This window comes from Citrobacter sp. RHBSTW-00029 (assembly GCF_014104295.1).
Classification (GTDB): Bacteria; Pseudomonadota; Gammaproteobacteria; order Enterobacterales; family Enterobacteriaceae; genus Citrobacter; species Citrobacter youngae.
This window is the reverse complement of record NZ_JABXRT010000001.1, coordinates 3,559,125-4,481,870: the sequence shown is the minus strand read 5'-3', so window position 1 is coordinate 4,481,870 and position 922,746 is coordinate 3,559,125. Positions and strand designations below refer to the sequence as shown.

The 922,746-nt window shown below is 52.5% G+C and carries 828 protein-coding genes, 25 tRNA genes, 15 rRNA genes, 2 other RNA genes, 8 pseudogenes, 2 riboswitches and 1 other annotated feature (2 of these 881 running past the window's edge); of the genes and pseudogenes, 472 read left to right on the top strand and 406 right to left on the bottom strand.

Going from position 1 to position 922,746, the window contains the following annotated elements; translation table 11 throughout:
* Positions 1-1,363, top strand: partial view of a Zn(II)/Cd(II)/Pb(II) translocating P-type ATPase ZntA gene (gene zntA, locus HV041_RS21625; RefSeq protein WP_121585162.1) — the 3' portion only. It extends 836 nt beyond the left edge of the window; only the last 1,363 of its 2,199 coding nucleotides appear in the window; its start codon lies off the left edge, out of view; the stop codon is at positions 1,361-1,363.
* A gap of 93 nt (positions 1,364-1,456) precedes the next feature.
* Here the strand turns inward: zntA and tusA are convergent, their stop codons facing one another.
* Positions 1,457-1,702, bottom strand: a complete 246-nt coding sequence (tusA, locus tag HV041_RS21620) for a sulfurtransferase TusA (protein ID WP_003023404.1) — start codon at positions 1,700-1,702, stop codon at positions 1,457-1,459.
* A 168-nt stretch (positions 1,703-1,870) separates the two neighbouring features.
* Between tusA and HV041_RS21615 the strand changes: the two genes are divergently transcribed.
* Complete coding sequence (locus HV041_RS21615; RefSeq protein ID WP_003837818.1) at positions 1,871-2,536, top strand: 7-cyano-7-deazaguanine/7-aminomethyl-7-deazaguanine transporter; 666 nt, start codon at positions 1,871-1,873, stop codon at positions 2,534-2,536.
* A 72-nt stretch (positions 2,537-2,608) separates the two neighbouring features.
* Positions 2,609-3,166: a DcrB family lipoprotein gene (locus HV041_RS21610; protein ID WP_101742578.1), complete on the top strand. Its 558-nt coding sequence runs from the start codon at positions 2,609-2,611 to the stop codon at positions 3,164-3,166.
* 3 nt (positions 3,167-3,169) lie between these two features.
* Here HV041_RS21610 and HV041_RS21605 read toward each other — a convergent pair whose 3' ends face one another.
* On the bottom strand, positions 3,170-4,387 hold the full coding sequence (locus HV041_RS21605) for an MFS transporter (protein WP_003827545.1): 1,218 nt from the start codon (positions 4,385-4,387) through the stop codon (positions 3,170-3,172).
* 133 nt (positions 4,388-4,520) lie between these two features.
* Here HV041_RS21605 and HV041_RS21600 point away from each other — a divergent pair, with 133 nt between their 5' ends.
* The 21 genes from HV041_RS21600 to nikR all read left to right on the top strand — a co-directional run bounded on the left by HV041_RS21600 (position 4,521) and on the right by nikR (position 22,143).
* Complete coding sequence (locus tag HV041_RS21600) at positions 4,521-5,567, top strand: AI-2E family transporter (RefSeq protein WP_048213592.1); 1,047 nt, start codon at positions 4,521-4,523, stop codon at positions 5,565-5,567.
* 471 nt (positions 5,568-6,038) lie between these two features.
* Positions 6,039-6,416, top strand: a complete 378-nt coding sequence (locus HV041_RS21595; protein ID WP_122973906.1) for a hypothetical protein — start codon at positions 6,039-6,041, stop codon at positions 6,414-6,416.
* 68 nt (positions 6,417-6,484) lie between these two features.
* Entirely contained in the window at positions 6,485-7,546 is a 1,062-nt protein-coding gene (locus HV041_RS21590; RefSeq protein WP_040231691.1) for a class I SAM-dependent methyltransferase, read from the top strand.
* A gap of 40 nt (positions 7,547-7,586) precedes the next feature.
* Positions 7,587-8,309, top strand: a complete 723-nt coding sequence (locus tag HV041_RS21585) for a beta-ketoacyl synthase chain length factor (protein WP_048213594.1) — start codon at positions 7,587-7,589, stop codon at positions 8,307-8,309.
* A complete protein-coding gene (locus tag HV041_RS21580; RefSeq protein WP_061068760.1) occupies positions 8,306-9,121 on the top strand; it encodes a lysophospholipid acyltransferase family protein in 816 nt (271 codons plus the stop codon). Before HV041_RS21585 ends, HV041_RS21580 begins: the two co-directional genes overlap by 4 nt.
* On the top strand, positions 9,102-9,359 hold the full coding sequence (locus HV041_RS21575) for a phosphopantetheine-binding protein (protein WP_048213596.1): 258 nt from the start codon (positions 9,102-9,104) through the stop codon (positions 9,357-9,359). The genes HV041_RS21580 and HV041_RS21575 overlap by 20 nt, the downstream gene beginning before the upstream one ends.
* 12 nt (positions 9,360-9,371) lie before the next feature.
* Positions 9,372-9,623: an acyl carrier protein gene (locus tag HV041_RS21570; RefSeq protein WP_121585164.1), complete on the top strand. Its 252-nt coding sequence runs from the start codon at positions 9,372-9,374 to the stop codon at positions 9,621-9,623.
* A gap of 6 nt (positions 9,624-9,629) precedes the next feature.
* The gene (locus tag HV041_RS21565; protein WP_115601349.1) at positions 9,630-10,211 is read left to right on the top strand and encodes a hypothetical protein; all 582 of its coding nucleotides are present in this window, start codon (positions 9,630-9,632) and stop codon (positions 10,209-10,211) included.
* Positions 10,208-11,569, top strand: coding sequence for an AMP-binding protein (locus HV041_RS21560; protein WP_121585165.1), 1,362 nt, complete (start codon positions 10,208-10,210; stop codon positions 11,567-11,569). Before HV041_RS21565 ends, HV041_RS21560 begins: the two co-directional genes overlap by 4 nt.
* Entirely contained in the window at positions 11,556-11,909 is a 354-nt protein-coding gene (locus tag HV041_RS21555) for a beta-hydroxyacyl-ACP dehydratase (RefSeq protein ID WP_121585166.1), read from the top strand. The genes HV041_RS21560 and HV041_RS21555 overlap by 14 nt, the downstream gene beginning before the upstream one ends.
* The gene (locus HV041_RS21550; protein ID WP_115601347.1) at positions 11,900-13,591 is read left to right on the top strand and encodes a glycosyltransferase; all 1,692 of its coding nucleotides are present in this window, start codon (positions 11,900-11,902) and stop codon (positions 13,589-13,591) included. Before HV041_RS21555 ends, HV041_RS21550 begins: the two co-directional genes overlap by 10 nt.
* Positions 13,592-13,594: 3 nt before the next feature.
* Complete coding sequence (locus HV041_RS21545; protein ID WP_048213601.1) at positions 13,595-14,017, top strand: thioesterase family protein; 423 nt, start codon at positions 13,595-13,597, stop codon at positions 14,015-14,017.
* A complete protein-coding gene (locus tag HV041_RS21540) occupies positions 14,014-14,619 on the top strand; it encodes an outer membrane lipoprotein carrier protein LolA (RefSeq protein WP_048213602.1) in 606 nt (201 codons plus the stop codon). The genes HV041_RS21545 and HV041_RS21540 overlap by 4 nt, the downstream gene beginning before the upstream one ends.
* Positions 14,588-16,906, top strand: a complete 2,319-nt coding sequence (locus HV041_RS21535; protein ID WP_182294266.1) for an MMPL family transporter — start codon at positions 14,588-14,590, stop codon at positions 16,904-16,906. The genes HV041_RS21540 and HV041_RS21535 overlap by 32 nt, the downstream gene beginning before the upstream one ends.
* A 50-nt stretch (positions 16,907-16,956) precedes the next feature.
* Positions 16,957-17,514 (top strand): DUF3261 domain-containing protein, encoded by a 558-nt coding sequence (locus HV041_RS21530; protein WP_121585510.1) that lies wholly within the window; start codon positions 16,957-16,959, stop codon positions 17,512-17,514.
* A gap of 1 nt (position 17,515) precedes the next feature.
* Positions 17,516-18,685, top strand: coding sequence for a beta-ketoacyl-[acyl-carrier-protein] synthase family protein (locus tag HV041_RS21525; RefSeq protein WP_061068765.1), 1,170 nt, complete (start codon positions 17,516-17,518; stop codon positions 18,683-18,685).
* Complete coding sequence (locus HV041_RS21520) at positions 18,682-19,158, top strand: 3-hydroxy-fatty acyl-ACP dehydratase (protein WP_121585168.1); 477 nt, start codon at positions 18,682-18,684, stop codon at positions 19,156-19,158. Before HV041_RS21525 ends, HV041_RS21520 begins: the two co-directional genes overlap by 4 nt.
* The gene (locus HV041_RS21515) at positions 19,155-19,886 is read left to right on the top strand and encodes a 3-ketoacyl-ACP reductase FabG2 (protein WP_040231673.1); all 732 of its coding nucleotides are present in this window, start codon (positions 19,155-19,157) and stop codon (positions 19,884-19,886) included. The genes HV041_RS21520 and HV041_RS21515 overlap by 4 nt, the downstream gene beginning before the upstream one ends.
* A complete protein-coding gene (locus tag HV041_RS21510) occupies positions 19,883-21,112 on the top strand; it encodes a beta-ketoacyl-ACP synthase (protein WP_048213607.1) in 1,230 nt (409 codons plus the stop codon). Before HV041_RS21515 ends, HV041_RS21510 begins: the two co-directional genes overlap by 4 nt.
* Position 21,113: 1 nt before the next feature.
* Positions 21,114-21,692 (top strand): 4'-phosphopantetheinyl transferase AcpT, encoded by a 579-nt coding sequence (gene acpT / locus HV041_RS21505; RefSeq protein WP_048213608.1) that lies wholly within the window; start codon positions 21,114-21,116, stop codon positions 21,690-21,692.
* Positions 21,693-21,741: 49 nt separating this feature from the next.
* Positions 21,742-22,143: a nickel-responsive transcriptional regulator NikR gene (gene nikR / locus HV041_RS21500; RefSeq protein ID WP_005121550.1), complete on the top strand. Its 402-nt coding sequence runs from the start codon at positions 21,742-21,744 to the stop codon at positions 22,141-22,143.
* A gap of 97 nt (positions 22,144-22,240) precedes the next feature.
* Here the strand turns inward: nikR and HV041_RS21495 are convergent, their stop codons facing one another.
* The 10 genes from HV041_RS21495 to HV041_RS21450 all read right to left on the bottom strand — a co-directional run bounded on the left by HV041_RS21495 (position 22,241) and on the right by HV041_RS21450 (position 35,892).
* Positions 22,241-23,365: an ABC transporter permease gene (locus HV041_RS21495; RefSeq protein WP_048213609.1), complete on the bottom strand. Its 1,125-nt coding sequence runs from the start codon at positions 23,363-23,365 to the stop codon at positions 22,241-22,243.
* On the bottom strand, positions 23,365-26,112 hold the full coding sequence (gene rbbA, locus HV041_RS21490; protein WP_121585169.1) for a ribosome-associated ATPase/putative transporter RbbA: 2,748 nt from the start codon (positions 26,110-26,112) through the stop codon (positions 23,365-23,367). The genes HV041_RS21495 and rbbA overlap by 1 nt, the downstream gene beginning before the upstream one ends.
* Positions 26,109-27,176: an HlyD family efflux transporter periplasmic adaptor subunit gene (locus HV041_RS21485; RefSeq protein WP_048213611.1), complete on the bottom strand. Its 1,068-nt coding sequence runs from the start codon at positions 27,174-27,176 to the stop codon at positions 26,109-26,111. Before HV041_RS21485 ends, rbbA begins: the two co-directional genes overlap by 4 nt.
* 362 nt (positions 27,177-27,538) lie before the next feature.
* The gene (locus HV041_RS21480) at positions 27,539-28,705 is read right to left on the bottom strand and encodes an iron-containing alcohol dehydrogenase (RefSeq protein WP_121585170.1); all 1,167 of its coding nucleotides are present in this window, start codon (positions 28,703-28,705) and stop codon (positions 27,539-27,541) included.
* Positions 28,706-28,738: 33 nt separating this feature from the next.
* The gene (locus HV041_RS21475; protein ID WP_048213613.1) at positions 28,739-29,053 is read right to left on the bottom strand and encodes a putative quinol monooxygenase; all 315 of its coding nucleotides are present in this window, start codon (positions 29,051-29,053) and stop codon (positions 28,739-28,741) included.
* 18 nt (positions 29,054-29,071) lie between these two features.
* Positions 29,072-29,647 (bottom strand): glycerol-3-phosphate responsive antiterminator, encoded by a 576-nt coding sequence (locus HV041_RS21470; protein WP_048213614.1) that lies wholly within the window; start codon positions 29,645-29,647, stop codon positions 29,072-29,074.
* A complete protein-coding gene (locus HV041_RS21465; protein WP_121585172.1) occupies positions 29,647-31,203 on the bottom strand; it encodes an FAD-binding oxidoreductase in 1,557 nt (518 codons plus the stop codon). Before HV041_RS21465 ends, HV041_RS21470 begins: the two co-directional genes overlap by 1 nt.
* Entirely contained in the window at positions 31,200-32,879 is a 1,680-nt protein-coding gene (locus tag HV041_RS21460; protein WP_048213616.1) for a glycerol-3-phosphate dehydrogenase/oxidase, read from the bottom strand. The genes HV041_RS21465 and HV041_RS21460 overlap by 4 nt, the downstream gene beginning before the upstream one ends.
* Complete coding sequence (locus HV041_RS21455) at positions 32,876-34,420, bottom strand: FGGY family carbohydrate kinase (protein ID WP_048213617.1); 1,545 nt, start codon at positions 34,418-34,420, stop codon at positions 32,876-32,878. The genes HV041_RS21460 and HV041_RS21455 overlap by 4 nt, the downstream gene beginning before the upstream one ends.
* On the bottom strand, positions 34,417-35,892 hold the full coding sequence (locus HV041_RS21450) for an MFS transporter (protein WP_101743158.1): 1,476 nt from the start codon (positions 35,890-35,892) through the stop codon (positions 34,417-34,419). The genes HV041_RS21455 and HV041_RS21450 overlap by 4 nt, the downstream gene beginning before the upstream one ends.
* 551 nt (positions 35,893-36,443) lie before the next feature.
* Here HV041_RS21450 and HV041_RS21445 point away from each other — a divergent pair.
* From HV041_RS21445 to HV041_RS21430, 4 genes are all read left to right on the top strand, one after another.
* Positions 36,444-37,733 carry an MFS transporter gene (locus tag HV041_RS21445; protein WP_048213619.1) on the top strand — a complete coding sequence of 430 codons (1,290 nt, stop codon included), beginning with the start codon at positions 36,444-36,446 and terminating at the stop codon, positions 37,731-37,733.
* Positions 37,705-38,730, top strand: coding sequence for an alcohol dehydrogenase catalytic domain-containing protein (locus HV041_RS21440; RefSeq protein WP_101742790.1), 1,026 nt, complete (start codon positions 37,705-37,707; stop codon positions 38,728-38,730). Before HV041_RS21445 ends, HV041_RS21440 begins: the two co-directional genes overlap by 29 nt.
* Before the next feature lie 20 nt (positions 38,731-38,750).
* The gene (uxuA, locus tag HV041_RS21435) at positions 38,751-39,935 is read left to right on the top strand and encodes a mannonate dehydratase (protein ID WP_048213621.1); all 1,185 of its coding nucleotides are present in this window, start codon (positions 38,751-38,753) and stop codon (positions 39,933-39,935) included.
* A gap of 105 nt (positions 39,936-40,040) precedes the next feature.
* A complete protein-coding gene (locus HV041_RS21430) occupies positions 40,041-41,513 on the top strand; it encodes a fructuronate reductase (protein WP_048213622.1) in 1,473 nt (490 codons plus the stop codon).
* Positions 41,514-41,523: 10 nt separating this feature from the next.
* Here the strand turns inward: HV041_RS21430 and HV041_RS21425 are convergent, their stop codons facing one another.
* A complete protein-coding gene (locus tag HV041_RS21425; protein ID WP_048213623.1) occupies positions 41,524-42,195 on the bottom strand; it encodes a FadR/GntR family transcriptional regulator in 672 nt (223 codons plus the stop codon).
* Positions 42,196-42,338: 143 nt separating this feature from the next.
* Entirely contained in the window at positions 42,339-43,532 is a 1,194-nt protein-coding gene (locus tag HV041_RS21420; protein ID WP_115601338.1) for an NAD(P)/FAD-dependent oxidoreductase, read from the bottom strand.
* Between the two features lie 229 nt (positions 43,533-43,761).
* Here HV041_RS21420 and pitA point away from each other — a divergent pair, with 229 nt between their 5' ends.
* The gene (gene pitA, locus HV041_RS21415) at positions 43,762-45,261 is read left to right on the top strand and encodes an inorganic phosphate transporter PitA (RefSeq protein WP_182294265.1); all 1,500 of its coding nucleotides are present in this window, start codon (positions 43,762-43,764) and stop codon (positions 45,259-45,261) included.
* A gap of 64 nt (positions 45,262-45,325) precedes the next feature.
* Here pitA and uspB read toward each other — a convergent pair whose 3' ends face one another.
* Positions 45,326-45,661 carry a universal stress protein UspB gene (gene uspB, locus HV041_RS21410; protein ID WP_003023371.1) on the bottom strand — a complete coding sequence of 112 codons (336 nt, stop codon included), beginning with the start codon at positions 45,659-45,661 and terminating at the stop codon, positions 45,326-45,328.
* A gap of 393 nt (positions 45,662-46,054) precedes the next feature.
* On the opposite strand from uspB, the gene uspA reads away from it, so the two are divergent.
* Together uspA and dtpB are read left to right on the top strand one after the other, a co-directional pair.
* The gene (gene uspA / locus HV041_RS21405) at positions 46,055-46,492 is read left to right on the top strand and encodes a universal stress protein UspA (protein WP_003023368.1); all 438 of its coding nucleotides are present in this window, start codon (positions 46,055-46,057) and stop codon (positions 46,490-46,492) included.
* 281 nt (positions 46,493-46,773) lie between these two features.
* Positions 46,774-48,246 (top strand): dipeptide/tripeptide permease DtpB, encoded by a 1,473-nt coding sequence (gene dtpB, locus HV041_RS21400; protein WP_182294264.1) that lies wholly within the window; start codon positions 46,774-46,776, stop codon positions 48,244-48,246.
* 86 nt (positions 48,247-48,332) lie between these two features.
* Here the strand turns inward: dtpB and HV041_RS21395 are convergent, their stop codons facing one another.
* The gene (locus tag HV041_RS21395) at positions 48,333-48,836 is read right to left on the bottom strand and encodes an Rrf2 family transcriptional regulator (RefSeq protein ID WP_048213629.1); all 504 of its coding nucleotides are present in this window, start codon (positions 48,834-48,836) and stop codon (positions 48,333-48,335) included.
* A gap of 231 nt (positions 48,837-49,067) precedes the next feature.
* Here HV041_RS21395 and HV041_RS21390 point away from each other — a divergent pair, with 231 nt between their 5' ends.
* A complete protein-coding gene (locus HV041_RS21390) occupies positions 49,068-50,267 on the top strand; it encodes an NAD(P)/FAD-dependent oxidoreductase (RefSeq protein WP_121585176.1) in 1,200 nt (399 codons plus the stop codon).
* A gap of 118 nt (positions 50,268-50,385) precedes the next feature.
* On the opposite strand, the gene rsmJ is transcribed toward HV041_RS21390, so the two are convergent.
* Together rsmJ and prlC are read right to left on the bottom strand one after the other, a co-directional pair.
* On the bottom strand, positions 50,386-51,135 hold the full coding sequence (gene rsmJ / locus HV041_RS21385) for a 16S rRNA (guanine(1516)-N(2))-methyltransferase RsmJ (RefSeq protein WP_121585177.1): 750 nt from the start codon (positions 51,133-51,135) through the stop codon (positions 50,386-50,388).
* Between the two features lie 133 nt (positions 51,136-51,268).
* Positions 51,269-53,311 carry an oligopeptidase A gene (gene prlC / locus HV041_RS21380; protein WP_182294263.1) on the bottom strand — a complete coding sequence of 681 codons (2,043 nt, stop codon included), beginning with the start codon at positions 53,309-53,311 and terminating at the stop codon, positions 51,269-51,271.
* Between the two features lie 207 nt (positions 53,312-53,518).
* Here prlC and HV041_RS21375 point away from each other — a divergent pair, with 207 nt between their 5' ends.
* Both HV041_RS21375 and gorA read left to right on the top strand, forming a co-directional pair.
* Positions 53,519-54,361, top strand: coding sequence for a 23S rRNA (adenine(2030)-N(6))-methyltransferase RlmJ (locus tag HV041_RS21375; RefSeq protein WP_121585179.1), 843 nt, complete (start codon positions 53,519-53,521; stop codon positions 54,359-54,361).
* A gap of 104 nt (positions 54,362-54,465) precedes the next feature.
* Positions 54,466-55,818: a glutathione-disulfide reductase gene (gene gorA, locus HV041_RS21370; RefSeq protein ID WP_121585180.1), complete on the top strand. Its 1,353-nt coding sequence runs from the start codon at positions 54,466-54,468 to the stop codon at positions 55,816-55,818.
* Between the two features lie 66 nt (positions 55,819-55,884).
* Here gorA and dinQ read toward each other — a convergent pair whose 3' ends face one another.
* On the bottom strand, positions 55,885-55,968 hold the full coding sequence (dinQ, locus tag HV041_RS21365) for a damage-inducible type I toxin DinQ (RefSeq protein ID WP_003837776.1): 84 nt from the start codon (positions 55,966-55,968) through the stop codon (positions 55,885-55,887).
* A gap of 27 nt (positions 55,969-55,995) precedes the next feature.
* On the opposite strand from dinQ, the gene HV041_RS25200 reads away from it, so the two are divergent.
* The gene (locus HV041_RS25200; RefSeq protein WP_005122496.1) at positions 55,996-56,127 is read left to right on the top strand and encodes a hypothetical protein; all 132 of its coding nucleotides are present in this window, start codon (positions 55,996-55,998) and stop codon (positions 56,125-56,127) included.
* Between the two features lie 223 nt (positions 56,128-56,350).
* Here HV041_RS25200 and HV041_RS21360 read toward each other — a convergent pair whose 3' ends face one another.
* Entirely contained in the window at positions 56,351-57,745 is a 1,395-nt protein-coding gene (locus tag HV041_RS21360; protein WP_040231653.1) for a cytochrome-c peroxidase, read from the bottom strand.
* Between the two features lie 426 nt (positions 57,746-58,171).
* Here HV041_RS21360 and HV041_RS21355 point away from each other — a divergent pair, with 426 nt between their 5' ends.
* On the top strand, positions 58,172-59,821 hold the full coding sequence (locus tag HV041_RS21355) for an alpha,alpha-trehalase (RefSeq protein WP_121585181.1): 1,650 nt from the start codon (positions 58,172-58,174) through the stop codon (positions 59,819-59,821).
* A 38-nt stretch (positions 59,822-59,859) separates the two neighbouring features.
* On the opposite strand, the gene HV041_RS21350 is transcribed toward HV041_RS21355, so the two are convergent.
* Positions 59,860-61,449, bottom strand: coding sequence for an STY4199 family HEPN domain-containing protein (locus HV041_RS21350; protein WP_101742795.1), 1,590 nt, complete (start codon positions 61,447-61,449; stop codon positions 59,860-59,862).
* Positions 61,450-61,861: 412 nt separating this feature from the next.
* Between HV041_RS21350 and HV041_RS21345 the strand changes: the two genes are divergently transcribed.
* Positions 61,862-62,212 (top strand): lysozyme, encoded by a 351-nt coding sequence (locus tag HV041_RS21345; RefSeq protein WP_101742808.1) that lies wholly within the window; start codon positions 61,862-61,864, stop codon positions 62,210-62,212.
* Positions 62,213-62,230: 18 nt separating this feature from the next.
* On the opposite strand, the gene HV041_RS21340 is transcribed toward HV041_RS21345, so the two are convergent.
* Positions 62,231-62,833: a response regulator transcription factor gene (locus HV041_RS21340; RefSeq protein WP_061066778.1), complete on the bottom strand. Its 603-nt coding sequence runs from the start codon at positions 62,831-62,833 to the stop codon at positions 62,231-62,233.
* A gap of 366 nt (positions 62,834-63,199) precedes the next feature.
* Positions 63,200-63,958: an SDR family oxidoreductase gene (locus HV041_RS21335; RefSeq protein ID WP_048213637.1), complete on the bottom strand. Its 759-nt coding sequence runs from the start codon at positions 63,956-63,958 to the stop codon at positions 63,200-63,202.
* Between the two features lie 119 nt (positions 63,959-64,077).
* On the opposite strand from HV041_RS21335, the gene HV041_RS21330 reads away from it, so the two are divergent.
* From HV041_RS21330 to HV041_RS21320, 3 genes are all read left to right on the top strand, one after another.
* Positions 64,078-64,977 carry a LysR family transcriptional regulator gene (locus tag HV041_RS21330; protein ID WP_061068776.1) on the top strand — a complete coding sequence of 300 codons (900 nt, stop codon included), beginning with the start codon at positions 64,078-64,080 and terminating at the stop codon, positions 64,975-64,977.
* 70 nt (positions 64,978-65,047) lie between these two features.
* The gene (yhjD, locus tag HV041_RS21325) at positions 65,048-66,046 is read left to right on the top strand and encodes an inner membrane protein YhjD (protein ID WP_061066779.1); all 999 of its coding nucleotides are present in this window, start codon (positions 65,048-65,050) and stop codon (positions 66,044-66,046) included.
* A gap of 300 nt (positions 66,047-66,346) precedes the next feature.
* On the top strand, positions 66,347-67,669 hold the full coding sequence (locus tag HV041_RS21320; RefSeq protein ID WP_048213639.1) for an MFS transporter: 1,323 nt from the start codon (positions 66,347-66,349) through the stop codon (positions 67,667-67,669).
* A 93-nt stretch (positions 67,670-67,762) separates the two neighbouring features.
* Here the strand turns inward: HV041_RS21320 and HV041_RS21315 are convergent, their stop codons facing one another.
* Positions 67,763-69,823: an AsmA family protein gene (locus tag HV041_RS21315; protein ID WP_121585182.1), complete on the bottom strand. Its 2,061-nt coding sequence runs from the start codon at positions 69,821-69,823 to the stop codon at positions 67,763-67,765.
* Positions 69,824-69,900: 77 nt separating this feature from the next.
* On the bottom strand, positions 69,901-70,668 hold the full coding sequence (gene pdeH, locus HV041_RS21310; RefSeq protein WP_005133851.1) for a cyclic-guanylate-specific phosphodiesterase: 768 nt from the start codon (positions 70,666-70,668) through the stop codon (positions 69,901-69,903).
* Positions 70,669-70,895: 227 nt separating this feature from the next.
* On the opposite strand from pdeH, the gene HV041_RS21305 reads away from it, so the two are divergent.
* Positions 70,896-71,825 (top strand): sugar kinase, encoded by a 930-nt coding sequence (locus HV041_RS21305; protein WP_121585183.1) that lies wholly within the window; start codon positions 70,896-70,898, stop codon positions 71,823-71,825.
* A gap of 100 nt (positions 71,826-71,925) precedes the next feature.
* Here the strand turns inward: HV041_RS21305 and HV041_RS21300 are convergent, their stop codons facing one another.
* The 4 genes from HV041_RS21300 to HV041_RS21285 form a co-directional block, all read right to left on the bottom strand.
* Positions 71,926-73,419: a pitrilysin family protein gene (locus tag HV041_RS21300; protein ID WP_048213642.1), complete on the bottom strand. Its 1,494-nt coding sequence runs from the start codon at positions 73,417-73,419 to the stop codon at positions 71,926-71,928.
* Between the two features lie 222 nt (positions 73,420-73,641).
* The gene (gene dctA / locus HV041_RS21295) at positions 73,642-74,928 is read right to left on the bottom strand and encodes a C4-dicarboxylate transporter DctC (RefSeq protein WP_048213643.1); all 1,287 of its coding nucleotides are present in this window, start codon (positions 74,926-74,928) and stop codon (positions 73,642-73,644) included.
* A gap of 157 nt (positions 74,929-75,085) precedes the next feature.
* Entirely contained in the window at positions 75,086-77,092 is a 2,007-nt protein-coding gene (hmsP, locus tag HV041_RS21290) for a biofilm formation regulator HmsP (RefSeq protein WP_121585511.1), read from the bottom strand.
* Between the two features lie 227 nt (positions 77,093-77,319).
* A complete protein-coding gene (locus tag HV041_RS21285; protein ID WP_048213645.1) occupies positions 77,320-77,427 on the bottom strand; it encodes a type I toxin-antitoxin system toxin Ldr family protein in 108 nt (35 codons plus the stop codon).
* A gap of 425 nt (positions 77,428-77,852) precedes the next feature.
* On the opposite strand from HV041_RS21285, the gene megL reads away from it, so the two are divergent.
* Positions 77,853-79,049, top strand: coding sequence for a methionine gamma-lyase (megL, locus tag HV041_RS21280; RefSeq protein WP_121585184.1), 1,197 nt, complete (start codon positions 77,853-77,855; stop codon positions 79,047-79,049).
* A gap of 116 nt (positions 79,050-79,165) precedes the next feature.
* Positions 79,166-80,464, top strand: a complete 1,299-nt coding sequence (locus HV041_RS21275; protein WP_048213647.1) for an aromatic amino acid transport family protein — start codon at positions 79,166-79,168, stop codon at positions 80,462-80,464.
* A gap of 35 nt (positions 80,465-80,499) precedes the next feature.
* Here the strand turns inward: HV041_RS21275 and HV041_RS21270 are convergent, their stop codons facing one another.
* From HV041_RS21270 to HV041_RS21210, 13 genes are all read right to left on the bottom strand, one after another.
* Positions 80,500-81,702, bottom strand: a complete 1,203-nt coding sequence (locus HV041_RS21270; RefSeq protein WP_048213648.1) for a sigma 54-interacting transcriptional regulator — start codon at positions 81,700-81,702, stop codon at positions 80,500-80,502.
* Between the two features lie 176 nt (positions 81,703-81,878).
* Positions 81,879-82,883, bottom strand: a complete 1,005-nt coding sequence (gene dppF / locus HV041_RS21265) for a dipeptide ABC transporter ATP-binding subunit DppF (RefSeq protein WP_048213649.1) — start codon at positions 82,881-82,883, stop codon at positions 81,879-81,881.
* Positions 82,880-83,863: a dipeptide ABC transporter ATP-binding protein gene (gene dppD / locus HV041_RS21260; RefSeq protein ID WP_005133837.1), complete on the bottom strand. Its 984-nt coding sequence runs from the start codon at positions 83,861-83,863 to the stop codon at positions 82,880-82,882. Before dppD ends, dppF begins: the two co-directional genes overlap by 4 nt.
* A 10-nt stretch (positions 83,864-83,873) precedes the next feature.
* Entirely contained in the window at positions 83,874-84,776 is a 903-nt protein-coding gene (gene dppC, locus HV041_RS21255) for a dipeptide ABC transporter permease DppC (protein ID WP_003024315.1), read from the bottom strand.
* Between the two features lie 9 nt (positions 84,777-84,785).
* Positions 84,786-85,805: a dipeptide ABC transporter permease DppB gene (gene dppB, locus HV041_RS21250; RefSeq protein WP_003837733.1), complete on the bottom strand. Its 1,020-nt coding sequence runs from the start codon at positions 85,803-85,805 to the stop codon at positions 84,786-84,788.
* Positions 85,806-85,971: 166 nt separating this feature from the next.
* Positions 85,972-87,579: a dipeptide ABC transporter periplasmic-binding protein DppA gene (gene dppA / locus HV041_RS21245; RefSeq protein WP_048213650.1), complete on the bottom strand. Its 1,608-nt coding sequence runs from the start codon at positions 87,577-87,579 to the stop codon at positions 85,972-85,974.
* Complete coding sequence (locus HV041_RS21240; RefSeq protein WP_162873164.1) at positions 87,494-87,730, bottom strand: hypothetical protein; 237 nt, start codon at positions 87,728-87,730, stop codon at positions 87,494-87,496. The genes dppA and HV041_RS21240 overlap by 86 nt, the downstream gene beginning before the upstream one ends.
* Before the next feature lie 592 nt (positions 87,731-88,322).
* A non-coding RNA gene (locus tag HV041_RS21235) (RtT sRNA) lies at positions 88,323-88,455 on the bottom strand.
* A gap of 34 nt (positions 88,456-88,489) precedes the next feature.
* Positions 88,490-88,622, bottom strand: a non-coding RNA gene (locus HV041_RS21230) — RtT sRNA.
* Between the two features lie 34 nt (positions 88,623-88,656).
* Positions 88,657-88,733 (bottom strand) — tRNA-Pro (locus HV041_RS21225).
* A 90-nt stretch (positions 88,734-88,823) separates the two neighbouring features.
* Positions 88,824-90,515: a kdo(2)-lipid A phosphoethanolamine 7''-transferase gene (gene eptB / locus HV041_RS21220; protein WP_048213652.1), complete on the bottom strand. Its 1,692-nt coding sequence runs from the start codon at positions 90,513-90,515 to the stop codon at positions 88,824-88,826.
* Between the two features lie 209 nt (positions 90,516-90,724).
* Positions 90,725-91,927: an MFS transporter gene (locus HV041_RS21215; protein WP_048213653.1), complete on the bottom strand. Its 1,203-nt coding sequence runs from the start codon at positions 91,925-91,927 to the stop codon at positions 90,725-90,727.
* Between the two features lie 251 nt (positions 91,928-92,178).
* On the bottom strand, positions 92,179-92,880 hold the full coding sequence (locus tag HV041_RS21210) for an autotransporter outer membrane beta-barrel domain-containing protein (RefSeq protein WP_048213654.1): 702 nt from the start codon (positions 92,878-92,880) through the stop codon (positions 92,179-92,181).
* 159 nt (positions 92,881-93,039) lie between these two features.
* Here HV041_RS21210 and tag point away from each other — a divergent pair, with 159 nt between their 5' ends.
* Positions 93,040-93,621, top strand: a complete 582-nt coding sequence (tag, locus tag HV041_RS21205; RefSeq protein WP_121585186.1) for a DNA-3-methyladenine glycosylase I — start codon at positions 93,040-93,042, stop codon at positions 93,619-93,621.
* The gene (locus HV041_RS21200) at positions 93,599-94,039 is read left to right on the top strand and encodes an N-acetyltransferase (RefSeq protein ID WP_121585187.1); all 441 of its coding nucleotides are present in this window, start codon (positions 93,599-93,601) and stop codon (positions 94,037-94,039) included. Before tag ends, HV041_RS21200 begins: the two co-directional genes overlap by 23 nt.
* Here HV041_RS21200 and HV041_RS21195 read toward each other — a convergent pair.
* Positions 94,008-96,341: a molybdopterin guanine dinucleotide-containing S/N-oxide reductase gene (locus HV041_RS21195; protein WP_121585188.1), complete on the bottom strand. Its 2,334-nt coding sequence runs from the start codon at positions 96,339-96,341 to the stop codon at positions 94,008-94,010. The genes HV041_RS21200 and HV041_RS21195 overlap by 32 nt on opposite strands.
* A gap of 159 nt (positions 96,342-96,500) precedes the next feature.
* Between HV041_RS21195 and HV041_RS21190 the strand changes: the two genes are divergently transcribed.
* The 6 genes from HV041_RS21190 to ghrB all read left to right on the top strand — a co-directional run bounded on the left by HV041_RS21190 (position 96,501) and on the right by ghrB (position 102,461).
* Positions 96,501-97,163: an OmpA family lipoprotein gene (locus tag HV041_RS21190; protein WP_003024287.1), complete on the top strand. Its 663-nt coding sequence runs from the start codon at positions 96,501-96,503 to the stop codon at positions 97,161-97,163.
* Between the two features lie 141 nt (positions 97,164-97,304).
* Entirely contained in the window at positions 97,305-98,321 is a 1,017-nt protein-coding gene (locus tag HV041_RS21185; protein ID WP_005133828.1) for a LacI family DNA-binding transcriptional regulator, read from the top strand.
* 100 nt (positions 98,322-98,421) lie between these two features.
* A complete protein-coding gene (locus tag HV041_RS21180) occupies positions 98,422-99,171 on the top strand; it encodes a xylose isomerase domain-containing protein (protein WP_048213659.1) in 750 nt (249 codons plus the stop codon).
* A gap of 3 nt (positions 99,172-99,174) precedes the next feature.
* Positions 99,175-100,113, top strand: coding sequence for a sugar kinase (locus HV041_RS21175; RefSeq protein ID WP_048213660.1), 939 nt, complete (start codon positions 99,175-99,177; stop codon positions 100,111-100,113).
* A 70-nt stretch (positions 100,114-100,183) separates the two neighbouring features.
* Positions 100,184-101,464 carry an MFS transporter gene (locus HV041_RS21170; RefSeq protein WP_048213661.1) on the top strand — a complete coding sequence of 427 codons (1,281 nt, stop codon included), beginning with the start codon at positions 100,184-100,186 and terminating at the stop codon, positions 101,462-101,464.
* A gap of 22 nt (positions 101,465-101,486) precedes the next feature.
* Entirely contained in the window at positions 101,487-102,461 is a 975-nt protein-coding gene (gene ghrB, locus HV041_RS21165) for a glyoxylate/hydroxypyruvate reductase GhrB (protein ID WP_048213662.1), read from the top strand.
* Positions 102,462-102,522: 61 nt separating this feature from the next.
* Here the strand turns inward: ghrB and HV041_RS21160 are convergent, their stop codons facing one another.
* Positions 102,523-103,233 carry a DUF3053 domain-containing protein gene (locus HV041_RS21160; protein WP_048213663.1) on the bottom strand — a complete coding sequence of 237 codons (711 nt, stop codon included), beginning with the start codon at positions 103,231-103,233 and terminating at the stop codon, positions 102,523-102,525.
* 380 nt (positions 103,234-103,613) lie between these two features.
* Between HV041_RS21160 and HV041_RS21155 the strand changes: the two genes are divergently transcribed.
* From HV041_RS21155 to cueP, 3 genes are all read left to right on the top strand, one after another.
* A complete protein-coding gene (locus tag HV041_RS21155; RefSeq protein WP_048213664.1) occupies positions 103,614-103,904 on the top strand; it encodes an HTH-type transcriptional regulator in 291 nt (96 codons plus the stop codon).
* Positions 103,905-104,182: 278 nt separating this feature from the next.
* Positions 104,183-104,395: an RNA chaperone/antiterminator CspA gene (gene cspA / locus HV041_RS21150; protein ID WP_000014594.1), complete on the top strand. Its 213-nt coding sequence runs from the start codon at positions 104,183-104,185 to the stop codon at positions 104,393-104,395.
* Between the two features lie 187 nt (positions 104,396-104,582).
* Positions 104,583-105,122, top strand: a complete 540-nt coding sequence (gene cueP / locus HV041_RS21145) for a copper-binding periplasmic metallochaperone CueP (protein WP_121585189.1) — start codon at positions 104,583-104,585, stop codon at positions 105,120-105,122.
* A 66-nt stretch (positions 105,123-105,188) separates the two neighbouring features.
* Here the strand turns inward: cueP and glyS are convergent, their stop codons facing one another.
* The 3 genes from glyS to HV041_RS21130 form a co-directional block, all read right to left on the bottom strand.
* A complete protein-coding gene (gene glyS, locus HV041_RS21140; protein ID WP_121585190.1) occupies positions 105,189-107,258 on the bottom strand; it encodes a glycine--tRNA ligase subunit beta in 2,070 nt (689 codons plus the stop codon).
* A gap of 9 nt (positions 107,259-107,267) precedes the next feature.
* On the bottom strand, positions 107,268-108,179 hold the full coding sequence (gene glyQ / locus HV041_RS21135; RefSeq protein WP_001168551.1) for a glycine--tRNA ligase subunit alpha: 912 nt from the start codon (positions 108,177-108,179) through the stop codon (positions 107,268-107,270).
* Positions 108,180-108,274: 95 nt separating this feature from the next.
* Positions 108,275-108,583, bottom strand: coding sequence for a YsaB family lipoprotein (locus HV041_RS21130; RefSeq protein WP_121585191.1), 309 nt, complete (start codon positions 108,581-108,583; stop codon positions 108,275-108,277).
* Positions 108,584-108,759: 176 nt separating this feature from the next.
* Here HV041_RS21130 and HV041_RS21125 point away from each other — a divergent pair, with 176 nt between their 5' ends.
* The gene (locus HV041_RS21125; protein WP_121585512.1) at positions 108,760-109,755 is read left to right on the top strand and encodes an acyltransferase; all 996 of its coding nucleotides are present in this window, start codon (positions 108,760-108,762) and stop codon (positions 109,753-109,755) included.
* A gap of 13 nt (positions 109,756-109,768) precedes the next feature.
* Here HV041_RS21125 and yiaB read toward each other — a convergent pair whose 3' ends face one another.
* The 3 genes from yiaB to xylA form a co-directional block, all read right to left on the bottom strand.
* A complete protein-coding gene (gene yiaB, locus HV041_RS21120; protein ID WP_121585192.1) occupies positions 109,769-110,116 on the bottom strand; it encodes an inner membrane protein YiaB in 348 nt (115 codons plus the stop codon).
* A 169-nt stretch (positions 110,117-110,285) separates the two neighbouring features.
* Positions 110,286-111,740 carry a xylulokinase gene (gene xylB, locus HV041_RS21115; RefSeq protein ID WP_121585193.1) on the bottom strand — a complete coding sequence of 485 codons (1,455 nt, stop codon included), beginning with the start codon at positions 111,738-111,740 and terminating at the stop codon, positions 110,286-110,288.
* 72 nt (positions 111,741-111,812) lie between these two features.
* Positions 111,813-113,135, bottom strand: coding sequence for a xylose isomerase (xylA, locus tag HV041_RS21110; RefSeq protein ID WP_048213670.1), 1,323 nt, complete (start codon positions 113,133-113,135; stop codon positions 111,813-111,815).
* A gap of 359 nt (positions 113,136-113,494) precedes the next feature.
* Here xylA and xylR point away from each other — a divergent pair, with 359 nt between their 5' ends.
* The gene (gene xylR / locus HV041_RS21105) at positions 113,495-114,673 is read left to right on the top strand and encodes a D-xylose utilization transcriptional activator XylR (protein ID WP_048213671.1); all 1,179 of its coding nucleotides are present in this window, start codon (positions 113,495-113,497) and stop codon (positions 114,671-114,673) included.
* Positions 114,674-114,763: 90 nt separating this feature from the next.
* On the opposite strand, the gene HV041_RS21100 is transcribed toward xylR, so the two are convergent.
* Positions 114,764-115,588 (bottom strand): protein bax, encoded by an 825-nt coding sequence (locus HV041_RS21100; RefSeq protein ID WP_086523491.1) that lies wholly within the window; start codon positions 115,586-115,588, stop codon positions 114,764-114,766.
* A 316-nt stretch (positions 115,589-115,904) separates the two neighbouring features.
* Here HV041_RS21100 and malS point away from each other — a divergent pair, with 316 nt between their 5' ends.
* Entirely contained in the window at positions 115,905-117,935 is a 2,031-nt protein-coding gene (gene malS / locus HV041_RS21095; protein ID WP_048213673.1) for an alpha-amylase, read from the top strand.
* Positions 117,936-118,111: 176 nt separating this feature from the next.
* Positions 118,112-119,362 carry a valine--pyruvate transaminase gene (gene avtA, locus HV041_RS21090; RefSeq protein WP_121585194.1) on the top strand — a complete coding sequence of 417 codons (1,251 nt, stop codon included), beginning with the start codon at positions 118,112-118,114 and terminating at the stop codon, positions 119,360-119,362.
* 35 nt (positions 119,363-119,397) lie between these two features.
* On the opposite strand, the gene HV041_RS21085 is transcribed toward avtA, so the two are convergent.
* The gene (locus HV041_RS21085; RefSeq protein ID WP_121585195.1) at positions 119,398-119,871 is read right to left on the bottom strand and encodes a 4Fe-4S dicluster domain-containing protein; all 474 of its coding nucleotides are present in this window, start codon (positions 119,869-119,871) and stop codon (positions 119,398-119,400) included.
* A 117-nt stretch (positions 119,872-119,988) separates the two neighbouring features.
* The gene (gene yiaJ, locus HV041_RS21080) at positions 119,989-120,804 is read right to left on the bottom strand and encodes an IclR family transcriptional regulator YiaJ (protein ID WP_048213806.1); all 816 of its coding nucleotides are present in this window, start codon (positions 120,802-120,804) and stop codon (positions 119,989-119,991) included.
* A 217-nt stretch (positions 120,805-121,021) separates the two neighbouring features.
* Here yiaJ and yiaK point away from each other — a divergent pair, with 217 nt between their 5' ends.
* The 8 genes from yiaK (at position 121,022) to araD (ending at position 128,598) form a co-directional block, all read left to right on the top strand.
* On the top strand, positions 121,022-122,020 hold the full coding sequence (gene yiaK / locus HV041_RS21075; protein ID WP_121585196.1) for a 3-dehydro-L-gulonate 2-dehydrogenase: 999 nt from the start codon (positions 121,022-121,024) through the stop codon (positions 122,018-122,020).
* Between the two features lie 11 nt (positions 122,021-122,031).
* The gene (locus tag HV041_RS21070; RefSeq protein ID WP_121585197.1) at positions 122,032-122,496 is read left to right on the top strand and encodes a YhcH/YjgK/YiaL family protein; all 465 of its coding nucleotides are present in this window, start codon (positions 122,032-122,034) and stop codon (positions 122,494-122,496) included.
* Positions 122,497-122,510: 14 nt separating this feature from the next.
* Complete coding sequence (locus HV041_RS21065) at positions 122,511-123,443, top strand: DUF4862 family protein (RefSeq protein WP_121585198.1); 933 nt, start codon at positions 122,511-122,513, stop codon at positions 123,441-123,443.
* 31 nt (positions 123,444-123,474) lie between these two features.
* The gene (locus tag HV041_RS21060) at positions 123,475-124,794 is read left to right on the top strand and encodes an MFS transporter (protein ID WP_003837687.1); all 1,320 of its coding nucleotides are present in this window, start codon (positions 123,475-123,477) and stop codon (positions 124,792-124,794) included.
* Positions 124,795-124,891: 97 nt separating this feature from the next.
* Positions 124,892-126,394 (top strand): FGGY-family carbohydrate kinase, encoded by a 1,503-nt coding sequence (locus HV041_RS21055; protein ID WP_121585199.1) that lies wholly within the window; start codon positions 124,892-124,894, stop codon positions 126,392-126,394.
* Positions 126,394-127,056: a 3-keto-L-gulonate-6-phosphate decarboxylase UlaD gene (gene ulaD, locus HV041_RS21050; protein ID WP_121585513.1), complete on the top strand. Its 663-nt coding sequence runs from the start codon at positions 126,394-126,396 to the stop codon at positions 127,054-127,056. The genes HV041_RS21055 and ulaD (HV041_RS21050) overlap by 1 nt, the downstream gene beginning before the upstream one ends.
* Complete coding sequence (locus HV041_RS21045; RefSeq protein ID WP_121585200.1) at positions 127,049-127,909, top strand: L-ribulose-5-phosphate 3-epimerase; 861 nt, start codon at positions 127,049-127,051, stop codon at positions 127,907-127,909. Before ulaD (HV041_RS21050) ends, HV041_RS21045 begins: the two co-directional genes overlap by 8 nt.
* Positions 127,903-128,598, top strand: coding sequence for an L-ribulose-5-phosphate 4-epimerase (gene araD, locus HV041_RS21040; protein ID WP_003024215.1), 696 nt, complete (start codon positions 127,903-127,905; stop codon positions 128,596-128,598). The genes HV041_RS21045 and araD overlap by 7 nt, the downstream gene beginning before the upstream one ends.
* Positions 128,599-128,602: 4 nt before the next feature.
* Here araD and HV041_RS21035 read toward each other — a convergent pair.
* Positions 128,603-129,417 (bottom strand): annotated as a pseudogene (locus HV041_RS21035) (helix-turn-helix domain-containing protein).
* A 251-nt stretch (positions 129,418-129,668) separates the two neighbouring features.
* On the opposite strand from HV041_RS21035, the gene HV041_RS21030 reads away from it, so the two are divergent.
* Together HV041_RS21030 and HV041_RS21025 are read left to right on the top strand one after the other, a co-directional pair.
* Positions 129,669-131,069, top strand: a complete 1,401-nt coding sequence (locus tag HV041_RS21030; protein WP_121585201.1) for an MFS transporter — start codon at positions 129,669-129,671, stop codon at positions 131,067-131,069.
* A gap of 10 nt (positions 131,070-131,079) precedes the next feature.
* Positions 131,080-133,035 (top strand): glycoside hydrolase family 127 protein, encoded by a 1,956-nt coding sequence (locus HV041_RS21025; RefSeq protein WP_121585202.1) that lies wholly within the window; start codon positions 131,080-131,082, stop codon positions 133,033-133,035.
* 87 nt (positions 133,036-133,122) lie between these two features.
* Here HV041_RS21025 and HV041_RS21020 read toward each other — a convergent pair whose 3' ends face one another.
* Entirely contained in the window at positions 133,123-133,863 is a 741-nt protein-coding gene (locus tag HV041_RS21020) for a MipA/OmpV family protein (RefSeq protein ID WP_003024206.1), read from the bottom strand.
* Positions 133,864-133,984: 121 nt separating this feature from the next.
* Here HV041_RS21020 and HV041_RS21015 point away from each other — a divergent pair, with 121 nt between their 5' ends.
* Positions 133,985-134,947, top strand: coding sequence for a LysR family transcriptional regulator (locus HV041_RS21015; protein WP_003024204.1), 963 nt, complete (start codon positions 133,985-133,987; stop codon positions 134,945-134,947).
* Between the two features lie 7 nt (positions 134,948-134,954).
* On the opposite strand, the gene HV041_RS21010 is transcribed toward HV041_RS21015, so the two are convergent.
* The 9 genes from HV041_RS21010 to HV041_RS20970 all read right to left on the bottom strand — a co-directional run bounded on the left by HV041_RS21010 (position 134,955) and on the right by HV041_RS20970 (position 145,115).
* Positions 134,955-136,091: an HlyD family secretion protein gene (locus HV041_RS21010; protein ID WP_121585203.1), complete on the bottom strand. Its 1,137-nt coding sequence runs from the start codon at positions 136,089-136,091 to the stop codon at positions 134,955-134,957.
* A gap of 5 nt (positions 136,092-136,096) precedes the next feature.
* Positions 136,097-136,420: a DUF3302 domain-containing protein gene (locus HV041_RS21005; RefSeq protein ID WP_101742495.1), complete on the bottom strand. Its 324-nt coding sequence runs from the start codon at positions 136,418-136,420 to the stop codon at positions 136,097-136,099.
* A 184-nt stretch (positions 136,421-136,604) separates the two neighbouring features.
* A complete protein-coding gene (gene aldB, locus HV041_RS21000) occupies positions 136,605-138,143 on the bottom strand; it encodes an aldehyde dehydrogenase AldB (protein WP_048213689.1) in 1,539 nt (512 codons plus the stop codon).
* A 92-nt stretch (positions 138,144-138,235) separates the two neighbouring features.
* Positions 138,236-139,387: an L-threonine dehydrogenase gene (gene yiaY / locus HV041_RS20995; RefSeq protein WP_048213690.1), complete on the bottom strand. Its 1,152-nt coding sequence runs from the start codon at positions 139,385-139,387 to the stop codon at positions 138,236-138,238.
* 188 nt (positions 139,388-139,575) lie between these two features.
* Positions 139,576-141,420 (bottom strand): selenocysteine-specific translation elongation factor, encoded by a 1,845-nt coding sequence (gene selB, locus HV041_RS20990; protein ID WP_116360374.1) that lies wholly within the window; start codon positions 141,418-141,420, stop codon positions 139,576-139,578.
* Positions 141,417-142,808 carry an L-seryl-tRNA(Sec) selenium transferase gene (gene selA / locus HV041_RS20985; protein ID WP_121585204.1) on the bottom strand — a complete coding sequence of 464 codons (1,392 nt, stop codon included), beginning with the start codon at positions 142,806-142,808 and terminating at the stop codon, positions 141,417-141,419. Before selA ends, selB begins: the two co-directional genes overlap by 4 nt.
* Before the next feature lie 98 nt (positions 142,809-142,906).
* Complete coding sequence (locus HV041_RS20980) at positions 142,907-143,515, bottom strand: glutathione S-transferase (RefSeq protein ID WP_048213693.1); 609 nt, start codon at positions 143,513-143,515, stop codon at positions 142,907-142,909.
* Positions 143,516-143,613: 98 nt separating this feature from the next.
* Positions 143,614-144,750 carry an HlyD family secretion protein gene (locus tag HV041_RS20975; protein WP_048213694.1) on the bottom strand — a complete coding sequence of 379 codons (1,137 nt, stop codon included), beginning with the start codon at positions 144,748-144,750 and terminating at the stop codon, positions 143,614-143,616.
* A gap of 2 nt (positions 144,751-144,752) precedes the next feature.
* Positions 144,753-145,115 (bottom strand): DUF3302 domain-containing protein, encoded by a 363-nt coding sequence (locus HV041_RS20970; protein WP_061066819.1) that lies wholly within the window; start codon positions 145,113-145,115, stop codon positions 144,753-144,755.
* Between the two features lie 533 nt (positions 145,116-145,648).
* On the opposite strand from HV041_RS20970, the gene mtlA reads away from it, so the two are divergent.
* The 3 genes from mtlA to mtlR all read left to right on the top strand — a co-directional run bounded on the left by mtlA (position 145,649) and on the right by mtlR (position 149,436).
* Positions 145,649-147,562, top strand: coding sequence for a PTS mannitol transporter subunit IICBA (mtlA, locus tag HV041_RS20965; protein ID WP_121585205.1), 1,914 nt, complete (start codon positions 145,649-145,651; stop codon positions 147,560-147,562).
* Positions 147,563-147,700: 138 nt separating this feature from the next.
* Positions 147,701-148,849 carry a mannitol-1-phosphate 5-dehydrogenase gene (gene mtlD / locus HV041_RS20960; protein WP_121585206.1) on the top strand — a complete coding sequence of 383 codons (1,149 nt, stop codon included), beginning with the start codon at positions 147,701-147,703 and terminating at the stop codon, positions 148,847-148,849.
* Positions 148,846-149,436, top strand: coding sequence for a mannitol operon repressor MtlR (gene mtlR, locus HV041_RS20955; protein ID WP_048213698.1), 591 nt, complete (start codon positions 148,846-148,848; stop codon positions 149,434-149,436). Before mtlD ends, mtlR begins: the two co-directional genes overlap by 4 nt.
* Positions 149,437-149,448: 12 nt before the next feature.
* Here the strand turns inward: mtlR and HV041_RS20950 are convergent, their stop codons facing one another.
* Positions 149,449-149,655 carry a hypothetical protein gene (locus tag HV041_RS20950; RefSeq protein WP_048213699.1) on the bottom strand — a complete coding sequence of 69 codons (207 nt, stop codon included), beginning with the start codon at positions 149,653-149,655 and terminating at the stop codon, positions 149,449-149,451.
* A 292-nt stretch (positions 149,656-149,947) separates the two neighbouring features.
* Here HV041_RS20950 and HV041_RS20945 point away from each other — a divergent pair, with 292 nt between their 5' ends.
* The 6 genes from HV041_RS20945 (at position 149,948) to trmL (ending at position 156,244) form a co-directional block, all read left to right on the top strand.
* Complete coding sequence (locus HV041_RS20945) at positions 149,948-150,310, top strand: YibL family ribosome-associated protein (RefSeq protein WP_048213700.1); 363 nt, start codon at positions 149,948-149,950, stop codon at positions 150,308-150,310.
* A gap of 262 nt (positions 150,311-150,572) precedes the next feature.
* Entirely contained in the window at positions 150,573-152,228 is a 1,656-nt protein-coding gene (lldP, locus tag HV041_RS20940; protein ID WP_121585207.1) for an L-lactate permease, read from the top strand.
* Positions 152,225-153,001, top strand: a complete 777-nt coding sequence (gene lldR / locus HV041_RS20935; RefSeq protein WP_048213701.1) for a transcriptional regulator LldR — start codon at positions 152,225-152,227, stop codon at positions 152,999-153,001. The genes lldP and lldR overlap by 4 nt, the downstream gene beginning before the upstream one ends.
* Positions 152,998-154,188 (top strand): FMN-dependent L-lactate dehydrogenase LldD, encoded by a 1,191-nt coding sequence (gene lldD, locus HV041_RS20930; RefSeq protein ID WP_121585208.1) that lies wholly within the window; start codon positions 152,998-153,000, stop codon positions 154,186-154,188. The genes lldR and lldD overlap by 4 nt, the downstream gene beginning before the upstream one ends.
* Positions 154,189-154,383: 195 nt before the next feature.
* Complete coding sequence (locus HV041_RS20925) at positions 154,384-155,724, top strand: aromatic acid/H+ symport family MFS transporter (protein WP_121585209.1); 1,341 nt, start codon at positions 154,384-154,386, stop codon at positions 155,722-155,724.
* Positions 155,725-155,770: 46 nt separating this feature from the next.
* On the top strand, positions 155,771-156,244 hold the full coding sequence (gene trmL, locus HV041_RS20920) for a tRNA (uridine(34)/cytosine(34)/5-carboxymethylaminomethyluridine(34)-2'-O)-methyltransferase TrmL (RefSeq protein WP_016151165.1): 474 nt from the start codon (positions 155,771-155,773) through the stop codon (positions 156,242-156,244).
* A gap of 85 nt (positions 156,245-156,329) precedes the next feature.
* On the opposite strand, the gene cysE is transcribed toward trmL, so the two are convergent.
* The 5 genes from cysE to HV041_RS20895 all read right to left on the bottom strand — a co-directional run bounded on the left by cysE (position 156,330) and on the right by HV041_RS20895 (position 159,498).
* The gene (gene cysE / locus HV041_RS20915; protein ID WP_003024160.1) at positions 156,330-157,151 is read right to left on the bottom strand and encodes a serine O-acetyltransferase; all 822 of its coding nucleotides are present in this window, start codon (positions 157,149-157,151) and stop codon (positions 156,330-156,332) included.
* Between the two features lie 78 nt (positions 157,152-157,229).
* Positions 157,230-158,249, bottom strand: coding sequence for an NAD(P)H-dependent glycerol-3-phosphate dehydrogenase (gene gpsA / locus HV041_RS20910; RefSeq protein WP_003024157.1), 1,020 nt, complete (start codon positions 158,247-158,249; stop codon positions 157,230-157,232).
* Positions 158,249-158,716, bottom strand: a complete 468-nt coding sequence (gene secB / locus HV041_RS20905; protein WP_003024155.1) for a protein-export chaperone SecB — start codon at positions 158,714-158,716, stop codon at positions 158,249-158,251. The genes gpsA and secB overlap by 1 nt, the downstream gene beginning before the upstream one ends.
* A gap of 47 nt (positions 158,717-158,763) precedes the next feature.
* Positions 158,764-159,015, bottom strand: a complete 252-nt coding sequence (gene grxC, locus HV041_RS20900) for a glutaredoxin 3 (RefSeq protein WP_003024152.1) — start codon at positions 159,013-159,015, stop codon at positions 158,764-158,766.
* Positions 159,016-159,066: 51 nt separating this feature from the next.
* Entirely contained in the window at positions 159,067-159,498 is a 432-nt protein-coding gene (locus HV041_RS20895; protein ID WP_005120473.1) for a rhodanese-like domain-containing protein, read from the bottom strand.
* A gap of 248 nt (positions 159,499-159,746) precedes the next feature.
* Between HV041_RS20895 and gpmM the strand changes: the two genes are divergently transcribed.
* Genes gpmM through HV041_RS20880 form a run of 3 tightly spaced genes read left to right on the top strand, consistent with a single transcriptional unit; the run spans position 159,747 to position 163,559 of the window.
* Positions 159,747-161,291: a 2,3-bisphosphoglycerate-independent phosphoglycerate mutase gene (gene gpmM / locus HV041_RS20890; RefSeq protein ID WP_121585514.1), complete on the top strand. Its 1,545-nt coding sequence runs from the start codon at positions 159,747-159,749 to the stop codon at positions 161,289-161,291.
* 33 nt (positions 161,292-161,324) lie between these two features.
* Complete coding sequence (gene envC, locus HV041_RS20885) at positions 161,325-162,584, top strand: murein hydrolase activator EnvC (protein ID WP_231591591.1); 1,260 nt, start codon at positions 161,325-161,327, stop codon at positions 162,582-162,584.
* A 3-nt stretch (positions 162,585-162,587) separates the two neighbouring features.
* On the top strand, positions 162,588-163,559 hold the full coding sequence (locus tag HV041_RS20880) for a divergent polysaccharide deacetylase family protein (RefSeq protein WP_048213706.1): 972 nt from the start codon (positions 162,588-162,590) through the stop codon (positions 163,557-163,559).
* Here HV041_RS20880 and HV041_RS20875 read toward each other — a convergent pair.
* Entirely contained in the window at positions 163,546-164,580 is a 1,035-nt protein-coding gene (locus tag HV041_RS20875; RefSeq protein WP_048213707.1) for a glycosyltransferase, read from the bottom strand. The two genes, HV041_RS20880 and HV041_RS20875, sit on opposite strands and share 14 nt — an antisense overlap.
* Before the next feature lie 251 nt (positions 164,581-164,831).
* Between HV041_RS20875 and rfaY the strand changes: the two genes are divergently transcribed.
* Complete coding sequence (gene rfaY, locus HV041_RS20870) at positions 164,832-165,518, top strand: lipopolysaccharide core heptose(II) kinase RfaY (RefSeq protein WP_061066826.1); 687 nt, start codon at positions 164,832-164,834, stop codon at positions 165,516-165,518.
* 67 nt (positions 165,519-165,585) lie between these two features.
* Here rfaY and tdh read toward each other — a convergent pair whose 3' ends face one another.
* From tdh to HV041_RS20855, 3 genes are all read right to left on the bottom strand, one after another.
* Positions 165,586-166,611: an L-threonine 3-dehydrogenase gene (gene tdh, locus HV041_RS20865; protein ID WP_005120462.1), complete on the bottom strand. Its 1,026-nt coding sequence runs from the start codon at positions 166,609-166,611 to the stop codon at positions 165,586-165,588.
* Positions 166,612-166,620: 9 nt separating this feature from the next.
* Positions 166,621-167,817, bottom strand: a complete 1,197-nt coding sequence (gene kbl / locus HV041_RS20860) for a glycine C-acetyltransferase (protein ID WP_061066827.1) — start codon at positions 167,815-167,817, stop codon at positions 166,621-166,623.
* A gap of 153 nt (positions 167,818-167,970) precedes the next feature.
* Positions 167,971-169,122, bottom strand: coding sequence for a glycosyltransferase (locus tag HV041_RS20855; RefSeq protein WP_182294262.1), 1,152 nt, complete (start codon positions 169,120-169,122; stop codon positions 167,971-167,973).
* Between the two features lie 297 nt (positions 169,123-169,419).
* Here HV041_RS20855 and rfaD point away from each other — a divergent pair, with 297 nt between their 5' ends.
* Genes rfaD through rfaC form a run of 3 tightly spaced genes read left to right on the top strand, consistent with a single transcriptional unit; the run spans position 169,420 to position 172,374 of the window.
* Positions 169,420-170,352, top strand: a complete 933-nt coding sequence (gene rfaD / locus HV041_RS20850) for an ADP-glyceromanno-heptose 6-epimerase (RefSeq protein ID WP_003827312.1) — start codon at positions 169,420-169,422, stop codon at positions 170,350-170,352.
* Positions 170,353-170,364: 12 nt separating this feature from the next.
* Positions 170,365-171,411 (top strand): ADP-heptose--LPS heptosyltransferase RfaF, encoded by a 1,047-nt coding sequence (rfaF, locus tag HV041_RS20845; protein ID WP_048213711.1) that lies wholly within the window; start codon positions 170,365-170,367, stop codon positions 171,409-171,411.
* Between the two features lie 3 nt (positions 171,412-171,414).
* Positions 171,415-172,374, top strand: a complete 960-nt coding sequence (gene rfaC, locus HV041_RS20840) for a lipopolysaccharide heptosyltransferase RfaC (protein ID WP_048213712.1) — start codon at positions 171,415-171,417, stop codon at positions 172,372-172,374.
* Positions 172,375-172,502: 128 nt separating this feature from the next.
* Here the strand turns inward: rfaC and HV041_RS20835 are convergent, their stop codons facing one another.
* The 5 genes from HV041_RS20835 to HV041_RS20815 all read right to left on the bottom strand — a co-directional run bounded on the left by HV041_RS20835 (position 172,503) and on the right by HV041_RS20815 (position 177,872).
* Positions 172,503-173,273: a glycosyltransferase family 25 protein gene (locus tag HV041_RS20835; protein WP_048213713.1), complete on the bottom strand. Its 771-nt coding sequence runs from the start codon at positions 173,271-173,273 to the stop codon at positions 172,503-172,505.
* A gap of 127 nt (positions 173,274-173,400) precedes the next feature.
* Positions 173,401-174,198, bottom strand: a complete 798-nt coding sequence (gene rfaP / locus HV041_RS20830; RefSeq protein ID WP_048213714.1) for a lipopolysaccharide core heptose(I) kinase RfaP — start codon at positions 174,196-174,198, stop codon at positions 173,401-173,403.
* Positions 174,191-175,315 carry a glycosyltransferase family 4 protein gene (locus tag HV041_RS20825; RefSeq protein WP_061066830.1) on the bottom strand — a complete coding sequence of 375 codons (1,125 nt, stop codon included), beginning with the start codon at positions 175,313-175,315 and terminating at the stop codon, positions 174,191-174,193. The genes rfaP and HV041_RS20825 overlap by 8 nt, the downstream gene beginning before the upstream one ends.
* 21 nt (positions 175,316-175,336) lie before the next feature.
* Positions 175,337-176,365: a lipopolysaccharide core heptosyltransferase RfaQ gene (rfaQ, locus tag HV041_RS20820; RefSeq protein WP_075551442.1), complete on the bottom strand. Its 1,029-nt coding sequence runs from the start codon at positions 176,363-176,365 to the stop codon at positions 175,337-175,339.
* Positions 176,366-176,621: 256 nt separating this feature from the next.
* A complete protein-coding gene (locus HV041_RS20815; protein WP_048213716.1) occupies positions 176,622-177,872 on the bottom strand; it encodes an O-antigen ligase family protein in 1,251 nt (416 codons plus the stop codon).
* 310 nt (positions 177,873-178,182) lie between these two features.
* On the opposite strand from HV041_RS20815, the gene HV041_RS20810 reads away from it, so the two are divergent.
* The 3 genes from HV041_RS20810 (at position 178,183) to coaD (ending at position 181,183) form a co-directional block, all read left to right on the top strand.
* Entirely contained in the window at positions 178,183-179,172 is a 990-nt protein-coding gene (locus tag HV041_RS20810) for a glycosyltransferase (protein ID WP_053065239.1), read from the top strand.
* Positions 179,173-179,417: 245 nt separating this feature from the next.
* Positions 179,418-180,695 (top strand): lipid IV(A) 3-deoxy-D-manno-octulosonic acid transferase, encoded by a 1,278-nt coding sequence (waaA, locus tag HV041_RS20805; protein WP_048213717.1) that lies wholly within the window; start codon positions 179,418-179,420, stop codon positions 180,693-180,695.
* An 8-nt stretch (positions 180,696-180,703) separates the two neighbouring features.
* Positions 180,704-181,183 (top strand): pantetheine-phosphate adenylyltransferase, encoded by a 480-nt coding sequence (gene coaD / locus HV041_RS20800; RefSeq protein WP_048213718.1) that lies wholly within the window; start codon positions 180,704-180,706, stop codon positions 181,181-181,183.
* Positions 181,184-181,232: 49 nt separating this feature from the next.
* Here coaD and mutM read toward each other — a convergent pair whose 3' ends face one another.
* The 4 genes from mutM to radC form a co-directional block, all read right to left on the bottom strand.
* Positions 181,233-182,042, bottom strand: a complete 810-nt coding sequence (mutM, locus tag HV041_RS20795; RefSeq protein ID WP_061066832.1) for a bifunctional DNA-formamidopyrimidine glycosylase/DNA-(apurinic or apyrimidinic site) lyase — start codon at positions 182,040-182,042, stop codon at positions 181,233-181,235.
* A gap of 98 nt (positions 182,043-182,140) precedes the next feature.
* A complete protein-coding gene (rpmG, locus tag HV041_RS20790; RefSeq protein ID WP_003024094.1) occupies positions 182,141-182,308 on the bottom strand; it encodes a 50S ribosomal protein L33 in 168 nt (55 codons plus the stop codon).
* A gap of 22 nt (positions 182,309-182,330) precedes the next feature.
* Positions 182,331-182,567: a 50S ribosomal protein L28 gene (gene rpmB, locus HV041_RS20785; RefSeq protein WP_002436699.1), complete on the bottom strand. Its 237-nt coding sequence runs from the start codon at positions 182,565-182,567 to the stop codon at positions 182,331-182,333.
* 218 nt (positions 182,568-182,785) lie between these two features.
* Positions 182,786-183,451, bottom strand: a complete 666-nt coding sequence (gene radC / locus HV041_RS20780; RefSeq protein WP_086523495.1) for a DNA repair protein RadC — start codon at positions 183,449-183,451, stop codon at positions 182,786-182,788.
* Between the two features lie 171 nt (positions 183,452-183,622).
* On the opposite strand from radC, the gene coaBC reads away from it, so the two are divergent.
* From coaBC to slmA, 3 genes are all read left to right on the top strand, one after another.
* Positions 183,623-184,843 carry a bifunctional phosphopantothenoylcysteine decarboxylase/phosphopantothenate--cysteine ligase CoaBC gene (gene coaBC / locus HV041_RS20775; RefSeq protein ID WP_121585515.1) on the top strand — a complete coding sequence of 407 codons (1,221 nt, stop codon included), beginning with the start codon at positions 183,623-183,625 and terminating at the stop codon, positions 184,841-184,843.
* Complete coding sequence (dut, locus tag HV041_RS20770; protein WP_006687626.1) at positions 184,821-185,279, top strand: dUTP diphosphatase; 459 nt, start codon at positions 184,821-184,823, stop codon at positions 185,277-185,279. The genes coaBC and dut overlap by 23 nt, the downstream gene beginning before the upstream one ends.
* A gap of 116 nt (positions 185,280-185,395) precedes the next feature.
* Complete coding sequence (slmA, locus tag HV041_RS20765; protein WP_048213722.1) at positions 185,396-185,992, top strand: nucleoid occlusion factor SlmA; 597 nt, start codon at positions 185,396-185,398, stop codon at positions 185,990-185,992.
* Positions 185,993-186,081: 89 nt separating this feature from the next.
* Here the strand turns inward: slmA and pyrE are convergent, their stop codons facing one another.
* Both pyrE and rph read right to left on the bottom strand, forming a co-directional pair.
* Positions 186,082-186,723: an orotate phosphoribosyltransferase gene (pyrE, locus tag HV041_RS20760; RefSeq protein WP_048213723.1), complete on the bottom strand. Its 642-nt coding sequence runs from the start codon at positions 186,721-186,723 to the stop codon at positions 186,082-186,084.
* Positions 186,724-186,788: 65 nt separating this feature from the next.
* On the bottom strand, positions 186,789-187,505 hold the full coding sequence (gene rph, locus HV041_RS20755) for a ribonuclease PH (RefSeq protein WP_003024054.1): 717 nt from the start codon (positions 187,503-187,505) through the stop codon (positions 186,789-186,791).
* A 125-nt stretch (positions 187,506-187,630) separates the two neighbouring features.
* On the opposite strand from rph, the gene HV041_RS20750 reads away from it, so the two are divergent.
* Together HV041_RS20750 and HV041_RS20745 are read left to right on the top strand one after the other, a co-directional pair.
* A complete protein-coding gene (locus HV041_RS20750) occupies positions 187,631-188,494 on the top strand; it encodes a YicC/YloC family endoribonuclease (RefSeq protein ID WP_003024052.1) in 864 nt (287 codons plus the stop codon).
* 259 nt (positions 188,495-188,753) lie between these two features.
* On the top strand, positions 188,754-189,371 hold the full coding sequence (locus HV041_RS20745; RefSeq protein WP_003024049.1) for a trimeric intracellular cation channel family protein: 618 nt from the start codon (positions 188,754-188,756) through the stop codon (positions 189,369-189,371).
* On the opposite strand, the gene ligB is transcribed toward HV041_RS20745, so the two are convergent.
* Positions 189,368-191,047 carry an NAD-dependent DNA ligase LigB gene (gene ligB, locus HV041_RS20740; protein ID WP_121585211.1) on the bottom strand — a complete coding sequence of 560 codons (1,680 nt, stop codon included), beginning with the start codon at positions 191,045-191,047 and terminating at the stop codon, positions 189,368-189,370. The genes HV041_RS20745 and ligB overlap by 4 nt on opposite strands.
* A gap of 261 nt (positions 191,048-191,308) precedes the next feature.
* Here ligB and gmk point away from each other — a divergent pair, with 261 nt between their 5' ends.
* Genes gmk through recG form a run of 5 tightly spaced genes read left to right on the top strand, consistent with a single transcriptional unit; the run spans position 191,309 to position 197,182 of the window.
* Positions 191,309-191,932, top strand: a complete 624-nt coding sequence (gene gmk, locus HV041_RS20735; protein ID WP_003024042.1) for a guanylate kinase — start codon at positions 191,309-191,311, stop codon at positions 191,930-191,932.
* Positions 191,933-191,986: 54 nt separating this feature from the next.
* Positions 191,987-192,262, top strand: a complete 276-nt coding sequence (gene rpoZ, locus HV041_RS20730; protein WP_000135058.1) for a DNA-directed RNA polymerase subunit omega — start codon at positions 191,987-191,989, stop codon at positions 192,260-192,262.
* A gap of 18 nt (positions 192,263-192,280) precedes the next feature.
* Entirely contained in the window at positions 192,281-194,395 is a 2,115-nt protein-coding gene (gene spoT, locus HV041_RS20725; RefSeq protein ID WP_003024038.1) for a bifunctional GTP diphosphokinase/guanosine-3',5'-bis pyrophosphate 3'-pyrophosphohydrolase, read from the top strand.
* A 10-nt stretch (positions 194,396-194,405) separates the two neighbouring features.
* On the top strand, positions 194,406-195,095 hold the full coding sequence (gene trmH, locus HV041_RS20720) for a tRNA (guanosine(18)-2'-O)-methyltransferase TrmH (RefSeq protein WP_121585212.1): 690 nt from the start codon (positions 194,406-194,408) through the stop codon (positions 195,093-195,095).
* A gap of 5 nt (positions 195,096-195,100) precedes the next feature.
* Positions 195,101-197,182 (top strand): ATP-dependent DNA helicase RecG, encoded by a 2,082-nt coding sequence (gene recG / locus HV041_RS20715; protein ID WP_121585213.1) that lies wholly within the window; start codon positions 195,101-195,103, stop codon positions 197,180-197,182.
* A 42-nt stretch (positions 197,183-197,224) separates the two neighbouring features.
* Here the strand turns inward: recG and gltS are convergent, their stop codons facing one another.
* Positions 197,225-198,430 carry a sodium/glutamate symporter gene (gene gltS, locus HV041_RS20710; protein WP_003024029.1) on the bottom strand — a complete coding sequence of 402 codons (1,206 nt, stop codon included), beginning with the start codon at positions 198,428-198,430 and terminating at the stop codon, positions 197,225-197,227.
* Between the two features lie 225 nt (positions 198,431-198,655).
* Between gltS and xanP the strand changes: the two genes are divergently transcribed.
* Positions 198,656-200,047, top strand: a complete 1,392-nt coding sequence (gene xanP / locus HV041_RS20705) for a xanthine/proton symporter XanP (protein WP_003024026.1) — start codon at positions 198,656-198,658, stop codon at positions 200,045-200,047.
* A 121-nt stretch (positions 200,048-200,168) separates the two neighbouring features.
* Entirely contained in the window at positions 200,169-201,878 is a 1,710-nt protein-coding gene (locus tag HV041_RS20700; protein ID WP_121585214.1) for an AsmA family protein, read from the top strand.
* 42 nt (positions 201,879-201,920) lie between these two features.
* On the opposite strand, the gene HV041_RS20695 is transcribed toward HV041_RS20700, so the two are convergent.
* The 9 genes from HV041_RS20695 to HV041_RS20655 form a co-directional block, all read right to left on the bottom strand.
* The gene (locus HV041_RS20695; protein ID WP_121585215.1) at positions 201,921-202,598 is read right to left on the bottom strand and encodes a D-lyxose/D-mannose family sugar isomerase; all 678 of its coding nucleotides are present in this window, start codon (positions 202,596-202,598) and stop codon (positions 201,921-201,923) included.
* 49 nt (positions 202,599-202,647) lie between these two features.
* Positions 202,648-203,508 carry a ketose-bisphosphate aldolase gene (locus HV041_RS20690; protein ID WP_003827236.1) on the bottom strand — a complete coding sequence of 287 codons (861 nt, stop codon included), beginning with the start codon at positions 203,506-203,508 and terminating at the stop codon, positions 202,648-202,650.
* 80 nt (positions 203,509-203,588) lie between these two features.
* Positions 203,589-204,440, bottom strand: a complete 852-nt coding sequence (locus tag HV041_RS20685; protein WP_048213731.1) for a class II fructose-bisphosphate aldolase — start codon at positions 204,438-204,440, stop codon at positions 203,589-203,591.
* An 11-nt stretch (positions 204,441-204,451) separates the two neighbouring features.
* Positions 204,452-205,543 (bottom strand): PTS fructose transporter subunit IIC, encoded by a 1,092-nt coding sequence (locus HV041_RS20680; protein WP_003837581.1) that lies wholly within the window; start codon positions 205,541-205,543, stop codon positions 204,452-204,454.
* Between the two features lie 26 nt (positions 205,544-205,569).
* Entirely contained in the window at positions 205,570-205,890 is a 321-nt protein-coding gene (locus HV041_RS20675; protein WP_048213732.1) for a PTS fructose transporter subunit IIB, read from the bottom strand.
* Between the two features lie 19 nt (positions 205,891-205,909).
* A complete protein-coding gene (locus tag HV041_RS20670; protein WP_003024008.1) occupies positions 205,910-206,380 on the bottom strand; it encodes a fructose PTS transporter subunit IIA in 471 nt (156 codons plus the stop codon).
* A gap of 26 nt (positions 206,381-206,406) precedes the next feature.
* The gene (locus HV041_RS20665; RefSeq protein WP_165712714.1) at positions 206,407-207,960 is read right to left on the bottom strand and encodes a PRD domain-containing protein; all 1,554 of its coding nucleotides are present in this window, start codon (positions 207,958-207,960) and stop codon (positions 206,407-206,409) included.
* Positions 207,961-208,406: 446 nt separating this feature from the next.
* Positions 208,407-210,725 (bottom strand): alpha-xylosidase, encoded by a 2,319-nt coding sequence (gene yicI / locus HV041_RS20660; protein WP_121585217.1) that lies wholly within the window; start codon positions 210,723-210,725, stop codon positions 208,407-208,409.
* 10 nt (positions 210,726-210,735) lie between these two features.
* Positions 210,736-212,118 carry a glycoside-pentoside-hexuronide family transporter gene (locus HV041_RS20655; RefSeq protein ID WP_121585218.1) on the bottom strand — a complete coding sequence of 461 codons (1,383 nt, stop codon included), beginning with the start codon at positions 212,116-212,118 and terminating at the stop codon, positions 210,736-210,738.
* A gap of 289 nt (positions 212,119-212,407) precedes the next feature.
* Between HV041_RS20655 and HV041_RS20650 the strand changes: the two genes are divergently transcribed.
* Together HV041_RS20650 and HV041_RS20645 are read left to right on the top strand one after the other, a co-directional pair.
* A tRNA-Sec gene (locus HV041_RS20650) sits at positions 212,408-212,502 on the top strand.
* Positions 212,503-212,650: 148 nt separating this feature from the next.
* Positions 212,651-213,418 carry a hypothetical protein gene (locus HV041_RS20645; RefSeq protein ID WP_121585219.1) on the top strand — a complete coding sequence of 256 codons (768 nt, stop codon included), beginning with the start codon at positions 212,651-212,653 and terminating at the stop codon, positions 213,416-213,418.
* Positions 213,419-213,447: 29 nt separating this feature from the next.
* On the opposite strand, the gene HV041_RS20640 is transcribed toward HV041_RS20645, so the two are convergent.
* Positions 213,448-213,648 (bottom strand): toxin-antitoxin system HicB family antitoxin, encoded by a 201-nt coding sequence (locus HV041_RS20640; RefSeq protein WP_121585220.1) that lies wholly within the window; start codon positions 213,646-213,648, stop codon positions 213,448-213,450.
* A gap of 137 nt (positions 213,649-213,785) precedes the next feature.
* On the opposite strand from HV041_RS20640, the gene HV041_RS20635 reads away from it, so the two are divergent.
* A complete protein-coding gene (locus HV041_RS20635; protein ID WP_121585221.1) occupies positions 213,786-214,076 on the top strand; it encodes a SymE family type I addiction module toxin in 291 nt (96 codons plus the stop codon).
* Positions 214,077-214,293: 217 nt separating this feature from the next.
* On the opposite strand, the gene HV041_RS20630 is transcribed toward HV041_RS20635, so the two are convergent.
* Together HV041_RS20630 and HV041_RS20625 are read right to left on the bottom strand one after the other, a co-directional pair.
* Positions 214,294-217,026, bottom strand: a complete 2,733-nt coding sequence (locus HV041_RS20630) for an autotransporter outer membrane beta-barrel domain-containing protein (protein WP_121585222.1) — start codon at positions 217,024-217,026, stop codon at positions 214,294-214,296.
* Positions 217,027-217,100: 74 nt separating this feature from the next.
* Complete coding sequence (locus HV041_RS20625; protein WP_121585223.1) at positions 217,101-217,718, bottom strand: helix-turn-helix transcriptional regulator; 618 nt, start codon at positions 217,716-217,718, stop codon at positions 217,101-217,103.
* A gap of 576 nt (positions 217,719-218,294) precedes the next feature.
* Here HV041_RS20625 and HV041_RS20620 point away from each other — a divergent pair.
* The 3 genes from HV041_RS20620 (at position 218,295) to HV041_RS20610 (ending at position 221,368) form a co-directional block, all read left to right on the top strand.
* Complete coding sequence (locus tag HV041_RS20620; protein ID WP_165712719.1) at positions 218,295-219,065, top strand: winged helix-turn-helix domain-containing protein; 771 nt, start codon at positions 218,295-218,297, stop codon at positions 219,063-219,065.
* Positions 219,065-219,529, top strand: a complete 465-nt coding sequence (locus tag HV041_RS20615) for a hypothetical protein (protein ID WP_032950552.1) — start codon at positions 219,065-219,067, stop codon at positions 219,527-219,529. Before HV041_RS20620 ends, HV041_RS20615 begins: the two co-directional genes overlap by 1 nt.
* Before the next feature lie 342 nt (positions 219,530-219,871).
* Positions 219,872-221,368, top strand: coding sequence for a C69 family dipeptidase (locus tag HV041_RS20610; protein WP_121585516.1), 1,497 nt, complete (start codon positions 219,872-219,874; stop codon positions 221,366-221,368).
* A 36-nt stretch (positions 221,369-221,404) separates the two neighbouring features.
* On the opposite strand, the gene HV041_RS20605 is transcribed toward HV041_RS20610, so the two are convergent.
* Positions 221,405-222,307: a LysR family transcriptional regulator gene (locus tag HV041_RS20605; protein WP_048218852.1), complete on the bottom strand. Its 903-nt coding sequence runs from the start codon at positions 222,305-222,307 to the stop codon at positions 221,405-221,407.
* Between the two features lie 104 nt (positions 222,308-222,411).
* On the opposite strand from HV041_RS20605, the gene HV041_RS20600 reads away from it, so the two are divergent.
* The 3 genes from HV041_RS20600 (at position 222,412) to HV041_RS20590 (ending at position 224,747) form a co-directional block, all read left to right on the top strand.
* Positions 222,412-223,419: a zinc-binding alcohol dehydrogenase family protein gene (locus tag HV041_RS20600; protein WP_121585225.1), complete on the top strand. Its 1,008-nt coding sequence runs from the start codon at positions 222,412-222,414 to the stop codon at positions 223,417-223,419.
* A 1-nt stretch (position 223,420) separates the two neighbouring features.
* Complete coding sequence (locus HV041_RS20595) at positions 223,421-223,726, top strand: putative quinol monooxygenase (RefSeq protein ID WP_121585226.1); 306 nt, start codon at positions 223,421-223,423, stop codon at positions 223,724-223,726.
* Between the two features lie 118 nt (positions 223,727-223,844).
* On the top strand, positions 223,845-224,747 hold the full coding sequence (locus HV041_RS20590; protein ID WP_003827166.1) for a carboxylate/amino acid/amine transporter: 903 nt from the start codon (positions 223,845-223,847) through the stop codon (positions 224,745-224,747).
* Between the two features lie 28 nt (positions 224,748-224,775).
* On the opposite strand, the gene nlpA is transcribed toward HV041_RS20590, so the two are convergent.
* The 10 genes from nlpA to HV041_RS20540 all read right to left on the bottom strand — a co-directional run bounded on the left by nlpA (position 224,776) and on the right by HV041_RS20540 (position 234,463).
* On the bottom strand, positions 224,776-225,594 hold the full coding sequence (gene nlpA, locus HV041_RS20585) for a lipoprotein NlpA (RefSeq protein ID WP_121585227.1): 819 nt from the start codon (positions 225,592-225,594) through the stop codon (positions 224,776-224,778).
* 123 nt (positions 225,595-225,717) lie between these two features.
* On the bottom strand, positions 225,718-226,428 hold the full coding sequence (locus tag HV041_RS20580; protein WP_121585228.1) for an Rpn family recombination-promoting nuclease/putative transposase: 711 nt from the start codon (positions 226,426-226,428) through the stop codon (positions 225,718-225,720).
* 210 nt (positions 226,429-226,638) lie between these two features.
* The gene (locus tag HV041_RS20575; protein ID WP_121585229.1) at positions 226,639-227,382 is read right to left on the bottom strand and encodes a 2-dehydro-3-deoxy-phosphogluconate aldolase; all 744 of its coding nucleotides are present in this window, start codon (positions 227,380-227,382) and stop codon (positions 226,639-226,641) included.
* A complete protein-coding gene (gene dgaE, locus HV041_RS20570) occupies positions 227,369-228,478 on the bottom strand; it encodes a D-glucosaminate-6-phosphate ammonia lyase (RefSeq protein ID WP_121585230.1) in 1,110 nt (369 codons plus the stop codon). Before dgaE ends, HV041_RS20575 begins: the two co-directional genes overlap by 14 nt.
* A 3-nt stretch (positions 228,479-228,481) precedes the next feature.
* Positions 228,482-229,342, bottom strand: coding sequence for a PTS system mannose/fructose/sorbose family transporter subunit IID (locus tag HV041_RS20565; RefSeq protein WP_005121522.1), 861 nt, complete (start codon positions 229,340-229,342; stop codon positions 228,482-228,484).
* Positions 229,339-230,088 carry a PTS sugar transporter subunit IIC gene (locus HV041_RS20560; RefSeq protein ID WP_003023960.1) on the bottom strand — a complete coding sequence of 250 codons (750 nt, stop codon included), beginning with the start codon at positions 230,086-230,088 and terminating at the stop codon, positions 229,339-229,341. The genes HV041_RS20565 and HV041_RS20560 overlap by 4 nt, the downstream gene beginning before the upstream one ends.
* A 25-nt stretch (positions 230,089-230,113) precedes the next feature.
* Positions 230,114-230,599 (bottom strand): PTS system mannose/fructose/N-acetylgalactosamine-transporter subunit IIB, encoded by a 486-nt coding sequence (locus HV041_RS20555; protein WP_003023959.1) that lies wholly within the window; start codon positions 230,597-230,599, stop codon positions 230,114-230,116.
* A 12-nt stretch (positions 230,600-230,611) separates the two neighbouring features.
* Positions 230,612-231,037, bottom strand: coding sequence for a PTS sugar transporter subunit IIA (locus HV041_RS20550; protein ID WP_040231533.1), 426 nt, complete (start codon positions 231,035-231,037; stop codon positions 230,612-230,614).
* Between the two features lie 120 nt (positions 231,038-231,157).
* Positions 231,158-233,956, bottom strand: a complete 2,799-nt coding sequence (dagR, locus tag HV041_RS20545; protein WP_121585231.1) for a transcriptional regulator DagR — start codon at positions 233,954-233,956, stop codon at positions 231,158-231,160.
* Between the two features lie 90 nt (positions 233,957-234,046).
* Positions 234,047-234,463 carry a GNAT family N-acetyltransferase gene (locus tag HV041_RS20540; RefSeq protein ID WP_003844473.1) on the bottom strand — a complete coding sequence of 139 codons (417 nt, stop codon included), beginning with the start codon at positions 234,461-234,463 and terminating at the stop codon, positions 234,047-234,049.
* A gap of 130 nt (positions 234,464-234,593) precedes the next feature.
* Here HV041_RS20540 and HV041_RS20535 point away from each other — a divergent pair, with 130 nt between their 5' ends.
* Together HV041_RS20535 and HV041_RS20530 are read left to right on the top strand one after the other, a co-directional pair.
* Entirely contained in the window at positions 234,594-234,887 is a 294-nt protein-coding gene (locus tag HV041_RS20535) for a YicS family protein (protein ID WP_003840665.1), read from the top strand.
* 92 nt (positions 234,888-234,979) lie between these two features.
* Entirely contained in the window at positions 234,980-236,362 is a 1,383-nt protein-coding gene (locus HV041_RS20530; RefSeq protein ID WP_121585232.1) for a glycoside hydrolase family 1 protein, read from the top strand.
* 46 nt (positions 236,363-236,408) lie between these two features.
* Here the strand turns inward: HV041_RS20530 and nepI are convergent, their stop codons facing one another.
* From nepI to HV041_RS20515, 3 genes are all read right to left on the bottom strand, one after another.
* A complete protein-coding gene (nepI, locus tag HV041_RS20525) occupies positions 236,409-237,602 on the bottom strand; it encodes a purine ribonucleoside efflux pump NepI (RefSeq protein ID WP_048213750.1) in 1,194 nt (397 codons plus the stop codon).
* A gap of 129 nt (positions 237,603-237,731) precedes the next feature.
* The gene (locus tag HV041_RS20520; protein ID WP_048213751.1) at positions 237,732-238,268 is read right to left on the bottom strand and encodes an SRPBCC domain-containing protein; all 537 of its coding nucleotides are present in this window, start codon (positions 238,266-238,268) and stop codon (positions 237,732-237,734) included.
* Positions 238,269-238,367: 99 nt separating this feature from the next.
* A complete protein-coding gene (locus HV041_RS20515; RefSeq protein WP_003827141.1) occupies positions 238,368-238,820 on the bottom strand; it encodes a DUF1198 family protein in 453 nt (150 codons plus the stop codon).
* Between the two features lie 105 nt (positions 238,821-238,925).
* Here HV041_RS20515 and HV041_RS20510 point away from each other — a divergent pair, with 105 nt between their 5' ends.
* Positions 238,926-239,831 carry a LysR family transcriptional regulator gene (locus tag HV041_RS20510; RefSeq protein ID WP_121585233.1) on the top strand — a complete coding sequence of 302 codons (906 nt, stop codon included), beginning with the start codon at positions 238,926-238,928 and terminating at the stop codon, positions 239,829-239,831.
* Between the two features lie 47 nt (positions 239,832-239,878).
* Here HV041_RS20510 and uhpT read toward each other — a convergent pair whose 3' ends face one another.
* The 7 genes from uhpT to ivbL all read right to left on the bottom strand — a co-directional run bounded on the left by uhpT (position 239,879) and on the right by ivbL (position 247,187).
* Positions 239,879-241,270 (bottom strand): hexose-6-phosphate:phosphate antiporter, encoded by a 1,392-nt coding sequence (gene uhpT, locus HV041_RS20505; RefSeq protein ID WP_003023929.1) that lies wholly within the window; start codon positions 241,268-241,270, stop codon positions 239,879-239,881.
* 142 nt (positions 241,271-241,412) lie between these two features.
* Positions 241,413-242,741, bottom strand: coding sequence for an MFS transporter (locus HV041_RS20500; protein WP_003023927.1), 1,329 nt, complete (start codon positions 242,739-242,741; stop codon positions 241,413-241,415).
* Between the two features lie 9 nt (positions 242,742-242,750).
* Positions 242,751-244,253 carry a signal transduction histidine-protein kinase/phosphatase UhpB gene (uhpB, locus tag HV041_RS20495; protein WP_121585234.1) on the bottom strand — a complete coding sequence of 501 codons (1,503 nt, stop codon included), beginning with the start codon at positions 244,251-244,253 and terminating at the stop codon, positions 242,751-242,753.
* Positions 244,250-244,843 carry a transcriptional regulator UhpA gene (uhpA, locus tag HV041_RS20490; RefSeq protein WP_048213756.1) on the bottom strand — a complete coding sequence of 198 codons (594 nt, stop codon included), beginning with the start codon at positions 244,841-244,843 and terminating at the stop codon, positions 244,250-244,252. Before uhpA ends, uhpB begins: the two co-directional genes overlap by 4 nt.
* A gap of 155 nt (positions 244,844-244,998) precedes the next feature.
* Positions 244,999-245,289, bottom strand: a complete 291-nt coding sequence (gene ilvN, locus HV041_RS20485) for an acetolactate synthase small subunit (protein ID WP_003023914.1) — start codon at positions 245,287-245,289, stop codon at positions 244,999-245,001.
* Positions 245,290-245,292: 3 nt separating this feature from the next.
* Complete coding sequence (gene ilvB, locus HV041_RS20480; protein WP_121585235.1) at positions 245,293-246,981, bottom strand: acetolactate synthase large subunit; 1,689 nt, start codon at positions 246,979-246,981, stop codon at positions 245,293-245,295.
* Between the two features lie 107 nt (positions 246,982-247,088).
* Entirely contained in the window at positions 247,089-247,187 is a 99-nt protein-coding gene (gene ivbL / locus HV041_RS20475) for an ilvB operon leader peptide IvbL (protein WP_003827118.1), read from the bottom strand.
* Between the two features lie 520 nt (positions 247,188-247,707).
* Between ivbL and tisB the strand changes: the two genes are divergently transcribed.
* The 3 genes from tisB to emrD all read left to right on the top strand — a co-directional run bounded on the left by tisB (position 247,708) and on the right by emrD (position 250,132).
* Positions 247,708-247,797 (top strand): type I toxin-antitoxin system toxin TisB, encoded by a 90-nt coding sequence (gene tisB, locus HV041_RS20470; RefSeq protein ID WP_003023909.1) that lies wholly within the window; start codon positions 247,708-247,710, stop codon positions 247,795-247,797.
* Positions 247,798-247,920: 123 nt separating this feature from the next.
* Entirely contained in the window at positions 247,921-248,754 is an 834-nt protein-coding gene (locus tag HV041_RS20465; RefSeq protein ID WP_121585237.1) for a DMT family transporter, read from the top strand.
* Between the two features lie 193 nt (positions 248,755-248,947).
* Entirely contained in the window at positions 248,948-250,132 is a 1,185-nt protein-coding gene (gene emrD, locus HV041_RS20460; RefSeq protein WP_121585238.1) for a multidrug efflux MFS transporter EmrD, read from the top strand.
* On the opposite strand, the gene HV041_RS20455 is transcribed toward emrD, so the two are convergent.
* On the bottom strand, positions 250,059-251,141 hold the full coding sequence (locus HV041_RS20455) for a cellulase family glycosylhydrolase (RefSeq protein WP_165712722.1): 1,083 nt from the start codon (positions 251,139-251,141) through the stop codon (positions 250,059-250,061). The two genes, emrD and HV041_RS20455, sit on opposite strands and share 74 nt — an antisense overlap.
* A gap of 78 nt (positions 251,142-251,219) precedes the next feature.
* The gene (gene dsdC / locus HV041_RS20450) at positions 251,220-252,146 is read right to left on the bottom strand and encodes a DNA-binding transcriptional regulator DsdC (protein ID WP_121585517.1); all 927 of its coding nucleotides are present in this window, start codon (positions 252,144-252,146) and stop codon (positions 251,220-251,222) included.
* 229 nt (positions 252,147-252,375) lie between these two features.
* Between dsdC and dsdX the strand changes: the two genes are divergently transcribed.
* Together dsdX and dsdA are read left to right on the top strand one after the other, a co-directional pair.
* Positions 252,376-253,713 carry a D-serine transporter DsdX gene (gene dsdX / locus HV041_RS20445; protein ID WP_121585240.1) on the top strand — a complete coding sequence of 446 codons (1,338 nt, stop codon included), beginning with the start codon at positions 252,376-252,378 and terminating at the stop codon, positions 253,711-253,713.
* 17 nt (positions 253,714-253,730) lie between these two features.
* Complete coding sequence (dsdA, locus tag HV041_RS20440; protein ID WP_121585241.1) at positions 253,731-255,053, top strand: D-serine ammonia-lyase; 1,323 nt, start codon at positions 253,731-253,733, stop codon at positions 255,051-255,053.
* A 12-nt stretch (positions 255,054-255,065) separates the two neighbouring features.
* Here dsdA and HV041_RS20435 read toward each other — a convergent pair whose 3' ends face one another.
* The 6 genes from HV041_RS20435 to ibpA form a co-directional block, all read right to left on the bottom strand.
* The gene (locus tag HV041_RS20435; RefSeq protein ID WP_048213763.1) at positions 255,066-255,596 is read right to left on the bottom strand and encodes a radical SAM protein; all 531 of its coding nucleotides are present in this window, start codon (positions 255,594-255,596) and stop codon (positions 255,066-255,068) included.
* Complete coding sequence (locus tag HV041_RS20430) at positions 255,593-255,955, bottom strand: DUF202 domain-containing protein (protein ID WP_048213764.1); 363 nt, start codon at positions 255,953-255,955, stop codon at positions 255,593-255,595. The genes HV041_RS20435 and HV041_RS20430 overlap by 4 nt, the downstream gene beginning before the upstream one ends.
* On the bottom strand, positions 255,945-256,292 hold the full coding sequence (locus HV041_RS20425) for a YidH family protein (protein ID WP_005121491.1): 348 nt from the start codon (positions 256,290-256,292) through the stop codon (positions 255,945-255,947). The genes HV041_RS20430 and HV041_RS20425 overlap by 11 nt, the downstream gene beginning before the upstream one ends.
* 229 nt (positions 256,293-256,521) lie before the next feature.
* Entirely contained in the window at positions 256,522-258,183 is a 1,662-nt protein-coding gene (locus HV041_RS20420) for a putative transporter (RefSeq protein ID WP_121585242.1), read from the bottom strand.
* 124 nt (positions 258,184-258,307) lie between these two features.
* Positions 258,308-258,736, bottom strand: a complete 429-nt coding sequence (ibpB, locus tag HV041_RS20415; protein WP_005121488.1) for a small heat shock chaperone IbpB — start codon at positions 258,734-258,736, stop codon at positions 258,308-258,310.
* Positions 258,737-258,830: 94 nt separating this feature from the next.
* The gene (ibpA, locus tag HV041_RS20410; protein WP_040231504.1) at positions 258,831-259,244 is read right to left on the bottom strand and encodes a small heat shock chaperone IbpA; all 414 of its coding nucleotides are present in this window, start codon (positions 259,242-259,244) and stop codon (positions 258,831-258,833) included.
* Positions 259,238-259,310: a sequence feature (ROSE (Repression Of Heat Shock gene Expression) occurs in the 5'-region of heat shock genes and acts as an RNA thermometer to modulate expression.), on the bottom strand. It overlaps the preceding gene by 7 nt.
* A 239-nt stretch (positions 259,311-259,549) precedes the next feature.
* Here ibpA and HV041_RS20405 point away from each other — a divergent pair.
* Entirely contained in the window at positions 259,550-259,882 is a 333-nt protein-coding gene (locus tag HV041_RS20405) for a YceK/YidQ family lipoprotein (RefSeq protein ID WP_162873168.1), read from the top strand.
* A 1-nt stretch (position 259,883) separates the two neighbouring features.
* On the opposite strand, the gene HV041_RS20400 is transcribed toward HV041_RS20405, so the two are convergent.
* The 9 genes from HV041_RS20400 to dnaA all read right to left on the bottom strand — a co-directional run bounded on the left by HV041_RS20400 (position 259,884) and on the right by dnaA (position 271,656).
* Complete coding sequence (locus tag HV041_RS20400; RefSeq protein ID WP_101742125.1) at positions 259,884-261,110, bottom strand: DUF3748 domain-containing protein; 1,227 nt, start codon at positions 261,108-261,110, stop codon at positions 259,884-259,886.
* A gap of 64 nt (positions 261,111-261,174) precedes the next feature.
* Positions 261,175-262,278, bottom strand: coding sequence for a DUF4056 domain-containing protein (locus tag HV041_RS20395; RefSeq protein WP_121585243.1), 1,104 nt, complete (start codon positions 262,276-262,278; stop codon positions 261,175-261,177).
* Between the two features lie 17 nt (positions 262,279-262,295).
* A complete protein-coding gene (locus HV041_RS20390; protein WP_237558120.1) occupies positions 262,296-263,417 on the bottom strand; it encodes a BamA/TamA family outer membrane protein in 1,122 nt (373 codons plus the stop codon).
* A gap of 5 nt (positions 263,418-263,422) precedes the next feature.
* The gene (locus tag HV041_RS20385; protein WP_182294261.1) at positions 263,423-264,433 is read right to left on the bottom strand and encodes a hypothetical protein; all 1,011 of its coding nucleotides are present in this window, start codon (positions 264,431-264,433) and stop codon (positions 263,423-263,425) included.
* A gap of 172 nt (positions 264,434-264,605) precedes the next feature.
* Positions 264,606-265,418, bottom strand: coding sequence for a sugar-phosphatase (gene yidA / locus HV041_RS20380; RefSeq protein ID WP_048213770.1), 813 nt, complete (start codon positions 265,416-265,418; stop codon positions 264,606-264,608).
* 213 nt (positions 265,419-265,631) lie between these two features.
* Complete coding sequence (gene gyrB, locus HV041_RS20375; RefSeq protein WP_048213771.1) at positions 265,632-268,046, bottom strand: DNA topoisomerase (ATP-hydrolyzing) subunit B; 2,415 nt, start codon at positions 268,044-268,046, stop codon at positions 265,632-265,634.
* Between the two features lie 28 nt (positions 268,047-268,074).
* Entirely contained in the window at positions 268,075-269,148 is a 1,074-nt protein-coding gene (recF, locus tag HV041_RS20370; RefSeq protein ID WP_048213772.1) for a DNA replication/repair protein RecF, read from the bottom strand.
* Entirely contained in the window at positions 269,148-270,248 is a 1,101-nt protein-coding gene (gene dnaN, locus HV041_RS20365; RefSeq protein ID WP_005121477.1) for a DNA polymerase III subunit beta, read from the bottom strand. Before dnaN ends, recF begins: the two co-directional genes overlap by 1 nt.
* 4 nt (positions 270,249-270,252) lie before the next feature.
* A complete protein-coding gene (dnaA, locus tag HV041_RS20360; protein ID WP_061066893.1) occupies positions 270,253-271,656 on the bottom strand; it encodes a chromosomal replication initiator protein DnaA in 1,404 nt (467 codons plus the stop codon).
* Between the two features lie 606 nt (positions 271,657-272,262).
* On the opposite strand from dnaA, the gene rpmH reads away from it, so the two are divergent.
* The 9 genes from rpmH to HV041_RS20315 all read left to right on the top strand — a co-directional run bounded on the left by rpmH (position 272,263) and on the right by HV041_RS20315 (position 279,922).
* Entirely contained in the window at positions 272,263-272,403 is a 141-nt protein-coding gene (gene rpmH / locus HV041_RS20355) for a 50S ribosomal protein L34 (RefSeq protein ID WP_003023858.1), read from the top strand.
* 17 nt (positions 272,404-272,420) lie between these two features.
* Entirely contained in the window at positions 272,421-272,780 is a 360-nt protein-coding gene (rnpA, locus tag HV041_RS20350) for a ribonuclease P protein component (RefSeq protein WP_003844432.1), read from the top strand.
* A complete protein-coding gene (gene yidD / locus HV041_RS20345) occupies positions 272,744-273,001 on the top strand; it encodes a membrane protein insertion efficiency factor YidD (protein ID WP_003023846.1) in 258 nt (85 codons plus the stop codon). Before rnpA ends, yidD begins: the two co-directional genes overlap by 37 nt.
* Positions 273,002-273,003: 2 nt before the next feature.
* The gene (gene yidC / locus HV041_RS20340) at positions 273,004-274,650 is read left to right on the top strand and encodes a membrane protein insertase YidC (protein WP_003023844.1); all 1,647 of its coding nucleotides are present in this window, start codon (positions 273,004-273,006) and stop codon (positions 274,648-274,650) included.
* Between the two features lie 105 nt (positions 274,651-274,755).
* Positions 274,756-276,120 carry a tRNA uridine-5-carboxymethylaminomethyl(34) synthesis GTPase MnmE gene (gene mnmE, locus HV041_RS20335; protein ID WP_032945460.1) on the top strand — a complete coding sequence of 455 codons (1,365 nt, stop codon included), beginning with the start codon at positions 274,756-274,758 and terminating at the stop codon, positions 276,118-276,120.
* A gap of 182 nt (positions 276,121-276,302) precedes the next feature.
* The gene (locus HV041_RS20330) at positions 276,303-277,484 is read left to right on the top strand and encodes an MFS transporter (protein ID WP_116360307.1); all 1,182 of its coding nucleotides are present in this window, start codon (positions 276,303-276,305) and stop codon (positions 277,482-277,484) included.
* Complete coding sequence (yidZ, locus tag HV041_RS20325) at positions 277,453-278,412, top strand: HTH-type transcriptional regulator YidZ (protein ID WP_048213776.1); 960 nt, start codon at positions 277,453-277,455, stop codon at positions 278,410-278,412. Before HV041_RS20330 ends, yidZ begins: the two co-directional genes overlap by 32 nt.
* Before the next feature lie 166 nt (positions 278,413-278,578).
* Positions 278,579-279,325, top strand: a complete 747-nt coding sequence (locus HV041_RS20320) for a 4'-phosphopantetheinyl transferase superfamily protein (RefSeq protein WP_048213777.1) — start codon at positions 278,579-278,581, stop codon at positions 279,323-279,325.
* A 30-nt stretch (positions 279,326-279,355) separates the two neighbouring features.
* Positions 279,356-279,922: an NADPH-dependent FMN reductase gene (locus HV041_RS20315; RefSeq protein WP_003827046.1), complete on the top strand. Its 567-nt coding sequence runs from the start codon at positions 279,356-279,358 to the stop codon at positions 279,920-279,922.
* Positions 279,923-279,975: 53 nt separating this feature from the next.
* Here the strand turns inward: HV041_RS20315 and HV041_RS20310 are convergent, their stop codons facing one another.
* On the bottom strand, positions 279,976-281,313 hold the full coding sequence (locus HV041_RS20310) for an NCS2 family permease (protein ID WP_124021882.1): 1,338 nt from the start codon (positions 281,311-281,313) through the stop codon (positions 279,976-279,978).
* Between the two features lie 166 nt (positions 281,314-281,479).
* On the opposite strand from HV041_RS20310, the gene yieH reads away from it, so the two are divergent.
* Positions 281,480-282,145: a 6-phosphogluconate phosphatase gene (yieH, locus tag HV041_RS20305; protein WP_121585246.1), complete on the top strand. Its 666-nt coding sequence runs from the start codon at positions 281,480-281,482 to the stop codon at positions 282,143-282,145.
* Positions 282,146-282,228: 83 nt separating this feature from the next.
* Here the strand turns inward: yieH and phoU are convergent, their stop codons facing one another.
* The 20 genes from phoU to asnC form a co-directional block, all read right to left on the bottom strand.
* Complete coding sequence (gene phoU, locus HV041_RS20300) at positions 282,229-282,954, bottom strand: phosphate signaling complex protein PhoU (protein WP_003023824.1); 726 nt, start codon at positions 282,952-282,954, stop codon at positions 282,229-282,231.
* 14 nt (positions 282,955-282,968) lie between these two features.
* Positions 282,969-283,742, bottom strand: coding sequence for a phosphate ABC transporter ATP-binding protein PstB (gene pstB / locus HV041_RS20295; RefSeq protein ID WP_003023821.1), 774 nt, complete (start codon positions 283,740-283,742; stop codon positions 282,969-282,971).
* A 109-nt stretch (positions 283,743-283,851) separates the two neighbouring features.
* The gene (gene pstA, locus HV041_RS20290) at positions 283,852-284,742 is read right to left on the bottom strand and encodes a phosphate ABC transporter permease PstA (protein WP_048213781.1); all 891 of its coding nucleotides are present in this window, start codon (positions 284,740-284,742) and stop codon (positions 283,852-283,854) included.
* Positions 284,742-285,701 (bottom strand): phosphate ABC transporter permease PstC, encoded by a 960-nt coding sequence (gene pstC, locus HV041_RS20285; RefSeq protein WP_048213782.1) that lies wholly within the window; start codon positions 285,699-285,701, stop codon positions 284,742-284,744. Before pstC ends, pstA begins: the two co-directional genes overlap by 1 nt.
* Before the next feature lie 262 nt (positions 285,702-285,963).
* Complete coding sequence (gene pstS / locus HV041_RS20280) at positions 285,964-287,004, bottom strand: phosphate ABC transporter substrate-binding protein PstS (protein WP_048213783.1); 1,041 nt, start codon at positions 287,002-287,004, stop codon at positions 285,964-285,966.
* Positions 287,005-287,338: 334 nt separating this feature from the next.
* Positions 287,339-289,168 (bottom strand): glutamine--fructose-6-phosphate transaminase (isomerizing), encoded by a 1,830-nt coding sequence (glmS, locus tag HV041_RS20275; protein WP_061066898.1) that lies wholly within the window; start codon positions 289,166-289,168, stop codon positions 287,339-287,341.
* Between the two features lie 225 nt (positions 289,169-289,393).
* Positions 289,394-290,764, bottom strand: a complete 1,371-nt coding sequence (gene glmU / locus HV041_RS20270; protein WP_121585247.1) for a bifunctional UDP-N-acetylglucosamine diphosphorylase/glucosamine-1-phosphate N-acetyltransferase GlmU — start codon at positions 290,762-290,764, stop codon at positions 289,394-289,396.
* Positions 290,765-291,411: 647 nt separating this feature from the next.
* Positions 291,412-291,831 (bottom strand): F0F1 ATP synthase subunit epsilon, encoded by a 420-nt coding sequence (locus tag HV041_RS20265; RefSeq protein WP_005121460.1) that lies wholly within the window; start codon positions 291,829-291,831, stop codon positions 291,412-291,414.
* 20 nt (positions 291,832-291,851) lie between these two features.
* Positions 291,852-293,234 carry a F0F1 ATP synthase subunit beta gene (gene atpD / locus HV041_RS20260; protein WP_003023806.1) on the bottom strand — a complete coding sequence of 461 codons (1,383 nt, stop codon included), beginning with the start codon at positions 293,232-293,234 and terminating at the stop codon, positions 291,852-291,854.
* Positions 293,235-293,260: 26 nt separating this feature from the next.
* Positions 293,261-294,124 (bottom strand): F0F1 ATP synthase subunit gamma, encoded by an 864-nt coding sequence (gene atpG, locus HV041_RS20255; RefSeq protein WP_005121458.1) that lies wholly within the window; start codon positions 294,122-294,124, stop codon positions 293,261-293,263.
* A gap of 50 nt (positions 294,125-294,174) precedes the next feature.
* Positions 294,175-295,716 carry a F0F1 ATP synthase subunit alpha gene (atpA, locus tag HV041_RS20250; RefSeq protein ID WP_003827026.1) on the bottom strand — a complete coding sequence of 514 codons (1,542 nt, stop codon included), beginning with the start codon at positions 295,714-295,716 and terminating at the stop codon, positions 294,175-294,177.
* A gap of 12 nt (positions 295,717-295,728) precedes the next feature.
* On the bottom strand, positions 295,729-296,262 hold the full coding sequence (gene atpH / locus HV041_RS20245; protein ID WP_182294260.1) for a F0F1 ATP synthase subunit delta: 534 nt from the start codon (positions 296,260-296,262) through the stop codon (positions 295,729-295,731).
* A gap of 14 nt (positions 296,263-296,276) precedes the next feature.
* Complete coding sequence (gene atpF, locus HV041_RS20240; protein ID WP_040232304.1) at positions 296,277-296,747, bottom strand: F0F1 ATP synthase subunit B; 471 nt, start codon at positions 296,745-296,747, stop codon at positions 296,277-296,279.
* 59 nt (positions 296,748-296,806) lie between these two features.
* Positions 296,807-297,046, bottom strand: a complete 240-nt coding sequence (gene atpE / locus HV041_RS20235; protein WP_000429386.1) for a F0F1 ATP synthase subunit C — start codon at positions 297,044-297,046, stop codon at positions 296,807-296,809.
* Positions 297,047-297,092: 46 nt separating this feature from the next.
* A complete protein-coding gene (gene atpB, locus HV041_RS20230) occupies positions 297,093-297,908 on the bottom strand; it encodes a F0F1 ATP synthase subunit A (protein WP_005121454.1) in 816 nt (271 codons plus the stop codon).
* 8 nt (positions 297,909-297,916) lie between these two features.
* The gene (gene atpI, locus HV041_RS20225) at positions 297,917-298,297 is read right to left on the bottom strand and encodes a F0F1 ATP synthase subunit I (RefSeq protein WP_048213787.1); all 381 of its coding nucleotides are present in this window, start codon (positions 298,295-298,297) and stop codon (positions 297,917-297,919) included.
* Between the two features lie 614 nt (positions 298,298-298,911).
* A complete protein-coding gene (gene rsmG / locus HV041_RS20220; protein ID WP_048213788.1) occupies positions 298,912-299,535 on the bottom strand; it encodes a 16S rRNA (guanine(527)-N(7))-methyltransferase RsmG in 624 nt (207 codons plus the stop codon).
* Between the two features lie 102 nt (positions 299,536-299,637).
* The gene (gene mnmG, locus HV041_RS20215; protein ID WP_061066899.1) at positions 299,638-301,527 is read right to left on the bottom strand and encodes a tRNA uridine-5-carboxymethylaminomethyl(34) synthesis enzyme MnmG; all 1,890 of its coding nucleotides are present in this window, start codon (positions 301,525-301,527) and stop codon (positions 299,638-299,640) included.
* A gap of 372 nt (positions 301,528-301,899) precedes the next feature.
* Positions 301,900-302,349 carry an FMN-binding protein MioC gene (gene mioC, locus HV041_RS20210; protein WP_048213790.1) on the bottom strand — a complete coding sequence of 150 codons (450 nt, stop codon included), beginning with the start codon at positions 302,347-302,349 and terminating at the stop codon, positions 301,900-301,902.
* 88 nt (positions 302,350-302,437) lie between these two features.
* The gene (asnC, locus tag HV041_RS20205; RefSeq protein WP_003023780.1) at positions 302,438-302,896 is read right to left on the bottom strand and encodes a transcriptional regulator AsnC; all 459 of its coding nucleotides are present in this window, start codon (positions 302,894-302,896) and stop codon (positions 302,438-302,440) included.
* Between the two features lie 151 nt (positions 302,897-303,047).
* Between asnC and asnA the strand changes: the two genes are divergently transcribed.
* Positions 303,048-304,040 carry an aspartate--ammonia ligase gene (gene asnA / locus HV041_RS20200; protein WP_005121446.1) on the top strand — a complete coding sequence of 331 codons (993 nt, stop codon included), beginning with the start codon at positions 303,048-303,050 and terminating at the stop codon, positions 304,038-304,040.
* Between the two features lie 3 nt (positions 304,041-304,043).
* Here asnA and viaA read toward each other — a convergent pair whose 3' ends face one another.
* Positions 304,044-305,495 carry an ATPase RavA stimulator ViaA gene (viaA, locus tag HV041_RS20195; protein ID WP_048213791.1) on the bottom strand — a complete coding sequence of 484 codons (1,452 nt, stop codon included), beginning with the start codon at positions 305,493-305,495 and terminating at the stop codon, positions 304,044-304,046.
* On the bottom strand, positions 305,489-306,985 hold the full coding sequence (gene ravA, locus HV041_RS20190; protein ID WP_048213792.1) for an ATPase RavA: 1,497 nt from the start codon (positions 306,983-306,985) through the stop codon (positions 305,489-305,491). The genes viaA and ravA overlap by 7 nt, the downstream gene beginning before the upstream one ends.
* A 331-nt stretch (positions 306,986-307,316) precedes the next feature.
* Between ravA and kup the strand changes: the two genes are divergently transcribed.
* The 7 genes from kup (at position 307,317) to rbsR (ending at position 315,263) form a co-directional block, all read left to right on the top strand.
* Positions 307,317-309,185 carry a low affinity potassium transporter Kup gene (gene kup, locus HV041_RS20185; RefSeq protein WP_048213793.1) on the top strand — a complete coding sequence of 623 codons (1,869 nt, stop codon included), beginning with the start codon at positions 307,317-307,319 and terminating at the stop codon, positions 309,183-309,185.
* Positions 309,186-309,377: 192 nt separating this feature from the next.
* On the top strand, positions 309,378-309,797 hold the full coding sequence (rbsD, locus tag HV041_RS20180) for a D-ribose pyranase (protein WP_003023766.1): 420 nt from the start codon (positions 309,378-309,380) through the stop codon (positions 309,795-309,797).
* Between the two features lie 7 nt (positions 309,798-309,804).
* Entirely contained in the window at positions 309,805-311,310 is a 1,506-nt protein-coding gene (gene rbsA / locus HV041_RS20175; protein WP_003023764.1) for a ribose ABC transporter ATP-binding protein RbsA, read from the top strand.
* Positions 311,311-311,315: 5 nt separating this feature from the next.
* Positions 311,316-312,281, top strand: a complete 966-nt coding sequence (gene rbsC / locus HV041_RS20170; protein WP_003023762.1) for a ribose ABC transporter permease — start codon at positions 311,316-311,318, stop codon at positions 312,279-312,281.
* 24 nt (positions 312,282-312,305) lie between these two features.
* Positions 312,306-313,196: a ribose ABC transporter substrate-binding protein RbsB gene (gene rbsB, locus HV041_RS20165; protein WP_003023760.1), complete on the top strand. Its 891-nt coding sequence runs from the start codon at positions 312,306-312,308 to the stop codon at positions 313,194-313,196.
* Between the two features lie 141 nt (positions 313,197-313,337).
* The gene (gene rbsK, locus HV041_RS20160; RefSeq protein WP_048213794.1) at positions 313,338-314,267 is read left to right on the top strand and encodes a ribokinase; all 930 of its coding nucleotides are present in this window, start codon (positions 313,338-313,340) and stop codon (positions 314,265-314,267) included.
* 3 nt (positions 314,268-314,270) lie between these two features.
* Positions 314,271-315,263 (top strand): ribose operon transcriptional repressor RbsR, encoded by a 993-nt coding sequence (gene rbsR / locus HV041_RS20155; protein ID WP_086523518.1) that lies wholly within the window; start codon positions 314,271-314,273, stop codon positions 315,261-315,263.
* On the opposite strand, the gene mdtD is transcribed toward rbsR, so the two are convergent.
* Entirely contained in the window at positions 315,229-316,656 is a 1,428-nt protein-coding gene (gene mdtD / locus HV041_RS20150; protein WP_061066903.1) for a multidrug transporter subunit MdtD, read from the bottom strand. The two genes, rbsR and mdtD, sit on opposite strands and share 35 nt — an antisense overlap.
* Before the next feature lie 3 nt (positions 316,657-316,659).
* Entirely contained in the window at positions 316,660-317,364 is a 705-nt protein-coding gene (locus tag HV041_RS20145) for a FadR/GntR family transcriptional regulator (RefSeq protein WP_115601251.1), read from the bottom strand.
* A 478-nt stretch (positions 317,365-317,842) separates the two neighbouring features.
* Between HV041_RS20145 and HV041_RS20140 the strand changes: the two genes are divergently transcribed.
* The 6 genes from HV041_RS20140 to HV041_RS20115 all read left to right on the top strand — a co-directional run bounded on the left by HV041_RS20140 (position 317,843) and on the right by HV041_RS20115 (position 323,146).
* A 16S ribosomal RNA gene (locus HV041_RS20140) occupies positions 317,843-319,384 on the top strand.
* An 85-nt stretch (positions 319,385-319,469) separates the two neighbouring features.
* Positions 319,470-319,545 (top strand) — tRNA-Glu (locus HV041_RS20135).
* A 219-nt stretch (positions 319,546-319,764) separates the two neighbouring features.
* A 23S ribosomal RNA gene (locus tag HV041_RS20130) occupies positions 319,765-322,671 on the top strand.
* A gap of 99 nt (positions 322,672-322,770) precedes the next feature.
* Positions 322,771-322,886: ribosomal RNA gene (gene rrf / locus HV041_RS20125) — 5S ribosomal RNA — on the top strand.
* The 16S, 23S and 5S rRNA genes sit together here with 3 tRNA genes alongside, the layout of an rRNA operon.
* 55 nt (positions 322,887-322,941) lie before the next feature.
* Positions 322,942-323,018, top strand: a tRNA-Asp gene (locus HV041_RS20120).
* A 52-nt stretch (positions 323,019-323,070) separates the two neighbouring features.
* A tRNA-Trp gene (locus HV041_RS20115) sits at positions 323,071-323,146 on the top strand.
* A 103-nt stretch (positions 323,147-323,249) separates the two neighbouring features.
* Here HV041_RS20115 and hdfR read toward each other — a convergent pair.
* A complete protein-coding gene (hdfR, locus tag HV041_RS20110; RefSeq protein ID WP_086523519.1) occupies positions 323,250-324,095 on the bottom strand; it encodes an HTH-type transcriptional regulator HdfR in 846 nt (281 codons plus the stop codon).
* 106 nt (positions 324,096-324,201) lie between these two features.
* On the opposite strand from hdfR, the gene maoP reads away from it, so the two are divergent.
* On the top strand, positions 324,202-324,540 hold the full coding sequence (gene maoP / locus HV041_RS20105; protein ID WP_003018025.1) for a macrodomain Ori organization protein MaoP: 339 nt from the start codon (positions 324,202-324,204) through the stop codon (positions 324,538-324,540).
* Between the two features lie 24 nt (positions 324,541-324,564).
* On the opposite strand, the gene HV041_RS20100 is transcribed toward maoP, so the two are convergent.
* On the bottom strand, positions 324,565-326,085 hold the full coding sequence (locus HV041_RS20100) for a YifB family Mg chelatase-like AAA ATPase (protein WP_115601249.1): 1,521 nt from the start codon (positions 326,083-326,085) through the stop codon (positions 324,565-324,567).
* Positions 326,086-326,437: 352 nt separating this feature from the next.
* On the opposite strand from HV041_RS20100, the gene ilvL reads away from it, so the two are divergent.
* From ilvL to ilvA, 6 genes are all read left to right on the top strand, one after another.
* Complete coding sequence (ilvL, locus tag HV041_RS20095; RefSeq protein WP_001311244.1) at positions 326,438-326,536, top strand: ilv operon leader peptide; 99 nt, start codon at positions 326,438-326,440, stop codon at positions 326,534-326,536.
* Between the two features lie 139 nt (positions 326,537-326,675).
* Positions 326,676-328,322: an acetolactate synthase 2 catalytic subunit gene (gene ilvG, locus HV041_RS20090; RefSeq protein WP_048214053.1), complete on the top strand. Its 1,647-nt coding sequence runs from the start codon at positions 326,676-326,678 to the stop codon at positions 328,320-328,322.
* Positions 328,319-328,582, top strand: coding sequence for an acetolactate synthase 2 small subunit (gene ilvM / locus HV041_RS20085; RefSeq protein ID WP_003018017.1), 264 nt, complete (start codon positions 328,319-328,321; stop codon positions 328,580-328,582). The genes ilvG and ilvM overlap by 4 nt, the downstream gene beginning before the upstream one ends.
* A gap of 17 nt (positions 328,583-328,599) precedes the next feature.
* Positions 328,600-329,529 (top strand): branched-chain amino acid transaminase, encoded by a 930-nt coding sequence (locus tag HV041_RS20080; protein WP_003829030.1) that lies wholly within the window; start codon positions 328,600-328,602, stop codon positions 329,527-329,529.
* A 158-nt stretch (positions 329,530-329,687) separates the two neighbouring features.
* Positions 329,688-331,538 carry a dihydroxy-acid dehydratase gene (gene ilvD / locus HV041_RS20075; protein WP_121585248.1) on the top strand — a complete coding sequence of 617 codons (1,851 nt, stop codon included), beginning with the start codon at positions 329,688-329,690 and terminating at the stop codon, positions 331,536-331,538.
* A 5-nt stretch (positions 331,539-331,543) separates the two neighbouring features.
* Complete coding sequence (ilvA, locus tag HV041_RS20070; RefSeq protein WP_048214102.1) at positions 331,544-333,088, top strand: threonine ammonia-lyase, biosynthetic; 1,545 nt, start codon at positions 331,544-331,546, stop codon at positions 333,086-333,088.
* Positions 333,089-333,174: 86 nt separating this feature from the next.
* On the opposite strand, the gene ilvY is transcribed toward ilvA, so the two are convergent.
* Complete coding sequence (ilvY, locus tag HV041_RS20065; RefSeq protein WP_048214055.1) at positions 333,175-334,065, bottom strand: HTH-type transcriptional activator IlvY; 891 nt, start codon at positions 334,063-334,065, stop codon at positions 333,175-333,177.
* Between the two features lie 156 nt (positions 334,066-334,221).
* Here ilvY and ilvC point away from each other — a divergent pair, with 156 nt between their 5' ends.
* Entirely contained in the window at positions 334,222-335,697 is a 1,476-nt protein-coding gene (gene ilvC, locus HV041_RS20060) for a ketol-acid reductoisomerase (RefSeq protein WP_048214056.1), read from the top strand.
* Between the two features lie 93 nt (positions 335,698-335,790).
* Here ilvC and ppiC read toward each other — a convergent pair whose 3' ends face one another.
* Positions 335,791-336,072, bottom strand: a complete 282-nt coding sequence (ppiC, locus tag HV041_RS20055; RefSeq protein ID WP_003017999.1) for a peptidylprolyl isomerase PpiC — start codon at positions 336,070-336,072, stop codon at positions 335,791-335,793.
* Between the two features lie 84 nt (positions 336,073-336,156).
* Here ppiC and rep point away from each other — a divergent pair, with 84 nt between their 5' ends.
* Positions 336,157-338,178, top strand: coding sequence for a DNA helicase Rep (rep, locus tag HV041_RS20050; protein ID WP_048214057.1), 2,022 nt, complete (start codon positions 336,157-336,159; stop codon positions 338,176-338,178).
* A 50-nt stretch (positions 338,179-338,228) separates the two neighbouring features.
* Here the strand turns inward: rep and gppA are convergent, their stop codons facing one another.
* Entirely contained in the window at positions 338,229-339,713 is a 1,485-nt protein-coding gene (gene gppA, locus HV041_RS20045; RefSeq protein ID WP_121585249.1) for a guanosine-5'-triphosphate,3'-diphosphate diphosphatase, read from the bottom strand.
* A gap of 8 nt (positions 339,714-339,721) precedes the next feature.
* A complete protein-coding gene (rhlB, locus tag HV041_RS20040) occupies positions 339,722-340,990 on the bottom strand; it encodes an ATP-dependent RNA helicase RhlB (RefSeq protein ID WP_048214059.1) in 1,269 nt (422 codons plus the stop codon).
* 239 nt (positions 340,991-341,229) lie between these two features.
* Between rhlB and trxA the strand changes: the two genes are divergently transcribed.
* The 20 genes from trxA to HV041_RS19940 all read left to right on the top strand — a co-directional run bounded on the left by trxA (position 341,230) and on the right by HV041_RS19940 (position 358,396).
* The gene (gene trxA, locus HV041_RS20035; RefSeq protein WP_001280776.1) at positions 341,230-341,559 is read left to right on the top strand and encodes a thioredoxin TrxA; all 330 of its coding nucleotides are present in this window, start codon (positions 341,230-341,232) and stop codon (positions 341,557-341,559) included.
* A 176-nt stretch (positions 341,560-341,735) separates the two neighbouring features.
* Positions 341,736-341,819, top strand: a complete 84-nt coding sequence (locus HV041_RS20030; protein WP_101743114.1) for a rho operon leader peptide — start codon at positions 341,736-341,738, stop codon at positions 341,817-341,819.
* A 78-nt stretch (positions 341,820-341,897) separates the two neighbouring features.
* Complete coding sequence (gene rho / locus HV041_RS20025; protein ID WP_002437993.1) at positions 341,898-343,157, top strand: transcription termination factor Rho; 1,260 nt, start codon at positions 341,898-341,900, stop codon at positions 343,155-343,157.
* A gap of 239 nt (positions 343,158-343,396) precedes the next feature.
* Positions 343,397-344,500 carry a UDP-N-acetylglucosamine--undecaprenyl-phosphate N-acetylglucosaminephosphotransferase gene (wecA, locus tag HV041_RS20020; RefSeq protein WP_005133353.1) on the top strand — a complete coding sequence of 368 codons (1,104 nt, stop codon included), beginning with the start codon at positions 343,397-343,399 and terminating at the stop codon, positions 344,498-344,500.
* A 12-nt stretch (positions 344,501-344,512) separates the two neighbouring features.
* Positions 344,513-345,559: an ECA polysaccharide chain length modulation protein gene (wzzE, locus tag HV041_RS20015; protein WP_048214060.1), complete on the top strand. Its 1,047-nt coding sequence runs from the start codon at positions 344,513-344,515 to the stop codon at positions 345,557-345,559.
* A gap of 55 nt (positions 345,560-345,614) precedes the next feature.
* Positions 345,615-346,745: a UDP-N-acetylglucosamine 2-epimerase (non-hydrolyzing) gene (gene wecB, locus HV041_RS20010; protein ID WP_048214061.1), complete on the top strand. Its 1,131-nt coding sequence runs from the start codon at positions 345,615-345,617 to the stop codon at positions 346,743-346,745.
* A complete protein-coding gene (gene wecC / locus HV041_RS20005) occupies positions 346,742-348,004 on the top strand; it encodes a UDP-N-acetyl-D-mannosamine dehydrogenase (RefSeq protein ID WP_048214062.1) in 1,263 nt (420 codons plus the stop codon). The genes wecB and wecC overlap by 4 nt, the downstream gene beginning before the upstream one ends.
* Complete coding sequence (gene rffG, locus HV041_RS20000) at positions 348,004-349,071, top strand: dTDP-glucose 4,6-dehydratase (protein ID WP_121585250.1); 1,068 nt, start codon at positions 348,004-348,006, stop codon at positions 349,069-349,071. Before wecC ends, rffG begins: the two co-directional genes overlap by 1 nt.
* 33 nt (positions 349,072-349,104) lie before the next feature.
* The gene (rfbA, locus tag HV041_RS19995; protein WP_048214064.1) at positions 349,105-349,986 is read left to right on the top strand and encodes a glucose-1-phosphate thymidylyltransferase RfbA; all 882 of its coding nucleotides are present in this window, start codon (positions 349,105-349,107) and stop codon (positions 349,984-349,986) included.
* Positions 349,964-350,641 carry a dTDP-4-amino-4,6-dideoxy-D-galactose acyltransferase gene (gene rffC / locus HV041_RS19990; RefSeq protein ID WP_048214065.1) on the top strand — a complete coding sequence of 226 codons (678 nt, stop codon included), beginning with the start codon at positions 349,964-349,966 and terminating at the stop codon, positions 350,639-350,641. Before rfbA ends, rffC begins: the two co-directional genes overlap by 23 nt.
* A 4-nt stretch (positions 350,642-350,645) precedes the next feature.
* Positions 350,646-351,776, top strand: coding sequence for a dTDP-4-amino-4,6-dideoxygalactose transaminase (gene rffA / locus HV041_RS19985; RefSeq protein ID WP_048214066.1), 1,131 nt, complete (start codon positions 350,646-350,648; stop codon positions 351,774-351,776).
* A 1-nt stretch (position 351,777) separates the two neighbouring features.
* On the top strand, positions 351,778-353,028 hold the full coding sequence (gene wzxE / locus HV041_RS19980) for a lipid III flippase WzxE (RefSeq protein ID WP_048214067.1): 1,251 nt from the start codon (positions 351,778-351,780) through the stop codon (positions 353,026-353,028).
* Positions 353,025-354,104, top strand: coding sequence for a TDP-N-acetylfucosamine:lipid II N-acetylfucosaminyltransferase (locus tag HV041_RS19975; protein WP_048214068.1), 1,080 nt, complete (start codon positions 353,025-353,027; stop codon positions 354,102-354,104). Before wzxE ends, HV041_RS19975 begins: the two co-directional genes overlap by 4 nt.
* Positions 354,101-355,456 carry an ECA oligosaccharide polymerase gene (wzyE, locus tag HV041_RS19970; RefSeq protein WP_048214069.1) on the top strand — a complete coding sequence of 452 codons (1,356 nt, stop codon included), beginning with the start codon at positions 354,101-354,103 and terminating at the stop codon, positions 355,454-355,456. Before HV041_RS19975 ends, wzyE begins: the two co-directional genes overlap by 4 nt.
* Positions 355,456-356,196: a lipopolysaccharide N-acetylmannosaminouronosyltransferase gene (wecG, locus tag HV041_RS19965; RefSeq protein ID WP_048214070.1), complete on the top strand. Its 741-nt coding sequence runs from the start codon at positions 355,456-355,458 to the stop codon at positions 356,194-356,196. The genes wzyE and wecG overlap by 1 nt, the downstream gene beginning before the upstream one ends.
* 278 nt (positions 356,197-356,474) lie before the next feature.
* Positions 356,475-357,860, top strand: coding sequence for an amino acid permease (locus HV041_RS19960; protein ID WP_048214071.1), 1,386 nt, complete (start codon positions 356,475-356,477; stop codon positions 357,858-357,860).
* 102 nt (positions 357,861-357,962) lie between these two features.
* A tRNA-Arg gene (locus HV041_RS19955) sits at positions 357,963-358,039 on the top strand.
* 57 nt (positions 358,040-358,096) lie between these two features.
* Positions 358,097-358,172 (top strand) — tRNA-His (locus tag HV041_RS19950).
* Between the two features lie 20 nt (positions 358,173-358,192).
* A tRNA-Leu gene (locus HV041_RS19945) sits at positions 358,193-358,278 on the top strand.
* Between the two features lie 41 nt (positions 358,279-358,319).
* Positions 358,320-358,396, top strand: a tRNA-Pro gene (locus HV041_RS19940).
* Positions 358,397-358,851: 455 nt separating this feature from the next.
* Here the strand turns inward: HV041_RS19940 and hemY are convergent.
* The 4 genes from hemY to hemC are packed head-to-tail and all read right to left on the bottom strand — an operon-like array spanning position 358,852 to position 362,935.
* Complete coding sequence (hemY, locus tag HV041_RS19935; protein WP_048214072.1) at positions 358,852-360,051, bottom strand: protoheme IX biogenesis protein HemY; 1,200 nt, start codon at positions 360,049-360,051, stop codon at positions 358,852-358,854.
* A gap of 2 nt (positions 360,052-360,053) precedes the next feature.
* Positions 360,054-361,235, bottom strand: coding sequence for a uroporphyrinogen-III C-methyltransferase (gene hemX / locus HV041_RS19930; RefSeq protein WP_048214073.1), 1,182 nt, complete (start codon positions 361,233-361,235; stop codon positions 360,054-360,056).
* 21 nt (positions 361,236-361,256) lie between these two features.
* Positions 361,257-361,997, bottom strand: coding sequence for a uroporphyrinogen-III synthase (gene hemD, locus HV041_RS19925; RefSeq protein ID WP_048214074.1), 741 nt, complete (start codon positions 361,995-361,997; stop codon positions 361,257-361,259).
* Positions 361,994-362,935, bottom strand: coding sequence for a hydroxymethylbilane synthase (gene hemC, locus HV041_RS19920; RefSeq protein WP_153070218.1), 942 nt, complete (start codon positions 362,933-362,935; stop codon positions 361,994-361,996). Before hemC ends, hemD begins: the two co-directional genes overlap by 4 nt.
* Before the next feature lie 389 nt (positions 362,936-363,324).
* On the opposite strand from hemC, the gene cyaA reads away from it, so the two are divergent.
* Positions 363,325-365,871: a class I adenylate cyclase gene (gene cyaA, locus HV041_RS19915; RefSeq protein ID WP_121585252.1), complete on the top strand. Its 2,547-nt coding sequence runs from the start codon at positions 363,325-363,327 to the stop codon at positions 365,869-365,871.
* Between the two features lie 40 nt (positions 365,872-365,911).
* Here cyaA and cyaY read toward each other — a convergent pair whose 3' ends face one another.
* Entirely contained in the window at positions 365,912-366,232 is a 321-nt protein-coding gene (gene cyaY / locus HV041_RS19910; RefSeq protein WP_003828967.1) for an iron donor protein CyaY, read from the bottom strand.
* Between the two features lie 137 nt (positions 366,233-366,369).
* Between cyaY and HV041_RS19905 the strand changes: the two genes are divergently transcribed.
* The 8 genes from HV041_RS19905 (at position 366,370) to corA (ending at position 373,414) form a co-directional block, all read left to right on the top strand.
* Positions 366,370-366,573: a lipoprotein gene (locus tag HV041_RS19905; RefSeq protein WP_005133315.1), complete on the top strand. Its 204-nt coding sequence runs from the start codon at positions 366,370-366,372 to the stop codon at positions 366,571-366,573.
* A 36-nt stretch (positions 366,574-366,609) separates the two neighbouring features.
* Positions 366,610-367,434: a diaminopimelate epimerase gene (gene dapF, locus HV041_RS19900; RefSeq protein ID WP_005133314.1), complete on the top strand. Its 825-nt coding sequence runs from the start codon at positions 366,610-366,612 to the stop codon at positions 367,432-367,434.
* On the top strand, positions 367,431-368,138 hold the full coding sequence (locus HV041_RS19895; protein WP_061066917.1) for a DUF484 domain-containing protein: 708 nt from the start codon (positions 367,431-367,433) through the stop codon (positions 368,136-368,138). Before dapF ends, HV041_RS19895 begins: the two co-directional genes overlap by 4 nt.
* Positions 368,135-369,037: a tyrosine recombinase XerC gene (gene xerC, locus HV041_RS19890; protein ID WP_061066918.1), complete on the top strand. Its 903-nt coding sequence runs from the start codon at positions 368,135-368,137 to the stop codon at positions 369,035-369,037. Before HV041_RS19895 ends, xerC begins: the two co-directional genes overlap by 4 nt.
* Positions 369,037-369,753 (top strand): 5-amino-6-(5-phospho-D-ribitylamino)uracil phosphatase YigB, encoded by a 717-nt coding sequence (gene yigB / locus HV041_RS19885; RefSeq protein ID WP_048214079.1) that lies wholly within the window; start codon positions 369,037-369,039, stop codon positions 369,751-369,753. The genes xerC and yigB overlap by 1 nt, the downstream gene beginning before the upstream one ends.
* Before the next feature lie 188 nt (positions 369,754-369,941).
* Complete coding sequence (gene uvrD / locus HV041_RS19880) at positions 369,942-372,104, top strand: DNA helicase II (RefSeq protein ID WP_121585254.1); 2,163 nt, start codon at positions 369,942-369,944, stop codon at positions 372,102-372,104.
* Between the two features lie 148 nt (positions 372,105-372,252).
* Positions 372,253-372,309 (top strand): YsgD/CorL family protein, encoded by a 57-nt coding sequence (gene ysgD, locus HV041_RS24915; protein ID WP_212723238.1) that lies wholly within the window; start codon positions 372,253-372,255, stop codon positions 372,307-372,309.
* A 154-nt stretch (positions 372,310-372,463) separates the two neighbouring features.
* Positions 372,464-373,414: a magnesium/cobalt transporter CorA gene (corA, locus tag HV041_RS19875; protein WP_003017920.1), complete on the top strand. Its 951-nt coding sequence runs from the start codon at positions 372,464-372,466 to the stop codon at positions 373,412-373,414.
* A gap of 73 nt (positions 373,415-373,487) precedes the next feature.
* Here corA and rarD read toward each other — a convergent pair whose 3' ends face one another.
* The gene (rarD, locus tag HV041_RS19870) at positions 373,488-374,381 is read right to left on the bottom strand and encodes an EamA family transporter RarD (RefSeq protein ID WP_121585255.1); all 894 of its coding nucleotides are present in this window, start codon (positions 374,379-374,381) and stop codon (positions 373,488-373,490) included.
* Between the two features lie 51 nt (positions 374,382-374,432).
* A complete protein-coding gene (gene yigI, locus HV041_RS19865; RefSeq protein ID WP_003017917.1) occupies positions 374,433-374,900 on the bottom strand; it encodes an acyl-CoA thioesterase YigI in 468 nt (155 codons plus the stop codon).
* 289 nt (positions 374,901-375,189) lie between these two features.
* Here yigI and pldA point away from each other — a divergent pair, with 289 nt between their 5' ends.
* From pldA to rhtC, 3 genes are all read left to right on the top strand, one after another.
* Positions 375,190-376,059, top strand: coding sequence for a phospholipase A (pldA, locus tag HV041_RS19860; RefSeq protein WP_079939623.1), 870 nt, complete (start codon positions 375,190-375,192; stop codon positions 376,057-376,059).
* A gap of 88 nt (positions 376,060-376,147) precedes the next feature.
* On the top strand, positions 376,148-377,977 hold the full coding sequence (recQ, locus tag HV041_RS19855) for an ATP-dependent DNA helicase RecQ (RefSeq protein WP_121585256.1): 1,830 nt from the start codon (positions 376,148-376,150) through the stop codon (positions 377,975-377,977).
* Positions 377,978-378,040: 63 nt separating this feature from the next.
* Positions 378,041-378,661: a threonine export protein RhtC gene (rhtC, locus tag HV041_RS19850; RefSeq protein ID WP_048214082.1), complete on the top strand. Its 621-nt coding sequence runs from the start codon at positions 378,041-378,043 to the stop codon at positions 378,659-378,661.
* A gap of 45 nt (positions 378,662-378,706) precedes the next feature.
* Here rhtC and rhtB read toward each other — a convergent pair whose 3' ends face one another.
* Positions 378,707-379,327: a homoserine/homoserine lactone efflux protein gene (rhtB, locus tag HV041_RS19845; protein WP_121585257.1), complete on the bottom strand. Its 621-nt coding sequence runs from the start codon at positions 379,325-379,327 to the stop codon at positions 378,707-378,709.
* Between the two features lie 110 nt (positions 379,328-379,437).
* On the opposite strand from rhtB, the gene pldB reads away from it, so the two are divergent.
* The 3 genes from pldB to HV041_RS19830 all read left to right on the top strand — a co-directional run bounded on the left by pldB (position 379,438) and on the right by HV041_RS19830 (position 382,245).
* Entirely contained in the window at positions 379,438-380,454 is a 1,017-nt protein-coding gene (gene pldB, locus HV041_RS19840; protein ID WP_115601237.1) for a lysophospholipase L2, read from the top strand.
* 15 nt (positions 380,455-380,469) lie between these two features.
* Positions 380,470-381,270 (top strand): sugar/pyridoxal phosphate phosphatase YigL, encoded by an 801-nt coding sequence (yigL, locus tag HV041_RS19835; RefSeq protein ID WP_048214085.1) that lies wholly within the window; start codon positions 380,470-380,472, stop codon positions 381,268-381,270.
* 75 nt (positions 381,271-381,345) lie between these two features.
* The gene (locus tag HV041_RS19830) at positions 381,346-382,245 is read left to right on the top strand and encodes a carboxylate/amino acid/amine transporter (protein ID WP_003017909.1); all 900 of its coding nucleotides are present in this window, start codon (positions 381,346-381,348) and stop codon (positions 382,243-382,245) included.
* Here the strand turns inward: HV041_RS19830 and metR are convergent.
* Positions 382,133-383,086 carry an HTH-type transcriptional regulator MetR gene (metR, locus tag HV041_RS19825; RefSeq protein WP_040230083.1) on the bottom strand — a complete coding sequence of 318 codons (954 nt, stop codon included), beginning with the start codon at positions 383,084-383,086 and terminating at the stop codon, positions 382,133-382,135. The two genes, HV041_RS19830 and metR, sit on opposite strands and share 113 nt — an antisense overlap.
* 235 nt (positions 383,087-383,321) lie before the next feature.
* Between metR and metE the strand changes: the two genes are divergently transcribed.
* Positions 383,322-385,583 carry a 5-methyltetrahydropteroyltriglutamate--homocysteine S-methyltransferase gene (metE, locus tag HV041_RS19820; RefSeq protein ID WP_048214086.1) on the top strand — a complete coding sequence of 754 codons (2,262 nt, stop codon included), beginning with the start codon at positions 383,322-383,324 and terminating at the stop codon, positions 385,581-385,583.
* 54 nt (positions 385,584-385,637) lie between these two features.
* Here the strand turns inward: metE and HV041_RS19815 are convergent, their stop codons facing one another.
* Complete coding sequence (locus HV041_RS19815; RefSeq protein ID WP_048214087.1) at positions 385,638-386,444, bottom strand: dienelactone hydrolase family protein; 807 nt, start codon at positions 386,442-386,444, stop codon at positions 385,638-385,640.
* A 265-nt stretch (positions 386,445-386,709) separates the two neighbouring features.
* On the opposite strand from HV041_RS19815, the gene udp reads away from it, so the two are divergent.
* The 9 genes from udp to tatD all read left to right on the top strand — a co-directional run bounded on the left by udp (position 386,710) and on the right by tatD (position 394,651).
* Positions 386,710-387,471, top strand: coding sequence for a uridine phosphorylase (gene udp, locus HV041_RS19810; protein ID WP_003017903.1), 762 nt, complete (start codon positions 386,710-386,712; stop codon positions 387,469-387,471).
* A gap of 140 nt (positions 387,472-387,611) precedes the next feature.
* On the top strand, positions 387,612-389,042 hold the full coding sequence (gene rmuC / locus HV041_RS19805; RefSeq protein ID WP_061066928.1) for a DNA recombination protein RmuC: 1,431 nt from the start codon (positions 387,612-387,614) through the stop codon (positions 389,040-389,042).
* 94 nt (positions 389,043-389,136) lie between these two features.
* Complete coding sequence (ubiE, locus tag HV041_RS19800) at positions 389,137-389,892, top strand: bifunctional demethylmenaquinone methyltransferase/2-methoxy-6-polyprenyl-1,4-benzoquinol methylase UbiE (protein ID WP_003017897.1); 756 nt, start codon at positions 389,137-389,139, stop codon at positions 389,890-389,892.
* Between the two features lie 13 nt (positions 389,893-389,905).
* Positions 389,906-390,511, top strand: coding sequence for a ubiquinone biosynthesis protein UbiJ (gene ubiJ, locus HV041_RS19795; RefSeq protein ID WP_048214089.1), 606 nt, complete (start codon positions 389,906-389,908; stop codon positions 390,509-390,511).
* On the top strand, positions 390,508-392,148 hold the full coding sequence (gene ubiB, locus HV041_RS19790) for a ubiquinone biosynthesis regulatory protein kinase UbiB (RefSeq protein WP_116361205.1): 1,641 nt from the start codon (positions 390,508-390,510) through the stop codon (positions 392,146-392,148). The genes ubiJ and ubiB overlap by 4 nt, the downstream gene beginning before the upstream one ends.
* A gap of 78 nt (positions 392,149-392,226) precedes the next feature.
* Positions 392,227-392,481 (top strand): Sec-independent protein translocase subunit TatA, encoded by a 255-nt coding sequence (gene tatA, locus HV041_RS19785; protein ID WP_003017888.1) that lies wholly within the window; start codon positions 392,227-392,229, stop codon positions 392,479-392,481.
* Positions 392,482-392,484: 3 nt separating this feature from the next.
* On the top strand, positions 392,485-393,033 hold the full coding sequence (gene tatB, locus HV041_RS19780; RefSeq protein WP_121585259.1) for a Sec-independent protein translocase protein TatB: 549 nt from the start codon (positions 392,485-392,487) through the stop codon (positions 393,031-393,033).
* 2 nt (positions 393,034-393,035) lie between these two features.
* Positions 393,036-393,827: a Sec-independent protein translocase subunit TatC gene (tatC, locus tag HV041_RS19775; protein ID WP_048214092.1), complete on the top strand. Its 792-nt coding sequence runs from the start codon at positions 393,036-393,038 to the stop codon at positions 393,825-393,827.
* 41 nt (positions 393,828-393,868) lie between these two features.
* Complete coding sequence (gene tatD, locus HV041_RS19770; RefSeq protein WP_121585260.1) at positions 393,869-394,651, top strand: 3'-5' ssDNA/RNA exonuclease TatD; 783 nt, start codon at positions 393,869-393,871, stop codon at positions 394,649-394,651.
* A gap of 6 nt (positions 394,652-394,657) precedes the next feature.
* Here the strand turns inward: tatD and rfaH are convergent, their stop codons facing one another.
* Positions 394,658-395,146 (bottom strand): transcription/translation regulatory transformer protein RfaH, encoded by a 489-nt coding sequence (gene rfaH, locus HV041_RS19765; protein WP_005133248.1) that lies wholly within the window; start codon positions 395,144-395,146, stop codon positions 394,658-394,660.
* A 166-nt stretch (positions 395,147-395,312) separates the two neighbouring features.
* On the opposite strand from rfaH, the gene ubiD reads away from it, so the two are divergent.
* The 4 genes from ubiD (at position 395,313) to HV041_RS19745 (ending at position 399,680) form a co-directional block, all read left to right on the top strand.
* Complete coding sequence (ubiD, locus tag HV041_RS19760) at positions 395,313-396,806, top strand: 4-hydroxy-3-polyprenylbenzoate decarboxylase (RefSeq protein WP_048214094.1); 1,494 nt, start codon at positions 395,313-395,315, stop codon at positions 396,804-396,806.
* Between the two features lie 40 nt (positions 396,807-396,846).
* Positions 396,847-397,548 carry an NAD(P)H-flavin reductase gene (gene fre, locus HV041_RS19755; RefSeq protein ID WP_048214095.1) on the top strand — a complete coding sequence of 234 codons (702 nt, stop codon included), beginning with the start codon at positions 396,847-396,849 and terminating at the stop codon, positions 397,546-397,548.
* Between the two features lie 229 nt (positions 397,549-397,777).
* Positions 397,778-398,692, top strand: a complete 915-nt coding sequence (locus tag HV041_RS19750; RefSeq protein WP_124022106.1) for an ROK family protein — start codon at positions 397,778-397,780, stop codon at positions 398,690-398,692.
* A 7-nt stretch (positions 398,693-398,699) separates the two neighbouring features.
* Positions 398,700-399,680, top strand: a complete 981-nt coding sequence (locus tag HV041_RS19745; protein ID WP_048214097.1) for a LacI family DNA-binding transcriptional regulator — start codon at positions 398,700-398,702, stop codon at positions 399,678-399,680.
* 178 nt (positions 399,681-399,858) lie between these two features.
* Here the strand turns inward: HV041_RS19745 and fadA are convergent, their stop codons facing one another.
* On the bottom strand, positions 399,859-401,022 hold the full coding sequence (fadA, locus tag HV041_RS19740) for an acetyl-CoA C-acyltransferase FadA (protein ID WP_121585261.1): 1,164 nt from the start codon (positions 401,020-401,022) through the stop codon (positions 399,859-399,861).
* Between the two features lie 9 nt (positions 401,023-401,031).
* Positions 401,032-403,221, bottom strand: a complete 2,190-nt coding sequence (gene fadB / locus HV041_RS19735; RefSeq protein ID WP_121585262.1) for a fatty acid oxidation complex subunit alpha FadB — start codon at positions 403,219-403,221, stop codon at positions 401,032-401,034.
* A 189-nt stretch (positions 403,222-403,410) separates the two neighbouring features.
* Here fadB and pepQ point away from each other — a divergent pair, with 189 nt between their 5' ends.
* From pepQ to rrf (HV041_RS19690), 9 genes are all read left to right on the top strand, one after another.
* Positions 403,411-404,742, top strand: coding sequence for a Xaa-Pro dipeptidase (gene pepQ / locus HV041_RS19730; RefSeq protein WP_048214100.1), 1,332 nt, complete (start codon positions 403,411-403,413; stop codon positions 404,740-404,742).
* A complete protein-coding gene (locus HV041_RS19725) occupies positions 404,742-405,356 on the top strand; it encodes an IMPACT family protein (protein WP_048214101.1) in 615 nt (204 codons plus the stop codon). Before pepQ ends, HV041_RS19725 begins: the two co-directional genes overlap by 1 nt.
* Positions 405,357-405,394: 38 nt before the next feature.
* On the top strand, positions 405,395-406,846 hold the full coding sequence (trkH, locus tag HV041_RS19720) for a Trk system potassium transporter TrkH (RefSeq protein WP_003017848.1): 1,452 nt from the start codon (positions 405,395-405,397) through the stop codon (positions 406,844-406,846).
* An 11-nt stretch (positions 406,847-406,857) separates the two neighbouring features.
* Complete coding sequence (hemG, locus tag HV041_RS19715) at positions 406,858-407,403, top strand: menaquinone-dependent protoporphyrinogen IX dehydrogenase (protein WP_005133225.1); 546 nt, start codon at positions 406,858-406,860, stop codon at positions 407,401-407,403.
* A 375-nt stretch (positions 407,404-407,778) separates the two neighbouring features.
* A 16S ribosomal RNA gene (locus tag HV041_RS19710) occupies positions 407,779-409,320 on the top strand.
* A gap of 71 nt (positions 409,321-409,391) precedes the next feature.
* Positions 409,392-409,468: transfer RNA gene (locus HV041_RS19705), tRNA-Ile, on the top strand.
* A gap of 111 nt (positions 409,469-409,579) precedes the next feature.
* Positions 409,580-409,655: transfer RNA gene (locus HV041_RS19700), tRNA-Ala, on the top strand.
* Positions 409,656-409,863: 208 nt separating this feature from the next.
* A 23S ribosomal RNA gene (locus HV041_RS19695) occupies positions 409,864-412,770 on the top strand.
* A gap of 99 nt (positions 412,771-412,869) precedes the next feature.
* A 5S ribosomal RNA gene (gene rrf / locus HV041_RS19690) occupies positions 412,870-412,985 on the top strand.
* Positions 412,986-413,080: 95 nt separating this feature from the next.
* Here rrf (HV041_RS19690) and mobB read toward each other — a convergent pair.
* Both mobB and mobA read right to left on the bottom strand, forming a co-directional pair.
* Positions 413,081-413,590: a molybdopterin-guanine dinucleotide biosynthesis protein MobB gene (gene mobB, locus HV041_RS19685; RefSeq protein WP_182294259.1), complete on the bottom strand. Its 510-nt coding sequence runs from the start codon at positions 413,588-413,590 to the stop codon at positions 413,081-413,083.
* The gene (mobA, locus tag HV041_RS19680) at positions 413,587-414,171 is read right to left on the bottom strand and encodes a molybdenum cofactor guanylyltransferase MobA (protein ID WP_121585264.1); all 585 of its coding nucleotides are present in this window, start codon (positions 414,169-414,171) and stop codon (positions 413,587-413,589) included. The genes mobB and mobA overlap by 4 nt, the downstream gene beginning before the upstream one ends.
* Positions 414,172-414,240: 69 nt before the next feature.
* Here mobA and HV041_RS19675 point away from each other — a divergent pair, with 69 nt between their 5' ends.
* From HV041_RS19675 to dsbA, 3 genes are all read left to right on the top strand, one after another.
* Positions 414,241-414,510, top strand: a complete 270-nt coding sequence (locus HV041_RS19675) for a YihD family protein (RefSeq protein WP_003028616.1) — start codon at positions 414,241-414,243, stop codon at positions 414,508-414,510.
* Positions 414,511-414,586: 76 nt separating this feature from the next.
* A complete protein-coding gene (locus HV041_RS19670; protein WP_121585265.1) occupies positions 414,587-415,573 on the top strand; it encodes a serine/threonine protein kinase in 987 nt (328 codons plus the stop codon).
* A gap of 16 nt (positions 415,574-415,589) precedes the next feature.
* On the top strand, positions 415,590-416,213 hold the full coding sequence (dsbA, locus tag HV041_RS19665) for a thiol:disulfide interchange protein DsbA (RefSeq protein ID WP_003028621.1): 624 nt from the start codon (positions 415,590-415,592) through the stop codon (positions 416,211-416,213).
* A 12-nt stretch (positions 416,214-416,225) separates the two neighbouring features.
* On the opposite strand, the gene HV041_RS19660 is transcribed toward dsbA, so the two are convergent.
* Positions 416,226-417,080, bottom strand: coding sequence for an acyltransferase (locus tag HV041_RS19660; RefSeq protein ID WP_233610891.1), 855 nt, complete (start codon positions 417,078-417,080; stop codon positions 416,226-416,228).
* Between HV041_RS19660 and HV041_RS25145 the strand changes: the two genes are divergently transcribed.
* Both HV041_RS25145 and polA read left to right on the top strand, forming a co-directional pair.
* Positions 416,974-417,219, top strand: a complete 246-nt coding sequence (locus tag HV041_RS25145; protein WP_225807950.1) for a hypothetical protein — start codon at positions 416,974-416,976, stop codon at positions 417,217-417,219. The two genes, HV041_RS19660 and HV041_RS25145, sit on opposite strands and share 107 nt — an antisense overlap.
* Before the next feature lie 306 nt (positions 417,220-417,525).
* Positions 417,526-420,312 carry a DNA polymerase I gene (polA, locus tag HV041_RS19655; RefSeq protein WP_121585266.1) on the top strand — a complete coding sequence of 929 codons (2,787 nt, stop codon included), beginning with the start codon at positions 417,526-417,528 and terminating at the stop codon, positions 420,310-420,312.
* A gap of 332 nt (positions 420,313-420,644) precedes the next feature.
* On the opposite strand, the gene yihA is transcribed toward polA, so the two are convergent.
* Positions 420,645-421,277 carry a ribosome biogenesis GTP-binding protein YihA/YsxC gene (gene yihA, locus HV041_RS19650; RefSeq protein ID WP_003840416.1) on the bottom strand — a complete coding sequence of 211 codons (633 nt, stop codon included), beginning with the start codon at positions 421,275-421,277 and terminating at the stop codon, positions 420,645-420,647.
* 260 nt (positions 421,278-421,537) lie between these two features.
* Here yihA and HV041_RS25140 point away from each other — a divergent pair.
* The 3 genes and pseudogenes from HV041_RS25140 (at position 421,538) to hemN (ending at position 423,913) form a co-directional block, all read left to right on the top strand.
* Positions 421,538-421,672: pseudogene (locus HV041_RS25140) on the top strand (hypothetical protein).
* A 169-nt stretch (positions 421,673-421,841) separates the two neighbouring features.
* Positions 421,842-422,351, top strand: a complete 510-nt coding sequence (gene yihI, locus HV041_RS19645; protein WP_249424109.1) for a Der GTPase-activating protein YihI — start codon at positions 421,842-421,844, stop codon at positions 422,349-422,351.
* A gap of 188 nt (positions 422,352-422,539) precedes the next feature.
* Positions 422,540-423,913: an oxygen-independent coproporphyrinogen III oxidase gene (gene hemN, locus HV041_RS19640; protein WP_121585267.1), complete on the top strand. Its 1,374-nt coding sequence runs from the start codon at positions 422,540-422,542 to the stop codon at positions 423,911-423,913.
* Positions 423,914-423,952: 39 nt separating this feature from the next.
* Here the strand turns inward: hemN and HV041_RS19635 are convergent, their stop codons facing one another.
* From HV041_RS19635 to glnA, 4 genes are all read right to left on the bottom strand, one after another.
* Positions 423,953-424,063 (bottom strand): YshB family small membrane protein, encoded by a 111-nt coding sequence (locus HV041_RS19635; protein ID WP_086523820.1) that lies wholly within the window; start codon positions 424,061-424,063, stop codon positions 423,953-423,955.
* Positions 424,064-424,175: 112 nt separating this feature from the next.
* Entirely contained in the window at positions 424,176-425,585 is a 1,410-nt protein-coding gene (glnG, locus tag HV041_RS19630; RefSeq protein ID WP_101741990.1) for a nitrogen regulation protein NR(I), read from the bottom strand.
* 11 nt (positions 425,586-425,596) lie between these two features.
* Positions 425,597-426,646: a nitrogen regulation protein NR(II) gene (gene glnL, locus HV041_RS19625; RefSeq protein WP_003028636.1), complete on the bottom strand. Its 1,050-nt coding sequence runs from the start codon at positions 426,644-426,646 to the stop codon at positions 425,597-425,599.
* Positions 426,647-426,945: 299 nt separating this feature from the next.
* Entirely contained in the window at positions 426,946-428,355 is a 1,410-nt protein-coding gene (gene glnA / locus HV041_RS19620; RefSeq protein ID WP_003028638.1) for a glutamate--ammonia ligase, read from the bottom strand.
* 379 nt (positions 428,356-428,734) lie between these two features.
* Between glnA and typA the strand changes: the two genes are divergently transcribed.
* On the top strand, positions 428,735-430,558 hold the full coding sequence (typA, locus tag HV041_RS19615) for a ribosome-dependent GTPase TypA (protein ID WP_003028641.1): 1,824 nt from the start codon (positions 428,735-428,737) through the stop codon (positions 430,556-430,558).
* Between the two features lie 70 nt (positions 430,559-430,628).
* Here typA and ompL read toward each other — a convergent pair whose 3' ends face one another.
* From ompL to yihU, 8 genes are all read right to left on the bottom strand, one after another.
* The gene (gene ompL / locus HV041_RS19610; RefSeq protein ID WP_048214041.1) at positions 430,629-431,321 is read right to left on the bottom strand and encodes a porin OmpL; all 693 of its coding nucleotides are present in this window, start codon (positions 431,319-431,321) and stop codon (positions 430,629-430,631) included.
* A gap of 66 nt (positions 431,322-431,387) precedes the next feature.
* The gene (locus HV041_RS19605) at positions 431,388-432,809 is read right to left on the bottom strand and encodes an MFS transporter (RefSeq protein WP_115644178.1); all 1,422 of its coding nucleotides are present in this window, start codon (positions 432,807-432,809) and stop codon (positions 431,388-431,390) included.
* Positions 432,810-432,855: 46 nt separating this feature from the next.
* Entirely contained in the window at positions 432,856-434,238 is a 1,383-nt protein-coding gene (locus HV041_RS19600) for an MFS transporter (RefSeq protein ID WP_003028647.1), read from the bottom strand.
* Between the two features lie 45 nt (positions 434,239-434,283).
* Positions 434,284-436,320, bottom strand: a complete 2,037-nt coding sequence (locus HV041_RS19595; protein ID WP_121585269.1) for an alpha-glucosidase — start codon at positions 436,318-436,320, stop codon at positions 434,284-434,286.
* A 48-nt stretch (positions 436,321-436,368) separates the two neighbouring features.
* Positions 436,369-437,211, bottom strand: a complete 843-nt coding sequence (locus tag HV041_RS19590) for an aldose-1-epimerase (protein ID WP_121585270.1) — start codon at positions 437,209-437,211, stop codon at positions 436,369-436,371.
* Between the two features lie 18 nt (positions 437,212-437,229).
* Positions 437,230-438,471 (bottom strand): sulfoquinovose isomerase, encoded by a 1,242-nt coding sequence (gene yihS / locus HV041_RS19585; RefSeq protein ID WP_121585271.1) that lies wholly within the window; start codon positions 438,469-438,471, stop codon positions 437,230-437,232.
* Positions 438,472-438,485: 14 nt separating this feature from the next.
* The gene (yihT, locus tag HV041_RS19580) at positions 438,486-439,361 is read right to left on the bottom strand and encodes a sulfofructosephosphate aldolase (protein ID WP_003028656.1); all 876 of its coding nucleotides are present in this window, start codon (positions 439,359-439,361) and stop codon (positions 438,486-438,488) included.
* A gap of 10 nt (positions 439,362-439,371) precedes the next feature.
* Positions 439,372-440,268, bottom strand: coding sequence for a sulfolactaldehyde 3-reductase (gene yihU / locus HV041_RS19575; protein ID WP_048214035.1), 897 nt, complete (start codon positions 440,266-440,268; stop codon positions 439,372-439,374).
* Positions 440,269-440,434: 166 nt separating this feature from the next.
* On the opposite strand from yihU, the gene HV041_RS19570 reads away from it, so the two are divergent.
* From HV041_RS19570 to fabY, 6 genes are all read left to right on the top strand, one after another.
* A complete protein-coding gene (locus HV041_RS19570) occupies positions 440,435-441,331 on the top strand; it encodes a sugar kinase (protein ID WP_121585272.1) in 897 nt (298 codons plus the stop codon).
* 33 nt (positions 441,332-441,364) lie between these two features.
* A complete protein-coding gene (locus HV041_RS19565; protein ID WP_182294258.1) occupies positions 441,365-442,168 on the top strand; it encodes a DeoR/GlpR family DNA-binding transcription regulator in 804 nt (267 codons plus the stop codon).
* Between the two features lie 105 nt (positions 442,169-442,273).
* Entirely contained in the window at positions 442,274-442,873 is a 600-nt protein-coding gene (gene yihX, locus HV041_RS19560; RefSeq protein ID WP_048214033.1) for a glucose-1-phosphatase, read from the top strand.
* Positions 442,867-443,739 carry a virulence factor BrkB family protein gene (locus tag HV041_RS19555; protein ID WP_121585273.1) on the top strand — a complete coding sequence of 291 codons (873 nt, stop codon included), beginning with the start codon at positions 442,867-442,869 and terminating at the stop codon, positions 443,737-443,739. Before yihX ends, HV041_RS19555 begins: the two co-directional genes overlap by 7 nt.
* Complete coding sequence (gene dtd / locus HV041_RS19550) at positions 443,736-444,173, top strand: D-aminoacyl-tRNA deacylase (protein ID WP_003028671.1); 438 nt, start codon at positions 443,736-443,738, stop codon at positions 444,171-444,173. Before HV041_RS19555 ends, dtd begins: the two co-directional genes overlap by 4 nt.
* A 44-nt stretch (positions 444,174-444,217) precedes the next feature.
* Entirely contained in the window at positions 444,218-445,159 is a 942-nt protein-coding gene (gene fabY, locus HV041_RS19545) for a fatty acid biosynthesis protein FabY (RefSeq protein WP_003825286.1), read from the top strand.
* A gap of 11 nt (positions 445,160-445,170) precedes the next feature.
* Here the strand turns inward: fabY and HV041_RS19540 are convergent, their stop codons facing one another.
* From HV041_RS19540 to HV041_RS19530, 3 genes are all read right to left on the bottom strand, one after another.
* Entirely contained in the window at positions 445,171-445,617 is a 447-nt protein-coding gene (locus HV041_RS19540; RefSeq protein ID WP_040233078.1) for a helix-turn-helix domain-containing protein, read from the bottom strand.
* Positions 445,614-445,925 (bottom strand): type II toxin-antitoxin system HigB family toxin, encoded by a 312-nt coding sequence (locus HV041_RS19535; RefSeq protein WP_121585274.1) that lies wholly within the window; start codon positions 445,923-445,925, stop codon positions 445,614-445,616. The genes HV041_RS19540 and HV041_RS19535 overlap by 4 nt, the downstream gene beginning before the upstream one ends.
* Positions 445,926-446,010: 85 nt before the next feature.
* Complete coding sequence (locus HV041_RS19530) at positions 446,011-446,940, bottom strand: alpha/beta hydrolase (protein WP_121585275.1); 930 nt, start codon at positions 446,938-446,940, stop codon at positions 446,011-446,013.
* Positions 446,941-447,144: 204 nt separating this feature from the next.
* Here HV041_RS19530 and HV041_RS19525 point away from each other — a divergent pair, with 204 nt between their 5' ends.
* Both HV041_RS19525 and HV041_RS19520 read left to right on the top strand, forming a co-directional pair.
* Entirely contained in the window at positions 447,145-447,387 is a 243-nt protein-coding gene (locus HV041_RS19525) for a CopG family transcriptional regulator (RefSeq protein ID WP_005121822.1), read from the top strand.
* Positions 447,387-447,761, top strand: coding sequence for a type II toxin-antitoxin system VapC family toxin (locus HV041_RS19520; RefSeq protein ID WP_005121821.1), 375 nt, complete (start codon positions 447,387-447,389; stop codon positions 447,759-447,761). Before HV041_RS19525 ends, HV041_RS19520 begins: the two co-directional genes overlap by 1 nt.
* Positions 447,762-447,797: 36 nt before the next feature.
* Here HV041_RS19520 and fdhE read toward each other — a convergent pair whose 3' ends face one another.
* From fdhE to fdnG, 4 genes are read right to left on the bottom strand one after another with little or no spacing between them, the layout of a single operon-like run.
* Entirely contained in the window at positions 447,798-448,727 is a 930-nt protein-coding gene (fdhE, locus tag HV041_RS19515; RefSeq protein WP_061066954.1) for a formate dehydrogenase accessory protein FdhE, read from the bottom strand.
* Entirely contained in the window at positions 448,724-449,359 is a 636-nt protein-coding gene (gene fdoI / locus HV041_RS19510; RefSeq protein ID WP_043018888.1) for a formate dehydrogenase cytochrome b556 subunit, read from the bottom strand. The genes fdhE and fdoI overlap by 4 nt, the downstream gene beginning before the upstream one ends.
* Positions 449,356-450,258 carry a formate dehydrogenase O subunit beta gene (gene fdoH / locus HV041_RS19505; RefSeq protein WP_003028691.1) on the bottom strand — a complete coding sequence of 301 codons (903 nt, stop codon included), beginning with the start codon at positions 450,256-450,258 and terminating at the stop codon, positions 449,356-449,358. Before fdoH ends, fdoI begins: the two co-directional genes overlap by 4 nt.
* A 12-nt stretch (positions 450,259-450,270) precedes the next feature.
* On the bottom strand, positions 450,271-453,321 hold the full coding sequence (gene fdnG / locus HV041_RS19500) for a formate dehydrogenase-N subunit alpha (protein WP_086523526.1): 3,051 nt from the start codon (positions 453,319-453,321) through the stop codon (positions 450,271-450,273).
* Positions 453,322-453,515: 194 nt separating this feature from the next.
* On the opposite strand from fdnG, the gene fdhD reads away from it, so the two are divergent.
* Entirely contained in the window at positions 453,516-454,352 is an 837-nt protein-coding gene (fdhD, locus tag HV041_RS19495) for a formate dehydrogenase accessory sulfurtransferase FdhD (RefSeq protein ID WP_121585276.1), read from the top strand.
* Between the two features lie 128 nt (positions 454,353-454,480).
* Positions 454,481-454,693, top strand: a complete 213-nt coding sequence (locus HV041_RS19490) for a DUF1471 domain-containing protein (protein ID WP_121585277.1) — start codon at positions 454,481-454,483, stop codon at positions 454,691-454,693.
* A 42-nt stretch (positions 454,694-454,735) separates the two neighbouring features.
* On the opposite strand, the gene HV041_RS19485 is transcribed toward HV041_RS19490, so the two are convergent.
* Positions 454,736-455,059, bottom strand: a complete 324-nt coding sequence (locus HV041_RS19485) for an AzlD domain-containing protein (protein ID WP_061066958.1) — start codon at positions 455,057-455,059, stop codon at positions 454,736-454,738.
* Positions 455,059-455,718: an AzlC family ABC transporter permease gene (locus HV041_RS19480; protein ID WP_048214023.1), complete on the bottom strand. Its 660-nt coding sequence runs from the start codon at positions 455,716-455,718 to the stop codon at positions 455,059-455,061. Before HV041_RS19480 ends, HV041_RS19485 begins: the two co-directional genes overlap by 1 nt.
* A gap of 101 nt (positions 455,719-455,819) precedes the next feature.
* Between HV041_RS19480 and HV041_RS19475 the strand changes: the two genes are divergently transcribed.
* Positions 455,820-456,368, top strand: coding sequence for an XRE family transcriptional regulator (locus tag HV041_RS19475; RefSeq protein ID WP_003028726.1), 549 nt, complete (start codon positions 455,820-455,822; stop codon positions 456,366-456,368).
* An 84-nt stretch (positions 456,369-456,452) separates the two neighbouring features.
* On the opposite strand, the gene rhaM is transcribed toward HV041_RS19475, so the two are convergent.
* The 5 genes from rhaM to rhaB all read right to left on the bottom strand — a co-directional run bounded on the left by rhaM (position 456,453) and on the right by rhaB (position 461,617).
* A complete protein-coding gene (gene rhaM, locus HV041_RS19470; protein ID WP_048214021.1) occupies positions 456,453-456,767 on the bottom strand; it encodes an L-rhamnose mutarotase in 315 nt (104 codons plus the stop codon).
* Positions 456,764-457,912, bottom strand: coding sequence for a lactaldehyde reductase (gene fucO / locus HV041_RS19465; RefSeq protein WP_121585278.1), 1,149 nt, complete (start codon positions 457,910-457,912; stop codon positions 456,764-456,766). The genes rhaM and fucO overlap by 4 nt, the downstream gene beginning before the upstream one ends.
* Before the next feature lie 11 nt (positions 457,913-457,923).
* Positions 457,924-458,748 (bottom strand): rhamnulose-1-phosphate aldolase, encoded by an 825-nt coding sequence (rhaD, locus tag HV041_RS19460; RefSeq protein WP_121585279.1) that lies wholly within the window; start codon positions 458,746-458,748, stop codon positions 457,924-457,926.
* Positions 458,749-458,891: 143 nt separating this feature from the next.
* Positions 458,892-460,151, bottom strand: coding sequence for an L-rhamnose isomerase (gene rhaA, locus HV041_RS19455; protein WP_061066962.1), 1,260 nt, complete (start codon positions 460,149-460,151; stop codon positions 458,892-458,894).
* Complete coding sequence (gene rhaB, locus HV041_RS19450; RefSeq protein ID WP_101741967.1) at positions 460,148-461,617, bottom strand: rhamnulokinase; 1,470 nt, start codon at positions 461,615-461,617, stop codon at positions 460,148-460,150. Before rhaB ends, rhaA begins: the two co-directional genes overlap by 4 nt.
* Positions 461,618-461,920: 303 nt before the next feature.
* On the opposite strand from rhaB, the gene rhaS reads away from it, so the two are divergent.
* The 4 genes from rhaS to tssD (HV041_RS19430) all read left to right on the top strand — a co-directional run bounded on the left by rhaS (position 461,921) and on the right by tssD (HV041_RS19430) (position 465,366).
* On the top strand, positions 461,921-462,769 hold the full coding sequence (rhaS, locus tag HV041_RS19445; RefSeq protein ID WP_048214016.1) for an HTH-type transcriptional activator RhaS: 849 nt from the start codon (positions 461,921-461,923) through the stop codon (positions 462,767-462,769).
* A gap of 152 nt (positions 462,770-462,921) precedes the next feature.
* The gene (gene rhaR, locus HV041_RS19440) at positions 462,922-463,788 is read left to right on the top strand and encodes an HTH-type transcriptional activator RhaR (protein WP_101741966.1); all 867 of its coding nucleotides are present in this window, start codon (positions 462,922-462,924) and stop codon (positions 463,786-463,788) included.
* Between the two features lie 198 nt (positions 463,789-463,986).
* Positions 463,987-464,700 carry a hypothetical protein gene (locus tag HV041_RS19435; RefSeq protein WP_121585280.1) on the top strand — a complete coding sequence of 238 codons (714 nt, stop codon included), beginning with the start codon at positions 463,987-463,989 and terminating at the stop codon, positions 464,698-464,700.
* A 186-nt stretch (positions 464,701-464,886) separates the two neighbouring features.
* Positions 464,887-465,366: a type VI secretion system tube protein TssD gene (tssD, locus tag HV041_RS19430; protein ID WP_101741964.1), complete on the top strand. Its 480-nt coding sequence runs from the start codon at positions 464,887-464,889 to the stop codon at positions 465,364-465,366.
* Between the two features lie 89 nt (positions 465,367-465,455).
* Here the strand turns inward: tssD (HV041_RS19430) and rhaT are convergent, their stop codons facing one another.
* Positions 465,456-466,490: an L-rhamnose/proton symporter RhaT gene (gene rhaT, locus HV041_RS19425; RefSeq protein WP_061066964.1), complete on the bottom strand. Its 1,035-nt coding sequence runs from the start codon at positions 466,488-466,490 to the stop codon at positions 465,456-465,458.
* A gap of 289 nt (positions 466,491-466,779) precedes the next feature.
* Between rhaT and sodA the strand changes: the two genes are divergently transcribed.
* Positions 466,780-467,400 carry a superoxide dismutase [Mn] gene (gene sodA / locus HV041_RS19420; protein ID WP_005121766.1) on the top strand — a complete coding sequence of 207 codons (621 nt, stop codon included), beginning with the start codon at positions 466,780-466,782 and terminating at the stop codon, positions 467,398-467,400.
* A gap of 236 nt (positions 467,401-467,636) precedes the next feature.
* On the top strand, positions 467,637-468,620 hold the full coding sequence (gene kdgT / locus HV041_RS19415; protein WP_048214013.1) for a 2-keto-3-deoxygluconate transporter: 984 nt from the start codon (positions 467,637-467,639) through the stop codon (positions 468,618-468,620).
* A gap of 42 nt (positions 468,621-468,662) precedes the next feature.
* Here the strand turns inward: kdgT (HV041_RS19415) and HV041_RS19410 are convergent, their stop codons facing one another.
* Entirely contained in the window at positions 468,663-469,559 is an 897-nt protein-coding gene (locus HV041_RS19410; protein ID WP_048214012.1) for a dihydrodipicolinate synthase family protein, read from the bottom strand.
* Positions 469,560-469,711: 152 nt separating this feature from the next.
* Between HV041_RS19410 and yiiM the strand changes: the two genes are divergently transcribed.
* Positions 469,712-470,386, top strand: a complete 675-nt coding sequence (gene yiiM, locus HV041_RS19405; RefSeq protein WP_121585281.1) for a 6-hydroxyaminopurine reductase — start codon at positions 469,712-469,714, stop codon at positions 470,384-470,386.
* Between the two features lie 61 nt (positions 470,387-470,447).
* On the opposite strand, the gene cpxA is transcribed toward yiiM, so the two are convergent.
* Positions 470,448-471,821, bottom strand: coding sequence for an envelope stress sensor histidine kinase CpxA (cpxA, locus tag HV041_RS19400; protein WP_165712708.1), 1,374 nt, complete (start codon positions 471,819-471,821; stop codon positions 470,448-470,450).
* Complete coding sequence (gene cpxR / locus HV041_RS19395) at positions 471,818-472,516, bottom strand: envelope stress response regulator transcription factor CpxR (protein WP_048214010.1); 699 nt, start codon at positions 472,514-472,516, stop codon at positions 471,818-471,820. The genes cpxA and cpxR overlap by 4 nt, the downstream gene beginning before the upstream one ends.
* Before the next feature lie 150 nt (positions 472,517-472,666).
* Here cpxR and cpxP point away from each other — a divergent pair, with 150 nt between their 5' ends.
* Positions 472,667-473,167 (top strand): cell-envelope stress modulator CpxP, encoded by a 501-nt coding sequence (cpxP, locus tag HV041_RS19390; protein WP_005121753.1) that lies wholly within the window; start codon positions 472,667-472,669, stop codon positions 473,165-473,167.
* 192 nt (positions 473,168-473,359) lie between these two features.
* On the opposite strand, the gene HV041_RS19385 is transcribed toward cpxP, so the two are convergent.
* Both HV041_RS19385 and HV041_RS19380 read right to left on the bottom strand, forming a co-directional pair.
* The gene (locus HV041_RS19385) at positions 473,360-473,719 is read right to left on the bottom strand and encodes a putative T6SS immunity periplasmic lipoprotein (protein WP_048214009.1); all 360 of its coding nucleotides are present in this window, start codon (positions 473,717-473,719) and stop codon (positions 473,360-473,362) included.
* Positions 473,716-474,279 (bottom strand): type IV secretion protein Rhs, encoded by a 564-nt coding sequence (locus HV041_RS19380; protein WP_121585282.1) that lies wholly within the window; start codon positions 474,277-474,279, stop codon positions 473,716-473,718. The genes HV041_RS19385 and HV041_RS19380 overlap by 4 nt, the downstream gene beginning before the upstream one ends.
* Positions 474,280-474,605: 326 nt before the next feature.
* Between HV041_RS19380 and fieF the strand changes: the two genes are divergently transcribed.
* The 6 genes from fieF to HV041_RS19350 all read left to right on the top strand — a co-directional run bounded on the left by fieF (position 474,606) and on the right by HV041_RS19350 (position 481,666).
* Entirely contained in the window at positions 474,606-475,508 is a 903-nt protein-coding gene (gene fieF / locus HV041_RS19375; RefSeq protein WP_048214007.1) for a CDF family cation-efflux transporter FieF, read from the top strand.
* 184 nt (positions 475,509-475,692) lie between these two features.
* The gene (gene pfkA / locus HV041_RS19370; protein WP_003028778.1) at positions 475,693-476,655 is read left to right on the top strand and encodes a 6-phosphofructokinase; all 963 of its coding nucleotides are present in this window, start codon (positions 475,693-475,695) and stop codon (positions 476,653-476,655) included.
* Positions 476,656-476,858: 203 nt separating this feature from the next.
* A complete protein-coding gene (gene sbp, locus HV041_RS19365; protein ID WP_048214006.1) occupies positions 476,859-477,848 on the top strand; it encodes a sulfate/thiosulfate ABC transporter substrate-binding protein Sbp in 990 nt (329 codons plus the stop codon).
* Positions 477,849-477,952: 104 nt separating this feature from the next.
* Complete coding sequence (locus tag HV041_RS19360) at positions 477,953-478,702, top strand: CDP-diacylglycerol diphosphatase (RefSeq protein ID WP_115601202.1); 750 nt, start codon at positions 477,953-477,955, stop codon at positions 478,700-478,702.
* A gap of 73 nt (positions 478,703-478,775) precedes the next feature.
* Entirely contained in the window at positions 478,776-480,080 is a 1,305-nt protein-coding gene (locus tag HV041_RS19355) for an SLC13 family permease (protein ID WP_121585283.1), read from the top strand.
* A gap of 113 nt (positions 480,081-480,193) precedes the next feature.
* A complete protein-coding gene (locus HV041_RS19350) occupies positions 480,194-481,666 on the top strand; it encodes a DASS family sodium-coupled anion symporter (protein WP_061066967.1) in 1,473 nt (490 codons plus the stop codon).
* Between the two features lie 41 nt (positions 481,667-481,707).
* Here HV041_RS19350 and tpiA read toward each other — a convergent pair whose 3' ends face one another.
* Both tpiA and HV041_RS19340 read right to left on the bottom strand, forming a co-directional pair.
* A complete protein-coding gene (gene tpiA / locus HV041_RS19345; protein ID WP_003028783.1) occupies positions 481,708-482,475 on the bottom strand; it encodes a triose-phosphate isomerase in 768 nt (255 codons plus the stop codon).
* Positions 482,476-482,586: 111 nt separating this feature from the next.
* Positions 482,587-483,183, bottom strand: coding sequence for a YiiQ family protein (locus HV041_RS19340; protein ID WP_061066968.1), 597 nt, complete (start codon positions 483,181-483,183; stop codon positions 482,587-482,589).
* 100 nt (positions 483,184-483,283) lie between these two features.
* Here HV041_RS19340 and HV041_RS19335 point away from each other — a divergent pair, with 100 nt between their 5' ends.
* Positions 483,284-483,712 carry a DUF805 domain-containing protein gene (locus tag HV041_RS19335; RefSeq protein ID WP_005121733.1) on the top strand — a complete coding sequence of 143 codons (429 nt, stop codon included), beginning with the start codon at positions 483,284-483,286 and terminating at the stop codon, positions 483,710-483,712.
* Between the two features lie 33 nt (positions 483,713-483,745).
* Here the strand turns inward: HV041_RS19335 and fpr are convergent, their stop codons facing one another.
* From fpr to HV041_RS19315, 4 genes are all read right to left on the bottom strand, one after another.
* The gene (gene fpr / locus HV041_RS19330) at positions 483,746-484,492 is read right to left on the bottom strand and encodes a ferredoxin--NADP(+) reductase (RefSeq protein WP_121585284.1); all 747 of its coding nucleotides are present in this window, start codon (positions 484,490-484,492) and stop codon (positions 483,746-483,748) included.
* Between the two features lie 95 nt (positions 484,493-484,587).
* Complete coding sequence (gene glpX / locus HV041_RS19325) at positions 484,588-485,598, bottom strand: class II fructose-bisphosphatase (protein WP_061066970.1); 1,011 nt, start codon at positions 485,596-485,598, stop codon at positions 484,588-484,590.
* Between the two features lie 135 nt (positions 485,599-485,733).
* Entirely contained in the window at positions 485,734-487,242 is a 1,509-nt protein-coding gene (gene glpK, locus HV041_RS19320) for a glycerol kinase GlpK (RefSeq protein WP_048213999.1), read from the bottom strand.
* A 21-nt stretch (positions 487,243-487,263) separates the two neighbouring features.
* The gene (locus HV041_RS19315; protein ID WP_048213998.1) at positions 487,264-488,109 is read right to left on the bottom strand and encodes an MIP/aquaporin family protein; all 846 of its coding nucleotides are present in this window, start codon (positions 488,107-488,109) and stop codon (positions 487,264-487,266) included.
* Positions 488,110-488,535: 426 nt separating this feature from the next.
* Between HV041_RS19315 and zapB the strand changes: the two genes are divergently transcribed.
* From zapB to HV041_RS19300, 3 genes are all read left to right on the top strand, one after another.
* Positions 488,536-488,781 carry a septal ring assembly protein ZapB gene (zapB, locus tag HV041_RS19310; protein WP_019077914.1) on the top strand — a complete coding sequence of 82 codons (246 nt, stop codon included), beginning with the start codon at positions 488,536-488,538 and terminating at the stop codon, positions 488,779-488,781.
* 92 nt (positions 488,782-488,873) lie between these two features.
* Positions 488,874-489,542 (top strand): hypothetical protein, encoded by a 669-nt coding sequence (locus HV041_RS19305; protein ID WP_121585285.1) that lies wholly within the window; start codon positions 488,874-488,876, stop codon positions 489,540-489,542.
* A complete protein-coding gene (locus tag HV041_RS19300; RefSeq protein WP_048213996.1) occupies positions 489,539-489,928 on the top strand; it encodes a hypothetical protein in 390 nt (129 codons plus the stop codon). Before HV041_RS19305 ends, HV041_RS19300 begins: the two co-directional genes overlap by 4 nt.
* A gap of 37 nt (positions 489,929-489,965) precedes the next feature.
* Here HV041_RS19300 and rraA read toward each other — a convergent pair whose 3' ends face one another.
* From rraA to HV041_RS19285, 4 genes are all read right to left on the bottom strand, one after another.
* Positions 489,966-490,451 carry a ribonuclease E activity regulator RraA gene (gene rraA / locus HV041_RS19295; protein WP_121585286.1) on the bottom strand — a complete coding sequence of 162 codons (486 nt, stop codon included), beginning with the start codon at positions 490,449-490,451 and terminating at the stop codon, positions 489,966-489,968.
* A 685-nt stretch (positions 490,452-491,136) separates the two neighbouring features.
* Positions 491,137-491,637 (bottom strand): type VI secretion system tube protein TssD, encoded by a 501-nt coding sequence (tssD, locus tag HV041_RS19290; protein ID WP_121585287.1) that lies wholly within the window; start codon positions 491,635-491,637, stop codon positions 491,137-491,139.
* A gap of 12 nt (positions 491,638-491,649) precedes the next feature.
* Positions 491,650-491,991 (bottom strand): putative T6SS immunity periplasmic lipoprotein, encoded by a 342-nt coding sequence (locus HV041_RS25225; protein ID WP_180963306.1) that lies wholly within the window; start codon positions 491,989-491,991, stop codon positions 491,650-491,652.
* Positions 491,988-492,539: a hypothetical protein gene (locus HV041_RS19285; RefSeq protein ID WP_048213994.1), complete on the bottom strand. Its 552-nt coding sequence runs from the start codon at positions 492,537-492,539 to the stop codon at positions 491,988-491,990. Before HV041_RS19285 ends, HV041_RS25225 begins: the two co-directional genes overlap by 4 nt.
* A gap of 175 nt (positions 492,540-492,714) precedes the next feature.
* Here HV041_RS19285 and HV041_RS25195 point away from each other — a divergent pair, with 175 nt between their 5' ends.
* Positions 492,715-492,840, top strand: coding sequence for a hypothetical protein (locus tag HV041_RS25195; RefSeq protein WP_255562811.1), 126 nt, complete (start codon positions 492,715-492,717; stop codon positions 492,838-492,840).
* A gap of 272 nt (positions 492,841-493,112) precedes the next feature.
* On the opposite strand, the gene menA is transcribed toward HV041_RS25195, so the two are convergent.
* The 6 genes from menA to priA all read right to left on the bottom strand — a co-directional run bounded on the left by menA (position 493,113) and on the right by priA (position 500,522).
* Positions 493,113-494,042 (bottom strand): 1,4-dihydroxy-2-naphthoate polyprenyltransferase, encoded by a 930-nt coding sequence (gene menA, locus HV041_RS19280; RefSeq protein ID WP_121585288.1) that lies wholly within the window; start codon positions 494,040-494,042, stop codon positions 493,113-493,115.
* Positions 494,043-494,109: 67 nt separating this feature from the next.
* Entirely contained in the window at positions 494,110-495,441 is a 1,332-nt protein-coding gene (hslU, locus tag HV041_RS19275) for an HslU--HslV peptidase ATPase subunit (RefSeq protein ID WP_003028803.1), read from the bottom strand.
* Positions 495,442-495,450: 9 nt separating this feature from the next.
* Positions 495,451-495,981 (bottom strand): ATP-dependent protease subunit HslV, encoded by a 531-nt coding sequence (gene hslV, locus HV041_RS19270; RefSeq protein ID WP_003028805.1) that lies wholly within the window; start codon positions 495,979-495,981, stop codon positions 495,451-495,453.
* A 92-nt stretch (positions 495,982-496,073) separates the two neighbouring features.
* A complete protein-coding gene (gene ftsN, locus HV041_RS19265) occupies positions 496,074-497,048 on the bottom strand; it encodes a cell division protein FtsN (RefSeq protein WP_075551463.1) in 975 nt (324 codons plus the stop codon).
* A 93-nt stretch (positions 497,049-497,141) separates the two neighbouring features.
* A complete protein-coding gene (gene cytR, locus HV041_RS19260; protein ID WP_003825179.1) occupies positions 497,142-498,167 on the bottom strand; it encodes a DNA-binding transcriptional regulator CytR in 1,026 nt (341 codons plus the stop codon).
* A gap of 156 nt (positions 498,168-498,323) precedes the next feature.
* Positions 498,324-500,522, bottom strand: a complete 2,199-nt coding sequence (gene priA, locus HV041_RS19255; RefSeq protein WP_121585289.1) for a primosomal protein N' — start codon at positions 500,520-500,522, stop codon at positions 498,324-498,326.
* 204 nt (positions 500,523-500,726) lie between these two features.
* Between priA and rpmE the strand changes: the two genes are divergently transcribed.
* From rpmE to HV041_RS19240, 3 genes are all read left to right on the top strand, one after another.
* A complete protein-coding gene (gene rpmE, locus HV041_RS19250; protein ID WP_003028810.1) occupies positions 500,727-500,939 on the top strand; it encodes a 50S ribosomal protein L31 in 213 nt (70 codons plus the stop codon).
* A 340-nt stretch (positions 500,940-501,279) separates the two neighbouring features.
* Entirely contained in the window at positions 501,280-501,960 is a 681-nt protein-coding gene (locus HV041_RS19245) for an oligogalacturonate-specific porin KdgM family protein (protein ID WP_121585290.1), read from the top strand.
* An 89-nt stretch (positions 501,961-502,049) separates the two neighbouring features.
* The gene (locus tag HV041_RS19240) at positions 502,050-503,474 is read left to right on the top strand and encodes an MFS transporter (protein WP_048213989.1); all 1,425 of its coding nucleotides are present in this window, start codon (positions 502,050-502,052) and stop codon (positions 503,472-503,474) included.
* 59 nt (positions 503,475-503,533) lie between these two features.
* Here HV041_RS19240 and metJ read toward each other — a convergent pair whose 3' ends face one another.
* Positions 503,534-503,851, bottom strand: a complete 318-nt coding sequence (gene metJ, locus HV041_RS19235; RefSeq protein WP_048213988.1) for a met regulon transcriptional regulator MetJ — start codon at positions 503,849-503,851, stop codon at positions 503,534-503,536.
* A gap of 265 nt (positions 503,852-504,116) precedes the next feature.
* Here metJ and metB point away from each other — a divergent pair, with 265 nt between their 5' ends.
* Complete coding sequence (metB, locus tag HV041_RS19230; protein ID WP_005121701.1) at positions 504,117-505,277, top strand: cystathionine gamma-synthase; 1,161 nt, start codon at positions 504,117-504,119, stop codon at positions 505,275-505,277.
* 2 nt (positions 505,278-505,279) lie between these two features.
* A complete protein-coding gene (gene metL, locus HV041_RS19225) occupies positions 505,280-507,712 on the top strand; it encodes a bifunctional aspartate kinase/homoserine dehydrogenase II (protein ID WP_048213987.1) in 2,433 nt (810 codons plus the stop codon).
* 26 nt (positions 507,713-507,738) lie between these two features.
* On the opposite strand, the gene HV041_RS19220 is transcribed toward metL, so the two are convergent.
* A complete protein-coding gene (locus HV041_RS19220) occupies positions 507,739-508,911 on the bottom strand; it encodes a cytoplasmic protein (RefSeq protein ID WP_121585291.1) in 1,173 nt (390 codons plus the stop codon).
* Positions 508,912-509,044: 133 nt separating this feature from the next.
* Between HV041_RS19220 and HV041_RS19215 the strand changes: the two genes are divergently transcribed.
* Positions 509,045-510,601 carry a bifunctional UDP-sugar hydrolase/5'-nucleotidase gene (locus HV041_RS19215; RefSeq protein WP_048213985.1) on the top strand — a complete coding sequence of 519 codons (1,557 nt, stop codon included), beginning with the start codon at positions 509,045-509,047 and terminating at the stop codon, positions 510,599-510,601.
* A gap of 38 nt (positions 510,602-510,639) precedes the next feature.
* On the opposite strand, the gene HV041_RS19210 is transcribed toward HV041_RS19215, so the two are convergent.
* Positions 510,640-511,017, bottom strand: a complete 378-nt coding sequence (locus HV041_RS19210; protein ID WP_048213984.1) for a carboxymuconolactone decarboxylase family protein — start codon at positions 511,015-511,017, stop codon at positions 510,640-510,642.
* 89 nt (positions 511,018-511,106) lie between these two features.
* On the opposite strand from HV041_RS19210, the gene HV041_RS19205 reads away from it, so the two are divergent.
* The 3 genes from HV041_RS19205 (at position 511,107) to katG (ending at position 515,409) form a co-directional block, all read left to right on the top strand.
* On the top strand, positions 511,107-512,015 hold the full coding sequence (locus HV041_RS19205; protein WP_048213983.1) for a LysR family transcriptional regulator: 909 nt from the start codon (positions 511,107-511,109) through the stop codon (positions 512,013-512,015).
* A gap of 157 nt (positions 512,016-512,172) precedes the next feature.
* Entirely contained in the window at positions 512,173-513,060 is an 888-nt protein-coding gene (gene metF, locus HV041_RS19200) for a methylenetetrahydrofolate reductase (RefSeq protein WP_005121692.1), read from the top strand.
* Between the two features lie 168 nt (positions 513,061-513,228).
* On the top strand, positions 513,229-515,409 hold the full coding sequence (gene katG / locus HV041_RS19195) for a catalase/peroxidase HPI (protein ID WP_121585293.1): 2,181 nt from the start codon (positions 513,229-513,231) through the stop codon (positions 515,407-515,409).
* Positions 515,410-515,494: 85 nt separating this feature from the next.
* Here the strand turns inward: katG and HV041_RS19190 are convergent, their stop codons facing one another.
* The 6 genes from HV041_RS19190 to argE form a co-directional block, all read right to left on the bottom strand.
* A complete protein-coding gene (locus HV041_RS19190; RefSeq protein WP_048213981.1) occupies positions 515,495-516,598 on the bottom strand; it encodes a glycerol dehydrogenase in 1,104 nt (367 codons plus the stop codon).
* 12 nt (positions 516,599-516,610) lie between these two features.
* Positions 516,611-517,273: a fructose-6-phosphate aldolase gene (gene fsa / locus HV041_RS19185; protein ID WP_003028839.1), complete on the bottom strand. Its 663-nt coding sequence runs from the start codon at positions 517,271-517,273 to the stop codon at positions 516,611-516,613.
* Between the two features lie 247 nt (positions 517,274-517,520).
* Complete coding sequence (locus HV041_RS19180; RefSeq protein ID WP_121585294.1) at positions 517,521-518,369, bottom strand: AraC family transcriptional regulator; 849 nt, start codon at positions 518,367-518,369, stop codon at positions 517,521-517,523.
* A gap of 85 nt (positions 518,370-518,454) precedes the next feature.
* Complete coding sequence (locus HV041_RS19175; RefSeq protein ID WP_061066983.1) at positions 518,455-520,188, bottom strand: phosphoethanolamine transferase CptA; 1,734 nt, start codon at positions 520,186-520,188, stop codon at positions 518,455-518,457.
* Between the two features lie 209 nt (positions 520,189-520,397).
* Positions 520,398-523,049 (bottom strand): phosphoenolpyruvate carboxylase, encoded by a 2,652-nt coding sequence (ppc, locus tag HV041_RS19170; protein ID WP_121585295.1) that lies wholly within the window; start codon positions 523,047-523,049, stop codon positions 520,398-520,400.
* A gap of 242 nt (positions 523,050-523,291) precedes the next feature.
* Positions 523,292-524,443, bottom strand: a complete 1,152-nt coding sequence (gene argE / locus HV041_RS19165; RefSeq protein WP_121585296.1) for an acetylornithine deacetylase — start codon at positions 524,441-524,443, stop codon at positions 523,292-523,294.
* A 155-nt stretch (positions 524,444-524,598) separates the two neighbouring features.
* On the opposite strand from argE, the gene argC reads away from it, so the two are divergent.
* From argC to oxyR, 4 genes are all read left to right on the top strand, one after another.
* Complete coding sequence (gene argC / locus HV041_RS19160; protein ID WP_048213975.1) at positions 524,599-525,603, top strand: N-acetyl-gamma-glutamyl-phosphate reductase; 1,005 nt, start codon at positions 524,599-524,601, stop codon at positions 525,601-525,603.
* 7 nt (positions 525,604-525,610) lie between these two features.
* Positions 525,611-526,387, top strand: coding sequence for an acetylglutamate kinase (argB, locus tag HV041_RS19155; protein ID WP_086523529.1), 777 nt, complete (start codon positions 525,611-525,613; stop codon positions 526,385-526,387).
* A gap of 108 nt (positions 526,388-526,495) precedes the next feature.
* On the top strand, positions 526,496-527,869 hold the full coding sequence (gene argH / locus HV041_RS19150; protein WP_121585297.1) for an argininosuccinate lyase: 1,374 nt from the start codon (positions 526,496-526,498) through the stop codon (positions 527,867-527,869).
* A gap of 285 nt (positions 527,870-528,154) precedes the next feature.
* Positions 528,155-529,072, top strand: coding sequence for a DNA-binding transcriptional regulator OxyR (gene oxyR, locus HV041_RS19145; protein WP_003028858.1), 918 nt, complete (start codon positions 528,155-528,157; stop codon positions 529,070-529,072).
* On the opposite strand, the gene sthA is transcribed toward oxyR, so the two are convergent.
* Positions 529,055-530,455, bottom strand: a complete 1,401-nt coding sequence (gene sthA / locus HV041_RS19140; protein ID WP_040233022.1) for a Si-specific NAD(P)(+) transhydrogenase — start codon at positions 530,453-530,455, stop codon at positions 529,055-529,057. The genes oxyR and sthA overlap by 18 nt on opposite strands.
* Positions 530,456-530,646: 191 nt before the next feature.
* Here sthA and fabR point away from each other — a divergent pair, with 191 nt between their 5' ends.
* Both fabR and HV041_RS19130 read left to right on the top strand, forming a co-directional pair.
* Positions 530,647-531,282 carry an HTH-type transcriptional repressor FabR gene (gene fabR, locus HV041_RS19135; protein ID WP_003028862.1) on the top strand — a complete coding sequence of 212 codons (636 nt, stop codon included), beginning with the start codon at positions 530,647-530,649 and terminating at the stop codon, positions 531,280-531,282.
* 15 nt (positions 531,283-531,297) lie between these two features.
* The gene (locus HV041_RS19130) at positions 531,298-531,657 is read left to right on the top strand and encodes a YijD family membrane protein (protein ID WP_003028863.1); all 360 of its coding nucleotides are present in this window, start codon (positions 531,298-531,300) and stop codon (positions 531,655-531,657) included.
* Positions 531,658-531,739: 82 nt separating this feature from the next.
* Here HV041_RS19130 and trmA read toward each other — a convergent pair whose 3' ends face one another.
* On the bottom strand, positions 531,740-532,840 hold the full coding sequence (trmA, locus tag HV041_RS19125) for a tRNA (uridine(54)-C5)-methyltransferase TrmA (RefSeq protein WP_048213972.1): 1,101 nt from the start codon (positions 532,838-532,840) through the stop codon (positions 531,740-531,742).
* A 115-nt stretch (positions 532,841-532,955) separates the two neighbouring features.
* Positions 532,956-533,153: riboswitch (cobalamin riboswitch) on the top strand.
* A gap of 63 nt (positions 533,154-533,216) precedes the next feature.
* Here trmA and btuB point away from each other — a divergent pair.
* The 9 genes from btuB (at position 533,217) to birA (ending at position 543,571) form a co-directional block, all read left to right on the top strand.
* Positions 533,217-535,055, top strand: coding sequence for a TonB-dependent vitamin B12 receptor BtuB (gene btuB / locus HV041_RS19120; RefSeq protein WP_121585298.1), 1,839 nt, complete (start codon positions 533,217-533,219; stop codon positions 535,053-535,055).
* On the top strand, positions 535,000-535,851 hold the full coding sequence (murI, locus tag HV041_RS19115; RefSeq protein ID WP_048213970.1) for a glutamate racemase: 852 nt from the start codon (positions 535,000-535,002) through the stop codon (positions 535,849-535,851). Before btuB ends, murI begins: the two co-directional genes overlap by 56 nt.
* A gap of 355 nt (positions 535,852-536,206) precedes the next feature.
* Positions 536,207-537,748 (top strand): 16S ribosomal RNA (locus HV041_RS19110).
* Between the two features lie 71 nt (positions 537,749-537,819).
* Positions 537,820-537,896, top strand: a tRNA-Ile gene (locus HV041_RS19105).
* Positions 537,897-538,001: 105 nt separating this feature from the next.
* A tRNA-Ala gene (locus tag HV041_RS19100) sits at positions 538,002-538,077 on the top strand.
* Between the two features lie 206 nt (positions 538,078-538,283).
* Positions 538,284-541,190: ribosomal RNA gene (locus HV041_RS19095) — 23S ribosomal RNA — on the top strand.
* Between the two features lie 92 nt (positions 541,191-541,282).
* Positions 541,283-541,398 (top strand): 5S ribosomal RNA (gene rrf, locus HV041_RS19090).
* 185 nt (positions 541,399-541,583) lie between these two features.
* Entirely contained in the window at positions 541,584-542,612 is a 1,029-nt protein-coding gene (murB, locus tag HV041_RS19085; RefSeq protein ID WP_121585299.1) for a UDP-N-acetylmuramate dehydrogenase, read from the top strand.
* The gene (gene birA / locus HV041_RS19080; RefSeq protein ID WP_048214125.1) at positions 542,609-543,571 is read left to right on the top strand and encodes a bifunctional biotin--[acetyl-CoA-carboxylase] ligase/biotin operon repressor BirA; all 963 of its coding nucleotides are present in this window, start codon (positions 542,609-542,611) and stop codon (positions 543,569-543,571) included. Before murB ends, birA begins: the two co-directional genes overlap by 4 nt.
* A 35-nt stretch (positions 543,572-543,606) precedes the next feature.
* On the opposite strand, the gene coaA is transcribed toward birA, so the two are convergent.
* Together coaA and HV041_RS25135 are read right to left on the bottom strand one after the other, a co-directional pair.
* Positions 543,607-544,557, bottom strand: a complete 951-nt coding sequence (gene coaA, locus HV041_RS19075; protein WP_043018507.1) for a type I pantothenate kinase — start codon at positions 544,555-544,557, stop codon at positions 543,607-543,609.
* 302 nt (positions 544,558-544,859) lie between these two features.
* Positions 544,860-544,928, bottom strand: a pseudogene (locus HV041_RS25135) (hypothetical protein); the annotation flags it as partial.
* A 19-nt stretch (positions 544,929-544,947) separates the two neighbouring features.
* Between HV041_RS25135 and HV041_RS19070 the strand changes: the two are divergent.
* From HV041_RS19070 to rpoC, 13 genes are all read left to right on the top strand, one after another.
* A tRNA-Thr gene (locus HV041_RS19070) sits at positions 544,948-545,023 on the top strand.
* Positions 545,024-545,031: 8 nt separating this feature from the next.
* Positions 545,032-545,116, top strand: a tRNA-Tyr gene (locus HV041_RS19065).
* 115 nt (positions 545,117-545,231) lie between these two features.
* A tRNA-Gly gene (locus tag HV041_RS19060) sits at positions 545,232-545,306 on the top strand.
* Positions 545,307-545,311: 5 nt separating this feature from the next.
* Positions 545,312-545,387 (top strand) — tRNA-Thr (locus HV041_RS19055).
* Between the two features lie 118 nt (positions 545,388-545,505).
* Entirely contained in the window at positions 545,506-546,690 is a 1,185-nt protein-coding gene (gene tuf, locus HV041_RS19050) for an elongation factor Tu (RefSeq protein WP_003031109.1), read from the top strand.
* A 230-nt stretch (positions 546,691-546,920) separates the two neighbouring features.
* Positions 546,921-547,304, top strand: coding sequence for a preprotein translocase subunit SecE (secE, locus tag HV041_RS19045; RefSeq protein ID WP_003033128.1), 384 nt, complete (start codon positions 546,921-546,923; stop codon positions 547,302-547,304).
* 1 nt (position 547,305) lies between these two features.
* Complete coding sequence (gene nusG, locus HV041_RS19040) at positions 547,306-547,851, top strand: transcription termination/antitermination protein NusG (protein ID WP_003033125.1); 546 nt, start codon at positions 547,306-547,308, stop codon at positions 547,849-547,851.
* 155 nt (positions 547,852-548,006) lie between these two features.
* Positions 548,007-548,435, top strand: a complete 429-nt coding sequence (gene rplK / locus HV041_RS19035; protein WP_003033122.1) for a 50S ribosomal protein L11 — start codon at positions 548,007-548,009, stop codon at positions 548,433-548,435.
* A gap of 3 nt (positions 548,436-548,438) precedes the next feature.
* Entirely contained in the window at positions 548,439-549,146 is a 708-nt protein-coding gene (rplA, locus tag HV041_RS19030; protein ID WP_005132897.1) for a 50S ribosomal protein L1, read from the top strand.
* 418 nt (positions 549,147-549,564) lie between these two features.
* The gene (rplJ, locus tag HV041_RS19025) at positions 549,565-550,062 is read left to right on the top strand and encodes a 50S ribosomal protein L10 (RefSeq protein ID WP_005132895.1); all 498 of its coding nucleotides are present in this window, start codon (positions 549,565-549,567) and stop codon (positions 550,060-550,062) included.
* Positions 550,063-550,128: 66 nt separating this feature from the next.
* Entirely contained in the window at positions 550,129-550,494 is a 366-nt protein-coding gene (gene rplL, locus HV041_RS19020; RefSeq protein ID WP_000028882.1) for a 50S ribosomal protein L7/L12, read from the top strand.
* 320 nt (positions 550,495-550,814) lie between these two features.
* Positions 550,815-554,843, top strand: coding sequence for a DNA-directed RNA polymerase subunit beta (gene rpoB, locus HV041_RS19015; protein WP_003033111.1), 4,029 nt, complete (start codon positions 550,815-550,817; stop codon positions 554,841-554,843).
* 76 nt (positions 554,844-554,919) lie between these two features.
* Entirely contained in the window at positions 554,920-559,143 is a 4,224-nt protein-coding gene (gene rpoC / locus HV041_RS19010) for a DNA-directed RNA polymerase subunit beta' (protein ID WP_003033107.1), read from the top strand.
* 116 nt (positions 559,144-559,259) lie between these two features.
* Here rpoC and HV041_RS19005 read toward each other — a convergent pair whose 3' ends face one another.
* Both HV041_RS19005 and HV041_RS19000 read right to left on the bottom strand, forming a co-directional pair.
* On the bottom strand, positions 559,260-559,577 hold the full coding sequence (locus HV041_RS19005) for a PTS lactose/cellobiose transporter subunit IIA (RefSeq protein ID WP_043018018.1): 318 nt from the start codon (positions 559,575-559,577) through the stop codon (positions 559,260-559,262).
* Between the two features lie 4 nt (positions 559,578-559,581).
* Positions 559,582-559,887, bottom strand: coding sequence for a PTS sugar transporter subunit IIB (locus tag HV041_RS19000; RefSeq protein WP_048214121.1), 306 nt, complete (start codon positions 559,885-559,887; stop codon positions 559,582-559,584).
* A gap of 1,093 nt (positions 559,888-560,980) precedes the next feature.
* Between HV041_RS19000 and HV041_RS18995 the strand changes: the two genes are divergently transcribed.
* Entirely contained in the window at positions 560,981-561,193 is a 213-nt protein-coding gene (locus HV041_RS18995; RefSeq protein ID WP_048214120.1) for a cold-shock protein, read from the top strand.
* Positions 561,194-561,312: 119 nt separating this feature from the next.
* On the opposite strand, the gene thiH is transcribed toward HV041_RS18995, so the two are convergent.
* The 7 genes from thiH to rsd form a co-directional block, all read right to left on the bottom strand.
* Complete coding sequence (gene thiH, locus HV041_RS18990; RefSeq protein ID WP_121585300.1) at positions 561,313-562,446, bottom strand: 2-iminoacetate synthase ThiH; 1,134 nt, start codon at positions 562,444-562,446, stop codon at positions 561,313-561,315.
* Positions 562,443-563,213, bottom strand: coding sequence for a thiazole synthase (gene thiG, locus HV041_RS18985; RefSeq protein WP_121585301.1), 771 nt, complete (start codon positions 563,211-563,213; stop codon positions 562,443-562,445). Before thiG ends, thiH begins: the two co-directional genes overlap by 4 nt.
* 1 nt (position 563,214) lies before the next feature.
* Complete coding sequence (gene thiS, locus HV041_RS18980; RefSeq protein ID WP_003033088.1) at positions 563,215-563,415, bottom strand: sulfur carrier protein ThiS; 201 nt, start codon at positions 563,413-563,415, stop codon at positions 563,215-563,217.
* A complete protein-coding gene (locus HV041_RS18975) occupies positions 563,396-564,154 on the bottom strand; it encodes a HesA/MoeB/ThiF family protein (protein ID WP_003842023.1) in 759 nt (252 codons plus the stop codon). Before HV041_RS18975 ends, thiS begins: the two co-directional genes overlap by 20 nt.
* On the bottom strand, positions 564,147-564,782 hold the full coding sequence (gene thiE / locus HV041_RS18970; RefSeq protein WP_182294257.1) for a thiamine phosphate synthase: 636 nt from the start codon (positions 564,780-564,782) through the stop codon (positions 564,147-564,149). Before thiE ends, HV041_RS18975 begins: the two co-directional genes overlap by 8 nt.
* On the bottom strand, positions 564,782-566,680 hold the full coding sequence (thiC, locus tag HV041_RS18965; protein ID WP_003842020.1) for a phosphomethylpyrimidine synthase ThiC: 1,899 nt from the start codon (positions 566,678-566,680) through the stop codon (positions 564,782-564,784). The genes thiE and thiC overlap by 1 nt, the downstream gene beginning before the upstream one ends.
* A gap of 82 nt (positions 566,681-566,762) precedes the next feature.
* A riboswitch (TPP riboswitch) is annotated at positions 566,763-566,885 on the bottom strand.
* Between the two features lie 51 nt (positions 566,886-566,936).
* Positions 566,937-567,425 (bottom strand): sigma D regulator, encoded by a 489-nt coding sequence (gene rsd, locus HV041_RS18960; protein WP_121585303.1) that lies wholly within the window; start codon positions 567,423-567,425, stop codon positions 566,937-566,939.
* A gap of 96 nt (positions 567,426-567,521) precedes the next feature.
* Here rsd and nudC point away from each other — a divergent pair, with 96 nt between their 5' ends.
* The 6 genes from nudC to HV041_RS18930 all read left to right on the top strand — a co-directional run bounded on the left by nudC (position 567,522) and on the right by HV041_RS18930 (position 571,887).
* Positions 567,522-568,295, top strand: a complete 774-nt coding sequence (gene nudC, locus HV041_RS18955) for an NAD(+) diphosphatase (protein ID WP_048214113.1) — start codon at positions 567,522-567,524, stop codon at positions 568,293-568,295.
* 50 nt (positions 568,296-568,345) lie between these two features.
* On the top strand, positions 568,346-569,410 hold the full coding sequence (gene hemE / locus HV041_RS18950; RefSeq protein WP_057064651.1) for a uroporphyrinogen decarboxylase: 1,065 nt from the start codon (positions 568,346-568,348) through the stop codon (positions 569,408-569,410).
* Between the two features lie 9 nt (positions 569,411-569,419).
* Positions 569,420-570,100, top strand: a complete 681-nt coding sequence (gene nfi / locus HV041_RS18945) for a deoxyribonuclease V (protein ID WP_048214111.1) — start codon at positions 569,420-569,422, stop codon at positions 570,098-570,100.
* 33 nt (positions 570,101-570,133) lie between these two features.
* Positions 570,134-570,724, top strand: a complete 591-nt coding sequence (locus HV041_RS18940) for a YjaG family protein (RefSeq protein ID WP_003842015.1) — start codon at positions 570,134-570,136, stop codon at positions 570,722-570,724.
* A 186-nt stretch (positions 570,725-570,910) separates the two neighbouring features.
* Positions 570,911-571,183 (top strand): nucleoid-associated protein HU-alpha, encoded by a 273-nt coding sequence (gene hupA, locus HV041_RS18935; RefSeq protein WP_001044509.1) that lies wholly within the window; start codon positions 570,911-570,913, stop codon positions 571,181-571,183.
* Between the two features lie 11 nt (positions 571,184-571,194).
* Positions 571,195-571,887 carry a DUF1481 domain-containing protein gene (locus HV041_RS18930; protein ID WP_061068788.1) on the top strand — a complete coding sequence of 231 codons (693 nt, stop codon included), beginning with the start codon at positions 571,195-571,197 and terminating at the stop codon, positions 571,885-571,887.
* 61 nt (positions 571,888-571,948) lie between these two features.
* Here the strand turns inward: HV041_RS18930 and zraP are convergent, their stop codons facing one another.
* Positions 571,949-572,392, bottom strand: a complete 444-nt coding sequence (zraP, locus tag HV041_RS18925) for a zinc resistance sensor/chaperone ZraP (RefSeq protein ID WP_032945657.1) — start codon at positions 572,390-572,392, stop codon at positions 571,949-571,951.
* An 18-nt stretch (positions 572,393-572,410) separates the two neighbouring features.
* Positions 572,411-572,599: a hypothetical protein gene (locus HV041_RS18920; RefSeq protein WP_121585304.1), complete on the bottom strand. Its 189-nt coding sequence runs from the start codon at positions 572,597-572,599 to the stop codon at positions 572,411-572,413.
* Between the two features lie 57 nt (positions 572,600-572,656).
* Here HV041_RS18920 and zraS point away from each other — a divergent pair, with 57 nt between their 5' ends.
* Positions 572,657-574,042: a two-component system sensor histidine kinase ZraS gene (gene zraS / locus HV041_RS18915; protein WP_121585305.1), complete on the top strand. Its 1,386-nt coding sequence runs from the start codon at positions 572,657-572,659 to the stop codon at positions 574,040-574,042.
* Between the two features lie 5 nt (positions 574,043-574,047).
* Positions 574,048-575,373, top strand: a complete 1,326-nt coding sequence (zraR, locus tag HV041_RS18910; RefSeq protein ID WP_121585306.1) for a sigma-54-dependent response regulator transcription factor ZraR — start codon at positions 574,048-574,050, stop codon at positions 575,371-575,373.
* Here the strand turns inward: zraR and purD are convergent.
* On the bottom strand, positions 575,370-576,659 hold the full coding sequence (gene purD / locus HV041_RS18905) for a phosphoribosylamine--glycine ligase (protein WP_121585307.1): 1,290 nt from the start codon (positions 576,657-576,659) through the stop codon (positions 575,370-575,372). The two genes, zraR and purD, sit on opposite strands and share 4 nt — an antisense overlap.
* Positions 576,660-576,674: 15 nt before the next feature.
* Positions 576,675-578,264: a bifunctional phosphoribosylaminoimidazolecarboxamide formyltransferase/IMP cyclohydrolase gene (gene purH, locus HV041_RS18900; protein ID WP_121585308.1), complete on the bottom strand. Its 1,590-nt coding sequence runs from the start codon at positions 578,262-578,264 to the stop codon at positions 576,675-576,677.
* 619 nt (positions 578,265-578,883) lie between these two features.
* On the opposite strand from purH, the gene HV041_RS18895 reads away from it, so the two are divergent.
* The 4 genes from HV041_RS18895 (at position 578,884) to rrf (HV041_RS18880) (ending at position 583,921) form a co-directional block, all read left to right on the top strand.
* Positions 578,884-580,423: ribosomal RNA gene (locus HV041_RS18895) — 16S ribosomal RNA — on the top strand.
* Positions 580,424-580,508: 85 nt separating this feature from the next.
* Positions 580,509-580,584: transfer RNA gene (locus HV041_RS18890), tRNA-Glu, on the top strand.
* 219 nt (positions 580,585-580,803) lie between these two features.
* A 23S ribosomal RNA gene (locus HV041_RS18885) occupies positions 580,804-583,710 on the top strand.
* A gap of 95 nt (positions 583,711-583,805) precedes the next feature.
* Positions 583,806-583,921: ribosomal RNA gene (gene rrf / locus HV041_RS18880) — 5S ribosomal RNA — on the top strand.
* Between the two features lie 113 nt (positions 583,922-584,034).
* Here rrf (HV041_RS18880) and HV041_RS18875 read toward each other — a convergent pair.
* A complete protein-coding gene (locus tag HV041_RS18875; protein ID WP_121585309.1) occupies positions 584,035-584,472 on the bottom strand; it encodes an acetyltransferase in 438 nt (145 codons plus the stop codon).
* A 157-nt stretch (positions 584,473-584,629) separates the two neighbouring features.
* Between HV041_RS18875 and metA the strand changes: the two genes are divergently transcribed.
* The 4 genes from metA (at position 584,630) to aceK (ending at position 590,620) form a co-directional block, all read left to right on the top strand.
* Positions 584,630-585,559 (top strand): homoserine O-succinyltransferase, encoded by a 930-nt coding sequence (gene metA, locus HV041_RS18870; protein WP_003841431.1) that lies wholly within the window; start codon positions 584,630-584,632, stop codon positions 585,557-585,559.
* A gap of 268 nt (positions 585,560-585,827) precedes the next feature.
* Positions 585,828-587,429 (top strand): malate synthase A, encoded by a 1,602-nt coding sequence (gene aceB / locus HV041_RS18865; RefSeq protein WP_121585310.1) that lies wholly within the window; start codon positions 585,828-585,830, stop codon positions 587,427-587,429.
* A gap of 35 nt (positions 587,430-587,464) precedes the next feature.
* Positions 587,465-588,769, top strand: coding sequence for an isocitrate lyase (gene aceA, locus HV041_RS18860; RefSeq protein ID WP_115601170.1), 1,305 nt, complete (start codon positions 587,465-587,467; stop codon positions 588,767-588,769).
* Positions 588,770-588,871: 102 nt separating this feature from the next.
* Positions 588,872-590,620 carry a bifunctional isocitrate dehydrogenase kinase/phosphatase gene (aceK, locus tag HV041_RS18855; protein ID WP_121585311.1) on the top strand — a complete coding sequence of 583 codons (1,749 nt, stop codon included), beginning with the start codon at positions 588,872-588,874 and terminating at the stop codon, positions 590,618-590,620.
* Positions 590,621-590,641: 21 nt separating this feature from the next.
* Here aceK and iclR read toward each other — a convergent pair whose 3' ends face one another.
* A complete protein-coding gene (gene iclR, locus HV041_RS18850) occupies positions 590,642-591,466 on the bottom strand; it encodes a glyoxylate bypass operon transcriptional repressor IclR (protein WP_003844677.1) in 825 nt (274 codons plus the stop codon).
* 195 nt (positions 591,467-591,661) lie between these two features.
* On the opposite strand from iclR, the gene metH reads away from it, so the two are divergent.
* Positions 591,662-595,345: a methionine synthase gene (gene metH / locus HV041_RS18845; RefSeq protein WP_121585312.1), complete on the top strand. Its 3,684-nt coding sequence runs from the start codon at positions 591,662-591,664 to the stop codon at positions 595,343-595,345.
* 136 nt (positions 595,346-595,481) lie between these two features.
* The gene (locus tag HV041_RS18840; RefSeq protein WP_121585313.1) at positions 595,482-597,113 is read left to right on the top strand and encodes a Na/Pi cotransporter family protein; all 1,632 of its coding nucleotides are present in this window, start codon (positions 595,482-595,484) and stop codon (positions 597,111-597,113) included.
* A 61-nt stretch (positions 597,114-597,174) separates the two neighbouring features.
* Here HV041_RS18840 and pepE read toward each other — a convergent pair whose 3' ends face one another.
* From pepE to HV041_RS18825, 3 genes are all read right to left on the bottom strand, one after another.
* Entirely contained in the window at positions 597,175-597,864 is a 690-nt protein-coding gene (pepE, locus tag HV041_RS18835; protein WP_032942056.1) for a dipeptidase PepE, read from the bottom strand.
* A gap of 110 nt (positions 597,865-597,974) precedes the next feature.
* Positions 597,975-598,253 carry an addiction module antidote protein gene (locus HV041_RS18830; protein WP_121585314.1) on the bottom strand — a complete coding sequence of 93 codons (279 nt, stop codon included), beginning with the start codon at positions 598,251-598,253 and terminating at the stop codon, positions 597,975-597,977.
* The gene (locus HV041_RS18825) at positions 598,246-598,563 is read right to left on the bottom strand and encodes a type II toxin-antitoxin system RelE/ParE family toxin (protein ID WP_048213960.1); all 318 of its coding nucleotides are present in this window, start codon (positions 598,561-598,563) and stop codon (positions 598,246-598,248) included. The genes HV041_RS18830 and HV041_RS18825 overlap by 8 nt, the downstream gene beginning before the upstream one ends.
* A 192-nt stretch (positions 598,564-598,755) precedes the next feature.
* Between HV041_RS18825 and HV041_RS18820 the strand changes: the two genes are divergently transcribed.
* A complete protein-coding gene (locus HV041_RS18820) occupies positions 598,756-599,049 on the top strand; it encodes a type II toxin-antitoxin system CcdA family antitoxin (protein ID WP_003844689.1) in 294 nt (97 codons plus the stop codon).
* A complete protein-coding gene (locus HV041_RS18815) occupies positions 599,049-599,366 on the top strand; it encodes a CcdB family protein (RefSeq protein ID WP_003841409.1) in 318 nt (105 codons plus the stop codon). Before HV041_RS18820 ends, HV041_RS18815 begins: the two co-directional genes overlap by 1 nt.
* Before the next feature lie 33 nt (positions 599,367-599,399).
* Here HV041_RS18815 and HV041_RS18810 read toward each other — a convergent pair whose 3' ends face one another.
* The 8 genes from HV041_RS18810 to HV041_RS18775 all read right to left on the bottom strand — a co-directional run bounded on the left by HV041_RS18810 (position 599,400) and on the right by HV041_RS18775 (position 605,946).
* Positions 599,400-600,212, bottom strand: a complete 813-nt coding sequence (locus HV041_RS18810) for a shikimate 5-dehydrogenase (protein WP_121585315.1) — start codon at positions 600,210-600,212, stop codon at positions 599,400-599,402.
* 1 nt (position 600,213) lies between these two features.
* A complete protein-coding gene (sorE, locus tag HV041_RS18805; RefSeq protein WP_121585316.1) occupies positions 600,214-601,437 on the bottom strand; it encodes an L-sorbose 1-phosphate reductase in 1,224 nt (407 codons plus the stop codon).
* 68 nt (positions 601,438-601,505) lie between these two features.
* The gene (locus HV041_RS18800; protein ID WP_003031641.1) at positions 601,506-602,330 is read right to left on the bottom strand and encodes a PTS system mannose/fructose/sorbose family transporter subunit IID; all 825 of its coding nucleotides are present in this window, start codon (positions 602,328-602,330) and stop codon (positions 601,506-601,508) included.
* An 11-nt stretch (positions 602,331-602,341) separates the two neighbouring features.
* Entirely contained in the window at positions 602,342-603,139 is a 798-nt protein-coding gene (locus HV041_RS18795; protein ID WP_044715019.1) for a PTS mannose/fructose/sorbose transporter subunit IIC, read from the bottom strand.
* Between the two features lie 65 nt (positions 603,140-603,204).
* Positions 603,205-603,699 (bottom strand): mannose/fructose/sorbose PTS transporter subunit IIB, encoded by a 495-nt coding sequence (locus HV041_RS18790; protein ID WP_121585317.1) that lies wholly within the window; start codon positions 603,697-603,699, stop codon positions 603,205-603,207.
* Positions 603,699-604,106 (bottom strand): mannose/fructose/sorbose PTS transporter subunit IIA, encoded by a 408-nt coding sequence (locus HV041_RS18785; protein ID WP_121585318.1) that lies wholly within the window; start codon positions 604,104-604,106, stop codon positions 603,699-603,701. Before HV041_RS18785 ends, HV041_RS18790 begins: the two co-directional genes overlap by 1 nt.
* Positions 604,107-604,115: 9 nt before the next feature.
* Complete coding sequence (locus tag HV041_RS18780) at positions 604,116-604,922, bottom strand: SDR family oxidoreductase (RefSeq protein ID WP_121585319.1); 807 nt, start codon at positions 604,920-604,922, stop codon at positions 604,116-604,118.
* Between the two features lie 70 nt (positions 604,923-604,992).
* Entirely contained in the window at positions 604,993-605,946 is a 954-nt protein-coding gene (locus HV041_RS18775) for a sugar-binding transcriptional regulator (RefSeq protein WP_048213950.1), read from the bottom strand.
* 469 nt (positions 605,947-606,415) lie between these two features.
* Here HV041_RS18775 and rluF point away from each other — a divergent pair, with 469 nt between their 5' ends.
* Positions 606,416-607,297 carry a 23S rRNA pseudouridine(2604) synthase RluF gene (rluF, locus tag HV041_RS18770; protein ID WP_032948298.1) on the top strand — a complete coding sequence of 294 codons (882 nt, stop codon included), beginning with the start codon at positions 606,416-606,418 and terminating at the stop codon, positions 607,295-607,297.
* On the opposite strand, the gene HV041_RS18765 is transcribed toward rluF, so the two are convergent.
* The 7 genes from HV041_RS18765 to lysC form a co-directional block, all read right to left on the bottom strand.
* Positions 607,294-607,566: a DUF3811 domain-containing protein gene (locus HV041_RS18765; protein ID WP_003031655.1), complete on the bottom strand. Its 273-nt coding sequence runs from the start codon at positions 607,564-607,566 to the stop codon at positions 607,294-607,296. The genes rluF and HV041_RS18765 overlap by 4 nt on opposite strands.
* 62 nt (positions 607,567-607,628) lie before the next feature.
* Positions 607,629-608,387 carry a DeoR/GlpR family DNA-binding transcription regulator gene (locus HV041_RS18760; RefSeq protein WP_121585320.1) on the bottom strand — a complete coding sequence of 253 codons (759 nt, stop codon included), beginning with the start codon at positions 608,385-608,387 and terminating at the stop codon, positions 607,629-607,631.
* Positions 608,374-609,237 (bottom strand): Cof-type HAD-IIB family hydrolase, encoded by an 864-nt coding sequence (locus tag HV041_RS18755; RefSeq protein WP_121585321.1) that lies wholly within the window; start codon positions 609,235-609,237, stop codon positions 608,374-608,376. Before HV041_RS18755 ends, HV041_RS18760 begins: the two co-directional genes overlap by 14 nt.
* 17 nt (positions 609,238-609,254) lie before the next feature.
* On the bottom strand, positions 609,255-610,094 hold the full coding sequence (locus HV041_RS18750) for a histidine biosynthesis protein (protein WP_044702272.1): 840 nt from the start codon (positions 610,092-610,094) through the stop codon (positions 609,255-609,257).
* A gap of 27 nt (positions 610,095-610,121) precedes the next feature.
* A complete protein-coding gene (locus tag HV041_RS18745) occupies positions 610,122-611,708 on the bottom strand; it encodes a PTS sugar transporter (protein WP_161958614.1) in 1,587 nt (528 codons plus the stop codon).
* 244 nt (positions 611,709-611,952) lie between these two features.
* Positions 611,953-612,891, bottom strand: a complete 939-nt coding sequence (gene panS, locus HV041_RS18740; protein WP_115644073.1) for a ketopantoate/pantoate/pantothenate transporter PanS — start codon at positions 612,889-612,891, stop codon at positions 611,953-611,955.
* 92 nt (positions 612,892-612,983) lie between these two features.
* The gene (gene lysC, locus HV041_RS18735) at positions 612,984-614,333 is read right to left on the bottom strand and encodes a lysine-sensitive aspartokinase 3 (RefSeq protein ID WP_003031667.1); all 1,350 of its coding nucleotides are present in this window, start codon (positions 614,331-614,333) and stop codon (positions 612,984-612,986) included.
* Positions 614,334-614,638: 305 nt separating this feature from the next.
* Here lysC and pgi point away from each other — a divergent pair, with 305 nt between their 5' ends.
* The 6 genes from pgi (at position 614,639) to psiE (ending at position 621,086) form a co-directional block, all read left to right on the top strand.
* Positions 614,639-616,285, top strand: a complete 1,647-nt coding sequence (pgi, locus tag HV041_RS18730; protein WP_101742882.1) for a glucose-6-phosphate isomerase — start codon at positions 614,639-614,641, stop codon at positions 616,283-616,285.
* A gap of 470 nt (positions 616,286-616,755) precedes the next feature.
* A complete protein-coding gene (yjbE, locus tag HV041_RS18725; protein WP_040229828.1) occupies positions 616,756-616,998 on the top strand; it encodes an exopolysaccharide production protein YjbE in 243 nt (80 codons plus the stop codon).
* Between the two features lie 63 nt (positions 616,999-617,061).
* Positions 617,062-617,700, top strand: coding sequence for a YjbF family lipoprotein (locus tag HV041_RS18720; RefSeq protein WP_202617555.1), 639 nt, complete (start codon positions 617,062-617,064; stop codon positions 617,698-617,700).
* Positions 617,697-618,434, top strand: coding sequence for a capsule biosynthesis GfcC family protein (locus tag HV041_RS18715; RefSeq protein ID WP_121585323.1), 738 nt, complete (start codon positions 617,697-617,699; stop codon positions 618,432-618,434). Before HV041_RS18720 ends, HV041_RS18715 begins: the two co-directional genes overlap by 4 nt.
* Positions 618,434-620,530, top strand: a complete 2,097-nt coding sequence (locus tag HV041_RS18710; RefSeq protein WP_121585324.1) for a YjbH domain-containing protein — start codon at positions 618,434-618,436, stop codon at positions 620,528-620,530. The genes HV041_RS18715 and HV041_RS18710 overlap by 1 nt, the downstream gene beginning before the upstream one ends.
* A 145-nt stretch (positions 620,531-620,675) precedes the next feature.
* A complete protein-coding gene (gene psiE / locus HV041_RS18705) occupies positions 620,676-621,086 on the top strand; it encodes a phosphate-starvation-inducible protein PsiE (protein ID WP_048213940.1) in 411 nt (136 codons plus the stop codon).
* Positions 621,087-621,127: 41 nt separating this feature from the next.
* Here the strand turns inward: psiE and xylE are convergent, their stop codons facing one another.
* The 4 genes from xylE to malE all read right to left on the bottom strand — a co-directional run bounded on the left by xylE (position 621,128) and on the right by malE (position 626,709).
* Entirely contained in the window at positions 621,128-622,603 is a 1,476-nt protein-coding gene (gene xylE, locus HV041_RS18700; protein WP_048213939.1) for a D-xylose transporter XylE, read from the bottom strand.
* Positions 622,604-622,937: 334 nt separating this feature from the next.
* On the bottom strand, positions 622,938-623,828 hold the full coding sequence (gene malG / locus HV041_RS18695) for a maltose ABC transporter permease MalG (RefSeq protein ID WP_016155340.1): 891 nt from the start codon (positions 623,826-623,828) through the stop codon (positions 622,938-622,940).
* Positions 623,829-623,842: 14 nt separating this feature from the next.
* Positions 623,843-625,387, bottom strand: a complete 1,545-nt coding sequence (malF, locus tag HV041_RS18690; protein WP_121585325.1) for a maltose ABC transporter permease MalF — start codon at positions 625,385-625,387, stop codon at positions 623,843-623,845.
* A 131-nt stretch (positions 625,388-625,518) separates the two neighbouring features.
* Positions 625,519-626,709 (bottom strand): maltose/maltodextrin ABC transporter substrate-binding protein MalE, encoded by a 1,191-nt coding sequence (malE, locus tag HV041_RS18685; RefSeq protein ID WP_048213937.1) that lies wholly within the window; start codon positions 626,707-626,709, stop codon positions 625,519-625,521.
* 361 nt (positions 626,710-627,070) lie between these two features.
* Here malE and malK point away from each other — a divergent pair, with 361 nt between their 5' ends.
* From malK to ubiA, 5 genes are all read left to right on the top strand, one after another.
* Positions 627,071-628,180 carry a maltose/maltodextrin ABC transporter ATP-binding protein MalK gene (gene malK / locus HV041_RS18680; protein ID WP_005132674.1) on the top strand — a complete coding sequence of 370 codons (1,110 nt, stop codon included), beginning with the start codon at positions 627,071-627,073 and terminating at the stop codon, positions 628,178-628,180.
* Positions 628,181-628,258: 78 nt separating this feature from the next.
* Positions 628,259-629,614: a maltoporin gene (locus tag HV041_RS18675; protein ID WP_048213936.1), complete on the top strand. Its 1,356-nt coding sequence runs from the start codon at positions 628,259-628,261 to the stop codon at positions 629,612-629,614.
* Positions 629,615-629,727: 113 nt separating this feature from the next.
* Entirely contained in the window at positions 629,728-630,675 is a 948-nt protein-coding gene (gene malM, locus HV041_RS18670) for a maltose operon protein MalM (RefSeq protein ID WP_061067019.1), read from the top strand.
* A 179-nt stretch (positions 630,676-630,854) separates the two neighbouring features.
* On the top strand, positions 630,855-631,352 hold the full coding sequence (gene ubiC / locus HV041_RS18665; RefSeq protein ID WP_003031688.1) for a chorismate lyase: 498 nt from the start codon (positions 630,855-630,857) through the stop codon (positions 631,350-631,352).
* 13 nt (positions 631,353-631,365) lie between these two features.
* The gene (ubiA, locus tag HV041_RS18660) at positions 631,366-632,238 is read left to right on the top strand and encodes a 4-hydroxybenzoate octaprenyltransferase (RefSeq protein ID WP_005132667.1); all 873 of its coding nucleotides are present in this window, start codon (positions 631,366-631,368) and stop codon (positions 632,236-632,238) included.
* 54 nt (positions 632,239-632,292) lie between these two features.
* Here the strand turns inward: ubiA and plsB are convergent, their stop codons facing one another.
* Positions 632,293-634,713: a glycerol-3-phosphate 1-O-acyltransferase PlsB gene (gene plsB, locus HV041_RS18655; protein WP_048213932.1), complete on the bottom strand. Its 2,421-nt coding sequence runs from the start codon at positions 634,711-634,713 to the stop codon at positions 632,293-632,295.
* Between the two features lie 171 nt (positions 634,714-634,884).
* Here plsB and HV041_RS18650 point away from each other — a divergent pair, with 171 nt between their 5' ends.
* The 4 genes from HV041_RS18650 (at position 634,885) to HV041_RS18635 (ending at position 637,758) form a co-directional block, all read left to right on the top strand.
* Positions 634,885-635,253 (top strand): diacylglycerol kinase, encoded by a 369-nt coding sequence (locus tag HV041_RS18650; protein WP_048213931.1) that lies wholly within the window; start codon positions 634,885-634,887, stop codon positions 635,251-635,253.
* 109 nt (positions 635,254-635,362) lie between these two features.
* Positions 635,363-635,971, top strand: a complete 609-nt coding sequence (lexA, locus tag HV041_RS18645; protein WP_003826596.1) for a transcriptional repressor LexA — start codon at positions 635,363-635,365, stop codon at positions 635,969-635,971.
* A 121-nt stretch (positions 635,972-636,092) separates the two neighbouring features.
* Positions 636,093-637,412, top strand: a complete 1,320-nt coding sequence (dinF, locus tag HV041_RS18640; RefSeq protein WP_121585326.1) for an MATE family efflux transporter DinF — start codon at positions 636,093-636,095, stop codon at positions 637,410-637,412.
* A 136-nt stretch (positions 637,413-637,548) separates the two neighbouring features.
* Positions 637,549-637,758: a CsbD family protein gene (locus HV041_RS18635; RefSeq protein ID WP_005132658.1), complete on the top strand. Its 210-nt coding sequence runs from the start codon at positions 637,549-637,551 to the stop codon at positions 637,756-637,758.
* Positions 637,759-637,802: 44 nt separating this feature from the next.
* Here the strand turns inward: HV041_RS18635 and zur are convergent, their stop codons facing one another.
* The gene (gene zur / locus HV041_RS18630; RefSeq protein ID WP_048213929.1) at positions 637,803-638,321 is read right to left on the bottom strand and encodes a zinc uptake transcriptional repressor Zur; all 519 of its coding nucleotides are present in this window, start codon (positions 638,319-638,321) and stop codon (positions 637,803-637,805) included.
* Between the two features lie 115 nt (positions 638,322-638,436).
* Between zur and HV041_RS18625 the strand changes: the two genes are divergently transcribed.
* The 3 genes from HV041_RS18625 to pspG all read left to right on the top strand — a co-directional run bounded on the left by HV041_RS18625 (position 638,437) and on the right by pspG (position 640,407).
* On the top strand, positions 638,437-638,925 hold the full coding sequence (locus HV041_RS18625) for a cupin domain-containing protein (RefSeq protein ID WP_003031710.1): 489 nt from the start codon (positions 638,437-638,439) through the stop codon (positions 638,923-638,925).
* Between the two features lie 107 nt (positions 638,926-639,032).
* A complete protein-coding gene (dusA, locus tag HV041_RS18620) occupies positions 639,033-640,031 on the top strand; it encodes a tRNA dihydrouridine(20/20a) synthase DusA (RefSeq protein ID WP_121585327.1) in 999 nt (332 codons plus the stop codon).
* A 133-nt stretch (positions 640,032-640,164) separates the two neighbouring features.
* The gene (pspG, locus tag HV041_RS18615) at positions 640,165-640,407 is read left to right on the top strand and encodes an envelope stress response protein PspG (protein WP_048236348.1); all 243 of its coding nucleotides are present in this window, start codon (positions 640,165-640,167) and stop codon (positions 640,405-640,407) included.
* Positions 640,408-640,586: 179 nt separating this feature from the next.
* On the opposite strand, the gene HV041_RS18610 is transcribed toward pspG, so the two are convergent.
* A complete protein-coding gene (locus HV041_RS18610; protein ID WP_121585520.1) occupies positions 640,587-641,570 on the bottom strand; it encodes a quinone oxidoreductase in 984 nt (327 codons plus the stop codon).
* Between the two features lie 64 nt (positions 641,571-641,634).
* On the opposite strand from HV041_RS18610, the gene dnaB reads away from it, so the two are divergent.
* The 5 genes from dnaB to HV041_RS18585 all read left to right on the top strand — a co-directional run bounded on the left by dnaB (position 641,635) and on the right by HV041_RS18585 (position 647,036).
* Positions 641,635-643,050, top strand: a complete 1,416-nt coding sequence (gene dnaB, locus HV041_RS18605) for a replicative DNA helicase (protein ID WP_005132645.1) — start codon at positions 641,635-641,637, stop codon at positions 643,048-643,050.
* Between the two features lie 145 nt (positions 643,051-643,195).
* On the top strand, positions 643,196-644,275 hold the full coding sequence (gene alr / locus HV041_RS18600; RefSeq protein WP_003844721.1) for an alanine racemase: 1,080 nt from the start codon (positions 643,196-643,198) through the stop codon (positions 644,273-644,275).
* A 129-nt stretch (positions 644,276-644,404) separates the two neighbouring features.
* Positions 644,405-645,598, top strand: a complete 1,194-nt coding sequence (gene tyrB, locus HV041_RS18595) for an aromatic amino acid transaminase (RefSeq protein WP_182294256.1) — start codon at positions 644,405-644,407, stop codon at positions 645,596-645,598.
* A gap of 247 nt (positions 645,599-645,845) precedes the next feature.
* Positions 645,846-646,559, top strand: coding sequence for an acid phosphatase AphA (aphA, locus tag HV041_RS18590; RefSeq protein WP_048213924.1), 714 nt, complete (start codon positions 645,846-645,848; stop codon positions 646,557-646,559).
* A gap of 120 nt (positions 646,560-646,679) precedes the next feature.
* Complete coding sequence (locus HV041_RS18585) at positions 646,680-647,036, top strand: MmcQ/YjbR family DNA-binding protein (protein WP_048213923.1); 357 nt, start codon at positions 646,680-646,682, stop codon at positions 647,034-647,036.
* A 77-nt stretch (positions 647,037-647,113) separates the two neighbouring features.
* On the opposite strand, the gene uvrA is transcribed toward HV041_RS18585, so the two are convergent.
* Positions 647,114-649,936 (bottom strand): excinuclease ABC subunit UvrA, encoded by a 2,823-nt coding sequence (uvrA, locus tag HV041_RS18580; protein WP_061067023.1) that lies wholly within the window; start codon positions 649,934-649,936, stop codon positions 647,114-647,116.
* 251 nt (positions 649,937-650,187) lie between these two features.
* Between uvrA and ssb1 the strand changes: the two genes are divergently transcribed.
* Positions 650,188-650,712, top strand: coding sequence for a single-stranded DNA-binding protein SSB1 (gene ssb1 / locus HV041_RS18575; protein ID WP_003826621.1), 525 nt, complete (start codon positions 650,188-650,190; stop codon positions 650,710-650,712).
* 66 nt (positions 650,713-650,778) lie between these two features.
* Here the strand turns inward: ssb1 and HV041_RS18570 are convergent, their stop codons facing one another.
* Entirely contained in the window at positions 650,779-651,060 is a 282-nt protein-coding gene (locus HV041_RS18570; protein WP_048213921.1) for a YjcB family protein, read from the bottom strand.
* Between the two features lie 551 nt (positions 651,061-651,611).
* On the opposite strand from HV041_RS18570, the gene HV041_RS18565 reads away from it, so the two are divergent.
* Positions 651,612-653,198 carry an EAL domain-containing protein gene (locus HV041_RS18565; protein WP_182294255.1) on the top strand — a complete coding sequence of 529 codons (1,587 nt, stop codon included), beginning with the start codon at positions 651,612-651,614 and terminating at the stop codon, positions 653,196-653,198.
* 2 nt (positions 653,199-653,200) lie between these two features.
* Here the strand turns inward: HV041_RS18565 and soxS are convergent, their stop codons facing one another.
* Positions 653,201-653,524, bottom strand: a complete 324-nt coding sequence (gene soxS, locus HV041_RS18560) for a superoxide response transcriptional regulator SoxS (RefSeq protein ID WP_005132611.1) — start codon at positions 653,522-653,524, stop codon at positions 653,201-653,203.
* An 86-nt stretch (positions 653,525-653,610) separates the two neighbouring features.
* Here soxS and soxR point away from each other — a divergent pair, with 86 nt between their 5' ends.
* The 3 genes from soxR (at position 653,611) to HV041_RS18545 (ending at position 657,815) form a co-directional block, all read left to right on the top strand.
* A complete protein-coding gene (gene soxR, locus HV041_RS18555) occupies positions 653,611-654,069 on the top strand; it encodes a redox-sensitive transcriptional activator SoxR (protein ID WP_003826630.1) in 459 nt (152 codons plus the stop codon).
* 592 nt (positions 654,070-654,661) lie between these two features.
* A complete protein-coding gene (ghxP, locus tag HV041_RS18550) occupies positions 654,662-656,011 on the top strand; it encodes a guanine/hypoxanthine transporter GhxP (protein ID WP_005132609.1) in 1,350 nt (449 codons plus the stop codon).
* A gap of 157 nt (positions 656,012-656,168) precedes the next feature.
* A complete protein-coding gene (locus tag HV041_RS18545) occupies positions 656,169-657,815 on the top strand; it encodes a Na+/H+ antiporter (protein WP_040229801.1) in 1,647 nt (548 codons plus the stop codon).
* 84 nt (positions 657,816-657,899) lie between these two features.
* Here HV041_RS18545 and HV041_RS18540 read toward each other — a convergent pair whose 3' ends face one another.
* Positions 657,900-658,790, bottom strand: coding sequence for a LysR family transcriptional regulator (locus tag HV041_RS18540; protein ID WP_040229800.1), 891 nt, complete (start codon positions 658,788-658,790; stop codon positions 657,900-657,902).
* A 101-nt stretch (positions 658,791-658,891) separates the two neighbouring features.
* Between HV041_RS18540 and HV041_RS18535 the strand changes: the two genes are divergently transcribed.
* Both HV041_RS18535 and HV041_RS18530 read left to right on the top strand, forming a co-directional pair.
* A complete protein-coding gene (locus HV041_RS18535) occupies positions 658,892-659,302 on the top strand; it encodes a CidA/LrgA family protein (protein WP_121585330.1) in 411 nt (136 codons plus the stop codon).
* Entirely contained in the window at positions 659,295-659,984 is a 690-nt protein-coding gene (locus HV041_RS18530; protein ID WP_003031745.1) for an LrgB family protein, read from the top strand. The genes HV041_RS18535 and HV041_RS18530 overlap by 8 nt, the downstream gene beginning before the upstream one ends.
* A 45-nt stretch (positions 659,985-660,029) precedes the next feature.
* On the opposite strand, the gene actP is transcribed toward HV041_RS18530, so the two are convergent.
* The 3 genes from actP to acs all read right to left on the bottom strand — a co-directional run bounded on the left by actP (position 660,030) and on the right by acs (position 664,184).
* Positions 660,030-661,679 (bottom strand): cation/acetate symporter ActP, encoded by a 1,650-nt coding sequence (actP, locus tag HV041_RS18525; RefSeq protein ID WP_048213916.1) that lies wholly within the window; start codon positions 661,677-661,679, stop codon positions 660,030-660,032.
* On the bottom strand, positions 661,676-661,990 hold the full coding sequence (locus tag HV041_RS18520; protein WP_006688274.1) for a DUF485 domain-containing protein: 315 nt from the start codon (positions 661,988-661,990) through the stop codon (positions 661,676-661,678). The genes actP and HV041_RS18520 overlap by 4 nt, the downstream gene beginning before the upstream one ends.
* 235 nt (positions 661,991-662,225) lie before the next feature.
* Positions 662,226-664,184: an acetate--CoA ligase gene (gene acs, locus HV041_RS18515; protein ID WP_121585331.1), complete on the bottom strand. Its 1,959-nt coding sequence runs from the start codon at positions 664,182-664,184 to the stop codon at positions 662,226-662,228.
* 433 nt (positions 664,185-664,617) lie between these two features.
* Here acs and nrfA point away from each other — a divergent pair.
* The 7 genes and pseudogenes from nrfA (at position 664,618) to gltP (ending at position 672,695) form a co-directional block, all read left to right on the top strand.
* Positions 664,618-666,054: pseudogene (gene nrfA / locus HV041_RS18510) on the top strand (ammonia-forming nitrite reductase cytochrome c552 subunit).
* A gap of 44 nt (positions 666,055-666,098) precedes the next feature.
* Positions 666,099-666,665 carry a cytochrome c nitrite reductase pentaheme subunit gene (gene nrfB / locus HV041_RS18505; RefSeq protein ID WP_005132587.1) on the top strand — a complete coding sequence of 189 codons (567 nt, stop codon included), beginning with the start codon at positions 666,099-666,101 and terminating at the stop codon, positions 666,663-666,665.
* Entirely contained in the window at positions 666,662-667,333 is a 672-nt protein-coding gene (gene nrfC / locus HV041_RS18500) for a cytochrome c nitrite reductase Fe-S protein (RefSeq protein WP_005132585.1), read from the top strand. Before nrfB ends, nrfC begins: the two co-directional genes overlap by 4 nt.
* On the top strand, positions 667,330-668,286 hold the full coding sequence (gene nrfD / locus HV041_RS18495; RefSeq protein WP_061067029.1) for a cytochrome c nitrite reductase subunit NrfD: 957 nt from the start codon (positions 667,330-667,332) through the stop codon (positions 668,284-668,286). The genes nrfC and nrfD overlap by 4 nt, the downstream gene beginning before the upstream one ends.
* Before the next feature lie 8 nt (positions 668,287-668,294).
* A pseudogene (nrfF, locus tag HV041_RS18490) lies at positions 668,295-670,422 on the top strand (heme lyase NrfEFG subunit NrfF).
* The gene (nrfG, locus tag HV041_RS18480; RefSeq protein WP_061067032.1) at positions 670,419-671,039 is read left to right on the top strand and encodes a heme lyase NrfEFG subunit NrfG; all 621 of its coding nucleotides are present in this window, start codon (positions 670,419-670,421) and stop codon (positions 671,037-671,039) included. Before nrfF ends, nrfG begins: the two are co-directional and overlap by 4 nt.
* Before the next feature lie 345 nt (positions 671,040-671,384).
* Positions 671,385-672,695, top strand: a complete 1,311-nt coding sequence (gene gltP, locus HV041_RS18475; protein WP_048213908.1) for a glutamate/aspartate:proton symporter GltP — start codon at positions 671,385-671,387, stop codon at positions 672,693-672,695.
* A gap of 96 nt (positions 672,696-672,791) precedes the next feature.
* Here the strand turns inward: gltP and yjcO are convergent, their stop codons facing one another.
* The 7 genes from yjcO to HV041_RS18440 all read right to left on the bottom strand — a co-directional run bounded on the left by yjcO (position 672,792) and on the right by HV041_RS18440 (position 682,940).
* Positions 672,792-673,475, bottom strand: a complete 684-nt coding sequence (yjcO, locus tag HV041_RS18470; RefSeq protein ID WP_121585332.1) for a Sel1 family TPR-like repeat protein YjcO — start codon at positions 673,473-673,475, stop codon at positions 672,792-672,794.
* 91 nt (positions 673,476-673,566) lie between these two features.
* Positions 673,567-675,714, bottom strand: a complete 2,148-nt coding sequence (gene fdhF, locus HV041_RS18465; RefSeq protein WP_121585333.1) for a formate dehydrogenase subunit alpha — start codon at positions 675,712-675,714, stop codon at positions 673,567-673,569.
* Between the two features lie 205 nt (positions 675,715-675,919).
* Positions 675,920-677,377 (bottom strand): MdtP family multidrug efflux transporter outer membrane subunit, encoded by a 1,458-nt coding sequence (locus tag HV041_RS18460; protein ID WP_121585334.1) that lies wholly within the window; start codon positions 677,375-677,377, stop codon positions 675,920-675,922.
* Positions 677,374-679,413 carry a multidrug efflux transporter permease subunit MdtO gene (mdtO, locus tag HV041_RS18455; protein WP_121585335.1) on the bottom strand — a complete coding sequence of 680 codons (2,040 nt, stop codon included), beginning with the start codon at positions 679,411-679,413 and terminating at the stop codon, positions 677,374-677,376. The genes HV041_RS18460 and mdtO overlap by 4 nt, the downstream gene beginning before the upstream one ends.
* Positions 679,410-680,444 carry a multidrug transporter subunit MdtN gene (mdtN, locus tag HV041_RS18450; RefSeq protein ID WP_121585336.1) on the bottom strand — a complete coding sequence of 345 codons (1,035 nt, stop codon included), beginning with the start codon at positions 680,442-680,444 and terminating at the stop codon, positions 679,410-679,412. Before mdtN ends, mdtO begins: the two co-directional genes overlap by 4 nt.
* 19 nt (positions 680,445-680,463) lie before the next feature.
* Positions 680,464-680,739, bottom strand: a complete 276-nt coding sequence (locus HV041_RS18445) for a YtcA family lipoprotein (RefSeq protein ID WP_121585337.1) — start codon at positions 680,737-680,739, stop codon at positions 680,464-680,466.
* A gap of 215 nt (positions 680,740-680,954) precedes the next feature.
* Positions 680,955-682,940, bottom strand: coding sequence for an alkyl sulfatase dimerization domain-containing protein (locus HV041_RS18440; RefSeq protein WP_121585338.1), 1,986 nt, complete (start codon positions 682,938-682,940; stop codon positions 680,955-680,957).
* Between the two features lie 292 nt (positions 682,941-683,232).
* On the opposite strand from HV041_RS18440, the gene HV041_RS18435 reads away from it, so the two are divergent.
* Positions 683,233-683,964, top strand: a complete 732-nt coding sequence (locus HV041_RS18435) for a response regulator transcription factor (protein WP_121585339.1) — start codon at positions 683,233-683,235, stop codon at positions 683,962-683,964.
* Between the two features lie 87 nt (positions 683,965-684,051).
* On the opposite strand, the gene HV041_RS18430 is transcribed toward HV041_RS18435, so the two are convergent.
* Genes HV041_RS18430 through HV041_RS18420 form a run of 3 tightly spaced genes read right to left on the bottom strand, consistent with a single transcriptional unit; the run spans position 684,052 to position 686,611 of the window.
* Positions 684,052-685,056 carry a carbohydrate kinase family protein gene (locus HV041_RS18430; RefSeq protein WP_121585340.1) on the bottom strand — a complete coding sequence of 335 codons (1,005 nt, stop codon included), beginning with the start codon at positions 685,054-685,056 and terminating at the stop codon, positions 684,052-684,054.
* Complete coding sequence (locus HV041_RS18425) at positions 685,053-685,913, bottom strand: ketose 1,6-bisphosphate aldolase (RefSeq protein ID WP_182294254.1); 861 nt, start codon at positions 685,911-685,913, stop codon at positions 685,053-685,055. Before HV041_RS18425 ends, HV041_RS18430 begins: the two co-directional genes overlap by 4 nt.
* Before the next feature lie 14 nt (positions 685,914-685,927).
* The gene (locus HV041_RS18420) at positions 685,928-686,611 is read right to left on the bottom strand and encodes a D-lyxose/D-mannose family sugar isomerase (RefSeq protein WP_101742848.1); all 684 of its coding nucleotides are present in this window, start codon (positions 686,609-686,611) and stop codon (positions 685,928-685,930) included.
* A 549-nt stretch (positions 686,612-687,160) separates the two neighbouring features.
* Here HV041_RS18420 and vgrG point away from each other — a divergent pair.
* From vgrG to HV041_RS18395, 5 genes are read left to right on the top strand one after another with little or no spacing between them, the layout of a single operon-like run.
* Positions 687,161-689,701: a type VI secretion system Vgr family protein gene (gene vgrG, locus HV041_RS18415; protein ID WP_121585341.1), complete on the top strand. Its 2,541-nt coding sequence runs from the start codon at positions 687,161-687,163 to the stop codon at positions 689,699-689,701.
* Positions 689,694-691,790: an alpha/beta hydrolase gene (locus HV041_RS18410; RefSeq protein ID WP_121585342.1), complete on the top strand. Its 2,097-nt coding sequence runs from the start codon at positions 689,694-689,696 to the stop codon at positions 691,788-691,790. The genes vgrG and HV041_RS18410 overlap by 8 nt, the downstream gene beginning before the upstream one ends.
* A 9-nt stretch (positions 691,791-691,799) precedes the next feature.
* The gene (locus HV041_RS18405; RefSeq protein WP_121585343.1) at positions 691,800-692,579 is read left to right on the top strand and encodes a hypothetical protein; all 780 of its coding nucleotides are present in this window, start codon (positions 691,800-691,802) and stop codon (positions 692,577-692,579) included.
* A gap of 1 nt (position 692,580) precedes the next feature.
* Complete coding sequence (locus HV041_RS18400) at positions 692,581-692,841, top strand: PAAR domain-containing protein (RefSeq protein ID WP_048213898.1); 261 nt, start codon at positions 692,581-692,583, stop codon at positions 692,839-692,841.
* Positions 692,838-694,244 (top strand): hypothetical protein, encoded by a 1,407-nt coding sequence (locus tag HV041_RS18395; protein ID WP_121585344.1) that lies wholly within the window; start codon positions 692,838-692,840, stop codon positions 694,242-694,244. Before HV041_RS18400 ends, HV041_RS18395 begins: the two co-directional genes overlap by 4 nt.
* Positions 694,245-694,325: 81 nt before the next feature.
* Here the strand turns inward: HV041_RS18395 and HV041_RS18390 are convergent, their stop codons facing one another.
* From HV041_RS18390 to HV041_RS18380, 3 genes are all read right to left on the bottom strand, one after another.
* Complete coding sequence (locus HV041_RS18390) at positions 694,326-695,267, bottom strand: ABC transporter substrate-binding protein (protein ID WP_003031801.1); 942 nt, start codon at positions 695,265-695,267, stop codon at positions 694,326-694,328.
* Between the two features lie 88 nt (positions 695,268-695,355).
* On the bottom strand, positions 695,356-696,351 hold the full coding sequence (locus HV041_RS18385) for a ribose ABC transporter permease (protein ID WP_003031803.1): 996 nt from the start codon (positions 696,349-696,351) through the stop codon (positions 695,356-695,358).
* Entirely contained in the window at positions 696,344-697,867 is a 1,524-nt protein-coding gene (locus HV041_RS18380) for a sugar ABC transporter ATP-binding protein (protein ID WP_121585345.1), read from the bottom strand. The genes HV041_RS18385 and HV041_RS18380 overlap by 8 nt, the downstream gene beginning before the upstream one ends.
* Positions 697,868-697,981: 114 nt before the next feature.
* Here HV041_RS18380 and HV041_RS18375 point away from each other — a divergent pair, with 114 nt between their 5' ends.
* The 4 genes from HV041_RS18375 to HV041_RS18360 all read left to right on the top strand — a co-directional run bounded on the left by HV041_RS18375 (position 697,982) and on the right by HV041_RS18360 (position 701,471).
* On the top strand, positions 697,982-700,246 hold the full coding sequence (locus HV041_RS18375; RefSeq protein WP_121585346.1) for a hybrid sensor histidine kinase/response regulator: 2,265 nt from the start codon (positions 697,982-697,984) through the stop codon (positions 700,244-700,246).
* 69 nt (positions 700,247-700,315) lie between these two features.
* Entirely contained in the window at positions 700,316-700,645 is a 330-nt protein-coding gene (yjdP, locus tag HV041_RS18370) for a DDRRRQL repeat protein YjdP (RefSeq protein WP_048213892.1), read from the top strand.
* 155 nt (positions 700,646-700,800) lie between these two features.
* Positions 700,801-701,103, top strand: a complete 303-nt coding sequence (locus HV041_RS18365) for a type II toxin-antitoxin system RelE/ParE family toxin (protein WP_046671374.1) — start codon at positions 700,801-700,803, stop codon at positions 701,101-701,103.
* A gap of 26 nt (positions 701,104-701,129) precedes the next feature.
* Positions 701,130-701,471: a HigA family addiction module antitoxin gene (locus tag HV041_RS18360; protein WP_048213890.1), complete on the top strand. Its 342-nt coding sequence runs from the start codon at positions 701,130-701,132 to the stop codon at positions 701,469-701,471.
* A gap of 52 nt (positions 701,472-701,523) precedes the next feature.
* Here the strand turns inward: HV041_RS18360 and phnP are convergent, their stop codons facing one another.
* From phnP to HV041_RS18280, 16 genes are all read right to left on the bottom strand, one after another.
* Positions 701,524-702,282: a phosphonate metabolism protein PhnP gene (phnP, locus tag HV041_RS18355; protein WP_121585347.1), complete on the bottom strand. Its 759-nt coding sequence runs from the start codon at positions 702,280-702,282 to the stop codon at positions 701,524-701,526.
* 8 nt (positions 702,283-702,290) lie between these two features.
* Positions 702,291-702,725 (bottom strand): aminoalkylphosphonate N-acetyltransferase, encoded by a 435-nt coding sequence (phnO, locus tag HV041_RS18350; protein WP_048213888.1) that lies wholly within the window; start codon positions 702,723-702,725, stop codon positions 702,291-702,293.
* Positions 702,712-703,266, bottom strand: a complete 555-nt coding sequence (phnN, locus tag HV041_RS18345) for a ribose 1,5-bisphosphokinase (protein ID WP_003841102.1) — start codon at positions 703,264-703,266, stop codon at positions 702,712-702,714. The genes phnO and phnN overlap by 14 nt, the downstream gene beginning before the upstream one ends.
* A 2-nt stretch (positions 703,267-703,268) precedes the next feature.
* The gene (gene phnM, locus HV041_RS18340; protein WP_121585348.1) at positions 703,269-704,405 is read right to left on the bottom strand and encodes an alpha-D-ribose 1-methylphosphonate 5-triphosphate diphosphatase; all 1,137 of its coding nucleotides are present in this window, start codon (positions 704,403-704,405) and stop codon (positions 703,269-703,271) included.
* Positions 704,402-705,082, bottom strand: a complete 681-nt coding sequence (gene phnL, locus HV041_RS18335; RefSeq protein WP_121585349.1) for a phosphonate C-P lyase system protein PhnL — start codon at positions 705,080-705,082, stop codon at positions 704,402-704,404. The genes phnM and phnL overlap by 4 nt, the downstream gene beginning before the upstream one ends.
* Positions 705,083-705,091: 9 nt before the next feature.
* Positions 705,092-705,850 carry a phosphonate C-P lyase system protein PhnK gene (gene phnK / locus HV041_RS18330; protein WP_048213884.1) on the bottom strand — a complete coding sequence of 253 codons (759 nt, stop codon included), beginning with the start codon at positions 705,848-705,850 and terminating at the stop codon, positions 705,092-705,094.
* Positions 705,847-706,638: an alpha-D-ribose 1-methylphosphonate 5-phosphate C-P-lyase PhnJ gene (gene phnJ, locus HV041_RS18325; RefSeq protein WP_237558121.1), complete on the bottom strand. Its 792-nt coding sequence runs from the start codon at positions 706,636-706,638 to the stop codon at positions 705,847-705,849. Before phnJ ends, phnK begins: the two co-directional genes overlap by 4 nt.
* Before the next feature lie 46 nt (positions 706,639-706,684).
* Positions 706,685-707,752, bottom strand: a complete 1,068-nt coding sequence (locus HV041_RS18320) for a carbon-phosphorus lyase complex subunit PhnI (protein WP_003031821.1) — start codon at positions 707,750-707,752, stop codon at positions 706,685-706,687.
* Positions 707,752-708,336, bottom strand: coding sequence for a phosphonate C-P lyase system protein PhnH (gene phnH / locus HV041_RS18315; RefSeq protein WP_003031824.1), 585 nt, complete (start codon positions 708,334-708,336; stop codon positions 707,752-707,754). Before phnH ends, HV041_RS18320 begins: the two co-directional genes overlap by 1 nt.
* Complete coding sequence (gene phnG / locus HV041_RS18310) at positions 708,333-708,785, bottom strand: phosphonate C-P lyase system protein PhnG (protein ID WP_121585351.1); 453 nt, start codon at positions 708,783-708,785, stop codon at positions 708,333-708,335. Before phnG ends, phnH begins: the two co-directional genes overlap by 4 nt.
* Positions 708,786-709,511 carry a phosphonate metabolism transcriptional regulator PhnF gene (gene phnF / locus HV041_RS18305; RefSeq protein WP_101742861.1) on the bottom strand — a complete coding sequence of 242 codons (726 nt, stop codon included), beginning with the start codon at positions 709,509-709,511 and terminating at the stop codon, positions 708,786-708,788.
* A 20-nt stretch (positions 709,512-709,531) separates the two neighbouring features.
* Positions 709,532-710,311 (bottom strand): phosphonate ABC transporter, permease protein PhnE, encoded by a 780-nt coding sequence (phnE, locus tag HV041_RS18300; protein WP_016155398.1) that lies wholly within the window; start codon positions 710,309-710,311, stop codon positions 709,532-709,534.
* A gap of 104 nt (positions 710,312-710,415) precedes the next feature.
* Positions 710,416-711,432 (bottom strand): phosphonate ABC transporter substrate-binding protein, encoded by a 1,017-nt coding sequence (gene phnD, locus HV041_RS18295; protein WP_048213878.1) that lies wholly within the window; start codon positions 711,430-711,432, stop codon positions 710,416-710,418.
* A 155-nt stretch (positions 711,433-711,587) separates the two neighbouring features.
* Positions 711,588-712,376, bottom strand: coding sequence for a phosphonate ABC transporter ATP-binding protein (gene phnC, locus HV041_RS18290; RefSeq protein WP_048213877.1), 789 nt, complete (start codon positions 712,374-712,376; stop codon positions 711,588-711,590).
* Between the two features lie 132 nt (positions 712,377-712,508).
* Positions 712,509-712,958 carry a VOC family metalloprotein YjdN gene (yjdN, locus tag HV041_RS18285; protein WP_048213876.1) on the bottom strand — a complete coding sequence of 150 codons (450 nt, stop codon included), beginning with the start codon at positions 712,956-712,958 and terminating at the stop codon, positions 712,509-712,511.
* 140 nt (positions 712,959-713,098) lie between these two features.
* Positions 713,099-713,434, bottom strand: a complete 336-nt coding sequence (locus HV041_RS18280; RefSeq protein WP_003031835.1) for a zinc ribbon domain-containing protein YjdM — start codon at positions 713,432-713,434, stop codon at positions 713,099-713,101.
* Between the two features lie 542 nt (positions 713,435-713,976).
* Here HV041_RS18280 and crfC point away from each other — a divergent pair.
* Together crfC and HV041_RS18270 are read left to right on the top strand one after the other, a co-directional pair.
* The gene (gene crfC / locus HV041_RS18275; RefSeq protein WP_121585352.1) at positions 713,977-716,334 is read left to right on the top strand and encodes a clamp-binding protein CrfC; all 2,358 of its coding nucleotides are present in this window, start codon (positions 713,977-713,979) and stop codon (positions 716,332-716,334) included.
* Complete coding sequence (locus HV041_RS18270; RefSeq protein WP_048213874.1) at positions 716,331-717,224, top strand: diguanylate cyclase regulator RdcB family protein; 894 nt, start codon at positions 716,331-716,333, stop codon at positions 717,222-717,224. The genes crfC and HV041_RS18270 overlap by 4 nt, the downstream gene beginning before the upstream one ends.
* 27 nt (positions 717,225-717,251) lie before the next feature.
* Here the strand turns inward: HV041_RS18270 and kdgT (HV041_RS18265) are convergent, their stop codons facing one another.
* Positions 717,252-718,250 (bottom strand): 2-keto-3-deoxygluconate transporter, encoded by a 999-nt coding sequence (kdgT, locus tag HV041_RS18265; protein ID WP_048213873.1) that lies wholly within the window; start codon positions 718,248-718,250, stop codon positions 717,252-717,254.
* Between the two features lie 702 nt (positions 718,251-718,952).
* Here kdgT (HV041_RS18265) and proP point away from each other — a divergent pair.
* Positions 718,953-720,455 (top strand): glycine betaine/L-proline transporter ProP, encoded by a 1,503-nt coding sequence (proP, locus tag HV041_RS18260; protein WP_048213872.1) that lies wholly within the window; start codon positions 718,953-718,955, stop codon positions 720,453-720,455.
* A gap of 239 nt (positions 720,456-720,694) precedes the next feature.
* On the opposite strand, the gene pmrB is transcribed toward proP, so the two are convergent.
* The 6 genes from pmrB to adiA form a co-directional block, all read right to left on the bottom strand.
* Positions 720,695-721,768 carry a two-component system sensor histidine kinase PmrB gene (gene pmrB, locus HV041_RS18250; protein WP_121585521.1) on the bottom strand — a complete coding sequence of 358 codons (1,074 nt, stop codon included), beginning with the start codon at positions 721,766-721,768 and terminating at the stop codon, positions 720,695-720,697.
* 9 nt (positions 721,769-721,777) lie between these two features.
* Positions 721,778-722,446: a two-component system response regulator PmrA gene (pmrA, locus tag HV041_RS18245; protein ID WP_048213870.1), complete on the bottom strand. Its 669-nt coding sequence runs from the start codon at positions 722,444-722,446 to the stop codon at positions 721,778-721,780.
* 4 nt (positions 722,447-722,450) lie between these two features.
* Positions 722,451-724,088 (bottom strand): phosphoethanolamine transferase EptA, encoded by a 1,638-nt coding sequence (eptA, locus tag HV041_RS18240; RefSeq protein WP_115601122.1) that lies wholly within the window; start codon positions 724,086-724,088, stop codon positions 722,451-722,453.
* A gap of 147 nt (positions 724,089-724,235) precedes the next feature.
* On the bottom strand, positions 724,236-725,573 hold the full coding sequence (gene adiC, locus HV041_RS18235; RefSeq protein ID WP_048213868.1) for an arginine/agmatine antiporter: 1,338 nt from the start codon (positions 725,571-725,573) through the stop codon (positions 724,236-724,238).
* A gap of 127 nt (positions 725,574-725,700) precedes the next feature.
* On the bottom strand, positions 725,701-726,462 hold the full coding sequence (locus HV041_RS18230) for an AraC family transcriptional regulator (RefSeq protein ID WP_048213867.1): 762 nt from the start codon (positions 726,460-726,462) through the stop codon (positions 725,701-725,703).
* A gap of 316 nt (positions 726,463-726,778) precedes the next feature.
* A complete protein-coding gene (gene adiA, locus HV041_RS18225; RefSeq protein WP_101742870.1) occupies positions 726,779-729,046 on the bottom strand; it encodes an arginine decarboxylase in 2,268 nt (755 codons plus the stop codon).
* A gap of 458 nt (positions 729,047-729,504) precedes the next feature.
* On the opposite strand from adiA, the pseudogene HV041_RS18220 reads away from it, so the two are divergent.
* Positions 729,505-729,812: pseudogene (locus tag HV041_RS18220) on the top strand (alpha-glucosidase/alpha-galactosidase); the annotation flags it as partial.
* A gap of 93 nt (positions 729,813-729,905) precedes the next feature.
* Here the strand turns inward: HV041_RS18220 and HV041_RS18215 are convergent.
* From HV041_RS18215 to HV041_RS18195, 5 genes are all read right to left on the bottom strand, one after another.
* Positions 729,906-730,538: a DUF2238 domain-containing protein gene (locus tag HV041_RS18215; RefSeq protein ID WP_121585353.1), complete on the bottom strand. Its 633-nt coding sequence runs from the start codon at positions 730,536-730,538 to the stop codon at positions 729,906-729,908.
* A gap of 147 nt (positions 730,539-730,685) precedes the next feature.
* Positions 730,686-732,332: a class I fumarate hydratase FumA gene (gene fumA / locus HV041_RS18210; protein ID WP_121585354.1), complete on the bottom strand. Its 1,647-nt coding sequence runs from the start codon at positions 732,330-732,332 to the stop codon at positions 730,686-730,688.
* 96 nt (positions 732,333-732,428) lie between these two features.
* On the bottom strand, positions 732,429-733,769 hold the full coding sequence (dcuB, locus tag HV041_RS18205; RefSeq protein WP_048213861.1) for an anaerobic C4-dicarboxylate transporter DcuB: 1,341 nt from the start codon (positions 733,767-733,769) through the stop codon (positions 732,429-732,431).
* 753 nt (positions 733,770-734,522) lie between these two features.
* Positions 734,523-735,242, bottom strand: a complete 720-nt coding sequence (gene dcuR, locus HV041_RS18200; protein WP_048213860.1) for a two-component system response regulator DcuR — start codon at positions 735,240-735,242, stop codon at positions 734,523-734,525.
* Positions 735,239-736,870 (bottom strand): sensor histidine kinase, encoded by a 1,632-nt coding sequence (locus HV041_RS18195; RefSeq protein WP_048213859.1) that lies wholly within the window; start codon positions 736,868-736,870, stop codon positions 735,239-735,241. The genes dcuR and HV041_RS18195 overlap by 4 nt, the downstream gene beginning before the upstream one ends.
* A 614-nt stretch (positions 736,871-737,484) precedes the next feature.
* Between HV041_RS18195 and HV041_RS18190 the strand changes: the two genes are divergently transcribed.
* The 5 genes from HV041_RS18190 (at position 737,485) to rrf (HV041_RS18170) (ending at position 742,683) form a co-directional block, all read left to right on the top strand.
* A 16S ribosomal RNA gene (locus HV041_RS18190) occupies positions 737,485-739,026 on the top strand.
* A 71-nt stretch (positions 739,027-739,097) separates the two neighbouring features.
* Positions 739,098-739,174 (top strand) — tRNA-Ile (locus HV041_RS18185).
* A 105-nt stretch (positions 739,175-739,279) separates the two neighbouring features.
* Positions 739,280-739,355: transfer RNA gene (locus HV041_RS18180), tRNA-Ala, on the top strand.
* Positions 739,356-739,561: 206 nt separating this feature from the next.
* Positions 739,562-742,468, top strand: a 23S ribosomal RNA gene (locus HV041_RS18175).
* Between the two features lie 99 nt (positions 742,469-742,567).
* Positions 742,568-742,683 (top strand): 5S ribosomal RNA (rrf, locus tag HV041_RS18170).
* A gap of 161 nt (positions 742,684-742,844) precedes the next feature.
* On the opposite strand, the pseudogene HV041_RS18165 reads toward rrf (HV041_RS18170), so the two are convergent.
* Positions 742,845-743,018 (bottom strand): annotated as a pseudogene (locus HV041_RS18165) (molybdopterin-guanine dinucleotide biosynthesis protein B); the annotation flags it as partial.
* 570 nt (positions 743,019-743,588) lie between these two features.
* Here HV041_RS18165 and HV041_RS18160 point away from each other — a divergent pair.
* The 3 genes from HV041_RS18160 to HV041_RS18150 all read left to right on the top strand — a co-directional run bounded on the left by HV041_RS18160 (position 743,589) and on the right by HV041_RS18150 (position 745,133).
* The gene (locus tag HV041_RS18160; RefSeq protein WP_121585355.1) at positions 743,589-743,882 is read left to right on the top strand and encodes a DUF1778 domain-containing protein; all 294 of its coding nucleotides are present in this window, start codon (positions 743,589-743,591) and stop codon (positions 743,880-743,882) included.
* Positions 743,879-744,373: a GNAT family N-acetyltransferase gene (locus HV041_RS18155; RefSeq protein WP_121585356.1), complete on the top strand. Its 495-nt coding sequence runs from the start codon at positions 743,879-743,881 to the stop codon at positions 744,371-744,373. Before HV041_RS18160 ends, HV041_RS18155 begins: the two co-directional genes overlap by 4 nt.
* Before the next feature lie 61 nt (positions 744,374-744,434).
* Positions 744,435-745,133, top strand: coding sequence for a hypothetical protein (locus HV041_RS18150; protein WP_121585357.1), 699 nt, complete (start codon positions 744,435-744,437; stop codon positions 745,131-745,133).
* Here HV041_RS18150 and HV041_RS18145 read toward each other — a convergent pair.
* Together HV041_RS18145 and HV041_RS18140 are read right to left on the bottom strand one after the other, a co-directional pair.
* The gene (locus HV041_RS18145; RefSeq protein WP_121585358.1) at positions 745,120-746,961 is read right to left on the bottom strand and encodes a hypothetical protein; all 1,842 of its coding nucleotides are present in this window, start codon (positions 746,959-746,961) and stop codon (positions 745,120-745,122) included. The genes HV041_RS18150 and HV041_RS18145 overlap by 14 nt on opposite strands.
* Entirely contained in the window at positions 746,958-748,868 is a 1,911-nt protein-coding gene (locus HV041_RS18140; protein ID WP_121585359.1) for a hypothetical protein, read from the bottom strand. Before HV041_RS18140 ends, HV041_RS18145 begins: the two co-directional genes overlap by 4 nt.
* Before the next feature lie 518 nt (positions 748,869-749,386).
* Here HV041_RS18140 and HV041_RS18135 point away from each other — a divergent pair.
* Both HV041_RS18135 and HV041_RS18130 read left to right on the top strand, forming a co-directional pair.
* The gene (locus HV041_RS18135; RefSeq protein WP_220471087.1) at positions 749,387-749,848 is read left to right on the top strand and encodes a hypothetical protein; all 462 of its coding nucleotides are present in this window, start codon (positions 749,387-749,389) and stop codon (positions 749,846-749,848) included.
* Positions 749,849-749,850: 2 nt separating this feature from the next.
* Positions 749,851-750,078 (top strand): helix-turn-helix transcriptional regulator, encoded by a 228-nt coding sequence (locus HV041_RS18130; protein ID WP_121585522.1) that lies wholly within the window; start codon positions 749,851-749,853, stop codon positions 750,076-750,078.
* 225 nt (positions 750,079-750,303) lie between these two features.
* Here HV041_RS18130 and HV041_RS18125 read toward each other — a convergent pair whose 3' ends face one another.
* Positions 750,304-750,537: a hypothetical protein gene (locus tag HV041_RS18125; RefSeq protein ID WP_153070219.1), complete on the bottom strand. Its 234-nt coding sequence runs from the start codon at positions 750,535-750,537 to the stop codon at positions 750,304-750,306.
* 330 nt (positions 750,538-750,867) lie between these two features.
* Here HV041_RS18125 and HV041_RS18120 point away from each other — a divergent pair, with 330 nt between their 5' ends.
* The gene (locus HV041_RS18120) at positions 750,868-751,749 is read left to right on the top strand and encodes an integrase domain-containing protein (RefSeq protein ID WP_121585360.1); all 882 of its coding nucleotides are present in this window, start codon (positions 750,868-750,870) and stop codon (positions 751,747-751,749) included.
* 281 nt (positions 751,750-752,030) lie between these two features.
* On the opposite strand, the gene HV041_RS18115 is transcribed toward HV041_RS18120, so the two are convergent.
* From HV041_RS18115 to aspA, 7 genes are all read right to left on the bottom strand, one after another.
* Positions 752,031-753,293 (bottom strand): integrase arm-type DNA-binding domain-containing protein, encoded by a 1,263-nt coding sequence (locus HV041_RS18115; RefSeq protein ID WP_121585361.1) that lies wholly within the window; start codon positions 753,291-753,293, stop codon positions 752,031-752,033.
* Between the two features lie 159 nt (positions 753,294-753,452).
* Positions 753,453-753,528 (bottom strand) — tRNA-Phe (locus HV041_RS18110).
* Between the two features lie 160 nt (positions 753,529-753,688).
* The gene (locus HV041_RS18105) at positions 753,689-754,264 is read right to left on the bottom strand and encodes a transcriptional regulator (protein WP_101743244.1); all 576 of its coding nucleotides are present in this window, start codon (positions 754,262-754,264) and stop codon (positions 753,689-753,691) included.
* A 36-nt stretch (positions 754,265-754,300) separates the two neighbouring features.
* Positions 754,301-756,010, bottom strand: a complete 1,710-nt coding sequence (locus HV041_RS18100; protein ID WP_121585362.1) for a protein-disulfide reductase DsbD — start codon at positions 756,008-756,010, stop codon at positions 754,301-754,303.
* Entirely contained in the window at positions 755,986-756,333 is a 348-nt protein-coding gene (cutA, locus tag HV041_RS18095; protein ID WP_003025447.1) for a divalent cation tolerance protein CutA, read from the bottom strand. Before cutA ends, HV041_RS18100 begins: the two co-directional genes overlap by 25 nt.
* Positions 756,334-756,458: 125 nt before the next feature.
* Entirely contained in the window at positions 756,459-757,760 is a 1,302-nt protein-coding gene (dcuA, locus tag HV041_RS18090) for an anaerobic C4-dicarboxylate transporter DcuA (protein WP_003830670.1), read from the bottom strand.
* Between the two features lie 115 nt (positions 757,761-757,875).
* Positions 757,876-759,312, bottom strand: coding sequence for an aspartate ammonia-lyase (gene aspA, locus HV041_RS18085; protein WP_048212919.1), 1,437 nt, complete (start codon positions 759,310-759,312; stop codon positions 757,876-757,878).
* A gap of 337 nt (positions 759,313-759,649) precedes the next feature.
* Here aspA and HV041_RS18080 point away from each other — a divergent pair, with 337 nt between their 5' ends.
* Positions 759,650-760,129, top strand: coding sequence for an FxsA family protein (locus HV041_RS18080; RefSeq protein WP_048212918.1), 480 nt, complete (start codon positions 759,650-759,652; stop codon positions 760,127-760,129).
* A gap of 40 nt (positions 760,130-760,169) precedes the next feature.
* On the opposite strand, the gene yjeH is transcribed toward HV041_RS18080, so the two are convergent.
* A complete protein-coding gene (gene yjeH, locus HV041_RS18075) occupies positions 760,170-761,417 on the bottom strand; it encodes an L-methionine/branched-chain amino acid transporter (RefSeq protein WP_121585363.1) in 1,248 nt (415 codons plus the stop codon).
* A 275-nt stretch (positions 761,418-761,692) separates the two neighbouring features.
* On the opposite strand from yjeH, the gene HV041_RS18070 reads away from it, so the two are divergent.
* The 3 genes from HV041_RS18070 to HV041_RS18060 all read left to right on the top strand — a co-directional run bounded on the left by HV041_RS18070 (position 761,693) and on the right by HV041_RS18060 (position 764,282).
* A complete protein-coding gene (locus HV041_RS18070) occupies positions 761,693-761,986 on the top strand; it encodes a co-chaperone GroES (protein WP_000027827.1) in 294 nt (97 codons plus the stop codon).
* A gap of 43 nt (positions 761,987-762,029) precedes the next feature.
* Positions 762,030-763,676, top strand: a complete 1,647-nt coding sequence (gene groL, locus HV041_RS18065) for a chaperonin GroEL (protein ID WP_121585364.1) — start codon at positions 762,030-762,032, stop codon at positions 763,674-763,676.
* 252 nt (positions 763,677-763,928) lie between these two features.
* On the top strand, positions 763,929-764,282 hold the full coding sequence (locus tag HV041_RS18060) for a DUF4156 domain-containing protein (protein WP_121585365.1): 354 nt from the start codon (positions 763,929-763,931) through the stop codon (positions 764,280-764,282).
* Positions 764,283-764,461: 179 nt separating this feature from the next.
* On the opposite strand, the gene yjeJ is transcribed toward HV041_RS18060, so the two are convergent.
* Both yjeJ and epmB read right to left on the bottom strand, forming a co-directional pair.
* Positions 764,462-765,325 (bottom strand): YjeJ family protein, encoded by an 864-nt coding sequence (yjeJ, locus tag HV041_RS18055; RefSeq protein ID WP_121585366.1) that lies wholly within the window; start codon positions 765,323-765,325, stop codon positions 764,462-764,464.
* Between the two features lie 183 nt (positions 765,326-765,508).
* Positions 765,509-766,537 carry an EF-P beta-lysylation protein EpmB gene (gene epmB, locus HV041_RS18050; protein ID WP_182294253.1) on the bottom strand — a complete coding sequence of 343 codons (1,029 nt, stop codon included), beginning with the start codon at positions 766,535-766,537 and terminating at the stop codon, positions 765,509-765,511.
* Between the two features lie 41 nt (positions 766,538-766,578).
* On the opposite strand from epmB, the gene efp reads away from it, so the two are divergent.
* The 3 genes from efp (at position 766,579) to ecnB (ending at position 767,633) form a co-directional block, all read left to right on the top strand.
* Entirely contained in the window at positions 766,579-767,145 is a 567-nt protein-coding gene (gene efp / locus HV041_RS18045; protein WP_003025478.1) for an elongation factor P, read from the top strand.
* A 99-nt stretch (positions 767,146-767,244) separates the two neighbouring features.
* Positions 767,245-767,379, top strand: coding sequence for a lipoprotein antitoxin entericidin A (gene ecnA, locus HV041_RS18040; RefSeq protein WP_040232999.1), 135 nt, complete (start codon positions 767,245-767,247; stop codon positions 767,377-767,379).
* Between the two features lie 107 nt (positions 767,380-767,486).
* Positions 767,487-767,633: a lipoprotein toxin entericidin B gene (gene ecnB, locus HV041_RS18035; protein ID WP_003025482.1), complete on the top strand. Its 147-nt coding sequence runs from the start codon at positions 767,487-767,489 to the stop codon at positions 767,631-767,633.
* A gap of 30 nt (positions 767,634-767,663) precedes the next feature.
* Here the strand turns inward: ecnB and HV041_RS18030 are convergent, their stop codons facing one another.
* Positions 767,664-768,263 carry a LuxR C-terminal-related transcriptional regulator gene (locus HV041_RS18030; protein ID WP_048212914.1) on the bottom strand — a complete coding sequence of 200 codons (600 nt, stop codon included), beginning with the start codon at positions 768,261-768,263 and terminating at the stop codon, positions 767,664-767,666.
* 259 nt (positions 768,264-768,522) lie between these two features.
* Between HV041_RS18030 and sugE the strand changes: the two genes are divergently transcribed.
* A complete protein-coding gene (sugE, locus tag HV041_RS18025; protein WP_048212913.1) occupies positions 768,523-768,840 on the top strand; it encodes a quaternary ammonium compound efflux SMR transporter SugE in 318 nt (105 codons plus the stop codon).
* Here sugE and HV041_RS18020 read toward each other — a convergent pair.
* Positions 768,837-769,370: a lipocalin family protein gene (locus HV041_RS18020; RefSeq protein ID WP_005122149.1), complete on the bottom strand. Its 534-nt coding sequence runs from the start codon at positions 769,368-769,370 to the stop codon at positions 768,837-768,839. The two genes, sugE and HV041_RS18020, sit on opposite strands and share 4 nt — an antisense overlap.
* Positions 769,371-769,462: 92 nt before the next feature.
* Positions 769,463-770,608, bottom strand: a complete 1,146-nt coding sequence (gene blaCMY, locus HV041_RS18015) for a CMY-2 family class C beta-lactamase (RefSeq protein ID WP_121585367.1) — start codon at positions 770,606-770,608, stop codon at positions 769,463-769,465.
* 131 nt (positions 770,609-770,739) lie between these two features.
* Here blaCMY and ampR point away from each other — a divergent pair, with 131 nt between their 5' ends.
* On the top strand, positions 770,740-771,615 hold the full coding sequence (ampR, locus tag HV041_RS18010) for a LysR family transcriptional regulator AmpR (RefSeq protein ID WP_101743239.1): 876 nt from the start codon (positions 770,740-770,742) through the stop codon (positions 771,613-771,615).
* Positions 771,616-771,656: 41 nt separating this feature from the next.
* Here the strand turns inward: ampR and frdD are convergent, their stop codons facing one another.
* The 4 genes from frdD to frdA are packed head-to-tail and all read right to left on the bottom strand — an operon-like array spanning position 771,657 to position 774,950.
* Complete coding sequence (gene frdD, locus HV041_RS18005; RefSeq protein WP_048212909.1) at positions 771,657-772,016, bottom strand: fumarate reductase subunit FrdD; 360 nt, start codon at positions 772,014-772,016, stop codon at positions 771,657-771,659.
* A gap of 10 nt (positions 772,017-772,026) precedes the next feature.
* Complete coding sequence (frdC, locus tag HV041_RS18000) at positions 772,027-772,422, bottom strand: fumarate reductase subunit FrdC (protein WP_048212908.1); 396 nt, start codon at positions 772,420-772,422, stop codon at positions 772,027-772,029.
* A 10-nt stretch (positions 772,423-772,432) separates the two neighbouring features.
* Entirely contained in the window at positions 772,433-773,167 is a 735-nt protein-coding gene (frdB, locus tag HV041_RS17995) for a fumarate reductase iron-sulfur protein (RefSeq protein WP_048212907.1), read from the bottom strand.
* The gene (frdA, locus tag HV041_RS17990; protein WP_048212906.1) at positions 773,160-774,950 is read right to left on the bottom strand and encodes a fumarate reductase (quinol) flavoprotein subunit; all 1,791 of its coding nucleotides are present in this window, start codon (positions 774,948-774,950) and stop codon (positions 773,160-773,162) included. The genes frdB and frdA overlap by 8 nt, the downstream gene beginning before the upstream one ends.
* Before the next feature lie 324 nt (positions 774,951-775,274).
* Here frdA and epmA point away from each other — a divergent pair, with 324 nt between their 5' ends.
* The 4 genes from epmA to HV041_RS17970 all read left to right on the top strand — a co-directional run bounded on the left by epmA (position 775,275) and on the right by HV041_RS17970 (position 779,358).
* Positions 775,275-776,252, top strand: coding sequence for an elongation factor P--(R)-beta-lysine ligase (gene epmA / locus HV041_RS17985; protein WP_048212905.1), 978 nt, complete (start codon positions 775,275-775,277; stop codon positions 776,250-776,252).
* Positions 776,253-776,468: 216 nt separating this feature from the next.
* A complete protein-coding gene (gene yjeM, locus HV041_RS17980; RefSeq protein WP_048212904.1) occupies positions 776,469-777,971 on the top strand; it encodes a glutamate/gamma-aminobutyrate family transporter YjeM in 1,503 nt (500 codons plus the stop codon).
* A gap of 358 nt (positions 777,972-778,329) precedes the next feature.
* Positions 778,330-779,043 carry a hypothetical protein gene (locus tag HV041_RS17975; protein WP_182294252.1) on the top strand — a complete coding sequence of 238 codons (714 nt, stop codon included), beginning with the start codon at positions 778,330-778,332 and terminating at the stop codon, positions 779,041-779,043.
* Positions 779,044-779,358 carry a YjeO family protein gene (locus HV041_RS17970; protein WP_003025555.1) on the top strand — a complete coding sequence of 105 codons (315 nt, stop codon included), beginning with the start codon at positions 779,044-779,046 and terminating at the stop codon, positions 779,356-779,358.
* An 89-nt stretch (positions 779,359-779,447) separates the two neighbouring features.
* Here the strand turns inward: HV041_RS17970 and mscM are convergent, their stop codons facing one another.
* The 3 genes from mscM to rsgA form a co-directional block, all read right to left on the bottom strand.
* Positions 779,448-782,762, bottom strand: a complete 3,315-nt coding sequence (mscM, locus tag HV041_RS17965) for a miniconductance mechanosensitive channel MscM (RefSeq protein ID WP_121585369.1) — start codon at positions 782,760-782,762, stop codon at positions 779,448-779,450.
* 17 nt (positions 782,763-782,779) lie between these two features.
* The gene (asd, locus tag HV041_RS17960) at positions 782,780-783,748 is read right to left on the bottom strand and encodes an archaetidylserine decarboxylase (protein WP_116361263.1); all 969 of its coding nucleotides are present in this window, start codon (positions 783,746-783,748) and stop codon (positions 782,780-782,782) included.
* A gap of 92 nt (positions 783,749-783,840) precedes the next feature.
* Positions 783,841-784,893 (bottom strand): small ribosomal subunit biogenesis GTPase RsgA, encoded by a 1,053-nt coding sequence (gene rsgA, locus HV041_RS17955; protein WP_168216518.1) that lies wholly within the window; start codon positions 784,891-784,893, stop codon positions 783,841-783,843.
* Positions 784,894-784,999: 106 nt separating this feature from the next.
* On the opposite strand from rsgA, the gene orn reads away from it, so the two are divergent.
* From orn to HV041_RS17935, 4 genes are all read left to right on the top strand, one after another.
* Complete coding sequence (gene orn / locus HV041_RS17950; protein ID WP_003839477.1) at positions 785,000-785,545, top strand: oligoribonuclease; 546 nt, start codon at positions 785,000-785,002, stop codon at positions 785,543-785,545.
* A gap of 241 nt (positions 785,546-785,786) precedes the next feature.
* A tRNA-Gly gene (locus HV041_RS17945) sits at positions 785,787-785,862 on the top strand.
* Positions 785,863-785,899: 37 nt separating this feature from the next.
* Positions 785,900-785,975 (top strand) — tRNA-Gly (locus HV041_RS17940).
* A 156-nt stretch (positions 785,976-786,131) separates the two neighbouring features.
* Positions 786,132-786,207, top strand: a tRNA-Gly gene (locus tag HV041_RS17935).
* 269 nt (positions 786,208-786,476) lie between these two features.
* Here the strand turns inward: HV041_RS17935 and queG are convergent.
* Complete coding sequence (gene queG / locus HV041_RS17930) at positions 786,477-787,616, bottom strand: tRNA epoxyqueuosine(34) reductase QueG (protein ID WP_121585371.1); 1,140 nt, start codon at positions 787,614-787,616, stop codon at positions 786,477-786,479.
* Here queG and nnr point away from each other — a divergent pair.
* The 15 genes from nnr to HV041_RS17855 all read left to right on the top strand — a co-directional run bounded on the left by nnr (position 787,615) and on the right by HV041_RS17855 (position 805,571).
* Complete coding sequence (gene nnr, locus HV041_RS17925) at positions 787,615-789,162, top strand: bifunctional ADP-dependent NAD(P)H-hydrate dehydratase/NAD(P)H-hydrate epimerase (RefSeq protein WP_121585372.1); 1,548 nt, start codon at positions 787,615-787,617, stop codon at positions 789,160-789,162. The two genes, queG and nnr, sit on opposite strands and share 2 nt — an antisense overlap.
* Positions 789,134-789,595, top strand: coding sequence for a tRNA (adenosine(37)-N6)-threonylcarbamoyltransferase complex ATPase subunit type 1 TsaE (gene tsaE, locus HV041_RS17920; RefSeq protein WP_048212897.1), 462 nt, complete (start codon positions 789,134-789,136; stop codon positions 789,593-789,595). The genes nnr and tsaE overlap by 29 nt, the downstream gene beginning before the upstream one ends.
* A 16-nt stretch (positions 789,596-789,611) precedes the next feature.
* On the top strand, positions 789,612-790,940 hold the full coding sequence (amiB, locus tag HV041_RS17915) for an N-acetylmuramoyl-L-alanine amidase AmiB (RefSeq protein WP_121585373.1): 1,329 nt from the start codon (positions 789,612-789,614) through the stop codon (positions 790,938-790,940).
* A gap of 9 nt (positions 790,941-790,949) precedes the next feature.
* A complete protein-coding gene (gene mutL, locus HV041_RS17910) occupies positions 790,950-792,818 on the top strand; it encodes a DNA mismatch repair endonuclease MutL (RefSeq protein ID WP_121585374.1) in 1,869 nt (622 codons plus the stop codon).
* A complete protein-coding gene (miaA, locus tag HV041_RS17905) occupies positions 792,811-793,761 on the top strand; it encodes a tRNA (adenosine(37)-N6)-dimethylallyltransferase MiaA (RefSeq protein ID WP_121585375.1) in 951 nt (316 codons plus the stop codon). The genes mutL and miaA overlap by 8 nt, the downstream gene beginning before the upstream one ends.
* 210 nt (positions 793,762-793,971) lie before the next feature.
* Entirely contained in the window at positions 793,972-794,280 is a 309-nt protein-coding gene (hfq, locus tag HV041_RS17900; RefSeq protein WP_003025584.1) for an RNA chaperone Hfq, read from the top strand.
* Positions 794,281-794,354: 74 nt separating this feature from the next.
* Positions 794,355-795,635, top strand: a complete 1,281-nt coding sequence (hflX, locus tag HV041_RS17895) for a ribosome rescue GTPase HflX (RefSeq protein ID WP_003025589.1) — start codon at positions 794,355-794,357, stop codon at positions 795,633-795,635.
* A gap of 189 nt (positions 795,636-795,824) precedes the next feature.
* Entirely contained in the window at positions 795,825-797,078 is a 1,254-nt protein-coding gene (hflK, locus tag HV041_RS17890; RefSeq protein ID WP_121585376.1) for an FtsH protease activity modulator HflK, read from the top strand.
* A 2-nt stretch (positions 797,079-797,080) separates the two neighbouring features.
* On the top strand, positions 797,081-798,085 hold the full coding sequence (gene hflC / locus HV041_RS17885; RefSeq protein ID WP_005122169.1) for a protease modulator HflC: 1,005 nt from the start codon (positions 797,081-797,083) through the stop codon (positions 798,083-798,085).
* Positions 798,086-798,167: 82 nt separating this feature from the next.
* Complete coding sequence (locus HV041_RS17880) at positions 798,168-798,365, top strand: DUF2065 family protein (protein ID WP_005122170.1); 198 nt, start codon at positions 798,168-798,170, stop codon at positions 798,363-798,365.
* 102 nt (positions 798,366-798,467) lie between these two features.
* Entirely contained in the window at positions 798,468-799,766 is a 1,299-nt protein-coding gene (gene purA / locus HV041_RS17875) for an adenylosuccinate synthase (protein ID WP_048212891.1), read from the top strand.
* Positions 799,767-799,982: 216 nt separating this feature from the next.
* Positions 799,983-800,408, top strand: a complete 426-nt coding sequence (gene nsrR / locus HV041_RS17870) for a nitric oxide-sensing transcriptional repressor NsrR (RefSeq protein ID WP_005134424.1) — start codon at positions 799,983-799,985, stop codon at positions 800,406-800,408.
* A gap of 156 nt (positions 800,409-800,564) precedes the next feature.
* Positions 800,565-803,027 (top strand): ribonuclease R, encoded by a 2,463-nt coding sequence (gene rnr / locus HV041_RS17865; RefSeq protein WP_115601104.1) that lies wholly within the window; start codon positions 800,565-800,567, stop codon positions 803,025-803,027.
* A gap of 70 nt (positions 803,028-803,097) precedes the next feature.
* Positions 803,098-803,829 (top strand): 23S rRNA (guanosine(2251)-2'-O)-methyltransferase RlmB, encoded by a 732-nt coding sequence (rlmB, locus tag HV041_RS17860; protein WP_003830482.1) that lies wholly within the window; start codon positions 803,098-803,100, stop codon positions 803,827-803,829.
* A gap of 119 nt (positions 803,830-803,948) precedes the next feature.
* Positions 803,949-805,571, top strand: a complete 1,623-nt coding sequence (locus tag HV041_RS17855; protein ID WP_121585377.1) for an isovaleryl-CoA dehydrogenase — start codon at positions 803,949-803,951, stop codon at positions 805,569-805,571.
* 85 nt (positions 805,572-805,656) lie between these two features.
* Here HV041_RS17855 and yjfN read toward each other — a convergent pair whose 3' ends face one another.
* Both yjfN and bsmA read right to left on the bottom strand, forming a co-directional pair.
* Positions 805,657-805,932, bottom strand: coding sequence for a DUF1471 family protease activator YjfN (gene yjfN, locus HV041_RS17850; protein ID WP_082193776.1), 276 nt, complete (start codon positions 805,930-805,932; stop codon positions 805,657-805,659).
* Between the two features lie 147 nt (positions 805,933-806,079).
* Positions 806,080-806,409 carry a biofilm peroxide resistance protein BsmA gene (bsmA, locus tag HV041_RS17845; RefSeq protein ID WP_121585378.1) on the bottom strand — a complete coding sequence of 110 codons (330 nt, stop codon included), beginning with the start codon at positions 806,407-806,409 and terminating at the stop codon, positions 806,080-806,082.
* Between the two features lie 181 nt (positions 806,410-806,590).
* On the opposite strand from bsmA, the gene yjfP reads away from it, so the two are divergent.
* Positions 806,591-807,340: an esterase gene (gene yjfP / locus HV041_RS17840; RefSeq protein WP_121585379.1), complete on the top strand. Its 750-nt coding sequence runs from the start codon at positions 806,591-806,593 to the stop codon at positions 807,338-807,340.
* Here the strand turns inward: yjfP and ulaR are convergent.
* Together ulaR and ulaG are read right to left on the bottom strand one after the other, a co-directional pair.
* Positions 807,337-808,092, bottom strand: coding sequence for an HTH-type transcriptional regulator UlaR (ulaR, locus tag HV041_RS17835; RefSeq protein WP_061067103.1), 756 nt, complete (start codon positions 808,090-808,092; stop codon positions 807,337-807,339). The genes yjfP and ulaR overlap by 4 nt on opposite strands.
* A gap of 106 nt (positions 808,093-808,198) precedes the next feature.
* A complete protein-coding gene (gene ulaG / locus HV041_RS17830; RefSeq protein WP_048212879.1) occupies positions 808,199-809,263 on the bottom strand; it encodes an L-ascorbate 6-phosphate lactonase in 1,065 nt (354 codons plus the stop codon).
* A gap of 363 nt (positions 809,264-809,626) precedes the next feature.
* On the opposite strand from ulaG, the gene ulaA reads away from it, so the two are divergent.
* From ulaA to HV041_RS17800, 6 genes are read left to right on the top strand one after another with little or no spacing between them, the layout of a single operon-like run.
* Positions 809,627-811,024, top strand: coding sequence for a PTS ascorbate transporter subunit IIC (gene ulaA / locus HV041_RS17825; protein WP_040232971.1), 1,398 nt, complete (start codon positions 809,627-809,629; stop codon positions 811,022-811,024).
* A 15-nt stretch (positions 811,025-811,039) separates the two neighbouring features.
* A complete protein-coding gene (gene ulaB / locus HV041_RS17820) occupies positions 811,040-811,345 on the top strand; it encodes a PTS ascorbate transporter subunit IIB (RefSeq protein WP_115601100.1) in 306 nt (101 codons plus the stop codon).
* A gap of 9 nt (positions 811,346-811,354) precedes the next feature.
* Entirely contained in the window at positions 811,355-811,822 is a 468-nt protein-coding gene (gene ulaC / locus HV041_RS17815) for a PTS ascorbate transporter subunit IIA (protein ID WP_048212878.1), read from the top strand.
* 12 nt (positions 811,823-811,834) lie between these two features.
* Positions 811,835-812,485, top strand: a complete 651-nt coding sequence (ulaD, locus tag HV041_RS17810; RefSeq protein ID WP_048212877.1) for a 3-keto-L-gulonate-6-phosphate decarboxylase UlaD — start codon at positions 811,835-811,837, stop codon at positions 812,483-812,485.
* 9 nt (positions 812,486-812,494) lie between these two features.
* Positions 812,495-813,349 carry an L-ribulose-5-phosphate 3-epimerase gene (locus HV041_RS17805; RefSeq protein WP_048212876.1) on the top strand — a complete coding sequence of 285 codons (855 nt, stop codon included), beginning with the start codon at positions 812,495-812,497 and terminating at the stop codon, positions 813,347-813,349.
* Entirely contained in the window at positions 813,349-814,035 is a 687-nt protein-coding gene (locus HV041_RS17800) for an L-ribulose-5-phosphate 4-epimerase (RefSeq protein ID WP_048212875.1), read from the top strand. Before HV041_RS17805 ends, HV041_RS17800 begins: the two co-directional genes overlap by 1 nt.
* A 133-nt stretch (positions 814,036-814,168) precedes the next feature.
* Here HV041_RS17800 and yjfY read toward each other — a convergent pair whose 3' ends face one another.
* Positions 814,169-814,444 carry a DUF1471 family protein YjfY gene (yjfY, locus tag HV041_RS17795; protein ID WP_003025668.1) on the bottom strand — a complete coding sequence of 92 codons (276 nt, stop codon included), beginning with the start codon at positions 814,442-814,444 and terminating at the stop codon, positions 814,169-814,171.
* A 298-nt stretch (positions 814,445-814,742) separates the two neighbouring features.
* Here yjfY and HV041_RS17790 point away from each other — a divergent pair, with 298 nt between their 5' ends.
* The 7 genes and pseudogenes from HV041_RS17790 (at position 814,743) to HV041_RS17765 (ending at position 818,171) form a co-directional block, all read left to right on the top strand.
* Entirely contained in the window at positions 814,743-815,507 is a 765-nt protein-coding gene (locus tag HV041_RS17790) for a TSUP family transporter (protein ID WP_121585380.1), read from the top strand.
* Between the two features lie 10 nt (positions 815,508-815,517).
* A pseudogene (locus HV041_RS25130) lies at positions 815,518-815,595 on the top strand (hypothetical protein); the annotation flags it as partial.
* Positions 815,596-815,665: 70 nt separating this feature from the next.
* Positions 815,666-816,061: a 30S ribosomal protein S6 gene (gene rpsF / locus HV041_RS17785; RefSeq protein WP_003025672.1), complete on the top strand. Its 396-nt coding sequence runs from the start codon at positions 815,666-815,668 to the stop codon at positions 816,059-816,061.
* 6 nt (positions 816,062-816,067) lie between these two features.
* The gene (gene priB / locus HV041_RS17780) at positions 816,068-816,382 is read left to right on the top strand and encodes a primosomal replication protein N (protein WP_003025674.1); all 315 of its coding nucleotides are present in this window, start codon (positions 816,068-816,070) and stop codon (positions 816,380-816,382) included.
* A gap of 4 nt (positions 816,383-816,386) precedes the next feature.
* Entirely contained in the window at positions 816,387-816,614 is a 228-nt protein-coding gene (gene rpsR / locus HV041_RS17775) for a 30S ribosomal protein S18 (RefSeq protein WP_000135199.1), read from the top strand.
* Positions 816,615-816,655: 41 nt separating this feature from the next.
* Positions 816,656-817,105 (top strand): 50S ribosomal protein L9, encoded by a 450-nt coding sequence (gene rplI / locus HV041_RS17770; protein WP_003025676.1) that lies wholly within the window; start codon positions 816,656-816,658, stop codon positions 817,103-817,105.
* A gap of 142 nt (positions 817,106-817,247) precedes the next feature.
* Positions 817,248-818,171, top strand: a complete 924-nt coding sequence (locus HV041_RS17765; protein WP_115643998.1) for a DMT family transporter — start codon at positions 817,248-817,250, stop codon at positions 818,169-818,171.
* A 58-nt stretch (positions 818,172-818,229) separates the two neighbouring features.
* Here HV041_RS17765 and HV041_RS17760 read toward each other — a convergent pair whose 3' ends face one another.
* The gene (locus HV041_RS17760) at positions 818,230-818,880 is read right to left on the bottom strand and encodes an OapA family protein (protein WP_116361050.1); all 651 of its coding nucleotides are present in this window, start codon (positions 818,878-818,880) and stop codon (positions 818,230-818,232) included.
* Positions 818,881-819,098: 218 nt separating this feature from the next.
* On the opposite strand from HV041_RS17760, the gene fklB reads away from it, so the two are divergent.
* Together fklB and cycA are read left to right on the top strand one after the other, a co-directional pair.
* Positions 819,099-819,719, top strand: coding sequence for an FKBP-type peptidyl-prolyl cis-trans isomerase (fklB, locus tag HV041_RS17755; RefSeq protein ID WP_048213487.1), 621 nt, complete (start codon positions 819,099-819,101; stop codon positions 819,717-819,719).
* Positions 819,720-820,027: 308 nt separating this feature from the next.
* Positions 820,028-821,437 carry a D-serine/D-alanine/glycine transporter gene (gene cycA, locus HV041_RS17750; protein ID WP_048212871.1) on the top strand — a complete coding sequence of 470 codons (1,410 nt, stop codon included), beginning with the start codon at positions 820,028-820,030 and terminating at the stop codon, positions 821,435-821,437.
* Between the two features lie 83 nt (positions 821,438-821,520).
* On the opposite strand, the gene ytfE is transcribed toward cycA, so the two are convergent.
* On the bottom strand, positions 821,521-822,183 hold the full coding sequence (ytfE, locus tag HV041_RS17745) for an iron-sulfur cluster repair protein YtfE (protein ID WP_048212870.1): 663 nt from the start codon (positions 822,181-822,183) through the stop codon (positions 821,521-821,523).
* A gap of 245 nt (positions 822,184-822,428) precedes the next feature.
* On the opposite strand from ytfE, the gene HV041_RS17740 reads away from it, so the two are divergent.
* The gene (locus HV041_RS17740) at positions 822,429-824,000 is read left to right on the top strand and encodes a methyl-accepting chemotaxis protein (RefSeq protein WP_121585381.1); all 1,572 of its coding nucleotides are present in this window, start codon (positions 822,429-822,431) and stop codon (positions 823,998-824,000) included.
* 61 nt (positions 824,001-824,061) lie between these two features.
* On the opposite strand, the gene HV041_RS17735 is transcribed toward HV041_RS17740, so the two are convergent.
* From HV041_RS17735 to HV041_RS17725, 3 genes are all read right to left on the bottom strand, one after another.
* Positions 824,062-825,030 carry a DMT family transporter gene (locus HV041_RS17735; RefSeq protein ID WP_121585382.1) on the bottom strand — a complete coding sequence of 323 codons (969 nt, stop codon included), beginning with the start codon at positions 825,028-825,030 and terminating at the stop codon, positions 824,062-824,064.
* Positions 825,031-825,106: 76 nt separating this feature from the next.
* The gene (locus tag HV041_RS17730) at positions 825,107-825,931 is read right to left on the bottom strand and encodes an AraC family transcriptional regulator (RefSeq protein WP_048213486.1); all 825 of its coding nucleotides are present in this window, start codon (positions 825,929-825,931) and stop codon (positions 825,107-825,109) included.
* A gap of 81 nt (positions 825,932-826,012) precedes the next feature.
* Positions 826,013-826,861 carry an SDR family oxidoreductase gene (locus HV041_RS17725; RefSeq protein ID WP_121585383.1) on the bottom strand — a complete coding sequence of 283 codons (849 nt, stop codon included), beginning with the start codon at positions 826,859-826,861 and terminating at the stop codon, positions 826,013-826,015.
* A gap of 90 nt (positions 826,862-826,951) precedes the next feature.
* Between HV041_RS17725 and HV041_RS17720 the strand changes: the two genes are divergently transcribed.
* Positions 826,952-827,332, top strand: a complete 381-nt coding sequence (locus HV041_RS17720; RefSeq protein WP_048213485.1) for a helix-turn-helix domain-containing protein — start codon at positions 826,952-826,954, stop codon at positions 827,330-827,332.
* Positions 827,333-827,374: 42 nt separating this feature from the next.
* On the opposite strand, the gene cpdB is transcribed toward HV041_RS17720, so the two are convergent.
* Positions 827,375-829,318 (bottom strand): 2',3'-cyclic-nucleotide 2'-phosphodiesterase, encoded by a 1,944-nt coding sequence (cpdB, locus tag HV041_RS17715; RefSeq protein WP_182294251.1) that lies wholly within the window; start codon positions 829,316-829,318, stop codon positions 827,375-827,377.
* Between the two features lie 187 nt (positions 829,319-829,505).
* Here cpdB and cysQ point away from each other — a divergent pair, with 187 nt between their 5' ends.
* Entirely contained in the window at positions 829,506-830,246 is a 741-nt protein-coding gene (cysQ, locus tag HV041_RS17710; protein ID WP_115601090.1) for a 3'(2'),5'-bisphosphate nucleotidase CysQ, read from the top strand.
* On the opposite strand, the gene HV041_RS17705 is transcribed toward cysQ, so the two are convergent.
* A complete protein-coding gene (locus tag HV041_RS17705; protein ID WP_048212864.1) occupies positions 830,236-830,793 on the bottom strand; it encodes a YtfJ family protein in 558 nt (185 codons plus the stop codon). The two genes, cysQ and HV041_RS17705, sit on opposite strands and share 11 nt — an antisense overlap.
* A gap of 326 nt (positions 830,794-831,119) precedes the next feature.
* Here HV041_RS17705 and HV041_RS17700 point away from each other — a divergent pair, with 326 nt between their 5' ends.
* A complete protein-coding gene (locus HV041_RS17700) occupies positions 831,120-831,326 on the top strand; it encodes a DUF1107 domain-containing protein (RefSeq protein WP_003025710.1) in 207 nt (68 codons plus the stop codon).
* Positions 831,327-831,391: 65 nt separating this feature from the next.
* Here HV041_RS17700 and HV041_RS17695 read toward each other — a convergent pair whose 3' ends face one another.
* Positions 831,392-832,729 carry a hemolysin family protein gene (locus HV041_RS17695; RefSeq protein ID WP_061067115.1) on the bottom strand — a complete coding sequence of 446 codons (1,338 nt, stop codon included), beginning with the start codon at positions 832,727-832,729 and terminating at the stop codon, positions 831,392-831,394.
* A 152-nt stretch (positions 832,730-832,881) separates the two neighbouring features.
* Positions 832,882-833,520, bottom strand: coding sequence for a peptide-methionine (S)-S-oxide reductase MsrA (gene msrA, locus HV041_RS17690; protein ID WP_121585385.1), 639 nt, complete (start codon positions 833,518-833,520; stop codon positions 832,882-832,884).
* A gap of 211 nt (positions 833,521-833,731) precedes the next feature.
* Here msrA and tamA point away from each other — a divergent pair, with 211 nt between their 5' ends.
* Genes tamA through HV041_RS17675 form a run of 3 tightly spaced genes read left to right on the top strand, consistent with a single transcriptional unit; the run spans position 833,732 to position 839,585 of the window.
* Complete coding sequence (tamA, locus tag HV041_RS17685; RefSeq protein WP_048212861.1) at positions 833,732-835,465, top strand: autotransporter assembly complex protein TamA; 1,734 nt, start codon at positions 833,732-833,734, stop codon at positions 835,463-835,465.
* Positions 835,462-839,238, top strand: a complete 3,777-nt coding sequence (gene tamB, locus HV041_RS17680; RefSeq protein ID WP_121585386.1) for an autotransporter assembly complex protein TamB — start codon at positions 835,462-835,464, stop codon at positions 839,236-839,238. The genes tamA and tamB overlap by 4 nt, the downstream gene beginning before the upstream one ends.
* A 2-nt stretch (positions 839,239-839,240) precedes the next feature.
* Positions 839,241-839,585, top strand: a complete 345-nt coding sequence (locus tag HV041_RS17675) for a gamma-glutamylcyclotransferase (RefSeq protein WP_048212859.1) — start codon at positions 839,241-839,243, stop codon at positions 839,583-839,585.
* 56 nt (positions 839,586-839,641) lie between these two features.
* On the opposite strand, the gene HV041_RS17670 is transcribed toward HV041_RS17675, so the two are convergent.
* The 3 genes from HV041_RS17670 to ppa form a co-directional block, all read right to left on the bottom strand.
* Complete coding sequence (locus HV041_RS17670; RefSeq protein ID WP_121585387.1) at positions 839,642-841,651, bottom strand: TonB-dependent receptor; 2,010 nt, start codon at positions 841,649-841,651, stop codon at positions 839,642-839,644.
* A gap of 85 nt (positions 841,652-841,736) precedes the next feature.
* Complete coding sequence (locus tag HV041_RS17665; RefSeq protein WP_121585388.1) at positions 841,737-842,807, bottom strand: YncE family protein; 1,071 nt, start codon at positions 842,805-842,807, stop codon at positions 841,737-841,739.
* A 209-nt stretch (positions 842,808-843,016) separates the two neighbouring features.
* Complete coding sequence (gene ppa / locus HV041_RS17660) at positions 843,017-843,544, bottom strand: inorganic diphosphatase (protein WP_048212857.1); 528 nt, start codon at positions 843,542-843,544, stop codon at positions 843,017-843,019.
* Between the two features lie 309 nt (positions 843,545-843,853).
* On the opposite strand from ppa, the gene ytfQ reads away from it, so the two are divergent.
* From ytfQ to HV041_RS17635, 5 genes are all read left to right on the top strand, one after another.
* Positions 843,854-844,810 (top strand): galactofuranose ABC transporter substrate-binding protein YtfQ, encoded by a 957-nt coding sequence (gene ytfQ, locus HV041_RS17655; protein ID WP_048212856.1) that lies wholly within the window; start codon positions 843,854-843,856, stop codon positions 844,808-844,810.
* 121 nt (positions 844,811-844,931) lie between these two features.
* Positions 844,932-846,434 (top strand): galactofuranose ABC transporter, ATP-binding protein YtfR, encoded by a 1,503-nt coding sequence (gene ytfR / locus HV041_RS17650; RefSeq protein ID WP_048212855.1) that lies wholly within the window; start codon positions 844,932-844,934, stop codon positions 846,432-846,434.
* Between the two features lie 13 nt (positions 846,435-846,447).
* A complete protein-coding gene (gene ytfT, locus HV041_RS17645; RefSeq protein WP_153070221.1) occupies positions 846,448-847,470 on the top strand; it encodes a galactofuranose ABC transporter, ATP-binding protein YtfT in 1,023 nt (340 codons plus the stop codon).
* A complete protein-coding gene (gene yjfF, locus HV041_RS17640) occupies positions 847,457-848,458 on the top strand; it encodes a galactofuranose ABC transporter, permease protein YjfF (RefSeq protein ID WP_101742929.1) in 1,002 nt (333 codons plus the stop codon). The genes ytfT and yjfF overlap by 14 nt, the downstream gene beginning before the upstream one ends.
* 103 nt (positions 848,459-848,561) lie before the next feature.
* Positions 848,562-849,674 carry a methyl-accepting chemotaxis protein gene (locus HV041_RS17635; RefSeq protein ID WP_116361057.1) on the top strand — a complete coding sequence of 371 codons (1,113 nt, stop codon included), beginning with the start codon at positions 848,562-848,564 and terminating at the stop codon, positions 849,672-849,674.
* 110 nt (positions 849,675-849,784) lie between these two features.
* Here HV041_RS17635 and fbp read toward each other — a convergent pair whose 3' ends face one another.
* The gene (gene fbp, locus HV041_RS17630; RefSeq protein WP_048212854.1) at positions 849,785-850,783 is read right to left on the bottom strand and encodes a class 1 fructose-bisphosphatase; all 999 of its coding nucleotides are present in this window, start codon (positions 850,781-850,783) and stop codon (positions 849,785-849,787) included.
* A 175-nt stretch (positions 850,784-850,958) separates the two neighbouring features.
* On the opposite strand from fbp, the gene mpl reads away from it, so the two are divergent.
* A complete protein-coding gene (gene mpl / locus HV041_RS17625) occupies positions 850,959-852,344 on the top strand; it encodes a UDP-N-acetylmuramate:L-alanyl-gamma-D-glutamyl-meso-diaminopimelate ligase (protein WP_121585389.1) in 1,386 nt (461 codons plus the stop codon).
* 99 nt (positions 852,345-852,443) lie between these two features.
* On the opposite strand, the gene yjgA is transcribed toward mpl, so the two are convergent.
* The gene (gene yjgA / locus HV041_RS17620; protein WP_008786039.1) at positions 852,444-852,995 is read right to left on the bottom strand and encodes a ribosome biogenesis factor YjgA; all 552 of its coding nucleotides are present in this window, start codon (positions 852,993-852,995) and stop codon (positions 852,444-852,446) included.
* Between the two features lie 95 nt (positions 852,996-853,090).
* On the opposite strand from yjgA, the gene pmbA reads away from it, so the two are divergent.
* From pmbA to HV041_RS17555, 13 genes are all read left to right on the top strand, one after another.
* Positions 853,091-854,443, top strand: a complete 1,353-nt coding sequence (gene pmbA, locus HV041_RS17615; RefSeq protein WP_003830385.1) for a metalloprotease PmbA — start codon at positions 853,091-853,093, stop codon at positions 854,441-854,443.
* Between the two features lie 46 nt (positions 854,444-854,489).
* Positions 854,490-854,876 (top strand): cytochrome b562, encoded by a 387-nt coding sequence (cybC, locus tag HV041_RS17610; RefSeq protein ID WP_121585390.1) that lies wholly within the window; start codon positions 854,490-854,492, stop codon positions 854,874-854,876.
* A gap of 330 nt (positions 854,877-855,206) precedes the next feature.
* Complete coding sequence (locus HV041_RS17605) at positions 855,207-855,515, top strand: glycine dehydrogenase (protein WP_048212850.1); 309 nt, start codon at positions 855,207-855,209, stop codon at positions 855,513-855,515.
* 10 nt (positions 855,516-855,525) lie between these two features.
* Positions 855,526-855,888, top strand: a complete 363-nt coding sequence (locus HV041_RS17600) for an SFCGS family glycine-rich protein (RefSeq protein ID WP_003830384.1) — start codon at positions 855,526-855,528, stop codon at positions 855,886-855,888.
* A 2-nt stretch (positions 855,889-855,890) separates the two neighbouring features.
* Positions 855,891-856,190 (top strand): DUF4312 family protein, encoded by a 300-nt coding sequence (locus HV041_RS17595; protein WP_038636649.1) that lies wholly within the window; start codon positions 855,891-855,893, stop codon positions 856,188-856,190.
* 22 nt (positions 856,191-856,212) lie between these two features.
* Positions 856,213-856,989, top strand: coding sequence for a DUF4311 domain-containing protein (locus HV041_RS17590; protein ID WP_005134210.1), 777 nt, complete (start codon positions 856,213-856,215; stop codon positions 856,987-856,989).
* A gap of 11 nt (positions 856,990-857,000) precedes the next feature.
* Positions 857,001-857,645 (top strand): DUF4310 family protein, encoded by a 645-nt coding sequence (locus HV041_RS17585; protein ID WP_003830379.1) that lies wholly within the window; start codon positions 857,001-857,003, stop codon positions 857,643-857,645.
* A 58-nt stretch (positions 857,646-857,703) separates the two neighbouring features.
* Complete coding sequence (locus HV041_RS17580; protein ID WP_121585391.1) at positions 857,704-858,837, top strand: amidohydrolase/deacetylase family metallohydrolase; 1,134 nt, start codon at positions 857,704-857,706, stop codon at positions 858,835-858,837.
* Positions 858,821-859,939: a DgaE family pyridoxal phosphate-dependent ammonia lyase gene (locus tag HV041_RS17575; protein ID WP_061067122.1), complete on the top strand. Its 1,119-nt coding sequence runs from the start codon at positions 858,821-858,823 to the stop codon at positions 859,937-859,939. The genes HV041_RS17580 and HV041_RS17575 overlap by 17 nt, the downstream gene beginning before the upstream one ends.
* Positions 859,936-860,676 (top strand): KDGP aldolase family protein, encoded by a 741-nt coding sequence (locus HV041_RS17570; RefSeq protein ID WP_121585392.1) that lies wholly within the window; start codon positions 859,936-859,938, stop codon positions 860,674-860,676. The genes HV041_RS17575 and HV041_RS17570 overlap by 4 nt, the downstream gene beginning before the upstream one ends.
* 21 nt (positions 860,677-860,697) lie before the next feature.
* Positions 860,698-862,611: a BglG family transcription antiterminator gene (locus tag HV041_RS17565; protein WP_121585393.1), complete on the top strand. Its 1,914-nt coding sequence runs from the start codon at positions 860,698-860,700 to the stop codon at positions 862,609-862,611.
* Between the two features lie 77 nt (positions 862,612-862,688).
* Positions 862,689-862,931 carry a type II toxin-antitoxin system RelB/DinJ family antitoxin gene (locus HV041_RS17560; protein ID WP_003839576.1) on the top strand — a complete coding sequence of 81 codons (243 nt, stop codon included), beginning with the start codon at positions 862,689-862,691 and terminating at the stop codon, positions 862,929-862,931.
* Positions 862,921-863,205 carry a type II toxin-antitoxin system RelE/ParE family toxin gene (locus tag HV041_RS17555; RefSeq protein ID WP_003839578.1) on the top strand — a complete coding sequence of 95 codons (285 nt, stop codon included), beginning with the start codon at positions 862,921-862,923 and terminating at the stop codon, positions 863,203-863,205. The genes HV041_RS17560 and HV041_RS17555 overlap by 11 nt, the downstream gene beginning before the upstream one ends.
* Before the next feature lie 3 nt (positions 863,206-863,208).
* Here HV041_RS17555 and nrdG read toward each other — a convergent pair whose 3' ends face one another.
* The 5 genes from nrdG to treR form a co-directional block, all read right to left on the bottom strand.
* Positions 863,209-863,673, bottom strand: a complete 465-nt coding sequence (gene nrdG, locus HV041_RS17550) for an anaerobic ribonucleoside-triphosphate reductase-activating protein (RefSeq protein WP_003839580.1) — start codon at positions 863,671-863,673, stop codon at positions 863,209-863,211.
* Positions 863,674-863,857: 184 nt separating this feature from the next.
* Complete coding sequence (gene nrdD / locus HV041_RS17545) at positions 863,858-865,996, bottom strand: anaerobic ribonucleoside-triphosphate reductase (RefSeq protein WP_003844922.1); 2,139 nt, start codon at positions 865,994-865,996, stop codon at positions 863,858-863,860.
* 408 nt (positions 865,997-866,404) lie between these two features.
* Entirely contained in the window at positions 866,405-868,057 is a 1,653-nt protein-coding gene (treC, locus tag HV041_RS17540) for an alpha,alpha-phosphotrehalase (protein WP_121585394.1), read from the bottom strand.
* 49 nt (positions 868,058-868,106) lie between these two features.
* Entirely contained in the window at positions 868,107-869,525 is a 1,419-nt protein-coding gene (gene treB / locus HV041_RS17535; RefSeq protein ID WP_048212842.1) for a PTS trehalose transporter subunit IIBC, read from the bottom strand.
* Between the two features lie 157 nt (positions 869,526-869,682).
* Complete coding sequence (treR, locus tag HV041_RS17530; RefSeq protein WP_061067126.1) at positions 869,683-870,630, bottom strand: trehalose operon repressor TreR; 948 nt, start codon at positions 870,628-870,630, stop codon at positions 869,683-869,685.
* Between the two features lie 417 nt (positions 870,631-871,047).
* On the opposite strand from treR, the gene mgtA reads away from it, so the two are divergent.
* The 4 genes from mgtA (at position 871,048) to HV041_RS17510 (ending at position 877,000) form a co-directional block, all read left to right on the top strand.
* Complete coding sequence (gene mgtA / locus HV041_RS17525) at positions 871,048-873,756, top strand: magnesium-translocating P-type ATPase (RefSeq protein ID WP_121585395.1); 2,709 nt, start codon at positions 871,048-871,050, stop codon at positions 873,754-873,756.
* A gap of 377 nt (positions 873,757-874,133) precedes the next feature.
* Positions 874,134-875,111 carry a TRAP transporter substrate-binding protein gene (locus HV041_RS17520; RefSeq protein ID WP_048212839.1) on the top strand — a complete coding sequence of 326 codons (978 nt, stop codon included), beginning with the start codon at positions 874,134-874,136 and terminating at the stop codon, positions 875,109-875,111.
* 62 nt (positions 875,112-875,173) lie between these two features.
* The gene (locus tag HV041_RS17515; protein ID WP_116361066.1) at positions 875,174-875,683 is read left to right on the top strand and encodes a TRAP transporter small permease; all 510 of its coding nucleotides are present in this window, start codon (positions 875,174-875,176) and stop codon (positions 875,681-875,683) included.
* A 30-nt stretch (positions 875,684-875,713) separates the two neighbouring features.
* Complete coding sequence (locus tag HV041_RS17510; RefSeq protein WP_003839607.1) at positions 875,714-877,000, top strand: TRAP transporter large permease; 1,287 nt, start codon at positions 875,714-875,716, stop codon at positions 876,998-877,000.
* A gap of 91 nt (positions 877,001-877,091) precedes the next feature.
* Here HV041_RS17510 and ridA read toward each other — a convergent pair whose 3' ends face one another.
* The 4 genes from ridA to pyrL all read right to left on the bottom strand — a co-directional run bounded on the left by ridA (position 877,092) and on the right by pyrL (position 879,103).
* Positions 877,092-877,478 carry a 2-iminobutanoate/2-iminopropanoate deaminase gene (gene ridA / locus HV041_RS17505; RefSeq protein WP_121585396.1) on the bottom strand — a complete coding sequence of 129 codons (387 nt, stop codon included), beginning with the start codon at positions 877,476-877,478 and terminating at the stop codon, positions 877,092-877,094.
* Positions 877,479-877,554: 76 nt separating this feature from the next.
* Positions 877,555-878,016 carry an aspartate carbamoyltransferase regulatory subunit gene (gene pyrI, locus HV041_RS17500; protein WP_003025816.1) on the bottom strand — a complete coding sequence of 154 codons (462 nt, stop codon included), beginning with the start codon at positions 878,014-878,016 and terminating at the stop codon, positions 877,555-877,557.
* Between the two features lie 13 nt (positions 878,017-878,029).
* A complete protein-coding gene (gene pyrB, locus HV041_RS17495) occupies positions 878,030-878,965 on the bottom strand; it encodes an aspartate carbamoyltransferase (protein ID WP_061067131.1) in 936 nt (311 codons plus the stop codon).
* Between the two features lie 36 nt (positions 878,966-879,001).
* Entirely contained in the window at positions 879,002-879,103 is a 102-nt protein-coding gene (gene pyrL, locus HV041_RS17485) for a pyr operon leader peptide (protein WP_016155570.1), read from the bottom strand.
* Between pyrL and HV041_RS17480 the strand changes: the two genes are divergently transcribed.
* Complete coding sequence (locus HV041_RS17480; RefSeq protein WP_086523826.1) at positions 879,083-879,205, top strand: hypothetical protein; 123 nt, start codon at positions 879,083-879,085, stop codon at positions 879,203-879,205. The two genes, pyrL and HV041_RS17480, sit on opposite strands and share 21 nt — an antisense overlap.
* On the opposite strand, the gene HV041_RS17475 is transcribed toward HV041_RS17480, so the two are convergent.
* From HV041_RS17475 to arcA, 5 genes are all read right to left on the bottom strand, one after another.
* On the bottom strand, positions 879,202-879,681 hold the full coding sequence (locus tag HV041_RS17475) for an arginine repressor (protein WP_043018242.1): 480 nt from the start codon (positions 879,679-879,681) through the stop codon (positions 879,202-879,204). The two genes, HV041_RS17480 and HV041_RS17475, sit on opposite strands and share 4 nt — an antisense overlap.
* Positions 879,682-879,825: 144 nt before the next feature.
* Complete coding sequence (locus HV041_RS17470; protein ID WP_048212835.1) at positions 879,826-881,229, bottom strand: YfcC family protein; 1,404 nt, start codon at positions 881,227-881,229, stop codon at positions 879,826-879,828.
* A gap of 55 nt (positions 881,230-881,284) precedes the next feature.
* A complete protein-coding gene (argF, locus tag HV041_RS17465; RefSeq protein WP_048212834.1) occupies positions 881,285-882,289 on the bottom strand; it encodes an ornithine carbamoyltransferase in 1,005 nt (334 codons plus the stop codon).
* Between the two features lie 56 nt (positions 882,290-882,345).
* Positions 882,346-883,278 carry a carbamate kinase gene (gene arcC / locus HV041_RS17460; protein ID WP_061067132.1) on the bottom strand — a complete coding sequence of 311 codons (933 nt, stop codon included), beginning with the start codon at positions 883,276-883,278 and terminating at the stop codon, positions 882,346-882,348.
* Between the two features lie 9 nt (positions 883,279-883,287).
* Positions 883,288-884,508: an arginine deiminase gene (gene arcA, locus HV041_RS17455; RefSeq protein WP_048212832.1), complete on the bottom strand. Its 1,221-nt coding sequence runs from the start codon at positions 884,506-884,508 to the stop codon at positions 883,288-883,290.
* Positions 884,509-885,181: 673 nt separating this feature from the next.
* Between arcA and HV041_RS17450 the strand changes: the two genes are divergently transcribed.
* Positions 885,182-885,634 carry a YhcH/YjgK/YiaL family protein gene (locus tag HV041_RS17450; protein WP_121585397.1) on the top strand — a complete coding sequence of 151 codons (453 nt, stop codon included), beginning with the start codon at positions 885,182-885,184 and terminating at the stop codon, positions 885,632-885,634.
* A 106-nt stretch (positions 885,635-885,740) separates the two neighbouring features.
* Here HV041_RS17450 and argF (HV041_RS17445) read toward each other — a convergent pair whose 3' ends face one another.
* Positions 885,741-886,745, bottom strand: coding sequence for an ornithine carbamoyltransferase (argF, locus tag HV041_RS17445; RefSeq protein ID WP_048212831.1), 1,005 nt, complete (start codon positions 886,743-886,745; stop codon positions 885,741-885,743).
* Between the two features lie 163 nt (positions 886,746-886,908).
* Here argF (HV041_RS17445) and rraB point away from each other — a divergent pair, with 163 nt between their 5' ends.
* The 3 genes from rraB to HV041_RS17430 all read left to right on the top strand — a co-directional run bounded on the left by rraB (position 886,909) and on the right by HV041_RS17430 (position 889,141).
* Positions 886,909-887,334 carry a ribonuclease E inhibitor RraB gene (gene rraB, locus HV041_RS17440; RefSeq protein ID WP_003025845.1) on the top strand — a complete coding sequence of 142 codons (426 nt, stop codon included), beginning with the start codon at positions 886,909-886,911 and terminating at the stop codon, positions 887,332-887,334.
* Between the two features lie 51 nt (positions 887,335-887,385).
* A complete protein-coding gene (miaE, locus tag HV041_RS17435) occupies positions 887,386-888,144 on the top strand; it encodes a tRNA isopentenyl-2-thiomethyl-A-37 hydroxylase MiaE (protein ID WP_061067134.1) in 759 nt (252 codons plus the stop codon).
* 166 nt (positions 888,145-888,310) lie between these two features.
* On the top strand, positions 888,311-889,141 hold the full coding sequence (locus HV041_RS17430; protein ID WP_142879581.1) for a topoisomerase II: 831 nt from the start codon (positions 888,311-888,313) through the stop codon (positions 889,139-889,141).
* Between the two features lie 25 nt (positions 889,142-889,166).
* On the opposite strand, the gene HV041_RS17425 is transcribed toward HV041_RS17430, so the two are convergent.
* From HV041_RS17425 to pepA, 4 genes are all read right to left on the bottom strand, one after another.
* Positions 889,167-889,670 (bottom strand): GNAT family N-acetyltransferase, encoded by a 504-nt coding sequence (locus HV041_RS17425; protein WP_061067135.1) that lies wholly within the window; start codon positions 889,668-889,670, stop codon positions 889,167-889,169.
* Between the two features lie 215 nt (positions 889,671-889,885).
* Complete coding sequence (locus tag HV041_RS17420; RefSeq protein ID WP_115643976.1) at positions 889,886-892,741, bottom strand: valine--tRNA ligase; 2,856 nt, start codon at positions 892,739-892,741, stop codon at positions 889,886-889,888.
* On the bottom strand, positions 892,741-893,184 hold the full coding sequence (holC, locus tag HV041_RS17415) for a DNA polymerase III subunit chi (protein ID WP_048212826.1): 444 nt from the start codon (positions 893,182-893,184) through the stop codon (positions 892,741-892,743). Before holC ends, HV041_RS17420 begins: the two co-directional genes overlap by 1 nt.
* Positions 893,185-893,302: 118 nt before the next feature.
* Positions 893,303-894,814, bottom strand: coding sequence for a leucyl aminopeptidase (gene pepA / locus HV041_RS17410; protein ID WP_003025870.1), 1,512 nt, complete (start codon positions 894,812-894,814; stop codon positions 893,303-893,305).
* Positions 894,815-894,967: 153 nt separating this feature from the next.
* Here pepA and HV041_RS24910 point away from each other — a divergent pair, with 153 nt between their 5' ends.
* The 3 genes from HV041_RS24910 (at position 894,968) to lptG (ending at position 897,263) form a co-directional block, all read left to right on the top strand.
* Positions 894,968-895,018, top strand: coding sequence for a hypothetical protein (locus tag HV041_RS24910; RefSeq protein WP_212723231.1), 51 nt, complete (start codon positions 894,968-894,970; stop codon positions 895,016-895,018).
* 62 nt (positions 895,019-895,080) lie between these two features.
* Complete coding sequence (gene lptF, locus HV041_RS17405) at positions 895,081-896,181, top strand: LPS export ABC transporter permease LptF (RefSeq protein WP_048212825.1); 1,101 nt, start codon at positions 895,081-895,083, stop codon at positions 896,179-896,181.
* Positions 896,181-897,263, top strand: a complete 1,083-nt coding sequence (gene lptG, locus HV041_RS17400; RefSeq protein WP_048212824.1) for an LPS export ABC transporter permease LptG — start codon at positions 896,181-896,183, stop codon at positions 897,261-897,263. The genes lptF and lptG overlap by 1 nt, the downstream gene beginning before the upstream one ends.
* A gap of 105 nt (positions 897,264-897,368) precedes the next feature.
* Here lptG and HV041_RS17395 read toward each other — a convergent pair whose 3' ends face one another.
* The 5 genes from HV041_RS17395 to idnD form a co-directional block, all read right to left on the bottom strand.
* Positions 897,369-898,871: a helicase HerA-like C-terminal domain-containing protein gene (locus HV041_RS17395; RefSeq protein ID WP_121585399.1), complete on the bottom strand. Its 1,503-nt coding sequence runs from the start codon at positions 898,869-898,871 to the stop codon at positions 897,369-897,371.
* Between the two features lie 79 nt (positions 898,872-898,950).
* Positions 898,951-899,949 (bottom strand): LacI family DNA-binding transcriptional regulator, encoded by a 999-nt coding sequence (locus HV041_RS17390; RefSeq protein WP_048212823.1) that lies wholly within the window; start codon positions 899,947-899,949, stop codon positions 898,951-898,953.
* Positions 899,950-900,001: 52 nt separating this feature from the next.
* Positions 900,002-901,321, bottom strand: coding sequence for a gnt-II system L-idonate transporter (idnT, locus tag HV041_RS17385; RefSeq protein WP_016155581.1), 1,320 nt, complete (start codon positions 901,319-901,321; stop codon positions 900,002-900,004).
* 123 nt (positions 901,322-901,444) lie between these two features.
* On the bottom strand, positions 901,445-902,209 hold the full coding sequence (idnO, locus tag HV041_RS17380) for a gluconate 5-dehydrogenase (RefSeq protein ID WP_048212822.1): 765 nt from the start codon (positions 902,207-902,209) through the stop codon (positions 901,445-901,447).
* Positions 902,210-902,220: 11 nt separating this feature from the next.
* Positions 902,221-903,264, bottom strand: coding sequence for an L-idonate 5-dehydrogenase (idnD, locus tag HV041_RS17375; protein WP_121585400.1), 1,044 nt, complete (start codon positions 903,262-903,264; stop codon positions 902,221-902,223).
* A 217-nt stretch (positions 903,265-903,481) separates the two neighbouring features.
* On the opposite strand from idnD, the gene idnK reads away from it, so the two are divergent.
* On the top strand, positions 903,482-904,003 hold the full coding sequence (gene idnK / locus HV041_RS17370; protein ID WP_048212820.1) for a gluconokinase: 522 nt from the start codon (positions 903,482-903,484) through the stop codon (positions 904,001-904,003).
* 30 nt (positions 904,004-904,033) lie between these two features.
* Here the strand turns inward: idnK and HV041_RS17365 are convergent, their stop codons facing one another.
* Positions 904,034-905,053 carry an NAD(P)-dependent alcohol dehydrogenase gene (locus HV041_RS17365; protein ID WP_003839634.1) on the bottom strand — a complete coding sequence of 340 codons (1,020 nt, stop codon included), beginning with the start codon at positions 905,051-905,053 and terminating at the stop codon, positions 904,034-904,036.
* A 220-nt stretch (positions 905,054-905,273) separates the two neighbouring features.
* On the opposite strand from HV041_RS17365, the gene HV041_RS17360 reads away from it, so the two are divergent.
* The 4 genes from HV041_RS17360 (at position 905,274) to HV041_RS17345 (ending at position 908,054) form a co-directional block, all read left to right on the top strand.
* Positions 905,274-905,358 (top strand) — tRNA-Leu (locus tag HV041_RS17360).
* A gap of 164 nt (positions 905,359-905,522) precedes the next feature.
* Positions 905,523-906,785, top strand: a complete 1,263-nt coding sequence (locus tag HV041_RS17355) for an integrase arm-type DNA-binding domain-containing protein (protein ID WP_032166295.1) — start codon at positions 905,523-905,525, stop codon at positions 906,783-906,785.
* A 30-nt stretch (positions 906,786-906,815) separates the two neighbouring features.
* The gene (locus HV041_RS17350; protein ID WP_001066527.1) at positions 906,816-907,454 is read left to right on the top strand and encodes a hypothetical protein; all 639 of its coding nucleotides are present in this window, start codon (positions 906,816-906,818) and stop codon (positions 907,452-907,454) included.
* Between the two features lie 369 nt (positions 907,455-907,823).
* A complete protein-coding gene (locus tag HV041_RS17345) occupies positions 907,824-908,054 on the top strand; it encodes an AlpA family phage regulatory protein (RefSeq protein WP_001670042.1) in 231 nt (76 codons plus the stop codon).
* A gap of 96 nt (positions 908,055-908,150) precedes the next feature.
* On the opposite strand, the gene HV041_RS25125 is transcribed toward HV041_RS17345, so the two are convergent.
* Positions 908,151-908,336 carry a YlcI/YnfO family protein gene (locus HV041_RS25125; RefSeq protein ID WP_000190569.1) on the bottom strand — a complete coding sequence of 62 codons (186 nt, stop codon included), beginning with the start codon at positions 908,334-908,336 and terminating at the stop codon, positions 908,151-908,153.
* Between the two features lie 190 nt (positions 908,337-908,526).
* Here HV041_RS25125 and HV041_RS25220 point away from each other — a divergent pair, with 190 nt between their 5' ends.
* The 9 genes from HV041_RS25220 to HV041_RS17300 all read left to right on the top strand — a co-directional run bounded on the left by HV041_RS25220 (position 908,527) and on the right by HV041_RS17300 (position 916,648).
* Positions 908,527-908,703: a host cell division inhibitor Icd-like protein gene (locus HV041_RS25220; RefSeq protein ID WP_023248598.1), complete on the top strand. Its 177-nt coding sequence runs from the start codon at positions 908,527-908,529 to the stop codon at positions 908,701-908,703.
* Positions 908,696-909,049 (top strand): hypothetical protein, encoded by a 354-nt coding sequence (locus HV041_RS17335; RefSeq protein WP_182294250.1) that lies wholly within the window; start codon positions 908,696-908,698, stop codon positions 909,047-909,049. The genes HV041_RS25220 and HV041_RS17335 overlap by 8 nt, the downstream gene beginning before the upstream one ends.
* Before the next feature lie 31 nt (positions 909,050-909,080).
* Positions 909,081-909,365, top strand: a complete 285-nt coding sequence (locus HV041_RS17330) for a hypothetical protein (RefSeq protein WP_023248596.1) — start codon at positions 909,081-909,083, stop codon at positions 909,363-909,365.
* Positions 909,362-909,745 (top strand): DUF5375 family protein, encoded by a 384-nt coding sequence (locus tag HV041_RS17325; RefSeq protein ID WP_001075577.1) that lies wholly within the window; start codon positions 909,362-909,364, stop codon positions 909,743-909,745. The genes HV041_RS17330 and HV041_RS17325 overlap by 4 nt, the downstream gene beginning before the upstream one ends.
* The gene (locus HV041_RS17320; protein WP_126656137.1) at positions 909,742-912,414 is read left to right on the top strand and encodes a TOPRIM and DUF927 domain-containing protein; all 2,673 of its coding nucleotides are present in this window, start codon (positions 909,742-909,744) and stop codon (positions 912,412-912,414) included. Before HV041_RS17325 ends, HV041_RS17320 begins: the two co-directional genes overlap by 4 nt.
* A gap of 400 nt (positions 912,415-912,814) precedes the next feature.
* The gene (locus HV041_RS17315) at positions 912,815-913,576 is read left to right on the top strand and encodes a phage capsid morphogenesis protein (protein WP_023247641.1); all 762 of its coding nucleotides are present in this window, start codon (positions 912,815-912,817) and stop codon (positions 913,574-913,576) included.
* Positions 913,576-913,848, top strand: a complete 273-nt coding sequence (locus HV041_RS17310; RefSeq protein WP_001185337.1) for an ogr/Delta-like zinc finger family protein — start codon at positions 913,576-913,578, stop codon at positions 913,846-913,848. The genes HV041_RS17315 and HV041_RS17310 overlap by 1 nt, the downstream gene beginning before the upstream one ends.
* A 580-nt stretch (positions 913,849-914,428) precedes the next feature.
* On the top strand, positions 914,429-915,409 hold the full coding sequence (locus HV041_RS17305) for a DNA-processing protein DprA (RefSeq protein WP_000389560.1): 981 nt from the start codon (positions 914,429-914,431) through the stop codon (positions 915,407-915,409).
* A gap of 9 nt (positions 915,410-915,418) precedes the next feature.
* Positions 915,419-916,648, top strand: a complete 1,230-nt coding sequence (locus tag HV041_RS17300) for a hypothetical protein (protein WP_010836067.1) — start codon at positions 915,419-915,421, stop codon at positions 916,646-916,648.
* 587 nt (positions 916,649-917,235) lie between these two features.
* Here the strand turns inward: HV041_RS17300 and HV041_RS17295 are convergent.
* Positions 917,236-918,108 carry a phosphorothioated DNA-binding restriction endonuclease gene (locus HV041_RS17295; protein WP_121585420.1) on the bottom strand — a complete coding sequence of 291 codons (873 nt, stop codon included), beginning with the start codon at positions 918,106-918,108 and terminating at the stop codon, positions 917,236-917,238.
* Positions 918,109-918,248: 140 nt separating this feature from the next.
* On the opposite strand from HV041_RS17295, the gene HV041_RS17290 reads away from it, so the two are divergent.
* On the top strand, positions 918,249-918,884 hold the full coding sequence (locus HV041_RS17290; protein ID WP_121585421.1) for an HNH endonuclease: 636 nt from the start codon (positions 918,249-918,251) through the stop codon (positions 918,882-918,884).
* 46 nt (positions 918,885-918,930) lie between these two features.
* Here HV041_RS17290 and symE read toward each other — a convergent pair whose 3' ends face one another.
* A complete protein-coding gene (symE, locus tag HV041_RS17285) occupies positions 918,931-919,293 on the bottom strand; it encodes an endoribonuclease SymE (RefSeq protein ID WP_121585422.1) in 363 nt (120 codons plus the stop codon).
* A 778-nt stretch (positions 919,294-920,071) separates the two neighbouring features.
* On the opposite strand from symE, the gene HV041_RS17280 reads away from it, so the two are divergent.
* Both HV041_RS17280 and HV041_RS17275 read left to right on the top strand, forming a co-directional pair.
* On the top strand, positions 920,072-921,442 hold the full coding sequence (locus HV041_RS17280; RefSeq protein ID WP_003837154.1) for a tyrosine phenol-lyase: 1,371 nt from the start codon (positions 920,072-920,074) through the stop codon (positions 921,440-921,442).
* 189 nt (positions 921,443-921,631) lie between these two features.
* A protein-coding gene (locus HV041_RS17275) for an aromatic amino acid transporter (RefSeq protein WP_061067148.1) crosses the window boundary here: on the top strand, positions 921,632-922,746 show its 5' portion. Its footprint extends 151 nt past the window's final position; only the first 1,115 of its 1,266 coding nucleotides appear in the window; its start codon is at positions 921,632-921,634; the stop codon falls past the right edge of the window.

Below are 922,746 nucleotides of genomic sequence, written 5' to 3'. Positions count from 1 at the left end.
TGCCAGCTTTGACGAAAGTGCCCTGACCGGCGAATCGATCCCGGTTGAACGCGCCACCGGCGAGAAAGTCCCGGCGGGTGCCACCAGCGTGGACCGTCTGGTTACGCTGGAAGTGCTCTCCGAACCGGGCGCCAGCGCCATTGACCGTATTCTGAAGCTGATTGAAGAAGCGGATGAACGTCGCGCCCCCATTGAGCGTTTTATTGACCGTTTCAGCCGGATTTACACCCCAGCCATTATGGCGGTTGCGCTGCTGGTTACCCTTGTACCACCGCTACTGTTTGCCGCATCCTGGCAGGAGTGGATTTATAAAGGGCTGACGCTGCTGCTGATTGGCTGCCCATGTGCACTGGTAATTTCAACCCCCGCAGCCATTACCTCTGGTCTTGCCGCCGCGGCGCGTCGTGGCGCGCTAATCAAAGGCGGGGCCGCGCTGGAACAGTTGGGAAGAGTCACGCAGGTCGCGTTTGATAAAACGGGTACACTGACCGTGGGTAAACCGCGCGTCACAGCGATTCATCCGGCGAGCGGTATTGGCGAGGCTGAACTGCTGGCGCTGGCGGCAGCGGTAGAGCAAGGCGCGACACACCCGCTGGCGCAGGCGATTGTTCGGGAAGCACAAACGCGCGAGCTGACTATACCTGCCGCGAAAGAACAGCGCGCATTAGTCGGATCTGGCATTGAAGCGCGGGTCGACGGCGAGCGCGTGCTGATTTGCGCCGCCGGGAAGCAACCTGCCGACGCTTTTGCCGGGCAGATAAGCGAGCTGGAAAGCGCGGGTCAAACGGTGGTGCTGGTGTTGCGTAACGATACTGTACTCGGCGTGCTGGCCTTACAGGACACGCTGCGCGACGATGCCCGCACCGCCATCAGCGAACTTAATCAGATTGGCGTGAAAGGGGTGATCCTGACTGGTGATAACCCACGTGCAGCGGCCGCCATTGCCGGTGAACTGGGCCTTGAATTCAAAGCGGGGCTATTGCCGGAAGATAAAGTGCAGGCAGTTTCCCATCTTAACCAACAGTCGCCGCTGGCGATGGTTGGCGACGGCATCAACGACGCTCCGGCGATGAAAGCAGCCACCATCGGCATTGCCATGGGGAGCGGAACCGACGTCGCGCTGGAAACCGCCGATGCCGCCCTGACCCACAACCGCCTGCGCGGTCTGGTACAAATGATTCAACTGGCGCGGGCCACCCACGCCAATATTCGCCAGAACATTGCGATTGCGCTTGGCCTGAAGGGGATTTTCCTCGTCACCACGCTGCTCGGGATAACCGGATTGTGGCTGGCGGTACTGGCAGATACGGGGGCGACGGTACTGGTGACTGCTAACGCGCTGCGGTTGTTACGTAAAGGATAGTTTTTTGCCGGATGACGGCGTTGCCTTATCCGGCCTACGGGTTACACGTTCTTTGTTTGCCGGATAAGCGTTAGCGCCATCCGGCAAACAAAACTAGTGACCTTTACGCAGCAGATAGCGGTACGGCAGCGAGTCGGTCTCTTTAGCCACCAGCTCATGCTCCATAAAGGTACAGAAGCCAGGAATATCGCGGGTTGTTGCCGGATCGTCGGCGACAATCAGCAGTGTTTCACCGGCCTGCATGCCACGTACGGTTTTACGCACCATCATCACCGGTTCCGGGCAGCGCAGTCCCTGGGCATCAAGAGTATGGTCGGGAGAGGTAAACAGATCGCTCATCGTAGTCTCGTTCATTCAAAAACGGCGTTATTTTACGCTCTGTTGTGGCGTAAGCCAATCAGGTTAACGATTGCGTGAAAAACAACCATTGCAATGTGCTCTTAAAGCAGTATCATGCGACGGTTTTTTATTGGGTTCCCTCACCCCATCCAACAAAAAGGTCACAATATGACTCCGTTTACACAAACTCAGCGCGTAAAAGCGTTGTTCTGGCTATCGTTATTTCATCTGCTGGTGATCACCTCCAGCAACTATCTGGTGCAGCTTCCAATCTCCATTTTTGGTTTCCATACCACATGGGGCGCGTTTAGCTTTCCGTTTATTTTCCTCGCCACCGACCTGACCGTGCGTATTTTTGGCGCGCCGTTGGCACGACGCATCATCTTTGCGGTGATGATCCCCGCGCTGCTGATCTCCTATGTCGTTTCATCCCTGTTTTATATGGGATCATGGCAGGGATTTGGCGCACTGCTGCACTTTAACCTGTTTGTCGCCCGTATCGCCGCCGCCAGCTTTATGGCTTACGCGCTGGGACAAATTCTGGATGTGCATGTCTTTAACCGCCTGCGTCAGAACCGTCGCTGGTGGCTGGCGCCAACGGCTTCCACGCTGTTTGGCAACATCAGCGATACGTTAGCCTTCTTCTTTATCGCCTTCTGGCGCAGCCCGGATGCCTTTATGGCCGAGCACTGGATGGAAATCGCGCTGGTCGATTACTGTTTCAAGGTGCTGATCAGCATTATTTTCTTCCTGCCGATGTACGGCGTGCTGCTGAATATGTTGCTGAAAAGGCTGGCAGATAAATCCGAAATCGCTGCATTGCAGACGAGTTAAAGGTTCATTTTCCGAGTTGTGATAAGATGGACGAATGAGCCGTTATGGCCGTTTATCGAAAGGAAGAAGTCAATGCGCAATCTGGTTAAATATGTCGGTATTGGCCTGCTGGTTATGGGGCTTGCGGCCTGTGATAATAGCGATACAAAAGCGCCAGCAGAGAAAGCTGCCGCAGAAAGTAGCGCCAGCGGACAACCGGTCAGCCTGCTCGACGGCAAACTCAGTTTTTCCCTGCCAGCGGATATGACCGATCAGAGCGGCAAGCTGGGCACTCAGGCGAACAATATGCACGTCTATTCTGACGCAACCGGCCAGAAAGCGGTGATTGTGATTGTTGGCGACAACACCAACGAAGACCTGGCTGTGCTGGCAAAACGTCTGGAAGATCAGCAGCGTAGCCGTGACCCGCAGTTGCAGGTCGTCACCAATAAATCCATTGAGCTGAAAGGCCACACGCTGCAGCAGTTAGACAGCATCATCTCGGCTAAAGGCCAGACCGCTTACTCTTCTGTGGTGTTGGGCAAAGTGGATAACCAACTGCTGACCCTGCAAATCACGCTGCCTGCTGACGATCAGCAAAAGGCGCAGACTACCGCAGAAAACATCATTAACACGCTGGTTATCCAGTAACGGTTAAGACGATGACGCGGCCTCCGGTGACACCACCTGAGGCCGTTTTTTTAACCGCCAGGTCAGCAATAACGCCACCGCCACCAGCCCTGCTGCCGCCAGATAGATAACCGGCACGCCCGCCCACGTCATTACCAGCCCAGCCAGCGGCCCGGTAACACCCAGCGATAAATCCATAAATACCGTGTAGGTCGCCAGCGCAGCGCCCTGGTTTTGCTGTGGGACCGCTTTTACCGCCACCACGCCCAGCGCCGGGAAAACCAGCGAGAACCCGGCCCCAGCCAGCAGAACGCCGATTTTCGCCATCCACGGCATGGAAGCCATCCCGACCAGTAGCAGCCCGACAATCTCGACGCTAAAGCAAATCATCGCGACATTCAGCCCGCCTAACCGGTTGATGCCATTTGGGAATAGCAGACGAGTACCGACAAACGTGCAGCTAAATAGCGTCAGCGCGAAAGCCGCGCCGTCCCAGCCTTTAGCGTCGTAAAACAGGGTAATAAACGTGGCGATCACCCCAAAGCCGGCCGAGGCCAGCGCCAGCGCCATGCCGTACAACCAGACGCGTCCGAGCACCGCGCGAAACGGCAACGGTTTGCCTTTGCTGGCCTTCACCGCAGGACGAGGGAGCGCCAACAGTATCGCCAACAGCGCCACGCCCATCACGGTCAGCGCCAGCCCCTGTAAGCCCCCCCAGGCATAAAACAGAACGCCCAGCGGCGCACCTATCGCCATCGCGCCATAGGTCACGATGCCATTCCAGGAAATCACCCGTCCGATGTGCATTGAGCCAACTACCCCCACGCCCCACAGCGTAGAGCCAGTTCCGGCAAAGCTTTGCCCGATCCCGAGAATCACCCGCCCCAGACACAGCAGCAGCAGACTAGCCAACGGCCAGCCGTTCGTTGATCCAGCCAGCAAATAGCCCAGACCACTTAAAAAGCAGCCACACAGCCCGAATACCACAATCTTCTTTGGCCCCAGCAGATCGGCATAGCGACCGGCATGCGGACGGCTCAGCAGCGTAGCGAAATATTGCAGGCTGATGACCAGTCCAGCCCAAAAGGCGCTGAATCCCATCACATCATGGACGTAGCCCGGCAATACCGCGAGCGGCAGGCCGATGGTCAGATAGCTGGCGAAGTTAAACATCACCACGGAGACAATGCGCAGATTAAGGCGTAAACCGCTCAGCGTCGGTTCAGCGACGGGTTCGGGCATGGAGGGTCACCACATATTCACAACAGTGTTTCATTTCTACCATGTTGCAGCCCAGAAATCAGTAACCAGATTAGGAATATCGGCAGCAAGCCAGCCGCTACACTTAATGCAAAAATGCACACAGGAAGAAGACATGACAACCATTCAGCCTGACAAAACAGGTTTGCACATTTTACTTAAACTGGCCGCGCTGGTGGTGATCCTCGCCGGTATTCATGCCGCGGCGGATATCATTGTGCAACTGCTGCTGGCTCTCTTTTTTGCCATTGTGTTGAATCCGCTGGTCACCTGGTTTATTCGCCGGGGAGTACGTCGCCCGGTAGCCATTACGCTCGTAGTGGTGGTCATGCTGTTCGTCCTCACGGCACTGATCGGCGTTCTGGCGTCTTCGATCACGGAATTCATGGCTATGCTACCCAAATACAATAAGGAGCTGACGCGCAAAGTCCTGTATCTGCAAGAGATGGTGCCCTTTCTGAATTTGCATATGTCGCCAGAGCGCATCCTGCAACGTATCGATTCCGATAAACTCATGACCTTCACCACCACACTGATGACCAGCCTCTCTGGCGCCATGGCCAGCGTCGTTCTGCTGGTGATGACGGTCGTCTTTATGCTGTTTGAGGTGCGCCATGTTCCTTATAAGCTGCGCTTTGCGCTGAACAACCCACAAATCCATATTGCAGGGCTGCATCGGGCGCTCAAGGGCGTATCTCACTATCTGGCACTGAAAACGTTGCTCAGCCTATGGACTGGCGCTATCGTCTGGCTGGGACTGGCGCTGATGGGGATTCAGTTTGCTCTGATGTGGGGCGTGTTGGCCTTCCTGCTCAATTATGTGCCCAATATAGGCTCGGTTATTTCCGCCGTGCCGCCCATGATTCAGGCGCTGCTGTTCAACGGCATTTACGAATGCGTACTGGTTGGCGCGCTGTTTCTGGTGGTGCATATGGTGATTGGCAATATCCTCGAGCCGCGCATGATGGGGCATCGCCTGGGATTATCGACGCTAATCGTCTTCCTCTCTCTGTTGGTATGGGGATGGCTGCTCGGCCCGGTAGGCATGCTGCTCTCTGTGCCGTTAACCAGCGTGTGTAAAATCTGGATGGAAACCACCACTGGTGGCAGCAAACTGGCCATTTTGCTGGGTCCCGGCAGACCCAAAAGTCGGCTACCCTGAAAAACTACCAACCGAGGTAGTTTTTATCTTTTTATATGCCCGTTAAACTGATATCCATACAGGTATATATCGCAATTTATCTTAAATAAAGAGTGAAAAGGATTTCATTTTTTAATAAAGAAAATACATAAGTCAACGTACGGATGTCTTTGCCAAACCACATAAGAATAATGAATCCCCCCACAGCATTTAACTCAAACTATCTGCCTATATTTAAAGGTTATTTTATTTGATACGTTTTATCTAAAAATCTATACTTCTCGCCGATGATTACGCTGAAAAATTTCCGTTGAAGAAAGTCACCGAATATTACCATCCGGCAACCTCATCGCCTTGCTATCGGACACGTGAAATAAAATGCTGATTTAGCTTAAATAAAATCACGGGAACTGCAGGGTGATCATTATTTCGAAGCTTATTATTAAACACGTATAAACAGTACTTTGAGAGGGAGTTTTAATGAAACAGTATATTAAGTGGTTTGCGGCCATTGCCGTTGTCGGTGCGCTGGCGGGATGTGCACGTACTGCGCCGATCGATCAAGTTCACACCAGCGTAAGCGCGGGGCACACTCAGGATCAGGTTAAAACCGCCATTCTGAAAGCGGGCATTCAACGCCAATGGGTCATGTCTGAAGCCGGTCCTGGTGTCATTAAAGCACGCCAACAGACCCGCGATCATGTGGCTGAAGTCCGTATCACCTATACCGCCACCAGCTATGACATTAAATACGACAGCAGCCTTAACCTGCAGGCTTCTGGTGGAAAAATTCATAAAAACTACAACCGCTGGGTACGCAATCTGGATAAAGACATCCAGCTCAATCTGTCAGCCGGTGCCAATCTGTAATTACGCCTAAAGTCGGGCCGAAAAGGCCCGATACTCTTACTCTCTGCCATTTAACAGGTTGTCCCCACATGTACGAACAGGATTCGCTTAGCGCACTGGATGCCATTACTGAAGCACAACGTATCGCCTTTGCCCCTATGCTTTTTCAAACCGCGTTGTGTCTGCGAAATGCGGGAGTACTCACCTGGCTGGACAAGCAAGGTAAACGCGGCGCCACGCTCGACGAAATTACCGAAAACAGCACCATCAACGAATATGCCGCCAGCATCCTGTTGGATATGGGGTTAAGTGGGCGAATTATTACCCACAAAGAAGGATATTATTACCTCGCTAAAGTCGGCCACTTCCTTTTACATGACACGATGACGCGTGTGAATATGGATTTCACCCAGGATGTTTGTTATCAGGGACTGTTCTATCTGGAGAATGCGCTGAAAGAAGGGAAGCCCGCGGGATTAAAAATTTTTGGCGACTGGCCAACAATCTATCCTGCACTGTCGCAATTACCCCTGGCTGCGCGTGAAAGTTGGTTCGCTTTCGATCATTACTATTCAGATGGCGCATTTGATGCCGCATTGCCATATGTATTCGCCAGCGCCCCTGCAACCCTGTACGATGTCGGCGGAAATACCGGGAAATGGGCATTACGTTGTTGTCAACATGATGACAATATTGCAGTCACTCTATTAGATTTGCCGCAACAAATTGCACTTGCCCGCGAAAATATCGAAAATACGGGATTATCCCATCGCATAAATTTCCATGCTGTGGATATGCTTAGCGACTCGCCTTTACCCGCAGAGGCAGATATCTGGTGGATGAGCCAATTTCTGGACTGTTTTTCCCCGGAACAAATTATCGCCATTCTGAGCAACATTGCTCGGGTGATGAAACCGGGCGCGAAGCTGTGCATTATGGAACTGTTTTGGGATGCCCAAAAATTTGAAGCGGCCTCATTTAGCCTGAATGCGTCTTCGCTTTATTTTACCTGTATGGCGAATGGCAACAGCCGCTTCTACAGCGTAGAGAAGTTTTATCACTATCTGAATCAGGCAGGTTTTCAGGTAGATGAACGCCACGACAACTTAGGTGTTGGGCATACTTTATTGATATGTCAGAAGAAAAAATAAGAAACAATCGGAACAACCGATTTACCGCGGATACGCGTTGATGAAATTTGCTTTCAACATTATCGACTGGCAGGCCAAGGCGCCAGGATTAAGCGAAACAGAACAGTGGCATGAATGGTCACGGTTTTCGCACGCCATCGATCCCACCGCGCCATTGGCTAAACTCAGCGAGTTACCGATGATGACGGCTCGCCGCCTCAGCTCCGGTAGCAAACTGGCCGTTGATTGCGGGCTGGCGATGCTACGCCGTCATGATATCGATGCCGTGTTGTACACCAGCCGCCATGGTGAGCTGGAGCGTAACTACAGGATCCTGCACGCCCTGGCGACTGAGCAGGCTCTCTCACCAACCGATTTCGCCCTCTCTGTGCATAATTCTGCCGTGGGAAACCTGACCATCGCCGCGAAAAAGCCGATTGTCTCCTCCTCGCTTTCCGCTGGCAGGGATACGTTCCAGCAGGGGCTATGCGAAGTCATCGGGCTGTTGCAGGCGGGATATCAGCGCGTATTGATGGTCGATTTCGACGGTTTTCTGCCCGAGTTTTATCATCCACAGTTGCCGCCTGATATGCCGACATGGCCGTTTGCCGTCGCGCTGGTTATTGAATCCGGTGATCGCTGGCAATGCGAAACCCGTCCACACTGCGCGCAAGGTGAGACGCCATTGCCACAAAGCCTGTTGTTTTTACAACATTATTTGCAAGATACCGCGGCGTTTACCCTGCCAGGCGAGCGCGTACAGTGGCAGTGGAGTCAGGGATGAACACGATTTTCCTGCGGCTTAATTGGGTATGGCGACTGGTGATGACCGGTTTTTGCTTTGCCCTGTTTGGCCTCGGCGGACTCCTCCTTTCTACTGTCTGGTTTAACGTATTGCTCATCGCAGTATGGGATAAAGCCCGACGTCGGCGTATCGCCAGACGCAGCATTGCTGCCAGTTTTCGCCTCTTTTTAACGGTGGCGAAGCGACTTGGCGTGCTGGATTACCAGATTGCAGGACGAGACATTTTACGCAACGAACAAGGGTGCCTGGTCGTCGCCAATCATCCGACGCTCATTGACTACGTGCTACTGGCCTCGGTCATGCCAGAAACCGACTGTCTGGTGAAAAGCGCATTACTAAAAAACCCGTTTCTTGGCGGCGTGGTCCGGGCAGCAGATTATCTGATTAACAGTCAGGCTGATGCGCTGTTACCCGCGTGCCAGCAACGTCTGGAACAAGGCGATACCATTTTAATTTTCCCCGAGGGAACCCGTACACGCCCCGGAGAGGAAATGACGTTACAGCGTGGTGCGGCGAATATCGCCGTACGCTGCAGCAGCGATTTACGCATCGTAACCATAAGCTGCAGCGAACAAATGCTGGATAAAGAAAGCAAATGGTACGACGTCCCATCGATAAAGCCCATGTTTACCGTTTCAGTACACGAACGGGTTAAGATCGACCAATTTTACGACGCAAATTCACAAGAACCGGCGCTGGCCGCAAGGCAGTTGAACCGGCATCTTTTGCTTCAATTACAACCAGGTACTTTACCTCTTTCAGGAATTAATGATGCAAGCGCTTTATCTTGAAATCAAAAATCTCATTATAACGACATTGAATCTCGACGAACTGACAGCTGACGATATTGATACCGAAGCGGCACTCTTTGGCGATGGATTAGGTCTGGACTCAATCGACGCCCTGGAGCTTGGGCTGGCGGTGAAAAACGAGTATGGCGTGGTCCTCTCAGCAGAGAGCGAAGAAATGCGCCAGCACTTCTTCTCCGTCGCCACGCTGGCATCGTTCATTCACGCGCAACGTGCCTGAGGATAGTCCGTTATGACCGAACAAAAAGCCATTTACGAAGAAGTCTCATCACTGCTGGTCAAGCTATTTGAAGTCGACCCGCAGGACATTAAGCCTGAGGCGCGCCTGTACGAAGATCTGGAACTCGACAGCATCGACGCCGTCGACATGATCGTGCATCTGCAAAAGAAAACCGGTAAGAAAATTAAACCGGAAGAGTTCAAAGCAGTACGCACCGTACAAGATGTCGTCAACGCGGTAGAACGCCTTCTCAAAGAAGCGTAATTCACCGTGTCGGGCACTCGCTCGCTGCCAGTCGTACAACTGCTAACAGGCCTACTGTTGTTGGCCTGGCCGTTTTTGATCTGGTTTGGCCTTGCGCATAACAGTCTGCACTGGTTGCTACCGTTGATGGCGCTACTCCTTTTTTTACGCTTTCGCCAGACCCGGCGACAGGCGGGGCCGTTGCGCGTTGTAACACAGGTCGTGGCGGTTGCGGGTATCACGTTGTGCATTGCCAGTTATCTGCTCAAAACGCATCAGTTGCTGCTGTTTTATCCGGTAGTGGTAAACGCCGTGATGCTGTCGGTTTTTGGCGGATCGCTTTGGTCCGCGATGCCCATTGTTGAACGCCTGGCGCGGCTGCGCGACCCAAATCTGCCCGAGACAGGAGTACGCTACACACGCCGTGTGACACAAATCTGGTGCGCCTTTTTCATCATCAACGGCAGCGTTGCGCTCTTTACCGCACTGAATGGCGATATGACCCTGTGGACGACCTGGAACGGTATGGTTTCCTATCTGCTGATGGGAACATTGATGGCCGGCGAGTGGTTAGTTCGCCAGCTGGTGATAAAACGAGATACCCAATGAAGCAGCCCCTCACACTTGCTCAATGGCTCTGTGACCCACGCCCGAACGACGTCCCTGTTGCGTGGCAGGAAGAGCATACCTGGACGCTGGGTCATCTGCGCCATGATGTGGCCCAGTTGATAACGTACCTGCAGCAGCAGGAAGGTGAACGCTGGGCATTGTGCTTCGAGAACAGCTATTTATTTATCGTCGCGCTGCTGGCCACGCTCCATGCTGGCAAAACGCCGGTGATCCCAGGGCACTGTCGCGTTTCGTTGTTAAACGAGCAGCACAGGCTGTTTGACGGCGTACTGAGCGATAAAGCGCTGGAATGGCAGGGGACACTGCGGGTGGTCAGTACTGCCATGGCATCCGTAACCCACGACATCACGTTTCCGGCAATACGCAGCGATGCCTTTGTGGAGCTGTTCACTTCCGGTTCGACCGGCCAGCCGAAACGCGTGATCAAACCGATCGCTCGCCTGGATAGCGAAGCGGCATTGCTCGCGACGCGCTTTGCCGATCGTCTCGCAGGTTGCCGGGTGGTCGCGTCAGTGGTTCCGCAACATCTGTATGGTCTGACGTTTCGTATCTTCTTGCCAATGGCCTTAGGTCTGCCGCTGCACGCGGCAATGCTATGGTATGCCGAACAACTGGCGGCGCTGAGCCATGAGCATCGGTATGCGTTTATCAGCAGTCCGGCGTTTCTGAAACGCCTCGACCACCATCTGGCACCGCCGCCGGTCGAACTGATTCTGTCTGCGGGCGGTATGCTGCCCTGGCAGGACGTCGCACAGGCTGCTGACTGGCTGAATGTCTGGCCCGATGAGATCTACGGCAGCACTGAAACCGGGATCCTTGCGTGGCGTTATCGCCATCAAGATGATGTGGCATGGCTGCCTTTTCCCGGCGTCAGATTTCAGCCAGAAAATGACGCGTTTCGTGTATTTTCACCGCTAATTACCGCTGATGATGGCCTGTTGCTGGATGATATTCTGCAATTTACCGAAAATGGTCAGTTTCGCCTGATGGGCAGGCGCGGGCGAGTCGTCAAGATTGAAGAGAAACGCATTTCACTCAGCGAAGTGGAGCAACGCTTGCTGGCACTGGACGGTATCCGTGATGTCGCGGCATTGCCGGTCTCACGCGGGGGACGCCAGGGCGTTGGCGTCCTGCTGGTACTGGATGACAAAACCCACCAACGCTGGCTCGCATGCGGAGGAAAACAGCAAGAACTGACCTGGCGACGTTCGCTGTTGCCCTGGCTGGAGCCGGTCGCCGTTCCCCGCTACTGGCGGGTGATTGATGAGATTCCGGTCAACAGTATGAACAAGCGTGTCTATGCGCAATTACAGGAGTTATTTCATGAAACCCCATGAAATCGAGCGCCATCAGGCACAGCCTCAACAGGCTGAGATTGTTTTACATCTCGACCCTTCGCTGTTTTGGTTCAGCGGGCATTTTGCCGTGCAGCCACTACTGCCAGGCGTTGCACAGCTGGATTGGGCGATGCATTACGCCACCACGTTGCTGGTCCCTGGCTGGCGTTTTCACAGTATTCAGAACGTGAAGTTCCAGTCACCGCTATTGCCTGGAACCACCATCACCCTGAGTCTGATCTGGCAGGAAGAACGTCAGATGCTCTCTTTTAGTTATCAGCGCCACGACGGTGAAGCGCGCCATACCGCCAGCAGCGGGAAGATTCGGTTATGTCGCTGACGTTTTCCCCGTGCGTGTTGATCCCCTGCTATAACCACGGCGCAATGATGTCGGGCGTATTGGATCGTCTTCAGCCATTCAATCTCCCCTGCATTGTGGTGGACGATGGCAGCGACAAGACCACACAAGATGAACTGGCACGCCTGGCGGCAGAATACGGCAATCTGACGTTAATTCGCCTGCCGGTCAACGCAGGCAAAGGCGCGGCGGTGATTAGCGGAATTCAGGCGGCGGCAGATGCCGGGTTCAGTCATGCCGTGCAGGTCGATGCCGACGGTCAGCATGCCATTGAAGATATTCCCAGACTACTTGCATTGGCAAAAGAACATCCGGCAGCGCTCATTTCCGGACAACCGATTTACGATGATTCTGTCCCTCGCTCGCGCCTGTACGGACGCTGGGTAACCCACATCTGGGTGTGGATAGAAACGCTCTCGATGCAGCTAAAAGACAGCATGTGCGGCTTCCGGGTGTATCCGGTGACACCTACACTGCAACTGGCACAGCGCGTGACGCTCGGCAAACGGATGGATTTTGATACCGAAGTGATGGTGCGTCTCTACTGGCAAGGCAACCCCAGCTATTTTATCCCCACACGAGTCATCTATCCGCAGGACGGGCTATCCCATTTTGACGCGCTCAAAGACAATCTGCGCATTTCATTAATGCACACTCGCCTGTTTTTTGGCATGTTGCCACGCATCCCCTCCCTGCTTTTTCGTCGTTCATCAACACACTGGGCGCAGCAGCAGGAAGTCAAAGGGCTGTGGGGAATGCGTCTGATGTTGCTGGTCTGGCGTTTACTGGGTCGCAAAGCCTTCTCCCTGCTACTGTATCCGGTAGTCGGCGTTTACTGGCTCACCGCATCAACTGCCCGAAAAGCCTCTCAGAGCTGGATTCGCCGCGTACGGGCGCAACTGATCGCACGCCGGATGCCAGTACCGTCAAACCTGACCAGTTATCAGCATTTCCTGCGTTTTGGCGGCGCGATGCTGGATAAAATTGCCAGCTGGCGCGGTGAGCTGCACGTCGGCCGCGATGTTGTTTTTGCACCAGGCGCAGAAGAGACGCTAAATGTCAGCGACCCGCGAGGAAAACTGCTGCTGGCCTCACATTTGGGCGATGTCGAAGCCTGTCGGGCACTCGCCCAGCTACAGGGCAGTAAAACAATCAATGCGCTGGTATTTAGCGATAACGCCCAACGCTTTAAAAAAATTATGGAAGAGATGGCCCCGCAGGCTGGGTTAAACCTGCTACCGGTGAACGATATTGGCCCGGATACCGCCATTCTGCTCAAAGAGAAACTGGATCGTGGCGAATGGATCGCCATCGTTGGCGATCGCATCGCAGTCACTACCCAACGTGGCGGCGAATGGCGTGTCTGCTGGAGCCGCTTTATGGGGCAAGTTGCGCCCTTCCCACAGGGCCCGTTCATTCTTGCGTCTATTTTACGCTGTCCGGTGGATCTGATTTTCGCCCTGCGCCAGCAGGAGAAACTACGCATCCACTGCGAACCATTTGCTGACCCGCTGCTCTTGCCGCGTGCCACCCGACAACAGGCATTACAGAATACCGTCGATCGCTACGCCGAACGCCTTGAGCACTATGCACTTCAGTCGCCACTCGACTGGTTTAACTTTTTCGATTTCTGGCAGTTGCCGGACACCAAAGACAAGGAGTAAAGGGTGCTTAACGATCCCCGCTTTACGGCTGAAGTCGAGCTGACTATTCCGTTTCACGACGTCGATATGATGGGTGTAGCGTGGCATGGCAACTACTTCCGCTATTTCGAGATTGCCCGCGAGGCACTGCTGAACCAATTCAATTACGGTTATCGGCAGATGAAAGCGTCCGGCTATTTGTGGCCCGTGGTCGACACCCGGGTGAAGTATCGCAACGCCCTGACTTTCGAGCAGCGTATCCGTGTGCGTGCCCGTATTAAAGAGTTCGAAAATCGCCTGCGTATCGACTACGACATTTTCGATGCTGAAACAGGAAAACGCGCCACAACGGGCTATACCATCCAGGTCGCCGTGGACGAAAAAAGCCGTGAGCTGTGCTTTGTCAGCCCGGATATTTTGTTTGAACGAATGGGAGTGACGCCATGAAATTATGGCCATTGTTGGTGCTGCTCATCAGCCCTTTTGTCAGCGCTCTGACGCTTGATGACCTGCAACAGCGTTTTACCGAACAGCCGGTCGTTCGCGCCCATTTCGATCAAACCCGGACGATAAAAGATCTGCCGCAGCCGCTGCGGTCTCAGGGCAAAATGCTGATCGCCCGTGACCAGGGTCTGTTGTGGGACCAAACCGCGCCGTTCCCGATGCAACTGTTGCTTGATGATAAGCGGATGGTTCAGGTGATTAACGGTCAGCCACCGCAGACCATCACCGCCGAAAACAACCCGCAAATGTTCCAGTTCAATCATCTGCTACGTGCATTATTCCAGGCGGATCGTAAGGTGCTGGAGCAAAACTTCCGCGTGACCTTTACCGACGTAGGGGAGGGGCGCTGGACGTTACGCCTGACGCCAATCACCACGCCACTGGATAAGATTTTCGCGACGATTGATTTAGCTGGTAAGACCTACCTGGAGAGCATTCAGCTCAATGACAAGCAGGGCGATCGCACCGATATCGCGCTTTCCCAACACCAACTGACGCCAGCGCAACTGACCGATGATGAACGCCAACGCTTTGCCGCCCAGTAAACGTCCCGCGCTGTTATGGGGGCTCGCCTGCCTGATTATGCTGGGCGTCTTGTTGACGCTACTCCCGCAGGCCAGGCTCAATAGCAGCGTGCTGGCCATGCTGCCAAAACAGGCAATGGGCGACATTCCCCCGAGCCTGAACGAAGGCTTTATGCAGCGCCTCGACCGGCAACTGGTCTGGCTGGTGAGTTCCGGTAAGCAACCGGACCCGTCGGCGGCGCAAGACTGGCTGACGCTGCTGCAAAAATCGCACGCGCTGGCCCAGGTGAAAGGCCCGATGGACGCCGACAGCCAGCAGGCATGGGGGGCTTTCTTCTGGAAACACCGTAACGGCCTGATAGATAACGATACCCGCGCTCGTCTGCAAAACGGCGGCGAAGCCCAGGCCCAGTGGATCCTGTCCCAGCTTTACTCCGCATTCTCCGGCGTCAGCGGCAAAGAGTTGCAAAACGATCCCCTCATGCTGATGCGCGGCTCGCAGTTGGCCATGGCCAAAAATGGCCAGCGTTTACGCCTGATGGACGGCTGGCTGGTCACTCAGGACGAGCAAGGCAACTACTGGTATCTGTTACATGGCGAGCTGACCGGCTCATCGTTTGATATGCAACAGACGCACCAATTGGTCACCACGCTGAATACGCTGGAAGGTGAGTTCAAAGCCCACTATCCGCAGGCACAATTACTGTCTCGCGGAACGCTGTTCTACAGCGATTACGCCAGCCAGCAGGCGAAACAGGATATCTCGACCCTAGGCATAGCGACCGTGATCGGGGTGATCCTGCTCATCGTGGCCGTGTTTCGTTCGCTGCGTCCGCTGCTGCTGTGCCTGATTTCAATTGGTATTGGCGCGCTGGCGGGAACCGTCGTCACGTTGCTGATTTTTGGCGAACTCCATCTGATGACGCTGGTGATGAGCATGAGCATCATCGGTATTTCCGCCGATTATACGCTCTACTATTTGACCGAGCGGATGGTGCACGGTGCAGAAACATCGCCATGGCAAAGCCTTGCCAAAGTACGCAATGCCCTGCTCCTGGCACTGCTCACTACCGTGGCGGCTTATCTGATTATGATGCTGGCCCCCTTCCCCGGTATTCGCCAGATGGCGGTATTCGCGGCGGTGAGTCTGAGTGCCTCGTGCCTGACGGTCATTTTCTGGCACCCATGGTTGTGTCACAGGTTGCCGGTGCGCCCGGTTCCGGCAATGGTACTCATGCTACGCTGGCTTGCCGCCTGGCGGCGGAATAAGAAATTATCCGTTGGCCTACCGGTGGCGCTCGCGTTGTTCTCGTTGGCAGGCATGGCAACGCTACGCGTAGACGATGATATCTCCCAGTTACAGGCGCTGCCGCAGAACATTCTCGCTCAGGAAAAAGCAATTACCGCCCTGACCGGGCAAAGCGTCGACCAGAAGTGGTTTGTCGTGTACGGCAAATCCGCTCAACAAACGCTGGAGCGACTGGAAGCCTTTACTCCCGCGCTGGAAGAGGCAAAAAAAGACGGATTACTCAGCGGATATCGCACTATTCCGTTAAATTCGCTCGCCCGGCAGCAGCAGGATCTCACCCTGTTAAAAGATGCCGCGCCCGCCGTCACAAAAGCCTTAAACAGCGCCGGGCTGACAACGGTGAAACCCGATCTTAGCGCCATGCCGGTCACCGTCGATGCCTGGCTTTCCAGCCCGGCCAGTGAAGGCTGGCGCTTACTGTGGCTGTCGCTGGCAGACGGTGAAAGCAGCGTGCTGGTTCCCGTTGAAGGAGTGAAACAAAGTGATGCTTTAAACACGCTCAGCACAAAATATTCCGGCGTTGCGTGGGTGGATCGTAAGAGCAGCTTTGACACTCTGTTTGCGCTGTATCGCCATATTCTGACGGGCTTGCTATGCGTTGCGCTGGCAGTAATTGCCTGTGGTGCCGTCATTCGACTTGGCTGGCGTAAGGGCTTAACTAGCCTGGTCCCCTCAGTGCTGTCTTTAGGTTGTGGTCTGGCGGTACTGGCTCTGAGTGGGCACGCGCTCAACCTGTTCTCGCTGCTGGCACTGGTGCTGGTGCTGGGGATTGGCATTAACTACACGCTGTTTTTCAGTAATCCACGCGGTACGCCACTGACGTCGCTACTGGCTATCACACTGGCGATGATGACTACGCTCCTGACGCTCGGCATGCTGGTCTTTAGCGCCACTCAGGCAATCAGCAGTTTTGGCATTGTATTGGTGAGCGGTATTTTCACTGCATTTTTGCTGTCACCGCTGGCGATGCCAACGAAAAGAGAGAAGAAAAAAAGATGATGTTATCGACATTTTTTGCCGGGTGGCGGATTCGCCTTATCAGGCCGTTAATGATAGCGCTCGCCGCACTGATTCTTTCCGGTTGCAGCCACACACAGCCGGAACAGCAAGGCCGCCCACAAGCCTGGTTAGAGCCGGGAACACGTGTGACGCTACCTGCTCCGGGGATTTCTCCCGCGGTGAATTCACAACAGCTGCTGACCGGAAGTTTTAACGGCAAAACGCAGTCGCTGTTGGTCATGCTTAATGCTGATGATAAGAAAATCACACTGGCCGGGTTGTCATCAGTTGGCATTCGCCTGTTCCTCGTGACTTACGATGAAAAAGGATTGCACACCGAACAATCGATCATCGTTCCGCAACTGCCGCCCGCAAGCCAGGTGCTGGCTGACGTGATGCTTAGTCATTGGCCAATTAGCGCCTGGCAACCGCAATTACCTCAAGGCTGGACGCTCGTCGATACGGGCGATACACGTGAACTGCGCAATAGCCGCGGCAAACTGGTCACGGAAATCACGTATATGAATCGCAAAGGAAAACGCGAACCGATCAGCATTGAGCAGCACGTATTTAAATACCACATCACCATTCAATACCTGGGTGACTGAGATGATCTACATTTCTGCCGTTGGCATGATTAACGCGTTGGGCAATAACACCGATGAAATCGCCGCCAACCTCACACGTGGCATAGCGCCGGGAATGCGTCCGCGCGCGAACTGGCTACAAGGACATCCACCCGCCGTATTAGCAGGCGTTGACGGTGATCTGCCCGCGATCCCTCAGCAATTTAGCGCACATCGTTCGCGCAATAACCAGCTACTGCTGGCTGCACTGGCACAAATCCAGCCACAGGTAGACGACGCTATCGCCCGGTTTGGCCGCGATCGTATTGCTGTCGTTCTCGGCACCAGCACCTCCGGTCTGAATGAAGGTGACGTTCACGTTGATCTGATGCTCAACGACAAAGAGAGCACCGACTGGCGCTACCCGCAGCAGGAACTGGGCGATCCGTCGCGTTTTCTTAGCCACTGGCTGGCGCTGGATGGCCCGGCCTTTACGCTCTCAACCGCCTGCTCGTCCAGTGCACGGGCAATCATGAGCGGGCGTCGCTTAATCGAATCTGGTCTGGTGGATATTGCCATTGTCGGCGGTGCCGATACGCTAAGTCGGATGCCCATCAACGGTTTCCACAGTCTGGAATCGCTCTCCCCAACGCGATGTCAGCCGTTTGGCCGCGACCGCAATGGGATCACCATCGGCGAAGGCGCCGCATTGATGGTATTAACCCGCGAGCCACAGCCCATTGCGCTGCTGGGTGTCGGCGAATCCAGCGATGCATACCATATTTCGGCTCCCCACCCGCAGGGAGAAGGTGCCATTCGCGCCATAGGCCAGGCACTTAACGACGCAAGAATGACACCGGAACACGTGGGCTATATCAATCTGCACGGAACGGCCACTCCGCTCAACGATCAGATTGAGTCCAACGTCGTAAGCACGCTATTTGGCGACACGGTCCCATGCAGTTCAACCAAACACCTGACCGGGCACACGCTGGGCGCGGCGGGGATCACCGAAGCAGCAATCAGTATGCTGATTCTGCAACGCAACCTGCCCCTGCCACCGCAGGATTTTAGCCAGTCGCCGCGCGATGAAACATTGCCACCCTGCGGCATCATTGAACAACCGCAGCCGCTGACTCGCCCGGTAATCTTATCTAACTCGTTCGCCTTCGGCGGTAATAATGCCAGCATCCTGCTCGGGAGAATCTCATGAGCCACTATTTATCACCGGGCGATTATTTACCGCATGACGCGCCGATGCTGCTCCTTGAAGAGGTCGTCAGTGTGGCGTACGAAACCGCCACCTGCCACGTGACGGTATCGGCAAACAGTGTACTGGCCCCTTTCCTCGACCCCGATGGCAATCTGCCCGGCTGGTTCGCACTGGAATTAATGGCGCAGACCATTGGCGTCTGGTCTGGCTGGCACCGCCAGCAATACGGTCAGGCGAGTATTGCATTAGGTATGGTGCTGGGCGCACGCGAGTTAGTCTGTGCTGCGGGTGTTCTGCCTGCCGGAAAGCGGCTGAGCATTCATGTCAAATTGCTGATGCAGGATGCACGATTCGGTAGCTTTGAATGCGTCATTCAGGCAGACAACAAGACGCTGGCAACCGGTCGCGTCAACACCTTCCAGCCGACAACAGAAGAAATTAACACGCTATTTCAACAAGGAGCGTCCACATGAGTCGTTCAGTTTTAGTTACGGGTGCCAGCAAAGGTATCGGTCGCGCCATCGCCAGACAACTGGCGGCAGACGGCTTTGTGGTCGGCGTGCACTATCATCGCGATACACAAGGTGCACAAGACACGCTGGAGGCTATCCTCGCCGCTGGCGGCGCAGGGCGTCTGTTGACGTTTGACGTTGCCAATCGCGAGCAATGCCGTGAAGTACTGGAGCACGATATTGAGGTTAACGGCGCATGGTACGGCATTGTCAGCAACGCCGGGGTAACGCGTGATGCCGCCTTCCCTGCGCTCAGCGATAACGACTGGGATGCGGTGATCCACACCAACCTCGACAGCTTTTACAACGTCATTCATCCGTGCATTATGCCGATGATTAGCGCACGCCAGGGGGGGCGTATCATCACACTGTCTTCGGTATCCGGCGTGATGGGCAACCGCGGTCAGGTTAATTACAGTGCAGCAAAAGCCGGTATTATTGGCGCCACCAAAGCGCTGGCCATCGAACTGGCAAAACGCAAAATTACCGTAAACTGTATTGCACCAGGACTGATTGATACCGGGATGATCGAGATGGAAGAAGCCGCATTGAAAGAGGCGATGTCGATGATCCCCATGAAACGGATAGGTCAGGCTGAAGAAGTGGCCGGGCTTGCCAGTTATTTAATGTCGGATGTGGCGGGCTATGTCACTCGCCAGGTGATTTCCATCAATGGAGGGATGTTATGACACGTCGTGTCGTGATTACAGGCATGGGCGGCGTCACCGCCTTTGGGGAAAACTGGCAGGATGTCTCAGCCAGGCTATTGGCGTATGAAAATGCGGTACGCAAAATGCCGGAGTGGCAGGTTTATGACGGACTGCACACGCTGTTGGGTGCGCCGATCGATAACTTCACTCTGCCGGAACACTATACCCGCAAGCGCATTCGCGCCATGGGTCGCGTGTCGCTGATGTCCACTCGCGCATCAGAACTGGCGTTAGAACAAGCCGGACTGATTGGCGATCGGGTACTGACCAACGGTGAAACCGGAATAGCATACGGTTCCTCCACAGGCAGCACCGGGCCGGTGAGTGAGTTCGCGACCATGCTGACCGAGAAGCACACCAATAACATCACCGGCACGACCTATGTGCAAATGATGCCGCACACCACGGCTGTTAACACCGGATTGTTTTTCGGCCTGCGTGGGCGAGTCATCCCGACATCCAGCGCCTGCACCTCCGGTAGCCAGGCAATTGGTTACGCATGGGAAGCCATCCGACACGGTTATCAAACTGTGATGGTTGCCGGTGGTGCAGAAGAACTGTGCCCTTCCGAAGCCGCCGTATTTGATACGCTGTTCGCCACCAGCCAGCGCAACGACGAACCGAAAACCACTCCCTCCCCATTCGATGAAAAACGCGATGGTCTGGTCATCGGGGAAGGTGCTGGTACGCTGGTGCTGGAAGAGTTGGAACACGCTAAAGCGCGCGGAGCAACGATTTACGGTGAAATCGTCGGCTTTGCCACTAACTGCGATGCTGCCCATATCACCCAGCCACAGCGTGAGACAATGCAGATTTGCATGGAAAAATCGCTGAGCATGGCCGGTATTAGCGCCCGGGATATCGGCTATATTTCAGCGCACGGTACCGCTACCGATCGTGGCGATATTGCAGAAAGTCAGGCGACTGCCGCAATTTATGGTGATAATGTGCCGCTATCCTCGCTTAAAAGCTATTTTGGGCATACCCTTGGCGCTTGTGGCGCACTGGAGGCCTGGATGAGTCTGCAAATGATGCGTGAAGGCTGGTTTGCGCCTACGCTGAATTTGAGTCAGCCAGATGCCAATTGTGGCGCGCTGGATTACATTATGGGTGAAGCCCGCAAGATTGATTGCGAGTTTTTGCAGAGCAATAACTTTGCGTTTGGCGGCATCAATACTTCTATCATCATCAAACGTTGGCCGTGATATGTACCGGATCGTTCTAGGGAAAGTTTCTGATTTAAGCACCGGCGTGCTGCCTCATGCGCTCTATGAGCAGGCACCGCAGGGTGCTCGCCGCGCACGCTGGTTGGCTGGCCGCGTGCTGCTTTCCCATGCCCTTTCCCCATTGCCTGATATCGTCTACGGCGAGCAAGGAAAACCGGCCTTTTCAGCCGACACGCCGCTGTGGTTCAATCTTAGCCACAGCGGTGATGACATTGCTCTGCTGCTTAGCGACGAAGGGGAAGTGGGCTGCGATATTGAAGTCGTGCGCCCGCGCGAAAACTGGAAGACGCTGGCGAATACGGTGTTCAGTCTTGGGGAACATGCCGAAATCGAAGCAGAACATCCGGAACACCAACTGGCGGCTTTCTGGCGCATCTGGACGCGCAAAGAAGCCATCGTTAAGCAGCGTGGCGGCAGCGCCTGGCAAATTGTCAGCGTCGATAGCACTACACTGACATCCTCGCTCTCCGTTAGCCAGTGCCAGCTCGAAACCCTGAGTCTGGCCGTGTGCACGCCAACGCCATTTACCCTGACAGCCGACGCCGTGCAGAGGCTGTAACTCCCGCATTCCCTGTGCGCCAACGCGCGACATGAAAGGTTAACTGCAGATGCAACGAGTCACCATTACTCTCGATGACGATTTACTGGAAACGCTGGATAGCCTGAGCCAGCGCCGTGGTTACAACAACCGTTCTGAAGCGATTCGCGATATTTTGCGTGGTGCGCTGGCGCAGGAAACGACCCAGGAGCATGGCACTCAGGGCTTCGCGGTACTCTCGTATGTTTATGAACATGAGAAGCGTGATTTGGCCAGCCGCATTGTTTCGACGCAGCACCATCACCATGATTTATCGGTCGCTACGCTACACGTTCACATCAACCATGACGACTGCCTGGAAATCGCCGTACTAAAAGGCGACATGGGCGATGTTCAGCATTTTGCCGATGATGTGATTTCCCAGCGCGGAGTGCGCCACGGTCATTTGCAGTGCCTGCCGAAAGAAGAGTAATTACCTGTTTCGTTGCCGGGGGCGCTTCGCTTGCCCGGCCTACACCCGTTCTCGTTTGTAGGCCGGATAAGGCGTAGCCGCCATCCGGCAATAATGTTCACGCCATCGTGCCAATCGTCTTTCTAAAGCGCAGCAGCGCTATCAGGAAGAACGCACTGCCAATCGCCAGCAACGTCAGAAACTGCGGCCAGACGATGCCGAACCCTGCGCCACGATAAAGAATCGCCTGCGCCAGGCTGACAAAGTGGGTAGTCGGCATCGTCAGCATGATGTCCTGTACGGCCTGCGGCATGCTTTCACGCGGCGTGGAGCCGCCGGAGAGCATCTGTAACGGCAACAGCACCAGAATCATCAGCAATCCCAGTTGCGGCATGGAGCGCGCCAGCGTGCCCATAAAAATACCGATCGAGGTGGTCGCGAACAGGCTTAGCGCCACGCCCAGCATAAACAGCGGTATCGAACCTTCAATGGGTACGCCAAGCACACCTTTTACCATCAGCATCAGCGACAGACCGGAAACCACCAGCACCACCAGCCCCATCGACCAGATTTTTGCCATCATGATCTCAAACGGCGTTACCGGCATCACCAGCAGATGCTCAATGGTCCCGTGCTCACGTTCGCGAATTAGCGCCGAGCCGGTGAGCACAATCGCCAGCATGGTAATGTTGTTGATGATTGCCATCACCGCGCCAAAACGGGCAGGTTCCAGATTGGGGTTAAAGCGCATGCGCATTTCCAGCGCCACCGGCGGCTCACTGTTGTCACGGTAACGCGCCACAAAGCTGTTCACTTCGCCGCTGATGATATTCTGGATATAACTGTTGCCGGTAAAGGCCTGGCTCATCCGCGTGGCATCGACGTTAACCTGAATATCCGGCTGTCTTCCTGCCAGCACATCGCGCTGAAAATCAGGCGGAATGTTCACGGCGAAGGTGTAGCGTCCGGCATCCAGCCCGGCATCCATCTCATCGGCGGTGATCATCTCCGGCGGTAAAAACCACGGGCGATAAAAGCTGTTCACAATCCGGTTCGACAGCTGTGACTGGTCCATATCGGCAATAGCAATCGGCGCCAGATGCAGCGAACCCGGCAGGACGGTCGCGGAAGAATAAACCGAAATCGTGAAGGCAAAGACGATCAGCGTCAGCATCGCTTTGTCGCCCAGCAGGCTGCGTAACTCTTTGATGCCGAGGTTATAAATATTACGTAGTCGGCGCATCACCCCTCCTGTTTTTTCAGCAGTAATACGCTCAAACCAATCACCACCGGAATGGCTACCGCCAGCGGCATAAACAGCTGCCAGAGATCCGTCAGATCCAACGCTTTAGAGAACGTCCCGCGCGCAATGGTCAGAAAATGGCTGGTCGGATAAATTTCGCCAATCCAGCGTCCAGGTCCTTCGAGCGAGGCGACCGGGTCGATCATCCCGGAAAACTGCGTCGCCGGGATCAGCGTAATAATTGCCGTACCAAAAATGGCGGCGATCTGGCTTTTCATAAACGTGGAGATTAACAACCCCAGTCCGGTGGCAATGGTGACGTACAGCAGCGCGGCCAGCGTCAGAGTCATAAAGCTGCCCTTATGCGGGACGCCGAACACAAACACCGACAGCGCACACAGCAGCAGGAAGTTCAGCATGCCCAGTACGATATAAGGCAACTGTTTGCCGAGCAAAAACTCACTGCGGGTGGTGGGTGTAACGTACAGGTTGATAATCGATCCCAGCTCTTTTTCGCGCACCACGCTGAGGGCACTGAGCATGGAAGGGATCATCATCAGCAGCAGCGGGATCACTGCCGGAACAATCGCCGGCAGGCTCTTCACATCCGGGTTGTAACGATAGCGAGTTTCAATGGTCATCAGCCCGTTTTGCCCACTGGCATTGGGTTGATGCGCCATCACGTCCTGTAGCCAGGTCTGGTGCATCGCCTGTACGTAACCCCTTACCGTTTCGGCCCGGCTCGGCATTGCGCCATCGACCCAGACGCCAATCTTCACCGGCGTGCCACGCGCGATATCGCGGCCAAAGTTTGGCGGGATCTCTATTGCTACCGCCACTTCGCCCGAACGCATCCGTTTGTCCAGCTCGTCATAACTGGTGAGCGGCGGCTGCTCAATAAAATAGCGCGATCCCGCCAGATTCAGCGTCCACGCCTGGCTGCTGACGGTCTGGTCACGATCGAGCACCGAAAAACGCAGATTTTCCACGTCCATGCTGATGCCGTAGCCCATGATCAGCATCAGGATCACCGTCCCCATCAGCGCCAGCGTTGAACGCACCGGGTCCCGCCGCAGCTCCAGAGCTTCACGGCGGCTGTAGCTGAACAAGCGCCGCAGGCTAAAGCCCTGCCGCGGCGGCTGACTGTTTTCATGCACCAGCGGAGCAGTCGCTTGCGAAAGCGTCGCTTCCGGCGCCGGGCCTGCTGCTTCCTGTAGCCAGGAGATAAAAGCCTCTTCCAGGCTGGCGGCACCACGCTGTTTCACCAGCTCCTGCGGCGTGCCGCTGGCGAGTACTTTTCCGGCGTGCATCAGCGACATACGGTCGCAGCGCTCCGCTTCGTTCATAAAGTGGGTGGAGATAAAAATGGTCACTTTATCCTGACGCGACAGATCGACCATCAGTTGCCAGAACATGTCCCTTGCCACCGGATCGACCCCGGAGGTCGGCTCATCAAGAATCAACATTTCAGGGCGATGGATCACCGCCACCGCCAGCGACAGGCGTTGACGGATCCCCAACGGCAGCGCACCGGGCAACGTGTCTTCGACATCGGTCAGCGAAAAGCGCTCGCTCATCTCTTGTACCCGCCCGGGGATTTCCGCTTCGGGGATATGGAACAGTCGCGCGTGTAGCTCAAGGTTTTGCCGCACGGTCAGCTCGCTGTAGAGCGAAAACGCCTGCGACATATAGCCTACCCGGCGGCGGGTATCGATATTCTTCGGGTCAACCGCTTGCCCAAACAGCCACGCCTCACCTTCGCTTGCGGGCAGCAGACCGGTGAGCATCTTCATGGTGGTGGATTTACCGCAGCCGTTGGAGCCGAGAAAGCCGAAGATCTCCCCGCGGGGAATACGAAAGTTAACGTGGTCAACGGCGACAAACTTGCCGAAGCGCATGGTCAGATCTTTCGCCTCAATGGCAATCTCTTCCTGCTCAGCGTGATACGGCGGGATCACCACCGGTTTGTGCGCCTGACGCTGCGCTTCAGGTAACAACGCAATAAACGCCTGCTCCAGCGTGGCGCTGTTGGTTTGTTCTCGTAGCTGCTGGGCGCTGCCGGTGGCCAATACCTCACCCGCGTTCATCGCCACCAGCCAGTCAAAGCGCTCGGCTTCTTCCATATAGGCGGTGGCGACCAGCACGCTCATATTGGTCTGACGCTGGCGAATGCTGTTAATCAGATCCCAGAACTGGGCGCGGGACAGCGGGTCTACCCCGGTGGTGGGTTCATCAAGAATGAGCAATTCCGGGTCGTGGATTAACGCGCAGCACAGCCCCAGCTTTTGCTTCATCCCACCCGAGAGTTTCCCGGCAGGACGATCGCGAAACGGCGCCAGTCCGGTGCTGTTCAATAGCTCGGTAATCCGCGCTTCGCGTTCCGCTTTGTCATGACCAAACAGCCGGGCAAAGAAGTCGACGTTCTCATACACCGACAGCGTGTGGTACAGGTTTTTACCCAGCCCTTGCGGCATCCAGGCAATACGCGGGCAGACATCCCGGCGATGTTTTGGGTCGCGCATATCGCCGCCCAGCACCATCACGTTGCCGTGTTCAATCACCCGCGCACCGGAAATAAGCGACAGCAGGCTCGATTTTCCGACGCCATCCGGGCCAATCAGCCCCACCATACAGCGGGCGGGGATATCCAGCGTGATGTTGTTCAGCGCTACCGTTTTCCCGTAATGCTGACTCACGCCGTCAAGGTGCGCCACGGGAGGAACGGGAACCAGCGCCAGATGCGTCATTGCGGCAACCTCACCACCAGGTCGTCAGGCCAGGGGCGATTTTCATCCAGACGCACCCAGGCCATGCCCGGCAGACCGGTTTTCACGTACTCCAGATGCTGCTGCAACAGCTCTGGTGGAATACGCGCTTTGACGCGAAACATCAGCTTCAGCCGTTCATCGCTGGTTTCAACCGTTTTCGGCGTGAACTGCGCGACGCTAGCCACAAAGCTGATGGTCGCCGGAATACGCAGATCCGGTGCGGCATCCAGCACCAGTCGCGCTTCACCGCCAATCTTCAGCAGGCCAGCCTGTTCGGTCGGCAAGAAGAATGTCATGTAGACATCGCTGAGATCGACCATATTCAGCACGCGCCCGCCCGCGGAAAGCACCTCGCCCGGTTCGGCGACACGGTACTGCACGCGACCATCGCGCGGGGCTTTCAGCTCGCTGTCATCAATATCAGCGGCAATACGACGTTCGGTGGCCTGCGCGGCTTCTACGCGGGTTTGCGCCTGAATAATGCTGGTACGGGCGGCTTCAATTGCGGCTTTTGCCGCAGAGACCTGCGCCTTGGCGGATTCCAGCGCCGCGCGCGCGCTTTCCGCCGCAGCCCTGTCGTCATCCAGCTGTTGCTCAGACACGGCCCCACGCTGGGATAGCGAACGGGAGCGCACGTGACGTTTAGAGACCGACTGCAGTTCCGCCTCGCGCTGTTTTACCACCGACTGCGCGGCGCGCATTTCACTTTGCCGTTGTTCCAGCAACGCCCGTGCCGCCGCAACTGCACTTTCCGCTTCTTTGATTTGCGCGACCGCTTCCAGCCGCTGCTCGTGCAGCACGCGGGTATCCATTTTCGCCAGCACCTCGCCCTGACGAACGAACTGCCCTTCCGATACGAGGATCGTATCAATACGTCCGGCAATTTTGGTGGCAATATCCACTTCAGTGGCTTCAATTCTGCCGTTGCTGGCGGCAAACCCTTCCGGTATCCCCGCAGGACGCAACATCCACCATGCTATTGCAGCAACCACCACCACAATACCCGCGCCCCACCACACCAGATGACGCTTAATCTTATCCATATTCGACCCGCCGTAATCCCTGTTATCAAACGATGCGTGTCACAAAACCCACTGAACTGCTATTCAGTGAGAGATTCCATCCGGGATGAGAAGGAATGATAAACGATGGCCAAAGAGCGGACAGGCGTTATAGCAACGCATACCGCGAAGGAAGTGAATGACGAAAATGCTGTGAAATCGGGTAGTAATGTTGTCATCATCAGCGTTCCTGGCCGGAAATGAAACACGCATACTCATAACTGCTATCTATTGAATACTAACACCTGGATTCGATATGTCTATTCGGTTGTTCTCGCGATGTCATCGGGCAAAACAGTGTCCGGCAATCCACTCGCCGGACAAGCTTTTGGCGAGTGTTCTGTTTAAAACGCGTGTTGGTATAGCCGCAACGCATCATCTGCCGTGAGCGGAACAGGATTGTTATCCAGAAGACGAGTCTGCTGCATGGCATCCTGAGCCAATATCGCCAGCGTTTCAGCAGGTATATCGACATCGCGCAGCTTTTTCGGTGCACCCGATTCAGCAATAATGCGTACCATCGCAGCAATAAATATCGCGGCATCTTTCTCCATATTCCCCGACACCTCCTCGCCAATAACAGCAGCCAGCTCGGCATAGTACGGCGCAGCGACTGGCGCATTAAACTGCAGCACCGGAATCAGCATCAACGCATTCGACAACCCATGTGGAATATGGTGTCGTGCGCCAAGGGGATAAGCCAGCGCATGCACTGCGGCCACTGGGGAATTGGCAAAAGCCTGGCCTGCCAGCATCGCGCCCAGCAGAACATTTTCTCGCGCTTCACGGTTGTTCCCATCACGACAGGCAGTCACCAGATGGCGGCTAATTAAGCGTAATGCTTCCCGCGACAGCGCATCCGAAATGGGGTTCTTCTTATGTTTACCGGTATAAGCCTCAATGGCATGCACCATCGCGTCGATGCCAGCCGCCGCCGTATGAACCGGAGGAAGTCCAAGCGTCAATTGCGCATCCAGCAGCACCAAATCGCCATATAGCTGTGGTGCGACAATCCCCATTTTGCTGTCATCATTGGTCGTCAAAATCGAAATATTAGTGACTTCTGAGCCCGTCCCTGCCGTGGTAGGGATGTTAATCAGCGGCAGACGCTGCCCGGAAACTTTGCCAATACCGTAAAGCGCCTGCAGATCTTGCTCAGAGTTGATTAACACGGCCACCAGCTTCGCGACATCCAGCGAGGAGCCGCCGCCCAGACCAATGACCATGTCGCAATGGTCATCACGAGCAACCTGTAAGGCTTCCCGGACAAGACGTTCCTGCGGATCGGGTTGGACCCGATCATAGACCGTCACCTGAAACCCTGCCTCTTGCAGGCTATGCAAAACAGGCGGCAGAATCCCTGCTTTGACCAGTCCGGGGTCGGTCACCAACAACACGCGACGCGCGCTAAATCGCGGCTGAATAATCTCCCCTGCTCGTGATGCTCCCGCCCACTCGACGATAATTTCCGGTACAGTTGAAAACGTAAAATCCTTCATGACATTGTTCATTGATGTACTCCTGGTAGTAAAAATGGCCAGCTTTTAACTACGCGGTGTATCGGCATGAGTGAGAAAGCTTTTCACCTCTTTACGCTCAAGCAACGGGTTGATAATCCCAACGCCAATACGTTGAAAATGCTCCGTTTGTCGATGAAGTTCGAGACCCTCAGGACAACGATAGGTTTCAATAATCACAAAGCGATCGCCGTCTTCCGTAGAACGGAAAAACTCATAGGTGATGTTTTCAGGCTCCTGACGCGAGGCCTGGGCAAGCAGTCTGAGCGCATCATTGACCTTGTCTCCCATTCCCTTACGAGAAAAATAATGTGCAATAACAAAAAGTTGTGAATTCTCCATGGTCGGACTCCCGGTGTTCTAACGGTGAAGGTCTATATCCCATAACGCGCTATCACTGCTCGAAACGGCTATCGCGCCGTGTAACAGCGCCGTTTGAGCATGTTCCTCGTTACAGACGAAGCCTGATGCCACTATTGGCGGCAACACATTACGGTCAGCCTGTGAGAGTAGCGGCAACATCTGCGCGGGCATCAGTTGCACGTAATCGGGTTCGCTTTGTTCTACGGCTTTCAGGCTGCGTAGCCAGGTAGAACGGTCGGTGACAAAGATTTTCTGCATCGTCACCAGTCCACACTTTTTCGCTCGCTGTACGGTTTGCAAACGCGTCGAGAGCAACCCCATCGCTCCTGTTTCGGCCACATAATCAATGCCGCCCTTATCCTGGGACAGCCCATTGCAGCTGTCGATATTCACGATGACGTACTTCCCCGCCTGCGACAGCAGTTCTATCACCGGATGGAGCTTAATCAGGTCAATATTGGCAATAATGCAGACTTCCGCCTTGCTGGACAGCGCGGTTTTCAATTGCTCAATACCGTAAATCGCCATAATGACGGGCTGGCGTGCCAGGAGCACGCCAAGATTTTTGATCATTACTGACCTGCCTGATGTGAAGGAAGATCGACGCTTAACCCCAGTTTGCCTGGGTTAAGAATGTTTTTCGGATCCAGCGCGTATTTGATATCCGCCAGAACGGAAAGCGATTCGCCTAAAGAAGCCTGCATATAGGGCGAACGCAGGAGACCAACACCATGATGGTGGCTAAGGGAGGTGTTGTGCTTAATTAGCACCGCATTCGCTGCATCCCATGCCGCACGATACCAGGCCGCACGTTGCTCAATCGCCACATCACCGCGCAATGAGAAATAGAGGCATGCGCCGTCGATGTAGGCGTGAGACTGATGCGCCGAACCGGCCAGCGTGCCGGGTACGGCGTTAATAGCGGCCACCACATCATCATACACGTCGCTAAGATCGCGCCAACGTCCCACCATTTCCAGCGTATCCGCCACCAGACCCGGGCTCTTTTTAAAGCCTTCAGCACTTTTTCCGGTCAGATATCGGGTGTCCAGCCAGCGTTCAAAAATAGCCTCGCCGTCGAGTTGTTGTCCGCCGCGTTGGCACATACGTTCGCTGATAGCCATTACTGCATCGACAATCTCAGGCTCCCCCTCATCCGCAATCAACAGGACATTGGTCTCTGGCAGACCAAACTGCACGCCGCTTTCCAGGTTATCGTACAAACGCAGTGCCGCCGGATTCGCCCCATGCTGTAAGATTTCGCGACATGCCTCCAGTCCACTGGCGAAGCTGGAAAAACCCCAGGCGATGGCGCGGCCATAATCCGGCAGGCGATGAAGCTTCAAACGCACACGGACAATCACACCCAATGTGCCTTCAGAACCAATAAACATCTGCTGTAGATCAGGCCCCGTTGCGCTACGCGCATAGCCACCCACGGTGATTAAGCGGCCATCGGCAAGGACGACATCCATCCCATAGACCATATCTTCAATTTTGCCGTAGCGGGTCGACAGCTGTCCCGCGCCACGACAGGCCACCCAACCGCCCACGGTACTGATACCAAACGATGATGGCCAGTGGCCCATCGTCATGCCGTACTCTTTTTGGATAGTTTGTTCAAAAATGTCGCCGAACATGCCGGCTTCAACGTCAACAATCTGGCTTTGTGGATCGAAGTCGATAAGTTTGTTGAGTTCGCAAACGTCCAGCACAATGCCTCCCCGCAACGGCAATGCGGCACCAGTGACGTTACTGCGCCCGGCGGAAACCGTGACCGGGATTGCCAACGCATTCGCCAGACGCATCACATCCTGAATTTGTTCTACCGTAGAGACACGTACAATCGCCCCTTTTGACGTGGCCGGTGCGCCCTGGGTTTCCGCAATCATCGAACCGGCCCACCAGTCGCGGGTCCAGGTAATCACATCAGATTCCGATGTCAGCACCTCATCTGCAATAACCCGCAGTCGATCAAACGTCGCTTCGCTCATCGCCACCGGATCAATCTGCATCCCTTTCGCGCCACCGCTGCTTTTGATATCCGTCGCCCATGCCGGGCGCGTGTGTGCACCTACAGTATAATTTCCACGGTTATAACCGCGTTTAATCGCTTCTTTACTGATCATTCGGATGTCCCCATAAGTGTTGATTTTTCATGTTTAATTGCCGCCTGATAGCTGGCTACCTGCCGGGCCACCTGTTCAGGCTGAAGCTTGAGCTCTTGTTGCAGAATTTCCCCCACGCGTTGCGCAGCATTCGCTGACGCATCACGAGCCATCAGACGGGCACGAATTCGGCGCGATAACACATCATCAATGGTGCTGGCGAGTTCATGGCGCACGGCATACACCACTTCAGCTTCGGTATAGGGAAGCCCTTCCACAATTGGCTTTGCCAGTAAGGGATTGGACTGGATAAGGTCACTGACAAAATGCGCTTCAGTCCCGTAGCGCTCCCCCAGGTGCGCAGACAAACCGCCCGATGCCAGAATCGCCTGCGGGTCATAGCCCGCCGCCCCCAGCAACCAGGCGGTTTTAGTTGAGCAGGCTTTTTTACGACCGAGTATTTTGCTGGCGGCATCGATGGTCTCTTCTGCCATATGACGTGATGTCGTCAGCTTGCCGCCGACAATCGTAATCAGACCATCTGCCGCAACTGTGATTTCATGATTACGTTTCATTTCAACGGTCTTGCCTCCCGCCGTCCCCACCAGAGGGCGGCAACCGGCGATACTACCCACCACGTCTTCCGGGCGGAGATCGGTTTTCAATGCCGAATTCGCACCTTCCAGCAGAAAGTCCAATTCAGCGCGATTGCAGTGAACATCATTGAGATCGCCCTGATAATCCTCATCCGTGGTCCCCAAATAGGAAACGTTGCCCCAACGGGTGATCGTCGCGCGGCGGCTGCGCCCGGCAACCGGGATCGTCACCGTGCAATCATTGCGGATCTTCATCCACGGAATAGCAACATGTACCCCCTTGGCAGGACGGATATTCAGCGGTGATGCGTCACCTTTTTTCAGCCCATTCCAGTCACGCAGCCAGACGCCCGTCGCCATGATGGCAACCCGCGCGTTGACCTGAATTTCTCTGCCATCGGCACAGACGATGGCCCCATTCACTTTGCCGTGCTGGTCGCGCGTGGTTTCGATGACTTCCGCATGGTTGGTCACCACCGCGCCATGAAACGCCGCCGTGCGCACCAATGCCAACGTAAGTCGGGCATCGTCGACACGGGCATCGAAATACATAAAACCACCGGATAGCTGTTCTTCTTTGAGCGTCGGGCAATGCGACAGCACTTCCGCAGGGGTAAGTTTTTGGTGAAGGATGCCTTCCCGCCATCCTCCCGCAAGGTCGTAGGTCCAGAGCAGGCTTTCAAATGCAGCAGACATCCGCTTGTCGAATACGCCATTTTTATCGAGTACCGGGAATAAAAAGGGTAACCGTTGCACCAGATGACGGGCATTCCTCCGCATACGCTGGCGTTCGAGTAAAGAGTGGCGAACCAGCCCCAGATTCCCTTGTTCGATATAGCGCAGACCGCCGTGTACCATTTTCGATGACTTTGATGACGTGCCTGAGGCAAAGTCACTTTTCTCAATCAGCGCCACCCGGTAGCCACGCAGACTGGCATCCAACGCCGCGTAGGCTCCGGTTACACCACCACCGACAATCAGAATGTCGTAGGTGTCGCTTTCCAATCGATCCAGTTGTTCAGCGCGCTGAAGACGTAATGGCTCTGCACCGTACATCTCACTACAGGTTTTGTTGGGCTTTCGCGAAGGGAAAAACTTCATGAGTAAGTGTGCTCCTGATTAGCTGAGGTGAGGCTGTCGGCGGCTTCCATTTCGAGTGCAATACGCATCGCCCAGCGGTTAATTTTTTGTTCGCGAAGGTCATGACTGATTTTCGGCTCAAATAGCCGCGCGGTTTTTAGCATGGCGCAGGCATCCGGCAGCGAGTCCCACAGCAGCCCATCGGCACCAGCCAAAAACGCAACGCCACGTAAGCTTGCCCGCGCCGTTTCGGCCATTCGCCGCACGGGAATACCGCTAAGATCGGCCTGGATTTGCAATAACGTATCGCTATTGGATAACCCTCCCCCGACTACCAACTCTTTTGTGGGGATCCCGGTTGCCGCTTCATTTGCGCGAATACAGGCCGCGACCGAATGCGCAATCCCTTCCAGAATCGCGTAGGCCACCTGCGAGCGCGTGGTCGAGATTGAGATACCGTTCAGGGACGCACGGGCATGAGGCTGGAGATGGGGTACGCGTAGCCCCGTTAGCGCCGGAATAAAACTCACGCCACCCGCGTCGCTAGCCTGCGCGGCCAGTTCGCTGATCTGTTCGGGTGAGTCAAACCAATGCAGTTTTTCGCACACCCAGTTGAGCGCCGAACCGGTAGTGGGGACAAAGGTTTCGACAGAGAAATGCGAAAGCCCTTTTTGGCGGCGCGCCGTCATGGTGAGCGTACTTTCACAGCCCTTTTGCAAGGTTGGTACCGTTGGCCCCATCATTAAATCAACAAAGCTGCCAGTGCCATGCATACAAAAAGCCTGTCCTCGCTCGGTACACCCCAGCCCAATAGCCCCTGCAAACTGATCCCCTGCGCAGGCCAGGATCGGCACGCTTATCCCCAGAATATCTTCATGAGTGGTGCCGAAGTCATCGGCATCATCATGTAATTCAGGCAGCAATGACGCCGGGAAGCCCAGAGTCTGTAGCCATGGCAAATGATAGTGATGCTCTTTGAGGCAATACGCGCCAGCGGAGGTGGCATTTGTCGGTGTGGTGACACTTTTTTTCTCCTGCGCCAAATGCCAAAGCAACCAGCTATCAACGGTACCAAAGACCAGCGTTCCAGCCTGATACGCCTTCGCCACCGCAGGCGTATTGGCAAGATGGTGCGACGCCCAAAGATAAGGAGAGCGTATCCCAACCGGTCGCCCAATCCGCGGCAGCAGTTTTGCATCCCATTCAGGGGCTAACTGGGCCAGTTCATCCGTGAAACGCGCATCCTGCCATACCATCGCCGGAGTTAATGCCTTACCCGTTTGCGCATCCCACAGCACTGCCGTTGAGCGTTGGGTCGCAATCGCCAGCGCCACAATGCGCATCTTGTTGCATTGCGCGTTAGCTATCGCTTTGCGACAAACCTCAATAGTGGCCTGCAAGACCTCATCAGCATCTTGTTCCACCACACCATGACGCAGACTGCTGACCTGAAGCGGCTGGTATTCCAGGCAGTGAACCTGGCTATTTTGTGCAACAACTGCCGCACGGGTCCCCGATGTACCTTCATCGATAGCCAGAATGACATCTTCGTATTCACTCATTTCGTACTCCTGTTTGATTCTGGGGTCATCGACTCTGGATAAGGTGAATGGGGTGATTCGAACTGCGGCGCACCTGGCTCGTTATCCGGCTGAATAGTGGTGCGAGTGGGGTCCCACGGAATAACAAAACAGATAATGCTCGCAAACAGCGGCACGGCAGACATGATCAGGAAGGTCGTTTGCAGGCCATACAAATCACGGAATACCGGGAAAATAAACAGCCCGAGCGCCGCACCTATTGCCCCGAGCGCACCGACCACGCCGTTCGCGCCAGCCCGCAGTTCACTGCGAAAAGAGAGTGACGACAGGCTTTTCCCGTTTGCACCAGGTCCGCCAGAGTGGCAAAGAATAAACAGAGCAGGGACCAGCAAAGAGGCCCAAAGTGGCATAGTGTCACTGAACAGACCCAGCGTGAGTAGCACGAGGAAGGCCACGGCAAAACCGATCGCCGAGGAGCGGCGCAATCCCAGACGGCGGCCAATCGCGGGAGATAAGAAACCGCCGACGATACCGAAAACGTTAAAAAATAGTGAACATAAGGTTGCGTAAACAAAATTTTTACCAAACATCGCAGCACTAATAACCGGTAAATACCAGCCCACACCGAAATATTGGATTGACTGACAGATTTGAACGGTCGAAGCCAGAATCGTACGTGGTAAATAGACGCCACGGAATATTAACAGCACATTTCTTGCGCCTTTTTCAGCCTGACCAATAACGGGTTTCTGTTCTGCTTTCGGCGCCAGAATAAACTGTTCACCATATATTTTATTCATGGCAACGATAGCTTCAGGTAATCGGGATTTCCTTGCCAGCCAAACCGGGCTTTCCACTAAATAACGGAACTGGAAAAACAGAACGATGATTCCACATAACGCCGTTACAGCAATGGAATAACGCCAGATGGCATCACCTACGTCCCATGAGTAAAACATCAGCGCTAATACCAAATTTAAACAAACGGCAACATACCAGACACCCTGCCAGGTATTTAGACGGCTTTTGAGTTTCACAGGCGTGAACTCTGCCAGCATGGCCATTGCTACAGCAAAGTCCATCCCGTAAGAGACGCCAACAAAGAAGCGACCCACGATTATCGTGCTAAAACTGGAGGATGACATCACCAACAAAGCACCAATCACCGCCATTATTTTGGCAATGATCAGCGGTGGCACACGACCCCAGCGATCGGCTATCCAGCCGCCAATCGGGTTAAATAATATGGCGACCCAGGATGAAAATGAGGTAAGTAGTGCAACTTCGGTCGCAGTAAGATTTAAATTGCGGGTCATTGGGTTTAATCCAGCACTGAGAGCTGAATTTGAAAAAGCATCAAGAAAAAGGCCGCCTAGTGCCAACCACCAAATAACGCCAGCTCTGCCACTGATTTTTCCCCTGGCATCGATGCAATTAATGACATCATCTACACCGCGGATTTTTATCGGATTTGAGAATGAACATGCGGACATGGCTTTCCCCTTCATAATATTCGGAAGAAGGTCGCCATTAGCTAAAAAAATGCAATAAGAGACCATCTTAATTTCACAGATAGTCTCTTATCTAAAATCTGTATTTTTCCACTCTAGAAGGTAACCCAAAGCGTGTCAAAGCGACTTTTAGTCTCATCGTTGATTCTGTGACATGTAGCCCAAATGTTAATGAATCATTACAAAACGAGGTCGCCATGAACCATTTTTCTGTTCTCAGCGGGTGGGATACCACTGTGACTGTACGTAGCCGCCTGATTTGCGCTGAACGTTCGCCGTTCTCCCTGTACGACGCTATTGCAATATCCATCCAAAATAGGCGTTGAATACCAAGTTCGCTTTTATCCTAAATTTTACCGCTCACAACAAAAACCTTAAAATTCATAAATATACACCAACATACATTTGATCGTGATTATTTAAAGCACTAATTTTTCGTTATGTTGATCACATTCGCATCAAAAGAATAGTGATCTTAAAATAGGTTTTAAATATTGTGGTCAGGCCGCTAGACCACAATAAGAGGATATATCATGAAAAGAAAAACAATGGGATGGCTTATCGTTTTTCTTCTTTTTATAGTTTACATGCTTAACTATATGGATCGTTCAGCATTGTCGATCACCGCTCCACTCATCGAAAAGGAATTAGGATTCAATGCTGCTGAGATGGGTATGATATTCAGCGCATTCTTTGTTGGTTATGCACTGTTTAACTTTATCGGTGGCTGGGCCAGTGACCGATTTGGTCCCAAAACAGTATTTCTGGTCGCCGCGTTACTCTGGTCAGTATTTTGTGGGATGACCAGTCTGGTTACTGGCTTATGGACTATGCTGGCTGTCCGCGTATTATTCGGCATGGCTGAAGGGCCGGTCAGTGCTGCAGGTAATAAAATTATCAATAACTGGATTTCGCGTAAAGAATCTGCCACTGCCATCGGTATTTTCAGCGCTGGCTCGCCGTTGGGTGGCGCAATTTCCGGTCCGGTAGTTGGCCTGCTGGCTCTTTCATTAGGCTGGCGTCCGGCGTTCGGTATTATTTTCCTGTTTGGTTTAGCCTGGGTATTACTTTGGTATTTCATTGCCAGTGATAAACCCTCAAAAAGTAAACACCTCGCCCCGGAAGAACGTGTCGATTTTGAAAACCATGATGACATCATTTTAGCGGATGACGGTAAAGCGATGCCTTCTCTCGGCTACTACATGAAGCAGCCGATGGTGTGGGCAACGACGCTGGCCTTCTTTAGCTATAACTACATACTCTTTTTCTTCCTGACCTGGTTCCCAAGCTATCTGAACCACTCGCTACACCTTGATATTAAAGAAATCAGCATTGCAACGGTGATCCCCTGGGTGATTGGTGCAATCGGCATGGTATTGGGTGGCGTATGCTCTGACTTTATCTATCGGGTAACGGGCAATGCCCTGCTTTCTCGCCGTCTCATTCTCGGTGTTTGCCTGGCTGGAGCGGCAATCTGTGTGGCGGTTTCTGGAACAGTTACCACTATCGGCAGTGCCGTTGGATTGATGTCAGTCTCGTTATTCCTGTTGTATTTAACTGGACCTATTTATTGGGCAGTTATTCAGGATGTCGTACACAAAGATAAAGTGGGTAGCGTCGGTGGCGCCATGCATGGGCTGGCAAATATCTCCGGAATCATTGGCCCTCTGGTCACCGGATTTATTGTTCAGTTCAGCGGTAAATATGATTACGCATTCTATCTGGCTGGTGCTATTGCGATTGTTTCCAGCTGTCTGGTATTCGTATTTGTCAAAAATAAAGGATTAAAAACAAATGAAAGTCAAAGCTGTCTACATCAATAAACCTGGTGAAATTGAAACCCGTTGGGTTGATTACCCAGAAAAGAAAGATAATGAAGTATTAATAAAAGTTGATGCTGCTGGAATATGTGGCTCTGATATAGGTGCATTTCGCGGCACTAATCCCCTGGTGACCTATCCACGTATTATTGGACATGAAGTCACTGGTATTGTTATTAAACAAGGCAATGGCATGCCAGCAAATATTAAGGAAGGTGACCGCGTTATTGTTGATCCTTATATTTATTGTGGCCATTGCTACCCCTGTTCAGTGGGGAGGACAAATTGCTGTGAAAACCTGAAGGTAATTGGCGTACATATTGATGGTGCGATGCAGGAGGTGGTAGCTCACCCCGCGCATTTGATTCACAAAATCCCGGATGACGTCGCCACTGAGATGGCTCCGTTGGCTGAACCACTGACTATCGCACTGCATGCGCTACATCGCGCCAAACTGACGGCCGGGGAGCATATCGCCATTATTGGAGCCGGTGCGATTGGTCTGATGGCAGCATTGAGCGCATTGCGCTACGGTGCGACGCCAATTCTGATCGATATCGTGGACGAACGACTTCAGTACGCAAAATCGCTGGGTGTGCCTTACGTCATCAATCCGTCGAACACTCAGGTTGTTGAGGCGATAAAAGATATCACACAGGGGACGATGGCACAGGTTGTCGTCGAAGCATCTGGTGCCAACAGTGCAATTCGCGAAACGCTGGATCTTGCTTCGTTTGCGGGTCGTATTGCTTTCACCGGCTGGCCAAAACAGGAGACATCGTTACCCACTAACCTGATCACGTTTAAAGAGTTGGATCTGCGCGGATCACGTACCAGTGCTGGCGAATTCGAAGAAGCGTTACAGATGCTGGCTACGCTGAACATTAATCCTGCGGATGTCGTCAGCAAGGTGGTGAATATTGATGATGTGCCTGACGCCGTGAAGGAACTCGATCAATACCCGGAACGCTATCTGAAGATCAATGTGACCTTTCATTAATTTTTCCAGGAGATAAAGCGATGGAACAAACCTGGCGTTGGTATGGCCCGAATGATCCCGTGTCGTTGTCCGATGTTCGTCAAGCCGGTGCAACGGGTGTGGTAACTGCGCTGCACCATATTCCAAACGGTGAAGTCTGGTCCGTAGAAGAAATTCTCAAACGCAAAGCGATCGTGGAAAAAGCCGGTCTGGTCTGGTCGGTCGTGGAAAGCGTGCCGATCCATGAAGACATCAAGACCCACACGGGCCAGTACGATCTGTGGATCAAGAATTACCAGCAGACGCTGCGTAATCTCGCCCAATGCGGCATCTTTACCGTGTGCTACAACTTCATGCCGGTTCTGGACTGGACCCGTACCGACCTGGAATATGTGCTACCCGACGGTTCAAAGGCTCTGCGCTTTGACCAGATTGAGTTTGCCGCCTTTGAACTGCATATCCTCAAGCGTCCCGGTGCGGAAGCGGACTACAGCGCAGAGGAAATTGCACAGGCGCACCAGCGTTTTGTGAATATGAGCGAAGAGGACAAAGCTCGGCTGACGCGAAATATCATTGCAGGTCTGCCAGGTGCTGAGGAAGGCTATACGCTGGACCAATTCCGTAGCCACCTTGCAACCTATAAAGATATCGACAAAGCGGCCTTACGGGAAAATTTCGCCTGGTTCCTGAAAGCCATTATTCCGGTAGCGGAAGAAGTGGGTGTACGTATGGCGGTTCATCCGGACGATCCACCGCGCCCAATTCTTGGCCTGCCGCGCATCGTTTCTACTGTAGAAGATATGCAGTGGATGGTGGATACCGTAAACAGTACAGCCAACGGTTTTACGATGTGTACAGGCTCTTACGGCGTACGCGCAGACAACGATCTGGTTGATATGATCAAACAGTTCGGCCCACGGATTTACTTTACGCACCTGCGTTCCACACAACGTGAAGAGAATCCCAAAACCTTCCATGAGGCGGCACATCTCTCCGGGGATGTCGATATGTACAGCGTAGTGAAAGCGATAGTCGAAGAAGAACAGCGACGTAAAGCTGAAGGCAACGCCTCACTTATCCCCATGCGACCAGACCATGGTCATCAAATGCTTGATGATCTGAAAAAGAAAACCAACCCAGGGTATTCCGCTATTGGTCGCCTTAAGGGCCTGGCTGAAGTACGCGGCGTTGAACTGGCTATCCAACGCGCCTTCTTCAATCAGTAACCACATTGCCGCATGGTATCCCTGCCATGCGGTTTTTCACTTTCAGTCAGGACCGGTCTTTGATAGCGCATTATCAAAGAAGATCATCAATGACAGGAGTTTGTCATGGACAAGAATCTCGCCACCGCCCAGATTTCCACCCCACGACCACGCTGGGATCGTTCACGCCTCGTTTCGCGCATCGTACATCTTGGTTGCGGCGCTTTTCACCGCGCTCATCAGGCGCTCTATACACATCATTTGCTGGAAAGCAGTGACAGCGACTGGGGTATCTGTGAGGTCAACCTGATGCCCGGAAACGATGCCACACTGATTCAAAACCTGAAGGCGCAGGATCTGCTGTACACCGTTGCCGAGCGCGGAGCACAAACGACAGAGCTTAAAATCATTGGCGCGATGAAAGAAGCGCTGCATCCTGAATTTGACGGCTGTGAAGCCATTATCCACGCAATGGCACGTCCCGAAACGGCCATCGTTTCGCTGACCATCACCGAAAAAGGATATTGCACAGATGCCGCCAGCGGCGAGCTGGATCTGAATCATCCGTTTATCCAGCACGACATTGCTCACCCACAGTCCCCCAAATCAGCAATGGGTTATATCGTCGAAGCCCTCGCGCTACGCCGTCAGCAGGGATTGAAGGCTTTTACTGTGCTGTCCTGCGATAACGTACGAGAAAATGGCCACGTCGCAAAAACCGCTGTCCTGGGTTTAGCCGCCGAGCGCGATCCGCAACTGGCTGAGTGGATTGCCGAACAGGCAACGTTCCCATGCACGATGGTAGACCGCATCGTTCCGGCAGCGACAGAAGAGACGTTAGCGCAAATCGCAGAACAGCTTGGGGTAGATGATCCCTGTGCCATTGCCTGTGAGCCGTTCCGTCAGTGGGTGATTGAAGATAACTTTGTCAATGGACGCCCGGACTGGGATCGCGTGGGCGTACAGTTTGTAGCAGATGTGGTGCCATTTGAGATGATGAAGTTACGCATGCTCAACGGCAGCCACTCTTTCCTGGCCTACCTTGGTTATCTGGGCGGTTATGAAACGATTGCCGATACGATGACCAACCCGGCGTATCGCAACGCTGCGCGTGCTTTGATGCTCAATGAACAAGCGCCGACACTGTCGATGCCGGAAGGAACAGACCTTGCGGCTTATGCAGAGCTGCTGATTGCGCGCTTTACTAATCCATCACTGAAGCACCGAACCTGGCAAATTGCGATGGATGGCAGCCAGAAACTACCACAACGCTTGCTGGACCCCATTCGACTCCATCTGAAAAAAGGCGAAGATGCCCGCCATCTGATGTTGGGAGTCGCCGGTTGGATGCGCTACATCAGCGGTGTGGATGAACAAGGTCATCCGATTGAGGTGATAGATCCGCTGTCAGCACAGTATCAGGCTATTTATCAACAGTATCCATCAATAGAAGAACGTGTCCGGGCGCTGTTAGCAATTGACACTATCTTTGGGCGAGACCTTTGCGAGAACACAGACTTTATCGAACGCGTAACCGCTGCCTGTCAGCAATTGCACAGCGTAGGCGCACGTGCAGCGGTAGCCGCTCTGAGCCAATAGCGTGGTGTTATTAAAGACCCACGATCTGTCTGACATAGGCCAGATGTTCCAGCGATTTTTGGTAAGCACCGTCAGCATCAGCCTGGCGGATCGCATCCACAATCGCTTTATGCTGTGTATTCATGCTGGTTAATACATCCCGATTGCCGGAACGTTTGTCCAGTCCGGCATACGGGATGTTAACGCGCTGTTCCCACAGCATTCGCGACATATCAAGCAGTACGCGGTTCTGGCTGGCTTCTGATACTGTTAGATGGAATTGCTTATCGAGGGAATAAAAACCATGCACATTGTTTTCGCTAATGGCCTTTTCCATGCTGAGATGCAGTGCTTCAAGCTGGCTAATTAGATCTTCTTTCCCGGCCTGAGCAGCAAGACGCGCACAATGGCTGTCGACCAACTCACGCGAATAGAGGATTTCTTCAATCGTATAATCACTGGTGGAATGCTTTTTATCAGCAACAATCACACCATTACCTGACTGGATGGTGATCCATCCGGAAATCTCCAGCACAATCAGTGCTTCTCTGAGCGATGCGCGACTTACACCGAGTTGCTTCGCCAGCTCACGTTCGGGTGGTAAGAAGCTTCCCGGCGGAAAAATACCATCATTGATGAGCTTAATGATGAGATTGGCTATCTTTTGATAGAGCCGCTCCTGTTTTACCTCAGGAATAACCATGTGTCTCCCGTTCTCTTATCTGTGCGATTTTTAACTGATTTATCATATCATTCCTGGAGTTAAGAAACGCACGTCAGAGTCAGTTCATGTATCACACATCACTATGATATCTTTTCTTATTGTGTGCAGACAGAGTCTTTCACTTATTCAGACATCAAATCCTGTGCACATGCCCAGGCGCTCGACCACGCCCACTGGAAGTTATACCCACCCAACCAGCCGGTGACATCCATCACTTCACCAATAAAGTACAGCCCTGGCACTTTGCGGGCTTCCATCGTGCGTGAAGACAGTTCGTTGGTATCCACGCCTCCCAGCGTGACTTCCGCTGTGCGATACCCTTCGGTACCGTTCGGCTGCACCCGCCATTCGGTCAGCGTTTCGACCAGCGATTGCTGATCGCGCACGTTAAGTTGTTTCAGCGTCACATCCGGGATTTGCCCTAATTGCTGCAGGCATTCCACCAGACGTTTCGGCAACTGCATCGCTAACGTGTTCTTTAAGCTCTGATTTGGATGTGCGCTTCGTTGTTCATCGAGGAAGCTCGCAAGGTCAACATCCGGCAACAAATTAATGCTGACAAATTCGCCGGGCTGCCAAAAACTGGAAATTTGCAAAACGGCCGGGCCTGAAAGCCCACGGTGCGTAAAGAGCAGGTTTTCACGAAATACGGTGCCGTCTTCAGCGGTGATAACGGAAGGAACAGACACGCCTGAGAGTACCTGAAGCTGCTCCAACAGTGGCTTATGCAGCGTGAAAGGCACCAAACCGGCACGGGTCGGCAGAACCTTCAGACCAAACTGTTCGGCAATTTTATAACCAAACGGCGTTGCTCCCAGACCCGGCATGGAAAGCCCACCGGAGGCAATAACCAATTTCTTCGCACCGACCGTCATCCCGTTCAGTTCCAGAATGAAGCCATCATCATCCTGTGCGACGCTCAGGACTTCGCTACGTAAACGCATCGTAACGTTACCTTTTTCGCATTCGGCCACCAGCATATCGACGATTTGTTGGGCCGAATCATCGCAGAACAGCTGGCCGAGCGTTTTTTCATGCCAGGCAATGCCGTGTTTACCCACCAAATCGATAAAGTCCCACTGCGTATAGCGAGCCAGCGCCGATTTGCAAAAATGCGGGTTTTGACTCAAATATGCAGCCGGTTCCACATAAAGATTGGTAAAGTTACAGCGCCCTCCGCCGGACATGAGGATCTTACGTCCAGGCTTTTTACCATTATCAATCAGCAGTACTTGACTGCCTGCTTGCCCTGCCTGCGCGGCACAGAACATACCCGCTGCGCCAGCGCCTATAATAACGGTATCAAACCTTTCCACGTTGCGATCCTCTCTAAAAAGCGGGCGTGAATTGTAAAGATTCCTCAGTGGTCGCACCAGCACCAAACTATCAGTAATAGGTATTTACCTGAATTCTATAGGATAATTCTTTAGTGGTGTAAAACAAAGCAGGAGACAAATCAAAAAAACTCTATATTTCACTTTGCCCGCGCCGCCAAAGTCACTGATAATGCGCCGCGTTCATGTCCTCAAAATGGCGTAACGTCCTATGCTACATTTGTTTGCTGGCCTGGATTTACATACCGGGCTTTTATTATTGCTTGCTCTGGCTTTTGTGCTGTTCTACGAAGCAATTAACGGCTTCCACGATACAGCCAATGCTGTCGCAACCGTGATCTATACCCGTGCAATGCGTTCGCAATTGGCGGTGGTCATGGCTGCGTTGTTCAACTTCTTTGGTGTTTTGCTGGGTGGTCTCAGCGTAGCTTATGCCATCGTGCATATGCTACCAACGGATCTGCTGCTCAACATGGGTTCTTCACATGGCCTCGCCATGGTGTTCTCCATGCTACTGGCGGCAATTATCTGGAACCTCGGTACCTGGTACTTTGGTCTGCCTGCATCCAGCTCCCACACGCTGATTGGCGCGATCATTGGTATTGGTTTAACCAATGCGTTGATGAACGGGACTTCAGTGGTGGATGCACTTAACATCCCGAAAGTGCTCAATATTTTCGGTTCGCTGATCATTTCCCCTATTGTCGGTCTGGTGTTCGCTGGCGGTCTGATCTTCTTGCTGCGTCGTTACTGGAACGGCACCAAGAAGCGGGCACGTATTCACCTGACACCAGCAGAGCGTGAAAAGAAAGACGGTAAGAAAAAGCCGCCGTTCTGGACGCGTATCGCGCTGATCCTCTCCGCTATCGGTGTGGCGTTTTCTCATGGCGCTAACGATGGGCAGAAAGGTATTGGTCTGGTAATGCTGGTACTGATTGGCGTAGCGCCTGCAGGCTTCGTGGTGAATATGAATGCTTCTGGTTACGAAATTACGCGTACCCGTGATGCTATCAATAACGTCGAAACCTACTTCCAGCAGCGTCCTGATCTGCTCAAACAGGCGACCGGCGTTGATCAGTTGGTTCCGTCTCCGACGGAAACGGCGACAAGAACACCGGCAGAGTTCCATTGTCACCCGGCAAATACCATCAACGCGCTTGAGCGTGCAAAAGGTATGCTGGCGAACCTGGAAACCTACGACAAGTTAAGCGTTGAGCAGCGTAGCCAGCTGCGTCGCATTATGCTGTGCATCTCTGATACCACCGATAAAGTCGTGAAACTGCCTGGCGTAAGCAGCGACGATCAGCGACTGCTGAAGAAACTGAAAACCGACATGCTGAGCACCATTGAGTACGCACCCGTCTGGATTATCATGGCTGTTGCTCTGGCTCTGGGCTGCGGTACGATGATTGGCTGGCGTCGCGTGGCGACCACTATTGGTGAGAAAATCGGTAAGAAAGGCATGACCTATGCTCAGGGGATGTCGGCACAGATGACTGCCGCAGTCTCTATCGGTCTCGCCAGTTTCACCGGTATGCCTGTTTCCACCACTCACGTTCTCTCCTCTTCTGTTGCAGGGACGATGGTTGTTGACGGTGGCGGTTTGCAGCGTAAAACGGTAACCAGCATTCTGATGGCCTGGGTCTTCACCCTGCCAGCAGCGATTATCCTTTCCGGGGTGCTGTACTGGCTCTCCCTGAAGCTAATCTAAGTGCATGCACAGTAAAAAAGCGGGCCAGGAAACTGACCCGCTTTTTTTATATCTGTCGTAGAAATCAGTGCCAGATAATCAGCGCGACCATACTGATTAACACCAGCCCACATAACGCGCTGGTAAGGATGAACTGACCGCGAACCCGCTCACAGCGGCGAATAAACTCATCGTCATGATGATCACGGTAACGCTGAGCGTAGATATACCACACCAGACGCATCTGCTTGTTAGGTTGCCCATGCGAGGTAAAAAAGCCGCCCCCATCGACATACTGGTAAAGTAATGGATCGCAACCACGAAGTACCACTAACAGTGCGCGTAGCGAAGAAAAATAACGCGCCATATTAACAATGCAAACGACACATAAAGCCCAGAATAACGCAATGGTGCTTATCATATCTCCTCCCCGGCGACCCGCCCACGGAACGCCTTTCCGGGACTACCGCTCCCCGATACCCTGCCAAACCATTCAGTGAAGAGTACAACCGAAACCGCTCGTGTTAGTGTCACGCATCCGAGCGCCTCTCTAAATAGTGTAGGAGATTAGTTAATTTTTTTGCCAGAAGGTTAATCACTATCAATGCAATTAACTAAAAAATTTGTTTAACTACTTGGCAAGCAAGGCGGATTGACGGATTATCCCGGTCGCTATAATGTAAGGATAGTCCTTAAAAGGTACGTTTTTACGACTGGGCTAGCCCCGCGCATAAAGTTCGCAGGACGCGGATGACGCGGCGGCAAATGAACGCCAGCAGGCTAGTCATCGACAACTTATGGAAGGAGTAACACTATGGCTTATAAACACATTCTTATCGCGGTTGATCTTTCTCCAGAAAGCAAAGTTCTGGTTGAAAAAGCGGTCTCTATGGCACGGCCTTACAATGCGAAAGTCTCCCTTATCCACGTTGACGTAAACTATTCCGACCTGTACACCGGGCTAATCGACGTGAATCTGGGCGACATGCAGAAACGCATTTCTGAAGAAACCCACCACGCGTTAACCGAGCTGTCCACCAACGCAGGCTACCCTATCACCGAAACCCTGAGCGGTAGCGGCGACCTGGGTCAGGTTCTGGTTGATGCCATCAAAAAATACGACATGGATCTGGTCGTTTGTGGTCATCACCAGGATTTCTGGAGCAAACTGATGTCCTCCGCGCGTCAACTGATCAACACTGTTCACGTCGACATGTTGATTGTTCCGCTGCGTGACGACGAAGAAGCATAAAACGCTGGCCGTCGGGAGATAACCCGGCGCGCTGCAAGTCGTTAAGCCTGTAAACGCCCGCCTGCGCGGGCGTTTTTGTTTTTATCATTCAGACACAATTAGTACATCAATCCAACAAATAAATCATAATTAGTGTGATCAACTAATTGGATCGAAAACTATCTCTATAATAATCTACCCTTACGGCTAATCGCCGCAGTCTATAACAAAATAAGACTTTTTCGGCGCGTTTAAGCATACGCGTTCATACTTTTCGGGATGGCTTTGAAAGGCGAAGGAATATGAATACTACTGCACCTACGGGCTTGCTGCAGCAACCTCGTCTGTTCTTCATGATCTTCTTTGTGGAATTATGGGAACGATTTGGCTATTACGGCGTTCAGGGCATCCTGGCGGTATTTTTTGTTAAGCAACTCGGATTTTCTCAGGAACAGGCATTTGTCACCTTTGGCGCGTTTGCGGCATTGGTATACGGCCTGATATCCATCGGCGGCTACGTCGGCGACCATCTCTTAGGGACCAAACGCACGCTGGTACTCGGCGCCATTGTGCTGGCGATCGGCTACTTCATGACCGGGATGTCACTGCTTAAGCCCGACCTGATTTTTATTGCTTTGGGTACTATTGCCGTCGGTAACGGGCTGTTTAAAGCCAACCCGGCAAGCCTGCTGTCAAAATGCTATCCGCCGAAAGACGCCCGTCTGGACGGTGCTTTCACCCTGTTTTATATGTCGATTAACATCGGTTCGCTGTTGTCACTGTCACTGGCGCCGGTGATTGCCGATAAGTTTGGCTACGCAGTGACCTACAACCTGTGCGGAGCCGGGCTTATCGTTGCACTACTGGTCTACTTTGCCTGTCGTGGCATGGTGAAGAATATCGGTTCAGAGCCGGACCATAAGCCGCTGAATTTCCGTAACCTGCTCTATGTGCTGGCCGGTACGGTTGTGATGGTCTTTATCTGCGCCTGGCTGATGCACAATGTACAGGTTGCCAACCTGGTGCTGATCGTCCTGCCGATTGCCGTGACTATCATCTTCTTCCGCCAGGCCTTCAAACTGGATAAAACCGGGCGCAACAAGATGTTCGTGGCCTTTATCCTGATGCTGGAAGCGGTGGTGTTCTACGTGCTGTACGCGCAGATGCCAACTTCGCTGAACTTCTTTGCTATCAATAACGTGCACCATGAAATTCTTGGTTTCGCCATCAACCCGGTAAGCTTCCAGGCGCTGAACCCGTTCTGGGTGGTACTGGCGAGTCCGGTGCTGGCCGCTATCTATACCCGTCTGGGAAACAAAGGCAAAGACCTGACCATGCCGATGAAGTTTACGCTTGGCATGTTCCTGTGCTCACTAGGCTTCCTGACTGCCGCCGCAGCCGGGATGTGGTTTGCCGATGCTCAGGGGCTGACGTCGCCGTGGTTTATCGTGCTGGTGTATCTGTTCCAGAGCCTGGGTGAACTGCTGATTAGCGCCCTGGGGCTGGCTATGGTCGCCGCGCTGGTGCCACAACACCTGATGGGCTTTATTCTTGGGATGTGGTTCCTGACGCAGGCAGCAGCCTTCCTGATGGGGGGTTACGTCGCAACGTTTACCGCAGTACCGGAAAACATTACCGACCCACTCCAGACGCTACCTATTTATACTAACGTGTTCAGTAAGATAGGCCTGGTGACCCTGGCGGTAACGGTTGTAATGGCGATTATGGTGCCATGGCTGAACCGCATGATTAATACACCGAGCACCGAGCAATAACCTTCAGTGCCGGATGGCGGCTATTACCTTATCCGGCCTACATTCAATATGCCCGATCGCCTTGCGCTATCGGGCATTTTAACTCGCTATCCTTTGCGAGCATCAATCCACTCCTGTACTTCCACCACGAAGGTGTCCGGCGCTTTGCGGTACATTTTGCGCGCCAAGTCCAGAATCGTATGCTGGCCAAGCGCTTCTTCCATGCGCTGCTGCGCCATGTCCATGACCGAGCGCACACCGCAAATACCTTCACAAGCCCACTGGGGCGGATGCTCCTCAAAAACGGCTAAACGCTGGCGAATTTCACGACATTCAAAAATACGCTTATCGCCATCTATGGCATTGACCACATCCAGCACGGTGATGTCTTCCGCGGGTTTGGCCAACTGGAACCCGCCGCCCTTACCCTCGATACTGCGCACCAGACCTGCTTTCGACAGACGGGTGAAGATTTTTGCCAGATAGTCATACGGCACGCTTTGTAGTTCGGCAATTTCCCGCACGCTCATATCCCGCGCGTCGCCTTTGCTATCGACCATACACATCAGGCTATGGATGCCGTACTCAACCCCGGAACTGTAAAATGCCATTTTTTATCTCAGCCAAAATGAATCTGAGTTTATTGTAGCTTTTTCATCTAAGGCATTCCAGATAACAGAGCAACCCCGCATGAACATAAAAATATAAATAGATATTTATCAAACAGATAATAAAACACCCTGGCGTAATACTGAAAAAAGGATCAGGATCGCATTGCAATCCTTAACTGCGACAAATAAAATCCGAGTAAATGATTCGTAGTCACCAGTGAGAAAAAACCAATGCATAAACAAATTCTAATCGTGGGCGCCGGCTTTGCCGGTATGTGGGCAGCACTAAGCGCCGCGCGACTGGCGGACAAACACCAGCAGACCATTGATATTACGGTGATTGCGCCACAGCCAGAGCTGCGTGTCCGCCCGCGCTTTTATGAAAGCGCCGTGCAAACCCTGGTCGCACCACTGCAACCGCTGTTTGACGTTACTGGCGTCAACTTCCTGCAAGGTCACGTCGAGCAGATCCTCCCGGCCTCTAAAGAAGTCAGTTGGAAAGATGCCAACGGTGATATTCATCTACGCCGCTACGACCGCCTGGTACTCGCCAGCGGCAGTCACGTAAACCGCGACGCCGTTGCCGGTGCTGCAGAACACGCCTTCGACCTCGACCAGCTCGAAAGTGCCGCCGTACTGGAACAACACATTAAGGATCTGGCGCAGCAGCCAGAGAGCGAGGCTCGTAATACTGTGGTAGTCTGCGGCGGCGGCTTTACCGGGATTGAGATGGCGCTGGAATTACCGGGCCGTCTGCGCGAGATTTTGGGTGCCAATGCTAAGACCAGAGTTGTCGTAGTTGAACGCGGTGCACAGCCGGGCGCACGCTGGAGTCAGGAGCTGCGGGATGTCATCGCACAGGCATCAGCCGAACTGGGCGTTGAATGGCGGGTGAATACGGAAGTAGAGTGCGTGGATGCGTCCGGCGTAACGCTGAAAAATGGGCAGACCATCGCCTCACAGACCGTTATCTGGACGGTTGGCGTGCAGGCAAACGGGCTAACGGCGCAAATTGACGCACCGCGCGATCGTCAGGGCCGCCTGCATGTGGACGCAAACCTTCAGGTCATCGGCCATGATGATATCTATGCCACCGGCGATGTGGCTTACGCCGCCACCGATGACAAAGGTAATCACGCGCTAATGACCTGCCAGCACGCTATTTTACTGGGCAAATTTGCCGGTAACAACGCCGCCGCCAGCTTGCTGAACGTTGCGCCATTGCCGTATCGTCAGGAAAACTACGTCACCTGTCTGGATCTTGGCGCATGGGGCGCGGTATATACCGAAGGGTGGGATCAGCAGGTGAAACTGACGCGTGAAGACGCGAAGAAGCTGAAGGTATCAATTGTCAGTGAGTTGATATATCCACCGAAGGCTGACAAGGCCGTGGCGTTTGAGATTGCCGATCCGCTGGCTCCATTCGTGTAGTCGAATCGCCGGATGCAGCTAACGCCTTATCCGGCCTGGAAACCACACTCGGCCGTAGGCCTGATAAGCGTAGCGCCATCAGGCGATTCAGCGCACCAAGCCAGATACAGCCAGCACGCTACGCCGTCCCGGCGTAAATATCAAAGCGATGCCCTTTGGTAACTACCGCGTTCGGCGTGGCGACATCCGCCAGCGGCGGCGCGTAGTCCGGGCGCTTCACTACCACACGTTTAGTCGCCAGCTGACGTGCTGGTGCCAACAAACCATCGGCATCTAAGTCTGGCCCCACCAACGACTGAAACACGCGCATCTCTTTTTTCACCAGCGCGCTTTTCTGCTTATGTGGGAACATCGGGTCGAGATACACCACCTGCGGGCGCGGCGTGATATCGGTCAACGCCGTCAGACTGGACGCATGGATCAGTTGTAATCGCTCCTGCAGCCACAGCCCGATTTCCGGATCTGCATAACCACGGGCCAGGCCATCGTCGAGCAGCGCCGCCACCACCGGATTACGTTCCAGCATCCGTACATGGCAGCCAACGGAGGCCAGCACAAACGCATCACGCCCCAGTCCTGCGGTAGCATCGACCACGTCCGGCAGATAATCGCCTTTAATGCCGACAGCCTTCGCCACCGCTTCACCGCGGCCACCGCCAAATTTGCGCCGATGGGCCATGGCACCGCCCACGAAATCGACGAAGATACCGCCGAGCTTAGGTTCATCGCGTTTGCGCAGTTCCAGATGCTCCGCTGTCATCACCAGCGCCATCAGGTTATCTTCATCGTGTTCTAACCCCCAGCGGGCAGCAAGAACAGATAAGGCGCCGTCTCCGGCGCCTGTTTCATCAATTAAGCAGATTTTCAATTCCGCTTTACCCTAAATAATTCGAGTTGCATCAAGACAACAAGTGAAGGAATCCCTGGGAACGTACAAATAGTACGTGACCAGGGTGAGTGAGCGCAGTTGCCGGAGAGGCAGCTTGAAGTATGACGGTAAATCAGCCTTTAATCCCGTAATGCTCCAGCATCGCATCCAGCTGCGGCTCACGGCCACGGAAGCGTTTGAACAGCGTCATTGGCTCCTCAGACCCCCCTCGAGTCAGGATGCTATCCAGGAAAGACTGTCCGGTTTGGCGGTTGAAAATCCCCTCTTCTTCAAAGCGAGAGAACGCGTCAGCCGCCAGGACATCAGCCCACAGATAGCTGTAGTAACCCGCTGCGTAGCCGCCCGCAAAAATGTGGCTGAAGGCATGCGGGAAGCGGCCCCATGTCGGCCCTGGCACGACGGCAACCTGCTTTTTAATCTCGGCCAGGGTTTCAAGGATTTTCGCCCCTTGCTGCGGGTTAAACTCCGCGTGCAGACGGAAATCAAACAGGCCGAATTCCAGCTGACGCAGAATAAACAGCGCTGCCTGGTAGTTTTTCGCCGCCAGCATTTTATCCAGCAATTCTTTCGGCAGCGGCTCACCGGTTTCATAGTGACCGGAGATAAACGCCAGCGCTTCTGGCTCCCAGCACCAGTTCTCCATAAACTGGCTCGGCAGTTCGACGGCATCCCACGGCACGCCGTTGATGCCGGAAACACCGGCCGTTTCGATGCGGGTCAGCATGTGGTGCAGACCGTGACCAAACTCATGGAACAGGGTGATCACTTCATCGTGGGTAAACAGCGCCGGTTTACCGTTCACCGGACGGTTGAAGTTACAGGTCAGATAAGCGACCGGTTTTTGCAACGTACCGTCGGTTTTACGCATCTGGCCGACGCAGTCGTCCATCCACGCCCCGCCGCGTTTGTGTTCACGCGCGTACAGGTCCAGATAGAAGCTGCCACGCAGCTCGTTGTTTTCATCGTACAGTTCAAAGAAGCGAACTTCCGGCTGCCAGACGTCTACGTCAGTACGCTCTTTCGCGGTAATGCCGTAAATGCGCTTAACCACTTCAAACAGGCCGTTAACCGCTTTGTTTTCCGGGAAGTAAGGACGCAACTGCTCATCGCTGATGCTGTAAAGGTGCTGTTTTTGCTTCTCGCTGTAGTACGCGATGTCCCACGGCTGCAGCTCATCAACGCCAAATTCCGCTTTCGCGAAGGCGCGCAGTTGGGCCAGCTCTTTCTCACCCTGCGGACGGGCGCGTTTCGCCAGATCCGTCAGGAACTCGAGCACCTGCTGCGGGTTTTCCGCCATTTTCGTGGCCAGAGATTTAAAGGCGTAGCTTTCGAAGCCCAGCAGTTGAGCCAGTTCGTGGCGCAGCGCGAGGATCTCTTCCATTATCGGGCTGTTATCCCATTTGCCCGCGTTTGGCCCCTGGTCAGATGCGCGGGTGGAATAAGCGCGGTACATCTCTTCACGCAGAGCCTGGTTGTCGCAGTAGGTCATGACCGGCAGGTAGCTCGGGATGTCCAGCGTCAGCAGATAACCTTCCTGCTCTTTGGCTTCAGCCTGGGCTTTAGCGGCGGCCAGCGCACTTTCCGGCATCCCGGCAAGCGCAGATTCGTCGGTGACGAGTTTGGTCCAGCCCATAGTCGCATCCAGCACGTTGTTGCTGTACAGGTTACCCAGTTCAGACAGACGGGTCGCGATTTCGCCATAGCGCTGCTGTTTTTCTTTCGGCAAACCAATGCCAGACAGCTCAAAATCACGCAGTGCGTTATCGACCGCTTTTTTCTGTGCGGTATTCAGGGTGGCGTAATGATCGCCATCGCGCAGATCGCGGTAGGCTTTGTACAGCCCCTCATGTTGCCCAACCCAGGTGCTGTATTCAGACAGCAGCGGCAGCGTTTGTTCGTAGGCTTCGCGCAGCTCCGAGCTGTTTTTCACCGAATTCAGGTGGCTGACCGGAGAGAAAATACGCCCCAGAACATCGTCCACTTCCGCCAATGGCTGGCAGAGATTTTCCCAGGTGTACGGCGCGCCCTGCGCAACCACGCGTTCAACGTTTTCGCGGCAATCGTTTAGCGCCTTAGTCACAGCGGGAACGACATGCTCAGGCTGAATTTTAGAAAACGGCGGCAGTTCGAAGGGAGTCAGTAATGGATTGGTCATTAGCGCGGTCCTGTTGAAAAGAGTGAATGAAGCGCGTATCCGGCGCTGTACATATTATTTGTAGAATGGGGTTAAGTGTAGAGGATTTCAATGCTAACTGTGACGGAAAGACGCCCGGTGGTGCTGCGCTTACCGGGCCTACGGGTAATCTGTGCCAATCTGCTGTAAACTGTGGCAAATCGTCATTTCAGCGGAATTTCATTACCCATGCTCAGTTATCGCCACAGTTATCACGCAGGCAACCACGCCGACGTCCTGAAACACACCGTCCAGAGCCTGATCATCGAGTCGCTCAAAGAGAAAGAAAAACCGTTTCTCTATCTGGATACCCATGCTGGCGCTGGCCGTTATCAGCTGAGCAGTGAGCATGCCGAACGTACCGGTGAATATCTGGAAGGGATCGCCCGTATCTGGCAACAGGACGATTTGCCAGCCGAACTGGAACCCTACATTGGCGTGGTGCAGCACTTCAACCGCAGCGGTCAGCTGCGCTACTACCCGGGTTCTCCGCTGATTGCCCGCCAGTTGTTGCGTGAGCAGGACAGCCTGCAATTGACAGAACTGCACCCGAGCGACTTTCCTCTGCTGCGCGGCGAATTCCAGAAAGATGAGCGCGCGCGCGTGGCCAAAGCCGATGGTTATCAGCAGTTAAAAGCGAAATTACCGCCGGTTTCCCGTCGCGGGCTGATCCTTATCGATCCACCCTACGAAATCAAAAGCGACTACCAGACGGTGGTGACCGGTATTAACGAAGGCTACAAGCGTTTCGCAACCGGCACCTATGCGCTGTGGTATCCGGTGGTTCTGCGCCAGCAAATCAAACGTATGATTCATGATCTGGAAGACACCGGCATTCGCCGCATCCTGCAAATTGAGCTGGCGGTTCGCCCGGACAGCGATCAGCGTGGTATGACGGCTTCCGGCATGATTGTGATTAACCCGCCGTGGAAGCTGGAACAGCAGATGAACAACGTCCTGCCGTGGCTACACAGCAAACTGGTTCCGGCAGGAACCGGGCACACCTCCGTCAGCTGGATCGTGCCGGAGTAATCGCAGCCATCGGTGGAACCTTTTAAATTCAGGTATACAATCGCGAATATTTTGGCGGATGGCATAACGCTTCTCCGCCCTACAATGAACATGAAGGAGCGGTCATGACCAAGCACTATGATTACATCGCTATCGGCGGCGGCAGCGGCGGTATTGCTTCCATTAACCGTGCGGCAATGTACGGCCAGAAATGCGCACTGATTGAAGCCAAAGCGTTAGGCGGCACTTGCGTCAACGTTGGCTGCGTACCGAAGAAAGTGATGTGGCATGCCGCGCAGATCCGCGAAGCTATTCATATGTATGGCCCGGATTATGGTTTCGACACCACTATCAATAAGTTTGATTGGGATAAACTGATCGCCAGCCGTACCGCCTATATCGATCGCATCCATACCTCTTATGATAACGTGTTAGGTAAAAATAACGTCGATGTCATTAAAGGCTTTGCCCGCTTCGTTGATGCTAAAACCATTGAAGTGAACGGTGAAACAATCACTGCCGATCATATTTTAATTGCGACCGGCGGCCGCCCAAGCCATCCGAATATTCCGGGTGTGGAATACGGCATCGACTCCGACGGTTTCTTTGAGCTGCCCGCGCTGCCGAAACGCGTGGCGGTCGTCGGCGCTGGCTACATCGCCGTTGAACTGGCTGGCGTGATTAACGGTCTGGGCGCGCAAACACATCTCTTTGTGCGTAAACACGCGCCGCTGCGCAGCTTTGATCCGATGATTGTCGAAACCCTGGTTGAAGTGATGAACACTGAAGGCCCGACCCTGCATACTCACGCGATTCCGAAAGCCGTGGTTAAAAATGCAGACGGCAGCCTGACTCTGCAACTGGAAGATGGTCGTAGCGAAACGGTAGATTGCCTGATTTGGGCGATCGGTCGTGAACCGGCAACCGACGACTTCAATCTGGCTGCAACGGGTGTGAAAACCAACGGAAAAGGCTACATCGTCGTGGATAAATACCAGAACACCAGCGTTCCGGGGATTTATGCCGTCGGCGATAATACCGGTGCCGTTGAACTGACGCCGGTTGCGGTTGCCGCAGGCCGTCGTCTGTCCGAACGTCTGTTTAATAACAAGCCGGACGAGCATCTGGACTACAGCAACATTCCAACCGTGGTCTTCAGCCATCCGCCAATTGGTACTGTAGGGTTAACCGAGCAGCAGGCACGCGAACAGCACGGCGATGACCAGATAAAAGTGTATAAATCATCGTTTACCGCGATGTATACCGCCGTTACCTCTCACCGCCAACCGTGCCGCATGAAGCTGGTCTGCGTTGGGCCAGAAGAGAAGATTGTCGGTATTCACGGCATCGGCTTTGGCATGGACGAAATGCTGCAAGGCTTCGCGGTGGCACTGAAAATGGGCGCCACCAAGAAAGACTTCGATAACACCGTTGCCATTCACCCGACGGCGGCAGAAGAGTTCGTGACCATGCGTTAATCGCACTTCATGAGTGTTAAAGGGCAAAGAGGGGTTAGCTCTTTGCCCTTAGTTACGTTTCCGCTATCAGTTCAAAAGTTGCAGCAGATAGCGGATCAGCTCCAGCAACGCGATTAACGCTCCCAGAACGATGATTGCTTTATCAATCACCCGTTTTCTCCATCAGATGGAGTGAGAATGCACCCGCTTACTCATCCATTGCCTGTCACGGGGCATGCTCCATTGTTAGATGATAACTATCTCACCCCGGCCAGAGCATCGGCCAACGGCACCACCCGTTTCGCCGATCAGGACTTAGAAAGCGTTTAGCGCGCGTCCGGAAGGGATAAGTTACAGAGCCAACTGGATAAATATACAGTTCTTTTAATCGTAACTGCCAGCGCATTCTTGCAATAGTACCGTTAAGGTAATAGGATTGAAGCGTTAGATGATAACTATCTCACTCCGGCCAGAGCCACCAACTCGGGCTGAAGCGTAAAAAAACCGACGTGAAGTCGGTTTTTTTACGTCCGAATCAGGACCAGGGCAAAGTCTATTTACCCTGCATATACGGCGTATACACCCCATTCAGACTCTCAAGGAATGCCACAATATCGTCGATATCTTCCTGCGGCAGTTCCTTACCGACCTGATAACGCAGCATCAGTTTTACCGCGCCATCGAGCGTCGGTACATCGCCACGATGGAAATAAGGTGCAGTTAGCGCAACGTTACGCAGACCAGGCACTTTCTGACGCAGCTTGTCACGTAATTCATTCGTAACGTTCATGCGGCCAATATCTGCCGCAGTGACTTCACCAAAATTAAAGTCCTTTTTCAGCCCCAGGGGCTCAAATGAGCGTCCGCCTAAAATAATACCACCATGACAGGTCGCACACTTATTATCCTTAAACAGCTGATAACCCTTTTTTTGCTGGGCAGTTAACGCCGTTTCATCACCACGTAGCCATTTATCAAACGGCGAATTTGGCGTAATCAGCGTTTTTTCAAACTCAGCAATCGCATCAGTAATATTGTCACCACTAAATCCCTGCGGATAAACCGCGATAAATTGTTGCTTCAGAAGCGGATCTTTATCCAGTTTCTGGATAATTTCATCCCAGGATTTCGATGCCATTTCAATGGGATTTAACGGCGGGCCCCCCGCCTGAGCTTGCAACGTCGGCGCACGCCCATCCCAGAATTGCTCCACATTAAACACCGAGTTAAATACCGTCGGCGCATTAATAGGACCGACAGCGCCCCCCACGCCGATTGACGTTTTTCTGCCATCCACGCCGCCCGCATTCAGGGCATGGCAATGCGCACAAGAAATCGTGCTATCACCGGAAATCCGTGGGTCATGATAGAGCGAGAAACCGAGCGCCACTTTACGGGCATCTGTCGGGATACTTTCCGGTATCGGTTGAACCGGTTCATTGCGATGTTGAGCTGCCGTATCACTGCTGGCGTAGTACTGCTCACGTTGTTTTGCTACCCAGCCAAGAATCTCTTGGCGTTCAGCATCACTAATCTTACCGGCCCAGTGCAGCGCGGTATAACGCGTCGGCGGCATAGTATCGTACTGCATCACCCATTCAATTTTATTCAGATCGCTTTGCGAAACGGGTTTATCCGCGACCAGTGCCGCACGTACGGCTTCAAGATTGAAGGATTTATATCCCAGTTGAATATCGTAATTCATCAACTGTTTAGCGACAGGAAAAGAAGAATAGAAAGGTAATTCCGCTGAAGGGGTATGACAATAATCGCATCCTTTTTCGCGTAAAAACCCTAATACTTTATTATTTTCTTCCAGCGTAGAAGCCTGGACATCAGCTTGTTTACTACGTTGATTATCGTGATACCACACATAACCGGATAATCCAAAATAACAAATCACGATGCCTGCTATAGCCATCGCGGTAAGACGGGTAATGATTTTCATTATTTTACCCTCACCGTTGTGAGTTATTGTGACCCAGAAAATTAGAATAATTAATGCACCGTCTTTGTCAGACCTGACCATCATAGGAAATGGGGGGATTACTTTTTTGATAAGTATCAATCAATTACATGGGCGGGAACTATCGATAGAATAGCCTGCGCCTATTATAAGAATGAGCCGTTACCTGGTTCTATTCACACCTCGTTGCAATCGAATGTTCTGAAAATGAAATAGTTTTAGATTGTGAATAATTATAAATTTCTCATTGTTATCATTGGGATAGTTTTATTTCTTTATTATTGGAAAGCATAAAAACGTGATCGACCGCACGCTTTACTCACCCGGCATCGAAGCGAATGTCTACGCTTAACAGACAACCAGGCAATAGCCTTAGCATTTCAACAGTTACCGGAGGTCTTTCTCATTATGCTCAACCAGAAACTACCCCACGCCCCTTCAGAAGAACTGACGATCGACGTCGATCTACTTTATGAAATGGATCCGTGCGAGTTAAAGCTGGATGAAATGATTGAGGCGGAGCCTGAACCGGAAATGATTGAGGGACTTCCCGCCTCGGACGCGTTAACCCCCGCCGATCGTTACCTTGAGCTTTTTGAACACGTCCAGTCATCAAAACTGTTTGCTGATAGCAAAACCTTTCCAGACTGCGCACCCAAAATGGACCCGCTGGATATTTTGATTCGCTATCGCAAGGTTAAACGCCACCGGGACTTTGACCTGCAACGCTTTGTCGAGAACCATTTCTGGCTGCCGGAAACCCCCACCAGCGAATATGTTTCCGACCCTGAAAGCTCGCTGAAAGAGCATATTGATCAACTGTGGCCCGTGCTGACTCGCGAGCCGCAGGATCATATTCCCTGGTCTTCGCTGCTGGCGCTACCGCAGTCATACATCGTGCCAGGCGGACGCTTTAGCGAAACCTACTATTGGGATTCCTACTTCACCATGCTGGGTCTTGCGGAGAGTGGCCGGGAAGACTTACTGAAATGTATGGCAGATAACTTTGCCTGGATGATTGAAAACTATGGTCACATCCCGAACGGCAACCGCACCTACTATCTGAGCCGCTCCCAGCCACCGGTCTTCGCGCTAATGGTCGAACTGTTTGAAGAGGATGGCGTACGCGGTGCGCGTCGTTATCTTGAACATCTCAAAATGGAGTACACGTTTTGGATGGATGGCGCCGACTCGCTGGTGCTTAATCAGGCGTACCGCCACGTGATCAGAATGCCGGACGGTTCTCTGCTCAACCGCTATTGGGACGATCGTGATACCCCGCGTGATGAGTCATGGCTTGAAGACGTTGAGACCGCCAAGCATTCAGGTCGTCCACCCAATGAGGTGTATCGGGATTTGCGCGCGGGCGCGGCCTCCGGCTGGGATTATTCCTCGCGCTGGCTACGCGATGCAGGCCGCCTTGCCAGCATACGCACCACTCAGTTCATCCCGATTGATCTGAACGCCTTCCTCTACAAGCTGGAAAGCACCATCGCCAATATTTCCGCGCTGAAAGGCGACAAAGAAACGGAAGCGCAGTTTCGCCAGAAAGCCAGTGACCGCCGCGATGCGGTGAACCGCTATCTGTGGGACGATGAAAACGGCTGCTATCGCGATTACGACTGGCGGCGCGAACAAATGGCCCTTTTCTCTGCCGCCAGTATTGTGCCGCTGTATGTCGGTATGGCAACACATGAACAAGCCGACCGACTCGCCAACACGGTACGCAGCCGCTTACTCACGCCAGGCGGGATTTTAGCAACCGAGTATGAAACCGGCGAGCAGTGGGATAAACCCAACGGCTGGGCACCGCTGCAGTGGATGGCGATTCAGGGGTTTAAACTGTATGGCGATGACCATCTCGGTGATGAAATTGCCCGTAACTGGCTGAAAACAGTTAATGTTTTTTATCATGAACACCACAAGCTAATTGAAAAGTACCATATCGCTGACGGCACGCCGCGCGAAGGCGGCGGCGGGGAATATCCGCTGCAGGACGGATTTGGCTGGACGAATGGCGTGGTGCGCCGATTAATCGGTTTGTACGGTGAACCGTAAATGTCTGACGGCCTGATGCCACGAAATGCATCGGGCCGTTAGTTAATGGCATCGTACAGCGCGGTGTGGATTTTCTGCCATTTTTTGTTCTCTGCATTTGGATCTGCGCGCACACGCAGTTGGGCCTGTTCCATATCATACTGCTGACGAGCAACGACCTCCGGTGTCGAGCAGAAACTTTGTAGGTAGCTTTTATGCAGTGACGTCAGTGATGCGCCATTCGACATGGCATGACTGAGCGTAGTCATAAACTGCTGGCAGGGTTTAGCCTCATCCATCTGTGAGGGATACCGCAGCAGCAGCTTCAGAACTGCGGTGTTCCCCGCGGAAAATGCCTGCTCCGTCCACGCCAGCTTCCAGTCCATACCTCCTTGCAGGAACAGCGACGTGACGCGGGTATCGTTGCGATCGATAGCCGCCCGCATATTAAAGGTATCCCATGTAATGCCCATCCGGGTCACCGATTCTCGCGCAGAAGGCGCATCACGCCGCGGCTCTTCCTGCACTATCTCAACAGTTTGCCCTGAAGATGCTTGCGGTGCAGGTGCATTGAATAGCCAGAAAGCGCCCAGCGAGATCGCCAGAACCATAACACCGACAGCCACCCACAGCATGCCGGAAATCAGCTGTTCGCGCTCTTCGGCCGTACGCTGCGCTCGCTTCTCAGGAGGATCGATACTGTCAGCAATTTCCTTTTTATCGCCTCCAGCCTGCTCGTCTTTTTGCCTTGCCGTTTCCCAGAATTGACGAACCGTCGACTCATCAGATTCCAGATACGATGCAGGATTGATACGCGTTCGGCGCTCTTCAAACGCTCGCTGCACAGAATGCGTAATTTGTTGGTACTGGTAATTTAACAGCATCAGCTGTACTGACGTCAGCGGTTGCTGAGCAATGACAGCGTTTCGCGCCTGTCGGCAATCATCCAGAAACATTCGCAGCGTTAAGCGCGGTTCGACAAACAGCATCAACACTGACGTATCATTAAAAATCTGCGTAAAGTGGCGAACAAATAGTTTCTTATCGACCACCATCAACGCCAGTTCGCTAAACAACATGCCGTCCAGCGCATCACGTCCTTCGCCCAGCTTTAACCAGCGACGCAAGCGTTCGGCACCAAAGTGCTGCTTCAGAAAACTGTTTAGCGGATGCTGATCTGGCCATACCCGTGCGACGAGGGCTTTGAGCGTTAACTCTATTGCGCGAAGCTGACGCTGCGCCCGCATCTGCGCATCCTGCCCCCCGATGTCGATATCGGTTTGATAGTTCAGGAGCGGCTGTTGCTGGCGTAATTGCTCCAGTGCTGCTACAAAACGCAGCGCGGAAATCAGCTGGTTTTCACTGACATCCTGACCGCTTTCATACTGAGGCACACTCTGTTGAAGATGGCGTAAACGCAACGTGAACTGGCTGAGTTGCGCATCATTCATCTGCAAGCGTCTGGCGACAGCCCCCCAACCGCCCAGATTCAGTCGGGCCTGATCGAGTTGCTCCAGAAACCAACGCGGATCTTTGCCCTCTGCCACATGTACGCCTAACAGCAGCAAAATTTCCACCGACGCCTGACGGATGATCCCCAAACAGTGTTCAAATGGCGCACATGTCGCCTGTAACGCGCTATTGGTCATTATCTTCCCTAAAAGAGCCCAGAAAGGTGCGGCCTCACGATGTATTTCGTTATCTTTTTATAAACGTGGCACAGCGCAGAATTGTGCCGCTGTAGACTAGAACACATTCATATAACAAATAAATGCGTTTTGCAGTGACAACGGCAAAATCATTGAAATTTATTCTGGAGATAAATCCGTGTCGGTGTTGAAAACAGCGCGACTGCCCCTCAATGACGGAGGGTGACTGGTTATGCCTGGCGATACGCAATAGCATATCGGGAAAAGTGCCTGAGATGACAGGATGTTTAGCCGGTTAAAACGTGAATGCCGCCCCTTAAGTCGTAAGGCGTTTATGGCCAAAAATGGCCATATGGCAACTACGTCTGCTGATAATTATCTTTATACTGTTTTTCTTTTAAGAGAAATCATTATGCCGCATTGCGCCGCTCATTTTACCTCCGCCGGTATTGCATTTATCAAGCAATGGCAGGGCCTGTCGCTGGAAAAGTATCAGGATAAAAATGGTGTATGGGTCATTGGCTACGGGCATGAAATTACACCCGATGAAACCTTTGTTGCCCCCATTTCAATGGCGCAGGCAGAATCCCTGCTGCTCACAGATCTGGATATCTGCCAAGCATTAATACGCACAAATAAACCTCAGCTTAACGACCCGTTTCAACAAGAAGTCTTTATTGCGTGGATGCTAAGTGTTGGGATAACGCGCTTTTGTCACGCAGAAAGGTGGCCGGTTAATATTTCACAGCCAGATAGCGTCTGACCGTGAAATAAATATCAATTATAGAAATTCATTTAACATCATTGCTGCCTGAGTACGGTTTTTAACTTCCAGGCGCTGATAAAGTGACTCAAGGTGGGCTTTTACCGTTCCGGTACTGATATTTAACAGCCGACCAATTTGTTTATTTGACTCACCAGCCGCCAGCATGGTCAGGATCTCCCGCTGGCGGGCGCTTAATGTTTTTATATTTTGCCGACTGCTATCGTTTGTCGCTAAGTGATCCCTGGGAAGAAACATCATGCCCATCGCAACGCTGTTAAGCGCCAGAGTAAAGGTTTCTGCATCAGAGTCACGCGGCACAATGGCCAACACGTTTAATTGCGTCACATCCTGCAGCCATTTCTTACTGCAATCAGTGGCAGAGATCAGCACCTTCACCGTTGAAAAAGAGTGTGCAATCTGTTGCAGCAAGCTGCAGCAAAACTCACCGTCGAGATCACCGTCCAGCATGAGCAGCGCATCTGGGGTATTTTCCAGTTTTTGCCAAAGGTCATCTGCCTGACTGACACCCTGAACATTCACTCCTGGAATTCGTTGCTGCAAACTTATATTCATTCCATGAATAAATATTGACTGCCTGTCAAACATTATTACCTGCATTATTAACTCTCCGTCTAAAAAATAGTAGTCTTGAGACGCGAAAGGGTATTCTTCACGAGGAAAAATAATAACTCACCATTTGGCAGGGGTCATTCTACCGATAAGCGAAGAATAAAAAAGCAAGAGTTATGAATAGTTACAGCTCAAGAAAAAGGATTACACAAAGCGGGCAGAACAGGATAGATTTCTGAGACATTCCTCATTTATCGAGGGTCAGAATTCCTTATTAATATTAATTTTCAGAGAATACATTTTTAGCTGAAAATAAGATATCCTGAAAAAATAATAAATATGTTACAAATTACAATATAGCATTAAGTGCTCATTCAACAGCTACCGCAGCCTATTGAATAAGCACGTTGCACGTTACAGGAACATCCCGCCAGATACCTCAATACGCTGTGCAGTCATCCAGGCGAGTTCATCGCTGAGCAACGCGGCGATGGCATCACCGATATCATCCGGTAACCCGACGCGTCCCAGCGCCGTTTGCGAGGCAATATATGCATTCAGTTGCGCGTTATCACGCACGTTCCCACCGCCGAAATCAGTTTCAATCGCGCCCGGCGCAATAATATTTGCCGTAATACCGCGTTCCCCCAACTCTTTAGCCTGATACCGGGTAAGCACTTCCATCGCCCCTTTCATGGCGGCATAGGCGCTGTAGCCCGGTAGAGCAAAACGCGCCAGGCCGGTCGAGACATTGAGGATCCTTCCCCCCTTGTTCATCAGCGGAAGAAGACTCTGCGTCAGGAAAAATGGCCCCTTAAACTGGATGCTCAGCAATTGGTCAAATTGCGCTTCGGTGAATGCAGAGTACGGCGCAGTAATGCCGATTCCGGCGTTGTTCAATAAATAATCAAACCCTTCGCTTTGCCACTGTGCCTTTAAGGTGTGCTTCATCTGTTCAACGAAGGATGGGAAAGTTGAAATATCCCCGACATTTAACGGTAATGCCGCTGCTTTTCCACCAGATTGCCGAATTTCATCCACAACCTGCTGCGCCTCTTTTTCATTGCTGTTCCACGTCAGGACGATACCTATTCCTTTGTTCGCCAGCTTAAGTGCCGCGTTTTTACCGAGACCACGACCGCCACCGGTCACTAATGCGATACGTTGCGTCATAAGAAACCTCATTTCAGATGTTGTGATGATTGAGACAAAGCTTATTAGGTGGTAGAAGAACAATAAATATCGCTAATTGCGCATTACTGTTTCATTCAGAACAACAATAGGGCATGGGAATGGATAAAATTCACGCAATGCAGTTGTTCATCCGCGTCGCAGAACTGGAGAGTTTTTCACGTGCGGCAGACACCCTTGGACTTCCTAAAGGTAGCGTATCGCGCCAAATCCAGGCCCTGGAAAATCATCTGGGTACGCAGCTTCTGCACCGCACTACCCGCCGCGTTCAGCTCACACAAGACGGCATGATCTATTACGAACGTGCAAAAGATCTGTTGAGCAATCTGGATGAACTGGATGGGTTGTTCCATCACGATCCAGCCAGTATCAGCGGTAAGCTGCGCGTCGATATGCCGGTTGGCGTGGCGAGAAATCTGGTCATGCCCCGCCTGCCCGTCTTTTTGCATCAGTATCCAGGGCTGGAGCTTGAACTCAGCAGCAGTGACCGCCTGGTAGACTTAATTCGTGAGGGTTTCGACTGCGTCGTACGCGTTGGCACACTGAAAGATTCGGGGCTGATTGCCCGACCGCTGGGGAAACTCACGCAGATTAACTGTGCCAGTCCACAGTATCTGGCCCGCTTTGGTTATCCGGAAAGCCTGGAGGATTTGGCCTCACATGCCGTGGTGCATTATTCGGTCAATTTGGGAACACGCGCACAGGGCTTCGAGGTGGCTACAGACAATGGGACTGCATGGGTAAAAACGGGCGGCATGCTGACCGTGAACAGCACAGAAACCTATCATGCGGCATGTCTTGCCGGGCTGGGCATTATTCAGGTACCACGCGTCGGGGTGCGTGAAGCCCTTCGCGCCGGTACTCTGGTTGAAGTGTTACCGCAATATCGGGCCGAACCCATGCCCGTTTCTTTGCTCTATCCACATCGCCGGAACCTTTCCCGCCGGGTACATCTGTTCATGGAATGGTTGACCGGTGTGATGAAAGACTATGTGGATTAGCCCATTTTTCGGGAAGTGGGTCTGAGCGGCTATAATGTCATGAGTAAACAAAATAAGGACTACCGATCGGATGACGCAGGAACACCACGCAAAGCACCCTACGCCTGAACAACAGCAAACCGCCACAACGCCGGTGAAAAACGCCACAGCGAACCAGGCGTTGAAAACTGCCCTGACCTTCGCTGAAAAAATTCAACGTCAACCTGTTATCGCCCACCTGATCCGCGCAGCAGAGCGTTTTAATGACCGAATGGGAAATCAGTTTGGCGCAGCCATCACGTATTTCTCGTTCCTGTCGATGATCCCTATCCTGATGGTGTCGTTTGCGGCGGCCGGTTTTATTCTCGCCTCACACCCCACGTTATTACAGGATATCTTCAGCAAAATATTGCTCAACGTTAGCGATCCGACGCTGGCCTCGACGCTGAAAAACACCATCAATACTGCCGTTCAGCAACGTACCACCGTGGGTCTGGTGGGGCTTGGAATCGCCCTCTACTCTGGTATTAACTGGATGGGAAACCTGCGTGAAGCTATTCGTGCACAGTCGCGGGACCTCTGGGAACGCACACCGCAGGATCAGGAAAAAATATGGGTTAAATACCTGCGTGATTTTGTCTCATTGATTGGATTGCTGATTGCGCTGATCGTTACGCTGTCGATTACCTCCATTGCCGGTTCTGCCCAGCAAATGATCATCTCGGCACTGTATCTCGACGGTATTGAGTGGCTGAAACCCGCGTGGCGATTGATTGGTCTGGCGATCTCCATTTTCGCCAACTATTTGCTGTTCTTCTGGATTTTCTGGCGGCTACCGCGTCACCGACCGCGTAAGAAGGCGCTGATTCGCGGAACATTTATTGCGGCTATTGGCTTTGAGGTGATTAAGATCGTCATGACCTACACGCTGCCATCGTTGGTAAAATCCCCCTCCGGCGCGGCGTTTGGTTCGGTGCTTGGGCTGATGGCATTCTTTTACTTCTTCGCGCGTTTGACCCTGTTCTGCGCCGCCTGGATTGCCACAGCGGAATACAAAGACGACCCGCGTATGCCGGGGAAAACGCAATAGCCACCGCCGGATTAGTTGTGAATTGCCGGATAAGCGCAGCGCCATCCGGCAATTATAATGCCGCCTGCTCTCACCGATTTAGTGAATAAATCCAGAACGTAACTTTTATTTAACCAAAAACCAGTTTTATCAACTAAGTTTTAAATTGTGTGAAGCATTTCATGGAAGTGAAATCTCAAGCCTAAAAATTATCCCCTTTTTGCTCCATTTTTGACCTATCTCAAAGTTTGTTACAGATTGAAATGTCTCTTTTGCTGTGCGTAATATGGCCTTTCGTTCGACCCAAAATAAGAAAATATTATGCAAGCAACCGCCACAACACTCGATAACGAACAGGAACACGCCCCGGTCAATTCGCGCAATAAAGTCGTCGTCGCTTCGCTCATCGGCACTGCCATTGAGTTCTTCGACTTCTATATTTACGCGACCGCGGCGGTGATCGTGTTCCCCCACATCTTCTTCCCGCAGGGTGACCCCACGGCGGCCACACTACAGTCGCTGGCTACCTTTGCTATCGCCTTCGTGGCCCGCCCGATCGGCTCCGCCGTATTCGGCCATTTCGGCGATCGTGTTGGACGTAAAGTCACGCTGGTTGCTTCACTGCTCACCATGGGGATTTCAACGGTTGTGATTGGCCTGCTGCCGGGCTATGAAACCATCGGCATTTTCGCCCCCTTGCTGCTGGCGCTGGCGCGTTTTGGTCAGGGTTTAGGTCTGGGCGGTGAATGGGGCGGCGCGGCGTTGCTGGCAACGGAAAACGCACCACCGCGTAAACGCGCGCTGTACGGTTCATTCCCGCAGTTGGGTGCGCCTATCGGTTTCTTCTTCGCTAACGGCACGTTCCTGTTGCTCTCCTGGCTGTTGACCGACGAACAGTTTATGAGCTGGGGCTGGCGCGTGCCGTTTATCTTCTCTGCCGTACTGGTCATTATCGGTCTCTACGTCCGTGTTTCTCTCCACGAATCGCCGGTATTTGCCAAAGTCGCCGCAGCGAAAAAACAGGTGAAAATCCCACTGGGTACTCTGCTGACAAAACATGTTCGTGTGACGATCCTTGGCACATTCATCATGCTGGCGACCTATACACTGTTTTATATCATGACCGTCTATTCGATGACGTTCAGCACTGCCGCAGCCCCCGTAGGGCTTGGCCTGCCGCGTAATGAAGTGTTGTGGATGCTGATGATGGCGGTTATTGGCTTTGGCGTTATGGTACCAGTGGCTGGCCTGCTGGCCGATGCGTTTGGTCGTCGCAAGAGCATGCTCATCATCACCACGCTTATCATTCTGTTTGCGCTGTTTGCCTTTAAACCGCTGCTCGGTTCTGGCAATCCGGTGTTGGTGTTCGCTTTCCTGTTGCTTGGCCTGAGCCTGATGGGTCTGACATTCGGCCCGATGGGGGCACTGCTGCCGGAGTTGTTCCCGACTGAAGTGCGCTATACGGGAGCGTCGTTCTCATACAACGTCTCGTCAATTCTCGGTGCCTCTGTTGCCCCTTATATTGCCGCATGGCTGCAGGGGAACTACGGTCTGGCGGCGGTCGGTACGTATCTGGCATCGATGGCGGCTTTAACGCTGATTGCGCTGCTGTTAACCCATGAGACACGGCATCAATCGCTGTAATTTGATTGCCTGATGGCGCTATGCTTATCAGGCCTACAGACTGCAATCCCCCGTAAGCCGGATAAGGTGTTTACACCGCATCCGGCGCGCTCATCACTTCTTCATCTGCGACAGGATCGTCCGGCACTGATTCGTTTCGTTTTCAGACGGAGAAATTAGCGCCAGCAGCGCCGCCGCTGGCGTAACCAGCGTTGCCAGCGCGGCAGCCACCGCACCGCGTGCAATCAGCGGCCCGGCCTTCACGCCAGCCTGTGGATTTTTAAAGGTCCCACGGACATACAGCGGCGAACGCAGGGTAATAATACGAATGCCTTTGCTCTCCGGGTCGATGGTTAAATCCAGTTGCTCAGATGCAAAGCTTGCAGTCCCGGTCACGTTGATCACCGCGTTTTCTGTGTCGAACGCGAAAATTTGTGGGCGCGCGATGCCATTGACGATATCCAGATTTGCCGCTGCGCAGTTCACCCGTACTTCGTCATCACCGAATATTTGTCCGACGATATAGTTACCCAGATTCAGCCCAACGATCTCCATCAGATTGCGACTGACCAATCCATCATTCATCAATAGCTTCAGGTTACCGTTGCTGTTACCCAGCAGCGCAGCCACTGAATTTCCGCTACCGCTCAACCTGGCGTCACCGTTCATCTCACCGAGCGTTTTCTGCATCAACTCCACGTCCGGCATCAGTGCTTTTAGCTTCAGGCGGCGAGCCTGAATATCCGCCTGCCCCCGCATCGGCTTTTTATCCCCTTCCAGATGAATGCTGGAAACAATACTGCCCCCTGCGAGGCCAAATTTCAGTGGCTGCAGGCGCAAGTCAGCATTTTTCAGGAGGATATGGGTGGAGAGATCGCTGATGGGCAGGCTACTGCCGTGTTCGATACGCCGTCCTTTGAAACGCACATCAGCATCCATTACGTTCCATTTGTCGGTTTCAAAACGGTCATACGGCAAGACTTTGCCTGCGGGTTGCGCACTGTTCTCACCTTTGCGCTGTTCAGATTGTTTTGCCCGTTCTGCCCCTTTGCCTGAATCCACACCGATCAGCGGCCCCAAATCAGCCAGCCTCAGCTGGCGTGATTCCACATCGCCCTTCAGCATGGGTCGCGGCTTGCCGGTGGTGTAGGCCAGCGTCCCGTGAATATCGCTATCGCCAATGCGACCATTAAAATGGCGGTATTCAAAAAGAGAGGACTTTTCCGGATCGATTTTCGCCACCAGACGCCCGTCCGTTTCAAACGGTGGTGTATCCGGTAACAGCACACCGGTCAAATCGTATAAATCCCCAAGTGAATCCCCAGAGAATTTAAGCCGTAGATCGACACCGCCCATATTCATCGGGTCATTTATCGTGCCGCTAAATACCACGCGCGTGTTGCCCGAGCGAAAGTCAGCCTGTATCGGAAAAGGGGTACCTTCGCCTCGTAACGCCAACATCCCGCCAATTTTTCCCGTTCCGGTTAGCGGCTCACCGTTGTAGCGGCCCTGGGCTTTCAGACCAAAAATGTAATCCTCAACGCTGGCGCCCCCTTCTTTGCTGTTGGTGCCTGTCACTTCGCTAAACGGTAGCGGCTTGCCTAGTGGATCGACCAGGATCTCAAGCTCCGACTTCGTCACCTTATCATTAACAGCGATACGCCCTTGATCGAACAGAATGTTATCCAGCCTGAAAGACCACGCGGGTGGCGGCGCATTGGGGTCGCGTTTTTCATCCCCGGCGAAGTTAAAGGTCCAGTTGTTGTTTTTCTCCGACAACCGAATGAGCCGCGCATCGGGTTTCACCATCTTGACCCACGGGAGCCAGACGGTTTTTGTCAGCAGTGCCAGTGGGGCGAGCGTAGCTTCAACACGCGGGAGATGCACCATGGTAACGTCGGGAATATCTGGCGGGTTGCCGAGGATGATATCTTCAGCATGAACATGCGGCCACGGAACCCAACTGCGCCAGCCGGTTTCCTGCTTCTGGCGTTCCCAGACGACGCCCAGATCACCGCGTATGGCGAATGGACGGTTGAGTTCAGTAGAGACTTTCTGGTTGATGGTCGGTTTGAGCCGGTTCCAGTCAAATGTCGCAATCACAATGATGAGCACGACGATCAGCAACAAGAAAAACCCTACTACGGATGCGGCTATTTTGCTTGTTTTCGTCACGTTTTCCTCCTGACTTCCTCCCTTGCCTGTCCTAAAGATAGTCCAGCAGGGCGAAAAGGAGGCACGCTACATCCGCATCAAAGCGACAGAATCACCTCTTCCAGGGTACTCAGTGGCACCGGACGAGAGAGGAAATAGCCCTGAGCAGCAAAAGCCGGTGAGTTTTGCACATCGCGCCACTCTTCCAGGGTTTCAACACCTTCGACAATCACGCCACGGCAATAGCGGTTCATAAGCTGGAGCAGCAAAGTGAAGAGGTTACGGCCTTCCGGCGTCTGACGCAGCATGACAAACAGATCCCGCGCCACTTTGATGTAGTCGTAACTCACTTCGCTAAGGGCCGAGAAATTGGCCATCCCGGTACCAAAATCATCCAGCCAGAGCGGGCCGAACTCGCACATCGAGGCAAACGACGATCCCTTCGGTAAGCGGATATGCTCAACCAACTCAAAGCGTAACCAGGGCAGGCATTCAATGATTTTCAGGATCTCGGGGTCCTGGCGCATCGCAATGAGCGTCGGGCCATCGACATTGACGGAGGCCAGCAGATCGTGGGCTCTGAAAAAATCACTTTTCAGTTCAAGTTGTTCAAGCTGCTCTTTCACTACCTCAACGCGATGCCGAACAGCAACTTCAGCAAAATAACGGTCTGGCGCAATGCGTTGAGCAGGGTTATCAGGATGGCTCACGACGGTTAGCAGCTCTACGGCCATCAGCCGACCATTGGTCTGGTAAATGGGCTGATAAGTGTAAGCACGCTCGCACTGCAGCCAATAGCGTCGCTCCTGCAAGCATTCGATACTCGCATCTGGCGTAATTAGCTGCTGGGTGACCTGCTTTATCATCTGAGGTGTCCTGTAAATAAGAGTGTGACTGACCGGACTCGTCAAAGGTTATCGGCGCTCAGGCGCAGAACTTTACGTTCAGCAGTACGCAAAATAAAAACAGCGGTAAAAACGACACAGAACACGTTCTGGCTCAAAAAAATAATGGAACGTTGTTTTAATATAGTTGACCACTTAACACCCACAGCGCACACTAACGCTAATTTTTTTCAGAGCAGGTTACGACTATGTCCAGGAAGATTGCCGTGATTGGCGAATGCATGATTGAGCTGTCACAGAAAGGCGCCGACGTTCAGCGCGGATTCGGTGGCGACACGTTGAATACATCCGTTTATATTGCCCGTCAGGTCGATTCTGCGGCCCTTTCCGTACATTACGTCACGGCGCTGGGCACTGACAATTTCAGCCAGCAAATGCTGGAATCCTGGCAGGGAGAAAACGTCGATACGTCATTAACCCAGCGTATGGAAAACCGTCTGCCGGGTCTCTATTACATTGAGACTGACAGTACTGGCGAGCGCACCTTCTATTACTGGCGTAATGAAGCGGCGGCAAAATTCTGGCTGGAGAGCGAACAATCCGGCGCCATTTGCAAAACGCTGGCGACATTCGACTACCTGTACCTGAGCGGAATCAGCCTGGCGATTTTAAGCCCGGCCAGCCGTGACAAACTGCTGTCGCTGCTGCGCGAGTGTCGCGCCAACGGCGGCAAGGTTATTTTTGACAACAACTACCGCCCGCGTCTGTGGAGCAGCAAAGAAGAAACTCAGCAGGTGTATCAGCAGATGCTGGAGTGCACCAATATTGCGTTCCTGACGCTGGACGATGAAGACGCGCTGTGGGGTGAAAAACCCGTAGAGGACGTAATTGCCCGGACTCACGCAGCTGGCGTACAGGAAGTGGTTGTGAAGCGCGGCGCAGACTCTTGCCTGGTGTCCATCGAGGGTGAAGGACTTATCGATGTACCGGCTGTAAAATTACCGAAAGAAAAAGTGATCGATACCACGGCGGCAGGAGACTCCTTCAGTGCCGGGTATCTGGCAGTGCGTTTAACCGGTGGCGATGCCGCTGAAGCCGCTAAACGCGGGCACCTGACGGCAAGCACCGTTATTCAGCATCGCGGGGCGATTATCCCACGCGACGCCATGCCGCAGTAACGTCGATTATCCGGTCTGCATACCGTAGGCCGGACAAGCAAAGCGCCCCCGGCATCTCCAATGCCGGATAGCGGCGTAACCGCCTTATCCGGCCTACAAGTTACTGTACTGGCGGGATATCCGTCACTTCAGGATGTGATTCATCCGTTTCAGCCGACGTTGCCGCTGCGGTAACCGGCGCCATTATGCTATCCCATGTCGCCTGCAGATCCTTCATGTTGAACTCAGGTTCCCCTTTCGGCTGAAGAAGAATGAGAGCCATATCCTGCGATAGCTGCTGACGCAAATCCTGATTCAGCATCTCAACGGTCAGGCCATTAAGGAAGTTCTGCCGTAAACGCTGATACTGTTCTGGCGCGATATCCACCACCTGGTTTTGCAACGAGCGCAAACGCTGGCTGATCAAAATATCGGTATCGGTGCGGCCGTAGGTGGCAAACAGTTTCTGCAATTCCAGATTTTTTTGCGCTACCAGCGCATTGAACTCTTCTTCCGGCAGGCCCTTGTCCCGCACTTTCGCCAGTTCACGAGCCACCGTGCCCAGGTTCGCATTCAGCTTATCGTTCGGCGATTCAACGTTAATAGCGCACTGTGCACGCAGGAACAGCACCCGACAGTCAAAGCCGAGGCCGATGTCTTTCGCGTTGTTCCTGGATAACGTCTGCTGAATATGCCAGAACAGCGCTTCACGGGCTAAATCGGCACGCCAGTAGCGTAACAACGCGGCGGATTCACGAATAGGTTGCCACGGCGCGTCCCACATGATGGAAAGACGATCCTGGCGTACCGCATCGGTCATAATGCTTACCGCTTCCGCACGCAGTGGAGAGAGCGTAGGCACCGGAGCCGGCGTTTCACGTTTTCCGTTTAACTCACCGAAGGTTTTATTGATTTGCTCAGCCACGCTGCGCGCATCAACGTTACCGACGATAATCAGCGTCATCGCATCCGGGGTATACCATTTCTGGTAGAACGACTGAATTTTTGCTGCATCAATCGGCTTTTTCAGCGGATCGGCAGGATCGTGCCCTAACAGCGTGGAGCCTTTCAGACGATAGCGCCACCATCCCTCTTTGGTATCTGACGGCCAGGTTGCCACCATATCTTCGCTGCTCAGCGCATGGTTAACCGTTTCAGGGGTAATGGTCAGCTTGCCGGAAATATTCGCCAGGTAAGAAAGTGACTCTTTCAGCAGGTCATTCCGGCTATTGGGCAAGCTAAGGTTATACAGCGTGGAATCATAGGAAACGATAACGGGCGGCATGGGGCGTTTAGGATCAAACCCCTGCTGCCACAATGAACGGGCTTGCGTGGCATCAAGGCCACCGCTTTGCGTCAGCGCGATACGTGGGATCGCATGGCTGAAACCACTCTGTTGCGTACTTTCGGTGAGTGAACCGGTATTAACCAGCAGGCGGACCTCAATACGGTCGCTGGGGCGCTGGGGAGTGGCTAACACTTGCCACTGGAGACCATTTGCCAGCGTGCCCTGTTGCCACGCCGGGTCAGGCTGGAGCGCATCTGCCTGCACATAGCCGGCAGTGGCCATCATCAGCAAGCCGCCCGCTAAAAGTCGAATTTTTGTGCCCTGCATGTGAACCCCTGATCAACTATCCTGGAAATAAAAAGACAGCCCTGAGAAGGACCCTCTGAATATGACGTTAAAAACACTTCGTGTTAGACCGCAAGAACATAAAAATGTCACGGAAGAAGTGAAAAAATCCCGAAACCGTCGAACAGACAGTTTCAGGCACAGGGGGTAATTATGCGCAAACGCCCGCAGTCCTGGAAGGGACTACGGGCATAAGTGGAGAGATTAAGAGGATAAATCGTGCGTTTTGCCATCCGGCGCACGATTATTCAGCACATCATCAAGCTTTTTGTGGTCCAGTTCTTTCACCCACTTAGCCACAACGACCGTTGCCACCCCGTTACCGACCAGGTTAGTCAGCGCACGCGCTTCAGACATAAAGCGGTCAATACCCAGGATGAGCGCCAGACCCGCTACCGGCAGATGCCCTACTGCGGAAATTGTCGCTGCCAGCACGATAAAGCCACTTCCGGTCACGCCCGCTGCGCCTTTCGAGGAGAGCAGCAGCACCACCAACAGGGTTATCTGATGGAAGATATCCATATGACTATTGGTGGCCTGCGCGATAAACACCGCCGCCATAGTCAGATATATCGATGTCCCATCAAGGTTAAACGAGTAGCCCGTGGGTATAACCAACCCGACAACCGACTTCCGGCAGCCCAGTTTTTCCATCTTATCAAGCATACGCGGCAGCGCTGACTCGGAAGAAGAGGTCCCCAGAACGATCAGCAGTTCTTCACGGATATAGCGGATAAACTTAAAGATGCTGAAGCCGGTTGCGCGGGCAATGGAGCCCAGAACCACGACCACAAACAGGATACAGGTAATGTAGAAGCAGATAATCAACTGACCCAGTTGCACCAGCGTTCCAACGCCATACTTACCGATGGTAAAGGCCATGGCACCGAAAGCACCGATCGGCGCAAGGCGCATGATCATGTTGATAATGCCGAAAATAACCTGCGAGAAACTTTCAATTACGTTGAAAATCATCTGGCCTTTGCTGCCCAGACGATGCAGAGCAAAACCAAACATCACCGCGAACAACAATACCTGCAGGATGTTGCCGCTGGCGAACGCGCCGATGACGCTACCCGGGATAATATCCATCAGGAAGCCCACGATCCCCTGGTCTTTTGCCTGCTCGGCGTAAATCGCCACCGCTTTGGCATCCAGCGTTGCCGGATCGACGTTCATCCCGGCGCCGGGTTGCACCACGTTGACAATGATAAGACCAATGATCAGCGCAATCGTACTAACCACTTCAAAATAAAGCAGTGCAACCGCACCTGTGCGGCCTACTGCTTTCATACTTTCCATACCTGCAATGCCGGTAACGACAGTACAGAAGATAACAGGTGCGATGACCATCTTAATGAGCTTAACGAACGCGTCGCCAAGCGGTTTCATTTGGGCGCCTAATTCAGGGTAGTAATGGCCAAGGAGGATACCAATGGCAATTGCTGTCAGGACCTGAAAGTAAAGGCTTTTGAAGATAGAGGTTTTCATAGGGTGTCCTTAAAGTAAAAACCACAGGTCTTGTAAGGTTTTGTTTAACCTGCGGCCTTAAAGTAACACCCACACAACATGACAGAAATGCACCTGGATCATAATTGATACAAATTTGTTAAAAATTTTGAACTGGCTCGCACAAGCGCTACCTTTTTTAACTTTTGTAATCAGCTGATTCCTTCGCTAAATAGCGTTCTTCGAAGATATCTGCCGGAACCGGACGGGCAAACAGGAATCCTTGCGCGACATCCACCCCTGCCTGTGATAACCAGTCGCGTTGCGCTTCGGTTTCAACGCCTTCCGCAATCATTTGCAAATTGAGACTGTGAGCCAGCTGAATAATGGCAGAAATCATACTGCTATCTTCTGGCAGGCCTTCAACAAACATCTTATCGATTTTGAGCACATCAACTGGCAGTGACTTCATGTGCTGCAACTGTCGCAGACCCGCATAGCCCATACCAAAGTCATCCAACGCAATGCGTACCCCCGCATTGCGCAGCGGGCGCAGGATAGCGACAGCGGCGTTTGGATCATCTATATGCCGGCTTTCGGTAACTTCCAGAATCAAGGTACCGGGCTTAATGCGATATCGGTTTAACAACTCCAGCAGATCCGACACCATACTGGGGTGCATGAGCTGTAGCGCAGACAGATTCACCGACAGCGGTAACATCAGACCACGTTCCTGCCAGGCCGCAAGCTGGCGACAAGACTCCTCCAGCACCCAATATCCAACCGTCACCATCAGACCGCAGGATTCAATCCTGTCGATTAACCCTTCCGGTAATTCCCAGCTTCCGTCTGCCTGCTGCATCCGCAATAAAGCTTCAGCACTCAACATCTTGCCGCTGGCGATCTCTACCTGCGGCTGCATCCACAGCGCAAATTGCTGGTGATCAAGCGCGGTCAGAATGTCGTTCTCTTCGGTCAAACGCTGCTGTGCTTCTTCCATTTGCTGCGGATCAAAGAATTGGATCTGATTTTTACCCTTGCGACGCGAGGTTAGCACTGCCGATAGCGCACGACTGTATAGCTGTTCCGCCGTCAAATCGCCGTAGTACATCGCCACCCCAATGTTGCAGCTCGGGCGAAGCTGAATACCCTGAATGGGCAACCGTTCATTCATGATAGTAAGTACTTGCTGACCTAATGTGATTGCATGCCAGGGTTCCTTCACACCGTGCGCGATAATCGCGAAGTCATAGCCGCTCACCTGAGTAAGCACCATTCTGGGCGCCAGCACCGATCTCAGTTTCTCAACCAGCGTCAACAGCAGGATTTCCCGCTGGGTCTCGGTCAATACACCGGCGGTATCACGCAGGGTTTCGCAGGTGACAATCATCAGCGCAGTTGTTTGCGGGCCAGTAACAATCTGCTCAAGTAGCCCCATTAAGAACGTCTTATTTGGCAGTTCAGAGACCGGAAAGCGCATCGAATTGTCGTTCTGCTCTTCACTGTGGCGCAGGACCAGTTGCTGATTCAGGTTGTAGCTACGCACCAGCATCCCAATCTCATCATCCTGATGCATAGGCGGTAATGCCAGTTGATAGCCGATCAGCTCCTGGTGCGGAATATCGTTCAGTTCGCGAGCAATTTTGCGTAACGGGTGCACAATCAGGCGGTTAATACACCAGGAGATGGCTACCGACAGGATTAACGACAAAAGTAAGTAAATGGTCACTAACGTTGAAAGCGTGCTCGTCACGAATTTGTACATGCGGTATGAATCCGCCTGTAACACCAGATACGCCAGCGGCTGTGGGTTGGCAGAGCGCTCAAGAGAATAGACCGGGAGCGAAATCTGCACCGGCAGTTCAAACAGTCGGGTCACCGTAACCGGAACGGGGCGTTCAGGGATAAAGCTCATCCGCAATGCCTGAAACTGGTTGGGCAGTACCACATCCGCGCGACTGACCACGCCAGCGGGCTGGATACGGCTTAAAATCATTTCTGCTTCGGGGATATCCCCCTTCAGGATGGCAGCCGACAGAGGTTCACGGACGGAGCGAGCGATGCTTTCCAGTTGCGTAGCCGTGTTATAGCGGTTCTGCTGGACCAAATGGAACAACAAAACGGTGCAAAAAATAAAAACAAACACCATGACAACGGCCGCAACCATCGCCATCTGCTTTATTGTTAACGAGCGACTGACACGCAAACTGACTCTCCACGGATAGACAAAAACAGCCGTCAGAGTATACCCGATCGTAGCGGTATTAAGAGAGGCGGTATCTGAAAACTTCCCAGCGTGCATTATCGCGACAGGATAGGCACCTGGCGACGAGATTTATCTGCATTTAAGCCGAAAAAGGCCGCAAGGTTAACCCCTGCGGCCTGGTTCGGGCGCATGTTGCCATTACGGCAGGCAGACACCCGCAAAGTGCATTACTTCCTGTTACGCAGCCAGTTCACAATCAGGCTGGCAATAATGCCAGCGATAATTGGAGCCGCTAAATCGTGCCAGAAAGCCACACCTAACTGTGTGAGCGTCATATAGCCGCCTGTGTTGCAATGGCAACTGTTCGCGGCTATTCTTAACTTGTCTGGAGTCAAGTTAGCCCCCGTTTAGTTGCCTGGTTTATACCGAACAACGTGCGGGGGTTTTCTCTTTCCAGCAACCGATGCCGCCGGGGATCAAGCCCCCGCAACATTGCGCCTCACCGGGAACTCCCGGCTTGCCGCTGATTCTACGGTAGCCCACTCGCCATATCACTGCGCAATATTGCGCTCTGCGTAGCGCTTCGCATTTCACCGGTTTTCTCGCCAGTACGCTGGAAAGATTCTTGCCAGTTGGCAACATTCCTGCCGACAATTAATGTCAGAATATAAATAACCAATTGATATCTATTGGTTTATTTTCTGGCACAGCGATTGCTATTTGACTGTGAGCTGTTCTGTTCCGAATCAAAGGAGATATCATGTCTGACTGTCGTACTTACGGATTCAATACCCAGATCGTTCACGCGGGGCAACAACCCGACCCTTCAACTGGCGCGCTCAGTACGCCTATCTTCCAGACTTCAACGTTTGTTTTTGACAGCGCCGAACAAGGTGCCGCCCGCTTTGCGCTCGAAGAGTCCGGGTACATTTACACCCGTTTAGGCAACCCTACCACCGATGCGCTGGAGAAAAAGCTGGCGGTGCTGGAAAGAGGTGAAGCCGCGCTGGCAACGGCATCCGGCATTTCCGCGATCACCACAACGCTGCTGACGCTGTGCCAGCAGGGCGACCATATCGTTTCCGCCAGCGCGATTTATGGTTGTACTCACGCATTTCTGTCGCACAGCATGCCGAAGTTCGGCATTAACGTGAGTTTTGTCGACGCCGCGAAACCGGAAGAAATCCGCGCCGCCATGCGCCCGGAAACCAAAGTTGTGTATATCGAAACGCCCGCTAACCCGACGCTGTCGCTGGTCGACATTGAAACGGTAGCCGGTATCGCCCATCAGCAAGGCGCATTGCTGGTCGTGGATAACACCTTTATGTCGCCGTACTGTCAGCAGCCTCTGCAATTGGGCGCAGACATCGTGGTGCATAGCGTCACTAAATATATCAACGGTCACGGAGACGTGATTGGCGGCATCATTGTCGGGAAACAGGAATTTATCGACCAGGCGCGGTTTGTCGGTTTGAAGGATATTACCGGTGGCTGTATGAGCCCTTTCAACGCCTGGCTGACGCTGCGCGGCGTTAAAACATTGGGCATTCGTATGGAACGTCACTGTGAAAACGCGCTAAAAATCGCCCGCTTCCTCGAAGGGCATCCGTCCATTACCCACGTTTATTACCCTGGCCTGGCTTCGCACCCACAGTATGAACTGGGCCAACGGCAGATGAGCCTGCCAGGGGGAATTATCAGCTTTGAAATTGCCGGCGGCCTCGATGCTGGCAGACGGATGATCAATTCTGTAGAATTGTGCCTCCTCGCGGTCAGTCTCGGTGATACCGAAACCCTCATTCAGCACCCAGCGTCTATGACACATTCGCCCGTTGCGCCAGAGGAACGGCTTAAAGCAGGTATTACCGACGGGCTTATCCGTCTTTCTGTGGGTCTTGAAGATCCAGAAGATATTATTAACGACCTTGAACACGCCATCAGAAAGGCAACATTCTGACCATTACGGCCTGAACCGACGACGCTCGGTTCAGGTCGTTGAGCATCAAGGCACAACAGTCTGGCTATACGCGCGCTCCTTTTTGGGGAGAACGGGTATTTTGGGCAGGGGGTTCTATGCAGGACAACACAATACAATTAAGCAACAATACAGCAACCGCCGTACCATTCTCAAAGAAAATACCGTTTACAAAATACGATTTTGGCTGGGTATTACTCTGCATCGGCATGGCAATTGGTGCGGGTACAGTTCTGATGCCGGTACAAATTGGCTTAACCGGCATTTGGGTTTTTATTGTCGCCTTTATTATCGCTTACCCGGCAACGTACATTGTGCAGGACATTTATTTAAAAACATTATCCGAAAGTGAAACCTGCAATGACTACACCGATATTATAAGTCATTACCTTGGGAAAAACTGGGGTGTATTCCTCGGTGTGATTTACTTTTTGATGATTATTCATGGAATATTCATCTATTCATTATCGGTGGTTTTTGACAGCGCCTCGTATATCAAAACTTTTGGGCTAACCGATACCGACCTTTCGCAGTCAATCATCTACAAAGTGGCCATTTTTGCCGTACTGGTAGCCATTGCTTCCGGGGGAGAAAAGCTACTGTTCAAAATCTCCGGTCCGATGGTGGTGGTAAAAGTCGGCATTATCATCATCTTCGGCTTTGCGATGGTTCCGCACTGGAACTTCAGCAATATCAGCGCCTTTCCTGAAGCATCGGTGTTCTTTCGCGATGTGCTGCTGACTATCCCATTCTGCTTCTTCTCGGCGGTGTTTATTCAGGTGCTGAACCCCATGAACATTGCCTACCGCAAACGGGTGGCGGACCGGGTACTGGCCACACGTATGGCTATACGCACGCATCGGATCAGTTACATTACGCTGATTGCGGTCATCCTGTTTTTCTCCTTCTCTTTTACCTTTTCGATTAGCCACGAAGAGGCCGTTTCAGCCTTCGAACAAAATATTTCCGCACTGGCGCTGGCGGCACAGGTCATTCCGGGACAGATTATCCATATCACCTCAACGGTATTAAATATCTTCGCCGTATTAACCGCGTTTTTTGGTATTTATTTGGGATTCCACGAGGCGATCAAAGGAATTATTCTTAACGTACTGAGCCGCGTTATTGACGTGGAAAAAATTAATCCTCTGGTGCTTACGCTGGGTATTTGTACCTTTATTGTTATCACCCTGGTGATTTGGGTATCCTTCCGCGTATCGGTGTTGGTTTTCTTCCAGCTGGGTAGCCCACTGTACGGAATTGTGTCGTGTATTATTCCGTTTTTCCTGATCTATAAAGTCACACAGCTGGAAAAACTACGCGGGCTGAAAACCTGGCTAATCCTGCTGTACGGGATCCTGCTGTGCCTGTCGCCATTACTGAAGCTGATTGAATAACCCGCGTAAACTGCGCCGTCAGCTCTTGGCGGCGCTTAGCTCACACTCTCCAGTTGATAGCTGCGAATTTTATTCAGTACCGTGGTATGTGACACCCCCAGCGCTTTGGCGATATGCCGTGACGACACATTCTCCTCCACCATCTGTTCAATTAACTGACGCTCGGCGCACTGGACCTGCTCTTTAAAAGGACGTTCTGTCGGGCCTTGCTTAACGGCGGGAAAATTCACTATTCCTAATTCTTCCCGCGTTATGACATCGGACTCCGCCATTAGCATCAGGCGAATAATGGTATTTTCCAGTTCGCGCACATTTCCCGGCCAACTGTGATGATGCAGGGCATCAAAGCAAGCTTTATCCAGAATGATCCGCCGCTGGAACTCCTTCGCGTATTTCTGCACAAAGTGGCGAATCAACAGACTGATATCCTGTGGGCGTTCCCGCAAGGGTGGAATAGTCAGGGAAAGTACATTGATGCGGTAATAGAGATCGGCGCGCAGCAGGCGTTGCTCCACCATCTCTTCCAGATTGGCGTTGGTTGCCACAATAATGCGTACATTAACCGGAATAATTTGCGCCCCGCCAACGCGACGGATCCCGCCATCCTGCAGGACGCGCAATAATTTAGCCTGTAAGCCCAGCGACATTTCACCAAATTCATCGAGAAAAAGGGTGCCTTTCTCGGCCATTTCAAACAACCCTTTTTTACCTTTACAGTCTGCGCCGCTAAAAGCCCCTTTCTCATAGCCAAAGAATTCACTCTCCATCAACGACTCAGGTAGCGCAGAGCAGTTAACCGGAATAAACGGATAAAAACGCCGCTGACCGGAATTATGGATAGCCCGGGCCAGCAATTCTTTGCCAGTGCCCGTATCACCACGGATCAGAACGGTATATTTGCTGTCAGCAATTTTTATCGCCTTTTCGATAAGCGAGTGCATGCTCTGGCTGCTGCAAATAATGTCAGAGAAATAGCGCGGGCGTTCCGGCTCAGACATCGACAACTCGCTTATCTCTTCACACAGGTAAGCGACGTTAATAATATCGGCGCGTCGGCTTAAACAGGATTGCACGCAGGAAATATCCTGTAACTGGCGACACCAGGATTTAATCAGGATCCGTCCAGGTGTGACTTTCATGGAGATGATATTGATATCACAACAGGAAAATTCCTTCAGGACATCCTCAACCATCGACAGACGATCAATTGTTTTAATATCCCAGCGTATCGTGACCACATTTGCTCCTGGTAGTTAGCAACTGCGAAGTAGATATTTCTGTGCCGTCCAAAAATCTGACTATATTCTAGACACTATGGAATAATGTTCTGCCAATGGACTCACATTGTGGGAGTAAAAACGAATTATAAAAAAAACGGAGCACAAGGCTCCGGTTATCGGGTCATAACCCACGTTTATTGCTGTGGGTTTTCGTCCTGGTCAACGGCGAAACAGGCTACCAGTTGACCACCATAGTCTTTTAACTGTGGCTGAAGCTGAGTACACGGACCAAAGCGACGACGGCAACGGGCGTTGAACGCACAGCCCGGTGGCGGATTCAGCGGGCTTGGCAGCTCACCGGTCAGCTTGATACGCTCGCGGCGATCGTCCGGGTTCAGGCGCGGCGTTGCGGAAAGCAGCGCCTGAGTGTACGGATGACGTGGATTATTGAAGATCTGATCCTTGGTTCCTTTTTCCACGCAGCGGCCCAAATACATCACCATCACTTCATCAGCAATGTGCTCTACCACCGACAGGTCGTGCGAGATAAAGACGTAGGACAGCCCCAGTTCCTGCTGCAAGTCCATCATCAGGTTCAGCACCTGCGCACGTACGGAAACGTCCAGCGCCGAGACCGGTTCGTCGGCAATCACCACATCCGGGTCAAGCATCAAACCGCGGGCAATGGCGATACGCTGACGCTGACCGCCGGAGAACATATGCGGATAGCGGTCGTAGTGCTCGGTTTTCAGTCCCACTTTCGCCATCATCGCCAGCGCTTTTTCACGACGCTCCTCTTTGCTGAGCGTCGAGTTGATCAGCAACGGCTCTTCCAGAATCTGCCCAACTTTCTTACGTGGGTTCAGGGAACCGTAGGGGTTCTGGAATACTATCTGGATTTTCTGCCGACGCAGCTTCTGCGCATGCGGGTCGTGCTTGAGTAAATCCTGTCCCTGGTAATACAGCTCACCGCCGGTCGGGATTTCAATCATCGTCAGCAGACGGCCAAGGGTGGATTTCCCACAGCCCGACTCACCGACCACCGCCAGCGTTTTACCGCGCTCCAGAGTAAAGGAAACACCATCCAGCGCTTTCACCAGGCGTTCCGGGGCGAACATGCCCTTTTTCACCGGGTAGTGTTTTTTCAGGTCAATGGCCTGCAACAGCGGCTGTTGCGCGGCGGCCTTTTGCGTACTCATAGCCCAGGCCTCCCGGCATCATCAAGTGGGTAGTGGCATTTCGACTGACGACCGCCTTCCAGCAGGTTCAGTTCAGGTTCTTCAGCGCGGCATTTGTCAGTCGCATAGGGGCAGCGCGGGTTCAACAGACAACCGTTCGGGCGGTCATATTTCCCTGGCACCACGCCCGGCAACGAGGCCAGACGCGCTTTGTCCTGAGCAAACTCCGGCAACGCTCGCAGCAGCGCCTGGGTATACGGATGGCGCGGCGCGCGGAAAATATCCTGTGCGGCCCCGGTTTCCACGACCTGCCCGGCGTACATCACGATGATTTTGTGCGCGGCTTCGGCCACCAGCGCCAGATCGTGGGTAATCAAGACCAGCGCCATGTTCTCTTTTTGCTGCAATTCCAGCAGTAGCTCGATGATCTGCGCCTGAATGGTCACATCCAGCGCCGTTGTCGGTTCATCGGCAATCAGCAGCTTCGGACGACAGGCAATCGCCATCGCGATCATCACGCGCTGGCTCATCCCACCGGACAACTGGTGCGGATAGACATCCAGGCGCGAGGCCGGATCGGGGATCCCCACCAGCGTCAGCAGGTCAATTGCCCGCTGAATACGCGTTTTTTTATTGCCGCCCTGGTGCACCTTGATGGCTTCCATAATCTGGTAGCCGACGGTGTAGCAGGGGTTAAGGCTGGTCATCGGGTCCTGGAAGATCATTGCCACTTCCGCACCCACCAGTTGGCGACGCTCTTTCTCAGAGATGCGCTTCAGGTCGCGACCATTAAACTCCAGATTTTCAGCCATAACGCGGCCTGGGTAGTCAATCAACCCCATAATCGCCAGCGAGCTGACGGACTTACCAGAACCAGATTCCCCAACAATGCCAACCACTTCCCCCTGGTTCACACTGTAGCTAATGCGGTCCACGGCGCGGAATTCGGAACCTACGTCGCCGAAGTGCACCGATAATTTATCTACATTTAATAACGCCATCTCGAACCTCTTACTGCTTCAGTTTGGGATCGAGCGCGTCACGCAGACCGTCACCCATCAGGTTAAATGCCAGCACCGTCAACAGGATCGCCAGCCCCGGGAAGGTCACAACCCACCAGGCGCTTTGGGCAAACTGCAGAACGTCAGAGAGCATGGTGCCCCATTCCGGCGTAGGCGGCTGTGCGCCCATCCCCAGAAAGCCGAGGGCAGCCATATCGAGAATGGCGTTAGAGAAGCCAAGCGACGCCTGAACAATCAGCGGCGCAAGACAGTTAGGCAGAATATTGACGAACATTTGGCGCATCGCACCGGCTCCCGCCACGCGCGAAGCGGTGACGTAGTCGCGATTAACTTCCACCAGCACGGCGGCACGCGTCAGACGGACATAGTGAGGCAATGCCACGAACGTCAGCGCCAGAGCGGCGTTGCCTATCGAGGGACCAAATACCGCCACCAGCACCAGCGCCAGTAACAGGCTCGGCAATGCCAACATGATATCGACCACACGCATGATGACGTTATCGACAATTCCGCCAAAGTAGCCGGCGATCAGCCCGAGAACCACGCCCATCAGCAGGGAAAGCACCACCACCAGACAGCCAACCAACAGCGACAGACGCGCCCCGTACATCAGGCGGGACAGCACATCGCGGCCCACATCATCAGTACCAAACAAATGCGCCATGGTACCGCCTTCCTGCCACGCAGGAGGAGCTAGTAGCGTATCGCGGAACTGGTCTGCCGGGTTGTAGGGTGCAAGGACGTTGGCAAAGACCGCAATCAGGATCATCACCACAACGTACACCAGCCCAACAACCGCACCTTTGTTGCGTTTAAAATAGTGCCAGAACTCCTGCAGCGGCGTCATCGGCACCGGTGCGGCAATAACTTTATTTTCAGTAACCTGTGACATGATGGCCCCTTACTTCTTATGCCGAATACGCGGGTTCACCACGCCGTACAGCAGGTCTACCAGCAGGTTGACGAGGATAATCATCGTCGCGACCAGTAATACCCCACCCTGCACTACCGGATAATCACGGCGTTGCAGCGCATCGATCAGCCAGCGTCCCAGCCCCGGCCACGAGAAGATAGTCTCGGTCAGGATTGCCCCAGCCAGCAACGTACCAACCTGCAGGCCGATAACGGTTACAACGGGCAGCATGGCGTTGCGCAGAGCATGAATGATGATGACGCGCATGCGGGTCAAACCTTTAGCGCGCGCGGTACGAATGTAATCCTCGCCCAGCACTTCCAGCATCGACGAACGGGTCATACGCACAATAACCGCCAGAGGAATGGTACCCAGCACCATCGCAGGCAAGACCATATGCGCCAGCGCATCGATAAAGTTGCCCTCTTCACCCCAGATGGCGGTGTCGATCAACATAAAACCGGTCAGGGGATTGGAATCATCAAGGAACACCATGTCGCTCACCCGACCGGAAACCGGCGTCAGGTTCCACTGTACGGACACCAGCATGATCAGCATCATGCCCCACCAGAAGATCGGCATGGAGTAACCGGTCAGCGCCAGGCCAACGGCGGTATGATCGAAAATGGAGCCGCGCTTAACGGCAGCAAGAACACCCACCGGGATACCTACTGCGACGGCGAAAATCATCGCGCAGACGCCGAGTTCCAGCGTCGCTTTGAAGCGAGGCACGAACTCTTCCCACACCGGTAAGCGGCTTTTCAGCGAGATACCTAAATCACCATGCATAACCCCCCAGATATAGTGGAGGTACTGCTGCCACATCGGCTTATCCAGACCGAGTTCAGCCAACAGTTGAGCATGACGCTCAGGGGAGATCCCACGTTCACCCGCCATGATCATAACCGGATCGCCGGGGATCATATGGACGAAGGCAAAGGTGAGAAGAGTGATACCGATAAACGTGGGGATGACGAGTCCCAAACGTCGGAGAATGAACTGCAACATAACCCGGATTCTCTCTAATGACGCACGGCCTGGAACCGTGAGTCTGTATTGCTCACAAATCTTATCCCACGCAAACTGCATCGTGGGTAAAGCATTACGCCGGAGGGCGCTGCGCTTATCCGGCCTACACAATACCGGGGCGCAGCGCTTCCTTAATTGCTTTTAATTATTCGACAGAGACGTTTTCGAAGTGGTGTTTGCCTAATGGATCAACCACATAGCCTTTCACTTCTTTACGCACTGGTTCGTACACGGTGGAGTGAGCAACAATCAGAGCCGGAGCCTGATCGTGCATAACAACCTGAGCTTGCTTGTACAGTTCAATACGTTTGTTGTGATCGTCGGTCGCACGCGCCGGTTGGATCAGGTCTTCAAACGGTTTGTAGCACCAGCGAGAGTAGTTGGAGCCGTCTTTCGCTGCCGCACAGCTGAACAGGGTGGCGAAGAAGTTGTCCGGATCCCCGTTGTCACCGGTCCAACCCATCATCACCGCCTGATGTTCACCCGCTTTGGCGCGTTTCAGATACTCGCCCCACTCGTAGGTCACAATCTTGGCCTGAACGCCAATTTTCGCCCAGTCAGCCTGAACCATTTCCGCCATACGACGGGCGTTCGGGTTATATGGACGCTGTACCGGCATAGCCCACAGCTCAACGGTAAAGCCTTTGTCCTGACCGGCTTCCTTCAGCAGTGCTTTGGCTTTCTCAGGATCGTAGGTGTAATCTTTAATGTCGTCGTTATAGCCCCACATGGTCGGTGGGATCAGGTTTTTCGCGGCAACGCCAGCACCCTGATAAACCGCTTTAATGATCGCGTCTTTGTTTACCGCGTAGGTCAGCGCCTGACGGACTTTCACGTCATCAAACGGTTTCTTCTCGGTGTTGAAAGAGAGGTAGCCAACGTTCAGACCGGCCTGCTCCATCAGGTTGATATTTTTATCCTGCTTCATGCGCGCGATGTCTGCCGGGTTCGGGTACGGCATCACCTGGCACTCGTTCTTCTGCAACTTGGCATAACGCACGGAAGCGTCAGGCGTAATGGAGAAGACCAGACGGTCGATCTGCGGCTTAGTGCCCCAGTAACCTTCGAATGCTTTATACAGAATACGGGAGTCTTTCTGGTACTGCTGAAGCTGGAACGGACCGGTACCGATTGGGTTCAGATCCACTTTCTCCGGGGAACCGGCTTTCAGCATGTTGTCCGCATATTCTTTGGAAAGAATAGAAGCGAAGTCCATCGCCAGGTCAGCCAGGAACGGTGCTTCCGGGCGAGTCAGCACGAACTGAACGGTTTTATCATCCACCTTTTTCACTTCGGAGATCAGATCCGGCAGACCCATCCCTTCGAAGTATTCATAGCTGCCGCCAGAAACTTTGTGGTACGGGTTCTGGGCATTTTTCTGACGATCGAAAGAGAACACCACGTCATCGGCGTTGAAATCGCGCGTCGGTTTGAAATCTTTGTTGTCCTGCCACTTCACGCCAGGGCGAAGGTGGAAGGTATAGGTTTTACCGTCTTCGCTGATTTCCCACTTCTCAGCAAGTCCCGGGATCACTTCAGTTGTGCCGGTTTTGAACTCGACCAGGCGGTTATAGATCGGCACGGAGCTGGCATCATAGGTGGTACCAGAGGTGAAAAGCTGCGGGTTAAAGCCTTCAGGAGATCCTTCTGAACAATAAACCAGAGTTTTAGCCTGTACGCTTGCTGCGACGGTCATAGCCACCAGGCTCAGACCAAGCTTCAGCATCCCTGACTTCTTCAAGGAAATACTCATTCTTCTGCTCCAAATGTGATGTTTGTTGTTTTACCCTTTGCAGTGGGTTTGCACCGCCTGGCCTTTTTTGTTTTTTACCCGGCCGGGTCGGCGTTAAGAGGATGGGGATTCCGTTCACATAAGCGACTGAGTTGCAGCGCGGATTCTCCATGAAATGCCCCTCATGCCCTACAATCTGTCAACAGAATGTGAAAACGTCAATACAGGTAACCGCGATTTACACCAACGGTGAGAATTGGCAAACAAAGATTAAAAAAAGTGCAGGCGGGTATTTTCAGCAGGGAAATTTGTGCTACGCGCACTATGCCAGAATAAATATCTTCATATTCAGAAACATTTGGTGATTAACATTTATGCAAATTATGAAAATTTTCTCAACACATGCTGCATATCTGAGCGATTAATACCATGAACGTTAAAACGCACAGCGGAAAATGCTGGGTTCAGCCATAAGTAACGCAAAAAAAGATTCAAGCAAATATAAAAAAAGGCAATGGAATATGTCACAGAATCGTTAACAGTCAGTGGGAAGTGGTGCACAATTTTTGCAGATAAAATGAAGGTCAAAGGTGGGGTTGGAATAACACCATACACGCCGGGATGAAACTGAGCCTGTAGGCCGGATAAGGCGTCTGCGCCGCCATCCGGCAATGCCAAAATGCTGCAATGTTTTGCCTGATGGCGCTGCGCTTATCAGGCCTACAAAGCAAAAAAAACCTGCTCGCTGAGCAGGGTTTTGAATTTGGTCGGTGATAGAGGATTACTCGCCACTGCGTGGCTCACCCTGCGGGCCGTTGCTGACGCAACGTTCTCTCGCTACGCTCGAGTCGAACCTCTTACCCCCGGAGGTTCTCATCCTCGTGGATTCCGGAAAGCAAAAAGCCCGTTCAAAGAGCGGGCTTTTCTAATTTGGTCGGTGATAGAGGATTACTCGCCACTGCGTGGCTCGCCCTGCGGGCCGTTGCTGACGCAACGTTCTCTCGCTACGCTCGAGTCGAACCTCTTACCCCCGGAGGTTCTCATCCTCGTGGATTCCGGAAAGCAAAAAGCCCGCTCAAAGAGCGGGCTTTTCTAATTTGGTCGGTGATAGAGGATTCGAACCTCCGACCCCTTCGTCCCGAACGAAGTGCGCTACCAGGCTGCGCCAATCACCGAATGCGGGGCGCATCTTACTGCTCAGCTGCGCGCCCGTCAATCCCTTAGTATCAAAATGCCATTCGATCGGCGAGAAAGTCAGCAGCCCATTACTGGGTTACAATCTTCTTGTCGTCCGGGACATGACACCAGTTGTTATTCTCATTTATACCACCGTTTGGCGAGGTATATCCAAGACAACCGAGAATGGTGTCGTACAGTTCAACATGGCGACGCGGAATCTTCATATCAGCCTCCTGCTTAAGGTGGGCGAAGGCTTTCGCATGATCGGGGTCTTCCAGATACTTATCAGACATCCACACCATCATAGGAACGCGGAACTGCTCTGGCGGTGCCATTTTACGTGGCGTACCGTGCAGATGCTCACGCTCGTTGATCGACTCACCGTGATCGGCAGCATAGAACACAATCGCTTTCTTATCGCGCAGCTGGTCAAACACTTTGGTGATAAAGTGGTCAACATAGGTTACCGAGTTATCAAATGAGTTAATCATCTGCGCTTTCGAACAACCGCTATCAACATTGACACACTCCGGCTTCCACTGGGCGTACTCACGGGTATAGCGCTGCGTGTAGTTAAAGTGCGAGCCTTTGGTATGCAGGATAATCAGGTGTTTACCATTATCGTCCGGTTTGATTGATTGCTGCATCTCAGAGATCAGCAGCATATCGTCAACCGTTTTGCCACGGTTACGCGGCTCAGCGCCAATCTGCTCACGATAGGCGATGTTCTCCGCCATCGTGTTGCTGTAAAACCACATCTCACTTTGCATCGCGTAGAGATCGGTATTAAAACCTAGCTGGCTGAGTACGGAAAAGACGTTTTGTTCTTTCAGCGTACGCTGCGGGTTATCGCTCGCCCCACCTTCACGAACAAACATACAGCGTAGCGAAAGTTTGGTTGCCGTATCACACGAATATCCGCGGAACGCGGCCAGGTTTTTTTCCTGAGCCAGCCTTGGCGTAGTATTTCTCTCGTAGCCAAAAATGCCCATATGATCCCAGCGGGTCGTTTCGCCGATAATAAACACGACGTAGGTATCATCAATATTCTTGGGGGCGACGTAGGTAAATTTCTTCGCCGGATTCATCAACGAATTGTTATCTGAAGATTCATCCACCTGCGCCCAGGCATACAGACCCAGCGCGGACAGCCAGTTTGAAGGCAAATATGAATTTGCCACTACGCCACCGTAGCTGGGCAAATCAATACCCGTTTCCCGTTCAACTGATTTTTGCTGTATTCCAAGTAAACGAATCGGCGCCCACACCATCAAGCCAGCCAGCAGAACAACGGCCACACTACGCCATCTCATACCTGGCGTACGTATTTGTTTTAGCAGGGTATAGCGGCAACGGTTACTCCAGATAAGCAGCAGCGGCAAAATGCTGACCGACACCAGCCACACGATAAAATGCCAGCCCACAACTTCCTTTGATAAATCAATATCGGTTGTCATGACCGAGGCAATAATGCCGTAGCCAATGACCACATTCAGGAAGGTCATGTAATAGCTGGCACCAGCGGAACACAGCACCACCAAGGTAGCCAGTACACGCCAGGCCCGCCGACCAAACAGAGACAGAAGACGAAGTAAAAAGAAGGTAACCAGCACGGTGCCGGCCAATTCAACAACCGCAGAGATTCCTTTCAACGCGGTAAATTCCTGCACATAGCTGCCGAAGCGGCGATAAAAAACTGCGCAGTTCATAAACAGACCGATATAGATCGCAAGCAAGAAGCTAAGCTTTTGCTGCGTCATCGATTTAATGTATCTCATGCAAAAAAACCCTGGGAATCGGGATAAAAACACCCTGTGAAGTGGTCAATCGACCAAACAGGGGAAAATGCGACAACAGCAGAGATGAAATGTCTACGGGCGCGGCTAAGTAGACCACAGGAGGGGAGAAAAGTGCTTATGGTGAATGCAAACGGCGCATATATTTTTGTAAATATATGCGCCGGGTATTAATCAGACCGCTAATAGATTCAGGCGTGAGCCTCAGTAAATACGCTACGTTGCGGCTGGCGAATGGTGGTAGAAAGCGCCAGCGAGATGATTAACAGCGCAAAGATAACGCAGAAGGTGACATAGAACCCACCAAACAGTGAAGCGATAATCGAACCACAAATACTGCCGATACCAAAGCCAAGATAGATAACACCGTAGTTTTTCGCCAGGTTATTCAGGCCGAAGAACTCACTCACCAGTGACGGGAAGACCGTAATGGTGCCACCGAAGTTGAAGGCAACACAGGCAATGGCTGCGAAGAATGTCACTTCATTCAGCGGGGCAAAAAGCAGCGCCGCCATGCCCACCAGCGAAACAACCTGACCAATGGTGATAACGCGAATACGGGAAATTTTGTCGGACAGAATACCCAGAACCAGACGACCTGACAGGTTCGCGATAGAAATAACGGTTACCGCATTCGCCGCTGTTGCCACATCCATTTTTGCCAGGCTTTGGGCGATATCTTTCGCGACACCAATCACGTAAAGCCCGCTCATGCACGCCGTCAGGAACATCACTGCCAGCATCCAGTACTGTGGTTTACGCATGGATTGTGCCAGCGTGTAGTCATTCTCTACCACGCCATTTACGGCTTTAACTTCCTGGTTTGGCGCATCTTTCATCAGCGTGGAGCCAAAGACAATCATCACCAGTACGATCGCGCCCCAAATCATAAAGGTCTTTTCCAGACCCACAGTGCTCAGCAGTTGGCTGTCGATAAATTTAAAACCAAGGCTACCCAGGCCGTAAGAACCGATCGCAAAGGCGGAAATCAGCCCTTTACGCTCAGGGAACCATTTTACACAGTTGGACAGGGTTAACAGGTAGCCTGCGCCATCCGCCAGACCAACCAGTACACCGGCACTCAGCCACAGCATAATCAGGCTGTCAGAATGCGCGGTTAAGAAGAAGCCCACACCCAGTAAGATACCCGATGCCATGGTGACGCGTTTCACACCGAAACGTTCCTGAAGCTTCCCGGCGACGGAAGAAGAGATCGCCAGACCCAGACTCAGCAAACCAAAGGAAAATGCAACCTGACTCACCGGCGCATCAAGCTTAGAAGAGAGCGCACCGTTAAACAGGCTCCAGGTATAAACAGAACCTAATGCAAATTGGGTAATGATGGTGCCGATCAGTGTCAGCCACCGGGTACGCTGATAATCAGAAGTTTTCATGGCAGTCTTCCTGCATAAACAAAATGGGAAATTCTCTGCCGACAACCATACCGAAGTGCTTTTATGACCAGGAGAAAACGGCATGAAATGCCATCAGGACGGAATGAAATGCCTGGATTGCGGAATGAATGACGAGACAAAAAGTCGGGTTACTGAATTTTATTGCCGGAGTTAGTGCACGCTATCGCTGGAATGCGTGTGATTATTGATCCCGATATGTAACAGAGATGTTTTATCCCGGCTTTCTTTCGTTAAAATTTAGCGCTCACTCCCATGGTGTACAGATAATCGCTGTTATTCGTACTATTTTCTGCCTGAGAAAGTGCCGCATAGGCAGCCATATGCTGATTCAGCAGCATATCTGCACCGACAGTGACATCGACCCAGTTACCATCCTGACTCGCCGCCGCCATACGATTGAGACCCGATTGCGCCTTCCAGATATTCTCGCCAAACTGCTGGTTATAGCTGATTTGCGCCCATGACCGTACATCGCCAAACTGCGAGTCGACCCGCCAGCCCAGGGTACTGACGCTGGCATGCCACATCGGATCGGTCAGCGTTAGCGAAGTCACACTGTCGCCAAATTCGTTGTAGGTAGAGGTGGCTGAACCATCATAATGCAGGGCTGCGACGGGTCCCGTCGTCACCTTACGGGAAAGGGGAAAATTCCAGCCCACGCTCATACCGCTGGTCGCATCCAGAGCCGTTTGGTCCGCCAGATTCACCACCGGCCCCGCCACGTTCTGGGTGGAGCGAATGCGCTCTTCCAGAATGTCGTTATAACGTGGTTGGTGATCGCTGTCCCATGTATAGCGTTCCGACGTATGACCGGACAGCGCATCAACGATATATTCTTGTTGCCAGCCATATGCCGTATTGGCAAACAGCGCACAGACGATGACGTTCGCCAGAGTTAACCTCTGACGACCACTACTGTTTCTTATAATCATCAACGCGACTCCAGAAAAGAGCCGAATACGGCGATATTATTGTCATTGTTTAAAGGATATCGGGCACATGAGGCCCTGTATTAAATATTGTCTTTTTAGCGGGCGCGTCAAGGCGAGCCGAATGAAATTTTTACGCCAGTAAAAACAGCGAGGAAGAGTATGCAACGTTGCGGCTGGGTCAGTCAGGATCCACTATACATTGCCTATCATGACAAGGAATGGGGCGTCCCGGAAACCGACGGTCAAAAACTGTTCGAGATGATCTGCCTGGAGGGCCAGCAGGCGGGATTATCCTGGATAACCGTGCTGAAAAAACGGGAAAACTACCGCCGTGCTTTTCACCATTTCGATCCTGTTGCCGTTGCGGCGATGACCGAAGACGATGTGGAAAGGCTGGTGCTGGATGCCGGTATTATTCGTCATCGCGGGAAAATCCAGGCCATTATCGGCAACGCCCGAGCCTATCTGGCGATGGCGCAAAACGGTGAACCGTTTAGCGAATTCGTCTGGTCATTCGTGGATAACCAACCGCAGCTGACGCGTGCCGCCAGTCTGAGCGACATCCCCACTTCAACCCCTGCGTCAGACGCGCTTTCAAAAGCCTTAAAAAAACGCGGGTTTAAGTTTGTCGGCACCACCATCTGTTACTCCTTTATGCAGGCATGTGGCCTGGTCAACGACCATATCACCGACTGTATTTGCTACCCAGGGGGTCAACATGATTCGCCAATCAACGCCTGACGATCTGGCGCCGATTCTGGCGCTGTGGATGGAAAGCACGATTTACGCCCATCCGTTTATCGAAGAACGCTACTGGCGCGAGAGTGAGCCCATCGTGCGCGACGTCTACATGCCTGCCGCACAAACCTGGGTTTGGGAAGAAAAAGGTGAGCTAAAAGGCTTTGCCAGCGTAATGGAAGAGCGCTTTTTGGGCGCGCTGTTTGTTGCACCAGCGGCTATCAGAAATGGGATCGGCAAAGCGCTGGTACAACATGTTCAGCAGCGCTTTTCGTTGCTCAGCCTGGAGGTCTACCAGAAGAACCAATCAGCGGTAAACTTCTACCACGCACTGGGCTTTCGCATTGAAGACAGCGCATGGCAGGAAGAGACTCACCATCCAACCTGGATTATGGGCTGGCAGGCGGATCAAACGCGGTAAGTGTCAGCGTGGGCCCACTGTACTTCTCCAGCCACGCCAGCGCGGTATTGCCCGCACAGCCGTTCCCCAGCTTCGAGCTGGGGAGATCTTTGGTCAGCACGTTGACAGCACCATTTTTACAAATCCCGTCGGCGGCCGGGTCCAAATCAGGCCAGGCCCCCTCATGAATACAAATCACGCCAGGTTTGATCCCTGTCGTCACGACAGCACCCGCCAGGATATGCCCGCGGTGGTTCCACACTCTGACCGTATCGCCATCGGCAATCCCCCGCGCTTGCGCATCCTGCGGATGAATTGTTACCGGCTCCCGATCCGCCACCGCATACTGTTCGCGTAACGCACTGTAGTTGAGCTGGCTGTGCAAACGGTGAGCCGGATGGGCGGAAAGCACCTGCAGTTGGTCGGGTTCGGCATTGCCGAACCACTCATCCGGCTCCAGCCACATCGGGTGTCCTGCACAATCCACATAGCCGTAACCTGCAATTTTTGCAGAATAGATTTCAATTTTTCCACTGTCCGTTTTCAGCGGATGCGCCTGTGGATCACGGCGAAAATCAGCAAAACGGATAAACTGCGCATTGGCGGCGTTTTCCGGCATTTCGATCAGTGCATTCTTTTGCCAGAACTCAGCGAAGAGCGGCAGTGTAACCTGCTGGCTGGCACCACGCTGCGCGGCAATGTCGTAAAAAGTTTCCAGCCACGCCAGTTCGCTTTTACCTTCGGTGAATCGCTCGTAACCGCCCTGTTCCCAGCGCTCGCTAAGCTCGGCAAAAACATCAAAATCGTTGCGTGCTTCAGCCTGTGGCGGCACGACCTGCTTCATCGGCACCAGATGCTGGTTGCTGTAGTCTCCGGTCATGGTCAAATCGTTACGTTCAAAAGAGGTTGTCGCAGGTAACACGATATCGGCATGCTTCGCCGCAGCGGTCCAGAAACACTCAGAGATAACTACCAACTCCGGTTTTTGCCAGGCGCGAATCAAACGATTGGTATCCTGGTGATGCGTGAAGTTGGCGCCGCCCGCCCACCACAGCATGCGGATGTCCGGGAAATGCCGATCCATACCGTTATGCTGATAGAAACCGCCGGGGTTTTCCAGCGCCTCAACGATACGCGCCACCGGGATTTTATCCACCGCGTCGGTACCGCCTTTGAGGCTCCCTTGCATCGAAGCCAGCACCGCAGCCCGGCGCGTTGGGTTGCCACCGTTGGCAAAATGGTACGACAGCCCAAAGCCACCGCCGGGCGTGCCAATTTGACCGAGCATGGCGGCCAGCGTGACGATCATCCAGTGTTTTTGCTCGCCATACTGCTGACGCTGCATCCCCCAGCCGGCCATCAGCATGGTGGTATTTTGGTGAAATATTGCCGCAAGTTCGCGTATTTTCGCTGCCGGAATACCACAAATTTCAGCAGCCCATTCTGCCGTTTTCGCTATCCCATCGGATTCACCCAGTAGGTAGCCGGCGAACGAATCATATCCGGTTGTACAACGGGCGAGAAAATCCTCGTCGTGCCAGTCGTTTTCCACCAGCGTATGCGCGATACCCAGCATCAACGCTACATCGGTTCCCATATGCGGGGCGATCCATTCCATTTTGTCGCCAAAGAACGCCACACTTTCCGATCGCATTGGATCGATGCAGATCAATCGCTTACCGCTATCGCGCAGGGCTTCAAAGTAAGCAATACCCTGTTCGTCAGAAGCATTCCAGGCAATTTTCAGTGTATTCAGTGGGTTAGCACTCCACAGCACCACCACCTCGCTGTTCTCAAGCACCACTGGCCAGCTGGTTTGCTGCTGGTAAACTTCGTTACCGCCCACCACGTACGGCATGATCGCCTGCGCAGCCCCCGTCGAATAATCTCCCAGATGCCCGGTATAACCGCCTGCCAGCGCCATATAGCGTTGTAGCAGGGTTGCCGCTTTGTGTAACACGCCGTTAGAGCGCCAGCCGTAGGAACCGGCAAAAATCGAGGCCGGGCCGTAGCTGTCACGGATGCGTTTATGCTGCGTATGGATAAGATTCAGCGCGTCGTCCCAACTGACGCGAACAAATTCATCCTGCCCACGCACGCCCTGGGGATTCTCCGGCGAGGCGAGAAAGCCTTTACGCACCATTGGAAAACGTACCCGCGTTTTACTGTGAACCTGGTCGCGCACCACGGTTTGCAAAGAGTTGGGATGGGAAGTGGGCAGCGCGCCACGCGAGGAGAAAACCGTCTCACCATCGGTGTCGACGAGAATTGGTCCCCAGTGGGCGGCAGTTAACACCGGGTAATGTGCGGGTGAATTAGCCAAGATGGCGCTCCTGAATGCGATGTGACGGCTTAGTTATTATGCCGTTCAATGTTACTTACAAATTTCAGAGTCTTCCCTGGAATTTTCTTCATGTTCACACGTCATAATCAACCGCCACGGTCGCTGTGGCAAAGAAGAAAAAGTCATTAAGGAATTAAGATGAAGAAACGTGTTTTTGTTATTGCTGCCATCGTGAGCGGCGCCCTGGCGGTTTCTGGCTGCACAACAAACCCTTACACCGGCGAACGCGAAGCGGGTAAATCCGGCATTGGCGCGGGTATTGGTTCCCTGGTCGGCGCGGGCATTGGCGCACTCTCTTCTTCGAAGAAAGATCGCGGCAAAGGCGCCCTGATTGGTGCAGCGGCAGGTGCGGCTGTGGGTGGCGGTATCGGTTATTACATGGACGTGCAGGAAGCCAAACTGCGCGAAAAAATGCAGGGAACGGGCGTCAGCGTGACGCGTAGTGGCGATAACATCATTCTGAATATGCCGAATAACGTCACCTTCGACAGCAGCAGCGCCAACCTGAAACCTGCTGGTGCCAACACCCTGACCGGCGTGGCAATGGTACTGAAAGAGTACAATAAAACCGCCGTCAACGTGCTGGGCTTCACCGACAGCACCGGCAGCCAGGATCTGAATATGCGTCTGTCTCAACAACGCGCGGACTCCGTGGCCAGCGCCTTGATCACGCAAGGGGTTGCCGCTAATCGTATCCGCACTCAGGGCATGGGTCCGTCTAATCCGATCGCCAGCAACAGCACGGCGGAAGGTAAAGCGCAGAACCGTCGCGTAGAGATTACGTTGAGTCCTGTGCAGTAATCGTTGAGCCGGGTGGCGGCTTCGCCTTACCCGGCCTACGTTCGACATGTAGGCCCGGTAAGCGCAGCGCCACCGGGCAAATTACTTGCTTCGTCAGATTTTCCCGCTAAGGTATTCACACGAAATTCAGGGAAATCAGCGATGAGCAAATCAACACGGGCAACCATCAGCGATGTGGCAAAGGCCGCAAAAACCGGCAAGACCAGCATTTCACGCTACCTCAACGGTGAAAAGCATCTGCTTTCCGACGCGCTACTGGCCCGCATTGAACAAGCCATTGCCGATCTCGACTACCGTCCCAGCCTGATGGCCAGAGGCCTGAAACACGGTCGTACCCGCCTGATTGGCCTGATCATCGCCGATATTACCAATCCCTACTCCGTCAACGTGTTAAGCGGCATTGAAGCCGCCTGTCGTGACAAAGGTTTTACCCCGCTGGTCTGTAACACGAACAACGAAGTGGATCAGGAGCTGCATTATCTCGACCTGCTGCGCAGCTACCAGGTCGAAGGGATCGTGGTGAACGCCGTCGGGATGCGTGAAGAAGGACTGAACCGTCTGCAGCAGTCTGCGCTGCCGATGGTGCTGATTGACCGTAAAATTCCCGATTTCGCCTGTGATATGGTCGGGCTGGATAACACTCAGGCGGCAACAGTTGCCACGGAACATCTGGTCGAACAAGGTTTTGAAGCCATCCTGTTCCTCAGCGAACCACTCGGCATGGTGAATACCCGCCGCGAGCGCCTGAGCGCTTTTCGCGCCACCCTCGCACAGTACCCCGGCGTTATCGCACAAAATGCGGAAGTCCCGCTAACGGACAATACGCAACTCGATGACACACTGCGCCAGTTTCACCAGCAGCATCGTGGGATGCGCAAAGCCGTTATCTCTGCCAATGGCGCCCTGACGTTGCAGGTTGCCCGTGCGCTAAAGCGTATTGGCCTTAACTGGGGCAGCGATATCGGCCTGCTCGGTTTTGACGAACTGGAATGGGCCGAACTGGCGGGCGTTGGTATTACCACGTTGAAACAACCTACCTGGCAGATTGGCTATACCGCCGTTGAGCAGGTTGTACGCAGGATCGATGGCGGCTCTGCTGCCATTCAGGAACAGGTCTTCTCCGGCGAATTGATCGTTCGCGGCTCTACCGCCCGCTAAATTTCCTTCGTGATGGTGATCATAAATTCAACATCATAGCCTTTTCTTTGGAACCGGTTCCATCTAGCGTTATAGCAAGAACGCTAGTTTTGGAGTTTCCATGAAAAGAAAAATTATGGTGGTCACTGCCGCTTACGGCTACGACCAGGTACGCGCCGCAGGTGGGCAAACCGCCCTGCTGCCTATCATTGCCGAAGCCGGTGCTGACGGGGTTGAAATCCGTCGCGAGATGCTGACCGACGCCGAGCTAAAAACACTGCCAACCATGGCCTCTGCTGTCGAAATCTTCGGCCTGCTGGCCTGTTACTCAGCGCCTGAGCCGTTGTTCCTTGAGGACGGTAGCCTCAATCCCCGACTTCCTGCGCTACTTGAAGAAGCACAGGCCCTGCAGGCGCTGTGGCTAAAAGTCTCCCTCGGCCATTTCTCCCATACCGAACAGTTTAACGTGTTACGTGAATGGCTGGACAACAGCGGGATGGAGCTGGTTGTCGAAAACGATCAAACGTCCTGCGGACGCCTGAAGCCGATGCAGCGCTTTAACGAAGCCTGCCAGACGCAAAATCTGCCGATATCTCTGACCTTCGATATGGGCAACTGGCTGTGGGTAGGCGACGTTCCGGAAGAGGCTGCACAGCAGTTGGGCTCAAGCGTTGGATACATCCATGTGAAAGCCGCCACATCACATCGCGACAGTTACCGTGCCGTGCCGCCTGATCACGCGGAACCACGCTGGCTGGCGCTGTTGGACACGTTGCCCGCAGATGTTCCACGCGGCATTGAGTTTCCCCTGGAAGGGCAGGATTTGGCGGCGGTTACCCGTCACTACGTCGCTCTGTTACGCAAGGAGTAACACATGAAAAATTCACTGGATGTGGTCACTATTGGTGAAGCGATGGCGATGTTTGTCGCCACGCAAACCGGTGATTTGGCGGACGTGGAGCAGTTTATTAAACGCGTTGCAGGCGCTGAACTTAATGTCGCAACCGGACTTGCTCGCCTGGGTCTGAACGTAGGCTGGGTAAGCCGCGTGGGTAACGACAGTTTTGGCCGTTTTATTATTAAGTCGCTGGAGAAAGAAGGGATTAATGCGCAGGGAGTTACTCTGGACGGGCGCTACGCTACCGGCTTTCAGCTTAAATCTAAAGTCGAAAATGGAACCGATCCCATTGTGGAATATTTCCGCAAAGGTTCTGCTGCCAGCCATCTCAGCGTTGAGGATTATCACGATGGGTATTTCTCCAGCGCACGCCACCTGCACCTGAGCGGCGTTGCAGCTGCGCTGTCTGCCAGTTCATATGAACTACTGGCGCACACCGCCCGCACGCTAAAAACGCAAGGGAAGACCATCTCGTTCGATCCGAATTTACGCCCAGTGCTGTGGAAAAGCGAAGGCGAGATGGTGGAAAAACTCAACCGACTGGCATTCCAGGCTGACTGGGTTTTGCCTGGATTAAAAGAGGGCATGATTTTAACCGGTCAGCAGACACCAGAAGCCATTGCCGACTTTTATCTGCGTCATGGCGTGAAGGCCGTGATTATCAAAACCGGGGCTGATGGGGCCTGGTACAAAGCAGCGAGCGGCGAGCAAGGCTGCGTCGCACCGGTGAAAGTCGACAATGTGGTCGATACCGTCGGTGCGGGTGATGGCTTTGCCGTCGGCGTTATCAGCGCCCTGCTGGAAGGGCGCTCGCTGCATCAGGCGGTGACCCGGGGCAATAAAATTGGCGCTCTGGCCATTCAGGTCCAGGGCGACAGCGAAGGATTACCCACACGTGAACAATTAGGGGAATAAATTCCCGGCCAACTCTGTCTCTGTACCCTACATTCAGAGGCGGCGTATCAGCATAACCAGAGGGCAGTCTATGAATAGCTCAACCAATGCAGTAAAACGCTGGTGGTACATCATGCCAATCGTGTTTATCACGTACAGCCTGGCGTACCTTGATCGCGCGAACTTCAGCTTCGCTTCCGCAGCCGGCATCAACGAGGATCTCGGTATTACCAAAGGGATCTCTTCCCTGCTGGGGGCTCTGTTTTTTCTTGGCTATTTCTTCTTCCAGATCCCAGGCGCAATTTACGCCGAACGCCGCAGCGTACGTAAACTGATTTTTATCTGCCTGATTCTGTGGGGCGCCTGCGCGTCACTGACCGGGATGGTCAGCAACATTCCAATGCTTGCCGCCATCCGATTTATTCTTGGCGTCGTTGAAGCCGCGGTCATGCCCGCAATGCTGATTTATATCAGTAACTGGTTTACGAAGTCCGAGCGCTCGCGTGCTAATACCTTCCTGATCCTCGGTAACCCTGTCACCGTCCTATGGATGTCCGTCGTGTCCGGATACCTGATTCAGGCGCTGGGCTGGCGTGAAATGTTCATCATTGAAGGTTTTCCGGCCATCATCTGGGCGTTCTGCTGGTGGGTACTGGTAAAAGATAAACCGTCGCAGGTAGGCTGGTTGTCAGAATCCGAAAAAGCCGCGCTGCAGGCCCAGTTAGAAAAAGAACAGCAGGGTATCAAAGCCGTGCGTAACTACGGCGAAGCGTTCCGTTCACGTAACGTTATTCTGCTGTGCATGCAGTACTTTGCCTGGAGTATTGGCGTCTACGGTTTTGTTCTGTGGTTGCCGTCAATTATCCGCAGCGGCGGTGCCAACCTGGGTATGGTAGAGGTCGGCTGGCTTTCGTCCGTTCCGTATCTGGCCGCAACGGCGGCGATGATCCTGGTTTCATGGGCTTCCGATAAACTGCAAAACCGTAAGCTGTTTGTCTGGCCACTGCTGCTGATTGCCGCTTTCGCCTTTATTGGCTCCTGGGCCGTTGGCGCAGACCATTTCTGGATTTCTTACACACTGCTGGTTATCGCCGGTGCGGCCATGTACGCCCCTTATGGCCCCTTCTTCGCCATCATTCCTGAAATGTTGCCGCGCAACGTCGCTGGGGGAGCAATGGCATTAATCAACAGCATGGGCGCATTAGGCTCATTCTTTGGTTCCTGGTTTGTCGGCTACCTCAATGGCACCACCGGCAGCCCGTCCGCCTCATACATTTTTATGGGGGTAGCGCTTTTTGTCTCAGTATGGCTAACTCTGATCGTTAAGCCTGCTAATAATCAACAGCTACCTATTGGCGCACGCCACGCTTAAATTTTAACTTACGGAGATTCGCATGAAGCCGTCCATTATTCTCTATAAAGCGTTACCTGACGATTTACTGCATCGCCTGGAAGAGCATTTTACTGTCACTCAGGTGCCTAACCTGCGTTCAGAAACCGTAGCACAGCACGCCGAAGCCTTTGCCAGCGCGGAAGGCCTGCTGGGCTCCAGTGAAGCCGTCAATACCGCCCTGCTGGAGAAAATGCCGAAACTGCGCGCGACCTCCACCATTTCCGTAGGCTATGACAACTTCGATGTCGATGCCCTTAACGCACGTAAGGTGCTGCTGATGCACACGCCAACGGTGCTGACAGAAACCGTGGCAGACACGGTAATGGCGCTGGTGTTAAGCACCGCTCGCCGCGTGGTGGAAGTCGCCGAGCGCGTGAAGGCAGGCGAATGGACAAAAAGCATCGGAGCCGACTGGTTTGGTACCGATGTTCACCACAAGACGCTGGGCATTGTCGGCATGGGACGCATTGGGCTGGCGCTGGCGCAACGCGCGCATTTCGGCTTTAGCATGCCGATTCTCTACAACGCGCGTCGTCACCATCAGGAAGCGGAAGAACGTTTCAACGCGCGCTACTGCGACCTGGATACGCTGCTGCAGGAAGCGGATTTTGTTTGCCTGATTCTGCCGTTAACGGACGAAACCCACCATCTGTTCAGTACCGAACAGTTTGCCAAAATGAAGTCTTCTGCCATTTTCATTAACGCTGGGCGTGGCCCGGTGGTGGATGAAAACGCACTGATCGCCGCACTGCAAAGCGGGGAGATTCATGCCGCGGGCCTGGATGTGTTTGAACAAGAGCCGTTGCCGTCAGACTCACCGCTGCTGTCGTTGCCGAATGTGGTGGCGGTACCGCATATTGGTTCAGCCACGCATGAAACGCGCTATAACATGGCGGCTTGTGCTGTGGATAACTTAATTGACGCACTGCAGGGGAAAGTTGAGAAGAACTGCGTGAATCCGCAAGTGGCCAAATAACACAAAAGGCCGGGTAGCATTGATGCTCACCCGGCCTTTAATGTGTCTTACCGTACGACGATTACTGCGCGGCATTCACCGCAGCAGTCCATGCCTGATTAAATGCCTGATGCTGCGCCGCCAGCGGACCAATCAGCGTATTGTACTGACTGGCCTGTTGTGAGGTTGGGAACTGGATGCCGTTGGCGACAAAGCTCACCTGCGTATCCTGCTGCGCGATAAAATCGCCTACCTGCACCAACTGCTGCGTGAAAACTTGCGCGGCTGGGATCAGCGGCTGTAACGCCTCTGCCGGTGCGGTCACAACTTTGCTGTAAACCTGATCAAAGACAGGTTTCAGGTCATCACCCTGCTTCAGCGCGCCATGGGCAGCATCTGCCTGTAGCTTCGCATTCTGCAACTGTTGTCCTAACACACCCAGCGCGCCATTTGCCTGACGCAGCGGTTCACGCTGAGTCATATAATCCTGAGGAACACGGATTGCATTTACGCTATCAACAACCGGGCGCAGACCGGAGTCCATTGCCTGATTAACCTGCTGTGAATAGCCATAAAGAATCGCGTAATCGGACACAAACGGGCCAAACTGTTTTTTCTGATCGGCAGTCAGCGTCGGTAAACGCTCTCCGCTACGCATTGCAGTATTCTGCAGAAAATCGATAAACGCTTTGCGTTGATCGCCTTCTTTATCAAAACACCCACTCAGGCCAACTACCATTAAGAGCGCCAAAACAGGCGCAAACCAGCGAGAGCAGGACTTACCTGTCGCCATTTTAATACTCCTTTCACCCAAAAATGCGCACAACGACACCCGCGTGCCTGACGTTGACAAGGATAGTCCAGGTCAGCCCCGCAAGATACCCTTTCCGCGTAATCTTGTGGGGGAAAATAACGGTTTCCGCCGCCCTGTGTTTTGCTCAACAATGCTCCCTTCACATAGCGGCACTCTATTTTAGTCATCTTTACAATTGGAATGGTTCGATCGGAGATCCCGACCTTTATCAGTTCGTTAGCCAACTAAAGGTTGTCACCCGCGATTCGCTGAAACGAATCCACAACGCATACCTTAAATTCGCCTTCATTTTTTCCGACTACGCTTAATGAGCTTCGATGAAATTCACGATCCCGCTGTGTGATTTATAGGAGTTCTCAATGGAATACAAAGATCCTATGTTTGAACTGCTAAGCAGTCTGGAGCAGATTGTTTTTAAAGATGTATCGCAGACGGTTACCCAGACGCAAAAAACCAACCCTTTCGCTGAATTTGAACAACTACGACGAGGGACAGGTTTAAAAACAGATGATTTCGCCCGGGTGATGGGCGTAACGGTCGCGATGGTTCATGAATGGGAGTCTAAACGAGTGAAGCCATCCAGTACCGAATTGAAGTTGATGCGCCTGATTCAGGCAGACCCACGATTAAGTAAGCAGTTGATGGATTAAGTTATTTTCAAGTTTGACATAAGAGCGGTCCTGCAGAAGGGCCGTTCCTCCACTGCCAATATCCGCAAAAAAGAAAATAGTAGTTGCATCCACCTGCGTAAAATGAGTTAATGCCCTCAACGGTTTGACGTACAGACCATTACAGCAGTTAGTAAGGCAAGTCCCTTCAAGAGTTATCGTTGATACCCTCGTAGTGAGCATTTCCTTTACTGTTAAAAAATCTGTAAAGCACGCCATATCGCCGAAAGGCACACTTATTTTTTAAAAGGTAATACACTATGTCCGGTAAAATGACTGGTATCGTAAAATGGTTCAACGCTGACAAAGGCTTCGGCTTCATCACTCCTGACGATGGCTCTAAAGACGTGTTCGTACACTTCTCTGCTATCCAGAACGATGGCTACAAATCTCTGGACGAAGGTCAGAAAGTTTCCTTCACCATCGAAAGCGGCGCTAAAGGCCCGGCAGCTGGCAACGTAACCAGCCTGTAAGCTTAAAAAGCTCAAAATTCTGAATCCCTGCCCAACGGCGGGGATTTTTTTTATCTGTACTTCGAAAAACACCTCGCCCACACGCGTCTTTGCATTACTTTACCCGCCGCCCCTTTGACCTTTCCCTAAGGGCAAGCTTTATAGTGAGCCAGTCTGTATTCCACAACGTTCACAAGGAATTGAAGCTATGTCGAAATCCTCATTGCTGCTGGTTTTAGGTTTACTCACCACCGGTAGCGCGTTCGCCGCAACCCCTGAAGCCACCTTTTTGGCGGAACACGGGCTCAGCGGGAAATCCGTCGAGCAAATCGTCGACGCCATTGACCAGTCTCCTCAGAGCCGACCGCTGCCTTATTCCGCCGCCATCACCAGTACTGAGCTGAAGCTCTCTTCCGGTGAGCAGGTTTATACGCTGCCGCTCGGTGACAAGTTCTATCTCTCCTTTGCCCCGTATGAATGGCAAACCCATCCCTGTTTCAACCACAGCCTTTCTGGCTGCAAGGGAGAAATGCCCGAGAAGACCTTTGATGTCAAAGTGACGGATAGCAAGGGGGACGTTGTAGTGCAAAAAGAGATGACAAGCTATCGCAATGGTTTTATCGGCGTATGGTTGCCGCGCAATATGGAAGGCACGATTGAAGTCAGCTACAACGGCAAAAAAGCCACTCATGCCATTAAGACGATGAATGACAGCCAGACCTGTCTGACCGAATTGCAGCTGCGTTAACAGCATAAAAAAATGCCGGATAAGGCGGAGCCGCCATCCGGCATTTTCTAAGTCAGCTCAGGACCGTTACTGCAACAGCGAAATATCCGCCACGCGCAGGAACAGCTCGCGCAGTTTTTCGAGCATAGACAGACGGTTAATACGCAGGTCTTTATCCTCTACGTTCACCATCACTTTCTCAAAGAACGCGTCAACCGGTTCGCGCAGCTCAGCTAACTCAACCAGCGCTTCCTGGTAACGACCAGCAGCAAAGACAGGCTCCAGCTTATCGCGCAGCACCACAACCTGCATCGCCAGTGCAATTTCTTCCGGTTCTTTCAGCGTAGCCGCATTTACGCGGTCATTCAGCGTTTCTTCAGACTTCGCCAGAATATTCGATACACGCTTGTTGGCAGCAGCCAGCGCGGACGCCGCTTCCAGCGTACGGAAGTGCGAAACCGCCTTCATACGTGCGTCGAAATCAGCCGGACGAGTCGGACGACGCGCCAGTACGGCCTGAATGGTATCGACGGTGTAACCTTCGTCCTGATACCAGGCGCGGAAGCGACCCAGCATAAAGTCGATGACATCATCGACTACGTTGGCGTTGGTCAACTTGTCGCCATACAGACGAGCCGCTTCTTCGGTCAGCGTTTGCAGATCCAGGTTCAGGTTCTTCTCAACGATGATACGCAGCACGCCCAGCGCAGCACGACGCAGCGCAAACGGGTCTTTGTCGCCTTTCGGATGCTGACCAATACCGAAGATACCCGCCAGGGTGTCCATCTTGTCGGCAATGGCTACGGCACAGGCAACCGGGTTGGACGGCAGGTCATCACCGGCAAAGCGCGGCTGATACTGCTCGTTCAACGCCACGGCCACATCTTCCGCTTCGCCATCATGGCGCGCGTAGTGCATGCCCATCACGCCCTGAGTGTCGGTGAACTCGAAGACCATGTTGGTCATCAGGTCACACTTGGACAGCAGGCCCGCGCGGGTAGCGTGGTTAACGTCAGCGCCAATCTGTTCGGCAATCCAGCCCGCCAGCGCCTGAATACGATCGGTCTTGTCACGCAGCGTACCCAGTTGCTGTTGGAACAGCACGGTTTGCAGACGCGGCAGATGATCTTCCAGACGCTTTTTGCGGTCGGTATTGAAGAAGAATTCGGCATCAGCCAGACGCGGACGCACGACTTTCTCGTTACCAGAAATAATCTGAATCGGATCTTTCGATTCGATGTTGGCGACGAAGATAAAGTTTGGCAGCAGTTTGCCGTCGTTCGCGTATACCGGGAAGTACTTCTGGTCACCTTTCATGGTGTGAACCAGCGCTTCAGACGGCACCGCGAGGAATTTTTCTTCGAATTTCGCGGTCAGTACCACCGGCCATTCAACCAGAGAAGCCACTTCTTCCAGCAGGCTTTCGCTCAGGTCAGCGTTGCCGCCAATCTTACGTGCCGCTTCTTCGGCATCAGCCTTGATTTTTGCCTTACGCTCGGCGTAATCAGCAATGACTTTACCGCGCTGGCGCAGGATTTCAGGATACTGGTCGGCATTGTCGATGGTGAATTCCGGCTCGCCCATAAAGCGGTGGCCGCGAATCACGCGATCGGACTGAATACCCAGAATTGTTGCCGGGATGACTTTGTCGCCCAGCAGCAGCGTGACGGTGTGAACCGGACGCACGAAGTGGACGTCAGACGCGCCCCAGCGCATCAGTTTCGGGATCGGCAGCTTAGCAAGCGAAGTGGCAATCATGTTTGGCAGCAGCGTTTCTGCGCTTTCACCTTTCACATGTGCCCGGTACAGCAGCCATTCACCTTTGTCAGTGGTCAGACGTTCAGCCTGATCGACGGTGATGCCGCAACCGCGCGCCCAACCTTCTGCCGCTTTGCTCGGTTTGCCTTCCGCGTCAAACGCCTGAGCAATTGCCGGGCCGCGTTTTTCAACTTCACGGTCCGGTTGAGATTCAGCAAGGGCGGCCACTTTCAGCGCCAGACGACGTGGGGCGGCAAACCACTCTACGTTGCCGTGTGCGAGGCCAGCGTTGTCCAGCTCCGCAGTGAAGTTCGCAGCAAAGGACTCAGCCAGGCTGCGTAGTGCTTTTGGTGGCAGCTCTTCAGTGCCAATTTCCACCAGAAAAGTTTTCTCAGACATGGCCGCCTCTTATTTGTCTTTGTTGCACATCGGGAAGCCAAGGGCTTCACGGGAAGCGTAGTAAGCTTCTGCCACTGCTTTGGTCAGGGTGCGAATGCGCAGAATATAGCGCTGGCGCTCGGTGACGGAGATGGCTTTACGCGCATCCAGCAGGTTGAAGCTATGGGCGGCTTTCAGAATACGTTCGTAAGCAGGCAGCGGCAGCGGGTTTTCCAGCGCCAGCAACTGCTGGGCTTCTTTCTCGTACTGCTCGAAGCAGGTGAACAGGAAGTCCACATCGGCGTATTCAAAGTTGTAAGTCGATTGCTCAACTTCGTTCTGATGGAATACGTCACCGTAGGTGGTTTTACCCAGCGGGCCGTCGCTCCAGACCAGGTCGTAAACGCTGTCTACGCCCTGAATGTACATCGCCAGACGTTCCAGACCGTAAGTGATTTCACCGGTCACAGGCTTACATTCCAGACCACCCACTTGTTGGAAGTAGGTGAACTGCGTCACTTCCATGCCGTTCAGCCACACTTCCCAACCCAGACCCCAGGCACCCAGCGTTGGGTTTTCCCAGTTATCTTCCACGAAACGAATATCGTGAATGGTCGGATCCATACCCAGCTCTTTCAGCGAACCGAGATACAGTTCCTGAATATTGTCCGGGGACGGTTTAATGACGACCTGGAACTGATAGTAGTGCTGTAAGCGGTTCGGGTTTTCGCCATAGCGACCGTCGGTCGGACGGCGAGAAGGCTGCACATAAGCAGTCGCCATCGGCTCCGGCCCCAGCGCGCGCAGGCAGGTCATTGGGTGAGAAGTGCCCGCGCCGACTTCCATGTCCAATGGTTGAACGATGGTACAGCCCTGGCGAGCCCAGTAATCCTGTAAGGTCAGGATCAAGCCCTGGAAGGTCCTGGTATCAAACTTTTGCATATTATTTCGTGCTGGATACGTGTGGATTTAAAGGAAGCGGTCAGTATACCCGCTGGCTGCAAGATATACAGTACGAAACGGGAAAAAGGAGAAACTTAGCGCATGGAAAGGTGTAAAAACTGCCCGTCTGCGTCAAATGAGCAGACAAAACTCTCTTTACGGAAGGTAGAACCCTGCATCTCATAGCTGCCCTGGAACTGTTCGAAGCCGGTAACATCAATTTTCTGCGTACCGGTGTTATAGCGCTCCGCCGCTTCATTTTTGCACAATGCTTCCATGTCCAGCGAACGCGAAGGACTCACTTTGGCCTTTTGCGCCTTCTGCGCCGGAGCTGGCGGTTGTGGATCTGCGCAGCCTGCCAGCAGGAGAGTAATCATTGCGGGAAAGAAATACTTCATCATCATTTTATTACCCCCTGATTTGCGGGTCAGCCTTATTATTATTACTGTCTGGAAACGGGTTCTATTTTGAGAATCTCATTGGACCATCACAAGCTTTAGCGTAAAAACTCAGATTATTCCAGTGAGATACGCCCACGAAATGCCAGTCAGACTTTTTTTAAATGGAAACAGAGGAACTGATGCAGCCCAAAATTTTCTGGATTGATAACGTGCGCGGGATTGCCTGTTTAATGGTCGTCATGATCCATACCACCACCTGGTACATCACCAATGCGCAAAGCGTCAGCCCGTTAACCTGGGATCTTGCCAATGTGCTTAATTCTGCTTCACGCGTTAGCGTACCGCTATTTTTCATGATTTCAGGCTATCTGTTCTTTGGCGAACGCAGCGCCCAGCCACGACATTTTCTCCGTATTGCGCTCTGCATTCTGTTTTACAGTACCGTCGCGCTGGCCTACATCTCACTGTTTACTTCGATCAACGCCGGGTTGTCGTTGAAAAATTTGCTGCAAAAACCGGTGTTCTATCACCTGTGGTTTTTCTTCGCTATTGCCGTCATCTACCTGGTATCGCCGTTGATTCAGGTGAAAAATGTCGGCGGGAAAATGCTGTTGGCGCTGATGGTGGTGCTTGGCATCCTTGCCAATCCCAACACCGTATCGCAAAAAATTGGGGGCGTTGAGTGGCTGCCCATCAACCTGTACATCAGCGGCGATACGGTCTATTACATCCTGTACGGCATGCTGGGCCGGGCGATTGGCATGATGAACACGCAAAAACGCGCGCTCACCTGGATCAGTGCAGTGCTGTGCATCACCGCCGTGTTTGTTATCTCTCGCGGAACGTTACATGAGCTTCGCTGGCGAGGAAATTTCGCCGACACCTGGTACCTTTACTGCGGCCCTGCGGTGTTCATTTGCGCGGTCTCGCTGCTGACGCTGGTCAAAAATACTCTCTACGCACACACTATTCCCGTACTGGGCCTGATTTCCCGCCACTCATTGGGCATTTATGGCTTCCATGCGCTGATCATTCATGCGCTACGCACCAACGGTCTTGAACTAAAGCGCTGGCCACCGCTGGATATGCTATGGATTTTTAGCGCCACGCTGGCAGGAAGTCTGCTGCTTTCCACGCTATTACAGCGAATCGATACGCGCAGATTGGTCAGTTAATATTCAGTGGTCTTTACCCTTCTCGCGGGCGCAGCAGCAACATTTGCCCAAATAAACACACAAAGAATGCCACCGGGTACAGTCCCTTTTCGAGGGGGGTTAACGGGGCATTCCACACCCCCACCAACAGCAGCCCGACTGTGATGAGTGCCACCATCTGACACACAGAGGTGAAGCGTTCGTCGTTCTGATTGAGATTTTCAGCCCACTGATAAACGTACGCCACAAACATTCCCGTCATCAGCACGCCGAAAAAATACCCTTTTCCGCTCAATAACGGGCATGCCTGCCATAAGCCAATAACGTAAATCAGTGCGCCAGAGAGGAAAAATATCCATGGCAACAGCCTTGTCGTCTTCATTCGGATCTCCTTATCCTCTACCACGGATACAATATGAATAACCCACTCAAGACAATACAGAAAAACGCTATCTCACTGAGATTTCAGATTACATTCATGCACATAAATTATTGATTCAATGAAAACATACATGAGGAAAATCCCCTCTGCGCATCAGAGGGGAACACGATCAGGACATTAAGGGCAGCAATTGCTGATAGATACGACGGAAGGTTTCCCGACGTTGTTGATACCGAGCATGTTGCTCTGCATCAGGGTAATGCGCCTGCTCCAGCACCAGTTGAGGCAGTAAGTCAGTGAGTGGTTGTTGTGGATTCATCGCAATTTGCGCCAGCCGGGCTGCGCCCAGGGCAGGACCGACATCGCCCCCGGTACGGTAATCCAGCTGCAGTCCGCTGATATCCGACAACATCTGCCGCCAGTATTCACTGCGCGCCCCACCGCCAATCAGTGTAATGCTGGCGGGCTGCACGCCACAGGCATGTACCACATCCATACCATCGGCTAAGGCAAATCCCACACCTTCCAGTACCGCTCGCGCCAGTTCTGCCGGACCATGCTGATGCGTCAGACCAAAAAAGACACCCTTCGCTTGCGGGTTGTTGTGCGGCGTACGTTCACCTGAGAGATAGGGTAAAAACCAGACCGGTTCAGCCTGCTCATTTGCCTGCTGTGCGGCATCAATCAGCGCAGGTACACTTGCCATCCCGGTTAGTTTTGCCGCCCAGTCCAGGCAGGATGCCGCACTTAGCATCACGGACATCAGGTGCCACCGTTCAGGTAGAGCATGGCAAAAGCTATGGACTGCGCTTTCCGGTTTGCTGAGAAAACCGTCGCTGACCGCAAAATAGACCCCGGAAGTCCCCAGCGAGAGCATAGCCTGACCGGCATTCATCATGCCGACGCCAACCGCCCCCGCCGCGTTATCACCGCCACCCGCCACTACGGGAATCTCTGACATGCCCCAGGATTGCGCGACACAAGGCAACAGCGTTCCAGTAATCGCACTGCCCTCGTACAAGGTCGGCATATGTGCGCGAGTCAGTTGACACGCAGACAACATGACGTCACTCCAGTCACGTTTCGCGACATCCAGCCACATCGTACCTGCGGCATCCGACATATCGCTGGCAAACTCTCCGGTCATACGCAGACGCAGGTAATCTTTCGGCAGCAGAACTTTATCAACCCGGCTGAAAATGTCCGGTTCGTGGCGCTGCACCCACAGCAATTTAGGGGCGGTAAAGCCAGGCATCATCAGGTTGCCGGTGATGGCACGCGATTGCGGAACCCGCTCCTCAAGCATGACGCACTCTTCAGCACAGCGACCATCGTTCCACAGGATTGCCGGACGCAGAACCTTCTGTTGCTCATCCAGTAGCGTCGCACCGTGCATCTGTCCGGCAATCCCCAGCGCTTTCACCTCGCGAAGCGAATGCTGCTGGCCCAACGTTTTCACAGCCCGATCCGTCGCCAGCCACCACTGTTCAGGATCCTGCTCCGACCATAACGGATGCGGGCGCGAGACGGTCAGTTTCTCCGTGTGCGAGGCCACCACATCGCCCTGCTCGTTGAGCAGAATGGCCTTTACGCCTGATGTACCAAGATCTATCCCGATATACATAGGGTATCGTTCCTTAAAGAAAGGCCCGGTAGCAAATCGCTATCCGGGCTTACGGACGTACTCAGCAGTCCGTTATTTGTCGAACAAATAATGGTTTACCAGATTTTCCAGCAATTCCTGATGACCGCTCTGGTGCACCGGTGCCAGGTTATGTTGTTCAGCGTACTGCGCAATTTCCGTCAGCGTCATCTGACCTTTCAGAATTTGCTGGCCCAGCTCACCATTCCAACCGGCATAACGTTTTGCCACGCGCTGATCCAGGCCACCGTCTTCAATCATACGGGCCGCAATTTTCAGCGACAGCGCCATGGTATCCATCGCACCAATATGACCATAGAACAGATCGTATTTATCAGTACTCTGACGACGGACTTTGGCATCAAAGTTCAGGCCTCCAGTGGTAAAACCGCCCGCTTTCAGGATTTCGTACATGACCAGCGCATTCTCTTCTACGCTGTTCGGGAACTGGTCAGTGTCCCAGCCCAGTTGCGCGTCGCCACGGTTCGCATCGACGGAACCAAATAGCCCCAGAGCAATCGCCGTAGCGATTTCGTGGTGGAACGAATGGCCTGCCAGCGTGGCATGGTTTGCTTCAATATTCAGTTTGATCTCTTTTTCCAGACCGAACTGCTTCAGGAATCCGTAAACAGTCGCGGCATCGTAGTCATACTGATGTTTAGTGGGTTCCTGCGGCTTCGGTTCGATCAGTAAGGTGCCCTGAAAACCTGTTTTGTGTTTATGCTCGACCACCAGTTGCATAAAGCGGCCAATCTGCTCACGTTCCTGACGCAGGTCGGTATTAAGCAGCGTTTCATAACCTTCACGGCCGCCCCACAGGACGTAGTTTTCGCCACCTAACTTATGTGTGGCATCCATGGCAGTCACGACCTGCGTAGCCGCCCAGCTGAAGACTTCCGGATCCGGGTTAGTCGCCGCACCTGCGCCATAACGTGGGTTAGTAAAGCAGTTTGCCGTACCCCACAGCAGTTTCACGCCGCTCTGTTCCTGTTTTGCCGCCAGCACATCCACCATCTGGGCAAAGTTATTTTTATACTCTTTCAGTGACGCGCCTTCAGGCGAGACGTCAACATCATGGAAGCAGTAGTAAGGCACATTCAGCTTATGGAAAAACTCAAATGCCACATCCGCTTTACGTTTTGCCAGCGCCAATGCTTCACCCGGCTGTTGCCACGGACGGTCGAATGCCCCCATACCGAACATATCCGCGCCGTTCCAGCAGAAAGTGTGCCAGTAGCAGGCGGCAAAGCGCAGATGCTCTTCCATGCGCTTGCCCAGCACGATTTCATCAGGGTTGTAATGGCGAAATGCGAGTGGATTAGTGGATTTTGTACCTTCAAAACGAACGCGATCGAGTTGGTCAAAATAAGCCTGCATAATAAGCTCCATAATCAGGTAATACGGCAAGTAAACTGCGATACAGTCATACTGGAATTTCCTGATTTATTGCTCAATTACGTTATTTCACACCGCCATTAAGAGAATACCCAAATGTGCGCTGGCTCCCAAAAATGCACACTGAATAAGCAATTAAAAAAGCGATCGTGATCGGCTCTTCATCAATAAACAAAAAACCGTAATACACAGATAAGAAATGACAATTGTCTTCCTGGTCGGGGTGTGTGAATTTTGCGTAGCGTTACGCAAATAAGAAATTTGTCACGCTTCATCAAGTAGTCGCACCTGCGGTTTTGGTAGTATTGACAGGCCACGTTAACCTTTCAGGACAGGCTCTTATGTTTGATAAACGACACCGCATCACCCTATTATTTAATGCTAATAAAGCCTATGACCGTCAGGTGGTAGAGGGCGTAGGTGAATATTTACAGGCATCGCAATCCGAGTGGGATATATTCATTGAGGAAGATTTCCGTGCCCGTATTGATAATATCAAAGACTGGTTAGGCGACGGTGTTATTGCTGATTATGACGATGATGACATTGCGCAATTACTTGCCGATGTCGATGTTCCGATCATCGGCGTTGGGGGTTCCTACCATCTTGAAAGCGATTATCCCCCCGTCCATTACATTGCGACCGATAACCATGCACTGGTGGAAAGCGCTTTTTTGCATCTGAAAGAAAAAGGGGTCAACCGATTCGCATTTTATGGTCTGCCCTCTTCCAGCGGCAAGCGCTGGGCTGCCGAGCGTGAATATGCCTTTTGCCAGTTGGTCGCCAAAGAGAAGTACCGTGGTGTTGTCTATCAGGGGCTGGAAACCGCACCAGAAAACTGGCAACACGCCCAAAATCGACTGGCGGACTGGCTGCAAACTTTACCCCCGCAAACCGGTATTATCGCCGTGACCGACGCGCGTGCGCGGCATGTTCTGCAGGCCTGCGAGCATTTGCATATCCCGGTGCCGGAAAAACTGTGTGTTATTGGGATCGATAACGAAGAACTCACCCGTTACCTGTCCCGCGTCGCACTGTCATCCGTTGCTCAGGGCGCGCGACAAATGGGCTATCAGGCAGCAAAACTTCTGCACCGCTTACTGGCGAATGAAGAACTGCCGCTGCAACGTATTCTGGTGCCTCCGGTACGCGTCGTGAATCGTCGTTCAACCGACTATCGCTCACTGACCGATCCCGCTGTCATTCAGGCAATGCACTTTATCCGCAACCATGCCTGTAAAGGCATCAAAGTCGAGCAAGTGCTGGATGCAGTAGGGATTTCACGTTCGAATCTCGAGAAGCGCTTTAAAGATGAGGTCGGGGAAACCATCCACGCCGTGATTCATGCCGAAAAACTGGAAAAAGCGCGTAGCCTGTTGATCTCCACGACGCTCGCGATAAACGAAATTTCACAAATGTGCGGCTACCCGTCGTTGCAGTATTTCTATTCCGTTTTCAAGAAAGAATACGACACGACGCCAAAAGAGTACCGTGACATGAACAGTGAGGTGTTGCTGTAGGGGAATTGTGTCGGATGACGGTTTCGCCTTATCCGGCCTGCAGAGCGGCTCACAGGCCTGATAAGCGTCGTGCCATCAGGCCTGTGGAAATTACATATGCGCGGCGATTAAACGCTGGTTATCCTGGTACATCGCGAACAGATAGTTATTGTAACTCTGTCCTTTGGTGGAGTACCCCTTCAGCTTATGGATCATCGCGGTCGCTGTCACTTCCTGATCGGCTTTACGCAACTGCGCGCGCGATTTACGGAAGGAAGAGTATGCCGGATGCGTGTTCAGGTTAATGACATAGGCATTCACCGACTCTTTTACCGATTCAAACTGTGAGTAGCCTTTCACCTTACCGGGTGCATTGTTGCAGCGGCCTTTGACACATTTCATGCCAAACAGGTTGTTATTGCTACGCGCCAGTTTCGATGTGCCCCAACCGCTTTCAGCCGCAGCCATAGTCGCCACCATACTGGTAGGAATGATGTCTACGCGTTCAAGCAGCGTATTCCATGGAATTTTACGCGTGTTGCCAGACCAGCTCACCTTGTAGCGTTTCGCGATGTCTTTCATACGCGAACGCTCAGTCGGTGACCAGCGATTCTGGTACTGCTTTGAGATCAGCCAGTTACGGTCCGCCGTAATGGCAGCATTTTGACTGGTAATATAAGGCATAACCGTCCGGAGAAACGCTTTTTTCCTTGGTGTTCCGGAAGGGTATTTTCGCAAATCAGGAAGTGAACTACTCTTTGCACTATTGCGAGAATACTCTTGTTTACTGCTTACCTGTGTATTACTTGCCTTGATTACCTGGGGCTTATGACTCGTTGTCGCCGTGTGTGTCTTTGCCAGCACCTCACCCGAAAATGCAATGGTGAGTAACATAAGAATCATTGCCCCATATCGTCGAATGGGAGTCAATATCATTAGGTCTCCTGGTCGGATTTAAACATTCCAACACCTTATATTTTTCACAAAAATGAGAGATGAATCTCAAATCATATCAAAAATAGCCGTCAAGAGCACCCAAAGGAATAGTCCAATTCTGAAACTATGTCACGTACAAACCGTTCCGGGTGCGGTTAATTCGAAGAAAATGTGGAGGTTATCGCAAAATTAGGTCGTTTTTTGCGCGTGATCGCTCACCCTCATCTCTCATCCGGGCGGAATCGACGCTAAGGATGAGTTTCCGCTCTGATTTCACTGGCAAACTGGCGTAAATCGCAGCATCAAGGACAGCATTATGAAACTTGCCGCCGTTGCGCTGGCGCTGATACCCGGCATTGCCATCGCCTCATCATGGACTTCTCCAGAACTTCCCACCTTCGAAGCGGAAGGTACGGGTAAATTCGTCAGCCATGCAGCGTTGACGAAGGGTACTCGCCCTTTAATCCTGAATTTTGACCAACAGTGCTGGCAGCCTGCTGATGCGATAAAACTCAACCAGATGCTGTCGCTAAAACCGTGTGAAGGCGTGCCGCCGCAGTGGCGTTTATTCAAAGACGGCGATTACACGCTGGAAGTCGATACCCGCTCCGGAACGCCAACGTTGATGCTCTCGGTAAAAAGCGACGCAGACCCTGTCACGACCCAGATTCGCCAGTGCCCGAAATGGGATGGTTCGCCGTTAACACTGGATGTGAGCCAGACTTTCCCGGAAGGTGCCGTGGTGCGCGATTACTACAGCAAACAAACGGCAACGGTAAAGAATGGGTCGATTACCCTACAGCCTGCCGCGGCCAGTAACGGGCTGTTGCTGCTGGAACGGGCAGAAACCGATGCCCCGGCTGCTTTCGACTGGCATAACGCTACGGTGTATTTCGTCCTGACGGACCGCTTTGTGAATGGTGATCCGAGCAACGACCACAGCTACGGACGTCGCAACGATGGCATGCAGGAAATTGGCACTTTCCACGGAGGCGATTTGCGCGGGCTCACCAGTAAACTCGACTACCTGCAACAGTTGGGCGTCAACGCCTTGTGGATCAGCGCACCGTTTGAGCAAATCCACGGCTGGGTTGGGGGTGGCGCCAAAGGCGATTTTCCCCACTACGCTTACCACGGCTACTACACCCAGGACTGGACAACGATTGATGCCAACATGGGTAACGAAGTGGATCTGCGTGCGCTGGTAGATGGCGCACACCAGCGCGGTATCCGTGTCCTGTTTGATGTGGTGATGAACCATACCGGCTACGCCACGTTGGCGGATATGCAGGAGTATCAGTTTGGGGCGCTGTACTTATCGGGCGATGAGCTGAAAAAAACGCTCGGTGAACGCTGGACGGACTGGAAACCCGCTGCCGGGCAGAGCTGGCACAGTTTTAATGATTACATCAATTTCAGTGATAAAGCCGGCTGGGAAAAATGGTGGGGGAAAAACTGGATCCGCACCGATATTGGCGATTACGACAATCCTGGCTTTGATGACCTGACCATGTCGCTGGCGTTCCTGCCCGATCTGAAAACCGAATCCACCACACCTTCCGGACTGCCAAACTTTTATCAGCACAAGCCGGATACGCACGCCAAAGCCATTGCTGGTTACACGCCCCGGGATTATCTGACGCACTGGCTCAGTCAGTGGGTACGTGATTACGGGATTGACGGTTTTCGGGTCGATACCGCCAAACACGTCGAGCTTCCCGCCTGGCAGCAGCTAAAAACACAGGCCAGCGCGGCGTTAGTCGAATGGAAGAAAGCCAACCCGGATAAAGCGCTGGATGATAAACCCTTCTGGATGACCGGCGAAGCCTGGGGTCACGGCGTCATGCAAAGCGATTATTACCATCACGGCTTCGACGCGATGATCAATTTCGACTATCAGGAGCAGGCGGCAAAGGCCGTCGATTGTCTGGCAAATATGGATCTCACCTGGCAGCAGATGGCGGATAAACTGCAGGACTTCAACGTCCTGAGCTATCTCTCCTCGCACGATACGCGTTTGTTCCGCGAAGGTGGAGATAAAGCCGCCGAGCTATTGCTGCTGGCGCCGGGCGCGGTACAACTCTTTTATGGCGACGAGTCGGCACGACCTTTCGGCCCAACCGGCTCAGACCCGTTACAGGGTACACGCTCGCAGATGAACTGGCAGGACGTTAGCGGGAAATCTGCCGCCAGCGTCGCGCACTGGCAGCGCATCAGCCAGTTCAGGGCCAGACATCCCGCCATTGGTGCCGGTAAACAAACCACGCTAACTCTGAAACAGGGATATGGATTTATCCGCGAACATGGCGACGATAAAGCCATGGTGGTGTGGGCCGGTCAACCCTGATCCCAACAGGCTTCTCATGCTCAACGGCACGGGAAGCCAGATTCAATATAAAAAACTATCCAGAAAAAAATCTGCAGCACAAAACATCAATTCTGCTCCGTGGGCCTGATTTGCACCCCGCCATAGGTAGCGCTATGGTTAGCCACTTTAATACTGAGTTCGACAGATCACCTGCTATGACATTCTCACTTTTTGGCGACAAATTTACCCGCCATTCAGGCATAACCCGCCTGATGGAGGACCTCAACGACGGTTTACGCACCCCAGGCGCCATCATGCTCGGCGGTGGTAATCCGGCGCAAATTCCAGAGATGCAAAATTACTTCCAGTCTCTGCTGACAGATATGCTGGCAAACGGCAAAGCCACTGATGCGCTTTGCAATTATGACGGTCCGCAAGGGAAAACCGAGCTCCTGTCTGAGTTGGCGAAACTGCTACGTGAGAAGCAGGGTTGGGATATCGAGCCACAAAATATTGCACTGACAAATGGCAGTCAGAGCGCGTTTTTCTACTTATTCAATCTGTTCGCCGGACGCCGCGCTGACGGAACAACGCAAAAAGTGTTATTCCCATTAGCGCCGGAATACATTGGCTATGCTGATTCCGGGCTGGAAGAAGATCTCTTTGTCTCCGCACGTCCGAACATCGAACTGTTACCGGAAGGTCAGTTTAAGTATCACGTTGATTTTGAACACCTGCACATCGGTGAAGAGACGGGGATGATCTGCGTGTCACGTCCGACCAACCCAACAGGCAACGTGATCACCGATGATGAGCTGATGAAGCTGGACCGGCTGGCCAACCAGCATGGGATCCCGTTGGTGATTGATAATGCCTATGGCGTACCGTTCCCCGGCATCATCTTTAGCGAAGCACGCCCGTTGTGGAACCCTAACATTGTACTGTGCATGAGCCTTTCCAAGCTGGGACTGCCGGGCTCCCGCTGCGGCATCATTATCGCGAATGAAAAAATCATCACCGCCATCACCAATATGAACGGCATTATCAGCCTTGCACCTGGCGGAATGGGTCCGGCAATCATGTGCGAAATGATTAAGCGCAACGACCTGCTGCGTCTGTCTGAGACGGTTATCAAACCGTTTTATTATCAGCGTGTTCAGCAGACTATTGCGATCATTCGCCGCTATTTATCTGAAGATCGCTGCCTGATCCATAAACCAGAGGGCGCGATTTTCCTATGGCTGTGGTTCAAAGATTTGCCCATCACGACTGAACTACTGTATCAGCGCCTGAAAGCACGCGGCGTGCTGATGGTTCCCGGTGATTACTTCTTCCCAGGGCTGGATAAACCCTGGCCGCATACGCATCAGTGCATGCGGATGAATTACGTACCGGAACCGGAAAAAATCGAGGCTGGCGTGAAGATTCTGGCTGAAGAGATCGAACGCGCCTGGCTGGAAGGCTGATGATAAACCCGACCCAGACACGGGTCGGGCTATTTTCACAGCGGCTGGGAGCGTAGACGTTGTTTCTGGACGCTGACCGCATCTATACACTGCAACGCGCTGGTCGGGCAGGCTTCGACACACGCGGGTCCCGCCTCACGGTGCCAGCACAGATCGCATTTTATCGCCTGCACCCGAGACGAGCGGGAGACGACATTCATCGCCCCAAACGGGCAGGCCAGCATACAGCTTTTACAGCCAATGCAACGCGCCTGTTCAACGAAGATATGCCCATGTTCACGACGAATGGCGTGCGTTGGGCAAACATTCGCGCAGGGAGCATCTTCGCATTGATGACAAGCGACCGCCGTCGTAAAGGCGTCGTCTTTGATCACGCGGATCCGCGGGGTAAACGCAGCAGAAGAAACAGACGCGCAGTCCTGGTTTTGCTGATGCGCGACGACACAGGCCACTTCGCAGGTACGACACCCAATACATTTTTCCGCATCCGCCATAATAAACGCGTTCATTGCCCCCCCCCTCTGCGTGAAAACCACAGAGTGCCAGAGAGATTCCCCCCGTCGCTTTGATCGGACAGGGGAAACGGTTAAATAGTGTCAGGTGCCTGAACGACGTCAGGCATGCGCCTAATCGCGAACGGTAAAGCCCAGCTCATTGGAAATGGCCTGCGCGGTTTCGCGCAGCGGCTTGAGTAAATTCTTTTCTCCGACCTGCTTGAGGCGCGAGGTAGAAAGTGAAATCGATACCGAGTACGGCACCCGCCCATGAATATCAAACACCGGCACGGCGATGCAGGAAACACCCAGCTCGTTCTCTTCCCGATCCATCGCCATACTGCTTTCGCGGATCTGCGCCAACTCATCGTACATGGCCGGTAAACCGGTAATGGTATTGCGGGTCAGCGGCTGAATCAGATCCTGATGGCTCTGCCAGTAAGATTCCACATAGTCCGGATGACCAAACGCCATATAAATTTTGCCCATCGCCGAGCAATACAGCGGCATATGCTGACCGATATAAGCGCGGGTACGCAGCATGCCCGTCGTCGGCTCCAGCTTATAAATCAAAATCGCATGGTCGTCTTCACGACTGGAGAAGTTGATGGTTTCACCGGTGGCGATATTCAGCGCTTCAAGGTGCGGCGCAGCAACATGGATGATGTTCAGTGACGACAACGCCTTCTGACCAACGGCAATAAATTTGGTGGTCAGGCGATAACTCCCTGCCGCGGGCGCGGGGGTGACATATCCGCAGGATTGCAGCCCTTGCAGCAGTCGATGCACGGTACTTTTGTTCAGCCCTGCCAGTTCAGACAAATGCGCCAACGGGCAACCATTCGGATAGTTGCTCAAAATCTCAATCAACATCAAACCACGGAACAGGCTCTGACTTCCGGCTGGCCGCTCTTTGTCTTGCGTCATCTCACTCTCTTTTGTGCCCATCGTTTCCGCTCCCCTTTTCGTCGCGCTCTGATGGTAGCGCAAAGTGTGTTTCAGTTCACGATCTGAACCGAAAAAACACAACCATTTGATTTTCATGATTTTAAAAAACAGGGTGCCCCGTTGATCTGTCAAAATTTGATCGCTATATTTGAAATCAGATTTCGCATAGTGAAATTTAGAGATAAAAAAGCGATCAAATTTAAACAAGGAAACAGGAATGAAAGTCACTTTTGAGCAGTTGAAAGATGCGTTCAATCGGGTACTGCTGGCACGCGATATCGCCGTTGAAACCGCCGATGCCTGTGCCGAAATGTTTGCGCGCACCACCGAGTCCGGCGTGTATTCGCACGGCGTCAACCGTTTTCCCCGTTTCATTCAGCAACTGGATAACGGTGACATCATTCCTGAGGCCAAACCGCAGCGCATTACCAGCCTGGGGGCAATTGAGCAGTGGGATGCCCAGCGTTCGATCGGCAATTTGACGGCGAAAAAGATGATGGACCGAGCCATCGAACTGGCCTCCGATCACGGTATTGGCCTGGTCGCGCTGCGTAACGCCAACCACTGGATGCGCGGCGGCAGCTATGGCTGGCAGGCGGCGGAGAAAGGGTACATCGGTATCTGCTGGACTAACTCGATTGCCGTCATGCCGCCGTGGGGTTCGAAAGAGTGCCGCATCGGCACTAACCCGCTGATTGTTGCCATCCCCTCCACGCCAATCACCATGGTCGATATGTCGATGTCGATGTTCTCCTACGGCATGCTGGAAGTTAACCGTCTGGCGGGCCGTGAACTGCCGGTGGACGGCGGGTTCGACGATGAAGGTAACCTCACCAGAGAACCTGGCGTTATCGAAAAAAATCGCCGTATTTTGCCAATGGGTTACTGGAAAGGTTCTGGCCTGTCGATTGTGCTGGATATGATCGCCACCCTGCTTTCTGACGGTTCTTCCGTGGCCGAGGTCACCCAGGACAACAGCGATGAATATGGCGTTTCGCAGATTTTCATCGCCATTGAAGTAGACAAGCTGATCGATGGCGCCACCCGTGATGCCAAGCTACAGCGGATTATGGATTTCATCACCACCGCCGAACGCGCTGATGAAAACACGCCTGTCCGCCTGCCGGGCCACGAGTTTACAAAGCTACTGGCAGAAAATCGCCAAAACGGCATCACCATTGATGACAGCGTCTGGGCCAAAATTCAGGCGTTGTAAGGAGTCAGAGTATGATCTTTGGACATATCGCTCAGCCTAATCCGTGTCGTTTGCCCGCAGCGATTGAAAGGGCGCTCGACTTTCTGCGCACCACGGATTTCCGCAAACTGGAGCCGGGCGTGGTGGAGATCGACGGTAAAAACATCTTCGCGCAGATTATCGATTTAACCACCCGTGACTCAGCCGAAAATCGCCCGGAAGTGCATCGCCGTTATCTGGATATTCAGTTTCTGGCCTGGGGTGAAGAGAAAATCGGGATCGCTATTGATACCGGAAATAATGAAATCAGCGAAGCGTTATTAGAACAGCGCGATATTATTTTTTATCACACCAGTGAACATGAATCTTTTATTGAAATGACTCCGGGAAGTTACGCCATATTTTTCCCGCAGGATGTTCATCGTCCGGGATGTCATAAAACTGTCGCCACACCGATCCGCAAAATAGTCGTGAAGGTTGCTATTTCAGTTTTATAAAAGGAGCACAAAAAATGAAAGCTAATACAACCGGTTATATTATCGGTGCGTACCCCTGTGCACCCTCATTTCACCAAAAGAGTGAAGAGGAAGAGAAGGAATTCTGGCGACAGCTCGCCGATACCCCGAATATTCGTGGACTGGAACAGCCCTGCCTTGAAAATCTGCATCCGTTGGGCGACGAATGGTTATTGCGCCATACGCCGGGCGACTGGCAAATCGTGGTCACGGCCATTATGGAAACCATGCGCCGCCGCGGTACTGAGGGTGGTTTCGGGCTGGCCTCCAGCGACGAAGATCAGCGTAAAGCCTGTGTGGCGTATTACCGCCATCTGCACCAGAAAATCAACCATATCAATGCAACTAATGGCGGAAAAGTGATCGCGCTGGAGTTGCACGCTGCCCCGCTGGCAGGCAACCCGAACGTCGCCCAGGCCACCGACGCGTTCGCTCGTTCACTGAAAGAAATTACCCACTGGGACTGGTCCTGCGATCTGGTGCTGGAGCATTGCGATGCCATGACGGGCCCTGCGCCACGCAAAGGCTTTTTGCCGTTAGAAAACGTGCTGGACGCAATAACCGGATATGACATCAGCGTGTGCATTAACTGGGCGCGATCGGCCATTGAAGGGCAGAACCCCGCCCTGGCGCTGACCCACACGCAGCAGGTCCAACAGGCCGGTAAATTGGGCGCGCTGATGTTCTCCGGCACCACGCTTGCGGGGGAATACGGCGAGTGGCAGGACTTACACGCGCCGTTTGCTCCGTTCTGCCCACAAAGCCTGATGACCACCGACCATGCCCGCGAATTATTCGCCTGCGCAGAAGCCGAACCATTGCAATTTGCCGGTATTAAATTGCTGGAAATAAACGCCAATGCAGATGTGAACCATCGCGTAGCAATATTGCGCGACGGTATCGCCGCATTAAATAAAGCAAAACTATAAAAATAAAATACTACTCTACGAGAATATTAATATGAACATGACCTCTCGCCCTACACTCAAAGATATACCCCGTCAGCGCTGGCTGCGGATTATTCCACCTATTCTCATCGCCTGTATTATTTCTTATATGGACCGCGTCAATATCGCTTTCGCGATGCCGGGCGGAATGGATGAGGAATTAGGTATTTCCGCCACCATGGCAGGACTGGCTGGCGGTATTTTCTTTATCGGTTATCTGTTTTTACAGGTTCCCGGCGGAAAAATTGCCGTTCACGGCAGCGGCAAGAAATTTATCGGCTGGTCGCTGGTTGCCTGGGCGGTTATTTCCGTCCTCACGGGGTTAATCACTAATCAGTACCAACTGTTGGTTCTGCGCTTTTTACTCGGCGTTGCCGAAGGCGGCATGCTGCCGGTGGTGCTGACGATGATCAGTAACTGGTTCCCCGACGCCGAGCGTGGTCGCGCCAATGCGATTGTGATTATGTTTGTGCCGATTGCCGGGATCATTACCGCTCCGCTCTCGGGCTGGATTATCACCGTTCTCGACTGGCGCTGGCTGTTCATCATTGAAGGTTTGCTTTCCGTCGTTGTACTGGTGCTGTGGGCCTATACCGTTTACGACCGTCCACAGGAGGCGCGCTGGATCTCTGAGGCCGAGAAAAATTACCTGGTCGAAACGCTGGCCGCCGAGCAAAAAGCCATTGCCGGAACGGAAGTCAAAAATGCCTCTCTGGGCGCGGTGCTTTCCGATAAAACCATGTGGCAGCTCATCGCGCTGAACTTCTTCTATCAGACCGGGATTTACGGTTACACCCTGTGGCTGCCGACCATCCTCAAAGAGTTGACGCACAGCAGCATGGGACAGGTCGGTATGCTCGCCATTCTGCCGTACGTCGGGGCCATTGCCGGGATGTTCCTGTTCTCTTCTCTCTCTGACCGCACCGGCAAACGCAAGCTGTTCGTCTGCCTGCCGTTGATTGGCTTTGCCCTGTGCATGTTCCTTTCCGTGGCGCTGAAAAATAACGTCTGGCTGGCTTATGCCGCGCTGGTCGGCTGCGGCTTCTTCCTGCAATCGGCAGCGGGCGTGTTCTGGACCATTCCGGCGCGTTTGTTCAGTGCGGAAATGGCCGGTGGCGCGCGTGGAGTCATCAACGCGCTGGGCAACCTCGGCGGCTTCTGCGGTCCTTATGCGGTCGGCGTACTCATCACCCTGTACAGCAAAGATGCGGGGGTTTACTGCCTGGCTATCTCACTGGCTCTGGCCGCGCTGATGGCGCTGTTGCTGCCAGCCAAATGCGACGCCGGTGCCGCTCCGCTAAAGACACTGAATCCACATAAACGTACAGCGTAAAACAATGCCCGGTGGCGCTTCGCTTACCGGGCCTACAGGTAGCAACCGTCGTAGGCCGGATAAGCGCAGCGCCATCCGGCAAAAATGAGATAACAAGATGAGTGAGAAAGAGACCTTCTGGCTGGGTATTGATTGTGGCGGTACGTATCTGAAAGTCGGGTTGTATGACGCCAAAGGTCATGAGCATGGCATTAACCGGCAATCGTTGCAGACCGCATCGCCATTGCCCGGTTACGCCGAACGCGATATGCACCAGTTGTGGCAACAGTGTGTCGCCACGATCGCCGGGCTGTTAGCGCGCACCAGCGTCTGCGGCGATCAAATCAAAGGCGTCGGTATTTCCGCTCAGGGCAAAGGCCTGTTCCTTCTCGATAAGCAGGATAAACCGCTGGGCAATGCCATCCTCTCTTCCGACCGTCGGGCGATGGACATCGTTCAGCGCTGGCAGCAGGATGGGATCCCTGAGCAGCTCTACCCGGTCACCCGCCAAACATTGTGGACCGGGCATCCAGCATCGTTGCTGCGCTGGGTGAAAGAGAATCAACCCCAACGTTACGCGCAAATTGGCTGCGTCATGATGGGCCACGACTATCTGCGCTGGTGCTTAACCGGCGTCAAAGGCTGCGAAGAAAGCAATATCTCCGAGTCGAACCTCTACAACATGACTACGGGTCAGTACGACTCGCGCCTGACCCAGTGGCTGGGCATCAGTGAGATCGACAATGCGCTACCGCCGATTGTCGGTTCAGCAGAAATATGCGGGGAAATCACCGCTCAGACAGCCGCCATAACCGGTCTGGCGGCGGGTACGCCCGTCGTCGGCGGACTGTTTGATGTGGTTTCCACCGCACTGTGCGCCGGTATCGAGGATGAATACACTCTCAACGCGGTAATGGGCACCTGGGCCGTCACCAGCGGGATCGCTCACGGCCTGCGCGACCATGAGGCCCATCCCTATGTCTATGGGCGCTATGTCAACGACGGGCAGTACATCGTTCACGAAGCCAGCCCGACCTCTTCCGGCAATCTGGAATGGTTTACCGCCCAGTGGGGCGAACTCTCTTTTGCTGAGATCAATCAGGCCGTCGCCAGCTTACCGAAAGCCGGTAGCGAGCTTTTCTTCTTGCCCTTTTTGTACGGCAGCAACGCCGGGCTGGAGATGACCAGCGGCTTTTATGGCATGCAGGCAATACACACTCGCGCCCACTTATTACAGGCCATCTACGAAGGCGTGGTTTTTAGCCACATGACCCACCTCAACCGCATGCGCGAACGTTTTACGCAGGCGCATACCCTGCGCGTCACCGGCGGTCCGGCGCACTCCGACATCTGGATGCAGATGCTGGCAGACGTCAGCGGTTTACGTATCGAATTGCCGCAGATTGAAGAGACCGGTTGCTTTGGCGCTGCGCTCGCCGCCCGCGTCGGCACCGGCGTTTATTCCAACTTCAGCGACGCCCAGCGCAGCCTACAGCACCCGGTGCGCACGTTATTGCCGGACGCCGCCGCGCAGGTGAGCTACCAGCGTAAATACCGCCAATACCTGGATTTAATTACCGCACTACAGGGCTACCACGCCCGCATTAAGGAGCACGAATGATGAGTCGACCATTACTGCAACTGGCGCTCGACCACACCAGCCTTGAAGCCGCACAACGCGACGTCGCGCTGCTACAAGAGAGCGTCGATATCATTGAGGCGGGGACGATTCTCTGCTTAACCGAAGGGCTGAGCGCCGTGAAAGCCCTGCGCGCTCAGTGCCCGAATAAAATCATCGTCGCCGACTGGAAAGTGGCCGATGCGGGCGAAACCCTCGCGCAGCAAGCCTTTGGAGCAGGTGCCAACTGGATGACCATCATCTGTGCTGCGCCGCTGGCGACGGTAGAGAAAGGTCATGGCGTCGCGCAGTCCTGCGGCGGCGAAATTCAGATGGAGCTGTTCGGTAACTGGACGCTGGATGATGCCCGCGACTGGTATCGCGTTGGCGTTCGCCAGGCGATTTACCATCGCGGACGCGATGCACAGGCCAGCGGACAACTGTGGGGAGAAGCAGACCTGGCGCGCATGAAGGCGCTTTCCGACATCGGCCTGGAACTGTCGATTACCGGTGGGATCACCCCCGCCGATCTGCCGTTGTTCCGCGATATTAACGTCAAAGCTTTTATTGCCGGGCGCGCGCTGGCGGGAGCGCAAAACCCAGCGCAGGTTGCCGCTGAATTCCATGCGCAAATCGACGCCATCTGGGGAACACAGCATGCGTAATCATCCATTAGGTATCTATGAAAAAGCGCTGGCGAAAGACCTCTCTTGGCCGGAACGGCTGGTGCTGGCAAAAAGCTGCGGTTTTGATTTCGTCGAGATGTCGGTGGATGAAACCGATGAGCGCCTGTCGCGTCTCGAGTGGAGTCCTGCTCAGCGTGCATCGCTGGTGAGTGCGATGCTGGAAACCGGCGTGGCGATCCCGTCAATGTGCCTGTCCGCCCACCGTCGGTTTCCCTTTGGCAGCCGCGATGAAGCCGTGCGTGAGCGGGCGCGAGAAATAATGACCAAAGCCATTCGTCTGGCGCGCGATCTGGGTATCCGCACTATTCAACTGGCAGGCTACGACGTCTATTACGAAGAACATGACGCAGGCACGCAGCAGCGCTTTGCCGAAGGACTGGCATGGGCAGTGGAGCAGGCTGCCGCTGCGCAGGTGATGCTGGCGGTAGAAATCATGGATACCGCGTTTATGAACTCGATCAGCAAGTGGAAAAAGTGGGACCAGATGTTGTCCTCGCCGTGGTTCACCGTCTATCCGGACGTGGGCAATCTAAGCGCCTGGGGGAATGATGTCACTGCCGAATTGACGCTGGGCATCGACCGTATCGCCGCTATCCACCTGAAAGACACGCTGCCGGTAACTGAAACGCATCCGGGCCAGTTTCGCGATGTGCCATTTGGCGAAGGATGCGTGGACTTTGTCGGCATCTTCAAAACGCTGCATCAGCTGAACTACCGCGGGTCATTTCTGATTGAAATGTGGACTGAAAAAGCGAAAGAGCCGGTACTGGAAATTATCCAGGCACGACGCTGGATAGAAGCACGCATGCAGGAAGGAGGATTTCCATGTTAGAACAACTGAAAGCCGAGGTGCTGGCGGCCAATCTGGCGCTCCCGGCTCATGGCTTAGTCACCTTTACCTGGGGCAACGTCAGCGCAGTGGATGAAACACGTAAACTGATGGTGATTAAGCCATCCGGCGTGGAATATGAGGTGATGACCGCCGACGACATGGTGGTAGTGGATATTGCCAGCGGTAACGTGGTGGAAGGCAACAAAAAACCGTCGTCCGACACGCCAACACATCTGGCGCTGTATCGTCGTTATCCCCAGATCGGCGGGATCGTCCATACCCATTCTCGCCACGCGACGATCTGGTCGCAGGCGGGTCTGGATCTCCCTGCATGGGGCACCACGCATGCCGATTATTTCTATGGTTCTATTCCGTGTACGCGCCTGATGACTGCTGAAGAGATCAACGGGGAATATGAATATCAAACCGGAGAGGTGATCATTCAGACCTTCGAGCAGCGCGATCTCAATCCGCTGCAGGTTCCGGCGGTATTGGTGCACTCCCACGGACCATTCGCCTGGGGTAAAGACGCGGCAGACGCGGTGCATAACGCCGTGGTGCTCGAAGAGTGCGCCTACATGGGGTTGTTCTCTCGCCAGTTAGCCCCGCAGTTGCCGGATATGCAGTCTGAGTTGCTGGATAAACATTATCTGCGTAAACACGGAGCGAATGCCTATTACGGGCAATAACGGGTCAGGCGCTATTGATATGTTCTTTGCAATAGCGCCGTTTCCACGCCGCGGGCGTCAGGCTGGTGTGCTTGTGGAATATTTTGCGAAAATAACCCACGTCATTAAAACCACATTTCATTGCCACCTCGGTTAGCGACAGCGAATCGCTGATTAACAGTTTTTCTGCCGCCCTTACCCGCTGACGGTGCAACGCTTCGGTTAGCGTCAGCCGGAAAGCGCCACGGAAAACGCGCCCCAGATAATCCGCATTGCAATGCAGCTCTTTCGCCAACGTTGAGGCGGAAATCGGCAGGTGGAACCGGGTGTGAATGATTTGCTGCGCTTTCCAGGCCAACGCATTCCCGGGGCTGTCGACAGGTTGCTCGCTGGCGGCTGCGGATATTTGCTGCAAAATCAGCAGCAGGATCAGTTCCAGCGCGATACTGCGATGTATATTTTCCTGCTCGCGTAAGAACTGGCGAAACAGCGAAATAATATATTGTGGCTCGCTCACCCGGGTATGTTGAGGGATAGCAAGTAACGGTTCCGTTATTGATGCGTCGTTTTCTGCCGTCACCTCAAAATGCAGCCAGTAAAATTTCAAATCAGCCGGAAATTGCCCACGCCAATATGCAAGCGCTGCGGCCACAGCAGCAAACTTTCCCCAGCATTCACGCAAAAAACCGTATGGTCTTCGCGAATCGTTAATGTCCCTTTTTCAACAAAGATAATCTCCCAGGAGTGCAATTGCCGCGCCGGATGGCTACCCACGCCTCGGGAAATAAATAACCCACCATTTTGCACTTTAATCGGAAGAGACATGGACAATTCGAGCATATATATTCAAATTCCCACTTTTCGTATTATTCAAAATACCTTTATCATTGATTATTAATCATAAAATTACTTTTCACCGGATCGAAATCACATTTTCATTATAAAGTCGGAATTGTCATCTTTTTATACTTTTCCCTTCCCTTGTTGCGCTAAACATTTCGTGCAGAATAAATAACGTACTTTGCAAATTACCACTAAAAAACCCGCAATGTAGCGGGACACTTTCTGAACATCCTCTCCGGGAGTTATTTATGACTTCGGCTCCGATTACGACAAGCGATTTAGCGCATCGTGCGCAAGACGATAAATTATCTCTGCGTGAAAAGATTGGTTATGGATTAGGCGATGCGGGTGGGACGGTCATTACCTGCCTGATCATGAACTTCCTGACATTTTTCTACACCGATGTCTTCGGGTTAACGCCTGCGCTGGTCGGCACATTATTTATTGCTTTGCGTGTATTTGACGCCATTTCCGACCCCATTATGGGCGTGCTGGCCGACCGCACACAAAGCCGTTGGGGGCGCTTTCGCCCGTGGCAACTGTGGGTCGCGGTTCCGATCGGTATTATTGGCGTGCTCACTTTTACCGTCCCGGACGCCAGCATGGGGGTCAAGATCGCCTGGGCATTCGGCACCTATCTCCTGCTCTCTGTCGGCTATACCGCCATCAACGTACCGTATTGTGCGCTGATCAATACGATGACGACCCGCCATAACGAGGTGATCGCCTGTCAGTCCTGGCGCTTTGTGCTGTGCGGCGTGGCGGGATTCCTGGTCTCTGTTGGCCTGCCGTGGATGGTGGATGCTCTCGGTCAGGGTAATGCCGCGCAGGGTTATCAGTTTGGCGTGGGCATCCTGTGTGCCATCGCGGTGGTGATGTTCCTGTGCTGCTTCTTCTGGGTACGCGAGCGTGTGCCACTGGCAATGATGGGAAAATTTACCCTGCGTGAGCACATTGGCGGGCTGCGCAAAAACGATCAGCTATTGTTGATGCTGGTAATGTCTTTCCTGTTGATCAACGTCTTCAATATTCGTGGCGGCGGGTACATGTATTTTATTACCTACGTGCTGGAAGGTAGCACCGCTTATACGTCGCTGTTTTTCACCATGGTGACCTTTGCGTCCATCATCGGTTCAGTGATCGTCAGCCCCCTGACCCGTCGCATCGATACCGTCAAACTCTATTACTACACCAACCTGGTACTGGCCGCGCTGGCGGTAATGATGTGGTTCCTGCCAACCGGCCCGGCTTATCAGACGCTGTGGCTGGCGGTGATCCTCGGTAATGGCATTATTTTAGGCTTCACGCTGCCGTTGCACTTCTCGCTGATGGCCTTCGCCGACGATTACGGCGAGTGGAAAACCGGCGTACGTTCCTCCGGCATGAATTTCGCCTTCAATCTGTTTTTCATCAAGCTGGCCTGGGCCTCAAGTGCGGGGATCATCAGCCTGCTGTTTATTTTTGTCGCCTATCAGCCAGGCGCTGGTAACCAAACCGCCAGTTCGCTGCAAGGAATTACCGCGATGGAGACGCTGCTTCCCGCACTGTTCCACCTGCTGTTGGCGCTGTCTATCCGCATTTGCAAACTCAATAATCCGATGATGTCGCGCATTGCCACCGATCTGCGTCAGCGTCATGTACAGCCTTAAGGAGCACGAAATGAACGTACTGGAAGTCGACCTGCATAAGCTCACCGTCAGCGATCCGTTCCTCGGACAATATCAGCAGTTGGTGCGTGACGTGGTGATCCCCTATCAATGGGATGCGCTCAATGACCGCATTGCAGAGGCGGAACCAAGTCATGCGATAGAGAATTTCCGTATCGCCGCAGGCCTGCAGGATGGCGAATTTTACGGCATGGTTTTTCAGGATAGCGACGTGGCGAAATGGCTGGAGGCCGTTGCCTGGTCGCTGTGTCAGAAACCCGATGCGGAACTTGAAAAAACGGCCGATGAAGTCATTGAACTGGTGGCGGCCGCCCAGTGTGAAGACGGCTATCTCAATACGTACTTCACGGTGAAAGCCCCGGATGAACGCTGGACCAACCTCGCCGAGTGTCATGAGTTGTACTGTGCAGGTCATTTGATCGAAGCAGGCGTCGCGTTCTTTCAGGCGACAGGGAAACGCCGTCTGTTAGAGGTAGTGTGTCGCCTGGCGGATCACATCGACAGCGTGTTTGGACTCAGGGAGAATCAACTGCGCGGCTACCCTGGACACCCGGAAATCGAGCTGGCGTTAATGCGCTTATACGAAGTGACCCAGCAACCACGCTATATGGCGCTGGTAAATTACTTTGTGGAACAGCGCGGCGCACAGCCCCATTTCTATGACGAAGAGTACGAAAAGCGCGGCCAAACCTCTTACTGGCACACCTACGGCCCGGCGTGGATGGTGAAAGATAAGCCCTATAGCCAGGCACACCAACCGATTTCAGAACAGCAAACGGCGATCGGGCATGCGGTGCGCTTTGTCTACCTGATGACCGGCGTCGCTCATCTGGCACGCTTAAGCCAGGACGAAGGCAAGCGTCAGGATTGCCTGCGTCTGTGGAAAAACATGGCCCAGCGCCAGTTGTACATTACCGGCGGGATCGGTTCACAAAGCAGCGGCGAGGCGTTTAGCAGCGATTACGATCTGCCCAACGACACCGTGTATGCGGAAAGCTGCGCCTCAATCGGCCTGATGATGTTCGCCCGCAGAATGCTGGAAATGGAAGCCGACAGCCAGTATGCCGACGTGATGGAGCGCGCCTTGTATAACACCGTACTTGGCGGCATGGCGTTGGACGGCAAGCACTTCTTCTACGTTAACCCGCTGGAAGTGCACCCTAAATCATTAAAATTTAATCATATTTATGACCACGTGAAGCCCGTTCGTCAGCGTTGGTTCGGCTGCGCCTGTTGTCCGCCGAATATCGCCCGTGTGTTAACCTCAATTGGTCATTACCTCTACACGCCACGTCAGGATGCGCTGTATATCAATATGTACGTGGGCAATAGCATGGAGGTCCCTGTTGCAAATGGCTCGCTTAAACTGCGTATTAGCGGAGATTACCCATGGCATGAGCAGGTAAAAATCACCATCGAATCACCGCAGTCGGTTTATCACACCCTGGCTCTGCGCCTGCCAGACTGGTGCTCCGCGCCGCAGGTTTTGTTGAATGGTCAGCCGGTTGAGCAGGATATTCGCAAAGGCTATTTGCACATCAGTCGAACCTGGCAGGAAGGCGATACGCTCAGTTTGACCCTGCCAATGCCGGTGCGTCGGGTATACGGAAATCCATTAGTGCGTCATGTTGCCGGTAAGGTCGCCATTCAGCGTGGGCCACTGGTATATTGCCTGGAGCAGGCCGACAACGGCGAGGAATTGCATAATCTGTGGTTGCCAAAAGAGAGTGAGTTCAGAGTATTCGAAGGTAAGGGATTGTTCAGCCATAAAATGTTAATTCAGGCTGAAGGTGTGAAGCAAAGTGCAGCCGATGCAGCACAACAATCGTTGTGGCACTACGATGTTTCCCCAACTTCGCGTCAGGCGCATGCATTGACGTTTATTCCGTGGTTTAGCTGGGCAAACCGTGGTGAAGGCGAAATGCGTATCTGGATAAACGAGCAGTAATAATAAGGCGGATGGCGGCGGTTAGCCCCCATCCATCAATGTCTTATGAAAAGATTGCCCTCCTCCCTGAGGACAAACGGGTGAGAATCAGAAACGCCAGGTCAGACCGGACATAAAGGTAAAGCTGTCATCGCGATCAACCATCGGGCTATTTTTTATGTCATCCGGCAGTGCGCTATAATTGGCGCTTGCCAGCAGCGTCAGGTTAGTGGTCAATGCGTATTTAGCGGACAGGCCAACATACGGTGTCCAGCTATCGCCAGGGGAATAGCTTGATAAGCCACTACGACGGGACTCATTACCCGATATGCCGTAGTAGTATTCATTGAAGTTTTCGTCATAGTAGAGCACGCCAATCGATGGCGTCAGCGTCAGCTTGCCCATCGGCATTGGACGGAACAGTGAAACTTCCCCTACCCAGCCATTACTGTTGTCCAGCACATCCGCAGCGGCGGAGACTTTCACGCTACCCCATCTTTCATGGTGATACCACGCGGCACCCGCCATTGCAGTTGCGTCACGCTTATCCAGCTTTTTCATCGCATGATCGTCATTATCGCCGGGATCAAACTCAAGCGGCATATAAGAGGCAGTAATACTAAATTCATTACTTTCACTCTTAGACAAAATATAACCTAGCGTTGTTTGCCTAAAATAAAATGATTCACTTTCGTAACTGACTAGCGGTACTGCGTGAACATTATCATTATACCCGCGATAAGGTGATTCATTATATACAGCACCAGCGCCAATAGAAAACTCTGCGGCAGTTGCACTCGCCATAAAAGAAAAGGCGAGCAGCGCCACAATATTGTGTTTAATTAACATGCCAACATTCCATTTTAAAATAAGCTACAAAACTGGTGCATAATAATGCTTACAATTTCATCGGTGCAAGGTTCATATTTATATAGTAATATATAAAAAATTATATATATTGGGCTTGGCGATGAATAAATTACAACTTAAACACCGGGAGTTGAAGATTATTTCGGTAATCGCTGCCAGTGAAAATATCAGTCATGCCGCGACTGTTCTCGGCATCGCACAGGCCAACGTCAGTAAATATCTTGCTGATTTTGAATCAAAAGTTGGATTAAAGGTGTTTGACCGCACCACCCGGCAACTGACCCTCACGCCGTTTGGTATAGCGTTACTCCCTTACATCAATGACATGTTAGACAGAAACGAGCAATTAAATAATTTCATTGCTGATTATAAGCACGAGAAACGTGGAAAAGTAACGGTATATGCACCAACCGGAATTATCGCTTACTTATCGCAACATGTTATTGCAAAAATTATGGATATTGGCGATATCAGTCTGGTGCTAAAAACCTATAACCTGGAACGTAAAGCCTTTTATGAAGGAGTCGAATTTCCTGATGACTGTGATGTTTTAATTACTTATGCACATCCAAAAGATGAATCTTTGGTCGCCAGTTTTATTACCAAATATGTGGTCACCGCTTTTGCCAGCAAGGAATACCTGGCTCAACATCCCATCAGTACTCCAGAAGAACTTGAGCATCACTCCTGTATTCTGATTGATTCCATGATGATTGATGATGCCAACATTTGGCGATTCTCCTCCCCCGGTGGTAAAGAGATGAATGATTACCGCGTAACGGGTAACTATGTTTGCGACAATACGCAATCTGCGCTGTCGTTGGCGCGAAACCATCTGGGCATTGTTTTTGCACCCAAGGCGAGCGTACAAAAAGAAAGTCAGCCTAACGGGCTGGTTCCGTGTTTCTCCGGACAGCATGAATGGTGGCTGGATCTGGTGGCGATTTTCCGCAAACGTGAATATCAGCCATGGCGGGTACAATTTATTCTTGATGAGATGTTGGCGGAGATTCGCCGGCAACTTGCTCAGTCGCTGGATCAGCAGACTGAGCAAGCAAAATAGCCTGAGTTTAATGATCGAGATACAGGTAATGCACCCAACTTGTCATGCGCAACAAGACTTTGCGCATGACGGACACATGTTCGAAGTGGTCAGAATAAACCGCGACCTGCGCGTAAATCCCATCAGGTAACGCGCTAACCTCCGCATTATCATTCAGCTCAATCGTGGCGATCACCCCTTCAGAACCGGGCGTAGAATTTAAGGATTGCAGCGCCCCGTTCGACTGGTATGTACCACCCGGTACGGCCGGACTGATAGCAGCCAGTTTACCGCTAAATACTTTACCCGGCAGGGCGTTAAACACCACTTCCGCTTCATCGCCTGGCTCCAGTCGCAGCAGCGAGTTTTGACGGAACTGGGCGATAATTTGCCGTTTTTGATCCGGGATAAACACCATCACCGGGCGCATAGGCAGTGCGGCGGCATAGGTTCCCGGACGCATCAGCACCTGCGTCACATAGCCATCGCTGGGCGCGCGAACCACGGTCTGGTCCAGATTGAACTCCGCTTCTGCTAACTGTGCTTTCAGGCTGGCAATTTGTGAATTTTCCCCCAGCACCAGGCTGTCTAACTGACTCTGGATTTGCTGTTGTTCCGCAATGGAGGACTTCACCGATGCTTCCTGCGCCAGATAGTTTTGCCGCGCCGCGTCGATATCGCGTTCAGAAAAAGGATTCACCTTCGCCTGGCTTCCCTGCGCATAGCGCTGGTAATCTTTTGCCAGTTTGTCACGCGTGGCCTTTGCCCGCTGCGTGTTGGCTTTCATTTCGTCTAACTGCGCAACCAGCGCCTGCTCTTTATGCTGTGCGGTGACAATATCAGCTTTCAGGCGATCGACCCGTGCCTGATAACGCCCTGGATTAAGCTTAAACAGAACCTCGCCTTTTTTGATTAGCGTATTCTTCTTATCTGTCACTTCCGTCACGACACCCGTTACCTGCGGCACTACGGGAATAGAAATTACCGCCTTTTGCGCCTTAAAGGTATACGGATGATTATAATTCATCAGTAATATCAGTCCGCACACAATAAATATACCGCCCAATGCTGCGGTAGGTACTGTCCATTTATTGACAGGAATTTTAAAAATCTTAAATATTGACCATGCACACGCTACATAGGTCAGAACAATCAGTAAATCCATCGATATTACTCCGCCGCAGAGGTCTTCACCTCACCCAATTTTTTTTCCAGATCGGCAACCCTTGCCTGCAGCTGGATCAGGGAAGAATCCGCGCTCTGCATGCCCCATCCGCGCTCCGGGCGATAAAGCGTTGCCCAGATCCATAAAAAGGGCCAAATAACATGTAAGGTAAACAAACTCACCCAACCCGCAACATGTATTGCGTCGGCATGAGGATGATTACGTTTTTTTGCAATGAGATAGGGAATATCATGCAGAATAATAACCCCATAAAAAATGACCAGGAATACAAAAATAAGCACTCCTAATGCAAAATAATCAAGAAACATATTTGCCTCAGAGATTGAAATAACAAATAAGAATTCTATTTGGATTTAAAAATAGATTGGAGGATAGTAGATGAATATGTACATGGAGTGCAATTATCTTGTTTATATAACGACATATGGGTTTTTATATAACTGCAGAATAAAGATATGCCCGGCGCAAAACCGGGCAATAAGTGACGAGAAATTAAAACAGTCCCAGTGGTTTATCCGAGTAGCTCACCAGCAGGCACTTGGTTTGCTGATAATGCTCGAGCATCATTTTGTGTGTCTCGCGCCCGATGCCCGACTGCTTATAGCCGCCGAACGCGGCGTGAGCCGGGTAAGCGTGGTAACAGTTGGTCCAGACACGGCCAGCCTGAATACCGCGTCCCATCTTGTATGCCAGATTGCCGTTGCGACTCCAGACGCCAGCGCCGAGTCCATATTGCGTGTCATTGGCGATTTCCAGCGCCTCTTCCATGGTTTTGAAGGTCGTGACCGCCAGCACCGGGCCGAAGATCTCTTCCTGGAAAACCCGCATGTTGTTCTTACCAAACAGAATGGTTGGTTCGAGGTAATAACCCTCTTTTAACTCGCCATCCAGGTGCTTGCGCCGCCCGCCGGTGAGAACATCTGCACCTTCTTTCTTACCAATGTCGATGTAATTCAGAATAGTTTCCAGTTGACCATGCGACACCTGCGCGCCCATCTGCGTCACGCTGTCTAACGGATTACCGCTACGAATACTCTCCACGCGGCGAATGGCCCTTTCCATAAAACGTTCGTAAATGGATTCCTGAACCAGCGCACGACTCGGACAGGTACACACTTCGCCCTGGTTGAAGGCAAACAATGCAAAACCTTCCAGCGCTTTGTCAAAGAACGCATCTTCTTCATCCATCACGTCCGCGAAGAAGATATTGGGTGATTTCCCGCCCAGTTCCAGCGTGACCGGGATGATGTTCTGCGTGGCGTACTGCATGATCTGCTGCCCAACTTCCGTCGAACCTGTAAACGCCACTTTCGCAATGCGTTTAGAGGTCGCCAGATACTCCCCGATTTCCCCACCCGCGCCGTTTACCACGTTCACCACGCCAGGCGGGAGCAGATCGCCGATAACTTCCATCAGCAGCAGTACGGACAGCGGCGTCAGGCGCGCAGGTTTAAGCACTACGCAGTTCCCCGCAGCCAGCGCGGGTGCCATCTTCCAACTGGCCATCAGCAGGGGGAAGTTCCACGGGATAATTTGCCCTACCACGCCAAGAGGTTCATGGAAGTGATAAGCCACAGTTTCGCTATCAACCTCGCTGATTCCCCCTTCCTGCGCACGAATACAGGAGGCAAAATAGCGGAAATGGTCAATTGCCAGCGGCACATCTGCCGCACTGGTTTCACGGATAGGTTTACCGTTATCCCAGGTTTCAGCCGTCGCCAGCAGCTCCAGATTTTGCTCCATACGATCGGCAATTTTGAACAGAATCGCCGCCCTGTCCTGCACGGATGTCTGCGCCCACTTGTCTTTTACTTTGTGCGCGGCATCCAGTGCCAGATCGATATCTTTTTTGCCGGAAGAGGCCACTTCGCACAGTAATTGCCCGGTAACTGGCGTCAGGTTCTGGTAATACTCACCGTCCACTGGTGCAACCCAGTCGCCGCCGATAAAGTTATCGTATCGGGCCTTTAACTTCAGAGGGTAACCATACTCGCCGGGATAAATACGCGTTGAAGGGGGGTTGTTGGTCATGACCGTCTCCTTGCTGTAGGGGTACTACAAGGGTAGACGGGGCTGGCGAATTATTCGCCAGCCTTTTACTGCTTTACGACAGGTATCACGAATTACATGGCAGCACGATAAATCGCCATGATTTCTTCATGTGTCGCCTGGATCGGGTTAGTAAAACCACAGGCATCTTTCAGAGCGTTGGTCGCCAGAACAGCAAAATCTTCTTCCTTAACGTTCAGCTCACGCAAACCTGCCGGAATATTCACTTTCTGCGCCAGTTCGCGGATTGCCGCGATACAGGCTTCGGCTCCTTGCGCATCGTTCAATCCAGCCACGTCGACGCCCATTGCCGCAGCACAATCGCGCAGACGAGCTGCGGCCACCTTGCTATTGAAGACCTGAACGTGCGGTAGCAGTACCGCATTGCAGACACCGTGCGGCAGGTCGTAGAAACCACCCAACTGATGCGCCATTGCGTGAACGTAACCCAGAGAGGCGTTGTTGAATGCCATACCTGCGAGGAACTGTGCGTAAGCCATCGCTTCACGTGCCTGAGCATTGGCGCCATCTTCCACGGCGATCGTCAGGTTCTCGGCAATCATCGTCACGGCTTTAAGCGCACATGCATCGGTGATCGGCGTTGCCGCAATGGAGACATACGCTTCAATCGCGTGAGTCAGCGCATCCATACCGGTTGCCGCTGTCAGGGACTTCGGCATACCGACCATCAGCGAAGAATCATTGACGGACAGCAGCGGTGTAACGTGCTTATCGACAATCGCCATTTTGATGTGGCGTACTTCGTCGGTAATGATGCAAAAACGGGTCATTTCAGATGCCGTTCCCGCCGTCGTGTTAATGGCAATCATCGGCAACTGCGGTTTTGCAGAACGGTCGACGCCTTCGTAATCACTAATATCGCCGCCGTTAGCCGCCACCAGCGCAATCCCCTTCGCACAATCGTGTGGGGAACCGCCACCGAGGGAAATTACGCTATCACAGGCATTTTCTTTCAGCATTTGCAGACCTGCGGCAACGTTGCTGGTTGTCGGATTAGGATGCGTACCATCATAAATTACGCTGAAAATATCACGTTCCTGCAGCGCTTTTTGAATTTCACTCGCCATACCTAATTTCGCCAGCATGGCATCCGTGACAATTAACGTACGACGAAAACCATATTCCGCCATTGTATTCATTGCATCTTTTAATGAACCAGCGCCAATTACATTCACGGAAGGAATAAAAAATGTTGAAGCAGCCATTGTACGATCCTTAATTACTCAAAAGAGGCAGGAAGCATACGAGTGATAATCCCAACAAAATATGATCGTGGTTGTTATTTTAATAACATTGAAAATTAAAAAGCACATTAGGTTCATAATCTAATGTGCTTATTTCAATCAATATCTATTTTGTATTAATTCATTTAATTTTTGAATTAATTGTTTCATTACTTTTCGGGAAACAGTAATGCATCGCGTAATAAATGATCATTTCCCCGACGACGCGTAAAACCAATACGGTCAAAATATTCCAGAATCTGAATAGCCAATTTACGCCCGACGTTAAGCCTGTCGCGGAAATCGGCAGCGCAGGTCGATCCTCTCTCCTGATCCAGTTCGCGGATCAGATTGGCAAAGGCCACAATCCGATCATTACGGTAATAACGATCTTTGACGATCGCCGTAATAATGCCCTGCTGCGCCGCCTGCCGTAGCGCCAGACGCATCGCCTGCTCGTCCGTAGCCGTGGTTTTCGCCAGATCCCGCACCCACCACGGCTCATCACCAAACAGAGGTTCTACTTTTTGCCAGATAGCACGCTGCTCATCGCTAAAACCGGCCTTATGATCCGGCAAATGTAGCCAGCCATGATGGCTATCAATAGCGCCGCTATCGCGCATCTTTTCAATCAGCAGCAGGACCAGCGCTTCATCTTCCATCGGCAGGGCCATACGACGCAGGCGTTCACGTCCAGGTCCCGGCTCATCACGGTGCTGTTCATGGTAGGTCGCCAGCGTATCCAGAATCTTACGCTGCCAGCGTGCAGCAACGGGCGCATTCAACAGACTATACCCGGCGCGAATAAATCCATGTTGCTCAATCAACGGACGCATGCCGTCGCCATTGAGCTGGCGTGCCCATGCGAAATCGGGAATATTCACCGCCCCGCGCGTCAGATGCAATGCCAGCGCTTCGCCGTCATTCTGCGCATTTTCCAGCGCCGACAGCCACTGTAAATACTCCGGCTTACGCTTCCCACGACGCGGTGGATTCAGCGTCACGACACGTGCGCCTGCCAGCGTCGTACGGGCAGAAATATCACGCAGCACCAGCCTGTCGTTATCAGCCAGCCACAGAGGCGTATCAAATACCAGTTCCGCCAGCGTCCCTTCGAGCAGTGAGATACGTCCGGTCACGTGGCTGGCCGCGTGGTGGATATGCAGCGGCTGCCACTGCATCAGCGGTGCGGCGTGTTCTAAAGAGACAATGACGCGTGAGAAGGCCTCTGGCGGCGCATCTGCAAGCAGCCAGTCACCACGGTTAATCTCTTCTTTTTGCGCATCACCGGCAATGTTCAGCGCAATTCGCTGTCCGGCGTGAGCGTATTCGGTCGGCTGATTTTGCGCATGCAGGCTACGTACGCGCATCGGTTTGTTGACGCCCGTAAGCCACAACGCATCCCCGACGTTCACTTCTCCGCTGAGCGCCGTTCCCGTTACGACCAGACCTGCGCCTTTTACCGTGAAAGCGCGGTCAATCGCCAGGCGGAAGGTGTGATCGCGAGCCAGTTCACGCGGCGTCAACTGCAGCAAGTGGTCACGCAGCGCTTCGATACCACGGCCTTCACCGGCGGCAGTTACGAACAGTATCGCATCGGCAAAACCATAGTTACCCAGCGTGGTTTGCACCTCGGCACGTACTTCGTCAATGCGTGCTTCATCGACGCGATCGGCTTTTGTGAGCGCCACGGTAAGCTGTGGGTTGCCCGTCAGTTGCAGGATTTGCAAGTGTTCACGCGTTTGCGCCATCACGCCGTCATCACACGCCACCACCAGCAGCGCGTGGTCGATACCACCGACACCCGCCAGCATGTTGGACAGAAACTTTTCGTGACCAGGGACATCGATAAATCCCAGTACCCGCCCGTCCGGCTGCGGCCAGTAGGCATAGCCGAGGTCGATAGTCATGCCGCGCTTTTTTTCTTCCGGCAGCCGGTCGGCATTCACGCCGGTAATCGCCTGTAATAACGTTGTTTTTCCGTGGTCAACGTGTCCGGCGGTTGCAATAATCATTTCAGCATCATCTCCATAAACCGGGTCTCGTCTTCAAGGCAGCGCAGATCCAGCCACAAGCGGCCATCATAAATTCGCCCAATGACCGGCACGGGCAGCAAACGCCAGCGGGCGGCCAGCGCTTCGAGGCGGCTTCCACGCCCGTCATGGGGGGTAAAGGTTAATGCCGCGCTCGGCAGCCTATCAACTGGTAGCGAGCCGCTGCCAATCTGCGACAGGCAAGGCATCACATTCAGCGCGAACTCGTCGCCGTAATACGCTTCAAGCTGTGCCTGTAATCGTTGCGCCTGTTCGCGGATCGCCTCTTCCGTGCGAGTCAGCAGGCGCAGCGTCGGTAACTTTTCCGCCAGCGCTTCCGGGTGTAAATAGATCCGTAGCGTCGCTTCCAGTGCCGCCAGGGTCATTTTATCGGCCCGCAACGCACGTTTCAGCGGGTGGCACTGCAGGCGGGCAATCATCTCTTTCTTACCGACAATAATCCCGGCCTGCGGCCCTCCCAGCAGCTTGTCACCAGAGAAGCTGACCAGGCTCACGCCAGCGGCAATCAGCTGTTGCGGCATCGGCTCTTTCGGTAAGCCATACAGGCTGAGATCCACCAGCGAACCGCTGCCCAGATCCGTGACTACCGGAATATCCAGCTCATGGCCAATCGCCGCCAGTTCGGCTTCATCCACCGTTTTAGTAAAACCTTCAATGCTGTAATTACTGGTATGCACCTTCATCAGCAGACCGGTGTTTTCATTCACCGCCTGACGGTAATCTTTCGCATGGGTCCGGTTGGTGGTGCCAACCTCGCGCAGAATACATCCGGCCTGGCACATCACGTCGGGAATACGAAATGCGCCGCCAATTTCTACCAGCTCGCCGCGCGAAACGACCACCTCTTTGCCGTTGGCCGTGGCGGCCAGCATCAGCAGAACCGCAGCGGCATTATTATTGACAATACAGGCATCTTCCGCGCCGGTCAGGCGGCAGAGTAGATCCGCCAGCGCCCGATCCCGATGTCCACGTCCGGCATCATCCAGGCTGTATTCCAGCGTCACCGGCGTACGCATCGCCTGCACCACCGCAGCAATCGCCTCCTCAGCTTGTGATGCACGCCCAAGATTGGTATGCAGCACCGTTCCGGTCAGGTTAATCACCGGACGTAGCGCGCTTTGCGATTCTCGTTCCAGCCGGGCGCTGGCCTCTTGCGCCCAGTCTTCCCCCCATGCTGGAAGCGCCTGCGTGTCGCGAATCGCCTCTCTGGCTTCATCGAGCATATGACGCAGCAGATCCACCACGCGGGTATGACCGTGGGACTCACGTAAGACCTGGAAAGCGCTATCGCGCAGTAAACGATCGATAGCAGGAAGCTGGCTGTAGAGTGAACGCATGTCGGTTGTCATGAAAGGGCCTGGCTGTTGGTGGCCCTCTCCACCGTGGAGAGGGATATCGATATAGGAAGGATTGTACCGTGACTTTGCTCAGGCGGGTATTATCTGCATCAAGCCTTTGGCGGTTCCGTACGGGCAAAACTTTCGCGTTGAAAGAGTGTTTCCACCAGTTTGACCAGACGTGGACGGTCCACACACCAGCCAGGCGCAACCCGACGAAAATTGAGATAGCCCACGGCACAAGCAATCGCAATCGTTGCCAGATTAACCGTATCCGTTTTCAGCGTACCGTCCGCCAGATAACCTTCCAGCACATCCAGGCTGCGGGTAATTTTTTCGCGCTGGCGTAGCAATTCAGTTTCTGACTGCTGCGCAGCGGGGCGAGCCTGTTCGCGCACCGAGACTAATCCCGCATCCATAATACCGTCGGCCAGCGCTTCCAGTTGACGAACTTTGAGTGCCGCCAGCGGCTCACGCGGCAGCATTGCGGGTGCAATATCCAACAACTCTATATATTCAGCAATGATCGGAGAATCAAACCAGTACTCTCCCTTATCGGTGACCAGCGCGGGCACTTTTCCCAATGGATTGTATCGCGCCACGCCGCTATCCGCGTTATAGGGGAGTTCATTAACGAATTCGAAGGTGATGCCCTTTTCCAGCAACAGAATAGAAATTTTACGCACAAAAGGGCTGGTATAGCTGCCAATGAGTTTCATGCCGTGTCCTTTTTGCCAACAAAAAAGCGATGTCCAACGAATATCTGGACACCGCTTAGTATGGCTCAGGCCACGACAAATGGCAGGTGATGCTGGTCTCAATGATCCAAATAAAGATAATGCATCCAACTGGTCATACGCAGCAGCACTTTACGCATCACCGAAACGTGGGCGAAATGGTCGGAATAGACCGCCACCTGGGCATAGATACCGTCCGGTAGTGCATCCACATCTGCATTGGGAGCCAGTTCAATCGTGGCCAGCACGCCATCGGTACCCGGCACCACCGTCAGAGACTGCAATGCTCCCTGGGCCTGATAAGAACCGCCCGGTACAACCGGCAGAATGCTGGTGAGCTTGCCGGGGAATACCTGGCCTGGCAGCGCGTTGAAGACCACTTCCGCTTCATCACCCGGTTTAAGACGCAGCAACGAGTTCTGGCGGAATTGCGCCACGATTTGCCGTTTTTGTTCCGGAATAAACACCATCACCGGGCGCAGAGGCAGCGCGGCGGCGTAGGTTCCGGGCCGAATAAGCACCTGCGTAACATAGCCGTTGCTGGGGGCTCGGACGATAGTCTGCTCAAGATTGTATTTGGCTTCAGCGAGCTGAGCGCGCAGGGACGCAACCTGAGATTGCTCCCCGTTGACCATACTGTCTAACTGAGTCTGAATCTGCGTCTGTTCGGCGACGGAGCCTTTTACCAGCGCGTCCTGTGCCAGATAGTTCTGCCGGGCGTTGTCGATATCGCTTTCAGAGAAGGGATTAACCTTCGCCTGGCTGCCCTTCAAATAGCGTTGATAATCTTTATACAGACGATCGCGTTCAGCGGAAACGCGGGTAGTATTGGCGACAGCTTCAGAAAGTTGGGCTTTCAGATTGTCGATATTGTGCGTGGCGGTCACCAGATCGGCTTGCAGTCGGTCCACTCGCGCCTGATAACGCACGGGATCGAGTTTAAATAACACCTCGCCTTTTTTAATCAGTTGATTATTTTTATCTGTCACTTCACTCACAATTCCAGTGACCTGCGGGGTAACAGGTATTGAAATAACCGCCTTTTGCGCCGTAAAGGTATACGGGTGGTTATAGTTCATTAATAAGATGAGTCCCGCCACAATAAACACCCCACCTAATGCGGCTGTGGCAAGCGTCCATTGGTTTACCGGAATACGGAATATTTTAAAGATGGCCCAGGCAAATGCCACGTAAGTCAGGACAATCAACAAATCCATGATCAAATCTCCGGAAAGGTGGAGTTATCGTCTTTTTTCTCCCCAGCCAGCCTTTTTTCTAACTGGGTAATGCGCGCTGCCAGCGCGGCAATTTCAGGGTCTTGTTCCTTTCCGGTCGGCGTAATGTGTGACTGCATCCCCCAGCCTCGTTCTGGCTGATAGAGCGTGGCCCAGATCCACAGGAACGGCCAGATAACGTGCAGCGTAAATAAGCTCACCCAACCTGCCGTATGGATGGCATCGGCATGGGGATGGTTGCGCTTCTTAGCCATGTTATAGGGAATATCATGGATGGCGATGATTCCGTAAAACAGAACCAGAAAAACGAAGATCAGCACACCTAACGCGAAATAGTTTAGAAACATACCCGCCTCGTATTCACGCTAATCAGAGCTTTCAATTGCAGGCAGCCGAAAGGAGTCATGGCTGGTAATTTGAACATAATTGCAGTTAGTCATTTCCGCCATACCACCAGGGTATAAATTTGCAGGTGAACGACTCGCGGGGTAGCAGCAAGAAATGGGAGATGAAACAGAATCCGCGTCAGATCACATCAGGAGAAATCCTGGCAAATATTTATTGCGAAGTAGATCACAAATACCCAACAAACAGCCAAAGCAAAAACGTGAACAACTTCACATTTAAGTGCCTTTTCCAGCCTATTTCCGCGTAATGATGTTTTTTTATACCGGTGTTTTGTGATCGAAATCACATTAAGTAATGCCGTAAACCCTATATTTACGTGACATTGATCACATTAAAAGTCATCGACTGGACAGTTGAACGATTCAGTGCCAGATTTCGCAGTATCTACAGGGTCCGGCTACCTCCTGCCGCTACATTAACAAACCTCGGGCTTTCAGCCTGCGCGATAGCAAACATAAGAAGGGGTGTTTTTATGTCATCCGATATTAAGATCAAGGTGCAAAGCTTTGGTCGATTCCTCAGCAACATGGTGATGCCAAATATCGGCGCGTTTATCGCGTGGGGTATTATCACCGCATTATTCATTCCGACAGGGTGGTTGCCGAACGAAACGCTGGCGAAGCTGGTCGGCCCGATGATCACCTATCTGCTGCCGCTGTTGATCGGTTATACCGGTGGTAAGCTGGTTGGCGGCGAACGCGGCGGCGTAGTGGGCGCGATTACCACCATGGGCGTGATCGTCGGTGCTGATATGCCGATGTTCCTCGGTGCGATGATCGCAGGTCCGCTGGGCGGCTGGGCTATCAAGCATTTCGACGGCTGGGTAGACGGTAAGATCAAGTCCGGTTTTGAGATGCTGGTGAATAACTTCTCCGCTGGCATCATCGGGATGATCCTCGCCATTCTGGCATTCCTTGGCATTGGCCCATTGGTTGAAGCACTGTCCAAAATCCTGGCGGCAGGCGTTAACTTCATGGTTGTCCATGACATGCTGCCGCTGGCGTCTATCTTCGTTGAACCGGCGAAAATCCTGTTCCTCAACAACGCCATCAACCACGGTATTTTCTCACCGCTGGGCATTCAGCAGTCCCATGAGATGGGTAAATCCATCTTCTTCCTGATTGAAGCTAACCCGGGTCCGGGTATGGGCGTTCTGCTGGCATACATGTTCTTCGGTCGCGGCAGCGCTAAGCAGTCTGCAGGCGGCGCGGCTATCATCCACTTCCTGGGTGGTATCCACGAAATTTACTTCCCGTACGTGCTGATGAACCCGCGTCTGATCCTGGCCGTTATCCTCGGCGGTATGACTGGCGTATTTACGCTGACTATCCTGAACGGTGGTCTGGTGTCTCCGGCCTCTCCGGGTTCTATCCTGGCCGTACTGGCAATGACGCCGAAGGGCGCTTACTTCGCCAACATCGCGGCAATTTGTGCGGCAATGGCGGTCTCCTTTGTGGTCTCGGCGATTCTGCTGAAAACCAGCAAAGTGAAAGAAGAAGATGACATTGAAGCCGCAACCCGTCGTATGAACGACATGAAAGCGGAATCCAAAGGCGCATCTCCGCTGGCAGCGGGCGACGTGACCAACGACCTGAGCCATGTGCGTAAAATCATCGTCGCCTGCGATGCCGGCATGGGTTCCAGTGCCATGGGTGCGGGCGTACTGCGTAAGAAAGTGCAGGATGCCGGTCTGTCGCAGATTTCCGTCACCAACAGCGCGATTAACAATCTGCCGCCGGATGTGGATCTGGTCATTACCCACCGTGACCTGACCGAACGCGCTATGCGCCAGGTTCCGCAGGCACAGCACATTTCGCTGACCAACTTCCTCGACAGCGGTCTGTACTCCAATCTGACCGAACGTCTGGTCGCTGCACAGCGCCACAACGTGAACGAAGAGAAAGTCCGCGACCACCTGAAAGACAGCTTTGAAGAGGGTGATACCCACCTGTTCAAACTGGGTGCGGAGAATATCTTCCTGGGCCGTAAAGCCACCAACAAAGAAGAAGCGATTCGCTTTGCCGGTGAGCAACTGGTGAAAGGCGGCTATGTTGAGCCAGAGTACGTCGAGGCGATGCTGGACCGCGAAAAACTGACCCCGACTTACCTCGGCGAGTCCATCGCTGTACCGCACGGTACGGTTGAAGCCAAAGACCGCGTGCTGAAAACCGGCGTGGTGTTCTGCCAGTATCCGGAAGGAGTACGCTTCGGCGAAGAAGAAGACGATATCGCCCGTCTGGTCATTGGTATCGCTGCACGTAACAACGAGCACATCCAGGTGATTACCAGCCTGACCAACGCGCTGGATGACGAATCTGTCATCGAACGCCTGGCGCATACCACCAGCGTGGATGAAGTCCTGGCGCTGCTGGCAGGTCATAAGTAAGCGTTATTGCCCGGTGGCGCTCACGCTTACCGGGCCTACAAAATCCTCTCCCACCGGGAGAGGGTTAGGTTGAGGGGAAATCTATGCAGTCCCTCACCCCAGCCCTCTTGGGTAAAAACATTAATGAAGGTTAATACTATGAAAGCATTACATTTTGGCGCAGGTAATATCGGTCGTGGCTTTATCGGCAAATTGCTGGCGGACGCGGGGATACAGCTGACGTTCGCGGATGTAAACCAGGTCGTGCTCGATGCCCTGAATGCCCGTCATAGCTATCAGGTTCATGTTGTCGGTGAAAATGAGCAGGTTGATACCGTTTCCGGCGTTAACGCCGTCAGCAGCATCGGCGATGATGTCGTCGACCTGATTGCCCACGTTGATTTAATCACCACGGCTGTGGGTCCGGTTGTACTTGAGCGCATCGCACCTGCCATCGCTAAAGGGCTGGTTAAACGCAAGGCGCAGGGCATCGCGACTCCGCTGAATATCATCGCCTGTGAGAACATGGTGCGCGGCACGACCCAGCTGAAAGGCCACGTCATGAACGCGCTGGCAGATGAAGACAAAGCCTGGGTTGAAGAACACGTTGGTTTTGTCGATTCCGCCGTAGACCGCATCGTTCCCCCTTCCGCTTCTGCGACCAACGATCCGCTGGAAGTCACCGTCGAAACCTTCAGCGAGTGGATTGTCGACAAGACGCAATTCAAAGGCGAACTGCCAAACATCCCGGGAATGGAATTAACTGATAACCTGATGGCATTTGTCGAACGTAAACTCTTCACGCTGAACACCGGGCATGCTATAACCGCGTACCTCGGAAAATTGACCGATCATCAGACCATCCGTGACGCGATTCTCGACGAGAAAATCCGCGCAGTGGTAAAAGGTGCAATGGAAGAGAGCGGCGCGGTACTGATCAAACGCTATGGCTTTGATGCAGCAAAACATGCGGCATACATTCAGAAAATCCTCGGTCGTTTTGAAAACCCGTATCTGAAAGATGACGTTGAGCGCGTGGGTCGTCAGCCGCTGCGTAAACTGAGCGCAGGCGACCGTCTGATTAAACCGCTGCTGGGCACGCTGGAGTACGGCCTGCCGCACACGAATCTGGTTATCGGTATTGCGGCAGCAATGCACTATCGCAGCGAAGAAGATCCGCAGGCACAGGAACTGGCCGCGCTGATTGACGAAAAAGGTCCGCAGGCCGCGCTGGCGCAGGTTTCCGGTCTGGATGCCAATAGTGATGTGGTGGCGGAGGCGGTTAACGCATATAACGCGACCAAATGATTGAGAATGTGGCGCAGGTCTGCCTGCGCCCAAATGACAGATTGTCAGATATGCAGGCAATAATGGAACAAACGCAGGCCTTTGAAAATCGTGTGCTTGAGCGTCTGAATGCTGGCAAAACCGTACGCAGCTTCCTCATCACCGCCGTAGAACTGCTCACCGAGGCGGTGAATATCCTTGTGCTTCAGGTATTTCGCAAAGATGACTATGCGGTAAAATATGCCGTAGAACCGTTGCTCGACGGCGACGGTCCGCTGGGCGATCTTTCCGTTCGTCTCAAGCTCATCTACGGTCTGGGCGTACTCAGCCGCCCGGAGTATGAAGATGCGGAACTACTGATGGCGCTGCGGGAAGAGTTAAACCATGACGGCAATGAATACGCGTTCACCGACGATGAGATTCTTGGTCCGTTTGGCGAACTTCACTGCGTAGCAGCACTCCCGCCGCCACCGCAGTTTGATACCTCAGACTCAGGTCTGCACGCCATGCAAATCCAGCGCTACCAGCAAATGGTACGCTCCACGATGGTACTTTCCCTGACCGAGCTGATTTCTAAAATCAGCTTAAAAAAAGCCTTTCAAAAATAAGACCCTGCAGGCTTACTTCTCTTCCTGCTGCGGTCGATACAGTTGCCGATAGTACGCCAGACGTTGCAGATACAGCTGCGCGTTCTCCTGTGGTATTTCAGAAGGGACTACGTCGCGCGGCGGTGTTTTATTCAGATATTCGCGAAAAGCCTGGCTGGAAGCCATAAAATCGACCGTCTTATCAATCAGAACCGAAACGTTCTCACCTATTTTCGCCATAATCTTCCCTCCTCCATGTATTAACCGCGCTCAGCCTGTGCGGTTGCTCATTTAAGTTTAGGATCGGTTGGGCGATTATATTGAGGAAAACGTGCTTCGCTATAAACCCGCCAATAAAAAGCGCCATGGCCAATCTTATCGCTTAAAGTTCCTTATTAATCAAAAAAGTAGCACTACCATTAGCTTAATAATACTTGCGGCATTTGATTATTTATCTTCGATTAGTTGTGAATAATCCCGCTCTGCGCGCATACTATAGGATATTCATCCTATTTTTATCAGAAGCTATCCTATGAAAGAAGTCGAAAAAAACGAAATTAAACGCCTGAGCGATCGTCTTGACGCTATCCGCCACCAGCAGGCTGACCTGTCCCTGGTTGAAGCCGCCGACAAATATGCCGAGCTGGAGCAAGAGAAAGAAACTCTGGAAACTGAGATCGCACGACTGCGTGAAGTACACGGCCAGAAGCTGAGCAAAGAAGCACAAAAGCTCAGCAAACTCCCGTTCCGTCGTGCCATCACCAAAAAAGAACAGGCCGACATGGGCAAGCTGAAGAAGAGCGTGCGCGGCCTGATCGTCGTTCACCCGATGACCGAGCTTGGCCGTGAAATGGGCCTGAAAGAGATGACGGGCTTCGCGAAAAGCGAGTTCTAATCTGTCACCGGGCAACACTCGCTTGCCCGGTCCTTAGCTTCCCTTCGTAATTGGCCCTACCAATTTCAGTAAGATCCTACCAATACCTCACATTTCATTAAAATGTGCGTACAATACCGTTGCCAACAAATAACATTTGATTAACCATTCATTGTCATTACCCCTACACAACAATATTGGCAGGGCCACTTTTACACATAGTGTGACGAAGAGATGAGCACAGACTCATTGCATTATGTCAGCGGCCCCCAGGAGACCTGCAATGAATCTCTGGCAACAAAACTACGACCCGGCCGGTAACATCTGGCTTTCCAGTCTAATCGCATCGCTCCCCATCCTGTTCTTTTTCTTCGCCCTGATTAAGCTCAAGCTGAAAGGCTACGTTGCGGCGTCATGGACGGTGGTGATCGCTTTGTCGGTCGCCCTGCTGTTTTACAAAATGCCGGTCGATCACGCGCTGGCCTCCGTGGTGTACGGTTTCTTCTACGGTCTGTGGCCAATTGCCTGGATCATTATCGCCGCGGTATTCGTCTATAAAATCTCGGTAAAGACCGGGCAGTTCGACATCATCCGCTCCTCGATACTCTCGATTACCCCAGACCAGCGTCTGCAAATGATCATCGTGGGCTTCTGTTTTGGGGCGTTTCTGGAAGGTGCCGCTGGTTTTGGTGCGCCCGTCGCGATTACCGCTGCGCTGCTGGTTGGCCTCGGCTTTAACCCGCTGTATGCAGCAGGTTTGTGCCTGATCGTAAACACCGCGCCAGTCGCTTTTGGGGCAATGGGCATTCCGATTCTGGTTGCCGGTCAGGTCACCGGGCTGGACAGTTTTGAAATCGGCCAGATGGTGGGCCGCCAGTTGCCGTTCCTGACGATTATCGTACTGTTCTGGATCATGGCGATTATGGACGGCTGGCGCGGCGTGAAAGAGACCTGGCCTGCGGTGATGGTCGCTGGCGGCTCGTTTGCTATCGCGCAGTACCTCAGCTCTAACTTTATCGGGCCGGAACTGCCGGACATCATCTCTTCTCTGGTTTCTCTGGTCTGCCTGACGCTGTTCCTGAAACGCTGGCAGCCGGTGCGCATCTTCCGCTTTGGCGACATGGGCGCTTCCCAGGTCGATCAGACGCTGGCTCGCACCCGTTATACCGTTGGACAGGTGGTCCGCGCCTGGTCGCCATTCCTGTTCCTGACGGCAACGGTCACGCTGTGGAGCATCCCGCCGTTTAAAGCGCTGTTTGCCCCTGGCGGCGCGATGTACCACTGGGTGGTCAATATTCCGGTTCCGTTCCTCGACAAACTGGTAGCCCGCATGCCGCCGGTGGTACACGAAGCCACAGCCTACGCGGCGGTGTACAAGTTCGACTGGTTCTCGGCAACCGGTACCGCCATTCTGTTTGCCGCGCTGCTGTCTATCGTCTGGCTGAAAATGAAGCCGTCTGCCGCTCTGCAAACCTTTGGCAGCACGCTAAAAGAGCTGGCGCTGCCCATCTATTCCATCGGAATGGTGCTGGCATTCGCGTTTATCTCTAACTACTCCGGTCTTTCATCAACCCTGGCATTGGCTCTGGCGCACACCGGTAACGCCTTTACCTTCTTCTCGCCGTTCCTCGGCTGGCTGGGGGTATTCCTGACCGGTTCAGACACCTCATCAAACGCACTGTTCGCAGCCCTGCAGGCAACGGCAGCTCAGCAGATTGGCGTCTCCGATGTCCTGCTGGTTGCGGCGAATACCACCGGCGGCGTGACCGGTAAGATGATCTCCCCGCAGTCAATCGCCATCGCCTGTGCGGCCGTGGGGCTGGTGGGTAAAGAATCTGACCTGTTCCGCTTTACCGTGAAACACAGCCTGATTTTCACCTGTATGGTCGGTGTGATTACCACGCTGCAGGCCTATGTCTTAACCTGGATGATTCCATGATTGTGATGCCCAGACGCCTGTCAGACGAGGTCGCATCTCGTGTGCGGGCGCTGATTGAAGAACAACAGCTGGAGGCGGGCATGAAATTGCCCGCCGAGCGCCAGCTGGCCGTACAGCTCGGCGTATCCCGTAACTCACTGCGCGAGGCGTTAGCCAAGCTGGTAAGTGAAGGTGTGCTGATTAGCCGTCGTGGCGGCGGGACGTTTATCCGCTGGCAGCATGAAGCGTGGTCCGAACAAAACATTGTTCAGCCACTGAAAAGTCTGATGGCGGACGACCCTGATTACAGCTTCGATATTCTCGAAGCCCGCCACGCCATTGAGGCCAGCACCGCCTGGCACGCCGCCATGCGCGCCACAGCCGCCGACAAAGAGAAAATCAGGCTCTGTTTCGAGGCCACACAAAGTGAAGATCCGGATCTCGCTTCACAAGCAGACGTTCGCTTTCACCTTGCCATCGCTGAAGCCTCACACAACGTGGTGCTGCTACAGACCATGCGTGGTTTCTTCGACGTATTGCAGTCTTCGGTAAAACAGAGTCGCCAGCGTATGTACCTGGTGCCACCGGTGTTTTCACAGCTCACGGAACAACACCTTGCTGTGCTGGACGCGATTGTCGCCGGAGACGCCGATGGCGCGCGGAAGGCGATGATGGCGCACCTCAGTTTTGTCCATACCACCATTAAACGCTTTGATGAAGACCAGGCCCGCCAGGCGCGCATCACCCGTCTGCCCGGTGACCATAATGAAATTAGCAGGGAGAACAACACATGATTATTTCAGCAGCCAGCGATTATCGCGCCGCAGCCCAGCGCATTCTGCCCCCTTTCCTGTTCCACTACATTGACGGTGGCGCGTACGCGGAGCATACCCTGCGCCGTAACGTGGAAGATTTATCAGAGGTGGCACTCCGCCAGCGCGTGCTGAAGAACATGTCAGATCTCAGTCTGGAAACCACCCTGTTTAACGAAAAACTGTCGATGCCGGTGGCCCTCGCGCCTGTCGGTTTATGCGGCATGTATGCACGCCGGGGCGAAGTTCAGGCCGCCGCCGCCGCTGATGCCAAAGGCATTCCGTTTACGCTTTCGACGGTATCCGTCTGCCCAATTGAAGAAGTCGCCCCGACCATCAGGCGTCCAATGTGGTTCCAGCTGTATGTCCTGCGCGATCGCGGCTTTATGCGTAACGCCCTGGAGCGAGCCAAAGCGGCGGGCTGCTCCACGCTGGTCTTTACCGTCGATATGCCCACACCTGGCGCACGCTACCGTGACGCCCATTCCGGGATGAGCGGCCCAAATGCCGCACTGCGCCGCTACTGGCAGGCAGTCACCCATCCACAGTGGGCATGGGACGTTGGCCTGAACGGTCGCCCGCATGATTTAGGCAATATCTCGACCTATCTTGGCAAACCCACCGGCCTTGAAGACTACATCGGCTGGCTGGCGAATAACTTCGATCCGTCCATCTCCTGGAAAGACCTCGAGTGGATCCGCGAATTTTGGGATGGTCCGATGGTGATCAAAGGGATCCTCGATCCTGAGGATGCTCGCGACGCCGTACGCTTTGGCGCCGACGGCATCGTTGTCTCTAACCACGGTGGGCGCCAGTTAGATGGCGTGCTGTCTTCAGCCCGCGCGCTGCCCGCCATTGCCGATGCGGTAAAAGGCGATATCGCGATTCTGGCAGACAGCGGGATCCGCAACGGTCTGGACGTCGTACGCATGATTGCGCTGGGTGCGGATAGCGTACTGCTGGGCCGTGCTTATCTGTACGCGCTGGCAACCCACGGTCAGGCCGGTGTGGCGAATCTGCTGAATCTGATCGAGAAAGAGATGAAGGTGGCAATGACCCTGACCGGTGCAAAATCGATTAGCGAAATCAGTCATGATTCGCTGGTACAAGAACTGGGAAAAAGCCTGCCTGCTGCGCTGGCACCTCTGGTTCAGGGTAGCGCGGCGTAACAATATCCCCATAAAACCCACTTTCTGCATGGTCGGTCTGTTCTCAGCCCGGCCATTTTTTATCCAAAAATAACGACCAGTTAACATTTATAACCAATATATTTGACAACTTTTTATCCACCTGCCAGATGTATATACAAGCTAATACAAGGGCGAAATATACAGATAACAACCATCATAACGGGCGAGGGTAACATGGCTTATTCCGGAAAAGTGAATATCCAGCAGGCGATAGATGACAGTCCTTTTTCGCGCTTCCACTGGGTCATTATTGTCCTGGGTTTTCTGGTCCTGGCCATCGACGGCTTCGATACGGCGGCTATGGGCTATATTGCGCCCACGCTCTCAGCCGACTGGGGCATCAAGAAGCAGGACCTTGGACCGGTGTTAAGCGCCGCGCTATTGGGCCTGTCATTTGGTGCACTGCTGGCCGGGCCGATTTCCGATCGTTTGGGCCGTAAGCGCGTGCTGGTCTTTTCCTGTCTGTTCTTTGGCCTCGCCAGTCTGGGAACCGCGTATGCTCAGACGCTGAATATGCTCACATTTTGGCGCTTTCTCACCGGCCTGGGCCTTGGCGCGGCAATGCCCAATGCCATCACCCTGGTCTCAGAATTTGCACCAAAACGCTGTCGTTCAATGGCAATTAACACCATGTACTGCGGCTTTCCGTTAGGGGCTGCGGGCGGCGGGGTGATCTCCTCCTGGCTTATCCCCAACTACGGCTGGCACAGCGTCCTGCTTGCCGGCGCGATCGCCCCGCTGGCTCTTACCGTACTGTTGGTACTGTTCCTGCCGGAATCGGTTAAGTATCTGGTTCATCGCGGTAAAGGGGTAGCACAGGTTAAACGCATTGCTCAACGCTTTATGTCGGGAAGTCTGGAGCAGGTTACCCAGTTTTATCTGGATGAAGACCGTGTCACGGTCAAAAAAGGCAGCGTGGCACAGCTATTCAGTATGCCCTGGCTGCCGGGCACGCTGATGCTCTGGATGACCTACTTTATGGGATTGGTTATCTATTACGTGCTGTTGAGCTGGATGCCAACGCTGATGCTGGGAATGGGCTATCCGCTGGCCGAATCCGCCTGGCTGACGTCGCTATTTACCTTCGGCGGTACCGCAGGGATCCTGCTGGCCGGTTGGTTAATGGATCGCTGGGAAGCGCATAAAGTGGTGTCACTCGGCTTTATTCTGACGATGCTGTTTGCCCTCGCTCTCGGGTTTGAACATAACCACATCATCCTGTTCGGCGCGCTGATCTTCCTGATGGGAATTACCATGAACGGCGCGCAGTCCGGACTGCAGACGCTAGCCGCCACGTTTTATCCGACCCACTGTCGCGCGACGGGCATTGCCTGGATGCAGGGCGTGGGTCGCTTCGGTGGCGTAGCCGGAACGATGATGAGCGCCCAGCTGCTTTCCCTGCAATGGCAGGCAGACAGTATATTAATGTTCCTCAGCCTTCCGGCGCTGATTGCGGCTGCCGCAACGATTTACAAACTGCAACGCTATAAACCGCACGCGCTGACCGTCGCATAGTACCCGCTCTTTCTGCTATTCTGCCCCCCGTTATCAAGGGGGCAGTATGCTTAACATCGTTTTATTCGAACCAGAAATCCCGCCAAATACCGGCAATATTATCCGTCTTTGCGCCAACACCGGCTTTCGTCTGCATATTATTGAGCCAATGGGCTTTACCTGGGACGACAAGCGCCTGCGTCGCGCGGGGCTGGATTACCATGAGTTTACCGCCGTGCTGCGCCACCCTGATTACGCCAGCTTCGTCGCCGCAGAAAATCCGCAACGTCTGTTTGCCCTGACCACCAAAGGTACGCCAGCGCATAGCGCAGTAAGCTATCAGGATGGGGATTATCTGATGTTTGGCCCGGAAACTCGCGGTCTGCCATCCAGCATCCTCGACGCGCTGCCAGCCGAACAAAAAATTCGAATTCCGATGATGCCGGACAGTCGCAGCATGAACCTGTCAAATGCGGTGTCAGTGGTGGTGTATGAGGCCTGGCGCCAGTTGGGGTATCCTGGCGCGGTATTGCGTAGTTGATTTTTGTCGGATGCGGCTGACGCCTTATTCGACCTACGAGGTTTGTAGGCCCGGTAAGCACTGCGCCGCCGGGCATAGCTCGAAATCAGATGCCATCGCCGTATTCGAAAGTATGATGTATCCCGTTGAAATGCTGATCCATATCCATAGATGGCTTATCGCTGTCAGGCTTGCCGACGATGCGCGCCGGAACGCCTGCGGCGGTTGTATGCGGGGGTACCGGCTGTAAAACGACGGAACCTGCGCCAATCTTCGCGCCACGCCCGACTTCAATGTTGCCGAGAATTTTTGCTCCCGCGCCAATCATCACGCCTTCACGAATTTTCGGATGACGGTCGCCGCCTGCTTTACCGGTCCCGCCAAGCGTGACGGATTGCAGAATAGAGACGTCGTTTTCAATTACCGCCGTTTCGCCCACTACAATACCTGTAGCGTGGTCGAGCATAATACCGCGACCAATTTTTGCCGCCGGATGGATGTCCACCTGGAAGGTAACAGAGACCTGATTTTGCAGGAAGATCGCCAATGCCTGACGCCCCTGATGCCATAGCCAGTGGCCGATGCGGTAGGCCTGAAGCGCGTGAAAGCCCTTCAGATAAAGAAGTGGGGTGGAATATTTATCGACGGCCGGGTCACGCGTGCGTACCGCCTGAATATCGCAAGCCGCCGAGGCAATCATTTCAGGATCGGCCGCGTAGGCCTCTTCCACGACTTCGCGAATCGCAATAGCAGGCATGATCGGAGAAGCGAGTTTATTCGCCAGCATATAGCTCAGCGCACTGCCGAGGTTTTCATGCTTGAGCAGCGTTGCGTGGTAAAAACTGGCCAGCATTGGCTCACATTCCGCCAGTGCCCGGGCTTCCGCTTTAATGTTTTTCCAGACGATATCCAGTTCTTCACACGGCATTGCGTACTCCAGAAGGTAGCAAAACGACCAACCCGTTCTACGCGGGTCGGGTCGTTAGATTGAAACGGTTCCTTACGGCTAGTGGCTGCTTCGCTCGTCCTTGCGCGCACGACCTAATAACGTCAATGCTGCCTCGCGCGCATTTTTTCCGCAATACAATACTTGATAAATTTCCTCGGTTATTGGCATCTCGACACCAAAACGGTGCGCCAATTCACGAACTTCTTTCGTATTGCGGTAGCCTTCAACCACCTGACCAATCTTGTCCTGCGCGCCCTGCACGTCCATACCCTGGCCGAGCATCATGCCAAAACGACGGTTACGCGACTGGTTGTCGGTACAGGTCAGCACCAGATCGCCTAAACCCGCCATCCCCATAAAGGTGGCAGGATCGGCACCCAGCGCCGCGCCAAGGCGAGACATTTCGGTAAGCCCACGGGTGATCAATGCCGTTCGTGCGTTTGCACCAAAGCCGATGCCGTCAGACATCCCCGCGCCAATCGCAATCACGTTTTTCACCGCGCCGCCAAGCTGCACGCCAATGAAATCCGGGTTGCTGTAGACGCGGAAGCTTTTGCCGCAGTGCAGCAACTGCTGGAGATCGTCAGCAAAGGCGTCGTCCGTCGAGGCCAGAGAAATCGCCGTCGGCATGCCCGCCGCCAGCTCTTTGGCGAACGTCGGACCGGAGATGACTGCCAGCGGGATAGAATCACCCAGCGCTTCGCGCGCAACGTCCTGCAGCAGACGCCCTGTTTCCGCTTCCAGACCTTTTGTCGCCCAGACCAGCCGCGCGTCAGGACGCATCAGCGGTTTGATATTACGCAGCACTTCGCCAAAGACATGGCTCGGCACCACCACCAGAATATTACGACTGGCGGCCAGCGCAGTGGCTAAATCACTTTCCAGGCGCAGCGTTTCGGGAAAAGGCACATCAGGGAGGAACGCGACGTTGCAGCGATCGTGCTCAAGGGTCGCGATATGTTTCGGATCATGGCCCCACAGGACAACCTGATGGCCATTTCTTGCCAGGGTGATGGCAAGAGCGGTGCCGTACGAGCCGGCACCAATCACAGTCATTGAAGCATTACTTTGGTTCATCAGGCATCCTGATGTTCTTCAGTACCTTCACCAGCCTGCTGCTGTAAATAGTTCATGAACAGCGCATCAAAGTTGACCGGCGCAAGGTTCAGTTGCGGGAATGTACCGCGTGAAACCAGGCTGGTGATGCATTCGCGGGCATACGGGAACAGAATGTTCGGGCAGTATGCGCCAAGGCAATGCGCCATCTGAGTCCCTTCAATACCACTGATGGAGAAAATACCGCCCTGCTGAACTTCGCACAGAAACGCAGTTTCTTCACCCAGAGAAGCCGTTACGGTGACACGCAGCACTACTTCATACACATCATCTGCCAGTTGGGTAGATGCGGTATCTAGATCCAGTTTAACCTCTGGCTGCCAATCTTTCTGGAAAACATGCGGTGCATTTGGCGCTTCGAAAGACACATCCTTGGTATAAATACGTTGGATCTGGAAAGCCATTTCAGTGTTATTTTGTTCTGACATGTTGAGAAAACCCTTTAGTGTTGTCCTTTAAATACTATCCGTACGCCTTAACGCAGCAGGGGATCCAGTCCACCACGCGCATCCAACGCATACAAGTCGTCACAACCACCAATGTGCTGTGCATCAATAAAAATCTGCGGAACCGTTGTACGGCCACTGCGCTTGATCATCTCTTCACGCTTCACGGCATCGCCGTCAATCGGAAGTTCCTGGAAACTCACACCCTTACTGTTCAACAGCGCCTTTGCGCGATGGCAAAACGGGCAGGTTGCTTTGGTATAGATCTCAATATTGGCCATGACTTATCTCCAGTGTTCTTTTACCCAGCGGTACGAAAGAAGACGGGTAAATTACTTGCCGCGAACCAGTGGCAGATTCTCGCCACTCCAGCCCGCTACGCCGTCTTTCAGTACAGATACCTGCTCAAAACCGGCTTTAATCAGCGCAGTTGCTGAATCCTGGCACTGCATACCAGAGCCATCAACCACAATAACAGGTTTGTTTTTGTGTTTTTCCAGCTCGCCAAAATTGTTGGCTTTGATTTCGCTCGGCAGCAGGTTCGTGGAGCCTGCGATATGACCTTTGCGGAAGTCGTCGCGCTGACGTAAATCAACAATCACCGCATCTTCTTTATTGATGAGACGTGTCGCTTCGCCGCGTGTAATTACCTTCACTTTTGAGGTCAGGCTCTTAAACGTGGTAAACAATACCGCCGCCAGTAACGCAATCCAGGCGATACTCAAGACAGGGTGGCGGCTAACAAATTGCATAATTTCTTGCATGGGGGGTAACAACTCCCGACTCAGTGATTAAAAAACCAGGAAAGGAGTATACCTGCGCGTTGGCGCAAATACAGCCAGAGCGTGCATTGGATTGCATTTTTGCGGGGCGCTACGGAAAAAAAAATGTAAATCAGTGTTCCCCCTGGCACGCGATCCCTCATTATTTGATCTTCTGGGGCTACTTTATCGATTCAGCTGTAGTAAAATTACGCAATTATTTTTTATCTATTAAGTGTGAGGTTGTCGCAATGTCGGTTTCTAAAAAACCTATGGTACTGGTGATTCTGGATGGCTACGGCTATCGCGAAGACAGCCAGGATAACGCCATTTTTAGTGCTAAAACCCCGGTAATGGATGCGCTGTGGGCAAAACGTCCGCATACCCTGATTGATGCGTCTGGCCTGGAAGTCGGCCTGCCCGATCGCCAGATGGGCAACTCCGAAGTGGGTCACGTCAACCTGGGCGCGGGCCGTATCGTGTATCAGGATCTGACCCGTCTGGATGTGGAAATTAAAGAACGTACTTTCTTCGCTAACCCAGTGCTGACCGCCGCAGTTGATCAGGCAAAAAATAGCGGCAAAGCGGTACACATCATGGGTCTGCTGTCTGCCGGTGGCGTACACAGCCACGAAGATCACATCATGGCGATGGTAGAAATGGCCGCTGAACGCGGTGCTGAGAAAATCTATCTGCACGCTTTCCTTGATGGTCGTGATACCCCGCCGCGCAGCGCTGAACATTCACTGCAGAAATTCGAAGAGAAATTTGCCGCGCTGGGCAAAGGCCGCGTAGCGTCCATTATCGGTCGTTACTACGCTATGGACCGCGACAACCGTTGGGATCGCGTGGAACAGGCTTACGATCTGATGACGCTGGCGAAGGGCGAGTTCCAGTTCGCTACGGCGGTTGAAGGCCTGCAGGCTGCTTATGCCCGCGATGAAAACGACGAATTCGTCAAAGCGACCGTGATCCGTGCCGAAGGTCAGGCAGATGCAGCTATGGAAGATGGTGATACGCTGATTTTCATGAACTTCCGTGCTGACCGTGCGCGTGAAATTACCCGTGCGTTTGTTAACGCTGACTTCGACGGCTTCGCCCGTAAGAAAGTCGTTAACCTCAACTTTGTGATGCTGACCGAATACGCGGCAGACATCAAAACTGCGGTGGCTTACCCACCTGCGTCTCTGGCTAACACCCTTGGCGAGTGGATGGCGAAGAATGACAAAACGCAGTTGCGTATTTCCGAAACCGAAAAATACGCGCACGTAACCTTCTTCTTTAACGGCGGCGTAGAAGAGCCGTTCAAAGGCGAAGACCGTATTCTGATCAACTCGCCAAAAGTCGCCACCTACGATCTGCAGCCGGAAATGAGCTCCGCAGAGCTGACCGAAAAACTGGTTGCGGCGATTGAGGGCGGGAAATACGACACCATCATTTGTAACTACCCGAACGGCGACATGGTCGGCCATACCGGGGTGATGGAAGCAGCGGTTAAAGCGGTTGAAGCGCTGGATCACTGCGTTGAGCAGGTGGCTAAAGCGGTTGAATCCGTTGGCGGCCAGCTGCTGATCACCGCTGACCACGGGAACGCAGAGCAAATGCGCGATCCGTCCACCGGTCAGGCGCATACCGCGCACACCAACCTGCCGGTTCCACTGATTTATGTCGGTGGTAAAAACGTCAAAGCAGTTGAAGGTGGCAAACTTTCTGATATCGCCCCGACCATGCTGACGCTGATGGGTATGGAAATCCCGCAAGAGATGACTGGTAAGCCGCTGTTCATCGTGGAATAATCCCTCCCCATGAGGGGAAAGGCGATTAATACCATCACTCGGGCCGTGAAACTGCGTAAGTTTTCAGTCAGGCCCTTGTTCTACGCCAGCGCGCTTAGCGCTGGCGTATTGTTGTGCGCCTTTTCCGCCCATGCGGACGAGCGCGATCAGCTCAAATCCATTCAGGCCGATATCGCGGCAAAAGAACGCGCGGTACGCCAACAGCAACAACAACGCGCCACCCTCCTTGCTCAGCTTAAAGCTCAGGAACAGGCTATCGCCGTTGCCGCAAGGCAGCTACGCGAAACGCAAAACTCCCTGGCACAGCTGAATGCGCAAATCGCTGAGATGAATGCCGCACTCGCGAAGCTGGAAAAGCAGCGGGCAGCGCAAGAGCGCAGTCTGGCAGCTCAGTTGGATGCTGCGTTTCGCCAGGGTGAACATACTGGTATTCAGCTCATCCTCAGCGGTGAAGAGACTCAGCGCGGGCAACGCCTGCAGGCCTATTTCGGCTATCTGAACCAGGCGCGCCAGGAGACTATCGCACAGCTGAAGCAAACCCGCGAAGAGGTCGACTCGCAGAAAGCCGAGCTGGAAGATAAGCAAAGCGAACAGCAGACGCTGCTGTACGAACAGCGTGCACAGCAGGCGAAACTGGAGCAGGCGCGTAATGAACGCCAGAAAACGCTCGCGGGTCTGGAGTCGTCGATTCAACAAGGTCAGCAGCAGTTAGGCGAGATGCGCGCCAACGAATCCCGCCTGCGCAACAGTATTGCTCGCGCCGAAGCCGCCGCGAAAGCCCGCGCAGAGCGTGAAGCACGTGAGGCGCAGGCCGTACGTGATAAGCAACAGGAAGCATCACGCAAAGGCTCGACCTATAAGCCAACCGAAAGCGAGAAATCACTGATGTCTCGTACCGGCGGGTTAGGTTCACCACGCGGTCAGGCGTTCTGGCCCGTTCGTGGTCCAACGCTGCATCGCTATGGCGAACAGCTGCAGGGTGAGCTACGTTGGAAGGGGATGGTTATTGGCGCATCCGAAGGCACCGAAGTTAAAGCCATTGCCGATGGTCGCGTCATTCTGGCGGACTGGTTGCAGGGCTATGGCCTGGTGGTCGTCGTTGAGCACGGTAAAGGCGATATGAGCCTCTACGGTTATAACCAGAGCGCGCTGGTCAGCGTCGGTACGCAGGTTCGCGCCGGGCAGCCTATTGCACTTGTGGGTAGCAGCGGCGGTCAGGGCAGGCCGGCGCTCTATTTCGAAATTCGTCGCCAGGGTCAGGCGGTCAATCCACAGCCGTGGTTGGGAAGATAAGTTTTGCCTCAGTTTCGTCGTACTTTGCTCTCACTCGCCAGCCTGCTGGCATTCGCAACACCTGTTTTCGCCGGCAAACTTGCTATCGTTATTGATGATTTCGGCTACCGTCCGCACACAGAAAATCAGGTGCTGGCAATGCCTTCCACTGTCTCTGTTGCCGTTCTGCCAAACGCGCCACATGCGCGTGAAATGGCGACTAAAGCGCATAACAGTGGACATGAAGTGTTGATCCATCTGCCGATGGCCCCACTGAGCAAGCAACCGCTGGAAAAAGACACGTTACGCCCGGAGATGAGCAGCGAAGAAATTGAACGGATTATTCGCGACGCGGTAAGCAAAGTGCCGTATGCAGTGGGACTGAATAATCACATGGGGAGTGCGATGACGTCCAGCCTGTTCGGCATGCAGAAGGTGATGCAAGCTCTGGAACGCTACGACCTCTACTTCCTCGACAGTATGACCATCGGCAACAGCCAGGCCATGCGCGCGGCGGCAGGAACCGGAGTGAAGGTCATCAAACGCAAAGTCTTCCTCGACGATACACAAAACGAAGCGGATATTCGCCGTCAGTTTAATCGTGCAGTCGATCTTGCTCGCCGTAACGGGTCAGCGATTGCCATCGGGCACCCCCACCCTTCTACGGTACGAGTGTTGCAGCAGATGCTGTATAGCCTGCCAGCCGATATTACGCTGGTTCGTCCGAGCAGCCTGCTTAATGAGCCGCAGGTAGATACTTCCAGACCTAATCTCACTCCACCGAGAAACGGTACGCCAGATGCGCCGCGTAATCCTTTCCGTGGGGTGAAGCTGTGCAAACCGAAACAACCTCTGGAGCCGGTTTACGCCAGCCGATTCTTTAGCGTGCTAGGAGAAAGCATCACACAAAGCACGCTGGTGCAGTATATGAGACTGCAGTGGCAAGGCTGGGGGAACACATCTTCCCCCAGCACCATGAACGCTAACGTAGATTAAGCGCTTTTCGGGCAATACGCGAAGGCGTTGATTTTTTATCGCGCCATTTCCATAGACGGAATGACCATAGCAGTGCCTGGTACAATACTTTGGCACTGCGGACGTTAGTTATCATGCGCTTATACATACCAGAGACAAAAATCTCTGCGATCATACGCTGACGAATATGCACATCCTGTTCTTTACGGACTGCATGGCATACGCGCAACGCTTCATAGGTAACTTGCTGATGAAATTCCGGATAAATAGTAATCCGATCGGCATATTCACGATTCAACCTATCCAATAACCGCGTAATTTTAATATAGTGCCGCTGGTAGTTGAGATTTTTTAAACCTTGTCGTTTAAGACGGCTGATTGATTGATCATGTAAGAAGTATTTATATAAAGATTGCTCGGTATATCGCACTCGTACAGCGTTAAACATAAACTCCGTCGTCCAGACAATATCCTGGTGATGTAACCCCGGAATAAATGTTATTTTATTTTTCTCAATAACATCCCGGCGATAAATTCCCATCCAGACCACATGTGTCCAGCGGCGTGAAGCCAACGCCATACGTAACCAGTCAGGGCCGGTCAACACCCCCGTAGACCGAAGACGATCCGTCGGTATTGATTGCCAGGTGTGCCCCGTTTCAAGAATGCACCAGTCGGAATTACACTGAGCTAAATCCAGGTCATCCTGAATTGCCATGGTCATCAGGGTTTCGTACATATTGGGATAAACCAGGTCATCGGCATCGACAAATGCAACATAATCCCCTTTGGCCGCTTCCAGGCCACGGTTACGCGCTACGGATGCCCCTGCGTTAGCCTGATGCAACAACCGTACATGGGGATAGTTATCCGCATAATGTTGTGCAATATCAACAGAGTTATCCGTTGAACCATCATTCACAATGATGATCTCTAGCGCAGTCCATGTCTGTGCGATCAAAGATTCCATGCAATCCCGAAAACTATCACCCACGTTATATAACGGAATAATAACACTCAACATATTTGTGCAGTTTCTCATCAGCTAACTAACCCAGGTTTGTCATTACGCTGATGACTTTTACTACAGTTTCATTAAGGAATTATTAAGGTTAGAACGTATTTATGGGCAGAAACGCTGCAGCGAAAGCGTCCGGTTTGAGAAAGATGCCCTGCTACACCTGCGTTCAGCAGGTTGATGATAGCTCAGATCGTCTACATATTGAGGTACACAACCTGTATACTCTATCCCTATGAATTAACGTACTCTATAGGCTGATATTGAGGGAAAAGATGGCCATCAGTAAGACACACGAAAAAGGTTTTACGGTCTATTGCAAAGAGACCAGAAAAGACCTTAAGTCACTGATGAATAAATACATCAAAAAAGAAATCAGTGGCAAACCGCTGAGCAGTGGTAACGCATTGCGCAGCGTGGAGTTGGTCGAGTACAACTCACAAAAATTTATCATCAAAAACGACCGTGAAGTTGATCCACGATTTGAGAAAAAATTACAGAACTTTACCTCCGGCCCTTTCTATTCCCGGCTGATCAGGAAGCTGGACAGGCTCCCGCCGGAAATGCGCATCTGTACTGCCGATCTCTACTATGCTGCTGAGAAAACACGTTTTCGCCAGTGCCATGATGTTTATACTATTCATGAATATATTGAAGGGGTTCCTTTAAGGGAAATTAACCAGCAGAATGCTGACGAGGTAAAGCAATGCGTACTGCGTCTTCACAAGGCCGGACTGGCATCAAATGACATTCACCCAGGGAATTTCATTCGCACACCAACGGGTGAGTTAAGGATTATTGACCTGTCCTGCAAGGGAAATATGAAGGTCTGCCAGGCAAATGACATTCTGGCATTACAACGAAAATATAATATTAACGTTAAAGGCAGAGGGTTAATTTATAAACTCATCCTGCTTAAAGAAAATATAAGATCGTTATCCAGAAAGATCCGCGGAAAATAAAATCTATGGTTTATGCGGCCAGATAGCGATATCTGGCCGTAATTAACATTGAATGCACCTTGCGCATTCAATCCCAGCTCAGGATCACTTTCCCTGACTGGCCTGAACGCATCGCGTCAAAGCCCTGCTGGAATTCATCGATGGAGAATCGATGGGTGATGATCGGCGACAAATCCAGACCAGACTGGATCAGTGCAGCCATTTTGTACCATGTCTCAAACATCTCACGACCGTAGATACCTTTAATAAACAGTCCTTTAAAGATAACTTTCGTCCAGTCGATGGACATATCAGATGGCGGAATACCCAGCATAGCAATACGGCCACCGTGATTCATGGTGTCCAGCATGGTGCGGAACGCTGGCGGCGCCCCAGACATTTCCAGACCCACATCGAACCCTTCGGTCATCCCCAGCTCGGCCATCACGTCGGTCAGGTTCTCTTTCGAGACGTTGACTGCGCGGGTAATGCCCATTTTACGCGCCAGCTCCAGACGGTACTCATTAACATCTGTAATCACTACGTGGCGAGCACCAACGTGCTTCGCTACCGCTGCAGCCATAATGCCAATCGGACCCGCACCGGAAACCAGCACATCTTCGCCAACCAAATCAAACGACAGCGCCGTGTGTACCGCGTTACCGAATGGATCGAAGATGGAAGCTAAATCATCGGAGATATTGTCCGGGATTTTAAAGGCGTTAAACGCCGGGATCACCAGATATTGTGCAAAACAGCCTGGACGGTTTACGCCGACACCGGTGGTATTGCGGCACAGGTGAGTACGGCCACCGCGGCAGTTACGGCAATGTCCGCAGGTAATGTGGCCTTCACCGGAAACGCGATCGCCGATTTTGAAGCCTTTAACTTCCTGGCCGATGCCAACAACTTCACCGACATATTCATGCCCTACAACCATTGGAACCGGGATGGTTTTTTGCGACCATTCATCCCAGTTATAAATGTGAACGTCAGTCCCGCAGATGGCTGTTTTACGGATTTTAATCAGCAAATCGTTATGGCCGACTTCCGGTTCAGGAACGTCGGTCATCCAAATGCCTTCTTCCGCTTTCAGTTTGGATAACGCTTTCATTTCACATCCTCAGGCAATAACGCCCAGTTGTTTACCAATGCGTGTGAACGCGTCGACTGCACGCGTAATCTGCTCAGGGGTATGTGCCGCAGACATCTGGGTACGAATACGCGCCTGGCCTTTTGGAACCACCGGATAGAAGAATCCGGTAACGTAAATCCCCTCTTTTTGCAGTTCGCGGGCAAACGCCTGCGCAACAACCGCATCACCCAGCATTACCGGAATAATCGCGTGATCGGCCCCTGCCAGCGTGAAGCCTGCTGCGGACATTTGCTCACGGAATTGACGCGCATTCGCCCACAGACGATCGCGCAGGTCGCTACCCGCCTCAACCATCTCCAGCACCTTAATGGAAGCAGCAACAATTGCCGGAGCCAGTGAGTTAGAGAACAAATACGGACGGGAACGTTGACGCAGCCACTCAACAACTTCTTTACGTGCCGCAGTGTAACCACCAGATGCGCCGCCGAGTGCTTTGCCCAGCGTGCCGGTGATGATGTCCACACGACCCATCACGTCACAGTATTCATGGGAGCCACGACCATTTTCACCGACAAAACCGACGGCATGGGAATCATCAACCATGACCAGCGCATCATATTTGTCTGCCAGATCGCATACGCCTTTCAGGTTAGCGATAACGCCGTCCATAGAGAACACGCCATCGGTGGCGATCAATACGTGGCGGGCGCCTGCTTCACGCGCTTCTTTCAGACGCGCTTCCAGTTCCTGCATATCGTTGTTGGCGTAGCGGAAACGCTTCGCTTTACACAGACGAACGCCATCAATGATAGAAGCGTGGTTCAGAGCATCAGAGATAATGGCATCTTCTGCTCCCAGCAGCGTTTCGAACAGGCCGCCGTTGGCGTCAAAGCAAGAAGAGTAAAGAATGGCATCTTCCATACCGAGGAATGCCGCCAGTTTTTGCTCCAGTTGCTTATGGGTGTCCTGAGTGCCACAAATAAAGCGCACCGAGGCCATACCAAATCCGTGAGAATCCATACCCGCTTTTGCCGCTGCAATCAGTTCCGGGTGGTTAGCCAGCCCTAAGTAGTTGTTCGCACAAAAGTTAATAACATGGCTTCCGTCAGCCACGGTGATATCAGCCTGCTGAGCAGACGTAATAATGCGCTCTTCTTTAAACAACCCCTCCGCGCGTGCGGTTTCCAGATCGTTCGTTAACTGCTTATAAAAATTCCCACGCATTGCAATTCTCCAGACTGGGCAAATTTCAGCACATATTACCCAATGCTATTGGTTTGTACGAGATGACTCATCATGACTTGTCTAAAATGCAGCATAAATCACGTGTACCCACATAACCTTTCAGGAATGACAGACCTGGCATCACAACCTGACTTACGTTGTCGCGTCATCAATGGCCTGAGACGCTGATGACGGTGCCAGAGTAAATCCTGCCATAGCAAAGGCCTTATTAACCTTAATGATATAGTTATCTTCGTAGAATTCCTCAATCGCCTGCTGAATCTGTTCGCCGGCAGGCAACGCTTTTCCATCAACAATCCCTTGTAGCAAGGAAACAAATTTTTCCGGTTCATCAGTAGGGTATAAATTACCGTTTATCCCTTCTTTGATAATGTCTGCAGGCCCCGTTTCGCAATCAGAGCTAATGGCATAAACACCGTGAGCACTGGCTTCAACCAGAACCATAACGAAACCTTCAAAATGAGAAGTTAGCAGCAGGCAGGTGATATTTTTTAGCGTATTTTGAATATATTCCCATGGTGATTTCTGCCAACCATGCCAGTGAATATTTCCACTAATCCCCAACGTTTCAGCTAATGCCGTTAAGGTATCAACATCCGGGCCGGTGCCGACAATATCTAAGGACCACTTCCCTTTTAGTTTAGCCAACCCGTTGAAAAGACTGCGTACATTTTTCTGTCCATCTGCCACAACCCTGCCTACATACACAAACCGGGCATGCTTCTCAGGGGTAGGGATACGGATATCGCATCGCGCAACGGGATTGTAAATCGTTGCAATAGTGCTTTTTTCTATTCCCATCTCAATGAGCTGCTGAGTTATCCCTGAGCTAATTGAAAGATGATAGTCAGCTTTATTAATATACTTGATTTTTTTCTTATAATTATTTTTGTAGAAGTTAAAAATAGAGAAGTGAAACCATGAAAATATTTTCACCTGCTTGCTTGTATATTTCCTTGCAACGTGACTGATGTAACATGAAAGCGTATCCAGGGAAACAATTATATCTGGACTTTCCTGAAGAATAATTTTTCGCAAACCATAAGCAAAACTTAGTCTTCTTAATTTAGTTATTTTTATATTAGAAGATAGATGACAATAGCGCTGCCCTGTGAGCCAGTCATTATTGACATTGCTATTATTATTTTTCTTAAAAAAAACAAAAGAGACATGAATATCAGGGTCTTGCGTTCGCAGCAGCTTCACCAAATTAATACATACCGTCTCCATACCTCCGAGGCCACTGGTTTCATAACCTGTAATAATTATCTTCTTAAGTTGCATATATTATTTTCATTCCAACGACTATTGTCAGTCCCAACACAGTGCTTTACCTTGCTTATTCATTCGTTGATGGCTCCGAAAAAGCCGGCACCGCGCGCCTGAACATCCATTTACGACGTGAATCATACACCACCAGACCCTAACTATTTCAATTAAGAATGACTGAAGCAATAATCAGTACACATGTCACACGCCACATGACGCGACGTACTGCTGAAGCCGAAGCCATGTAGTGATATGATTAGAGGTATTCGTGTCTGAGATTGTCTCTGACTCCATAATTCGAAGGTTACATTTATGATCATCGTTACCGGCGGCGCGGGCTTTATCGGCAGCAACATCGTTAAGTCCCTGAATGACAAAGGCATCACCGATATTCTGGTGGTGGACAACCTGAAAGACGGCACCAAGTTTGTGAATCTGGTGGATCTGAATATTGCTGACTATATGGATAAGGAAGACTTCCTGATCCAGATTATGGCCGGGGAAGATTTTGGCGATATCGAAGCGATTTTCCACGAAGGCGCATGCTCTTCCACCACCGAGTGGGATGGCAAGTATATGATGGACAACAACTATCAATACTCCAAAGAGCTGCTGCACTACTGTCTGGAGCGTGAAATTCCTTTCCTGTATGCCTCTTCTGCAGCAACGTACGGCGGTCGTACCTCTGACTTCATCGAATCTCGTGAATATGAGAAGCCGCTGAACGTCTATGGCTACTCAAAATTCCTGTTCGACGAATATGTACGCCAGATCCTGCCAGAAGCAAATTCTCAGATCGTTGGCTTCCGTTATTTCAACGTCTACGGACCGCGCGAAGGTCACAAAGGCAGCATGGCGAGCGTCGCTTTCCATCTCAATACTCAGCTCAATAACGGCGAAACACCCAAGCTGTTCGAAGGAAGTGAAAACTTCAAACGTGATTTCGTCTATGTCGGCGATGTTGCAGCAGTAAACCTGTGGTTCCTGGAAAACGGGGTTTCCGGCATCTTTAACCTCGGTACTGGTCGCGCAGAGTCTTTCCAGGCCGTCGCGGATGCCACGCTGGCATACCACAAAAAAGGCAGCATTGAGTACATTCCGTTCCCGGAAAAACTGAAGGGCCGCTATCAGGCATTTACTCAGGCGGATCTGACTAACCTGCGCGCTGCGGGCTATGACAAGCCGTTTAAGACCGTTGCTGAAGGCGTAACGGAATATATGGCCTGGCTGAACCGCGACGCTTAAGGCAGGCAATCTATGAGGATTCTGGTGGTTGGCCCGTCCTGGGTGGGCGACATGATGATGTCGCAAAGTCTCTATCGCACGCTCAAGGCGCGCTATCCCCAGGCCATAATCGACGTGATGGCACCCGCGTGGTGCCGTCCGCTGTTATCGCGTATGCCTGAAGTCAACGACGCCATCGCCATGCCGCTGGGACACGGCGCGCTGGAGATTGGCGAGCGCCGCAAACTGGGCCACAGTTTGCGTGATAAACGCTACGATCGCGCGTATGTCCTGCCGAACTCGTTTAAATCCGCACTGGTACCCTTCTTCGCGGGTATTCCTCATCGTACCGGTTGGCGTGGCGAAATGCGCTATGGTCTGCTGAACGATGCGCGTGTGCTGGATAAAGATGCATGGCCGCTGATGGTCGAACGCTATGTGGCCCTGGCCTACGATAAAGGCGTGATGCTGTCGGCTAAAGATTTGCCGCAGCCTCTGCTGTGGCCACAATTGCAGGTCAGTGAAGGTGAAAAGTCTCTGACCTGTAGTCAGTTCTCCCTTTCTGCCGAACGCCCCATCATCGGTTTTTGCCCTGGTGCGGAATTTGGTCCGGCGAAACGCTGGCCACACTACCATTATGCTGAACTGGCAAAACAGCTGATCGACGAAGGTCATCAGATTGTGCTGTTTGGCTCGGCAAAAGATCATGAAGCCGGAAATGAAATCCTGGCAACGTTAAGCGTTGAGCAGCAGGCCTGGTGTCGTAATCTGGCGGGCGAAACGCAGCTGGAGCAGGCCGTTATTCTGCTCGCCGCCTGCAAAGCCGTGGTCACCAATGACTCCGGTTTGATGCACGTGGCTGCCGCACTAAATCGCCCGCTGGTCGCTCTGTATGGCCCTAGTAGCCCAGATTTCACTCCACCACTCTCCCACAAAGCTCGCGTGATTCGCCTGATTACGGGCTATCATAAAGTGCGTAAGGGGGATGCTGCACAAGGGTATCACCAGAGCCTGATTGACATCACACCTCAGCGCGTTCTGGAAGAACTGAATGACCTGTTGTTACAAGAGGAAGTCTGACGGATGCGGGTTCTGATCGTTAAAACATCGTCAATGGGCGATGTACTGCATACGTTGCCCGCATTAACCGATGCGCAGCAGGCCATTACGGATATTCAGTTTGATTGGGTAGTGGAAGAAGGGTTTGCTCAAATCCCCTCCTGGCATCCGACCGTTGACCGAGTGATCCCGGTGGCGATTCGCCGCTGGCGTAAAGCCTGGTTTTCCGCCCCCATTAAAGCTGAGCGCAAAGCTTTTCGCGAGGCGGTGCGTTTACAGAACTATGACGTGGTTATCGATGCGCAGGGGCTGGTAAAAAGCGCCGCGCTGGTCACACGTCTGGCGCATGGCATTAAGCATGGTATGGACTGGAGTACCGCGCGCGAACCGCTGGCGAGTCTGTTTTATAACCGTAAGCATCATATCGCCAAACAACAGCATGCTGTTGAACGCACTCGTGAGCTGTTCGCGAAAAGTCTGGGATATACCAAATCCCAGTCGCAGGGGGATTACGCTATTGCGCAGCATTTTCTGAATGAACGCAATGCCGATGCAGGGCAGTATGCCGTCTTCCTGCACGCCACCACTCGTGATGACAAGCACTGGCCGGAAGCGAAGTGGCGGGAGCTCATTGGCTTATTAAATCACGCAGAAATACGTATTAAGCTCCCATGGGGGGCTCCGCATGAAGAAGCGCGAGCCAGACGACTGGCAGAAGGATTTGATTACGTAGATGTTTTACCGCGAATGAGTCTTGGGGATGTAGCCCGGATATTAGCCGGCGCTAAATTTGTGGTATCCGTTGATACCGGATTAAGCCACTTGACCGCCGCACTGGATCGGCCGAATGTTACGCTATATGGCCCTACGGACCCGGGGTTGATTGGGGGATACGGGAAGAATCAGGTCACATGTCGTGCCCCGGAAGGAAAGCTTGCTTTGCTTGAACCCACTCAAGTTTATTCTCACATAGCGCTGCTGTAATTATTCAGGTATCGCAGATATGTTAAATTCGTTCTTATACAGTCGCTTTGCTATTTAACATATCTGCAGCTGACTAAAACTATGCACTATATCGTATTTCATCCACGATTAAGCATTATTGCGTTCATCTACTTCCACCAACATAACCCAAGAATAATTCGTCGGGCATGCCAGTATGAGGATGAAATTTTACGTCTGAAAAGTGATTTCTGCTTTTTCTTGTGACTCTTTATCTCTTTACGTTCTTTCTCTAACCAGCTCCCGGACAACTCTTCAGGATGATGGACAAAGTTTGCCAGGTATATATCAGAAAAATATCCCTGACGCATCAGATATGCCCATTCATCTATGATGAAAAAGTTATTTTCAAAACGGGAAACAAGTTTTTGAGCAGTTACCGAATTCATCAAATAACCGCAGGCTCGCAAAACATATCCATGACCAAATATGACTTTGCCGAAGGTCTGGCCACCAATTTTTTTGAGTTTAAGCAAATTTAAGACAACTTTATTCTTATACCTTAAACCATCTTGCCCACCAAGTAGGTATAACGCATCTTTATTGAGAACACTTTCATCAATTGTCGATATAAATTCCTTAAAATTCTGATCGATTATTGCGTCATCCTCAAGAATACAAACCCAATCTTGTCCACTCTGCCCAAACTGTTTAAATGCCTTCATATGGCTTAGTGAGCAACCCAGTTCACCATCAGTAGGCGTATGGTTTTCCCTGTGCTGAAAGTCAGTTAACGGTATCTTGCGCTTTTCTTCGGCAGACAAATTTTTCCCATAGATAGCATCAACGAACGAATACTCGATATTTAATTCATTCATTATATCTGATACGCGTTTTCGTCGGGCATCGTCAAAAGGAAGCGAAATGACCAGCACGTACATGAGTTCAAACCCTCTAATATAATTAAGCCAGCACAGTCATCGTGAAATAAAGGTTAACAATTGCTGGCCAGCTGAATAAACTTAATTAACTATTCTATGTAGCTATACAAAGTCTATTATTTCATATTTATAGTTTATTCTTTGATGTATGATTAATAATTTTATCAGTTTTTTTTGCATAGGTTGCAAAGAGATCAGACTCATCACGAATAATTTTATTAATGTCTTTTTCAAAGTATATCTTCAAAAATCTGAAGTAGTCTCTTTGCGTTAACCCGATGTTCAACGAGGAGAAGTACAAACCAATCAGATCTTTATTGCGCCAACGAACAGGAACCGCATTTCTTATCTGAGCTCGGTGCAGATCAATAACCGACAGTTTGAACGTATTATCCTCAAAATTGGCCGGTTGATGCAATAAGAAGTGGCAGAGATAGCAATCACGGTGATTAACGCCTCCCTGATGCATTCTTCTGACCATAATGGCAAGACGCTCAATTAATGCCATTTTAATTTTCCGCGAAGGTGGATTCACCAACCAATCTGCACAATAGTCTTCCAGGCTAACCGCCGGGCTCAGATCTTCAGTTATAATAAATGAGATACGGTTGAGCGGATTTATACCTTGTTGCCCGAAACCAACACCGTGCATTGTATCAACATCCAGTTCCTGCAAACGGTGTATAGCATTCCATTCTCTATCAGCTCCGAGTACCGGCAAACGTAAAGAGAACAAGTTTTTGATAACTTCCTTCAGTTTAGTTCCCTGGTGCCATTTCAGGAAATAGCTTTTACCTGCAATCTCAAACCTTATCGTTCTACGCGTTTCGAGCTGTCTAAATGTTTCTCCCTGCAGCTTCTGCACTTCAGAAAAAGCATCTTTCCCTTTCCACAAGGATAAAAATGGTTCTTTTAATTCAACCATGGGCACCACCTATAATAATATCAGCTGCTTTCTCAGGTAGACTATAAAGGTCTTGAGTATCAGCAAAGTGTCGTGCATTCTTTTTCCATGCATTTCTCTGCTCTGAGTCAGTTAAAGAAAAATAAACAGCTTCATTTAATAATTTTTGTTCAAACGGTTCATCAATAACAATGCCGCACTCAGCATCTTTAATATAATGAGCATATCCGCAAACTGCCGTTGTTATGACAGGTAAACCTGCTGCAATTGCTTCAACCAGCACGATCCCTGCGGCTTCCTGGTATGCCGGATGAATCAATAGATCGGCCGCTGCCATTAACTCTGAGACATCATTACGGCCAGGGAAGAACTTGATATTGTCAGCAACACCATACTCTGTTGCCAGCTTTATATAGCGATCAGGCTTATCCTGACCCACAACAAATAGAATCGTTTGTTTGCGGACAGCTTCCGGTAAGGAAGCAATCGCCTTGATAGTTCTGTCGACACCTTTACGGGTAAAATCAGAACCGATTTGTATAATTAAATACTGGGAATCACTGATATCATTTTCTTTCCTGAAGCTAGCTCTGCAATTTGCTGCCTGAGAGCTGTATTTTCTGTCAGGATAAATCCCCGGCGGAAGGATATGGAAACGCGTTGACTCAGTATGATAGTGCTTCTGAAAATCCGCAATTTGCTTATCTGTTAGCATCAACAGCTGTGTTGATTTTCCCTCAGCAAATGTTGCTTTCTCAAAGGCGGCATAATGTCGGTATCGTGGTGTCAGACGATAGAGCAAACCTTTTTCTTGCGCGACTTTTTCTGCGTAGCAGACATCAGCAGCATAATAAACATCTAATCCAGGCATTTTATTGAACCCAACAACCCGATCTGCTGGATTACTCTCAAGATGTTTACTTACCCACCGATGATACTCAGCATTTTTCCCGTTGTTGGAGCATGACCTCACAGGAACAATGATGATCTCCAGGCTGTCTGGAATATTTCCTTGCCATGATTGTGTGTAAACCCGAACATGATGTCCACGTGATGCGACTGTCGACGCTATACGCAAAAAATCACGCTGTAACCCACCAAAAGGGAAATATTTATACAAACAGAAAGCAATAACCATTTTATATATCCGGATGCTTTATTAATCGAGTTTAGGTAACCGTGACGCTATGGCTGCAATCACGTCTTCCGCTGGTATAGCAGATAAATATTTCTTACTTCGATCAAGTTTTTCACGTACTGGCATTGGTTGGTAATCACCAGCCCAAAATTGAACCACATCATCAGACCATGGTCGCCAGGCGATATGATCGGTGGCGCCGAAAAGGCAAATGATGGGGGTTTTAACAGCTGCAGCAATATGCATCGGGGCAGAGTCGACGCCAATAAAAAGTACAGCATGATCAATTAATGCAGCAAGCTCAGGGAATGTTGTCTTCCCGGCAATTTCAGTTAAAGGTTTAGTTTCACATGCCCTGGCAATCTCATCGACGCAGGCAATATCGCTGGCACCGGGTCCAGAAGTCAGTACAACCTGATACCCCAAATGATGTATCGCATCAATCACCAGGGAGAATCTATCATTCTCCCACGACTTGAATTCTTGTCTCGCCGTAGGCTGTATAACGACATACTTCTGGGTATCAACCTGAGGAAGTTTTTTCCGAACAGATTGCCAGACTTGCTCACCATAAACCATTTTCAGTACCGGGACTGATTCTTTTAGATTTAATGGCATCAACACAGACAAATTACGTTCAACCCAATGATCGCCACTTAGAGGAACGTGATGAGTAAAACTGTCGCGCCAGAATTTTTTATTTCTGTGCGAGAAATCATGTGTCAACTTTATTGGGCAATCCAAACAACGACACAATAAAGCAACTATCCACTGATCGGTAAGATTGACCACTAAATCATAATGATTGCCACGTAGTACCTTGATCAGCGCTAAGAAATTTTTTGCTTTCTCAAAAGCAGAGCTCTTTTTATTTTTTATGCCATACAAAGCATGGATATCGGGGTTTTCAGATAAAATAGGAATGGTATCTTCGTAGAGTAGAACATCAATATCAGCATCAGGATAATTTTTTTTAAGCGTGCTGATGACCGGTGTGGTTAGCAACATATCGCCGTGAAAGCGCATTTTTATTACCAGGATCTTTTTCACACTATACCCTTTCAGGTTATTGTTAATTTTCAAATCACGCTACCGCCCCAGGCTCAACAGCTACCTGTGTACTGCAGATCACACCATCTTATTTTATCGCTTATATTATACCACTATTCACTTGACAATTCGATATCTATGGGAATTTTCTATGTGAATTAGAGAAAAATGAATACTTACAATATATGAGACTATTTATCATATTAGGAAAATTGAGCCTATATTCTCAACGACATCACATAGGCTCATTTTGATGTTAATTTGTTATTTTTCCTGGCTCATTTTTGCCATACAACATCAGGATGGCTATGCTGTATAATAAAAAGACATTTATGAACATCTTTTCAAATAAACAATATACCAGAATATAGCCAACAAGAGAGCACAGTAATGAAATGCTAAAAATATCTTTTTGGCTTCTGGCTCGGATATATATGTCTTTAAATGTAATGAAAAAAGCCGCAGTAAATAAGAAGAGACCAATAGCCCCAACATTATAAAGAATTATCATAAAAAACGGTTCATCTATATTATAGCCGTTATTTCGCTCAGAATATACCCCGCCATTTTTCGGCGCATTATGGTCCTCTAAATACTGATTGTATGTAGAATTCCCATATCCAATACCAAAGATGGCATTGTTGATATTCTCCATTACTAAAGGGAAACGGTCTAAGATGATTTCATCACGACTGGATGTGACGTTACTCATTTGCAGAGTTTGATCGACTTTCATTTTTACCTGACCCACTGTGTTGTAGGCCCCGATAAGCAAAGCAGCCATTATAAATAGCAAACCACAGGTAGCAGCCATAAATCTCTTGATGGTTTTACTCACCAGAAATGAAATCAGGAAAATCTCTACAACAACTGCCAAGATCCCTGCGCGGCTCCCGGTGTATGATAAAAAGACGAATGCAAGCGCAGAAATGATATATAATACTGTTTTCAGGAAGTGATTCTTGAATAAAATCGCTCCTGTTAATACAAAAGGAAATAGCATAACAACATAGAATGCGAAACCATAGCGAAGCTGTAGATACAGTTCCTGCGGGTTATTTTTTATAATTCTTAAAATCGGCACTACTAAGACAATATAGGATAGAGTAAGTATCGCCCCAATGACAAAGACCTGTCTCAGTGAGGTTATATGCTTACTGAATGCTCCAAAAAATAACATCATCACTAACGGGTAACGCCAGTCTTTTATCAATATGATAAAGGCATCAAGAGATTTATCTTCATAGGTGAAAAATACAATACAAAAAACACACCACAACGTGAAGAGTAACAATAGTTTTCTCTTCTGCATGAGATCGAGCACAATGTTTTTAATATCTATTTTATTGGCTTTAATATAGTAAATAGATAAAACTACAGCGAGCAAAGAGGTCATATTTAGCACCCCTTGATTATCTATCGTAAATAACCCAAAAATCATTAAAACCAATACAACTTTGCTTAAAATCAAGATATTACCATTTTGACTGTATCTTACTTGATTCATAAAATTCAAATCTCACTTCTTCAAATTGCCTTGTTAATCAACGACAAACACTCGCTAGCACGATTTATGGGGCATATCTTATTATATAACATCGTAAAAATCCCCCATTAATTTTAGTCTCTTCCTCTCACTGTGTACCCTCACTCTAATCACAAAAATATTTTCACATAACATAATGATTAATAAAGAAATTTAATCACCAAGTATCTCTTTCCTTCCTTTACAGTTTGTTCTATTCTATGCCGACAGGAGCGCCATTTTGTCTTACATAAACACGCGTGCACTCTGAAAGAATCAAAAGGAAAAAGATGTGAAAGAAAATATAATAAAATATATTAAGAATGCACATATTGAAAATGACGATAAAAAAAACACATGTATCAATATTACCTATGGCGCTGACAGACCCTTTCTTTACGGTACGGGCGTTTCAATTACATCGGTACTTTTAAATAATCGGGACCTGAACTTCCATTTCCATATTTTCACTAATTATCTTGACGAACATCAACTTCATCTTTTTTCTGTCCTGGCAAGCCAATATAATACCCGCATTACGTTTTATGTACTGGATGATAATGAATTAAAAAATCTACCTACTGCATCTAAGGCATGGAATTATTCAATCTATTTCAGACTTATTGCAATAGATTACTTTGCCGATAAGCTCAGCAGCATTATATATCTTGACTCTGATATTATATGTAAAGGAAGCCTTGCCTCGTTACTCACGGAAGAATTTAATGGCAATGTATTAATGGCTGTCCATGATAGCTTTGTCGATACATCTGCTGTTGCCGGCATAAATCCAGGCCGGTACTTCAACTCAGGCTTCATGTATTTTAACCTTCCAGAATTAAAAGATACTAATTTGACTCTGCAAGTCATTTCAAAGGTTAATGAAAACCGTTTCTCACATCCCGATCAGGATGCGTTGAACGTCCTCTTCAATGATCACGTAAAAATCCTGGACCATAAATTCAATTCATTCTTTAACATCGATACGTTAGCCAGGAAAGGGGGGGATGCCTTTAAAATCACATCACAAACGGTATTCATTCACTATGTCGGCGTCACTAAACCCTGGCATGACTGGGCACAATATTATGCTGAAGTCGAATACTTCAAAATAGCCAGAGAGAATTCGCCGTGGAAAGATATTCCTTTATTGGCACCCACTACGTATAAACAGCTATCACGAAAAAGCACACATTTAAAACACAATGGGCAACTCTTCGGTGCTTTTATTTTCTATGTAAAGTATTTAGTTAAGAAATACCAAACACAGAAAAAACGCTAATGCATTGATATTATTGTCTTTTAGGAATGGTTATGTTTCTGGCATATTCCATAAAAAGATCGGTTTTTATGACCATAACCATTCCGTTTTTAGCCTTCCACTGCTGAGATTACCAAGCGGGACAACACAACTCAGGCCCCCTTTCTCGTGATCCGTACAGTTTCCTCAAAAAATCAGCAAAAATGATGGTAAAGCCATAGTTAAATACATAGAATCCCCAGCACATCCATAAGCCAGCTACTATTATGCTAGAATTGCTTTACACCGCCCTTTTCTACCTTATTCAGCCTTTGATCTGGATACGGCTTTGGGTGCGCGGACGTAAAGCTCCGGCGTACCGTAAACGCTGGGGTGAACGCTACGGTTTTTATCGCCGCCCACTGAAACCAGGCGGTATCATGCTCCATTCAGTTTCCGTGGGTGAAACGCTGGCAGCAATCCCATTAGTCCGCGCTCTGCGACATCGTTACCCGGATTTGCCGATCACGGTAACCACCATGACGCCAACCGGTTCAGAGCGCGTGCAATCTGCTTTTGGCACAGACGTTCAACATATTTATCTTCCCTATGATTTACCGGATGCGTTGAACCGTTTCCTGAATAAAGTTGACCCCAAACTGGTGTTAATTATGGAAACCGAGCTCTGGCCAAATCTGATCGCTGCACTGCATAAGCGCCATATCCCGCTGGTCATCGCCAACGCGCGCCTTTCCGCTCGTTCAGCCGCTGGCTACGCTAAATTAGGAAAATTTGTTAGCAGGCTATTACGCCGCATTACGCTGATTGCTGCGCAAAACGAAGAGGATGGCGCTCGCTTCATTACATTGGGTGCCAAAAGCAATCAGGTCACCGTCACCGGTAGCCTGAAGTTTGATATTTCTGTCACCCCACAGCTGGCCGCTAAAGCAGTTACGTTGCGACGCCAGTGGGCACCGCATCGCCCGGTATGGATTGCGACCAGCACGCATGACGGGGAAGAAAGCATCATCATCGCTGCTCATCAGGCGCTGTTACACCAGTTCCCGAATCTTTTATTGATTCTGGTTCCCAGACACCCTGAGCGCTTCCCGGATGCCATTAACCTCGTACGCCAGGCTGGTCTAAGCTTTACCACACGTTCTTCAGGCGAAGTGCCGTCCTCAAGTACCCAGGTGGTTATTGGCGACACGATGGGTGAGCTGATGCTACTGTACGGAATTGCCGATCTTGCTTTTGTCGGTGGCTCTCTGGTTGAGCGTGGTGGACACAACCCACTGGAAGCAGCGGCACATGCCATTCCCGTATTGATGGGCCCGCATACCTTTAACTTCAAAGACATTTGCGCCCGACTGGAACAGGCAAGTGGGTTGATCACCGTCACTGACGTCACCACGCTGGTGAAAGAGGTTTCGTCCCTTCTGACCGATGAAGATTATCGTAATTTTTATGGTCGCCATGCTGTTGAAGTACTGTACCAAAATCAGGGCGCGCTACAGCGTCTGCTGCAGCTGCTGGAACCTTACCTGCCACCCAAAACGCATTGAGGGCTGTCATGCAAAAACGGGCGATTTATCCAGGAACCTTCGATCCCATAACTAACGGCCATCTTGATATCGTGACACGTGCGACGAGCATGTTTGATCACGTGATCCTGGCAATTGCCGCAAGCCCCAGTAAAAAACCGATGTTCACGCTGGAAGAACGCGTTCAGCTGGCACAGCAGGCAACGGCGCATCTGGGTAATATAGAAGTCATGGGATTTAGCGATTTAATGGCAAACTTTGCCCGCGATAATCAGGCTAATATTCTGATTCGTGGCCTGCGTGCCGTGGCTGATTTTGAGTATGAAATGCAGTTGGCGCACATGAACCGCCACTTAATGCCTCAACTGGAAAGCGTCTTTTTGATGCCATCTAAAGAGTGGTCGTTTATTTCATCATCGCTGGTTAAAGAAGTCGCCCGCCACCAGGGTGACGTGACCCACTTCCTGCCGAAAAATGTTCACCAGGCGCTAATGGATAAGTTGAAGTAGCGCATTTAGCCGGGTAAGCCGACAAGGTTTATCCGGCCTGCAATGAATATTATTTCTGACAGCGACGGCAGTAGAACGTTGTACGCTGAGCGTGTTTTGTCGCAATGACTGACGCTCCGCATACGCGACAGGGTTCGCCTTCTCTCCCATAGACCTGCAGCTCCTGAGCAAAATAGCCTGGCTTACCGTCACTTTGCAGAAAATCCTTCAGCGTCGTTCCACCCTGCTCGATAGAGCGCAGCAATACAGCCTTAATAACGCGTACCAGCAGCTCACACTCATCTTTCGACAGCGATGATGCCAGGCGGTCAGGATGAATGCCAGCCGCAAAGAGAGACTCACTGGCGTAGATATTTCCCACCCCCACCACCAGCTTGTTATCCATCAGCCAGGGTTTTATCGCCGTTTTCTTCTTTGCGCATTTCTGCTGGAGATAAGCAGTGTTGAAATCGTCGCTCAGCGGCTCTGGGCCAAGATGAGCGAGCACATTATGTCCATCCAGTTCTTTTGTCCACAGCCAGGCGCCAAAACGCCGAGGATCGGTATACCGCAGAACTTTGCCATTACTCATCACTAAGTCGACGTGATCATGCTTTTCTGCGGGAAGTTCTTCAGGAAGAATACGCAGACTACCCGACATCCCCAGATGAATGATAATCCAGCCATCCGTCAGCTCCAGCAGCAGGTATTTCGCACGGCGCTGTACGCTCAGGACAGGTTTATCGCTCAGGCGATAGATTTCCTCGGATACCGGCCAGCGCAAACGACCATTACGCACAGTGGCGTGTAAAATCTTCGCCCCTACCAGATGCGGCTCAATACCACGGCGACTGGTTTCGACTTCAGGTAATTCAGGCATAGCATCTCCGGCGCTGTATCAGGTCTCATTAATATGGGGACGGCCAGAAAACAAAAAACCCCGCCGAGGCAGGGTTTTTCTTTACATCAAAACGAAAATTATTTGATTTTCGCTTCTTTGTACAGTACGTGCTGGCGTACAACTGGATCGAATTTTTTCAGTTCCAGTTTTTCCGGCTTAGTACGTTTGTTCTTCGTGGTGGTGTAGAAGTGACCTGTACCAGCAGAAGAAACCAGCTTGATTTTCTCGCGAATACCTTTAGCCATGATTTATTTCCTCTTTAAGTACTTAGTACTTTTCGCCACGGGCACGCAGTTCAGACAGAACTGTATCGATGCCTTTCTTATCGATTACACGCATACCTTTAGCAGATACGCGCAGGGTGACAAAACGCTTCTCGCTCTCAACCCAGAAACGGTGAGAGTGCAGGTTCGGCAGGAAACGGCGTTTAGTCGCGTTCAGTGCGTGGGAACGGTTGTTACCGGTCACCGGACGCTTGCCAGTAACTTGGCAGACTCGGGACATGTCTATTCTCCAAAAATCAAATTAGCTCGAGCTTCGTATGGGGTATCGGCGCCTCGTCAGGCTTTACAGCCCGGTCATCGCATAGTTCTAAGTGAACTCTCGATTGCCAGGCCCAAATGCCAAACCCGAGATTCTCAAAGGTGGCGTAGTATACGCTGACCCGGCGTTATGCTCAAGTCCCGAACAGACAAAGATCCCGATGGATCGCGTAAAGTGCGTTAAATCCAACCGCGTTCCGCAAAAGAAACGTACTCTCCGCGCCCAATGACCAGATGATCAAGCACCCGGATATCCATGAACTGACAGCATTTCACAACACGCTCGGTGATGAGTTTATCTGCTTTACTCGGCTCTGCACACCCCGAAGGGTGATTATGCGCAAGGATCACGGCGGAAGCATTCATTTTTATCGCTTCGCGGACAATTTCTCGCGGATGTACCTCGACGTGGCTTAGTGTCCCGGAAAAAAGTTTGCTGTGTTTAATCACTTGATGTTGAGAATCCATAAAGATCACCAGAAAGATCTCTCGTTCCTCTTGCGAGAGCTGGCTTTGCAGAAATTCACGCGCCATTTCCGGGCTAAGTAGAGCACGCTCCTCTATCACTCGCACGTTGTAGTAGCGTCTTGCCAGCTCCGCAATACCCTTCAACTGTGCATACTTCGCGATACCGATTCCCGGAACATAGCTAAAATCCATGTAATCAGCAGACAACAAGCCATACAACGACTCAAAATGCTGAAGCATCTCTTTCGCCAGCGTAAGCACATCTTTACCCTGAATGCCGGTACGTAAAAAAAGCGCCAGTAACTCAACATCGGTCAGCGAACTGGCCCCCTGCGCCAATAGCTTTTCCCGGGGCATCATACTTCCTGTATTTTCCATGTTTCTCCCTCCTTCCGCGTCCGCATAGTGGCATAACACCGACGGTGAATCGACGCGCTGTTTTCACTTCTTCGTAGCGCCTCGCAAAGTAGAAGGCTGTCAAAAGCACGACAAATTGCGGATTGTGATAAAATATCCGCCTTCTGGTGAAACCCAACAGGAAAGATCATGATGAGCCTGGCCGGTAAAAAAATCGTACTTGGCGTCAGTGGCGGTATTGCTGCGTACAAAACCCCTGAGCTGGTGCGTCGTTTACGGGAACGCGGCGCTGACGTCCGCGTGGCGATGACCGAAGCGGCAAAAGCATTTATTACTCCCCTGAGTTTACAGGCAGTTTCAGGTTATCCCGTTTCCGACAGCCTGCTTGATCCCGCGGCCGAAGCTGCGATGGGCCACATTGAGCTGGGAAAATGGGCCGATTTGGTCATCCTGGCGCCCGCTACAGCAGACCTGATTGCTCGTGTCGCCGCAGGTATGGCCAACGACCTGGTGTCAACGATCTGTCTGGCAACGCCTGCTTCTGTTGCTGTACTGCCAGCCATGAACCAGCAAATGTATCGCGCAGCCGCGACCCAGCACAATCTGGGTATTCTTGCCTCACGCGGTTTGCTCATTTGGGGCCCAGACAGCGGTAGCCAGGCATGTGGCGATGTCGGTCCTGGACGTATGCTGGATCCGTTAACGATTGTGGATATGGCGGCAGAACATTTTTCACCTGTCAAAGATCTGCAACATCTCAATATCATGATTACGGCAGGCCCGACGCGTGAACCGCTTGATCCCGTGCGGTATATTTCCAACCACAGCTCCGGGAAAATGGGATTTGCTATCGCGGCCGCTGCCGCAAAACGCGGGGCAAACGTCACGCTGGTGTCGGGGCCGGTTTCGTTACCCACACCGCCATTTGTCCAGCGCGTTGATGTGATGACCGCGTTGGAAATGGAAGCCGCTGTGCAGTCTGCAGTGCAACAACAGCATATTTTTATCGGCTGCGCTGCAGTCGCTGATTATCGCGCTGAAACTGTCGCCCACGAAAAAATAAAAAAACAAGCGACGCAGGGTGATGAATTAACAGTAAAAATGGTCAAAAACCCGGACATTATCGCCGGTGTTGCCGCACTGGATGCTAACCGTCCTTTTGTCGTTGGGTTTGCCGCCGAAACAAATAATGTGGAAGAATATGCCCGGCAAAAACGCATCCGCAAAAACCTTGATGTGATCTGTGCGAACGACGTTTCGCTGTCAACTCAAGGGTTTAACAGCGATAGCAACGCATTACACCTTTTTTGGCAGGATGGAGACAAAGTCTTACCGCTTGAGCGTAAAGAACTCCTGGGCCAATTATTACTCGACGAGATCGTGACCCGTTATGATGAAAAAAATCGACGTTAAGATTCTGGACCCGCGCGTAGGGCAACAATTTCCGCTCCCGACGTACGCCACTTCTGGTTCTGCCGGACTTGACCTGCGTGCTTGTCTTGATGACGCCGTAGAACTGGCACCGGGCGCAACAACGCTGGTGCCAACCGGGTTAGCTATCCACATTGCCGATCCTTCTCTGGCAGCGGTGATGCTCCCGCGCTCCGGATTGGGCCATAAGCACGGTATCGTGCTGGGCAATCTGGTTGGTTTGATTGATTCCGACTACCAGGGCCAACTGATGGTGTCCATCTGGAACCGTGGTCAGGACAGCTTCACTATTGAGCCGGGCGAACGTATCGCGCAGATGGTATTTGTACCGGTCGTGCAGGCTGAATTTAATCTGGTGGAAGAGTTTGAAGCCACCGATCGTGGCGAAGGTGGCTTCGGCCATTCCGGGCGCAAGTAACCCGTAGAAAAGTATCCCATAGCGTAATAACGCAATAACACACCGCAAACAACAGTTTGCGGTCGCTGTGTGGATGCCTGCCTGGCAAGAGCTTATTTTCAGGGGTATTTTGTAACATGGTAGAAAAGCAAACTGCGAAAAGGAATCGTCGCGAAGAAATACTTCAGTCGCTGGCGCTGATGCTGGAATCCAGTGATGGAAGCCAGCGTATCACGACAGCAAAACTGGCAGCCTCTGTGGGCGTTTCCGAAGCGGCATTGTATCGCCATTTTCCCAGCAAGACCCGCATGTTCGATAGCCTGATTGAGTTTATCGAAGATAGTCTGATTACCCGTATCAATCTGATCTTAAAAGATGAAAAGGACACCGGCGCACGTCTGCGTCTGATCGTTCTGCTGATTTTAGGGTTCGGTGAACGTAACCCCGGTCTTACGCGCATTCTGACCGGGCATGCGCTCATGTTTGAACAGGATCGTCTGCAAGGCCGTATTAACCAGCTTTTTGAACGTATTGAGGCACAGTTGCGCCAGGTTCTGCGAGAAAAAAGAATGCGTGAAGGCGAAGGTTACGCCGTAGATGAAACGCTTCTGGCAAGTCAGTTACTGGCTTTCTGTGAAGGTATGTTATCTCGTTTCGTGCGCAGCGAATTTAAATACCGTCCAACGGATGACTTTGACACCCGCTGGCCGTTGGTTGCCGCACAGCTGCAGTAACGACTTCGTTTTATCCGGCCTACGTAAGCCGTAAGCCGTAGGCCCGGTAAGTGCGTAGGCCGGATAAGCGCAGCGCCATCCGGCAGTTCTTATACCCCAAACTCTTCGCGATACGCCCGTACTGCGGCCAGGTGTTCTGCCATTTCAGGTTTTTCTTCCAGATAAGCAATCAGATCTTTCAGGGTAATGATAGAAATCACCTTGCAACCATAATCGCGTTCCACTTCCTGAATCGCTGAAATCTCGCCGCGACCGCGTTCCTGACGATCGAGAGAAATGAGTACCCCTGCCAACGTCGCGCCATTTGCCTGGATTATCTCCATGGATTCACGAATCGCAGTACCGGCAGTGATCACGTCATCCACCAGCATGACACGCCCCTCAAGTGCGCTACCGACCAGATTGCCACCTTCACCGTGGGTCTTCGCCTCTTTACGGTTAAAGCAGTACGGCAAATCTTTATCGTGGTGTTCAGCCAGCGCAACGGCCGTTGTAGTCGCAATCGGAATACCTTTGTACGCTGGGCCAAACAGCAAATCGAACTCAATACCGGAATCCACCAGCGCTTCGGCGTAAAAACGGCCTAACAGAGCCAGGTCGCGCCCGGTATTAAACAGTCCGGCGTTGAAGAAATAGGGGCTTTTACGCCCGGATTTCAGCGTAAACTCGCCAAACTTTAGTACCTGCTTGCTAAGCGCAAACTCAATAAACTGGTGCTGATACGGTTTCATGGATTCGCTCCTCATCTCACTTTATTACAGACAAAAAAAAGGCGACTCATCAGTCGCCTTTAAAATCAATTTTCTAACGCCGCCTTCTGCGTCGCTACAATGGATTCGATTCCCCCTCGGGCCAACGCCAGTAGGGTGAGAAGTTCTTCATGGCTGAATGGCTCACCTTCCGCTGTGCCCTGAACCTCTATAATGCGACCGTCTTCAGTCATCACTACGTTCATATCGGTTTCTGCAGCAGAGTCTTCAACGTACTCAAGGTCACAGAGTGCTTCACCATTCACAATGCCCACGGAAACCGCGGCGACCATCCCTTTCATCGGGTTAGTTTTCAGTTTACCGCTCGCGACCAGCTTGTTCAGCGCATCCGCCAACGCAACGCATGCGCCGGTAATTGATGCGGTGCGCGTCCCGCCATCTGCCTGGATAACATCGCAGTCCAGCGTAATGGTGAACTCGCCTAGCGTCTTCAGGTCAACGGCAGCGCGCAGCGCACGAGCGATAAGACGCTGGATTTCCATGGTACGACCGCCCTGCTTACCTTTCGCCGCTTCACGGGCGTTACGGGTGTGTGTGGCGCGTGGCAGCATGCCATATTCTGCGGTGATCCAGCCCTGGCCCTGACCTTTCAGAAAACGCGGTACGCCTTCATCAATCGAGGCGGTACACAGCACTTTGGTATCACCAAATTCGACCAGCACGGAGCCTTCAGCGTGTTTTGTATAATTACGGGTCAGGGTGACGGGACGCACCTGATTGGCACTACGACCTGCTGGACGCATGATAAAATCTCCGGCTTGAAACGAATGTGGCTGCGCATTATACGGACTTCCGACTGTTATTCCTATCCTGACAAGACGTGGATGGCTATAATCCTCCCATCTCATCTTTAAAAACAGGAACGTCTATGATCCGCAGCATGACCGCTTACGCCCGGCGTGAAATCAAGGGTGAATGGGGTAGCGCTACCTGGGAAATGCGCTCGGTAAACCAGCGTTATCTGGAAACTTATTTTCGCCTGCCGGAGCAGTTCCGTAGTCTTGAACCCGTTGTTCGCGAGCGTATTCGCACGCGTCTGACGCGCGGTAAAGTCGAATGTACGCTGCGTTTTGAGCCTGATGCCAGCGCCCAGGGCGAGCTGATTTTGAATGAAAAGCTCGCTAAACAGCTCGTTAGCGCTGCTAACTGGGTCAAAATGCAGAGCGATGAAGGTGAAATCAACCCGGTTGATATCTTGCGCTGGCCAGGTGTAATGGCTGCCCAGGAGCAGGATCTGGACGCCATTGCCGCCGAAATCCTCGCCGCACTTGACGGTACGCTGGATGACTTCATCGTCGCACGTGAAACTGAAGGTCAGGCGCTGAAAGCGCTGATCGAGCAGCGTCTGGAAGGCGTCAGCGCCGAAGTGACGAAGGTACGTGCGCATATGCCGGAAATCCTGCAATGGCAGCGCGAGCGTCTGGTAGCCAAACTGGAAGATGCTCAGGTGCAGCTGGAAAATAACCGCCTTGAGCAAGAACTGGTGCTGATGGCACAGCGTATCGACGTGGCTGAAGAACTGGATCGCCTGGAAGCTCACGTCAAAGAAACCTACAACATTCTGAAGAAAAAAGAGGCGGTTGGCCGTCGTCTGGACTTCATGATGCAGGAATTCAACCGTGAGTCGAATACTCTGGCATCGAAGTCTATCAATGCCGAAGTGACGAATTCCGCGATTGAGCTGAAGGTATTGATCGAGCAAATGCGCGAGCAGATCCAGAACATCGAGTAAGTCACCATCTCACGTAGCCCGTCAATAAACGGCGGCGCTACGTGCTTTTCCCGACGCTATTAGTTCTCATCTATGCGACCAGAATTATATTTTCTCATCATTTATTGTCACCACTCATATCACAAAGCGCATGCCATAACGTGTTTACAACAATTTCGCATTAGCTGTAGTTATTAAAATCACTTCACCTTAGAAAATCTCAATCGTGACAATGCGCACAAATCGTTAACCTTAGCCCCCAGCAAATCAGGGGGAAGACATGCTGTTACACGTTTTATATTTAATTGGTATTACTGCCGAAGCCATGACCGGTGCGCTTGCGGCTGGGCGTCGTCGTATGGATACATTTGGCGTCATTATTATTGCTACCGCGACGGCCATTGGCGGTGGTTCGGTACGCGATATTCTTCTCGGGCATTATCCGCTCGGCTGGGTAAAGCACCCTGAATACGTCATTATCGTAGCCACTGCTGCGGTACTGACCACCATTATTGCCCCCGTCATGCCCTATCTGCGTAAAATATTCCTCGTACTGGATGCGCTGGGCCTGGTGGTCTTTTCTATTATTGGCGCTCAGGTGGCGCTGGATATGGGACACGGGCCAATTATTGCCGTGGTCGCTGCGGTTACCACTGGTGTCTTTGGCGGTGTATTACGCGATATGTTCTGCAAACGCATCCCGCTGGTGTTCCAGAAAGAATTGTATGCCGGCGTATCATTTGCCGCTGCCGTGCTGTACATCGTGCTACAGCATTATGTCTCCAGCCACGATGTCGTAGTTATCTCCACCCTGCTTTTCGGCTTTACAGCACGTTTACTGGCACTGCGCCTGAAGTTAGGACTGCCGGTATTTTACTATCGCCATGAAGGGCATTAAGGCATAAAGCCCGTGATCCGCTGAGCAGCTAACCAGTTGCTCAGCACTGTGACCTCTCGCTCCTCCAGCCACTGCATCACCTGCCGAGCCCGCCGCTCCCCCATGAAAGGAAGCTGCCGCCAGCTTTGTTCATCGCGTTCTTGCAATTGCTGCCACGAACCATCCCGGCTGGCATTCAGCGTTGCCTGTGTTAACGGTATTCCCATGGCAATCACCCAGCGCGTGAACGGAAGATCGCGTGACAGGTTGAATTGATGCCATAACTTCTCCCCTTTGCTTACACCAAATGTGGACTGTAGTTGTTCCTGAGTTAGCCCGAGCCAGGAAAAGATATGCTCAAAGCGATACGCCTGGTGGAGCTCCCGCCATCCCGCCTCGCCGATGCCCTCCAGCCCCAGTACCTCTTTGGCTCCCAGCCAGACCAGTCTGGCAACAAACTGTTCCTGGCACTCCGCTGTGGCATAAAAACAGGTTAATGAATTGAAGCGCCCCTCAGGTGGCACTGGCTTAATACGCTGGGTACTGCGCCAGACCACTTCATCTATACGGGGGATCCCTTGTCCAGCCAGGCTCACCAGAATCTGATCGCCAGGCGCGATATCCCATTCATTCCAGCGTCGAACGGAGCCAATATTGACGCGCTGTACGCGTTTATCATCCAGCATGACGGGAGTCAGCAATGCAACCACCGCAATTTTTCCGCTTTTGCCAACAGAGAACTGAATACCCGTCACCTCAGACACCCTGGCCACGGGAGGATATTTCCACGCTGCCAGCCAGTCTCCCTGTCCGGGTAGCCAGTATCGCGCCTGCGGCTCTTTTCCTGTTCGCACGACCACGCCATCAGTGACAAAAGGTAATGCTGAAGTCCACCACTTTGCTCGCACTTGCTCTACGTCATCCGCACTCTTCACGGCCTTGGTAAAATGTTGCGTGGAACTGAACCCGGCAGCAGTGAGCTGCTCCAGCCTTTCCGACATGACCGCCGGACCATTGGGCCAGGCCCAGATAAAAATAGCCAGCGAGCCTAATAATTCCGGATTGCTCTGGCGCATCATCAATCCAGCAACCTTCGAGCGGGCGTTCATTCCCCCTCTCTGCTTCTGGATATGCCCCTCTTGCTGCAAAAAAATCTCACCCTGCAACGTACTGTTAGCGAGATTCCCCTTGGTGGAATGTGGTACGGAAGGGATCTGAAGAACCTTTTGCGTCCAGTCTTCACCTTTCAGGCCGTTACCACGGCTAATCGCCCGGACCAAATTGCCATTGCGATAAACCAGCGTCACCGCCACGCCATCCACCTTCGGCTGTACCCAGAGATCGCTGTGGGCCTGCATCCATTGTTGGAGCGCCTGCTTATCGGCAAGTTTTCGAACTCCCGTGTGGGGAACAGGGTGCGAGACTGTGCCACTTATTGGGGGCGCAGACAGATCGGGTGGGGCTTCATCGCCAAAACAACGTTGCCATTGGATGAGTTGTGCATTGAGCTGGTCATAAACGCCGTCGTCTACGGTACTTTCACCCTGTTTCCAGTAGCTGTCATTCCACTGTGTTATCTGCTGCTGTAGTCGTGAAATTTCCTCGTTTGCCCGGGCAGGCGACCAGACGGGGCAAACCGCCCATACAGGTAAATTCCAGACCAGCAAAACCAGCCCTATGCATTTCCATGATCCCATGCTACCTCCGCTGAACACTGCATTTCCCGGCAGATATAGCGCGAAGTGAAAGGGAAGCAGAGCGGCAAATATTCACTCTGCGGGCAGCATTCCTGACATTTGCACATATTGCTGCAAATCATCGATAAAACAGGAAACTGGTACGCAAAACGCAATAAACATGCGCAAAAAGTGTGACAAAGGCTACGTAGCAAAGCGGCTACGTGTATAATAAGCCCGTATGTAGGCTCTCTTTCGACAATCACATACATTAAGATACTCATGGCTCAAGGCACGCTTTATATTGTTTCTGCCCCCAGTGGCGCGGGTAAATCCAGCCTGATTCAGGCTTTATTAAAGACCCAACCGTTGTATGACACCCAGGTTTCTGTTTCGCACACCACGCGCGCGCCGCGCCCAGGGGAAGTGCACGGTGAACACTATTTCTTTGTGAACCATGATGAATTCAGAACCATGATTGGCAGAGACGCGTTCCTGGAACACGCGGAGGTTTTCGGTAATTACTACGGCACCTCACGTGAAACCATTGAGCAAGTATTGGCATCCGGCGTAGACGTCTTTTTAGATATCGACTGGCAAGGTGCGCAGCAAATTCGTGAAAAAATGCCGCATGCGCGCAGTATTTTTATTTTGCCACCGTCTAAGATTGAGCTGGACCGCCGTCTGCGTGGCCGCGGTCAGGATAGCGAAGACGTGATCGCGAAACGTATGGCGCAAGCTGTTGCAGAAATGAGCCATTACGCCGAATATGATTATCTTATTGTGAACGATGATTTCGATACCGCCCTGGGCGATTTGAAAACCATCATTCGCGCCGAACGTCTGCGCATGAGCCGCCAAAAGCAGCGTCATGACGCTTTAATCAGCAAACTGTTGGCAGACTGAACCCACATTCAGTATCATGCCCAGTCATTTCTTCACCTGTGGAGCATTTTAAGTATGGCACGCGTAACTGTTCAGGACGCTGTAGAGAAAATTGGTAACCGTTTTGACCTGGTACTGGTCGCCGCGCGTCGCGCTCGTCAGATGCAGGTAGGCGGAAAGGATCCGCTCGTACCGGAAGAAAACGATAAAACTACCGTTATCGCGCTGCGCGAAATCGAAGAAGGTCTGATCAACAACCAGATCCTCGACGTGCGTGAGCGCCAGGAACAGCAAGAGCAGGAAGCCGCTGAATTACAAGCCGTTACCGCTATTGCTGAAGGTCGTCGTTAATCACAAAGCGGGTCGCCCTTGTATCTGTTTGAAAGCCTGAATCAACTGATTCAAAACTACCTGCCGGAAGACCAGATTAAGCGTCTTCGGCAGGCGTATCTCGTTGCACGTGACGCTCACGAGGGCCAGACACGTTCAAGCGGTGAACCCTATATCACGCACCCGGTAGCGGTAGCCTGCATTCTGGCCGAGATGAAACTCGACTACGAAACGCTGATGGCTGCGCTGCTGCATGACGTGATTGAAGATACCCCAGCCACCTATCAGGACATGGAACAGCTTTTTGGTAAAAGCGTTGCAGAGCTGGTAGAGGGGGTATCGAAGCTTGATAAGCTTAAGTTTCGCGATAAGAAAGAGGCGCAAGCCGAAAACTTTCGCAAGATGATTATGGCGATGGTGCAGGATATCCGCGTCATTCTCATCAAACTTGCTGACCGTACTCACAATATGCGCACGCTGGGCTCATTACGCCCGGACAAGCGTCGCCGCATCGCCCGTGAAACCCTCGAAATCTATAGTCCGCTGGCACACCGTTTAGGTATTCATCACATTAAAACCGAGCTGGAAGAGCTGGGTTTTGAAGCGCTGTACCCGAACCGCTATCGCGTGATTAAAGAAGTGGTTAAAGCCGCTCGCGGCAACCGCAAAGAGATGATCCAAAAAATCCTCTCTGAAATCGAAGGGCGTTTGCAGGAGGCAGGTATTCCGTGTCGCGTAAGCGGGCGTGAGAAGCACCTGTACTCTATTTACTGCAAAATGGTGCTCAAAGAGCAGCGTTTTCACTCCATCATGGATATCTACGCATTTCGCGTCATCGTTCATGATTCCGATACCTGCTATCGCGTACTCGGCCAGATGCATAGCCTGTACAAACCACGTCCTGGTCGCGTGAAAGACTATATCGCCATTCCAAAAGCGAACGGATATCAGTCTTTGCACACCTCAATGATCGGCCCTCACGGCGTTCCGGTTGAAGTACAAATTCGTACTGAAGACATGGATCAGATGGCAGAAATGGGTGTGGCGGCGCACTGGGCTTACAAAGAGCACGGCGGTGAAAGTAGCACCACCGCACAAATCCGCGCTCAGCGCTGGATGCAAAGCCTGCTGGAACTGCAGCAGAGTGCCGGTAGCTCGTTTGAATTTATTGAAAGCGTCAAATCTGATCTCTTCCCGGATGAGATTTATGTTTTCACACCGGAAGGGCGGATTGTTGAACTGCCTGCCGGTGCAACGCCTGTCGATTTCGCCTACGCCGTGCATACCGATATCGGTCACGCCTGCGTCGGCGCACGCGTAGACAGACAGCCTTACCCACTTTCACAACCACTCTTTAGCGGTCAGACCGTTGAGATTATTACCGCGCCGGGCGCACGTCCGAATGCAGCATGGCTCAACTTCGTCGTCAGTTCGAAAGCGCGCGCCAAAATTCGCCAGTTGCTGAAAAACCTCAAACGCGATGATTCCGTCAGTCTGGGTCGTCGACTGCTCAACCATGCCCTGGGCGGTAGCCGTAAACTGGCTGAGATCCCGCCAGAGAGCATCCAGCGTGAACTTGAGCGCATGAAGCTCGCCACGCTTGACGATCTACTCGCAGAAATCGGCCTGGGTAACGCCATGAGCGTGGTGGTTGCGAAAAACCTCCAGCAGGGCGAAGCAACAGCAAACGTGCCAGCGCAATCTGGTCACGGTCATTTGCCAATCAAAGGCGCAGACGGCGTGCTGATCACCTTCGCGAAATGCTGCCGTCCAATTCCAGGCGATCCCATCATTGCCCACGTCAGTCCGGGTAAAGGTCTGGTGATTCACCATGAATCCTGCCGTAACATTCGTGGCTACCAGAAAGAGCCTGAGAAGTTTATGGCGGTGGAATGGGATAAAGAGACGGAGCAGGAGTTCATCACCGAGATTAAGGTGGATATGTTTAACCACCAGGGTGCTCTGGCGAACCTGACGGCGGCAATTAACACGACCACCTCCAATATTCAAAGTCTGAATACGGAAGAGAAAGATGGCCGCGTCTATAGCGCCTTTATTCGCCTGACCGCCCGCGACCGTGTGCACCTGGCGAATATCATGCGCAAAATCCGCGTCATGCCGGACGTGATCAAAGTCACCCGTAACCGTAACTAGAACACGTTTTATGAATGAACAGCGCTATGCACGTATCCGCGAAATGCTCGCACGTCGTCAGCCTGATCTGACCGTCTGCATGGAAGAGGTCCACAAACCTCATAACGTTTCCGCTATCATTCGGACTGCAGATGCGGTCGGCGTGCATGAAGTCCACGCCGTCTGGCCGGGTAGCCGTATGCGCACCATGGCCTCTTCTGCCGCAGGCAGCAACAGTTGGGTACAGGTTAAAACGCACCGCACCATTAGCGATGCGGTCACACATTTAAAAAACCAGGGCATGCAGGTTCTGGCAACTCATCTGTCAGATAAAGCGGTGGATTTTCGCGAGATTGATTACACGCGCCCCACCTGCATCCTGATGGGCCAGGAAAAAACCGGCATTACTCAGGAAGCATTGGATCTGGCGGATCAGGACATCATCATTCCCATGACTGGCATGGTGCAGTCGCTGAACGTTTCGGTCGCCTCCGCGCTGATTCTGTACGAGGCACAGCGCCAGCGGCAAAACGCCGGCATGTACCGCCGAGAAAACAGTATGCTGCCGCAAGACGAGCAGCAGCGCTTACTGTTTGAAGGCGGTTATCCGGTGCTGGCGAATGTCGCTAAGCGCAAAGGTCTTCCCTACCCTCACGTAAACACGCAGGGCGAAATCGAAGCCGATGCAACGTGGTGGGCCACTATGCAATCTGCGAGATAAACGCGATGAAAGGCCGTTTACTGGATGCCATCCCACTCAACTCTCTGACCGGCGTTGGCGCAGCGCAAAGCAGTAAACTGACGAAAATTGGCCTGCACACCGTGCAGGACCTCCTGCTCCACCTCCCTCTGCGTTACGAAGACCGTACCCATCTGTACCCAATTGGCGAACTGCTGCCGGGCGTCTATGCCACCGTTGAAGGCGAAGTGCTGAACTGCAATATCACCTTCGGCGGTCGCCGGATGATGACCTGTCAGATCAGCGATGGCTCCGGCATTCTCACCATGCGCTTTTTCAACTTCAGCGCAGCAATGAAAAACAGCCTCGCCACCGGTCGCCGGGTGCTGGCCTACGGTGAAGCCAAACGCGGGAAATACGGTGCAGAGATGATCCACCCGGAATACCGCGTGCAGGGCGATCTCAGCACGCCGGAATTGCAGGAAACGCTCACACCGGTGTATCCAACGACCGAAGGCGTGAAGCAGGCTACGCTGCGCAAACTGACCGATCAAGCGCTGGACCTGCTCGATACCTGCGCCATTGCCGAACTGCTGCCACCAGAGCTGTTACAGGGCATGATGAGCCTGCCCGAAGCACTGCGCACGTTGCACCGCCCCCCACCGTCGCTGCAACTCAGCGATCTGGAAACCGGACAACATCCGGCGCAGCGACGTCTGATTCTCGAAGAACTGCTCGCACATAACCTCAGCATGCTGGCATTACGCGCCGGGGCACAGCGTTTTCACGCCCAGCCGTTAAGTGCTAACAACGCGCTAAAAGATAAACTGCTGGCAGCATTGCCGTTCAAACCTACTGGCGCGCAAACCCGCGTCACCGCGGAGATAGAACGCGACATGGCGCTGGATGTGCCGATGATGCGCCTGGTGCAGGGCGATGTCGGCTCCGGTAAAACCCTGGTTGCAGCGTTAGCCGCCCTGCGCGCTATCGCACATGGTAAGCAGGTTGCGCTGATGGCCCCCACCGAATTATTGGCTGAACAACATGCGAATAACTTCCGCAGCTGGTTCGCGCCACTGGGCGTTGAAGTGGGCTGGCTGGCGGGCAAGCAGAAAGGCAAAGCGCGTCTGGCGCAACAGGAAGCCATCGCCAGCGGTCAGGTGCAGATGATTGTCGGTACTCATGCAATTTTCCAGGAACAGGTTCAGTTCAACGGTCTGGCACTGGTTATCATCGATGAACAGCACCGCTTCGGCGTGCATCAGCGTCTGGCGCTGTGGGAAAAAGGTCAGCAGCAGGGTTTCCACCCGCACCAGCTAATCATGACCGCCACGCCGATTCCGCGCACCCTGGCGATGACGGCCTATGCTGACCTCGACACCTCAGTAATTGATGAACTGCCTCCGGGACGTACGCCGGTCACCACGGTCGCCATTCCGGATACCCGCCGCAGTGACATCATTGATCGCGTGCGCAACGCCTGTACCCACGAAGCGCGCCAGGCATACTGGGTCTGTACGCTGATTGAAGAGTCTGATCTGTTAGAAGCTCAGGCGGCAGAAGCGACGTGGGAAGAGCTTAAACTGGCGCTGCCAGAACTCAATATTGGCCTGGTACACGGGCGCATGAAGCCCGCCGAGAAGCAGTCAGTAATGGCAGCCTTTAAGCAGGGTGAACTGCATCTGCTGGTTGCCACCACGGTGATTGAAGTGGGCGTGGACGTGCCAAACGCCAGCCTGATGATTATTGAAAACCCGGAGCGCCTGGGCCTGGCCCAGCTGCATCAGCTACGTGGCCGCGTAGGTCGTGGCGCGGTGGCCTCCCACTGCGTCCTGCTGTACAAATCACCGCTGTCTAAAACCGCGCAGAAACGCTTGCAGGTTTTGCGAGACAGCAACGACGGGTTCGTGATTGCGCAAAAAGATTTAGAGATTCGCGGCCCCGGCGAGCTGTTAGGTACTCGCCAGACCGGAACGGCAGAATTCAAGGTCGCAGATTTACTACGTGATCAGGCGATTATCCCGGAAGTTCAGCGCATTGCGCGCCATATTCACGAACGTTATCCGCAACAGGCCGTGGCGCTAATAGAGCGCTGGATGCCGGAAACCGAACGCTACTCCAACGCATAGTCGATTCATAGCGGCGGCGGATGTTACCCCGCCGCACAGCCGTTATTGCGCAAAAATCGGTAACAGCAGATACAGCTTAATCACCAGCGCGTTGACGATATCGATAAAGAATGCCCCCACCATCGGCACCACCAGAAACGCCATATGGGATGGCCCAAAGCGTTCGGTAATCGCCTGCATGTTGGCAATCGCCGTCGGCGTCGCGCCGAGGCCAAAGCCGCAGTGTCCGGCAGCCAGCACAGCGGCATCGTAGTTCTTACCCATCATGCGCCAGGTAACGAATATCGCATACAGCGCCATGAAAATGGTCTGCACAACCAGGATTGCCAGCATCGGCAAGGCCAGAGAAGCCAGTTCCCATAGCTTCAGGCTCATCAGCGCCATCGCCAGGAACAGTGACAGACTAACGTTACCCAGCACAGAAACCGCACGTTCGAACACCCGGTAAAAACCCAGTAGCGCCAGACCGTTACTGAGGATCACCCCAACAAACAGCACGCAGACAAAGGTCGGCAGTTCCAGCACCGTTCCAACCAGCATTTGCGCAACGATTTTACCCACCGTCAGACAGATAGCGATCAGCGCGATGGTTTCAATCAGCACCAGTGAGGTGATCATGCGCCCAACGTCCGGCTTTTCAAATGCGGTCGGCACAGCCTGATCGTCCGGCATACCGTCTGGCGTGGTGGAGTGTTTGACCAGATAGCGTGCCACCGGGCCGCCAATCAGCCCACCCAATACCAGACCAAACGTTGCGCAAGCCATCGCCACTTCAGTCGCATTGGTGAAGCCATAACGTTCAATAAACAGCTTGCTCCATGCTGCCCCGGTTCCGTGTCCACCAGAGAGGGTGATCGAGCCAGCGATCAGACCCATCAGCGGGTCCAGACCCAGCAGGGTCGCCATACCAATACCGATGGCGTTCTGCATCAGCAACAGGCCAACAACCACAATCAGAAAAATACCCACCACGCGGCCGCCAGCACGCAAACTTGCGATATTGGCGTTCAGACCGATAGTGGCGAAGAAGGCCAGCATCAACGGATCACGCAGGGTCATATCGAAGTTAACTTCCCAACCCATGCTTTTTTTCAGCACCAGCAGCGCAATCGCCACCAGCAGGCCGCCCGCTACGGGTTCGGGAATGGTGTATTTTTTCAGGAAGGAAACAGACTGGACGAGCTTACGTCCCAGCAGCAACACAAGGGTTGCCGCAACCAGCGTTGATAACGTATCGAGATAAAACATTTACAGCTCCATTAGTGCGTTTAGCACAATCACGCACGATGCATTCCAGACCGATTTTTAGCTCTTATTGAGTTTTCGGGGTGGATTTTAAGCAGAAAATGATGAAAAGTTATATAAAAATGTTTGTTTATCCGTTTTAAATATTAAGAATACCTGCTAGCAAACGTTTGCTTTTCTGCCCTGGTCAGATAAAATCACCGCTTTTCCACCATGGGATTGCCTCTGATGTCCGTTAACGCCGTAGAGTCAACAAATGCGCAACCGGTTGCGCAGACTCACAACAGTGAACTGATTTACCGTCTTGAAGATCGCCCCCCGTTAGCCCAGACCTTGTTTGCCGCCTGTCAGCATCTGCTGGCCATGTTCGTTGCGGTAATTACTCCCGCTCTGTTAATTTGCCAGGCGCTTGGTTTACCGGCTCAGGATACTCAACACATTATCAGTATGTCGCTGTTCGCCTCCGGCGTAGCTTCTATCATTCAGATCAAAGCCTGGGGGCCGGTAGGCTCAGGGCTGCTATCCATTCAGGGCACCAGCTTTAACTTTGTTGCGCCACTGATTATGGGCGGTACGGCGCTAAAAACCGGTGGCGCAGATGTCCCAACCATGATGGCGGCGCTGTTCGGTACGCTGATGCTGGCAAGCTGCACCGAGATGGTTATCTCACGCGTACTGCATCTGGCGCGGCGGATCATTACCCCATTGGTCTCAGGTGTGGTGGTGATGATTATCGGCCTGTCGCTGATTCAGGTGGGTCTGACATCGATTGGTGGTGGCTATGCCGCAATGAGCGACAACACCTTTGGTGCACCGAAAAATTTACTGTTGGCAGGCGTGGTGCTGGCACTAATCATCCTGCTTAACCGTCAACGCAACCCTTACCTGCGTGTTGCGTCATTGGTGATTGCGATGGCGGCAGGCTATCTGCTGGCCTGGTTTATGGACATGCTGCCGCAAAATACCGCACCGGTAAGCCAGGACCTGCTAATGGTGCCAACGCCGCTGTATTATGGCCTGGGTATCGACTGGAGTTTACTGCTGCCGCTGATGCTGGTCTTTATGATCACCTCGCTGGAAACCATCGGCGATATTACGGCCACCTCTGATGTCTCCGAGCAGCCGGTTTCTGGTCCGCTGTATATGAAACGCCTGAAAGGCGGCGTGCTGGCGAACGGTCTGAACTCGTTTGTTTCCGCTGTGTTCAACACCTTCCCGAACTCCTGTTTTGGACAGAACAACGGGGTTATTCAGTTAACGGGCGTTGCCAGCCGCTACGTCGGTTTTGTGGTGGCGTTGATGTTGATCGCGCTGGGCTTGTTCCCGGCGGTCAGCGGTTTTGTACAGCATATTCCTGAGCCAGTACTGGGCGGGGCAACGCTGGTAATGTTCGGTACTATTGCCGCATCCGGCGTGCGTATTGTGTCCCGCGAGCCGCTGAACCGTCGCGCGATTCTGATTATCGCGCTGTCGCTGGCCGTCGGCCTGGGCGTCTCCCAGCAGCCGTTGATCCTGCAGTTCGCCCCGGACTGGGTGAAAAACCTGCTCTCTTCCGGTATTGCCGCAGGCGGTATTACCGCTATCGTTCTGAACCTGGTGTTCCCACCAGAGAAGCAATAAGCAAAATGCGGCGTTGATTCGGAATCAACGCCGCTGTAACGCTCTTTCACCATTCCCGCCTTGAGCATTGCGTCTAAATCGTGCATAACTTGACTATGTGCACTTCGCGGGATGGAAGACCATGAAATTTATTGGAAAGCTGCTTCTTTACGTGCTGATCGCCCTTGCAGTGGCGATCCTCGGCCTTTATTTTCTACTGCAAACCCGCTGGGGCGCAGAGCACGTCAGCGCCTGGGTTTCACAGAACAGCAGCTACCATCTGGCCTTTGATGCCATCGATCACCGGTTTTCTTCCCCTTCCCATATTCTGCTGGAAAACGTCACCTTTGGCCGGGATGGTCAGCCCGCCACGCTGGTCGCCAAAACGGTCGATATTGGACTCAGTAGCCGACAAATCACCGACCCGCTGCACGTAGACACCATTTTGTTGCAAAACGGCACGCTGAATCTTTCCCAGCAAACCGCGCCGTTGCCGTTTCAGGCCGATCGCCTGCAATTACAGGATATGGCGCTTAACAGCCCCGGTAGCGAGTGGAACCTCAGCGCCCAGCGCGTTAACGGCGGCGTCATTCCCTGGAGCCCTGAGGCAGGTAAAATTCTCGGCAGCAAAGCGCAAATTCAGCTCAGCGCCAGTTCGTTGACGCTCAACGATGTCCCGACCACCAACGTCTTGATTGAAGGCAGCATTGACCATGACCGGGTGACGCTTAGCAATATTGGCGCAGACGTGGCGCGTGGAGCATTAACCGGCGTAGCGCAACGCAATGCCGACGGGAGCTGGGTAGTGGAGAATCTGCGCCTGAACGATATCCGGCTGCAAAGCGACAAATCGCTGGCCGACTTTTTTGCCCCGTTAAGCACCATTCCTTCCCTGCAAATTGGTCGTCTGGAAGTAACGGATGCCCGTCTGCAAGGCCCCGACTGGGCGGTGACGGATCTCGATCTGAGCTTGCGCAACATGACCTTCAGCAAGGACGACTGGCAAACTCAGGAAGGAAAATTGTCAATGAACGCCAGCGAGTTTATCTACGGCTCGTTGCACTTCTTCGATCCGATTCTGAACGCTGAATTCTCGCCGCAAGGTATTGCGCTGCGCCAGTTCACCACCCGCTGGGAAGGCGGTATGGTCAGAACGTCGGGTAATTGGCTGCGCAACAACAAAGCGCTGGTCCTCGATGATGCCGCCATCGCCGGTCTGGAATACACGCTGCCGGAAAACTGGAAACAGCTGTGGATGAACCCCCTACCTGTCTGGCTAAACAGCCTGACGCTGAAGAAATTCAGCGCCAGCCGCAATCTGGTAATTGATATCGACCCGAGTTTCCCGTGGCAGCTCACCGCGCTGGACGGTTACGGCGCTAACCTCGGGCTGGTACAGAACAATCAGTGGGGGATCTGGAGCGGGAGCGCCACCCTCAACGCCGCTGCTGCTACCTTTAACCGCACGGACGTACGTCGTCCTTCGCTGGCGCTGACGGCGAACAACAGCACCATCAATATCAGCGAACTGAGCGCCTATACGGAAAAAGGGCTGCTGGAGGTCACCGCCAGTATTTCGCAGTTACCTCAGCGCCAGGCTCAGATCAGCCTGAACGGGCGCGGCGTGCCAATGACGATTCTGCAACAATGGGGATGGCCCGCACTGCCGCTTTCCGGCGATGGTAATATTCAGCTTACCGCCAGCGGTAATATTCAGGCCGATGCGCCGCTCAAGCCAACGGTCAGCGGCCAACTGCATGCGGTGAACGTGGAGAAACAGCAGGTCACGCAGACCATGCAGGCGGGCGCGGTTTCAGGGAGTGAAGTCACAGCACCACCACCTGCGCAATAATTTATTGCCCGGTGGCGCTTCGCTTACCGGGCCTACTCACGCTCATAAACGAATATATTCACTGCACAACAGCCATTTCACCGGCTCATCCTCTTCAATCGCCGGGAAGCGACCGCCAGGCTCCAGAAAGTGGTTGTCATGCAGGTCGTCATTGACCATCGAGATTTCCCAGCCCAGCACGAACGCCTTCTCCGCCCAAAAGCGATGATACAAGCGCGGCGGCAGGCACACCCCCTGTCCCGGTTTCAATACCAGCGTCTCGCCAGCGTCAACGGTACGCCGCTGACCATCGACGCTAACTTCAACAATACGCCGTGCGTCATACCCGTCATCAGGCGTGGCCCATGCCAGCTGCATACATAAGTCACCCCCGCCGCGATTCACGATATCTTCCATTTTATGGCGATGAAAATGCCATGGTGTTTGCTGATCCTGCTGAATTTGCAGCATCTTTTCAGCATACGGTTTGGGATAACCCGCTGACCCTGGCTGACCATTGCGCAACGTCAGTAACGTCAGTCCCGTTTGCGCAAAATCTCCACGCCCAAAGTCGGTAATATCCCAGCCCAGCTGGAGATCGCACACTTCACGCCACAGAGATTGATCCTGTTGTCGCCAGGCATCGATCGTAAAATATGCAAAGTCAGGCAGACAAACCCTAAAAGTCTCGGCAATTGCATGCGCCTTATCAACGGCATAATTAATATGTGAACGCTTCATTCCACTTTTCCTTGTTGCGAAAAAGGCGGGTCGCCCCGCCTGCATGCCGTTAGTAAAGTGATGCTTTGCCGGTTGAGCCGAACAGTTTCATTTTGTGGCGGATCACGTCCCGCGCGGCGCTAATGGCTTCCGGGTAGATTACGTTCGGGTCCCACCAGGTTTCTTTCGCCAGGATTTCGCGGACTTTCTGGAAGTAGGCGTATTTCATATCACTGGAAATGTTGATTTTGCCCACGCCCAGCGTCACGGATTCGGCAATTTCCGCATCCGGGTTCGCGGAACCACCGTGCAGCACCAGCGGAATATCCACACGCCCGGCGATGTCGCGCAGGATGTTCATTTGCAGCTCTGGCTGCATCCCTTTCGGGTAGATCCCGTGCGCGGTTCCAATCGCCACCGCCAGCGTGTCTGCACCGGTTCGGGCGATAAAATCCTCTGCCTGAGCGGGATCGGTATAAGTAACCTTCGACACGCCGCCTTCCACTGACGTCCCGGTCTGACCAATCGTACCCAACTCCCCTTCCACAGAAACACCTACCGCATGCGCCAGCTTGACCACTTCGCGGGTCAGCGCCACGTTCTCTTCATACGGCAGCAGCGAGCCATCAATCATCACCGAGGTAAACCCACACTGAATCGCCCGCAGAACATGCTCAACCGAAGCACCGTGGTCCAGATGCAGAGTAAACGGCACTGGGCTACGCATCGTGATATCACGGACGTAGCTAAAAAACGCATCGCCGACAAAATCATGTTCGCTGGGGTGAATGGAGATAATCGCCGGGGTGTTGGTCGCTTCCGCTTCTTCCACAACTGCACGTACAAAGCAGCTGTCCGCCACGTTGAATGCGCCGATGGCAAAACCGTGCTGACGGGTAGGTTGCAGTAATTCTTTCATCGAAACTAACATGTTAATTCTCCAGTTTCAGGGTGTAGAAAGCCCTGCCAGTGCGTCATCGCAGAGGCATAGAAGGCGTTACAGAAAATGAATCAGGCTTTGCCGATAGCGCCGCTGGCCTGTAGATACGGAGTAATGGCTTCCTCGCAGGCCTGCTCCATCAGGGTCAGGACATCAACAAGTTCACCGGATGTGTCACGACACAGGGTATGCAGCAGCGCAGCCTTTCCGGCTTCAAAGACCGCTGCGCCAACGTTTATCTTGGCGACGCCAAACATCGGACAGCGCTGTAGCTGATCAAACGGCGTCCCGCTGCCGCCATGCAGCGCCAGAGGTACCGTAGATAACCGGGCAATTTCCTCCAGCCGCTGGAAATCAATGGCTGGCGTAACGCCCGGCGCGTACATGCCGTGCGCCGTACCCACCGACACCGCCAGCAAATCGATCCCGGTCTGTTGGATAAAGGGTTCCACGTCGGCGGCCTGAGTCATCAAATCAGCGTTAGCGGCATGGTCATAGCGCGGAGCATCGGCCAGATGGCCCAGCTCACCTTCCACGCACAGAGAAACGCTGGCTGCGAGCTCAACCACTGCACGGGTCTGGCGAATATTCTCCTCCAGCGCAAAGGCGGAGGCATCGATCATTAACCCGCTGAATCCGGCGCGAAAAGCCTGACGAATGCGTACAGGATCCTTTCCATGATCCAGCGCCAGCGCGACCGGTACCGAGGCTTCCTCTGCCAGCGTTTTGACGACCGCAGCGGCTATCGGGGCCGGAAAATGCTCCAGATGCCCCTGATACAGATTCAGAATGATGGGCGCACGGTGTTTCTCTGCCACCCGAACCGCCGCGCGGGCGCTTTCCAGGTTCATACAGTTGATGGCCAGCAGCGCGTACTGCTCGCGCCAGGCTTTCGTCACCATGCTTTTCATATCGGCAAACATACGGCCTCCGGTTATTCCAGGGTGAAGGTGATCTCTTCGTCTTTCAGTTTTTGATCGCTGAGTTCATCAAACTCTTCGTCACGCTCGGTCACCGGTTTCTTCCACAGCGACAACATGACACCGCAAATCACTGTGCCGATCCCCAGCGCCAGGCAAAACAGCAGTGGATGCGTAAAGAGCGGAACCACAAACATGCCGCCGTGCGGTACCGGGCTTTCGACACCCCACACCATAATCAGGCCGCCCGCAATCGCCGAGGCCACCACGCAGGAGCCCACCACACGCAACAGGTCGCGCGCTGCAATCGGAATGACCCCTTCGGTAATCATGCAGATCCCCATCGGGAATGCCGCTTTCAGCGCCTCGCGCTCCGCACGGGTGTATTTGTGACGCGTCAGCAGGAAAGAGAGCGTAATGCCGAACGGAGGGATCATCGAGCCAACAAACTTCACCGCTTCCGGACCGTACACACCGCTGACCAGCATGCCGTCAGCAAACAGCGACATGGTTTTATTCACCGGTCCGCCGAAGTCGAATGTCGCCATCGCACCGAGGATAGCGCCCATCAGAAAGCGGGATCCGCCCTGCATGGACTCCAGCAGATGAATCAACGCGTCCTGCAGCCAGGCTATCGGCTTGCCAATCAGCGTCATCATCAACAGGCCGCCAATGACGGTACTCAGTACCGGCAACACCATGATGGGCATCAGCCCCTGCATCGACTGTGGCAAACGGATATAGCGCTTAAGAAGCAGTACGGTATAACCGACCAGGAACCCGCCCAGCATCCCGCCGATAAAACCGGTATGAATTTCGCCGCAAACAAAGCCGACAATCAGGCCCGGCGCAAATCCGGGACGGTCGGCAATGGAGTACGCAATCGCGGCGCTAATCAGCGGTACGATTAACCCCATCCCCCAACCGCCAATCTGGTTGAGCATCCAGGGGATGGTTCCTGTTTTTTCACCCACGTTAGTCCCGCCAAGTATTTGCCCGAGAGCAATACAGATCCCGGCGGCGACAATTAACGGGATCATCCACGAAATCCCCGTTAATAAATGTCTTTTTATTTCCTGAGATAGCGGAATTTTATTTTCACTCATGTGAAATCCCTCCAGAATGAGGATCGCTACTGGTTATTATTAGCTAATGATTTTTCGACCTTTTCAAGAAACTGAATGGGCGATTTTATGACGATTTCAGTTTTCACTCGCACAATGCGTTTATTTGAAAATCGTTCCTCCCCTTTTATTTTGACATCGACGGCGAGAATCACGACATCAGCTGCAGAAATATCCTCTGTCAGTAATTCGTTTTCTGTGCCGATGGTTCCCTGGGTTTCAACTTTTATATTATGACCAAGCGCTTTAGCACCTTTAATTAGCTTCTCACGGGCAATATAGGTGTGCGCAATACCCGCCGTACAGGCGGCAACACAAACAATATTCATAACATGCTCCACATTTTAATTAGCAGACATTGGATTCAGCATATTGGCTAAAAAGCTCAATAATTTTCTGTGGACTGCTTTCGACTAACAGTTGTTCAATAATGTCGTCATCCGCCAACGCGCCAGCAACCTGCGAAAGCAGACGAATATGTGTAGTGTTTTGATCTTCAAGACGTACGGCAAACAGAATGATGCAGCGCACGTTGCTGCCATCCAGGGTTTCCCAGGGAATATCCTGACGGGTACGCCCAATTGCCAGCGTGGTATTGACCACCGCCGAGGATTTCCCGTGCGGGATCGCAATATGATTTTCGAAGCCGGTTGAGCCTTCTGATTCACGCTGCCAGACATCCTGAATAAACGTTTCCCGACAGCTAATTGCCCCATCTTTTTGCAGAATATCCGTCAGTTCCTCAATAGCCTCCGTTTTGTTTGTGGCCTTCATGTCCAAAATAACGCGATTTGTATTGAGTATTTTCGTGATGTCCATCAATCATACCTCATGGAGTTCAGACATTAATTTTCGACGACCAGCGACGTCGCCCGATGTAATTTTTCCGTAATAACCGTTTCTGTTACCCGCTTAATATCTGCATCATTGAAAAAGGCGGTGACATACACGACCGGCATAGCAACGGCAGGTAAATTTATCGTCGATACCACCAGTTCAATATCGTCCGTCAGTACGGAGGGCAGGCTGCCTGCCGATACCACGCCGACGATAGTCCAGTCCGGAAAGGCGCGCAGAATACGGCTTTTGAGTAAGTGAGAGGTGCCAATACCGGTTGAGCAGACCAGCAGCACGCGCTTACGCGCTATCTGCCGCTCCATTGCGGCTTGAAAATGCACGGTTAAATATCCCACCTCATCTTCCGACACGGACCGCTCGCCCCAACCGCTAAACACCCGATTCACCGCGCACTGGGTCAGACGCCACACGTCCTGCAACTCGCCTTTAATATCCTCCAGCAGCGGATTACGAATGCGGATCTGGTAGTTCAGGCGGTTAATCAGCGGCTTAATGTGGATCAGCAATCCGTCATACAGCGCCGTGTCCTGGCTAAGATCGCTGTCGACCATCTCGGCAAAGGAGGCAATCAACCGATGGGTAATCAAACGCGCTTCGTCGCTGGAGTGCATATGGCCAATCACGCTCACGTCGTTATGCTCTTCAATTACCACGCCGGAGGAGATAATGTATTGATATATAAACCAGACTTCGTCTTCCGGCAGCGGGTGGGCAATGCGTTTTTCAATATGCTGAATCATCCGGCTGGCAATGGAAAAAATATTCTCGTCACATGAGGTGATATTTTCATCATTTCTCGGCAGCGCATTGCCCCGCGTGATGCGGTGCATCATGATCAAAATATGGGTAAAGATATTGACGTAATAAGGCTCGCCCAAAGACCAGCACAGGTCGTTCTCCATTTCCTGCAATAACGTCTGGACAAATAAAACATCTTCTTCGCCAAAGTAATGCACTAAGGCTTTATAACTGCCCGGGTCAAGGCGTGAATAAACCACGTTACCAGGCTCATTATGGTTAATCACGCCGTTAATCAGCGACGCCATCGCCTGGCGTACACCGCTCTCGCTGCCTTCGATATGCGTGCCGCTCTGACTGCGAATCAACGACAGGCCCAGTGGGGTAATCCAGGATTCAATTACTTTCAGATCGTTAACAATCGATGCGCTACTAATGAAATAACGTTCGGATAATTTACTGATCGACGTTTCATGCGGCGTTTCGCTTAATAATTGTGAGGCTATCTTGACTCGCCGTGAATTATTCATCATGCCGTCAGTATCATCACCCTCCGATCCTAATAACTGGTCCATATATAAAAGGTCGGTAATATTATCGGAACTTAATATCACCCCAGCACCAGCACGTTTATCGATGGTTATTTTCCATTCTGATAACCATGGTTCCAGTAAGCGCAGATCGCGCTGCACAGTTTTCTCTGAAACAGATAAATACTCGGCAATTTTCAGCAGCGTGACATATTCCTTCTTAGACAGAAGAAACTTTAATAATCTGTTTTGTCGCGAGGTAATCATTTGCATTATTTACCCTTATTACATACCAGATTAAATATCTATACCCATCATACTTCAAGCTGCATGTGCGTTGACTTTCCTCGCTCACCCCAGTCACGTACTTATGTACGCTCAGGGGATTCGCTGCGTCGCCGCCTTCCTGCAACTCGAATTATTTAGGTTATAAAGAAGCATTTATGCTCCACGTGTAATCCGTGATGATAAATATAAGAGGACTACGATGCGCCAACAATACTAAATCGTGTCCAGTAATCCGGACAGAAATAAGACAAAAAGAGGAAATAGTGAGATATTTACGGCGCAGATCACATTTTTCGCGGGAATCAGAGTGATACCGCTCGCAAATATGCAGAGATAAAAATTTAATTCAGGATGTTTTGGATTTTCAGATCTGGAATGCTGCTCGCAGCGTGGGCCGGATAAAACGCATCCGGCACCACGTCGACACATGCTTACAAGGTAATCGTCAGCTCACTGCCCTGTGGAGTAATAACTACACCCAGCTCGCTGCCCATATGCGACCCGCATTTAATGCCGCCAATTTTCTGAATATTTCGCAGGCACAGCGTCCAGTTACGTGCCTCACCGTTCCCTTTCACAGTGATGGTATTACCTACACGCGTCGCCTTCAGCGTGAAGATAACCGAGCCGTCCATCGCAGGCACTTCACACACCGCTTCCCGGCCCTCCTGCAGATGGAACAGCTGGAACGCGGTTCCTTCGTGCCAGGCGTAGTCCGGCTTCTGGTTATTGCTGCCCAGCGCCAGCAGGGTGTTCTCACGCACGTAGACTGGCAGGCTCAGGAAGTCATGCTGCTGTTTATGCCAGCGGCTGCCAGACACCTCGTCGTTACGCCACAGATGCGTCCAGCGTCCTTCCGGCAGGTAGAACTGCACATCACCCGCTTCGCTAAACACCGGCGCAACCATCACGCTATCGCCCAGCATGTACTGGCGGTCGAGGTAATCACATGCCGGATCGTCCGGGAACTCCAGCATCATTGCGCGCATCATCGGCGTTCCTAGCTCATTGGCGCGCGCCGCTTCGCGATACAGATACGGCATCATGCGGCATTTCTGCTCGGTGAAGTAGCGCACCACGTCGCAGGATTCGTCATCGTACGCCCACGGCACACGGTAGGATTTGCTACCGTGCAGACGACTATGGCTGGAGAGCAGCCCGAACGCACACCAGCGCTTGTAAACGTGCGCTGGGGCGGTATTCTCAAAGCCGCCAATATCGTGACTCCAGAAGCCAAAGCCGGACAGGCCAATGGATAATCCGCCGCGCAGGCTTTCGGCCATCGATTCATAGTTGGCATAGCAGTCGCCGCCCCAATGCACCGGAAACTGCTGCGCGCCGACCGAGGCCGAACGGGCGAACAGCACCGCCTCTTCTTCACCGACAGTCTCTTTCAGCACGTTCCACACCAGTTCGTTGTAAATGTACGCATAATGGTTGTGCATTTTCTGCGGATCGGCACCGTCAAACCACTGAACGTCAGTAGGAATGCGTTCACCAAAGTCAGTTTTGAAGCAGTCAACGCCGATATCCACCAGACCTTTCAGCTTGTTGGCATACCACTCACTGGCTTGCGGATTAGTGAAGTCATAAATCGCCAGGCCCGGCTGCCATTTATCCCATTGCCACAGGGAACCATCCGGCCGCTTGAGCAGATACCCCTTCTCTTTCAGCTCGTTGAAAATCGGTGATTTTTGCCCGATATACGGGTTGATCCACACGCAAACCTTCAGCCCTTTCTCTTTCAGGCGGCGGATCATGCCTTCCGGGTCCGGGAAGGTCATCGGATCCCACTCAAAGTCGCACCACTGGAAGGCTTTCATCCAGAAGCAATCGAAATGGAAGACGTGCAGCGGCAGATTGCGCTCGGCCATCCCGTCAATAAAACTGTTGACCGTCGCTTCGTCGTAATTAGTGGTGAATGACGTGGTCAGCCACAGGCCGAATGACCAGGCTGGCGGCAGCGCGGGACGGCCAGTGAATTGGGTATAACGGTTCAACACGTCCTTCGGCGTTGGGCCGTCGATGACGAAATATTCCAGATACTCGCTTTCCACGCTGAACTGCACTTTCGACACTTTCTCAGAGCCGATTTCAAACGACACGCACTGCGGATGGTTCACCAGTACGCCGTAACCGCGGTTGGTGATATAGAACGGGATGTTCTTGTAAGACTGCTCGGTGCTGGTGCCGCCGTCGCGGTTCCAGGTTTCTACCGTTTGCCCGTTACGCACCAGCGCGGTAAAGCGCTCGCCCAGGCCGTATACCGTTTCCCCGACGCAGAGATCCAGCCGTTCAAACATATAGTTTTTCCCGCTGTGGGTATCCTGCACGTAGCCGTTGTTTTTCAGCTGGCTGCCGGTAATACGTTCGCCGTTACGCAGGAAATCCAGCGACCAGAATTCCCCTTTGGTTACGCGCACGCTCAAGTTACCGCTCTTCAGCTCAGCAAATTCGGCGGTGTTGTGCATCTCGACCTTCACATCCTGCAGCACATTTAGCGGGTAATGCGGACCGGTATCCAACGCCCCCTGGAAGTGCGCCATACGCACACCGACCACGCCTTCCTGCGGCGAGAAGAAGCGCAGGGTGAAGAGTGGAGTATCCAGTTGCCAGGTACGTTCGCGCACATCGCGCGGCGCAACGTAGACAATCATCTCGTTACCCTGCTGTTCGACCTCGAAAACCTGAATCGGGTTAATCACGTTCAGACCGGGCTGAATCAGCCAGTTTCCATCGCTAATTTTCATTGTCGGTTCCTTAGTTCTGTAATTCTTTCGTCGTAAAATCCTGCTGATTGCGGCGCGCACCCTGAGCCAGTTGGCTCATGATTTCAGTCAGATACGGGGTTTTCAGGGTATAGAAGCGTTTGGCAATCACGGCACTCAGCAGGTAGCAAATAGCCGGGACAATGGTGAACAGCCCGATGATGATGCTAATGGTGGCGCCGTTCTGGGTTTTCGCTGCGGCGTCGTAACCACCGCCCGCCAGCATCCAGCCGATCATCGCCCCGCCGAGCGCCAGACCCAGCTTGAGTACAAACAACGTGCCCGCAAAGCTGATGCCCGTCAGACGCTTTCCGTTGCACCACTCGCCGTAGTCCACGGTGTCGGACATCATGACCCACTGAATTGGCGTCACGAGCTGATGCAGTACGCCAATCACAAAGATAAAGCCGAACATGGTGATGCTGGCGTGCATTGGCACAAAGAACATCGCCAGACTGACGACCGCCAGCGCGGCGTTGGTCCACCAGAAGACGCTGACTTTGCATTTCCAGTCGGTCAGCGGCTTCGCCAGCGCAGAGCCGATAAGATTGCCGACGCAATAGGTGGTGAGGAAGGCGACAAACACTTCTGGCGTGCCCAGAATCCAGGTGACGTAATACATCATCGCCCCGCCGCGTACGCAGACAGCAAGGATGTTGAGAATGGTCAGCAGGCCGACGATGCGCCATTGATCGTTCTGCCAGATGTCGCGCAGGTCTTCACGCATCGAGGTGGTGCTCGGCGGCGCTTCCACGCGTTCTTTGGTGGTGAAAAAGCAAAATGCCAGCATCAGGAAGGCCACAACCGAGAGCACGGCAATCCCGCCCTGAAAGCCGAACGCTTTATCCTCGCCGCCAATCAGATTCACCAGCGGCATCATCAACACGGTGGAGAGCATGCCGCCCGCCGTCGCCAGCACAAAGCGCCATGATTGCAGGGAGATACGCTGCGTGGGGTCATTGGTGATCACGCCGCCCAGTGCGCAGTAGGGAATATTCACCACGGTGTAGAGCAGGGTCAGCAGCGTGTAGGTGATTGCGGCATAAATCATTTTGCCGTTCAGACTGAGATCTGGCGTACTGTAGGCCAGCACACACACCAGACCAAACGGCAGCGCGCCAAACAGCACCCACGGGCGGAATTTCCCCCAGCGCGAGCGGGTGCGGTCGGCCAGCAGCCCCATACAAGGGTCTGAGATGGCATCCAGCGCACGCGCCAGTAAGAACATCGTGCCGACAAAGCCAGCAGGAATACCAAAAATATCGGTATAAAAGAACATCATATAAAACATTACGTTATCGAAGATGATGTGGCTCGCCGCATCCCCCATCCCGTAGCCAATCTTCTCTTTTACGGACAGAATTTCATTTTTCATTACGCATCCTTAACGTTCTAAAAGCTCTCTGAAACCGGTTACGGTTCTTGTAAACCATCCCTGCAAGCGAGAATATTCCGATATCTCGTTATTAAATTACGATTCTTGTTTTCTGTGATCAGGGTAGCGTCGAAAAAATGTGATGAAATGTAACTACCGGATTTATTGAGGATTTATATGAAACCGATCATGGCAAGACAAAAGGGAAGTTAAAAAAGTGAGTGAGGGGGTGTGGAAACCGTAGGAAGTAGCTATAATGCGCCCCGCCTCCATGTAGCAATCGAGGCGCGGAAGATCGTCATCTCCGGTGAGGTGGCTGGACTTCAAATCCAGTTGGGGACGCCAGCGTTCCCGGGCAGGTTCGACTCCTGTGATCTTCCGCCAAAATTCCTCCAGAAAAATCACGATCATTTTTTACTTATTGTAGTTTAAAATCAATAAATTAAATGATTTCCTCTGGAAAAAATAAAAAATATATGACATGTTTGTATATATTTTTTTAATTTTCTAAAATAATACATAGAGAGGGTATATGACTCTTGGCGAGATTGCTGCATACATAGGTGCTGCTGCCTGGCTTCCTCAGATCATTAATATTTTCTATAAGTACCTAACAAAACCAAAGATTAGAGTATTTTTCAATAATACAGCTGAGATAAGTTACACGTCTTTCGGTCCAATTCTTAATATTCGAATGGGGGTATTAGCAGAAAAGAAATCTCTTTTATTAGAAGATATTTCTCTAGAAATCAGGCATTCTGATGGTGATATACATTTTTTGAAATGGGCAGGAATTACCGAGATTCATAGTGAAATAAGTGATCAAAATGGAAACAAGCAAGTCATATCAAAAGAACAACCACCGATCGCATTGAAATTATTTCAAGATTTACTTACAGAAAAATTTATAAAATTCCAAGAGCCAAAATATCATGAGCAAGATTCAATATTAATCAATGAATTAAACTCACACGTTAGTTTTTTAGCCAGTAGAAATACCACTAATGTCGTTGCCGAAGCTCTCAAATCATCTCAATTACATAATGTTCTTGCTTATCGTGAGAATTATTTTTGGTGGAAAAAAGGAAAATATACAGTTAGCCTCAAAGTTAAATCCCCCGATAGATTTAATTTTGAGGGGAATATCTTCAGCTTTACTTTAAACCAAACAGAAATTGACTTATTAAAATTCAATAGTAAAAGTTTATCCGAATTCTTAAATGCACATATTGCGCAAAAAGACGATATTTCGAATGTGAAATGGAATTGGATAAATCCCAAGATTACTAAAGGCGAATAATATCTTAAGGCCCTAATTGTACGGGCCTATCACTTACTTTTTTCACTCATATCAATTCCAAGCCTTTCCAGTTCCCTTCTCCCCAAGGTCTTGAGCCAATTCCCCAAACTCATCCCCTGTGCCTTTGCAGCAGCCTCGAACTGCGCCTTCAACTCCGGCGTGATACGAATCTGGAAAGTCGGTGCTTTTCCGGATTTGGACTGATTTGGGTCGCGTTTAGCCGTTGACATGTACGTACCTACAAGCGCAAGATATCACCAACCAGGTACGTACCTTTCTTATCTGACGACCTGACTTATAAACGCCCTCGCCCGGTATTCGCAGTACCCGACGAGAGCTAACCTCACCAACTATCAAGGAGTTGATTATGGCTGATTCGCATTCTACCCCAGACACCGACCAATCAGGAACCGAACGTTCGGTAATTGTGGGATATCGCCCGAATGTTTTCGACAAATCCACGCCCAAAATTATCCTTTCAGGCAAGTGGCTACGCGCGGCGGGGTTTGAAACCGGGCAACAGATTAGCGTAAAAGTGATGAATGGCTGTATCGTCCTGATGGTCTATGGCGAGCAGGAGCAACGGCTGCATGATGAGCTGCAAGAAGCAAATCAGAAGTTAAAAAGAATTGAGAGCACGCTGGCGACTCTCCAGTGAAGTGCGGCTGAACCTGTAAGCGTTAATTACAGATTTACCAGATGCCGGATGGCGCTAACGCTTATCCGGCCTACGAACTGCACATAGCAAAAAATAACGTTGCGGCCTTTCATTTTCAGTTGTTCGGTTTTACCGAACAACTGCCATAACCATCCTATTTAATACGTAAAAAAGCCGCCGATCGGTTAATCAGCGGCTTTTACATTACTGCATTACATCAGAAGTTATATTTCACGCCGAGCATACCGCGGGTATCGCTGTAGCCTTTGTCGCCGACCTGTTGGGCCACGTTGCTCCACACGTTGAGGCGCGGGGTGATTTGCCCTTCTACGCCGACTTTCAGCTCGCCGATGTTTTTGGTGCCGCGCATGTCGTTGCTCACATCATCCATCTTCACGCGGGTCGTCTGCGTATTGTGGATCCAGTTGGCTTCGACAAACGGCTGGAACTCACGAGATTTACCGTCGTCGATGGCGTTGTGACCGTTGATAAAGGCTTTCACACCCAGACGGGTCATCAGGTTGCCATCGGTGTTATCTTTCACGCGGGTGCCGTTCGCTTCGCGGTGGCTGTCGGCCTGCACGTCCATCCATACCACCTGCGCTTTCGGTTGCAGCCAGTAGCTGTTGCGCTCGTTTTCACCCAGTTTGAAGCTGTAACCGGCTTCTACCGAAGCGGTTATCCCGCTGGATTTGTATTTCTCTGTCGCCTGCTCCTGGCCCATCACCTTGTTATCAAACCAGTTGTACAGCATCCAGGTGTCTACGTAGGTGCCGGTCTTGTCGGCGTCATTGGCATACCAGGTGCCGTACAGCCCCACGCTGTAACCGGTAACCTGACCACGTGAATGGTAGCCAGTCAGGCTGGACTGCGTGCGGTTCTGGCTGTTGGCGTAACCTGCCATTGCACCGAGATGCCAACGGTCGAGGCCGTCGCTACTCCACTGCGCCAGATCGCCGCCTAGCTGCATCACATAGCTGTTGCTTTGGGTTTTCAACTGCCCGCTACCGTCTTTGAAGCGGGTATGCGCCCCAACGTTACGCATCCACAGGCTGGTAACTTTCTTCTCGCCCGTCAGCATGTCGATGTACTGTGTCTCTCCCAGACGATCGTGCAGTCGGGTCATAAACAGCGTGTTAGCGGCGTAGTTGTTCGCCAGATAACTGCCTGCTTCCGGGCGGAATTGCTGCTCGGTGACCGGAGGTGCGACAGGTATTTCCGGCTCAGGGATTATCGGATCGACCGGGTCCGGGTCTTCCGGATCCGGCGGAGCAGGAATAAAGCTGGTCAGATACCAGTTGCTGCCCTTTTGCACCACGTTATAGTCGTACGCACCGGCAACAATACGGCCTGCTTTCTCAAACGTACCGTCAGAATTACCAGCCACTTCGATAATCTCAATACCTTCAATGGTCTGCGCCCCGGTTCCGCCAATGTTGTTCACCGCCACAAACGCGTTACCGGCGGTATTGCCGAGCACCTTCAGCTTGTCGGTTTCGGAGGTATCGTCATTCAGGACGGTATTGAAAACCAGTTTGCCGCCGTTGCCGGTGAAATCTTCATTAATGGTAAGCGTCTGCCACGGTTCGCCGTCAGTATGCCCAAAGTTCACCACTGACCCGCCGTTCAGCGTCAGGTCGGTGAGCGTTGAGCTGTTAGTCATATTCCAGGTCGCGTCGCTCATTTGCAGCGAGATAACGCCCGTTCCGGCCGTGACGCTGGTGATGTATGACGCCCCGCTCCACAGCGAGTTGTCGGTCATGTTGAGCGTAATGGTACTGTTTTGCTGCGGCAGAGCGCTGGTCGCTGCAGTGGCCCCGGCAGCATGAAGGTCGCCGTCGATGAGGAAGCGCCCGCCCGCAGAGCCGTCTACGGAGCCGCCCGTTTCGGTGCTGATGGCATAACTTTCATTGCTGTGATTGCCCGCCATAGCAATAGTAGCGCCGCCACCGAGATTTACCGTGCCGCGTGAAATCGCATACAGACCGCGTGGCGCTTTGCTGTAAGAGGAGGTTTTCGTAGAGCTGTTAACGTTAATCGTCGCGTTATCGCCCAGATTCACCGTCGCATTATAGGAATAGACTGCATGGGCGCTGGCACCGCTCACCGAAATGGTGGCGTTATTGCCCAGTTCCGTTTTGGAAGATGAGGCGGCGTAAATCCCCGTTGAGGAGGCCCCCGATGTCTCGATAGTGGCATCATTTCCAAGGCGGATTGAGGACCCGCTCTGCCCGGAACGGATTCCCTCTGAGCCAACGCCGGTAGTCACAATGTGTGCACGATCGCCGACGATAATCGTATTCTTGGCAAGCGTGGCATCTCTCATCGCGTTGGCGGTGATACCACGCCCCTGATTTCCGGTCGTTTTGATATACAGATCGTCGCCGACGTAAATGTTTGCCGACCCTATCCAGCCCTGGCCGATGGCGTTGTAACCGGCGTTGATACCGTCACCATCCAGACCATCCACGTAGATGCTGGTGCGATCCCCGGTGATAATAAAGACCGGATTATCCGGCGTGTTGGCACCGTGTGTACGGATGCCATCAACGTTTTTACCGTTATCAGCGGAATTCTTTGAATTAGTGTAAATCGTCAGGTCATCGCCAAAAATAACGCCCGGGCTTCCCGTTTGGCTATTCTGAATAACGGTAATGGAATGTTCGAAGGCTTCAGCTCCAGGCCCATTCAGCGTTAATCCATGACCAAAAACGGGAATGGTGCCGGCACTCCACTGATAAACATAATTCGGCGTAGCGCTGGTTTTAGCGAAACTGGCATTCGCCTGTGCAGGAAATAAAGCCTGCAACTCCGGGGACAGACTGCTAACCAGACCGCTGGAAGGAAGACTATCAACATCAATCCAGGCTGCATGGGCCGAAAATACCATAGAAGTTAATGCGGCTGAAACCGCGATGGCAATACGAGAGTAAGATTTGGGATTTGGCATATTAGCCTCCTGCTATCAGGCGTAGAGCGTCCACCACATCGCAAGGATGTGAAATAATAAAAATCAGAAATGCGTTATAAAATATTCGATAGTATTTTATGAATACTATGGCCCAACTTATCTTCAAGCCGGAGCTTATAGACATATATTTTCTTAATATCAATATTATCTATTTGGGTAATTTGCTGAATACTTTTTCCTGAGACAAATCGCTTCAGTAATATCATTTCTGTATAGTTGAGTGAGCGTCCACGTTTACTGTTAGCGAGATGACCGGTAAATAATCGTCTCATTTTCTGATGCTGTACGTCATCATCATCATCAGAATATATAATCCCTTGTATTTTATTGCTTTTCGACAGCCAGTAGTTGGCTAACGGCGCCAGGTTCCGGTCCGCTATCAAAACAATATGCATGCCGCTATAAGCCAGACGATCAACCCATTGCGGGTCGGCAAACAGTCGCAGGTTCGGGAAAGAGAAGTCCACAAAAATAAACCCGCGCGACAAATGGTTTTGATTATTAAGCAGAAGTTTTTCAATAATTCCTTTTTGCAGAAAGCCATTTCCCTCAGGCCAGATAGCAAAAGCGGCACGGTGACAGTAACTGGCGCGAACCGCAGTATCCGGAAATAATTGACAGGATAATTCACAGCTTATGCAACGAACACTCTGTGATGGTGATCTCTTCATCAAAAATGACTCCTGTTATTTTTCCATAAATATTTCATTGGTAAATAAATGTGTCAATCCGACACTTACGACATTCCTTGTCAGTTAATAACAGTGGCGCTAATAAAATGTAATAAACTCCTGATGCGCTAATAAGTATGGACTGTGATTAATACGATTGCGCTAAGCTTTTTTGTGCCTTATCTCAGAATAACAGCCTGGGCATTAGGAATTTTATGCATAAATTAAAGCCATAGGATAAATCCCAAAAAAGCACTATTTGCTAAAAAACAACCGATGTAAACGATACTCATTAATTACACAATACTGATAACTCAATCACCCTTGAAGTGCTGTGGATAAATATAATGATAATTCAGATAAACCTGTAATGAATTCTCATTATTTAACATTAGTTAATTTTACCTAAGAACTTACTCAGCTAACACATTGTATGTAAAGAACATTTAACTCTTAAGTGAAATTCTTATCTGCGATCACGTACAAAGAGTGAGGCATATTATCGATTTGGATGTAAAATTTAAGGTAAGTGTTGGCACATGCGGTGATACGTTTTGGTTACTGAGGGCTGGGCAATTGTACCTTATCAATCAGTTGGTCGAATTTAATCCTGATAACAAAAGCCTGGTCAATCGACAGACAGGGCGAGCAATACAACTTCAGCTCCCAGCCTCGCTCTGTTTTCTCTATTTAATTACTCACGCAAGTGACATTGTTTCTCAGAACACGTTGATTAAAGTGGGCTGGGGTGAGAGAAATAATGTGACCACCACCAACACATTTTACCAGGCAATTTTGACGCTACGTAATGCTCTGGCGGATGTGGGTCTGCCGAGAGATACGGTGAAAACAATTTCCCGGCGCGGGCTTACATTAAATGAAAATACGCAGGTTGAGGCGATAACACATCCTCAAAGTGAAGTTTACCAGCCACCGGTTATTGAGGATTACGCGCCCCCAAAGATAATTGCTCCCGCGCCTCAACAAACGACGCGGGGACCCTGGTGGTACATTATATTTAGCACGGGCATCGTTATTGCCACCCTGATTATCTGGCTGGTGTGGTATCAGACGCGTCCTGTTATGCCGTTTAGTAAATTCGTGTCTGTTTCTATGCAAGTTCCCTCTCGGCAAAACTGTAAAATTTATTACTCACCGAATGAGCACGACCAGGAGAATTATTTCAATCTGATGCAACTGCATCCCTATCTCTGTGAAAACAACAAGCACGTCTTCCTTTCCGGCTACCGCAAAGCGGAGAGGATCGTGGCATTTGTCTGTGATAAAGATGCGCGGATAGATGCTAACGCGTTTTGTGCTACCCACTATTACTGGATGCGCGGGTAATGAAAAAAATACATCACCTTATTTTGCTGGTAATCGGTCTGGCGACGTTGCTCGGTTCAGGCGGGTGGCTATGGTATTCACGCTTTGCCGAAAAGCCGCTGAGTTGCATCGGCAACATGGAATGGAATATTGGCAGCAATCGCTTTGCCGGTACGTTATCGTTTCGGATGTACGATAATGCAGGTTTGGCCACCATTACCGGAAAACTGTACGGACGTAATACCTCAGACATCAGCAGGAACATTTATTTCAACTACACCAGACAGCACGAAGCCCGGGTGCTACAGGCGATGCAGGTGGTCAAAACCTTCGCAGACAGCGCCGATGAAACGGATATTAACAACACCTTACCCGGTTTTTACCGCCAAAGCGGACAAACCCTGAGTCTGGTCATGGAAGAGTATAAGGGCGCATGGATCTTTGCCAGCTCCAATGTACCCTCGCTGTATTGCCGCAAGAGGTAACGTCATATCCGGAAACAAAAATCGCGCCCCCTCAATGGAATTCATATTTGCCATCATCGACTTACGCGACATGGGTCACTGAATCCTCTAATAACCCATTGCTATTCTTCATCCCGAATCAGGAAACATCCTGAATATCACGATATCTATTGCGTAATAATTAAGCGAAATGGGCGTTTTATTTTGCCCAGAAGACTTCAATCTACGGATGGATATTTGGAGAAGGCGTGGGCAGGGGCGTTTATCTCTCTCGCGAGCAATGTCTGAGGGTTCAGACGTTATCGCATTTCAGGAAACGGTATGTTTCCGGTGTATTTTTGGCGTACATATGAGGGATACGTAATGTTTACTTTTAAAAAGTGCCTGATTGCACTTTCTATAAACTTGGCCGTTGTTTCATCAGGTTTTGCTTGTACGACCCTGCTGGTCGGTAACGAAGCATCAGCGGACGGCTCGATGCTGGTTGCCCGTAGCGCTGACAGCGATGCCCTGAAAGCGCAACATTTTGTCATTCACCCGGCAAAACAGAATCAGACCGGGGTATACAGCACCAAAGCACATAACGGTGCGAATGACTTTACCTGGCCGCTACCCAAAAACTCTCTGCGTTATACCACTGTTCCAAACTGGAAAACCCAACTGCACGGCGCGACCGGATTTAACGAGCTGGGCGTTGGAGTGAGCGGCACAGAATCTATTTTTGCCTCACCAAAAGCGCTGGCCGCCGACCCGTACGTTGAGGATAAAGGGATCACCGAAGACGATATTCCGGATATTCTGCTGTCGCAGAGTAAAACCGCGCGTGAAGCCGTAGCGCTACTGGGCCATATCGTTGAGACCGTCGGCGCAGGCGAAGGCTTTGGCGTTGCCGTTGTCGACGATAACGAGATCTGGTATCTGGAAACCGGCAGCGGCCATCAGTGGATGGCGCAGCGTCTGCCAAATAACCAGTATTTTGCCACCGGTAACCAGGGCCGCTTACAGGATTACGATCCGAAAGACCCGGACATGATGGCGTCAAAAAACCTGATTCAATTTGCGACCGAAAAGGGTCTGTACGAACCGGCGAAAGATGGCAAATTCAACTTCTCCAAAGCCTATACCCGTGATGACGAGCGTGACCGCACGTATAACGACCCTCGCGTATGGACCATCCAGAAAGAGTTCAATCCTTCCGTCAACCAGGATATGGCCAAAGGACGTGAATTCCCGGTCTTCATGACGCCAGAGAAGAAAATGACGCTGGACGATGTGAAAGCCGTACTGCGTAACCATTACGAAGGCACCAGCCATGACCCCTACACCAACGGTCTGAACGGCAAAGAGCCATGGCGTCCGGTCAGCGTCTTCCGCACCTATGAAGCGCATGTTATGCAGGTCCGTCCGTGGTTACCGAAAGAGATTGGTGAAACGACCTACATTGGTCTGGGCATGGCCGATCTCACCGCCTTTGTTCCGTACTACAGCGGCCTGAAGGCGTATCCGGCTAACTATACGATGGGTACCGATAAAGCGGACGATCAGTCTATCTACTGGAAATATCGTAAATTACAAACGCTGACGATGACCGATTATCCGAAGCTCGCGCCAATCGTCAAAAAAGCCTACAAAGCATGGGAAGACAAAGTGGCGAAGGAGCAAAAAGAGGTCGAAGCAGAGTATCTGAAGATGGCGAAAACCGATAAACCAGCCGCCGATAAGATGCTGAATGACTTCAACCTGCGCATCATGGCCGACGCCGAGAAGCTGACGGAAGATCTGACTAATCAGCTATTTACCATCCGCACCAAAGACATTCAGTCTGATATTTTCTTTGCCAACGCGGCGAAAAAAGACTGAGTAGCGACGCGATAGTATTCTGGCGTAAAGCACTTATTAGCTTTGCGCCAGCATTTCACACCGCGCCTTCACCGCGTCGTGCAGCAGACGGACCGCCGTTGAAAGCTGCTTCCGATGCGGGCAAATCATATTCAGCGGGACTTTCTCTCCCTGATAATCCGGCATCAGCAGTTGTAATCGACCGTCACGCACATCTTCGCTGACATCCAGCCACGACTTGTACGCCACACCTTCCCCGGCAATCGCCAGCCGTCGGATCACTTCCGCATCGTCGCTCATAATGGTGCCGTTAACCTGCACACTACTGACCTCGCCGTTGCGCGTAAACGTCCAGCGATCGTGCAGGCGGCCGCGTAATACGAAGGTCATGGCGTTGAGCTGTGTTAAATCATCCGGGGTTTGCGGCGCGCCGTTTTGCGCAACCCATTCCGGTGATGCCACCAGCACACGTCGGTTACTCGGTGCAACGGGCAGCGCAATGTATGACGCGTCTTCGGTATTGCCATAGCGAAACGCAACATCGACGGGGTCTTTAAAGACATCCGTCACCTGATCGGAGAAAAAGATCCGCAGGCGCAGCGCGGGATAGCGGCGTCGAAACGACTGAAAGACCGGCAGCAGCAGGTTACGGCCAAGATCGGAAGGCACGGCGATTTGCAGCGTGCCAGAAACTTCATCTTCTGGGGTCTGAATTTTTTGCAGCCCGGCATGCATCACGTCCAGCATCTGGCGGGCATAGGGTAGCCAGACCTCGCCCTCCGGCGTCAGGCGTAGGCTGCGCGTGGAGCGGGCGAACAAGCGGATAGCCAACGTAGACTCCAGGCGCTTGATAGCTGAACTGACCTGAGCAGGCTGAACGCCGACTTCGCGCGCGGCATCGCTAAAACTATTCAGCGCCGCGGCGCGGACAAACAACGTGAGATCTTCAAGCCGGAACATTTTCACTCCCCGAGTATAAGTCCTGTCGCCGTAGGGCTATTTTTCCCGTTCTGCTACCGGTTTACCATCGAATTATTCAACTGATTCCTGTGACCGGAGAGACCATGAAAGCCATCGCTATTACCCGCGCCGCGACCGACGGCAATAACATTGAATTTTTACAAGAGATTGACCTGCCCATGCCAGTCGCTACCGGGCACGATCTGCTGGTTGAAGTGAAAGCCATTTCCGTCAATCCCGTTGATACCAAGGTCCGCGAAGGTTTTAACGCCGATGTGCCGCGCGTTCTGGGCTGGGACGCCGTTGGCGTGGTGAAGTCCGTGGGTGAAGCCGTCACCCTGTTTACACCTGGCGATGAAGTCTGGTACGCCGGAGCGCTGGGCCGCGCTGGCAGTAACAGTGAATTTCAGCTGGTTGATGAACGTATTACCGCGCTGAAGCCAAAAACACTGGATAATGCTTCTGCTGCGGCGCTGCCGCTGACCGCCATCACCGCCTGGGAAATGCTGTTCGACCGTCTGGGCGTTGAGGAAAATAGCAATGAAGATGATGTGTTATTGATTGTTGGCGCGGCTGGCGGCGTCGGTTCTATTCTGACGCAACTGGCCAGTAAGCTGACCAATATGACCGTCATCGGTACGGCATCACGTCCGCAGAGCCAGAAATGGGTTCGTGAAGCGGGCGCTCATCATGTGATTGACCACAGCAAGCCGTTGACGGAAGAGCTGACACGGATAGGCATTAAAGAGGTGACGCACGTTGCCAGCCTGAACAATACCGAGCAGCACTATTCGCAAATCATTGCCGCCCTGGCACCGCAGGGTAAACTGGCGTTGATTGACGATCCGCACACTCTCGATGCGCGTCCGCTGAAGGCCAAAAGCATTTCGCTGCACTGGGAGTTTATGTTTACCCGTTCGATGTTTACCACCCACGACATCATTGCGCAGCATCAGTTACTGACCCGCGTGGCACAGCTGATCGACAGCAACACCCTCCGCACCACGCTGGGCGAGCATTTTGGTGCTATCACTGCGGCGAATCTGCAAAAAGCCCACGCGCAAATTGAAACCGGTCGCTCGGTCGGCAAGATTGTGCTGGAGGGGTTTTAACATGTCCGATTCAGAAGTGATTTCAATTATTGCGGTACTGAAAGCCAAACCAGGGAAAATCGATGCACTGAAACAGGCACTGCAGGCTCTGTTACTGCCTACTCGCCGGGAGCCGGGCAATATTGAATATGCTCTGTTCCAGTTACGCGACACGCCGGATGTGTTTTACGTGCGCGAATCCTGGCACGGTCAGGCCGGTCTGGGCGAGCATATCGCTCTGCCACATTTCCAGGCGTTCATTCTACAAATGAACGATCTGCTAGCCGAACCGCTACGGCTGGATTATCTGACGCCGATTGCGCCATAAAATAACTGCCGAAGCCCCCTGCCACGTGGGGGGCTGCACCAGTCATGTCTCACTCGCTTCGCTATCTCTGCTATGATGCCTGCACACAAATAAAACAAAACAACATGCCGAGGGAAAGATGAGTTCCACCAGAAGAGGGATGATGAACGTCCTGATTGCTGCCGTATTGTGGGGAAGTTCGGGCGTTTGCGCGCAGTACATCATGGAGCAAAGTCAGATGTCGTCGCAGTTTCTGACCATGACGCGCCTGATTTTCGCCGGGCTGATTCTGCTGATGCTCTCTTTCGTTCACGGCGACAAAGTGTTCTCCATTATCAAAAATCGCAAAGATGCCATCAGCCTGCTGATTTTTTCCGTAGTTGGAGCGCTCACCGTACAGCTCACCTTCCTGCTGACCATTGAAAAATCCAACGCCGCCACCGCGACGGTACTGCAATTTTTGTCACCGACCATTATCGTGGCGTGGTTCTCCGTAGTGCGCAAAGCGCGACCGGGGATTTTAGTGCTGACGGCGATCTTCACCTCGCTTATCGGCACCTTCTTACTGGTCACTCACGGTAACCCGACGTCGCTGTCTATTTCACCTGCCGCGCTGTTCTGGGGAATTGCCTCGGCGTTTGCCGCCGCGTTCTACACCACCTACCCCTCAACGCTTATCGCGCGCTACGGCACGCTGCCGGTCGTCGGCTGGAGTATGTTAATCGGCGGCATGATCCTGCTGCCGTTTTATGCCGGACAGGGCACTAATTTCGTGGTGAATGGCAGTTTGATTCTGGCGTTTTTCTATCTGGTGGTCATCGGCACGTCACTGACGTTTAGCCTGTACCTGAAAGGCGCGCAGATGATTGGCGGACCGAAAGCAAGCATTTTGAGCTGCGCAGAACCGTTGAGCAGCGCGTTGCTGTCCCTGCTATTGTTAGGCATTACATTTACCCTGCCTGACTGGCTGGGCACGCTTTTGATCCTCTCATCGGTAATACTTATCTCAATGGACTCACGTCGCCGCGCCAGAGCGGTTTAACCCCAACCGGCGCGGCAACGGGTCACGATTACCAGCCCGGAACCGCGCCGCCGTTAAAGATAGTTTCTGCCGCCTTTGCCACTTCCGGTGACTGATAAGATTGCAGGAATTCTTTCACATTCTCGGCATCTTTATTGTCTTCTCGCGCCACCAGGATGTTCACGTACGGTGAGTTTTTGTTTTCGATAAATACGCTGTCATGTACCGGGGAAAGCCCGGTTTGCTGGATGTAGGTGGTACTGATAATCGCTACATCCACTTTCTGATCGTCCAGCACGCGCGGCAGCTGCGCGCCTTCCAGTTCCATAATTTTCAGATGCCGCGGATTATCAGTGATATCTAACGCTGTTGGCAGCAGGCCGGTATCCGCTTTCAGCGTAATTAACTTCTCTTTTTGTAGCAGCAACAGCGCGCGCCCGAGGTTGGTTGGATCGTTAGGTATCGCTATCGTCGCACCGTCTTGCAGTTGATCGACTGTTTTAATCTTTTTCGAATAACCGGCCATCGGGAACACAAAGGTATTGCCCACCGCAACCAGCTTATAGTCGTGTGCTTTATTATCTTGTTCGAGGAACGGACGATGCTGGAAGACGTTGGCATCCAGCTCACCATGATTGGTGGCATCGTTGGGCAGCAGAGAACCGCTAAAACCCACCAGCTCCACCTCAAGGCCATATTTTTCTTTCGCGACTTTCTTCGCGACCTCCGCCACATCCTGCTCGGCACCGTTAATCACACCCACTTTAATATGCTTTGCATCACTGCTCTGCTGATCGCATCCTGCCAGCAATAATCCCGCCAGTAATACCGCCGCCCCAGCCCCGAAATAAGGTATTTTCAGTTTCACGTTTTATCCTTTTGCAATAACCGCCTGATGAGTAATGAAATGACTATAGCGGCAAGGCCGCTGCGGTTTAAAAAACGAAAAAGCATCAGCAAGAAGAAAAAAGCATAATGGGAAAAAGTAAAATTAGTCGGAATCTGTTGTTAATTCATCAATGGAGAGCCCGGTAATAATCAGCACCAGTTCACGATCGATCCCCTTCTCCAGCATGGCATGGGCTATCCGCAACGCTTCGTCTTGTTTGCCTTCGCGTTTGCCTTCTAGCAACCCCGTTCTTCGCCCCGACTCACGTAAACATTCTGCAATCGTCATTAATCTCTCCTTATGCTGGGGAACGCGTAAAGCCACCTCGCGAATAAACGCCTCGAAACGCGGGGCGCTGCCAGACTGCATCAGATAATTAAATAGCGTTTCTACCTGGCTGTCATTAGCGTATCCCTTAACCAGCAGAGCAACCAGGTTATCCACCAGCACCATCAGGTCACGTTCACGTATATGCTTCTGGACAAGCTCATCAAGATGCTTCTGCATCGCAGCAATGGCATAACGCATCATCCGGAATGCCATATGAGCATCTGGCGAGCTTTGGTGCTCAATCAACGCATAGATATAGCCTTTACCCGATGTCGTTTTCAGCGACCACAGCACATCGGAATAACACGCTCGCAAATCTTCTTCAATAAAACTCCCGGGTTCCAGCTTCAGTGTGTCCAGATCGCAAAGCTCATGTAATGACGCCGGAAGATAGGTATCAAGAAAATCCCGTGCCGTATCTGGATGGCCCAGGAACTTTTTAAATACCGCATCATGCGGCGTAGAGGTTGTTGGTTTTTGCATGGCGATCCGTCACCAGAAGAACAAGACGACGGGACATTACTCGCCAGTGCTACAGACGACATCAGGGAAATTACCCCTTTGCGAGGCGTTTTCGAGGATAAATAGATGCTGCTGCAATGCATTCATTTTCCATGAATGATGTTCGCAAAAATGCCCGGTAGGCGTGAGCACCTCCGGGCATTCTCTTTTCTCTCTCCAACGATGGCGGCATCACACCAGGGTTTTGACTATCTCCATCAACCTGACGACATCTTCGGGCCGGGTATTACCGGTCTGTGGGTCGATAATCGAGCTATACACATGCGGCATGACGCGCGGTACTCCTGCTTCCAGACAGGATTGCAGGATAATGCCGAAGTTATCGAGATCGATACCGCCGGTCGGTTCAATCAGCGTCATGCCGTTGCGTGCCGCGGTCGTCGCCAGTGCGTACAGCTCAGGCAACGATTTCTCACCGCCCATAGGGAAGAACTTCGCGGCATGCGCGCCAGAGTCCAGCATCATGCGCACTGCGGCATCGCAGGAAACGCGGGCTGGCGTGCCCTGGCTGCTGCTGACCCCGGTGGAGATCAACACTTCCCCCGGCGTGCCCGTGGGACTGACTAACGCGTTGATATGGGTCTGTTCACCGCCCGTTGCGGCCAGCGCGCCTGCCGCAAACCCACAACCGGTAAAGGTCTGGTTGACGTGTGCCGGATGGACCCGTGAGGCAATCATCGCCGCTTTGTAATACTGCGCCGGGTCACCGGCCCCCAACCCCACGGAAATCGACGGCACGTCGGCCATCCAGCGTTTTACTTCCTTAACCCCTTCCTCAACCGAGGCAAACTGTGCGGAAAGGATGCCGATCACCGCGTGACCTTCGGCAGCGTCATAGATTTCCCGGGCGTTGGCGATATCCTTCGCCAGCACGTTAATAGCCACTTTATTGCGATAAAAATTAATGCGCTGCATGCTCTGCAATCTCCTTTAGTCGCGCCACGATCAGCGCCATTTCCCCTTCTGCGACCGTACGCGGATCGAGACTAAAGACGCCCTGATGAAGGTTATAACGACGCGCGTAAATCGCGATATCACCCTCTCGCAGCTGCGCTTCTACGGCGTAAGCATCCATCCCCAGCTCTTGTGCATTCACCCGAATACGAATCCGCCAGATGGTGCGCCCGGCTTCGTCCTGCTCAATATCCGCCTTCAGTCCGCGAATCGCTGAAATCGCCTGCGCCACAGGTTGCAGTTCTTCGGCGGTGACCACGGTTTGCCCCTGATGATAGTTTTCCAGGGCATACACCAGCCCGACCATATTTTCTTTGCCGATCTTCATCGCCCGGGCAATTCCGTGGTGCTGCGCTTTACACGCGGCAATCCACTGTTTCTTCCCGGTGATAAACCCGGAGGTTGGCGCGTTAAAGGCTTTTGCCCCACTGTAGACCACCATATCCGCCCCGCTCGCCACCCAGGCGTGTAAGTCTTCCTCGGCGGCGGCATCGACAATCAGCGGCAGGTTGTGAACCTGCGCAACCTGTACGAAGTCTGCAATGTTCAACATGCCTTTCTGCACGCAGTGGTGCGATTTCACATACAGCAGCGCGGCGGTGTTGTCGGTAATCGCGCTCTCCAGCTGCCAGCGGGCCGCCAGATTACTCGAGCCAACCTCCACCACGCGCCCTCCCCCTAAGCGAATCGCGCTGGTGATGGGCGCACCGTAGTCAACGTTATGCCCGCGCAGCATGACCACTTCATTAGCCATACCCGCGCTGTCCGGCATCAACGTGACTCGCGCCTGGTCGCCGCGGGTAATGGCCGCGGCAACGGCAATCGCAATACCCGCCGAGGCGCACGAAGTAACATAGCTGTCCTCCGCGCCGGTGTAGCGGGAAACCAATTCACCGGTACGGTCCACCAGCCGGTCAATTTCAACAAAGGCCGAAGCTGCCCGCGCGGTGGCCTGCATCACTTCCGGCGCGACGCTGGAAACGCCAAGAATCGTCATCTTGCCGCAGGCGTTAATCACCTGTTTTAGCCCCAATTGTTGATAGATATTCTGTGTCATGGCTTACAACACTCCCAGCAGCGAACAGACCACGCTGAGCGCGACAATCGACAGCAAAATCGTGGTGTAACGCGGCCCTTTCTTCACCAGATAGAAGTAGATGGCGAACACCGCCGCCAGCGGCAGCAGGCCGGGGGCAATAGAGTCGAGGATTTGCTGGACCACCACTTCAGAGCCTTTCAGGGCGCTGAGTTTTAACGGCGTGGTGATCTTGACGTAGCTTGCCGACAGCGCGCCCATCATGATCAGGCCCAGCACGTTCGCGCCGTAGATCAGTTCCTTTATTCGCCCTCCCTGCAGCAGACCAATTATCGAGTCACGCCCCAGCGTATAGCCTTTGTGCACCATGCCATAGCTGATTGCCAGCGTAATGGCCGGGTAGAGGATTAACGGTACAATTCCGCCCATCGCGCTGCCATTGGCGGCGAATGGGATGAAAATAGCAATTAACAGCGGCATCACGGCGGCCCAGATGATCGAGTCCCCCATCCCCGCCAGCGGTCCCATTAGCCCGGTTTTAATCCCGGTAATTGAGGCATCGCTGATCGGCTCGCCGCGGGTTTTCTGTTCCTCCATCGCAATGGAGATCCCCTGAATTACCGCCCCGAACGTCTGCTCTGAGTTGAAGAAGTTCAGATGGCGTTTCAGCGCTTCTACCTGTTCCTCTTTTTGCGGGTAGAGCTTTTTGATGATCGGCGTCATCGAGGCGCAGAAAATCAGGCTTTGCAAACGCTCATAGGAGCTGGAAACTTCCGCGCCCAGCCAGTAGATAAACCAGGCTTTGGTGATGTCTGCTTTGGTCAGCGTGCCGCTTTCACGCGCACGCTCCACCAGTTCATGTTGCATTACGTCGCTGCTCATCATGCTGCTCCTTCATTTTTCGCCAGACCTTTAATCAGGAAGGCCACGCAGGTACCAAAGATTGCCATCGCCATGATGTCTACCTTCAGGTACAGCACCGCAAAGAATCCGCCGATAAACCACGGCAGCAGGCTCTTTTTACCGATCACCATAATGGTGATGGCAAAGCCCAGCGCTGGCAGAATGCCGCCCATAATTTCAAAGGAGTGCGTCAGCCAGTGCGGCATCAGCTTGAGGAAGCTTTCCACCACGTCCTGACCAAAATAGTTGGCGGCGAAAACCACCGGGAAACGCAGTACAAGGCCAAGCAACGCCGGGTAGAGGAATGCACAGCGCATAATGCCCGCCATGTTGGCCGTTTCCGCATGTTTGTCGGCCATATGCACCCACGCTGCGTTTAACGTGCGGCGCAACTGGTCGAGGAACACGCCGATGACGCCAAACGGGATTGCCAGCGCGATAGCCAGGTTCGGGTCCATTCCGGCCTTCACGGCGATAGGAATTGAAATACAGGCGGCCAGCGCTGGATCAGAGGGCACGTTACCGCCTGGCGTAGAGGTCACGCCGAGATAAACCAGCTGCATGCCTGCACCGATGATCATCGCCGTTTCCATGTTGCCTAACAGCAGGCCAACGAATACGGCAATCACGACGGGCTGTAGCAGCATGGCGGAGAAGGTGTAGCCAAGGCGTAATCGGGCAAACCAGTAATACAACCCCATCAGGCTTGCAAAGACTAAAGTATCCATAGTTAAGTACCCTGTTATCAAAGAATTAGAATTTTTTCAGGATATCGTCCAGCGACTGCGGCTTATCTTCCGGGATAGTCTGGAAGAACACCTGAATCCCACGATTTTTCAGGTCGCTCAGAATGCCGACGTCTTTTTCATCCAGCGTAATGTTCTGGAATACCGCTTTGCGGTTTGGCCCGCCGCCCAGTCCACCGACCTGAATGGTAGTGACGTCAAACCCCAACTGGACCGCTTCCTGAACCGCCGCCAGAGAAGGGAACAGCACCAGCACTTTGCCGTCACCAAGCTGGTTTTCTTTCCAGGCTGCCGCAAAACTTTGGTTACCGAAACAATCCACTTTGATGTTTGGCGGCGCGGCCATCAGGTAGATGTTTTTCATAAACGGATCGGCATCCAGCTCATCGCTGACCACCGCAATCCGGTTGGCCTGAGATTGTCCAACCCATTTAGTCACCACTTGTCCATGAATCAGACGGCTATCGATACGACATAAGACGATGTTTGCCATGATGTTTATTCCTTATTGTGATTGTTGTAATTGACGCACGTGGGCGACAACGTCCAGGCAACTGCTACGCCCGGCCTCGACCAGTTCAGCCACGCAGGTGGTCAACTGGCCATGCTCGCGTTTGTCGAGCGCCTCCAGCAGCAAAGAGGCATTGAGCCCGGAAATAACAGCCACCGGGTAATCGGCGCTCAGCCGCGCCGCCACGTTGGAGGTGGTGCCGCCAATAAAATCGGTCAGGATCAGTGAGCCTTCCGGCATGGTTTTCACCACGGCTTCGACGCGCTGGTAAAACTCGCCGAGCGTATCAACGGGCATCAGCGCAATTTCCGTCACGCCTTTGATTTCACCCATTACCATGCGCAGGCTGTTGCAAAGCTGTTGCCCCCAGCCGCCATGGGTCAGCAGCAGGATCTGGGGCAAGGATTCAGTGGTAGTCAAAATGGCCTCCTGGCTCGATTACATAGACATAGGTAAACAGAGCAAAGGCTGTGCCAGAATTTGTGTCACGCGGGGAAGAGAGGAGCGCTGGCGAGGCAGGAAGCCGCGCCAGTAAAGGGATTAGCTATACAGCAGTTCGTAGATATAAAAATATTCCGCGTCCGATAAGCGAATGGCATAGGCCTCTTCGATCGGCAGGAAAGCAGATTTAATGACACTAAACGCGCGATTATCCAGATCCGGCTTGTTCTCCAGCGCCATCTGTAACGGTTTGCGGTTAATCACGATACGCTCGACCATACAGCAGCAGTGGATCAGGAAGCGCAGTGTCACCTGACGGCTCGGTTTGAGCGAAAGCGCGGTGGTCAGATGATTCAACACGCCTTCCATCTCTTTGAGAATACGCTGCGGGTTGAGCACCGAAATATGGTTAATGATGCTCTCCATGGTCAACGCGCTGATAAAGCGCATCGCGCTGCGCTCCATCTCCAGACGGCGTTCGCTGCTGGAGAGATCTGGCGTCAGCAGGCTGAGTACCAGCTCGGGGCCTTGTTCAGAGAACAGCTCCTCAAGCGAGATAAACGGAATATCCGGCAGTCCTGGCTGGAAAGTGCCCACTATTCCCGCCAGGCGTTCACTGGCGTTAATCGCCTGCTGCACGCGCTCCAGACTGCGGACTTCGTTGTAATCGAGGATCACCATCCGCGTATCCTGCGACATCAACTCACCGAAGCTCTCTTCCAGCACCTTTTTGATTTTTTCTGCCGTTCCCATCCCGGTGATGCAGGAGATAACCAGCACTTTACCGCTGTTTTCCTGCTGCGGCGTACAGAGCTGACAGGGAATATTTTTGCTCTGCATCAACGCCGCCAGCTGCGGCAAGTCGCTGGTTTCGTAGCTTAAATCCAGCCCGATTTCCAGCAGGCTGGTGAGCGTAATATTGGGCATTAGCAGTACGTCTATCTGGAATAACTTACTGATCGTGCTGCCAAAATGGACCAGCGAGCCAATATCCACCATCAGGATCAATCGGCGATATTGCCGGGTCTGGATCATCTGTGTCAAAGCTTCCAGCGTGTCATGCACCGACTGCTCGAAAGGCATATCGATAGCGCTGAACACCTCGCGCTCCAGCACGCGATTCACGTACTGCGCCTGACTTGTCGCCGTCGTCGCACCGTGGGCAATCAAAATCACCCCGCAGTCCGGACTGGCGTCAATCCGTTGGCGGTAATGGCGACACTCTTTGAGGAACAGGCACAGCCAGACCACTTCCGTCGCCGGACACTGAATATGCAGCAGTTCATTGATTTTTCGGCATAGCAGCGTGGCGTTGTCATATTCATCTTTGCAGCGATCGAGGATCAGGCTGGAAGAATAAAGTTGCGGAATAAGGCCGCGCTGCACATAGCCAATCAGCGCCAGGAAGTGTTTGCGCAGCGGGTTAATCAGATTTTCCGGCAGCGTAAAACCAAGCACCTGTTCAACGCAGCCGATCAGCAGCGTGACGCGCTCTTCAATCTGATCGCCATAGCGCGGAGGATGCGCCACGCTGTCGCGGCTATAGAGACCATATTCAAATATCGAACTGAGCTTGTTTTTGAGGATTGCCAGCGTTTCGGCTGGCGGCACGTTGCTGTTACGCAGGTTGATATATTCGCGGGTCAGGAAGCTGTAGAAGAGATCGCTCTCTTCAATTTCGGCTCCGGTCGCCAGCGAGTTTTTCAGCGCGGGCAGCGTGCGGGCATCGATGCTTAAATGCTCTTTGCCTTCGAACAGTGCGCCAACCAGCAGACGTTGTTCCGGCGTGGCGTTAAAGGGGATCTCGGTCAGACGTTTATCCAACTGTAGCGTATCGCTGTGCTCCGTCATTCCCGAAGCCCAGGCCTGGGCGCAGAGAAACTGAATATCGCTCTTGAGCTGACCAATATTGCCTTCCAGCGGCTTGTTCAACAGCCAGAGCAGCAAGGTACGGTCGATGCTTATCGTACGCTCGATTTTGCGGCTCTCACGCTGTAAGAAGCCAACGATCAGTTCAACCTGCTCTTCCACCGAACGCTGGCGGATGCCGGGCAAATCGATACATACCTGAATACGTCGCTGGAAAGTGCGCAGCAATGCTGAACTCACCGGCTCGGTGGTGGCGCAAATCAGGCGAACCGAGATTGACCGCGCCACGGCGCTTGAGCCCAGCGGGCGATACTCACCTTTGTCGAGAATAGAAAACAGCTTTTCCTGACCTTCATACGGCAGACGATGCACTTCATCGAGCAGGAGATAGCCGCCATCAGCCTGTTCGACCAGACCGGGTTTATTTTCATTTGCGCCGGTAAATGCCCCCTGTCGATGACCAAACAGGTGCGAAGAAAGCAGCTCCGGGTTATGGGCGTATTCCGCGCAGTTAAAGTAAACCAGCGGCGGCGACGCTCCCACTGCGCGTTCGCAGGCGAAACGGTGCATCAGTTCGGCAAAAAAGGTTTTGCCGACGCCGGAGGGACCGGTCAGCAGAACGTGCAGTCCGTGGGGATACAGCACCGCCGCGCGGCCTTTTTCCACCGCGTCGCGCAGGCTGCGATCGTAACCAATCAGGCCAGAAAAGGGATCCTCTGTCGCCTGGTTTTCCTGAACAGGCAACAGGTCGGCAACGGTTTGCACTTCGCGCTCGGACTCATCGAGTTTGCGCCCCAGCAGCGTTTCAATCGCCTGACGATGCAGAAAGAATACCGGGCGTCCGCGGCTTTTAATCGCCAGGCCGTCGTTCCAGAGCTGATTGAGATCTTTACTGACCGAGTTGCGCGCCAGTCCGAGGTTAAAGCCGATAGCTTCCGCTGTGAACGCCGTTTCCTGCGCCAGATGGGCAAGATTCAGTCCTCGCGTCAGCCGTTCCAGCTCCCCCAGTATTATCTCAATCCGTCTCATCTCTTTACCGCTTAAGAAATAAATGATTGTTCAGAACATACACTATTCTGCTACGCAAGACAGTGAGGCGGCGTCCAGACCTTCCGGTCATCAAAACGTTTTCGACAAATAATGCCGCGCTGAGCCGGTTTCCGGAAAGTTATCGAGGGTCATTTGCAGCTGATAGCCGTTTTTCTGATAAAACGGCAGCGCCTGGAAACTCATCGTGTCCACCAGCGCATGCAGGCATCCTCTCTCACGCGCTGTCTGCTCGGCAGCCTGCATCAATTTTGTGCCATAACCGCCTTTGCGCAGCGAATCATGCATCCACAGGAAATCAATGCACAGCCATTCGCCTTTGATTTTGCCAATCAACCCGCCCAGAATTTCATTGCGTTCATCGCGCCAGTACACCGCCAGGTCGCCAAAGTTGGTGGTTCTCAGGAACTGGCGGTTGTAGGCGCGCAATCCGGCAAGCAGGGCATTTTGATCGTCTTCGGTAATGGTATCTGTAATCTGTATTTGCATCCTATCCTCCTGAAAAACTACAACTTCTGGCTGATTATTTGTTTAGAAATTAACACAGGCTGATGAGTGAGGCGCATGCCGTCTACACTTACTCTTGAGATGATGCGCATCGACAACAAGGATTATTATCATGAAACGAGCCGCTTTACCGCTTATTGCCATTCTTTTCACGCTGCCGGGTTTAGCGCAGGCCGATTCGGCTTACGGCTCTCTACAGTCTGTTCATGAAAAAAACACCGTATTAAAGGATTTACGCAAGATTTGCACCCCACAGGGATCCCCCTCCGATGACGTGTGGGAAAAAACGATTATGTCTGATACACGTAATCAGCAGCATATCCGCGAGGCTATTCTGGCAATACAAAGAAATAACCAGAACAACTACTGGGAAGCGTTGGGCAAAGTTGAATGCCCGGATTTGTAACTATCGTATTGAAAAACGAGCGCTGTAACCGGTTTCTGTTTAGCAAAATCGCCTATTGTGTAGGGAAGTGAAATACATCAAGGAGCAAGATAATGCGATACCGTTTTCCTGATAACTTTTGGTGGGGGAGTGCCTGCTCGGCGCTGCAAACCGAAGGGGATAGCCTGAATGGCGGCAAAAGCCAGACAACATGGGACGTGTGGTTCGACCGCCAGCCAGGGCGTTTCCACCAGGGGGTTGGCCCGGCGAACACATCCACGTTTTATCAGCACTGGAAACAGGACATCGCACTGCTCAAACAGCTGAAACACAACAGCTTCCGCACCTCAATCAGTTGGTCACGACTGATTCCGGACGGTACTGGCGAGGTGAATCCTGAGGCCGTCGATTTCTATAACAACGTCATCGACGAGCTGCTGGCGCAAGGCATTACGCCATTTATCACCCTGTTCCACTTTGACATGTCAATGGTGATGCAGGAGAAAGGCGGCTGGGAAAACCGTGACGTGGTTGAGGCGTTTGGCCGCTACGCACAGACGTGTTTTACATTGTTCGGCAACCGGGTGAAGCACTGGTTCACCTTTAACGAACCGATTGTTCCGGTAGAAGGCGGCTATCTGTATGACTTCCATTACCCAAACGTGGTGGATTTCAAACGCGCGGCCACCGTGGCGTATCACACTGTACTGGCGCATTCCGCGGCGGTGCGCGCGTATCGCGCCGGAAACTACGGCGGTGAGATCGGTGTGATCCTAAATCTGACGCCCTCTTATCCACGCTCTCAGCACCCGGCGGATGTGCAAGCCGCGCACCATGCGGATCTGCTGTTTAACCGCAGCTTTCTTGATCCGGTACTAAAAGGGGAATATCCGGCGGATCTGGTCAAACTGCTGAAAGAGTACGATCAGCTACCAGCCTGTCAGCCAGGCGACTGTCAGCTCATCGCCGAGGGGAAAATCGACCTGCTCGGTATCAATTATTATCAGCCGCGCCGCGTGAAATGTCGTGATACTGCCGTCAATCCAAACGCGCCGTTTATGCCGGAGTGGCTGTTTGATTATTACGAAATGCCGGGGCGTAAAATGAACCCGTACCGTGGCTGGGAAATTTATGAACCTGGTATTTACGATATTATTACTAATCTTCGTGATAATTACGGCAACCCGCGCTGCTTTATTTCTGAAAACGGTATGGGTGTGGAAAATGAGCAGCGTTTCGTTGAGCATGACCAGATCAACGACAGCTATCGTATTGAATTTGTTTCTGAGCATCTTAAATGGCTACATAAAGGCATCAGCGAAGGTTGTAATTGTCTTGGCTACCATATGTGGACTTTTATTGATAACTGGTCCTGGCTCAACGGATATAAAAACCGCTACGGTTTTGTTCAGTTAGATTTAGCAACGCAAAAACGTACGGTGAAAAAGAGCGGCGAATGGTTTGCCCATACAGCCGAAAACAATGGTTTTAATTAAAAATAACCAGGATGCCGGATAGCGATCCGGCATACCGAGCTTTAGTTTATTGCATACCCTTTATGCGAACTTTTGCTGCCACCAGAAGCGCCGTCAGCAGCATCAGGCTGCCGGAAAGCATCAGGGGCGACAGCAGTCCGAGAGTATCGAGCGCATAGCCTCCCACCGCAGCCCCACAGGTATTGGCAAGCTGGATCACGGCGACCTGCACCGATCCGGCTTTTTCTGCCTGATCGGCAAGCGAGCGCGTGATCCACGTCGACCAGCCGACCGGTACCAGCGCAAACAACAGTCCCCAGATAATCGCAATACCCGCCGCCACCACTTTGTCACTGCCCCACAGAATCAGGACCAGTGCACTGAGCGCCAGCACCAGTGGCGCACCGGCTAACGCCAGTTTGACCGAACGCTTCAAAATCATCGACGAAAGCGACGTACCAACAAAGCTGGCAATACCGAAGCTCAGCAGCACCAGCGTCAGGCCATCAACGTCAAAGCCCGCCAGATTCATATAGATCGGGCGAATATAGGTAAAGAAGGCGAACTGCCCGGCAAAGGACATAAAGATGGCGATCATGCCAGCCATCACGCCCGGACGTTGCAGCAGACTGAACATATTTTGTTTTTGGTGCGACGGCTCGCCAGGCAGCGATGGCAGCGATCTCACCACCCAAATCGTGCACAGCACACCCATCACCGCCGCCGCATTAAATACGTTACGCCAACCGATGATGCCGCCCAAAAAGCTCCCCAGCGGTGCAGCAATCACCAGCGCGATGGAGACTGCGCCAAAAATAACCGACAGCGCCTTCGGCACCGTACGTGCAGGAACCAGACGCATGGTCAGCGACGCCGACATCGCCCAGAAGCCACCAAGCGCCAGACCGAGACAGGCGCGGCCAATGAGCAGCAGCGAAAAAGAGTTGGCAAAGGAAACCAGCAGACAGGAAAGCGTCAGCAGCACCGAAAACAGGATCACCACGTAGCGACGATCGGTCGCCTGAATAATTTGCGTCACAAACAGGCTGGCGAACATGGCGACAAATGCCGTCACGGTCACCGATTGCCCGGCAACACCTTCCGAAATACCCAGATCCTGCGCCATCGGCGTTAACAGGCTAACGGGCAGAAACTCAACAGTTATCAGGCAGGCAACGCAGAACGCCACGGCAAATACCGCCGACCAGTTAGGTCGGGAATTTGCCTCAGCGCGGGATTTTTGTTCAACAGCTTCACTCATTTTGTTACCTGCGTGGGGTTATTGTAGAAAAGTTACGCAGTGTAACATTAAATTTGTGACGCATTTAACGTTTTGACAACTATTCATCGGATGTCGGCTGCACCTTATCCGGCCCAGGACAGAGCACCCTTACTGGCTCAATTTAGCGTCACGCGCAGCCCGGGCCAGGCCGGTTATCCACTCCTGGTGACCGTTGATCATCGGATTGGGCAGCGTACGCGCCAGTTCTTGTGCCGGAACGCCAATTTGTGATTCCTGGGTCAGAATACGTACGCGCCCGCCGGGTAAATCCTCAAAGAGCCAGGCGTGGATCACATCCAGACGTGTAGTGGCATCACCTTCCGCCCAGCCATGCCAGGCAACACGCGCGGCCTGGCCGTCAACCGGCGGCACATACTCGGTGATTTGCGCTTCGATTGGGAAACCAAAAGTCGTAAAACGAAAACGGGCATCCATGCTTAACAACGGACCGGAACCGTCATGAAACCGGATATCCGCCACGTTGCTGTAATACGTTGGCCAGCGCGTTGTGTCATTAAGCTGTGCCCAGACGGCACGGGCGCTCAGTCCGGCAACGATAATTTCATTTGAGGCAAAGTTATCGGTCGTCCCCGGCAGATACGCTTCAGGCCAGATAATTGCACTTTGTTGAGTCGCGTGATTCATGATGTACCTCGTCGTGTGAGTTAACGAGGTACATCATGCTTTCGCGTAAGATATAAAGATAATGACGATTCAAAATAATCGTCATCATAAATTTTGATATCAGTGCAGCCAGTGCACGCCATCCTCTGGCTGGAAAAAGGCGTTATAGCGCATCTGGAACGCATTAAGCTCCTGCATATCCGGCTCCATCTCGCGCAGAAAACCAAGCGCCAAACGTACCTGCGCATCGGTAATAGGTGCAGCCAGCCGGGCTTTTTGCAGCCAGCGGTGCCATTGCAACAGGTTCTGCTCACTGCCGTCGACAATCACGATTTGCCAGATCAACAGCACCTGGGCGGCATTTTGCAGATGTGATTCATCAGGGCGGTGGAGGTACTGTAAAAAAGCCTCACCCTGTACTTTTCCCATCTGATCGATCATCGATTCTACCGGCACGACATCAATGTTCAGTCGCTCGCTCAGACGGCGAATTGCCCGCCGCGACCCGGACGTTAGCACCCGAAATCCCACCACAAAAACAACCACCAACGTGGCCAGCATTATCCAAATCATGCGCACATCCATTACCAGACAGGATGCCCATCATAGCGGCTAATTCACCTCTGTCGACGACTGAACGTGTCATAATGTGACTTATTGAACTCGCAGGCAGACATCATGATATCTGATATCAGAACGCTCGATCTTAATCTGTTAAAAACGCTGGATGCCCTGCTGGATGAACGCAGCGTAACCCGGGCGGCACAGCGGCTGTCGCTCACTCAGCCTGCGGTAAGCGGTATGCTCAACCGCCTACGCGACTATTTTGACGATCCGCTATTTAGTCGCACACCGCACGGCATTGTCCCGACGCTGCGTGCCCAACAGTTGGCCGCCCCGGTCAAACAGATCCTCAGCGACATCGATATCCTGCTTAAACCGACACAGTTTGACCCGCTCACCGCAGCGCTCACCTTTACCGTCGCCGCTACGGATTACGCGCTCAAAGCGGTGATCGTGCCGTTTATTGCCGCGCTTCGCGTGCGCGCCCCAGGCATCCGTGTGCGGGTGGTTCCGGTTGAGCCAGCGCTACTTACCACGCAGTTTGAGCAGGGGAAAGTCGACCTGGCGTTACTGACGCCGGATACAACGCCCGACAACCTGCACAGTCGGGGGTTATATGATGAAGAGTACGTCTGCCTCATGCGTCATGAGCATCCTGACGCGAGAAAAACGCTGACGCTCGATCGCTTCTGCGCGCTGGAGCATGTGCTGGTTTCTTATGAGGGTAAAAGTTTCTGGGGCGTCACCGATGAGGCACTGGAAAGCGTCGGACGCCAACGGCAGATTGGTTTGTCGGTTAGCAGCTTCCTGGTGTTGCCGGACATCCTCGCCATCAGCAATATGATTGCCGTGGTTCCTGCCCGTCTGGCATATGACGAGACACGAATGTGCGTTTTGCCGCCCCCGCTGCCCATTGCCGGTTTTACAAAAAGCATGGCCTGGCATGAACGCACGCACCGCGATGCCGCTCATCAGTGGCTACGTAATCTGGTACATGAAACCAGCCAGTTTAAGGCATAAAAAAGCCCGCCATTAAGGCGGGCAAAAGTTACCAATGCACACTTAACTTAAGCGACTTTCAATTGTTGAATCTTTTTCTCGCGGCGAATTTTACGTTCTTCAAACACGGCCACGATGGCCATCAGACAGATACAACCGATGGCGGCGGTGTCCAGCGCGGCGAAGGTTCCTGCCCAGCCAGTGAGGCCGAAAATCGGCGTGCCGTCGGCAATCATTCCCAGACCAAGCTTGGCGAAGCTGTCACCAATCAGATAAGCAAAGGTGCCTTTAATCCCATCGGCTGCGCCGATCGCTTTTTTCGGTACAAATCCGACTGCCGCAACGCCGATTAACAGCTGCGGACCAAACACCAGGAAGCCTAGCGCAAACAGCGAAGCCAGATAAACGTACTGGTTGCTGGCGTGCTGATAAACGCCCAGGGTGGCGATAATCAACGCCAGCGCCACGCAGGCCACCAGCGCACGGCGACCATTCGCCAGGTCAGAGAGCCAGCCCCACAGCAGCGTGCCGACCAGCGCGCCCACTTCAAACAGGGTAAAGCCCTGAATCGCCACTTCTTTGGAGAGCTTTAGCTCCTGGAAAGCGTAGACAGTGGACCATTGGTCAATACCGATACGCACCACGTACAGGAAGATGTTCGAGAAACATAACAACCAGATCACTTTGTTTTTCAGCACGTACTCAACAAAGATCTGCCATTTCGTCATCTCGTTTTCTTCGGTCTCTTTGTCTTCTTCGCTGATCTCCTCGCCGAACAACTCTTCAGCTTTACCGAGACCATAAGATTCCGGGGAGTCACTGCCGTAGCGCAGGCCGATAAAACCAACAATCAGCGCGATAATCGACGGGAAGATAAACATCCCGATGACGTGACCGTCGAACAGATAGTTAGCGCCAAACAGCGCCACGCCTGCCGCACCCGCACCGCCGAGGTTGTGGGAGATGTTCCACATACCGAGGTAAGAACCCCGCTTGCGACGCGGCGTCCATTTGGTGATGGTGGAATAGCTACACGATCCGCCGGTACTCTGGAAGAAACCACTCAGCGCATAGAAGGCGATCATCAGAAACAGGCTGGTTGAACCCGCGCCCATGCTGGCGCTGAAGCCGAGCATACAGATGGCAGAGAGGATCAGCATAAACGGCAGGAACTGCTTGGTGTTTTTGCCGTCCGCGTAGTAGGAAACCAGCGTTTTTCCCACGCCGTAGGTGATGGAGAAGCCCAGGCCAATCATCCCCAGTTGCGTCATGCTCAGCCCGTAGGTGGAGATCATGTCGTTCTGCGCGATGTTGAAGTTTTTGCGGATCAGGTACATGGTCAGGTAGCCGATGAAAACCACCAGATAAGACTGCATGAACGGTTTGAACCACATTTTGCGCCGCACATCGAGCGGCAGATCCAGGGTCGGCTTGCGCACCTGGTTGAGAAAGGCCAGCATTTGACACTCCCGAGCTAATTTTTATACCTGCGAATAGCAGGCATTGTAAAAATCAGCCGGGAGACGCGCCTGAGACAGCGTCCAGGTGAAACCGGGAAAATTTCTTAGTTTTGCCCCACTCAGGGCAAAAAGGTGAGGTGCATCACGCTTCGTTGAGATCGCGCGGAGCCTGAGCGTTTAAAAACGGCAGCAGCAGCAGCGCGGAAATCCCCGCCGCAATGGCGATCACCACAAAAAACCCGGTCCAGTGCCAGACCTCCATCACCTTCGCCAGCGGCCAGCCGGAGAGCGATGCCCCCAGATAGGCAAACAGCCCAACAAAACCGGTTGCTGCACCTGCCGCCTCTTTGTGCGAACACTCCGCTGCCGCCATGCCGATCAGCATCTGCGGGCCAAAGACGAAGAATCCGGTGGTGAAAAAGCACGCTGCCTGCATCACGTAACTGGCGAACGGCATCAGCCACAGCGAGCCAACGGAGAGCAAAATTCCGGCGGCAAAAATCAGGTTCATTGGACCGCGGTTGCCGTTAAACAGCTTGTCCGAGCCCCACCCCGCCACCAGCGCGCCAACAAATCCGCCCAGTTCGAACATGGTCACGGCGGTATTGGCAGTCACCAGATCCACGCCGAGCGTCTCAGACATGTACAGATTGCCCCAGTCGTTGATCGCGGCGCGGACCACGTACACCAGCACATAACACAGTGACAGCAGCCAGATATAAGGATTCAGCAGCACATAGCGGGTGAGGATCTCTTTACGGCTCAGCCCTGCACCTTCCTGCTGCTGGGCAATTTCCAGTTCATCATGCCGCCAGTCGCCAATCGGCGGCAGACCAATCGCCTGCGGTCTGTCGCGCAGTCGCCAGCAGAGGAAAACCCCCACCACAATCGCCAGCAGCCCGGCGATCATCATCCCGGCGCGCCAGCCGTAGTGCAGCGCTGTCGCCGCCATCACGATAGGGATCAGCGCCCCGCCGACGTTGTGCGCGGTATTCCACAGCGCCCACCAGCCGCCGCGCTCGGTACGCGAATACCACGCGGTCAATAAACGCGCGCAGACCGGCGACCCCCAGCCCTGGAAAAAGGCGTTCAGCGCCCACAGCACCGCAAAGGCCCACAGTGAGGTAGAGAATCCAAACAGAATGTTCACCACGCCGGTGGCGATCAGCCCGATGCCCATAAAATAACGGGCGTTGGAGCGGTCGCTGACGATACCGGAAACAAACTTCGACAGGCCGTAGGTGATGTAAAACAGCGTCGCCAGTAGCCCAATATCGCTGCGGGTCAGCACGCCGCTGGTGAGGATATCCGGTACGGCGGCATTGAAGCTTTTGCGTGTGAAATAGAACAGCGCGTAGCCGAGCCAGATGGTAGTCAGGATATGCCGCCGCCAGTAGCGGTAGCGGGCATCCACTTCCTGCTTGTCGGTGATGAGCGGCGCATTAGCCGGGGCTTTTAAAAACGCAAACATGGCCGCTCCTTACACATAACGTTGAGGCAGTGACACGCTGACCCGCGTGCCGTGCGTACAGGAAATCGACAGCGATCCTCCGAGGGCGCTAATCCGTTCACGCATCCCGGTGAGGCCAAATCCATGCTGATTCGACCCCGGCGGCAGGCCGCTGCCGTCGTCCTCAATCACCAGCATCAGTCGTTCATCCTGTTGCCAGCCCTGAAGCGTCACCGCGCTGGCGTTGGCGTGCTTAACGATGTTATTCAGCCCTTCCTGGCAGACGCGAAACAGCGTCACCCGCTGGCTTTCGCTGAGTGCAGATTCGTCAATTCGCCAGTCGAGATGACTAACGATGCCACGGCTTTCCAGCTCCATTTCCCGCATCAACGAACGGATAGCCTGCTCCAGCGTTAAATCATCTAACTGGCGCGGGCGTAAACGCCCCAACAGGCGACGTACCGAATCGTATACCCCGAGAGAAAGCTGCTCGATATGCGCCCCGCTGCGCTTCACGCCCACGTTCTCCGGAGCCAGCCGCTGAACGATACCGGCCTGAGTACGAATCGCGGTGATGGTCTGGCCGATATCATCGTGCAGTTCACGCGCCACGTCGCGGCGCACGCTTTCTTCGGTTTCCAACAAACGTTCCGCCAAACGATGATTACGCGCCAGCTCGTTTTGCAACGACTGGTTGAGTTCACGCAGGCGCTGAATACCCGCGCCGAGCAGCAGCCCGGTCAGGCTCTGCGCCAGCAAGGAGAGCAGCAAGTCGACGGGATGGTCGTGCCAGGTCTGGCTGGCAATCAGCGCGATGGCATTCATTAGCGTAGCGATCAGCGCCCCCTGCCAGCCATAGTGCCAGGCAAGTGCAATGATCGGCAGCGCCAGGCAAAACGGCGTAAAGCGTGACAGTTCATTCGGCAGACCCAACTGCAACCACAGGCTGACACTGAACAACAGCAGGTACCAGACCAGATGTCGTCCGCGCCAGTTCACGGGTTGAGAAACCACCGCAGGTCCCAGCGGCAGCCAGGTGGTGCTGGTCAGATAGTGCCAGAATACCAGGCAGATCGGCGCCAGCGTTAACCCGCCGGTGAGCGTCAGCAGTAGCACGGTCCACGCCTCTTCGCCTTGCCCAAGCCAGGGCAGCGATTGCAGCAATGCCGCCGCCGTAAGAGCCGCGCCCTGCAACAGCAGCGTGCGCCAGTCGCGCTGATGGCGGTATCGCGAAATCAGCATCACCGGGAATAGCGTGAGGGCACTTCCGATTATCAAAAGTGGCAAATGGGCCAGCGCCACTTCCTGCGCCAGCCAGAAAAGAAGCAGCCATTCCGCGCCCAACAGTACCGGCCAGTAGCCACGCGGACATTGCAGCATCAAGCCCAGGCGCAGGCCAAACGGAAACAGCAATACCGCCAGTTCCGGGCGCTCAACCAGATGCAGGCTGATGCTCCACAGGCAGAACCACGCGGCAGAGAAGATAAAGAAGCAGGCAACAACGGTGATTAACCGGGAAAAGAACGTGTTCATTGCCAGCCGTCAAACATCCGGCGGGCCAGTTCGACGTCGTTGCTAACGCCCAGCTTTTCCATCAGGTTGGCGCGGTGCACGTGTACCGTTTTTGGTGACAAGCCCAGTTCAGCCGCAATCTCTTTGACTGCCATGCCTTGCGCCAGTTTTTCTGCCACCTGACGTTCGCGTTTGGTGAGCGGGTCCTGACGTCCGGCCGCCAGTTTGACGGCGATGTCCGGCGTTAAATAGCAGCCGCCGGTCGCCACGGTACGCACCGCGGCAATCAGCTCATCGGGGCTACAGCGTTTTGAGAGGAAGCCTCGCGCCCCTGCGTTCAACGCCTGCTCCACCAGCGCCGGGCTGTCGTGGACGGAGAGCATGATAATCGCCATGCCTTTTGGCAACTGGCTTAACAGTTCGAGGCCGGAAATGTCAGGCATGGAGATATCGCAGATACAGACCTGCACGCCGCGCCCCGGCAATCCTGCCAGCGCCTCGCTACCTGAGCCAAACTCAGCCACCACCTGCAAATCAGGTTCCAGCCCCAGCAGTTGGGCAAAGCCGGAGCGGACGATAGTGTGGTCGTCGATAAGGGCAACGGTAATCATGGGTTATGTCCTGGTGCTGGAAAACGCCTGATGGCGCTGCGCTTATCAGGCCTACGGGCGGGTGCCGCTGTAGGCCGGATAAGGCGTTAATGCCGCCATCCGGCAAAAGCGCTTACCTTAACGATAAGCGCGTTGCTGTTCAAGCCTTGAGCGGGTTACTCGAAGAAGACGGTAATCTTGTTAAACATCGATGGATCGGACTGGTTGCGCGCGACTTTCACCACATCTTCCAGTTTATCAATCTGACTTATCATCTGTTCCAGACGCTGGTCATCGTTGACCAGTAGCCAGATGCGGCTCTTATCGCTGTCCTGAATCGGTAGACAGAGGATGCCTTCCACGTTGAACGCACGACGGGCGAACAGGCCGCAAACGTGAGTCATTACGCCGGGGTGGTTACGCACGGTGAGTTCCAGGATTACGTTGTCATGAGTCTGCTGTTGCATGGCTTATTCCCCCACCATTTCAGTGTTTGCCGCACCCGGCGGTACCATCGGGTACACTTTTTCTTCTGCATCAATACGTACGTGGATCAGCGCAGGTCCTGGACGATTAATTATCTCCTGCAGCGCCGCCTGTGGATCCGCTTCATGATTTAAATCGCAGGTTTCGAGACCAAAACCGGCGGCAATCTGCATAAAGTTAATCATCCCCGGATAGGTCGCAGCAAACACGCCTTGTTTATAGAACAGGCTCTGCTGCTGATACACCAGACCCAGCGCTTCGTTATTCATCAGGATGATTTTAATATCCAGCTGATTTTCACTGGCAGTCGCCATTTCCTGAATATTCATCATCAGACTGCCGTCGCCGGAGAAGCACAGCACTTTCTTGTCCGGGTTCGCCAGCGCTGCACCAATCGCTGCGGGCAGACCGAAGCCCATGGTCCCCAGACCACCAGACGTCAGCCACTGACGTGGGCGATTCAGCGGGTAGGCCTGCGCCGCCCACATCTGATGCTGGCCCACGTCGGTAGTGATGATGGCGCTGTCATCCACGCAAGCCGCAACGGCGTTAATCAGCCCATAATGGCTGAGCGGGTCGCTTTCCTGCGGAATAGTGCAAGGGAATTCACGTTGTAAATCGGCCACCGTCTGATGCCACGACTCTCGCGGCTGCGCGTCAATTAATGGGATCAATTGCGCCAGAACCTCATCGACATCCGCCTGAATCGCCACGTGCGGTTGTTTGATTTTACCCAGTTCCGCGCGGTCGATATCTACGTGAATGATTTTGGCGTTCGGGCAGAACTGCTCCGTTTTACCAATCGCCCGGTCATCAAAACGTGCGCCCAGAACAATCAATAAATCCGCTTCTTGCAGAATAAAGTTGGTGCTGCGTGCGCCGTGCATGCCCAGCATACCTAACGACAGTGGATGCGCTTTTGGCAACATGCCCAGCGCCATTAAGGTCATGGTGGTGGGCAGCATCGCTTTTTCCGCTAGTTCACGTACGCGCTCAGGTGCGTTAATCACGCCGCCGCCGAGATACAACACCGGACGTTGTGCCGCATTAATCATGGCGGCAGCATCGCGAACGCTGTCCGCGCTAAAGGTTGGCGCAGGGGCTTTTTCTGCAGGCTCCGGCATCTCTTCAATTTCAAATACGGCTGTTTGAATGTCCTTAGGTATGTCTATCCACACCGGGCCAGGGCGTCCTGACTGCGCAATGCGGAAGGCATCGCTCATGACCTGCGGTAATTCATTGATATGGCGAACCAGATAATTGTGTTTGGTGATGGGGATAGAGATGCCGTAGGTGTCAACTTCCTGGAAAGCGTCGGTGCCGATCATCGAGGCCGGAACCTGACCGGTGATACACACCAACGGGATGGAATCCAGGCGCGCATCGGCAATAGCGGTCACCAGGTTGGTTGCGCCCGGTCCGCTACAGGCCATACAGACGGCGGGTTTACCCTCGGTTCGTGCCATCCCCTGGGCGATAAACCCCGCACCCTGCTCGTGGCGCGCCAGGATATGACGGATTTTCGTGCTTTGGCTCAAGGCGTCGTAGACGGGGAGAATTGAGCCGCCAGGAATACCGGTGACCACTTTAATTCCCTGACGTTCCAGGAAATGAACGATGAATTCTGCGCCCGTAAAACGCGTACGCTTGGATGTTATGCCCGAACTTGCCATGCTCCAGTCCTTTTATTCTGGGCCTTTGCTCCGGGCAGGTCTCTGAAACGAAAAACCCCGCCCGGTTTGCGCCGGCGGGGTTTTGGAATCGTGTGTTGTTCCGGACCCTACGGCGCATTGCCGACGACCACCACCACACGCACGACGACCGCTGCGCGAGATGGCGCAGTTTTTAGTAGGGTCGCAGTCAGCATGGAAGGGTTCATTAGGGGCCTTGTCTGTTTGTTGGTTAACAGGATTTATACAAACACAGGTTTTTCAGCGTGACAATGGAAAATTTTTCATCTGTGCAAAAATGCGCCAAAGATCACGTTTATCTGTACGCAATGTAAAAACAAAAAACCCCGCCGGGGCGAGGTTTTTTTCAGGGTTTGCGGCTGGTAACCGCAGAACACACTGTGTTACGTCAACGCAAGAAGTATACGCGATCGGGAAAGAACGCGCAATTTAAGGCACGGATTTTGACGTTTCTGAGTATGGATCGCTTTGCGGATTTTGTCCATAAAACACTGTTCATACATACAGCATTTATCTATACTGTAAATGTTCGCAGTGCGCGAGGGGGCCGCTGTTTTACCGGCGCATCAAAGTCCTGGCTGAAACGGGTGGTGCCGTCAGCGCCTTAACCCCCTAAGTGAGCACACTGTGTTACGTCAACAAAGGTGCTGGCAACAGGCAGCGGCGAGGTACGCCAGCACCGTGCTCCTTGTACCAAAAGGAGAGCGTATGAGCCTCGTGGATATCGCTATTCTTATCCTCAAACTCATTGTTGCAGCACTGCAACTCCTTGATGCCGTTCTGAAATACGTTAAGTAATTCAGATTCAAGTCGCACCTAAGGGGGGCGGGTAACACTCCGCTCCCCTTTCACCTTCTCCCTGGTGCTTGTGTCGTGCCAATGTGTTACGTTTTTATGACATCCTCAGGGAAGAATTCCGCCATGACGCTTTCTGTTTTCTGCATTTTGCTGTTCGCCGCACTGCTGCATGCCAGCTGGAATGCCATCGTAAAAGCGGGAAACGACAAGTTGTACTCGGCTATAAGCGTCAGCGGAACCGCTGCGATCATGGCGCTGATTTGTTTACCCTTTGCGCCGCAACCCTCTGCCGCCAGCCTGCCGTTTTTAGCTGTCTCAACCGCATTACAGGTGGTCTATACCGTCCTGGTCGCTAAAACCTATCAGGTTTCGGATATGAGCCAGACCTATCCTCTGATGCGCGGCACAGCGCCGCTGCTGGTCGCGATTATCAGCGTCCTGTTTCTTGGCGATAGCCTCTCGCTACTCGCCTGGGTGGGGATTGCCACCATCTGTCTGGCTATTCTCGGGATGGCATTTAACGGACGCAGCGGTTCGCAACGTGGGATTATCCTGGCACTCATTAATGCCTGTTTTATCGCCGGTTATACGCTGGTTGATGGCACTGGCGTCAGGCTTTCAGAAACCGCGCTGGGCTACACGCTGTGGACCTTCTTTCTGAACGGCTCCTGCCTGCTGGGTTGGGCGATGATCGCCCGCCGCCGGGAAGCGTCACGTTATCTGGTACAGCAGTGGAAAAAAGGTATTCTTGGCGGGATTGGTACGATGGGGTCTTACGGCCTGGCACTGTGGGCGATGACTCAGGCCCCGCTGGCGGTGGTCGCTGCACTGCGTGAAACATCCATTCTGTTTGGCGCACTGCTCGCGTGGCTGCTGCTGAAAGAAAAGGTTGCCGGAATACGTCTTGTCGCAGCCGGAGGTATTGCCGCCGGCGCAGTTTTACTCCGCTTATCATGATCGCGTTGTAAACCCGATGTAATCCGGCAACATTTGTTGCCGGATTTTGTTTACATTTCCTGCCGTCCATCACACAAACATTCCAGCCCACTATCTGGCCTTCTTTTTCTGTTGTGGTAGATTCCACGCGCATTTACGGGAAAGTGCAGCACCTTATTCTTCTTTTTTCTCTTTTTTAAAAGTAATCAGCGAAATGAAAAGGCATAGAAGTGTCAATTTGTTGTTGATGTTGGTATTACTGGTGGCGGTAGGTCAAATGGCGCAAACCATTTATATCCCCGCGATTGCTGATATGGCGCGTGAACTGAACGTTCGCGAGGGGGCGGTGCAAAGCGTAATGGCCGCCTATCTGTTGACCTATGGTCTATCACAACTGGTTTACGGTCCCCTTTCAGACCGCGTTGGCCGCCGCCCGGTTATCCTCGCCGGGATGTCTATTTTTATGCTGGCCACACTGGTCGCGATTACCACTCATAGCCTGACGGTACTGATTATCGCCAGTGCCATCCAGGGGATGGGAACGGGCGTCGGCGGTGTGATGGCGCGAACGTTACCGCGCGATCTGTACGAAGGCACGCAACTGCGTCACGCCAATAGTCTGTTAAACATGGGGATTCTGGTCAGTCCGCTGTTAGCTCCGCTGATTGGCGGTGTGCTGGATACAGTGTGGAACTGGCGCGCCTGCTATATTTTCCTGTTGATTCTGTGTGCGGGCGTGACGTTTAGCATGGCACGCTGGATGCCGGAAACGCGCCCTGCGGGTGCGCCGCGTCCACGGCTGATCGCCAGCTACAAAACCCTGTTTGGTAATAGCGCTTTCACCTGTTACGTGCTGATGTTGATCGGCGGCCTGGCGGGCGTTGCGGTCTTCGAAGCCTGCTCCGGGGTATTGTTAGGCGCACGGCTCGGTCTAAGCAGCATGGTGGTCAGTATCCTGTTTATTCTGCCTATTCCGGCGGCGTTTTTCGGCGCATGGTTCGCCGGTCGCCCGAATAAGCGTTTCTCAACGCTAATGTGGCAGTCGGTGATCTGCTGTCTGGTAGCGGGTTTAATGATGTGGATCCCAGGGCTGTTTGACGTGATGAACGTCTGGACGCTGCTGGTTCCTGCCGCACTGTTTTTCTTCGGTGCCGGAATGTTGTTTCCGCTGGCAACCAGCGGTGCAATGGAGCCTTTCCCGTTCCTGGCAGGCACTGCCGGCGCGCTGGTTGGGGGATTACAGAACATTGGTTCCGGCGTGCTGGCGTGGTTCTCTGCCATGCTGCCGCAGACCGGGCAAGCCAGTCTGGGCCTGCTGATGACCCTTATGGGGCTGTTGATTTTTGTTTGCTGGCTTCCGCTGGCGTCACGTGTATCGCATCAGGGACAGGCGGTTTAAGCGTATGATGGCCCGGCTTATCGCCGGGCTTTTCGCATTCTGGCGCGATCATCGTCGTCAGCAACGGCTCCAGCGCCGGACGCCAGGCCCCTTCTTCGCCATCATAGAACTGCATATCCGCATTGATAGCATAGGGGATTTTCGCCTTGCGCAGTTCACATGCCATAAACCGTGCAAATGCAGTTTGCGCGGCAGAAGGCGCGTTTTTGATGGTCTCTCCCGGCGACCAGCCCCCCACCCAACTGAGATGACCCGTTTTCTGTTGCCAGTGAATGGCCGTATTAATACGGGCGCGAATGGCGGCTTTTTCTGCCGCAGTCCCCGACGTCCAGGGATACTTACCGTTATTTTTTAGCGGCCCCCACGGGAAGATATGCCATTCAGCCAGAACGGTATTCTGACTTTGCGGCGGTAATTTCAGATTAGGCAAATCTTCCGGTGCCGCGCGCAGTCGCGGAGCAATGAAAATCATCCGCTGCGGCGAAATGGCGTGGATTGTGCGAATCGTTTTGTCGTACACCCGATTGAGCGAAGTCTGATTGTGATTAAGCTTATCAGCAGGCTCATAAATCAGGTCAAAACCCAGCAACGGCGAGCTTTGCCCAAAGTAATGCGCCACTGCGACCCACCAGTTAACCACCTCTTTTTCGTTACCGGCGCTGGGGTCTTTTTTATATTCGTCAGCCTGATAGGCGATTATCGGGATCACGCCGTATTGCTCGCAAGCCTCTACCAGCTTGCGCAAATGGATGAGCCTGGCTTCTGTTGGCTCACCAGCCACACGAATACGCACATGAGAGATCCCCTTCGCCTTGAAATCCCGTACCACCAGCGGATCGAACTCGCGGATACCGCGATCGGTGCGAGCCCAGTCTACGTCCATCCCAACGCCAAGCTGCTGCGCATACAGCGCCGCCGTCAGCACAGGGGGCGCGGCATACACGGTGGCGCTGGCTAACAGTAAAAGGGAAACAATCGGTTTTAACACGGTCGTCCTTACGCAAATCATCAGGAGTGATATCACGTATTTAGCATGCTTTTTCACTTTCCGTGTAGAGAGAAAGCGTAAAAAATATTCGCGGCCCGCTTATTTAACCTGCTCCTGAAGCCAACCAATAAACGCCTCAATTTTCGGCCACTGCCTGCCGGGCAGCGTGGTGATGTAATAGTGTTGATGGCATTTCAGCGCCATATCACCGAAAGGCGCGACCAGTTCCCCGCTGTCGAGACGTTTCTGCACCAGCCGCTTTCGGCCCATCGCCACGCCGATATGGTTCATGGCGGCAATTACCGCTAAATCAGAACGATCAAAGCCGATACCCGATGATGTCGGCAAATTCACGGCAAAATGCTGCGCCCAACTGTGCCATTCATCGGTTCCTGAGTCGTTATTCCATGCCTGTCTGTCATGCAGCAAGGTGCAGTGCGGCAAATTCACCAGCGAACCGGTAAGGTCATGGCGGCGAGCGTAGTCCGGGCTGCATACCGGCAGGATCTCTTCATCCATCAGGAAGTGGTGCGTAAGCTGCGCGGAGGGCGCATCGTCAAAATAGATAGCCAAATCGACCCCGGCACGCTGTAAATTGACGTTGTCGTTGCCGGTCAGGATGGTCAGTGAAATTGACGGGTAGCGACGGGTAAAGTCACCGAGCGCCGGAACCAGCCAGCACTGGGCGATAGAAGGCCGTGAGTAGACGGTAAGCGTCCCGGACAGCTCCTGGTTTTTAATATCGAGGATTTCCTGATTCAGCGTATCCAGCGACGATTTCAGCGCCCAGAACACCCGCTTACCCTCGTGGGTGAGTTCCACTTTACGGTGTGAACGGACAAACAGCTGAATGCCCAGCTCATCTTCCAGCTGATTAATGCGATGGCTGACGGCGCTGGGGCTTAACGACAGCTCATCTGCCGCCAGCGCAAACGACTGATGCCGGGCCGCCACTTCAAAGGTATACAGCTTTGACAGCTGCCAGCCATTGAGCAGCCGGTTTCTGCCCTCGCGTAGGGGATCCAAACTCACCTCCAGTCCTCCTGATTCATGCGCCGGAGTGTAAAAAAGTTCGCTGTAAAAATCAGCACAAAGATGAATCAAGGTGAATCATATCGCATAAATGCAGCGTAATTAGACGTAAATCACTCATTTGATGCAATCTGGCTCATGTGAAAGGAGATTTATATCGTTTGTCAGACGGTGCCTTATTTTTGTCCAATAACCTTTTATTAATCACAGGGCAAGGTGAGCTATGCACTCTCAAATCTGGGTTGTGAGCACGCTGCTGATAAGCATCGTGTTAATCGTTTTGACCATCGTGAAGTTCAAATTCCACCCGTTTCTGGCGCTGCTGTTAGCCAGTTTCTTCGTGGGTACGATGATGGGGATGGGGCCGCTGGATATGGTCAATGCCATTGAGAGCGGCATCGGCGGTACGCTGGGCTTCCTCGCGGCGGTTATTGGCCTTGGGACCATTTTGGGCAAAATGATGGAAGTGTCCGGCGCAGCCGAACGCATCGGTCTGACGCTGCAGCGCTGCCGCTGGCTTTCCGCCGACGTCATTATGGTGCTGGTCGGGCTGATTTGCGGGATCACACTGTTCGTTGAGGTCGGCGTGGTGCTGTTGATTCCACTGGCCTTTTCGATTGCTAAAAAAACCAATACCTCATTACTGAAGCTGGCGATTCCGCTGTGTACGGCGCTGATGGCAGTACACTGCGTCGTACCTCCGCATCCGGCGGCGCTGTTCGTAGCCAACAAGCTGGGCGCAGACATTGGCACCGTGATTGTCTACGGCTTACTGGTGGGCTTGATGGCATCGCTAATCGGCGGGCCGTTGTATCTGAAATTCCTCGGCAACCGTCTGCCATTTAAACCGGTACCGGCTGAGTTTTCCGATCTCAAGGGACGCGATGAAAGTACGTTGCCGTCGCTGAGCGCCACGCTGTTTACCGTCCTGTTACCCATTGGCCTGATGCTGGTCAAAACCGTCGCTGAGCTGAACATGGCGAAAGGCGGTACGCTGTATACGCTGCTGGAGTTTATTGGTAACCCGATCACCGCGATGTTTATCGCCGTTTTCGTGGCCTATTACATTCTCGGTCTGCGTCAGCACATTGGCATGGGTGCGCTGCTGACCCACACCGAAAACGGTTTTGGCTCGATAGCTAACATTCTGCTGATTATCGGTGCAGGCGGCGCATTCAACGCTATCCTCAAGAGCAGCGGGCTGGCGGATACTCTGGCGCTGATCCTCTCAAACATGCATATGCATCCGATTCTGCTGGCGTGGCTGGTGGCGTTAATCCTGCATGCCGCGGTGGGTTCCGCCACGGTGGCGATGATGGGCGCGACGGCAATTGTGGCACCGATGCTACCGCTGTACCCCAACGTTAGCCCGGAAATCATCGCCATTGCCATCGGTTCCGGCGCTATTGGCTGCACGATCGTCACCGATTCCCTGTTCTGGCTGGTGAAGCAGTATTGCGGCGCCACCCTGAATGAAACGTTCAAATACTATACGACCGCGACATTTATCGCGTCCGTTATTGCACTGGCTTGCACATTCCTGCTTTCCTTTATTATCTAAGCGCGAAGAGACTGACTATGGAAAACATTCAAACACTTATCGCCCAGCATCCTTTAGTGGAAGATCTGGTGGCTCTGAAAGAGACAACCTGGTTTAACCCTGGCACCACCTCTCTTGCAGAAGGTTTACCCTATGTTGGCCTGACAGCACACGACGTTGAGGATGCCCACGCGCGTCTGACGCGCTTCGCACCGTATCTGGCGCAGGCCTTCCCGGAAACTGCCGCTACTGGGGGCATTATCGAATCTGAGCTGGCCGCCATCCCGGCCATGCAAAAACGGCTGGAAAAAGAGTTCGGGCAGCCTATCCACGGCGAACTGCTGCTGAAAAAAGACAGCCACCTGCCAATTTCTGGCTCAATCAAAGCGCGTGGCGGCATTTATGAAGTCCTGACCCACGCGGAAAAACTGGCGTTGAAAGCGGGTCTGCTAACGACAAATGATGATTACAGCATTCTGCTTTCTCCTGAGTTCAAACAGTTCTTCAGCCAGTACAGCATCGCAGTAGGTTCAACTGGCAACCTGGGGATGTCTATCGGCATCATGAGCGCCCGAATCGGCTTTAACGTTACGGTCCATATGTCTGCCGATGCCCGCGCGTGGAAAAAATCCAGGCTGCGCAGCCACGGCGTGACGGTGGTGGAGTACGAAGAAGATTACGGAGTGGCGGTTGAACAGGGCCGCAAAGCGGCACAGTCCGATCCGAACTGTTTCTTTATCGATGATGAAAATTCCCGCACGCTGTTCTTAGGCTATGCGGTCGCCGGTCAGCGTCTGAAAGCGCAGTTTGCCCAGCAGGGGCGCGTGGTGGATGCCGATCATCCGTTGTTTGTTTACCTGCCATGCGGTGTGGGTGGTGGCCCTGGCGGCGTGGCGTTTGGCCTGAAGCTGGCATTCGGTGACAACGTTCATTGCTTCTTCGCAGAACCCACCCACTCCCCGTGCATGCTGCTGGGGATTTACACCGGGCTGCACGATACCATTTCCGTGCAGGATATCGGCATCGATAATCTGACAGCGGCAGATGGGCTGGCAGTCGGTCGCGCCTCGGGCTTTGTTGGCCGGGCGATGGAGCGTCTGCTCGACGGTCTGTATACGCTGGACGATCAAACGATGTACGACATGCTGGGCTGGTTGGCGCAGGAAGAAGGTATTCGCCTTGAGCCATCGGCGCTGGCGGGCATGGCTGGCCCTCAGCACGTTTGCGCCTCCACAGATTACCAGCAGATGCAAGGATTGAGCGCGGATCAGCTCAATAACGCCACGCACCTGGTGTGGGCGACCGGCGGCGGCATGGTGCCGGAAACCGAGATGGCGCAATACCTGGCGAAAGGGCGCTAACCCCCTCTGATCTCAACGCAGCATCGCCATCAGCTCCATCGGTGAGCGATGCTGTTTAATCAGATCGCGCATGACGCGCATATGGGGTGATGAGTGTTCAAAGAAGGCCTGATATCCCGCACACAGCACATTCTCCCCGTGAGTATCCCCATGCACCGGGCAATCACCACGGTAAAATTGCGATAAGGAACATGACCGACAACGCACGCTCTGCTGTGAGGTCGATTGCCGTTCAATTTGAACCGCCAGACCACACCATCGACGCAGAGTTTTATCAAAAAGCTGAATAGATACCCGATTAATATCTTCACGAACCCAGATATCAAATATCGTATTTAAAAACTGCCCCCACCCTTCTGGTGTGACAGATTCAGCCGTCAGGTTACCTGCTTCATCGCGCTTAATCAGAGGGATAAACTGTACGAGACGAACATCGCCTTGTCGTAAATCACGGTACAGTTCAATAGGTTGCAAACTCTTCTGGTGATCAATCACCACCTTTAAAATACCCTCACTAACATCCATGTCCTCACATACTGTCATGCAAAATTCCCGATATATACGATAAGTTGGCGAACGTGTGTTACAGCAAACAGTATTGCAAGGGATAACACCGCGAGGGAGATCATAAATTTGTCACGCACCGCACGAGATTCAGAAAAATCGCTATGCGTAACATCCATCAGGTTACGGCTGCGGGTGTAGCGCCAGAGAATAATCGCCACAATTGCCAGCACCGCTATTGAAACCCAGAATAACGCTCCCGCCTGATGCCAGTTATGCTTAATCGCCAGCGCCATCAGTGCGCCATAGCCTAGCAACGTGCGAAACCAGGCCAGCGATGTCCGTTCCGGTTGTAGACCAGGATCGGACTGGCGACGGGCCTTACGACTACCCGGCATACAGCACCAGCGCCATAACAATCACCGCCACAAGCGTCAGCATGACGCTGATAATCAGCAGGCTGTTGGTGTACGGCATGTCCTCTTTCAGACGCATCGCCTTTTCATTTCGCAACCAGCGCAGATAACCGTAGATCGCCAGACCACCCGCAAACAGACACAGCAGCAAGGCAAGTGCCTCACGGATGACTGGCGTAGCAAAGTCCGGGGCCAGTTGATCAAGACCAACGCCCGCCGCCAGAAAACCCAGCGCAGTGCGGATCCACGCCAGAAACGTACGCTCATTTGCCAGTGAGAAGCGGTAATCCGGCGCTTCTCCAAGGCGGGAAATCTTCATGGCGACTCCTTCAATATTGTAGTCTGGTCGTTATACCGGAACAGTGAAAGAGTATGAACCTGATTCGCAAACGAAAGGGAGTGTAATGTGATGAGACAATGGAAAAGAGAGATGTGCTTTGAAATGCCGGATGGCGACTGGCGCCTTATCCGGCCTACAGTGAACGATGTAGGTCGGATAAGCGCAGCGCATCAGGCATTCCTGGATATGCTGACTGGATAGGTCAGTTTTAACCTAATCCCCAGAAGAGCACCGCCAGCAGTTGTGGGGTGATAATCCTCAGGAACATGACCAGCGGATAAACGGTGGCGTAGGAGAGCGCTGCCGCCCCGCTGGTGGCATGCAGGTTGTTAGCAAACGCCAGCGCAGGAGGATCGGTCATTGAGCCGGCCAACATGCCACACAGCGTCAGGTAGTTCATTTTGGTGAGAAGGCGCGCCAGCAGACCGACGGTAATCAGCGGGATTGCGGTGATAAAAATACCGTAGCCCACCCAGCTCAGACCGTCGCCCTGCGTCAGGGTATGAACAAAATCACCGCCTGACTTCAGACCAACCACCGCGAGAAACAGTACGATACCCAACTCTCGCAACGCCAGGTTCGCGCTGGGAGGCATAAACCAGTACAGCTTACCGATACTGCCAATACGCCCCAAAATCAGCGCCATAATCAGTGGTCCACCGGCCAGCCCCAGTTTTAATGCCACCGGGAAACCGGGGATAAACAGCGGGATTGAACCCAACAACACCCCCAGCCCGATCCCAATAAACACCGGCAACATCTGCACCTGCTGCAGTTTTTGCTGTGCGTTACCCACAACATTGGCAACGGCATCAATCGACGAAGGACGCCCCACCAGATTGAGGATATCGCCAAATTGCAGGCTGGCATCGCTGCTGGCGACCAGCTCAACGCCCGCGCGGTTCAGACGGGAAATCACCACGTCGTAACGTTCTTTAAAGTGCAGGTCACGGATCCGCTTGCCAAGCACCTGTTCGTTGGTCACAACGACACGTTCAACACGCAAATCCGTACCCCGCGTTGACAGCGAAGTGTCCACTTCCTGCCCAATCACCACCTTCGCATTATGCAGATCGCCAGGCTGTCCGACCAGGTGAAGCAGATCGCCCATCTGGATAATCGTCCCCGGCGACGGCACCATCAACGTTTCATCTCGCTTCAGGCGTGAACAGATGATTTTGCCGCTGTTCAGAATGGGGACATCCTGAATCGCCATATTATTGAGGTTCGGGTTTTCAACACGAATGTTCATCGTCTGAATCAGCGTATGACCGTTGGTCAGCGTTGATTCATGCTGCTGAGCTTCGGACTCAACGTTCACGCGGAAAATGAGGCGCATCAGCCACATTGTGAGCAAAATGCCGCAAATACCGAAAGGATAAGCCATGGCATAGCTCATCCCCATCTGATCGACCACATCCCCCGGCGTACCCAGATCGCGCAGAATTTGCTGCCCGGCACCCAGTGCGGGCGTATTGGTGACCGCGCCGGAGAAGATCCCCAGCACCACAGGCAGCGGAATAGCGAAGATCTTATGCAGAAGCGCGGTAACCAGTCCCCCGATAATCACGATCAGCACTGCAAACAGGTTCAGACGCAGTCCCGAAACACGCAGTGAGGCAAAGAAACCCGGCCCTACCTGGATGCCGATGGTATAGACGAAGAGTATCAGGCCAAATTCCTGAATAAAATGCAACATATCGCCGCTCAGGGTCATCCCTGCCTGATCGACAAAGTGTCCGACGATGATACCGCCGAACAGTACGCCTCCGATGCCAAAACCAACGCCCCGTACTTTAATGTTGCCGATCCATAACCCGACAACCGCCACCAATGCCAGAACGCTGACCGTCAATGCTATATCACTCATTCTTCTGTTCCCTGTGAATAACATCATTAAGTAAATGGATTCTCGCAGAGTACAAGCGCAATGTATGGGGGGTAAAGCACAAAAAAGCCCCGTCATTTCTGGCGGGGCAAAGGCCTGGAGCTATTTAGCTATTTAATGCGGGACGTTCGCTGATGGCGATACGTTGTGGAGCAATGGTTTCAGGTTCATTACGGGTCAAATCAATATGCAGCAAGCCATTGGTGAAGCTTGCGCCGGAGACTTCCATATTTTCAGCCAGCGTAAAGCTCAGACTGAATGATTGAGTGACCAGCCCCTGATGCAACCATTTGGTCTCTTTTTCCGGCTGCTGCGGCGTACCTTTTACGGTCAGACGCGTGCCTTCCAGTTGAATATCCAAATCTTCCTGACGGAAACCGGCTAACGCAAGGGTAATGCGGTAGTGGTTATCATCGCTCTTTTCGATGTTATAGGGTGGGAAGCTTTGGCTTTCACCAGCGTTTTGTAATGCATTGGCCAGTTTGTCAAAACCGATCCATTGACGCAGCAGTGGGGATAAATCGTAGTTACGCATAATATTCTCCTTCTAAGAAGCGAGTAAGTACCTTTCGGCTCCCTGACGGCAAGCCTGTGCTTAGCAGGGCCGCGCAAGCGGCCCGACAGATAAATTAGTTGATTTCGATGCGGCGCGGTTTGTTCGCTTCAGGAATCACGCGCTCAAGCTCGATATACAGCAGACCGTTTACCAGGTTTGCGCCGCGAACGTGGATGTTCTCCGCTAACTGGAACTTGCGTTCGAAGTTGCGTTCGGCAATACCCTGGTACAGGTAAGTACGTTCTTTTTGCTCGTCCGCATGCGCGCCTTTCACCACCAGCAAATTATCCTGGGCGGTAATTTCCAGCTCGCTTTCAGCAAAGCCCGCAACGGCAATCGCAATGCGGTAGTGGTTTTCGTCTACCAGCTCAACGTTGTACGGAGGGTAGCCACCATTGCTTTGGCCCTGGTTGTTTTCCAGCAGGTTAAACAGACGATCAAATCCAATAGCAGAACGGTATAGCGGGGATAAATCAAAGTTACGCATAATCAATAGCTCCTGAAATCAGCGAGAATGTTGGACCTTCCATCTTGGACAGGTCAGGTAGCCAGGACACCCATCAGGCATGCCCTTCATTTGTCTACACCCTAAAAATGGGTCTTAATACAAACTTTTCAAGCGTACTCCTCTGACTTTTTTTGCAGTTTGTTGTCTATTGCATACACTGGGGGGAGCAGTCGTTATCGTTAAATCGCGATTGCCGCCACAGTGCGACAAGATGGTGATGTTATTTTCGCAACGGATCGCTTTAACTCACCCTGCAAACACGATGATTAGCAGATGAAATAATGATGATAAAAAAAATAGTGTTAACACTGATGATGTGCAGCGGGATGGTTTTTATCAGCGGCTGTTCCAGCGTGATGTCACATACCGGAGGGAAAGAAGGGATATATCCTGGCACGCGCGCCAGCGCCACAATGATTAGCGAAAGTGATACAAACTGGGGAACAAAGTCGCTGGCGATTCTGGATATGCCTTTTACCGCGGTTCTGGATACGGTACTGCTTCCGTGGGATCTCTTTCGCAAAGATAACTCGGTTCGATCTCGCGTAGAAAAGAGCGAGGAGAGAACGCAAGCCACCAACGCCGTTATCCCCCCCGCTCAAATGCCTGCGCCTTAAGTTAACGTCCGGTTTCTGTCACCCATAGCTGGCGGAAACCGTCGACGTCTTCCATCCATGCAACCTGTCGGCCATCAGGAGAGAAGACGATCGCATCTGCTGAAGGTGGGTTGCCATGGCTGGTCGTTAAAAATTCAATCTCTCCCGTCTGCGCATCACAACAAGCGATTCTGTTCTGCAGTACAAATCCCAACCATTTTCCCGACGGATGCCAGTTGAATGCTGACTGAATATCCGTGTCACAGCGGGTAAGCTGACGCGGTTCTCCTCCCTGTGGGGAAATCAACCATAACTGCACGATACCGTTGTCATCACGCATCAGAAACGCAATTTCGGCTGCCGTTGGATTACTGCGCACCCAATGCCGCGGTTGATTCACCAGCCCCGGGAAGGCGTGATCATGAGTAAACGTCAGACGGCGCTGAACGATGCCGGCTGGTGGCGCAGGCATTGTTGCTTCCGTTCCTTCCAGAGGTGCCTCGCCAGGCTGTTTCCAGCCACTTTCATGGCGTGGCAAATCAACGATAAACAGTTCCGGTACTTTTTCGCCACTGACAGACAACGTGTCGCCGATAAAGGCCAGCGTATGATCCCCCACCCAGCCTTCTTCATAAGCGCGGTTAATCTCATCGCTCCCCGGTTTTGGCGTTGGTGTCGTCTGGCTCACCAGCACGCACCAAGAGTTCCCGCTGTATTCACGGGGATGCTGCGCAGATACATTCACCGGCCCATACGGCGCAGCAACGCCGACATTGCGTAAATCCAGCGCCGGTGAGCGCTCATGTAGCACGTGATCGTTATAGGTGAAACTGACAAACTCGCCGTTTGGGCTAAAAACATGCACATGACTACCGCCGCGCAGCGCGCCTGGGGTATACGGCGCAGTAATATCCATCGCATCCAGATTCCCCACCTCTGCCTGCGTAGCAATCACTCCACGGCGATGATGAAAATCGTAATACCATGTTTCATCAGGGTTTTCTGGTCCATGAATGAACACATATTTTTCAGATTTTGGATGAACGGTCACCACGCCGACGTGTGCGCCTTGCGTAGCACGGTAAATCACCGCCACCTCACCGGTGTGAACATTGACGCGTTCAATCGTCTCTCCGGTAAACGATGCACCGGAAGGACGCACATCAAAGACCAGCCACTGGCTGTCCGGTGTCCAGGTGTTGATATTGGTAAGCTGATGATTACGCGCTGCAAAGGTGATTTGTTTCATGGTGGTGTCCCGGACGAAAAATACCGCTCCTTTTTACCACGCACAGCGCGTATCCCATAAGCCTTTAGCGGGCCGCAAGCGCATCAGCTTGCTGAGCGTTCACAGCCAAAGCGGGGAAGTCCTCGAACGTATAGTAACGAATGGGTGGCGGTAACTGCTCCATTGCTATACCCGGCCACAGTTGCAACTCTCCGACAGCATTGAGATCAACGCCCTGCCAGCGGTGCGGCAGCGCCAGTCGCTGCAGAACAGCCCGCTCGCCAGGCACGCGTGTCGGCAAACGATTATCCCCCATCTGATAGTTACGCCGCAGCACCAGATACTTTTCCGGCACCCGACGCCGACTGTTCCACCAGCGGCCGTCCAGCATATCGAAATGGAAACGGGTGAGTTCCGGCGACTGAGCGCCAAGATGGACAAGTGCCTGGCGAAGTGCCGTCCCCATCGCCACCTCGTAAACCCCCTGAGAAACTGTTTGCCCCTCCAGAATCAGCGACACCGCCAGGCGGGCACCAAGCAGATTGGAGTAAAGATCCTCTGGCGAAAATGCAGAAACACCTTCAGAAAATCCGGGAACAGACTCAAAACCGTACCATTGCGCAATTTCATGCCACTCCGCGACCTGAAACGCCAGATGAGCGGCCAGCCAGGCTGCCAGCGTGTAACGCGCGACAGGATCGGTTGGTGGTGTAAAGGCATTAAACACTAACCGACGCTGGGCCAGTTCGCTATCCAGATCGAGCGTAAAAGCCTGTCCCAGTTTCGGCAGGATCTGACTAAAGATATAGACCGTCATATCAGCGGTATCACGCACGTGGGCGGTATCAATAAAGCCACCGTGCGTGGTGTAGAGAATGCCGTTATTTTCACGGCTTAAGCCGGTCAGGTTTTCCAGCCCGGCCAGCATGCTATCGTTGTACTGATGCAATCCAAGGTCGCTCGCCGGGACCACGTTATCCAGCTGATAAAACGGTACCGGCATGCCCAGCAATTCCGCATGCAAGTTGTAGCCAAATGCACAGCAAGGACGTAACCCTTTAGGCAGTGGCTGTGGCGGCATAGCAGGCCACGCGGTGGTCGCTCTCGTTGTTACCTGCGGGGCCAGATCTAATGCCACTGGTAGTGCCGCCCCAGCGCTGCCTGCGAGAAGTGATGCCAGTAACGACATAGTTTTCAGCAACCTGCTCAAAATGCCTCTCCGACCTGAAAATAGAAACCGCTGCTGCCTTTGCCGATGCCGTAATCCAGGCGTACGTTGACGCGCGGCTTGAATTCAAAGCGATAACCGACTCCTGCCGAGGGCAGGAGTCGTCCGTCGTCCAGCGCACTAAATGATGGCCCCATAGTCCCTGCACCCAGCCAACCGACCACGCCGTGCCGCCAATCGAGCTTGCGGCGATACTCAAGTTGCCCGCTGACGACATTCTTGTCCCGATAGCGCCCTTCGTAATAACCGCGCATGCGTTGATTGCTACCGAGCAGCGGCATCATGCTCCATGGCACTGCTCCCTGGGTAAACGTGCCATCCGCCTCCCATGCCAGCACGTTTTTATCGTCCAGCGAGTGGTAACGGCTGTAATGCAACTGGTATTCATCAAACCGGGTATCGCTCCCCACCTCAGGAGTAAAGCGGGTGTAGCGCACATCGGCATACTGCCCTTTACGCGGATTGGGTACGAAATCACGATCGTCCCAGCTCAGTTCCACGCTACTCCCGGAACTGAGAACCGATGCCCCCTGCGGCGTAGTTTCAATTTTCGGCGGATCGTTGTCGTCCATTTGCGCAGCATGCTGGGTATTCAGCGACCAGCCGACCCCCAGATAGATGTTAGGCGCTAACCGCCGGTATAGCGTTGGACGCAAATCCAGGACCTGAGCGGTATATTGCTGTTTTTGGCTATCTTTATCTCCGGCGCTAAAACCCTGCCCCCAGTACCAGGTTGGGGTATCTGTTAATGCGCCATTAAGAAAGAAACGCCAGCGATCGTCGGCGAAAAAAGCATAATTTTGCATCGTGATGCCAAAGGCCCCCGTTGAGCTAAAGTAGCCGCTCAACGTCAGCGTCGAGTTTTGACTCACCGTATCGTTCGGATCGGGTCGATACATCCCCACTACCGCCGTCCCGATCCCCAGCCCCAGTTCCGGGGTATAAAACGGCCCAGGCATCACTCCCCAGTCGATACCTTTAGTAGCGTTAAAGTTATCGCTGGCGCCCAGTTTATTCAGCCAGCCGTCAATCTCATTGCGGGTCGGCAGCGCCGACTGAACGTATCCGGCAAACAGGCAGAAAAACAGAAGCAGGCCGATGCGCGTCAAAAACGATACTCTCCCGCAGCAAAGAAGCTATTACGGTTGGCGAAGCCAATTTCGGTGGTGATATTAACGTTGCGGGTCAACTCATATTGCGCGCCTACCAGCACGTTCCAGGGGGATTGCAGGTGTTGTTTAACATCGAAGCGACCATTGCTATCCTTGTTCGCAATATCCACCATTTTTTGCAGCGCCGCAGAAGGCATCGTGAGATCGTTCAGGCTGCCGCTAAATTCTTGCTGCACATCCTGATACATGCTGCCCACCCACAGATTTAACTTACCGGATGGCATGTGCAGGGTCTCCATGCCGGGAGTGGTAAAGCGATAACCTACACGCGGAGAGATGGTAAAGGCATTAATACTGCCATCAAGGATATCGAACTGTGTTTGCGTATAGTTGGCATCAAAAGCCGTAAACCAGTTGCCCACTCCACCAACCAGAGTCGTTCCTACACCGTAGGTTGTGCCTTTAAAGTCGAGCTGAAATGCCAGATTCTGCAAATTGGCTGGTGTACGGTATTTACGTGGTCCTTTGATTCCTACACCTATCTGCGAAACAGAGTGTCCGTCGGTATAGCCAATCAGACCATAGACGTTCATAAAGGGCAGCAGCCAGGCATCCAGTTTTAAGGTTTCGGTTTTACTTCTCTCCCGGGTGTTGCCGACGTTGATTTTAAACGCGTTATCCAACGAGTGACCGCGCAGGGAAAGACCGTTGAAATTGATGCTGTCTACATTAATGTTTTGCCTGATATTCATGTAGTTAATATTCACGCCAAACGGCTCAGGCAGGTCGTAGCCACGTTTACGTGCCTCCTCACCTAAAAACGGCAAAACAGAGTGGCTTGTGGTTGGTTTAGCCGCGGGTTTTGTCGGCAAAGAAGTAGCCTGACCATCGTCCTGATAGTCATACAGCGGTGTCAATGTTGATCCAGAATCCGTCGCAGCCCAGGCCTGAAAAGCCAAACAGGAAGACGTCATCAACACCAGGCGGATGCGTGTGTTAGTCATAAGGAAACATAGTTGCAGGCAGGAATCGCCCGAATATAAAAGAAGGGGGGAGAGTATAGAAGTTACGTGCTAAGTGGGGGGATTAATGTGCGATTTCACATCTGATAATACAAACATGATTTTTATAACATTCTTAATGTTTTATGCCTGGCCGAAGCCAGGCATACGTGTATCAGGAGAGAACGTATTTCTCAATCGCCCAGGCTACGCCGTCTTCAAGATTGGATTTCGTCACGAAGTTAGCCACTTCTTTCACCGACGAAATAGCATTATCCATTGCAACGCCTACGCCTGCGTATTCGATCATCGCGATATCATTTTCCTGATCGCCAATCGCCATCACCTCTTCGGCTTTAATTCCTAACGCATCGGCCAGCGATTTCACGCCAGTGCCTTTATTAACGCGTTTATCCAGAATTTCGAGGAAATACGGCGCACTTTTCAGTACGGTGTACTTCTCTTTTACCTCTGCTGGAATACGCGAGATGGCTTGATCGAGGATTTCTGGTTCATCAATCATCATCACTTTCAGGAACTGGGTCGCCGGGTCCATTTTCTCTGCTTCACAGAACACCAGCGGGATGGTCGCGACAAAAGACTCATGCACCGTGTAGTAACTGATATCACGGTTGGCGGTATACAGAGTATTGCGATCGAGTGCGTGGAAATGCGAGCCGACCGTCCTGGAGAGTTGTTCCAGGAAGCGGTAATCATCATAGCTCAGCGCGGTTTGCGCGACGGTGCTTCCATCTCCGGCTTTCTGCACCAGCGCACCGTTGTAGGTAATACAGTAGTCACCGGGTTGTTCCATATGCAGTTCTTTCAGATAGCTGTGGACGCCAGCATACGGGCGCCCCGTGGTCAGCACCACATTCACACCTCGCGCGCGTGCCGCGGCAATCGCCGTTTTGACCGCTGGTGAAATGGTGTGATCGGGCAGCAGAAGTGTGCCATCCATGTCGATAGCAATAAGTTTGATAGCCATGAGTTCCCCGGATTAAATGAGTCCATCCTCATGCTAACGCGATTCCGCTCAAAAAACAGCTACGAAAAGGGGGATGGAAAGGGGAATCGGGATTCCCCTTTTGACAATCGATGGTAGGGCGGATAGGGCCTGAGCCGCCATCCGGCAAACGCAGACGAACTGCCTGATGGCGCTTCGCATATCAGACCTACAGGAGCAGGCCTGAGGTACATGTTAGATATCGATATTCGCCGCTTTCAGGGCGTTTTCTTCGATAAATGCACGACGCGGTTCAACAGCATCACCCATCAGCGTGGTGAACAACTGGTCAGCGGCAATCGCATCCTTCACGGTAACGCGCAGCATACGGCGGCTTTCCGGGTCCATGGTAGTTTCCCACAGCTGTTCCGGGTTCATCTCGCCCAGACCTTTATAGCGCTGAATCGCGAGGCCACGACGGGACTCTTTCACCAGCCAGTCCAGCGCCTGCTCGAAGCTGGCAACCGGCTGACGACGCTCGCCACGTTCGATAAACGCATCGTCTTCGATCAGGCCACGTAGTTTCTCACCCAGCGTGCAGATACGACGGTATTCGCCGCCGGTCACAAACTCGTGATCCAGCGGATAGTCGGTATCAACACCGTGGGTACGCACGCGGATCACCGGCTCGAACAGGTTCAGTTCAGCGTCTTTACGCACAAAGCTGTTCCAGGTGCTGCCGTGCATTTCGTTTTCATTCAGCACGTTAACCAGTTGGGAAACCCAGGCAGTGACTTTCGCTTCATCAGTGAGATCGGCTTCAGCCAGCGTCGGTTGATAAACCAGTTCTTTCAACAGCGCTTTCGGGAAACGGCGTTCCATACGGCCAATCATTTTCTGCGTGGCGTTGTATTCAGAAACCAGTTTTTCCAGCGCATCACCCGCCAGCGCCGGCGCGTGGGCATTGGTGTGCAGCGTAGCACCATCAAGGGCGATAGAGATCTGGTACTGATCCATCGCTTCATCGTCTTTGATGTACTGTTCCTGCTTGCCTTTCTTCACTTTGTACAGCGGCGGCTGCGCAATGTAGACGTGGCCGCGCTCAACGATTTCCGGCATCTGACGATAGAAGAAGGTCAACAGCAGCGTACGGATGTGCGAGCCATCGACGTCCGCATCGGTCATGATGATGATGCTGTGATAACGCAGTTTGTCCGGGTTGTACTCGTCGCGACCGATGCCGCAGCCCAGCGCGGTGATCAGCGTCGCCACTTCCTGAGAAGAGAGCATCTTGTCGAAGCGCGCCTTCTCAACGTTAAGAATTTTACCCTTCAGCGGCAGAATCGCCTGGTTTTTACGGTTACGTCCCTGCTTCGCAGAGCCGCCCGCTGAGTCCCCTTCCACCAGGTACAGTTCAGAGTGAGCCGGGTCGCGTTCCTGACAGTCCGCCAGTTTGCCCGGCAGACCCGCTAAGTCCAGCGCACCTTTACGGCGGGTCATTTCACGCGCACGACGTGCGGCTTCACGAGCACGCGCCGCATCAATAATTTTGCCGACGACGATTTTCGCGTCAGACGGGTTTTCCAGCAGGTATTCGCTCAGCAGTTCGTTCATCTGCTGTTCTACCGCCGATTTCACCTCAGAAGAGACCAGCTTGTCTTTGGTCTGGGAGGAGAATTTCGGATCCGGTACCTTCACGGAAACAACGGCAATCAGGCCTTCACGGGCATCGTCACCGGTGGCGCTGACTTTCGCTTTTTTGCTGTAGCCTTCTTTGTCCATGTAGGCGTTCAGGGTACGGGTCATCGCCGCACGGAAGCCTGCAAGGTGAGTACCGCCGTCACGCTGCGGAATGTTGTTGGTGAAGCAGTAGATGTTTTCCTGGAAACCATCGTTCCACTGCAGCGCAACTTCAACGCCAATACCGTCTTTTTCGGTGGAGAAGTAGAAGATATTCGGGTGGATCGGCGTTTTGTTTTTGTTGAGGTATTCAACAAACGCCTTGATGCCGCCTTCGTAGTGGAAATGATCTTCTTTGCCATCGCGCTTATCGCGCAGACGAATAGACACGCCGGAGTTCAGGAATGACAGCTCGCGCAGACGCTTAGCCAGAATGTCGTATTCGAACTCAACGACGTTGGTAAAGGTTTCGTGGCTTGGCCAGAAACGGACCTGAGTCCCCGTCATTTCTGTTTCGCCAGTTACTGCCAGCGGCGCCTGCGGCACACCGTGCACGTAAGTTTGCTGATGCACTTTGCCTTCACGACGAATCACCAGTTCCAGTTTCTGTGACAGGGCGTTAACGACGGAAACACCTACGCCGTGCAGACCACCGGAAACTTTATAGGAGTTATCATCGAATTTACCGCCTGCGTGCAAAACGGTCATGATAACTTCCGCTGCCGAAACGCCCTCTTCCGGGTGGATACCGGTTGGGATACCACGGCCATCATCGGTAACAGACACGGAGTTGTCAGCGTGAATCGTTACCACGATATCTTTACAGTGACCCGCGAGCGCTTCGTCGATAGCGTTATCTACCACCTCGAATACCATGTGGTGCAGACCGGTGCCGTCATCCGTGTCGCCGATATACATACCCGGGCGCTTACGCACCGCATCCAGTCCTTTCAGGACTTTGATACTGGAGGAGTCATAAGAATTCGACATCAACGTTTCTCGCTCATTTTATCTTGGGTTAATCCGTTATTTTACCCTTTTCCACGGTAAACATCTTCGAATTTTCATCGGACATGTCTATAACGTGTTCAGCGCTGATTGCGCTGACAAAGACCTGAGATTGCGTGGCTTTTAAGCGGCTGGCCAGCAGTCCGCGACGCGCGTCATCCAGTTCAGAGGCAAAATCATCTATCAGGTACAGGCAGCGCCGCCCGCTTTCACGGGTCAGAAACTCCCCTTGCGCCAGACGTAAGGCGCACATCAGCAGCTTGAGCTGCCCACGCGACAACGTATCTTCCACCGGCGCACCGTCGGCGCGAATGCGGAAATCCGCCTTATGCGGGCCGTGCGCGGTGTAGGTCAACATGCGATCGCGTTCAAAACTGCGTTCCAGCACTTCGGCGTAATCTGTCTCTTTCTCCCAGCCGCGCTGGAAAGAGAAGGAGAGAGAAAATTCGGGAAGAAACTGCTGGCAGGTATCCGCCATATCCTGCGCGATACCGGCGCTGTACTCCGCGCGCCAGGTGCTGATTTGTTCCGCCAACGGGATCAGTTCTTTATCCCACGGGCGGAGTTGCTCATAACGACTTACCTGGCGCAGTGCCGCATTGCGCTGCTTGAGCAGGCGCTTCAGGTTGCTCCAGGCGGTGAAAAATCCGGCTTCATTGTGAAAGCATCCCCAGTCAAGGAATGCTCTTCTGTATTTGGGGCCGCCATTGAGTAAAGTAAACCCCTCGGGCGTGATCAGCTGCATCGGCATCAGGTGCGCCAGTTCCGCGACCTTGTGCCCGTCAGTGCCGTCAATGCGCACTTTACTGTCGCCCAGTTTGTCTTTCGTCAGGCCAATCGACGTCTCACGCTCATCACCCTGCAAACGCCCGTGTAAAACAAACGATTCCTGCTCGTGGCGAATCACGCGGCCAATTTGCAAACTGCGAAACGCCCGGCCGTGGCCGAGCGTATAGATAGCTTCCAGCACGCTGGTTTTGCCGCTGCCGTTAGCGCCTACCAGGAAGTTAAAGCCGGGAGATAAAGCGAGATCCGCGTTTTCGATATTACGAAAATCGCGGATCAACAGGCGGGTCAGCGACATTACAGTCTCATTGGCATAACAACGTAAGCCGCGCTCTGGCTGGCTGCATCTTCAATTTGTACGCTGGAGACGGAATCGGTCAGCAGAATACGCACGTTCTCGCACTTCAGCGCGTTCAGAACGTCCAGTACGTAGCTAACGTTAAAGCCGATTTCCAGTTCAGTTCCCGGATAGGAGACATCCAGAATTTCTTCGGCTTCTTCCTGCTCCGGGTTATTAGCGGTGATTTTCAGCTGGTTTTCACTGACATACAGACGCACGCCGCGGAATTTCTCGTTAGAGAGGATCGCCGCACGGGCAAACGCCTGTTTGAGGATATCGCAACCGGCTTCCAGATGTTTGTCCGGATTCTTCGGCAGTACGCGGCGATAATCCGGGAAACGACCGTCAACCAGCTTGGAGGTAAAGATGAAATCACCCACGTGCGCACGAATATTGTTGCTGCCAATCTGTACGCGCAGCGGGTTGTCGCCGCCGTCGAGCATACGCATCAGTTCAATCACGCCTTTACGCGGTACGATCACCGAATGGCTGGGCAACGGCTGACCGACAGGCATTGAACAGACCGCCAGGCGGTGACCGTCGGTCGCCACGGTACGCAGCTCTTCCCCTTCGGTTTCAAACAGCATGCCGTTTAAGTAGTAACGTACGTCCTGATGCGCCATCGAAAACTGCGTGGCTTCAATCAGACGCTTCATCGTCGCCTGCGGCAGGGTGAATTCGACTTCGCTCTGCCAGTCGTCCAGATTCGGGAAGTCGGCGGCAGGCAGCGTGGACAGCGAGAAACGGCTGCGGCCAGAACGCACCAGCATACGATCGCCTTCCAGTTGAACGGCTATTTCCGCCCCTTCTGGTAATCCACGGCAAATATCGAAGAATTTACGCGCCGGAACGGTGGTCGCACCAGGTTCATGCGGCTGGATCAGCGCCACGCGCGCCACCATCTCCATTTCGAGATCGGTACCGGTCAGAGAAAGCGCACCGTCAGCAACCTGCAGCAGCAGGTTTCCGAGGATCGGCAGTGTAGGACGTCCACCCAGCGGGCCGCTGACCTGCTGAAGCGGTTTTAATAAATGTTCACGTTCAACGGTAAATTTCATAGCGTCACGAAGATAATGTTCTGATTAAATTGGAGAAATCTTCTTTAATATCATGGCTTTCTTCACGCAACTGCTCAATCTTACGGCAGGCATGAAGCACGGTAGTATGATCGCGCCCACCAAACGCATCGCCAATTTCCGGCAGACTGTGGTTAGTGAGCTCTTTTGCCAGCGCCATCGCCATCTGACGCGGACGTGCTACCGAACGAGATCGACGCTTAGAAAGCAGATCCGCAATTTTGATTTTGTAATACTCTGCCACCGTCTTTTGAATATTGTCGATGGTGACCAGCTTTTCCTGCAAAGCCAGCAAATCGCGCAGCGCTTCACGCACGAAATCGATAGTAATTGCCCGGCCGGTAAAATTGGCGTTAGCGATCACGCGGTTCAGTGCGCCTTCCAGTTCACGCACGTTAGAGCGTAGACGCTTGGCGATAAAGAACGCCACTTCACCCGGCAGACGAATGTCGTTTTCGTCAGCCTTTTTCATCAGGATCGCGACGCGTGTTTCCAGCTCAGGCGGCTCGATCGCGACAGTCAGTCCCCAGCCGAAGCGAGATTTCAGACGATCTTCAACGCCGTTGATCTCCTTCGGATAGCGATCCGAGGTCAGGATGATCTGCTGATTACCTTCCAGCAGGGCATTAAAGGTGTGGAAAAATTCTTCCTGTGAACGTTCTTTATTAGCAAAGAATTGAATATCGTCAATCAGCAGCGCATCAACGGAACGGTAATAGCGTTTAAACTCTTCGATCGCATTGTTTTGCAGGGCTTTAACCATGTCCTGCACAAAACGCTCGGAGTGCATATACACCACTTTTGCGTTCGGCTTACGCGCCATAATGCCGTTACCGACAGCGTGCAGCAGGTGGGTTTTACCCAGACCCGTACCGCCATAAAGGAATAACGGATTGTAGGCGCCGCCTGGATTGTCCGCCACCTGACGTGCCGCCGCGCGCGCCAGTTGGTTAGATTTACCTTCAACGAAGTTATCAAACGTATGTTTGACGTTGACGTTAGAGCGATAGGTAGGTTCAGCCGGAGCCGGGACGTTATCCCAGCCAGGGCGCGCTGCCGGTACGGTACGTTGCGGTTGCACTTGCTGAGCCACGTGGGCGGGCGCCACAACGTTGTTGACCGGCGTTTTCAGCGTTTGCGTAACGGGTTTAGTGCCAACCTCAAAACGCAGCTGTGGGGCATCCGCTCCGCAAAAATTATTGAGTAATCCATTAATATTATTAAGGTATTTATCCCTTACCCAATCGAGCACGAAACGGTTTGGCGCATACAAAGCCAGCGTGTTATCGCTCAGTTCCGCCTGCAACGGGCGTATCCACATACTGAATTCTGTGGCTGGTAACTCATCCTGCAATCGGGCAAGACACTGCTGCCAAAGCGAAAGTGACACGGCGGACTCCACTCGAACAAAAGTCGATAAATGACAAAGGCTGAAACATTCATGATTGTTGACGCACATCGACAAGACCCTATGCAAAGGGTGACGTGCGAATTGCTATCTGCAATTTTTACCCGATCAGGATCCATTGAAACGATCGGGACCGCGGATCATAGCGTAAACTGAGAAAGAGATCTTCTGTTTCTCACAGATTCTTCCCGATTTATCCACAGGATGATCCAGAATCGGCTAAGTGTAAACGATCCTGGAGAAGTGCTGCAGGTTTTCGCGCGCATATTGAAAAAATTAATGAGTAAAGATGCTTTACTGCTTAAACGATCTAATAAAGATCCCGTGCGATCCTTGCGCTTTATCCACCAGCCCGTATAATTCTTACCCCCAGCGAGTAACGGTCGCCTTACGGCGTCAACGCTGCCTGTTTTTTACACAAAACCACGTGAAAAAAAACGGGATATAAGGAAAGAGAATTGACTCCGGAGTGTACAATTATTACAATCCGGCCTCTTTAATCACCCACACTGTGGCGTAAGTCGTTCGAAATTCGTTCGGGTATACGCAAAAGTCAGTGAATTTATTCAAGTTTAGGTAGAAATCGCCATGAAACGCACTTTTCAACCGTCTGTACTGAAGCGCAACCGTTCTCACGGCTTCCGTGCTCGTATGGCAAATAAAAATGGTCGTCAGGTTCTGGCACGTCGTCGTGCTAAAGGCCGTTCTCGTCTGACCGTTTCTAAGTAATAAAAGCTAGCCCCTGAGTGGTTAAGCTCGCATTTCCCAGGGAGTTACGTTTGTTAACTCCCACTCATTTCACATTCGTCTTCCAGCAGCCACAACGGGCTGGCACGCCGCAAATCACCATCCTCGGCCGCCTGAATTCGCTGGGGCATCCCCGTATCGGTCTTACCGTCGCCAAGAAAAATGTTAAACGTGCGCATGAACGTAATCGGATTAAACGTCTGACGCGTGAAAGCTTCCGTTTACGTCAGCACGAGCTTCCAGCAATGGATTTCGTGGTGGTGGCGAAAAAAGGGGTTGCTGACCTCGATAACCGTGCTCTCTCGGAAGCGTTGGAAAAATTATGGCGTCGCCATTGTCGCCTGGCTCGCGGGTCCTGATAGCCCTCATTCGGGTCTATCAACGCCTGATCAGTCCGCTGCTTGGGCCGCATTGCCGTTTCACTCCAACCTGTTCGAGCTACGGAATTGAGGCATTGCGCAGGTTTGGAGTGATAAAAGGCAGTTGGTTGACGGTGAAACGCGTATTAAAATGCCACCCTTTACACCCTGGTGGTGACGATCCCGTCCCGCCCGGACCATTTGATACCAGAGAACACTAACGATGGATTCGCAACGCAATCTTTTAGTCATCGCTTTGCTGTTCGTGTCTTTCATGATCTGGCAAGCCTGGGAGCAGGATAAAAATCCGCAACCTCAGGCCCAACAGACCACGCAGACAACGACCACCGCAGCGGGTAGCGCCGCCGACCAGGGCGTACCGGCCAGTGGCCAGGGGAAACTGATTACGGTTAAAACTGACGTGCTTGATCTGACCATCAACACCCGTGGTGGTGATGTGGAACAGGCTTCACTGCCAGCTTACCCGAAAGAACTGGGTTCTACCGAACCGTTCCAGTTACTGGAAACCACGCCACAGTTCATCTACCAGGCACAGAGTGGCCTGACAGGTCGTGACGGCCCGGATAACCCGGCTAACGGCCCGCGTCCGCTGTACAACGTCGAAAAAGACGCATTTGTACTGGCTGACGGTCAGAACGAACTGCAGATCCCGATGACCTATACTGACGCAGCGGGTAACACATTCACTAAAACGTTTGTACTCAAGCGTGGTGAATATGCTGTCAACGTTAACTACAGCGTGCAGAACGCCGGCGAAAAACCGCTGGAAGTCTCCACCTTTGGTCAACTGAAGCAATCCATCAATCTACCATCTCATCGCGATACCGGAAGCAGCAACTTTGCGCTGCACACCTTCCGCGGCGCGGCGTACTCCACGCCGGATGAGAAGTATGAGAAATACAAATTCGACACCATTGCTGAAAACGAAAACCTGAACGTCAATGCTAAAGACGGCTGGGTCGCAATGCTGCAACAGTATTTCGCAACGGCATGGGTTCCGCGTAACGACGGCACCAACAACTTCTATACCGCTAACCTGGGTAACGGCATTGCCGCTATCGGCTATAAGTCACAGCCGGTACTGGTACAGCCTGGCCAGACTGGCGCGATGACCAGTACCCTGTGGGTCGGCCCGGAAATTCAGGATAAAATGGCGGCCGTTGCACCGCACCTGGATCTGACCGTGGATTACGGCTGGTTGTGGTTCATCTCTCAGCCGTTGTTCAAACTGCTGAAATGGATCCATAGCTTCCTGGGTAACTGGGGCTTCTCCATCATCGTTATCACCTTTATCGTTCGTGGCATCATGTACCCGCTGACCAAAGCGCAGTACACCTCCATGGCGAAGATGCGTATGCTGCAGCCGAAGATTCAGGCAATGCGTGAGCGTCTGGGTGATGACAAACAGCGTCAGAGCCAGGAAATGATGGCCCTGTACAAAGCTGAGAAGGTTAACCCGCTGGGCGGCTGCTTCCCGCTGATCATCCAGATGCCAATCTTCCTGGCGTTGTACTACATGCTGATGGGCTCCATTGAGCTGCGTCATGCGCCGTTCGCGCTGTGGATCCATGACCTGTCCGCACAGGACCCGTACTACATCCTGCCGATCCTGATGGGCGTGACGATGTTCTTCATTCAGAAGATGTCTCCGACCACCGTGACCGACCCGATGCAGCAGAAGATCATGACCTTTATGCCGGTCATCTTCACCGTGTTCTTCCTGTGGTTCCCGTCAGGTCTGGTGCTGTACTATATCGTCAGCAACCTGGTAACCATTATTCAGCAGCAGCTGATTTACCGTGGTCTGGAGAAGCGTGGCCTGCATAGCCGCGAGAAGAAAAACTCCTGATTCGGTGTAGGCCGGATTAGGCGAAGCCGCCATCCGGCAAACGGAACATAAAGTAAAGGGCGGTCATTAGACCGCCTTTTTTATTGCATTAAGAAGAGACAAACCATGAGCCATAACGACACCATCGTCGCTCAGGCCACCCCACCGGGACGTGGTGGCGTGGGTATCCTGCGTATCTCCGGCCTGAAGGCGCGCGAGGTCGCAGAAACCGTACTGGGGAAACTGCCAAAACCGCGTTATGCCGATTATCTGCCGTTTAAAGACGCGGATGGCAGCGCGCTGGATCAGGGGATTGCCCTGTGGTTCCCCGGCCCGAACTCCTTTACCGGCGAAGACGTTTTAGAGCTTCAGGGCCACGGAGGTCCGGTGATTCTTGACCTGCTGCTCAAACGTATTCTGACCATTCCCGGGCTGCGCATTGCCAGACCGGGTGAATTCTCCGAGCGAGCTTTTCTCAATGATAAGCTCGATTTAGCCCAGGCAGAGGCGATTGCCGACCTGATCGATGCCAGCTCGGAGCAAGCCGCTCGCTCGGCGCTGAATTCGTTGCAGGGCGCATTTTCCGCACGGGTAAATCATCTTGTGGAAGCGCTCACTCACCTGCGCATCTATGTCGAAGCGGCGATTGATTTCCCGGATGAAGAAATCGACTTCCTGTCTGACGGCAAGATTGAAGCCCAGCTCAATAGCGTTATCAGCGATCTTGATGCCGTTCGTGCCGAAGCGCGTCAGGGCAGCCTGCTGCGCGAAGGGATGAAGGTAGTCATTGCCGGTCGCCCTAACGCCGGGAAATCGAGCCTGCTGAACGCGCTGGCTGGCCGTGAGGCGGCTATTGTGACCGATATTGCGGGGACGACTCGCGACGTGCTGCGTGAGCATATTCATATCGACGGTATGCCGCTGCACATCATCGACACTGCTGGTTTGCGCGATGCCAGCGATGAAGTTGAACGCATTGGTATCGAACGTGCGTGGCAGGAAATCGAACAAGCCGACCGTGTGCTGTTTATGGTGGATGGCACCACCACCGACGCCGTGGACCCGGCTGACATCTGGCCAGACTTTATTGCCCGTCTGCCAGCCAAACTGCCAATTACCGTGGTACGTAACAAAGCGGATATTACCGGTGAGACGCTGGGCCTTAGCGAAGTAAATGGCCACTCACTGGTTCGCCTCTCCGCACGTACCGGTGAAGGTGTTGACGTACTGCGTAACCATCTCAAACAGAGCATGGGCTTTGAAACCAATATGGAAGGTGGCTTCCTGGCGCGTCGTCGTCACCTGCAGGCGCTGGCAGAAGCGGCGGAGCATCTCGAGCAGGGTAAAGCCCAACTGCTTGGCGCATGGGCCGGAGAATTGCTGGCAGAGGAGTTGCGTCTGGCGCAGCAGAACCTCAGTGAGATCACCGGGGAATTTACCTCCGACGATCTGCTGGGACGGATTTTCTCCAGCTTCTGTATTGGCAAATAATGTTGTATTGCCCGGTGGCGCGATGCTTACCGGGACTACAGGCCCCGTAGGCCGGATAAGGCGTTTACACCGCCATCCGGCAACAACAATTTCCCATGCGGAAATCACTGTTGTCCAAATGGCAACTCGCACAGGCAACCCTCTCCCCGTATTCTTAGCGCCACTTTCCTCATGAGGTCGCTATGACACGCTTTCTAATCTGCAGTTTTGCCCTGGTTCTCCTCTATCCCGCCGGTATTGATATGTATCTGGTGGGATTGCCCCGTATTGCTGCCGATCTACAGGCCAGCGAGGCGCAACTGCATATCGCGTTTTCGGTTTATCTGGCGGGAATGGCGACGGCAATGTTGTTCGCCGGAAAAATTGCTGACCAGTCGGGTCGTAAACCGGTCGCCATTGTCGGTGCCCTCATTTTTATTGTCGCCTCCTCGCTGTGTTCATTTGCCGAGAGCGGTACCCCGTTTCTCGCAGGCCGCTTTATTCAGGGTGTGGGCGCCGGCTGCTGTTATGTGGTGGCTTTCGCTATTCTGCGCGATACGCTCGACGATCGTCGCCGGGCGAAGGTACTGTCGTTGTTGAACGGTATTACCTGTATCGTGCCGGTGCTGGCTCCGGTGATGGGGCATCTGATCATGCTCAAATACCCGTGGCAGAGCCTGTTCTACACGATGATGGGCATGGGCGTGGTTGTTTGCCTGCTGTCGGTGTTTATCCTGCGAGAATCGCGCCCAGCGACGCTCTCGACCTCTACGCAGAGCGATCATCGCGCAGAGTCGCTGGTAAACCGTTTTTTCTTAAGCCGTCTGGCCATTACCACCCTCAGCGTGTCGGTGATCCTGACCTTCGTGAATACGTCTCCGGTGCTGCTGATGGAAGTGATGGGCTTCGACCGCGGCGAGTACGCCACTACCATGGCCATGACCGCAGGCATCAGTATGGCGGTCTCTTTCTCTACGCCATTCGCACTGAGTATTTTTAAACCCCGCATCCTGATGCTGACTTCACAGGTCTTGTTCCTGGCTGCGGGCATCGTGTTAATCCTTGCCAGTACGCACGCGGTAACGTTGTTCGGGTTAACCTTAATCTGCGCCGGATTCTCGGTCGGTTTCGGCGTTGCCATGAGCCAGGCGCTGGGGCCGTTCTCGCTGCGCGCAGGCGTCGCCAGCTCGGCATTAGGCATTGCCCAGGTTTGCGGTTCATCTCTATGGATTTGGTTGGCTGCCATCCTCGGTCTCGACGCACTGAATATGCTGATCGGGATTCTGATTGGCTGTAGCATAGTGAGTATCATGCTGATTATCACTGTTGCACCTAACCGGTCCGCGCCAACTCATGAAGAAATCCCTCAGCAGTCTCGATCTTAATTTACTGCTCTGCCTGCAGCTCCTGATGCAGGAACGCAGCGTCACTAAAACCGCCAAACGGATGAACGTCACGCCGTCGGCGGTCAGCAAATCGCTGTCGAAGCTGAGAGCCTGGTTTGACGATCCATTGTTTGTTAACACCCCGCTGGGGCTAACGCCAACGCCGCTGATGCTCAACATGGAACAGAGCCTGGCGGAGTGGATGCAGATGGGCAATCAATTGCTCGATAAGCCACACCATGAAGCACCACGTGGGCTGAAGTTTGATCTGGTGGCTGAAACGCCGCTGGTGATGATCATGTTTAACGCGCTCTCCCAACAGATCTACCAACGTTATCCACAGGCAACGATCAAAGTGCACAACTGGGATTACGATTCGCTGGATGCCATTATCCGTGGCGAGGTGGATATCGGCTTTACCGGACGTGAAAGTCACCCGCGCTCGCGTGAATTGCTGAGTCTGCTACCGTTATCGATCGACCACGAGGTCCTGTTTTCCGATCTCCCCTGCGTCTGGTTGCGTGAAGACCACCCGGCATTGCAGGAAGAGTGGAATCTGGAAACATTCCTGCGCTATCCCCATATCAGCATTAGCTGGGAGCAGAGCGACACCTGGGCGCTGGACGATGTGCTTCAGGAGATGGGGCGTGCGCGTAACATCGCATTGTGTCTGCCAGGCTTTGAGCAGTCGCTGTTTATGGCAGCGCAGCCGGATCACGCGCTGATTGCCACCGCACCGGTTTATTGCCAGCGTTATAACCAACTCCACCAGCTTCCGCTCGTGGCACGTCCAATGCCTTTTGATGCAGCGCAACTGGAAAAAATGCGCGTCCCGTTCACCCTACTTTGGCATAAACGCAACAGCCACAATCCTAAGATCGTATGGCTGAAAGAGACGATCAAGGCACTCTATCGCGAGATGTCATGAAGATCCTTTGCTATATTGTTGTTTTATTAACCTCCCTGGCGCTGGAAATGTAAATGTCGCGTAATGTATCCCGATTCCGTTTACTTTTTGGGCAGTAAAGCCTGCCTGGAAGCCGCGTAAATGTTACTCTGATAATAATCACGGACCATTAATCACGGAGCGAAAAATGGCGACACATTTTGCCAGAGGGATTCTTACGGAGGGACACCTGGTTTCAGTTCGCCTCCCTACTCCATGTCATTTTGAAGTAAGAAATCTACCCACTCACCGCCGAACACGCTTTCTGGCCTCCCGAAGTCTTCTCGCTGAACTGATGTTTATGCTTTACGGCACCAGCACATTGCCCGAGATTGTTACCGAGGCGAAAGGTAAGCCCGTTTTTCGCGATAAAAACCTGCCTGGCTTTTCGATTTCCTATGCCGGGAATATTGTCGGCGTCGCGCTTACCACAGAAGGTTCATGCGGTCTGGATATGGAGCTTCAGCGGGCAACTCGCGGGTTCCATACCCCGAATGCCACAGATTCCTACCGCTTTTCCAGTAACGAAAACCTGTGGATCAATAATCAAAACGACCCCAATGAAGCGCGTGCGCAGCTCATAACGTTACGCCAGAGCGTTCTCAAGCTCACTGGCGACGTGTGCAATGACGATCCACGTGAACTCCAGCTGTTACCGGGTGCGGGCCGTCTGAGATGTGCTCACGTTACGCAGATAGAAGCCATTTGCGATGCCGAAGATGTGCTGGTGTGGTCGGTCGCGGTCACGCCAACCATTGAAAAACTCAACGTTTGGGAGTTTGATGGTAAACAGGACTGGAAAAGCTTGCCTGATATCCAGACACGCGCCAATGAGCCAACGGGTCGCCTGATCCGGTTCTCGCAATTATGCGCAGCGAAGAGCCATACGCTTTGATTTAACCTTCATGATGAAACAGGAGTAACCATGTCTGAAACATTGAATGTTGTTACGTTACTGGGGAGCCTGCGCAAGGGTTCGTTTAATGGAATGGTTGCCCGTACGCTGCCAAAAATTGCCCCCGCGGGGATGGAAGTGAATGCATTACCGTCGATTGGGGATATTCCTCTGTACGATGCCGACCTCCAGCAGGAAGAGGGTTTTCCGGCAAGTGTAGAAGCGCTGGCGGAACAAATCAGGAAGGCTGACGGCGTCGTTATCGTCACACCGGAATACAACTATTCTGTTCCTGGCGGGCTGAAAAATGCCATCGACTGGCTGTCCCGCCTGCCCGATCAACCATTATCCGGCAAACCGGTGCTGATCCAGACCAGCTCCATGGGCGCCATCGGCGGCGCGCGCTGCCAGTATCATCTGCGTCAAATCCTGGTGTTCCTCGACGCGATGGTAATGAACAAGCCGGAATTTATGGGCGGCGTGATTCAGAACAAAGTGGACCCGCAGACCGGCGAAGTGATCGACCAAAGCACGCTGGACCATCTGACCGGTCAGCTGACCGCATTTGGCGACTATATTCAACGTGTAAAAGCCTAAAGAAAAAGCCCGCCAGCAACGATGCCTGGCGGGCCGTTGTCCAGACCGATATTTTAGTGCGCGTCGATAAACACAATCTTCAGTACAAACAGCAGCGCGACAACGATGACGCACGGGCTGAGATCGCGGAAACGTCCGGTACCGATTTTCATCAAGCAGTAAGAGATAAAGCCCAGCGCAATACCTTCGGTGATCGAGAAGCTAAACGGCATCATCACGGCGGTAATAAACGCTGGAACCGCTTCAGTCAGGTCATCCCACTTCACGCGCGACAGGCTTGATGTCATCAGGACGCCAACGTAAATCAGCGCACCTGCGGCGGCATATCCCGGCACCATTCCCGCCAACGGCGACAGGAAGATAACCAGCAGGAACAACAGACCGACAACGACCGCGGTCAGGCCGGTACGCCCACCAACAGAAACCCCGGAAGAAGACTCAATATAGGCGGTAACGGAAGAGGTACCGATAAACGCGCCGGTAACAGACGACACGCTATCGACAAACAGCGCCTGCTTCATGCGTGGGAACTTGCCCTTCGCGTCTGCCAGACCGGCTTTATCCGTCACGCCAATCAGGGTACCGGAGGAGTCAAACAGGTTCACCAGCATGAACGAGAAAATCACGCCCGCAAGGCCAATGTTAAACGAACCGGCCAGGTCAACATGCCCGATAACCGACATCACGCTCGGCGGCGCGGAGACGATCCCGCTGTAATGGACATCACCCAGCATCCAACCCAGCAGCGTGGTCACGATGATAGAGATCAGCACCGCCGCATGAATATTACGTGACGCCAGAATCGCGATGATAAAGAAGCCCAGAATGCCGAGCAGTACGCTGTGGGACGTCAGGTTGCCGATAGATACCAGCGTGTCTTTGTTGGCGACGATAACGCCGGCGTTTTTCAGCCCCATCATACCGATGAACAGACCGATACCGCTGGTGATCCCCACGCGCAGGCTCACCGGGATATTGGCAATCATCCAGTAACGTACGCGGAAAATGGTCAGCAGCAGCAGACCTATCGCGCCCCAGAAGATTGCGCCCATACCTATCTGCCATGACAGGCCCATCGCGCCAACGACCACGAAGGCAAAGAATGCGTTCAGGCCCATAGCAGGTGCCAGCGCAACCGGCAGATTGGCAAAAAGCCCCATCAGGATGCTACCAAATGCAGCAATAAGGCAGGTGGTAACAAAGACGGCGCTGGTATCCATGCCAGCCACGCCAAGAATTTGCGGGTTAACAAAAACGATATACACCATCGTCAGGAAGGTGGTTAAACCGGCGATCACTTCGGTCCGTGCCGTTGTGCCATGCTCGCGCAGTTTGAACACGCGTTCCAGCATCCCCTGGCCAGAAGCCTGGGTTGTGTGTTGTTGACTCATTATCAATTTCCGAACAAGGAGGGAAAATTCGTCGCTATCCTATACCAAAATGCGACAATAGGGTTGGGTTATGAGCAACTTTTTTCATTGATTTTGCTTATACGGCAACGATTGCGTGGCGTAAATAAGCATGACGTAAACGTTAAACTAGCGATAAGAGGAAGGCATGTCCCAGATAGAAGCGGTATTTTTTGACTGTGACGGTACGCTGGTCGACAGTGAAGTGATCTGTTCCCGGGCGTATGTCGCCATGTTCCAGGAGTTTGGTATCAAACTCGATCTCGAAGAGGTGTTTAAACGCTTTAAAGGCGTAAAACTCTACGAAATCATCGATATCATCAACGAAGAGCACGGCGTTACGCTGGCGAAAGCCGATTTAGAGCCCGTTTACCGCGCAGAGGTCGCACGCCTGTTCGACTCGGAACTGGAGGTTATCGCTGGGGCAAATGCTCTGCTGGACATCATGACAGTGCCAATGTGCGTGGTCTCAAACGGTCCGGTCAGCAAAATGCAGCATTCGCTGGGTAAGCTGGGCATGTTGCACCATTTTCCTGATTTACTGTTCAGCGGCTACGATATCCAACGCTGGAAGCCCGATCCGGCCCTGATGTTCCATGCGGCAAAAGCAATGGACGTTAACGTTGAGAACTGCATTCTGGTTGATGATTCCAGCGCAGGCGCGCAGGCGGGAATTGCCGCCGGGATGGAAGTGTTCTACTTCTGTGCCGATCCGCATAACAAACCGATCGAAAACCCAAAAGTCACGACCTTTACCGATCTGGCGCAGTTGCCGGAATTGTGGAAGGCACGGGGTTGGGATATTACCCGGTAATTTTTTGTAGGCCCGGTAAGCTTGCGCCGCCGGGCAATTGCCGGATAGCGCTAACGCTTATCCGGCCTACTTTCTACGTTTTTTCACTCTTTAGGATCTTTGCCCGCCAGCAGCTTATCCAGTTCATCGCCGCCCACGTGACGGAAGTCTTGTCCCTTCACGAAATAGAAGATGTATTCGCAGATATTCTGGCAGCGGTCACCGATACGCTCGATGGAACGTGCGCAGAACAGCGCGGTCAGCACACTTGGAATGGTACGCGGGTCTTCCATCATGTAGGTCATCAGCTGGCGCACAATGCCTTCATATTCCTGGTCGACTTTCTTATCTTCACGATAAATACGTACCGCTTCGTCGAGATCCATACGCGCAAACGCATCCAGCACGTCATGCAGCATTTGTACGGTGTGACGACCCAGCGATTCCAGACTTACCAGCAGCGGCTGATGCTGTTGCGAGAACTTCTCCAGAGCGGTGCGGCAAATTTTGTCCGCCACATCACCAATACGCTCCAGCTCAGCGATAGTTTTGATAATCGCCATCACCAGACGCAGGTCGCTGGCGGTAGGTTGACGCTTGGCGATGATACGCACGCAGGCTTCATCGATCGCCACTTCCATCATGTTGACGTTTTTATCGCCTTCAATGACGCGCTTCGCCAGTTCGCTGTCCTGATTATGCATGGCGGTAATCGCATCAGAAAGCTGCTGCTCTACCATGCCACCCATGGTCATCACCTGGGTACGGATGCTTTCCAGCTCTGCATTGAACTGGCCGGAAATATGTTTATTAAGGTTAAGGTTATCCACAACAAGCTCCTGAATCAGCCGTAACGACCGGTGATGTAGTCTTCAGTTTGTTTCTTCGCGGGCTTGGTGAACAGATCGTCCGTGTTGCTGAACTCAATCAACTCGCCCAGGTACATAAATGCCGTGTGATCGGAACAACGCGCTGCCTGTTGCATGTTGTGGGTAACGATAACAACGGTGTAATCTTCTTTCAGCTCAGTGATCAGCTCTTCAATACGCCCGGTAGAAATCGGGTCGAGCGCTGAACATGGCTCATCAAGCAGTAGCACTTCCGGGCGAATGGCGATACCACGCGCAATACACAGACGCTGCTGCTGACCACCGGAGAGAGAGTACCCGCTCTGGTGTAATTTATCTTTGGTTTCATTCCACAGTGCGGCCTTGGTCAATGCCCACTGCACACGTTCGTCCATATCCGCACGCGAGAGTTTCTCAAACAAACGTACGCCAAACGCGATGTTGTCGTAGATAGACATTGGGAACGGCGTTGGCTTCTGGAACACCATGCCGACTTTGGCACGCAGCAGCGCGATGTCCTGGGTGTTGGTGAGAATATTGTCACCATCCAGCAGGATTTCACCTTCCGCACGCTGCTCCGGGTACAGTTCAAACATTTTGTTGAAGGTACGCAGCAGCGTCGATTTACCACAGCCTGACGGCCCGATAAACGCCGTGACCTGGTTTTTCGCGATATCCAGGTTGATGTTCTTCAGGGCATGGAATTTGCCATAGTAGAAGTTCAAATCACGAACCTGAATTTTACCCGGGGCAGTATCAACCATACTCATTTCAATCTCTTCCTCATCATGCCTGATGGCGCGCAGCTTTCAGGCCTACATCTATGTCATTCGTAGGCCGGATAAGGCGTTTACGCCGCCATCCGGCAAGGCAATAAACTTAACCGTGTTTCTTCTTCGCGAAAATGACGCGCGCCAGAATGTTCAGCAGCAGTACGCACAGGGTAATAATCAGTACCCCAGCCCAGGCCAGTTGTTGCCATTCAGCAAATGGGCTCATCGCAAACTTAAAGATCGTGACCGGCAGGTTGGCTATAGGCTGCATCATGTCAGTGCTCCAGAACTGGTTGGAGAGCGACGTAAACAGCAGCGGAGCCGTTTCACCTGCAATACGGGCAATTGCCAGCAGAATACCGGTAATAATGCCCGATACAGACGCCTTCAGGGTGATTGCAGAAATCATCTTCCACTTCGGCGTACCCAGCGCATAGGCGGCTTCACGCAGGCTATCCGGAACCAGTTTGAGCATGTTCTCAGTGGTACGAATAACGATAGGTACCTGCAGCAACGCCAGCGCAATCACGCCCGCCCAGCCGGAGAAGTGTTCCATTTTTGCTACCACGATGGTGTAAACGAACAGACCGACCACGATGGATGGTGCAGAAAGCAGAATGTCGTTGATAAAACGGATGACCTCAGCCAGCCAGGACTTACGCCCATACTCAGCCAGGTAGATACCCGCCATAATACCGAGCGGGGTACCAAACACGGTCGCCCACAGAATCAACAGACCGCTACCGGCCAGGGCGTTCGCCAGACCACCACCTGCCGTATTCGGCGGCGGCGTCATTTCGGTGAACAGCGCCAGCGACATACCGTCAATACCGCGGGTAATAGTGGACATCAGGATCCAGATAAGCCAGAACAGACCAAATGCCATGGTCGCCATTGAGAGCGTCAGCGCGATGCGGTTCTTCAGACGGCGACGCGCCTGCATTTTACGGCGTGATTCTGCCAGTGCGGTGGTGTTTTGCATTTCCAGCGTAGCCATTAGCGTGCCCCCTCATTTTTCGCAAGGCGCATGATCATGAACTTAGACGCAGCCAGTACGATGAAGGTGATCACAAACAGAATCAGACCCAGCTCCATCAACGCGGCAACGTGCAGCCCAGATTCCGCTTCGGCAAATTCGTTCGCCAGCGCAGAGGTGATACTGTTGCCCGGCATATACAGCGATGCGCTGTCGAGTTGGTAGGTGTTACCGATGATAAAGGTCACCGCCATGGTTTCACCCAGCGCGCGACCCAGACCCAGCATTACGCCGCCAATGACACCATTTTTAGTGAACGGCAGAACGATACGCCAGATAACTTCCCAGGTAGTACAGCCAATACCGTAGGCTGACTCTTTCATCAGCACCGGCGTTTGTTCGAACACATCACGCATAACTGCCGCAATGTACGGGATGATCATGATGGCGAGGATCACGCCAGCTGCCAGAATACCGATACCAAAAGCCGGGCCAGCAAACAGTGCACCAACAAACGGAATGTTGGAAAGAATATTACCGACCGGCTCCTGGAAATACGTCGCAAACAGCGGGGCAAAGATAAACAGCCCCCACATGCCGTAAACGATACTCGGGATCGCCGCCAGCAGTTCAATAGCGATACCCAGCGGACGTCTCAGCCAGCCAGGTGCAAGTTCCGTCAGGAACAAAGCAATGCCGAAACTCACCGGAACGGCGATCAGCAGTGCGATAAGTGAGGTGACCAGCGTACCGTAAATCGGTACCAGTGCGCCGTAGATATCATTTGGCGCATCCCAGTCTTTGGTCCAAAGGAATGAGAAACCAAATTTCTGGATGCTTGGCCAGGAGGAGATGATCAGAGAGACAATAATGCCACCCAACATCAATAGCACAATCAGCGCAGCCAGTTTTACCAGCGCGCTGAAGATCATGTCACCCTTTTTACCCGGTGGGTTAAAAGCAGGCTTGGTTGCAGCCATAAATCACTCTTTAAGTTTGGGCCAGGAAGCGCGCATTTTATCGTGCTTCCCAGCTAACGTAATGCCATACCCTAAATAATTCGAGTTGCAGCAAGGCGGCAAGCTTGTGACAAATTCGTCAGGAACGAATTTGAACAGCCGGAGGCTGCCTTCGGTGAGGGACAAGGATGTCCCTCATTCATCCCCAGGAGCATAGATTTACTATGTAACTGGAGTGAACAAGCGCAGCCAACACAGCTGCGGCTCGAAGTATGACGGGTATTTAGTACAGCGCTTTACCGCTGCTGTCTTTCACGTTGGTCTTCCATGCAGCACGAATCTGCTCAACCACGCTGTCCGGCAGGCTGGCGTAATCCAGGTCGTTGGCCTGTTTGCCGCCATTTTTGTACGCCCAGTCAAAGAACTTCAGCACTTCAACGCCCTGCTCAGGCTTCTTCTGCTCTTTATGCACCAGGATGAAAGTGGTGGAAGTGATTGGCCACGCATTGTCACCTTTCTGGTTAGTCAGATCCTGAGCGAAGGTTTTGCTCCAGTCAGCGCCTTTAGCTGCATTAGCAAAGTTTTCTTCTGTCGGGCTTACCGGCTTACCATCAGCAGTAACCAGTTTGGTGTATGCCAGGTTGTTCTGCTTAGCATAAGCGTACTCAACGTAGCCGATAGAGCCTGGCAGACGCTGGACGAACGCAGCGATACCGTCGTTACCTTTACCGCCCAGACCGGTCGGCCAGTTCACAGTAGAGCCTGCGCCAATTTTAGATTTCCACTCTTCGTTCACTTTCGCCAGGTAGCTGGTGAAGACGAAGGAGGTACCGGAACCATCTGCACGACGCACAACGGCAATATTCTGAGAAGGCAGCTTCAGACCCGGGTTCAGTTTGGTGATGGCTTCATCATCCCACTTCTTAATTTTGCCGAGGTAGATATCGCCCAGAGTTTTACCGTCAAGCACCAGCTCTCCGGACTTCAGGCCAGGGATATTCACCGCCAGCACCACACCGCCGATCACTGTCGGGAACTGGAACAGACCTTCCTGAGCCAGCTTCTCGTCAGATAACGGCGCATCAGATGCACCGAAATCAACGGTATTTGCGGTAATTTGTTTTACACCACCGGAGGAGCCGATACCTTGGTAGTTTACTTTGCTACCGGTCTCTTTCTGATAAGTATCAGCCCATTTGGCATACACTGGCGCAGGAAAAGTTGCACCAGCACCTGTCAGGCTCGCTGCAGCAAAGGCAGAGAACGCGCTCATAGATAAGGTCGCGGCGACAACAGTTGCGACAGTGGTACGCATAACTTTCATAATGTCTCCTGCACGGTTTTCGTAAATTGTTGTTTGAGTTGCTACTGTGAGCAAAATAGGACAAACAGGTGACAGTTAAATGTACGAAATATGACAGTTTTATGACAATGAAAAATAATGCGCCAAGAACAATTAAAAATTGTATAAAAACAGCAAGTTAATAGATTATATGACAATCATATTTCGGCAAAATTTTCTTTTTATGACACTGAAAACAGTAGCTGAAGATGACGGTTTGTCACATAAAACAGGCGGGATAATTGATTAAAAACAGAACGCGTTTAAAAAAATGCCCCGCTTTGAGCAGGGCATTTTCAGTTCAGCGAGGTATCGCTTATTCCACGGTAACCGACTTCGCCAGGTTACGCGGCTGGTCCACGTCAGTACCTTTAATCAGCGCCACATGATACGCCAGCAGTTGCAGCGGAACGGTATAGAAGATCGGTGCAATCACCTCTTCCACATGCGGCATCTCGATGATATGCATATTTTCATTACTGATAAATCCTGCATCCTGATCGGCGAAGACGTACAACTGGCCGCCACGGGCACGCACTTCTTCAATGTTGGATTTCAGTTTTTCCAGCAACTCGTTGTTCGGTGCAACCACGATAACCGGCATATCGGCATCAATCAGCGCCAGCGGACCGTGCTTCAGCTCACCAGCAGCATACGCTTCTGCGTGAATATAAGAAATCTCTTTCAGCTTCAGGGCGCCTTCCAGCGCAATGGGGTACTGATCGCCACGACCAAGGAACAGTGCATGGTGTTTGTCAGAGAAGTCTTCCGCCAGTGCGGCAATACGCTTGTCCTGTGACAGCATCTGCTCAATACGGCTCGGCAGCGCCTGTAACCCGTGAACAATCTCTTGTTCAATAGTCGCATCCAGACCTTTCAGACGAGCCAGCTTCGCCACCAGCATTAGCAGAACAGTCAGTTGGGTGGTAAATGCTTTCGTGGAGGCCACGCCGATTTCGGTCCCGGCATTGGTCATCATCGCCAGGTCAGATTCACGTACCAGAGAAGAGCCTGGAACGTTACAGATTGCCAGCGACCCCAGATAGCCCAGCTCTTTAGATAAGCGCAGACCCGCCAGGGTATCCGCCGTTTCACCGGACTGAGACAGGGTAATCATCAAACTGTTACGACGCACAGCGGATTTGCGATAACGGAACTCAGAAGCAATTTCCACATCACAAGGAATGCCGGCCAGCGACTCAAACCAGTAGCGGGATACCATGCCTGAGTTGTATGACGTGCCGCAGGCAATAATCTGGATATGCTCGACCTGAGACAGCAACGCATTGGCATTAGGGCCAAGCTCACTTAAATCCACTTCGCCATGACTGATACGCCCGGTCAGCGTATTTTTTATCGCGTTCGGTTGCTCATAGATCTCTTTCTGCATGTAGTGGCGATAAATACCTTTTTCGCCCGCGTCGTATTGCAGATTAGATTCAATATCCTGACGTTTAACTTCCGCGCCAGTCTTGTCAAAAATAGAGACTGAACGACGCGTTACCTCGGCGATATCGCCCTCTTCCAGGAAGATAAAGCGACGGGTTACCGGCAGCAGAGCCAGCTGGTCGGAAGCGATAAAGTTTTCACCCATGCCCAGACCGATAACCAGCGGGCTACCAGAACGCGCCGCCAGCAGAGTTTCCGGATTACGGGTATCCATGATCACTGTGCCGTAGGCACCGCGCAGCTGCGGAATAGTACGCAATACCGCTTCACGCAGTGTACCGCCCTGTTCCAGCTCCCAATGCACCAGGTGAGCAATCACTTCGGTGTCCGTTTCAGACACAAAGATGTAACCACGCGCTTTCAACATTTCACGCAGCGGTTCATGGTTTTCGATGATGCCGTTATGCACCACCACAATGTGCTCAGAAACATGCGGATGCGCGTTTGCTTCTGAAGGTTCGCCGTGTGTTGCCCAGCGGGTGTGAGCGATACCCGTACCACCGTGTAACGGATGTTCTTCCGCAGCAGCAGTCAGCATCTGCACTTTACCCAGACGACGCAGACGGGTCATGTTACCTTCAGCATCAACAACAGCCAGACCGGCTGAGTCATAACCACGATATTCCAGACGACGTAAACCTTCGAGAAGGATTTCAGCTACATCACGCTGCGCGATAGCGCCAACAATTCCACACATATTTTTTGATTCCGAATTTAGGCATTATGCCTGTCGTTGTCGCTGACCTGTATTTGCCCTTTCCGGGCGCCCCGAGCCTTGTAGAGAGTGGGGTTATTTTTATAGGTACTGCTTGTTGAGCGGAGGATTATGTTATCCCCTCATCTCTTGTCTGCCTGATGGCACTCACGCTTATCAGGCCTACAGAACGTCATCGCACGTAGGCCGCCATCCGGCAAAAATCACTTACTTTTTCTTCACCGGGCGCTGCCAACCTTGTTTATGGACCTGCGGTACACGGCTTAATACCAGTTCGTTATCAGCGATATTACGCGTCACTGTGGTTCCAGCGGCGATCGTCGCGCCTTTACCCACGGTGACAGGCGCCACCAGTTGAGTATCCGAACCCACAAACACATCATCACCAATAATGGTTTTAAATTTATTAGCACCATCGTAATTGCAGGTAATCGTACCCGCGCCGATGTTCACGTTATCGCCAATTTCAGCATCGCCCAGATAGGTCAGATGACCGGCTTTAGAACCTTTACCCAGACGCGCTTTTTTCATTTCGACGAAGTTGCCCACGTGTGCGCCTTCCTGCAGCTCAGCACCCGGACGCAGACGCGCAAAAGGCCCGATAGTACAGGCCGCTTCCAGATGGGCATCTTCCACCACGCTGTACGGGCTAAGCTCACAGCCATCGCCAATTACGCTATTTTTGATAATGCAGCCAGTACCAATCTTGACGCGATCGCCAAGGGTTACGTTACCTTCAATGATAACGTTAGTATCAATTTCAACATCGCGCCCGTGAATAAGCGAACCGCGAAGATCAAAACGTGCTGGATCGCGTAACATAACGCCAGCTAACAGCAGTTTCTCTGCTTGTTCGGACTGATAGACACGTTCAAGACGGGATAACTGAAGTCGGTTGTTCACCCCTTCGGTTTCGCTAATACGTGCCGGATGTACCGCAGCAATTTCACGACCTTCCTGGTACGCCATCGCAATGATATCGGTGATGTAATATTCACCCTGCACGTTGTTGTTGGTCAGTTTAGATAACCAGCGCTTCATATCAGCGCCATTAGCAATCAGGATGCCGGTGTTAATTTCCTGGATCTTGCGTTGCTCGTCGGTCGCATCTTTATGCTCAACGATGCCAGTAACGCTGCCGTTATCACGCGTAATGCGCCCATAGCCGGTTGGGTCGTCCAGTTTTACGGTTAATAAGCCAATACCCCCCTGAGGTTTAGCATCGCGCAGGCGGCGTAACGTTTCAGTGGAGATTAACGGCACATCGCCATAGAGCATTAAAATGTCTTCGTCATCACCAAAGAACGGTGCAGCCTGCTGCATAGCATGACCGGTTCCCAACTGCTCTGCCTGCAGAACCCAGTTCAGATTGCCATCTTTCAACGCCTGCTGAAGCAAATCACCACCGTGCCCGTAGACCAGGTGTACATGAGTTGCGCCTAATTCATTAGCGGCATCAATAACATGCTGCACCATCGCTTTTCCTGCGAGAGTGTGCAGCACTTTAGGAAGATCGGAATACATACGTGTCCCTTTGCCTGCGGCAAGGATCACGACGCTCATAGCATTATTCAACATACACATCCTGACTGTCATTTGAGAACGAATTTATACCCTTTCATATTGAAAATACTACATTTTTTTCATCATGAAATGGGCCGAAGATAAAACGTTCAATAGGGGAAAATCCCTAACTATTAACTCACTATTTTCGACTATATCGGCGCCTTTTGTCTCCCAAAAACCAGGAGCATGCTCTTATTAAAGCCTTAGGTTAATGTTTTTGCTATTTTTTTACCGCATGAATAAAGAGTTACACATGCAAAGTCCGATTTTATTTATGTGATTCAGTAAGAAACCGAAAATGCGTACGCGAAAATAAAAAGTTGAGGGAGAAGAGGAGGAAGAGGGGATCTATAACAACAAGTGGCGCTGACTGATAAACCGTATCAAGCATCGCGCCACAGGACGGGCAGGTAAAAGCTAAAAGCTCATATTGCTGAACATGGCGATGATTTTATTGAGTAATTTCATGTTGGCATCTCTTTTTATTTGAGTTCATTATGTGATATTCATCACATAAAAAGAGTCTACGCCGCATTTTTTAACCAATCAACTTTTTTTGATCTAAATCACAAAACAGATTTCACTTTAAATGTTTATGCAACAAAACAAAAAAAGCCAGCCTGGAAACCAGACTGGCTTTTGTGCTTTTCAAGCCGGTGTTACATCGCTTTTTTGGTCAACTCGATAACGCGCAGTTTCGCGATCGCTTTGGCCAGTTCCGCAGATGCCTGAGCGTAATCCACGTCACCATGAGAGCTCTTAATATGCTCTTCAGCCTTACGTTTCGCTTCCAGGGCTCTCGCTTCATCGAGATCCTGCCCGCGAATCGCGGTATCAGCCAGTACGGTCACGTTGCCAGGCTGCACTTCAAGAATGCCGCCGGACAGATAGATAAACTCTTCATGACCGAACTGTTTAACGATGCGGATCATACCAGGCTTAATGGCGGTGAGTAGCGGTGCGTGACCCGGGAAAATACCCAGTTCACCTTCACTACCCGTTACCTGGATTTTTTCGACCAGACCAGAGAACATTTGTTGCTCTGCGCTGACGACGTCCAGGTGGTAAGTCATTGCCATATCACCCTCCGATTAAGGCGTTAAAGTTTTTTGGCTTTTTCTACGGCTTCGTCGATAGAACCAACCATGTAGAACGCCTGCTCTGGCAGGTGGTCGTATTCGCCTTCCATGATGCCTTTAAAGCCACGGATGGTGTCTTTCAGGGAAACGTATTTACCCGGAGAACCGGTGAATACTTCCGCAACGAAGAACGGCTGGGACAGGAAGCGCTGAATTTTACGCGCACGTGCTACCACCAGTTTATCTTCTTCAGACAGTTCATCCATACCCAGGATGGCGATGATGTCTTTCAGTTCCTGATAACGCTGCAGCAGGGACTGTACGCCACGCGCGGTGTCGTAGTGTTCCTGACCAACAACCAGCGGATCCAGCTGACGGCTGGTGGAGTCCAGCGGGTCAACTGCCGGGTAGATACCCAGAGATGCGATCTGACGGCTCAGTACCACGGTTGCATCTAAGTGAGCAAAGGTGGTTGCTGGGGATGGGTCAGTCAAGTCATCCGCAGGTACGTATACCGCCTGAACGGAGGTGATAGAACCGGTTTTGGTAGAAGTGATACGTTCCTGCAGAACACCCATCTCTTCCGCCAGGGTCGGCTGGTAACCTACCGCTGATGGCATACGACCCAGCAGTGCGGATACTTCCGTACCGGCCAGGGTATAACGATAGATGTTATCGACGAACAGCAGTACGTCACGACCTTCGTCACGGAATTTCTCAGCCATGGTCAGACCGGTCAGCGCAACGCGCAGACGGTTTCCCGGCGGCTCGTTCATCTGGCCATAAACCAGGGATACTTTATCCAGAACGTTGGAGTCGGTCATTTCGTGGTAGAAGTCGTTACCCTCACGAGTACGTTCACCTACACCCGCAAACACAGAGTAACCGGAGTGCTCGATCGCGATGTTACGAATAAGCTCCATCATGTTTACGGTTTTACCTACACCCGCACCACCGAACAGACCAACTTTACCGCCCTTAGCGAACGGACACATCAGGTCGATAACTTTGATGCCGGTTTCCAGCAGTTCCTGAGAGCTGGACAGCTCTTCATAGGAAGGTGCTGCGCGGTGAATAGCCCAACGCTCTTCTTCTCCGATATCGCCTTTCATGTCGATCGGGTGACCCAGAACGTTCATGATACGACCCAGCGTTGCTTTACCTACCGGGACTTCGATCGGGTGCTCGAGGTCTTTAACTTCCAGACCACGACGCAGACCGTCGGAAGAACCCATGGCGATGGTACGTACGATACCGCCGCCGAGCTGCTGCTGAACTTCCAGCACCAGGCTCTCTTTACCATTCATAACCTCAAGAGCATCGTACACGCGCGGTACGGCATCCTGAGGGAATTCGACGTCAACCACGGCGCCGATTACCTGGACAATTTTTCCAGTAGCCATCTTGAATCCTCTACGAATTAACCTGGTTATACCGCGGATGCACCACCGACGATTTCGGTGAGTTCCTGAGTAATGCTGGCCTGACGAGCTTTGTTGTATACCAACTGCAGCTCTTTAATCAGGCTGCCGCCATTGTCGGTCGCGGCTTTCATCGCCACCATACGTGCGGCCTGCTCGCTGGCCAGGTTTTCTACCACGCCCTGATAAACCTGAGATTCAACGTAACGACGCAGCAGGGTATCCAGCAGCGGTTTCGGGTCTGGTTCATACAGGTAATCCCAGGCTTTTTGTTTTAACTCTTCATCTTCTGAAGCCGGTAAAGGCAGCAGTTGAGTGAGAGTAGGAACCTGAGACATGGTGTTAATAAATTTGTTGCTGACAACGTACAGTCTGTCCAGACGACCTTCATCATAGGCCTGCAGCATCACTTTAACCGGGCCGATCAGTTCGGACAGGGAAGGGTTATCCCCCATACCAGTTACCTGAGCAACCACGTTACCGCCTACGGAATTAAAGAAAGACACGCCCTTAGAGCCGATCATTGCGATGTCGCACTGAACGCCTTTATCGGACCATGTTTTCATATCCGCCAGCAGCTTTTTGAACAGGTTAATGTTCAAGCCACCGCACAGACCACGGTCGGTCGACACCACCAGGTAGCCCACGCGCTTAACGTCGCGTTCTTCCAGGTAAGGGTGCTTATATTCCAGATTACCATTCGCAAGGTGACCAATCACTTTGCGCATGGTCTCTGCATAAGGACGGCTGGCCGCCATGCGATCCTGCGATTTACGCATTTTGGAAGCGGCGACCATCTCCATCGCTTTAGTGATCTTCTGCGTGTTCTGGACGCTTGCGATCTTACTACGTATCTCTTTTGCGCCGGCCATGAGCTTCTCCTCAATGCCTTGCGGTCCGCCCTAAGACAGACCGCCAGACGTTACCAGGACTGGGTTGCTTTGAAGGAATCGAGGATAGCTTTCAGCTTGCCTTCGATTTCATCGTTATAGCCACCGGACTGGTTAATCTCTTGCATCAGCGGAGCGTGATCACGGTCAACGTAAGCCAGCAGAGCGGCTTCGAAGCTACCGATTTTCGCCAGTTCCACATCTTCGAGGTAACCGCGTTCAGCCGCAAACAGCACCACGCCCTGCTGTGCAACAGACATTGGGGCATACTGTTTCTGCTTCAGCAGTTCAGTTACTTTCTGACCGTGGCTCAGCTGCTTACGCGTAGCTTCGTCAAGGTCGGAAGCGAACTGAGAAAACGCTGCCAGTTCACGATACTGTGCCAGCGCGGTACGGATACCACCGGACAGTTTCTTGATGATCTTGGTCTGCGCTGCGCCACCTACACGGGATACGGAGATACCCGGGTTAACTGCCGGACGAATACCGGAGTTGAACAGGTTGGTTTCCAGGAAGATCTGACCATCGGTAATGGAAATTACGTTGGTCGGAACGAACGCGGAAACGTCACCCGCCTGGGTTTCGATAATCGGCAGAGCGGTCAGGGAGCCAGTTTTACCTTTAACTTCACCATTGGTGAATTTCTCAACGTATTCTGCGTTAACGCGGGAAGCACGTTCAAGCAGACGGGAGTGGAGGTAAAATACGTCGCCCGGGAATGCTTCACGTCCTGGTGGACGACGGAGCAGCAGGGAAACCTGACGGTAAGCAACAGCCTGTTTGGACAGGTCATCATAAACGATCAGTGCATCTTCACCGCGGTCACGGAAGTATTCGCCCATCGCGCAACCAGCATAAGGTGCCAGATATTGCAGTGCAGCAGATTCAGACGCGGTCGCCACAACAACGATGGTGTTGGACAGTGCGCCGTGTTCTTCCAGTTTACGAACCACGTTAGAAATGGTGGACGCTTTCTGGCCGATAGCCACGTACACACATTTGATGCCGGAGTCACGCTGGTTGATGATGGCATCGATTGCCATCGCGGTTTTACCGGTCTGACGGTCACCGATGATCAACTCACGCTGACCACGACCGATTGGGATCATGGCATCAACGGATTTATAACCGGTCTGTACCGGCTGATCTACGGACTGACGTTCGATTACGCCTGGTGCGATAACTTCGATTGGCGAGAAGCCATCGTTATCAACCGGACCTTTACCGTCAATTGGGGAACCCAGAGTGTTCACCACACGACCCAGCAGGCCACGGCCAACCGGAACTTCCAGAATACGACCCGTACACTTAACCTTCATGCCTTCGGCGAGGTCAGCGTATGGCCCCATCACAACTGCACCTACGGAGTCGCGCTCCAGGTTCAGTGCGATAGCATAACGGTTACCCGGCAGAGAGATCATTTCCCCCTGCATACAGTCAGCAAGACCGTGGATGCGGATAACACCGTCACTTACAGAAACAATAGTACCTTCGTTGTGAGCTTCACTCACAACACTGAACTGAGCAATGCGCTGCTTGATCAGTTCGCTGATTTCGGTGGAATTCAGTTGCATGCTCCAGTCCCCTTAAGACTGCAAGACGTCTGCAAGGCGCTCAAGACGGCCGCGTACGCTGCCATCAATGACCATATCACCCGCACGGATGATTACGCCTGCCATTACAGACTTATCGATTTTGCAATTCAGCTTAACTTTGCGTGACAGACGTTTTTCCATCGCTGCACTAATCTTCGTAAGCTGTTCATCACTCAGTGCATTGGCAGAAGTGACTTCTACCTCAGAGATAGCCTCACTGGCTGCACGCAGGTGAATAAACTGCTCAAGAACATCCGGGAGCGCATTAAGACGGTTATTTTCAGCCATTACCTTAATCAGGTTCTGGCCATTTTCGTCCAACTGCTCACCGCAGATTGCGACAAACGACTCAGCGAGCGTTTCCGGCGCCAGCGCGCCAGAGAGAAGCTCTGCCATTTGTTCGTTCTTCGTCACCTCAGCGGCAAACGTCAGCATATCCTGCCAACGGTCAACGCTTTGGTGCTCAACGGCAAAGTCAAAAGCTGCTTTGGCGTAGGGGCGAGCTACCGTAATAAATTCAGACATCAGCCCCTCCCTCCTTACAGTTCAGCGACAAGTTTGTCCACGATGTCGCTGTTAGCAGCTTCATCCACGGAACGTTCGATGATCTTCTCGGCGCCAGCAACAGCCAGGACAGCAACTTGCTTACGCAGCTCTTCGCGAGCACGTTTACGCTCGGCGTCAATTTCCGCCTGCGCTTGTGCCACGATTTTAGTACGTTCCTGCTCTGCTTCAGTTTTAGCTTCGTCCAGGATCTGAGCACGGCGTTTGTTTGCCTGCTCGATAATTACCTGAGCTTCCGCCTTCGCTTTTTTCAGCTGGTCAGTCGCGCTGGCCTTTGCAAGGTCAAGATCCTTATGTGCTCGTTCAGCAGAAGCAAGGCCGTCAGCAATTTCTTTTTGACGTTTTTCGATGGCTGCCATTAATGGCGGCCATACGTACTTCATGCAGAACAGAACGAACAGGACAAACGCGATGGCCTGGCCGAGGATTGTTGCGTTAAGATTCACAGCACAATGCCTCTATCTAGTTAACGTTCTGATATTGCTCTTAATTCAAGCAACGCTTACTACGCGACAGCGAACATCACGTACAGACCCAGACCTACAGCGATCATCGGGATAGCATCCACCAGACCCATAACGATAAAGAACTGAGTACGCAGCAGAGGAATCAGATCAGGTTGACGCGCTGCGCCTTCCAGGAATTTACCCCCGAGGATGCCGATACCGATCGCAGCACCGATTGCCGCCAGACCCATCATCACAGCGGCAGCCATGTACAGCAGATCCATATTCAGGTTTTCCATGACAGTCTCCAGTTTGTTTCAGTTAAAACGTAGTAGTGTTGGTAAATTAATGCTCTTCAGACGCCATCGACAGATAGACAATCGTCAGAACCATGAAGATGAAGGCTTGCAGCGTGATAATCAGTATGTGGAAAATGGCCCACGGCACATTCAGAATCCACTGTGACCACCACGGCAACAGACCAGCAATCAGAATGAAAATCAGCTCACCAGCGTACATGTTGCCGAACAGTCGCAGACCAAGAGAAACTGGTTTGGACAGCAGGCTTACCCCTTCAAGGATTAAGTTGACAGGAATGAACGCCCAGTGATTGAACGGCTGCAGCGTCAACTCTTTCGCGAAGCCGCCGATGCCTTTCATTTTGATGCTGTAGAACAGAATCAGGATAAACACGCCCAGCGCCATCGACAGGGTGATGTTTACGTCCGCAGACGGAACCACGCGCAGCGCCGGCAGGCCCAGTATATGCTCAGCAATATACGGCAGCAGGTCGATTGGCAGTAAATCCATCAGGTTCATCAGGAAGACCCAAACGAAGATCGTCAGGGCAAGCGGTGCGATAACCTTGCTTTTGCCATGGTACATGTCTTTGACACTGCCATGAACAAAGCCGATTACCAGCTCAATCGCGGTCTGAAATTTCCCTGGTACGCCGCTGGTTGCCTTTTTAGCAACGCTACGGAACATAAGCAGGAACAACAGACCCAGCACCACCGAGAAGAACATGGAGTCAATATTGAGCGTCCAGAAGGTGGCTGGGGGGTTATGCGGATCTACCAGCGAGAAAGTACGCAGGTCCAACTGAAGGTTATTCAGATGGTGCCCTATGTATTCCTGCGGCGTCATATTTTCAGAAGCCATGATGCCTTTTACCCTTTGTTGTTAATTACAGCCGGTGCCAGTATCTGAACCACCAGCACCAAAACCCACGTAACGATCAGCGGTAAGAACACCGCCTTCAAAACCGCCAACGCCACCACAAGCAAAACCAGCATAGCTAACACCTTGAAGGCTTCGCCGAAAGCGAACGTCCAGGCCACTCGGCCCTTTGCTGGTGTATGTGCCTGGTGACGCCAGGCAAATATCATAAACAACATATTAGGCAGTAACACTGCCAATCCCCCGCACAATGCGGAGATGCCCCAGAAAGGGTCTTTGAGGCTAAACAGCAATCCACTTGCTATTACCGCCAGAAGCTGTGTGAGCAAAAGCTTACGAGCAACGTTTCGACTCAAGAGCGACATAGACATCACGTTTTTACTCCTGCTCCCTTCGAGGTATGCCGCGTGTCGTATAAAACGTTCTTTATGGCTTAGAGTCAAGCATCAAAAAGCGGTCAAATTATACGGTGCGGCTTCGTGATTTCAAACAATAAGTAGCTAAAAAGTGAATAAATGTTTAAATATTTTTCTCCAGGCCACATTTATTACTTTTCGGCAAACTGTGAACGATCATGCAAAACTGCAAAAGCCGCGTAAACACTGGCTGCAAAGCGTGCACCAGATCACATATTAAGCATATTCGCCCCTGCACTATTTATTTACTTGGCAAATGATGCCATTTCAACTTTTTGATATTTAAGCCTAAAATCCGTTACTGTTTTAAAAATAGCGAATAACAACAAAAAAACCACCCATTGACATTTATAATAAAAAATTAACACAAGCGGTGATTCTTTGATTCTATTTTTAGCAGGCTGATATTTTCACAGTTGACTTGTTTCACTTTTAACAAAAAACGGTACGTTATAGTTATGATGCAAAACCGTAAGACATTAGTGAAATGTAACGACATTTAACCACACTATTCCCTATGACTTTTAACACCTGAAGAGCCGTTTTTTTTCTATTTTTTTTGATAAAAATTAAATTTTGTTTGGCTTAATAACCACCAAATGACGCTCACCATCCAGTTGTGGAACCCGTAATTTTACAACTGATTCGACGCTGAACGCCGCAGGCAATGTGGCGATCTCATCTTCCGGTAATTGCCCTTTTAAAGCATAAAAACGCCCGTTTTGACCAGGCAAATGGTGGCACCAGCTCAGCATGTCGTTAAGAGACGCAAAAGCACGACTTATCACTCCATCAAAAGGCGGCTCGGAAGGGAATTCTTCTACCCTGCTTTGCACTGGAGTGATGTTATCCAGTTTAAGTTCATGTTGTACCTGACGCAGAAAACGTACGCGTTTTCCCAGACTATCCAGCAGAGTAAAATGCGCCTCAGGACGCACGATAGAAAGAGGAATTCCTGGTAAGCCCGGTCCCGTGCCGACATCAATAAAACGCTCGCCTTGCAGATGGGGGGCGACAACAATGCTGTCCAGAATATGGCGCACCAGCATTTCGTTGGGATCCCGCACCGATGTCAGGTTGTACGCTTTATTCCATTTGTGCAGCATATCGACATACGCAATCAGCTGATTTTTCTGGTGATCGGTAAGAGAAATACCAGCATCAGCCAGCAGACGAGAGAGTTTGTTGAGCACGGTCGTTACCTGTTAATAATCAATGACCCGATAAGCTATAGCGTATCGGGTCGACAAATTTGCAGGGCGGGCAAGCGAAGCGCCCCCGCCCAAATAGTGTGATTAAGCGCTACGGCGCAGCATACCTTGTTTTTTCAGCCAAACCAGCAGAATGGAGATGGCGGCAGGCGTGACACCTGAAATGCGCGATGCCTGGCCGATTGATACCGGTTTGTGATCGTTCAGCTTGGCAATAACTTCATTCGACAAACCGGAAACCTGACGATAATCCAGAGTCGCAGGCAGCAACGTATTCTCGTTACGCTGTTGTCTTTCGATTTCATCCTGCTGACGGGCAATATAACCTTCGTACTTAACCTGAATTTCAACCTGTTCAGCCGCCTGAGGATCATCAAGCGCGGGTGCAAATACAGACAATGACGTCAGCTGTGCATAGGTCATGTCCGGACGACGCAGCAGATCTTCACCACTGGCCTCGCGTGACAGAGGCGTAGCCAGGTGAGCATTCACTTCTGCTGCAGATTCGGCAAGCGGGTTCACCCAGGTAGATTTCAGACGCTGGCGTTCTTGTTCGATGCGTTCCAGTTTTTCATTGAAGCGCGCCCAGCGTTCATCCCCCACCAGACCCAGTTCACGACCAATTTCGGTCAGACGGAGATCGGCGTTATCTTCGCGCAGCATCAAACGGTATTCTGCACGCGAAGTAAACATGCGGTACGGTTCTTTGGTGCCCAGCGTACACAGGTCATCCACCAGCACACCAAGATAGGCCTGAGAACGCGCAGGTGCCCACCCCTCTTTGTCAGCGGACAAGCGTGCGGCGTTCAGACCCGCCAGCAAACCTTGCGCAGCGGCTTCTTCGTAACCGGTTGTACCGTTAATCTGACCAGCAAAGAACAGACCTTGAATGAACTTACTTTCCAGGGTTGGCTTCAGATCGCGTGGATCGAAGAAATCATACTCAATAGCATAGCCAGGACGGACAATTTTGGCATTTTCCATCCCCTGCATGGAGCGGACAATTTGCATCTGCACGTCAAACGGCAGGCTGGTGGAAATACCGTTCGGGTAAATTTCGTTAGACGTCAGTCCTTCCGGTTCAAGGAAGATCTGGTGCTGGTTACGATCGGCAAAGCGCATCACTTTGTCTTCGATCGACGGGCAGTAACGTGGGCCGATACCTTCGATCACGCCAGCATACATCGGGCTACGATCGAGGTTATTACGGATCACATCATGGGTTTTCTCGTTAGTATGCGTGATGTAGCACGGCATCTGGCGCGGATGTTGAGAAACATCGCCAAGGAACGAAAAGACCGGCATTGGGTTATCGCTGTTTTGCTGGCCGAGCACGCTGAAATCAATCGTGCGCGCATCGATTCGCGGCGGTGTACCGGTTTTCAGGCGACTGACGCGCAGCGGCAGTTCACGCAGACGACGTGACAGCGGAATAGACGGCGGATCGCCAGCGCGGCCACCGCTGTAGTTGTCCAGACCAATATGAATTTTGCCGTCGAGGAAAGTCCCTACGGTTAATACAACCGCTTTGGCACGGAACTTCAGACCCATCTGAGTCACTGCACCGACAACACGATCGTTTTCAACAATCAGATCTTCAACCGCTTGCTGGAAGATCATCAGATTCGGCTGGTTCTCCAACGCAGTACGTACAGCCTGACGATAGAGCACGCGATCCGCCTGAGCACGGGTGGCGCGAACTGCCGGGCCTTTGCTGGCGTTTAGTATTCTAAACTGGATACCAGCATGGTCAATTGCGGTTGCCATCAGGCCACCAAGCGCATCCACTTCTTTTACCAGGTGTCCCTTCCCAATGCCGCCAATCGCCGGGTTACAGCTCATCTGTCCCAGAGTGTCGATATTGTGTGTCAACAGAAGGGTCTGTTGACCCATTCGCGCCGCGGCCATTGCAGCCTCGGTGCCTGCATGACCCCCGCCAATGATGATGACGTCAAAAGGATCCTGATAAAACATGGTAATTGCCTCGCATAACGCGGTGTGAAAATGGATTGAAGCCCGGGCCGTGGATTCTACTCAACTTTAGTCGATGGAGAAAGACCTCGGATCCTGGGTATTAAAAAGAAGATCTTTTTATTTAGAGATCTGTTTTATTGTGATCTCTTATTAGGATCGCAACTATCTGTGGATAAGGGCGATCCTTTGAATAAGATCAACGGGTTGTTGAGGATCATTAGCTGTGAATGATCGGTGATCCTGGTCCGTATAAGCTGGGATCAGAATGAAGGGTTATACACAACTCAAAAACTGAACAACAGTTATTATTTGGATAACTACCGGTTGATCCAAGCTTTTAACCAGAGTTATCCACATAAAAAAGTACGATCTTTACAAATCTCTGAGCAATGGATGCCAGGATCCCAGCCAAATCTCTGCCGGATCTTCCGGAATCTCATGTTCCAGTACGTTGATCCTGAGCGTTTCACCGATCTGTTTCGCCCCGCAGGCCTTCAGTTCAGCTTCCAGCTTGTCAATCGCACCGCAGAACGTGTCATATTCGCGGCTACCAATGCCGATGGCACCAAAGCGTACCTGCGAAAGATCCGGTTTCTGCTCACGCAATGCGTCATATAAAGGTTGCAGGTTATCCGGAATGTCTCCCGCACCGTGCGTTGAGCTGATAACCAGCCAAACCCCTTGAGTCGGAACCTCGTCGAGCATCGGTCCATGCAGTATTTCGCTGGAAAAACCGGCGTCATCCAGCTTTTCTGCCAGATGTTCTGCTACATATTCCGCACTGCCAAGCGTGCTGCCGCTGATAAGAGTGATATCTGCCATTGATCGCTACCTCGATGAAGAGGCAGCATTGTACGCTGTGAGCGAGTTGGGATCTACCTGTGGAAAAATAGGGGATTAAAAAAAGCGATCAGGGCTTGATGGTACGCATGATCGGGTTCTGCAAGACGATCAAGGTTTCAGTGGACTGAATTTCATCAATTGTTTGGATCTTGTTGATAAGTACCTGTTGCAGGGCATCGATAGATTTACACATTACCTTAATAAAGATGCTGTAGTGCCCGGTGGTGTAATACGCCTCGGTCACTTCATCGAGACTTTCCAGTCTGGCCAGCGCTGACGGATAGTCTTTTGCACTTTTCAGGATAATGCCGATAAAGCAGCCGACGTCATAACCCAGTTGTTTTGGACTGACATCAATTCGCGCGCCGGTAATAATCCCAGCCTGCTTCATCTTTTCTACACGAACGTGAATTGTCCCCGGGCTGACGCCGAACTGTTTAGCTAATTCAGCGTAGGCGGTACGGGCATTTTCCATCAGGGCGTCAAGAATGCCGCGGTCCAGATTGTCGATCTGATAATTTTCCATAGGTTTTTCTTATGTAGATTAATGATTCACTCTATTTTAGACGTTATTTTTAACGAATCAAAATTGAAGTCGGCTTTTTGTTTGTGGATTATTGAATATTACCTCCATTCTGTTGCTTAATCATAGGCAACAGGACACAGGAGTACACATAATGAAAACCGCTTACATTGCCAAACAACGTCAAATTAGCTTCGTAAAATCTCATTTTTCTCGCCAGCTGGAAGAGCGTTTAGGTCTGATCGAAGTTCAGGCACCGATCCTCAGCCGCGTAGGAGATGGCACGCAGGATAACTTGTCGGGCTGTGAAAAAGCGGTGCAGGTGAAGGTTAAAGCATTGCCGGACGCTCAATTCGAAGTGGTTCATTCCCTGGCGAAGTGGAAGCGTCAAACGTTAGGACAACACGACTTTAGCGCAGGCGAAGGGCTGTACACGCACATGAAGGCCCTGCGTCCCGATGAAGATCGCCTCTCCCCGCTGCACTCAGTGTATGTTGATCAGTGGGACTGGGAGCGCGTGATGGGCGACGGTGAGCGTCAATTTTCCACTCTGAAAAGCACGGTAGAGGCTATCTGGGCGGGAATTAAGGCCACCGAAGCTGCGGTAAGCAAAGAATTTGGTCTGGCACCGTTCCTGCCAGAGCAGATCCACTTTGTGCATAGCCAGGAGCTGTTATCTCGTTATCCGGATCTTGACGCAAAAGGTCGTGAACGTGCGATCGCAAAAGAGCTGGGCGCGGTGTTCCTGGTCGGGATCGGCGGCAAACTTAGTGACGGCCACCGTCATGACGTTCGTGCTCCGGATTATGATGACTGGAGTTCAGCGTCCGAACTGGGTCATGCCGGTTTGAACGGTGATATTCTGGTCTGGAACCCGGTACTGGAAGATGCGTTTGAACTGTCTTCTATGGGGATCCGCGTGGATGCCGATGCGCTGAAACACCAACTTGCTCTGACCGGAGATGAAGATCGCCTGAGTCTGGAGTGGCACCAGGCACTGCTGCGCGGTGAAATGCCGCAGACCATTGGTGGCGGTATTGGGCAGTCACGCCTGACGATGCTGCTGCTGCAGTTGCCGCACATTGGCCAGGTTCAGTGCGGTGTGTGGCCTGCACAGGTCCGTGAAAGCGTCGCATCTCTGCTGTAAAAATTAACGCCGCCAGCGTCTGAGCAGGCGGCTTCGCATCCCGGTATCAAAGCGCCAGATATGATCGAAAATGCGCATGATGCCGGGTTTGCCATGTGCTGACATCGCCACAGCATGAAAACGATGCTGGTGCACTCGCTGCAATTCCCCCACTTTATTGACAACTTCATCAGGTAATCGCTGAGCGATAAAATCTGAGATCACCACCGCATCGGCATCAAACCATTCCCGACCCTGCATGCGTTCAATAATGGCGCGAAAACAGCTGGCAATATCTGTACCGCCGCGAAAGCGCTGACTTAAAAAACGGATCGCCTGTTCGATGCCCTCCGGACCGGAAAGCTCATAGCGCACCACTTCTGTTGAAAACAGCATAATGAAACAGCGCCGGTTATCGGCAAGGGCGACGCGCATTAGCGCAAGGCAAAAGGCTTTCGCACACTGCTCATTAAATCCGCCCATCGAACCCGAGGTATCGACACAGACAATAAAGGGCCCACGAGGCTGCTCGTCAAAATCCTGGTGGATAACCGGCCGCTCCGTGACTTTCTCGCGCCAGGCTTCTCCATGCAGGCGGTATGTCAGGAGCTGCTTTTCCACCAGCCGCCGATAGAACTCATATTCCAGTTCGGTAATACCCAACGTGGCCAGTTCGGGGGGAAGTAAACGCAGAATATCATCGCTTTGTTGAATGCCATCCACCTGCTCCGGGACGGTTGCCGGTTCGCGCACCAGGGTACGGAAGGTTTCCATTGGCGCATCTTTACGCGGCACGGATTTCGCCTCTCTGGAACGACCTAACTGCTCGGCCAGGCGCTGGAGTTCGGGTTGTTGCGTCAGGAACTCGCCGTATTTCACCATTAGCTGATAATCACCGCGCTTGATTTGACCTGCGCTCATGTCCCACAAACGACCCGCTGCGTTGTCATTTTCCGCCAGCACAGGTTCCAGTTGGCCACTGAGCGTCATCCGTTCCTGCACTTCACTGAGCAACTGTTCGCGTTCTTCTTCCAGTAGCTGCTGATTAAGCGTGGTGGTTTGCACCACCAGGCTCAGGCGCCAGCGCTGGAGAAAGAGTGTATGCAGTGCGGGCGTAAAAGTACTGTTGTCATCAACCAGTTGCTGCGCTTGCCCAGCCCATGGCGAGTGGAGTCGGTGCAGGAGCGCTAAGATTTGCGGTAGCTGGACGATAAACTGCGGAGTGGAGAGGAGCTGACTTTGCTGATAGCACATGACCTCTTCTGTGAGCTCCGGCGGTACGTGGGTATCTTTGAGGCGGTTACGTAACGCTTCGCGCCAGCGGGGAACATCGTCAGTAATCGCTTTTTTTAGCCGGGGAAATTTTTTGAAAAAGACCGCCATCTGCGGGGAAGCCAGCAGTGCGATGATCATCTCTTCAATCATCCCCTCTTCGCCGACCGCCAGCATGATATTTAGCGTATCAAGGGTCAGCATTGTTGTGCCTGTCGGATCTGTGTACCGACGTCCTGCAGGCTGGCTTCAATGCGGCCTAACCAGTCACTATGAATAAACAGACATTTTTGCTGTTCACTAAATTCGCTGTGCTGCTGGTGCCATTCGTTGTCGAGCGCTTCAAGTTGCTGCTTTATCTCACTGGGCATGCTTTCTTCTGATGCGCCGGGTAGTGCCAGGCGAGAACCTTGCAAACTGACGTCGCGCACGACCAGGTGCTGAGCGCTGTCGACTTCCATATTCAGCGTCTGGGCAAATCCGATACCGTTTAATTTTCCGCGGATCTCACCGCCTTTAGTCAGCCACTGCTCCAGAGCGCCGCGTTCAAAGGCAATATGGATAACCTCCATATCGTGCAGTTTTAGGGGTTTTTGCAGTAGCAGCGTCAGTACGGAAGTGTTGGCTTCCGGCGGTAAATCATAATGAGGACGGCGGCTGAACATTCCACCCTGACGAATTACCGTGAAGGCCGTTTTATCACTTTGCTGCTGCTGTAGCTGGATGCGGCGCTGCATTATTGCCCCAAGGCGAGTCAACATTGCCTGCTGCTGCCAGGCGTGCCCGGTCATCAATATTTCGATTTGTTGCTGCATCAGATTCAGGCTTTGCGCGTCATACCACAGGCAATCTTTCAGCAGAATAAGGTCGATAGGCGCAACAGCATCGCGCCCGCTAAAGAAGGCGCTGGCCTGGAGTAAGCGGATTGCTTTTTTCCAGCGACGATCGGACACGTAGGGGGCGTTCGGTAGCGCATCCAGTTGCTGGCGCAGGGTGAAAATCAATTCAAATACACGATCGGGAAGCGTGATTTTGCCAATGTCTTTTTGCCACTGGTAGTACTCTTCATCGGTCACTTGTAACGTTGTTGGAACGGGGTTGTCACTTTCATCCTGCTGGCTTAACAGCATGGACCGGAAGTTGGCCTTGTCCTGTACTTTATCCAGCCACAGGCGAATCAGCATACGGTCGTACAATGCTTCCAGGCTGCTGTCTGCTTCAGGTAGTTCGTTGGAGGCCGCGACCAGCAGGCGCATCGGGATTTTCTCCTCGTGTGCGCCGTTGCGGAAGTGGCGTTCGTTAATGGCGGTTAGCAGGGTGTTGAGAATGGCCGGGCCTGCTTTCCAGATTTCATCGAGAAAAACAATTTCGGCTTCAGGAAGATAGCCTGCTGTTAAGCGCTCATAGCGACCTTCGTCTTTAAGCGCCTGAATGGATAGCGGGCCAAAGACCTCTTCAGGTGTCGAGAAGCGCGTCATCAGATATTCGAAAGCACGGGCATTTTTAAAGGCAAACTTCAGTCGGCGAGCGATTAAGCTTTTCGCTATCCCAGGAGGGCCTAATAAGAAGACGCTCTCGCCGCTGAGCGCGGCCAGCAGACAAAGGCGAATGGCGTGACTACGTTCATAAAGTCCCTTTTCCAGCGCATTGCTCAGACGGGAAATTCTTTCCGCTAATAAATGTGGGTGAGCCATAATGAAGTGGCGTCCTTTCGCCAAATGTACCGCGTTAAACAGCGAGTATAGATGTTTAGCCCCTGGGCTGTAATAGACTGAAGGCGCGTTTATTTTTCTTTGAGCCAGATTAATCTGGTCTCATTTAGGGGTACGATTTTGCGATTAATCGTGCATACTGTGCGCCTTTTTGTGGGCCAAGGGACGACGCACACATTTCTTATATATACACCATATCAATCAAGCTGCACCAAGGCGGCAATGGAGTTATTCCCTGGGATGGGCGGAATAACGAATGCAGCCCACGCGGAGGTAGCTTGAACGATGATGTGTATAAACGAAAGACGAGTCTATGAGCACTGATAATAAGCAATCATTGTCTGCGATTACCCTCGCGGCCATTGGGGTTGTCTACGGTGATATTGGTACCAGCCCACTTTATACGCTTCGTGAATGTTTGTCCGGGCAGTTTGGTTTTGGCGTTGAACGTGATGCCGTGTTTGGTTTTCTCTCGCTGATTTTCTGGCTGCTGATTCTGGTTGTTTCCGTTAAGTATCTGTCATTTGTTATGCGTGCTGATAACGCCGGGGAAGGTGGGATCCTGACGTTGATGTCGTTGGCCGGGCGTAATACGTCGGCGCGAACGACCTCGATGCTGGTGATTATGGGATTGATTGGCGGCAGCTTTTTCTATGGCGAGGTGGTGATTACGCCAGCCATTTCGGTGATGTCGGCGATTGAAGGTCTGGAGATTATTGCTCCACAACTGGACACCTGGATTGTTCCTCTCTCTATTATCGTACTTACCCTGCTGTTTTTGATTCAAAAACACGGTACCGGCATGGTCGGTAAGCTGTTTGCGCCGATTATGCTGATATGGTTCCTGGTACTTGCCGTGCTGGGTGTACGCAGCATTATTGCAAATCCGGAAGTGTTGCATGCCCTAAATCCGTATTGGGCTGTTCATTTCTTCCTGGAATTCAAAACGCTGTCCTTTATTGCGCTGGGCGCGGTGGTGCTGTCGATTACCGGTGTTGAAGCGCTGTATGCGGATATGGGCCACTTCGGTAAGTTACCGATTCGCCTTGCATGGTTCTCCGTCGTATTGCCTTCGCTGGTTTTGAACTATTTTGGTCAGGGTGCATTGCTGTTAAAGCATCCCGAAGCGATCAAAAACCCGTTCTTCCTGCTGGCACCGGACTGGGCGCTGATTCCGCTGCTGATCCTTGCCGCGCTGGCGACGGTAATCGCTTCGCAGGCGGTTATTTCCGGCGTATTCTCACTGACGCGCCAGGCTGTGCGTCTGGGGTATTTATCGCCGATGCGGATTATCCATACTTCAGAAATGGAATCGGGTCAGATCTATATTCCTTTCGTAAACTGGATGCTTTATTTCGCCGTGGTTATTGTGATCGTGAGCTTTGAGCACTCCAGTAATCTGGCTGCTGCGTACGGTATTGCGGTAACGGGAACGATGGTACTGACGTCCATTCTGTCGACGACCGTGGCGCGGCAAAACTGGCACTGGAATAAATACTTCGTCTTCCTGATCCTGGTTGCGTTCCTGTGCATCGATGTTCCGTTGTTCTCTGCAAACCTCGATAAGCTCGTTTCAGGCGGCTGGTTGCCGCTCTCGCTGGGTCTGGTGATGTTCACTATTATGACGACCTGGAAAAGCGAACGCTTCCGTCTGTTGCGTCGCATGCATGAGCACGGTAACTCTCTGGAGGCGATGATTGCGTCGCTGGAGAAATCCCCACCGGTGCGCGTGCCAGGAACGGCGGTGTATATGTCCCGTGCGTTGAACGTCATCCCGTTTGCGCTGCTGCATAACCTGAAACATAACAAGGTGCTGCATGAACGCGTTATTCTGCTGACGCTGCGTACGGAAGACGCGCCCTATGTACACAATGTACGTAGAGTGCAGATTGAGCAATTGTCGCCTACCTTCTGGCGCGTGGTGGCCAGCTACGGTTGGCGTGAAACGCCAAACGTTGAAGAAGTGTTCCACCGCTGCGGTCTGGAAGGCTTAAGCTGTCGGATGATGGAAACCTCCTTCTTCATGTCGCACGAGTCGTTGATTGTCGGCAAACGACCATGGTATCTGCGCCTGCGTGGCAAGCTGTATCTGCTGCTACAGCGCAATGCGCTGCGCGCGCCGGACCAGTTTGAAATCCCACCGAACCGGGTTATTGAACTCGGTACGCAGGTCGAGATTTAATGTTGTTAACGCCCTCTTTCATCGTGAAAGGGGGCGTTTTGTTTGACCCCTCTCAGTTTTCTTTTCATCTCATGATAATCCTTGCGAAACGTTTCGATGGCGATCACATTTTCGTAACGTCGCGGTGGTTTTCTGTCCACTCTTCGAACTACACTTATCTTCAGCGAAACGTTTCGCTAGTGGGGAAAGAAAATGAAGAAAGGCACGGTACTCAACTCTGAAATTTCATCGGTGATCTCCCGTCTGGGGCATACCGATACGCTGGTGGTGTGTGATGCAGGTTTACCCATCCCGAACAGCACAACGCGTATCGATATGGCATTAACCCAGGGCGTACCTTCTTTTATGCAGGTATTGGATGTGGTTACACGTGAAATGCAGGTCGAGGCGGCCATTCTCGCGTCGGAAATTAAACAACATAATCCGCAACTCCACGAAACGTTGCTCAGTCACATTGAGCAACTGCAACAACACCAGGGAAACACCATAGAAATTCGTTACACCACGCATGAACAATTCAAAAAACAAACCGCAGACAGTCAGGCGGTAATTCGCAGCGGAGAATGTTCTCCGTATGCGAATATCATTCTCTGTGCTGGCGTCACGTTCTGAGGCCATCATGAACGCATTACTGCAACTCAAAGGGATCGATAAAGCGTTCCCGGGCGTAAAAGCGCTATCCGGCGCCGCGCTGAATGTCTACCCAGGCCGCGTAATGGCGCTGGTGGGCGAAAACGGCGCGGGCAAATCCACCATGATGAAGGTGCTGACCGGAATCTACACCCGTGATGCCGGTTCCTTATTGTGGCTGGGTAAAGAGACCACCTTTAACGGCCCGAAATCCTCCCAGGAAGCCGGAATCGGTATCATCCACCAGGAGCTGAACCTGATCCCGCAACTCACTATTGCCGAGAACATTTTTCTCGGTCGCGAGTTTGTGAATCGCTTTGGCAAAATAGACTGGAAGAAGATGTACGCCGAAGCCGATCTGCTGCTCGCCAAACTCAATCTGCGCTTTAAAAGCGACAGGCTGGTCGGTGAGCTGTCGATTGGCGATCAGCAGATGGTTGAAATCGCCAAAGTGCTGAGCTTTGAATCGAAGGTCATCATTATGGATGAACCGACGGATGCCCTCACCGATACTGAAACCGAATCCCTGTTCCGCGTCATTCGCGAACTGAAATCCCAGGGACGCGGCATTGTCTATATTTCTCACCGTATGAAAGAGATCTTCGAGATTTGCGATGACGTAACCGTCTTTCGCGACGGGCAGTTTATTGCCGAGCGTGAAGTCGCCTCGCTGACCGAAGACTCGCTGATTGAAATGATGGTGGGACGTAAACTGGAAGATCAGTACCCGCGTCTGGAAAAAGCGCCGGGTGATATTCGCCTGAAAGTCGATAATTTGTGCGGCCCTGGCGTAAACGATGTGTCATTCACGCTGCGTAAAGGCGAGATCCTTGGCGTATCGGGGTTGATGGGTGCAGGACGTACCGAGCTGATGAAGGTTTTGTACGGCGCATTGCCGCGCACCAGCGGCTACGTCACGCTTGATGGCCATGAAGTTGTCACCCGTTCGCCGCAGGATGGACTGGCTAATGGCATCGTCTATATTTCTGAAGACCGTAAACGCGATGGTTTAGTGCTCGGCATGTCGGTGAAAGAGAACATGTCACTGACCGCGCTGCGCTATTTCAGCCGTGCAGGCGGAAGCCTTAAACATAAAGATGAGCAGCAGGCGGTGGGTGATTTTATTCGCCTGTTCAATGTTAAAACGCCATCGATGGAACAGGCTATCGGCCTGCTCTCCGGCGGTAACCAGCAGAAAGTAGCGATTGCGCGCGGTCTGATGACCCGTCCAAAAGTCCTGATCCTCGATGAGCCGACGCGCGGCGTTGACGTTGGGGCGAAAAAAGAAATCTATCAGCTTATCAACCAGTTTAAGGCTGATGGGCTGAGTATCATTCTGGTCTCTTCTGAGATGCCAGAAGTATTGGGCATGAGCGATCGAATTATCGTTATGCATGAAGGGCATCTCGGCGGTGAATTCACTCGCGAGCAGGCCACTCAGGAAGTATTAATGGCTGCCGCTGTGGGCAAGCTTAATCGCGTGAATCAGGAGTAAAAAAGATGACTACCCAGGCTGTTTCTGGTCGCCGTTATTTCACTAAAGCATGGCTTCTGGAGCAAAAGTCGCTTATCGCTCTGTTAGTGCTGATCGCGATTGTTTCCACCATGAGCCCTAACTTTTTTACCGTTAATAACCTGTTCAACATTCTTCAGCAAACGTCGGTGAACGCCATCATGGCCGTTGGCATGACGCTGGTTATCCTGACGTCGGGTATCGATCTGTCCGTCGGTTCCTTGCTGGCGCTGACCGGTGCGGTTGCGGCTTCGATTGTAGGGATTGAAGTCAATGCGCTGGTGGCTGTTGCTGCGGCTCTGGCGCTCGGCGCAGCCATTGGCGCGGTAACCGGGGTGATTGTCGCGAAAGGTCGCGTACAGGCGTTTATCGCGACTCTGGTGATGATGCTGCTGCTGCGCGGTGTGACCATGGTCTACACCAACGGCAGTCCGGTAAACACCGGGTTTACTGACAATGCCGATCTGTTTGGCTGGTTCGGGATTGGTCGTCCGTTAGGTGTCCCTACGCCGGTGTGGATCATGGGGATTGTTTTCCTCGCGGCGTGGTACATGCTGCACCACACGCGTCTGGGGCGTTATATCTATGCGCTGGGCGGTAACGAAGCGGCAACGCGTCTGTCCGGAATCAGCGTCAGTAAAATCAAAATTATCGTCTATTCACTCTGTGGGCTGCTGGCTTCGCTGGCGGGCATCATTGAAGTGGCGCGTCTTTCCTCTGCACAACCGACGGCAGGTACAGGCTATGAGCTGGATGCTATCGCCGCGGTGGTATTAGGTGGTACCAGCCTGGCGGGTGGTAAAGGACGCATTGTTGGGACGCTGATCGGCGCATTGATTCTTGGTTTCCTCAATAATGGTTTGAATTTGTTAGGTGTATCCTCCTATTACCAGATGATCGTCAAAGCGGTGGTGATTTTGCTGGCGGTACTGGTAGACAACAAAAAGCAGTAACAACGATTACAGGACATCTTAAATATGAACATGAAAAAACTGGCTACCCTGGTTTCTGCTGTTGCGCTGAGCGCCACCGTGAGCGCGAATGCGATGGCGAAAGATACCATTGCGCTGGTGGTCTCCACGCTTAATAACCCGTTCTTTGTCTCCCTGAAGGATGGGGCGCAAAAAGAGGCAGATAAGCTGGGCTACAACCTGGTGATTCTGGACTCGCAGAACAACCCGGCGAAAGAGCTGGCTAACGTTCAGGACTTAACGGTTCGCGGGACTAAAATCCTGCTGATCAACCCAACTGACTCCGATGCCGTGGGTAACGCCGTGAAGATGGCTAACCAGGCGAAGATTCCGGTTATCACCCTTGACCGCGTAGCGTCTAAAGGTGAAGTGGTAAGCCATATTGCGTCTGATAACGTGCTGGGCGGAAAAATTGCGGGTGATTACATCGCGAAAAAAGCCGGTGAAGGCGCGAAAGTTATCGAACTGCAGGGCATTGCCGGAACGTCTGCGGCGCGTGAGCGTGGCGAAGGTTTCCAGCAGGCCGTTGCGGCACACAAATTTAACGTACTGGCCAGCCAGCCGGCAGACTTCGACCGCACTAAAGGTCTGAACGTTATGCAGAACCTGCTGACCGCGCATCCTGACGTGCAGGCCGTATTTGCCCAGAACGATGAAATGGCGCTGGGTGCGCTGCGTGCGCTGCAAACGGCGGGTAAATCTGATGTGATGGTGGTTGGATTTGACGGCACTCCAGATGGCGAAAAAGCAGTAAATGATGGCAAACTGGCTGCGACCATTGCTCAGCTGCCGGATCAGATCGGCGCGAAAGGCGTTGAGACTGCGGATAAAGTCCTGAAAGGCGAGAAGGTTCAGGCTAAATATCCGGTTGACCTGAAGCTGGTTATCAAGCAGTAATACCGATTCAGGCCGCTCGCGACCTGATGGAGACATAAATACGCCATCCCTGGATCTTGTTCTGCGGATGAAAGCGTAAAAAGAAAAGCAGGGCACGCGCCACCCTAACCCGGTGGCGCACTTTGACTTGGAATACCTAACATGAAAACCGCAGGCAACCTCGTTGTTCTTGGCAGCATTAATGCCGATCACATCCTCAACCTTAACTCTTTCCCGACACCGGGTGAAACCGTAACCGGTAGTCAATATCAGGTGGCGTTTGGCGGTAAAGGCGCGAATCAGGCGGTTGCTGCAGGGCGTAGTGGCGCGAATATCGCGTTCATTGCCTGTACGGGTGATGACGATATTGGCGAAAGTGTTCGTAAACAGTTAGCTCGCGATAATATTGATATTGCCCCGATTAGCGTTATTTCGGGTGAATCGACCGGTGTGGCGCTGATTTTTGTGAATGCCGAAGGTGAGAACGTTATCGGTATTCATGCCGGCGCGAATGCTGCTCTTTCTCCGGCGTTGGTAGAAGCACAGCGTGACCGTATTGCTCAGGCGTCTGCGTTACTGATGCAATTAGAATCACCGATCGAAAGCGTTCTGGCTGCGGCAAAGATTGCGCATCAGAATAAGACTCTGGTCGCCCTTAACCCAGCTCCGGCACGTGAACTATCCGATGAGCTGCTGGCGCTGGTGGATATTATTACCCCGAATGAAACCGAGGCTGAAAAGCTGACGGGGATCCGGGTAGAAAACGATGAAGATGCAGCTAAAGCGGCGCAGGCATTGCACGCGAAAGGGATCCATACTGTACTGATTACCTTAGGGAGTCGCGGTGTGTGGGCCAGTGTAAACGGTGAAGGTCAGCGAGTACCGGGTTTTAAAGTTGACGCGGTTGATACTATCGCTGCCGGAGATACCTTTAACGGTGCGTTAATCACAGCGTTACTGGAAGAGACTCCGCTATCGGAAGCCATCCGTTTTGCACATGCTGCCGCCGCGATTGCGGTCACACGTAAAGGTGCACAGCCTTCCGTTCCATGGCGTGAAGAAATCGAAGCGTTTTTAAGTCAACAGAGGTAACGCTTGGCTACAATGAAGGACGTTGCCCGCCTGGCGGGTGTTTCCACGTCGACGGTTTCTCACGTCATTAATAAAGATCGCTTTGTCAGTGAGGCGATCACTGACAAAGTTGATGCGGCAATCAAAGAGCTTAACTATGCGCCTTCCGCGTTGGCGCGTAGTCTCAAACTGAATCAGACCCGCACTATTGGCATGTTAATCACAGCCAGTACTAATCCCTTTTACTCTGAGCTGGTTCGTGGTGTTGAACGTAGCTGCTTTGAGCGCGGTTACAGCCTGGTGCTGTGCAACACCGAAGGTGACGAGCAGCGTATGAACCGTAATCTGGAAACGTTGATGCAAAAGCGGGTAGACGGCTTGCTGCTGCTCTGCACGGAAACACATCAGCCTTCCAGAGAAATCATGCAGCGTTACCCTTCTATACCGACCGTGATGATGGACTGGTCGCCTTTTGATGGTGAAAGCGATCTGATTCAGGATAACTCCCTGTTAGGTGGGGATTTAGCCACTCAACATCTGATCGAAAAAGGGTTTACGCGCATTGCCTGCATCACGGGCCCTCTGGATAAAACACCGGCGCGTCTGCGTCTGGAAGGATATCGCGCGGCAATGAAGCGTGCAGGGCTGGCTATCCCGGACGGTTACGAGATCACCGGTGACTTCGAGTTTGGCGGTGGGTTTGAAGCTATGCAAACGCTGTTGTCGCATAAAGACCGCCCACAGGCTGTTTTTACCGGCAATGACGCGATGGCGGTTGGAGCATATCAGGCTTTATATCAGTCTGGATTGCGTATCCCGCAGGATATGGCGGTAGTCGGTTATGATGATATAGAACTGGCGCGTTATATGACGCCGCCGCTGACAACTATTCACCAACCGAAAGATGAGTTGGGTGAACTGGCCATTGATGTGTTAATCCACCGTATGGCACAGCCCGCATTGCAGCAACAGCGCTTGCAGCTTACTCCTGTTCTGATGGAGCGGGGGTCGGTTTAGGCTTATGTCGATCTTTGATCAGATTGCGCCCATCTTTGGCTCTTAACAGCATAAACATCAGCGCCGATACGACGGTGATCGCGCCCATTGTAATAAAGGTATAGTGGAACTGTTCAACCGTATTGGTTCCTTCCATACCTTCGTAGATACGCAGAACCGCGGCACTAATGGCAACCCCTAAACTAATAGACAGCTGCTGCGTAACGGCTAAAACACTGTTGCCGCTGCTGGCGTTCTCATCAGTTAAATCGGCCAGAGTAATGGTATTCATTGAGGTAAACTGGGTGGACATCGCCATACCTAAAATGAACAGTGGCAGAATTAGCATCCAGACCGGCATGGCGGGAGACTGCAAAGAGAACTGTGCAATCATCAGGCCGATAAACACTGTAATACCGACCAGCGTGGTCCGGTAGCCGAGTCGGCGCAGTACCTGCGTCACCATCGATTTCGCCAGAATTGAGCCCAGCGCTGTCGGAGCCATCATGCAACCGGCAATGAGTGCCGGGTATCCAAAGCCTACCTGCAGCATCAGTGGCATTAAGAAAGGTACGCATCCCGTTCCCAGGCGAGTAGCAAGGTTTCCGGCGATGCCAACAGAAAAGGTTCGCGTTTTAAAAATAGGAAGCGCAATCAACGGTGTCGGATGGCGACGCGCATGACGAATGTAGGCGAGCAGTAGCACAATGCTGGCGAGAATAATGCCAAGTGCGACCCAACTGGCAACAAGTTTCTCGCCAAACAACTCAACACCGCTGGAAAACAGTACCAGGCTTAGACCAAAGAGAAAGAAACCGGTCATATCGAAGCCGCGGCGTGGTGTGGTGAAGTTCGGCATATATTTGCGGGCATAGAAGATACCGGCTATGCCGATGGGAATATTAATCAGGAAGATCCAGTGCCAACTGGCCCACGTTACCAGCACGCCACCCAGTACCGGACCTAAAATCGGTCCAACAAGACCGGGCATGGTCACGAAATTAAGTACGGGGAGCAGTTCGCTACGCGGGTAAGCACGCAATAATGCCAGACGGGCAACAGGCATCATCATTGCGCCACCGATACCCTGTATCACGCGGAAAACCACCAGTTCACTTAATGAGCTGGAAAGTGCACAAGCCAGCGATCCCAACGTAAACAGGCTAACGGCAATCATAAATACACGCCGGGTCCCGAATCTGTCAGCCAACCATCCACTTACCGGGATCAGCATCGCGACTGTCAGGGTATAGCTGATAATGGCTGATTGCATAGCAAGCGGGGAGCGGTTAAGACTATGTGCTATTGCGGGTAAGGCCGTGTTGAGGATAGTGGCATCTAATGCCTGCATAAAAAAGGCCATGGCGGCTATCCATGGCAATCCAGCCATACTGCGCGATTTCTTTTCTGACATAGATTATTTATCCGGGAGCTCGTTCGGTGCTATCAGTAATGCCTGACAGGCGGCAAAAGCGCGTTCGCCATCGCTATCTTCTATTGCATCGACAATGGCCTGGTGCAAATCCAGCTTGACCACATCGTTATAGGTAATCGACGTAAAGTAGGTCTGATAAACGGAATGGAACAATGATGCGAAGGATATCAGGAATGGATTCGCGCTCATTTCATAAATGTGCTCATGCCAGGCAATATCAACTTCAATCCAACGTTCGCGTCTGAAGTTCTTTTTCAGCTCGACCATCTCTTCCATTAATGTATTGAGATGGGCTTTCTGCTCTGCCGTACCAATCGTCGCCGCCAGTGAACAGGCTTGAGGCTCCAGGCTAATACGCATCACCAGAAAGTGTTTAATGACCTGTGGGAAATTATCTTCCGTCATCCACCAGGTGAGCAGCTCCTGATCGAGGAAGTTCCAGTTTGCCTGCGGCATAACGCGTGTACCAATACGTGGGCGCGGTAATACCATACCTTTAGCCGTTAATGTCTTAACTGCCTCTCTTACCGCAGTTCGGCTTACGCCAAACTGATCGCCCAGCTCAATTTCACCTGGCAGGATAGCGCCGGGTGCGTATTCACCTTTTAATATTCTCTGAGCCAGCTTTTCTGCCAGAACATAGGAAAGATTCTTTTGGGCAGCTATCTGTTGGGCATTTAAAGGCATGAATGTTCTTCCTTACGCTTTTTCTTATTCATTAGTATGCCATCAGGGAGTGTGATTGCGGCTGCAAAAACGGCAAATTGCTTATTTTATGGCATGTTAATGGTGGTTTTGGTGAAAAAATACGCATTCGGAAAGTTATTTTAAATTTCCCCTTGTCAGCCTGAAATAACTCCCTATAATGCGCCTCCACTGACACGGAACAACGGCACGCAAGCCGCCGGGTCAGCGGGGTTCCACTGAGAACTCCGGCGAAGAAAGCGAAATTAAATGCTTGACTTCATAGCGGGATGGCGTAATATGCACACCCCGCGCCGCTGAGAAAAAGCGAAGCGGCACTGCTCTTTAACAATTTATCAGACAATCTGTGTGGGCACTCGAAGATACGGATTCTTAACGTCGCAAGACGAAAAATGAATACCAAGTCTCTGAGTGAACATACGTAATTCATTACGAAGTTTAATTCACGAGCATCAAACTTAAATTGAAGAGTTTGATCATGGCTCAGATTGAACGCTGGCGGCAGGCCTAACACATGCAAGTCGAACGGTAGCACAGAGGAGCTTGCTCCTTGGGTGACGAGTGGCGGACGGGTGAGTAATGTCTGGGAAACTGCCCGATGGAGGGGGATAACTACTGGAAACGGTAGCTAATACCGCATAACGTCGCAAGACCAAAGAGGGGGACCTTCGGGCCTCTTGCCATCGGATGTGCCCAGATGGGATTAGCTAGTAGGTGGGGTAACGGCTCACCTAGGCGACGATCCCTAGCTGGTCTGAGAGGATGACCAGCCACACTGGAACTGAGACACGGTCCAGACTCCTACGGGAGGCAGCAGTGGGGAATATTGCACAATGGGCGCAAGCCTGATGCAGCCATGCCGCGTGTATGAAGAAGGCCTTCGGGTTGTAAAGTACTTTCAGCGAGGAGGAAGGTGTTGAGGTTAATAACCTTAGCAATTGACGTTACTCGCAGAAGAAGCACCGGCTAACTCCGTGCCAGCAGCCGCGGTAATACGGAGGGTGCAAGCGTTAATCGGAATTACTGGGCGTAAAGCGCACGCAGGCGGTCTGTCAAGTCGGATGTGAAATCCCCGGGCTCAACCTGGGAACTGCATCCGAAACTGGCAGGCTAGAGTCTTGTAGAGGGGGGTAGAATTCCAGGTGTAGCGGTGAAATGCGTAGAGATCTGGAGGAATACCGGTGGCGAAGGCGGCCCCCTGGACAAAGACTGACGCTCAGGTGCGAAAGCGTGGGGAGCAAACAGGATTAGATACCCTGGTAGTCCACGCCGTAAACGATGTCGACTTGGAGGTTGTGCCCTTGAGGCGTGGCTTCCGGAGCTAACGCGTTAAGTCGACCGCCTGGGGAGTACGGCCGCAAGGTTAAAACTCAAATGAATTGACGGGGGCCCGCACAAGCGGTGGAGCATGTGGTTTAATTCGATGCAACGCGAAGAACCTTACCTACTCTTGACATCCAGAGAACTTTCCAGAGATGGATTGGTGCCTTCGGGAACTCTGAGACAGGTGCTGCATGGCTGTCGTCAGCTCGTGTTGTGAAATGTTGGGTTAAGTCCCGCAACGAGCGCAACCCTTATCCTTTGTTGCCAGCGGTTCGGCCGGGAACTCAAAGGAGACTGCCAGTGATAAACTGGAGGAAGGTGGGGATGACGTCAAGTCATCATGGCCCTTACGAGTAGGGCTACACACGTGCTACAATGGCGCATACAAAGAGAAGCGACCTCGCGAGAGCAAGCGGACCTCATAAAGTGCGTCGTAGTCCGGATTGGAGTCTGCAACTCGACTCCATGAAGTCGGAATCGCTAGTAATCGTGGATCAGAATGCCACGGTGAATACGTTCCCGGGCCTTGTACACACCGCCCGTCACACCATGGGAGTGGGTTGCAAAAGAAGTAGGTAGCTTAACCTTCGGGAGGGCGCTTACCACTTTGTGATTCATGACTGGGGTGAAGTCGTAACAAGGTAACCGTAGGGGAACCTGCGGTTGGATCACCTCCTTACCTTAAAGAAGCGTTCTTTGTAGTGCTCACACAGATTGTCTGATGAAAAGTAAATAGCAAGGCGTCTTGCGATTGAGACTTATACGTCCCCTTCGTCTAGAGGCCCAGGACACCGCCCTTTCACGGCGGTAACAGGGGTTCGAATCCCCTAGGGGACGCCACTTGCTGGTTTGTGTGAGTGAAAGTCGCCGGCCTTAATATCTCAAAACTTACCTTCGGGTGACGTTTGAGATATTTGCTCTTTAAAAATCTGGATCAAGCTGAAAATTGAAACGACACACTGTTTCATTTCTCCGTAATAAGAAATGAAAAATGGTGTGTTCGAGTCTCTCAAATTTTCGCAACACGGTGGTGTTTTACGAAACATCTTCGGGTTGTGAGGTTAAGCGACTAAGCGTACACGGTGGATGCCCTGGCAGTCAGAGGCGATGAAGGACGTGCTAATCTGCGATAAGCGTCGGTAAGGTGATATGAACCGTTATAACCGGCGATTTCCGAATGGGGAAACCCAGTGTGATTCGTCACACTATCATTACGTGAATCCATAGCGTAATGAAGCGAACCGGGGGAACTGAAACATCTAAGTACCCCGAGGAAAAGAAATCAACCGAGATTCCCCCAGTAGCGGCGAGCGAACGGGGAGCAGCCCAGAGTCTGAATCAGCTTGTGTGTTAGTGGAACGGTCTGGAAAGTCCGACGGTACAGGGTGATAGTCCCGTACACCAAAATGCACAGGTTGTGAACTCGAAGAGTAGGGCGGGACACGTGGTATCCTGTCTGAATATGGGGGGACCATCCTCCAAGGCTAAATACTCCTGACTGACCGATAGTGAACCAGTACCGTGAGGGAAAGGCGAAAAGAACCCCGGCGAGGGGAGTGAAAAAGAACCTGAAACCGTGTACGTACAAGCAGTGGGAGCCTCTTTATGGGGTGACTGCGTACCTTTTGTATAATGGGTCAGCGACTTATATTCTGTAGCAAGGTTAACCGAATAGGGGAGCCGAAGGGAAACCGAGTCTTAACTGGGCGTTAAGTTGCAGGGTATAGACCCGAAACCCGGTGATCTAGCCATGGGCAGGTTGAAGGTTGGGTAACACTAACTGGAGGACCGAACCGACTAATGTTGAAAAATTAGCGGATGACTTGTGGCTGGGGGTGAAAGGCCAATCAAACCGGGAGATAGCTGGTTCTCCCCGAAAGCTATTTAGGTAGCGCCTCGTGAACTCATCTTCGGGGGTAGAGCACTGTTTCGGCTAGGGGGTCATCCCGACTTACCAACCCGATGCAAACTGCGAATACCGAAGAATGTTATCACGGGAGACACACGGCGGGTGCTAACGTCCGTCGTGAAGAGGGAAACAACCCAGACCGCCAGCTAAGGTCCCAAAGTCACAGTTAAGTGGGAAACGATGTGGGAAGGCACAGACAGCCAGGATGTTGGCTTAGAAGCAGCCATCATTTAAAGAAAGCGTAATAGCTCACTGGTCGAGTCGGCCTGCGCGGAAGATGTAACGGGGCTAAACTGTGCACCGAAGCTGCGGCAGCGACACTATGTGTTGTTGGGTAGGGGAGCGTTCTGTAAGCCGTTGAAGGTGTGTCGTGAGGCATGCTGGAGGTATCAGAAGTGCGAATGCTGACATAAGTAACGATAATGCGGGTGAAAAACCCGCACGCCGGAAGACCAAGGGTTCCTGTCCAACGTTAATCGGGGCAGGGTGAGTCGACCCCTAAGGCGAGGCCGAAAGGCGTAGTCGATGGGAAACAGGTTAATATTCCTGTACTTGGTGTTACTGCGAAGGGGGGACGGAGAAGGCTATGTTAGCCGGGCGACGGTTGTCCCGGTTTAAGCATGTAGGCGGGTGTTTTAGGTAAATCCGGAACACTACTAACGCTGAGGTGTGATGACGAGGCACTACGGTGCTGAAGTAACAAATGCCCTGCTTCCAGGAAAAGCCTCTAAGCATCAGGTAACACGAAATCGTACCCCAAACCGACACAGGTGGTCAGGTAGAGAATACCAAGGCGCTTGAGAGAACTCGGGTGAAGGAACTAGGCAAAATGGTGCCGTAACTTCGGGAGAAGGCACGCTGATATGTAGGTGAAGTGATTTACTCATGGAGCTGAAATCAGTCGAAGATACCAGCTGGCTGCAACTGTTTATTAAAAACACAGCACTGTGCAAACACGAAAGTGGACGTATACGGTGTGACGCCTGCCCGGTGCCGGAAGGTTAATTGATGGGGTTATCCGTAAGGAGAAGCTCTTGATCGAAGCCCCGGTAAACGGCGGCCGTAACTATAACGGTCCTAAGGTAGCGAAATTCCTTGTCGGGTAAGTTCCGACCTGCACGAATGGCGTAATGATGGCCAGGCTGTCTCCACCCGAGACTCAGTGAAATTGAACTCGCTGTGAAGATGCAGTGTACCCGCGGCAAGACGGAAAGACCCCGTGAACCTTTACTATAGCTTGACACTGAACACTGGTCCTTGATGTGTAGGATAGGTGGGAGGCTTTGAAGTGTGGACGCCAGTCTGCATGGAGCCAACCTTGAAATACCACCCTTTAATGGCTGGTGTTCTAACGTGGACCCGTAATCCGGGTTGCGGACAGTGTCTGGTGGGTAGTTTGACTGGGGCGGTCTCCTCCTAAAGAGTAACGGAGGAGCACGAAGGTTAGCTAATCCTGGTCGGACATCAGGAGGTTAGTGCAAAGGCATAAGCTAGCTTGACTGCGAGAGTGACGGCTCGAGCAGGTGCGAAAGCAGGTCTTAGTGATCCGGTGGTTCTGAATGGAAGGGCCATCGCTCAACGGATAAAAGGTACTCCGGGGATAACAGGCTGATACCGCCCAAGAGTTCATATCGACGGCGGTGTTTGGCACCTCGATGTCGGCTCATCACATCCTGGGGCTGAAGTAGGTCCCAAGGGTATGGCTGTTCGCCATTTAAAGTGGTACGCGAGCTGGGTTTAGAACGTCGTGAGACAGTTCGGTCCCTATCTGCCGTGGGCGCTGGAGAATTGAGGGGGGCTGCTCCTAGTACGAGAGGACCGGAGTGGACGCATCACTGGTGTTCGGGTTGTCATGCCAATGGCATTGCCCGGTAGCTAAATGCGGAAGAGATAAGTGCTGAAAGCATCTAAGCACGAAACTTGCCCCGAGATGAGTTCTCCCTGAGACTATAAGTCTCCTGAAGGAACGTTGAAGACGACGACGTTGATAGGTCGGGTGTGTAAGTGTAGCGATACATTGAGCTAACCGATACTAATGAACCGTGAGGCTTAACCTTACAACGCCGAAGGTGTTTTGGCGAAAGACAGACATCGATTTCAGCTTGATTACAGATTACATCGACATGCCCAAGAGGTGTGTTGATAAACAGAATTTGCCTGGCGGCTGTAGCGCGGTGGTCCCACCTGACCCCATGCCGAACTCAGAAGTGAAACGCCGTAGCGCCGATGGTAGTGTGGGGTCTCCCCATGCGAGAGTAGGGAACTGCCAGGCATCAAATTGCAGTAAACCGGGATGAATAATCCGGGTAGTGACAAAGAAATTCGGTGGAGCGGTAGTTCAGTTGGTTAGAATACCTGCCTGTCACGCAGGGGGTCGCGGGTTCGAGTCCCGTCCGTTCCGCCACTTATTGGAAAATTAAGCCTGCTTAGTAGCAGGCTTAATGATAAGAAAATTTAGGGGCGTAGCTCAGTTGGTAGAGCACCGGTCTCCAAAACCGGGTGTCGCGAGTTCGAGTCTCTCCGCCCCTGCCAGAAACAATCCTTAGCATCCTTGCTAAGGATTTTTTTTTTACCTGAACATCATATTCTGGATCTTCCAGTTCATTTTTTCCCGGCATCCTTGCCAGCGTTTTCATTAATCTTCCAAAATATTTGTTTTCAGCAGATCGCGAATAAGTGCATGTTTGTCGCTATTTTGCAGCCAAACCGCATATAACGGACGTGAAAGAGTCGCACTGTCAGTAACTGTGTGAAGATCGCTTTTGGTTCTGGCCCAACTGACGGGAAGCCAACTAAACCCTTTAATTACAGAAAGTTGCTGTCTTGCCAGTTCTGCAGAACTGGTGGTAAGTACCGGCACTTCATCTCCAGCAATCAATCCCGCTTCGTGCTGCTGAAAATCCGGTCCCCATTCCAGGCGTAGGTAATTCAGTCCATCTTTGGTTTGCGATGGAGAGCTACAATAGAGCGCCAGCGTGAAATATCCCAACAGTTGGCTGCTAAATTCGTCCATTTTTGGGGTTTCGGTCGTAATTAACAGATCCAGCTGTCGTTCATGGAGCTGCTTTACTAGCGACTGGCGCTGAGCGATTCGCGCTTCAAACTGCAGGCTGGATTGTGGCTCCTGAGATTGGTATAAACGCCGCAACCAGTCATTGAGCATGCATTCCCAAAGGGATGCACTGGCACCGATCGAAAACTCGTTGTGCCGTGAGGTATTCGCGACCTCCTTACGTGCTGCTTGCCATGTATTCATCAGCGTTTCAGCGTAAGGCAATAATTTTTCACCTGCAGCGGTCAAACGAATATTGTTTCTGTGTCGGGTGAACAGGTTCACACCCAGTTGATTTTCCAGTTGTCTGATCCGAAAACTCACCGCCGACTGGGTCAGGTAGAGCGCTTCAGCTGCCCGACCAAAGTGGCGTGTCCGGCTAACTTCCAGGAAAGTTTTTAACAATTCCGTATCCACAACGCGCTCCATAAAATTATTTGTCGTGATGATTTAAATCTTTTGTTTGACGCTCTGTCAAGCGTAACTAATACTCCGCGCCATAAATAGCTCGGCCAAAGAATTAGGAGCGTGCAGGATGGCGGAAAGCTTTACGACGACTAATCGATATTTCGACAATAAATATTACCCCCGCGGATTCTCCCGTCATGGTGATTTCACCATTAAAGAGGCACAGCTGCTTGAGCGTCATGGCTATGCCTTCAACGAGCTGGATCTGGGTAAACGTGAGCCAGTAACTGAAGAAGAAAAATTGTTTGTTGCGGTATGCCGTGGTGAACGTGAGCCAGTTACCGAAGCTGAACGCGTGTGGTCTAAATACATGACGCGCATTAAGCGTCCAAAACGCTTCCACACGCTGTCTGGCGGGAAACCTCAGGTGGAAGGTGCAGAAGACTACACCGAATCTGATGATTAATAAAAAAGGGCGTAAGCCCTTTTTTTATGCCAGTAATTTCTGCAGGTGAATTAATAACCTGTCTATCGCCCGATAAGCAACGGCCTCCTGCAAGTGCTGGCGGGTGATATGGTCGCACTGTTCAATATCCGCAATGGTACGTGCGACTTTTATCAGGCGTAGCCAGGCGCGGATGGACAATCCAAGACGAGCTAACGTGTCCTCAAGCCAGTGCGCATCATCGCTGCGAAGCATGCAAAATTTATGGATATCCTGGCTGTCCAGATACGCATTTAACTTATTTTGCCGCCGATACTGACGCTCTCGTGCAGCGATGACGCGTTGCTTCACCGTTGCGCTATCTTCACCTTTCACTACGCTCTGGCTGAGTATGCCGGGTGGCGGTAAGGGAATTTCGAGGGAGAGGTCAAAGCGGTCAAGAAATGGTCCTGACAGCCGATTGAGGTAGCGCAGAGTCTGTTCTGGGGTACAGCGGTTATGATTCCCCTGATAATGGCCTGTTGGGCTGGGATTCATGGCGGCTATGAGTTGAAAGCGCGCGGGATAGGTTATTTTTGCTCTGGTACGGGATAGATGGATCTGCCCGGACTCAATGGGTTCGCGCAGTGCATCCAGCGTGCGTCGCTCAAACTCAGGTAATTCATCCAGAAATAATATACCGTTATGTGCCAGGGAGATCTCGCCTGGCGCAGGAATAGAGCCTCCACCGACCATTGCGGTTAATGAAGCACTGTGGTGGGGAGAACGAAAAGGGCGTTGCTTCCACTGTTTTTGTATCGTATCGGAATTGACCAGACTGAGGATCGCTGCACTTTCCAGCGCCTCATCGTTGCTAAGTGGAGGAAGCAGTCCTCTGAGACGGCTGGCCAGCATGGTCTTGCCCGTACCAGGCGGGCCGATAAACAGGAGGTTGTGACCACCAGCGGCGGTGATCTCCAGCCCTCGTTTACCCTGTTCCTGACCGATAACATCGCTGAGATCCTCTGGTGAAGGTTCGGCGGTAAAGTCTGCAGATTGCGGTTTGTCTAAATCATGCTTTCCTTCCAGGAATGCGCATACCGCCTGCAGGTGATCGGCAATCAGGCACCCTTCGCCGTGTATTAGACCAACCTCTGCGGCATTCTCTTTAGCGACAATGATTCTCCGGCCTGCACGAATCGCTTCGGTTGCGCTTGATATAGCGCCTGGAACGCTGCGTAAAGCGCCTGTAAGCGCTAATTCGCCTACCAGCTCATAGGTGTCGAGATTATGGGTTGTAAGCTGCTCAGAAGCGACCAGAAGCGCAACAGCGATAGGTAAATCATATCGCCCCCCTTCTTTGGGGAGGTCAGCCGGAGCCAGGTTGATGGTTATCTTCCTGGCCGGGAATTCATACCCGCTATTAATAATTGCACTGCGTACCCGATCGCGAGCCTCTTTCACTGTCGTTTCAGGTAACCCCACCATGGTTAAACCAGGCAGGCCATTACTAATATGTACCTCGATGGTAATGGCTGGTGCATTCACGCCGAGGGCGGCGCGTGTGTGAACAATCGATAGTGACATAACCCCTCCTGATGGGAATATTATGTCGCAATAGATATCAGCAAGATTCTGCATAATTGATGTTTTTAGACGCTTATTCCTGTGTTTTTGTGTAATCAGGAATTGCTTGCCCCATGTCTGGAATCTCGCTCGCAAATGCGTATAAGTGTGCCGAGGAAAGAGATCGCAGGTGGTGCTGATGCGCTGAAACGTGAAATATTTTCATTTTATATTTTTTGTATAAAAAACAACGATATTTATCTAAACCGTTAACGGCGTCAGAAAAATGAAAACAAAAATATCTTGTGCTATTCGCAAATTCTATGGTAACTCTTTAGGTATTCCTTCGAACAAGATGCAAGAAAATACAAAAATGACAGCCCTTCTACGAGTGATTAGCCTGGTCGTGATTAGCGTGGTGGTGATTATTATCCCACCGTGCGGGGCTGCACTTGGACGAGGAAAGGCTTAGAAAACAAGCCTTAACGAACTAAGACCCCCGCACCGAAAGGTCCGGGGGTTTTTTTTGACCTTAAAAACTTAAACGAGGAGCAGAAAGTGAACGGCAGCATAAAATTCTGTTTCTCAAGATTTACGGCGGGGATGTAACTATGAATGGGGCACAGTGGGTGGTACATGCGTTGCGTGCACAAGGGGTTCAAACCGTCTTTGGTTATCCCGGTGGCGCAATTATGCCGGTTTACGATGCATTGTATGACGGCGGCGTAGAGCACCTGTTGTGCCGACACGAGCAGGGTGCGGCGATGGCGGCGATTGGTTATGCCCGTGCAACGGGTAAAACCGGTGTTTGTATCGCCACTTCCGGCCCTGGTGCTACCAACCTGATCACCGGACTTGCCGATGCGTTGTTAGATTCTGTTCCAGTGGTCGCGATCACCGGCCAGGTGGCATCACCTTTCATCGGAACGGATGCGTTCCAGGAAGTGGACGTGCTTGGTATGTCGCTGTCCTGCACCAAACACAGCTTCCTGGTGCAGTCACTGGAAGAGCTGCCGCGCATCATGGCTGAGGCCTTCGCCGTGGCGAATTCCGGTCGCCCGGGTCCGGTTCTGGTGGATATCCCGAAAGATATCCAATTAGCCAGCGGTACGCTGGAGCCGTATTTTACGACCGTCGAAAACGTTGAGGCTTTTCCGCACGCTGACGTTGAGCAGGCGCGTAACATGCTGGCGCAGGCGCAGAAACCTATTCTGTACGTTGGTGGCGGCGTAGGTATGGCACAGGCGGTTCCGGCCCTGCGTGAGTTTATTGCGCTTACTCAAATGCCTGTCGCTTGCACGCTGAAAGGTCTGGGCGCAGTAGATGCTGACTACCCATACTATTTGGGCATGTTGGGTATGCACGGGACTAAAGCGGCAAATTTCGCGGTGCAAGAGTGTGATTTACTGATTGCAGTTGGCGCGCGTTTTGATGACCGGGTGACTGGTAAGCTGAATACTTTCGCACCGAACGCCAGTGTGATCCACATGGATATCGACCCGGCAGAAATGAACAAACTGCGCCAGGCGCATGTGGCCCTGCAGGGCGATTTAAATTCGCTGCTGCCGGCATTACAGCAGACGTTGAAGATTGACGAATGGCGTCAGCACAGTGCAGAACTGCGAGCAGAGCATACCTGGCGCTACGACCATCCGGGTGAGGCCATCTATGCACCGTTGTTGTTAAAACAACTGTCGGACCGTAAACCAGCGGATAGCGTTGTTACGACGGATGTTGGCCAGCATCAGATGTGGTCTGCACAGCATATGACCTATACCCGCCCGGAAAATTTCATCACCTCGAGCGGCCTGGGTACGATGGGCTTTGGTTTACCTGCCGCGGTTGGCGCACAGGTTGCTCGCCCGAACGATACGGTAATCTGTATCTCCGGTGACGGTTCCTTCATGATGAATGTACAGGAACTCGGCACCGTAAAACGCAAGCAGTTGCCGCTGAAGATAGTTTTACTCGACAACCAGCGGTTAGGCATGGTGCGACAATGGCAGCAGCTGTTTTTCCAGGAACGTTATAGCGAAACCACCCTTACCGATAACCCCGATTTCCTCATGTTGGCCAGCGCCTTCGGCATACCTGGTCAGCACATCACCCGTAAAGACCAGGTTGAAGCGGCACTCGACACCATGCTGAACAGCGAGGGGCCATACCTGCTTCATGTCTCAATCGACGAACTTGAGAATGTCTGGCCTCTGGTACCACCAGGTGCCAGCAACTCAGAAATGCTGGAGAAATTATCATGATGCAACATCAGGTCGCCGTTGAGGCTCGTTTCAATCCGGAAACGTTAGAACGTGTTTTACGCGTGGTACGCCATCGTGGTTTTCAGGTGTGCTCCATGAATATGGAAGCCGCCAGCGATGCGCAGAATATAAATATCGAATTGACCGTTGCCAGCCCCCGGTCGGTCGACTTACTGTTTAGTCAGTTAAGTAAACTGGTGGACGTTGCACATGTTGCCATCTGCCAGAGCACAACCACATCACAACAAATCCGCGCCTGAGCGCAAAAGGAAGAAAAATGACGACGAAAAAAGCTGATTACATTTGGTCTAATGGCGAGATGATTCGTTGGGAAGACGCGAAGGTTCACGTGATGTCCCACGCGCTGCACTACGGTACTTCTGTATTTGAAGGCATCCGTTGCTACGATTCTCACAAAGGGCCGGTGGTGTTCCGTCATCGCGAACATATGCAGCGTCTGCGTGATTCAGCCAAGATCTATCGTTTTCCGGTTTCTCAGAGCGTTGATGAGCTGATGGAAGCTTGCCGTGAGGTGATTCGTAAAAACAATCTGACCAGCGCCTATATCCGTCCGCTGGTGTTTGTTGGCGATGTGGGGATGGGCGTTAACCCGCCAGCGGGTTACACCACCGACGTGATTATCGCCGCGTTCCCGTGGGGGGCTTACCTCGGTGCTGAAGCGCTGGAACAGGGGATCGATGCGATGGTTTCTTCCTGGAACCGCGTTGCGCCAAACACTATCCCTACCGCTGCTAAGGCTGGTGGTAACTATCTGTCTTCGCTGCTGGTGGGTAGCGAAGCGCGTCGTCATGGTTACCAGGAAGGTATTGCGCTGGATGTGAATGGTTACATCTCTGAAGGCGCGGGTGAAAACCTGTTTGAAGTAAAAGACGGCATTCTGTTTACCCCGCCGTTTACCTCTTCTGCACTGCCGGGTATCACCCGTGACGCGATCATTAAGCTGGCGAAAGATCTCGATATCGAAGTGCGTGAGCAGGTGCTGTCCCGTGAATCTCTGTACCTTGCCGACGAAGTGTTCATGTCCGGTACCGCGGCCGAAATCACTCCGGTACGCAGCGTTGATGGTATTCAGGTCGGTGAAGGCCGCTGCGGTCCAGTCACCAAACGTATCCAGCAAGCCTTCTTTGGCCTCTTCACCGGTGAAACGGAAGATAAATACGGCTGGTTAGATTCAGTAAACCAATAACAAAATTAATATTTCCCCAAAATAATTCACGTTGCAGGAAGACGGCAACGCAGCAAGTCCCAGGAGCTTACTGTAGTAAGTGACTGGGATGAGCGAGGCAGCCAACGCACCTGCGGCGTGAAGTATGCAGGGGAAAGACAGACGGGAGTTAATCAAGCATGCCTAAGTATCGTTCTGCCACCACCACCCACGGCCGTAATATGGCGGGTGCCCGCGCACTGTGGCGCGCCACCGGGATGACCGATGACGACTTCGGTAAACCAATTATCGCTGTTGTGAACTCCTTTACCCAGTTTGTGCCGGGCCATGTCCATCTGCGCGATCTCGGTAAGCTGGTTGCCGAACAAATCGAAGCCTCTGGCGGCGTAGCGAAAGAGTTCAACACCATTGCTGTGGATGATGGTATCGCCATGGGCCACGGGGGCATGCTGTATTCACTGCCGTCACGCGAGCTGATCGCTGACTCCGTTGAGTACATGGTTAACGCCCACTGCGCCGATGCGATGGTCTGCATCTCCAACTGCGACAAAATCACCCCGGGGATGTTAATGGCCTCCCTGCGTCTGAACATTCCGGTGATCTTTGTTTCTGGTGGCCCGATGGAAGCCGGGAAAACCAAGCTCTCTGACCAAATCATCAAGCTCGATCTGGTTGATGCAATGATTCAGGGCGCGGACCCGAAAGTCTCTGACTCACAAAGCGAACAGGTTGAGCGTTCCGCCTGCCCGACCTGCGGCTCATGCTCCGGGATGTTCACCGCAAACTCGATGAACTGTCTGACCGAAGCGCTGGGTTTATCGCAGCCGGGTAACGGTTCGCTGCTGGCGACTCACGCCGACCGTAAAACGCTGTTCCTTAACGCGGGTAAACGCATCGTTGAGCTGACTAAACGCTACTATGAGCAGGATGATGCTTCTGCGCTGCCGCGCAACATTGCCAGCAAGGCGGCGTTTGAGAATGCCATGACGCTGGATATCGCCATGGGCGGCTCCACCAACACCGTTCTGCACCTGCTGGCGGCGGCGCAGGAAGCGGAAATCGACTTCACAATGAGTGATATCGACAAGCTGTCCCGCAAAGTCCCACAGCTGTGTAAAGTGGCGCCGAGCACGCAGAAATACCATATGGAAGACGTGCACCGCGCAGGCGGCGTACTGGGTATTTTAGGCGAACTGGATCGTGCCGGACTGCTGAACCGCGACGTGAAAAACGTGCTGGGGCTGACGCTGCCGCAAACGCTCGATCGGTATGACGTGATGCTGACCAAAGATGACGCGGTGAAAAAGATGTTCCGCGCTGGCCCGGCGGGCATCCGTACCACTCAGGCGTTCTCGCAGGACTGCCGCTGGGACACGCTGGATGACGATCGCGCCGAAGGCTGTATCCGTTCGCTGGAACATGCTTACAGCAAAGATGGCGGTCTGGCAGTCCTGTACGGTAACTTCGCGGAAAACGGCTGTATTGTGAAAACCGCAGGTGTGGATGACAGCATCCTGAAATTTACCGGCCCGGCGAAAGTGTACGAAAGCCAGGATGACGCGGTTGAGGCGATCCTTGGCGGCAAAGTGGTGGCGGGCGACGTGGTGGTGATTCGCTACGAAGGGCCGAAAGGCGGGCCAGGCATGCAGGAAATGCTCTACCCAACCACCTTCCTGAAATCGATGGGGCTCGGCAAGGCCTGTGCGCTGATAACAGATGGCCGTTTCTCCGGCGGCACATCCGGCCTGTCTATCGGCCACGTTTCCCCGGAAGCGGCCAGCGGCGGTAATATCGCGATTATCGAAGATGGCGACATGATTGCTATCGATATCCCGAATCGTGGTATTCAACTGCAGTTGAGCGATGCGGAAATCGCTGCGCGTTGTGAAGCACAGGAAGCACGCGGTGACAAAGCCTGGACGCCTAAAGATCGTCAGCGCCAGGTCTCCTTTGCGCTGCGCGCCTACGCCAGTCTGGCAACCAGCGCCGACAAAGGCGCGGTGCGCGATAAGTCGAAACTCGGGGGATAATGACCATGGCGGATTCACAACCTCTATCTGGTGCTCCTGAGGGCGCCGAGTATCTCAGAGCGGTATTGCGTGCGCCGGTCTACGAAGCGGCGCAGGTAACGCCGCTACAGAAAATGGAAAAGCTCTCTTCGCGCCTCGATAACGTTATTCTGGTCAAGCGCGAAGACCGTCAACCCGTTCACAGCTTCAAGCTACGCGGTGCCTATGCCATGATGGCGGGCCTGACCGAAGAGCAAAAAGCGCATGGGGTCATCACCGCATCGGCGGGTAATCATGCCCAGGGCGTCGCGTTCTCTTCTGCACGACTAGGCGTGAAGGCGCTGATTGTCATGCCAACGGCTACTGCCGATATCAAAGTCGATGCCGTTCGCGGCTTCGGCGGAGAAGTGCTGCTGCATGGCGCGAATTTTGATGAAGCCAAAGCCAAAGCGATTGAGCTATCGCAGCAGCAGGGTTTTACCTGGGTTCCACCGTTTGATCATCCGATGGTGATTGCCGGGCAGGGCACGCTGGCGCTGGAGCTACTCCAGCAGGACGCTCATCTCGATCGCGTATTCGTGCCTGTTGGTGGTGGCGGATTAGCGGCAGGTGTTGCGGTGCTGATTAAACAGCTGATGCCGCAGATCAAAGTGATCGCCGTTGAAGCTGAAGATTCCGCCTGCCTGAAAGCGGCGCTGGATGCCGGTCATCCGGTTGATCTCCCGCGCGTCGGTCTTTTTGCTGAAGGCGTGGCGGTCAAACGCATTGGTGATGAAACCTTCCGTCTGTGCCAGGAATACCTCGACGACATTATTACCGTTGATAGCGATGCTATTTGCGCAGCGATGAAAGACCTGTTTGAAGATGTGCGAGCCGTGGCTGAGCCATCGGGCGCGCTGGCGCTGGCGGGAATGAAAAAATACATCGCCCAGCACAATATTCGCGGTGAGCGGCTGGCGCATGTGCTTTCCGGAGCTAACGTTAACTTCCACGGCCTGCGCTACGTGTCTGAACGCTGCGAGTTGGGGGAGCAACGTGAAGCATTGCTGGCGGTGACCATCCCGGAAGAGAAGGGCAGCTTCCTGAAATTCTGCCAACTGCTGGGTGGGCGCTCGGTTACTGAGTTTAACTACCGTTTTGCTGATGCCAAAGATGCCTGCATTTTTGTCGGCGTACGCCTGAGCCGTGGTCTGGAAGAACGTAAAGAAATCCTCCAGTTGCTTAGTGACGGCGGCTACAGTGTGGTGGATCTGTCTGACGACGAAATGGCGAAGCTGCACGTGCGCTATATGGTCGGTGGACGTCCGTCGAAACCCTTGCAGGAACGGCTGTTCAGCTTCGAATTCCCGGAATCGCCGGGGGCGCTGCTGAAGTTTCTGCATACACTGGGGACGCACTGGAATATTTCATTGTTCCACTATCGCAGTCATGGAACTGACTACGGCCGTGTACTGGCGGCGTTTGAGTTGGGTGAGCATGAACCTGATTTCGAAACGCGGCTGAACGAACTGGGCTATGACTGTCATGATGAAACACATAACCCCGCGTTTCGTTTTTTTCTCGCGGGGTAATGTTTGGGGAGCCTGACGGCACTGCGCCTGTCTGGCCTGCGCCCTGACTCTCTGCCGGTTAAGGTGCTTGCGCCGCCGTTCGGCGGCTAGTGATTTGGCAATATCTTCCAGAAAGCATCAATAAGCGGCTCATGCAGCCGCTTTTTTTGTGCGCATACGCCCAGCTCGAACGGTGTTTTTTCGTCGCTACGTTCCAGAATCATCACGCGGTTACGTACCGGCTCCGGGCTATTCTCCAGCACCACTTCTGGCAACAATGCTACGCCGCAGCCCAGCGCCACCATCGACACCATCGCCTCGTGGCCGCCCACGGTGGCGTAAATCGACGGGTTGCTGATTTTATTGCGCCGGAACCACAGCTCAATGCGGCGGCGCACCGGCCCCTGGTCGGCCATGATAAACGGCACCGTTGACCAGTCTGGCTCATCCACCGAAATCTGGTTGCGCACCGGGCAGGGCAGTGCTGGCGCTATCAATACCACAGCCAGATTCTCCAGCATGGAAAATGCCACCGCGCCGGGCAGTGTCTCGGGCTTACCGGCAATTGCCAGATCGGCCTCGCCGGTGACGACTTTTTCCATTGCATCAGCCGCGTCACCGGTGGTGAGCTTGATTTCCACCGACGGATGCTCGGCGCGGAAGCGGTCGAGGATCGGTGGTAAATGGCTGTAGGCGGCAGTCACTGAGCAGAAGATATGCAGTTCACCGGACAACGACGGTCCTTGTTGATCAATGGTATGGCGTAATTGCTGATACTGCAGCAGCGTCTGCTGGGCAAACACGCGCAGCTCCTCACCGGCTTCGGTGAGCGTCACCGTGCGGTTATCGCGGACAAACAGCGGCTGGCCGAGGTCTTCTTCAAGACGCTGAATTTGCCGGGAGAGCGTGGAGGGGCTGACGTGCATCGCCCGCGCGCTGCGGCCAAAATGGCGGCTTTCCGCCAGATGCAGGAACATTTTCAGATCGCGTAAATCCACCGGCGAACCTCTTTATTTTGACGTTGCAGATATTGCAATGTGACGTTGTGAATATATCAATTTCCGCAATAAATTTCCTGTCATATAGTGGGTTCATTCTCGCAAAAGCGAACCGAATAATAAGCACCACAATACAACATCACGGAGTACACCATCATGGCTAACTACTTTAATACACTGAATCTGCGTCAGCAGCTGGCTCAGCTGGGCAAATGTCGCTTCATGGGCCGCGAAGAATTCGCCGACGGCGCAAGCTACCTTCAGGGTAAAAAAGTGGTCATCGTCGGCTGTGGCGCTCAGGGTCTGAACCAGGGCCTGAACATGCGTGACTCCGGTCTGGATATTTCCTACGCACTGCGCAAAGAAGCGATCGCTGAGAAACGTGCTTCGTGGCGTAAAGCGACCGAAAACGGCTTCAAAGTAGGTACCTACGAAGAACTGATCCCGCAGGCTGACCTGGTGGTTAACCTGACGCCAGACAAACAGCACTCCGACGTTGTGCGTTCCGTACAGCCGCTGATGAAAGACGGCGCGGCGCTGGGTTACTCCCACGGTTTCAATATCGTCGAAGTGGGCGAGCAGATCCGTAAAGACATCACCGTTGTGATGGTGGCACCGAAGTGCCCGGGTACCGAAGTGCGTGAAGAGTACAAACGTGGTTTCGGCGTACCGACGCTGATCGCCGTCCACCCGGAAAACGACCCGAAAGGCGAAGGCATGGCGATCGCTAAAGCCTGGGCTGCGGCAACCGGCGGTCACCGTGCTGGCGTACTGGAATCCTCCTTTGTTGCAGAAGTGAAATCTGACCTGATGGGCGAGCAGACTATTCTGTGCGGTATGCTGCAGGCGGGCTCTCTGCTGTGCTTCGACAAGCTGGTGGAAGAAGGTACTGACCCGGCTTATGCGGAAAAACTGATTCAGTTCGGCTGGGAAACCATCACCGAAGCGCTGAAGCAGGGCGGTATCACGCTGATGATGGACCGTCTGTCTAACCCGGCAAAACTGCGCGCTTATGCGCTGTCCGAACAGCTGAAAGAGATCATGGCACCGCTGTTCCAGAAACACATGGACGACATCATCTCCGGTGAATTCTCCTCCGGCATGATGGCTGACTGGGCCAACGACGATAAGAAACTGCTGACCTGGCGTGAAGAGACCGGCAAAACCGCGTTCGAAACCGCCCCGCAGTTTGAAGGCAAAATCGGCGAGCAGGAGTACTTCGATAAAGGCGTTCTGATGATTGCGATGGTGAAAGCGGGCGTTGAGCTGGCGTTCGAAACCATGGTTGATTCTGGCATCATCGAAGAGTCTGCTTACTACGAATCACTGCACGAACTGCCGCTGATCGCGAACACCATCGCGCGTAAGCGTCTGTACGAAATGAACGTGGTTATCTCCGATACCGCAGAATACGGTAACTACCTGTTCTCTTACGCTTGCGTACCGCTGCTGAAAGAGTTCATGACGACTCTGCAGACCGGCGATCTGGGCAAAGCGATTGCCGAAGGTGCGGTAGACAACGCGCAGCTGCGTGATGTGAACGAAGCGATTCGCGGCCACGCTATCGAGCAGGTTGGTAAGAAACTGCGTGGTTATATGACGGATATGAAGCGTATTGCGGTAGCGGGTTAAATAGATTGTCGGGTGGCGCTAGCGCTTACCCGACCTACAATTTAGCCAAGAATGTAGGCCGGGTAAGGCGACAGCCGCCACCCGGCTTTTTTATTAGTTACGGTACAGCACTTTAATGATGTGGTAACCGAACTGCGTGTGCAGCGGGCCAGTTGGCTCCAGCACCGGGCAAGAGAAGACGACTTTATCGAACGCCGGGACCATCTGGCCCTGGCGGAATTCGCCTAAATCACCGCCGCGTTTGCCTGATGGGCAGATTGAGTGTTTCTTCGCCAGCTTGCCAAAGTCGGCACCGTTTTTAATTTGTTCCAGAAGATCCAAAGCCAGTTTCTCTTCTTTAACAAGGATATGCACTGCTGCTGCTGTTTTTGCCATGATCGTGCCTTGAGTGGGGTGGTTGAGGCTGGCTATACTACCATGCTCTAAATTTCCCCTCCTGACTTTCATTGAGTGATCTTTATGCGTTTGAATCCCGGACAACAACAAGCCGTCGAATTTGTCACAGGACCTTGCCTGGTGCTGGCGGGGGCGGGTTCCGGAAAGACGCGCGTTATCACCAATAAAATTGCGCACCTGATCCGCGTTTGTGGCTATCAGGCGCGGCATATCGCGGCGGTGACTTTTACCAATAAGGCCGCGCGTGAAATGAAAGAGCGTGTGGCGCAGACGCTGGGTCGTAAAGAGGCGCGTGGATTGATGATCTCCACGTTCCACACGTTGGGGTTGGATATCATCAAGCGTGAATTTGCGGCGTTGGGGATGAAGTCGAACTTCTCGCTGTTTGACGATACCGACCAGGTGGCTCTGCTTAAGGAACTGACCGAAGGGCTAATTGAAGACGATAAACTTATCCTTCAACAGCTGATCTCAACGATCTCCAACTGGAAAAACGATCTGATGACCCCGGCGCAGGCAGCGGCCAGCGCTAAAGGCGAACGCGATCGTATTTTCGCGCACTGCTATGGTTTGTACGACGCGCATATGAAGGCGTGCAACGTGCTGGACTTTGACGATCTGATCCTACTGCCGACGTTGCTGCTTCAGCGTAATGAAGAGGTGCGCGAGCGCTGGCAGAACAAAATCCGCTACCTGCTGGTGGATGAATACCAGGATACCAACACTAGCCAGTACGAGCTGGTGAAGCTGCTGGTGGGGCAACGTGCGCGCTTTACCGTGGTGGGTGATGACGATCAGTCTATTTACTCCTGGCGCGGCGCGCGTCCGCAAAACCTGGTGCTGCTGAGCAAAGATTTTCCGGCGCTACAGGTGGTGAAGCTGGAGCAAAACTACCGTTCCTCCGGGCGTATCCTCAAGGCGGCGAACATCCTCATTGCTAACAACCCGCACGTCTTTGAAAAGCGCTTGTTCTCTGAGCTGGGCTACGGACCTGAGCTGAAAGTACTGAGTGCCAACAACGAAGAGCATGAAGCGGAACGCGTGACCGGGGAGTTGATTGCTCATCACTTTGTGAATAAGACGCAGTATAAGGACTATGCGATCCTGTATCGCGGTAATCATCAGTCGCGCGTGTTCGAAAAGTTTCTAATGCAGAACCGTATCCCGTACAAAATTTCCGGCGGAACGTCGTTTTTCTCGCGTCCGGAAATCAAAGATCTGCTGGCCTACCTGCGTGTGCTGAGCAACCCGGATGACGACAGCGCATTTTTGCGGATCGTAAACACGCCAAAACGTGAAATCGGCCCGGCCACACTGCAAAAGTTGGGTGAGTGGGCGATGACGCGTAATAAAAGCTTGTTTACTGCCAGCTTTGATATGGGTCTAAGCCAGACGCTGACCGGCCGCGGTTATGATTCTCTAACCCGCTTTACGCACTGGCTGGGGGAAATCCAGCGCCTCGCGGAGCGTGAACCGATTGCTGCCGTGCGTGACCTGATCCATGGCATTGATTACGAATCCTGGCTGTATGAAACCTCGCCGAGCCCGAAAGCGGCAGAAATGCGTATGAAGAACGTCAACACGCTGTTCAGCTGGATGACGGAGATGCTGGAAGGCAGTGAGCTGGAAGAGCCAATGACCCTGACCCAGGTCGTTACCCGCTTTACCCTGCGCGACATGATGGAGCGTGGAGAGAGTGAAGAAGAGCTGGACCAGGTGCAGTTGATGACGTTACATGCCTCAAAAGGGCTGGAGTTCCCCTATGTGTTTATGGTGGGAATGGAAGAGGGCTTCTTACCTCATCAGAGCAGCATCGATGAAGACAACATTGATGAAGAGCGTCGTCTGGCCTACGTCGGCATTACCCGTGCACAGAAAGAGCTTATCTTCACGTTGTGCAAAGAACGCCGTCAGTACGGTGAACTGGTGCGTCCGGAGCCAAGCCGCTTCCTGCTGGAACTGCCACAGGATGACGTTATCTGGGAACAGGAGCGTAAAGTGGTGAGCGCTGAGGAGCGGATGCAAAAGGGGCAGGCCAGCATTGCGAATATCCGGGCAATGATGGCGAAAGCCAAAGAGAAGTAATATTTATTTGGTAGACCGGATAAGCGTGAGCGCCATCCGGCAGCCAGCATCTAACGCACTTCCAGCGGCCAGTGGACATAGCTTTGCCACTGGATTTCCTGATCGATCAACTCTTTACCTAATGGATGATGTTCCAGCCAGCTTTCCGGCAACGTTAGCGTCAGATCTTCATCCTGAGCTTGCAGGGTGATATGTGGCACTAAATCGTCACGGCGGCGGCTTGCGAAGATGATCGCCAGGCGTAGCAAACGGCAAAGGTGCTCCGCGATGCGCGGCGGCACGGCGTTTTGCTGGTGGAGCGAAGAGAGATCGACTGGGTTGGTCTGATTTAATAACAGCGTGGCTAACAGCTTTTTCTGCGCGGGAGTGAAGCCCGGAAGATCGAGATTACGCACCAGCCAGGCGGCATGCAGCGGTGCCTGCTTATATTCCACGCTCAGCCCTATTTCATGCAGCTGACAGGCACTTTGCAGCAGTTCACGGCTAATGGCCTCAAGATGCCACTCATCTTTCACCTGATCGAATAAATGTACAGCCAACTGTGCGACGCGGTTCGCCTGATCGGTGTCAACCATAAAGCGACGCTGAATATTACGCAGCGTACGGCTGCGAATATCCTGATCGACAGGCAGGTGCAGCATACCGTAAACCAGACCTTCACGCAGTGCGCCGCCGGCCAGGGTCATGCATTGAATATTCAACTCAGTGAAAATCGCGATCAGGATTGCCAGCCCGCTAGGGAACACCAGTGCGCGTTCCAGCGTTAACCCTTCGATTTCCAACTCTTCCAGACGACCGCAGTGGATAGCACGCTGCTTAAGCTGCTGAAGTTTGGCCAGCGTAATGCGCTCATCCATACCCTGCGCCATCATGATTTCCTGCAACGCCTGGACGGTACCGGAGGCACCAACGCAAACTTTCCAGCCATGAAAACGCAGTTTGTCGGCGACCGGGCGCAGAACCTCACGCGCCGCTTTCTCGGCTTCGTCAAAATTTTCCTGCGCCAGATTACGATCGGTGAAGTACCGTTCGAGCCAGGTAACGCAGCCCATTGACAGGCTGAACAGAGAGGTTGTTTGGGCGCCGGAGCCGGTAACCAGTTCCGTACTGGCACCGCCAATATCAACGACCAGACGCTGATCGGCACCGCCAGTGGTGTGGGCGACACCCTGATAAATCAGTCGTGCTTCTTCTTCACCACTGATGACCTGGACAGGGCAGCCGAGGATCTCTTGCGCTTTGGCGATAAAGACATCGGCGTTTACCGCGATGCGCAATGTTGCCGTGGCGACCACGCGGATTTGCGGTTGCGGGATATCCTGCAGACGTTCAGCAAACAGGCGCAGGCATTGCCAGCCGCGTTCCATGGCTTCAGCGGAGAGAATGTTGTTGCTGTTGAGTCCAGCGGCCAGACGCACCTTGCGTTTAATACGCGTGAGCGTCTGGATGCTTCCCGCCACTTCGCGTACAACCAGCATATGAAAACTATTCGAGCCTAAATCGATTGCGGCGTACAGCGAAGTGGTTGTGAGCATATCTTACGTTAACCTGAACGACGACGATTACGCGGAGCACCACCGGTACGACGCGGGCCATTGCCTGGGCGTGGGCGCGTCATGCGCAGCGGCTTTGGCAGGTCAGTCATTAGCGCGTCCGGGTTGTACTTGCTGACCGGAATCGAGTGGCCAATGTAGGTCTCGATTGCAGGTAAATTCAGCGCGTACTCTTCACAAGCCAGGCTAATAGAATGACCACTTGCGCCTGCACGACCTGTACGACCAATACGGTGGACGTAATCTTCACAGTCATCCGGCAGGTCATAGTTAAACACGTGCGTTACGGCTGGGATGTGCAGGCCACGCGCCGCGACATCGGTTGCGACGAGAATATCGAGATCGCCACGGGTGAACTCATCAAGGATACGCAGGCGTTTTTTCTGCGCCACGTCACCGGTAAGCAGGCCTACGCGATGTCCGTCAGCAGCAAGACTGCCCCAGATCTCTTCACAGCGATGTTTGGTGTTAGCAAAAACAATGGCGCGATCTGGCCACTCTTCTTCAATCAGCGTTTGCAGCAAACGCATTTTCTCTTCGTTGGAAGGATAGAAGAGTTCTTCTTTAATACGGTGGCCCGTCTTCTGTTCCGGTTCGACTTCAACGTACTCGGCGTTATTCATTTGTTCAAACGCCAGTTCGCGAACGCGATAAGACAGTGTTGCAGAAAACAGCATGTTCAGACGTTGGGTGGTTGGCGGCATACGACGGAACAGCCAACGGATATCTTTAATAAAGCCCAGATCGTACATACGATCGGCTTCATCCAGCACCACGACCTGAATCGCGCCCAGGTTGATATGGTTCTGTTTTGCGTAGTCGATAAGACGACCGGTCGTGCCGATAAGAATATCGACGCCGCTTTCCAGCACTTTCAGCTGTTTGTCGTAACCGTCGCCGCCATAAGCCAGGCCTAATTTCAGACCGGTGGTCTGTGCCAGCGGCTCGGCGTCGGCGTGGATCTGCACGGCTAACTCACGCGTTGGCGCCATAATTAACGCACGCGGTTGGTTTACCTTGCGATCGTCAATCGCGGGATGAGAGAGAAGATAGTGAAACGTTGACGTCAGGAACGCCATCGTTTTTCCGGTACCGGTTTGCGCCTGCCCTGCAACATCACGGCCTGCCAGCGTAAGCGGCAGCGCGAGAGCCTGAATGGGCGTGCAGTTATGAAACCCTTTATTTTCAAGGGCTTCTATCACCTTCGGGTGCAGGGCGAAGTCGGAAAACTTCTGTTCTGTTAAATGTGTTTTGCTCATAGTGTGGTAGAATATCAGCTTACTATTGCTTTACGAAAGCGTATCCGGTGAAATAAAGTCAACCTTTAGTTGGTTAATACTGTACACAATTCATTCATGATGCGTCGAGATGGCAAGTGAATGGGTCCAAAGACGCGTATTGAGTACGTGACCAGGACGCAGCGCACAGCCAACAAAAAGGCGGCTTGAAGGATGATGTGTAAACACCAACACACCAGGCTTATTCCTGTGGAGTTATTATGAGCGATAAAATTATTCACCTGACTGACGACAGTTTTGACACGGATGTACTCAAAGCGGACGGAGCTATCCTCGTTGATTTCTGGGCAGAGTGGTGCGGTCCGTGCAAAATGATCGCTCCGATTCTGGATGAAATCGCTGACGAATATCAGGGCAAATTGACGGTTGCTAAACTGAACATTGACCAAAACCCAGGCACCGCGCCGAAGTATGGTATTCGTGGCATCCCGACCCTTCTGCTGTTTAAAAACGGCGAAGTTGCGGCGACTAAAGTCGGCGCGCTGTCCAAAGGTCAGTTGAAAGAGTTCCTCGACGCTAACTTAGCGTAAGGAAGTATCATGATCGGGCGGCCATACTTCGAAATGATTCGGATGACTGGACGCCCGACTTGAGTCGTGCTAAGTTAGTGTTGACTTCGTATTAAACATACCTTATTAAGTTTGAATCTAGCTTTATCCAATACTTCCCGTTGTTTCTCGTGCGAGAAGTAGACAGATTCAGGGCCTTGTCACTCAATCCGTCTTGTCGTTTCAGTTCTGCGTACTTTCCTGTGACCAGACAGCGAACAGACATGAGTCGATGGCCGTAAACAGGCATGGATGACCCTGCCATACCATTCACAACATTAAGTTCGAGATTTACCCCAAGTTTAAGAACTCACACCATTATGAATCTTACCGAATTAAAGAATACGCCGGTTTCTGAGCTGATCACTCTCGGCGAAAATATGGGCCTTGAAAACCTGGCTCGTATGCGCAAGCAGGACATTATTTTTGCCATCCTGAAGCAGCACGCAAAGAGTGGCGAAGATATCTTTGGTGACGGTGTGCTGGAGATATTGCAGGATGGATTTGGTTTCCTCCGCTCTGCAGACAGCTCCTACCTCGCCGGTCCTGATGACATCTACGTTTCTCCAAGCCAAATCCGCCGTTTCAACCTCCGCACTGGTGATACCATTTCTGGTAAGATTCGCCCGCCAAAAGAAGGTGAACGCTATTTTGCGCTGTTGAAAGTTAACGAAGTTAACTACGACAAACCGGAAAACGCCCGTAACAAGATCCTCTTCGAAAACTTAACGCCGCTGCACGCAAACTCCCGTCTGCGTATGGAGCGTGGTAATGGTTCTACCGAGGACTTAACGGCGCGCGTACTGGATCTGGCATCGCCGATCGGTCGTGGCCAACGTGGTCTGATTGTGGCACCGCCAAAAGCGGGTAAAACCATGCTGCTGCAGAACATTGCGCAGAGCATTGCCTACAACCACCCGGACTGTGTGCTGATGGTGCTGCTGATTGACGAACGTCCGGAAGAAGTGACCGAGATGCAGCGTCTGGTTAAAGGTGAAGTGGTGGCTTCTACCTTTGATGAACCCGCATCTCGCCACGTTCAGGTTGCGGAAATGGTAATCGAGAAGGCGAAACGTCTGGTTGAACATAAGAAAGACGTTATCATCCTGCTCGACTCCATCACGCGTCTGGCGCGTGCGTACAACACCGTGGTCCCGGCTTCCGGTAAAGTCCTGACCGGTGGTGTTGATGCCAACGCCCTGCACCGTCCGAAGCGTTTCTTCGGTGCGGCACGTAACGTGGAAGAGGGCGGCAGCCTGACCATCATCGCGACTGCGCTTATCGATACCGGCTCTAAAATGGATGAAGTTATCTACGAAGAGTTTAAAGGTACCGGCAACATGGAACTGCATCTCTCTCGTAAGATCGCTGAAAAACGCGTCTTCCCGGCTATCGACTACAATCGTTCCGGTACCCGTAAAGAAGAGCTGCTTACCACCCAGGAAGAGCTGCAGAAAATGTGGATCCTGCGCAAAATCATCCATCCGATGGGTGAAATTGATGCAATGGAGTTCCTCATTAACAAGCTGGCGATGACGAAGACCAATGATGACTTCTTCGATATGATGAAGCGCTCATAATTCAGGCATCATCCGAAAACGCCACGTTTTTACGTGGCGTTTTGCTTTTATGCCTGTAATCTTAACGACACAATAACAATAATACGGTATGACATACCGCCAGGTTGAAAAAGATTCGTAATTTGTATCTTGTGGTTGATAATTATACAGAACCATCGGATATGGAGACGGGTTTCCCTTCTGAATAAAGGTCTTCGTGGTTATACTTCTGCTATTAATTTTCTCTGAGAGCATGCATTGTGAATTTACTGACAGTAAGCACTGATCTCATCAGTATTTTTTTATTCACAACACTGTTTCTTTTCTTTGCGCGTAAGGTCGCAAAAAAGATTGGTTTAGTGGATAAACCCAACTTTCGCAAACGGCATCAAGGATTGATCCCGCTGGTTGGGGGGATTTCGGCTTACGCAGGTATTTGCTTTACGTTTGTGATTGCTGATTATTACATCCCGCATGCTTCTCTCTATCTGGCCTGTGCCGGCGTGCTGGTTTTGGTTGGCGCGCTGGACGATCGTTTTGATATCAGTGTAAAAATCCGCGCAACTATCCAGGCCGCGATCGGCATTATCATGATGTCGGTTGGCAAACTCTATCTTCTTAGCCTTGGGTATATTTTTGGCCCCTGGGAGATGATTCTTGGCCCGTTTGGCTATTTACTGACGCTGTTTGCCGTCTGGGCGGCAATTAATGCTTTCAATATGGTGGACGGTATTGACGGCCTGTTAGGTGGGCTGTCCAGCGTTTCATTCGCGGCGATGGGGTTTATCCTGTGGTTCGATGGGCAGACGAGTCTGGCCGTATGGTGTTTTGCGATGATCGCCGCCATTCTGCCTTATATTCTGCTGAACCTGGGCGTTCTTGGGCGCCGTTATAAAGTCTTCATGGGTGATGCTGGCAGTACGCTGATTGGTTTTACCATCATCTGGATCCTGCTGGAAACCACGCAGGGCAAAACACATCCTATAAGCCCAGTTACCGCACTGTGGATTATCGCCATCCCGTTAATGGATATGGTGGCGATCATGTACCGCCGTTTGCGTAAGGGCATGAGCCCGTTCTCAGCCGATCGCCAGCACATTCATCATTTGGTGATGCGGGCAGGGTTTACTTCCCGCCAGGCATTTGTTCTGATTACGCTGGCGGCGGCCGTGCTGGCATCGATCGGTGTGCTGGCTGAATATTTCCGTTTGGTTCCGGAATGGGCCATGCTGGTGCTGTTTTTAATGGCATTTGGCCTCTACGGATACTGTATCAAGCGTGCCTGGAAAGTGGCGAGATTTATCAAGCGAGTGAAGCGCAGACTGCGAAGAATTCGTGAAGGCAAACCAAACTTAACCAAGTGAATTGAGGATGCGATGACACAACCATTACCGGGGGAAGACGCCATGAGCGCTGAAAATGAACTGGATATCCGTGGGTTGTTTCGTACCTTATGGGCAGGGAAGGTGTGGATTGTCGGTATGGCGCTCGCATTTGCACTTGTTGCTCTCGCCTATACTTTTTTCGCCCGTCAGGAGTGGAGCGCAACGGCTATTTCAGACAAGCCTACGGTGAATATGTTGGGGGGCTATTACTCTCAACAACAGTTCCTGCGCAACCTGGATATTAAGGCCAGCCTCGCATCAACGGACCAGCCGTCAGTGATGGATGAAGCCTATAAAGAATTTATCATGCAGCTTGCCTCCTGGGATACGCGTCGTGAATTCTGGCAGCAGACTGATTATTACAAGCAGCGTATGGTCGGAAACAGTAAAGCCGATGCCGCGCTACTGGATGAACTGATCAACAACATTCAGTTTATGCCAGGTGATGCGTTGCGGAACACCAATGACAGTGTGAAGCTTATTGCGGAAACGGCTCCTGATGCCAACAATCTTCTGCGCCAGTACGTGGCCTTTGCCAGCCAGCGTGCAGCACGTCATCTGAACGATGAGCTGAAAGGCGCATGGGCTGCGCGGACGGTGCAAATGAAAGCGCAGGTCAAACGGCAGGAAGAGGTAGCAAAATCGATTTTCTCTCGCCGTGTTCATAACATTGAGCAGGCGCTCAAAATTGCTGAGCAGCATAATATTTCGCGTACTTCTACTGATGTCCCTGCTGAAGAGTTGCCTGATTCTGAGTTGTTTTTACTCGGACGCCCTATGCTGCAGGCGCGACTCGAAAACCTGCAATCTGTTGGCCCAGATTTTGATATGGACTATTTTCAAAACAGAGCCATGCTGAACACGCTGAACGTAGGACCGACCCTGGATCCGCGTTTTCAGACCTATCGTTATTTGCGGACGCCGGAAGAACCGGTAAAACGTGATAGCCCACGTCGTGCCTTCCTGATGATTATGTGGGGCATCGTTGGGGCCCTGATCGGTGCTGGTGTCGCGTTAACCCGTCGCCGTTCGATTTAGCAATACCGTTGCAGTGAGGGGCTGGGCTCTCACTGCCAATCCGAAGAGAATCGATGTGAAAGTACTGACTGTATTTGGTACGCGACCGGAGGCCATTAAGATGGCTCCTCTGGTTCATGCGCTGGCTAAAGATCCTGATTTCGACGCGAAAGTTTGCGTCACTGCACAGCATCGGGAGATGCTCGATCAGGTATTGCACCTCTTTTCCATCGTACCTGACTACGATCTCAATATTATGCAGCCAGGTCAGGGACTGACAGAAATTACCTGTCGAATTCTGGAAGGATTAAAGCCAATCCTCGCTGAGTTCAAACCTGATGTGGTGCTAGTCCACGGTGATACAACAACAACCCTTGCGACCAGCCTGGCCGCGTTTTATCAGCGTATTCCGGTGGGGCATGTTGAGGCTGGGTTGCGAACTGGCGATCTCTATTCTCCCTGGCCGGAAGAGGCAAACCGTACACTGACCGGGCGCCTGGCAATGTATCACTTTTCCCCAACTGAAAATTCACGCCAAAACCTGTTGCGTGAAACCATTCCGGATGACCGTATTTTTGTCACGGGGAACACGGTTATTGATGCGTTGATCTGGGTTCGCGATCGTGTACTCGGAAATGAAGCACTGCGCGCTGAACTGGCTGAGCGCTATCCTTTCCTGGATGCGGATAAGAAGATGATCCTGGTAACCGGTCATCGTCGGGAAAGCTTTGGTCGCGGCTTTGAGCAAATCTGCCATGCACTGGCGGAAATTGCCGCGGCTAATCAGAATGTACAGATTGTCTATCCCGTACACCTGAACCCCAACGTTAGCGAGCCGGTAAATCGTATTTTGGGTCATGTTGAGAACGTGATTCTGATTGAGCCACAGGACTATCTGCCATTCGTCTGGCTGATGAATCATGCCTGGCTTATCCTTACCGATTCCGGCGGGATTCAGGAGGAAGCCCCTTCTCTGGGCAAACCTGTGTTGGTGATGCGAGAAACAACGGAGCGGCCAGAAGCCATTACCGCAGGCACAGTACGTCTGGTAGGGACTGACCCTCAGCGTATTGTGGCAGAAGTCACGCGCTTGCTGCATGACGAAAATGAATATCAGACCATGAGCCGCGCCCATAATCCGTATGGTGATGGGCAGGCGTGTGGCCGCATTTTACACGCGTTAAAAAATAATCGGATATCGCTATGAGTTTTACGACCATTTCTGTCATTGGGCTGGGTTATATCGGACTGCCGACGGCGGCCGCTTTTGCTTCCCGTCAAAAACATGTTATTGGCGTAGATGTAAATCAACATGCGGTGGATACCATTAACCGCGGTGAAATCCACATCGTTGAACCTGATTTGGGTGCTGTGGTGAAAACAGCAGTCGAAAATGGCTTTCTGCGTGCGGTTACGACACCTGTTGAAGCAGACGCTTATCTGATTGCTGTGCCGACCCCCTTCAAGGGGGAGCATGAACCCGATATGGTCTATGTTGAAGCCGCAGCGAAGTCGCTTGCGCCGGTGCTGAAAAAAGGGGCGTTGGTGATCCTTGAATCGACGTCACCCGTCGGGGCAACGGAGCAGATGGCAGCATGGCTTGCAGAAATGCGCCCTGATCTGACTTTCCCGCAGCAGGCGGGGGAACAGGCTGACGTGAACATTGCTTATTGTCCGGAGCGCGTGCTGCCAGGCCAGGTGATGGTTGAACTGATTAAAAATGACCGTGTGATTGGCGGAATGACCCCCGTTTGTTCTATGCGCGCCAGCGAACTGTACAACATCTTCCTCGAAGGTGAATGTGTGGTGACTAACGCCCGCACTGCAGAAATGTGCAAGTTGACCGAAAACAGCTTCCGCGATGTCAATATCGCCTTTGCTAATGAACTGTCGCTGATTTGCGCCGATCAGGGGATTAACGTCTGGGAACTGATCCGTCTGGCGAACCGTCACCCGCGGGTTAACATTTTGCAGCCTGGACCTGGTGTTGGCGGGCACTGTATCGCGGTCGACCCGTGGTTTATTGTGGCGCAGAACCCGCAGCAGGCGAGATTGATCCGCACCGCGCGCGAGGTAAATGATAGTAAGCCTCATTGGGTTGTCGATCGGGTAAAAGCCGCTGTAGCGGATTGTCTGACGGAGACCAATAAACGTGCCAGCGACGTAAAAATTGCCTGTTTTGGTCTGGCGTTCAAACCGAATATTGATGATTTACGTGAAAGCCCGGCAATGGGGGTGGCGCAAAGTATCGCACGCTGGCACAGCGGCGAGACGCTGGTGGTTGAACCGAATATCCATCAGTTGCCGAAAAAACTGGATGGCCTGTGCCAACTGGCGAAACTGGACGATGCGCTGGCAAGCGCCGATGTGCTGGTGATGCTGGTTGACCATAATGAATTTAAAGCGATTAAAGGCGATGCGGTTCACCAGCAATACGTGGTTGATACCAAAGGAGTCTGGCGCTAATGAAACGAATTCTGGTTACCGGTGGTGCAGGATTTATTGGCTCAGCGGTTGTGCGTCACATCATTAATGAGACTCGGGATGCCGTGGTAGTGGTTGATAAGTTAACCTATGCCGGAAACCTGATGTCGCTGGCGCCGGTTGCACAGAATGCCCGTTTTGCCTTTGAACAAGTTGATATCTGCGATCGCCTGGCGCTCGACAACGTGTTTCAACAGTATCAGCCGGATTGCGTGATGCACCTGGCGGCAGAAAGTCATGTTGATCGTTCTATCGATGGCCCCGCCGCATTTATTGAAACCAATATTGTCGGAACCTACACGTTGCTGGAAGCCGCTCGCGCATACTGGAATGTGTTAGCCGATGATAAAAAGCAGGCGTTTCGTTTCCACCATATATCAACCGACGAGGTGTACGGCGACCTGCATTCTACGGATGATTTCTTTACCGAAACAACGCCGTATGCACCGAGTAGTCCTTATTCCGCGTCAAAGGCCAGCAGCGATCATCTGGTACGTGCCTGGCTACGTACGTACGGGCTGCCAACGTTAATGACTAACTGCTCCAACAATTATGGGCCCTACCATTTCCCGGAAAAACTGATCCCGCTGATGATTCTCAATGCACTGGCGGGAAAACCTCTGCCGGTGTACGGCAACGGACAGCAGATTCGTGACTGGCTGTATGTGGAAGATCATGCCCGGGCGCTCTATTGCGTCGCGACTACAGGCGCGGTTGGCGAGACCTATAATATTGGTGGTCATAACGAGCGTAAAAACCTGGACGTGGTCGAAACGATTTGCAGCTTGTTGGAAGAACTGGCACCGCAAAAACCAAAAGGTGTTATGCGGTATCAAGAATTGATCACTTATGTTGAAGATCGCCCAGGCCATGATCTGCGCTATGCCATTGATGCGTCGAAAATTGCGCGTGAACTTGGCTGGGTGCCGCAGGAAACGTTTGAAAGTGGCATGCGTAAAACCGTGCAATGGTATCTGGCAAATGAGGCCTGGTGGAAACCCGTGCAGGATGGCAGCTACCAGGGTGAGCGTTTGGGCCTGAAGGGCTAACAGCCTGGTTTTGGCGCCCGGAGGAGGGATCATATGAAAGGTATCATTCTGGCAGGTGGCTCAGGCACTCGCCTGTACCCCATTACGCGCGGCGTATCGAAGCAGCTATTGCCTATTTACGATAAGCCCATGATCTATTACCCGCTATCGGTACTGATGCTGGCGGGAATTCGCGAGATCCTCATTATTACCACACCGGAAGATAAAGGGTATTTCCAGCGTTTGCTGGGAGATGGCTCTGAGTTCGGTATTGAATTGCATTATGCAGAGCAGCCCAGCCCGGATGGTTTAGCACAGGCATTCATTATTGGTGAAACGTTCCTTAACGGCGAACCATCATGTCTGGTGCTTGGGGACAATATCTTCTTTGGTCAGGGATTTAGTCCAAAACTACGCCACGTCGCTGCCAGAACACAAGGTGCGACGGTATTTGGCTATCAGGTGATGGATCCTGAGCGTTTCGGTGTGGTTGAGTTTGATGACAATTTTCGCGCAGTCTCGCTGGAAGAGAAGCCGAAAGAACCAAAATCAAACTGGGCGGTGACAGGACTCTATTTCTACGACAGTAAGGTAGTGGAATACGCAAAGCGCGTGAAACCTTCTGAGCGTGGGGAACTGGAAATTACCTCCATTAACCAGATGTACCTTGACGATGGCAATCTGACCGTTGAATTGCTTGGCCGTGGCTTTGCCTGGCTGGATACCGGTACGCACGACAGTCTGATTGAAGCGAGCACGTTTGTGCAGACGGTGGAGAAACGTCAGGGCTTTAAAATCGCCTGCCTGGAAGAGATAGCATGGCGTAATGGCTGGCTGGATGATGAAGGTGTTAGACGTGCCGCCAGCTCTCTGGCTAAAACAGGCTACGGCCAATATTTGCTGGAGCTTCTCCGTGCCCGTCCGCGCCAGTATTGAGTCTCTGGATTGGGAAAATACGTTCTTTGGCGTGAATAGCGCCATCGTACGGTTTGACCCGCACGCACCGATCCTGACAGCAGAAGTTTTACAGCGCTGGGAACGGGTGCAGGCAAAAATTCCTGCTGCAAATACGTATGAATTAGATGCTTTACAGCAGTTGGGCTTTTCACTGGTCGAAGGTGAGATGGACTTTGTTCTGCCGGTAACGTGCGCCCGTGAAAATCCCGGTGCACAGGTGGCGCAAGCTGCGGATATTCCGCTGCTGCGTCGACTGGCAGGAGAGGCGTTCGCCCAAAGTCGTTTCCGCGCACCGTGGTATCCCGTGGAGGCCAGTGCGCGTTTTTATGCACAGTGGATAGAAAACGCTGTGCTGGGCACGTTCGATCATCAGTGCCTCATTTTTCGTACACAGACAGGTGGGATTCGCGGTTATGTCTCACTACGTGACGTCAATGATACTGATGCACGTATTGGCTTACTGGCTGGTCGTGGTGCGGGTGCCGAACTCATGCAGGCTGCGCTTTGCTGGGCACAGGCTCGCGGTAAAACAACATTGCGGGTGGCGACCCAGATGGGCAACACCGCCGCGCTTAAACGTTATATACAGAGCGGTGCAAATGTGGAAAGCACCGCGTACTGGTTATACAGGTGACAAAATGATTCCATTTAACGCACCGCCGGTGGTGGGAACCGAGCTTGAATACATGCAGTCAGCGATGAGCAGCGGCAAGCTGTGTGGCGATGGTGGTTTTACCCGCCGTTGCCAGCAATGGCTGGAGCAGCATTTTGGCAGTGAGAAGGTGCTGCTGACGCCTTCCTGTACCGCATCACTGGAGATGGCGGCATTATTGCTGGACATCCAGCCCGGCGATGAAGTCATCATGCCCAGCTACACATTTGTATCTACCGCGAACGCATTCGTGCTGCGTGGCGCAAAAATCGTCTTTGTCGATATCCGCCCGGATACCATGAACATTGATGAAACGCTGATTGAAGCGGCGATCACCGAGAAAACCCGCGCTATTGTGCCGGTGCACTACGCCGGGGTTGCCTGTGAAATGGATACCATTATGGCGTTGGCGTCACAATACAACCTGTTCGTGGTAGAAGATGCTGCTCAGGGCGTAATGTCGACCTACAAAGGCCGTGCGCTGGGGACCATTGGGCATATTGGCTGCTTTAGCTTCCATGAAACCAAAAACTATACCGCAGGCGGTGAAGGCGGGGCGACGCTGATCAACGACCGTAAATTAGTTGAACGTGCAGAAATCATCCGTGAAAAGGGGACGAATCGCAGTCAATTTTTCCGCGGTCAGGTTGATAAATATACCTGGCGTGATATTGGCTCCAGCTATTTGATGTCCGATCTCCAGGCTGCCTATCTGTGGGCGCAACTGGAAGCGGCAGAGCGTATTAATCATCAGCGCCTGGTGCTGTGGCAGAATTATTATGATGCCCTCGAACCGCTGGCGCGTGCCGGGCGTATTGATTTACCCGCCATCCCGGAAGGTTGTGCGCAGAACGCCCATATGTTTTATATCAAGCTGCGTGATATTGACGATCGCACGGCGTTGATTAACTTCCTGAAAGAAGCCGAAATTATGGCGGTATTCCATTATATTCCGCTGCATGATTGTCCGGCTGGCGATAAATTCGGCGTGTTTTCCGGAGTCGATCGTTACACCACCAAAGAGAGTGAACGCCTGCTGCGTCTGCCGCTGTTTTATAACCTGTCGCTGGTGAACCAGCGCACAGTAATTACGACCTTACTCAACTACTTCTCCTGATATGTCGCTGGCTAAAGCGTCCTTGTGGACGGCTACCAGTACGCTGGTAAAAATTGGTGCGGGTTTGTTGGTGGTAAAACTGCTGGCGGTCTCTTTCGGCCCTGCGGGTGTGGGCCAGGCGGGAAACTTCCGTCAGATGGTCACCGTGCTTGGCGTGTTGGCGGGCGCCGGGATTTTCAACGGCGTCACGAAATACGTTGCGCAGCACCATGATGACCCGGCGCGGTTGCGTAAGGTGGTGGGGACATCATCCGCAATGGTGTTGGGATTCTCTACGCTGATGGCGGCGATTTTTTTGCTGGCAGCAGCGCCTATCAGTCAGGGATTGTTTGGTCATACGCATTTTCAGGGGCTGGTACGCCTGGTTGCGCTGGTACAGATGGGGATTGCCTGGGCAAACCTGTTGCTGGCGTTGATGAAAGGATTCCGCGATGCCGCAGGTAATGCGCTATCGCTGATTATTGGCAGCCTGGTCGGCGTCGTGGCCTACTACGGCTGCTATCGGTTGGGCGGATACGAAGGTGCTTTGCTGGGGCTGGCGCTGGTGCCAGCGCTGGTGGTTATCCCTGCAGCCATCATGCTGATTAAGCGTGGCACTATTCCTCTGCATTACCTGAAGCCCTCGTGGGATAACGGTCTGGCAGGGCAGCTAAGCAAGTTTACGTTGATGGCGCTCATTACCTCTGTGACGCTGCCCGTGGCGTATGTGATGATGCGAAACCTATTGGCGGTGCAATACAGCTGGGATGACGTGGGGATTTGGCAGGGGGTGAGCAGTATCTCTGATGCGTACCTGCAATTTATTACCGCTTCATTCAGTGTGTATCTGCTGCCAACACTGTCTCGCCTGACTGAAAAGCGCGACATCACGCGTGAAGTTATCAAATCGCTGAAATTTGTATTACCGGCAGTTGCCGCCGCGAGTTTTACCGTCTGGCTGTTACGTGATTTTGCTATCTGGCTGCTTTTCTCCGCTAAATTCACCGCCATGCGTGATTTGTTTGCCTGGCAACTGGTGGGGGATGTACTGAAAGTGGGTGCCTACGTATTTGGCTATCTGGTGATCGCGAAGGCCTCGCTGCGGTTTTATATTCTGGCCGAAATTAGCCAGTTCATTTTGTTGACGGCATTTGCCCACTGGTTGATCCCCGCGCACGGTGCTCTGGGCGCGGCACAGGCCTATATGGCAACGTACATCGTCTATTTTTCTCTTTGTTGTGGCGTGTTTTTACTCTGGCGTAGGCGGGTATGACTGTACTGATTCACGTTCTGGGATCGGATATCCCTCACCATAACCAAACCGTGCTGCGGTTCTTCAACGACGCGTTGGCTGCAACAAGTGAGCACGCGCGCGTGTTTATGGTTGCCGGTCAGGATACGGGATTTAGCGAGAGCTACCCGGCGTTATCACTGAGTTTCTACGGTGGAAAAAAGGCGCTGGCAGAGGCCGTTATCGCCAAAGCTAAGACGGATCGCCAGCAGCGTTTCTTCTTTCATGGGCAGTTCAATACTAGTCTGTGGCTGGCATTGCTGAGCGGGGGGATTAAGCCTGAGCAGTTTTACTGGCATATTTGGGGTGCCGATCTGTATGAAGTCTCCAGTGGGCTGAAATTCCGTCTGTTTTACCCGATTCGCCGAATGGCACAAAACCGCGTGGGTTGTGTCTTTGCCACGCGAGGCGATCTGAGCTATTTCGCTGAGCTGCATCCGCGTGTTCGCGGGGAATTGCTCTATTTCCCAACCCGTATGGATCCGTCGCTGAACAATATGAGCAATGAGCGCCAGCGACGCGGGAAAATGACGATCCTGGTCGGAAACTCTGGCGATCGCAGTAATGAGCATATTGCCGCGCTGCGTGCTGTCCATCAGCAGTTCGGCGACACGGTTAACGTGATTGTGCCAATGGGTTACCCGGCAAATAATGCAGGCTATATTGAAGAAGTGCGCCAGGCGGGTCTGGCGTTATTTAGCGCCGATAACCTGCAAATTCTCAGTGAAAAGCTGGAGTTTGATGCCTATCTGGCGCTACTGCGTCAGTGCGATCTGGGTTACTTTATCTTTGCCCGTCAGCAGGGGATTGGTACATTGTGTCTGCTGATTCAGGCGGGGATCCCGTGCGTGCTCAATCGTGAAAACCCATTCTGGCAGGATATGGCAGAGCAAAACATCCCGGTTCTGTTTACGACAGATGTACTCAATGAAGGTATCGTACGCGAGGCGCAGCGCCAACTGGCATCGGTTGATAAAAGTGCAATTACTTTCTTTAGCCCGAATTATCTGCAACCGTGGCATAACGCGCTGCGCATTGCCTCAGGAGAAACCGTATGAGTCTGATGCAATTCAGCGGTCTGCTGGTGGTGTGGCTGCTCTCGACTTTGTTTATCGCCACGCTGACCTGGTTTGAATTCCGACGCGTGCGGTTTAACTTCAATGTCTTCTTCTCATTGCTGTTCTTATTGACGTTTTTCTTTGGTTTTCCGTTGACCAGCGTGCTGGTATTTCGCTTTGATGTGGCGGTGGCCCCGCCGGAAATTTTGCTGCAGGCGTTGCTGTCCGCTGCCTGCTTCTACGCAGTGTACTATGTGACCTATAAAACACGCCTGCGGAAACGGAGCCCGGAGAGAACGCGCAAACCGCTGTTTACCATCAATCGCGTTGAAGCACATTTGACCTGGATTATCCTGATGGCGATTGCGCTGGTGAGCGTGGGCATTTTCTTTATGCACAACGGTTTCCTGCTGTTCAGGTTGCAATCCTATAGCCAGATTTTCTCCAGTGAAGTCTCCGGGGTGGCTCTGAAACGCTTCTTCTACTTCTTCATTCCGGCGATGCTGGTGGTCTACTTCCTGCGTCAGGACAGCAAAGCGTGGTTGTTCTTCCTGGTGAGTACCGTTGCATTTGGGTTGCTGACGTACATGATTGTTGGCGGAACCCGCGCCAATATTATTATCGCGTTTGCCATTTTCCTGTTTATCGGCATTATTCGCGGCTGGATTTCGCTGTGGATGCTGGCCGCGGCGGGCGTCCTGGGTATTGTCGGGATGTTCTGGCTGGCGCTGAAGCGCTACGGGATGAACGTCAGCGGTGATGAGGCGTTCTATACTTTCCTGTACCTCACGCGCGATACCTTCTCGCCGTGGGAGAATCTGGCGCTATTGCTGCAAAATTACCACAATATTGAGTTTCAGGGACTGGCACCGATTGTTCGTGACTTCTACGTCTTTATCCCTTCCTGGCTGTGGCCGGGACGACCTGGCATTGTTCTCAACTCAGCGAACTACTTTACCTGGGAAGTGTTGAATAACCACTCGGGGCTGGCGATTTCGCCGACGTTAATTGGTTCGCTGGTGGTGATGGGCGGGGCGCTGTTTATACCGTTAGGCGCGATTGTCGTCGGCCTAATTATTAAATGGTTCGACTGGTTGTATGAATTAGGCAACCGGGAAACTAATCGCTATAAGTCGGCGATTTTGCACAGTTTCTGTTTCGGTGCCATTTTTAATATGATCGTTTTGGCACGTGAAGGGTTAGATTCGTTTGTCTCGCGAGTGGTTTTTTTCCTCGTGATTTTCGGCGTCTGTCTGTTGGTGGCAAAATTGTTGTACTGGCTGTTTGATAGTGCGGGACTCATCCATAAACGAATAAAGTCGGTGCCCCGGACACAGGTTGAAGGATCGTAATGACAGATAACACAACTGCGCCGCTGTATTCACTGCGCGGATTAGAACTGATTGGCTGGCGCGATATGCAACATGCGCTGAATTACCTGTTTGCCGGGGGACGTCTCAGGCAGGGGACGCTGGTAGCAATTAACGCTGAAAAAATGCTGACAGCGGAGGATAACCCAGAGGTTCGGACGTTGATCGAGGCCGCTGAGTTTAAATATGCGGATGGGATCAGCGTGGTGCGTTCCGTGTGTAAAAAATTCCCGCAGGCGCAGGTATCACGTGTGGCGGGGGCCGATCTCTGGGAAGCGCTGATGGCTCGCGCCGGGAAGGAAGGAACGCCCGTATTCCTGGTGGGCGGTAAGCCTGATGTTCTGGCACAAACAGAGGCAAAACTGCGCGCACAATGGCACGTCAATATTGTTGGCAGTCAGGACGGCTATTTTACCGCCGATCAGCGTCAGGCGCTGTTTGAGCGTATTCATGCCAGCGGCGCACAACTTGTTACCGTGGCGATGGGTTCGCCGAAACAAGAAATTTTTATGCGCGACTGTCGCCAGGTCCATCCGCATGCGCTGTATATGGGCGTGGGCGGCACCTACGATGTGTTCACCGGGCACGTAAAGCGCGCGCCCAAATTCTGGCAGAGCCTGGGATTGGAGTGGCTGTATCGCTTGCTGCTGCAACCAAGTCGCATCACCCGCCAACTTCGTTTATTACGTTATCTCCGCTGGCACTATACCGGCAATCTCTGACATCACCTCTGCGTTGTTCAGTAGCGCGTTATGCTAAACGCGCTACTTATTCACAACATAATCGCTGCTTTCTCGCACAATCTATTTATTTTTTGAATGCTTTAATTGCCATTTAGGCGATTTTAAGAAACCATTCGCAACAATCATTGCAGTGCCGTGGTGTTTTTGGCGCCAACCGTAAAGTGGTCGGTGCTGAATGGCCTGTTATGGCAAAAAACGATGTACCCATAACGATAACCGGTAATACCGGAAACAATGCAAACACAACAAGAGGATCTATGGCCGAGAACAAACCTGAGCTACAGCGTGGGCTGGAGGCTCGTCACATCGAATTAATTGCCCTTGGGGGCACCATTGGCGTCGGACTGTTTATGGGGGCTGCCAGTACCCTGAAATGGGCGGGACCGTCGGTTCTTCTGGCGTATATCGTCGCTGGGTTGTTCGTCTTCTTCATCATGCGTTCCATGGGGGAGATGTTGTTCCTGGAGCCGGTCACCGGCTCATTCGCCGTTTACGCTCACCGCTACATGAGCCCCTTCTTTGGCTATCTTACCGCATGGTCATACTGGTTTATGTGGATGGCGGTGGGGATCTCGGAGATTACCGCCATTGGGGTCTACGTGCAGTTCTGGTTCCCGGAAATGGCGCAATGGATACCCGCACTGATTGCTGTTGGACTGGTTGCGTTAGCAAACCTGGCAGCAGTTCGCTTGTATGGTGAAATCGAATTCTGGTTTGCCATGATCAAAGTGACCACCATCATTGTGATGATTGTCATTGGCGTAGGGGTTATTTTCTTCGGCTTTGGTAACGGTGGTCAGGCGATCGGCTTTGGCAATTTGACCGAGCATGGCGGTTTCTTCGCGGGGGGCTGGAAAGGGTTCCTGACAGCATTGTGTATTGTTGTTGCTTCCTATCAGGGCGTGGAGCTGATCGGCATCACGGCTGGTGAAGCGAAAAATCCACAGGTCACACTGCGTAGCGCGGTAGGTAAAGTGCTGTGGCGTATCCTGATTTTCTACGTGGGGGCGATTTTTGTTATCGTCACTATCTTCCCGTGGAATGAGATTGGCAGTAACGGCAGCCCGTTCGTTCTCACTTTTGCCAGGATTGGTATTACAGCGGCCGCTGGGATTATCAACTTTGTGGTCCTGACGGCGGCGCTATCTGGCTGTAACAGCGGGATGTACAGCTGTGGCCGTATGCTCTATGCGCTGGCAAAGAATCGCCAACTACCCGCCGCTGTTGGAAAAGTTTCGCGTCATGGCGTACCGGTTGCCGGCGTGGCCATTTCTATCGCCATCCTGCTGATTGGTTCGTGCCTGAACTACATCATTCCCAACCCGCAGCGTGTATTCGTTTATGTTTATAGCGCCAGCGTACTGCCGGGGATGGTGCCATGGTTTGTGATCCTGATAAGCCAACTGCGTTTCCGTCAGGCCCATAAGGCGGCGATCGCCAGTCATCCTTTCCGCTCGATTTTGTTCCCGTGGGCGAATTATTTGACGATGGCGTTCCTGATTTGCGTATTAATCGGCATGTACTTTAATGAAGATACCCGAATGTCGCTGTTTGTTGGCATCGGCTTCTTACTGGCGGTGACGCTCATTTATAAGGTTTTTGGCCTGAATCGTCATGGCACAGCCCAAAAATTGCAGGAATAAGCGACAAAACGCACAAAGCGTGACCAAACGATAATTTATTTTAAAAAAGCACTAGACAGCAGACCGAGACCTCCGTAATATCCAGCCCCGCAACGGCGCTAAGCGCCCGTAGCTCAGCTGGATAGAGCGCTGCCCTCCGGAGGCAGAGGTCTCAGGTTCGAATCCTGTCGGGCGCACCATTTAGTAATGGTGCCGGAGCTGCGGTGGTTTTAATACCGCGTAAAAGATTTGCAGTGGTGGCTATAGCTCAGTTGGTAGAGCCCTGGATTGTGATTCCAGTTGTCGTGGGTTCGAATCCCATTAGCCACCCCATTAATTTAAAGTTGTGAAATGCGAAGGTGGCGGAATTGGTAGACGCGCTAGCTTCAGGTGTTAGTGTCCTTAGGATGTGGGGGTTCGAGTCCCCCCCCTCGCACCACGACTTAAAGAATTGAACTAAAAATTCAAAAAGCAGTAAAACGGCGAGTAGCGCAGCTTGGTAGCGCAACTGGTTTGGGACCAGTGGGTCGGAGGTTCGAATCCTCTCTCGCCGACCAATTTTGAACCCCGCTTCGGCGGGGTTTTTTGTTTTCTGTTCTTCGCTTTTGTACCTCTTCTCCCCCAAATGTCATGAAGTCCTAAAAAGCCGCAATCCCTAGTTTTTACAGTGCAATCACCGCATACGCTGTGTAATAATATGCGTGTAGATGCTCATTCCATCTCTTATGTTCGCCATCAGGCCTCATAAACTCAGGAATGATGCAGAGCCGTTTACGGTGCTTATCGTCCACTGACAGATGTCGCTTTAGCTTCATCAAACACCATGGACATAACGTTGAGTGAAGCACCCATTTATGTTGTCATACAGACCTGTTTAACGCCTGCTCCTTACCGAGCGGGCGTTTTTTTATGCATAAACAAAATCCTTCGAGCTGCTTCTCGAATGATTTTGCGTATACGATTGAAAAATATGTAGGCCCGGTAAGCGAAAGCGTCACCGGGCATTCAGGAGTTACTGCGGGGGATTGTTGTTCTGCAGTGTCAACATCAGGCCATCACGGCGCAGGGTGGCGGCTTCTTCCGGCTGATGCAGCCTGTCCAGTGCGTCGGCAAGCCAGGCGTAGTCGTATGCATCCGGGCGTTGTTTAAGCGCGGCACGGAAGGCGAGCGTAGCTTCCTGCCATTCACCGTGCTTCATCAATGACTGACCAAGCGTACTCCACAGCAGTGGGCGGTCGCCCACCACTTTAATTTGCTGGCGCAGTACTTTTTCTATCTGTTCCGGGTTGTTGGTTTTCAGACGTGGGATCGGCAGCACCAGGCGGTCGTCATACTGACGTTTCAGACCATCGATGATGATTTGCTGTGCCGTATCGTGATCGTCACACTCAATCAGATGTTCTGCCATCGCCACCTGCAGGGCAACCTGATGACGAGTCTTACGGCTCTGGTTTTTCCACCATGCGCGTAATCCCTCGCTGCCCTGATCGGCGCGAACCTGATCCATCAGACCCACCCATGCCTGCTGTTCCAGCATCGCACGGTGTTCTTCATCACCCACATGCGCTTTCGCCATTGATGGAATGATATCCAGCAAAGAACTCCATGCGCCGGTGCGAATATAAGCCTGTTCAGCCAGGCGCAAGACTTCCGGATGACGTGGCGTCACTTCCAGCAGTTTGTCTACGCTGTGGCGTGCGGCATGGTTTTCATTACGCGCCAGCTGCAAACGAACACGGGCGATTTCGACTGGGATCGTATCATTTCCGGCGAGTTCGGCTGCGCGTTCAAGGTGTTGATTAGCGCGAGCTTCATCACCACGCTGCTGAGCCGCTTCTGCCGCCAGCAGGTAATTCACCACCGGCTGTTCTGCGTGATCGGCATTTTTTGACATCAGCTTTTCAACCTGCTGATAGTCGCCTTCTGCCAGTTTAAGCAGCGCCTGCTCGGTCTGCTTACGCGCACGACGGCGTTTACGCCCCACGAACCAGCCGCGGGTATGCGCACCAGTACGGAATATACGGCGCAGCAGCCACTCAATCGCAAAAAGAATGACCATCGCGACGATCAGAATGATCACCAGACCCGTCACGCTGGTTTCGATGTTGTAGTTATCCGTCTGGATCAGCACGTAGCCCTGATGACCGGCTATCATCGGACCGACGACGATCCCGGCGATCAACAGCACAAAGAGCAACAATACTTTTAGCATCATTATTCTCCTTGCGGCGCGGCTGCCGGAGCATCTGCCTGAGGTACTGGTGCAGGTGCGGCTTCAGCCGGTGATGTGGATGGCTGGGCCAGCAAATTACGCACGCGAGTCTGCATTAGCTTCTCAAGAATAACCTGGCTCTGAAGTGTTTCCGGTACGTCCATGCTGATGCTTTGCTGGCTCAGTTGATCGACCTCTTCAAGGAACGCTTTTGTCGCCGCATCGTCAGTGTCGTAATAGGCGCGAACCCACGTGGAGACATTTTCCAGCGCCTGGCGGTATGTTTCTTCCTGATGGCGAGGTACGGCTTGCGCCGCCACTAGCAGGCGTGAACGGATGTTCTCACGTAAGTAAACATCCTGGTTTGGCGCCAGTAGCGGGACGGCGGTTTCATCACGACGGCGAATGGTGATAAAACTGTCCATAAAGTTCTGCCAGCTTTTTTGCAGATTGACGCGCCATTCGCTAATGGAACTGGAAAGCTCGCTGCTGTCAGAATCCATCGGTGAATCATCGGTATCGTTATCAGCCAGACGCAGGTTATCAATTTGGTTAGCGAGCTGGTTTACCTTGAGGATAATGCCATCATAGTCGACCTGAGTTACCGCAGAGAGGCTGGCGATATCGTCGGTAATCGCGCGACGAGCGGCAATTAAACTGGGGTCATTCATGTCAGCCAGGCTGGCGTCGGCGCTTTTCAGCAACGCTGCGGCGGTGGTAACGTCCTGATCGCTCCATAATTTACGCCCCGCCAGTTTCACCAGAAAATCGGCCTGCGCCAGTAGCCAGGTTTTGGCATCGCTTCCGGAGATAGTGGCGATTTTTTGCTGAACCTCATCAAGCTGTTTGGCCAGCGCAGTCTGCTGGCGATTGGCTTCATCCAGCTGTGTTGCCTGCTGCTTAATAATGCCTTCCAGCTCGGTCTTTTGGGTTTCTTGCGCTTTTTGCAGCGCCATGAGCTGGTTTGCCAGCGCATCACTGGTTGCTGTCTGCGTAGTGGCCTGCTGTTTTCCCCAGCCATACAGCCCCACACCTGCCGCCAGCGCAATAGCAATCGCCACCGCGCTCAGAATCAGCGCCGTGCTGTTCTTACTCTTTTTTTCAGTATTGACTGGCTGTGATGTGGTTTCCACGGCCTCCCTGGTCTCTTCAACCACGGCGGAGGTTTTTTCTTGTTCCGTCATTATGGCATCCCATTATGAGAGTTATTGTAATGCGCGTAGCAGCGCATCGTTGTCAGCGTTATCAGCGACCTTAATATCTTGCCAGCCCAGTTCCCGGGCGAGGTGCGCCAGACGCTCACTGACGACCAGCAGCCGACAGCGTAGTAACCAGTGCTCACGATACCATTGCGGAATGAGCGACCAGAGCTGTTGTAGCATCTCTCCGCTGGTGACAACCAGCGTGGTCACGCCGCGAGATTGCCAGCGCATCGCTTCCTCTGCGCCATCGTAATGTTTTGCACTGCGTTGATAACATTCACAAAAATCGACATCAGCTCCGCGTGCTGTCAGGGTTTCACCTATTAGCTCGCGGCCACCGTTGCCGCGTAATATCAGTGCGCGTTTTCCCGCAATATTTTGTAATTCAGGTAATTGTAGCAAGACTTCGCTGATTTCCCGATCCAGAGGGTAGTGAATATTGCATCCGCTCACGGTGTGTAACGCCAGCGCCGTTGTACGGCCGATGGCAAAATAGTGCGGGAGAGTGGACCAACTTACCCCTTGCCGCTGAAGCTCGGCATCGGCAAAGGTGACGGCGTGCTGCGAGAGTGCGAAGACCAGATCGTTTTCGGTGAGCGCCGAAAGACGGGGGGCAAGCGTTGGCAGTTCCCGGCCCGGCGCGAACTCAATAAGCGGAAAGCTCCAGGCCACCTGCCCCAGTGTGCGCAGACGGCTCACTAACTCTTCCCCAGCGGGAGACGGGCGGGTGACCAGAATACTCATGCGGGGGCATCTCCGTTATAAACTTCAGCCAGAATGGCGCGAGCACCGTTTTCCAGCAGTTCTTCTGCCAGAGATATACCCATTTTTTCCGCATCCTGCGCGGCGCCGCGACGTTCTCCGCATACCATCTGCGAACCGTCAGGCGCGCCAACCAGCGCTCGTAGCCAAATCTCACCGTTGATGAGTTCGGCATAACTGCCGATGGGCACCTGACATCCCCCTTCCAGGCGGGTGTTCATGGCACGTTCGGCTTTGACGCGTAGCGCAGTTTCTTCATGGTTGAGCGGCGCTAACAGCGCCTGAGTGCGCATGTCATCCAGTCGACATTCTATGCCAACTGCGCCTTGTCCGACCGCAGGCAGGGAGACTTCTGGCTGCAGAGCAGTACGGATTCGCGACTCCAGTCCTAAGCGTTTTAATCCGGCGACCGCCAGAATAATCGCGTCGTAGTCGCCGTTATCCAGTTTGCTCAGGCGAGTGCCTACGTTGCCGCGCAGCGAACGGATGATGAGGTCCGGACGACGCTTCGCCAACTGGCACTGGCGACGTAAGCTGGACGTTCCAACGATGCTACCTGCCGGGAGTTCATCCAGCGTGTTGTACTTATTGGAGACAAAAGCATCACGCGGATCTTCACGCTCGCAAATGGTGACCAGTCCAAGACCGTCAGGGAATTCAACCGGCACATCCTTCATGGAGTGCACGGCGATATCGGCGCGTTTTTCCAGTAGTGCGACTTCCAGCTCTTTAACAAACAAACCTTTACCCCCGACTTTTGCCAGTGGGGTATCCAGAATCACGTCGCCACGGGTCACCATGGGAACCAGTTCCACGATCAGACCGGGGTGGTTTGCCATTAAGGCGTCTTTGACATAATGTGCCTGCCAGAGCGCAAGGGGGCTTTGGCGTGTGGCAATTCTCAAAACATTGTCTAACATGCTTGTTACCGTCATTATCAATCATTGACCATCCTAACATCCTTATCAAAGGGATGTCAGCGTTACGCTCAAACGTAAGTGAGAGGAAAAGGCGCTGCATCATCACTGGCAGTGATTAATGACGAGAAACCTCCCGACCGTATGAAGGAATTTACACGTAACGAACGGTGCTACACTTGTAAGTAGCGCATCTTTCTTTACGGTCAATGAGCAAGGTGTTAAATTGATCACGTTTTAGACCATTTTTTCATCTGTAACTAATAAAAGTGCAGGTGAAAAAGGTAACGGTTATTTTTGACATACGGTTTATCCGGATTGATAACGAGGGTGGTGAGCGTTTGCGCCGCCGCTATCGACACCATGACGGATGCAACATCAGGCGATACGTCTTGTACCTCTATATTGAGACTCTGAAACAGAGACTGGATGCCATAAATCAACTGCGTGTGGATCGCGCGCTTGCTGCCATGGGACCTGCCTTCCAGCAGGTATACAGTCTGCTGCCGACATTATTGCACTACCACCACCCACTGATGCCGGGTTACCTCGATGGTAACGTTCCCAAAGGCATATGCTTTTACACGCCTGATGAAACCCAACGCCACTACCTGAATGAGCTGGAACTGTACCGCGGTATGTCGCCGCAGGATCCCCCAAAGGGCGAACTGCCGATCACCGGCGTTTACTCGATGGGCAGTACCTCTTCGGTAGGGCAGAGCTGTTCGTCTGACCTTGATATCTGGGTCTGCCATCAATCCTGGCTGGATAGCGAAGAGCGCCAGTTGCTGCAGCGTAAATGTAGCCTGCTGGAAAGTTGGGCCGCGTCGCTGGGCGTGGAAGTCAGTTTCTTCCTGATTGACGAAAACCGTTTCCGTCACAATGAAAGCGGCAGTCTGGGTGGTGAGGACTGTGGCTCGACGCAGCATATTCTGCTGCTTGATGAATTCTATCGCACCGCTGTGCGCCTCGCGGGTAAACGTATTCTGTGGAATATGGTGCCGGGCGACGAAGAAGAGCATTACGACGATTACGTCATGACGCTCTACGCACAAGGGGTGCTAACGCCAAACGAATGGTTGGATCTCGGCGGGCTCAGTTCGCTCTCTGCCGAAGAGTATTTTGGCGCCAGCCTCTGGCAGCTGTACAAGAGTATCGACTCCCCGTACAAAGCGGTGCTGAAAACGCTGCTGCTGGAAGCCTATTCCTGGGAATACCCCAATCCACGCCTGTTGGCGAAAGACATTAAACAGCGCCTGCACGACGGCGAGATTGTCTCTTTTGGTCTCGACCCATACTGCATGATGCTGGAGCGCGTGACCGAATACCTCACGGCGATCGAAGACCCGACGCGTCTGGATTTAGTGCGTCGATGTTTCTACTTAAAAGTCTGTGAGAAACTGAGCCGTGAACGCGCCTGCGTGGGCTGGCGTCGTGAAGTATTAAGTCAGTTAGTGACAGAGTGGGGTTGGGATGAAGCCCGTCTGACCATGCTGGATAATCGCGCTAACTGGAAAATTGACCAGGTACGCGAAGCGCACAACGAACTGCTCGACGCAATGATGCAGAGCTATCGTAATTTGATCCGCTTTGCGCGCCGTAACAATCTTAGCGTCAGCGCCAGTCCGCAGGATATTGGCGTGCTGACCCGTAAGCTGTATGCTGCGTTTGAAGCGTTGCCGGGTAAGGTCACGCTGGTGAACCCGCAGATATCTCCGGATCTCTCGGAACCGAATCTGACCTTTATCCATGTACCGCCGGGTCGTGCCAACCGTTCGGGTTGGTATCTCTACAACCGCGCGCCTAACATGGACTCGATCATCAGCCATCAGCCGCTGGAATATAACCGCTATCTCAACAAGCTGGTGGCGTGGGCCTGGTTCAATGGCCTGCTGACCTCGCGTACGCATTTGTTTATTAAGGGCAACGGCATTGTTGATTTGCCGAAGTTGCAGGAAATGGTCGCCGACGTGTCGCACCACTTCCCGCTGCGACTGCCTGCGCCAACGCCGAAAGCGCTCTATAGCCCATGCGAAATTCGCCATCTGGCGATTATCGTTAACCTCGAATATGACCCGACGGCGGCATTCCGCAATCAGGTGGTGCATTTTGATTTCCGTAAGCTGGATGTCTTCAGCTTTGGCGAAGAGCAAAATTGCCTGGTGGGTAGCGTAGACCTGCTGTATCGCAACTCGTGGAATGAAGTGCGAACCCTGCACTTCAACGGCGAGCAGGCGATGATTGAAGCGTTAAAAACGATTCTGGGCAAAATGCATCAGGATGCCGCGCCGCCGGATAGCGTTGAGGTCTTCTGCTATAGCCAGCATCTGCGCGGTTTAATTCGTACCCGCGTACAGCAACTGGTGTCTGAGTGCATCGAATTACGCCTGTCCAGTACGCGCCAGGAAACCGGACGCTTTAAAGCACTGCGTGTTTCCGGCCAGACGTGGGGGCTGTTCTTCGAACGCCTGAATGTCTCGGTACAGAAGCTGGAAAACGCGATTGAATTCTATGGCGCGATTTCGCACAACAAACTGCACGGTCTTTCCGTCCAGGTTGAGACCAACCATGTGAAATTGCCGTCGGTGGTGGACGGTTTTGCCAGCGAAGGGATCATTCAGTTCTTTTTTGAAGAGACGGGTGATGAGCAGGGCTTTAATATCTACATTCTGGACGAAAGCAATCGGGCCGAGGTGTATCACCACTGCGAAGGTAGTAAAGAGGAACTGGTACGCGACGTCAGCCGTTTCTACTCATCGTCGCACGATCGTTTTACCTACGGCTCCAGCTTCATCAACTTTAACCTGCCGCAGTTTTATCAGATTGTGAAAACTGATGGGCGCGCGCAGGTGATCCCGTTCCGCACCCAGCCGATTAGTCCAGTCCCGCAAACCAGTCAGGATAACGACACACCGCTGTTGCAGCAGTATTTTTCGTGAACATGATGCCGGATAAGCGAAGCGCATCCGGCACTACAACTTAACGGAAGCTAACCTCTTCACCCGCTTGTTGCGTTGCCGCCTGTTCCAGCAGATCCCAGAACGTTTCGCCGCTACGATCGCAGATCCACTCGTCGCCTTTCAGATCAAAGTGGTAGCCGCCCTGTTTGGTCGCCAGCCACACCTGGTGCAGCGGCTCCTGACGGTTAATAATAATTTTGCTGCCGTTTTCGAAGCTGATGGTCAGCACGCCGCCGTTGATTTCACAATCGATATCGCTGTCGCCATCCCAGTCGTCCAGGCGCTCTTCAATGGTCATCCACAGGGTGTCGGCAAGGCGATGAAATTCACTGTCGTTCATTTTTTTATCCTGTTTTTCGTGATGGTCGCAGTATAACGCGGAATAAATCACGTTGCAGTTTTTAGCCAAACTCTTGCTTTTACGCCTTCTCCTGCGATGATAGAAAACAGAAAGCATGAACTTACAGGCAATCCATAATGAAAAACGTGTTTCAGGCACTCGCTGTACTTTTTACACTGTTCAGCCTGACGGGCTGTGGTCTGAAGGGACCTCTCTATTTCCCGCCAGCAGACAAAAACGCGCCGCCTCCGACGAAGAGCATTCAGTCACCAGCACAATCTACGACGCCAGATAAAAACGATCGTGGAATCAGTGATGGACCTTCTCAGGTGAATTACTGACGGTAAGTTTCTGTACCCGCGTGAACGGAGTAAACAATGCAATTCTCTAAAATGCATGGCCTTGGCAACGATTTTATGGTCGTCGACGCGGTAACGCAGAATGTCTTTTTCTCACCCGAGCTGATCCGCCGCCTGGCCGACAGACATCTCGGCGTTGGATTTGATCAACTGCTGGTGGTTGAGCCTCCGTACGATCCGGAGCTGGATTTCCACTACCGTATTTTTAATGCCGACGGCAGTGAAGTGTCACAGTGTGGCAATGGCGCCCGCTGTTTTGCCCGCTTTGTTCGCCTGAAAGGGCTGACCAATAAGCGCGATATTCGCGTCAGTACCGCGAATGGCCGGATGGTATTAAGCGTAACGGATGATGAGCTGGTGCGGGTCAACATGGGTGAACCCAACTTTGAACCCTCGCAGGTCCCTTTTCGTGCCAATAAAGCAGAGAAGACCTATATTATGCGAGTGGCCGAGCAGACAGTATTGTGCGGCGTGGTTTCAATGGGGAATCCGCACTGCGTGATTCAGGTTGATGATGTTGATACGGCCACGGTAGAAACACTGGGACCGGTTCTGGAAAGTCACGAGCGCTTCCCTGAACGCGCCAATATCGGCTTCATGCAAGTGGTCAAGCGTGAGCATATTCGACTGCGTGTTTATGAGCGCGGGGCGGGTGAAACGCAGGCCTGCGGCAGCGGGGCGTGCGCCGCTGTTGCGGTTGGTATTCAGCAGGGTCTGCTGGCAGATGAAGTGAGGGTGGAATTACCGGGCGGTCGACTTGATATCGCCTGGAAAGGTCCGGGTCATCCGTTATATATGACTGGCCCGGCGGCACATGTCTACGACGGATTTATTCACTTATGAAGCAACCAGGGGAAGAACTACAGGAAACGCTCATGGAACTGGACGACCGGGCGGTCGTCGATTATCTGCAACGTAATCCTGAGTTTTTTATCCGTAATGCTCAAGCGGTTGAAGCGATGCGCGTCCCGCACCCGGTGCGGGGCACGGTCTCTTTAGTTGAATGGCATATGGCTCGGGCACGCAATCATATCAACGTGCTGGAAGAGAACATGGCGCTGTTGATGGAACAAGCGAATGCCAACGAAAGCCTGTTCTATCGACTGTTAAATCTGCAAGGACGACTGGTGTCCGCGAACAGTCTCGACGACATGCTGATGCGACTTCATCGCTGGGCGCGTGAGTTAGGGCTGGCGGGAGCGACGGTTCGTCTGTTCCCGGATCGCTGGCGACTTGGCGCGCCATCAAAATTCACCCATCTGGCATTAAGCCGTCAGGCTTTTGAACCGTTGCGTATCCAGCGTCTGGGTCAGTCGCAGCACTATCTTGGGCCGCTTAATGGCCCGGAATTGCTGGTGATGATGCCGGAGGCGAAAGCCATAGGCTCAGTCGCGATGTCGATGCTCGGGCAGGATGGATCCCTTGGCGTGATGCTGTTTAGCAGTCGTGATGTTAATCATTACCAGCAGGGGCAGGGCACGCAATTGCTGCAGGAAATCTCGCTGATGTTGCCGGAGCTGCTGGAGCGCTGGATTGAACGCGTATGACCGATTCACCCCTTTCTCAGGATGTGGCGCGCTTTTTGCGCTATCTGGGCGTTGAGCGCCAGCTTAGCCCGATCACATTGCTTAATTATCAGCGTCAGCTTGATGCCATCATCGCGTTAGCCGGTGAAACCGGTCTGCAAAGCTGGCAGCAGTGTGATGCGCTCATGGTTCGTAGTTTTGCCGTGCGCAGCCGCCGTAAAGGGCTGGGACCGGCGAGTCTGGCTTTGCGCCTGTCTGCACTGCGCAGTTTCTTCGACTGGATGGTCAGTCAGGGCGAGCTGAACGCCAATCCGGCAAAAAGCGTTTCCGCACCCAAAGCGCCGCGCCATTTACCCAAAAATATCGACGTCGACGACGTTAATCGCCTGCTGGATATCGATCTCAACGATCCCCTCGCCGTGCGCGACCGTGCGATGCTGGAAGTGATGTACGGTGCCGGGCTGCGTTTATCTGAACTGGTTGGGCTGGATATTAAACATCTCGATCTCGACACCGGCGAAGTGTGGGTGATGGGCAAGGGCAGTAAAGAGCGCCGCCTGCCGATTGGCCGCAATGCGGTGGCGTGGATTGAGCACTGGCTGGATCTGCGCGGACTCTTTGGTTGCGATGACGATGCGCTATTTCTGTCAAAACTGGGCAAACGCATCTCTGCGCGGAACGTGCAGAAACGCTTTGCTGAATGGGGTATCAAGCAGGGGCTGAACAGCCACGTACATCCCCACAAATTACGCCACTCCTTTGCGACGCATATGCTGGAGTCGAGCGGCGATCTGCGCGGAGTGCAGGAGTTATTGGGTCATGCCAATCTCTCCACAACCCAAATCTATACCCATCTTGATTTTCAACACCTGGCTTCAGTGTACGATGCGGCGCATCCGCGCGCCAAACGGGGGAAATAATGCGTTTTTACCGGCCTTTGGGGCGCATTTCTGCGCTCACCTTTGACCTTGATGACACTCTTTACGATAACCGTCCCGTTATCACACGCACCGAGCAGGAAGCGCTCGCGTTTGTACAGAATTACCATCCGGCGCTGAGTTCGCTGCAAAATAGCGACCTCCAGCGCTTACGTCAGGCCGTTCGCGACGCCGAGCCGGAAATCTACCACGATGTTACCCAATGGCGTCACCGTGCCGTAGAGCGCGCTATGCTGGAAGCGGGTTTGTCAGCGGCAGAAGCCAGAATGGGGGCGAATGCGGCGATGATGAATTTTGCCAAATGGCGTAGCCGCATTGAAGTCCCGCAGACGACGCATGACACGCTGAAAGCGCTGGCCCGCAAATGGCCGCTGGTGGCGATTACCAACGGTAACGCGCAGCCGGAACTGTTTGGCCTGGGTGATTACTTTGAGTTTGTGCTGCGCGCCGGTCCCGACGGACGATCAAAACCATTCAGCGACATGTACGCGCTGGCGGCGGAAAAACTGAACATGCCCGTGGGTGAGATTCTGCACGTGGGCGATGACCTGACGACAGACGTCGCGGGAGCCATCCGTTGCGGTATGCAGGCTTGCTGGATTAAACCGGAAAATGCCGACCTGATGCACACCGCAGACAGTCGTTTGCTTCCGCATATCGAAATTTCACAGTTGGCATCTCTGACCTCGCTGATATAATCACCAACAACTCTGTATAAATTCCCAGGGGCCCATACACGTCGCACTTCAAGTTGCAGATGCGTTGGCTGCACTCGTTCACCCCAGTCACGTACTGAAGTACGCTCCGGGGGATGAACTCCCTTGCCGCCTTCCTGCAACTCGAATTGCTTAGTGTATTACTGGCCCTGTTGATTCCGGCGGTGCCAATGGACGTTTCTTACCTGCTCGATAGCCTCAATGACGAACAGCGCCAGGCTGTGGCCGCGCCACGCAGCAACATGTTGGTTCTGGCAGGCGCGGGGAGTGGTAAAACGCGCGTGCTGGTGCACCGTATCGCCTGGTTACTGACGGTAGAGAACAACTCGCCGTACTCGATTATGGCGGTAACCTTTACCAACAAAGCGGCAGCGGAAATGCGCCACCGTATTGGTCAGATCATGGGAACCAGCCAGGGCGGTATGTGGGTGGGTACGTTCCACGGTCTGGCGCACCGTCTGCTGCGTGCGCACCATATGGATGCCAACCTGCCGCAGGATTTCCAGATCCTCGACAGCGAAGACCAATTGCGTCTGCTTAAGCGTCTGATCAAAGCGATGAACCTGGATGAGAAGCAGTGGCCGCCGCGTCAGGCGATGTGGTTTATCAATAGTCAGAAAGACGAAGGGCTGCGCCCGCACCATCTGCAGAGCTATGGCAACCCGGTTGAGCAAACCTGGCAGAAGGTTTATCAAGCCTATCAGGAAGCGTGTGACCGCGCCGGGTTGGTGGATTTCGCCGAGCTGCTGCTGCGCGCCCATGAACTGTGGCTCAACAAACCGCATATCCTGCAGCACTATCGCGAACGCTTTACCAATATCCTGGTGGACGAATTCCAGGACACCAACAACATTCAATACGCCTGGATCCGCCTGCTGGCGGGCGATACCGGTAAAGTGATGATCGTGGGTGATGACGACCAGTCGATCTACGGCTGGCGCGGGGCGCAGGTGGAAAACATCCAGCGCTTCCTCACCGATTTCCCGGGCGCAGAAACCATTCGCCTCGAGCAGAATTACCGCTCGACCAACAATATCCTCAGCGCAGCTAACGCCCTGATTGAGAACAACAACGGGCGTCTGGGTAAAAAGCTGTGGACCGACGGCGTCGACGGTGAACCGATCTCGCTGTACTGCGCGTTCAACGAACTCGATGAAGCGCGCTTTGTGGTCAATCGTATCAAGACCTGGCAGGACAACGGTGGTGCGCTTGAACAATGCGCTATTCTGTACCGCAGCAACGCCCAGTCGCGCGTACTGGAAGAGGCGTTGTTACAGGCCAGCATGCCGTACCGTATTTATGGCGGGATGCGCTTCTTCGAACGCCAGGAAATCAAAGATGCACTCTCCTACCTGCGCCTGATCGCTAACCGCAACGATGATGCTGCGTTTGAACGCGTGGTGAATACACCGACGCGCGGGATTGGCGATCGTACTTTAGATGTGGTGCGCCAGACCTCACGTGACCGCCAGCTAACGCTGTGGCAGGCCTGTCGTGAACTGTTGCAGGAAAAAGCCCTTGCGGGTCGCGCCGCCAGCGCCTTACAGCGTTTTATGGAGCTGATTGACGCCCTGGCCCAGGAGACCACCGATATGCCGCTGCACGTGCAGACTGACCGGGTGATTAAAGACTCCGGGCTGCGCATGATGTACGAGCAGGAAAAAGGCGAGAAGGGCCAGACGCGTATCGAAAACTTAGACGAACTGGTGACGGCAACGCGCCAGTTCAGCTACAACGAGGAAGATGAAGACTTAATGCCACTGCAGGCGTTCCTGTCTCACGCCGCGCTGGAGGCGGGCGAAGGGCAGGCGGATACCTGGCAGGATGCGGTTCAGCTGATGACCCTGCACTCGGCGAAAGGTCTGGAGTTCCCGCAGGTGTTTATCGTCGGCATGGAAGAAGGCATGTTCCCCAGCCAGATGTCGCTGGACGAAGGCGGACGTCTCGAAGAGGAACGCCGCCTGGCCTACGTCGGCGTGACCCGCGCAATGCAAAAGCTGACGCTGACCTACGCCGAAACGCGTCGTCTGTACGGCAAAGAGGTTTACCATCGCCCGTCGCGCTTTATTGGTGAACTGCCGGAAGCGTGTGTTGAAGAGGTGCGTCTGCGCGCCACGGTCAGCCGTCCGGTGAGCCATCAGCGAATGGGCACGCCAATGGCGGAAAACGATACCGGCTACAAACTTGGCCAGCGCGTGCGCCATGCCAAGTTTGGCGAGGGCACCATTGTCAATCTGGAAGGCAGCGGCGAGCACAGTCGTTTGCAGGTCGCGTTCCAGGGGCAGGGGATTAAATGGCTGGTGGCGGCCTATGCCCGACTGGAAACGGTATAACTTTCAGAAAAATATCATTATTTTGTAACGATCTGCTAGCCTTACTGATGAGCAGGTAATTTATCCAGGCTAGCGTTTCGTTGCGTGTTGACGTCAAAATTTTGCTGGCGTAACATGCGCGCACGATTACGCTAAGAGGACATTCGCCTTGGACACACCCAGTAGATACTGGCTCATTATCCTGTCATCCAGGATCAACTCCTAAGGCTATCCCTTTTTGCTGATAGCCTTCGCGGTTGTCAGCGACCTTCTGTTTTTTCCCGTCGCGCTGAGTCAGGCTGTTTAATGGTCTGAAACCCAATTTGTTTCTGTGTGCCCTCCGAACTGTCCGATAATTTTTTGCATTGGGAGTCCCGGTCATGCTGAGCGCATTTCAACTGGAAAACAATCGTTTAACTCGCCTTGAGGCAGACGAGATCGAGCACCTGGCCAGTTCGGTTTGGGTCGATTTAGTCGAGCCGGATGACGAAGAACGAAACCGTGTGCAAAAGGACTTGGGCCAGAATCTGGCTACGCGCCCTGAACTGGAAGACATCGAAGCATCCGCGCGTTTTTTTGAAGACGAAGACGGTCTGCACATTCACTCCTTCTTCTTTTATGAAGACGCCGACGATCACGCGGGTAACTCAACCGTCGCATTTACTATTCGCGAAGGCCGTCTGTTTACCCTGCGCGAGCGCGAATTGCCGGCCTTTCGCCTGTACCGCATGCGTGCGCGTAACCAGGCTATGGTGGATGGCAATGCCTACGAGCTGTTGCTCGACCTGTTCGAAACCAAAATTGAACAGCTGGCGGATGAGATCGAAAACATCTACAGCGACCTGGAAAAACTCAGCCGTGTGATCATGGAAGGGCGTCAGGGCGATGAATATGACGAAGCGCTGTCGACGCTGGCGGAACTGGAAGATATCGGCTGGAAGGTACGCTTGTGTCTGATGGATACCCAGCGCGCACTGAATTTCCTGGTGCGTAAAGCGCGGTTGCCGGGCAGTCAGCTGGAGCAGGCGCGTGAGATCCTGCGCGATATCGAATCTCTGCTGCCGCACAATGAATCGCTGTTCCAGAAGGTTAACTTCTTGATGCAGGCAGCGATGGGTTTTATCAACATCGAGCAGAACCGCATCATCAAGATCTTCTCGGTGGTCTCCGTGGTGTTCCTGCCGCCGACGCTGGTGGCTTCAAGCTACGGGATGAACTTTGAATTCATGCCGGAACTGCACTGGAGCTTCGGTTATCCTGGGGCGATTGTCTTTATGATGCTCGCCGGTCTGGCTCCGTACCTGTACTTTAAGCGCAAGAACTGGCTGTAATGGCGGTGACTTATCCGGCCTACGGTGATGTGCTTTTGTAGGCCGGATAAGCGAAGCGCCATCCGGCAATCCCCTAGCCCCGACGTACCCGTCGTTGCGTATAAATCGCATCCATCACGAAAATCGCCAGCGCGACCCAGATAAACGCGAAGGTCACCATCTTATCTGCACCCGGTACTTCACCGTAGAACGTTACCGCCAGCAGGAACATCAGCGTAGGGCCAATGTACTGGAAAAAACCCAGCGTCGACAGACGCAGGCGGGTTGCTGCGCCGGTAAAGCACAGCAGCGGTATGGTGGTCACGACACCCGCAGCAATCAGCAGCAGATTGAGCGACATCGGGTTTTGCCCCATATGGCTGGTTGGGCTGTCCGCAATACCAAACAGATAGATGGCTGCAACGGGTAAAAGCCACAGGGTTTCGATCAGCATGCCGGTTTGTGCTTCGACCGCAATCTTCTTGCGCACCAGACCATAGAAAGCAAAGCTGAACGCCAGTCCCAGCGCGATGATTGGCAGCGATCCAAAGGTCCACAGCTGTACCAGCACGCCGCAGGCGGCTAATAGTACCGCCAGCCACTGCATGCGACGAAAGCGTTCGCCGAGGAAAAGCATTCCCAGCACAATATTCACCAGTGGGTTAATAAAATAGCCGAGGCTGGCTTCCAGCATATGGTGATTATTGACCGCCCAAATGAACAGCAGCCAGTTTCCGCCGATGAGCACCGCCGAGAGCGCCAGCAGGAAGATCTTCTTTGGCGTCTGGAGCAATGTTTTGACACCCGACCACTGGCGGCTGATGCTCATCAGCACCACCATGAAGAAAAATGACCAGATGACACGGTGCGTCAGGATCTCATCTGCCGGGACATAGTAAATCAGCTTGAAGTAGGCAGGAGCGATACCCCAAATAAAATAAGCAGCAAGAGCGAGTAACACGCCCTGCCGCGTTTGTTTAGCATCCATCGGGAAAACTCATTGCAGAAATGTAACAGCAGTTTACCTTTTTTTGGCTGCTTACCCCACCATATAAGTGGCGGTTGCGCTGGCAATATAAAGCTGTTCTTCGTTATGCAGTTCCACGCGTGCAACGGCGACTTTATTACCCGCCCGCAGCAGGCTGCTGGTGGCGGTAAAGCGATTTCCTCTGCCCGGGCGCAGGTAATCAACGCGCAAATCGATGGTTCCCATGCGTGACATCCGCTGACGCAGTTCGTCTTCGCTGATCGTTTCATGGCGAGTCAGCGTACTCCCAACGCACACCAGTCCGGCGGCGACGTCCAGCGCCGAGGCGATCACGCCGCCATGCAAAATGCTTTGCGCCCAGTTGCCGACCATCATCGGTTGGTTATTAAAGGCTAATTGGGCAAATTCTTTCTCATAGCGTTCAAGCTCCAGTCCCAGCGCCCGGTTAAACGGCATATGATAGACAAACATTTCACCCACTAACTTCAGCGCTTCCTCAGCAGTAAGTACGGCAGACATACGATCCCTACATCTTAATAGTTAATGAAATGTTCATATTATGCTTATTATTTGTTGTCTTCTACTTTAGGACGGGATGATTAACGAGGAACTCGCTAAGTATGTATACCCGTCATACTTCAAGTTGCATGTGCGTTGGCAGCGTCTGCTCACCCCAGTCACTTACTTTAGTAAGCTCCTGGGGTTTACAGACTTGCCGCCTTCCTGCAATTTGAATTATTTAGGGTATAGAATACTTGTCAGAAAATTATACAATTCATCAATATTTTGGTTCAGGAGAACAGTACTGATGCGGGCGATTCTGGGATGGTTACTACCAGCAGTCATGCTGCCGTTGACCGCGTATGCGCAGGAAGCGACAGTGAAAGAGATCCATGATGCACCAGCAGTGAGAGGCAGTATTATCGCCAACATGCTGCAAGAACACGATAATCCTTTCACGCTGTACCCCTATGACACCAACTATCTCATCTACACCAATACCAGCGACATGAACAAAGAGGCGATCAGCAGCTATAGCTGGTCCGAAAATGCGCGCAAAGATGAGGTTAAGTTTCAGCTAAGCCTGGCGTTTCCGCTCTGGCGCGGGATATTAGGCCCAAATTCGGTACTCGGTGGTTCCTATACCCAGAAGTCCTGGTGGCAGCTTTCGAATAGTGAAGAGTCTTCACCGTTTCGCGAAACCAACTACGAACCGCAATTGTTCCTCGGTTTCGCCACCGACTATCGCTTCGCCGGTTGGACGCTCCGTGATGTCGAAATGGGTTATAACCATGACTCCAACGGCCGCTCCGATCCCACTTCACGTAGCTGGAACCGTCTTTATACTCGTCTGATGGCTGAAAATGGTAACTGGCTGGTGGAAGTTAAGCCGTGGTACGTCATCGGCAGCACTGACGATAACCCGGATATCACAAAATATATGGGCTACTATCAGCTGAAAATGGGTTATCACCTGGGTGACGCGGTCATCAGTGTGAAAGGCCAGTACAACTGGAATACCGGCTACGGTGGCGCAGAGCTGGGAGCCAGTTACCCCATCACGAAGCATGTGCGTCTATACACTCAGGTCTACAGTGGTTACGGCGAATCGCTGATTGACTATAACTTCAATCAGACCCGTGTTGGCGTGGGCGTGATGCTCAACGATATCTTCTGACAGATATTGAGAGTATTTTAATCATTGCAGTTTCTCTCTCAGGCGCTGAAAATAGCGCCTGTTTTTATTTCAGGCTAATGGGGTTAATGTGGCGCAGGCGGAAGTGTTGAATCTGGAAATGGGCGCTAAACAGGTTTTGCAGGAAACCTTTGGCTACCAACAGTTTCGCCCGGGTCAGGAAGAAATCATTGATACCGTGATCTCTGGTCGCGACTGCCTGGTCGTTATGCCGACAGGTGGCGGTAAATCCCTGTGCTATCAGATCCCCGCATTATTGCTCAACGGGCTCACCGTTGTTGTTTCTCCGCTGATTTCTCTGATGAAAGATCAGGTCGATCAACTGCTGGCCAACGGCGTGGCGGCAGCGTGTCTGAACTCCACCCAAAGTCGCGAACAGCAGCTTGAGGTGATGGCAGGCTGTCGCAGCGGGCAGATTCGCCTGTTGTACATTGCGCCTGAACGTCTGATGCTGGATAACTTCCTTGAAAATCTGGCGCACTGGAACCCGGTGCTGCTGGCGGTTGATGAAGCGCACTGTATTTCGCAGTGGGGGCATGATTTCCGCCCGGAATACGCGGCGCTGGGACAGTTGCGTCAACGCTTCCCAACCCTGCCGTTTGTGGCGCTGACCGCGACTGCGGACGAAACCACCCGGCTGGACATTGTGCGTCTGCTGGGGCTCAACGACCCGTTAATTCAGATCAGCAGTTTTGACCGCCCAAATATTCGCTACATGCTGATGGAGAAGTTTAAGCCGCTCGATCAGCTGATGCGCTATGTGCAAGAGCAGCGCGGTAAGTCCGGCATTATCTACTGCAACAGCCGTGCTAAAGTTGAAGACACCGCCGCGCGCCTGCAAAGCCGAGGCATCAGTGCCGGGGCTTATCATGCAGGGCTGGAAAATACCGTACGCGCCGACGTACAGGAGAAATTCCAGCGCGATGATCTGCAAATTGTGGTGGCAACCGTGGCGTTCGGCATGGGGATCAACAAACCCAACGTGCGCTTCGTGGTGCATTTCGATATTCCGCGCAACATCGAGTCCTACTACCAGGAAACCGGGCGCGCCGGGCGTGACGGCCTGCCTGCGGAAGCAATGCTGTTTTACGATCCAGCAGATATGGCGTGGTTACGCCGTTGTCTCGAAGAAAAGCCCGCCGGACAGCTGCTGGATATCGAGCGCCATAAGCTCAATGCGATGGGGGCATTTGCCGAGGCGCAAACCTGCCGTCGTCTGGTGCTGCTGAACTACTTTGGCGAAGGGCGTCAGGAGCCGTGCGGTAACTGCGATATTTGTCTCGACCCACCAAAACAGTACGACGGACTCATGGATGCGCGTAAAGCGCTGTCGACGATCTACCGCGTAAATCAACGCTTTGGTATGGGTTATGTCGTCGAGGTTCTGCGCGGGGCAAACAACCAGCGAATTCGTGAGCTGGCCCATGACAAACTGCCGGTCTACGGCATTGGTCGTGAGCAGAGCCATGAACATTGGGTCAGCGTTATTCGCCAGCTTATTCATCTTGGTCTGGTCACACAGAATATTGCCCATCACTCGGCGTTACAGTTAACCGAAGCTGCGCGTCCGGTACTGCGCGGTGAAGTTCCACTACAGCTTGCTGTGCCGCGTATTGTGGCGCTGAAACCGCGCGCAATGCAGAAATCCTTCGGCGGTAATTACGATCGCAAATTGTTCGCCAAATTGCGTAAGCTGCGTAAAGCCATTGCCGATGAAGAGAATATCCCGCCGTACGTGGTGTTCAACGACGCCACGCTGATTGAAATGGCCGAACAGATGCCGGTTTCACCGAGTGAAATGCTAAGCGTTAACGGGGTGGGGATGCGTAAACTTGAGCGTTTTGGCAAAGAATTTATGGCGCTTATCCGCGCACATGTTGATGGTGACGACGAAGAGTAGTCAGCCAGGCAAAAAAGTGCCAGGATGGTGACTCACTGAACTATTCCCCCGCGAGTCATTTTTATGTTAACGCTATTTTTCACCGTTGCGCTGGTGCACATCGTTGCGCTGATGAGTCCCGGTCCCGATTTTTTCTTTGTCTCTCAAACGGCCGTTAGCCGTTCGCGCAAAGAAGCGATGATGGGCGTGCTGGGCATTACCTGCGGCGTCATGGTCTGGGCCGGCGTGGCGCTGCTCGGCCTGCATCTGATCATCGAAAAAATGGCCTGGCTGCACACCATTATTATGGTCGGCGGTGGTCTGTATCTGTGCTGGATGGGTTATCAAATGCTGCGCGGTGCGTTTAAAAAACAGGATGTTGCGGCACCCGCACCGCAAGTTGAGCTGGCGCAAAGCGGACGCAGCTTTTTGAAAGGTCTGCTGACCAACCTGGCGAACCCTAAAGCCATTATCTATTTTGGCTCCGTCTTCTCGTTATTTGTTGGCGACAACGTGGGAACGGGCGCGCGTTGGGGGATTTTTGCCCTGATCATCGTGGAGACGCTGGCGTGGTTTACCGTGGTTGCCAGCCTGTTTGCGCTGCCGAAAATGCGCCGCGGCTATCAGCGTCTGGCGAAGTGGATTGACGGTTTTGCTGGGGCATTGTTCGCAGGCTTTGGTATTCATCTGATTATTTCGCGCTGAGTTCCTTCCAGACCGGATAAGCGTTAACGCTATCCGGCACTGTTATCAGGCATGTCGTGCTGATGCCAGCAGGGCGCCGATCAGCATAAACAGCGAACCGAACACTTTGTTCAGCGCCTTCATTTGCTTTGGTCCTTTAATCCATCCTGCAATGCGCGTAGCCAGCGTTGCGTAACCGATCATCACAATGATATCGACCACGATGGTCGTAACGCCAAGCACCACATACTGCATCAGCTGCGGTTCCTGCGGCAGAATGAACTGCGGGAACAGGGCGGCAAGAAAAACAATGCTTTTGGGGTTGGTCAGATTCACAAAGACCGCGCGTTTGAACAGGCGGCTGCGCGATTGTGTATTCGCCATGGTGTTCAGATCGATAGCGCCCGCTGTCCGCCATTGTTGAATACCCAGCCAAATCAGATAGGCCGCTCCCGCCCACTTCAGCACCTCAAACGCGATCACCGAACGTGAAAATAGCGTTCCCAGCCCCACGCCAACCAAAACGATATGAATGCCCAGCCCGGTCTGTAAACCCGCAATCGACGCGCTGGCCCCGCGATAACCGTAGCTGATGGCGGTGGTCATGGTGTTGATTGCGCCAGAGCCAGGAGACAGGCTCAAAATAATTGAGGTCAGCAGGTAGGCGAACCACCATTCAAAGGTCATGAGAAACTCCCGGATTGTCTATTTTTATGCCACAATACGCTACTGCCGTTAGGTTGTGTCAGCGACGGCGAAAAAAACGATTTTACTTGGTCAGCGAGGCTGGATACCCGATGTTTCAGCAGCAAAAAGACTGGGAAACAAGAGAAAACGCGTTTGCTGCTTTTTCCATGGGGCCACTGACAGATTTCTGGCGTCAGCGGGAAGAAGCGGAATTTACGGGTGTGGATGATATCCCCGTACATTTTGTTCGTTTTCATGCAGAAAAAAACGATCGCGTCATCGTCGTCTGTCCTGGACGCATTGAAAGCTACGTGAAATACGCTGAACTGGCGTATGACCTGTTTCATTCTGGTTTTGACGTGCTCATTATCGATCACCGTGGTCAGGGGCGTTCCGGGCGAATGCTTTCGGATCCACATCGCGGTCATGTCGATAACTTTAATGACTATGTCGACGATCTAACCGCCTTCTGGCAGCAGGAGGTGCTACCCGGCCCATGGAGAAAACGCTATATCCTGGCGCATTCTATGGGCGGAGCGATTGCCACATTGTTCCTGCAGCGCCACCCGAATCAGTGTGATGCCATCGCGCTTTGCGCGCCAATGTTTGGTATTGTGATGCGCTTTCCCGACTGGATGGTGCGCCACATTCTTGACTGGGCCGAAGGGCATCCGCGCATCCGCGAAGGCTATGCGATGGGAACCGGGCGCTGGCGGGCGCTGCCATTCGGTATGAATGCGCTCACCCATAGTCGACAGCGCTATCGGCGTAACCTACGCTTCTACGCAGATGATCCGCGGTTACGTGTGGGTGGCCCTACCTATCACTGGGTGCGTGAAGGCATTCAGGCGGGCGAACAGGTTCTGGCTGGCGCGGGAGACGACGCGACGCCGACGCTGCTGATTCAGGCCGAAGAAGAGCGTGTAGTGGATAACCGCATGCACGATCGTTTTTGTGAACTCCGCGCTGCAGCAGGCCATCCGGTAGAAGGAGGTCAGCCGCTTGTCATAAAAGGCGCGTACCATGAGATCCTTTTTGAAAAGGACGCCATGCGCTCAGTCGCGCTTAACGCTATTGTTGATTTTTTCAACAGGCATAACTCATCCAGCGGAACTCGCTTTGCCTAGAGGTTTAATTTTCTTATGTATCAGGTTGTTGCGTCTGATTTAGACGGTACGCTGCTTTCTCCCGACCATACTTTGTCCCCTTATGCCAAAGAGACGCTAAAACTACTGACGGCTCGCGGTGTTCACTTCGTGTTTGCCACCGGTCGTCATCATGTTGATGTGGGGCAAATTCGCGATAACCTCGGCATTAAAACCTACATGATCACCTCCAACGGCGCGCGGGTGCATGATTCTGACGGGAATCTGGTGTTTTCGCATAACCTGGATCGCGACATTGCCAGCGACCTGTTTGGTGTAGTGAACGCCAACCCGGATATCGTGACGAATGTTTACCGCGATGATGAGTGGTTCATGAACCGCCACCGCCCGGAAGAAATGCGTTTCTTTAAAGAGGCGGTATTCAATTATTCACTGTTTGAACCTGCGCTGCTGGAGCCGGATGGCGTCAGCAAAGTGTTTTTCACCACCGATTCTCACGAAAGGTTGCTGCCGCTGGAACAGGCGATTAACGCTCGCTGGGGCGATCGCGTCAATGTCAGCTTCTCTACGCTTACCTGTCTGGAAGTCATGGCGGGCGGCGTGTCGAAAGGTCATGCGCTGGAAGCGGTAGCGAAAGCGATGGGCTACAGCCTGAAAGACTGTATCGCTTTTGGCGATGGGATGAACGATGCGGAAATGCTCTCTATGGCGGGCAAAGGCTGCATCATGGGTAATGCCCACCAGCGCCTGAAGGATCTGCATCCGGAGCTGGAAGTCATCGGACTCAACGCCGACGATGCCGTGCCGCACTATCTGCGCGATCTCTTTTTAAAGTGATTGTTCTTTAGTTGACCAGTTGTCAACTAAACTCTCCGCTACAATGGATGTTCCCTGTTCTAAGAGGCATCCATTGTGGCGCTACTCATCATTACCACTATTTTGTGGGCCTTTTCCTTCAGCCTGTTTGGCGAATACCTTGCCGGTCATGTCGATAGCTATTTTGCAGTGCTGGTGCGCGTTGGACTTGCGGCGCTGGTGTTCCTGCCTTTTTTACGCACCCGCGGGCACAGCGTAAAAACGATCGCGCTGTATATGCTGGTGGGGGCCATGCAGCTTGGCATTATGTATATGCTGAGTTTTCACGCCTACCTGTATCTGACGGTTTCAGAGCTGTTGCTTTTCACCGTGCTGACGCCGCTCTACATCACGCTGATTTATGACCTGATGAGCGGGCGCCGTTTGCGTTGGAGCTACGCTTTCAGTGCGTTACTGGCGGTGATTGGCGCGGGGATTATTCGTTACGATCAGGTAACCAGCCACTTCTGGACCGGCCTGCTGTTGGTGCAGCTTTCCAACATTAGTTTTGCCATCGGTATGGTGGGATACAAGCGTCTGATGGAAACCCGCCCAATGCCACAGCACAACGCTTTTGCCTGGTTTTACATGGGCGCCTTTATGGTGGCGGTCGTCGCCTGGTTCATGCTGGGCAATGCGCAGAAAATGCCTGCAACCACGCTACAGTGGGGAATTCTGGTCTTTCTTGGCGTGGCGGCATCCGGCATTGGTTACTTTATGTGGAACTACGGTGCGACCCAGGTGGATGCCGGTACGTTGGGCATCATGAACAATATGCATGTGCCGGCCGGGCTGTTGGTCAACCTGGCCATCTGGCATCAACAGCCTCACTGGCCAAGCTTCATCATTGGCGCGGCTGTGATAGTGGCCTCACTGTGGGTACATCGAAAGTGGGTCGTTCCGCACTCCGCACAAACGGCAGATGATCGCAGGCGTGATTCCGCGCTGAGCGAATAAACGCTTCTGTTACCGGCTGGCGCTGCTCGCCATCACGCACGGCGGCGTACAGTCGGCTCCACAATCCATCGCCCAGGGTTTTGGTCACTACCAGGCCCTGGCGTTCAAAACTCTCCACCACCCAATGCGGTAACGCCGCGATGCCCATTCTGGCTGCAACCATCTGAATCAGCAGCAGGGTATTATCCACGCTCTTCAGCGACGGGCTAACGCCTGCGGGCTGCAGGAAATGTCGCCAGACATCCAGTCGACTCCGTTGCACCGGGTAAATAAGCAGCGTCTCGCTGGCTAAATCTTCCGGCGTGATTTGCGTTTTGCTGGCTAACGGGTGATCCGGCGCCAGTACCAGGCGGACTTCAAAATCGAACATCGGCGAATAGTGCAGTCCGCTGCGCGGCAGAATGTCGGAGGTTAACACCAGATCCAGCTCATCCTGCTGTAGCGCCGGTTGCGGATCGAACGTCACGCCGGATTTAAAGTCCATCTCCACCTGCGGCCAGTTGGCACGAAAATTCTCCAGCGCGGGCGTCAGCCACTGGATACAGCTGTGGCATTCAATCGCGATTCGCAGCCGGGTTTGCTGTGGTTCGTTGCAGGCCTGCAGCGCACGACCAATTTGCGGCAACACCTGATTGGCTAACTGCAGCAGGATTTCTCCCTGCGGCGTAAAGCGCAGAGGCTGGCTTTTACGGACAAAGAGTCGAAAGCCAAGGCGCTGCTCCAGATCGCTGAACTGGTGAGAAAGAGCGGATTGGGTCTGATGCAACGTCGCCGCGGCGGCTGCCAGCGAACCACTATTCCGCAACGCCTGGAGCGTTTTCAGGTGTTTAATCTCGATCATGAAAGTCCTTCACTTCGGCATGAACAAATTGCGCTTGAGGAATATACAGTAACCGCCAATTATGGATGTGTAAACATCTGGACGGCTAAAATCCTTCGTCTTTTAAATTTATGGTGCGTTGGCTTCGTTTCCCCACCCCAGTCACTTACTTCAGTAAGCTCCTGGGGATGAGTAAACTTGCCGCCTTCCCTAAATTCAAAATCCATAGGATTTACATATAATTAGAGGAAGAAAAATGACAATATTGAATCACACCCTCGGTTTCCCTCGCGTTGGCCTGCGTCGCGAGTTGAAGAAAGCGCAAGAAAGTTACTGGGCGGGAAATTCTTCCCGTGAAGATTTGCTGACCGTTGGCCGCGAGCTGCGTGCTCGCCACTGGGATCAGCAGAAGCAGGCGGGCGTTGACCTGCTGCCAGTAGGTGATTTTGCCTGGTACGATCACGTGCTGACTACCAGCCTGCTGCTCGGCAACGTTCCGGCCCGTCATCAGAATAAAGACGGCTCGGTCGATATCGATACCTTATTCCGCATTGGCCGTGGCCGCGCACCGACCGGTGAGCCAGCGGCGGCAGCAGAAATGACCAAATGGTTTAACACCAACTATCACTACATGGTGCCGGAATTCACCAAGGGTCAGCAGTTCAAACTGACCTGGACGCAACTGCTGGACGAAGTAGACGAAGCGCTGGCACTCGGGCACAAGGTGAAACCTGTGCTGCTGGGGCCGGTAACTTACCTGTGGCTGGGGAAAGTGAAAGGCGAACAGTTTGACCGCCTGAGCTTGTTGAACGACATTCTGCCGGTTTACCAGCAGGTGCTGGCTGAGCTGGCAAAACGGGGTATTGAGTGGGTGCAGATTGATGAACCTGCTCTGGTGCTGGAGCTGCCGCAAGCATGGCTGGATGCCTTTAAACCGGCTTATGACGCCCTGCAGGGCCAGGTGAAGCTGCTACTGACCACCTACTTCGAAGGCGTAACGCCAAACCTGGATACCATTACCGCGCTGCCGGTGCAGGGGCTGCACGTTGACTTCGTGCACGGTAAAGATGATGTCGCCGAGCTGCACAAACGTCTGCCTGCCGACTGGCTGCTGTCAGCGGGTCTGGTCAATGGTCGTAACGTCTGGCGCGCCGACCTCAGCGAAAAATACGCGCAAATTAAAGATATCGTCGGGAAACGTGACCTGTGGGTGGCTTCTTCCTGCTCCCTGCTGCATAGCCCCATCGATCTCAGCGTGGAAACCCGCCTTGATGCAGAGGTGAAGAGCTGGTTTGCCTTCGCCCTGCAAAAATGCGGCGAGCTGGCGCTGTTGCGTGATGCGTTGAACAGCGGTGATACGGCGGCAATTGTCGAGTGGAGCGCACCGATTCAGGCTCGTCGTCACTCTACCCGTGTCCATAACGCCGCAGTGGAAAAACGCCTGGCGGCGATCACCGCTCAGGACAGCCAGCGCGCCAACGCCTATCCGGTTCGTGCCGAGGCGCAGCGTGACCGCTTTAATCTGCCGGCATGGCCGACCACGACTATCGGCTCATTCCCGCAAACCACCGAAATTCGCGGTCTGCGTCTGGACTTCAAAAAGGGCAACCTGGATGCTGGTAACTATCGCACCGGAATTGCGGAACATATTAAACAGGCGATCGCTGAACAGGAGCGTCTGGGTCTCGACGTGCTGGTACACGGTGAAGCCGAACGTAACGACATGGTGGAATACTTTGGTGAGCATCTGGACGGGTTCGTCTTTACCCAGAACGGTTGGGTGCAGAGCTATGGCTCCCGTTGCGTGAAGCCACCGGTAGTCATTGGCGACGTCAGCCGCCCGGAAGCGATCACCGTGGAGTGGGCGAAGTATGCCCAGTCGCTGACCGACAAACCGGTAAAAGGTATGCTGACCGGTCCGGTGACCATTCTTTGCTGGTCATTCCCACGTGAAGACGTGACGCGTGAAACCATCGCGAAGCAGATTGCGCTGGCGCTGCGTGATGAAGTTGCGGATCTGGAAGCGGCGGGGATCGGCATCATCCAGATTGATGAGCCGGCACTGCGTGAAGGTTTACCGCTGCGTCGCAGCGACTGGGCGGCGTATCTGGAGTGGGGCGTGGAAGCCTTCCGCATTAACGCGGCAGTGGCGAAGGATGAAACCCAGATCCACACCCACATGTGTTACTGCGAGTTCAACGACATCATGGACTCCATTGCGGCGCTGGACGCGGACGTGATCACTATTGAAACCTCGCGTTCCGACATGGAGTTACTGGAGTCGTTCGAAGAGTTCGACTATCCGAACGAAATCGGGCCGGGCGTCTACGACATTCACTCGCCGAACGTCCCGAGCGTGGAGTGGATTGAAGCTCTGCTGAAGAAAGCCGAGCAGCGTATTCCGGCTGAACGTCTGTGGGTGAACCCGGACTGCGGTCTGAAAACGCGCGGTTGGCCGGAAACCCGCGCCGCGCTGGCAAACATGGTTAAAGCGGCACAGAATCTGCGTCAGGCGTAAAAACAAAACGGAGGCTGATGCCTCCGTTTTGTTTATTGGTTTGCCTGGCGGGAATTATTTCTTCCCACCGTATTGCGCGAACCACTCCAGCATTCTCTGCCAGCCGTCTTTCGCGGACTCTTCGTGATAGCTCGGGCGATAATCGGCGTTAAACGCATGCCCGGCATCGGGATAGACCACGATTTCCGCTTTCGCATTGGCGGCACGCAGCGCCTGACGCATTGTTTCAACGGTATCTTGTGGAATACTGGTATCCTGGCCGCCATACAGTCCCAAAACGGGAGCGTTCAGATCGGTGGCAATATCGACAGGGTGTTTGGGGGAGTTCAGCGTTTTATCGCCCACCAGTTTGCCGTACCACGCCACCGCCGCTTTTAGCTGTGGATTGTGTGCGGCATACAGCCAGGTAATGCGCCCGCCCCAGCAAAATCCGGTGATCATCAGTTGGTGCGCATCTCCCCCGTTGCGGGAAGCCCAACTGGCGACGTGATCCAAATCGGCCAGTACCTGAGAGTCAGGCACTTTGGCGACGAGGCCGCTTAGAAGCGTCGGGATATCGGCAAAGTCATTGGGATCGCCTTCGCGAAAATAGAGTTCGGGTGCGATAGCCAGATATCCTTCCAGCGCCAGTCGACGGCAAACATCACGAATGTGCTCATGAATACCAAAAATCTCCTGCACGACAATGATGACGGGCAGCGGACCATCGGTCTGTTGCGGCCGTGCGTAATACGCAGGCATATCATCGCCTTGTGAAGGTATGGACGTTACACCGGCGATAATCGCGTTATCCGGAGTGTGAACCGTGGTAGACGTCGGTGGAGATACAGCAGGTGCAAAGCCAGATTGTCGTGTTGTCATGGTATTCTCCGTACCCTTAAATATTCAGCCAAAAAGCGCATTGTTAACTATAGACACATGCAACGAACCACATTGCCTTAAACGGGCTATCTTTTGTGCAAGGCTTCCTTACATTGCGCCATTAATGTGATGTGAATCACTATTTCATGGTAAATCAATGCAATTGATTTCCTTCACAGTGATGACTGTCACGAAAATATGTTTATGCCTTCGGTAAAGTGTGTTTTTGCTTCTTCTGACAAAACCGATTCACAGAGGAGTTTTTATGTCTAAGTCTGATGTTTTTCATCTCGGCCTCACTAAGAGCGATTTACAAGGGGCTACGCTTGCTATCGTCCCTGGCGACCCGGAGCGTGTGGAAAAGATCGCCGCGCTGATGGATAAGCCGGTTAAGCTGGCATCTCATCGCGAGTTCACTACCTGGCGTGCTGAGCTGGATGGTAAAGCCGTGATCGTTTGCTCTACCGGTATCGGCGGCCCGTCAACCTCTATCGCCGTAGAAGAACTGGCACAGCTGGGCATTCGTACCTTCCTGCGTATCGGTACGACTGGCGCTATCCAGCCGCATATCAACGTGGGTGACGTACTGGTCACCACGGCGTCTGTCCGTCTGGACGGCGCAAGCCTGCACTTCGCGCCAATGGAGTTCCCGGCTGTTGCAGACTTCGAGTGCACCACCGCGCTGGTGGAAGCGGCGAAATCTATCGGCGCTACTACCCACGTTGGCGTTACCGCGTCTTCTGATACCTTTTACCCGGGCCAGGAGCGTTACGACACCTTCTCTGGTCGCGTCGTGAGCCGTTTCAAAGGCTCAATGGAAGAGTGGCAGTCTATGGGCGTTATGAACTACGAAATGGAATCTGCCACGCTGCTGACCATGTGTGCAAGCCAGGGTCTGCGTGCTGGTATGGTCGCGGGTGTTATCGTGAACCGTACTCAGCAAGAGATCCCTAATGCGGAAACGATGAAACAAACGGAAAGCCACGCGGTGAAAATCGTGGTAGAAGCCGCACGTCGTTTACTGTAATTCTCCCGTCTATTCAAAAAGGCCGACGTGTTCGGCCTTTTTATTTTGCGTAGTACCTCGCAGGAAATTCCTTTTAAACTGGACGTTTATACAGCACAATTCTATTTTGTGCGGGTAAGTCGTTGCTGTAAGGGGGTGTTGTGGATATTCCAATTTTGATGAGTGCCGTGCTGGCATTAGCTGCAGGGCTGCTGGTGGGTTGGCTGGCGACAAAAGCGCACGCCGACAGGATCCGTGCCGATCTCATCGAAGAACGACGAGAACTGGATATCGCGCTAAGCGCCGCCCGGCAACAACTCTCACAGGAAGCCCACTGGCGTGATGAGTGCGAACTGCTGAATAACGAACTCCGCAGCCTGCACAGTATCAATACCTCACTGGAGGCCGATCTCCGTGAAGTCACTACCCGGCTGGAAGCGACGCAGCAGCATGCGGAAGATAAAATTCGCCAGATGATCAACAGCGAACAGCGCCTGAGCGAACAGTTTGAGAATCTGGCGAACCGTATATTCGAGCACAGCAATCGCCGCGTAGATGAGCAAAATCGCCAAAGCCTGAACAGCCTGCTGGCACCGCTTCGCGAACAACTGGACGGTTTTCGCCGCCAGGTTCAGGACAGCTTCGGTAAAGAGGCACAGGAACGTCATACTCTGGCGCACGAAATTCGTAATCTCCAGCAACTGAACGCGCAGATGGCACAGGAAGCGGTAAACCTGACGCGGGCATTAAAAGGCGATAACAAAACGCAGGGAAACTGGGGAGAGGTCGTACTCACGCGGGTGCTTGAGGCTTCCGGTCTGCGCGAAGGCTATGAATACGAAACCCAGGTTAGCATCGAGAATGATGTGCGCTCGCGGATGCAACCGGACGTTATTGTCCGGTTACCACAGGGCAAAGATGTGGTGATCGACGCGAAAATGACGCTGGTTGCCTATGAACGCTATTTTAACGCTGAAGATGAATTCACCCGTGAGAGTGCGTTGCAGGAGCACATCGCCTCCGTGCGAAACCACATTCGTCTGCTGGGTCGCAAAGACTATCAGCAGCTTCCTGGGTTACGTACGCTTGACTATGTGCTGATGTTTATCCCCGTTGAGCCTGCTTTTTTACTGGCGCTCGACAGGCAGCCCGAACTGATTACCGAAGCGCTTAGAAATAACATTATGCTGGTCAGTCCCACGACGCTGTTGGTGGCATTGCGTACGATTGCCAATCTGTGGCGCTACGAGCATCAGAGCCGCAACGCGCAACAAATTGCCGATCGGGCCAGTAAACTTTATGACAAGATGCGCCTGTTTGTGGATGATATGTCGGCAATTGGTCAAAGCCTGGACAAAGCCCAGGATAACTACCGACAGGCGATGAAAAAACTCTCTTCAGGCCGTGGAAATGTCTTATCGCAGGCGGAAGCCTTCCGTGGCTTAGGCGTGGAAATTAAGCGTGAGATTAATCCTGAGCTGGCTGAACAAGCCACTACCCAGGATGAAGAGTACCGTTTGCGCTCGGTCCCTGAGACGCAACAAGATGAGCCTTACCCCGATGATGAAACGGTAAATCAGCAATCAAGCTAGTCCATTTGGGGTAGTTGAACCCGGCAGAAGGGTAGGGCAAATTGGCCCAATCTGTTACACTTCTCGAACATTTTTTGAATGAGCAGGCACTGAGATGGTGGATAATTCACAAGAAACGACGCACTTTGGCTTTCAGACCGTCGCTAAAGAGCAGAAAGCTGACATGGTGGCCCACGTTTTTCATTCTGTGGCCTCTAAATATGACGTTATGAATGACTTAATGTCATTCGGCATTCATCGTTTGTGGAAGCGCTTCACCATTGACTGCAGTGGCGTGCGTCGCGGACAAACCGTTCTCGATTTGGCTGGCGGTACCGGCGATCTGACGGCGAAATTCTCTCGCATGGTAGGCGAAACCGGCAAAGTTGTGCTGGCGGATATCAATGACTCAATGCTCAAAATGGGTCGCGAAAAGCTGCGCAATATTGGTGTGGTGGGTAACGTTGAGTACGTTCAGGCGAATGCGGAAGCACTACCTTTCCCTGACAACACGTTTGACTGCATCACCATCTCTTTCGGTCTGCGCAACGTTACGGATAAAGACAAAGCATTACGCTCCATGTATCGCGTGTTGAAGCCGGGCGGACGTCTACTGGTGCTGGAGTTCTCCAAGCCGATTATCGAACCGCTGAGCAAAGCCTACGACGCATACTCTTTCCACGTTCTACCGCGCATTGGCTCCATGGTAGCAAGCGATGCAGACAGTTATCGCTATCTGGCGGAATCCATCCGCATGCATCCCGATCAGGACACCTTAAAAGCAATGATGCAAGATGCCGGGTTCGAAAGCGTTGATTACTACAACCTGACGGCAGGTGTCGTTGCGCTGCATCGTGGCTACAAGTTCTGACAGGAGATTGGGGATGCCTTTAAAACCCTTAGTGACCGCAGGCGTTGAAAATCTGCTCAACACCTTTCTGTACCGTTCTCCTGCGCTGAAATCGGCCCGAACGCGTTTGCAGAGTAAGGTGCTGCGTTTTGACCTGAAAGGATTTTCGACGTCGTTAGTCCTGGTGTTTAGTGAGCGCCAGGTCGATGTGCTGGGGGCATGGGAAGGCGAAGCCGATTGCACCGTAATCACATATGCCAGTGTGTTACCGAAATTGCGTGACAGACAGCAACTCACCACGCTTATTCGCAGCGGCGAACTGGAAGTGCAGGGCGATATTCAGGTGGTGCAGAACTTTGTTGCGCTGGCCGATCTGGCGGAGTTGGATCCTGCAGAACTGTTAGCACCCTATACCGGCGATATCGTCGCGGAAGGTGTTAGCAAAGTCCTGCGCGGTGGCGCGAAGTTCCTGCGTCATGGCATTCAACGTCAGCAACGTTATGTTGCTGAAGCGATCACCGAAGAGTGGCGTATGGCCCCTGGCCTGCTTGAAGTTGCATGGTTTGCGGAAGAAACGGCAGCGGTTGAGCGCGCGGTCGAATCTCTGGCCAGACGGCTGGAAAAACTGGAGGCCAAATGACGCCAGGAGAAGTACGGCGCCTTTATTTCATCATTCGCACTTTTTTAAGCTACGGTCTTGATGAACTCATCCCTAAAATGCGTATTACGCTGCCGCTCCGTCTGTGGCGTTACACATTGTTTTGGATGCCAAACCGACATAAAGATAAGCCGCTGGGTGAAAGGCTGAGACTGGCTTTGCAGGAATTGGGGCCGGTATGGATCAAATTTGGTCAAATGCTCTCCACCCGTCGAGATCTGTTTCCGCCGCACATCGCCGATCAGTTGGCCCTGTTGCAGGATCGGGTTGCTCCATTCGATGGACAACGGGCAAAAGAACAAATTGAAGAAGCAATGGGTGGGCTACCTGTTGAAGCGTGGTTTGATGATTTTGAGATAACACCACTGGCATCTGCGTCTATTGCTCAGGTTCATACCGCGCGACTGAAGTCGAATGGCAAAGAGGTGGTGATCAAAGTTATTCGCCCGGACATACTGCCGGTCATCAAAGCGGATTTAAAACTGATCTACCGCCTGGCTCGTTGGGTTCCTCGTCTGCTGCCAGATGGGCGTCGCCTGCGACCAACAGAAGTCGTCCGTGAATATGAAAAAACGTTGATTGATGAGCTAAATCTGCTGCGCGAATCGGCGAACGCCATTCAACTGCGGCGTAATTTTGAAGACAGCCCAATGCTGTACATCCCGGAAGTGTATTCCGACTATTGCAGTCAGAACATGATGGTGATGGAGCGCATTTACGGTATCCCGGTTTCAGATGTCACCACGCTTGAGAAGAACGGCACCAATATGAAACTGTTGGCCGAGCGTGGTGTTCAGGTCTTCTTTACTCAGGTATTCCGCGACAGCTTTTTCCATGCGGATATGCACCCTGGGAACATTTTTGTCAGTTATGAGCACCCTGAAAACCCGAAATACATTGGTATTGATTGTGGGATTGTGGGCTCTTTAAACAAAGAAGATAAGCGTTACCTGGCTGAAAACTTCATTGCGTTCTTTAACCGCGATTACCGCAAAGTTGCTGAACTGCACGTGGATTCTGGCTGGGTTCCACCGGATACCAACGTTGAAGAGTTCGAATTCGCCATTCGTACCGTGTGTGAGCCGATCTTCGAAAAGCCGCTAGCAGAGATCTCCTTTGGTCACGTGCTGTTGAATCTGTTCAATACGGCACGTCGATTTAATATGGAAGTCCAGCCTCAACTGGTGCTGTTACAGAAGACGCTGTTGTACGTTGAGGGTGTTGGCCGACAGCTCTATCCTCAGTTGGATCTGTGGAAAACGGCCAAACCTTTCCTTGAATCCTGGATTAAAGATCAGGTCGGTATTCCGGCGCTTGTCAGGGCATTTAAAGAAAAAGCACCGTTCTGGGTCGAAAAAATGCCAGAAATACCTGAACTGGTGTATGACAGTTTGCGCCAGGGCAAATATTTACAGCACAGTGTTGATAAGATTGCGCGCGAGCTTCATGCGAATCACGTACGTCAGGGACAATCCCGTTATTTATTGGGTATTGGCGCAACGTTGCTGTTAAGTGGGACATTCCTGCTGGTAAGCCGCCCTGAGTGGGGGCTTATGCCGGGCTGGTTAATCGCGGGTGGTGTTATCGCCTGGCTGATCGGCTGGCGCAAAATGCGCTGATTTTTTCATCGCCCAAGGCAGGTCGTGTAACGTATACTACGGCCTTATTAATTCATCATCTATGACAGAGGAACATGTATGGGTGGTATCAGTATTTGGCAGTTGTTGATCATTGCCGTCATCGTTGTACTGCTATTTGGCACCAAGAAACTCGGCTCCATCGGTTCCGACCTTGGCGCGTCTATTAAAGGCTTCAAGAAAGCGATGGGTGATGATGAACCTAAGCAGGATAAAACCAGCCAGGACGCTGATTTTACCGCTAAATCCATCACCGATAAGCAGGGTGAAGTGAAGAAAGAAGACGCCAAAAGCCAAGATAAAGAGCAGGTATAATCCGTGTTTGATATCGGTTTTAGCGAACTGTTATTGGTGTTCGTTATCGGCCTCATCGTACTGGGGCCACAACGATTGCCAGTGGCAGTAAAAACGGTCGCGGGCTGGGTCCGTGCGCTGCGCTCTCTTGCAACTACTGTGCAGAATGAACTGACCCAGGAGCTTAAGCTTCAGGAGTTTCAGGACAGCCTGAAGAAAGTAGAGAAAGCGAGCCTGACAAATTTGACGCCGGAGCTGAAAGCATCGATGGATGAGCTGCGTGAAGCGGCTGAGTCGATGAAGCGTTCTTACAGCGTGCACGATCCTGAGAAAGCGAGCGATGAAGCGCACACTATCCATAACCCTGTGGTGAAAGGAAGTGAAGCGCAGCACGAGGGGGTTACCCCTGCTACTGCTGAAGCACAGGCCAGTTCGCCGGAGCAAAAACCGGAATCCACGGGTGCTGACACGCCGGAGTTGAAGGACACTGTTTCCGTTACGTCGATGGACGTGGAAAAGAAACCTGCTGCACCTGCTGTCGAATCCTCACCCTCGTCGAGTGATAAACCGTAAACATGTCTGTAGAAGATACTCAACCGCTCATCACGCATCTTATTGAGCTGCGTAAGCGACTCCTGAACTGCATTATTGCGGTTATGGTGATCTTTCTGGCGTTGGTTTATTTTGCCAACGACATTTACCATATGGTTGCGGCACCGCTGATTAAGCAGATGCCTCAGGGTGCAACGATGATCGCCACCGATGTGGCTTCACCGTTCTTTACCCCGATAAAGCTAACCTTTATGGTGTCGCTGATCCTGTCGGCACCAGTGATCCTGTACCAGGTATGGGCATTTATTGCGCCTGCTTTGTATAAGCATGAACGTCGCCTTGTCGTGCCGCTGCTGGTCTCAAGTTCGCTGTTGTTCTATATCGGGATGGCATTCGCCTATTTTGTCGTCTTCCCGTTGGCGTTTGGCTTCCTTGCCAACACAGCTCCGCAAGGCGTGCAGGTTTCGACAGACATTGCCAGTTATCTCAGCTTTGTCATGGCGTTGTTTATGGCGTTTGGTGTCTCTTTTGAGGTTCCTGTCGCCATTGTATTGTTGTGCTGGATGGGCATTACGACACCTGAGGACCTACGTAAGAAACGTCCTTATGTAGTGGTCGGGGCATTTGTCGTGGGGATGTTACTGACTCCACCAGACGTCTTCTCGCAAACGCTGTTGGCGATACCGATGTACTGCCTGTTCGAAGTGGGTGTTTTCTTCTCTCGTTTTTATGTCGGCAAGCGACGTACGCGAGACGAAGACAACGAGGCTGAGAATGCGAAAGAAGCTGAAGCCACCGAGAAAACCGAAGAGTAAATTCAGCCGCCCGTAAGGGCGGTTGTCATATGGGAGGAAGCATGTTTGATATTGGCGTTAATCTAACCAGTTCACAATTTGCGAAAGACAGGGATGAGGTTGTGGCGCGCGCCTTTGCTGCGGGTGTAAACGGCATGCTTCTGACCGGAACAAACCTGCATGAAAGCCAGCAGGCGCTAAAGTTGGCACAGCATTATCCACATTGCTGGTCCACAGCTGGCGTCCACCCGCATGACAGTAGCCAATGGCAATCCTCAACAGAGGCGGAAATTATTGCACTGGCGAACCAGTCCGAAGTGGTCGCCATTGGTGAGTGTGGCCTGGATTTCAATCGTAATTACTCCACTGCGCAGGAACAGGAACGGGCTTTTGAGGCGCAATTGCGTATTGCCGCTGAATTGCAGATGCCTGTTTTCATGCATTGTCGGGATGCCCACGAACGTTTTTTGACGCTGCTGGAACCCTGGCTGGACAGCCTCCCCGGCGCAGTGCTGCACTGTTTCACTGGCTCGCGCCGGGAGATGCAGGACTGCGTGGACAGAGGGCTTTATATCGGGATTACCGGATGGGTCTGCGATGAGCGTCGGGGTATGGAACTACGGGAGCTACTGCCGTTTATCCCGGCGGAAAGGCTGCTGATAGAAACAGACGCGCCCTATTTACTCCCACGCGATCTGGCCCCGAAGCCGACTTCCCGACGCAATGAACCTGCACACCTGCCGCATATTCTTGAGCGTATTGCGCACTGGCGCGGGGAAGATCCTCAGTGGCTATCAACGGCGATTGATGCCAACGTCAGAACGTTATTCGAAGTGACCTTCTGAGTCTGTTTATATTTTTCGAAAGCCGGTGTTTTTCACGCTCTGCTTAACCTCTTTATTCAACAGGTTAAGCAGGAGCATGGAACGTGCTTCGCCGTCGGGTTCGGTGAAAATCGCCTTCAACCCTTCAAATGCCCCTTCAGTGATAATGACGCAGTCTCCAGGATGCGGCGTTTCCGGGTCAACAATTCCTTCGGGCTTGTAGATAGAAAGCTGGTGAATGACGGGAGAGGGGACGGTGGCTGGTGTCGCTCCAAAACGTACAAAATGGCTAACGCCACGTGTCGCATTGATGGTCGTGGTGTGGATCACTTCCGGATCGAACTCGACAAACATGTAATTAGGGAAAAGTGGCTCACTGACTGTGGTACGTTTACCACGCACCATTTTTTCCAGGGTGATCATTGGCGTCAAACAGTTTACTGCTTGTCTTTCCAGGTGTTCCTGGGCACGTTGAAGTTGCCCGCGTTTGCAGTACAGTAAATACCAGGCTTGCATAATAACTCTTATCCGCTTGTTCTGAGCGCAAGCATAGCAAAAGTCATTATACACTTCATCTTTCAAGCCTCATCGGTGTTGGTTGCCAGAGTTCACGCTAATTTAACAAAAATACAGCATCACAATGATGAACGCCGTATAATGAGGCGCTTACACAGAGGCCATAATGGACGCCATGAAATATCACGATTTACGCGACTTCCTGACGCAGCTTGAACAGCAGGGCGAGCTCAAACGCATTACGCTTCCAGTGGATCCCCATCTGGAGATCACTGAAATTGCCGATCGCACCTTGCGTGCCGGTGGGCCTGCGCTGCTGTTTGAGAATCCAAAAGGCTATTCAATGCCGGTGCTGTGCAATCTGTTTGGCACGCCGAAGCGTGTCGCCATGGGGATGGGGCAAGAAGATGTCTCAGCACTACGGGAAGTTGGTAAGCTGTTGGCGTTTTTGAAAGAGCCGGAGCCGCCGAAAGGATTCCGCGATCTGTTTGATAAGCTGCCACAGTTCAAGCAGGTGCTGAACATGCCGACCAAACGGCTACGCGGTGCGCCTTGTCAGCAAAAAATCTACTCAGGCGATGACGTTGATTTAAACCGCATTCCGATTATGACCTGCTGGCCGGAAGATGCAGCGCCACTGATTACATGGGGACTCACCGTCACGCGTGGTCCGCATAAAGAGCGACAGAATCTGGGTATTTATCGCCAACAGTTGATTGGCAAAAATAAGCTCATTATGCGTTGGCTTTCACATCGTGGCGGCGCGCTGGATTATCAGGAGTGGTGCGCTGCACACCCTGGTGAGCGTTTCCCAGTCTCCGTTGCGTTAGGGGCAGACCCGGCGACCATTCTGGGCGCGGTGACCCCTGTACCTGATACATTATCAGAGTACGCCTTCGCCGGGCTGCTGCGTGGCACCAAGACCGAAGTCGTCAAATGCATCTCCAACGATCTCGAAGTACCCGCCAGCGCTGAAATCGTACTGGAAGGTTATATCGAGCCGGGTGAACTGGCACCGGAAGGACCGTATGGCGATCATACGGGTTATTACAATGAAGTGGATAGCTTCCCGGTTTTCACCGTCACCCACATTACCCAACGTGAAGATGCGATTTATCACTCCACCTACACCGGACGCCCACCAGATGAGCCAGCGGTTCTCGGTGTGGCGCTGAATGAGGTCTTTGTTCCTATTCTGCAAAAGCAGTTCCCGGAAATCGTCGACTTTTATCTGCCGCCGGAAGGTTGTTCTTATCGACTGGCCGTGGTGACGATGAAAAAACAGTACGCGGGTCATGCCAAACGCGTCATGATGGGCGTTTGGTCATTTTTGCGTCAGTTTATGTACACCAAATTTGTTATTGTCTGCGATGATGATGTCAACGCACGTGACTGGAACGATGTGATTTGGGCAATTACTACCCGTATGGACCCGGCCCGGGATACGGTACTGGTAGAGAATACGCCGATTGATTACCTGGACTTTGCCTCGCCGGTTTCCGGCCTTGGTTCAAAAATGGGGCTGGATGCCACAAATAAATGGCCGGGTGAAACCCAACGAGAGTGGGGACGCCCGATTAAAAAAGATCCTGAAGTGACTGCGCGTATTGACGCAATTTGGGATGAATTAGCCATCTTTAATGACGGCAAAAGCGCCTGAGGCGCGATCGTTTTGCCTATTGATCCGACAGAGAGAGCGCATGACAACCTTAAGCTGTAAAGTGACCTCGGTAGAAGCTATCACTGACACCGTATATCGCGTACGTTTAGTGCCGGACGCGGCGTTTTCCTTTCGTGCAGGTCAGTATTTAATGGTCGTGATGGACGAACGTGATAAACGCCCGTTCTCCATGGCATCTACGCCGGATGAGCATGGGTTCATTGAGCTGCACGTGGGTGCTTCTGAGCTAAATCTTTATGCCATGGCTGTTATGGACCGAATTCTGAAAGATCGGGAAATTAAGGTCGATATCCCGCACGGTGAAGCCTGGCTGCGGGATGATGAGAATCGTCCGCTGATCCTGATTGCCGGAGGTACAGGGTTCTCTTACGTGCGTTCTATTCTGCTTACCGCGCTGGCGCGCAATCCAAACCGCGATATCACTATTTACTGGGGCGGGCGCGAAGAGAAGCATCTCTACGATCTCTCAGAGCTGGAAGCATTGTCGGTGAATCACCCGAACCTGCGCGTTGAGCCGGTGGTAGAGCAGCCTGAAGACGGCTGGCGTGGTCGTACGGGAACCGTATTAACGGCAGTATTACAGGATTACGGCACTCTGGCGGAACATGATATTTATATCGCCGGGCGTTTCGAGATGGCTAAAATCGCGCGCGACCTGTTCTGCAATGAACGTAGTGCGCGTGAAGATCGCCTGTTTGGCGACGCTTTCGCGTTCATTTAAGCGCTGTGCGCCGGATCCCTTCCGGCGCATCCATTACCAACCTTACTTCTTCTAACTGGGTGCAAACCCGGTCTTGTTGTTTCTCTTTTTCAGCATATTTTTTAGTAAACATGTTTTTTCTATCTATTAATCATAAAACTGAGTTTTTGTGACGGGTTTCATTTTGTTTAGTAAACAAAATGGGCAAGCTGTATCGCATCACATTGCGGGACGTCAGCGAGGGAAAACCATGAGGCTCGGACTGGATATCGGCGGGACTAAAATTGAAGCGGTGGTGATTGATAACACGGGTGAAATTGTTTACCGCGAGCGATGTGCGACACCAAAGCTGAGTTACGGTGATTTTTTCCAGGCTGTGACCGAGATGATTGCTAAGGCGAGACAGGCCGTTAATCAGCCTTTATCGGTGGGTATCGGGGTGCCCGGCGCGGTGGATAGCGAAGGTTTGATTAAGAATTCCAATATCCTGGTGCTGAATCAGCAGGCTTTTTCGCAAGATCTTGAGCGTGCATTAGGAATGCCAGTACCCGTAACTAATGACGCCAACTGCTTCACACTGTCGGAAGCGATGGACGGTAGCGGACGGGGCTATCGTGTCGTATTTGGCGTTATCCTCGGTACCGGATGCGGCGGTGGACTATGCATCGATAACCGTTTGATCTCTGGACCTAACGCCTGTTCAGGAGAGTGGGGACATAATGCATTGCCGCGCTACCACGAATCTCGGGACGGGGCTGAAGTGACATGCTATTGCGGACAGGTGAACTGTATTGAGAGCTTTATTTCCGGCAGCGGCCTGGAGCGTCAGTATATGAATCACACCGCGCAACATGCAGGTGTGCCACATATTATGCAGCGGGTAGAATCGGGTGATGCAGATGCCTGTTTGTTATGGGAACGCTATTGCGATCAGCTGGCGCGCGCGTTGGCGGGGGTGGTGAATACGCTCGATCCCGATGTTATCGTGCTGGGCGGTGGGGTATCCAATATCACTTTACTGTACTCAGGCTTGCAGGCGCGAGTGGCGCAGTACGTATTTGGTAAACAGTGCCGTACGCCGATCGTTCAGGCCCGACACGGTGACAGCAGCGGCGTACGCGGCGCGGCCTGGCTGGGGGCGCAAAAGGCCAGCGTAAATCAATGAGAGTGACATGACGAAACCTGTACGTATCAGGGACATTGCCGAAGCCTGCGGCGTTTCAGTTGGCGCGGTTTCCCGCGCCCTGAAAGGGCAGCCGGGGCTACGTGAAGATACCCGGCTGCGCATTATTTCTGTGGCGCAGCAGCAGGGTTATGATTTTTCCCGTCTGCGCACTGACAAGATCAAACGCGTCCTGTTTTTGCTGCACCGCCAGCACAATATCAGCCGGGCATTGCCGTTTTACTCGCAGCTGCTGCTGGGTATCGATGATGCCTGCCGGGATCAGGGTATTGCGCTGAGTTTTCTCTCTATAGGCCCAGGTGATGCAGTGAGTGAGCAGGTGATGCTGCACCAGCCGGATGCGCTGATCTGCGCCGGTTTTTTTGAGCCTGAATTACTTGGCTTGCTGCAACAGATGAAATTGCCGTTGGTGCTGGTGGATCTGTGGGCTCCAGGTTTGCCATGCGTCAATCCGGACAATACCCAGGGCGGCTATCTGGCGACAAAACACTTGATCGAACAGGGGCGCAGCCGTATCGCTTTTCTTGCCAGTTCGCTTGCGCACTACAGCATCCGTCAGCGCGAGAAGGGCTACCGTCAGGCATTGTATGAGGCCCGTTTGCTGATGCCGCCAGAATACGACGCCGTTGCGCCACCGCTGCTGGATACCGAGCAATCCCTGGTGGAAGCGGTTAATGAGCTTTTCAGGCTGCCGGAGCCGCCTGATGCCATTTTTGCCTATAACGACGCGGCGGCGATGGTTGTTCAGCGGGTGTGTGCGCAGCAGGATATACGTATCCCGGAAGATCTCGCGCTGGTGGGGTTTGATGATATCGATGCTGCGGCCTGGTCACATCCGCCGCTGACCACTATTGCGGTTGATAAAAAGCAACTGGGGCGTGAAGCGCTGCGTTTATTGCTGGAAGAGAAACTGGAAGAGAATCTGCTGTTGCCGGTGCAATTAGTGGTGCGTGGTAGTTCAGGGAAATAAAAAACCCGCCCCTGACAGGCGGGAAGAACGGCAACTAAACCTTTCCCCGTCATAATTCACTCTGCCTCTTTGTTGGCTGCCTTTGCTCACCCCGGTCACATAGTTATCTATGCTCCCGGGGATTCGCTCAGTTGCCGCCGCGATGCAGCGCGAATTATTTAGGGGAATTTATCTTTGATTAAACTCGCTCAAATACCGTCGCGATGCCCTGACCTAACCCGATACACATCGTTGCCAGACCAAACTGCACGTCTTTGCGTTCCATCAGGTTGAGCAGGGTGGTGCTAATCCGCGCGCCGGAACATCCTAGTGGGTGGCCCAGGGCGATCGCGCCGCCGTTGAGGTTGATCTTCTCGTCTATCTGCTCCATCAGCCCCAGATCTTTAATGCACGGCAGGATCTGGGCGGCAAAGGCTTCGTTCATCTCAAACAAGCCGATGTCGCTGGAGGAGAGTCCCGCTTTTTTCAGCGCCAGTTTTGAGGCCGGAACCGGACCGTAACCCATGATTGACGGGTCGCAGCCAACAACAGCCATCGAACGAATACGGGCACGCGGCGTCAGACCCAGCTCACGGGCGCGACTTTCACTCATGACCAGCATCGCCGCTGCTCCGTCAGAGAGCGCGGAGGAGGTACCGGCAGTGACCGTTCCGCTCACCGGATCGAACGCTGGGCGCAGGGTGGATAGCGCTTCGATAGTGGTTTCCGGACGAATAACCTCATCATAGTTAAACTGTTTCAACACGCCGTCGGCATCATGACCGCCGGTCGGAATGATTTCGTTTTTAAACGCGCCGGACTGAGTAGCAGCCCAGGCGCGAGCGTGTGAGCGTGCGGCGAAAGCATCCTGCATTTCACGGCTGATGCCGTGCATGCGGGAGAGCATTTCTGCGGTCAGGCCCATCATCCCCGCCGCTTTTGCTACGTTGCGGCTCATGCCCGGATGGAAATCAACGCCGTGGCTCATTGGTACATGGCCCATATGCTCCACGCCACCAATCAGGCACGCCTGAGCATCACCGGTCATGATCATACGTGCCGCGTCGTGCAGCGCCTGCATTGATGAACCGCACAGGCGGTTCACGGTGACCGCCGGAACGGAGTGCGGGATTTCCGCCAGCAGCGCGGCGTTACGGGCGATGTTGAAACCCTGCTCCAGCGTTTGCTGCACACAGCCCCAGTAAATGTCATCCAGCGCGGTTGGCTCCAGTGCCGGATTACGCGCCAGCAGGCTACGCATTAAGTGTGCGGAGAGATCTTCTGCCCGTACGTTACGAAACGCGCCCCCTTTTGAACGGCCCATCGGGGTACGGATCGCATCAACAATTACAACCTGTTCCATTGTGACTCCTTAAGCCGTTTTCAGGCTGCCAACCGGGCGGGCAGGCTCAACCTGGGGATAATACGGTTCGTTATGGCGCGCCTTATCACGCAGACCAGCCGGAACTTCATACAGCGCTCCGAGGTGCTGATACTGCTGAGCCATATCGAGATACTTCGCGCTGCCGAGCGTATCCAGCCAGCGGAACGCGCCGCCGTGGAACGGAGGGAAGCCCAGGCCATACACCAGTGCCATATCGGCTTCTGCCGGGCTGGCGATAATGCCTTCTTCCAGACAACGCACCACTTCGTTGACCATTGGGATCATCATGCGGGCGATAATTTCTTCATCGCTAAAGTCGCGCTTCGGCTGGCTGATATCTGCCAGCAAACCGTCAACGGCGGCATCTTCTTCTTTCTTCGGCTTGCCCTTGTTGTCTTCTTTATAACGCCAGAATCCGAGGCCGTTTTTCTGCCCGAAACGGCTGGCATCAAACAGCGCATCAATCGCATCGCGATAATCTTTCTGCATACGCTGCGGGAAGCCCGCGGACATTACCGCCTGTGCGTGATGTGCGGTATCAATACCCACCACGTCCAGCAGATAAGCCGGGCCCATTGGCCAGCCAAACTGTTTTTCCATGACTTTGTCGACTTTGCGGAAATCCGCCCCATCGCGCAGCAGCTGGCTGAAACCGGCAAAATACGGGAACAGCACGCGGTTCACGAAGAAACCGGGGCAGTCGTTCACCACAATTGGCGTTTTGCCCATCTGGCTTGCCCAGGCGACAACTTTGGCGATGGTTTCATCCGAGCTTTTCTCGCCGCGAATGATCTCAACCAGTGGCATGCGGTGTACCGGGTTAAAGAAGTGCATCCCACAGAAGTTTTCCGGGCGTTTGAGCACGCTGGCCAGTTCGTTGATTGGGATGGTAGAGGTATTCGACGCCAGTACGGTGTCCGGGCGAACTTTGTCTTCAGTCTCCGCCAGCACCGCTTTTTTCACTTTCGGGTTTTCTACGACCGCTTCAACCACCACATCCACACGCTCAAAACCGCTATAGTCGAGGGTTGGATGAATAGTGGAAATCACGCCCGCCATTTTTAGACCGTCAATTTTGCCGCGCTCAAGCTGTTTGTTCAGCAGTTTGGCCGCTTCGGTCATGCCCAGCGTTAATGATTTGTCGTTGATATCTTTCATCACAACCGGCACGCCTTTCCAGGCTGACTGGTAAGCGATGCCACCGCCCATAATGCCTGCACCCAGCACTGCCGCTTGCTTTGGTGCTTCAATATTTTTGGTGAGCTTTTTGGCTTTGGCTTTCACGAACTGATCGTTCAGGAAGATACCAACCAACGCGCGGGCTTCACTGGTGTGCGCCAGTGGCACAAAGCTCTTATTTTCCAGATTCAGCGCTTCTTCACGGCCAAAACGAGCCGCTGCTTCAATGGTTTTTACCGCGGTAATCGGTGCGGGATAATGCTTACCTGCCGTCTGCGCCACCATGCCTTTGGCGATGGTAAAGCTCATAGCCGCTTCAATTTTGCTGAGTTTCAACGGCTCCAGCTTCGGCTGACGTTTGGCTTTCCAGTCAAGGTCGCTGTTAATCGCCTGACGTAATACCGCGATCGCGCCATCAAGCAGTTTGTCTTGCTTCACTACGCCATCGACCAGACCGATTTTTAGCGCCTGCTCAGCACCAACATCTTTACCTGCAGCAATGATTTCCAGCGCGCTGTCCGCGCCCAGCATACGTGGCATACGCACGGAACCGCCAAAGCCCGGCATAATGCCCAGCTTGGTTTCCGGCAGGCCAATGCGCAGGTCCGGCGTTGCCAGACGATAATCGGTTGCCAGGACACACTCGCAGCCACCGCCCAGCGCGTAACCGTTTACCGCAGAGAGGGTCGGAACAGGCAGATCTTCGAGGCGGTTAAAGACGCTGTTGGCAAAATGCAGCCACTGGCTTAACTGTTCTTCAGGCACGAGGAACAGTGAAAGGAATTCGGTGATATCGGCACCAACAATAAAGGCTGCTTTGTTAGAACGCAGCAGCAGCCCTTTTAAATTCGGTTGTTTTTCCAGCACATCAAGCGCATGGCCCAGGCTGGCAACGGTGGCCGTGTCGAGTTTATTGACCGAACCAGGGGCATCGAACACCAGTTCGGCGATGCCATCTTCCAGCCAGTCGAGGTACAGGGTGTCGCCTTTGTAAAGCATGTCAGTCTCCTGAATCCGCAAGGTGATCTGGTCATACCAGATGAATCGAAGTGTGTATTTTGTGTTAATAAAATGCAAATGAATGATTAAAGAAATGACGATTTGATCACGCTCGGCAGAAATCACGCACTCACAAGGCGATGTGCTAAGATGCGGAGACTTGAGGTCAAAAAAACAGAAGGATAGAAAATGGAATCACTGGCCGCTCTCTATAAAAATCATATCGTTACCCTACAGGAACGGACGCGCGACGCGCTGGAACGCTTTAAGCTGGATGCGTTACTTATTCACTCAGGTGAGCTGATTAACGTCTTTCTCGACGATCATCCATATCCGTTTAAGGTCAATCCGCAATTCAAAGCCTGGGTGCCTGTAACGCAGGTTCCTAACTGCTGGTTGCTGGTGGATGGCGTAAACAAGCCGAAACTGTGGTTCTACCTGCCGGTCGATTACTGGCACAACGTTGAGCCGTTGCCGACCTCCTTCTGGACGGAAGAAATTGAGATCATCGCGCTGCCAAAAGCGGATGGTATTGGTAGTCAACTGCCTGCGGCTCGCGGCAATATCGGTTACATTGGTCCGGTTCCGGAACGCGCACTGCAGCTGGATATCGCGGCCAGCAACATCAACCCGAAAGGGGTGATCGACTACCTGCACTATTACCGCGCCTATAAAACAGATTACGAACTGGCCTGTATGCGCGAAGCGCAGAAAATGGCGGTGAATGGACACCGTGCCGCGGAAGAAGCGTTCCGTTCCGGAATGAGCGAGTTTGACATCAACCTCGCTTACCTGACGGCTACCGGTCATCGTGACACCGACGTGCCGTACAGCAATATCGTTGCACTTAACGAGCATGCTTCGGTTCTGCATTACACCAAGCTGGATCATCAGGCTCCGTCTGAAATCCGCAGCTTCCTGCTGGACGCGGGTGCGGAATATAACGGCTATGCGGCAGACCTGACGCGTACCTGGTCGGCGAAAAGCGACAACGACTATGCGCATCTGGTGAAAGATGTGAATGACGAGCAACTGGCGCTGATTGCCACAATGAAAGCAGGCACCAGCTATGTGGATTACCACATTCAGTTCCATCAGCGCATCGCGAAACTGCTGCGTAAGCATCAAATCATCACCGATATGAGTGAAGAGGCGATGGTAGAAAACGATCTTACCGGGCCGTTTATGCCGCACGGCATTGGTCACCCGCTGGGTCTGCAGGTGCATGATGTTGCTGGCTTTATGCAGGATGATACGGGCACACACCTTGCCGCGCCGTCGAAGTATCCTTATCTGCGTTGCACCCGCGTTTTGCAACCGGGCATGGTTCTGACCATCGAACCGGGCATCTACTTTATTGAATCGCTGTTGGCACCGTGGCGTGAAGGGCAATTCAGCAAACACTTCAACTGGCAGAAAATCGAAGCCCTGAAGCCGTTCGGCGGGATTCGTATTGAAGACAACGTGGTGGTCCACGAGAACAATATTGAAAACATGACCCGGGATTTGAAACTGGCGTAATGGACAGTTGGTTAATCCCTGCGGCGCCGGTTAGCGTCGTTGAAGAGATCAAAAAAAGCCGCTTCATTACGTTGCTCGCCCATACGGACGGTGTAGAAGCGGCGAAAGCGTTTGTTGAGTCAGTCAGAGCGGAACACCCGGATGCACGTCATCATTGTGTGGCGTGGGTGGCGGGTGCGCCCAATGACTCGCAACAGCTGGGATTTTCAGACGATGGCGAACCGGCGGGTACCGCAGGCAAACCGATGCTCGCTCAACTGATGGGGAGCGGCGTTGGTGAGATTACTGCGGTGGTGGTGCGCTACTACGGCGGTATCCTTCTCGGTACGGGGGGGTTGGTAAAAGCCTACGGTGGTGGTGTGAATCAGGCGCTGCGCCAGTTAACGACACAGCGCAAGACGCCATTAACCGAATATACTTTGCAGTGTGAGTACGGCCAACTGGCAGGCATTGAAACACTGTTGGGGCAGTTTGACGGTAAAATCGTTTTCAGTGATTACCAGGCATTCGTTCTGCTTCGGGTAGCACTTCCTTATGCGAAAGTGGATGAATTTTCAGCAAAGCTGGCGGATTTTAGTCGTGGTTCATTGCAATTGTTATCGATTGCAGAATAATCCCCACCTCATTTTAAAGAACTAAGGAAGCGGCAGAGATGCATTTTCGCGCCATCACCCGAATCGTTGGACTACTGGTCATCTTATTTTCGGGAACGATGATCATCCCCGGACTGGTAGCACTTATCTACCGTGATGGTGCGGGTCGTGCATTTACCCAAACTTTCTTCGTTGCTCTGGCTATCGGCTCCATGCTGTGGTGGCCAAACCGTAAAGAGAAGGGCGAACTGAAATCCCGTGAAGGGTTTTTGATCGTCGTCTTATTCTGGACCGTGCTGGGGAGCGTGGGTGCGTTGCCGTTCATTTTTGCGGAAAGTCCTAACCTCACGATCACCGATGCTTTTTTTGAATCCTTTTCCGGGTTAACAACCACAGGTGCGACGACGCTGGTGGGGCTGGATTCACTGCCGCATGCCATTCTCTTTTATCGCCAGATGCTGCAATGGTTCGGCGGGATGGGGATCATCGTGCTGGCGGTGGCTATCCTGCCTATTCTTGGCGTGGGTGGCATGCAGCTCTATCGTGCAGAAATGCCGGGGCCGCTGAAAGATAACAAAATGCGCCCACGTATTGCCGAAACGGCGAAAACCTTGTGGCTCATCTATGTGCTATTGACGGTTGCGTGTGCGCTGGCGCTGTGGTTTGCCGGCATGCCTGCCTTTGACGCCATTGGGCACAGCTTCGCCACCATTGCTATCGGCGGCTTTTCCACACACGATGCCAGTGTGGGGTATTTCGACAGCCCCACGATTAACACGATTATTGCTATCTTCCTGCTGATCTCCGGTTGTAACTATGGCCTGCACTTCTCTTTATTAAGCGGGCGTAGTCTGAAGGTCTACTGGCGCGATCCGGAATTCCGCATGTTTATCGGGGTGCAGCTAACGCTGGTGGCCGTCTGTACGCTGGTGTTGTGGATACATAATACCTATGGGTCGGCGCTCACGACGATCAACCAGGCATTTTTCCAGGTGGTATCGATGGCGACGACCGCCGGATTTACTACGGACAGTATTGCTCGCTGGCCGTTGTTCCTGCCGGTGCTGCTACTGTGTTCTGCGTTTATTGGTGGCTGTGCCGGGTCAACGGGCGGTGGCTTGAAGGTGATTCGTATCTTGTTACTGTTCAAACAGGGTAACCGCGAACTGAAGCGACTGGTTCACCCCAATGCGGTCTATAGCATTAAGTTGGGCAACCGAGCGTTGCCGGAACGAATCCTTGAAGCGGTATGGGGCTTCTTTTCTGCCTATGCGCTGGTCTTTATTATCAGTATGCTGGCAATTATTGCGACCGGTGTGGATGACTTCTCTGCGTTTGCCTCAGTTGTGGCGACGCTGAATAACCTCGGGCCTGGGCTGGGGGTTGTTGCCGACAATTTTGCCAGCATGAACCCGGTGGCGAAATGGATCCTGATTGCCAACATGCTGTTTGGTCGTCTGGAGGTCTTTACTCTGCTGGTGCTCTTTACCCCTACTTTCTGGCGTGAATAATGGAGTAACACGTGAAAACACTGATTCTTTTTTCTTCCCGGGACGGACAAACGCGCGAAATCGCTGAGTATCTGGCTTCTGAACTTAAAGAGCTGGGTGTCTGGGCAGATGTCATGAATTTGCATCGTACCGAAGAGCCTGAGTGGAAAAATTATGACAGTGTGGTGATTGGTGCATCAATTCGCTATGGCCATTACCATTCTGCATTTCAGGAATTTGTGAAAAAGCATGCCACGCAGCTGAATACGATGCCGAGTGCGTTTTACTCTGTAAACCTCGTTGCCCGTAAACCGGAAAAACGAACGCCTCAAACTAACAGCTATGCGCGTAAGTTCCTGATGAGTTCGCCGTGGCGACCAGATCACAGTGCAGTCATTGCGGGTGCTTTGCTGTATCCCCGCTATCGCTGGTATGACCGCGTTATGATCCAACTGATAATGAAGATGTCAGGCGGTGAAACGGATACGAAGAAAGAAGTGATCTATACCGACTGGGAACAGGTGGCGGGGTTTGCCCGGGAAATTGCCCAATTAACCAACAAAACGTTGTTAAAATAAACGCAAAGAATAAAAAACACGCACTTGGAAAATTATTTTAAATTTCCCCTTGTCAGCCTGAAATAACTCCCTATAATGCGCCTCCACTGACACGGAACAACGGCACGCAAGCCGCCGGGTCAGCGGGGTTCCACTGAGAACTCCGGCGAAGAAGGCGAAATTAAATGCTTGACTTCGTAGCGGGATGGCGTAATATGCACACCCCGCGCCGCTGAGAAAAAGCGAAGCGGCACTGCTCTTTAACAATTTATCAGACAATCTGTGTGGGCACTCGAAGATACGGATTCTTAACGTCGCAAGGCGAAAAATGAATACCAAGTCTCTGAGTGAACATACGTAATTCATTACGAAGTTTAATTCACGAGCATCAAACTTAAATTGAAGAGTTTGATCATGGCTCAGATTGAACGCTGGCGGCAGGCCTAACACATGCAAGTCGAACGGTAGCACAGAGGAGCTTGCTCCTTGGGTGACGAGTGGCGGACGGGTGAGTAATGTCTGGGAAACTGCCCGATGGAGGGGGATAACTACTGGAAACGGTAGCTAATACCGCATAACGTCGCAAGACCAAAGAGGGGGACCTTCGGGCCTCTTGCCATCGGATGTGCCCAGATGGGATTAGCTAGTAGGTGGGGTAACGGCTCACCTAGGCGACGATCCCTAGCTGGTCTGAGAGGATGACCAGCCACACTGGAACTGAGACACGGTCCAGACTCCTACGGGAGGCAGCAGTGGGGAATATTGCACAATGGGCGCAAGCCTGATGCAGCCATGCCGCGTGTATGAAGAAGGCCTTCGGGTTGTAAAGTACTTTCAGCGAGGAGGAAGGTGTTGAGGTTAATAACCTTAGCAATTGACGTTACTCGCAGAAGAAGCACCGGCTAACTCCGTGCCAGCAGCCGCGGTAATACGGAGGGTGCAAGCGTTAATCGGAATTACTGGGCGTAAAGCGCACGCAGGCGGTCTGTCAAGTCGGATGTGAAATCCCCGGGCTCAACCTGGGAACTGCATCCGAAACTGGCAGGCTAGAGTCTTGTAGAGGGGGGTAGAATTCCAGGTGTAGCGGTGAAATGCGTAGAGATCTGGAGGAATACCGGTGGCGAAGGCGGCCCCCTGGACAAAGACTGACGCTCAGGTGCGAAAGCGTGGGGAGCAAACAGGATTAGATACCCTGGTAGTCCACGCCGTAAACGATGTCGACTTGGAGGTTGTGCCCTTGAGGCGTGGCTTCCGGAGCTAACGCGTTAAGTCGACCGCCTGGGGAGTACGGCCGCAAGGTTAAAACTCAAATGAATTGACGGGGGCCCGCACAAGCGGTGGAGCATGTGGTTTAATTCGATGCAACGCGAAGAACCTTACCTACTCTTGACATCCAGAGAACTTTCCAGAGATGGATTGGTGCCTTCGGGAACTCTGAGACAGGTGCTGCATGGCTGTCGTCAGCTCGTGTTGTGAAATGTTGGGTTAAGTCCCGCAACGAGCGCAACCCTTATCCTTTGTTGCCAGCGGTTCGGCCGGGAACTCAAAGGAGACTGCCAGTGATAAACTGGAGGAAGGTGGGGATGACGTCAAGTCATCATGGCCCTTACGAGTAGGGCTACACACGTGCTACAATGGCGCATACAAAGAGAAGCGACCTCGCGAGAGCAAGCGGACCTCATAAAGTGCGTCGTAGTCCGGATTGGAGTCTGCAACTCGACTCCATGAAGTCGGAATCGCTAGTAATCGTGGATCAGAATGCCACGGTGAATACGTTCCCGGGCCTTGTACACACCGCCCGTCACACCATGGGAGTGGGTTGCAAAAGAAGTAGGTAGCTTAACCTTCGGGAGGGCGCTTACCACTTTGTGATTCATGACTGGGGTGAAGTCGTAACAAGGTAACCGTAGGGGAACCTGCGGTTGGATCACCTCCTTACCTTAAAGAAGCGTTCTTTGTAGTGCTCACACAGATTGTCTGATGAAAATTAGCAGTAAGAAAATCTCTGCAGGCTTGTAGCTCAGGTGGTTAGAGCGCACCCCTGATAAGGGTGAGGTCGGTGGTTCAAGTCCACTCAGGCCTACCAAATTCGCTGCCGTGCTGCGTTGCGGCGACGCTCGCATACTTCAGTATGCTTCGTGTCACCACGCCTTGCCCGACACCGAATTAACGGTAACAGAGAAAACAGTTTTACGATGGGGCTATAGCTCAGCTGGGAGAGCGCCTGCTTTGCACGCAGGAGGTCTGCGGTTCGATCCCGCATAGCTCCACCATCTTTACTGCAAAAACACAAGAAAACTTCAGAGTGTACCTGAAAAGGTTCACTGCGAAGTTTTGCTCTTTAAAAATCTGGATCAAGCTGAAAATTGAAACGACACACTGTTTCATTTCTCCGTAATAAGAAATGAAAAGCGGTGTGTTCGAGTCTCTCAAATTTTTGCAAGTCGATGATGAATCGAAAGAAACATCTTCGGGTTGTGAGGTTAAGCGACTAAGCGTACACGGTGGATGCCCTGGCAGTCAGAGGCGATGAAGGACGTGCTAATCTGCGATAAGCGTCGGTAAGGTGATATGAACCGTTATAACCGGCGATTTCCGAATGGGGAAACCCAGTGTGATTCGTCACACTATCATTACGTGAATACATAGCGTAATGAAGCGAACCGGGGGAACTGAAACATCTAAGTACCCCGAGGAAAAGAAATCAACCGAGATTCCCCCAGTAGCGGCGAGCGAACGGGGAGCAGCCCAGAGTCTGAATCAGCTTGTGTGTTAGTGGAACGGTCTGGAAAGTCCGACGGTACAGGGTGATAGTCCCGTACACCAAAATGCACAGGTTGTGAACTCGAAGAGTAGGGCGGGACACGTGGTATCCTGTCTGAATATGGGGGGACCATCCTCCAAGGCTAAATACTCCTGACTGACCGATAGTGAACCAGTACCGTGAGGGAAAGGCGAAAAGAACCCCGGCGAGGGGAGTGAAAAAGAACCTGAAACCGTGTACGTACAAGCAGTGGGAGCCTCTTTATGGGGTGACTGCGTACCTTTTGTATAATGGGTCAGCGACTTATATTCTGTAGCAAGGTTAACCGAATAGGGGAGCCGAAGGGAAACCGAGTCTTAACTGGGCGTTAAGTTGCAGGGTATAGACCCGAAACCCGGTGATCTAGCCATGGGCAGGTTGAAGGTTGGGTAACACTAACTGGAGGACCGAACCGACTAATGTTGAAAAATTAGCGGATGACTTGTGGCTGGGGGTGAAAGGCCAATCAAACCGGGAGATAGCTGGTTCTCCCCGAAAGCTATTTAGGTAGCGCCTCGTGAACTCATCTTCGGGGGTAGAGCACTGTTTCGGCTAGGGGGTCATCCCGACTTACCAACCCGATGCAAACTGCGAATACCGAAGAATGTTATCACGGGAGACACACGGCGGGTGCTAACGTCCGTCGTGAAGAGGGAAACAACCCAGACCGCCAGCTAAGGTCCCAAAGTCACAGTTAAGTGGGAAACGATGTGGGAAGGCACAGACAGCCAGGATGTTGGCTTAGAAGCAGCCATCATTTAAAGAAAGCGTAATAGCTCACTGGTCGAGTCGGCCTGCGCGGAAGATGTAACGGGGCTAAACTGTGCACCGAAGCTGCGGCAGCGACACTATGTGTTGTTGGGTAGGGGAGCGTTCTGTAAGCCGTTGAAGGTGTGTCGTGAGGCATGCTGGAGGTATCAGAAGTGCGAATGCTGACATAAGTAACGATAATGCGGGTGAAAAACCCGCACGCCGGAAGACCAAGGGTTCCTGTCCAACGTTAATCGGGGCAGGGTGAGTCGACCCCTAAGGCGAGGCCGAAAGGCGTAGTCGATGGGAAACAGGTTAATATTCCTGTACTTGGTGTTACTGCGAAGGGGGGACGGAGAAGGCTATGTTAGCCGGGCGACGGTTGTCCCGGTTTAAGCATGTAGGCGGGTGTTTTAGGTAAATCCGGAACACTACTAACGCTGAGGTGTGATGACGAGGCACTACGGTGCTGAAGTAACAAATGCCCTGCTTCCAGGAAAAGCCTCTAAGCATCAGGTAACACGAAATCGTACCCCAAACCGACACAGGTGGTCAGGTAGAGAATACCAAGGCGCTTGAGAGAACTCGGGTGAAGGAACTAGGCAAAATGGTGCCGTAACTTCGGGAGAAGGCACGCTGATATGTAGGTGAAGTGATTTACTCATGGAGCTGAAATCAGTCGAAGATACCAGCTGGCTGCAACTGTTTATTAAAAACACAGCACTGTGCAAACACGAAAGTGGACGTATACGGTGTGACGCCTGCCCGGTGCCGGAAGGTTAATTGATGGGGTTATCCGTAAGGAGAAGCTCTTGATCGAAGCCCCGGTAAACGGCGGCCGTAACTATAACGGTCCTAAGGTAGCGAAATTCCTTGTCGGGTAAGTTCCGACCTGCACGAATGGCGTAATGATGGCCAGGCTGTCTCCACCCGAGACTCAGTGAAATTGAACTCGCTGTGAAGATGCAGTGTACCCGCGGCAAGACGGAAAGACCCCGTGAACCTTTACTATAGCTTGACACTGAACACTGGTCCTTGATGTGTAGGATAGGTGGGAGGCTTTGAAGTGTGGACGCCAGTCTGCATGGAGCCAACCTTGAAATACCACCCTTTAATGGCTGGTGTTCTAACGTGGACCCGTAATCCGGGTTGCGGACAGTGTCTGGTGGGTAGTTTGACTGGGGCGGTCTCCTCCTAAAGAGTAACGGAGGAGCACGAAGGTTAGCTAATCCTGGTCGGACATCAGGAGGTTAGTGCAAAGGCATAAGCTAGCTTGACTGCGAGAGTGACGGCTCGAGCAGGTGCGAAAGCAGGTCTTAGTGATCCGGTGGTTCTGAATGGAAGGGCCATCGCTCAACGGATAAAAGGTACTCCGGGGATAACAGGCTGATACCGCCCAAGAGTTCATATCGACGGCGGTGTTTGGCACCTCGATGTCGGCTCATCACATCCTGGGGCTGAAGTAGGTCCCAAGGGTATGGCTGTTCGCCATTTAAAGTGGTACGCGAGCTGGGTTTAGAACGTCGTGAGACAGTTCGGTCCCTATCTGCCGTGGGCGCTGGAGAATTGAGGGGGGCTGCTCCTAGTACGAGAGGACCGGAGTGGACGCATCACTGGTGTTCGGGTTGTCATGCCAATGGCATTGCCCGGTAGCTAAATGCGGAAGAGATAAGTGCTGAAAGCATCTAAGCACGAAACTTGCCCCGAGATGAGTTCTCCCTGAGACTATAAGTCTCCTGAAGGAACGTTGAAGACGACGACGTTGATAGGTCGGGTGTGTAAGCGTAGCGATACGTTGAGCTAACCGATACTAATGAACCGTGAGGCTTAACCTTACAACGCCGAAGGTGTTTTGGCGAAAGACAGACATCGATTTCAGCTTGATTACAGATTACATCGACATGCCCAAGAGGTGTGTTGATAAACAGAATTTGCCTGGCGGCTGTAGCGCGGTGGTCCCACCTGACCCCATGCCGAACTCAGAAGTGAAACGCCGTAGCGCCGATGGTAGTGTGGGGTCTCCCCATGCGAGAGTAGGGAACTGCCAGGCATCAATTAAAGTGAAGAAGCCCATCCTGACGGATGGGCTTTTTTGCGTCTGTGCGGGGTGCACATTGCCGGATGCGGCGCAGCGCCTTATCCGGCCTACGGGTGGGTACGCAGCCAACTAACAATAAACTCGACGATGCTGTTTAGATCATTGAGGTCCAGAATCGGCACACCTACATCCAGCGCAACGTCGCTGGCCACCGCAATAGTGTGCTCATCAATAGACAACTCAGCAATGCTGTGCCCTGCCGCTTCACGAAACAGCAATATCTTCGCGACAGGTTCATGCTTAAAGCCTTCAACAAGCACCATATCTAACGTCGAAGCATCCATCCGGCTAACCAGATAGGCCAGGTCCAGTTCGGGCTTTTCAGGTGTTTCAACCATTAACGCCCAACGTTGCTTACTGGCAACCAGCGTTTGCGCCGCTCCGGCTTTACGTAGCTCATAGCTATCTTTACGGGGCTTGTCGACATCCATCTTGTGATGAGTATGCTTAATCAATCCGGGACGTATACCTCTGGCACGTAGTTCCGGGATCAATTTTTTGAGCAGCGTGGTTTTTCCCGTGCCGCTCCATGCCGCAATGGCGAGTAATGGGATCATGATTTTTCCTGCCATTTTGCGAGCTCTTCGGGGGTGTTCACGTTTACGAACGCATCTTTATGATCGCTGAAATCGACAGCATGACCGCCAGCCAGACGCATAAAGACCATAACGCGTCGTTCACCGGACTGAAGATAATCCTGCAGCAAAGGCTGCATAGAGCGGTGCATCAGCGCAATGGTTGGGTGATCTCTTTCACCATCATGCACCCAGACAACCGGTGCAGCTTTGCGCTGTTCCTTCAAACGTGTGACCAGATCGTGAGGAATATAGGGCATATCGCACGGGCAGAATAGAAACCAGTCTCCTGTTTGTTGCAGGAATACCGACAGCATTCCGGCCAGTGGACCAGGATAATCGGCCAATGAATCGGGGATCACTTTCAGGCCGCTTTGATGGTAAATCTCCCGGTGGCGATTAGCATTGACCACCACGGTTTCGACCTGCAAAGCGAGGGTATCTGCCACATGTCGCCAAAGAGGTTTTCCGTCCAGCTCAAGCAAACCTTTATCGGTTCCGCCCATCCGTCTGGCCTTACCACCTGCCAGCACAACCCCTGTTATTGCACTATCCAGAATCACTGATATCGCCTCTTTTAATGTGGGATTGACCCTGCTAACGTATCCGTATTGAGCCTAAGGAGCACAACCATGAAATGTAAACGTCTGAATGAAGTTATTGAACTCCTCCAGCCAGCCTGGCAGAAAGAACCCGATCTAAACCTGATGCAATTTTTACAGAAACTGGCGCAAGAGTCAGGTTTTGACGGCGAACTGGCGGATTTAACTGATGACATTCTGATCTATCACCTGAAAATGCGTGACTCGGCGAAAGACGCGGTCATCCCAGGTATTCAGAAAGATTATGAAGAAGATTTTAAAACTGCACTACTCCGCGCACGTGGCGTAATTAAAGAGTAAAAGCTTGTAATCGCCACCACCGAAAGCGCTGCGAAATGATATCCTGAATCATTCGTAGTATTTTCCGGATGATGGGATGAACGACAACGCTTTTAATTTCCAGACGCTACACCCGGATACCATCATGGATGCACTGTTTGAGCAGGGGATCCGGGTGGATTCCGGGCTTACCCCGCTTAACAGCTATGAAAACCGTGTCTATCAATTCCAGGACGAAGACCGTCGACGTTTTGTCGTTAAGTTTTATCGCCCTGAACGTTGGTCTGTCGATCAGATCCAGGAAGAACACCAGTTTGCTCTGGAACTGGTGAGCGATGAAGTCCCGGTCGCTGCGCCGCTAGTACTAAACGGCCAAACGCTGTTAAGTCATCAGGGTTTTCATTATGCGATCTTCCCCAGCGTCGGCGGGCGACAGTTTGAGGCCGACAACATCGATCAGATGGAGGCGGTGGGTCGCTATCTGGGGCGTATGCATCAGACCGGATGCAAGCGTACTTTTGCCTTCCGCCCAACGATTGGCCTTGAAGAGTATCTGACTGAGCCGCGTAACGTTTTTGAACACGCACAGCTAATCCCATCAGGGCAAAAAGCGGCCTTCCTGAAGGCCACGGATGCGCTTATCGCGATCGTTACCGAACGCTGGCATACGCGTTTTACCACGTTACGCCTGCACGGTGATTGTCATGCCGGTAATATTTTGTGGCGCGATGGCCCGATGTTTGTCGATTTAGATGATGCTCGTAATGGTCCGGCTGTTCAGGATTTATGGATGCTTCTCAATGGCGATAAAGCTGAACAACGCATGCAGCTTGAAACCATTATCGAGGCTTATGAAGAGTTTAGTGAGTTCGACATCTCTGAAATCGGACTGATAGAACCTTTACGCGCTATGCGTTTAGTTTATTATCTTGCCTGGCTAATTCGACGTTGGGCTGACCCTGCGTTTCCAAAAAACTTCCCGTGGTTAACCGGGGAAGATTACTGGCATCGTCAGACTGCGACCTTTATTGAGCAGGCAAAAATTCTGCAAGAGCCCCCCTTACAATTAACGCCAATGTATTAATCGGAGAAACTTGAACATGAAAAAAATATGGCTGGCGCTGGCTGGTATGGTTTTAGCTTTTAGCGCATCGGCAGCGCAGTTCCAGGATGGTAAGCAGTACATCACACTGGAAAAGCCTGTTGCGGGTGAACCGCAGGTGTTGGAGTTTTTCTCCTTCTACTGCCCACATTGCTACCAGTTTGAAGAAGTGCTTCACGTGTCTGATAATGTGAAGAAAAAGCTGCCGGAAGGCACCAAGATGACCAAATACCACGTCGAATTTCTGGGGCCTTTGGGTAAAGATCTGACGCAGGCATGGGCGGTTGCTATGGCGCTGGGCGTTGAAGATCAGGTCACTGTTCCGCTGTTTGAAGGGGTTCAGAAAACTCAGACCGTTCAATCTGTTGCAGATATCCGCAAAGTGTTTGTCGACGCAGGTATTAAAGGCGAAGACTATGATGCGGCATGGAACAGCTTCGTGGTGAAATCACTCGTGGCGCAGCAGGAAAAAGCGGCGGCTGACTTGCAGCTGCAGGGCGTGCCGGCGATGTTTGTTAATGGCAAATATCAGGTCAACCCGCAGGGTATGGACACCAGCAGCATGGATATCTTTGTACAACAGTATGCGGATACCGTGAAGTATCTGGTCGGTCAGAAGTAAAAGAAAAGCCGGTCACTGACCGGCTTTTTTATTTGAGGCTTTAATTGCATCGAGCTGCGCGTCTTTCTCACTCCACAGCGTATTTAGCCATAGCTGAAACCGACGCTTGAATCCCTTATCGTTTACGTAATCACCGTGCAACTCTTCATGGATTGGCTCCAGATTCACCCGCACGACAATCCGCGTTAACTTACCGCTCAGCATATCGTAGAACGGTCGGCTGCTGTTTTCCGGATAGCACAACGTGACGTTCAACATTTTATCGAACTGTGACCCCAGGACGTTCAAGGCCATCGCAATACCGGCCGCCTTGGGAGGAAGCAGGTTTTGATAGGGTGAACGGGTTTGCTCGCGTTTTTCTTTGGTAAACCGTGAACCCTCAACAAAATTCACAATGGTTGTTGGATGCGCACGAAATTTCTCGCAGGAACGACGCGTTGTTTCGACATCTTTACCGCGCTGTTCCGGGTGGCGAAGCAGATAACCACGCGAATAGCGTTTCATAAACGGCATATCCAGCGCCCAGCAGGCCAGGCCAATAAAGGGTACCCAGGCTAACTGCTGCTTGAGGAAGTATTTATTCATCGGGATGTGCTTACGGAATAGAACGCAAAGCACAACGATATCAGCCCAGCTGTAATGGTTACAAATGAGCAGATACCAATTTTTCTTGCTAAGACCTTCCAGCCCCTCGATATCCCACTTTAATCGTGGATTAAGGTGCAGCAGTAGCGCCAGACCTTCACACCAGCAATACATCATGAAATTACAGAAGACAGAAACCTTGCGCCAGACGACAGGAATGGGCAAAAGGAGTTTTACAACCCCTGCAAGGATGATCGGCACAGAACAAAAAATCGTGACCAATATGGTCAATACGATACTCAGCAACAGCGTTATCGCAGCGAGTATTCTCGTCATAATTAAATTATTCAAAAGGTTAGCCATAGATAGTGCGCTAAATGAGGCGCAAGGGGCTGATTTTATCAGAAAACGAACCAAATGATGGATCTTCGCTGAATAGAAAAAACAGGAATATCTATCCACATCAGGATATAAGCTGTAAAAATGGAATAAAATGCTGTGTATTTATTTAATTCATTGAAATATATATAAAAATATTATGAGGCAATAATTGCCTTGTTATATTTAAAGAGCTGTAAATTATTTATTCACAAAGTTATCCACAGCTGTCTTTGCGAGCAAAGCAGAAGATCTACAAAAGTTTTTCGACAAATGCGGCGAAAAACTCATGTTTTCATCCTGTCTGTGGCATCCTTTACCCATAATCTGATAAACAGGCACGGACATTATGGTTCAGATCCCAGAAAACCCACTTATCCTTGTAGATGGCTCATCATACCTGTATCGCGCATACCACGCGTTCCCACCGCTGACTAACAGCGCAGGAGAACCTACGGGCGCGATGTACGGTGTCCTCAACATGCTGCGTAGCTTGATTTTGCAGTATCAGCCGACCCACGCAGCGGTGGTATTCGACGCCAAGGGTAAAACCTTCCGTGATGAGTTATTCGAACACTATAAGTCGCACCGCCCACCCATGCCGGACGATCTGCGTGCGCAGATTGAACCTCTGCATGCGATGGTAAAAGCGATGGGGCTGCCACTGTTGGCGGTTTCTGGCGTGGAGGCGGACGATGTTATCGGTACGCTGGCGCGGGAAGCGGAGAAGGTGGGGCGCCCGGTGCTGATTAGCACTGGTGATAAAGATATGGCTCAGTTGGTGACGCCGAATATCACCCTGATCAACACCATGACCAATACGATCCTCGGTCCGGATGAAGTGGTGAATAAATACGGTGTCCCGCCGGAACTGATCATCGATTTCCTGGCGCTGATGGGGGATTCCTCAGATAACATTCCTGGCGTTCCAGGCGTAGGTGAAAAAACTGCGCAGGCTCTGCTGCAGGGGCTGGGTGGGCTGGATACTCTCTATGCGGAATCAGACAAAATTGCGGGGCTGACATTCCGTGGTGCGAAAACAATGGCGGGCAAACTTGAGCAGAATAAAGAGGTGGCGTACCTCTCTTATCAATTGGCTACCATCAAAACGGATGTTGAGCTGGAGTTGACCTGCGAGCAGCTGGAAGTCCGTCAACCGGCAGCAGAAGAACTGCTTGGCCTGTTTAAACAGTATGAATTCAAACGTTGGGTTACTGACGTTGAAGCGGGTAAATGGCTACAGGCGAAAGGGACGAAGCCGGCGGCAAAACCGCAAGAAACTATTGTCGTCGATGAAACGCCTGAGGAGCCGGCTACGGTTCTTTCGTATGATAACTATGTGACGATTCTGGACGAAGCGACGCTGGAAGAGTGGATCGCGAAGCTGAAAAAAGCACCTGTCTTTGCCTTCGATACTGAAACTGACAGCCTGGACAATATTTCCGCGAATCTGGTTGGCCTGTCTTTTGCCATTGAACCGGGTGTGGCGGCATATGTTCCTGTTGCCCACGATTACCTGGATGCCCCCGATCAAATAGCTCGCGATCGCGCGCTGGAGCTGCTGAAGCCGCTGCTTGAGGATGAGAACGCGCACAAAGTCGGGCAGAACCTGAAGTACGATCGCGGTATCCTGGCGAACTATGGCATCGAGCTGCGCGGTATCACCTTTGACACCATGCTTGAATCCTACATTCTTAACAGCGTCGCTGGGCGACACGATATGGACAGCCTGTCGGACCGCTGGCTGAAACATAAAACCATCACCTTTGAAGAGATCGCCGGAAAGGGCAAAAACCAGCTGACCTTTAACCAGATAGCACTGGAAGAGGCCGGTCGTTACGCTGCGGAAGACGCCGACGTTACGCTACAGCTTCATCTGAAAATGTGGCCAGAATTACAGCAGCATAAAGGGCCACTGAACGTCTTTGAAAATATCGATATGCCGCTGGTGCCGGTTTTGTCTCGTGTTGAGCGCAACGGTGTGAAAATCGATCCGGCTGTTCTGCACAAACATTCAGAAGAGCTAACGCTGCGTTTGAACGAGCTGGAGCAAAAAGCACACGAGATCGCCGGAGAAGCGTTTAACCTCTCTTCCACCAAGCAACTGCAAACCATCCTGTTTGAAAAGCAGGGTATTAAGCCGCTGAAGAAAACCCCTGGCGGCGCGCCATCAACGTCAGAAGAGGTGCTGGAAGAGCTCGCGCTGGATTATCCATTGCCGAAAGTGATCCTGGAATATCGTGGTTTAGCAAAACTGAAGTCGACCTATACGGATAAGCTTCCGTTGATGATTAACAAGAAAACCGGGCGCGTGCACACTTCCTATCATCAGGCAGTTACCGCAACGGGTCGCTTGTCTTCAACAGATCCGAACCTGCAAAACATCCCGGTACGTAATGACGAAGGTCGTCGTATTCGTCAGGCGTTCATTGCGCCAGAAGACTACGTGATTGTCTCTGCGGACTACTCACAGATTGAACTGCGTATCATGGCGCACCTTTCACGTGATAAAGGTCTGCTTACCGCGTTTGCCGAAGGGAAAGATATTCACCGCGCAACGGCGGCAGAAGTCTTTGGTTTACCGCTTGATTCTGTGACCAGCGAGCAACGCCGCAGCGCGAAAGCCATCAACTTCGGTTTGATCTACGGGATGAGCGCTTTTGGTCTGGCGCGCCAGTTGAATATTCCGCGTAAAGAAGCGCAGAAGTACATGGATCTCTACTTCGAACGCTACCCAGGCGTGTTGGAATATATGGAACGCACCCGCGCGCAGGCGAAAGAGCAGGGCTATGTAGAAACGCTGGAAGGTCGCCGTCTCTATTTACCGGATATTAAATCCAGTAATGGCGCTCGCCGCGCCGGTGCAGAACGCGCGGCAATTAACGCCCCGATGCAGGGTACTGCCGCAGACATTATCAAACGAGCGATGATTGCGGTGGACGGATGGCTGCAAACCGAGCAACCGCGTGTGCGTATGATCATGCAGGTGCACGATGAACTGGTGTTTGAAGTGCATAAAGATGACCTCGAAAGCGTCTCGAAAAAGATCCATCAGCTGATGGAAAACGAGACGCAAATTGATGTGCCATTGCTGGTGGAAGTCGGTAGTGGTGAGAACTGGGATCAGGCGCACTAAGGGTTTACTGAATAACGGCTCTTTTTCGTAACTAAGCAACATAAGATAGAGCTTTTTGTGATGTCCATTAGAATTCCCTATGTAAGGAATGAAAAAAAATTACAAAAAGTGCTTTCTGAGCTGCTTAAAAAAGAGTAAAGTTATTCACGTAGGGTACAGAGGTAAGATGTTCTATCTTTCAGACCTTTTACTTCACGTAATCGGATTTGGCTGAATATTTTAGCCGCCCCAGTCAGTAATGACTGGGGCGTTTTTTATTGTGCGAAAGAAGGTTTTGCACATACTGTAGGCCGGATAAGACGCGCAGCGGCGCCATCCGGCAATACGGTGGGTTATTCCCCGTCCTGCATCTCTTCAATCGGCGCCAGCTCACTAAACCAGCTATCCAGCTTCTGCCGCAGTTTGTCCACACCCAGCTTTTTCAGTGATGAAAATGCTTCTACCTGCACATCACCGTTAAATGCCAGTACGGCTTCACGTACCATATTCAGCTGCGCTTTGCGCGCGCCGCTGGCCAGCTTGTCTGCTTTAGTCAGCAGCACCAGAACCTGAACGTTGCTCTCCACAGCCCACAGGATCATCTGCTGGTCGAGATCTTTTAGCGGGTGGCGAATATCCATCAATACCACCAGACCTTGCAGGCTCTGGCGTTTTTCCAGGTATTCGGCCAGTGCGCGCTGCCATTTACGTTTCATCTCTTCCGGGACTTCGGCATAACCATAACCAGGCAGGTCGACCAGGCGTTTACCGTCCACAACTTCAAACAGGTTGATGAGCTGAGTACGGCCTGGAGTTTTAGAGGTACGCGCCAGACCCTTTTGATTGGTCAGGGTATTTAGCGCACTGGATTTGCCTGCGTTGGAACGGCCAGCAAAAGCCACTTCTATACCGGTATCGGAAGGTAAGTGGCGAATATCAGGCGCACTCATCACAAAGTGCGTCTGTTGATAATTCAAGTTAGTCAAAGCAGTCCTCTCCATCAATCAGGGCTTTGCAGCGATTATACCTGAACCCCAGCAAAAGGCTGGTTTTTCGACGAGTGGGCTGTGTGAGTAAAAACCCCGCGCTTTGTGAGACATTGCCGACAGTTTCTATACGAGATGACAGAGTAAAAAATGACAGAACTAGAATAAATCATAGAGTTACATTTGGGCGCTATTCTTAAAATCAGAAATTGTTACCCAGGTTACTTGTACGTTTAAACCAAAACGGTAAAGTAGCGTCCATAGCGAGGAAGCTGACAGGATAAACGACTCAGGATGAGGGTCAGGAGCGCCAGGAGGCGAAGACACAGGATTGTCAGGAAGACAAACGTCCGGAGACGTTAGTAAAAGGAAATGGAAACAACACGGAATGTTAGAGGCTAAGGGAAAAACAGGGTGTGTTGATAGCCAACAGGGATAGTAGAGCCCGTAAGGGTTGAGAGTCAGGAAAAAAGGCGACAGATTACTCTGTCGCCTTTTTTCTTTATTTCTGCTAGATTCCGGCGCAATTATATACTGAATAAATACAGCCAAAGACGAATCATGATGAAACCAACTTCTACACCACGCGGTAAAGGTCCTGCAAAAGCGCGTCGTAAAACACGCGAAGAAATTAACCAGGAAGCTCGCGACCGTAAGCGCCAGAAAAAACACCGTGGTCATGCGGCGGGTAGCCGTGCGTCCGGTAGCGAAGGCGGTTCTGGTGGCGGAAACCAAAACAAGCAAAAAGATCCTCGTATTGGCAGCAAAAACCCCATTCCATTGGGCGTGACCGAAAAAGTCACCAAACAGCACAAACCGAAGAGTGAGAAACCTATGCTTTCACCACAGGCTGAGTTGGATTTACTGGAAACGGATGAGCGCCTGGATGCGCTGCTGGAGCGTCTTGAAGCAGGAGAAACCCTGAGCGCGGAAGATCAGTCCTGGGTTGATGCCAAGCTGGACCGCATCGATGAGCTGATGCAAAAGCTGGGTCTTTCTTACGATGACGAGGAAGAAGAGGAAGAGGAAGAAAAGCAGGAAGACATGATGCGCCTGCTGAAAGGCGGCAACTAACGATTTTACACCGTGGGTCTTCCCGTCCTGCTTATAACCCTTCCGGTTATATGTTATCTGGTGTGGTTATTCGTTAAACTACAGCGGTTGTCGCGGCGACAGAAGTGGCTGCGCAACCGGCTCATCACCCGCACTGGGGTTAAGCCGGTACGCCGTACCCGCCAGAGACGCCATCGGAAGGAGTGAGCATGTCAGAGCAGCTAATAGACTGGGACCTGGCCCTGATCCAGAAATATAACTATTCCGGGCCACGATATACCTCGTACCCGACCGCGCTGGAGTTTTCTGAAGACTACGGCACAGAAGCATTTCTAAAGGCCGTGGCGCGTTATCCTGAGCGTCCGCTCTCGCTATACGTTCACATCCCGTTCTGCCACAAACTGTGCTACTTCTGTGGCTGCAACAAGATTGTGACTCGCCAGCAGCATAAAGCCGATCAATACCTCGATGCCCTGGAACAAGAAATTATTCACCGCGCTCCGCTGTTCGTCGGACGCCATGTCAGCCAACTGCATTGGGGCGGCGGTACGCCAACTTACTTAAATAAAGCGCAAATCAGCCGTTTGATGTCGCTGCTGCGTGGTAATTTCAACTTTAACGATGACGCCGAAATCTCGATCGAAGTTGATCCGCGCGAAATTGAGCTGGATGTCCTTGATCATTTACGTGCTGAAGGTTTTAACCGCCTGAGCATGGGGGTACAGGACTTCAACAAAGAAGTTCAGCGCCTGGTGAACCGTGAGCAGGATGAGGAGTTTATCTTTGCGCTGCTGAATCATGCGCGTGAGATTGGCTTTACCTCAACGAATATCGATCTGATTTATGGTTTGCCAAAACAGACGCCGGAAAGTTTCGCCTTTACCCTGAAACGCGTTGCTGAGCTGAATCCAGACCGACTGAGCGTCTTCAACTACGCGCACCTGCCGACGCTGTTTGCCGCTCAGCGCAAGATTAAAGACGCTGACCTGCCCAGCGCGCAGCAGAAGCTGGATATCCTGCAGGAAACCATTTCTTCACTGACCGAAACCGGTTATCAGTTCATTGGTATGGATCACTTTGCTCGGCCGGATGATGAGCTGGCGATTGCTCAACGCAAGGGTGTGCTGCATCGTAATTTCCAGGGTTATACCACCCAGGGTGATACCGATCTGCTGGGAATGGGCGTGTCAGCCATTAGTATGATTGGTGACAACTACGCGCAGAACCAGAAAGAGCTGAAGCGCTATTATCAGCAGGTTGACGAGCAGGGGAACGCACTGTGGCGCGGAATTGCCCTGACCCGCGATGACTGCATCCGTCGTGATGTTATTAAGCTCCTGATCTGTAACTTCCGCCTCGACTATGCCGCTGTGGAACAGCAATGGGATCTGAACTTCGCTGACTATTTTGCCGAAGACCTGAAACTGCTGGCACCACTGGCGAAAGATGGGCTGGTGGATGTGGATGAGAAGGGGGTTCAGGTTACGCCGAAGGGGCGCCTGCTGATCCGCAATATTTGTATGTGCTTTGATGCCTATCTGCGGCAGAAAGCACGCATGCAGCAGTTCTCACGGGTGATTTAACGTTTTGCCCGGTAGCGCCAGCGCCACCGGGCAAACTGCTTAGCTAAACAGCCCAACCAGCGCCGCACACAGCACTGCGGCAACCGCAGTTTGTGGCGTGTGGCTGTCGACTGAGCCGCTCGATAGCAGATTAATGATTGATTCCAGCATGATGACTTCCCCCCGTTTGCCGGGCACGATCATACTTAACTCATCGGAACAGTAAAGCGCAAAATAGCAGCAGTTTGCGCTCAATTATCAATCTTTACACAGTGACGAATCGTCACTCCATTCCGAGCTCTTTTAACTTACGCGTCAAGGTATTACGGCCCCAGCCAAGCAGGCGTGCGGCTTCCTGTTTGTGCCCTTGGGTATGACGTAGCGCGGTGGTCAACAGCGTGCGCTCCATCTCCGGTTGAGCCTCTGACAGCAAGTTTTGATGACCGGAACGCAAGGCCCGGTCTGCCCACTGTGCCAACAGGGTTGCCCAGCTGTCCGGCTGCATGTGTGAAGGCGCATTGGGCACGCTGGCTTCAAACAGTTCGGCCGGTAAGTCCTGAATCAGCACTTCCTGCCCGGCGGCCATGACGGTTAACCAGCGGCAGGTGTTCTCAAGCTGACGCACGTTACCCGGCCAGGCCAGACGGGTCAGCGCCGCCTCGGTTTCCGGGTGTAATTGTTTGGCTTCAACGCCCAGTTCGCGCGCGGCCTCCTGCAGGAAATGACGTGCCAGACGGGGGATATCTTCCCGACGTTCACGCAGCGGCGGCAGATGCACGCGGATGACGTTCAGACGATGGAATAAGTCTTCGCGGAATTTGCCTTCCTGTACGCGCAGTTCCAGATTCTGGTGCGTGGCGGCGATGATACGTACGTCCACCTTCACGGGCGCATAGCCGCCAACGCGATAAAATTGCCCGTCGGCTAATACGCGCAGTAAACGCGTTTGCACGTCCAGCGGCATATCACCTATTTCATCGAGAAATAGCGTACCGCCGTCAGCCTGTTCAAAGCGCCCCTGGCGAATCGTATTTGCCCCGGTAAACGCCCCTTTTTCATGGCCAAACAGCTCAGACTCGATCAAATCTTTCGGAATAGCCGCCATGTTCAGCGCGATAAAGGGCGCTTTGACGCGCGGGCTATGACGATGCAACGCATGGGCGACCAGCTCTTTACCGGTCCCGGACTCTCCGTTAATCAATACGCTGATTGACGACCGGGACAGTCGGCCAATTATGCGAAAGACATCCTGCATTGCCGGCGCTTCGCCGATGATGTCAGTTGTTGGGCCGTTGATCTGAATATTGCGCGGTTGCTGCTGTTCCTGATAATGGCTGATGGCACGTTCGACCAGCGCCACGGCTTCATCGATATCAAAAGGTTTGGGCAGATAATCAAACGCCCCTTGCTGGTAGGCGCTGACGGCAGCATCCAGATCGGAGTGTGCGGTCATTATGATGACCGGAAGCATCGGATGCCGCGCTTTGATCTGTTTTAACAGCGTCAGACCGTCCATGCCCGGCATGCGAATATCCGACAACAGTACGTCAGGCGTTTTGCTGGCCAGCGCGTCCAGCACCTCTTTACCACTTTCAAATGTGGTACAGCTTAGCCCTGCCCCTGCGAGCGCACGTTCAAGCACCCAACGGATGGAACTATCGTCATCAACGACCCAGACTATTCCTCGTTGCATAAACGTCACCTTTATTTCCTGATAGGCAGGTAAACCGAGAACTCGGTATGACCCGGCCAGCTGGTAAATTCAATTTTGCCGGAATGTTGATCAATCAAATTACGGGCGATGGATAATCCAAGGCCGGTACCGCCTTCGCGACCGCTGACCATTGGGTAGAACAGCGTGTCCTGCAAATGCGAGGGAATACCCGGACCGTTATCCTCAACATCAATCCGTGCCGCCAGGCGATAACGTACGCCGTGCAGCGTGAGTTGAAACGCGGTGCGGGTACGCAGAATGATCTCACCGCCTTCCGCTCCCAACGCCTGTAAAGCATTGCGCACGATGTTTAACAGAACCTGCTCGATCTGGTCCGGATCGTGCAGTAATTCGGGCAGACTCGGGTCGTAATCACGAATCAGCGTGACGTTTTCCGGGAGCTCCATCGACACCAGCGCCACCACGCGCTCCGCCACCTTGTGAATACTTTCCGTGACATGCATGCCAGGCTGTTGTGGTCCCAGCAGACGGTCGACCAGATTACGCAGGCGGTCGGCCTGCTCAATAATGACTTTGGTATATTCGGTCAGCGCCGGGTCCGGAAGCGCTTTGCTGAGTAGCTGCGCTGCGCCGCGTAATCCACCTAAAGGGTTCTTGATTTCGTGCGCCAGACCGCGCACCAGATCGCGGGCGGCAATCTGCTGGGCGTGCTGGAGCTGCTCCTGACTCAGACGGCGCTGGTTATCCATTGGCGCCATCTCCAGCAGGATAAGGCCATCAGGCAGCCTCTGAGCGGTCACTGAGAGGATATGTGAGTGGCTGTCTATCACCAGCGTCACTTCGTTATCCGTAAAGCCCTGGCCTGCTTCCAGGCTCTCTCGCATCAGTCCGATGTTTAAGGAGAAATAACTCAACAGATCGGGAAGCGGTGTCCCAAACAGTTTGCGGGAGCTTTGGGCGAGCAGCTGCTGTGCCGCCGGGTTGGCGTAATGTACCGCCAGCTCATCGTCGACGAGCAAAATGCTGTTGATTAAAGAATTGAGGATCTGCCCAGCATCGGGCAGCGTGCCGGTTGCCATTCAGCAGTCTCCTGAAAAGTGTTGCACTAATTTAGTGCATTATAGCTTTTTACATCAAAAAAGCGCGAGAAAGCAGGTTGTTAGTGGAGAAAAAAGCCCATCCTGGGATGGGCTAAAAGTTCCACGGCAACTAAAACCTTCGTCTTTCTCCCGACAGCTGTGTTGGCTGCTTTCGCTCACCCCAGTCACTTACTTATGTAAGCTCCCGGGGATTCACTCAATTGCTGCCTTGCTGTAGCAAGAAATCCATTGGTTATTACATTCTCTGCACGTTTTTATGTGAGAGTGTAAAAGTTAAATTAAACGCTGTAGTACAGCTCAAACTCTACCGGGTGCGGAGTCATACGCACACGGTCATCTTCTTCGCGACGCAGCGTAATGTACGCATCAATCGCTTCATTGGTGAACACGCCGCCTGCAGTCAGGAACTCACGGTCCAGATCCAGTTCTTTCAGTGCTTCTTCCAGAGAACCTGCAACCTGTGGGATCTCTTTCGCTTCTTCCGGCGGCAGGTCATACAGGTTTTTGTCCATGGCTTCGCCCGGGTGGATCTTGTTCTTGATACCGTCAAGACCAGCCATCAGCAGCGCTGCGAAGCACAGGTACGGGTTAGCAGCCGGGTCCGGGAAACGCACTTCAATACGACGCGCTTTCGGGGAAGCAACAACCGGAATACGGATAGAAGCAGAACGGTTACGGGCAGAGTAAGCCAGCATTACCGGCGCTTCGTAGCCTGGGACCAGACGCTTGTAGGAGTTGGTGGTCGGGTTAGCCAGGGCATTGATCGCTTTAGCGTGTTTGATTACGCCGCCGATGTAGAACAGCGCCTGCTCAGACAGACCCGCATATTTGTCGCCAGAGAACAGGTTTACGCCGTTCTTGGACAGGGACATGTGGCAGTGCATACCGGAACCGTTATCACCGAACATCGGTTTTGGCATAAAGGTCGCGGTTTTACCGAAACGGTGTGCAACGTTGTGCACAACGTATTTGTAGATCTGAATTTCGTCCGCTTTTTTGGTCATGGTGTTAAAGCGGGTCGCGATTTCGTTCTGGCCAGCGGTCGCCACTTCGTGGTGATGCGCTTCAACAACCAGACCCATTTCTTCCATGATCAGACACATGGTAGAACGGATGTCCTGAGAAGAATCTACCGGAGGAACCGGGAAGTAACCGCCTTTCACGCCAGGACGGTGACCTTTGTTACCACCTTCGTATTTGGTGGAGGAGTTCCATGCGCCTTCGATGTCATCGATAGCCACGTGAGAACCGGAGATAGATGCGCCGAAGCGGATGTCGTCAAACAGGAAGAACTCTGGCTCTGGCCCGAACAGAACGGTGTCTGCGATGCCGGTAGAACGCAGATACTCTTCAGCGCGTTTTGCGATGGAGCGCGGGTCGCGGTCATAGCCCTGTAGCGTACCGGGTTCCAGGATATCGCAACGGATGATCAGGGTAGACTCTTCATAGAACGGGTCGATGAGTGCAGTAGACGCATCTGGCATCAGAACCATGTCTGATTCGTTAATGCCTTTCCAGCCACCGATTGAGGAGCCGTCAAACATTTTGCCTTCTTCAAAGAATTCGGCATTTACCTGATGAGCAGGAATAGTGACGTGCTGTTCTTTACCTTTGGTATCAGTGAAGCGTAAATCAACAAACTTCACTTCGTGTTCGTTCAGCATCGTCAAAACGTGTTCAGCGGACATACTTACTCTCCCGGATTGGTCATGGTCGTCGTGGTAACGAAGTCTTCAATTCTGCAAAAATTGGCCGTGTCGCCGTAAAAAATATAAAGCGAAATCTGTGCCAACTTTTAAATTGCCCCTAAAAGGCGTTATCATGCGCACTATCGTGCAAAGGGGCTGCACCATGAAGGTTGTATTGCACCATTATAGTGCTTTAATGTGAACATTAAGCACCATATTGGTGCAAAGCATGTCAGATTACCCCTTTTAACGCTCCGTGAATGTGATCACAAAGAAACTCTGCAATACTTGTTTGCGGAGGATGTTTGTGATCCTGTTTTGTACTGCGATTAATCCGTGTACAATAACGCGCTATTTCTAAAATGCCTGAGGCAAAGTTGTGATCGAAAATTTGCGTAACATCGCCATCATCGCGCACGTAGACCATGGTAAAACGACCCTGGTAGACAAGCTGCTCCAACAATCCGGTACGTTCGATGCACGTGCTGAAACCCAAGAGCGCGTGATGGACTCCAACGATTTGGAGAAAGAGCGTGGGATTACCATCCTCGCTAAAAACACCGCTATCAAATGGAATGACTACCGTATCAACATCGTTGATACCCCGGGGCACGCCGACTTCGGTGGTGAAGTTGAACGTGTAATGTCCATGGTCGACTCCGTGCTGCTGGTGGTGGATGCAATGGATGGTCCGATGCCGCAGACGCGCTTCGTGACCAAAAAAGCCTTTGCCCATGGCCTGAAGCCAATTGTTGTTATCAACAAAGTTGACCGTCCTGGCGCGCGTCCTGACTGGGTTGTTGATCAGGTATTCGACCTGTTCGTTAACCTCGACGCTACCGACGAACAGCTGGACTTCCCGATCGTTTACGCTTCCGCGCTGAACGGTATCGCAGGTCTGGATCACGAAGATATGGCTGAAGACATGACTCCGCTGTACCAGACCATCGTTGATCGTGTACCGGCTCCGAACGTAGACCTTGATGGCCCGCTGCAGATGCAAATCTCTCAGCTGGACTACAACAACTACGTTGGCGTAATCGGCATCGGCCGCATTAAACGCGGTAAAGTTAAACCGAACCAGCAGATCACTATCATTGATAGCGAAGGCAAAACCCGTAACGGTAAAGTCGGTAAAGTTCTGACTCATCTGGGTCTGGAACGTATCGAGAGCGATATTGCCGAAGCAGGCGATATCATCGCGATCACCGGTCTGGGCGAACTGAACATCTCCGACACCATCTGCGATCCGCAGAACGTCGAAGCGCTGCCGGCTCTGTCCGTTGATGAACCGACCGTAACCATGTTCTTCTGCGTAAACACCTCTCCGTTCTGTGGTAAAGAAGGTAAATATGTTACCTCTCGTCAGATCCTTGACCGCCTGAACAAAGAGCTGGTGCACAACGTTGCGCTGCGCGTTGAAGAAACCGAAGATGCGGATGCGTTCCGCGTATCCGGTCGTGGTGAGCTGCACCTGTCTGTTCTGATTGAAAACATGCGTCGTGAAGGTTTCGAAATGGCGGTTTCCCGTCCGAAAGTTATCTTCCGCGAAATCGATGGCCGTAAACAAGAGCCGTTCGAAAACGTAACGCTGGACGTCGAAGAGCAGCATCAGGGTTCTGTCATGCAGGCTCTGGGTGAGCGTAAAGGCGACCTGAAAAACATGAATCCAGATGGCAAAGGCCGCGTACGTCTTGACTACGTGATCCCAAGCCGTGGTCTGATCGGCTTCCGTTCAGAATTCATGACCATGACTTCCGGTACCGGTCTGCTGTACTCCACCTTCAGCCACTACGACGACGTTCGTGCGGGTGATGTGGGTCAGCGTCAGAACGGCGTACTGATCTCCAACGGCCAGGGTAAAGCAGTTGCGTTCGCACTGTTCAGCCTGCAGGACCGCGGTAAGCTGTTCCTGGGTCACGGTGCTGAAGTTTACGAAGGCCAGATCATCGGTATTCACAGCCGCTCTAACGACCTGACTGTAAACTGCCTGACCGGTAAGAAACTGACCAACATGCGTGCGTCCGGTACTGACGAAGCGACGGTTCTGGTTCCGCCGGTTAAGATGACTCTGGAGCAGGCTCTGGAATTCATCGATGACGACGAACTGGTAGAAGTTACTCCAACCTCTATCCGTATTCGTAAGCGTCACCTGACTGAAAACGATCGTCGCCGTGCAATGCGTGGCGCGAAAGAAGAGTAATTAACGCTCTTTCTCAGGTAAGCATAAAAAAGCCGCTGATTATCAGCGGCTTTTTTTATCATCAGCAGCATCAGAAGAAATACTTTGCCCCAACACGAATCTGGTTTTGTTCGCGATGATAGGGTTCAACATTGCGATCTAACCAGCGTAATTCCAGGTAGGGCAACCAGTGTTCATTGATCCGATACTTAAAGGTATTGGTAATTTCCCAGTGATGATCTTTTCCGTTGCTGCTATTGAAGTCATTAACTCGCATAAAATAGTGCGGTTCAAAGGTATAGGAAAATTTATCGGTAATGGCAAAGTTCCAGTAGTTACCTATTTCATAGGTATCATTATTATCCAAGTCGCCGTTCAGGTCGGTTGAACTGTAGTTATTATGGTTATATCGATTACGCACGGTAAGATTAAACCACGGTGTAAATTTATAGTTAACATCCAGATAAACAGCACCGCCAGAACCAATACTCTTATCGTTTATTAGCCCGCCAGGTTGGATTGTCAATTTATCTGTCGGTTTAAATAATGGATACCAGCCCTCTATTTCGTTATAGCCGTGTTTTAGCTCATCCTTGCGTTGCATCGTGTAGGTGTTGGTGAGCATGATGCCCGCACCCATATCAGAGTTATAGCCGACGCGCATCATGACCTCTATTTGATCGGACGCCAGGTTATATGCTTCGCGGTTTTCTACATAGGCTCCAGCGAAAGCAGAGGTTGATACCACAGAGGATAAGAGAATTATTGTCGTTAATTTTTTCATGATAAATCCATTTTTTAAGCGTAGGGAGGCCGCCATCCATTGGGATGGAATAGGCGGCTATTATTTTTATACGTTTACAGCAGAGGTATTCTTTTTATTGGTAACCGGGTCTGGTTGGATATTATTTTTCTTCCGTTGGCTGATTTCCTCAATAATAAAAGCAAAACGTGTTTCGTTGAGCTTATAAAAGAAGCCCATCGTGAGTGCTGCAATAATTGCAAGTCCGCAAGGCCAGAGAAAAATAAGTTGACGCAAACCGAGCAAGGTTGCATCACTCTGGGCGATATTGGGGATATAACCGATTTGCGTCAGCATAATTCCAGGCAGGAAGCCCGCGAGCGCCGCGGAAATTTTGCGAGAAAAGGTATAACCCGTATATACCGAGCCTTCCGCACGGATCCCCGTCTTCCATTCGCCATAATCGACCGTATCCGGAACCAGCGCCCAGTTCAGGCTGTTAACAAAAGCGGTTCCGAAGAAGGCCATGCAAGAAAACATCACGAATAAAAATGACGTGCTGCCCCAGAAAAAGTTCAGCACATCGCCGATTGCCCATAGCGCCAGACCGCCAAGGTAAACCTGCTTTTTACCAAAACGTTTTACGGCTGCGGGCACCAGCAGTACCCCAAGCAGAATGCACCCCATGCTGAAGAAACCCATCCACGACAGCAGATGTATATCGTTGAGCACGTACTGGGTGTAATACACCTGAATCGCCAGCTTGATGTTGAATGCCGCCAGCGTGCACAGGTTGGCGACACACAGCACCAGCAGCGGAGGGTTACGGAAAATGGCGCAAAACGACTTGAGAATACTGGGCTTATGATGGTCCGGCACGATTTCGATATAGCGTTCCTTCACACCGCTAAAGCACCACCACATACTGAACAATCCGCAGACGGAGAAGATCAGTGCGGCAATCAGATACCCCAGCGAAGGCGAACTGACAAATAGCGCCTGAATCGGCATAAAGCCAACGGTACACAGTAACAGGCCTACGGTAGCGCCGCCCTGACGCCAGGCGGCGAGCTGAGCGCGTTCATGTGGATTTTTAGTAATTGCAGGCACCATCGCGCCGTAGGAACAGTTCATCAGGCTATAGAACAGGCCGAACAGCATGAACAACACCGTTGCCAGCCCCGTTTTCACCGTTAGCGTAAAGCCTGTCGCTAAAAATTGCGCGCTGGCGACGACGGCGACAGGAAATGACGCATACAAAATAAAGGGTCTGAATTTCCCCTTTGCGCCAATATTACGCCTTGAGTCCAGCAACACGCCGGTCAGAATATCGGTGAAGGCGGTGAAGAACTTCGCTACTAAAAAGATAATCCCACCGTACCAGGCCGGCATCCCTAGTTCATCGGTATAAAATTTAAGCAGATACAGCGTGCCGATACACAGCATCAAATTTGAGCCGAAGTCACCCACTCCGTAGGCGAATTTTTCACGCAGGCTCAGTTTTAGCGTTAGCGGATCATGAAAAGACATAATCGCTCCTCAATAGCGCCCCGTAGAGCGCTATTCATTATTATTATCAAACGGTTTGTTTACGCGCTTCTATCTCTTCAACGATGCGGACATACATCTTCTCGTTAAGGTTGTAGAAACAGCCCATAGCTACAATGGTGATCACCGCCAACGCGCAGGGATAAATAAAGATCAGCTGACGCAATCCTTCGACCGTACTGGCAGATTGCACCACGTTGGGGACATAGCCGATTTGCGTTAGCATCCAGCCGGGGAAGAATCCCGCCAGCGCTTGTGACACTTTACGAAAGAAGGTGAAACCGGTGTATACCGTACCTTCCGAACGAACGCCGGTACGCCATTCGCCATATTCCACCGTGTCGGAGACCAGCGCCCAGTTCAGGCTGTTGACGAATGCTGAGCCGAAGAATGCCAGACAGGAGAAGGCGACAAAGCTGACTGAGCCGCCGCCAAAGAAGTAGTTCAGCAGATCACCCGCGACCCAGATCAGCAAACCGCCGATGTAGACCTTTTTCTTGCCGAAACGTCTGACCATTCCCGGCATTAAGAAGACGCCGATGAAGATACAGCCCATGCTGAAAAAGCCCATCCACGAAAGGAGGATCGGGTCGTTCAGTACGTACTGGGTGTAATAGACCTGAATCGCCAGCTTGACGTTAAACGCGCCAAGTGTGCAAAGGTTGGCAACGCACAGAATAAACAGCGGGCGGTTACCTGCGATGGCGCGGAAGGATTGCAGCAATCCCGGTTTTTGCGCGGCATCAACGGGTTTCACTTCCACATAGCGTTCTTTTACCCCGGCATAGCACAGCCACATGAACAGCAGGCCGAACAGAGAGAACAAGGTGGCGGCGAAGATATAGCCCAACTGAGAGTTGCCTTCGATCAGGTTCATTACTGGAACAAAGCCGACGGTGCACAGCAGCAGGCCAAGAGTGGCTCCGCCCTGTCGCCAGGCTGCCAGCGAGGCGCGTTCGTCCGGGTTTTTGGTGATCGCGGGGACCATCGCACCGTAAGAGCAGTTCATCATACTGAAGAACAGTCCGTACAGCATAAACAGTACCGTTGCCATCACCGTTTTACCGGTGACTTCAAATGGTGTACCGACAAAGTTCGCAATCGCCAGCAGCGTCACTGGAAATGCGGCATACAGAACGAACGGGCGGAATTTGCCTTTCGGGCCGATTTTGCGGCGCGAGTCGAGCATAATCCCAGTCCCCATATCGGTAAACGCGGTAAAAAACTTGGCGATAAGGAAAATGATACCGCCATAAGTTCCAGGTAAACCAAGGACATCGGTATAAAACTTGAGTAAATAGAGCGTACCAATGTCCAGCAGGATATTGGAACCTAAATCACCCATCCCATAGGCGAGTTTTTCTTTGAACGGCAAGCGTAGGGTTGCCGGATTAGAAGAGGTCTGACTCATTATTATTCTCCATGTGCCCGTGAGTCTCCCCACGGGCGAGCCGTATTAGATGTTGCGTAAAGTGGCAAACAGTGACGCCCATTCACTCTTCGCGCGATAAAACACCGGAGGCTTGCCAATAGGCGCATCCACGGTAATTTCACCGCCCTGGTAAGTTTCCCCGGTCCAGACATTTACCCAGCTATCTTCCGGCAGATACAGGGTCCAGTCGGACTTGCCTTGTTCGTGAACCGGCGCAACCAGCAGATCTTGTCCCAGCAGGTACTGATATTTCAGGGTATAGGTCCGCGCATCGTCTTCGTAATGCAGGAACAGCGGGCGCATCACCGGCAGACCGGTAGCGCTGTTTTGCGCGACGGCCTGTTTGAGATACGGTTTCAGGGTGGTAAACACGGTGGTCATTCGTGCAAAGTGGGCGATGGTTTCAGCATCACCATCAAACTGCCAGTTATCGCCTGGGCGGTTACCCTCGTGGGTACGCATCATCGGCGTGAAGGCGCTGAAGTCACACCAGCGCAGCAGTAGTTCTTTGCTGCGTTTCATGTCAAACAGGGTGGTGTAGCCGCCGATATCGCTGTGGTGCAGACCGTGACCGGTCATCGCCAGCGACAGCGCCGCAGGAACGACGGAAGCCAGACCGTCGTCAAGGCTCCAGTCCACGTTCTGATCGCCCGCCCACATCATGGTGGAGTATTTCTGGCTACCGGTGTAACCCGCACGCATAAAGAACAGGATCTCGCCGAGTTTGCCGGTCTCCTGTAGCGCTTCGTAGTTACATTTCGCCCACAGTGCGGGCCAGGCGTTGTGCATGATCTCGGCGCTGACGCCGTTGTGCAGATACGTATCTGTCGGCAGGTATTCGCCAAAATCTGCCATCCAGCCGCCGCAGCCCAGTTCGATCATGTTTTTCTTGATGACCTCTTTGAACCAGTCGTAGGCTTCCGGGTTGGTCAGATCGACCACGCCGCCGTAAAACTCGCCAAACTCTACGAGGTAATCGCCGCCGGATGCATCTTTCGCCAGATAACCGTGTTTGGCCGCTTCGGCACAGAGATCTTTATCGCTGGCAACATACGGGTTGATGTAGGAGAGGAACTGCACGCCTTCTTCTTTCCACTGCTTAATACGGCTATCCAACTGCGGATAATTGTCGCTGTTCCATTTCCAGTTCCACATCACGCGCTTGCCAAAGGAGGTCATGCGGATCCCGGACCAGTCCTGCGCCCAGATGCCGTTTACTTTCACGCCTGCGTTACGCATGGTGTCCAGTTTGCTCTGGCAAACCTCAGTACCGCCCTGAATACCGAGCGTGACGCCATCGTAGATCCAGTCCGGCAGCTCCGGCTGGCGTCCTAACAGTGCAGTCAATTTTTCCAGCAGAGAGATGTAGGTATCAGCGCACTCAAAGCGCAGGGTGGTTTTGTCCTCCCACAGCGCCAGTTCGTGATACTCCGGCGCGCTGAAGTCGAAATTCATATAGCAACTGTTATCAACGTGGCAGTAGTACTTCTGCGTGCTGACGAAGGTCGGTTGCGGGAAGAAGGTCCAGTAGTAGTCGCCGCCGGCGTTCTCTTTACAGTCGGCTTGCCAGGTGACATAGCTGTTTTTGTTTCGGCCCACGCCCTGTTCGCTGGTCCACAGCGGGAACGGCTTACCGCGTAAGTCGAAATAAGAAAACTGTTCGCCGCAGCCGTAAATATGATCGTCCGCCCTGGCGGCCAGGCGCAGCCAGATGCGGTTATGGTTGAGATCGCCGTTGTGCAGATCCAGCTTCAGGCGACCCTGTTCATCGGTGGAAATATGCAGCGTGGCGTTGATGGTATCACCGCGGCTGAAATGCACCCGCCAGCCGTCAGGCGACTCGCTTACCGTGGCGTCGGTCAGGGCAATTTTCTCATTGAGCTTGTCTTTAATGCTGAAGTTGCCGCGAAACATGTCAATGTCGGCAACGCCAGCGCCGATCCACAGGCAGGGCGTTTCTGTGCTGTGGCGTAAAATCAGGCGCTGGTGGTACGTTAAAGCAAATCCATCAGGTAATGATGTGAGTTCTAAGGCGGTTGACCGTCGTTGTAGCGAATTCATTATTGTCTCCGTAAAAATAGGGTAATTCGGTAATTTGTCGGAAATCTGTTATTCACTGCCGATTAAAAAATGCATCTGATGTTGTTCTCCGGGCGCGAGATGAATCAGGCTAATTCCGGAGTTAAAGGCGTCGGGCGGGCAGGTCATCGGTTCTACCGCCAGGCCGCACCTTGCTAATTTTTCGCCGGTATACACTTGCAGCCAGGGCTGGTGGCTGCGTAAAAAAGTGGACATGTTTTGCGCTGGGCTGATCATCCTGACTTCCCACTCATCGTCAGGTGGCAGAGTCCTGAACGTATGATCGATAGCGGTCTGCGCAATGCGTTGCGGCGTGGTGAAATATCGTTCATCACATGTTTCTTCACTCACCGGGAGTGTTAATTCACAGTCATCAATGGGTTGCAGATTACAGGTCAAATAGGGATGTGCGCCCGCGCCATACGGCGCGATTTCGTCACCCACATTCTGTGTGCGGATAAAAACGTGCAGTCCACGGGTTGCCTCCAGTCGGTAAATCACCTCTGAAACCAGCGCGAAGGGATAACCATAAGAAGGCGGCAGAAAAATCGTCAGCGACACTTCCGATGCCGACTGCTGGGTAATCTGCCAGTCCCGCCAGGCCAGTAACCCATGAATGGCGGTATGTGAAACTGAGTCGTTAACGGCAAGCTGGTAATCCTTGCCGTTATAGTGATAGCTGCCGTCTACAACGCGGTTTGGCCACGGGATTAACACTTTCCCCAAGTGTGCCAGCGGCATTTCTTCCGGTTTGTGGGGAATAACGATATGACGCCCACGGTGCGTCAATTCTGCTAGCCCAGCGCCAACCGTGACGATTTTCGCCTGGTAGTGTCCGGCCTGAAGATGAATGGTTTTTCCACCGCTATGCATGGCAGCCCACCTTGTTACTTATTTAGCGTTGATATCCAGCAGACCGGCGGCAACAGCCGGAGCAAGGCCCGGAGCCAGCGGCAGACGCGGGATCACCAGGCAGTGCAGCAGGTGATAAATGTCCTGCTTGCCGTCCCAGACTTTGGTGGTCACCTTGTTATTGGTGTCCAGCTCCTGCCACCATGAACCGGTCTCGTAATCCATCAGGTAGGTGATGCAGTAATCCCACCATTTCTGGTACCAGGCTTCGTACTGGCTGTCGCCTGTGAGGGTGTACAGGGCGTAGGCGGTGCCCATCGCTTCGACTATCGGCCAGCGCACTCTTTCGCGAACGATCGGTGTGCCGTCCCAATCCACCGAATAGACAAAACCGTCTGCGCCGTCCGGTGCCCAGGCGTCGCGGATAGTGGCGTGGAAAAGTCCTTTTGCATCTTCCAGCAGCCAGGCAGGCGGCGTTTCGAAGCGAGCTTCCAGCGTGGCATGTAGATGCAGCATCAGGCGGCCCCACTCGATCCAGTGACCCGGCGTGCCACCGTAGGCGCGGAAACGGTGAGCTGGGTTGTCCTTGTTGTAATCGCGGATTGGATTCCACTGTGAATCGAAGTGTTCATTGACGCGGTACTCCCCGCTACGGGCCACATCGTGAATAATCACCGAAGCGATACGCAGTGCGCGATCGAGCCATTTACGGTCATGAGTCACGTCATACACGATCAGGAAAGCTTCGACCGCGTGCATGTTAGCGTTGCCGCCGCGATAATCTTCTGTCTGGCTGAAGGCTTCGTCCCAGGACTCCAGGCACATTTGTTCGTCTTCGCTCCAGAAGTACTTCTCAATCACCTCGATGGCGTCATCCAGCAATTTTCTGGCCTGTGGATGACCGGTAGTGACCGCGCTTGCCGCGCCAAGTAAGACGAAGAAATGCTGATAACCCTGCTTGGAGGCATCCATCACGCCTTCGTCATTAACGCAGGCGTACCAACCGCCGTAGCGTGTGTCACGTAGCGCGCCGTTCAGCGCCTTAATGCCGTGGTCGACGAGTTGATATGCACCTGGGCGACCCATAGAGGCGGCAACGGAATAGACGTGCAGCATGCGGGCGGTGATCCACAGATGTGTTCCCATATCCGTTCTGACCTGACCACTGTTTCCCAGCCAGCCAAACCCGGTGGGCACCGCTGCGTTCTTACCAAAGTTAAAGATGCGATCGGTTTCTTGTTCCAGCCAACGGTTGTGGCTTAGGGTGTTAAACCATTTCATGCTTTGATCCTCTATTAGCGGCGGGCCATCATTTCGTCGACGATATCGCCCAGACGCTGCAACTTCGGTGCGGAAACATCACGCAGCATCAATTCGGTATCCGGCAGACCCACGACGGATGACCAGACCGCACGCCCGGCCAGGAAGCCGGATGCGCCTGCGGTCATTGCTACGCTGACCGCGCGTGGGAACAGTTTTTCATCCACACCAGAGGAGAGAATGACCCACGGCATGTTGATGTTTTCATTCAGGCGCTGAGAGGCGCTAAGCAATTCCTGTTGGGTTCCTTTGCCGTACAGCGGCATTTCGACCTTGTAGAGATCGGCACCGCTATCGCCCAGCTCTTTCGCGGCATCGATGATGGCCTGTTCACGGCAGAACTTATCGCCACGACGCGGTGGGCGAACAACCGGCTCGATGATGCTCAGCAGCCCATTGGAATGGCATAGCTCATTGAATTCTTTCACCATGTCCAGACGCTGTTGGGCATCTTCATCGCTACGCCACAGCACCAGCAGTTTGAGAGCCTTGGCACCATCTTGCTTCACAGCCTGCGGGTTGATTTTTTTATCAATCACTACGCTATCGACCGGAATTCCGTTACCCGGAATAAACTCATCAGCGGCCACAATCATGGCGCAGCTTTTGGCTACCGCGTTTTGCTCTACAACCTGGCGGTAGCAGAACTGCTGATCGACCAGAATGGCGGAGGCATAGGGGGACAGGATCTTTGCCGCATTGACTTTGAAATCGGTCAGCACGCTGTCATTGACCGGGGATTTTGCACCCGCTGCGGCAAACATTAAGCGCATGGCTTCGCGCTGATCGACTGCCAGCATGGCAAAACCGCCGGAAGCGCGGGTAATATCTTTCAGGGTGTACTTCGTCATTGTTCAGTCCTTACTTATCTGTGTGTTTATTTAGCCCGGCGGATGCGCGAACCTGTTCAAGAATGGCGGTCCAGTCTTCCCGGCCACGACCTGCGGCGCGCGCCTGGTTATAGACTTCGCGGGAGGCGGCGCCGAGCGGCATCGGTACGTGTAATTGGTTGGCAACGTCCAGAGCGATGCCAAGATCCTTATGAGCTAAATCGATCATGAAGGCCGGGGAAAGATCGCCTTTCAGCACTTTGTTCGGCCAGGAGGTAGTGAAGTGGCCTTTCCCGGCGGGAGTGCCGCTCATGACTTGCAAGGCCACATCGAAGGAAAGGCCGAGCGCTTCGCACAACACGGCGGCTTCGGCAGACAGGGCGTTTAACGCGATGCTCATGTAGTTATTGATGAGCTTGACGCGAATGCCCATACCGGGACCGCCTGCGTTGATCAATTCATTGCCCATCGCCATCAGAACGGGTGTGGCGCGTTCTACCTGCTCCGCCGTGCCACCCGCCAGCAATAACAGCGTTCCCGCGATAGCGTGATCGGAGGTACGTCCAACCGGGCAATCCATCATGTCGAAGCCTTTGGCACGCATATCGGCGATCAGTTTGTCGGTTTGCAGTGGGTGAATAGTCGACATATCAATCACTAATGCCTGTGGGGAAAGGCTTTCACAGATACCCTGCTCGCCGAACAGTACGCTGCGCACCAGATCGCCGTTTGGCAGCATGGTGATAACAAATTCTGCCCCTTTTGCTGCCTGAGCCGGGCTGTTGGCAGGTTGGGCTCCTTTTTCCACCAGGCGCTGAACGGCATCCGGGTTAACGTCAAAGACGCTGAGTTGATGACCCTGCTTCAGCAAGTTGCTCGCCATGGGTGAACCCATCTGACCTAATCCGATAAATGCTATAACTGCCATAACGTTCTCCTGAGACGTGGATGTCATTTTTTGTCATTTAAGGTCGTTTGTTTTTGTCTGTTTTTGATCGTATTTGTAATTTATGGTCAAAAAATTGACAGCCGTCACTTTTTAAACATTTTGTGAAATTAAAATGATCCCATCTTGAAACGCCTAAGGAATGACCATGATTCGTGTTGCTTGTGTGGGTATTACCGTGATGGATCGCATCTATTACGTAGAAGGTTTACCGACTGAAGGAGGTAAATATGTGGCGAAGCGCTATACCGAAGTGGGCGGCGGGCCTGCTGCAACGGCCGCAGTGGCTGCAGCGAAGCTGGGCGCGCAGGTGGACTTTATTGGCCGTGTGGGCGATGACGACACCGGAAACAGCCTGCTGGCGGAGCTGGAATCCCTGGGGGTAAACACCCGCTACACCCGGCGCTATGCGGGGGCAAAGTCTTCACAATCGGCGATTATGGTGGATGCGCAAGGGGAGCGTATTATCGTTAACTACCCCAGCCCGGACTTACTGCATGACGCTGACTGGCTCAACGAGATCGATTTTTCGCAGTGGGATGTGGTTCTGGCGGATGTTCGCTGGCACGAAGGCGCCAGGCAGGCGTTCACGCTGGCGCGTCGGGCGGGAGTGATGACGGTACTGGATGGTGACGTCACGCCACAAGATATCAGTGAGCTGGTGGCGTTGAGCGATCATGCGGCGTTCTCTGAACCGGGTCTGGCGCGTTTAACCGGGATAACCGATCCTGTCGTTGGACTAAAAAAATCGCAAACGCTCACAAATGGTCATGTCTATGTGACGCGTGGCAGTGAGGGCTGTGACTGGATAAAAAATAATACGTTGCAGCATCAATCTGGATTTAAAGTCGACGTAGTGGATACTACGGGGGCCGGAGACGTTTTCCACGGTGCGCTCGCATTCAGCCTGGCTGACGGCGATGCTCCAGAAGAGGCCGTCAGGTTTGCCAGTGGGGTTGCTGCGTTAAAATGCACTCGCCCGGGAGGAAGGTCCGGAATCCCTGACTGTGATCAAACCCGATCTTTTCTGTCACTTTTTGTATAAAATGCCAGGGCAATGGTTTTTCGAGGAAATTTCATGAGTCTTACCGAACTGACCGGTAACCCGCGGCACGATCAGCTGTTGATGCTGATTAGCGAGCGCGGTTATATGAATATCGACGAGCTGGCCAGCCTGCTGGACGTGTCCACGCAGACCGTGCGTCGTGATATTCGTAAACTCAGCGAGCAGGGATTAATTACGCGTCATCATGGTGGGGCGGGCAGAGCCTCCAGCGTGGTGAATACGGCGTTTGAGCAGCGTGAAGTCTCGTGGACGGAAGAGAAGAAAGCCATCGCGGAGGCGGTGGCTGACTATATTCCTGACGGTTCGACGGTGTTTATTACCATAGGCACCACCGTGGAGCAGGTGGCCCGCGCGCTGTTAAACCATAACCATTTGCGCATCATCACCAACAGCCTGCGCGTGGCGCATATTCTGTATAACAATCCGCGTTTTGAAGTCATGGTGCCGGGGGGAACGTTACGCCCGCACAACAGCGGCATCATTGGTCCTTCTGCCTCGGCATTTGTCGCTGATTTTCGGGCCGACTACCTGGTTACCAGCGTTGGCGCGATTGAAAGTGACGGCGTGCTGCTGGAGTTTGATGTTAACGAGGCCAGCGTAGTGAAAACGATGATGTCCCATTCAAGACACATTCTGCTGGCAGCGGATCATACGAAATATACGGCTTCTGCCGCGGTAGAAATTGGTAACGTGTCTCAGGTGACTGCGCTGTTTACTGATGAATACCCAGGTCCGGCATTGCACAATTTACTCCAGTCACAGCAGGTGGAAATTGTGCAGGTGAGTCCTTCACAGGATGATGCTCTGGCCGTGTAATTCTTCCCAATGATGGCCCGATAACTTCGCAGCCATCACTCTCGCATAGTCAAACTTCTCCTTTCCCGCTACAGTTATTCATCCACGGCGAATAAGGAGAAGGGCATGCTCTATATCTTTGATTTGGGTAATGTGATTGTCGATATCGACTTCAACCGCGTGTTGGGCACATGGAGCGATCTAAGTCGTGTACCGTTGGCTTCGCTAAAGCAAAGTTTCACCATGGGGGAGGCTTTTCACCAGCACGAGCGAGGTGAAATAACGGATGAAGCCTTTGCCGAGGCACTATGTCACGAGATGGCGCTGCCGCTAAGTTACGAGCAGTTCTCTCACGGCTGGCAGGCCGTGTTTGTCGCCTTGCGCCCTGAGGTTATCGACATCATGCATAAGCTGCGTGAGCAGGGGCATCGTGTCGTTGTGTTATCAAATACTAACCGCCTGCACACCACGTTTTGGCCGGATGAATATCCCGAGATCCGTCAGGCTGCTGACCATATTTATCTTTCCCAGGACCTGGGCATGCGTAAACCGGAAGCGCGAATTTACCAGCACGTCCTGCAGTCTGAAGGTTTTTCTGCGCAGGATGCGGTCTTTTTTGACGATAACGCCGATAATATTGAAGGGGCTAACCGATTAGGGATCACCAGTATCCAGGTCGTCGATAAAAAGACGATTCCTGACTATTTCGCGACGTTGTTATGCTAAAAAATGTTCGGCAACAGACCAGGCATCATACGCGTCCTGTACGAGACTGGTTGAAGCTACTATGGCAGCGGATTGATGAGGACAACATGACGACGCTGGCAGGGAATCTTGCCTACGTTTCATTGCTCTCATTAGTGCCGCTTATTGCCGTCGTATTTGCGCTTTTCGCCGCATTTCCGATGTTTTCCGACGTCAGTGTCCAGCTACGTCATTTTATTTTCGCAAACTTTATCCCGGCGACGGGAGACGTCATTCAACGTTATATCGAACAGTTTGTCGCCAATTCGAACAAAATGACGGCAGTCGGGGCATGCGGGCTGATTGTCACAGCATTATTGCTGATGTATGCCATTGATAACGCGCTGAATACTATCTGGCGCAGCAGGCGCACGCGTCCCAAAGTTTACTCTTTCGCCGTCTACTGGATGATTTTAACGCTGGGGCCGCTGCTGGCGGGAGCCAGTCTGGCGATCAGCTCTTATCTGTTGTCATTGCGCTGGGCCAGCGATCTTAACACGGTGATTGATAACGTCCTGCGTATTTTCCCGCTGGTGCTTTCCTGGCTCTCATTCTGGCTCCTCTACAGCATTGTACCGACTACGCGCGTCCCTAATCGTGATGCGGTGATTGGCGCTTTTGTGGCCGCCGTGTTGTTCGAAGCCGGGAAGAAAGGATTTGCGCTCTACATCACGATGTTCCCGTCGTATCAGCTCATTTACGGCGTCCTGGCGGTGATCCCCATTTTATTCGTCTGGGTTTACTGGACGTGGTGTATCGTCTTGCTAGGCGCGGAAATAACTGTCACTCTCGGGGAATACCGCAAACTTAAACAAGCCGCAGAACAAGAAGAAGCAGAGCAACCATGATTGCATTAATTCAGCGCGTAACCCGTGCCAGCGTCACCGTGGAGGGCGAGGTGACGGGTGAAATTGGCCCAGGACTTTTGGTCCTGTTAGGTGTCGAAAGGGATGATGACGAACAGAAAGCGAACCGCCTGTGCGAGCGCGTACTCGGCTATCGAATCTTTAGCGATGCCGAAGGCAAAATGAACCTCAACGTGCAGCAGTCAGGCGGCAGCGTGCTGGTGGTTTCACAGTTTACGCTGGCGGCAGATACCGAACGCGGCATGCGCCCGGGGTTTTCGAAAGGCGCAGCGCCCGAGCGGGCAGAAGCGCTGTATGAGTACTTTGTTGAGCGTTGCCGCCAACAGGAAATGAATACGCAAACCGGGCGATTCGCTGCTGATATGCAGGTTTCGCTGGTTAATGATGGCCCCGTGACGTTCTGGTTACAAGTATGAACCAGCTTCCGGCGTGGTCGCGGGTAACAAGAGAGAATACAACTATGTATCACCTTCGAGTACCGCAAACAGAAGAAGAATTGGAGCGCTACTACCAGTTTCGCTGGGAGATGCTGCGTAAACCATTGCACCAGCCAAAAGGCTCCGAACGGGATGCCTGGGACGCGATGGCGCATCACCAGATGGTGGTGGACGAAGAGGGGAATCTGGTTGCGGTAGGGCGTTTGTATATCAATGCGGATAACGAAGCCTCCATACGTTTTATGGCCGTAGATCCCTCCGTGCAAGAGAAAGGGTTGGGCACGCTGATGGCGATGACTCTGGAGTCTGTGGCACGTCAGGAAGGGGTAAAGCGCGTCACCTGTAGCGCCCGTGAAGATGCGGTCGAATTTTTCGCCAAGCTCGGTTTTGTGAGCCAGGGGGAAATCACCACACCGCAAACCACGCCGGTGCGCCACTTTTTGATGATTAAGCCCATTGCGACGCTGGACGATATTCTCCATCGCGGTGACTGGTGCGGACAGCTACAGCAAGCCTGGTACGAACATATTCCATTGAGTGAGAAAATGGGCGTGCGTATTCAGCAGTACACCGGGCAGAAATTTATTACCACGATGCCCGAGACGGGCAATCAGAATCCGCACCACACGCTGTTTGCCGGAAGCCTGTTTTCACTGGCGACGCTAACGGGCTGGGGACTTATCTGGCTGATGCTGCGTGAGCGTCATCTGGGGGGAACGATTATCCTCGCCGACGCGCATATCCGATACAGCAGGCCAATCACCGGGAAACCAACTGCTATTGCCGATCTGGGCTCGCTGAGCGGTGACCTTGATCGTCTGGCAAGAGGCCGCAAGGCGCGCGTGCAGATGCAGGTCGGAGTATTTGGCGATGACACACCGGGCGTCGTGTTTGAAGGTACTTACATTGTGCTACCCGCAAAACCGTTTGGCGCATATGAAGAGGGCGGTAACGAGGAAGAGTAGGGGGATACCCTCTACTCGATAAATGCATCTGCCGGAAGTTTAAAGCGTTCTGCAAGCGCTTTAATATGGCTTACAGTCAGTGCTCTACGGCCATTTAGGATGTTGCTGACGTTCGATTTAGAACCAAGCTCGTTGGCGAGGTCGGTGGCTTTTAATCCGTACTGATCCATGAGCGTACGCAATACGGAAACGCCAGAGGGGATTTGTTTCAGGTGTTGATTGAGCGCTCTGAATTCTGGTGCATGTTTTTCGTATTCACTGATTCGGGCACTAAGTAATTCAAATAGTGGGTTTTCAAGATCGTCGTGGTCAACCAGAAACTCTACTAGCGCTAGTGCCCTTCGATACTCCGTTTCATTGCGTTCTTCCCCCAAAAGAGGGATCGTTTTTACAGCACAACTGAAGGTATCAACGATCTTTTTTGCGCTGGCTGCGTCCATATGACGATGAGATCTCATTCTTTATGGCCCCGATAATATTCTGTCAGTTTGTCATATTCGGCGTGGAGAACGATATGCTCCACAAATACCTTATGTAACCTGAAATCTATGTAGGCAATGAGTCTCAGGTTGTTACCAGAAACATCAATTACCCACCATTTATTCCTGTACTTAAAATTATCAAGAGAAGGAATATACTGTTTCATCTCTTCAGGGTGATGGAATGTTTTTTTCTCCAAAACATTCAGCAACTCAGAGAGAGCAAGCCCATGGTTTGGATACATGAGCATACCCTCATTGAATGGTTTTCGGCTGATAACATGCACGATGTAGTTCCATCACATAGTTTTCAACCTGAAAACAATCTAACGCAATGCCATCATGTTTTCAAGTTGAAAACAACATTGAATATTAAGAAATTATCTCCGCTGATGGGCTTCTAACACGCCAGGCCACGTCGCGCATTGCGTTTCGCGCTGTCTGGCTTACGCCTCCTAACTGAAAAAATCCGTGGATAACGCCGGGATAGCGCTGACAGGTGCAGTCCACACCTTGCTTCTGGAGCTGGTGAAACAGAGCCTCTCCTTCATCGCACAGTGGGTCGAATTCGGCAGTAATGATGTGCGTGGGCGGCAAGCCGTTGAAGTCTTCACGCCAGAGTGGGCTGACTTCTGGATGCAATGGATCGGTGTTCAGCATATACATCTCGTAGCCCGAAAGCAGCGTGTCGCGGGTGATAATGTAATCCTGTCCATTATGGTCATAGCTCGCAAACCTGGCGGTTGCGTCCAGCATCGGGTAGATCAGCATAAGCTGTGCAGGTTGCCATTGCCTGGCCGCTTTCAGGCGTAGTGCGGTGACCAGCGCCAGGTGCCCGCCCGCGCTGTCGCCAGCAAGCCTAATGTTGTCCCGGTCTACTCCCAGTTTCTGGGCATACTTCCAGATGATATTGGCCCCGGTTTCAGCGTCGTTATGTGCTGCCGGGAAAGTATGCTCTGACGCAAGGCGGTACTGTACTGCAATGACCCTACAGCCGCTGAACCAGGCGAGCTGCCTTAGTTGGTTATCATGCGTAGCAAACCCACCGCTGACAAAACATCCGCCATGATAGTAAATGACGCAGGGCAGCGTTTCCGCAGAGTTAAGAGGCGAAACAACGCGAAACGTCATGGTATCGAGTTCAATATCTTCAACCTGTACGCGGGTTTCTGTTTCTCCGGCCAACGCCGTACTGGCAATATAGCCCGCTCTCCGGTCATCAATATTCTGTTCGCGGGAAGAAGGGCGTCCCGCCGCGATAAATGCCTCAACTAACTGCGCAATCCCGCTTTCCAGTGCCATTTTTAAATACTCTTATCTGTATGGATATACAGGTTTATAACCTGGATACTCACAAATGAAAATGGGAAAAAAAGGGGCGTTATGATTCTGGAAAGCGGCTCGCAAAAGTAAAAATCGTTCACGTGAAAGCTATTTTCCCGCTTTTCCCAGGTGTATGTTGTGTGGAAATTAATCGCTGATGATATACTGGAGGTATATGTGAGTATGATGGCTGGGATGGATATGGGCAGAATTTTACTCGATTTATCAGACGAAGTGATTAAACGTCTTGATGACCTCAAGGTGCAGCGTAACCTGCCGCGAGCTGAACTCTTGCGGGAGGCCGTTGAGCAGTATCTGGAAAGGCAGGAACAGGCTGAAACGACTATTTCCAGCGCTCTCGGACTCTGGAAAGGTTGTGAAGAAGATGGCGTTGAGTACCAACGCAAACTTCGTGAGGAATGGTAATGGTCAAAGGATCCGCGCTTTTTGATACCAACATCCTCATCGACCTGTTTAGTGGACGGAGTGAAGCAAAGCAAGCGATAGAAACATGGCCGCCGCAGAATGCGATCAGCCTTATCACCTGGATGGAAGTGATGGTTGGGGCAAAGAAATACCATCAGGAATCCTGCACACGCGTTGCGTTGAGCGCTTTTAACGTGATCGGTGTTTCACAGGATATTGCTGAACGAAGCGTGAGTATCAGGCAGGAATATGGGATGAAATTGCCGGATGCCATTATTCTGGCAACAGCACAGATTCATCGTCTTACGCTGGTTACGCGAAATACTAAGGATTTTGCAGGCCTATCCGGTGTGGTCACACCGTATACATTATAACCCGGGCGACCTACGCCGCCCGGTAGTGTGAAGACCTTACTCCCCTTCACCCGGGAACAGGAACGGGTTGATGGAACTGCGGGCAAAGCCCTCCTGCTCCATGTGCGCGTCCAGCATCAGTGAAGCGAGATCGTCGGCCACGGCTTCGACTTTCGGGTCTTTTTCCTGATAGAGAATCTTCAGGTAAGTCCCGCAGTCGCCGCAGCTTTCAGCTTTGATTGCCGCCTGTTCGTTATCCAGTGACCAGTAGTTCAAATCACGGCTCTGCTCGCAGTTGCTGCACTTCACGCGCACCACGTGCCACTCGGTTTCGCACAGGTTGCAGTGCAGATAACGCAGACCCTGGGTGGTACCGATTTGCACCATGCTGGAGACCGGCATTGAACCACACACCGGGCAGTACTGACGCTGTTCACCGTATTCCGCACGGGCTTTGCCGGGGATCAGGCTCGCCATCTGCGCCCAGTAGAGCGACAGGGCAGCCCAAATGAACGGTGCTTTATCGCTGCTGACGGAGGAAAAATCAGAGGCAAACAGCGCGCTGGCCATCAGCTCCAGCTCCTGCTCTGAGGCTTTTTCCAGATTCTCGATCACGGCGAGCGCCGGACCGCTCATCTCTGGCTTCAGCTCAGCAATCAACGACTGCAGCAGCTTTTGCCAGTGCTTGTCGCGTGGCAGGACGTGGATATCCAGCGGCGGTTTGCCCTGATCGTTCGCTTCTTTGATGCGCGCGGTCAGATCCATCTGCAGCGGATGGTCGTACAGCACCACTTCCTGCGCGTGGGCGATCAGCGCGGCAAAGCGCAGGTAGTCGCCCAGCGGGTTGTTCTCGGCCAGCTCGCGCAGGCGCTCAGCGCGGCGGTTATACAAATTTTTGAGTCTGGGGAATAATAACGGCGGAATCATATCCGCCGTGCGTTTCTCGCTCTTCTCCAGCTCATCTTGCGGGATTATGCGAATACTCATTCAGATGACTTTTCCTGTTTCTGGCGGACTTCACGGTACCAGCGCGGGTGATGTTTCTTCGCCCATGAACTGGTAACCCATCCTTCCACCATCGCGGTAATGGTGCCTTTCACCCAAAGGGCGGCGTAAATGTGCACCATGATAACCACAATTAACGCTACTGCGGCAAATGAATGCAGCATTAACGCGAATCGGATCACCGGGATTGAGAAAGCAGGCGCAAAATACGGACGCCAGATGACCACTCCGCTCACCAGCAACAGGACCAGGAAGATAATCGCCGCCCAGAATACGCATTTCTGGCCGAAGTTATAACGTCCCGTGTCACCTACTTCCTCGTTGACGACAATCTTACGAATATTCTTCGCCCAAAAGATATCATCCCGATTGATTAGATTGTGGTGCCAGTAACGGAAAAACATGATGATAAACGAGGCAAACATGACAACGCCGACAAACGGGTGCACAATTCGCGCCAGTTGCGGCGTGCCCATGATGTGCATCAGCCAGTTAAAAGACGGGAAGAGAAAGCCCATCCCGCTCACTGCCGCCAGAATGAAGCAGAAGGCGGTTACCCAGTGGTTGATGCGTTCCGGCGCCGTGTAGCGCACGATGGTGTCACGTCGTTTCATTTGCGCACCTCGTCTTTTTCTTCATGCAGGTTGTCTTCTTCCTCTTCCGCGCGGTTCGGGCCTACACCGACGTAATGGAAGATACTGGCCGCAAATGTCGCTGCAAAGCCGACGGCTGCGAGAGGTTTCCAGATGCCTTTCCAGAATTTCACGGTGGCGCTGATTTCCGGGTTCTCCGGCAGGCCGTGATACAGATTCGGCTTGTCAGCATGGTGCAATACGTACATGACGTGAGTACCGCCAACGCCTGCTGGATCGTACAGACCCGCGTTTTCGTAACCACGCGTTTTCAGCTCCGCCACACGCTCGCCTGCCAGCGTTTTCATCGACTCTTTGGTGCCGAAATGAATGGCGCCGGTTGGGCAGGTTTTCACGCAGGCCGGTTCTTGCCCGACCACGACACGGTCAACGCACAGCGTACATTTGTAGACGCGGTTGTCTTCCGGATTGAGGCGCGGTACGTCGAACGGGCAGCCCGCGATGCAGTAGCCACAGCCGATGCACTGCTCGGACTGGAAGTCGACGATACCGTTGGCATACTGAATGATTGCGCCTTCAGCCGGACACGCCTTCAGGCAGCCCGGATCGGCACAGTGCATACAGCCATCCTTGCGGATAAGCCACTCCAGTTTGTCGTTTTGTTCCACTTCCGAGAAGCGCATTACCGTCCAGGATTTGGCGGTCAAATCAGCCGGGTTGTCGTACACCCCAACGTTGTTGCCCACTTCATCACGGATGTCGTTCCATTCAGAACACGCCACCTGACACGCTTTACAGCCGATACAGGTGGTGACGTCGATAAGCTTCGCCACCTCTTCCTGATGGTCCCGCGCCTGAGGCGCGGGGGTGAAACCGTTAGTGGCGGAACGACGAATGATGTCTTGCGATTGATAAGCCATAGGTCGTCTCCGTTACACCTTTTCCACGTTCACGAGGAAGGACTTAAATTCCGGCGTCTGCGTGTTCGCATCACCGACGAATGGCGTTAACGTGTTAGCGATAAAGCCTTTTTTCGCCACACCTTCGTAGCCCCAGTGAATCGGAATACCGATGGTGTCGATATCCTGACCGTTGGCCTTCAGCGTGCGAATACGTTTAGTCACCACTGCTTTGGCTTTAATGTAGCCGCGGTTAGAGGAGACTTTGACGGTATCGCCATGAGAGATACCGAGCTTATTCGCCAGCTTCTCGCCAATTTCCACAAACTGTTCCGGCTGTGCGATGGCATTGAGCAGCGCATGCTTGGTCCAGTAGTGGAAGTGCTCGGTCAGACGGTAGGTCGTACCGACGTACGGGAACTTATCTGCTTTACCCAGTGCTTCCGCGTCACCTTTAAAGATGCGCGCGGCAGGGTTAGAGATAACGTTCGGGTGCAGCGGGTTAGTCCCCAGCGGCGTTTCAAACGGCTCGTAGTGTTCCGGGAACGGACCTTCCGCCATCTTATCGATAGCAAACAGGCGTCCCATCCCTTCAGGCTGCATGATGAACGGCCCAACGTTGCTGCCAGGTGCGGCGGCGCTGTAGTCCGGAATATCCATCCCGCTCCACTTCGCCCCATCCCATTTCAGGATCTGACGTTTTGGATCCCACGGATTCCCCTGCGGATCAGCGGAGGCGCGGTTATACAGAATGCGTCGGTTGAGCGGCCACGCCCATGCCCAGCCCAGCGTGTTGCCAAGGCCTGATGGGTCGGCGTTATCGCGACGTGCCATCTGGTTGCCTTCCGGCGTCCAGCTCCCGGCAAAAATCCAGCAGCCGCTGGACGTGGTGCCGTCGTCACGCAGTTGGGCGAACGAGCTAAGCTGTTGGCCTTTCTTGACGATAACCGCGCCGGTTGCCGGGTCGGTAATATCGGCCAGCGCTTTACCGTTGCTCTCCATCGCCACTTCTTCCGAAGCCGGTTCGTGTGGTGTGGAGTAGTTCCAGGTCATGCTCAGCACCTGTTCCGGGTTCGCGCCACCCTGCTCGGCATACATCTTGCGCATGCGCAGGAAGATACCGGCGAGGATTTCACCATCGGTAACGGCAATCCCCGGGGCGTCTGCGCCTTTCCAGTGCCACTGCAACCAACGACCGGAGTTAACGATAGAACCGTTCTCTTCGGCGAAGCAGGTGGACGGCAGACGGAATACTTCGGTCTGGATTTTCGACGGGTCCACATCGTTCGACTCACCATGGTTCTGCCAGAAGGTAGACGTTTCGGTGTTGAGCGGGTCGATGGTGACCAGGAATTTCAGTTTGGACAGTGAAGCCACGACCTTGTTTTTATTCGGGAATGACGCGACCGGGTTAAAGCCCTGGCAGATATAGCCATTCACTTTGCCCTGGTTCATCATCTCGAAGTATTGCAGAACGTCGTACCCTTTATCCCACTTCGGCAGCAAGTCGAAGCCCCAGCTGTTTTCCGCTGTCGCTTTATCGCCAAAGAAGGCTTTCATCATCGAAACGAAGAATTTCGGGTAGTTGCCCCAGTAGTTCACCTGACCTTCCAGCAACGGTTTTGGCGTGTTGGCGGCAAGGTAGGTTTGCAGGTCAGTTTGTTTCTCGCTGGGCAGCGTCATATAGCCCGGCAGGCTTTGTGACAGCAGGCCTAAGTCGGTCAGACCCTGAATGTTGGAGTGACCGCGCAGGGCGTTAACACCGCCGCCGGCCATCCCCATGTTGCCAAGCAGCAACTGGATCATCGCCATGGTACGGATGTTTTGCGCACCAACTGAGTGCTGCGTCCAGCCGAGTGCATACAGGAACGACGCGGTTTTGTCTTTGACGCTGGTTTCTGCGATGTATTCGCACACTTTCAGGAAATCAGCCTTTGGCGTACCGCAGATGTTTTCTACGACATCCGGCGTGTAGCGGGAAACGTGCTGTTTCAGCAGGTTCCACACGCAGCGCGGGTGTTGCAGGGTGACATCGCGTTTGGCGAAGCCTTTTTCATCCAGCTCGTAGTTCCAACTGGTTTTGTCATACTTGCGTTTGTCCGCGTCGTAGCCAGTGAACAGGCCATCTTCGAAACCGTAATCCTCACGCACGATCAGGCTGGCGTTGGTATAGGCCTCAGTGTATTCGCGGTTGAATTTTTCGTTGTTCAGCAGGTACAACAAGACGCCTGACAAGAAGGCAATGTCAGTACCGGAACGAATCGGCGCATAGAAATCAGCTACCGCTGCGGTTCGCGTAAAGCGAGGATCGATAACAATCAGCTTCGCGCCGTTGTGTATTTTGGCTTCCATCGCCCAGCGGAACCCGACCGGGTGAGCTTCAGCGGCGTTACCGCCCATCACCACAACGAGGTTGGCGTTTTTAATGTCGACCCAGTGGTTGGTCATCGCACCGCGACCAAATGTTGGAGCAAGACTTGCTACCGTTGGTCCGTGTCAGACGCGTGCCTGGTTGTCGACCGCGAGCATACCGAGCGCGCGGGAGAATTTTTGCGTTAAATAGCCGGTTTCGTTACTGGAAGCGGAAGCACACAGCATCCCGGTGGAAAGCCAGCGGTTAACGGTTACGCCTTCGGCGTTTTGTGCAACGTAGTTTGCGTCGCGGTCTTCTTTCATCAGCTTAGCGATGCGGTCAAATGCCTCATCCCAGCTAATCTGTTGCCACTTATCAGAGCCTGGTGCGCGGTATTCCGGGAATTTCAGGCGGCTTTCGGAGTGGATGAAGTCCACAAGTCCTGCCCCTTTCGGGCACAGCGCGCCACGGTTCACCGGGTGATCCGGGTCCCCTTCGATATGGAAGATGGATGCTTTGGCGTTTTTTGCTCCGTCACCGAGACTGTACATTAACAGTCCACAGCCAACGGAACAGTAAGTGCAGGTGTTACGGGTTTCGCGGGTGCGCAGCAGTTTATATTGCCGTGTTTCCGCGAGCGCTACGCCGGGTGCAAAACCCAGTGCCGCTGCCGTGGTGCCTGCCATACCGCCAGCGCAGATCTTAAAGAACTGCCTTCTGCTGACCTGCATGGTTCGCTCCTTGTTTCGACATTGTCACGTTCCCTTCACTTTTCCGTTACTCGAGCGCGAGGGAAGTGGTTGTTATTTTTCTTTGCGGACGGGACCGCAAAGGTCCAGAATTGGGTGAATTTCCCTCCGTCCAGGAGGGGTTTGTAAAGAATACCACAATGTTGGTATGTGTGTTCCAATATGGTTAAAAGAAAGTGAATAAAATCCATCAAGAAGAAGTCAAAAATGTGATGAATTGTGCAGGATCGCGTCAGTTGACTCTCTGGAAACTCGAGGATTTGCAACATCCTCAGCCAGATGAGGTCGCTGAAGAAGTGCCGGTTGCGCTGGTTTACAACGGGATTTCGCACGTGGTGATGATGGCGTCACCGAAAGATCTTGAGCACTTTGCGCTGGGCTTTTCACTTTCTGAAGGCATTATTGAGCGCCCGCAGGATATCTACGGGATGGAAGTGGTGCCTTCCTGTAACGGATTAGAAGTGCAGGTTGAGCTGTCCAGTCGTCGATTTATGGGGCTGAAGGAGCGACGTCGTGCACTGGCCGGTCGTACCGGTTGTGGCGTTTGCGGCGTTGAACAACTCAATGACATTGGCAAGCCGGTCCAGCCTCTGCCGTTTACCCAGACATTCGATCTGGCACATCTCGATAACGCCTTAAGGCATCTCCCTGATTTCCAGCCCGTGGGGCAACTGACAGGCTGCACGCACGCGGCTGCCTGGGTACAGCCGTCAGGCCATCTGGTGGGTGGACATGAAGATGTTGGGCGTCATGTGGCACTGGATAAACTGCTGGGACGACGTGCTATCGAAGGGGAAGCCTGGCGGGCGGGCGCAGTATTAGTCTCCAGCCGCGCCAGCTACGAGATGGTGCAAAAGTCGGCGATGTGTGGCGTGGAGATCCTGTTTGCTGTCTCAGCCGCGACAACGCTTGCCGTAGAAGTTGCCGAACGTTGTAACCTGACGCTGGTGGGTTTTTGCAAACCGGGCAGGGCGACGATCTACACCCATCCGCAGCGGTTGATCGCTGAGTAATAAGTGTTCAGTTAATTTGAATAAGATAGGCAAATCCTTCCGCTTTTAGTTGCGTGATATGAAGGCTACTATTTATCACATCAAGGCACGGTGCCTTACTCAAACAACTAAGTGAAAGGGTTTATATCATGAAAAACATCAAAACTTTTGTCGCAGCTATCGCTCTGGCTACGTCTTTCGGTTCTTTCGCTGCTCAGACAGTTACCGCAACCGGTTCTACGCTGGAAAGCGCTGAAGCAAAAATTGCCGCTCAGGCTGAACGCGCAGGTGCCAGCGATTACAAAATCACTCAGGCCTACACCGGCAACCGCGTGCACATGACTGCTGAACTGCTGAAATAAGAGACCTTAGTATTGTCGAAAGAGCGCCCTTGGGGCGCTTTTTTAGTTTATACCCGCCATTCTCAGCAGTGCGGTTACCACTGCTGCAGCGATAATCACCACAATCAATGGCGTCTTACGCCAGGCGAGAAACACCGCAAAAGCCACGCCCAGCACGCGCGCCATGCCGGCAAAGTGTTCGCCTTCGTAAAAGGTGGTTGCCAGCGCAACGGAAAACAGTAGCACCGTTGCAGCATCAGAAAGCAACGCCTGTGAACGTTCAGAAAAGGCTAAACGGCCTCCCAGTTTTGCTCCTCCTAAACGCATTAAATAGGTTCCCAGAGATAACACGGCGATACCGACGATAAACAGCGTCATGTTGCCCATTATTTTTTCCTCGTCAGTAAGCCAAACAGTGAAAGCAGTACCGGCAAGCCTACCGGTGCGAAAGGTACGGAAGCGAGTGACAATGCGGCCCCGCTACAGGCACGGATGAGCGTGGTGCGGTTTTTAAAAGCCGGAACCACTAAGGCCAACAAAATGGCAGGGAAAACGGCATCCAGCCCAATGGTTTCAGGTGCCGGGAGCAGCTTGCCGACACCGGCGCCGATCAGTGTGCCAATCGGCCAGAAAATGGCGACGCCCAGACCGCATAACCAGTAGGCGGCTTTACGTTGTTCCGGTGTTTTCTGCGACAGGCCGAACACCACGCTTTCATCGTTCATGATATGACAGCCTAGAAAGCTGGCGGCGCGAGTGCCGACCAGATCGCGTACCGTCACGCCAAACGGTACATGTCGGGCATTCACCAGTAACCCGGCCGCCGCTGCCGCCAACGGATTTCCGCCGCTGGCGATAATACCGATAAACATAAATTCAGAAGCCCCGGCCAGTACTGTAATCGAGAGTACAAAGGGCACCCAAATCGGGAAGCCGTAAGCCATTGCCAGCGAACCGTAGGACATGCCTACCACGCCGACGGCCAGGCACACTAAAAATATCGCTTTAATCGTGTCGCCTTTGAGGCTGGAAAAATAATGTTTCATACCGTTTTAGCCATATCGAACGAGTTTCCATTATAATGAACACAATCAGTTTGATTTACAAGCCGAACGATTCGTTCGATATAAAGAACATGGAGTCGAGAATGACCCAACCCATCAGTATGATCGCGAAAAGTCTGGTGCGTGAACGTCAGCGCACCGGTTTATCGCTGGCAGAAATTGCCCGTCGCGCGGGAATTGCAAAATCGACACTCTCGCAGCTGGAAGCGGGAAATGGTAATCCTAGCCTGGAAACGCTGTGGTCGCTGTGTGTGGCGCTGGATATCCCCTTTGCCCGATTACTGGAACCGCAGGAGCAAAAAACGCAGGTGATTCGCCGTGGCGAAGGGACAAAAGTCGTGGCTGAGCAGGCCCACTATCAGGCTATTTTACTGGCAGCCTGCCCACCGGGCGCGCGGCGGGATATCTATCTGCTGCTGACGCAACCGGGCGCAGATCGTATTTCACAACCGCATCCACCGGGATCGGTTGAACATATTATCGTGACGCAGGGTAAGGCGATGGTGGGATTGACGGAAGCGCCGGAGGAGTTAGGCGAGGGCGACTATATTTGTTACCCCGCTGACCAGGCGCATATCTTTAAAGCGCTGGAGCCTGACACCCAGGCGATTCTGGTTTCTGAGCAGAATTGAAATTGCCGGAGGGCGCTATCGCTTATCCGGCCTACAAAAAATAAAACCGTGTGCCCGGTAAGCTTGCACCACCGGGCACACGACTTACTGCAGATAAAACACCTCTTTTAGCTCTGCGCTGAGCGGGCTGTTGTCCGGGTTGGCTGGCATTACGTCACGCATATGTTTCCACCAACGCTGGCAAACGTCGGTGCTGGCAACGGCATTCCAGCGCTCCTCGGACTCAATCTCAACGGTGGCGAACAGCAGATTGCGCTCCTCGTCGAGATAAATCGCGTAGTGATGGGCGCCGTGCGCTTTCAGCACCGCTTCCAGTTCTGGCCAGATGGGATTGTGCCGACGTTGATATTCAACATGTGCGTCGGCATTCACCTGCATCACAAAGGCCTTGCGGATCATAACGCCTCCAGATACAGCTCGCGGACCTCGTCGCGGCTGGCGGTGCGCGGGTTGCACGGCGCACACGGATCGGCCAACGCTTTATCCAGCCAGCCTTCAATATCTTCTTTCGTCACGCCAAGCGAACTAAAGCCAGCAGGAATACCGACACGTTTGCTCAGGGCACGAATCGCGTTGATGGCCTCCATGCTTGCCGCTTCATCGCTCATACCGCGCGTATCGACGCCCATCGCCTGTGCCACGCGGGCAAAGCGCGCCACGGCGTTCGGGCGGTTAAAGTTTTCGATTACCGGCAGCAGGATGGCGTTGCAGACGCCGTGCGGCAGGTTGTGCGTTGCGCCCGGCTGGTGTGCCAGCGCATGCACCAGACCCAGGCCAGCGCTGTTAAATGCCATCCCCGCCAGATACTGACCAAACGCCATTTGTTCACGGGCGTCGAGGTTATGACCGTCGTCGACCGCTTTCGGTAGCCACAGGTTGATCAGGCGAATCGCTTCCAGCGCGTTAGCGTCGGTGAGCGGATGCGCGCCAACGGAAACATAGGCTTCTACCGCATGGGTCAGGGCGTCCATGCCGGTTGCGGCGGTGACGGATGCCGGAATTTCCAGCATGACGCTGGCATCATCCACGGCGATATCCGGGATGATATTCGGGTCGATAATCACCTCTTTAACCTTGCGAGCTGAGTCGATAATGACCGCATTACTGGTCATCTCTGCTGCCGTTCCGGCGGTGGTATTGATGGCGACCAGCGGTACGCCAGCATTTTTTACCTTGCCTACGCCGGAATAGGCGGTAGAAGGGCCGGGGTTGGCGGTCAGGATCTTCACCGCTTTAGCGGTATCGATCGGGCTACCGCCACCGAAGGCAATAATGTAGTGACATTCTGCGTCCTGATACGCCGCGAAACCTTTCTGCACCAGCTCTTCCGTCGGGTTTGGAAACACCTCATCAAACAAGTGGTAAGACATCTGATGTTCATCCAGCGCGGTAAACAGGCTATCCAACAGGCCCAGTTTTACCAGTTGACCATCGGTGACGATCAGCGCTTTACCCCATTGCTTATTCGCCACGAGGTTCACCATATCGGCAATCGCGCCGGCGCCATGCAGGCTAATTTTTGGCAGTGCCAACATAAAGCTCATCATTATTCTCCTTACAATGCCAGTGCGCTGGCCAGCGGCGTCACGCCGAAGCGTTTGCCAAGTGCGATCAGCTCTTCACGCGTAATGGTCTGCTTCATACCGCCCATCGAGTAAATCTTGACCAGAACCTCAGCGGACTTCTCTGCGGTATCTATCAAACCGAACGCTTCGTCGAGGGTAGGTCCGCTGCCGAACACGCCGTGGAACGGCCACAGCACCAGTGAATGTTTCTGCATTTCCTCGGCGGTCGCCTGACCAATTTCATCTGTACCTGGCACCATCCACGGCAGAATGCCAACGCCATCCGGGAACACCACCAGGCACTCGGTGCTGCCTTCCCACAGCTTGCGGGTAATCAGCGCGGTGTTGTTTTCCAGTACGTAGGTCAGAGCGATCAGGTTGGTGGCATGGCAGTGCATGATCACGCGGTCTTTACCGTTCGTCGCTTTAATGCGTTTGCAGTGAGAGAGGAAGTGAGCCGGCAGTTCAGAGGTCGGTACGGCCTCGTGAGTCAGGCCCCAGAGGATGTGGTAGCCCGCACCGTCGCTGTCGATTTTCACCACGCCCAGATTTGCGGCCGGGTCGAGTTGGACGTTGCGGAAAAATTTCCCCGAACCGGTGACGATAAACGGCGTATTCGCCAGCAGCGGCATCGGCTGACTCAGCGCGATATAGCGTGGTTTTTCGTGGAAATCGGCGCTAAATGGCGCAATATCTGCCTCATCCAGGCGCAGTGTCAGGTTGCCGCCGTTGCGTTCGTCCCAACCTTTCAGCCAGGCATCGGAAGTGGCTTTAATCATCCCCTGGACGAACCAGGAAGTGGTAATGTTTTGCATGTTCGGTGTTCCCATTTATTGCCCGAACGTTATCGGGTCTTACGTAGGCCGGATAAGCGAAGCGCCATCCGGCAATCGTGTTTCATTTATTGCCGGATGGCGACGCGGGGCGTCTTATCCGGCCTACAAGCCTGGCGTCACAGTTAGCCACGTTTGCTCAAAATCTCTTTTTCATAAGCGCGCACACTTTCCAGCCACTGGCTGCCCGCTGGCGTGTCGTGACGTTGGCAATACATCTCCCAGACGGCCTGCCACGGCAGCGATTTTTGCTCTTCCAGCAGAGCCAGGCGTGCGGTGTAGTCGCCGCTGGCTTCAAGCTGACGCAATTGCCCGGTCGGTTCTAACAACGCGCGCAGCAGCGCTTTTTTCATATTGCGGGTGCCGATCACCCACGCGGCGATGCGGTTGATGGAGGCGTCGAAGAAGTCGAGGCCGATGTGTACGCGGTCAAACAGGTTGTGGCGCACGATCTCGCTGGCAATCGCCTGCGTTTCATCATCCAGCAGCACCACGTGATCGCTGTCCCAACGCACCGGACGGCTGACATGCAGCAGCAGGCGTGGCACGTACAGCATGGCGGCGGAGATCTTGTCGGAAATGACTTCCGTCGGATGGAAGTGACCCGCATCCAGGCACAATGCGGTCTGGCGGCTGGTGGCATAACCCATATAGAACTCGTTAGAGCCGACGGTGTAGCTTTCTGCGCCAATACCAAACAGTTTGCTCTCGACGGCATCGATGTGGTGCGCCGGGTCGAGTTTCTCGCTGATCACTTCGTCCAGCGCGTCCAGCAGACGCTGGCGCGGCGCTAAACGATCAACGGTGATGTCTTTCATGCCATCCGGGATCCAGATGTTCATCACCGACGGCGTACCCAACTGCTCGCCAAAATACGCCGAGACGCGACGGCTGGCTTTGCAGTGGTCAATCCAGAACTGGCGAATGGTGTCATCGGCGTGGGCCAGCGTGAAACCGTCGGCACTCAGCGGATGTGAGAAGCAGGACGGGTTGAAATCCAGCCCTAGCTGGTTCGCTTTCGCCCACTCAACCCAGTTTTTGAAGTGTTCAGGTTTGATTTGGTCGCGGGCAACTGGCGTATCAGACTCCAGATAGATCGCATGCAAATTCAGACGCTTTGGACCCGGGATCAGGCTCAGCGCCTGCTCCAGATCGGCACGCAGTTCGCTGGCGTTACGCGCTTTGCCCGGATAGTTACCGGTTGCCTGAATTCCACCCGTGAGCGAACCTTCCGGGTTTTCGAATCCGGCTACGTCGTCGCCCTGCCAGCAGTGCATGGAGACCGGCAGACGATCGAGCTGGCGTAATGCTTCCTCGACATCAATACCTACCGCTGCGAAACGCAGTTTTGCCAGTTCCCAGGCTTGTTCAAGTTGAGTGGTCATGCGCAAAGCTCCTTTGTCTGTCGTAATGGTTGAAACTGCGCTTTGTGGCGGGCAATTTCACTTTCAGGATTGGGGATGAAGGTGGTCAGGTCGTAGTTGGCACGCACCACCTGACGGAAATCATCGACGTTGTTAAGCTCGTCCAGCGTCATCAACTGGACGCCAATATTGCCGAGCGTGGAGGCCTCAATAGGCCCGGATATGACGCGAATACCGCAGGCATCCGCGCAAAGCTGGTTGAGTAATGCGTTCTGGCACCCACCGCCGACGATGTGCAGTTGGTGAAATGCTTCGCCGCGAAGCTCAGCCAGTTCCTGCAGGATATCGGCGTACAGCAACGCCAGACTGTCGAAAATACAGCGCGCCAGTTCGGCGTTTTGCTGAGGAACGGGCTGGCCTGATTCACGACAGGCCGCCTGAATTTCCGCACTCATATCGTCAGGATTGATAAAGCGCTCGTCGTTGGGGTTAATCAGAAACTGGCAGGCCGGCAGCGCCTGGGTTTGAGCGATAAGGGCAGGCAGGTCGGTTATCTGCCGCTCTTTTAACACGCGCTGAAGTAGCCACAGCCCCATGATGTTTTTCAGCACGCGGTAGCGCCCTTCCGCGCCCCCTTCGTTGGTGATGTTCGCCGCCAGTGCCGCATCGTTGGTATACGGTGTTCTGCTCTCGAAGCCCATCAGCGACCAGGTACCGGAAGAGAGATAGGCACTATTTTTATCGGCCAGCGGTGATGCGATCACCGCGCTGGCGGTGTCGTGGCTGGCGACGGCAACCACCGGGATTTGATTTTTCTGTGGACAAATCCAGTAACCAATTACGTTCCCCGGATGCGTGGGGCGGCCAAACCACGTTGTGTCGGCACCGCTCCAGGCCAGCAGGGTTTCGTCCCAGTCGTCGGTGTTGATATTGACTAACTGGGTGGTGGTGGCGTTGGTGTATTCCCAGTTCAGTTCGCCGGTCAGGCGATAGCTGAAGTAATCGGGGATCAGCAGGGCATGCGCCACCTGGGGGATTAGTTCCGGTTGCTGCTCGACCAGCGCGCGGAGCTGATACAGGGTATTAAAGGGCAGAAACTGAATGCCGCTACGGTGATAGATGTCACTTTTACCTGGCTGCGTCATGGCCCGCGACATAATGCCGTTCGTGCGGCTATCGCGATAAGAGACTGGCAACCCAACGCGCTGACCGTTTTTATCGATCAGGACATAATCCACGCCCCAGGTATCAATGCCGATGCTGTCGATCCGAATGCCTTGATCGCAGACTTTCTTCAACCCCAGACGAATGTCGTTTTCCAGGCTATCGATGTCCCAGGTGTCAAAACCGTCTGTTTTTTGCAGACAGTTAACAAAGCGGTGGATTTCACGCAGTGTCAGGGTACGGTGTTTACTGTCGTAACGCGCCAGCATTACGCGTCCACTGGATGCACCGAGATCAACAGCGACACAATGGCGAAGAGTCATAGCGAGGTCCTTCTGAGTTTCATTGCACTCAGTCTAAGAACCCGTGAAATGGCGTACCTTCTTGTTAGTGACAGCGACAATACGCGGCTGGCAGCATGGCAAAGGTGAGCGTGATAGCGTTCACAGTTTCTACTAATGGGGACGGTTTCACCTGATGTGACCCCTTCCGCAATTCCCGATCTTTCCCGCTATTTCTTGAAGAATTGACCGTGTTTACGCACTTTGGCGTCAAAAATTTAAGGTGAGGGTGATAACCCTTAATTACTATTCAGTCATGTTCATTTGATCGGGGGGGATGTCATCATGACCGTATTGCATTGCGTGGATTTTTTTCCGACAGGTAAAGCGCCCGTGGCGATTGAGCCCCGGCTTCCTCAGCCTGCTTTTCCAGAACATCATCATGATTTTCATGAAATTGTAGTGGTTGAACATGGTACGGGAATTCATGTGTTCAATGGACAGCCTTATACCATTAGCGGGGGAACGGTGTGTTTTGTCCGCGATCATGACAGACACTTATATGAACATACTGACAACCTGTGTCTGACCAATATTCTGTATCGTTCCCCGGATGCGTTTCAGTTTTTGGCCGGGCTGAATCAGTTGTTACCCCAGGAGCTGAATGGGCAATATCCGTCACACTGGCGGGTGAATCAGAGCGTGTTGCAGCAGGTTCGGCATCTGGTGGGGCAAATGGAAAATCTTGGAGAGGCAATGGATACGCCAACGGCGGCAAATCGTGAGATCTTGTTCATGCAGCTGTTGGTGCTGTTGCGTAAAAGCAGCCTGATGGAAGCGGCAACAGATAATGATGCGCGACTGAACCAACTACTGGCATGGCTGGAGGATAACTTTGCCGACGAAGTGTGCTGGGAAGCTGTAGCCGAGCAGTTTTCGCTCTCTTTACGGACTTTGCACCGCCAGCTTAAACAACAGACCGGGCTGACGCCACAGCGCTATCTCAACCGCCTACGGCTTATCAAAGCCCGCCATTTGCTACGTCACAGTGATGACAGCGTGACGGACATCGCTTATCGTTGTGGGTTCGGTGACAGTAACCATTTTTCGACGCTGTTTCGCCGGGAGTTTAACTGGTCGCCGCGCGATATCCGACAGGGACGCGATGTCATTACTGGAAGCAGCCTCCAGTAACGCGAAAGCTATCAACGTTTTTTGCCGTCCGTTTGCTGATAATCATACCCTTTTATGCCGGATGGCGGCTGTGCCTTATCCGGCCTACGTGGATGCCTTGTAGACCGGATAAACGTAGCGCATCCGGCAAGCGTTCAGGTTGAGGTGATGTGATGGTGAATCATCTGGTCCTTCTGAAATCAGACTTTTTTGCGAATGACCACCAGGCCGTCGCGGTGGCCGATCGTTACCCACAGGATGTGTTTGCCGAACATACTCATGAGTTTTGCGAGCTGGTGATGGTATGGCGCGGCAATGGCCTGCATGTTCTCAACGATCGCCCGTACCGGATAACCCGCGGCGATCTGTTTTATATCCGTGCCGAAGACAAACACTCCTACACCTCAGTTAACGATCTCGTCCTGCAAAATATCATTTACTGCCCGGAACGGCTGACGCTGAATGTCGGCTGGGAAAGCGCGATCCCAGGATTTAACGGCTCGCCGCGACAGCCCCACTGGCGGCTTGGCAGCGCGGGTATGTCCCAGGCCCGGCAGATAATTAGTCAGCTTGAACATGAGAGTAATCAGCGTGACCCGCTGGCTTTTGAAATGGCCGAGTTGCTGTTTGGGCAACTGGTGACTCATTTCAAGCGGCACCGCTACGCCACGGATACGCTGCCAGCGACATCAAGTGAAACGTTGTTGGATAAGCTGATTACCGCGTTGGCCGGGAGTCATGAACATGCCTTTGCGCTGGATAAATTCTGTGAGCAGGAACAGTGCAGTGAGCGAGTTTTGCGTCAGCAGTTTCGCAGCCAGACAGGGATGACCATCAATCAATATCTCCGCCAGGTACGGGTTTGCCATGCTCAGTATCTGCTTAAGCACAGTAGACTGATGATCAGTGAAATTTCTATGCGCTGCGGCTTTGAGGACAGTAACTACTTTTCGGTGGTATTTACGCGGGAAACCGGGATGACGCCGAGCCAGTGGCGTCATCTCAGTACATCGAATATAGGAGATAATTATCTATTGTGAAGATGGTATATAATCGCAATTACTCTGGTAGTGTCGAATTTCAGGACGGTAAGATCGGGTAGTGCATACCATTAGTAAATGAAATCCCCACAATGATTACCAAGATTGATAGAATATAAATAGGAATAATGCCTCTTTTTCTGTACAAATCTCAGGAGTATGTTGTTATTTAATTATCACTGATCGTAAAAATATTTTATGAAAGCATCTGATTACTTAAGGGTAAAGTTTCAGAATGATAGGCAGTTGGCGCTAGCCACTCAGAATGCGGTTGGTGGAGTTTTGCAGTCAGCCCGGGGAGTTGCTTCAGATATATATTCGGGTATGGAGCGAGCTAGTTGGTATTCATCATGCTTTATACCGCAATACAATGATGTTTGTCAGGAGTTAAAGACTGAAGAAATAAGAACACTCTATTCCATCGAGTCTATATATAGATATCGTGATGTAATTGCATATATGCTCTATTTGTACTTCAAAATGATAAGTGATGATGTTGATGAAGGTAATCCAGAAGGTTCGGCGCGTCAGTTAATCAGAAAAATGTCAGCAATAGTCTCTCATATGAATATTGCAGGAGGGACCAGGTACGCTTTTGCTTCCGCGGCTTCTCTTGCGTTGTCTCAGTCTGGTTTCATGTCTAAAATCATTGTTGAACGTCTATCTGCAAAGCTACCACAAGCAGTATTCGTGCTTCAGTTTTTCGGCGTTCAACAAAAGTGTGCGCTTGCTGCCCGTCATCTAAAAGCAATAGACTCAGATTATTATTGGATTTTATATCAGGCAAAGCTTGAAATGCTCTATTATTTTGTTGAACCAGCAATTTCCAACATTATTAGCAGAGCAAAGTCTCAACTCTTCTCAAATCTTGATGACTTAGCTGATTTTTTACAGGGGAATTTTAGTGTTTAAGAGTTTGATAACACTTTTATTAGAAGGTGTAGTGTTTCCAGTTCTGGTAATAGGCTTTGGTTTATTATGGCTTCATCTGTTCCCTAAATGTTGTTTATTTCTAACATTAATTACACTTATTATTCTGATGTGGTTGTTTCCCCGATTGACTTCACGGTTCACCAAGTTTAAATAAAAGGAGTTTAAATGTCTAACCCAGCTTATTTGTGGCTAACAGATGAAAATGGTTCTCCTATGTCAGGCTCATCTCTGGTTGTCGGACGTGTCGGAGCTATTGAAATAAAATCACTGACTCACAACGTCAATATCCCGGTTGATAGTAATACAGGGCGCCTGACGGGTACGCGAATTCATGCACCCATCATGTTTCAAAAAGAATTCGACCGGGTTACACCTTTTTTGTACAGAGCATTAAGTACCGGAGCTACGCTCAAATCAGCGACGATCAAAATGTACTCAATTAATGAAGCAGGGATTGAAAAGGAATATTTCAACATCATTCTTCACAACGTAAAGCTTACGTCCATCACGCCTGATTTGTATCCCGGCTCATCAACAGGTACGCATCTTGAAACGGTACTGCTTCGCTACGAGAAAATCACCTGGAAGCATTGCGATGGTAATATCATCTATACCGATGAATGGAATCACCGTACTACCTATTAAAAAATTAATCTGGCAAATAAAAATTTGTGTGTATCAAACTAACGATAGATGACGCCGAGCCAGTGGCGTCATCTCAGCAGCCCGAATGATTAACTGGCCATCCCCAGACCGACAATATTTGCCGCGAGAATAATGACCACGCAGCCGAGGCTCAGTACGCTGACCGGACGGCGGCCCGCGTTTTTCCACTCTTTCAGCACCAGACCAACAATACCGCCACACAGGACATAGAAGCTCATGTGCAGCATCCAACTGACATAATCATACTGCGCCGGAATGCGAGCGTGGCCCCAGGCGTAGAAGAAGAATTGCAGATACCACATCAGGCCACCGAGCGCGGACAGTAGCACGTTGGTGATGATCAGCGGTTTGGCTAACGAGAAGTCGGCTTTTATCGAAAGATCTTTCACTTTTGCCAAACGAATAAAACAGAAGCCCAGGTTGACTAAAGCACCGCCGCCCATGATGACGACATAGCTTGGTAGCGCGACATACAGCGGATCAACGCCCAGCGCGGCAGCTGCATCGTGCATGGGTTTCGCCGCGTTCATCGCAAAGGACATCCCGGCAGAGAAAATGCCGCACATTACCGCCAGCACCAGCCCCTTCTTCAGGTTGAACTCTTCTGCTTTGATGCCCATTTTACGTTCTTTCAACTGTCCTGCGCGGGTCACAATGCCCACGCCAATCAGCGCGACCAATACGCCCAGTAGCGTCATGCGCCCGCCATCGGTGCTGATCAGCACATCAAAGTTACCGTTGATGATAGGGGTCATCAGCGTGCCGACAATCAGGGTAATACCAATCGCAATACCAATCCCCATCGACATGCCGAGATAGCGCATGGTCAGGCCATAGTTGATATTACCGATCCCCCACATCGCGCCAAACAGAAATACCGGTGCCAGCGTGGAGAGGCTAAAAGAACTGAAGTAGGCCCAGAAGTTGGGAAGCAACATGGCGCTAATGGTCCATGGCAGGATAAGCCAGGAGACGACCCCGCCAACCGACCACATTGTTTCCCATGACCAATGTTTAACTTGTTTGAACGGGGCATAGAAACAGGCTGCGCTGGCTGCACCTATCAAATGCCAAAGAATACCCATCGTAATCGCGTTACTCATGACTGAATCCTCGTTATTTTTTATCGTCGGTCATAACCCCTCCGACACAACGAGTTTAAAAATTACGCAGATGATTAACCTTTTGACGATTGCCGCCTTTGTCCTCTTGTTGGCAATCATCACGTTAACTGGGTGATTTGGCTCACATCTTCAGTAATGGTGATGAATAATTAAGACCCTGTAAAAAGTACGGCATTGATAATCATTTTCAATATCATTTAATTAACTATAATGACCCAACTGCTTACGCGGCGTTAACACTGGCCGCCCGACAATACTGGAGATGATTATGAGTTATACACTGCCATCCCTGCCGTACGCTTATGATGCCCTTGAACCGCACTTCGATAAGCAGACGATGGAAATCCACCATACCAAACACCACCAGGCTTACGTAAACAACGCTAATGCTGCGCTGGAAAGCCTGCCTGAATTCGCGAGCCTGTCTGCTGAAGAGTTGATCACCAAACTGGATCAGCTGCCTGCGGATAAGAAAACCGTTCTGCGTAACAACGCTGGCGGTCACGCTAACCACAGCCTGTTCTGGAAAGGCCTGAAAACCGGTACCACGCTGCAGGGCGACCTGAAAGCGGCTATCGAACGTGACTTCGGTTCCGTTGACAACTTCAAAGCTGAATTTGAAAAAGCAGCAGCCACTCGTTTCGGTTCCGGCTGGGCGTGGCTGGTTCTGAAAGGTGACAAACTGGCTGTTGTTTCCACCGCTAACCAGGATTCCCCGCTGATGGGTGAAGCTATCTCTGGCGCTTCCGGCTTCCCGATCGTGGGCCTGGACGTTTGGGAACACGCTTACTACCTGAAATTCCAGAACCGTCGCCCGGACTACATCAAAGCGTTCTGGGACGTGGTGAACTGGGACGAAGCTGCTGCACGTTTCGCCGCGAAAAAATAAGTTCGACGCGTTAACTAAGCCCCTGCAAGCGATGCCTGCGGGGGCTTTTTTGTGATCAAAATCAATATAAAAACAATGATCCATTTAAATTGAAACAAGGTTTTATTATGCGAGTGGGATCACTTTTATAGTTTCTGCGAATGTCTATCTTCTTTTCATCAAGACGGGCGCATCTCAAAAGCAAGATGCAGTCGCCCATAAAAATTGCCCCATTTTTATGTCTACAGGTGATGGAAATGCAGATCAAACGTACGATAGAGAAAATCCCAGGCGGTATGATGTTGGTGCCGCTGTTTCTGGGCGCGTTGTGTCACACCTTTTCCCCCGGCGCCGGGAAATACTTCGGCTCATTTACCAACGGTATGATCACCGGTACGGTGCCGATTCTGGCAGTCTGGTTCTTTTGCATGGGGGCATCGATTAAGCTGAGCGCAACCGGAACCGTACTGCGTAAATCCGGCACGTTAGTGATAACCAAGATCCTGGTCGCATGGGTGGTAGCGGCGATTGCATCGCGCATTCTTCCTGAACATGGCGTGGAAGTGGGGTTCTTTGCCGGATTGTCCACGCTGGCGCTGGTGGCCGCAATGGATATGACTAACGGCGGGCTGTATGCCTCGATTATGCAGCAGTACGGCACCAAAGAAGAGGCTGGGGCGTTTGTCCTGATGTCGCTGGAGTCTGGCCCGTTGATGACCATGGTGATTCTGGGAACCGCCGGGATTGCTTCGTTTGAACCGCATGTATTTGTAGGGGCGGTATTGCCGTTCCTGATTGGTTTTGCGCTGGGTAATCTGGATCCTGAGCTGCGGGAATTCTTCAGTAAGGCCGTGCAGACGCTGATCCCTTTCTTCGCCTTCGCATTAGGTAACACCATTGATTTGAGCGTGATTGCACAGACCGGCGTACTGGGTATTCTGCTGGGCGTGGCGGTGATTATAATCACCGGTATCCCGCTGATTATTGCCGATAAACTGATTGGCGGCGGCGATGGTACGGCGGGAATTGCGGCGTCCAGTTCTGCTGGCGCGGCCGTTGCCACGCCGGTGCTGATTGCGGAAATGGTTCCGGCGTTCAAACCCATGGCGCCGGCGGCAACCTCTCTGGTGGCGACGTCAGTGATTGTAACCTCCATCCTCGTGCCGATTATCACCTCCATCTGGTCGAAAAGAGCCAAAGCCAGAGCGGCGGCAATCGATATACGCAACGCGGTGAAGTAACGTGATTAAGCCGGATGGTTTGCACCATCCGGCTTAACCGTTTTAACCCTTGATTACAAACACCTCATCAATTGTTCGACACTCACTTTCATTCAGCTCCCCGCCTGCATTACGTGAAACCCCGGTGCAATAGCCAAACTTACGCGATACCACGGTTTTGATGGTGGTGACGAAATCCTCACCGATGGCGTAGATGGACATGTAGGTGCCAATCTGGTCCTGAATATCGCGAAGTGCAGCCAGATCCCCCTGCTTGAAGGCTTCTCGTGCGCTGACAAACAGCTCCGGCATGACGTTGTTTAATCCTGAAATAATCCCTGCGCCGCCTGCCAGCAGGTTAGGAATATAGTATTCGTCATAGCCGGATAGCACGGCAAAATCTTCGCGTACGGCGCGGGTGGTCTGGATCATGCTGCGGGTGTGGGACTGGCAGTCGACGGTATCTTTGATGCCTGCGAAGTTGGGGAACTCAGAGGCAAGGGTGGCAACCAGTTCAGGCGTTAAGTCGCAACCGGTTCGCGCCGGGAAGTTATAGGCAAACCATTTGCCGCTGAGTTTCTGCCCCAATTGACGGAAGTAGCTCAGGAGCTGTTTCGCCGTTTGCCCGTAATAGTAAGGTGGTAGGATCATCACGGCATCGTAACCGGCGCGATACGCTTCCTGTGCCATCAACAGCACATCGTTCTGGCAAGTGGATGAGACGTTGGCGACCATCTTCAGCGAGCTCATGGCACGGGCTTCACGGATCAGCAACAGCCTTTCCTCGAGCGTAAAGGAGGCAAATTCCCCGATGCTGCCCATCAACAAAATCACGTCGATGTTGGCCTCGGTAAGGCGTTTAAGATGCTGGCTCAGACCGTTAAGATCGATCTTGCCGTCATTGTCCATTGGCGTAATGGAAGGACACCAGACGCCAGCAAATTGCGATTGACCAGTCACGTTGTCGACTCCTTATTTGAAATGATGTTTCAAAACCAGCTTACATTGATAGCATGTGTCCCTAACTTTCATGTGAACCGTGCTCTCATTTTGAGCGACTGGGGTAAAATAAATGTGGTGTAATGGGAGAAATTTATCGGGAGAGGGAACAGATGCGATATCCGGTCGATGTTTTTACAGGCAAGATTCGGGACTACACGGGAAGCCGTCCCAGCGCGATTGCTAAAGTTCAGGTTGATGGCGAGTTGATGCTGACCGATCTGGGGCTCACGGGCGATGAACAGGCGGAGACTAAAATTCACGGCGGGCCGGATCGCGCGTTGTGCCACTATCCGCGTGAACACTATCAGCACTGGATACAAGAATTCCCTGAACAGGCGGAGTTATTTGTCGCCCCCGCCTTTGGGGAGAACCTCTCAACGCTTGGGCTGACAGAAGAGAATGTCTATATCGGCGATATTTTCCAGTGGGGCGAGGCGTTGATTCAGGTCACGCAGCCACGTTCACCGTGTTTTAAGCTGAATTTCCATTTTGGCATTAGCAATATGGCAAGTCAGATGCAGGCCTCGGGGAAGATAGGCTGGCTGTACAGTGTTATCGCGCCGGGCATGGTGTCGGCGGATGCGCCGCTGGTACTGGCATCGCGCGTGAGCGATGTCAGTCTGCGGGAGGCGATTGCTATTGCCTGGCATATGCCGTTTGATGATTCGCAATATCACCGTTTACTGTCGGCTGCAGGGCTATCGAAAAGCTGGACCAGAACGATGCAAAAACGCCGTTTAAGCGGCAAGATCGAGGACAATTCCCGCCGTTTGTGGGGGAAATAATTCCCCCTGTCCGTGGAGGCCGGATGAGGCATTACGCCGCCATCCGGCAACACAGAGAGACTCAGGAACGCTTATACAACGGTAACCAAATTACCAGCCGTAAACCACCCAGCGGGCTGTCTTCGGCCTTCACCCAGCCACGATGCTGCTGGATTGCGGTTTCAACAATCGCCAGACCCAGACCTGTTCCGCCAGACTCGCGATCGCGCGCCTCATCGGTACGATAGAACGGACGGAAAATCTGTTCTCTGTCTTCAGGGCTTACGCCTGGGCCATCGTCGTCCACGGTGATGGTAATCCCGTCGATATCCACCGCAAAGCCCACTTCGATCTTCGTGTGTGAATAGCGCAGGGCATTGCGCACAATGTTTTCCAGCGCGCTTTCCAGTGCGTTCGGGTTGCCATACAGCGGCCATGGTCCCGGCGGGAAATTCACTGTCAGCGATTTACCCATCTGCTCCGCTTCAAAGGCGGCGTTATCCAGTACTTCGCCCCATAGCTGATTAGCCTTCACGGTTTCACTGACCAGCGCGTTTTTCTGCTGATTACGTGACATCACCAGCAGGTCGTTGATCATGCTGTCCAGCCGGTGCGCTTCTGTTTCAATGCGCTCCAGCTCTTTGCTCTCACCGCTACGACGGCGCAGCAGCGCAGTCCCCAATTGCAAACGTGTTAGTGGCGTTCTCAACTCGTGAGAGATGTCCGACAGCAGGCGTTGCTGCGTGGTCATCATGCGTTCCAGCGCGGTCACCATCTGGTTAAAACTGGCACCTGCCGCCAGAAATTCCTGCGGGCCGGCTTCCAGTTCCGGATGCTGACGCAGGTTACCCTGTGCCACCTCATCCGCCGCGTTTTTCAACTTACGCGCCGGTTTCGCCAGGCTCCATGCCAGCCAAAGCAGCAGCGGTGAGCTGACGAGCATGGTGACGATCAGCAGCAACAGTGGCCGGTCAAACAACAGGTTGATGAAATCAGACTGTGAACTGTTGGCTGGTCGAATGAGATACAGCTGGTAGTTATCTTCCCCGTCTCTGACGGAGAAAGGCCCGACCATCTCAACGCGACCGTATTTTTTCTTCTGCGGATGGTCAGCGTTATCAGCCTGACCAATAAAGTTACGAATGATCTGCATTTCGTTGCGTTCTGCGCCGATCACACGTCCTTCTGTAGTGACAAGCAATAACCGCTGTCCTGGCGGCGCCCACTTGTCGATAGCACGGAACAGGCGACGCCACCACATCAGATCGTTGGGTGGGTCGTTCGCCAGCTCAGCTTCAACGTGTTGCTCGATCATCAACCCCTGGCGCTGCTCGCTGTCCAGTAGCTCGGTCATCTGGCGTGAGTCGAGCTTGGGCAGCATCAGTACCAACATCAACACCAGCGCCAGCGTTAACCAGAAGATGGCAAAGATGCGTGCGGTTAAGCTTCCTATCATGAAGCGGAGACCATCAGGTAGCCGCGACCACGCAGGGTTTTAAACCACGGGTGTCCGTCTTTCCGCTCTGGCAGCTTACGGCGCAGGTTCGAGATGTGCATGTCGATCGCGCGGTCAAACGGCGTCAGGCGTTTGCCCAGCACTTCCTGACTCAGGTGTTCACGAGAAACTACCTGGCCGAGATGCTGTGCCAGTAAATAAAGCAGGGTGAATTCGGTGCCGGTTAACTCCAGGGTTTGCCCATCAAAACTGGCTTCCTGGCGACCCGGATTCAGACTTAACGCATCCACTTCCAGCGTCGGCGAGCCATTATCGCTGGTCTGCTGTTGTTCGCTCCAGTGAGAGCGGCGTAGAATAGCGCGGATACGCGCGACCAGTTCGCGGTCATTAAACGGTTTGGGTAAATAGTCGTCCGCGCCCAGCTCAAGGCCGAGTACGCGATCCAATTCGCTGCCGCGAGCGGTCAGCATGATTACGGGCGTCTGGTGTGTCTGGCGAAGCGCTTTCAGTGTATCGATGCCGTTTTTCTTCGGCATCATGACGTCGAGCAAAAGTAAATCGATGCTGTCATCCAGAAGCTCAAGTGCCTGCTCCCCATCATGGGCAACCAGCACATCGAAACCTTCCATTTCGAGCAACTCCTTTAACAGGGAAGTCAGCTCTCGGTCATCATCAACTAACAGGATTTTATTCATTGTTTACGTACCTCCGAGGCAGAAATTACGTCATCAGGCGTCGCTAATCTATGACTTTACGTTGTTTTACACCCCCTGACGCATGTTTGCAGCCCGAATCGTAAACTGTCTCTCGTTGAATCGCGACAGAAAAGATTTTGGGAGCAAGTGATGGGCAAAGTTACCGCTGCCGTCATGGCCTCAACGCTGGCACTCAGTACTTTGAGCCATGCAGCTGAAGTCGTCACAGGCGATCACTGGCACCTGGGTGAAGGCTCCTCGCAGCGCAGCGTACAGAGCCACATGTTTGACGGTATCAGTTTAACCGAACATCAACGTCAACAGATGCGAGATTTAATGCAGCAGGCAAGACACGAACAGCCTCCTGTTAATGTTAGCGAAATGGAGACAATGCATCGTCTTGTCACCGCAGAGAAATTTGATGAAAGCGCTGTGCGCGCTCAGGCAGAAAAAATGGCACAAGAACAGGTTGCCCGCCAGGTTGAAATAGCCAGGGTCCGCAACCAGATGTATCGCCTGTTAACGCCCGAGCAGCAAGCGGTTTTAAATGAGAAACATGAACAACGAATGGAGCAACTGCGCGACGTAGCGCACTGGAAACAAAGCTCATCGTTAAATTTATTGAGTAGTAGCAACTCACGTTCCCAGTAGTAACCCTGTTTTCCTTGCCATAGACACCATCCCTGTCTTCCCCCACATGATGTGGGGGTTTTTTTTGCCCAAAATTACAGCGAATTACCAAAGATAAGCAGCCACTTACAGAAGATATTTGGAGCTTATAAACGTTTTTGTTATGTGTGACTGACTGCATTTATGTAGAGCCGTGTAATCTGATAATAATGCTCAGCTTTTTCCTAAATCCAACACAGTACCATCATTGGTAATGATAAAGGTGTAGTAGTGATTTTTTCCATTTAAGGTGTAGCTTGCACCATACACTAACCCTTTTTCTAAATTTACCGTAAAGCAGGTTCTTGGGTAGGTGAGATGCTTAAAATCGCCGACTAATAATTTTTTATTTTCTCTACCATTAGTTGACAGAATATAGCGGTTTAACACATCGTTTTTATCAGTGGTAAAGCAAACACGATTCCCGTCTACGTAGATCGCCCGTCTTTCGCCGGACTCTGCACCCTCTCTATCTTTCCCAGGGCACCCGGCAAGAAATAAAAGCAAAGGGAGAAAAATGATCGATTTCTTCATATCGGAAAGTCCCCTAGTACCTTTTCATATTTCTGAATTAACTCCAGCACCGGTTCCTCTGGGTCATAATCACGGTAAACATACAGATCGCTATGCCCATCAAACCCATAATGCTTTAACAACCAGTAATCGCTGACTAAGGATGCTTGCTGCTCCAGTCCGTAATCAAGTAAGTTTTTCTCATTTAGGCTGTATGTATAATCAGCTGCCCATGAGAACGCTCCGCGTGTTCGCACCCACATTCCATATTGGTGCTGCCAAACATGCATCATTTCATGTAAAAAAAGATGCTGGGCATTTGGAGTTGGCTGTTTTGTTGGCATTGAGAAATCATCTTCATATTTTATTTTTCTAAACCACATTTCGCCGTTAGGCGTCATCGCCTGGCCGGGGTTTTGACTATCAAAAGGAAGATAACTTTCCAGATGAACCCAAACTTGATGGTAAAGAACTCTGAAGCCAAAGAGCGAGTTTGCAAGATTTATCTCGCCAAGCCTTAGCCTACGCAGACCTCCTTCCTGGATCGGTTTCCAGTCAATAGAATTAGGGTAATACGCCATCTTAATCCCTCAAGATATGTTGATTGAGTGTTTATCGTACACCTAAAGTAAATCAGCATTGGAAGAGTTATAGAGAGGTCTTAAAAATTCAGAATAAAACGTATTCAGGTGACGTATGGGTCATGCTGATCCGGCTGTAAGATAGGCCGTAATGTAGATTTTTTATTAGAATAAATTTTTAATTTAAGTGTGTTATGTATTGCTACAACATTCCATCCCTGTCTTCCTTCACATGATGTGTGGGGGCCCCAAATTTGTCACTCGGTTATTGCCTGACTGTTTTACTTCATCCGTTATACTAGCGGCATATCCTGGCAGGAGTGTTTATGAATCAAACCTATGGGCGGCTGGTTAGCCGGGCGGCAATCGCGGCTACCGTGATGGCATCGCTGTTACTTTTGATCAAAATTTTTGCGTGGTGGTACACCGGATCGGTCAGTATTCTGGCTGCACTGGTGGATTCTCTGGTGGACATCGCTGCGTCGTTAACCAACCTGTTGGTGGTGCGCTATTCGTTGCAACCGGCCGATGATGAACATACGTTCGGACACGGAAAAGCGGAATCGCTGGCGGCGTTGGCGCAAAGCATGTTTATTTCCGGTTCGGCGCTGTTTTTATTCCTGACCGGGATTCAGCATCTCATCCAACCGACGCCGATGAAAGATCCTGGCGTTGGGGTGGTGGTCACCATCATTGCGTTAGTGTGTACAATCATTCTGGTCACGTTTCAGCGCTGGGTGGTGAAACGTACGCAAAGTCAGGCTGTACGGGCAGATATGCTTCATTATCAGTCTGATGTTATGATGAACGGTGCGATTCTCGTGGCGCTTGGACTGGCCTGGTACGGTTGGCATCGTGCGGATGCCTTGTTTGCGCTCGGGATTGGCATCTATATTTTATATAGTGCATTACGCATGGGGTATGAGGCAGTGCAATCCTTGTTGGATCGCGCCTTACCCGATGAGGAACGTCAGGAAATTATTGATATAGTGACGTCATGGCCCGGTGTCAGCGGCGCTCACGATCTTCGCACGCGGCAGTCAGGGCCGACCCGCTTTATTCAGATTCATTTGGAAATGGAAGATAATCTGCCGCTCGTTCAGGCGCATTTAGTGGCTGAGCAGGTGGAGCAGGCAATTTTACGGCGTTTCCCGGGATCGGATGTGATTATTCACCAGGATCCCTGTTCAGTCGTACCCAAGGAAGGCAAGATGTTTGAGCTTTCATAATTCGTTGTAAAAAAGTGAGCCGGGCCAGCATTTTGTGTATAAATTACCACCATTTGGCCTGACCTGAATCAATTCAGCAGGAAGTGATTGTTATACTATCTGCATATTCGTTGGATCGTTTCGATATGCGGAATCGACTTCCGGCAGCAGATTTCATTTTGCATTCCAAAGTTCAGAGGTAGTCATGATTAAGAAAATCGGTGTGTTGACAAGCGGCGGTGATGCGCCGGGCATGAACGCAGCAATCCGTGGTGTTGTACGTGCAGCGTTAACGGAAGGACTGGAAGTCATGGGGATCCATGATGGCTACCTGGGTTTGTATGAAGACCGTATGGTCCAGCTTGACCGCTACAGCGTGTCCGACATGATCAACCGTGGTGGTACTTTCCTCGGTTCTGCTCGCTTCCCGGAATTCCGCGACGAAAATGTGCGTGCAGTGGCTATCGAAAATCTGAAGAAACGTGGCATCGATGCATTAGTTGTTATTGGTGGTGACGGTTCTTACATGGGTGCAAAACGCCTGACTGAAATGGGCTTCCCGTGCATCGGCTTGCCGGGCACTATCGACAACGATATTAAAGGTACTGATTACACCATCGGTTACTTCACCGCATTGGGTACCGTCGTCGAAGCGATTGACCGTCTGCGTGATACTTCTTCTTCTCACCAGCGTATCTCCATCGTTGAAGTGATGGGGCGTTACTGCGGCGACCTGACCCTGGCTGCAGCAATTGCCGGTGGCTGTGAATTTGTCGTGGTTCCGGAAGTTGAATTTAGCCGTGATGATCTGGTTGCTGAAATCAAAGCCGGTATCGCAAAAGGTAAAAAACACGCCATCGTAGCGATCACTGAGCACATGTGTGATGTTGATGAACTGGCACATTACATTGAGAAAGAAACGGGCCGTGAAACGCGTTCTACCGTACTGGGTCATATCCAGCGTGGTGGTTCTCCGGTTCCTTACGATCGTATTCTGGCGTCCCGTATGGGCGCATATGCTATTGAACTGCTGCTGGCAGGTCATGGCGGTCGCTGTGTCGGTATTCAGAACGAGCAGCTGGTTCACCACGACATCATCGACGCTATCGAAAACATGAAGCGTCCGTTCAAAGGTGACTGGCTGGACTGCGCGAAAAAACTGTACTGATTGTTTTTGGTTGCCCGGTGGCGCTTCGCTTACCGGGCCTACAGCGTGTACTCTTGTAGGCCGGATAAGGCGTAAGCCGTCATCCGGTACAACCTTCCTCATTTATTCCCCAGAGTTATAGCAAATCTTTTTTTATTCTTTAATGTTTGGATGCCTTTCTGGCACGCTTTGCTCATCACAACATCACATAAGAGAGCTGGGCGATGAACAAATGGGGCGTAGGGTTAACATTATTGCTGGCATCGACCAGCGTACTGGCAAAGGATATTCAGTTACTTAACGTATCGTATGATCCAACGCGTGAACTGTACGAGCAGTACAATAAAGCCTTCAGCGCGCACTGGAAGCAGGAAACGGGCGACAACGTCGTGATCCGCCAGTCGCATGGTGGTTCGGGTAAACAGGCGACTTCCGTCATCAACGGCATTGAAGCCGATGTCGTGACGCTGGCACTGGCATACGACGTGGATGCCATTGCTGAACGTGGCCGTATCGATAAAAACTGGATTACGCGCCTGCCGGACAACTCCGCGCCTTACACCTCCACCATCGTGTTCCTGGTCCGCAAAGGCAACCCCAAACAAATTCATGACTGGAACGATTTGATCAAACCGGGCGTGTCAGTGATTACACCAAACCCGAAAAGCTCAGGCGGCGCACGCTGGAACTATCTGGCGGCATGGGGCTATGCCCTGCACCACAACAACAACGATCAGGCCAAAGCGCAGGACTTCGTCAAAGCACTGTTTAAAAACGTTGAAGTGCTGGATTCCGGTGCGCGTGGTTCAACCAATACCTTCGTAGAACGCGGTATCGGTGATGTGCTGATCGCCTGGGAAAACGAAGCGCTGCTGGCAACGAACGAACTGGGTAAAGATAAATTCGAGATAGTGACGCCGAGTGAATCTATTCTCGCGGAGCCGACCGTTTCCGTCGTCGATAAAGTGGTGGAAAAGAAAGACACCAAAGCGGTGGCAGAGGCTTATCTGAAGTATCTCTACTCTCCGGAAGGTCAGGAAATTGCAGCGAAAAACTACTATCGTCCACGTGATGCAGACGTCGCGAAGAAATACGAAAATGCATTTCCGAAGCTGAAGCTGTTCACCATCGACGAAGAGTTTGGCGGCTGGACGAAAGCGCAGAAAGAGCACTTTTCTAACGGCGGTACGTTCGACCAGATCAGCAAACGCTAAATAAGTCTGTGATTTACCGACCCGGTGGCTTAACGCGACCGGGTTTTTTATTTGTCATCGTTTTGCGTTACTCTTGCGCCTCAATGGGATACAGGGAACGCGTAATGAAAAAAGCAGGTTATCTTTTACTGGTGGTGATTGTGGTTGCCGCCGCTGCGGGCGTTGGGTACTGGAAATTTAGCGGTAACCCGGACGCGTTACGCCAGATAGTCCTTGAACAATGCCTGCCACATCAATTGCAGCAGCACGATCCCGCGCCGTGTACTGAAGTTAAACCCGATGCCGGATATGTGGTATTCAAAGACCGAAACGGTCCGCTGCAATATCTGTTGATGCCCACTTACCGTATCAATGGTACGGAAAGCCCACTGCTGTTGAAATCAGGCACGCCGAACTTTTTCTGGTTGGCCTGGCAGGCGCGCAGCTTTATGAGCCAAAAATACGGGCACGAAATCCCTGACAAAGCGGTCTCGCTGACCATTAACTCGCGTAGCGGACGTACGCAAAATCATTTGCATATTCATATCTCCTGTCTGCGAACCGACGTCAGAACGCAACTGGATGATAATATAGCGGAAATCAGCACTCGCTGGTTGCCATTGCCCGGCGGATTGCGCGGGCATGAATATCTGGCGCGCCGCGTCACGGAAAATGAACTGGCGCAACGCAGCCCGTTTATGATGCTGGCAGAGGAGGTGCCGGATGCTCGCGAGCATATGGGCCGCTACGCCCTGGCAATGGTGCGTCAAAGCGACGAATCCTTTGTTCTGCTGGCGACCCAGCGCAATCTGCTGGCGCTCAATCTCGCCTCCGCTGAGGAAATTCAGGATCATCAATGTGATATTCTGCGTTAACCCCACCTAATCTGGCGTTTACTCCGCATGCCTGTCCCCGTATTCTTGTTGAAAAAAACAACAGGAGACAGGCATGTCGCTCTGGCTTACGCACCCTCTGTTTATTCCCTCTCTGGTGGTCGGCGTCACCATTTTGCTTTGGGCTACGTCGCTGTTGCCGGAATTTATCACGGCGCTGCTGTTCTTTGCCGTGGCGATGGTGGCCAAAATCGCGCCACCGGATGTCATCTTTGGTGGCTTTGCCTCATCGGCGTTCTGGCTGGTTTTCAGTGGTTTTGTGCTGGGTATCGCGATTCGTAAAACGGGGCTGGCGGACCGGGCGGCGAGGGCATTGTCGTCAAGGCTGACAGACTCCTGGCCATTAATGGTCGCAAGCGTAGTGCTATTGAGTTACGCGCTGGCGTTCGTCATGCCGTCCAACATGGGACGTATTGCGCTGCTGATGCCGATTGTCGCGGCGATGGCGAAACGGGCTGGAATTAACGACGGCACGCGCGCCTGGTATGGTCTGGCGCTTGCCGTGGGTTTTGGTACCTTCCAGCTTTCCGCCACGATCTTACCTGCTAACGTACCAAACCTGGTGATGAGTGGCGCTGCGGAAGGCTCTTACGGCATCCACCTCAATTATCTTCCCTATTTGCTGCTGCATACGCCCGTGTTGGGTTGGCTAAAAGGCGCGGTACTTATTGGTCTTATCTGCTGGCTGTTTCCCGGCCAACCTCATGCTCCGCGCGATCTGACGCCACCTGAGCCAATGAGTCGTGATGAAAAACGTCTGGCCTGGATGTTAGCGGTGGTGCTGTTTCTGTGGGTCAGCGAAAGCTGGCATGGTGTGGGGCCGGCATGGACCGGGCTGGTGGCGGCGGTGATTACGCTGTTGCCGCGCGTAGGATTTATTAATGGCGAAGAATTTTCCAGTGGGGTGAATATCCGTACCTGCATTTACGTGGCGGGTATTCTGGGGCTGGCCATCACCGTGACACAGACCGGTATCGGTAGCGCGGTAGGCGAGGCGCTGTTACAGGTGATGCCGCTGGATGCGGAAAAACCGTTTACCAGCTTCCTTGCATTGACCGGCATTACCACCGCGCTCAATTTCATCATGACGGCGAACGGCGTTCCGGCACTGTATACCACACTGGCACAAAGCTTTTCAGATGCGACCGGTTTCCCGCTACTCTCGGTGATTATGATTCAGGTACTGGGCTATTCCACACCGCTATTGCCGTATCAGGCATCACCGATTGTGGTGGCAATGGCGTTAGGAAAAGTACCGGCAAGAGCTGGAATGCTGCTGTGTATCGTGCTGGCGGCGGCAACGTATCTGATACTGCTGCCGCTGGATTATCTGTGGTTTAGCGTGTTGGGGAAATTATAGTTGCATCAGAATGTTAATTTTTTGTTTTGTGAGTGGGTGAATTGTATTATGCGCACCGATATTGGTTAATACCTGAGCGCATAATTGCGTGCTGGAAACTCAAGGATTGATTCATGGACAGATTGACCCCCATCCGCTGTTGGCCTGCCATCATCTCGATTGTTATTACGCTGACCATCTGGTTTGTTATCCCATGTCCAGCAGATGTCACCCCCGAGGCGTGGCATCTGCTGGCGTTATTTATCGGTACTATCGCGGCAATTATTGGTAAAGCGATGCCTATCGGCGCGATTGCGATTGTGGCAATTATGCTGGTAGCCATGACCGGCGTGACGCATCCCGGTAAACCCACCGCGGCGCTGAGCGATGCGTTAAGTGGTTTCTCCAACCAGCTTATCTGGCTGATCGGCATCTCGATTATGTTGTCGCAAAGCCTGTTGAAAACGGGGCTGGGCGCGCGTATCGGCTATGGGTTTATTGCTTTGTTTGGCAAAAGAACGTTGGGTATCGCGTGGGCGCTAACGCTGGCAGAAACGCTGATCGCACCCGTTACGCCAAGCAATACCGCACGCGGCGGCGGTATTATTCACCCAGTGATGCGGGCGATTGCGGAAAGTCTGGGTTCTCAACCCGGTGACAAAGAGAACGGTGCTACAGGTCGTTATCTGGCTCTGGTGAACTACAACATTAACCCGATCAGTTCGGCAATGTTTATTACCGCTACCGCGCCAAACCCGCTTATTGTGAGTTTCTTGACCAAAGGGACGGATGGGGTGCTGAATATGACCTGGGGAATGTGGGCGATTGCGGCGCTTCTTCCTGCCGTTGTCTCACTGGTCGTGATGCCTATTGTCATCTGGTGGCTCTATCCGCCCGCTATTACACGCACGCCGAATGCGCCAGAGTTTGCCCGGGAAAAGCTGGGGGCACTCGGTCCGTTGTCGCTGGCTGAAAAAATCACCCTCGCGGTTTTCGCTTTGCTGCTCTGCCTGTGGGCAGGTGTTCCTGCCATGCTGATGGGCAGTACCTGGGCCGTTAACCCCACCAGCGCGGCGCTCATTGGCTTGTCTGTTCTGTTAGTGACAGGGGTATTGAGTTGGGACGATATCCTTAAATGCCGCGGTGCATGGGATACGATAGTCTGGTTTGCCGCACTGGTTATGATGGCGGATTTCCTGAGCAAACTGGGTCTGGTGGGGTGGCTGGCGACGAGTGTTGGTAGCGCAATTGACCATCTCGGCGTGCACTGGAGTATCGCCACGCTGCTGCTGATCCTGCTTTATGTCTATTCACACTACTTTTTCGCCAGTACCACTGCACATATCACGGCCATGTTCGCGGCTTTCTTTGCTGCCGGATTAGGCCTCGGTGCTCCACCGGCGCTGCTCGGTCTGATGCTGGGCTTCTCCTCCTCCTTGATGATGTCGCTCACGCACTATGGCACGGGTACTGCGCCTATTATCTTTGGTTCGGGCTATGTCACGCTGGCGGAGTGGTGGAAAACGGGGCTGGTGATGAGTGTGGTCAACCTGACCATCTGGGGTGTCACGGGGGCCTTCTGGTGGCACTGGCTGGGATACTGGTAAAGCGGGTATAAGAAGGGGAGCGATGCTCCCCTTTTAACAACTTAGGCCTGTTTAGCGGCTTCTGCTGCTTTAACGATGACTGCGAAGGCGTCTGCTTTCAGAGAAGCACCGCCAACCAGCGCACCGTCGATGTCCGGCTGAGCGAACAGTTCTGCGGCGTTTGCTGCGTTTACAGAACCGCCGTACTGGATGATAACTTGCTCAGCGATTTTCGCATCAGCTTTAGCAATGTGGTCACGGATGAATTTGTGGACTGCCTGAGCCTGAGCAGGCGTTGCAGATTTACCGGTACCGATAGCCCATACAGGTTCGTAAGCGATAACCACGCCTTCGAATGCTGCTGCGCCCTGAGTTTTCAGCACTGCGTCGATCTGACGTGCACAAACTTCTTCAGTTTTGCCCGCTTCGTTTTCCGCTTCGGTTTCACCGATGCACAGAACCGGGGTCAGACCCTGTTCTTTCAGCACAGCGAATTTCTTCGCGATCAGCTCGTCAGACTCTTTGTGGTAAGTACGACGCTCAGAGTGACCGATAATGATGTACTGCGCGCCGATATCTTTCAGCATTTCAGCAGAAGTTTCACCGGTGAATGCGCCAGACAGGTTCAGGTCAACGTTCTGCGCGCCCAGAATGATGTGGCTACCGGCAGCGGCGTGTTTCGCCAGGTCGATATACATTTCCGGCGGAGCGATTGCTACTGCACAGCCAGCAACGCCAGCCAGTTCTTTACGCAGGTTAGCAACCAGTTCGTTTACCATGTGGCGGCTGCCGTTCAGTTTCCAGTTACCCATCACTAAAGGATGTCGCATTTCATTTCTCCACGCTTGTCAGCGAATTAAGGAAGATGGCCGCCCGTCAGGGCAGCATGGTCTGTGAAACAGTATAGAGATTCATCTGCGGAAAGGCTTTGCTTTTTGTCATCAATTCGCCTTCTCAAGACTTTCTGATAGTGCCAGCTTAATCGGTTCAACAGCGAAGGTCAGCCCCTTTTCGCCGTTATCTGCAACAACATAGCGGATTGCGCCTTCCGTTTCGGCGTAATAGTGCTTACCTTTGCCGGCAGCGAGCAGTTTTTGCAGCTTTTTCTGACTCTGTTCTTTCGTCAACAGCGGCGCGACGGTGCGAATGACGGCGGTCATGTATTCCAGCGCTTTCGCTTTGGCCGCCTTTTGTTCTGGCCCCTGAATCGGCAGCCAGGTTATCTGCATACTTTTGATTTTTAAGGTGCCGCGCTCAAGGGCGGAGGACGCATACAGGTTTTCATTAATTTTACTGGCCGCGCGGGTGAGATTTGCCCGATCGCGGCTGCTGTCGATGGCACGGAACTCATTCAGAATAAGCTTCGGATTCTGCGTATTAAAGTTTTCGCGAAACTGGCTAATCGACAGGTCAAAGGTCGGCGCACCCGCCAGTAAATAGGGGGCCGTGGTTGCCGTCGATGGCTCTTCCGCCAGCGCCGCTGTATTCACGGACATGGCTGAAAACAATAATAAAAACAGTGTAAATCCTTGCTTCATCAATCGTACCTTTCATTCTCACTGCTCACGATTAAAACGGTAACCGTCGGGCTTGTCAAAAGGGTAAACTGTTCTGGAAGGTAATAATAAAGGAACTTACATGACCATACAGCAGTGGTTATTCTCATTTAAAGGGCGTCTTGGACGCCGTGATTTCTGGATTTGGATAGGCTTGTGGATAGTCGGGATGCTGGTTCTGTTCTCGCTGGCGAGTAAACAATTGCTCGATATCCAGACGGCGGCATTTTGTCTGGTTTGTCTGCTGTGGCCGACGGCTGCAGTCACAGTAAAACGTCTGCATGATCGGGGTCGCTCCGGCGCGTGGGCGTTCCTGATGATTCTTGCATGGATGCTGCTGGCCGGAAACTGGGCAGTATTGCCCGGTGTCTGGCAATGGGCGGTAGGCCGCTTTGTACCGACGCTGATTCTGGTGGGTATGCTTATCGATCTGGGCGCGTTCGTTGGCACCCAGGACGCAAATAAATACGGTAAGGACACGCAGGACGTAAAATACAGAGCTGACTCGTAGGCCGGATAAGCGTGAGCGCCATCCGGCAAGACCTCACCAGTAATGCTCAGCGGTCATATGGCCCGGTCGACGGCGCAGGTGTTTGGTCATTTGCCGGGTTTCTTTCAGCAACTGCTGCGTGTCGCGTACCATTTGCGGGTTTCCGCACAGCATCACATGACTGCTTGCTGTATCCATGGGTAGCCCAACAGCAGCTTCCAGCGCGCCGCTCTCAATCAACGCCGGAACTCGCCCGGTTAATGAACCTGCGGCGGTTTCACGGCTCACAACCGTCTGGATACGTAATTTACCTTCGTAGCGTTTTTCCAGGTCCTGCATTAACGGCAGATAGCTTAAATCGGCGGCATAGCGGGCGGCATGGACCAGCACCAGATTTTTAAAACGGTCCAGATCTTTGCCCAACTGCAGAATCGATAAATATGGGCCGATAGCGGTACCGGTTGCCAGCATCCATAGAGTGTCACAATCGGGGACTTCATCCAGCACGAAGAAACCGGCGGCTTCACTCACCACCTGGACTTCGTCGCCAGGTTTCAGTGCGGCCAGACGGGGGCTGAGTTTTCCGTCAGGAACCGTCACCAGATAGAACTCTAAATCGGGGTTATCAGGCGCATTCACGTAAGAATAGGCGCGCTGGACGCGCTCGCCGTCGATTTCGAGGCCGAGCTTGGTAAACTGACCTGCGGTGAAGGGAAGAACCGGAGCTCGCACGGTCAAACTAAATAAGGCATCGGTCCAGTTCTGTACCTTCGTGACTTTGCCTGTTACCCAATCTGCCATGGTTTTCTCCTGTCTGCTGTGATTGCCTTATCTTCGTTCGTTGCACGAAAGATTTCCAGCCCAGATGGGCTGGAAGGCTCTATTGATCAAATCAATTACAGGATATGCGTCTGTACATCCGGATCTTTGCGATCGAGGTAGTGGATGGACTGAATACGACGGATCGTACGTGATTTCCCACGGATCAGCAGTGTTTCGGTGGTGGCAATATTACCTTTGCGGCTAATCCCTTCCAGCAGATCGCCTTTGGTGATCCCGGTCGCGGAGAAAATAACGTTGTCGCTGCGGGCCATTTCATCCAGACGCAGCGCTTTACCTGCCTCAATACCCATCGCGGCGCAGCGAGCCAGCTCCTGTTCGCCGATACGACGGTTCTCTTCGCTGTCGCCTTTGACGTCATGGCGAGCCAGCAGGCGGCCTTGCATGTCGCCATCCAGCGCGCGGATAACGGCGGCAGAGACGACACCTTCCGGCGCGCCACCAATGCCGTACAGCACGTCAACTTCGCTGTCTGGCATGCAGGTCAGAATTGAGGCCGCCACGTCGCCGTCAGGAATGGCGAAGACGCGTACGCCCAGTTTTGTCATCCCGGCAATAACCTCGTCATGGCGTGGTTTTGCCAGGATGGTAACGGTCAGTTCGCTGAGCGGTTTGTTGAGCGCGGTAGCAATGTTACGCAAGTTGGCTTCCAGCGACAGGTTCAGGTCGATGGACCCTTTTGCGCCTGGGCCGACAATCAGCTTTTCCATGTACATATCCGGCGCGTTCAGGAAGCAGCCTTTATCGCCAACGGCCAGTACGGCCAGCGCGTTGGCCTGACCCATGGCCGTCATGCGTGTGCCTTCGATAGGATCGACGGCGATGTCGACCGCATCACCAAGACCGGTCCCGACTTTTTCACCGATAAACAGCATCGGCGCTTCATCAATCTCACCCTCGCCAATCACGATGGTGCCGTCGATGTTGACCTGGTTGAGCATAATACGCATGGCGTTCACCGCCGCGCCGTCAGCGGTATTTTTATCGCCGCGGCCCAGCCATTTATAGCCAGCCAGCGCGGCCGCTTCGGTCACGCGTGAAAATTCAATGGCAAGTTCTCGTCTCATTGCAAACTCGTAGCTGAAAGGAATGGCGCGAAGTGTAGCACAGGGGAGGGGACGAGATTATTGATGTGTGTGCGGGGTTGCCCTCGCACGAAGAGATTGCCGGATAAGCCAAAGTTGCCATCCGGCAATGACGTATTACTCGTCGTGATCTTCCCACGCCAGAGCGCGTTTGACCGCTTTTTTCCAGCCGCTGTAACGGAAGTTACGTTCGGTGGTTTCGATGCCAGGGCGGAACTCACGCTCAATGACCGCTTTTTCCTGCAGCTCATCCAGATTCTGCCAGAAGCCGACAGCCAGACCGGCCAGATATGCTGCGCCTAATGCGGTGACTTCGCGGACTTCCGGACGCTCTACGCGGGTACCCAGAATGTCAGACTGGAACTGCATCAGGAAGTTGTTGGCGACCGCACCGCCATCGACGCGCAGGGCGTGTAAACGAATACCGGAGTCAGCCTGCATCGCTTCCAGCACGTCACGCGTCTGATAAGCGATAGACTCAAGCGTTGCACGGATGATGTGGTTGGAGTTTACGCCACGGGTCAGGCCGAAGATGGCGCCGCGTGCATACGGGTCCCAGTACGGTGCACCCAAACCGGTGAACGCCGGAACAACATATACGCCGTTGGTGTCTTTCACTTTGGTGGCGAAATACTCAGAGTCGAATGCATCGCTGATGAGTTTCATTTCATCGCGCAGCCACTGGATGGATGCGCCAGCCATAAATACCGCACCTTCCAGCGCGTAGTTCACTTCCCCGGTCGGTCCGCAGGCGATAGTGGTCAGAAGCCCATTTTCTGACTTAACGGCTTTCTCGCCAGTATTCATCAGCATGAAGCAGCCAGTACCGTAGGTGTTCTTCGCCATCCCTTCTTTCACGCACAGCTGACCGAATAGTGCAGCCTGCTGGTCACCCGCGATACCGGAGATAGGAATACGTGTGCCGCCTTTACCACCGATGTTGGTCTGGCCATAGACTTCAGAAGAACGACGCACTTCTGGCAGCATGGCACGCGGAATGTCCAGCGCATCCAGCATCGTGTCATCCCAGTCCAGGGAGTGGATGTTGAACAGCATGGTACGCGAGGCGTTGGTGTAATCCGTGACGTGTACGCGTCCCTGAGTCATTTTCCAGATAAGCCAGGTGTCAACGGTACCGAACAGCAGTTCGCCGCGACGAGCGCGCTCACGCGAGCCTTCTACGTGGTCGAGGATCCACTTCACCTTGGTACCGGAGAAATACGGGTCAATCACCAGGCCGGTGTTGTTACGGATGTATTCTTCCATGCCATCGCGCTTGAGCTTTTCGCAGATATCTGCGGTACGACGACACTGCCACACAATGGCGTTATAGATTGGTTTACCGGTCTCACGCTCCCAGACGATGGTGGTCTCACGCTGGTTGGTAATACCGATCGCTGCAATTTCATCGGAACTGATATCGGCTTTCGCCAGAACTTCAACCAGCGTAGAGCTTTGGGTTGCCCAAATTTCCATTGGGTCGTGTTCTACCCAACCTGCTTTCGGGTAGATTTGCTCGAATTCGCGCTGTGAAACGGCAACGATATTCGCATCGTGGTCCATTACGACCGCGCGGGAGCTGGTGGTGCCCTGGTCGAGCGCAACGATATATTTTTTTTCAGTCATAATTTTTGTCCCGTAGTCACATTACAGCGAAGCTTTTTGTTGAGTGTTAGCCGCCGCGTCTTTTTCTTCAATCGCGCAGACATCGCACGGTAAATGGCGACCAATCAGTTTGCGATATGCCCATGCGCCCAAAATCGCGCCGGTAATTGGGCCAAACACCGGAACCAGGAAGTAAGGGATATCACGACCACCCGTGAAGGCAATCTCACCCCATCCGGCCATCCAGGCGAAGAGTTTCGGTCCGAAGTCACGTGCCGGGTTCATCGCAAAACCGGTCAGTGGGCCCATGGATGCACCAATAACGGCAATCAGTAAGCCGATCAGCAGCGGTGCCAGTGGACCACGCGGTACACCATTACCATCATCGGTCAGTGCCAGAATCAGCCCCATTAGAATAGCGGTAATGACCATTTCAACCGCGAAGGCCTGCACAAAATTGATATGTGGGTTTGGATAGGTGGAGAAAGTACCTGCCAGATTGAGGCTTTCTACACTACCGCGCACGATATGGTTCGTTTGTTCGAAATCGATGAAAAGATTGTAATAAAGCCCGTAAACCAGTGCCGCTGCGCAAAAGGCGCCGGCAATTTGCGAAATAATAAAAGGAACGACTTTGCGTTTGTCAAAACACGCAAACAGCCATAGTGCGATTGTGACTGCTGGATTCAGGTGTGCGCCAGAAACGCCTGCGGTCAGATAGATAGCCATGGCTACCCCCAGACCCCAGATGATACTGATTTCCCACTGACCAAAAGTAGCCCCGGCCACTTTGAGTGCAGCGACACAACCCACACCGAAGAAAATCAACAACCCGGTACCGAGGAATTCAGCAATGCACTGGCCTTTCAAGGTTGATGTTTGACTCATAATCGGATCCTGAAGAGTTTAATGTTTATTGTATGCGAGAAGGTCACTGACATCCCCGGAGCCGGTAGGCACACTGTTAATTTATCGTTAACGCTCAAAAACGAGAAATATCGAAATTAAAATGTGTGTACTCCATCAACAAAATGAGCGTTTTCGCGCCATTGCGCGGTATTTGTTATACAAAAATAGTGTGAGCTGAATCATTTCACCGATCATCCTGTTAACACTTAAGAGTTATGACAGTTGTGTCTCCAGGACAAAGATTAAAAGTGTTGCAAACCGCAATCTGCGCGGGATGCCGCTGGACAGGGATGGCGCGGCTTCATACAATCGGTGTTAAGTAGTGTGCGCTCGTTTTTATTAAGGCGTCGCCGGTTATCGGGACGAGGATTTTTATCCATCAACGCCTTGCAATTCAGGAGAGGTATGACGATGTCATTAGAAGTGTTTGAGAAACTGGAAGCAAAAGTACAGCAGGCGATTGATACCATCACGCTGTTGCAGATGGAAATCGAAGAGCTGAAAGAAAAGAACAACTCACTGTCGCAGGAAGTTCAGTCTGCACAGCAGCAGCGTGAAGAGCTGGAGCGTGAGAACAACAACCTGAAAGAACAGCAGAACGGCTGGCAGGATCGTCTGCATGCCCTTTTAGGTCGTATGGAAGAAGTCTAATTCTGATTTCTTTAAAAAGGCATCCATAATGGATGCCTTTTTACTATGTAGAGATTAGGATATCGTAACTTTTAAATTTCAAAGAATACGATATGACAAAAAGAAACGATATTATTGATAATTCGGATCGATTTATCACCAGTGATATTAAATATGGCCTTATCTATACAGAGAATCTAGGATGGATTGATTTAGGCCATGCTAATCCAGCAGGGGCGGAAAGATTATGGTTTGAAATGATAAGAGCTCGTGGTGGTGATAGCGAATTTTATGAAGTAAATTATCATCAAAGTATGTCCAAAAACATTCATGGCCTAAATATTAATACTGGTATATATCGTAGATTTATGGTGCGACGAGGATTACCGGAACGAACCTTACAAGGTATTGCTTTATCGATATTCTTAGGTACGTCACATCGCTTCGAATCCTTGCAGGATTTTTGGCCTTACGTATATTTAACGGATAGTGGCTATAGTGCTGAAGATTTGGTATCGAACTTATTTGGTTTTTACCAAGCTGTAAATTATGCAGATTACACCCCTCGTCTTCAGATCTGTTCGAAAGAAAAGGCTTATCGTATCTGGGACTTCTATGGCCCTGTTGGTAAGTTTAAAAACAAAAGCGTTATTCCTTTACTATTTCCTGACCCAATAGATAAGGATAAGAAACATGAACCCTACTCAGGGGAATTACCTTTATTTATGGATATAATAAAACCTGTTGCGAATCCAAATTATGTTCGGGAACTCCGCATATGAAGTTCAGGAAATCAGGTTTTATTATTGTATTTATGATTTTAATTTCGCTACTTTATTGCTGTTTCATGTTGAGCATCTTTACAGAAAAAATCTATACACAGCAGAATTTATTATTCTATCATCTGCTAACACCGAAACCTCTTAAACAGGTTCCAAGGGTATCCAGCGACTGGTTTTTTGTAAGCTATTCAGATGAAGGTAGCCATCTTCAACTCAGTGAAATAATTTTTACCGGAATACAAAAGAGTGACGTTCAGATAGCTGAGGATAAATTAAATGCTTATATCGAAACTTATCCTGCCAGTCGTGAGATGATGAGCGTCGTTGCCGAAGAAAAAAATGAAAAGTATGATATTAAAGTCATTCATTACGAATCAAATGAATGAAAAAAAGGCCATCAAATTTGCTGATGGCCTTTTTTACTTACTCGATATCGAGCGGGTCTTCGGAGAGGATTATCCCGGTGTTGTCGGCGTACAGGTGGTCGCCAGAGAAGAACGTTACGCCGCCAAAGTTGACGCGTACATCGCTTTCCCCGATACCTTCTCCTGAAGCACCGACCGGAATTGCGGCAATCGCCTGAATGCCGATATCCATTTCTCCCAGATCGTCTACCTGACGGACTGAGCCGTAGATAACCAGACCTTCCCATTCATTCTCTACTGCCAGCCGTGCCAGTTCGGCATCGACCAGCGCACGACGGACAGAACCGCCGCCATCGACCAGCAGAATGCGACCACGGCCATTTTGTTCGAGCAGATCGTACAGCAACCCGTTGTCCTCGAAACATTTTACCGTGATGATTTGTCCGCCAAACGACGACCGTCCTCCAAAGTTAGAGAACAGTGGTTCCACGACGTTGACATCTTCCTGATAGATGTCACAAAGCTCGGATGTATCGTATTTCATAGGCTCAACGTTCAGTTGCTGCGAGAATTTTTAGTATATCGCGCTATGTGTACTGTTGGCAAAATCATCAATTGTTAATTAGTGTCCAGATCAATAAATATTCGTATTTTTCATTTAAAAACAGTCAATTACTGATTTTTAAGACAACCGATAATGACCTATAATTACCCGTATTTCCCTCTGTAAAGTATCCCCGAGGTATCCCCGGAAGATTGCTGGAGCATAAAAGAAAGCCCTATGAGAACGATTAGATTCACCAAGCCGTGCTGATGGAACTCCCCGTTCGCCTTGAATATGCTGATAGTGTCGTTAATGGGTTGCGGCTGCGCGTTACGTCCAGTGGCAGCAAAAGTTTTTGTGTGTCCCGGATCCGCCCACAACCATTTTAAGTACAAAAATGCTTTGGAATGGAAATACACGGAGAACAACTAAAATCAGAAATAATGATTTAGGTCGCTGGCTCAAGGCCCTTGATACCGTAAGACAATGGGCTATAGCAGGCTATAAAACTGATGTGTTGATGGGGGGTGAAGCCCAACCGCACGGATATGTACGCTAAGAACGTAACCTTATGATTTTAAGTCTATAAAGTTTTGCATTATTGGTTTGATGACCAAGTACGCTCGTATTGCAGGCAGTCTGCTAAGTGGTCTTTATTTTCAGCAGATCTGCCTGCCAATTCGATTTACCTTTGCTGTTGGTTGTAACCAACCGGGCGGCTCCAGTCATCGTCGTATTTGATATTCCCTTCGATATAAAACCACTCAATGCCTGAGTAGGTGATAGCGATATTTTCCATCATGCCCGGAGTATGGGAACCCGGCATATAAGCATGAGCAGCATTGACGGACATGATTACGATGTTGTTAAGCGTAATTCGGTAAATCTCATATTCGATACCCGCCTCGTTGATGTCGTAATAGTGGATTACTGCCTTTTGCAGTCGCTTACTTTGGCAGACTGCAACCGCAAAATATGGTGAGGTCTTATCAATCTCTTTGTGCAGGGTAAAAGCGTTGTGTTCGCGCGACCCCATCAGCTTACCAGTGTTGCGGCATGTGTTTTGGTACACACCGTAACTGCTGTTCATGATTTCAACTGCACCCTCACGGCCCAGCGCCATGCAACTGCCTTTGATCAGTTGTCCATTTTCATCATAAATATACATATAAGCTGGTAATGACATTTATAGATCTCCTTATTTTGTGCTTAATATTTGCCCGTTTCTGTCGATGAAAAAGTTGTAACGGTAATTCTTTCCGTTCAATGTGTATGAAGCCGCATAGATATAGCCCGGCGTTATCGGTATTTTTAAGCACGTTTCAGGGTAGGAGAGAGCTACATGCGAATTTTCCGCCAATGTCTTGTATTCATTTCCCTGCTCAGAATAAACGCCGTATCGGCTCAGAACGTCCGATTTATTAACAGAGAAGCAAAGCGAATTATTTATAATAGGGAAACTACGCCATGGGGGAACGCTATCACCAGCGCCACACCCAGCCAGCGCAAAAAAGGCAGGAATGAGAAAGTAGCGTTTCAATGCGGGAACCTCCCTAACACTTTCTCATAGCGGGATATGAGGCTAAGGACAGGTTCAGATGGATCGTAATCCTTGAGGCGATACAAATCAGAGCGGTTGCCGAATCCATATGTTTTAAGCAGCCAATAATCAGTCACCATTGCAGCCTGCTGCTCTAAGCCGTAATCCAAGAGTATGGCCTTATCCAACGTGTAATAGTAATCAACTGCCCAAGAGAACAGGCCCCGCATCCTTACCATCATCCCGCGCTGATGCTGCCAGACGTGCATCATTTCATGTAAAAAAAGATGCTGCCCACCAACGCGATCGTTATTAACATGCGGCTGTGAAAAGTCAGGCTCATAAGTACCTTCCTGAAAGTACAATTCGCCGTTGGGCGTCATGGCGTAGTTGTTCTTTTGGAGGTTGAAAGGTAGATAGCTGCTGCGGTGGATCCAGACTTCGTTATAGCGGATGGTGAAAGCGTAGAGGGTACGGGCCAAGTTAATCTCACCAAGCGTTAACAGCCGTAACCCGCCCCGGTCTATATCGTTCATTTCCCTTATCATTGGAGGCATCATCCATTGGTAAAAATACCTTAATACGCCTTAAAGTAAATTTTTTCCTGTTAAAAAATGCGGGAAATATTCGAAATTGTCACAAACTGCGGCTACGCCGCTTCTACCGTTAAGCCCCTGGTTTAGGGAGCAACCGTACGAGTTCGTACGCTAAGAACGTAACCTTATGAATTTAAATCTACAACGTCGTGGCGTTGTCGGTCAGGTTTACGTTGATTTGATTAACGGGTTTATTAACACCATTAATGCCGGAAACCGCACGGATACTGGCATTAATGGAAAAAGTAAATAAAACCCTCATTTTCTTTACTCGCCCAATCTGCTTAAAAAATGTACTTAGCGTACGCTCTCGTACGGGTGGGCTTCAGACCCCGTGATCGGTTAAGTAAGCTGGGAAACGCTGGTTTTAGTACTTACAGGTCACGGTGTTTACCGTTCGTTGGTATCTCCGAGGTATCCCCGGAAAATATAAAAAACATGAAAAAACCTCGCGACCCTCTATTGTAAGGGCCGCGAGGCGTTATGCGATTCTAAAAATTGAAATTATTAATTGATATTTGTCAGTTAAAGAGACCACTGACTTAAGAAAATTCCAACAACAAACAGCAGGTTAGTCAACAGTGCCGCTTTTACGGTGCGTTCCAGCATTGGGCGCATTGCCGTCGGATCCATTTCACGCATCACGTAGCATGCCTGTTTAATCAGCAGTGGTGCGGCGAGGATAAAGAGCCATCCCCATAAACTTTGCAGCGAGAACAGGTTAAACAGCGCCAGGCAGACCAGCGTGCCCATCAGCAGACAGGCGTGGTAGCGGCGGGCATTGACGGCGCCTAAACGCACCACCAGCGTATTCTTGCCGTTCTCTCTGTCGCTGTTGATATCGCGCAGGTTGTTGACGTTGAGCACGGCAGTTGCCAGCAGGCCGCAGGCGGTTGCCGGCAGGATTAACGCCGGAATCAGCGTATGCGCCTGCAGGTACCAGCTCCCCATCACGCTCAGCCAGCCGAAGAACACCAGCACGGAAATATCACCGAGGCCGATGTAGCCGTAAGGGCGATTACCTACGGTGTAAGTGATCGCGGCGATAATCGACAGGCCGCCGAGAATCAGGAAGCCGACAAAATCCGCTAGTGTGTGACAGGCCACCGCCACCAGCGCCAGACCGGACAGGCAGATTAAGACCACGGTGACAATCAGCGCACGCTTCATCTCCTGCTGGGTAATAACGCCTTTTTGCATGCCACGCAGCGGTCCGATGCGGTCGGGCTTGTCGCTGCCTTTGACGGCATCGCCATAGTCGTTCGCGAGATTGGACAGGATTTGCAGCAGTCCTGCAGTAATCAATGCCAGCAGAGCGACCAGCGGATCAAAGAACCCTTGCCACCATGCTAATGCCGTACCGACGATGATCGCCGCGAAGGCGAGCGGTAAGGTCTTAGGTCGTAAACTTTCCAGCCAGGCTTGTGAGCGGCTAATTTGTTGTTGTTCAGTCATATTTAGCGCCAATAAAAATGGGGCTTTATCAGCCCCATCAACAGTGATGAAAATGCATTGAACGCGATTATAGGATAAAACGGCTCAGATCTTCATCTGCGACCAGCGCATCCAGATGTTTGCTCACATATTCGGCATCAATTGTGATGCTTTGACCGTTCAAATCGCTCGCATCATAGGAAATATCTTCCATCAGACGTTCAAGAACGGTATGCAGGCGACGCGCACCGATATTTTCGGTGGTTTCGTTAACCTGCCAGGCCGCTTCGGCAATGCGTTTAATACCCGATTCGGTGAAGTTGATGTCCACACCTTCAGTCGCCATCAGCGCTTTGTACTGGACGGTGATGGAGGCATTCGGTTCGGTAAGGATACGCTCAAAATCGCTGGTGGTCAGCGCCTGAAGTTCAACACGAATCGGCAGACGACCCTGCAGTTCCGGGATCAGGTCGGACGGTTTCGCCACCTGGAATGCGCCAGAGGCGATAAACAGGATGTGATCGGTTTTCACCATACCGTGTTTGGTAGAGACGGTGCAGCCTTCAACCAGCGGCAGCAGGTCGCGCTGTACGCCTTCACGGGAAACATCCGGACCGGAGGATTCGCCGCGCTTACAGATTTTGTCGATTTCGTCGATAAACACGATCCCGTGCTGTTCAACGGCGTCGATAGCTTCCTGTTTCAGCTCTTCCGGATTGACCAGTTTGGCCGCTTCTTCTTCAATCAGCAGCTTCATTGCGTCTTTGATTTTCAGCTTACGCGGTTTTTGCTTCTGACCGCCCAGGTTCTGGAACATGGACTGCAGCTGGCTGGTCATCTCTTCCATTCCCGGAGGCGCCATAATTTCAACGCCCATCGGTGCGGCCGCGAGATCGATTTCGATCTCTTTATCATCCAGCTGGCCTTCACGCAGTTTTTTACGGAACGCCTGACGCGCTGCAGAAGGTTCCTGCGGCTGCTCTGACTGTCCCCAGTTATTTTTAGCCGGTGGGATCAGCACGTCGAGAATGCGCTCTTCCGCCATTTCTTCTGCGCGGAAGCGGTTTTTCTCGATCGCCTGAACGCGAACCATTTTGATAGCAGCATCGGTCAGATCGCGGATGATAGAGTCAACTTCTTTACCTACATAGCCGACTTCGGTGAATTTCGTTGCTTCAACTTTGATGAACGGCGCGTTGGCCAGTTTTGCCAGGCGACGGGCGATTTCGGTTTTACCGACGCCGGTCGGGCCAATCATCAGAATGTTTTTCGGTGTGACTTCATGGCGCAGTTCTTCGTTGAGCTGCATGCGGCGCCAGCGGTTACGCAGGGCAATCGCCACGGAACGCTTAGCGTTATCCTGGCCGATGATGTGTTTGTTCAGTTCGCTGACAATTTCGCGTGGGGTCATTTCAGACATGGGGGATCCTTACGCTTTGGAGTTCAATTCTTCGATGGTATGGAAGTGGTTGGTATAAATGCAGATATCCCCTGCAATATCCAACGCTTTCTCAGCAATTTCGCGTGCGCCAAGCTCGGTGTTTTCCAGCAGAGCGCGTGCTGCAGCCTGGGCGTAGGGACCGCCGGAGCCGATGGCAATCAGATCGTTTTCTGGCTGAATGACGTCACCGTTACCGGTGATGATGAGCGATGCTGTTTCATCTGCAACGGCCAGCAACGCTTCGAGTTTGCGCAGCATACGGTCGGTACGCCAGTCTTTAGCCAGCTCAACGGCGGCCTTAACCAGGTGACCCTGGTGCATTTCCAGTTTGCGTTCAAACAGTTCAAACAGCGTGAATGCATCCGCAGTCCCGCCCGCAAAGCCCGCAATGACTTTGTCGTTGTACAGACGGCGGACTTTTTTCACGTTGCCTTTCATTACGGTGTTACCCAGTGTGGCCTGACCATCACCGGCGATTACCACATGGCCGTTACGGCGTACGCTTACTATTGTTGTCACGAGCAGACCCCTTGGTTACAAATGCAGAATACAGGCCCCGCACAGTTGTACGGGGCGTAATGCAAGTATAGATGGGGGAGATTTTGGGGGTTTCAACCCCCAGTGGCGAGTCGAATGCAGTTTGTGTGGCCGGCAACTTTCAGGCGGCTGATGGTATTGTCGGCATTTTCCTTGCCTTTCACCGGGCCAATCACCACGCGATTCCAGCCGTTGTTGGTGGTAATGCGGGAGTTGAAGCCTTCAAAAGCCAGCTGCGCCCGCACGGTTTCTGCTTGCTCTGCGCCTTTAAATGACCCGCACTGCACCATCCAGCGGCGTTCGTCTTTTTTCTCCGCCGTCTGTTTTGGCGGCTGCGTTTCATTCGTTATTGGCGCGGCCGGCTGCGTTTTCGGCTGCGCGGCGGTGGTGTGCGCAGGCGTCTGCAACAGATCCTGATACGGCTGCTGGGCCACTGGTTTTGGCTGCGCTTTCGGCTGTTGTACCGGTGCGGCTTGTGCCGTACGCGTTTGTGGCTGCTGGTAAGGCTGTTCCGTCGCCCGTGGGCGCGGCTGCTGAGCCTGCTGCTGCGTGTTGGCCCATTGCTGTTGCTGCACCTGGCGTTGGCGCTGCAGCGTTTGCTGGCGCTGTTCAGGCGTTTGTTCGTTCCACGGTACTTCGTTGAGCTGTGTCGGCTGTTGACGCATATCAGCCTGCATTTGCGCCAGCAACTGGCGCTGCTCATTGGTCAACTGATCGGCGTTAAGCACTTCGCCACCCGCAGAGGGTTCGGTAGGTGCACGCACGCCAGGCTGACGGCTTTCCAGCTCTTTGATATAGCGCCAGCGTTCTTCCGGTTTAGGCGGGATGCCATTACCGGTGACTTTCTGGCTTTGCAGCGTCTCGGACTCTTCTTTCTTGTGATGCGTAATGAAGTACAGACCACCGATAAAGGTCACGAGTACGGCTGCAGCAATAGCGACCATCGCGGGGGATACCGCTGGCGTACTGCGTTGCTTTTTCCGTGATGTGCTCTTTTTGCGCCGCGAAGGTGCCGGTTGGCCGCGACGTACATAATCTCGTTGTGCCACTATCGTTTCGCTGTATTTATTCGTTCGTCAGCCCGCCATGTTACTTAAGCGACGGGCCTTTGACCAGACAGGGGAGTCCGAAAGCACTTTACTTTACGTCAGTGCCCGGGTAGTACCCCGAATAATTAGCTCGCAGTCCAGTAAACGTGAGCCACTGCTGACGCTCTGCCCTTGTAATTGATCGAGCAGTAACAGCATAGCTTCACGTCCGATATCGAAACGCGGTTGTGCGACGGTTGTCAGGGGTGGATCACAAAATTCCGTCAGTGAAATATTATCGAAGCCAATGATAGATAAATCATCCGGTACTTTTAAGCCCTGACGTTTGGCGTAAGAGAGTGCGCCAAGCGCCATCACATCGCTGTGACAAAAGACCGCGGTCGGAGGTTGCGGTAGCTCAAGCAGCTGTTTTAACGCGTTGGCGCCCGCTTCATAGGTGAAATCACCGCGCGCGATGAAGTGTGGATCGACGGTAATTCCACTGCGGCGTAGTGCCTGAACATAGCCTTGCAGGCGGTAGTGGCACAGCGGCATATCCTCTGGCCCGGCAATACAACCAATGCGCTTATGCCCCAGTTCCAGCAGATAATTCATCGCGTTAAAGGCGGCAGTGAGGTTATCAATGTGCACGGTGGGCAGTTCCAGCTCTGGCGCGAACTCGTTGGACATGACCATCGGCGGCAAGTTGCGTTGCTCTTCCACGCTGGCATCAAACGGCAGGCGCGAGCTGAGCAGCACCATGCCATCGATCTGCTTGGTGATTATGAGATTGAGGAAGGTCTTTTCCTGCTGGTTCTGGTGCGCGCAATCGCCGATCAGCACCAGATATCCCTGTTCTGCGGCGGTCACTTCTATGCCGCGAATCACTTCGCTAAAAAAGGGATCGCAGATATCCGGCACAATCACCAGAATGGTACGTGACTCATTACGCTTAACATTGCGTCCCATTGATTGGGGTAAATATCCCACTTCCAGTGCGGCCTGCTCAACCTTGTTACGGGTTGACTGTGAGACTTTGTCCGGGTTCATTAATGCGCGGGATACGGTTGCCGTTGAGACTTTCGCCTTCAGAGCAACATCTTTCATCGTAGCGGCGGCAACCTGCTTATTCGGTTTCACTCTTTCTCCTCGCCAGAGGGCTGCTGGCACAGACTCGTCCCTGGGTAACCTTCATCTGAAACATTTTTATCAGATAGTTAATGGAAGCGGTTACAGAATTTTCATAAAAAGTGTGATGGATGTTTAATTTTACGATCCGCCTCGCATCATGAGGCATTATCCCTCGATGGGATCGACATCCAGCACCCATTTAACCTTACGTGCATCGGGTAACGTATTGATCAGCGCCAGCGTGCCGCTGATGATATGTTGCAGGCGAATTCTCGACGGGTGCTGCAACAAAATTTGCCAGCGATAGCGACCACCGCGTTTGGGCGCCAGGGCGGGAACCGGGCCGAGCACCCACAGCTTGTCATCAGACAGCGGACTGGCCTGAATCAGATTTCGTAACTGCTGTAAGAACATTGGCGCATGCTGGTTATTATGATCTTCTGCCCGCACGATCACATGGCTGGTCCACGGTGGAAGCTGGAGCGTTTGTCGCTCGGCCAGCGCCTGTTCGGCAAACGCGTCGTAACCTTTATACAGCAAGGTTTGTAGCAACGGATGTTCAGGATGGTGCGTTTGCAGCACTACTTCGCCTTGTTTCCCGGCGCGCCCAGCTCGTCCGGAAACCTGGGTATAAAGTTGGGCGAAACGTTCAGCCGAACGGAAATCGGCAGAGAATAGCGCCCCGTCAACATCCAGCAGTGCAACCAGCGTGACATCCGGAAAGTGGTGGCCTTTGGCCAGCATTTGTGTGCCGATCAGGATTCGCGCGCCGCCGCGATGCACTTCCGCCAGATGCTGCTCCAGCGAGCCTTTACGGCTGGTTGTGTCGCGATCGATGCGTGAAATCGGCACACCGGGGAAAAACGGTGCCAGAGCCTGCTCAAGTTGTTCGGTGCCGAGTCCAACCGGAACCATATGCGTCGAGCCGCAGGAAGGACACTGACGCGGTATTGGGCGCTGGCTGTCGCAGTGGTGGCAGCGTAAATGGTGCTGTGCCTGATGCAGGGTATAGTAGTGATCGCAGCGCGGACATTCGGCAATCCAGCCGCAGTCGTGGCACAGCAGCGCAGGCGCAAAACCCCGGCGGTTCAAAAACAGAATTACCTGGTTATCTGCTTGCAGATGCTGACGCATACGGGCGATAAGCGCAGGGGCGAGCCCGGCCTGTACCTGCTGACCTTTCAGATCCAGCACGTGCTGAGTGGCTGGGCGTGCATTCCCGGCGCGGCGCGTCAGGCGCAGCATGCGGTATTTTTTCTGCCGCACGTTGCACAGCGTTTCCAGCGCCGGGGTGGCTGAGCCGAGAATAATCGGGATCTGCTCGCTGTGGGCGCGATAAACCGCGAGGTCGCGCGCATGATAGCGCCAGCCTTCCTGCTGTTTATAAGAGCTGTCGTGCTCTTCGTCGATGACAATCACGCCCAGATTTTTAAACGGCGTAAACAGTGACGAGCGCGTGCCGATAACAATCGCCGCTTCGCCATTTTTCGCCTTCAGCCATGCCGAAAGACGTTCACTGTCATTTAAACCCGAGTGCAGGACTTCGACCGGCGCATTGAAGCGTTCGCGAAAACGGGCAATAGTTTGCGGCGTCAAACCAATCTCCGGCACCATCACCAACGCCTGCTTGCCCTGGGCAAGGACATTTTCCAGTACGCTTAGATAGACCTCTGTTTTGCCCGACCCCGTCACGCCCGCTAATAGCCAGGCGCTAAAGCTGTCCGACGCGCTATGAATCGCGCCAACAGCGGTGGCTTGCTCGGTATTCAGCCGCAGACGCTCACCGGAAACGGCGTAGTGCGTACGCCAGTCGCTAAAGCCTGGCGTTTCACTCGCCAGGGAGCACAGACCTTTTTTCCGCAGTGCCTGTAATGCGGCGTCATTAAATTCCAGTTCAGCGACCTGGTCGCGCCATATTTTTCCCTGGCGTAGCGCAGCCAGCGCCTGCTGCTGTTTGGGAGAGCGCTTCAGGCTGTTCAGATCAATAACCTGGCCTTCTTCAGTGGCAAACCAGTACCACATGGGCGCGTTAGTCGCCGGACGTCCCTGGCGCAGTAAAATTGGCAGAGCGTGAAACAGTACGTCACCGATAGGATGATGATAATAATCCGCCGCCCACAACAGCAGACGCCAGACAGAGGTCGAGTAGACCGGTTCGCTGTCCAGCACTTCGAGAACGGCTTTCAATTCGCTCCGCGGTAGTTCACTGTGCTCGCTGACGGAAAGGACGATACCCACGCGCTCTTGCTGCTTGCCAAAAGGCACGCGTACACGACACCCGGCTTTGGCGCTCATGCCTTCCGGCAGGAGGTAGTCAAAAGTACGAGGTAGCGGAACGGGTAAGGCAACGTGCGCAACGGGCATTGAATCATCCTGACTTGAAATCTGGCGGGTTAGTATACACATTAGTGGAGGGTAGAATGCGGATCAGTTTGCATGAGCAGGTTAATTTCTGTATGATTCGCCGCCTTTGATACAAATTTGTATCACTGACCTATACTATTAACATCGCGTGGTGTCTGGCGTTAGGGCTGGAAGAGCGACGCGGCCTTAAACCGAGGTTTTCCCATGAAAAAAGATATTCACCCGAAATACGAAGAAATTACTGCAAACTGCTCTTGCGGTAACGTCATTAAAATCCGCTCTACTGTCGGTCACGATCTGAACCTCGACGTGTGCAGCAAGTGCCACCCGTTCTATACTGGCAAGCAGCGTGATGTTGCTACCGGTGGCCGTGTTGATCGCTTCAACAAGCGTTTCAGCATCCCGGGCAGCAAATAAGTTCCTGCTGTCAGAAAAAAGCGCCTTATGGCGCTTTTTTTGTATCTGTACTTGATAATAAAACTTACATTGATGTATTGAATGATGTTTCACTTTTAATAAATGAAACAGTGTTTTTATTTTTTAAGATAAAATATTCGCACTAGTGATCTTCGTCATTTTTATCTTCTGTTCTTTGCCACTCATGCCAATTCCTGGCAAAATCTCAAAGGTTTATCCCCTCTTTCTAAAATACACTTTCGCGGAAATATAAAATTATTCTTACGACTCTATTGCTTTCCTGTTTATAGCCCGGAATGTGATGGTGAATTTTCTTTATTTAGTGTGAAAAGGGATTGTCATGAAATTTAAATCTACCTTGTTACTTATTCCATTATTATCTGCGGCCGCGCAGGCGGGTTATGTTGATTACCGCCATGAATATTATGATGACGGGCGAAATTACGATCGTGTTTATATGTCTCATCGTTTTGCTACAGGTTTTGGTGTAGCGGTAGAGGCCATTTCACGTTCTGAAGATACGCAATCGAACGATGCGTGGAATAATATGGAAAGTAACGGTAACGAGTATACGGCAAGTTACCAGTTTACCTGGCGGGATCTCATCTGGCAGCCAGGTATTGCGATCGAAACGGGCGATAACATCAAGATTTATAAACCTTATATCCGCGTGCAGTACAACATCAACGACAGCTGGTGGACCGCGTTCCGCTATCGTCAGGAGTACATGCGCAGAAACACTGACGGCAAAGATGACCGCATGGTCTATCGTCCGGAAGCCTGGCTTGGTTATAACGTCAATAACTGGATGTTTGAGCTAAACGGCATTTATAAAATTGCCGATAGCGAAGATTTATATAACAACCGGAAAGATGATTATGAATATAACTTCCGTGTCGCTTATAAAATAGATTCCTGGGTTCCATTTATTGAAATTGGTAATGTTTCTTCGGGTTATGACACCACCACGACTGACGATCGCCAGACCCGCTATCGTGTCGGCCTCGGTTATAACTTCTGATTGTTAATACTCTGCGTATTGGTTTATTACGTTGAACACCAGGATATACGCATAGTTTGCGTGAATAATATGTCTAAGGAGTTGACATCATGTCTAATGATGGAACAGTGAGTGGAAGCAATCAAGATATTGTCGTCAGACCTTTCGGATTCAGGGATAAAATTGGTTATTTGTGTGGTGACCTGGGAACCTGTTTTATTCTTGGGTTAGTAAATAGTTTTTTAATGATTTATTACACTAACGTCCTCGGCATTTCAGGAGTTATTGTCGGCTCGCTCTATTTTGTGACTAAGCTCTTTGATGCGTTTGTCGATGTTGGTGTAGGGCGCTTATGCGATACCTCTAAATTGACGGTACATGGACGATTTAATCCGTGGGTGCGCCGTATGAAGTACCCGTTCTGCATCATTGCGGTGGTCCTGTTCCTGCCGTTTGTGAATGATTTTTCTTATACGGCGAAAATTATCTATATCTGCTGTTCCTATTTTGTTTACGGTTCACTGTTATCGACAGTCAGCATTCCATATGGCGCCATGTCTGCGGCGATTAGCTCGAACCCGGAAGATCGGGTGTCACTGTCAACCTGGCGCAGCGTGGGTTCGGCCATCGGCGGTGGAGCAACCGGCTTTTTTATCCCGATTCTGATGTACACCACCCTGGTGGACGGAAGTCAGGTGATTTCCGGGCAACATTTTTTCTGGATTGCTATTGGTTGTGCCGTACTGGGCTTTATCTTTTTAACGTTGACCTGTCAGTTAACAACAGAACGTGTGCGCGTGGAGCGAAAAGAGAGTATGCCCGTATCGGTGCTGCTGAAGGGATTGTTACGCAATAAAGCACTGATCGTTTTAGTTGTGGTGGATCTGCTGATTGTGATTAACCAGGGGTTGTCAGGTACCAACATGACTTACCTGTTTAATGACTACTTCCACAACAAAGAGGCCATGTCCGTGGCGTTGCTATTTACCTTCGGCTCTCTGGTTTTGCTGGCACCCTCGGCGTCCTGGCTGACGAAGCGGTTTGGCAAAAAAGAGGCCAGCGTCGGCGCATTGCTCTTTGCGGTGGCGATGTATCTGATTATGTACTTCATCCATATTACGGACGCGAAAGTCTATTTGGTTTTCCTGTTCCTGGCGACGTTGGGGGCCGGACTATTCAACCTGATGATTTGGGCGTTTATGACCGATGTTTGTGATTATCATCAGTATGTCACCGGCGATCGTGAGGATGGTACGGTTTACGGTGTGAACTTCTTTGCTCGCAAGGTGGGTCAGGCGTGTGCAGGGGCGATTGGTGGCTTTATGCTGGCCATCATTGGTTATCAATCTTCGTCAACGGGCGGTGCAGTGCAAACCAGCATTGTGCAGGAAAATATTTATACGATGGCAAATCTCTTGCCGGCTTTGTGCCTGTTTTTGGCGGCGGTTATTCTGATTTATTGCTATCCATTGAACCGCAGAGAAACGCTCAAAATGGAAGAAACATTGAATAAAATCAATGGTATTAGAAAATAACGTTGTGAGAAACGGCGGGGTTATCCCGCCTTTTCTCTTTTTTTCTAACCGTCAGCTGATCAGTACTCCCACGTCTCCGGGTCGATCCCCAGTTCACGCATGATGATCTTCGCCTCTTCCGGGATCTCATCACTGCGTTCTTTGCGCAGATCCTCGTCGTTTGGCAACGGTTGTCCGGTAAAGGCGTGCAGAAACGCTTCACACAGCAGTTCGCTGTTGGTGGCGTGGCGCAGGTTATTGACCTGACGACGCGTGCGTTCATCGGTAAGGATTTTTAACACCTTCAGAGGAATGGAAACCGTAATTTTTTTGACTTGCTCACTCTTCTTACCGTGCTCAGCGTATGGGCTGATATATTCGCCGCTCCATTCAGCCATGAGATACCTAATCCTCTTTGTCATTAATATTGAGGCCAGAACCTGAGCCCGGACCATAATTGCGCGTAGTTTATCGTAGTGGCGCGGCCCTGACACGAAGTTAGCCGACGCAAATGTACGCTAATGCATATAATTTTAACGGCTATTTCCTGTTTGCTCAATCTATACGCAAAGAAGTTTAGATGTCCAGATGTATTGACGGCTATTGTAACAATGATTACTCTGGTGTCTGACTTTTCACCGACTCAGCCAGGATCTCCTCAATATGACGCGTAAACAGGCCACCATTGCAGTGCGTAGCGGATTAAATGACGACGAGCAGTACGGTTGCGTTGTCCCGCCGATTCACCTCTCCAGTACCTATAATTTCACCGGTTTTAATGAGCCTCGTGCTCATGACTATTCACGCCGTGGTAACCCGACGCGTGATGTGGTTCAGCGTGCGCTGGCGGAGTTGGAGGGGGGCGCTGGTGCAGTGCTGACCAATACCGGCATGTCGGCGATTCATCTGGTCACCACGGTGTTTCTGAAGCCTGGCGATCTGCTGGTCGCACCGCACGACTGCTATGGTGGTAGCTACCGCCTGTTTGACAGTCTGGCAAAACGTGGCTGTTATCGTGTGCTGTTTGTCGATCAGGGTGATGATCAGGCGCTGAAAGCGGCGCTGGCAGAAAAACCGAAGCTGGTGCTGGTCGAAAGTCCAAGCAACCCGCTGCTGCGCGTGGTAGATATTGCAAAAATCTGCCAACTGGCACGTGAGGCTGGTGCGGTGAGCGTTGTCGACAACACTTTTTTAAGTCCTGCACTGCAAAATCCACTGGCATTGGGCGCCGATCTGGTGTTGCATTCATGCACGAAATATTTAAACGGTCACTCAGACGTGGTGGCTGGTGTTGTTATAGCCAAAGATCCGGAAACGGTCACTGAACTGGCATGGTGGGCGAATAATATTGGCGTGACCGGCGGCGCATTTGATAGTTATCTGCTGTTGCGCGGCCTGCGTACTCTGTCACCGCGTATGGAAGTGGCACAACGTAATGCTCAGGCTATTGTGGACTACCTGCAAACCCAGCCGCTGGTGAAGAAACTGTATCATCCGTCACTGCCGGATAATCAGGGGCATGAGATTGCCGCGCGTCAGCAAAAAGGGTTTGGCGCGATGTTGAGTTTTGAACTGGATGGCGACGAGCAAACATTGCGTCGCTTCCTGAGCGGGTTGTCATTGTTTACGCTGGCGGAATCATTAGGGGGCGTTGAAAGTCTGATCTCCCACGCCGCGACCATGACACATGCGGGTATGGCGCCAGAAGCGCGTGCTGCTGCCGGAATTTCAGAAACGTTGTTGCGTATCTCCACCGGTATTGAAGATGGCGAAGATTTAATTGCCGACCTGGAAAATGGCTTCCGGGCTGCAAACAAGGGGTAAACATGAGTGTGATTGCGCAGGCAGGGGCGAAGGGTCGTCAACTGCACAAATTTGGTGGTAGTAGTCTGGCAGACGTGAAATGTTATTTGCGTGTCGCAGGTATTATGGCGGAGTACTCGCAGCCTGACGATATGATGGTTGTTTCCGCCGCGGGCAGTACCACTAACCAGTTGATTAGCTGGCTGAAGTTAAGCCAGACCGATCGTCTTTCTGCGCATCAGGTTCAACAGGCGTTACGTCGCTATCAAAGCGAGCTTATCAGCGGTTTGTTACCTCCTGAGGTGGCGGATGGGTTGATCGGCGCGTTTATTCACGATCTGGAACGCCTGGCCGGGTTACTCGACAGCGGTGTAAACGATGCCGTTTATGCTGAAGTCGTCGGGCATGGCGAGGTGTGGTCCGCGCGTTTGATGTCCGCTGTCCTTAATCAACAGGGGCTGGAATCGGCCTGGCTGGATGCGCGTGAGTTTTTACGTGCTGAACGCGGCGCTCAGCCGCAGGTGGATGAAGGTCTTTCTTACCCATTACTGCAGCAACTGCTGGCGCAGCATCCGGGTAAGCGCCTGGTGGTGACTGGTTTTATCAGCCGTAGCAATGCGGGTGAAACGGTCCTGCTGGGGCGTAACGGCTCTGACTACTCGGCGACGCAGGTTGGTGCGCTGGCGGGCGTTTCTCGTGTCACCATCTGGAGCGATGTCGCCGGGGTTTATAGTGCGGACCCACGTAAAGTCAAAGATGCCTGTTTGCTACCGCTGCTGCGTCTTGATGAGGCCAGCGAGCTGGCGCGTCTGGCGGCTCCGGTTCTGCATGCCCGCACCTTACAGCCGGTTTCGGGTAGCGATATCGACCTCCAGTTGCGCTGTAGCTACACGCCGGATCAGGGATCAACGCGGATTGAGCGAGTACTGGCTTCTGGTACCGGGGCGCGCATCGTGACCAGCCATGACGACGTCTGTCTGATTGAGTTTCAGGTTCCCACCGGCCAGGACTTTAAGCTGGCCTACAAAGAAGTCGACCAGATTTTAAAACGCACCCAGGTGCGTCCACTGGCGGTGGGCGTGCATCCTGACCGCCAGCTACTGCAATTTTGCTATACCTCCGAAGTCGCTGACGGCGCACTGAAAATTCTTGATGAAGCCGGTTTGCCGGGCGAGCTGCGTCTGCGCCAGGGGCTGGCGCTGGTGGCGATGGTTGGGGCAGGCGTAACGCGCAATCCGCTGCATTGCCACCGTTTCTGGCAACAGTTAAAAGGCCAGCCAGTCGAGTTTACCTGGCAGTCGGAAGAGGGGATCAGTCTGGTTGCGGTACTGCGTACCGGCCCGACCGAAAGCCTGATTCAGGGTTTGCATCAGTCTATTTTCCGCGCAGAAAAACGTATTGGTCTGGTGCTGTTCGGCAAGGGGAATATTGGTTCACGCTGGCTGGAACTGTTTGCTCGCGAACAAACAACGCTTTCCGCGCGTACCGGGTTTGAATTCGTGCTGGCAGGCGTGGTGGATAGCCGCCGCAGCCTGCTGAACTATGAAGGGCTGGATGCCAGCCGTGCCCTGGCCTTCTTCGACGACGAAGCGGTAGAGCAGGATGAAGAGGCGCTATTCCTGTGGATGCGCGCCCACCCGTATGATGATTTAGTGGTGCTGGATGTGACGGCCAGTGAACAATTGGCCGATCAGTATCTGGACTTCGCCAGCCATGGTTTCCATGTCATTAGCGCCAATAAACTGGCGGGGGCGAGTACCAGTGATAAGTATCGCCAAATTCATGATGCTTTCGAAAAAACCGGTCGCCACTGGCTGTATAACGCCACCGTGGGCGCAGGTTTGCCGATCAACCATACTGTGCGCGATCTGATTGATAGTGGCGATACGATTCTGTCGATCAGCGGGATCTTCTCCGGCACGTTATCCTGGCTGTTTCTGCAATTTGATGGCACGGTCCCGTTCACCGATCTGGTGGATCAGGCCTGGCAGCAAGGGCTAACTGAACCGGACCCGCGCGTCGATCTTTCTGGCAAAGATGTGATGCGTAAGCTGGTGATCCTGGCGCGTGAAGCAGGTTACGATATTGAGCCGGACCAGGTTCGCGTTGAGTCACTGGTGCCTGCGCACTGCGAAGAAGGCTCCATTGACCATTTCTTTGAAAATGGCGATGAGTTGAATGAACAGATGGTGCAACGTCTGGAAGCTGCACGTGAAATGGGGCTGGTGTTGCGCTACGTGGCGCGTTTTGACGCCAATGGTAAAGCGCGTGTGGGTGTTGAAGCGGTCCGCGCTGAACACCCGCTGGCAGCGCTGTTGCCGTGCGATAACGTATTCGCCATAGAGAGCCGCTGGTATCGCGATAACCCGCTGGTGATCCGCGGGCCGGGCGCAGGTCGTGATGTGACCGCCGGTGCTATCCAGTCCGACATCAACCGTCTGGCGCAGTTGCTGTAGTTTGCGTTGCCGGATGGCGCTTACGCTTATCCGGCCTGGCTATGACACAAACCGTAGGCCCGGTAAGCGGCAGCGCCACCGGGCAAATCCAGGATGTTGTATTTCTCTGTCAGCGTCCTTATCGTCTGAAACACAGAATGGGCAGAGTAACGTGGGCTTTGCTGAAATTCCGTCTGTTGCTGCAACCAGTTGAGAAAATGATGACTTGCCGCCAGGGTTATTGACGCTCCTTTTTCAACCTGACCCTCTGTTAACAAACACACCATTTTACGCGTGTCGCCTTGTTGCCAAATTTGCCACTGGTTTTGCCACCATCCCTGATAACTTTTGCCCAGTAACTGCCAGGGCCTGGTGTGTTGATCGTCGCTGATTTCTTCATCCACAAACCAAAGCGAGGCGTGATGTTCGCGAAATTGTTCCGCCCATGCGGTAATCACTGCGCCGCGCAGAAAGCATTCGTGGGCAATAATGTGCGTTTTTACCGCAGGCCAGAGATGGCTCAGGACGCGGAAATGCCCATGCGCGGTAATGACCGGGCGTAAAATTGCGCCGCTGGCGTTACGTTTGAGCATCGCGCTGCCGTACTGAATTTCGTCAAATTGGCTGCGGCGTAAAAACTGCGTTTCTCGCTGACTGACTCGTTCCACAATATCATCATGACTCACCACTGGCTCAGTGCTGCCGCGCCAGCGGTAACGCAATGAAGCCCCGGCAGGATGAGGTGTGGAATTGCTGGAAATATGCAGAATATTACCGCGAATAGCGTCAAAACTGAGCAACACATAGAGTTGCTGATCTGCACTGGCGCCCTGAAAAGGTACGATCAGAGAGACTGTTGCGATTTGTTCGGGCGGTTGGATGGCGACGAGCGGTTGCTGCTTTGGTGTCCAGACCTTTTTGCAGCTCCGGCACTGAACGCGTTGGCTGCCCTGAGGATTTCGGCCATAGCGTATCGTTTCTCGCTGGTAACAACGTGGGCAAAAATGACCGCTTTGGGCGGCAAAATCCGTTAAATATGCTGACAACCACCTACCAAACTGTTCCTCATTAAACAGCGGGGGATAGCTGCCGCATGCCCGGCAATGCAGTGCGGCATAACCCAGTCGATACTCTGGCCAGCTGTAATCTGCTGAGCTCGCCAGCCCCAGATTTTTACAGCCGAAGGACTTACAGCAATTGATGGTGAACAGTGACGTCATCGTATTACCAACGATTTTTAATGGTCGTTGATTTTGACCCGCGACTATCACCAGTGGATGTGAGTTTTCTCACATAAAAAACCCTTTCAGAACGTAACGTAGCGATTCTTTATATGACTGAAAGGGATTGATTATGAAGTTAAAAATGCTTGCTGTTGGTGTTCTGGTATCGTTGCCGCTCTGGGCGAGTGCCAAAGATGTCACAATTATCTATACCAACGATCTTCACGCCCACGTTGAACCTTATAAAGTCCCATGGATTGCGGATGGCACGCGTGACATTGGCGGTTGGGCCAATATCACGACGATGGTGAAGCAGGAGAAAGCGAAAAACAGCGCCACCTGGTTTTTTGATGCGGGTGATTATTTTACCGGGCCGTATATCAGCAGTCTGACCAAGGGTAAGGCGATTATCGATATCATGAACACCATGAATTTTGATGCTGTCACCATGGGTAATCATGAATTCGATCACGGTTGGGACAATACGCTGTTGCAACTGAGTCAGGCGAAATTCCCGATTGTGCAGGGCAACATCTTTTATCAGAACAGCAGCAAAATGTTCTGGGATAAGCCTTATACCATTATTGAAAAAGATGGCGTGAAGATTGGCGTGATTGGCCTGCACGGCGTGTTTGCTTTTGATGATACGGTTTCTGCGGCGACACGTATTGGTATCGAAGCGCGTGATGAAGTGAAGTGGTTGCAACGCTATATCGATGAGCTTAAAGGCAAAGTCGATCTCACCGTGGCGCTGATCCATGAAGGCACGCCAGCGCGTCAGTCCAGTCTGGGCGGCACCGATGTGCGCCGTGCGCTGGATAAAGACATCCAGACCGCAGGCCAGGTGCAGGGGCTGGATATCCTGATCACCGGTCATGCGCATGTGGGCACGCCGGAGCCGATTAAAGTCGGTAATACCCTGATCCTTTCCACCGACAGCGGGGGCATTGATGTGGGTAAACTGGTGCTGGATTATCAGCAGAAACCGCATCAATTTACCGTGAAGAATTTCGAGCTAAAGACCATTTTTGCGGATGAATGGCAACCAGACCCGCAGACGAAACAGGTCATCGATGGCTGGAATAAAAAGCTTGATAAGGTGGTACAACAAACGGTTGCAAACTCTCCGGTTGAGCTGACGCGTGCTTATGGTGAATCTTCTTCGTTGGGCAATCTGGCGGCGGATGCGTTGCTGGTGGCGGCAGGTAAAGATACCCAGTTAGCGCTCACTAACTCAGGCGGCATCCGTAATGAAGTCCCCGCAGGAGCCATCACCATGGGGGCAGTCATTAGCACCTTCCCGTTCCCGAACGAGCTGGCCACAATGGATCTCACCGGTAAGCAGTTGCGTAGTTTGATGGAGCACGGTGCGAGTTTAAGTAACGGTGTTTTGCAGGTATCTAAAGGCCTGGAGATGAAGTATGACAGCAGTAAACCGGTCGGTCAGCGCGTCACCGTACTAACGTTAAACGGCCAACCCATTGAAGACGCCACCATCTATCACATTGCCACCAATAGCTTCCTGGCGGACGGTGGTGATGGTTTTGCCGCATTTACCGAAGGTAAAGCGCGAAATACATCCGGAGGCTACTACATCTCTAATGCGGTTGTTGATTATTTCAAAGCGGGAAATCCGCTGACGGATGAGCAACTCAAAGGCATGCGTGTGGCAGATGTGAAACCGTAGCGAGCTCAGGCCAGCAGACAATCCGCTGGCCTGTTGTTTTAGCCTCTGTGAGAGGCAAACACCTCTTTCGCGGCAAACAAACCATTGAGTGCCGCGGGGAAGCCAGCATATACGGCCATCTGCATAATCACTTCAACGATCTCATCCTGCGTTAAACCCACGTGTAATGCCGCGCCAATATGTACTTTCAGTTGCGGTGTGGCGTTACCCAGCGCAGTTAATGCCGCGACGGTAGCTATTTCTCTACTGCGTAAATCCAGCCCCGGTCTTGAATAGATGTCGCCAAAAGGAAATTCAATCAGGTATTGGGCGAAGTCTGGCGCAATGTCCTGCAGACTTTCGATGACTGCATCGCCCCCTTTGCCATCTACTTTTTGCAACATCTCCTGGCCGGTAATAAAGCGTTCTGAAAGCATCATTTCTTCCTCTATCGTGTGGTCTGTGGCGTGAGGATAGAGCGCGCAGAATGATTGGGATAATACCGTTTCCGTGATACTTTTTTGGTATGACAATATCGCCCCTGCACTCTCTGGATATCCGTCTGCTGCGCTACTTCACCGTAGTGGCCGAAGAGAACAACATGAGTCGTGCGGCGCAACGTCTTTTTATGTCGCAGCCGCCGCTAAGCCGTCATATTCGCCAGCTTGAAGAACGCCTGGGGGTGACGCTTTTTGTCCGTCATACCCGTGGGCTTACGCTGACGGAGGACGGCCAGCGCGTACTTGAAATGGTGCGTCCGCTGCTGGCGCTACAGGACAAGACCTATATTGCATTGAGCCAGTTAGCGCAGATGGAGGTGCAACCTCTGCGTTTAGGATTAAGCACGGCGTTTGAACAGGGCGTTTTTGTGGCTCTTGAATCAACGCTAAATGCTCGTGTAAAAATGCTGCGTGTCATGCGTCACGGCTCACCTGAACTTGTTCGTCAGGTAAGGCGAGGCAAACTGGATGCGGCGCTGGTGGCTTTGCCTATTGAGGCATCTGGGCTTACCGTCACCCCTTTAGCCTGGCAAGAGCCGATAATTGCTGCATTACCCTCCTTTTGGTCAGAGGCTTGTACGGCTTCTCTTTCCTTATCGGCACTCAACCACCGACCGTTGTTCTGGTTCCAGCGGGAACGTAACCCGGCTTTTTTTGACTATACCCGGCAGATTTTCCACCGCGCTGGTTACTCTCCTTCCTGTCTTGAAGAACCACTGGAGCATGATGTGCTGCTTGCGCGGATTGCCCAGGGCGATGGTTTAAGTTTGCTTCCGGCTTCATTTGCTGCTATCCAGCGTCAGGGCGTGGTATTCCATCCACTGAGCGATGCTGAGCTGTGTATCCGTGCCGGGTTAGTGATGTTGCCTGAAAATGAGAGCCGGTTGCAGTGGGTGCAAGAACTCATGATGCAATCCCTCATCATTTCAAGCTGATGTGAATTTTTTTCACGTTGGCTGAGTATTCCTCACCTTTAGCGATGATTTTTGTGTTGACGCCAGCATGCTTTTCCGTCATTTTTACATCTAGACGTCTAAACGTATAGCAGTTCACAACACAACATATAACGACAAAAGATTGATGAGGTAAGGTATGAGCTTTTTTCACGCCAACCAGCGGGAAGCCCTGAATCAGAGCCTGGCAGAAGTTGCCGGTCAGATTAACGTTTCATTTGAGTTTTTCCCGCCGCGCACCAGTGAAATGGAGCAAACCCTGTGGAACTCCATCGATCGCCTGAGCAGCCTGAAGCCGAAGTTTGTTTCAGTCACTTACGGTGCAAACTCTGGTGAGCGCGACCGTACGCACAGCATTATTAAGGGTATTAAGGATCGCACGGGTCTTGAAGCGGCGCCGCACCTGACCTGCATTGATGCGACCCGTGATGAGCTGCGTACCATTGCTCAGGACTACTGGAACAACGGTATTCGGCATATTGTGGCCCTGCGTGGTGACCTGCCGCCGGGAAGCGGTAAACCAGATATGTATGCTTCTGACCTGGTGACGCTGCTGAAAGACGTTGCTGACTTTGATATCTCCGTTGCGGCTTACCCGGAAGTGCACCCGGAAGCAAAGAGTGCTCAGGCTGATTTGCTGAACCTGAAGCGTAAGGTTGATGCCGGTGCGAACCGTGCGATTACCCAGTTCTTCTTCGATGTAGAAAGCTATCTGCGTTTTCGCGATCGCTGCGTGTCTGCGGGTATCGATGTGGAAATTATTCCGGGTATCCTGCCAGTCTCCAACTTTAAGCAGGCGAAAAAATTTGCCGACATGACCAATGTTCGTATCCCTTCCTGGATGTCGACAATGTTTGATGGTCTGGATGATGATGCCGAAACCCGCAAGCTGGTAGGGGCGAATATCGCCATGGACATGGTGAAGATCCTCAGTCGCGAAGGGGTGAAAGATTTTCACTTCTATACGCTCAACCGCGCTGAGATGAGCTACGCTATTTGTCACACACTGGGTGTAAGACCGAATTAAACAGATGCCCCAGCCCTCTACGGAGGGCTTTTTATTGATCATTTTGATCTACATCTCTGTAACGTAAAATATAAAAGGAATTAGCTATCGAATCTGTGGGTTATTTCGACTATATCTTATCTCTGGTGGTGTATATCGTAGTCAGAACACTGTAAAGGGAGCATATAGATGAGCATGTCCGACGATAGCCATAACGCATCAACTGCCGGTAAGTGTCCTTTTCATCAGGGCGGTCACGACCAGAGCGCGGGAGCAGGAACGAACAACCGCGACTGGTGGCCTAATCAACTCCGTGTAGATTTGCTGAACCAACATTCCAACCGTTCGAACCCGCTGGGCGAGGACTTCAACTACCGCAAAGAATTTAGCAAACTCGACTATTCTGCCCTGAAAGGGGATCTCAGAGCCCTTCTGTCCGAATCTCAACCGTGGTGGCCTGCTGACTGGGGTACCTATGCCGGTTTATTCATCCGTATGGCATGGCACGGTGCAGGGACCTATCGCTCCATCGATGGACGCGGTGGCGCGGGTCGCGGACAGCAGCGTTTTGCACCACTGAATTCCTGGCCGGACAACGTTAGCCTTGATAAGGCGCGTCGTCTGCTGTGGCCAATCAAGCAGAAATATGGTCAGAAAATTTCCTGGGCCGACCTGTTTATCCTCGCGGGTAACGTGGCGCTGGAAAACTCAGGTTTCCGTACCTTCGGTTTTGGTGCAGGGCGTGAAGACGTCTGGGAACCGGATCTGGACGTAAACTGGGGTGATGAGAAAGCCTGGCTGACTCACCGCCATCCTGAAGAGTTGGCAAAAGCGCCGCTGGGCGCAACCGAAATGGGCCTTATCTATGTGAACCCGGAAGGGCCGGACCATAGCGGCGAACCGCTTTCTGCGGCAGCGGCTATTCGCGCGACCTTCGGTAACATGGGAATGAACGACGAAGAAACTGTCGCGCTGATTGGTGGTGGTCATACGTTGGGCAAAACCCACGGTGCAGCACCAGCATCCCATGTTGGTCCTGATCCGGAATCTGCACCAATTGAAGCGCAGGGCCTGGGCTGGGCCAGCAGCTACGGCAGCGGCTCGGGTGCAGATGCCATCACTTCTGGTCTGGAAGTTGTCTGGACGCAGACTCCGACCCAGTGGAGCAACTATTTCTTCGAGAACCTGTTCAAATATGAGTGGGTGCAAACTCGCAGCCCGGCAGGCGCTATTCAGTTTGAAGCGGTTGACGCACCGGAGATTATCCCCGATCCGTTTGATCCGTCGAAAAAACGCAAGCCAACAATGCTGGTCACCGACCTGACCTTGCGCTTTGATCCTGAGTTCGAGAAGATCTCTCGTCGTTTCCTTAACGATCCGCAGGCGTTCAACGAAGCCTTTGCCCGTGCGTGGTTTAAACTGACGCACCGTGATATGGGGCCGAAAGCGCGTTACATCGGACCGGAAGTACCGCAAGAAGATCTGATTTGGCAGGATCCACTGCCGCATGCGTTCTTCAACCCAAGCGAAGAAGACATTCTTAACCTGAAGGCGACCATTGCAGCTTCCGGACTTTCTGTCAGTGAGCTGATATCGGTGGCGTGGGCTTCCGCATCGACTTTCCGTGGTGGTGACAAACGTGGTGGCGCTAACGGTGCGCGTCTGGCGCTGGATCCACAGCGCGGCTGGGATGTGAATGCCACCGCAGCACGCGTTCTGCCTGTGCTGGAAGGTATTTATAAATCTGCTCATACCGCCTCGTTGGCCGATATTATCGTGCTGGCCGGTGTGGTCGGTGTCGAGAAAGCGGCAAGCGCGGCGGGTGTTAACATCACTGTACCTTTTGTTCCGGGCCGCGTAGATGCGCGTCAGGACCAAACCGATATCGAGATGTTTGAGCTGCTGGAGCCTATTGCAGATGGTTTCCGTAACTATCGTGCCCGTCCTGACGTGTCGACCACCGAGTCGTTACTGATCGATAAAGCGCAGCAGTTGACCCTGACAGCACCGGAAATGACCGTGCTGGTAGGCGGGATGCGCGTACTGGGTGCCAACTTTGATGGTAGCCAGCATGGCGTCTTTACCGATCGTCCTGGCGTGCTCAGCACTGACTTCTTCGTCAATCTGCTGGATATGCGTCATGAGTGGAAGGCGGTTGATGAGTCAAAAGAGCTGTTTGAAGGTCGTGATCGTCTGAGCGGCGAAGTAAAATACACCGCAACCCGCGCCGATCTGGTGTTCGGTTCTAACTCTGTATTGCGTGCAGTGGCTGAAGTTTATGCCTGCAGCGATGCCCACGAGAAGTTCGTGAGAGATTTCGTGGCCGCATGGGTGAAAGTGATGAACCTGGATCGTTTCGATCTGCTGTAACAGACGATGCCGGATGCCGCTTGTGCGGGTCCGGCATCGTAGGAATAAAAAAATCCCCGCAAATGCGGGGATTTTTATTGGCAGGTTATTCCCACTCTTGCAGATACCGCTGGCCATACTGATCGGCCACCAGCAGCGCAGCGTAAACCTGATCCGGCGTGGCGCCGCCCGGCATGTTGTGGATGGTTTCGCCTTCGGCACAGGCTGCCTCAGCCACAATGCGCATTTTCGCCGGGATATCCTGTTTGATGTCCAGTTGCGCCAGGGTAATCGGCAAGCCAACGGAATGGCACAGCGCTGCCACGGTTTCGATTTCGTCTACCGGCGCGTTTTCCAGCACCAGTTGCGTCAATGTACCGAAAGCCACCTTCTCACCGTGGTAGTAGTGATGCGCATCCGGGATTGCCGTCAGACCGTTATGAATGGCGTGTGCCGCAGCCAGGCCGCCGCTTTCAAAACCGACGCCGCTCAGATAGGTGTTAGCTTCAATTACGCGCTCCAGTGCAGGCGTGACCACGTGCTGCTCGGCGGCCAGCATCGCTTTTTCACCTTCTTCTATCAGCGTATTAAAGCACAGCTCTGCCAGCGCCAGCGCCGCCTGAGTACACTGACCGCCCGCCATGGTGGTTGCGCCGCTGCGTGAACAGGCACGCGCTTCGAACCAGGTCGCCAGCGCATCGCCAATACCCGCAGCTAACAGACGCGCCGGTGCGCCCGCGACAATTTTGGTATCAACAATGACCCTGTCCGGGTTATTGGGCAGCAGCAGATAGCGATCGAATTCACCGGCATCGGTGTAAATGACGGACAGCGCGCTGCACGGCGCATCGGTAGAGGCGATGGTTGGCGCAATGGCGACAGGCACGCCCATAAAGTGCGCCAGCGCTTTGGCGGTATCCAGCGTTTTACCGCCGCCAATACCGAGCACGGCACCGCATTGCGCTTTTTCTGCCACGCCACGCAGGCGGTCGATTTCGTTTTGCGAACATTCGCCGCCAAATGGTGCAATTTCCAGCGCCAATCCGGCGTCATGGAAGCTTTTTTCCAGCGCAGGTTGGGCAAAGCCTAAGACAAACTTGTCCCCAACGACCAGCCAGCGCTCTGCCAGTGGTTTGAGGTAGCTGCCAAGACGGGTAATAACATCAGCACCCTGGATGTACTTACCAGGTGATTGAATAATGCGATCCATACTTTATTTCCCTCACAGGTTGATGTGACCAAATGCGTTGTTCCAGTCCTGCTCAAACTTCTCTATCGCTGACTCTACCGCAGGGGTATTGAGCATTTGTTGCGCTACGTCTAATGGCAGGGTGATTGCTTCACATCCTGCCAGCAAGCAATCCAGCGCCTGACGTGGAGTTTTAAAGCTGGCCGCCAACACCATGCTGTTCGGTGTATGCAGTTCCAGTAACGTTTGCAGTTCCTGTACTGTGCGAATTCCGTCGCCGCCCTGCGCGTCGATACGGTTAACGTAAGGCGCGATATATTTCGCTCCTGCCAGCGCAGCCAGTAGCCCCTGAGAAGCACTGTAAACGGCGGTTCCCAGCGTGGTGATACCCTCTTTTTTCAGCATCTTGATCGCGGCCAGCCCTTCGGATGTCACCGGGATTTTCACTACCAGACCGGGCACCGCATTGCTCAGGCGTTTAGCTTCTTCCACCATGCCCTGCGCATCCCGGCTCATGGTCTGGGCAAACAGAATGCCCTCTTTGCCAATGGCGTTCTGCAGGCGTGGCAGCACATCCCAGATGGATTCTTTGCTTGCTGCCACAATGCTTGGGTTGGTGGTGACGCCCGCGATAGGGAAGATGCGGGCCAGACGTTCGACTTCCGCGACGTTGGCGGTATCAAGATAAAGTTCCATACAAAAACACCCTCTATGTTTTCCGTTAGCTGCCCGTTGCCGGGTTGCTTTGCTATGCACAGGATAAGAGTGTTTCGTCACGCGGCGCTATCTGACAAATCTGCCAAAAGCTGGATAAATGTAATATGTCTATAAAAGTGAGAGATACTTCACATGTAAGTGATATGTGCTGGCATATGTTTTTTGATAATACAAAAATCCAGTAAATGTTACCTTTGTCTCCGTTTTCTGTCCCAGTATGCGATTATTACTGGTCAGTTTTTTTCTCCGTCAACTGGCTGTGATATTGCCGACGATACTCTGACGGCGAACGTTCAGTATTCTTGCGAAACAGGCGGCAGAAGTAGTTGCTGTCAATAAACCCACAGGTGTGCGCCACGTCTTTGATCTTCAGCTCGTAACCCTTGAGCAACGTTTTTGCATGTTCCAGTCGCGTGTGCTTCAGGTATTCGTTAAACCCGATAGCGCCCGTTTTTTGAAACAGGTGGGAGAGGTAGTTGGGTGAAATGTAAAACGCCTGTGCGACGGATTCACGGGTGAGCGGCGAAGCGTAGCGTTCGTCAATATAGCTGCGAATGGCGTCGAAAAGCGCCTGACTACGTGATGCGGTTTGGATCTGGCTGCCGAGCAGATCGCGACAGTGGCTCAGCAAGCTCGCAACGATTAGCCTGGCCGTTTGCTGCTCCTGTGGCTGCATTTGTATTTCATTGAGTGCCTGTAGCAGGAAGGAGCCGATACGTGGCCCGCGGCGTGCCATATGTTGGTTGGCAAGATGTTGGAACTGGCGGCCATCCCACTGCATAACGCTAAAGATTAACTGCTGCTTAGCGAACAGAATCGTCAGCATGGTGACGGGCGTTTGCCATTGCGGAAGATTCCAGCCTCCTGCCGGGACGTACAGAACGTCTCCGGGAACAAGTATGTTCCCAATACCTGTATCCGAAAGTTGCCCCTCCAGCACGATTTCCAGTCGCGGAAAATCGACCTTATACGCCAGTTCTGGCGTTGCGGCGTTGCTGCTGGCGAAGTAAACCTGGTGCAGCGGTAAGGGACCGTTAATCAGGCGGGAAAGTAGGTGGCTGATGTTGTGATACATGTGAATCCCTGACAGATCGTGGACAGGGAAACAGTAACCGTCATCATAAAAAAAGGCCACTCTTAAAGAGTGGCCTGAGAGGGCATTACTGATTCCCGATTTGATCACCGTAAGGCAGGGAGTCGTAATCAATCAGGGCGTTTTTCTTGTACGGATTACCAATCCAGCGGGTCGTCTCTTTGAACTCCGGGCTGGTAATAGAACGGGTCGGATCGAAACCGTCGTACGTAAAGCCGGCCAAATCTGACCAGGTATGGATAAGTTCAGAGCTGCTGTACTTGCGATTAACGTCCTGTGAGAAGTCGCGTGGGTGCGCAGCCTGCCATTTTTCAGACGTCCACAGCAGGAACGGTACCGTATACATATGGCGCGTTGGGCTATCTTCGTTACGGCCCTGCGTTTTATGTGGCGGCGTGTCATACACTTCTTCACCATGGTCAGAGAAGTAGAGCAGGAAGCCGTTTGGATCAGTTGCTTTGTAGTCTTTGATCAGGCTGGCAATGATATGGTCGTTATAGACGTTGGCATTGTCATAATCGTTATATGACTCCAGTTCATCACTGCTCAGACCTGCAGGTACGTTCTCGGTATTACCGTCAAACTTGCCCTGGCCTTCCGGATAGCGGAATTTGTATTTAATGTGCGTACCCAGCAAGTGAACGATGATGAACTTTTTCGGAGCTGGGTCGGCCATGACTTCTTTAAACGGCGCCAGTACGTTGCTGTCATATTCACGCGCACTTTGGGTACGCTGCTGGTTCATATAGAACTGCTTGTCTGTCTGCCGGGAAAATACGGTCAGCATGGTGTTACGGGCGGTCATTGTTTGCTGGTTGGTGATCCAGAAGGTTTTATAACCCGCCTGTTTCATCATATTCATCAACGACGGCTGCGTCAGATATAAATCCGGGTTCTTCTCGTTCGCGAAGGTCAGCGCCTGTTGCAGGATTTCAATCGTGTACGGACGTGAGGTCACGACATTATTGAAAACGGTGAAGTTAGGATCGGATTTATGCAGCGCATCCAGTTCCGGCGTGGTTTCACGTGGGTAGCCGTACAGGCTCATGCGGCCACGTTGAGTTGACTCGCCAATCACCAGCACCAGCGTACGCGGAGCATCACCAGAATTGTCTTTAAAGTTAGCCAGTGGTGGCAGTGCGTTGTTCTCATTCAGCAGGCTATTTAATGCGGTCAATTGTTGACGGTATTGATAATAACCAGAGATGAACTGCCATGGCGCGGCAGGCTCCATGCGCGATGCAAGGCCGCCCAGCGTTTTCTCAAAAGGCTTATGCTTGATAAACGTATTGACGGTCATTGGGTGCAGAATTAAACCGTACAACAGCGCAAATGACACCAGATAACGCCATGGCGAAGGAATATGAACCGGGCGTAAACGCGTCCACAGCAGGATTGCGGTTGCTGTGTAGGCCAGTGCGATAAGTACGATCTTGAGACTGAAATATTGGCTCAGATATTCGCGGGCTTCGTTGGCGTTGGTTTCAAACATGACGAACAGAACGCTTTGTGAGAATTCTTGTCCGTAAATAACATAATAACTCAGCGCGGCCAATGAAGCAGCCCAGAGTGCCACACCAATAACGGCAGCGATAATGCGAATACGGTTCGGGAATAAGAATACCGGAATCAACCACAATGAGCTGAACAGTATTGAGTCGCGTAATCCGTTAGTTCCGCTATAGCCAGTAAAATAAATAATGGCCTGGAGTAAGGTAGAGAAGAACCAAAAATAGAGGAGTGCCCAACCCAGGGCTTTCCAGCTAAATTTGGGTTTAGACTGGAGTTGTAAGGATTGCATAGTGTGAGCCTGTCTTTAATCGTAGCGCCAACGTTAGCGGCTAAACATTAAGAGGATCTGAAGCAATGCGAGTCGAAAATCGCGTTCTGCTAACAAATATCCATTGGATGTATAAAATGCAGACAGGAATATATTAAAAATGAGATGGTTATGACAGCAGTATTTTATATCACCCTCGCGCAATAGCACGAGGGTGACAGGCATAAAAATTAGCCGGTGTTACGCATACCGGCAGCAACGCCAGCAATTGTCACCATTAGCGCCTGTTCGACGCGTGGGTCTGGTGCATGACCTTGCTCTTCTGCCTGGCGCGAACGATATAATAATTCGGCCTGTAAGACGTTCAGTGGGTCAGTATAAATATTCCTTAACTGAATAGACTCGGCAATCCATGGTAGATCGGCCATCAAATGTGAGTCATTGGCGATTGCCAACACCACATTGATATCGGCTTCCAGACGCTGACGCAGTTCTTCACCCAATGGCCAAAGCTCTTTTTTGACCAGGCGCTGATCGTAGTACTCCGCCAGCCACAGGTCAGCTTTTGAGAACACCATCTCCAGCATGCCAAGACGCGTGGAGAAGAATGGCCAGTCACGGCACATTGCTTCAAGCTCGCTTTGCTTACCGTCTTCAACCACTTTTTGCAGTGCCGTCCCCGCACCCAGCCAGGCCGGAAGCATCAGGCGGTTCTGCGTCCAGGCGAAGATCCACGGAATAGCACGCAGAGACTCTACGCCACCGGTCGGGCGACGTTTTGCCGGACGTGAGCCGAGTGGTAACTTGCCCAGTTCCTGCTCTGGTGTTGCGGAACGGAAGTAAGGAACGAAGTCTTTGTTTTCACGAACATATCCACGATAGAGATCGCAGGAGATATCTGACAGCTCATCCATGATATGACGCCAGTTATCTTCTGGCTCCGGCGGTGGTAACAGGTTAGCCTCCAGAATTGCGGCAGTGTACAGCGACAGGCTGCTGATGGTGACTTCCGGCAGGCCGTACTTAAAGCGGATCATCTCACCTTGTTCTGTCACGCGCAGGCCGCCTTTCAGGCTGCCTGGCGGTTGAGAGAGCAGTGCCGCATGGGCAGGCGCGCCGCCGCGACCAATGGAGCCGCCGCGACCGTGGAACAGCGTCAGTTCGATACCGGCTTTTTCGCAGGTTTTGATCAGCGCGTCCTGTGCCTGGTATTGCGCCCAGGAGGCCGCCATCACGCCCGCATCTTTTGCGGAGTCAGAGTAGCCAATCATGACCATCTGTTTGCCCTGAATAAAGCCGCGATACCAGTCGATATTCAGTAGCTGGCTCATGACATCATCGGCGTTGTTCAGGTCGTCCAGCGTCTCAAACAGCGGGGCAACAGGCATAGCAAAACCAATGCCGGATTCTTTCAGCAGTAAATGCACGGCCAGTACGTCAGACGGTGTTTTCGCCATTGAGATAACATAGGCAGCAATGGAGCCATAAGGCGCTTCGGCAATCACCCGGCAGGTATCGAGCACTTCACGGGTATCGTTGCTCGGTTCCCAGTGACGCGGCAGCAGCGGACGCTTGGAATTCAGCTCGCGGATCAGGAACGCTTGTTTATCCGCTTCTGACCAGTTTTCGTAGTCGCCAATTCCCAGATAGCGGGTCAGTTCGCCCAGTGCTTCGGTATGACGAGTGCTTTCCTGACGAATATCAATGCGTACCAGCGGTACGCCAAAACATTTCACGCGCCTAAGGGTGTCGAGCAACTCGCCATTGGCGATGATGCCCATACCACAGGCCTGTAGAGACTGGTAACACGCGTATAGCGGCTCCCAAAGCTGTTCGTTTTGGGTTAGCAGGCCAACAGGTTTTGGCAGTTTTTCGCCTTTCAGACGCGCTTCCAGCCAGGCCTGAGTTGCCATCAGACGTGAACGCAGCATTTTCATCAGATAGCGATAAGGTTCTGCCGCACCTTCTTCACCGACCAGCGCCATCAGTTCCGGAGTGGCTTCAACCATCGACAGTTCAGAAATCAAAAACTGGATGTCTTTCAGGAACAAGTCAGTGGCTTTCCAACGGCTAAGCAGCAACACATGGCGGGTGATATCTGCGGTGACATTCGGGTTACCATCACGGTCGCCGCCCATCCAGGAGGTAAAACGTACCGGAACAAAATCGACAGGTAGCTTATAGCCCAGATGTTCTTCCAGCTGTTCATTTAGCTCGCGCAGGTAGTTGGGTACGCCTTCCCACAGGCTGTTTTCAACCACTGCGAAGCCCCATTTGGCTTCATCAACCGGGCTTGGTCGTAGTTTACGGATTTCATCCGTATGCCAGGACTGAGCAATCAACTGACGCAAACGACGCATCAGTTGGTGGCGCTCGTAATCGACGATGTCTTTATTATCAAGCTGTTTGAGGCATGCGTTTACTTCACCCATTTTATGTATCAAGGTGCGGCGGGTGATTTCGGTTGGGTGCGCGGTCAACACCAGCTCCAGAGACAGCGATTCCACGGCTTTCTTGATGGTGGTTTCATCGAGGTTGGGCTGGTCTTTCAATTTACGCAGGGTGCGAGCAATCACTTCCGGGTTGCTGGCAGCTTCGCCTTTTGGCGAAATACTATGGTACTGCTCGGCGGTATTGGCCAGATTCAGGAACTGGCTAAATGCGCGGGCAACGGGCAGCAGCTCGTCGTTAGACAGATTTTGCAGTGTGGTGAGCAGTTCCTGGCGATTAACTTCATTGCCAGCGCGGGATGACTTGGACAACTTACGGATTGTTTCTACGCGGTCGAGAATGTTCTCTCCCAGCGCGTCCTTGATGGTCTCTCCCAGCACTTTGCCGAGCATACTGACATTACTACGCAACGCGGAATATTGTTCGTTCATATTTACCCAGACACCCCATCTTGAAATTATTAGCCCTGTATTTTTCGGGCTTAACTTTTTAGCCGTCTTTTATAAAGCCACGTAAAACTCGTGGCGTCAATTGCTGCGAAATCGGTTCAGCAAACGAAAAAATGGCGGCAATTTACGTTATTTAATTCACATCGAACCAAATAAGCGTTGCTTATGGAAATGTTAAGAAATCGCCCCAATTACCCCTAAAGGGTTATCAGGGCAACAAGCCGCTAATGCCAGCAGAAATGGTGCACAACCTGGGTGATTAATTCGCGGGTTGGCTTAATAAAGCGTGTTTCCAGATATTCATCCGGCTGATGTGCCTGATTAATAGAACCAGGACCCAATACCAGCGTCGGACACAGCGTCTGGATAAAGGGCGCTTCGGTGCAGTAGTTCACTACTTCAGTCTGTGCGCCCAGCAGTTTCTCAACCACCTCGACCAGCTGATGGTCCGGCGGACACTCATAGCCAGGAATCGGCGGATGCAGTTCCGATACGGTCAGGCGACCCGGCCAACGTTCGCTGACCGGGGCCAGCGCATCGTTGAGTAGCCCATTGAGATCGTTTAGCGTCATACCCGGTAGTGGGCGAATGTCCATATGCAGTTCGCAGCAGGCGCAGATACGGTTAGCAGCATCGCCGCCATGAATATGGCCCAGATTTAACGTGGGGTACGGCACGGTAAAGGCGTCATGGTGATAGCGTTCTTTCAGGTCATCGCGCAGCTTCATGATATGGCCGATGGCATCATGCATCAGTTCAATCGCATTCACGCCGCGTGCCGGATCGCTTGAGTGACCCGACTGACCCAAAATTCGAATTGCGTTGGAGATATGGCCTTTGTGCGCGCGAACGGGCTGCAGAGATGTCGGTTCGCCAATGATTGCACAGTCCGGGCGGAGCGAGGTCGTTTCAGAAAAGTAACGTGCGCCGGCCATACTGGTTTCTTCATCAGCGGTAGCCAGAATGTAGAGTGGTTTTTTCAGTTTCGTTACATCCACACCGCGCAGTGCATCGAGAATAAAGGCGAAAAAGCCTTTCATATCCGCCGTACCCAGACCGTAAAGCTTATTGTCGTGTTCGGTGAGGGTGAAGGGATCGCGTGTCCAACGGCCATCGTCAAAGGGTACGGTATCGGTATGGCCCGCCAACAACAGGCCGCCAGCGCCCTGTCCAATGCTCGCCAGCATATTGAATTTATTTCGCGTATCGGGAACCGGTTGGACCTCCACATTGAAGCCTAAATCTTTAAACCAGCCCGCCAGCAGAGTGATTAAACCTGCATTGCTTTGATCGAGCGCTTCTTCGGTGGCGCTGATCGATGGCGTGGCAATCAGAGCGCGGTAAATCTCGATAAATGGCGGTAAATTGTTTTTCATTGTTGACACACCTCGGGTCATGATAGTATCAATATTCATGCAGTATTTGTGAATAAAAATACATTAACGTTGAGCGTAATAAAACCCACCAAGTGTAAGGTGAGGTGATAAAGGCTTATACCTGGCAACCGAATCTAAGAAGGTGAACAGCTCCAATGTTGAATACGCTGATTGTGGGCGCGAGTGGCTACGCTGGCGCAGAGCTTGTGACCTATGTAAATCGCCATCCTGATATGACCATAACCGCTTTGACCGTCTCAGCGCAAAGCAATGATGCAGGAAAATTAATCTCCGATTTACATCCGCAGCTAAAAGGCATTGTCGATTTGCCGTTACAGCCAATGTCCGATATCAGCGAGTTTAGCGCAGGGGTGGACGTTGTGTTTCTCGCGACGGCTCATGAGGTCAGTCATGATCTGGCACCGCAGTTTCTGCGTGCCGGGTGTGTGGTGTTTGACCTCTCAGGCGCGTTCCGCGTAAACGACGGCGCATTTTATGAGAAATACTATGGCTTTACCCATCAGCATCCTGAACTGCTGGAACAGGCGGTATACGGTCTGGCTGAGTGGAGCGCAGACAGACTGAAAGACGCGAATTTGATTGCTGTGCCGGGTTGTTACCCGACGGCAGCACAATTGTCGCTGAAACCACTGATTGATGCCGGGCTGTTGGATCTCCGTCAGTGGCCGGTGATTAACGCCACCAGTGGGGTGAGCGGTGCGGGCCGTAAGGCCGCTATTTCGAACAGCTTTTGTGAAGTGAGCCTGCAACCATATGGCGTGTTTACTCACCGCCATCAGCCGGAAATCGCGACTCACCTGGGTACGGAGGTGATCTTCACTCCACATCTGGGCAATTTCCCACGTGGGATCCTGGAAACCATTACCTGCCGTCTGAATGCGGGTGTAACTCAGGCTCAGGTAGCGCAGACGCTGCAACAGGCATATAGCGATAAACCGCTGGTGCGTCTGTATGACAAAGGGGTTCCGGCGCTGAAGAATGTGGTTGGATTACCGTTCTGTGATATCGGATTTGCAGTGCAGGGCGAACATCTGATTGTGGTAGCGACTGAAGATAACTTATTGAAGGGCGCGGCGGCACAGGCCATGCAGTGCGCAAATATCCGTTTCGGCTTTGCTGAGACGCAGTCTCTTATTTAAGGGTGCAATGATGAATCCATTAATTATCAAGCTGGGCGGCGTTTTACTGGATAGCGAAGAGGCGCTGGAGCGTCTGTTTACCGCGCTGGTAAATTATCGCGAGTCGCATCAGCGTCCGCTGGTCATTGTGCACGGTGGTGGCTGCGTGGTCGACGAGCTGATGAAGCAGCTGAATCTGCCGGTGAAAAAGAAAAATGGTCTGCGTGTTACGCCAGCCGATCAAATCGACATCATCACGGGGGCACTGGCGGGAACCGCGAATAAAACCTTGCTGGCCTGGGCGAAGAAACATCAAATTGCCTCTGTGGGTCTGTATCTTGGCGATGGCGACAGTGTAAAAGTGACGCCACTCGATAAAGAGTTGGGTCACGTTGGACTGGCGCAGCCGGGTTCGCCTAAGCTGATTAACACGCTGCTGGAAAGCGGTTTTCTGCCGGTAGTGAGTTCTATTGGCGTTACTGAGGATGGGCTGTTGATGAACGTTAATGCCGATCAGGCGGCGACGGCGCTGGCGGCAACGCTGGGTGCGGATCTGATCCTGCTTTCTGATGTGAGCGGTATTCTGGATGGCAAAGGCCAGCGTATTGCCGAAATGACCGCGACGAAAGCGGAACAGCTGATTGAGCAGGGTATTATTACCGATGGCATGATCGTGAAGGTCAATGCGGCGCTGGATGCTGCGCGTACGCTGGGCCGCCCGGTAGATATCGCTTCCTGGCGTCATGCTGAGCAACTCCCGGCGTTGTTTAACGGCACGCCGATTGGTACGCGTATTCTGGCTTAACTATTAATGTGCCGGATGGCGGCTTCGCCTTATCCGGCCTGGATGGGTTTTGTAGGCCCGGTAAGCGCAGAGCCACCGGGCAAAAATATCATATTAAGGAAATTCGTTATGGCACTTTGGGGTGGGCGTTTTACACAGGCAGCAGATCAGCGGTTCAAACAGTTCAACGACTCGTTGCGTTTTGACTACCGCCTGGCAGAGCAGGATATTGTCGGCTCTGTGGCCTGGTCCAAAGCGCTGGTAACCGTCGGCGTACTGACTGCTGATGAACAACTGCAGCTGGAAGAAGCGTTGAATAATCTGCTGGAAGAGGTTCGCGCGAATCCGCAGCAGATCCTGCAAAGCGATGCTGAAGATATTCACAGCTGGGTGGAAGGCAAGCTGATTGATAAAGTCGGGCAGTTAGGTAAAAAACTGCACACCGGGCGTAGCCGTAATGACCAGGTGGCAACTGATCTTAAACTGTGGTGCAAAGACACGGTCATGGAACTGCTGTCTGCTAATCGTCAGTTGCAAAGCGCGTTGGTCGACACCGCGCAAGATAATCAGGACGCGGTTATGCCGGGTTACACACACTTGCAACGTGCACAGCCGGTGACGTTTGCTCACTGGTGTCTGGCTTATGTCGAAATGCTGGCACGTGACGAGAGCCGTCTGCAGGACGCGCTTAAGCGTCTGGACGTTAGTCCGTTAGGCTGCGGCGCGCTGGCGGGTACGGCGTATGAAATCGATCGCGAGCAGCTGGCGGGTTGGTTGGGCTTTGCCTCGGCTACGCGCAACAGTCTGGACAGCGTTTCTGACCGTGACCACGTGCTGGAGTTACTCTCAGACGCCTCCATCGGCATGGTACACCTGTCGCGTTTTGCTGAAGACCTGATTTTCTTTAACACCGGCGAAGCGGGCTTTGTCGAGCTGTCCGATCGTGTGACTTCGGGTTCATCTTTGATGCCGCAGAAGAAAAACCCGGATGCATTAGAGCTGATCCGTGGCAAATGTGGCCGCGTACAAGGTGCGCTGACCGGCATGATGATGACGTTAAAAGGCCTCCCGCTGGCATACAACAAAGATATGCAGGAAGACAAAGAAGGGCTGTTCGACGCGCTCGACACCTGGCTGGACTGTCTGCATATGGCCGCGCTGGTGCTGGATGGCATCCAGGTGAAACGTCCGCGTTGTCAGGAAGCGGCGCAGCAGGGTTATGCCAACGCCACTGAATTGGCGGATTATCTGGTTGCCAAAGGTGTTCCGTTCCGCGAAGCACACCATATCGTAGGTGAGACGGTGGTTGAGGCGATTCGTCAGGGCAAACCGCTGGAAGCGCTGTCGCTTGCTGACTTGCAAAAGTTCAGCAGCGTCATTGGCGATGATGTCTATCCGATACTCTCACTACAATCCTGTCTGGATAAACGTGCGGCGAAAGGCGGCGTATCGCCGCAGCAGGTCGCGCAGGCAATCGCCGATGCAAAGGCGCGTCTCGCATAACCTTTGTTGTTGTAGGCCTGACAAGCGTAGCGTCATCAGGCAAAAAGTTATCAGAGCCTGGCATTAAGCCGGGCTTTTTTATGCAAAAAAAATGCGGACCAGAGGTCCGCAAAAGTTCACGTTGGCTTTAGTTATTTCGAGTATGAGAACGGACAGGCGCTTCAAGGGTTAAAGGGTACCGTTCCGTTTCTGTGGTGCATTATTAAACAGAAAGCTTGATAGGGATAATCGTTCGTTGCTATGCTACCTATCGCCATGAACTATCGTGGCGATGGAGGATGAATAATGAATATTCGTGATCTTGAATACCTGGTGGCGCTAGCCGAGCATCGTCACTTCCGGCGAGCGGCGGACTCCTGCCACGTCAGCCAGCCAACGCTTAGCGGGCAAATCCGCAAACTGGAAGATGAGCTTGGCGTTATGCTGCTGGAGCGTACGAGTCGTAAAGTGCTGTTCACTCAGGCAGGTTTACTGCTGGTGGATCAGGCGCGTACCGTGCTGCGCGAGGTCAAAGTGCTCAAGGAAATGGCAAGCCAACAAGGCGAGACAATGTCAGGCCCGCTGCACATTGGTTTGATCCCAACGGTGGGGCCATACCTGTTGCCGCATATTATCCCTATGTTGCACCAGACCTTCCCGAAACTGGAAATGTACCTGCATGAAGCGCAGACGCATCAGCTGCTGGCGCAACTGGATAGCGGTAAGCTCGACTGCGTGATCCTGGCGTTGGTGAAAGAGAGTGAGGCGTTCATCGAAGTACCGCTATTTGATGAGCCTATGCTGCTGGCGATCTATGAAGATCATCCGTGGGCAAACCGTGACTGTGTACCGATGTCCGATCTGGCGGGTGAAAAACTGCTGATGCTGGAAGATGGGCACTGCCTGCGCGATCAGGCAATGGGCTTCTGCTTTGAAGCGGGTGCTGATGAAGATACCCATTTTCGGGCAACCAGTCTGGAAACGCTGCGTAACATGGTGGCGGCAGGAAGCGGGATTACCTTACTGCCTGCGCTGGCTGTTCCGCCGGAGCGTAAGCGTGATGGTGTCGTTTATCTGCCATGCATTAAACCCGAACCGCGTCGTACGATTGGTCTGGTGTACCGTCCTGGTTCGCCGCTGCGCAGCCGTTATGAACAGCTGGCAGAGGCCATCCGGGGATCAATGGATGGCCATTTCGACAGTGCGTTAAAACAGGCGGTTTAAGCCATTTAGCGCCGCTACCCGATAGGCTTCTGCCATGGTTGGGTAGTTAAAGGTGGTGTTAACGAAGTACTCGATGGTGTTACCACCACCTTTTTGCTCCATGATCGCCTGACCGATATGAATAATTTCGGCTGCGCGTTCCCCAAAGCAGTGGATCCCCAAAATCTCTTTGGTCTCGCGATGGAACAGGATCTTCAGCGTTCCGACACTCATACCGACGATTTGCGCCCGCGCCAGATGTTTAAACTGGGCGCGACCGACTTCGTATGGGACTTTCATTGCCGTTAGCTGCTGTTCGGTTTTACCGACGGAGCTGATTTCCGGAATGGTATAAATCCCGGTCGGGATATCTTCAATCAGATGCGCGGTGGCTTCGCCTTTGACCAGTGCCTGGGCGGCAATGCGTCCCTGGTCGTAGGCCGCCGATGCCAGGCTCGGATAACCGATCACATCGCCAACGGCATAGACGTGCGGCAGCGCGGTCTGATACATGCTATTTACTTTGAGCTGCCCGCGACTGTCGGTTTTCAGACCAATATTTTCCAGTGCCAGCGAATCGGTATTACCGGTGCGACCATTGGCGTACAGCAGACAGTCTGCTTTCAGCTTTTTACCGGATTTCAGGTGCATGATGACGCCGTCATCACAGCCTTCAATCCGCTCATACTCTTCATTGTGGCGAATGACCACGCCGCTGTTCCAGAAGTGGTATGAGAGCGAATCGGACATCTCTTGATCGAGGAATGCCAGCAGGCGATCGCGGGTGTTAATTAAATCAACTTTTACGTCCATTCCACGGAAGATCGACGCATATTCACAGCCAATCACGCCTGCGCCATAAATCAGAACATGGCGAGGTTCGTGATGCAGGCTGAGGATAGAATCACTGTCGTAAACGCGTGGGTGCGAAAAATCGACGTCAGTTGGGTGATAAGGGCGTGAGCCACAGGCAATAACAAACTTATCTGCGGTGAGTGTTTCCACTGTACCGTCGTGGCATTCCAGGGCGATCGTGTGTTCATCAACAAAACGGGCATTGCCCTGCAAAATTTCGCAGTGGTTACGCTCGTAAAATCCTTGCCGCATACGCGTTTGCTGATTAATGACGTTATCAGCGTGGTTGAGAATATCGGCGAAAGAAGAACGAAGAAGTCGGGAATGGTCGCTATAAAGTGGGTTCTGATTGAATTCGATAATACGGCTGACTGCGTGGCGGAGCGCTTTCGACGGGATTGTGCCCCAATGGGTACAGCCTCCGCCGACGTTATGATAGCGCTCAATTACCGCGACGCGCGCTCCTTGCTTAACCAGACCCATTGCAGCGCCTTCGCCGCCGGGACCGGAACCTATTACTATTGCATCGTAATCGTAGGAATGTGACATGGTCAGGCTTACCTGTTCTTATACATAAAAGCAACAGAATAGTAACATCGTTGTCGGGATAACCCAATTATCGTTGTGCTTTTTTGCGAAGTCGAAGCACAAACTGCGCGTAAACAATCATTCACAAAGCCATGCCAACCGCCTAATCTCTGGTATAGTGCCAGCAAGGTATGTGGAAGGATTCAGACATCGTGATGGGCGTTAGAGCGCAACAAAAAGAGAAAACCCGGCGTTCGCTGGTAGAAGCCGCATTTAGTCAACTCAGCGCTGAGCGTAGTTTTGCCAGCCTCAGTTTACGCGAAGTCGCTCGCGAAGCGGGCATTGCGCCAACCTCGTTTTATCGCCATTTCCGCGATGTGGATGAACTCGGTCTGACGATGGTGGACGAGAGTGGTCTGATGCTGCGCCAGTTGATGCGCCAGGCGCGTCAGCGCATCGCTAAAGGCGGGAGTGTGATCCGCACCTCGGTCTCAACATTTATGGAGTTCATCGGCAACAATCCCAACGCCTTCCGTTTATTATTGCGCGAGCGTTCGGGGACTTCCGCAGCGTTTCGTGCAGCGGTCGCACGTGAAATTCAGCACTTCATTGCGGAACTTGCGGACTATCTGGAACTCGAAAACCATATGCCTCGTGCGTTTACTGAAGCGCAAGCCGAAGCCATGGTAACCATTGTTTTCAGCGCCGGGGCAGAAGCACTGGATGTTGGCGCTGAACAGCGTCGGCAGTTGGAAGAGCGGCTGGTATTGCAACTGCGCATGATCGCGAAAGGCGCATTTTATTGGTACCGCCGTGAACAAGAGAAGATGACGCACCACTCCGAGTAACGAGAAGGACAAGCAATGAAACAGTCAGGTCAAGATAAAGGTACGCTGCTGCTGGCGCTGGTTGCTGGCTTATCGATCAATGGCACATTTGCGGCGCTGTTTAGCTCCATTGTGCCATTCTCAGTATTTCCGATTATTTCGCTGGTGCTGACGGTTTATTGTCTGCATCAACGCTATCAGAACCGCACTATGCCTGTGGGGCTACCGGGCCTGGCTGCCGCCTGTTTTATTCTCGGCGTTCTGTTGTACAGCACCGTGGTACGTGCTGAATATCCGGATATTGGCTCTAACTTCTTCCCGGCGGTACTGTCGGTGATTCTGGTGTTCTGGATCGGCTTTAAAGTGCGTAACCGTAAACAGGAAATTGTGGAGTAACCGTTGTCGCTGTAGGCCGGATAAGGCAAAGCCGCCATCCGGCAATCTGAACCGGTAGTGCTTATCCGGCCTCCGTTCAGTCTTACTTCTTCGTTAACAGTACTCCGCACTCCATATGGTGCGTATACGGGAATTGATCGAACAGCGCCAGACGTGAAACATTGTGCGTCTGGCTTAACGTTTCCAGGTTCTTACACAGCGTCTCCGGGTTGCAGGAGATGTACAGAATCCGCGGATACGCCTGTACCATTTTCTCCGTTTCGCTGTCCAGACCGCTGCGCGGTGGGTCAACGAAAATGGTTTCACACTGGTAACTCTTCAGATCGATTCCCTGCAAACGGTTGAACTCGCGAACCCCGTTCATCGCCTGAGTAAACTCTTCGGCCGCCATACGAATAATTTGCACGTTATCAATATGGTTAGCCGCGATATTGTACTGTGCAGCAGCCACGGAAGGTTTGGCGATTTCGGTGGCCAGTACGCGGTTGAAGTTTTGCGCCAGAGCTAACGAGAAGTTGCCATTACCGCAGTACAGCTCAAGCAGGTCGCCTTTTGATCCTCTGGTGACATCAATTGCCCATTCCAGCATCTGGATATTCATGGCGGCATTCGGCTGGGTAAAACTGTTCTCAACCTGGCGGTAGATAATCTCTTTACCTGCAACCGGCAAGCGTTCGTCAATGTAGTCCTGGTCCAGCTCGATTTTGGTTTTGGTGGCCCGACCAATCAAATGCACGTTCAGGTTTTGCGCCCGCAGCGCATCCCGCAGCGCTTCGGCTTCCTTACGCCATTCATCATCCAGCTTTTTATGGTACAGCATCGATACCACTGCCTGATCGCTCAGGGTGGTGAGGTAATCAATCTGAAACAGTTTGTGGCGCAGGACGTGGTTGTTGCGTACACCTGCAATCATTGCCGTCATCAGCGTATTGATAAGCTCGCTGGCCGCCGGAAAGCTGTCGACGCGAATACGGTTTTTCGTTTGGCTGTCGAACATGATGTGGTACAGGTCGTCCCCGTCATGCCACAGACGGAACTCGGCACGCATACGGTAATGGCTAACCGGTGAGCGGAACACTTCCGGAGCCTGTGCATAAAATGGCGTCATTAAGCTCTGCAGACGCACCACTTTCTCAGCTAACTGGGCGTCGTACTGTTCTGTCGGAAGGTGTTCGGGGGTCATGATGCGTCCTGAAAAATAAAAGTACGCGGGGATTGTAGGGATTGCTCATCAGATGTCCAGTTATTGATGATTTCCGATATTGTGATATCCGGTCTGGACACCAGGTTGTAACAAACTGTAGCATCCGTTTTCCGGTCCTGTGAGTTAAAAGGGAATCCAGTGTAAATCTGGAGCTGACGCGCAGCGGTAAGGAAAGGTGAAATGAGAGCGTAAAGCAGACACTGCCTGTGGGTGGGAAGTCCTCATTTCTTTTTATTCGGTATCCTGAATAACCTTCCAAGCCCGAAGACCTGCCGGCTAACGTCGCATCTGGTTTTCACTATCGCGTACTATCGGTGGACCTGCGGCATCCTTCTTATATTGTGGATGCTTTACAATGATTAAAAAATCGTTGCTGTTGACGGCGCTTTCCGTCGCGACATCTTCTGGTTGGGCGCAGGATGCTAGCCCAGATACTCTCGTCGTTACTGCCAACCGTTTTCAGCAGCCCCTAAGTGCAGTACTTGCACCCATCACCGTCGTTACACGTCAGGACATCGATCGCTGGCAATCTACCTCGGTAAACGATGTATTGCGTCGTTTGCCTGGTGTTGATATCGCACAAAGCGGCGGTATGGGGCAAAACTCGTCTATTTTTATTCGCGGTACTAACTCCAGCCATGTTCTGGTGTTGATAGATGGTGTACGTCTTAATTTAGCGGGAGTTAGCGGCTCGGCCGATCTTAGCCAGTTCCCGGTATCGCTGGTGCAACGTATTGAGTATATCCGCGGGCCGCGTTCCGCTATATATGGTTCGGATGCGATTGGCGGCGTGGTGAATATCATTACTACGCGCGAAAAACCAGGGACGGAACTGACTGCCGGCGTGGGAAGCAATGGGTATCAAAATTACGATATCGCAACCCAACAACAGCTTGGCGAAAATACGCGTGTCACGTTGATGGGCGATTATGCCTACACCAAAGGCTTCGATGTCGTGGCCTACGGTAGCACTGGCGCACAGGCTCAACCGGATAAAGACGGTTTCTTAAGCAAGACGCTGTATGGCGCACTGGAGCACAACTTCTCCGAGACATGGAGCGGGTTTGTTCGTGGTTATGGTTATGATAACCGCACAGATTATGACTCGTATTATTCTCCTGGCTCGGCGCTACTTGATACCCGACAGCTGTATAGCCAGAGCTGGGACGCTGGGTTACGTTTTAATGGCGAGCTGATTCAGTCACAACTGGTTTCGAGCTACAGCCACAGTAAAGACTACAACTATGATCCGAACTATGGCCGCTATGATTCCTCGGCCACGTTAGATGATATGAAGCAATACAATGTTCAGTGGTCAAACAGCATAGTTGTTGGCCACGGTAACATTGGTGCAGGCGTGGACTGGCAAAAGCAAACTACGGAACCTGGCACTGGGTATGTTACGGACGGTTACGACCAACGTAATACTGGCCTCTATTTGACGGGATTGCAGCAGCTTGGTGACTTCACCTTCGAAGGTGCGGCACGTAGTGATGATAACTCTGAGTTTGGTCGTCATGGTACATGGCAAACCAGTGCCGGATGGGAGTTTATCGAAGGCTATCGTTTCATTGCCTCCTATGGCACATCTTACAAAGCGCCAAATTTGGGTCAGTTGCATGGCTATTACGGCAATGCAAACCTTGATCCCGAAGAGAGTAAGCAGTGGGAAGGGGCGTTTGAAGGGATAACATCAGGGGTTAACTGGCGCGTGTCAGGGTATCGCAACGATATCGATGACATGATCGACTACAACACCCACACTCAAAAGTACTACAACGAAGGCAAAGCGCGTATTAAAGGTATCGAAGCGACTGCAAACTTCGACACCGGGCCGTTGGCGCATACGCTTAGCTACGACTACGTAGATTCGCGTAATGCGATTACCAACGAGCCACTGGCTCGTCGTTCTAAACAGCAGGTGAAATACCAGCTCGACTGGCAGGTCTATGATTTTGATTGGGGCCTGACATATCAATATCTGGGGACGCGATACGATACGGACTACGTTACTTATCAACCGGTAAAAATGGGCGGTGTGAGTTTGTGGGATTTGGCAGTGTCATATCCGATCACCTCACAGCTGACAGTTCGTGGTAAAATTGCCAACCTGTTCGATAAAGATTACGAGACAGTTTATGGCTACCCAACTGCAGGACGGGAATACACCTTGTCTGGCAGCTACACCTTCTGATTCACGTCCCACCGTGCTGGTGTTTGATTCCGGCGTCGGTGGGTTGTCGGTCTACAATGAGATCCGGAATCTCCTGCCGGATCTCCACTATATATATGCTTTTGATAACGTCGCCTTTCCTTATGGTGAGAAAAGCGAAGAGTTTATCGTTGAGCGTGTTGTTGAGATTGTGACTGCAGTTCAGCAACGATATCCCCTCGCACTCGCGGTTATCGCATGCAATACCGCCAGCACGGTGTCACTCCCGGCATTACGTGAAAAGTTCGCTTTTCCGGTTGTCGGTGTGGTGCCTGCGATTAAACCCGCGGCGCGGCTCACGGCGAATGGTATTGTAGGGCTACTGGCGACGCGCGCGACGGTGAAACGCTCGTACACACACGAATTGATTGCGCGCTTTGCTAACGAGTGTCAGATAGCGATGTTGGGATCCGCTGAGTTGGTGGAGCTGGCAGAAGCGAAGCTGCACGGCGAAACAGTTTCTCTGGAAGAGCTGCGCCGTATTCTGAGACCGTGGCTGCGGATGTCGGAACCTCCTGATACGGTGGTCCTTGGATGCACCCATTTCCCTCTGTTACAGGAAGAGCTTTTACAGGTCCTGCCCGAGGGGACGAGGCTGGTGGATTCTGGTGCTGCGATTGCGCGTCGAACGGCCTGGTTATTAGAACACGAAGCGCCAGATGCAAAATCGGCCGATGAGAATGTGGCATTTTGCATGGCAATGACAACAGAGGCTGAACAATTATTGCCAGTGTTGCAGCGCTATGGCTTCAAAACGCTCGAAAAACTGGCAATTTAGTCTGTTTTGGTGAAAAAATACGCACTCGGAGAATTATTTTAAATTTCCCCTTGTCAGCCTGAAATAACTCCCTATAATGCGCCTCCACTGACACGGAACAACGGATTACACGCCGCCGGGTCAGCGGAGAAAAGCAAAAATAAATGCTTGACTCTGAATGAGGAAAACGTAATATACGGGACCTCGCGACAGAGCGCTAAAGCGCGTCGCAACTGCTCTTTAACAATTTATCAGACAATCTGTGTGGGCACTCGAAGATACGGGTTCTTAACGTCGCAAGACGAAAAATGAATACCAAGTCTCTGAGTGAACATACGTAATTCATTACGAAGTTTAATTCACGAGCATCAAACTTAAATTGAAGAGTTTGATCATGGCTCAGATTGAACGCTGGCGGCAGGCCTAACACATGCAAGTCGAACGGTAGCACAGAGGAGCTTGCTCCTTGGGTGACGAGTGGCGGACGGGTGAGTAATGTCTGGGAAACTGCCCGATGGAGGGGGATAACTACTGGAAACGGTAGCTAATACCGCATAACGTCGCAAGACCAAAGAGGGGGACCTTCGGGCCTCTTGCCATCGGATGTGCCCAGATGGGATTAGCTAGTAGGTGGGGTAACGGCTCACCTAGGCGACGATCCCTAGCTGGTCTGAGAGGATGACCAGCCACACTGGAACTGAGACACGGTCCAGACTCCTACGGGAGGCAGCAGTGGGGAATATTGCACAATGGGCGCAAGCCTGATGCAGCCATGCCGCGTGTATGAAGAAGGCCTTCGGGTTGTAAAGTACTTTCAGCGAGGAGGAAGGTGTTGAGGTTAATAACCTTAGCAATTGACGTTACTCGCAGAAGAAGCACCGGCTAACTCCGTGCCAGCAGCCGCGGTAATACGGAGGGTGCAAGCGTTAATCGGAATTACTGGGCGTAAAGCGCACGCAGGCGGTCTGTCAAGTCGGATGTGAAATCCCCGGGCTCAACCTGGGAACTGCATCCGAAACTGGCAGGCTAGAGTCTTGTAGAGGGGGGTAGAATTCCAGGTGTAGCGGTGAAATGCGTAGAGATCTGGAGGAATACCGGTGGCGAAGGCGGCCCCCTGGACAAAGACTGACGCTCAGGTGCGAAAGCGTGGGGAGCAAACAGGATTAGATACCCTGGTAGTCCACGCCGTAAACGATGTCGACTTGGAGGTTGTGCCCTTGAGGCGTGGCTTCCGGAGCTAACGCGTTAAGTCGACCGCCTGGGGAGTACGGCCGCAAGGTTAAAACTCAAATGAATTGACGGGGGCCCGCACAAGCGGTGGAGCATGTGGTTTAATTCGATGCAACGCGAAGAACCTTACCTACTCTTGACATCCAGAGAACTTTCCAGAGATGGATTGGTGCCTTCGGGAACTCTGAGACAGGTGCTGCATGGCTGTCGTCAGCTCGTGTTGTGAAATGTTGGGTTAAGTCCCGCAACGAGCGCAACCCTTATCCTTTGTTGCCAGCGGTTCGGCCGGGAACTCAAAGGAGACTGCCAGTGATAAACTGGAGGAAGGTGGGGATGACGTCAAGTCATCATGGCCCTTACGAGTAGGGCTACACACGTGCTACAATGGCGCATACAAAGAGAAGCGACCTCGCGAGAGCAAGCGGACCTCATAAAGTGCGTCGTAGTCCGGATTGGAGTCTGCAACTCGACTCCATGAAGTCGGAATCGCTAGTAATCGTGGATCAGAATGCCACGGTGAATACGTTCCCGGGCCTTGTACACACCGCCCGTCACACCATGGGAGTGGGTTGCAAAAGAAGTAGGTAGCTTAACCTTCGGGAGGGCGCTTACCACTTTGTGATTCATGACTGGGGTGAAGTCGTAACAAGGTAACCGTAGGGGAACCTGCGGTTGGATCACCTCCTTACCTTAAAGAAGCGTTCTTTGTAGTGCTCACACAGATTGTCTGATGAAAATTAGCAGTAAGAAAATCTCTGCAGGCTTGTAGCTCAGGTGGTTAGAGCGCACCCCTGATAAGGGTGAGGTCGGTGGTTCAAGTCCACTCAGGCCTACCAAATTCTTTCTGATACCGCGTTGTGAAACGACTCGCATACTTCAGTATGCTTCGCCGCTCCACGCCTTGTCTCAGCAAGAATTAAGGTGAATGAGATAACTACGATGGGGCTATAGCTCAGCTGGGAGAGCGCCTGCTTTGCACGCAGGAGGTCTGCGGTTCGATCCCGCATAGCTCCACCATCTTTACTGCAAAAAACCAAGAAAACTTCAGAGTGTACCTGAAAAGGTTCACTGCGAAGTTTTGCTCTTTAAAAATCTGGATCAAGCTGAAAATTGAAACGACACACTGTTTCATTTCTCCGTAATAAGAAATGAAAAGCGGTGTGTTCGAGTCTCTCAAATTTTCGCAACACGGTGGTGTTTTACGAAACATCTTCGGGTTGTGAGGTTAAGCGACTAAGCGTACACGGTGGATGCCCTGGCAGTCAGAGGCGATGAAGGACGTGCTAATCTGCGATAAGCGTCGGTAAGGTGATATGAACCGTTATAACCGGCGATTTCCGAATGGGGAAACCCAGTGTGATTCGTCACACTATCATTACGTGAATCCATAGCGTAATGAAGCGAACCGGGGGAACTGAAACATCTAAGTACCCCGAGGAAAAGAAATCAACCGAGATTCCCCCAGTAGCGGCGAGCGAACGGGGAGCAGCCCAGAGTCTGAATCAGCTTGTGTGTTAGTGGAACGGTCTGGAAAGTCCGACGGTACAGGGTGATAGTCCCGTACACCAAAATGCACAGGTTGTGAACTCGAAGAGTAGGGCGGGACACGTGGTATCCTGTCTGAATATGGGGGGACCATCCTCCAAGGCTAAATACTCCTGACTGACCGATAGTGAACCAGTACCGTGAGGGAAAGGCGAAAAGAACCCCGGCGAGGGGAGTGAAAAAGAACCTGAAACCGTGTACGTACAAGCAGTGGGAGCCTCTTTATGGGGTGACTGCGTACCTTTTGTATAATGGGTCAGCGACTTATATTCTGTAGCAAGGTTAACCGAATAGGGGAGCCGAAGGGAAACCGAGTCTTAACTGGGCGTTAAGTTGCAGGGTATAGACCCGAAACCCGGTGATCTAGCCATGGGCAGGTTGAAGGTTGGGTAACACTAACTGGAGGACCGAACCGACTAATGTTGAAAAATTAGCGGATGACTTGTGGCTGGGGGTGAAAGGCCAATCAAACCGGGAGATAGCTGGTTCTCCCCGAAAGCTATTTAGGTAGCGCCTCGTGAACTCATCTTCGGGGGTAGAGCACTGTTTCGGCTAGGGGGTCATCCCGACTTACCAACCCGATGCAAACTGCGAATACCGAAGAATGTTATCACGGGAGACACACGGCGGGTGCTAACGTCCGTCGTGAAGAGGGAAACAACCCAGACCGCCAGCTAAGGTCCCAAAGTCACAGTTAAGTGGGAAACGATGTGGGAAGGCACAGACAGCCAGGATGTTGGCTTAGAAGCAGCCATCATTTAAAGAAAGCGTAATAGCTCACTGGTCGAGTCGGCCTGCGCGGAAGATGTAACGGGGCTAAACTGTGCACCGAAGCTGCGGCAGCGACACTATGTGTTGTTGGGTAGGGGAGCGTTCTGTAAGCCGTTGAAGGTGTGTCGTGAGGCATGCTGGAGGTATCAGAAGTGCGAATGCTGACATAAGTAACGATAATGCGGGTGAAAAACCCGCACGCCGGAAGACCAAGGGTTCCTGTCCAACGTTAATCGGGGCAGGGTGAGTCGACCCCTAAGGCGAGGCCGAAAGGCGTAGTCGATGGGAAACAGGTTAATATTCCTGTACTTGGTGTTACTGCGAAGGGGGGACGGAGAAGGCTATGTTAGCCGGGCGACGGTTGTCCCGGTTTAAGCATGTAGGCGGGTGTTTTAGGTAAATCCGGAACACTACTAACGCTGAGGTGTGATGACGAGGCACTACGGTGCTGAAGTAACAAATGCCCTGCTTCCAGGAAAAGCCTCTAAGCATCAGGTAACACGAAATCGTACCCCAAACCGACACAGGTGGTCAGGTAGAGAATACCAAGGCGCTTGAGAGAACTCGGGTGAAGGAACTAGGCAAAATGGTGCCGTAACTTCGGGAGAAGGCACGCTGATATGTAGGTGAAGTGATTTACTCATGGAGCTGAAATCAGTCGAAGATACCAGCTGGCTGCAACTGTTTATTAAAAACACAGCACTGTGCAAACACGAAAGTGGACGTATACGGTGTGACGCCTGCCCGGTGCCGGAAGGTTAATTGATGGGGTTATCCGTAAGGAGAAGCTCTTGATCGAAGCCCCGGTAAACGGCGGCCGTAACTATAACGGTCCTAAGGTAGCGAAATTCCTTGTCGGGTAAGTTCCGACCTGCACGAATGGCGTAATGATGGCCAGGCTGTCTCCACCCGAGACTCAGTGAAATTGAACTCGCTGTGAAGATGCAGTGTACCCGCGGCAAGACGGAAAGACCCCGTGAACCTTTACTATAGCTTGACACTGAACACTGGTCCTTGATGTGTAGGATAGGTGGGAGGCTTTGAAGTGTGGACGCCAGTCTGCATGGAGCCAACCTTGAAATACCACCCTTTAATGGCTGGTGTTCTAACGTGGACCCGTAATCCGGGTTGCGGACAGTGTCTGGTGGGTAGTTTGACTGGGGCGGTCTCCTCCTAAAGAGTAACGGAGGAGCACGAAGGTTAGCTAATCCTGGTCGGACATCAGGAGGTTAGTGCAAAGGCATAAGCTAGCTTGACTGCGAGAGTGACGGCTCGAGCAGGTGCGAAAGCAGGTCTTAGTGATCCGGTGGTTCTGAATGGAAGGGCCATCGCTCAACGGATAAAAGGTACTCCGGGGATAACAGGCTGATACCGCCCAAGAGTTCATATCGACGGCGGTGTTTGGCACCTCGATGTCGGCTCATCACATCCTGGGGCTGAAGTAGGTCCCAAGGGTATGGCTGTTCGCCATTTAAAGTGGTACGCGAGCTGGGTTTAGAACGTCGTGAGACAGTTCGGTCCCTATCTGCCGTGGGCGCTGGAGAATTGAGGGGGGCTGCTCCTAGTACGAGAGGACCGGAGTGGACGCATCACTGGTGTTCGGGTTGTCATGCCAATGGCATTGCCCGGTAGCTAAATGCGGAAGAGATAAGTGCTGAAAGCATCTAAGCACGAAACTTGCCCCGAGATGAGTTCTCCCTGAGACTTTAAGTCTCCTGAAGGAACGTTAAAGACGATGACGTTGATAGGTCGGGTGTGTAAGTGTAGCGATACATTGAGCTAACCGATACTAATGAACCGTGAGGCTTAACCTTACAACGCCGAAGATGTTTTGGCGAAGAGACATCAGATTCAGCTTGATACAGATGACATCAGAACGCAGAAGCGGTCTGATAAACAGAATTTGCCTGGCGGCTGTAGCGCGGTGGTCCCACCTGACCCCATGCCGAACTCAGAAGTGAAACGCCGTAGCGCCGATGGTAGTGTGGGGTCTCCCCATGCGAGAGTAGGGAACTGCCAGGCATCAAATAAAGTGAAGAAGCCCATCCTGACGGATGGGCTTTTTTGCGTCTGTGCGGGGTACACATTGCCGGATGCGGCGCAGCGCGTACCATCGGGGGCAAAGCAATATCCTGAGCCTCCATAACACAAGCCATCCTGCAGCATATGCGGTAAACTAAGCGCGATTTTGCATCAGGAAAGCGTCTATGAATCACTCCCTTAAAACCTGGAACACCTTCGGTATCGATCAACAAGCTAATGAACTTGTCCGCGCCGAAAATGAGCAACAACTACTGAATGCCTGGCAATTAGCCAATGCATCACATCATCCAGTACTGATCCTGGGCGAAGGGAGTAACGTCCTGTTTCTTGATACCTTCCAGGGAACAGTGATCGTCAATCGTATTAAAGGTATAGAGGTTACAGAGAAGCCTGACGCGTGGTACCTACACGTTGGGGCTGGTGAGAACTGGCATCATCTGGTACAGCATACATTGCAGCTTGGCATGCCTGGACTGGAAAACCTGGCGCTTATTCCCGGCTGTGTTGGCTCATCGCCAATCCAGAATATTGGTGCTTATGGTGTGGAACTTCAGCGTGTTTGCGAATATGTGGACTGCATTGAACTGGCTACCGGTAAGCATCTGCGTGTAAGTGCCACAGAATGCCGATTTGGATACCGCGACAGCATCTTCAAGCATGAGTACCAGGATCGTTTCGCGATTGTAGCCGTTGGGCTGCGTTTACCTAAACAGTGGCAGCCCGTCCTCACTTACGGTGACCTGACGCGCCTGGATCCTTCAACGGTAACGCCTCAACAGGTTTTTGATTCTGTTTGTCATATGCGCACCACAAAGCTGCCCGATCCAAAAGTAAACGGTAATGCGGGGAGTTTCTTTAAAAATCCGGTTGTCAGTTCGAATATCGCACAGGAACTTCTGGCGAAATTTCCGATTGCGCCTCATTATCCGCAGGCTGATGGTTCTGTGAAACTGGCTGCTGGCTGGCTTATCGATCAATGCCAGCTTAAAGGCATGCGCATTGGTGGCGCAGCGGTACATCAGCAGCAGGCACTGGTGCTGATCAATGCAGATAATGCGACGAGTCAGGATGTAGTGCAACTTGCACACCATGTGCGCCAAAAAGTCGGTGAGAAATTTAATGTCTGGCTCGAACCAGAGGTCCGGTTTATTGGTCCGCAGGGTGAGGTGAATGCCGTGGAGATCGTTGCATGAAGGATAATACCGTCCCCCTGACGCTTATTTCATTATTAGCCGATGGCGAATTTCACTCCGGTGAGCAACTCGGTGAAACGCTGGGAATGAGCCGTGCGGCAATCAATAAGCATGTCCAGACGCTACGTGACTGGGGTGTTGATGTATTTACTGTCCCTGGTAAAGGATACAGCTTACCGGAGCCTATCCAACTATTAGATGCCTCACTTATTCATTCTCAACTGGATGGTGGAAATATCACTGTCCTGCCGGTTATCGACTCAACCAATCAGTACCTGATGGACCGAATAGGTCAGTTGGAGTCAGGGGATGCCTGCGTCGCTGAATATCAGCAGGCCGGGCGCGGCCGCCGTGGACGTAAATGGTTCTCTCCCTTTGGCGCTAACCTATACCTCTCGATGTTCTGGCGGCTGGAACAAGGGCCGGCCGCTGCAATTGGTCTGAGTCTGGTGATTGGTATCGTCATGGCTGAGGTTTTGCGCGATCTGGGTGCGGATAAAGTCCGTGTAAAATGGCCCAACGACCTCTATTTACTCGACCGTAAACTGGCAGGGATCCTGGTTGAACTCACTGGTAAGACGGGCGATGCGGCGCAGATCGTTATTGGTGCCGGAATTAACATGTCTATGCGCCGGGTCGAAGAGAATGTGGTTAATCAGGGGTGGATTAACCTACAGGAAGCAGGCATAAACATTGACCGTAATACTCTTGCGGCTCGACTGATCCGCGAGCTTCGTGCTGCACTGATACTGTTTGAGCAAGAGGGGTTAGTGCCTTATTTATCACGCTGGAAGGCACTTGATAACTTTATCAACCGCCCGGTTAAACTCATTATTGGCGATAAAGAAATATTTGGTATCTCGCGGGGAATAGATGCTCAAGGTGCACTATTGCTTGAGCAGAATGGTGAGATAAAGCCATGGATGGGTGGGGAAATATCGCTCAGAAGCGCTGAATAATAAGAAGAAGGGGAGCATCGGCTCCCCTTTTTTATTTATTTTCTTAACCTGACTTGCTCAACGGCATGATTGGCACTTTTAGTCATTATCAAGCTGGCTCTTTCACGCGTTGGTAAAATATTTTGCTTTAAATTCAGCCAGTTGATTTCTTTCCATAGCGATGTGGCAGTGTTGATAGCCTCATCTTCTGATAATTTTGCATAGTTATGGAAATAAGAGTCCGGGTTGGTAAACGCCCCTTCACGGAATTTCAGAAAACGGTTGATATACCACGTCTGGAGTAATTCTTCTGGCGCATCAACATAAATAGAAAAGTCGACAAAGTCAGAAACAAATACATGATGTGGATCGTGAGGATAGTCCATCCCGCTTTGTAATACATTTAGCCCTTCGAGTATTAATATGTCGGGCTGGGCAACGGTTTTGTCACCATCAGGGATCACATCATAGATTAGATGAGAATAGACCGGCGCTGTGACGTTAGGGACGCCTGACTTCAGGTCGGAAACAAATTTTACCAGACGGTGCATATCATAAGACTGAGGGAAGCCTTTCTTCTTCATGAGCCCGCGTTCTTTCAACACCTGGTTTGGGTGAAGAAACCCATCGGTCGTAATCAGCTCAACTTTGCGGTGCTCTGGCCAGCGGCTAAGCAGTGCCTGCAAAACGCGCGCTGTCGTACTTTTACCGACGGCGACGCTGCCAGCAATACTAATGATATAAGGAATACGCTCGCCATTCGTGCCTAAAAATTGCTCCAGCACTGCCTGACGTCGCAGGTTCGAACTGATGTAAAAATTTAGCAAACGCGATAGAGGCAAATAAATCTCGGCAACTTCTTCCAGCGATAAGTCTTCGTTAATGCCTTTAAGACGAGCAATCTCTTCCTCGGTCAGGGTCATCGGCACGGAATCACGAAGCGCAGCCCACTGGTTGCGATCAAACTGTAGGTAAGGCGACGTTAACGCTTGCTCTTTTATACTCATACGCATGGTCTGGCTGTCATTGCTATATCAGGTCTGCGGTAAAAAACGAAATCATCCCCGGCACGCAATGGCACGCACATTTCAGTTAATTTGGACAATGGGCAGGAGGGTAACACCAGATGAGGGGGAATAATAAGAAAAAATCGTCCCCTGAAAAGCATTGTGACGAGTATTCCAGATGTATAAAGATGTGCTTTCTCTCTGTCTGGACGTGAATAACGGAGCAAAACCCTCTCCGGTTATAACGCTCAACGTTGGAAATTTGTGCAATTCAGATAAGAAATAGATTATTTATCGGGCGTATAGTGCAAAATGTGAGCGGAAGAACATTTTATGCAATTTTTTAGTTGCATGAGCACGCAGGTATCCATAAAATGCGCGCTACTTGATGCCGACTTAGCTCAGTAGGTAGAGCAACTGACTTGTAATCAGTAGGTCACCAGTTCGATTCCGGTAGTCGGCACCATCAAGTCCGGTGGGGTTCCCGAGCGGCCAAAGGGAGCAGACTGTAAATCTGCCGTCACAGACTTCGAAGGTTCGAATCCTTCCCCCACCACCACTTTCTGGCAGCGTTATCGCCGCCTGAGTTGGTTAAAAAATTTAATCAGCTCAAACATAAAAGAGAGAAATCTCTTTTTTGTTACAGAAAGAACTGGGTAGCCGAGTTTCAGGATGCGGGCATCGTATAATGGCTATTACCTCAGCCTTCCAAGCTGATGATGCGGGTTCGATTCCCGCTGCCCGCTCCAGACGTGCTGATATGGCTCAGTTGGTAGAGCGCACCCTTGGTAAGGGTGAGGTCCCCAGTTCGACTCTGGGTATCAGCACCACTTCACTTCTCCCTCCCGTTTCTCTCTGTTTACTTTTAAAAGCATTCAACAGCTCAGGTATATTGCCTGGTTGATGTGGTGATATCACCGATTTATCCGTGTCTTAGAGGGACAATCGATGTCTAAAGAAAAATTTGAACGTACTAAACCGCACGTTAACGTCGGTACTATCGGCCACGTTGACCATGGTAAAACAACGCTGACCGCTGCAATCACTACCGTTCTGGCTAAAACCTACGGCGGTGCTGCTCGCGCATTCGATCAGATCGATAACGCGCCGGAAGAAAAAGCACGTGGTATCACCATCAACACTTCTCACGTTGAATATGACACCCCGACTCGACACTACGCGCACGTAGACTGCCCGGGCCACGCCGACTATGTTAAAAACATGATCACCGGTGCTGCTCAGATGGATGGCGCGATCCTGGTTGTTGCTGCGACTGACGGCCCGATGCCGCAGACTCGTGAGCACATCCTGCTGGGTCGTCAGGTAGGCGTTCCGTACATCATCGTGTTCCTGAACAAATGCGACATGGTTGATGACGAAGAGCTGCTGGAACTGGTAGAAATGGAAGTTCGTGAACTTCTGTCTCAGTACGATTTCCCGGGCGACGACACTCCGATCGTTCGTGGTTCTGCTCTGAAAGCGCTGGAAGGCGAAGCAGAGTGGGAAGCGAAAATCATCGAACTGGCTGGCTTCCTGGATTCTTACATCCCGGAACCAGAACGTGCTATCGATAAGCCGTTCCTGCTGCCAATCGAAGACGTATTCTCCATCTCCGGTCGTGGTACCGTTGTTACCGGTCGTGTAGAACGCGGTATCATCAAAGTTGGTGAAGAAGTTGAAATCGTTGGTATCAAAGAGACTGCCAAGTCTACCTGTACTGGCGTTGAAATGTTCCGCAAACTGCTGGACGAAGGCCGTGCTGGTGAGAACGTTGGTGTTCTGCTGCGTGGTATCAAACGTGAAGAAATCGAACGTGGTCAGGTACTGGCTAAGCCGGGCTCTATCAAGCCGCACACCAAGTTCGAATCTGAAGTGTACATTCTGTCCAAAGACGAAGGCGGCCGTCATACTCCGTTCTTCAAAGGCTACCGTCCGCAGTTCTACTTCCGTACTACTGACGTGACGGGTACCATCGAACTGCCGGAAGGCGTAGAGATGGTAATGCCGGGCGACAACATCAAAATGGTTGTTACCCTGATCCACCCAATCGCGATGGATGACGGTCTGCGTTTCGCAATCCGTGAAGGCGGCCGTACTGTAGGTGCGGGCGTTGTTGCCAAAGTAATGAGCTAATTGCCGAATAACATTTGACGCAATGCGCAATAAAAGGGCATCATTTGATGCCCTTTTTGCACGCTTTCACACCAGAACCTGGCTCATCAGTGATTTTTTTTGTCATAATCATTGCTGAGACAGGCTCTGAAGAGGGCGTTTAGTCCGAAACGCACCAGAGCATTTCGGTTTGGATCGCCTCGCTTACGCGGGGTGAAAATGTTTGTAGAATACTTCTGACAGGTTGGTTTATGAGTGCGAATACCGAAGCTCAAGGAAGCGGGCGCGGCCTGGAAGCGATGAAGTGGGTTGTTGTCGCTGTATTGCTGCTTGTAGCTATCGTTGGCAACTACCTCTATCGTGACATGATGCTGCCGCTGCGTGCGCTGGCCGTAGTGATTCTGATTGCCGCAGCGGGTGGTGTCGCGCTGTTGACAACAAAAGGTAAAGCGACCGTTGCTTTTGCCCGTGAAGCGAGAACCGAAGTCCGTAAGGTCATTTGGCCAACTCGCCAGGAAACGCTGCACACCACGCTGATCGTTGCTGCGGTCACTGCGGTAATGTCACTGATCCTGTGGGGACTGGATGGTATTCTGGTTCGCCTGGTATCCTTTATCACTGGCCTGAGGTTCTAAGATGTCTGAAGCCCCTAAAAAGCGCTGGTACGTCGTTCAGGCGTTTTCCGGTTTTGAAGGCCGCGTAGCCACATCGCTGCGCGAATATATCAAGTTACAAAATATGGAAGAGCTGTTTGGCGAAGTCATGGTGCCGACCGAAGAAGTGGTCGAAATCCGTGGCGGCCAGCGTCGCAAGAGCGAACGTAAATTCTTCCCGGGCTATGTACTGGTCCAGATGGTGATGAATGATGCAAGCTGGCACCTGGTGCGCAGTGTGCCGCGTGTGATGGGCTTTATCGGCGGTACATCTGACCGTCCGGCGCCGATCAGCGACAAAGAAGTTGATGCGATCATGAACCGTCTGCAGCAGGTTGGCGATAAGCCGCGTCCGAAAACGATGTTTGAACCAGGTGAAATGGTTCGCGTTAGCGACGGTCCGTTTGCTGACTTTAACGGCGTCGTTGAAGAAGTGGACTACGAGAAGTCTCGTCTGAAAGTTTCCGTATCTATCTTCGGTCGTGCGACTCCGGTTGAACTGGACTTCGCTCAGGTTGAAAAAGCCTAATACGCCGATCAAAAAAGCGACGATTTAATCGTTGCACAAGGCGCGAGATTGGAATACAATTTCGCGCCTTTTGTTTTTATGGATCCTATCCGTAAAACGAATTTAATCACGGGGAGCCTCCTTGAGGCGCTATAACCCAATCAGAGGAATTTAGAATGGCTAAGAAAGTCCAAGCCTATGTCAAGCTGCAGGTTGCAGCTGGTATGGCTAACCCGAGTCCGCCGGTAGGTCCAGCACTGGGTCAACAAGGCGTGAACATCATGGAATTCTGCAAAGCGTTCAACGCTAAGACTGATTCCATGGAAAAAGGTCTGCCGATCCCGGTTGTTATCACCGTTTACGCTGACCGTTCTTTCACTTTCGTTACCAAAACGCCTCCGGCAGCAGTTCTGCTGAAGAAAGCGGCTGGTATCAAGTCTGGTTCCGGCAAGCCGAACAAAGACAAAGTGGGTAAAATTTCCCGCGCTCAGTTGCAGGAAATCGCGCAGACCAAAGCTGCCGACATGACTGGTTCCGACATTGAAGCGATGACTCGCTCCATTGAAGGTACTGCACGTTCCATGGGCCTGGTAGTGGAGGACTAAGAAATGGCTAAACTGACCAAGCGCATGTCCGTGATCCGTGACAAAGTTGATGCTACTAAGCAGTACGACATCAACGAAGCTATCGCTCTGCTGAAAGAGCTGGCCACTGCTAAATTCGTAGAAAGCGTGGACGTTGCTGTTAACCTCGGCATCGACGCTCGTAAATCTGACCAGAACGTACGTGGTGCAACTGTACTGCCGCACGGTACTGGCCGTTCCGTTCGCGTAGCCGTATTTACCCAGGGCGCAAACGCTGAAGCTGCTAAAGCTGCAGGCGCTGAGCTGGTAGGTATGGAAGATCTGGCTGACCAGATCAAGAAAGGCGAAATGAACTTTGACGTTGTTATTGCTTCCCCGGATGCAATGCGCGTTGTTGGCCAGCTGGGTCAGGTTCTGGGTCCGCGCGGCCTGATGCCAAACCCGAAAGTTGGTACTGTAACCCCTAACGTTGCTGAAGCTGTTAAGAACGCTAAAGCGGGTCAGGTTCGTTACCGTAACGACAAAAACGGCATCATCCACACCACCATCGGTAAAGTGGATTTTGACGCTGACAAACTGAAAGAAAACCTGGAAGCTCTGCTGGTTGCGCTGAAAAAAGCAAAACCGACTCAGGCAAAAGGCGTGTACATCAAGAAAGTTAGCATCTCCACCACCATGGGTGCTGGTGTTGCCGTTGATCAGTCCGGTCTGACTGCGACTGTGGCGAACTAATATTCGCCTTTACGTGGGCGGTGATTTTGTCTACAATCTTACCCCCACGTTTCTGTTGAAATAAACAGAACTCTATGCGAGTCATTTGAATTGTAGCAAGGCAGCAATTGAGTGAATCGCTGGGAGTGTAGTTAACTACATGACCGGTGTGAACGAGAGCAGCTAACGCAGCTACGGTTCAAAGGGCGAAGTCATAGACAAGATTTGTTCGTTGGAGCCTGGCCTATCCAGGCCTCCGTCGAAGACCGCAGGTGTTTCGTCAGAAACTTAATGCCCTGCGTAGACGGTGACAGAACGCTAAGATTATTTCTGATACTCTGGCTTGTTTCTGCTCACCGTATTTAGACGCTCTCTCCGTTGGGGAGAGTGAAGTGAGTTCCGGAACATGAGTTCCGGCAAACATCCAGGAGCAAAGCTAATGGCTTTAAATCTTCAAGACAAACAAGCGATTGTTGCTGAAGTCAGCGAAGTAGCCAAAGGCGCGCTGTCTGCAGTAGTTGCGGATTCCCGTGGCGTAACTGTAGATAAAATGACTGAACTGCGTAAAGCAGGTCGTGAAGCTGGCGTATACATGCGTGTTGTTCGTAACACCCTGCTGCGCCGCGTCGTTGAAGGTACTCAGTTCGAGTGCCTGAAAGACACGTTTGTTGGTCCGACCCTGATTGCATACTCTATGGAACACCCGGGCGCTGCTGCTCGTCTGTTCAAAGAGTTCGCGAAAGCGAATGCAAAATTTGAGGTCAAAGCCGCAGCCTTTGAAGGTGAGTTGATCACGGCATCGAACATCGATCGCCTGGCAACCCTGCCGACCTACGAAGAAGCAATTGCACGCCTGATGGCAACCATGAAAGAAGCTTCGGCTGGCAAACTGGTTCGTACTCTGGCTGCTGTACGCGATGCGAAAGAAGCTGCTTAATCGCAGTTATCTTTCTCAAGCATCTGCTTACGTATAAACTTATTCTGATTTTCAGGAACAATTTAAATGTCTATCACTAAAGATCAAATCATTGAAGCAGTATCCGCTATGTCCGTAATGGACGTTGTAGAACTGATTTCTGCAATGGAAGAAAAATTCGGTGTTTCTGCTGCTGCTGCTGTAGCTGTAGCTGCGGGCCCGGCTGAAGCTGCTGAAGAAAAAACTGAATTCGACGTAATTCTGAAAGCTGCTGGCGCTAACAAAGTTGCTGTTATCAAAGCAGTACGTGGCGCAACTGGCCTGGGTCTGAAAGAAGCTAAAGACCTGGTAGAATCTGCACCGGCTGCGCTGAAAGAAGGCGTGAGCAAAGACGACGCAGAAGCACTGAAAAAATCTCTGGAAGAAGCTGGCGCTGAAGTTGAAGTTAAATAAGCCAACTTTTCTGGTTGCAGCCTAAGAAATTAGGCTGATGGCTGGTGACTTTTTAGTCACCAGCCTTTTTGCGCTGTAAGGCGCCAGTAGCATTTCACACTGTTTGACTACTGCTGTGCCTTTCAATGCTTGTTTCTATCGACGTCTTAATATACTGCGACAGAGCATCAGTTCTGTGTAAATCGCAATGAAATGGTTTAAGCGTGATAGCAACAGGCATTGCGGAAAGTATTCGATTTTCCGGTCAACAAAATAGTGTTGCACAAACTGTCCCTTCGTCGGACAGATGGGTCGACTTGTCAGCGAGCTGAGGAACCCTAATGGTTTACTCCTATACCGAGAAAAAACGTATTCGTAAGGATTTTGGTAAACGTCCACAAGTGTTGGACATACCTTATCTCCTTTCTATCCAGCTTGACTCGTTTCAGAAGTTCATCGAGCAAGATCCTGAAGGGCAGTATGGTCTGGAAGCAGCTTTCCGTTCCGTTTTCCCGATTCAGAGCTATAGCGGTAATTCCGAGCTGCAATACGTCAGCTACCGCCTTGGCGAACCGGTGTTTGACGTTCAGGAATGTCAGATCCGTGGCGTGACCTATTCCGCACCGCTGCGCGTAAAACTGCGTCTGGTGATCTACGAGCGCGAAGCGCCGGAAGGCACCGTAAAAGACATTAAAGAACAAGAAGTCTACATGGGCGAAATTCCGCTCATGACTGACAACGGTACCTTTGTTATCAACGGTACTGAGCGTGTTATCGTTTCTCAGCTGCACCGTAGTCCTGGCGTCTTCTTTGACTCCGACAAAGGTAAAACCCACTCTTCGGGTAAAGTGCTGTATAACGCGCGCATCATTCCTTACCGTGGTTCCTGGCTGGACTTCGAATTCGATCCGAAGGACAACCTGTTCGTACGTATTGACCGTCGCCGTAAACTGCCTGCGACCATTATTCTGCGTGCGCTGAACTACACCACTGAGCAGATCCTTGACCTGTTCTTTGAGAAAGTTGTTTTCGAAATTCGTGACAACAAGCTGCAGATGGAACTGGTACCGGAACGCCTGCGTGGTGAAACCGCCTCCTTTGACATCGAAGCTAACGGCAAAGTGTACGTCGAAAAAGGCCGTCGCATCACTGCGCGCCACATTCGCCAACTGGAAAAAGACGATATCAAACATATCGAAGTTCCGGTTGAATACATTGCTGGTAAAGTTGCGGCTAAAGACTACGTTGACGAATCTACTGGCGAGCTGATCTGCGCAGCTAACATGGAGCTGAGCCTGGATCTGCTGGCTAAGCTGAGCCAGTCTGGCCACAAACGTATCGAAACGCTGTTCACTAACGATCTGGACCACGGTCCGTACATTTCTGAAACTGTACGCGTCGACCCAACCAACGATCGTCTGAGCGCGCTGGTAGAAATCTACCGCATGATGCGCCCTGGTGAGCCGCCGACTCGTGAAGCTGCTGAAAGCCTGTTTGAGAACCTGTTCTTCTCCGAAGACCGCTATGACCTGTCTGCGGTTGGTCGTATGAAGTTCAACCGTTCTCTGCTGCGCGACGAAATCGAAGGTTCCGGTATCCTGAGCAAAGACGACATCATCGAAGTGATGAAGAAGCTCATCGATATCCGTAACGGTAAAGGCGAAGTCGATGATATCGACCACCTCGGCAACCGTCGTATCCGTTCCGTAGGCGAAATGGCGGAAAACCAGTTCCGCGTTGGCCTGGTGCGTGTTGAGCGTGCGGTGAAAGAGCGTCTGTCTCTGGGCGATCTGGATACCCTGATGCCTCAGGATATGATCAACGCCAAGCCGATTTCTGCAGCAGTGAAAGAGTTCTTTGGTTCCAGCCAGCTGTCTCAGTTTATGGACCAGAACAACCCGCTGTCTGAGATTACGCACAAACGTCGTATCTCTGCGCTCGGCCCAGGCGGTCTGACCCGTGAACGCGCAGGCTTCGAAGTTCGAGACGTACACCCGACTCACTATGGTCGCGTATGTCCAATCGAAACGCCTGAAGGTCCGAACATCGGTCTGATCAACTCCCTGTCCGTGTATGCACAGACTAACGAATACGGTTTCCTTGAGACGCCGTACCGTAAAGTGACCGACGGTGTTGTAACTGACGAAATCCACTACCTGTCTGCTATCGAAGAAGGCAACTACGTTATCGCTCAGGCGAACTCCAACCTGGATGACGAAGGCCACTTTGTAGAAGATCTGGTTACCTGCCGTAGCAAAGGCGAATCCAGCTTGTTCAGCCGCGACCAGGTTGACTACATGGACGTATCCACCCAGCAGGTGGTATCCGTCGGTGCGTCCCTGATCCCGTTCCTGGAACACGATGACGCCAACCGTGCATTGATGGGTGCGAACATGCAACGTCAGGCGGTTCCGACTCTGCGCGCTGATAAGCCGCTGGTTGGTACCGGTATGGAACGTGCTGTTGCCGTTGACTCCGGTGTTACTGCAGTTGCTAAACGTGGCGGTACTGTTCAGTACGTGGATGCTTCCCGTATCGTTATCAAAGTTAACGAAGACGAGATGTACCCGGGCGAAGCAGGTATCGACATTTATAACCTGACCAAATACACCCGTTCTAACCAGAACACCTGTATCAACCAGATGCCTTGCGTATCTCTGGGCGAGCCGGTTGAACGTGGTGATGTGCTGGCAGACGGTCCGTCCACCGACCTCGGTGAACTGGCGCTGGGTCAGAACATGCGCGTGGCATTCATGCCATGGAACGGTTACAACTTCGAAGACTCCATCCTCGTATCCGAGCGTGTTGTCCAGGAAGACCGTTTCACCACCATCCACATTCAGGAACTGGCATGTGTGTCTCGTGACACCAAGCTGGGGCCAGAAGAGATCACTGCTGACATCCCGAACGTGGGTGAAGCTGCGCTCTCCAAACTGGATGAATCCGGTATCGTTTACATTGGTGCAGAAGTGACCGGTGGCGACATTCTGGTTGGTAAGGTAACGCCGAAAGGTGAAACCCAGCTGACGCCAGAAGAGAAGCTGCTGCGTGCGATCTTCGGTGAGAAAGCGTCTGACGTTAAAGACTCTTCTCTGCGCGTGCCAAACGGTGTTTCCGGTACGATTATCGACGTTCAGGTCTTTACTCGCGATGGCGTAGAAAAAGACAAACGTGCGCTGGAAATCGAAGAGATGCAGCTGAAGCAGGCGAAAAAAGACCTGTCTGAAGAACTGCAGATCCTCGAAGCTGGCCTGTTCAGCCGTATCTACGCTGTGCTGGTTTCCGGTGGTGTTGAAGCTGAGAAGCTCGACAAACTGCCGCGCGACCGCTGGTTAGAACTCGGCCTGACCGACGAAGAGAAACAAAATCAGCTGGAACAACTGGCTGAACAGTACGACGAACTGAAGCACGAGTTTGAGAAAAAACTCGAAGCGAAACGCCGTAAAATCACTCAGGGCGACGATCTGGCACCGGGCGTGCTGAAGATTGTTAAGGTTTATCTGGCGGTTAAACGTCGGATCCAGCCTGGTGATAAGATGGCAGGTCGTCACGGTAACAAGGGTGTTATCTCTAAGATCAACCCGATCGAAGATATGCCACACGATGCTAACGGTACGCCGGTAGATATCGTACTGAACCCGCTGGGCGTACCATCGCGTATGAACATCGGTCAGATCCTTGAAACCCACCTGGGTATGGCTGCAAAAGGTATCGGCGATAAGATCAACGCCATGCTGAAACAGCAGCAGGAAGTCGCGAAACTGCGCGAATTCATCCAGCGTGCTTACGATCTGGGTTCAGATGTTCGTCAGAAAGTTGACCTGAATACCTTCAGTGATGAAGAAGTTCTGCGTCTGGCTGAAAACCTGAAAAAAGGTATGCCGATCGCAACGCCGGTATTCGACGGTGCGAAAGAGTCTGAAATCAAGGAACTGTTACAGCTGGGTGGCCTGCCGACTTCCGGTCAGATCACACTGTTCGACGGTCGTACCGGTGAGCAGTTCGAGCGCCAGGTTACCGTTGGCTACATGTACATGCTGAAACTGAACCACCTGGTTGATGACAAGATGCATGCGCGTTCTACCGGTTCTTACAGCCTGGTTACTCAGCAGCCGCTGGGTGGTAAGGCGCAGTTCGGTGGTCAGCGCTTCGGGGAGATGGAAGTGTGGGCGCTGGAAGCATATGGCGCAGCATACACCCTGCAGGAAATGCTCACCGTTAAGTCTGATGACGTGAACGGTCGTACTAAGATGTATAAAAACATCGTGGACGGCAACCATCAGATGGAACCAGGCATGCCGGAATCCTTCAACGTACTGTTGAAAGAGATTCGTTCGCTGGGTATCAACATCGAGCTGGAAGACGAGTAACTCTCGATCAAACAGGTCACTGGTGCTGGCGTAACAGCCAGCGCCAGATTGTGCTAACTCCGACGGGAGCAAATCCGTGAAAGATTTATTAAAGTTTCTGAAAGCGCAGACTAAAACCGAAGAGTTTGATGCGATCAAAATTGCTCTGGCCTCGCCAGACATGATCCGTTCATGGTCTTTCGGTGAAGTTAAGAAGCCGGAAACCATCAACTACCGTACGTTCAAACCTGAACGTGACGGCCTTTTCTGCGCCCGTATCTTTGGGCCGGTAAAAGACTACGAGTGCCTGTGCGGTAAGTACAAGCGCCTGAAACACCGTGGTGTGATCTGTGAGAAGTGCGGCGTTGAAGTGACCCAGACCAAAGTACGCCGTGAGCGTATGGGCCACATCGAGCTGGCGTCTCCGACCGCTCACATCTGGTTCCTGAAATCTCTGCCGTCCCGTATCGGTTTGCTGCTCGATATGCCGCTGCGTGATATCGAACGTGTACTGTACTTCGAATCTTATGTGGTTATCGAAGGCGGTATGACTAATCTGGAACGTCAACAGATCCTGACTGAAGAGCAGTATCTGGACGCGCTGGAAGAGTTCGGTGACGAATTCGACGCGAAGATGGGTGCGGAAGCAATCCAGGCCCTGCTGAAGAGCATGGATCTGGAGCAAGAGTGTGAAACTCTGCGCGAAGAGCTGAACGAAACCAACTCCGAAACCAAGCGTAAGAAGCTGACCAAGCGTATCAAACTGCTGGAAGCCTTCGTACAGTCTGGCAACAAGCCAGAGTGGATGATCCTGACCGTTCTGCCGGTTCTGCCGCCAGATCTGCGTCCGCTGGTTCCGCTGGATGGTGGTCGTTTCGCAACGTCGGATCTGAACGATCTGTATCGTCGCGTGATCAACCGTAACAACCGTCTGAAACGTCTGCTGGATCTGGCTGCGCCGGATATCATCGTACGCAACGAAAAACGTATGCTGCAGGAAGCGGTTGACGCCCTGCTGGATAACGGTCGTCGCGGTCGTGCGATCACCGGTTCTAACAAACGTCCTCTGAAATCTTTGGCTGACATGATCAAAGGTAAACAGGGTCGTTTCCGTCAGAACCTGCTCGGTAAGCGTGTTGACTACTCCGGTCGTTCTGTAATCACCGTAGGTCCATACCTGCGTCTGCATCAGTGCGGTCTGCCGAAGAAAATGGCACTGGAACTGTTCAAACCGTTCATTTACGGCAAGCTGGAACTGCGTGGCCTGGCCACCACCATCAAAGCCGCTAAGAAAATGGTTGAGCGTGAAGAAGCTGTCGTTTGGGATATCCTGGACGAAGTTATCCGCGAACACCCGGTACTGCTGAACCGTGCACCAACACTGCACCGTCTGGGTATCCAGGCATTTGAGCCGGTACTGATCGAAGGTAAAGCTATCCAGCTGCACCCGCTGGTTTGTGCGGCATATAACGCCGACTTCGATGGTGACCAGATGGCTGTTCACGTACCGCTGACGCTGGAAGCCCAGCTCGAAGCGCGTGCGCTGATGATGTCTACTAACAACATCCTGTCTCCGGCGAACGGCGAACCTATCATCGTTCCGTCTCAGGACGTTGTATTGGGTCTGTACTACATGACCCGTGACTGTGTTAACGCCAAAGGCGAAGGCATGGTGCTGACTGGCCCGAAAGAAGCTGAGCGTATCTATCGCGCAGGTCTGGCCTCTCTGCATGCGCGCGTTAAAGTGCGTATCACTGAATATGAAAAAGATGAAAACGGCGAATTCGTTGCGCACACCAGCCTGAAAGACACGACCGTAGGTCGCGCCATTCTGTGGATGATCGTACCGAAAGGTCTGCCTTTCTCCATCGTCAACCAGGCGCTGGGCAAGAAAGCTATCTCCAAAATGCTGAACACCTGTTACCGCATTCTGGGCCTGAAGCCGACCGTTATCTTCGCTGACCAGACAATGTACACCGGCTTTGCTTATGCAGCGCGTTCAGGTGCATCTGTTGGTATTGATGACATGGTCATCCCAGAGAAGAAACACGAGATCATCTCTGAAGCGGAAGCTGAAGTTGCTGAGATCCAGGAGCAGTTCCAGTCTGGTCTGGTAACCGCGGGCGAACGCTATAACAAAGTTATCGATATCTGGGCTGCGGCGAACGATCGTGTATCCAAAGCGATGATGGATAACCTGCAAACCGAAACCGTTATTAACCGTGACGGCGTAGAAGAGCAGCAGGTTTCCTTCAACAGCATCTACATGATGGCCGACTCCGGTGCGCGTGGTTCTGCAGCACAGATTCGTCAGCTGGCCGGTATGCGTGGTCTGATGGCGAAGCCAGATGGCTCCATCATCGAAACGCCAATCACCGCGAACTTCCGTGAAGGTCTGAACGTACTCCAGTACTTCATCTCTACTCACGGTGCGCGTAAAGGTCTGGCGGATACCGCACTGAAAACAGCGAACTCCGGTTATCTGACTCGTCGTCTGGTCGACGTTGCGCAGGACCTGGTTGTTACTGAAGACGATTGCGGCACTCTGGAAGGCATCACCATGACCCCGGTTATCGAGGGTGGTGACGTTAAAGAGCCGCTGCGCGATCGCGTTCTGGGTCGTGTAACTGCTGAAGACGTTCTGAAGCCGGGTACGGCGGATATTCTGGTTCCACGCAACACGCTGCTGCACGAACAGTGGTGTGATCTGCTGGAAGAGAACTCCGTTGACTCCGTCAAAGTACGTTCCGTCGTATCTTGTGACACCGACTTTGGTGTATGTGCGCACTGCTACGGTCGTGACCTGGCGCGTGGCCACATCATCAACAAAGGTGAAGCAATCGGCGTTATCGCGGCACAGTCCATCGGTGAACCGGGTACACAGCTGACGATGCGTACGTTCCACATCGGTGGTGCGGCATCTCGTGCGGCTGCTGAATCCAGCATCCAGGTGAAAAACAAAGGTAGCATCCGTCTGAGCAATGCGAAGTCGGTTGTGAACTCCAGCGGCAAACTGGTTATCACCTCACGTAACACCGAACTGAAACTGATCGACGAATTCGGCCGTACCAAAGAAAGCTATAAAGTGCCTTACGGCTCCGTTATGGCGAAAGGTGATGGCGAACAGGTTGCTGGCGGCGAAACCGTAGCAAACTGGGATCCGCACACCATGCCGGTTATCACCGAAGTGAGTGGTTTTGTCCGCTTCACTGACATGATCGACGGCCAGACCATTACTCGTCAGACCGACGAGCTGACCGGTCTGTCTTCTCTGGTGGTTCTGGATTCTGCAGAGCGTACTGCGGGCGGTAAAGACCTGCGTCCGGCACTGAAAATTGTTGATGCTCAGGGCAACGACGTTCTGATCCCAGGCACCGATATGCCTGCTCAGTACTTCCTGCCGGGTAAAGCGATTGTTCAGCTGGAAGATGGCGTACAGATCAGTTCTGGTGACACCCTGGCGCGTGTTCCGCAGGAATCCGGCGGTACCAAGGATATCACCGGTGGTCTGCCGCGCGTTGCGGACCTGTTCGAAGCACGTCGTCCGAAAGAGCCGGCAATCCTGGCTGAAATCAGCGGCATCATTTCCTTCGGTAAAGAAACCAAAGGGAAACGTCGTCTGGTTATCACCCCGGTAGACGGTAGCGAACCGTACGAAGAGATGATTCCGAAATGGCGTCAGCTCAACGTGTTCGAAGGTGAACGTGTAGAACGTGGTGACGTGGTTTCCGACGGTCCGGAAGCGCCGCATGACATCCTGCGTCTGCGTGGTGTGCATGCTGTAACTCGTTACATCGTTAACGAAGTTCAGGACGTATACCGTCTGCAGGGCGTTAAGATTAACGATAAACACATCGAAGTTATCGTTCGTCAGATGCTGCGTAAAGCCACCATCGAAAGCGCTGGTAGCTCCGACTTCCTGGAAGGCGAGCAGGTTGAATACTCCCGCGTCAAGATCGCTAACCGCGAGCTGGAAGCGAACGGCAAAGTGGGTGCAACGTTCTCCCGCGATCTGCTGGGTATCACCAAAGCGTCTCTGGCAACCGAGTCCTTCATCTCTGCAGCATCGTTCCAGGAAACCACGCGTGTCCTGACCGAAGCCGCTGTTGCAGGTAAACGTGATGAACTGCGCGGTCTGAAAGAGAACGTAATCGTGGGTCGTCTGATCCCGGCAGGTACCGGTTACGCGTACCACCAGGATCGTATGCGCCGTCGCGCAGCGGGCGAACTGCCAGCTGCTCCGCAGGTGACTGCTGAAGATGCGTCTGCCAGCCTGGCAGAACTGCTGAACGCAGGCCTGGGCGGTTCTGACAACGATTAATCGTTGCTGACCATAATAAAAAACCCGCTTCGGCGGGTTTTTTTATGTCTGTGTTTATGCCTGATGGCGCTGTGCTTATCAGGCCTACGAGGCGACGAAGCTATCCGGCAATGTCATTAATTTACCGGCGGTAAGCGCCGATAAAGTTCAATCATGTCGCCCGCCAGATCCTGAATCACCATCGCGTTCATCAGATGGTCCTGCGAATGGACGGTGATGAGATTGACCGGTAGCTTGCCGGTACCTTCGTCGATACCGATAAGTTGGGTCTGGATTTTATGTGCTTGTTTAACGTACTCGCGTGATTCCGTCATCGCTTGTTCTGCACCGGGGAAATCCCCTTTACGCGCCAGTTGTAGCGCTGTCAGGGCCTGGCTGCGGGCAGCACCCGCATTAACGAGTAATTCCATGATGATTGTTTCTAACTCTTCCATGCCATTACTCCAGCAGTTTCAGCGCTTTATCCAGTACGGCATCACCTTTCATCATGCCGTAATCCATCATATCGATCACCGCGACCTTTTTACCTAACGGGTCAGCAAGCGCCTGCAGCTTGGCCTGCTCATACTTAACCTGTGGACCGAGTAAAACAATATCTGCAGTGGCAATATTCTCTGCAAACTCAGCCACCGGGACCGCTTTGATAGTGACGTCGACGCCTTTTTTCTGGGCGGCATCTTTCATCCTTTGCACCAGCATGCTGGTGGACATTCCGGCGGCACAGCATAAAACGATGTTTTTCATAAGCAGTCTCGATCAACATGTGTGGGTTGATAATTATCGCGAGCCAGCTGTAGCAACAACTGCTTTGCAACGATTGTGTGCAAGGCATCACAAAGAAAATCACTTTTTCTGAAACCGGTTACAAAAAGAGGCAAAACCCGATGATCTGCACCAGGGCCGGCGGCTTTTTGACTCGCTTATCACATGCTGGAATATATAATTACTGTCAATAAAGACATGTTATAAAAAACAGTATTGACAGCGTTTTTTAAACCCGTATGTTAATACTTAACAGCGGAGAAATTGTCATTTGCTGTTAACTTAGTAAGTGTTAGTAGAGTTTGATAGGGAGTTGCGATAAAGGCCACGAAGTATTTTTTGTATGGGATAGTCGATGCTGAAAACGCTATTTTTTCACCTCGACAATGCTTTCAGGCCACGTAGTTGATATATCTAATCGCAAAAAATCAGTAAAGCGCGACGATGTAACGCCATGATTTAATAGTAATTATTCGTGATTTCTGCTTTTTTGGTTATCACGAGGGAAATAAGGCAACGCATCAAAGAGTATATGTCGCGAGGGGAAGTGTACTTGTTTAGGTCACCAGCCTTGAGTTCTATTATCAAGCGGGTGGAATGTGTTTAACGGTAAATAGAGGAAAGCTTTAGTTAGTATCAATATCCAATATTATCTGTAGTAAACGTGTACATTTTAAAGTAGTACCATCAGCAGTATTAAATCGTTAAGTTTATTAATGTTAAATTTGAAGTGTGTAGTAACGTAAAGCCCTGACTGCAATAGTCGGGGCTTTTGTTCATTGTAGATCAAGCTGTTATCCAGGATGCTTAGCCGCGTTGGTTCAATATTGCATCACTCAGTGGGTATTAAAAAAATTAATGCTTGCTTAATGATTAGAAGTAGGTCTACTATAGCGGCATCGGTTTGGAACACAGACCTTATGCAAGCAGTTTTAGTAAAGCAGTTCTCAGTTCAAGCGTTATCCTCAGATACTCTTCTTCATGAGCCTCCTCCCTAAGTGCCCCATAAGTTAATTTCTGCAAAACAGGCCATCTTCGCTGCATAAGCGGCTCAAAAACATGAAAGGAAGTATCTATGTCTAACAAAATGACTGGTTTAGTAAAATGGTTTAACCCTGAGAAAGGCTTTGGCTTTATCACCCCTCAGGACGGTAGCAAGGATGTGTTTGTGCATTTCTCCGCTATCCAGAGCAACGATTTTAAAACCTTAGACGAAGGTCAAAAAGTGGAGTTCTCTGTTGAGAACGGCGCTAAAGGTCCGTCTGCTGTTAACGTTATCGCGCTGTAATCGCCGATAATTTCACGAACGCTTACGATAGCGATGAAGGCCAGAGCCTGAGCAGTTAAGTGCCAGTGAAGAAAAAACCCGCGAAAGCGGGTTTTTTTGTTTATGCGATAGCGTTGGACTTAGGGCATCTGGGCGGCGCGTCCCAGATAGCTGTCCCAGTCTTTCCACACGGGCTGTAATCCTTGCGCCATGAGTGCTTCAGCAACGGCTTCCGGGCGACGATCGTCGTGCGGAGAGAACTGTTCCAGTTCGGGGTGGTTATCGGCATAACCGCCGGGCTGGGTTTTAGAGAAGGCGCTGACGTTGTTGATCGCCAACGGGATCACATGGTCACGAAACCATGGCGATTCGCGGGTGGAGAGCGACAGCTCAATGTCCGGCGACAGCAAGCGAAATGCACAAATGGTTTGCACCAGCTGGCGTTCATCCATGATTGACGCGGGCTCAACGCCTCCGGTACATGGACGCAGGCGCGGGAAGGAGATGGAGTAGCGACTCTGCCAGTAATGCTGCTGCATCCACAGCAGATGTTCAGCTACCATATAGCAATCGACCCGCCAACTATCGGACAAACCAATCAACGCGCCAAGACCGATTTTGTCGATCCCTGCACGGCCCAGCCTGTCCGGCGTTTCCAGCCGCCAGAAGAAATCCTGCTTTTTCCCCTTCAGATGGTGGCGGGCGTAAATTCCCTCATGATAGCTCTCCTGATACACCATCACGCCATCCAGCCCCAGCGTCTTCAGCTCCGCATATTCAGCCTCTGACAGCGGCTGTACTTCCATCTGTAAAGAGGCAAACTGGCGGCGAATGGCAGGCAAATGGCGACGAAAGTAATCCATCCCCACTTTGGCCTGATGTTCACCGGTGACCAGTAGCAGATGCTCAAAGCCCAGCTCACGGATAGCCGCACACTCACGTTGTATCTCATCTTCGTCCAGCGTTTTGCGTTTGATACGGTTGCTCATCGAAAAACCGCAGTAGGTGCAGTCGTTGGCACATAGGTTGGAGAGATACAACGGCACGTAAAAGCTCACCGTGTTGCCAAAACGCTGGCGGGTGAGCTTTTGCGCCCGCTGTGCCAGCGGCTCCAGATAGTCGGCGGCGGCAGGGGAGAGCAGCGCCATCAAATCATCGCGGCTAAGCTGTGAAGCGTTGAGGGCGCGTTCCACGTCAGCGGCGGTTTTCCCGTTGATACGCAGGCGGATGTCGTCCCAGTCCAGTTGTCGCCATCGGTCGGTGAAGGTTTTCATGCGAAAGCCTCCAGGAATCCGGTTAACGGGCTGGTGGCCTGCGCGAGCGAACTTTTGCTGCCGGGGACGGCCTGGCGCGCCAAAAGGCCCGCTTCAACTGCCAGACGGAAAGCGGTGGCCATCATCACCGGATCATCCGCTACGGCAATCGCCGTGTTGACCAGCACCGCGTCAGCGCCCATTTCCAGCGCCTGCGCTGCGTGGCTGGGCACGCCGATACCCGCATCGACCACCACCGGTACGGTCGCCTGCTGGATAATAATCTCCAGCATCGCTTTGGTTTCCAGCCCCTGGTTGGAGCCGATAGGCGCGCCGAGCGGCATCACCGCCGCGCAGCCGACCTCTTCCAGCCGCTTGCACAGTACCGGATCCGCGCCGCAGTAGGGCAGCACCACAAAGCCCTGTTTCACCAGCGCTTCGGCGGCTTTTAGCGTTTCGATGGGATCGGGCAATAGCCAGCGGGCATCCGGGTGGATTTCTAATTTCAGCCAGTTTGTGCCCAACGCTTCACGCGCCAGTTGGGCGGCGAAAATCGCCTCTTCAGCGGTTTTCGCTCCGGAAGTGTTGGGCAGCAGCGTCACGCCCGCGTCGATAAGCGGGGCCAGAATGGCATCGTTATGCTGACGCAAATCGACCCGCTTCATCGCCAGGGTTACCAGCTGGCTGCCGGAGGCGCGAATCGCCTCGACCATCAGCTGCGATGAGGCAAATTTTCCGGTACCGGTGAACAGATGTGAATCAAACGTTTTGTCGGCAATACGTAACATATCAACCCCCTGCAATAACCTGAAAAAGCAGGATCTGGTCGCCTTCCTGCACGATTTGCTGCTGCCACTGCTCGCGCGGCAGGATCTGCTGATTGAGCGCCAGCGCCGCGCCCGGTTTAAGCTGATTAAGCTCGGTGAGCAGCCCGCTGACGGTTTGCCCCTCGGCGCACTGCATCGGCTCATCATTGAACTGAATCTGCATGTTGCCCTCCGCATACCGGGCAGCCATTGGCCCGACGCAGCGCAAGGCTGCGCCACTGGCTGGTTTTACCGTCAAACAGGCGTAACTCGCCGCTGGGCGTCGCAATGCCGCTAAGCAGTTTGATGGCTTCCAGCGCCTGCAAGGTGCCCATTACGCCGACAACCGGGCCGACGATACCGGCGGTACGGCAGTTGCGTTCGGGTTCGACATCATCCGGCCACAGGCAGCGGTAACAACCTTGCTCCCACGGCGGCGTGAGCACCATCAACTGGCCGCCGAAACCGACGGCGCTGGCGGTGATGAGCGGGGTGTTGAGCGACACGCAGGCGGCGTTAATTTCCTGACGCGTGGCCATGTTGTCGGTACAGTCGAGCACCACATCGGCCCGCGCTACCGCATGCCGCAGCGCATCGCCTTTCAGTCGCTGCTGGAGCGATACCAGTTCGATATCCGGGTTGAGCCGCGTCAGGCGCTGCTGGGCAATTTGCGATTTTGAACGCGCGATATCATCAGTGGTAAACAGGATCTGGCGCTGCAGATTGCTCAAATGAATGTCGTCATCGTCTACCAGCGTCAGTTTGCCGATACCTGCTCCCGCCAGATACAGCGCGGCAGGCGAACCTAACCCGCCTAAACCGATAATCAGCACATGGCTGTCGAGCAGCTTTTGTTGGCCCTCAATAGCGATATCGCCGAGCAGGATCTGCCGGCTGTAGCGCATAAAGTCGCGGTCATTCATCGCCGACTCCCGCTATGTCGAGCAGCTGCGCCGTGGCTGCCTGCCAGTCAGCCGCCTGGGTAATGGCGCTGACCACGGCAATGCTGCCGACGCCGGTTGCCAGCACCGCGGGCGCACGTTCCAGGCTGATGCCGCCAATGGCGACGGTCGGGTAATCGGCCAGTCGTTCAATATGACTTGCCAGCTGCGTCAGCCCCTGCGGGGCGGAAGGCATCTGCTTGGTTTGCGTGGGGAAGACGTGGCCGAGTGCGATATAAGAAGGCTTAGCGGCGAGCGCGACGTCGATCTCCATATCATCGTGAGTGGAGACACCCAGGCGCAGCCCCGCCGCCTGAATCGCCTTCAGATCGGTGGTTTCAAGGTCTTCCTGGCCCAGATGCACGCCGTAAGCGTTGTGCTTAATCGCCAGCCGCCAGTAGTCGTTGATAAACAGGCGGGCGTCATAGCGACGCCCCAGTTCAATGGCGGCCATGACGTCGGCTTCGACCTCTTCATCACGCTTATCTTTAATGCGCAACTGGATCGTGCGCACGCCCGCTGCCAGCAGGCGTTCAATCCATTGCACGCTGTCCACCACCGGGTAAAGCCCGAGGCGGAACTGCACGGTCGGGAAATCAGGCTGGTACATTATGCCTCCTCTTTTTTGAGGTAGATTTCACCGCCTTTGGCGCGGAAGTTCTCCGACATATCTGCCATTCCCACTTCAATAGTCTGCGCGGCGGCGTAGTCGCGCACCTCCTGGCTGATTTTCATTGAGCAGAACTTCGGCCCGCACATCGAACAGAAATGGGCGACTTTGCCGGACTCCTGCGGCAGGGTTTCATCGTGATAGGCGCGGGCAGTGAACGGGTCGAGTGCGAGGTTAAACTGGTCTTCCCAGCGGAATTCGAAGCGCGCTTTCGACATCGCGTTGTCGCGGATCTGCGCGCCCGGGTGCCCCTTCGCCAGGTCGGCGGCGTGAGCGGCAATTTTGTAGGTAATCAGCCCTTGCTTCACGTCTTCTTTGTTCGGCAGGCCGAGGTGCTCTTTTGGCGTGACGTAGCACAGCATCGCGCAGCCAAACCAGCCGATCATCGCCGCGCCAATGCCTGAGGTGAAGTGGTCATAGCCCGGCGCGATATCTGTCGTCAACGGCCCTAAGGTGTAGAACGGCGCTTCGTGGCAGCTCTCCAGCTCTTCGGTCATGTTGCGTTGGATCATATGCATCGGCACATGCCCTGGGCCTTCAATCATCACCTGCACGTCGTATTCCCAGGCGATTTTGGTCAGCTCGCCCAGCGTATGCAGTTCGGAGAACTGCGCTTCGTCGTTGGCATCCTGAATCGAACCCGGGCGCAGGCCGTCGCCGAGAGAGAGTGAGACGTCGTAGGCGGCGCAGATTTCACAAATTTCGCGGAAATGTTCAAACAGGAAGTTTTCTTTGTGATGCGAGAGGCACCATTTCGCCATAATTGAACCGCCGCGCGAGACAATTCCGGTCAGGCGTTTAGCGGTCATCGGCACGTAGCGCAGCAGTACGCCGGCATGGATGGTGAAGTAGTCGACGCCCTGTTCGGCCTGCTCCAGCAGCGTGTCACGGAATGCTTCCCAGGTGAGATCTTCGGCGATCCCGTTGACCTTCTCCAGCGCCTGGTAGATCGGTACGGTGCCGATCGGCACCGGGCTGTTACGCAGGATCCACTCGCGGGTTTCGTGAATATAGCGACCAGTGGAGAGGTCCATCACCGTATCTGCGCCCCAGCGGGTCGACCACACCAGTTTTTCGACCTCTTCTTCGATAGAGGAAGTGACCGCCGAGTTACCGATATTGGCATTCACCTTCACCAGGAAGTTGCGGCCGATGATCATCGGCTCGGATTCCGGGTGGTTGATATTGGCCGGAATAATCGCCCGGCCCGCAGCGACTTCATCACGCACGAATTCCGGGGTGATATTTTCCGGCAGACGAGCGCCAAAGTTCATCCCCGGATGCTGGTGGCGCAGCACTTCACTACGAATACGCTCGCGGCCCATATTTTCACGGATGGCGATAAACTCCATCTCTGGCGTGACGATCCCCTGACGGGCGTAGTGCAACTGGGTCACGCGCTTACCGGCTTTGGCGCGCTTTGGCGTCAGCAGGCCGCTGAAACGGAGCTCGTCCAGGCCATCGTCGGCCAGGCGCTCTTTGGTGTAAGCGGAGCTGCGGTCGTCTAATTCTTCGCTGTCGTTACGCGCCGCAATCCACGGCTGGCGCAGTTTCGCCAGGCCCTGCTGGACGTTAATCTCCACGTCAGGATCGCCATACGGCCCGGAGGTGTCGTACACCGGCACGGCTTCGTTGTCTTCAAATTGCGGATTGTCTTTGCTGCCGCCAATTAGCGTCGGGCTCAGCTGGATTTCGCGCATCGGGATGCGGATATCCGGCTGCGAACCGGTAATATAAATGCGTTTTGAGTTAGGGAAGGCGGTCCCTTCCAGGGTATCGATAAAGTGTTGGGCTTGCGCGCGCTGTTCGCGGCGTGATGGTTTAGTAGTGGCAGACATAGCTCATTCCAAAAAAGTAAGGACGTGGCTTGTCAGACGACGGATGAAGCAAGAGAGAGACGATCGCCCAAAGACGAACGGTTGTAGATTGACTCTTGTTCCCTTCGCAGGTCTTAACCTGATCAGGTTCCGCGGATCCCGAATTAACGGTCTCAGCCTTTTCCACTCATACTGTTGTGGAAAATAAGCACTCCGACAAGAAGTAACCTCTATCTTAGAGGTAATGAATGTAAACTACGCGTTAATGCGACAAATCTCAAGCAGGACGTTTAAGAGTGCCACTCTCGTGCATCGCATCAAATACCAGCATGATCAGCTTATCTTCGAGCACGAACCGGGCTTCCAGCGCCTCGCCGAGATCCGATAAAACCTGTTGAAATTCAAGGAAGTTATCATGATCAATGGCGGTCTCCAGACTGGTGTCATAGTAGTCCATGATCAGTTGTGTGTTGGCTTCCAGCAGTGGCCAAATTTTTGTGGCTTTTAAAAGCTGCCCGTTCCCTTCCAATTTATGGAGAATACGTTCATAAATACTGAAGTGTCCGGTGGAGAGGTAATCGACCAGGCTCTGACAAAAATCATCCAGCGCTTTTTCATTGAGCCGCATGTACGATTCTTTGCCAGGCTTAATGCCAACCAGATTGTAGTAAGCCACGAGCAGGTGCTTACGTACATGTAGCCAGCGATCAACCAGTTTATTACTTCCTCCGACGTGCTCCGTCAGGCTTTCCAGCTGGTTTAGCATGATTGACTCCGCAAGATGGTGTTTAGGAACTGCTCACCCGTAAATGTAAAAATAATGTAAACAACATGCCTGTGAAGCAAAGGTTGCGCAAGAGATATGGATCGTATAATTGAAAAATTAGATAGCGGCTGGTGGATTGTCAGTCATGAGCAAAAGTTATGGTTGCCTCATGGCGAGCTGCCTCACGGCGACGCGGCACGTTTTGATTTGATTGGGCAGCGCGCACTTTCTATCGGCGAATGGGAAGGGGAGACGGTCTGGCTGGTGCAGCAGCAACGTCGCCACGATATGGGGTCGGTACGCCAGGTCATTGACCAGGATGTTGGCCTGTTTCAACTGGCCGGACGCGGCGTACAGCTGGCCGAGTTTTACCGCTCGCATAAATTCTGCGGCTACTGTGGGCACACGATGCACCCGAGTAAAACGGAATGGGCGATGCTGTGCAGCCACTGCCGGGAACGCTACTACCCGCAAATTGCCCCCTGCATTATCGTCGCCATTCGCCGTGACGACGCTATCCTGCTCGCCCAACATGTTCGCCATCGCAACGGCGTGCATACCGTGCTGGCGGGTTTTGTCGAAGTGGGCGAGACCCTTGAGCAGGCGGTGGCGCGTGAAGTCATGGAAGAGAGCGGCATTAAGGTGAAAAACCTGCGCTATGTCACTTCTCAGCCGTGGCCGTTCCCACAGTCTTTGATGACCGCATTTATGGCAGAGTATGATAGCGGCGAGATTGTTATCGACCCGAAAGAACTGCTGGAAGCGAACTGGTATCGCTACGATGATTTACCGCTGCTTCCCCCGCCAGGCACTGTCGCGCGGCGATTGATTGAAGACACTGTGGCGATGTGTCGGGCTGAGTACGAGTAAAGAACGAGTGATGATACACTGATGGACTGACGCAATAAGGAACTGCAAAAATGACCGAACTGAAGAACGATCGTTATCTGCGTGCGCTGCTGCGCCAGCCCGTTGATGTCACTCCGGTATGGATGATGCGCCAGGCGGGCCGCTATCTACCGGAATACAAAGCTACCCGCGCCGAGGCGGGCGATTTTATGGCGCTGTGCAAAAATGCCGAGCTGGCCTGCGAAGTCACGCTGCAGCCGCTGCGTCGTTATAAGCTTGATGCCGCGATCCTCTTCTCGGATATCCTGACGATTCCCGATGCGATGGGGCTTGGGCTGTATTTTGAAGCCGGAGAAGGTCCACGCTTCACCTCGCCGATTACCAGCAAGGCGGACGTCGACAAACTGCCGATCCCGGACCCGGAAGATGGGCTGGGTTACGTGATGAATGCGGTGCGCACGATTCGCCGTGAACTGAAAGGCGAAGTGCCGCTGATCGGCTTCTCCGGTAGCCCGTGGACGCTGGCGACCTACATGGTTGAAGGCGGCAGCAGCAAAGCCTTCACCGTGATTAAAAAGATGATGTATGCCGACCCTAAAGCGCTGCATCTGCTGCTGGATAAGCTGGCGAAAAGCGTCACGCTGTACCTGAACGCGCAGATCAAAGCGGGCGCGCAGTCGGTGATGATTTTCGATACCTGGGGCGGTGTGCTGACCGGTCGCGACTATCAGCAGTTCTCCCTGTACTACATGCACAAAATCGTTGATGGCCTGCTGCGCGAGAACGACGGTCGTCGTGTACCGGTGACCCTGTTTACCAAAGGCGGCGGTCAGTGGCTGGAAGCGATGGCGGAAACCGGCTGTGATGCGTTAGGTCTCGACTGGACCACTGACATTGCCGATGCGCGTCGTCGTGTAGGTCATAAAGTGGCGCTGCAGGGCAATATGGATCCATCCATGCTGTATGCGCCGCCAGCCCGCATCGAAGAAGAGGTGGCGACAATTCTGGCCGGATTCGGTCAGGGCGAAGGGCATGTCTTTAACCTGGGCCACGGCATTCATCAGGACGTCCCGCCAGAACATGCGGGTGTCTTTGTGGAGGCGGTACATCGGTTGTCCGAACAGTACCACCGCTAAGGAGTCATTATGGATCTCGCGTCATTACGCGCGCAGCAGCTTGAACTGGCCTCTTCAGTGATCCGCGAGGATCGTCTGAAGAACGATCCGCCTGATCTGATCGGCGGGGCGGACGTGGGGTTTGAGCAGGGCGGCGAAGTGACGCGAGCCGCGATGGTCTTACTGAAGTATCCCACGCTTGAACTGGTTGAATACAAGGTGGCGCGTATCGCCACCACCATGCCCTACATTCCCGGTTTTCTCTCCTTTCGTGAAACCCCCGCGCTGATGGCCGCCTGGCAATTGCTCTCGCACAAGCCAGATCTGCTGTTTGTTGACGGGCACGGCATTTCGCACCCGCGTCGCCTGGGCGTAGCCAGTCATTTTGGTCTGCTGGTGGATGTCCCGACGATTGGCGTGGCGAAAAAACGGTTGTGCGGCAAGTTTGAGCCGCTCGCTGCCGAACCCGGCGCGTTAGCACCATTGCTGGATAAAGGCGAACAGCTGGCGTGGGTCTGGCGCAGCAAAGCGCGCTGTAACCCGTTGTTTATCTCTACGGGTCACCGCGTGAGTATGGACAGCGCACTGGCGTGGGTACAACGCTGTATGAACGGCTATCGTCTGCCGGAACCAACGCGCTGGGCAGATGCGGTGGCATCCGAACGCCCGGCTTTTACGCGGCTTGCAGCAAAAGCGCCCCATATCGGGTAAACTGCGGCTAATTTCCGTATTTGAGAACTCATCATGTTACAAAATCCGATTCACCTGCGTCTGGAGAAGCTGGAAAGCTGGCAGCACGTCACGTTTATGGCCTGTCTGTGCGAACGCATGTACCCGAATTACGCCATGTTCTGCAAGCAAACTGAATTTGGCGATGGACAGATTTACCGCCGAATTCTGGATCTGATTTGGGAAGCGCTGACGGTTAAAGACGCGAAAATCAATTTCGACAGCCAGCTGGAAAAGTTTGAAGAGGCCATTCCTTCTGCAGACGATTACGATCTGTACGGCGTTTATCCGGCGATTGATGCCTGTGTGGCATTAAGCGAACTGATGCATTCACGTCTTAGCGGTGAAACGCTGGAACACGCTATTGAAGTCAGTAAGGCTTCAATTACCACAGTAGCGATGCTGGAAATGACGCAAGCTGGTCGCGAAATGACCGATGAAGAGCTCAAAGAGAACCCTGCCGTTGAGCAAGAATGGGATATTCAGTGGGAAATTTTCCGACTTTTAGCCGATTGTGAAGAACGCGATATTGAGCTGATAAAAGGGCTGCGTGCAGACCTGCGCGAGGCTGGCGAGAGCAATATTGGTATAAATTTTCAGCAATGACACCACAAAACGTGATTTAACGCCTGATTTGTCGTGCCTGAAGGCTTCCCATCCGCCCCCGGTCTGGTCTACATTTGGGGGGCGAAAAAAAGTGGCTATCGGTGCGTGTATGCAGGAGAGTGCTTTTCTGGCATTTCCGTCGCACTCGATGCTTAGCAAGCGATAAACACATTGTAAGGATAACTTATGAACAAGACTCAACTGATTGATGTAATTGCAGACAAAGCAGAACTGTCTAAAACACAGGCTAAAGCTGCTCTGGAATCCACTCTGGCTGCTATTACTGAGTCTCTGAAAGAAGGCGATGCTGTACAACTGGTTGGTTTCGGTACCTTCAAAGTGAACCACCGTGCTGAGCGCACTGGCCGCAACCCGCAGACCGGTAAAGAAATCAAAATCGCCGCAGCTAACGTACCGGCATTTGTTTCTGGTAAAGCACTGAAAGACGCGGTTAAGTAATTCGCGTGGCAGTGAACAGTTTTAACGAAGGGGCGGTTTCGCCCCTTTTGTCCATCTGGCGTCATACGCTCTGGCTTTCAGGTGTGCTGTTGCTGTCGGCCTGTAGTCGTCATTCCGAGCTTCCTCCGTTCACGGCCAGCGGTTATGTTGGCGAGCAGGGGGCAGTACGCGTCTGGCGTAAAGATTCCAGTGACGATGTTCACTTGCTCTCGGTATTGAGTCCGTGGCGTAACGGCGATACCACCACCAGTGAATACCGCTGGCAGGGAGATACGCTCTCTCTGATAGAACTCAATGTTTACAGTAAACCGCCGGAACATATTCGTATCCGCTTCGATGACCGCGGCGAACTGAGTTTCATGCAACGTGAAGTCGCCGGGCAAAAGCAGCAGCTTTCCAGCGATCAAATTGCGTTGTACCGCTATCGTGCCGATCAAATCCGCAAGACCAGCGATGCGCTGCGTCAGGGACGGGTGATATTGCGTCAGGGACGTTGGCATGCGGATAACACGGTCACAACCTGTGAAGGTGAAACGCTGAAGCCAGACCTGGAGTCGTGGGCGATAAACCATATCGAGCGCCGCCAGAAACATTCATCCGTAGAGGTGAGTGTGGCATGGCTGGAAGCGCCCGAAGGGTCGCAGTTACTGCTAGTCGCCAATGAAGATTTTTGTCACTGGCAGCCTACAGCCAAAACGTTCTGAAAACCTGAAGACAGGTAGTCAGCAGGCCTGATCCGTATGGCGTCATCAGGCATTAAGTCTTTTACCAGTGCCCCATTCCCATATGGCCGCCGCCGCGATGGTTACCGCCACCGCCGCATCCGCCGTAGCCCATTCCCGCGCCACGTGGCACGCCAGCCTGCGCCATTGCGACATCGCGTTTAACGCGCTGCTCGTCCAGAGACTGATTCAACGCTTCCATCTCTTTTGCCACGGCATTAATTTTTGCCGTGTCCGGCGAGCTGGCCGTTAATAGTGCATTGTACTCATAACGTTTGGATGTCAGCTGTTGGCGCAACGCGCTGGTCTGGGAATAGTAATCATCATAGATTTTCTGCGCGGCAGCCTGCTGCTCAGCGGTCATTGGGGTACCGCCTCGTTGCTGCATTCCATCACCGTATCCCCAGTGATTCTGCGCCAGTACCGGGGTGGAGCCAAGTGCGATAAGAGAAAGTGCAATCAGCGCCAGTTTGTTGTTCCGTTTCATCGTTCGTTCTCCTGTTGGTTAGCTTACATTCCCTTTTGCATCTTCCGTGCCAAAGCGGCAATCCCAGTCCTGCGGGCGTTGTGCGCGTCGTCTTTGCAGGAAAACGGGTAAAAATGACTCGCCAGAACGCGGCAGCGGGTCATTTTTACCCGGTACTTTCAGCGGTTTGTGTCTGAGGGCAGGGTTATCAGGGGGAAAAAATGGCATGATTTCTGCTGTATACCTGCAACGATGAAAGGAACAAGCGGGGTGAAGGGAGAGCGTATGCGTCTTTATAAGGATACGGTGGCAAAGTGGTTGAGCCGACTCTTGCTGGCGGCAATCCTGATTTTGGTCGGCTGGTTTTCGATTATGACTATTCGGGACTATGGGCGGGAAAGTGGCGCCGCGCGGCAAACGCTACTGGAAAAAGGCAGTGTGCTCATTCGCGCTCTGGAATCTGGTACGCGTGTAGGCATGGGGATGCGCATGCATCATGCCCAGCAGCAGACGCTACTGGAGGAAATGGCCGTACAACCCGGTGTGCTATGGTTTGCCGTCGTCGATGAGCATGGTGTCATTATTACTCACAGCAATTCCTCAATGGTCGGGAAAACGCTCTATTCACCGGATGTCCTGCGACAGCTTAATCCCGGAGAACAAGAAAGCTGGCGAAATATTGACATTCAAGTGAGGGACGGTGAAAACATGCCGGCTCTGGAAATTTATCGCCAGTTTCAGCCGGCGTATGGTCCAGGACGTCATGGCATGGCGAGTTGCGCCAGTAATGACGGGCGACTTAACATCCCTGCACAAACCATTTTTATCGCCTTTGATGCCAGCGATCTGGCGGCGACCCAGACAAGAGAGTGGCGTAACACGTTGATTGTCCTCTCTGCGCTGGCGGCTGTACTACTGGCAACTGTACTTACGTTTTTCTGGTATCAGCGCTATCAGCGTTCGTACAAGGAATTGCAGGATGCGATGAAGCGGAAAGAAAAACTGCTGGCGCTCGGACACCTGGCGGCCGGCGTCGCACATGAAATTCGCAATCCGCTGTCTTCCATCAAAGGTCTGGCAAAGTATTTTGCCGAACGAACCCCGCCGGGTGGCGAGTCGCATGAGCTGGCACAGGTGATGGCGAAAGAGGCGGATCGTTTAAATCGGGTGGTGAGCGAATTGCTGGAGCTGGTGAAGCCAGCGCATCTGACGCTGCAACAGGTGGATCTCAACGAGGTCATCACCCACTCATTGCATCTGGTAAGCCAGGATGCTCAAAGTCGGGAGATTCAACTACGGTTTACGATAAATCCTGCACTACCAACCATTCAGGCCGATCCTGACCGGCTAACGCAGGTCCTGCTGAATCTGTATCTGAACGCCATTCATGCGATTGGCCACCAGGGCACGATTACGGTTGAAGCGAGTGAATGCAGCGCTGAGCGCGTTAAAATTGTGGTTACCGATAGCGGGAAGGGAATTGCAGCGGAACAGCTGGAGGCCATTTTTACGCCTTACTTTACAACCAAAGCTGACGGAACCGGCCTCGGGCTGGCGGTAGTGCAGAACATTATCGAACAGCATGGTGGCACCATTCAGGTGGCAAGCGTTGAGGGCAAAGGTGCGACCTTTACTCTTTGGCTGCCGACCAAAGCGAAACAACAGGATTAACAAGGATGACGCGCGGAAAAATCAATATTCTGGTAGTAGATGACGATATCAGCCACTGCACTATTTTACAGGCGCTGCTGCGCGGCTGGGGTTATGAGGTCGCGCTGGCCTATAGCGGGCGAGCGGCGCTGGAACAGGCGCGCGAACGCGTATTTGATTTAGTGCTGTGTGATGTACGCATGGCGGAGATGGACGGCATCGCAACGCTGAAAGAGATTAAAGCGCTGAATCCGGCGATTCCGGTCTTGATCATGACGGCGTTCTCCAGCGTAGAGACCGCCGTTGAGGCGCTTAAAACCGGGGCGCTGGACTACTTAATCAAGCCGCTGGATTTTGACCGTCTGCAGGAGACGCTGGAAAAGGCGCTGGCGCATACGCGGGAAATGGGCGCCGAACTGCCATCGGCGTCGGCGGTACAGTTTGGCATGATTGGCAGCAGTCCGGCGATGCAGAAGTTGCTTAATGAAATCGCGATGGTTGCGCCCTCAGATGCGACAGTGCTCATTCACGGAGACTCCGGCACGGGGAAAGAGTTGGTGGCCCGGGCGCTGCATGCCTGCAGCGCCCGTCGCGATAAGCCGCTGGTGACGCTCAACTGCGCGGCGCTTAATGAATCGCTGCTGGAGTCCGAACTTTTTGGTCACGAGAAAGGGGCGTTTACCGGGGCGGATAAACGACGGGAAGGGCGCTTTGTGGAAGCCGATGGTGGCACGTTATTTCTTGATGAAATTGGCGATATCTCACCGCTGATGCAGGTGCGTCTGCTGCGGGCTATCCAGGAGCGAGAAGTACAGCGGGTTGGCAGCAACCAGACTATTGCGGTTGATGTCCGGCTGATAGCCGCTACGCATCGTGATCTGGCAGAGGAAGTCAGCGCCGGGCGCTTTCGTCAGGATCTCTATTATCGTCTGAACGTCGTCACCATTGAAATGCCAGCGCTGTGCCAGCGCCGGGAAGATATTCCGCTGTTAGCCGAACATTTTCTCCAGCGTTTTGCCGCGCGTAACCGTAAAGCGGTGAAAGGCTTTACGCCGCAGGCGATGGATCTGCTGATCCACTACGACTGGCCGGGCAATATTCGTGAGCTGGAAAATGCGATTGAGCGCTCGGTGGTGCTGCTGACGGGGGAATATATTTCCGAACGTGAACTGCCGATGGCGATTGCCGCGACGCCGATAAAAACGGAATTCAGTGGCGAGATCCAACCGCTGGTGGATGTCGAAAAGGAGGTGATTCTGGCGGCGCTTGAAAAAACGGGCGGCAATAAAACCGAAGCCGCCCGTCAGTTAGGCATTACGCGTAAAACGCTGCTGGCGAAAATTTCGCGTTAGCGTTGCTCGCGTTCGATGGCGCGCCAGCCGATGTCGTTACGGCTGAAGCTGCCGTCCCAGCGGATGTCGGTCATCAGGGCGTAAGCGCGTTTCTGCGCTTCAGCCACGGTGTTGCCCAGCGCGGTCGCGCACAGCACGCGACCGCCGTTGGTCAACACGCGATCGTCAGCAGACAGCGTCGTTCCTGCGTGGAACACTTTCCCGCCAGCAACTTCTTCCAGCGGCAGGCCGTGGATCTCATCGCCGGTGTTGTAGTTGCCCGGATAACCGCCCGCGGCAATGACCACACCCAGCGAGGCGCGCTCGTCCCACTCGGAGGTTTTCTCGTCCAGCTTGCCGTCGCAGGCGGCGAGACACAGATCCACGAGGTCAGATTTCATGCGCAGCATGATCGGCTGGGTTTCCGGATCGCCGAAGCGGCAGTTAAACTCGATAACCTTCGGATTGCCCTGCTTATCGATCATCAGACCCGCATAGAGGAAACCGGTGTAGGTGTTACCTTCCGCCGCCATGCCTTTCACCGTTGGCCAGATGATGCGTTCCATGGTGCGCTGGTGGACTTCGTCAGTCACTACCGGTGCTGGAGAGTAGGCACCCATCCCGCCGGTATTAGGACCGGTATCGCCGTTGCCCACGCGTTTGTGGTCCTGGCTGGTGGCCATCGGCAGCACGTGCTCGCCATCGACCATCACGATAAAGCTCGCTTCTTCACCGTCGAGGAACTCTTCGATAACGATGCGGTGGCCCGCGTCGCCAAACGCGTTACCGGCCAGCATATCATGAACCGCGGCTTCCGCTTCCTCCAGCGTCATCGCCACAATCACGCCTTTGCCAGCGGCCAGACCGTCGGCTTTGATAACGATCGGCGCGCCTTTCTCGCGCAGGTAAGCCAGCGCAGGTTCGATTTCGGTGAAGTTTTGGTACTCCGCCGTTGGAATCTGATGGCGCGCAAGGAAATCTTTGGTGAAGGCTTTGGAGCCTTCCAACTGCGCGGCACCTTCCGTTGGGCCGAAGATTTTCAGACCGGCGGCGCGGAACGCATCGACCACGCCAATCACCAGCGGCGCTTCCGGACCAACGATGGTCAGATCGATCTTCTCGTTCTGGGCAAAGGCCAGCAGCGCTGGGATATCGGTTACGCCGATGGCCACGTTTTGCAGCGTGGGTTCCAGCGCGGTGCCTGCGTTACCCGGGGCGACAAATACCGTTTCGACTTTTGGCGACTGTGCCGCTTTCCACGCCAGGGCGTGCTCGCGCCCGCCGTTGCCAATCACTAATACTTTCATCGTCTGCTCCGTGGATTAATGGCGGAAGTGGCGCATGTCGGTAAATACCATCGCAATGCCGTGTTCATTGGCGGCGGCAATCACTTCGTCATCGCGAATAGAACCACCCGGCTGGATCACGCAGGTCACACCGGCGGCAGCAGCGGCATCAATCCCGTCGCGGAACGGGAAGAACGCGTCGGACGCCATAGAGGAACCTTTCACTTCCAGGCCTTCGTCGGCGGCTTTAATCCCGGCGATTTTCGCGGAGTAAACGCGGCTCATCTGGCCTGCGCCTATGCCAATAGTCATGTTCTCTTTGGCATAAACAATGGCGTTGGATTTCACGAACTTCGCCACTTTCCAGCAGAACAGCGCATCGCGCAGCTCCTGCCCGGTCGGCTGGCGTTTGGTCACTACGCGCAGTTCAGCTTCGCTCACCATACCGAGGTCGCGGTCCTGAACCAGCAGGCCGCCGTTAACGCGTTTGAAGTCCAGACCCGGCACACGCTGTGCCCACTGGCCGCAGGTCAGAACACGAACGTTCTGTTTGGCAGCGGTGATCTTCAGTGCGTCTTCGGTAGCCGATGGGGCGATGATCACTTCCACGAACTGGCGGGAGATGATCGCCTGCGCGGTTTCGGCATCCAGCTCGCGGTTAAAGGCGATGATGCCGCCGAATGCGGAGGTCGGGTCGGTTTTGTAAGCACGATCGTAAGCGTCAAGAATAGAGGTACTTACTGCTACACCACACGGGTTCGCGTGTTTGACGATCACACAGGCTGGCTCGTTGAATTCTTTCACGCACTCCAGTGCCGCATCGGTATCAGCGATGTTGTTGTAGGAAAGCGCTTTACCCTGAACCTGCTGCGCGGTGGCAACGGACGCTTCTTTAACATTCTCTTCTATATAGAAGGCAGCCTGCTGATGGCTGTTCTCGCCGTAGCGCATATCCTGCTTCTTAATGAAGTTCAGGTTCAGCGTACGCGGGAAGCGACCGGCGGCTTCTTTGCTTTCACCGTGGTAGGCCGGAACCATGCTGCCGAAGTAGTTGGCGATCATGCTGTCGTAAGCGGCAGTGTGTTCGAAGGCTTTAATCGCGAGATCGAAACGGGTGTCGAGGGTCAGAGAACCGTCGTTGGCATCCATCTCTTTAATAATGGCGTCGTAGTCGCTGCTCTTCACAACGATAGCTACATCTTTATGGTTCTTGGCAGCGGAGCGCACCATGGTCGGGCCGCCGATATCAATGTTCTCTACGGCATCTTCCAGAGAACATCCTTCGCGGGCGACGGTCTCGGCGAACGGATACAGGTTAACGACAACCATATCGATAGGAGCAATGTGGTGTTGTTCCATAATGGCATCATCCTGGCCACGACGACCGAGGATGCCGCCGTGGACCTTCGGATGCAGGGTCTTCACGCGTCCATCCATCATTTCCGGGAAGCCGGTGTAATCGGAAACTTCGGTCACTGGCAGACCTTTCTCCGCTAACAGGCGCGCAGTGCCACCTGTAGACAGCAGCTCCACACCACGTGCGGAAAGTGCCTGAGCGAATTCGATGATACCGGCCTTGTCAGAAACACTGAGCAGAGCGCGGCGGACTGGACGACGTTGTTGCATGGTAAATCCCCTGGATTTGACTATTACAGAGAGCGTTAGGTGAATTCTTGGCTAAAAACTCAGCTAACGCCCCTTACGGGGCATCCTTGTTGTGCGGGGGCATTGTAACGAAAACGTTTGCGCAACGCTCGCGAATTTTTCTCTTTACCTCAATTCCATTATTTCATCTCTATAGATGAGGGATAAAACCAGGTGACTCTCGAAAGAGAACCTTATTTTTGTGGATAACTCTGTGTGTAAATGGGTATAAGGCGGGGTTCTGCTGGGGATTGCAGCAGTCAGTCATTTTTCTGTCATTTAAGGGTTGCGGGCTGAGGGAAACTCCCTATAATGCGCCTCCATCGACACGGCGGATGTGAATCACTTCACACAAACAGCCGGGCCGGTTGAAGAGAAAAACCTGAAAATGAGGGTTGACTCTGAAAGAGGAAAGCGTAATATACGCCACCTCGCGACAGAGCGCTAAAGCGCGTCGCAACTGCTCTTTAACAATTTATCAGACAATCTGTGTGGGCACTCGAAGATACGGATTCTTAACGTCGCAAGACGAAAAATGAATACCAAGTCTCTGAGTGAACACGTAATTCATTACGAAGTTTAATTCACGAGCATCAAACTTAAATTGAAGAGTTTGATCATGGCTCAGATTGAACGCTGGCGGCAGGCCTAACACATGCAAGTCGAACGGTAGCACAGAGAGCTTGCTCTTGGGTGACGAGTGGCGGACGGGTGAGTAATGTCTGGGAAACTGCCCGATGGAGGGGGATAACTACTGGAAACGGTAGCTAATACCGCATAACGTCGCAAGACCAAAGAGGGGGACCTTCGGGCCTCTTGCCATCGGATGTGCCCAGATGGGATTAGCTAGTAGGTGGGGTAACGGCTCACCTAGGCGACGATCCCTAGCTGGTCTGAGAGGATGACCAGCCACACTGGAACTGAGACACGGTCCAGACTCCTACGGGAGGCAGCAGTGGGGAATATTGCACAATGGGCGCAAGCCTGATGCAGCCATGCCGCGTGTATGAAGAAGGCCTTCGGGTTGTAAAGTACTTTCAGCGAGGAGGAAGGTGTTGAGGTTAATAACCTTAGCAATTGACGTTACTCGCAGAAGAAGCACCGGCTAACTCCGTGCCAGCAGCCGCGGTAATACGGAGGGTGCAAGCGTTAATCGGAATTACTGGGCGTAAAGCGCACGCAGGCGGTCTGTCAAGTCGGATGTGAAATCCCCGGGCTCAACCTGGGAACTGCATCCGAAACTGGCAGGCTAGAGTCTTGTAGAGGGGGGTAGAATTCCAGGTGTAGCGGTGAAATGCGTAGAGATCTGGAGGAATACCGGTGGCGAAGGCGGCCCCCTGGACAAAGACTGACGCTCAGGTGCGAAAGCGTGGGGAGCAAACAGGATTAGATACCCTGGTAGTCCACGCCGTAAACGATGTCGACTTGGAGGTTGTGCCCTTGAGGCGTGGCTTCCGGAGCTAACGCGTTAAGTCGACCGCCTGGGGAGTACGGCCGCAAGGTTAAAACTCAAATGAATTGACGGGGGCCCGCACAAGCGGTGGAGCATGTGGTTTAATTCGATGCAACGCGAAGAACCTTACCTACTCTTGACATCCAGAGAACTTTCCAGAGATGGATTGGTGCCTTCGGGAACTCTGAGACAGGTGCTGCATGGCTGTCGTCAGCTCGTGTTGTGAAATGTTGGGTTAAGTCCCGCAACGAGCGCAACCCTTATCCTTTGTTGCCAGCGGTTCGGCCGGGAACTCAAAGGAGACTGCCAGTGATAAACTGGAGGAAGGTGGGGATGACGTCAAGTCATCATGGCCCTTACGAGTAGGGCTACACACGTGCTACAATGGCGCATACAAAGAGAAGCGACCTCGCGAGAGCAAGCGGACCTCATAAAGTGCGTCGTAGTCCGGATTGGAGTCTGCAACTCGACTCCATGAAGTCGGAATCGCTAGTAATCGTGGATCAGAATGCCACGGTGAATACGTTCCCGGGCCTTGTACACACCGCCCGTCACACCATGGGAGTGGGTTGCAAAAGAAGTAGGTAGCTTAACCTTCGGGAGGGCGCTTACCACTTTGTGATTCATGACTGGGGTGAAGTCGTAACAAGGTAACCGTAGGGGAACCTGCGGTTGGATCACCTCCTTACCTTAAAGAAGCGTTCTTTGTAGTGCTCACACAGATTGTCTGATGAAAAGTAAATAGCAAGGCGTCTTGCGATTGAGACTTATACGTCCCCTTCGTCTAGAGGCCCAGGACACCGCCCTTTCACGGCGGTAACAGGGGTTCGAATCCCCTAGGGGACGCCACTTGCTGGTTTGTGTGAGTGAAAGTCGCCGGCCTTAATATCTCAAAACTTACCTTCGGGTGACGTTTGAGATATTTGCTCTTTAAAAATCTGGATCAAGCTGAAAATTGAAACGACACACTGTTTCATTTCTCCGTAATAAGAAATGAAAAATGGTGTGTTCGAGTCTCTCAAATTTTCGCAACACGGTGGTGTTTTACGAAACATCTTCGGGTTGTGAGGTTAAGCGACTAAGCGTACACGGTGGATGCCCTGGCAGTCAGAGGCGATGAAGGACGTGCTAATCTGCGATAAGCGTCGGTAAGGTGATATGAACCGTTATAACCGGCGATTTCCGAATGGGGAAACCCAGTGTGATTCGTCACACTATCATTACGTGAATCCATAGCGTAATGAAGCGAACCGGGGGAACTGAAACATCTAAGTACCCCGAGGAAAAGAAATCAACCGAGATTCCCCCAGTAGCGGCGAGCGAACGGGGAGCAGCCCAGAGTCTGAATCAGCTTGTGTGTTAGTGGAACGGTCTGGAAAGTCCGACGGTACAGGGTGATAGTCCCGTACACCAAAATGCACAGGTTGTGAACTCGAAGAGTAGGGCGGGACACGTGGTATCCTGTCTGAATATGGGGGGACCATCCTCCAAGGCTAAATACTCCTGACTGACCGATAGTGAACCAGTACCGTGAGGGAAAGGCGAAAAGAACCCCGGCGAGGGGAGTGAAAAAGAACCTGAAACCGTGTACGTACAAGCAGTGGGAGCCTCTTTATGGGGTGACTGCGTACCTTTTGTATAATGGGTCAGCGACTTATATTCTGTAGCAAGGTTAACCGAATAGGGGAGCCGAAGGGAAACCGAGTCTTAACTGGGCGTTAAGTTGCAGGGTATAGACCCGAAACCCGGTGATCTAGCCATGGGCAGGTTGAAGGTTGGGTAACACTAACTGGAGGACCGAACCGACTAATGTTGAAAAATTAGCGGATGACTTGTGGCTGGGGGTGAAAGGCCAATCAAACCGGGAGATAGCTGGTTCTCCCCGAAAGCTATTTAGGTAGCGCCTCGTGAACTCATCTTCGGGGGTAGAGCACTGTTTCGGCTAGGGGGTCATCCCGACTTACCAACCCGATGCAAACTGCGAATACCGAAGAATGTTATCACGGGAGACACACGGCGGGTGCTAACGTCCGTCGTGAAGAGGGAAACAACCCAGACCGCCAGCTAAGGTCCCAAAGTCACAGTTAAGTGGGAAACGATGTGGGAAGGCACAGACAGCCAGGATGTTGGCTTAGAAGCAGCCATCATTTAAAGAAAGCGTAATAGCTCACTGGTCGAGTCGGCCTGCGCGGAAGATGTAACGGGGCTAAACTGTGCACCGAAGCTGCGGCAGCGACACTATGTGTTGTTGGGTAGGGGAGCGTTCTGTAAGCCGTTGAAGGTGTGTCGTGAGGCATGCTGGAGGTATCAGAAGTGCGAATGCTGACATAAGTAACGATAATGCGGGTGAAAAACCCGCACGCCGGAAGACCAAGGGTTCCTGTCCAACGTTAATCGGGGCAGGGTGAGTCGACCCCTAAGGCGAGGCCGAAAGGCGTAGTCGATGGGAAACAGGTTAATATTCCTGTACTTGGTGTTACTGCGAAGGGGGGACGGAGAAGGCTATGTTAGCCGGGCGACGGTTGTCCCGGTTTAAGCATGTAGGCGGGTGTTTTAGGTAAATCCGGAACACTACTAACGCTGAGGTGTGATGACGAGGCACTACGGTGCTGAAGTAACAAATGCCCTGCTTCCAGGAAAAGCCTCTAAGCATCAGGTAACACGAAATCGTACCCCAAACCGACACAGGTGGTCAGGTAGAGAATACCAAGGCGCTTGAGAGAACTCGGGTGAAGGAACTAGGCAAAATGGTGCCGTAACTTCGGGAGAAGGCACGCTGATATGTAGGTGAAGTGATTTACTCATGGAGCTGAAATCAGTCGAAGATACCAGCTGGCTGCAACTGTTTATTAAAAACACAGCACTGTGCAAACACGAAAGTGGACGTATACGGTGTGACGCCTGCCCGGTGCCGGAAGGTTAATTGATGGGGTTATCCGTAAGGAGAAGCTCTTGATCGAAGCCCCGGTAAACGGCGGCCGTAACTATAACGGTCCTAAGGTAGCGAAATTCCTTGTCGGGTAAGTTCCGACCTGCACGAATGGCGTAATGATGGCCAGGCTGTCTCCACCCGAGACTCAGTGAAATTGAACTCGCTGTGAAGATGCAGTGTACCCGCGGCAAGACGGAAAGACCCCGTGAACCTTTACTATAGCTTGACACTGAACACTGGTCCTTGATGTGTAGGATAGGTGGGAGGCTTTGAAGTGTGGACGCCAGTCTGCATGGAGCCAACCTTGAAATACCACCCTTTAATGGCTGGTGTTCTAACGTGGACCCGTAATCCGGGTTGCGGACAGTGTCTGGTGGGTAGTTTGACTGGGGCGGTCTCCTCCTAAAGAGTAACGGAGGAGCACGAAGGTTAGCTAATCCTGGTCGGACATCAGGAGGTTAGTGCAAAGGCATAAGCTAGCTTGACTGCGAGAGTGACGGCTCGAGCAGGTGCGAAAGCAGGTCTTAGTGATCCGGTGGTTCTGAATGGAAGGGCCATCGCTCAACGGATAAAAGGTACTCCGGGGATAACAGGCTGATACCGCCCAAGAGTTCATATCGACGGCGGTGTTTGGCACCTCGATGTCGGCTCATCACATCCTGGGGCTGAAGTAGGTCCCAAGGGTATGGCTGTTCGCCATTTAAAGTGGTACGCGAGCTGGGTTTAGAACGTCGTGAGACAGTTCGGTCCCTATCTGCCGTGGGCGCTGGAGAATTGAGGGGGGCTGCTCCTAGTACGAGAGGACCGGAGTGGACGCATCACTGGTGTTCGGGTTGTCATGCCAATGGCATTGCCCGGTAGCTAAATGCGGAAGAGATAAGTGCTGAAAGCATCTAAGCACGAAACTTGCCCCGAGATGAGTTCTCCCTGAGACTATAAGTCTCCTGAAGGAACGTTAAAGACGATGACGTTGATAGGTCGGGTGTGTAAGTGTAGCGATACATTGAGCTAACCGATACTAATGAACCGTGAGGCTTAACCTTACAACGCCGAAGATGTTTTGGCGAAAGACAGACATCGATTTCAGCTTGATACAGATTACATCAGAACGCAGAAGCGGTCTGATAAACAGAATTTGCCTGGCGGCTGTAGCGCGGTGGTCCCACCTGACCCCATGCCGAACTCAGAAGTGAAACGCCGTAGCGCCGATGGTAGTGTGGGGTCTCCCCATGCGAGAGTAGGGAACTGCCAGGCATCAAATAAGTGAAGAAGCCCATCCTGACGGATGGGCTTTTTTGCGTCTGTATTTCCGGATAACCAGGCTGTTGTAGGCCTGATAAGCGCAGCGCATCAGGCAATAAGTACGGCTACCCGTGTACGAGACTGAGTAACGGGTACGGTCGTCCGAGATCGTCCACTTCCCTCCGTCCCGTCACGCTAAATCTCATCTTCTTATAGAATCCAACTGCCTGTTCATTCTGTTCATTAACGTTGGTCGTTAGCGTTGAAGTCATTGATAAAGCATGTTCAATCAGTAACTTACCAACGCCGCGACCACGTGCATCCGGGTCGACGAACAGGGCATCCATATGCTGATCGGTCAGGAGCATAAAGGCGACAGGCTCATCTTGTTCTGTCACTGCAACCCATAGCGGAGCTTCTGGTAAAAATGAACGTACCAGTTCTTCCAGCTCAAGGCGATAATCCGGTGAGAGGAAATGGTGCGTCGCATCGACTGAACGACACCAGATAGATACGAGTTTATCGCCTTCGTCCTTACGCGAACGACGAATGGTAAGGGACATAGCATTCTCCTTTTTTCTTTGCTGCACTATTCTACAGCAAGTGGCCGTGAAACTTTCTCAACTTGAGGATGCAGACTCGACATTCGCATGATTCCTGGGTATCTTCAGCTGTCTGGATGTCTAAACGTTTAAACGTATGTAGTGAGGTTATCAGGTTATGCCAATTCGCGTGCAGGACGAGCTACCCGCCGTCAATTTCTTGCGTGAGGAAAACGTCTTTGTGATGACGACATCCCGCGCTTCCGGTCAGGAAATTCGACCACTGAAGGTGCTCATCCTCAACCTGATGCCCAAGAAGATTGAAACGGAAAATCAGTTCCTGCGCTTACTGTCGAACTCCCCCCTGCAGGTAGATGTTCAGCTGTTACGTATTGATGCCCGAGAGTCACGTAACACCCCAACGGAACATCTGAATAACTTTTACTGTAATTTCGAGGATATCTGCGATCAGAACTTTGACGGACTGATCGTGACCGGCGCGCCGTTGGGTCTGGTTGAATTTAATGACGTGGCTTACTGGCCGCAGATTCAACAAGTGCTTGAATGGGCGAAAGATCACGTTACCTCGACGCTATTTGTTTGTTGGGCGGTACAGGCCGCGCTGAATATCCTGTACGGAATTCCTAAGCAAACCCGTACGGACAAACTCTCAGGTGTTTATGAGCACCATATTCTTCACCCTCATGCGCTACTGACGCGCGGATTTGATGATGCGTTCCTGGCTCCGCATTCGCGCTATGCCGATTTTCCTGCTGCGCTTATCCGGGACTACACCGATCTCGAGATTTTTGCCGAGACAGAAGAGGGAGATGCCTACCTGTTTGCCAGCAAAGATAAACGTATTGCCTTTGTGACGGGTCATCCGGAGTATGACGCCCATACGCTCGGCAGTGAGTATTTTCGTGACGTCGAAGCGGGCTTAACGCCGGAAGTACCCTATAACTACTTCCCGAAAGATGACCCGCAAAACAAACCGCGGGCAACCTGGCGCAGCCACGGCAATCTGTTGTTTACTAACTGGCTCAACTATTACGTCTATCAGATCACGCCATATGATCTGCGTCACATGAATCCAACGCTGGATTAATCTTCTGTAGCAGACGATCCTTAAGCGTTTCAGCATGTTGAATCAGGCACCTTCGGGTGCCTTTTTTATTTCCGAAACGCACCTCATCATGTAATTAAATTTTATTTATATTGTTATCAATGAGTTAATTGATATTTAAATTAAAAATGGAAATTGTTTTTGATTTTGAAATTTAAATGAGTAGTCTTAGTTGTGCTGAACGAAAACCGCACAACGATCCTTCGTTCGCATTGGGGATGTGATTGGATCAATGACGAGGAACTACGCAATGAATCAACAGGCAACGACAACCGATGAACTGGTCTTCACCAGGCCGCGTGGCGAACAGGAACAGCAGATTCTGACCGCTGAAGCGGTGGAGTTTCTGACCGAGCTGGTGACAAGATTTACGCCGAAACGCAATAAACTTCTGGCTGCACGTATCCAACAACAGCAGGATATTGATGACGGTAAGTTGCCTGATTTTATTTCGGAAACAGCTTCCATTCGTGAAGGTAACTGGAAGATTCGCGGTATTCCTGATGATTTACTGGATCGCCGCGTAGAGATCACCGGACCCGTTGAGCGCAAGATGGTCATCAACGCGCTCAACGCGAACGTCAAAGTCTTTATGGCTGATTTTGAAGATTCGCTGGCTCCTGAGTGGAGCAAAGTTATCGACGGGCAGATAAACCTGCGTGATGCGGTCAATGGCACCATTAGCTATACCAACGAAGCGGGTAAAATTTATCAGCTCAAACCGAATCCGGCTCTGTTGGTATGCCGCGTTCGTGGTCTGCATCTGCCGGAAAAACACGTTACCTGGCGTGGCGAATCCATCCCGGGCAGCCTGTTCGATTTTGCCCTCTATTTCTTCCACAACTACAAAACGTTGCTGGCAAAAGGCAGCGGCCCTTACTTCTACCTGCCAAAAACGCAGGCCTGGCAAGAAGCAGCATGGTGGAGCGAAGTGTTCAGCTATGCAGAAGATCGCTTTAATCTGCCGCGCGGCACCATCAAAGCGACTCTGCTGATTGAAACACTGCCGGCTGTTTTCCAGATGGACGAAATTCTGCACGCGCTGCGTGATCACATTGTCGGCCTGAACTGTGGTCGCTGGGACTACATTTTCAGCTATATCAAAACCCTGAAGAACCACCCGGATCGCGTGTTGCCGGACCGTCAGGTGGTGACGATGGATAAGCCATTCCTCAGCGCCTATTCGCGTCTGCTGATTAAAACCTGTCATAAACGTGGTGCATTCGCGATGGGCGGCATGGCGGCGTTCATTCCCAGCAAAGATGCGGAACGTAACAACCAGGTGCTGACCAAAGTCAAAGCGGACAAAGCGCTGGAAGCCAATAACGGTCATGACGGGACCTGGGTTGCACACCCTGGGCTGGCTGATACCGCGATGGCGATTTTCGATGAGGTACTGGGCGATCACAAAAACCAGCTGTTTGTGACCCGCAATGAAGATGCGCCGATTACCGCCGAACAGCTGTTGGCTCCGTGTGAGGGGGAACGCACCGAAGAAGGCATGCGCGCCAACATCCGTGTTGCGGTGCAGTACATCGAAGCGTGGATCTCCGGCAACGGCTGCGTACCGATTTACGGTCTGATGGAAGATGCGGCTACCGCAGAAATCTCCCGTACCTCCATCTGGCAGTGGATCCACCACCAGAAAACCCTCAGCAACGGCAAGCCGGTCACCAAACCGCTGTTTCGCCAGATGCTGGCCGAAGAGATGCTGGTGATTCAGGACGAGCTGGGCGAACACCGCTACAGCAGCGGGCGTTTTGACGATGCCGCGCGCCTGATGGAGCAAATCACTACCTCTGATGAACTGATCGATTTCTTGACCCTGCCAGGCTACCGCCTGCTGGCGTAACTCATTCACCACAAAACAATATGGAGCATCTGCACATGAAAACCCGTACTCAACAAATCGAAGAATTACAGAAAGAATGGACTCAACCGCGCTGGGAAGGCATCACCCGTCCATATAGCGCGGAGGAAGTGGTGAAATTACGTGGCTCGGTCAACCCGGAATGCACGCTGGCTCAGCTTGGCGCGGCGAAAATGTGGCGTCTGCTGCACGGCGAATCGAAGAAAGGTTATATCAACAGCCTCGGCGCGCTGACTGGCGGTCAGGCGCTGCAGCAGGCGAAAGCAGGTATTGAAGCGGTCTATCTTTCAGGATGGCAGGTGGCGGCAGATGCAAACCTGGCATCCAGCATGTACCCGGACCAATCGCTGTATCCGGCGAACTCCGTCCCGTCGGTGGTGGATCGGATCAACAACACATTCCGTCGCGCCGATCAGATCCAATGGTCAACCGGTATTGAACCGAACGATCCGCGCTATGTGGATTACTTCCTGCCGATCGTTGCCGATGCGGAAGCCGGTTTTGGCGGCGTACTGAACGCGTTTGAACTGATGAAATCGATGATTGAGGCTGGTGCAGCGGCCGTTCACTTCGAAGATCAGCTCGCATCGGTGAAAAAATGTGGTCACATGGGCGGCAAAGTTCTGGTGCCGACTCAGGAAGCTATTCAGAAACTGGTGGCGGCCCGTCTGGCGGCCGACGTCATGGGTGTTCCGACGCTGGTTATTGCGCGTACTGATGCTGACGCAGCCGATCTGATAACGTCTGACTGCGACCCATACGACAGCGAGTTCATCACCGGCGAACGTACCAGCGAAGGGTTCTACCGTACGCATGCGGGTATTGAGCAGGCGATCAGCCGTGGTCTGGCCTATGCACCTTATGCGGATCTGGTGTGGTGTGAAACCTCCACGCCGGATCTCGAACTGGCGAAGCGATTTGCCGATGCGATTCACGCGAAATTCCCTGGCAAACTGCTGGCCTACAACTGTTCGCCGTCATTTAACTGGCAGAAAAACCTGGACGACAAAACCATCGCCAGCTTCCAGCAGCAACTGTCGGATATGGGTTACAAATACCAGTTCATTACCCTGGCGGGCATCCACAGCATGTGGTTCAACATGTTCGACCTCGCACACTCCTATGCGCAGGGGGAAGGCATGCGCCACTATGTTGAGAAGGTTCAGCAGCCAGAATTTGCGGCGGCTAAAGACGGTTACACCTTCGTGTCCCATCAGCAGGAAGTGGGTACAGGCTACTTCGACAAAGTCACTACCATCATTCAGGGCGGCGCTTCCTCGGTGACCGCGCTGACCGGCTCGACCGAAGAATCGCAGTTTTGATTAATGCCCGGTGGCGCTGCGCTTACCGGGCCTACGAAGGGATGTAGGCCGGATAAGCGAACGCGCCATCCGGCATGACGTTGTGCCGGATGGGAGAAGTCGATGACGCGTGGCCTGGAATTACTGATTGCTCAGACGATTTTGCAAGGTTTCGACGCCCAGTACGGGCGTTTTCTGGAAGTCACCTCCGGCGCGCAGCAGCGTTTTGAACATGCCGACTGGCATGCGGTTCAGCAGGCGATGAAAAGCCGTATTCACCTTTATGATCATCACGTGGGTCTGGTAGTGGAGCAGTTGCGCTGCATTACTGACGGTAAAAGCACTGATGCGGATTTTTTACTTCGCGTGAAAGAGCATTACACCCGGCTATTGCCGGATTACCCGCGCTTCGAGATTGCGGAGAGCTTTTTTAACTCCGTTTACTGCCGGTTATTTGACCACCGCTCGCTGACTCCCGAGCGGCTGTTTATTTTCAGTTCTCAGCCAGAGCGTCGTTTCCGCACGATCCCACGCCCGTTGGCGAAAGATTTTTTCCCTGATTCAGGTTGGGAGTGGCTGCTCACTCGCGTCCTTAGCGATCTGCCCCTGCGTCTTCCATGGCAGAATAAACATCGTGATATCCACTACATCATCGAACACCTGACCGAAACCCTGGGAGCGGATGTGTTGGCAGGCTGCCATTTACAGGTGGCGAATGAACTGTTTTATCGTAACAAGGCCGCCTGGCTGGTCGGGAAACTGATTACCCCTTCTGGAACGCTGCCGTTTTTACTGCCAATCCACCGGACAGACGAAGGTGAGCTGTTTGTCGATACCTGCCTGACCACGACGGCGGAGGCGAGCATTGTGTTTGGCTTTGCCCGTTCCTATTTCATGGTGTATGCCCCGCTGCCCGCCGCACTGGTGGAGTGGTTGCGCGAGATCCTGCCCGGTAAAACCACCGCTGAATTGTATATGGCGATTGGCTGCCAGAAGCATGCAAAAACGGAAAGTTATCGGGAGTATCTGCTCTACCTGGCCAACTGTGATGAGCAGTTTATTGAAGCGCCGGGGATCCGCGGTATGGTGATGCTGGTGTTTACCCTGCCGGGCTTTGACCGGGTGTTTAAAATCATCAAAGACAAATTTGCGCCGCAAAAAGAGATGTCTGCCGCCCACGTCCGCGCCTGTTATCAACTGGTCAAAGAGCACGATCGTGTGGGGCGGATGGCTGACACCCAGGAGTTCGAGAATTTTGTGCTGGATAAACGGCAAATCGATCCGGCGCTGATGGCGCTGTTGTTACAGGAAGCACCGGAAAAAATTACCGATCTTGGCGATCAGATTGTCATTCGCCATCTGTATATCGAACGACGGATGGTGCCGCTGAATATCTGGCTGGAGCAGGTCGAAGGTCAACAACTGCGCGATGCCATTGAAGAGTACGGCAACGCGATTCGTCAGTTGGCCGCCGCCAATATTTTCCCCGGCGATATGCTGTTTAAGAACTTCGGCGTCACCCGTCACGGGCGCGTGGTGTTCTACGATTACGATGAAATCTGCTACATGACGGAGGTTAATTTCCGTCATATCCCGCCGCCACGCTATCCGGAAGATGAGATGAGCGCTGAGCCGTGGTACAGCGTATCGCCTGGAGATGTCTTCCCGGAAGAGTTTCGGCACTGGCTATGTGCCGACCCGCGTATTGGTCCGCTATTTGAAGAGATGCACGCTGACTTGTTCAGCGCCGACTACTGGCGTGGTCTGCAAACGCGGATTAAAAACGGGCATGTGGAAGATGTTTACGCCTACCGGCGCAAACAGCGTTTCAGCGTGCGTTATGAAACCGATCGTAAGCCGGGTAAGGCGTAGCCGCCACCCGGCAATCCCATCTTAACGAAACCCGCCGTACGCCAGCGTCACTTCTTTCGCCGCTTTGATCGCCATGGCGCCAAACTCGGTCACGCGATCGTCGGTAATGCGCGAAATGGGGCCGGAGATGGAAATCGCGGCGAACGGCTCGCGGTGTTCGTCATAAATGCACGACGCCACGCAGCGTAGACCCAGCGCATGTTCCTCATCATCAAATGAATAGCCGCGCTTACGCGTCTGGGCCAAATCCTCTTTCAGATGCACCGGCGACACCAGCGTGGCGTGGGTGTATGCGTGCAGACCTTTACGGTGCAGCAGCCCAGTCACCTGTTCTTCGCTCAGTTGGGATAAAAACGCCTTACCCGCGCCGGAAGCATGCATCGGCAGTTTGCCGCCGATGGGCGCGGACATACGCATCAGTTGGGTACATTGCACCTGGTCGATAATAATGGCTTGATGATCGCTTTGATCCAGCACGGCGAGGTTGACCGTTTCACCGGAATCTTCCATCAGCTTGCGCAGGATCGGATGCACAATCGCCAGCAGATTACGGCTTTGCAGAAAGCTGCTGCCGACGATAAACGCATGCGCGCCTACGGCCCAGTGGCCTAATTCACCCACCTGACGGACAAAACCTTGCTGCTGCATGGTGGTCAGCAAACGGTGAGTCGTGGAGTTTGGCAGGCCGGCCTGCTGCGCCAGCTCGGTCAGCGCCACGCTACCGTTGGATTCCGCAATCCACTCGAGCAGCTTCAGGCCACGCGTCAGGGACTGAACCTGCCCGGTTGCGGGCGCAGTAGTAGCGGCGGGTTTTCTACCGCGTTTCGCGGGAACGGGGGCAACCATGGCAGACTCCTTTTCTGTATCGTGGAAATCATTTTCGTTTTATTCAAATATAATGCAAGAATTCCTGTACTGATCGGATGAGTGAAGCTGAACATGTCTCATGTTGGCCGTTGTTCTCTTTTCCGCCTCTCAGGTTTGTGCCAGTATGGCCTGTTGAGTTTTTTTCGGTCTGGTTGAGCGTTGTCGGGAGCGAGTGTGAGCAGCAAAGTAGAACAATTACGTCAGCAGTTAAATGAACGTATTCTGGTGCTGGACGGCGGTATGGGCACCATGATCCAGGGATATCGTCTGAGCGAAGAGGATTTCCGCGGCGAACGCTTTGCCGAATGGCCGTGCGATCTGAAAGGCAACAACGACCTGTTGGTGCTCAGCAAACCGGAGGTGATCGCCGCGATTCACCACGCCTACTTCGAGGCGGGCGCGGACATCATCGAAACCAACACCTTTAACTCCACGACTATCGCCATGGCGGATTACCAGATGGAATCCCTGTCGGCGGAAATCAACTTTGCGGCAGCCAAACTGGCGCGCGCGGCGGCAGACGAATGGACGGCGCGCACGCCGAACAAACCGCGCTATGTCGCGGGCGTGCTTGGCCCAACTAACCGTACGGCATCTATCTCGCCCGACGTCAACGACCCGGCTTACCGTAATATTACCTTTGATCAGCTGGTGGCCGCCTACCGCGAATCCACCAAAGCGCTGGTGGAAGGCGGCAGTGACCTGATCCTGATTGAAACCGTTTTCGATACCCTCAACGCCAAAGCCGCTATTTTCGCGGTTAAAACTGAATTCGAAGCGCTGGGCGTTGAGCTGCCGATTATGCTCTCCGGCACCATCACCGACGCTTCCGGGCGTACGCTCTCCGGCCAGACCACCGAAGCATTCTACAACTCCCTGCGCCACGCCGATGCGCTGACTTTTGGTCTGAACTGTGCCTTAGGCCCGGACGAACTGCGCCAGTACGTGCAGGAACTGTCGCGCATTGCCGAATGCTACGTGACCGCGCACCCGAACGCCGGGCTGCCAAACGCTTTTGGTGAGTACGATCTTGATGCCGATACCATGGCGGCGCAAATCCGTGAATGGGCCGAAGCGGGCTTCCTGAATATTGTTGGTGGCTGCTGCGGCACCACGCCGGAACACATCGCCGCCATGAGTCGCGCCGTGGAAGGGCTGCCGCCACGCCGCTTGCCGGAAATCCCGGTTGCCTGCCGCCTTTCCGGCCTTGAGCCGCTGAACATCGGCGACGACAGCCTGTTTGTGAACGTCGGCGAGCGTACCAACGTTACCGGTTCGGCGAAGTTTAAGCGCCTGATCAAAGAAGAGAAATACAGCGAGGCGCTGGACGTTGCCCGCCAGCAGGTAGAAAGCGGCGCGCAGATCATCGATATCAACATGGATGAGGGGATGCTCGACGCCGAAGCGGCGATGGTTCGTTTCCTCAACCTGATTGCCGGTGAACCGGATATCGCCCGCGTGCCGATTATGATCGACTCCTCGAAATGGGAAGTAATCGAAAAAGGGCTGAAGTGCATTCAGGGTAAAGGCATCGTTAACTCCATCTCGATGAAAGAGGGGGTTGAGACCTTTATCCATCATGCGAAGCTGCTGCGTCGCTACGGTGCTGCAGTGGTGGTGATGGCCTTTGACGAGCAGGGCCAGGCCGACACCCGCGCGCGCAAAATTGAGATCTGCCGTCGGGCGTACAAGATTCTTACCGAAGAAGTCGGCTTCCCGCCGGAAGATATCATCTTCGACCCGAATATCTTTGCCGTCGCGACCGGGATTGATGAACACAACAACTACGCGCAGGACTTTATCGGGGCCTGTGAAGACATCAAACGCGAACTGCCGCATGCGCTGATCTCCGGCGGCGTTTCTAACGTTTCATTCTCGTTCCGTGGTAACGACCCGGTACGTGAAGCCATTCACGCGGTATTCCTCTACTACGCCATTCGCAACGGCATGGACATGGGGATCGTCAACGCCGGACAACTGGCAATCTATGACGACCTGCCCGCCGAGCTGCGCGATGCGGTTGAAGATGTGATCCTCAACCGCCGTGACGATGGCACCGAACGACTGCTGGAGCTTGCTGAGAAGTATCGCGGCAGTAAAACCGACGATACGGCGAATGCCCAGATGGCGGAGTGGCGCAGTTGGGACGTGAAAAAGCGCCTCGAATACTCGCTGGTGAAAGGCATTACCGAGTTTATTGAGCTGGATACCGAAGAAGCGCGCCAGCAGGCTGCGCGCCCGATCGAGGTGATTGAAGGACCGTTGATGGACGGCATGAACGTGGTTGGCGACCTGTTCGGCGAGGGCAAAATGTTCCTGCCGCAGGTGGTGAAATCCGCCCGCGTGATGAAGCAGGCGGTGGCCTACCTCGAACCGTACATTGAGGCCAGCAAAGAGAAAGGCTCCAGCAACGGCAAAATGGTCATCGCTACCGTGAAGGGCGATGTGCACGACATCGGCAAAAACATCGTCGGCGTGGTGCTGCAGTGTAACAACTACGAAATCGTCGACCTTGGCGTAATGGTGCCCGCGGAGAAAATCCTCAGAACCGCGCGTGAAGTGAATGCCGATCTGATCGGCCTTTCAGGCTTGATTACCCCGTCGCTGGACGAAATGGTCAACGTGGCGAAAGAGATGGAGCGTCAGGGCTTCACTATTCCGCTGCTGATTGGCGGCGCGACCACCTCGAAAGCGCACACGGCGGTGAAAATTGAGCAGAACTACAGCGGCCCGACGGTGTACGTGCAGAACGCCTCGCGTACCGTTGGTGTCGTGGCTGCGCTGCTCTCTGACACCCAGCGTGATGACTTTGTCACCCGTACGCGTAAAGAGTATGAAACTGTGCGTATCCAGCATGCGCGTAAGAAACCGCGTACTCCGCCCGTAACGTTACAGGCTGCCCGCGACAACGATCTGGCCTTTGACTGGGAAAACTACACCCCGCCGGTGGCGCACCGTCTGGGCGTACAGGAAGTGGAAGCCAGCATCGAAACCCTGCGCAACTACATCGACTGGACGCCGTTCTTTATGACCTGGTCGTTGGCCGGGAAATATCCGCGAATCCTCGAAGATGAAGTAGTGGGCGAAGAGGCGAAGCGCCTGTTCAAAGACGCCAACGACATGCTGGATAAACTCAGCGCTGAGAAGACGCTGAATCCGCGTGGCGTGGTGGGTTTATTCCCGGCCAACCGTGTGGGTGACGACATCGAGATCTACCGTGATGAAACACGTACACACGTGCTTAACGTGAGTCATCATCTGCGTCAGCAAACGGAAAAAGTCGGTTTCGCCAACTACTGCTTGTCGGACTTTGTCGCGCCGAAACTGAGCGGTAAAGCAGATTACATTGGGGCTTTCGCGGTTACCGGTGGTCTGGAGGAAGATGCGCTGGCAGATGCTTTCGAAGCGCAACATGACGACTACAACAAGATCATGGTGAAAGCGATTGCTGACCGTCTGGCGGAAGCGTTCGCGGAATACTTGCACGAGCGCGTGCGTAAAGTCTACTGGGGCTATGCGGCGAACGAGAATCTCAGTAACGAGGAGCTGATCCGCGAAAACTACCAGGGGATTCGCCCGGCACCGGGCTATCCGGCGTGTCCGGAACACACCGAAAAAGCCACCATCTGGGAACTGCTGGACGTAGAGGCGCACACTGGGATGAAGCTCACCGAATCCTTCGCCATGTGGCCAGGTGCCTCGGTATCCGGCTGGTATTTCAGTCATCCGGACAGCAAGTACTACGCCGTGGCGCAAATCCAGCGCGATCAGGTTGAAGATTATGCCTTCCGTAAAGGGATGAGCGTGGCAGAAGTGGAGCGCTGGTTAGCGCCGAACCTCGGCTACGACGCCGACTGATTCACAAAACTGTCATCTTTATTTACAACAAACAGGGCACTCAATGAGTGCCCTGTCTCTTTATTACGTTTAAACCCTTATACTGAAAGAAGGCTTCGGCCTCAGGAACATATAACGATAAGGAGTACCTGATTCCGTGTTAACTCTGTTACACCTGCTTTCTGCTGTTTCTATGCTGGTCTGGGGTACGCATATTGTGCGTACCGGCGTGATGCGTGTCTTTGGTGCCCGTTTACGCACTGTGCTCAGCCGTAGTGTTGAAAAGAAGCCGCTCGCCTTTTGCGCGGGGATCGGCGTTACTGCTCTGGTGCAAAGCAGTAACGCTACCACCATGCTGGTGACGTCGTTTGTCGCGCAGGATCTCGTGGCGCTCACCCCTGCGCTGGTGATTGTCCTGGGCGCCGACGTGGGGACCGCGCTGATGGCGCGTATCCTGACTTTCGATCTCTCCTGGCTGTCGCCACTGCTGATTTTTATCGGCGTGATCTTCTTTCTCGGTCGTAAGCAGTCCCGCGTGGGGCAACTGGGGCGGGTTGGTATTGGACTGGGGCTGATTTTACTGGCGCTGGAGCTGATTGTGCAGGCAGTAACGCCGATCACTCAGGCTAATGGCGTACAGGTTATTTTCGCCTCGCTCACCGGCGATATCATGCTGGATGCGCTGATTGGCGCCATGTTCGCGATTATCAGTTACTCCAGCCTGGCGGCGGTACTGCTGACGGCTACGCTGACCGCGGCGGGCATTATCTCGTTCCCGGTAGCGTTGTGTCTGGTGATTGGCGCCAACCTCGGCTCTGGTCTGTTGGCGATGTTGAATAACAGTGCTGCGAATGCTGCTGCCCGTCGTGTGGCGCTAGGCAGTCTGCTGTTTAAGCTGGTGGGCAGCCTGATTATTCTGCCGTTTGTTCATCCGCTGGCCAATCTGATGGATGAACTGCCGCTGCCGAAATCTGAACTGGTTATCTACTTCCACGTCTTCTACAACCTGGTGCGCTGCGTGGCGATGGTGCCGTTCGCTGAACCGATGGCGCGTTTTTGTAAGCGCATCATCCGCGATGAACCGGAACTGGACGCTCATCTGAAGCCCAAGCATCTGGATGTCAGCGCGCTCGATACGCCAACACTTGCGCTGGCGAATGCCGCCCGTGAAGCCCTGCGCATTGGTGACGCCATGGAACAGATGATGGAAGGGCTAAAGAAGGTGATGCACGGCGAACCGCGCGAAGAGAAAGAGCTGCGCAGGATGGCGGACGACATCAACGTGCTGTACACGGCGATCAAGCTCTACCTGGCACGAATGCCGAAAGACGAGCTGGCGGAAGAGGAGTCGCGCCGCTGGGCAGAGATTATCGAGATGTCGCTCAACCTCGAGCAGGCTTCTGATATTGTCGAACGTATGGGTAGCGAGATTGCGGATAAATCACTGGCTGCGCGTCGGGCATTTTCTCTGGAAGGTCTGAAAGAGCTGGATGCGCTTTACGATCTGCTGCTCAGCAATCTGCAGCTGGCGATGTCGGTGTTCTTCTCAGGTGATGTGACCAGCGCCCGCCGTCTGCGCCGCAGCAAGCACCGCTTCCGTATTCTCAACCGTCGTTATTCGCACGCGCACGTTGACCGTTTGCATCAGCAGAACGTGCAAAGCATCGAGACCAGTTCCCTGCACCTGGCGCTGTTGGGCGATATGCAGCGTCTGAACTCACTGTTTTGCTCTGTGGCTTACAGCGTGCTGGAACAGCCGGATGAAGACGATGAGCGGGATGATTATTGAGTGAAGTGAAGCGGTAGGCCGGATAAGGCGAAGCCGCATCCGGCATCAGACAATAAATCAACTAAAAGCAGTGGCCTGCTTCAACGGCAACCGCCTCTTCACCCGCTTTAAAGATATACGTGGTGTTTGGGCCGCCGAGCACAGATTGACCGTTACTCACTTTAATCCAGTTACCTTCCGGCAAGCCAATCACCGTCAGCTCCGGTGCCACAACCAGCAGTTCGCGGATACGCTGTTCACGCGTTTCGCCTTTGTGGCCTTCCGGCAGCGCGTTGGTGAAATGTGGGTTAATCTGCAGCGGGAACAGACCCAGCGCATCAAAACCTTTGGGATCGACAATCGGCATGTCGTTGGTAGTGCGGATGGTCTGGCAGGCAAGGTTGGAACCCGCGCTCCAGCCGATGTACAGCGCACCGCGTTTGACGACATCCACGATCGGCGCCAGCAACCCGCGCTCACGACTCTCTTTCAGCAACTGGAAGGTATTCCCGCCGCCGACAATCACCAGCTCGGCGTTTTCAATGGCTGCAATTGGATCGGCAACGGTATGAATACCGGTAACGTTAACGCCCATTGGCGCAAAGATGGCTGCCGTTTTCGCCGTGTACTCATCCCAGGTTTGCGTCACGCCAGCGAACGGAATAAACACCGCCGTGCGGCGACCATTCAGTTGCTCAGCAATCAGCGGCAGCGCATGTTCCATCCAGCCTTTGCCCGGCAGCGTCGAGTTACTCAATAAAAGCAGTTCCATCATTTCTCCATGTAATCAGAAAATTACAAACCGCGCTAATGCTACCACTATCAGCCTGATGCCTTCCTGATATGGCTCACGATGTTGGAAGGGGGAGATAGACGCAGGGGCTATTTTTTTAGTGTCAATTCAATGCCGAGTACCTTCATCACTGCAAGCGTGGTTTTCAGCGTCGGATTACCTTTCTCACTAAAAGAGCGATAAAGCTGCTCGCGGGATAATCCCGTTTCTGCCGCGATGCTCGCCATTCCCTTAGCGCGAGCCACCACGCCCAATGCTTTTGCAATGTACGTTGCATCGCCTGTTTCGAGGGCATCCGCCATAAATACAGCAATTTCTTCATCATCAACTAGCGCAGCAGCGGGATCGTACTGAGTAAGCTTATTCATGGCGGAAGGTCTCCTGATAATCCAGTGAACGGGCGAGCACTTTTGCAAGGGTGATATCGTTGGCTTGTGAGCTTTTATCGCCACCACATAGCAAAATGATGATGCGGCAGCCATGCTGTTTAAAGTAAATCCTGTAACCAGGACCGTAAGAAATGCGCATTTCGCTGATACCTTCACCTACAGGTTTAACATCGCCAGCTAAACCATTCGCCAGTCGAAAAAGTCGTGCGGCAATGAGCGTTTTGGCCCTGCGATCTCGCAGATTCTGTTCCCAGCGTTGGAAAACCGTGGTCTGAAGAATTTCCATGATTACGTTCCATGTATTTTATAAACTACATTGTGAATTGACAAGTTGAAAGTAGAGAATAAAAAACTGGGAGGTAAGAGGAAATGCTGGTGGGCGTAAACAGGAAAGCGCCTCGCAGACTTCTTCTTCGGGGCGTGACAGGCCTGTGCAACCACCTTAGTGTGACATGATGATTTGCTGGTCGGGGAATAGGAAATGCTCGCTTATTACGCTAATCTTAGGCATGTCATGCGCACTGCTATGGGGGTTATCATGCGCACTGTGTCTAAGGTAAAAAAATCAGTCAATGTCTCTCTGGCTCCAGAGATACTGGAAGAGGCGCGCAAGCTTAAAATCAATCTGTCAGCGGTTTTAACCGAAGCCCTGATCGAAAAATTTCGCGAGAACAAACGCGAAGAATGGTTGCGGGATAATAAAAAATCGATAGAAGCATTAAATCAATGGGTGGAAGAAAACGGTTCGTTCAGTGATTTTCAAAGGACATTCTGATGGAGCAGTATTGCGCTTATGAGAATACAGGAAGTGGAAAAAGCGTTTATCCGTTTTTAATTAGCTTACAGCATCCGGTGGCCGCTGTTTTGCAGCATGTACTGGTCGCACCCGTTATAGCGCTAAGCCAGTTTCCCAACGAAGTCCCGCCAGCTAAAATTTGCCCGGTTGTTAGCATTGGTGGGCAAGCCTATGTGGTGATGACGTACATGATGACAGGCATACCTGTGAAGAATGTGGGTAACTTTGTGGGAGATCTGACCGCAAACAGGGCAGAACTTCGGGATGCGATTGATTTTCTGATTAATGGCTATTAGAGCGCCCATCCCTGGCGCTCTGTTCCTGCTTCGTTACCCCGCCCGCGCAAATTCTGCCGCTTCGGCGATTAGCGCGTCATCCGGGCGTACGCCGGTATACATAGCGAACTGCTCTACGGCCTGTAAGGCAATCACCTCTGCACCGCTGATGGTCTTTTTACCCAACTGCTGTGCCAGCTTAATCACCGGTGTTTCCGGCGGTAGGGCGACGACGTCAAACACTACGCTGGCGGCAGCGACCATCGCTTCGCTGTAGGCCAGTTCATCGCTCTCTTTACCGCCAGCCATGCCGACGGGCGTCACGTTGACCAGAATATCGCAGGCAATCCCTTCCGACTGCGGCTGCCACTGGAAACCGTACTGTTTTGCCAGCGTCGGGCCGCTCTCGCGATTGCGCGCGGCAATGATTACATCCGTAAACCCCGCATCGCGAAACGCGGCGATAACCGCTTTACCCATTCCACCGCTGCCGCGGATCATGACGCGTGCGCTGTTATCGAGCTGGTGGCTGGTAATCAGGCTTTTTACCGCAATGTAGTCGGTGTTAAATCCTGTCAGCGTACCGTTGTCATTGACGATGGTGTTGACGGAATCAATGACGCTTGCGGAAGGATCGATGGCATCCAGAAACGGCATGCAGCTCTCTTTAAACGGCATTGAGACCGCGCAACCGCGGATACCCAGCGCGCGAACACCTTTCACTGCGGCTTCAATATCCTGCGTGGTAAAGGCTTTGTAGATAAAATTTAACCCTAATTTTTGATACAGATAGTTGTGAAAGCGAGTGCCGAAGTTGCCGGGGCGACCGGCAAGCGACATGCACAACTGGGTGTCGCGGTTAATCATGTTAAATTTCCTCGGCGTGAGACAATATGTACTGTTCGGCTTCCTGCGACCAGACCCCCTCATGTCGCTCCAGGATATCGCGCAAGGCTGGATCATCAATCTGGGTGAGCGCGGTTAATGGTAAGGCTTTGCCGGTGTAAACCAGTTTTTTCCCGCCGCCGACTGTTGGCAGTTCCAGCGTGGTTTCACCTGCCGCATTCAGCCCCAGAATGTGCGTCACCACTTTTGCCGCCTGAACTTTCTTCTCTTCGATAAGTTTAACCGCCGCGCGCATGTCGTCGGTATTGCCGCCAGACGTCCCAACATAATGGGTGAAGGCGTAGTGTACGTCGTAGAAGTTAATCGGCGCGCTAAATTGCTTATCCTGCGGACCAGCAAAGAAGTTCATGCAACCATCGGCAGCCAGCAGGGAAGAGGCCAGCGTAACCAGCTGTTCGTTGGGCACAAACACAAAGATGTCATCAAACCCGTGCCCGCCGCTCAGCGCCATTAAGGTGTCATAACTCGCATCCTGGGCGTGGAGATAATGGATCAACGTTTGTGGTTCTGATGGATAGTGCTTGCGGGCGTAGCTCAACTTGTCGTTATTGGTGTCGGTTACCACCAGCATCGCCGGGTTAACCGGGCCATGCAGTGCATAGTCGATCGCCAGCAGTCCCATCGGCCCGGTGCCGCCGAGTATCAGTGTACGCCCCTGCGGACGAATGCCCATCTTGTGGTTATAAGTGCCTTCCTGCAGGTGATAGTTGGCGTTGAATGCGCCAATCACGCAGGATAGCGGCTCAACCAGCGAACCTTCAAAATAGGTTTCACCTTCGTAGGCCAACAGGCAGTCCTGCTCCATGACTTCATCAGGAATGATGACGTGCGTGGCTTCACCGCCCACCCACGGGAAGGAGTAGCCGGGACAGTCCGGGCGATCCGGCAGTTGCAGGTTAGCCTGAATGACATAGCGCTGGCCGGGCTGAAACTTATGCTGCCATTTTTTGCCTACGGCAATAATGTCGCCGCAAAACTCATGACCGATGATGATCGGGTTGGTGGCCACATCGTCCGGCACCTTTTTGTGGTTCTCGCCCTGGTTAGCCTCTTTCCAGGAAGAAAGGCACAGGCTGTCGGTTACGACTGAGGCCAGAATTTCATCGTCCTGCATTTCAGGAAGGTCGAAGGTTTCCAGGCGCAGATCGCGTTTACCATAAAGACGTAAAGCTGTTGTTGTTTGCATTGTTACCACCTCTTCCTCTTTCGAGGACTATTTGTTGAAGTTGCCCCGGCATTGCCGGAGCGAAAAAATCAGGACAGGAAGCCCAGTGCGTTACCGATAATTCCCAGCGCAAACAGGGCGAAGATTAGCCATACCGGATTAATTTTCTTGTTGAGCAGACGCACCATCAGCAGCGTCAGACCCAACGCCAGCAGGCCGGGGCAGAGTTGGTCGAGAATGTTCTGCACGGTCATGGTGACGGTGGTGCCGTCTGCGCCAGGCGTTTGCGATACCACCAGCGGCACGTTGATGCTGGTCCATTTGGTGACCAATACTCCCATCACAAACAGGCCGAGAATCGATGCGCCTTCGGTCAGTTTCTGCAGCAGGTTGCCGCCCATGTCGCTGACGATGTTGACCCCTTTACGAAAGCCAAGCTGTAAGCCGTACCACTTCATTGCAAGACGTACTGCATTGAAAATAAAGAAGAACAATAGCGGGCCGAGAATGTTACCGGATAGCGCCAGCGATGCGCCGAGCGCGGCGGTAATCGGGCGCAGCGTTCCCCATACCAGCGGATCGCCGACGCCTGCCAGCGGACCCATCAGGCCGACTTTGATGCCGTTGATTGCGCCATCGTCAATTTCCGCACCGTTGGCGCGTGCTTCCTCCATTGCGGCGGTGACGCCAATCACTGGGCCGCAAACGGCAGGGGTGGTATTGAAGAACACCAGGTGGCGTTTGAGTGCGGCAACCTGATCCTCTTTTAGTGGATACAAGCGCTTGATGGCGGGGATCATGTCGTAGCAAAAGCCCAGCCCATGAATGCGTTCGAAGTTGAATGACGCCTGTTGCAGGTTGGAGCGAACAAACATGCTAAACAGGTCGGATTTGGTCAGTTTTTTCTGTTCCATGATGGGCTCCGTTAGTCTTCAAGCTGATCAAGAGCTTGAGAAGAGGGGGCTTGCGCCTGCGGTTCAGTCTTACGCCACTGTGGGTTCAACTGGATGTAGACCAGCGCGATAATCACGCCCACGCCGCCAAAGGCCAGCAGACTTAAATCGAGGTAACCCCCGGCGATAAATCCGAGGAAGAAGAAGGGCATCAGGTACTTCACGCCCATCATGCGCAGTACCATGGCGTAACCGACGACTACGATAAATCCTCCGGCAATCTGCAGCCCACGGGTGACGAATTCCGGAATGGCGTTGAGCATATTGCTGACCATATCGGCGCTGACAAACAGCGAGACAATCAGCGCTGGAATGGCAACGCGCAGCGCCTGTACACCGAGAGCGGAAACGTGCAGCATGTCGATGGTACGAAAACGGGCGTCTTCGGCGGCTTTATCCGCCGCGTGCTGGAACACAACGGTGATGGTACGGGCGAATACCGTCAGTACCTGGCCTGCCGCCGCCACTGGCAGGGCGATGGCGATACCGGTAGCAATGCTTTGCTGACCGACAATCACCAGAATGGCGGAGATAATACTGGCGAGTGCCGAATCGGGAGACTGTGCAGCGCCAACGTTCATCCAACCCAGAGCGATTAACTCCAGCGTGCCGCCGAGCATAATCCCGGTTTTTAAATCACCGAGGATCAGGCCGATAACGGTACAAGCAATTAGCGGACGGTGGGTCTGGAACTCATCCAGCACGCTGCCCATTCCGGCAATACAGGAAAATAGAAATATGGCGATAATCTGTAGGGTACTTATTTCCATAATATGTCACCTTGTGAATGTGATCATCCCTGCCTGTTACAGCATAAATACACAGGCGTTATTATTTATTCAGCGAGCGATTGTTCTTTTATTTTTTCAAGGATATTAACTGATGGATCTGATGCGACGACGCGTAAATCCAGCGTAACGCCTAATTTAGCTAACTCATGAAAAGCATGAATATCGTCATCATCTAATGAGACCGCTTTGGTTAATTGTTTTTTACCGGGTCGCCAGGCCATGCCGCCAATATTTAACGTGGCGATTTTTACCCCTTGTTTTACCATTGCTAATGCATCTTGCGGACGAGTAAAAAGATAAAAAACGGTTTCGTTCTGATATTGCGGATTATGGTAAACCGCGACCGCCTTTTCGATATTAACGACGTTAACCTTCATTCCCGGGGGAGCGGCCTGGCGTAATAATGTCCGACGTACTTCATCGTGATAAACGTCGTCATTACAGATAATAATCCGTTGTGCATTCGCCACCTTCGACCAGACGGTGGTGACCTGACCGTGGATCAATCGGTCATCAATACGAGCAAGGGTAATGTTCATCAGAAATCCTCTTCGGCCGTTTCCAGATGTTTCCAGACGACACAGGTTTGTTGAGCAATGGTCGTCAGGTGTTCACACAGTTCATCCACATTCATACTGCTTTGGTTGTCTACCAGCTCCAGCGCCAACGGCAGTGATAACCCGCTGATGACCCGTATCGCCGGATTGTGCATCGCCAGCGTCGCGGCGGCATTCCAGGGACTGCCACACTGCAAATCGACGGCAATCAGCCATTCATCTCCGGTGTGAATACTTACTAACTTTTTCAGCTTTTCCACGATGTCGTTGGCGTTCTCTCCGGGGACAAATGCCACGGCTTCAACGTTGGCATCACCGTAGACCATCTGTACCGATTCCAGCATGGCGCAGGCCAGTTTGCCGTGAGCACAGAAGATTGCATTGACCATAAAACCTCCTTAGCCGCGCGTTTTACCGCCCGCAATGTTAGTGGTTACTCCGGTAATATAACTGGCGCGTTCTGACAGCAGATAACAAACAAAATCAGCGACTTCGCTTAAGCGCCCTGAGCGACCAATTGGGATCGCGTTCTTGGTGTAGCCCTCGCGCAGCTGTTCGACGGTGATGTTGCGGGTCCAGGCCAGCGCTTCTTCATACTCGGGAGTGCGCAGACCGGTTTTTTCCAGAATGCCAGGCGCAATGCCAACCACACGAATCCCGTGTTTTCCCAGCTCTTTCGACCAGGAACGGGTAAAGCTATTCAGTGCGGCCTTGGTGGCGGCATAGCAACTTTGGCCTTCTGAGCCTTCCAGTCCGCTTTCTGAAGAGACATTCACAATCACGCCGTTACGCTGTTTTACCATTTGGCGTGCTACGGCTTGCGACATTAAGAACACACCTTTCTGGTTGATATTCACCATTTTTTCAAAAGCGGCTTCGTTGAGTTCATATTGCCCGGCGGGTGCTTTTTCATCGACCAGCAGCCGCGGAAAATTAACGCCTGCGTTATTCACCAAACCATCAATACGCCCATGGCGGTGGATAATTTCGGTAACGGTATGATTAACTTCTTTGGCACTGGAAATATCTGTCGGCCAGAAATGATATCCACTATGGCCTTCATACTTACCGTCACCACCGTGAATATCCGCCATTTGCACATTCGCGCCCTGCGCTAATAACTCTTCAACAATCGCCAGCCCAATTCCGGACGCGCCGCCGGTAACAATAATGACTTTGTCCTGCAGATTTAACCACGTTTGCATAATTAACTCCCAGTTTCAGATAAGGGGAGCCCACATAAAATTAATTATGTCAGGACCCATTCGAATATATTTACTTCAACAATAATTCAGCGGTATGGCTGTTAGTCACTAAACCGTTAATATAATTGCCACGCAATGCGCCCAAAATTCCACTGTATTTCTCTTCACCCATTGCAATGCCAATTGAGTAGCGCGCCTGCTTTAATTTATTGGTTTCAATGGAAAGTGTTTTTTCACTCATATTGGTTTCTACCGTCACGCCGTTGATATCGTAAAAGCGCGAGCAAATGTCTCCGGCTACCTGACGGGCATGCAGGTCATCGCTCTCTTCGCTGCCGTAAAAGGCGTGCCAGTTGGCGCCATCACGTATTGCCGGAGATCCAATCCCGACCAGCGCGATGTCCAGATTATCCCAATAAGCGGAAATCGATTTGAAATGTTGGGACTGCATAATGCCATTGCGAATGAGCGGGTTCTCCAGCAGCGCCGGGAAATCGGCCAGATGCGATTCCCCCTTGAGCTTTGCCGCTGCGCCGTAGGTCAGCGTATTAACGTGGTAGCGGCTTTCAAGCTTGCCGGATGGCCCGCCAATAATCGGCACGCAGATCAGCTGACGTGACTGACTGGCAGGGGATAATCCTTCAACAAGTCCCCGCACCGCGCGGCCCCATGAGAACCCAATAATGTCGCCGGGTTCCAGTAAGCGTTCCAGCAACTGTGCGCCGTGCACACCCATCATCGCGAGTTGTTCGTCTTCCTGTTCGCTGTCGCATGAGACCACCACCGCCTCTTTCAGGCCAAATTTCTGTTTTAGCTGCTGTTCCAGCCACAGATTTTCGTTGTAGTCGTAATTAATGGCGATGGTGACGATACCCTGCTCGCGTCCACGTTTTAGCAAACGGCTGATGGTGGTGCGGTAAATACCCAGCTCGCGGGCGATTTGCGCTTGTGTCATATCCTGTTCGTAATACAGCTGCGCTATCTTTACGATCAGGCGGATATCATCGCTGTTTTCCGTCGCCATTTTTGGACTCCTGCACATTTGTGCAAATCACGAAATTGTCTTCTTGATCTGATATAACCCTAACTGTTCTCCATCTCAAAGCTATTTTCACTTATTTCAGCGCCCTGTAATGACCGATTGTGTTGCACATTTGATGTGGTGATGGCGTGTTGTTGGCACAGATGTGCTTATCTCTCTAATGTATTGATTCTGCTTGTTTTCACCCAACAAAATTGCAGGGATGGATCGCTGACACTTTTGTGTCAAAAGGTGTGACGGATCACAAATAGCGCGTGGGCAGTCGAACACGATTATTTTTTATCGTCCGCAAGGTAGGGTATATTTCGCTTTTAATACACAAAAGCATTCAAGTTGTATCAAGGCGGCAAGGGAACGAATTCCTGGGAGCATAGATAACTATGTGACCAGGGTGAGTGAGGGCAGCCAACGCAGAGACGGCTTGAAGGATGAAGTGTATACAGGAGAAATTATGCTGCCCGACTCATCCATCCGATTAAATAAATACATCAGTGAAAGCGGAATCTGCTCGCGTCGCGAGGCGGATCGCTTTATCGAACAAGGGAATGTCTTCCTGAATGGTAAACGCGCCACCATTGGCGATCAGGTGATGCCTGGCGACGTCGTAAAAGTGAATGGTCGGTTGATTGAGCCGCGTGAAGCGGAGGATCTGGTTTTTATCGCGCTGAACAAGCCGGTAGGAATTGTCAGCACCACCGAAGACAGCGAACGCGACAACATTGTTGATTTCGTGAATCACAGCAAACGCGTGTTCCCCATCGGTCGTCTGGACAAAGATTCCCAGGGACTGATCTTTCTGACTAACCACGGCGACCTGGTGAATAAAATCCTGCGTGCCGGTAACGATCACGAAAAAGAGTATCTGGTGACGGTCGATAAGCCCGTAACCGACGACTTTATTCGTGGGATGGGAGCCGGTGTGCCAATCCTCGGCACCGTCACCAAAAAATGTAAGGTCAAGAAAGAAGCGCCGTTTGTGTTTCGCATCACGCTGATTCAGGGGCTTAACCGTCAGATCCGTCGTATGTGCGAACACTTTGGCTATGAAGTTACCAAGCTTGAGCGCACACGCATCATGAACGTGAGTTTGTCCGGCCTGCCGCTGGGAGAATGGCGTGACCTGACGGATGACGAACTGATCGATCTGTTCAAGCTGATTGAGAATTCTTCTTCAGAAGCTAAACCGAAGGCGAAAGCGAAGCCAAAAGCTGCCACCGCAGGCATCAAGCGCCCGGTAGTGAAAATCGAAAAATCGGCGGAGAAAGAGAAATCGCGCCCGGCGGCAAACGGGAAGCGTTTTACCTCGCCGGGGCGTAAGAAGAAAGGACGTTAACGTCTGCCGCGCGTTGGCGTATTCGCCGACCAGGAGAATGACGCCTCTGAATCCGGTTTATAAGCCTGCTTTTTCTTCAACTGGCGGGCTTTTTTAGCTTCGGCTTCGCGCAAGGCCATCAGTTTATCGATGTACTCTTTCTTGATGCTGTTGGTCTCTGCGTTGGTCAGTAGTCGACCATGCGCAATGCGTGCGCGGTCAAGCAGCGTTTTCAGTTCACGCTGTTCGCGCTCGGTCATCTCTTTTTGGGTAATGCGGGGGAGTGCCATACGGGTGCCCTCTGTTAGCCGATATTCTCAGTGTACGGTAATCCTGGTCAGGCTGATAGCGCTCAATAGGCAATACGCAATTTCCCGCCAAAGTCCTGCTGGGTATAACCCGTTGTTTTGAATCCTTTATCCGTGATGATGCTATCGATTTCTTTTAACGTGGCGATACACATCACCCCATCCTGACCAAATTTTGTATGGTCGGCAAGAATTACCGACTTTTTACTCATAGCAATCATTGATTTGGCAACATAGGCTTCATCGAAGCTTTTCACCAGCACACCATGTTGAGGTGAAATACCACCCGCGCCGATGAAGCAGATATCTGCGTGAATAGTGTTTATTTGCTGACAAACGGAGACGCCGAGATTGGCGCGGAAATGGTAGTCATATTCACCGCCTAATACATAAACGCGCGCTTTGAGATTATGTTCTTTGATTTTATCGGCAATCAAGGCTGAATTAGTAATAACGGAATAGGCCAGAGGAGGTAATTGTTCGGCCAGAATAAGATTGGTTGTGCAGGAATCAATGAATAGAGTGTCGTGCTCGCTGACCATCCCGGCGGCAAGTTTACCAATTGCCATTTTTTCTTCGCGGTGTATATCAATCCGCGCGCCAAACTCATCTTCCTGAACGACCTGTTTTTTGACCGCCCCGCCATGGATTTTGGTAATTTGTCCTTCGGACTCCAGTATCGAGAGGTCACGGCGAATGGTCTCTGATGTAACTTTTAGCGTTTCCGATAATTTGATGACTGTGACTTCACCGAACTTATTTAATTCATCAAGAATATGTTTTCTTCTTTTAATCGGGTTCATTATTTTCCGCCAATGTCGTGCTTTGGCGCATGGTAACTGGATGCGCAAAGCAACGCAACCACTCCAGCGCACAGACAATACCTTCATCATCATTAGAGGCCGTCACATAGCTGGCGTGTTGTTTTACTGCATCAGGCGCATTGCCCATGGCGATACCGATGTTCGCAGCGGTAAACATACTGATATCGTTCTGCTGATCGCCAATCGCCGTAACCTGTTCGGTCGCTATATTTAGCTGTTGCCTTAACATGTTTATAGCATAGCCTTTGTTTATTTCAGTTCGTTGGATGTCAATATAATTCCCCCCGGTGATTGTCGCCATATAACCACAGGGCAATTCATTAATCATTGCCGTACATAATGCATTTATTTTTGATTGTTCTGCCACTAATGTGATCTTATAAATGTCATGCTGATTAAAAATATATTCAGGCGCTGCCGAAATAAAGGGTAGCTCAAATAAGTTGGCCTCATAAGTCGTCCATGGTGCCACGAGTCGGTCATCACGATGATAAATAGCATCGGCGCTAAAAAAATGATGGGGGTAGCAGGAAAGAGAAATAGATCGGTTAATCTCCCGGAGATCCATGCAAGAGAGTGTCGCAGTATGAATAATATGCTGCGACGTCATCTCCAGAATTTGCCCACCGTTAAAACCGGCGCACCAGGCAAACAATTTATCTACCTGTTGCTGTTGTAACAGGCGCACCATAGAGGAGACCGGCCTGGCGGAACAGGCTGCCAGCAGACCGCCACGCTGGCGGAACTCAATCAGCGCCTGACGCGTGCGCGGGCTGATTGTTTTCTGCGATGTCAGTAACGTTCCATCCAGATCGGTCACCAGCAACATTTCTCTTTCCTCTGCGTTTACTGAGCAATAAACGGCGTGACGGCCTCTTTGGCGGCGTTGCAGACCATATTGTCGATTGCCGTACCGACGACCAGAATATTGACCCCGGTATCTTTAAACGCTTTGGCGTTGGCGAGGTTAATACCGCCTTCTGCCAGCGTCGGTACATCAACCGCGCCAACCAGCGCTCGCAGCCTTTCTTTAATGGCCTGTGGAATGTCGCCTGCGGCTACGCCTTCATAGCTCATACCGGTCATCAGGCCGATCATATCGACGCCAATTTCCTGCATCCGCTTCGCCACGCTGGAAACCTCTTCCGGCGTGCGCGCAGGAATACCGAAAGTATGCAGATCGTCCGGGTGACCAATATAGGCGTCAACGGTCAGACCATATTGATGGGCGAGATTAACGATATCCTGCAGATCGTCCCAGTCGGATTTATGCGTGTGCAAACCATCGGCTCCGGCACGGGCAATTTCCAGAATCTCAGTGTCACTGAGCGGCACGGGCAAGGTTTCGGTAAAACCTCCCGCAATACCTACGGTAATGAAAATATCGTCAGGAACCACGTTACGCACGCCGTGTACCGCTTCAGCCATTTGCCCGTTGGTGATTTCATGGCGGATCTGCTCTGCTGCATGCATATTGCTCACGCCTTTGTGTCCACGCGCCAGCGCCAGTGCCGGGTGGTTTGGTTCCAGCAGCTTAACGCCTGCCTCACACACCGCTTTCGCCAGACGCGCATCGTCGCCAGTGATCCCCGTACTGAGGATGGTTTGTCCGCCGTGGAGCGCAATGGCATCTTTCACTTTCTGTAACGCTTTGGCGCGTTTTTTATTCATATCGCCTTTAAACATGGTGTACCTCTGGTGTTGGTGCATTAATTAACGGGCTGACGCTGCAGGTTCGCTCTGTACGACAGCCTTAAAACGGTTAGCAATAATGGTGGTAATACAGGTCATCGCCATTGTTGTGATCATCACTATAGCCATCTGAAGCGCATTGCTGGACAAGAACGGCGAGGCAAAAGCGGGAACATAGGCCACGCCTTTAACGTTAAAGAAGCCCAGCATCATGCCGCCCATTCCGGCCCAGAAAATGGCGGAGCCAAAGACAATTTTGTTGGCGAACATGAAGGGATAGGCAGATTCCACGAAGGTTCCGAAACCCAGGTTAATAAGCAGCCCCGGTGTGGCGACGGCGGCTTCACTTTTTTCGCGAGGGGCGATAATGTTGGCAAGGTTAATCCCTGCGGCAACCATCACCAGACCCACCATATCGACTGCGCCGAGGAAGCTTACGCCGGATTTTTCCATCTCCAGCAGAACCAGCGGCAGAATGACCGCGTGGTAGACTCCGCCCAGGATGGCTGGCCAGATAACCAGCCCTGCCAGCAGTCCGGCAAGAACAGGACTGAAAGCCAGAGTGCTTTCGATAGCCAGTTTGATGTAATTGCCTGCCGACAGCGCCAGCGGACTCAGCAGATAGTGCATGATCAACCCGGCGGCAAGACCTGAAATCCCACCGGCGACGATGTTGACGGTGGTCATCGGAAAGCGCCAGTTCAGGCACAGTTCAAACAGCCAACGAACGAAAATCCCGGCCATCAAGCCGCCGATAATCCCGCCGATCAGCCCCCCTTCAACGGACAGCACCCCGGCGACGACCCCGGCAACGATTGAGACTTCATCCAGCTCAGAAATCTGTTTTGCCGCCAGCACGGCAACCAATACCGGCAGGCCTTTCAGCAGGATTTCAAAAATATCGTTAAGTTTTTCCAGACCCGGGATGTGGCTCAGGGCGAGAACAATTGCCATCGCGATAAAGCCAGGCAGCGCAGGGATCATAATGCTGCGAATGTTAAAGCGTTTGAGCAGGCTCTTTCCGGAGCCACCCTGGGAGGGTGAAGCGCTACCCAACTGCGGCTTGTACTTAATGCCCCAGTGTTTACACAGAGACGCCACGAAGGAGACTGCGCGGGTGCGGCTGGTGGTGCCGGTCGTACCCGAGGTTGCGACGACATTTGCCCCTTTTGCGGCCACCAGCGCCATTGACGTTCCGCCGGTGCCAACGATCGGCGTTTTCATTTCAACGGCAGCGGTGAAGACTTCGTGGTTCGCTTTTCCCGGATCGGCGCTCATTACGACGATCCCATCGATCGTGCCGCTACGGATCATCTCAGCAATCTGGCGATCGCTTTCAACTACCGAATCGTTCACTTCTGAAAGTTTGCCCTGAAATATCCTTTGTGGTTTTTGTTGGTTTTCTGTGGTTAATGCAAACACGGATGCCGGTGTGTGGGGTTTGGCAACATCCATCGAGGCTTCCGCCGCGATAAACTGCACGGCGGCAACTTCCACACCTGCGGCTTCGCACTGTTGATAAATTTCCTGGAGTAGCTTCTCTGGCTCTGCGCCACCCAGGTTGTAGAGGTTGCCTCCACTGCTTCCAATAATCGCAATTTTTTTCATAGCGGCCTCAAAGATAGGGTAAAGGGGTTATTTGTGTTGTAGTGGAATCATAATTCCAACTAAAACAAAACAAATCAACATTAAATTAGCGAGGTAAATTGCCATTTGTATGGGGTTTGTTTATTAATTGCTTGAAATAAAAAGAATAAATTAAGATTTTGTTTTGTGTGGATGTTTGTTGTTTTGTGATGGAGTTCAAATGCAGGTAGGGAGAAATGGAGGATGCCTCCTCCATTTATGAAGATTAGTGTTGTTTTACTGCGTGTGGTTTCTCTTCAATCGCCTTACCGGACCAGTACCCCGCAAGCAGCGAACCAGAAAGGTTATGCCAGACGGAGAACAGCGCGCCGGGCAGGGCGGCGAGCGGACCGAAGTAGATTTTGCCCAGCGCAGCGGCGAGGCCGGAGTTCTGCATGCCGACTTCAATCGCCAGTGTGCGGCAGGTGGATTCATCAAAGCCGAACAGTTTCCCGCCCCAGTAGCCGCCAAGCAGGCCAATGGTGTTATGCAGAATAACGGCGATAATCACCACAAAGCCGACCGACGCAATGTGCGATGCAGAACCTGCCACAACAGCGCTGATAATCGCCAGAATGCACACCATAGAAAACGCAGGCAGATACGGTTCTACGGTTTTTACGACGCGTGGGAACAGATGATGAATGACCAGGCCCAAAGCAATCGGAATGACTACGATCTGCAGAATACTTAGCAGCATCCCCATCACATCTACCTGGATATGCGCGTCGACGTAAAGACGGGTGAGCAGCGGCGTGGCGACAACACCGACCAGCGTTGAAACCGATGAAATCGTCACGGAGAGCGCCACATCGCCTTTCGCCAGGTAGATCATTACGTTAGATGCCGTTCCGCTGGCCACGCTACCGACCAGTACCATACCTGCGGACAATTCCGGCGGCATATTAAAAGCCAGCGCCAAAATCCATGCGGCGAGCGGCATCACCAGATAGTGCAGGAAAATACCCGCCGCGACCGGGGCTGGGCGTGAGAGTACGCGTTTAAAATCATCCACCTTCAGGTGCACGCCCATGCCGAACATAATCAGCATCAGTAACGACGGCACTAATGGCCCGACAGGCGTAAAGGTGGAGGGCGTGTAATACGCAATAACAGAGAGCAGCAGCGCCCATAACGGGAACAGCCGCGTGAGAGTAGCGAGCATATTGTATTCCTTGCGATTTAAAGATGTTGTGTTGTTATAAAAAAGCCGGGTTCGAGCCCGGCTATAGTTATTGTTTATCGCGTGATGGAATATTATTCAAACAAATTATGGTGCAGCTTCTGTACAACCTGCTCGGCTTCAGTACCAGGTACCAGGAAGCACAGGTTGTGGCTGGACGCGCCGTAGCAAATCATCCGAATATTGAACGGCTCCAGTACGCCGAACACCTCTTTACCCACGCCACAGGCTTTGGACAGGTCATTGCCAATCAACGCCACCAGCGCCAGGCCTTCTTCCACTTCAACCCGACACAGGGCAGACAGTTCCATCAGCAGAGACTGTGTTAACAGTGTATCGCCGGTGGACGTTGAACCAGTGGTATCCAGCGTCAGCGCCACGCTGACTTCGGATGTGGTAATTAAATCGACCGAGATATTGTGACGTGCCAGGATGCCGAACACTTCCGCCAAAAAGCCGCGAGAGTGCAGCATATTCAGGCTATGCAGTGTCAGCAGCGTCTGCTTACGGCGTAGCGCCAGCGCACGGAACAGCGGTGGATTCGCGGTTTTATTGCAGACCAGCGTACCGCCTGCTTTTGGATCCTTACTGGAGCCCACAAACACCGGAATATCGCTACGTACGGCTGGCAACAGGGTTGCCGGGTGCAGAACTTTCGCGCCAAAGGTCGCCATTTCCGCGGCCTCTTCAAAGGCAATTTCATCAATACGCTGCGCAGCCGGAACCACGCGCGGATCGGTAGTGTAGATGCCGGGAACGTCGGTCCAGATATCAACGCGCGTTGCGTGCAGGGCTTCTGCAAGTAAGGCGGCGGTATAATCGCTGCCGCCGCGTCCCAGCGTGGTGGTGCGGCCCTTGCCTTCACTGCCGATAAAGCCCTGAGTAATCACCAGACCTTCGCTTAGACGCGGGGCCAACTGGAGCGTCGCCAGTTCAGCCAGCGCCGTGACGTCGGGTTCTGCACGACCAAAACGATCGTTAGTGCGCATCACTTTACGCACGTCAAACCACTGCGCCTGCACGTTGCGTTCACGCAGGATCTCGACGAACAGCAGGGTAGACATCAGTTCACCGTGGCTGACCAGTTCGTCGGTCAGCGCGGTTGAGGTCGCCAGTGACGCCGCTTCTGCCAGTGTGGTGATGTTTTCCAGCAGACGTTCGATCTCTTCACGGATCACGTTTGGATAACGCAGGCGTTCCAGAATATTGAACTGAATTTGACGAATGGCATCGAGTTTTTCGAAGCGCGCGGTTGGCTCCAGCCCTTCAGCCAGTGCGACCAGCAGGTTGGTGATTCCCGCAGAAGCGGAAAGTACCACCACACGGACGTTAGCATCAGAAAGCACGACATCAGCGCTGCGATTCATGGCATCAAAATCCGCCACGCTGGTACCACCAAACTTGGAGACAACTACATCAGTCATAACTACCTCGTGTCAGGGAATGAATAGAGCGACCATGGCACAAAGGAAACTGGTGCAGGCGCAAATGCAAATACCGTATTTATAAATAAAATGTGTAGCTTGCACTGTCAACGCTGGGATTATGCGGATTTTTCATGCTGCAACTGTGTTGAGTAACGGTACTAATAACAACGCTGATAACCGCTATACTTTTTAGCCACGTTTGGCGGATGCCCTGGCAATGGCATTAAAACAATCACACTTTTCTGTGACTGGCGTTACAATCGATCTCAGTCACAATTCTCAAAATCAGAAGAGTATTGCTAATGAAAAACATCAATCCAACGCAGACCTCAGCCTGGCAGGCACTACAAAAACACTTTGAAGAAATGAAAGACGTTACTATCGCGGATCTGTTCGCGAAAGATAGCGATCGTTTCACGAAGTTTTCCGCGACGTTTGACGATCTGATGCTGGTGGATTTCTCCAAAAACCGCATCACTGAAGAGACGCTGGCTAAACTGCAGGATCTGGCGAAAGAAACCGATTTGGCCGGTGCCATCAAGTCCATGTTCTCCGGTGAGAAAATCAACCGTACTGAAGACCGTGCCGTGCTGCACGTGGCGCTGCGCAACCGTAGCAATACGCCTATCATCGTTGACGGCAAAGATGTGATGCCGGAAGTGAATGCGGTACTGGAGAAGATGAAATCTTTCTCTGAAGCGATCATCTCCGGAAGCTGGAAAGGCTATACCGGCAAAGCCATTACTGATGTCGTGAACATTGGTATCGGCGGCTCTGACCTCGGCCCGTTCATGGTGACCGAAGCGCTGCGTCCGTACAAAAATCACCTGAACATGCACTTTGTGTCTAACGTCGATGGTACGCACATCGCCGAAGTGCTGAAAAAAGTGAATCCGGAAACCACGCTGTTCCTGGTCGCTTCCAAAACTTTCACCACCCAGGAAACCATGACCAACGCCCACAGCGCGCGCGACTGGTTCCTGGCGACCGCTGGCGACAACAAGCACGTAGCCAAACACTTCGCAGCGCTCTCCACTAACAGTAAAGCGGTTGGCGAGTTCGGTATTGATACTGCCAATATGTTCGAGTTCTGGGACTGGGTTGGCGGTCGTTACTCCCTGTGGTCTGCCATTGGTCTGTCCATCATCCTGTCCGTAGGCTTCGACAACTTTGTTGAGCTGCTCTCCGGCGCGCATGCGATGGACAAACACTTCTCCACCACCCCGGCTGAGAAAAACCTGCCGGTGCTGCTGGCGCTGATCGGTATCTGGTACAACAACTTCTTCGGTGCTGAAACCGAAGCGATTCTGCCGTATGACCAGTATATGCACCGTTTCGCGGCCTACTTCCAGCAGGGCAACATGGAATCCAACGGTAAATACGTTGACCGTAACGGCAACGCAGTGGATTACCAGACTGGCCCAATCATCTGGGGTGAGCCGGGCACTAACGGCCAGCATGCGTTCTACCAGCTGATTCACCAGGGCACCAAAATGGTTCCGTGCGATTTCATCGCGCCGGCAATCACCCACAACCCGCTGTCGGATCACCATCCGAAACTGCTGTCTAACTTCTTCGCGCAAACCGAAGCGCTGGCTTTTGGTAAATCTCGTGAAGTGGTTGAGCAGGAATATCGCGACCAGGGTAAAGATCCGGCTACGCTTGAGCACGTTGTGCCGTTCAAAGTGTTCGAAGGTAACCGTCCAACGAACTCCATCCTGCTGCGCGAAATCACGCCGTTCAGCCTGGGTGCGTTGATTGCGCTGTACGAGCACAAAATCTTCACTCAGGGCGCGATCCTGAACATCTTCACCTTTGACCAGTGGGGCGTTGAGCTGGGCAAACAGCTGGCGAATCGCATTCTGCCAGAGCTGAACGATGATAAAACTGTTTCTTCCCATGATGTTTCTACTAATGGGTTGATTAACCGTTATAAGTCCTGGCGCTAATCTGCTTCTTCCTTCGAACCGCAGCGGTGTTGGCTGCGTTCGTTAACCCCGGTCACATAGCTATCTATGCTCCCGGGGATTAACGATCTTGCCGCCTTGCTGCAATTCGAATGAATTTGCAGATTACCTGTGATAGAAGCTGATATTATTATCAGCTTTTTTTATAAGATAATTCCACTTCTCCACCTTATTACCTAAAAATTTAATTGAGCTTAATCCTAAAATAATATGTTCAACGTTCTCCTGTTTCTGATGTTTTAAGATTTACCGGATGCTGTGTTTTCACTATTATATCTTAACTCTTTGAATTTAATTGTTTTTATTATTTATTGTTAATCGTTTTCTCTCTCGCTATCTAATTATCCTAAATTCCCCTGTGGCGTAATTTGAACACTTTGGCTTGTGTATACTCGATCTCGCCCGAAATTCTTTTGGGTAAATCTCCATTCATGCAATGAAGGGAATTTGTGATGAAAAAAGTTGTGTATGGCCTTTGGGCTATATCTGCGCTTGCGGCGACGTCTGTCTATGCCGCCCCCGTTCAGGTGGGTGAGGCTGCAGGGTCGGCTGCTGCGTCGGTTTCGGCGGGAAGTTCCTCCGCGACCAGCGTGAGCACCGTAAGTTCCGCGGTGGGGGTTGCCCTGGCGGCAACCGGTGGCGGCGATGGTTCTAATACCGGAACCACCACCACGACAACCACCAGTACCCAGTAATACCGGTACGTTTAATTCTAACCACACTTCGGTGTGGTTATTTTGCCTCTCTGGAGAAACGTCGTGAAGCGACCCGCGCTCATAATGGTTTGTCTGTTACTACAGGCGTGCTCAGCCACCACCGAAGGTTTGGGGCATTCGCTGTGGGATAGCGTATTTGGGACTCCCGGCGTACAGATGACGGATGATGAAATCCAAAATATGCCTTACGCCAGCCAGTATATGCAGCTCAACGGCGGTCCCCAGCTGTTTGTGGTACTCGCGTTTGCGGAAAACGGACAGCAGAAATGGGTGACTCAGGATCGGGCCATTCTCGTGACGCAACATGGGCGACTGGTGAAAACACAGCTCGACGGAGACAACCTCATCGAGGTGAATAATCTGGCTGCCGACCCGCTCAGTAAGCCCAATCAGATAGTCGATGGCGCAACGTGGTCCCGTACGATGGGCTGGACCGAGCATCAGAAGGTACGCTATGCCACCGCCCGCTCGGTTTTCACATGGGATGGCGCTGACACCATCAAGGTCGGCAGAGATGAAACGCCGGTACGCATCCTCGATGAAGACGTCACCACCGATCAAACGCGCTGGCATAACCGCTACTGGGTAGACAGTGACGGCATGATTCGCCAGTCAGAACAGTATCTTGGCGCAGGTTTCTTCCCGGTGAAAACTACGCTGATTAAGGCGGCAAAATCATGATGAAACGAATGATTACCGCACTGACCTTCAGCCTGTGTGCGGCATCTGTTTTTGCTGCGGGCAGTGTAAAAGTGATCACGACAGGCAGCACCGAAGCAAAAACGCTGACCGGCGCGGAGCATTTGGTCGATCTGGTGGGTCAACCGAAGCTGGCGAATAGCTGGTGGCCAGGCGCGGTGATTGGCGAAGAGCGGGCAACGGCTGAGGCGCAACGTCAGCAGCAGGCATTATTGGATCGTCTGGCGACGTTGAGTGCTGGAGAAAGCGGTGATGATGCCGCGGCTATCAACGCGTTACGCCAGCAAATTCAGGCGCTGAAGGTGACCGGCAGACAGACGATTAATCTCGACCCGGATGTTGTACGCGTCAGCGAGCGAGGCAACCCGCCGCTGCAGGGCAATTACACGCTGTGGGTTGGGCCGCAGCCCACGGATATCACGCTGTTGGGTTTGCTAAGCCACCCGGGTAAACAGCCGTTTATACCCGGACGTGATGTTGCCAGCTATCTCGATGGGCAGCATCGGCTCAGCGGCGCGGATCGTAGCTACGCCTGGGTTGTCTATCCCAACGGACGCATACAAAAAGTGCCGGTCGCCTACTGGAACAAACGTCACATTGAGCCGATGCCCGGCAGCATCATTTTTGTCGGGCTGTCGGACTCTGTCTGGAGCAGCACCCCGGATGAAATCAATGCCGACATTCTTCGCACCCTGACCCAGCGGATACCCGAATAATGAGAAAAACTTATCTGCTCAGCCTGTTGGCGCTGGGGATCAGCGCGGCCTGTCACGGTGAAACGTATCCTGCGCCGATTGGTCCTTCCCAGTCTGATTTTGGCGGCGTGGGGCTGCTGCAAACCCCAACCGCACGCATGGCGCGTGAGGGCGAAATGAGCCTTAACTATCGCGATAACGATCAGTACCGCTATTACTCTGCGTCGGTGCAGCTCTTCCCGTGGCTGGAAACCACCCTGCGCTATACCGATGTGCGTACCAAACAATACAGTAGCGTGGAGTCGTTTTCTGGCGATCAGACTTACAAGGATAAAGCTTTTGATCTCAAACTACGTCTGTGGGAAGAGAGCTACTGGATGCCGCAGGTGGCAGTTGGCGCGCGAGATATTGGCGGAACGGGCCTGTTCGATGCGGAGTATATTGTGGCGAACAAAGCCTGGGGACCGTTTGATTTCTCACTCGGTCTTGGCTGGGGATACCTCGGGACCAGCGGCAACGTCAGCAATCCGTTTTGCTCATACAGCGATAAATTCTGTCATCGCGATAACAGTTACAAGCAGGCGGGTTCCATTGACGGCAGCCAGATGTTCCACGGCCCGGCGTCGCTGTTTGGCGGCGTGGAATATCAGACACCCTGGCAGCCGCTGCGTCTGAAACTGGAGTATGAGGGTAATAATTACCAGCAGGATTTCGCGGGCAAGCTGGATCAGAAGAGCAAGTTTAACGTCGGCGCTATTTATCGCGTCACCGATTGGGCCGACGTTAACCTCAGCTATGAGCGCGGCAATACCTTTATGTTTGGGGTCACGTTGCGGACTAACTTTAACGATCTGCGACCACGCTATAACGACAACGCCCGCCCGAAATATCAGCCACAGCCGCAGGATGCCATCCTGCAACATTCGGTGGTGGCGAATCAGCTAACGCTGCTGAAATATAATGCCGGGCTGGCGGATCCTAACATTCAGGTGCAGGGCGATACGCTGTATGTGACCGGCGAACAGGTGAAATACCGTGATTCGCGCGAAGGGATCGAACGCGCGAACCGGATCGTGATGAACGATCTTCCCGACGGGATCCGCACGATCCGTATTACGGAAAATCGCCTTAACTTGCCGCAGGTGACGACCGAAACGGATGTTTCCAGCCTGAAGCGCCATCTGGAAGGCGAGCCGTTGGGCCATGAGACTCAACTGGCGCAAAAACGCGTTGAGCCCGTAGTGCCGAAAACGACCGAGCAGGGCTGGTATATCGATAAGTCGCGCTTCGATTTCCACATCGATCCGGTGCTTAACCAGTCGGTAGGCGGCCCGGAAAATTTCTATATGTATCAGTTGGGCGTGATGGGCACGGCAGATTGGTGGGTTACCGATCATCTGCTGACCACCGGGAGTTTGTTCGCCAACCTCGCCAATAACTATGACAAGTTTAACTACACCAACCCGCCGCAGGATTCGCATTTACCGCGCGTGCGTACCCATGTGCGTGAGTATGTACAGAACGACGTCTACGTGAATAACCTGCAGGCCAATTACTTCCAGTCACTCGGGAACGGGTTTTACGGACAGGTTTACGGCGGCTATCTGGAGACCATGTATGGCGGGGCGGGCGCGGAAGTATTGTACCGTCCATTGGACAGCAACTGGGCGTTTGGCATTGACGCCAACTACGTGAAACAGCGTGACTGGCGTAGCGCACAGGACATGATGAAATTCACCGACTACAGCGTGAAGACCGGGCATTTGACGGCTTACTGGAATCCTTCGTTTGCTCAGGATGTGCTGGTGAAAGCCAGCGTGGGGCAATATCTGGCGGGGGATAAGGGCGGCACGCTGGAAATTGCGAAACGCTTCGATAGCGGCGTGGTTGTTGGCGGTTATGCGACTATCACTAATGCCTCGCCGGATGAGTACGGCGAGGGTGATTTCACCAAAGGGGTGTACGTTTCAGTGCCGCTGGATCTGTTCTCGTCAGGTCCAACCCGCAGTCGCGCGGCGATAGGCTGGACACCGTTAACGCGTGATGGCGGTCAGCAGCTTGGGCGTAAGTTTGGTCTGTACGATATGACCAGTGACAGGAGTGAGAATTTCCGGTGATGTGAATGTTGATCGCCCGGTGGCGCTACGCTTACCGGGTATCCGGCAAGAACCGTCATGCGAACAAAATATAAACAAAAAATGTAGATCTCTGTCACATTTTTGCGTTATACAGGAACCTCGCCACTGAGTAAGAGGTGCTGTTATGACGTCGCTATCTCGTCCCCGCGTGGAGTTTATCTCCACCATCTTGCAGACCGTGCTGAATCTGGGGCTGCTGAGTCTGGGCCTGATCCTGGTCGTATTCCTCGGGAAAGAAACGCTGCATCTGGCAGATGTGCTGTTCGCGCCGGAACAAACCAGCAAATATGAGCTGGTGGAAGGACTGGTGGTTTACTTTCTGTATTTTGAATTTATCGCACTGATTGTGAAGTACTTTCAGTCAGGGTTTCACTTTCCGCTGCGCTATTTTATCTATATCGGGATCACCGCGATTGTGCGGTTGATCATTGTCGATCATAAAGCACCTATGGATGTGCTTACCTATTCCGCGGCGATCCTGCTGCTGGTGATCACCCTGTGGCTGTGCAACTCGAAGCGGTTGAAGCGAGAGTAAAAAAACAACACGCCGTTGGGGCGGCGTGTTGCATGTCAGGCTTATTGTGCAGAGACGGGCTTGGCTTTCTCTGCTGTGGGTTCCCACAGTTCTTCAAGTTCTTCCAGTGTTTTGCCTTTGGTTTCCGGCACGAACTTCCACATGAACAGCGCCGCCAGGATGCCCATACAACCGTAGATCCAGTAGGAGAAACCGTTGTGGAAATGGGAAACCAGCCAGGAGTTTTTGTCCATCATTGGGAAGGTCCAGGAGACGAAGTAGTTCGCCAGCCACTGGGCCGCAACTGCAATGGCGAGCGCTTTACCGCGAATCGCATTCGGGAAGATTTCTGCCAGCAACACCCAACAAACCGGTCCCCAGGACATGGCGAATGCCGCGACATAAAATAGCATCGACAGCAGCGCCACCAGGCCGGAAGCCTGCGTATAAAATGCAGTGCCGAGGCTGAACATCCCAATTGCCATGCCGAGTGCGCCAATGATCTGCAGCGGTTTGCGACCAAATTTGTCCACAGTCATGATAGCCAGCACGGTGAAGCTCAGGTTGATTACGCCGACAATAATGGTCTGCAATAACGCCACATCGGTGCTGGCCCCAAGCGTTTTGAAGACTTCCGGTGCGTAGTACAGCACGACGTTAATACCGACAAACTGCTGGAAGATGGATAACATCACGCCGATAACGATCACGCCCGCACCAAACATCAACAGGCGACCACCGGTTTTGCGCCCATGCTCGAGTGACTGATTAATCTCCTGCATGGCCTGAGTGGCGAGAGTGCTACCCATAATCTTGCGCAGAATACCTTCTGCTTGTTCGTGTCTGCCACGCGCCATCAGCCAACGTGGGCTTTCTGGTACGGTATACAGCAGCAGTAAAAACAGCAGGGCGGGGATACTTTCGGAGGCAAACATATATCGCCAGCCATCGGTATTCAGCCAGTTGGCGTCGCCTGAACGGGCAATAAAATAGTTAACGCAATACACCAGTAACTGGCCAAAAATAATCGCGAATTGGTTAAAGGAAACCAATTTCCCACGAATATGTGCCGGAGCCAACTCAGCAATATACATAGGTGAGAGCATTGAGGCTAAACCTACGCCAATACCACCGATGATGCGATAAATAACGAATTCGGGGACGTATCCTGCTAAATAAACAGGCACAGCATTATCGGGGTTAATGGTGGTGAAACCTAATTCTGGCCATGCGGATCCGATGCCGGAAATAAAAAATAACAGCGCAGCGATTTTCAGCGAATCCCGGCGACCAAAGCGGTTACTACAATACCCGCCCAGCGCACCGCCGATGATGCAGCCAATCAACGCACTGGCGACGCAAAAACCCAACAATGAGTTGGCGGCGGATTCACTTAAGTGTTGTGGAGCGACAAATACGGTATTTAAGGATTCTACCGTTCCGGATATGACCGCAGTGTCGTAACCGAATAATAGTCCTCCTAAAGTTGCGACTAATGTAATCGAAAAAATATAACTGGAATTATATTGAGTGTTCATTCAGACCTGCCTTAGAGGGTACAGCTCTTTTGATCAGTGCTGTGATGGTGAATTTAACAGGCAGGGAAGACAATTATCATTTTTTACATTGCAATTACGTTTTGTCTTTTCTGTGATCTTAATTCCGTTTAATTAGTTTATTTCCAGACGAAAAATAGAATTGCAGTGATGGAGAGCACGAAAGGAAATAATCATAACGGTAATGCAAAATAACATAAAAAAAGGGCGCTCCGTAGAGCGCCGAATAACAGTCACAGGTTGGGATAACATAAGTTGAGGGTTGCAGTGGCATTGCCCGTTGCCGGGCGGGGTAACACAACTACTTTGATGAAACTTAACCTTTCACACCACCCGCGGTCAGGCCGTTGACCAGCCAGCGCTGCGCCAGCAGGAATACCAGCGTGATCGGAATGGCGGAAAGTACAGCTGCGGCGGCAAAGTCGCCCCACAAATAGTTCTGTGGATTGAGGTACTGCTGCATACCTACCGCGAGGGTATAGCTGTTCACATCACGCAGCAGCAGTGACGCGACCGGGACTTCGGTAATAGCGGCAATGAACGACAGAATAAATACCACCGCCAGAATCGGAACGGAAAGCGGTAGCAGCACCAGGCGGAATGCCTGCCACGGCGTTGCGCCATCCAGCGCGGCCGCTTCTTCCAGCGAACCGTCGATGGTTTCGAAATAACCCTTAATCGTCCATACATGCAGTGCAATACCGCCAAGATAGGCGAAGATCACGCCGCCGTGCGTATTCAGGCCGATAAACGGAATGTACTGGCCCAGGCGGTCAAACAACGCGTACAGGGCGACCAGAGACAGTACTGCCGGGAACATCTGGAAAATCAGCATCCCTTTCAGCAGGGTTGCTTTACCCGGGAAACGCATACGGGCAAAGGCGTAAGCACAGGTGGTGGAAAGCGTCACGATACCAATCGCGGTAATGGTGGCCACCTTCACTGAGTTCCACAGCCACAGCAGTACCGGGAACGGCGGCGGCGTCACACGGCCATCTGCGTGCTCAACGCTAAAGCCCAACGCCAGTTTCCAGTGTTCCCAGGAGATGTTTTCCGGGATCAGGCTACCGGTGGCGAAGTTACCTTCGCGCAGCGAAATAGCAATGACCATCAGCAGCGGGAACATGATCGCCGCGATGAAAATCAGTAGCAGAAGGTGCGTGGTCAATAAACGTAGCTTCTGAGATTTGGGTTGGACCATAGCCATATTCCGTGCCCTCCTTAGTCGAATTTCATACGTGTGGCTTTCAGGTTCACGATCGCCAGTGCGCCTACCAGCAGGAAGATCAGCGTGGCAATCGCCGCCGCCAGACCGAAGTCCTGCCCGCCACCGCCTTCAAAGGCGATACGGTAGGTGTAGCTCACGAGCAGGTCGGTATAACCGGCTGGTGTGGTGGTGCCAAGTCGGTCCGGGCCACCGTTGGTCAACAGTTGAATCAGCACGAAGTTGTTAAAGTTAAAGGCAAAGCTGGCAATCATCAGCGGCGTTAGCGGCTTAATCAGCAGCGGAAGCGTAATCTTAAAGAAGTTCTGGAACGGACCGGCGCCATCCATTGCTGATGCTTCATACAGGTCATCAGGAATCGCCTTCAGTAGCCCCATGCACAGGATCATCATGTACGGATAGCCGAGCCAGGTGTTGACGATGATAATCATCGAACGCGCGGTGGTCGGGTCGCTGAACCAGGCCGGTTTGATGCCAAACAGTGTGCTCAGCATCATGTTGATTTCACCAAAGCTTTGGTTGAACAATCCTTTGAAAATCAGAATCGAGATAAACGACGGCACGGCATAGGGCAGGATCAGCAGGACGCGGTAAATCGCTTTGCCTTTCAGGGATTCCCACTGCACCAGACAGGCCAGCACCATCCCTACGGCAACGGTCAAAATAACGGTCAGTACCGAGAAGACTACCGTCCAGACAAAGATGGCGAAGAACGGCTTCTGGATGCCCTCGTCGGTAAAGACGCGGGTGAAGTTGTCCCACCCAATAGCGACGGTATAGCCTGGGCTGAGCTTTTCTGTACCCCAGCTCCCGTCAGCGTTAATGGCCTGATAGTAACCAATATCGTTGTTGGCGCGGTATTTTACGCCGCTCTGGTTATTGGTGAGTGTGCCGTCATCAGCGAGCGTATAGAGCGGCTGCGTGCCGGAGAACTGACGCAGTGAACTCATGATAACTTTGCTGTCATCCGGCAGAATGGCCGTTAACTGCGTCAGCGCCTGACGATTTTGGGTGATGATGCGCAGCGTCGCGCGTTCGCCAGTTGGCAGTGCATCTGCGTCCTTCAGTTGCAGTTTCTGCTCGCCGCCAAATTTAAAGGCGTCGGAAACGTAATTTTTTCCTGTTTCACCGTCGGTAAGGGCCAATTGCCACTCATCACCCGCCGGATACAGGCCGAAGTTATAGGTTTTGCCCGCCTGATATGATCGCTCCATCAGGACTTGTTGAGCACGTTCAAAGGTCAGTTGGTTAGTGCTGCTGTAGTTGGTAAAGGCAATGGCGATGGTGCAAACCAACGGAAACAGAACAAACAGCCCCATCCCCGCGACGCCAGGATAAACATAACGCCAGGCATAGGCTTTACGGTTAGCGAAAATATACAGGCCAGCAGAGCTTAAAATCAGCGTCATGATGGCAAACAGGTACTCCCCCTGAGCGTACATCAAAACAACAAGGTAACCGACCAGTAGCCCAAGCAGACCCATCACTGACCATTTCAGTGTGTCGCTTTGCCACCAGTGTTTCTTTTTAATGACATCCATGGGGTTCAATCCTCAACAACAATGAAAACCTGTTGGTCAGCGTGCCTGATGGCGCTGCGCTTATCAGGCCTACGGTAAGTTGTAGGCCGGATAAGGCATTTATGCCGCCATCCGGCACGTGTGCTACAGCACTACTTGGTGATACGACCCTGCGCGTCTTTCAGTGCAGCATCAACAGTCTGACGACCGCTGGCTGCGTTGATCACTGCGGTACGAACGGCGTACCAGAATGCTGACATCTGCGGGATGTTCGGCATGATTTCGCCTTTCTGGGCGTTATCCATGGTGGCGGCGATACGTGGGTCTTTTGCTAATTGATCCTGGAAGGATTTCAGCGCCACGGCACCCAGCGGTTTGTCCTTGTTCACTTCATCCAGACCCTGGTCGGTCAGCAGGTAGTTTTCGAGGAACTCTTTCGCCAGTTCTTTGTTCGGGCTGGCGGCGTTAATACCGGCGCTCAGTACCCCAACAAACGGTTTAGACGCTTTGCCTTTGAAGGTTGGCAGCAGCGTGACGCCGTAGTTAATTTTGCTCTTGTCGATGTTCGACCACGCCCACGGACCGTTGATGGTCATCGCCGTTTCGCCCTTGTTGAAGGCCGCTTCTGCGATGGAGTAGTCGGTATCCGCGTTCATGTGTTTGTTCTTGATGAGGTCAACCAGGAAGGTCAGACCCGCTTTCGCGCCAGCGTTGTCCACGCCCACGTCTTTCACGTCATATTTGCCGTTTTCAAACTTGAACGCGTAACCGCCGTCGGCAGCAATCAGCGGCCAGGTGAAGTACGGTTCTTGCAGGTTGAACATCAGCGCAGATTTACCCTTCGCCTTCAGTGTCTTATCCAGCGCTGGGATCTCTTCCCAGGTTTTCGGTGGATTTGGCACGAGGTCTTTGTTGTAAATCAGCGACAGCGCTTCAACCGCGATTGGGTAAGCAATCAGCTTGCCGTTATAGCGTACGGCATCCCAGGTGAACGGATAGAGTTTGTCCTGGAACGCTTTATCCGGGGTGATTTCAGCCAGCAGGCCAGACTGCGCGTAGCCGCCAAAGCGGTCATGTGCCCAGAAGATGATGTCCGGGCCATCACCGGTCGCGGCAACCTGCGGGAATTTTTCTTCTAGTTTGTCCGGGTGCTCAATGGTGACTTTGATACCCGTGTCTTTCTCGAATTTTTTGCCTACTTCAGCGAGGCCGTTGTAGCCTTTATCGCCGTTAATCCAGATAACCAGCTTACCTTCTTCAATCTTGGCGAGAGCCGAGGCGGAGAACATCATCGTCGTCAATGCGGACAATGCGAGGATGCGTGCGCCAGTTTTGATTTTCATAGTTCCCATCCTGTTTGGTGATTTTGCAGAGGTGGCTTAACGGTGACTAGTTTCTTTATACGACAACCTCTTTCCATCCTCCTTACCCCTACGCCCCACCCATTCTTTATGTGATCTGTGTTACATAAATGTGAGTAATGCGTACTGGCGCACATAAAAACCCACTGATTTTTGCAAGCGACATCACGAAATTCCTCCACGGCGTACAGCCAGGGTCTCAGACGCTGCTCTCTCATCCTCCCGCCTCCTCCCCCATAAAAAAGCCGGGGGGTGGAGGATTCACGCCGTTAAGGGATAACGCATAGTCAATCCATCAATGAATGTTGCTGTCGATGACAGGTTGTAACGAAGGGAGAAGGGCATGGCGAGCGTACAGCTGCGAAATGTAACGAAAGCCTGGGGTGACGTGGTGGTATCGAAAGATATCAATCTCGACATTCACGAAGGGGAATTCGTGGTGTTTGTCGGACCGTCAGGCTGTGGTAAGTCAACCTTGCTGCGTATGATCGCCGGACTTGAAACCATCACCAGTGGTGATTTGTTTATCGGGGAGACCCGGATGAACGACATTCCGCCCGCCGAACGTGGCGTGGGGATGGTCTTCCAGTCCTATGCGCTGTATCCCCATTTGTCCGTCGCCGAAAACATGTCGTTCGGTCTCAAGCTGGCAGGTGCCAAAAAAGAGGTGATGAACCAGCGTGTTAATCAGGTCGCAGAAGTGCTGCAACTGGCCCATCTGCTGGAGCGCAAACCCAAAGCGCTCTCTGGTGGACAACGTCAGCGTGTGGCTATTGGCCGTACGTTGGTTGCAGAGCCGCGAGTCTTTCTGTTGGACGAACCGCTGTCAAACCTCGATGCCGCACTGCGCGTCCAGATGCGCATTGAAATCTCCCGCCTGCATAAGCGTCTTGGCCGCACGATGATTTACGTCACCCACGATCAGGTCGAAGCGATGACCCTGGCCGACAAAATTGTGGTGCTGGATGCCGGCCGCGTCGCGCAGGTAGGTAAACCCCTGGAGCTGTACCACTACCCGGCTGACCGCTTTGTTGCCGGGTTTATTGGTTCGCCAAAGATGAACTTCCTGCCGGTGAAAGTGACGGCAACGGCGATCGATCAGGTTCAGGTTGAGCTGCCTAACCGCCAGCAAATATGGCTACCAGTGGAAAGCCGTGCGGTGCAGGTCGGCGCCAATATGTCTTTGGGTATCCGCCCGGAACATCTGCTGCCCAGCGATATTGCTGATGTCACCCTCGAAGGTGAAGTACAGGTAGTCGAGCAGCTTGGTCACGAAACACAAATCCATATCCAGATCCCCGCCATCCGTCAGAACCTGGTTTACCGCCAGAACGACGTGGTGTTGGTAGAAGAGGGTGCCACATTCGCTATCGGCCTGCCGCCAGAGCGTTGCCATCTGTTCCGTGAGGATGGCACTGCATGTCGTCGGTTGCATCAAGAGCCGGGCGTTTAAGGTATCCCATTAAAAAAAAGCGCAAAACCGTCAAGGTGAAGCGTTTAAAGAAAAGCAATGATCTCAGGAGATAGAACGATGATTACTCTGCGCAAACTTCCTCTGGCGGTTGCTGTGGCAGCAGGCATTATGTCTGTTCAGGCAATGGCTGTCGATTTCCATGGTTATGCTCGTTCCGGCATTGGCTGGACGGGTAGTGGCGGCGAACAACAATGTTTCCAGGCAACCGGTGCCCAAAGTAAATACCGTCTCGGTAACGAATGTGAAACCTATGCCGAAATTAAGCTGGGCCAGGAAGTGTGGAAAGAAGGCGATAAGAGCTTCTACTTCGACACTAACGTTGCCTACTCTGTTGCACAGCAGAATGACTGGGAAGCGACCGATCCTGCTTTCCGCGAAGCCAACGTGCAGGGTAAAAACCTGATTGAATGGCTGCCGGGTTCCACCATCTGGGCCGGTAAACGTTTCTATCAGCGTCATGACGTCCATATGATCGACTTCTACTACTGGGATATTTCAGGTCCTGGTGCCGGTATTGAAAACATCGATCTGGGCTTTGGTAAGCTGTCTCTGGCCGCAACCCGTTCTCAGGAAGCGGGTGGTTCTTACACCTTCAGTAGCCAGAATATCTACGACACATCCAAAGATACCGCGAACGACGTATTCGACATGCGTTTAGCGCAGATGGCCATTAACCCGGACGGCATGCTGGAACTGGGTGTTGACTACGGTCGTGCGAATAAAACTGACGGTTATAGCTACGCGGATAGCGCGTCTAAAGATGGCTGGATGTTCACTGCAGAACATACTCAGAGTATGCTGAAGGGCTATAACAAGTTTGTGGTTCAGTATGCAACTGACGCGATGACCACGCAGGGTAAAGGTGGCTCGCAGGGTACTTACGGTTCAACCTTCGATACCCAGGCAACACCAAATGATCCCGTTATCCATCATGTAAACAACAACATCAATAACAACGGTAGCCTGGTGCGCGTACTTGACCACGGTGCTATCTCTCTGGGCGATAAGTGGGACCTGATGTACGTCGGTATGTATCAGAATATCGACATGGATAACGACCTGGGTACTGAATGGTACACCGTGGGTATTCGTCCGATGTACAAATGGACGCCAATCATGAGCACCCTGATGGAAGTCGGCTACGACAACGTCAAATCTCAACAGACTGGCGATCGCAACAGCCAATACAAAATCACCCTGGCGCAACAGTGGCAGGCAGGCGACAGCATCTGGTCTCGTCCGGCAATCCGCGTCTTTGCAACCTATGCCAAATGGGATGAAGAATGGGGCTACGTGAAAAACGGAGATAAGGTCTCTAAATATGCTGCTGCAACCAACTCCGGTATCAGCACAACCAGCCGTGGCGATAGCGACGAGTGGTCCTTCGGTGCCCAGATGGAAATCTGGTGGTAATCCAGCATTAACCTGACGTAATGACCTAAAGAGGGGCGTAAGCCCCTCTTACTTACGGTTTAGCGCGCTATTGCCTGGCCACCGCTGAACCCATGCTATCTGAGGTGATAACAATGAAAATGAAGAAAAGTCTCGTTGCCCTTTGTTTATCGGCAGGGTTATTTGCCAGCGTTCCCGGAATCAGCCTGGCCGATGTGAATATCGTTCCGCAGGACACCGCAGCTGCACCGTCGATTCCGACGGCTGCGTTGCAACAATTGGCCTGGACGCCCGTCGACCAATCGAAAACCCAGTCAACCCCGTTGGCGACAGCGGGACAGCGTCTGGACATTGCCGGTATTAGCGGCCCGGTTGCCGCCTATAGCGTACCGGCCAATATTGGTGAACTGACCCTGACGCTGAGCAGTGAAGTTAACCAACAAACCAGCGTATTTGCGCCAAACGTTTTAATTCTTGATCAGAACATGACGCCATCTGCGTTCTTCCCCAGCAGCTACTTTACCTACCAGGCACCGGGTGTGATGAGTGCGGATCGCCTGGAAGGGGTGATGCGTCTGACGCCAGCGCTGGGACAGCAGAAGCTTTATGTTCTGGTCTTTACTACTGATAAAGATCTCCAACAGACCACCACGCTGCTTGACCCGGCGAAAGCGTATGCCAAGGGCGTGGGCAATGCTGTTCCGGATATTCCGGACCCGATTGCCCGCCATACTACCGATGGTCTGGTGAAACTGCAGGTGAAAACTAACAGCACCTCCAGCGTGCTGGTTGGGCCGCTGTTTGGCTCCTCTGGCCCGGGTCCGGTGACGGTGGGTAATACCGCTGCACCTGCGGTGGCCTATGCAGCCCCGGCTGCCGCGGTAGCCGCACCGGCACCGCAACCGGTGAAGAAAAGCGAGCCGATGCTGAATGACACTGAGAACTATTTTAACCAGGCGATTAAGGATGCCGTGGCGAAAGGTGATGTTGATAAAGCGCTGAAGCTGCTTGATGAAGCTGAACGTCTGGGATCCAAATCTGCCCGTTCCACCTTTATCAGCAGTGTAAAAGGCAAGGGGTAACCATCTCCCCACATTGTTGATTTTGCAACAACTGGTGCGTCTCCTGGCGCACTTTTTTTATCCTTCGATGCTACTTGTTACACTTATGTTGCTCTGACGATCACTTAATTGTGTTTGCTCACCCCGTAATGCATTTTCTGCGATACAATGCCTTCAGGTTATAAATCGGAGAGTAAGGCATGCCACACCCTGCGTTAACGCAACTGCGTGCGCTGCGTTATTTTGATGCGATCCCGGCGCTGGACCCCCAACTGCTCGACTGGTTGTTACTGGAAGATTCCATGACCAAACGTTTTGAGCAGCAGGGGAAAAAGGTCACCGTAACGTTGATTCGCGAAGAATTCGTTGGGCAAAATGAGGTGGCTGAAGAACTGACGCTGCTGCCTAAAGAGTCTCGCTATTGGTTACGTGAAATCCTGTTATGTGCGGATGGTGAACCCTGGCTTGCCGGACGGACCGTGGTGCCTGAATCCACCTTGTGCGGCCCCGAACTGGCTTTACAAAATCTGGGGAAAACCCCGCTCGGGCGCTATCTGTTTACATCATCGACATTGACCCGCGATTTTATTGAGATTGGCCGCGATGCAGCGCTGTGGGGACGTCGTTCCCGCCTGCGGCTGAGCGGTAAGCCGCTGATGCTTACCGAGCTTTTTTTGCCTGCATCGCCGTTGTACTGAGAGGAAGATAAAGATGGAGTGGAGTCTGACGCAGAATAAGCTGCTGGCGTTTCACCGCTTGATGCGTACGGATAAGCCAATCGGTGCCTTACTGCTGCTCTGGCCGACGCTGTGGGCGCTGTGGGTAGCGACCCCTGGCGTACCGCAATTGTGGATACTGGCGGTGTTTGTCGCCGGTGTGTGGCTGATGCGCGCCGCCGGCTGCGTGGTGAATGATTATGCCGACAGGAAATTTGACGGACACGTCAAACGCACCGCAAACCGGCCGCTGCCGAGCGGTGCAGTCACGGAGAAAGAGGCCCGAACGCTGTTTGTTGTGCTGGTGTTGCTCGCCTTTCTGCTGGTTCTGACTCTTAACACGATGACGATTTTGTTGTCCGTTGCGGCGTTAGCACTGGCGTGGGTTTATCCCTTCATGAAACGCTATACGCACCTGCCGCAGGTGGTGCTGGGGGCGGCGTTTGGCTGGTCTATTCCCATGGCGTTCGCCGCCGTCAGTGAATCTGTACCGCTGAGCTGCTGGCTGATGTTCCTCGCCAACATTCTCTGGGCGGTGGCGTATGACACGCAGTATGCGATGGTTGATCGTGATGACGATCTGAAAATTGGCATTAAATCGACCGCCATTCTGTTCGGCCAGAACGACAAGCTGATTATTGGCATTCTGCAGGTCGGTGTGCTGGCGCTGATGGCGATGGTGGGGTGGTTAAACGGGTTGGGGCTGGGCTATTACTGGTCACTGCTGGTGGCGGGCGCGCTGTTTGTGTATCAGCAGAAACTGATTGTCGATCGTGAACGGGATGCCTGCTTTAAAGCGTTTATGAACAATAACTATGTGGGGCTGGTACTGTTCTTAGGGCTGGCGATGAGCTACTGGCACCTTTGAGTTTGGCTTAGCCTGCAAAATAAAAACCGGTCATTTCGACCGGTTTTTTTATGCTTACTCGCCCTGCGTTGCGCTTTCGATGGTCAGACGCACATCGGACGTGACCAGCTCGGCCAGCATCTGATAGATCTTCATCGTCTCTTCCGGTTCGGCATCACCGGTATCGCTGATGTAGCCCTCGTCACGCAGCGTCAGCACCAGGGAGCTGAACACGGCTTTATCGAAGAACTCAGGCGCGTTGATACCGTGCAGCACGGAAAGACGTTGTGCCACGGTGCGGCTCTCTTTCTCCAGGGTACTGCGGTTGATGGACGGGTTCGCACTCAGCAGCCAGAAGGTAATGGCATAGCGCTGTAGCGTTTCACGCGCGCCCGCAGCCAACAGCTGCAGCGTGCGAGAATGAACCGGGTTGATATGCAGCTCATCGTTCTGCAGGGTTATCAGACCCTGACGTTGCATTTCGTTGGCCAGCTCGTCAATTACCCCGGCAAGCTCATCACGCTCCCAACGCAGGAACAGCTCGGCTTTCAGCATCGGGTACAGCGCTTCAATATGCTGCTGCAATGCGGCGCGTGAAATCCGACGGTGCTGAGTCACGATGGCTGCCATCAACGAAGGCAGAACCAGCATGTGCGCAATGTTGTTGCGGTAGTAGGTCATCAGTACCGCCTGCTCGCGCGGCAGAATAATGATGTCACCGATGGTGTCTTTCTCAACCTCAAACTTGTTCATCTGCAAGGCGTGGTCGATCAGTTCACTGGCGCTCTGCGCGGGAACGGTTGAGTCCGTCGCGTACGGCACGTTGCGCAGCAGGCTCAGGTAGCAGTCGAGCTGCTCGGTTAACTGTTCACGGGTCAGAGAGCGCTGGCGGGAAGCCAACAGCGCGGTACAACACAGGTTCATGGCGTTGGCCGCGCCTGCGTTGTTAATGCGCACCATCAGATCGGCAGCAATGTTATTCACCGTCGGCGTCAGCCAGGCAGGACGGATAGACTCGATAGGATCGATAGATTCACGCCACTCCGGCACATGCTGGTTGAGGTAAGTCATCAGCGGCATTGGTTCGCCAAAGTTAACGTAGCCCTGACCCAGATTACGCAGCTTGCTTAAGCCACGCAGCATTTGCGGCAGGCTCTCTTTTTCTTTCGTCGCGCCACGCAGCTCTTTGGCGTAGGTGCCCACTTCCATTACGTGCTCGTAGCCGATGTAGATCGGTACGAGGGTAATCGGACGCGTACCGCCGCGCAGCATCGCCTGAATGGTCATCGACAGGGTGCCGGTTTTCGGGTCGAGCAGGCGGCCGGTACGCGACCGCCCACCTTCGACAAAGTACTCAACCGAATAGCCGCGGCTGAACAACTCGCCCAGGTATTCGCGGAATACGGTGGAATAGAGCTTATTGCCTTTAAACGTACGACGAATAAAGAATGCGCCCAGACGGCGGAAAATCGGACCTGCCGGCCAGAAGTTCAGGTTGATCCCTGCCGCGATATGCGGTGGAACCAGTCCCTGATGGTACAGAACGTACGACAGCAGCATGTAGTCCATATGGCTGCGGTGGCACGGCACATAGACGATTTCATGTCCGTCGTGCGCCAGTTGGCGTACGCGCTCCGCATTATGAACGTTAATCCCCTGATACAGACGGTTCCAGGTAAAGCCCAGAATACGGTCCGTCAGGCGGATCATTTCGTAGGAGAAGTTGGCGGCAATCTCTTCCATCAATGCGATAGCGTTTTGCTGCGCTTTTTCATGGGAGATTTTTTTGCTGCGTGCTTCATCTTCCACCGCGCGTGCGATGGCTTTTGAGGCCAGCAGTTTATTAAACAGATCCTGGCGGGCAGGAAGGCGAGGGCCAACCGCCGCTAAGCGCTGGCGGGCAAAGTGCATACGCGCCACGCGTGCCAGTTTCTGCGCGATGGTTTTATCTGTGCCGTGTTCGTCTGCCATGCGGCGCAGGGAGACGGAAGGTGAGAAGCGGACAAAGCTGTCGCGGCCCAGCCAGGACACAGCAAAGAATTTCTGTACGCCATTCAGCATGCGCAGTGGTGGATTGACTTCGCCTTTCTCGCGCCCAGGAGCACGGCCAAACATCACAGACACCGGCACCATCTGAACATCCAGATCGGGGTTGCTGCGATGTAAGTCGAGATAGTTATGGAACAACTTGATGGACTCTTCTTTTGGCGTGTAATAGGTGAATACACGCGGGCCGCCGTGTATAAACACGTAGCGCGGCAGCAAAGTCCCGTCTATCTCCAGCGGTTCCAGTGGGTCGGGGAGATCGTGCACCAGACATTGGGCACGCAGTGTCAGCAAGTCAGCTTTTGAGTTGTACGGTAAGACGTACATAATGGGACGAGAGGTATCGAGTCCCAATTCCGGGGCGGGTTCCGCCGGGATAGACTTGCTTTTTACCAGGATGCTTAATGGTAAATTCAGTAATTTGTAGTAAATTCGTGGCCAGCCGGACATAAACGATGTAAAGCCTCTGGTTAATAATGCAAATGCGCTGCAAGGATATCAGAAAGTTTAGTGAATTTCTGTGGTATCCCGTCATACTTCGCGCAGCTTTGCTTATGCCCTGAAACAAACAGGGTAACGATGCAATAATACTCACGCTAATAATGTAAAAAGGTTCTTTTGATGGCCAATAATACCACTGGATTCACTCGGATTATCAAAGCAGCAGGCTATTCCTGGCAAGGTTTCCGCGCAGCATGGATCAATGAGGCGGCATTTCGTCAGGAAAGCGTTGCCGTACTGTTGGGGGTAGCAATTGCCTGCTGGCTGGACGTTGACGCGATTACCCGCGTACTGCTGATTGGTTCGGTGATGCTGGTGATGATCGTTGAAATTCTGAATAGCGCCATTGAGGCGGTTGTCGACCGAATTGGTTCTGAGTATCACGAGCTTTCTGGTCGGGCGAAAGATATGGGATCGGCTGCGGTATTGCTTTCTATTTTTGTCGCTGTGATCACCTGGGGCATCCTGTTGTGGTCGCATTTGCGATAAAGATTCCACAACTTCATAAATCTCCTGTTTTTTGTGCAGTTTGCGGTTCCAAATTCGCCTTTAGCTGTATATACTCACAGCATAACTGTATATACACCCAGGGGGCGGAATGAAAGCGTTAACGGCCAGGCAGCAAGAGGTGTTTGATCTCATTAGAGATCACATCAGCCAGACAGGTATGCCACCGACGCGTGCGGAGATCGCGCAGCGTTTGGGGTTCCGTTCCCCAAACGCGGCTGAAGAACACCTGAAAGCACTGGCGCGTAAAGGTGTGCTGGAAATCGTTTCTGGCGCATCGCGTGGTATTCGCCTGCTGCAGGAAGAAGAGGAAGGCTTACCGCTTGTTGGTCGTGTCGCGGCCGGTGAGCCACTTCTGGCACAGCAGCACATCGAAGGCCATTACCAGGTTGACCCATCACTGTTCAAACCGAACGCCGACTTTCTGCTGCGCGTCAGCGGTATGTCGATGAAAGATATCGGGATTATGGATGGCGATTTACTGGCTGTGCATAAAACGCAGGACGTGCGTAACGGCCAGGTTGTTGTTGCCCGTATTGATGATGAAGTCACGGTTAAGCGCCTGAAAAAGCAGGGCAACAAGGTTGAACTTCTGCCGGAAAACAGTGAATTTAAACCTATCGTTGTCGATCTGCGCGAGCAAAACTTCACCATTGAAGGGTTGGCTGTCGGCGTAATTCGTAACGGTGAATGGCTGTAATGATCTGCTGATTTCTTGTCGGCCGGAAAGGGCGTTTACGCTGCTCTCCGGCAAATTGCCCGATGATGCTACGCTTATCGGGCCTGCAAAAACGCGTTAATTTCTTTTCAGGCTCTTTTCCATGCCTTTCTTTACCTCCTCTGATAAAGCACTCTGGCACCTTGCCTTACCGATGATTTTCTCCAACATCACTGTCCCACTGCTGGGGCTGGTGGATACCGCAGTGATTGGTCATTTGGATAGCCCGGTCTACCTGGGTGGCGTTGCTGTCGGCGCAACAGCGACCAGTTTTCTCTTTATGCTGCTGCTGTTTTTACGCATGAGTACCACCGGCCTGACGGCCCAGGCGTTCGGTGCGAAAAATCCTCAGGCGCTGGCGCGCGCGCTGGTACAACCGCTGATACTGGCGCTGGGAGCGGGGCTGCTTATCGCGCTGTTTCGCACGCCGATTATCGATTTAGCGCTGCATATTGTCGGGGGAAGTGAAGCGGTACTGGAACAAGCCCGGCGTTTCCTGGAAATCCGCTGGTTAAGCGCACCCGCCTCGCTGGCTAATCTGGTGCTGCTCGGCTGGTTGCTTGGCGTTCAGTATGCGCGTGCGCCGGTTATCCTGTTGATTGTTGGCAATATTCTTAACATTGTGCTCGATTTATGGCTGGTGATGGGCCTACATATGAACGTGCAGGGTGCAGCACTGGCGACGGTGATTGCCGAATATGCCACGCTGCTTATCGGTCTGATGATGGTACGTAAAGTCCTGCATTTGCGCGGAGTTTCGCTGGCAATGCTGAAGCAGGCGTGGCGTGGCAACTTCCGCCGTTTGCTGGCGCTCAACCGTGACATCATGCTGCGTTCGCTGCTGTTGCAACTCTGCTTTGGTGCTATCACGGTACTCGGGGCTCGCCTCGGTAGCGATGTCATTGCGGTCAATGCCGTTCTGATGACCCTGCTGACGTTCACTGCCTATGCGCTGGACGGGTTTGCCTATGCCGTGGAAGCGCACTCTGGCCAGGCCTATGGGGCACGCGATGGTAGCCAGTTGCTGGATGTCTGGCGGGCGGCCTGCCGGCAGTCGGGTATTGTGGCCGTCCTGTTTTCGATGGTTTATGCCCTGTTCGGCGAGCAGATTGTGGCGCTGCTGACCTCGCTGCCGCAAATCCAACACCTGGCCGATCGCTATCTTTTCTGGCAGGTGGTTTTGCCGCTGGTGGGTGTGTGGTGTTATCTGCTGGACGGCATGTTTATTGGCGCAACGCGTGCCGCAGAAATGCGCAACAGTATGGCCGTTGCCGCAGTGGGATTCGCCTTAACGCTCCTGACTTTACCGCTGCTGGGAAACCACGGCTTGTGGCTGGCGTTAACCGTTTTTCTCGCGCTGCGCGGGCTTTCACTGGCCTTCATCTGGCGACGTCACTGGCGTAATGGCACCTGGTTTGCCTGATGCCTATGGTTAAAAATTCCGAATAGTAAATAAAACCCAGAATCCCTGACTACACTTACTATCACGTCCAGCAAAAACAGCATGTATTCGGGCGCGGCACTCTCGCTATTCACAACCTAACGATGAGGACTTGATGATGAATAAAGACGAAGTCAGTGGTAACTGGAAACAGTTCAAAGGTAAAGTGAAAGAGCAATGGGGCAAACTGACCGATGATGATATGACGGTCATTGAAGGTAAACGCGACCAGCTGGTTGGTAAAGTCCAGGAACGATACGGGTACGCGAAAGATCAGGCGGAGAAAGAAGTTAAAGATTGGGAAAAACGCAACGATTACCGCTGGTAATTAACCCCTCCCTCCTGAGAGTACAAGGACGTACGCTCTTTTATTTACCGCCCGACTTTCTTTTTCACCTGAATAGTATGGTCATGCTGGCATTCGCCAGGATGGCGGCATGATTCAACTTCCACACATGCCGGACACAGGCCGTGGGCTTCAATCACATTATGGCGCAGAGCAAATCCCATTTTAGCTGCCAGCGTATGCATAATATCTTCCACGCCTTCCGCACACTCTTCTTTTACCACGCCACAGCGGTCGCAGATGAACATTGCGGAGCAGTGGGTTGGCTGATCGAACAGATGGCAAAGCACATAGCTGTTGGTTGACTCCACTTTGTGCACAAAACCTTGTTCAAGCAGAAAATCGAGCGCACGATAGACGGTAGGCGGCTTGGCCTGTGGTTCTGTTTCCCTCAACAGATCAAGCAGATCGTAAGCGCTGATTGCCCCTTCCTGCAGGCTCATCAGGCGCAGCACTTCGAGGCGTTGTGGCGTGAGCCGCACGTTACGTTGCGCACAGAGTTTTTCAGCTTGAGCCAATAACTCCTGCGTGGTGGTTTTGTCCATTTGGCGCCTCGATTTGCGTGGAAGGTTAATCCCTTACTTTAACATGTTCTGCTTAAAACGCCGAGATCCACCGCGGTGTGCTATACCTGACGCATCGCAATACTGGAAAATAACCATGAAAAGACCCGATTGTATTCGCCACTGGCGTGAGGTTGAGGGGGCTGATGACTCCACTTATCCCGACAGCGATGAGCTATTTGCTATTGGCGCGCCGCTTGCCCGCAAGTTGGGGTTAGGACGACTCGGCATTCATCATGAACGCCTGCCGCCGGGTCGGCGCACGTCGTACCCGCACGCTGAAAGCGATGAGGAAGAGTTTATCTATGTGCTGGAAGGTTATCCTGAGGCCTGGATTAACGGGTATTTATGGAAGCTAGAACCGGGCGACAGCGTCGGTTTCCCGGCAGGTACAGGCGTGTGCCATACCTTTATCAATAACACCAGCGAAGAGGTGCGTCTGTTAGTCGTGGGTGAGGCGAACAAAAAATATAACCGCATTTATTATCCGCTTAACCCGGTCTATGCCGCTACACGTGAGGATCGCTGGGTCGACCATCCGCCGCAGTTTTTCGGATCACACGACGGAAAACCGGGGCGCAAATAGCGTTTGTTGAGGGGCAGGGGGAGTGAGCCGCGAGGATGTGGCTCACTATCGTAACGGTCTATGCTATAGTAGCGCCCCTTTTTTAACCGGATGCTTGAATATTCGCCATGCTGCCTGAATCTCAGTCTACCGCTTTTCCCGCTCATCGTTTTTCTATCGCGCCGATGCTCGACTGGACGGACAGACACTGCCGCTACTTTTTGCGCTTACTGTCCAGCCAGACGTTGCTCTATACGGAGATGGTAACCACCGGCGCGATCATTCATGGTAAAGGCGATTATCTGGCGTATAGCGAAGAAGAGCATCCAGTCGCATTGCAACTGGGCGGGAGCGATCCTGCGGCGCTGGCGCAGTGCGCAAAGCTCGCTGAACAGCGGGGTTATGACGAAATCAATCTCAACGTGGGTTGTCCTTCCGACCGCGTGCAGAATGGCATGTTTGGCGCTTGCCTGATGGGGAATGCGCAACTGGTCGCCGATTGCGTCAAAGCAATGCGCGACGCGGTGTCGATTCCGGTAACGGTGAAAACGCGTATCGGCATTGATGACCAGGACAGCTACGAATTCCTCTGCGATTTCATCAACACGGTATCTGGCAACGGCGAATGTGAGATGTTTATCATTCACGCCCGCAAGGCCTGGCTGTCCGGGTTAAGCCCGAAAGAAAACCGCGAAATTCCACCGCTGGATTATGACCGTGTTTATCAGCTAAAGCGTGATTTCCCGCAGTTGACGATGTCGATTAACGGCGGAATTAAATCACTGGAAGAAGCAAAAACGCATCTGCAATATATGGACGGCGTAATGGTGGGCCGGGAAGCCTATCAAAACCCGGGGATTCTGGCGTCGGTCGACCGTGAAATTTTTGCTGCGACCACGCCGGATGCAGACCCTGTCGCCGTGGTGCGTGCCATGTATCCCTATATTGAGCGGGAGCTGAGTAAAGGTACGTATCTGGGGCATGTGACCCGCCACATGTTGGGGCTGTTTCAGGGGATCCCTGGGGCTCGTCAGTGGCGTCGCTATCTGAGCGAAAATGCGCATAAAGCCGGGGCAGATATTAACGTACTGGAGCACGCGCTGAAGCTGGTGGCAGACAAGCGTTAAGTTTTCACCAAAAGTTAGTTAATTTCACCACGCCCTGCGCTTTGTCGCGGGGCGTTTTCTTTATAAATCAATACATTATTTTTGGCATGTTTCTTGTAAAGCAATGGAGAGAATTTCATTTCGGGAGAGAGCCATGCTGGAACTACTTTTTGTGATTGGATTTTTTATCATGCTGATGGTCACCGGCGTATCTTTGCTGGGCGTTCTGGCCGCATTGATCGTAGCCACCGCAGTGATGTTTCTGGGCGGACTATTTGCCTTGATGATTAAACTGTTGCCCTGGCTGCTACTGGCTGTTGCCGTGGTGTGGGTTATCAAGGCGATAAAAGCGCCAAAAGTCCCACAGTATCAGCGCAATAACCGTCGATTTTACTAAGGTATTGAGCGGTGCGTCACAACCTGCAACATTGCCTTTAGAACCAAATAGGAATTGATTATCAAATCTGTCACTATTGCCAGGTTAACGAATTCATCGAGCTGTACCCTAAATACAGCCGAACTAAAAAAAGAAAGGGCTTCCCACGGGAAGCCCTAATTCTTTCTTTCCCCGTCATCTTACGGGATTAGCAAACTCGATCCCTGCGTTGCCCGGCTTTCCAGTACTTCATGGGCCCGTTGTGCGTCACTTAACGCAAATTTCTGACCCGACGCGACATCCACTTTGATCACCCCGCTGGCAATCAGCGAGAACAGTTCATTGCTGGCTTCGGTTAATTCGCGGTGATTGGTGATATACCCCTGGAGTGAAGGACGGGTCACGTACAGCGAACCTTTTTGGTTCAGAATACCTAAGTTCACGCCGGTCACTGGCCCGGAAGCATTACCAAAGCTGACCATTAGTCCCCGGCGCTGTAAACAATCCAGCGAGGCTTCCCAGGTATCTTTCCCCACCGAGTCGTATACCACCCGCACTTTTTTACCGCCGGTTATCTCCTTAACCCGTTCGACGATACTTTCTTCACGGTAGTTAATGACCTGCCATGCGCCGGCCTGCAGCGCAATTTGCGCTTTTTGCGCACTGCCGACGGTACCAATCAGCTTCGCGCCCAGTGCTTTTGCCCACTGGCAGGCAATCATCCCGACGCCGCCCGCAGCCGCATGGAACAAAAACGGCTCATCAGGCTGAATTTCATAGGTTTTACGCAGCAGATAAAAAACGGTTAACCCTTTCAGGAATGAGGCTGCGGCTTGTTCAAACGAGATAGCGTTAGGCAGGATAGCGGCTTTATCGGCCGGAACGTTATGCACTGAGCTGTAGGCGCCAAGGGCAGACTGGGCGTACACCACGCGATCGCCAGCTTTAATGTGCGTCACTTTGCTGCCGACTTTGCTGACTACGCCGGCAGCTTCGGTACCCAGGCCGCTGGGCAGAGATGGCGGCGGATAAAGACCACTGCGGATGTAGGTGTCGATATAGTTGATCCCAATAGCTTTGTTCTCGACCTGGATTTCGTTTTCCGCCGGGTCTACGGGTGTAAACTCCACCGCCTTGAGTACATCAGGGCCACCATGCTTGTGAAATTCAATACGCGTTGCCATGCTTCCTCCAAAAGAAATGTGGTAATCTTTCGACCCAATCATTATCTCGGTAACTCCATTCACTATGGCAGGAAATAAACCCTTCAACAAACAACAGACTGATGCTCGTGAGCGCGATCCCCAGGTCGCCGGGCTGAAAGTACCGCCGCACTCGATTGAAGCGGAACAGTCGGTGTTGGGCGGTTTAATGCTGGATAACGAACGCTGGGACGATGTGGCCGAGCGCGTGGTGGCGGAAGATTTCTATACCCGACCGCACCGGCACATCTTCACGGAAATGCATCGACTGCAGGAGATGGGAAAACCTATCGACCTGATCACGCTCGCAGAATCGCTGGAGGTTCAGGGACAACTGGACAGCGTCGGCGGCTTTGCTTACCTGGCTGAGTTATCTAAAAACACGCCAAGTGCGGCGAACATTAGTGCTTATGCGGATATCGTCCGCGAACGCGCCGTTGTTCGTGACATGATTTCGGTGGCCCATGAAATTGCGGAAGCTGGTTTCGATCCGCAAGGGCGCTCCAGTGAAGACCTGCTGGATCTTGCGGAATCCCGCGTCTTTAAAATCGCCGAAAGCCGCGCCAATAAAGACGAAGGCCCGAAAAACATCACCGATGTGCTCGACGCCACCGTCGCGCGTATCGAGCAGTTGTTCCAGCAGCCGCACGACGGCGTCACCGGCGTAAACACCGGCTATGATGACCTCAACAAAAAGACCGCGGGTCTACAGCCGTCGGACTTGATTATCGTCGCCGCGCGTCCGTCGATGGGTAAAACGACATTTGCAATGAACCTCGTCGAAAATGCGGCGATGTTGCAGGATAAGCCGGTTCTTATCTTTAGTCTTGAAATGCCCTCAGAACAGATCATGATGCGTACCCTGGCCTCGCTGTCACGCGTAGACCAAACCAAAATCCGTACCGGTCAACTGGATGATGAAGACTGGGCACGAATTTCCGGAACAATGGGTATTTTGCTGGAGAAACGAAACATCTATATTGATGACTCCTCCGGCCTGACGCCAACGGAAGTGCGCTCGCGTGCCCGTCGTATCGCCCGTGAACATGGCGGTATCGGACTTATCATGATCGACTACCTGCAGCTGATGCGCGTGCCGTCGCTCTCCGACAACCGTACGCTGGAAATTGCAGAAATCTCCCGCTCGCTGAAGGCGTTAGCAAAAGAACTGCATGTGCCGGTGGTGGCGCTGTCGCAGCTTAACCGCTCTCTGGAACAACGCGCCGACAAGCGTCCGGTTAACTCGGATCTGCGTGAATCCGGCTCCATCGAACAGGATGCCGACTTAATCATGTTTATCTATCGTGATGAGGTTTATCACGAAAACAGTGACTTAAAAGGCATCGCCGAAATTATTATTGGTAAGCAGCGTAACGGTCCGATCGGTACGGTGCGCCTGACGTTTAACGGACAGTGGTCCCGCTTCGATAATTATGCGGGCCCACAATACGACGACGAATAAATCTCCGTCATCCTTCATGCTGCAGATGCGTTGACTACGCCCGTTCACCCCGGTCACTTAGTTTACTAAGCTCCCGGGGATTCTCTGGCTTGTCGCCTTCCTGCAACACGAATGATTAAGGAGATTCTTTTATTAAGGAATACAAATGCAAGCGGCAACTGTAGTCATTAACCGCCGCGCTCTGCGACACAACCTGCAACGTCTGCGTGAACTGGCTCCTGCCAGTAAACTGGTTGCGGTCGTGAAAGCGAACGCCTACGGCCATGGTCTGTTAGAGACCGCGCGAACGCTCCCCGATGCGGACGCTTTTGGTGTCGCTCGTCTTGAAGAAGCCCTGCGGTTGCGAGCGGGTGGGATCACGCAGCCCATCCTGCTGCTGGAGGGATTTTTTGATGCCTCCGATCTGCCGACTATTTCCGCGCAGCGTCTGCATACAGCCGTCCATAACCAGGAGCAGCTCGAAGCCCTGGAAGCCGCTAATCTGGTTGAACCCGTTACCGTCTGGATGAAGCTCGACACCGGTATGCACCGCCTGGGCGTACGCCCTGAGCAGGCCGAGGCGTTTTATCAGCGCCTAACTCAATGTGAAAATGTGCGCCAGCCGGTCAATATCGTCAGCCATTTTGCGCGCGCAGACGAACCTGAATGCGGCGCGACGGAAAAACAGCTCGATATCTTCAACAGCTTTTGCGAGGGCAAACCTGGGCAGCGTTCGATTGCCGCATCGGGCGGTATTCTGCTGTGGCCACAGTCTCACTTCGACTGGGCGCGTCCGGGACTGATTCTGTATGGTGTGTCGCCGCTGGAAAACCACTCTATCGGTGCTGATTTTGGCTGTCAGCCGGTGATGTCGCTGACCTCCAGCCTGATTGCGGTGCGTGAGCACAAAGCGGGCGAGCCGGTTGGTTATGGTGGTACCTGGTTGAGCGAGCGCGACACGCGTCTCGGCGTGGTGGCAATGGGCTATGGTGATGGTTATCCGCGCGCGGCGCCGTCCGGGACGCCGGTGCTGGTTAATGGCCGTGAAGTGCCGATCGTCGGCCGCGTCGCGATGGATATGATCTGCGTCGATTTAGGCCCCGAGGCGCAGGATAAAGCCGGCGATTCGGTGATTCTGTGGGGGGAAGGCCTGCCCGTTGAACGCATTGCTGAAATGACGAAAGTAAGTGCTTACGAACTTATTACGCGCCTGACGTCGCGCGTGGCGATGAAGTATATCGATTAAGCGCATGATGTGCCGGATAAGGCGGTTACGCCGCTATCCGGCAATATTCCTCTCAACATCCTCTCGATCTTCTCCCGCTTCCGGTTTATTGTGTTCTTAACCCTTGCCTGTAAACCTGGAGAACCACACGTGTTTCAAAAAGTTGACGCCTACGCCGGCGACCCGATTTTATCGCTCATGGAGCGCTTCAAAGAAGATTCACGTAGCGACAAAGTGAACCTCAGCATAGGCCTGTATTACAACGAAGACGGAATTATTCCTCAGCTTAAAGCGGTGGCGGAAGCGGAAGCTCGACTTAATGCCAAACCGCATGGTGCTTCGCTGTATCTGCCGATGGAAGGTCTGAACACGTATCGTCATACTATTGCGCCGCTGCTGTTTGGCGCAGATCATCCGGTTCTCCAGCAGCAGCGCGTGGCAACCATTCAGACGCTGGGCGGCTCCGGCGCGCTAAAGGTTGGCGCAGACTTCCTGAAGCGCTATTTCCCTGATTCTGGCGTGTGGGTCAGCGATCCGACCTGGGAAAACCACATCGCGATTTTTGAAGGGGCGGGATTCGAAGTAAGTACTTACCCATGGTATGACAACGCGACTAATGGCGTGCGTTTCAACGATCTGCTGGCAGCGCTGAATACCTTACCGGCGCGTAGCATTGTGCTGCTGCATCCGTGCTGCCATAACCCCACGGGTGCGGATTTAACACCAGCACAGTGGGATGCGGTGATTGAGATCCTGAAAGCGCGCGACCTGATCCCGTTCCTCGACATTGCCTACCAGGGTTTTGGTGGCGGAATGGAAGATGATGCGTACGCCATCCGTGCGATTGCGAGTGCTGGTTTACCAACTCTGGTTAGCAACTCATTCTCCAAAATTTTCTCATTGTATGGCGAACGTGTTGGCGGGCTTTCTGTGGTGTGTGAAGACGCCGATGCTGCCAGCCGCGTTCTGGGGCAGCTAAAAGCGACGGTGCGCCGGAACTACTCCAGTCCGCCAAACTTTGGTGCGCAGGTGGTTGCCGCGGTACTGGGGGATGAAGAGCTGAAAGCGAGCTGGCTGGCGGAAGTTGAGGCAATGCGTACCCGCATTCTGGCGATGCGTCAGGAACTGGTTAACGTATTGAATGCGGAGATCCCGGGCCGTAACTTTGATTACCTGCTGCAACAGCGCGGTATGTTCAGCTATACCGGGCTCAGCGCAGCCCAGGTTGATCGCCTGCGCGATGAGTTCGGTGTGTACCTGATTGCCAGCGGACGTATGTCCGTGGCCGGGTTGAATCACGGTAATGTGCAGCGCGTGGCGAAGGCATTTGCCGCCGTCATGTAATCGGCTTTGTGTGATGCCGGATGGCGCGTAAACGCCTTATCTGTCCTACAAGGATACATGGATTTTAGTTTGTAGGCCTGATAAGCGGAGCGCCATCAGGCGTACTTTCCTGTGTGATCATGCTCCTTTTCCTGGACAAAACCAGAGAAAATCCTTCCTTTCCCTTCCCCCAGGGGGTAAGGTCAGATAGTTTTTTGACCAGTTGTTAAATAAAAAATCATAACTAACTGACTACTTAGGGAAAAATATGCGCAAGTTTACCCTGGCACTGAGTGCCGTTTGTTTATTGTTCACGTTAAATCAGCCCGCTCAGGCGTTAGTTTCCTCTCCTTCTCAGCTTAATCCGGGCACCAACGTTGCAAAACTCGCTGAGCAGGCCCCCATTCACTGGGTCTCCGTGGCACAAATCGAAAACAGCCTGACCGGACGCCCGCCGATGGCCGTTGGCTTTGATATCGATGATACGGTTCTCTTTTCCAGCCCGGGCTTCTGGCGCGGTAAAAAAACGTATTCCCCGGACAGTGAGGATTACCTGAAGAATCCGGCCTTCTGGGAAAAAATGAACAATGGCTGGGATGAATTCAGTATTCCGAAAGAAGTGGCGCGTCAGTTGATTGATATGCATGTGCGTCGTGGCGACAGCATCTTTTTCGTGACCGGGCGTAGTCAGACGAAGACCGAAACGGTATCGAAAACGCTGGCCGATAACTTTCACATTCCGGCCGGCAATATGAATCCGGTCATTTTTGCCGGTGATAAACCCGGTCAGAACACCAAAACGCAGTGGTTGCAGGATAAAAGCATCCGCATGTTCTACGGTGACTCCGACAATGACATCACCGCCGCTCGCGACGTAGGAATCCGCGGTATCCGTATTTTACGCGCCTCTAACTCTACCTATAAACCGCTGCCGCAGGCTGGCGCGTTTGGTGAAGAGGTGATCGTCAACTCGGAGTATTGAGAATACGAAATGCTGCTTTTTTAAACAAATTTACGCTGCTGGCTTTTACCTTTTGCGGACTTGCTGCACACTGAATAAAAGATGTTCTCATTAGGCAATATGCTGGTAAGGGGAATAAAGATGACGAATTCGGAGTTGCTGCAATACTGCATGGCAAAAACGGGTGCGGAGCAGAGCGTGCATAGTGACTGGAAAGCCACGCAAATCAAAGTTGAAGATGTACTTTTTGCCATGGTCAAAGAGGTCGAAGGTCGCCCGGCGGTCTCTCTGAAAACCAGCCCTGAACTGGCAGAATTGCTGCGTCAGCAACATAAAGACGTGCGACCCAGCCGCCATCTCAATAAAGCGCACTGGAGCACGGTGTATCTTGACGGCTCACTGCCGGGTTCACAGATTTATTATCTGGTGGACGCGTCTTACCAGCAGGCCATAAACACCTTGCCGGAAGATAAACGCAGGTTGCTGGTGCAGCCTTGATCCGTTTTGCCGGATGGCGTCGCCAGCGACTTATCCGGCCTACAGGATATGTGCCCGTAGGCCTGATAAGGGCAGGATTACAACAGCGGTTTGAGGAAACGCGCCGTGTGTGAGGCTTCACACTCAGCGACCGTCTCCGGTGTGCCGGAGACTAAAATTTCCCCGCCGCCGCTGCCGCCTTCCGGACCGAGATCGACAATCCAGTCAGCGGTCTTAATCACGTCCAGATTGTGCTCAATCACCACGATGGTGTTGCCCTGATCCCGGAGCTGATGCAGCACGTCCAGCAGTTGCTGAATATCCGCAAAATGCAGACCGGTGGTCGGCTCATCGAGAATATACAGCGTTTGCCCGGTACCGCGTTTTGACAACTCACGCGCCAGCTTCACGCGCTGCGCCTCACCGCCTGAGAGGGTCGTTGCGGACTGCCCCAGACGGATGTACGTCAGACCAACGTCCATTAGTGTTTGCAGCTTACGCGCCAGCGCCGGAACGGCATCGAAGAACTCACGGGCTTCTTCAATCGTCATATCCAGCACTTCGTGGATAGTCTTGCCCTTGTACTTAATCTCCAGCGTTTCGCGGTTATAGCGCTTACCTTTGCACTGATCGCACGGCACGTAGATATCCGGCAGGAAATGCATTTCGACTTTGATCACGCCGTCGCCCTGACAGGCTTCACAGCGTCCACCACGGACGTTAAAGCTGAAACGGCCTGGCGTGTAACCGCGCGCACGTGACTCCGGCACGCCGGCAAACAGTTCGCGCACTGGCGTAAACACGCCGGTGTAGGTTGCCGGGTTAGAGCGCGGCGTACGGCCAATCGGGCTTTGGTCAATATCGATGACTTTGTCGAAATGTTCCAGACCCTGAACATCGCGATACGGCGCAGGTTCCGCCAGCGTCGCACCGTTCAGCGCCGTCTGCGCAATTGGGAACAGCGTATCGTTGATCAGCGTCGATTTACCTGAGCCGGAAACCCCGGTAATGCAGGTAAATAAACCAACCGGCAGCGTCAGAGTGACATCTTTCAGGTTGTTACCGCGTGCGCCGGTGAGCTTCAGCACTTTTTCCGGGTCAGCCGCCACGCGCTGTTTCGGTACTTCAATTTTGCGCTTACCGCTCATGTACTGGCCGGTTAGCGACTCAGGCACCGCCATGATATCTTTTAGCGTTCCTTCAGCAACCACCTGGCCGCCGTGAACGCCCGCGCCGGGGCCGATGTCGATAACGTGGTCAGCGGCGCGAATCGCATCTTCATCGTGCTCGACCACAATCACGGTATTACCCAGGTTACGCAGGTGGATAAGCGTACCCAGCAGACGTTCGTTATCGCGCTGATGCAGACCGATAGACGGTTCATCCAGCACGTACATTACACCGACCAGACCCGCGCCGATCTGGCTTGCCAGGCGAATACGCTGAGCTTCGCCGCCGGAGAGCGTTTCCGCTGAACGCGACAGCGTCAGATAGTTGAGGCCGACGTTGACCAGGAACTTCAGACGATCGCCAATCTCTTTAAGAATTTTCTCGGCAATCTTCGCCCGCTGACCTGCAAGCTTCAGGTTGTTGAAGAAATCCATCGCATGACCGATGCTCATGTCGGAAATCGCGGGCAGTGGCGTATTTTCGACAAATACGTGGCGGGCCTCGCGACGTAAACGCGTCCCTTCACAGCTGGCGCACGGTCGGTTACTGATGAATTTGGCTAATTCTTCGCGTACCGCACTGGATTCCGTCTCTTTATAACGGCGCTCCATATTGTGCAGCACACCTTCAAACGGGTGACGACGTACGGACGTATCGCCGCGATCGTTCATGTATTTGAATTCGATATTTTCTTTACCCGAACCGTACAGCACCACTTTATGCACAGTAGGGTTCAGGCTGGCCCACGGGGCTTCGACATCGAACTTATAGTGTTCCGCCAGCGACTTAAGCATCTGGAAATAATAGAAGTTACGGCGATCCCAACCGCGGATGGCGCCACCGGCCAGCGACAGTTCCGGGTTTTGAATCACCCGGTCAGGATCGAAATACTGCTGCACGCCGAGACCGTCACAGGTTGGACACGCGCCCGCTGGGTTGTTAAACGAGAACAGGCGGGGTTCCAGTTCGCGCATGCTGTAGCCGCAAATCGGGCAGGCGAAGTTGGCGGAGAACAGCAGCTCTTCCGCTTTCGGGTCGTCCATATCGGCGACCACCGCCGTACCACCGGACAGTTCCAGCGCGGTTTCAAAGGATTCAGCCAGTCGTTGGGTGAGATCGTCACGGACTTTAAAGCGGTCAATCACCACTTCGATGGTGTGTTTCTTTTGCAGCTCAAGCTTGGGCGGATCGGAAAGGTCACACACTTCGCCGTCGATACGGGCGCGGATATAGCCCTGGCCCGCCAGGTTTTCCAGCGTTTTGGTGTGCTCGCCTTTACGCTCCTTAATTACCGGCGCCAGCAGCATCAGACGTTTGCCTTCCGGCTGCGACAGGACGTTGTCCACCATCTGGCTAACGGTCTGCGCTGCCAGGGGAACGTCGTGATCCGGGCAGCGCGGCTCGCCAACGCGGGCAAACAGCAGACGCAGATAGTCGTGAATTTCGGTAATTGTACCTACCGTGGATCGCGGGTTATGGGACGTCGATTTTTGTTCAATTGAGATGGCAGGAGAGAGCCCCTCAATGTGGTCGACGTCCGGTTTTTCCATCAGCGACAGAAATTGACGCGCGTACGCGGAAAGGGATTCAACGTAACGACGCTGCCCTTCGGCATATAGGGTGTCGAAAGCGAGCGAAGATTTGCCTGAGCCCGAAAGCCCGGTGACGACAATCAGCTTGTCGCGCGGGATGACGAGGTTGATGTTTTTGAGATTATGGGTGCGGGCGCCCCGAACTTCGATCTTATCCATTCATCTTTCCCGGATTAAACGCTTTTTTGCCTGGCTGCATGGTGCTACCGGCGATCACAAACGGTTAATTATGACACAACCTGACCTGAATGGATATACAGTATTGGAATGCAAAACGCATGTTCCTGTGCAACAATGTCTGGCGGAGGTTGTTTACTGGAATCAACTTCGCAACGTAGTAAAAGCGCTATTGGAAATGCTACAATCCCGCGCTTACACTTATTCAGTAACGTTTTTCAGGAGACACGATCATGGCCAGCAGAGGCGTAAACAAGGTGATTCTCGTCGGTAATCTGGGCCAGGACCCGGAAGTACGCTATATGCCGAATGGTGGCGCAGTTGCCAACATTACGCTGGCTACTTCCGAATCCTGGCGTGATAAAGCGACCGGCGAAATGAAAGAGCAGACTGAATGGCACCGTGTTGTGCTGTTCGGCAAACTGGCGGAAGTCGCCAGCGAATATCTGCGTAAAGGTTCTCAGGTCTATATTGAAGGCCAACTGCGTACCCGCAAATGGACCGATCAATCCGGCGTAGAAAAATACACCACTGAAGTCGTTGTTAACGTTGGCGGCACCATGCAAATGCTGGGTGGTCGTCAGGGCGGCGGCGCGCCGGCAGGTGGTGGTCAGCAGCAGGGTGGTTGGGGTCAGCCTCAGCAGCCGCAGGGCGGCAACCAGTTCAGCGGCGGCGCACAGTCTCGTCCGCAGCAGTCCGCTCCGGCAGCGCCGTCTAACGAACCGCCGATGGACTTCGACGACGATATTCCGTTCTAATTCCTCTGCTTTATTTCGTAAATCAGGGTTGCCCCAGCGTCGGGGTAACCCCATTCCTTTCTGTTATCAGTTCAACACCATCGGCCAGTCTGGCGGAGTATGGCTCATCACGTCGAGCATCACGGATTCGATGTTATTCCAGATAGTGGATACATCTACCAGGGTGATACCGAGTAATCCGGTTGCAAACCAGCAGGCAAAAACAAGCCCTAAACCGCTGCTGATAACGGCCAGTCCAACATAATCTGATTTACGAAAACGAATATTGAGCGTACTGGCTAAAAACATCAGTACTGCGCTGAGCAGTTGCCACCGCAGAAGAACTACGCCAGTTGTTATTGTTGCCATGAAAAACGTCCTCAGAAAGTCTTGATGCCCAGGACAGCGCGGGGTTATTCACAGAGGGTGTGGTACTCTGGCTATCGACGGGCAATAACATGAATGAAACAATTTTTCTGTTACATTATTTCTGTGAACTATATCACATTTGCTCGTTTGTTCACCAGTATCTGACGTTATTTTTGCCGGTTCTTATCCATGTTAATTGTATGGTTATCTTGATTCATAAACGAATAATAAATTATGCGTTATGTAAGATGCATTCATGTTACTTGTTTTCTTTATCCGAAATTAATCGTTAAAAAAGTTAATGTGTTTTATACGTGCCGCCAGTATAACGCGTGTAAAACATTACTCTTTCTTGATAATGATGTTGCAAAATAAGCGTAACTTTAAGTTTGCCTTACGGGAAAATAATATCATCATCCACTATTATCAGACTTTTACATAGAGACGTCTGTTGATAATGTTGATAGATTCATGCAACTTAACCAGTTGGTGTTTATAGCATCCTGCCTTGATGGGTACTGGCATATACGAAACAGGGAAATAGGGCTGACATGAATCTCAGTGCGCAAAGCAAGATGCTGAAGCTCCTCGGCACGCTCACGGTGGTATTGCTCCCCGTGGTGCTGGCGCTATGGTTTGCTCATATCCGGGCGATGTCCGAAACCCGCACTCAACTCCACTCATTTGCTCAACTGGTGTTAAATAAAACGGAACTGGTGATCCAGCAAGCTGATTTAGCGCGTGATATGGCTCAGCTGTATCAGGGTAAGATGTGTACCCCTGCCCATCAGAAAAGTATGCTGAATATTATTCGCGGACGTTTATATATCAGCGAGCTAATTTATGCACAAGATGATCATTTTTTGTGCTCTGCGTCGATGGCACCGTCAGTTCCCTATATTATGCCAACCGCTGACTATAAACGTACGCCGGACGTTTCGATCTATTACTATCGCGATACGCCTTTTTTCTCTGGCTACAACATGACGTATATGCAAAGAGGAAACTACGTCGTTGTCATTAACCCATTATCTTACAGCGAAGTCATGTCAGATGACCCTGGCCTATTGTGGGGCGTCTATGACACGATAACGGATACTTTCTTCTCCGCCAGCAATCAGGCGCATGTTAAGCAATTTCTGCCGCTGGTGCGCGGTAAAGCCTCTACCTTCCAACTGGACGATCGGTTCTATACCATCGTTCGTTCTGAGAAGCGCCCGATCGCGATTATTGTTTCGACGACCCGCGATCGCGTCCATCAAAATTTCTATCACGAAGCCGCACTCACGATCCCCTTTGGGGTGATCTGCAGCATTCTGATGTTGTTGATGTGGTGGCGTACACGCCAGCAGTACCATTCCCCTCGTCGTTTGTTAAGGCGTGCGCTGGAAAAACGCCAGCTACGCCTGCATTACCAGCCGATCATCGATATCAAGAATGGTCAATGTGTGGGGGCCGAGGCGCTGATGCGTTGGCCAGGTTGCAAAGGCGAGGTCATGAGCCCGACGGAATTTATTCCGCTGGCTGAAAAAGAAGGCATGATTGAAAGGATCACGGATTACGTGGTCGAAGAAGTGTTCAATGATTTAGGGTATTTTCTTTCAGCGCATCCCCAGATTTATATCTCAATTAACCTCTCAGCTTCTGATTTCCATTCATCCCGACTGATTGCCCTGATCGCTGAGAAAGCGCGTGATTACTCAGTCGCTGCCCAGCAAATTAAGGTCGAAGTGACGGAGCGTGGATTTATTGATGTGCATAAAATGACTCCGGTAATCCAGGCATTCCGTCAGGCCGGTTATGAAGTGGCATTTGATGATTTTGGGACGGGATATTCCAATCTGCACAATCTGGCGGCACTGAACGTGGATATCCTGAAGATTGATAAATCTTTTATTAGTACGCTGGCGACCAACAGTACCAGCCACCTGATTGCCGAACATATCATCGAAATGGCGCAAAGCTTACATCTGAAGACAATTGCTGAAGGGGTGGAAACGGCAGATCAAATGGAATGGCTGCTTGAACGTGGCGTTCAGTATTGTCAGGGGTGGTATTTTGCGAAAGCGTTACCGCCGCAGGAGTTTATGCTCTGGCTACAGCGCTCGCCCGCCATACTGACGCAGAGCGGGCAATAATCCTACAGGCGATGACGGTAGTCGCTGGGTGTACGATCAAACTCGCGGCGGAACACGCGTGAGAACGTTTGTTGCGACACATAGCCGAGATCCATCGCAATATCGAAAATAGGTCGTTCGGTCGTCCGTAGTTCCACGGCGGCTAACAAAAGTCGGCGCTGGCGGATATAGTCACCCAACGTCTGACGCATCACCGTGCGGAACATCCTCTGTAAATACCACTTCGAGTAACCTGATTTTTTCGCCACCGCCTCAATGTTCAGCGGTTGATCGATATGTTCATCAATCCATTCAATAAGGGTCTGAATTATCTGCTGATGGGACATAGGGCTGCCTCTTTCTCAGTATTCGATTCGTCGTTTTGTCTGTGGGCGAGTATAATTCCTCAAGTTAACTTGAGGTAAAGCGATTTATGGAAAAGAAATTACCCCGGATAAAAGCGCTGCTCACGCCAGGTGAAGTCGCAAAACGTAGCGGTGTCGCGGTATCAACTCTGCACTTCTATGAAAGCAAAGGGTTAATCAGCAGCATGCGCAACAGCGGCAATCAGCGTCGATACAAACGTGATGTGTTGCGTTATGTCGCGATTATCAAGATTGCCCAGCGTATCGGTATACCACTGGCAACGATTGGCGACGCGCTAGGGGTATTACCCGAAGGACATTCGCTCAGCGCCAAAGAGTGGAAACAGCTCTCGTCGCAATGGCGTGAAGAACTGGACCGGCGTATTCATACCCTGGTGGCGTTGCGTGATGAACTGGATGGATGCATTGGTTGCGGTTGTTTGTCGCGCAGCGATTGCCCGTTGCGTAACCCAGGCGATCAACTGGGCGAGCAAGGAACTGGGGCGCGCCTGCTGGAAGATGATTGATGGGTTTAAATACGGGTATAAAACTAAAGCGCCACAGAGGGCGCTTTAGTTTGGTTCCGGTCTTCGTCTTTCACTCTATCCCGCTGGTTCACGGGAGGGTTTCCCCCGACATCAACACCCCTCAGTCGAGCACATTAGGGGAGGTTCCGGCTTGTGTTGATAAGGTAAGTGTATGCCACCCCCGTCTATTTGCCAGTCGATTGATGGTTTTTTAGCCGAAAAATTTTCCGCATCTTCATTCGTTTTTTTGCGCGAATTAACGTGAAAGATTACCGCTGGGGTTGTAATAACTGCGCGAAATTTGTTGCCAGATTGCGCATTGACGATAACGTTTGCGCACCGACTGGCTATTTCTTGTGCGTTATAAGAAGAAATGAGTAAAAAGCGGCAAAGTTCAGTTGAAAACCAGTACATGATCGCTAGATAATCGTTTGCTTTTTTTTACCACCCGTTTTTATGCGCGGAGCTAAACGTTTGCTTTTTTGCGACACCCCTACTGACGCAAACCTGGCACAGGGAGAAAACGTTAAGCAGGCAGTGGATTGTCCAGCACGCATAATGACGAAAAATAAACTCTCAGGGGATGTTTTCTATGTCTACGCCTTCAGCGCGTACCGGCGGTTCACTCGACGCCTGGTTTAAAATTTCGCACCGTGGCAGTACCGTTCGACAGGAAGTCGTTGCCGGATTAACGACGTTTCTGGCGATGGTCTACTCTGTTATCGTAGTTCCAGGAATGCTGGGTAAAGCCGGTTTCCCGCCAGCCGCTGTATTTGTGGCAACCTGCCTGGTAGCCGGTGTCGGCTCTATTGTGATGGGCCTGTGGGCAAACCTGCCGCTGGCGATTGGTTGCGCCATTTCTTTGACGGCGTTTACCGCATTCAGCCTGGTGCTGGGGCAGCATATTAGCGTGCCTGTTGCGTTGGGCGCGGTGTTTCTGATGGGTGTTCTGTTTACCATCATTTCCGCGACAGGTATTCGTAGCTGGATCCTGCGCAATCTGCCACAGGGCGTTGCGCACGGTACGGGTATTGGTATCGGCCTGTTCCTGCTGCTGATTGCGGCAAACGGTGTTGGTCTGGTCATTAAGAACCCGCTGGATGGCCTGCCGGTTGCGCTGGGTGACTTCGACACCTTCCCGGTCATTATGTCGCTGATTGGTCTGGCGGTGATTATCGGCCTCGAAAAACTGAAAGTACCGGGTGGCATCCTGCTGACTATTATCGGTATTTCCGTTGTTGGCCTGATTTTCGATCCGGCCGTGCATTTCTCCGGTATTTTTGCCATGCCGTCTCTGAGCGACGAAAACGGCAACTCGCTGATCGGCAGCCTGGACATTATGGGCGCACTGAACCCTGTCGTTCTGCCGAGCGTGCTGGCGCTGGTCATGACCGCCGTCTTCGATGCGACCGGAACCATCCGCGCGGTTGCGGGCCAGGCGAATCTGCTGGATAAAGACGGTCAGATTATCGATGGCGGCAAAGCGTTAACGACTGACTCCCTGAGCAGCGTGTTCTCTGGTCTGGTGGGCGCTGCTCCGGCGGCGGTTTACATTGAATCTGCAGCGGGTACCGCGGCAGGGGGTAAAACCGGTCTGACGGCGATCACCGTAGGTGTTCTGTTCCTGCTGATCCTGTTCCTTTCTCCGCTCTCTTACCTTGTTCCTGCTTACGCAACGGCACCGGCGCTGATGTATGTTGGTTTGCTGATGCTGAGCAACGTGGCGAAAATCGACTTTACCGACTTCGTCGACGCGATGGCGGGACTGATTACCGCTGTCTTTATCGTGCTGACCTGTAATATCGTGACCGGCATTATGATCGGTTTTGCCACTCTGGTTATTGGCCGTATTGTTTCCGGCGAATGGCGAAAACTGAATATCGGAACGGTGGTGATTGCCGTGGCGCTGGTTGCATTCTATGCAGGCGGTTGGGCTATTTAATTCCGATACGCTCTTGATCCTGAAAACGGGTGGCTTTTGCCGCCCGTTTTTATTTTCAGAACACACTCGTTGTCTTTTGCGTTACTCTCGAGTAGATAGAATTGAGGCACGACGCCTCTCACCACTAATCATAAGAAACATCGCAAACAGGGAACGCATGGAAATCTTTTTCACCATACTCATCATGACCCTTGTGGTCTCGCTGTCGGGGGTATTTACTCGCGTATTGCCCTTCCAACTCCCTTTACCCCTTATGCAGATCGCCATCGGCGCCTTGCTGGCGTGGCCGACGTTTGGTTTGCATGTGGAATTCGATCCTGAGCTGTTTTTGGTGCTGTTCATCCCGCCGCTGCTGTTTGCCGATGGCTGGAAGACGCCAACGCGTGAGTTTCTGGAGCACGGACGAGAGATCTTCGGTCTGGCACTGGCGCTCGTACTGGTTACGGTGGTCGGCATTGGTTTTATGATTTATTGGCTGGTCCCGGGGATTCCGCTGATCCCCGCTTTTGCGCTGGCCGCGGTGTTATCGCCAACCGATGCCGTTGCCCTTTCTGGCATTGTAGGCGAGGGGCGTATACCGAAGAAAATCATGGGCATCCTGCAGGGCGAAGCGTTGATGAACGATGCGTCTGGCCTGGTATCGCTGAAATTTGCTGTGGCCGTGGCAATGGGAACGATGGTGTTTACCGTTGGTGGTGCGACGGTTGAGTTCTTTAAGGTAGCGATTGGCGGCATCCTGGCGGGTTTTGTCGTCAGTTGGTTGTATGGACGCTCTCTGCGCTTTCTTAGCCGCTGGGGCGGCGATGAGCCGGCAACGCAAATTGTTCTGCTGTTCCTGCTGCCGTTTGCTTCTTACCTGATTGCCGAACACATTGGTGTTTCCGGGATCCTCGCGGCGGTCGCAGCCGGGATGACGATAACCCGTTCAGGCGTAATGCGTCGTGCGCCATTGGCGATGCGCTTACGTGCTAACAGCACCTGGGCAATGCTGGAGTTCGTCTTTAACGGCATGGTCTTCCTGCTGTTAGGGCTGCAATTACCGGGGATTCTGGAGTCTTCTCTGGTGGCGGCAGAAGCCGATCCGAACGTTGAAACCTGGATGCTGTTTACCGATATCGTGCTGATTTACGTAGCGCTGATGCTGGTGCGTTTTGGCTGGCTGTGGACGATGAAAAAATTCAGTCTGCGCTTCCTGAAGAAAAAGCCGATGGAGTTTGGCTCATGGACAACGCGTGAAATCCTGATCGCCTCCTTTGCGGGAGTTCGCGGGGCGATTACGCTTGCTGGTGTGCTCTCTATCCCGCTGCTGTTGCCGGATGGTAGCGGCTTCCCGGCGCGCTACGAGCTAGTATTCCTTGCCGCGGGCGTGATCCTGTTCTCGCTGTTTGTCGGTGTAGTGATGCTACCGATTCTGCTGCAACACCTGGAAGTGGCAGATCACTCGCAGCAACTGAAAGAAGAGCGGATAGCCCGCGCTGCGACGGCGGAAGTCGCGATTGTTGCTATCCAGAAAATGGAAGAGCGTCTGGCGGCGGACAGCGAAGAGAATATTGATAATCAACTGCTGACCGAAGTGAGCTCTCGTGTAATCGGTAACCTGCGCCGTCGCGTCGATGGACGTAACGATGTGGAAAGCTCATTACAGGAAGAGAACCTCGAGCGACGTTTCCGCCTGGCGGCATTGCGTTCAGAACGTGCAGAGCTTTATCACCTGCGCGCCACGCGCGAAATCAGCAATGAAACGCTGCAGAAACTGTTGCACGATCTGGACTTGCTGGAAGCGTTGCTGATCGAGAACCAATAAACGGTTGTGCCGGATGCGCTACGCTTATCAGGCCTACGGAATCGAATTGTAGGCCGGGTAAGGCGTTTACGCCGCATCCGGCACTTACGATTCTTGCGTTAACCAAAACCCTTCGCAGCATGTCAGCCACGCCTGAGCGCTGTGCGACAGATACACGCCTTCACGCCAAATCATGCCCAGTTGCCAGCGTAAATCGCTCTCCAGCGGGATCCAGCGCAGCGTCTGTTTATCCAGTCGTTGGCAAATTGGCTCCGGTAAAATGGCAATCCCGACTCCGGCTTGTACCATCGCAGCCAGAAAATCCCACTGCCCGCTGCGTACCGCGATGCGCGGCTTGACGTTGTGCTGGCTAAACAGTTCAAGCAGCTGGCGACTCAAGGCGAAATCTTCGTTATAGATCAGCAGCGGGTGCTCAGCTAACGCCTCGGGGGAAATGGACTCACACGTTGTCCACTGACCGGAGCGGGGGACCAGCACGCAGAGCGGATGACTGAAAAGCGGTAAGGTTGCCAGTCCACTCTCTTCCTCGACCGGAAGGGCCGTCATGGCGACATCCAAATCACCGCTCATGACTGCCTGTTGGACGGTTAAGCCACCAAACTCCGATATTTTAAGCTCAACGCCGGGATAACGCTGGCGAAACAGGCTGATGGGACCTGCCATCAACATACCGACCATTGGCGGGATACCAAGGCGCAATAGCCCTTTGTTCAGATGGTTAATGTCGCTAAGTTCGGCTTCAAGCTGGCGAAACTCGGCCAAAATCGCCAGACCGCGCTCAAAAACAACCTGTCCGGTATCGGTCAATAAAAGCCGCCGACCGTCGCGGATTAACAGCGTGCAGTTCAGCTCGTCTTCAAGGTTCTTCAACATTTTGCTGATGGTGGGTTGGGTGACAAAAAGCTTCTCCGCTGCGCGGGTAAAGCTCTGCTGACGCACCACCTCAACAAAATATCGCAGCGTTCTGATATCCATGATTATTCCTTAAGACTATGCCTGCAATGAGTTTAATTCATTTCAGTCCTGGACGGGGGCTCTCTATACTGGCGCTCTCTATTTTTTAAGGACATACCCTCATGGCTGTGGCGATAAGCCGCGTGACGCCTGCTGTCATTCAACGACTCCAGATCCCCGTTCAGGTTCTGTTGTACGCAGGTCTCTTTGTATTTGCTCAATATCTTGTCTCCTGGCTGCATCTACCGCTTCCCGCCAACCTGGTCGGGATGGTGCTGATGTTGGCATTAATTTTCTGCCGGGTTATCCCGCTGAGCTGGATACGCGCCGGTGCCCGCTGGTTACTGGCTGAAATGCTGCTGTTTTTTGTTCCGGCAGTGGTGGCCGTCGTCAACTATACGCAGCTGTTGTTAGTCGATGGCTGGCGTATTTTTGCTGTCATTGCGATAAGCACGCCGATGGTGCTCGGTGCCACGGCGTGGGTGGTCGATAAAGTGTATCGCTATGAAATGAGCAGGTTAAACCGTGAGTAATTTCCAGCTAAGCGTGTTGTGTCTGGTGATTACGCTGGGTATCTACTTTGCTAATAAGCGTTTGTATCGCCGTTTTCGTAAATTACCCCTGATGCCGCTGGTCCTCACGCCAGCACTGTTGGTGCTGATGCTGGTGTTCGGGCATATTTCCTGGCAAAACTATATTGGTGAATCGCACTGGTTGCTGTGGCTGTTAGGCCCGGCGACCATCGCCTTTGCCGTTCCGGTGTATGACAACCTTGCCGTGATTAAGCGTCACTGGATGTCGCTGACGGCGGGCGTGGTAACGGCAACGCTGGTGGCCGTTACCAGTTCCGTGTGGCTGGCGCGCCTGTTTATGTTGCCTGATGAGATCCAACGTAGCCTGGCGGTACGTTCCGTCACCACGCCGTTTGCGCTGGCAGCGGCAGAACCCTTGGGCGGGCAGCCGGACCTGGTGGCCTTGTTCGTGGTGGTGACCGGTGTATTCGGTATGGCCGTCGGTGATGTGCTGTTTTTACGGCTTTCCATCCGCGAAGGTATGGCCAAAGGCGCAGGGTTTGGCGCAGCATCGCATGGCGCAGGCACGGCGCGCTCGTATGAGCTTGGTCAGCAGGAGGGCGTGGTTGCCAGTCTGGTAATGATGCTTTCCGGTGTGGTGATGGTGCTGGTGGCACCGCTGGTGGCGAGGCTGATGTTCTGAGAAAAGATATAATCCTCCGGCCCGAAAGCCGGAGGAGAAGGGAGGTTAGTGTGCACGACCTTGCTCTACGCCGTACCCGGTCTGGGAACGGATGAACTGAGCACGGAACTGCTCGCGTTCGCGGTTGCCTTCTTCTGAGTTGTCGGTCGCAGAGAAGAACCAGATCCCGAGGAACGCTACGCTGATGGAGAACAGCGCCGGATATTCATACGGGAAAATGGCTTTTTCGTGACCGAGGATCTGGACCCAAATGGTTGGGCCGAGAATCATCAATACTACCGCTGTTAACAGACCTAACCAGCCACCCAGCATTGCGCCACGGGTGGTCAGTCTTGACCAGTACATGGAAAGCAGAATGATGGGGAAGTTACAGCTGGCCGCGATGGCGAACGCCAGACCCACCATGAAGGCGATGTTCTGATTTTCGAACAGCACGCCGAGCACGATGGCAATCACACCCAATATCAGTACGGTAATTTTCGAGACGCGCAGTTCTTCACGCTCGGTAGCGCCTTTGCGGAACACGTTAGCGTACAGATCGTGAGAAACTGCCGAAGCGCCCGCCAGCGTCAGCCCGGCAACCACCGCCAGGATGGTGGCAAACGCCACTGCAGAGATGAAGCCGAGGAACAGGTTACCGCCCACCGCATTCGCCAGGTGAACCGCCGCCATGTTGTTACCACCGATCAGTGCGCCTGCAGCATCTTTGTACTCTGGGTTAGCACCTACCAGCATGATCGCGCCAAAGCCGATGATAAAGGTCAGGATGTAGAAATAACCCATAAAGCCGGTGGCATAGAATACGCTCTTACGCGCTTCGCGGGCATCGCTGACCGTGAAGAAACGCATCAGAATATGCGGCAAGCCTGCCGTACCGAACATCAATCCAAGACCTAACGACAGGGCGGATATCGGATCTTTTACCAGACCGCCCGGGCTCATAATCGCGGAGCCTTTCGGGTGTACCGCCATCGCTTCGGTAAACAGGTTATTGAAGCTGAAGCCGACGTGCTTCATGACCATGAAGGCCATAAAGCTGGCGCCGAACAGCAGCAGAACGGCTTTGATGATCTGTACCCATGTGGTTGCCAGCATGCCGCCGAAAAGCACGTACATCATCATCAGTACGCCAACCAGCACCACGGCGATGTGATAGTTCAGACCAAACAGCAGCTCAATCAGCTTACCTGCGCCGACCATCTGGGCGATCAGATACAGCGCGACCACCACCAGGGAACCGCAGGCCGACAGAATACGGATTGGCCCCTGCTTCAGACGATAAGAAGCAACGTCTGCAAAGGTATAACGACCGAGGTTACGCAGGCGTTCCGCAATCAGGAACAGGATAATCGGCCAGCCGACCAGGAAGCCGAGCGAGTAGATCAGCCCGTCATAACCCGAGGTGAACACCAGCGCGGAAATCCCGAGGAACGATGCCGCCGACATATAGTCGCCCGCAATCGCCAGCCCGTTCTGGAAACCGGTGATGTTACCGCCAGCGGTGTAGTAGTCATTACGCGAACGTACGCGCTTAGACGCCCAGTAAGTAATACCGAGCGTAAAGATGACGAAAATCAGGAACATAATAATCGCCTGCCAGTTGGTTGGCTGGCGTTGAACTGCACCGCTAATAGCATCCGCCGCGTTTGCGGCGAAGGGCAGCGTGGCGGCAAGCGCCGTCAGGACTCTCTTCATGATGCTTTAACCTCGTGCAGAACCGCGTTGTTCAGGCGATCGAATTCACCGTTGGCCCGCCAGATATAGATCCCGGTCAGGATGAAGGAGATAAGGATCACACCGACCCCAATCGGAATACCCCGGGTGACGCTGGTTCCCGCGTGTAGCGGCGTACCCAGCCAGCCAGGCGCAAAGGCAATCAGTAAAATAAAGCTGATATAAACTGCCAGCATGATGATGGACAGAATGGTGGCAAACCGTTGCCGTTTTTCAACTAATTCCCTGAAACGCGCACTGTCTTCTATCCGCTGATAAATATTGTCATTCATCACAGAGTCTCCAGAGGTCCCCCTGCGTCTTTCGTGCTACAGGTTCGTTGGCCGCACTCGCCTACACCAGTCACATAGTGAACTATGTGACTGGGGATATGCTTGCTTGCCGCCTTCCTGTAACACGAAATCCTTTGGGGGAGGTTTTTATATTTCCTTCCCGGTCAGGGGAGGGGTAGGGATAGGATTTGTAGGCCCGATAAGCAGCGCGCCATCGGGCATTTCACGGTTATGGTTATGATGGCATCGCGATGGCCTGCTTCTCTTCGAGCAGTTTCTCTACCACGCCAGGATCGGCGAGGGTTGAGGTATCGCCCAGATTGCTGGTATCGCCCGCCGCGATTTTTCGCAGAATACGGCGCATGATTTTGCCGGAGCGGGTTTTCGGCAGTGAGTCGGTCCAGTGCAGCACGTCTGGCGTTGCTAACGGGCCAATTTCTTTTCGTACCCAGTTGCGCACCTCGGCGTACAACTCAGGTGACGGCTCTTCGCCGTGATTCAGCGTGACGTAGGCGTAAATGGCCTGGCCTTTAATACTATGTGGAATGCCGACCACGGCGGCTTCGGCAATCTTTGGATGCGACACCAGCGCCGACTCGATTTCTGCTGTACCCAGGCGGTGGCCCGAGACGTTCAGCACGTCATCCACACGTCCGGTTATCCAGTAATAGCCGTCTTCGTCACGACGCGCGCCGTCGCCGCTGAAGTACATATTCTTGAAGGTAGAGAAGTAGGTTTGCTCAAAGCGTTCGTGATCGCCAAACAACGTTCTCGCCTGACCCGGCCATGAGTCGGTGATCACCAGGTTGCCTTCGGTCGCCCCTTCCTGCGGGTTACCTTCGTTATCAACGATGGCTGGTTGTACGCCAAAGAATGGACGCGTTGCAGAACCCGCTTTCAGCTCGGTGGCGCCCGGCAGTGGGGTGATCATGAATCCCCCGGTTTCGGTCTGCCACCAGGTATCAACGACCGGACATTTTTCGTTGCCAATTTTCTTCCAGTACCACTCCCATGCTTCCGGGTTAATCGGCTCGCCAACGGAACCCAAAATGCGTAGCGATGAACGGTTAGTGCCTTCAATCGCCTTATCACCTTCTGCCATCAGGGCGCGGATAGCCGTTGGCGCAGTATAGAGGATTGTGACCTGGTGCTTGTCCACGACCTGTGACATACGCGCCGGGGTCGGCCAGTTAGGTACACCTTCAAACATCAGCGTGGTGGCACCGCAGGCCAGCGGACCGTACAGCAAATAGCTGTGGCCGGTAACCCAACCCACATCAGCAGTACACCAGTAGATATCGTCCTGATGGTAATCAAACACATACTTAAAGGTCGTTGCCGCGTAAACCAGATATCCCCCCGTGGTGTGCAGCACGCCTTTTGGCTTACCGGTTGAACCAGAGGTATACAGGATAAACAGCGGATCTTCCGCGTTCATTTCTTCCGGCTGATGTTCAGGGCTGGCTTTTTCTATAAGATCGGACCACCACAGGTCACGGCCTTCCTGCCATTCCGTTTTTCCACCGGTTCGTTTGAGGACGACCACATGCTCCACGGTCTTCACGTTCGGGTTTTTCAGCGCATCATCGACGTTCTTTTTCAGCGGGATGCTGCGTCCGGCGCGCACGCCTTCATCAGCGGTGATCACCAGGCGCGAATTGGAGTCGATAATACGTCCGGCGACGGCCTCCGGTGAGAACCCACCGAAGATGACCGAATGCACCGCGCCAATGCGGGCGCAGGCCAGCATGGCGACCGCAGCTTCCGGCACCATCGGCATATAAATAGCTACCACATCGCCTTTTTTAATGCCTAAATTCAACAATGTATTGGCGAAACGACAAACATCGCGATGCAGTTCGCGATAGGTAATGTTTTTACTTTGGCTGGCGTCATCGCCTTCCCAGATGATGGCGGTACGATCGCCGTTTTCCTGCAGATGGCGGTCAAGGCAGTTTGCCGCCAGGTTCAGCGTGCCGTCTTCGTACCATTTAATCGACACGTTGCCGGGTGCAAAAGAGGTGTTCTTTACCTGGCTGTATGGCGTGATCCAATCAAGAATTTTTCCCTGCTCGCCCCAAAATGTGTCGGGATCGGTAATGGACTGTTGGTATTTCGCTTCGTACTGCTCCGGGTTTATCAGGCAACGGTCCGCAATGTTTGCGGGAATAGCGTGTTTGTGTATTTGGCTCATGGCTTTTGTTCTCCTTGTAGGATGTTAATAATATGTCGCACAAACGTTAAATATAGGGGCTTTGCGAGTTTTGTTTAGTATTTGGGCGACAGATCACGCAATAACCGAATTGTGCAAATTAGCGGCAAACTGAATTTTGAAGAGAACTAGCAAAAATTGATTAAACCTCGCGATAACATGCGGTTATATAGAGAGTTTTGAAAAGGTGATCTGTGTCGGGTATAGACAAAAGAGTGAGGGATTAGAAGGGGGAAATAACTCTAAAGTGGTATTTTACATACACTTACAATTGATTAAAAACAACATTTCTTGTAGGGTTTCTTGTTACAAATAGGGTGGAGCAATGTCATGACAGTATTCGTGTGGTTGCTGTTATGGAAAACAATAAAAGAACCGCCATTGCAGATAATGGCGTCATCTGGATGAGACCCCTATGGCAAGGATAAAATCACGCGTACGCCGTTTCTTCAGCCTGTTAGTACCTTTATTATTTATCTCTGCAGTTCACGCTGAATAAACCCCCGTACCCGCAAAAACCGTCACCGTTGAAGCGAAGAATGAAGTCTTCGCCCCTCAGCATCCCGATCAATATCTCTCCTGGAAAGCCACGTCTGAGCAATCAGCCCGTGAAGATGCGCTGGCAGAAGATCCGCGTCTGGTGATCCTGTGGGCGGGATATCCCTTCTCGCGCGATTACAACAAACCGCGCGGGCACGCGTATGCCGTGACCGATGTCCGTGAAACCTTACGTACCGGTGCACCCAAAACGGCAGAAGATGGTCCGTTGCCGATGGCCTGCTGGAGCTGTAAAAGCCCGGACGTGGCGCGTCTGATCCAGAAAGACGGTGAAGATGGCTACTTCCACGGTAAATGGGCGCGCGGCGGTCCTGAAATTGTTAACAATCTTGGCTGCGGAGATTGCCATAACACCGCGTCACCAGACTTTGCCAAAGGCAAGCCAGAACTGACGCTGTCGCGCCCTTATGCTGAACGCGCGATGGAAACCATCGGCAAACCGTTTGAGAAAGCCGGTCGCTTCGATCAGCAATCCATGGTCTGCGGCCAGTGCCACGTGGAGTACTACTTCGACGGTAAAAACAAAGCCGTTAAGTTCCCGTGGGACGACGGCATGAAAGTCGAGAACATGGAGAAATACTACGACACCATCGCCTTCTCTGACTGGACCAACTCCCTGTCTAAAACCCCAATGCTGAAAGCGCAGCACCCGGAGTATGAAACCTGGAGCGCAGGCATTCACGGCAAGAACAACGTGACCTGTATCGACTGCCACATGCCGAAAGTGCAGAACGCGGAAGGCAAGATCTACACCGACCATAAGATTGGGAATCCGTTCGATAACTTCGCTCAGACCTGTGCGAACTGCCACACCCAGGACAAAGCGTCCCTGCAAAAAGTGGTCGCCGAGCGTAAACAGGCCATTCATGACCTGAAAATCAAGGTTGAAGATCAACTGGTACATGCCCATTTCGAAGCGAAAGCAGCATGGGATGCGGGCGCAACGGAAGCGGAAATGAAGCCGATTCTGGAAGACATTCGCCACGCGCAATGGCGTTGGGACCTGTCTATCGCCTCACACGGTATTCACATGCACGCGCCGGAAGAAGGCCTGCGGATGCTGGGTAGCGCCATGGATAAAGCTGCCGATGCGCGTACCAAACTGGTCCGTCTGCTGGCGACCAAAGGCATCACGCATGAAATCCCGTTACCGGATATCTCTACCAAAGAGAAAGCCCAGGCGGCGATTGGTCTGAACATGCAGCAAATCAATGCTGAGAAGCAGGACTTCATCAAAACGGTGATTCCGCAGTGGGAAGATCAGGCGCGTAAAAACGGTCTGTTAAGCCAATAACCCCATTTCGCCCCGCAAGGGGCGGATAACTCAACGGAGTGAATATGAGCGTATTACGTTCGTTATTAACTGCTGGGGTGCTGGCGTCAGGCTTGTTCTGGAGCCTGAGTGGAATTACTGCCACGCCAACGCCGCAGGAGTCGGATCAACGCTGGACGGTTACCCAACAGCGTAATCCGGATGCCGCCTGTCTGGACTGTCATAAGCCCGATACCGAAGGCATGCATGGTAAGCATGCGGAAGTCATCAACCCGAATAACAAACTGCCGGTCACCTGCACCAACTGTCACGGCCAGCCGTCACCGAACCACCGCGAAGGGGTGAAAGATGTGATGCGCTTTAACGAGCCGATGTACAACGTGGAGCAGCAGAACAGCGTCTGTATGTCCTGTCACCTGCCTGAGCAGTTGCAAAAAGCGTTCTGGCCGCACGATGTCCACGTAACCAAAGTGGCGTGTGCCAGCTGTCACTCACTGCATCCGAAGCAAGACACGATGCAGACGCTGAGCGATAAAGGACGGATCAAGATTTGCGTCGATTGCCACAGCGATCAACGTAACAATCCGAACTTTAACCCGGCGTCGGTTCCGTTGCTTAAGGAGCATCCATGAGTTGCTCTCGTCGCCAGTTTATCACCGGCGTCGGCGCGCTGGTGGCAGTGAGCGGGACGGCGGGACGCGTTGTGGCGAAGACGCTGAACATCAACGGCGTGCGTTACGGTATGGTTCATGATGAGTCTTTATGCATCGGCTGTACGGCTTGCATGGATGCTTGTCGGGAAGTTAACAACGTGCCGGAAGGCGTATCGCGTCTGACGATTATTCGCAGCGAGCCGCAAGGGACATTTCCTGATGTGAAGTATCGCTTCTTCCGTCACTCGTGCCAGCATTGTGACCACGCTCCCTGCGTTGACGTCTGCCCGACGGGAGCATCGTATCGCGATGCCGCCAACGGCATTGTGGATGTGAACCCCGACCTTTGCGTTGGCTGCCAGTACTGTATCGCCGCGTGTCCTTATCGTGTGCGCTTTATCCATCCGGTGAGCAAAACGGCGGATAAATGTGATTTCTGCCGGAAAACCAACCTGAAAGCGGGCAAACAGCCTGCCTGCGTTGAGTCATGTCCGACGAAGGCGCTGACGTTTGGTAATCTGGACGATCCCAACAGCGATATCTCCCGCTTGTTGCAGCAGAAAACCACCTACCGTTACAAGCTGGCGCTGGGCACGAAACCGAAGGTCTACCGCGTTCCCTTTAAATTTGGGGAGGTGAGCCAATGACATCCGCTTCTGCATTTCATTTTGAATCACTGGTGTGGGACTGGCCCATTGCCATCTATCTGTTCCTGATCGGCATTTCCGCCGGACTGGTTACGCTGGCAATTTTGCTACGTCGTTTCCATCCGCAGGCGGGTGGTTCTGACAGCACGCTGCTGCGCACCACGCTGGTGTTAGGGCCGGGGGCGATTATCTTCGGTTTGCTGATTCTGGTGTTCCACCTGACGCGTCCATGGACCTTCTGGAAACTGATGTTCCACTACAGCTTCACTTCGGTGATGTCGATGGGGGTTATGCTGTTCCAGTTGTACATGGTGGTGTTAGTGCTGTGGCTGGCAAAAATCTTTGAAAAAGAGGTGATTGCCCTGCAACAGCGGTTCGTGCCGCGACTGACGATGGTCTCAAAACTCCTGACGCTAATCACGCCGTTCCATCGCGCGCTTGAGACATTGATGCTGGTGCTGGCGGTCCTGCTCGGGGCGTATACCGGGTTCCTGCTGTCGGCGCTGAAATCCTACCCGTTCCTGAATAACCCGATCCTGCCGGTGCTGTTCCTGTTCTCCGGGATCTCCTCCGGTGCGGCGGTGGCGCTGATCGCCATGGCATTACGCCATCGTAGCAACCCGCACAGCACCGAAGCGCACTTTGTGCATCGCATGGAAGTCCCGGTAGTATGGCTGGAGATCTTCCTGCTGGCGGCGTTCTTTGTTGGTCTGGCGCTGGGCGATGACGGCAAAATGCGTGCGCTGGCGGCGGCACTGGGCGGCGGATTCTGGACCTGGTGGTTCTGGCTGGGCGTGGCCGGGCTTGGGCTGATACTGCCGATGCTGCTAAAACCCTGGGCCAATCGCAGTTCGACGTTTCATGGCGTGCTGGCAGTGTGCGGCGCCAGCCTGACCGGCGTACTGCTGCTGCGCTTTTTTATTCTCTATGCGGGTCAGCTAACCGTTGCGTAAGGTGATATCTGGACGTTCTCCTTCCTGAAGCCGGTTTTCTGGCACTGTTATTAAGCCTCGGGGTCAACGTGTTGACCCCGCTTGCCGTGTCGGTGGGTGTCCGCCAGCGCTGGCAAGGGGTGATGCGCCTGGCATGCGTGGGCGTGTGGACGCAATTTGCCCTGCTGCTACTGGCCTTTGCCATTCTGGTATTCTGCTTTCTGACCAGTGACTTTTCGGTGGTCTACGTTGCCCAGCACAGCTACAGCCTGCTGCCGTGGGGATTAAAACTGGCGGCGGTGTGGGGCGGTCATGAAGGATCGCTGCTGCTGTGGGTGCTGTTTCTTTCCGCCTGGAGCGCGCTGTTCGCTTTTCGCTATCGGCGTGATGCCGACGCGCTGTTTCCGCTGACGCTCAGCGTCCTTTCAATGATAACGGCTCTGTTGCTGCTGTTTGTGGTGGTATGGTCCGATCCGTTCGTGCGTATCTTTCCGCCAGCCATTGAAGGGCGCGACCTTAACCCGATGCTGCAACATCTTGGGTTAATCCTCCATCCACCGCTGCTGTACCTGGGTTACGGGGGGTTAATGGTGGCGGCAGGCGTGGCGCTGGCCTCGCTGCTGCGCGGTGACTTTAACGCACAAAGCGCCTGGGTGTGCTGGCGCTGGGCCTTGCCCGGCTGGTGCGCGCTGACGCTGGGGATTATCCTCGGCTCCTGGTGGGCGTACTGCGAGCTGGGCTGGGGAGGCTGGTGGTTCTGGGACCCGGTAGAAAACGCTTCCTTATTACCCTGGCTTTCCGCCAGCGCGTTGCTGCATAGCCTGTATATCACGCGCCAGCGCGGGATCTTCCGCCACTGGTCGCTGCTGCTGGCTATCGTCACGCTGATTTTATCGCTGCTGGGGACGCTGATTGTGCGTTCCGGCATTCTCGTTTCGGTTCATGCTTTCGCGCTGGATAACGTTCGCGCCGCGCCGCTGTTTGCGCTGTTTACCGTGTTGAGTCTGGCGTCGCTCGGGCTGTACGCCTGGCGGGGCCAGCAAGTCCGGCAGAATGCGCGTTTTGGCGGTTGGTCACGCGAGATGCTGATTCTGGTTGCGTTGCTGCTCTTTAGTGCGGTGCTGCTGATTGTGCTGATTGGCACGCTCTACCCGATGATTTACGGGTTGTTCGGCTGGGGGCGGCTTTCCGTGGGCGCACCGTACTTTAATCGCGCTACGCTGCCCTTTGGGCTGCTGATGCTGCTGGTTATTGTGCTGGCTACGGTCAGAAGCCGCAAAGTGTCTTTCCGCATCCAACTTCCGGCACTGCTGGCGCATGCCGGGGTGCTGGTGTTTGCGGCAGGGATCGTCTTTTCCAGCGGGAGCCGTCAGGAGATAAGCCTGAACCTGAGCCCCGGGCAGCAGGTGGAACTGGCAGGCTACGTTTTCCGTTTTGAGCGTCTCGACCTGGAAGCCAAAGGTAACTACACCAGTGAAAAAGCGCAGATCACGCTGTGGCACAATGAGAAACGCATTGGCAGCCTGCAACCTGAAAGGCGCTTCTATGCCGCGCGTCGTCAACAGATGATGGAGCCGGGGATCCGCTGGAACCTGATGCATGACTGGTACGCGGTGATGGGTGAAAAAACCGGACCAGACCGTTATGCCATGCGCTTGTACGTGCAGACCGGCGTGCGTTGGATTTGGGGCGGCGGACTGTTAATGGTCTTTGGCGCGCTGCTGAGCGGATGGCGAGGAAGGAAGCGTGATGCGTAATATCTGCGGTTTTATCGTCCTGTTTTTTATCACTTTCGCCACGCATGCCCAGGTTGTGGACACATGGACGTTTGCCAACCCGCAACAGCAGGAGAAAGCGCTGTCTATTGCCAGCCAGCTGCGCTGCCCGCAGTGCCAAAACCAAAACTTGCTGGAATCCAATGCGCCGGTAGCTGTCAGTATGCGCCACCAGGTTTACAGCATGGTGGCGGAAGGGAAAAGTGAAGCCGAGATAACCACGTGGATGACCGATCGTTACGGTGATTTCGTACGCTATAACCCGCCGTTGAATGAGCAGACGCTGCTGCTGTGGGCGTTGCCGTGCCTGTTGTTGTTACTGGTCGGCGTGGTGGTCTGGCGGGTGAGAAAGCGTCAGCGCGCAGAGGAGGAGGTGCAATGAGTCAGTCCGAACATCCCACTGCGCCGTTACGACCAATGCCCGTGAAGCGGCTGACTGCTGCGGTGGTGCTGATGGTTGTGGCCTGCATCGGCGGTTATCTGTTGACGCCAAAATGGCAGGCGGTGCGGCAGGAACAGGCGCGACTGGCGGACCCTTTACATGCGTTCTCCGATGATAACATTCAGGAAAAACAGCTACTTTCTTTGCAGTCGCAGATTCGTGCTGCTCCACAGGACGGTGTGTTATGGGCGCAACTGGGGGAATATTATCTTTGGCAAAATGCGTATCACAATGCACTGCTGGCCTATGAGCAGGCGCTGCGTTTTCGGGGTGAAAACGCCGAAATCTATTCGGCGCTGGCGACGGTGTTGTACTATCAGGCCGGGCAACATATGACACCGCAAACGCGCGAAATGATAGATAAATCCCTGGCGCTGGACGGTAACGAAGTTACCGCGCTGATGTTGTTAGCCTCAGATGCGTTTATGCAGGCTGATTACGCACAAGCGATTTCAGTGTGGCAAAAAGTAATGGATTTAAACTCGCCGAGGGTGAATCGTGCGCAGTTGATCGACTCGATTAATATGGCGAAATTATTGCAGAATCGGCAAAAATAAATTTGTTTTTTTTGTGATTTGCATCATTTTGCCTGTTTAAAAAACAGGCAATTGAACAAGTGGGCAAAAAAAACTCATGGAAGAACTTCTTCATTTTTTATCAAATAAAAATTCTTTTATAACAAAAAGTTATTCATGATTACCGATATAAACTCGCGTTTTTATGCATAATTTCAGCTAAACCCCCTGTTCTGAAAGGCTTGCGCGAGATAGCGTGCAAATGATAATGATAATAAGCGTTAAAAAACTCTATAAACGAACGCAACACAAATCATACCCTTTCAGTATGTACTGTTCTCGCATTTTTATATGCGGAATAGCGCTCCATCGAGGAAGTCCGTTGTTATGAAAAATTTGAAAGTCAGCCTGGCATGGCAGATCCTCATCGCCATGGTGCTGGGCATTTTGCTGGGGAGTTACCTGCATTACCATAGTGACAGTCGCGAATGGCTGGTGTTAAACCTGTTGCAACCGGCGGGTGATATCTTTATCCACCTGATTAAAATGATTGTCGTGCCGATTGTTATCTCCACGCTAGTTGTGGGTATTGCCGGGGTAGGCGATGCCAAACAGCTGGGCCGTATTGGCGCCAAAACCATTCTCTATTTCGAAGTGATCACCACCATCGCCATTATTCTCGGCATTACGCTGGCGAACGTGTTTCAACCGGGTTCCGGGATTGATATGTCGCAGCTGGCGACTGTGGATATTTCGAAATATCAAAATACAACCGCAGAAGTGCAAAGCCACGCGCATGGCCTGATGGGCACGATTTTGTCACTGGTGCCGACCAACATCGTCGCATCGATGGCGAAAGGCGACATGCTGCCGATTATCTTCTTTTCGGTGTTATTCGGTTTAGGCTTGTCTTCACTGCCAGCTACTCACCGCGAGCCGCTGGTGACCGTGTTCCGCTCTATTTCCGAAACCATGTTTAAAGTGACGCACATGGTGATGCGCTACGCGCCGGTTGGCGTTTTTGCGCTGATTGCTGTGACCGTCGCGAACTTCGGTTTTGCCTCACTGTGGCCGCTGGCGAAGCTGGTACTGTTGGTGCATTTTGCCATCCTGTTCTTTGCGCTGGTGGTGCTGGGTATCGTGGCGCGTGTCTGTGGTCTGAGTATCTGGATCTTAATCCGTATCCTGAAAGATGAGCTGATTCTGGCGTATTCAACCGCCAGTTCTGAGAGCGTACTGCCGCGTATTATTGAGAAAATGGAAGCCTATGGCGCGCCAGCCTCAATTACCAGCTTTGTGGTGCCGACCGGTTACTCATTTAACCTTGATGGCTCAACGTTGTACCAGAGTATTGCCGCTATTTTCATTGCGCAGCTGTACGGTATCGACCTGTCACTATGGCAGGAAATCGTATTGGTGCTGACGTTGATGGTCACCTCGAAAGGGATTGCAGGCGTGCCGGGCGTCTCCTTCGTCGTACTGCTGGCTACGCTTGGCAGCGTCGGGATCCCGCTGGAAGGCCTGGCGTTTATCGCCGGCGTTGACCGTATCCTCGACATGGCGCGTACCGCGCTGAACGTGGTGGGGAATGCACTGGCGGTGCTGGTAATCGCCAAGTGGGAACACAAGTTTGACCGCAAGAAAGCGCTGGCTTACGAGCGCGAGATGCTGGGTAAATTTGATAAGACCGCGCAGTAATTAGTGATGGGTGCCTGATGGCGACGCTCACGCGTCTTATCAGGCCTACAAAGGATGTGTAGGCCTGATAAGCGTAGCGCCATCCGGCAACCAGCATCAACCATTGGTCAGCTTTTCAAACTCTTCACAGCCGGTATCAAATCCTTCCATACAGCTCAGATTCAGCCAGTGCAGCGCCTTCTGTTTATTCTTCACGATAAACCCCTGCTCGCCGTTTAAGAACATCATTCCGGCCCAGTACTCGGAATAACCGGTGCGGGAGATGGCCGAGCTGCGCTTGAAATACCATGTGGCCTTTTCATCGTCAGCAGGAATACCCACGCCATTGGCGTAGATCAGTCCGAGCAGCATTTGTGCATCGACAGTGGAGTCATTTTCCAGATCTTCAGAGGCGTTTTGCAGCAATGTAATGGCTTTGGGGTAATCTGTGCGCCCGGCCTGCGTGTTCACCAGAATTCTCGCCAGCGTAATTTCCCCCGCCTTACTGCCTGCCTGGGTCGCTTTTTCGGCCAGCGTTTTGGCTTGTGGATAATCCAGACTGACCGGGTTGGTTATCTTAATTTGCGCCAGTAAGGCCCAGGCATCCGCATCACCGCTGTCGGCAGCTTTTTGCGCCCAGTATTCGGCTTTGCTCAAATCGCCTGAACTAAACCAGGTATCGGCGAGGAAATATTGTGCGCGTCGGTCTCCAGATTCGGCTGCCTTCAGAAACTGACTGCCAGGCTCTTCGGCATGAACAAAGCCTGTTATTAGCAACATCAAGGCGAAAAGTCGTTTCATCTTATATTTAGATTTAGAGTAGGGAATGGACAGTATAGAGAGATTATGGACATAAAAAAACGGCCTCCGAATGGAGGCCGTCAGGGGAAGCTTAACCCATCGCGCTTTCGCGCAGGCTGGCTTTCAGCTTGGTGTACTCATCAATGACATACTGCTCGGCAGCGCGCTGATCGGCAATGCGTTCAACGTTAACGGCACAGTACTTGTACTCCGGCGTTTTGGTAATCGGGCTTAGGTTCTCGGTTACCAGTTCATTACATGCGCCAATCCACCATTGGTAGGTCATGTAAATCGCGCCTTTGTTTGGACGATCGCTGACTGCCGCACGGGTAATGACCCGGCCTTTACGCGAGTTAACCCACACCAGCTCTTCATCCTGGATGCCCAGGCGTTCTGCGTCGGCGGTGTTGATCTGGGCATAGCCCGGTTCATCCGCCAGCGCGGCCAACGCCGCACAGTTACCGGTCATCGAACGGCAAGAGTAGTGGCCGACTTCACGCACCGTTGATAGTACCATTGGGTACTCTGGGGTGAGTTTGTCGATTGGCGCTACCCAGTCACAAGTGAAGAACTGCGCCAGGCCGTTCGGGGTGTCGAACTTCTCTTTGAAGAGGTAAGACGTCCCCTGGTCAGCATCGGAGGTGTCGCGGCAAGGCCACTGGATATAACCCAGTTCGCCCATCTTCTCGTAAGTGGCACCGTAGAAATCCGGGCACAGATGACGCAACTCGTCCCAGATTTCCTGGGTGTTGCTGTAGTGCATCGGATAGCCCATACGGGTGGCGATTTCACTGATAATCTGCCAGTCCGTTTTCAGATCCCACTTCGGCTCAACGGCTTTAAAGAAGCGCTGGAAGCCACGGTCAGCCGCGGAGAATACGCCTTCATGCTCACCCCATGACGTAGACGGTAAAATAACGTCTGCGGCAGCGGCGGTTTTGGTCATGAAGATATCCTGTACGATGACCAGTTCCAGATCCTCAAAGCCTTTACGTACCGCGGAAAGCTCAGCGTCGGTCTGTAATGGATCTTCACCCATAATGTAGGCCGCACGAACTTCGCCATGGGCCGCACGGTGCGGCAGCTCGCTGATGCGATAGCCGGTATGTGCAGGCAGGCTTTCCACGCCCCAGGCTTTGGCGAATTTCTCGCGGTTAGCCGGATCTTTCACGTACTGATAGCCCGGATAGGTATCCGGCAGCGCGCCCATATCGCATGCGCCCTGAACGTTGTTCTGGCCACGAACCGGGTTAACACCGACGCTTGGCTTACCGAGGTTACCGGTCAGCATTGCTAGGCTGGTCAGTGAACGCACGGTTTCCACGCCCTGATAGAACTGGGTAACACCCATGCCCCACAGGATAGCCGCGCTTTTCGCCGTGGCATACATACGTGCAGCCTGACGGATATCGTGCGCGCTAACGCCCGTGATATCTTCGACGGACTCCGGCGTGTAGCCTTCGACAATCTTGCTGTACTCTTCGAATCCTTCCGTACGCGAGGCGACGAACGCCTGGTCGTACAGTTTTTCTTCGATGATGACATGACCCATAGCGTTAAGCAGCGCGATATTCGAGCCGTTTCTCAACGCGATGTGCATGTCAGCAATACGCGCAGTTTCAATTTTGCGCGGATCGCAGACGATAATTTTCGCCCCGTTACGTTTAGCGTTAATCACGTGATTCGCCACGATTGGGTGGGAATCCGCCGGGTTGTACCCGAAGATGAACACTAAATCTGTGTTATCAATTTCATTGATAGCATTACTCATTGCGCCGTTACCGACCGATTGGTGCAGACCTGCAACCGATGGGCCGTGTCAGACGCGAGCGCAGCAGTCAACGTTATTGGTACCAATAACGGCGCGCGCGAATTTTTGCATTACATAGTTGGTTTCGTTACCCGTACCGCGAGATGAACCGGTCGTCTGAATAGCGTCCGGGCCATACTTCGCTTTGATGGCGCTCAGACGAGTGGCGACGTAATCAAGCGCTTCATCCCAGGAAACAGATTCCAGTTTGCCACCACGCTGGCGACGGATCATTGGGGTTTTCAGACGAGGGGTCAGGATCTGGGTATCATTGATAAAATCCCAGCCATAGTAGCCCTTCAGACACAGGGTACCCTGGTTGGTTTTCCCCTGCGCCGCTTCAGCCCGGACGATTTTGCCGTTATCGACCACCAGGTTGATTTTGCAACCTGATGCGCAATATGGGCAAACCGTGACGACTTTTTTCATCGGTCTCGCTCCAGTTAATCAAATCGCGCATACGCGCTTGTCGCTTTAGTTATGCATCTTTTATGCCATGTTTTTATCAGGGGCATCAGCCGATAATACGGGCATAATTTGCACAAAACGCTGACGAAAAGCAGGCTGTCGTCATATTTGACGTGACGAAAGAAAATGCCGCGTGACGGATATCACGCGGCGAGGTCGGAGAACGCTACTTGTTAGCGGGGGCCTGATAACCTCCGCCAAGCGCTTTGATGAGTTGAATATTCTGCATGAGTCGTTGGGTATCTATGACCAGGAGCGACATATCTTCTGCGATCACGGGTAATTTGGCCTCTGTTGCCAGCAGGCGACTGCTCAGGCCTCGCTGGTAAGCCGCGTCTGCTGCTGCTTGCGTGTAATGCGTGGCATCTACGCGTTCCATCTGCATTACCCGTTGTTCATTGAGCGTTTGCAGACGTGTTCCGTTAATCGCGACATCGCGCACTGCATTGAGCACCGACTGGTTGTAGCGCTCTATCATCATATTGCTGGTTGCGCGGGCGCCTTCCAGATTGGCATTCAGACGACCCCCGTCAAACAGCGGTAAACGCAGGCCGGGGATGAAGTTGATCTGCCTGCTGGTGCTTTTGAACAGTTGATCGATATGGATAGCGTCTAAACCGAAGAAGACTTTGATATCAAAGCTCGGATAAAACAGGGCGCGAGCGGCCTCGACCTGGCTCAGCGAAGCCTGCACATACCAGCGCATAGCCTGCAAGTCCGGACGTCTGGCAAGCAGGTCGTAGGAGAGCGTTGCGGGTATTCCTGTATCGACTGTTGGCAGTGCTACCGGTTTGATTTCAGGCAGATCTTTTGCGCCGGCACCGATCAGCGCCCGGAGTGATTCCCGAGTTTCTTTGATTTGTCCTTCAACCGCGACGATTTGCTTGTCCACTGCCAGCAATTGCGCACGTGCGCCATGGTACGGTACTTTTGCTTCCAGCCCGTGAGCGACCTTACTCTGGTGGGCCTTCACGGCATAATCAATCACATCGTGGGTCTGCTGCAACAAATCAAGCATCTGGTAACTGGCTTGCATACTGTAATACAGCTGTGCGACGCCGGTCGTCAGGGAGAGTTCCACTGCTGCGGTTTCGGCAAGCGCGGCATTTTGTGCGCCAATAGCCGCCGCGACAGCAGAACGATGCTCGCCCCACAGGTCGAGATCCAGTCCGGCGACCAGACCAATCGTCGCTTCAGTGTAGTAGGGGCCGTCCATCCCTAATCGTGGCGCATCCAGTGCGTAGGGGCCGAGGAAACCGTTGGCAGACGCTCGCTGGCGGTTAACCATGCCCAGCGCTGCCATCTGGAGCTGAGAACGCCCTTCCAGCAGTTCAGTCTGCGACTGCGCTTTTTCTTCACGCAGCTTCGCTTCGGCGAGGTTATGGGAGCCTGACAGCGTTGCTTCAATAAGCGAGTTTAGCTGTGGGTCATTAAACTGCCGCCACCACTGCGCCTGTGGCCACCCTGAGCTAGCCAGATGAATGTCTTTAGCCAGTGAGATCTGCTCAGGCTGTAATTGCGGATGTGATACAGAATCTTTACGGATCAGTGCACAGCCGGAAAGGACCGTTGCGCCGCTGAGTATGCCGCAGAGGAGTAATCGAGGGAGATATCGGTTCATTATTGGGAGGTTCCTTGCTCCTGCTCGCTTGCTGGTATTAGCGTCGGGTGAGTCCAGTCGGGTAAACAGGTTATCTGCTGTATGATGCAGCGCTCCTGTTTGGGTAACGTGGGTAAAATGTCTTGAGATGGGGACAGGTTTTCAATCGACGGCGGAAGGCTGGATGCTGTCGCCAGGTCGGCTGCGTATTTTTCCAGCGCATCGGCCAGGTGTGTTGCGCTCTCCAGCAATACCGCGTTATCCAGCGTCGGGGCGTCATTTCGGGTGGTATCCCAGGCATAGAGAATGTCACGGCCCAGGTGAATAACGCGCTGACTACGTTGAATAAGTGCCATGCGTTCATCGCCGGGGAGTTGGCGTTCCAGCGCGACCCTCTCGCACATTTCATCACAGGCGTTAAACGCCGCATGGAGACCAATACGCATCTGAAGATAAGTGCGCACGAGAACAGCATCCTGCTGACGTGGGATCCGCAGTAATTTGCTAAGCAGTCCCAGCGAGCTTGCCAGTTTTTGTGGCAGCGCTTTGGCTTCGCTTTCCGGCCAGACAAAGGTGTAGATCACCGCGGAAACAAGAGTGCCGATCAAAATGCCGAAGGCGCGATCGCGGATTTCCACCAGGTCGTAGGTTGGGCCGAAGACGTTTTCAAGCGTTGCCAGCGCGAAGGTGACGACCATTTGAGTTCCGATATAAGAGGAACGTTCTGAGCCAGTGGCAATCCAGGCGCCTATCAGGAAAAATGGTGCCAGCACCAGTAGAAGTTCGACGATATTGTCCAGCCAGGGCATGACAAAAATCGTCATCAACAGGGCCAGAATTGCGCCAAAAAATGCGCCGCCGAAGCGCAGCGCCATCTTCTGGTATGACGAACCGATACTGGGGTTAGCGACAATAATGCAGGTCAGCATGCAGGTGTGAATGCCCTCCCAGTCGGTACCGGAATAAAAGACATAGCAAATCAGACATGCCAGCAGCGTTTTTAACGCGTAACGAACATAGCCTGGGTTGGTGAACGCGTCAGATACCATTGAGGGCGGTTTAGCGACAGGAGTTGGCGGTGTATTAGGGTCCATGTGACCAAGCTGTAGTAGGGTTTGGCACAGGTGAGCGAGGCCGCATTCGCGGGCCGTTGCGGCTTCTGCCTGGCTGAGTTCCCATTCACTTTGCCAGGGCATACCTCGAGTAACCGCATCCTGCAGTGCGGTTATTTCACGGCACAGTTTCTGCTGGAGATCGCGGGTTGCCGGGTTATGTGCCGTGAAATCGTAGCGATTGAGCGTGGTGTACAGATAGGTGGTTGTGGCAACGCAAGCCTGCCACCAGGCACTTTTTTCTCGCCAGTCTGCGTCATCAGCCAGGCAAAAGACGTTCAGCGTTTGTAGCGCCAGCACTTTTTGTTCGATGTATTTTTCCGCAAGCGGTGTTGCAGGCGCCATCAAGTGATTGAGGGCATCGCCCAGCCTGGCGCGCAAGGCTTCGTGCATTTGGTTGACAGGACGGCAGGGAAACCACAAAACGGCGGTCAACGTCATCAGTAGCGTGGGATACAGACCAACGACGATGCACCATAACGTCAGGCGAACGACGACCTCGGGATAGTCGAGCATGCCGGGGAAAGATTGCCCGTATATTGCAACAATCGATACGGCAAAGAAAACCAGCCCCAGACGATGGGTTCGCATCAGGAACATGCAGGCCAGAACGATCAGACTGGCAATGATCAGACGGACCAGAGGGTAGCTATAAGACCATTTGTAGATCAGAAATAAACTACCAATCTCAAATGCTGTGGCGACGACGAAGAGAATCGCCACGAATTTGGTATAAAAAGCATTGGACTGGATACCATAAAAGAGTACGGCAAGCGAAAGCGCCAGGAAGGGGATCTCGTAGGTCATCGAGATCAATACGACCAGCAGGCAACCTGCCCAGAGCTGCATGATTTGTGGGAGTCTGCCGGGACGTTGTTCGCTTAATTCTTCGTGAAAAAACGCCAACAGCCTGACCAGTGGCAGAGGCAAATAATTAAGCGCTTTCATCTCTGTGGCTCAAGGGTAGCAACTGCCGATGCGCCGATGCGGAACATCTCTTCATCCGGTTTATCTACTATGATTTTTACCGGGAATCGTTGGGCAACACGAACCCAGTTGATAGAGCGTGAAACGCGCGGCAAGCCGCCCAGCACTATACCGCCATCGTCAGGCAATACACCGTAACCGATTGAGTCCACTTTACCGACAAACACTTTGCCGCTGTCGCTCATCAGGCGAACATTGGCTGGTGTGCCTGCATGGATATTTTTCAGCTCTGTTTCGCGAAAATTGGCGATTACGTACCAGTGACGGGTGTCAATCAGGGTAAAAATGGGTCGCATGGCAGAAGCAAACTGCCCGACGGAGGTTTTTAATGCCACCACGCGGCCATCGAAGGGTGCGCGCACTGTTGCCATTTCAAGATGCAGTTTGGTCAGGGCGATATCGGCTTCTACGGCGATGCGCTGAGCTACCAGGGCATCAACGCCACTCACCGCGCTGGCAGCCTGCTGCGCCTGTAATAACACCGCATTAAGATCTGCCGCTGAGGCGCGTTGTGCCGTTCTGGCGCGCTCAACATCTTCCGCGGAGACAAAACCCTCCGTCAGTAGCGGTTCGGTACGGCGCAGAGTATCGCTGGCTTGCTTAGCGGCTGCTCGCGCTTTTTCTACCGTAGCCCGTACGGAGTCAGCACCATATTGTTGTGCATCTACGCTGCGCTGGGTCAGCATGATCTGTTTATCCAGAGCGGCGAGCGACGCTTGTGCTTTTGCCAGATTCGCTTCATAGATACGGGGATCGATACGAAACAGCACATCACCTTGCTTGACCTGCTGGTTATCGGAAACGGCCAGTTCGACAATGCGACCACTGACTTCTGGCACGACATCGATGGTGTCGGCTGAGGTGTAGGCGTCATTGGTCGCGGGTGAGCTATCCAGTCTCCAGATGACGAAGACCAAAATAACCAGCGCAAGTACCACCAGCATCAGCGCGGGAAGTTTGTTACGCGGAGTTTTTTTCGACGAGCTTTCCATAGGGGCGTCTCAACATAAGTTAGAAAAATACCAGCCAGAACAGCATGGAGTAGAGGGCAAAAAGGGCGGTATAAATAATCCCGATAAAAGCCAGCCCGCTATATTTATGCAGAATGATTTTTCGGGTTATGAGTGTCAGGATGACACCGCCAATAAGGCAGAACAGCCAGTCGGGGTAGTAAGCACCGATGACCGGAATGGCTGGAGAGAGGTTGCATCCTGTTAATAATGGCAGCGGGAGGAACCAGCTTGTTTTTCGCAGCAGTATCACAATGCCGGATTGGACCGTGTGCATAATAAAATACATCCTGTTTATCTCGAACAATATTCTGAGTGAATGTAAAAATACAAAGCGTCAGCAGTATGGCAATTTTCTAACGAGATAAAATATCTTTGCATGCCCACCGAAAGCATAATTCATTCATTTATTCTATTGTTTTGTGATTGCACATTATTGTGTGAATAAATATGCTTCCAGAGATCGAAAATATCTCTGGAAGCGCCTTGTTATTAATTGGGGGTAACGACATTAACCCACAAATCAAATTGATCCAGCATCGCTATTACTTCATCAAACTTCGCGGCTTTACCAATCACTTTGACTTTCTTCGCGTGTACCAGATCGCTCATTTTCGCCTGGCCTGTAAGCACGTCGTGCAGATCTGTACGGCTGATATAGAATGAGGTGTCGGCATCTGGCAGCAGGGTCTGACGATGATTGAGCACGCTGTTGTTGAGCGTCAGATTCAGGTTCTCGCCTTTGTCCAGGTTGAAGTTCAGGCTGATGTGTTTACCTGATGCTTTCTCACTGTCCAGACGAACGGCCATGTAATCGAGCAGCATTTCTACGCTCATGCCCTTGATGGTGTCCGGTGAATTGGTGGTACCGTGTGTAAATTTACGCACGCCTTCACGTAGTTCTTTCGCACCGGTGAGGTAGAAACCGCGCCAGGTGGCGGATTCGGCTTGATAACCCAGTTGTTCAAACGCATTCGCTTGCAGATTCTTTGCCGTCTGGTTGTCTGGTTCAGCGGAAATCACGTGTTTGAGTAGTTCTGACGTCCAGCGATAATCACCCTTGTCATAGGCTTCCTGAGCCAGCTCAATGGTATGTTTTGCGCCACCCAGCGCTTTGAGGTAGCGTTTACCCATATCAATCTGTCCGTAAGGGTCCAGATTTGCCGGGTTGCCGTCGAAGTAGCCGAGGTAGAAGTTGTAAACCGCACGCGCGTCATGGTTGACCGAACCGTAGTAGCCACGACTGGCCCAGTTATTGGCGAGCGTTGGTGGTAGTTGAATCATGTTGCCAATCTCATTCATCGTATAGCCTTGGTTAGCCATATTCAGAGTTTGATCGTGGATATACTTGATGGTGTCGCGATATTTACCGATATAGTCGTTAATATGCTGATTACCCCAGACGGGCCAGGTATGCGGCATAAACAACACTTCTGCCTGGCTGCCCCACATATCAAGCGTTTCATTCAGATACTCGGTCCACTTACTGGTATCGCGCGTTTTTGCACCGCGTAGCGTATAGAAGTTATGTAGCGTGTGCGTCGTATTTTCTGCCGTACAGAGGGCTTTGAGCGCCGGAATATATAAGTGCATTTCGGAAGGCGCCTCGCTACCTGGCGCCATCAGGAAGTCGAACTCCAGGCCGTCGATGACTTTTTTCTCACCGGTTTTGGTGATTGATTGGGTTGGGGCAATGATGGTCGGCAGACCTGTTGTCAGCGTGACACCCAGACCGTTGCCGATATTACCCTGTGGGTTACGAGGCAGAAGCAAGCCGTAGGAGTACAGAGCACGGCGACTCATAATATTACCCAGCAATACGTTTTCGCTGATGGCTTCTTCCATAAAGCCTGCCGGGGCGATAATCTGCACTTTGCCAGATATCACGTCATTTTCAGAGACAATGCCTTTCACACCGCCATAGTGATCGGTATGACTATGGGTATAAATAACGGCGACAATCGGTTTTTGCGGACGATGTTGATAGTAGAGACCCAGGCTGGCTTTTGCTGCCCCAGCGGTAACTAATGGGTCGATAACGATAATCCCTGTATCACCTTCGATAAAAGTGATATTGGAGATATCCTGACCGCGTACCTGATACATCCGTTCAGTGACTTTAAACAAGCCTGAAATACCGTTGATCTGCGACTGTCGCCATAAGCTGGGGTTTACTGTTTCTGGTGCAGGGGCATTGATATCAAACTTATAATCTTCTGCGCGATAAAAGGGTTTTCCGTCGGCATTTTTAAGAATACCTTGGTTAGGCAGTGGTGCGATAAAACCACGCTGCGCATCGTCAAAATCCTGGCGATCGGCAAAAGGTAATGATGTTAAATAACGCTGATTCTGTTGCTTTGTATATTGTGACGCTGGTTGAGATGATTCACTGGCAAATACAGGATTAACTAATATTCCGGTAGTCGCGACCAATGCAATAAAAATCCTGCTCAGGCGGAACGGCTGAGATTTATTCATATGAATCTCCATTTATCATATGTACTGTGAATTTATTAAAATAGTAAATGTCGCTGCTTTAATTTTGTCATTATCATAAGTTCGAATGGTTTATTTTAAAGAAAGGAAGTGTGATCTGCGTAGTTATTCTTATTAGGTATTTGTGCCCAAAGTGCTGAGCAGAGGAAAACCTATTATGTTTACTGAATAGTGTGACAAGGATTATATTTTTATCAGATAGATCATGTGTGCTCTTTCACTTCTCCTGATATTACTCACAATAAGATGATAACGAAGTGGACGGAGTCGAATGATGAAACCCGTTGTTCTGGTTGTGGATGATGACGTGGCAGTCTGCTCGCTTTTACAGGATGTGCTGAACGAACACGTCTTTGCGGTGACCGCTTGTCACACCGGGCAGGAGGCGTTGCGCTGCATTGAGACTCAGTCGGAGATCGCGCTGGTATTGCTGGATATGATGTTGCCCGACATCAACGGTCTGATGGTGCTGCAGCAGGTGCAAAAGATGAGACCCGGATTACCGGTGGTGATGCTGACCGGGCTTGGTAGCGAGTCGGATGTGGTGGTCGGGCTGGAAATGGGCGCTGACGATTACATCGGTAAACCCTTCAATGCCCGGGTGCTGGTGGCGCGGGTGAAGGCGGTGCTCAGACGCGTCGGTGTGTTAACACCCGAAAGCAGCGGCCCACAAACTACGGGGTTATCCTTTAATGGCTGGCATCTGGACACTGCAGGTTGTCAGTTACGTAATCCTCAGCAATTGAAGGTGGACCTGACGCAGGGGGAATACAGCCTGCTGTTGGCGCTGGCCCAAAATGCCCGCCGGGTGCTGAGCCGGGAACAACTGCTGGAGCTGACGCGCAGCGACAGCGTTGAGGTGTTTGACCGCACTATTGACGTGTTAATCATGCGCTTGCGGCGAAAAATAGAGATTAACCCGCATCAACCGATGTTGATCAAAACCCTGCGCGGGTTGGGTTATGTGTTTGCCGCCGACGTGCAGCATCACGATAAGGCGGCGTGATCGTGTGCAGTTGCTGGATGCGGCGTAAACGCCTTATCCGGCCGACAAAAGCGATAACGACCTCGTAGGCCTGATAAGCGTAGCGCATCAGGCAACAGCCATTCCGGCTTTTAACTCTGCCAGCGTCTTCGCGCCGTCTATCGCATTGGCGCACAGCAAGCTTGCCCGCGCACAGGCGTGTGCCAACCTGACGCTGTCCGTCAGCGACCAGCGCTCATGACAGCCATACAAAAATCCGGCGCAAAACGCATCACCCGCCCCGACGCTGCCAACGATCTCCTCCTGCGCCAGGTACTGCGATGGGATCCAGACGCCCGGCAGATCCGGCGCTTCACCCCAGGCACCTTCCGGACAGTGAATAACCACCCGCTGGCGTACGCCTGCACCCAATAATTCGCGCGCGGCGGTAGCGATATGCGGGATATGCAGCTCGCCGTTGGGCTGGCGGATCTCCAGCCCGCTGAACTCTCCGGCTTCCAGCTCGTTAATCACCAGATAATCGAGATGGCGCAGGGCGGGCATCACTAGCGGCTGGTAGCGCGGGTCGCCCTTGCGTGAGACCAGATCCAGCGATGTTTCAAAGCCGTTGTCGCGCATTTGCGCCAGCAGCCGAGCGCTACGCGTGCCGTACTCTTCATCCGGCATGTCCAGGCTGTCGAGCAGCAGCAGATAGCCAAGATGGAAGATTTTCATCGAGGTATCCAGTTGCTCAAAAGCGGGCAGATCCAGCAGGCGATTTGCGCCGGGCGAATGAAAAAATGTGCGCTGACCGCCCGGGTCGGTCATCACCTGCGACATTGACGTAGGGGCTGATGTTGTGCGCTGAACATGCTGGCGATTAACGTGATACTGTTCCAGCATCGCCATGATGTAATCGCCATCGCTGTCCTTGCCAATTAAGCCCACCGCCTGCAGCGGCAATCCGGTGTGCATTTTTGCCAGTGTAAGCAGCACGTTCAGCGGCGCACCGCCCGTGGCGCGTTCGCTACGGGTGATTTCTGCCAACCAGCCGCGCTCCGGCCACTGCACAATCTGATGTACATGATCGACCAGCATGTTGCCTGCGGCGATAATGCCTTTACGTTCCATCAGATTTGCCCCGCGCTGCCAAAAATACGCATCTGTTCTGAAACGGTATCGGTAATGGCCTCTTCAATGCTGAGCAGCAGTTCGGCGAATTCGTCGTACAAGGGCTGACGATTCGCCATCCGCGTCTCCACTGCTGACAGCGCCGCCTGCGACATGCCCGTATAAAAGTTGATTTTGTGAATGCCAAGCTCGATTGCCCGACGGAAATCGTCGTCGCTGATGCCGGAACCGCCGTGCAGTACCAGCGGGATCGCCGCTTGCTGGCGAATGGCGTCCAGACGCGGGAAGTCGAGCACCGGTTCGCCTTTATATTTGCCGTGGGCATTGCCAATGGCGACCGCCAGCGCATCAATACCGGTTCTGTCGACGAAATCACGCGCCATCATCGGGTCGGTGAATAGCGACTCGTCGGCATGACCGTACAGCGCGCCGCCCTCATCACCGCCCACTGCGCCCAGTTCAGCTTCCACAGACACGCCGACAGCGTGGCACATCTTCACCACTTCGCGGGTTTGACGGATATTTTCTTCATATTCCAGCGTGGATCCATCGAACATCACTGAGCTGAAACCTAAGCGTAACGCTCGCACCACCGACTCAAAGTGCAGGCCGTGGTCAAGATTCAGCACTACCGGAATGTCATGTCTGGCGGCTTCGAACTTGACCGCTTCGACCAGAGAATCCAGCGAGATATATTTAAAATGCACTTCGGCGATATTGATGATAAACGGCGAACGTTCCTGCTTTGCCGCGGCAAACAGCGCACACAGGAAGTGTGAGTCCAGAACGTTAAATGCCCCTAAGGCATAGCGGTGCTCGCGGGCATGGGCAAGCCCATCGGCGAGAGATATCAACGGCATAATGCGCTCCTTGGTTAGCGGAACAGGCGATATTCGTTACACAGCACCAGCAGCGCCGGTTCGTCTTCTTCAATGTCGTTGTAGCGGGAAATCGGTTGCAGAAAATGGTTGTCGTGGTCGTCGTCATTAACAGAAGAGACCTCGCCAACCAGCACGTCGCCAAAACCTTTTTCCGCCCAGAAGCTGTGATACAGGCCCGGCGGCAGGCAGATGCTCTCACCCGGCGTCAGGCGTAGTTGGCTGCCCGCGGCATGGGTTTGTCGGCAGCCATCAATGACCACATTGACGTCGCTGTCCTCCGTTTGTTCTCTGATACCGGCGTTCCACAGTTCGACAATCAGATTGCCGCCGCCGCGATTGATAATGTCTTCGCGTTTGCGCCAGTGAAAATGCATCGGCGTGACCTGCGCATCGCGAACATGCATGATTTTCTCGGCGTAGCATTTCTCGTAAGGCATGCCTTTCGGCGAACCATTACGCAGGGTGAACAGCGTTAATCCTTGCGCGGAAAAATTGTTGCCGCCGAACGCGGTGACATCCCAACCGAGCTTGAGGTCGAACACTTCGCTCCAGGCAGCGGCATCAAGCTTGCGCCATTGGGTCGGCGGGAAACTGGCAAAAGGGGGGAGATGCACGTCGTGCAGAGAGAAAAACTGGCGCGTGTGGCCAAGGATCTCGTTTATTGCGGAGCGTTTCATTGATTCTCCTGTGGCTGATAAGATGACCTTTATGCGGCCCTCTCGCAAAGGGAGAGGGAGAAAATCAAAAGCTTTCCCATGGATCAAATGGGATACCATCCGGTTACCTCTCCCTCACAGCAGAACAGGGAATCGTTATATTTTATTGTGTTTTTTTATGGGGTGGTGTGATTCATTCAATAAAATGATAAATGAAAAGAATATTTTCATAAATGTTATTGTAAATCATTGGGTTAATGCGTTCGTTTTTTTAGTCACATCTCAGTTTTCTGGAACCATTTGGATATGAACGCTGGATTGTTGCCTCGCGGTGAAAAAACGAATGCGGCGTTTTATAAATCTTTTTGTTAAAAAATCAATTTCATTGAATATAAAATCTCGCCAGTTAATCGTTTATTTATATTCCAGGGTTATATTACGTGTTTGACTAATAATAATTAAATCACTTCCAGATTTTTTCAATAAAAAATAACCTTTTTTAGTTATTATTGATATGCTGACTGGACTTTATTTCTTATGTATTACTTTCTTTTGGCAAGGGATGCGATAATGAAAAAAGGTTCAGGGTTCTATAATCTGGAAGGTATAGTTTCAGAGGAGAGTATAAATAAATATTTATTCTCCGTAAGGGGCGAAGGTAAGTTAGGGTGGCTTGATGTTGAAACAATTGAAGGTCATGAAAATTTAAGTAAACCATACAGTTATAAGATTACATTTACATCAAAACTAAAAAACATCCCTCCTGATTCACTTCTAAATATTGAAGGCTCGCTGAAAATCAGAGCACCTAATCATAATTGGAGTAAATATATTCAGGGTTCTGAAATGTGGCTATATGAACGACAAATTGAAGGCGTCATTACGTCATTTTCGCTTATTAGCACATCAGCGGATGAATCACTGTACGAAATCAGGCTGGAGCATAAGCTTGCATTACTCTCTCGACGCAAGCGATCGGCTATTTACCTGAACATAAATGTGCCGAATTTGGTCACGCAGATCCTCAAAGAACATGCTTTTGCCGATTATGAAATCGACTTTGATAATCTTGTTTGTATGTATCCTAACCGGGAAATGATCGTCCAGTGGGATGAGTCAGATTTAGCGTTTATCAGCCGCATCCTGTCAGAAGTTGGGATCTGGTTCAGAATTGAAAATCATCATGCCGTTCTGCACATTATGGTGCTTATCTTCAGCGATTCACAAAGCCGGTATATCTTCGATCAAAAGATTATGCATGCATCTCATGCGGGTCTGACAGCAAATGATTATTCGATCGATAAGCTGGTATCAAAGCACAACGTTGTTTCCGCAGCCGTTAAAGCAAAGAACTTTGACTATCGGCTTGCCAATTCGCTAATACTCAATGTTGATGCCGAGGGAGCTGAACAAACGTCGACGACGTATGGAGTGGATTATCGTTATGCGGATATTCATCACCAGCCGGGATCGAAATTTGCGGAGGAACAACCAGGCGAATCAAGCTGGTTCTACGCCAAACTGCATCACGAAATTATTCTTAATAATCAGTCCGTTTTAAGCGGCGTGACCACCAGTCCATCGATCGTGCCAGGTATGGTGCTTAAAATCGACGGTACCATTCCGCAGGCGTTCACTTCGGGCTTTGTGGTAACGGCAATGCGAGTGACGGGCAGGCGTGATGCAGCCCTGCAATCCCAACTGTTCGGTATTCCCTACAATGAGCGCGTTTGCTTTCGACCGCAGCCGCTACCCAGACCGCGTATCGCGGGTACGGTTCCGGCAATTGTTTCATCTCGAATAGACAATGACCAATATGCCCACATCGATCTGCAGGGGCGCTATTGGGTGAAGTTTGATTTTGACCTCGACCAACATAGGCAAGGCTATGAAAGCATGCCCGTCCGTCTGGCGCGAGTTTATGCCGGCGATACTTATGGTCATCACTTTCCACTCATTCAGGGTGCGGAGGTTGCCATTGCGTTTGAAGGTGGCGATCCGGAAAGACCTTTCATTGCCCATGCTCTGCATCATACGCCAAAGCCGGACCCCGTCACCAGCCGCAATAATACCCGCAACGTCATCCGCACTGCGGGTCTCAATAAGCTACGGATGGAGGATCGGCGAGGGCAGGAACACGTCAAGTTAAGTACCGAATACGCTAAAACCCAGCTGAATATGGGTCATCTTGTTGATGCGGGTGGTAAGCCGCGCGGTGAAGGCGCAGAACTGCGCACCGATGATCGGGCAGTTTTGAGGGCCGCAAAGGGAATATTGCTGACGACAGAGGCGCAGCCAAAAGCCCAGGGTCAGCAGCTCGACATGAACGCAGTTGTTCAACAGCTACAGGCAGCCCTTGTGCTGGCAACTTCTCTTCAGCAAAGCGCCCTGACGGCGCAAGCGTTAAACGTTGAAATGGAGCAACAGCAGCAGCTTAACGCTGCGCTTCAACAGCTCACCCGCTCGGGGCTGGTGGCCTATGCCGATCACGGTATGGCTCTGCTCACACCGGAAACCATGGCGCTGTCGGCAAGCAAAGATCTGTCGCTGAACGCGGCCAACAACGGCAGTTTTAACGTTTTTAAGAAACTCTCCATGGCCGTCGGGCAGGGCTTATCGCTTTTCAGCAGAGCGATCGGGATCAAAATTATCGCCGCAAAAGATGATATTTCCGTCCAGGCACAGCGCGGCGAAATGGGCCTGCTTTCCGATAAGCATTTTCATATTCAAAGTATGAACGGCAATGTGACCATCAGCGCCAAAAAGAATATTCAGTTGCTGTGTGGAGGGGGCGGCATTCGAATAAATGAAGATGGCTCAGTAAAAATATTCTCTCCCGCCAAAGTGCAGTTGAAAGGCACCACGCTTGACTGGAGCGGGCCGGAATCCGTTAAAGATAAATCCCCCGTCTTTCAGGAAGACCAGTTTCACCGCCGCATTAAATTACATGGTTATGGAAATACGGACGATGTTCTGAAAAAGACAAAATTCAGACTGACTAAGGCCTCTGGTGAAATCATTGAAGGTGTTACCGACGATGAAGGCATGACGCCGTTACTGGATATGACGGAAATGGATGAAATGAAAATGGAGATTTTGCCAAATGAGTAACAGTCCCTTTAATCCGCGAGTGGTGGCGACAGGTGTACAAGGCGTGCCTAAATCCACCGGCGGAAAAATGGCCGTCTGCGAAGTGGCGGTTAAAAATCCTATGCCCTGCATTGTGATCCTTGTTCATGGCGTCAACGATGTGGGCGAGGCCTATCAGAATCAGGAGCAGGGTATTATCGCTGGCCTGAATGAACGTATGGGTCGCACGGATATGTATCCGCATGAATGGCAGCAGTACAAAATGGATATGGGCGATGGCGAGCAGCAGAATGTAAAAATGCCCGGACGCAGCCCGGTAATTCCATTTTATTGGGGGTATAAACCCGTCGATCATGCGACATATATAGAAGACCAGCGGCGTTATCGCGAAGAACGGGCTAAATCAGGAGACGCCGCAAAACTGCCTTACAACGCCTATCAGGAAGATGACAACGCAAAGCTGGAAAAGCTGGGGCATATTCCCCAAACCACGTTGAAATATCAGAATGATAATTTCGGTAATGTTCTCGATGATGTGTACGCCAAAGGCGGGGGTACCTTTGCCAATGCAACAACCACTATTCCGGATATGTTAGGGCCGGGCTCCGGCGGCCTGGCGAACGGTGCGGCAGGATTTGCATCACTGTATATGAATGCCGGGGATTTTACGCACCCTATTTATGATAATCCGCACCGTATTTATCAGTTTTTTGCCGCGCAGCGGCTGGCTGATTTAATCCTGATGATTCGAAGTGAACCGGCAACACAATTCGATCCCATTAATATCATTGCGCACTCCCAGGGAACGATAATCACCATGCTGGCCAATATGCTGGTAAAAGCAGCAGGTGCCGATCCCGCCGATTGTGTGATCCTCAACCATTCTCCCTACGCCCTGGAAAAAACGGCTGCTGAAGGGATGACGCCCGGACATCATCAAACGGATCGCGCCCGACAGCAGACGTTTAAAAATTTCTGTCAGTTGATGGCGACAAACGCCAGATACGGCAAGGGGGAATATCACACGCAGGCCGAGATTGATGAATTAGAAGGCGCGCTGTGCCTGAGTAAAACCAATTCACAGTGGCGGCAGAATAAACTCTATACGCGTAATAACTTTGGCAAGGTATATAACTATTTTTGCCCCAATGACAGTGTGGTTTCATTACTTAACGTCCAGGGTTTGGGCTGGCGGGGAGTCCCCCATAACATTGCCAGCGGAATAGACAATCTGCGCCAGCGGGTTTTCTGTGAAAATGGTCCGGAAATAGGCGGCAGCCCGCTGAGCGTCCCTTTTGAAATGCCGGCGTTAGAAAAGGATTGTTTTGATCAGGATACGGGCGCGACCAGACAATATACGTTTGCGGATGTGGTTGTTAACGGCGAGCAGCTCCCCGTTACCTTCAGGCATCAGTTACAGGGCGCGGGAAGTCAGTATAAATATTCGATAACACCGGGTTCACCCGATCAGGACATCTCATTTTCGGCAAAAGCCACTGTTATTGCGCGCACTGAGACAGATTTCAAAAATCTCAGCGGCGCAGGTTTCGATTATTTACAGCCGGGTCAGGAATTAACGCCCGCTGAACTCGCGATGTTCGCCAAAAAATATGCTAAGCCTTATACCAAAGGCGTTGTCTTGGGCGGGGGATACAATAAGACCGTGCAGCTTATTTATGAGAAAACGCCGGATGAGCTGCAAAAAGAATGGCTGCAATCAGAACAGGTTGGTTACAGCCAGCATTCCTCTATTGTTATGTCGAAAGATGCCCCCGCGAAAGCGATGGCCTTCGATCTGGCGGTGGGGATATGCAGGGCATTTGATCAAGAAAATGGTGAGTTCTGGGTAAAACTACTGCGCCGTGGGGACTGGCGTATGAAGCTTAATGGTTTTCAGGATGCAGTTAATTATTATAGCAGTGGTGTTTTAAGTGATTTAGATACAAAACCCTATATGAATAGACCCAATGACATCTTGCCAAAGGGGGAGTTTGGTGTGGTTAACGAGTTCTGTCATTCAACAACGGTTAAACCTGCCAGACATAATGAAATATACAATACCGAGACTCCCAATCTGCAATGGGATATGCCAGAGCCACTTAACGTTTAAGGATAAATTATGAAAAAAGGAAGTGCGTTAAAAATAATAATCGGAGCATTCTCGCTATGCGCTATCGCTGCCTGTACAAAAAAAGCGCCGTCACAGATAATTTATCGCTACGATGATAACCGGTATCTGGAGCTAAAGGGCCTCTATTGTGAGGGGGCGCTCTGGTATCATGATATTAAAGAAAATATCCATAAAGAGTTGATTGATGGCAGATTTGCTTCCTTCAGGATTTTCTCCGGAACCTATATTCACCCTTCCGATAAATATATACTCATCCCAAACTGGGAGCCAACGGCTTATCTGATATCTAAAGACTACGGGCAAACGTGGCAGGTAGCAAAGTATATGTCTCCCTTCCAGGGGCAGGAGATAAATTCAGATGGGAATATGGTCGACAGACCGGAAGGAAAAGAAATAAAAAGAGTGGTGGTGGTCAATAACCAGGCGTTTATTACCACGGCGCAGAATCATTTATATATGAGTTCATACCCATTTGACGACCCGCGTTTAAAGCCGGGTGGTCCGGGTATAGATTATCAATACTTCGATGATACGTATTATCTCTACAGGCCTGGCAAACATAAATCCAGTGGTGAGTATGTGAATGCCCATATGAGGCCTGAATCTCCTGGGCGCGCCTGGGGAACGGTGGTGTTTATGAAAGCATCCTTAGCCCATTTAACGGAGGGCTATAAGGCCAACTATCAAAACCTGCCGGACAAAGAACCAGAAGTGGTGGGCTATAAGGGCTGGACCCGGATGTACTGCGATATGGATGCAGGGAAATAATATGAAAGGTGTAATCAGACTAAATGACCCGCTGGAAAACGGTGGGTATGTGAACAAAGCTTCTGGTAGCAAGTTTATGGGAATTCCCGTCGCTTTAATGGGGGATACTGTTGTTTGTATTGCGCATAAAGGGACCTTTCCCATACTTGATTTTGAACCAACCTGGACAATGGACGGTAGAGGTGTTGTTGTGGATGGGTGTAGGGCTGCATGCGGTTGTGCAATAAAAACCACACTGCCAACAGCGGGGACAAGCAAATGAATAAATGGAAGAGACCAAACAAGAATCCGTATCAGGATGTAGGAAAATTTCCGCTGATTACTATGCTGGTCATTAGCTTTGGTATATTTTTAGTTTTTACAACATACAGTATATTAAATTGGCAGCAGGGAGAAAAAGTTACTGGTGAATTGATATCGATTACATTATCAACCCCGTTGATACTAGTATTAGTGATCTGGTGCGCTGTAGGGATGGCTTACTGTTTTATAGCTTATCCATTTTGTTATGCGGATTTCCTTGAAAAATATGGTATGAATCGATGGCAAAATTGGGCCAGACAGGCGTTACCTCTTTTAGATTACTCATCAATTCTTCCAGTATCAGAGCTGGCGCTAAAGATGCAAAAACTAGAGGGTGAGGCACCTACAGGCGCCGCAACGCCGTTAAGAATTGCTATTGAAGTTGATTCTATGGATGACATCAGAGTTGATAAAGTACTAAGGCAGTTGATCGAGCCACTCAAAAACTCTCTTGTTAGACAATATTCTCCCTTTAAGACCTGGCTATATGTTAAGGGAGCAGATGACTCTATAGGTAATAGTTTCAAAACGGTGCTTGAAAGCTTGAGCGTCCCCAAAGATAAAATTGGGGAAATAAAAATCCTCCATGAATGCCCTGATTATTATTTAATCAACGACTGGATTGGTTTTAATATGTTTGAAAATAATCTAATTGTTACAGTTGAATTGCACAGCGAAAATGACTCTGATTTTTTTGAAAGTGCAAACGCATTTGTTTTCACCGATGACAGGTTCCTTGAAAGTAAAGATACACCATTATATTTATTACGCATGATGGACAGTACACCGTATTATCTCGATGAAATAGTGAATACATATCTCTCCGCTCAGCAAGTGGTAATTGATAAAATTAAAAGGTTATGGTTCAACTCGCTGGATAAACAGTCAAAATTCGTAATATCTGGTGCAATAGAAAATGCAAAAACGGGCATTCTCCCTGATAGCATATATGATCTGGAAACCGTCACCGGGAAAGGCTCTGAGGTTCAGCGCTGGGTCGTATTAGCGTTGGCTGCGGATGCTGCAAAATACGGGCAAGGACACCAATTATTCGCCAGTAAATCTGCAGATACTATTCAATCCGGGATAATCGCGGCTAAATATCCAGGGTGTAAACCTGCTCCTGACATAGCAGACTTCTCGAATTATTGGAAAATTATATCCGCATGCTCAATTATTTTATGGTGTACTGGGTATCTCTGTTTAGTGTCAGAGGAAACCTTCAACATTCATCCCTGGTATTCTATTGTTCCTTTTGTGGTTGGTATATTGGTTATTTTTATAGCGGTATTGTTTTTTTCTATATTCGTGAGTGATAAAATTGAGCAGGAAATGGGTATTTACTATGTTCCATTTTTATGAGGAAAGCGCCCTGACGGGCGCTTATTCTTCAATTTCTTATACTGTCTTTACCGTGGGGAGAGGTATCAGGCGGCCCAGCACTTATTTCACCGTCCAACCCTTATAACTGCCGACGTTGTTTTTATCGATCATCGTCACTGGGATCAGCACGGGTTCTTTCGGGGCGGGTTTCCCCTGTAATATGTCATAACCGATTTCGACCGCTTTGGCAGCCATCACCTGCGGATCTTGTGCTGGCGTCGCCACAAATAGTGAGTTTTCGCGCTTCAGGGCTTCTTCGCCGTCCGGGCTGCCGTCTACGCCGACAATAAAGAATTCGCTACGTTGCGCCTGCTTTGCCGCCAGATCGGCACCGATCGCCGTGGGATCGTTAATGGCGAATACGCCGTCGATCTTCGGATTCGCCGCCAGCAACGCGGTCATGATCTCCAGCCCGCCTTCGCGACTGCCTTTGGCATTTTGGTTATATGACAGCACCTTGATGTCAGGGTGGCGTTTAAACTCGGTCTGGCAGCCTTCCACACGGTTCTGGACGGCAGATACCGGTGGCCCGTTGATGATGACGACGTTGCCTTTGCCTTTCAGACGGTCGGTAATGTATTTACAGGCCATTTCGCCTGCCTGAGTGTTATCGGAAGTAATGGTCGCGTCTGCGCCTTCCGCCGCTACGTCAACGGCAACCACCACGATCCCGGCGTCTTTCGCGCGTTTAACCGCCGGGCCGATGCCTTTGGAGTCGGCGGCGTTAAGGATAATCATGTCGACTTTGGCGGCAATAAAGTTGTCGATTTGCGACACCTGTTGCCCCAGATCGTAGCCGCTGGAAACCAGCGTTACTTTAACGCTATCACCTGCCAGTTTGCGTGCTTCCAGCTCCGCGCCTTTGGTGATCTGCACGAAGAACGGGTTGGCCAGATCGCCCACCGTAACGCCGATGGATTTCAGTTCTTTTGCCTGCACAAATGGAGCTGCAGCAAGCAGGGCGCCAGCACAGAGCGCGGTCACTAATGGCTTCAAACGCATACTCGTTTCCTCACGTAGGGTATTGTTGTTATACGCCTGATGGCGCTGCGCTTATCAGGCCTACGAATGAGTAGGCCAGTAAGCTTGTCTATGCACTTTGATGGTGTCGGGTACGGTATTTGTCGATCAGCACCGCTATGATGATCACCGCCCCTTTGATCACCAATTGCCAGAAATAGGAGACGCCCATCAGCGTCATGCCGTTATTGAGCGTGGCAATGATCAACGCCCCCACCAGCGTGCCGGTGATGGTGCCGATCCCGCCAACAAAGCTGGTGCCGCCGAGGATCACCGCCGCGATGGCGTCCAGTTCGTAACCCATACCTAAGTTGCCATTGGCGCTGTACAGTCGCGAGGCGCTCATCACCCCGCCAAGACCTGAGAGCAAACCGCTCATGCCGTAGACGAACAGCAGCACCAGCCACACTTTGATCCCGGTTAAGCGCGCGGCCTGCATATTGCCGCCAACCGCATAGATATGAACGCCGAGCGTTGTGCGCCTAAGAATGAACCAGCACACCACCACCACCGCCAGCGCAATGACCACCAGCCACGGAACCGGACCGAGATAGTTGTTACCGATCCACTCAAAGCTGATGTTGGAGTTAATCACCGTCGTGCCATCCGCCAGCAGATAGGCAGCGCCGCGCAGTGCCGTATAGGTTCCAAGCGTGACGATAAACGGCGGCAGGCCGGCAAAAGCGACCAGCGCGCCGTTAAACAACCCCAGCACCATGCCGAGCAACAGTGCAGCAGGGACTGACAGCATGGCAAATTCCGGGATCAGCGAAACCACCATCGCTGCCACTGCAGTGGTGCCGAGAATGGAGCCAACCGAAAGGTCGATGCCGCCGGTTAAAATAATGAAGGTCATGCCAGCGGCCAGCACGATGTTGATCGACGCCTGACGGGTAATATTCAGCAGATTGCTTTCGGTAAAAAAGTTAGGCGCGATAAAGCCAAATACCGCCACAATCAGGATGAGAATCGGCAAGATACCGACCGTTTGCATCAGATCGCTCATCAGCATTTTTTTCGCGGAGGCGGATTTCGCCACCTGCTGGGGAGTGGTTGGATTATTCATGGGACACCGCCTGATGATGGGAGTCGTTCACGCCGGTTGCCAGCGTCATAATATTTTCCTGGGTAATACTTTGCCCGTTCAGCTCGCCGGCAATGCTGCCTTCGCGCATGACGTACACGCGATCGCTCATCCCGACCACTTCCGGTAGTTCGCTGGAGATCATCAGGATCGCCACGCCTTTGCGCGCCATCTCGTTCATGATCCGGTAGATCTCGCTTTTGGCACCGACGTCCACGCCGCGCGTCGGTTCATCGAGGATCAAAATGCGTGGGCCGATCGCCACCCAGCGCGAAATCAGCAGCTTTTGCTGGTTGCCGCCGGACAAGCCGCCTGCGCGGACCTGCGCATGCGGGACGCGAATATTGAGCAATTTGATGGCGTCATCGGAAATCGCCTGCGCCTTTTTGCGATCGAGCATGCCCCAGGTGGCGTCACGTTCCAGCGTCGCCATGGTGATGTTCTCTGCCGCTGCCAGCTCTAAAAATAATCCCTGTTCTTTGCGGTTCTCCGTCAGAAAACCAATGCCGTGGTCAATCGCCTCGCGTGGGGAGTGGATCACCACCGGTTCACCGTCCACTTCAATCATGCCGCCGATGGCTTTGCGCACGCCAAAAATCAGCTGCGCCAGTTCAGAACGCCCGGCACCGACTAAGCCGGCCAGGCCGACGATCTCCCCGGAGCGTACCAGTAAGCTGCACGGCTGGACTTTATGGCCGTCGGTCAGGTGGTGGACGTTAAGGCGCGCTTTACCCAAAGGAATGTCGCGCTCTTTGTTGAACAGATCGCTCAACGGACGGCCCACCATCATGCGCACCAGCTCCGAGGCGTTGAGCTTGTCGCGGGTCAGGCTGCCAACATATTGCCCGTCGCGCAGGACGCTGACGCGGTCCGAGAGTTCGTACACTTCCGCCATGCGGTGGCTGATGTAGATAATCGCCATCCCCTCATCGCGCAGGCGCATGATCAGTTCAAACAGGCGGTGGGTTTCACGGGAGGAGAGGGCGGCGGTGGGTTCATCCATCACCAGAATACGGCTGTTACGGTGCAGGGCGCGGGCAATTTCAACCTGCTGCTGTTCGGCGATGGTCAACGTCATCACACGGTCGCTGGCCTTAAACTGGGCACCGAGTCGGTCGATGACTTTCTGCGACTGCATGACCATCTCTTTACGCTGGACCAGACCGCCGCGCGACAGCTCGCTGCCAAGAAAGATATTTTCCGCCACCGTCAGGTTCGGCGCGAGCTGCATCTCCTGGTAAATCAGCGTGATGCCTGCGCTGAGCGCATCTTTTGGCCCACGAATGTGGAACGGCTGACCGTCAATCAGGATTTCACCGCTGGTGGCGGTATAGGCGCCCGCGAGGATCTTCATCAGGGTGCTTTTCCCCGCGCCGTTCTCACCCATCAGGGCATGAATCTCGCCCGGCCAGACCGTTAAATCGACCCCTTTCAGCGCATAAAATTTGCCAAACGCTTTGGCAATGTTGCGCATCTCCAGAACCGGTGTCCTGCTCATGGCGGATCTCCTGTGGGGTGGCCGATATCAGCAGTCCATCACAGGAATGTAAATGCAAAATGTCAGAAGCCGTTCATATTTGTCATATTGCGATTTTTCTTCACGGAGCGTGATATGCCGCAACCGGGACGTCACTTTTTTGCCAGTGCGCGTGGACGATTACTGTTCTTTAATCTGCTGGTGGTGGCGGTCACGCTGATGGTCAGCGGTGTGGCGGTGCTGGGATTTCAGCATGCCAGCCAGATCCAGGAGCAGGTGCAGCAGCAAACCGTTGACGACATGACCGGCAGCATGAATCTGGCGCGTGATACGGCGAACGTGGCGACAGCGGCGGTGCGGTTGTCGCAGGTAGTCGGGGCGCTGGAATACAAAGGGGAAGCGGAGCGGCTGCAGGAGACGCAGCGGGCGCTGAAGCAGTCGCTGGAACAACTGGCTACCGCACCGCTGGCGCAGCAGGAGCCGGTGCTGGTCGAGCGAATTATCCAGCGCAGCCAGGAGCTACAAAGCAGCGTAGAAGGGATGTTGCAGCGCGGTCAGCGGCGGCACCTGGAACGTAACGCGTTGCTCAGTTCGCTGTATCAGAATCAAAGCTATTTACGTCATCTGCAAAAGCTGACCGGCGCGCAGGACGATGTGCTGCTGGGACAAATAGACCGCTTAATTGTTGCCGCCATCGACACGCCCACGCCGCGTTCGGTGATCAAACAACTGGACGAGGTGATGCCCGCGCTGCCTCTGCAAACCAGCAACCTCCTGATTAGCAACATCCTCAACGATTTCAACCAGGAGTTGCATAAGCTGGAGCCGCTTTCGTCGGCACTGGAACAAAGCGATCTGGCGATCAGCTGGTATATGTTCCACATCAAAGCGTTGGTGGCGATCCTCAACAGTGATATCAACCAGTATGTCTCGCAGGTGGCGATTATCTCCGAACAGCGGGTGGCGCAAAGTCATCGGGAACTGCAATCCGGCGCGTTGTTTATTTTGGCGTTTGCGCTGCTGGCGGTGGTGATCACCGGTTTTGCCGGGTGGTATATCTACCGCAATCTCGGTTCCAACCTGACAGCCATTTCGCGGGCGATGACCCGGCTGGCGCATGGGGAATCAGACGTCAGCGTCCCGGCCCTGCAACGGCGCGATGAGCTGGGCGAGCTGGCGCGTGCCTTTAGCGTCTTTGCTCGCAATACGGCGTCGCTCGAACACACCACCCGGCTGCTGAAAGAAAAAACCACGCAGATGGAAATCGACCGCACCGAGCGTCAGGGGCTGGAGGAAGCGCTGCTGCACAGTCAGAAACTGAAGGCGGTAGGACAGCTGACGGGCGGATTAGCGCATGATTTTAATAACCTGCTGGCGGTGATTATCGGCAGTCTGGATCTGGTGGATCCGGATTCTCCCGACGCGCCACGGGTCAATCGGGCGCTTAAAGCGGCTGAACGTGGTGCGCTGTTGACCCAGCGGCTGCTGGCTTTTTCGCGCAAACAGTCTTTGCATCCGCACGCGGTAGAGCTGAAAACGCTGCTGGAGAATCTGGGAGAGTTGATGCGTCATTCGCTACCCGCCACGCTGACGCTGGAAATTGAAGCCCAGTCTCCGGCCTGGCCCGCGTGGATTGACGTCAGCCAACTGGAAAACGCCATTATCAATCTGGTGATGAACGCCCGTGACGCCATGGACGGGCAGACGGGCACGATTAAAATCCGCACCTGGAATCAACGGGTTACGCGCAGCGATGGGCGTAAGCAGGACATGGTGATGCTGGAGGTAGCCGACCAGGGAAGTGGGATGTCGCAGGAAGTGAAAGCGCAGGTCTTCGAGCCCTTTTTCACCACCAAACAGACCGGCAGCGGCAGTGGGCTGGGGCTGTCGATGGTTTACGGTTTTGTGCGCCAGTCCGGTGGCCGGGTGGAGATTGAAAGCGCGCCGGGGCAGGGAACCACGGTCCGGTTACAGCTTCCCCGCGCCGTTGTGCCGGTACAGATTCAGGCAGAACCGATAGCGGAACATGCGGCGAACAGTGGTGAAAAGCTGGTACTGGTGCTCGAAGATGAGGCCGACGTGCGCCAGACGCTGTGTGAGCAGTTGCATCTGCTGGGCTATCTGACGCTGGAGGCCGCCAACGGCGAACAGGCGCTGCATATGCTGGCGGCTTCCTCCGAGATTGATATTTTTATCAGCGACTTAATGCTGCCTGGAGGGTTAAGTGGGGTGGATGTCGTCAACCATGCGCTGAAGCACTACCCCCAGCTCACCATTCTGCTGATTAGCGGTCAGGATTTACGTCCGGCGCATAACCCGGCGCTGCCGGATGTGGCGCTATTGCGTAAACCGTTTACCCGAGGAGAACTGGCGCAGGCGCTGCGACTCGCACGTAATTGAGATTCCTCCGCTACCCGCGCAAATACGCTTTGATTACCGTGGGGTGTGTTTCTTGATGAGGCGGGTTTGATGCAACGCTCCCTGACATTCTTTCTTTTCAGTCTGCTAATGGTGACCACCGTTTCGGCGCAGGCCGATATTATCGATGAAGCCATCGGCAATATTCAGCAGGCGATTAACGACGCATACAAACCCGATAACGGGCGGGATTACGACGACGCCCGCGACAATGGCTGGGAACGCCAGATGAGTGACGATCGGCGCAGGCAGTATGATGACAGGCGACGCCAGTTTGAAGATCGACGTCGCCAACTGGATGACCGTCAGCGCCAGCTTGATCAAGAACGGCGTCAGTTAGAAGACGAAGAACGCAGAATGGAAGAAGATTACGATCGTTAACTGTAACTATCTAAATGTAAGAATATTTTATCCTCTGTAAGGGATTTAGCTGTCAGCTCAACATCTCGCCATTTTATGTCAATGCATGCACTTGAGCACAGTGCATGTATGCATTATAATCTCTCTATGCTTATGGAAAAGGAGCCGGCAATGGAATGTCTAAATCATTAAATATCAGGAGCTTTCGGGATACATGGCTTGAAGATTTTTTTGAGCGGGCGACATCGCACAGAAAAATACCAGCGGATATTCATACTGCATTAGCCAGAAAGCTGGATATCATTAATGCGGCTGTTTCGCATCGGGATTTGCGCTCGCCACCCGGTAACAGATATGAAGAGTTAACCGGAAAATTACAGGAATATTCTTCAATCAGAGTAAACAAGCAGTACCGATTAATATTTAAATGGGTTAACGGTAAGGCCGAAGATGTGTACTTAGATCCACACATCTACTAGAACTAGAGAAAATCTAAGGTAACGATATGAAACAGGCAACCAGAAAACCAACGACTGTGGGTGATATCCTGCAATATGAATACCTGGAGCCGCTCGAACTGAAAATTAACGATCTGGCTGAAATACTGCATGTTCATCGCAATACGGTGAGCGCACTGGTCAACAATAATCGCAAATTAACAACGGATATGGCGTTTCGTTTGGCCAAAGCGTTCGATACCTCCGTTGATTTCTGGCGTAACTTACAGGCGGCGGTTGACCTGTGGGAAGTTGAAAATGACATGCGGGCGCAAGAAGAACTGAACCGCATTGTTTCGGTTAAAGATTTTATCGCTCAGCGAAATAGCGAGTCTAAAAAAGTCGCCTGACTGTCGTCTTGTCGGCCGGATAAGATGTTTTCATCGCATCCGGCAAATTTCCTTACTCCAGCATAATCTCCATTCCGTCATATCCTGCCTCAAACCCTGCGGGAAGCTGGTTTTCCATCATCCACAGGTCGAACTGATGGCTGATATGGGTCAGGATCACCCGTGGACAGCGGATAACGTCGTTCAACGCGATAACGGTATTTAAATCACTGTGATTGCGCGGTGGCTCGCTACGCGGGGCGTGGCTGCAGTCGATGATAATCACCTGCGGTTGGTTATTGTGCAGAAACTTCAGCGTCTTGTCGGGCAGTCCGGCGGTATCAGAGAGCCACGCCACGCGGCTGTGCGCGGTCTCCAGCAGATAGCCAAACGTCAGCTTAGAGTGGTTGAGCGGTAAAGGGGTCACCTGCAATCCCTGTAAATCGAACACCACAAACGGCGCGACGGTCTGGCTAAAATCAAGAATGCCGGGATGCTTAAACAGATCGTCGCAGCCCTGTTCATCCGGTGGGCCGTACACCGGGATCGTTTTTCCCACCCCCCAGCGCAGCGGAAACAGTCCCTGTACATGATCCATATGGTAATGAGTGAGCAGGAACTGCTGGAAACTGCCTGCCGGCCAGTCGTCCATCAGATGGGGGATCCCCGCGTCCAGCAGCGTCACCGCGTCGTTGAATTTGACCACCCCGCTACAAGGGCGTCGACGATATTGCGCCTGTAAGCGCGCCCGTTGGCAGGCCGCGCAGTCACAGCCAAATGCCGGCACCAGCTGTGCGCCGCCCGTTCCCGTCAGCGTAATGGTCAGACTCATGGCTCCCCCTACAACGGTTTGGTGAAGCGAAAATGGCTCATGGTATAGCCTTCGCGCTGGTAAAAACGGTGCGCGTCAAGACGCTGCGTGCTGGTGGAAAGCTCGGTCATTTCCGCCCCCGCTTCGCGCGCAGTGGCTTCGGCCCAGGCCAGCAGCTGGCTGCCAACGCTTAGCCCTCGTGCCTGTGGCATCACTACCAGTTCCTGAATCTCACCAATCCAGTTAGCGTGGTGCAGATGAAACTGCAAATGCAGGCCGATCAATCCGATGACCTGTCCCTCGAGCAGCGCCAGCTGGTAGTGCATATTCGGATCCTGCAGATTGGCGGCGTAGCCAGCGCTAAAAGCCTGCAGGTCGAATTGACCCTGCTTCAACTCGCAGATGAGCGCGTAAACCGCATCGGTATCGTAGAGCGTGGCGCGGCGTAATTCACAGACAGACATGTTTCTTCTCCTTGCGTCCCATCAGTGCGAGCAGTGTATCGACAGACTGTAGCAAACTACCATCGTTATTCAGGACGTGGCAGTCATACGGGGCGTAGCGGGCTGCGCGTTCAAGACGGGCGGCGATTTCCGTTTCGCTCTCCCGCCCACGCGCCTGCAGGCGCTGGCGGAGAATTGCCGGAGAAACCTGTAAGCAAATGGGAAGCAAAGAAGCGCCATAACGGGCCTGTGCCTGGGGCAGATGCGCACGCGAGCCGTTGACCACCACATCAAAACCAGCGTGCAGCCAGAGGTCTATCTCCACGCCGACGCCGTAGTAGAAGCCGTTGGCATGCCAGCTCAGCGCCAGCAGGTTCTGCCCGGCGCGGGTAAAAAACTCTGGTTCACTTAGCGCAATATGATTTTCATTCCCGGCGTTGGCGGCGCGGGTGATGTAACGATGCGCCACCAGCAGTTGCGCCGGTTCCTGCTGGCGCAATTCTGCCAGCAGACTGTCCTTACCGGAGCCGGATGGTCCCATCAGCCAGATCAGTTTACCCATAGTCAGAATACCCTTTTGCCCTGACGCCAGACGTGGTCGATATGGATGTTGCCGCCTTTGCGGTGTGCCAGCACCAGATCCGCGCGTTTCCCTTCGGCAATAACGCCGCGATCGTCGAGATTTAAGGCCCGCGCTGGGTTGCGGGTCACCAGACGAATAGCCTGCGGCAGCGTAAAGCGGTTAGCGTCGTCATCCGCTACGCGAAATGCCGCATCGAGCAGGCTGGCGGGGTAGTAGTCGGAGGAGAGAATATCCAGCAGCCCCAGCTCAGCCAGCCTATGTGCAGCCACGTTGCCGGAGTGAGAACCGCCGCGCACGATGTTAGGTGCGCCCATCAGCACGTTCATTCCATGCTGGCGTGAGGCTTCGGCGGCTTCGAAAGTTGTGGGAAATTCGGCGATCACGCTGCCAAGTTGATGCGATTCAAGGACATGATCGTGGGTGGCGTCATCGTGGCTCGCCAGTGCAATCTGCCGTTCACGGCACATCTGGGCAATGGCCGAGCGGTTGGGCTGTGACCAGCGTGCCGCCAGGGTGAGTTGTTCTTCTTCATAGCGGGCCATTTGTTCGTCGGTCAGTGAATACTTGCCCTGATAGTACTCGCGGTACTTCTCACGATTGGCGAACTGACGCTGGCCTGGCGAGTGATCCATCAGCGACACCAGCGTCACCGGTTCGCGGCCGACCAGCTTTTCAAACAGCGGCAGGGTGGTGTGATGCGGCAGTTCGCAGCGTAGATGCAGACGGTGCTCGGCGCGATTGACCCCGCGCTTTTGCGTCTCTTCTACCGCATTTATCATTTTCTCCAGGTTTTCCAGGCGGTCGCCGCCGTCGCGCACATCGCCAATCGCCACCGCGTCCAGCACGGTGGTAATACCGCTGGCGACCATCAGCGCGTCGTGGCTACTCATCGCCGAGTGGGCAGGCCAGTCTACCTTCGGGCGCGGGGTGAAAAACTTGTCGAGATTGTCGGTATGCAGCTCGATAAGCCCTGGCAGCAGCCAGCCGCCTTCGCCGTCCAGCGCCTCTGGTAAACGGCTCTGACTCTCAGTAAAGGCACGGATAATCCCGCCCTCGATTTCCAGCGATCCTTGCACCACGTCATCTTCCAGTACCAGCTTTACATTATTGATAATCATGCTGTTGTTCCCATCAGATGCAGACGATCCGCTACGCGGTCGCGCACGGTTTGATCGTGAAAAATACCGACAATTGCCGCGCCGCGGGCTTTTGCTTCTTCAATCAATGCGACGACGGCGGCGCTATTTTTGGCGTCCAGCGAGGCGGTGGGTTCATCGAGCAGCAAAATTGGGTAATCGACGATAAACCCGCGGGCGATGTTGACGCGCTGTTGTTCGCCACCGGAAAAGGTCGACGGTGCCAGGTGCCACAGTCGTTCTGGTACGTTCAGGCGGGTAAGAAGATTGGCCGCTTTGGCGGCGCACGCCTCACGGGGGACGCCCAGATCCAGCAGCGGTTGCATCACCACATCCAGCGCGGAAACCCTTGGGATCACGCGCAGAAACTGGCTTACCCAACCGATGGTTGAACGGCGAACTTCCAGCACTTTGCGCGCCGGAGCCTGCACCAGATCCACCCATTCATCGCTGTGACGAATGTGGATGTGTCCTTCATCCGGCAGGTAGTTGGCGTACAGCGAGCGCAGCAGCGTCGATTTACCGCTGCCGGAATGGCCGTGCAGCACCACGCATTCGCCGTTTTTCACTTCCAGCGTGGCGTTTTGCAGCACCGGCAGACGCACGCCGTTTTGCTGATGCAGGACAAAGGTTTTACTGACATTTTCAACGCGGATCATTTGAGCCTCTTAGTTCTGCAAAACGGACGACACCAGCAACTGGGTGTACGGATGGTGCGGGTCGTCGAGCACGCGGTCGGTTAACCCACTTTCCACCACCTGACCCTGCTTCATCACCAGCAAACGGTCTGCCAGCAGACGCGCCACACCCAAATCGTGGGTGACAATCACCACCGCCAGATCCAGTTCCACCACCAGGCCGCGCAGCAGGTCCAGCAGCTTGGCTTGTACGGAAACGTCCAGCCCGCCGGTGGGTTCGTCCATAAACACCAGTTTGGGATGGGTGACGAGGTTGCGGGCGATCTGCAGGCGCTGCTGCATGCCGCCGGAAAAGGTGGTTGGCAGGTCGTCAATACGCGAGGCGGGGATCTCCACCTCCTCCAGCCAGCGCTGTGCGGTGGCGCGGATCTCGCCGTAATGACGCGCGCCGGTGGCCATCAGGCGTTCGCCGATATTGCCGCCGGCGGAGACCTGACGGCGCAGGCCATCCAGCGGATGCTGATGCACCACGCCCCATTCGGTGCGCAGCAGACGGCGACGGTCGGCCTCGTTCATGCCGTACAGCGAACGGTTCTGATATAAGATCTCACCGCTCTGCGGCGTCAGCCGTGAAGAGATCGATTTCAGCAGCGTGGTTTTGCCAGAACCGGACTCGCCGACGATACCCAGCACTTCGCCAGGCCACAGGTCAAAAGAGACATCGCTGAAGCCTTTGCCCGGCGCGTAGAGATGGGTCAGGTTATTGACTGAAAGCAGCGGTTGCGTCATTGGCTGAGGGCCTCGCTCTGTTGGCGGCAGTAGTCGGTGTCGGAGCAGACAAACATGCGTTTGCCGGTGTCATCGAGCACCACTTCATCAAGATAGCTGTGGGTTGAGCCGCAGATGGCACAAGGCTCATCCCAGCTCTGCACGGTAAACGGGTGATCGTCGAAATCGAGACTTTCCACGCGGGTGTAAGGTGGCACGGCATAGATGCGCTTTTCGCGGCCTGCGCCAAACAGTTGCAGGGCCGGCATCATGTCCATCTTCGGGTTGTCGAATTTCGGGATTGGCGACGGGTCCATGACGTAGCGGTCGTTGACCTTTACCGGGTAGGCGTAAGTGGTGGCGATATGACCGAAGCGGGCGATATCTTCATACAGTTTCACCTGCATGATGCCGTACTCTTCCAGCGCGTGCATGGTGCGGGTTTCCGTTTCGCGCGGTTCGATAAAGCGCAGCGGCTCGGGGATCGGCACCTGGAAGATGATTATCTGATCTTCTGTTAGCGGCGTTTCCGGAATGCGGTGGCGGGTCTGAATTAGCGTGGCGTCTTCCGTACGTTCGGTGGTGTTAACGCCAGTTACGCGCTTGAAAAAGTTGCGAATCGACACGGCGTTAGTGGTGTCGTCCGCGCCCTGGTCAATCACTTTCAGCACGTCCGACTCGCCAATCACGCTGGCGGTAAGTTGAATGCCGCCGGTTCCCCATCCGTATGGCATCGGCATTTCACGGCCGCCAAACGGTACCTGGTAACCGGGGATCGCTACCGCTTTCAGAATTGCGCGGCGGATCATGCGTTTGGTCTGCTCATCAAGATAGGCAAAGTTGTAGCCGGAGAGGTTAGTGGTCACAGGTGGCCTCCTGTTGCAGGCGTTTGAGCAGTTCCAGTTCGGCCTGGAAATCGACGTAATGGGGAAGTTTGAGGTGCGAAACAAAACCCGCCGCCTCGACGTTATCCGCATGCGCCAGCACGAACTCTTCGTCCTGCGCCGGTCCTGTGACCGTTTCATCGTATTCGGCTGCCTGTAGGGCGCGGTCCACCAGCGCCATCGCCATCGCTTTACGTTCGCTCATACCGAACACCAGCCCGTAGCCGCGGGTAAAATGGGGGGATTCATTTTCTGGCGCGACAAAACCGTTGACCATTTCACATTCCGTCATCAGCAGTTCGCCGACGTTCACCGCAAATCCCAGCTCTTCCGGTACGGTTTCCAGTGCCACATAGCCGCTACGGATTTCGGCGGCAAACGGGTGGTTGCGCCCGTAGCCGCGCTGGGTGGAGTAGGCCAGCGCCAGCAAATATCCCTCGTCACCGCGCATCAGCTGTTGCAGACGTGAAGCGCGTGAGCAGGGGTAAACCGGCGGCGTGCGGGTGATGTCGTCGGGTGTCGCGCCATCATCCTCTTCACGTTTTGCCAGGCCCTGGTTCGCCAGCAGGGAAAAGACGTGCGGGGAGGCATCTTGTTCGCTCTCAGCGGTGCGCAGCGGCGGCGCTTCACCGTTCGCCAGCAGGGTAAAATCCAGCAGACGATGGGTATAGTCATAGGTTGGACCCAACAGCTGCCCGCCGGGAATATCCTTGTAGACCGCGGAGATTCTGCGCTCAAGGCGCATTTCTGCGCTGTTAACCGGTTCGCTGACAGCGACCTTTGCCAGCGTAGTGCGGTAGGCGCGGAGCAAAAAGATGGCCTCGACGTTATCGCCGCTGGCCTGTTTGAGCGCCAGCGCAGCCAGTTCGCGGTCGGCGATGCCGCCTTCGGTCATCACCCGATCAACGGCCAGGTTCATCTGCTGTTCGATTTGCGCCACGCTCAGTTCAGCAATGGTCTCATCGCCCCGGCGTCGGTTTTCCTGCAGGGCGTGGGCGTTGGCTATCGCCTTTTCGCCCCCTTTGACGGCGACGTACATCAGCACACCTCCACATGGGTGGTTCGCGGAATAGCCAGCAGGCGTTCGCCACAGGTGAGGATCAGATCGACCCCCAGTGGGAACGGATGCGGGCGTTCGGTGAGTTCGTGAATCAGGCATTCCGGCAGCTGTGGCGCGATCATGCGCTCTTCGGCGATGCCCGCGCCGGTCAGACGCAGCATGCGTCCGCCGCTTAAGCCAGAGACCTGCACAATCAACGTGGCGCTGGTTTCTGGCGCGACGGCGGAACCGGCGGAGAGGGCGTTAAGCTGTTCGCTGCTGATACGTTCGTCGGCGACGGCAAAGGCCGCCAGCTGTGGCTGATCCACCAGCGGCGCGTTGGTGTGAAAACGCAGGTTCTGCCGGGCGATATCGTTATCCATCGACGGTGCCAGCCAGACCGGCGTGTCGCCATCGACCAGGGTCAGCAGCACGCTGGTGGTCGCCAGACCCAGCGGCTGCCAGCCGTGTTTCAGTTGATGCAGGGCGACGATGACGCCCGGTTCGCTCATGGCTTTCAGCAGGCGACGAAAGCTCTGCTGAGCATCCTGAACGGGTAAATTAAATGCGGTCTGTAAGGTCATGCGTTATCTCCGCGTACCAGCGTGAAGAAGTCGACCCGGCTGGCGTTGACTTCGGCACTGCGGGCGCTAATCAGCGCCTCGCGTTCCGCTTCCAGCGGGGCAATTAAGGTTTCCATGAGGTTCTGGAAATGCGTTTGTTCCTGCAGCAATGCGTCAATGACCGCACACTGCTCGGCGTGTTGTTTATTGCGACCCAGCAGGTAGCTGTAGCCCAGCGTCCCGCTTTTCAGGCGAATAACCGCGCGGGTGAGCGTGGTGTCGCCAGCAAAGAAGCGATTACCGGTGCCGCCCATACGGGCCTGGATCTGCATCAGTCCGCTTTCCGGGGCGCGGATAAGCTCATAGTCCGGCGTTAGTTTGAGCGCCTTGATACGCGCATTCAGGGCATCGGCATTGCTGTAAGCCAGCGCGCGCATCCAACGCTGGCGAGTGGCGGTATCGAAATGCATTCAGTGCTCCATGGTGAATTCGATCATGTCGGCGCGGGTCAGGCTGACGGAATATTCCGCCGCCTGTTCTTCGCCTTCACGGTGGTTCAGAGTGCGCACGCACAGCAGCGGCGCCATATTGGGGATTTCCAGCACCTTGCTCTCTTTGGCCTGCGCACGGCGGGCACTGATGCGCGTTTGCGTGCGCAGCAGCGTCAGACCGGATTGTTCGCGCAGGTAGTCGTGTAGTGAGCCGCTGTTGAAGCCTTGCAGCAGCGGCCACAGCGAGAGGTCGGAAAAATAGTGGTCGATCTGGCACAGTGCGATCCCGTTAACCCGGCGCAGGGTGCGCAGGTGAATCACGTTATCGCCCTCGTTTATGCTGAGCGCATCGGCAATGTGGCTGGAGGCCGGACGCAGCACCGCCAGCAGTTTTTCGCTGGTGGGGTGGCTGCCCTGGTCCAGCAGGTTCTGACTAAAGCGTGCCTGGGCATTCAGCGGGTAATCGAACGGGCGCATCAGCACCAGCACGCCGACTCCCTGGCGACGCTGAACCCAACCGCGTTCAACCAACTGGTCAATGGCGCGGCGCAGGGTGTGGCGGTTTACCTCGAAGCGCGCGGCAAGCTGATGCTCGGCGGGCAGATAGTCACCGCAGCGATAATGTTGACGAAGCTCCTGCTCAAGTCTCGCGGCAATTTCCTGATAACGCGTTGGATAACTGGTCGGATGTGTAGACAAGTGCATAGCAATCAATGCCTCGCTAATCAGATAAAGTGCTTACGCAAACGCTGGGAAAGGAAATCCAGCAGGCTGACGGTGACGATGATTAACACCATCAGGGCGCAGGTTTGCTGGAACTGAAAGCCGCGAATCGCCTCCCATAAGGTCACGCCGATACCACCGGCGCCCACCATGCCGACTACCGTGGCCGAGCGAACATTGGATTCAAAGCGATACAGCGAGTAGGAGATAAGCAGCGGCATGACCTGTGGCAGAACGCCGTACAGAATCTCTTCAATTTTGTTGGCTCCGGTGGCGCGAATGCCTTCTACCGGACCGGGCTCAATGGCTTCTACCGCTTCGGAAAGCAGCTTGGAGAGCACCCCGGTGGTATGGATAAACAGCGCCATTACCCCGGCGAATGGCCCTAACCCGACGGCGACCACGAACAGCATGGCGAAGACCATTTCGTTGATGGCGCGACAGGCATCCATCAGGCGACGCATCGGCTGGTAAATCCACCACGGCACCAGGTTATCGGCGCACATCAGACCGAAGGGAATCGACAACACCACGGCGAGGGCGGTACCCCAGACGGCGATTTGCAGCGTGACGGCCATTTCACCGAGATAGTCCTGCCACTGACTGAAGTCAGGTGGAAAGAAGTCGGCAGCGAAGGTTGCCATATTGCCGGAATCCTGGATCAGCGTGAGCGGGGCCATTTCGGCGCCTTTCCACGAGACCACCAGCACGGCGAGAAGAATGGCCCAGCTCAGCAGCGAGAACCAGCTACGCTTGGGCGGGGCAACGGTGATGGTTTGCATGTTTGGCTCCGTGCATCGGTTATTGCCGGATGGCGGCGCAGGCGCCTTATCCGGCCTACAAAACATCGTAGGCCCGGTAAGCGAAGCGCCACCGGGCATCAGGGTTATTGCACCGCTTTGGTGACGCTGGTCATGGCACCCAGGGCGGCGGTCAGGCGGTCGAGATCATCAAGCTGTGCTTTCAGCGCCGAGGTTTTGCTGGTTTTCTCTTCCTCGTTCAGCCCTTTGTTGTCCTTCACGCCCTGCATCTCTTTAAACAGCGCCAGTTGGCGAATCGGCACCAGTTGCAGATCGCTGGAGGCACGGAACGGCGCCCAACCCAGGCGTTCCAGGACGGTTTTCTGCTCCGGCGTTTTGCCGTAGTTCATGAAGAAGTCGTACACCTTGTCCTTGGTGGCTTCAGAGAGGTTCTTACGCCAGACGATCGGATCGCCTGGGATCAGCGGTGACTTCCAGATAACCTTCAGCTCTTTCAGCTTGTCCGGTGCGGACGTTTTCAGCTTGTCGAGGTTTTCTGTGTTGTTGGTAGCCACATCCACCTGTTTGTTGGCGACGGCCAGGGCGTTAGTTTCGTGCCCGGCGTTAACGGTGCGTTTGAAGTCGCTGGCGGAGATGTTGTTTTTGGCGAAGACGTAATAACCGGGGACGAGGAAACCTGACGTAGAGTTGGGATCGCCGTTGCCGAAGGTCAGATCCTTACGTTTGGCGATCAGATCGTTCAGGTTGTTGATCGGGCTGTCTTTGTTAACGATCAACACGCTCCAGTAACCCGGGGATCCGTCGGCGGCTACGGTCTGGGCAAACACTTGTCCGTTAGCGCGATCCACCGCTTCCATTGCTGAGAGGTTGCCGTACCAGGCGATATCCACTTTGTTAAAGCGCATGCCCTGGATGATCCCGGCGTAGTCCGGAGCGAAGAAGGCGTTTACTTTCACGCCCAGCGATTTTTCCATGTCCTTCAGGAACGGTTCCCACTGTGGCTTCAGGTTTTGCTGTGATTCGGTCGAAATAATGCCAAAGTTCAGCGCTTTTTCTTGCTCCTCGGCATGGGCCGGGCTTAACAAGGTACTGACGCTAAACATGCTGGTGAAAGCCAGCGCGGCAACTGTCTTATAGCTCATGTCGTTTCCTTAATTAGTCATTGTTCCAGGCTATTTCACTTGCCAGCCTGAATCCGGGCAGTGCTCAAAATCCTTACGTACTGCGTGTACGCTCCGGTTTTTCCGCGCTGGCCGTCTCCAGCCTGGCTGCGCCAATAACGCCTGGTTTTTAAGAACTATGCAGCCTGCGCGTTCTGTTCGACGCGGTTCATGCTGCGGTAGAGATGGTCAAAACGGTCGTTGTCAAAATGCTGGCTGCTGCCATCAAAGAAGACGTTGCCCTGGCGCAGCGCGACAATGCGTTCGCAGTAGCGCAGGGCGTAATCCACCTGATGCAGCGTGACGACCACGGTGATGCCGTCGGTCTGGTTGATGTCGCGCAGGGTGTCCATCACGATGCGCGCGGATTCCGGATCCAGCGAGGCAATCGGCTCGTCGGCAAGGATGACTTTGGCCTGCTGCATCAGCGCGCGGGCGATTGCGACACGCTGCTGTTGTCCGCCCGAAAGCGTGGAAACACGTTGATATGCAAAGTGCGCCATGCCGACGCGGGTCAGCGCCTGTAACGCGCGTTGTTTCTGCTCAGCGGTAAACCAGCTAAAACAGGTGCGCCAGAACGGCGTGCTGCCGAGCGCGCCAATCAGGACGTTCTCCAGCACCGTCAGGCGGTTCACCAGATTGAACTGCTGGAAGATGTAGCCGGTGTGGGCGCGGCTTTTGCGGATATCGCGCGCCAGGCGGCCTTCATGTTGAACGGTGCGACCCAGCAGTTCGATGTGGCTACCAGGCGATTTATCACCGACGATCAAACCGCTTAAATGACGTAAAAGGGTGGATTTGCCGGAGCCGGACGGCCCAAGCAGAGCCACCATCTCACCGGCACAGATATTCAGATCAACCGCATTAAGCGCCTGATGTTGATTGAAGGATTTGGAGAGTTTCTCGACGCGAATAACCGTTTGCATGATGCGGCCTCCCTAAAAAAGTGGCCCCATCGTGGCGGATCAATGTGACGTTTTCGTTAAAGGAAGGTTACTTGGCGATGAAGAGTTGAGCGATATTTGATGACAGTACGGGAGGGCTGGCCTCCCGTTGGATTACTCTGTAGGGGGTTGCTGTTGTTTGACGACGTTGATCATCCACGGCACGCCATACTGGTCGCTCACTTTACCGAAACCGTGGGCCCAGAAGGTTTCCTGCCAGTCCATTTCGATTTTTCCGTTTGCTGCCAGGTTATCAAACCAGCGTTTACCTTCGTCGACGTTTTGTGTGTCGAGCACCAGCGTAAAGCCAGAGTAGTGCGCGTTTCCGTCGGGGGCGCTATCGCTCATCATGATATCGCTGCCCGCAACGCGCAGGTTGGCGTGGGCAATAGCGGTATCGGGGAATTTCATGCCAGAAGGGCAACCTTCTTCACTGTCCTGCGCCGATTTGGGCATTTCACCGAAGTTGATTTTGTAGAGCAGCTCAGCGCCTAACGTTTTTTGGTAGAAGGCGATAGCGTCAGCGCAGTTGCCTGCAAAGGAGATATAGGGACTTAACGGCATAATCTTTACCTCAGAGTAAGAGAAGCCAGTTAAGTGTAGTTATCGTCTGTATAAATAAACCAGGCGGGAAGTATGGGCTTCCCGCCTGGCAGATGAGCTGGTGTAGACCTGATGAGCGTAGCGCCGTCAGGCAATTTGCATCAGTTCTTTTTCACAAACTCAGATTTCAGCTTCATTGGGCCAAAGCCATCGATTTTGCAATCGATGTTGTGGTCGCCTTCAACCAGGCGGATATTCTTCACTTTGGTACCGATCTTCAGCATGGAAGAGCTACCTTTTACCTTCAGATCTTTTACTACGGTAACGCTGTCGCCATCGGCGAGCAGGTTGCCATTAGCATCTTTAACGATCAGTTCGTCGCTGTCCTGAGCGGGTTCAGCGTCGTTCCATTCGTGAGCGCATTCCGGGCAGATGAACATGCCGTTATCTTCGTAAGTGTATTCGGAGTTGCATTGTGGGCAGTGTGGTAATGACATGTGGATTTCCTCAAAAGTCAGCAGGGGCAAAAGCGCCCAAAATTGGCAGATTGCCGAAAAAGGCCGCAATTATACATAAAATCCCTGCTTTTGTCGGGGCTACAGGCCAATTATGCCCAACTATCTGTTGTGGCGTCAGGTTGCTTTCACGTCTATGAAAACCAGAAGGAATATTTTTTAAGGGAAATTGCTACGTTTAGCTATTTAAGATAAGGTGAGGCGAAACACCCGATATTCATAGGTAGCATGGCTTACAGACTAGCTAAGTCATTGTGAGTGAATACTTTGTGACCCCCTTAAATTTGGTAGGGGAATTAAGCTGGCATTTTTTAAAACTGAACTACTCTGTTTATCTTTCTTACTTAATATAGTAAGTGAGAGGCATCCGGCCAGCAGTCATACGATAAATTTTATTTTAATAATATCAGCTGGTTGTTTTAATTTTAATTATTTCCACACGTAATTATAAAAGCCGAAAATCTATAAATAAAACGATTTGGCTAAATAAAAGTAATGCTATTTGCGTTAAGGAAAGATTTTCCATGTACACACAGACAATTTATGAATTAAGTCAGGAAGCTGAACGCTTACTGATGCTCTCTCTTGAACATCTCAGGCAATTGCAGAAATTGCCAATGACCTCGGCGAATGATGTCATGCTGAAAAAAGGAGAGCATAGTGGACAGGTTGTTCAGCCCCTGCATTTCAGCGCGCGTGGCATGGATGTCCAGCAGGCAACGCTCAACAATGAACTGCGAAAGATTACCCGTCTGGAAATGGTTCTGGCGATCGTCGGTACGATGAAGGCGGGAAAGTCGACGACGATTAACGCGATTGTCGGAACTGAGGTTTTACCTAATCGTAATCGCCCGATGACGGCGTTACCGACCCTTATCCGCCATACACCGGGACAGAAAGAGCCGGTGCTGCATTTTTCGCATGTCGCGCCAATTGACGCCTTAATGAAAGTATTACAGCAGCGCGTGCGGGAATGCGATCGTCAGCGTCTGGCTCAGACGCTGGAAATAGATAAGGATATGAATGCCCTGCTCCAGCATATTGAAAACGGCGTGGCATTTGAACGCTATTACCTTGGCGCACAGCCTATTTTCCATTTTCTCAAGAGCCTGAACGATCTGGTGCGTTTGTCTAAAGCGCTGGAGGTGGAGTTTCCGTTTGTCGCCTATGCTGCAATTGAGCATATTCCGGTTATTGAGGTTGAGTTCGTGCATCTGGCCGGGCTGGCAAGTTATCCGGGACAATTGACGCTGCTGGATACGCCCGGGCCGAATGAAGCCGGGCAGCCACACTTACAACAAATGCTCAATGAACAGCTGGCGCGGGCTTCAGCGGTACTGGCGGTGATGGATTATACCCAACTGAAGTCGATTTCGGATGAGGAAGTCCGTCAGGCCATTATGGCGGTTGGAAAGTCAGTACCGCTGTATGCGCTGGTTAACAAATTCGATCAGAAAGACCGCAACAGTGATGATGAAGAGCAGGTGCGGGCGTTAATTTCCGGCACGTTGATGAAAGGTGGTATTACGCCTGAACGTATTTATCCGGTCTCCTCAATGTGGGGATATCTGGCCAACAGGGCACGTCATGAACTCATGAATAATGGGCGCTTGCCGGATCATCAGGAGCAGCGCTGGGTCCAGGACTTTGCCGAAGCGGCACTCGGCAGGCGCTGGCGTACCACCGATCTTGAGGATAAAGAACATATTCGCCATGCCGCAGATCTGCTGTGGGAGGATTCGTTGTTTGAGCAGCCGATCCAGAAAGTCATTCACGCCGCTCACGCCAATGCTTCGCTGTATGCGCTTCGCTCGGCATCACACAAGTTATTGAACTATTCGCAAAGCGCACACGAATATCTGGAGTTTCGCGCCCACGGCTTAACCGTAGCCTATGAGCAGTTGCAGATGAATATCGCGCATATTGAAGATGATATGCAACAGTTGCAGAGAAGCCAGGCGCGGGTGGGCGACGAGGTCAGTCACGAGGTTGAGCTGGCGCTGGAGGCTGCTGCGGCCTATCTCAGTGAGCAACAGACCGAGATTCTGTGCGGCATCAATACGTTCTTTGTTAAAGAAAACGTGCTGATGATGTCACAACATGGCATGGGAGCTGCCATTGCAACGGCGGAAATGGCCGGTGATATGCTGGTGTTGCATGACGAGGGGCAAGCGAAAATTGTGTTAGATAAAATTCGCTCCTCCTGTGAGGTTGTCCTGCTGGCGGCGCAGGAGAGTATCAGCCGGGACCTGGCGCTGCGTTTTGAGGCGCTTGAATCGACGTTATCCCGGGCGCTGAATGACGCTATGCGGCCTATTGAGCAGCGGGTGAAAGACGATCTGAATCATGCCGGATTTCGGGCGCGGATCCGTTTTCCAGCCTTTCATGCGGCGATGTTTAATTTCAATACCCGTCAGTTGTTTAACGAGGCTATTGAACAGGATATCCCTGCTGATAATGCCCCGTCCACCGGCGGTGTTGTGCGTGATACGTTCTCACGTTGGTTGAATCAACCCAACTGGGGATGGAATGATTACGTCGAAACAAAAACGCGTTACCTCATTGATATGGGCGCGTTGCACAAGAATCTTGTCCATTACGTCACTCAGTTTTGCCAACAAATTCGTAAAGCTTTAGTTGCTCAGGTCGATATTTCCGTTACGGCAGGCATGGCCACGTTTTTTGCTGATTTTTCACTGTGTCTGACGCAATTGCAGGCGAGCCTGCGCGAGAGTCTGACCCTGCGCCAGCAAAATGAATCGGCGGTGAATGCAATGAATGAACAATTGCAGCATCGTATTACGACGGCGGCATGGATTTATGAAGATTCCCGCTTGCTGCGTGACGATATCCACACCCTTTTTGCAACCGAGCATACATGACTAACGTGTTACTGGAAGGCCCTGGGCGGACGCTGGAGTGCGTCTACCCGAAGTTTATGGTCGATCTGGTTCAGGGAGATGAAACCAAACGTTCCGGCGGTTTTCTGCAGCAGCAGCAGCGGTTGCGTGCGCGCCTGACGCAGGAAGTGTTATCCCAGACGCAGCTGCGGGCGTGGGTGATGGCGGGGGTTTCCAGCGAACACCTGGTGATGCGCCTTAAGCTGGTGGAAAAACTGGCGGGTACTATCGATCCTGGTCACCTGGCGCTGGTACGTATTGCCGAGCGACTGGTGTTCTTACAACAAACTGAACAGCCACGCGGACAATCAACTCCCGGCGTGATGCAGCAATTAATTTCACTGGCTGACGGGTTTGCCCAACGTAGCGCATATAAAGAGAAAGCGTTGACGCAACGTGGGCTGACCGTGCAGGCAGGCGAACACAGTGAACAGATTTTTACTCGCTGGCGGGCTGGCGCGTATGACGGCTGGTCATTACCCGGACGCTGCTTTGTTGCGCTGGAGGAACTGCGCTGGGGCGCCTTTGGTGACGCCTGTCGGCTGGCGAATGCCGATGTAGTGTCGATGCTAAAAGACAATTTACGCACGATGGCTGCCCAGACGCTGGCGCATAGCGTGAATGCGGCACCAACTACGCGCCATTATTATCATCAATGGCTGAACTCACCTGCAGTTGGGGGTTCGAGCGAACATAACGATCTGCTGAGTTGGCTGGGTGACTGGTGCGATGCACAGCGCCATCCGGTGAGCTGGTCGGTGACGCAGCGTTGGCAGAATGTGGCGTTAGGGATGCCGAGACTGTGTTCGGCAAAACGACTGGTTGATGCGATGGTTGAGGAGATTTTCGCACCCCCCCAGCTTATCAGTTGAGCTGGGGGGCGTGAGGCAAAGGCAGGCTTAGTGGTGCAGTGAGTCTGCCGGGGTCGCCACCGTCTCGTTGGCGACCTGATTTTTATTAAAACGTTTGGCATACAACGCGGTGATAATCGGCACCAGAATGGCGGTGACAATCACGCTGGCAGCGACCAGAGCAGTTGCCGAAGCGGCAACCGGTTCAAATGCCGGGTTAATCTGGGCGATGATGACTGGGTTAGCCACCGCGGCACCAGCTGCAGAAGAGGCTGCTACGCCCGCCGTACCATTCCCGCCACCAATGACGCGGTCAGCAATAATCAGCGGGATACCGGTGATAACGATGACGGCCACACCCAGCAGGATACCCAGCAGACCGGTATCAACGATGACGCTCAGGTTAATGGTGTTACCCAGTGCGAAGCCGAAGAACGGAATCAGTACCGGTGTCGCTTTGCTAAAGAAGGCACGCAGGTCGTGATCCAGGTTGCCCAGTGTAAAGCCGATCAGGAACGGCAGGACCGCGCCGATGAAATGGTGCGGCTCGAAAGAGGCCAGACCGGCAGAGCCCAGAATGACCATGGTCATTAACGGACCGGATTCCAGAGACATTAACACAAATGCGCCAGACTCTTCTTTCGTACCGTACTGGTTCATCAGGCTGGCGTACAAACCCCCGTTGGTCATGTCCATTGCTGAGACAATTGCCAGTACGGAAAGACCTGCAAAGAACCCGGTTTGAATGCCTGTATCAGGAATAAATGAAGCGGCAATCATTGCCACTGCCCAGGCTACGGCTATTTTGGTTAATACCAATGTACCTGACTTGCGTAATACCGTACCGGTTGCTCGTAAATCAATTGATGCACCGATACAAAAAAACCATACTGCCAGAATCGGAACTGTCCCGCTGATCATACCTTTGGTAAATGAACCGAAATACGCGCCCGTATCGGGAGCTAACGTATTTAACACTGCGCCTAATAACAGAGGAATCAACATCATTCCGCCGGGGATGCGTTCAATCGTGGCTTTAATTTTCATAAACGTCCTCATGTCTTGTCGCAGGTTATAAACGCGCAAGAAAGTAAAAAATCATTTAAATTCAAAATGTTACTTGTGTTTTTTAACAGAGAAAACGGCTATCTCTTTGTTTTATAAAATCTAACGCGGCATACGTTGAGCATGTTTCTGCTCCCAGGGATATTGCGTCTGGAATTAGTTTGCATTCACAGGAACATTGATTCAATCAAAATAAAACGATGTTTTAGTTATCTTCATCACATATTCCGAGCAAAGATCACTACAGGTTCCGATTATTAAAAAACCTGTGATCTTTTTGTGAAGGGATTAGGTGGTTTTTTTGCTAGCAGAATAATAGTGACTGCTGTGATTGTTGATGGAGCCAGGTGATTTATTCTTGTATTTAATTTTCAGTAAATCGCAAGCGTGCCATGTAAAAAAGCTGACTCAGAATGACCTTATTTACGCAGGTTGACGAAATGAAAAACTATGTGTGAAGTTGATCACACATTTAAACACTGTTAGGGTAAAGAGGTCATTAACCGCCCAATCAGGCGTCAACAGGTTCGGTTGTACTGCTCATTTTCAGTCAGTGTAAGTAAACCTGCTACGCTTGTTACAGGGATTGCGCCTGTGCAATCCCCGCTCGGCGATGACCTTAGCGCATACGGCGTTGGGAGACTCGAACTGTAGCGCGACAGGGCTAAGTCTATGAGGACTGGTATGCTAAAAAGGAAAAAAATAAAGCCAATTACGCTTCGCGACGTCACCATTATTGATGACGGAAAACTGCGAAAAGCCATTACCGCCGCGTCACTCGGTAATGCAATGGAGTGGTTTGATTTTGGTGTTTATGGGTTTGTTGCTTACGCATTAGGTAAAGTGTTTTTCCCGGGGGCTGACCCCAGCGTGCAGATGGTTGCTGCACTCGCTACCTTCTCCGTTCCCTTTCTGATTCGACCGCTTGGCGGATTGTTCTTCGGTATGCTTGGCGATAAATACGGTCGCCAAAAGATCCTGGCTATCACGATTGTGATTATGTCGATCAGTACCTTCTGTATTGGGTTGATCCCTTCGTATGCGTCTATTGGTATCTGGGCACCGATCCTGCTGTTGCTGTGTAAGATGGCACAGGGCTTTTCGGTCGGCGGCGAGTATACCGGCGCGTCGATTTTTGTCGCAGAGTATTCCCCGGACCGTAAGCGTGGATTTATGGGCAGTTGGCTGGACTTCGGCTCGATTGCCGGGTTTGTGCTGGGTGCGGGCGTGGTGGTCCTGATCTCAACTGTCGTCGGCGAAGACAACTTCCTTGAGTGGGGTTGGCGTATTCCGTTCTTCCTGGCGCTACCGTTAGGGCTGATTGGCCTGTATCTGCGTCATGCTCTGGAAGAAACACCTGCATTTCAGCAGCATGTCGACAAGCTGGAGCAGGGCGATCGTCAGGGTCTGCAGGAAGGACCGAAGATTTCGTTTAAAGAAATTGCGACTAAACACTGGCGTAGCCTGCTGGCGTGCATCGGTCTGGTGATTGCGACCAACGTCACCTACTACATGCTGCTCACCTATATGCCGAGCTACCTGTCGCATAACCTGCACTACTCTGAAGATCACGGTGTGCTGATTATTATCGCCATTATGATTGGTATGCTGTTTGTGCAGCCGATTATGGGGCTGCTGAGTGACCGCTTCGGACGCCGTCCGTTTGTGATTATGGGCAGTATTGCGCTGTTTGTGCTGGCCATTCCGGCATTTATCCTGATTAACAGTAACGTTATCGGCCTGATTTTCGCCGGGTTGCTGATGCTGGCGGTGATCCTTAACTGCTTCACCGGGGTGATGGCATCAACGTTACCGGCGATGTTCCCGACACATATTCGCTACAGTGCGCTGGCCGCCGCGTTTAATATCTCGGTCCTGGTAGCTGGTCTGACCCCGACGCTGGCCGCCTGGCTGGTGGAAAGCTCGCAGAACCTGATGATGCCAGCTTATTATCTGATGGTGATTGCGGTGATAGGTTTAATTACCGGCGTGACCATGAAAGAAACCGCCAATCAGCCGCTGAAAGGGGCGACACCTGCCGCTTCGGATATTCAGGAAGCGAAAGAGATCCTCGGCGAGCACTACGACAATATTGAGCAGAAAATCGAAGACATCGATCAGGAAATTGCAGAGCTGCAGCTTAAGCGTTCGCGCCTGGTGCAGCAGCATCCGCGTATTGATGAGTAATCGTATCATTGCCTGATGGCGCGAGCTTTTAGGCCTACGGGTAGCATTGTACTTTGTAGGCCGGATAAGGCGTCAGCCGCCATCCGGCGCGTGGCCTTAAGGTTGGCTTAATATCCTTCAGGCAAACTCTCCTCCATAGTATCGGAGGAGAGTGTCATGAAAACCCGTATTTATGAAAGTTTGACCACCGTTTGCAGCGTACTGATTGTGAGCAGTTTTTTGTACGTGTGGGTGAGCTCTTACTGATCTTTCTCCAGCACCACCCAGGCGCGAGTGCCACTGGCTCCTGGGCGGTTTTGCAAAAAGAACTGCCCGTGATGTAACTGGGTAATTCGACTGACAATGCTCAGCCCCAGCCCAATCCCGCCAAAACGGCTATCCATACGCACAAACGCTTTGCTCAGTTCCCCACATTTACTTTCATCAATGCCTGGCCCTTCATCTTCGACGGCCATGACGGCATCATGCTCTGTATTCAGGCTAATCGTAATATGGGTGCCTTTCGGGCTGTAGCGATGGGCGTTCTCCACCAGATTTCTCAGCAGCATCCGCAATAGCGTGGCGTCGCCGCGTACGATGACATCCTCTGCGCTCGCCGGTAGGAGCAACGTTTGCTGGCGCTGGTCCAGCATCGTGCTGAGTTCATCGTAAGAGGGCAGAATCACGTCCTCCAGTAGTTTGACGTGCTGGTAGCTTCCGGCCGAAAACGACTGACCCACACGGGCGAGTTGCAACAGCTGCGACACGCTGTCCATCATTTGGTCGAGACGGGTGATGAGCGGCGTAACGTCAACATTGTGGGTTTTTGACAGCAATTCCAGATGCAGACGAACGCCGGATAGTGGCGTTCGTAGCTCATGGGCAACGTCGGCAGTAAACAGACGCTCGTTGTCGATAGTGGTTGTTAGCCGCGTAACCAACTGATTGAGCGCCGTCACCACCGCCTGTATCTCAATGGTGGAGCTACGGATATTAATGGGAGCCAGATTATCCGCTGTGCGAGTTTCTAACTCCTGTTGGAGATCGGCAAGAGGACGGGTAATGCGCCGTACCGCCTGATAGCAAATAATGAGCGTCAGGCTGACCATAAAAATGCCGGGGACGATCAGGCTGGCGATAGCCTCGCGGATCTCATGCATGATATGGCGATCGTTGTTACGGTTTTCGCGTAACGCCTGTTCGAACAGCTGTATTTGCTCGGTGCTTTCGTGCCACAACCAGAAGGTGCTAATCAGCTGGAAGACCAGCAGAATCAGGCCGATCGTCAGCATTAAACGCTGGCGAAGCGGGAGCGGTTGTTTTAGAAAACGCATCAAATTCACTTAGCTTTCCTCAGTAGCGGCCAGCATGTAGCCAAAACCTCGAACCGTGCGAATGCGTGATTTTCCCACTTTATCGCGCAGGTTGTGGATGTGGACTTCCAGCGTATTGGTTGATGGCTCGTTGTCCCAGCTGTAGATGTCGTTATACAGAATCTCCCGGTGTACCGGGCTTCCCGCTTTGAGCATCAGCCGCGACAATAGCGCGTACTCTTTTGGCGTTAAGACAATTTCTTGTCCATCCATCCACACCTGGCGGCGGCCGATATTCAATGTCAGGTTGCCAATGATAATCTCACTTTCACCCTGATTGTTATGCCGACGTAACAGCGCCCGAATGCGGGCATGCAGTTCTTCCAGCGCGAACGGTTTGACCAGATAGTCATCAGCGCCGACATCCAGTCCGGTGATGCGGTCTTTCACGGTGTCGCGGGCGGTCAGGATGAGTACCGGCACGGTGTATTTTTTCTGCCTGATGCGGGTCAGAAAATGCAGGCCATCCTCATCCGGTAAACCTAAATCCAGAACGACAAGGCTGTAATGCCCCGTTTCCAGGCAATGCTCGGCGGCACGGGCCGTGGATACGCCATCGCAGGCGTAGCCTTCCGTTTGTGCGGCAAGTATCAGCCCCTGTAGTAACAGCGTATCGTCTTCAACAATCAGGATTTTCATTCGGTTAGCCTCCCCGGCAGGGTTGCAGAATATCATCTGCCGCTTGGTATTTCTGTGTTTGCACGCCCGTTAATCCCAGCAGGGTTGAGAACAGATTATCCTGTGAGAAATCTTCTGAGCTGGCCCGTTTTTGTAAACATGTCTGAGAGACCTGATAGCGTTGCTGATAATCTTCTGAGAGCCACAACAGCATCGGTACATGTTTTTGTGTGTCAGGTGCAATCGAATACGGCAGACCGTGCAAGTAGACGCCGTTTTCTCCTAAGGATTCACCGTGATCGGAAAGATAAACCAGGCTGGTGGTGAAATTGTCCTGATGCGCTTTCAGTATATTGATCGCTTTATCAACAATATAGTCAATGTACAGGATGGTATTGTCGTAGGTATTCACCAGTTGCTGCTGCGAACAGGTTTGAATTTCGTTGGTATCGCAGGTTGGGGTAAATTTCTTAAACTGTGGCGGATAACGGTTGTAATAGGTTGGACCATGGCTGCCGATGGTGTGCAGCACGATCACGCCGTCGCCCTTCAGGTTATTAATATACTCTTCCAGCCCGTGGAACAGGACTTCATCGTAGCATTCACCGTTAATACACTGTCCTGGTAAGTTCAGCGCAGTCATATCCTGATGCGGTACGCGGTCACAGGCACCTTTACAGCCGCCGTCGTTATCATTCCACAGAACGTTAATTCCCGCCCGTTGGATGATATCGAGTACGCCTTCCTGGTGGTGAGCCAGCTCTTCATCGTAATGCGCTCGTGGCATGTCGGAGAACATGCAGGGAACGGAAACGGCTGTCGCCGTACCGCAGGACGTTGTATGCGGGAAATAAACGACATCATCTTTTTCCAGCAACGGATTGGTCTGACGTGAATAACCTGACAGAGAGAAGTTGTCGCCGCGTGACGTTTCACCGAGCACCACAATAGTGAGGTTCTTACGTTTTCCTTTCACCATTTCTGGATTACGGTGTGCATCTTCGCCAATACGCACCAGCGGCAGGTTGGCCAGTCTCTGGTGTGAATACCAGGATGACGTTGCCACGATGCTGTTGGACGGGCTGAGGGACTTAACCAGCTCTTTGTTATTACGAAACAGCGATGCGTAATCTTTATAGAAGAAGGCGGCGACCAGCACGATAAGCAGTGCCGATATCAGGATATTCGCAGCGCGATACAACACGCTGCGCAGCACTGGCGTAATGGGTTTGATTCTTATCCAGCAGGCAACGATGGCGGCCAGAATGCCGCTCAGCCCCAGCGTCAGGAGCATTTGCGGCGTCATGAGGGCGAAGGTTTCAGCCGGTGTGGTATCCATCATGTTGGCGATCATCGAGCGGTCGATGATGATGCCGTAGGTCATGATGAAATACTGGGCGGATGCTCCGACCAAAATGAAAATGCACGCGACCAGGCGGTTAAGCCACAGGAAAGAGGCCAGCGTGAGCACGATATTCATGACGCTGAACGCGACAACCGGCATCGATAAGAACACCAGGATATTGCGCAGGGAATCCAGCGGAAGGTCTTGCAGTACCTGTTTGTAGAACGCGATGTTCAGGAAGGTCGCAAGATAAAATGAGATCAGCAATAGCCAGCTGATTTGCCCGAGAGTCGGTCTTTTAAACAGGAGCTTTAACATTAAGGGGGTTCCATCGACTAAGTGGAGCGGATCCTCTCAAAGTAAAATTAAGCCAACATTAAGTTCTTAATGTTAGCAGGTACTGGTGGGGGGTGTGATGCGTAGGCCCGATGCGCTTATGTCATCGGGCAACGACGCTTACAGGCATTAATTATTGTTGGTCGGGGCATCCAGAGGATACGGGTTTTTATGGATCCGGTTGTAATTGAGCGCATACAGTGCGGTGATTACCATCAACATCACGAACGACCACATCACTTCTTTGGCGCCAGAACCCACCACCGCCCAGATGCAGTAGACAAATGCCACAAAGGTCACCAGTAAGTACATCGGACGCGCTTTACCAAAGTGACCGTGGCCCAGCAGCAGCAATGCCGCGCAGGTGTACAGATATGGCACCAGGGTGAAGATAACGGAGACCGAAGAGACCAGACCAAATTCTTTTGCGGCGTTTGGCGACATGCTGCTGAACTGGAAGAGGGTCATCAGGATCCCGACGATGATTAGCCCGGCAACCGGTGTTCCCGCCTTGTTGACGCGAGCGAAAATCGGTGGGAACAGGCCGTCATCGGCTGCCGCTTTTGCGGTCTGGCCGGCCAACAGTGTCCAACCACCCAGTGAGCCAAGGCACCCAGCCGCTGCACAGAAGGAGACAATGGCCCCAGCGGTATCACCCAGTGCCATGCGTGCAGCATCACCAAACGGTGAGGCTGACACCCGCAGCGCAGCGTTAGGGATCATACCCATAATTGCCGTAGTTGAGAGAACGTAGCAGACGGCGGCAATCAGTACCCCGCCAATGGTGGCGATAGGGACGTTACGTTTCGGGTTTTTAACCACACCGGCGGCAACGGAGGCGCTTTCAACCCCAATGAACGACCATAAGGTTACGTTTAAGGTGCTTTGGATGGCGCCGAAGGTATTCATGCCGCTGACGTTCCAGGCCGCCATATAGGTTTCACCGCGGAACCAGAACCAGCCGAAGACGGCAATACCGACAATGGGCACCAGCGCCAGTACTGTCGCAACGGCCTGCACGCGAGTGATCATTTTTGGACCGACAATATTCAGCAAGACGAAAACCCACAGTACAACGACACAGGTGAGCGTCAGAACCAACGGATCTTTTAAGATAGGGAAGAAGTAGCTCAGGTAACCGACGCCAATAACGACCATGGCGATGTTACCAATCCAGCAGGCCAGCCAGTACAGCACGTTGGTCTGGTAGCCTAAAAAAGGACCGAAACAGCGGCGCGCATAAGCGTAAGAACCACCGGGACTGGAGTCTAAGGACGACATTTTGGCGTACACCATCGACAGTGCCAGCGCACCGATAATAGTGACCAACCATCCGTAGATTGCAATCCCGCCAGTTGACGCCAGGTTTGCGGGTAGCAGGAATACACCGGAACCCATAATATTCCCCGACACCATAAGGGTGACGGGGATTAAGCCCACTTTGTGAGCATCAGCATCCGTCGACATATTTTTTAACTCCTGATAAGGATAAATGACGTCACATCATACCTCTTCAGAAGACTATTTTATGATGGCGGAACAGGGGTATCGCCAATGCTGATATTATTATGGCTCATCGCTAAATGATCAAAAATCAGGCAGCGGAGGGTTCCCGATGTTGACTGACATAATGCAGTGGCGTCATTCCATAGAACTCTTTGAAGACGGAGATAAAGTATGAAGTACTGTTATATCCGCACAGCTGAGATACCTGTGAAATGTTTTTCCCGTCCATCATTAATTGATTGACGGCATAACGCATACGACACGTGGTTATTATTTGACTGTAACTTGTATTTTCATTTTTTAGCTTTTTCTTTAACAAACTGGGACTCAGGCATAAGCAACTGGCGACCATGCTTAAATTCCAGTCTTTATGAATATCGCTCTCAATGATGTGGTAAACGCTGTCGCTGATGCGATTGCGTAACATATGCATAAGTAGGGAGATAAACTTTTTGCTGTCGAGAAAACGCGATAATACGGTGAACAGTAGCGAACGGGTACGCTCATTTTCGCCTTCGTTTTGCGTTTCCATCACGCTGTGTTGAGCGGCAACCCGAAAGACATCCGGCGTCAGGCATACGGCGGTCATCACCGGATTGGCGCTACGTTGCCAGAGAGGGAACTGTGAAAGATCTTTATTTAAAAATCGTAGATAGTCTTTAATGACATCGCGACTGATATGTACGACCAGTGCGTTATTAAGTGAAGAAAAATCGATAATATTATTATCACACGCCACCAGAGCCATGTGGTTAGCTTTTAAACTGATGGCTTCTTTACCGTTAATCCTTAACCAAACATCTTTCTCCGTTAATACAACAACACAAGCTTCTTTGCTGCAAAGCCTCATACCCAAACTCCCGGAATATGAACATCAAATACCGTAACTCAGCACCTGCTGAGTAATCGCGGCTAAAAAAAAATTGTATGATGAATCAAGACAAGCGATAAAATAGCGTGATTTTTAGTAATTACAATATCTGTAGGGATTCTTGGCATGTACATAATTTTTTACGCAAGTGGCAACGTACTATTTGCGTATAAAAAAAGCGCGGGGTGGTCCCGCGCAAAAGGTATGACAATGTTATTGTTTTGCAGCAATACTCAGGAATTACTCAACTATCACACGTCAACCTTATAAAAAATAGACTATCTAAAAAACGACATTAGGCTTTCACGCACATGACGTGATACACACCGTCAATAATTTCCGTTCCTTCGGTTTCATGTTCAAAGCCAGGAAAATGATGATCCCAGGATTGCAACGAACGTAGATAACTAATCTGCGGGCTGTTGGCATCGCCAAAGTTTTCCCCGGACAGCAGCATTGGAATTCCCGGTGGGTAAGGAATGACGGAGTTGGCTGCGATACGACCCGGCAGATTTTCAATCGCCACCATCTCAACGTTATCGCTGACTATCGCGTTATAGGCTTCACGCGGGGTCATTTCAGCAACAGGCAGGCCAGAGTAGGCCGCATTGAGTCGGCTACCTGGGTTATTTTCTTTCAGCCAGGCGAACATGGTGTCGCCCAGATCGTGAATACCCATGTTTGCGTAAGTGTCAGGATGTTCCTCTACCAGTTCCGGCATCACCTGTGAGAGCGGAGTATTGGCATCATAGTGGTGTTTGAAAGAGCACAGTGTGTTTATCAGCGTGCCCCATTTACCACGGGTGATCCCCATTGAGAACAAGAACATAATCTGGAAATCGGTGGTACGGGTCGGTACGATGCCGTGGCGGCTAAGCCAGGCGGTAACCAGCGCCGCCGGAACACCGGTCTGTTCCAGTTCACCATCATCACCCATACCTGGCGCCAGAATACTGACTTTAATGGGGTCCAGCATGCTCCAGTTATCTGGCAGGTCTTTAAACCCATGCCAGGATTCACCGGGGCGCATTACCCAGCAGTTCTGGTCGGTCGTCAGGAGTTGGGTTGGCGCATCGGCAAAGTCATAGGTTTTTCCGGTCTGCGGATCGGTAACCACCTCTTTGTTCCACGGTTTGAAGAACCAGTCGCCCTCAGCCGTGAATTCTTTGTACAACCGTGCCATCGCCTGACGGAAATCGACGGCTTCATCGATCACTTCCTGGGTGAGCGACAGGCCACTGTTACCGTCCATCATGGAAACTGCCACGTCGTTTGATGCACAGATGGCATACAGCGGAGACGTGGTGGCGTGCATCATGTACGCCTGGTTAAAGCGGGAGAAATTAACCGCGCCACGGCCTTCACGGACGTGAATGTAAGATGCCTGAGAGAGCGCATTCAGCAACTTATGGGTCGAGTGGGTGGCAAAAACGGTGGGGCCGTTATGGTCGCCAGGTGCACCACGCATAGCGTAGTGATCGGCATAAATCGGGTTGAAACGCGCATAGCCGTACCAGGCTTCATCGAAATGAATGCGATCGCTGGTCTGGGCTAGCAGGTCTTGCGCCTCTTTTGCGTTGTAGCAGACGCCGTCATAGGTGCAGTTGGTTACAACGCTATATGACGGTTTCTGTCCGGTTTTGTCTTTTGTCAGTGGGCTTTCGCTGATTTTTCTTTGCAATGTTTCGGGCTGCATTTCCTGCGGGTAGATAGGCCCGATAATGCCGTAGCGGTTGCGGCTTGGTACCATGTACACCGGTTTTGCCCCGGTAAGAATGAGCCCTTGTTCAATGGATTTATGGCAGTTACGGTCCAGCACTACCACATCGTTATCAGTCATGCATGCCTGCATGATGGTGCGGTTAGAGCCAGAAGTACCGACCACCACGGACCATGAGTGGTCAGCGCCGAAGACACGTGCGGCATATTTTTCGCTTTCACCAAACGCGCCAGTATGGTCAAGCAGTGAACCCAGTGATGCGCGTTCAATACCCATGTCGCTACGGAATAGGTTTTCACCGTAGTAGTCATGATAGAAACGACCGGCCGGCGTTTTAGTAAATCCCACGCCGCCCTGGTGACCAGGGGCTGCCCAGGAATATTCGTGAATGTCACTGTATTTCATCAGCGCGCTGAACAGCGGTGGTAACAGCTGTTGGCGGTAACGGGTCATCGCAGCAACGGCGCGCCCGGCGATAAAGTCAGCGGTATCTTCAAGAATCCAGGCGAATTCATCGACAAGCTCCAGCAGATCGCGATCCAGCGATGCGGTGGCTTTTTCCCGATCGCCCAGCAGGAAAACGGGGACGTTTTGCTGGCGTTCGTGGAGCTTGCCGATCAATTGCCTGACATTCAGGTGTTCATCTTGTTGTTCCATTTGATAGCTGAACATCAGGCAATCAATGGCTTCATTTGCCGCGAGGATGGCATAACCATCGTCGAATGAGGTGGATTTAATGACGGTAACATTTTGGCGACTTAAGGCATCAGCCAGACGCTCAACAGCGCTACCAACCCAGGTGTCCTGATGCAGAAACTCACTTTCAACAATTAATACTTTCATCATCTTTTACCCGGTAGTGGAGAGGTTGCAATTTATGGATTGCAGACACACCGTATGAATGTGACGCAGGCAAGTATTATCCTGACAAATTGGGCTGTAAAGTGGCTGATAAATGAGCGTATTTTATTTTTATTCCTTTATAAACAAATAGTTAATATTCATCGAAGGCAGTTTTTCAGCATTGTTTATCGACAGGGGAATTATTTTTTTGGCTGATACTGATATTGCCGAATGGGGTGTGCTGTCAGTGGGCATGTGTTTGCGCCATCCGACGCTTATCCGGCTATCGATTGTCGATGTTGCTGGCTCAGTTTTCGCCCGAACGAAAAGGCGAACTGAGTTTTTGGGAGTACTCGGTGCAGAAGCCGGACGTTTTTCTTGCGTCCTCATGACACCATTGCGTCATCACCCCACGTTCTGGAGAGTCATGATGTCTGCACCCAAAATTACTTTTATCGGCGCGGGATCTGGATATTGATCCTGCTTCGTTGCGTTATTGTTGCGCCGGGATCAACCATATGGCGTTTTATCTGCAACTGGAGCGTAAAACGGCTGATGGGACCTATGTCGATCTCTATCCGGAACTGCTGGCAGCTTATGCAACGGGCCAGGTCCCGAAACCGAATATCCACGGCAATACTCGCTGCCAGAACATTGTGCGTTATGAAATGTTCAAAAAATTGGGTATTTCGTCACCGAGTCGTCGGAACACTTTGCTGAATACACGCCGTGGTTTATCAAACCGGGTCGTGAAGATCTCATTGACGCGCACGGCGAGTGGCTGCCGGCCTGGTTGCATCAGTAAGGTTCCTCTTGCGTCTGCCGGATGAACGTTATCGACATCCGGCAGTATGTATATTTAGTTGGCGCTTACCATCCCGTAGCGACGCAGCTGTGCACAGTGAACTCGCGCCAGTACAAGCACTGTCGTTAGCGCGCCGAGCAGGGCGCAGAACATATCCGATTGAGTATCCCATGGATCGCCCTGCGTACCCAGGAAGTCATCCGCGCCTTGCCCCATCGCCAGTGCCGCCCACCATTCAATGAGCTCATAGGTGGCGCTGATTGCCAGTGCTACGCAGCAGACTAAAAACGCTAACATCTTGCGGCCGTGGACAATATTGCCGCGGACTAAAATCTCTCTTGCCGTCAGCGCTGGCACCAGACCCTGGAAAAAATGACCCAGTTTGTCATAGGGGTTGCGACTGAGATCCAGCCACGCCTGCACTTCAAAACCAATGGGGACTTTGGCATAGGTATACATGCCGCCAACCATCAAAATGATGGCATGAAAGAAGATAAGCGTGTAGAGCATGGGAGTCAGCGGGTAACGCTTCATGGTGGCGAGCAGCAATGGCACAACAATAATGACCGGCGTCACTTCCATCAGCCAGGTCAATTTCTCGGTGGCGCAGAAGCCGGTGTAGATAAGGATCAGCGCCAGCACTATAGCGCCAGTGTTCAGGATTACAGGATTCAGTGTGCGGAGCATGGCGAATTCACAAGTAATGGAAAATATTACTATTCACTGTGAACGGCGAAAATTCAACGCCAGTTAATGGGGGGATAAAGTTGGCCCGGGGGGATCACTGGGCTGGCCCCAAAAATTTGGTGTCAGTCCAGTGCCGGGCCGAATAGGTTACTTCGCGCAGTTAGCGCATTGTTTGCTCACGATTTGCTGGAAGAAATCGTTGCCTTTGTCATCGACCAGGATGAAGGCAGGGAAATCTTCAACTTCGATTTTCCAGATAGCTTCCATTCCCAGCTCCGGGTATTCCACGCATTCCAGATGCTTAATGCTCTGCTGCGCCAGTACAGCTGCCGGACCACCGATGCTCCCTAAGTAGAAGCCGCCGTGTTTATGGCAGGCGTCGGTCACTTGTTGGCTGCGGTTACCTTTCGCCAGCATGATCATGCTGCCGCCATGGGACTGCAGCAGGTCAACATAGGAGTCCATACGACCCGCAGTGGTTGGACCCAAAGAACCGGACGGGTAACCTGCCGGCGTTTTCGCCGGACCCGCGTAGTAGATCGGGTGATCTTTCACGTACTGCGGCAGACCTTCGCCGGACTCGATACGTTCTTTCAGCTTCGCGTGGGCGATGTCGCGACCCACAATGATTGTACCGCTCAGCGACAGACGGGTGGATACCGGGTACTGAGAAAGCTGGGCAAGGATCTCTTTCATCGGACGGTTAAGGTCGACTTTAACCACTTCGCCTTCGCCGGCCTGGCGCAGAGATTCCGGGATGTACTGGCCTGGATTATGTTCCAGTTTTTCGATCCAGATACCTTCGCGGTTAATCTTGGCCTTAATATTACGGTCTGCGGAGCAGGAAACGCCCATGCCTACCGGGCAGGATGCGCCGTGGCGAGGCAGTCGAATCACGCGGATGTCGTGAGCGAAATATTTCCCGCCAAACTGGGCGCCGAGGCCGAGTTTCTGGGCCTCGATCAGCAGTTCTTGTTCCAGTTGCAGATCGCGAAATGCCTGACCGTGAGCGTTACCTTCAGTCGGCAGCGCATCATAGTAGTGTGTGCTGGCCAGTTTCACCGTTTTGAGGGTGCTTTCTGCTGACGTACCACCAATTACAAATGCGATATGGTACGGCGGGCAAGCTGCAGTCCCCAGCGTACGCATTTTCTCAACCAGGAAGTTTTTCAGTTTGCCGGGAGTCAGCAGTGCTTTCGTTTCCTGATACAGATAGGTTTTGTTGGCAGAACCGCCGCCTTTTGCCACGCACAGGAATTTATATTCGTCGCCGTCCATGCTGTACAGGTCGATTTGCGCAGGCAGGTTAGTGCCGGTATTCACTTCTTTGTACATATCCAGCGCCGCGTTTTGCGAGTAGCGCAGGTTATCTTCAATATAGGTATTAAATACGCCTCTGGAGAGCGCCGCTTCGTCACCGCCGCCGGTCCAGACACGTTGACCTTTTTTACCCATGATAATGGCCGTGCCGGTATCCTGACAGGTTGGCAATACGCCTTTGGCGGCAATCTCGGAGTTTCTCAGGAATTGCAGCGCAACATACTTATCGTTTTCGCTGGCTTCAGGATCATGGAGTATGGAGGCGACTTGCTGTTGGTGTTCAGGGCGAAGCATGAAGGAGGCATCGTGGAAGGCTTGCTGGGCCAGTAGCGTAAGTGCTTCAGGCGCTACTTTCAGGATTGACTCGCCTTCAAACTCGCCGACGCTGACGTGATCGGATGTCAGCAGGTAGTACTCAGTTTTGTCTTCCCCCAGTGGGAAAGCCGCCTGGTAAGTGAATTCAACTTTTGACATTTGCTTCCAGCCTTTTCATTTTTATCAGGAATTTAAAAATTCTCTGCGTCTTAACGGTGGCGTGCCGCACCATAGCGGACGGCACGCGAAGTGTGATTACAGGAAACCGTACATTGCGGCGAAGACCCAACCAAAGACACAGGATACGCTTACGCCGATCAAACCAGGCAGAATGAAGCTGTGGTTGATAACGAAACGGCCAATGTGGGTGGTACCTGAACGGTCAAACTGAATAGCAGCCAGATCGCTCGGGTAGGTCGGCAGAATGTAGTAACCGTAACAAGCCGGAGCAGAAGCAACGATGTACGCTGGATCAACCCCGATAGCCAGTGCGACTGGAACGATAGCGGCCAGCGCTGCAGCCTGAGAGTTTACAAACTTGGAGACTAACAGCAGGACGATCGCATAGGCCCACGGATGTTCTTTCACCATCTCGCCCAGTACGCCCTGAATTTCAGACATATGCGCACCGAACATGGTTTCGGCCATCCAGGCAATACCGTACACCGCAACAATCGCGATCATACCTGAACGGAAGACTTCATTTTTTGAGATAGATGCGGGATTCGTTTTGGTTAAGATGATAATCAATGCGCCAGTCAGCAGCATGAACATCTGGATAACCAGGACCATTGACAGCGGTTTGCCACCAAAAGAAGGGCGCAGTTCAGATACTGCACCGAGCACGGCAACAACGGCGATGGCAGCGAGGAAGATCCACATTGCCAGCCAGTTACTTTTCGGCAGTTTTTTGTCTAACAGTGTTGCCGTGTCGCCATACACATAGTGATGGTTTTCAGGTACGGAAATAAACTTCTGGAACTCTTCATCTTTATCCAGATCTTTACCACGGAACCAGCTGAAAATACCGATAGCCAGGATACCCAGCAGGGTAGACGGAATGGTGATGCCAAGCAGGTCGAGGAATTCGAGGTGCTTGCCTTCAAATGTCACGTTACCCAGCATCGCAACCAGCGAGACAACGGCTACAGAAACCGGACTGGCGATAATCCCCATCTGTGCACCGATAGAACTCGCCGCCATTGGGCGTTCCGGGCGAATATTGTTCTTAATGGCGACGTCATAAATGATCGGCAGAATGGTGTACACCACGTGGCCGGTACCGCACAGGATAGTCAGGGTACAGGTAACAAATGGTGCTACGATAGAAACGTATTTTGGGTTACGACGCAGCAGCTTTTCAGCAATTTGCAGCATAACGTCAAGACCGCCGGAGGCTTGCAAGGTTGCAGAAGCGGCCACCACGGCAATAATAACCAGCATTACATCAACAGGGGGTTTACCCGGCTGGAGATGGAACACGAAAACCAGAATAACCAGGCCGATACCGCCTAACAAACCCAGCGCGATACCGCCCTTTCTGGCACCATAAAACAAACATATTAATATTATGAGAAGTTGTATACTAAATAACATTTTATTTACCCTCGCGAAAAACCCAGTCAATTTTTTGAAAAATGGATCTGTGGCACATTCTTTTTTGCCGGAATAAGCATCAAAAAATGGTCAGTATTCGATATGTCCGTATTTGCGATTAATGTTTAAATGTCTGGCTAGAATGTATTTATAACTTTTTGGAAATATTTAGCTTTTTTCTATGGCATTGATCAGAGGAGAGAATCCTCAGGCGATGGGAAGTAGGGCTGGTTATGAAGCGCTGCGGCTGACGCTGTAGTTGGGCTGGCTTACACCGGTTTTCCGGGGGCTGACCGTTGGTTCTACATTGTCCGCTATTACGTAAAACACCGGTATACCTGGTGAGTGTATTCTTTATGTGATCGCGGTCACGCCATGTCATGTGGTAATGAGTCTGGCGTACGGATACGTTTATTTGCTCACAAAAATGTACGGTGTCCATAGTACGTAGCATGGTCTCCATTGCTACCAGTCTAGATTTTTATGTCTGATGAAATTCAGACTAATCCTTTAGGAGTAAAAATACACACTCTGTGAGTTAGTTAATACTTAATTAACTTTTGTTAGCGATTTTGAAATTAAAAACAGTGTGATGTTTATCAATAACAAAATAATGAATTTAACATGTTTGATACAAATATATTTGATCTAACGCAAATTCACTATTTATCTGCTTTAGCGGGATAAAAAGGGATTTTTCATTATTTTAATAATTGTTACTTTTATATAACGAATAATCCCTGGGGGAGCGTTTTATTGGCAGTATTGTTTAAGTAATGAGTAATGCTCAGCCTGAACGCGGTAGCGGTAAACTGGTCGGCCAGTAACACCATAATGGATACTGGTAAATAAGATATGACAATTGACGAGCCAGATAAGGTATTTACGGCATGAGACCCGGGAGATATTGACCTCGTTCGCCAGTTCATCCGTGGAGAATTCCTGATCCTGGTGCTCATCAATCCACTGGCACAGCGTACGTAACGTTTGTGGTGTCAGCCCCTTGGGTAAGCGCCGCGTTTCCTGCTCGCTGGAAGAGCTACCATGAATCAGTTGGTCAAGCTCTGACTGTTCATAGTACTGATGCTTCTCCATATCCGTTTTCTTCTGCAGCCAGTTGGTTAAGGCTTCTTCAAAGCGTGAGGCCTGAAATGGTTTGATCAGATAATCAACGACACCGTAGTGGAGTGAGTCTTTAATGGTTGTCGCATCGGCGGCGGAGGAGATGACGATGACATCACATTTACAGCCTTCGCTGTGCAGAATGGGTAACAGGTCCAGACCGTTTTCTTTCTGCATATAAATATCCAGTAGAATCAGGTCAATACGATGTTCACCATGAAAGATGATCTCTTTGGCTTTTTCGAGAGTAGAGGCCGTTCCGCAGCAATGAAAACCAGACAGCTGCGCGACATAACGGCGGTTTAACTCCGCTACCATTGCATCGTCATCGACAATTAAGACATTGATCATCTGCTGGCCCTCTCACCATTCCACGGTAACTGTACAAAAAATTGGGTGAAGACCCCAGGTTCGGATTCGACGGAAATATTGCCGCCAACGTTTTCAACCTGCTGTTTCACAAGTGCTAAACCGACGCCTCGTTCGGTTCCTTTTGACGAGACGCCCTTCTCAAAGATGTGGTCAATGCGTTCGGGGGCGATCCCCGGACCATCGTCATTCACTTCGCAATGCAACCAGCCGTGTCGATAATGTAAGGATACGCTGATCTCACCCCCCGGTTCTTGACCTAGCGCCTCCAGGGCGTTTTCAATCAAATTACCCAGCACGGTGATCAACACTGCCACCTGATCTTCATTACTATTTTCCGGCAACTGGCTTTCATTACTAATGATCAGACTATGACCTAAATCAGATGTGCGATTAATCTTACTGAGTAAAAAGCCCGCGATCACCGGTGATTTTATTTTGCCTAACAGTGAGCCAATCTCTTCCTGATAATTGTTGGCCGTCTTAATGATATAATTTTCCAACTGCTTATAACTTTTCAGGTGCAATAATCCCAGAATCACGTGTAACTTGTTCATGAATTCGTGGGATCGTTCACGAAGTGCATCGGCATAGTTAACCATACCGTCCAGACGTTGCATGAGTTTTCGGACTTCCGTCTTGTCTCTGAACGTTGAAATTGCCCCGATGATTCTGCCATTGCTGAGTACTGGAACGGTGTTGATTAAAAGCAGCCGGTCCTTCACCGTGATCTCCTCATCGCGGCGTGGTGTTCCATCACGTAGCACCTGCGAAAGATCAACTACCTGAGACCATGCATGGCTGAGTGTGGAGAGTTGGGCATCATCCTGCGACTTTCGGTAATCCAATAGCTCCTGGGCGGCCTGGTTTATTAGCGTGACTTCACCACTATCATCAACGGCAATGACCCCCTCCTTTATAGAGTGCAGCATCGCCTGGCGCTGTTCGAACAGGTTGGATATTTCATAAGGCTCCAGACCAAACAGAATGCGTTTGAGAACCTTCACCAATACCCAGGTACCTAGTAACCCAACCAGAACGCCAAATAAGATAGACCAAAAGATACTGCCGCGGCTGTTATTGATCTGTTCGGTGACCCTGCTTAACTCGAGACCGATCGACACAACCCCAATCTGCTGGTGATGATCGTCATAAATGGGGGTGAAAACGCGTAGCGCTTTAGCCAGAAAGCCGCGATTAATGGCAACGTTCTCTTTGCCCTGTAACGCCAACAGGATATCGTCGCCTTTAAACGGTTGGCCGATACGTTGTGCTTCAGGGTGCGAATAACGAATGCTTTTCATATCCGTGACAACGATGAATAAAAAATCGTTGCGCTTATTTACCGCTTGAGCAATTGCCTGGATGCCGCTGTCCTCAGGCTTTTTCTTGAGCCCCTCGCGGATTTCAGGAGAGTTTGCCAACGTTCGCGCGACCGCAAGCGCTTTGTCTGCTAAGGCATCACGTGTCGTGTTGCTGATTTGCGAGAAGTAAATCAAATGAACGACGAGTAGCACAGAGAAGAGGACCGCGCTGACCATGAGGATCACGGTTGTGCCGAGTTTCATCGGGCGTTTGCGTATAGCCGTTCGTTGCAGAGGGTGTCTCATCGCAGTCCTGGAATCACTGTTTGTGCGGGTATTATCGCCTGATGAGGTACGTAATTCAAAGGTAGTAGGGGATCCGGGCATTCCCGCCGCCATCCCTTCTTATATATGTAGTAGAAAACGGGCATCCGTTATTTTCTTTCTATATAGAAAAGAGAATTCAATGTTGGTTTCTTCTTTTTCCGGGATGTGATGCAGGAAATATTGACGGCTTTGTGGATAACTCTGTGTGTAAATGGGTATAAGGCGGGCTTTTGCTGGGGATTGCAGCAGTCAGTCATTTTTCTGTCATTTAAGGGTTGCGGGCTGAGAGAAACTCCCTATAATGCGCCTCCATCGACACGGCGGATGTGAATCACTTCACGCAAACAGCCGGTTCGGTTGAAGAGAAAAACCTGAAAATAAGAGGTTGACTCTGAAAGAGGAAAGCGTAATATACGCCACCTCGCGACAGAGCGCTAAAGCGCGTCGCAACTGCTCTTTAACAATTTATCAGACAATCTGTGTGGGCACTCGAAGATACGGATTCTTAACGTCGCAAGACGAAAATGAATACCAAGTCTCTTGAGTGAACATACGTAATTCATTACGAAGTTTAATTCACGAGCATCAAACTTAAATTGAAGAGTTTGATCATGGCTCAGATTGAACGCTGGCGGCAGGCCTAACACATGCAAGTCGAACGGTAGCACAGAGGAGCTTGCTCCTTGGGTGACGAGTGGCGGACGGGTGAGTAATGTCTGGGAAACTGCCCGATGGAGGGGGATAACTACTGGAAACGGTAGCTAATACCGCATAACGTCGCAAGACCAAAGAGGGGGACCTTCGGGCCTCTTGCCATCGGATGTGCCCAGATGGGATTAGCTAGTAGGTGGGGTAACGGCTCACCTAGGCGACGATCCCTAGCTGGTCTGAGAGGATGACCAGCCACACTGGAACTGAGACACGGTCCAGACTCCTACGGGAGGCAGCAGTGGGGAATATTGCACAATGGGCGCAAGCCTGATGCAGCCATGCCGCGTGTATGAAGAAGGCCTTCGGGTTGTAAAGTACTTTCAGCGAGGAGGAAGGTGTTGAGGTTAATAACCTTAGCAATTGACGTTACTCGCAGAAGAAGCACCGGCTAACTCCGTGCCAGCAGCCGCGGTAATACGGAGGGTGCAAGCGTTAATCGGAATTACTGGGCGTAAAGCGCACGCAGGCGGTCTGTCAAGTCGGATGTGAAATCCCCGGGCTCAACCTGGGAACTGCATCCGAAACTGGCAGGCTAGAGTCTTGTAGAGGGGGGTAGAATTCCAGGTGTAGCGGTGAAATGCGTAGAGATCTGGAGGAATACCGGTGGCGAAGGCGGCCCCCTGGACAAAGACTGACGCTCAGGTGCGAAAGCGTGGGGAGCAAACAGGATTAGATACCCTGGTAGTCCACGCCGTAAACGATGTCGACTTGGAGGTTGTGCCCTTGAGGCGTGGCTTCCGGAGCTAACGCGTTAAGTCGACCGCCTGGGGAGTACGGCCGCAAGGTTAAAACTCAAATGAATTGACGGGGGCCCGCACAAGCGGTGGAGCATGTGGTTTAATTCGATGCAACGCGAAGAACCTTACCTACTCTTGACATCCAGAGAACTTTCCAGAGATGGATTGGTGCCTTCGGGAACTCTGAGACAGGTGCTGCATGGCTGTCGTCAGCTCGTGTTGTGAAATGTTGGGTTAAGTCCCGCAACGAGCGCAACCCTTATCCTTTGTTGCCAGCGGTTCGGCCGGGAACTCAAAGGAGACTGCCAGTGATAAACTGGAGGAAGGTGGGGATGACGTCAAGTCATCATGGCCCTTACGAGTAGGGCTACACACGTGCTACAATGGCGCATACAAAGAGAAGCGACCTCGCGAGAGCAAGCGGACCTCATAAAGTGCGTCGTAGTCCGGATTGGAGTCTGCAACTCGACTCCATGAAGTCGGAATCGCTAGTAATCGTGGATCAGAATGCCACGGTGAATACGTTCCCGGGCCTTGTACACACCGCCCGTCACACCATGGGAGTGGGTTGCAAAAGAAGTAGGTAGCTTAACCTTCGGGAGGGCGCTTACCACTTTGTGATTCATGACTGGGGTGAAGTCGTAACAAGGTAACCGTAGGGGAACCTGCGGTTGGATCACCTCCTTACCTTAAAGAAGCGTTCTTTGTAGTGCTCACACAGATTGTCTGATGAAAATTAGCAGTAAGAAAATCTCTGCAGGCTTGTAGCTCAGGTGGTTAGAGCGCACCCCTGATAAGGGTGAGGTCGGTGGTTCAAGTCCACTCAGGCCTACCAAATTCTTTCTGATACCGCGTTGTGAAACGACTCGCATACTTCAGTATGCTTCGCCGCTCCACGCCTTGTCTCAGCAAGAATTAAGGTGAATGAGATAACTACGATGGGGCTATAGCTCAGCTGGGAGAGCGCCTGCTTTGCACGCAGGAGGTCTGCGGTTCGATCCCGCATAGCTCCACCATCTTTACTGCAAAAAACCAAGAAAACTTCAGAGTGTACCTGAAAAGGTTCACTGCGAAGTTTTGCTCTTTAAAAATCTGGATCAAGCTGAAAATTGAAACGACACACTGTGTCTGTTCTCCGTAATAAGAACAGATAAGCGGTGTGTTCGAGTCTCTCAAATTTTCGCAACACGGTGGTGTTTTACGAAACATCTTCGGGTTGTGAGGTTAAGCGACTAAGCGTACACGGTGGATGCCCTGGCAGTCAGAGGCGATGAAGGACGTGCTAATCTGCGATAAGCGTCGGTAAGGTGATATGAACCGTTATAACCGGCGATTTCCGAATGGGGAAACCCAGTGTGATTCGTCACACTATCATTACGTGAATCCATAGCGTAATGAAGCGAACCGGGGGAACTGAAACATCTAAGTACCCCGAGGAAAAGAAATCAACCGAGATTCCCCCAGTAGCGGCGAGCGAACGGGGAGCAGCCCAGAGTCTGAATCAGCTTGTGTGTTAGTGGAACGGTCTGGAAAGTCCGACGGTACAGGGTGATAGTCCCGTACACCAAAATGCACAGGTTGTGAACTCGAAGAGTAGGGCGGGACACGTGGTATCCTGTCTGAATATGGGGGGACCATCCTCCAAGGCTAAATACTCCTGACTGACCGATAGTGAACCAGTACCGTGAGGGAAAGGCGAAAAGAACCCCGGCGAGGGGAGTGAAAAAGAACCTGAAACCGTGTACGTACAAGCAGTGGGAGCCTCTTTATGGGGTGACTGCGTACCTTTTGTATAATGGGTCAGCGACTTATATTCTGTAGCAAGGTTAACCGAATAGGGGAGCCGAAGGGAAACCGAGTCTTAACTGGGCGTTAAGTTGCAGGGTATAGACCCGAAACCCGGTGATCTAGCCATGGGCAGGTTGAAGGTTGGGTAACACTAACTGGAGGACCGAACCGACTAATGTTGAAAAATTAGCGGATGACTTGTGGCTGGGGGTGAAAGGCCAATCAAACCGGGAGATAGCTGGTTCTCCCCGAAAGCTATTTAGGTAGCGCCTCGTGAACTCATCTTCGGGGGTAGAGCACTGTTTCGGCTAGGGGGTCATCCCGACTTACCAACCCGATGCAAACTGCGAATACCGAAGAATGTTATCACGGGAGACACACGGCGGGTGCTAACGTCCGTCGTGAAGAGGGAAACAACCCAGACCGCCAGCTAAGGTCCCAAAGTCACAGTTAAGTGGGAAACGATGTGGGAAGGCACAGACAGCCAGGATGTTGGCTTAGAAGCAGCCATCATTTAAAGAAAGCGTAATAGCTCACTGGTCGAGTCGGCCTGCGCGGAAGATGTAACGGGGCTAAACTGTGCACCGAAGCTGCGGCAGCGACACTATGTGTTGTTGGGTAGGGGAGCGTTCTGTAAGCCGTTGAAGGTGTGTCGTGAGGCATGCTGGAGGTATCAGAAGTGCGAATGCTGACATAAGTAACGATAATGCGGGTGAAAAACCCGCACGCCGGAAGACCAAGGGTTCCTGTCCAACGTTAATCGGGGCAGGGTGAGTCGACCCCTAAGGCGAGGCCGAAAGGCGTAGTCGATGGGAAACAGGTTAATATTCCTGTACTTGGTGTTACTGCGAAGGGGGGACGGAGAAGGCTATGTTAGCCGGGCGACGGTTGTCCCGGTTTAAGCATGTAGGCGGGTGTTTTAGGTAAATCCGGAACACTACTAACGCTGAGGTGTGATGACGAGGCACTACGGTGCTGAAGTAACAAATGCCCTGCTTCCAGGAAAAGCCTCTAAGCATCAGGTAACACGAAATCGTACCCCAAACCGACACAGGTGGTCAGGTAGAGAATACCAAGGCGCTTGAGAGAACTCGGGTGAAGGAACTAGGCAAAATGGTGCCGTAACTTCGGGAGAAGGCACGCTGATATGTAGGTGAAGTGATTTACTCATGGAGCTGAAATCAGTCGAAGATACCAGCTGGCTGCAACTGTTTATTAAAAACACAGCACTGTGCAAACACGAAAGTGGACGTATACGGTGTGACGCCTGCCCGGTGCCGGAAGGTTAATTGATGGGGTTATCCGTAAGGAGAAGCTCTTGATCGAAGCCCCGGTAAACGGCGGCCGTAACTATAACGGTCCTAAGGTAGCGAAATTCCTTGTCGGGTAAGTTCCGACCTGCACGAATGGCGTAATGATGGCCAGGCTGTCTCCACCCGAGACTCAGTGAAATTGAACTCGCTGTGAAGATGCAGTGTACCCGCGGCAAGACGGAAAGACCCCGTGAACCTTTACTATAGCTTGACACTGAACACTGGTCCTTGATGTGTAGGATAGGTGGGAGGCTTTGAAGTGTGGACGCCAGTCTGCATGGAGCCAACCTTGAAATACCACCCTTTAATGGCTGGTGTTCTAACGTGGACCCGTAATCCGGGTTGCGGACAGTGTCTGGTGGGTAGTTTGACTGGGGCGGTCTCCTCCTAAAGAGTAACGGAGGAGCACGAAGGTTAGCTAATCCTGGTCGGACATCAGGAGGTTAGTGCAAAGGCATAAGCTAGCTTGACTGCGAGAGTGACGGCTCGAGCAGGTGCGAAAGCAGGTCTTAGTGATCCGGTGGTTCTGAATGGAAGGGCCATCGCTCAACGGATAAAAGGTACTCCGGGGATAACAGGCTGATACCGCCCAAGAGTTCATATCGACGGCGGTGTTTGGCACCTCGATGTCGGCTCATCACATCCTGGGGCTGAAGTAGGTCCCAAGGGTATGGCTGTTCGCCATTTAAAGTGGTACGCGAGCTGGGTTTAGAACGTCGTGAGACAGTTCGGTCCCTATCTGCCGTGGGCGCTGGAGAATTGAGGGGGGCTGCTCCTAGTACGAGAGGACCGGAGTGGACGCATCACTGGTGTTCGGGTTGTCATGCCAATGGCATTGCCCGGTAGCTAAATGCGGAAGAGATAAGTGCTGAAAGCATCTAAGCACGAAACTTGCCCCGAGATGAGTTCTCCCTGAGACTATAAGTCTCCTGAAGGAACGTTGAAGACGATGACGTTGATAGGTCGGGTGTGTAAGTGTAGCGATACATTGAGCTAACCGATACTAATGAACCGTGAGGCTTAACCTTACAACGCCGAAGGTGTTTTGGCGAAAGACAGACATCGATTTCAGCTTGATTACAGATTACATCGACATGCCCAAGAGGTGTGTTGATAAACAGAATTTGCCTGGCGGCTGTAGCGCGGTGGTCCCACCTGACCCCATGCCGAACTCAGAAGTGAAACGCCGTAGCGCCGATGGTAGTGTGGGGTCTCCCCATGCGAGAGTAGGGAACTGCCAGGCATTAATTAAAGTGAAGAAGCCCATCCTGACGGATGGGCTTTTTTGCGTCTGTGCGGGGTAAAAACCGCCGGATGCAGCGTCCCGCCTTATCCGGCCTACAGCTGAATGTATTTTGTAGGCCTGATAAGCGTAGCGCATCAGGCAAGCAGGCAATACCACAGTTACTGTCTTACCCATTGCGTAACAAACTCAGTAAGTTGCTGTATGTCGTTGATATCTAGCAATGGAACATCCACTGCCAGCGGAACTTCACTGGCAACCGCGATAACATATTCGTCTATCACCAATTCTTCAGGACTGTGCCCGCAACCTTCACGAAAGAGCAGGATCTTAGCGGCACCGCCATAAACTGCCAGGCCTCAGATAAGTGAAGAAGCCCATCCTGACGGACGGGCTTTTTTGCGTCCGGGTGGGGTGAAAACCGCCAGATGCGGCATCCTGCCTTATTCGGCCTACAACTGTCTACATCATTACCCGAGCACCAGTTTCAGTAGCGGGTACGGTCGTCCTCTTAAGTCCTGTCCTATTGTTGAATCTAACAGTTTTGTATCGATGTTGGGTTTACGTGGTGAGATGGGGGGAGAGGGGTTGTGATTGCTTTAGAAAGATCAGAGGCTATAAAAGCAAAAACCCAGCCATAGGCTGGGTTCTTTAAATAGTGGTGCCGGACTCGAGAACTTTCAGTTATCTAGTAAGTTGAATTTCCTCATAAATCTGTTTCTCTCAAATTGTCAAGACCCGTGGTTAGACCCATATTTCCCTCGTTAAATCAAAGAAGTGAGAAAAATATATAAGAGAACGTGCAGTTCGATCCTTTGGTACGATTCCCTCTACATCATCGTAATGACATTGGCGTTACGAATGGTGTATGATTATTATTCAGAAACACACCGGAGGATAACACCATGCCAGCCGCAAATAGCCTGTCTATAAAGCGCGAAACACTTAACCTGCGCATCAAACCTGCCGAGCGCGATCTTATCGATCGGGCAGCGAAGGCCAGAGGAAAAAATCGCACGGATTTCGTGCTGGAAGCCGCTCGCGCAGCCGCAGAGGAAACGTTGATTGAACAGCGTATCATTATGGCCGATCCCGATGCTTATCAGGCATTTCTCGCCCGCCTCGATCAGGCTCCTGCACCTAATGAGGCACTGCGTAAAACCATGCAGACCCCTGCGCCGTGGGAACAGAATAAATGATTTCCGCTCCTGAGCCTCTCCACGCCGGGCATGTTTTGACTTCATTTTGCTGCGGCGTGGATTCTATGGATAACTGGCTGAAACAGCGGGCGATGAAAAATCAGGTCACAGGCGCATCCCGTACCTTTGTTTGCTGCGACAATAATTCTAAGGTACTGGCGTATTACTCGCTGGCGTCCAGCGCTGTAACAACAAACACCGCCCCCGGACGTTTTCGCCGCAATATGCCTGACCCGATCCCGGTTGTGGTGCTGGGACGTCTGGCCGTAGATCAATCTCTGCGTGGTCGGGGCATCGGGCGAGCGCTGGTGCGAGATGCCGGACTACGGGTGATTCAGGTGGCGGAGACTATCGGCATTCGCGGGATGCTGGTTCACGCATTGTCTGATGAAGCGCGGGAGTTCTACCTGCGGGTGGGGTTTGAGCCGTCTCCGATGGATTCAATGATGCTGATGGTGACGTTGGGGGATTTGGTGGGGAGTTTTCAGTAAATATATTTCTACCATTCTGCATTAAATTCTGTGCTTAGATAAAGTTACTCGGGGAATAGAAATGTTGTATCGGGTTGATGAAATACTGGGATATTTGAATCGTTGCGAGCGCACTACATCAAATCAGGCAGATCCATTAGAGCTTCTGGCTAAAAGACTCTCTTTACGTGGATTGATCGTTAGTTTTATTTTACTGCTGTTAATGTTACTCCCTCTTGGGGTCTACGCATTTTTTCCTGAGAAGTTATTCATTCTGGTGAGCAAATTTTTCTTCATTTTAATGATGCTGAGTGGAATATTTACTCTATTGGTTGAACCAGCATTGATGTTATTCGGTCTATTTAAATGGAAAACAATGACTTTGACTCGTTTTCTGAAGGAAGTTCAGGAAGATGAAGGGCATGTAGCCGCATTGAGCCGCTATGAAGAAAATGAACTCCAGTATGCTGAATTTCAGTTGATGAAAAAAATTACTGCGAATGAAAATCGTGTCAAAGTCTTCTTTGGTGAGAAAACAGCGGTATTTGCGTTACTGGCATTTTCGGTTCCGTTTATGAAAGAACTTTTCGGGTGGAATGTTAGTTTTTCGGTGTTCCGCTGGGAGGGTGGTTTTTCTGGCTATGCTGATGCCTTGCTGGGGTTTGTCTGGGCATTAATTTTTGGTATGTCTCTTGGCGCAATTGCTTTAAAATTAGCGACTGAACGGTATAAATACCAGCTATCCCTGCTTAAGCAGACGCTCTGGATTAGAACTCTTTAGAATTGAGTAAAGAATACTTCCAGCTGGAGCAGGCAACATCATGATGAATCAAAAGATACCTCAAAAGGTACCAATGGGCTTTAAGATTCCGCCCATTGGTGAGGAGTGATATAAAACCAAAAAAAACGTCAGTTATCACTCTGTTTTTTTTCATTCCGTACCAAAGAACAGCGGGTACAGGTGTTCTAAAGTGTCGGCAGGCAATGAAATCGAGTATAGTTAAACCTGCCTGTACCGCACTTGATTCTTTGAAAATATTATATCGTTCGTTTTCCCGCAACTCATCTATTCTGCTTTTATAATCATTCATATTATCCGGGAATGTTATTGGTGCCTCAGTCTCACCAGTGAAGGATTGTGCAGGATGAAAGTAAAGATGTGTATAAAGATCATTCGTTGGATGCCATAGCTGAGAGCACATTTTAGTATATGATTCTTTTATGCCCGTTAATAATGCACAATATCCTTCTTCTTTTTCCAGTATCACACACCATCCCATTAAGGTGGGAATCATCCAGGACATGCTTGTTGTTTTTTCTTTTAAATATGTATCGTCGCTATTGCATTCCATGCTGATAAGATCGTCAATAGAGTCTGTTGATATTGGATGTTCTCGTCCAATCCTGAGTACATAGTCCAGCCTCGAAATTAGTTCTCTAAGCCACTTTTCGATAGTGTCATTTCTCCCCATCAGAGAAAGAAATATTAATCCCAGAGTAATTTCAATGACATTCTCATCAAGACGTGGCGAACCAGATGCGGGATTGTTTATGATTAATGCACACAAGCTATCGGCAACGATATCGGCATTATGAATGTGAAGTGCTTCTTCATTATTATCTTTTCTAAGTGCAAGGAGAAAATTATTTAATCCGAGAGTTGCAAGTATACCAATATGTTCAAATACAGTTATATTAACCAGTGAACTTTCAGTTGAGTATAAAGAAAGAAGATATTTTTCATGAAAATAAGGTTGAAGTTTTGAAAAATATTCAGCAGAAATGTTAATATAACCTTGCCATATAACTTCAAATGCAGGGAAGTATTTTTTCGGATCCTTTTCAAGATTGATACGGTGCCATACCCATAGCAGGCATCGTTCGGATACAAATAAAGCTTGTTTGGTGTTGCCATCCTGTATCGCCCAGTAAGCTAATATATTCGTCGCGAGATAGCTGGTGCGGATTGACTTCTCCAGTTCTGCTTTCTTGATTTCTTTAATTTTTTTTCCTTCATTATCAAGCATCAGTGTTCGTAGTAGTAATCGATGGAAATCAATTCGTGAATAATCATTTTCACTAATCAATGATAGCGATTTTCTTAAATCGGTTCTGTCAATGTCGTTAAATATATGTTCATTTAACATGTATTTTTCAATAAAAGTGGAAAGTTTATCTGCTCCCCAGAAATCAAACTCATAGGATTTATTATCATCAAGATATCCGGCCCAGTTTTGATTTATTTCTTCTTTCATATCACCGCTGGTGGATAATATGATTTTCTTTGGCAACTTTTTGTGTTTTGGTTGTAAATGATTTCTAAGATAAACATCAAAAACTTCATTTAAACTCTGTCTTATGGATTGTGGTCCAGAATCCCATTCAGATCTACCTAGATCTTTCTGTTTAATTACAAATATAAATAGCTTTTTTTCTCCATCGTCAGGATCTTTACCTATTGCAGCAATATCGACACCATATTGTCTTGTGCCCGTTTGTGTAGTAAATAGAGGGACGATATCCATTGATAATAATAAATTAGGCAATAGTCTGTCGAGTTCATTTCTCTCTTTCAATGTTCGAATATATTGAGAAATTAATACCTTCATATTGTATCCCTTTTTGCTGTCTTGAACATTACCGTACGTATTTCATAGCCAACATTGTCCATAACATGCCTTCGCGGGAGAGAATAGCTACTCGAAAATGGATGAAGGTACGACGGTTCACCATAGCCGGTATTAAAGTGATCATTGTAATGGAAAGAGGCTATTCCTGCTTTTAGTGGAATGCGGGTAGCTATTTTAGATAAAAATGAATCCTCATTACTGATCTCTTGATTTTTAGCCATGACTTTATCCCGTTCTTTTTGAAAGGACAGTACATATGCTGAAGGCGGTTCGAACTCTTTTCTCCATGGGTATTTTTTTAGCGAATTCAGATAGTCTTCCGTATGGGCAAGTATATCGTCATATATTTTCAACGTCCGGTTTTTCTTGTTCCTGATTTTATTTTTGCATTCTCTTATTACATCAATAACATAGTTTGGATAGTCTGTGGCTATTTCATTTGATATGACCGATAATACAAGATTATCGGTTCTTTTATTTGCGTTATCGACATTCAGTAATGATAATATCGACGACATTAAATGTTTTTCATTAGAGATAAAACCCAGAGTTCTTCGCACCAGAAAAATAAAATCTCTTTCTGTAAAATCGTTAATAATGGCAAGACTATAACTTAATAAATGGTCGCTATTATTAACCATTAAATATGTGGATAGTAATCGCGAAAATTCAGCGATTTCGGGAATGTCATCAATGAGTGCTAATGTGAAAATTTTATTCGTTAACTCACTGGATTTTGTGGCATTATATAAAAAATTATCTATTTCCTGAGATTTTCTTACTATAGAACCATTCTTTATCATTACAAATAGACAACTAATCAATAGCTGATGTTTGGTTTCATCTTCAGTAATTGATGATAAAATATGAAAAATTAGCCCTCTGAGTTCGATATCATCTCCTGAGTTAATACAAATGGTATTTATCCAGTCGGGAAAGTCAGCATGAGATTGTAAATTTTTAGCTGTTGCTATTCTTTGGCAAAGCAATGCTGTTGCCTTTATATGATTATCCTTAAGTAACTTATGGATAATTTGACAAAATTCAGGTATTTTTTCTATTGTGTTTACGGTCGCTTGTATAGCAGCATTAGAAATATCTGTAACCGGAGAAGCAATCTTGCCTTTAATGGCTGATTTTATTTCATTATTACGATATTCTATATTATTTCTTTCTACAAATCTGCCAAGTATCCACAATGCTTGAGGAGACAGGATGATGTCATTTTTTTCTATATCACCGAGGAGAATATCAATCGCAGATGAATAGTCATGTTTTTGTAGAGCGAATAGGGAAATATTATAAAGGAACAGAACTTCCTGTTTTATATCAAGATAAAATTCTTTAATTATCTCATGACATTTTGATGTATCTTCATATAATCTGTCTGAAAATAAAGAAAAAGTACCAATATAGCCATTGAATTTGTTGTAAATTTCAGAGGAAAAATGAAAAATCACTTTCGTTTCTATATTGTTAGTATGCTTCAGGAACTGGTCAGCCAGTGAGGTGGTTTCGTAATGACTGCGAGTGGATGTGGTTAACATATCCCAGATGTCTATTTTACCTTCGTATTGGCTGAGGAATAATCCCGCAGTCGAATTATCGCCCCTTAATCCTGTGGTATATATATCAAAAGATACGTTAAGTATCTTTTCTTTTATATCTGCATCACTAAAGTTTATTGTGGAGCAATAATGTCTGACAATATATTTGTCTCGATTTTCATAAGATGAGAAAATTAATTTATTATCTTTTAAATAATAATCATCTGATTCTTCTTCTGATAAAAGAGTAAATTCCTTTTCTGTTAGTTCATGCTCCAGTGAGCCAGTTCTTTCAAGGAACAACTTATGAGCTATATTTTGAACAATACTGTTTTTCATTATCACACCTCCGGTGTAGCCGGATTATGTGTGAATTACAACCCTCTGTTTTATACCAGAAAAATCGTAGCTGACCTACTATTATCTGTCAGTATAAACCGACATCATATCAGGATGCCTTATTCATACATCGCTGCTCAGACCCTCATGCGTAGCTCAAGAGCGAGAGAATAAAGAACACCTTGCCTCACCAGCGAGGTTTTTTATTTTCTGCGAACTGCCTTCCAGTAATTTTCTTGCCGCTTATCACCAATCGCAGTATCCTTAATCCGCGCCTGCAACATCAGGTGCCGGGTTTAGCAGCCTGAACCACAAAGCGGACAGCCGCTCATTATGTAATGCGGTTTTTTTGTGTCCGTAATAAACCGAGTTATGCCCATATCATGGTGGGGCGTAGCGGGGGAGCGTTCGCGCTCGCCGGTTTCTTTGTGGCCGGTCTGCTAACCCTGTTACGTCTCACCACCCCGTTTAGCAGCGGTCTGGTGAGGTTTGCAAAATCACACAAAGAGGCTGCCACTATGGCTACGATCCCCACTCAAACACACCCGTTACTCGCTGTTCCTTTCAATGCCGCCACGGATTTCACCGTCCTTGCCAGCCACTGCGAAAATTTCGCCGAAACCCTGATTGAAAGTAAAGATATCGCGTTAAAAATGGCGCTCTGCGGCAGACTCAACACCGCTCTGACGTTGCTTCAGCCCACATTGTTAGAACCTGTCCCGCCCCATCTTGTTGAAAGCCTGACCGTTGATACCCTCCCCGTAAATGCCCCTCAATTTGGACCTGAATGCACAGAACTTTGCAACTACTGCCTTGCCCTGACGCAGACTCTGGCGGGGCAGGGATTTTCTTCTGAAACAGAGAAATTCCTTAGCTGGCTGCTGTATGACCTGATCAACTACTTCGCGGCGGAAATGAAAGCCCCGCGCTGGCTGCGCACTCCTGATGGCGTAAAGTTTATTGATGGGGTGGCGGCATGAGCATGATGCCACCGGACTGGCATTCCGCCGACATTATCGCGGCGCTGAAAAAGCGGGGAACGTCGCTGTCAGCCGTTTCCCGCCGCTCGGGACTGGCGTCCTCCACGCTGGCAAATGCGCTGATAAGGCACTGGCCCAAAGGCGAGAGATTGATCGCCGACGCGCTGGACGTTGCGCCAGAGCAAATCTGGCCTTCCCGCTACCGCATGCCGGAGCTGCGCCAGAGATAAACCGGCTCTCCCGATCTTCCGCAGGCATTTTGCCTGCGGAAGATCGGGAGAAAATCTTTCAGACGTAAAACCGGTTTCCCCTTTCAGCACCTATCACCTTTCTGTAACGTTTCCCCCGCAACCCGTTGTCGCTGACAACGCCTGCGCTTCCGGCCTGAAAGAAGCACCTGAACCCTCAGGAATGGCCCCCCTACCGGCTGTACCGCTGAAAATGCCGGGTCGTTCTTACGAACGGTTGAGGCCACGCTTCACCTGCCACAGCTTATCGTTACTGCGTAACATCGTCTGACATACTGCACCCGTACCCTTAACGCAGACGGGCAGCGGCCTGCATCGCCGTAAGGCGCTTGCTGCCGCGTGACCATAAAACTGCACCAGAACCCGATCGTCAAAACGCTGCACCACCCGGCGCGTCACTTTCGTTGCGCAGAGCAACAAAGTGACGTCGCAAGCCTCCACCACGACAGCCCTTTATCCACGCCAACCGGCAGCGACGGCAACAATCTGACGCACCCAAAAAAGGAGAACATCACCATCACGAGATCCACTCACAGGACAACAGGAACCGGGCCAGCGAAGGCCAGAAATGAATGATATCAAGGCGGATCGACCGATCCGGGGGAGCACCTGCCCACGCAGGCGGCGGCATTGAATGCCCAACCGTTCCCCGCCATACCTCAACTACGCCCGCCCCGGCGCACAGATATCATTCCGGCCAGAAGGCCGCCCGCCGCCGCTCCAGGGAACGTGTTCCATTCTTAAAACAGGCTTTTTTAACAGGGGAAAGCGATGGGAAAACTGGCGCAACAGATGGCCACGCTGGCGAAGCAGGCAGGCGGCAGCTACAAAACCGTCCACGACCGCATGGCGATCGCGCAGCGCTTCTGCCAGCACCTGCTGGCGCTGAATATCCAGAGTAAACAGGTGGCGCATCTCAAAGCGCGGCATATCGAGGGCTATATTCAGCACCGACTGGCGCAGGGGATCGGCAAACGCACGCTGCAAAACGAGATGGCAGCGCTGCGCGCCGTCCTGCAACAGGCCGGGCGCGATAAACTGACCTCGGATGAACGGCTCAGCAACCGGGTGCTGGGGCTGGCGGACGCCACCCGCGACGGCACAAAGCAGGCCATCCCCGGACACGTTTATCAGGCAGCGCTGCAAAAAGCGCAGGCGGCAGATCCGGGTTTTGCGGCAGCCCTGACGCTGGCGCGACTGATGGGGTTACGCTCGCAGGAGGCGGTGCAGAGCGCACAGTCACTCAAAACGTGGCAGCGGGCGCTGGCAGACGGAGAGCAACAGTTACGGATCGTGTTCGGCACCAAAGGCGGGCGGCCACGCGTCACCACCGTGTTAGATCCGCAGGCCGTCAGGCAGGCAGTGGATCGGACGCTTGAGATTGCCACCGCCCGCAACGGCAGGCTGATGGATGCGGCAGACCTGAAAACTGCCATGAACGACTGGCATAATCAGGCACGCCGTTGCGATCTTACGGGCGAATACGCCCCGCACAGCCTGCGCTACGCGTGGGCGCAGGACGCACTGCGTTACTGGCTGGCGCAGGGACTCAGCCCAAAAGAAGCGCTGGCGCAGGTCTCCACCGATCTGGGCCACGGCGACGGGCGCGGGCGCTATATCCGGCAGGTGTACGGGCGGGGCATGGAGGAGTAAACCGGGGCAGGCTGGCAGGTTAGACCGTTTGATCCGGCGTGATTAAGAGGAAATCATCCAGAATTTTGCCGGGCGGCAATTTTTTGCCCGATTTCCGATTGATTCTCCACAGATGAAAAGGCACAGGCTTTCATAAAAGGCAGGAAAATAAGGGAATTAAGGGGAATGGCCCTGACCGGAAAGGGCTAAAGGGCGACGCTGGAGCCTGATGCAGACAAACAGCAGATCCGCTCAATTCGGGATCTGCCGTTTCATTACAGACGAATTACGCCGTTACTGGTTCAGGCCGCCTTATGCCGCCGCGCATAAATATATGGCGCGACATACCCTTCGCGGCTCACGTCCAGATAATCCGACCACCACTGCATCATCTCCATACGGGCCTCCAGATGCTCCGCTTTATGTACATACGCCGCCCGCACGCCGTTGCGCTCCTTGTGGCTCATCTGACGCTCGATGGCGTCCTTCGACCACAGTGCGGACTCGTTCAGGGCGCTACAGGCCATTGTTCTGAAACCATGACCGCAAACCTCGGTTTTGGTGTCGTAGCCAATTACCCGTAGTGCTTTGTTGATGGTGTTTTCACTCATCGGTTTGTTCATCGAATGCGCACCCGCAAAGACAAATACCGACTCTCCGGTAATTTCCTTAATCTGCTCCAGCAGGACGACGGCCTGCGCCGATAACGGCACCAGATGCTCATCCTTCATCTTTGCGCCACGCTCGGAAAACCGCACGTCCTTCACCGCTTCCCGCTTTGCTGGCACCGTCCAGATACGGGCTTTCAGGTTGAACTCATCCCAGCGGGCAAGGCGCAGTTCACTGGAGCGCAGGAAGACGTGCAGATTCAGCTCAAGTGCCAGACGGGTCAGCTTCCGCCCCTTGTAGCCATTAATCTTGTCCAGCAGCTCCGGCAGGCGTTTCAGGGGCAGCGAGGGGTGATGTTGGGTCACTGTTGGGGTCACGACGCCATCCAGATCGTAAGCCGGGTTATATTTGATAATCCCCTGCTGCACGGCATAGCGCATGATTTTGGTCAGATGCTGTTTCACCCGCCCGGCGACGTCATGCACGCCTTTATCGTCAATGGCCTTAACCAGCTGCGCCAGATGGCGGGTTTCAATTTTCGCGATATCCATCGCGTCGATATCGGGGAATACGTAGCGCTTCAGGCAGATGAGGATTTTATCGGCGTGGCTTTCCGACCAGAGCTTCAGACAACTGGAATGCCACGCAGAGGCGATGTACTGAAACGTGCGGGTTTCATCCACGCTCTCTTTTTCGGGTTTACGCAACTGAGAAGGGCAGATCCGGGATGCCAGAAGTTTACGCGCCGCATCGCGCTTCTCGCGGGCCTCCGCCAGCGTAATTTGCGGATAGGGGCCAAAGGCCAGACGGCTTTCCTTACCGTCGAAGCGGTAACGAAAATACCAGAGCTTAGAACCGCTGGCGGATACCGTCAGGTACAGACCTTGCGAATCGGTGAGCTTATAAGATTTGTCGAGGGGTTTAGCAGCGCGGATTTTACTGTCGGTCAGGGCCATAGGGGTCTCTCCGTTTCATCGAACTGAAAGACCCGTAATCTGACCCCAAATTTTCCGGATACATAGGGAAAAACCAAAACGTATCGGGAAAGATTTTTACGCTAACCTGTTGAATTTCCTACGTGCTGGAACTTGCTGGGAAGCATAAAAAAGGAAAGGTGGTGCCCGGACTCGGAATCGAACCAAGGACACGGGGATTTTCAATCCCCTGCTCTACCGACTGAGCTATCCGGGCAACGGGGCGCATTAAACCGTATTCACGTCGGTCAGTCAATTAAATTTCGGGGAAAACCGTTCAACCGCTTAATATTGCGGCAATCTACGCATTTGTGCCTGAAGATTGAACAAAATAGGGAGGTGCCCCAGTCTCGCGCTCTCCAATAAGCATTGTGCGCTTAGGTCAGCGCCCCGCCCATACGACACTGAGCAAAACGCAGGATATCTTCGGCCAGACGATGTGCTGTTTCTACATCAGCATGGCTGCGATTAACCAGCATGCGACTCAGGCAGCCCTCCAGCACCAGTTCCATCTGTTTGGCGACCATTGCCGGGTCATCAACTTCCAGCGTCGTCAGCAGCTCATGGGTGAAGTCATGTGCAGCTTTTTTCTGTTGATCGGCCAACTGATGGACAGGATGGCCTGGATCGGGGTAAAACGTGCAGGCAGCGATGAACAGGCAGCCTGGATAGCGATTATTACTCACGCATTCGGACAGCGCGTTATAGCGTGCCAGTAGTTTCTGCTCAGCGCTCAGCGTGTCATCCAGCAAAAGCTGACGCCGCCAGATATCCACCCGTTGACTGAGGTAACGCAAGGCATCGTACAGAATGGCCTCTTTATCAGGCCAGAAGCGTTGCAGTTCATCAAGTGGATAATTGACATGCTCTGCCACCATTTCCAGTGTGGTATTGGCTATCCCTTGAACCTCAAGTAATTTCAGGGCTTCTCCCAGGACATCTTCACGTTGCACGGTATTCTCCTCCGTATTTCCTGTTGCAAGTGTCGCTCACGGTTGGCGATCGCGCAAATGTGCGCTGAAGGTCGCGGCATCCATAAAACCCGTTACCCGGGCCTCCGGATGCTCTTTTCCCTCGGCATCAAAGAACAAGATAGTCGGCAAACCTAAAACCTGTAGGTGTTTCAGCAGAGCGACATCCTGGGCATTGTTTGCTGTCACATCAGCTTGCAACAGCACCGTGTTGCCTAGCGCTTGCTGAACCTGCGGATTACTGAACGTGTACTTTTCAAATTCCTTACAGGCTACACACCAGTCGGCATACAGATCCAGCATGACTGGCCTGCCTTTAGCTTGCTCCAGCGCTTGATTTAACGCATCTACCGATGCCACCGGCGTGAAGTTAAGGTGTGCCTGGGTTTGAGTATGCGGCGCGCCGAACGCCCAGTCTTGCAGTGGACGCACGCATACCAGTGCTGCGGCAAACAGGACAATCTGCACGATACGCATCCAGGCGTGCTTTGCCTGCAGGCTGGTGATGAACGCCCAGCCAAAGAACGCGACGCCTAACAGTGACCATAAGCGAATGCCCCATTCGTCGCCAATAATGCGTTCGAGTAAAAAGACGGGAAGCGCAAGGATGACGAAACCAAAAGCGGTTTTGACATGTTCCATCCATGGGCCACTTTTCGGCAGCAGGCGGTTACCAAATACGGTAATCAGCATCAGGGGTAATCCCATCCCCAGTGCGTACAGATACAGCGTACTGCCTCCCAGCCACATGTTCCCGCTCTGAGCGATATACAGCAAAATCGCGCTTAGCGGGGCTGTGGTGCAAGGGGAACAGATGAGGCCAGCAATCGCTCCCATCGCAAAGACGCTACCAGGAGAGCCGCCTTGCTGGCGGTTGCTCATCAATGTGAGACGCGTCTGCAACGATGAAGGGAGCTGCAGCGTGAACAGGCCAAACATCGACAGAGCCAGCAGCGTAAAGACAATGGCAAGCCCAATCAATACATAGGGATGCTGTAGCGCGGCCTGAAACTGTAGCCCGGCAGCCGCAACGACCAGACCCAGCGCGGTATAGGTGAGCGCCATTCCCTGTATGTAGATAAAGGTCAGCAGCAGAGCCCGCCCGGTTGATAAGCGTTGTTTACCGCCGAGTACGATCCCGGAAATCAGTGGATACATCGGCAATACACAGGGGGTAAAGGCAATGCCAATCCCGATCAGCAATGCCCACAGTGCGGAAAAGGGGAGTTGGGCGGCTGGCTGTGATTGTTTTTCCGGGGCGACTGTATCAGGCGTTGGTGTAGGCGTCGCATCTGTACGAGCCATGACTTCACTGAGTGGAACGGTTTTGGTTTCCGGCGGATAGCAAAATCCGGCATCGGCACAGCCCTGGTAAGTAACGGTCAGCGTTGCACCAGATGCGGCCTGATTGATCGTTACCGGAACGTTCAACTGCTTACGGTAAATTTCACTTTTGCCGTAAAACTCATCTTCATGCCAGACGCCTGGCGGTAGCTTTACTTCGGCAATATCAGCCTGAGACGGTGTAATGCTTATCTGTTTGCGGTACAGGTAGTAGCCGTCTTTTACCTGCCATGAGAAGTTCAGGTCATGTTGGTTTTGCTGAAAATCAAAAATAAATGCCCGGTCGGCAGGGACAAACTGCGAGCGGCCAGGCGAATCAAATAATCCGGCAAAAGTGGATGTGCTGCATAGCAGCAGGATCAGCGTAAGGATGCGTTGAGCCATGAGCGGTAATCAAAGTCTCCGTGAGTGACGGGTAAAACCAGAAGTTCAGGGGTTTGATATGGATGATGAGACTTCAGGCAATCGAGAAGCGCTTGCTGGTGCGTGACGGTAGTTTTTAAAATCATCTGGACTTCATATTCCTGCTCCAGCTTACCCTCCCAATAATAGAGAGACGTTGCACCGGGCAGCAGCGTCACGCAGGCGGCCAGTTTTTCTGCCAGTACTTTTGCAGCCAGATCCTGGGCGGTTGCTTCATCCGGGGCGGTACAGAGCACCACAACGGTATCGGGGATGGAGATATCCTGACTCTTAACATCAAGCATAAACACCTCGAAAGAACAGAGTAACCAGCAAGAGAACGGTAACTATACAACGGACGAGGGAAGGATGTTAGTTAAAGCGAGGCGGGGAGGTACTGCGGGATGCCTAAGCACCCCGCAGGTAAAACTTACAGCATGAAGCTACCCAGCAAGAAGCCGAAGCAGACAGCCAGAACCACACCCAGAGTACCCGGGATGAAGAACGGATGGTTAAAGACGAATTTACCGATACGGGTAGTACCGGTGTCATCCATCTGAACCGCCGCAACCAGAGTTGGGTAGGTAGGCAGAATGAACAGGCCAGAAACCGCAGCGAAAGACGCTACAGCGGTCAGTGGAGAAACGTTCAGTGCCAGAGCCATCGGCATCAGTGCTTTAGCCGTTGCAGCCTGAGAATACAGCAGAGCAGAAGCAAAGAAGAAGATGACAGCCAGCAGCCACGGATGACCCTGAATTACGCTACCTGCAGTATCTTTGATCCAGTCAATGTTGTGAGATACGAAGGTATCACCCAGCCATGCAACACCCAGGATACAAATACAGGCGCTCATACCGGCTTTGAAGGTGCTGGAGTTCAGGATGGAGTCAGTTTCAACGCGGCAGATGATTGTCGTCAGCGTCGCGATGCTCAACATGATGATCAGAATGGCGTTGGTGGTGTTCATCAGCGGTTTAGCGACCAGGCCAAGGCTTGGGCTGTTGACGATGGCGTAAACGACAACACAAACTACGCCCAGCAGGAACAACCAAACGGAGGTTTTCGCGCCAGCTTTGATTTCAACTTGTCTTTCACCGCGCAGTTCAACCAGACCTTCTTCCAGACGCTTACGATAAATCGGGTCGTCAGACAGTTTGGAGTTGAACAGTGCGGTGACCAGGAAGGACATCACCAGAACGGCCAGCAGGGTAGACGGAATGACCACTGACAGCAGGTGAATGTAGCTGATACCATGACCTTCCATGACGGAAGACATGTAAACCACGGCCGCTGAGATAGGTGATGCGGTAATAGCAATCTGTGCAGAAACCACTGCGGTAGAGAGCGGACGGCAAGGTTTGATCCCTTGCTCCTTCGCGACTTCAGCAATAACTGGCAGCGTTGCCAGAGAGATGTTGCCGGTACCGGCAAAGATAGTCAGGAAATAGGTCACGATCGGTGCAAGGATTGTGATGTATTTCGGGTTCTTACGCAGCAGTTTTTCAGTTTGATGGACCAGATAGTCCAGACCACCGGCAATCTGCATGGCGGAGATAGCAGCGATAACCGCCATGATAATGGAAATAACATCGAACGGAATATTACCCGGTTTTACGCCAATAGCGGCGAGAACCAGAACACCCAGCCCACCTGCAAATCCAATACCGATACCCCCAAGTCTGGCACCCAAAAAGATTGCCAGCAAAACGATGATAAGTTCTAAAACTATCATATTAGCCTTCCTTGTTGTTTAACAAGTTGATATTAAATTGTTGTTTTTAAGTAACTTGGTGCAAGAAAAAAGGCACGTCATCATGACGTGCCCTCTCTGGTACTACCCTACACGATTACTGTTCGCTTTCATCAGTATAACGTTTTGCTTTATAAGCCGGGTGCATCAGGTTCTGTGCAGAGAAGATATCGTCCAGTTCTGCCTCGGTCAACAGACCGCGCTCCAGGACAACTTCACGCACGCTCTTACCGGTTTCGGCACAAATTTTACCGACGATATCGCCGTTGTGGTGACCGATGAACGGGTTGAGGTAGGTGACGATACCGATGGAGTTATAAACGAATGCTTCACACACTTCTTTGTTAGCAGTGATGCCGCTAACGCATTTTTCCAGCAGGTTGTAGCAAGCATTGCTCAGAATGTGGATAGATTCGAACATTGCCTGGCCGATAACAGGTTCCATTACGTTCAGCTGCAGCTGACCTGCTTCAGATGCCATGGTAACAGTGACGTCGTTACCGATGACTTTAAAGCACACCTGGTTTACAACTTCTGGAACAACCGGGTTCACTTTTGCTGGCATGATGGAAGAGCCCGCCTGCAGTTCCGGCAGGTTGATCTCATTCAGGCCGGCACGTGGGCCAGAGGAGAGCAAACGCAGGTCGTTACAGATTTTGGACATTTTCACAGCCAGACGTTTCAGTGCACCGTGCACCATAACGTATGCGCCGCAGTCGGAGGTGGCTTCAATCAGGTCTTCTGCAGGAACGCAGGCGAAACCGGTCACTTCAGCCAGTTTTTGCACTGCCAGCGGAGAGTACTCTTTCGGTGTGTTCAGACCCGTACCGATTGCAGTTGCGCCGAGGTTAACCTCCAGCAGCAGCTCAGCGGTACGGCCAATGTTTTTTACTTCTTCTTTCAACAGTACGCTGAAAGCACGGAATTCCTGACCGAGGGTCATCGGTACAGCATCCTGCAGCTGGGTACGACCCATTTTCAGGATGTCCTGGAATTCAACAGCTTTTTGCTCGAAGCCTTCACGCAGTTGGTTCAGAGCATCAATCAGTTTGATGATGGATGCGTAAACAGCGATACGGAAACCGGTCGGGTAAGCGTCGTTGGTAGACTGACATTTGTTGACGTGGTCGTTCGGGTTCAGGTACTGATATTCACCTTTCTGGTGACCCATCAGTTCCAGACCGATATTGGCCAGCACTTCGTTGGTGTTCATGTTGACGGAGGTACCCGCACCACCCTGGTAAACATCTACCGGGAACTGATCCATGCATTTTCCGTTATTCAGGACTTCATCACACGCCGCGATGATGGCATTTGCCACGCTCTTAGGAATAGTTTGCAGCTCTTTGTTGGCCAGTGCCGCTGCCTTTTTAACCATTACCATGCCGCGAACAAATTCAGGAATGTCACTGATTTTGTTGTTGCTAATGTAGAAGTTTTCAATCGCTCTCAGAGTGTGGACACCATAGTAAGCGTCCGCTGGAACTTCCCTGGTACCCAACAAGTCTTCTTCGATACGAATGTTGTTTAACATGTGAACCTTCTTTTTCAAGCTGCCAATGATTTGACTAAACACACAGGATATATGTGATTTCGATTGTTTCCCGACCGACGATTATCCCCTGCATCGGTCTGATACCCGAGATCATATGCTGGTTCAGGATTTCTACCGTAATCTGGATCACTTAAAGCGTGGAATTTACCCCTTATTTATTATTCTGTGAAATAGATCACCCCTTTAGGATTAACACCAAATATTAGTGTACAAGCAGCTTGAAATTTTGCTAATCACCCCAATATTAGAGTGATGCAAGTCACACAATTTTCGAGCAGTTGTTGGTGAAAACGGCTGTTTTCAACAGGAGAACCCTTTGCGCTGGATACCATTACTTGCCATTTTTCTCTACGTTTACATAGAGATATCTATTTTTATCCAGGTTGCCCATGTGCTGGGTGTCCTGATGACCCTGATTTTGGTTATTTTTACCTCGGTTATCGGTATGTCTCTGGTTCGTAACCAGGGGTTTAAGAACTTTTTACTGATGCAACAGAAAATGGCGGCAGGTGAAAGTCCGGCTGCAGAAATGATCAAGAGCGTGTCGCTGATTATCGCCGGCTTGCTGTTGGTGCTACCTGGTTTTTTCACCGATTTCCTCGGTCTTCTTCTTTTATTACCTCCGGTGCAGAAACATTTGACCATGAAGTTGCTGCCACATTTGCGTTTTTCGCGTATGCCAGGTGGTGGATTTAGTGCCGGAACCGGTGGCGGTGAGACCTTCGACGGTGAATTTCAGCGTAAAGACGATGAGCGCAACCGTCTTGATCATAAAGACGACGATCGTCGCGACTGACCCTGCAGGCCCGGTAAGTGCTACCGGGCTTTCTTATTGCTTATTTGGCCTCAGCCATTTTCCGGCTCGGTAAAAACAGCCACAGCCCTGCCAGCATAATCAGCGCATACAGGCTCTTCCAGCCTACCATCGCCAACAGCAGCAGACACAGCAGACCGCCAATAACCGCCAGCGCGCGGTATTGTTCTTTCAGTAATCGACATCCCGCCAGCATGCACAGCAGATAAATCATAATAAAGATGCCGTTAGCGTAGATGATTAACGCGTCGAGATTGATTTGCAGCATATAGATGCACAATGTACTGACGACGCAGCAGCCCAATACGGCGTTTAGCGCATTGCCCGGAAGATGGCGAGGGGATAGACGAGCCAGACAGCTCTCCGGTTTATATTGTGCTTGCGACCACACCAGACGGGCGAAACTTTGGATATAAATGTTCAGGCTGGCAAAGCAGGCCAGATAACCAATGATGCAGGCAACCCACAGGGCGTGAACGCCAAACAGTTGAACGACGATTTCAGGCAGCGATGCCGCCGCCGCCATCTGCTCTCCGTACGCACCAAAATGAAGTACAACGACGGTACATGCCCAGTACACGGAACCGGCCAGTAGCAGACCTATCATCAGCGCGCGCGGGAAATCCCGCTCCGGATTTTTGAATTCAGAGGCCAGGTGTGCGAACGCTTCAAGGCCAACAAAGCACCAGAACATCACCGACAGCGCGGCAAAAAGCCCGGGAAACTCAATTTTGTCGATGGCAGGAAAGGGGATCTCACTCGGTTTCAACTCGCCAGCCCACCAGATGGCGACAATCAGCGCGACGATCAGTCCGGCAATCACCGTTTGCAGGTTTGCGCTGGAGCTGGCACCCCGCGAACCGATGTACCAGACCAATACCAGCGTGCCGAGCTCTGCTAACAGAAGCTGCCAACCATGCCAGCCAAACATTGCCTGGCCGAATCCGGCGGCAATGTGCAATGCCGCAGGTAACCCCACTGGAATTACCGATAAAAAAAGCCACCCGGTAACGCGCTCAAGCCGTGAGCCAAAGGCCATGCCGACAAAATGCGCCACGCCGCCTGCGCTGGGAAAATGGCGACCGAGTACGGCAAAGACAATCGCCACCGGAAAGACTAAAACGATCAGCACCGGCCATGCCCACAGGCTGTTGTTGCCAGCAACCAGCGCGGCAAGTGCGGGGACGGCGAAAACGCCTGTACCTAACAATGATGTCGACAACAGGCCAACGCCTTGAGCCAGTCCCAGCTCTTGTTTTAATCCGCTCATAAGTTGTTATCCGGTTATGCCCATGTACCGGGCTACAGCGCAGATTTTCGATGGTATCACAATCGGATTTGCTTATGACGACGTAGCTGAAATCGTTATGAAATGTGAGGCGTGTCGGTGTTTTGACGGGATTTTCTGCTGATAAAAATTTTTTTTCGCTTGCCCCCTTGAAGGCACAAAAGCCCATCCCCATCTCTCTGGTCACTAGCCGGGATACCGTTTACGGGCCGGCGCCACCCATAACTGATAAAGACTTTCTCAAAGGAGAGCTATCAATGAGTATTCGTCCGTTACATGATCGTGTGATCGTCAAACGTAAAGAAGTTGAATCCAAATCTGCTGGCGGCATCGTACTGACCGGTTCTGCAGCGGGTAAATCAACTCGTGGCGAAATCATCGCTGTCGGTAAGGGCCGCATCCTGGACAACGGTACCGTACAACCGCTGGACGTGAAAGTTGGCGACATCGTCATTTTCAACGATGGCTACGGTGTTAAATCTGAGAAGATCGACAATGAAGAAGTGTTGATCATGTCTGAAAGCGACATCCTGGCGATTGTTGAAGCTTAATCCGCGAACGACACTGAACATACGAATTTAAGGGAAAGAGAAAATGGCAGCTAAAGACGTAAAATTCGGTAACGACGCTCGTGTGAAAATGCTGCGCGGCGTGAACGTACTGGCAGATGCAGTGAAAGTTACCCTCGGTCCAAAAGGCCGTAACGTGGTTCTGGATAAATCTTTCGGTGCACCGACCATCACTAAAGATGGTGTTTCCGTAGCACGTGAAATCGAGCTGGAAGACAAGTTCGAAAACATGGGCGCACAGATGGTAAAAGAAGTTGCCTCTAAAGCGAACGACGCTGCAGGTGACGGTACTACCACTGCAACCGTACTGGCTCAGTCCATCATCACTGAAGGTCTGAAAGCCGTTGCTGCGGGCATGAACCCGATGGATCTGAAACGTGGTATCGACAAAGCTGTCGCTGCTGCGGTTGAAGAACTGAAAACACTGTCCGTACCGTGCTCCGACTCTAAAGCGATTGCTCAGGTTGGTACCATCTCTGCTAACTCCGACGAAACCGTAGGTAAACTGATCGCTGAAGCGATGGACAAAGTCGGTAAAGAAGGCGTGATCACCGTTGAAGACGGTACCGGTCTGCAGGACGAACTGGACGTGGTTGAAGGTATGCAGTTTGACCGTGGCTACCTGTCTCCTTACTTCATCAACAAGCCGGAAACGGGCGCAGTAGAACTGGAAACTCCGTTCATCCTGCTGGCCGATAAGAAAATCTCCAACATCCGTGAAATGCTGCCGGTTCTGGAAGCCGTTGCGAAAGCAGGCAAACCGCTGCTGATCATCGCTGAAGATGTTGAAGGCGAAGCACTGGCTACCCTGGTTGTTAACACCATGCGTGGCATCGTGAAAGTGGCTGCGGTTAAAGCACCTGGCTTCGGCGACCGCCGTAAAGCTATGCTGCAGGATATCGCGACGCTGACCGGCGGTACCGTTATCTCTGAAGAGATCGGTATGGAGCTGGAAAAAGCGACCCTGGAAGATCTGGGTCAGGCAAAACGCGTTGTGATCAACAAAGATACCACCACCATCATCGATGGCGTGGGTGAAGAAGCGGCAATCCAGGGTCGTGTAACCCAGATTCGTCAGCAGATCGAAGAAGCAACTTCCGACTACGACCGTGAAAAACTGCAGGAGCGCGTAGCGAAACTGGCAGGCGGCGTTGCAGTCATCAAAGTGGGTGCTGCTACCGAAGTTGAAATGAAAGAGAAGAAAGCCCGCGTTGAAGATGCCCTGCACGCGACCCGTGCTGCGGTAGAAGAAGGCGTGGTTGCTGGTGGCGGTGTTGCGCTGATCCGTGTAGCGTCCAAACTGAGTGAACTGCGTGGTCAGAACGAAGACCAGAACGTGGGTATCAAAGTTGCGCTGCGCGCAATGGAATCCCCGCTGCGTCAGATCGTGCTGAACTGCGGCGAAGAGCCGTCTGTTGTGGCTAACACCGTGAAAGCGGGTGACGGTAACTACGGTTACAACGCAGCAACTGAAGAATACGGTAACATGATCGACATGGGTATTCTGGATCCGACCAAAGTAACCCGTTCTGCGCTGCAGTACGCGGCTTCTGTTGCGGGTCTGATGATCACCACCGAGTGCATGGTAACCGACCTGCCAAAAGGCGATTCCCCTGATTTAGGTGGCGCTGGCGGTATGGGCGGCATGGGTGGAATGGGCGGCATGATGTAATTGCCCACACCCTGCATCCTTCAGGCTGCAGACGCGTTGGCTGCGTTTGCTAACCCCAGTCACTTACTTGAGTAAGCTCCTGGGGATTAACAAACTGGCCGCCTTCCTGCAACCAGAATGATTTGGGTGCTCATCTCCCAGAATTGAGAAACCCCCGGGCAGAAATGTCCGGGGGTTTTTCTTTTGGTCATCTTTTTAGTATATGATTCAGCTACGGACATAACGTCCAACTAATTGATTATGGGGAATGACATGCACATGAAATATTTAGCAGGGATCGTTGGTGCCGCGCTACTGATGGCGGGTTGTAGCTCCAGCAACGAACTGAGTTCAGCCGGGCAAAGCGTACGCTTTGTCGAAGATAAGCCTGGCGCAGAGTGCCAACTGATAGGCACGGCAACCGGTAAGCAAAGCAACTGGCTTTCTGGCCAGCACGGCGAAGAGGGCGGCTCAATGCGTGGCGCAGCAAACGATCTGCGTAACCAGGCTGCGGCAATGGGCGGTAACGTGATTTATGGCGTCAGCAGCCCATCGCAGGGAATGCTCTCCAGCTTTGTTCCTACCGCTAGTGAGATGATTGGGCAGGTTTATAAGTGCCCTAACTGATTACACTTCATCCTTCAACCAGCCCCTTTGTTGGCTGCGCTGTGAAACCCCAGTCACATAGTTATCTATGCTCCTGGGGATTTTCTTCGCTTGCCGCCGCGATGCAGATTGAATTATTTTGTGTAATAAAGTGGCCTGGACAGGCTCATGCAATCGTAGGCCTGATAAGCGCAGCGCCATCAGGCATTCTGAGTCTTATGCGCAGACTGAACGCGTAAATGATGCAGCGCGCGCAGGCACTGATCCTGATTGAGCTTTTGCGTCTTATCACCCGTCAACGTTCTGACAAACACCTGGCACGGTACACCGGCAAGTTTTTTCAGCCGTGGGCTGAAATCGAGCAGACGGCGAGTAATGGCTTCGGCCTCTTTGCTGCCGGAAAGAGCGCGAGTTTTTACTACCGAACCACAGTACTGGGCTTTTCCTTTATCATCCGTATAGCGGTAAATAATCGCCAGATAATGATTAAACAGGTTATGTTTCCATTCGGGTTGTGTATAAGAATCGTATTCCAGATTGTCGTTTTGCTGGCAATCCACATCGTACAGCGGCAGAAAATCCAGCAGCGATGTAATTCGTAGCGCTAAATCCCGCATGCCAGCATTATTTATTGCATGAATAATTGCATGCGCCAACACCTGAATCTGTAATTCATTAACCAGTAACTCATCTGTTTTCCCGTCATGCAGCGTCAGAGAAAATGCTAAATTCTCCCCTTTATCATCCACTAACGTCAGTGAATTTATGCGACGGTTAATATCCGCATTCTTTAACTCATCTTCCTGAATTAAAGGAATATTTTCGTGCATCTTTTTGCTGGCTTTCTCGCATTCTTTCTCATATTGCACACGCTCGTCTTCGCTTAGTTGATGTTTGGCGTATAGCTTGCTTTCCAGAGCAATAAACAAGTCTCTTAGCCCAAGCGGAGAAAGAAAAAACAGCGACTCTTTATTTCTTGGTTCTTTTATCTTTAATGCCAAAGCAACAAATTCATTCTTCTGACGAATAACGCCGGTATTAATACCTTTAATACTGATAGCCATCAAAGGTTCTCCCTAACCATATATTTATTGATGTTCTGCATTTGAAACTATTGATAAAATTTACGAATGAATGATTTTACAGCGCTAATTAAAATAGCACAGATTAAAAGTGTGGCTCCACTTGTTGGAATTTAAATGATAAGTAATCGTGTCGAGTGTCCGAAATCGGACACTCAATAATGACTATTGTTGGCGTAACTGCAAATCCAACGGCGTTTTACTTGGCTCACCGCCAATTTCGCGCGCCAGTTTTGGGACCATATAGCCTGAAATCAGCGTCAGCAGCTCTCGCATGATTTTCCGTGCCTCATCGTCACTCACCATAAAGTGAGCGGCTCCCTGCACTTTATCCAGTACATGCAGGTAATAGGGCATTACGCCCGCATCAAACAGTGCATTGCTCAGGTTTGCCAGCGTTTGTGCGTTGTCGTTCACGCCACGCAGCAGGACGCTTTGGTTAAGCAATGTGACACCCACTTTACGCAAGCTGGCCATTGCCTGACGAAATGTCTCATCAATTTCGTTCGCGTGATTAATGTGATTGACCAGCAGAATCTGCAGGGAAGAGTGTGCAAAACGCTCGACCAGTCCTTCAGTAATACGCACCGGGATAACAATCGGCAAACGGCTGTGAATTCGCAGACGCTTAATATGCGGGATGGTTTCCAGTTGCGTGAGCAACCAGTCCAGTTCATGGTCTTTGGCCATTAACGGATCGCCACCGGAGAAGATAATCTCATCCAGCTCAGGATGTGCGCTAATGTAGTCCAGGGCGACCTGCCAGTTGCGCTTATTGCCCTGGTTTTCAGCATACGGGAAGTGTCGGCGGAAGCAATAGCGACAATTTACCGCACAACCGCCTTTAACCAACAGCAGCGCCCGGTTGCGATATTTATGCAGCAGACCGGGAACCACGCTGTGCTGTTCTTCCAGTGGATCGGTCGAGTAGCCTGGTGCGGAAACGAACTCTTCCTGAGAAGTAAGTACCTGACGCAAAAGCGGATCGTCTGGATTGCCTTTTTCCATGCGGGCAATAAACGCACGCGGAACGCGCAGGGCGAAAAGCCGTCTCGCATCGCGTCCGGCCAACAGTTTTTCATCTGCGTCTATATTCAAAAGATGCAGAAGTTCATCAGGATCGGTCACAACATCGGCAAGTTGCGATAACCAATCTTCTCTGGATGGGGTATTTAGGGTTACAATATGCGCCATTTTGTGGCTTAGCTACCAGTTAACAATTTTCAGAGGGCCTTATGGCAACGTACTATAGCAACGATTTTCGTGCTGGTCTTAAAATCATGTTGGACGGCGAACCTTATGCGGTTGAAGCCAGCGAATTCGTTAAACCAGGTAAAGGCCAGGCGTTTGCGCGCGTTAAGCTGCGCCGCCTGCTGACCGGTACTCGCGTAGAGAAAACCTTCAAGTCTACCGACTCCGCTGAAGGCGCAGACGTAGCCGACATGAACCTGACTTTCCTGTATAGCGACGGTGAGTTCTGGCACTTTATGAATAACACCACTTTCGAACAGTTGGCTGCTGACGAGAAAGCGGTAGGCGATAACGCTAAATGGCTGCTGGACCAGGCTGAATGCATCGTGACCCTGTGGAACGGTCAGCCGATCTCCGTGACTCCGCCGAACTTCGTTGAGCTGGAAGTCGTTGAAACCGACCCAGGTCTGAAAGGTGACACTGCAGGTACTGGTGGTAAACCAGCGACGCTGTCCACCGGTGCAGTGGTTAAAGTTCCGCTGTTCGTACAGATCGGCGAAGTCATCAAAGTGGATACCCGCTCTGGCGAATACGTATCCCGCGTGAAGTAATATTCTTCATCTTTCAGGCTGCATCAGGCGGCCTGAATGATTTTGCGTATTTCTAAGATGTGGGTGCAGATTGCTGCGCCATACTTTTCCAGGGCAGGAATGATGAAACGTCTTCTCGGTCTTGTAATGCTTATCCTTTTCACCAGCACCCTCCTGGCGGGCTGTAATACGGCGCGCGGCTTCGGTGAAGATATCAAACATCTCGGTAATTCAATTTCTCACGCTGCCAGCTAGTCCCCTCATGTTGTCTTAAAAACGGTCGTTTATCCGTCACCCCCCCGGATCTTGTCTATTATTAAGTAGCTATACACAAACAATATTGGCTAAAAAAGGAAGACGTTATGGTTAAGAAGACAATTGCTGCGATCTTTTCTGTGTTGGTACTTTCTTCCGTATTAACGGCGTGTAATACGACGCGAGGCGTAGGTCAGGATATTTCTGAGGGCGGTAGTGCCATTTCTGGTGCAGCGACAAAGGCTCAGCAATAGCTATGAACGGTACGACGCACCGTCGTACCGTTAATTCATCTTCTCAGGTAGAGAGAGAAACGGTGAAAAGCGGTTCCCCAGGTGCAGCTTCATACGGATATTTCGCTTATAGGTGTATACCGTCTTACCATGAATGCAGAGCGCGGCGGCTATTGCATTGTTATCAACGCCATCCATCCACAACGACAGTACCTTCTCTTCCTGTGGTGTAAGCAGCGGTGTGGCATTTTTAGGTGTATCCAATACGGGGCGGATCTGTAGTGCATTCTGGATCGTGCGCGAAAGATCATGCAACGCGATGTGTTTGGACAATGTCGAGTGAACGGCAGAGTGAGGGGGATCGATTGGGTTATGCGATCGGTCGCCTGATTGTAGTAAAATCAGCGGGATGGCGCCGCAGCTCATAAAAAATGGTGCGATGGGGGGGCTGGAGTGAATATCGCTGAGAAAACTACATAAATCTGCGATTACCAGATGTGGCTTCCACTGCAAAATATGCTCTTTAGCCAACATCAGATTATTAATCCCTGACACCAGAAATGAAGAGTTGAACATACCAGAATGATTAAGCAAGGCCTCTATCCCTGTGCGGGTGAAGTGGCACCGGTCAATCACTAAAATTTTAAGCATAAACCTTTCGCATTCAGAAGAGGATCAAATGGCTTTCTGAGTTCAGAAAGCTCTTCATCATAGAGAAGTCCAATGTGAGCCAAATGCGGGAACTACGCCTCTAATTGGGCTTAATTCTTGCTTTAAGTAAGCAATGAATAAAAAGGTTGAAATTCATTTTCTCCCGGGCAAAAATGCCATTTCATACATCCGCTTTGCAGGACGACCTGCAAACGCATCTTTCAACCGGGGACGGCCCCATTGTGTACTGGAGCCAGTCATGTCCTGGATCGTTTTACTTATCGCGGGCCTGCTTGAAGTTGTCTGGGCTATTGGTCTGAAATATACCCACGGTTTTACCCGTTTAACGCCAAGTATTATCACCATTGCGGCGATGATCGTCAGTATCGCTATGCTTTCCTGGGCGATGAGAACGCTACCGGTTGGTACGGCTTATGCCGTCTGGACCGGGATTGGCGCGGTAGGGGCGGCCATTACCGGCATTCTGCTACTGGGTGAATCAGCCAGTCCGGCACGTCTGCTCAGCCTGGGGTTGATTATTGCCGGCATTATTGGCCTGAAGCTCAGCACCCACTAAGCGCCGGGTTGTTTTACCCAAATCAACTTGTTCACTTCAAACCCCTCCCGGGTCGCGACTGCCAGCATCTGCTGTTTCATCTCATCTGAAATCGTTGGGGTACGAGAGAGGATCCACAGATAGTCGCGATCCGGGCCGCAGACCAGCGCGTGACGATATTCCCTATCGAGCGCAATCACGTTATACCCGCCATAGAAAGGGCCGAAGAACGAGACCTTGAGCGCAGCGCGGTTTGGATCGCCGGTGAAATAGGCTTTACCCTCGGTTTTCTGCCACATTTCCCTGTCTGGGTTATAGCCCTTGTTGATCACATTGATGCCGCCGTCGTCGCGCAGGCTGTAGGTTGCGGTCACTTTTTCCAGTCCACGCTCGAATCGATGGTCGAAACGTGCAATTTCATACCAGGTGCCCAGATAGCGTTTGGCATCAAAGTTATTCACCACGGTAACGCCTTTCGGCGGTGTAGGGGAACTGCAAGCAACAACCAGAAATGCAGCCGTAACTGCAGCAACGACGGGCAGAATGCGCATAGTGTTTTCCTTGCTGTTTTTTGTTAAGTGTAGATGACAGCAGGAAAAAAAGATCAAGAATGGAGGCCCGATTTACCGGACCTCTTTGTCAGTTATTGCAACTTTTCCAGGATGCGCCAGGCGGCCTCTACGCGAGCCGGGTTAGGGTAGCTTTTGTTTGCCAGCATCACGATGCCAAGATTTTTTTCTGGCACGAAGGCAACGTAACTGCCAAATCCGCCAGTAGACCCTGTTTTATGCACCCATGAGGCTTTCACGACTGGGGCTGGCGGATTTACCTCAACGGCGGGCAGCGCTGCCAGCGCCACTTTGCTGTCGCTACCGCTGATTATCGAGTCGGCTTTCACTGGCCAGTTAAGCATTTCCCAGCCTAAGCCCTGGTACATCTCACCAATGCGCCAGTAACGTGACTGTGCGAGCCCGATGCCCTGCTGCAGGGTTTTCTCCTGCACGTGGCTGGCGTCCATATTGGCCTGAACCCAGCGAGCCATATCCATAATGCTGGATTTCACACCATACGCTTCGGCATCAAGCTGGCCTGGCGAAACATGTACGGGCTTGCCATCGCGATAGCCCCAGGCATAATCTCGTTGCTCGTTCTGCGGAACGGTAATCCAGGTGTGAGTGAGTTTTAATGGCTGCAGGACGCGTCTGATCATCGCCCCTTCGTAGCTCATTCCAGAGGGTTTCACCGCCAGTACGCCAAACAGACCAATGCTGGAGTTAGCATAGAGACGTTTAGCGCCCGGGGCCCACTGGGGTTGCCAGTTTTGATAAAAGCGCAGCAATGCAGTTTTATTCGTCACCTCGTCGGGGATCTGAAGCGGCAGGCCACCCGCCGTATAGGTGGCTAAGTGCAGCAGACTAATGTTCTGCCACTGTTTGCCTGTGAGTTCCGGCCAGTACCGGGTGACCGGATCGCTGAGTTTGATTTCGCCGCGGGCGATCGCATCGCCGCCCAGCACGCCATTGAAGGTCTTACTGACTGAACCGAGTTCGAACAGTGTGTTCTGTGTAATCGGACGATTATTGGCGATATCAGCTTTACCCCAGGTAAAGTAATACGGTTTTCCCTGGTAGATAACGGCCACGGCCATACCCGGAATAGCCTGTTCCTTCATCAGCGGTGTGATGGTGCGGTTAACGATATCGGCAATCTGTTGTTCTGTTTTTGCGGCGGCAAACGTTGAGAAAGAGGCTGTCAGCAGTAGTGCGCAGCATAACGATTTTTTCATCATGAAATCATTTCCGTAATAAAAAGCGAAAGGGTGTCCGGGCCCGTCAGACGCAATCAGTGTGTTTGATTTGCACCGTGTTGACAAACGGTTAAATTTAGCAGCAGATATAAGTTTTTCTAACAGGTTAGATGATGACGCGTAGCTATATCCCACTTAATTCTCTGCGGGCTTTTGAAGCGGCCGCCAGGCATCTCAGCTTTACCCGCGCAGCAATTGAGCTTAACGTGACGCATTCTGCCATCAGCCAGCATGTGAAAGCGTTGGAACAACAGCTGAATTGTCAGCTCTTTATTCGCGTTTCACGGGGCCTGATGCTCACGACAGAAGGTGAGAGTCTGTTACCTGTACTTAATGACTCTTTCGATCGTATGGCGGCGATGTTAGACCGCTTTGCCGGTAACCAGTCTCAGGAAAAACTGAAAATTGGTGTGGTGGGCACTTTTGCGGTGGGTTGCCTTTTCCCACTTCTACACGATTTTAAACGGTGTTATCCGTATATCGATTTACAGCTTTCCACGCATAATAACCGTGTTGATCCTGCTGCAGAGGGGCTGGATTATACCATTCGCTACGGAGGGGGAGCCTGGCACGATACTGATGCGCAATATTTATGTAGCGCGCTGATGTCTCCGCTTTGTTCACCCGAGCTGGCCTCTCAGATTCAGACTCCTGCAGATATCCTGAAATTTCCGCTATTACGATCGTATCGTCGTGATGAATGGGCGCTGTGGATGCAGGCCGCTGGAGAAGCGCCGCCGTCACCGACGCACAACGTGGTGGTGTTTGACTCGTCGGTCACCATGCTGGAAGCCGCGCAGGCGGGGATTGGTGTGGCAATCGCCCCGGTCAGAATGTTCACGCATTTACTCAGTAGTGAGCGTATCGTACAGCCGTTTTTAACGCAGATTGATCTGGGGAGTTACTGGATAACGCGTTTGCAATCTCGCCCGGAGACACCTGCGATGCGCGAGTTTTCTCGTTGGCTGATCGGGGTATTGCACAAATAAAAAGGCCCGCCAGTGGCGGGCCTAATAGGTAACAACTGCGATTAGATAGTCAGAATGCCAATCGCTGTTACAACGGTCAGGATAGCAGCCAGGCCGTAGAATACCCATTTGCCAGCAGGCACGTGGATTTTCAGGTCATGCATCGCGTGGTGCATACGGTGTAAACCACACCACAGCGGCAGAACAATCATCAGGAACAGAAACGCACGTCCGATGAAGCTCTGAGCGAATGCCATAATGCGCTCATAGCTCAGCGCATCGCCCGGGAACAGACCCAGCGGCAGCATAATACCAACCAGCAGAACCACTACCGGCGCAATGATTGCGCCCCACATACCACCTGCACCAAACAGACCCCAGAATACAGGTTCGTCAGAGCGTTTTGGATTTGGATTAATCATCCCGGACTCCTTACCAGTACAGGGCTACATACAGTATGACTACGGTCACTACCGCAGTAACTACCCAGAGACCTTTGATGATCGGCTCTGGCCCCATTTTTTCGTCTTTTACGATGATGTTGGCGGCTTTCGGCGCCAGCTCAAACCAGGTTTTGGTATGCAGCAGTGCTGCAGCCAGGACAACCAGGTTGAGGATGACCACCACCGGGTTTTGCAAAAAGCCGACAAAGCCCATCCAGGACTCAGCACCATGCTTCAGAGCAAACAGGCCGAAAATCAGTTCAATACTGAACCAGACTGCCGGAACTGCCGTGCCTTCGCGCAGCATGTAAAAGCGATAAAATGGCAGCTTTTTCCACCAAGTGGACGTCATCGGCCGCACATAGGGTTTGCGTTTAGTCGTCATCATGCACTCCTTAGCGTGGTTTCAGGGTAGCGATAAGAAAGTCTTTTGAACTTTCAACTTTACCCTGCTGAATGGCCGCAGCCGGATCGACGTGTTTCGGGCAGACTTCGGAGCAGTAGCCCACGAAAGTACAGGTCCAGACGCCGTTCGGGCTGTTCAACTGAGCCATACGCTCCTTCTTGCCGTGGTCGCGGCTATCTTCGTTATAGCGATGCGCCAGCGTAATTGCAGCCGGTCCAATGAACTCAGGGTTCAGGCCGAACTGCGGACACGCGGCGTAACACAGACCGCAGTTGATGCAACCGGAGAACTGATGATATTTCGCCATCTGCGCCGGAGTCTGGGTGTTTGGTCCCTGATCCGGAGTACGCGGGTTACCAATGATATACGGCTTGATCGCTTCCAGACTTTCGATGAAGTGCGTCATATCGACGACCAGATCGCGTTCAATCGGGAAGTTGCCCAGTGCTTCAACCTTCATACCGTTGGTGTAATCACGCAGGAAGGTTTTGCACGCCAGTTTCGGCACGTTGTTGACCATCATGCCGCAAGAGCCGCAAATTGCCATACGGCAGGACCAGCGATAGCTCAGGTCTGGTGCCAGGTTATCTTTGATGTAGCCCAACGCATCCAGCAGAGACGTGGTTTCATCATAAGGAACTTCATAGAAAGCACTGTGCGGCGCAGTATCGGTTTCCGGGTTATAGCGCACCACCTCAACTTTCAGGTTTTTCAACTCAGCCATTCGCCTTCTCCTTCTTATCGGCTGCTTCCGCTTCGCCACCGTAAACACGTTTAGCCGGTGGCAGAGTGGTGATTTTCACGTCGCTGTATTCCAGGCGAGTCGTGCCGTCAGCATCGCGGAAGGCGAGGGTATGTTTGAGGAAGTTCACGTCGTCACGCTCGGTGCAGCCTTCATCCAGACGCTGGTGCGCGCCGCGGGATTCTTTACGTGCCAGCGCGGAGTGCGCCATACATTCGGCAACGTTCAGGCCGTGACCCAGTTCAATGGTGTACAGCAGGTCGGTGTTGAATACGCTGGAAGTATCAGTGATACGTACGCGCTTGAAGCGCTCCTGCAGTTCCGCCAGCTTATCAACGGTTTTCTGCATGAGTTCCGGTGTACGGTAGATGCCGCAACCTTCTTCCATGGAGATACCCATTTCGTCACGGATCTTAGACCAGTTTTCGTTACCTTCCTGGTTAACCAGATCTTTCAGACGTTTTTCAACGCCAGCAACCTGTGCATCAAGAGCTGCACTGTTTGCAGCGCCAGCTGTTGCAGCGCGTTCCGCAGCTTGTTCACCGGCCATACGACCGAAGACCACCAGTTCCGCCAGGGAGTTAGAGCCCAGACGGTTAGCGCCGTGCAGACCAACAGAGGAACATTCACCCACCGCGAACAGACCTTTAATACGGGTTTCGCAGTGCTGATCGGTTTCGATACCGCCCATGGTGTAGTGTGCGGTCGGGCGTACCGGGATCGGTTCTTTAACCGGATCGACACCCACGTAGGCTTTCGCCAGTTCGCAGATGAACGGTAAACGTTCGAGCAGTTTTTTCTCGCCGAGATGGCGCAGGTCGAGGTGAACAACATCGCCACGTGGGGTGGAGATGGTGTTGCCTTTACGCCATTCGTGCCAGAAAGCCTGAGAAACTTTGTCACGCGGACCGAGTTCCATGTATTTGTTTTTCGGCTCGCCCAGCGGAGTTTCTGGACCCATGCCGTAGTCTTGCAGATAACGGTAGCCATTTTTGTTGACCAGAATACCACCTTCACCACGGCAGCCTTCAGTCATCAGGATACCGGAACCAGGCAGACCTGTTGGGTGATACTGAACGAATTCCATATCACGCAGCGGAACGCCGTGGCTCAGTGCCATGCCCATACCGTCGCCGGTTACGATGCCGCCGTTGGTGTTGTAACGATAAACACGACCCGCGCCGCCCGTTGCCATCACGACTGCGTTAGCACGGATTTGTACCAGGGTGCCTTCCATCATGTTCATGGCGACCAGGCCGCGAGCATGACCGTCGTCCACCAGGATATCCAGAACGAAGTGTTCATCAAAGCGCTGAATTTGCGGGAACTGCAAAGAAGTTTGGAACAGCGTATGCAGCATGTGGAAGCCGGTTTTATCCGCGGCAAACCAGGTACGCTCGATTTTCATGCCGCCGAAGCGACGTACGTTGACGCTACCGTCTTCACGGCGGCTCCATGGGCAGCCCCATTGTTCCAGTTGCGTCATTTCAGTTGGGCAGTGGTGGACAAAGTAATCCACGACATCCTGCTCACACAGCCAGTCTCCGCCTGCTACCGTATCGTGAAAATGGTAGTCAAAGCTGTCATGATCCTGCGCGACAGCAGCAGAGCCGCCTTCGGCAGCAACGGTATGGCTGCGCATTGGGTACACTTTTGAGATCAGTGCGATTTTAGCGTTGGGATTTGCTTGTGCGGCAGCAATTGCTGCACGCAATCCCGCGCCACCGGCGCCTATAATGGCAAGATCGGCTTGAAAGGTTTGCACGACATTCCTCCAGATTGTTGTTATTTCATCCCCGCCCGAATTCAGATGCTTAATCGGATTCAAACAGGTTATGAACGCGTTTCCACTGCTCCTTTATAGGTACAATAGTATAGTCTTAGGGATGTGAGGGAAATTTGACGTGTTCGATTTTTTTAGCGTATCAGAGGGCTGAATTATCATTGAATTTGATTAATTTAATTACTAAACCACCCAATGTTGCTTTTTTTACCCGCCAGCCAGTGTTTATTATTCCCGCGTGAAATTTGTCTCGCTAGCGCGATACGAGTAGACTTCGTGCCCTTGTCTGAAATCGGAGAAACAACCATGAGCGAAACGGCAACCTGGCAGCCGAGCGCGTCCATCCCCAATCTGTTAAAACGTGCAGCAATTATAGCGGAGATTCGTCGCTTTTTTGCCGATCGTGGAGTGCTTGAGGTTGAGACACCTTGCATGAGTCAGGCGACGGTAACGGACATCCACCTGTTCCCGTTCGAAACGCGTTTCGTTGGCCCTGGTCATTCCCAGGGGATGAACCTCTATTTAATGACCAGCCCGGAATACCATATGAAGCGCCTGCTGGTCGCAGGATGTGGCCCGGTGTATCAGCTATGTCGCAGCTTCCGTAATGAAGAGATGGGACGTCATCATAATCCTGAGTTCACCATGCTTGAGTGGTATCGCCCACACTACGACATGTATCGCCTGATGAACGAAGTGGATGATTTGCTGCAGCAAGTGCTGGACTGTTCACCTGCCGAAAGCCTTTCTTACCAGCAAGCTTTCCAGCGTCATCTGGAGATTGACCCGCTGTCTGCGGATAAAACCCAACTGCGGGAAGTGGCGGCGAAGCTGGATCTCAGCAATATCGCGGATACTGAAGAGGACCGGGATACCTTGCTGCAACTGCTGTTTACAATGGGCGTTGAGCCACATATTGGCAAAGACAAACCAACGTTTGTGTACCATTTCCCGGCCAGTCAGGCGTCACTGGCACAAATCAGTACCGAAGATCATCGAGTGGCTGAACGTTTCGAGGTTTATTACAAAGGTATTGAGCTAGCGAATGGTTTCCATGAGTTGACTGATGCACGTGAACAGCAGCAACGATTCGAGCAGGATAATCGTAAACGTGCCGCGCGCGGCCTGCCGCAGCAGCCCATTGACACCAACCTGCTTGAAGCGTTGAAGGTTGGGATGCCGGATTGCTCTGGCGTGGCGCTGGGTGTTGACCGTCTGGTGATGCTGGCGCTGGGCGCTGAGAGTCTGGCTGACGTTATCGCCTTTACCGTCGATCGTGCATAACGGGTTATCCCTCTACAATACAAAGTGGCGATAAAACCGCCACTTTGTAGCACATTTTTTCACTTTCCCTCTAATGGCCACAATTTATATCTGGATATCTGATATCGTTTAGGTATCAATTCTGTGTTGATTTTTAATTGCTGAACTCTGCAAAGAGAGCGGTGCCAATCGGTGAGCGGCGTTTGCGAAACGCTTGCCAGAGTAAGGGATAGTTGAATGACCCAAACAATAAAGAAGATGAGCCTGCCAGGTCTCATCCTTATGATATTTACGTCAGTTTTTGGATTTGCCAATAGCCCTTCGGCTTTCTATTTAATGGGATACAGTGCTATTCCATGGTATGTATTTTCTGCATTATTATTCTTTATTCCATTTGCTTTAATGATGGCGGAAATGGGTTCTGCCTATCGGAAAGAAGAGGGTGGAATCTATTCGTGGATGAATAATAGCGTTGGACCTCGCTATGCCTTTATCGGCACCTTTATGTGGTTCTCCTCCTATGTTATCTGGATGGTCAGTACTGCCGCGAAAGTCTGGGTACCTTTTTCAACCTTCTTATTTGGCGCAGACATGACCCAGCACTGGCGTATCGTGGGGCTTGAGCCTACGCAAGTCGTCGGACTGCTCGCTGTTGGCTGGATGATTCTGGTGACCTGTGTGGCATCCCGGGGTATTAATAAGATTGCGCGTATTACGGCAGTAGGCGGAATTGCCGTAATGTGTCTTAATTTAGTTCTGTTGTTAGTGAGTGTCGCTATTTTGTTATTAACTGGTGGCCACTTTGCACAGGATATTAATTTCATCTCCTCACCTAATCCCGGATATCAGTCCGGGCTGGCAATGTTGTCATTTGTTGTGTTTGCCATTTTTGCTTATGGCGGAATTGAAGCTGTAGGGGGACTGGTTGATAAAACAGAAAAACCAGAAAAGAACTTTGCTAAAGGCATTGTTTTTGCCGCTATTGTCATTTCTGTGGGTTATTCGCTGGCCATCTTTTTATGGGGCGTTAGCACCAACTGGCAGCAGGTATTAAGCAATAGCTCGGTCAACCTCGGCAATATTACTTATATCCTGATGAAGAGCCTCGGGATGACGTTGGGTAATGCGCTGCATCTTTCCCCTGAGACCGCGATGGTGATGGGTGTATGGTTTGCACGTATTACCGGGCTTTCGATGTTCCTTGCCTATACCGGTGCTTTTTTTACCCTTAGCTACTCGCCGTTGAAAGCGATTATTCAGGGTACGCCGAAGGCGTTGTGGCCCGCGCCGATGACCAAACTGAATGCCGTAGGGATGCCGACGACGGCAATGTGGTTACAGTGCCTGCTGGTGAGCCTGTTTATCCTGTTGGTTTCATTTGGTGGCGATACGGCGTCAGCGTTCTATAACAAACTGACGCTGATGGCGAACGTCTCCATGACGCTGCCGTATCTGTTCCTGGCACTGGCGTTTCCGTTCTTTAAAGCCCGTCCGGGTCTGGAAAGACCGTTTGTGGTCTTTAAAACCCGAGCGGCGACGCTGCTGGCAACGGGTGTGGTCGTTCTGGTGGTGACGTTTGCCAACGTGTTCACCATCATCCAGCCGGTAATTGAAGCCGGGGACTGGAACAGTGCCTTGTGGATGACCGGCGGCCCGATCTTCTTCTCGCTGCTGGCGATGGCGATTTATCAGAACTACAGCCGCCGCGTTGACCGTCAGCCGGTTCTGGTGACAGAGTAAATTGGGCCGTGTAGGCCGGATAAGGCAATGCCGCCATCCGGCAATCAGTATCGAATTGCCTGATGGCGCTACGCTTATCAGGCCTACAAGACCCACACTGTAGCCCGGCCTAACGCAGTGACGCCGGGATTTCCCGGTGCGAGTGTTAGCGACGTTATTACTCATACACATCGTCCATAAATAATATGGTATTTATGGACGATAGATTAGTGTTGTAATTATTTTTTAGATAAATGCTATTTACTGTGAATTATATCTTTAATCAATTGCTTTAAATGTTTTTGATATTTTATGTTTCTGTTTCTCGCTTGATGTAGTATCCAGTGGTTTACTTATCTTTTAAGCTAAGGACAGTGACATGCGTGATTCGGTTATTTTCTGTAAGGTCGACAGCTATGGTTTTCCACATTGGAATGGTGTGGATTTTCTTCGTTGGAAAACTCTTCCAACAAATTGGCGTTTTGATACAGGGACTGCACATTTATGGATATATAAAACAGCATGGTTAGTTTATCATAGAAATATGCTAAAAAAATCGGCTGAGGAAGCCCAAATCCCTCTATTGTTGTTGGCTGGTGTCGCTGCAGCAGAGGTGGGGGGGACGCCAGAAAGATTTAAGTCAGTGGGTGTATTACAAGTCAGACAAATTCTGGAAACTATCTCGCGAAGGGAGGATAAGGCCTTATCTAATGCTACTTCAGTTGGTTCTATCGCAATACAGCTGGGTGTGGCCGCTAGCACGATGGGCATCAGGCCCGATAAGTTGATCTCTTTTGAGCAGTTTCAGCTATCGAATTGTCTGCTGGATAATCGCTTTAATATTCGGGTTGTCGCGTTTCATTTGCGCGATCTTATTATGTTAAGTTACCCTGGGAAAGATACTGCTCATCTTACCGATGAGCAAATTATTATTATTGGCTCAAGATATAATCGTGGTACCCAACGAGAAATTCAAAGCATTACTGATTCTATTTCTGCTCCGGTTGGTACTAAACAGCGTGAATACAGTGAGTATGGGCGGCGAATTATTGAGAAAAAGACAGCAATAATGGAAATTATGCGAGGAGGATGAATGAATTCGAAAGCCATATCGCTGAATGTTATCTGGGGAACAGTAAGTTTCGTTCTGATTATTATTTTCTCTACCCAGGATAAAGAGTGGTTTATCGATGGGCTGGGGGTTAATAATATTTGTGACCTGATGACCTATGTTGAAAGTGATGATATCCGTGATGCTGGTATTATCTTCACGCTCCCGCTTTTTATTCCCTATATCTATGTCATTGCATACAGGAAGCAGCGTAGTTTCTGGCAGTTACTGACGGTGACGGTATTGGTTTGCTTTTGGCTATGGCGCTTCTTCCTGCGATACCAGTTCTGCCTGTAATCCAATAGTCTGGTAGCCCGGCCTAACGTAGTGACGCCGGGATTTCCCCGGCGTCGGTGCTAGCGCCCCTCGTCCGGGCTACTCAGGTATTACAAACTTCCCGCCGGGCGACTGCCTCTGCCCGCAGAACTTAACGTTCTCCCTGTTTGCTTACCCCCCAGACTCTCCAGACGCATCTGGAATGGTGGGAACGGCATATCGATACCGTGCTCGCGGAACCCTGCCAGAATCAGCTGGTGGATCTCATGGCGCAGCGGCATACGGTGTCCCATCTCTGCGGCATAGATACGCAGCTCAAAGATTTGGATCCCCTGCTGCAAGTCAACCAGAAACACTTCTGGCGCCGGGTTATCGATAACCAGTGAACAGCGGTGTGCGGCAGTCAGCAGAATCTGCGTCACCTCCTCGCTGTTAGCCTCCGACGGCGCCGGGATGGTTAACACTACGCGGGTGACCGAGTCAGATAGTGACCAGTTGATAAACTGTTCGGTGATGAACGCTTTGTTGGGCACGATGATCTCTTTGCGATCCCAGTCGCTGATGGTCGTGGCGCGGGTATTAATTTTCGTCACGCTACCGGTGAGATCGCGAATGGTTACCGTGTCGCCAATGCGGATTGGTTTTTCAAACAGGATAATCAGGCCGGAAATAAAGTTGGCGAAGATCTCCTGCAAACCAAAGCCCAGACCGACACCGAGAGCGGCCACCAGCCATTGCAGTTTGGACCACTCAATACCGATCATCGAGAAGCCAACCAGACCGCCAATCAGCATCAGCAGGTACTTGGTGATGGTGGTGATGGCGTAACCGGTGCCGGGGGTTAAATCCAGATGTTGCAGCAGCGCCAGTTCCAGCAACGCGGGCAGGTTGCGTACTAATTGGGTGGTGATGATAAACACCAGAATTGCGATAAGCACCGCGCCCAGCGTGATCGGCTCAAGGCTTTCCACGCCCTGCACCGTGGAGGTGACATCCCATAACGAGATGTTTTCCAGAAAGCCGAAAGCGGAATGAATTTCTGACCACAGCACAATGACCGAGAGCAGGGCGATAAGCATCAGGATAGAACGCACCAGACGCAGCGATTGCGCGCTGATAGCATCCAGATCCACTTCGCTTTCATCAACATCAATTGTGCCTTCAAGGCTGGTGGAATGCGGCGGCTCTTCCTCACCGCGCGCGCGTTGCGCCAGCATTTCGGCGCGTCGATGCTTGGCACGATCGAATGCCAGACGGCGACGCTGGATAAGCATCCAACGGCGGATGACGTGATAGACCACCAGTAACAAGAACCAAATTGCTACCGAAGTCTCCAGGCGCGCCAGCAGGGCTTGTGATGTTGCCAGGTAGCCCACAGCTGCCGCGAGAATAGCAATCAGTGGTGCACCCATCAGCATATTCCACAGCATGCTGTTGACCATGTTGTCGCCATTGCCTTCTTTGTCGAGATACAGTGGTATGCCGGCGCGTTTCAGGCTCAGGGTTACGATCGCCAGCGCTCCGCAAATCAGGATAAAGCACAGACGTCCCAGTGAGGCGGAGAATTCCCGGTCATTGAGGTTATCAAACATAATCACCGCCATGATCAGCGGGACAATCAGCCCGATACTCATCAGGTAATAGTGCATGGCCTTCGCGACACGGTTACGCGGCCAGCCAAAGTGGGCGATGAACAACCCGTTGGGGCGCGCGAAGGTGGCGCAAATCATTACCGCCCATAGCATAGGCACCGTGGCGGTAACGCCATCGCCGATAGCAACAGCCAGCGGGTAAGGCCAGGCTTCCTGCAACCCGTAACCGAGCGTTGCCCATAGCACTGGCAGCGGTGAGGCGACGAGTATCGACCAGAATACCGTGCGTATCGTCAGCCAGAAGTGATCCTGGGTTACTTTACCAACACGCGCTGACGAGCGTTCCAGAAAGCGGGTAAAGTGTTTACGTGAAGAAAGGCTAAACCCAACCAGCACCAGTGCACCGAACAGTGGTAGCAGTGTTTCCTTGCTGGTCAGCATCATGATAGTGGCTTTGCCAAGCTGATTAAATGTATCGAGTGAGATCAGACGGCGCAGGTCCTGAACAATGTCGACGGGCCAGGAGAGCGAGATGGGGCTGACGTCTGATGTCCAGAACAGATAACGGTGCGTCGCCTCGTTGACCTCCTTCAGGGCGTCTTCCAGTTGGCTATTGGAGACTTTTAGCTTAGTGAGCTCGAGGATCAGCGTATCGCCACCCTGTAGCAGAGAGTTCAGTAGTTCACGCTGAGTGCGTAGCTGGGCGTTGAGAATGCTGCTCTGTTCAGCCGTTAGCGGTTGTCCATCGGCCTGATGAATCTGACGCAATTGCGGCTGTTTATTGAGGAGATCCTCATAGCGCATACGGTGTACGCGTAGCTGCGCCATTTCGGTATCCAACTGCTGGGGCTTGGGCATTTCCGGTAAACGGGATACCTGCGCGCGCAGCGCTTCTCCCAGCATATTTGAGACCCCCAGCCACTGGGACTGCTCTCGCAGCGTATTCAATGCCTGGCGCACCTGTAACGTTTGGCTGGCGGCCTGACGCTGTTGCGAGGCAACCAGGTCCATACGCTGCGCCTGCTGGTTTAAGGCCTGAGACAGTTCGCGGTTAACTTTAAACTGGTCAATGATGCCTTCCGGCAGTCCCGCGCTGTTTTCTGCCAACAGTTCCGTGCTCTCCAGCGCACGTTCGGCTTCACGCTGGCGCTGGCTGTTGAGTTGGTTGCGTAATGCTTGCAGATAAGCGTCGAGTTGTTGGCTCTGCTTTTCTGCCAGTTCGGAGCGCATTCGCGCCAGTTCCTGGCGGTTGTTTGCGGAAAGCTGCGCCAGCTCCAGTTCATCGACCTGGGCTTTGAGTTTGGCGGATTCCGCCTGCATCGCCTGATTGAGCGCTGAGTTACTGTTAGCTGTACCCAGGCGTCGCTCAATATCATTTAACTGGCGGCGAGCATCGGTTTGTTGCTGAGGAAGCTGGCTTAACGAGTCGGCGATTTCCCGGGCGCGATCCTGCTCCTGTTGAGCCTGGCGGCTTTTATCCAGTAACTGACTGCTGACCTGAAGGATCTCCTGGTTTAATGCATCCGTCGTGAGGCCGGTCGGTACGCTACGCGGTTCGTCGCGCAGGTTGTTTAGCTGCGCGCGTAATGTTGCGGACAGCTTGGGGAAGTTATCGATAACCTGCTGATATTGTTCAGCACGCTCAAGGGAGCCTTTCCGCTCTTCGAGAGCATTCAGCGCGGACTGGAGCGCCTCGACGGTTTCTGGCTGAGCGGGTTTTGCCGCCTTTGCCTGCTCCAGTTCCTGGGTGAGTTGTTTGGCATCGGGGGCCGTCGCAGCGTACGCCCCCAGGCTGAGGCACCAGGCCATCAGAAAAGTGATAATCAGGCGCACAGCAGCGATTCCTATGTTTAACTTTCGTCTTTTTTGTCGTCAACCAGCGGGCTGGCGTCGTGTTCTGCTTCGATCTCTTCTTTCGGCAATGGCGCGGGTTCTGCCTCTGGCGTCACGAAGGTCTCGGTAGAGATGGCCATCGGCTGGCCGATTTTGGTCACGGAAAGATCCTGCAACTGCTCAACCAGGTTAACTTTGCCAGGTGCGAACAGGTTGATGACGGTAGAACCGAGCTTAAAGCGGCCCATTTCCTGACCTTTCAGCAGCGCCACCGACCCTTCGCTTTCGCCTTCCGGCCATGTCCAGCGTTTGATGACGCCTTCACGCGGTGGGGTAATGGTGCCAGCCCATACGGTTTCAATGCTGCCGACGATGGTCGCGCCGACCAGAATCTGCACCATCGGGCCGAATTCGGTATCAAACAGGCAAATAACACGTTCGTTGCGGGCAAACAGGTTCGGCACGTTCTGCGCGGTCAGGATGTTCACAGAGAAGAGATCGCCCGGCACATACATCATTTCACGCAGGATACCGTTACACGGCATGTGTACACGGTGGTAATCGCGTGGAGATAAGTAAGTGGTCACAAACGTACCGTTGCGGAATTTGTCAGCCATCTGGTAGTTGCCAGCCAGCAGCGCTTCAAGGGTATAGCTATGCCCTTTAGCCTGCAGCAATTTGTCTTCTTCGATGTTGCCTAACTGGTTGATCACGCCGTCAGCGGGCATGACCAGTACGTTTGGATCGGTATTAATCGGGCGAGCATCGTCGCGCAGCGGGCGAACAAAGAAGTCGTTAAAGGTGCGATAGCTGGCAGTGTCCGGCTTTTGCGCCTCTTTCATATCGACCTTGTAGTATTTCACGAACAGATCGATAACCAGTTTAGTCAGCCATCCCGCTCGTTTGCTCGCACCCCAACCCGCCAGGCGAGTGAGCCATAGTTTCGGCAGAATGTATTGTAGCGAAAGCTTAAATGAGTTTAACAAGGTAGCCTCCAGGCCATAATTTGTTCCCGATCCGGCATATGGGCCGGATCCTGAAAAAAGGGGGACGATTCTAGCGATGCTTAGCTTAGTTGTCAGTCGTCTGTATCAGAAAAGTTTTTACGCGTTTTTACCTGCGCCATGCTTTCCAGGATGCGGTGATAATTTTCAAACCGAACCTCAGCAATTTTCCCTTCCTCGACAGCTTCACGAATTGCACAGCCCGGATCTGCATCATGTTTACAGTCGCGGTACTTGCAATGACCTAAATAGTCATGAAATTCGACAAAGCCATCAGTGATTTGTTCCGGTTCAAGATGCCACAGCCCAAACTCACGTACACCGGGGGAGTCGATGACATCGCCGCCGTGAGGGAAGTGGTACAGGCGAGAAGCTGTTGTGGTGTGCTGCCCAAGACCAGAGTTGTCGGAGACATCATTGGTCAGGATCTCTTCCTGCAGGCCGAGAAGATTATTGAGCAGGCTGGATTTACCTACGCCCGACTGACCGGCGAAAATGCTGATGCGATCGGTTAACGCTTTTTCAAGCGGTTTCAGGCCGTCTTTAGTGCGGCTTGAGACCATCAACACGCGATAACCAATGTGGCGATAAATATCCATCTGCTCGTTAACGAAGGCCATACCTTCGTCGTCCAGCAGATCAATTTTGTTGAGTACGATGATGGGCTCTACGTGCAAGGTTTCGCAAGCCACCAGATAGCGGTCGATAATATTCAGTGACAGCTCAGGTAAGATGGCTGAGACAATTACGATTTGATCGATGTTGGCCGCAATGGGTTTCACCCCGTCGTAAAAGTCCGGGCGAGTGAGTACTGAGATACGCTCATGTACCGCCTCAACGATCCCTTTAACATTCACGCCCTCTGCTGCCGCTTTACCCGGACGCCAGACTACACGATCGCCGGTAACCAGCGAACGAATGGTACGGCGGATGTTGCAACGGTGAATTTTCCCGCCAGCAGACTCTACGTCGGCATGCATGCCAAAACGGCTGATAACGATGCCTTCAGCGGTCTCGCCAAACAGGTTGTCGTCGTAGTCGGGCTTCTCCGCGGACGTTTTAAGACGACGCTGGTGATTGGCGTTCACGCGGCGCTGTTGGCCTTTGGAGAGTTTATTCTTACTCAATCGGACTGGCTCCTGGTCGCCCATGATGGGCAAAACATTTATGATACACGCAATTTTAGATGAATATAGTCACACTGAATGTGACGTCTGAAGGGTGGAAAATAGCATGAGTGCCAATGAAAACAACCTGATTTGGATCGATCTGGAGATGACAGGTCTGGATCCCGAGCGCGATCGCATTATTGAGATCGCTACGCTAGTGACTGATGCCAACCTGAATATCCTGGCTGAAGGACCGACAATTGCGGTGCATCAGTCTGATGAGCAACTGGCGTTAATGGATGACTGGAACGTACGTACGCATACCGGAAGTGGGCTGGTGGAACGCGTAAAAGCGAGCACCATGGGCGATCGTGAAGCCGAACTGGCGACGCTGGCCTTTTTAAAAGAGTGGGTTCCGGAAGGGAAATCACCTATCTGTGGCAACAGCATCGGCCAGGATCGCCGTTTCCTGTTTAAATACATGCCGGAGCTGGAGGCATATTTCCATTATCGCTATCTGGACGTCAGTACGCTCAAAGAACTGGCGCGTCGTTGGAAGCCGGAAATCCTGGCTGGCTTCACCAAGCAGGGTACGCATCAGGCGATGGACGATATTCGTGAATCGGTTGCCGAGCTTGCTTACTATCGCGAACATTTCATTAAGCTTTGATTTTGTGGATTGCCGGGTGGCGGCTACGCCTTACCCGGCTTACGAATATCGTTCCTGTGAGCTTGCACTGAGGCAGAATTGTCGCTAAATTAGACGACTTGCCGATAAATTCAGCACTTAAACAGAAAAATGAGAAAATCGCTTTTCGGGGGGTTGCAGCTAAACGGATTTCTCGTATAATGCGCCTCCCGTAACGACAGAGAATTACGCGTTACGGCAGCAACAAAAGCAGTACAGATTTGCGGGAATAGCTCAGTTGGTAGAGCACGACCTTGCCAAGGTCGGGGTCGCGAGTTCGAGTCTCGTTTCCCGCTCCAAAATTTGAAAATGCTTGTAAAGCAAAGACACACCCAAGCGGGAATAGCTCAGTTGGTAGAGCACGACCTTGCCAAGGTCGGGGTCGCGAGTTCGAGTCTCGTTTCCCGCTCCAAAATTTGAAAGTGCTTATAAAGCACAGACCACCAATCGCAGGATTTCGAATTGCGACAAGGCGGCAACTGAATGAGTCCTTAGGAACTTACTGAAGTAAGTGACTCAGGTGAATGAAGGCAGCCAACGCAATAGCGGTTCGAAAGACGAAGATTATGCGGGAATAGCTCAGTTGGTAGAGCACGACCTTGCCAAGGTCGGGGTCGCGAGTTCGAGTCTCGTTTCCCGCTCCAAATTCTTACCCCAATAAAAATATCCACAACGAATAATCGCGTTGGGGACGTTTTGTTTCGTCATCGACATACTTTTGTAAACAGACTTATCCACAGGCTCGGGTATTATTCCTGGAATACAAAAAACTTCGCTGGGTGAATAGTATCATTTTAACTATTTGAAATTATTGAACTAATTATCATTTCAAATTGTTAATGCGATCACTTGACGATTTTTTCCCTCTTGAATCTCAATGTGTTTTTATTTTTATACACAAGCTGTGGATGACTTACGCGTCGCGCGGCAGACCCTTTTCAATGACCCTGACCAAACGTTGTTTCTTCGGTAACTGCACCTCAACTACGCAGGCATTTCGCTTCTCAATTTGCTGAGCAACCGCCCAGTCTATGTGTTCGTCGAGAAGTGGGTGCTCACCTCTGCGACTTTCCAGAGCGTGAATAACCGCGTCATCCCATGGGGCATTACCCAACGCAACGGCGATATTTCGCAGCCAGCGCAGGTGGCCAATACGGCGAATGGCAGAACCTTCCGTGACTTTTAAAAACCACGCTTCGCTCCAGCTAAACAGCGCTATTAACTCTGGAGCATGAAGCTGCTTGCGCGGGTTGAAGTCATCCTCTGTCGTCAACTGTGAATAGCGGTTCCACGGGCAAATGAGCTGGCAATCATCGCAGCCGTAAATTCTATTGCCCATCAAGGGACGAAATTCTTCCGGGATCGGGCCTTCCAGTTCGATAGTGAGATAAGAGATGCAGCGGCGCGCATCTACGGTGTAGGGTTCAACGATGGCCCCGGTGGGACAGATTGTCATGCAGGCGACGCATTTCCCGCAGCCTTCTTCTGCTGGTTGGTCGACCGGCAAGGGTAAATCGATCAGTAATTCCCCGAGGAAGAAAAATGAACCGGCTTCGCGATTGAGGATTAGTGAGTGCTTACCTGTCCAGCCAAGTCCGGCTTTTTCCGCCAAAGGACGCTCAAGAATGGGCGCGGAATCGACAAAAGGTCTAAAATTCAGCGAAACGCAGTGCTGTTGAATCCTCTCCCCCAGCTTTTTTAAGCGGTTACGCAGTAGCTTATGGTAGTCGCGCCCAAGCGCGTAACGGCTGACGTAACCGAGTGAGGGGTTTTTCAACGTGCTGGCAAAGGCGGCATTAGCAGGCAGATAGTTCATACGTACGCTGATGACGCGTAGCGTACCGGGTAATAATTCGTGAGGTCGGGCGCGCATCATGCCGTGACGGGCCATCCAGTCCATCTCGCCGTGGTATTGTTTATCCAGCCAGGCCTGCAGTTTGGGCTCCGCTTCGCTGAGGTCGGTATCGGCAATACCGACCTGCTGAAAGCCAAGCTCCAGCCCCCACTGCTTAATATTTTGCGCTAACTGATTGAGATCGAGGGGCTCTGACATGACGGACCATACAATGAAGAAAAACCCCGCAAGTATACCACACTCCATCTGGCACGCCGATGACATCAGGCGGATGGAGCGAGAGGCGGCAGACAGTTTAGGGCTGACGTTGTATGAGCTGATGCAACGGGCGGGAGAGGCGGCGTTTCAGGTCACCCGCGAGGCCTATCCGAATGCCCAACACTGGCTGGTGCTCTGCGGTCATGGCAACAACGGCGGTGATGGTTACGTGGTGGCAAGGCTTGCCAAAGCGCTGGGGCTTGAAGTCACGTTGCTGGCGCTCGAGAGTGATAAACCGCTCCCCGAGGAAGCGCGGCAGGCGCACGACGCCTGGCTTAACGCCGGTGGCGTGATTCATGCTGCGGATATTAACTGGCCAGACAGCGTGGACGTCATTATTGATGCGCTGTCAGGTACTGGCTTAAAAAACGCGCCGCGTGAACCTCTCCCGGCGTTGATCGAACGTGCCAATAGCCACCCAGCCCCTACAATCGCAATCGACATTCCATCCGGCCTACTGGCGCAGACAGGGGCGACGCCGGGGGCTGTCATCAACGCTGCGCACACCGTTACCTTTATTGCGCTCAAGCCAGGTCTGCTCACCGGTAAAGCACGCGATGTCACCGGGCGTCTGCATGTTAACGCACTCGGGCTGGACGACTGGCTGGCGGGGCAGAACGCGCCGCTGCAACGTTTTGATGCTCAACAGCTTGCGCACTGGCTAACGCCGCGTCGTCCCACCTCACACAAAGGCTCCCACGGTCGGCTGGTGATTATCGGCGGCGACCACGGCACGGCAGGCGCAATACGCATGGCCGGTGAAGCGGCGCTGCGCGCAGGAGCCGGGCTGGTCAAAGTGCTGACGCGCAGTGAAAACATTGCGCCTGTTCTGACTGCCAGACCAGAACTGATGGTCGATGCGCTGACGCCGCAGACTCTGGAAGAGTGTCTGGCATGGGCGGATGTTGTAGTGATAGGACCAGGGCTTGGTCAGCAGGAGTGGGGCAAAAAAGCGTTGCAAAAAGTAGAGAATTTTCGCAAACCGATGCTCTGGGATGCGGATGCGCTGAACCTGCTGGCAATCAATCCCGATAAACGTCACAATCGCGTGATCACGCCGCATCCTGGTGAAGCCGCGCGGCTGCTGGGCTGTTCCATTGCAGAAATTGAAGACGATCGCTTACTTTGTGTGCAACGTCTGGTAAAACGGTACGGAGGCGTGGTTGTGCTGAAAGGCGCGGGTACGGTTGTTGCTGCTGAACAGGCTGAGCTGGGTATTATTGATACCGGCAATGCCGGGATGGCCAGCGGCGGAATGGGTGATGTGCTTTCCGGTATTATTGGCGCATTGCTCGGACAGAAGCTTACCCCGTATGATGCAGCCTGTGCGGGATGTGTTGCGCATGGTGCGGCAGCGGATGTGCTGGCGGCGCGTTTTGGTACGCGTGGCATGCTGGCGACAGATCTCTTTACCACGCTACAGCGTATTGTTAACCCTGATGTGATTGACGTTTATCATGATGAATCGAGTAATTCCACTACCTGATGAACAGGCGACTTTAGACCTGGGACTGCGGGTAGCTAAAGCCTGTGACGGCGCGACGGTAATTTATTTGTACGGCGACCTGGGGGCGGGTAAAACCACTTTCAGCCGGGGATTCCTGCAGGCGTTAGGCCACAAAGGTAATGTAAAAAGCCCCACCTACACGCTGGTTGAACCCTATGCGCTCGATAATTTGATGGTATATCACTTCGATCTGTACCGACTTGCGGACCCGGAGGAGCTGGAATTTATGGGGATCCGCGATTATTTTGCCAATGATGCCATCTGCCTGGTGGAATGGCCGCAACAAGGTAAAGGTGTACTACCAGACCCGGACGTCGAAATACACATTGAATATCAGGCGCAAGGTCGTGAGGCGCGCGTAAGTGCTGTCTCCTCATCGGGTGAATTATTGCTGGCGCGTTTAGCCGATTAACCTTAAGGGTGGCGGGATGATTTATCGCATCAGAAACTGGCTGATGGCAACCCTGGTCCTGCTGTGCGCGCAGGCAGGGGCCGCCAGCCTCTCCGATCTTCAGGTTTCCAATGGCGATCAACAGGCGCGGATTACGCTGAGCTTTATTGGCGATCCTGAATACGCCGTGACTCAGGACGGGAAACGCACCGTCTCGTTGGATATTAAACAAACCGGTGTCATTCAGGGATTACCGCTGCTGTTTAGCGGCAATAATCTGGTGAAATCTATCCGTTCCGGCACGCCAAAAGATGCGCAGTCTCTGCGCCTGGTGGTGGATTTAACCGAGAACGGCAAAGCCGAAGCCGTTAAACGTCAGAACGGTGGCAATTATACCGTTGTGTTTACCATCAAAGCGGATGCGCCGCCGCCGCCACCACCGCCAGTGGTGGCGAAGCGTGTTGAAGCGCCGGTTGTCGCCCCTCGTCCTGCCGAGCCTGCGCGTAACCCGTTTAAAGCGGAAAATGATCGCACGACGATCGTTACTAACAGTAATACCTCCACACGACCTGCGGCGCGCGCCAGCACCGGTAACGGCGATAAAGTGGTTATTGCCATTGATGCCGGACACGGCGGGCAGGATCCGGGGGCGATTGGCCCTGGCGGCACGCGTGAGAAAAACGTCACGATTGCCGTGGCGCGCAAACTGCGCAGCTTGCTCAATGATGACCCGATGTTTAAAGGCGTACTCACCCGTGATGGCGATTATTTTATCTCGGTGATGGGGCGTTCAGACGTCGCGCGTAAACAAAACGCCAATTTCCTGGTCTCTATTCATGCGGATGCCGCGCCAAACCGGGATGCCACCGGCGCTTCCGTTTGGGTGCTGTCGAACCGTCGGGCGAACAGTGAGATGGCCGGCTGGCTGGAACAGCACGAGAAGCAATCAGAGCTGTTGGGCGGCGCGGGCGATGTGCTGGCAAACAGCCAGTCCGATCCTTATCTCAGCCAGGCCGTGCTGGACCTGCAGTTCGGCCATTCGCAACGTGTCGGGTATGATGTGGCGACCAGCATGATCGGCCAGTTAGAACGTATTGGCTCGATGCATAAGCGTCGTCCTGAACACGCCAGTCTGGGGGTATTACGTTCGCCTGATATCCCGTCAGTGCTGGTTGAGACCGGCTTTATCAGTAACAACAGCGAAGAGCGTCTGTTGGCGAGTGATGATTATCAGCAGCAGCTGGCCGAGGCGATTTACAAAGGATTGCGTAACTATTTCCAGGCGCACCCGATGCAAACCGGGCCGCAGGGCGCACAGGCGCAAACCGCCAGTGCGGTATCGCCTGGTAACACGTTAACAAATTAAGGATTAGCCATGCCGATTCAGGTTCTACCGCTACAGCTGGCGAACCAGATTGCCGCAGGCGAGGTGGTAGAACGGCCTGCGTCAGTGGTGAAAGAGCTAGTGGAAAACAGCATTGATGCTGGTGCGACGCGCATTGATATTGATATAGAGCGCGGTGGTGCGAAGCTTATCCGTATTCGTGACAACGGCTGCGGGATTAAAAAAGACGAGCTGGCGTTGGCGCTGGCGCGTCATGCCACCAGTAAAATTGCCTCGCTTGACGATCTCGAGGCCATCGTGAGCCTCGGATTTCGCGGCGAAGCGCTGGCCAGCATTAGCTCAGTCTCTCGTTTAACCCTGACGTCGCGGACACAAGAGCAGCCTGAGGCCTGGCAAGCCTATGCTGAAGGGCGCGACATGGATGTGACGGTTAAACCTGCCGCGCATCCGGTGGGTACTACGCTGGAAGTGCTGGATCTGTTTTACAACACGCCAGCCCGACGCAAGTTTATGCGCACCGAGAAAACCGAATTTAACCACATCGACGAAATTATTCGCCGCATTGCGTTGGCGCGTTTCGATGTGACAATTAATTTGTCACACAACGGCAAAATGGTGCGCCAGTATCGTGCCGTAGCGGCGGATGGACAAAAAGAGCGTCGACTGGGCGCGATTTGCGGCACGCCGTTTCTGGAACATGCGCTGGCGATTGAATGGCAGCATGGCGATTTAACCCTGCGCGGCTGGGTGGCCGATCCGAACCACATAACGGCAGCGCTGGCGGAAATCCAGTACTGCTATGTGAATGGCCGGATGATGCGCGACCGGCTGATCAACCATGCTATCCGCCAGGCCTGTGAAGATAAGCTGGGAGCCGATCAACAACCCGCTTTTGTGCTGTATCTGGAAATCGACCCGCATCAGGTGGATGTTAACGTACATCCTGCCAAACATGAGGTCCGTTTTCATCAATCCCGCCTGGTGCACGATTTTATTTACCAGGGCGTGTTGAGCGTCCTGCAACAGCAGCTTGAAACATCGCTGCCGTTGGCTGACGACAATGAGCCTGCCCCAAGGCACATCCCGGAAAACCGTGTCGCCGCCGGACGTAACCATTTTGCCGAACCGACTCCCGCGCGCGAACCAGCGACACCGCGTTACTCTGCTTCCACTGGCGCTGGAAGCAGCAGTAGTGGCGCAGGCCGTCAGGCAGCGAGCTGGCCGCATGCCCAGCCTGGATATCAAAAGCAGCAGGGCGAAATTTATCAGCGCCTGCTGCAGACACCGGCTCCAATGCACAAACCACCGGTCACTGAAACGCCGGCAGCACCTCTTACCGGTAACAGTCAAGGGTTTGGAAGGGTGCTGACTATCGTAGGGACCGACTGTGCATTACTGGAAAGCGATAGCCAGATTCGGCTGCTGGCGTTACCTGTTGCGGAACGGTGGTTGCGGCAGGCGCAGCTTACGCCCGGCCAGGCCCCTGTTTGCGCTCAGCCATTGCTGATCCCGTTACGTCTAAAAGTCACCGCTGACGAAAAAGCAGCGTTGCAAAAAGGGCAGAGCCAACTGGCCGATTTGGGGATTGAATTTCAGCTGGATGCGCAGCATGTGACCATCCGGGCGGTGCCTTTACCCTTACGCCAACAAAATTTACAAATCTTGATTCCTGAACTGATAGGCTACCTGGCGCAGCAAACCGTATTCGAAGCGGGCAACATTGCGCAGTGGATTGCACGTAACCTGATGAGCGAGCATCCGCAGTGGAGTATGGCCCAGGCGATTACTCTGTTGGCGGATGTTGAGCGGCTATGCCCACAACTCGTGAAGGCACCGCCGGGTGGTCTGTTACAACCTGTTGATTTACATTCGGTAATGAACGCCCTGAAACATGAGTGATACCTGTAAGGCGAGCCTGCCAAAGGCGATTTTCTTGATGGGGCCAACGGCCTCCGGTAAAACAGCATTAGCAATTGAATTGCGTAAAGTTTTGCCCGTAGAGTTGATAAGCGTTGATTCCGCCCTTATTTACAAGGGGATGGATATCGGCACCGCGAAGCCTGATGCTAATGAATTGAAGGCCGCACCACACCGATTGCTGGATATTCGTGATCCGGCGCAAGCGTATTCTGCTGCGGATTTTCGTCGCGATGCGCTAGCCGAGATGGCCGATATCACTGCAGCGGGGCGTATCCCACTGTTAGTGGGTGGCACTATGTTATATTTCAAAGCCTTGCTTGAAGGGTTGTCACCGTTACCGTCGGCGGACCCGGGGGTCAGGGCCAGAATCGAGCAGCAGGCGGCAGAGCTTGGATGGGACGCGTTACACCGACAGCTTCAGGAGATTGACCCGGTAGCTGCAGCGCGGATTCATCCAAATGATCCGCAAAGACTTTCCCGGGCACTGGAAGTTTTTTTCATTTCGGGTAAAACTTTAACGGAGCTGACGCAAACGTCAGGAGATGCTTTGCCGTATGAGGTGCACCAGTTTGCGATCGCTCCGGCGAGCCGTGAATTGCTCCATCAGCGAATTGAGCAGCGTTTTCATCAGATGTTAGCTTCAGGTTTTGAAGCAGAAGTCCGGGCGCTTTTTGCCCGAGGAGATTTGCATACGGATTTGCCTTCCATTCGTTGTGTCGGGTATCGCCAGATGTGGTCATACATTGAAGGCGAAATTTCATACGATGAAATGGTTTATAGAGGTGTTTGCGCCACGAGGCAGTTAGCGAAGCGGCAGATAACCTGGTTGCGTGGTTGGGAAGGGGTGCACTGGCTTGACAGTGAAAAGCCTGACCAGGCGCGAAACGAAGTATTACAGGTTGTTGGTGCTATCGCGAACTGAATGTGTACAATTGAAACGTATCGTGCGCAATTTTTCAGAACCATAAGGTTCAATACGCAAAGTCATTCAAGTTGCATCAAGGCAGCAAGAGAGTGAATCCCCAGGAGCTTGCTCAAGTAAGTGACAGGGGGGAACGAACGTCGCTAACGTAGAGGCAACCTGAAGGATGAAGCGTATTAAGTACAAATAAGCATATAAGGAAAAGAGAGAATGGCTAAGGGGCAATCTTTACAAGATCCGTTCCTGAACGCACTGCGTCGGGAACGTGTTCCAGTTTCTATTTATTTGGTGAATGGTATTAAGCTGCAAGGTCAAATCGAGTCTTTTGATCAGTTCGTGATCCTGTTGAAAAACACGGTCAGCCAGATGGTTTATAAGCACGCGATTTCTACTGTTGTCCCGTCTCGCCCGGTTTCTCATCACAGCAATAATGCCACCGGCGGCACTGGCAGCAACTACCATCACGGTAGCAACGCGCAAGGTTCATCTGCGCAACAGGACAGCGAAGAAACCGAATAAGGTTGTTAGCTGTTTTACACACGGGGAGCCAGCGATCCTGCGTTCCCCGTTGATATATATTAAGGGGTTGACGCTTGTTTGACCGTTATGATGCCGGTGAGCAGGCGGTACTGGTACACATCTATTTTTCGCAAGACAAAGATATGGAAGACCTCCAGGAGTTTGAATCTCTGGTTTCTTCCGCCGGTGTCGAAGCAATGCAGGTGATTACCGGGAGCCGTAAAGCACCGCACCCGAAGTATTTTGTTGGTGAAGGTAAGGCAATCGAAATTGCCGAAGCCGTAAAAGCGACTGGCGCTGCGGTGGTGATTTTTGATCATGCTCTAAGCCCCGCCCAGGAACGTAACCTGGAACAGTTGTGCCAGTGTCTTGTTATCGACAGGACTGGTCTTATTTTAGATATTTTTGCCCAGCGTGCGCGCACCCATGAGGGTAAGTTGCAGGTTGAGCTGGCGCAGTTGCGCCATATGGCTACACGCCTGGTCCGTGGCTGGACTCACCTTGAAAGGCAAAAGGGCGGGATTGGTTTGCGTGGTCCGGGTGAAACCCAGCTCGAAACTGACCGTCGTTTGCTGCGTAATCGCATTTTGCAAATACAGTCGCGCCTGGAAAAAGTTGAAAAGCAACGTGAGCAGGGGCGGCAGTCGCGCAAGAAAGCGGATGTCCCAACCGTATCACTGGTGGGATATACCAACGCCGGAAAATCCACCCTGTTCAACCAGATAACAGAAGCCCGGGTCTACGCAGCGGACCAGCTGTTTGCGACCCTGGATCCGACGCTGCGTCGAATAGACGTAGCGGATGTCGGTGAAACCGTGCTGGCGGATACCGTAGGGTTTATCCGTCATTTACCGCACGACCTGGTGGCGGCGTTTAAAGCCACCCTGCAGGAAACTCGTCAGGCGACATTGCTGCTGCACGTCATTGATGCAGCAGATTTTCGTGTACAGGAAAACATCGAGGCCGTCGATACGGTGCTCGAAGAGATCGATGCGCATGAGATCCCGACTCTGTTGGTGATGAATAAAATCGATATGCTGGATGATTTTGAACCGCGTATCGACAGAGATGAAGAGAATAAACCCATTCGCGTTTGGGTTTCAGCGCAAACGGGAATAGGTATACCACAGCTTTTTCAGGCTTTGACAGAGCGACTTTCCGGTGAGGTTGCGCAACATACGTTGCGTTTGCCGCCGCAGGAAGGGCGACTGAGAAGCCGGTTTTACCAACTTCAGGCAATAGAGAAAGAGTGGATGGAGGAGGACGGCAGCGTAGGTCTGCAGGTTCGTATGCCGATCGTAGACTGGCGTCGCCTCTGTAAACAAGAACCGGCACTGGAAGACTATGTTGTCTGACCTGACGGATATGGCCTGAAGATTTTTTCGCCTCTATTCCTCGTGGATTTTATGCGGCAGAAAGGCGGCAAGTCCTGAAATCTCCAGGTGCATAGTCAACTATGTGACTGGGGTTGAAAGATGTAGCCAACGCATCTGCAGCGCAAAAAACGCAGGTATAGCATCGCATAACAAATATGGAGCACAAACATGGCGTGGAATCAGCCCGGTAATAACGGACAAGACCGCGACCCCTGGGGAAGCAGCAAACCTGGCGGCAACCCAGAGGGAAATGGAAACAAAGGTGGTCGCGATCAGGGACCTCCCGATCTGGATGATATCTTCCGCAAACTGAGTAAAAAACTCGGTGGTTTGGGTGGCGGTAAAGGTACGGGTTCTGGTGGTGGTAGTTCATCACAAGGCCCGCGTCCGCAACTGGGCGGCCGAGTCTTTACTATTGCAGCGGCAGCTATCGTCATTATCTGGGCGGCCAGCGGTTTCTACACCATTAAAGAAGCGGAACGTGGCGTGGTGACACGCTTCGGTAAATTCAGCCATCTGGTTGAGCCGGGTCTGAACTGGAAACCGACCTTTATCGACGAAGTGACCCCGGTTAACGTGGAAGCTGTGCGTGAACTCGCCGCATCCGGCGTGATGCTGACATCAGACGAAAACGTCGTGCGCGTTGAAATGAACGTGCAGTACCGTGTGACCGATCCGCAGCGTTACCTGTTTAGCGTAACCAGCGCGGATGACAGTCTGCGTCAGGCAACCGACAGCGCCCTGCGTGGGGTCATCGGTAAATACACCATGGATCGTATCCTGACTGAAGGGCGTACCGTTATTCGTAGCGATACCCAGCGTGAACTGGAAGAAACCATTCGTCCATACAACATGGGTATCACCCTGCTGGACGTCAACTTCCAGGCTGCACGTCCACCGGAAGAGGTAAAAGCGGCGTTTGATGATGCTATCGCAGCGCGTGAAAACGAGCAGCAGTACATCCGTGAAGCAGAAGCGTATACCAACGAAGTTCAGCCACGTGCAAACGGTCAGGCGCAGCGTATTCTGGAAGAAGCGCGTGCGTATAAGACCCAGACCATCCTGGAAGCACAGGGTGAAGTGGCTCGTTTCGCAAAAATTCTGCCGGAATATAAAGCCGCACCGCAGATTACTCGCGAGCGTCTGTATATCGAAACCATGGAAAAAGTGCTGAGCCATACCCGTAAAGTACTGGTTAACGATAAGGGCAGCAATCTGATGGTTCTGCCGTTGGATCAGATGCTGAAAGGTGGTAATGCGCCAGCAGCGAAGAGCGACAGCAGTTCAAATCTGCTGCGTCTGCCACCGGTAACGTCTTCCAGCACTGGGGCAAGCAACACCTTGTCCACCAGTCAGGGCGATATTATGGACCAACGCCGCGCGAACGCGCAGCGTAACGACTACCAGCGTCAGGGGGAATAACGATGCGTAAGTCAGTTATTGCGATTATCATCATCGTTCTGGTAGTTCTGTTCATGTCTGTCTTTGTGGTCAAAGAAGGCGAGCGCGGTATTACACTGCGCTTTGGTAAAGTTCTGCGTGACGATGACAACAAGCCGCTGGTCGTTGCACCAGGCCTGCACTTCAAGATTCCGTTTATTGAATCCGTGAAGATGCTCGATGCGCGTATTCAGACCATGGACAACCAGGCCGATCGCTTTGTCACCAAAGAGAAGAAAGACCTGATCGTTGACTCCTACATTAAGTGGCGTATCAGTGACTTTAGCCGCTACTACCTGGCAACGGGCGGTGGCGATGTTTCTCAGGCAGAAGTGCTGTTGAAACGTAAGTTCTCTGACCGTCTGCGTTCTGAAATTGGTCGTCTGGACGTGAAAGACATCGTTACCGATTCCCGCGGTCGTCTGACCCTGGAAGTCCGTGACGCGCTGAACTCCGGTTCTGCTGGCACGGAAGATGAAGTCGCGACGCCGGCGGCGGATAGCGCGATAGCCGAAGCGGCTGAACGTGTGCAGGCAGAAACGAACGGTAAAGTTCCGGTCATCAACCCGAACAGTATGGCGGCACTGGGTATCGAAGTGGTCGATGTGCGTATCAAGCAAATCAACCTGCCAGCTGAAGTATCCGAGGCTATTTACAACCGTATGCGCGCTGAGCGTGAAGCGGTAGCGCGTCGCCATCGTTCACAAGGTCAGGAAGAAGCGGAAAAACTGCGTGCAACAGCGGACTATGAAGTCACTAAAACGCTGGCAGAATCTGAGCGCCAGGGCCGCATCATGCGCGGTGAAGGTGATGCAGAAGCCGCTAAATTGTTTGCCGATGCGTTCAGCCAGGATCCTGACTTCTACGCCTTCATCCGTAGCCTGCGCGCTTACGAGAAGAGTTTCGAAGGAAACCAGGATGTGATGGTCATGAGCCCGGACAGCGATTTCTTCCGTTACATGAAGACGCCGAATAGCGCAACACGCTAAAATAGCTCCAGCGGTTTTAGACCAGCAAAACCACCGGCATCCCCAGGGATGCGGTGGTTTTCTTTTTATATAAGGACGACGGATGAATTCAACAATTTTGCTGGCGCTCGCGCTGGTTTTGGTGCTGGAAGGCCTGGGCCCTATGCTGTATCCCCGCGCCTGGAAGAAAATGATCTCGGCGATGGCACAACTTCCTGAAAATATTTTACGTCGTTTTGGTGGAGGTCTTGTGGTTGCGGGCGTAGTGGTCTACTACATGTTGAGGAAAACGATTGGCTGAACAATAAGTAGACTAATTTGCAGGATTTTGGATGCAAAAAGTGCTGTATATCTGAAAAAGCGGTGGTAGAATCCATTTTTAAGCAAACGGTGATTTTGAAAAATGGGTAACAACGTCGTCGTACTGGGCACCCAATGGGGTGACGAAGGTAAAGGGAAGATCGTCGATCTTCTGACTGAACGGGCTAAATATGTTGTGCGCTACCAGGGCGGTCACAACGCAGGCCATACTCTCGTAATCAACGGTGAAAAAACCGTCCTCCATCTTATTCCATCAGGTATTCTTCGCGAGAATGTAACCAGCATCATCGGTAACGGTGTTGTACTGTCTCCGTCTGCGCTGATGAAAGAGATGAAAGGGCTGGAAGATCGTGGTATCCCGGTTCGTGAGCGCCTGCTGCTGTCTGAAGCGTGTCCGCTGATCCTTGATTATCATGTTGCGTTGGATAACGCTCGTGAGAAAGCGCGCGGTGAGAAAGCGATCGGCACCACCGGTCGTGGTATCGGCCCGGCTTATGAAGATAAAGTGGCTCGTCGCGGTCTGCGCGTTGGCGATCTGTTTGATAAAGCAACTTTCGCTGAAAAACTGAAAGAAGTGATGGAATATCACAACTTCCAGCTGGTGAATTTCTATAAAGTTGAAGCAGTTGACTACCAGAAAGTGCTGGATGACGTGATGGCAATTGCCGACATCCTGACATCTATGGTTGTTGATGTTTCCGATCTGCTGGACCAGGCGCGTAAGCGTGGCGATTTCGTCATGTTCGAAGGTGCGCAGGGTACGCTGCTGGATATTGACCACGGTACCTATCCGTACGTAACGTCTTCCAACACCACCGCAGGTGGCGTGGCAACCGGCTCCGGCCTGGGTCCGCGTTATGTGGACTACGTTCTGGGTATCATCAAAGCTTACTCTACACGTGTCGGTGCGGGTCCGTTCCCGACTGAGCTGTTTGATGACGTTGGCGAGTTCCTGTGCAAACAAGGTAACGAGTATGGCGCGACCACCGGTCGTCGTCGTCGCACCGGTTGGCTGGACTCCGTTGCTGTGCGTCGCGCAGTACAGATTAACTCCCTGTCTGGCTTCTGCCTGACCAAACTGGACGTACTGGACGGTTTGAAAGAGGTGAAAATCTGTGTCGCTTACCGTATGCCGGATGGTCGTGAAGTCACGACGACTCCGCTGGCAGCTGACGACTGGAAAGGTATTGAGCCGATTTACGAAACCATGCCGGGCTGGTCTGAATCTACCTTCGGCGTGAAGGACCGTAGCGGTCTGCCGCAGGCAGCACTGAACTACATCAAGCGTATTGAAGAACTGACCGGTGTGCCGATTGATATTATCTCAACTGGCCCAGACCGTACTGAAACCATGATCCTGCGCGACCCGTTCGACGCATAATTCTGGTTATAGCGTGGCGTCGAATGGCGCTGCGCTTGCACTATCTTAGGCCGGATGGAGTGCTTTGCAGCAGCATTCGGCTTAAAATCACGTAAGTTCCTCGCTTTTTTCCTTCCTGAACTGAAATAAATTAGCGACCTGGCTGGTGGCTGGTTTATCATCAATATAATTAATACCACCAGGTTTATCCGTTTTATCCCTTTTCCTGAGGTTGATGTGCAGTTAACAAGTTTCACCGATTACGGATTACGTGCGCTAATCTACATGGCGTCACTTCCCGAAGGACGTATGACCAGTATTTCTGAGGTGACAGAAGTCTACGGCGTGTCCCGTAATCATATGGTCAAAATAATCAATCAACTTAGCCGGGCGGGCTTTGTTACTGCTATTCGTGGAAAAAATGGCGGTATCCGCCTGGGCAAACCGGCTAAAGCTATTGGTATTGGTGATGTGGTTCGCGAGCTGGAACCGCTATCGTTGGTCAATTGTAGCAGCGAGTTTTGCCACATTACCCCAGCCTGTCGACTCAAACAGGCGCTTTCTAAGGCAGTGCAAAGTTTTCTCACGGAACTGGACAACTACACACTTGCTGATTTGGTTGAAGAAAATCAACCGCTTTATAAATTATTGCTGGTGGAGTAATGAAGTCCAAAGTATTTCGCGTCGCATCGCGGCGGCAACTGAGCGACTCCCGGGAGCTTACAAAAGTAAGTGACTGAGGGGGAGCAAAGGCAGCCAACAAAGAGGCGTCGTGAAAGACGAAGGAATTCCATCAGAGCTGACAATGGAGGAACCTCGATGTCACAAGATCCTTTCCAGGAACGCGAAGCAGAAAAATACGCGAATCCTATCCCGAGCCGGGAATTTATCCTCGAACATTTAACTAAACGTGAAAAACCGGCCAACCGCGATGAGCTGGCCGCTGAACTCAACATTGAAGGTGAAGAGCAGCAAGAAGCGCTGCGTCGCCGCCTGCGCGCCATGGAGCGTGACGGGCAACTGGTCTTCACCCGCCGTCAGTGCTATGCGCTGCCAGAACGTCTTGACCTGCTGAAAGGCACCGTTATTGGCCACCGTGATGGCTACGGCTTTCTGCGCGTTGAAGGCCGCAAAGATGACCTGTACCTGTCCAGCGAGCAGATGAAAACCTGCATTCATGGCGATCAGGTACTGGCACAGCCGCTGGGCGCGGACCGTAAAGGTCGTCGCGAAGCGCGTATTGTGCGCGTCCTGGTGCCAAAAACCAGCCAGATTGTTGGTCGCTACTTCACCGACGCTGGCGTTGGGTTTGTTGTCCCTGACGACAGCCGCCTGAGCTTCGATATCCTGATCCCGCCGGAAGAGGTGATGGGGGCTCGTATGGGCTTTGTGGTGGTGGTTGAACTCACCCAGCGCCCGACTCGCCGTACCAAAGCGGTGGGTAAAATTGTTGAAGTGCTGGGTGACAACATGGGAACCAGCATGGCCGTTGATATGGCCCTGCGTACTCATGAAATTCCCTATATCTGGCCGCAGGCTGTTGAGAAACAGGTCGCCGGACTGAAAGAAGAAGTGCCGGAAGAGGCGAAAATAGGACGTGTCGATCTGCGCGACCTGCCGCTGGTGACTATCGATGGCGAAGATGCGCGTGATTTCGATGATGCCGTCTATTGCGAGAAGAAACGTGGCGGCGGCTGGCGTTTATGGGTGGCGATTGCTGACGTCAGTTATTACGTTCGCCCGCCGACTCCGCTGGACCAGGAAGCCCGCAGCCGCGGCACATCCGTCTACTTCCCATCGCAGGTTGTTCCGATGCTGCCGGAAGTGCTGTCTAACGGATTGTGTTCGCTCAACCCGCAGGTGGACAGGTTGTGTATGGTCTGCGAAATGACCATTTCGTCGAAAGGCCGTTTAACCGGCTTTAAATTCTACGAAGCGGTCATGAGTTCCCATGCTCGTCTGACTTACACCAAGGTCTGGCACATGCTGCAGGGCGACCAGGAGTTGCGTGAGCAGTACGCGCCGTTGGTTAAACACATTGAAGAGCTGCACAACCTCTACAAAGTGCTGGATAAAGCGCGTGAAGAGCGTGGTGGTATCTCGTTTGAAAGTGAAGAAGCGAAGTTTATCTTCAATGCTGAACGCCGTATTGAGCGTATCGAGCAGACGCAACGTAATGACGCGCACAAACTGATTGAAGAGTGCATGATCATGGCGAACATCTCAGCGGCGCGATTCGTTGAGAAAGCCAAAGAGCCCGCGCTGTTCCGTATTCACGATAAGCCGACGACCGAAGCGATTAACTCGTTCCGTTCCGTGCTGGCGGAGCTGGGTCTGGAGCTGCCTGGCGGCAACAAACCGGAGCCACGTGATTACGCGGAACTGCTGGAGTCGATTGCTGACCGACCTGACGCAGAAATGCTGCAAACCATGCTGCTGCGTTCGATGAAGCAAGCGATTTACGATCCGGAAAACCGTGGCCACTTTGGTCTGGCGCTGCAATCTTATGCGCACTTTACCTCGCCGATTCGTCGTTACCCGGATCTCTCCTTGCACCGGGCGATTAAGTATCTGCTGGCGCAGGAGCAGGGCCATAAAGGCAACACCACGGAAACGGGTGGCTACCATTATTCGATGGAAGAGATGCTGCAACTGGGTCAGCATTGTTCGATGGCCGAGCGCCGTGCTGACGAAGCCACGCGCGATGTCTCTGACTGGCTGAAGTGCGACTTCATGCTGGATCAGGTGGGTAATGTCTTTAAAGGCGTGATTGCCAGCGTGACGGGTTTTGGCTTCTTTGTCCGCCTTGATGAGCTGTTTATCGATGGTCTGGTGCATGTCTCCTCCCTGGATAACGACTACTATCGTTTCGACCAGGTTGGGCAGCGCCTGACGGGGGAATCCAGCGGTCAAATGTATCGCCTGGGCGATCGGGTGGAAGTCCGTGTGGAAGCTGTCAATATGGACGAGCGTAAAATCGACTTCAGTTTGATCTCCAGCGAACGTGCGCCGCGCAATGAAGGTAAAACCGCGCGCGAAAAAGCGAAAAAAGGCGATGCGGGTAAAAATACCGGTAAACGTCGTCAGATGGGCAAAAAGGTGAATTTCGAGCCGGACAGCGCTTTCCGCGGCGAGAAGAAAGGCAGAGCCAAACCTCAGGCGGATAAGAAAGCGGCTGAGAAGAAAGGCGATAAAAAAGCGAAAAAACCATCGGCAAAAACGCTTAAAATCGCTGCCGCCACCAAAGCTAAACGTGCAGCGAAAAAGAACGTCGCACAATAACCGCCACAAACAGTAAGTCGGGCAACCCCGCGTTGCCCGCGTTACGCATAAACTATTAACGAGTACATTCATGAGTGAAATGATTTACGGCATCCATGCGGTGCAGGCTTTGCTGGAACGTGCGCCGGAGCGCTTCCAGGACGTCTTTATTCTCAAAGGTCGTGAAGATAAACGCCTGCTGCCGCTGATCCACGCACTGGAAGCACAGGGTGTTGTCATCCAGTTGGCTAACCGCCAGTTCCTGGATGAGAAAAGCGAGGGTGCGGTACATCAGGGAATTATTGCTCGCGTGAAACCGGGTCGTCAGTACCAGGAAAACGATCTGCCGGATCTGATTGCTACACTCGATCAGCCGTTCTTTTTGATCCTCGATGGCGTCACTGATCCACATAACCTGGGCGCATGTTTGCGTAGCGCCGATGCTGCCGGCGTGCATGCGGTTATCGTACCGAAGGATCGTTCTGCGCAGCTGAATGCGACGGCGAAAAAAGTCGCCTGTGGCGCGGCAGAAAGCGTACCGCTGATCCGCGTGACCAACCTGGCGCGCACCATGCGTATGTTGCAGGAAGAGAACATCTGGATCGTTGGTACCGCAGGCGAAGCTGACCATACGTTGTATCAGAGCAAAATGACCGGACGTCTGGCGCTGGTAATGGGTGCAGAGGGCGAAGGTATGCGCCGTCTGACCCGTGAACACTGTGATGAACTGATCAGCATCCCAATGGCCGGGAGCGTTTCATCGCTTAACGTCTCTGTTGCGACGGGAATTTGCCTGTTTGAAGCTGTTCGTCAACGCGGGTAATTGATTCCTCCTTCTCTTAAGCCATCCTTCGGGATGGCTTTTTTGTGACCTTAATCCCAGGCACTCTCTTCTCTGACTGGCCATACTTAAGGCGACGGCCATTGACGGAGGGAGACACAATGCACTGGCAAACGCATACCGTTTTTAACCAACCTGTACCGCTCAATAACAGCAACTTATACCTGTCAGATGGCGCACTGTGCGAAGCGGTCAATCGCGAAGGCGCAGCTTGGGACAGCGATCTCCTCGCCAGTATTGGTCAGCAGTTAGGGACTGCAGAATCGCTCGAATTGGGTCGGTTAGCTAACGCTTATCCACCCGAACTGTTGCGCTACGACCCGCAGGGGCAGCGGCTGGATGATGTGCGGTTTCATCCCGCCTGGCATTTGCTGATGCAGGGATTGTGCGCCAACCGCGTACATAACCTGGCCTGGGAAGAGGAGGCCAGGCAGGGCTCGTTTGTTGCCCGGGCTGCCCGTTTCATGCTGCATGCGCAGGTGGAAGCGGGCACCTTGTGTCCGGTGACCATGACGTTTGCCGCCACGCCGCTGTTGCTCCAAATGTTACCTGCACAATTTCACGACTGGTTGACGCCGCTGCTAAGCGACCGTTATGACTCGCATTTACTGCCCGGAGGGCAAAAGCGTGGGTTGCTGATCGGTATGGGGATGACGGAGAAGCAGGGTGGCTCAGATGTGCTGAGCAATACCACTCAGGCAGAACGTCTTGCAGACGGCGCGTATCGGCTGGTGGGACATAAGTGGTTTTTCTCCGTACCGCAAAGCGATGCCCATTTGGTGCTGGCCCAGGCAAAGGGCGGTTTATCCTGTTTTTTTGTACCGCGATTTTTACCCGATGGGAGCCGGAATGCGATTTGCCTTGAACGACTGAAAGATAAGTTAGGCAACCGCTCCAACGCCAGCTGCGAGGTTGAATTCCACGATGCGATCGGCTGGCTATTGGGTGAAGAAGGGGAAGGTATCCGCCATATCCTGAAAATGGGCGGGATGACGCGTTTTGACTGCGCGCTCGGCAGTCACGGCATGATGCGACGTGCTTTTTCCGTGGCGATTTACCATGCGCATCAGCGGCAGGTATTTGGTAAACCTTTGATCGAACAACCGATGATGCGTCAGGTACTAAGCCGAATGGCGTTGCAACTGGAAGGGCAGACCGCGCTACTGTTTCGGCTGGCGCGAGCCTGGGATCGTCGTACCGATACGAAAGAAGCGCTGTGGGCCAGATTATTCACACCCGCAGCGAAATTTGCCATCTGCAAAAATGGCATGCCGTTCGTTGCCGAGGCGATGGAAGTACTGGGCGGGATTGGCTACTGCGAGGAGAGCGAGCTACCGCGCCTGTACCGTGAGATGCCGGTAAACAGTATCTGGGAAGGCTCCGGCAACATTATGTGCCTTGATGTATTGCGGGTACTGACAAAACAACCCGGCATCTACGATATGCTCAGCGAAGCCTTTGCGGAGGTAAAGGGACAAGATCGGCATTACGATCGAATGGTGCGCAAGCTGCAGCAGCATTTACGTAAACCCAGCGAGGAGTTGGGACGGGAGATTACGCAGCAATTGTTCCTGCTCGGCTGCGGGGCGCAGATGTTGCGTTATGCCTCTCCGCCAGTCGCGCAAGCCTGGTGTCAGATGATGCTGGATACGCGTGGTGTAACACAGTTTTCTGCACAGGTGCAGGGTGATTTGCTGCTGCGGGCGACGGGAGGAATACGGTAATACTATGCCAGATGGCGATGCTGTCGCGTCGTATCCTGTCTACGTTCAATACAGGCAGGATACGTTTACGCCATCCGGCAATCTGTTATGCATAAAGTATGGCCTGTACGCGCCAGTTATCTGGCTGCTGTTCTTCGTACATCTGAATAATCCGGTACCATGAGGCACCTTGTTCATCCGCTTTTAACGCGATTACACGTTCTACATCCTGCGGATTCCCTGCAATGTTACTGACAGAGATCAGGCCAATTTCGTTCAGGCCCGTAACGCAGTCAGCACTGGCGAACTCGGCAGACTGCGCCGTTGTACCTACCAGTCCGGCAGAAAACAGCAGTGAGGATAAGGCAAGTGATTGTTTCATCGTCAGCTCCATTATTCGTACCCCTACACATGGCAGGGCATTCCATCGCGATAATAAACCTCAAGCTCCCTGCTGTTGGTTTATTGTGCACAGGTAAACGCATAGGGGCGCAAAGCAATGTAAAGCTGACTAAATTTCAAGCCAATGTTATTTACGATACAAAATAGCTTGTGAATACCATTGGCCTGTCACGATGGTCTCATCAACTAATAAGACAACGTAATAATCAGCTTTAGCCGCGACGGCTTTGGCACGGATCTCTACCAGCGCATCATCTGGAGAGCCTCTTACCAGCGCATTGACTGTCCCTATTCGCTGCAACCCGTTGCTTTGGTCGCGGCGGATCTCTTGCGGGTGGTCGGCTACGGGCGGTGCAGGTTGTGGTGTACCCTGTAACACGCTACAGGCGCTTAAAAACGTCACCAGCAACAAAGAGGCAAACCGACGCATAACTCTATCTCGTTTCCTGATAGCCATAGTGTAGTGCCTTATTAAATTCCCTTTAGGGGAATGTTCCCGAATTGTTATCTCTCACGCGATTTTCGAATGAAAATGTTGCGAAAGCGTAACCCAGTTCTCAACATTATGAATCATTGCCGAACACATTCGCTTGCGTTAAGTATTGCTGCATGGCATACCAGAAAGAAAGAGGCGACAAATGATCGAAATTGAGACACGACAGTTGGCGGGTATCCCTGTCCTGCACGCCGTTCCGGCTGGCAAACGCGAATGTTCACTCCCTTGTATTCTCTTTTATCACGGGTTTACATCTTCAAGTCTGGTCTACAGTTATTTTGCTGTTGCGCTGGCTCAGGCCGGATTTCGCGTCGTCATGCCAGATGCGCCCGAACATGGCGCCCGCTTTAACGGTAATGCTCAGGAGCGAATGTTTCGTTTCTGGCATATATTGCAGCAAAACATGCAGGAGTTTACGACGTTACGTGCGGCTCTGGTGGCAGAAAATTGGCTATCAGATGAACGACTTGCCGTTGCGGGGGCGTCAATGGGAGGAATGACGGCGTTGGGCATTATGGCCCGCCACCCCGAGGTTAAATGTGTAGCCAGCCTGATGGGGTCGGGCTATTTTACCCGGCTTGCGCAGACGCTTTTTCCCCCTTTACATGTCCAGACGCCAGAGCAGCAGGCGGAGTTCGATGCCGTTATTGCACCGCTCGCCGAATGGGATGTTACGCATCAACTGCAACGTCTGGCCGACAGACCGTTGCTGCTGTGGCATGGACAGGAGGACGATGTGGTTCCGGCTGTGGAAACTTTTCGTTTGCAGCAGGCGTTAATTCAGGCAGGTCTGGATAACCATCTGACCTGCCTGTGGGAAGCGGGTGTCCGGCACCGCATTACGCCAGAAGCGCTGGCTGCGACGGTAGCATTTTTCCGCCAGCACCTCTAAACCCGCAAAATGTTCACGCCCTGAGCTTCAAGCTGTTGCAGAATCTCAGGGTTCGCGTTTTTACCGGTAATCAGCGTATCGATTTGATCGGCGCGACTGAACAGCATTCCCGCACGTTCACCGACCTTACTGCTATCGACCAGCACCACCAGTTTGCCCACCACGTTAAGCATCTTCTGCTCGGCCATCGCGGTCAGCATATCGGTTTTATACAGTCCGTCCGCAGTTAATCCTTTACCGCTGGTAAACATCCAGTGTCCGGCATACAGGCTATTTTCACTGCCTTGCGGGCTAAGCGTGATGGATTGGCTTTTGTTGTATTGCCCGCCCATGATGATCACGCTGTCATGCTCCTGGTCGATCAGATAGTTTGCCAGCGGCAGATAGTTGGTGATGATCTGCACCGGCTTGCCGCACATTTCACGACCCAGCAGGAAAGCGGTCGATCCGCAGTTGATCACCACGCTTTCTCCCGCATTCACAAGCTGGGACGCCGCCTTGGCAATACGGACTTTTTCATCGTGGTTCTGCGCCTGGTGTAAATTCATTGGCGTCCAGCGTGGACGCTGCTGGGTAATAGCTTCTGCGCCGTTGCGGACTTTCTTGAGTTTGCCGCTTTCGTCGAGTTTGTTGATGTCCCTACGCGCCGTTGCGGGTGAAATCCCCAGACGCTCAATTACGTTCTCAACGGTAACAAAGCCCAACTGCGCCAGCATATCCAGCAATATTTGATGTCTTTGTGCTTCAGTCATGAGCTATTCCGATACAAATTGATTTGAAAAGATGATATTTGAAATAGCCTGGAAATACTAAAGTAAAAGGGAAAAAATGCCGGGATAGCCCGGCATTTTGTGTGGATCACAGGAAGGATTTAAACGGTAAATCCGGCTCAATCGTGAAACAGTCATCAAAGCCGCGCGGATAGTGATATTCAAAGTTATCTTTGTCCAGCGGCCAGGTGAATTTGCCGCCTACCTGCCAGATGAATGGCTTAAAGCCATACTTAAGGCGATCTTTTTTCATCTCCCACAGGACGCGGATCTCCTGTGGGTCGGCCTGAAAGTTTGACCAGATGTCATGATGGAAAGGGATCACGACTTTTGTATTCAGCGCTTCCGCCATACGCAGCATGTCGGCGCTGGTCATTTTGTCCGTAATCCCACGCGGATTCTCGCCGTAGGAGCCGAGCGCGACGTCGATCTGATATTCGTTGCCATGTTTCGCATAGTAGTTGGAGTAGTGCGAATCACCGCTGTGGTACAGCGTACCGCCCGGCGTTTTGAACAGGTAGTTAACTGCACGTGCATCCATGCCGTCAGGCAGGACGCCTGCTGCTTTTTGATCTGCAGGCAAGGTGATTAATGCAGTACGATCAAACGCGTCGAGCGCATGAATCTCAATATCGTTTACTTTAACCACGTCGCCCGGTTTCACCACGATGCAGCGTTCTTTTGGCACACCCCAACCGATCCACAGATCCACGCAGGTTTGTGGGCCGATAAACGGCACGTCGTCGGCGCAGTTCTGCATGACGGCTGCCGCAACATTCACGTCGATGTGATCGTTATGATCGTGCGTCGCCAGTACCGCATCGATCTGTCGAATGGCAAACGGATCAAGAACAAACGGCGTGGTGCGCAGGTTAGGCTGCAGTTTTTTTACCCCAGCCATACGTTGCATTTGGTGGCCGGTTTTCATCAGCGGGTTGCCGTGACTCTGTTTACCCGTGCCGCACCAGAAATCGACGCAGATGTTAGTCCCGCCTTCCGACTTCAGCCAAATTCCGGTACAGCCAAGCCACCACATAGCGAAAGTGCCTGGTGCGACCTGTTCCTGTTCGATCTCTTCATTCAGCCAGCTGCCCCACTCCGGGAATGTACTCAGGATCCATGATTCACGCGTGATGCTTTTTACTTTACTCATCGCATTTACCTTCATGTTTGTTCAAATTAAATCAATATGTGATTTGTTTTGATTAATCCTGACATTATTTTTTCATATTGGCAATGGGAGATTTTTGAGCTTTGTGCGGATGACAGAAAAGGTAATGTAATGATTTTAGGTGGTTTTACGCTATTCTGCTTGCTGTAATTCATTGATTTAATTGATATTGAATGTTTTTCATGGCATTGAATAATTGCCCATTTTTCAAATGTGGTAATTATTTGCGTACTTCATCACATTTAATCAAATTTAATCTTGTTGTGATTACTTTTGAAAATTACAGTGAGTGCACAACATCCTGGCGTGTGGAAAGCCCGGCAACTTCGTCTACTGGAGATCGTTATGGAGATCCTCTACAACATCTTTACCGTCTTTTTTAATCAGGTTATGACCAACGCCCCGCTGTTGCTGGGGATTGTGACCTGTCTTGGCTATATCCTGTTGCGTAAAAGTGTCAGCGTTATCATTAAAGGCACGATCAAAACGATTATCGGTTTTATGCTGCTGCAGGCGGGATCTGGCATTCTCACCAGCACGTTCAAACCGGTAGTGGCGAAGATGTCCGAGGTTTACGGTATCAACGGTGCGATTTCCGATACCTATGCCTCCATGATGGCAACCATCGAACGTATGGGGGATGCCTATAGCTGGGTAGGGTACGCGGTACTGTTGGCGCTGGCGCTAAACATTTGTTACGTACTGCTACGGCGGATAACCGGTATTCGCACCATCATGCTGACCGGGCACATCATGTTCCAGCAGGCGGGCCTGATTGCCGTCTCTTTCTACATCTTTGGCTATTCCATGTGGACGACCATCATCTGCACTGCGGTGCTGGTGTCGCTCTACTGGGGTATTACCTCCAATATGATGTACAAACCGACCCAGGAAGTGACCGACGGTTGCGGTTTCTCCATCGGTCACCAGCAGCAGTTCGCCTCGTGGATTGCCTACAAAGTCGCGCCTTACCTGGGTAAGAAAGAGGAGAGCGTGGAAGATCTCAAGCTGCCAGGCTGGCTGAATATCTTCCATGACAACATCGTTTCTACCGCGATAGTGATGACCATTTTCTTCGGCGCGATCCTGCTCTCTTTTGGCATTGATGTGGTTCAGGCTATGGCGGGTAAAACCCACTGGACAGTCTATATCCTGCAGACTGGTTTTTCGTTCGCCGTCGCTATTTTCATCATCACCCAGGGTGTACGTATGTTCGTTGCTGAACTTTCAGAAGCGTTCAACGGTATCTCCCAACGTCTGATCCCGGGCGCGGTACTGGCCATCGACTGCGCGGCGATTTATAGCTTTGCTCCTAACGCGGTGGTCTGGGGCTTTATGTGGGGCACTATCGGCCAACTGATTGCGGTGGGCATCCTTGTGGGCTGCGGCTCCTCCATCCTGATTATCCCAGGCTTTATCCCGATGTTCTTCTCGAACGCCACTATCGGCGTATTTGCTAACCACTTTGGCGGCTGGCGCGCGGCGCTCAAGATTTGCCTGGTGATGGGGATGATCGAAATCTTTGGCTGCGTCTGGGCGGTGAAGCTTACCGGTATGAGTGCCTGGATGGGCATGGCGGACTGGTCAATTCTGGCGCCGCCGATGATGCAGGGTTTCGCCTCCATCGGCATCGTGTTTATGGCCGTCATTATTCTGATTGCACTGGCTTATATGTTTTTCGCAGGGCGTACGTTGCGCGCTGAGGAAGACGCAGAAAAACAACTGGCAGAACACTCTGCTTAAAAAGGAGTTCCGATTATGACCGTACGTATTCTGGCTGTATGTGGCAATGGGCAGGGCAGTTCCATGATCATGAAAATGAAGGTGGATCAGTTTTTAACCCAGTCAAATATCGACCATACGGTAAACAGCTGTGCCGTGGGGGAATACAAAAGTGAACTGAGCGGCGCAGATATCATCATCGCCTCTACCCATATTGCCGGCGAGATTACCGTATCTGGCAATAAATATGTTGTCGGCGTGCGCAACATGCTGTCTCCCGCCGATTTTGGACCAAAACTGCTGGAAGTGATCCAAGCGCATTTCCCACAGGACGTGAAGTAAGGACGCGCCATGAAACTACGTGATTCGCTGGCAAACAATAATTCCATCCTTTTACAGGCCGAGGCCAGCACCTGGCAGGAAGCGGTAAAGCTTGGCGTGGATCTGCTGGTTAAGGCTGATGTGGTTGAACCACGCTACTACCAGGCCATCCTTGATGGCGTTGAGCAGTTTGGCCCGTACTTTGTGATTGCGCCAGGCCTGGCGATGCCTCATGGCCGTCCGGAGGAAGGAGTCAAGAAAACCGGTTTTGCGCTGGTGACGCTGAAAACGCCGCTGGTGTTTAACCACGAAGATAACGACCCGGTCGATATTCTGATCACGATGGCGGCAGTTGACGCCAACACGCATCAGGAAGTAGGCATCATGCAGATCGTGAATCTGTTTGACGACGAAGCCAATTTCGACCGTTTACGCGCCTGCCGCACCGCGCAGGAAGTGCTGGATTTAATTGATAACGCCACTGCGGCGGCTGTTTAAAAGGATACCAAAATGTCATTACCTATGTTGCAGGTAGCGCTGGATAACCAATCAATGTCTTCCGCGTATGAAACGACGCGTCTGATTGCCGAAGAGGTCGATATCATTGAGGTGGGTACGATTCTTTGCGTGGCAGAGGGCGTTCGTGCCGTTCGCGATCTGAAGGCGCTTTACCCGCATAAAATAGTGCTGGCGGACGCTAAAATTGCCGACGCGGGCAAAATCCTCTCCCGCATGTGTTTCGAAGCCAACGCTGACTGGATTACTGTCATCTGCTGTGCCGATATCAACACCACCAAGGGTGCGCTGGAGGTGGCGAAAGAATTTAACGGTGACGTACAGATTGAACTGACCGGCTACTGGACCTGGGAGCAGGCGCAGGAGTGGCGTGACGCGGGTATTGGGCAAGTTGTCTATCACCGCAGTCGTGATGCGCAGGCGGCAGGCGTGGCGTGGGGAGAGGCGGATATCACTGCGATCAGGCGTTTGGCCGATATGGGCTTTAAAGTTACCGTTACTGGTGGTCTGGCGCTGGAGGATCTGCCGCTGTTCAAAGGGATCCCGATTCACGTCTTTATCGCTGGTCGCAGCATTCGCGACGCCGCTTCTCCGGTTGAGGCCGCTCGTCAGTTTAAACGTTCCATCGCCCAGCTGTGGGGATAAGGAGCGGCTATGTTGTCGAAACAGGTCCCGCTCGGTATTTATGAAAAAGCACTCCCCGGCGGGGAGTGCTGGCTCGAACGCTTGCAACTGGCGAAGGAACTGGGCTTTGACTTTGTCGAAATGTCGGTTGATGAAACCGATGCCCGTCTGGCGCGTCTTGACTGGAATCGCGAGCAGCGACTGGCGCTGGTGGCGGCTATCGCCGAGACAGGGATACGAGTACCGTCCATATGCCTGAGCGCTCATCGTCGTTTCCCGCTTGGCAGCGAAGATGATCGGGTGCGCGAACAGGGGCTGGAAATTATGCGTAAAGCCATTCAGTTTGCGCAGGATATTGGTATTCGCGTTATTCAACTGGCGGGTTACGACGTCTATTACCAGCAGGCCAATAACGAAACGCGTCGTCGGTTTCGCGATGGGCTAAAAGAGAGTGTGGAGATGGCGAGCCGTGCGCAGGTGACGCTGGCGATGGAAATCATGGATTATCCGCTGATGAATTCGATCAGCAAGGCGTTGGGTTACGCCCACTATCTCAACAATCCGTGGTTCCAGCTGTATCCCGATATTGGCAATTTGTCGGCGTGGGATAACGACGTGCAGATGGAACTGCAGGCTGGGGTAGGCCATATCGTCGCGGTACACGTGAAGGATACCAAACCTGGCGTATTCAAAAATGTGCCGTTTGGTGAAGGAGTCGTTGATTTCGAACGTTGTTTTGCGACGCTCAAACAGAGTGGATACTGCGGGCCATACCTGATTGAGATGTGGAGTGAAACGTCGGATGACCCGGTACGTGAAGTTGCGAAGGCGCGCGATTGGGTGAAGGCGCGTATGGCCAACGCAGGTCTGATGGAGGCGGTGTAATGCAAAAACTTAAACAGCAGGTTTTTGAGGCTAACATGGATTTGCCGCGCTACGGGCTGGTGACATTTACCTGGGGCAACGTCAGCGCCATTGACCGCGAGCGCGGGCGGGTGGTGATCAAGCCCAGTGGTGTCGCCTACGAGCACATGACCGTTGATGATATGGTCGTGGTCGATATGTCAGGGAAGGTGATAGAAGGCGGCTTTCGTCCTTCTTCCGATACCGCCACCCATCTGGCGCTCTACCAGCGTTATCCGTCGCTGGGCGGAGTCGTGCATACGCACTCTACTCATGCCACGGCCTGGGCGCAGGCGGGGCTGGCGATCCCGGCACTGGGTACCACTCACGCGGACTACTTCTTTGGCGATATCCCTTGTACCCGAGCATTAACTGAAGCTGAAGTTCAGGAGGAGTATGAACTTAATACCGGTAGGGTGATTATTGAAACGCTCGGGGAGGTGGAACCTTTACATACGCCTGGCGTAGTGGTGTACCAACATGGCCCGTTTGCCTGGGGCAAAGATGCTCACGACGCAGTACATAACGCTGTTGTGATGGAAGAGGTGGCAAAAATGGCGTGGATTGCGCGTGGCATTAACCCGGCTCTCAGCGCTATTGACGGTTATCTGATGAATAAGCACTTCATGCGTAAGCACGGCCCAAACGCCTATTACGGGCAGAAGTAAGAAAAAACGTTCCGAAGCCAACTCTTCATGGGGATGAGATCGGTCTGGCTTCGGGATTTTTTTGCAAAAAAAAGCCCCCAATGAAGGGGGCAAGTCAAACTGTGGCAATGTTCTCGTTGGTTATTTCTGGGTGCTAGCGATAAATATCTGCACTGGCGTGCATATTTCCGTTACTACCGGGTTCCCTGGTGAGGATCACGTGATAGTAGGTTGCGCCTTGCGCATCGGTTTCTTCATTCAGGGCCTGAGTGGCTTCACTTTCAGTGGCGAAGTTATGATTTATGTAAATAACGCCTAAGCTCTGCACATCATCCATATTCCTGGCCTGATGATTGTCAATTTTGATGGCTGCCGTTGCATTTGCACTGAGCAAAAGTACAGCCAGAAGGGTCAAAACACGGGCTCGCATAGGTACCTCCTCGACTGCGGTCTCTGGTTAGCTCTCTCCTGTGAGTGGATAACTTCTGATTTAATTTTAACCGCTGCCGGCGCAGTCGATAGCGACCATTTCTGATGCAGTTGTTCAAAAAATTACCGCAAAGCCATCTTTTCTTTAATTAACAATCAGCTGATGCCTTCCGCTGCGGTTAAAAATACCTGCCTTACGCGCATAAGCTCTTACCAAATAGTCAATTTAATCGGGTGAGTACGCCGTTTATAGTGAGCCAGATAATTAATATAACTTTATGATAATAAGGCAAAAACTTATGGATACTTCATTCATGGATTTCAGCTACTTTGTGATTATGTTTATGGTCGCGCTGGGGGCAGGCTTTATTAACGTGGTGTCGGGCGGCGGTGGTTTTCTCTCTATTGGCGCATTATTGATTTCCGGTTTACCCCCGGCTAACGCGCTGGCAACCAATAAGATTCAGGCGTTGGGCAGTTCGCTGACCTCCGGAATTTACTTTTTACGCCGGGGACATATTAATGTGCAGGAACACAAATATGTCTTTTTATCTGCCTTTATCGGTTCTGCGCTGGGCACGACGCTTATCCAGTTTATTGAGCCGGACGTGTTGAAGAAACTGCTGCCGATCCTGATTATCGCGGTCGCTATCTACTTTATTTCTGCGCCTAATCTTAGCGAACCGAAAAGGAAGCAGCAGGTATCCCTGTTTCTCTTCTCGTTGATCTGCGGGGGAGGTATTGGGTTTTATGATGGTTTTCTCGGTGCCGGGGCCGGCTCCTTTTATACGCTCTGCTATATCCTGCTGTGGGGGTACAGTATCGATAAAGCGCAAATTCACTCGAATTTTATCAACCTGGCGTCGAACATTGCCTCTATTCTGTTCTTCATTTTCGGCGGTAAAATGATCTGGTCGCTGGGGCTGGTGATGTTTGCCGGACAATCCCTTGGCGCACGTCTTGGTGCGACGGTGGTACTGACGCGCGGGAAGAAAGTTATCCGGCCGATGATTGTCATTGTCTCCATTTGCATCAGCGTCAAAATGCTGCTGGATATGTATTAATGGCGACATGATAAATAATCGTACAAGCACCTTGAGTTTACCTGCTGACCCCAGTATTATGACGCGTCATTTTTCAGCCGACCTTTAACACGTTCCTTGCCTCCATGGGCCTCGGCTGACCCAGACAGGAGGCTGAATAATCCGTAAGGAGCAATTCGATGCGTCATTACGAAATCGTTTTTATGGTCCATCCTGACCAGAGCGAACAGGTTCCGGGTATGATCGAACGCTACACTGCTGCCATCACTGGTGCAGAAGGCACGATCCACCGTCTGGAAGACTGGGGCCGCCGTCAGCTGGCTTACCCGATCAACAAACTGCACAAAGCTCACTACGTTCTGATGAACGTTGAAGCGCCGCAGGAAGTGATCGATGAGCTGGAAACTACCTTCCGCTTCAACGATGCCGTTATCCGCAGCATGGTTATGCGTACTAAACACGCTGTTACCGAAGCATCTCCGATGGTTAAAGCGAAAGACGAGCGTCGTGAACGTCGCGATGATTTCGCTAACGAAACCGCAGATGATGCTGAAGCTGGGGATTCTGAAGAGTAATTTCTGATGACCAACCGTCTGGCGCTGTCCGGCACCGTGTGCAGGGCTCCCCTTCGAAAGGTCAGTCCATCAGGAATTCCTCATTGCCAGTTCGTGCTTGAGCATCGTTCTGTGCAGGAGGAAGCCGGGTTTCACCGGCAGGCGTGGTGCCAAATGCCCGTTATTATTAGCGGACACGAAAACCAGGCCATTACTCACAGTATAACGGTCGGTAGCGCAGTGACCGTTCAGGGGTTCATCTCTTGCCACAAGGCAAAGAACGGCCTGAGCAAAATGGTTCTGCATGCCGAGCAGATTGAATTGATAGATTCTGGAGACTAGCCATATGGCACGTTATTTCCGTCGTCGCAAGTTCTGCCGTTTCACCGCGGAAGGCGTTCAAGAGATCGACTATAAAGATATCGCTACGCTGAAAAACTACATCACCGAAAGCGGTAAGATTGTCCCAAGCCGTATCACCGGTACCCGTGCAAAATACCAGCGTCAGCTGGCTCGCGCTATCAAACGCGCTCGCTACCTGTCCCTGCTGCCGTACACTGATCGTCATCAGTAATCGGTCACGGTCCATTAATACGACTTTGAGAGGATAAGGTAATGCAAGTTATTCTGCTTGATAAAGTAGCAAACCTGGGTAGCCTGGGTGATCAGGTTAACGTTAAAGCGGGCTATGCTCGTAACTTCCTGGTACCACAGGGTAAAGCTGTTCCTGCTACCAAGAAAAACGTTGAATTTTTCGAAGCGCGTCGCGCTGAACTGGAAGCCAAACTGGCTGACGTTCTGTCCGCTGCTGAAGCTCGTGCTGAGAAAATCAACGCACTGGAAACCGTAACCATCGCGTCTAAAGCTGGCGACGAAGGTAAACTGTTCGGTTCCATCGGTACTCGCGACATCGCTGACGCTGTAACTGCAGCTGGCGTTGAAGTTGCTAAGAGCGAAGTTCGTCTGCCGAACGGCGTTCTGCGTACCACTGGTGAGCACGAAGTGAGCTTCCAGGTTCACAGCGAAGTGTTTGCTAAGCTGACTGTAAACGTAGTTGCAGAATAAGTTTTTATTCTGATGACCGCGTAAAAGCGCCGGCCCTGTGCCGGCGTTTTGCTTTTCTACCCTCCTGTTTTTCGCTCTGGCTATTCTTTGTCCTTTTCGGGATAATCATAAAAATAAAACATTATTTCAAAGTGGTGATGGAATGGAACCAACGCACCAACCTCTGTTCGCGCGTAAAAATGTTGTCTATCTGAGCGCAGCCTTCTGCTGCCTGCTGTGGGGGAGCGCCTATCCGGCGATCAAAAGCGGATATGAGATCTTCCAGATTGCCACGGATGATATTCCGTCAAAAATTGTCTTTGCCGGCTATCGCTTCCTGTTTGCGGGATTATTGCTGCTACTGTTGGCGATGGCGCAGCGTAAACCGATTGGCCGGTTAAGCCCGCGTCAGTACGGCCAACTCACGCTGTTGGGGCTGACGCAAACCTCGCTGCAATACATCTTCTTCTATATTGGCCTGGCGTTCACGACGGGGGTGAAAGGGTCCATCATGAATGCGACCGGGACATTCTTTAGCGTGCTGTTGGCCCATTTTATCTATCAAAACGACAAACTAAGCTACAACAAAGCACTAGGTTGTATTCTGGGTTTTACCGGCGTGATGGTGGTGAACTTTAACAGCGGAATGGATTTTAGCTTCAGCCTGTTAGGTGATGGTTCAGTGGTGATGGCGGCCTTTATCCTTTCTGCCGCCACGCTATACGGTAAACGCATTTCTCAGACGGTAGACCCGACGGTCATGACAGGCTACCAACTGGGGATGGGCGGTCTGGCGTTAGTTATCGGCGGTTATGCTTTTGGTGGCACGTTGACCGTACACGGCTTAGCTTCAGTGGCTATTCTGGGTTACCTGACGTTGCTTTCATCGGTGGCCTTCGCTTTGTGGAGCATTTTGCTCAAGTACAACCGCGTGGGGATGATTGCGCCGTTTAACTTCCTGATCCCGGTTTCGGGGGCGGTGCTGTCGGCGATATTCCTCGGCGAAAACATTCTCGAATGGAAATATGCGCTGGCGCTGGTGCTGGTCTGTTCGGGGATCTGGTGGGTGAATAAGGTGAAGCGTTAGTGCTTCACCTTGAGGCCTGATGGCGCTACGCGCATCAGGCCTACTGACTGAGACAGTCTTAGCGTGCGCGAATAAAGCTGCCGTTGGGCTGGCGGGTAAACAATACCTGCTGACCATTTCCGCTATCAATGGTTAACCCGGTCACCACCCCGTTAGCATTCTGCCTGATTTGGATCATCTGGCCGTCTTTCAAATTGCTCAGCGGCTTCCCGGCACCTTCCACTTGCGCCATGGCGTACACATCAGTTGGCGGAAGGTTATGGTCCCGGAAGACCTGCGCCAGCGTTTTCCCTGAGTCTACGCGGTAGGTACGCCACTGCTGCTCAATACCACTATTCTGCTGAAAGGGCTGCGTCTGAGGCTGTGATTGCTGAGCCTGCGGCTGCGCGTCTGGTTCTCCTTCCTGGATGGGTTCCGGCGCAACGGGAGCCACCTGGCCGGGATCGTTTTGCGGGGCCACTAACTGTGCCTGAAGCTGAGCCTCTGTTGGCGGCTGCGACTGTGACTGTAAATCCAGCTGGGCAGTACGCGTAACCACAGGGGTATCAGTAGTGTCACTGGAAGGAAGCAGGAAACCTATCACCAGCACGATAGCAGCAATAATAATGCCGCGTCGGTGCATAGGCGGTAGCGGGTCCATAATGCGAAAATTGTCCGGTGCATGCCAGATTTTCGCCAGGGTTGGTTTTAATTCAAAGCGCCCGGGCATGGCTTTCCTCCTGCTCCGCGTCTCGTTCCTCTGTCATAGAGTATAGATCGCTAACTCTATGATACTTGTTCAGGTACCCGCTTTCGTGACATTGATGCGGGCAATAGCATTGTTTCTTTTTCCTCGCGATTTGTCATCTGTTCCCGAGACAAAGTTTTACCGGATGCGGCATGGCTGATATGCTGCCCGCTACTTTACATCCGATGAAAGGAAATATGATGGCTAACCCGACTTTTGACACTATCGAAGCGCAAGCAAGCTACGGCATTGGTTTGCAGGTAGGACAACAGCTGAGCGAATCCGGTCTGGAAGGGCTGTTGCCTGAAGCGCTGGTAGCGGGTATCGCTGATGCGCTGGAAGGTAAACACCCGGCAGTGCCTGTTGATGTTGTGCACCGTGCGCTGCGTGAAATTCACGAACGTGCTGATGCAGTACGTCGCGAGCGTTTCCAGGCTATGGCGGCTGATGGCGTCAAATATCTGGAAGAAAACCGTGAGAAAGAGGGTGTGAACAGCACTGAATCCGGTCTGCAGTTCCGTGTTCTGACTCAGGGCGAAGGTTCTATCCCGGCACGTACCGACCACGTACGCGTGCATTATACCGGTAAACTGATCGACGGTACCGTGTTTGACAGCTCTGTTGCGCGTGGCGAACCGGCTGAATTCCCGGTTAACGGCGTGATCCCTGGCTGGATTGAAGCACTGACCCTGATGCCGGTAGGTTCGAAATGGGAACTGACTATTCCTCAGGAACTGGCTTACGGTGAGCGTGGCGCTGGCGCATCCATTCCTCCGTTCAGCACACTGGTATTTGAAGTTGAGCTGCTTGAAATCCTGTAAGCAGTAACTTCTGTTCCCCCCGACGCTGGGGGGAGCAACAAAATAGCGTGAAAAGCTATAGTTACGTCGATGTCGATATTTTATCTTGCAAATGATGTTATTGCGTGTATTTTTGTGAACTGATTCTCGCTATCAGAGTGATATGACACTCACTTTAAACATAAAATTAACATTATATCTAAATCTTAGTATTCATCCCGCCGATTCTTACCTAATATCGATGAGTCCTGCCAACAGGATCGTCGTATCATAGACACACTAAAGGCCGTAGAGCCTGAACAACACAGACAGGTACAGGAAGAAAAAACATGGTAGATCAGGTAAAAGTCGACGCCGTTGAAGAGGCTTCGTCTGAACAGTCGCTACGGCGCAATCTCACAAACCGTCATATTCAACTTATTGCCATTGGTGGCGCTATTGGTACCGGCCTGTTTATGGGCTCAGGGAAAACCATCAGCCTCGCCGGGCCGTCGATCATTTTTGTCTATATGATCATCGGTTTTATGCTGTTTTTCGTGATGCGGGCAATGGGAGAATTACTGCTCTCGAATCTCGAATACAAATCCTTTAGTGATTTTGCCTCCGACCTGCTCGGGCCATGGGCCGGGTATTTTACCGGCTGGACCTATTGGTTCTGCTGGGTGGTTACAGGGATGGCAGACGTCGTTGCGATTACGGCGTATGCGCAATTCTGGTTCCCCGGACTGTCAGACTGGGTGGCATCACTGGCGGTGATCATTCTGTTGCTGGCTCTTAACCTCGCCACGGTGAAAATGTTTGGTGAGATGGAGTTCTGGTTTGCGATGATCAAAATCGTCGCCATTGTCGGCCTGATTGTCGTCGGTCTGGTGATGGTACTGACGCACTTCCAGTCGCCAACCGGCGTTCAGGCTTCGTTCACGCATCTGTGGAATGACGGTGGCTGGTTCCCGAAAGGTCTAAGCGGCTTCTTTGCTGGCTTCCAGATAGCAGTTTTCGCGTTTGTTGGTATTGAGCTGGTAGGTACGACGGCTGCAGAAACTAAAGATCCGGAAAAGTCTCTGCCGCGCGCTATTAACTCGATTCCAATCCGTATCATCATGTTCTACGTTTTCGCGCTGATCGTGATTATGTCCGTGACGCCGTGGAGCTCGGTAGTACCAACCAAGAGCCCATTCGTTGAGCTGTTTGTGCTGGTCGGTCTGCCTGCGGCGGCGAGCCTGATTAACTTTGTGGTGCTGACTTCAGCGGCCTCTTCCGCAAACAGCGGTGTGTTCTCTACCAGCCGTATGCTGTTCGGCCTGGCACAGGAAGGCGTTGCGCCTAAAGCGTTTGCCAAGCTGTCTAAACGCGCGGTTCCGGCGAAAGGTTTAACCTTCTCCTGTATCTGTCTGCTGGGCGGCGTGGTGATGCTCTATGTGAACCCGAGCGTGATTGGCGCGTTCACCATGATCACCACCGTGTCGGCAATCCTGTTTATGTTTGTCTGGACCATCATTCTTTGCTCATACCTGGTGTACCGCAAACAGCGTCCACACCTGCATGAGAAATCGATCTACAAGATGCCGTTAGGCAAGCTAATGTGCTGGGTATGTATGGCGTTCTTTGTCTTCGTACTGGTGCTGCTGACTCTGGAAGAAGATACCCGTCAGGCGTTGATGGTGACGCCGCTGTGGTTCATCGCGCTGGGTCTGGGCTGGTTGTTTATCGGTAAGAAACGTATGGCGGGTATGCGTTAAGCGTTGTCATATCGGACACAAAAAAGGCCACATAAGCAGTGGCCGAATTCGGACTTCAGGAAGGCGCTCTCGGGCGCCTTTTTTTACTCCCCTGCGAGGGCACGCGGGAACAACACATTGTTTTCCAGACTGATGTGTTCCATCAGGTCATCGATCATTTCGTTAATGCCGTTATACATGGCTTTCCAGGTGGTGCAGGCTTCTGGCGGCGGCGTCACGTTGTGGGTGATGTGCTTGATCACTTCCACCAGTTCGCCGGCCTCGTCGTGTTCGCTTTCCATCACGCTGATTGGCCCCATCGCCTGGCTACCCATGCCCTGTTTGATCATTGGGAACAGGATCTGCTCTTCTTTCATCATGTGGCTGGACAGCTCTTCATGCAGCATCGTCAGGTTCTTCGCCAGACCACGCGGTACGCTCGGCTTGTCGGCATGAACACGTTCAACTTTAGTGGCCTGCAGGATCAGCTCCGGCAGCTGTTCGCGGTGGCGATCATGATATCGAATGACGATATGGTCGATGATTTCTGCCAGTGCCACGGTACGCCAGTCTTTTTCCAGCGGCTGTTCAGCCAACTGGGCGAGCTGCGCCTCGATAGCTTCCACATCCAGCTCTTTACGTGCGGCAGCGCGTGCCAGCGTTTGCTTACCGCCGCAGCAGTAATCCATATCGTATTTACGAAACAGGGCCGAAGCGCGAGGAATAGAGAGCGCCAGTTCACCTAAAGGTTGATCGCGATAAGACATAGCCGTTACCTCATTCTCAATAATATAAGATGTATTTTAAATGCAACTTATTGGGAAGGATATAACCCTTTCGGGTCAGAGGATTTTGTGATGATTGTCACGAAAATTTCTTATCTCGTTAACATGCTGAATCTTATTGAAAAGGGACAAAGCGGCGAAAAAAGCTACGCCACAAGATTAAATAAGCCGACGCAGCTGCCGATAGTTAGACCTCAGACAATACCTGCATAATTAAAAGGCAACAGATGTTCAAACGAATCAAAGTGATAACCTTACTTATCACCGTGTTACTCGCCCTGGGCGCGATGCAGCTCATTTCCGCAGGCGTATTTATTGGCGCGCTTAAAAACGACAAGGAAAACTTTAACGTTTCTCAACTTTCCAGCCAGAATGTGGCCGAGTTTACCGATGCATGGATTAGCCTGAACCAGGCTCGCGTCACGCTCAACCGGGGCATGCTGCGTTTACAGGGCACGATGGCCAGCGATATTAACGGCGGTCAGTTGAAGGAACTGGTGAACACGGCAAATCGCCTGTTGGCCGAATCGAAAGAGCATTACGATACCTACTACGCCTTGCCGGAAACGCCGGGACTGGATGAGCATCTGGCCGATCGACTGGAAGAACAGTACGGCATCTATTCTACTGTGCTGGCAAAAATGAACGCGCTGCTGGCTGAAGGCAAGCTGGAAGAGATGTTCAAACAGAATGCCGAGCAAAAGCAGACGGCCATGCAAGAGGTTTATCAGGAATGGCGTGCCGCGCAAACCGCGCTGGCAAATGAGGGCGTTCGGGATAACGAAAATGACTACCAGAAAATTATCTGGTTGTTATCCGCCATACTGTTGATTGTGTTGACCGTGATTATCGCCAGTTGGCTGGCGATGCAGCGAGTGCTGCTCAAGCCACTCCACGAGGTGATGGGGCATATTCGGCATATCGCTTCAGGTGATCTGACCCATACTATTACTGCTGATGGCCGTAACGAAATGGCGCTATTGGCCCAGAACGTCCGCGAGATGCAGCAGGCGCTGGCGAACACTGTCAGCGTGGTGCGTGACGGGGCTGACACCATCTATACCGGGGCGGGTGAAATTGCCGCTGGCAGTAACGATCTCTCTTCACGTACCGAGCAGCAGGCTGCTTCTCTGGAAGAAACTGCTGCCAGCATGGAACAACTCACCGCGACCGTGAAACAGAATGCGGATAACGCGCGACAGGCGACCAGCCTGGCAAAAAATGCCTCGCAGACGGCGCAGAAAGGTGGAGCCGTGGTCGACGGTGTGGTGCGTACGATGGATGAAATCGCCACCAGTTCCAGCAAAATCGCGCAAATAACCAATGTTATCGACGGCATAGCTTTCCAGACCAATATTCTGGCGCTGAACGCGGCGGTAGAAGCGGCGCGCGCGGGCGAACAGGGGCGCGGCTTTGCTGTCGTTGCCGGTGAGGTCCGCACGCTGGCGCAGCGTAGCGCTCAGGCGGCAAAAGAAATTAAGGCGCTGATTGATGACTCAGGGAATCGGGTTAATGCCGGTACAGCGCTGGTGCATGAAGCGGGTGAAACGATGGCGGAAATCGTCAGCGCCGTGACCCGCGTGACCGATATTATGGGCGAGATCGCCTCGGCCTCCGATGAGCAGAGTCGGGGTATCGATCAGGTCGGCCAGGCGGTGGCTGAGATGGATCGCGTCACGCAGCAAAACGCCTCGCTGGTGGAGGAGTCCGCTTCCGCCGCCGCCGCGCTCGAAGAGCAGGCCGCGCGGTTGAACCAGACGGTGGCGGTGTTTAAAGTGTCGCGCCGGATGGCGGCGTAAACGCCTTATCCGGCCTACATGAGATCGTACAGTCCTTGTAGGCCTGGTAAGCGCAGCGCCATCAGGCATCCCCCGAAACCGGCACTACCGCCGGTTTCTGCGGTTTTGACCGCACCGCAATCACCACGCCTATTATCAGCAGCGCAATACCGCTTACCGTCAGCAGCGGCGGAAATTCCTTGCGCAGAATAAAGGTGTACAGCAGGCCAGCCAGCGTTTCGAAGACAATCAACGGGCCGAGGATCACCGTCGGCAGTTTCTGGCTGGCGACGTTCCAGCACAGTGCGCCAACCCAAGAACACAATACCGCAATGGCTATCATCAGGCCGATAAACACGCCTGGACGCGGACCGAAGGGCAGAGCGAAGTCCGGCGTTTGCCCGTTCAGCCACAGGCAGGCGGCAATATAGCCGAGCAGAGAAACAGGCAGCGTCACCAGTGCCTGGGCCGTCGCCCACATCATCGGGTGCTTATCCGGATTCTCGCGCAGCCAGCGGGCATTACGCAGCGCATACCACGCCCAACACATCACTGAAATCAGCGCCAGTGCGATGCCAGAGCCATATCGCCAGCCGCTAAAGTCAGGGAGTCCCTGATTCAGCTCCGAGATATTCACGCACAGCAGGCCTATACCAATCAACACCAGCGCAGGCGACAAACGCCACCATGATAATTTGCCATCACGCTGGCTGTAGAGCAGGTTAGCGAAGACCGGGATCACTACCGGCAATGTACCAATAATCATCGTGGAGACCGGTGCGCCGGTGCGCTGGATAGCGCTTGCCAGGCAAACGTAATAAATCAGATTGCCCATCAGGGTTAACGCCAGAGCGGTTACCCAGTCTTTGCGCGTCAACTGACGCAGTCGTCCGCGACCCAGCCAGGCAATCGGCAATGCGATCAGCCCCAGCGCCAGATAACGCCCCATCGACTGTAACACCGCCGGGTATTCCGGAACGATCAGCGGTCCAACAAAAATTAGTCCCCACATCAGCCCGGCCAGCAGGGCATACAACACACCGCTAATCATTTTTGACATCCACATCGCTTAACATAAGGTCGAGTGTAGGCAGGAAAAATGCCGCCGTATTGTATGAGATTGCTGATCAACGCCGGACGACTTGTTTCTGATAACGTACCGGCGTAATGCCGTAGCGATGGGTAAAGGCGCGGGTGAGATGCGACTGGTCGGTGAGGCCGGTTGCGGCGGCGACCTCTGCGGCGGGCATACCGTAGGTAAGAAAACCTTTGGCTCGCCACAGACGGATCGCCATCAGCATCTGGTGCGGCGTGACGTGGAAATGCAATTTGAACTGGCGCTGAAAATGCCAGGGACTCAGCGATGCAACCCGCGCCAGCTCATCGAGCGTGACCGGGTGCATGTAATTATCGTGCAGATACTCGCGCACGCGTTCAAAGCGATGCGCCCCCTCCGGCAATACCGGCGCATGGCGGGCCAGCGGTTGGAACGTGTCGATCAGATCGAGTAATAGTCCTTTTTGCGCCAACGGATCTTCGGTGTTCCACAGACCGTGGATCAACGAGCAGATCTGGCGCGAGCGCAGCGGATCGTGACGGGTAACGTCATGGAACCACCAGTGGCGGATCCCGGTGACCTCTTCCAGAAGATCGGGCTCAAGATAAATCATCCGATAGCGCCAGCCGTCGGCGGTTTCGGCCTCGCCGGTATGCAGCTCATCGGGATTCATGGTGACGACGGAATGGGCGGGGGCCACGTACTGCGTGCCGCGATAGCGAAAACGCTCGGCTCCGGCTTCTATCGCGCCAATGCCGAACGCTTCATGGGTGTGCGGCTCAAAGGCGTAACGTGAGATGTGCGCATGATACAGCTCTACGCCCGGCACCTGCGCCAGATGGCGAAAGCGGGCGCTGTCTTTCTCATCAATAAACTGCTCAGGTACACCTTGCACGTTTTCTCTCCCCACGCATCATCCTGTCATTATCAGAGAGGATGCGCGGGGATGCCACCACAATTAACTAATTTTTAACACTTACACGATGCCTTTGACGCTGTCAGCCAGCGAGGTGGTCGGGCGACCAATCAGTTTGCTTAGCGTATGGCTGTCGTCGAACAGACCGCCTTTGGAGGCGCCAGTGTCTGAGTCAGCCAGCATGTCCGCCAGCCCGGCTGGTAGACCAAAGCCCTTCAGTGCGGCGGCAAAGTCAGTTTCGCTCAGGTTCTGATACACCACTTTTTTACCGCTCTGTTTTGCCAGTTCGGCAGCCAACTGGCTCAGGGTCCAGCCTGCGTCGCCCGCCAGCTCATAGGTTTTACCGGCGTGACCGTCTTCACTGATGACGCGCGCGGCGGCAGCGGCATAGTCGGCACGGGTCGCTGAGGCAATTTTGCCTTCACCTGCAGCCCCGATAAACACGCCATGTTCCAGCGCGGCCGGGGCGCTGGCGAGATAGTTTTCGGTGTACCAGCCGTTACGCAGTAGCGCGTAGGCGATACCGGATTCAGCCAGCATCTTCTCGGTTGCCACATGCTCATCAGCCAGCCCCAACGGGGAGGTGCCGGCGTGCAGCAGGCTGGTGTAGGCGATAAATTTCACGTGAGCGGCTTTCGCTGCGTTAATCACGTTGCGATGCTGCGGGGCACGTTGTCCCACTTCGCTCGACGAGATCAGCAGTAGCTTGTCGATACCCTGCAAGGCAGTTGTAAAGGCGGCTTCATCGCTGTAATCCGCCTGACGAACGGTAATGCCCTGCTGACTAAGCGCCGTCGCTTTAGCGGGATTACGCACGATTGCCACAATCTGGCTGGCAGGAACGGTTTTCAGCAGAGATTCAATAACGTGTTGGCCCAGTTGGCCGGTGGCGCCGGTAATCGCGATCATGGGGTGACTCCCTGGTATTGGTCTTGTGTTTAATCACGCTAACACCTAAACTTACTTTTAGTAAGTACGTACAAAAAGGTTAGTATGAAAATGACAGCTTCGACGCTCTCCCAGCAGTTACGCGATGGCAACTTGTTTGCCGAACAGTGTCCCTCCCGCGAGGTGTTAAAACACGTCACCAGCCGCTGGGGCGTATTGATTCTGGTGGCGCTGCGCGACGGTACGCACCGGTTCAGCGATTTGCGCCGTAAGATGGGCGGCGTCAGTGAAAAGATGCTGGCGCAATCTCTGCAAGCGCTGGAGCAGGACGGGTTTATCAACCGGGTATCGTATCCGGTCGTACCGCCGCATGTGGAGTATAGCCTGACGTCGTTGGGTGAGCAGGTGAGCGATAAAGTCGCCGCACTGGCGGACTGGATAGAACTGAATTTGCCGCAGGTTTTAGCGCAGCGGGAAGAGCGGGCGGCGTAAAGTATTGCCGGATGGCGGCTAACGCCTTATCCGGCACTAAAGTTACTTACTCAAATCCAACTGATAAATGGCGAAACCGATGTCATCGGTCGCGACTTTCTTCAGCGGATATTGCCCTTTCTCTTTGATAAACGCCGCGGCTTTATCAGACGGTGATGTTTCAAAGCGAATATCCAGTGGCGTATCGCTGTGAATTGGCGCCAGACGCCAGTTGTTATCTGCCGCCGGGTGAATTTCACCGGCACGCTTCGTCTCCACACCAATCCACGCGGCCAGCACCGAGCGGTTTTCATCCGGAGAAGCAAACGCGATGTGGCTGTCGCCGGTTCCGGCAAACTTACCGCCGTAGGCGCGGTAGTTGTTAGTCGCGACGAGGAAGGTGGCATTCGGATCGATTGGTTTGCCGTTAAAGGTCAGATTTTTAATACGTTCCGCTTTCGGATTAATGGTCTGACATTCCCCGTCGTAGCGGGCGGGTTGTGAAACATCAATCTGATAATTCACGCCATCAATCACGTCGAAATTATAGGTACGGAAGCCATCCCAGTTAATCAACGACTGTGGTTTGCTGCTGTGGATATCAATCTGATTAAACTGTCCGGCGGAACATTCCAGCCACTCTTTCACCTCTTTACCGCTGGCTTTTACCACCACCAGGGTATTGGGATAAAGGTACAGGTCGGCGGCGTTACGGAAGGTAAGCTGGCCTTTTTCCACCTCAACAAAGCTGGCCGGATCGTTCTTACGCCCACCCACTTTAAACGGCGCGGCGGCGGAAAGCACCGGCAGCTTCGCCAGATCCGGATCGCCCTGAATAAAGTGCTCTACATAGGCTTTCTGCGCATTATTCACCACCTGCACAGTCGGATCGTCCTGCACCAGCGCCAGGTAGCTGTACATGTTGTCGGCGGTTTTACCGATTGGCTTGCTGACGAACTCGCGCGTGGCATCGTGATCGGCTTTCAGGATCTCAACGATTTTCTTATCTTCAACGGCCAGTGATTTTTTCGCCGCCGCGTCATAAATCGGACGTGCTTCGGCTTTCGCCTGGGTGACCTGCCATTTCCCGCTGTCGTTATTCAGTACCAGATCGACCACGCCCAGATGATCGCCCCACATGCCAGGCATCACCGCCGGAACGCCGTTCAGGGTTCCTTTAGAGATATCTGCGCCTTTGATATTGGCAAAGTCTTTACCCGGGAAGACGGCGTGAGCGTGACCAAACATAATGGCATCCACGCCCGGGACTTCACTGAGGTAGTAAACGGAGTTCTCCGCCATTGTCTGATACGGGTCGGCTGAAAGCCCGGAGTGAGCTACCACCACCACCACATCCGCGCCTTTGGCTCGCATCTCAGGCACGTATTTACGTGCGGTTTCGGTGATGTCGTTCACCGTCACTTTACCGCTGAGGTTGGCTTTATCCCAGGTCATGATCTGCGGCGGCACAAAACCGATATAGCCTATCTTCAGCGTCTGCTTGTTCCCTTGCTGGTCGACAACCTCAGTGTCTTTGATCAGATAAGGCGTAAACAGCGGCTTTTTGGTCTTAACGTCGATGATATTGGCATTAACGTAAGGGAACTTCGCCCCGGCTAGTGCGTTGTGCAGATACTCAAGACCGTAGTTGAATTCATGGTTGCCGAGGTTACCCACCGCGTAATCCAGCGTATTCAGCGCCTTATAGACCGGGTGAGTTTCGCCCGCTTTCAGCCCCTTGGCCGCCATGTAATCCCCGAGCGGACTGCCCTGAATCAAATCGCCGTTATCAACCAGCACGCTGTTTTTGACTTCACCACGCGCAGCGTTGATAAGACTCGCTGTACGCACCAGGCCAAATTTTTCAGTCGCCGTATCTTTGTAATAATCGAAATCCATCATATTGCTATGCAAATCAGTTGTTTCCATTATCCGTAGATCGACGGTCGCGGCATTCACACTGGCTGCAATCAGCGTAGCCAGAAGCGTTGCACTAAACTTAATCATCAGGGGCATCCTTTTAAGATCTAAGCCACAAAAGAAAATGTATATAAATCTTCTTGCTTACAGAACTGTGAATCATGACATGAATATAGCGTTTAAAACCGCAGACGCTATCACAGTTGGCGGATCCCCTGGCGATCGGGTATAAGTAAAACAACGAGTTAACACCACGAAAGAAACGAGGTGGAGAATGTTAGAACATGTATGCCAGCTTGCACGGAACGCGGGCGATGCCATTATGCAGGTCTACGATGGACTCAAACCGATGGAGATTACCAGCAAGCAGGACGATTCTCCGGTCACGGCGGCAGATATCGCAGCGCACACTGTGATCCTTGAGGGATTACTGGCGCTGACGCCGGATATTCCGGTTCTGTCTGAAGAGGCGCCTCCTGGCTGGGATGTTCGCCAGCACTGGCAGCGCTACTGGCTGGTGGACCCGCTGGATGGGACCAAAGAGTTCATTAAGCGTAACGGTGAATTTACCGTTAACATTGCGCTTATCGAGAAGGGAAAGCCGGTTCTGGGCGTGGTTTACGCGCCGGTAATGAAAGTGATGTACAGCGCAGCAGAAGGTAAAGCGTGGAAAGAAGAGTGCGGCGTGCGCAAACAAATCCAGGTGCGTGATGCGCGTCCGCCGCTGGTGGTGATTAGCCGCTCCCATGCCGACAATGAGTTAAAAGAGTATCTGCAACAGTTGGGTGAGCACCAGACCACCTCGATTGGTTCCTCGCTGAAGTTCTGCCTGGTGGCGGAAGGGCAGGCGCAACTGTATCCGCGTTTTGGACCCACAAACGTGTGGGACACCGCTGCGGGCCACGCGGTTGCTGCCGCAGCCGGAGCGCACGTTCACGACTGGCAGGGGAAACCTCTGGATTACACCCCACGTGAATCGTTCCTCAACCCCGGCTTCCGCGTCTCTATTTACTGAGCAGTTTGTGCAGCAGGGCAATCACCTGCTGCACCTCATCCTGCGTTAGCGCCCCATCTTTTGCCCACTGTACGCGTCCGTCTTTGTCGAGAACGACGATAGCGGAGCTCTCTTCATCCAGTTGCCAGGCCTTACGCGCAATGCCGTTGCTGTCGACAATAAATTGTGACCACGGGTAGAGCTTCTTATTGCTCTCCAGACTGCTGCGCACAAACATACCGGAGCCGGGAATGGCGTCATCGGTGTTGACGATAGTGGTGGTCTGGTATTTATCATGCGGCAGATTGGCCGCTTTGATGGCTTCAATCAGTGTCGCATTTTTCTCTTTGGCGGAGGTACGTCCAGCGATGTGTTGCACAATACGGACTTTCCCTGGCAGTTGCGCGCTATTCCAGCTTTTGTAGCTAAACTTATCGTTATCAAGAATCAGTTCGCCGCGATCGGCAATACCCACCGGCGGCACGCGCTGGTTAGTCTCAAACGAATGTGCGGAGGCAATCATCGGCAGCAGCAGGCACGATAGGGCCAGCAGTTTTTGTAAGGTCATGGGTTTTCCTTCTTTCTTTATTTGGCAGGTGATCCGACCACTTGGGCCTGGAATTTAATCATATGTGCGAATGATGCTTTTTCCCGCAAGCGCGATGCCAGTTTGCGGACGGGCGCACAAATCCTGCGAAAAATGAAGGCTTATACTGAAGACAGCGAAGCGTTGAAAAGATAATTCTGAATAATTGTAACCTGAAGGTAAATAAACTTATACACGCTGGAAACATCGTTCAGATAGTCTATAGTCATAAGGCATTAAAATTTGCGCCTGAGGATTGTCGGACCGATTGTGGTACCGCAAAGGCGTAACGCTCAGCAGGAGATACAATGAAAATTTTCCAACGATACAACCCGCTGCAGGTGGCGAAGTACGTGAAGATCCTGTTTCGTGGACGGTTATATATCAAGGACGTAGGCGCTTTTGAGTTTGATAAGGGTAAGATTCTTATCCCAAAAGTGAAGGACAAACTGCATTTTTCTGTTATGTCCGAAGTTAACCGTCAGGTCTTGCGTCTGCAAACTGAGATGGCTTGATCAAAGTGCTATGCAGTAGTTAAAAAAACGGCTCCTGATGGGAGCCGTTGATGTTTCTGGCGGGATTACGCTTTGGTCTCTTCTTTTGCATCCGGCAGCTTTGGTACCAGAACGGTAGGTTTGCTGTCCAGGCGCGTCACCAGCAGCTGATCGATCTTGTAGTTATCGATATCCACCACTTCAAATTTGTAGCCAGAATACTTCACCGAGTCGGTGCGTTTCGGGATTTTACGCAGCATGAACATCATGAAACCGCCGATGGTTTCATAGTTGCCGGACTGCGGAAACTCGTCGATATCCAGCACACGCATCACGTCATCAATCGGCGTACCACCATCAACTAACCATGAGTTCTCATCACGCGCCACAATCTGTTCTTCCAGACCCTGGCCGACTAAGTCACCCATCAGTGTCGTCATTACGTCATTAAGCGTAATAATCCCCACCACCAGTGCATACTCGTTCATGATGACGGCAAAGTCTTCACCTGCGGTTTTGAAGCTTTCCAGCGCTTCTGAGAGCGTCAGCGTATCCGGAACAATCAGCGTATTGCGGATCTGTACGCCGCTGTTCAGCGCCATGCTTTGATTTGCCAGTACGCGGTTGAGGAGATCCTTTGAATCAACATAGCCAATGATGTGGTCGATATCTTCGTTACAGACCAGAAACTTGGAATGCGGATGTTCCGCCACTTTGTTCTTCAGGCTCTGTTCATCTTCGTGCAGATCAAACCAGATAACGTTTTCGCGCGAGGTCATTGAAGACGGCACGGTACGGGATTCCAGTTCAAATACGTTTTCGATCAGCTCATGTTCCTGCTTGCGCAGAACCCCTGCCAATGCGCCGGCTTCTACTACGGCGTAAATATCGTCCGAGGTGATGTCGTCTTTGCGCACCATCGGGATCTTAAACAGACGGAAAATGTTATTTGCCAGACCATTAAAGAACCATACCAGCGGGCGGAACACGAGCAGACAGAAGCGCATCGGGTTGATGATACGCAAAGCTACAGCTTCTGGCGCAATCATACCGATGCGTTTCGGGGTTAAATCCGCGAACAGGATGAACAGGCCAGTCACCAGGGAGAACGACAGAATAAAGCTTAACTGTTCGGACAGCTCTGGGGCGAAGTATTTCGAGAACAGACCGTTAAATGCCGGTGAAAACGCCGCGTCACCGACGATACCGCCAAGAATAGCAACCGCATTAAGACCAATTTGCACAACGGTAAAGAACATGCCGGGGTTTTCCTGCATCTTCAAAACACGCTGTGCGTTTACGTTGCCTTCATCGGCAAGCAGTTTAAGTTTGATTTTGCGTGACGCAGCAAGCGAGATCTCGGATATCGAGAAAAACGCACTCACGGCGATCAGGCAGAGAATGACTAAAATACTGTTTAACATATCTTATCCGACCGTTAAGGCCAGATCCTCGGAAGGGATAAATTGATAAATCTGTGTGAAATACACATTGAAAACCGGTCCGAAGGGAGTGGACCGGCAATTTCAGGAGCTAGTATAGCGTAAGGTACTGTAAAGCCGCCAGAGGGCGGCGATTATCCTTGCGGCGGCAGGCAAACGCCTATGCCGCCAATGCCACAGTATCCATAAGGGTTTTTATGCAGATACTGCTGGTGATCGTCCTCGGCGTAGTAGAACGGAGTCGCCGTGCTGATTTCCGTCGTAATATCGCGTTCATCGCCTGCGGCGGTCATTGCTGCCTGAAAACGCTCAAGGCTGGCCTGTGCGGCGGCGGTTTGTTCCGGCGTTAACGGGTAAATGGCGGAGCGATACTGCGTACCCTGGTCGTTCCCCTGACGCATGCCCTGCGCCGGATCGTGATTTTCCCAGAACACCTGCAGCAGTTGTTCGTAGCTGATAACATGCGGGTCATAGACGACGCGTACCGCTTCGGCGTGTCCGGTATCGCCGGAACAGACTTCCCGATAGGTTGGGTTAGGGGTATAGCCACCGGTGTAGCCGGCTGCGGTGCTATATACGCCGGGTAATGACCAGAATAAACGTTCAACGCCCCAGAAGCATCCCATGGCGAAATAAGCTATCTCCATACCATCGGGCACGTTGGTCATCGAACGTTGGTTAACCGCATGCAGCGTTGCCACTGGCATCGGGGTGTTGCGTCCAGGTAGGGCATCTGCTTGAGTAACGAGATGCTTTCTATCAAATAAACTCATGGCCGTTCTCCCGAAATCAGTCATTTGGGTTAAGGTTGTAACGAGACGCGTCTTTGCCCAAAATAAACAGCGTGAATGCGTCTAGAGTTAAACATAAGAAATATTTGGGTTGTCGTCTGTTTTTCAACTCTTATTGTTGATTTTTTGTTAAGCCGAGGAACGGCATAGTATTTTTTTCCAGGGGTGGAAAAAAGGATATTCAGGAGAAAATGTGCCACATATCCGTCAGTTATGTTGGGTGGGATTACTGTGCTTAAGTGGCTCCGCCGCTGCTGCGAATGTTCGCTTACAGGTCGAAGGATTATCAGGGCCGCTGGAGAAAAACGTCCGTGCGCAGCTGTCCACGATTCAAAGTGACGAAGTCACACCAGACCGACGCTTTCGTGCGCGCGTTGATGATGCTATCCGCGAAGGGCTAAAAGCGCTGGGCTACTTTGAGCCGACCATTGATTTTGAACTGCGTCCGCCGCCGGCGAAAGGACGCCAGGTGCTGATTGCCAAAGTGACCCCCGGTGAGCCGGTGCTGATTGGCGGCACAGAAGTGATTCTGCGCGGTGGCGCACGTACGGATAAAGATTACCTGGATCTGCTGAAAACACGCCCGGCAATCGGCACCGTGCTGAATCAGGGCGATTATGACAGCTTCAAAAAGTCGCTCACCAGCGTGGCATTGCGTAAAGGCTATTTCGACAGCGAATTTAATAAAAGTCAGCTCGGAATTGCACTCGATCGCCGCCAGGCATTCTGGGATATTGATTACAACAGCGGAGAGCGCTACCGCTTTGGCCATGTCACTTTTGAAGGTTCGCAAATTCGCGATGAGTACCTGCAAAACCTGGTGCCGTTCAAAGAGGGCAAAGAGTACGAGTCGAAAGATCTGGCAGAGCTAAACCGTCGCCTTTCGGCAACCGGATGGTTTAATTCCGTGGTGGTGGCGCCTGAATTTGATAAAGCCCGTGAAACCAAAGTACTGCCGCTAAAAGGCGTGGTCTCGCCGCGCACCGAAAATACCATCGAAACCGGGGCCGGCTACTCTACTGACGTGGGACCGCGGTTGAAAACCTCGTGGAAAAAGCCGTGGATGAACTCCTACGGCCATAGCCTGACCACCAGTGCCAGTATTTCTGCGCCAGAGCAGGTCCTTGATTTCAGCTATAAAATGCCGCTGTTAAAGAACCCGCTGGAGCAGTATTACCTGGTGCAGGGGGGCTTTAAGCGTACCGATTTAAACGACACCGAGCAGGACTCAACCACGCTCGCGGTCTCCCGCTACTGGGATCTGTCGAGTGGCTGGCAGCGTGCAATCAACCTGCGCTGGAGCCTCGACCACTTTACCCAGGGTAACGTCACCAATACCACCATGCTGCTTTATCCGGGGGTGATGATTAGCCGGACGCGCTCGCGCGGCGGCCTGATGCCCGTCTGGGGCGACTCCCAACGCTATTCCATTGACTATTCGAATACTGCCTGGGGTTCAGACGTTGATTTCTCCGTTTTCCAGGCGCAGAACGTCTGGATCCGTACACTGTACGACAAACACCGTTTTGTGATGCGCGGTAACCTTGGCTGGATTGAAACCGGTGACTTCGACAAAGTCCCGCCAGATCTGCGTTTCTTCGCCGGGGGCGACCGTAGTATCCGCGGCTACAAATACAAATCTATTTCACCCGAAGGCAGCGACGGCAAGCTGAAAGGGGCCTCGAAGCTGGCGACGGGCTCGCTGGAATACCAGTACAACGTGACCGGGAAATGGTGGGGCGCGATGTTTGTCGATAGCGGTGAAGCGGTTAGCGATATTCGCAAAAGCGATTTCAAAACCGGTGCCGGGGTTGGCGTTCGCTGGCAGTCGCCGGTAGGACCTATCAAGCTCGACTTTGCCGTCCCCGTCGGCGACAAAGATGAACATGGTTTACAGTTTTACATCGGTCTGGGGCCTGAATTATGAGTTTATGGAAGAAGATAAGCCTCGGGGTACTGGTTGTTATCCTGCTGTTGTTAGGTACCGTCGCGTTCCTGGTGGGGACAACCTCCGGTCTGCATCTGGTCTTCAAGGCAGCTAATCGCTGGGTGCCTGGGCTGGAGATCGGTCAGGTCACCGGCGGCTGGCGGGATTTATCACTGAAAAATATTCGTTATGACCAGCCCGGCGTGGCGGTGAATGCTGGCGAAGTACATCTGGCCGTGGGGCTTAATTGCCTGTGGAACAGCAGTCTGTGCGTCAACGATCTGTCGCTGAAAAATATCAACGTAGCGATCGACAGCAAAAAAATGCCGCCATCAGCGTCGGTGGAGGAAGAAGAGAGCGGTCCGCTTAACCTTTCCACGCCTTACCCCATCACGCTTTCACACGTGGCGCTTAACAACATCAATATCAAAATTGATGACACCACGGTTTCCGTGCTGGATTTTACCTCTGGCCTGAACTGGCAGGAAAAAACGCTGACCCTGAAGCCAACGTCATTGCAGGGGTTGCTGATTGCCCTGCCTAAAGTGGCGGAAGTGGCACAGGAAGAGGTCGTTGAACCAAAAATTCAAAACCCGCAGCCGGATGAAAAACCGCTCGGCGAAACGCTAAAAGATCTGTTCTCAAAGCCGGTGCTGCCGGAAATGGCCGATGTGCATCTGCCGCTCAATCTCAATATTGAAGAATTTCGCGGCGAGCAGCTGCGCGTGACCGGGGATACGGATCTCACGGTACATAACCTGCTGCTGAAAGTGAGCAGCATTGACGGCAACATGAAGCTGGACGCGCTGGATATCGACTCGAATCAGGGGGCGGTAAAAGCCAGCGGCACGGCGCAGCTCACCGACACATGGCCGGTCGATATTACGTTAAACAGCACGCTGAACATCGACCCGTTAAAAGGCGAAAAGGTGAAGCTGAAGGTCGGCGGCGCGCTGCGTGACCAACTGGAAGTCGGCATAAACCTGTCCGGTCCGGTGGATATGGATCTGCGGGCGCAAACGCGTCTGGCGGAAGCCGGGTTGCCGCTCAATCTGGAAGTGGTGAGTAAGCAGATTTACTGGCCGTTTACCGGCGACAAACAGTTTCAGGCCGATGACATCAAGCTCAAGCTGACCGGCAAGATGACCGACTACACGTTGTCGATGCGTACCGCCGTGAAGGGACAGGATATTCCTCCAGCTACCATCACGCTGGACGCTAAAGGCAACGAACAGCAGATCAATCTCGACAAACTCAGCGTTGCGGCGCTGGAAGGAAAAACCGAGCTGAAAGCGCTGGTGGACTGGCAGCAGGCGATCAGCTGGCGCGGAGAGTTGACGCTGGATGGCATCAATACGGCACAAGAGATCCCGGACTGGCCGTCAAAACTGAATGGTCTGGTGAAAACCCGCGGCAGTCTGTATGGCGGAAGCTGGCAGATGGAGGTTCCGGAGCTGAAGCTGACCGGGAATGTAAAACAGAATAAGGTCAATGTGAACGGTTCGCTGAAGGGGAACAGTTACCTGCAATGGATCATTCCGGGCCTGCATCTGGAGCTGGGACGCAACAGCGCGGACGTAAAAGGTGAACTGGGGGTTAAAGATCTCAATCTGGATGCGACGATTGATGCTCCAAGCCTGGATAACGCGCTGCCGGGGCTGGGCGGTACGGCGAAAGGGCTGGTAAAAGTTCGCGGTACGGTTGAAGCACCACAGCTGCTGGCGGATATCACCGCCCGTGGTCTGCGCTGGCAGGAACTTTCCGTCGCTCAGGTACGCGTCGAAGGCGACGTGAAATCGGCCGAGCAAATCGCCGGTAATCTCAATGTTCGCGTAGAGCGGATTGTACAACCTGACGTGAATATCGGCCTCGTGACGCTCAACGCGAAAGGCAGTGAAAAGCAACATGAATTACAGCTACGCATTCAGGGGGAGCCGGTTTCCGGGCAACTGGATCTGGCAGGCAGCTTCGATCGCAAAGAACAGCGCTGGAAAGGGGCGTTGAGCAATACCCGCTTCCAGACGCCGGTTGGTCCGTGGTCGCTTAACCGCGCGATTGCGCTGGATTACCGTAATCAAGAGCAGAAAATCAGCATTGGGCCACACTGCTGGAATAACCCGAATGCGGAACTGTGCGTGCCACAGACGATTGATGCGGGCGCGGAAGGGCGCGCGGTGGTGAATCTGAACCGTTTCGATCTGGCAATGCTGAAACCGTTTATGCCGGATACAACCCAGGCCAGCGGCGTGTTCACCGGTAAAGCCGATGTGAGCTGGGACACCACCAAAGAGGGGCTGCCGCAGGGACAGGTCACGCTAAGTGGGCGTAACGTGAAGGTCACCCAGAGCGTAAACGATGCCGTGTTACCGGTGGCGTTTGAGACGCTGAATCTGACCGCTGACCTGCACAACAACCGTGCTGAACTGGGCTGGCTGATTCGCCTGACCAACAACGGGCAGTTCGACGGCCAGGTGCAGGTAACCGATCCGCAGGGACGACGTAATCTGGGCGGTAACGTCAATATCCGCAACTTCAATCTGGCGATGGTGAACCCTATCTTCTCCAGAGGTGAAAAAGCCGCGGGAATGATCAACGCCAACCTGCGTCTGGGCGGCGATGTGCAAAGCCCACAACTGCTTGGACAACTGCAACTGAGCGGTCTGGATATCGACGGCAACTTTATGCCGTTTGACATGCAGCCCAGCCAGTTAGCCGTTAACTTCACCGGAACGCGTTCGACGTTAGCGGGCGTGGTGCGTACGCAGCAGGGGCAGATTAACCTGAGCGGCGATGCCGACTGGAGTCAGATAGACAACTGGCGGGCGCGGGTCGCGGCTAAAGGCAGTAGGGTTCGTATTACCGTGCCGCCGATGGTTCGTCTGGATGTCTCTCCGGACGTGGTCTTTGAAGCCACGCCGAGTCTGTTTACCCTGGATGGCAACGTGGATGTGCCGTGGGCGCGTATTGTGGTGCACGACCTGCCGGAAAGTGCGGTAGGGGTGTCCAGCGACATGGTCATGCTCAACGACAACCTGCAGCCAGAGAAGCCGCAAAGCGCCGGTATTCCGATCAACAGCAACCTGAACATTCATGTAGGCAACAACGTACGTATTGATGCTTTTGGTCTGAAAGCACGTCTGACGGGCGATCTGAAAGTTGCGCAGGATAAGCAGGGGCTGGGGCTGAACGGACAAATTAATATCCCGAGCGGTCGCTTCCATGCCTATGGTCAGGATCTGATTGTGCGTAAGGGCGAGCTGTTGTTCTCCGGCCCGCCGGATCAGCCGTTGCTTAACATCGAAGCGATTCGTAACCCGGATGCCACCGAAGACGATGTGATCGCCGGCGTTCGCGTCACCGGCACTGCTGATGAACCGAAAGCGGAGATCTTCTCTGACCCGGCAATGTCGCAGCAAATGGCGCTTTCCTACCTGCTGCGCGGACAAGGGCTGGACAGCGAGCAGAGCGACAGCGCGGCGATGACCTCAATGCTTATTGGCCTGGGGGTTGCACAAAGTGGTCAGGTTGTGGGTAAAATCGGGGAGACATTTGGCGTAAGCAATCTGGCACTGGACACGCAAGGGGTGGGTGACTCCTCTCAGGTGGTTGTCAGCGGATACGTACTGCCAGGTCTGCAGGTGAAATATGGTGTGGGTATATTTGACTCCTTAGCGACACTCACGCTACGTTATCGTCTGATGCCTAAGCTATATCTGGAAGCCGTGTCTGGCGTAGATCAGGCACTTGATTTGCTCTATCAGTTCGAGTTTTAGCAATGCGAATATTTGTCTACGGCAGTTTACGAACCAAACAAGGCAACAGCCACTGGATGACCAATGCCCTGTTGCTGGGAAATTTCAGTATCGACAACTACCAGTTGTACAGCCTGGGCCACTATCCAGGCGCAGTTCCGGGGAACGGAACGGTACACGGGGAAGTTTATCGTATTGACAACGCCACGCTGGCAGAGCTTGACGCTCTGCGTACGCGAGGTGGCGAATATGCACGCCAGTTAATTCAGACGCCGTACGGAAGTGCATGGATGTACGTGTACCAACGTTCAGTCGAGGGATTAACGCTGATTGAAAGCGGTAACTGGTTAGACCGAGACCAGTACTGATATATCGCCACGAGAATAAACAACGCCGCCTTCGGGTGGCGTTGTTTATTTAAGGCTTAAAACTCTACGCGCGCGCCGAGATTATAGCGACGGCCTTCCACCTGCGCGGATTCATTCCACGCGGTAGTCAGCTTCGGATCCTCATCCAGCACGTTGTAGACCCCTGCCATCAACTGCGTGTGCTTATTGAGCTGATAACGTACGCCCACATCAACCATTGTGTAGTCATCGTACTTGTAGTTATTACCACTATTGCGGTTACTGCTGCGATAGTTCACCGTACTCCACACGTCGAGACTCTGTGTCGCCGCCCAGGTCAGCGACAGATTCGCCATATGACGCGGATAATCGTTGAGCGCGTAGCCTTTGTTTATGCCGCTTTTCTGTTCGCTGTGGTTCCAGGTGTAGTTAGCGTTGGCTTTGAGGTCGGCGCTAATTTGCCAGTCGGCATTCAGCTCAATGCCGTATACGTCTGCCTCACTGACGTTAAAGTATTTACTGACGGAATCTGCTTTGTAGCCATTCACCGAGCACTGGTTTGTCGCCGTGGTTTCACAAATGGTTTGTTCAGCGATTTTGTCTTTGAACTGGGTATAGAAGACCGTGCTATCCAGCGCCAGCGCATCGCCCGTCCAGTAGAGGCCCAGTTCAGAGTTAACGCTTTTCTCTGGTTTCAGGTCGTCATTACCTACCGTCAGGAAGGGATAAGGCACGGTTGAGCCGTAAGGGGTGACGAAGTTGCTGGAGGTCGCGCGTAGCTCCGGTTTTTTATATCCTGCCGAAATACCGCCCTTTAGCGCCCAGGCATCGCTGAAGGCCCAGTTGCCGTACATTTTTGGCGTAATATGTGTACCAAAGTTATCGTCCTGATCCATACGCGCCGAAGTGGTCAGGATGAAATCGTCAATACTCCAGCCATCTTCAGCAAACAGCGCCCAGCCGTTGCGGCTGATTTTGGTTACCGGCTCTGAGCCGGGCAGCGTTTTGTTAGCCACATCAAAGCGGTCATTTAACTCTTCGCGGGTAAAATTCGCCCCGATGGTCAGTTTATGGTTGTCGAGTGTAAACGTGGTTTGCGAATTAGCGACATAGTTTTCCATCTGCACATACTGCGGGGACTGACCGTCATAAACGTATTTTGAGCGGCCCTTTTCGTAGTTGATGTAGTTGGTCGTCGCGATGGTGTCATCTGCATACCAGCCGGTATGTGTCAGGGTGGCGGCGTTGCGATCGAACAGCCATGACCATGGCGCGCCGCGTTTCTGAGTGCGATTTTTCTCCTGCTCGCCGGTGACAACGTTGAGGTCGAACAGGTTGTTTTCGCTGGCGGCCAGGCCCAGCGTCATATCAACGGATTTACGGTTGTGTTTGCCGAAATAGTCATTGCGATCGTCATCGCGACGGTCGAGCCAGTCAGCCGCTACGCTAAGGCCGAGAACATCTGGCACAATCGGCCCCATGGTAAACAGATTCATCTGGCTGGTATTACCCAAATACTGGTGTTCCTGAAGCCAGGTATTGGCGGCAATTGCCGTCGTCCACTCTTTTGCACCATACGGTTTTTTGGTAATCACGTTGACCACACCGCCGATGGCATCTGAGCCGTACAGCGAGGACATTGGCCCGCGGATAACTTCGATACGCTCAATGGCCTCCATTGGCGGTAAGAAGTTGGCTTCAGTACCGATATCATGGCCGTAGGGGCGTGACTCACCGGTATTTTGTTTGACGCTGTTGACCATAAAAGCGGTATAGGACGGGTCCATACCGCGGATCATAATGCTGCCCGCATTCATGCCGCTGCTGTTGGTAACCGAGACGCCAGGAAGGTTTTTAATCGCTTCACCAATGCTACGGTCCGGCTGAATATCCAGCGTTTTACGATCGATAACTGAAATGGTGGCCGGTGCTTCGCGCTTTTGCTGCGAGAACCCGGATGCGGTGATCACCATTTCATCTTCATTATTGCGTGAGGTTTCGGTGAGTTCTTCTGCCTGAGTGGGGAAAATAACCCCGCCAGAGAATGCAACGATCCCTGTCAGCGTAATAAGTTGACGCGTTTTCATAATATAAGACACCTGAAAAGTAAAAAACAAAAGCATCACCTTGCAACCCGGAAAAGCTGCAAGGTGTAAGAAGCATTTTTAATTATTAATATTTAGAGAGATCGATTTTCAGCACGTAATCGGGCTTTACGCCAATCATTTCTTCCGGCTGTTTTACGCTGACATACAAGGTGTTAGCGTCCTGAGAAAGTGCAAGACTGTTAGGTAACGCAGTGGTTTCAATGCTTTGTTTTACCTGATAAGTCTTGCTGTCCACAATGCTGATGCGCTTTGCATTGCGGTGGGTGATATACACTTCCTGGCGTTTTTCGTTATATATAACTGCCAAAGAGTTAATGACCTTAATTGGCGCAATAACTTTGCCAGTATTAATATCGACAACCAAAACATCTGCTAAATCCGGATCGGTCAGGAACGCGCGGTTATTTTTTGCATCCAGCGCAATATTCAGGAAGAAATGTTTTTTAGTGGGTTCAATGGAAAAGCGGCTAATGATTTTGTGGCTGCTGGTGTCCAGCGTAATCAGCTCGTTTCTGCCATTCACCACATACAGGCGGTTCTTATTTGCATCCACCGCCATACCGGTCGGATACTGACCCATATTTTCAATGGTGGCGATTTTTTCGCGCTTTTGCGTATCCACTACCCAGACAATGCCTTTTTCAGCCACGCCGGAAACGTACAGACGGTGATGCTGCTTATCGAGCACCATTTCACGCGTATGGACGATTTCCTTTGGATTTTTGGTCTCGCTCAGTTGCAGTATCGCCAACTCTTTACCGCTGCGGGTATCAATTAGCGTTACCGAACCTTCCAGCGTGTTGCCCACATATAGCACCTGATTTTCTTCGTCCAGCGCGGTGGCAAAGGCACGACGGCTGGTGTCGATGACTTCGGTGGTTGTGAGTTTTTCCAGATCGAGTTTGTAGATAAGCCCGCGGGTTTTGTCTTTATCAAATGACGGAGACGAGGCGGCAAAGAGCGTGTTCTGCTGACTATCAACCGCCAGTTCATACACGCCGTTCCCGACGTCGTGGGTCAGAAAATCTTTCTCAGGTAGCGTCTGCGCCACGCTGGGCAGGCTGGTAAATAACAGTGCTGTGGCGAGCGCCACACAAGAATAGTGTTTCAGGGACTTCACAGTGTGGAGGTTCATTGACTTTTATTCACATTTATTTACATACTGCGAATGATAATGAGATCTAATCTCATCCGCAATTAAGATAAATGAAATGTGACTACCCAATCTGGTAGGTCAAAAAGAAACCAGCGGGATACCGGGAAAATAAAGGGAGGAAAAGCACAGGCATAAAAAAACCCTTACTAACCAGAGGCTGGTGTTCAGGGTTTTCAGAGCAGGCGAACTTACTTCTTCGCGCGCTCGAAGGAAGCAACGATTTCAGCTTTAGCGGCTTCAGCGTTGTCCCAACCGTCAACTTTTACCCATTTGCCTGCTTCGAGGTCTTTGTAGTGCTCGAAGAAGTGGGTGATCTGTGCCTTCAGCAGGTCCGGCAGGTCGGTCACATCTTTAATGTGATCGTATTCTTTGCTCAGTTTGGTGTGCGGTACCGCAACCAGTTTTGCATCTTCGCCGGATTCGTCGGTCATTTTCAGTACGCCAACCGGACGGCAGCGGATCACTGAACCTGGCTCCAGCGGATACGGAGTCGGGACCAGAACGTCTACCGGATCACCATCCAGAGACAGGGTGTGGTTGATGTAACCGTAGTTGCACGGATAGAACATCGCGGTGGACATGAAGCGGTCAACGAACAGGGCGCCGCTCTCTTTGTCAACTTCGTATTTGATCGGATCTGCGTTTGCAGGGATCTCGATAACAACGTAGATATCTTCCGGCAGATCTTTACCGGCAGGGACGTTGAGTAAGCTCATGTCTGTTTCCTTTAAATAAGCTATGGCAAACAAGTGGCGGGTATTATAGCCAACTCGCGCCGAATGTCTCCGCTTGTTTTCGATTTCGCGGCGCACATTTTCTTCTTTTCCCTTCTCTTTTGTGACAGAAAAATCCATATCTTCAGCCGCATTTTTCATAGTGATATGAAAGCGATTACAAAGTTGTGATTAACGTTTTATTTACTTTTTTGAAGTGTGATGTAACGCAATTCGTTACATGCTCAATTGTCTATAGTTTTTTCGCGACTGTTTATTAACCAACAATAATCCCCCTACGAGGACGCACTTATGTGGAAGCGCTTACTTTTAGTCACAGCAGTTTCGACAGCCATGTCGTCTATGGCATTGGCAGCCCCTTTAACCGTAGGATTTTCGCAGGTTGGCTCTGAATCCGGCTGGCGCGCGGCGGAAACCAATGTGGCGAAAAGCGAGGCCGAAAAGCGAGGTATTACGCTGAAAATCGCTGACGGCCAGCAAAAACAGGAAAACCAGATTAAAGCCGTACGCTCATTTGTTGCGCAGGGCGTAGATGCCATCTTCATTGCGCCGGTCGTGGCAACGGGTTGGGAGCCGGTGTTAAAAGAAGCGAAAGATGCCAACATTCCGGTCTTTTTGCTCGATCGTTCCATCGATGTAAAAGACAAATCTCTCTATATGACCACCGTTACCGCCAATAACGTGCTGGAAGGTAAATTAATCGGCGACTGGCTGATTAAAGAGGTGAATGGCAAACCGTGTAACGTCGTTGAGCTGCAAGGGACCGTCGGGGCCAGCGTGGCGATTGACCGTAAAAAAGGTTTTGCCGAAGCCATCGCCAGCGCGCCAAACATCAAAATTATTCGCTCTCAGTCCGGGGACTTCACCCGCAGCAAAGGCAAAGAAGTGATGGAGAGCTTTATCAAAGCTGAAAACAACGGCAAGAACATCTGCATGGTTTACGCTCACAACGATGACATGGTGATCGGGGCTATCCAGGCGATCAAAGAAGCGGGTCTGAAGCCGGGCAAAGATATTCTGACCGGTTCAATCGACGGCGTACCGGATATCTATAAAGCGATGATTGATGGCGAAGCCAACGCCAGCGTCGAACTGACGCCAAATATGGCGGGGCCGGCATTCGACGCGCTGGAGAAATTCAAAAAAGACGGCACGATGCCTGAGAAGCTGACCATTACCAAATCTATCCTCTATCTGCCGGATACGGCGAAAGAAGAGTTAGAGAAGAAGAAAAACATGGGCTACTAGTTTTGCTGTCGGTCTTCCGTAGGCCGGATAAGGCGTTACGCCGCCATCCGGTATTTATTGCCTGATGGCGCTGCGCTTATCAGGCCTACGAAACGCCGTGATTTCGTTCCGGAGGAATACCATGACCACCGACCAACATCAGGAGATCCTCCGCACCGAAGGATTAAGTAAATTTTTTCCCGGCGTCAAAGCACTGGATAACGTGGATTTCAGTCTGCGTCGGGGCGAGATTATGGCGCTGCTGGGGGAAAACGGAGCCGGCAAATCGACGCTCATCAAAGCGCTGACCGGCGTTTACCATGCAGATCGCGGCACTATCTGGCTCGAAGGCCAACCGATCTCCCCCAAAAACACCGCCCATGCCCAGCAACTGGGGATTGGCACCGTGTACCAGGAAGTGAACCTGCTGCCCAATATGTCGGTTGCCGATAACTTATTTATTGGCCGTGAGCCGCGGCGTTTTGGCCTGTTACAGCGTAAGCAGATGGAAAAACGCGCCACGGAGCTGATGGCGTCATACGGTTTTTCCCTCGACGTCCGCGAGCCGCTGAACCGCTTTTCCGTGGCGATGCAGCAGATAGTTGCCATCTGTCGGGCAATAGATCTCTCCGCGAAAGTGCTGATCCTCGACGAACCCACCGCCAGCCTCGATACCCAGGAAGTTGAAATGCTGTTCGGCCTGATGCGTCATCTGCGCGATCGCGGTGTCAGCCTGATCTTCGTCACCCATTTTCTCGATCAGGTTTATCAGGTCAGCGATCGTATCACCGTCCTGCGTAACGGCGGCTTCGTTGGCTGCCGTGAAACCCGGGAATTACCGCAAATTGAACTGGTCAAAATGATGCTGGGTCGCGAACTGGATACCCATGCGCTACAGCGTGCGGGCCGCACATTGCTGAGCGATAAGCCGGTGGCGGCCTTTAGCGGCTTTGGCAAGAAAGGCACCATCGCGCCGTTTGATCTACAGGTGCGTCCCGGCGAGATCGTCGGTCTCGCCGGACTGCTGGGATCCGGGCGAACGGAAACGGCCGAGGTGATCTTCGGCATTAAACCCGCCGACAGCGGCAGTGCGCTGATCAAAGGCAAACCGCAGACCTTGCGATCGCCGCATCAGGCTTCGTGTCTGGGGATCGGCTTCTGTCCGGAGGATCGCAAAACGGATGGCATCATCGCCGCGGCTTCGGTACGGGAAAATATCATTCTGGCCCTGCAGGCGCAGCGTGGCTGGCTGCGGCCTATCCCACGGAAAGAACAAAACGAGATTGCCGAGCGTTTTATCCGCCAGCTCGGAATTCGCACCCCCAACGCTGAACAGCCGATCGAGTTTCTCTCCGGCGGCAATCAGCAAAAAGTATTGCTCTCGCGCTGGTTGCTGACCAAACCGCAGTTCCTGATCCTCGATGAACCCACGCGTGGGATCGACGTCGGCGCGCATGCGGAGATTATCCGACTGATCGAAACGCTGTGCGCGGATGGTCTGGCGCTGCTGGTCATTTCATCCGAACTGGAAGAGTTAGTGGGCTATGCCGATCGGGTCATTATTATGCGCGATCGCAAACAGGTGGCCGAGATCCCACTGGCTGAACTGTCCGTACCGGCGATCATGAACGCCATTGCGGCCTAAGGAGACTATGGTGATGCCTCAATCTCTCCCTCAATCCAATCCGCCTAAACGGCGGTTCCGTTGGCCAAAGGGGATGCCACAACTGGTGGCGTTACTGCTGGTGCTGCTGGTGGATAGCCTGGTCGCCCCGCACTTCTACCAGGTGATTTTGCAGGATGGTCGGCTGTTTGGTAGCCCGATTGATATTCTCAACCGTGCCGCTCCCGTGGCGCTGCTGGCGATTGGTATGACGCTGGTGATTGCCACTGGCGGCATCGATCTTTCCGTTGGCGCGGTGATGGCTATTGCAGGAGCGACCACCGCGGCGATGACGGTGGCCGGGCACAGTTTGCCGGTGGTGCTGCTTGCCGCCTTAGGCTCCGGCATTCTGGCCGGGTTGTGGAACGGGATTCTGGTGGCAATCCTCAAGATCCAGCCGTTTGTTGCGACACTTATCCTGATGGTGGCCGGGCGTGGAGTGGCGCAGCTTATCACTTCCGGGCAGATCGTCACTTTCAACTCGCCCGAGCTGTCGTGGTTTGGCAGCGGCTCGCTGTTACTGTTCCCCACGCCGGTGATTATCGCGCTGCTGACGCTGGTCGCCTTTTGGCTGCTAACGCGTAAAACGGCGCTGGGCATGTTCATTGAAGCGGTGGGCATTAACATTCGTGCGGCGAAAAACGCCGGGGTGAATACCCGCATCATTGTGATGCTCACTTATGTGCTGAGCGGCCTGTGTGCGGCTATCGCCGGTATTATCGTCACGGCGGATATTCGTGGGGCAGATGCCAATAACGCCGGATTATGGCTGGAGCTGGATGCCATCCTGGCGGTGGTTATTGGCGGTGGCTCGCTGATGGGCGGGCGCTTTAACCTGCTGCTATCGGTAATTGGCGCGTTGATCATTCAGGGGATGAACACCGGGATTTTGCTGTCGGGCTTCCAGCCGGAACTGAATCAGGTGGTCAAAGCCATCGTGGTGTTGTGCGTGCTGGTCGTGCAGTCACAACGCTTTATCAGCCTGATAAAAGGAGTGCGCGGTCATGATAAAACGTAATTTACCGCTGATGATCACCCTCGGCGTGTTTGTGCTGGGCTACCTTTACTGCCTGACGCAATTCCCGGCTTTTGCTTCCACCCGGGTGATTTGCAATATCCTGACCGATAACGCTTTTTTAGGGATTATTGCCGTGGGCATGACTTTCGTCATTCTCTCCGGGGGGATTGATCTTTCCGTCGGGTCGGTGATTGCCTTTACGGGGGTATTTTTAGCAAAGGCGATTGGTTACTGGGGGATTTCGCCACTGCTGGCGTTTCCTTTGATTCTGGCAATGGGCTGCGCGTTTGGCGCGTTTATGGGGCTACTGATTGATGCGCTGAAGATCCCGGCATTTATTATCACTCTGGCGGGAATGTTCTTCCTGCGCGGCGTCAGCTATCTGGTTTCAGAAGAATCCATCCCAATTAACCATCCGATTTATGACACGCTCTCCAGTCTGGCATGGAAAATTCCTGGCGGCGGTCGCCTGAGCGCGATGGGGTTGTTAATGCTGGGCGTGGTGGTGATTGGCATCTTCCTTGCGCACCGTACGCGCTTTGGTAATCAGGTTTACGCCATTGGCGGCAACGCCACCTCTGCTAACCTGATGGGCATTTCTACTCGCAGCACAACGATCCGCATTTATATGCTGTCTACCGGGCTTGCTACGCTGGCCGGCATTGTCTTTTCCATTTACACCCAGGCGGGTTATGCGCTGGCGGGCGTTGGCGTTGAGCTGGATGCGATTGCCTCAGTGGTGATTGGCGGAACGCTGCTAAGCGGCGGCGTGGGAACGGTGTTGGGTACGCTATTTGGCGTGGCGATCCAAGGGCTGATCCAGACCTACATTAATTTTGATGGCACATTAAGTTCCTGGTGGACGAAGATCGCGATTGGCATTTTATTGTTTATTTTTATAGCGTTACAACGCGGCCTGACGGTGCTTTGGGAAAATCGTCAAAGCTCGCCGGTTACCCGAGTGGGTACGGCGGCAACACCAAAGTAACATCCTGATTTTGCACAAAACATTTAAATACCTAAACTTTTTCCGGTTGTAGTCGATAGGTTCTGTACAGGTCTGTTTTAACCCTACAACCGGAAATATAACGATGCCAAAATCCCTTTCAATTCGATCAAGTTTGTTGGTGTTATTGTCTCTGCTGACGTTTCTTCTGTTGCTGACCGGCGGCATGGGGCTTTATGCCGCTACCCGCGTTATTAACTCTTTGGTTTATCACGGTATTATGAGTGCTGCCATGTTGGCTGCCATTGTGTTGCTGGCGGTCATTTGGTTTATGCTGCGAAATAAGTTTCTCAAGCCGCTGGATAGCATAGTGGAGCAACTGGAACGCCTGGCGACGGGGGATTTGTCGCCTGTTACCACGCTGTCGGCCAGCGCTGAATTCAACCGCCTTAACGCTGCGATGGATGAAATGCGCCATGCGTTGGGTGATTCTGTGCAGCGTGTGCGTGAAGCCAGCTCGCAAATTGATGTTGGCAGCCGTGAATTGAGCGCAGGTAACCAGCATTTGGCACAACGTACAGAATCCACCGCCACGTCGCTGGAACAGACCGCCGCCAGTATGGAAGAACTCACCGCGACCGTGAAACAGAATGCGCAGAACGCGGAGCAGGCGCATCAGCTGGCAAAATCGGTATCGGATACCGCCGATAGGGGCAGTGAGATGGTGTGTTATGTAATTGAAAAAATGCGCGATATTTCCGGTAGCTCCAGCCGAATTGCCGATATCCTCAGTGTGATTGACGGTATTGCTTTCCAGACCAATATCCTTGCGCTTAACGCCTCCGTTGAAGCGGCGCGCGCGGGTGAGCAAGGCCGTGGTTTTGCGGTGGTAGCAGGGGAAGTACGTAATCTGGCCAGCCGGAGCGCCGAGGCGGCAAAAGAGATCCGTACATTGATCAGCGATTCCCATACGCATGTGGGTGAGGGAAGTGAACTGGCGCAGCAGGCGGGTGAAACCATGGATGAGATTGCGACCGAGGTCATGCGTATGACCAAACTGATGCGTGAAATTGCCAGTGCGTCCCAGGAACAGAGTCGCGGCATTGAGCAGGTGAATATTGCGGTGATTCAGATGGATGAAACGGCGCAGCAAAATGCGGCGCTGGTACAGCAGTCTTCAGCGGCTACCCGCTCGCTGGAAGAGCAGTCTTCAGCGCTAATCGAAGCCATGGCCGTATTTAAGCTACAGACAGCCTAACCGAACGTAGGCCTGATAAGGCGAAGCCGCCATCCGGCAATATCACAGCATTGTGCCGGATGGTACTTCGCTTATCCGGCCTGCAACGTGCTGTAGGCCGGATGTTGCGCTTATGCGTCCGGGAACTCGCGGATAAAGCGCTCTACATCGTCAACCATATGGTCGTTACCCACGAAGAAGGAGCGGCGTTGGTGCAGGCTTTCCGGGATGATATCCAGAATACGATTTTTACCGTCGCTCGCCTTGCCGCCGGCTTGCTCAGCCAGCAGGGCCATTGGGTTGCATTCGTACAGCAGACGCAGTTTCCCTTGCGGGTGGCTGGCGGTGCTTGGGTACAGATAGATCCCGCCTTTCAGCAGATTGCGATGGAAATCGGCAACCAGAGAGCCAATGTAGCGCGAAGTGTACGGGCGCTGGGTTGACTTATCTTCTTCCTGACAGAATTTAATGTATTTCTTCACGCCATTCGGGAATTTAATGTAGTTGCCTTCGTTAATGGAGTACGTGCTACCTTTCGCCGGGAAGCGCATACGTTCCTGGCTGAGGCAGAATACGCCCAGAGAAGGATCGTAGGTGAAGGCGTGCACGCCACAGCCGGTGGTGTACACCAGCATGGTGGAAGAACCATAAACCACGTAGCCCGCAGCAACTTGCTTGTTGCCCGGCTGCAGGAAATCCTCTTCCGTGACTGGCGTGCCGACGGGGGTTACGCGGCGATAAATAGAGAAAATCGTACCGACAGAGACGTTAACATCGATGTTGGATGAGCCATCCAGCGGATCCATTAGCACAACGTATTTTGCGTGTTCACAGCCTTCAAAGACGACGATTTCATCTTCTTCTTCTGAGGCAATTCCCGCCACGATGTCGCGTGCCTTCAGTGCAGCTTTCAGTTTTTCGTTTGCGAACAGATCGAGTTTTTGTTGCACCTCTCCCTGCACGTTCTCTGCACCGCTGGCACCCAGGATATCGACCAGACCGGCCTTATTGATATCGCGGTGGATGATCTTGGCGCCCAGCTTTATTGCCGACAACAAAGCAGTGAGTTCACCGGTAGCATGAGAAAACTCGTGCTGCTTTTCGACAATAAATTCACCTAACGTTTTCATAACACTTTCCCTGCAATTTATGTGGAGTAAAGCGACCGCAACAATATTAACAAATATTTCAGCTATCGCGCTCAGGTGAATCGCGCCAGCAAACTACGGAATATCCTGAAATGCGTTTCTCAGTTGCCAGACATGTGCGTAAAATGGCCCCCAGATTAAAAAAGGATAGTGACGTATGCGCATTCATATTTTGGGAATTTGTGGCACTTTCATGGGCGGTCTGGCGATGCTGGCGCGCTCGCTCGGTCATGAAGTAACCGGTTCGGACGCCAATGTGTATCCGCCGATGAGTACCTTACTTGAGAAGCAAGGCATTGATCTGATTCAGGGTTACGATGCCAGCCAGCTCGACCCGCAGCCGGACTTAGTGATCATCGGCAATGCCATGACCCGTGGTAATCCGTGCGTGGAAGCGGTGCTGGAAAAGAACATTCCGTACATGTCTGGCCCGCAGTGGCTGCATGACTTTGTATTGCGCGATCGCTGGGTACTGGCGGTTGCGGGTACGCACGGAAAAACCACCACCGCCGGAATGGCGACCTGGATCCTCGAAGCCTGCGGCTATAAGCCTGGCTTTGTGATCGGCGGCGTACCGGGCAACTTTGAGGTTTCCGCGCGCCTGGGCGAAAGCGACTTCTTCGTGATTGAAGCGGACGAGTACGACTGCGCGTTCTTCGATAAGCGTTCTAAATTCGTGCATTACTGCCCGCGCACGCTGATCCTCAATAACCTTGAGTTCGATCACGCAGATATCTTTGACGATCTGAAAGCGATCCAGAAACAGTTCCACCATCTGGTGCGTATCGTGCCGGGCCAGGGACGCATCATCTACCCGGAAAACGACATCAATCTGAAACAGACGATGGCGATGGGCTGCTGGAGCGAACAGGAGCTGGTGGGCGAGCAGGGTCACTGGCAGGCGAAAAAGCTCACTACCGATGCTTCCGAGTGGGAAGTGTGGCTGGACGGTGAAAAAGTGGGTGAAGTTAAGTGGGGTCTGGTCGGCGAACACAACATGCACAATGGCCTGATGGCGATTGCGGCAGCCCGTCACGTGGGCGTCGTGCCTGCGGATGCAGCCAATGCGCTAGGCTCGTTCATTAACGCCCGCCGTCGTCTTGAACTGCGTGGTGAAGCGCACGGCGTGACGGTGTATGACGATTTTGCCCATCATCCAACCGCGATTCTGGCAACGCTTGCGGCGCTGCGCGGGAAAGTTGGCGGTACGGCACGCATTATTGCGGTGCTGGAGCCTCGCTCTAACACCATGAAAATGGGACTGTGCAAAGATGATCTGGCGCCGTCGTTAGGCCGTGCGGACGAAGTGTTCCTGCTGCAACCCCCGCATATTCCGTGGCAGGTAGCAGAAGTTGCTGAAGCCTGCGTTCAGCCGGCGCACTGGAGTGGTGATGTGGATGCCCTGGCAGATATGGTGGTGAAAACCGCGCAGCCAGGCGATCACATTCTGGTGATGAGTAACGGCGGATTTGGTGGTATTCATCAAAAACTGCTGGATGGTCTGGCGAAGAAAGCTCAGGCGGAAGCGCAAGAGCAAGAGTAAAAAAATGCCCGGTGGCGCTACGCTTACCGGGCCTACAACGGATTGTAGGCCGGATAAGGTGGTTGCACCGCCATCCGGCACTTTCGGCAGACGAAGAGGTTAGGCTTCGTTTTCCGCCAGTTCACGCAGATACTGGAAGATCTGACGGGAAGATTTTGGCGGCTTGTTGCCCGCTTTTTCTTTCCTGGCGTTACGCACCAGCGAACGCAGTTGCTGACGGTCGGCGTCAGGCCACAGATTCATTACTTCTTCGATGGCTTCATCGCTACCGTCAACCATACGGTCACGCAGTTGCTCCAGCTTATGGAAGACAACGACCTGTTGGTTGTGACGGTTTTTCAGCTTGTCCAGCGCCTGACGGATAGGATCAACATCGCGCTGGCGCAACATTTTGCCAATCAGCTGCAGCTGGCGGCGGCGACCTTCCATCTTAATACGCTGGGCCAGCTCAATCGCGGCACGTAAATCCGCATCGAGCGGGATTTTATCCAGCGCGTTTTTCCCCAGTTTTACCAGTTCCACACCCAGGTGTTTTAACTCCTCGGCGTCACGTTTTATTTCACTTTTACTGACCCAGATAATTTCATCGTCTTCGTCTTCGATGTCATCACCGGGAACGTCGTCGAGCCAGTCTTCGGGCTGCTTAGTCATGTCAGGCTCCTTAAAAAAAGAGGCTAATGTTACCAGTTAAGATGCGCACTGAAAAACGGTTCTCTGTTAGACTTCAGAGAAACTCTCTCTACATTATGGCATTTGCGATGAAAGTAATCTCACAAGTTGAAGCGCAGCGTAAGATTCTGGAAGAAGCAGTCTCGACGGCACTGGAATTAGCGTCAGGTAAGTCGGATGGCGCGGAAGTCGCTGTAAGCAAGACCACGGGTATTAGCGTCAGCACCCGTTATGGTGAAGTGGAGAACGTCGAATTCAATAGCGATGGTGCACTGGGGATTACGGTTTATCACCAGAACCGTAAGGGCAGCGCATCGTCCACCGATTTAAGCCCGCAGGCAATTGCACGCACCGTGCAGGCTGCGCTGGACATTGCACGTTACACTTCGCCGGATCCGTGCGCAGGCGTGGCAGATAAAGAACTGCTGGCCTTTGATGCGCCCGATCTGGACCTGTTCCACCCGGCGGAAGTTTCCCCTGATGAAGCCATCGAACTGGCTGCTCGTGCTGAACAGGCGGCGCTGCAGGCTGATAAGCGTATCACCAATACCGAAGGCGGCAGCTTTAACAGCCACTATGGCATCAAAGTGTTTGGTAACAGCCACGGCATGCTGCAGGGCTACTGCTCCACGCGTCATTCCCTTTCCAGCTGTGTGATCGCGGAAGAAAATGGCGATATGGAACGCGATTACGCCTACACCATTGGCCGGGCGATGGGCGATCTGCAAACGCCGGAGTGGGTAGGGGCTGACTGTGCTCGCCGCACCTTATCTCGTTTGTCGCCGCGTAAGCTGTCCACCATGAAAGCACCGGTGATTTTCGCCAACGAAGTGGCGACCGGACTGTTCGGACACCTGGTCGGCGCGATCGCCGGTGGCTCGGTATATCGCAAATCCACCTTCCTGCTGGATTCGCTGGGCAAACAAATTCTGCCGGAATGGCTGACTATTGAAGAGCATCCGCACCTGCTGAAAGGGCTGGCGTCGTCGCCATTCGACAGTGAAGGGGTACGGACTGAACGCCGTGACATCATTAAAGATGGCGTGCTGACTCAGTGGCTGCTGACCAACTACTCTGCGCGTAAGCTGGGGCTGAAGAGCACCGGGCATGCGGGCGGGATCCACAACTGGCGAATTCCGGGACAGGGTCTAAGCTTCGAGCAGTTGCTCAAGGAGATGGGCACAGGCCTTGTGGTTACCGAGCTGATGGGCCAGGGCGTAAGCGGCATTACCGGCGATTACTCGCGCGGCGCGGCGGGTTTCTGGGTCGAAAACGGCGAAATTCAGTATCCGGTGAGTGAAATTACCATCGCCGGGAACTTAAAAGAGATGTGGCGCAATATTGTGACCGTGGGGAACGATATTGAAACGCGCAGTAATATCCAGTGTGGTTCGGTATTGTTACCGGAGATGAAAATCGCCGGGCAATGATACTCGTTAAGGCGTTAATTTTTAATAATAAAAAAGGAAGTGAGCAATGCGTAAACACCTGTTAGCGATCGTCGCGGCTTCAACGCTGGTTCTTGGTTCTTCTGCGTTTGCAGCCGATCTTGAAGACGACATGGGGATCCTCAACGACAACCTGAAGATCGTCGAAAAAACGGATAATGCGACTGAACTGAAAGATGCGTTAACCAAAATGCGTGCAGCCGCGCTGGATGCTCAAAAGGCCACGCCGCCGAAGCTGGAAAGCAAATCCCCGGACAGCCCGGAGATGAAGGATTTCCGCCACGGTTTTGACACGCTGATCGGCCAGATTGATGGCGCGCTTAAGCTGGCGAACGAAGGTAAAGTCAAAGAGGCGAAAGCCGTTGCGGAAGACCTGAAAACCACGCGCAACGAAAACCACAAGAAGTTCCGCTAATCTACGCTATCCGGCCTGCATAACCGTGGGCCGGATAAGACGCTGTGCCACAACACCCCATAAGTAAACGCTATACCCATCACATTTTTTCATTTTTATCGTCCATTCATTGTTCGCACTTCCTTCCAATTTGCGGCTCACTCTTGCGATCTCAATCACATTCTTCCAGTGATAAATCGTGAACCCGACCCATTTTGCGGCACAGATCACTATCGCTGACCCCCTTTCCACTTCGAAGTGGAAAACAACTCGCTACAAACTTTTAACCCCCACCGCTAATTTACCCTCAGAGCCATTAGTGGGGTAAGACGAGTGAATAACGGAGCTGTAATGAATGACATGGGGGAATCGGTGGAACTGGCCGACCGCATGCTGGCGCAGGTATATGCCTTGCTGCGTGAACGCCACATTATTCCCAACGCCGTACAGGAACAGATGCTGACGTCGCATGTTCGCGCCATGGCGCACCGCTCGATAACGGGTGAACCCTTACCAGAAGTCGATGCCAGCTTATTTGATGAAATTTCTGCCGAATCAATGGCGCTTGCCCGCGACGTGGTCGCCGAGTTTGGCAATCTTCCCGAGGAAGAAGCCTGGCTGCTGTCGGTGCACTTCGAAGTCGCGAAAGACAACCTTTAAGGAGCAAAAGATGGAACAGATTACCGTAGTGATTGGCGATCGTCTGGGTAAAGGCCAGAAAGTGGCGGCAGGCGTTGAGAAAGCGGGTGGCCGTGCGGTTGTGGTACCGGGCGTGGCGGCTGACATGAAGCTGGGTGACGTAATGAAAGCGGAAAACGCCACCTTTGGTATCTCGTTTTGCGGCAGTGGCGGGGCAGGGGCGATTACCGCACAGACCAAATACGGCTACAAGGCGAAATATGGCATGCGCTCGGTTGATGAAGGCGTAACGGCCATCAACGAAGGTTGCAACGTGCTGGGATTCGGTTTTATGGATAAAGAAGAGCTCGGTGAACGCCTGGTGCAGGCCTGGCAAAAGAAACACGGCGCTTAAGTATGAAAGAGCAATTCACCACCACGGTGAGAGTCACTGGCAAGGGCGAGGCCAAAGCGCGCGCCTTTGCCGATGCCCTGAACCACGTTCAGGCTGCGGTGATGAAAGCGTCGCCGCATATCTTACTGCGTATTGAGCCACAGGATGTGCAGGTTGTTCAAGCGCGTGAAACGGTGCGTAAAGAGGCGTTTTTATTCCTCTTTCTGCGCCGGGAAAGACGCACCTTCAGCGTGGAGCTGGATGTGACCGTCAACGTGACTGCCATCAATCTCGACAAGGTGGATTTCGTTACGCAACGCTGATTCTTTATTAAAAGGCATAAATATGTTCCTGATAATATTAATAAAATCGCTCATCATTGGTGGCCTGGTTGGCGTCGGTGTCGGCGCTGGGGCTGCACGCATGTTTCATGCGCCTACCACTCAAGGGATGGGCGCGTTTCGTACTCTGGGAGAACTGAATTCCTGCGAAGGGGATCCGGCTTCTCACTTCTCGTTCGGCCTGGGCTTCTTCTTTAACGCCTGGGCTTCTTCCGTTGCGGCGGGGGCGTTCACGCAGGACGTCGACCATCGCATCATTCCCAACTGGGGTGCCGCCGCGCTGATGGTTAAAAACCGCAACGTTGGTGAAACGCTACACGATCCCAAACGCATGGCAATTGCCTGCGGCGTTATCGGGATGATTGTCGTGACCTTCCTGAACCTCACCGCGTCATCCGTACCGGAAGCGCTGCAGGTTACCGCCGTCAAGGTGCTGGTGCCTGCGGCTAACCTGCTGGTTAATACCGTGATGCCGGTGATCTTCTGGCTGGCGGCGATCGATGCCGGTAAGAAATCAGGCTTCTGGGCCACCGTTTTTGGCGGCGCGGCGCAGCTGATCATGGGCAACGCCGTTCCGGGTCTGGTCCTTGGTATTCTGATCGGCAAAGGTGTTGAAGAAAGCGGCTGGAACCACGTTACCAAAGTCATGATGGTGGCTATCGTCGCACTGTTTGTCCTGAGCGGCTTCTTCCGCGGCTTCGACATGAAGATGATCGAGTCCTTCCATCTGACCGTGCCGAACTGGTTGGAACTTATCCACAACTCGCTCAGCGGCAAATAACGGAGGTCATCATGGAACAGAATAAAGGTTTTTGGTTCGCTGACTGGTCGTTCCCGATCTTCGTGGGCCTGCTCTCCTCTGGCGTATTTGCCGGAACGCATATGTACTACCTGTACGGTATCGGCGCATTTAACGAAGTCGCTTTTGTGGCGATGCTAAAGGCGGGAATGGACACCGGCTCCTACGGGGCGGTGGCGGCATTTGGCGCAAGTTTCCTGTTTGCCCGCATCATTGAAGGTTCCCTGGTGGGGATTCTGGATATCGGTGGCGCGATTCAGACCGGGGTCGGGTTAGGTGTTCCGGCGCTGCTGCTGGGCGCGGGCATTATCTTCCCGGTCGCCAACTTTGCCGCCTCTTTGGTCACCGGCCTGGTGATTGGCCTGGCGATTGGCTACATCATCATTCTGGCGCGTAAGTTCACCATCAACCAGAGCGATTCAACTTACGGAGCGGACGTCATGATGGGGGCCGGTAACGCCTCCGGTCGCTTCCTCGGACCGTTGATTATCCTCAGCGCGATGACGGCTTCTATTCCTATCGGAATTGGTTCTCTGGCGGGTGCGCTGCTGTTTTATCTGTGGCAAAAACCGATCACCGGCGGGGCGATCCTTGGGGCAATGATCCTCGGTTCCATCTTCCCTATTGCCATTAGCTAACTGTTGATTTGTAGGCCGGATAAGGCGGTTACGCCGCCATCCGGCAAAGGAGAGAGCGATGTTTGATTTACTCCTGCGCGGTGCGCGCCTCGTTGACGATACGGTGAGCGATATTGCGCTGAAAGATGGCAAGATCGCGGCGTTGGGCAACGTTGATGGTCCGGCGCTGAAAACTATTGAGCTCGGCGGCGAGTGCTACGTCAGCGCAGGCTGGATTGATTCCCACGTTCACTGTTACCCGAAATCCCCGATTTATCACGACCAGCCGGACAGCGTCGGTATTGCGACTGGCGTTACCACGGTGGTGGATGCGGGCAGTACCGGGGCGGATGATATCGACGATTTTTACACCCTGACCCGAGACGCGGCGACGGAAGTGTATGCGCTGCTGAACATCTCCCGCGTTGGGCTTATCGCCCAGAACGAGCTGTCTAACATGGCCAATATTGACGCCGATGCGGTGCGCCAGGCGGTGAAACGCCACCCTGATTTTATTGTCGGCCTGAAGGCACGCATGAGCAGCAGCGTGGTAGGTGAAAACGGCATCACGCCGCTGGATCGTGCCAAAGCGATGCAAACAGAGAACGGCGACCTGCCGCTGATGGTGCACATTGGCAACAACCCGCCGAATCTCGATGAGATCGCCGAGCGCCTGAGCGCAGGCGATATTATTACCCACTGCTACAACGGTAAACCAAACCGTATTCTGACGCCGCAGGGCGAGCTGCGCGCATCTGTCACGCGGGCGCTGCAACGCGGCGTGCGTCTGGACGTGGGTCACGGTACGGCCAGCCTGAGCTTTGCGGTGGCAAAACGCGCTATCGATCTTGGTATTTTGCCGCACACCATCAGCTCCGATATTTATTGCCGCAACCGTATCAGCGGTCCGGTGTATTCCCTGGCGAATGTGATGTCGAAATTTCTCGCCATGGGGATGTCGCTCCCACAGGTCATTGAGTGCGTGACCGCCAATGCCGCTGACGGCCTGCGCCTGAAACAGAAAGGGCGACTGCAGCCTGGTCTGGATGCCGATTTAACCCTCTTTACGCTTAAGCGCCAGCCAACCGTGCTGGTAGATGCTGAAAACGACAGCCTGCAGGCTGAACAAATGCTGGTGCCGCTTGCCGCAATACGTGCGGGCAAGGGCTATATGACCGAACAAGGGAGCGCGGAACATGCCTTCGATTTTTGAGAAATACAATTTAAAACAGGTGATTAACACATCAGGCCGCATGACGGCGCTCGGCGTTTCCACGCCGCGACCAGAAGTGGTTGAAGCGGCGATGGCGGGGATGAATCAGTACTTCGAAATGAAAGATCTGGTCAATAAAACCGGCGACTACATCGCGAAATTGCTGGAAGTGGAAGGGGCGACCGTCGTCTCCTGCGCATCGGCTGGAATCGCCCAGTCGGTGGCTGCGGTGCTGGTGAAAGACAGCGACTGGCTGCTGGAAAATCTGCACGTTACGCCCATCGAGAACAACGAAATCGTGCTGCCCAGAGGCCACAACGTCAACTTTGGCGCACCGGTAGGCACTATGGTGGCGCTCGGCGGCGGCAAGCTGGTGGAAGCGGGCTATGCCAATGAATGTTCCGCGGCACAGCTGGCGGCAGCCATTACACCGCGCACGGCGGCGATTCTGTATATCAAATCTCACCACTGCGTACAGAAAAGCATGCTCAGCGTGGAGCAGGCCGCGGTGGTGGCGCGCACGCATAACCTGCCGCTGATCGTGGATGCGGCGGCGGAAGAAGATTTGCAGTGCTACTACCGCCTTGGTGCGGATCTGGTGATTTATAGCGGCGCAAAGGCGATTGAAGGGCCAACCAGTGGACTGGTGATTGGCAAAACCCAGTATGTTGAGTGGGTGAAACGCCAGACGGCGGGGATCGGCCGGGCGATGAAGGTGGGCAAAGAGGGGATTCTTGGCCTGACCTGCGCTATCGAACTGTATCTGAACGCGCAGAAAGAGAGCGGTGCGGAGATGGTCGAGAAAATGACGCCGTTCATTAATGCGCTAAATTCCTTTAATGGCGTCAGCGCCCGCGTGGTGTGGGACAGCGCAGGGCGCGACATCGCCCGTACCGAAATTAAGTTTGACGAAGCGGTAACTGGTATCGCCACGGGCGAACTGGTTGAAGCCCTGAAACACGGCGAGTACGCGATTTACTTCCGTGGGTACAAAGCCAACGAAGGCATTATCGAAGCCGATGTGCGCAGCGTGGATCGCGCGCAGCTGGAAATTGTGGCCCGTCGAATTGGTGAAGTGATTTCGCAGGAGAAAAACGCATGAAACTGACCCCTAACTTTTATCGCGACCGCGTCTGCCTGAACGTGCTGGCAGGCTCTAAAGAAAATGCGCGGGATATTTACGCGGCGGCGGAAGGACACGTGCTGGTCGGCGTGTTGTCAAAAAATTACCCGGATGTCGCAAGCGCGGTCGCGGATATGCGTGAATACGCAGCGCTTATCGACAATGCGCTTTCAGTGGGGTTGGGGGCGGGCGATCCAAACCAGTCGGCGATGGTCAGTGAGATCTCCCGTCAGGTACAGCCGCAGCATGTTAATCAGGTCTTTACCGGCGTGGCGACCAGTCGGGCGCTGTTGGGCCAGCAGGAGACGGTAGTCAACGGTCTGGTCTCGCCAACGGGTACGCCGGGGATGGTGAAAATCTCCACCGGTCCGCTGAGCAGCCAGACGCCGGACGGCATTGTGCCGGTAGAAACCGCGATTGCGCTGCTCAAAGATATGGGCGGTAGCTCGATTAAATACTTCCCGATGGGCGGCCTGAAATGCCGTGACGAGTACATCGCCGTCGCGCAGGCCTGTGCCCGGCATGACTTCTGGCTGGAGCCTACCGGGGGTATCGATCTGGATAATTTTACTGAAATCCTGCAGATCGCCCTGGATGCCGGAGTGAGCAAAATCATTCCTCACATCTATAGTTCGATTATTGATAAGGTGAGTGGTAACACCCGCCCGGACGACGTGCGCCAGCTGATGGCGATGACCCGGGCTTGCATATGCTAACTGACAGATGAGGAGACTGACGTGCGATTCCCCAACCAACGTTTAGCACAGCTGTTTGATATGTTGCAAAACGAAGCGCTTCCACAGGATGAGCTGGCGCAGCGGTTGTCGGTTTCTACACGCACCGTACGGGCGGATATCACTGCGCTAAACGCGCTGCTTAATCAGTACGGCGCGCAGTTTGTCCTCAGCCGGGGCAGCGGTTATCAGCTCAAAATTGACGACCCGGCAAGTTATCACTCTCTGCAAACGCAGCAGCCTGAAACGTTGCTGCGCATCCCGCGAACCAGCCAGGAGCGGATACACTGGTTGGTGGTCCGTTTTCTGACGTCGGCCTTTTCGCTAAAGCTTGAAGATTTGGCTGATGAATGGTTTATCAGCCGCGCGACGCTGCAAAACGATATGGCTGAGGTGCGTGAGCATCTGCAACGTTATCATCTGACGCTGGAAACGCGTCCCCGTCACGGCATGAAGCTGTTTGGCAGCGAGATGGCGATCCGCGCCTGTTTGACCGATCTGTTGTGGACGCTGGCACAGCAGGATCCGCAGCACCCGTTAGTGATGCAGGAGGCGCTGAATGCCGGGCTCCCTGAGCAGCTACAGCCCGTTTTACAGGATATTTTTGCTCGTTTTCATATTCGTTTGACCGACGAGGGCGAGCTGTTTTTACGCTTGTACTGCGCGGTGGCGATACGGCGGATTAGTGAAGGGTATCCATTGCCGGAGTTTGCTGCTGAAGAAACTGAACAGGCGGTGTGCCTGGCCGCGCGTGAGATTGCTGCGGTCCTGCACCGGCTGGCAGACAAACCGCTTTCTGTTTTCGAAGAGAATTGGCTACAGGTGCACATCGCCGCCCGTCAGGTTCAAGAGATCGCCCCCAGCGCCATCAATGCGGATGATGACGAAGCGCTGGTTAATTACATCCTGCGTTTTATCAATACTCAATACAACTACAACCTGTTGAATGACAAACAGTTGCATGCCGATCTGCTGACGCATATTAAGACGATGATCACCCGCGTGCGTTACCAGATAATGATCCCTAATCCGTTGCTGGAAAATATTAAACAGCACTACCCGATGGCATGGGATATGACGCTGGCCGCCGTCTCGGGATGGGGGAAATATACGCCGTATACCATCAGTGAAAATGAGATTGGCTTTCTGGTCCTGCATATTGGCGTGGGGCTGGAACGTAGTTACAACATCGGTTACCAGAGGCAACCGAAAGTTCTGCTGGTATGCGATGCTGGAAATGCGATGGCGCGGATGATTGAAGCGGTGCTGGCGCGTAAGTATCCGCAGATTGAAATCGTCGATACCGTCACGTTGCGCGACTACGAACAGCGGGAAAGCATTAGCGAAGATTTTGTTATCTCGACCGCGCGGATCGGTGAAAAAGATAAGCCCGTGGCGATGATTGCGCCGTTTCCGACCGATTATCAACTGGAGCAAATTGGCAAGCTGGTGCTGGTGGACAGAACCCGCCCGTGGATGCTGAATAAATTTTTCGATGCCGCCCATTTTCGCGTGATCGACGGCACCATGGATCAGCAGACGCTGTTCAAAACGTTATGCCATCAGTTGCAGGATGAAGGTTTTGTCGACGCGGAGTTTCTTGATTCGGTGGTTGAACGTGAGGCCATCGTCAGCACTATGCTGGGTGATGGCATCGCGCTGCCGCACGCCCTCGGTCTGCTGGCAAAGAAAACGGTGGTCTACACCATCCTCGCCCCGCAGGGTATTGCCTGGGGCGATGAAACCGCGCACGTGATCTTCCTGCTCGCCATTAGTAAAAGCGAGTACGAAGAAGCGATGGCGATCTACGATATTTTCGTCACCTTCCTGCGTGAACGCGCCATGACGCGGCTCTGCGCATGCCGGAATTTCACCGAGTTCAAAACCGTCGCCATGGAGTGTGTCAGTCGTTTTTGAGAGGCGTTATCCAGAATTCGATGTAATGCGTATGTAATGCTAAACTGCATTACACATTCGATTCTACTGGAGGCATAATGGCCACGCTGAACGTCCGTCTGGATGACAAACTCAAAAATGAGGCTTATGCCGTGCTGGAAAAACTGAACATTACTCCAACGGAAGCTGTGCGATTACTGTTTCAGTACGTCGCGGAAACGGGGCGCATGCCAGTGAAAACCGTCACCGTTAGCGACAGCGAAGATACACTGATTCAGACAGTCCGGGAGAGGCTGGCCAGCCCGCAAAAAGGAATCAAGGTTAGTCTGGATGACTTATGAACTGGAATTCGACCCGAGAGCCTTAAAAGAGTGGCATAAACTGGGTGATACGGTGAAGGCTCAGTTTAAGAAGAAGTTGGCCGACGTGTTGTTGAACCCCAGAATTGACTCTGCCCGTTTAAACGGTCTTCCAGATTGCTATAAAATTAAGCTTAAATCGTCCGGCTATCGTCTGGTGTACCAGGTTCGGGATGAGGTTGTGACCGTGTTTGTTGTCGCGGTCGGCAAGCGAGAACATTCGGCCGTTTATCTCGATGCAAACAAACGGCTTTAGCGATCAACGCAAATGATGTACGACCTGGTTGCTGCTGCCGCGCCAGATTAGCGCCGGGTCTTTGAGATCCTGCACGTATTTGCCATCGACCAGTACGTTGATGAGATCGACCACCTGCATTTGCGCGGCGTTGAGTTCATCGAGCTTGTAGCCGGTCCACACCCAGATATCTTTGCCGGGGCACTCAGCGCGAACGCGCTGCACTAGTTGCAGGATTTCCGGCACGTTTTGCGGATGTAGCGGATCGCCACCGGAGAGCGAGATCCCCTGACGCTTGATTCGCGTATCGTTCAGATCGGCAATGATCTTGTCTTCCATCTCTTTGGTAAATGGCTCGCCGGAATTGAGCCGCCAGGTGCTTTTGTTATAGCAACCGGGACATTCATGCACGCACCCGGACACAAACAGCGTGCAGCGGGTGCCGGGGCCGTTAACGATGTCGACGGGATAGTATTGGTGAAAGTTCATTTTCGCTTCTCATCCGCTTATCAATTCGCGCCATAGCTGCGTTAGCTGCATTCGTGCGCCCGAGTCACTTACTTATGTAAGCTCCCCGGGACCCACTCATTTGCTGCCTTGCTATGACGTGAATTGCGTTGCGGAAAAAATGGCCCGAAAAGCATCGCATTGCCGGGCAATAATACTGTCGAAATTAACCTATCTGCCCATTACCCAAATGCTTAACGCGGCGCTTCACTTCTTCCTGCTTACCGGCGTTAAACGGACGGGCGTCCGGGCTGCCTAAATAACCGCAGACGCGGCGGGTGACCGACACGCGCGCGGCGTCGTGGTTACCACATTTCGGGCAGGTAAAGCCTTTGCTGGTGCACTCGAACTCACCGGTAAAGCCGCACTCGTAGCATTCATCAATTGGCGTGTTGGTCCCGTAATACGGCACGTGCTGATAGCTGTAATCCCAGACGTCTTCCAGTGCTTTCAGGTTGTGTTGAATATTCGGGTATTCGCCGTAGCAAATGAAGCCTCCACTCGCCAGCGGCGGGTATGGCGCTTCGAAATCGATCTTGTCGTACGGGTTAACCTTTTTCTCCACGTCGAGGTGGAAGCTGTTGGTGTAGTAACCTTTATCGGTCACGCCTGGCACCACACCAAACTCGGCGGTATCCAGACGGCAGAAACGATCGCACAGGTTTTCACTTGGTGTGCTGTACAGGCTGAAGCCGTAGCCGGTCTCGTCTTTCCACTGATCGACTGCCTGACGCAGGCGTTCGACAATGGCGATAGCTTTGGCGCGAAGCTGCTCGCTGTCGTACAGATGTTTGTCACCAAACAGCGCGTTAATGGTTTCGTGAATGCCGATGTAACCCAGCGAGATAGACGCGCGTCCATTTTTAAAGATTTCAGACACGTCATCGTCCGCTTTCAGACGCACGCCGCAGGCACCTTCCATATACAGGATTGGCGCCACGCGAGCTTTCACGCCTTCCAGACGCGCAATACGGGTCATCAGCGCTTTACGTGCCAGCACCAGTCGATCGTCGAGCAGTTTCCAGAAGGTGGCTTCATCGCCGTGGGCTTCCAGCGCGATACGCGGCAGGTTGAGGCTGATAACGCCGAGGTTGTTACGCCCGTCGTGAATCTGTTCGCCGTTCTCGTTTTCCCACACGCCGAGGAAGCTACGGCAGCCCATCGGCGTTTTGAACGAACCGGTCACTTTAACCACCTGATCGTAGTTCAGGATGTCCGGATACATACGCTTGCTCGCGCACTCCAACGCCAGCTGTTTGATGTCGTAGTTCGGATCGCCAAACTTGTGGTTCAGGCCGTCGCGAATGGCGAACACCAGTTTCGGGAACACGGCAGTTTTACGATTTTTACCGAGACCCGCAATGCGGTTACGCAGAATGGACTGCTGGATCAAACGCGATTCCCAACTGGTTCCCAGGCCAAAACCGAAGGTGACGAACGGCGTCTGACCGTTAGCGGTATGCAGGGTATTCACTTCATACTCGAGGGACTGGAATGCGTCGTAGCACTCTTTCTCGGTACGGGAATGCGCATAGCCGTCGGCATCCGGGATCTGCCACTCTTCAGCGGTTTTGCGATGCTTGTTAAAGCTCTCGGTCACGAATGGTGCGAGAACTTCGTCAATACGGTTAATGGTGGTACCGCCATAAATATGGCTGGCAACCTGCGCGATAATTTGCGCGGTGACGGCCGTCGCGGTGGAGATGGATTTTGGCGGCTCAATCTCCGCGTTACCCATCTTAAAGCCCTGCGTCAGCATGCCTTTCAGGTCGATCAGCATGCAGTTAAACATTGGGAAGAACGGAGAGTAGTCGAGATCGTGATAGTGAATATCACCACGCTCGTGCGCCTGGACGACATCACGCGGCAGCAGGTGCTGACGCGCATAATGTTTGGCGACGATACCGGCCAGCAGGTCACGCTGGGTCGGGATCACTTTGCTGTCTTTGTTGGCATTTTCATTCAGCAGAGCAGAGTTGGTTTGCTCAACCAGACCACGAATTTCCTGGTTCAGACGACCACGTTTTTCACGCTGGATATCACGGTCGTGGCGATATTCGATGTACGCACGGGCGAGTTGTTTGTACGGACCAGACATCAGTTGGTTTTCTACCGCGGTCTGGATCTCGTTGATATCGACCTGGCTGCGCTCATTCATCTGACTGCTAACGACTTCTGCGACGGTGGCACAGTAATCTGCGTCATCGACTCCCGCTGCTTTAGCTGCACGCAGAATGGCTTCTTTGATGCGCTCTGATTTAAACGGCACTTTACAGCCATCTCGTTTCATCACATGCGGTGTCATGATCACTCCATATTTATAAGAACAGGTTATCCACAGAGGTTGGGGAAGCGGTTATGGGTTTATTCATCTATCAGGCCAATGACTTCCCGCAATCCTGACCCACTTTATCCACAATTCCACCGTAAAGCGGTGCACTGTAGTTGTAGCAATTGTAGTCGATTAATACAACATATTGGGTCGGCGTGCATTTTAAGTTCTATATGTAGTGATTTGCATCAAGGATGTTTACGATTTATTTGATGTAGCGCAAAGTAAAAATCGGAGCGTACAGATGACGGGCAGTACAGCGATTGTAAATTGTGGCAAGAAAAATCTGATTAATTATTCAACAAAAACAGGAAGGTAAATGCAGTGTCAGCATTGAAGCCCGATAGCGCTATACGTACCGGGCTCAAAACCAATTGCAAGCTATTTTTGCACCCACCAGACGGCTTCGAAAGGACGTAGCGTCATGTCTGCGGGTTGGCTGGCGACCTCGGCATAGTTGTGCATCAGCACCTGCCAGTTTCCCCCGGTATGGGGCGGCTGCCAGCGTTGGAAGGTATCGCTCAGATTGGCAATGACCAGCAGTCGCTGCCCTTGCCACTCGCGCTGATAGCACCATATGTGCGGGCTGTCCGGTAACAGATCCTGATAGTCGCCCCAGGTGATAACCGGCTCCGTTTTGCGCAGTGCGATCAGCCTCTGATAGGCATAGAACACCGAGTCGGTATCGTTCAGCGCTGCCGCCACGTTGATCTCCGCCGCATTGTCACACAGATTGATCCACGGCTCGCCTTCGGTGAAGCCCGCGTGTTGGCTGGCATCCCACTGCATCGGCGTGCGGCTGTTATCGCGGGATTTACTGGCGAGGATCGCCAGCAGTTCGTCGGCATCTCGCCCCTGACCGTTCAGTTCGGCAAACATGTTATGGCTTTCCACATCGCGATAATCGGTAATCTGACTGAAGTGCGGATTGGTCATGCCGATCTCTTCCCCCTGGTAGATATAGGGCGTGCCCTGCATACCGTGCAGCACCATCGCCAGCATTTTGGCCGACGGAATGCGGTATTTACCTTCATCGCCAAAACGCGACACGATGCGCGGCTGATCGTGGTTACACCAGAACAACGCGTTCCAGGCCTGATTGTGCATGCCCTGCTGCCAGTGGCGGAACAGGGTTTTCAGCGCCACATAGTCGGGTTTGGCTAACGTCCACTTCTCACCGTTGGGGTAATCCACTTTCAGGTGGTGAAAGTTAAAGGTCATCGACAGTTCGCTGCCATCGAGCGCGGCGTACTGCTGGCAGTTTTCCAGTGTGGTGGAAGACATCTCGCCCACCGTCATCAGGCCGCGTGGCGTGAAGACGTCGCGGTTCATCTCGCGTAAAAACGCATGCGCGCGCGGGCCATCGGTATAAAAACGGCGTCCATCGCCGTCGGGATCGTTCGGGAAGCTCTGATCTTTAGAGATAAGATTCACCACGTCGAGGCGCAATCCGTCCACGCCGCGATCGGCCCAGAATTCGCACACTTTTTTCAGCTCGGCGCGTACCGCCGGGTTCTCCCAGTTCAGGTCTGCCTGTTCAGGAGCAAAGAGGTGCAGATAATACTGCTCGCTTGCGGCGTGCCAGCCCCAGGCGCTGCCGCCAAATTTGGAACGCCAGTTGTTCGGTGTACTGTCTGGCGTACCGTCACGCCAGAGATAAAACTGGCGATACGGGCTGTCTTTATCCAGCGCCTCACGAAACCACGCATGCTGGGTTGAGGTGTGGTTAAACACCATATCGAGAATAATACGGATACCGCGCGCTTTCGCCTGCGCCACCAGTTCGTCAAAATCTTCCAGCGTACCGTAGGCCGGATCGACAGACAGGTAATCCGCGACGTCGTAGCCGTTATCAACCTGCGGCGAAATATAGAACGGCGTCAGCCAGATGGCATCGACACCCAGCTTTTGCAGATAGTCGAGACGCTGGGTCACGCCGCGTAAATCGCCGGTGCCGCTGCCGGTGGTGTCCTGAAAACTCTTGGGGTAAACCTGATAGATAACGCCGTTTTGCCACCAGTGTGGAATAGTCATGGTTGTTTCCTGGAAATACGCTGGGGCGCAACTGCGCCCCGAAGAAAAGTTAGATAATTTGTAATGTGCCCAGACGGTATTTACGCTGGTAAACAAATGAGGTCAGTATCATTGGGATAACAATCGCAATGACCATCGCCATGCCAAATACCTGCCAGTAGGTCGGCTGGATGGAGAGGATGCCCGGCAAACCGCCGACGCCAATCCCGTTTGCCAGCACTCCGTTCAGGCCGCACAGCAGTCCGGCGAGACCGGAGCCGATCATCGCGCACAGCATCGGGAAGCGGTATTTCAGGTTGATGCCGTACATTGCCGGTTCAGTGACCCCGAGATACGCGGAGATGGCTGCAGGGACTGAGATTTCACGTTCGTTGTGTTTGCGACTGGAGATAATGATGCCCACCACCGCAGAGGCCTGAGCGATATTCGACAGCGCGATCAGCGGCCATACCGGCGTGCCGCCCATGCTCTGAATCATCTGCATGTCGATGGCAAGCGTAGTCTGATGCACGCCGGTGATCACCAGCGGGGCGTACAGGAAGCCGAACAACGCCGCGCCGATCGGGGCAAAACTACCGGTCAGCAGATGACGGACCGCAAACGCGACACCATCGCCGATCATGCGGCCAAACGGACCGATAAAGGCGTGCGCAAGGAATACCGCAAGGATCAGCGAGCACACCGGGACGATCACCAAATACAGATAATCCGGCACGATGCGCTTCATGCGCGTTTCAATAAACCCGAGCGCCAGCCCGGCCAGCAACGCCGGAATAACCTGCGCCTGGTAGCCCACTTTCTCAATGCTGAACAGACCGAAGTTCCACACCTCCGGCACTTGCTGACCGAGCAAATAGGCGTTCATCAGTTGCGGTGAAACCAGGGTTACGCCCAGCACAATACCGAGGATCGGCGTACCGCCCATTTTTTTCACTGCCGACCAGCAGATCCCGACCGGCAGATAGAAGAAGATCGCCTCGCCAATCAGCCACAGGAAGTCGTAAAGGGTTTTCAGCGAAGGATGCATCTGCGCCAGCGTCTGGCCGTTGCTCATGGGCAGATCGCCGATTACGTTACGGAAACCTAAGATCAAACCGCCGCTAATTAGCGCGGGCAGCAACGGGAAGAAGATCTCCGCAAAATGAGAAATCAGCTGTTCGTGCCATTTCATATTCTGCCGCGCCGCTTTTTTCGCCTGCTCTTTGTCGGCGCTGGCCTGTCCGGTTGTCGCCAGCAGCGCTTTGTAGTAATCGCCCACCTCGGTGCCAATCACTACCTGAAACTGCCCGGCGTTGGTGAAGCAGCCTTTGACCATCGGTAGCTGTTCGATCTCTTTGGGTCTGGCATTCGCGGGTTGATTCAACACAAAACGCAGGCGCGTAATGCAGTGACTCACCGTGGCGATATTGTCGCGCCCGCCTACCAGCTCAATCAGCCGGTCGATGTCTGCTTGTTTTACTTTGCTCATGATGACGTGTGTTCCCCGTAGGTCGGATTAGACGCTTTCGCGACGTCATCCGGCAGCTGTCTCGTTGTTGGTGCCAGAGTATATCGTCGGTGAATATTTAGAAATGGGAACGTTCCCGAAACGCAGTGAAGATCACAAATTAGTGCTCAGAAAGCGATCAGGAGAGGGTGGCGGGGATGACGATTTGCCGCAGTTCGCTACGGCCGTTGATCTGTTCGATCAGCTGCGAGGCCGCTTGCCGTCCGGCTTCAGCGTAGCCGGGATCGACAGTGATGATTTCCGGATGGAGGAATTTCATCAGCGGCGTATTACCGACGCTTGCCAGTTGCAGGTTGTCGATTCGCTGTTCCTGCAGATATTTGCTGACGCCAAGGGCAAGCGTGTCCGTCGCACAGACTAACGCAGTTGTTTCCGGCGTAATGACATCGGCGGCATGCTCATAGCCCTGTTTCATGGCCAGACCAGGCAGAGCAGCGACAGGATGCAGCTTATGTTTCTTGCAGAAGGTCAGGTAGGCCTCATGACGGCGCTTACCGGTGGTCACGTCGCTATGGGGGACGCCAAGGAAACTGATATGACGATGTTCGCGATCGTACAGACGCTGCATCAGGGTATGAATGGCGCCTTCGTCGTCATAACAGACGGAGGCAAAGCCTTTGGCATCCCTGGCCAGCAGAACCAGAGAGTCCTGCCAGGAGGTGAGCATGGTTTCCGTTACGCCGGTAAAACCAAACAACACGACGCCATCAATGTTGCGACGTTTGAGCATTCCCAGATGTTCTTCTACCAGTTCAGGTGAGAACTGGCTTTCCATCATAATCGGATCATAACCCTGCTCATAAAAGGCGGGTAGCATGGTCTGCACGGCGAGATTTTCCGAAAGTGAGTCCAGACGCGTGACGATAATCGCCACGACTTTGTCGCTTTGCCCACGCATGGCACGTGCGGAGCGGGAAGGGGAGAAACCGTGCTGATTCATCACTGCTTCAACACGTTCACGGGTGCGTTCGCTAACGCCGCTTTCGTTGTTGAGCACACGGGAAACCGTTGATTTCCCCACACCGCTTAAGCGGGCGATGTCTTTAATAGTCAGCCGATTTTGCATCCTGTTTTCCCGTTGCGCACTTTTTCAGTTATATCAAAGAGAGTAACTTTACCCATGTGGAGTGCAATGGGGAAAGTCTGCTTTAAACCGTTCACCCTTCAGGCGATGTGTATACGTTTGGTTTAGTTTCCATGCTGTATCATACCGCCATAATTGTCACAAACCTTATGGTTTTCTGCGTATAATCCGCAGCGCTTATCATTCACTTACCGGAGGCTATATGGATCCCGATCCCACCCCTCTCCCTAAATGGAGAACCCCCCCTCTCCGGTAAGCCTGTTTTCACTGTCTTACCGGAGCTGTAAGACAGTGACGTTCTGACGTCCCTGTTGTGATTTTAAAATTGCCACCAGGCAAGGCTTTGCCACGCCTGAAGGATTTACTGCGCCCGCTTATACTGGTGCAGAGGGACTGCCTATGTTCAAAAATATTACTCGCCAGCTGTTTGCCCGGCTAAACCGCCATTTACCGCATCGTCTGGTGCATCGCGATCCGCTACCCAATGCGCAGACCGTCGCCAGCACGCCGATCCCGCCTTCGCTGAGCGAACATTGCCTGAAAATGGCGCTGATGGACGAAGAAGCGCTGTGGAAAACGTTTGGCGCGCACCCGGAAGGATTGAACGCCGCAGAAGTGGAAAACGCTCGCGAGTTACATGGCGAGAACCAGCTACCGGCGCAGAAGCCGTCGCCATGGTGGGTACACCTGTGGGTCTGCTACCGCAACCCGTTTAATATTCTGCTGACTATTTTAGGCGGCATTTCTTATGCCACCGAGGATCTGTTTGCCGCGGGCGTTATCGCCTTGATGGTTGTCATCTCCACGCTGCTGAATTTTGTCCAGGAGGCGCGTTCCACCAAAGCGGCGGATGCGTTGAAAGCGATGGTCAGCAACACTGCTACGGTGCTGCGCGTCATCAACGAGAAAGGGGAGAACGGCTGGGTTGAACTGCCGATCGACCAGTTGGTGCCTGGCGATATTATTAAGCTGGCAGCAGGGGATATGATCCCGGCCGATCTGCGCGTGGTGCAGGCGCGCGATCTGTTCGTGGCCCAGGCTTCACTGACCGGCGAATCGTTGCCGGTGGAGAAAGTTGCAACCAGCCGCGACCCGCAGCAAAGCAACCCGCTGGAATGCGATACCCTGTGCTTTATGGGCACCAATGTGGTGAGCGGCACGGCGCAGGCCATCGTGATTGCGACCGGGGCCAATACCTGGTTCGGGCAACTGGCGGGCCGCGTCAGCGAGCAGGAAAGCGAGCAGAATGCCTTCCAGAAAGGGATCAGCCGCGTCAGCATGCTGCTGATCCGCTTTATGCTGGTGATGGCGCCCATCGTGCTTGTCATCAATGGCTACACCAAAGGTGACTGGTGGGAAGCGGCGCTGTTTGCCCTGTCTGTGGCGGTGGGACTGACTCCAGAAATGCTGCCGATGATCGTCACCTCGACGCTGGCGCGTGGGGCGGTGAAGCTGTCAAAACAGAAGGTCATCGTCAAACACCTCGACGCTATCCAGAACTTTGGCGCGATGGATATTCTGTGTACCGATAAAACCGGCACGCTGACACAAGATAAAATAGTGCTGGAGAATCATACCGATATCTCCGGCAAGCCCAGCGAACATGTCCTGCATTCCGCGTGGCTGAACAGCCACTATCAGACCGGGCTGAAGAATCTGCTGGATACGGCAGTGCTGGAAGGCGTGGACGAAGAATCCGCCCGCCGGCTCTCTACCCGTTGGCAAAAAATCGATGAGATCCCGTTTGATTTCGAACGCCGCCGCATGTCGGTGGTGGTCGCTGAAGAAACCGATGTGCACCAACTGGTATGTAAAGGCGCGCTGCAGGAGATCCTCAGCGTTTGCACCCAGGTGCGCCATAACGGTGAGATTGTCCCGTTAGATGACAACATGCTGCGTCGGGTGAAACGCGTTACCGATACGCTGAATCGTCAGGGGTTGCGTGTGGTGGCGGTGGCAACCAAATACCTGCCTGCGCGTGAAGGGGACTATCAGCGTATTGATGAATCCGATCTGATCCTCGAAGGGTATATCGCGTTCCTCGATCCGCCGAAAGAAACGACCGCCCCGGCGCTGAAAGCGCTGAAAGCCAGCGGTATTACGGTGAAAATTCTCACCGGTGACAGCGAACTGGTTGCGGCGAAAGTGTGTCATGAAGTGGGTCTGGATGCAGGTGATGTGGTTATCGGCAGCAGCATTGAAGGGTTAAGCGACGACGAGCTGGCCCGACTTGCCCAGCGCACCACGTTGTTTGCCCGCCTGACGCCAATGCATAAAGAGCGCATTGTCACACTGCTCAAGCGTGAAGGTCATGTGGTCGGCTTTATGGGCGATGGCATTAACGACGCCCCGGCGCTGCGCGCGGCGGACATTGGTATCTCCGTTGATGGCGCGGTTGATATTGCCCGTGAAGCGGCAGATATCATTCTGCTGGAAAAGAGCCTGATGGTGCTGGAAGAAGGGGTGATCGAAGGACGCCGTACCTTCTCTAACATGCTGAAGTACATCAAAATGACGGCCAGTTCTAACTTCGGTAATGTGTTTAGCGTGCTGGTGGCGAGCGCCTTCTTACCGTTCCTGCCGATGTTGCCGCTGCACTTACTGATTCAGAACCTGCTGTACGATGTATCCCAGGTGGCGATTCCGTTTGATAACGTCGACGAAGAGCAGATCAAAAAGCCGCAGCGCTGGAATCCCGCCGAGTTGGGCCGCTTTATGATCTTCTTTGGACCGATCAGCTCGATCTTTGACATTCTGACTTTCTGCCTGATGTGGTTCGTCTTCCATGCCAATACGCCTGAACATCAGACATTGTTCCAGTCTGGCTGGTTTGTGGTGGGTCTGCTGTCGCAAACGCTGATTGTGCATATGATCCGTACCCGTCGCGTGCCGTTCATCCAAAGCCGCGCCGCATGGCCGCTGATGCTGATGACGCTGGTCGTGATGGTGGTGGGCATTGCGTTGCCGTTCTCACCGCTGGCCAGCTATCTGCAATTGCAGGCGCTGCCGCTGAGCTACTTCCCGTGGCTGGTTGCGATTCTGGCGGGTTACATGACATTAACTCAGCTTGTGAAAGGTTTTTATAGCCGCCGCTACGGCTGGCAGTAATCCTCAACTTCTCTTCTGCAGGATGGTGTTAATACGATCCTGCATTTCACTTTTCCATTCGAAAGATATTCCCTCGAAATATTGGTGTTTTATTTTTATTGAAATGCTCACGCGGTAATTAGTATCAAATTGCCTTCTTTGCGTTGCTTTTTTATCAATAAAACGATCTGTATTGCAAAAATGAAACAGTGTGCTAAAAATAATTAGCGTCTGTGATTTTTTGTGAACACAGTCATCGAAATAAGTTGTTACACCAGTTAGTCTGCACAGGTAACATCGTTAAGAAAGTTTCACGCTGCCCATTTTTAATTCCGGCAGTCATTTGCTCTGCAAGCTATTCCTGTTAATGGATATTATGAACTTCTGGAGAAGGACAAATGAAACTGACAAAAAACCTGTTAAGTCTGTGTATTGGCGCGTCGGTATTACTGGCGAGTCATGCAACGCTGGCACAAACCTTTCGCGCCGCAGATGTGCATCCGGCTGATTACCCGAACGTTGTCGCCGTCAAACATATGGGGGAAAAACTGAGTGCCGCCACCGACGGTCGTCTGGAGATTAAAACCTTTCCCGGTGGCGTGTTAGGTGACGAAAAACAGATGATTGAACAGGCGCAATTAGGCGCTATCGATATTATTCGCGTTTCAATGACGCCGGTTGCCGCCATTCTCCCTGAAATTAACGTCTTTACCCTGCCGTATATCTTTCGTGATGAAGACCATCTGCATAAGGTTCTCGACGGCATGATTGGTCAGGAGATTGGCGACCGCCTGACGGCAAACACCAAATCGCGGCTGGTGTTCCTAGGCTGGATGGATGCCGGAACGCGCAACCTGATCACCAAAAATCCGGTGGTGAAACCGGAAGATTTACACGGCATGAAAATCCGTGTTCAAGGGAGTCCGATAGCGCTGGATACCCTGAAAGCGATGGGCGCTAACTCCGTTGTGATGGGCGTCAGTGAAGTCTTTAGCGGCATGCAGACCGGCGTTATTGATGGTACGGAGAATAATCCGCCAACGTTTGTTGCGCATAACTATTTGCCGGTCGTGAAAAACTATACCTGGAGCAAACATTTTATTATTCCTGAGCTTTTTCTGTTCTCGAAAGCTAAATGGGATAAGTTGAAAAAAGAAGACCAGGATCTCATTATTAAGCTCGCTAAAGAAGCCCAGGTAGAGCAACGCAAACTTTGGCAGGATTATAATGCGAAATCGCTGGAGACCATGAAAGCCAATGGCGTTCAGTTCCACGATATTGATACGGACTATTTCTATAAAGCCACGCAGTCAGTGCGGGATAATTACGGTAAAGACCACCAGGATTTGATCAAACGGATTCAGGATGTGAAGTAATTCATCAGGTGGAGGATATCAACCCTCCGCCTGAATCTTTTGATTAATTCGAGGTGATGATTATGGGTGAATGCTATTCATCGGTAATGGATTTTCTTTATCGGGTGTCAATGTGGATTGCCGGTATCGCATTATTGGTCATGGTCGCCATTATCCCTATTGGCATATTCGCGCGTTATGTTCTGAATAACGCGCTGTCATGGCCTGAACCCGTCGCTATTCTGTGTATGGTGACATTCACCTTTATTGGCGCGGCGGTGAGCTATCGTGCAGGCTCGCATATCGCGGTAAGTATGGTGATTGACCGTCTGGGTGATGTTTCCCGCCGTTATTGCTCGGTAATCGCTGACGTTATGTTAGTGGCGATAAGCCTGTTTATCCTCTGGTACGGAACCAATCTCTGTCTTGAACTGTGGGACCAGCCCGTGGCCGAATTCCCGCTTTTAAGCGCCGGGCAAAACTACCTTCCATTGCCGATTGGCTCTGCCATAACGCTGCTGTTTATCGCAGAAAAGATTTTCCGTGGTCCGCAGTACCAACGTCCCGTTGTCATGCTGGGATCGACCAGCTAGTTACCGCCCCCATTTCAGAAAGGAAAGCAGATGGATGCATTTATTCTCGTCTTTACGCTCGGCATTATGCTGGCAATTGGGGTACCGGTAGCGTATGCGGTTGGCATTAGCGCCATCATTGGGGCCTGGTACATAGATATTCCGCTGGAAGCGGTAATGATCCAACTGACCAGCGGGGTGAATAAGTTTTCGCTGCTGGCGATCCCGTTCTTTATTCTGGCCGGGGCTATTATGGCCGAAGGGGGAATTGCGCGGCGGCTGGTGAACTTTGCCTATATTTTTGTTGGCTTTATTCGCGGAGGGTTGTCGCTGGTAAACATTGTGGCATCAACCTTTTTTGGCGCTATTTCTGGATCGTCTGTAGCTGATACCGCATCCATTGGTTCGGTGATGATCCCGGAGATGGATAAAAAAGGCTACCCGCGCGATTTTGCCGCAGCGGTTACTGCCAGCGGCTCGGTACAGGCGATCCTCACACCGCCCAGCCATAACTCGGTTATTTACTCGCTGGCAACCGGCGGCACGGTGTCGATTGCCGCGCTATTCATCGCCGGGATCCTGCCGGGCCTGCTGTTAAGTTTCAGTCTGATGGTAATGTGTGTGGCGTTTGCGCACAAACGCGGTTACCCAAAAGGGGAACGCGTGCCGTTTCGCCAGGCGCTGAAGATTTTCGTCGATACGCTGTGGGGCCTGATGACGGTTGTGATCATCATGGGCGGTATCCTGTCAGGTATCTTTACCGCGACGGAATCAGCGGCAATTGCCTGTCTGTGGGCCTTCTTTGTCACCATGTTTATCTATCGTGACTATAAATGGTCTGAGCTGCCAAAGCTGATGTTCCGCACGGTGAAAACGGTCACGATCGTCATGATCCTGATAGGCTTTGCCGCCGCATTCGGTGCCGTCATGACCTATATGCAGTTGCCGATGCGTATCACCGAAGCCTTCACCAGTATTTCGGACAACAAATACGTCATTCTGATGTGCATTAACATCATGTTGCTGCTGATCGGTACGCTGATGGATATGGCGCCGCTGATCCTGATTTTGACGCCGGTTCTGCTGCCAGTGACCAACGCGCTCGGCATTGATCCGGTCCATTTTGGCATGATCATGCTGGTGAACTTAGGGATCGGCCTGATTACGCCGCCGGTAGGGTCAGTGCTGTTTGTGGCCAGTGCGGTGAGTAAGCAGAAAATAGAGCAGGTGGTGAAGGCGATGCTGCCGTTCTACCTTGTGCTGTTCCTGGTGCTGATGCTGGTGACGTACATTCCGGCGATTTCGCTGTTCTTGCCGAAACTGTTTGGCGTGATGTGATAAATGCCCGGTGGCGCTCACGCTTACCGGGCCTACAAACTACGCTTGCGTAGGCCGGATAAGGCGAAGCCGCCATCCGGCACAAGGAGACTTAGCGACGAACGGCGATCGCTTCAATCTCGATTTTCACGTCTTTCGGCAGACGGGCCACTTCCACGCAAGAGCGTGCCGGGAAGGTCGCGTTGTACTCGGTGAAGAACGCTTCGTAGGTCGCGTTGACGGTGGCAAAATCGTTCAGGTCTTTAACGAAAACGGTCGTTTTTACGATATCGCCCACTTTCAGGCCTGCAGCTTCTACGATAGCTTTTACGTTTTCCAGCGACTGACGCGCCTGAGCGGACACGTCTTCCGCTACGGCACCGGTTTTCGGATCGACCGGGATCTGACCGGAAGTGATTACCATGCTACCCAGGTCAACACCCTGAACGTATGGGCCGATTGCTGCTGGTGCATTTTCCGTCGCGATAGTCTTGCTCATGATTTCTCCTGAATTACAGCGGTAATAGAATGTTCCCGCTCATTATAGGGAGCCGGGATTTCATAACCAACCCTAATTAGTTGGCCAGCACCACATAATGCGAAAACTCTTTTTCACAGTATTTGCATTTGAGTGCGATGTCATCGGCGCGCTTTTTCACTGCAAAACTGGAGGAAACCGGCTCAGCATGGCTGATACAGTTGCTGTTCGGGCACACCAGCACGTTGTCGATGCGCTCCGGCAGGCTGGGGCGTGATTTACCCACCACATCATAATCGTCAATGCGGTTTACCGTTGCCTGCGGAGCGTACAGGGAGAGCTGGTTGACCTGCTCGTCGGTCAGGAAGGTATTTTCGATTTTAATCAGGTCTTTACGGCCCATCTCGCCAGACGGCAGGTTCAGTCCGATAGTGATGCGCTGGTCGGTTTCGGTCAGTTTGAACAGCGTCAGCAGCTTAAAACCAACCTGTGCGGGGATATGGTCAATCACGGTGCCACGTTTGATGGCTTCAACCTGCAGTTTGTTATCGTGTGTCATCTCTTTTTCTCCCTTACAGTGCCAGTTCGCTATTCAGTACCAGTGCCAGTAACGCCTGGCGGGCGAAGATGCCGTTGCCAGCCTGCTGGAAATACCAGGCGTGCGGCGTCTTATCGACATCGGTGGTGATCTCATCGATGCGCGGCAGCGGATGCAGCACCTTCATGTTCTCTTTGGCTCCCGCCAGATCGCTGGCGCGCAGAACAAACTGTGCTTTCACGTTGGCGTATTCGGACGGGTCCAGACGCTCTTTTTGTACGCGGGTCATGTAGAGGATATCGACCTCCGCCATCACCTCTTCGATAGTGCCGTGCAGGCTCCAGGCAATACCTTTTTCATTCAGCATATCCAGAATGTATTGCGGCATGGCCAGCGCGTCCGGGGCGATAAAGTAGAAGCGGTTACCTTCAAACTTCGCCAGCGCCTGGGTCAGGGAGTGGACGGTGCGGCCATATTTCAGGTCGCCCACCATGGCGATGTGCAGATTGTCCAGCCGACCCTGCGTTTCCTGAATGGTAAACAGATCCAGCAGCGTTTGGGTCGGGTGTTGGTTGGAGCCGTCGCCGGCGTTCAGTACCGGAACGTTACCGGAGAACTCCGTTGCCAGACGCGCAGCACCTTCCTGCGGGTGACGCATCACGATGGCGTCGACATAAGTGCTGATGACGGAAATGGTGTCGGCCAGCGTTTCGCCTTTTTTGCCAAGCGACGTGTTGCTGCTGTCAGAGAAACCTACCACGCTGGCGCCCAGGCGGTGCATCGAGGTTTCAAAGGATAAACGGGTGCGGGTTGACGCCTCAAAGAAGCAGCTGGCGATGACCTTATGCTTTAACAGCTCCGGCTGCGGGTTGGCTTTTAATTTCGCCGCCGTCGCGAGGACCAGATTGAGGTCGTCGCGGCTGAGGTCGTTTATGGAAATGATGTGTTTTTGATAGAGCGGGTTAGCCATGTTTATCTCCTGACGCCTGGGCAAAAAAAAAGCCCCTCAATTGAGGGGCTCGGAATGGATGATCAACGGAAAGAAAAACGGCAGGCCAGCGTCCTTTTTCAGACGCGGTAAGACAAAATGTCGTACACACTGAACCATACATCCTCCCGGCAAATTGTCCGCGATTATACTCAGCTCCGTTATGGGATCAAGCGAAAAATGCACGATTTATTCATCGCAAACGGTTCTTATGAATTTTAATTCATTTTAAATAGATAGTTAATCTGCTTGTGCACCAGCCCCGTTCGCTGCACGACTCGCGGCGCAACCCAGACAATACTGCTGCCAGCGATGACACCCAGAATCTCTGGTAACGCGTGGTAATCGAGGATTCTGGCAACGGCACGGCCATAACCTGCTGCAGTGTGAATGAGGATAAACTCGCTATTGTGTTCCACGCTGACCACCATTTCAGCAATCGATCGGGCAGCATCCGGCGCGGGTCGCGATTGCGGATTTACAGAATAAATTTTTTGCCCTTTTGTATTTCTTATTTTTATCGCCCCGAGCAGCTTTAGCAGACGAGATACCGTTGACTGGCTAATCCCGGTAAAACCATGCTGTTGTAGATCGCGGCGAAGCGCTTCCTGGGACAGGTAGCTTTTTTCAGTAATCAGGCGCTGACAAATCGCCAGCTGTTTCTGTTCTTTGGTCGAGTAATCATCGAATTCCTTCATAAAAACACCCTAAATTTATTATTTGTATCAATGCGATGGCGAAATTCACCACATTTGCTATATCAATAACGGCTCAAACGGGCGGTTGTGCAGAAAAACGAGAGCACGCTCAAAAAAGCCGTCGGGAGCCGACGGCCAAAACGGCTACAGCATTGCGCCGATACTCAGGACGACCATGTTCAGCACCGTCAGAATCAGCAGCAGCGGGGCGACCCATTTCAGGTAGCGCACATAAGGAACGCGAGCGATAGCCAACCCGCCCATCACGACGGCTGAAGTGGGGGTGATCAGATTCACAATGCCAGAAGCGGATTGGTACGCAGTAACGACCAGATCCCTTTGCACATGGGCGAAGTCGGCCAGCGGGGCCATAATGGGCATCGTGAGCACCGCCAGACCAGACGAGGAAGGGACCAGGAAGGAGAGCAATACTTCCAGCCAGTAGGTCACATTGATGAAAATGGTAGTGGAAAGACCGGAGACTAAATTTTCGGCGCTGTGCAGAATGGTGTGGGTAATCATACCGTTATCCATCACCACGACGATACCGCGCGCAATGCCGATAATCAGCGCCACGCCGAGCAGATCCCGCGCACCGTCAATGAAGGTACTGGTGAAGGCTTCTTCACTCATGCGGGCAATCACGCCGACGATAATCGCAGAAGCCAGAAAGACTGCGGATATTTCTGCCATCCACCATCCGAGTACCGCGACGCCATAAATCATTACCGCAAAGGCGGCGGCGAATATCAGCAGGATCCACTTACGCGTAGCTGTGAATTCAAGGTTAGCATTGCCGCGATTGCCGAGGAAATGCGCGCGGTTTTCCTCCATTTTATCCGCCACAATCGACAACTCCGGGTGATTGCGGACTTTGCGCGCATAACGCATGACCCACACTACGCAGATAACATAGCCGACGACCAGCAGCAGAATGCGCATCAACATTCCCTGGGTGAAGGGGATCCCGGCGGCGTTAGCGGCGATAACCGTCGCGAAAGGGTTGATTGTCGAACCGAGCGTGCCGATGCCTGCGCCGAGTAGCACGGTCGCCGCCGCAACCAGTGGATCAAAGCGCGCGGCCATCATGACCGGAACTAATAAGGTGTAGAAAGGGAGTGATTCTTCCGCCATGCCGTAAATCGTGCCTCCGGCGGCGAAAAGCCCCATCAGAATGGGGATCATCCACTCTTCTTTGCCGTTCAGCCTGACCGTCACGCGTTCGATGCCTGCGTCGATGGCGCCCGTTTTGTTTACCACGCCGAGAAACCCACCGATGATCAGGACAAACAGCGCGACATCAATTGCGCCTGCGGTGTAGGTTTCGTGGTTATAAAGCCCGTCAATCGGTGCCAGCAGGACAGCGGTTATGCCTTGTGGATGCGCCTCGGTCGGGGCATAAGTACCGGCAACCGGCACTTCTTTGCCGAGGGTAGCATTCATCGCCATCTGGTATTTCCCTGCCGGGACAATCCAGGTCATAACGGCGACGAGTGCAATAAGAATAAACAGGATGGTATACGCGCTGGGAAATTTGAATTTGCCCATGATGTTCTCCGGATAGCTTGGGCATATGCCGCCAGGCGACACATGCCCGCAGGGGTTAGTCGCCGAGTGTCGCTACCATGACCGCTTTGATGGTATGCATCCGGTTTTCCGCTTCGTCGAAGACGATGGAATGCGCTGACTCGAATACCTCTTCCGTGACTTCAAGTCCTTTCAGACCGTAAGCCGCTTCGATTTCACGGCCCACTTTGGTGTGCTCATTATGAAAGGCGGGCAGGCAGTGCATGAATTTCACATTGGGATTGCCGGTCGCATTGATGACCTGCTGATTAATCTGGTAGGGCGTCATCAGGCTGACGCGTTCTGCCCACGCTTCTTTAGGTTCGCCCATCGAAACCCAGACATCGGTATAGAGGAAATCTACGTCGTATACCCCTTCCGCAACATCGTCCGTGAGCGTAATGCGTGCGCCCGTTACGCTGGCGATTTCGCGGCATTCGGCAACCAGCGCCTCGTCCGGCCAGAAGGACTTTGGCGCGACCAGACGAATATCCATCCCCATTTTCGCCGCGCCGACCATCAGCGAATTACCCATGTTGTTGCGGGCGTCACCGAGGTAAGCGAAGCTCAGCTCCGGCAAGGTTTTACCCGGCGCGTGTTCCAGCATGGTCATCAGATCCGCGAGGATCTGGGTGGGGTGAAATTCATTTGTTAGCCCGTTCCAGACCGGCACACCGGCGAATTGTCCCAGTTCTTCCACGATCTCCTGGCCGTAGCCGCGGTATTCGATGCCGTCATACATGCGGCCTAGCACGCGGGCGGTATCTTTCATCGACTCTTTATGGCCGATCTGCGAGCCGCTTGGGCCGAGGTAGGTGACCTGTGCGCCCTGATCGAAAGCGCCGACTTCAAAGGCGCAGCGGGTGCGAGTGGAGGTTTTTTCGAAGATCAGCGCGATATTTTTACCGACCAGCGTTTGCCTTTCGCGCCCGGCTTTTTTTGCCGTTTTTAATTCGATAGCCAGATCGATCAGGTACTGGATTTCTGCAGGGGTGTAGTCCAGCAGTTTGAGAAAATTGCGATTTTTCAGGTTAACAGTCATGAAAATGTCCTTATGTAGGCCGGATAAGGCGCAGCCGCCATCCGGCAAAAAAAGCCCTAAGCGTGAGCGTCGGTGGTTTCGAGACGAATGAGCGTGCCTTTGTCGCCGGCGAGAATGGCCGGACCGTCGGCCAGTGAACCGATGCCAGCAATTCCCCGACAGTGAGAGACGAATTCCGCGCAGGCGGTGACTTTGGGGCCCATTGAACCGGCGTCGAATTGCATTTCACCGAGCAGTTCCGGGGTGACCTGGGCCAGCGGGCGCTGGGTAGGTTTGCCCCAGTCGAGGTACACGGCGTCAGCATCGGTGAGGATCAACAACGCATTGGCATGGAGTTGGCGGGCGAGCAGGGCGGCGGAGAGATCCTTGTCGATCACTGCTTCAATGCCGTGGAAGCCATCGGCTTTTTCCACCACCGGTACGCCGCCTCCGCCGTTGCAAATCACCAGATGATCGCGGGCGATCAATGTGCGAATAGCATCACTTTCAACGATACGTTTGGGTTGTGGAGAGGGCACAACGCGACGGAACGCTTTACCATCGGCTTTGAAAATCCAGCCCTTTTCCGCGTGTAGCGTTTTAGCCTGATCGTTGTCGTAAATCGGTCCGATATATTTGGTCGGATTACTGAAGGCTGGATCGTGGGCATCGACTTCAACCTGAGTCAGCAGGACGCTAATTTCACGTTGCGGCAGCTGGTTTTTCAGGGCTTGTTGCAGCATATAGCCAATCATTCCCTGACTTTCCGCACCGAGAATGTCGAGCGGATAAGGGGTGACGCGGTCATAAGCGCTGTTCTGTAACGCCAAAAGTCCAACCTGTGGGCCATTGCCATGCACCAGAATCACGCGCCATTGCTGTGTAAGCTGAGCGATAGTTTTTGCCGCCAGCTCAATATTCTTGCGTTGGATGTCAGCTTCCAGCGGTTCACCGCGTTTGAGCAGCGCATTGCCGCCCAACGCCACAACCAGAGTAGGTTTGTTTTCCATAACGTCTCCTTAAATACCGTCGCGTTCCAGTGGGCAGCTCATGCAGCGCGCGCCGCCGCGTCCGCGTCCCAGTTCGTCGCCAGGAATGGGTAAAACGGTGATACCGGCTTTGTCGTATTTTTCGTTGGTCCAGATGTTGCGCTCGTAACCCACCACCACGCCGGGGCGCAGCGTCAGAACGTTGTTGGCGTCGTTCCACTGTTCGCGTTCAGCTTCGAAGGCGTCGCCACCGGTGGTGATCAGCGTGATTTGGTCGAGGCCCAGCGCTTTTTCGAGGGCGTGTACCAGCGTGCTTTCCTGGGTGCGTTTCAGGCCGCCGCGCCCGTCTGGCGTCAGGGTCCAGCACTGGACATCCGGGCGTACCACTTCCGGGTAGACGGAGAAGGTATCGATATCGATGTGGGTCATGACGGTATCGAGGTGCATACAGGAGCGATGTTTCGGCAGTTCAACCGCGATGACGCGTTCAGCCTGGCGATGCTTAAACAGCGACTGGGCAAGGAACTCAATGCCCTGCGGCGTGGTGCGTTCCGACATACCGATGAGTACCGCGCCGCGACCAATCACCAGCACATCGCCACCTTCTAATGTGGCGTGGTCGTAATTAATATTTTCATCGCCGAAATATTTAATAAATTCACCATCGGCAAATTGTGGATGCCAACGGTAAATTGCTCGCAGGTTATTGGTTTCCCGCTGGCGTGCGGTTTTTGCCATCGGGTTAATGGATACACCGTTATATATCCAACAGGAGGTATCGCGAGTAAATAGGTGGTTGGGTAATGGCTTCATAATAAAGTCATTAATATCGTGAGTATCGACCACCATATTTTTGATGGAGGCAGGAATTTCCCCGTAGGTTAGCCCGCCGCTTAAATGCCGGGCGAGTTCCCGGTGCTGCATATCTGCAAGCCATGCGCGAATATCGGTAGCGAAAGCGGGGCCAAGGCGATAATCAGAGATTTGTGTCTCCAGCAGCCAGCCTTTGGCATCCGGGACATCTAAGGTTTGTGTCAATAAATCAGTGAGTAACAGAACCTCAATCCCTTGCTGACGTAACGTGTTGGCGAAAATGTCATGTTCTTCTCCTGCACGTTCTACCGAAAGAACATCATCAAAAAGCAGTTCCTGACAATTTGATGGCGTCAGCCTTTTTAAGCTGAGGTTAGGGCGATGTAGCATTACGCTACGTAATTGACCGATTTCAGACCCGACATAATGCTTTTCCATCATTATTCCTTTAATACGATTTTAAAAAATAAAGAGGAGGTGCCTGCAAATAATATTTATTGCAGTCATGATTTTTCAGCTGATTTCAGAATCTATATTTAGATCTTATTTGATGAGGAAATGTGATTTATTTCACAGTCAGGTCGATGGTTGGCTTTTGTTGTTTAATTTATGAGATGGCTCTGAGAATTAACAAAATAAAAATGCGAATAATTGAATTACTACGCGGGAATATGTCTTGTTATTTATCGGTGTTAATTTTATGTACATGTTTAAAAGTGCTGAAATATAAGTAATGTATTGATTTGTTTGTGCTTTTTTATGTGTAATGAATTATTATGCGAATTTATGATTTTATTATTTGCACTGTAATGCTTATTTCAAAATAAATATGATGATGAAGAAGGATAGTGAAGGAGATGTGAACTGTGATCGATGGCTGGTTTTTCTAACAAAGTTTTTAAGAACAGTGGGTTACTGATTGGATTGAAAAAGGGTGGCCGAAATTTATGCAGAGTTTATGCATAACCTGTTGCTGAGAGTTAGCAATTATTTAACATCATCAGCGATAAACATGCGTTGACGCAAAATATCAGCAAATAGCAGTGGTATGGCAGGCGGTTTTTTCGTATAACAACAAAAATGAAACGTTGTTTTAATTGAGGGGTTTGAGATGATTGTCGGCAATATTCACAACCTGGATGCCTGGCTGCCGGAAGAGCTGCGTCAGGCAATTGAACACATTAAAGCGCATGTGACGGATGCGACGGAAAAAGGTAAGCACGACATTGACGGCGATCGCCTGTTTTATCTGATTGCCGAAGATATGACGGAGCCGTTTGCACAGCGCCGCGCCGAGTATCACGCCCGCTATCTGGATATTCAGATCCTGCTCAAAGGCCAGGAAGGAATGACCTTCAGCACGCAGCCTGCGGGCACGCCGGAAACTGACTGGCTGGCGGATAAAGATATCGCCTTCCTGCCGGAAGGGGTACAGGAGAAAACGGTGGTGCTGAACGAAGGTGATTTCGTGGTGTTCTATCCGGGTGAAGTGCATAAACCGCTGTGCGCGGTCGGTGCTCCAGCGCTGGTACGCAAAGCCGTGGTGAAAATGCAAGTGGCATAAGCGTATTTGCCGGGGGCGGCTGCGCCTTACCCGGCTTACGGGAGCACGGTTGTAGGCCGGATAAGATGCTTAGCATCGCCATCCGGCATTCTTTTCATCCATGCCCTCACTTCGCCAGCGTCGCCACCATCACCGCTTTTATGGTGTGCATCCGGTTTTCCGCCTGATCAAATACGATGCTGGCGGGTGATTCAAAGACCTCATCGGTCACTTCCATACCGCCGTGCAGACCATATTCCTGTGCCATTTGTTTGCCAAGCGTGGTTTGATCGTCATGAAACGCCGGCAGGCAGTGCAGGAATTTCACCTGTGGATTGCCGGTCAACGCCATCATCGTGCTATTAACCTGGTACTTACGCAGCAGCGCAATACGTTCGGCCCACTTCTCTTTTGCTTCGCCCATTGATACCCAGACGTCGGTATAGATAAAGTCCGCACCTTTCACGCCCGCGGCGACATCTTCGGTCAGCGTAATATTGCCGCCGTTTTTCAGCGCCAGCGCTTTGCACTCCGCCACCAGGCTCTCTTCAGGCCAGCATGCCTGCGGCGCAACCAGGCGCAGATCCAGCCCGGTTAACGCAGCGGCTTCCAGCATGGAATTGCCCATATTGTTGCGGGCATCACCGGTGTAGACCAGCGTCATCTCATTAAACGCTTTACCCGGAAGGTGTTCCTGCATAGTTAACAGATCCGCCAGCAGCTGGGTAGGATGAAACTCGTTGGTTAATCCGTTCCACACTGGAACTCCGGCATATTCCGCCAGCGTCTCGACAATCTCCTGGCCGTGGCCCCGATACTGAATACCGTCGTACATGCGGCCGAGCACGCGGGCGGTGTCTTTGATCGACTCTTTATGGCCAATCTGGCTGCCGCTTGGCCCGAGATACGTCACGCGCGCGCCCTGATCGTATGCGGCAACTTCGAAAGAGCAACGGGTGCGGGTTGAGTCTTTTTCGAAGATGAGCGCGATGTTTTTACCGGTGAGTTTAGCGACCTCAGTACCGTTGTTCTTATCCGCCTTAAGCTGCGCGGCGAGCTGGAGCAGTGACGTGAGTTCAGCAGAGGTGAAATCAAGCAGTTTCAAAAAGTGCTTCTGATAAAACGCAGACATGGTTCCCTCACATGGCTTAAGCCATTTATTGAATTAAAATTCAATTTATATGGATGTTTATTCATTTGCAACCTTGTTTAACAAATCTTTCCTGGAAAGGTGGAGGCAATGACAGCGGTATGTGACAATAAGAGTATCGGCAGGACATTATGAGGAACGAGCCATGGCAAACCCGGAACTACTGGAAGAACAGCGTGAAGAAACGCGCTTGATTATTGAAGAGTTACTCGAAGATGGCAGCGATCCAGACGCGCTGTACACCATTGAGCATCACCTTTCCGCGGATGACTTCGAAACCCTGGAAAAAGCGGCAGTAGAAGCCTTCAAGCTGGGTTATGAAGTGACCGAGCCGGAAGAGCTGGAAGTGGAAGAAGGCGACACGGTTATTTGCTGTGACATCCTGAGCGAATGTGCACTGAATGCGGAGTTGATCGATGCTCAGGTTGAGCAGCTGATGAACCTGGCTGAAAAATATGATGTGGAATACGACGGTTGGGGCACCTATTTTGAAGACCCGAACGGCGAAGAAGGTGAAGACGGCGACGATGAAGATCTCGTCGACGAAGATGATGACGGCGTGCGTCACTAAGTCATCTACTGACCTGCGGTAGCCCAGGCTGCCGCAGGCCAAGGACAATGTATGGATTACCTGCAAATACTCTCCCCGATCCACAATTTCCTGCACTGTAAAACGCCCCAGGCCTGGCTTGATAAAGCGCGAGACCCGGCTAATCTGCCTCTGTTATTGACCGACCACCTCGTCTGTGAGCTGAAAGCAGCGCAAACGGCGATGCTGCTGGTGCGTAAGTATGTCGCAGATAAACAGGGATCTCAGGCGCTGCTGGACTGGCTGAAACCCTATGAAGCGTTTGCTTTCAGAGAAGGGGATGAGCCGGATTTTATCGCGCTGAATAAACAGATAAGCAAAAGCGTGATGCCGCAAACCGACGACCCGTGGGGACGCAAGCTTATCGACAGCATGGTTTTGCTGATCAAGGAAGAACTGCATCATTTCTGGCAGGTGCGTGAGGCGATGATGAGTCGCAACATTCCCTATATTAAGATTACCGCCAGCCGTTACGCCAAAGGCATGCTCAAAGAGGTGCGCACCCACGAGCCGCTGACGTTAATCGATAAACTGATTTGCGGGGCTTACATTGAGGCGCGTTCCTGTGAACGGTTCGCCGCGCTGGCACCGTATCTGGATGACGATTTGCAGGCGTTTTATCTGTCGCTGCTGCGATCCGAGGCGCGGCACTATCAGGATTACCTGGCGCTGGCGCAGCAGGTTTCAACCGATGATATCAGTAGCCGGGTACGTTTTTTTGGCGAAGTAGAAGCCGCGTTGATTACTTCTCCCGACGATGAATTCCGCTTTCACAGCGGCGTTCCTGCTTAGCCTCCTTCTCTGACGCGCGGCAGACATTTCCGCGCGGTTTAACCCTTCCTGTTGCTTGTTAGCAAAATTTGGTGGCTGGCAATCGCTTGCTGCTGCCGTAATAATCAAAACGCGCGAAGGGGAAATATATCCCCAGAACAGAGACGATTTAGCATAAGGATGGTTAATGAACTGGGCACACGTATTGTTGGCGGGTTATATCGGGGCGGTGATTGCTATCGTCGTCGGCATGTTTCGCAAAAAAGGCTGGCTGGGCAAGGTCTCCGGCGCGGTGGTCTTTGTGGTAGCGATTATCGCGTGGAATCTGTTTGATGTGCACTACCTGATCCCACGCGAAAGCCCGGATTATGGTCTGACGGATGCGCAGAAATTTGAAAACGCGATGCTGTCCATGCCCGTTTATCAGGTGCTTAAGGAGCAGGAGCCAGCGCTGTGGCAGAACATCCTCACCCAGGCAACGCAGTTGAAGGAGGCGGGGAAAAGCGAGCAACAGATTATCGACGCTATTCAGCCGCAGATCCTACAGGTACAGATGGCGCGTTTGCAGCAGGCGCCTGATGCCAACGTGATCGAGTATATGAAGATTAATCTCGAGCAGATTGCCGCGGTGGCAAAAGTGGGCAATGACGAATGTTTTCGCTTTTTATTCCCGGCAGTGAAAGGCGGGATTAACCCGGTGCGTATTATTCCGCGCGAGCTCATGAACCGTCGTATGGCCAGCGACATGAGTATGATGCACGCGGCTTATGGCCCGAACAAACATACGGTTACGGTGGAAGAAAAACAGTTGGCGCTTCAGGATCTGCAATCCATCAGTCCGGGGCTGGTACAGCGCTTTGGACCGGATATCCAAATTATGGCCGATCCGAGTAAAGGCGTGGGCAAAGAGAAAGTCGTCTGTGAAATGGTGCAAGATTTATGGTCACAGGTGCTGAAGCTGCCAACCGCGCGCGCGGCTGGCGTGATTCGACTGATGCTCTCAGCCGAAATGCAGTAAAGCAGAAATGCTCCTTTGCCTGACGTCAGAGGGGCTTTAACATTCGCACTTCACAATCTACGTGCCCGGTACAGCCCAGCGCTTCGCTGATATGCTCAAAGCCTAAATGCTCATACAGGCGAATTGCCTCAGTCAGAAAAGCCGTGGTTTCCAGATAGCACTGCTTAAAACCCTGCTCGCGGGCATGTTCAAGTGCCATCAGCGCCAGCTTTTTCGCCAGCCCCTGACCGCGCGCGCTTGAGAGGAAGTACATCTTTTGCAGTTCGCAAATGTCCGGTTCGCTACACCCTAATGGTGCCACGCCGCCGCCGCCCACGACTTCACCGTTTAGCTCAACCACCCAATAAGCCGCGCCCGGCTGGCTGTACACCTGGAACAGCTCATCCAGATTGGGGTCGGCAACCGTGTAGCCTTTATCGGCGGTCAGGCCGTGTTCGGCGGAGACCTGGCGGATAACGTTGGCAATCGCGGCGTTATCATCGGCAGAAATTCGACGCAGCGTCGCCGCGACGGAGGTTATGGCACTCATAGCGAACTCATGACAAAAAAGTGGGACATATGCAGTTAATACCACTGCGATGAGGGGAAGCGCAAGCGAGGATAATTCAAGAAAAAGCCTCTGAGCGAGAACGCCAGAGGCTTTATCGGGTTCACGAGCTGTCGGTTGCTTATCCGACCTACGTTGACGGTGCCCGTAGGCCGGAAAAGCGCAAGCGCCATCCGGCAAACGTATGGGCACGATTTTTACAGCGCGGCGATAACTGCCTGCTGCTCAATCAGCTTCGCTTTGGCTTCCGCGTAACCGTCCAGCTTCTCACGCTCTTTGGCGATCACCGCTTCCGGTGCGCGGGCAACGAAGCCTTCGTTGGAGAGTTTGCCTTCGATACGGGCAATCTCACCTTCGATTTTCGCGACTTCTTTCGCCAGACGCGCCAGTTCATCTTCTTTGTTGATGAGACCTGCCATTGGGATCAGCAGCTCGGCGCCGTCGATGATTTTGGTCACCGAAACCGGACCTTTGTCATCGGCAGGCAGCACGGTGATGCTTTCCAGACGCGCCAGGTTCAGCAGGAAGCTCTTGTTGTCGTTAACGCGACGCATCGCATCCGCGCTGCAACCACGCAGCATCAGCTCCAGCGGTTTGCCTGGGGCAATGTTCATTTCCGCGCGGATGTTACGTACGGCAACGATCGCCTGCTTCAGCCATTCGGTATCAGCCAGTGCCGCTTCATCAACCTGAGCCGCGTTATATTCCGGGAACGGCTGCAGCATGATGGTATCTGCGGTGTTGCCACAAATCACTTTCACGCGCTGCCAGATGGTCTCGGTGATGAAGGGGATGATCGGATGCGCCAGGCGCAGCAGGCCTTCCAGCACGGTCACCAGCGTATTACGGGTGCCGCGCAGTTCAGCATCAGTTCCTCCGGTCATTACCGGCTTGGTCAGCTCCAGATACCAGTCGCAGAACTGGTTCCAGGTGAACTCGTACAGAATGCCCGCGGCGATATCGAAGCGGAAGTTATCCAGCGCTTCGCGGTACGCTTTGATGGTCTGGTTGAATTCAGCCAGGATCCAGCGGTCGGCCAGAGACAGGGTCATTTCGCCGCCGTTGAAGCCGCAATCCTGATCTTCGGTGTTCATCAGCACGAAGCGGCTGGCGTTCCACAGCTTGTTACAGAAGTTACGGTAACCTTCCAGACGCTTCATATCCCAGTTGATGTCGCGGCCGGTAGAGGCCAGCGCCGCCAGGGTGAAACGCAGGGCGTCGGTACCGTGCGGCTCGATGCCGTTCGGGAACTGCTTCTCGGTGCGCTTGGCGATCTTCTCGGCCAGCTGCGGTTGCATCATGTTGCCGGTACGTTTTTCCAGCAGCTCCGGCAGCGAGATACCGTCGACCATATCCAGCGGGTCAATCACGTTGCCCTTGGATTTGGACATCTTCTGGCCTTCGTCGTCACGGATCAGACCGGTCATGTAGACGGTATGGAACGGAACCTGCGGCTTGCCGTTTTCATCTTTGATGAAGTGCATGGTCATCATGATCATGCGGGCAATCCAGAAGAAGATGATGTCGAAGCCGGAAACCATCACGCTGGTTGGGTGGAACTGACGCAGCGCATCGGTATTTTCTGGCCAGCCGAGGGTAGAGAAGGTCCACAGCGCGGAGGAGAACCAGGTATCGAGAACGTCTTCGTCCTGACGAAGCTGAACGTCAGCGCCGAGGTTGTTTTCCTGACGCACTTCGTCTTCGGTGCGGCCAACGTAGACGTTACCGTCGTTGTCATACCATGCCGGGATACGGTGACCCCACCACAGCTGACGGGAGATACACCAGTCCTGAATATCGCGCATCCAGGAGAAGTACATGTTTTCGTACTGCTTCGGTACGAACTGGATGTCGCCGTTCTCAACCGCTTCAACCGCCGGTTTTGCCAGCACGTCGGCACGGACGTACCACTGGTCGGTCAGCATCGGTTCGATAACCACGCCGCCACGGTCGCCGTAAGGAACGGTCAGATCGTGAGGTTTGATCTCTTCCAGCAGGCCCATCGCATCGATGGCAGCGACGATCGCTTTACGCGCGGCAAAGCGTTCCAGCTTCTGGAATTCAGCCGGGATAGCGTTGGAGTAAACGTCAGACTCTTCACCTTTGGTGTCATACACTTCCGCGGTTTCGCGGATGTCGCCATCAAAGGTCAGAATGTTAATCATTGGCAGGGCGTGACGACGGCCGACTTCATAGTCGTTAAAGTCGTGCGCAGGGGTGATCTTCACGCAGCCGGTGCCTTTTTCCATATCGGCGTGTTCGTCGCCCACGATAGGAATACGGCGGTCAACCAGCGGCAGCATGACGAATTTGCCGATCAGATCTTTATAACGTGGATCTTCCGGGTTCACGGCCACGCCGGTATCGCCCAGAATGGTTTCCGGACGAGTGGTCGCCACGACCAGGTAATCTTTACCGTCTGCGGTTTTCGCGCCGTCGGCCAGCGGATAGCGGATGTGCCACATCGAGCCTTTAGACTCGCGGTTTTCCACTTCCAGGTCAGAGATGGCTGTGCGCAGTTTCGGGTCCCAGTTTACCAGGCGCTTGCCTCGGTAAATCAGGTCTTCTTTGTACAGGCGAACGAAGACTTCTTTCACGGCATTGGAAAGGCCTTCGTCCATGGTGAAGCGCTCGCGCTCCCAGTCAACGGAGTTGCCGAGACGGCGCATCTGACGGGTAATGGTGCCGCCGGATTCCGCTTTCCACTGCCAAATTTTGTCGATAAACGCTTCGCGACCGTAGTCGTGACGGGTTTTACCTTCTTCAGCGGCAATCTTACGTTCAACCACCATCTGGGTTGCGATACCCGCGTGGTCGGTACCGGCCTGCCACAGGGTGTTTTTGCCCTGCATGCGCTGGTAGCGAATCATGGTATCCATGATGGTTTGCTGGAAAGCATGACCCATATGCAAACTGCCGGTGACGTTCGGCGGCGGGATCATGATGCAGAAGGACTCTTTGCTTTCATCGCCGTTAGGTTTGAAATAGCCCTGCTTTTCCCAGTGCTCGTAAAGCGGCTGTTCGATATCTTGTGGGTTGTATGTCTTTTCCATTATTTCCAGGTTGCCGTATTCAGGTTAAAACCAGCCACGCGGTAAGCTTTGTAGCGATCGCGTGCCGATTGTTTCAAAGAATCTTCGTAAGGAACGAAGTCTATCACTTCTGTGAAAGCGGTGGCAAAATCTGCAAAGCCAACGCGTAAACTGATGAGCAGGTCGCGCGGGCTGCTGTTGCGTTTTTCCGGCCAGGCAATCTCTACCGGGGCGCCGCCTCTGGGGCCTTCACCCGCCAGATTATGTGGAACAAAGCTTTCTGCCGGTCTTGCCCACAGGGCTTCATCCAGTCGCAGAGCCTGCTTTTCGTTTTCACAGGCGATCAGCACACGCTTGCCAGCCCGCCAACGTTCTGCGGCAATTTCACACACCAGTTGTTCAACGGCGCTGAGGCCGTCGATGGTGTTGTCATTGTCCAGAATATAGAACGTTGCATTTCTCATATATGGGGCTTCTTTTGGTGGATTTAAATGCGAAGCCGGATGGCGCTACGCTTATCCGGCCTACGGTTGAGTGACGTTGTAGGCCGGGTAAGGCGAAGCCGCCACCCGGCGTTTTACATCACTCTTCGCCGTTAAAACCGGCACGATTGAGCAGGAACTGCGACAGCAACGCGACCGGACGACCGGTTGCGCCTTTGGCTTTCCCTGAACGCCATGCGGTACCGGCGATATCCAGGTGCGCCCAGTTGTACTTACGGGTAAAGCGTGACAGGAAGCAGCCCGCGGTAATGGCGCCGCCAGGGCGTCCGCCGATGTTCGCCATATCCGCAAAGTTAGACTCTAATTGCTCCTGGTATTCATCACCCAGCGGCAAACGCCACGCGCGGTCGCCAGCCTGCTCGGACGCACCGATCAGCTCATGCGCCAGCGGGTTGTGGTTCGACATCAGGCCGGTGATGTGATGGCCCAGCGCAATCACGCACGCGCCGGTCAGGGTCGCGACGTCAATCACCGCTTCCGGCTCAAAGCGTTCGACGTAGGTTAACACGTCGCACAGCACCAGACGGCCTTCGGCATCGGTATTGAGCACTTCAACGGTCTGCCCGGACATAGTGGTCAGCACATCGCCCGGGCGATACGCGCGGCCACCCGGCATGTTTTCGCAGCCCGCCAGTACGCCGACGACGTTGATGGGTAGTTGAAGCTCGGCCACCATGCGCATTACGCCGTACACTGCCGCCGCGCCGCACATGTCGTACTTCATCTCATCCATGCCTTCGGCTGGTTTGATGGAGATACCGCCGGAGTCGAAGGTTAACCCTTTACCGACCAGCACAATCGGACGCGCGTCTTCGGACGGATTGCCTTTGTACTCGATGACCGACATCAGTGACTCGTTCTGCGAGCCGTGGCCGACGGCGAGATAAGAGTGCATACCCAGCTCTTTCATCTGCTGCTCGCCGATCACGCGGGTCACAACATTTTTGCTGTAGCTGTCTGCCAGCTGACGCGCCTGAGAAGCCAGATAGGCGGCGTTACAAATATTTGGCGGCATATTGCCGAGATCTTTCGCCGCTTTAATACCGGCAGCAATGGCCAGGCCGTGCTGGATAGCACGCTCGCCGCTGGTCAGCTCACGGCGGGTCGGTACGTTGAAGACCATTTTACGCAGCGGGCGGCGCGGCTCGCTTTTGTTGGTCTTCAACTGGTCAAAGCTGTACAGCGTTTCCTGGGCCGTCTCAACGGCCTGGCGCACTTTCCAGTAGTTATTGCGTCCTTTGACGTGCAGCTCAGTCAGAAAGCAGACGGCTTCCATTGAGCCAGTATCATTCAGCGTATTGATGGTTTTCTGAATGACCTGCTTGTACTGGCGCTCATCAAGTTCACGCTCTTTGCCACAACCAATGAGGAGAATTCGCTCAGACAGAACGTTAGGAACATGGTGCAGCAACAGGGTTTGACCCGGTTTGCCTTCCAGTTCGCCACGACGCAGCAGTGCGCTGATGTACCCGTCGCTGATCTTGTCGAGCTGCTCTGCAATCGGAGAGAGGCGGCGTGGTTCAAAGACACCCACGACGATGCACGCACTCCGCTGTTTCTCCGGGCTACCGCTTTTTACACTGAACTCCATGCACTACGCTCCTGAATCTTAAAGACAACAGCGGTGGCTACGGATAGAATTGCAAGCTTTCGTAACTCATACCCGCTGTTGCGGTGACTTCGTGTTAATCTTAACGTTATTACGGCATTGGCACGTCAGAACAATTTCTGAGAGGTGGATCCGTTGAGTATAATGATCTTAGCGACGATTTCGACGACTCAAGAGAATAAATGACGTTTAAGCCATGAAACAAGCTAAATTCCGGCAAAAGACGGGTTTTTACGGGCGTATTTAAAGTGATAATCATAAGATATCTGGTTCGGGAAACGCTCAAAAGCCAACTTGCGATCCTATTCATCCTGCTTTTGATCTTCTTTTGTCAAAAGTTAGTCAGGATCCTGGGTGCGGCTGTTGACGGTGATATCCCGGCGAATCTGGTGCTCTCGCTGCTGGGGCTGGGCGTGCCAGAAATGGCGCAACTTATCTTGCCCTTAAGCCTCTTCCTTGGGCTGCTAATGACGCTGGGCAAACTGTATACCGAAAGTGAAATTACGGTCATGCACGCCTGCGGGCTGAGCAAGGCTGTGCTGGTAAAAGCGGCGATGGTGCTGGCGTTGTTTACCAGTATCGTTGCGGCAGTCAACGTAATGTGGGCCGGACCGTGGTCCTCCCGGCATCAGGATGAAGTGCTGGCGGAAGCAAAAGCGAACCCCGGCATGGCGGCGCTTGCTCAAGGGCAATTCCAGCAGGCAACGAACGGCAGTTCGGTGTTGTTTATCGAAAGTGTTGATGGTAGCAGCTTCAAAGATGTGTTCCTCGCGCAAATCCGCCCGAAAGGTAACGCCCGTCCTTCGGTGGTTGTGGCTGATTCCGGACATCTGACTCAGTTGCGTGACGGCTCTCAGGTCGTGGTGCTGAACAAAGGTACGCGTTTTGAAGGGACCGCGCTGCTGCGCGATTTCCGCATTACCGATTTCCAGGACTACCAGGCGATTATCGGCCATCAGGCCGTGGCGCTGGATCCCAACGATACCGACCAGATGGATATGCGCACACTGTGGAATACCGACAACGCTCGGGCCCGTGCGGAGCTGCACTGGCGTATCACATTGGTATTCACCGTATTTATGATGGCGCTGATGGTTGTCCCGCTGAGCGTGGTTAACCCGCGTCAGGGTCGCGTGCTGTCGATGCTGCCAGCCATGCTGCTCTATTTGCTGTTCTTCCTGGTGCAGACGTCGCTGAAGTCGAACGGTGGCAAAGGTAAACTGGATCCGGTGTTCTGGATGTGGGTGGTAAACCTGGCCTATCTGGCGCTGGCGATTGTGCTTAACCTCTGGGATACGGTGCCGATGCGCCGCTTGCGTGCCCGTTTTATGCGTAAAGGAGCGGTATAATGCAGCCCTTTGGTGTACTTGACCGCTATATCGGTAAAACCATTTTTACCACCATCATGATGACGTTGTTCATGCTGGTGTCGCTCTCCGGGATCATCAAGTTTGTCGACCAGCTGAAAAAAGCCGGGCAGGGGAGCTACGATGCGATGGGCGCCGGGCTGTATACCCTGCTCAGCGCACCGAAAGATATCCAGATCTTCTTCCCGATGGCGGCGCTGCTGGGTGCGTTGTTGGGGCTGGGCATGTTGGCCCAGCGCAGTGAACTGGTGGTGATGCAGGCTTCCGGCTTTACCCGTATGCAGGTAGCGTTGTCGGTGATGAAAACCGCGATTCCGCTGGTGCTGCTGACGATGGCCATCGGGGAATGGGTGGCACCGCAGGGTGAACAGATGGCGCGTAACTACCGTGCGCAGCAGATGTACGGCGGCTCGCTGCTCTCTACCCAGCAAGGACTGTGGGCGAAAGATGGCGACAGCTTTGTTTACATCGAGCGAGTGAAAGGGGACGCCGAATTAGGCGGAATCAGCATTTACGCCTTTAACGACAAGCGTCGTTTGCAGTCCGTTCGCTATGCCGCCAGCGCGACGTTTGACCCGGAGCAGAAGGTCTGGCGTTTGTCGCAGGTGGATGAGTCCAACCTGACCGACCCGAAACAAATCACCGGTTCGCAGACGGTGAGCGGCACCTGGAAAACCAACCTTACGCCCGACAAGCTCGGCGTCGTGGCGTTGGATCCTGACGCGCTGTCGATTAGTGGTCTGCATAATTACGTGAAGTACCTGAAGTCGAGCGGCCAGGACGCCGGACGCTACCAGCTCAATATGTGGAGCAAAGTGTTCCAGCCGCTGTCAGTGGCGGTCATGATGCTGATGGCGCTGTCATTTATCTTCGGCCCGCTGCGTAGCGTGCCGATGGGTGTGCGTGTGGTGACGGGGATTAGCTTCGGTTTTGTGTTCTATGTGCTGGACCAAATCTTTGGCCCGCTGACGCTGGTGTACGGCATTCCGCCGATTATCGGCGCGCTGCTGCCAAGTGCCAGCTTCCTGCTGATTAGTCTGTGGCTGATGCTGCGTAGGTCGTAATCACAGTAAAGCGCAGTGCCTGATGGCGCTGCGCTTATCAGGCCTACCAGGGCCCGTAGGCCTGATAAGGCGTTTACGCTGCCATCCGGCACAGTAACACGGACACTAGCGTTTTCTCCCGCCCATCAAACTCCCCAACATGCCGCGGATTATCTGATTAGTGACCTGTCGCGCCGCGCTTTTCGCCACGCTCTGTACCACGCCATCGCGCTTGCCGCCGCGCGGTCCTGTGCTGCCAAACAAAATATCCTTCAACCCACCGAGAATACCGTCGTCAACCTCGACCGCTTTACCGTTGGCGGGAGGCGTATTTTGCTGCCCGGTGCTGGCTTGCACGCCTTGCTGTAAACGCTCATAGGCGGATTCGCGGTCGACCTCTTCCTCATATTTGCCGTACAGCGAGGAGTGATTGATCAGCCCGTTGCGCTCATCGTCGGTTACCGGCCCCATACGGGAGCAGGGCGCAATCACCATTGCCCGCTCCACCACCGACGGGCTGCCTTTGGCGTCCAGAAACGACACCAGCGCCTCGCCGGTGCCCAGCTCCTGAATAGCTTTCTCGGTATCAAACGCCGGGTTGGCGCGCATGGTTTGCGCCGCGCTTTTCACCGCTTTCTGATCTTTCGGCGTGAACGCGCGCAGGGCGTGCTGCACGCGGTTACCCAACTGGCCAAGCACGTTGTCCGGAATATCCGACGGGTTTTGCGAGACGAACCACACACCGACCCCTTTCGAGCGGATCAGGCGGATCACCTGTTCGATTTTATCCAGCAGCACCTGCGGGGCGTCGTTGAACAGCAGATGCGCTTCATCAAAGAAGAACACCAGTTTTGGTTTTTCCAGATCGCCTGCTTCCGGCAGCTGTTCGTACAGTTCGGAGAGCATCCACAGCAGGCTGGCGGCGTACAGTTTGGGCATCTGGTAGAGTTTCTCGGCGCTGAGGATGTTGATCATCCCTTTGCCGCTGGCGTCGGTTCGCATCCAGTCTTTGATATCCAGCATCGGTTCGCCAAAGAAGTGCGCCGCGCCCTGTTGTTCCAGTGACAACAGTCCGCGCTGGATAGCGCCCACCGAGGCGCTACTGATGTTGCCGTACTGGTTCTGGAACGATTTAGCGTTATCGCCGATGTACTGCGTAATGGCCCGCAGATCTTTGAAATCCAGCAGCAACAGACCCTGGTCATCGGCAATACGGAAGATAATATCCAGCACGCCGGACTGCACGTCGTTGAGATTCAGCAGACGAGCCAGCAGCAGCGGCCCGAGATCAGATACCGTGGCCCGCACCGGGTGACCCTTTTCGCCAAAGATATCCCATACCGTGACCGGATTGGCATGCGGTTGCCAGTCGGTAATGCCGATGTTTTTCAGGCGGGCGAGCAGCTTTTCAGAGGCTTGTCCTTCCTCGGCCACGCCGGTTAAGTCACCTTTCACATCGGCCATAAATACCGGTACGCCAATCCCGGACAGCGATTCGGCAAGCTTTTGTAACGTGACGGTTTTACCGGTTCCGGTCGCGCCGGTAATCAGCCCGTGACGGTTGGCCATGCCTGGCAGTAAAAACAGTTCGGTGTCCGGCGTGCGGGCAATTAGCAGGGGTGCGCTCATTGAGATTTCCTCCATTTATCCTGCCTGGAGTATAGGCAATGTCCATCAAAGAGAGTATGCGATGGCGAGAGAAAATGACTTAAAGTGTATTGCCGTGATAAATCTGATACCCAAGATCCACGGTGTTGTGGTTATGGTCGTTGTTCTTGATTTTGCTCAGCAACATCTGCGCCGCCATGCGGCCAATGTCAAAACGCGGGGTGATCACGCTGGCGAGGCTTGGGATCATCTGCCTGCCCATTTCCAGCCCGTGAAAACCGGCAATTGAGATCTGTTCCGGAACGGCCAGCTCGCGCTCGCGGCACAGCAGCAGCGCGCCCATCGCAATATCGTCGTTGGTGCAAAACACGCCGTCTACATCCGGATGCGCAGCCAGCGCGTCCCGCATCATCTGGGTGCCAAGATGAATGGACGAAATAGCGCGCGGATTGACGCGCAGCGGCACCAGACCCCGACGCGTCATGGCATCGCAGTAGCCGCGATAGCGTTGTTCATCGCGGACGTCGTCTTTCGAACCTAGGTAGAGGATTTTGCGCCGCTGACGTTTATCCAGCATGGTGCTGACCATATCAAACGCCGCCTGACGGTTATCGAAACCTACTTCCATGTCCAGACGATCGCCCTGAATATCCATCAGCTCGACCACCGGAATGTTGGCTGAACGCAGAAATTTAACTGTGCGCAGAGTGTGATATTTCTCGGACAAAATAATGCCGTCGATATTGTACGACAGCAGGTTAATCACCGACTCTTCCTCTGATTCCCGGTCGTAATTGTAGTTGGCGATCAGCGTCTGATAGTTATGGTCCGAGGTGACTGACTCAATACCGGCCAGAATATCTGCGAACAACTGGTTTTGAAACGAGGGGATCAGCACGCCGAGCGTGTAGCTTTGCGCGTTCAGCAGCATCGCGGGCGCGCGGTTGGGGATGTAATTAATCTCCTCCATAATCTGCGCGATGCGTTCACCGGTTTCCTTTGCGACCTTTTTCGGCGAGCGAATGTAGCGGCTCACCGTCATTTTGGTCACGCCCGCCAGCGTGGCGATGTCTTGCAAAGAAATTCTGTGGTTCCTCATTTTCTCTCCAGTGCCGGGGAGCGCAGACCTGTGCTCCCCGGTGATGACCGTCTTAATGCAGGATGGCGTTCAGCGCCAGAACCCCCAGCAGCCCCATAATGGAAATCAGTGTCTCCATGACCGTCCATGTGCGCAACGTTTCCCCCACGCTGAGATTAAAATAGCCTTTAAACAGCCAGAATCCCGGATCGTTAACGTGGGAGGCAATCACGCTGCCCGCGCCGGTAGCCAGCACCATCAGCGCCGGGTCGGCATGCGTGACGTTGATAATCGGCAGCACCACGCCTGCGGTGGTGATCGCCGCTACGGTGGCTGAACCGAGCGCGATGCGCAGCAAGGCGGCAACCGTCCAGCACATCAGCAACGGAGAAAGCGACGTGCCGGTCATCAGGTGCGAGATATATTGTCCCACGCCGCTGTCGACCAGAACCTGCTTAAACGCGCCGCCCCCGGCGATGATAAACACAATCATCGCGATTGCGCCGATAGAGTCGCCAATGATATCCATAATTTGCTCGATCGTACGCCCGTTACGTCGACCAAGGGTAAAAATGGCGAGCACGATAGCGATAAACAACGCGACCGCAGGGTTACCGATAAACTCAAAGAACACCCGCACGCTGTTGGTCTTTGGCAGCGTAATTTCGCACACGGCGGCGACCGCCATCAGTATGACCGGGATAACCGCCGCAAAGATACTGTTCCAGAACGACGGCATCTCTTCTTCGGTGAACAGATGCGGGTTGAATAATCCTTCCGGTGGCGCTTTCTCAAAGCGGGTCAGCAGCTTAGAAAACAGCGGCCCGGCGACAATCACCGTCGGGATAGTAATAATAAATCCGTACAGCAGGGTGGTGCCGAGATTGGCCTCAAAAATGGTGGCAATCGCGGTCGGCCCCGGATGCGGCGGCAGAAAACAGTGGGTCACGGACAGCGCGGCGACCATCGGTACGCCAACATACAGCAGCGGCAGGCCGGACGAGGCCACCACCGTAAACACCAGCGGTAGCAGCAGAACAAAGCCGACTTCGAAGAACATCGCCAGGCCGACAACCAGACCGGTGATCACCAGCGCCCACTGCACGCGCTTTTTACCGAATGTGCCAATCAGCGTGGTGGCGATGCGCTGAGCCGCGCCGGTATCGGAAATCAGCTTGCCGAGCATTGCGCCGAAGCCGAGGATCATCGCCAGCCCGCCAAGCGTGCCACCGATCCCGTTTTGTATTGAGTGCAGAACGGCCTGTGCATCCATCCCTTCGGCAAAACCAACGACCGCCGCCACCAGGACCAGAGCAATAAAGCCGTTAACTTTAAAGCCAATCATCAGGACCAGGAGCAGCGCGACGCCTGCCGCAATTATTATTAATGGCATAATCGTTTCTCTTATATCCCCGTCATCCTTCAAGCTGCAGGTGTGTTGGCTGCAACTCGAATTATTCAGGGGGGAGCCAAAAATGCAGCGCCTGGGCGCTGCGTGATGTTGCGTTGTGTGGTATCAGACGGCGACCAGCATGCCGCCATCGACAAACAACAGGTGCCCGTTAACAAAATCGGATGCTTTAGAAGAGAGGAATACCGCCGCGCCGATCAGCTCCTGTGGATCGCCCCAGCGCGCGGCTGGCGTACGTTTGCATAGCCAGGAGGTGAAGGCTTCATCCTCTACCAGCGCTTTGGTCATTTCGGTTTTGAAGTAGCCCGGCGCGATCCCGTTGACCTGGATATTGTGGCGTGCCAGCTCAACACACATCCCGCGGGTAAGCATTTTTACCGCGCCTTTGGAGGCGGCGTACGGCGTGATGGTGTCGCGGCCCAGTTCGCTCTGCATGGAGCAGATGTTGATGACCTTTCCGGCCTGACGTTCCACCATGCGACGCGTTACCGCCTGGGAGACCAGGAATACCGCCGTCTGGTTAACGGCAATCACATCGTTCCAGTCCTGCTCCGGGAACTCGGTAAACGGATGGCGACGCTGGATACCGGCGTTATTCACCAGCACATCAATTTGGCCAATGTCTTTTTCGATATGGTCGATGGCGGCGTCAATGTCCTGTTTATGCGTAACATTGAACGGCGCGGCCACGGCGCGGATCCCTTCCTGCTGCAGTTTGGCGACGGCGGCCTCCGCGCGCTCCGGCGTAATGTCATTGACGATAATCTGCGCGCCATATTTACCCAGCCCAGTCGCCAGTAAATAACCAATACCCTGGGCCGAACCGGTGATCAGAATATTTTTGCCGTCCAGTGAAAAAAGATCGTTCATCATGCTATTCCTTATTTTATGTCTTCGAAAACGAGCTGGACCTTCGCCGCCTGGGTTTTATCCCCGGCGAAGATCAGCGCCTGTTCGAGGTCGGTAAACGGATATTCGGCGCTGAGTAACGGCAGCGGATCGATAACGTTATTCGCCAGCCACGACACTGCGGTGTTGAACTCGGTGGTAAAGCGGAACGAACCTTTGAGCGCGATCTCTTTGCCGATCAGCATCATCATCGGGAAGTCCGGCACCGCGCCGCCCATGCCGACCTGCACCATCACGCCTTTCGCGCGGGTCACTTCCAGACAGGTGGTGATTGAGGACGGATGGCCGGAGACTTCGAAGCTGACGTCGAAGTAGCCTTTCTCTTTTTTCCACTCATCGAGCGAGTCCTGCTGCGGGTTAATCAGCGTGTCGGCTCCCATTTGTTGCGCCAGCGAGAGCGAACGTGAACTGATATCCGCACAGACGATTTCTGCCGCGCCGAGCGTTTTTACCGCGCTGATGATGAGGCAGCCGATAGGCCCAACGCCGGAGATAAACACGCGCTTGCCCTGCAGGTCGCCCGCTTCATGCGCGGCGTGGATCGCGACCGCCAACGGTTCGGCAAAGGCCATGACTTTTTCATCGGCCTCCTGAGGGTAGGGGATGCACTGCGCAGTATCGACGGTTTTAAACTGAGTAAAGCCGCCGTCGACGTGGGGAAAATACATGGCGCTGCCAAAAAAGCGCATTTCCGTACACTGGTTTTCTTCATGCTGCAGACAGTATTTGCAGTGACCGCAGGGCTTCGACGGATTAATCGCCACCGACTGACCTTCATGTAATTCTATTGAATCGCTGTGCACTACTTTACCAATAACTTCATGGCCTAAAATCATCGGCGCTTTAACGGTAAAATTACCGACTTTGCCTTCCTGATAATAATGTAAATCGGAACCACAAATTCCCCCGCGGGTAATTTGTACCAGCGTTCCTTTATTATTCCATTCTATATTTTGGTCGGTAATGGCAACAGTTTTCTTACCCGCGACAACGCAGGATTGGGTTTTGACTTGCATAAATGCCTCACTGGTCAGGTAGTAACCTCGGCAGCATTTAAACGGTTTTAATTGTTATTATTTGTGACGCAGATCACGCTGAGAAATTGTTACACTACAATGTTACGCATAACGTGATGCGCCCTGTAAATCTGCTCAGTCGCGGCGAAAAAAGGTGAATTCTGCAATGTGGAAGGCGTAGTATCGCGCCATGGAATATGAATCTGGAGTTTTTTCAATGGCCGGGGAAAGTTATATTTTGATGGGCGTTTCGGGAAGCGGTAAATCTTTAATTGGCAGCAAAATTGCCGCAATGTTATCGGCTAAATTCATTGATGGCGACGATCTCCATCCCGCTAAAAATATTGATAAAATGTCTGACGGTATTCCATTAACCGATGAAGACCGACTGCCGTGGCTAGCGCGATTAAATGACGCCTCATACAGTTTATATAAAAAGAACGAGACCGGGTTTATTGTCTGCTCGTCATTAAAAAAACAGTACCGCGATATATTGCGTCAGGGCAGCCCGAATGTGCATTTTCTGTGGCTGGACGGCGACTACGAGACCATTCTGGCGCGCATGCAGCGTCGGGCAGGGCATTTTATGCCAGTGGGATTACTCAAAAGCCAGTTCGACGCGCTGGAGTGCCCGCAGGACGATGAGAAAGATATTGCCCGCATCGACGTGAACCATGACATTGAACATGTGACGGAACAGTGCCGCCAGGCGGTGCTCGCGTTTCGTAACGGGCAATAAGCCCAGCCCCTTGCGGGACTGAGCCCGGCATCAGAAGTCGGCTTTCAGCACCACGCGGTAGCGGGCCTTGCCGTCACGCACGTGCTGGATTGCTTCGTTAATTTGCGACATCGGGTACAGCTCGGTGGTAGGCGACACCTTGCTGCGCCCGGCAAACTTCATCAGCTTGCGCAGCTCGAATGGCGTCCCGGTCGCCGAACCGGAGATGCTGCGATCCCCGGCAATTAAGGTAAATGCCGGCACCGGCAGCGGCTTCAGCACCGCGCCGACGGTATGGAAGTTTCCGCCGTAGGCCAACGCTTCAAAATAGGGCTGCCAGTCGAGATCGACGTTAACCGTGTTAATAATGAGATCGAACTGGCCCGCCAGCGCTTTTAGCGCATCCGGATCGCGGCTGTTGACCACCTTATCCGCCCCCATCGCCAGCACTTCCTGCTCTTTCGCCGGATTGGAGCTGAATGCGGTCACTTCGCAGCCCATCGCGTGTAACAGCTTAATGGCGATATGCCCCAGGCCGCCGATACCGATCACCCCGACGCGGCTGGTGGCGGTGATATGGTGCATCAGCAGCGGTTTGAACACGGTGATACCGCCGCACAGCAAGGGGCCAGCCGCCGCCAGATCAATGCTCTCCGGTAGCGGGATCACCCACTGCCAGTCGGCTCGCAGCTTCTCGGCAAAGCCGCCGCGATTGAGAATAGTAGGAACGGAACCTTCCAGGCAGTTAATCTGATTACCGCTGATACAGGCGTCACAATGTCCGCAGCTGCGCGCCGTCCAGCCAATACCGACGCGCTGACCAACCTTCAGACCCTTATCCTGCGCCGCGCTGCCGAGTGCCGCCACGCGACCAATCACCTCATGCCCGGCAACCAGCGGATACTGAGAGAATCCCCATTCGTTGTCGATCATCGACAAATCGGAATGGCAGATACCGCAGTAATCGACCTGGACTTCGACATCTTCCGGCTTGAGCTCGCCCGCATCATATTCATAGAGTTCGAGTTCGCTGCCCGCCGCTTTTGCGGCGTAGCTTTTTATCATCGACATCGTGTTTCCCTCTGTGTGGTGTTGAACTGGAAGTGTAGAGCATGGGGAAACGGGACGCTTCGCAGAAGGGGGGATTAAGAAGCGGGCAAACTGTGATGAGGGTTACAGCTAAGAAAGGTAATGCTGAAATTTTCAACACTTAGCAGGCCAGACACACGCTGGCGCTTGCATGGCGGCGCACGACAGGTATAATCCACAACGTTTTCCGCATCCCTTCCGTGCCGGAGTGGCGAAATCGGTAGACGCAGTTGATTCAAAATCAACCGTAGAAATACGTGCCGGTTCGAGTCCGGCCTTCGGCACCATTAACACTTCTTTTGACGTTTCCTGAAGTCTACAAATCCAGAAAAAATCCTTAAAAACAAGCAAGTTACCGTATTTCATGGTCTTTGTTGGTCTCTTGTGGTCTACCCTCTTTTGGGGGCATAATCGGGGGCATGTCAATTCGATCAGGATTTGTGCCCCCAAAATGAAACTCAATGCTCGCCAGATAGAGACCGCAAAGCCGAAAGAGAAAGCCTATAAAATGGCTGATGGAGGCGGCTTGTATCTTGAAGTCTCCCCAAAAGGTTCCAAGTATTGGCGCATGAAATATCGCCGCCCATCTGACAAAAAGGAAGATCGGCTCGCTTTTGGTGTATACCCGACGATCACTTTGGCTGAGGCTCGGGGTAAGCGTGATGCAGCAAAGAAATTGTTGTCTCAGGGCATTGACCCCAAAGCTGAGCAAAAGGGGGCACAAGCTGAAATTGAGGGGGCATATTTATTTGAAACTATCGCAAGGCAATGGCACGCAAGTAACCTAACTTGGAGCGAAGATCATAGCCGTCGCGTTCTGCTGACGCTTGAGCAGTATATTTTCCCCTCGATAGGTCAAATTGACGCCAGAATGTTGAGAACCAGCCAGCTTCTCAATCCGATCAAAGCTGTTGATGCGGCAGGTAAACATGATGTTGCGCAGCGACTGATGCAGCGCGTAACCGCAATTATGCGTTTCGGTGTGCAGAATGACCTTCTTGAATCAAATCCTGCCAGTGATATGGCTGGAGCGCTTTTAAGCGTTAAGGCAACCCATCACCCAGCACTACCCCCAAAAAGAATCCCTGAGTTTCTTGAAAGACTATCACGCTATAAAGGGCGACTAATGACACGGCTTGCCGTTGAATTAACGCTACTCACATTTATTCGTTCAAGTGAGATGCGTTTTGCTCGCTGGAGTGAGGTTAACTTTGAACGAAGCGAGTGGACGATACCCGGAATTCGTAAACCTATTCCCGGCGTAAAACACTCTGAGCGTGGGATGAAGATGAAAACTGAACATATTGTTCCGCTTAGCAAACAAGCATTTGATATTTTTAAACGTTTACATGCGTTGAGCGGTAAAGGCGAGGTTATATTTCCCAGCGATCATGATCCTAAAAAAGTAATGAGTGAAAATACTGTAAATAGCGCCTTACGTGTAATGGGATATGATACGAAGACAGAAGTATGTGGGCATGGTTTTAGAACTATGGCACGTGGTGCGCTAAGTGAGTCGAAACTATGGAATGATGATGCCATTGAAAGACAGCTAAGTCACGTTGAACGAAAAAACGTGAAAGGTTCATATATGCATACTTCTGAATATCTTGAAGAAAGAAAATTAATGCTGCAATGGTGGGCTGATTACATTGATGCTAACAAGAATGGATCTATCACACCATATGATTTTGCGCGTGTGCATGGAAAATAATTACCATTGTGGTACTGAGGAGAGATTCAAATGAATAACACTCAATCTGATAATAATTTGTTTTATTTTAATAGGTTAACGTACATTACGCCGCACGAAGTGGCGCTTGCTATGAATGGTTTTGACTATGATACCGAAAATGATGAATTGACTGATATTCAATTAAAAGAGGTTATTCGGTTAAGAAAGGCAATAACCAGAAATCTACAATTGATTAATGAATATAAAAACATATCCGCCACGCAAAAAGTGGAGGCGAATTTAGTATTAACTGCCGCTTATATCTTTCAGAGGGAAGATATTGTACCTCCTGAAATTAAGGAAAGAATTGAGAACGCATTGCAACAACAAGTAAAAAATAAAGATTGGGGCGATATTTTAATGATGCTAGGAGGAAGTGAATTATATGAAGTTGGTAAAAAGTTAAGGAGTAATGGCAGAGGGCAGTACAGAAAAGATGATGAGGATAATTATAGTTGTAAATTAATTTACTTACTAATTGAGTTGCTTAAGAAACATGGAAAGGGAAATTATAGCGATAATAGTGTTATATATAATGATATTGTTTCTTTTTGTAATGAGAATGAGATTCTATTGAAAGGAGTTAAAAAAGCTACGTTCTATAAGAAAATAAAGCTGGGGAAAGACATTATAAAATACGGAGAGTGAATTTATTATTACTATCTGTATATCTCTCATTAGAAGGGGCTACAAGAGGCTCTAAGGGGCTATAGAGGGTAATACAGTGTAATACTGTGGTAATCCCTGAGTAATATGAATCGATAAAACGCAATAATACCTTCTAACGTATGATTTGTTTGTGCTGCAATGCTATCTATATGAATTTTATTGATTTTATTTTGTTGTGCGTTTTCCTCTTCTCGTGTTCTTTCATATGAACATTATTTCTTTTTTCAGTAGAAACTATCACGTTTCAATAGAATCAGCGTTTGTATTAATAGATTCCATTATCACTAGAATCACTTTTTTTCAGTGTTTAAAGTCACCGTGAACTTAAGTAGAACACGGAGTAACAAGATGGAATATGCAAACAACCTTTCAGATAATCAGACTCTTATTTCAGCAAAAGAGGTGTTAAGACGCGTTCAGCGTAGTAAGGCATGGCTTTACAAACAGCTTTCAAATAATACATTTCCCCGCCCAGTAAAAATAGGAACTCGTGCAATTTCATTTGTTGAAAGCGAAGTCGATCACTGGATTCAAGAGCAAATATATGCCTCTCGTGGTGAACGGCATGAAAATCACTAATAAAAAAGCCCGACATATTGAGTTTGTGGGCTTAAAAATATTGTCGCTTACTGAAATTTGCATGGAGCCTGAGAGAACGTCTGTTAGCTTCTCTATTCAGCCTCCTTGCTCTGGCTTAACTTTCCTGCGCTGGCGGCGTTTGATCTCACTTTGCATGGATGTAATGATGAATTGTGACGTACTTTCGTCCTCTTCTTTCACCATTTCCATCGCTTCAACTACGTCATGTGGCACTCGTGCCTTTAAGGCTTGTGATTTAGCATTCTTTGTACCGGTAGCCATTACTGAATCTCCGTATGTTTGGTGGGCCACAGTATACACGGGAAAAGAACAAAGAAAAGCATTGACGTGGGCCACACCTAATATTTATAGTGGGCCACACCTTGAGTGTTCTAGGGTGAAAAAGGCGAAGCCCGGCAGTGCAGCAACACTAACCGGGCCTCTGACCAATCCGCTGTATGAGGAAACGAAGATGGCTAAAAAGAAGTGTACCTGGTTATTTGCTGCGATCAACCGCAGTCAACGCAATGCCTGTCCTGTGATGTTAAGGATCACCGCAGATAACGAGCGCTCAGCGCGGCGCAGACTGGCCCCGGACTACGTGCTGAGCTTTGCCGGTCGCATTCCCTGCGGAGGTGAACATGCGTAATTATCCGCAACCCGGCGAACGCTGGCAGCATGAACGTGGCTGGACCGTCACAATCATCCGATTAATTGAAGCCTCGCCCTCCGTGGCGCTGGTTAATCCTGAATTCAGCTGTGAAGTGCTGATACGTCATGACAGCGACAACCAGCTTTCTTCCTGCCCTCTGGCATGGTTTGAACAGCGGTATACGCGCCTGTTTGATGCGCCGCTCTTTAAACCTTCGCCAGCTCCGAAGGGCGGTAGTGGCTCTCTGACACTACATCCGTCTGTGGTATTTACCCGTTGGCGGGAGTGCAGCATACGGCGTTCTGCTGAACCTGACGACAGTCACTATTCAAAGTTTCTCTGACAAAACACCGCTGAAAACGGAGTAATCCACGATGAATTTTTCAAACGGGCACAACAGTGCTCAGGGCCACACTTTGCCTGAAAAACACAATACTGGTGCTTTTGCCTATGGATTGTCAGAGGACGGTTTCGGAAAGCTGACTCGCGCAAGAAATGCCTGCGACATGCTCCAGCTTCTCTTTTCTGAATACCCGTCTCAGGGCGGAACGCTGGATGCAGGCTGTGCGCCAGGCATTGCCGCGCTGATGGAGTACCTGCGGGCAGATTTGACGGATATTGCACACAGTTGCGCACTGATTGAAGGAGGCACCCAATGAACCAGCCGCAGGTTTCTATTTTTCCGGCAGAAATGACTACTGCGCTTTACCGGCGGGCTATTGCATCGGCATGGCGCCAGAAAGCGCTGACTGAAACCGGCTGCGATCAATATGGTCCGCACAGCCTGACGGTTGAACGTATTGAAATGGCCATTGCCCTGCATATCGAGTGCGCATTGATTAACGAATATGGCGAAGCACAGGGAGCAGCGGCGGCGCTGGCGCTGCTGACTGACATGCTGGAACCATCATTGCTGACCGCGCCGCCGGTACTGACTGTGCGCGGCTGTGAAGTGATGGCGGAGCTGTACCGCACGCTTCCGGCGGCCTTTGATGACTTCTGCAGCACGGGTGTGGCGCTGCATCAGGGGGAAGTATGACAACACAGACGGTTACGCAGATTTCAGCCGCCGCGCGGGGGAAATGGCCCGTTATTCTGCAGATGCTGCGTATTGATGTACCTGAAAACGGCAGGCACGGTCCCTGCCCGAAATGTGGGGGCAAGGATCGTTTTCGCCTCGATGACCTTGACGGGCGCGGGACGTGGATTTGCAGCCAGTGCGGCAATGGTGATGGTCTGGATCTGGTTAAGCTCATGACCGGTTACGGTGTCAGAAAGGCCGCGCAGGAGGTGGCGCAGGTGCTTAATATTCCGGATGTGCAGAAATTGCCCGTTAAGCCCGCCAGGCAAAAAGCTCCTAAACGCGACATGAACCTTACCGTGGCGGCGCTGATGAAAGAGAGCCATACGGGAGAAAGCCCCTATCTGACCGGAAAAGGGTTCGCCGGATACCCGGCCCCCCTGACCGGGAGCGTGCAGCATATCAGCGGTAAGGATTTCCCTGCCGGCTCCCTGCTGCTACCGCTCACGACCAACGCCGGAGCCGTGACCGGTGCGCAGCTTATCGCCCCGACGGGTGAAAAAAGCATACTGCCCGGCAGCACGATGAAAGGCGCGTTTGTGGCGCTCAGCCCGTTACCGTCTGAACCACCGGTACAGGTGGTGATTACCGAAGGTTACGCCACGGCACTGACGGTGAGCCAGATCACCGCCGGATGCGTAGTGGCTGCCATATCTGCTGGCAACCTGCCCAACGTCGCACAGGCGCTGCGGGCACGCTGGCCTGAGGTAAAAATTATCATCGCCGGTGATAACGATTTTCAGGACGGGGGCGAGAATCCCGGCAGATCTTTTGCTGAACGGGCGGCAAAAGCCGTTGGCGGCTGGATGACGCTGCCACCGGGAGAGATCAAGGCCGACTGGAATGATTTCCATCGGGAGCACGGTATTAACCGTGCCCGTGAAGCCTTTCGCAACGGTCTGGTGCTGTGCGGGGAGGGCCGCACGCAACTGCCGCACGGGTTCCGTCTAACCCAGGAATATCTCTGGTATGAAAAACAGGTACAGCGCAACGGTGAAACGGAAATCCAGAACGTCAAAATATGCAACCCGCTGCGCGTAACGGCAATCACCTGCGATGCTGATGGCGGTAACTTCGGGCGACTGCTGGAGTGGGAAGATACGTGGGGTGAGCGCCGCCGCTGGGCGATGCCGATGGAAATGCTGAGCGGCAGCGGTGAGGAGCTGCGCCGGGTACTGCTGGTCAACGGGCTGTCCTATATCAGCACCACCGGTGAGGCCCGCGCACGCCTTATGGAATATATCTCTCTTTGTAAACCGGAACGCCGCGTGACCTGTGTCAGCCGCACCGGCTGGCATGGTCAGGTTTACGTCCTGCAGGATGAGGTCAGCGGTGAAGGTGCAGAGGGTGTCATTCTCCAGACCACTTCCGTGCAGGGTCGCGATTTCCGCGTGTCGGGCACAACGGAGGAATGGCGGGAGCACGTTTCCCGCTACTGCACCGGCAACTCCCGCGTGGCGTTTGCCGTCAGTCTGGCGTTTGCTGCCCCCCTGTTACGGTTGGTTGGTATGGACGGCGGCGGCTATCACCTCAAGGGGGAATCGACGGACGGTAAGACCACCACAATGAAAGCGGCAACCTCCGTCTGCGGCGGGCCTGACTACTGGCAGACGTGGCGGGCAACCGGCAACGCGCTGGAGGGATGCGCCAGCCGCCGCAACGATGCCGCCATGATGCTCGATGAGATCCGGGAGGTGGACGGACGCGAGGCAGGCAATATCGCCTACATGCTGGCAAACGGTCAGGGCAAGGGCCGTGCCGGTACGGACGGTGAGCTGCGCACCCGTAAGCAGTGGCGGCTGCTGTTCTTTTCAACCGGCGAGCTGTCACTGACCGAACATGCGGCAAAAGCTGGTGAGCGTACCTTTGCCGGGATGGAAGTCAGGATGATCCAGATCCCCAGCGATTCCGGGAAATTTGGCGTATTTGAGGAGCTGCACGGCTTCGACAGCGGCAAGGCACTGGCGGAACATCTGGAGTGGGCCACGTCCAGCTACTACGGTTCGCCGTTCCGGGAGTGGCTGAAAGCCCTGACCGCTGACCTTAACGGGCTGACGGCACAGGCAAAGTCACTGATGAAGGAATATACCGCCGCGCTGACCCCGAAAGATGCGGGTAATCAGGTGGGCCGGGCCGTCAACCGATTTGCACTGGTGGCGATGGCGGGCGAGCTGGCAACCCGTCTGGGGATCACCGGCTGGCCTGAGGGAGAAGCCCTGCGGGCAACCCGCGTCTGCCTGAACGCATGGCTGAAAGATCGCGGGCATACTGCCAATCAGGAAGATATTGCCGCGCTGGAGCAGGTACGCAGTTTCTTTACCGCGAATCAGTACAGCCGCTTTGCAGACTGGCACGACGAGCGCAACCGCCCCGGCAATATGGTGGGCTGGCGCAGGGTGGAGAAAGGCAGTACTGCGCAGGGCACGGAAGCCGTCACCACGTTCTACGTCATGCCGTCCGGCTGGAAAGAAATCTGCCGGGGATTTGACCCGCGCAAGGTGGCGCGTTTGTGCGCGGATCGTGGATACCTGCTGCCCTCCACCGATGGCAAGCTACAGACAACCATTCGCCCGCCAGAGATGAATCCCCGCAGACTCTATGTCTTCAACAGCGAGGTGCCGGGTTAAGGCTTTGCGTGAGTCTTATTTATTAAGGGTAACAGGTGAAACAGGTGGAACAACCGTATTTTATAAGGGCTGAGCCTGTTCCACCTTTTGAAATAGTAAGGTGGAACAGGTGGAACGCCAGCCGATCCGCTGTTCCACCTTGTTACCCGCGATGTTCCACCTGTGCTGTGCATATAAATACTTTATAAAACAATGACGTAACACATGTTTCACCTGTTCCACCACTGCAGGGACATAACGCAGACTGAAGCCGAGGCATTTTTATCTGGCTGGCTTTCATAGCCACGCCTGAATAACTGAAAACGCCCGTTGTGCCAGCCACCACACACTGAGCACCGATAGTGCGCTTGTGTCAGCCACGACACAATTGACGTAACGAAGCAACCCGACAGGAGAAGTCATGAACAACACCGCAGAGAATACCAGCCTTTCCACTTTTCCGGCTGTAACGCAGCGGGCACTGGAAACCCTGAACACAACCAGAAACGCATGGCTTGAAGCACGTCGTCAGCAAAAAGCGGCAGCAGATAATATTGCGACAATCCGCCAGCGCCGCGCTGAAATGGAAGCCACGACTAACGCGCTGAATGAGGAATGGCGCACGCTGTTTCGTGAAAGTCAGGGCGTAGTCTCAAAGGAAATGAAAAAACTGCGCACGGAAATTGCGCTGGGACGAGAAACGCTTGAGGATTTTGATGAACTGCTGGCAGCTCAGGAAAGCGAAAATGCCTTATTACCGCAGGAGGCCGGGAAATTAGCCGGGCAGTATATCAGCGCACATAACACCCTTGTGGAAATTCGCGCAAAGCAAATCTGGGAAGACTTCATGCAGTCGCATGGTAAGGCGTTAATCCAGACACTGAGCCTGCTCAAAACCACAATGGGGCGGGAAGCCAGTGCCGTTGTGGGTGTGGTGAATTCAGTTAATGACCCGGACACAGTACTGAAAGAATTTATTCACAAACATATCACCAAACCGGCTCTTACTAACGCTGCGATGCCGGAACAGGACCCGGTATTTAAACTGGCAGGTGTTGCGCCGGATTATGCTGCCCTTGCTGATTTCCGCAAACTTCCCTCTCCGGCGGCCCTTCATAAAATGAAGATCCGGCAGGAACGTGAAGAACTGCAAAAACGTAACCGAGCCGCGGAGGGTATCTGATGGCACTTAAATGTCCCGAATGCGGCACTACGGCACACGCCAGAACCTCCGCCTATGAAGCACCATCGGTTAAACGCTCATGGTATCAGTGCCAGAATCTTGAATGTTCCTGCACATTTACCGCACTGGAAAGTGTGGATACGATAATTATGAAACCCCGGCGCAATGAACAGGAATCAGATGAACCGGAAGAGCCTGAAAAGCAAAAGAAAACGCTCAATCGCTATGGCTCTGCATCAAAGTTATCAAGCCGTCAGCAAATCCCTGTCTGATCAACATAAAATGCTTACGTAATCCCGGTACTGTACCGGGATTTTTTACGCCTTTTTCCTGGCTGGCCTGAGAGCGCATGAGTGCATGTCTATGGTGCATGAAAACGCATGAGTCTCATGCGCCGTTTTTGACGCGAAAGCCCTTGCGTGGCGGCTCCTGAGACGATTTACGGGGTGCATGAAAACCATTCTGTTAAGCGAAGCGGGCAGGCGGGCGGGGCTGCGCGCGCTGAGTAAAGAAGTTGAAAGAGTATGTGTGTTTGATCACTTGCGAGATAAATTTATGAATAGAATCTTTGGTACCACCAAAAGCTGATATATCGTTCTATCAACCGCAGAAAGAAGAAAAACTGCTGTCTGTGTATTGATTGGGTTCATAAGTGGAATCAGGGAGTATGAGAGGATGGTAGTTAAACGACAAAAAGAGTTACAAGACATACTAAGTTAGCGATTGTAGAACGTGGAAAGGTAAGAAGATGCCTCTTCACAAATGGATGCTAAAATGTTATTTATAACATGTCTACAATATGATTATTTTTGTTATTAGTATTGCGTGAGTTGTAATCTATAAGGCAAAAAAATGGAAGATAAAGATTACACTGAAATTAGAGAGTTTTGGAAAAATGAAATCATAGCATTTCTTGCGTTGACCTGCTTAAAAGGTGTTGGTTATTGGACTCTCCGTAAAATATACGAATCCAAACTAGGGTTTAAAAATCTTTTAAAAGCTAGTTCAGCTGATGCTTTGGCTGGGTATCTAAGGGTTGCGTTACCCAAAGATATCGCGTGGGAGGAATTTCAACAAGAGTTGTGGGCGAAAGGATTAGAACGAGCGAGAGAATTAAATAAAAAAGGAATTGTTCTAACCTTTTTTGATCAACCTACTTTCCCAACTAATTTAAAGAATATAAGTGATCCTCCTTTTTGGCTTTTTGTTCATGGGAATCAAGATATTCTTAATAAGAAATCAATTGCAATCGTTGGTACGCGAAAGCCAACAGATGATGGCATTTTTCTGGTTAAACTAATTGTATCTGGGTTGTATGAAAAAGATATAGTTACTGTAAGTGGTTTAGCTACTGGGATTGACCAATCATGCCATTATGAATCTATTCGTTATGGGATACCTACAATTGCAGTGTTAGGTAACGGGATTTTTGTAGAATATCCCAAGGGATCTAAAAATCTCTACAATCAAATAGTTTTAAGCGGAGGTGCAATTGTCACTGAATATTTGCCTGACCAAATTTATAGCGCTGAAAATTTTGTAAGACGCAATAGAATTCAAGCTGCGCTGTGCACATCTCTTATTCCTGTGGAGTGGAAGATAAAAAGCGGTACTGCTCACACAGTTGAATATGCTTATAAATATTCGAAGAAAATTGCTAATCCGTACTTACCTAATACATATAATTTAAGACCGGAATTGAGCTTTTCAGAGGAAAATCGAAAATCTTTATCTTTTCTAATGCCAACTGAATTGAAAGAAATGATGGATTATATTTTTAGTGAAGATTTAAATCTGAGAGCAGAACCAACACAGCAGAGCTTAGATCTCTAAGGAAAAGAAATGAGCAAGATCAAAGGTGTGATTCTCAGTGTTGAAGACACTATTTTACCAAAAGGTAAAATTGATGGTGATATTTTCTCTGAAGTTGATAAATTAATTAAATATTTTAAAAATAAAAATATTGAGTTTGTCGTATTTACAAATCGCGCTTGGGTTGTTGGTGATGACCGTATTCCCTTAGAAGATATCTTACGGAAGCATTGGGGAGAGTTTACGTATTTATGTCGAGCTAAGGATAGGAGTATTCCTGGAAAACCTACAGCTGATGCAACTAAGTATGTACTTAATTTGATGGGATGGCAAAGTACAGAAACTTTATATATCGGCGCATCACTAAACGACATGCAAACTGCAGTAAATGGGGAGTTGCTTTTTTTAAGAGCAACCTGGTGGGCCGATAAAACAGATTACGGGTTTGAATTTTCATCGCCTAAAGATATTGCTAGATTTATAGATACATTTTGTTTGAGAGATCATCTCTGGTGCCATGAAATTCATGATGGTGATTTTAATTTTTATGCACTTGCCCCTTTCAGTACAATGAAAGAAGAATATACCTTATATTCGGAGGATGCTCGTGCAGCGGCAAAGCATGGTTTGGGGCATCCTGAGTTCTGGACAGGTGCTTTGGTGTCTAGCTTATATTTTAGTGGCATCCACAAACATATAAATTATGTTAGTGTTTATCCTGGGCATAAAGAAGGGCATGGTAATAACATAATGGATGAAGCTATTTCACTATTTGGTAAATGCTTCCGAAAAACATACATACCTGATCTTATTTTAAGACACACAACATCAACAAAATCACAAAAGGCAAGAAATGAAGGTATTGCAATTGATCATTGCAACCAATTAAATACAATTTGTCTTAATCCTAAACCGCATAGAAACCCAACGACTATTTATAAAAGACCACCTTTGGGATTTGGAAAAACAGTTCTCCTTATAGACGATATTACGACTCGAGGTTACAGTTTTGAATCAGCCCGAGCCTACATTGAGAAAACTGGAGCAAAGGTTATACTTGTATCTTGGCTTAAAACAATCAATACTGATATTTCTACTCTTGGTGAGTTGCCTAACTTTGATCCTTACAAACCGAACCATTTTGAAAATGTAACTTTAGGAAAATTTCATAGATACAGGGACAATATCGTTGATATATTAGCACCGGCTGAGTTAACTCGATTGTTTACAGCTTACAAGCAGTGGGATTGGCCTGTATAATAAAGTGGTTTTAATACGTATTATAAAAGCTGAGTTATTCTTTCGAGAAACATTCAGCTTTTAATTAATATGAAAATAATATAAGAGTATTATCTCCATAACGGCTAAACGGCTTTGCCAAATATCGCTACAGTTATCATTTTCAGATAACATCAATTCAATTAGAAGCGATGGTCTGAGAGCCTGTATTGTGAAGGGATTCCTTACCTATAAAGCACAATCTTTTGCGCTGCAAGACCTGGAAAAAAGTGGAGAACTATTCCGTGCTGCTATTTAGCCATCGATAGGTAAGATAGTTTGAGTATTCACTATGCATTAACGATCCAGCTTAAGGTCTCAGTCGGAATAGCAAGCAAGCTTTGTACTCTTACATGTAGTGCACCACGAGAAAATTTCATGCATGTACTGGTTTGGATCCGCCAAACGGACACGAACCGGAGAGTTTGATGTTGCGTGGATACAACTTGAGCAAAGTAAGTGAGATAAAATTCAGTAGGGGGCATAAAAGGGGGCACAAATGTCATTTATTTTTAAATTATATATAAATTACAATGAATTAATTGTTTTTTCTATTCCGGCCTTCGCACTCACCTTCTAAACACCTCCTTCCTGTGCCACTCCACAAACCCTTCTTTTGGGTAATTCTCGCGCATCATCGGCAGCGCTATCGATTTACCGTCGAAATCCCAGAACAGCCTGCCCACCATGCCGCTGCCATTCACTGCGGGGGACACCTGAACCCGCATACTTTCATCCAGCCCAATCGAACCTTTATCAAAGGCTTTATGGTGAATTGCACACAGCGCCAGGCCGTTTGAAATTTCGCACGGGCCGCCGTGCTGTTTCCATTTGATATGGGCTGCTTCTAACGTAACTGAAGTGCTGTCGTGGCGCATATTGAAGCCACAAATGGCGCATTCATAGTTATAAGCGCGCAGAACTTGCTGGCGGAACAACGGGTCCCGCTGTTTGCGGATTTGCAGGATATCAAATCCCAGTTCATCCGCGATCTCTTCCTGAATGCTTTCGGTGAAGTGCGTCTCGAGGATTTGCTGGGCCAGGGCGTTGATGAGTTTGTTGCTCTTTTTCAGCAGGGCAAAATGTTGTTCATCAAAGCCTCCGGCAACGTTATGCGTCACCAGTTCTCCGGCAGGGGGCTGTTTGTTGCTGCCGAATGTTGAACAATGCTCGGTGTTTTGTAGTTCCCAGAACCCATCTCCCTGTAAGCGCCAGAAGGGCATATCCGGGCGGTACTGCGCGCGCTGTGGTCCAAATCGCTCCAGCAGGCTTTGCAAGGGGTCGCGAACTTCCGAACCGTAGTCAAACAGGCGACCGTGGCCCTGTTGATAACCCGCCAGCACATGAAGCAGTAGCAGAGGCTTGTGCGGCGCACGCTGCTCGCCTTTACGCCAGATGGTGATGTCGGCAATTGCCTGTTGCAGGGTTTTACTGGAAGTCATTGATTTCATTATCGGGTAAATAATTGCGATGATGCTCGCAAAATATCACCTGATCAAGAGGAGTGAGGCCGATACACTATCGACGTCACTTTATCGCTTGCCGTTATTTCAGAAAGCCTTTGGTTAAAGGAATCAGCCCCATGAATGAACTACCTGACACGCTGCCGCGCGAGTACATCATCAAGGCCATTCACGCCTATGACTCGGGCTTCTCGCATCGTTTCAAAGAGGCACGGCTTTATGAGCTGGAATTTCAGGGGCGTCGCTATCCGTCAAAAGCCATTGCCGGAATTGCGGCGACGCTTTTGACGGGCAAAGCGTTTACCCCTCAGGATTTCTCCGGCGGTATCAGTTCGAAATGCGTCAGATTATTGACTGAGCAAGGTTTTCATATTGTTCAGGATAAAAATCGTGCTGCGGCGGTGAGCGACACGATCTTCCCTGAAGAACTCGAGGCGCAAACTGAATATATAGAGGGGGCAGCGACTCAGGTGACCGTGAATCGCTATGAGCGCGACCGCAATGCCCGACAGGCAGCGCTTCGCCATCACGGTTGTCAGTGCAAAGTCTGTGGCATCGATATGTCAAAGGTCTACGGTAAGATTGCCGAAGGGTTTATCCATGTTCATCATCTGGTACCCTTATCGGCAATTAAAGAAGACTACCGCCTTGATCCCATCAATGACCTGATCCCCGTATGTCCAAACTGTCATGCTATGTTGCACCGGCGCATACCGCCGTATACCCCAGAAGAACTGAAAAATATGCTGTGCTAAACGCTCAATAAAGGCGCCCACAGGCGCCTCAATGACAATCACACTCTCACCCCTTCGACCCTTTCCCCGTAATCACCCCGATAAACTCCAGCACCTGCTTTTGCTTGCGCGCGGAGAGCTTTTCTACTTTGCGCAGGGATTGCATCAGTTCTGACTCTTCGGGTTCGGCGGCGCGGGCGGTTAATACGATGTAGCCTTCCATCACCCGCACATCAACGTCGGTGCCGGTGTCGAATCCGGCGGCTTTGAGCCACTGGCCCTTCATCACGATGGACGGAAACCGGACGAACTTCACCGGAATACGGCTGTAATCAGGATAACGGCTCGCATAACCCACCTTCAGGCGACGGTTATCTGCGGCGTGGACTTCTGGATCAAATGAAACTGCAATACAATGCGTATCAGTCATGGTGACTATTCCCTTTAATAGTTACTGCGATCAGCGATGCGGAGGTGTTGGCGCACCTTCGCATCGCGCTAATAAAAACACCTGTAAATTACCCCAGTATCCTGGGGGAAGTCCAGATGTAAATAAGATGAAATAAGCGCGATTAACATGCTTTCGGAATAAATAGAAATCCTCTCTATCTCAATAAATCCGGTATTATTCACCGTATAAATTCATTCTCATCCAATCTCTCAAATACCTGCCATTTCCAGAAAATAACGCCCATCTGCATCAGACAAAAAATGAGATCTAAATCACTGAAGTAAATAGCAAACTATGAAATCGCAGCATTTTGTACACTTTGGTTTACACTTTTAGTGATGCGGTTCACAAATATAAGCCCGTGAAGTGATCCGACTCTCACAAAATGGAGTGTACTCATTCACCAATACATTATGAGAACAGCCTGGAAAGTTAAGTTTTCAGTATTTCCACGCTCCACAGACACACAACGGCGAACAGCAAATCGAAACGCAAAAAAAAACTTGTTGAATATTAACGGGTAAAAAAATGACGTGTGATTTGCATCACTCACATTTACAGCTTTTTAAATTATTGCCAGTGATTAATGTTGACCGGGCTATTTCCATAATCAATCAAATCTTGCATAGTGCCTCCACATTATTTCTCCCCCTGACTCAGGAGGCGAATAGTTATATTTCATCAGGATTTGTTGATGAACCAGGTATGATTTACTTCACATTAATACGTACATGACCACTGTTACTGGAGAAACAAAATGAATTATCCGGCAGAACCCTTCCGTATTAAAAGCGTTGAAACTGTATCTATGATCCCGCGTGATGAACGCCTCAAGAAAATGCAGGAAGCGGGTTACAATACTTTCCTGTTAAATTCGAAAGATATTTATATTGACCTGCTGACAGACAGTGGCACTAACGCAATGAGCGACAAGCAGTGGGCCGGAATGATGATGGGTGATGAAGCGTACGCGGGCAGCGAAAACTTCTATCATCTGGAAAGAACCGTGCAGGAACTGTTCGGCTTTAAACATATTGTTCCGACTCACCAGGGGCGTGGCGCAGAAAACCTGTTATCGCAGTTGGCTATTAAACCTGGGCAATATGTTGCCGGGAATATGTATTTCACCACCACCCGTTATCACCAGGAAAAAAATGGTGCGGTGTTTGTCGATATCGTTCGTGACGAAGCGCACGATGCCGGTCTGAATATTGCGTTTAAAGGTGATATCGATCTTAAAAAATTACAAAAGCTGATTGATGAAAAAGGCGCAGAAAATATTGCGTATATCTGCCTGGCGGTGACGGTTAACCTCGCAGGCGGGCAGCCGGTCTCGATGGCCAACATGCGTGCGGTGCGTGAACTGACAGAAGCGCACGGCATTAAAGTGTTCTACGACGCCACCCGCTGCGTGGAAAACGCCTACTTTATCAAAGAGCAAGAGCAGGGCTTTGAGAACAAGAGCATCGCCGAGATCGTGCATGAGATGTTCAGCTACGCCGACGGTTGTACCATGAGTGGTAAAAAAGACTGTCTGGTGAACATCGGCGGTTTCCTGTGCATGAACGATGACGAAATGTTCTCTTCTGCCAAAGAGTTAGTCGTGGTCTACGAAGGGATGCCATCTTACGGCGGCCTGGCCGGACGTGATATGGAAGCCATGGCGATTGGCCTGCGCGAAGCCATGCAATACGAATATATTGAGCACCGCGTGAAGCAGGTTCGCTACCTGGGCGATAAGCTGAAAGCCGCTGGCGTACCGATTGTTGAACCGGTAGGCGGTCACGCGGTATTCCTCGATGCGCGTCGCTTCTGCGAGCATCTGACGCAGGACGAGTTCCCGGCGCAAAGCCTGGCGGCGAGCATTTATGTGGAAACTGGTGTGCGCAGTATGGAACGCGGAATAATCTCTGCAGGCCGTAATAACGTGACCGGTGAACACCACAGACCGAAACTGGAAACCGTGCGTCTGACTATTCCACGCCGCGTTTATACCTACGCGCATATGGATGTCGTAGCTGACGGTATTATTAAACTTTACCAGCACAAAGAAGATATTCGCGGGCTGAAGTTTATTTACGAGCCGAAGCAGTTGCGTTTCTTTACTGCACGCTTTGATTACATCTAAAAAATAGTTATGGCCCCATCACCTGATGGGGCTTTTTTGTATTCCTTTTCCATGAACAGGAAGCCTTTGCGGTGCCCGTTACCGTGACATAACTAAAAAAAGTAAACCCTGACTCCGACATTTTTATTATCCGCATGATGTACAAATGACAGCTGTAATTATAACGAATAGTCTACAGGAACATTTATCATGGATATTAATGCCATTGAGCGACAGAGTAGTACCCCCGGACTGATTAGCGGAACCATGTTGGTTATCGCAACCGTAGTGGGTGGTGGGATGTTTTCCCTGCCGATTGCGATGGCCGGCGTATGGTTTCCCGGTGCCTCTGTTATTCTTCTGTTTATCGCCATCATGATGTTATTAACCGGTCTGATGCTGGTTGAAGTCAATCTGCATTATGGCGCCGGTGCCAGTTTTAATACCTTTACTCAGGATTTATTAGGCCGGAAGTGGAATATCGTGGTGGGTATCGCTTTCGGCTTTGTGCTGTATATTCTGACCTATGCCTATATCTCCGGTTCGTCGGCGGTGATGGCACAAACTGTGTTCAAATACAGCGGCGTGCGCTTTCCGGCGAATATCTCGGTGGTGATCGTCAGTATGCTGGTAGGGGCGATTGCCTGGTATAGCTCCCTACTGGTTGGACGCATCACTACCGTGCTGATTATCGGTAAGTTTGTGGCGTTCTTTGCCACGTTCTCCGGGCTGATTGGCCATATCGAAGTGGCAAAACTCATCGACAGCGTGGCGGTTGCGCTGCCCAATTCGCAGTATCTGCCGTATATCCTGATGACGCTGCCGTTCTGCATCATCTCGTTTGGTTTTCACGGTAACGTGCCGAGCCTGGTCAAACTGTATGGCACAAGCGGAGTCTCGAATATTACGCGTTCGATTATCATCGGTACGCTGTTTGCTCTGCTGCTGTATATTTTCTGGCTGGGCGTGACGATGGGTAACATCAGCCGTTCCTCATTCCCGCCGATTATCGCCAAAGGCGGCAATATCGATGTGTTTGTCGAGGCCATCAGCGGGCTGTTCACCAGCCGTTATATGGATCTGATCCTCACCTTTTTCGGCAACTTCGCGGTAGCCAGTTCCCTGCTGGCGGCGACGCTTGGTCTGTTCGATTACATCGCCGACCTGTTTCACTTCCCGGACGACGGCATGGGCCGCCTGAAAACCGCGCTGGTGACCTACTTCCCGCCAGCCGCCGTGTGCTTCTTCTTCCCGAACGGTTTTGTGCACGCGATTGGTTACGCCGGTCTGGCCTTTACCATCTGGAGTGTGATCCTGCCGCCGTT

Bases quoted from the DNA above. Each gene is read 5' to 3' on its own strand.
- tusA (WP_003023404.1), bottom strand. From the start codon at position 1,702: ATGAGCGATCTGTTTACCTCTCCCGACCATACTCTTGATGCCCAGGGA.
- HV041_RS21615 (WP_003837818.1), top strand. From the start codon at position 1,871: ATGACTCCGTTTACACAAACTCAGCGCGTAAAAGCGTTGTTCTGGCTA.
- HV041_RS21610 (WP_101742578.1), top strand. From the start codon at position 2,609: ATGCGCAATCTGGTTAAATATGTCGGTATTGGCCTGCTGGTTATGGGG.
- HV041_RS21605 (WP_003827545.1), bottom strand. From the start codon at position 4,387: ATGCCCGAACCCGTCGCTGAACCGACGCTGAGCGGTTTACGCCTTAAT.
- HV041_RS21600 (WP_048213592.1), top strand. From the start codon at position 4,521: ATGACAACCATTCAGCCTGACAAAACAGGTTTGCACATTTTACTTAAA.
- HV041_RS21590 (WP_040231691.1), top strand. From the start codon at position 6,485: ATGTACGAACAGGATTCGCTTAGCGCACTGGATGCCATTACTGAAGCA.
- HV041_RS21585 (WP_048213594.1), top strand. From the start codon at position 7,587: ATGAAATTTGCTTTCAACATTATCGACTGGCAGGCCAAGGCGCCAGGA.
- HV041_RS21580 (WP_061068760.1), top strand. From the start codon at position 8,306: ATGAACACGATTTTCCTGCGGCTTAATTGGGTATGGCGACTGGTGATG.
- HV041_RS21575 (WP_048213596.1), top strand. From the start codon at position 9,102: ATGCAAGCGCTTTATCTTGAAATCAAAAATCTCATTATAACGACATTG.
- HV041_RS21570 (WP_121585164.1), top strand. From the start codon at position 9,372: ATGACCGAACAAAAAGCCATTTACGAAGAAGTCTCATCACTGCTGGTC.
- HV041_RS21560 (WP_121585165.1), top strand. From the start codon at position 10,208: ATGAAGCAGCCCCTCACACTTGCTCAATGGCTCTGTGACCCACGCCCG.
- HV041_RS21555 (WP_121585166.1), top strand. From the start codon at position 11,556: ATGAAACCCCATGAAATCGAGCGCCATCAGGCACAGCCTCAACAGGCT.
- HV041_RS21550 (WP_115601347.1), top strand. From the start codon at position 11,900: ATGTCGCTGACGTTTTCCCCGTGCGTGTTGATCCCCTGCTATAACCAC.
- HV041_RS21540 (WP_048213602.1), top strand. From the start codon at position 14,014: ATGAAATTATGGCCATTGTTGGTGCTGCTCATCAGCCCTTTTGTCAGC.
- HV041_RS21535 (WP_182294266.1), top strand. From the start codon at position 14,588: ATGATGAACGCCAACGCTTTGCCGCCCAGTAAACGTCCCGCGCTGTTA.
- HV041_RS21530 (WP_121585510.1), top strand. From the start codon at position 16,957: ATGATAGCGCTCGCCGCACTGATTCTTTCCGGTTGCAGCCACACACAG.
- HV041_RS21525 (WP_061068765.1), top strand. From the start codon at position 17,516: ATGATCTACATTTCTGCCGTTGGCATGATTAACGCGTTGGGCAATAAC.
- HV041_RS21520 (WP_121585168.1), top strand. From the start codon at position 18,682: ATGAGCCACTATTTATCACCGGGCGATTATTTACCGCATGACGCGCCG.
- HV041_RS21515 (WP_040231673.1), top strand. From the start codon at position 19,155: ATGAGTCGTTCAGTTTTAGTTACGGGTGCCAGCAAAGGTATCGGTCGC.
- HV041_RS21510 (WP_048213607.1), top strand. From the start codon at position 19,883: ATGACACGTCGTGTCGTGATTACAGGCATGGGCGGCGTCACCGCCTTT.
- acpT (WP_048213608.1), top strand. From the start codon at position 21,114: ATGTACCGGATCGTTCTAGGGAAAGTTTCTGATTTAAGCACCGGCGTG.
- nikR (WP_005121550.1), top strand. From the start codon at position 21,742: ATGCAACGAGTCACCATTACTCTCGATGACGATTTACTGGAAACGCTG.
- HV041_RS21495 (WP_048213609.1), bottom strand. From the start codon at position 23,365: ATGCGCCGACTACGTAATATTTATAACCTCGGCATCAAAGAGTTACGC.
- rbbA (WP_121585169.1), bottom strand. From the start codon at position 26,112: ATGACGCATCTGGCGCTGGTTCCCGTTCCTCCCGTGGCGCACCTTGAC.
- HV041_RS21485 (WP_048213611.1), bottom strand. From the start codon at position 27,176: ATGGATAAGATTAAGCGTCATCTGGTGTGGTGGGGCGCGGGTATTGTG.
- HV041_RS21480 (WP_121585170.1), bottom strand. From the start codon at position 28,705: ATGAACAATGTCATGAAGGATTTTACGTTTTCAACTGTACCGGAAATT.
- HV041_RS21475 (WP_048213613.1), bottom strand. From the start codon at position 29,053: ATGGAGAATTCACAACTTTTTGTTATTGCACATTATTTTTCTCGTAAG.
- HV041_RS21470 (WP_048213614.1), bottom strand. From the start codon at position 29,647: ATGATCAAAAATCTTGGCGTGCTCCTGGCACGCCAGCCCGTCATTATG.
- HV041_RS21465 (WP_121585172.1), bottom strand. From the start codon at position 31,203: ATGATCAGTAAAGAAGCGATTAAACGCGGTTATAACCGTGGAAATTAT.
- HV041_RS21460 (WP_048213616.1), bottom strand. From the start codon at position 32,879: ATGAAGTTTTTCCCTTCGCGAAAGCCCAACAAAACCTGTAGTGAGATG.
- HV041_RS21455 (WP_048213617.1), bottom strand. From the start codon at position 34,420: ATGAGTGAATACGAAGATGTCATTCTGGCTATCGATGAAGGTACATCG.
- HV041_RS21450 (WP_101743158.1), bottom strand. From the start codon at position 35,892: ATGTCCGCATGTTCATTCTCAAATCCGATAAAAATCCGCGGTGTAGAT.
- HV041_RS21445 (WP_048213619.1), top strand. From the start codon at position 36,444: ATGAAAAGAAAAACAATGGGATGGCTTATCGTTTTTCTTCTTTTTATA.
- HV041_RS21440 (WP_101742790.1), top strand. From the start codon at position 37,705: ATGAAAGTCAAAGCTGTCTACATCAATAAACCTGGTGAAATTGAAACC.
- uxuA (WP_048213621.1), top strand. From the start codon at position 38,751: ATGGAACAAACCTGGCGTTGGTATGGCCCGAATGATCCCGTGTCGTTG.
- HV041_RS21430 (WP_048213622.1), top strand. From the start codon at position 40,041: ATGGACAAGAATCTCGCCACCGCCCAGATTTCCACCCCACGACCACGC.
- HV041_RS21425 (WP_048213623.1), bottom strand. From the start codon at position 42,195: ATGGTTATTCCTGAGGTAAAACAGGAGCGGCTCTATCAAAAGATAGCC.
- pitA (WP_182294265.1), top strand. From the start codon at position 43,762: ATGCTACATTTGTTTGCTGGCCTGGATTTACATACCGGGCTTTTATTA.
- uspB (WP_003023371.1), bottom strand. From the start codon at position 45,661: ATGATAAGCACCATTGCGTTATTCTGGGCTTTATGTGTCGTTTGCATT.
- uspA (WP_003023368.1), top strand. From the start codon at position 46,055: ATGGCTTATAAACACATTCTTATCGCGGTTGATCTTTCTCCAGAAAGC.
- dtpB (WP_182294264.1), top strand. From the start codon at position 46,774: ATGAATACTACTGCACCTACGGGCTTGCTGCAGCAACCTCGTCTGTTC.
- HV041_RS21395 (WP_048213629.1), bottom strand. From the start codon at position 48,836: ATGGCATTTTACAGTTCCGGGGTTGAGTACGGCATCCATAGCCTGATG.
- HV041_RS21390 (WP_121585176.1), top strand. From the start codon at position 49,068: ATGCATAAACAAATTCTAATCGTGGGCGCCGGCTTTGCCGGTATGTGG.
- prlC (WP_182294263.1), bottom strand. From the start codon at position 53,311: ATGACCAATCCATTACTGACTCCCTTCGAACTGCCGCCGTTTTCTAAA.
- HV041_RS21375 (WP_121585179.1), top strand. From the start codon at position 53,519: ATGCTCAGTTATCGCCACAGTTATCACGCAGGCAACCACGCCGACGTC.
- gorA (WP_121585180.1), top strand. From the start codon at position 54,466: ATGACCAAGCACTATGATTACATCGCTATCGGCGGCGGCAGCGGCGGT.
- HV041_RS25200 (WP_005122496.1), top strand. From the start codon at position 55,996: ATGCACCCGCTTACTCATCCATTGCCTGTCACGGGGCATGCTCCATTG.
- HV041_RS21360 (WP_040231653.1), bottom strand. From the start codon at position 57,745: ATGAAAATCATTACCCGTCTTACCGCGATGGCTATAGCAGGCATCGTG.
- HV041_RS21355 (WP_121585181.1), top strand. From the start codon at position 58,172: ATGCTCAACCAGAAACTACCCCACGCCCCTTCAGAAGAACTGACGATC.
- HV041_RS21350 (WP_101742795.1), bottom strand. From the start codon at position 61,449: ATGACCAATAGCGCGTTACAGGCGACATGTGCGCCATTTGAACACTGT.
- HV041_RS21345 (WP_101742808.1), top strand. From the start codon at position 61,862: ATGCCGCATTGCGCCGCTCATTTTACCTCCGCCGGTATTGCATTTATC.
- HV041_RS21340 (WP_061066778.1), bottom strand. From the start codon at position 62,833: ATGCAGGTAATAATGTTTGACAGGCAGTCAATATTTATTCATGGAATG.
- HV041_RS21335 (WP_048213637.1), bottom strand. From the start codon at position 63,958: ATGACGCAACGTATCGCATTAGTGACCGGTGGCGGTCGTGGTCTCGGT.
- HV041_RS21330 (WP_061068776.1), top strand. From the start codon at position 64,078: ATGGATAAAATTCACGCAATGCAGTTGTTCATCCGCGTCGCAGAACTG.
- yhjD (WP_061066779.1), top strand. From the start codon at position 65,048: ATGACGCAGGAACACCACGCAAAGCACCCTACGCCTGAACAACAGCAA.
- HV041_RS21320 (WP_048213639.1), top strand. From the start codon at position 66,347: ATGCAAGCAACCGCCACAACACTCGATAACGAACAGGAACACGCCCCG.
- pdeH (WP_005133851.1), bottom strand. From the start codon at position 70,668: ATGATAAAGCAGGTCACCCAGCAGCTAATTACGCCAGATGCGAGTATC.
- HV041_RS21305 (WP_121585183.1), top strand. From the start codon at position 70,896: ATGTCCAGGAAGATTGCCGTGATTGGCGAATGCATGATTGAGCTGTCA.
- HV041_RS21300 (WP_048213642.1), bottom strand. From the start codon at position 73,419: ATGCAGGGCACAAAAATTCGACTTTTAGCGGGCGGCTTGCTGATGATG.
- dctA (WP_048213643.1), bottom strand. From the start codon at position 74,928: ATGAAAACCTCTATCTTCAAAAGCCTTTACTTTCAGGTCCTGACAGCA.
- HV041_RS21285 (WP_048213645.1), bottom strand. From the start codon at position 77,427: ATGACGCTCACACAGTTAGGTGTGGCTTTCTGGCACGATTTAGCGGCT.
- megL (WP_121585184.1), top strand. From the start codon at position 77,853: ATGTCTGACTGTCGTACTTACGGATTCAATACCCAGATCGTTCACGCG.
- HV041_RS21275 (WP_048213647.1), top strand. From the start codon at position 79,166: ATGCAGGACAACACAATACAATTAAGCAACAATACAGCAACCGCCGTA.
- dppF (WP_048213649.1), bottom strand. From the start codon at position 82,883: ATGAGTACGCAAAAGGCCGCCGCGCAACAGCCGCTGTTGCAGGCCATT.
- dppD (WP_005133837.1), bottom strand. From the start codon at position 83,863: ATGGCGTTATTAAATGTAGATAAATTATCGGTGCACTTCGGCGACGTA.
- dppC (WP_003024315.1), bottom strand. From the start codon at position 84,776: ATGTCACAGGTTACTGAAAATAAAGTTATTGCCGCACCGGTGCCGATG.
- dppB (WP_003837733.1), bottom strand. From the start codon at position 85,805: ATGTTGCAGTTCATTCTCCGACGTTTGGGACTCGTCATCCCCACGTTT.
- dppA (WP_048213650.1), bottom strand. From the start codon at position 87,579: ATGAGTATTTCCTTGAAGAAGTCAGGGATGCTGAAGCTTGGTCTGAGC.
- HV041_RS21240 (WP_162873164.1), bottom strand. From the start codon at position 87,730: ATGGAGAATCCGCGCTGCAACTCAGTCGCTTATGTGAACGGAATCCCC.
- eptB (WP_048213652.1), bottom strand. From the start codon at position 90,515: ATGAGATACATTAAATCGATGACGCAGCAAAAGCTTAGCTTCTTGCTT.
- HV041_RS21215 (WP_048213653.1), bottom strand. From the start codon at position 91,927: ATGAAAACTTCTGATTATCAGCGTACCCGGTGGCTGACACTGATCGGC.
- HV041_RS21210 (WP_048213654.1), bottom strand. From the start codon at position 92,880: ATGATTATAAGAAACAGTAGTGGTCGTCAGAGGTTAACTCTGGCGAAC.
- tag (WP_121585186.1), top strand. From the start codon at position 93,040: ATGCAACGTTGCGGCTGGGTCAGTCAGGATCCACTATACATTGCCTAT.
- HV041_RS21200 (WP_121585187.1), top strand. From the start codon at position 93,599: ATGATTCGCCAATCAACGCCTGACGATCTGGCGCCGATTCTGGCGCTG.
- HV041_RS21190 (WP_003024287.1), top strand. From the start codon at position 96,501: ATGAAGAAACGTGTTTTTGTTATTGCTGCCATCGTGAGCGGCGCCCTG.
- HV041_RS21185 (WP_005133828.1), top strand. From the start codon at position 97,305: ATGAGCAAATCAACACGGGCAACCATCAGCGATGTGGCAAAGGCCGCA.
- HV041_RS21180 (WP_048213659.1), top strand. From the start codon at position 98,422: ATGAAAAGAAAAATTATGGTGGTCACTGCCGCTTACGGCTACGACCAG.
- HV041_RS21175 (WP_048213660.1), top strand. From the start codon at position 99,175: ATGAAAAATTCACTGGATGTGGTCACTATTGGTGAAGCGATGGCGATG.
- HV041_RS21170 (WP_048213661.1), top strand. From the start codon at position 100,184: ATGAATAGCTCAACCAATGCAGTAAAACGCTGGTGGTACATCATGCCA.
- ghrB (WP_048213662.1), top strand. From the start codon at position 101,487: ATGAAGCCGTCCATTATTCTCTATAAAGCGTTACCTGACGATTTACTG.
- HV041_RS21160 (WP_048213663.1), bottom strand. From the start codon at position 103,233: ATGGCGACAGGTAAGTCCTGCTCTCGCTGGTTTGCGCCTGTTTTGGCG.
- HV041_RS21155 (WP_048213664.1), top strand. From the start codon at position 103,614: ATGGAATACAAAGATCCTATGTTTGAACTGCTAAGCAGTCTGGAGCAG.
- cspA (WP_000014594.1), top strand. From the start codon at position 104,183: ATGTCCGGTAAAATGACTGGTATCGTAAAATGGTTCAACGCTGACAAA.
- cueP (WP_121585189.1), top strand. From the start codon at position 104,583: ATGTCGAAATCCTCATTGCTGCTGGTTTTAGGTTTACTCACCACCGGT.
- glyS (WP_121585190.1), bottom strand. From the start codon at position 107,258: ATGTCTGAGAAAACTTTTCTGGTGGAAATTGGCACTGAAGAGCTGCCA.
- glyQ (WP_001168551.1), bottom strand. From the start codon at position 108,179: ATGCAAAAGTTTGATACCAGGACCTTCCAGGGCTTGATCCTGACCTTA.
- HV041_RS21130 (WP_121585191.1), bottom strand. From the start codon at position 108,583: ATGATGATGAAGTATTTCTTTCCCGCAATGATTACTCTCCTGCTGGCA.
- HV041_RS21125 (WP_121585512.1), top strand. From the start codon at position 108,760: ATGCAGCCCAAAATTTTCTGGATTGATAACGTGCGCGGGATTGCCTGT.
- yiaB (WP_121585192.1), bottom strand. From the start codon at position 110,116: ATGAAGACGACAAGGCTGTTGCCATGGATATTTTTCCTCTCTGGCGCA.
- xylB (WP_121585193.1), bottom strand. From the start codon at position 111,740: ATGTATATCGGGATAGATCTTGGTACATCAGGCGTAAAGGCCATTCTG.
- xylA (WP_048213670.1), bottom strand. From the start codon at position 113,135: ATGCAGGCTTATTTTGACCAACTCGATCGCGTTCGTTTTGAAGGTACA.
- xylR (WP_048213671.1), top strand. From the start codon at position 113,495: ATGTTTGATAAACGACACCGCATCACCCTATTATTTAATGCTAATAAA.
- HV041_RS21100 (WP_086523491.1), bottom strand. From the start codon at position 115,588: ATGATATTGACTCCCATTCGACGATATGGGGCAATGATTCTTATGTTA.
- malS (WP_048213673.1), top strand. From the start codon at position 115,905: ATGAAACTTGCCGCCGTTGCGCTGGCGCTGATACCCGGCATTGCCATC.
- avtA (WP_121585194.1), top strand. From the start codon at position 118,112: ATGACATTCTCACTTTTTGGCGACAAATTTACCCGCCATTCAGGCATA.
- HV041_RS21085 (WP_121585195.1), bottom strand. From the start codon at position 119,871: ATGAACGCGTTTATTATGGCGGATGCGGAAAAATGTATTGGGTGTCGT.
- yiaJ (WP_048213806.1), bottom strand. From the start codon at position 120,804: ATGGGCACAAAAGAGAGTGAGATGACGCAAGACAAAGAGCGGCCAGCC.
- yiaK (WP_121585196.1), top strand. From the start codon at position 121,022: ATGAAAGTCACTTTTGAGCAGTTGAAAGATGCGTTCAATCGGGTACTG.
- HV041_RS21070 (WP_121585197.1), top strand. From the start codon at position 122,032: ATGATCTTTGGACATATCGCTCAGCCTAATCCGTGTCGTTTGCCCGCA.
- HV041_RS21065 (WP_121585198.1), top strand. From the start codon at position 122,511: ATGAAAGCTAATACAACCGGTTATATTATCGGTGCGTACCCCTGTGCA.
- HV041_RS21060 (WP_003837687.1), top strand. From the start codon at position 123,475: ATGAACATGACCTCTCGCCCTACACTCAAAGATATACCCCGTCAGCGC.
- HV041_RS21055 (WP_121585199.1), top strand. From the start codon at position 124,892: ATGAGTGAGAAAGAGACCTTCTGGCTGGGTATTGATTGTGGCGGTACG.
- ulaD (WP_121585513.1), top strand. From the start codon at position 126,394: ATGAGTCGACCATTACTGCAACTGGCGCTCGACCACACCAGCCTTGAA.
- HV041_RS21045 (WP_121585200.1), top strand. From the start codon at position 127,049: ATGCGTAATCATCCATTAGGTATCTATGAAAAAGCGCTGGCGAAAGAC.
- araD (WP_003024215.1), top strand. From the start codon at position 127,903: ATGTTAGAACAACTGAAAGCCGAGGTGCTGGCGGCCAATCTGGCGCTC.
- HV041_RS21030 (WP_121585201.1), top strand. From the start codon at position 129,669: ATGACTTCGGCTCCGATTACGACAAGCGATTTAGCGCATCGTGCGCAA.
- HV041_RS21025 (WP_121585202.1), top strand. From the start codon at position 131,080: ATGAACGTACTGGAAGTCGACCTGCATAAGCTCACCGTCAGCGATCCG.
- HV041_RS21020 (WP_003024206.1), bottom strand. From the start codon at position 133,863: ATGTTAATTAAACACAATATTGTGGCGCTGCTCGCCTTTTCTTTTATG.
- HV041_RS21015 (WP_003024204.1), top strand. From the start codon at position 133,985: ATGAATAAATTACAACTTAAACACCGGGAGTTGAAGATTATTTCGGTA.
- HV041_RS21010 (WP_121585203.1), bottom strand. From the start codon at position 136,091: ATGGATTTACTGATTGTTCTGACCTATGTAGCGTGTGCATGGTCAATA.
- HV041_RS21005 (WP_101742495.1), bottom strand. From the start codon at position 136,420: ATGTTTCTTGATTATTTTGCATTAGGAGTGCTTATTTTTGTATTCCTG.
- aldB (WP_048213689.1), bottom strand. From the start codon at position 138,143: ATGACCAACAACCCCCCTTCAACGCGTATTTATCCCGGCGAGTATGGT.
- yiaY (WP_048213690.1), bottom strand. From the start codon at position 139,387: ATGGCTGCTTCAACATTTTTTATTCCTTCCGTGAATGTAATTGGCGCT.
- selB (WP_116360374.1), bottom strand. From the start codon at position 141,420: ATGATTATTGCAACCGCCGGACACGTTGACCACGGAAAAACAACGTTA.
- selA (WP_121585204.1), bottom strand. From the start codon at position 142,808: ATGACAACCGACATGCGTTCACTCTACAGCCAGCTTCCTGCTATCGAT.
- HV041_RS20980 (WP_048213693.1), bottom strand. From the start codon at position 143,515: ATGAAACTCATTGGCAGCTATACCAGCCCTTTTGTGCGTAAAATTTCT.
- HV041_RS20975 (WP_048213694.1), bottom strand. From the start codon at position 144,750: ATGGATTTGTTGATTGTCCTGACTTACGTGGCATTTGCCTGGGCCATC.
- HV041_RS20970 (WP_061066819.1), bottom strand. From the start codon at position 145,115: ATGTTTCTAAACTATTTCGCGTTAGGTGTGCTGATCTTCGTTTTTCTG.
- mtlA (WP_121585205.1), top strand. From the start codon at position 145,649: ATGTCATCCGATATTAAGATCAAGGTGCAAAGCTTTGGTCGATTCCTC.
- mtlD (WP_121585206.1), top strand. From the start codon at position 147,701: ATGAAAGCATTACATTTTGGCGCAGGTAATATCGGTCGTGGCTTTATC.
- mtlR (WP_048213698.1), top strand. From the start codon at position 148,846: ATGATTGAGAATGTGGCGCAGGTCTGCCTGCGCCCAAATGACAGATTG.
- HV041_RS20950 (WP_048213699.1), bottom strand. From the start codon at position 149,655: ATGGCGAAAATAGGTGAGAACGTTTCGGTTCTGATTGATAAGACGGTC.
- HV041_RS20945 (WP_048213700.1), top strand. From the start codon at position 149,948: ATGAAAGAAGTCGAAAAAAACGAAATTAAACGCCTGAGCGATCGTCTT.
- lldP (WP_121585207.1), top strand. From the start codon at position 150,573: ATGAATCTCTGGCAACAAAACTACGACCCGGCCGGTAACATCTGGCTT.
- lldR (WP_048213701.1), top strand. From the start codon at position 152,225: ATGATTGTGATGCCCAGACGCCTGTCAGACGAGGTCGCATCTCGTGTG.
- lldD (WP_121585208.1), top strand. From the start codon at position 152,998: ATGATTATTTCAGCAGCCAGCGATTATCGCGCCGCAGCCCAGCGCATT.
- HV041_RS20925 (WP_121585209.1), top strand. From the start codon at position 154,384: ATGGCTTATTCCGGAAAAGTGAATATCCAGCAGGCGATAGATGACAGT.
- trmL (WP_016151165.1), top strand. From the start codon at position 155,771: ATGCTTAACATCGTTTTATTCGAACCAGAAATCCCGCCAAATACCGGC.
- cysE (WP_003024160.1), bottom strand. From the start codon at position 157,151: ATGCCGTGTGAAGAACTGGATATCGTCTGGAAAAACATTAAAGCGGAA.
- gpsA (WP_003024157.1), bottom strand. From the start codon at position 158,249: ATGAACCAAAGTAATGCTTCAATGACTGTGATTGGTGCCGGCTCGTAC.
- secB (WP_003024155.1), bottom strand. From the start codon at position 158,716: ATGTCAGAACAAAATAACACTGAAATGGCTTTCCAGATCCAACGTATT.
- grxC (WP_003024152.1), bottom strand. From the start codon at position 159,015: ATGGCCAATATTGAGATCTATACCAAAGCAACCTGCCCGTTTTGCCAT.
- HV041_RS20895 (WP_005120473.1), bottom strand. From the start codon at position 159,498: ATGCAAGAAATTATGCAATTTGTTAGCCGCCACCCTGTCTTGAGTATC.
- gpmM (WP_121585514.1), top strand. From the start codon at position 159,747: ATGTCGGTTTCTAAAAAACCTATGGTACTGGTGATTCTGGATGGCTAC.
- HV041_RS20875 (WP_048213707.1), bottom strand. From the start codon at position 164,580: ATGAGAAACTGCACAAATATGTTGAGTGTTATTATTCCGTTATATAAC.
- rfaY (WP_061066826.1), top strand. From the start codon at position 164,832: ATGGCCATCAGTAAGACACACGAAAAAGGTTTTACGGTCTATTGCAAA.
- tdh (WP_005120462.1), bottom strand. From the start codon at position 166,611: ATGAAAGCGTTATCCAAACTGAAAGCGGAAGAAGGCATTTGGATGACC.
- kbl (WP_061066827.1), bottom strand. From the start codon at position 167,817: ATGCGTGGGAATTTTTATAAGCAGTTAACGAACGATCTGGAAACCGCA.
- HV041_RS20855 (WP_182294262.1), bottom strand. From the start codon at position 169,122: ATGCAACTTAAGAAGATAATTATTACAGGTTATGAAACCAGTGGCCTC.
- rfaD (WP_003827312.1), top strand. From the start codon at position 169,420: ATGATCATCGTTACCGGCGGCGCGGGCTTTATCGGCAGCAACATCGTT.
- rfaF (WP_048213711.1), top strand. From the start codon at position 170,365: ATGAGGATTCTGGTGGTTGGCCCGTCCTGGGTGGGCGACATGATGATG.
- rfaC (WP_048213712.1), top strand. From the start codon at position 171,415: ATGCGGGTTCTGATCGTTAAAACATCGTCAATGGGCGATGTACTGCAT.
- HV041_RS20835 (WP_048213713.1), bottom strand. From the start codon at position 173,273: ATGTACGTGCTGGTCATTTCGCTTCCTTTTGACGATGCCCGACGAAAA.
- rfaP (WP_048213714.1), bottom strand. From the start codon at position 174,198: ATGGTTGAATTAAAAGAACCATTTTTATCCTTGTGGAAAGGGAAAGAT.
- HV041_RS20825 (WP_061066830.1), bottom strand. From the start codon at position 175,315: ATGGTTATTGCTTTCTGTTTGTATAAATATTTCCCTTTTGGTGGGTTA.
- HV041_RS20815 (WP_048213716.1), bottom strand. From the start codon at position 177,872: ATGAATCAAGTAAGATACAGTCAAAATGGTAATATCTTGATTTTAAGC.
- waaA (WP_048213717.1), top strand. From the start codon at position 179,418: ATGCTAGAATTGCTTTACACCGCCCTTTTCTACCTTATTCAGCCTTTG.
- coaD (WP_048213718.1), top strand. From the start codon at position 180,704: ATGCAAAAACGGGCGATTTATCCAGGAACCTTCGATCCCATAACTAAC.
- mutM (WP_061066832.1), bottom strand. From the start codon at position 182,042: ATGCCTGAATTACCTGAAGTCGAAACCAGTCGCCGTGGTATTGAGCCG.
- rpmG (WP_003024094.1), bottom strand. From the start codon at position 182,308: ATGGCTAAAGGTATTCGCGAGAAAATCAAGCTGGTTTCTTCTGCTGGT.
- rpmB (WP_002436699.1), bottom strand. From the start codon at position 182,567: ATGTCCCGAGTCTGCCAAGTTACTGGCAAGCGTCCGGTGACCGGTAAC.
- radC (WP_086523495.1), bottom strand. From the start codon at position 183,451: ATGGAAAATACAGGAAGTATGATGCCCCGGGAAAAGCTATTGGCGCAG.
- coaBC (WP_121585515.1), top strand. From the start codon at position 183,623: ATGAGCCTGGCCGGTAAAAAAATCGTACTTGGCGTCAGTGGCGGTATT.
- dut (WP_006687626.1), top strand. From the start codon at position 184,821: ATGATGAAAAAAATCGACGTTAAGATTCTGGACCCGCGCGTAGGGCAA.
- slmA (WP_048213722.1), top strand. From the start codon at position 185,396: ATGGTAGAAAAGCAAACTGCGAAAAGGAATCGTCGCGAAGAAATACTT.
- pyrE (WP_048213723.1), bottom strand. From the start codon at position 186,723: ATGAAACCGTATCAGCACCAGTTTATTGAGTTTGCGCTTAGCAAGCAG.
- rph (WP_003024054.1), bottom strand. From the start codon at position 187,505: ATGCGTCCAGCAGGTCGTAGTGCCAATCAGGTGCGTCCCGTCACCCTG.
- HV041_RS20750 (WP_003024052.1), top strand. From the start codon at position 187,631: ATGATCCGCAGCATGACCGCTTACGCCCGGCGTGAAATCAAGGGTGAA.
- HV041_RS20745 (WP_003024049.1), top strand. From the start codon at position 188,754: ATGCTGTTACACGTTTTATATTTAATTGGTATTACTGCCGAAGCCATG.
- ligB (WP_121585211.1), bottom strand. From the start codon at position 191,047: ATGGGATCATGGAAATGCATAGGGCTGGTTTTGCTGGTCTGGAATTTA.
- gmk (WP_003024042.1), top strand. From the start codon at position 191,309: ATGGCTCAAGGCACGCTTTATATTGTTTCTGCCCCCAGTGGCGCGGGT.
- rpoZ (WP_000135058.1), top strand. From the start codon at position 191,987: ATGGCACGCGTAACTGTTCAGGACGCTGTAGAGAAAATTGGTAACCGT.
- trmH (WP_121585212.1), top strand. From the start codon at position 194,406: ATGAATGAACAGCGCTATGCACGTATCCGCGAAATGCTCGCACGTCGT.
- recG (WP_121585213.1), top strand. From the start codon at position 195,101: ATGAAAGGCCGTTTACTGGATGCCATCCCACTCAACTCTCTGACCGGC.
- gltS (WP_003024029.1), bottom strand. From the start codon at position 198,430: ATGTTTTATCTCGATACGTTATCAACGCTGGTTGCGGCAACCCTTGTG.
- xanP (WP_003024026.1), top strand. From the start codon at position 198,656: ATGTCCGTTAACGCCGTAGAGTCAACAAATGCGCAACCGGTTGCGCAG.
- HV041_RS20700 (WP_121585214.1), top strand. From the start codon at position 200,169: ATGAAATTTATTGGAAAGCTGCTTCTTTACGTGCTGATCGCCCTTGCA.
- HV041_RS20695 (WP_121585215.1), bottom strand. From the start codon at position 202,598: ATGAAGCGTTCACATATTAATTATGCCGTTGATAAGGCGCATGCAATT.
- HV041_RS20690 (WP_003827236.1), bottom strand. From the start codon at position 203,508: ATGTTAGTTTCGATGAAAGAATTACTGCAACCTACCCGTCAGCACGGT.
- HV041_RS20685 (WP_048213731.1), bottom strand. From the start codon at position 204,440: ATGTTTGCCGATATGAAAAGCATGGTGACGAAAGCCTGGCGCGAGCAG.
- HV041_RS20680 (WP_003837581.1), bottom strand. From the start codon at position 205,543: ATGAGTGAAAATAAAATTCCGCTATCTCAGGAAATAAAAAGACATTTA.
- HV041_RS20675 (WP_048213732.1), bottom strand. From the start codon at position 205,890: ATGAATATTGTTTGTGTTGCCGCCTGTACGGCGGGTATTGCGCACACC.
- HV041_RS20670 (WP_003024008.1), bottom strand. From the start codon at position 206,380: ATGGACATCACGAAAATACTCAATACAAATCGCGTTATTTTGGACATG.
- HV041_RS20665 (WP_165712714.1), bottom strand. From the start codon at position 207,960: ATGCAAATGATTACCTCGCGACAAAACAGATTATTAAAGTTTCTTCTG.
- yicI (WP_121585217.1), bottom strand. From the start codon at position 210,725: ATGAAAATTAGCGATGGAAACTGGCTGATTCAGCCCGGTCTGAACGTG.
- HV041_RS20655 (WP_121585218.1), bottom strand. From the start codon at position 212,118: ATGAAAAATGAAATTCTGTCCGTAAAAGAGAAGATTGGCTACGGGATG.
- HV041_RS20645 (WP_121585219.1), top strand. From the start codon at position 212,651: ATGACTCTTGGCGAGATTGCTGCATACATAGGTGCTGCTGCCTGGCTT.
- HV041_RS20640 (WP_121585220.1), bottom strand. From the start codon at position 213,648: ATGTCAACGGCTAAACGCGACCCAAATCAGTCCAAATCCGGAAAAGCA.
- HV041_RS20635 (WP_121585221.1), top strand. From the start codon at position 213,786: ATGGCTGATTCGCATTCTACCCCAGACACCGACCAATCAGGAACCGAA.
- HV041_RS20630 (WP_121585222.1), bottom strand. From the start codon at position 217,026: ATGCCAAATCCCAAATCTTACTCTCGTATTGCCATCGCGGTTTCAGCC.
- HV041_RS20625 (WP_121585223.1), bottom strand. From the start codon at position 217,718: ATGAAGAGATCACCATCACAGAGTGTTCGTTGCATAAGCTGTGAATTA.
- HV041_RS20615 (WP_032950552.1), top strand. From the start codon at position 219,065: ATGAAAAAAATACATCACCTTATTTTGCTGGTAATCGGTCTGGCGACG.
- HV041_RS20610 (WP_121585516.1), top strand. From the start codon at position 219,872: ATGTTTACTTTTAAAAAGTGCCTGATTGCACTTTCTATAAACTTGGCC.
- HV041_RS20605 (WP_048218852.1), bottom strand. From the start codon at position 222,307: ATGTTCCGGCTTGAAGATCTCACGTTGTTTGTCCGCGCCGCGGCGCTG.
- HV041_RS20600 (WP_121585225.1), top strand. From the start codon at position 222,412: ATGAAAGCCATCGCTATTACCCGCGCCGCGACCGACGGCAATAACATT.
- HV041_RS20595 (WP_121585226.1), top strand. From the start codon at position 223,421: ATGTCCGATTCAGAAGTGATTTCAATTATTGCGGTACTGAAAGCCAAA.
- HV041_RS20590 (WP_003827166.1), top strand. From the start codon at position 223,845: ATGAGTTCCACCAGAAGAGGGATGATGAACGTCCTGATTGCTGCCGTA.
- HV041_RS20580 (WP_121585228.1), bottom strand. From the start codon at position 226,428: ATGCAAAAACCAACAACCTCTACGCCGCATGATGCGGTATTTAAAAAG.
- HV041_RS20575 (WP_121585229.1), bottom strand. From the start codon at position 227,382: ATGCAGCGCATTAATTTTTATCGCAATAAAGTGGCTATTAACGTGCTG.
- dgaE (WP_121585230.1), bottom strand. From the start codon at position 228,478: ATGACACAGAATATCTATCAACAATTGGGGCTAAAACAGGTGATTAAC.
- HV041_RS20565 (WP_005121522.1), bottom strand. From the start codon at position 229,342: ATGATGAGCAGCGACGTAATGCAACATGAACTGGTGGAGCGTGCGCGT.
- HV041_RS20560 (WP_003023960.1), bottom strand. From the start codon at position 230,088: ATGGATACTTTAGTCTTTGCAAGCCTGATGGGGTTGTATTACTGGTTT.
- HV041_RS20555 (WP_003023959.1), bottom strand. From the start codon at position 230,599: ATGGCAAACATCGTCTTATGTCGTATCGATAGCCGTCTGATTCATGGA.
- dagR (WP_121585231.1), bottom strand. From the start codon at position 233,956: ATGAGACGGATTGAGATAATACTGGGGGAGCTGGAACGGCTGACGCGA.
- HV041_RS20540 (WP_003844473.1), bottom strand. From the start codon at position 234,463: ATGCAAATACAGATTACAGATACCATTACCGAAGACGATCAAAATGCC.
- HV041_RS20535 (WP_003840665.1), top strand. From the start codon at position 234,594: ATGAAACGAGCCGCTTTACCGCTTATTGCCATTCTTTTCACGCTGCCG.
- HV041_RS20530 (WP_121585232.1), top strand. From the start codon at position 234,980: ATGCGATACCGTTTTCCTGATAACTTTTGGTGGGGGAGTGCCTGCTCG.
- nepI (WP_048213750.1), bottom strand. From the start codon at position 237,602: ATGAGTGAAGCTGTTGAACAAAAATCCCGCGCTGAGGCAAATTCCCGA.
- HV041_RS20520 (WP_048213751.1), bottom strand. From the start codon at position 238,268: ATGAATCACGCGACTCAACAAAGTGCAATTATCTGGCCTGAAGCGTAT.
- HV041_RS20515 (WP_003827141.1), bottom strand. From the start codon at position 238,820: ATGATTTGGATAATGCTGGCCACGTTGGTGGTTGTTTTTGTGGTGGGA.
- HV041_RS20510 (WP_121585233.1), top strand. From the start codon at position 238,926: ATGATATCTGATATCAGAACGCTCGATCTTAATCTGTTAAAAACGCTG.
- uhpT (WP_003023929.1), bottom strand. From the start codon at position 241,270: ATGCTGGCCTTTCTCAACCAGGTGCGCAAGCCGACCCTGGATCTGCCG.
- HV041_RS20500 (WP_003023927.1), bottom strand. From the start codon at position 242,741: ATGTTTGCGTTTTTAAAAGCCCCGGCTAATGCGCCGCTCATCACCGAC.
- uhpB (WP_121585234.1), bottom strand. From the start codon at position 244,253: ATGAACACGTTCTTTTCCCGGTTAATCACCGTTGTTGCCTGCTTCTTT.
- uhpA (WP_048213756.1), bottom strand. From the start codon at position 244,843: ATGATTACCGTTGCCCTTATCGACGACCACACTATCGTCCGCTCCGGC.
- ilvN (WP_003023914.1), bottom strand. From the start codon at position 245,289: ATGCAACAGCAGACTCATGACAACGTAATCCTGGAACTCACCGTGCGT.
- ilvB (WP_121585235.1), bottom strand. From the start codon at position 246,981: ATGGCAAGTTCGGGCATAACATCCAAGCGTACGCGTTTTACGGGCGCA.
- ivbL (WP_003827118.1), bottom strand. From the start codon at position 247,187: ATGAACCCTTCCATGCTGACTGCGACCCTACTAAAAACTGCGCCATCT.
- tisB (WP_003023909.1), top strand. From the start codon at position 247,708: ATGAGCCTCGTGGATATCGCTATTCTTATCCTCAAACTCATTGTTGCA.
- HV041_RS20465 (WP_121585237.1), top strand. From the start codon at position 247,921: ATGACGCTTTCTGTTTTCTGCATTTTGCTGTTCGCCGCACTGCTGCAT.
- emrD (WP_121585238.1), top strand. From the start codon at position 248,948: ATGAAAAGGCATAGAAGTGTCAATTTGTTGTTGATGTTGGTATTACTG.
- HV041_RS20455 (WP_165712722.1), bottom strand. From the start codon at position 251,141: ATGATTTGCGTAAGGACGACCGTGTTAAAACCGATTGTTTCCCTTTTA.
- dsdX (WP_121585240.1), top strand. From the start codon at position 252,376: ATGCACTCTCAAATCTGGGTTGTGAGCACGCTGCTGATAAGCATCGTG.
- dsdA (WP_121585241.1), top strand. From the start codon at position 253,731: ATGGAAAACATTCAAACACTTATCGCCCAGCATCCTTTAGTGGAAGAT.
- HV041_RS20435 (WP_048213763.1), bottom strand. From the start codon at position 255,596: ATGACAGTATGTGAGGACATGGATGTTAGTGAGGGTATTTTAAAGGTG.
- HV041_RS20430 (WP_048213764.1), bottom strand. From the start codon at position 255,955: ATGCCGGGTAGTCGTAAGGCCCGTCGCCAGTCCGATCCTGGTCTACAA.
- HV041_RS20425 (WP_005121491.1), bottom strand. From the start codon at position 256,292: ATGAAGATTTCCCGCCTTGGAGAAGCGCCGGATTACCGCTTCTCACTG.
- HV041_RS20420 (WP_121585242.1), bottom strand. From the start codon at position 258,183: ATGAGTGATATAGCATTGACGGTCAGCGTTCTGGCATTGGTGGCGGTT.
- ibpB (WP_005121488.1), bottom strand. From the start codon at position 258,736: ATGCGTAACTACGATTTATCCCCACTGCTGCGTCAATGGATCGGTTTT.
- ibpA (WP_040231504.1), bottom strand. From the start codon at position 259,244: ATGCGTAACTTTGATTTATCCCCGCTATACCGTTCTGCTATTGGATTT.
- HV041_RS20405 (WP_162873168.1), top strand. From the start codon at position 259,550: ATGATAAAAAAAATAGTGTTAACACTGATGATGTGCAGCGGGATGGTT.
- HV041_RS20400 (WP_101742125.1), bottom strand. From the start codon at position 261,110: ATGAAACAAATCACCTTTGCAGCGCGTAATCATCAGCTTACCAATATC.
- HV041_RS20395 (WP_121585243.1), bottom strand. From the start codon at position 262,278: ATGTCGTTACTGGCATCACTTCTCGCAGGCAGCGCTGGGGCGGCACTA.
- HV041_RS20385 (WP_182294261.1), bottom strand. From the start codon at position 264,433: ATGACTAACACACGCATCCGCCTGGTGTTGATGACGTCTTCCTGTTTG.
- yidA (WP_048213770.1), bottom strand. From the start codon at position 265,418: ATGGCTATCAAACTTATTGCTATCGACATGGATGGCACACTTCTGCTG.
- gyrB (WP_048213771.1), bottom strand. From the start codon at position 268,046: ATGTCGAATTCTTATGACTCCTCCAGTATCAAAGTCCTGAAAGGACTG.
- recF (WP_048213772.1), bottom strand. From the start codon at position 269,148: ATGTCGCTGACCCGCCTGTTGATCCGCGATTTTCGTAATATCGAAAAC.
- dnaN (WP_005121477.1), bottom strand. From the start codon at position 270,248: ATGAAATTTACCGTTGAACGTGAACATTTATTAAAACCGCTTCAGCAG.
- rpmH (WP_003023858.1), top strand. From the start codon at position 272,263: ATGAAACGCACTTTTCAACCGTCTGTACTGAAGCGCAACCGTTCTCAC.
- yidD (WP_003023846.1), top strand. From the start codon at position 272,744: ATGGCGTCGCCATTGTCGCCTGGCTCGCGGGTCCTGATAGCCCTCATT.
- yidC (WP_003023844.1), top strand. From the start codon at position 273,004: ATGGATTCGCAACGCAATCTTTTAGTCATCGCTTTGCTGTTCGTGTCT.
- mnmE (WP_032945460.1), top strand. From the start codon at position 274,756: ATGAGCCATAACGACACCATCGTCGCTCAGGCCACCCCACCGGGACGT.
- HV041_RS20330 (WP_116360307.1), top strand. From the start codon at position 276,303: ATGACACGCTTTCTAATCTGCAGTTTTGCCCTGGTTCTCCTCTATCCC.
- yidZ (WP_048213776.1), top strand. From the start codon at position 277,453: ATGAAGAAATCCCTCAGCAGTCTCGATCTTAATTTACTGCTCTGCCTG.
- HV041_RS20320 (WP_048213777.1), top strand. From the start codon at position 278,579: ATGGCGACACATTTTGCCAGAGGGATTCTTACGGAGGGACACCTGGTT.
- HV041_RS20315 (WP_003827046.1), top strand. From the start codon at position 279,356: ATGTCTGAAACATTGAATGTTGTTACGTTACTGGGGAGCCTGCGCAAG.
- HV041_RS20310 (WP_124021882.1), bottom strand. From the start codon at position 281,313: ATGAGTCAACAACACACAACCCAGGCTTCTGGCCAGGGGATGCTGGAA.
- yieH (WP_121585246.1), top strand. From the start codon at position 281,480: ATGTCCCAGATAGAAGCGGTATTTTTTGACTGTGACGGTACGCTGGTC.
- pstB (WP_003023821.1), bottom strand. From the start codon at position 283,742: ATGAGTATGGTTGATACTGCCCCGGGTAAAATTCAGGTTCGTGATTTG.
- pstA (WP_048213781.1), bottom strand. From the start codon at position 284,742: ATGGCTACGCTGGAAATGCAAAACACCACCGCACTGGCAGAATCACGC.
- pstC (WP_048213782.1), bottom strand. From the start codon at position 285,701: ATGGCTGCAACCAAGCCTGCTTTTAACCCACCGGGTAAAAAGGGTGAC.
- pstS (WP_048213783.1), bottom strand. From the start codon at position 287,004: ATGAAAGTTATGCGTACCACTGTCGCAACTGTTGTCGCCGCGACCTTA.
- glmS (WP_061066898.1), bottom strand. From the start codon at position 289,168: ATGTGTGGAATTGTTGGCGCTATCGCGCAGCGTGATGTAGCTGAAATC.
- glmU (WP_121585247.1), bottom strand. From the start codon at position 290,764: ATGTTGAATAATGCTATGAGCGTCGTGATCCTTGCCGCAGGCAAAGGG.
- HV041_RS20265 (WP_005121460.1), bottom strand. From the start codon at position 291,831: ATGGCAATGACTTACCACCTGGACGTCGTCAGCGCAGAGCAACAAATG.
- atpD (WP_003023806.1), bottom strand. From the start codon at position 293,234: ATGGCTACTGGAAAAATTGTCCAGGTAATCGGCGCCGTGGTTGACGTC.
- atpG (WP_005121458.1), bottom strand. From the start codon at position 294,124: ATGGCCGGCGCAAAAGAGATACGTAGTAAGATCGCAAGCGTCCAGAAC.
- atpA (WP_003827026.1), bottom strand. From the start codon at position 295,716: ATGCAACTGAATTCCACCGAAATCAGCGAACTGATCAAGCAGCGCATT.
- atpH (WP_182294260.1), bottom strand. From the start codon at position 296,262: ATGTCTGAATTTATTACGGTAGCTCGCCCCTACGCCAAAGCAGCTTTT.
- atpE (WP_000429386.1), bottom strand. From the start codon at position 297,046: ATGGAAAACCTGAATATGGATCTGCTGTACATGGCTGCCGCTGTGATG.
- atpB (WP_005121454.1), bottom strand. From the start codon at position 297,908: ATGGCTTCTGAAAATATGACGCCGCAGGAATACATAGGGCACCATCTG.
- atpI (WP_048213787.1), bottom strand. From the start codon at position 298,297: ATGTCTATGTCGCTCTTGAGTCGAAACGTTGCTCGTAAGCTTTTGCTC.
- mnmG (WP_061066899.1), bottom strand. From the start codon at position 301,527: ATGTTTTATCAGGATCCTTTTGACGTCATCATCATTGGCGGGGGTCAT.
- mioC (WP_048213790.1), bottom strand. From the start codon at position 302,349: ATGGCAGATATCACTCTTATCAGCGGCAGCACGCTTGGCAGTGCGGAA.
- asnC (WP_003023780.1), bottom strand. From the start codon at position 302,896: ATGGAAAATTATCAGATCGACAATCTGGACCGCGGCATTCTTGACGCC.
- asnA (WP_005121446.1), top strand. From the start codon at position 303,048: ATGAAAACCGCTTACATTGCCAAACAACGTCAAATTAGCTTCGTAAAA.
- viaA (WP_048213791.1), bottom strand. From the start codon at position 305,495: ATGCTGACCCTTGATACGCTAAATATCATGCTGGCGGTCGGCGAAGAG.
- ravA (WP_048213792.1), bottom strand. From the start codon at position 306,985: ATGGCTCACCCACATTTATTAGCGGAAAGAATTTCCCGTCTGAGCAAT.
- kup (WP_048213793.1), top strand. From the start codon at position 307,317: ATGAGCACTGATAATAAGCAATCATTGTCTGCGATTACCCTCGCGGCC.
- rbsD (WP_003023766.1), top strand. From the start codon at position 309,378: ATGAAGAAAGGCACGGTACTCAACTCTGAAATTTCATCGGTGATCTCC.
- rbsA (WP_003023764.1), top strand. From the start codon at position 309,805: ATGAACGCATTACTGCAACTCAAAGGGATCGATAAAGCGTTCCCGGGC.
- rbsC (WP_003023762.1), top strand. From the start codon at position 311,316: ATGACTACCCAGGCTGTTTCTGGTCGCCGTTATTTCACTAAAGCATGG.
- rbsB (WP_003023760.1), top strand. From the start codon at position 312,306: ATGAACATGAAAAAACTGGCTACCCTGGTTTCTGCTGTTGCGCTGAGC.
- rbsK (WP_048213794.1), top strand. From the start codon at position 313,338: ATGAAAACCGCAGGCAACCTCGTTGTTCTTGGCAGCATTAATGCCGAT.
- mdtD (WP_061066903.1), bottom strand. From the start codon at position 316,656: ATGTCAGAAAAGAAATCGCGCAGTATGGCTGGATTGCCATGGATAGCC.
- HV041_RS20145 (WP_115601251.1), bottom strand. From the start codon at position 317,364: ATGCCTTTAAATGCCCAACAGATAGCTGCCCAAAAGAATCTTTCCTAT.
- hdfR (WP_086523519.1), bottom strand. From the start codon at position 324,095: ATGGAGCGCGTTGTGGATACGGAATTGTTAAAAACTTTCCTGGAAGTT.
- maoP (WP_003018025.1), top strand. From the start codon at position 324,202: ATGGCGGAAAGCTTTACGACGACTAATCGATATTTCGACAATAAATAT.
- HV041_RS20100 (WP_115601249.1), bottom strand. From the start codon at position 326,085: ATGTCACTATCGATTGTTCACACACGCGCCGCCCTCGGCGTGAATGCA.
- ilvL (WP_001311244.1), top strand. From the start codon at position 326,438: ATGACAGCCCTTCTACGAGTGATTAGCCTGGTCGTGATTAGCGTGGTG.
- ilvG (WP_048214053.1), top strand. From the start codon at position 326,676: ATGAATGGGGCACAGTGGGTGGTACATGCGTTGCGTGCACAAGGGGTT.
- ilvM (WP_003018017.1), top strand. From the start codon at position 328,319: ATGATGCAACATCAGGTCGCCGTTGAGGCTCGTTTCAATCCGGAAACG.
- HV041_RS20080 (WP_003829030.1), top strand. From the start codon at position 328,600: ATGACGACGAAAAAAGCTGATTACATTTGGTCTAATGGCGAGATGATT.
- ilvD (WP_121585248.1), top strand. From the start codon at position 329,688: ATGCCTAAGTATCGTTCTGCCACCACCACCCACGGCCGTAATATGGCG.
- ilvA (WP_048214102.1), top strand. From the start codon at position 331,544: ATGGCGGATTCACAACCTCTATCTGGTGCTCCTGAGGGCGCCGAGTAT.
- ilvC (WP_048214056.1), top strand. From the start codon at position 334,222: ATGGCTAACTACTTTAATACACTGAATCTGCGTCAGCAGCTGGCTCAG.
- ppiC (WP_003017999.1), bottom strand. From the start codon at position 336,072: ATGGCAAAAACAGCAGCAGCAGTGCATATCCTTGTTAAAGAAGAGAAA.
- rep (WP_048214057.1), top strand. From the start codon at position 336,157: ATGCGTTTGAATCCCGGACAACAACAAGCCGTCGAATTTGTCACAGGA.
- gppA (WP_121585249.1), bottom strand. From the start codon at position 339,713: ATGCTCACAACCACTTCGCTGTACGCCGCAATCGATTTAGGCTCGAAT.
- rhlB (WP_048214059.1), bottom strand. From the start codon at position 340,990: ATGAGCAAAACACATTTAACAGAACAGAAGTTTTCCGACTTCGCCCTG.
- trxA (WP_001280776.1), top strand. From the start codon at position 341,230: ATGAGCGATAAAATTATTCACCTGACTGACGACAGTTTTGACACGGAT.
- rho (WP_002437993.1), top strand. From the start codon at position 341,898: ATGAATCTTACCGAATTAAAGAATACGCCGGTTTCTGAGCTGATCACT.
- wzzE (WP_048214060.1), top strand. From the start codon at position 344,513: ATGACACAACCATTACCGGGGGAAGACGCCATGAGCGCTGAAAATGAA.
- wecC (WP_048214062.1), top strand. From the start codon at position 346,742: ATGAGTTTTACGACCATTTCTGTCATTGGGCTGGGTTATATCGGACTG.
- rffG (WP_121585250.1), top strand. From the start codon at position 348,004: ATGAAACGAATTCTGGTTACCGGTGGTGCAGGATTTATTGGCTCAGCG.
- rfbA (WP_048214064.1), top strand. From the start codon at position 349,105: ATGAAAGGTATCATTCTGGCAGGTGGCTCAGGCACTCGCCTGTACCCC.
- rffA (WP_048214066.1), top strand. From the start codon at position 350,646: ATGATTCCATTTAACGCACCGCCGGTGGTGGGAACCGAGCTTGAATAC.
- wzxE (WP_048214067.1), top strand. From the start codon at position 351,778: ATGTCGCTGGCTAAAGCGTCCTTGTGGACGGCTACCAGTACGCTGGTA.
- HV041_RS19975 (WP_048214068.1), top strand. From the start codon at position 353,025: ATGACTGTACTGATTCACGTTCTGGGATCGGATATCCCTCACCATAAC.
- wzyE (WP_048214069.1), top strand. From the start codon at position 354,101: ATGAGTCTGATGCAATTCAGCGGTCTGCTGGTGGTGTGGCTGCTCTCG.
- wecG (WP_048214070.1), top strand. From the start codon at position 355,456: ATGACAGATAACACAACTGCGCCGCTGTATTCACTGCGCGGATTAGAA.
- HV041_RS19960 (WP_048214071.1), top strand. From the start codon at position 356,475: ATGGCCGAGAACAAACCTGAGCTACAGCGTGGGCTGGAGGCTCGTCAC.
- hemY (WP_048214072.1), bottom strand. From the start codon at position 360,051: ATGCTAAAAGTATTGTTGCTCTTTGTGCTGTTGATCGCCGGGATCGTC.
- hemX (WP_048214073.1), bottom strand. From the start codon at position 361,235: ATGACGGAACAAGAAAAAACCTCCGCCGTGGTTGAAGAGACCAGGGAG.
- hemD (WP_048214074.1), bottom strand. From the start codon at position 361,997: ATGAGTATTCTGGTCACCCGCCCGTCTCCCGCTGGGGAAGAGTTAGTG.
- hemC (WP_153070218.1), bottom strand. From the start codon at position 362,935: ATGTTAGACAATGTTTTGAGAATTGCCACACGCCAAAGCCCCCTTGCG.
- cyaY (WP_003828967.1), bottom strand. From the start codon at position 366,232: ATGAACGACAGTGAATTTCATCGCCTTGCCGACACCCTGTGGATGACC.
- HV041_RS19905 (WP_005133315.1), top strand. From the start codon at position 366,370: ATGAAAAACGTGTTTCAGGCACTCGCTGTACTTTTTACACTGTTCAGC.
- dapF (WP_005133314.1), top strand. From the start codon at position 366,610: ATGCAATTCTCTAAAATGCATGGCCTTGGCAACGATTTTATGGTCGTC.
- HV041_RS19895 (WP_061066917.1), top strand. From the start codon at position 367,431: ATGAAGCAACCAGGGGAAGAACTACAGGAAACGCTCATGGAACTGGAC.
- xerC (WP_061066918.1), top strand. From the start codon at position 368,135: ATGACCGATTCACCCCTTTCTCAGGATGTGGCGCGCTTTTTGCGCTAT.
- yigB (WP_048214079.1), top strand. From the start codon at position 369,037: ATGCGTTTTTACCGGCCTTTGGGGCGCATTTCTGCGCTCACCTTTGAC.
- uvrD (WP_121585254.1), top strand. From the start codon at position 369,942: ATGGACGTTTCTTACCTGCTCGATAGCCTCAATGACGAACAGCGCCAG.
- corA (WP_003017920.1), top strand. From the start codon at position 372,464: ATGCTGAGCGCATTTCAACTGGAAAACAATCGTTTAACTCGCCTTGAG.
- rarD (WP_121585255.1), bottom strand. From the start codon at position 374,381: ATGGATGCTAAACAAACGCGGCAGGGCGTGTTACTCGCTCTTGCTGCT.
- yigI (WP_003017917.1), bottom strand. From the start codon at position 374,900: ATGTCTGCCGTACTTACTGCTGAGGAAGCGCTGAAGTTAGTGGGTGAA.
- pldA (WP_079939623.1), top strand. From the start codon at position 375,190: ATGCGGGCGATTCTGGGATGGTTACTACCAGCAGTCATGCTGCCGTTG.
- rhtC (WP_048214082.1), top strand. From the start codon at position 378,041: ATGTTAACGCTATTTTTCACCGTTGCGCTGGTGCACATCGTTGCGCTG.
- rhtB (WP_121585257.1), bottom strand. From the start codon at position 379,327: ATGACCTTTGAATGGTGGTTCGCCTACCTGCTGACCTCAATTATTTTG.
- pldB (WP_115601237.1), top strand. From the start codon at position 379,438: ATGTTTCAGCAGCAAAAAGACTGGGAAACAAGAGAAAACGCGTTTGCT.
- yigL (WP_048214085.1), top strand. From the start codon at position 380,470: ATGTATCAGGTTGTTGCGTCTGATTTAGACGGTACGCTGCTTTCTCCC.
- metR (WP_040230083.1), bottom strand. From the start codon at position 383,086: ATGATCGAGATTAAACACCTGAAAACGCTCCAGGCGTTGCGGAATAGT.
- metE (WP_048214086.1), top strand. From the start codon at position 383,322: ATGACAATATTGAATCACACCCTCGGTTTCCCTCGCGTTGGCCTGCGT.
- HV041_RS19815 (WP_048214087.1), bottom strand. From the start codon at position 386,444: ATGACAACACGACAATCTGGCTTTGCACCTGCTGTATCTCCACCGACG.
- udp (WP_003017903.1), top strand. From the start codon at position 386,710: ATGTCTAAGTCTGATGTTTTTCATCTCGGCCTCACTAAGAGCGATTTA.
- ubiE (WP_003017897.1), top strand. From the start codon at position 389,137: ATGGTGGATAATTCACAAGAAACGACGCACTTTGGCTTTCAGACCGTC.
- ubiJ (WP_048214089.1), top strand. From the start codon at position 389,906: ATGCCTTTAAAACCCTTAGTGACCGCAGGCGTTGAAAATCTGCTCAAC.
- ubiB (WP_116361205.1), top strand. From the start codon at position 390,508: ATGACGCCAGGAGAAGTACGGCGCCTTTATTTCATCATTCGCACTTTT.
- tatA (WP_003017888.1), top strand. From the start codon at position 392,227: ATGGGTGGTATCAGTATTTGGCAGTTGTTGATCATTGCCGTCATCGTT.
- tatC (WP_048214092.1), top strand. From the start codon at position 393,036: ATGTCTGTAGAAGATACTCAACCGCTCATCACGCATCTTATTGAGCTG.
- tatD (WP_121585260.1), top strand. From the start codon at position 393,869: ATGTTTGATATTGGCGTTAATCTAACCAGTTCACAATTTGCGAAAGAC.
- rfaH (WP_005133248.1), bottom strand. From the start codon at position 395,146: ATGCAAGCCTGGTATTTACTGTACTGCAAACGCGGGCAACTTCAACGT.
- ubiD (WP_048214094.1), top strand. From the start codon at position 395,313: ATGGACGCCATGAAATATCACGATTTACGCGACTTCCTGACGCAGCTT.
- fre (WP_048214095.1), top strand. From the start codon at position 396,847: ATGACAACCTTAAGCTGTAAAGTGACCTCGGTAGAAGCTATCACTGAC.
- HV041_RS19750 (WP_124022106.1), top strand. From the start codon at position 397,778: ATGAGGCTCGGACTGGATATCGGCGGGACTAAAATTGAAGCGGTGGTG.
- HV041_RS19745 (WP_048214097.1), top strand. From the start codon at position 398,700: ATGACGAAACCTGTACGTATCAGGGACATTGCCGAAGCCTGCGGCGTT.
- fadA (WP_121585261.1), bottom strand. From the start codon at position 401,022: ATGGAACAGGTTGTAATTGTTGATGCGATCCGTACCCCGATGGGCCGT.
- fadB (WP_121585262.1), bottom strand. From the start codon at position 403,221: ATGCTTTACAAAGGCGACACCCTGTACCTCGACTGGCTGGAAGATGGC.
- pepQ (WP_048214100.1), top strand. From the start codon at position 403,411: ATGGAATCACTGGCCGCTCTCTATAAAAATCATATCGTTACCCTACAG.
- HV041_RS19725 (WP_048214101.1), top strand. From the start codon at position 404,742: ATGGACAGTTGGTTAATCCCTGCGGCGCCGGTTAGCGTCGTTGAAGAG.
- trkH (WP_003017848.1), top strand. From the start codon at position 405,395: ATGCATTTTCGCGCCATCACCCGAATCGTTGGACTACTGGTCATCTTA.
- mobB (WP_182294259.1), bottom strand. From the start codon at position 413,590: ATGATCCCATTACTCGCCATTGCGGCATGGAGCGGCACGGGAAAAACC.
- HV041_RS19675 (WP_003028616.1), top strand. From the start codon at position 414,241: ATGAAATGTAAACGTCTGAATGAAGTTATTGAACTCCTCCAGCCAGCC.
- HV041_RS19670 (WP_121585265.1), top strand. From the start codon at position 414,587: ATGAACGACAACGCTTTTAATTTCCAGACGCTACACCCGGATACCATC.
- dsbA (WP_003028621.1), top strand. From the start codon at position 415,590: ATGAAAAAAATATGGCTGGCGCTGGCTGGTATGGTTTTAGCTTTTAGC.
- HV041_RS25145 (WP_225807950.1), top strand. From the start codon at position 416,974: ATGAAATTACAGAAGACAGAAACCTTGCGCCAGACGACAGGAATGGGC.
- polA (WP_121585266.1), top strand. From the start codon at position 417,526: ATGGTTCAGATCCCAGAAAACCCACTTATCCTTGTAGATGGCTCATCA.
- yihI (WP_249424109.1), top strand. From the start codon at position 421,842: ATGAAACCAACTTCTACACCACGCGGTAAAGGTCCTGCAAAAGCGCGT.
- hemN (WP_121585267.1), top strand. From the start codon at position 422,540: ATGTCAGAGCAGCTAATAGACTGGGACCTGGCCCTGATCCAGAAATAT.
- HV041_RS19635 (WP_086523820.1), bottom strand. From the start codon at position 424,063: ATGCTGGAATCAATCATTAATCTGCTATCGAGCGGCTCAGTCGACAGC.
- glnG (WP_101741990.1), bottom strand. From the start codon at position 425,585: ATGCAACGAGGAATAGTCTGGGTCGTTGATGACGATAGTTCCATCCGT.
- glnL (WP_003028636.1), bottom strand. From the start codon at position 426,646: ATGGCAACCGGCACGCTGCCCGATGCTGGGCAGATCCTCAATTCTTTA.
- glnA (WP_003028638.1), bottom strand. From the start codon at position 428,355: ATGTCCGCTGAACACGTTTTGACGATGCTGAACGAACACGAAGTGAAG.
- ompL (WP_048214041.1), bottom strand. From the start codon at position 431,321: ATGAAAAAATTAACGACAATAATTCTCTTATCCTCTGTGGTATCAACC.
- HV041_RS19605 (WP_115644178.1), bottom strand. From the start codon at position 432,809: ATGTCTTTTCATGATCCGCTAACGCTAAAACTGAGCCTGCGTGAAAAA.
- HV041_RS19600 (WP_003028647.1), bottom strand. From the start codon at position 434,238: ATGAGTCAGACCTCTTCTAATCCGGCAACCCTACGCTTGCCGTTCAAA.
- HV041_RS19595 (WP_121585269.1), bottom strand. From the start codon at position 436,320: ATGAATTCGCTACAACGACGGTCAACCGCCTTAGAACTCACATCATTA.
- HV041_RS19590 (WP_121585270.1), bottom strand. From the start codon at position 437,211: ATGCATAGCGGTGGAAAAACCATTCATCTTCAGGCCGGACACTACCAG.
- yihS (WP_121585271.1), bottom strand. From the start codon at position 438,471: ATGAAATGGTTTAACACCCTAAGCCACAACCGTTGGCTGGAACAAGAA.
- yihT (WP_003028656.1), bottom strand. From the start codon at position 439,361: ATGACGAAGTACACCCTGAAAGATATTACCCGCGCTTCCGGCGGTTTT.
- yihU (WP_048214035.1), bottom strand. From the start codon at position 440,268: ATGGCAGTTATAGCATTTATCGGATTAGGTCAGATGGGTTCACCCATG.
- HV041_RS19570 (WP_121585272.1), top strand. From the start codon at position 440,435: ATGATTCGTGTTGCTTGTGTGGGTATTACCGTGATGGATCGCATCTAT.
- HV041_RS19565 (WP_182294258.1), top strand. From the start codon at position 441,365: ATGAGTCTTACCGAACTGACCGGTAACCCGCGGCACGATCAGCTGTTG.
- yihX (WP_048214033.1), top strand. From the start codon at position 442,274: ATGCTCTATATCTTTGATTTGGGTAATGTGATTGTCGATATCGACTTC.
- HV041_RS19555 (WP_121585273.1), top strand. From the start codon at position 442,867: ATGCTAAAAAATGTTCGGCAACAGACCAGGCATCATACGCGTCCTGTA.
- dtd (WP_003028671.1), top strand. From the start codon at position 443,736: ATGATTGCATTAATTCAGCGCGTAACCCGTGCCAGCGTCACCGTGGAG.
- fabY (WP_003825286.1), top strand. From the start codon at position 444,218: ATGTATCACCTTCGAGTACCGCAAACAGAAGAAGAATTGGAGCGCTAC.
- HV041_RS19540 (WP_040233078.1), bottom strand. From the start codon at position 445,617: ATGAGATCTCATCGTCATATGGACGCAGCCAGCGCAAAAAAGATCGTT.
- HV041_RS19530 (WP_121585275.1), bottom strand. From the start codon at position 446,940: ATGGCACTGGAAAGCGGGATTGCGCAGTTAGTTGAGGCATTTATCGCG.
- HV041_RS19525 (WP_005121822.1), top strand. From the start codon at position 447,145: ATGATGGCTGGGATGGATATGGGCAGAATTTTACTCGATTTATCAGAC.
- HV041_RS19520 (WP_005121821.1), top strand. From the start codon at position 447,387: ATGGTCAAAGGATCCGCGCTTTTTGATACCAACATCCTCATCGACCTG.
- fdhE (WP_061066954.1), bottom strand. From the start codon at position 448,727: ATGAGTATTCGCATAATCCCGCAAGATGAGCTGGAGAAGAGCGAGAAA.
- fdoI (WP_043018888.1), bottom strand. From the start codon at position 449,359: ATGAAACGACGTGACACCATCGTGCGCTACACGGCGCCGGAACGCATC.
- fdoH (WP_003028691.1), bottom strand. From the start codon at position 450,258: ATGGCTTATCAATCGCAAGACATCATTCGTCGTTCCGCCACTAACGGT.
- HV041_RS19490 (WP_121585277.1), top strand. From the start codon at position 454,481: ATGAAAAACATCAAAACTTTTGTCGCAGCTATCGCTCTGGCTACGTCT.
- HV041_RS19485 (WP_061066958.1), bottom strand. From the start codon at position 455,059: ATGGGCAACATGACGCTGTTTATCGTCGGTATCGCCGTGTTATCTCTG.
- HV041_RS19480 (WP_048214023.1), bottom strand. From the start codon at position 455,718: ATGAAACATTATTTTTCCAGCCTCAAAGGCGACACGATTAAAGCGATA.
- HV041_RS19475 (WP_003028726.1), top strand. From the start codon at position 455,820: ATGACCCAACCCATCAGTATGATCGCGAAAAGTCTGGTGCGTGAACGT.
- rhaM (WP_048214021.1), bottom strand. From the start codon at position 456,767: ATGATCCGCAAGGCCTTTGTGATGCAGGTGAATGCCGACGCACATGTT.
- fucO (WP_121585278.1), bottom strand. From the start codon at position 457,912: ATGAGCTTTATGTTGGCACTGCCAAAAATTAGCCTGCATGGCGCCGGC.
- rhaD (WP_121585279.1), bottom strand. From the start codon at position 458,748: ATGCAAAACATTACCACTTCCTGGTTCGTCCAGGGGATGATTAAAGCC.
- rhaA (WP_061066962.1), bottom strand. From the start codon at position 460,151: ATGACCACTCAACTTGAACAAGCCTGGGAACTGGCAAAACTGCGTTTC.
- rhaB (WP_101741967.1), bottom strand. From the start codon at position 461,617: ATGACTCTTCGCCATTGTGTCGCTGTTGATCTCGGTGCATCCAGTGGA.
- rhaS (WP_048214016.1), top strand. From the start codon at position 461,921: ATGACCGTATTGCATTGCGTGGATTTTTTTCCGACAGGTAAAGCGCCC.
- rhaR (WP_101741966.1), top strand. From the start codon at position 462,922: ATGGTGAATCATCTGGTCCTTCTGAAATCAGACTTTTTTGCGAATGAC.
- HV041_RS19435 (WP_121585280.1), top strand. From the start codon at position 463,987: ATGAAAGCATCTGATTACTTAAGGGTAAAGTTTCAGAATGATAGGCAG.
- tssD (WP_101741964.1), top strand. From the start codon at position 464,887: ATGTCTAACCCAGCTTATTTGTGGCTAACAGATGAAAATGGTTCTCCT.
- rhaT (WP_061066964.1), bottom strand. From the start codon at position 466,490: ATGAGTAACGCGATTACGATGGGTATTCTTTGGCATTTGATAGGTGCA.
- sodA (WP_005121766.1), top strand. From the start codon at position 466,780: ATGAGTTATACACTGCCATCCCTGCCGTACGCTTATGATGCCCTTGAA.
- kdgT (WP_048214013.1), top strand. From the start codon at position 467,637: ATGCAGATCAAACGTACGATAGAGAAAATCCCAGGCGGTATGATGTTG.
- yiiM (WP_121585281.1), top strand. From the start codon at position 469,712: ATGCGATATCCGGTCGATGTTTTTACAGGCAAGATTCGGGACTACACG.
- cpxA (WP_165712708.1), bottom strand. From the start codon at position 471,821: ATGATAGGAAGCTTAACCGCACGCATCTTTGCCATCTTCTGGTTAACG.
- cpxR (WP_048214010.1), bottom strand. From the start codon at position 472,516: ATGAATAAAATCCTGTTAGTTGATGATGACCGAGAGCTGACTTCCCTG.
- cpxP (WP_005121753.1), top strand. From the start codon at position 472,667: ATGGGCAAAGTTACCGCTGCCGTCATGGCCTCAACGCTGGCACTCAGT.
- HV041_RS19385 (WP_048214009.1), bottom strand. From the start codon at position 473,719: ATGAAGAAATCGATCATTTTTCTCCCTTTGCTTTTATTTCTTGCCGGG.
- HV041_RS19380 (WP_121585282.1), bottom strand. From the start codon at position 474,279: ATGGCGTATTACCCTAATTCTATTGACTGGAAACCGATCCAGGAAGGA.
- fieF (WP_048214007.1), top strand. From the start codon at position 474,606: ATGAATCAAACCTATGGGCGGCTGGTTAGCCGGGCGGCAATCGCGGCT.
- pfkA (WP_003028778.1), top strand. From the start codon at position 475,693: ATGATTAAGAAAATCGGTGTGTTGACAAGCGGCGGTGATGCGCCGGGC.
- sbp (WP_048214006.1), top strand. From the start codon at position 476,859: ATGAACAAATGGGGCGTAGGGTTAACATTATTGCTGGCATCGACCAGC.
- HV041_RS19360 (WP_115601202.1), top strand. From the start codon at position 477,953: ATGAAAAAAGCAGGTTATCTTTTACTGGTGGTGATTGTGGTTGCCGCC.
- HV041_RS19355 (WP_121585283.1), top strand. From the start codon at position 478,776: ATGTCGCTCTGGCTTACGCACCCTCTGTTTATTCCCTCTCTGGTGGTC.
- HV041_RS19350 (WP_061066967.1), top strand. From the start codon at position 480,194: ATGGACAGATTGACCCCCATCCGCTGTTGGCCTGCCATCATCTCGATT.
- tpiA (WP_003028783.1), bottom strand. From the start codon at position 482,475: ATGCGACATCCTTTAGTGATGGGTAACTGGAAACTGAACGGCAGCCGC.
- HV041_RS19340 (WP_061066968.1), bottom strand. From the start codon at position 483,183: ATGAAGCAAGGATTTACACTGTTTTTATTATTGTTTTCAGCCATGTCC.
- HV041_RS19335 (WP_005121733.1), top strand. From the start codon at position 483,284: ATGACCATACAGCAGTGGTTATTCTCATTTAAAGGGCGTCTTGGACGC.
- fpr (WP_121585284.1), bottom strand. From the start codon at position 484,492: ATGGCAGATTGGGTAACAGGCAAAGTCACGAAGGTACAGAACTGGACC.
- glpX (WP_061066970.1), bottom strand. From the start codon at position 485,598: ATGAGACGAGAACTTGCCATTGAATTTTCACGCGTGACCGAAGCGGCC.
- glpK (WP_048213999.1), bottom strand. From the start codon at position 487,242: ATGACTGAAAAAAAATATATCGTTGCGCTCGACCAGGGCACCACCAGC.
- HV041_RS19315 (WP_048213998.1), bottom strand. From the start codon at position 488,109: ATGAGTCAAACATCAACCTTGAAAGGCCAGTGCATTGCTGAATTCCTC.
- zapB (WP_019077914.1), top strand. From the start codon at position 488,536: ATGACGATGTCATTAGAAGTGTTTGAGAAACTGGAAGCAAAAGTACAG.
- HV041_RS19305 (WP_121585285.1), top strand. From the start codon at position 488,874: ATGACAAAAAGAAACGATATTATTGATAATTCGGATCGATTTATCACC.
- HV041_RS19300 (WP_048213996.1), top strand. From the start codon at position 489,539: ATGAAGTTCAGGAAATCAGGTTTTATTATTGTATTTATGATTTTAATT.
- rraA (WP_121585286.1), bottom strand. From the start codon at position 490,451: ATGAAATACGATACATCCGAGCTTTGTGACATCTATCAGGAAGATGTC.
- tssD (WP_121585287.1), bottom strand. From the start codon at position 491,637: ATGTCATTACCAGCTTATATGTATATTTATGATGAAAATGGACAACTG.
- HV041_RS19285 (WP_048213994.1), bottom strand. From the start codon at position 492,539: ATGATAAGGGAAATGAACGATATAGACCGGGGCGGGTTACGGCTGTTA.
- HV041_RS25195 (WP_255562811.1), top strand. From the start codon at position 492,715: ATGAATTTAAATCTACAACGTCGTGGCGTTGTCGGTCAGGTTTACGTT.
- menA (WP_121585288.1), bottom strand. From the start codon at position 494,042: ATGACTGAACAACAACAAATTAGCCGCTCACAAGCCTGGCTGGAAAGT.
- hslU (WP_003028803.1), bottom strand. From the start codon at position 495,441: ATGTCTGAAATGACCCCACGCGAAATTGTCAGCGAACTGAACAAACAC.
- priA (WP_121585289.1), bottom strand. From the start codon at position 500,522: ATGCCCGTTGCGCACGTTGCCTTACCCGTTCCGCTACCTCGTACTTTT.
- rpmE (WP_003028810.1), top strand. From the start codon at position 500,727: ATGAAAAAAGATATTCACCCGAAATACGAAGAAATTACTGCAAACTGC.
- HV041_RS19245 (WP_121585290.1), top strand. From the start codon at position 501,280: ATGAAATTTAAATCTACCTTGTTACTTATTCCATTATTATCTGCGGCC.
- HV041_RS19240 (WP_048213989.1), top strand. From the start codon at position 502,050: ATGTCTAATGATGGAACAGTGAGTGGAAGCAATCAAGATATTGTCGTC.
- metJ (WP_048213988.1), bottom strand. From the start codon at position 503,851: ATGGCTGAATGGAGCGGCGAATATATCAGCCCATACGCTGAGCACGGT.
- metB (WP_005121701.1), top strand. From the start codon at position 504,117: ATGACGCGTAAACAGGCCACCATTGCAGTGCGTAGCGGATTAAATGAC.
- metL (WP_048213987.1), top strand. From the start codon at position 505,280: ATGAGTGTGATTGCGCAGGCAGGGGCGAAGGGTCGTCAACTGCACAAA.
- HV041_RS19220 (WP_121585291.1), bottom strand. From the start codon at position 508,911: ATGACGTCACTGTTCACCATCAATTGCTGTAAGTCCTTCGGCTGTAAA.
- HV041_RS19215 (WP_048213985.1), top strand. From the start codon at position 509,045: ATGAAGTTAAAAATGCTTGCTGTTGGTGTTCTGGTATCGTTGCCGCTC.
- HV041_RS19210 (WP_048213984.1), bottom strand. From the start codon at position 511,017: ATGCTTTCAGAACGCTTTATTACCGGCCAGGAGATGTTGCAAAAAGTA.
- HV041_RS19205 (WP_048213983.1), top strand. From the start codon at position 511,107: ATGACAATATCGCCCCTGCACTCTCTGGATATCCGTCTGCTGCGCTAC.
- metF (WP_005121692.1), top strand. From the start codon at position 512,173: ATGAGCTTTTTTCACGCCAACCAGCGGGAAGCCCTGAATCAGAGCCTG.
- katG (WP_121585293.1), top strand. From the start codon at position 513,229: ATGAGCATGTCCGACGATAGCCATAACGCATCAACTGCCGGTAAGTGT.
- HV041_RS19190 (WP_048213981.1), bottom strand. From the start codon at position 516,598: ATGGATCGCATTATTCAATCACCTGGTAAGTACATCCAGGGTGCTGAT.
- fsa (WP_003028839.1), bottom strand. From the start codon at position 517,273: ATGGAACTTTATCTTGATACCGCCAACGTCGCGGAAGTCGAACGTCTG.
- HV041_RS19180 (WP_121585294.1), bottom strand. From the start codon at position 518,369: ATGTATCACAACATCAGCCACCTACTTTCCCGCCTGATTAACGGTCCC.
- HV041_RS19175 (WP_061066983.1), bottom strand. From the start codon at position 520,188: ATGCAATCCTTACAACTCCAGTCTAAACCCAAATTTAGCTGGAAAGCC.
- ppc (WP_121585295.1), bottom strand. From the start codon at position 523,049: ATGAACGAACAATATTCCGCGTTGCGTAGTAATGTCAGTATGCTCGGC.
- argE (WP_121585296.1), bottom strand. From the start codon at position 524,443: ATGAAAAACAATTTACCGCCATTTATCGAGATTTACCGCGCTCTGATT.
- argC (WP_048213975.1), top strand. From the start codon at position 524,599: ATGTTGAATACGCTGATTGTGGGCGCGAGTGGCTACGCTGGCGCAGAG.
- argB (WP_086523529.1), top strand. From the start codon at position 525,611: ATGATGAATCCATTAATTATCAAGCTGGGCGGCGTTTTACTGGATAGC.
- argH (WP_121585297.1), top strand. From the start codon at position 526,496: ATGGCACTTTGGGGTGGGCGTTTTACACAGGCAGCAGATCAGCGGTTC.
- oxyR (WP_003028858.1), top strand. From the start codon at position 528,155: ATGAATATTCGTGATCTTGAATACCTGGTGGCGCTAGCCGAGCATCGT.
- sthA (WP_040233022.1), bottom strand. From the start codon at position 530,455: ATGTCACATTCCTACGATTACGATGCAATAGTAATAGGTTCCGGTCCC.
- HV041_RS19130 (WP_003028863.1), top strand. From the start codon at position 531,298: ATGAAACAGTCAGGTCAAGATAAAGGTACGCTGCTGCTGGCGCTGGTT.
- trmA (WP_048213972.1), bottom strand. From the start codon at position 532,840: ATGACCCCCGAACACCTTCCGACAGAACAGTACGACGCCCAGTTAGCT.
- btuB (WP_121585298.1), top strand. From the start codon at position 533,217: ATGATTAAAAAATCGTTGCTGTTGACGGCGCTTTCCGTCGCGACATCT.
- murI (WP_048213970.1), top strand. From the start codon at position 535,000: ATGGCTACCCAACTGCAGGACGGGAATACACCTTGTCTGGCAGCTACA.
- murB (WP_121585299.1), top strand. From the start codon at position 541,584: ATGAATCACTCCCTTAAAACCTGGAACACCTTCGGTATCGATCAACAA.
- birA (WP_048214125.1), top strand. From the start codon at position 542,609: ATGAAGGATAATACCGTCCCCCTGACGCTTATTTCATTATTAGCCGAT.
- coaA (WP_043018507.1), bottom strand. From the start codon at position 544,557: ATGAGTATAAAAGAGCAAGCGTTAACGTCGCCTTACCTACAGTTTGAT.
- tuf (WP_003031109.1), top strand. From the start codon at position 545,506: ATGTCTAAAGAAAAATTTGAACGTACTAAACCGCACGTTAACGTCGGT.
- secE (WP_003033128.1), top strand. From the start codon at position 546,921: ATGAGTGCGAATACCGAAGCTCAAGGAAGCGGGCGCGGCCTGGAAGCG.
- nusG (WP_003033125.1), top strand. From the start codon at position 547,306: ATGTCTGAAGCCCCTAAAAAGCGCTGGTACGTCGTTCAGGCGTTTTCC.
- rplK (WP_003033122.1), top strand. From the start codon at position 548,007: ATGGCTAAGAAAGTCCAAGCCTATGTCAAGCTGCAGGTTGCAGCTGGT.
- rplA (WP_005132897.1), top strand. From the start codon at position 548,439: ATGGCTAAACTGACCAAGCGCATGTCCGTGATCCGTGACAAAGTTGAT.
- rplJ (WP_005132895.1), top strand. From the start codon at position 549,565: ATGGCTTTAAATCTTCAAGACAAACAAGCGATTGTTGCTGAAGTCAGC.
- rplL (WP_000028882.1), top strand. From the start codon at position 550,129: ATGTCTATCACTAAAGATCAAATCATTGAAGCAGTATCCGCTATGTCC.
- rpoB (WP_003033111.1), top strand. From the start codon at position 550,815: ATGGTTTACTCCTATACCGAGAAAAAACGTATTCGTAAGGATTTTGGT.
- HV041_RS19005 (WP_043018018.1), bottom strand. From the start codon at position 559,577: ATGGAAGAGTTAGAAACAATCATCATGGAATTACTCGTTAATGCGGGT.
- HV041_RS19000 (WP_048214121.1), bottom strand. From the start codon at position 559,887: ATGAAAAACATCGTTTTATGCTGTGCCGCCGGAATGTCCACCAGCATG.
- HV041_RS18995 (WP_048214120.1), top strand. From the start codon at position 560,981: ATGTCTAACAAAATGACTGGTTTAGTAAAATGGTTTAACCCTGAGAAA.
- thiH (WP_121585300.1), bottom strand. From the start codon at position 562,446: ATGAAAACCTTCACCGACCGATGGCGACAACTGGACTGGGACGACATC.
- thiG (WP_121585301.1), bottom strand. From the start codon at position 563,213: ATGTTACGTATTGCCGACAAAACGTTTGATTCACATCTGTTCACCGGT.
- thiS (WP_003033088.1), bottom strand. From the start codon at position 563,415: ATGCAGATTCAGTTCAATGATGAGCCGATGCAGTGCGCCGAGGGGCAA.
- HV041_RS18975 (WP_003842023.1), bottom strand. From the start codon at position 564,154: ATGAATGACCGCGACTTTATGCGCTACAGCCGGCAGATCCTGCTCGGC.
- thiE (WP_182294257.1), bottom strand. From the start codon at position 564,782: ATGTACCAGCCTGATTTCCCGACCGTGCAGTTCCGCCTCGGGCTTTAC.
- thiC (WP_003842020.1), bottom strand. From the start codon at position 566,680: ATGTCTGCCACTACTAAACCATCACGCCGCGAACAGCGCGCGCAAGCC.
- rsd (WP_121585303.1), bottom strand. From the start codon at position 567,425: ATGCTAAACCAGCTGGAAAGCCTGACGGAGCACGTCGGAGGAAGTAAT.
- nudC (WP_048214113.1), top strand. From the start codon at position 567,522: ATGGATCGTATAATTGAAAAATTAGATAGCGGCTGGTGGATTGTCAGT.
- hemE (WP_057064651.1), top strand. From the start codon at position 568,346: ATGACCGAACTGAAGAACGATCGTTATCTGCGTGCGCTGCTGCGCCAG.
- nfi (WP_048214111.1), top strand. From the start codon at position 569,420: ATGGATCTCGCGTCATTACGCGCGCAGCAGCTTGAACTGGCCTCTTCA.
- HV041_RS18940 (WP_003842015.1), top strand. From the start codon at position 570,134: ATGTTACAAAATCCGATTCACCTGCGTCTGGAGAAGCTGGAAAGCTGG.
- hupA (WP_001044509.1), top strand. From the start codon at position 570,911: ATGAACAAGACTCAACTGATTGATGTAATTGCAGACAAAGCAGAACTG.
- zraP (WP_032945657.1), bottom strand. From the start codon at position 572,392: ATGAAACGGAACAACAAACTGGCGCTGATTGCACTTTCTCTTATCGCA.
- HV041_RS18920 (WP_121585304.1), bottom strand. From the start codon at position 572,599: ATGCCATTTTTTCCCCCTGATAACCCTGCCCTCAGACACAAACCGCTG.
- zraS (WP_121585305.1), top strand. From the start codon at position 572,657: ATGCGTCTTTATAAGGATACGGTGGCAAAGTGGTTGAGCCGACTCTTG.
- zraR (WP_121585306.1), top strand. From the start codon at position 574,048: ATGACGCGCGGAAAAATCAATATTCTGGTAGTAGATGACGATATCAGC.
- purD (WP_121585307.1), bottom strand. From the start codon at position 576,659: ATGAAAGTATTAGTGATTGGCAACGGCGGGCGCGAGCACGCCCTGGCG.
- purH (WP_121585308.1), bottom strand. From the start codon at position 578,264: ATGCAACAACGTCGTCCAGTCCGCCGCGCTCTGCTCAGTGTTTCTGAC.
- HV041_RS18875 (WP_121585309.1), bottom strand. From the start codon at position 584,472: ATGTCCCTTACCATTCGTCGTTCGCGTAAGGACGAAGGCGATAAACTC.
- metA (WP_003841431.1), top strand. From the start codon at position 584,630: ATGCCAATTCGCGTGCAGGACGAGCTACCCGCCGTCAATTTCTTGCGT.
- aceB (WP_121585310.1), top strand. From the start codon at position 585,828: ATGAATCAACAGGCAACGACAACCGATGAACTGGTCTTCACCAGGCCG.
- aceA (WP_115601170.1), top strand. From the start codon at position 587,465: ATGAAAACCCGTACTCAACAAATCGAAGAATTACAGAAAGAATGGACT.
- aceK (WP_121585311.1), top strand. From the start codon at position 588,872: ATGACGCGTGGCCTGGAATTACTGATTGCTCAGACGATTTTGCAAGGT.
- iclR (WP_003844677.1), bottom strand. From the start codon at position 591,466: ATGGTTGCCCCCGTTCCCGCGAAACGCGGTAGAAAACCCGCCGCTACT.
- pepE (WP_032942056.1), bottom strand. From the start codon at position 597,864: ATGGAACTGCTTTTATTGAGTAACTCGACGCTGCCGGGCAAAGGCTGG.
- HV041_RS18830 (WP_121585314.1), bottom strand. From the start codon at position 598,253: ATGAATAAGCTTACTCAGTACGATCCCGCTGCTGCGCTAGTTGATGAT.
- HV041_RS18820 (WP_003844689.1), top strand. From the start codon at position 598,756: ATGCTCGCTTATTACGCTAATCTTAGGCATGTCATGCGCACTGCTATG.
- HV041_RS18815 (WP_003841409.1), top strand. From the start codon at position 599,049: ATGGAGCAGTATTGCGCTTATGAGAATACAGGAAGTGGAAAAAGCGTT.
- HV041_RS18810 (WP_121585315.1), bottom strand. From the start codon at position 600,212: ATGATTAACCGCGACACCCAGTTGTGCATGTCGCTTGCCGGTCGCCCC.
- sorE (WP_121585316.1), bottom strand. From the start codon at position 601,437: ATGCAAACAACAACAGCTTTACGTCTTTATGGTAAACGCGATCTGCGC.
- HV041_RS18800 (WP_003031641.1), bottom strand. From the start codon at position 602,330: ATGGAACAGAAAAAACTGACCAAATCCGACCTGTTTAGCATGTTTGTT.
- HV041_RS18795 (WP_044715019.1), bottom strand. From the start codon at position 603,139: ATGGAAATAAGTACCCTACAGATTATCGCCATATTTCTATTTTCCTGT.
- HV041_RS18790 (WP_121585317.1), bottom strand. From the start codon at position 603,699: ATGAACATTACCCTTGCTCGTATTGATGACCGATTGATCCACGGTCAG.
- HV041_RS18785 (WP_121585318.1), bottom strand. From the start codon at position 604,106: ATGGTCAATGCAATCTTCTGTGCTCACGGCAAACTGGCCTGCGCCATG.
- HV041_RS18780 (WP_121585319.1), bottom strand. From the start codon at position 604,922: ATGCAAACGTGGTTAAATCTGCAGGACAAAGTCATTATTGTTACCGGC.
- HV041_RS18775 (WP_048213950.1), bottom strand. From the start codon at position 605,946: ATGGCGACGGAAAACAGCGATGATATCCGCCTGATCGTAAAGATAGCG.
- rluF (WP_032948298.1), top strand. From the start codon at position 606,416: ATGCTGCCCGACTCATCCATCCGATTAAATAAATACATCAGTGAAAGC.
- HV041_RS18765 (WP_003031655.1), bottom strand. From the start codon at position 607,566: ATGGCACTCCCCCGCATTACCCAAAAAGAGATGACCGAGCGCGAACAG.
- HV041_RS18760 (WP_121585320.1), bottom strand. From the start codon at position 608,387: ATGAACCCGATTAAAAGAAGAAAACATATTCTTGATGAATTAAATAAG.
- HV041_RS18755 (WP_121585321.1), bottom strand. From the start codon at position 609,237: ATGTTGCTGGTGACCGATCTGGATGGAACGTTACTGACATCGCAGAAA.
- HV041_RS18750 (WP_044702272.1), bottom strand. From the start codon at position 610,094: ATGTTTAAAGGCGATATGAATAAAAAACGCGCCAAAGCGTTACAGAAA.
- HV041_RS18745 (WP_161958614.1), bottom strand. From the start codon at position 611,708: ATGAAAAAAATTGCGATTATTGGAAGCAGTGGAGGCAACCTCTACAAC.
- panS (WP_115644073.1), bottom strand. From the start codon at position 612,891: ATGCTCGCTACTCTCACGCGGCTGTTCCCGTTATGGGCGCTGCTGCTC.
- lysC (WP_003031667.1), bottom strand. From the start codon at position 614,333: ATGACTGATGTAGTTGTCTCCAAGTTTGGTGGTACCAGCGTGGCGGAT.
- pgi (WP_101742882.1), top strand. From the start codon at position 614,639: ATGAAAAACATCAATCCAACGCAGACCTCAGCCTGGCAGGCACTACAA.
- yjbE (WP_040229828.1), top strand. From the start codon at position 616,756: ATGAAAAAAGTTGTGTATGGCCTTTGGGCTATATCTGCGCTTGCGGCG.
- HV041_RS18715 (WP_121585323.1), top strand. From the start codon at position 617,697: ATGATGAAACGAATGATTACCGCACTGACCTTCAGCCTGTGTGCGGCA.
- HV041_RS18710 (WP_121585324.1), top strand. From the start codon at position 618,434: ATGAGAAAAACTTATCTGCTCAGCCTGTTGGCGCTGGGGATCAGCGCG.
- psiE (WP_048213940.1), top strand. From the start codon at position 620,676: ATGACGTCGCTATCTCGTCCCCGCGTGGAGTTTATCTCCACCATCTTG.
- xylE (WP_048213939.1), bottom strand. From the start codon at position 622,603: ATGAACACTCAATATAATTCCAGTTATATTTTTTCGATTACATTAGTC.
- malG (WP_016155340.1), bottom strand. From the start codon at position 623,828: ATGGCTATGGTCCAACCCAAATCTCAGAAGCTACGTTTATTGACCACG.
- malF (WP_121585325.1), bottom strand. From the start codon at position 625,387: ATGGATGTCATTAAAAAGAAACACTGGTGGCAAAGCGACACACTGAAA.
- malE (WP_048213937.1), bottom strand. From the start codon at position 626,709: ATGAAAATCAAAACTGGCGCACGCATCCTCGCATTGTCCGCATTGACG.
- malK (WP_005132674.1), top strand. From the start codon at position 627,071: ATGGCGAGCGTACAGCTGCGAAATGTAACGAAAGCCTGGGGTGACGTG.
- HV041_RS18675 (WP_048213936.1), top strand. From the start codon at position 628,259: ATGATTACTCTGCGCAAACTTCCTCTGGCGGTTGCTGTGGCAGCAGGC.
- malM (WP_061067019.1), top strand. From the start codon at position 629,728: ATGAAAATGAAGAAAAGTCTCGTTGCCCTTTGTTTATCGGCAGGGTTA.
- ubiC (WP_003031688.1), top strand. From the start codon at position 630,855: ATGCCACACCCTGCGTTAACGCAACTGCGTGCGCTGCGTTATTTTGAT.
- ubiA (WP_005132667.1), top strand. From the start codon at position 631,366: ATGGAGTGGAGTCTGACGCAGAATAAGCTGCTGGCGTTTCACCGCTTG.
- plsB (WP_048213932.1), bottom strand. From the start codon at position 634,713: ATGTCCGGCTGGCCACGAATTTACTACAAATTACTGAATTTACCATTA.
- HV041_RS18650 (WP_048213931.1), top strand. From the start codon at position 634,885: ATGGCCAATAATACCACTGGATTCACTCGGATTATCAAAGCAGCAGGC.
- lexA (WP_003826596.1), top strand. From the start codon at position 635,363: ATGAAAGCGTTAACGGCCAGGCAGCAAGAGGTGTTTGATCTCATTAGA.
- dinF (WP_121585326.1), top strand. From the start codon at position 636,093: ATGCCTTTCTTTACCTCCTCTGATAAAGCACTCTGGCACCTTGCCTTA.
- HV041_RS18635 (WP_005132658.1), top strand. From the start codon at position 637,549: ATGAATAAAGACGAAGTCAGTGGTAACTGGAAACAGTTCAAAGGTAAA.
- zur (WP_048213929.1), bottom strand. From the start codon at position 638,321: ATGGACAAAACCACCACGCAGGAGTTATTGGCTCAAGCTGAAAAACTC.
- HV041_RS18625 (WP_003031710.1), top strand. From the start codon at position 638,437: ATGAAAAGACCCGATTGTATTCGCCACTGGCGTGAGGTTGAGGGGGCT.
- dusA (WP_121585327.1), top strand. From the start codon at position 639,033: ATGCTGCCTGAATCTCAGTCTACCGCTTTTCCCGCTCATCGTTTTTCT.
- pspG (WP_048236348.1), top strand. From the start codon at position 640,165: ATGCTGGAACTACTTTTTGTGATTGGATTTTTTATCATGCTGATGGTC.
- HV041_RS18610 (WP_121585520.1), bottom strand. From the start codon at position 641,570: ATGGCAACGCGTATTGAATTTCACAAGCATGGTGGCCCTGATGTACTC.
- dnaB (WP_005132645.1), top strand. From the start codon at position 641,635: ATGGCAGGAAATAAACCCTTCAACAAACAACAGACTGATGCTCGTGAG.
- alr (WP_003844721.1), top strand. From the start codon at position 643,196: ATGCAAGCGGCAACTGTAGTCATTAACCGCCGCGCTCTGCGACACAAC.
- aphA (WP_048213924.1), top strand. From the start codon at position 645,846: ATGCGCAAGTTTACCCTGGCACTGAGTGCCGTTTGTTTATTGTTCACG.
- HV041_RS18585 (WP_048213923.1), top strand. From the start codon at position 646,680: ATGACGAATTCGGAGTTGCTGCAATACTGCATGGCAAAAACGGGTGCG.
- uvrA (WP_061067023.1), bottom strand. From the start codon at position 649,936: ATGGATAAGATCGAAGTTCGGGGCGCCCGCACCCATAATCTCAAAAAC.
- ssb1 (WP_003826621.1), top strand. From the start codon at position 650,188: ATGGCCAGCAGAGGCGTAAACAAGGTGATTCTCGTCGGTAATCTGGGC.
- HV041_RS18570 (WP_048213921.1), bottom strand. From the start codon at position 651,060: ATGGCAACAATAACAACTGGCGTAGTTCTTCTGCGGTGGCAACTGCTC.
- HV041_RS18565 (WP_182294255.1), top strand. From the start codon at position 651,612: ATGAATCTCAGTGCGCAAAGCAAGATGCTGAAGCTCCTCGGCACGCTC.
- soxS (WP_005132611.1), bottom strand. From the start codon at position 653,524: ATGTCCCATCAGCAGATAATTCAGACCCTTATTGAATGGATTGATGAA.
- soxR (WP_003826630.1), top strand. From the start codon at position 653,611: ATGGAAAAGAAATTACCCCGGATAAAAGCGCTGCTCACGCCAGGTGAA.
- ghxP (WP_005132609.1), top strand. From the start codon at position 654,662: ATGTCTACGCCTTCAGCGCGTACCGGCGGTTCACTCGACGCCTGGTTT.
- HV041_RS18545 (WP_040229801.1), top strand. From the start codon at position 656,169: ATGGAAATCTTTTTCACCATACTCATCATGACCCTTGTGGTCTCGCTG.
- HV041_RS18540 (WP_040229800.1), bottom strand. From the start codon at position 658,790: ATGGATATCAGAACGCTGCGATATTTTGTTGAGGTGGTGCGTCAGCAG.
- HV041_RS18535 (WP_121585330.1), top strand. From the start codon at position 658,892: ATGGCTGTGGCGATAAGCCGCGTGACGCCTGCTGTCATTCAACGACTC.
- actP (WP_048213916.1), bottom strand. From the start codon at position 661,679: ATGAAGAGAGTCCTGACGGCGCTTGCCGCCACGCTGCCCTTCGCCGCA.
- HV041_RS18520 (WP_006688274.1), bottom strand. From the start codon at position 661,990: ATGAATGACAATATTTATCAGCGGATAGAAGACAGTGCGCGTTTCAGG.
- acs (WP_121585331.1), bottom strand. From the start codon at position 664,184: ATGAGCCAAATACACAAACACGCTATTCCCGCAAACATTGCGGACCGT.
- nrfB (WP_005132587.1), top strand. From the start codon at position 666,099: ATGAGCGTATTACGTTCGTTATTAACTGCTGGGGTGCTGGCGTCAGGC.
- nrfC (WP_005132585.1), top strand. From the start codon at position 666,662: ATGAGTTGCTCTCGTCGCCAGTTTATCACCGGCGTCGGCGCGCTGGTG.
- nrfD (WP_061067029.1), top strand. From the start codon at position 667,330: ATGACATCCGCTTCTGCATTTCATTTTGAATCACTGGTGTGGGACTGG.
- nrfG (WP_061067032.1), top strand. From the start codon at position 670,419: ATGAGTCAGTCCGAACATCCCACTGCGCCGTTACGACCAATGCCCGTG.
- gltP (WP_048213908.1), top strand. From the start codon at position 671,385: ATGAAAAATTTGAAAGTCAGCCTGGCATGGCAGATCCTCATCGCCATG.
- yjcO (WP_121585332.1), bottom strand. From the start codon at position 673,475: ATGAAACGACTTTTCGCCTTGATGTTGCTAATAACAGGCTTTGTTCAT.
- mdtO (WP_121585335.1), bottom strand. From the start codon at position 679,413: ATGAAAGCGCTTAATTATTTGCCTCTGCCACTGGTCAGGCTGTTGGCG.
- mdtN (WP_121585336.1), bottom strand. From the start codon at position 680,444: ATGGAAAGCTCGTCGAAAAAAACTCCGCGTAACAAACTTCCCGCGCTG.
- HV041_RS18445 (WP_121585337.1), bottom strand. From the start codon at position 680,739: ATGCACACGGTCCAATCCGGCATTGTGATACTGCTGCGAAAAACAAGC.
- HV041_RS18440 (WP_121585338.1), bottom strand. From the start codon at position 682,940: ATGAATAAATCTCAGCCGTTCCGCCTGAGCAGGATTTTTATTGCATTG.
- HV041_RS18435 (WP_121585339.1), top strand. From the start codon at position 683,233: ATGAAACCCGTTGTTCTGGTTGTGGATGATGACGTGGCAGTCTGCTCG.
- HV041_RS18425 (WP_182294254.1), bottom strand. From the start codon at position 685,913: ATGCCGTTGATATCTCTCGCCGATGGGCTTGCCCATGCCCGCGAGCAC.
- HV041_RS18420 (WP_101742848.1), bottom strand. From the start codon at position 686,611: ATGAAACGCTCCGCAATAAACGAGATCCTTGGCCACACGCGCCAGTTT.
- vgrG (WP_121585341.1), top strand. From the start codon at position 687,161: ATGAAAAAAGGTTCAGGGTTCTATAATCTGGAAGGTATAGTTTCAGAG.
- HV041_RS18410 (WP_121585342.1), top strand. From the start codon at position 689,694: ATGAGTAACAGTCCCTTTAATCCGCGAGTGGTGGCGACAGGTGTACAA.
- HV041_RS18405 (WP_121585343.1), top strand. From the start codon at position 691,800: ATGAAAAAAGGAAGTGCGTTAAAAATAATAATCGGAGCATTCTCGCTA.
- HV041_RS18400 (WP_048213898.1), top strand. From the start codon at position 692,581: ATGAAAGGTGTAATCAGACTAAATGACCCGCTGGAAAACGGTGGGTAT.
- HV041_RS18395 (WP_121585344.1), top strand. From the start codon at position 692,838: ATGAATAAATGGAAGAGACCAAACAAGAATCCGTATCAGGATGTAGGA.
- HV041_RS18390 (WP_003031801.1), bottom strand. From the start codon at position 695,267: ATGCGTTTGAAGCCATTAGTGACCGCGCTCTGTGCTGGCGCCCTGCTT.
- HV041_RS18385 (WP_003031803.1), bottom strand. From the start codon at position 696,351: ATGAATAATCCAACCACTCCCCAGCAGGTGGCGAAATCCGCCTCCGCG.
- HV041_RS18380 (WP_121585345.1), bottom strand. From the start codon at position 697,867: ATGAGCAGGACACCGGTTCTGGAGATGCGCAACATTGCCAAAGCGTTT.
- HV041_RS18375 (WP_121585346.1), top strand. From the start codon at position 697,982: ATGCCGCAACCGGGACGTCACTTTTTTGCCAGTGCGCGTGGACGATTA.
- yjdP (WP_048213892.1), top strand. From the start codon at position 700,316: ATGCAACGCTCCCTGACATTCTTTCTTTTCAGTCTGCTAATGGTGACC.
- HV041_RS18365 (WP_046671374.1), top strand. From the start codon at position 700,801: ATGTCTAAATCATTAAATATCAGGAGCTTTCGGGATACATGGCTTGAA.
- HV041_RS18360 (WP_048213890.1), top strand. From the start codon at position 701,130: ATGAAACAGGCAACCAGAAAACCAACGACTGTGGGTGATATCCTGCAA.
- phnP (WP_121585347.1), bottom strand. From the start codon at position 702,282: ATGAGTCTGACCATTACGCTGACGGGAACGGGCGGCGCACAGCTGGTG.
- phnO (WP_048213888.1), bottom strand. From the start codon at position 702,725: ATGTCTGTCTGTGAATTACGCCGCGCCACGCTCTACGATACCGATGCG.
- phnN (WP_003841102.1), bottom strand. From the start codon at position 703,266: ATGGGTAAACTGATCTGGCTGATGGGACCATCCGGCTCCGGTAAGGAC.
- phnM (WP_121585348.1), bottom strand. From the start codon at position 704,405: ATGATTATCAATAATGTAAAGCTGGTACTGGAAGATGACGTGGTGCAA.
- phnL (WP_121585349.1), bottom strand. From the start codon at position 705,082: ATGATCCGCGTTGAAAATGTCAGTAAAACCTTTGTCCTGCATCAGCAA.
- phnK (WP_048213884.1), bottom strand. From the start codon at position 705,850: ATGACGCAACCGCTGCTTTCAGTCAATAACCTGACCCATCTCTACGCG.
- phnJ (WP_237558121.1), bottom strand. From the start codon at position 706,638: ATGATCCGCCGCGCAATTCTGAAAGCGGTAGCGATCCCCGGTTACCAG.
- HV041_RS18320 (WP_003031821.1), bottom strand. From the start codon at position 707,752: ATGTACGTCGCCGTCAAAGGGGGCGAAAAGGCGATAGCCAACGCCCAC.
- phnH (WP_003031824.1), bottom strand. From the start codon at position 708,336: ATGACCTTACAGACCGCATTTAATTTACCCGTTCAGGATGCTCAGCAG.
- phnG (WP_121585351.1), bottom strand. From the start codon at position 708,785: ATGCATTTCGATACCGCCACTCGCCAGCGTTGGATGCGCGCGCTGGCT.
- phnF (WP_101742861.1), bottom strand. From the start codon at position 709,511: ATGCACTTGTCTACACATCCGACCAGTTATCCAACGCGTTATCAGGAA.
- phnE (WP_016155398.1), bottom strand. From the start codon at position 710,311: ATGCAAACCATCACCGTTGCCCCGCCCAAGCGTAGCTGGTTCTCGCTG.
- phnD (WP_048213878.1), bottom strand. From the start codon at position 711,432: ATGAGCTATAAGACAGTTGCCGCGCTGGCTTTCACCAGCATGTTTAGC.
- phnC (WP_048213877.1), bottom strand. From the start codon at position 712,376: ATGCAAACGGTTATTCGCGTCGAGAAACTCTCCAAATCCTTCAATCAA.
- yjdN (WP_048213876.1), bottom strand. From the start codon at position 712,958: ATGCCGTTAAGTCCCTATATCTCCTTTGCAGGCAACTGCGCTGACGCT.
- HV041_RS18280 (WP_003031835.1), bottom strand. From the start codon at position 713,434: ATGTCATTACCACACTGCCCACAATGCAACTCCGAATACACTTACGAA.
- crfC (WP_121585352.1), top strand. From the start codon at position 713,977: ATGTACACACAGACAATTTATGAATTAAGTCAGGAAGCTGAACGCTTA.
- HV041_RS18270 (WP_048213874.1), top strand. From the start codon at position 716,331: ATGACTAACGTGTTACTGGAAGGCCCTGGGCGGACGCTGGAGTGCGTC.
- kdgT (WP_048213873.1), bottom strand. From the start codon at position 718,250: ATGAAAATTAAAGCCACGATTGAACGCATCCCCGGCGGAATGATGTTG.
- proP (WP_048213872.1), top strand. From the start codon at position 718,953: ATGCTAAAAAGGAAAAAAATAAAGCCAATTACGCTTCGCGACGTCACC.
- pmrB (WP_121585521.1), bottom strand. From the start codon at position 721,768: ATGCGTTTTCTAAAACAACCGCTCCCGCTTCGCCAGCGTTTAATGCTG.
- pmrA (WP_048213870.1), bottom strand. From the start codon at position 722,446: ATGAAAATCCTGATTGTTGAAGACGATACGCTGTTACTACAGGGGCTG.
- eptA (WP_115601122.1), bottom strand. From the start codon at position 724,088: ATGTTAAAGCTCCTGTTTAAAAGACCGACTCTCGGGCAAATCAGCTGG.
- adiC (WP_048213868.1), bottom strand. From the start codon at position 725,573: ATGTCGACGGATGCTGATGCTCACAAAGTGGGCTTAATCCCCGTCACC.
- HV041_RS18230 (WP_048213867.1), bottom strand. From the start codon at position 726,462: ATGAGGCTTTGCAGCAAAGAAGCTTGTGTTGTTGTATTAACGGAGAAA.
- adiA (WP_101742870.1), bottom strand. From the start codon at position 729,046: ATGAAAGTATTAATTGTTGAAAGTGAGTTTCTGCATCAGGACACCTGG.
- HV041_RS18215 (WP_121585353.1), bottom strand. From the start codon at position 730,538: ATGCTCCGCACACTGAATCCTGTAATCCTGAACACTGGCGCTATAGTG.
- fumA (WP_121585354.1), bottom strand. From the start codon at position 732,332: ATGTCAAAAGTTGAATTCACTTACCAGGCGGCTTTCCCACTGGGGGAA.
- dcuB (WP_048213861.1), bottom strand. From the start codon at position 733,769: ATGTTATTTAGTATACAACTTCTCATAATATTAATATGTTTGTTTTAT.
- dcuR (WP_048213860.1), bottom strand. From the start codon at position 735,242: ATGATCAATGTCTTAATTGTCGATGACGATGCAATGGTAGCGGAGTTA.
- HV041_RS18195 (WP_048213859.1), bottom strand. From the start codon at position 736,870: ATGAGACACCCTCTGCAACGAACGGCTATACGCAAACGCCCGATGAAA.
- HV041_RS18160 (WP_121585355.1), top strand. From the start codon at position 743,589: ATGCCAGCCGCAAATAGCCTGTCTATAAAGCGCGAAACACTTAACCTG.
- HV041_RS18155 (WP_121585356.1), top strand. From the start codon at position 743,879: ATGATTTCCGCTCCTGAGCCTCTCCACGCCGGGCATGTTTTGACTTCA.
- HV041_RS18150 (WP_121585357.1), top strand. From the start codon at position 744,435: ATGTTGTATCGGGTTGATGAAATACTGGGATATTTGAATCGTTGCGAG.
- HV041_RS18145 (WP_121585358.1), bottom strand. From the start codon at position 746,961: ATGAAGGTATTAATTTCTCAATATATTCGAACATTGAAAGAGAGAAAT.
- HV041_RS18140 (WP_121585359.1), bottom strand. From the start codon at position 748,868: ATGAAAAACAGTATTGTTCAAAATATAGCTCATAAGTTGTTCCTTGAA.
- HV041_RS18135 (WP_220471087.1), top strand. From the start codon at position 749,387: ATGGCTACGATCCCCACTCAAACACACCCGTTACTCGCTGTTCCTTTC.
- HV041_RS18130 (WP_121585522.1), top strand. From the start codon at position 749,851: ATGATGCCACCGGACTGGCATTCCGCCGACATTATCGCGGCGCTGAAA.
- HV041_RS18120 (WP_121585360.1), top strand. From the start codon at position 750,868: ATGGGAAAACTGGCGCAACAGATGGCCACGCTGGCGAAGCAGGCAGGC.
- HV041_RS18115 (WP_121585361.1), bottom strand. From the start codon at position 753,293: ATGGCCCTGACCGACAGTAAAATCCGCGCTGCTAAACCCCTCGACAAA.
- HV041_RS18100 (WP_121585362.1), bottom strand. From the start codon at position 756,010: ATGGCTCAACGCATCCTTACGCTGATCCTGCTGCTATGCAGCACATCC.
- cutA (WP_003025447.1), bottom strand. From the start codon at position 756,333: ATGCTTGATGTTAAGAGTCAGGATATCTCCATCCCCGATACCGTTGTG.
- dcuA (WP_003830670.1), bottom strand. From the start codon at position 757,760: ATGATAGTTTTAGAACTTATCATCGTTTTGCTGGCAATCTTTTTGGGT.
- aspA (WP_048212919.1), bottom strand. From the start codon at position 759,312: ATGTTAAACAACATTCGTATCGAAGAAGACTTGTTGGGTACCAGGGAA.
- yjeH (WP_121585363.1), bottom strand. From the start codon at position 761,417: ATGAGCGGATTAAAACAAGAGCTGGGACTGGCTCAAGGCGTTGGCCTG.
- HV041_RS18070 (WP_000027827.1), top strand. From the start codon at position 761,693: ATGAGTATTCGTCCGTTACATGATCGTGTGATCGTCAAACGTAAAGAA.
- groL (WP_121585364.1), top strand. From the start codon at position 762,030: ATGGCAGCTAAAGACGTAAAATTCGGTAACGACGCTCGTGTGAAAATG.
- HV041_RS18060 (WP_121585365.1), top strand. From the start codon at position 763,929: ATGCACATGAAATATTTAGCAGGGATCGTTGGTGCCGCGCTACTGATG.
- yjeJ (WP_121585366.1), bottom strand. From the start codon at position 765,325: ATGGCTATCAGTATTAAAGGTATTAATACCGGCGTTATTCGTCAGAAG.
- epmB (WP_182294253.1), bottom strand. From the start codon at position 766,537: ATGGCGCATATTGTAACCCTAAATACCCCATCCAGAGAAGATTGGTTA.
- efp (WP_003025478.1), top strand. From the start codon at position 766,579: ATGGCAACGTACTATAGCAACGATTTTCGTGCTGGTCTTAAAATCATG.
- ecnA (WP_040232999.1), top strand. From the start codon at position 767,245: ATGATGAAACGTCTTCTCGGTCTTGTAATGCTTATCCTTTTCACCAGC.
- ecnB (WP_003025482.1), top strand. From the start codon at position 767,487: ATGGTTAAGAAGACAATTGCTGCGATCTTTTCTGTGTTGGTACTTTCT.
- HV041_RS18030 (WP_048212914.1), bottom strand. From the start codon at position 768,263: ATGCTTAAAATTTTAGTGATTGACCGGTGCCACTTCACCCGCACAGGG.
- sugE (WP_048212913.1), top strand. From the start codon at position 768,523: ATGTCCTGGATCGTTTTACTTATCGCGGGCCTGCTTGAAGTTGTCTGG.
- HV041_RS18020 (WP_005122149.1), bottom strand. From the start codon at position 769,370: ATGCGCATTCTGCCCGTCGTTGCTGCAGTTACGGCTGCATTTCTGGTT.
- blaCMY (WP_121585367.1), bottom strand. From the start codon at position 770,608: ATGATGAAAAAATCGTTATGCTGCGCACTACTGCTGACAGCCTCTTTC.
- ampR (WP_101743239.1), top strand. From the start codon at position 770,740: ATGACGCGTAGCTATATCCCACTTAATTCTCTGCGGGCTTTTGAAGCG.
- frdD (WP_048212909.1), bottom strand. From the start codon at position 772,016: ATGATTAATCCAAATCCAAAACGCTCTGACGAACCTGTATTCTGGGGT.
- frdC (WP_048212908.1), bottom strand. From the start codon at position 772,422: ATGACGACTAAACGCAAACCCTATGTGCGGCCGATGACGTCCACTTGG.
- frdB (WP_048212907.1), bottom strand. From the start codon at position 773,167: ATGGCTGAGTTGAAAAACCTGAAAGTTGAGGTGGTGCGCTATAACCCG.
- epmA (WP_048212905.1), top strand. From the start codon at position 775,275: ATGAGCGAAACGGCAACCTGGCAGCCGAGCGCGTCCATCCCCAATCTG.
- yjeM (WP_048212904.1), top strand. From the start codon at position 776,469: ATGACCCAAACAATAAAGAAGATGAGCCTGCCAGGTCTCATCCTTATG.
- HV041_RS17975 (WP_182294252.1), top strand. From the start codon at position 778,330: ATGCGTGATTCGGTTATTTTCTGTAAGGTCGACAGCTATGGTTTTCCA.
- HV041_RS17970 (WP_003025555.1), top strand. From the start codon at position 779,044: ATGAATTCGAAAGCCATATCGCTGAATGTTATCTGGGGAACAGTAAGT.
- orn (WP_003839477.1), top strand. From the start codon at position 785,000: ATGAGTGCCAATGAAAACAACCTGATTTGGATCGATCTGGAGATGACA.
- nnr (WP_121585372.1), top strand. From the start codon at position 787,615: ATGACGGACCATACAATGAAGAAAAACCCCGCAAGTATACCACACTCC.
- queG (WP_121585371.1), bottom strand. From the start codon at position 787,616: ATGTCAGAGCCCCTCGATCTCAATCAGTTAGCGCAAAATATTAAGCAG.
- tsaE (WP_048212897.1), top strand. From the start codon at position 789,134: ATGATGAATCGAGTAATTCCACTACCTGATGAACAGGCGACTTTAGAC.
- amiB (WP_121585373.1), top strand. From the start codon at position 789,612: ATGATTTATCGCATCAGAAACTGGCTGATGGCAACCCTGGTCCTGCTG.
- mutL (WP_121585374.1), top strand. From the start codon at position 790,950: ATGCCGATTCAGGTTCTACCGCTACAGCTGGCGAACCAGATTGCCGCA.
- miaA (WP_121585375.1), top strand. From the start codon at position 792,811: ATGAGTGATACCTGTAAGGCGAGCCTGCCAAAGGCGATTTTCTTGATG.
- hfq (WP_003025584.1), top strand. From the start codon at position 793,972: ATGGCTAAGGGGCAATCTTTACAAGATCCGTTCCTGAACGCACTGCGT.
- hflK (WP_121585376.1), top strand. From the start codon at position 795,825: ATGGCGTGGAATCAGCCCGGTAATAACGGACAAGACCGCGACCCCTGG.
- hflC (WP_005122169.1), top strand. From the start codon at position 797,081: ATGCGTAAGTCAGTTATTGCGATTATCATCATCGTTCTGGTAGTTCTG.
- HV041_RS17880 (WP_005122170.1), top strand. From the start codon at position 798,168: ATGAATTCAACAATTTTGCTGGCGCTCGCGCTGGTTTTGGTGCTGGAA.
- purA (WP_048212891.1), top strand. From the start codon at position 798,468: ATGGGTAACAACGTCGTCGTACTGGGCACCCAATGGGGTGACGAAGGT.
- rnr (WP_115601104.1), top strand. From the start codon at position 800,565: ATGTCACAAGATCCTTTCCAGGAACGCGAAGCAGAAAAATACGCGAAT.
- rlmB (WP_003830482.1), top strand. From the start codon at position 803,098: ATGAGTGAAATGATTTACGGCATCCATGCGGTGCAGGCTTTGCTGGAA.
- HV041_RS17855 (WP_121585377.1), top strand. From the start codon at position 803,949: ATGCACTGGCAAACGCATACCGTTTTTAACCAACCTGTACCGCTCAAT.
- yjfN (WP_082193776.1), bottom strand. From the start codon at position 805,932: ATGAAACAATCACTTGCCTTATCCTCACTGCTGTTTTCTGCCGGACTG.
- bsmA (WP_121585378.1), bottom strand. From the start codon at position 806,409: ATGGCTATCAGGAAACGAGATAGAGTTATGCGTCGGTTTGCCTCTTTG.
- yjfP (WP_121585379.1), top strand. From the start codon at position 806,591: ATGATCGAAATTGAGACACGACAGTTGGCGGGTATCCCTGTCCTGCAC.
- ulaR (WP_061067103.1), bottom strand. From the start codon at position 808,092: ATGACTGAAGCACAAAGACATCAAATATTGCTGGATATGCTGGCGCAG.
- ulaG (WP_048212879.1), bottom strand. From the start codon at position 809,263: ATGAGTAAAGTAAAAAGCATCACGCGTGAATCATGGATCCTGAGTACA.
- ulaA (WP_040232971.1), top strand. From the start codon at position 809,627: ATGGAGATCCTCTACAACATCTTTACCGTCTTTTTTAATCAGGTTATG.
- ulaB (WP_115601100.1), top strand. From the start codon at position 811,040: ATGACCGTACGTATTCTGGCTGTATGTGGCAATGGGCAGGGCAGTTCC.
- ulaC (WP_048212878.1), top strand. From the start codon at position 811,355: ATGAAACTACGTGATTCGCTGGCAAACAATAATTCCATCCTTTTACAG.
- ulaD (WP_048212877.1), top strand. From the start codon at position 811,835: ATGTCATTACCTATGTTGCAGGTAGCGCTGGATAACCAATCAATGTCT.
- HV041_RS17805 (WP_048212876.1), top strand. From the start codon at position 812,495: ATGTTGTCGAAACAGGTCCCGCTCGGTATTTATGAAAAAGCACTCCCC.
- HV041_RS17800 (WP_048212875.1), top strand. From the start codon at position 813,349: ATGCAAAAACTTAAACAGCAGGTTTTTGAGGCTAACATGGATTTGCCG.
- yjfY (WP_003025668.1), bottom strand. From the start codon at position 814,444: ATGCGAGCCCGTGTTTTGACCCTTCTGGCTGTACTTTTGCTCAGTGCA.
- HV041_RS17790 (WP_121585380.1), top strand. From the start codon at position 814,743: ATGGATACTTCATTCATGGATTTCAGCTACTTTGTGATTATGTTTATG.
- rpsF (WP_003025672.1), top strand. From the start codon at position 815,666: ATGCGTCATTACGAAATCGTTTTTATGGTCCATCCTGACCAGAGCGAA.
- priB (WP_003025674.1), top strand. From the start codon at position 816,068: ATGACCAACCGTCTGGCGCTGTCCGGCACCGTGTGCAGGGCTCCCCTT.
- rpsR (WP_000135199.1), top strand. From the start codon at position 816,387: ATGGCACGTTATTTCCGTCGTCGCAAGTTCTGCCGTTTCACCGCGGAA.
- rplI (WP_003025676.1), top strand. From the start codon at position 816,656: ATGCAAGTTATTCTGCTTGATAAAGTAGCAAACCTGGGTAGCCTGGGT.
- HV041_RS17765 (WP_115643998.1), top strand. From the start codon at position 817,248: ATGGAACCAACGCACCAACCTCTGTTCGCGCGTAAAAATGTTGTCTAT.
- HV041_RS17760 (WP_116361050.1), bottom strand. From the start codon at position 818,880: ATGCCCGGGCGCTTTGAATTAAAACCAACCCTGGCGAAAATCTGGCAT.
- fklB (WP_048213487.1), top strand. From the start codon at position 819,099: ATGGCTAACCCGACTTTTGACACTATCGAAGCGCAAGCAAGCTACGGC.
- cycA (WP_048212871.1), top strand. From the start codon at position 820,028: ATGGTAGATCAGGTAAAAGTCGACGCCGTTGAAGAGGCTTCGTCTGAA.
- ytfE (WP_048212870.1), bottom strand. From the start codon at position 822,183: ATGTCTTATCGCGATCAACCTTTAGGTGAACTGGCGCTCTCTATTCCT.
- HV041_RS17740 (WP_121585381.1), top strand. From the start codon at position 822,429: ATGTTCAAACGAATCAAAGTGATAACCTTACTTATCACCGTGTTACTC.
- HV041_RS17735 (WP_121585382.1), bottom strand. From the start codon at position 825,030: ATGATTAGCGGTGTGTTGTATGCCCTGCTGGCCGGGCTGATGTGGGGA.
- HV041_RS17725 (WP_121585383.1), bottom strand. From the start codon at position 826,861: ATGATCGCGATTACCGGCGCCACCGGCCAACTGGGCCAACACGTTATT.
- HV041_RS17720 (WP_048213485.1), top strand. From the start codon at position 826,952: ATGACAGCTTCGACGCTCTCCCAGCAGTTACGCGATGGCAACTTGTTT.
- cpdB (WP_182294251.1), bottom strand. From the start codon at position 829,318: ATGATTAAGTTTAGTGCAACGCTTCTGGCTACGCTGATTGCAGCCAGT.
- cysQ (WP_115601090.1), top strand. From the start codon at position 829,506: ATGTTAGAACATGTATGCCAGCTTGCACGGAACGCGGGCGATGCCATT.
- HV041_RS17705 (WP_048212864.1), bottom strand. From the start codon at position 830,793: ATGACCTTACAAAAACTGCTGGCCCTATCGTGCCTGCTGCTGCCGATG.
- HV041_RS17700 (WP_003025710.1), top strand. From the start codon at position 831,120: ATGAAAATTTTCCAACGATACAACCCGCTGCAGGTGGCGAAGTACGTG.
- HV041_RS17695 (WP_061067115.1), bottom strand. From the start codon at position 832,729: ATGTTAAACAGTATTTTAGTCATTCTCTGCCTGATCGCCGTGAGTGCG.
- msrA (WP_121585385.1), bottom strand. From the start codon at position 833,520: ATGAGTTTATTTGATAGAAAGCATCTCGTTACTCAAGCAGATGCCCTA.
- tamB (WP_121585386.1), top strand. From the start codon at position 835,462: ATGAGTTTATGGAAGAAGATAAGCCTCGGGGTACTGGTTGTTATCCTG.
- HV041_RS17675 (WP_048212859.1), top strand. From the start codon at position 839,241: ATGCGAATATTTGTCTACGGCAGTTTACGAACCAAACAAGGCAACAGC.
- HV041_RS17670 (WP_121585387.1), bottom strand. From the start codon at position 841,651: ATGAAAACGCGTCAACTTATTACGCTGACAGGGATCGTTGCATTCTCT.
- HV041_RS17665 (WP_121585388.1), bottom strand. From the start codon at position 842,807: ATGAACCTCCACACTGTGAAGTCCCTGAAACACTATTCTTGTGTGGCG.
- ppa (WP_048212857.1), bottom strand. From the start codon at position 843,544: ATGAGCTTACTCAACGTCCCTGCCGGTAAAGATCTGCCGGAAGATATC.
- ytfQ (WP_048212856.1), top strand. From the start codon at position 843,854: ATGTGGAAGCGCTTACTTTTAGTCACAGCAGTTTCGACAGCCATGTCG.
- ytfR (WP_048212855.1), top strand. From the start codon at position 844,932: ATGACCACCGACCAACATCAGGAGATCCTCCGCACCGAAGGATTAAGT.
- ytfT (WP_153070221.1), top strand. From the start codon at position 846,448: ATGCCTCAATCTCTCCCTCAATCCAATCCGCCTAAACGGCGGTTCCGT.
- yjfF (WP_101742929.1), top strand. From the start codon at position 847,457: ATGATAAAACGTAATTTACCGCTGATGATCACCCTCGGCGTGTTTGTG.
- HV041_RS17635 (WP_116361057.1), top strand. From the start codon at position 848,562: ATGCCAAAATCCCTTTCAATTCGATCAAGTTTGTTGGTGTTATTGTCT.
- fbp (WP_048212854.1), bottom strand. From the start codon at position 850,783: ATGAAAACGTTAGGTGAATTTATTGTCGAAAAGCAGCACGAGTTTTCT.
- mpl (WP_121585389.1), top strand. From the start codon at position 850,959: ATGCGCATTCATATTTTGGGAATTTGTGGCACTTTCATGGGCGGTCTG.
- yjgA (WP_008786039.1), bottom strand. From the start codon at position 852,995: ATGACTAAGCAGCCCGAAGACTGGCTCGACGACGTTCCCGGTGATGAC.
- pmbA (WP_003830385.1), top strand. From the start codon at position 853,091: ATGGCATTTGCGATGAAAGTAATCTCACAAGTTGAAGCGCAGCGTAAG.
- cybC (WP_121585390.1), top strand. From the start codon at position 854,490: ATGCGTAAACACCTGTTAGCGATCGTCGCGGCTTCAACGCTGGTTCTT.
- HV041_RS17605 (WP_048212850.1), top strand. From the start codon at position 855,207: ATGAATGACATGGGGGAATCGGTGGAACTGGCCGACCGCATGCTGGCG.
- HV041_RS17600 (WP_003830384.1), top strand. From the start codon at position 855,526: ATGGAACAGATTACCGTAGTGATTGGCGATCGTCTGGGTAAAGGCCAG.
- HV041_RS17595 (WP_038636649.1), top strand. From the start codon at position 855,891: ATGAAAGAGCAATTCACCACCACGGTGAGAGTCACTGGCAAGGGCGAG.
- HV041_RS17590 (WP_005134210.1), top strand. From the start codon at position 856,213: ATGTTCCTGATAATATTAATAAAATCGCTCATCATTGGTGGCCTGGTT.
- HV041_RS17585 (WP_003830379.1), top strand. From the start codon at position 857,001: ATGGAACAGAATAAAGGTTTTTGGTTCGCTGACTGGTCGTTCCCGATC.
- HV041_RS17580 (WP_121585391.1), top strand. From the start codon at position 857,704: ATGTTTGATTTACTCCTGCGCGGTGCGCGCCTCGTTGACGATACGGTG.
- HV041_RS17575 (WP_061067122.1), top strand. From the start codon at position 858,821: ATGCCTTCGATTTTTGAGAAATACAATTTAAAACAGGTGATTAACACA.
- HV041_RS17570 (WP_121585392.1), top strand. From the start codon at position 859,936: ATGAAACTGACCCCTAACTTTTATCGCGACCGCGTCTGCCTGAACGTG.
- HV041_RS17560 (WP_003839576.1), top strand. From the start codon at position 862,689: ATGGCCACGCTGAACGTCCGTCTGGATGACAAACTCAAAAATGAGGCT.
- HV041_RS17555 (WP_003839578.1), top strand. From the start codon at position 862,921: ATGACTTATGAACTGGAATTCGACCCGAGAGCCTTAAAAGAGTGGCAT.
- nrdG (WP_003839580.1), bottom strand. From the start codon at position 863,673: ATGAACTTTCACCAATACTATCCCGTCGACATCGTTAACGGCCCCGGC.
- nrdD (WP_003844922.1), bottom strand. From the start codon at position 865,996: ATGACACCGCATGTGATGAAACGAGATGGCTGTAAAGTGCCGTTTAAA.
- treC (WP_121585394.1), bottom strand. From the start codon at position 868,057: ATGACTATTCCACACTGGTGGCAAAACGGCGTTATCTATCAGGTTTAC.
- treB (WP_048212842.1), bottom strand. From the start codon at position 869,525: ATGAGCAAAGTAAAACAAGCAGACATCGACCGGCTGATTGAGCTGGTA.
- treR (WP_061067126.1), bottom strand. From the start codon at position 870,630: ATGCAAAATCGGCTGACTATTAAAGACATCGCCCGCTTAAGCGGTGTG.
- mgtA (WP_121585395.1), top strand. From the start codon at position 871,048: ATGTTCAAAAATATTACTCGCCAGCTGTTTGCCCGGCTAAACCGCCAT.
- HV041_RS17520 (WP_048212839.1), top strand. From the start codon at position 874,134: ATGAAACTGACAAAAAACCTGTTAAGTCTGTGTATTGGCGCGTCGGTA.
- HV041_RS17515 (WP_116361066.1), top strand. From the start codon at position 875,174: ATGGGTGAATGCTATTCATCGGTAATGGATTTTCTTTATCGGGTGTCA.
- HV041_RS17510 (WP_003839607.1), top strand. From the start codon at position 875,714: ATGGATGCATTTATTCTCGTCTTTACGCTCGGCATTATGCTGGCAATT.
- ridA (WP_121585396.1), bottom strand. From the start codon at position 877,478: ATGAGCAAGACTATCGCGACGGAAAATGCACCAGCAGCAATCGGCCCA.
- pyrI (WP_003025816.1), bottom strand. From the start codon at position 878,016: ATGACACACGATAACAAACTGCAGGTTGAAGCCATCAAACGTGGCACC.
- pyrB (WP_061067131.1), bottom strand. From the start codon at position 878,965: ATGGCTAACCCGCTCTATCAAAAACACATCATTTCCATAAACGACCTC.
- HV041_RS17480 (WP_086523826.1), top strand. From the start codon at position 879,083: ATGTCGTACACACTGAACCATACATCCTCCCGGCAAATTGTCCGCGAT.
- pyrL (WP_016155570.1), bottom strand. From the start codon at position 879,103: ATGGTTCAGTGTGTACGACATTTTGTCTTACCGCGTCTGAAAAAGGAC.
- HV041_RS17475 (WP_043018242.1), bottom strand. From the start codon at position 879,681: ATGAAGGAATTCGATGATTACTCGACCAAAGAACAGAAACAGCTGGCG.
- HV041_RS17470 (WP_048212835.1), bottom strand. From the start codon at position 881,229: ATGGGCAAATTCAAATTTCCCAGCGCGTATACCATCCTGTTTATTCTT.
- argF (WP_048212834.1), bottom strand. From the start codon at position 882,289: ATGACTGTTAACCTGAAAAATCGCAATTTTCTCAAACTGCTGGACTAC.
- arcC (WP_061067132.1), bottom strand. From the start codon at position 883,278: ATGGAAAACAAACCTACTCTGGTTGTGGCGTTGGGCGGCAATGCGCTG.
- arcA (WP_048212832.1), bottom strand. From the start codon at position 884,508: ATGGAAAAGCATTATGTCGGGTCTGAAATCGGTCAATTACGTAGCGTA.
- HV041_RS17450 (WP_121585397.1), top strand. From the start codon at position 885,182: ATGATTGTCGGCAATATTCACAACCTGGATGCCTGGCTGCCGGAAGAG.
- argF (WP_048212831.1), bottom strand. From the start codon at position 886,745: ATGTCTGCGTTTTATCAGAAGCACTTTTTGAAACTGCTTGATTTCACC.
- rraB (WP_003025845.1), top strand. From the start codon at position 886,909: ATGGCAAACCCGGAACTACTGGAAGAACAGCGTGAAGAAACGCGCTTG.
- miaE (WP_061067134.1), top strand. From the start codon at position 887,386: ATGGATTACCTGCAAATACTCTCCCCGATCCACAATTTCCTGCACTGT.
- HV041_RS17430 (WP_142879581.1), top strand. From the start codon at position 888,311: ATGAACTGGGCACACGTATTGTTGGCGGGTTATATCGGGGCGGTGATT.
- HV041_RS17425 (WP_061067135.1), bottom strand. From the start codon at position 889,670: ATGAGTGCCATAACCTCCGTCGCGGCGACGCTGCGTCGAATTTCTGCC.
- HV041_RS17420 (WP_115643976.1), bottom strand. From the start codon at position 892,741: ATGGAAAAGACATACAACCCACAAGATATCGAACAGCCGCTTTACGAG.
- holC (WP_048212826.1), bottom strand. From the start codon at position 893,184: ATGAGAAATGCAACGTTCTATATTCTGGACAATGACAACACCATCGAC.
- pepA (WP_003025870.1), bottom strand. From the start codon at position 894,814: ATGGAGTTCAGTGTAAAAAGCGGTAGCCCGGAGAAACAGCGGAGTGCG.
- lptG (WP_048212824.1), top strand. From the start codon at position 896,181: ATGCAGCCCTTTGGTGTACTTGACCGCTATATCGGTAAAACCATTTTT.
- HV041_RS17395 (WP_121585399.1), bottom strand. From the start codon at position 898,871: ATGAGCGCACCCCTGCTAATTGCCCGCACGCCGGACACCGAACTGTTT.
- HV041_RS17390 (WP_048212823.1), bottom strand. From the start codon at position 899,949: ATGAGGAACCACAGAATTTCTTTGCAAGACATCGCCACGCTGGCGGGC.
- idnT (WP_016155581.1), bottom strand. From the start codon at position 901,321: ATGCCATTAATAATAATTGCGGCAGGCGTCGCGCTGCTCCTGGTCCTG.
- idnO (WP_048212822.1), bottom strand. From the start codon at position 902,209: ATGAACGATCTTTTTTCACTGGACGGCAAAAATATTCTGATCACCGGT.
- idnD (WP_121585400.1), bottom strand. From the start codon at position 903,264: ATGCAAGTCAAAACCCAATCCTGCGTTGTCGCGGGTAAGAAAACTGTT.
- idnK (WP_048212820.1), top strand. From the start codon at position 903,482: ATGGCCGGGGAAAGTTATATTTTGATGGGCGTTTCGGGAAGCGGTAAA.
- HV041_RS17365 (WP_003839634.1), bottom strand. From the start codon at position 905,053: ATGTCGATGATAAAAAGCTACGCCGCAAAAGCGGCGGGCAGCGAACTC.
- HV041_RS17355 (WP_032166295.1), top strand. From the start codon at position 905,523: ATGAAACTCAATGCTCGCCAGATAGAGACCGCAAAGCCGAAAGAGAAA.
- HV041_RS17350 (WP_001066527.1), top strand. From the start codon at position 906,816: ATGAATAACACTCAATCTGATAATAATTTGTTTTATTTTAATAGGTTA.
- HV041_RS17345 (WP_001670042.1), top strand. From the start codon at position 907,824: ATGGAATATGCAAACAACCTTTCAGATAATCAGACTCTTATTTCAGCA.
- HV041_RS25125 (WP_000190569.1), bottom strand. From the start codon at position 908,336: ATGGCTACCGGTACAAAGAATGCTAAATCACAAGCCTTAAAGGCACGA.
- HV041_RS25220 (WP_023248598.1), top strand. From the start codon at position 908,527: ATGGCTAAAAAGAAGTGTACCTGGTTATTTGCTGCGATCAACCGCAGT.
- HV041_RS17335 (WP_182294250.1), top strand. From the start codon at position 908,696: ATGCGTAATTATCCGCAACCCGGCGAACGCTGGCAGCATGAACGTGGC.
- HV041_RS17330 (WP_023248596.1), top strand. From the start codon at position 909,081: ATGAATTTTTCAAACGGGCACAACAGTGCTCAGGGCCACACTTTGCCT.
- HV041_RS17325 (WP_001075577.1), top strand. From the start codon at position 909,362: ATGAACCAGCCGCAGGTTTCTATTTTTCCGGCAGAAATGACTACTGCG.
- HV041_RS17320 (WP_126656137.1), top strand. From the start codon at position 909,742: ATGACAACACAGACGGTTACGCAGATTTCAGCCGCCGCGCGGGGGAAA.
- HV041_RS17315 (WP_023247641.1), top strand. From the start codon at position 912,815: ATGAACAACACCGCAGAGAATACCAGCCTTTCCACTTTTCCGGCTGTA.
- HV041_RS17310 (WP_001185337.1), top strand. From the start codon at position 913,576: ATGGCACTTAAATGTCCCGAATGCGGCACTACGGCACACGCCAGAACC.
- HV041_RS17305 (WP_000389560.1), top strand. From the start codon at position 914,429: ATGGAAGATAAAGATTACACTGAAATTAGAGAGTTTTGGAAAAATGAA.
- HV041_RS17300 (WP_010836067.1), top strand. From the start codon at position 915,419: ATGAGCAAGATCAAAGGTGTGATTCTCAGTGTTGAAGACACTATTTTA.
- HV041_RS17295 (WP_121585420.1), bottom strand. From the start codon at position 918,108: ATGACTTCCAGTAAAACCCTGCAACAGGCAATTGCCGACATCACCATC.
- HV041_RS17290 (WP_121585421.1), top strand. From the start codon at position 918,249: ATGAATGAACTACCTGACACGCTGCCGCGCGAGTACATCATCAAGGCC.
- symE (WP_121585422.1), bottom strand. From the start codon at position 919,293: ATGACTGATACGCATTGTATTGCAGTTTCATTTGATCCAGAAGTCCAC.
- HV041_RS17280 (WP_003837154.1), top strand. From the start codon at position 920,072: ATGAATTATCCGGCAGAACCCTTCCGTATTAAAAGCGTTGAAACTGTA.